This window comes from Chitinophaga ginsengisegetis, assembly GCF_900168065.1.
GTDB lineage: Bacteria > Bacteroidota > Bacteroidia > Chitinophagales > Chitinophagaceae > Chitinophaga > Chitinophaga ginsengisegetis.
In genome coordinates this window covers 1-922,746 of the sequence record NZ_FUZZ01000002.1, presented here as the reverse complement: position 1 = coordinate 922,746, position 922,746 = coordinate 1, and the positions used below count along the sequence as shown (strand labels likewise).

733 protein-coding genes, 12 tRNA genes, 1 other RNA gene and 1 pseudogene (1 of these 747 only partly in view) are annotated in these 922,746 nt (G+C 46.9%); 487 read left to right on the top strand and 260 right to left on the bottom strand.

Annotation, left to right across the window (positions count from 1 at the left end):
• The 4 genes in view from B5Z18_RS17580 to B5Z18_RS17565 are tightly spaced (at most 33 nt apart) and all read right to left on the bottom strand, a layout consistent with a single transcriptional unit that may run on beyond the window.
• Nucleotides 1-2,988, bottom strand: partial view of a collagen-like domain-containing protein gene (locus tag B5Z18_RS17580; RefSeq protein WP_159454339.1) — the 5' portion only. The gene continues 420 nt to the left of window position 1, outside the view; 2,988 of the gene's 3,408 nt are visible here — the first part of the coding sequence; it begins with the start codon at nucleotides 2,986-2,988; its stop codon lies beyond the left edge, outside the window.
• A 32-nt stretch (nucleotides 2,989-3,020) separates the two neighbouring features.
• Nucleotides 3,021-3,443, bottom strand: coding sequence for a hypothetical protein (locus B5Z18_RS17575; protein ID WP_079470782.1), 423 nt, complete (start codon nucleotides 3,441-3,443; stop codon nucleotides 3,021-3,023).
• A 22-nt stretch (nucleotides 3,444-3,465) separates the two neighbouring features.
• Nucleotides 3,466-4,647 carry a type IX secretion system outer membrane channel protein PorV gene (gene porV / locus B5Z18_RS17570; RefSeq protein WP_079470781.1) on the bottom strand — a complete coding sequence of 394 codons (1,182 nt, stop codon included), beginning with the start codon at nucleotides 4,645-4,647 and terminating at the stop codon, nucleotides 3,466-3,468.
• A gap of 33 nt (nucleotides 4,648-4,680) precedes the next feature.
• The gene (locus tag B5Z18_RS17565) at nucleotides 4,681-5,187 is read right to left on the bottom strand and encodes a T9SS type A sorting domain-containing protein (protein WP_079470780.1); all 507 of its coding nucleotides are present in this window, start codon (nucleotides 5,185-5,187) and stop codon (nucleotides 4,681-4,683) included.
• 473 nt (nucleotides 5,188-5,660) lie between these two features.
• Between B5Z18_RS17565 and fusA the strand changes: the two genes are divergently transcribed.
• The 36 genes from fusA to carA all read left to right on the top strand — a co-directional run bounded on the left by fusA (nucleotide 5,661) and on the right by carA (nucleotide 31,846).
• Nucleotides 5,661-7,805 carry an elongation factor G gene (gene fusA / locus B5Z18_RS17560; RefSeq protein ID WP_079470779.1) on the top strand — a complete coding sequence of 715 codons (2,145 nt, stop codon included), beginning with the start codon at nucleotides 5,661-5,663 and terminating at the stop codon, nucleotides 7,803-7,805.
• Nucleotides 7,806-8,162: 357 nt separating this feature from the next.
• A complete protein-coding gene (locus B5Z18_RS17555) occupies nucleotides 8,163-8,888 on the top strand; it encodes a glycosyltransferase (RefSeq protein ID WP_159454338.1) in 726 nt (241 codons plus the stop codon).
• A 6-nt stretch (nucleotides 8,889-8,894) separates the two neighbouring features.
• Entirely contained in the window at nucleotides 8,895-9,671 is a 777-nt protein-coding gene (locus tag B5Z18_RS17550) for a polysaccharide deacetylase family protein (RefSeq protein WP_079470777.1), read from the top strand.
• 386 nt (nucleotides 9,672-10,057) lie between these two features.
• On the top strand, nucleotides 10,058-10,672 hold the full coding sequence (locus tag B5Z18_RS17545) for an outer membrane beta-barrel protein (protein WP_079470776.1): 615 nt from the start codon (nucleotides 10,058-10,060) through the stop codon (nucleotides 10,670-10,672).
• 2,008 nt (nucleotides 10,673-12,680) lie between these two features.
• Complete coding sequence (rpsJ, locus tag B5Z18_RS17540) at nucleotides 12,681-12,986, top strand: 30S ribosomal protein S10 (RefSeq protein WP_012789286.1); 306 nt, start codon at nucleotides 12,681-12,683, stop codon at nucleotides 12,984-12,986.
• Nucleotides 12,987-13,179: 193 nt separating this feature from the next.
• Nucleotides 13,180-13,797, top strand: a complete 618-nt coding sequence (gene rplC, locus B5Z18_RS17535; protein ID WP_079470775.1) for a 50S ribosomal protein L3 — start codon at nucleotides 13,180-13,182, stop codon at nucleotides 13,795-13,797.
• 1 nt (nucleotide 13,798) lies between these two features.
• Nucleotides 13,799-14,443, top strand: a complete 645-nt coding sequence (gene rplD / locus B5Z18_RS17530) for a 50S ribosomal protein L4 (protein ID WP_079470774.1) — start codon at nucleotides 13,799-13,801, stop codon at nucleotides 14,441-14,443.
• 63 nt (nucleotides 14,444-14,506) lie between these two features.
• A complete protein-coding gene (gene rplW / locus B5Z18_RS17525; protein ID WP_079470773.1) occupies nucleotides 14,507-14,806 on the top strand; it encodes a 50S ribosomal protein L23 in 300 nt (99 codons plus the stop codon).
• Between the two features lie 88 nt (nucleotides 14,807-14,894).
• On the top strand, nucleotides 14,895-15,728 hold the full coding sequence (rplB, locus tag B5Z18_RS17520; RefSeq protein WP_079470772.1) for a 50S ribosomal protein L2: 834 nt from the start codon (nucleotides 14,895-14,897) through the stop codon (nucleotides 15,726-15,728).
• A 68-nt stretch (nucleotides 15,729-15,796) separates the two neighbouring features.
• Nucleotides 15,797-16,063: a 30S ribosomal protein S19 gene (gene rpsS / locus B5Z18_RS17515; protein WP_079470771.1), complete on the top strand. Its 267-nt coding sequence runs from the start codon at nucleotides 15,797-15,799 to the stop codon at nucleotides 16,061-16,063.
• A 96-nt stretch (nucleotides 16,064-16,159) separates the two neighbouring features.
• Nucleotides 16,160-16,507, top strand: coding sequence for a 50S ribosomal protein L22 (gene rplV, locus B5Z18_RS17510; protein WP_079470770.1), 348 nt, complete (start codon nucleotides 16,160-16,162; stop codon nucleotides 16,505-16,507).
• Between the two features lie 64 nt (nucleotides 16,508-16,571).
• On the top strand, nucleotides 16,572-17,363 hold the full coding sequence (gene rpsC, locus B5Z18_RS17505) for a 30S ribosomal protein S3 (protein ID WP_079470769.1): 792 nt from the start codon (nucleotides 16,572-16,574) through the stop codon (nucleotides 17,361-17,363).
• Between the two features lie 55 nt (nucleotides 17,364-17,418).
• Nucleotides 17,419-17,838 carry a 50S ribosomal protein L16 gene (rplP, locus tag B5Z18_RS17500; RefSeq protein ID WP_079470768.1) on the top strand — a complete coding sequence of 140 codons (420 nt, stop codon included), beginning with the start codon at nucleotides 17,419-17,421 and terminating at the stop codon, nucleotides 17,836-17,838.
• Between the two features lie 69 nt (nucleotides 17,839-17,907).
• Nucleotides 17,908-18,108, top strand: coding sequence for a 50S ribosomal protein L29 (gene rpmC, locus B5Z18_RS17495; RefSeq protein WP_079470767.1), 201 nt, complete (start codon nucleotides 17,908-17,910; stop codon nucleotides 18,106-18,108).
• Between the two features lie 91 nt (nucleotides 18,109-18,199).
• Entirely contained in the window at nucleotides 18,200-18,460 is a 261-nt protein-coding gene (gene rpsQ / locus B5Z18_RS17490; RefSeq protein WP_079470766.1) for a 30S ribosomal protein S17, read from the top strand.
• Between the two features lie 75 nt (nucleotides 18,461-18,535).
• Complete coding sequence (gene rplN, locus B5Z18_RS17485) at nucleotides 18,536-18,904, top strand: 50S ribosomal protein L14 (protein WP_079470765.1); 369 nt, start codon at nucleotides 18,536-18,538, stop codon at nucleotides 18,902-18,904.
• A gap of 169 nt (nucleotides 18,905-19,073) precedes the next feature.
• A complete protein-coding gene (gene rplX / locus B5Z18_RS17480; RefSeq protein ID WP_079470764.1) occupies nucleotides 19,074-19,412 on the top strand; it encodes a 50S ribosomal protein L24 in 339 nt (112 codons plus the stop codon).
• Nucleotides 19,412-19,987 carry a 50S ribosomal protein L5 gene (gene rplE / locus B5Z18_RS17475; protein ID WP_079470763.1) on the top strand — a complete coding sequence of 192 codons (576 nt, stop codon included), beginning with the start codon at nucleotides 19,412-19,414 and terminating at the stop codon, nucleotides 19,985-19,987. Before rplX ends, rplE begins: the two co-directional genes overlap by 1 nt.
• Nucleotides 19,988-20,007: 20 nt before the next feature.
• Nucleotides 20,008-20,277: a 30S ribosomal protein S14 gene (rpsN, locus tag B5Z18_RS17470; protein ID WP_079470762.1), complete on the top strand. Its 270-nt coding sequence runs from the start codon at nucleotides 20,008-20,010 to the stop codon at nucleotides 20,275-20,277.
• 114 nt (nucleotides 20,278-20,391) lie between these two features.
• The gene (rpsH, locus tag B5Z18_RS17465; RefSeq protein ID WP_079470761.1) at nucleotides 20,392-20,790 is read left to right on the top strand and encodes a 30S ribosomal protein S8; all 399 of its coding nucleotides are present in this window, start codon (nucleotides 20,392-20,394) and stop codon (nucleotides 20,788-20,790) included.
• Nucleotides 20,791-20,915: 125 nt separating this feature from the next.
• A complete protein-coding gene (gene rplF / locus B5Z18_RS17460) occupies nucleotides 20,916-21,470 on the top strand; it encodes a 50S ribosomal protein L6 (protein WP_079470760.1) in 555 nt (184 codons plus the stop codon).
• Between the two features lie 90 nt (nucleotides 21,471-21,560).
• Nucleotides 21,561-21,914, top strand: coding sequence for a 50S ribosomal protein L18 (gene rplR, locus B5Z18_RS17455; protein WP_079470759.1), 354 nt, complete (start codon nucleotides 21,561-21,563; stop codon nucleotides 21,912-21,914).
• A gap of 51 nt (nucleotides 21,915-21,965) precedes the next feature.
• Entirely contained in the window at nucleotides 21,966-22,484 is a 519-nt protein-coding gene (gene rpsE / locus B5Z18_RS17450; RefSeq protein WP_079470758.1) for a 30S ribosomal protein S5, read from the top strand.
• 92 nt (nucleotides 22,485-22,576) lie between these two features.
• Nucleotides 22,577-22,762, top strand: coding sequence for a 50S ribosomal protein L30 (gene rpmD, locus B5Z18_RS17445; RefSeq protein WP_079470757.1), 186 nt, complete (start codon nucleotides 22,577-22,579; stop codon nucleotides 22,760-22,762).
• Between the two features lie 121 nt (nucleotides 22,763-22,883).
• Nucleotides 22,884-23,330, top strand: coding sequence for a 50S ribosomal protein L15 (rplO, locus tag B5Z18_RS17440; protein ID WP_079470756.1), 447 nt, complete (start codon nucleotides 22,884-22,886; stop codon nucleotides 23,328-23,330).
• Nucleotides 23,331-23,408: 78 nt separating this feature from the next.
• A complete protein-coding gene (gene secY, locus B5Z18_RS17435) occupies nucleotides 23,409-24,752 on the top strand; it encodes a preprotein translocase subunit SecY (RefSeq protein ID WP_079470755.1) in 1,344 nt (447 codons plus the stop codon).
• 168 nt (nucleotides 24,753-24,920) lie between these two features.
• On the top strand, nucleotides 24,921-25,721 hold the full coding sequence (gene map, locus B5Z18_RS17430) for a type I methionyl aminopeptidase (RefSeq protein WP_181784994.1): 801 nt from the start codon (nucleotides 24,921-24,923) through the stop codon (nucleotides 25,719-25,721).
• 149 nt (nucleotides 25,722-25,870) lie between these two features.
• Entirely contained in the window at nucleotides 25,871-26,089 is a 219-nt protein-coding gene (gene infA, locus B5Z18_RS17425) for a translation initiation factor IF-1 (protein ID WP_012789309.1), read from the top strand.
• Nucleotides 26,090-26,159: 70 nt separating this feature from the next.
• Nucleotides 26,160-26,276 (top strand): 50S ribosomal protein L36, encoded by a 117-nt coding sequence (rpmJ, locus tag B5Z18_RS17420; protein WP_073083232.1) that lies wholly within the window; start codon nucleotides 26,160-26,162, stop codon nucleotides 26,274-26,276.
• Between the two features lie 59 nt (nucleotides 26,277-26,335).
• Nucleotides 26,336-26,716 carry a 30S ribosomal protein S13 gene (gene rpsM, locus B5Z18_RS17415; RefSeq protein ID WP_079470753.1) on the top strand — a complete coding sequence of 127 codons (381 nt, stop codon included), beginning with the start codon at nucleotides 26,336-26,338 and terminating at the stop codon, nucleotides 26,714-26,716.
• Nucleotides 26,717-26,824: 108 nt separating this feature from the next.
• Nucleotides 26,825-27,226 (top strand): 30S ribosomal protein S11, encoded by a 402-nt coding sequence (gene rpsK, locus B5Z18_RS17410; RefSeq protein ID WP_079470752.1) that lies wholly within the window; start codon nucleotides 26,825-26,827, stop codon nucleotides 27,224-27,226.
• 154 nt (nucleotides 27,227-27,380) lie between these two features.
• Nucleotides 27,381-27,986, top strand: a complete 606-nt coding sequence (gene rpsD, locus B5Z18_RS17405) for a 30S ribosomal protein S4 (RefSeq protein WP_079470751.1) — start codon at nucleotides 27,381-27,383, stop codon at nucleotides 27,984-27,986.
• A gap of 68 nt (nucleotides 27,987-28,054) precedes the next feature.
• The gene (locus B5Z18_RS17400; RefSeq protein ID WP_079470750.1) at nucleotides 28,055-29,050 is read left to right on the top strand and encodes a DNA-directed RNA polymerase subunit alpha; all 996 of its coding nucleotides are present in this window, start codon (nucleotides 28,055-28,057) and stop codon (nucleotides 29,048-29,050) included.
• A 115-nt stretch (nucleotides 29,051-29,165) separates the two neighbouring features.
• Entirely contained in the window at nucleotides 29,166-29,657 is a 492-nt protein-coding gene (gene rplQ, locus B5Z18_RS17395; protein ID WP_079470749.1) for a 50S ribosomal protein L17, read from the top strand.
• Nucleotides 29,658-29,766: 109 nt separating this feature from the next.
• The gene (locus B5Z18_RS17390; RefSeq protein WP_143313624.1) at nucleotides 29,767-30,594 is read left to right on the top strand and encodes a zinc ribbon domain-containing protein; all 828 of its coding nucleotides are present in this window, start codon (nucleotides 29,767-29,769) and stop codon (nucleotides 30,592-30,594) included.
• Nucleotides 30,595-30,733: 139 nt separating this feature from the next.
• A complete protein-coding gene (gene carA, locus B5Z18_RS17385) occupies nucleotides 30,734-31,846 on the top strand; it encodes a glutamine-hydrolyzing carbamoyl-phosphate synthase small subunit (protein WP_079470747.1) in 1,113 nt (370 codons plus the stop codon).
• A gap of 701 nt (nucleotides 31,847-32,547) precedes the next feature.
• Here the strand turns inward: carA and B5Z18_RS17380 are convergent.
• Complete coding sequence (locus tag B5Z18_RS17380) at nucleotides 32,548-33,747, bottom strand: pyridoxal phosphate-dependent aminotransferase (protein WP_079470746.1); 1,200 nt, start codon at nucleotides 33,745-33,747, stop codon at nucleotides 32,548-32,550.
• Nucleotides 33,748-33,852: 105 nt separating this feature from the next.
• Complete coding sequence (locus B5Z18_RS17375; RefSeq protein WP_079471001.1) at nucleotides 33,853-34,257, bottom strand: DUF1573 domain-containing protein; 405 nt, start codon at nucleotides 34,255-34,257, stop codon at nucleotides 33,853-33,855.
• Nucleotides 34,258-34,481: 224 nt separating this feature from the next.
• Between B5Z18_RS17375 and B5Z18_RS17370 the strand changes: the two genes are divergently transcribed.
• The 3 genes from B5Z18_RS17370 (at nucleotide 34,482) to B5Z18_RS17360 (ending at nucleotide 39,031) form a co-directional block, all read left to right on the top strand.
• Entirely contained in the window at nucleotides 34,482-36,860 is a 2,379-nt protein-coding gene (locus B5Z18_RS17370; RefSeq protein ID WP_235015949.1) for an alpha-ketoacid dehydrogenase subunit alpha/beta, read from the top strand.
• Between the two features lie 251 nt (nucleotides 36,861-37,111).
• The gene (locus B5Z18_RS17365; RefSeq protein WP_079470744.1) at nucleotides 37,112-38,068 is read left to right on the top strand and encodes a D-2-hydroxyacid dehydrogenase; all 957 of its coding nucleotides are present in this window, start codon (nucleotides 37,112-37,114) and stop codon (nucleotides 38,066-38,068) included.
• 240 nt (nucleotides 38,069-38,308) lie between these two features.
• Nucleotides 38,309-39,031, top strand: coding sequence for a response regulator transcription factor (locus B5Z18_RS17360; RefSeq protein WP_079470743.1), 723 nt, complete (start codon nucleotides 38,309-38,311; stop codon nucleotides 39,029-39,031).
• Between the two features lie 89 nt (nucleotides 39,032-39,120).
• Here the strand turns inward: B5Z18_RS17360 and B5Z18_RS17355 are convergent, their stop codons facing one another.
• Nucleotides 39,121-39,831 (bottom strand): YebC/PmpR family DNA-binding transcriptional regulator, encoded by a 711-nt coding sequence (locus B5Z18_RS17355; protein WP_079470742.1) that lies wholly within the window; start codon nucleotides 39,829-39,831, stop codon nucleotides 39,121-39,123.
• 174 nt (nucleotides 39,832-40,005) lie between these two features.
• A complete protein-coding gene (locus tag B5Z18_RS17350; RefSeq protein WP_079470741.1) occupies nucleotides 40,006-41,502 on the bottom strand; it encodes an amino acid permease in 1,497 nt (498 codons plus the stop codon).
• 197 nt (nucleotides 41,503-41,699) lie between these two features.
• On the opposite strand from B5Z18_RS17350, the gene B5Z18_RS17345 reads away from it, so the two are divergent.
• The 3 genes from B5Z18_RS17345 to B5Z18_RS17335 all read left to right on the top strand — a co-directional run bounded on the left by B5Z18_RS17345 (nucleotide 41,700) and on the right by B5Z18_RS17335 (nucleotide 45,043).
• Complete coding sequence (locus B5Z18_RS17345; RefSeq protein ID WP_079470740.1) at nucleotides 41,700-42,980, top strand: dicarboxylate/amino acid:cation symporter; 1,281 nt, start codon at nucleotides 41,700-41,702, stop codon at nucleotides 42,978-42,980.
• Nucleotides 42,981-43,046: 66 nt separating this feature from the next.
• Nucleotides 43,047-43,730: a DedA family protein gene (locus tag B5Z18_RS17340; RefSeq protein WP_079470739.1), complete on the top strand. Its 684-nt coding sequence runs from the start codon at nucleotides 43,047-43,049 to the stop codon at nucleotides 43,728-43,730.
• A 77-nt stretch (nucleotides 43,731-43,807) separates the two neighbouring features.
• A complete protein-coding gene (locus B5Z18_RS17335) occupies nucleotides 43,808-45,043 on the top strand; it encodes an MFS transporter (protein WP_079470738.1) in 1,236 nt (411 codons plus the stop codon).
• Here the strand turns inward: B5Z18_RS17335 and B5Z18_RS17330 are convergent, their stop codons facing one another.
• The 3 genes from B5Z18_RS17330 to B5Z18_RS17320 form a co-directional block, all read right to left on the bottom strand.
• Nucleotides 45,044-45,505 (bottom strand): MarR family winged helix-turn-helix transcriptional regulator, encoded by a 462-nt coding sequence (locus B5Z18_RS17330; RefSeq protein WP_079470737.1) that lies wholly within the window; start codon nucleotides 45,503-45,505, stop codon nucleotides 45,044-45,046.
• A 210-nt stretch (nucleotides 45,506-45,715) separates the two neighbouring features.
• Entirely contained in the window at nucleotides 45,716-46,657 is a 942-nt protein-coding gene (mdh, locus tag B5Z18_RS17325) for a malate dehydrogenase (RefSeq protein ID WP_079470736.1), read from the bottom strand.
• Nucleotides 46,658-46,755: 98 nt separating this feature from the next.
• Nucleotides 46,756-47,259, bottom strand: a complete 504-nt coding sequence (locus B5Z18_RS17320) for a peroxiredoxin family protein (RefSeq protein WP_079470735.1) — start codon at nucleotides 47,257-47,259, stop codon at nucleotides 46,756-46,758.
• Between the two features lie 189 nt (nucleotides 47,260-47,448).
• On the opposite strand from B5Z18_RS17320, the gene efp reads away from it, so the two are divergent.
• From efp to accC, 3 genes are all read left to right on the top strand, one after another.
• Entirely contained in the window at nucleotides 47,449-48,015 is a 567-nt protein-coding gene (efp, locus tag B5Z18_RS17315) for an elongation factor P (RefSeq protein ID WP_079470734.1), read from the top strand.
• A 132-nt stretch (nucleotides 48,016-48,147) separates the two neighbouring features.
• A complete protein-coding gene (gene accB / locus B5Z18_RS17310) occupies nucleotides 48,148-48,627 on the top strand; it encodes an acetyl-CoA carboxylase biotin carboxyl carrier protein (protein WP_079470733.1) in 480 nt (159 codons plus the stop codon).
• Between the two features lie 113 nt (nucleotides 48,628-48,740).
• Nucleotides 48,741-50,078, top strand: a complete 1,338-nt coding sequence (accC, locus tag B5Z18_RS17305; RefSeq protein WP_079470732.1) for an acetyl-CoA carboxylase biotin carboxylase subunit — start codon at nucleotides 48,741-48,743, stop codon at nucleotides 50,076-50,078.
• Nucleotides 50,079-50,160: 82 nt separating this feature from the next.
• Here the strand turns inward: accC and B5Z18_RS17300 are convergent, their stop codons facing one another.
• Together B5Z18_RS17300 and B5Z18_RS17295 are read right to left on the bottom strand one after the other, a co-directional pair.
• Nucleotides 50,161-50,979: a hypothetical protein gene (locus B5Z18_RS17300; protein ID WP_079470731.1), complete on the bottom strand. Its 819-nt coding sequence runs from the start codon at nucleotides 50,977-50,979 to the stop codon at nucleotides 50,161-50,163.
• Between the two features lie 207 nt (nucleotides 50,980-51,186).
• Complete coding sequence (locus B5Z18_RS17295) at nucleotides 51,187-53,376, bottom strand: glutamine synthetase III family protein (protein ID WP_079470730.1); 2,190 nt, start codon at nucleotides 53,374-53,376, stop codon at nucleotides 51,187-51,189.
• 290 nt (nucleotides 53,377-53,666) lie between these two features.
• Between B5Z18_RS17295 and purL the strand changes: the two genes are divergently transcribed.
• Nucleotides 53,667-55,892: a phosphoribosylformylglycinamidine synthase subunit PurL gene (gene purL, locus B5Z18_RS17290; RefSeq protein ID WP_079470729.1), complete on the top strand. Its 2,226-nt coding sequence runs from the start codon at nucleotides 53,667-53,669 to the stop codon at nucleotides 55,890-55,892.
• 77 nt (nucleotides 55,893-55,969) lie between these two features.
• Here purL and B5Z18_RS17285 read toward each other — a convergent pair whose 3' ends face one another.
• Together B5Z18_RS17285 and B5Z18_RS17280 are read right to left on the bottom strand one after the other, a co-directional pair.
• Nucleotides 55,970-57,049, bottom strand: coding sequence for a PepSY-associated TM helix domain-containing protein (locus tag B5Z18_RS17285; RefSeq protein WP_079470728.1), 1,080 nt, complete (start codon nucleotides 57,047-57,049; stop codon nucleotides 55,970-55,972).
• A 620-nt stretch (nucleotides 57,050-57,669) separates the two neighbouring features.
• Nucleotides 57,670-58,911: an aminotransferase class I/II-fold pyridoxal phosphate-dependent enzyme gene (locus tag B5Z18_RS17280; protein ID WP_079470727.1), complete on the bottom strand. Its 1,242-nt coding sequence runs from the start codon at nucleotides 58,909-58,911 to the stop codon at nucleotides 57,670-57,672.
• Between the two features lie 174 nt (nucleotides 58,912-59,085).
• Between B5Z18_RS17280 and pafA the strand changes: the two genes are divergently transcribed.
• Genes pafA through B5Z18_RS17265 form a run of 3 tightly spaced genes read left to right on the top strand, consistent with a single transcriptional unit; the run spans nucleotide 59,086 to nucleotide 62,257 of the window.
• A complete protein-coding gene (gene pafA, locus B5Z18_RS17275) occupies nucleotides 59,086-60,741 on the top strand; it encodes an alkaline phosphatase PafA (protein ID WP_079470726.1) in 1,656 nt (551 codons plus the stop codon).
• A 48-nt stretch (nucleotides 60,742-60,789) separates the two neighbouring features.
• Nucleotides 60,790-61,569 (top strand): enoyl-CoA hydratase/isomerase family protein, encoded by a 780-nt coding sequence (locus B5Z18_RS17270; protein ID WP_079470725.1) that lies wholly within the window; start codon nucleotides 60,790-60,792, stop codon nucleotides 61,567-61,569.
• A gap of 40 nt (nucleotides 61,570-61,609) precedes the next feature.
• Nucleotides 61,610-62,257: a hypothetical protein gene (locus B5Z18_RS17265; RefSeq protein ID WP_079470724.1), complete on the top strand. Its 648-nt coding sequence runs from the start codon at nucleotides 61,610-61,612 to the stop codon at nucleotides 62,255-62,257.
• 79 nt (nucleotides 62,258-62,336) lie between these two features.
• On the opposite strand, the gene B5Z18_RS17260 is transcribed toward B5Z18_RS17265, so the two are convergent.
• Entirely contained in the window at nucleotides 62,337-62,621 is a 285-nt protein-coding gene (locus B5Z18_RS17260) for a hypothetical protein (RefSeq protein ID WP_133256166.1), read from the bottom strand.
• Between the two features lie 278 nt (nucleotides 62,622-62,899).
• On the opposite strand from B5Z18_RS17260, the gene B5Z18_RS17250 reads away from it, so the two are divergent.
• The 3 genes from B5Z18_RS17250 (at nucleotide 62,900) to B5Z18_RS17240 (ending at nucleotide 66,101) form a co-directional block, all read left to right on the top strand.
• Nucleotides 62,900-64,321 carry a tetratricopeptide repeat protein gene (locus B5Z18_RS17250; RefSeq protein WP_079471000.1) on the top strand — a complete coding sequence of 474 codons (1,422 nt, stop codon included), beginning with the start codon at nucleotides 62,900-62,902 and terminating at the stop codon, nucleotides 64,319-64,321.
• A 180-nt stretch (nucleotides 64,322-64,501) separates the two neighbouring features.
• Nucleotides 64,502-65,266: a phosphosulfolactate synthase gene (locus tag B5Z18_RS17245; protein WP_079470721.1), complete on the top strand. Its 765-nt coding sequence runs from the start codon at nucleotides 64,502-64,504 to the stop codon at nucleotides 65,264-65,266.
• A gap of 103 nt (nucleotides 65,267-65,369) precedes the next feature.
• On the top strand, nucleotides 65,370-66,101 hold the full coding sequence (locus B5Z18_RS17240; RefSeq protein ID WP_079470720.1) for a shikimate dehydrogenase family protein: 732 nt from the start codon (nucleotides 65,370-65,372) through the stop codon (nucleotides 66,099-66,101).
• Here B5Z18_RS17240 and B5Z18_RS17235 read toward each other — a convergent pair whose 3' ends face one another.
• Nucleotides 66,102-66,899: a class I SAM-dependent methyltransferase gene (locus tag B5Z18_RS17235; RefSeq protein WP_079470719.1), complete on the bottom strand. Its 798-nt coding sequence runs from the start codon at nucleotides 66,897-66,899 to the stop codon at nucleotides 66,102-66,104.
• A 123-nt stretch (nucleotides 66,900-67,022) separates the two neighbouring features.
• On the opposite strand from B5Z18_RS17235, the gene truB reads away from it, so the two are divergent.
• A complete protein-coding gene (truB, locus tag B5Z18_RS17230; protein WP_079470718.1) occupies nucleotides 67,023-67,718 on the top strand; it encodes a tRNA pseudouridine(55) synthase TruB in 696 nt (231 codons plus the stop codon).
• On the opposite strand, the gene tamL is transcribed toward truB, so the two are convergent.
• Nucleotides 67,699-70,128, bottom strand: coding sequence for a translocation and assembly module lipoprotein TamL (gene tamL / locus B5Z18_RS17225; RefSeq protein ID WP_079470717.1), 2,430 nt, complete (start codon nucleotides 70,126-70,128; stop codon nucleotides 67,699-67,701). The two genes, truB and tamL, sit on opposite strands and share 20 nt — an antisense overlap.
• Before the next feature lie 102 nt (nucleotides 70,129-70,230).
• Between tamL and B5Z18_RS17220 the strand changes: the two genes are divergently transcribed.
• From B5Z18_RS17220 to B5Z18_RS17210, 3 genes are read left to right on the top strand one after another with little or no spacing between them, the layout of a single operon-like run.
• Nucleotides 70,231-70,971, top strand: a complete 741-nt coding sequence (locus tag B5Z18_RS17220; protein WP_079470716.1) for a TrmH family RNA methyltransferase — start codon at nucleotides 70,231-70,233, stop codon at nucleotides 70,969-70,971.
• Nucleotides 70,972-70,977: 6 nt separating this feature from the next.
• On the top strand, nucleotides 70,978-72,000 hold the full coding sequence (locus B5Z18_RS17215; RefSeq protein WP_079470715.1) for a hypothetical protein: 1,023 nt from the start codon (nucleotides 70,978-70,980) through the stop codon (nucleotides 71,998-72,000).
• A complete protein-coding gene (locus tag B5Z18_RS17210) occupies nucleotides 71,966-74,296 on the top strand; it encodes a hypothetical protein (RefSeq protein ID WP_079470714.1) in 2,331 nt (776 codons plus the stop codon). Before B5Z18_RS17215 ends, B5Z18_RS17210 begins: the two co-directional genes overlap by 35 nt.
• Here B5Z18_RS17210 and B5Z18_RS17205 read toward each other — a convergent pair whose 3' ends face one another.
• Nucleotides 74,297-75,532 carry an ABC transporter permease gene (locus B5Z18_RS17205; RefSeq protein WP_079470999.1) on the bottom strand — a complete coding sequence of 412 codons (1,236 nt, stop codon included), beginning with the start codon at nucleotides 75,530-75,532 and terminating at the stop codon, nucleotides 74,297-74,299.
• Nucleotides 75,533-75,702: 170 nt separating this feature from the next.
• Between B5Z18_RS17205 and B5Z18_RS17200 the strand changes: the two genes are divergently transcribed.
• Complete coding sequence (locus B5Z18_RS17200; protein WP_079470713.1) at nucleotides 75,703-76,995, top strand: type IX secretion system plug protein; 1,293 nt, start codon at nucleotides 75,703-75,705, stop codon at nucleotides 76,993-76,995.
• A 57-nt stretch (nucleotides 76,996-77,052) separates the two neighbouring features.
• On the opposite strand, the gene B5Z18_RS17195 is transcribed toward B5Z18_RS17200, so the two are convergent.
• From B5Z18_RS17195 to ffs, 5 genes are all read right to left on the bottom strand, one after another.
• Nucleotides 77,053-78,366: an NAD(P)/FAD-dependent oxidoreductase gene (locus B5Z18_RS17195; RefSeq protein WP_079470712.1), complete on the bottom strand. Its 1,314-nt coding sequence runs from the start codon at nucleotides 78,364-78,366 to the stop codon at nucleotides 77,053-77,055.
• 1,132 nt (nucleotides 78,367-79,498) lie between these two features.
• Nucleotides 79,499-80,209 carry an MIP/aquaporin family protein gene (locus B5Z18_RS17190; protein WP_079470711.1) on the bottom strand — a complete coding sequence of 237 codons (711 nt, stop codon included), beginning with the start codon at nucleotides 80,207-80,209 and terminating at the stop codon, nucleotides 79,499-79,501.
• Nucleotides 80,210-80,243: 34 nt separating this feature from the next.
• Nucleotides 80,244-81,737 carry a glycerol kinase GlpK gene (gene glpK, locus B5Z18_RS17185; protein WP_079470710.1) on the bottom strand — a complete coding sequence of 498 codons (1,494 nt, stop codon included), beginning with the start codon at nucleotides 81,735-81,737 and terminating at the stop codon, nucleotides 80,244-80,246.
• A 173-nt stretch (nucleotides 81,738-81,910) separates the two neighbouring features.
• The gene (fsa, locus tag B5Z18_RS17180; protein WP_079470709.1) at nucleotides 81,911-82,561 is read right to left on the bottom strand and encodes a fructose-6-phosphate aldolase; all 651 of its coding nucleotides are present in this window, start codon (nucleotides 82,559-82,561) and stop codon (nucleotides 81,911-81,913) included.
• A gap of 122 nt (nucleotides 82,562-82,683) precedes the next feature.
• An RNA gene (gene ffs, locus B5Z18_RS17175) (signal recognition particle sRNA small type) lies at nucleotides 82,684-82,783 on the bottom strand.
• 202 nt (nucleotides 82,784-82,985) lie between these two features.
• On the opposite strand from ffs, the gene B5Z18_RS17170 reads away from it, so the two are divergent.
• A complete protein-coding gene (locus B5Z18_RS17170) occupies nucleotides 82,986-83,429 on the top strand; it encodes a DUF5684 domain-containing protein (protein WP_079470708.1) in 444 nt (147 codons plus the stop codon).
• A 48-nt stretch (nucleotides 83,430-83,477) separates the two neighbouring features.
• On the opposite strand, the gene B5Z18_RS17165 is transcribed toward B5Z18_RS17170, so the two are convergent.
• Nucleotides 83,478-84,218, bottom strand: coding sequence for an RDD family protein (locus tag B5Z18_RS17165; protein WP_079470707.1), 741 nt, complete (start codon nucleotides 84,216-84,218; stop codon nucleotides 83,478-83,480).
• Nucleotides 84,219-84,338: 120 nt separating this feature from the next.
• On the opposite strand from B5Z18_RS17165, the gene B5Z18_RS17160 reads away from it, so the two are divergent.
• From B5Z18_RS17160 to B5Z18_RS17140, 5 genes are read left to right on the top strand one after another with little or no spacing between them, the layout of a single operon-like run.
• The gene (locus B5Z18_RS17160; RefSeq protein ID WP_079470706.1) at nucleotides 84,339-85,334 is read left to right on the top strand and encodes a stage II sporulation protein M; all 996 of its coding nucleotides are present in this window, start codon (nucleotides 84,339-84,341) and stop codon (nucleotides 85,332-85,334) included.
• A gap of 1 nt (nucleotide 85,335) precedes the next feature.
• Nucleotides 85,336-86,148: a DUF4129 domain-containing protein gene (locus B5Z18_RS17155; protein WP_079470705.1), complete on the top strand. Its 813-nt coding sequence runs from the start codon at nucleotides 85,336-85,338 to the stop codon at nucleotides 86,146-86,148.
• Complete coding sequence (locus tag B5Z18_RS17150) at nucleotides 86,145-87,374, top strand: DUF4350 domain-containing protein (RefSeq protein WP_143313622.1); 1,230 nt, start codon at nucleotides 86,145-86,147, stop codon at nucleotides 87,372-87,374. The genes B5Z18_RS17155 and B5Z18_RS17150 overlap by 4 nt, the downstream gene beginning before the upstream one ends.
• Nucleotides 87,374-88,354: an AAA family ATPase gene (locus B5Z18_RS17145; RefSeq protein ID WP_079470703.1), complete on the top strand. Its 981-nt coding sequence runs from the start codon at nucleotides 87,374-87,376 to the stop codon at nucleotides 88,352-88,354. The genes B5Z18_RS17150 and B5Z18_RS17145 overlap by 1 nt, the downstream gene beginning before the upstream one ends.
• A 23-nt stretch (nucleotides 88,355-88,377) precedes the next feature.
• Nucleotides 88,378-89,730 (top strand): DUF58 domain-containing protein, encoded by a 1,353-nt coding sequence (locus B5Z18_RS17140; RefSeq protein ID WP_079470702.1) that lies wholly within the window; start codon nucleotides 88,378-88,380, stop codon nucleotides 89,728-89,730.
• Here the strand turns inward: B5Z18_RS17140 and B5Z18_RS17135 are convergent, their stop codons facing one another.
• The 5 genes from B5Z18_RS17135 to gatC form a co-directional block, all read right to left on the bottom strand.
• Nucleotides 89,731-90,420, bottom strand: coding sequence for a hypothetical protein (locus tag B5Z18_RS17135; protein ID WP_079470701.1), 690 nt, complete (start codon nucleotides 90,418-90,420; stop codon nucleotides 89,731-89,733).
• A 39-nt stretch (nucleotides 90,421-90,459) separates the two neighbouring features.
• Nucleotides 90,460-91,050, bottom strand: coding sequence for a riboflavin synthase (locus B5Z18_RS17130; protein ID WP_079470700.1), 591 nt, complete (start codon nucleotides 91,048-91,050; stop codon nucleotides 90,460-90,462).
• Between the two features lie 21 nt (nucleotides 91,051-91,071).
• Nucleotides 91,072-91,632, bottom strand: coding sequence for a cob(I)yrinic acid a,c-diamide adenosyltransferase (locus tag B5Z18_RS17125; protein WP_079470699.1), 561 nt, complete (start codon nucleotides 91,630-91,632; stop codon nucleotides 91,072-91,074).
• 87 nt (nucleotides 91,633-91,719) lie between these two features.
• The gene (locus B5Z18_RS17120) at nucleotides 91,720-92,421 is read right to left on the bottom strand and encodes an ABC transporter ATP-binding protein (RefSeq protein ID WP_079470698.1); all 702 of its coding nucleotides are present in this window, start codon (nucleotides 92,419-92,421) and stop codon (nucleotides 91,720-91,722) included.
• 5 nt (nucleotides 92,422-92,426) lie between these two features.
• Entirely contained in the window at nucleotides 92,427-92,717 is a 291-nt protein-coding gene (gatC, locus tag B5Z18_RS17115; RefSeq protein WP_079470697.1) for an Asp-tRNA(Asn)/Glu-tRNA(Gln) amidotransferase subunit GatC, read from the bottom strand.
• A 185-nt stretch (nucleotides 92,718-92,902) separates the two neighbouring features.
• Between gatC and trpS the strand changes: the two genes are divergently transcribed.
• Nucleotides 92,903-93,910, top strand: a complete 1,008-nt coding sequence (gene trpS, locus B5Z18_RS17110; protein WP_079470696.1) for a tryptophan--tRNA ligase — start codon at nucleotides 92,903-92,905, stop codon at nucleotides 93,908-93,910.
• Nucleotides 93,911-93,958: 48 nt separating this feature from the next.
• Nucleotides 93,959-94,594 carry a deoxynucleoside kinase gene (locus B5Z18_RS17105; protein WP_079470695.1) on the top strand — a complete coding sequence of 212 codons (636 nt, stop codon included), beginning with the start codon at nucleotides 93,959-93,961 and terminating at the stop codon, nucleotides 94,592-94,594.
• Here the strand turns inward: B5Z18_RS17105 and B5Z18_RS17100 are convergent.
• Nucleotides 94,591-95,145: a dihydrofolate reductase family protein gene (locus B5Z18_RS17100; protein WP_143313621.1), complete on the bottom strand. Its 555-nt coding sequence runs from the start codon at nucleotides 95,143-95,145 to the stop codon at nucleotides 94,591-94,593. The genes B5Z18_RS17105 and B5Z18_RS17100 overlap by 4 nt on opposite strands.
• Nucleotides 95,146-95,360: 215 nt before the next feature.
• Here B5Z18_RS17100 and B5Z18_RS17095 point away from each other — a divergent pair, with 215 nt between their 5' ends.
• The 8 genes from B5Z18_RS17095 to B5Z18_RS17060 all read left to right on the top strand — a co-directional run bounded on the left by B5Z18_RS17095 (nucleotide 95,361) and on the right by B5Z18_RS17060 (nucleotide 107,119).
• Entirely contained in the window at nucleotides 95,361-96,152 is a 792-nt protein-coding gene (locus tag B5Z18_RS17095) for a hypothetical protein (protein WP_079470694.1), read from the top strand.
• Between the two features lie 76 nt (nucleotides 96,153-96,228).
• On the top strand, nucleotides 96,229-98,304 hold the full coding sequence (locus B5Z18_RS17090; RefSeq protein ID WP_079470693.1) for a ComEA family DNA-binding protein: 2,076 nt from the start codon (nucleotides 96,229-96,231) through the stop codon (nucleotides 98,302-98,304).
• Between the two features lie 692 nt (nucleotides 98,305-98,996).
• Entirely contained in the window at nucleotides 98,997-102,203 is a 3,207-nt protein-coding gene (locus B5Z18_RS17085) for a SusC/RagA family TonB-linked outer membrane protein (RefSeq protein ID WP_079470692.1), read from the top strand.
• Nucleotides 102,204-102,222: 19 nt separating this feature from the next.
• A complete protein-coding gene (locus B5Z18_RS17080) occupies nucleotides 102,223-103,713 on the top strand; it encodes a SusD/RagB family nutrient-binding outer membrane lipoprotein (RefSeq protein ID WP_079470691.1) in 1,491 nt (496 codons plus the stop codon).
• A 24-nt stretch (nucleotides 103,714-103,737) separates the two neighbouring features.
• Nucleotides 103,738-104,235, top strand: coding sequence for a lipid-binding protein (locus B5Z18_RS17075; protein ID WP_079470690.1), 498 nt, complete (start codon nucleotides 103,738-103,740; stop codon nucleotides 104,233-104,235).
• Nucleotides 104,236-104,317: 82 nt separating this feature from the next.
• A complete protein-coding gene (locus B5Z18_RS17070; protein ID WP_079470689.1) occupies nucleotides 104,318-104,632 on the top strand; it encodes a DUF3467 domain-containing protein in 315 nt (104 codons plus the stop codon).
• 11 nt (nucleotides 104,633-104,643) lie between these two features.
• Nucleotides 104,644-105,717 (top strand): Ldh family oxidoreductase, encoded by a 1,074-nt coding sequence (locus tag B5Z18_RS17065; protein ID WP_079470688.1) that lies wholly within the window; start codon nucleotides 104,644-104,646, stop codon nucleotides 105,715-105,717.
• Between the two features lie 79 nt (nucleotides 105,718-105,796).
• On the top strand, nucleotides 105,797-107,119 hold the full coding sequence (locus tag B5Z18_RS17060; RefSeq protein ID WP_079470687.1) for an aspartate kinase: 1,323 nt from the start codon (nucleotides 105,797-105,799) through the stop codon (nucleotides 107,117-107,119).
• Nucleotides 107,120-107,169: 50 nt separating this feature from the next.
• Here the strand turns inward: B5Z18_RS17060 and B5Z18_RS17055 are convergent, their stop codons facing one another.
• Genes B5Z18_RS17055 through dinB form a run of 4 tightly spaced genes read right to left on the bottom strand, consistent with a single transcriptional unit; the run spans nucleotide 107,170 to nucleotide 112,321 of the window.
• Nucleotides 107,170-107,628: an RES family NAD+ phosphorylase gene (locus B5Z18_RS17055; protein ID WP_079470686.1), complete on the bottom strand. Its 459-nt coding sequence runs from the start codon at nucleotides 107,626-107,628 to the stop codon at nucleotides 107,170-107,172.
• 18 nt (nucleotides 107,629-107,646) lie between these two features.
• Complete coding sequence (parS, locus tag B5Z18_RS17050; RefSeq protein WP_079470685.1) at nucleotides 107,647-108,105, bottom strand: type II RES/Xre toxin-antitoxin system antitoxin; 459 nt, start codon at nucleotides 108,103-108,105, stop codon at nucleotides 107,647-107,649.
• A gap of 41 nt (nucleotides 108,106-108,146) precedes the next feature.
• The gene (locus B5Z18_RS17045; protein ID WP_079470684.1) at nucleotides 108,147-111,104 is read right to left on the bottom strand and encodes a DNA polymerase III subunit alpha; all 2,958 of its coding nucleotides are present in this window, start codon (nucleotides 111,102-111,104) and stop codon (nucleotides 108,147-108,149) included.
• Nucleotides 111,105-111,109: 5 nt separating this feature from the next.
• Nucleotides 111,110-112,321, bottom strand: coding sequence for a DNA polymerase IV (gene dinB / locus B5Z18_RS17040; RefSeq protein WP_079470683.1), 1,212 nt, complete (start codon nucleotides 112,319-112,321; stop codon nucleotides 111,110-111,112).
• A gap of 310 nt (nucleotides 112,322-112,631) precedes the next feature.
• On the opposite strand from dinB, the gene B5Z18_RS17035 reads away from it, so the two are divergent.
• Nucleotides 112,632-113,303, top strand: coding sequence for an SdpI family protein (locus B5Z18_RS17035; protein WP_079470682.1), 672 nt, complete (start codon nucleotides 112,632-112,634; stop codon nucleotides 113,301-113,303).
• A gap of 83 nt (nucleotides 113,304-113,386) precedes the next feature.
• Here the strand turns inward: B5Z18_RS17035 and B5Z18_RS17030 are convergent, their stop codons facing one another.
• Nucleotides 113,387-113,836, bottom strand: coding sequence for a hypothetical protein (locus tag B5Z18_RS17030; protein WP_079470681.1), 450 nt, complete (start codon nucleotides 113,834-113,836; stop codon nucleotides 113,387-113,389).
• Between the two features lie 109 nt (nucleotides 113,837-113,945).
• Here B5Z18_RS17030 and B5Z18_RS17025 point away from each other — a divergent pair, with 109 nt between their 5' ends.
• The 28 genes from B5Z18_RS17025 to B5Z18_RS16890 all read left to right on the top strand — a co-directional run bounded on the left by B5Z18_RS17025 (nucleotide 113,946) and on the right by B5Z18_RS16890 (nucleotide 139,006).
• Nucleotides 113,946-114,698, top strand: coding sequence for an XRE family transcriptional regulator (locus B5Z18_RS17025; RefSeq protein ID WP_079470680.1), 753 nt, complete (start codon nucleotides 113,946-113,948; stop codon nucleotides 114,696-114,698).
• A 123-nt stretch (nucleotides 114,699-114,821) separates the two neighbouring features.
• Nucleotides 114,822-115,148, top strand: coding sequence for a cupin domain-containing protein (locus tag B5Z18_RS17020; protein WP_079470679.1), 327 nt, complete (start codon nucleotides 114,822-114,824; stop codon nucleotides 115,146-115,148).
• Between the two features lie 71 nt (nucleotides 115,149-115,219).
• A complete protein-coding gene (gene rpsU, locus B5Z18_RS17015) occupies nucleotides 115,220-115,417 on the top strand; it encodes a 30S ribosomal protein S21 (RefSeq protein ID WP_079470678.1) in 198 nt (65 codons plus the stop codon).
• An 86-nt stretch (nucleotides 115,418-115,503) separates the two neighbouring features.
• Complete coding sequence (locus B5Z18_RS17010) at nucleotides 115,504-116,445, top strand: tyrosine-type recombinase/integrase (RefSeq protein WP_394333864.1); 942 nt, start codon at nucleotides 115,504-115,506, stop codon at nucleotides 116,443-116,445.
• Nucleotides 116,446-116,606: 161 nt separating this feature from the next.
• Nucleotides 116,607-116,906, top strand: coding sequence for an HPF/RaiA family ribosome-associated protein (locus tag B5Z18_RS17005; RefSeq protein ID WP_079470676.1), 300 nt, complete (start codon nucleotides 116,607-116,609; stop codon nucleotides 116,904-116,906).
• Between the two features lie 235 nt (nucleotides 116,907-117,141).
• Nucleotides 117,142-117,215, top strand: a tRNA-Thr gene (locus tag B5Z18_RS17000).
• A 55-nt stretch (nucleotides 117,216-117,270) separates the two neighbouring features.
• Nucleotides 117,271-117,352 (top strand) — tRNA-Tyr (locus B5Z18_RS16995).
• Between the two features lie 200 nt (nucleotides 117,353-117,552).
• Nucleotides 117,553-117,625: transfer RNA gene (locus B5Z18_RS16990), tRNA-Gly, on the top strand.
• 23 nt (nucleotides 117,626-117,648) lie between these two features.
• Nucleotides 117,649-117,720, top strand: a tRNA-Thr gene (locus B5Z18_RS16985).
• Between the two features lie 114 nt (nucleotides 117,721-117,834).
• Nucleotides 117,835-117,908: transfer RNA gene (locus B5Z18_RS16980), tRNA-Lys, on the top strand.
• 72 nt (nucleotides 117,909-117,980) lie between these two features.
• Nucleotides 117,981-119,168: an elongation factor Tu gene (tuf, locus tag B5Z18_RS16975; RefSeq protein WP_079470675.1), complete on the top strand. Its 1,188-nt coding sequence runs from the start codon at nucleotides 117,981-117,983 to the stop codon at nucleotides 119,166-119,168.
• 101 nt (nucleotides 119,169-119,269) lie between these two features.
• Nucleotides 119,270-119,340, top strand: a tRNA-Trp gene (locus B5Z18_RS16970).
• Nucleotides 119,341-119,443: 103 nt separating this feature from the next.
• Nucleotides 119,444-119,644, top strand: a complete 201-nt coding sequence (secE, locus tag B5Z18_RS16965; RefSeq protein ID WP_079470674.1) for a preprotein translocase subunit SecE — start codon at nucleotides 119,444-119,446, stop codon at nucleotides 119,642-119,644.
• Nucleotides 119,645-120,211: a transcription termination/antitermination protein NusG gene (gene nusG, locus B5Z18_RS16960; protein ID WP_079470673.1), complete on the top strand. Its 567-nt coding sequence runs from the start codon at nucleotides 119,645-119,647 to the stop codon at nucleotides 120,209-120,211.
• 90 nt (nucleotides 120,212-120,301) lie between these two features.
• Nucleotides 120,302-121,489 carry a transglutaminase domain-containing protein gene (locus B5Z18_RS16955; RefSeq protein WP_079470672.1) on the top strand — a complete coding sequence of 396 codons (1,188 nt, stop codon included), beginning with the start codon at nucleotides 120,302-120,304 and terminating at the stop codon, nucleotides 121,487-121,489.
• Nucleotides 121,490-121,716: 227 nt separating this feature from the next.
• The gene (gene rplK / locus B5Z18_RS16950) at nucleotides 121,717-122,160 is read left to right on the top strand and encodes a 50S ribosomal protein L11 (RefSeq protein ID WP_079470671.1); all 444 of its coding nucleotides are present in this window, start codon (nucleotides 121,717-121,719) and stop codon (nucleotides 122,158-122,160) included.
• 44 nt (nucleotides 122,161-122,204) lie between these two features.
• On the top strand, nucleotides 122,205-122,894 hold the full coding sequence (gene rplA / locus B5Z18_RS16945; protein ID WP_079470670.1) for a 50S ribosomal protein L1: 690 nt from the start codon (nucleotides 122,205-122,207) through the stop codon (nucleotides 122,892-122,894).
• 58 nt (nucleotides 122,895-122,952) lie between these two features.
• Nucleotides 122,953-123,480, top strand: a complete 528-nt coding sequence (rplJ, locus tag B5Z18_RS16940; protein WP_079470669.1) for a 50S ribosomal protein L10 — start codon at nucleotides 122,953-122,955, stop codon at nucleotides 123,478-123,480.
• A 96-nt stretch (nucleotides 123,481-123,576) separates the two neighbouring features.
• On the top strand, nucleotides 123,577-123,948 hold the full coding sequence (gene rplL, locus B5Z18_RS16935; RefSeq protein ID WP_079470668.1) for a 50S ribosomal protein L7/L12: 372 nt from the start codon (nucleotides 123,577-123,579) through the stop codon (nucleotides 123,946-123,948).
• Nucleotides 123,949-124,166: 218 nt separating this feature from the next.
• Nucleotides 124,167-127,976 carry a DNA-directed RNA polymerase subunit beta gene (gene rpoB / locus B5Z18_RS16930; RefSeq protein WP_079470667.1) on the top strand — a complete coding sequence of 1,270 codons (3,810 nt, stop codon included), beginning with the start codon at nucleotides 124,167-124,169 and terminating at the stop codon, nucleotides 127,974-127,976.
• 121 nt (nucleotides 127,977-128,097) lie between these two features.
• Nucleotides 128,098-132,396 (top strand): DNA-directed RNA polymerase subunit beta', encoded by a 4,299-nt coding sequence (rpoC, locus tag B5Z18_RS16925; RefSeq protein ID WP_079470666.1) that lies wholly within the window; start codon nucleotides 128,098-128,100, stop codon nucleotides 132,394-132,396.
• 98 nt (nucleotides 132,397-132,494) lie between these two features.
• On the top strand, nucleotides 132,495-133,187 hold the full coding sequence (locus tag B5Z18_RS16920) for a DUF4397 domain-containing protein (RefSeq protein ID WP_079470665.1): 693 nt from the start codon (nucleotides 132,495-132,497) through the stop codon (nucleotides 133,185-133,187).
• Between the two features lie 132 nt (nucleotides 133,188-133,319).
• Entirely contained in the window at nucleotides 133,320-134,318 is a 999-nt protein-coding gene (locus tag B5Z18_RS16915) for a glycerophosphodiester phosphodiesterase (RefSeq protein ID WP_159454336.1), read from the top strand.
• Nucleotides 134,319-134,435: 117 nt separating this feature from the next.
• Entirely contained in the window at nucleotides 134,436-135,050 is a 615-nt protein-coding gene (locus B5Z18_RS16910) for an OmpH/Skp family outer membrane protein (protein WP_079470663.1), read from the top strand.
• Nucleotides 135,051-135,128: 78 nt separating this feature from the next.
• Nucleotides 135,129-136,562, top strand: a complete 1,434-nt coding sequence (locus tag B5Z18_RS16905) for an APC family permease (protein WP_079470662.1) — start codon at nucleotides 135,129-135,131, stop codon at nucleotides 136,560-136,562.
• Nucleotides 136,563-137,171: 609 nt separating this feature from the next.
• Nucleotides 137,172-137,777, top strand: coding sequence for a DUF4254 domain-containing protein (locus B5Z18_RS16900; RefSeq protein ID WP_079470661.1), 606 nt, complete (start codon nucleotides 137,172-137,174; stop codon nucleotides 137,775-137,777).
• Nucleotides 137,778-137,787: 10 nt separating this feature from the next.
• Nucleotides 137,788-138,828, top strand: coding sequence for a glycosyltransferase family 9 protein (locus B5Z18_RS16895; RefSeq protein ID WP_200817295.1), 1,041 nt, complete (start codon nucleotides 137,788-137,790; stop codon nucleotides 138,826-138,828).
• A 104-nt stretch (nucleotides 138,829-138,932) separates the two neighbouring features.
• Nucleotides 138,933-139,006 (top strand) — tRNA-Gln (locus B5Z18_RS16890).
• Nucleotides 139,007-139,248: 242 nt separating this feature from the next.
• Here B5Z18_RS16890 and B5Z18_RS16885 read toward each other — a convergent pair.
• The 3 genes from B5Z18_RS16885 to B5Z18_RS16875 all read right to left on the bottom strand — a co-directional run bounded on the left by B5Z18_RS16885 (nucleotide 139,249) and on the right by B5Z18_RS16875 (nucleotide 141,849).
• On the bottom strand, nucleotides 139,249-140,085 hold the full coding sequence (locus B5Z18_RS16885) for a class I SAM-dependent methyltransferase (RefSeq protein ID WP_079470659.1): 837 nt from the start codon (nucleotides 140,083-140,085) through the stop codon (nucleotides 139,249-139,251).
• A 142-nt stretch (nucleotides 140,086-140,227) separates the two neighbouring features.
• Nucleotides 140,228-141,193 (bottom strand): MBL fold metallo-hydrolase, encoded by a 966-nt coding sequence (locus B5Z18_RS16880; protein WP_079470658.1) that lies wholly within the window; start codon nucleotides 141,191-141,193, stop codon nucleotides 140,228-140,230.
• A gap of 86 nt (nucleotides 141,194-141,279) precedes the next feature.
• Nucleotides 141,280-141,849 (bottom strand): Crp/Fnr family transcriptional regulator, encoded by a 570-nt coding sequence (locus B5Z18_RS16875; RefSeq protein ID WP_079470657.1) that lies wholly within the window; start codon nucleotides 141,847-141,849, stop codon nucleotides 141,280-141,282.
• Between the two features lie 469 nt (nucleotides 141,850-142,318).
• Here B5Z18_RS16875 and B5Z18_RS16870 point away from each other — a divergent pair, with 469 nt between their 5' ends.
• The 4 genes from B5Z18_RS16870 (at nucleotide 142,319) to B5Z18_RS16855 (ending at nucleotide 150,656) form a co-directional block, all read left to right on the top strand.
• Entirely contained in the window at nucleotides 142,319-145,540 is a 3,222-nt protein-coding gene (locus B5Z18_RS16870) for a SusC/RagA family TonB-linked outer membrane protein (protein WP_079470656.1), read from the top strand.
• A 20-nt stretch (nucleotides 145,541-145,560) separates the two neighbouring features.
• Complete coding sequence (locus B5Z18_RS16865; protein ID WP_079470655.1) at nucleotides 145,561-147,057, top strand: SusD/RagB family nutrient-binding outer membrane lipoprotein; 1,497 nt, start codon at nucleotides 145,561-145,563, stop codon at nucleotides 147,055-147,057.
• 27 nt (nucleotides 147,058-147,084) lie between these two features.
• On the top strand, nucleotides 147,085-149,406 hold the full coding sequence (locus B5Z18_RS16860) for an arylsulfatase (protein WP_079470654.1): 2,322 nt from the start codon (nucleotides 147,085-147,087) through the stop codon (nucleotides 149,404-149,406).
• Between the two features lie 158 nt (nucleotides 149,407-149,564).
• Nucleotides 149,565-150,656 (top strand): sterol desaturase family protein, encoded by a 1,092-nt coding sequence (locus tag B5Z18_RS16855; protein ID WP_079470653.1) that lies wholly within the window; start codon nucleotides 149,565-149,567, stop codon nucleotides 150,654-150,656.
• A 57-nt stretch (nucleotides 150,657-150,713) separates the two neighbouring features.
• On the opposite strand, the gene B5Z18_RS16850 is transcribed toward B5Z18_RS16855, so the two are convergent.
• From B5Z18_RS16850 to B5Z18_RS16800, 11 genes are all read right to left on the bottom strand, one after another.
• The gene (locus B5Z18_RS16850; RefSeq protein WP_159454335.1) at nucleotides 150,714-151,778 is read right to left on the bottom strand and encodes a TlpA disulfide reductase family protein; all 1,065 of its coding nucleotides are present in this window, start codon (nucleotides 151,776-151,778) and stop codon (nucleotides 150,714-150,716) included.
• A gap of 25 nt (nucleotides 151,779-151,803) precedes the next feature.
• Nucleotides 151,804-153,306 carry a PKD-like family lipoprotein gene (locus B5Z18_RS16845; RefSeq protein ID WP_079470651.1) on the bottom strand — a complete coding sequence of 501 codons (1,503 nt, stop codon included), beginning with the start codon at nucleotides 153,304-153,306 and terminating at the stop codon, nucleotides 151,804-151,806.
• Between the two features lie 28 nt (nucleotides 153,307-153,334).
• A complete protein-coding gene (locus B5Z18_RS16840) occupies nucleotides 153,335-154,087 on the bottom strand; it encodes a DUF4843 domain-containing protein (RefSeq protein ID WP_079470650.1) in 753 nt (250 codons plus the stop codon).
• 36 nt (nucleotides 154,088-154,123) lie between these two features.
• Entirely contained in the window at nucleotides 154,124-155,563 is a 1,440-nt protein-coding gene (locus tag B5Z18_RS16835; protein ID WP_079470649.1) for a RagB/SusD family nutrient uptake outer membrane protein, read from the bottom strand.
• Between the two features lie 11 nt (nucleotides 155,564-155,574).
• The gene (locus B5Z18_RS16830; protein WP_079470648.1) at nucleotides 155,575-158,961 is read right to left on the bottom strand and encodes a SusC/RagA family TonB-linked outer membrane protein; all 3,387 of its coding nucleotides are present in this window, start codon (nucleotides 158,959-158,961) and stop codon (nucleotides 155,575-155,577) included.
• A 133-nt stretch (nucleotides 158,962-159,094) separates the two neighbouring features.
• Nucleotides 159,095-160,267: a FecR family protein gene (locus B5Z18_RS16825; RefSeq protein ID WP_079470647.1), complete on the bottom strand. Its 1,173-nt coding sequence runs from the start codon at nucleotides 160,265-160,267 to the stop codon at nucleotides 159,095-159,097.
• A gap of 91 nt (nucleotides 160,268-160,358) precedes the next feature.
• On the bottom strand, nucleotides 160,359-160,991 hold the full coding sequence (locus B5Z18_RS16820) for an RNA polymerase sigma factor (protein ID WP_159454334.1): 633 nt from the start codon (nucleotides 160,989-160,991) through the stop codon (nucleotides 160,359-160,361).
• A gap of 114 nt (nucleotides 160,992-161,105) precedes the next feature.
• Nucleotides 161,106-163,568 (bottom strand): outer membrane protein assembly factor BamB family protein, encoded by a 2,463-nt coding sequence (locus B5Z18_RS16815; protein ID WP_079470645.1) that lies wholly within the window; start codon nucleotides 163,566-163,568, stop codon nucleotides 161,106-161,108.
• A gap of 127 nt (nucleotides 163,569-163,695) precedes the next feature.
• Nucleotides 163,696-165,489 (bottom strand): RagB/SusD family nutrient uptake outer membrane protein, encoded by a 1,794-nt coding sequence (locus B5Z18_RS16810; RefSeq protein ID WP_079470644.1) that lies wholly within the window; start codon nucleotides 165,487-165,489, stop codon nucleotides 163,696-163,698.
• Between the two features lie 19 nt (nucleotides 165,490-165,508).
• A complete protein-coding gene (locus B5Z18_RS16805) occupies nucleotides 165,509-168,901 on the bottom strand; it encodes a SusC/RagA family TonB-linked outer membrane protein (RefSeq protein WP_200817294.1) in 3,393 nt (1,130 codons plus the stop codon).
• Between the two features lie 244 nt (nucleotides 168,902-169,145).
• Nucleotides 169,146-170,225 (bottom strand): FecR family protein, encoded by a 1,080-nt coding sequence (locus B5Z18_RS16800; protein ID WP_079470643.1) that lies wholly within the window; start codon nucleotides 170,223-170,225, stop codon nucleotides 169,146-169,148.
• Between the two features lie 217 nt (nucleotides 170,226-170,442).
• On the opposite strand from B5Z18_RS16800, the gene B5Z18_RS16795 reads away from it, so the two are divergent.
• The gene (locus B5Z18_RS16795) at nucleotides 170,443-171,003 is read left to right on the top strand and encodes an RNA polymerase sigma-70 factor (protein ID WP_079470642.1); all 561 of its coding nucleotides are present in this window, start codon (nucleotides 170,443-170,445) and stop codon (nucleotides 171,001-171,003) included.
• 1 nt (nucleotide 171,004) lies between these two features.
• Here B5Z18_RS16795 and B5Z18_RS16790 read toward each other — a convergent pair whose 3' ends face one another.
• Nucleotides 171,005-172,069, bottom strand: coding sequence for an SDR family oxidoreductase (locus B5Z18_RS16790; protein ID WP_079470641.1), 1,065 nt, complete (start codon nucleotides 172,067-172,069; stop codon nucleotides 171,005-171,007).
• A gap of 91 nt (nucleotides 172,070-172,160) precedes the next feature.
• On the opposite strand from B5Z18_RS16790, the gene B5Z18_RS16785 reads away from it, so the two are divergent.
• Nucleotides 172,161-172,991, top strand: coding sequence for a helix-turn-helix transcriptional regulator (locus B5Z18_RS16785; protein WP_079470640.1), 831 nt, complete (start codon nucleotides 172,161-172,163; stop codon nucleotides 172,989-172,991).
• A gap of 42 nt (nucleotides 172,992-173,033) precedes the next feature.
• Here B5Z18_RS16785 and B5Z18_RS16780 read toward each other — a convergent pair whose 3' ends face one another.
• Complete coding sequence (locus B5Z18_RS16780) at nucleotides 173,034-174,134, bottom strand: fatty acid desaturase family protein (protein WP_200817293.1); 1,101 nt, start codon at nucleotides 174,132-174,134, stop codon at nucleotides 173,034-173,036.
• A 186-nt stretch (nucleotides 174,135-174,320) separates the two neighbouring features.
• Here B5Z18_RS16780 and B5Z18_RS16775 point away from each other — a divergent pair, with 186 nt between their 5' ends.
• Entirely contained in the window at nucleotides 174,321-175,112 is a 792-nt protein-coding gene (locus B5Z18_RS16775) for a TerC family protein (protein WP_079470639.1), read from the top strand.
• A 45-nt stretch (nucleotides 175,113-175,157) separates the two neighbouring features.
• Here the strand turns inward: B5Z18_RS16775 and B5Z18_RS16770 are convergent, their stop codons facing one another.
• Nucleotides 175,158-176,174 (bottom strand): LacI family DNA-binding transcriptional regulator, encoded by a 1,017-nt coding sequence (locus B5Z18_RS16770; protein ID WP_079470638.1) that lies wholly within the window; start codon nucleotides 176,172-176,174, stop codon nucleotides 175,158-175,160.
• 186 nt (nucleotides 176,175-176,360) lie between these two features.
• On the opposite strand from B5Z18_RS16770, the gene B5Z18_RS16765 reads away from it, so the two are divergent.
• The 7 genes from B5Z18_RS16765 to B5Z18_RS16735 are packed head-to-tail and all read left to right on the top strand — an operon-like array spanning nucleotide 176,361 to nucleotide 186,897.
• Nucleotides 176,361-179,420 carry a SusC/RagA family TonB-linked outer membrane protein gene (locus tag B5Z18_RS16765; RefSeq protein WP_200817292.1) on the top strand — a complete coding sequence of 1,020 codons (3,060 nt, stop codon included), beginning with the start codon at nucleotides 176,361-176,363 and terminating at the stop codon, nucleotides 179,418-179,420.
• A gap of 20 nt (nucleotides 179,421-179,440) precedes the next feature.
• On the top strand, nucleotides 179,441-180,997 hold the full coding sequence (locus B5Z18_RS16760; protein ID WP_079470636.1) for a SusD/RagB family nutrient-binding outer membrane lipoprotein: 1,557 nt from the start codon (nucleotides 179,441-179,443) through the stop codon (nucleotides 180,995-180,997).
• 24 nt (nucleotides 180,998-181,021) lie between these two features.
• Entirely contained in the window at nucleotides 181,022-183,043 is a 2,022-nt protein-coding gene (locus B5Z18_RS16755) for a dienelactone hydrolase family protein (RefSeq protein WP_143313620.1), read from the top strand.
• Between the two features lie 18 nt (nucleotides 183,044-183,061).
• Nucleotides 183,062-184,504, top strand: coding sequence for a Gfo/Idh/MocA family protein (locus B5Z18_RS16750; protein ID WP_079470634.1), 1,443 nt, complete (start codon nucleotides 183,062-183,064; stop codon nucleotides 184,502-184,504).
• Between the two features lie 26 nt (nucleotides 184,505-184,530).
• Nucleotides 184,531-185,280 carry a glucosamine-6-phosphate deaminase gene (locus tag B5Z18_RS16745; RefSeq protein WP_079470633.1) on the top strand — a complete coding sequence of 250 codons (750 nt, stop codon included), beginning with the start codon at nucleotides 184,531-184,533 and terminating at the stop codon, nucleotides 185,278-185,280.
• A 3-nt stretch (nucleotides 185,281-185,283) separates the two neighbouring features.
• Nucleotides 185,284-186,474: an N-acetylglucosamine-6-phosphate deacetylase gene (nagA, locus tag B5Z18_RS16740; protein WP_079470632.1), complete on the top strand. Its 1,191-nt coding sequence runs from the start codon at nucleotides 185,284-185,286 to the stop codon at nucleotides 186,472-186,474.
• 30 nt (nucleotides 186,475-186,504) lie between these two features.
• Nucleotides 186,505-186,897 carry an acyl-CoA thioesterase gene (locus B5Z18_RS16735; RefSeq protein WP_079470631.1) on the top strand — a complete coding sequence of 131 codons (393 nt, stop codon included), beginning with the start codon at nucleotides 186,505-186,507 and terminating at the stop codon, nucleotides 186,895-186,897.
• A 2-nt stretch (nucleotides 186,898-186,899) separates the two neighbouring features.
• On the opposite strand, the gene B5Z18_RS16730 is transcribed toward B5Z18_RS16735, so the two are convergent.
• Genes B5Z18_RS16730 through B5Z18_RS16720 form a run of 3 tightly spaced genes read right to left on the bottom strand, consistent with a single transcriptional unit; the run spans nucleotide 186,900 to nucleotide 188,803 of the window.
• Nucleotides 186,900-187,295 (bottom strand): DUF1634 domain-containing protein, encoded by a 396-nt coding sequence (locus tag B5Z18_RS16730; RefSeq protein ID WP_079470630.1) that lies wholly within the window; start codon nucleotides 187,293-187,295, stop codon nucleotides 186,900-186,902.
• A 10-nt stretch (nucleotides 187,296-187,305) separates the two neighbouring features.
• Entirely contained in the window at nucleotides 187,306-188,139 is an 834-nt protein-coding gene (locus B5Z18_RS16725; protein ID WP_079470629.1) for a sulfite exporter TauE/SafE family protein, read from the bottom strand.
• A 10-nt stretch (nucleotides 188,140-188,149) separates the two neighbouring features.
• A complete protein-coding gene (locus tag B5Z18_RS16720) occupies nucleotides 188,150-188,803 on the bottom strand; it encodes a FadR/GntR family transcriptional regulator (protein ID WP_079470628.1) in 654 nt (217 codons plus the stop codon).
• 269 nt (nucleotides 188,804-189,072) lie between these two features.
• Between B5Z18_RS16720 and B5Z18_RS16715 the strand changes: the two genes are divergently transcribed.
• The 14 genes from B5Z18_RS16715 (at nucleotide 189,073) to B5Z18_RS16650 (ending at nucleotide 209,389) form a co-directional block, all read left to right on the top strand.
• Complete coding sequence (locus B5Z18_RS16715; RefSeq protein WP_079470627.1) at nucleotides 189,073-189,798, top strand: SGNH/GDSL hydrolase family protein; 726 nt, start codon at nucleotides 189,073-189,075, stop codon at nucleotides 189,796-189,798.
• Nucleotides 189,795-191,438: an FAD-dependent oxidoreductase gene (locus tag B5Z18_RS16710; RefSeq protein WP_079470626.1), complete on the top strand. Its 1,644-nt coding sequence runs from the start codon at nucleotides 189,795-189,797 to the stop codon at nucleotides 191,436-191,438. Before B5Z18_RS16715 ends, B5Z18_RS16710 begins: the two co-directional genes overlap by 4 nt.
• Nucleotides 191,439-191,453: 15 nt before the next feature.
• On the top strand, nucleotides 191,454-192,002 hold the full coding sequence (locus B5Z18_RS16705) for a DUF4126 family protein (protein ID WP_079470625.1): 549 nt from the start codon (nucleotides 191,454-191,456) through the stop codon (nucleotides 192,000-192,002).
• A gap of 60 nt (nucleotides 192,003-192,062) precedes the next feature.
• Nucleotides 192,063-192,133, top strand: a tRNA-Gln gene (locus B5Z18_RS16700).
• A 232-nt stretch (nucleotides 192,134-192,365) separates the two neighbouring features.
• Nucleotides 192,366-192,959: an RNA polymerase sigma factor gene (locus B5Z18_RS16695; protein ID WP_159454333.1), complete on the top strand. Its 594-nt coding sequence runs from the start codon at nucleotides 192,366-192,368 to the stop codon at nucleotides 192,957-192,959.
• Between the two features lie 148 nt (nucleotides 192,960-193,107).
• Nucleotides 193,108-194,283 carry a FecR family protein gene (locus tag B5Z18_RS16690; RefSeq protein WP_079470623.1) on the top strand — a complete coding sequence of 392 codons (1,176 nt, stop codon included), beginning with the start codon at nucleotides 193,108-193,110 and terminating at the stop codon, nucleotides 194,281-194,283.
• 240 nt (nucleotides 194,284-194,523) lie between these two features.
• Nucleotides 194,524-197,853 (top strand): TonB-dependent receptor, encoded by a 3,330-nt coding sequence (locus B5Z18_RS16685; RefSeq protein ID WP_159454332.1) that lies wholly within the window; start codon nucleotides 194,524-194,526, stop codon nucleotides 197,851-197,853.
• Nucleotides 197,854-197,893: 40 nt separating this feature from the next.
• Nucleotides 197,894-199,465, top strand: a complete 1,572-nt coding sequence (locus B5Z18_RS16680) for a RagB/SusD family nutrient uptake outer membrane protein (protein ID WP_079470621.1) — start codon at nucleotides 197,894-197,896, stop codon at nucleotides 199,463-199,465.
• A gap of 39 nt (nucleotides 199,466-199,504) precedes the next feature.
• Entirely contained in the window at nucleotides 199,505-201,007 is a 1,503-nt protein-coding gene (locus B5Z18_RS16675; protein WP_079470620.1) for a redoxin domain-containing protein, read from the top strand.
• Between the two features lie 175 nt (nucleotides 201,008-201,182).
• A complete protein-coding gene (locus tag B5Z18_RS16670) occupies nucleotides 201,183-201,755 on the top strand; it encodes an RNA polymerase sigma-70 factor (RefSeq protein ID WP_079470619.1) in 573 nt (190 codons plus the stop codon).
• A gap of 61 nt (nucleotides 201,756-201,816) precedes the next feature.
• Entirely contained in the window at nucleotides 201,817-202,794 is a 978-nt protein-coding gene (locus tag B5Z18_RS16665; protein WP_079470618.1) for a FecR family protein, read from the top strand.
• A 196-nt stretch (nucleotides 202,795-202,990) separates the two neighbouring features.
• Nucleotides 202,991-206,299 (top strand): SusC/RagA family TonB-linked outer membrane protein, encoded by a 3,309-nt coding sequence (locus tag B5Z18_RS16660; RefSeq protein ID WP_159454331.1) that lies wholly within the window; start codon nucleotides 202,991-202,993, stop codon nucleotides 206,297-206,299.
• Nucleotides 206,300-206,328: 29 nt separating this feature from the next.
• Nucleotides 206,329-207,954 carry a RagB/SusD family nutrient uptake outer membrane protein gene (locus tag B5Z18_RS16655; protein WP_159454330.1) on the top strand — a complete coding sequence of 542 codons (1,626 nt, stop codon included), beginning with the start codon at nucleotides 206,329-206,331 and terminating at the stop codon, nucleotides 207,952-207,954.
• A 37-nt stretch (nucleotides 207,955-207,991) separates the two neighbouring features.
• Complete coding sequence (locus B5Z18_RS16650) at nucleotides 207,992-209,389, top strand: alpha-L-fucosidase (protein ID WP_079470615.1); 1,398 nt, start codon at nucleotides 207,992-207,994, stop codon at nucleotides 209,387-209,389.
• Between the two features lie 65 nt (nucleotides 209,390-209,454).
• Here the strand turns inward: B5Z18_RS16650 and B5Z18_RS16645 are convergent, their stop codons facing one another.
• From B5Z18_RS16645 to B5Z18_RS16630, 3 genes are all read right to left on the bottom strand, one after another.
• Entirely contained in the window at nucleotides 209,455-211,056 is a 1,602-nt protein-coding gene (locus B5Z18_RS16645; protein ID WP_079470614.1) for an NAD(P)/FAD-dependent oxidoreductase, read from the bottom strand.
• A gap of 289 nt (nucleotides 211,057-211,345) precedes the next feature.
• A complete protein-coding gene (locus tag B5Z18_RS16635) occupies nucleotides 211,346-212,194 on the bottom strand; it encodes a hypothetical protein (protein ID WP_079470612.1) in 849 nt (282 codons plus the stop codon).
• Between the two features lie 355 nt (nucleotides 212,195-212,549).
• The gene (locus B5Z18_RS16630; RefSeq protein ID WP_079470611.1) at nucleotides 212,550-213,317 is read right to left on the bottom strand and encodes a hypothetical protein; all 768 of its coding nucleotides are present in this window, start codon (nucleotides 213,315-213,317) and stop codon (nucleotides 212,550-212,552) included.
• Nucleotides 213,318-213,442: 125 nt separating this feature from the next.
• Between B5Z18_RS16630 and B5Z18_RS16625 the strand changes: the two genes are divergently transcribed.
• Together B5Z18_RS16625 and B5Z18_RS16620 are read left to right on the top strand one after the other, a co-directional pair.
• Nucleotides 213,443-216,637 carry a SusC/RagA family TonB-linked outer membrane protein gene (locus B5Z18_RS16625; protein ID WP_079470610.1) on the top strand — a complete coding sequence of 1,065 codons (3,195 nt, stop codon included), beginning with the start codon at nucleotides 213,443-213,445 and terminating at the stop codon, nucleotides 216,635-216,637.
• A gap of 11 nt (nucleotides 216,638-216,648) precedes the next feature.
• The gene (locus B5Z18_RS16620; RefSeq protein ID WP_079470609.1) at nucleotides 216,649-218,079 is read left to right on the top strand and encodes a SusD/RagB family nutrient-binding outer membrane lipoprotein; all 1,431 of its coding nucleotides are present in this window, start codon (nucleotides 216,649-216,651) and stop codon (nucleotides 218,077-218,079) included.
• A gap of 278 nt (nucleotides 218,080-218,357) precedes the next feature.
• On the opposite strand, the gene B5Z18_RS16615 is transcribed toward B5Z18_RS16620, so the two are convergent.
• Nucleotides 218,358-219,284, bottom strand: coding sequence for a hypothetical protein (locus B5Z18_RS16615; RefSeq protein ID WP_079470608.1), 927 nt, complete (start codon nucleotides 219,282-219,284; stop codon nucleotides 218,358-218,360).
• Between the two features lie 613 nt (nucleotides 219,285-219,897).
• Here B5Z18_RS16615 and B5Z18_RS16610 point away from each other — a divergent pair.
• Nucleotides 219,898-220,506, top strand: a complete 609-nt coding sequence (locus tag B5Z18_RS16610) for a DUF6088 family protein (RefSeq protein WP_079470607.1) — start codon at nucleotides 219,898-219,900, stop codon at nucleotides 220,504-220,506.
• On the top strand, nucleotides 220,499-221,545 hold the full coding sequence (locus tag B5Z18_RS16605; protein ID WP_079470606.1) for a nucleotidyl transferase AbiEii/AbiGii toxin family protein: 1,047 nt from the start codon (nucleotides 220,499-220,501) through the stop codon (nucleotides 221,543-221,545). The genes B5Z18_RS16610 and B5Z18_RS16605 overlap by 8 nt, the downstream gene beginning before the upstream one ends.
• A 168-nt stretch (nucleotides 221,546-221,713) precedes the next feature.
• Here B5Z18_RS16605 and B5Z18_RS16600 read toward each other — a convergent pair.
• A tRNA-Gln gene (locus tag B5Z18_RS16600) sits at nucleotides 221,714-221,784 on the bottom strand.
• Nucleotides 221,785-221,951: 167 nt separating this feature from the next.
• Between B5Z18_RS16600 and B5Z18_RS16595 the strand changes: the two genes are divergently transcribed.
• From B5Z18_RS16595 to B5Z18_RS16560, 8 genes are all read left to right on the top strand, one after another.
• Complete coding sequence (locus B5Z18_RS16595; RefSeq protein WP_079470605.1) at nucleotides 221,952-223,490, top strand: hypothetical protein; 1,539 nt, start codon at nucleotides 221,952-221,954, stop codon at nucleotides 223,488-223,490.
• A gap of 70 nt (nucleotides 223,491-223,560) precedes the next feature.
• Complete coding sequence (locus tag B5Z18_RS16590; protein WP_079470604.1) at nucleotides 223,561-226,605, top strand: S41 family peptidase; 3,045 nt, start codon at nucleotides 223,561-223,563, stop codon at nucleotides 226,603-226,605.
• Nucleotides 226,606-226,619: 14 nt separating this feature from the next.
• On the top strand, nucleotides 226,620-227,171 hold the full coding sequence (locus B5Z18_RS16585) for an RNA polymerase sigma factor (RefSeq protein WP_079470603.1): 552 nt from the start codon (nucleotides 226,620-226,622) through the stop codon (nucleotides 227,169-227,171).
• A 91-nt stretch (nucleotides 227,172-227,262) separates the two neighbouring features.
• On the top strand, nucleotides 227,263-228,339 hold the full coding sequence (locus B5Z18_RS16580) for a FecR family protein (RefSeq protein WP_079470602.1): 1,077 nt from the start codon (nucleotides 227,263-227,265) through the stop codon (nucleotides 228,337-228,339).
• Nucleotides 228,340-228,450: 111 nt separating this feature from the next.
• On the top strand, nucleotides 228,451-231,804 hold the full coding sequence (locus tag B5Z18_RS16575) for a TonB-dependent receptor (protein ID WP_200817291.1): 3,354 nt from the start codon (nucleotides 228,451-228,453) through the stop codon (nucleotides 231,802-231,804).
• 12 nt (nucleotides 231,805-231,816) lie between these two features.
• Nucleotides 231,817-233,214, top strand: coding sequence for a RagB/SusD family nutrient uptake outer membrane protein (locus B5Z18_RS16570; RefSeq protein ID WP_079470601.1), 1,398 nt, complete (start codon nucleotides 231,817-231,819; stop codon nucleotides 233,212-233,214).
• A complete protein-coding gene (locus tag B5Z18_RS16565; protein WP_079470600.1) occupies nucleotides 233,214-234,248 on the top strand; it encodes a cyanophycinase in 1,035 nt (344 codons plus the stop codon). The genes B5Z18_RS16570 and B5Z18_RS16565 overlap by 1 nt, the downstream gene beginning before the upstream one ends.
• Before the next feature lie 23 nt (nucleotides 234,249-234,271).
• Entirely contained in the window at nucleotides 234,272-235,303 is a 1,032-nt protein-coding gene (locus B5Z18_RS16560) for an isoaspartyl peptidase/L-asparaginase family protein (RefSeq protein WP_079470599.1), read from the top strand.
• 55 nt (nucleotides 235,304-235,358) lie between these two features.
• On the opposite strand, the gene B5Z18_RS16555 is transcribed toward B5Z18_RS16560, so the two are convergent.
• The 5 genes from B5Z18_RS16555 to B5Z18_RS16535 form a co-directional block, all read right to left on the bottom strand.
• Nucleotides 235,359-235,628 (bottom strand): hypothetical protein, encoded by a 270-nt coding sequence (locus B5Z18_RS16555; RefSeq protein WP_079470598.1) that lies wholly within the window; start codon nucleotides 235,626-235,628, stop codon nucleotides 235,359-235,361.
• A gap of 108 nt (nucleotides 235,629-235,736) precedes the next feature.
• Nucleotides 235,737-236,711, bottom strand: coding sequence for a DcrB/PsbP domain-containing protein (locus tag B5Z18_RS16550; RefSeq protein WP_079470597.1), 975 nt, complete (start codon nucleotides 236,709-236,711; stop codon nucleotides 235,737-235,739).
• Nucleotides 236,712-236,831: 120 nt separating this feature from the next.
• Nucleotides 236,832-237,305, bottom strand: coding sequence for a PRC-barrel domain-containing protein (locus B5Z18_RS16545; RefSeq protein ID WP_079470596.1), 474 nt, complete (start codon nucleotides 237,303-237,305; stop codon nucleotides 236,832-236,834).
• 39 nt (nucleotides 237,306-237,344) lie between these two features.
• Entirely contained in the window at nucleotides 237,345-237,554 is a 210-nt protein-coding gene (locus B5Z18_RS16540; RefSeq protein WP_079470595.1) for a hypothetical protein, read from the bottom strand.
• Between the two features lie 177 nt (nucleotides 237,555-237,731).
• On the bottom strand, nucleotides 237,732-238,205 hold the full coding sequence (locus B5Z18_RS16535) for an RNA polymerase sigma-70 factor (RefSeq protein WP_235015957.1): 474 nt from the start codon (nucleotides 238,203-238,205) through the stop codon (nucleotides 237,732-237,734).
• Nucleotides 238,206-238,497: 292 nt separating this feature from the next.
• On the opposite strand from B5Z18_RS16535, the gene B5Z18_RS16530 reads away from it, so the two are divergent.
• The 4 genes from B5Z18_RS16530 to B5Z18_RS16515 are packed head-to-tail and all read left to right on the top strand — an operon-like array spanning nucleotide 238,498 to nucleotide 245,950.
• Nucleotides 238,498-239,472, top strand: coding sequence for a FecR family protein (locus tag B5Z18_RS16530; RefSeq protein ID WP_079470593.1), 975 nt, complete (start codon nucleotides 238,498-238,500; stop codon nucleotides 239,470-239,472).
• Between the two features lie 17 nt (nucleotides 239,473-239,489).
• Nucleotides 239,490-242,816, top strand: a complete 3,327-nt coding sequence (locus B5Z18_RS16525; protein ID WP_079470592.1) for a SusC/RagA family TonB-linked outer membrane protein — start codon at nucleotides 239,490-239,492, stop codon at nucleotides 242,814-242,816.
• Nucleotides 242,817-242,828: 12 nt separating this feature from the next.
• A complete protein-coding gene (locus tag B5Z18_RS16520; RefSeq protein WP_143313619.1) occupies nucleotides 242,829-244,595 on the top strand; it encodes a RagB/SusD family nutrient uptake outer membrane protein in 1,767 nt (588 codons plus the stop codon).
• Between the two features lie 17 nt (nucleotides 244,596-244,612).
• Nucleotides 244,613-245,950, top strand: a complete 1,338-nt coding sequence (locus B5Z18_RS16515; RefSeq protein ID WP_079470591.1) for an alkaline phosphatase family protein — start codon at nucleotides 244,613-244,615, stop codon at nucleotides 245,948-245,950.
• A gap of 67 nt (nucleotides 245,951-246,017) precedes the next feature.
• On the opposite strand, the gene B5Z18_RS16510 is transcribed toward B5Z18_RS16515, so the two are convergent.
• The 3 genes from B5Z18_RS16510 to B5Z18_RS16500 all read right to left on the bottom strand — a co-directional run bounded on the left by B5Z18_RS16510 (nucleotide 246,018) and on the right by B5Z18_RS16500 (nucleotide 248,085).
• Nucleotides 246,018-246,836: a helix-turn-helix domain-containing protein gene (locus tag B5Z18_RS16510; RefSeq protein ID WP_079470590.1), complete on the bottom strand. Its 819-nt coding sequence runs from the start codon at nucleotides 246,834-246,836 to the stop codon at nucleotides 246,018-246,020.
• Nucleotides 246,837-246,849: 13 nt separating this feature from the next.
• Entirely contained in the window at nucleotides 246,850-247,602 is a 753-nt protein-coding gene (locus B5Z18_RS16505; protein ID WP_079470589.1) for an SOS response-associated peptidase, read from the bottom strand.
• Between the two features lie 63 nt (nucleotides 247,603-247,665).
• Nucleotides 247,666-248,085, bottom strand: coding sequence for a LexA family protein (locus tag B5Z18_RS16500; protein WP_079470588.1), 420 nt, complete (start codon nucleotides 248,083-248,085; stop codon nucleotides 247,666-247,668).
• Between the two features lie 380 nt (nucleotides 248,086-248,465).
• Between B5Z18_RS16500 and B5Z18_RS16495 the strand changes: the two genes are divergently transcribed.
• The 22 genes from B5Z18_RS16495 to B5Z18_RS16390 all read left to right on the top strand — a co-directional run bounded on the left by B5Z18_RS16495 (nucleotide 248,466) and on the right by B5Z18_RS16390 (nucleotide 269,418).
• Nucleotides 248,466-249,146, top strand: coding sequence for a hypothetical protein (locus B5Z18_RS16495; protein ID WP_079470587.1), 681 nt, complete (start codon nucleotides 248,466-248,468; stop codon nucleotides 249,144-249,146).
• 284 nt (nucleotides 249,147-249,430) lie between these two features.
• Nucleotides 249,431-250,285, top strand: a complete 855-nt coding sequence (gene hisG / locus B5Z18_RS16490; protein ID WP_079470586.1) for an ATP phosphoribosyltransferase — start codon at nucleotides 249,431-249,433, stop codon at nucleotides 250,283-250,285.
• A 15-nt stretch (nucleotides 250,286-250,300) separates the two neighbouring features.
• On the top strand, nucleotides 250,301-251,593 hold the full coding sequence (gene hisD, locus B5Z18_RS16485) for a histidinol dehydrogenase (RefSeq protein ID WP_079470585.1): 1,293 nt from the start codon (nucleotides 250,301-250,303) through the stop codon (nucleotides 251,591-251,593).
• 10 nt (nucleotides 251,594-251,603) lie between these two features.
• Nucleotides 251,604-252,677 (top strand): histidinol-phosphate transaminase, encoded by a 1,074-nt coding sequence (hisC, locus tag B5Z18_RS16480; protein ID WP_079470583.1) that lies wholly within the window; start codon nucleotides 251,604-251,606, stop codon nucleotides 252,675-252,677.
• A complete protein-coding gene (gene hisB, locus B5Z18_RS16475; protein WP_079470582.1) occupies nucleotides 252,674-253,810 on the top strand; it encodes a bifunctional histidinol-phosphatase/imidazoleglycerol-phosphate dehydratase HisB in 1,137 nt (378 codons plus the stop codon). The genes hisC and hisB overlap by 4 nt, the downstream gene beginning before the upstream one ends.
• Before the next feature lie 246 nt (nucleotides 253,811-254,056).
• Nucleotides 254,057-255,469 carry an anthranilate synthase component I family protein gene (locus B5Z18_RS16470; protein ID WP_079470581.1) on the top strand — a complete coding sequence of 471 codons (1,413 nt, stop codon included), beginning with the start codon at nucleotides 254,057-254,059 and terminating at the stop codon, nucleotides 255,467-255,469.
• A gap of 1 nt (nucleotide 255,470) precedes the next feature.
• A complete protein-coding gene (locus B5Z18_RS16465; RefSeq protein ID WP_079470579.1) occupies nucleotides 255,471-256,040 on the top strand; it encodes an anthranilate synthase component II in 570 nt (189 codons plus the stop codon).
• Nucleotides 256,041-256,100: 60 nt separating this feature from the next.
• Nucleotides 256,101-257,096 (top strand): anthranilate phosphoribosyltransferase, encoded by a 996-nt coding sequence (trpD, locus tag B5Z18_RS16460; protein ID WP_079470578.1) that lies wholly within the window; start codon nucleotides 256,101-256,103, stop codon nucleotides 257,094-257,096.
• A gap of 15 nt (nucleotides 257,097-257,111) precedes the next feature.
• Nucleotides 257,112-257,915 (top strand): indole-3-glycerol phosphate synthase TrpC, encoded by an 804-nt coding sequence (gene trpC, locus B5Z18_RS16455; protein WP_079470577.1) that lies wholly within the window; start codon nucleotides 257,112-257,114, stop codon nucleotides 257,913-257,915.
• A gap of 4 nt (nucleotides 257,916-257,919) precedes the next feature.
• A complete protein-coding gene (locus B5Z18_RS16450) occupies nucleotides 257,920-258,555 on the top strand; it encodes a phosphoribosylanthranilate isomerase (protein ID WP_079470575.1) in 636 nt (211 codons plus the stop codon).
• Nucleotides 258,556-258,561: 6 nt separating this feature from the next.
• Nucleotides 258,562-259,770: a tryptophan synthase subunit beta gene (gene trpB / locus B5Z18_RS16445; protein WP_079470573.1), complete on the top strand. Its 1,209-nt coding sequence runs from the start codon at nucleotides 258,562-258,564 to the stop codon at nucleotides 259,768-259,770.
• An 8-nt stretch (nucleotides 259,771-259,778) separates the two neighbouring features.
• Nucleotides 259,779-260,552: a tryptophan synthase subunit alpha gene (gene trpA / locus B5Z18_RS16440; RefSeq protein WP_079470572.1), complete on the top strand. Its 774-nt coding sequence runs from the start codon at nucleotides 259,779-259,781 to the stop codon at nucleotides 260,550-260,552.
• 4 nt (nucleotides 260,553-260,556) lie between these two features.
• Nucleotides 260,557-261,150: an imidazole glycerol phosphate synthase subunit HisH gene (gene hisH, locus B5Z18_RS16435; RefSeq protein WP_079470571.1), complete on the top strand. Its 594-nt coding sequence runs from the start codon at nucleotides 260,557-260,559 to the stop codon at nucleotides 261,148-261,150.
• 1 nt (nucleotide 261,151) lies between these two features.
• A complete protein-coding gene (gene hisA, locus B5Z18_RS16430; protein ID WP_079470570.1) occupies nucleotides 261,152-262,297 on the top strand; it encodes a 1-(5-phosphoribosyl)-5-[(5-phosphoribosylamino)methylideneamino]imidazole-4-carboxamide isomerase in 1,146 nt (381 codons plus the stop codon).
• Between the two features lie 11 nt (nucleotides 262,298-262,308).
• Nucleotides 262,309-263,064, top strand: a complete 756-nt coding sequence (gene hisF, locus B5Z18_RS16425; protein WP_079470569.1) for an imidazole glycerol phosphate synthase subunit HisF — start codon at nucleotides 262,309-262,311, stop codon at nucleotides 263,062-263,064.
• A 23-nt stretch (nucleotides 263,065-263,087) separates the two neighbouring features.
• Nucleotides 263,088-263,681: a bifunctional phosphoribosyl-AMP cyclohydrolase/phosphoribosyl-ATP diphosphatase HisIE gene (hisIE, locus tag B5Z18_RS16420; protein ID WP_079470568.1), complete on the top strand. Its 594-nt coding sequence runs from the start codon at nucleotides 263,088-263,090 to the stop codon at nucleotides 263,679-263,681.
• A 248-nt stretch (nucleotides 263,682-263,929) separates the two neighbouring features.
• A complete protein-coding gene (locus B5Z18_RS16415; protein WP_079470567.1) occupies nucleotides 263,930-265,012 on the top strand; it encodes an AhpC/TSA family protein in 1,083 nt (360 codons plus the stop codon).
• A 70-nt stretch (nucleotides 265,013-265,082) separates the two neighbouring features.
• Nucleotides 265,083-266,222, top strand: a complete 1,140-nt coding sequence (locus B5Z18_RS16410; protein WP_079470566.1) for an AhpC/TSA family protein — start codon at nucleotides 265,083-265,085, stop codon at nucleotides 266,220-266,222.
• 170 nt (nucleotides 266,223-266,392) lie between these two features.
• Nucleotides 266,393-266,752 carry a BlaI/MecI/CopY family transcriptional regulator gene (locus tag B5Z18_RS16405; protein ID WP_079470564.1) on the top strand — a complete coding sequence of 120 codons (360 nt, stop codon included), beginning with the start codon at nucleotides 266,393-266,395 and terminating at the stop codon, nucleotides 266,750-266,752.
• Nucleotides 266,753-266,765: 13 nt separating this feature from the next.
• Complete coding sequence (locus B5Z18_RS32995; RefSeq protein ID WP_079470562.1) at nucleotides 266,766-268,331, top strand: M56 family metallopeptidase; 1,566 nt, start codon at nucleotides 266,766-266,768, stop codon at nucleotides 268,329-268,331.
• Between the two features lie 114 nt (nucleotides 268,332-268,445).
• Nucleotides 268,446-268,907 carry a redoxin domain-containing protein gene (locus tag B5Z18_RS16395; protein WP_079470561.1) on the top strand — a complete coding sequence of 154 codons (462 nt, stop codon included), beginning with the start codon at nucleotides 268,446-268,448 and terminating at the stop codon, nucleotides 268,905-268,907.
• Nucleotide 268,908: 1 nt separating this feature from the next.
• The gene (locus tag B5Z18_RS16390) at nucleotides 268,909-269,418 is read left to right on the top strand and encodes a DsbA family protein (protein WP_079470560.1); all 510 of its coding nucleotides are present in this window, start codon (nucleotides 268,909-268,911) and stop codon (nucleotides 269,416-269,418) included.
• Here B5Z18_RS16390 and B5Z18_RS16385 read toward each other — a convergent pair.
• Nucleotides 269,401-270,447 (bottom strand): formylglycine-generating enzyme family protein, encoded by a 1,047-nt coding sequence (locus tag B5Z18_RS16385; RefSeq protein WP_079470559.1) that lies wholly within the window; start codon nucleotides 270,445-270,447, stop codon nucleotides 269,401-269,403. The genes B5Z18_RS16390 and B5Z18_RS16385 overlap by 18 nt on opposite strands.
• Nucleotides 270,448-270,636: 189 nt before the next feature.
• Between B5Z18_RS16385 and B5Z18_RS16380 the strand changes: the two genes are divergently transcribed.
• The gene (locus B5Z18_RS16380; RefSeq protein ID WP_079470558.1) at nucleotides 270,637-272,007 is read left to right on the top strand and encodes a GH1 family beta-glucosidase; all 1,371 of its coding nucleotides are present in this window, start codon (nucleotides 270,637-270,639) and stop codon (nucleotides 272,005-272,007) included.
• A 26-nt stretch (nucleotides 272,008-272,033) separates the two neighbouring features.
• Here the strand turns inward: B5Z18_RS16380 and B5Z18_RS16375 are convergent, their stop codons facing one another.
• Both B5Z18_RS16375 and B5Z18_RS16370 read right to left on the bottom strand, forming a co-directional pair.
• On the bottom strand, nucleotides 272,034-273,263 hold the full coding sequence (locus B5Z18_RS16375) for a BamG family beta-barrel-assembly machinery protein (RefSeq protein WP_079470557.1): 1,230 nt from the start codon (nucleotides 273,261-273,263) through the stop codon (nucleotides 272,034-272,036).
• Nucleotides 273,264-273,272: 9 nt separating this feature from the next.
• Nucleotides 273,273-274,607 (bottom strand): DUF4270 family protein, encoded by a 1,335-nt coding sequence (locus B5Z18_RS16370; RefSeq protein WP_079470556.1) that lies wholly within the window; start codon nucleotides 274,605-274,607, stop codon nucleotides 273,273-273,275.
• A 247-nt stretch (nucleotides 274,608-274,854) separates the two neighbouring features.
• Here B5Z18_RS16370 and B5Z18_RS16365 point away from each other — a divergent pair, with 247 nt between their 5' ends.
• The 5 genes from B5Z18_RS16365 to B5Z18_RS16345 all read left to right on the top strand — a co-directional run bounded on the left by B5Z18_RS16365 (nucleotide 274,855) and on the right by B5Z18_RS16345 (nucleotide 279,728).
• A complete protein-coding gene (locus B5Z18_RS16365; RefSeq protein ID WP_200817289.1) occupies nucleotides 274,855-275,853 on the top strand; it encodes a Kelch repeat-containing protein in 999 nt (332 codons plus the stop codon).
• Nucleotides 275,846-276,193, top strand: coding sequence for a DUF4907 domain-containing protein (locus tag B5Z18_RS16360; RefSeq protein ID WP_159454329.1), 348 nt, complete (start codon nucleotides 275,846-275,848; stop codon nucleotides 276,191-276,193). The genes B5Z18_RS16365 and B5Z18_RS16360 overlap by 8 nt, the downstream gene beginning before the upstream one ends.
• Before the next feature lie 192 nt (nucleotides 276,194-276,385).
• The gene (locus B5Z18_RS16355; protein ID WP_079470553.1) at nucleotides 276,386-277,678 is read left to right on the top strand and encodes a sensor histidine kinase; all 1,293 of its coding nucleotides are present in this window, start codon (nucleotides 276,386-276,388) and stop codon (nucleotides 277,676-277,678) included.
• The gene (locus tag B5Z18_RS16350) at nucleotides 277,675-278,406 is read left to right on the top strand and encodes a LytR/AlgR family response regulator transcription factor (RefSeq protein ID WP_079470552.1); all 732 of its coding nucleotides are present in this window, start codon (nucleotides 277,675-277,677) and stop codon (nucleotides 278,404-278,406) included. The genes B5Z18_RS16355 and B5Z18_RS16350 overlap by 4 nt, the downstream gene beginning before the upstream one ends.
• A gap of 194 nt (nucleotides 278,407-278,600) precedes the next feature.
• Nucleotides 278,601-279,728, top strand: coding sequence for a cysteine desulfurase family protein (locus B5Z18_RS16345; RefSeq protein WP_079470551.1), 1,128 nt, complete (start codon nucleotides 278,601-278,603; stop codon nucleotides 279,726-279,728).
• Nucleotides 279,729-279,798: 70 nt separating this feature from the next.
• On the opposite strand, the gene glmM is transcribed toward B5Z18_RS16345, so the two are convergent.
• Nucleotides 279,799-281,181 (bottom strand): phosphoglucosamine mutase, encoded by a 1,383-nt coding sequence (gene glmM / locus B5Z18_RS16340; protein WP_079470550.1) that lies wholly within the window; start codon nucleotides 281,179-281,181, stop codon nucleotides 279,799-279,801.
• 166 nt (nucleotides 281,182-281,347) lie between these two features.
• Here glmM and B5Z18_RS16335 point away from each other — a divergent pair, with 166 nt between their 5' ends.
• From B5Z18_RS16335 to B5Z18_RS16190, 30 genes are all read left to right on the top strand, one after another.
• Nucleotides 281,348-283,366 (top strand): LTA synthase family protein, encoded by a 2,019-nt coding sequence (locus tag B5Z18_RS16335; RefSeq protein ID WP_079470549.1) that lies wholly within the window; start codon nucleotides 281,348-281,350, stop codon nucleotides 283,364-283,366.
• A 31-nt stretch (nucleotides 283,367-283,397) separates the two neighbouring features.
• Nucleotides 283,398-284,141 (top strand): class I SAM-dependent methyltransferase, encoded by a 744-nt coding sequence (locus B5Z18_RS16330; RefSeq protein ID WP_079470548.1) that lies wholly within the window; start codon nucleotides 283,398-283,400, stop codon nucleotides 284,139-284,141.
• 2 nt (nucleotides 284,142-284,143) lie between these two features.
• Nucleotides 284,144-284,722 carry a phosphatase PAP2 family protein gene (locus tag B5Z18_RS16325; protein ID WP_079470547.1) on the top strand — a complete coding sequence of 193 codons (579 nt, stop codon included), beginning with the start codon at nucleotides 284,144-284,146 and terminating at the stop codon, nucleotides 284,720-284,722.
• On the top strand, nucleotides 284,719-285,450 hold the full coding sequence (locus B5Z18_RS16320; RefSeq protein ID WP_079470546.1) for a ZIP family metal transporter: 732 nt from the start codon (nucleotides 284,719-284,721) through the stop codon (nucleotides 285,448-285,450). Before B5Z18_RS16325 ends, B5Z18_RS16320 begins: the two co-directional genes overlap by 4 nt.
• Before the next feature lie 23 nt (nucleotides 285,451-285,473).
• The gene (locus B5Z18_RS16315; RefSeq protein WP_079470545.1) at nucleotides 285,474-286,766 is read left to right on the top strand and encodes a hemolysin family protein; all 1,293 of its coding nucleotides are present in this window, start codon (nucleotides 285,474-285,476) and stop codon (nucleotides 286,764-286,766) included.
• A 144-nt stretch (nucleotides 286,767-286,910) separates the two neighbouring features.
• Nucleotides 286,911-288,446 (top strand): flexirubin biosynthesis tyrosine ammonia-lyase FlxA, encoded by a 1,536-nt coding sequence (locus B5Z18_RS16310; protein ID WP_079470544.1) that lies wholly within the window; start codon nucleotides 286,911-286,913, stop codon nucleotides 288,444-288,446.
• A 48-nt stretch (nucleotides 288,447-288,494) separates the two neighbouring features.
• Nucleotides 288,495-289,223, top strand: coding sequence for a flexirubin biosynthesis SDR family reductase FlxB (gene fabG, locus B5Z18_RS16305; RefSeq protein ID WP_079470543.1), 729 nt, complete (start codon nucleotides 288,495-288,497; stop codon nucleotides 289,221-289,223).
• A gap of 49 nt (nucleotides 289,224-289,272) precedes the next feature.
• Nucleotides 289,273-290,499 carry a beta-ketoacyl-[acyl-carrier-protein] synthase family protein gene (locus B5Z18_RS16300; RefSeq protein ID WP_079470542.1) on the top strand — a complete coding sequence of 409 codons (1,227 nt, stop codon included), beginning with the start codon at nucleotides 289,273-289,275 and terminating at the stop codon, nucleotides 290,497-290,499.
• A gap of 95 nt (nucleotides 290,500-290,594) precedes the next feature.
• Nucleotides 290,595-290,852, top strand: coding sequence for an acyl carrier protein (locus B5Z18_RS16295; protein ID WP_079470541.1), 258 nt, complete (start codon nucleotides 290,595-290,597; stop codon nucleotides 290,850-290,852).
• Nucleotides 290,852-291,727, top strand: coding sequence for an LpxL/LpxP family acyltransferase (locus B5Z18_RS16290; protein WP_079470540.1), 876 nt, complete (start codon nucleotides 290,852-290,854; stop codon nucleotides 291,725-291,727). The genes B5Z18_RS16295 and B5Z18_RS16290 overlap by 1 nt, the downstream gene beginning before the upstream one ends.
• Nucleotides 291,728-291,802: 75 nt before the next feature.
• Nucleotides 291,803-292,228, top strand: coding sequence for a hotdog family protein (locus tag B5Z18_RS16285; protein ID WP_079470539.1), 426 nt, complete (start codon nucleotides 291,803-291,805; stop codon nucleotides 292,226-292,228).
• A gap of 6 nt (nucleotides 292,229-292,234) precedes the next feature.
• Entirely contained in the window at nucleotides 292,235-292,993 is a 759-nt protein-coding gene (locus tag B5Z18_RS16280; RefSeq protein ID WP_079470538.1) for a hypothetical protein, read from the top strand.
• Nucleotides 292,994-292,996: 3 nt separating this feature from the next.
• A complete protein-coding gene (locus B5Z18_RS16275; protein WP_079470537.1) occupies nucleotides 292,997-293,416 on the top strand; it encodes an acyl-CoA thioesterase in 420 nt (139 codons plus the stop codon).
• Between the two features lie 12 nt (nucleotides 293,417-293,428).
• On the top strand, nucleotides 293,429-294,574 hold the full coding sequence (locus B5Z18_RS16270; RefSeq protein ID WP_079470536.1) for a beta-ketoacyl-[acyl-carrier-protein] synthase family protein: 1,146 nt from the start codon (nucleotides 293,429-293,431) through the stop codon (nucleotides 294,572-294,574).
• A gap of 14 nt (nucleotides 294,575-294,588) precedes the next feature.
• On the top strand, nucleotides 294,589-295,650 hold the full coding sequence (locus tag B5Z18_RS16265; protein WP_235015947.1) for an SAM-dependent methyltransferase: 1,062 nt from the start codon (nucleotides 294,589-294,591) through the stop codon (nucleotides 295,648-295,650).
• Nucleotides 295,651-295,693: 43 nt separating this feature from the next.
• Nucleotides 295,694-296,950, top strand: a complete 1,257-nt coding sequence (locus tag B5Z18_RS16260) for an NAD(P)/FAD-dependent oxidoreductase (protein WP_079470534.1) — start codon at nucleotides 295,694-295,696, stop codon at nucleotides 296,948-296,950.
• A gap of 67 nt (nucleotides 296,951-297,017) precedes the next feature.
• The gene (locus B5Z18_RS16255) at nucleotides 297,018-297,572 is read left to right on the top strand and encodes a beta-ketoacyl-[acyl-carrier-protein] synthase family protein (RefSeq protein ID WP_079470533.1); all 555 of its coding nucleotides are present in this window, start codon (nucleotides 297,018-297,020) and stop codon (nucleotides 297,570-297,572) included.
• A gap of 19 nt (nucleotides 297,573-297,591) precedes the next feature.
• On the top strand, nucleotides 297,592-297,858 hold the full coding sequence (locus B5Z18_RS16250) for a phosphopantetheine-binding protein (RefSeq protein ID WP_079470532.1): 267 nt from the start codon (nucleotides 297,592-297,594) through the stop codon (nucleotides 297,856-297,858).
• On the top strand, nucleotides 297,855-299,051 hold the full coding sequence (locus tag B5Z18_RS16245) for a beta-ketoacyl-[acyl-carrier-protein] synthase family protein (RefSeq protein WP_079470531.1): 1,197 nt from the start codon (nucleotides 297,855-297,857) through the stop codon (nucleotides 299,049-299,051). Before B5Z18_RS16250 ends, B5Z18_RS16245 begins: the two co-directional genes overlap by 4 nt.
• 12 nt (nucleotides 299,052-299,063) lie before the next feature.
• Entirely contained in the window at nucleotides 299,064-300,128 is a 1,065-nt protein-coding gene (locus B5Z18_RS16240; RefSeq protein ID WP_235015946.1) for a beta-ketoacyl synthase N-terminal-like domain-containing protein, read from the top strand.
• Nucleotides 300,122-300,901 carry a polysaccharide deacetylase family protein gene (locus B5Z18_RS16235; protein WP_079470530.1) on the top strand — a complete coding sequence of 260 codons (780 nt, stop codon included), beginning with the start codon at nucleotides 300,122-300,124 and terminating at the stop codon, nucleotides 300,899-300,901. Before B5Z18_RS16240 ends, B5Z18_RS16235 begins: the two co-directional genes overlap by 7 nt.
• Nucleotides 300,894-301,526, top strand: a complete 633-nt coding sequence (locus tag B5Z18_RS16230) for a flexirubin biosynthesis/transport protein LolA2 (RefSeq protein WP_079470529.1) — start codon at nucleotides 300,894-300,896, stop codon at nucleotides 301,524-301,526. Before B5Z18_RS16235 ends, B5Z18_RS16230 begins: the two co-directional genes overlap by 8 nt.
• Complete coding sequence (locus B5Z18_RS16225; RefSeq protein WP_143313618.1) at nucleotides 301,504-302,127, top strand: flexirubin biosynthesis protein LolB2; 624 nt, start codon at nucleotides 301,504-301,506, stop codon at nucleotides 302,125-302,127. Before B5Z18_RS16230 ends, B5Z18_RS16225 begins: the two co-directional genes overlap by 23 nt.
• Nucleotides 302,128-302,162: 35 nt before the next feature.
• A complete protein-coding gene (locus B5Z18_RS16220; protein WP_079470527.1) occupies nucleotides 302,163-302,522 on the top strand; it encodes an ApeI family dehydratase in 360 nt (119 codons plus the stop codon).
• On the top strand, nucleotides 302,523-303,716 hold the full coding sequence (locus tag B5Z18_RS16215) for a DUF2062 domain-containing protein (RefSeq protein WP_079470526.1): 1,194 nt from the start codon (nucleotides 302,523-302,525) through the stop codon (nucleotides 303,714-303,716). It abuts the gene before it with no gap.
• On the top strand, nucleotides 303,709-307,584 hold the full coding sequence (locus B5Z18_RS16210; protein WP_079470525.1) for a trifunctional MMPL family transporter/lysophospholipid acyltransferase/class I SAM-dependent methyltransferase: 3,876 nt from the start codon (nucleotides 303,709-303,711) through the stop codon (nucleotides 307,582-307,584). The genes B5Z18_RS16215 and B5Z18_RS16210 overlap by 8 nt, the downstream gene beginning before the upstream one ends.
• Nucleotides 307,571-309,088: a phytoene desaturase family protein gene (locus tag B5Z18_RS16205; protein WP_079470524.1), complete on the top strand. Its 1,518-nt coding sequence runs from the start codon at nucleotides 307,571-307,573 to the stop codon at nucleotides 309,086-309,088. Before B5Z18_RS16210 ends, B5Z18_RS16205 begins: the two co-directional genes overlap by 14 nt.
• 1 nt (nucleotide 309,089) lies before the next feature.
• Nucleotides 309,090-310,775 carry a C45 family autoproteolytic acyltransferase/hydrolase gene (locus tag B5Z18_RS16200; RefSeq protein WP_235015945.1) on the top strand — a complete coding sequence of 562 codons (1,686 nt, stop codon included), beginning with the start codon at nucleotides 309,090-309,092 and terminating at the stop codon, nucleotides 310,773-310,775.
• A 5-nt stretch (nucleotides 310,776-310,780) separates the two neighbouring features.
• A complete protein-coding gene (locus tag B5Z18_RS16195; protein ID WP_079470522.1) occupies nucleotides 310,781-311,158 on the top strand; it encodes a holo-ACP synthase in 378 nt (125 codons plus the stop codon).
• Between the two features lie 11 nt (nucleotides 311,159-311,169).
• Nucleotides 311,170-312,462, top strand: a complete 1,293-nt coding sequence (locus tag B5Z18_RS16190) for a flexirubin biosynthesis putative acyl-CoA ligase FlxY (protein WP_079470521.1) — start codon at nucleotides 311,170-311,172, stop codon at nucleotides 312,460-312,462.
• 198 nt (nucleotides 312,463-312,660) lie between these two features.
• Here the strand turns inward: B5Z18_RS16190 and B5Z18_RS32920 are convergent, their stop codons facing one another.
• The 3 genes from B5Z18_RS32920 to B5Z18_RS16180 form a co-directional block, all read right to left on the bottom strand.
• On the bottom strand, nucleotides 312,661-313,104 hold the full coding sequence (locus B5Z18_RS32920) for a DUF6169 family protein (protein ID WP_227024520.1): 444 nt from the start codon (nucleotides 313,102-313,104) through the stop codon (nucleotides 312,661-312,663).
• A gap of 85 nt (nucleotides 313,105-313,189) precedes the next feature.
• The gene (locus tag B5Z18_RS32535; RefSeq protein ID WP_159454328.1) at nucleotides 313,190-313,342 is read right to left on the bottom strand and encodes a hypothetical protein; all 153 of its coding nucleotides are present in this window, start codon (nucleotides 313,340-313,342) and stop codon (nucleotides 313,190-313,192) included.
• 32 nt (nucleotides 313,343-313,374) lie between these two features.
• Nucleotides 313,375-313,863 (bottom strand): DUF6702 family protein, encoded by a 489-nt coding sequence (locus tag B5Z18_RS16180; RefSeq protein WP_079470519.1) that lies wholly within the window; start codon nucleotides 313,861-313,863, stop codon nucleotides 313,375-313,377.
• Between the two features lie 69 nt (nucleotides 313,864-313,932).
• Between B5Z18_RS16180 and B5Z18_RS16175 the strand changes: the two genes are divergently transcribed.
• The 3 genes from B5Z18_RS16175 to B5Z18_RS16165 all read left to right on the top strand — a co-directional run bounded on the left by B5Z18_RS16175 (nucleotide 313,933) and on the right by B5Z18_RS16165 (nucleotide 317,744).
• Complete coding sequence (locus B5Z18_RS16175) at nucleotides 313,933-314,514, top strand: HupE/UreJ family protein (protein WP_079470518.1); 582 nt, start codon at nucleotides 313,933-313,935, stop codon at nucleotides 314,512-314,514.
• 8 nt (nucleotides 314,515-314,522) lie between these two features.
• Entirely contained in the window at nucleotides 314,523-316,847 is a 2,325-nt protein-coding gene (locus tag B5Z18_RS16170; RefSeq protein WP_079470517.1) for a M1 family metallopeptidase, read from the top strand.
• An 84-nt stretch (nucleotides 316,848-316,931) separates the two neighbouring features.
• On the top strand, nucleotides 316,932-317,744 hold the full coding sequence (locus tag B5Z18_RS16165) for an alpha/beta hydrolase (protein WP_079470516.1): 813 nt from the start codon (nucleotides 316,932-316,934) through the stop codon (nucleotides 317,742-317,744).
• 249 nt (nucleotides 317,745-317,993) lie between these two features.
• On the opposite strand, the gene B5Z18_RS16160 is transcribed toward B5Z18_RS16165, so the two are convergent.
• The 7 genes from B5Z18_RS16160 to B5Z18_RS16130 all read right to left on the bottom strand — a co-directional run bounded on the left by B5Z18_RS16160 (nucleotide 317,994) and on the right by B5Z18_RS16130 (nucleotide 330,944).
• Nucleotides 317,994-319,595 (bottom strand): SusD/RagB family nutrient-binding outer membrane lipoprotein, encoded by a 1,602-nt coding sequence (locus B5Z18_RS16160; protein ID WP_079470515.1) that lies wholly within the window; start codon nucleotides 319,593-319,595, stop codon nucleotides 317,994-317,996.
• Nucleotides 319,596-319,624: 29 nt separating this feature from the next.
• The gene (locus B5Z18_RS16155) at nucleotides 319,625-322,774 is read right to left on the bottom strand and encodes a SusC/RagA family TonB-linked outer membrane protein (protein ID WP_200817288.1); all 3,150 of its coding nucleotides are present in this window, start codon (nucleotides 322,772-322,774) and stop codon (nucleotides 319,625-319,627) included.
• A gap of 376 nt (nucleotides 322,775-323,150) precedes the next feature.
• Entirely contained in the window at nucleotides 323,151-324,728 is a 1,578-nt protein-coding gene (locus tag B5Z18_RS16150; RefSeq protein ID WP_079470514.1) for a SusD/RagB family nutrient-binding outer membrane lipoprotein, read from the bottom strand.
• 11 nt (nucleotides 324,729-324,739) lie between these two features.
• Nucleotides 324,740-328,225 carry a SusC/RagA family TonB-linked outer membrane protein gene (locus B5Z18_RS16145; protein ID WP_079470513.1) on the bottom strand — a complete coding sequence of 1,162 codons (3,486 nt, stop codon included), beginning with the start codon at nucleotides 328,223-328,225 and terminating at the stop codon, nucleotides 324,740-324,742.
• A gap of 5 nt (nucleotides 328,226-328,230) precedes the next feature.
• Nucleotides 328,231-329,253 (bottom strand): FecR family protein, encoded by a 1,023-nt coding sequence (locus tag B5Z18_RS16140; protein WP_079470512.1) that lies wholly within the window; start codon nucleotides 329,251-329,253, stop codon nucleotides 328,231-328,233.
• 92 nt (nucleotides 329,254-329,345) lie between these two features.
• A complete protein-coding gene (locus tag B5Z18_RS16135; protein WP_079470511.1) occupies nucleotides 329,346-329,930 on the bottom strand; it encodes an RNA polymerase sigma factor in 585 nt (194 codons plus the stop codon).
• Between the two features lie 138 nt (nucleotides 329,931-330,068).
• The gene (locus B5Z18_RS16130; RefSeq protein WP_079470510.1) at nucleotides 330,069-330,944 is read right to left on the bottom strand and encodes an AraC family transcriptional regulator; all 876 of its coding nucleotides are present in this window, start codon (nucleotides 330,942-330,944) and stop codon (nucleotides 330,069-330,071) included.
• A gap of 314 nt (nucleotides 330,945-331,258) precedes the next feature.
• Here B5Z18_RS16130 and B5Z18_RS16125 point away from each other — a divergent pair, with 314 nt between their 5' ends.
• The 3 genes from B5Z18_RS16125 to B5Z18_RS16115 all read left to right on the top strand — a co-directional run bounded on the left by B5Z18_RS16125 (nucleotide 331,259) and on the right by B5Z18_RS16115 (nucleotide 338,043).
• Complete coding sequence (locus B5Z18_RS16125) at nucleotides 331,259-332,290, top strand: LacI family DNA-binding transcriptional regulator (RefSeq protein WP_079470509.1); 1,032 nt, start codon at nucleotides 331,259-331,261, stop codon at nucleotides 332,288-332,290.
• Nucleotides 332,291-333,146: 856 nt separating this feature from the next.
• Nucleotides 333,147-336,428: a SusC/RagA family TonB-linked outer membrane protein gene (locus tag B5Z18_RS16120; RefSeq protein WP_079470508.1), complete on the top strand. Its 3,282-nt coding sequence runs from the start codon at nucleotides 333,147-333,149 to the stop codon at nucleotides 336,426-336,428.
• 37 nt (nucleotides 336,429-336,465) lie between these two features.
• A complete protein-coding gene (locus tag B5Z18_RS16115) occupies nucleotides 336,466-338,043 on the top strand; it encodes a SusD/RagB family nutrient-binding outer membrane lipoprotein (RefSeq protein WP_079470507.1) in 1,578 nt (525 codons plus the stop codon).
• 77 nt (nucleotides 338,044-338,120) lie between these two features.
• On the opposite strand, the gene mutS is transcribed toward B5Z18_RS16115, so the two are convergent.
• Nucleotides 338,121-340,730, bottom strand: coding sequence for a DNA mismatch repair protein MutS (gene mutS, locus B5Z18_RS16110; RefSeq protein WP_079470506.1), 2,610 nt, complete (start codon nucleotides 340,728-340,730; stop codon nucleotides 338,121-338,123).
• Between the two features lie 46 nt (nucleotides 340,731-340,776).
• Between mutS and B5Z18_RS16105 the strand changes: the two genes are divergently transcribed.
• From B5Z18_RS16105 to B5Z18_RS16070, 8 genes are all read left to right on the top strand, one after another.
• Nucleotides 340,777-341,310 (top strand): RNA methyltransferase, encoded by a 534-nt coding sequence (locus B5Z18_RS16105; protein WP_235015944.1) that lies wholly within the window; start codon nucleotides 340,777-340,779, stop codon nucleotides 341,308-341,310.
• A 12-nt stretch (nucleotides 341,311-341,322) separates the two neighbouring features.
• Nucleotides 341,323-342,189, top strand: a complete 867-nt coding sequence (locus B5Z18_RS16100) for a UbiA-like polyprenyltransferase (RefSeq protein WP_079470505.1) — start codon at nucleotides 341,323-341,325, stop codon at nucleotides 342,187-342,189.
• A 26-nt stretch (nucleotides 342,190-342,215) separates the two neighbouring features.
• Nucleotides 342,216-342,629: a Holliday junction resolvase RuvX gene (ruvX, locus tag B5Z18_RS16095; protein WP_079470504.1), complete on the top strand. Its 414-nt coding sequence runs from the start codon at nucleotides 342,216-342,218 to the stop codon at nucleotides 342,627-342,629.
• 102 nt (nucleotides 342,630-342,731) lie between these two features.
• Nucleotides 342,732-343,310 (top strand): peptide deformylase, encoded by a 579-nt coding sequence (gene def, locus B5Z18_RS16090; protein ID WP_079470503.1) that lies wholly within the window; start codon nucleotides 342,732-342,734, stop codon nucleotides 343,308-343,310.
• Between the two features lie 119 nt (nucleotides 343,311-343,429).
• Nucleotides 343,430-343,933 carry an RNA polymerase sigma factor gene (locus B5Z18_RS16085; protein ID WP_079470502.1) on the top strand — a complete coding sequence of 168 codons (504 nt, stop codon included), beginning with the start codon at nucleotides 343,430-343,432 and terminating at the stop codon, nucleotides 343,931-343,933.
• Nucleotides 343,934-343,999: 66 nt separating this feature from the next.
• Nucleotides 344,000-344,869, top strand: coding sequence for an anti-sigma factor (locus tag B5Z18_RS16080; RefSeq protein WP_143313617.1), 870 nt, complete (start codon nucleotides 344,000-344,002; stop codon nucleotides 344,867-344,869).
• 270 nt (nucleotides 344,870-345,139) lie between these two features.
• Nucleotides 345,140-345,679, top strand: coding sequence for an anti-sigma factor (locus B5Z18_RS16075; RefSeq protein ID WP_079470500.1), 540 nt, complete (start codon nucleotides 345,140-345,142; stop codon nucleotides 345,677-345,679).
• 132 nt (nucleotides 345,680-345,811) lie between these two features.
• Nucleotides 345,812-346,762, top strand: coding sequence for a hypothetical protein (locus B5Z18_RS16070; protein WP_079470499.1), 951 nt, complete (start codon nucleotides 345,812-345,814; stop codon nucleotides 346,760-346,762).
• Between the two features lie 3 nt (nucleotides 346,763-346,765).
• On the opposite strand, the gene B5Z18_RS16065 is transcribed toward B5Z18_RS16070, so the two are convergent.
• Complete coding sequence (locus B5Z18_RS16065; RefSeq protein WP_159454327.1) at nucleotides 346,766-348,394, bottom strand: T9SS type B sorting domain-containing protein; 1,629 nt, start codon at nucleotides 348,392-348,394, stop codon at nucleotides 346,766-346,768.
• Between the two features lie 165 nt (nucleotides 348,395-348,559).
• The gene (locus B5Z18_RS16060; protein WP_079470497.1) at nucleotides 348,560-349,633 is read right to left on the bottom strand and encodes an RluA family pseudouridine synthase; all 1,074 of its coding nucleotides are present in this window, start codon (nucleotides 349,631-349,633) and stop codon (nucleotides 348,560-348,562) included.
• A 58-nt stretch (nucleotides 349,634-349,691) separates the two neighbouring features.
• Here B5Z18_RS16060 and lipB point away from each other — a divergent pair, with 58 nt between their 5' ends.
• On the top strand, nucleotides 349,692-350,456 hold the full coding sequence (gene lipB / locus B5Z18_RS16055; protein ID WP_235015943.1) for a lipoyl(octanoyl) transferase LipB: 765 nt from the start codon (nucleotides 349,692-349,694) through the stop codon (nucleotides 350,454-350,456).
• Nucleotides 350,457-350,458: 2 nt separating this feature from the next.
• Here lipB and B5Z18_RS16050 read toward each other — a convergent pair whose 3' ends face one another.
• The 3 genes from B5Z18_RS16050 to B5Z18_RS16040 all read right to left on the bottom strand — a co-directional run bounded on the left by B5Z18_RS16050 (nucleotide 350,459) and on the right by B5Z18_RS16040 (nucleotide 353,575).
• Entirely contained in the window at nucleotides 350,459-351,190 is a 732-nt protein-coding gene (locus B5Z18_RS16050) for a hypothetical protein (protein WP_079470496.1), read from the bottom strand.
• A 67-nt stretch (nucleotides 351,191-351,257) separates the two neighbouring features.
• On the bottom strand, nucleotides 351,258-352,205 hold the full coding sequence (locus B5Z18_RS16045; protein WP_200817287.1) for a 1-aminocyclopropane-1-carboxylate deaminase/D-cysteine desulfhydrase: 948 nt from the start codon (nucleotides 352,203-352,205) through the stop codon (nucleotides 351,258-351,260).
• A 29-nt stretch (nucleotides 352,206-352,234) separates the two neighbouring features.
• Nucleotides 352,235-353,575, bottom strand: coding sequence for an alpha-L-fucosidase (locus B5Z18_RS16040; protein ID WP_079470494.1), 1,341 nt, complete (start codon nucleotides 353,573-353,575; stop codon nucleotides 352,235-352,237).
• 131 nt (nucleotides 353,576-353,706) lie between these two features.
• Between B5Z18_RS16040 and B5Z18_RS16035 the strand changes: the two genes are divergently transcribed.
• The 8 genes from B5Z18_RS16035 to ilvA all read left to right on the top strand — a co-directional run bounded on the left by B5Z18_RS16035 (nucleotide 353,707) and on the right by ilvA (nucleotide 363,932).
• Entirely contained in the window at nucleotides 353,707-354,609 is a 903-nt protein-coding gene (locus B5Z18_RS16035) for a sugar phosphate nucleotidyltransferase (protein WP_079470493.1), read from the top strand.
• Nucleotides 354,600-355,697 carry a phosphotransferase enzyme family protein gene (locus tag B5Z18_RS16030; RefSeq protein WP_079470492.1) on the top strand — a complete coding sequence of 366 codons (1,098 nt, stop codon included), beginning with the start codon at nucleotides 354,600-354,602 and terminating at the stop codon, nucleotides 355,695-355,697. The genes B5Z18_RS16035 and B5Z18_RS16030 overlap by 10 nt, the downstream gene beginning before the upstream one ends.
• Nucleotides 355,698-356,210: 513 nt before the next feature.
• The gene (locus tag B5Z18_RS16020) at nucleotides 356,211-357,113 is read left to right on the top strand and encodes a branched-chain amino acid transaminase (RefSeq protein WP_079470490.1); all 903 of its coding nucleotides are present in this window, start codon (nucleotides 356,211-356,213) and stop codon (nucleotides 357,111-357,113) included.
• A gap of 247 nt (nucleotides 357,114-357,360) precedes the next feature.
• On the top strand, nucleotides 357,361-359,040 hold the full coding sequence (gene ilvD / locus B5Z18_RS16015; protein ID WP_079470489.1) for a dihydroxy-acid dehydratase: 1,680 nt from the start codon (nucleotides 357,361-357,363) through the stop codon (nucleotides 359,038-359,040).
• The gene (ilvB, locus tag B5Z18_RS16010; protein WP_235015942.1) at nucleotides 359,006-360,754 is read left to right on the top strand and encodes a biosynthetic-type acetolactate synthase large subunit; all 1,749 of its coding nucleotides are present in this window, start codon (nucleotides 359,006-359,008) and stop codon (nucleotides 360,752-360,754) included. Before ilvD ends, ilvB begins: the two co-directional genes overlap by 35 nt.
• 49 nt (nucleotides 360,755-360,803) lie before the next feature.
• Entirely contained in the window at nucleotides 360,804-361,340 is a 537-nt protein-coding gene (gene ilvN, locus B5Z18_RS16005; protein WP_079470487.1) for an acetolactate synthase small subunit, read from the top strand.
• A gap of 128 nt (nucleotides 361,341-361,468) precedes the next feature.
• Nucleotides 361,469-362,515, top strand: a complete 1,047-nt coding sequence (gene ilvC, locus B5Z18_RS16000) for a ketol-acid reductoisomerase (protein ID WP_079470486.1) — start codon at nucleotides 361,469-361,471, stop codon at nucleotides 362,513-362,515.
• Between the two features lie 160 nt (nucleotides 362,516-362,675).
• Nucleotides 362,676-363,932 (top strand): threonine ammonia-lyase IlvA, encoded by a 1,257-nt coding sequence (gene ilvA, locus B5Z18_RS15995; protein WP_079470485.1) that lies wholly within the window; start codon nucleotides 362,676-362,678, stop codon nucleotides 363,930-363,932.
• 85 nt (nucleotides 363,933-364,017) lie between these two features.
• On the opposite strand, the gene B5Z18_RS15990 is transcribed toward ilvA, so the two are convergent.
• Nucleotides 364,018-365,064, bottom strand: a complete 1,047-nt coding sequence (locus tag B5Z18_RS15990) for an NAD(P)-dependent alcohol dehydrogenase (protein WP_079470484.1) — start codon at nucleotides 365,062-365,064, stop codon at nucleotides 364,018-364,020.
• 149 nt (nucleotides 365,065-365,213) lie between these two features.
• Between B5Z18_RS15990 and B5Z18_RS15985 the strand changes: the two genes are divergently transcribed.
• From B5Z18_RS15985 to B5Z18_RS15950, 8 genes are all read left to right on the top strand, one after another.
• Complete coding sequence (locus B5Z18_RS15985) at nucleotides 365,214-366,014, top strand: SDR family NAD(P)-dependent oxidoreductase (RefSeq protein WP_079470483.1); 801 nt, start codon at nucleotides 365,214-365,216, stop codon at nucleotides 366,012-366,014.
• 9 nt (nucleotides 366,015-366,023) lie between these two features.
• Nucleotides 366,024-367,163 (top strand): NAD(P)/FAD-dependent oxidoreductase, encoded by a 1,140-nt coding sequence (locus B5Z18_RS15980; RefSeq protein WP_079470482.1) that lies wholly within the window; start codon nucleotides 366,024-366,026, stop codon nucleotides 367,161-367,163.
• 397 nt (nucleotides 367,164-367,560) lie between these two features.
• A complete protein-coding gene (locus B5Z18_RS15975; RefSeq protein ID WP_079470481.1) occupies nucleotides 367,561-369,246 on the top strand; it encodes a sodium/sugar symporter in 1,686 nt (561 codons plus the stop codon).
• Between the two features lie 96 nt (nucleotides 369,247-369,342).
• The gene (locus B5Z18_RS15970) at nucleotides 369,343-370,821 is read left to right on the top strand and encodes a xylulokinase (RefSeq protein ID WP_079470480.1); all 1,479 of its coding nucleotides are present in this window, start codon (nucleotides 369,343-369,345) and stop codon (nucleotides 370,819-370,821) included.
• A 46-nt stretch (nucleotides 370,822-370,867) separates the two neighbouring features.
• Nucleotides 370,868-372,196, top strand: coding sequence for a xylose isomerase (xylA, locus tag B5Z18_RS15965; protein ID WP_079470479.1), 1,329 nt, complete (start codon nucleotides 370,868-370,870; stop codon nucleotides 372,194-372,196).
• 114 nt (nucleotides 372,197-372,310) lie between these two features.
• A complete protein-coding gene (locus B5Z18_RS15960; RefSeq protein WP_079470478.1) occupies nucleotides 372,311-373,264 on the top strand; it encodes an aldose 1-epimerase in 954 nt (317 codons plus the stop codon).
• A gap of 81 nt (nucleotides 373,265-373,345) precedes the next feature.
• A complete protein-coding gene (locus B5Z18_RS15955; protein WP_079470477.1) occupies nucleotides 373,346-373,531 on the top strand; it encodes a CsbD family protein in 186 nt (61 codons plus the stop codon).
• A gap of 183 nt (nucleotides 373,532-373,714) precedes the next feature.
• On the top strand, nucleotides 373,715-374,431 hold the full coding sequence (locus B5Z18_RS15950) for a carboxypeptidase-like regulatory domain-containing protein (protein WP_079470476.1): 717 nt from the start codon (nucleotides 373,715-373,717) through the stop codon (nucleotides 374,429-374,431).
• A 65-nt stretch (nucleotides 374,432-374,496) separates the two neighbouring features.
• Here B5Z18_RS15950 and B5Z18_RS15945 read toward each other — a convergent pair whose 3' ends face one another.
• Entirely contained in the window at nucleotides 374,497-375,630 is a 1,134-nt protein-coding gene (locus B5Z18_RS15945; RefSeq protein WP_079470475.1) for a S1C family serine protease, read from the bottom strand.
• Entirely contained in the window at nucleotides 375,605-376,180 is a 576-nt protein-coding gene (locus B5Z18_RS15940; protein WP_079470474.1) for an RNA polymerase sigma factor, read from the bottom strand. Before B5Z18_RS15940 ends, B5Z18_RS15945 begins: the two co-directional genes overlap by 26 nt.
• Before the next feature lie 131 nt (nucleotides 376,181-376,311).
• Between B5Z18_RS15940 and B5Z18_RS15935 the strand changes: the two genes are divergently transcribed.
• The 8 genes from B5Z18_RS15935 (at nucleotide 376,312) to B5Z18_RS15895 (ending at nucleotide 384,526) form a co-directional block, all read left to right on the top strand.
• A complete protein-coding gene (locus B5Z18_RS15935) occupies nucleotides 376,312-376,545 on the top strand; it encodes a hypothetical protein (protein WP_079470473.1) in 234 nt (77 codons plus the stop codon).
• 582 nt (nucleotides 376,546-377,127) lie between these two features.
• The gene (locus B5Z18_RS15925) at nucleotides 377,128-377,952 is read left to right on the top strand and encodes a prephenate dehydratase (RefSeq protein WP_079470471.1); all 825 of its coding nucleotides are present in this window, start codon (nucleotides 377,128-377,130) and stop codon (nucleotides 377,950-377,952) included.
• An 8-nt stretch (nucleotides 377,953-377,960) separates the two neighbouring features.
• Nucleotides 377,961-379,124, top strand: a complete 1,164-nt coding sequence (locus B5Z18_RS15920; protein ID WP_079470470.1) for a pyridoxal phosphate-dependent aminotransferase — start codon at nucleotides 377,961-377,963, stop codon at nucleotides 379,122-379,124.
• Nucleotides 379,121-379,963, top strand: coding sequence for a prephenate dehydrogenase (locus B5Z18_RS15915; RefSeq protein ID WP_079470469.1), 843 nt, complete (start codon nucleotides 379,121-379,123; stop codon nucleotides 379,961-379,963). The genes B5Z18_RS15920 and B5Z18_RS15915 overlap by 4 nt, the downstream gene beginning before the upstream one ends.
• Nucleotides 379,964-379,996: 33 nt before the next feature.
• Complete coding sequence (locus B5Z18_RS15910) at nucleotides 379,997-381,100, top strand: chorismate mutase (protein ID WP_227024498.1); 1,104 nt, start codon at nucleotides 379,997-379,999, stop codon at nucleotides 381,098-381,100.
• Nucleotides 381,101-381,174: 74 nt separating this feature from the next.
• Nucleotides 381,175-382,200, top strand: a complete 1,026-nt coding sequence (gene aroB / locus B5Z18_RS15905) for a 3-dehydroquinate synthase (RefSeq protein ID WP_079470468.1) — start codon at nucleotides 381,175-381,177, stop codon at nucleotides 382,198-382,200.
• Between the two features lie 39 nt (nucleotides 382,201-382,239).
• Nucleotides 382,240-383,502 (top strand): 3-phosphoshikimate 1-carboxyvinyltransferase, encoded by a 1,263-nt coding sequence (gene aroA / locus B5Z18_RS15900; protein ID WP_079470467.1) that lies wholly within the window; start codon nucleotides 382,240-382,242, stop codon nucleotides 383,500-383,502.
• 22 nt (nucleotides 383,503-383,524) lie between these two features.
• Nucleotides 383,525-384,526: a chorismate synthase gene (locus B5Z18_RS15895; protein WP_079470466.1), complete on the top strand. Its 1,002-nt coding sequence runs from the start codon at nucleotides 383,525-383,527 to the stop codon at nucleotides 384,524-384,526.
• Nucleotides 384,527-384,731: 205 nt separating this feature from the next.
• On the opposite strand, the gene B5Z18_RS15890 is transcribed toward B5Z18_RS15895, so the two are convergent.
• The 6 genes from B5Z18_RS15890 to B5Z18_RS15865 all read right to left on the bottom strand — a co-directional run bounded on the left by B5Z18_RS15890 (nucleotide 384,732) and on the right by B5Z18_RS15865 (nucleotide 390,525).
• On the bottom strand, nucleotides 384,732-385,451 hold the full coding sequence (locus B5Z18_RS15890) for a BamJ family beta-barrel-assembly machinery protein (protein ID WP_079470465.1): 720 nt from the start codon (nucleotides 385,449-385,451) through the stop codon (nucleotides 384,732-384,734).
• A 124-nt stretch (nucleotides 385,452-385,575) separates the two neighbouring features.
• Nucleotides 385,576-387,468 (bottom strand): CocE/NonD family hydrolase, encoded by a 1,893-nt coding sequence (locus tag B5Z18_RS15885; protein WP_079470464.1) that lies wholly within the window; start codon nucleotides 387,466-387,468, stop codon nucleotides 385,576-385,578.
• 73 nt (nucleotides 387,469-387,541) lie between these two features.
• The gene (locus B5Z18_RS15880; protein ID WP_079470463.1) at nucleotides 387,542-387,892 is read right to left on the bottom strand and encodes an MmcQ/YjbR family DNA-binding protein; all 351 of its coding nucleotides are present in this window, start codon (nucleotides 387,890-387,892) and stop codon (nucleotides 387,542-387,544) included.
• Between the two features lie 47 nt (nucleotides 387,893-387,939).
• Complete coding sequence (locus B5Z18_RS15875; protein WP_079470462.1) at nucleotides 387,940-388,860, bottom strand: hypothetical protein; 921 nt, start codon at nucleotides 388,858-388,860, stop codon at nucleotides 387,940-387,942.
• 15 nt (nucleotides 388,861-388,875) lie between these two features.
• The gene (locus tag B5Z18_RS15870) at nucleotides 388,876-389,745 is read right to left on the bottom strand and encodes a hypothetical protein (protein WP_143313616.1); all 870 of its coding nucleotides are present in this window, start codon (nucleotides 389,743-389,745) and stop codon (nucleotides 388,876-388,878) included.
• Between the two features lie 267 nt (nucleotides 389,746-390,012).
• Complete coding sequence (locus B5Z18_RS15865; RefSeq protein ID WP_079470460.1) at nucleotides 390,013-390,525, bottom strand: hypothetical protein; 513 nt, start codon at nucleotides 390,523-390,525, stop codon at nucleotides 390,013-390,015.
• Between the two features lie 316 nt (nucleotides 390,526-390,841).
• Here B5Z18_RS15865 and B5Z18_RS15860 point away from each other — a divergent pair, with 316 nt between their 5' ends.
• Nucleotides 390,842-392,092, top strand: a complete 1,251-nt coding sequence (locus B5Z18_RS15860) for an alkaline phosphatase family protein (protein ID WP_079470459.1) — start codon at nucleotides 390,842-390,844, stop codon at nucleotides 392,090-392,092.
• Between the two features lie 80 nt (nucleotides 392,093-392,172).
• Here B5Z18_RS15860 and gcvP read toward each other — a convergent pair whose 3' ends face one another.
• The gene (gene gcvP, locus B5Z18_RS15855; protein ID WP_079470458.1) at nucleotides 392,173-395,034 is read right to left on the bottom strand and encodes an aminomethyl-transferring glycine dehydrogenase; all 2,862 of its coding nucleotides are present in this window, start codon (nucleotides 395,032-395,034) and stop codon (nucleotides 392,173-392,175) included.
• Between the two features lie 164 nt (nucleotides 395,035-395,198).
• Here gcvP and B5Z18_RS15850 point away from each other — a divergent pair, with 164 nt between their 5' ends.
• Nucleotides 395,199-395,693, top strand: coding sequence for a YkgJ family cysteine cluster protein (locus B5Z18_RS15850; RefSeq protein ID WP_079470457.1), 495 nt, complete (start codon nucleotides 395,199-395,201; stop codon nucleotides 395,691-395,693).
• Nucleotides 395,694-395,733: 40 nt separating this feature from the next.
• Here B5Z18_RS15850 and B5Z18_RS15845 read toward each other — a convergent pair whose 3' ends face one another.
• Nucleotides 395,734-396,990, bottom strand: coding sequence for an MFS transporter (locus B5Z18_RS15845; protein WP_079470456.1), 1,257 nt, complete (start codon nucleotides 396,988-396,990; stop codon nucleotides 395,734-395,736).
• Nucleotides 396,991-397,131: 141 nt separating this feature from the next.
• Here B5Z18_RS15845 and B5Z18_RS15840 point away from each other — a divergent pair, with 141 nt between their 5' ends.
• Together B5Z18_RS15840 and B5Z18_RS15835 are read left to right on the top strand one after the other, a co-directional pair.
• Entirely contained in the window at nucleotides 397,132-398,361 is a 1,230-nt protein-coding gene (locus B5Z18_RS15840; RefSeq protein WP_079470455.1) for a PQQ-dependent sugar dehydrogenase, read from the top strand.
• A 275-nt stretch (nucleotides 398,362-398,636) separates the two neighbouring features.
• Nucleotides 398,637-400,757, top strand: a complete 2,121-nt coding sequence (locus B5Z18_RS15835; RefSeq protein WP_079470454.1) for a carboxy terminal-processing peptidase — start codon at nucleotides 398,637-398,639, stop codon at nucleotides 400,755-400,757.
• A 90-nt stretch (nucleotides 400,758-400,847) separates the two neighbouring features.
• Here the strand turns inward: B5Z18_RS15835 and B5Z18_RS15830 are convergent, their stop codons facing one another.
• A complete protein-coding gene (locus B5Z18_RS15830) occupies nucleotides 400,848-402,464 on the bottom strand; it encodes a S41 family peptidase (RefSeq protein ID WP_235015941.1) in 1,617 nt (538 codons plus the stop codon).
• 216 nt (nucleotides 402,465-402,680) lie between these two features.
• Between B5Z18_RS15830 and B5Z18_RS15825 the strand changes: the two genes are divergently transcribed.
• The 8 genes from B5Z18_RS15825 to B5Z18_RS15790 all read left to right on the top strand — a co-directional run bounded on the left by B5Z18_RS15825 (nucleotide 402,681) and on the right by B5Z18_RS15790 (nucleotide 412,568).
• The gene (locus B5Z18_RS15825; protein ID WP_079470452.1) at nucleotides 402,681-403,529 is read left to right on the top strand and encodes a BadF/BadG/BcrA/BcrD ATPase family protein; all 849 of its coding nucleotides are present in this window, start codon (nucleotides 402,681-402,683) and stop codon (nucleotides 403,527-403,529) included.
• Between the two features lie 19 nt (nucleotides 403,530-403,548).
• A complete protein-coding gene (gene murQ, locus B5Z18_RS15820; protein ID WP_079470451.1) occupies nucleotides 403,549-404,367 on the top strand; it encodes an N-acetylmuramic acid 6-phosphate etherase in 819 nt (272 codons plus the stop codon).
• A 30-nt stretch (nucleotides 404,368-404,397) separates the two neighbouring features.
• Entirely contained in the window at nucleotides 404,398-404,961 is a 564-nt protein-coding gene (locus B5Z18_RS15815) for a hypothetical protein (protein WP_079470450.1), read from the top strand.
• A 187-nt stretch (nucleotides 404,962-405,148) separates the two neighbouring features.
• Nucleotides 405,149-405,832, top strand: a complete 684-nt coding sequence (locus tag B5Z18_RS15810) for a succinate dehydrogenase cytochrome b subunit (protein ID WP_079470449.1) — start codon at nucleotides 405,149-405,151, stop codon at nucleotides 405,830-405,832.
• Between the two features lie 19 nt (nucleotides 405,833-405,851).
• On the top strand, nucleotides 405,852-407,825 hold the full coding sequence (locus B5Z18_RS15805) for a fumarate reductase/succinate dehydrogenase flavoprotein subunit (RefSeq protein WP_079470448.1): 1,974 nt from the start codon (nucleotides 405,852-405,854) through the stop codon (nucleotides 407,823-407,825).
• A gap of 63 nt (nucleotides 407,826-407,888) precedes the next feature.
• Complete coding sequence (locus B5Z18_RS15800; protein WP_079470447.1) at nucleotides 407,889-408,653, top strand: succinate dehydrogenase/fumarate reductase iron-sulfur subunit; 765 nt, start codon at nucleotides 407,889-407,891, stop codon at nucleotides 408,651-408,653.
• Nucleotides 408,654-408,995: 342 nt separating this feature from the next.
• A complete protein-coding gene (locus B5Z18_RS15795) occupies nucleotides 408,996-410,381 on the top strand; it encodes a Gfo/Idh/MocA family protein (protein ID WP_079470446.1) in 1,386 nt (461 codons plus the stop codon).
• 138 nt (nucleotides 410,382-410,519) lie between these two features.
• Nucleotides 410,520-412,568, top strand: coding sequence for a S9 family peptidase (locus tag B5Z18_RS15790; protein ID WP_235015940.1), 2,049 nt, complete (start codon nucleotides 410,520-410,522; stop codon nucleotides 412,566-412,568).
• A 54-nt stretch (nucleotides 412,569-412,622) separates the two neighbouring features.
• On the opposite strand, the gene murI is transcribed toward B5Z18_RS15790, so the two are convergent.
• The gene (gene murI, locus B5Z18_RS15785; RefSeq protein ID WP_079470444.1) at nucleotides 412,623-413,441 is read right to left on the bottom strand and encodes a glutamate racemase; all 819 of its coding nucleotides are present in this window, start codon (nucleotides 413,439-413,441) and stop codon (nucleotides 412,623-412,625) included.
• Nucleotides 413,442-413,443: 2 nt separating this feature from the next.
• Nucleotides 413,444-414,106 carry a carbonic anhydrase gene (locus B5Z18_RS15780; protein WP_079470443.1) on the bottom strand — a complete coding sequence of 221 codons (663 nt, stop codon included), beginning with the start codon at nucleotides 414,104-414,106 and terminating at the stop codon, nucleotides 413,444-413,446.
• Nucleotides 414,107-414,362: 256 nt separating this feature from the next.
• On the opposite strand from B5Z18_RS15780, the gene B5Z18_RS15775 reads away from it, so the two are divergent.
• Nucleotides 414,363-416,006: an ABC-F family ATP-binding cassette domain-containing protein gene (locus tag B5Z18_RS15775; RefSeq protein WP_079470442.1), complete on the top strand. Its 1,644-nt coding sequence runs from the start codon at nucleotides 414,363-414,365 to the stop codon at nucleotides 416,004-416,006.
• Between the two features lie 76 nt (nucleotides 416,007-416,082).
• Here B5Z18_RS15775 and B5Z18_RS15770 read toward each other — a convergent pair whose 3' ends face one another.
• Both B5Z18_RS15770 and B5Z18_RS15765 read right to left on the bottom strand, forming a co-directional pair.
• The gene (locus B5Z18_RS15770; protein WP_079470441.1) at nucleotides 416,083-416,478 is read right to left on the bottom strand and encodes a response regulator; all 396 of its coding nucleotides are present in this window, start codon (nucleotides 416,476-416,478) and stop codon (nucleotides 416,083-416,085) included.
• A gap of 437 nt (nucleotides 416,479-416,915) precedes the next feature.
• Nucleotides 416,916-417,878: a hypothetical protein gene (locus B5Z18_RS15765; protein ID WP_079470440.1), complete on the bottom strand. Its 963-nt coding sequence runs from the start codon at nucleotides 417,876-417,878 to the stop codon at nucleotides 416,916-416,918.
• A 138-nt stretch (nucleotides 417,879-418,016) separates the two neighbouring features.
• Here B5Z18_RS15765 and B5Z18_RS15760 point away from each other — a divergent pair, with 138 nt between their 5' ends.
• Genes B5Z18_RS15760 through B5Z18_RS15750 form a run of 3 tightly spaced genes read left to right on the top strand, consistent with a single transcriptional unit; the run spans nucleotide 418,017 to nucleotide 420,011 of the window.
• Nucleotides 418,017-418,709, top strand: coding sequence for a ribonuclease H-like domain-containing protein (locus B5Z18_RS15760; RefSeq protein ID WP_235015939.1), 693 nt, complete (start codon nucleotides 418,017-418,019; stop codon nucleotides 418,707-418,709).
• Nucleotides 418,710-418,737: 28 nt separating this feature from the next.
• Nucleotides 418,738-419,733, top strand: coding sequence for a DNA polymerase III subunit delta (holA, locus tag B5Z18_RS15755; protein ID WP_079470438.1), 996 nt, complete (start codon nucleotides 418,738-418,740; stop codon nucleotides 419,731-419,733).
• 8 nt (nucleotides 419,734-419,741) lie between these two features.
• Nucleotides 419,742-420,011: a hypothetical protein gene (locus B5Z18_RS15750; RefSeq protein ID WP_079470437.1), complete on the top strand. Its 270-nt coding sequence runs from the start codon at nucleotides 419,742-419,744 to the stop codon at nucleotides 420,009-420,011.
• Here the strand turns inward: B5Z18_RS15750 and B5Z18_RS15745 are convergent.
• The gene (locus tag B5Z18_RS15745; RefSeq protein ID WP_079470436.1) at nucleotides 420,008-420,946 is read right to left on the bottom strand and encodes a bifunctional riboflavin kinase/FAD synthetase; all 939 of its coding nucleotides are present in this window, start codon (nucleotides 420,944-420,946) and stop codon (nucleotides 420,008-420,010) included. The two genes, B5Z18_RS15750 and B5Z18_RS15745, sit on opposite strands and share 4 nt — an antisense overlap.
• A 137-nt stretch (nucleotides 420,947-421,083) precedes the next feature.
• Here B5Z18_RS15745 and B5Z18_RS15740 point away from each other — a divergent pair, with 137 nt between their 5' ends.
• Nucleotides 421,084-422,259 carry an AIR synthase related protein gene (locus B5Z18_RS15740; RefSeq protein ID WP_079470435.1) on the top strand — a complete coding sequence of 392 codons (1,176 nt, stop codon included), beginning with the start codon at nucleotides 421,084-421,086 and terminating at the stop codon, nucleotides 422,257-422,259.
• A 303-nt stretch (nucleotides 422,260-422,562) separates the two neighbouring features.
• On the opposite strand, the gene B5Z18_RS15735 is transcribed toward B5Z18_RS15740, so the two are convergent.
• Entirely contained in the window at nucleotides 422,563-424,254 is a 1,692-nt protein-coding gene (locus tag B5Z18_RS15735) for a M56 family metallopeptidase (protein WP_079470434.1), read from the bottom strand.
• Nucleotides 424,255-424,256: 2 nt separating this feature from the next.
• Nucleotides 424,257-424,622 carry a BlaI/MecI/CopY family transcriptional regulator gene (locus tag B5Z18_RS15730; protein WP_079470433.1) on the bottom strand — a complete coding sequence of 122 codons (366 nt, stop codon included), beginning with the start codon at nucleotides 424,620-424,622 and terminating at the stop codon, nucleotides 424,257-424,259.
• A 153-nt stretch (nucleotides 424,623-424,775) separates the two neighbouring features.
• On the opposite strand from B5Z18_RS15730, the gene B5Z18_RS15725 reads away from it, so the two are divergent.
• The 3 genes from B5Z18_RS15725 to B5Z18_RS15715 all read left to right on the top strand — a co-directional run bounded on the left by B5Z18_RS15725 (nucleotide 424,776) and on the right by B5Z18_RS15715 (nucleotide 428,377).
• On the top strand, nucleotides 424,776-425,471 hold the full coding sequence (locus B5Z18_RS15725) for a cell division ATP-binding protein FtsE (RefSeq protein ID WP_079470432.1): 696 nt from the start codon (nucleotides 424,776-424,778) through the stop codon (nucleotides 425,469-425,471).
• 148 nt (nucleotides 425,472-425,619) lie between these two features.
• On the top strand, nucleotides 425,620-425,892 hold the full coding sequence (gene rpsO, locus B5Z18_RS15720; protein WP_079470431.1) for a 30S ribosomal protein S15: 273 nt from the start codon (nucleotides 425,620-425,622) through the stop codon (nucleotides 425,890-425,892).
• Nucleotides 425,893-426,016: 124 nt separating this feature from the next.
• Nucleotides 426,017-428,377, top strand: coding sequence for a polyribonucleotide nucleotidyltransferase (locus B5Z18_RS15715; protein WP_079470430.1), 2,361 nt, complete (start codon nucleotides 426,017-426,019; stop codon nucleotides 428,375-428,377).
• Nucleotides 428,378-428,468: 91 nt separating this feature from the next.
• On the opposite strand, the gene B5Z18_RS15710 is transcribed toward B5Z18_RS15715, so the two are convergent.
• Entirely contained in the window at nucleotides 428,469-429,038 is a 570-nt protein-coding gene (locus B5Z18_RS15710) for a hypothetical protein (RefSeq protein ID WP_079470429.1), read from the bottom strand.
• Nucleotides 429,039-429,159: 121 nt separating this feature from the next.
• Between B5Z18_RS15710 and prmA the strand changes: the two genes are divergently transcribed.
• The 3 genes from prmA to B5Z18_RS15695 all read left to right on the top strand — a co-directional run bounded on the left by prmA (nucleotide 429,160) and on the right by B5Z18_RS15695 (nucleotide 431,654).
• Nucleotides 429,160-429,987, top strand: coding sequence for a 50S ribosomal protein L11 methyltransferase (gene prmA, locus B5Z18_RS15705; RefSeq protein WP_079470428.1), 828 nt, complete (start codon nucleotides 429,160-429,162; stop codon nucleotides 429,985-429,987).
• Between the two features lie 115 nt (nucleotides 429,988-430,102).
• Nucleotides 430,103-430,744 carry a glycerol-3-phosphate 1-O-acyltransferase PlsY gene (gene plsY, locus B5Z18_RS15700; protein WP_079470427.1) on the top strand — a complete coding sequence of 214 codons (642 nt, stop codon included), beginning with the start codon at nucleotides 430,103-430,105 and terminating at the stop codon, nucleotides 430,742-430,744.
• Nucleotides 430,745-430,850: 106 nt separating this feature from the next.
• Nucleotides 430,851-431,654: a M48 family metallopeptidase gene (locus B5Z18_RS15695; RefSeq protein ID WP_079470426.1), complete on the top strand. Its 804-nt coding sequence runs from the start codon at nucleotides 430,851-430,853 to the stop codon at nucleotides 431,652-431,654.
• Nucleotides 431,655-431,718: 64 nt separating this feature from the next.
• On the opposite strand, the gene B5Z18_RS15690 is transcribed toward B5Z18_RS15695, so the two are convergent.
• Both B5Z18_RS15690 and B5Z18_RS15685 read right to left on the bottom strand, forming a co-directional pair.
• Nucleotides 431,719-432,663 carry a hydrogen peroxide-inducible genes activator gene (locus tag B5Z18_RS15690; protein ID WP_079470425.1) on the bottom strand — a complete coding sequence of 315 codons (945 nt, stop codon included), beginning with the start codon at nucleotides 432,661-432,663 and terminating at the stop codon, nucleotides 431,719-431,721.
• Between the two features lie 125 nt (nucleotides 432,664-432,788).
• Nucleotides 432,789-434,117: a hypothetical protein gene (locus B5Z18_RS15685; protein WP_133256155.1), complete on the bottom strand. Its 1,329-nt coding sequence runs from the start codon at nucleotides 434,115-434,117 to the stop codon at nucleotides 432,789-432,791.
• Nucleotides 434,118-434,304: 187 nt separating this feature from the next.
• Here B5Z18_RS15685 and B5Z18_RS15680 point away from each other — a divergent pair, with 187 nt between their 5' ends.
• From B5Z18_RS15680 to B5Z18_RS15670, 3 genes are read left to right on the top strand one after another with little or no spacing between them, the layout of a single operon-like run.
• Entirely contained in the window at nucleotides 434,305-435,042 is a 738-nt protein-coding gene (locus B5Z18_RS15680; RefSeq protein WP_079470423.1) for a glycosyltransferase family 2 protein, read from the top strand.
• 14 nt (nucleotides 435,043-435,056) lie between these two features.
• The gene (locus tag B5Z18_RS15675; RefSeq protein ID WP_079470422.1) at nucleotides 435,057-435,854 is read left to right on the top strand and encodes an O-methyltransferase; all 798 of its coding nucleotides are present in this window, start codon (nucleotides 435,057-435,059) and stop codon (nucleotides 435,852-435,854) included.
• A gap of 37 nt (nucleotides 435,855-435,891) precedes the next feature.
• Nucleotides 435,892-436,689: a carboxylesterase family protein gene (locus tag B5Z18_RS15670; RefSeq protein WP_235015938.1), complete on the top strand. Its 798-nt coding sequence runs from the start codon at nucleotides 435,892-435,894 to the stop codon at nucleotides 436,687-436,689.
• A gap of 48 nt (nucleotides 436,690-436,737) precedes the next feature.
• Here the strand turns inward: B5Z18_RS15670 and B5Z18_RS15665 are convergent, their stop codons facing one another.
• The 11 genes from B5Z18_RS15665 to hemA all read right to left on the bottom strand — a co-directional run bounded on the left by B5Z18_RS15665 (nucleotide 436,738) and on the right by hemA (nucleotide 450,365).
• A complete protein-coding gene (locus B5Z18_RS15665) occupies nucleotides 436,738-438,168 on the bottom strand; it encodes a TolC family protein (RefSeq protein ID WP_079470421.1) in 1,431 nt (476 codons plus the stop codon).
• Entirely contained in the window at nucleotides 438,161-441,301 is a 3,141-nt protein-coding gene (locus B5Z18_RS15660) for an efflux RND transporter permease subunit (protein ID WP_079470420.1), read from the bottom strand. The genes B5Z18_RS15665 and B5Z18_RS15660 overlap by 8 nt, the downstream gene beginning before the upstream one ends.
• A gap of 32 nt (nucleotides 441,302-441,333) precedes the next feature.
• Nucleotides 441,334-442,452, bottom strand: coding sequence for an efflux RND transporter periplasmic adaptor subunit (locus B5Z18_RS15655; protein WP_079470419.1), 1,119 nt, complete (start codon nucleotides 442,450-442,452; stop codon nucleotides 441,334-441,336).
• Nucleotides 442,453-442,590: 138 nt separating this feature from the next.
• Complete coding sequence (locus tag B5Z18_RS15650; protein ID WP_079470418.1) at nucleotides 442,591-443,016, bottom strand: hypothetical protein; 426 nt, start codon at nucleotides 443,014-443,016, stop codon at nucleotides 442,591-442,593.
• A gap of 154 nt (nucleotides 443,017-443,170) precedes the next feature.
• Nucleotides 443,171-444,457 carry a glutamate-1-semialdehyde 2,1-aminomutase gene (gene hemL / locus B5Z18_RS15645; protein ID WP_079470417.1) on the bottom strand — a complete coding sequence of 429 codons (1,287 nt, stop codon included), beginning with the start codon at nucleotides 444,455-444,457 and terminating at the stop codon, nucleotides 443,171-443,173.
• A 36-nt stretch (nucleotides 444,458-444,493) separates the two neighbouring features.
• The gene (gene hemB / locus B5Z18_RS15640) at nucleotides 444,494-445,465 is read right to left on the bottom strand and encodes a porphobilinogen synthase (RefSeq protein ID WP_079470416.1); all 972 of its coding nucleotides are present in this window, start codon (nucleotides 445,463-445,465) and stop codon (nucleotides 444,494-444,496) included.
• A gap of 45 nt (nucleotides 445,466-445,510) precedes the next feature.
• Nucleotides 445,511-446,422, bottom strand: a complete 912-nt coding sequence (hemF, locus tag B5Z18_RS15635; RefSeq protein ID WP_079470415.1) for an oxygen-dependent coproporphyrinogen oxidase — start codon at nucleotides 446,420-446,422, stop codon at nucleotides 445,511-445,513.
• Between the two features lie 6 nt (nucleotides 446,423-446,428).
• The gene (gene hemE, locus B5Z18_RS15630) at nucleotides 446,429-447,457 is read right to left on the bottom strand and encodes a uroporphyrinogen decarboxylase (RefSeq protein WP_079470414.1); all 1,029 of its coding nucleotides are present in this window, start codon (nucleotides 447,455-447,457) and stop codon (nucleotides 446,429-446,431) included.
• Nucleotides 447,454-448,197 (bottom strand): uroporphyrinogen-III synthase, encoded by a 744-nt coding sequence (locus B5Z18_RS15625; RefSeq protein ID WP_079470413.1) that lies wholly within the window; start codon nucleotides 448,195-448,197, stop codon nucleotides 447,454-447,456. Before B5Z18_RS15625 ends, hemE begins: the two co-directional genes overlap by 4 nt.
• Nucleotides 448,187-449,107: a hydroxymethylbilane synthase gene (gene hemC, locus B5Z18_RS15620; RefSeq protein ID WP_079470412.1), complete on the bottom strand. Its 921-nt coding sequence runs from the start codon at nucleotides 449,105-449,107 to the stop codon at nucleotides 448,187-448,189. Before hemC ends, B5Z18_RS15625 begins: the two co-directional genes overlap by 11 nt.
• A 4-nt stretch (nucleotides 449,108-449,111) precedes the next feature.
• The gene (gene hemA, locus B5Z18_RS15615) at nucleotides 449,112-450,365 is read right to left on the bottom strand and encodes a glutamyl-tRNA reductase (RefSeq protein WP_079470411.1); all 1,254 of its coding nucleotides are present in this window, start codon (nucleotides 450,363-450,365) and stop codon (nucleotides 449,112-449,114) included.
• A gap of 228 nt (nucleotides 450,366-450,593) precedes the next feature.
• On the opposite strand from hemA, the gene hemH reads away from it, so the two are divergent.
• The 7 genes from hemH (at nucleotide 450,594) to B5Z18_RS15580 (ending at nucleotide 458,926) form a co-directional block, all read left to right on the top strand.
• Nucleotides 450,594-451,637, top strand: coding sequence for a ferrochelatase (gene hemH / locus B5Z18_RS15610; protein WP_079470410.1), 1,044 nt, complete (start codon nucleotides 450,594-450,596; stop codon nucleotides 451,635-451,637).
• Nucleotides 451,638-451,646: 9 nt separating this feature from the next.
• A complete protein-coding gene (gene hemG / locus B5Z18_RS15605; protein ID WP_079470409.1) occupies nucleotides 451,647-452,993 on the top strand; it encodes a protoporphyrinogen oxidase in 1,347 nt (448 codons plus the stop codon).
• 60 nt (nucleotides 452,994-453,053) lie between these two features.
• Entirely contained in the window at nucleotides 453,054-454,184 is a 1,131-nt protein-coding gene (locus B5Z18_RS15600) for a Re/Si-specific NAD(P)(+) transhydrogenase subunit alpha (RefSeq protein WP_079470408.1), read from the top strand.
• A gap of 29 nt (nucleotides 454,185-454,213) precedes the next feature.
• On the top strand, nucleotides 454,214-454,525 hold the full coding sequence (locus B5Z18_RS15595; protein WP_079470407.1) for an NAD(P) transhydrogenase subunit alpha part 2: 312 nt from the start codon (nucleotides 454,214-454,216) through the stop codon (nucleotides 454,523-454,525).
• Between the two features lie 94 nt (nucleotides 454,526-454,619).
• A complete protein-coding gene (locus tag B5Z18_RS15590; protein WP_079470406.1) occupies nucleotides 454,620-456,086 on the top strand; it encodes an NAD(P)(+) transhydrogenase (Re/Si-specific) subunit beta in 1,467 nt (488 codons plus the stop codon).
• A gap of 255 nt (nucleotides 456,087-456,341) precedes the next feature.
• Nucleotides 456,342-457,745 (top strand): methyltransferase RsmF C-terminal domain-like protein, encoded by a 1,404-nt coding sequence (locus B5Z18_RS15585; RefSeq protein WP_079470405.1) that lies wholly within the window; start codon nucleotides 456,342-456,344, stop codon nucleotides 457,743-457,745.
• A 209-nt stretch (nucleotides 457,746-457,954) separates the two neighbouring features.
• Nucleotides 457,955-458,926, top strand: coding sequence for a LysM peptidoglycan-binding domain-containing protein (locus B5Z18_RS15580; protein ID WP_079470404.1), 972 nt, complete (start codon nucleotides 457,955-457,957; stop codon nucleotides 458,924-458,926).
• A 202-nt stretch (nucleotides 458,927-459,128) separates the two neighbouring features.
• Here B5Z18_RS15580 and fmt read toward each other — a convergent pair whose 3' ends face one another.
• Both fmt and B5Z18_RS15570 read right to left on the bottom strand, forming a co-directional pair.
• Nucleotides 459,129-460,055: a methionyl-tRNA formyltransferase gene (fmt, locus tag B5Z18_RS15575; RefSeq protein ID WP_079470403.1), complete on the bottom strand. Its 927-nt coding sequence runs from the start codon at nucleotides 460,053-460,055 to the stop codon at nucleotides 459,129-459,131.
• A 70-nt stretch (nucleotides 460,056-460,125) separates the two neighbouring features.
• Nucleotides 460,126-461,292, bottom strand: coding sequence for an exo-beta-N-acetylmuramidase NamZ family protein (locus B5Z18_RS15570; RefSeq protein ID WP_079470402.1), 1,167 nt, complete (start codon nucleotides 461,290-461,292; stop codon nucleotides 460,126-460,128).
• A gap of 104 nt (nucleotides 461,293-461,396) precedes the next feature.
• On the opposite strand from B5Z18_RS15570, the gene B5Z18_RS15565 reads away from it, so the two are divergent.
• Nucleotides 461,397-461,825, top strand: coding sequence for an FKBP-type peptidyl-prolyl cis-trans isomerase (locus tag B5Z18_RS15565; RefSeq protein WP_079470987.1), 429 nt, complete (start codon nucleotides 461,397-461,399; stop codon nucleotides 461,823-461,825).
• 71 nt (nucleotides 461,826-461,896) lie between these two features.
• Here the strand turns inward: B5Z18_RS15565 and B5Z18_RS15560 are convergent, their stop codons facing one another.
• Entirely contained in the window at nucleotides 461,897-462,091 is a 195-nt protein-coding gene (locus B5Z18_RS15560) for a cysteine-rich CWC family protein (protein ID WP_079470401.1), read from the bottom strand.
• Nucleotides 462,092-462,171: 80 nt separating this feature from the next.
• Nucleotides 462,172-464,463 (bottom strand): 5-methyltetrahydropteroyltriglutamate--homocysteine S-methyltransferase, encoded by a 2,292-nt coding sequence (gene metE, locus B5Z18_RS15555; protein ID WP_079470400.1) that lies wholly within the window; start codon nucleotides 464,461-464,463, stop codon nucleotides 462,172-462,174.
• 194 nt (nucleotides 464,464-464,657) lie between these two features.
• On the opposite strand from metE, the gene pepT reads away from it, so the two are divergent.
• The 3 genes from pepT (at nucleotide 464,658) to B5Z18_RS15540 (ending at nucleotide 467,113) form a co-directional block, all read left to right on the top strand.
• The gene (gene pepT / locus B5Z18_RS15550; protein ID WP_079470986.1) at nucleotides 464,658-465,905 is read left to right on the top strand and encodes a peptidase T; all 1,248 of its coding nucleotides are present in this window, start codon (nucleotides 464,658-464,660) and stop codon (nucleotides 465,903-465,905) included.
• Nucleotides 465,906-465,990: 85 nt separating this feature from the next.
• Nucleotides 465,991-466,707: a MotA/TolQ/ExbB proton channel family protein gene (locus B5Z18_RS15545; RefSeq protein ID WP_079470399.1), complete on the top strand. Its 717-nt coding sequence runs from the start codon at nucleotides 465,991-465,993 to the stop codon at nucleotides 466,705-466,707.
• A 10-nt stretch (nucleotides 466,708-466,717) separates the two neighbouring features.
• A complete protein-coding gene (locus B5Z18_RS15540; protein ID WP_079470398.1) occupies nucleotides 466,718-467,113 on the top strand; it encodes an ExbD/TolR family protein in 396 nt (131 codons plus the stop codon).
• Nucleotides 467,114-467,168: 55 nt separating this feature from the next.
• Here the strand turns inward: B5Z18_RS15540 and prmC are convergent, their stop codons facing one another.
• Nucleotides 467,169-468,023, bottom strand: coding sequence for a peptide chain release factor N(5)-glutamine methyltransferase (gene prmC, locus B5Z18_RS15535; RefSeq protein ID WP_159454325.1), 855 nt, complete (start codon nucleotides 468,021-468,023; stop codon nucleotides 467,169-467,171).
• Between the two features lie 107 nt (nucleotides 468,024-468,130).
• Between prmC and ribD the strand changes: the two genes are divergently transcribed.
• The 6 genes from ribD (at nucleotide 468,131) to B5Z18_RS32310 (ending at nucleotide 478,274) form a co-directional block, all read left to right on the top strand.
• A complete protein-coding gene (gene ribD, locus B5Z18_RS15530; RefSeq protein WP_079470396.1) occupies nucleotides 468,131-469,174 on the top strand; it encodes a bifunctional diaminohydroxyphosphoribosylaminopyrimidine deaminase/5-amino-6-(5-phosphoribosylamino)uracil reductase RibD in 1,044 nt (347 codons plus the stop codon).
• Between the two features lie 26 nt (nucleotides 469,175-469,200).
• Nucleotides 469,201-469,803, top strand: coding sequence for an IMPACT family protein (locus B5Z18_RS15525; RefSeq protein WP_079470395.1), 603 nt, complete (start codon nucleotides 469,201-469,203; stop codon nucleotides 469,801-469,803).
• Nucleotides 469,804-470,088: 285 nt separating this feature from the next.
• Nucleotides 470,089-471,897 carry a type VI secretion system Vgr family protein gene (locus B5Z18_RS15520; protein WP_159454324.1) on the top strand — a complete coding sequence of 603 codons (1,809 nt, stop codon included), beginning with the start codon at nucleotides 470,089-470,091 and terminating at the stop codon, nucleotides 471,895-471,897.
• Between the two features lie 16 nt (nucleotides 471,898-471,913).
• Nucleotides 471,914-473,284 (top strand): hypothetical protein, encoded by a 1,371-nt coding sequence (locus tag B5Z18_RS15515; protein WP_079470393.1) that lies wholly within the window; start codon nucleotides 471,914-471,916, stop codon nucleotides 473,282-473,284.
• A gap of 35 nt (nucleotides 473,285-473,319) precedes the next feature.
• Nucleotides 473,320-477,648 carry a DUF6531 domain-containing protein gene (locus tag B5Z18_RS15510; RefSeq protein WP_079470392.1) on the top strand — a complete coding sequence of 1,443 codons (4,329 nt, stop codon included), beginning with the start codon at nucleotides 473,320-473,322 and terminating at the stop codon, nucleotides 477,646-477,648.
• A 14-nt stretch (nucleotides 477,649-477,662) separates the two neighbouring features.
• Nucleotides 477,663-478,274, top strand: a complete 612-nt coding sequence (locus B5Z18_RS32310; protein ID WP_143313614.1) for an Imm25 family immunity protein — start codon at nucleotides 477,663-477,665, stop codon at nucleotides 478,272-478,274.
• A gap of 141 nt (nucleotides 478,275-478,415) precedes the next feature.
• Here B5Z18_RS32310 and B5Z18_RS15500 read toward each other — a convergent pair whose 3' ends face one another.
• Together B5Z18_RS15500 and B5Z18_RS15495 are read right to left on the bottom strand one after the other, a co-directional pair.
• Entirely contained in the window at nucleotides 478,416-479,300 is an 885-nt protein-coding gene (locus B5Z18_RS15500; RefSeq protein ID WP_079470391.1) for a 3-hydroxyacyl-CoA dehydrogenase family protein, read from the bottom strand.
• A 58-nt stretch (nucleotides 479,301-479,358) separates the two neighbouring features.
• Nucleotides 479,359-479,964, bottom strand: coding sequence for a carboxypeptidase-like regulatory domain-containing protein (locus B5Z18_RS15495; RefSeq protein ID WP_227024489.1), 606 nt, complete (start codon nucleotides 479,962-479,964; stop codon nucleotides 479,359-479,361).
• Nucleotides 479,965-480,153: 189 nt separating this feature from the next.
• Between B5Z18_RS15495 and B5Z18_RS15490 the strand changes: the two genes are divergently transcribed.
• The 3 genes from B5Z18_RS15490 (at nucleotide 480,154) to pyrF (ending at nucleotide 482,985) form a co-directional block, all read left to right on the top strand.
• Nucleotides 480,154-481,251, top strand: a complete 1,098-nt coding sequence (locus tag B5Z18_RS15490) for an Mrp/NBP35 family ATP-binding protein (RefSeq protein ID WP_079470389.1) — start codon at nucleotides 480,154-480,156, stop codon at nucleotides 481,249-481,251.
• 70 nt (nucleotides 481,252-481,321) lie between these two features.
• On the top strand, nucleotides 481,322-481,948 hold the full coding sequence (locus B5Z18_RS15485; protein ID WP_079470388.1) for an FMN-binding negative transcriptional regulator: 627 nt from the start codon (nucleotides 481,322-481,324) through the stop codon (nucleotides 481,946-481,948).
• A gap of 215 nt (nucleotides 481,949-482,163) precedes the next feature.
• The gene (gene pyrF / locus B5Z18_RS15480; protein WP_079470387.1) at nucleotides 482,164-482,985 is read left to right on the top strand and encodes an orotidine-5'-phosphate decarboxylase; all 822 of its coding nucleotides are present in this window, start codon (nucleotides 482,164-482,166) and stop codon (nucleotides 482,983-482,985) included.
• 72 nt (nucleotides 482,986-483,057) lie between these two features.
• Here the strand turns inward: pyrF and B5Z18_RS32530 are convergent, their stop codons facing one another.
• Nucleotides 483,058-483,342 (bottom strand): YciI family protein, encoded by a 285-nt coding sequence (locus B5Z18_RS32530; RefSeq protein WP_159454323.1) that lies wholly within the window; start codon nucleotides 483,340-483,342, stop codon nucleotides 483,058-483,060.
• Between the two features lie 308 nt (nucleotides 483,343-483,650).
• On the opposite strand from B5Z18_RS32530, the gene B5Z18_RS15470 reads away from it, so the two are divergent.
• Both B5Z18_RS15470 and B5Z18_RS15465 read left to right on the top strand, forming a co-directional pair.
• The gene (locus B5Z18_RS15470; RefSeq protein ID WP_079470385.1) at nucleotides 483,651-484,829 is read left to right on the top strand and encodes an acyl-CoA dehydrogenase family protein; all 1,179 of its coding nucleotides are present in this window, start codon (nucleotides 483,651-483,653) and stop codon (nucleotides 484,827-484,829) included.
• Nucleotides 484,830-484,845: 16 nt separating this feature from the next.
• Nucleotides 484,846-485,862 (top strand): FAD:protein FMN transferase, encoded by a 1,017-nt coding sequence (locus B5Z18_RS15465; protein ID WP_079470384.1) that lies wholly within the window; start codon nucleotides 484,846-484,848, stop codon nucleotides 485,860-485,862.
• Nucleotides 485,863-485,939: 77 nt separating this feature from the next.
• Here B5Z18_RS15465 and B5Z18_RS15460 read toward each other — a convergent pair whose 3' ends face one another.
• The 5 genes and pseudogenes from B5Z18_RS15460 to B5Z18_RS32805 all read right to left on the bottom strand — a co-directional run bounded on the left by B5Z18_RS15460 (nucleotide 485,940) and on the right by B5Z18_RS32805 (nucleotide 490,171).
• A complete protein-coding gene (locus B5Z18_RS15460) occupies nucleotides 485,940-486,560 on the bottom strand; it encodes an outer membrane beta-barrel protein (RefSeq protein ID WP_079470383.1) in 621 nt (206 codons plus the stop codon).
• 31 nt (nucleotides 486,561-486,591) lie between these two features.
• The gene (locus tag B5Z18_RS15455) at nucleotides 486,592-487,236 is read right to left on the bottom strand and encodes a DUF4136 domain-containing protein (protein ID WP_079470382.1); all 645 of its coding nucleotides are present in this window, start codon (nucleotides 487,234-487,236) and stop codon (nucleotides 486,592-486,594) included.
• 203 nt (nucleotides 487,237-487,439) lie between these two features.
• The gene (locus B5Z18_RS15450; protein ID WP_079470985.1) at nucleotides 487,440-488,060 is read right to left on the bottom strand and encodes an HAD family hydrolase; all 621 of its coding nucleotides are present in this window, start codon (nucleotides 488,058-488,060) and stop codon (nucleotides 487,440-487,442) included.
• Between the two features lie 10 nt (nucleotides 488,061-488,070).
• Nucleotides 488,071-489,363, bottom strand: coding sequence for a DUF2130 domain-containing protein (locus B5Z18_RS15445; protein ID WP_079470381.1), 1,293 nt, complete (start codon nucleotides 489,361-489,363; stop codon nucleotides 488,071-488,073).
• Nucleotides 489,364-489,829: 466 nt separating this feature from the next.
• Nucleotides 489,830-490,171 (bottom strand): annotated as a pseudogene (locus B5Z18_RS32805) (DUF5013 domain-containing protein).
• Nucleotides 490,172-490,396: 225 nt separating this feature from the next.
• Between B5Z18_RS32805 and B5Z18_RS15430 the strand changes: the two are divergent.
• On the top strand, nucleotides 490,397-492,316 hold the full coding sequence (locus B5Z18_RS15430; RefSeq protein WP_079470378.1) for an alpha/beta hydrolase-fold protein: 1,920 nt from the start codon (nucleotides 490,397-490,399) through the stop codon (nucleotides 492,314-492,316).
• A gap of 83 nt (nucleotides 492,317-492,399) precedes the next feature.
• Here the strand turns inward: B5Z18_RS15430 and B5Z18_RS15425 are convergent, their stop codons facing one another.
• The 6 genes from B5Z18_RS15425 to B5Z18_RS15400 all read right to left on the bottom strand — a co-directional run bounded on the left by B5Z18_RS15425 (nucleotide 492,400) and on the right by B5Z18_RS15400 (nucleotide 496,869).
• Nucleotides 492,400-492,933, bottom strand: a complete 534-nt coding sequence (locus tag B5Z18_RS15425) for a hypothetical protein (RefSeq protein WP_235015937.1) — start codon at nucleotides 492,931-492,933, stop codon at nucleotides 492,400-492,402.
• Between the two features lie 94 nt (nucleotides 492,934-493,027).
• Entirely contained in the window at nucleotides 493,028-493,606 is a 579-nt protein-coding gene (locus B5Z18_RS15420) for a Crp/Fnr family transcriptional regulator (protein WP_079470376.1), read from the bottom strand.
• 709 nt (nucleotides 493,607-494,315) lie between these two features.
• On the bottom strand, nucleotides 494,316-494,807 hold the full coding sequence (locus B5Z18_RS15415) for a hypothetical protein (RefSeq protein ID WP_079470375.1): 492 nt from the start codon (nucleotides 494,805-494,807) through the stop codon (nucleotides 494,316-494,318).
• Between the two features lie 159 nt (nucleotides 494,808-494,966).
• Complete coding sequence (locus B5Z18_RS15410) at nucleotides 494,967-495,275, bottom strand: nuclear transport factor 2 family protein (protein ID WP_079470374.1); 309 nt, start codon at nucleotides 495,273-495,275, stop codon at nucleotides 494,967-494,969.
• Between the two features lie 236 nt (nucleotides 495,276-495,511).
• Nucleotides 495,512-496,216, bottom strand: coding sequence for a CPBP family intramembrane glutamic endopeptidase (locus B5Z18_RS15405; RefSeq protein WP_079470373.1), 705 nt, complete (start codon nucleotides 496,214-496,216; stop codon nucleotides 495,512-495,514).
• Nucleotides 496,217-496,272: 56 nt separating this feature from the next.
• Nucleotides 496,273-496,869: a Crp/Fnr family transcriptional regulator gene (locus B5Z18_RS15400; protein ID WP_079470372.1), complete on the bottom strand. Its 597-nt coding sequence runs from the start codon at nucleotides 496,867-496,869 to the stop codon at nucleotides 496,273-496,275.
• A 211-nt stretch (nucleotides 496,870-497,080) separates the two neighbouring features.
• Between B5Z18_RS15400 and B5Z18_RS15395 the strand changes: the two genes are divergently transcribed.
• The 5 genes from B5Z18_RS15395 to B5Z18_RS32305 all read left to right on the top strand — a co-directional run bounded on the left by B5Z18_RS15395 (nucleotide 497,081) and on the right by B5Z18_RS32305 (nucleotide 503,600).
• Nucleotides 497,081-497,698, top strand: coding sequence for an RNA polymerase sigma factor (locus B5Z18_RS15395; protein WP_079470371.1), 618 nt, complete (start codon nucleotides 497,081-497,083; stop codon nucleotides 497,696-497,698).
• A 52-nt stretch (nucleotides 497,699-497,750) separates the two neighbouring features.
• A complete protein-coding gene (locus B5Z18_RS15390; RefSeq protein ID WP_079470370.1) occupies nucleotides 497,751-498,707 on the top strand; it encodes a FecR family protein in 957 nt (318 codons plus the stop codon).
• 147 nt (nucleotides 498,708-498,854) lie between these two features.
• On the top strand, nucleotides 498,855-502,073 hold the full coding sequence (locus B5Z18_RS15385) for a TonB-dependent receptor (protein WP_159454321.1): 3,219 nt from the start codon (nucleotides 498,855-498,857) through the stop codon (nucleotides 502,071-502,073).
• A 24-nt stretch (nucleotides 502,074-502,097) separates the two neighbouring features.
• Nucleotides 502,098-502,868, top strand: a complete 771-nt coding sequence (locus B5Z18_RS15380) for a DUF4397 domain-containing protein (RefSeq protein ID WP_079470368.1) — start codon at nucleotides 502,098-502,100, stop codon at nucleotides 502,866-502,868.
• A 528-nt stretch (nucleotides 502,869-503,396) separates the two neighbouring features.
• Nucleotides 503,397-503,600 (top strand): hypothetical protein, encoded by a 204-nt coding sequence (locus B5Z18_RS32305; protein ID WP_143313612.1) that lies wholly within the window; start codon nucleotides 503,397-503,399, stop codon nucleotides 503,598-503,600.
• A 67-nt stretch (nucleotides 503,601-503,667) separates the two neighbouring features.
• On the opposite strand, the gene B5Z18_RS15375 is transcribed toward B5Z18_RS32305, so the two are convergent.
• Both B5Z18_RS15375 and B5Z18_RS15370 read right to left on the bottom strand, forming a co-directional pair.
• Nucleotides 503,668-503,751 (bottom strand) — tRNA-Leu (locus B5Z18_RS15375).
• Nucleotides 503,752-503,832: 81 nt separating this feature from the next.
• A complete protein-coding gene (locus B5Z18_RS15370) occupies nucleotides 503,833-504,981 on the bottom strand; it encodes a sensor histidine kinase (RefSeq protein ID WP_079470367.1) in 1,149 nt (382 codons plus the stop codon).
• Between the two features lie 118 nt (nucleotides 504,982-505,099).
• On the opposite strand from B5Z18_RS15370, the gene B5Z18_RS15365 reads away from it, so the two are divergent.
• From B5Z18_RS15365 to B5Z18_RS15345, 5 genes are all read left to right on the top strand, one after another.
• Nucleotides 505,100-506,119 (top strand): glycosyltransferase family 2 protein, encoded by a 1,020-nt coding sequence (locus B5Z18_RS15365; protein ID WP_079470366.1) that lies wholly within the window; start codon nucleotides 505,100-505,102, stop codon nucleotides 506,117-506,119.
• Between the two features lie 106 nt (nucleotides 506,120-506,225).
• Nucleotides 506,226-506,426: a hypothetical protein gene (locus tag B5Z18_RS15360; protein WP_079470365.1), complete on the top strand. Its 201-nt coding sequence runs from the start codon at nucleotides 506,226-506,228 to the stop codon at nucleotides 506,424-506,426.
• Between the two features lie 165 nt (nucleotides 506,427-506,591).
• The gene (locus tag B5Z18_RS15355) at nucleotides 506,592-507,818 is read left to right on the top strand and encodes a PepSY-associated TM helix domain-containing protein (protein ID WP_079470364.1); all 1,227 of its coding nucleotides are present in this window, start codon (nucleotides 506,592-506,594) and stop codon (nucleotides 507,816-507,818) included.
• A 228-nt stretch (nucleotides 507,819-508,046) separates the two neighbouring features.
• A tRNA-Gly gene (locus B5Z18_RS15350) sits at nucleotides 508,047-508,122 on the top strand.
• A 27-nt stretch (nucleotides 508,123-508,149) separates the two neighbouring features.
• Nucleotides 508,150-508,222 (top strand) — tRNA-Gly (locus B5Z18_RS15345).
• Between the two features lie 70 nt (nucleotides 508,223-508,292).
• Here B5Z18_RS15345 and B5Z18_RS15340 read toward each other — a convergent pair.
• A complete protein-coding gene (locus tag B5Z18_RS15340) occupies nucleotides 508,293-509,462 on the bottom strand; it encodes a hypothetical protein (protein ID WP_143313611.1) in 1,170 nt (389 codons plus the stop codon).
• Nucleotides 509,449-510,429, bottom strand: coding sequence for a DUF2157 domain-containing protein (locus tag B5Z18_RS15335; RefSeq protein ID WP_079470362.1), 981 nt, complete (start codon nucleotides 510,427-510,429; stop codon nucleotides 509,449-509,451). The genes B5Z18_RS15340 and B5Z18_RS15335 overlap by 14 nt, the downstream gene beginning before the upstream one ends.
• Nucleotides 510,430-510,548: 119 nt before the next feature.
• Here B5Z18_RS15335 and B5Z18_RS15330 point away from each other — a divergent pair, with 119 nt between their 5' ends.
• Both B5Z18_RS15330 and B5Z18_RS15325 read left to right on the top strand, forming a co-directional pair.
• Nucleotides 510,549-511,421, top strand: coding sequence for an SMP-30/gluconolactonase/LRE family protein (locus B5Z18_RS15330; protein ID WP_079470361.1), 873 nt, complete (start codon nucleotides 510,549-510,551; stop codon nucleotides 511,419-511,421).
• Between the two features lie 183 nt (nucleotides 511,422-511,604).
• Nucleotides 511,605-511,898, top strand: coding sequence for a GNAT family N-acetyltransferase (locus B5Z18_RS15325; protein ID WP_159454320.1), 294 nt, complete (start codon nucleotides 511,605-511,607; stop codon nucleotides 511,896-511,898).
• 138 nt (nucleotides 511,899-512,036) lie between these two features.
• Here the strand turns inward: B5Z18_RS15325 and B5Z18_RS15320 are convergent, their stop codons facing one another.
• Nucleotides 512,037-512,537 carry an OmpH/Skp family outer membrane protein gene (locus tag B5Z18_RS15320; RefSeq protein ID WP_079470359.1) on the bottom strand — a complete coding sequence of 167 codons (501 nt, stop codon included), beginning with the start codon at nucleotides 512,535-512,537 and terminating at the stop codon, nucleotides 512,037-512,039.
• A 415-nt stretch (nucleotides 512,538-512,952) separates the two neighbouring features.
• Between B5Z18_RS15320 and B5Z18_RS15315 the strand changes: the two genes are divergently transcribed.
• From B5Z18_RS15315 to B5Z18_RS15300, 4 genes are all read left to right on the top strand, one after another.
• On the top strand, nucleotides 512,953-513,528 hold the full coding sequence (locus B5Z18_RS15315) for an RNA polymerase sigma-70 factor (protein ID WP_143313610.1): 576 nt from the start codon (nucleotides 512,953-512,955) through the stop codon (nucleotides 513,526-513,528).
• Nucleotides 513,529-513,538: 10 nt separating this feature from the next.
• On the top strand, nucleotides 513,539-514,516 hold the full coding sequence (locus tag B5Z18_RS15310; protein WP_079470358.1) for a FecR family protein: 978 nt from the start codon (nucleotides 513,539-513,541) through the stop codon (nucleotides 514,514-514,516).
• Nucleotides 514,517-514,531: 15 nt separating this feature from the next.
• The gene (locus B5Z18_RS15305; protein WP_143313609.1) at nucleotides 514,532-516,340 is read left to right on the top strand and encodes a peptidase associated/transthyretin-like domain-containing protein; all 1,809 of its coding nucleotides are present in this window, start codon (nucleotides 514,532-514,534) and stop codon (nucleotides 516,338-516,340) included.
• A gap of 72 nt (nucleotides 516,341-516,412) precedes the next feature.
• Nucleotides 516,413-517,552, top strand: coding sequence for a hypothetical protein (locus B5Z18_RS15300; RefSeq protein ID WP_079470356.1), 1,140 nt, complete (start codon nucleotides 516,413-516,415; stop codon nucleotides 517,550-517,552).
• 46 nt (nucleotides 517,553-517,598) lie between these two features.
• Here B5Z18_RS15300 and B5Z18_RS15295 read toward each other — a convergent pair whose 3' ends face one another.
• The gene (locus B5Z18_RS15295; RefSeq protein WP_079470355.1) at nucleotides 517,599-518,468 is read right to left on the bottom strand and encodes a hypothetical protein; all 870 of its coding nucleotides are present in this window, start codon (nucleotides 518,466-518,468) and stop codon (nucleotides 517,599-517,601) included.
• A gap of 61 nt (nucleotides 518,469-518,529) precedes the next feature.
• Nucleotides 518,530-519,396 (bottom strand): helix-turn-helix transcriptional regulator, encoded by an 867-nt coding sequence (locus B5Z18_RS15290; protein WP_079470354.1) that lies wholly within the window; start codon nucleotides 519,394-519,396, stop codon nucleotides 518,530-518,532.
• Nucleotides 519,397-519,475: 79 nt separating this feature from the next.
• Between B5Z18_RS15290 and B5Z18_RS15285 the strand changes: the two genes are divergently transcribed.
• Together B5Z18_RS15285 and B5Z18_RS15280 are read left to right on the top strand one after the other, a co-directional pair.
• Entirely contained in the window at nucleotides 519,476-519,895 is a 420-nt protein-coding gene (locus tag B5Z18_RS15285; protein WP_079470353.1) for a hypothetical protein, read from the top strand.
• 191 nt (nucleotides 519,896-520,086) lie between these two features.
• Nucleotides 520,087-522,624, top strand: coding sequence for a phosphocholine-specific phospholipase C (locus tag B5Z18_RS15280; protein WP_079470352.1), 2,538 nt, complete (start codon nucleotides 520,087-520,089; stop codon nucleotides 522,622-522,624).
• A 53-nt stretch (nucleotides 522,625-522,677) separates the two neighbouring features.
• Here the strand turns inward: B5Z18_RS15280 and B5Z18_RS15275 are convergent, their stop codons facing one another.
• From B5Z18_RS15275 to B5Z18_RS15250, 6 genes are all read right to left on the bottom strand, one after another.
• Complete coding sequence (locus B5Z18_RS15275) at nucleotides 522,678-523,370, bottom strand: glycosyltransferase family 2 protein (RefSeq protein ID WP_143313608.1); 693 nt, start codon at nucleotides 523,368-523,370, stop codon at nucleotides 522,678-522,680.
• On the bottom strand, nucleotides 523,370-524,368 hold the full coding sequence (locus tag B5Z18_RS15270) for a glycosyltransferase (protein WP_079470350.1): 999 nt from the start codon (nucleotides 524,366-524,368) through the stop codon (nucleotides 523,370-523,372). Before B5Z18_RS15270 ends, B5Z18_RS15275 begins: the two co-directional genes overlap by 1 nt.
• 19 nt (nucleotides 524,369-524,387) lie before the next feature.
• Nucleotides 524,388-525,401: a glycosyltransferase gene (locus B5Z18_RS15265; RefSeq protein ID WP_079470349.1), complete on the bottom strand. Its 1,014-nt coding sequence runs from the start codon at nucleotides 525,399-525,401 to the stop codon at nucleotides 524,388-524,390.
• Nucleotides 525,380-525,979 (bottom strand): class I SAM-dependent methyltransferase, encoded by a 600-nt coding sequence (locus B5Z18_RS15260; protein WP_159454319.1) that lies wholly within the window; start codon nucleotides 525,977-525,979, stop codon nucleotides 525,380-525,382. The genes B5Z18_RS15265 and B5Z18_RS15260 overlap by 22 nt, the downstream gene beginning before the upstream one ends.
• Before the next feature lie 35 nt (nucleotides 525,980-526,014).
• Entirely contained in the window at nucleotides 526,015-526,965 is a 951-nt protein-coding gene (locus B5Z18_RS15255; RefSeq protein WP_079470347.1) for a nucleotide-diphospho-sugar transferase, read from the bottom strand.
• 75 nt (nucleotides 526,966-527,040) lie between these two features.
• Nucleotides 527,041-527,799 carry a DUF5672 family protein gene (locus B5Z18_RS15250; RefSeq protein WP_143313607.1) on the bottom strand — a complete coding sequence of 253 codons (759 nt, stop codon included), beginning with the start codon at nucleotides 527,797-527,799 and terminating at the stop codon, nucleotides 527,041-527,043.
• A 286-nt stretch (nucleotides 527,800-528,085) separates the two neighbouring features.
• On the opposite strand from B5Z18_RS15250, the gene B5Z18_RS32715 reads away from it, so the two are divergent.
• Together B5Z18_RS32715 and B5Z18_RS15240 are read left to right on the top strand one after the other, a co-directional pair.
• Nucleotides 528,086-528,673, top strand: coding sequence for a hypothetical protein (locus tag B5Z18_RS32715; protein ID WP_079470345.1), 588 nt, complete (start codon nucleotides 528,086-528,088; stop codon nucleotides 528,671-528,673).
• Nucleotides 528,674-528,831: 158 nt separating this feature from the next.
• Nucleotides 528,832-530,391 carry a L,D-transpeptidase family protein gene (locus B5Z18_RS15240; RefSeq protein WP_079470344.1) on the top strand — a complete coding sequence of 520 codons (1,560 nt, stop codon included), beginning with the start codon at nucleotides 528,832-528,834 and terminating at the stop codon, nucleotides 530,389-530,391.
• Nucleotide 530,392: 1 nt separating this feature from the next.
• Here the strand turns inward: B5Z18_RS15240 and B5Z18_RS15235 are convergent, their stop codons facing one another.
• Nucleotides 530,393-531,151 carry a murein L,D-transpeptidase catalytic domain family protein gene (locus B5Z18_RS15235; protein ID WP_079470343.1) on the bottom strand — a complete coding sequence of 253 codons (759 nt, stop codon included), beginning with the start codon at nucleotides 531,149-531,151 and terminating at the stop codon, nucleotides 530,393-530,395.
• Between the two features lie 325 nt (nucleotides 531,152-531,476).
• On the opposite strand from B5Z18_RS15235, the gene B5Z18_RS15230 reads away from it, so the two are divergent.
• Nucleotides 531,477-532,256, top strand: coding sequence for an Fpg/Nei family DNA glycosylase (locus B5Z18_RS15230; RefSeq protein WP_079470342.1), 780 nt, complete (start codon nucleotides 531,477-531,479; stop codon nucleotides 532,254-532,256).
• Here B5Z18_RS15230 and B5Z18_RS15225 read toward each other — a convergent pair.
• From B5Z18_RS15225 to B5Z18_RS15190, 8 genes are all read right to left on the bottom strand, one after another.
• On the bottom strand, nucleotides 532,245-532,985 hold the full coding sequence (locus tag B5Z18_RS15225; protein ID WP_079470341.1) for a DUF72 domain-containing protein: 741 nt from the start codon (nucleotides 532,983-532,985) through the stop codon (nucleotides 532,245-532,247). The genes B5Z18_RS15230 and B5Z18_RS15225 overlap by 12 nt on opposite strands.
• A gap of 100 nt (nucleotides 532,986-533,085) precedes the next feature.
• Entirely contained in the window at nucleotides 533,086-533,898 is an 813-nt protein-coding gene (locus B5Z18_RS15220) for an SDR family NAD(P)-dependent oxidoreductase (RefSeq protein WP_079470340.1), read from the bottom strand.
• A 13-nt stretch (nucleotides 533,899-533,911) separates the two neighbouring features.
• Nucleotides 533,912-534,805, bottom strand: coding sequence for a phytanoyl-CoA dioxygenase family protein (locus B5Z18_RS15215; protein WP_079470339.1), 894 nt, complete (start codon nucleotides 534,803-534,805; stop codon nucleotides 533,912-533,914).
• A 379-nt stretch (nucleotides 534,806-535,184) separates the two neighbouring features.
• Entirely contained in the window at nucleotides 535,185-535,778 is a 594-nt protein-coding gene (locus B5Z18_RS15210; protein ID WP_079470338.1) for a nucleotidyltransferase family protein, read from the bottom strand.
• Entirely contained in the window at nucleotides 535,778-536,932 is a 1,155-nt protein-coding gene (locus B5Z18_RS15205) for an XdhC family protein (protein WP_079470337.1), read from the bottom strand. The genes B5Z18_RS15210 and B5Z18_RS15205 overlap by 1 nt, the downstream gene beginning before the upstream one ends.
• The gene (locus tag B5Z18_RS15200) at nucleotides 536,929-539,166 is read right to left on the bottom strand and encodes a xanthine dehydrogenase family protein molybdopterin-binding subunit (RefSeq protein WP_079470336.1); all 2,238 of its coding nucleotides are present in this window, start codon (nucleotides 539,164-539,166) and stop codon (nucleotides 536,929-536,931) included. The genes B5Z18_RS15205 and B5Z18_RS15200 overlap by 4 nt, the downstream gene beginning before the upstream one ends.
• On the bottom strand, nucleotides 539,163-540,143 hold the full coding sequence (locus B5Z18_RS15195) for an FAD binding domain-containing protein (RefSeq protein ID WP_079470335.1): 981 nt from the start codon (nucleotides 540,141-540,143) through the stop codon (nucleotides 539,163-539,165). Before B5Z18_RS15195 ends, B5Z18_RS15200 begins: the two co-directional genes overlap by 4 nt.
• Complete coding sequence (locus B5Z18_RS15190) at nucleotides 540,140-540,775, bottom strand: (2Fe-2S)-binding protein (RefSeq protein WP_079470334.1); 636 nt, start codon at nucleotides 540,773-540,775, stop codon at nucleotides 540,140-540,142. The genes B5Z18_RS15195 and B5Z18_RS15190 overlap by 4 nt, the downstream gene beginning before the upstream one ends.
• Nucleotides 540,776-540,964: 189 nt before the next feature.
• On the opposite strand from B5Z18_RS15190, the gene B5Z18_RS15185 reads away from it, so the two are divergent.
• Nucleotides 540,965-541,633, top strand: a complete 669-nt coding sequence (locus B5Z18_RS15185) for an ankyrin repeat domain-containing protein (protein ID WP_079470333.1) — start codon at nucleotides 540,965-540,967, stop codon at nucleotides 541,631-541,633.
• A gap of 47 nt (nucleotides 541,634-541,680) precedes the next feature.
• On the opposite strand, the gene B5Z18_RS15180 is transcribed toward B5Z18_RS15185, so the two are convergent.
• Together B5Z18_RS15180 and B5Z18_RS15175 are read right to left on the bottom strand one after the other, a co-directional pair.
• Nucleotides 541,681-542,901, bottom strand: a complete 1,221-nt coding sequence (locus tag B5Z18_RS15180; protein WP_079470332.1) for a tetratricopeptide repeat protein — start codon at nucleotides 542,899-542,901, stop codon at nucleotides 541,681-541,683.
• A 224-nt stretch (nucleotides 542,902-543,125) separates the two neighbouring features.
• Nucleotides 543,126-544,103, bottom strand: a complete 978-nt coding sequence (locus B5Z18_RS15175) for a sugar phosphate isomerase/epimerase family protein (protein WP_079470331.1) — start codon at nucleotides 544,101-544,103, stop codon at nucleotides 543,126-543,128.
• A 360-nt stretch (nucleotides 544,104-544,463) separates the two neighbouring features.
• On the opposite strand from B5Z18_RS15175, the gene lepB reads away from it, so the two are divergent.
• Nucleotides 544,464-545,651: a signal peptidase I gene (lepB, locus tag B5Z18_RS15170; RefSeq protein WP_079470330.1), complete on the top strand. Its 1,188-nt coding sequence runs from the start codon at nucleotides 544,464-544,466 to the stop codon at nucleotides 545,649-545,651.
• A gap of 199 nt (nucleotides 545,652-545,850) precedes the next feature.
• On the opposite strand, the gene B5Z18_RS15165 is transcribed toward lepB, so the two are convergent.
• Together B5Z18_RS15165 and B5Z18_RS15160 are read right to left on the bottom strand one after the other, a co-directional pair.
• Nucleotides 545,851-547,275 (bottom strand): amidohydrolase family protein, encoded by a 1,425-nt coding sequence (locus tag B5Z18_RS15165; protein WP_079470329.1) that lies wholly within the window; start codon nucleotides 547,273-547,275, stop codon nucleotides 545,851-545,853.
• A 79-nt stretch (nucleotides 547,276-547,354) separates the two neighbouring features.
• Complete coding sequence (locus B5Z18_RS15160) at nucleotides 547,355-548,176, bottom strand: helix-turn-helix domain-containing protein (RefSeq protein WP_079470328.1); 822 nt, start codon at nucleotides 548,174-548,176, stop codon at nucleotides 547,355-547,357.
• Between the two features lie 46 nt (nucleotides 548,177-548,222).
• Here B5Z18_RS15160 and B5Z18_RS15155 point away from each other — a divergent pair, with 46 nt between their 5' ends.
• From B5Z18_RS15155 to B5Z18_RS15100, 12 genes are all read left to right on the top strand, one after another.
• A complete protein-coding gene (locus B5Z18_RS15155; RefSeq protein ID WP_079470327.1) occupies nucleotides 548,223-549,185 on the top strand; it encodes a YheT family hydrolase in 963 nt (320 codons plus the stop codon).
• 101 nt (nucleotides 549,186-549,286) lie between these two features.
• Entirely contained in the window at nucleotides 549,287-549,877 is a 591-nt protein-coding gene (locus B5Z18_RS15150; protein ID WP_079470326.1) for an RNA polymerase sigma factor, read from the top strand.
• Nucleotides 549,878-549,962: 85 nt separating this feature from the next.
• Nucleotides 549,963-551,135, top strand: a complete 1,173-nt coding sequence (locus B5Z18_RS15145) for a FecR domain-containing protein (protein WP_159454318.1) — start codon at nucleotides 549,963-549,965, stop codon at nucleotides 551,133-551,135.
• Between the two features lie 305 nt (nucleotides 551,136-551,440).
• Entirely contained in the window at nucleotides 551,441-554,794 is a 3,354-nt protein-coding gene (locus B5Z18_RS15140) for a SusC/RagA family TonB-linked outer membrane protein (RefSeq protein WP_079470324.1), read from the top strand.
• Nucleotides 554,795-554,815: 21 nt separating this feature from the next.
• Nucleotides 554,816-556,378 carry a RagB/SusD family nutrient uptake outer membrane protein gene (locus B5Z18_RS15135; RefSeq protein ID WP_079470323.1) on the top strand — a complete coding sequence of 521 codons (1,563 nt, stop codon included), beginning with the start codon at nucleotides 554,816-554,818 and terminating at the stop codon, nucleotides 556,376-556,378.
• Nucleotides 556,379-556,470: 92 nt separating this feature from the next.
• Nucleotides 556,471-557,886, top strand: coding sequence for a glycoside hydrolase family 30 protein (locus tag B5Z18_RS15130; RefSeq protein WP_079470322.1), 1,416 nt, complete (start codon nucleotides 556,471-556,473; stop codon nucleotides 557,884-557,886).
• 247 nt (nucleotides 557,887-558,133) lie between these two features.
• Complete coding sequence (locus tag B5Z18_RS15125; protein ID WP_079470321.1) at nucleotides 558,134-560,782, top strand: GH116 family glycosyl-hydrolase; 2,649 nt, start codon at nucleotides 558,134-558,136, stop codon at nucleotides 560,780-560,782.
• Between the two features lie 61 nt (nucleotides 560,783-560,843).
• Nucleotides 560,844-561,401, top strand: coding sequence for a DUF1543 domain-containing protein (locus tag B5Z18_RS15120; protein ID WP_079470320.1), 558 nt, complete (start codon nucleotides 560,844-560,846; stop codon nucleotides 561,399-561,401).
• A complete protein-coding gene (locus tag B5Z18_RS15115; protein ID WP_079470319.1) occupies nucleotides 561,398-561,937 on the top strand; it encodes a Crp/Fnr family transcriptional regulator in 540 nt (179 codons plus the stop codon). The genes B5Z18_RS15120 and B5Z18_RS15115 overlap by 4 nt, the downstream gene beginning before the upstream one ends.
• Before the next feature lie 69 nt (nucleotides 561,938-562,006).
• Complete coding sequence (locus B5Z18_RS15110; RefSeq protein ID WP_079470318.1) at nucleotides 562,007-562,957, top strand: quinone oxidoreductase family protein; 951 nt, start codon at nucleotides 562,007-562,009, stop codon at nucleotides 562,955-562,957.
• 102 nt (nucleotides 562,958-563,059) lie between these two features.
• On the top strand, nucleotides 563,060-564,205 hold the full coding sequence (locus tag B5Z18_RS15105) for a TlpA disulfide reductase family protein (protein ID WP_079470317.1): 1,146 nt from the start codon (nucleotides 563,060-563,062) through the stop codon (nucleotides 564,203-564,205).
• Between the two features lie 181 nt (nucleotides 564,206-564,386).
• Nucleotides 564,387-567,404 (top strand): PVC-type heme-binding CxxCH protein, encoded by a 3,018-nt coding sequence (locus B5Z18_RS15100; protein WP_079470316.1) that lies wholly within the window; start codon nucleotides 564,387-564,389, stop codon nucleotides 567,402-567,404.
• A 7-nt stretch (nucleotides 567,405-567,411) separates the two neighbouring features.
• On the opposite strand, the gene B5Z18_RS15095 is transcribed toward B5Z18_RS15100, so the two are convergent.
• From B5Z18_RS15095 to B5Z18_RS15085, 3 genes are read right to left on the bottom strand one after another with little or no spacing between them, the layout of a single operon-like run.
• Entirely contained in the window at nucleotides 567,412-568,674 is a 1,263-nt protein-coding gene (locus B5Z18_RS15095; RefSeq protein ID WP_079470315.1) for an acetyl-CoA C-acetyltransferase, read from the bottom strand.
• A gap of 52 nt (nucleotides 568,675-568,726) precedes the next feature.
• Nucleotides 568,727-569,701, bottom strand: coding sequence for a 2-hydroxyacid dehydrogenase (locus tag B5Z18_RS15090; RefSeq protein ID WP_079470314.1), 975 nt, complete (start codon nucleotides 569,699-569,701; stop codon nucleotides 568,727-568,729).
• A 12-nt stretch (nucleotides 569,702-569,713) separates the two neighbouring features.
• The gene (locus tag B5Z18_RS15085; RefSeq protein ID WP_079470313.1) at nucleotides 569,714-572,215 is read right to left on the bottom strand and encodes a cation-translocating P-type ATPase; all 2,502 of its coding nucleotides are present in this window, start codon (nucleotides 572,213-572,215) and stop codon (nucleotides 569,714-569,716) included.
• 430 nt (nucleotides 572,216-572,645) lie between these two features.
• On the opposite strand from B5Z18_RS15085, the gene B5Z18_RS15080 reads away from it, so the two are divergent.
• From B5Z18_RS15080 to B5Z18_RS15070, 3 genes are all read left to right on the top strand, one after another.
• The gene (locus B5Z18_RS15080) at nucleotides 572,646-574,139 is read left to right on the top strand and encodes an ArnT family glycosyltransferase (protein ID WP_159454317.1); all 1,494 of its coding nucleotides are present in this window, start codon (nucleotides 572,646-572,648) and stop codon (nucleotides 574,137-574,139) included.
• 187 nt (nucleotides 574,140-574,326) lie between these two features.
• A complete protein-coding gene (locus B5Z18_RS15075) occupies nucleotides 574,327-575,013 on the top strand; it encodes a hypothetical protein (RefSeq protein WP_133256151.1) in 687 nt (228 codons plus the stop codon).
• Between the two features lie 11 nt (nucleotides 575,014-575,024).
• Complete coding sequence (locus B5Z18_RS15070) at nucleotides 575,025-575,405, top strand: hypothetical protein (protein ID WP_079470310.1); 381 nt, start codon at nucleotides 575,025-575,027, stop codon at nucleotides 575,403-575,405.
• 3 nt (nucleotides 575,406-575,408) lie between these two features.
• On the opposite strand, the gene B5Z18_RS15065 is transcribed toward B5Z18_RS15070, so the two are convergent.
• The 3 genes from B5Z18_RS15065 to B5Z18_RS15055 all read right to left on the bottom strand — a co-directional run bounded on the left by B5Z18_RS15065 (nucleotide 575,409) and on the right by B5Z18_RS15055 (nucleotide 578,840).
• Nucleotides 575,409-576,467 (bottom strand): response regulator, encoded by a 1,059-nt coding sequence (locus tag B5Z18_RS15065; protein ID WP_079470309.1) that lies wholly within the window; start codon nucleotides 576,465-576,467, stop codon nucleotides 575,409-575,411.
• Nucleotides 576,445-577,986: a sensor histidine kinase gene (locus B5Z18_RS15060; protein WP_079470308.1), complete on the bottom strand. Its 1,542-nt coding sequence runs from the start codon at nucleotides 577,984-577,986 to the stop codon at nucleotides 576,445-576,447. The genes B5Z18_RS15065 and B5Z18_RS15060 overlap by 23 nt, the downstream gene beginning before the upstream one ends.
• A 140-nt stretch (nucleotides 577,987-578,126) precedes the next feature.
• The gene (locus tag B5Z18_RS15055) at nucleotides 578,127-578,840 is read right to left on the bottom strand and encodes a pirin family protein (protein ID WP_079470307.1); all 714 of its coding nucleotides are present in this window, start codon (nucleotides 578,838-578,840) and stop codon (nucleotides 578,127-578,129) included.
• A 168-nt stretch (nucleotides 578,841-579,008) separates the two neighbouring features.
• Here B5Z18_RS15055 and B5Z18_RS15050 point away from each other — a divergent pair, with 168 nt between their 5' ends.
• From B5Z18_RS15050 to B5Z18_RS15005, 10 genes are all read left to right on the top strand, one after another.
• Nucleotides 579,009-581,093, top strand: coding sequence for a TonB-dependent receptor plug domain-containing protein (locus tag B5Z18_RS15050; protein ID WP_079470306.1), 2,085 nt, complete (start codon nucleotides 579,009-579,011; stop codon nucleotides 581,091-581,093).
• 11 nt (nucleotides 581,094-581,104) lie between these two features.
• Complete coding sequence (locus tag B5Z18_RS15045; RefSeq protein ID WP_200817286.1) at nucleotides 581,105-581,692, top strand: HmuY family protein; 588 nt, start codon at nucleotides 581,105-581,107, stop codon at nucleotides 581,690-581,692.
• A gap of 18 nt (nucleotides 581,693-581,710) precedes the next feature.
• Nucleotides 581,711-582,658 carry a DUF6607 family protein gene (locus B5Z18_RS15040; protein WP_079470305.1) on the top strand — a complete coding sequence of 316 codons (948 nt, stop codon included), beginning with the start codon at nucleotides 581,711-581,713 and terminating at the stop codon, nucleotides 582,656-582,658.
• A gap of 103 nt (nucleotides 582,659-582,761) precedes the next feature.
• Entirely contained in the window at nucleotides 582,762-583,343 is a 582-nt protein-coding gene (locus B5Z18_RS15035) for an RNA polymerase sigma factor (protein ID WP_079470304.1), read from the top strand.
• Nucleotides 583,344-583,454: 111 nt separating this feature from the next.
• Nucleotides 583,455-584,504 carry a FecR family protein gene (locus B5Z18_RS15030; RefSeq protein ID WP_079470303.1) on the top strand — a complete coding sequence of 350 codons (1,050 nt, stop codon included), beginning with the start codon at nucleotides 583,455-583,457 and terminating at the stop codon, nucleotides 584,502-584,504.
• A gap of 227 nt (nucleotides 584,505-584,731) precedes the next feature.
• Nucleotides 584,732-588,124 carry a SusC/RagA family TonB-linked outer membrane protein gene (locus tag B5Z18_RS15025; protein ID WP_159454316.1) on the top strand — a complete coding sequence of 1,131 codons (3,393 nt, stop codon included), beginning with the start codon at nucleotides 584,732-584,734 and terminating at the stop codon, nucleotides 588,122-588,124.
• Between the two features lie 18 nt (nucleotides 588,125-588,142).
• Nucleotides 588,143-589,573 carry a RagB/SusD family nutrient uptake outer membrane protein gene (locus tag B5Z18_RS15020; RefSeq protein WP_079470301.1) on the top strand — a complete coding sequence of 477 codons (1,431 nt, stop codon included), beginning with the start codon at nucleotides 588,143-588,145 and terminating at the stop codon, nucleotides 589,571-589,573.
• A 30-nt stretch (nucleotides 589,574-589,603) separates the two neighbouring features.
• Nucleotides 589,604-590,302 carry a DUF4843 domain-containing protein gene (locus B5Z18_RS15015; RefSeq protein WP_079470300.1) on the top strand — a complete coding sequence of 233 codons (699 nt, stop codon included), beginning with the start codon at nucleotides 589,604-589,606 and terminating at the stop codon, nucleotides 590,300-590,302.
• A gap of 36 nt (nucleotides 590,303-590,338) precedes the next feature.
• The gene (locus tag B5Z18_RS15010) at nucleotides 590,339-591,793 is read left to right on the top strand and encodes a PKD-like family lipoprotein (RefSeq protein WP_079470299.1); all 1,455 of its coding nucleotides are present in this window, start codon (nucleotides 590,339-590,341) and stop codon (nucleotides 591,791-591,793) included.
• 21 nt (nucleotides 591,794-591,814) lie between these two features.
• On the top strand, nucleotides 591,815-592,915 hold the full coding sequence (locus B5Z18_RS15005; protein WP_079470298.1) for a TlpA disulfide reductase family protein: 1,101 nt from the start codon (nucleotides 591,815-591,817) through the stop codon (nucleotides 592,913-592,915).
• Between the two features lie 55 nt (nucleotides 592,916-592,970).
• Here the strand turns inward: B5Z18_RS15005 and B5Z18_RS15000 are convergent, their stop codons facing one another.
• Nucleotides 592,971-593,921, bottom strand: a complete 951-nt coding sequence (locus tag B5Z18_RS15000) for a DUF6845 domain-containing protein (RefSeq protein WP_079470297.1) — start codon at nucleotides 593,919-593,921, stop codon at nucleotides 592,971-592,973.
• A 172-nt stretch (nucleotides 593,922-594,093) separates the two neighbouring features.
• On the opposite strand from B5Z18_RS15000, the gene B5Z18_RS14995 reads away from it, so the two are divergent.
• On the top strand, nucleotides 594,094-595,194 hold the full coding sequence (locus B5Z18_RS14995) for a T9SS type B sorting domain-containing protein (protein WP_159454315.1): 1,101 nt from the start codon (nucleotides 594,094-594,096) through the stop codon (nucleotides 595,192-595,194).
• On the opposite strand, the gene B5Z18_RS14990 is transcribed toward B5Z18_RS14995, so the two are convergent.
• The gene (locus B5Z18_RS14990) at nucleotides 595,191-595,907 is read right to left on the bottom strand and encodes a sensor histidine kinase (RefSeq protein ID WP_079470295.1); all 717 of its coding nucleotides are present in this window, start codon (nucleotides 595,905-595,907) and stop codon (nucleotides 595,191-595,193) included. The genes B5Z18_RS14995 and B5Z18_RS14990 overlap by 4 nt on opposite strands.
• Before the next feature lie 335 nt (nucleotides 595,908-596,242).
• Between B5Z18_RS14990 and B5Z18_RS14985 the strand changes: the two genes are divergently transcribed.
• Nucleotides 596,243-596,929: a response regulator transcription factor gene (locus B5Z18_RS14985; RefSeq protein ID WP_079470294.1), complete on the top strand. Its 687-nt coding sequence runs from the start codon at nucleotides 596,243-596,245 to the stop codon at nucleotides 596,927-596,929.
• A 65-nt stretch (nucleotides 596,930-596,994) separates the two neighbouring features.
• Here B5Z18_RS14985 and B5Z18_RS32710 read toward each other — a convergent pair whose 3' ends face one another.
• The gene (locus B5Z18_RS32710; protein WP_168771290.1) at nucleotides 596,995-597,174 is read right to left on the bottom strand and encodes a hypothetical protein; all 180 of its coding nucleotides are present in this window, start codon (nucleotides 597,172-597,174) and stop codon (nucleotides 596,995-596,997) included.
• Here B5Z18_RS32710 and B5Z18_RS14980 point away from each other — a divergent pair.
• From B5Z18_RS14980 to B5Z18_RS14865, 24 genes are all read left to right on the top strand, one after another.
• Nucleotides 597,164-597,898, top strand: coding sequence for a polysaccharide biosynthesis/export family protein (locus tag B5Z18_RS14980; RefSeq protein ID WP_227024486.1), 735 nt, complete (start codon nucleotides 597,164-597,166; stop codon nucleotides 597,896-597,898). The two genes, B5Z18_RS32710 and B5Z18_RS14980, sit on opposite strands and share 11 nt — an antisense overlap.
• A 3-nt stretch (nucleotides 597,899-597,901) precedes the next feature.
• Nucleotides 597,902-600,253 carry a GumC family protein gene (locus tag B5Z18_RS14975; protein ID WP_079470292.1) on the top strand — a complete coding sequence of 784 codons (2,352 nt, stop codon included), beginning with the start codon at nucleotides 597,902-597,904 and terminating at the stop codon, nucleotides 600,251-600,253.
• Between the two features lie 108 nt (nucleotides 600,254-600,361).
• On the top strand, nucleotides 600,362-600,871 hold the full coding sequence (locus B5Z18_RS14970) for a transcription termination/antitermination NusG family protein (protein ID WP_079470291.1): 510 nt from the start codon (nucleotides 600,362-600,364) through the stop codon (nucleotides 600,869-600,871).
• Nucleotides 600,872-600,889: 18 nt separating this feature from the next.
• A complete protein-coding gene (locus B5Z18_RS14965) occupies nucleotides 600,890-601,912 on the top strand; it encodes a mannose-1-phosphate guanylyltransferase (RefSeq protein WP_079470290.1) in 1,023 nt (340 codons plus the stop codon).
• 25 nt (nucleotides 601,913-601,937) lie between these two features.
• Nucleotides 601,938-602,882: a GDP-L-fucose synthase gene (gene fcl / locus B5Z18_RS14960; protein WP_079470289.1), complete on the top strand. Its 945-nt coding sequence runs from the start codon at nucleotides 601,938-601,940 to the stop codon at nucleotides 602,880-602,882.
• 11 nt (nucleotides 602,883-602,893) lie between these two features.
• Nucleotides 602,894-604,240, top strand: a complete 1,347-nt coding sequence (locus B5Z18_RS14955) for a UDP-glucose dehydrogenase family protein (RefSeq protein WP_079470288.1) — start codon at nucleotides 602,894-602,896, stop codon at nucleotides 604,238-604,240.
• A gap of 32 nt (nucleotides 604,241-604,272) precedes the next feature.
• Nucleotides 604,273-605,370 carry a GDP-mannose 4,6-dehydratase gene (gmd, locus tag B5Z18_RS14950; protein ID WP_079470287.1) on the top strand — a complete coding sequence of 366 codons (1,098 nt, stop codon included), beginning with the start codon at nucleotides 604,273-604,275 and terminating at the stop codon, nucleotides 605,368-605,370.
• Between the two features lie 10 nt (nucleotides 605,371-605,380).
• Nucleotides 605,381-606,934 carry a lipopolysaccharide biosynthesis protein gene (locus tag B5Z18_RS14945; RefSeq protein WP_143313606.1) on the top strand — a complete coding sequence of 518 codons (1,554 nt, stop codon included), beginning with the start codon at nucleotides 605,381-605,383 and terminating at the stop codon, nucleotides 606,932-606,934.
• A gap of 3 nt (nucleotides 606,935-606,937) precedes the next feature.
• Complete coding sequence (locus tag B5Z18_RS14940) at nucleotides 606,938-608,092, top strand: glycosyltransferase family 4 protein (RefSeq protein ID WP_079470285.1); 1,155 nt, start codon at nucleotides 606,938-606,940, stop codon at nucleotides 608,090-608,092.
• Nucleotides 608,085-609,350, top strand: coding sequence for a hypothetical protein (locus B5Z18_RS14935; protein WP_079470284.1), 1,266 nt, complete (start codon nucleotides 608,085-608,087; stop codon nucleotides 609,348-609,350). Before B5Z18_RS14940 ends, B5Z18_RS14935 begins: the two co-directional genes overlap by 8 nt.
• 19 nt (nucleotides 609,351-609,369) lie before the next feature.
• Nucleotides 609,370-610,515, top strand: a complete 1,146-nt coding sequence (locus B5Z18_RS14930) for a glycosyltransferase family 4 protein (RefSeq protein ID WP_079470283.1) — start codon at nucleotides 609,370-609,372, stop codon at nucleotides 610,513-610,515.
• An 11-nt stretch (nucleotides 610,516-610,526) separates the two neighbouring features.
• On the top strand, nucleotides 610,527-611,453 hold the full coding sequence (locus B5Z18_RS14925) for a polysaccharide pyruvyl transferase family protein (RefSeq protein ID WP_079470282.1): 927 nt from the start codon (nucleotides 610,527-610,529) through the stop codon (nucleotides 611,451-611,453).
• Between the two features lie 3 nt (nucleotides 611,454-611,456).
• Nucleotides 611,457-612,815, top strand: coding sequence for a hypothetical protein (locus B5Z18_RS14920; protein WP_079470281.1), 1,359 nt, complete (start codon nucleotides 611,457-611,459; stop codon nucleotides 612,813-612,815).
• Entirely contained in the window at nucleotides 612,812-613,888 is a 1,077-nt protein-coding gene (locus tag B5Z18_RS14915; RefSeq protein ID WP_079470280.1) for a glycosyltransferase, read from the top strand. The genes B5Z18_RS14920 and B5Z18_RS14915 overlap by 4 nt, the downstream gene beginning before the upstream one ends.
• Nucleotides 613,889-613,897: 9 nt before the next feature.
• Nucleotides 613,898-615,028, top strand: a complete 1,131-nt coding sequence (locus tag B5Z18_RS14910; protein ID WP_079470279.1) for an XrtY-associated glycosyltransferase XYAG1 — start codon at nucleotides 613,898-613,900, stop codon at nucleotides 615,026-615,028.
• On the top strand, nucleotides 615,029-615,934 hold the full coding sequence (locus B5Z18_RS14905; protein ID WP_079470278.1) for a glycosyltransferase family 2 protein: 906 nt from the start codon (nucleotides 615,029-615,031) through the stop codon (nucleotides 615,932-615,934). It abuts the gene before it with no gap.
• A gap of 6 nt (nucleotides 615,935-615,940) precedes the next feature.
• Entirely contained in the window at nucleotides 615,941-616,522 is a 582-nt protein-coding gene (locus B5Z18_RS14900; RefSeq protein ID WP_079470277.1) for a WcaF family extracellular polysaccharide biosynthesis acetyltransferase, read from the top strand.
• Entirely contained in the window at nucleotides 616,519-617,952 is a 1,434-nt protein-coding gene (locus tag B5Z18_RS14895) for a capsule assembly Wzi family protein (protein ID WP_079470276.1), read from the top strand. The genes B5Z18_RS14900 and B5Z18_RS14895 overlap by 4 nt, the downstream gene beginning before the upstream one ends.
• Nucleotides 617,953-617,970: 18 nt before the next feature.
• Nucleotides 617,971-619,206 carry a WcaI family glycosyltransferase gene (locus tag B5Z18_RS14890; protein ID WP_079470275.1) on the top strand — a complete coding sequence of 412 codons (1,236 nt, stop codon included), beginning with the start codon at nucleotides 617,971-617,973 and terminating at the stop codon, nucleotides 619,204-619,206.
• A 34-nt stretch (nucleotides 619,207-619,240) separates the two neighbouring features.
• Nucleotides 619,241-620,626 (top strand): undecaprenyl-phosphate glucose phosphotransferase, encoded by a 1,386-nt coding sequence (locus B5Z18_RS14885; RefSeq protein WP_079470274.1) that lies wholly within the window; start codon nucleotides 619,241-619,243, stop codon nucleotides 620,624-620,626.
• A 64-nt stretch (nucleotides 620,627-620,690) separates the two neighbouring features.
• On the top strand, nucleotides 620,691-621,356 hold the full coding sequence (locus B5Z18_RS14880) for a Rossmann-fold NAD(P)-binding domain-containing protein (protein ID WP_079470273.1): 666 nt from the start codon (nucleotides 620,691-620,693) through the stop codon (nucleotides 621,354-621,356).
• A 244-nt stretch (nucleotides 621,357-621,600) separates the two neighbouring features.
• The gene (locus B5Z18_RS14875) at nucleotides 621,601-622,290 is read left to right on the top strand and encodes an NUDIX hydrolase (RefSeq protein ID WP_079470272.1); all 690 of its coding nucleotides are present in this window, start codon (nucleotides 621,601-621,603) and stop codon (nucleotides 622,288-622,290) included.
• A 4-nt stretch (nucleotides 622,291-622,294) separates the two neighbouring features.
• Nucleotides 622,295-622,846, top strand: a complete 552-nt coding sequence (locus B5Z18_RS14870) for a 2OG-Fe(II) oxygenase (protein WP_079470982.1) — start codon at nucleotides 622,295-622,297, stop codon at nucleotides 622,844-622,846.
• An 8-nt stretch (nucleotides 622,847-622,854) separates the two neighbouring features.
• Complete coding sequence (locus B5Z18_RS14865; protein WP_079470271.1) at nucleotides 622,855-623,586, top strand: metallophosphoesterase family protein; 732 nt, start codon at nucleotides 622,855-622,857, stop codon at nucleotides 623,584-623,586.
• Nucleotides 623,587-623,602: 16 nt separating this feature from the next.
• Here the strand turns inward: B5Z18_RS14865 and B5Z18_RS14860 are convergent, their stop codons facing one another.
• The 6 genes from B5Z18_RS14860 to B5Z18_RS14835 all read right to left on the bottom strand — a co-directional run bounded on the left by B5Z18_RS14860 (nucleotide 623,603) and on the right by B5Z18_RS14835 (nucleotide 631,294).
• Nucleotides 623,603-624,652, bottom strand: a complete 1,050-nt coding sequence (locus B5Z18_RS14860; RefSeq protein ID WP_143313605.1) for a hypothetical protein — start codon at nucleotides 624,650-624,652, stop codon at nucleotides 623,603-623,605.
• A gap of 158 nt (nucleotides 624,653-624,810) precedes the next feature.
• Complete coding sequence (locus B5Z18_RS14855; RefSeq protein WP_235015936.1) at nucleotides 624,811-627,324, bottom strand: TonB-dependent receptor; 2,514 nt, start codon at nucleotides 627,322-627,324, stop codon at nucleotides 624,811-624,813.
• A 138-nt stretch (nucleotides 627,325-627,462) separates the two neighbouring features.
• Nucleotides 627,463-628,173, bottom strand: coding sequence for a LytR/AlgR family response regulator transcription factor (locus B5Z18_RS14850; RefSeq protein ID WP_227024483.1), 711 nt, complete (start codon nucleotides 628,171-628,173; stop codon nucleotides 627,463-627,465).
• Complete coding sequence (locus B5Z18_RS14845) at nucleotides 628,173-629,213, bottom strand: sensor histidine kinase (RefSeq protein ID WP_079470268.1); 1,041 nt, start codon at nucleotides 629,211-629,213, stop codon at nucleotides 628,173-628,175. The genes B5Z18_RS14850 and B5Z18_RS14845 overlap by 1 nt, the downstream gene beginning before the upstream one ends.
• A 117-nt stretch (nucleotides 629,214-629,330) precedes the next feature.
• Entirely contained in the window at nucleotides 629,331-630,662 is a 1,332-nt protein-coding gene (locus B5Z18_RS14840; protein ID WP_079470267.1) for an ABC1 kinase family protein, read from the bottom strand.
• A gap of 5 nt (nucleotides 630,663-630,667) precedes the next feature.
• The gene (locus B5Z18_RS14835; protein WP_079470266.1) at nucleotides 630,668-631,294 is read right to left on the bottom strand and encodes a TetR/AcrR family transcriptional regulator; all 627 of its coding nucleotides are present in this window, start codon (nucleotides 631,292-631,294) and stop codon (nucleotides 630,668-630,670) included.
• A 535-nt stretch (nucleotides 631,295-631,829) separates the two neighbouring features.
• Between B5Z18_RS14835 and B5Z18_RS14825 the strand changes: the two genes are divergently transcribed.
• The 15 genes from B5Z18_RS14825 to B5Z18_RS32525 all read left to right on the top strand — a co-directional run bounded on the left by B5Z18_RS14825 (nucleotide 631,830) and on the right by B5Z18_RS32525 (nucleotide 653,238).
• Nucleotides 631,830-633,230: an RtcB family protein gene (locus B5Z18_RS14825; RefSeq protein ID WP_079470264.1), complete on the top strand. Its 1,401-nt coding sequence runs from the start codon at nucleotides 631,830-631,832 to the stop codon at nucleotides 633,228-633,230.
• A gap of 4 nt (nucleotides 633,231-633,234) precedes the next feature.
• On the top strand, nucleotides 633,235-633,849 hold the full coding sequence (gene prfH, locus B5Z18_RS14820) for a peptide chain release factor H (protein WP_079470263.1): 615 nt from the start codon (nucleotides 633,235-633,237) through the stop codon (nucleotides 633,847-633,849).
• Nucleotides 633,850-633,970: 121 nt separating this feature from the next.
• Nucleotides 633,971-634,531 (top strand): RNA polymerase sigma factor, encoded by a 561-nt coding sequence (locus B5Z18_RS14815; protein WP_159454314.1) that lies wholly within the window; start codon nucleotides 633,971-633,973, stop codon nucleotides 634,529-634,531.
• 54 nt (nucleotides 634,532-634,585) lie between these two features.
• Nucleotides 634,586-635,710 carry a FecR family protein gene (locus B5Z18_RS14810; RefSeq protein ID WP_079470261.1) on the top strand — a complete coding sequence of 375 codons (1,125 nt, stop codon included), beginning with the start codon at nucleotides 634,586-634,588 and terminating at the stop codon, nucleotides 635,708-635,710.
• A gap of 205 nt (nucleotides 635,711-635,915) precedes the next feature.
• Nucleotides 635,916-639,149 (top strand): TonB-dependent receptor, encoded by a 3,234-nt coding sequence (locus B5Z18_RS14805; RefSeq protein ID WP_079470260.1) that lies wholly within the window; start codon nucleotides 635,916-635,918, stop codon nucleotides 639,147-639,149.
• 10 nt (nucleotides 639,150-639,159) lie between these two features.
• Complete coding sequence (locus B5Z18_RS14800) at nucleotides 639,160-640,677, top strand: RagB/SusD family nutrient uptake outer membrane protein (protein ID WP_143313604.1); 1,518 nt, start codon at nucleotides 639,160-639,162, stop codon at nucleotides 640,675-640,677.
• Nucleotides 640,678-640,689: 12 nt separating this feature from the next.
• On the top strand, nucleotides 640,690-641,559 hold the full coding sequence (locus B5Z18_RS14795; protein ID WP_079470258.1) for a PKD domain-containing protein: 870 nt from the start codon (nucleotides 640,690-640,692) through the stop codon (nucleotides 641,557-641,559).
• Nucleotides 641,560-641,588: 29 nt separating this feature from the next.
• Nucleotides 641,589-642,698 carry an acyltransferase family protein gene (locus B5Z18_RS14790; RefSeq protein WP_079470257.1) on the top strand — a complete coding sequence of 370 codons (1,110 nt, stop codon included), beginning with the start codon at nucleotides 641,589-641,591 and terminating at the stop codon, nucleotides 642,696-642,698.
• 290 nt (nucleotides 642,699-642,988) lie between these two features.
• Nucleotides 642,989-643,531, top strand: coding sequence for an RNA polymerase sigma factor (locus B5Z18_RS14785; RefSeq protein ID WP_079470256.1), 543 nt, complete (start codon nucleotides 642,989-642,991; stop codon nucleotides 643,529-643,531).
• 17 nt (nucleotides 643,532-643,548) lie between these two features.
• Nucleotides 643,549-644,676 (top strand): FecR family protein, encoded by a 1,128-nt coding sequence (locus B5Z18_RS14780; RefSeq protein WP_079470255.1) that lies wholly within the window; start codon nucleotides 643,549-643,551, stop codon nucleotides 644,674-644,676.
• 131 nt (nucleotides 644,677-644,807) lie between these two features.
• Nucleotides 644,808-648,239, top strand: a complete 3,432-nt coding sequence (locus tag B5Z18_RS14775) for a TonB-dependent receptor (protein ID WP_079470254.1) — start codon at nucleotides 644,808-644,810, stop codon at nucleotides 648,237-648,239.
• A gap of 23 nt (nucleotides 648,240-648,262) precedes the next feature.
• A complete protein-coding gene (locus B5Z18_RS14770) occupies nucleotides 648,263-650,098 on the top strand; it encodes a RagB/SusD family nutrient uptake outer membrane protein (protein WP_079470253.1) in 1,836 nt (611 codons plus the stop codon).
• 31 nt (nucleotides 650,099-650,129) lie between these two features.
• Nucleotides 650,130-651,431 (top strand): IPT/TIG domain-containing protein, encoded by a 1,302-nt coding sequence (locus tag B5Z18_RS14765; protein ID WP_079470252.1) that lies wholly within the window; start codon nucleotides 650,130-650,132, stop codon nucleotides 651,429-651,431.
• A 69-nt stretch (nucleotides 651,432-651,500) separates the two neighbouring features.
• Nucleotides 651,501-653,021 carry a right-handed parallel beta-helix repeat-containing protein gene (locus B5Z18_RS14760; RefSeq protein ID WP_235015935.1) on the top strand — a complete coding sequence of 507 codons (1,521 nt, stop codon included), beginning with the start codon at nucleotides 651,501-651,503 and terminating at the stop codon, nucleotides 653,019-653,021.
• Nucleotides 653,022-653,094: 73 nt separating this feature from the next.
• On the top strand, nucleotides 653,095-653,238 hold the full coding sequence (locus B5Z18_RS32525; protein ID WP_159454313.1) for a hypothetical protein: 144 nt from the start codon (nucleotides 653,095-653,097) through the stop codon (nucleotides 653,236-653,238).
• A gap of 470 nt (nucleotides 653,239-653,708) precedes the next feature.
• Here B5Z18_RS32525 and B5Z18_RS14755 read toward each other — a convergent pair whose 3' ends face one another.
• Together B5Z18_RS14755 and B5Z18_RS14750 are read right to left on the bottom strand one after the other, a co-directional pair.
• Nucleotides 653,709-654,806, bottom strand: a complete 1,098-nt coding sequence (locus B5Z18_RS14755; protein ID WP_079470250.1) for an alkene reductase — start codon at nucleotides 654,804-654,806, stop codon at nucleotides 653,709-653,711.
• Nucleotides 654,793-655,914, bottom strand: a complete 1,122-nt coding sequence (locus B5Z18_RS14750; protein WP_079470249.1) for an alkene reductase — start codon at nucleotides 655,912-655,914, stop codon at nucleotides 654,793-654,795. Before B5Z18_RS14750 ends, B5Z18_RS14755 begins: the two co-directional genes overlap by 14 nt.
• A gap of 94 nt (nucleotides 655,915-656,008) precedes the next feature.
• Here B5Z18_RS14750 and B5Z18_RS14745 point away from each other — a divergent pair, with 94 nt between their 5' ends.
• The gene (locus B5Z18_RS14745) at nucleotides 656,009-656,947 is read left to right on the top strand and encodes a LysR family transcriptional regulator (RefSeq protein ID WP_079470248.1); all 939 of its coding nucleotides are present in this window, start codon (nucleotides 656,009-656,011) and stop codon (nucleotides 656,945-656,947) included.
• Here the strand turns inward: B5Z18_RS14745 and B5Z18_RS14740 are convergent.
• A complete protein-coding gene (locus tag B5Z18_RS14740) occupies nucleotides 656,912-658,033 on the bottom strand; it encodes a helix-turn-helix domain-containing protein (RefSeq protein WP_079470247.1) in 1,122 nt (373 codons plus the stop codon). The two genes, B5Z18_RS14745 and B5Z18_RS14740, sit on opposite strands and share 36 nt — an antisense overlap.
• 229 nt (nucleotides 658,034-658,262) lie before the next feature.
• Between B5Z18_RS14740 and B5Z18_RS14735 the strand changes: the two genes are divergently transcribed.
• Both B5Z18_RS14735 and B5Z18_RS14730 read left to right on the top strand, forming a co-directional pair.
• Nucleotides 658,263-661,139, top strand: coding sequence for a TonB-dependent receptor (locus B5Z18_RS14735; RefSeq protein WP_079470246.1), 2,877 nt, complete (start codon nucleotides 658,263-658,265; stop codon nucleotides 661,137-661,139).
• 30 nt (nucleotides 661,140-661,169) lie between these two features.
• Nucleotides 661,170-661,979 (top strand): tyrosine-protein phosphatase, encoded by an 810-nt coding sequence (locus B5Z18_RS14730; RefSeq protein WP_079470245.1) that lies wholly within the window; start codon nucleotides 661,170-661,172, stop codon nucleotides 661,977-661,979.
• Nucleotides 661,980-662,014: 35 nt separating this feature from the next.
• Here B5Z18_RS14730 and B5Z18_RS14725 read toward each other — a convergent pair whose 3' ends face one another.
• The gene (locus B5Z18_RS14725; RefSeq protein WP_079470244.1) at nucleotides 662,015-663,169 is read right to left on the bottom strand and encodes an MFS transporter; all 1,155 of its coding nucleotides are present in this window, start codon (nucleotides 663,167-663,169) and stop codon (nucleotides 662,015-662,017) included.
• 255 nt (nucleotides 663,170-663,424) lie between these two features.
• Between B5Z18_RS14725 and B5Z18_RS14720 the strand changes: the two genes are divergently transcribed.
• Together B5Z18_RS14720 and B5Z18_RS14715 are read left to right on the top strand one after the other, a co-directional pair.
• The gene (locus B5Z18_RS14720) at nucleotides 663,425-663,742 is read left to right on the top strand and encodes a hypothetical protein (protein ID WP_079470243.1); all 318 of its coding nucleotides are present in this window, start codon (nucleotides 663,425-663,427) and stop codon (nucleotides 663,740-663,742) included.
• Nucleotides 663,723-664,010, top strand: coding sequence for an ATP-binding cassette domain-containing protein (locus B5Z18_RS14715; protein ID WP_143313603.1), 288 nt, complete (start codon nucleotides 663,723-663,725; stop codon nucleotides 664,008-664,010). Before B5Z18_RS14720 ends, B5Z18_RS14715 begins: the two co-directional genes overlap by 20 nt.
• Nucleotides 664,011-664,018: 8 nt before the next feature.
• Here the strand turns inward: B5Z18_RS14715 and B5Z18_RS14710 are convergent, their stop codons facing one another.
• Complete coding sequence (locus tag B5Z18_RS14710) at nucleotides 664,019-664,723, bottom strand: porin family protein (RefSeq protein ID WP_159454312.1); 705 nt, start codon at nucleotides 664,721-664,723, stop codon at nucleotides 664,019-664,021.
• 345 nt (nucleotides 664,724-665,068) lie between these two features.
• On the opposite strand from B5Z18_RS14710, the gene B5Z18_RS14705 reads away from it, so the two are divergent.
• From B5Z18_RS14705 to B5Z18_RS14695, 3 genes are all read left to right on the top strand, one after another.
• Nucleotides 665,069-666,253, top strand: a complete 1,185-nt coding sequence (locus tag B5Z18_RS14705) for a glycoside hydrolase family 130 protein (protein ID WP_079470240.1) — start codon at nucleotides 665,069-665,071, stop codon at nucleotides 666,251-666,253.
• A 15-nt stretch (nucleotides 666,254-666,268) separates the two neighbouring features.
• Entirely contained in the window at nucleotides 666,269-667,366 is a 1,098-nt protein-coding gene (locus B5Z18_RS14700) for a glycoside hydrolase family 26 protein (protein WP_200817285.1), read from the top strand.
• Between the two features lie 96 nt (nucleotides 667,367-667,462).
• A complete protein-coding gene (locus B5Z18_RS14695; protein ID WP_079470238.1) occupies nucleotides 667,463-669,538 on the top strand; it encodes a CehA/McbA family metallohydrolase domain-containing protein in 2,076 nt (691 codons plus the stop codon).
• Here B5Z18_RS14695 and B5Z18_RS14690 read toward each other — a convergent pair.
• The 6 genes from B5Z18_RS14690 to nirB form a co-directional block, all read right to left on the bottom strand.
• Nucleotides 669,513-670,970 carry a rubredoxin gene (locus B5Z18_RS14690; protein WP_079470237.1) on the bottom strand — a complete coding sequence of 486 codons (1,458 nt, stop codon included), beginning with the start codon at nucleotides 670,968-670,970 and terminating at the stop codon, nucleotides 669,513-669,515. The two genes, B5Z18_RS14695 and B5Z18_RS14690, sit on opposite strands and share 26 nt — an antisense overlap.
• 2 nt (nucleotides 670,971-670,972) lie before the next feature.
• Entirely contained in the window at nucleotides 670,973-674,470 is a 3,498-nt protein-coding gene (locus B5Z18_RS14685; RefSeq protein WP_079470236.1) for a nitrate reductase, read from the bottom strand.
• A gap of 20 nt (nucleotides 674,471-674,490) precedes the next feature.
• Nucleotides 674,491-675,780, bottom strand: a complete 1,290-nt coding sequence (locus B5Z18_RS14680) for an MFS transporter (protein ID WP_079470235.1) — start codon at nucleotides 675,778-675,780, stop codon at nucleotides 674,491-674,493.
• A gap of 18 nt (nucleotides 675,781-675,798) precedes the next feature.
• Nucleotides 675,799-677,121: an alginate export family protein gene (locus tag B5Z18_RS14675; protein ID WP_079470980.1), complete on the bottom strand. Its 1,323-nt coding sequence runs from the start codon at nucleotides 677,119-677,121 to the stop codon at nucleotides 675,799-675,801.
• Nucleotides 677,122-677,206: 85 nt separating this feature from the next.
• Nucleotides 677,207-677,584: a nitrite reductase small subunit NirD gene (nirD, locus tag B5Z18_RS14670; RefSeq protein WP_079470234.1), complete on the bottom strand. Its 378-nt coding sequence runs from the start codon at nucleotides 677,582-677,584 to the stop codon at nucleotides 677,207-677,209.
• A 25-nt stretch (nucleotides 677,585-677,609) separates the two neighbouring features.
• The gene (gene nirB / locus B5Z18_RS14665) at nucleotides 677,610-680,108 is read right to left on the bottom strand and encodes a nitrite reductase large subunit NirB (protein ID WP_079470233.1); all 2,499 of its coding nucleotides are present in this window, start codon (nucleotides 680,106-680,108) and stop codon (nucleotides 677,610-677,612) included.
• 185 nt (nucleotides 680,109-680,293) lie between these two features.
• Here nirB and cobA point away from each other — a divergent pair, with 185 nt between their 5' ends.
• Nucleotides 680,294-681,079, top strand: a complete 786-nt coding sequence (gene cobA, locus B5Z18_RS14660; RefSeq protein ID WP_079470232.1) for a uroporphyrinogen-III C-methyltransferase — start codon at nucleotides 680,294-680,296, stop codon at nucleotides 681,077-681,079.
• On the top strand, nucleotides 681,066-681,758 hold the full coding sequence (locus B5Z18_RS14655) for a Crp/Fnr family transcriptional regulator (protein ID WP_079470231.1): 693 nt from the start codon (nucleotides 681,066-681,068) through the stop codon (nucleotides 681,756-681,758). Before cobA ends, B5Z18_RS14655 begins: the two co-directional genes overlap by 14 nt.
• 66 nt (nucleotides 681,759-681,824) lie before the next feature.
• On the opposite strand, the gene B5Z18_RS14650 is transcribed toward B5Z18_RS14655, so the two are convergent.
• A complete protein-coding gene (locus tag B5Z18_RS14650) occupies nucleotides 681,825-682,499 on the bottom strand; it encodes a Crp/Fnr family transcriptional regulator (RefSeq protein ID WP_079470230.1) in 675 nt (224 codons plus the stop codon).
• 110 nt (nucleotides 682,500-682,609) lie between these two features.
• On the opposite strand from B5Z18_RS14650, the gene B5Z18_RS14645 reads away from it, so the two are divergent.
• Nucleotides 682,610-684,409, top strand: a complete 1,800-nt coding sequence (locus B5Z18_RS14645) for a chloride channel protein (RefSeq protein WP_143313602.1) — start codon at nucleotides 682,610-682,612, stop codon at nucleotides 684,407-684,409.
• 118 nt (nucleotides 684,410-684,527) lie between these two features.
• Nucleotides 684,528-685,538, top strand: coding sequence for an MBL fold metallo-hydrolase (locus B5Z18_RS14640; protein WP_235015934.1), 1,011 nt, complete (start codon nucleotides 684,528-684,530; stop codon nucleotides 685,536-685,538).
• 3 nt (nucleotides 685,539-685,541) lie between these two features.
• Here the strand turns inward: B5Z18_RS14640 and B5Z18_RS14635 are convergent, their stop codons facing one another.
• Nucleotides 685,542-686,378, bottom strand: coding sequence for a class I SAM-dependent methyltransferase (locus B5Z18_RS14635; RefSeq protein ID WP_159454311.1), 837 nt, complete (start codon nucleotides 686,376-686,378; stop codon nucleotides 685,542-685,544).
• A gap of 156 nt (nucleotides 686,379-686,534) precedes the next feature.
• Between B5Z18_RS14635 and acnA the strand changes: the two genes are divergently transcribed.
• Nucleotides 686,535-689,261: an aconitate hydratase AcnA gene (gene acnA, locus B5Z18_RS14630; protein ID WP_079470228.1), complete on the top strand. Its 2,727-nt coding sequence runs from the start codon at nucleotides 686,535-686,537 to the stop codon at nucleotides 689,259-689,261.
• A 25-nt stretch (nucleotides 689,262-689,286) separates the two neighbouring features.
• Here the strand turns inward: acnA and B5Z18_RS14625 are convergent, their stop codons facing one another.
• The 3 genes from B5Z18_RS14625 to B5Z18_RS14615 all read right to left on the bottom strand — a co-directional run bounded on the left by B5Z18_RS14625 (nucleotide 689,287) and on the right by B5Z18_RS14615 (nucleotide 695,757).
• Nucleotides 689,287-691,527 carry a monovalent cation:proton antiporter family protein gene (locus tag B5Z18_RS14625; protein WP_079470227.1) on the bottom strand — a complete coding sequence of 747 codons (2,241 nt, stop codon included), beginning with the start codon at nucleotides 691,525-691,527 and terminating at the stop codon, nucleotides 689,287-689,289.
• 301 nt (nucleotides 691,528-691,828) lie between these two features.
• Nucleotides 691,829-692,608: a response regulator gene (locus tag B5Z18_RS14620; RefSeq protein ID WP_079470226.1), complete on the bottom strand. Its 780-nt coding sequence runs from the start codon at nucleotides 692,606-692,608 to the stop codon at nucleotides 691,829-691,831.
• Nucleotides 692,590-695,757 carry a ligand-binding sensor domain-containing protein gene (locus B5Z18_RS14615; protein WP_079470225.1) on the bottom strand — a complete coding sequence of 1,056 codons (3,168 nt, stop codon included), beginning with the start codon at nucleotides 695,755-695,757 and terminating at the stop codon, nucleotides 692,590-692,592. The genes B5Z18_RS14620 and B5Z18_RS14615 overlap by 19 nt, the downstream gene beginning before the upstream one ends.
• Before the next feature lie 199 nt (nucleotides 695,758-695,956).
• Here B5Z18_RS14615 and B5Z18_RS14610 point away from each other — a divergent pair, with 199 nt between their 5' ends.
• The 6 genes from B5Z18_RS14610 (at nucleotide 695,957) to B5Z18_RS14585 (ending at nucleotide 706,831) form a co-directional block, all read left to right on the top strand.
• Nucleotides 695,957-696,982 (top strand): glycoside hydrolase family 43 protein, encoded by a 1,026-nt coding sequence (locus tag B5Z18_RS14610; protein ID WP_079470224.1) that lies wholly within the window; start codon nucleotides 695,957-695,959, stop codon nucleotides 696,980-696,982.
• 19 nt (nucleotides 696,983-697,001) lie between these two features.
• Nucleotides 697,002-698,849, top strand: a complete 1,848-nt coding sequence (locus B5Z18_RS14605) for a glycoside hydrolase family 2 protein (protein ID WP_079470223.1) — start codon at nucleotides 697,002-697,004, stop codon at nucleotides 698,847-698,849.
• Between the two features lie 2 nt (nucleotides 698,850-698,851).
• Nucleotides 698,852-700,906, top strand: a complete 2,055-nt coding sequence (locus tag B5Z18_RS14600; RefSeq protein ID WP_235015933.1) for a beta-L-arabinofuranosidase domain-containing protein — start codon at nucleotides 698,852-698,854, stop codon at nucleotides 700,904-700,906.
• Between the two features lie 78 nt (nucleotides 700,907-700,984).
• Nucleotides 700,985-704,146 carry a SusC/RagA family TonB-linked outer membrane protein gene (locus B5Z18_RS14595; protein ID WP_079470222.1) on the top strand — a complete coding sequence of 1,054 codons (3,162 nt, stop codon included), beginning with the start codon at nucleotides 700,985-700,987 and terminating at the stop codon, nucleotides 704,144-704,146.
• Between the two features lie 19 nt (nucleotides 704,147-704,165).
• Nucleotides 704,166-706,118, top strand: coding sequence for a RagB/SusD family nutrient uptake outer membrane protein (locus B5Z18_RS14590; RefSeq protein WP_079470221.1), 1,953 nt, complete (start codon nucleotides 704,166-704,168; stop codon nucleotides 706,116-706,118).
• A gap of 11 nt (nucleotides 706,119-706,129) precedes the next feature.
• Nucleotides 706,130-706,831 carry a DUF3823 domain-containing protein gene (locus tag B5Z18_RS14585; protein ID WP_079470220.1) on the top strand — a complete coding sequence of 234 codons (702 nt, stop codon included), beginning with the start codon at nucleotides 706,130-706,132 and terminating at the stop codon, nucleotides 706,829-706,831.
• A 51-nt stretch (nucleotides 706,832-706,882) separates the two neighbouring features.
• Here the strand turns inward: B5Z18_RS14585 and B5Z18_RS14580 are convergent, their stop codons facing one another.
• Nucleotides 706,883-707,776, bottom strand: a complete 894-nt coding sequence (locus tag B5Z18_RS14580; RefSeq protein ID WP_079470219.1) for a LysR substrate-binding domain-containing protein — start codon at nucleotides 707,774-707,776, stop codon at nucleotides 706,883-706,885.
• 74 nt (nucleotides 707,777-707,850) lie between these two features.
• Between B5Z18_RS14580 and B5Z18_RS14575 the strand changes: the two genes are divergently transcribed.
• Nucleotides 707,851-708,237 (top strand): cupin domain-containing protein, encoded by a 387-nt coding sequence (locus B5Z18_RS14575; protein WP_079470218.1) that lies wholly within the window; start codon nucleotides 707,851-707,853, stop codon nucleotides 708,235-708,237.
• Between the two features lie 3 nt (nucleotides 708,238-708,240).
• On the top strand, nucleotides 708,241-708,627 hold the full coding sequence (locus B5Z18_RS14570) for a tautomerase family protein (protein ID WP_079470217.1): 387 nt from the start codon (nucleotides 708,241-708,243) through the stop codon (nucleotides 708,625-708,627).
• 8 nt (nucleotides 708,628-708,635) lie between these two features.
• Here B5Z18_RS14570 and B5Z18_RS14565 read toward each other — a convergent pair whose 3' ends face one another.
• Nucleotides 708,636-708,797 (bottom strand): dihydrofolate reductase family protein, encoded by a 162-nt coding sequence (locus tag B5Z18_RS14565; RefSeq protein WP_079470216.1) that lies wholly within the window; start codon nucleotides 708,795-708,797, stop codon nucleotides 708,636-708,638.
• Between the two features lie 388 nt (nucleotides 708,798-709,185).
• On the opposite strand from B5Z18_RS14565, the gene B5Z18_RS14560 reads away from it, so the two are divergent.
• From B5Z18_RS14560 to rpiA, 5 genes are all read left to right on the top strand, one after another.
• A complete protein-coding gene (locus B5Z18_RS14560; protein WP_079470215.1) occupies nucleotides 709,186-710,112 on the top strand; it encodes a YihY/virulence factor BrkB family protein in 927 nt (308 codons plus the stop codon).
• A 118-nt stretch (nucleotides 710,113-710,230) separates the two neighbouring features.
• Entirely contained in the window at nucleotides 710,231-711,610 is a 1,380-nt protein-coding gene (locus B5Z18_RS14555; protein WP_079470214.1) for an MFS transporter, read from the top strand.
• A complete protein-coding gene (locus B5Z18_RS14550) occupies nucleotides 711,610-712,791 on the top strand; it encodes an AGE family epimerase/isomerase (RefSeq protein WP_079470213.1) in 1,182 nt (393 codons plus the stop codon). Before B5Z18_RS14555 ends, B5Z18_RS14550 begins: the two co-directional genes overlap by 1 nt.
• Before the next feature lie 98 nt (nucleotides 712,792-712,889).
• The gene (locus tag B5Z18_RS14545; RefSeq protein ID WP_079470976.1) at nucleotides 712,890-715,334 is read left to right on the top strand and encodes a glycoside hydrolase family 95 protein; all 2,445 of its coding nucleotides are present in this window, start codon (nucleotides 712,890-712,892) and stop codon (nucleotides 715,332-715,334) included.
• 77 nt (nucleotides 715,335-715,411) lie between these two features.
• Nucleotides 715,412-716,113, top strand: coding sequence for a ribose-5-phosphate isomerase RpiA (gene rpiA, locus B5Z18_RS14540; protein WP_079470212.1), 702 nt, complete (start codon nucleotides 715,412-715,414; stop codon nucleotides 716,111-716,113).
• Here the strand turns inward: rpiA and B5Z18_RS14535 are convergent.
• Complete coding sequence (locus tag B5Z18_RS14535) at nucleotides 716,101-718,866, bottom strand: alpha-L-rhamnosidase (RefSeq protein WP_079470211.1); 2,766 nt, start codon at nucleotides 718,864-718,866, stop codon at nucleotides 716,101-716,103. The two genes, rpiA and B5Z18_RS14535, sit on opposite strands and share 13 nt — an antisense overlap.
• Before the next feature lie 116 nt (nucleotides 718,867-718,982).
• Between B5Z18_RS14535 and B5Z18_RS14530 the strand changes: the two genes are divergently transcribed.
• The 4 genes from B5Z18_RS14530 to B5Z18_RS14515 all read left to right on the top strand — a co-directional run bounded on the left by B5Z18_RS14530 (nucleotide 718,983) and on the right by B5Z18_RS14515 (nucleotide 722,058).
• Nucleotides 718,983-719,525, top strand: a complete 543-nt coding sequence (locus tag B5Z18_RS14530) for a TetR/AcrR family transcriptional regulator (RefSeq protein ID WP_079470210.1) — start codon at nucleotides 718,983-718,985, stop codon at nucleotides 719,523-719,525.
• Between the two features lie 182 nt (nucleotides 719,526-719,707).
• Nucleotides 719,708-720,148: a nuclear transport factor 2 family protein gene (locus tag B5Z18_RS14525; protein WP_079470209.1), complete on the top strand. Its 441-nt coding sequence runs from the start codon at nucleotides 719,708-719,710 to the stop codon at nucleotides 720,146-720,148.
• Between the two features lie 88 nt (nucleotides 720,149-720,236).
• Nucleotides 720,237-721,139 carry an AraC family transcriptional regulator gene (locus B5Z18_RS14520; protein WP_079470208.1) on the top strand — a complete coding sequence of 301 codons (903 nt, stop codon included), beginning with the start codon at nucleotides 720,237-720,239 and terminating at the stop codon, nucleotides 721,137-721,139.
• Nucleotides 721,140-721,221: 82 nt separating this feature from the next.
• A complete protein-coding gene (locus B5Z18_RS14515) occupies nucleotides 721,222-722,058 on the top strand; it encodes an oxidoreductase (protein ID WP_079470207.1) in 837 nt (278 codons plus the stop codon).
• Nucleotides 722,059-722,141: 83 nt separating this feature from the next.
• Here B5Z18_RS14515 and B5Z18_RS14510 read toward each other — a convergent pair whose 3' ends face one another.
• The gene (locus tag B5Z18_RS14510; protein ID WP_079470975.1) at nucleotides 722,142-724,259 is read right to left on the bottom strand and encodes a type IA DNA topoisomerase; all 2,118 of its coding nucleotides are present in this window, start codon (nucleotides 724,257-724,259) and stop codon (nucleotides 722,142-722,144) included.
• A gap of 164 nt (nucleotides 724,260-724,423) precedes the next feature.
• Here B5Z18_RS14510 and B5Z18_RS14505 point away from each other — a divergent pair, with 164 nt between their 5' ends.
• The gene (locus B5Z18_RS14505; RefSeq protein ID WP_079470206.1) at nucleotides 724,424-726,619 is read left to right on the top strand and encodes a S41 family peptidase; all 2,196 of its coding nucleotides are present in this window, start codon (nucleotides 724,424-724,426) and stop codon (nucleotides 726,617-726,619) included.
• 1 nt (nucleotide 726,620) lies between these two features.
• Here the strand turns inward: B5Z18_RS14505 and B5Z18_RS14500 are convergent, their stop codons facing one another.
• Together B5Z18_RS14500 and B5Z18_RS14495 are read right to left on the bottom strand one after the other, a co-directional pair.
• Complete coding sequence (locus B5Z18_RS14500; protein ID WP_079470205.1) at nucleotides 726,621-730,319, bottom strand: hypothetical protein; 3,699 nt, start codon at nucleotides 730,317-730,319, stop codon at nucleotides 726,621-726,623.
• A 59-nt stretch (nucleotides 730,320-730,378) separates the two neighbouring features.
• Complete coding sequence (locus tag B5Z18_RS14495) at nucleotides 730,379-731,062, bottom strand: VIT1/CCC1 transporter family protein (protein ID WP_079470204.1); 684 nt, start codon at nucleotides 731,060-731,062, stop codon at nucleotides 730,379-730,381.
• A gap of 103 nt (nucleotides 731,063-731,165) precedes the next feature.
• On the opposite strand from B5Z18_RS14495, the gene B5Z18_RS14490 reads away from it, so the two are divergent.
• Nucleotides 731,166-732,050 (top strand): carbohydrate kinase family protein, encoded by an 885-nt coding sequence (locus B5Z18_RS14490; protein ID WP_079470203.1) that lies wholly within the window; start codon nucleotides 731,166-731,168, stop codon nucleotides 732,048-732,050.
• Between the two features lie 37 nt (nucleotides 732,051-732,087).
• Here B5Z18_RS14490 and B5Z18_RS14485 read toward each other — a convergent pair whose 3' ends face one another.
• Nucleotides 732,088-732,654, bottom strand: a complete 567-nt coding sequence (locus tag B5Z18_RS14485; protein ID WP_079470974.1) for a DUF1579 domain-containing protein — start codon at nucleotides 732,652-732,654, stop codon at nucleotides 732,088-732,090.
• Nucleotides 732,655-732,808: 154 nt separating this feature from the next.
• Here B5Z18_RS14485 and B5Z18_RS14480 point away from each other — a divergent pair, with 154 nt between their 5' ends.
• The 5 genes from B5Z18_RS14480 (at nucleotide 732,809) to B5Z18_RS14460 (ending at nucleotide 741,335) form a co-directional block, all read left to right on the top strand.
• Nucleotides 732,809-735,145 (top strand): GAF domain-containing protein, encoded by a 2,337-nt coding sequence (locus B5Z18_RS14480; RefSeq protein ID WP_079470202.1) that lies wholly within the window; start codon nucleotides 732,809-732,811, stop codon nucleotides 735,143-735,145.
• Between the two features lie 108 nt (nucleotides 735,146-735,253).
• Nucleotides 735,254-736,672: a phytoene desaturase family protein gene (locus B5Z18_RS14475; RefSeq protein ID WP_079470201.1), complete on the top strand. Its 1,419-nt coding sequence runs from the start codon at nucleotides 735,254-735,256 to the stop codon at nucleotides 736,670-736,672.
• A 28-nt stretch (nucleotides 736,673-736,700) separates the two neighbouring features.
• The gene (locus tag B5Z18_RS14470) at nucleotides 736,701-737,954 is read left to right on the top strand and encodes a YeiH family protein (protein ID WP_079470200.1); all 1,254 of its coding nucleotides are present in this window, start codon (nucleotides 736,701-736,703) and stop codon (nucleotides 737,952-737,954) included.
• Between the two features lie 36 nt (nucleotides 737,955-737,990).
• The gene (locus B5Z18_RS14465) at nucleotides 737,991-739,655 is read left to right on the top strand and encodes a hypothetical protein (RefSeq protein WP_079470199.1); all 1,665 of its coding nucleotides are present in this window, start codon (nucleotides 737,991-737,993) and stop codon (nucleotides 739,653-739,655) included.
• A 27-nt stretch (nucleotides 739,656-739,682) separates the two neighbouring features.
• Nucleotides 739,683-741,335, top strand: coding sequence for a hypothetical protein (locus B5Z18_RS14460; protein ID WP_143313601.1), 1,653 nt, complete (start codon nucleotides 739,683-739,685; stop codon nucleotides 741,333-741,335).
• Here the strand turns inward: B5Z18_RS14460 and B5Z18_RS14455 are convergent.
• Complete coding sequence (locus tag B5Z18_RS14455) at nucleotides 741,332-743,830, bottom strand: Hsp70 family protein (RefSeq protein ID WP_079470197.1); 2,499 nt, start codon at nucleotides 743,828-743,830, stop codon at nucleotides 741,332-741,334. The two genes, B5Z18_RS14460 and B5Z18_RS14455, sit on opposite strands and share 4 nt — an antisense overlap.
• 4 nt (nucleotides 743,831-743,834) lie before the next feature.
• Nucleotides 743,835-744,158, bottom strand: a complete 324-nt coding sequence (locus tag B5Z18_RS14450; RefSeq protein ID WP_079470196.1) for a hypothetical protein — start codon at nucleotides 744,156-744,158, stop codon at nucleotides 743,835-743,837.
• Between the two features lie 143 nt (nucleotides 744,159-744,301).
• Here B5Z18_RS14450 and B5Z18_RS32520 point away from each other — a divergent pair, with 143 nt between their 5' ends.
• The 5 genes from B5Z18_RS32520 to B5Z18_RS14430 all read left to right on the top strand — a co-directional run bounded on the left by B5Z18_RS32520 (nucleotide 744,302) and on the right by B5Z18_RS14430 (nucleotide 749,377).
• A complete protein-coding gene (locus B5Z18_RS32520) occupies nucleotides 744,302-744,469 on the top strand; it encodes a hypothetical protein (RefSeq protein WP_159454310.1) in 168 nt (55 codons plus the stop codon).
• Nucleotides 744,470-744,596: 127 nt separating this feature from the next.
• Nucleotides 744,597-744,941 carry a hypothetical protein gene (locus tag B5Z18_RS14445; protein WP_079470195.1) on the top strand — a complete coding sequence of 115 codons (345 nt, stop codon included), beginning with the start codon at nucleotides 744,597-744,599 and terminating at the stop codon, nucleotides 744,939-744,941.
• Nucleotides 744,942-745,517: 576 nt separating this feature from the next.
• On the top strand, nucleotides 745,518-746,375 hold the full coding sequence (locus B5Z18_RS14440; protein WP_079470194.1) for a sugar phosphate isomerase/epimerase family protein: 858 nt from the start codon (nucleotides 745,518-745,520) through the stop codon (nucleotides 746,373-746,375).
• A 27-nt stretch (nucleotides 746,376-746,402) separates the two neighbouring features.
• On the top strand, nucleotides 746,403-747,767 hold the full coding sequence (locus tag B5Z18_RS14435) for a Gfo/Idh/MocA family protein (RefSeq protein ID WP_079470193.1): 1,365 nt from the start codon (nucleotides 746,403-746,405) through the stop codon (nucleotides 747,765-747,767).
• A 167-nt stretch (nucleotides 747,768-747,934) separates the two neighbouring features.
• Nucleotides 747,935-749,377: an arylsulfatase gene (locus B5Z18_RS14430; RefSeq protein ID WP_235015932.1), complete on the top strand. Its 1,443-nt coding sequence runs from the start codon at nucleotides 747,935-747,937 to the stop codon at nucleotides 749,375-749,377.
• Between the two features lie 8 nt (nucleotides 749,378-749,385).
• Here B5Z18_RS14430 and B5Z18_RS14425 read toward each other — a convergent pair whose 3' ends face one another.
• The gene (locus B5Z18_RS14425; RefSeq protein ID WP_079470192.1) at nucleotides 749,386-750,375 is read right to left on the bottom strand and encodes an aldo/keto reductase; all 990 of its coding nucleotides are present in this window, start codon (nucleotides 750,373-750,375) and stop codon (nucleotides 749,386-749,388) included.
• Between the two features lie 135 nt (nucleotides 750,376-750,510).
• Here B5Z18_RS14425 and B5Z18_RS14420 point away from each other — a divergent pair, with 135 nt between their 5' ends.
• The 5 genes from B5Z18_RS14420 (at nucleotide 750,511) to B5Z18_RS14400 (ending at nucleotide 755,412) form a co-directional block, all read left to right on the top strand.
• A complete protein-coding gene (locus B5Z18_RS14420) occupies nucleotides 750,511-751,416 on the top strand; it encodes a helix-turn-helix domain-containing protein (protein WP_079470191.1) in 906 nt (301 codons plus the stop codon).
• 57 nt (nucleotides 751,417-751,473) lie between these two features.
• Nucleotides 751,474-751,902 (top strand): SRPBCC family protein, encoded by a 429-nt coding sequence (locus B5Z18_RS14415; RefSeq protein ID WP_079470190.1) that lies wholly within the window; start codon nucleotides 751,474-751,476, stop codon nucleotides 751,900-751,902.
• Nucleotides 751,903-752,032: 130 nt separating this feature from the next.
• Nucleotides 752,033-753,079: a type II asparaginase gene (locus B5Z18_RS14410; protein ID WP_079470189.1), complete on the top strand. Its 1,047-nt coding sequence runs from the start codon at nucleotides 752,033-752,035 to the stop codon at nucleotides 753,077-753,079.
• 18 nt (nucleotides 753,080-753,097) lie between these two features.
• Entirely contained in the window at nucleotides 753,098-754,741 is a 1,644-nt protein-coding gene (aspD, locus tag B5Z18_RS14405; protein WP_079470188.1) for an aspartate 4-decarboxylase, read from the top strand.
• A 104-nt stretch (nucleotides 754,742-754,845) separates the two neighbouring features.
• Nucleotides 754,846-755,412 carry a YceI family protein gene (locus B5Z18_RS14400; RefSeq protein WP_159454309.1) on the top strand — a complete coding sequence of 189 codons (567 nt, stop codon included), beginning with the start codon at nucleotides 754,846-754,848 and terminating at the stop codon, nucleotides 755,410-755,412.
• An 83-nt stretch (nucleotides 755,413-755,495) separates the two neighbouring features.
• On the opposite strand, the gene B5Z18_RS14395 is transcribed toward B5Z18_RS14400, so the two are convergent.
• Nucleotides 755,496-755,936 carry a carboxymuconolactone decarboxylase family protein gene (locus B5Z18_RS14395; RefSeq protein ID WP_079470186.1) on the bottom strand — a complete coding sequence of 147 codons (441 nt, stop codon included), beginning with the start codon at nucleotides 755,934-755,936 and terminating at the stop codon, nucleotides 755,496-755,498.
• A gap of 91 nt (nucleotides 755,937-756,027) precedes the next feature.
• On the opposite strand from B5Z18_RS14395, the gene pdxR reads away from it, so the two are divergent.
• Nucleotides 756,028-757,494 carry a MocR-like pyridoxine biosynthesis transcription factor PdxR gene (gene pdxR / locus B5Z18_RS14390; RefSeq protein ID WP_079470185.1) on the top strand — a complete coding sequence of 489 codons (1,467 nt, stop codon included), beginning with the start codon at nucleotides 756,028-756,030 and terminating at the stop codon, nucleotides 757,492-757,494.
• On the opposite strand, the gene B5Z18_RS14385 is transcribed toward pdxR, so the two are convergent.
• Nucleotides 757,488-760,103, bottom strand: coding sequence for a putative LPS assembly protein LptD (locus tag B5Z18_RS14385; RefSeq protein WP_079470184.1), 2,616 nt, complete (start codon nucleotides 760,101-760,103; stop codon nucleotides 757,488-757,490). The two genes, pdxR and B5Z18_RS14385, sit on opposite strands and share 7 nt — an antisense overlap.
• 89 nt (nucleotides 760,104-760,192) lie before the next feature.
• On the opposite strand from B5Z18_RS14385, the gene B5Z18_RS14380 reads away from it, so the two are divergent.
• Nucleotides 760,193-760,564: a winged helix-turn-helix transcriptional regulator gene (locus B5Z18_RS14380; protein WP_079470183.1), complete on the top strand. Its 372-nt coding sequence runs from the start codon at nucleotides 760,193-760,195 to the stop codon at nucleotides 760,562-760,564.
• A gap of 18 nt (nucleotides 760,565-760,582) precedes the next feature.
• Here B5Z18_RS14380 and B5Z18_RS14375 read toward each other — a convergent pair whose 3' ends face one another.
• The 5 genes from B5Z18_RS14375 to B5Z18_RS14355 are packed head-to-tail and all read right to left on the bottom strand — an operon-like array spanning nucleotide 760,583 to nucleotide 768,161.
• Entirely contained in the window at nucleotides 760,583-760,984 is a 402-nt protein-coding gene (locus tag B5Z18_RS14375; protein WP_079470182.1) for a hypothetical protein, read from the bottom strand.
• Nucleotides 760,985-761,008: 24 nt separating this feature from the next.
• Nucleotides 761,009-762,406 carry a DUF4302 domain-containing protein gene (locus tag B5Z18_RS14370; protein ID WP_159454308.1) on the bottom strand — a complete coding sequence of 466 codons (1,398 nt, stop codon included), beginning with the start codon at nucleotides 762,404-762,406 and terminating at the stop codon, nucleotides 761,009-761,011.
• A 26-nt stretch (nucleotides 762,407-762,432) separates the two neighbouring features.
• Nucleotides 762,433-763,320 carry a substrate import-associated zinc metallohydrolase lipoprotein gene (locus B5Z18_RS14365; protein WP_159454307.1) on the bottom strand — a complete coding sequence of 296 codons (888 nt, stop codon included), beginning with the start codon at nucleotides 763,318-763,320 and terminating at the stop codon, nucleotides 762,433-762,435.
• A 33-nt stretch (nucleotides 763,321-763,353) separates the two neighbouring features.
• On the bottom strand, nucleotides 763,354-764,781 hold the full coding sequence (locus tag B5Z18_RS14360) for a RagB/SusD family nutrient uptake outer membrane protein (RefSeq protein ID WP_079470179.1): 1,428 nt from the start codon (nucleotides 764,779-764,781) through the stop codon (nucleotides 763,354-763,356).
• Nucleotides 764,782-764,798: 17 nt separating this feature from the next.
• Entirely contained in the window at nucleotides 764,799-768,161 is a 3,363-nt protein-coding gene (locus B5Z18_RS14355; RefSeq protein WP_227024475.1) for a SusC/RagA family TonB-linked outer membrane protein, read from the bottom strand.
• Nucleotides 768,162-768,539: 378 nt separating this feature from the next.
• Here B5Z18_RS14355 and B5Z18_RS14350 point away from each other — a divergent pair, with 378 nt between their 5' ends.
• Nucleotides 768,540-769,121 (top strand): RNA polymerase sigma factor, encoded by a 582-nt coding sequence (locus B5Z18_RS14350; RefSeq protein ID WP_079470177.1) that lies wholly within the window; start codon nucleotides 768,540-768,542, stop codon nucleotides 769,119-769,121.
• Between the two features lie 57 nt (nucleotides 769,122-769,178).
• On the opposite strand, the gene B5Z18_RS14345 is transcribed toward B5Z18_RS14350, so the two are convergent.
• Nucleotides 769,179-771,017: a hypothetical protein gene (locus tag B5Z18_RS14345; protein WP_079470176.1), complete on the bottom strand. Its 1,839-nt coding sequence runs from the start codon at nucleotides 771,015-771,017 to the stop codon at nucleotides 769,179-769,181.
• Nucleotides 771,018-771,649: 632 nt separating this feature from the next.
• Here B5Z18_RS14345 and B5Z18_RS14335 point away from each other — a divergent pair.
• From B5Z18_RS14335 to B5Z18_RS14290, 10 genes are all read left to right on the top strand, one after another.
• Nucleotides 771,650-774,028 (top strand): ABC transporter permease, encoded by a 2,379-nt coding sequence (locus B5Z18_RS14335; RefSeq protein WP_079470174.1) that lies wholly within the window; start codon nucleotides 771,650-771,652, stop codon nucleotides 774,026-774,028.
• A 210-nt stretch (nucleotides 774,029-774,238) separates the two neighbouring features.
• Complete coding sequence (locus B5Z18_RS14330; RefSeq protein WP_200817283.1) at nucleotides 774,239-774,640, top strand: c-type cytochrome; 402 nt, start codon at nucleotides 774,239-774,241, stop codon at nucleotides 774,638-774,640.
• A gap of 12 nt (nucleotides 774,641-774,652) precedes the next feature.
• The gene (locus tag B5Z18_RS14325; protein WP_079470173.1) at nucleotides 774,653-776,911 is read left to right on the top strand and encodes a DUF7133 domain-containing protein; all 2,259 of its coding nucleotides are present in this window, start codon (nucleotides 774,653-774,655) and stop codon (nucleotides 776,909-776,911) included.
• A gap of 238 nt (nucleotides 776,912-777,149) precedes the next feature.
• Nucleotides 777,150-779,621 carry a glycoside hydrolase family 95 protein gene (locus tag B5Z18_RS14320; RefSeq protein ID WP_079470172.1) on the top strand — a complete coding sequence of 824 codons (2,472 nt, stop codon included), beginning with the start codon at nucleotides 777,150-777,152 and terminating at the stop codon, nucleotides 779,619-779,621.
• 175 nt (nucleotides 779,622-779,796) lie between these two features.
• Nucleotides 779,797-780,387, top strand: coding sequence for an RNA polymerase sigma factor (locus B5Z18_RS14315; protein ID WP_200817282.1), 591 nt, complete (start codon nucleotides 779,797-779,799; stop codon nucleotides 780,385-780,387).
• A gap of 91 nt (nucleotides 780,388-780,478) precedes the next feature.
• The gene (locus B5Z18_RS14310) at nucleotides 780,479-781,477 is read left to right on the top strand and encodes a FecR family protein (RefSeq protein ID WP_133256147.1); all 999 of its coding nucleotides are present in this window, start codon (nucleotides 780,479-780,481) and stop codon (nucleotides 781,475-781,477) included.
• 299 nt (nucleotides 781,478-781,776) lie between these two features.
• Nucleotides 781,777-785,199 (top strand): TonB-dependent receptor, encoded by a 3,423-nt coding sequence (locus B5Z18_RS14305; protein ID WP_159454306.1) that lies wholly within the window; start codon nucleotides 781,777-781,779, stop codon nucleotides 785,197-785,199.
• 20 nt (nucleotides 785,200-785,219) lie between these two features.
• A complete protein-coding gene (locus tag B5Z18_RS14300) occupies nucleotides 785,220-786,986 on the top strand; it encodes a RagB/SusD family nutrient uptake outer membrane protein (protein ID WP_079470169.1) in 1,767 nt (588 codons plus the stop codon).
• 32 nt (nucleotides 786,987-787,018) lie between these two features.
• Complete coding sequence (locus tag B5Z18_RS14295; protein ID WP_143313600.1) at nucleotides 787,019-788,002, top strand: BT_3987 domain-containing protein; 984 nt, start codon at nucleotides 787,019-787,021, stop codon at nucleotides 788,000-788,002.
• Nucleotides 788,003-788,059: 57 nt separating this feature from the next.
• Complete coding sequence (locus B5Z18_RS14290; RefSeq protein WP_200817281.1) at nucleotides 788,060-789,658, top strand: GxGYxYP domain-containing protein; 1,599 nt, start codon at nucleotides 788,060-788,062, stop codon at nucleotides 789,656-789,658.
• 60 nt (nucleotides 789,659-789,718) lie between these two features.
• On the opposite strand, the gene B5Z18_RS14285 is transcribed toward B5Z18_RS14290, so the two are convergent.
• The 4 genes from B5Z18_RS14285 to B5Z18_RS14270 all read right to left on the bottom strand — a co-directional run bounded on the left by B5Z18_RS14285 (nucleotide 789,719) and on the right by B5Z18_RS14270 (nucleotide 793,033).
• Nucleotides 789,719-790,105, bottom strand: a complete 387-nt coding sequence (locus B5Z18_RS14285) for a DUF3037 domain-containing protein (protein ID WP_079470166.1) — start codon at nucleotides 790,103-790,105, stop codon at nucleotides 789,719-789,721.
• Nucleotides 790,083-790,886: a HipA family kinase gene (locus tag B5Z18_RS14280; protein WP_079470165.1), complete on the bottom strand. Its 804-nt coding sequence runs from the start codon at nucleotides 790,884-790,886 to the stop codon at nucleotides 790,083-790,085. Before B5Z18_RS14280 ends, B5Z18_RS14285 begins: the two co-directional genes overlap by 23 nt.
• 84 nt (nucleotides 790,887-790,970) lie before the next feature.
• The gene (locus tag B5Z18_RS14275) at nucleotides 790,971-792,038 is read right to left on the bottom strand and encodes a winged helix DNA-binding domain-containing protein (RefSeq protein WP_079470164.1); all 1,068 of its coding nucleotides are present in this window, start codon (nucleotides 792,036-792,038) and stop codon (nucleotides 790,971-790,973) included.
• A 53-nt stretch (nucleotides 792,039-792,091) separates the two neighbouring features.
• Nucleotides 792,092-793,033, bottom strand: coding sequence for a helix-turn-helix transcriptional regulator (locus tag B5Z18_RS14270; protein WP_079470163.1), 942 nt, complete (start codon nucleotides 793,031-793,033; stop codon nucleotides 792,092-792,094).
• A gap of 108 nt (nucleotides 793,034-793,141) precedes the next feature.
• On the opposite strand from B5Z18_RS14270, the gene B5Z18_RS14265 reads away from it, so the two are divergent.
• On the top strand, nucleotides 793,142-794,089 hold the full coding sequence (locus B5Z18_RS14265; protein WP_143313599.1) for a hypothetical protein: 948 nt from the start codon (nucleotides 793,142-793,144) through the stop codon (nucleotides 794,087-794,089).
• Here the strand turns inward: B5Z18_RS14265 and B5Z18_RS14260 are convergent.
• The 8 genes from B5Z18_RS14260 to B5Z18_RS14225 all read right to left on the bottom strand — a co-directional run bounded on the left by B5Z18_RS14260 (nucleotide 794,078) and on the right by B5Z18_RS14225 (nucleotide 805,965).
• On the bottom strand, nucleotides 794,078-794,476 hold the full coding sequence (locus B5Z18_RS14260) for a winged helix-turn-helix transcriptional regulator (RefSeq protein ID WP_079470161.1): 399 nt from the start codon (nucleotides 794,474-794,476) through the stop codon (nucleotides 794,078-794,080). The two genes, B5Z18_RS14265 and B5Z18_RS14260, sit on opposite strands and share 12 nt — an antisense overlap.
• A 155-nt stretch (nucleotides 794,477-794,631) precedes the next feature.
• Complete coding sequence (locus B5Z18_RS14255) at nucleotides 794,632-795,483, bottom strand: aldo/keto reductase (RefSeq protein ID WP_079470160.1); 852 nt, start codon at nucleotides 795,481-795,483, stop codon at nucleotides 794,632-794,634.
• A gap of 130 nt (nucleotides 795,484-795,613) precedes the next feature.
• A complete protein-coding gene (locus B5Z18_RS14250) occupies nucleotides 795,614-797,428 on the bottom strand; it encodes a cytochrome-c peroxidase (protein ID WP_200817280.1) in 1,815 nt (604 codons plus the stop codon).
• Nucleotides 797,415-798,983, bottom strand: coding sequence for a purple acid phosphatase family protein (locus tag B5Z18_RS14245; RefSeq protein ID WP_079470159.1), 1,569 nt, complete (start codon nucleotides 798,981-798,983; stop codon nucleotides 797,415-797,417). Before B5Z18_RS14245 ends, B5Z18_RS14250 begins: the two co-directional genes overlap by 14 nt.
• 10 nt (nucleotides 798,984-798,993) lie before the next feature.
• A complete protein-coding gene (locus B5Z18_RS14240) occupies nucleotides 798,994-800,079 on the bottom strand; it encodes a phytase (RefSeq protein WP_079470158.1) in 1,086 nt (361 codons plus the stop codon).
• An 18-nt stretch (nucleotides 800,080-800,097) separates the two neighbouring features.
• Complete coding sequence (locus tag B5Z18_RS14235) at nucleotides 800,098-801,363, bottom strand: right-handed parallel beta-helix repeat-containing protein (RefSeq protein ID WP_079470157.1); 1,266 nt, start codon at nucleotides 801,361-801,363, stop codon at nucleotides 800,098-800,100.
• Nucleotides 801,364-801,387: 24 nt separating this feature from the next.
• Nucleotides 801,388-804,150 carry a TonB-dependent receptor gene (locus B5Z18_RS14230; RefSeq protein WP_079470156.1) on the bottom strand — a complete coding sequence of 921 codons (2,763 nt, stop codon included), beginning with the start codon at nucleotides 804,148-804,150 and terminating at the stop codon, nucleotides 801,388-801,390.
• Nucleotides 804,151-804,387: 237 nt separating this feature from the next.
• Nucleotides 804,388-805,965 (bottom strand): tetratricopeptide repeat protein, encoded by a 1,578-nt coding sequence (locus B5Z18_RS14225; RefSeq protein WP_079470155.1) that lies wholly within the window; start codon nucleotides 805,963-805,965, stop codon nucleotides 804,388-804,390.
• Nucleotides 805,966-806,151: 186 nt separating this feature from the next.
• Here B5Z18_RS14225 and B5Z18_RS14220 point away from each other — a divergent pair, with 186 nt between their 5' ends.
• From B5Z18_RS14220 to B5Z18_RS14180, 9 genes are all read left to right on the top strand, one after another.
• On the top strand, nucleotides 806,152-806,925 hold the full coding sequence (locus tag B5Z18_RS14220; protein ID WP_079470154.1) for a 3-keto-disaccharide hydrolase: 774 nt from the start codon (nucleotides 806,152-806,154) through the stop codon (nucleotides 806,923-806,925).
• Nucleotides 806,926-807,057: 132 nt separating this feature from the next.
• Complete coding sequence (locus tag B5Z18_RS14215) at nucleotides 807,058-807,660, top strand: RNA polymerase sigma factor (protein ID WP_079470153.1); 603 nt, start codon at nucleotides 807,058-807,060, stop codon at nucleotides 807,658-807,660.
• 86 nt (nucleotides 807,661-807,746) lie between these two features.
• The gene (locus B5Z18_RS14210) at nucleotides 807,747-808,916 is read left to right on the top strand and encodes a FecR family protein (RefSeq protein WP_079470152.1); all 1,170 of its coding nucleotides are present in this window, start codon (nucleotides 807,747-807,749) and stop codon (nucleotides 808,914-808,916) included.
• A 319-nt stretch (nucleotides 808,917-809,235) separates the two neighbouring features.
• Nucleotides 809,236-812,562 carry a TonB-dependent receptor gene (locus B5Z18_RS14205; protein WP_200817279.1) on the top strand — a complete coding sequence of 1,109 codons (3,327 nt, stop codon included), beginning with the start codon at nucleotides 809,236-809,238 and terminating at the stop codon, nucleotides 812,560-812,562.
• 11 nt (nucleotides 812,563-812,573) lie between these two features.
• On the top strand, nucleotides 812,574-814,262 hold the full coding sequence (locus tag B5Z18_RS14200; RefSeq protein ID WP_079470150.1) for a RagB/SusD family nutrient uptake outer membrane protein: 1,689 nt from the start codon (nucleotides 812,574-812,576) through the stop codon (nucleotides 814,260-814,262).
• A gap of 8 nt (nucleotides 814,263-814,270) precedes the next feature.
• On the top strand, nucleotides 814,271-816,745 hold the full coding sequence (locus B5Z18_RS14195; RefSeq protein ID WP_079470149.1) for a hypothetical protein: 2,475 nt from the start codon (nucleotides 814,271-814,273) through the stop codon (nucleotides 816,743-816,745).
• A 9-nt stretch (nucleotides 816,746-816,754) separates the two neighbouring features.
• Nucleotides 816,755-817,903, top strand: a complete 1,149-nt coding sequence (locus B5Z18_RS14190; protein ID WP_143313598.1) for a hypothetical protein — start codon at nucleotides 816,755-816,757, stop codon at nucleotides 817,901-817,903.
• Nucleotides 817,866-819,674, top strand: coding sequence for an FAD-dependent oxidoreductase (locus tag B5Z18_RS14185; protein WP_200817278.1), 1,809 nt, complete (start codon nucleotides 817,866-817,868; stop codon nucleotides 819,672-819,674). Before B5Z18_RS14190 ends, B5Z18_RS14185 begins: the two co-directional genes overlap by 38 nt.
• Nucleotides 819,675-819,676: 2 nt before the next feature.
• Nucleotides 819,677-820,663, top strand: a complete 987-nt coding sequence (locus B5Z18_RS14180; RefSeq protein WP_079470147.1) for an FAD:protein FMN transferase — start codon at nucleotides 819,677-819,679, stop codon at nucleotides 820,661-820,663.
• Nucleotides 820,664-821,216: 553 nt separating this feature from the next.
• Here the strand turns inward: B5Z18_RS14180 and B5Z18_RS14175 are convergent.
• From B5Z18_RS14175 to B5Z18_RS14155, 5 genes are all read right to left on the bottom strand, one after another.
• The gene (locus B5Z18_RS14175; RefSeq protein ID WP_079470968.1) at nucleotides 821,217-822,389 is read right to left on the bottom strand and encodes an acyltransferase family protein; all 1,173 of its coding nucleotides are present in this window, start codon (nucleotides 822,387-822,389) and stop codon (nucleotides 821,217-821,219) included.
• A gap of 70 nt (nucleotides 822,390-822,459) precedes the next feature.
• The gene (locus B5Z18_RS14170; protein WP_079470967.1) at nucleotides 822,460-824,244 is read right to left on the bottom strand and encodes a RagB/SusD family nutrient uptake outer membrane protein; all 1,785 of its coding nucleotides are present in this window, start codon (nucleotides 824,242-824,244) and stop codon (nucleotides 822,460-822,462) included.
• Nucleotides 824,245-824,269: 25 nt separating this feature from the next.
• Entirely contained in the window at nucleotides 824,270-827,680 is a 3,411-nt protein-coding gene (locus B5Z18_RS14165) for a TonB-dependent receptor (RefSeq protein ID WP_235015931.1), read from the bottom strand.
• Nucleotides 827,681-827,779: 99 nt separating this feature from the next.
• Nucleotides 827,780-828,757: a FecR family protein gene (locus tag B5Z18_RS14160; protein WP_079470145.1), complete on the bottom strand. Its 978-nt coding sequence runs from the start codon at nucleotides 828,755-828,757 to the stop codon at nucleotides 827,780-827,782.
• A 101-nt stretch (nucleotides 828,758-828,858) separates the two neighbouring features.
• Nucleotides 828,859-829,419, bottom strand: coding sequence for an RNA polymerase sigma-70 factor (locus B5Z18_RS14155; RefSeq protein WP_079470966.1), 561 nt, complete (start codon nucleotides 829,417-829,419; stop codon nucleotides 828,859-828,861).
• A gap of 236 nt (nucleotides 829,420-829,655) precedes the next feature.
• Between B5Z18_RS14155 and B5Z18_RS14150 the strand changes: the two genes are divergently transcribed.
• The 3 genes from B5Z18_RS14150 (at nucleotide 829,656) to B5Z18_RS14140 (ending at nucleotide 834,954) form a co-directional block, all read left to right on the top strand.
• The gene (locus tag B5Z18_RS14150) at nucleotides 829,656-830,672 is read left to right on the top strand and encodes a zinc-binding alcohol dehydrogenase family protein (RefSeq protein ID WP_079470965.1); all 1,017 of its coding nucleotides are present in this window, start codon (nucleotides 829,656-829,658) and stop codon (nucleotides 830,670-830,672) included.
• A gap of 21 nt (nucleotides 830,673-830,693) precedes the next feature.
• Nucleotides 830,694-833,483: a family 78 glycoside hydrolase catalytic domain gene (locus tag B5Z18_RS14145; protein WP_079470964.1), complete on the top strand. Its 2,790-nt coding sequence runs from the start codon at nucleotides 830,694-830,696 to the stop codon at nucleotides 833,481-833,483.
• An 85-nt stretch (nucleotides 833,484-833,568) separates the two neighbouring features.
• Nucleotides 833,569-834,954 (top strand): tetratricopeptide repeat protein, encoded by a 1,386-nt coding sequence (locus tag B5Z18_RS14140; RefSeq protein WP_159454305.1) that lies wholly within the window; start codon nucleotides 833,569-833,571, stop codon nucleotides 834,952-834,954.
• A gap of 43 nt (nucleotides 834,955-834,997) precedes the next feature.
• Here B5Z18_RS14140 and B5Z18_RS14135 read toward each other — a convergent pair whose 3' ends face one another.
• From B5Z18_RS14135 to B5Z18_RS14115, 5 genes are all read right to left on the bottom strand, one after another.
• Nucleotides 834,998-835,816 carry an SDR family oxidoreductase gene (locus B5Z18_RS14135; protein ID WP_079470143.1) on the bottom strand — a complete coding sequence of 273 codons (819 nt, stop codon included), beginning with the start codon at nucleotides 835,814-835,816 and terminating at the stop codon, nucleotides 834,998-835,000.
• Nucleotides 835,817-835,975: 159 nt separating this feature from the next.
• Entirely contained in the window at nucleotides 835,976-836,983 is a 1,008-nt protein-coding gene (locus tag B5Z18_RS14130; RefSeq protein ID WP_079470142.1) for a hypothetical protein, read from the bottom strand.
• Between the two features lie 333 nt (nucleotides 836,984-837,316).
• Nucleotides 837,317-840,016 (bottom strand): glycoside hydrolase family 2 protein, encoded by a 2,700-nt coding sequence (locus tag B5Z18_RS14125; RefSeq protein ID WP_079470141.1) that lies wholly within the window; start codon nucleotides 840,014-840,016, stop codon nucleotides 837,317-837,319.
• A 73-nt stretch (nucleotides 840,017-840,089) separates the two neighbouring features.
• Entirely contained in the window at nucleotides 840,090-841,535 is a 1,446-nt protein-coding gene (locus B5Z18_RS14120) for a RagB/SusD family nutrient uptake outer membrane protein (protein ID WP_079470140.1), read from the bottom strand.
• Nucleotides 841,536-841,565: 30 nt separating this feature from the next.
• A complete protein-coding gene (locus tag B5Z18_RS14115) occupies nucleotides 841,566-844,883 on the bottom strand; it encodes a SusC/RagA family TonB-linked outer membrane protein (RefSeq protein ID WP_079470139.1) in 3,318 nt (1,105 codons plus the stop codon).
• Nucleotides 844,884-845,261: 378 nt separating this feature from the next.
• Between B5Z18_RS14115 and B5Z18_RS14110 the strand changes: the two genes are divergently transcribed.
• The gene (locus B5Z18_RS14110; protein ID WP_079470138.1) at nucleotides 845,262-848,009 is read left to right on the top strand and encodes an alpha/beta hydrolase family protein; all 2,748 of its coding nucleotides are present in this window, start codon (nucleotides 845,262-845,264) and stop codon (nucleotides 848,007-848,009) included.
• 181 nt (nucleotides 848,010-848,190) lie between these two features.
• On the opposite strand, the gene B5Z18_RS14105 is transcribed toward B5Z18_RS14110, so the two are convergent.
• Nucleotides 848,191-850,854 carry an outer membrane beta-barrel protein gene (locus tag B5Z18_RS14105; protein ID WP_079470137.1) on the bottom strand — a complete coding sequence of 888 codons (2,664 nt, stop codon included), beginning with the start codon at nucleotides 850,852-850,854 and terminating at the stop codon, nucleotides 848,191-848,193.
• Between the two features lie 779 nt (nucleotides 850,855-851,633).
• On the opposite strand from B5Z18_RS14105, the gene B5Z18_RS14095 reads away from it, so the two are divergent.
• The 3 genes from B5Z18_RS14095 (at nucleotide 851,634) to B5Z18_RS14085 (ending at nucleotide 854,200) form a co-directional block, all read left to right on the top strand.
• The gene (locus B5Z18_RS14095) at nucleotides 851,634-853,211 is read left to right on the top strand and encodes a hypothetical protein (protein WP_079470135.1); all 1,578 of its coding nucleotides are present in this window, start codon (nucleotides 851,634-851,636) and stop codon (nucleotides 853,209-853,211) included.
• A 24-nt stretch (nucleotides 853,212-853,235) separates the two neighbouring features.
• Complete coding sequence (locus tag B5Z18_RS14090) at nucleotides 853,236-853,793, top strand: peroxiredoxin family protein (RefSeq protein ID WP_079470134.1); 558 nt, start codon at nucleotides 853,236-853,238, stop codon at nucleotides 853,791-853,793.
• 140 nt (nucleotides 853,794-853,933) lie between these two features.
• Nucleotides 853,934-854,200 carry a hypothetical protein gene (locus tag B5Z18_RS14085; protein WP_079470133.1) on the top strand — a complete coding sequence of 89 codons (267 nt, stop codon included), beginning with the start codon at nucleotides 853,934-853,936 and terminating at the stop codon, nucleotides 854,198-854,200.
• 629 nt (nucleotides 854,201-854,829) lie between these two features.
• On the opposite strand, the gene B5Z18_RS32295 is transcribed toward B5Z18_RS14085, so the two are convergent.
• The 3 genes from B5Z18_RS32295 to B5Z18_RS14075 all read right to left on the bottom strand — a co-directional run bounded on the left by B5Z18_RS32295 (nucleotide 854,830) and on the right by B5Z18_RS14075 (nucleotide 856,225).
• Nucleotides 854,830-855,096 carry a hypothetical protein gene (locus B5Z18_RS32295; RefSeq protein ID WP_143313597.1) on the bottom strand — a complete coding sequence of 89 codons (267 nt, stop codon included), beginning with the start codon at nucleotides 855,094-855,096 and terminating at the stop codon, nucleotides 854,830-854,832.
• A 319-nt stretch (nucleotides 855,097-855,415) separates the two neighbouring features.
• A complete protein-coding gene (locus B5Z18_RS14080; RefSeq protein WP_079470132.1) occupies nucleotides 855,416-855,700 on the bottom strand; it encodes a hypothetical protein in 285 nt (94 codons plus the stop codon).
• Between the two features lie 264 nt (nucleotides 855,701-855,964).
• Complete coding sequence (locus B5Z18_RS14075) at nucleotides 855,965-856,225, bottom strand: hypothetical protein (RefSeq protein WP_079470131.1); 261 nt, start codon at nucleotides 856,223-856,225, stop codon at nucleotides 855,965-855,967.
• A gap of 579 nt (nucleotides 856,226-856,804) precedes the next feature.
• Here B5Z18_RS14075 and B5Z18_RS14070 point away from each other — a divergent pair.
• From B5Z18_RS14070 to B5Z18_RS14020, 11 genes are all read left to right on the top strand, one after another.
• A protein-coding gene (locus B5Z18_RS14070; RefSeq protein ID WP_394333863.1) for an IS3 family transposase occupies nucleotides 856,805-857,915 on the top strand; the annotation gives its coding sequence in 2 pieces (ribosomal slippage) (nucleotides 856,805-857,061 and nucleotides 857,060-857,915; 1,113 coding nt in all).
• A 1,069-nt stretch (nucleotides 857,916-858,984) separates the two neighbouring features.
• Nucleotides 858,985-859,545, top strand: coding sequence for an RNA polymerase sigma factor (locus B5Z18_RS14065; protein ID WP_079470130.1), 561 nt, complete (start codon nucleotides 858,985-858,987; stop codon nucleotides 859,543-859,545).
• Between the two features lie 71 nt (nucleotides 859,546-859,616).
• Entirely contained in the window at nucleotides 859,617-860,525 is a 909-nt protein-coding gene (locus B5Z18_RS14060; protein WP_159454304.1) for a FecR family protein, read from the top strand.
• Nucleotides 860,526-860,542: 17 nt separating this feature from the next.
• Nucleotides 860,543-864,049 (top strand): TonB-dependent receptor domain-containing protein, encoded by a 3,507-nt coding sequence (locus B5Z18_RS14055; protein WP_200817277.1) that lies wholly within the window; start codon nucleotides 860,543-860,545, stop codon nucleotides 864,047-864,049.
• 11 nt (nucleotides 864,050-864,060) lie between these two features.
• A complete protein-coding gene (locus tag B5Z18_RS14050) occupies nucleotides 864,061-865,773 on the top strand; it encodes a hypothetical protein (protein ID WP_079470128.1) in 1,713 nt (570 codons plus the stop codon).
• Nucleotides 865,774-865,781: 8 nt separating this feature from the next.
• On the top strand, nucleotides 865,782-866,963 hold the full coding sequence (locus B5Z18_RS14045) for a hypothetical protein (RefSeq protein ID WP_079470127.1): 1,182 nt from the start codon (nucleotides 865,782-865,784) through the stop codon (nucleotides 866,961-866,963).
• Nucleotides 866,964-866,981: 18 nt separating this feature from the next.
• Nucleotides 866,982-868,067 (top strand): fasciclin domain-containing protein, encoded by a 1,086-nt coding sequence (locus B5Z18_RS14040; RefSeq protein ID WP_079470126.1) that lies wholly within the window; start codon nucleotides 866,982-866,984, stop codon nucleotides 868,065-868,067.
• Nucleotides 868,068-868,078: 11 nt separating this feature from the next.
• Nucleotides 868,079-869,263, top strand: coding sequence for a fasciclin domain-containing protein (locus B5Z18_RS14035; protein WP_159454303.1), 1,185 nt, complete (start codon nucleotides 868,079-868,081; stop codon nucleotides 869,261-869,263).
• A 17-nt stretch (nucleotides 869,264-869,280) separates the two neighbouring features.
• Nucleotides 869,281-870,264: a fasciclin domain-containing protein gene (locus B5Z18_RS14030; RefSeq protein WP_079470124.1), complete on the top strand. Its 984-nt coding sequence runs from the start codon at nucleotides 869,281-869,283 to the stop codon at nucleotides 870,262-870,264.
• A gap of 2 nt (nucleotides 870,265-870,266) precedes the next feature.
• Nucleotides 870,267-873,503, top strand: a complete 3,237-nt coding sequence (locus B5Z18_RS14025) for a TonB-dependent receptor (RefSeq protein WP_079470123.1) — start codon at nucleotides 870,267-870,269, stop codon at nucleotides 873,501-873,503.
• Nucleotides 873,504-873,523: 20 nt separating this feature from the next.
• A complete protein-coding gene (locus tag B5Z18_RS14020; RefSeq protein WP_079470122.1) occupies nucleotides 873,524-875,677 on the top strand; it encodes an IPT/TIG domain-containing protein in 2,154 nt (717 codons plus the stop codon).
• A gap of 73 nt (nucleotides 875,678-875,750) precedes the next feature.
• Here the strand turns inward: B5Z18_RS14020 and B5Z18_RS14015 are convergent, their stop codons facing one another.
• The 3 genes from B5Z18_RS14015 to B5Z18_RS14005 form a co-directional block, all read right to left on the bottom strand.
• Nucleotides 875,751-877,229, bottom strand: coding sequence for a RagB/SusD family nutrient uptake outer membrane protein (locus tag B5Z18_RS14015; RefSeq protein WP_079470121.1), 1,479 nt, complete (start codon nucleotides 877,227-877,229; stop codon nucleotides 875,751-875,753).
• Nucleotides 877,230-877,254: 25 nt separating this feature from the next.
• Nucleotides 877,255-880,407, bottom strand: a complete 3,153-nt coding sequence (locus B5Z18_RS14010; protein WP_079470120.1) for a SusC/RagA family TonB-linked outer membrane protein — start codon at nucleotides 880,405-880,407, stop codon at nucleotides 877,255-877,257.
• Nucleotides 880,408-880,905: 498 nt separating this feature from the next.
• Nucleotides 880,906-881,295, bottom strand: a complete 390-nt coding sequence (locus B5Z18_RS14005; protein WP_079470119.1) for a VOC family protein — start codon at nucleotides 881,293-881,295, stop codon at nucleotides 880,906-880,908.
• A 159-nt stretch (nucleotides 881,296-881,454) separates the two neighbouring features.
• Between B5Z18_RS14005 and B5Z18_RS14000 the strand changes: the two genes are divergently transcribed.
• Nucleotides 881,455-882,714, top strand: a complete 1,260-nt coding sequence (locus B5Z18_RS14000; RefSeq protein ID WP_079470118.1) for an NRAMP family divalent metal transporter — start codon at nucleotides 881,455-881,457, stop codon at nucleotides 882,712-882,714.
• Nucleotides 882,715-882,716: 2 nt separating this feature from the next.
• Here the strand turns inward: B5Z18_RS14000 and B5Z18_RS13995 are convergent, their stop codons facing one another.
• A complete protein-coding gene (locus tag B5Z18_RS13995; protein ID WP_079470117.1) occupies nucleotides 882,717-884,039 on the bottom strand; it encodes a metal-dependent hydrolase family protein in 1,323 nt (440 codons plus the stop codon).
• A 198-nt stretch (nucleotides 884,040-884,237) separates the two neighbouring features.
• On the opposite strand from B5Z18_RS13995, the gene B5Z18_RS13990 reads away from it, so the two are divergent.
• Nucleotides 884,238-886,064, top strand: coding sequence for a right-handed parallel beta-helix repeat-containing protein (locus B5Z18_RS13990; RefSeq protein WP_079470116.1), 1,827 nt, complete (start codon nucleotides 884,238-884,240; stop codon nucleotides 886,062-886,064).
• On the opposite strand, the gene B5Z18_RS13985 is transcribed toward B5Z18_RS13990, so the two are convergent.
• The 5 genes from B5Z18_RS13985 to B5Z18_RS13965 form a co-directional block, all read right to left on the bottom strand.
• Nucleotides 886,065-886,883: an SUMF1/EgtB/PvdO family nonheme iron enzyme gene (locus B5Z18_RS13985; RefSeq protein WP_079470115.1), complete on the bottom strand. Its 819-nt coding sequence runs from the start codon at nucleotides 886,881-886,883 to the stop codon at nucleotides 886,065-886,067.
• Nucleotides 886,861-887,607, bottom strand: coding sequence for a hypothetical protein (locus B5Z18_RS13980; protein WP_079470114.1), 747 nt, complete (start codon nucleotides 887,605-887,607; stop codon nucleotides 886,861-886,863). The genes B5Z18_RS13985 and B5Z18_RS13980 overlap by 23 nt, the downstream gene beginning before the upstream one ends.
• A 131-nt stretch (nucleotides 887,608-887,738) precedes the next feature.
• On the bottom strand, nucleotides 887,739-889,295 hold the full coding sequence (locus tag B5Z18_RS13975) for a DUF6770 family protein (protein ID WP_159454302.1): 1,557 nt from the start codon (nucleotides 889,293-889,295) through the stop codon (nucleotides 887,739-887,741).
• Between the two features lie 42 nt (nucleotides 889,296-889,337).
• Nucleotides 889,338-890,732: a M48 family metallopeptidase gene (locus B5Z18_RS13970; RefSeq protein WP_159454301.1), complete on the bottom strand. Its 1,395-nt coding sequence runs from the start codon at nucleotides 890,730-890,732 to the stop codon at nucleotides 889,338-889,340.
• A 65-nt stretch (nucleotides 890,733-890,797) separates the two neighbouring features.
• Nucleotides 890,798-891,631, bottom strand: coding sequence for a phosphatase PAP2 family protein (locus B5Z18_RS13965; RefSeq protein WP_079470111.1), 834 nt, complete (start codon nucleotides 891,629-891,631; stop codon nucleotides 890,798-890,800).
• A gap of 95 nt (nucleotides 891,632-891,726) precedes the next feature.
• On the opposite strand from B5Z18_RS13965, the gene B5Z18_RS13960 reads away from it, so the two are divergent.
• The 13 genes from B5Z18_RS13960 to B5Z18_RS13900 all read left to right on the top strand — a co-directional run bounded on the left by B5Z18_RS13960 (nucleotide 891,727) and on the right by B5Z18_RS13900 (nucleotide 911,273).
• The gene (locus B5Z18_RS13960; protein ID WP_079470110.1) at nucleotides 891,727-892,482 is read left to right on the top strand and encodes an MBL fold metallo-hydrolase; all 756 of its coding nucleotides are present in this window, start codon (nucleotides 891,727-891,729) and stop codon (nucleotides 892,480-892,482) included.
• 72 nt (nucleotides 892,483-892,554) lie between these two features.
• Nucleotides 892,555-893,043, top strand: coding sequence for a DUF5946 family protein (locus B5Z18_RS13955; RefSeq protein ID WP_079470109.1), 489 nt, complete (start codon nucleotides 892,555-892,557; stop codon nucleotides 893,041-893,043).
• Nucleotides 893,044-893,084: 41 nt separating this feature from the next.
• Entirely contained in the window at nucleotides 893,085-893,801 is a 717-nt protein-coding gene (locus B5Z18_RS13950) for a DUF92 domain-containing protein (protein ID WP_079470962.1), read from the top strand.
• Nucleotides 893,802-894,299: 498 nt separating this feature from the next.
• Complete coding sequence (locus tag B5Z18_RS13945) at nucleotides 894,300-895,307, top strand: PorP/SprF family type IX secretion system membrane protein (RefSeq protein WP_159454300.1); 1,008 nt, start codon at nucleotides 894,300-894,302, stop codon at nucleotides 895,305-895,307.
• Nucleotides 895,308-895,334: 27 nt separating this feature from the next.
• Nucleotides 895,335-896,927 carry a TolB-like translocation protein gene (locus B5Z18_RS13940; RefSeq protein ID WP_079470107.1) on the top strand — a complete coding sequence of 531 codons (1,593 nt, stop codon included), beginning with the start codon at nucleotides 895,335-895,337 and terminating at the stop codon, nucleotides 896,925-896,927.
• A gap of 83 nt (nucleotides 896,928-897,010) precedes the next feature.
• Nucleotides 897,011-897,616, top strand: coding sequence for an RNA polymerase sigma factor (locus B5Z18_RS13935; protein ID WP_079470106.1), 606 nt, complete (start codon nucleotides 897,011-897,013; stop codon nucleotides 897,614-897,616).
• An 83-nt stretch (nucleotides 897,617-897,699) separates the two neighbouring features.
• Nucleotides 897,700-898,860 (top strand): FecR family protein, encoded by a 1,161-nt coding sequence (locus tag B5Z18_RS13930; RefSeq protein WP_079470105.1) that lies wholly within the window; start codon nucleotides 897,700-897,702, stop codon nucleotides 898,858-898,860.
• A gap of 185 nt (nucleotides 898,861-899,045) precedes the next feature.
• Nucleotides 899,046-902,504, top strand: a complete 3,459-nt coding sequence (locus B5Z18_RS13925) for a SusC/RagA family TonB-linked outer membrane protein (RefSeq protein WP_159454299.1) — start codon at nucleotides 899,046-899,048, stop codon at nucleotides 902,502-902,504.
• Between the two features lie 18 nt (nucleotides 902,505-902,522).
• The gene (locus B5Z18_RS13920) at nucleotides 902,523-904,151 is read left to right on the top strand and encodes a SusD/RagB family nutrient-binding outer membrane lipoprotein (protein WP_079470103.1); all 1,629 of its coding nucleotides are present in this window, start codon (nucleotides 902,523-902,525) and stop codon (nucleotides 904,149-904,151) included.
• 27 nt (nucleotides 904,152-904,178) lie between these two features.
• The gene (locus B5Z18_RS13915) at nucleotides 904,179-906,989 is read left to right on the top strand and encodes a M16 family metallopeptidase (protein ID WP_143313595.1); all 2,811 of its coding nucleotides are present in this window, start codon (nucleotides 904,179-904,181) and stop codon (nucleotides 906,987-906,989) included.
• 6 nt (nucleotides 906,990-906,995) lie between these two features.
• Complete coding sequence (locus B5Z18_RS13910; RefSeq protein WP_079470101.1) at nucleotides 906,996-909,509, top strand: outer membrane beta-barrel protein; 2,514 nt, start codon at nucleotides 906,996-906,998, stop codon at nucleotides 909,507-909,509.
• Nucleotides 909,510-909,552: 43 nt separating this feature from the next.
• Nucleotides 909,553-910,131 carry a Crp/Fnr family transcriptional regulator gene (locus tag B5Z18_RS13905; RefSeq protein ID WP_079470100.1) on the top strand — a complete coding sequence of 193 codons (579 nt, stop codon included), beginning with the start codon at nucleotides 909,553-909,555 and terminating at the stop codon, nucleotides 910,129-910,131.
• 65 nt (nucleotides 910,132-910,196) lie between these two features.
• The gene (locus B5Z18_RS13900) at nucleotides 910,197-911,273 is read left to right on the top strand and encodes an oxidoreductase (RefSeq protein WP_079470099.1); all 1,077 of its coding nucleotides are present in this window, start codon (nucleotides 910,197-910,199) and stop codon (nucleotides 911,271-911,273) included.
• A 23-nt stretch (nucleotides 911,274-911,296) separates the two neighbouring features.
• Here B5Z18_RS13900 and B5Z18_RS13895 read toward each other — a convergent pair whose 3' ends face one another.
• The 4 genes from B5Z18_RS13895 to B5Z18_RS13880 form a co-directional block, all read right to left on the bottom strand.
• Nucleotides 911,297-911,566, bottom strand: a complete 270-nt coding sequence (locus B5Z18_RS13895) for a hypothetical protein (RefSeq protein ID WP_079470098.1) — start codon at nucleotides 911,564-911,566, stop codon at nucleotides 911,297-911,299.
• A 79-nt stretch (nucleotides 911,567-911,645) separates the two neighbouring features.
• Nucleotides 911,646-912,545 carry a LysR family transcriptional regulator gene (locus B5Z18_RS13890; RefSeq protein ID WP_079470097.1) on the bottom strand — a complete coding sequence of 300 codons (900 nt, stop codon included), beginning with the start codon at nucleotides 912,543-912,545 and terminating at the stop codon, nucleotides 911,646-911,648.
• 11 nt (nucleotides 912,546-912,556) lie between these two features.
• Nucleotides 912,557-913,354, bottom strand: coding sequence for a hypothetical protein (locus B5Z18_RS13885; protein ID WP_079470096.1), 798 nt, complete (start codon nucleotides 913,352-913,354; stop codon nucleotides 912,557-912,559).
• 172 nt (nucleotides 913,355-913,526) lie between these two features.
• Nucleotides 913,527-914,654 (bottom strand): hypothetical protein, encoded by a 1,128-nt coding sequence (locus B5Z18_RS13880; RefSeq protein ID WP_079470095.1) that lies wholly within the window; start codon nucleotides 914,652-914,654, stop codon nucleotides 913,527-913,529.
• Between the two features lie 119 nt (nucleotides 914,655-914,773).
• Here B5Z18_RS13880 and B5Z18_RS13875 point away from each other — a divergent pair, with 119 nt between their 5' ends.
• Nucleotides 914,774-916,120: a hypothetical protein gene (locus B5Z18_RS13875; protein ID WP_079470094.1), complete on the top strand. Its 1,347-nt coding sequence runs from the start codon at nucleotides 914,774-914,776 to the stop codon at nucleotides 916,118-916,120.
• Nucleotides 916,121-916,199: 79 nt separating this feature from the next.
• Here B5Z18_RS13875 and B5Z18_RS13870 read toward each other — a convergent pair whose 3' ends face one another.
• The 3 genes from B5Z18_RS13870 to B5Z18_RS32515 all read right to left on the bottom strand — a co-directional run bounded on the left by B5Z18_RS13870 (nucleotide 916,200) and on the right by B5Z18_RS32515 (nucleotide 918,501).
• Entirely contained in the window at nucleotides 916,200-916,613 is a 414-nt protein-coding gene (locus B5Z18_RS13870; RefSeq protein WP_079470093.1) for a VOC family protein, read from the bottom strand.
• 540 nt (nucleotides 916,614-917,153) lie between these two features.
• Complete coding sequence (locus tag B5Z18_RS13860; RefSeq protein WP_079470091.1) at nucleotides 917,154-917,672, bottom strand: RNA polymerase sigma factor; 519 nt, start codon at nucleotides 917,670-917,672, stop codon at nucleotides 917,154-917,156.
• Nucleotides 917,673-917,736: 64 nt separating this feature from the next.
• Nucleotides 917,737-918,501, bottom strand: coding sequence for a hypothetical protein (locus B5Z18_RS32515; protein WP_079470090.1), 765 nt, complete (start codon nucleotides 918,499-918,501; stop codon nucleotides 917,737-917,739).
• A gap of 320 nt (nucleotides 918,502-918,821) precedes the next feature.
• Between B5Z18_RS32515 and B5Z18_RS13850 the strand changes: the two genes are divergently transcribed.
• Together B5Z18_RS13850 and B5Z18_RS13845 are read left to right on the top strand one after the other, a co-directional pair.
• Entirely contained in the window at nucleotides 918,822-919,259 is a 438-nt protein-coding gene (locus B5Z18_RS13850; protein ID WP_079470089.1) for a hypothetical protein, read from the top strand.
• Between the two features lie 14 nt (nucleotides 919,260-919,273).
• Nucleotides 919,274-920,458 carry a hypothetical protein gene (locus B5Z18_RS13845; RefSeq protein WP_143313594.1) on the top strand — a complete coding sequence of 395 codons (1,185 nt, stop codon included), beginning with the start codon at nucleotides 919,274-919,276 and terminating at the stop codon, nucleotides 920,456-920,458.
• 7 nt (nucleotides 920,459-920,465) lie between these two features.
• Here the strand turns inward: B5Z18_RS13845 and B5Z18_RS13840 are convergent, their stop codons facing one another.
• Nucleotides 920,466-921,911 (bottom strand): amino acid permease, encoded by a 1,446-nt coding sequence (locus B5Z18_RS13840; RefSeq protein WP_079470087.1) that lies wholly within the window; start codon nucleotides 921,909-921,911, stop codon nucleotides 920,466-920,468.
• Between the two features lie 336 nt (nucleotides 921,912-922,247).
• Nucleotides 922,248-922,746, bottom strand: a 499-nt coding sequence (locus B5Z18_RS13835) for an integrase core domain-containing protein (RefSeq protein ID WP_143313593.1), incomplete at its 5' end; no start/stop codon positions are given.

Here is a 922,746-nt window from a genome sequence, read left to right as displayed (position 1 = left end):
GGCCTGGGTACCACCGTTAAAGAATCCCCTTCCTGCTTTATTAATACGGGCCACATTGACGCTGGCACTCTGGAATACCGCAATACTGCCGGATGGTCCCTGATGGTTAATAAGCAGGGTGTTGCCGGTACCTGTGGTAGTAACGTGCACCACCGGCTGCCCGTTGGCATTATTAAAGTTGGCAAACCTGCCGGCTTTACCTGTTCCGAAGTTGGGTATAAAGCCGGAAATGGCATTCCCGCCTCCATCGCAGGAAGCTTCAACACCATCGCCGTTGCCACCGGCATTGGCAGTTATGCCATTGCCACTACCTTCTGTAAGCGCTAGTACGGCAGGACCGCTACCTGCCGGATTGGAAGAATAAAATAACCCACCGTATCCTCCTGTACCAGACGACTGACCGAAAATCCCTGCTGTTCCGAAATTGGCAAACATGGAATTCACTTCTCCTTTTACAGCGGGGGAAGTACCTGTTGTCCTGTCTACATTGAAGCTACCGGCAATACCGTTACCCACTGTTTTAACCGTAATAACCTCATTGTCATTATTGTCATTAAAGATTTCAAACCTGCCTGCCCTGCCTGTGGCAAAAGTAGGCACCCAGGCATACAGGGCATTACCTGCTCCGTCTATATTGGTTTCTACCCCGTTGCCATCTTTGCCGGCATTGGCGGTAATGGCATTGCCATTACCATCTGTCAACGCGATCAGCGACGCGCCATTACCAGCCGGGTTAGAAGCGTAGAACAAACCGGCACGTCCGCCGGTGCCGGAGGAAACGCCAAATACTCCGGCTGCGCCGAAGTTGCCAAAAATGGTATTTACCTCAGCCCTTACAGCAGCGCCCACACTATTGGTGTTGTCTAACAGGAAGGAAGAAGCATTACCCTGTGTATTATCCGGTATATTACCATTACCATTGGATGCCACTTCCAAAGTATTCCCGGTGGTATTGGTGGCATTGAAATTCTCAAAACGTCCGGCTCTTCCGGTACTGTTGTTTAAACCTACCTGGCCCAATACGCCTACTGCGGTACCTGTGGTGTTGGTCGCAATAAAACCGCGTACACCATAACCACCGCCATCATTCCGGCCAACTACGGCCCCCGCAATGTCGCTGGTGGTTCTTCCAACAACAGCCTCACCATTTCCGTTATTATCTCCTACAACACCAGCTGAGGTTTGCGCACTGGTAATACCGTGAACCGCAAAACCGGCGCCTGTGCTGCTTTGTACCCCGGCTCCGTTGCCGCTTGTAGTCACATTCACCACCGTACCATTTCCTACCGAGTTGGCATTTAAAGCGCTATTGTTATTGGCATTATTGAAAATGGAGATGCTCGCCGGAATACCGTTATTACTGGTGGCAGTTAACCCGGTGCCTGTATTACTATTGGCATATACGCCGATACCGTTAGCGCTGCTATTGCCATACACGCCAAGTCCATTAGGAGTTACGCCGTACACGCCCCAGCCTGAACCGGCCTGGGAACCCCATACACCTATGCCCAAACCACCGGTTCCATTATTGATACCTCTTACCGCGCTGGAAAACCCACCAGGAGAAGTGGAGTTAACAATACCCCTCACTGCAGCAATACTACTGGTGGTAGTATTGTTGATTCCTTCCAGGGAAGTGCCGTCGCCATCATTGGTAATGCTGAAAAGTGTAGCCGCATTATTTTCCGTCGCTACAAATGGAAGGGTTAAACCACCTCCGGGAGGGGCGCCTGCTACCCATTGTGCACCATCAAATTTGAGAATTTGTCCTGCCACAGGCGCTACATTGCTCACCGCCTTGCCCTGCAGGGCCTGTACAACCGGGTTGGGATAGGTGCCTGAAAGATCTCCTCCGGCAGGGCCGTTGGGAGGGAGGGTGGTAGGAATAACGCCTGCAGCAATTTTTGCCAGTGTTACCTTTCCATTCCCGATAAGTGGGTTAGGATAGGTACCGGTCAGATCACCGCCTGCGGCTATGCCGTTAATATCGCCGGCAGGACCCTGTGGACCCACCGGACCGGCAGGGCCCATCGGGCCAACTGGTCCGGCTACACCGGGTACGCCTTGAATACCTTGTGGACCTGCAACACCCGGATCACCTTGCGGGCCGGCTGGTCCTACCGCCCCTGCCGGACCAATGGGTCCAACCGGGCCAGCCACACCGGGATCACCTTTGGCTCCCTGCGGACCTACCGCTCCAGCGGGTCCAATGGGTCCAACCGGGCCAGCCACACCGGGATCACCTTTGGCTCCCTGCGGACCTACCGCTCCTGCTGGTCCAATTGGACCAACCGGACCAGCTACGCCGGGATCGCCTTTTGCTCCCTGCGGACCTACCGCTCCAGCGGGTCCAACGGGACCAACCGGACCAGCTACACCGGGATCACCTTTGGCTCCCTGTGGACCTGCCGGTCCAACGGGACCAACCGGACCAGCTACACCGGGATCGCCTTTGGCTCCCTGCGGACCTACCGCTCCTGCGGGACCTATCGGTCCAATGGGACCAACAGGTCCTGCTACGCCGGGATCACCCTTCGCGCCTTGCGGACCGGTAGCACCCGCAGGTCCGGCCGGACCGGGAGTGCCATTGGCTGCAAACAGCGCGTACGGCACACTCATTAACTGGGAAGTACCCAGCTCACTGAAGTTGCCGCCGTTTATTGATATTTCAACTTTTAAATACTGATTGGCATTCGCCCAGGGAACACCGCTGTACGTGCCTGTTAAGGGAGTTCCTTTACCGATCTGTAAAGTGAATAATCCCACGGTATTGGTGGAAGTACTATGTGTTTCCTGGTATTGTACAGGTCCTGCTGCAGAACCTCCCAAAATAGAAAAACGCACCGTTAAGGCCTGGTTGCTGAGTACTGTCCCATTTGTATTGCGGGCTACCGCCTGGTAGTTGGTTCCGGTTAATCCGCTTTGAGCCCATACAATATGAAATGATACCGTCAACAGGAGAAAGGTCAGGTAGCATATCTTTTTCATAATAGTCATTTTTGTGATAGTTTACGATGCGCTTAATTTTTTTTAGGTGATGTTCCGCCGTCCTGGCTGGGTATAGGTACAACTGCTTTACTGGCCTGGTTACCCGGTGCTGCAACTGCAGCGCTATCAGAAGGGAGAGGTTTGGTTTTGGAAGCACGGAGTTTGGGTGCAGCATTAGGGCGTTGTGGCTGGTAGTTGGTAAAAAGACGGGATTTAGTGTCTTTTGAAACTACCGCCCGATCTGCCGGCGGCAAAGTGGATCTTTGGTTCAGATCAGCAAGATCTTTCTTAAAAGTAGGGAAAAGCTGGTCCCTTACTTTTCCGGTATTACCGCCGGTGTTTTCCGGCTTTACGGATTCCTGTGCAAAAACACCGGGCATGAATCCGGCAAACAAAAGAAATGCAAGTATGAGCAGTGATTTCATATTATTGGGTGTTATAGATTCGCTTTTCATGTTGGATATTTTAGTAGATGATTTATGGTTGCTGAATTGCTTCGTCCCGCGTGCCGCCTATGTTATAGACCAGCGAGAATTTCAGGGTTCTTTTCTGTATTAAACTTTCCCCGGTAGGAAGCTGATAGGCGATATCCAGCGCAAGATTTGATACGCGTACGCCCAGTCCTGCGGAAAAATGTTGCCGGTAGCCCTTATTCGGATGCTCGTAGAAATACCCGGCGCGTACAAAAAATGCCTGTCTGTAAGCGTATTCAATACCGGATCCGATAGTGAATTCCCGTAACTCTTCGTGGAAGCCGTCAGGCGCGTCGCCAAAGGAAGAGAACATCGCTTCCACTACGCCACGGTCAGGGTCTTTTCCTTTCAGGATCTGGCTTGTTTCCATGCCATTGGAATCCAGGGCATACAGCGGGGGAGTGGGTACCAGTAGTTTGTTGATGTCTACGGAAAGGGTAAATTCATGTTCATGTGTGTGCACAAACGTATAGCCGCCACCGATGCGAAGGTTCATCGGCAGAAAACTCTTCCTGTTGTTGTCATCTGAGTATTGCAGCTTCGTGCCGATGTTGGTAATGCTTACACCAAAGCAGTAGCGGTTGCCGAAATCCAGCTTGTCTACACTGTTCTGGTAGTAATAGGCAATGTCGCCTGCAACTGCCGATGCGGGTTTCTGCTGAATATTATTGTAGGAACCCTGTCCCAGCTGGCTGCGTATATACCGGATGCTGAGTGCCAGTGATGTATGGTTTCCCAGCTTCCTGGCATAAGCGCCATCTATCGCAAATTCTTTGGGGTTGTAGTCCTGCAGCACGGTTCCGTTATCATCCCGGAAAGTAACGGAGCCATAATTGAAGTACTTCATGGAAAGCCCTATGCCTTCTGTTCCGTTCCAAGTTTTGTAGCCGGATACATAAGCCATATTGGACTTATTGTTGTTCAGCTCCCACATCCAGGGGGAGTAGTTGGCGCTCACGCCCCAGTCGCCGGCAAACACTATTTTGGCGGCGTTTGAAAACAGGGAATTGGCATCCGGAGACAGGCCGATGGCGGCGTCCCCGGTACCGCTGCTCCTGGCATCGGGGTTTACCAGCAGAAAGCTGGCGCCGATATTCGGAGGTTTCTGGGTGGTTTTTTGTGCCAACAGCTGCATACTGGTTGTCAGTATACCTGCAAGAAGTATAATTGTATAACCGTATTTCATGATGTCATCTGGTTAAAGGGTGATTGTGTAGTGTTATTGCACAATGAGTTTCTCAAAGAATACATTCCCGCTTACATTCAGCATAACGGTGTAAATACCTGCGGCAAAATGGTTCACAGGTAATACCAGTGTGCTTTTACCCGGACCCATTTCCAGGAACTGATGATGTATTACCTGGCCTGCGGGGTTGATCAGTTCGAGCGTTACACTCACTTTCGACAGCAGGTCAAATACAATTCTGGTATTGGTAATAGCAGGATTGGGGAACAGTATGTAGCTCTTTACCGGGTTTACGCCGGGTGTCAGCTTTGTAAAATCTTCGGGTTGCTGGAATCCCTGTGTGAGCAACACCCTGCCATCTGTGATAGGTAAAATAATGGGTTCTCCCACGGTATACTGGAACTGGATGTTCTGGATTACGGCGGAACCACCTGTACTGGCAACTACCTGTCGTTTAAGCGCTACCTGGCCGGAGGATGAAATGCAGGCACACACCAGCAGCAACAGTGCATGTGTGCATCTGAGTACAATTGTTCTCATATTATGTATGGTTATAAGTAAATAAGTGTTCGGGAACCGCTACAGCGCCGGGACAGGGAGGGGTACAATAGTAAATAAGGTATCAGCCTGTTATACAAGCGCGTTGAGTAATTTTTACTTCATATTGTTTTTCAATTTAGGGGAAAACCGATCTTTCAATTCTTACTTTTGGGCTGTTTTATTTAGCATTCTCCTTCAGGGTATATCCGGTTTTTATAACTTACTGCGAATATGACAGAATTATGGCATCCGGAAAACGTTGATTTCTTTTTTGGTGGGATTTGATAAACAAGTGGTCGCTACCGTCTAAAAACTGGTTTTCGCGGAACTATTTATCGTTATTAAATTTAATGTGAATAACGACTGCGCTTGTTAAAAAGAAATAACAATTTGGAAAAGAAGGTCATTTTATTTATTGTCAAAAATAAGTTACCTTTGCCCCCCAAATTGCATTATTTAGTCACTTTAATATTATGGCAGACTTAAAATTTCAAAGGAACTTTGGTATTGCGGCGCACATCGATGCGGGTAAAACCACTACCACAGAACGTATCCTGTATTATACAGGTAAATCCCACAAAATTGGAGAAGTGCACGAGGGTGCTGCTACAATGGACTGGATGGCACAGGAGCAGGAAAGAGGTATTACCATCACATCTGCGGCAACCACTTGTTTCTGGAATTTTCCAACCTTACAAGGTAAAGCCTTACCTGATACCAAACAATATAAATTCAATATCATCGATACCCCGGGCCACGTGGACTTTACCGTAGAGGTAGAGCGTTCCCTCCGTGTACTGGATGGTCTGGTGGCATTGTTCTGCGCTGTATCCGGTGTTGAACCTCAGTCTGAAACCGTTTGGCGCCAGGCTAACCGCTACCGCGTACCCCGTATCGGTTTCGTTAATAAAATGGACCGTTCCGGCGCAGACTTCCTGAACGTGGTTAAACAGGTTAAAGAAATGCTGGGCGCTAACCCTGTACCTTTAACTTTGCCAATCGGAGCTGAAGACACCTTCAAAGGTGTGGTAGATCTGATTACCATGAAAGGTATTATCTGGGACGAAGAAGGTAAAGGTGCTACCTACCAGGAAATTCCTATTCCGGAAGATATGCAGGCTGAAGCTGAAGAGTGGAGAGCTAAACTCGTAGAAGCAGTTGCTGAATACGATGACACCCTGATGGAGAAATTCTTCGAAGATCCGAATTCAATTTCTGAAGACGAAATCCACGAAGCTATCCGTAAGGCTACTATCGATATCGCTATCATCCCGATGATGTGCGGTTCCTCTTTCAAAAACAAAGGTGTGCAGAAGATGCTGGATGCGGTTTGCCGTTACCTGCCTTCCCCACTGGATGTTGAAGCAGTAAAAGGTACCAATCCTGACACTGGTGAAGAAGTTGAACGTAAACCAGATGCAAAAGCTCCGCTGTCTGCACTGGCATTCAAAATCGCAACCGATCCTTTCGTAGGTCGTCTGGCGTTCTTCCGGGTTTATTCCGGTCACCTGGATGCGGGTTCTTATGTACTCAATACCCGTACCGGCAGAAACGAACGTATCAGCCGTATCATGCAGATGCACGCTAACAAGCAGAACCCGATCGATTTCATCGAAGCTGGTGATATCGGTGCTGCTGTTGGTTTTAAAGATATCAAAACCGGTGATACCCTGTGCGACGAAAAAGCACCGATTATCCTGGAATCAATGACCTTCCCTGAACCGGTTATCCACATCGCCATCGAGCCTAAAACTCAGGCAGACGTTGATAAAATGGGTCTGGCTATCTCTAAACTGGTAGAAGAAGATCCTACCCTGAGAGCTAAAACTGACGAAGAAACCGGTCAGACTATTCTCTCCGGTATGGGTGAGCTTCACCTCGAAATCATCGTTGACCGTATGCGTCGCGAATTCAAGGTAGAAGTTAACCAGGGTGCGCCGCAAGTTGCTTACAAAGAAGCACTGACTACCAAAGTTGAACACCGTGAGGTATTCAAGAAACAAACCGGTGGTCGTGGTAAGTTTGCGGATATCCAGATCGAAATCGGACCTGCAGATGCAGAATGGCTGAAAGAAAATGAAGGTAAAGCCTTCCAGTTCGTAAATGATATCTTTGGTGGTGCTATCCCTAAGGAATTCATCCCTGCAGTACAGAAAGGTTTCGAACAGTCCCTCAACCAGGGTGTGCTCGCAAACTTCCCGCTGGTGAACCTGAGAGTTCGTCTGTTCGACGGTTCTTACCACCAGGTGGATTCTGATGCGATGTCATTTGAATTGTGCGCCAAACAAGCTTTCCGTGAAGCTGCCCGCAAAGCTAAACCAGTATTGCTGGAGCCAATCATGAAAGTGGAAGTACTTACTCCGGACCAATACATGGGTGATGTTACAGGTGACCTGAACCGTCGTCGTGGTATGCTGGAAGGTATGGACTCCAAAAACGGTGTTCAGGTAATCAAAGCAAAAGTTCCGCTGAGCGAAATGTTCGGTTACGTAACCCAGCTGCGTTCCCTGTCTTCCGGCCGCGCAAGCTCTATCATGGAATTCTCCCACTACGCTCCGGCTCCGAACAACGTAGCTGAAGAAGTGGTAGCTAAAGTGAAAGGCAAAGTAAACGCTTAATCATAGCTTCTTAATTATACCGGAAAGGTTGTTCTGCCAAAGCGGAACAACCTTTCCGCTTTTTATGGCACTAACTGACATGAACATGCTATTGCCATGAAAAGAATATTCGATATTTTACAATAGCAATAACCTACAACTGCAATTTACTTTTTGCTAACTGCCAGGGGTCCTGTTTTACAGGACCTTTTTTTATTATTTACCTCCCGTGATAGGGGGAGGATTCCCTTTCCACGTCATAGGTATAAGTAGCACATAAAACCATCTCAACCGGTATTATTTACTGATAGCCTTTGAATTATGTCATTAGAGTTATTACAAGCACCTCCTACAACTGTGGTACATACAACGGGAGAAATGGTTACATTAACTCCCGGTCTGGATTTGATTCTGCCCTGCTGGAACCCATCCGGGCCCTGGGTGGAATCACTTATCAGGCATTACCACGAAATAACAGCCCTTATGGGGACGGCGCCCGTTCAGCTTATCCTGGTCAACGATGGCTCCGTGAAGAACTTTACCCGTCAGCATATCAGCTGGCTGGAGGCAGCTATTCCGGATATCATTATCATCAGCTATTCCCGTAACCGTGGTAAAGGATATGCGGTGAGAGAAGGAGTAAAGCGCTCCCAACATGCTTTCCAGGTGTATACCGACCTGGATTTCCCCTTTGGCGTATCAGCTGTTAAAGAAACATACGACCGTCTCCTGCAGGGCCTGGATGTGGTAGCAGGGGAAAGGGGCGAAGCCTATCTTCGTGAGTTACCCCGCAAACGCCGTGTGATTACCCGCATCAGCCGCCTGTTGAACCGGGTGGTGCTGGACCTTAAAGTAGAAGACGCACAGGCCGGTTTAAAAGGCTTTAATGCCTATGGAAAGAATATCCTGCTCAATACCCGCATCGATGGCTTCCTGTACGACAGCGAGTTTTTATACCATGCAGGCAAACGTCCCCATCTCAAAATTGGTGCAGTCGCAGTATCTTGCCGCCCGGGCATTCAGTTTTCATCTTTCAGGGTAAAACTTTTAATGAAGGAAATGCTGAATTATTGCAGGATCATTTTCAGCTCATCCGCTGCTTAAATTTTTATGGAACAGAGAAACAGGATACTGATCAGTGTAGACGTGGAAGAATTTGATATCCCCGAAGAATTCGGCCAGCAGGTAACCCTGCAGGAAAAACTGGAAGTTTCCAGGAGTGGGTTGCGGGCTACGCTGGCTTTATTTGATAAGTATAACGTACGCGCCACTTTTTTCGTTACCGCTTACTGGGCGCAACACTATCCGGAGTTGATCAGGCAAATGGCGGCAAAGCATGAAATAGCTTCTCATGCTTATTATCATAGCTCCTTTACAGAGGCCGATCTGGAAGGTTCCCGCCTGGCCCTGCAGGAAATCAGCGGCCAGCCGGTACAGGGATTCCGTATGCCGCGTCTCCGTAAAGTAAATATGCAGGCGCTGAAAGCCGCCGGCTACCTGTACGACGCCTCTGTGAACCCCACATGGCTGCCGGGAAGATATAACAACCGGCACCTGCCAAGAACCGTGTTCAAAGAACAGGACACCTGGATCATACCTTCTTCTGTGTCGCCCTTTCTCAGGTATCCCCTGTTCTGGCTGAGCGTAAAAAACATGCCCCTGTGGATAACCCGCCACTTCAGTAAAAGGATCCTGAAGAAGGACTCCTATCTCTCTTTTTACTTCCATCCCTGGGAGTTGAGTGATATCAACGCATATGCATTACCCGGTTATATTAAACGTGTGTCGGGGAAGAGAATGCAGCAGAAAATGGATGGATTCCTTAGTTTCTTACAACAACAGGGAATTTTCTGCACACATGCCGATCTGCTGGAAGGCCGGTCCTGACTGGTTGCAGCTGATGATCTCTCTTTTCTTTTCCGATGATTCCTGTTTTTATGCAACAACATTTAAGTTCTAAATGTTATAGTAATAATAAATAAGGATAAGTATTCATGTTGAAAGAATGTATGAAGGGATCCGATATTGTTTTTTTTAGATTTTTTTAGAAAGATGAATACTTATTAGATTCATTTTCAGTAGTTTTGTGCTATAATAGTATTGTTAACTGTGATGTTGTTTGTTTTGACGATGTAAGACTACTTCCCCATTATCCCCTGCCTTTTTATTTTCTTACGGCTGATATCAACAGCTATAGTTGCAAACGGAAAGCGTTTGCCCGCTAATTTCTTATTCATTCAACAGGTAAAATTGTTAAAACTAAAAATCAGACTATGAAAAGAATTCGTCTCTTGACCCTTGCACTTGCGGCTGTATTGTTTGGTTCTGCTGCTAACGCCCAAATTCAGAAAGGAAATATTATGGTAGGCGCCGATCTGACCAATATTAATGTTACTTTTCAAAAGGAGAGTACCGCTTTTAATTTTAATCTTTCACCAAAGATAGGTTGGTTTATCAAGGACGGTCTGGCTATTGGTGGTTATGTTGATTTTGGCGCAAATACCACAAAAAATAAGACAACTGATACAAGGGCTTCCAATACTAACTATGGTGTTGGCGCTTTTGCCCGTTATTTTGTGGAAGATAAAAATGTCAGGAAACTGGAATTTTCCAAGAGAACGCGGTTCTTCGTGGAGGCAAATGCCGGATTTGCCGGTACAAACCCTGCGAGCGGTGCTTCTACCAATGGTTTTAATGTTGGTATAGGCCCGGGTATTTCCTATTTTATCACTCCCAATATTGGTTTGGAAGGATTGTTTAAGTATGACCTTACTGTAGGTGGAGGTAATTCAACCACTGCTAACCGGCTTAGTCTGGGTATAGGTTTTCAGATTTACCTGCCTTCAGCAAAGGCTAAACAGATTTACAAGGAAGAAACAGGAAAATAATTTATTATATAATACAAACTCATCAGCAACGGCGGCAATAATCATTGCCGCCGTTGCTGTTATAAGGAATCCTATCATTTTATTTATGGGCGCTGAATGAAATGAACAGCGGACACAGAAATGAATTAATTGAACGGAGGATTTTATACCGGAACTATTTACTTTAGTAACTGTCTGTGAAGGTGCAGACAGGGGGATGCTGAAAACCCGGAACAGAGTAGGCATTTACATCCATAAATACTCCAGATATGGTAAACTCTATTCTCCTGGCAGTGCTTAAATTCCTGAGCACCGTTGCTGGCGCACTGTAATTTTTTCACCCTTGTTGTACAAGGATACTAATGGGAATTGCCGAAACCATCAGTAAGTAAGAGTAGACCCCAAATGAAAACAACACCTTATGATCCCTGATGCTTTGAACACATTCCTGACGGGATTTCTGGCGCTGCTGGAGTCTGCAATTAGCGGCATTTAACCTGTATTGTTAGTTTAACACTAACCCCGGCTGAGGTTCGTAAAACATGAAAGTACCTGCATTTTTGAGGTGCTGATAATGAAAGTAGAACACCTGCTGCCGGTAATTCCCTGATCATGCTTCAATATTGAGCTGATTAAACAACTTCTGAATGAAAAAGCCCTGGTATTATTTACCGGGGCTTTTTCATTTAATATAAACGGGCCATGATGGCTTATTGAACAGTATTATATCAGGATGCCGAACTGAATAAAATGAACGAACGGATTTCTGTGAATAGCCGTTAATTTCGGCGGACACTTAAAAAATAAGTGTACCTGGGATTGCCGAAAACCAAATAAAAAGAGTAGGTGTCACCCGTAGTAAAAACTATCTTATGGATTTACTGACTCAACTGCTGGCAACGTTGGTTGCACTGCTGAAATCTCTGCTGGGTGGCCTGTAATCAGGACTCCTTTCGGTAAGGGATTATTCCGTCTTTAATGATACTATTTCCCTTACGCACATCATCCGGGAGGCTGTTCAATATCAGAACAGCCTCTTTTTTTATTGCCGGTATCCGCCTGATTCAGCTATGGTGGCTGAATGAACAGGTTAAACTCATTCGATTGGAATGAATAAAATGAACGACCGGATATTGAATGATAGCTTTTAATTTAGACGTGTTAACTGAATAACAACTGGGCATCGCCGAAAACCAGGTAATAGAGTAGGCAATATCTTATAAAAACCTTTTTCCATGGATTTACTGAATCAACTGCTGGCATTAATCTTAGGATTAGTTAAGTCATTATTAGGTGGTTTACCACTCTAAGGATTGTTGGATCGTTTGACCAACAGATCATCAAACCACTTTAATTATTCGGAAAGGGGTTGTTCCAGGTAAGCGGGAACAACCCTTTCTCTTTGTCCCTTCTTAATACTTCTCCCATACTTCTCAGATACTTCTCCCATACTTACCGGGTACTTAGGACTCGTGTATGTGTTGTACTCCCCATATAGTTCCTATACATTCCCTATACAGTCTGCATACTCTTCCCATACACTCCCTATACTGTTCCCATACACTCCCCATACACTCATGATACACTTCCCATACACTCCCCATACACTCAGGTGCTTTTAACATACTCTGCCATTACGCTTTTTTACCCGCTTTCAGGAGAAAATACAGCAGTCCGGGATCTTCCTGGTTTCCGCTTCTGTTCAGAGGGGGATTCGCTTATTTTTCTATCTCCCGGAAAAAAAATTGTAAAGAAATTCTCCTTTTTTTGGTTTTGAAATATGTTTTCCTATATTTGTCAAAACGAGCATGTGAAGTTACCTTAAGGCTTAACGTACACACAATGAATGATTTCTGAAGCCTTAATCACCGGATAATATCATTTTTACCGCACTTCTTTCGCCGCCGGAGCCAGCCCCTTGCCCGGTTTCTTTTATTTTTTCCTGAGAATTATTTGCCAAATAGAAAAAACGGGTTACCTTTGCCCTCCCAAATTGTATTGGGAAAAAACAAGAAGAAGTTCATTGCATATGTCTCAGAGAATAAGAATCAAGCTGAAGTCCTACGATCATAACCTGGTAGACAAGTCTGCTGAGAAGATCGTTAAAACCGTGCGTAACACGGGTGCCGTGGTAACAGGTCCAATTCCTTTACCTACCGAGAAGAAAATATTTACAGTATTACGTTCTCCGCACGTAAATAAGAAAGCGCGCGAGCAGTTCCAACTGTGTACACACAAACGTTTACTGGATATTTACACGTCTTCTTCCAGAACTGTAGACGCGCTGAGCAAGCTCGATCTGCCTTCCGGAGTAGAAGTTGAAATTAAAGCATAGGACAACAGCAAGGCGGGCGAAAGGCCGGCCTTTTATTGATTTATGGTTATCTTGTTGGTTACCAGCAAGATAACAATTTTAACAAGCAAACATAGGTCGCGCCTTCTGGGCGGCCGCCCAATAAATGTATTTAAACCGCCCATCCTGGGGATAGCACGAAATCCCCCAGGCGCTGGGTAAAATCATATAAAAAATGAAAGGTATTATTGGCAAAAAGATTGGTATGACCAGTATCTTCGAGTCTAATGGTAAGCAAACTGCTGTTACCATTATCGAAGCGGGTCCCAACGTTGTAACTCAGGTAAAAACCCTGGAGTCAGATGGTTACAATGCAATTCAGGTTTCTTTCGGTGAGAAGAAAGAAAAACACACCACTAAAGCAGAAAGCAGTCACTTCGCGAAAGCAAGCACCTCTCCCAAACGTTTTGTAAAAGAACTCCGCAACCCGGACGTACAGAAAGCCCTCGGTGAATCTATCACCTGCGAAATCTTCGCAGAAGGTGAAACAATTGACGTTGTAGGCACTTCCAAAGGTAAAGGTTTCCAGGGTGTTGTAAAACGCCACGGATTCAGTGGTGTGGGTGAAGCTACCCACGGTCAGCACGATAGAAGCAGGGCTCCTGGTTCTGTTGGTGGATCCTCTTATCCTTCCCGCGTATTCAAGGGTATGCGTATGGCCGGCCAAACAGGTAACGAAAGAGTGAAAGTGAAAGGTCTGAAGATCGTGAAAATATTCCCTGAAAAGAATTATATCCTGGTAAGTGGTTCCGTTCCCGGCCACATTGGTTCAATCGTTTTAATCCAGAAGTAACATGCAAATCGATATTTTAAATATAGAAGGTAAGAAAACCGGAAGGACTATTGAACTTCCTGAGGAGATCTTTGGTGTTGAGCCTAACAACCACGTAATCTACCTGGCTGTTAAACAATACCTCGCTGCTCAGCGTCAGGGTACCCACAAGGTAAAAACCAGAGCTGAAGTACAAGGTGCTTCCCGTAAACTGCACAAACAAAAAGGTACCGGTGGCGCCCGTAAAGGTAACATCCGTAACCCATTGTATAAAGGTGGTGGTACCATCTTCGGACCAAAGCCACACGGTTGGGGTTTCAAACTGAACAGAAAAGTAAAAGATCTCGCAAAGATCTCTGCCCTGTCAGTAAAAGCTAAAGAAAACAGCATCATCATTGTTGAAGATCTGCAGCTCGAAACACCAAAAACCAAACAATTCGTTGGTTTCCTGAAGAATCTGAACATCAATGTTGAAGGCAGAAAGACTATGTTCATCACGCCTGAATACAATGACAATGTTTACCTGTCTTTAAGAAACATTCCTACTGTAGACGGTACTGTACTGAGCGACGTAAACACTTACGACATCATGAACAGCAACTATATCGTGTTCACTGAAAGCGCTGCAAAGATCTTCACTGAAGAGCCTGCAGAAGCGGAAGCATAGGATGTCAAAACCAATTAAATAACAGCTCGCGGCCAACGCCAACAGCTTAATGCTATAAAGAAGATGAAACTTTCTGACGTTTTAATCAAACCGGTGGTATCCGAAAAGGTTAACAAAGCAACCGAAAAATTCAACCGCTACTACTTCATTGTTGACAAAAAAGCCAACAAACTGGAGATCAAGAAAGCAGTGGAAGAGTTTTACGGTGTAACCGTAGCAGAAGTAAATACTGCTGTAATGCCAGGTAAAGCTAAATTCCGCTTTACTAAAGCCGGTTTCATCGCAGGTAAAAAACCGTCTTACAAAAAGGCGATCATTACCGTTGCAAGTGGTGAAACTATAGATCTGTATGCTAACATGTAGTGCCGTTCCGGCCTGAACAGCCGGGATGTGGATGTATATACAGATCACTATTTATATTTAATAACAACATTTAACTTTTTAGGAAGTAATGGCACTGAAGAAGTTCAAACCAATGACGGCCGGTACCCGCTGGAAAATAGGCAACGCTTACGCTGAGCTGACATCGGATACCCCTGAGAAAAGCCTGCTGGAGCCCATCAAAAGGACCGGCGGTAGAAATGCGCAAGGTAGAATGTCTATGCGCTACATAGGTGGTGGTCACAAGAAACAATACCGTGTAATTGATTTCAAACGTGATAAAGAGAATGTACCTGCTACAGTTAAAACGATCGAATATGATCCTAACCGTAGCGCATTCATCGCACTGGTAAACTATGCTGACGGTGAAAAACGTTACATCATTGCTCCACAGGGCTTACAGGTTGGTGGTACCGTTATAAGCGGCTCCGACGTAGCTCCTGAAGTAGGTAACGCTTTGCCACTGAAAAACATGCCGCTGGGTACTGTTGTGCACAACATCGAGCTGCAGCCTGGTAAAGGTGGTGCTATCGCAAGAAGCGCCGGCGCTTACGCACAGCTGTCCAACAAGGAAGAAAAATATGCCGTACTGAAAATGCCTTCCGGCGAGCTCCGCAAAGTATTAAATACTTGTAAAGCAACCGTAGGTACTGTTTCTAACTCCGACCACGCACTGCAATCCATCGGTAAAGCAGGTGCTAACCGTTGGAGAGGTATCCGCCCCCGCAACCGTGGTGTGGCTATGAACCCTGTGGATCACCCGATGGGTGGTGGTGAAGGTAAATCTTCCGGAGGCCATCCAAGATCAAGAACTGGTAAATATGCGAAAGGTCTGAAAACCAGAAAACCGCATAAGAGTTCTGATAAGCTGATCATTAGCAGAAAAAACGGTAAAAAATTATAGTATTTCTGAATCAGGGCTCCGGTAGCAATACCGGATCCCGGGTTTGAAAAATCATAAATCAGTAAGACATGGCTCGTTCCATAAAAAAAGGTCCTTACGTAGACCTGAAATTAGAAACAAAAGTTGAAAAGATGAATACCGGTACCAAGCGTTCTGTTATCAAGACCTGGAGCCGTCGTTCTACTATCACGCCTGATTTCGTTGGTCACACTTTCGCTGTTCATAATGGCAACAAATTTATTCCTGTTTATGTAACGGAATTTATGGTTGGTCATAAACTGGGCGAATTTGCACCTACACGTAACTTCAGAGGACACGTAAACAAGAAAATGTAAATTATAGTCTGAGGTTTGAGGTTTGAAGTATTCGTTTCAAACCGGAACATCAAACACCAGACATCAGACATTAAATAATAAAAGAAATTAATAACAATGGAAGCAGTAGCTAAGCTGAATAATAATCCTACATCTCCCCGCAAAATGCGTTTGCTCGCGGACTTAATCCGTGGTCTGGATGTGGAAAAGGCTTTGAATATTTTGAAATTCCATCCGAAACACCCAAGCGTGCCTTTAGAGAAGTTGCTGATATCCGCTATCGCCAACTGGAAAGTGAAGAACGAAGGTGCAAGGGTAGAAGATGCTAACCTGATCGTAAAAACCGTTTTTGTTGATGGCGGCCGTACTCTGAAAAGAATGCGCCCGGCTCCACAGGGAAGGGGTTACCGTATCCGCAAGAGAAGTAACCACGTAACGATTGTAGTGGACGGTAAAGCACAGTAATTCAGTGCAAACCGGAAACAAAATAGAAACAAAACTATTAAACTAATAGACAAATAACCAGAACATGGGTCAGAAAACAAATCCTATTGGTAACAGGTTAGGTATCATCAGAGGATGGGACTCTAATTGGTATGGCAGCAAAAAAGACTTTGCTGTTAAACTGATCGAAGATAACAAGATCAGAACTTATCTGAATGCCCGTATCAACAAAGGTGGCATCTCAAGAGTTGTGATCGAAAGAACTTTAGGTAAGTTAATCATCACTGTTCATACTTCTAAGCCTGGTATCATCATTGGTAAAGGCGGTAACGAAGTTGATCGCATCAAGGAAGAGCTGAAGAAGCTGACAGGCAAGGAAGATGTACAGATCAACATCCTGGAGATCCGTCGTCCGGAAATGGATGCTAACATCGTTGCTGAAACAATCGCAAAACAGATTGAAAGCCGTATCAACTACAAACGTGCTATCAAAATGGCGATTGCTACCGCTCTGAGAATGGGCGCTGAAGGTATCAAGGTTAAAATCAGCGGCCGTTTAGGTGGTGCTGAAATTGCCCGCTCCGAAGAAATGAAACAAGGTCGCGTGCCTTTACATACTTTCCGTATGGACATCGATTACGCTTCCCTGTTCGCATTAACCGTTTATGGTAAAATCGGTATCAAAGTATGGATCTGTAAAGGTGAAGTACTGGGTAAACGCGATCTGAACCCGAACGTTTTAACCGGTAAGGAAGGCGATAACCGTGGCACTGGTCATGGCGGCGAAAGAAGAGAACATCACGGTGAACGCAGAGACAACCGCGGTGGTGGCGAAAGAAGAGGCGGTGGAGAACACCGTGGCGGTGGCCGCAGATAGTATCTGGCGGTTAAGCAGACATTAACAATTACTATTAACATTAACAACATAGACGATGTTACAGCCAAAAAGAACGAAACACAGGAAGATGCACAAAGGCCGCATCAAAGGGAACGCTAAAAGAGGCGCTACCCTCTCCTTTGGTACTTTCGGTCTTAAAGCATTAGAACCTAAGTGGATCACCGACAGGCAGATCGAAGCTGCACGTGTTGCGCTGACAAGGCACATGAAACGTGAAGGTAACGTATGGATCCGCATATTCCCTGACAAACCTATCACTGCTAAGCCTTTGGAAGTGAGGATGGGTAAAGGTAAAGGTGCTCCTGACCATTGGGCAGCAGTTGTAAAGCCAGGTAGAATTTTATTTGAAGCTGATGGCGTTTCCTTACAGGTAGCAAAAGAAGCAATGGAACTCGCAGCCCAGAAACTGCCCATTAAAGTAAAATTTGTAACCAGCCGCGACTACGTAGCTTAATTACAGGTACACAATAACTAAAAATCCGGTAACACTGCCCCGGCAGCTAACCGAATCAAACTCAATACAATGGCAAAAGAAAAGCTGGAACTGAAAGGCCTGAGCGAACAAGATCTGAAAGAGAAAATCTCTGCAGAAGAACTCCGCTTGAAAAAAATGACCTTTGGTCACGCAATTACGCCAATCGAAAATCCAATGAGCATCCGCGCCGTAAGACGCGATATCGCTCGGATGAATACCGAACTGCGTAAAAGACAACTGGGCTTCTAAATCTTCAGTCCCGGTACCCCCGGGGCTGCTGACATAGCAATAGTATAACACAATTTATGACCTCCTCACGGAGGGTTAAATACTTTCAACAATGACGACCGAAAGAAAATTAAGAAAAACCAGGATTGGTGTGGTTGCCAGCAACAAAATGGATAAAACCATTACCGTTAAGGTGGAGCGTAAGGTAAAGCACCCGATCTATGGTAAATTCGTGAAAAAAACTACCAAGTTCATGGCGCATGACGACAAGAACGAGTGCAGCATCGGCGATACCGTGAAAATCGCGGAAACACGCCCTCTGAGCAAGAACAAGTGCTGGAGACTGGTAGAAGTAATCGCTAAAGTAAAATAATTATTTATTTGTTTCAAGCTGCTGCCGGCAACCCCGGTGCCAGCCGCTGACTAAACAATATCAAATCTCATTTCGATGATACAACAAGAATCAAGACTGAGTGTAGCTGATAACAGCGGTGCCAAAGAAGTATTGTGCATCCGCGTATTAGGTAACTCCGGTCAGGACTACGCTGGCGTAGGCGATAAAATTGTAGTAACCGTTAAGGACGCAATGCCAGGTGGCGGTGTGAAGAAAGGTATGGTGACCAAAGCTGTAATCGTAAGAACTAAGAACAAATTACGTCGTAAAGACGGTTCTTATATCCGTTTCGATGATAACGCGGTTGTACTGCTCAATAACTCAGACGAACCTCGCGGTACCCGTATTTTCGGTCCGGTTGCACGTGAGCTGAGAGACAAGGGTTATATGAAAATTATCTCCCTCGCTCCTGAGGTATTATAAAGATATAGCGGTACAGGGATTTTGGAATTTTTATGATTTTTATCAAAAAAAGCCAAAATCCCGAAATCCGAAAATATTTCTTATCTTTGCAGCCCGTTTGCAAAACGAGAAAAAACATTAATCAAGCGAAACTATTGTTTCGCTTGGCGTTTATAAATAAATCAAAGTAATGAAAACTAGATTTAAGCCTAAATTTAACATTAAGAAAGGCGACCTGGTTGCGGTAATTGCCGGTGATGACAAGGACAGAACCAAAGCGCGTAAAGTGCTGGAAGTGAATCCTGATAAAGCCCGCATTCTTGTAGAAGGCGTTAACATTATTACCAAGCACACGAAGCCAACTGCCCAGAATACCAAAGGTGGTATTGTTAAGCAGGAAGCTCCTATCGCCATCTCTAATGTAATGCTGTGGGATGCTAAAACTGGTAAACCAACCAGGGTTAACAGGCAGAGAGAAAACGGTAAATTAATTCGTATCGCTAAAAAATCAGGGGAGGAAATTAAATAATGTCAAACACAAAATATACTCCGAGACTGCAGACCAAATACCACGAGGAAGTTAAATCTGCACTGATGAAGAAATTCAACTACAAAAGTGTAATGCAGGTACCTCGCCTGGTAAAAATTTGCCTGAACCAGGGTATCAATGGTGCAGTAGGTGATAAGAAACTGGTAGACATCGCAGTAGACGAAATGACCCGCATCGCCGGTCAGAAAGCTATCGCTACCATGTCTAAAAAGGATATCTCCAACTTCAAACTCAGAAAGAACATGCCTATCGGTGCACGTGTAACTTTACGCAGCACTAATATGTACGACTTCCTGGATCGTTTGATCGCTGTATCCCTCCCACGTGTACGTGACTTCAAAGGTGTGAACGAAAAAGCTTTTGACGGTCGTGGTAACTACACTATGGGTATCACCGAACAAATCATCTTCCCTGAAATCGATATCGATAAAGTAACGAAAATGTCCGGTATGGATATCACCTTCGTTACCACTGCAAACACCAACGAAGAAGCTTACGAGCTCCTGAAAGAAATGGGTATGCCGTTCAAGGGTATGAAAAAAGATAATCAGTAAATCGAAACGATAATATAATTATGGCAAAAGAATCCGTAAAAGCCAGACAAAGGAAAAGAGAAGCTATGGTAGCTAAGTTCGCAGAAAAACGCGCTGCCCTGAAAGCTGCCGGTGACTACGCTGCACTGGATCAACTTCCAAAAAACGCTTCCCCTGTTCGTCTGCACAACAGATGCCAGCTGACCGGTCGTCCTAAAGGATACATGCGTCACTTCGGCCTCTGCAGGAACATGTTCCGTGACCTGGCTCTCGCAGGTAAAATCCCTGGCGTTAGAAAAGCCAGCTGGTAATTCAAGGTATTTATCTTCCGGTTTACCGGAGGTGTAAATCCGAAAAAGTTATTTGATTCCCATCTTATTACGATTGGATATCGCATTGTAAACATTTATCAAACTATTACAACAATGGTTACTGATCCAATAGCAGACTTCCTGACACGTATCCGGAACGCGCAAATGGCCACCCACAGGATTGTGGAAATTCCGGCTTCCAAGCTGAAAAAACGCATTACAGAAATTCTGTACGATAAAGGTTATATCCTTAAGTACAAATTTGAAGAAGATACTAAACAAGGCGTAATCAAAATCGCTTTGAAGTACGATCCGATCTCTAAAGAACCCGCTATCAAGGAATTACAACGCATCAGCCGCCCAGGTCTGCGTCAGTACGCTAAACCAGATGAGTTTAAGCGCGTGAAGAACGGTTTAGGCGTAGCGATTATCTCTACTTCCAAAGGTGTAATGACCGATAAGGAAGCAAAAGCTCAAAACGTAGGTGGCGAAGTAGTTTGCTTCATCTATTAATATATTGAATGACTGGTTGTTACCCAACCGGTCATTCACTTAAGTTATCTGACAATTAAGCTCTCTATACGGCGCTGAACACGGATAACCGGTACATCAATATCAAACAACTTTAAATTAAAGTTATGTCTCGTATAGGTAAAAGTCCTATCAAATTGGCTAGCGGTGTTACAGTTACTGTTTCCCCTTCCAATGAAGTAACCGTAAAAGGCCCTAAAGGTGAACTGAAAAAGAACATCGACAGGGAAATGAAGATTGAGGTGAAGGACGGCGTTTTAACAGTAATCCGCCCAACTGAACAGATCCGTCATAAAGCACTCCACGGTTTATACCGCGCTTTACTGGCAAACATGGTTCAGGGTGTTACTGAAGGATTCAAAAAACAACTGGAACTGGTGGGTGTTGGTTATAAAGCCGCAAACAACGGTCAGTTACTGGATCTCGCTTTAGGTTACTCTCACAATATCGTTTTCGAAATTCCGAAAGAACTGAAGGTAGCTACCCTGACTGAAAAAGGTCAGAACCCTAAGATCATGCTGGAAGGTATCGACAACCAGTTGCTGGGTCAGGTAGCCGCTAAGATCCGCGGTCTGCGTAAACCAGAACCATACAAAGGTAAAGGTGTTCGCTACAGCGATGAAGTGGTACGTAAGAAAGCTGGTAAATCAGCCGGTAAGTAAAATATTTAATTGGCTAATCAGCTACTATAGCTGGTTAGCTGATTTTAACAGATATCCCGGCAGCATCGGGGTAATAAAATAAAACTCAAAATGAGCACAAAAGTTAACAGGAGACAGAAAATCCGCTACCGCATCCGTAAGAAAATTTCCGGTACTGCACAGCAACCAAGATTATCTGTATTTCGCAGCAACAGCGATATCTATGTGCAGTTGATAGATGATACCAATGGCACTACCCTGGCTTCCGCTTCTTCCCGTGATAAGGATATCAAAGCACAGGCAGGTAACAAAAGCGAAAAATCTGTACTGGTAGGTAAAGCGCTGGCTGCTAAAGCACTGGCACTGGGTCTGACCACCTGCGTTTTCGACAGAAGTGGTTATTTATATCATGGCCGCGTGAAAAGCGTAGCTGACGGAGCAAGAGAAGGCGGTCTTCAGTTTTAATCACGGAGTCCGAATCTTATAATTCTGAACAAGTAATTCTTATAAAATAAAATGGCAAAGAATTCATTCAATAAAGTAAAGGCTGGTGATCTGGAGCTGAAAGAAAAAGTAGTGGCGATCAACCGTGTTACTAAAACCACTAAAGGCGGTCGTACATTCAGTTTCTCCGCACTGGTAGTTGTAGGTAACGAAAACGGTGTTGTTGGTCACGGTCTTGGTAAAGCCAAAGAAGTACAGCAGGCTATCACCAAAGGTATAGACGATGCTAAGAAGAACCTGATCAAGGTTCCTGTTATGCACGGTACCATTCCTCACGATCAGTTTGCTAAAGAAGGCGCCGCCAAAGTGTTGATCAAACCAGCCGCTCACGGTACCGGTGTGATCGCAGGAGGTTCCATGCGTGCAGTACTGGAAAGCGTTGGAGTTACCGACGTACTGGCTAAATCTCTGGGTTCCGCTAATCCACACAACGTGGTGAAAGCTACCTTCAAAGCTTTAGGCATGTTACGCGAACCAATCAGCATCGCCAAAACAAGAGGCGTTTCCCTGAAGAAAGTTTTCAACGGTTGATTTATACCGGCTGAAAAGCTGGGTATCTCCGGAAAATTTTGAAAATAATTCATTAACAATTAAATTACTCCGCTTTTAGCGGATAGGGGTTTATGGCAAAGATTAAGATCACTCAAGTGAAAAGTGGTATAGACCGTCCGGAAAGGCAGAAACTGACCTTGAAGGCACTGGGCCTGACTAAAATGCACGCTACTGTTGAAGTAGAAGCAACTCCTCAGATCCTGGGTATGGTCCGTAAAGTTAATCACCTTGTAACGGTAGAAACAGTTAACGCTTAATTAAGTAACACTGCTGTGGGATTGTCTGTTGATAATCTTACCTTTACATTTGTGACTTTACCATTTTTATTTTAGAATAAAAGCGAGCGGTTAATTTCCGCGCAAGTAAAAACAATTAATTATGAATCTGCATTCATTAAAGCCTGCACAAGGCGCTGTACATAAAGAAAAACGTCTTGGACGTGGTGAGGCTTCCGGTAAAGGTGGTACCTCTACAAAAGGTAACAAAGGTATCCAGCAACGTGCTGGTTACGCGAGCAAAAGAGGCTTCGAAGGTGGCCAGATGCCGATCCAACGCCGTATGCCAAAACGCGGTTTCAAAAATAATAACCGTGAAGAGTATAAAATCTTCAACCTGGGTCAGCTGGATCAATTAGTTGAGAAATATGGCCTCCAGGAGTTTAATCTGGAAACCTTGTTCATGAACGGTCTGATTAACAGAACAGCTAAAGTTAAGATCCTCGCTAACGGCGAACTCAAAACAAAGGTGACTGTTAAAGTTAACGCTATCAGCGAAAAAGCTAAACAGGCCATCGAAACAGCAGGTGGATCAGTAGAACTGGTATAAGACTTTACGACTGAGGAGACGCCTACGGAGTAGTGCGTCTTTTCATATTTAATAGCGCTATTAAACCTTTATCTTCCTGTGAAGAAATTTATCGAAACGATTAAGAATATCTGGAGTATTGAGGATTTGCGTAACCGCATCCTGACCACCCTGCTCCTGGTCCTCATCTACCGCGTAGGATCCTATATCGCTTTGCCCGGCATTGATGCAAATGCGCTCACCGACTTTGAGAAAAATTCTAATCAGGGTATCCTGGGTTTGGTTAACATGTTTGCCGGCGGATCGTTTTCAAGGGCCTCCATATTTGCATTGGGTATCATGCCCTATATTTCTGCGTCCATTGCTATCCAGTTATTAACCATAGCTGTTCCGCAATTCCAGAAAATGCAGAAAGAAGGTGAAAGTGGCCGCAAAAAAATTAACCAGTTCACCCGTTACCTCACAGTTATCGTAACAGGTTTCCAGGCGAGTGCTTACGTTGCATATCTGCGTAATCAGTCAGGTGGCGCTATTATTGCCGAATATGGTACCTTTTTCTTCTGGCTCTCTACCACCGTTTTACTTACTGCAGGTACCCTGTTTGTAATGTGGCTCGGTGAAAAGATCACAGACAAAGGAATTGGTAACGGTACCTCCATCATCATCATGATGGGTATCCTTGCCCGTTTACCACAGGCTTTAGTCGCAGAATTTTCCAGTAAAGTTGCAGGTGAAGCGGGTGGACCGATCCTGTTCCTCATTGAAATTGCCATCTTTATCTTAATCACCGTAGGCCTTATCCTGCTTGTTCAGGGTACCAGGAAAATACCGGTGAATTACGCTAAACGTATCGTAGGTAACAAACAATATGGTGGTGTACGCCAGTTCATTCCCCTGAAAGTGAATGCTGCCGGTGTAATGCCTATCATCTTCGCCCAGGCGATCATGTTCATCCCTGCAACTGCAATAGGCTTTGCCACTTCCTCTGAAAGTGCGTCAGGCTTTATCCGCATCTTCAGCGATCATACGAACGGCTGGTACAACCTCATTTACGCGGTGCTCGTTATTGTATTTACCTACTTCTATACTGCGCTCATTTTCAATCCAACTCAAATGGCGGATGAAATGAAACGTAATAACGGATTCATCCCGGGTATCAAACCTGGTAAAGCTACCGCTGATTACATCGGTGCTGTAATGGACCGTATCACTTTGCCCGGTGCATTCTTCCTGGCAATAGTGGGTATCATGCCCGGCCTGGCTGCCGCCTTCAAAGTGAACAGCAACTTTGCTACGTTCTTCGGAGGTACATCCCTGCTGATCATGGTGGGAGTTATCCTGGATACACTGCAACAGATTGAAAGCCAGCTCCTCATGCGCCACTACGATGGTTTGATGAGCACCGGCCGAATCAAAGGCAGAACTGCCCCGGCTAACGCATAAGTAATTGAACACAAAAGTGTTACAAGAACAATAAAATAGCCACAGAAGCTTTCCCGCTTTAGTGGCTATATTATTTTTGAATAAAGAACAGTTAGTCCTTAGCTTCAGTTATAAGCATACGCAAAAAGCTGACGCTGATCACTAACAGCGACAGAAACAAGGATTGTTATGATTCACTATAAGACGAAGGAAGAAATAGAGTTGATACGCAAAAGTGCCCTGATCCTGAGTGCAGCCCTGGCGGAAGTGGCCAGAACGCTGAAACCAGGTATGAGCACACTGGACGTGGACGCAGTTGCTGATAAGTTTATCGTTGAAAATGGTGGAACTCCTTCCTTCAAAAATTACAAAGGTTTCCCGAATGCCTGCTGCATCTCCGTAAATGAAGAGGTAGTACACGGCATTCCCAACAAATATGTGCTGAAAGACGGTGATATCCTCACCGTGGATGTAGGAGTGTACATGAATGGATACCATTCCGACAGTGCCTACACCTTTGCCATCGGCAATGTACCCGAAAACGTACTCCGCCTGATGACGGCCACCAAAGCTTCCCTGTACAAGGGCATCGAAAAAGCAATTGTTGGCAACAGGATAGGGGATATCTCCTATGCAATACAGGAGTATACCGAAAAAGAGCGCGGTTACGGTGTAGTAAGGGAACTGGTGGGACATGGCCTCGGCCGGAACCTCCACGAGGACCCTCAGGTGCCTAACTACGGTAAAAGAGGCAGCGGCCCCGTAATGAAGGAAGGACTGGTGATAGCCATTGAGCCTATGATCAACCTCCGCTCCAAAGACGTGGAATACCTGGAAGATGGCTGGACAGTAGCTACCCGCGACGGAAGCCCGTCTGTTCACTTTGAACATACCGTAGCTGTTGGAAAAGGGAAGGCAGATGTATTATCTACCTACGTGGATATAGAAAAAGAAGAGAAAAACAACCCTGAACTGAATTCAAATTACTAGTAAAGCAGTTTGGATTTATCTAATACAGGAGGGGTTTTGAGGGTAAAAACGACAGGTTTTAGTAAAAAAACTGGCAATATTAATAATAATCAGGGTAAATTTTTCTATTTCAAAAGATAAATGCTATCTTTGCAGTCCTAAAAATTTTTATGGCAAAACAGGCACTCATTAAACAGGATGGAATTATATTAGAAGCCTTGTCGAACGCTATGTTCCGTGTAAAATTGGAAAACGGGCATGAGATCCTGGCCACCATTTCTGGAAAAATGAGAATGCACTACATACGCATTCTGCCAGGAGATAAGGTTGGCGTGGAGATGAGCCCATACGATTTGTCAAGAGGCCGTATAATTTTCAGATACAAATAAGCGGGAACAGCGTAGTGGGGATTGGAATTATAATTTAACAAATATCATAACCTTTTATAAAGTATTAATCATGAAGGTAAGAGCTGCAATCAAAAAAAGAAGTGCGGATTGTAAAATAGTTCGTAGAAAAGGTGTTTTGTTGGTAATCAACAAAAAGAATCCTCGTTTTAAACAACGCCAGGGTTAATCGATTCCCCTAACGGAATTTGATTTTTTAATCAGAATCATAAAATCTAAAATAGAAATATGGCACGTATAGCCGGTATAGATCTTCCTAAAAATAAAAGAGGAGAAATTGGCCTCACCTATATCTTTGGTATAGGCCGTTCTACCGCCCAATATATCCTGAACAAGGCGGAAATTGATGTAAACAAAAAAGTGCGTGAGTGGAATGATGATGAGCAAGCTGCCATCCGTAACATTATTAACGGTGAGTTTAAGGTAGAAGGTCAACTGCGTTCCGAAGTGCAAATGAATATCAAGCGTTTGCTGGATATCGCTTGCTACCGCGGTTTGCGTCACAGGAAAGGCTTACCGGTAAGAGGTCAGCGTACACGTACCAACAGCCGTACCCGTAAAGGTAAACGTAAGACAGTGGCTGGTAAGAAAAAAGCAACTAAGAAATAATAAATAAAATCCCAGGTTGAAATCCCAAATCCGAATCTGAGGGGTTTCAATGACAGTGAGTCATGTAAATTTGGGATGCGGAATTTCATATTTGGAATTTAAATCATTATGGCAAAAGCAAATAATACAAAAACTGCTGCTAATAAAAAGAGAGTAGTAAAGGTAGATAACTACGGAGATGTTCATATCTCTGCTAGCTTTAACAACATCATCGTGAGCATCACCAACAAGCATGGTCAGGTTATTTCCTGGTCTTCTGCTGGTAAAATGGGCTTCAGAGGTTCTAAGAAGAACACTCCGTATGCTGCTCAGCTGGCTGCACAGGATGCTGCTAAAGTTGCAATGGACTCAGGTCTGAAAAGAGCAGATGTATTTGTAAAAGGCCCTGGAGCTGGTCGTGAAAGTGCTATCCGCGCTATCGCTAACTCCGGTATCGAAGTGAACATGATTAAAGACGTTACGCCTTTACCTCACAACGGTTGCCGCCCTCCTAAGAAGAGAAGAGTATAGTAATATATATTTACAACATCCAGATACCAGATTTCGTTAGAAGTTTGGTATCTGGACGTTGTAATATTATTAAATAAATGGATGCATGATCAGGTTTTCAGATTTTTTGAAGAGCATGCATCATTAACTAAAAAATCTAAAGTATATTTAAAACATGGCAAGGTACACAGGACCAAAGACCAAAATTTCCAGAATTTTTGGTGAGCCCATTCTCGGTAATGGCAAGTATTTAAGTAAGAACAGCAACCCTCCGGGTCAGCACGGTGCTAACCGTAAACGCAAACAATTGGGCGAATACGCACTGCAGCTGAGAGAAAAACAAAAAGCTAAATACACTTATGGTTTGCTGGAACGCCAGTTCCGTAACCTGTTTGATGAAGCTACCCGCAGAAAAGGTGTTGCCGGTGAAGTATTGATCAAACTGCTCGAAGCCCGTCTGGATAACACCGTTTTCCGTCTGGGTATCGCTCCTTCACGTCCTGCTGCACGTCAGCTGGTTTCTCACAAACACGTTACCGTTAATGGTATCGTTGTTAACACTCCTTCTTTCCAACTGAAACCAGGAGACGTTATCAGCCTGAAAAACAAAACCGCAAACAATTCTGCACTGACCAGCGTTATCCGTGGAAAAAATCCTAAGTTCAGCTGGCTGGATTGGAACGAGAAAGAAATGAAAGGTGTATTCATTGCTTATCCTGAGAGAGAGAGCGTTCCTGAAAATATCAAGGAACAACTGATCGTAGAATTGTACTCTAAGTAATAAATAATTAGTCCGTGGCCAAAGGTCACGGACTAACCTCATATTTAACAAATAAATCTATCATATCAATGGCAATTTTAAATTTCCAGAAACCTGATAAGATCGTATTGCAGAAGTCTACCGACTTTGAAGCTCAATTCGAATTCCGTCCATTAGAACCAGGTTATGCTGTGACTGTCGGTAATGCGTTACGTCGCGTACTGTTGTCTTCTTTGGAGGGCTATGCCATTGTGGGTATTAAAATTGAAGGAGCCGATCACGAGTTCGCTACACTGAAAGGTGTTACTGAAGACGTTACTGAAATCATCCTGAACCTGAAACAGGTTCGTTTCAAGAGGATTTCAGAGAGTGATGTAACGAACGAAAAGATCACACTGTCCATTAAGGGTAAAACAGAGTTCCGCGCTGATATGATTGAAAAAGCCACCAGTGCTTTCCAGATCATGAATCCGGAGCTGTTGATCTGCACCCTGGATCCTTCTGCCAAGCTGGATATCGAACTGACTATCGGTAAAGGCCGTGGTTATGTTCCGGCTGAGGAAAATAAACCCAAGGATGCAGTATTCGGCTACATCGCGATCGACTCTATCTTTACGCCTATCAAGAACGTAAAGTACAGTATAGAAAACACCCGTGTGGAGCAGAAAACTGACTATGAGAAGCTCGTTATGGAGGTGATCACCGACGGTACTATCCACCCGGAAGAAGCAGTGAAACAGGCTTCCCGCATTCTCATTCAGCACCTGATGATCATCACCGATGAAAACATCAGCTTTGATACCAAAGACACTGAAAAAGAAGACGTTGTAGACGAACAAACACTGCAACTGCGTAAGATACTGAAAACACCACTCGAAGATCTCGATCTGAGCGTACGTGCTTTCAACTGTCTGAAAGCAGCTAAAATCAATTCCCTCAGCGAACTGGTACAATACGAACAGGAAGAACTGATGAAGTTCAGAAACTTCGGCCAGAAATCCCTCAGCGAAATTGAACAGGTATTAGGCGAAAGAGGTCTGCACTTCGGTATGGATCTGTCTAAACTGAAACTCGAAGAAGAATAGTATTTATCTGTTAAGCCAAAGCCGTTGCATCCGCATCGCTTTGGCTTAACTACTTTATAATTAACAAGTACCTTGCAATTCCTGACACGGTGTAAGGGTTAAAACAAATAATGTCATGCGTCACGGAGTTAAATTAAACAAATTAAGCAGAACTGCTTCCCACCGTAAAGCCCTGATGTCCAATCTGGCTTGCGAACTGATCAGCCACAAACGTATCACCACTACACTGGCAAAGGCGAAAGCCCTCCGCGTGTATGTTGAGCCGCTGCTGACAAGAGGCAAAACCGATTCTACCCACAACCGTAGAATTGTGTTCAGCTACCTGCAGGATAAAGAAGCTATCAAGGAACTGTTCAGCACGATCAGTGAGAAAATAGCTACCCGTCCTGGTGGTTACACCCGTATCATTAAACTGGGCAAACGTGTGGGCGATAACGCAGAAGTTGCACTGATCGAACTGGTAGACTTCAACGAAATCTACGGTAAATCAGAAGAAAAAGCTGCTGCTAAGAAAACCCGTCGCGCCGGTGGTGCTAAGAAGAAAGCAGAAGAAGCAACTGAAACTAAAGCTGCTGATACTGCAACAGAAGAAAAATCTGCTGAGTAATCTTATATCAAACGATACGAAAAAGGACAAAGCCTGGCTTTGTCCTTTTTTTATGCGCTAATAAATGCATATATTTCGTAATATTACAGTAGTTTTAACGAGCGTTCCTATGAAATACCTGCACTGTGATAGTTGTGGTCATCCCAACCCACTTAAATCTGAATACCTTACTTTTTGCGATGCGTGCGGAAAAAAGCTGCCGCAGAATTTTGCCGAATGGCGAAAGCTCCGCCCAATGGCCACATTTCCGGAATATACCCAGGCAGTTGGCATCTCCCTGAAAGAGAAAAAAAACACCGGCCCGCTTTACTGGATTAAAAACCAGCTGCAACCCGCTAACAAGGGAAAAGTAATCGTTTTCTTTTCACTCGTTTTCCTGCTGATAGCCATTACCGGCACCCTGTTCGGTAAAAGAGCCGTGTTTACCTTCCTGTATCCCAAAGTACCATCAGCCAGTTTGTACAGCACCTGGCACACCGCTACCATAGGCCGTCAGGCATTGGAAATCAGCACGCCTGTAAAGTTGTGGGTACACGACCAGCCGTTGGAAGGAGAAGAGGCTAAGGTGATAGAATACGCGAAAACCTACAGTAATGAAGATGGAGGCGGCATCCGCATCGCGGTAAATATGTTCAGCTATATCAGCAGCGTAGCCAATAGCCTGGAAGATGCAGTGGCGGCCTCCCATAACAGCATGCAGCTGAAGGAAACCGCTACGGATATCGACTGCAAGTCAATACCGGTACTCATTTCCGGGATGCAGGGAATGCTGGAGGAAGGAAATTATCTGTATAAAGGCGGTATCCGCCTGGCCTTTTGTAACCTGGTAATGATCAAAGGAAGCAACCGCTGGCAGATCCAGATTAATTACCGTGACGACGACCCGGTTGGCCGCCAGGTGGCGCAGCGCGTGCTTAAATCTGTAAAAATTAAGTAACATCTTCCTTTCCGGTAAAAAAAATCTGTATTTAACTGTTGCATTTCATACCTTTGCACGGTTTTTTATCCGAACCTTCAGGGCAATTTTGTACCCTTGAAGGTTTTTTTTAAAATATAAAACAAGACAGATACCAGAAATGCCTCAGACAAGAACCATCCAACCTGCCATACTGCTGTTAGAAGACGGTACGGTTTTTCAGGGAAAAGCTTTTGGGAAAATTGGCACAGCCGCCGGTGAATTAGCTTTCAATACCGGTATGACGGGTTACCAGGAAGTGTTTACGGACCCTTCTTATAAAGGACAGGTACTTATAATGAACAACTGCTACATCGGGAACTACGGTACCAAAAAGGACGACGTAGAGAGCAGCAGTGTGAAGATCAATGGTTTGATCGCTAAAAATATCGCGTACAACTATTCCAGGAAAATGGCCGACGAGTCACTGGAAACGTTCCTGACCGATAATAACCTGGTAGCCATTTATGACGTAGATACCCGCGCGCTCGTTTCCCACATCCGCAGCAAAGGTGCTATGAACTGCATTATTTCTTCTTCTATCCTGGACCTGGATCAGCTGAAAGCTGAACTGGCAAAGGTTCCGTCTATGGAAGGACTGGCCCTCTGCAAAGAAGTAACCACTCCGGAAATTTACAACGTAGGCGATCCTGCTGCGGAGATCCGTATTGCAGTGCTCGACAACGGCGTGAAAAGAAATATGCTGAAATGCCTGTCCGATAAAGGCGCTTACCTGCAGGTATTCCCAACCGATACCACTTTCGAAGCTTGCGAGGAATTTAAACCGCATGCCTACTTTATTTCCAACGGCCCCGGCGATCCGGCTCCGCTGACTTATGCCGTAGACACTGTGAAAAAGATCCTGGCTGCAGAAAGACCTATGTTTGGAATCTGCCTCGGGCACCAGCTGCTGGCGCTCGCCAATGGTATTCCTACTTACAAGATGCACCACGGTCACCGCGGCTTAAACCACCCGGTAAAGAACCTGAAAACAGGCTTGTGCGAAATCACTACCCAGAACCACGGCTTTGCTGTAGATGCAAAAGCAGTAGCAGCCAGTGAAAATGTGGAAGTGACCCACGTAAACCTGAATGATCATTCTGTAGAAGGTATCCGTATCAAGAATAAACCTGCGTTCAGCGTACAGTATCACCCGGAATCAACACCTGGTCCGTTTGATAGCCGTTACCTGTTTGATGATTTCTTTGAGATGATCAAAGCGAACAAGGCATAACCTGAAAGAATTTACATACTAACAGCTAAGTGCTGGAAGACAATCTGCTTAAATGAAGACGGTCCCGAGGAATCGGGACCGTTGCATTTTAAAATTCCACGTTATGAAAACAAACGGATATTACCATTGCTAAGAGCGCCGGTAGCTCCGCCCGTTTTATTACATAACAATATTATAGAAAAAAGGTAAACGGGAGGGGGAATATTTTCAGAATCTTTGGGAGTTCAGCTGTTTTTTAGCTGTTAATAGTGGAAAAGGGGAGGGTTAGGACAAAAAAATACGGCTCTGTGATCAGAGCCGTTTGCCTTTATAAATTCCACGTTATGAAAAACTGATACAAAAATACGATATTTTGCTAAAACGTTTTAGTTAATCTTTGAGTTTTACAGAAGACTGATAAATCTTCTTCTTTTAATAATTCAAAGGTCGGACCAAATAAACGTTATAAGAAATAATGCAGGTTAAATTTTTCTTAAACAAGTTTAGATTTTGCAGTCCATCGTATCTGTAAATATTTTTATAATTAGATAATTTTTGTCGTTGTTGTTATTTCTACATCAAATATACGAAACAAAAGATGAAAATTCCAAGCATCTAGTGTTAAATAATTGCATTTTTCTTTAAAAATACATATATAGAATTTATTGTAATGTATTTAACGGCTCTCATCTCGGATTTTACACCTTGTTTTGACGCAAAAATTATTTGGAAATTTTTCCCGGATATACTTCCAATGCTTTTTCCAGGCAGACCATTGCGTGACTAATGTCTGTTGTATTCAGTACATAAGCCAGTCGCACTTCATTTTTTCCCAACCCCGGGGTTGAATAAAAGCCTGTTGCCGGCGCCATCATAACTGTTTGCCCCTCGTAAGAGAAGGATTCCAGGATCCACTGGCAGAATTTATCGGAATCATCGATGGGCAGCCTGGCCATTGCATAGAAGGCGCCTCCCGGATTTGGACAAAACACGCCCGGGATGTCGTTTAACATCTTTACCAGGATATCCCGGCGGCTTAAATACTCTGCCTTGATACCATCAAAATAATCAGCAGGCAGATCCACTGCGGCTTCGCCGGCAATCTGCGCAAAGGTGGGAGGGCTCAGGCGGGCCTGGGCAAACTTCATAACAGCATCCAGTACCTGTTGGTTTTTAGTTACAAAGGCGCCAACGCGGCCTCCGCAGGCACTGTATCTTTTAGAAATGGTATCCATCAGGATCACATTGTTTTCCATTCCTTCCAGGTTCATAGCGGAAAAATGTTCGCCGGTATAGCAAAACTCCCGGTAAGCCTCATCAGAGAAGAGGAACAGGTTGTATTTCAGGCAAAGCTGTTTCAACACTTCCATCTCTTCTTTACTGTAAAGATAACCGGTGGGGTTATTGGGATTACAGATCATGATGGCTTTGGTGCGTGGGGTAATTGCTTTTTCAAAATCGGCCATTGCGGGTAAAGCGAAGCCGGTTTCAATACTGGAGGTAATGGTTTTGATCTTTATTTCCGCTTCTACGGCAAAACCATTGTAGTTGGCATAAAAAGGTTCCGGAACAATCACTTCATCTCCCGGATCCAGGCAGGCCATGAAGGCAAATATGATAGCTTCTGAACCACCGGTGGTAACAATGATCTGGTTGTGGTTCACTGCAATGTTGAACCGGTCGTAATAAGTGACCAGTTTACGGCGGTAACTTTCAAAACCTGCGCTGTGGCTGTACTCGAGGATCTTGAATTCTGAATGGCGTACCGCATCCAGTACAGGTTTTGGTGTTTCGATGTCCGGTTGCCCGATGTTCAGGTGGTATACTTTCACCCCTTTTTTCTTGGCTGCTTCGGCGAATGGCACAAGCTTTCTGATGGGAGAAGATGGCATTTGCTCACCTCTCTGGCTAATGGTAGGCATAAAATTGTTTTGACTTTTGCATTGCAAAGATAGGGGATAGGATGGGCAACAAAAAAACCTTACAGCATGTGCTGTAAGGTCTTAGTATGTTTTAAAGTGTGGTAGTTACTTGTTGTTGGAACCAACTGTACCTGTTAAGTGCAGTTCCTTGTCCTGATCCACGCCTCTGAACTTTACCCAGATGGTTTTATTCTGCTGACCTAAACCGTTTGCGCTGTAGCTCGCGGTTACTTTACCTTTTTTACCAGGTAAAATAGGTTCCTGCGTCCATTTAGGGGTAGTGCAGCCGCAACTTGCACGGGCAGCTTCAATCAACACCGGTTCTTTGGAAATGTTAGTAAATTCAAAATCAACAGTAACTGGCTTGTTTAATTCAGTTTTACCAAAATCAACAGTTTCTTTGGCAAATTTTACTTTTGTATCTGCCGGATTCTGTGCTGGAGCGGTCTGGGCCCACAGCGCTGTAGTCAGCAGCATGCTCGCAAACAGGGATAAGATAAATTTTTTCATTTTCATATGATGGTTTTAAAGCGACCGGTTAAAAAATATTGATATCTTTCTTGGTTAGAACAAATTTACAGCCAAAAAGCATTATAAACCTTACAATTTATTAAAATCTTATTAAAAAAAATCAGATTATTTTAAATGAAAGATTCACAGCATTTTTCAACTGTATAATTAACCTTACTTTTGTACTTTAACCATGAGGCATGATAGAAAATAACGAACTAGCTATGAATTTAGAAAGCCGGTTATCATTCGAAGAGTTCCGTAAGGAGGTGCTTAATGATTACAGGTTGGCCTGCGAAAGCAGGGAAGTTAGTCTGCTGGCCCGTAAGGAAGTGCTTACAGGTAAGGCAAAGTTTGGCATTTTTGGAGATGGAAAAGAAGTGGCGCAGATAGCAATGTCAAAATACTTTCAGCCAGGGGACTTCCGTTCCGGTTATTACCGCGACCAAACTGTTGCATTTGCCACTGGTATCGCCACTCCCGAACAATTCTTTTCGCAGTTATATGCAGATCCCGACCTGGAAAATGACCCTTTTTCAGGCGGCCGGCAGATGAACTCCCATTATGCCACCCCGAATCTTGATCAGGATGGCAACTGGCTCAATCTGACGCAGATGAAAAACTCTGCTGCCGACATGGCGCCTACAGCCGGGCAAATGCCCCGCGCACTGGGCCTTGCCTATGCCTCTAAAATGTTTCGTGAGGTAGAAGCCTTGCATTCATATAAAAATCTTTCCAACAACGGTAACGAAATCTGTTTCGCTACTATCGGTGACGCCTCTACGTCGGAAGGCCATTTCTGGGAAACCATGAATGCCGCCGGTGTTTTACAGGTGCCACTCGCCGTATTTGTATGGGACGATGGTTACGGTATTTCCGTACCCCGCAAATATCAAACTACCAAAGGCTCAATCAGCGCCGCACTGGAAGGCTTCCGGAAAACGGAAGAATCCAACGGATTTGATATATATAATGTAAAAGGCTGGGATTATGCCGGCATGTGCGAAGTGTTTGAAGCGGCTATCCGCAAGATCCGCGAAACGCACATCCCTGCACTGTTTCATGTGGAAGAAATCACCCAGCCCCAGGGCCACTCTACCAGTGGTTCACACGAACGGTACAAAAGCAAGGAACGTCTTTCCTGGGAACGGGAATTCGACTGCAATGTGAAGATGCGTTCCTGGATTATCGAAAATGCTTTATGCGAAGAGGAAACCCTGCGCGCTGTTGAAGCAGAAGCAAAAGTAAAAGCACAGAACGCCCGCAAAGCTGCCTGGGAAAAATATATCACACCAATCAAAGAACAGGTGCAGTCGTTTACTGCCCTGGCAGCACCGGTAGCCGCTATTGAAGGCGCCGATGCAAACATGATCAACACGTTCATCCGCGACCTGCAGAATAACCGCGAGCCGCTCCGCCGCGATATCCTGAAGGCCAGCGCCATGATCCTCCTGAAACACCGGCACCTGAAATCAGATGCCGCCATACAGGCATTGCAGCAATATTATGATACTTACCTGGCCGGCGAAAAGGAAGTGTATAATACACTGCTCCACGCCACTGGTGTGAACTCTGCCCTGAATGTACCGGTAGTACCGGCCGCATACGAAGCAGACAGTATCACCGTAAACGGCTACGAAATACTGAATAAATATTTTGATCAGCTGTTTACCAACAACGACCGCGTATTTGCTTTCGGGGAAGATGTAGGGAAGATTGGCGACGTGAACCAGGGCTTTGCCGGACTGCAACAGAAACATGGTAAAGTACGTATAGCCGATACCGGTATCCGTGAACTGACCATCATGGGACAGGGAATAGGACTGGCATTGCGCGGCCTGCGCCCCATTGCTGAAATCCAGTATCTCGACTACCTCCTGTACGGCCTGCAGCCACTCAGCGATGACGTGGCTTCCCTGCAATACCGCACCAAAGGAATTATGCACTGCCCGCTGATAGTACGTACCCGCGGCCATCGCCTGGAAGGCATCTGGCACAGCGGCTCCCCAATGGGCATGATCATCAATTCCCTGCGCGGCATGCACGTGTGTGTGCCACGTAACATGGTTCAGGCAGCAGGAATGTATAACACATTGTTACAGGCCAACGAACCGGCCCTGGTGATAGAATCTTTAAATGGTTACCGTCTGAAAGAAAAATTACCGGCCAACCTGGAAACCTACACCGTACCATTGGGCATACCGGAAATACTGCATGAAGGAACAGATGTAACCATTGTTACCTATGGTTCTATGACGCGTATTGTGGAAGAAGCAATGGTGACACTGGCGGAAACAGGAATCTCCTGTGAGCTGATCGATGTGCAGACTTTACTGCCATTCGACATCCATCATAGTATTGTGGAGTCATTACAGAAAACCAACCGCATCCTCTTTATAGATGAAGATGTGCCTGGTGGCGGAACTGCTTACATGTTCCAGCAGGTAATTGAAAAACAAGGCGGCTACCGCTGGCTGGACGTATCGCCCCGCACAATGAGTGCGCAGGCCCATCGCCCGGCTTATGGCTCCGACGGGGATTATTTCTCCAAGCCCAATACAGAAGATGTAGTAAAAGTAATTATGGAGATGATGCAGGAATAGCTGCACTTTCAAATCATACTAAAGCCGGTTACCTTAACAGGAGCCGGCTTTTCTTTTAATTGGCGAAGCCACCATAACAGCATTTATCTGCTGATATGGTGGCTTCTTAAATTAAGCAGTTTGCAGGCTTAGAGGTATTTTGCTATTATGGCGCAGCAAAGGTGAGATGATTTTTTGGATGCAGAAAGAGATGGAAATGGAGTTAATGATTATTTCATGTATGATGTATCTTGTTTGATAAAACGAAGACCATGAAAAATATTGTAGTACTCGACGGGCATACACTAAACCCCGGCGACCTCGACTGGAGCGGGTTACAGGCATTGGGCAACGTAACGTTATACGATCGTACACCCGAAAAGGAAGTAGCCGCCAGATCAAAGGATGCACATATCATCTTAACCAACAAGGCTATCGTAAGCGGGGAAACTATTCAGCAGTTGCCACAACTGGAATATATAGGCGTAACGGCTACAGGGTTTAATATAGTGGATATACAGGCAGCAAGAAGCCGTCATATTCCGGTAACGAATGTACCGGCATACAGCACTACCTCTGTTGCGCAGCTGACTTTTGCGCTGATCCTTGAATTATGCCATCATACAGGTTTGCATGCTGCAAGTGTGCGGGCAGGGGAGTGGAGCAGCAGTATTGATTTCAGTTATTGGAAAACGCCGCTCACAGAACTGGCGGGCAACACGCTGGGTATAGTTGGACTGGGGCAGATAGGACAGGCGGTGGCCCGTATTGCCCTGGCGTTTGGGATGAAAGTGATAGCCCATCATAAACACCCCGACAGGGACGCCATGCCCGGCGTTACTTTTGTGGACCTGGCTACCTGCTTCCGGGAGGCAGATATTATATCGTTGCATTGCCCGCTGAATCCGGCCAATAAAGAGTTTGTGAACGCCGCCCTGCTGGCCACGATGAAAAAAAATGCCTTCCTGGTAAATACCAGTCGCGGTCCGTTGATCCGGGAGGCTGATCTGGCGGAGGCTCTGGAAAATGGAATTATTGCCGGCGCTGCGCTGGATGTATTATCCACAGAGCCGCCACCGGCAGGAAATCCTTTGATCACCGCACCTAATACCATTATTACACCACATATTGCCTGGGCTACCCAAGCCGCCCGGAAACGGTTGATGCATACATCAGTGGAAAACGTAAAAGCCTTCCTGGAAGGAAATCCTAAAAATATTATCAATTAGGATTACCCGTTAAGCGAATAAACAGGTTATAGTAAGTAGAAGTGCAAAACAGAAAATAGTAGTCTTTGGGGTATACCGCGTAACTGAATGGTTGAAATGAATGATGCCTTCAGAAGTGAATAGGATGGATGACCGGGGTTATGATTATGTTATTTATTTTTGGATAAAGGTACCTACTACACTTATTTAAAGGTACGTCTGCAACTAAAATCTATTTATTTCGCTTAAAACCAACGTTACATGCAATCAAGCATTCTTTTGGTAGAGGACGATGTATTTTTTGCCAAAGTGGTAAAAAGACACCTGGAGCGCGCCGGTTACAACGTAAACTTCTGCGAGAACGGCCAGGAAGGTTGGGAAAAATTCCAGAAACATGTATTTGACCTGTGCATACTGGATGTGGTAATGCCTAAAAAAGACGGGTTTGCCCTTGCAGGAGACATCCGGTCGATGGATGAAAACATCCCCATCATTTTTACTTCGTCCCGTTATATGGAACAGGACAGGCTGCAGGGATTTGAAGCCGGCGCGGATGACTATATCACCAAGCCCTTCAATATGCAGGAAATGATCTGCCGTGTGGAAGTATACCTGAAACGCAGCCGGCTACTGAAAAGTGAGCGCCGCGTAGTATACACCATCAGTAACCTGATCTTCGATTATTCACAATATCATATCCGGCACAAAAATGCCGACTCCCATGTTCGTATGGCCCCAAAAGAAGCGGAGTTGCTTCGCTTTCTATGCGAGAATTCTAATAAAAAACTGAAGAAAGATGATATCCTGTCCGTTATCTGGGGACAGGAAGATTTTTTCGCTTCACGTGTGATGGACGTTTATCTGACCCGTCTTCGTAAACACATTGCGCAAGACCCTGCCGTAAGACTTGAAACCTACCACGGCAAGGGACTCATGTTCATCGCAGATGACCTGGGACGCACACACACCATCGCTAAAGTTTAGCTGTTTTTTGGTTTTAGAAAGTTAACCGTATCCAATGGAAAACGTCCGCCGTAATGGCGGACGTTTCCTTTTTTATATGGAGTAATATCCTATTTCAGATTGTAGAAAACCTGCTGTACATCTTCATCCTGCTCCAAACGATCCACCAGTTCCAGTACTTCTTTTGCCTGCTCATCATTCAGTTCAACAGTGGTGGTTGGGATACGCTTCAGCTCAGAGCTGATCACTTCCAGTCCTTTTTCTTCCAGCGCTTTAGCCATGTTGCCAAATTCGGTAAATGCAGCACGGATAATGATGTTGCCTTCACTATCTTCTCCCACTTCTTCCAAACCAAAATCAATCAGTTCCAGTTCCAGTTCTTCCAGATCCTGGCCGGCATTCTTTATTTTGAATTCACCTACACGGTTAAATAAAAATCCAACAGATCCGCTGTTACCCAAGCTGCCACCACCTTTGGTGAAGTGCATACGCAGATTGGCTACAGTACGGGTAGTATTATCGGTAGCGGTGTCAATGATCACTGCCACACCATGAGGAGCATAGCCTTCATACACAACTTCTTCATAATCAGTTTTGTCTTTACCCATAGCACGCTTGATAGCTGCGTCTACACGGTCTTTAGGCATGTTAACACTCTTGGCATTGAGAATGCAGCGGCGGAGTGCGGGGTTGTTATCCGGATCAGGACCAGACGCCTTCACGGCGATGGCTATTTCCTTACCTATTCTTGAAAATGCTTTCGCCATCTTATCCCAGCGGGCAAACATGGTCGATTTTCTTACTTCAAATATTCTTCCCATTGGAGTGGATATATTTATTATGACTTTTAAAAACAGAACGCAAAAATAAGGATTTTCAGGTACCAGAATAGCGGATTCCCCTGATTTTAACTAAAGCGGAGAACAAAACAAGGGTAAACCCCTTTGTTCTGTTCTCCGCTTCATATGATATCCGGAAGTATTAATCTTCCTAAACTATTTCAATAATTTACGGGCCTTACTGTGTTTTACACTATAGCCGAAGTAAACAACAAAGCCAATCCCCAGCCATACAAACAAACGCGCCCAGTTTTCTATACCGAGGCTAATGATCATGGTAAGGCAGAAAGCCGCTCCCAGCAAAGGAACAAACGGCACCCACGGTGTTTTAAAGGCGCGCGGTATTTCCGGGTTGGTTTTACGCATTACAATAATACCAATACACACCAGCACAAAGGCAAACAGGGTACCTATACTGGTCATATCACCCACCACATTGTCCGGAATGAACGCAGCAAACAGGGATACGAAAACGAAGAACATCCACTGTGAACGGTAAGGAGTACGGTATTTAGGATGCAGTTTGGCAAAAACAGCAGGTACCAGTCCATCGTTACTCATAGAGTAAAATACCCTTGTCTGACCCAGCAACATCACCAGGATAACGGAGGAGAACCCCGCCAGGATAGCCACGGTGATGAAAGTAGACAACCAGGAGTAACCAGGCATATAAGTATCAATAGCGTAAGCTACAGACGCTTCACCACCTGCTTTCAGGAAGTCGGTGAAAGGCGCGATACCCGTAAGCACAAAAGAAAACAGGATATACAATAAGGTACAAACTGCCAGTGACACGAGGATACCAATCGGCATATTCTTTTTAGGATTCTTGGTTTCCTGTGCAGCAGTAGATACCGCATCAAAACCAATGAAAGCAAAGAATACTACCCCGGCCCCCCTGAGCACCCCGGCCCAGCCATGATTCCAGAAGTTGGAATAATCCACGATCTGACCATTGTGCATTTTTACTGTACCGGCATCTGCAGGAATGGTAAAAGGCGTATGGTTAGCAGGGTTGATAAATTTCCATCCCAGGAAGATGAATAACAGTACGATGGCTACTTTGGTGATAACGATGATGTTATTCACGATGGCAGAACCCTGTGTTCCCCTGATCAGCAGCATCGTGAGCGCCAGCAGGATGAACAGGGATGGAACGTTCATGATACCCTGTACACCGGCATCGGACGTTTCAAAAGGACTGTGACACCACTGGTACGGTATCGTGACGTGAAAGACATTGGTAAGCAGCTTGTTGAGATACTGCGACCAGCCAATAGCTACGGTAGCCGCTCCCAGCGCATATTCCAGCACAAGGTCCCAACCAATGATCCAGGCAATAAATTCTCCCAGTGTAGCATAGGAATAAGTATAGGCGCTTCCGGCAATAGGAATCATGGAAGCAAATTCTGCGTAGCATAAACCAGCCAGCGCACAACCTATAGCAGCAATAATGAAGGAAATGGTGACAGCAGGTCCGGCATGTTGACCGGCAGCTGCAGCTGTTCTTACAAAGAGGCCGGCGCCAATAATAGCGCCAATACCTAATGCTATAAGAGAACCTGCACCAAGCGTCCTTTTCAGACCCTTTTCAGATTCTCCAGCTTCGGCCAATAAAACAGACAGTTGTTTTTTAGCAAAGAGTTTGCTCATACGCAGTCGTATTGTGGTTGATGTTTTAAGGTAGTTTAGTTGTTGTTGTATTCTGTTGATCGCCAAATATAATATCTAAAATCAAAAACAGATAGTTTTATTTTACCTGCTAAAGCGCATGTTTAGCTGCTTAACCTTATTTTTGGGAAATTTTCCGGTTACAACTTTTAATTATACAAGATAAATTCTGGCTACGCATGAAGAAATCATCGAATCTGCTTACTTTATATATATTCATTGCTATGGTAATCGGAATAGGCACAGGTTACGGTGTTTTCCTTACCTATGGTAATGCTCCTGTTACAACAGGAGCCAAAGACACACCGCAGATCTTCGCTGATAATATCTCCATTCTTACAGATATCTTCCTCCGTCTTGTTAAAATGATCATTGCCCCGCTGGTATTCTCCACCCTCGTGGTGGGAGTGGCCAAGCTGGGCGACATAAAAGCCGTTGGCCGTATCGGCGGAAAAACGATGCTGTGGTTTATCAGTGCAACCTTTGTATCATTGTTTCTCGGCCTGGTATTGGTTAACCTGCTCAAACCAGGATTATCACTGGCGTTGCCCCTGCCTGATGAACATGCCTCTTCCGGCATTGCCAAGGCGGATATGACCCTGAAAGGATTTTTCCGTCACGTAGTACCGGACAGCGTAGTAGATGCAATGGCGCATAATGAAATACTACAGATCGTGGTATTTGCCATTTTCTTTGGCGTAGCAGCGGCAGCCATAGGTGAAAAAGCCAACCCGGTGGTAAAGCTGCTGGACAGTGTTGCCCACATCATGCTGAAAGTAACCGGTTTTGTAATGAACTTCGCCCCGTTCGCAGTATTTGGCGCTATGGCCGGTATCATCGCCCTGAAAGGCCCTGTTGTACTGGTAACCTATGGTAAGTTTATTTTACAGTTTTATTTCGGACTCCTGTGTTTGTGGGTGGTTATTTCCCTGGTGGGTGGACTGATCCTGGGCAAACAGGTATTCAAACTCCTGGGAATGATCAAAGCCCCGCTGTTACTGGCTTTTGGCACAGCCAGCAGTGAAGCGGCCTATCCACGCACAATGGAAGAGCTGGAAAAATTTGGCTGCGACAGCCGCATTGTCAGCTTTGTATTACCCCTGGGCTACTCCTTTAACCTGGATGGATCTATGATGTACATGACCTTTGCCAGCTTATTTATTGCCCAGGCATATGGTATGCACCTGAGCATCGACCAGCAGATTACTATGTTGCTGGTATTAATGATTACCAGTAAAGGTATTGCGGGCGTACCCCGCGCTTCCCTGGTGGTAATTGCCGGCACACTGTCGATGTTCAAGATCCCTGAAGCCGGCCTGATATTACTGCTGGGGGTGGATCACCTGCTGGACATGGGCCGTTCTGCCACAAATGTTATCGGAAATGCAATGGCTACTGCCGTGGTTTCCAAATGGGAAAACAAGCTTACGCCGCCAACAGAAGATATTGCCAAAGCCTAACTTAACAAATGCGTAACAGTTTATTGATTATTTTACCACTTCAGAAATAGAAATAGCGTATTTAGCATGGACCAGATTATTGAGTTTTTTAAACACCTCATTAATCCCTCGTGGATTATTGAACATGGTGGCCTTTACCTGTTACTGGCAATTATATTTGCAGAAACAGGTCTTTTCATTGGATTCTTCTTGCCGGGGGATTCCCTGCTCTTTGTAGCGGGTATCTACAGCGAAGACCTTTGCCGCAGCTTCTTTGATCTTCCATTTGTGGTGATTATGTTCCTGATTGCCACCGCCGGTGTGCTCGGAAATATGGTTGGCTTCTGGTTTGGTAAAAAATCCGGACCTATTTTATTTAAGAAGAAGGATACTTTCTTTTTCAGAAAGAAACACCTGCACCAGGCCCATGAGTTTTTTGTGAAGTATGGCGGCGGCGCTATCTTCTTTGCCCGCTTCCTGCCTATCATCCGTACTTTTGCGCCTATAGTGGCGGGTATGGTTGGCATGGACGGTAAGAAATTTATGTTCTTTAATATTATCGGCTCCTTTGCATGGGTATTTTCCATGATGCTGGCGGGCCACTACCTGGATAGAGCTTTTCCTAATCTGAAAAATCACCTGGAACTGATCATCCTGGTAATAGTAGTGATCACTACCTTACCGGTACTTATTAAAGTAATATTTGGTAAAGCAAAACCGCAGCATGCACACACACCTGCTGAAACAGAAAAAACTGATTCTCCATTATAATTTTTTATATCTTTAAAAGGGCCTTTAAATGAGGCCCTTTTTTTTATTCCCGTTATTATCGTCAACCAAATTAAAAGATGAAAGCCGACAACCGTCCCGTCTCCATTTTCAATATTGCCGTTATAGTGGCATCGCTGGGCTATTTCGTGGATATTTACGATCTCCTGCTATTTACAATTGTAAGGGTTCCGAGTTTGAAATCACTGGGATTACCCGATAGTGAAATTGATGCCGGCGCCGGTCTGCTGCTGATTAATATCCAGATGGTGGGATTACTCATCGGGGGTATTTTCTGGGGTATTATCGGAGATAAAAAAGGAAGGCTGAGCGTATTGTTCGGTTCTATCCTCATTTATTCTGTTGCCAATATTGCCAATGGTTTTGTGCAGGGCATCAACGGATACGTGTTGTGGCGCTTTGTGGCCGGCTTCGGGCTGGCAGGAGAGCTGGGCGCAGGCATCACGCTGGTGTCGGAAATACTGCCGAAAGAGAAGCGGGGCTATGGTACCATGATTGTAGCTACTGTAGGGGTTTCCGGCGCAGTGGCAGCCAACCTCATTGCCAAACTGGTGGGCGACTGGCGCATCTGTTATTTCATAGGAGGCGGTCTGGGGCTGGCATTGCTGGTGCTGCGGGTAAGCGTTATGGAATCGCATTTGTTTAATGCAGTAAAGTCGTCTGCCGCTTCCAGGGGAAGTTTTATGGCATTGTTCACCAACCGCGAACGGTTTATCAAATACCTGAAATGTATGTTGCTGGGTACTCCTACCTGGTTTGTGGTGGGCATCCTCATTGCTTTCTCCAACAAGTTTGCCACTATGATGAACGTAAAAGGCGCCATCAGTCCTGGCGACGCGATAGCGTTTTGTTACGCCGGGCTGGTAGTGGGCGATTTCGCCTCCGGTTTAATCAGCCAGTTATGGAGAAGCCGCCGGAAGGTGATGCTGTTATTCCTCGCTTTAACCGGGATAATGGTAGCAGTATATTTAAACCTGCATGGTGTGGAAACATGGGTGTTTTATACCGTATGTTGTATACTCGGCTTCAGCGTGGGGTTCTGGGCAATTTTTGTGACGATTGCAGCCGAAAGCTTTGGTACCAATCTGCGGGCTACCGTGGCTACTACTGTTCCTAACTTTGCAAGGGGAATGCTACCGTTGATCTCTATCTTATTTATACAAGTACAGAAATATTTTACTTTCCTTCAAAGCGGGGCTATTGTGGCGGTGGTTTGTATTGGCGTTGCGTTGATTACAGCCTGGAAGGTGGAAGAAACGTTTGGCAAAGATCTTAACTACCTGGAAGAGATTTAATTAATGATAGCTGTCCAGCATTTTATCCAGTAATTTATTCAGCTGGATAACTTCTTTCTCGTTTAACGACTGGAGGGTGTTATCCAGTTGCCTGATTTCGTTATCGATTAACTTCAGCAGCTGCAGGCCCTTGTCGTTGATACGGACATCTACTGCGCGCCTGTCCATTTCACTGTTCTTACGTTCCACCAGGTCTGCTTTGCGGAGCCTTTCTACCAGGCGGGATACGTCGCTCATTTTATCGAGCATTCTTTCCTTTAAGATGTTGATGCTGGCAGCCTGGGGATGTTGCCCCCGAAGAATCCGCAGGATATTAAACTGCTGCATGGTGATACCATAGCGTTTAAAAAATTGCTGATGACGGGACGTTATCCAGTTCCCGATGAAAATCAGGCTTATCAGACCTCGTTGATTTTCGTTTTCAAATGTTTTTTGCGTAATCAGTTTTTCCAGGTTAGACATATATTCAGAGTTAAACCAAATTTTATGAAACTATTTAGAACTGCTTCATTTAGACTGCTTTAGCCGACTTCAGGATCGGGGTAAAATTACGAATAAATGCGGATTTATATTCAGCAGGAGAGATTTTAAAAAGATGTGGGGAGAAGAAAGCGACGTATTGCTTTCTTCTCCCCACATCTTTTTAAAAGAATAAAGTCAGTGGAATTCTGATCAGGCAGTAGCGGATTGCATTTTATCCAATACGTCCATCACTTCTTTTACATGTTGTGCAGAGGTATTCAGTAATTCTTTTTCGGCAGGATTGAGTTGTAGTTCGATGATTTTCTCGATTCCTTTTTTGCCCAATACTACGGGTACGCCCAGGTAAATATCTTTCAGTCCGTACTGGCCGGTAAGCCATGCGCAAACGGGGAAAATGCGTTTTTCATCTTTTACAATGGCTTCCACCATCTGTGCAGCTGCGGCGCCGGGAGCATACCATGCAGAAGTACCGAGGAGGTTTACGATTTCACCGCCACCTACTTTTGTGCGCTGGATAATAGCTTCCAGTTTTTCGTTGGATACCAGTTCTGTTACGGGAATACCGCCAACAGTGGTATAACGTGGCAAAGGAACCATTGTATCGCCATGACCACCCATCAGGATCGCCTGGATGTCTTTTGGTGAGCAGCCTATTTCATCGGCCAGGAAAGCGCGGTAACGGGCAGTATCCAGGATGCCTGCCATGCCAAATACCTTGCTGCTGTCTTTCTTTGCGGTGAGGTAGCTGCAATAGGTCATTACATCCAGCGGGTTGCTTACAATAATAATGATGGCATCCGGAGAATGTTTTGTAATATTTTCGGTAACCGATTTCACAATATTGGCATTGGTAGAAATCAGGTCATCCCTGCTCATACCTGGTTTACGGGGAAGCCCGGAAGTGATTACCACTACATCGCTGTTCGCGGTTTTGGTGTAATCGTTGGTTACCCCTGTAATTTTGGTGCTGTAATAATCAATGGGAGCCTGCTGCCATGTGTCCAGCGCCTTACCTTCAGCCGTTCCTTCTTTAATATCCAATAAAACCACCTCCTGCAGAAAATCTTTGTGGGCCAGTACATTGGCACACGTTGCGCCTACATTCCCGGCTCCTACTACTGTAACTTTCATTTTGTCTTTAGCTTTAAAAGTGAAGAATGAATGTGATTAAACAAATGTAATGATTCGGCCTTACAATAATCCGCTGGCGGCTACATTTTCACAAAGCATTATTTGTTGAGGTAAAGTAGCAACGAATCGAGCTTTACTGTTCCCTCAAAACCTTTTACAAACTGTTGTTTCTTATTATATATATACAAGCCAGGGAAATAATGGAGGTCATAAAAGTACATGATCTGCCGGGAAGGTTCACTGGCCATGATGATGTTGGGATAGTTCTGGATTTTATAATGGTCGTAATATTCCTTCATTTGTTCCACTCTGAAGGGAGTGACCATCACAATCTGTGTTTTTTTGAACTTGTCTATATTTTTCAACATTTCCTCGGTGAGGTGTTTGCAGTGGTCACAATCTACACTGAATACAAAGAGCATGGTTTTCTCATTTTTCTTCAGGTCATTTTTGGTAATAGTGTGGCCATCAACAAGGCTTAGCGGAAAGGCGGGTATAATCGGGTATTGTAAATAAGGTGCTTTGGTGCTGGAATTAGCAGGCGTTTGGGCCATCAAAAACACGGGTAAACAGCTTAAAATAACGAAAAACACGTAGCGCATACTTATAAAAGTTTCTTGATTTGAGTTTAAAATTACCGGATAAATGTCATTATTTGAATAAAAAAGCCGAAAATTGAGCCGAAAAGGGACTAATCTCTCTAATTTTGGGAATTAGTTGCTTGTTCATATGCGAAAATTTTTACTTTTGCAATCCGTATAAATTTTTAACTTAAAATCAGTAACCTATTTATGGCTACCACCGCAGATATCAGAACAGGATTAATTATCAAGCTGGACAACAGCTTGTATTCTGTTGTAGAGTTTGGTCAGAACAAAACCGCCCGTGCAGCCGCAAAGGTTTGGGCTAAATTGAAGGGCGTTGACAATAGCCGTTCCATTGAGCACACCTGGAACTCAGGTGATACTATCTTTCCGATCCGTATTGAGAAGAAACCTTTTCAGTATTTATATAAAGATGATACCGGCTACAACTTCATGGACAATGAAACATTTGAGCAGATCGCTATGCCGGAAACAGCTATCGATGCACCTCAGTTCCTGAAAGAAGGACAGGAAGTAAGTGTACAGATCAATACAGAAACCGATCAGTACATGGCTGTTGAATTACCTGATAAAATTGTAGTACTGGTAACTTATTCTGAACCCGGAGTGAAAGGTGATACGGCTACCCGTACCCTGAAGCCAGCTACTGTTGAAACCGGCGCCACTGTTATGGTTCCACTGTTTGTAGACGAAGGAGAACTGATCCGTGTGAACACCAAAAATGGTGAATACATCGAAAGAGTAAAAGCATAAGCATTTCTGAAATACTGGTTTTCGGAGAAAAGGAATTTTGTTTCTGAGAGATATCTTTCTGAAACAAAGTTCCTGAATGCGTGAAATAGTATTTGTCATATTCTATATATTTCTAAACCAAAAACTGTCTACATGGACTTTAAACAGATTCAGGAACTGGTAAAAATGATCAACAAATCAAATATCAGTGAACTGAGCATTGAACAGGACAAGTTTAAGATTACAATAAAGCAGAAGGATAATGAAGTTCAGCAGGTAATCACTGTTCCTGCAACTATGGCACCCGTACAGGCAGTAGCCGCTGTAACTCCTGCAGCAGCTCCGGCCACCGCAGCACCAGCCGCTGCACCTGCTGCACCTGCCAAAGCAGATAACCTGGTAACCATCAAATCTCCCATGATTGGTACCTTCTACCGCAGCGCCGGTCCGGATAAAGCACCATTCGTAAATGTTGGTGACGAAGTAACTTCCGGTAAAGTGGTATGCATCATCGAAGCAATGAAGTTATTCAACGAAATAGAGAGTGAAGTAAGTGGGAAAATCGTGAAAGTACTGGTAGATGACGCTTCTCCGGTAGAATATGATCAACCTTTATTTTTAGTTGAACCATAATAATAGCCTTTACCCGTTAGCCTTTAGTTTTCAGACTTACCAATGGTAGTGCGCTGATCGCTAAAGGCTAACAGCTAAAAGCTAACAGCTATTATTAACTTATAAGGAAAACAATGTTCAAAAAAATATTGATTGCCAACCGTGGTGAAATTGCCCTTCGGATTATCCGTACCTGTAAGGAAATGGGTATTAAGACGGTGGCAGTTTATTCAACAGCGGATAAAGACAGTCTGCATGTGAAATTTGCCGATGAAGCAGTATGCATAGGCAAGCCACAAAGCTCAGAGTCTTATCTGAACATCCCTCACCTGATGGCAGCTGCAGAAATCACCAATGCAGATGCGATCCACCCCGGATATGGCTTCCTGGCAGAAAATGCCCGCTTCGCTGAAATCTGTGGTGAACACGGTATTAAGTTTATCGGCCCCACTCCGGAAATGATCCGCAGAATGGGAGATAAGATGACTGCCAAAGAAACCATGATTGCTGCCGGTGTACCGGTTATTCCAGGTTCTGAAGGTTTGCTCCAGAGCGTGGAAGAGGCGAAAGCCATCGCTAAAAGCATGGGCCTTCCGGTAATCATCAAAGCTACTGCCGGTGGCGGTGGTAAAGGTATGCGTGTGGTATGGGAAGAAAGTGAGCTGGAAACAGCCTACAACATGGCTAAAAATGAAGCCCGTGCATCCTTCAGCAATGATGGTATCTACATGGAGAAATTCGTGGAAGAACCCCGTCATATTGAAATCCAGGTAGCGGGCGATCAATACGGTAAAGTATGTCACCTCAGCGAAAGGGATTGCTCTATCCAGCGTCGTCACCAGAAGCTGGTAGAAGAATCACCTTCTCCGTTCATGACGCCTGAACTGCGTGAGAAAATGGGAGATGCTGCTATCAGGGCCGCCAGCGCTATTAATTATGAAAGCGTAGGTACCATTGAATTCCTGGTAGACAAGCACCGCAATTTCTACTTCATGGAAATGAACACACGTATCCAGGTAGAACACGGGGTTACAGAAGAAGTGATCAACTTCGACCTGGTAAAAGAGCAGATCAAGATTGCTGCAGGTATTCCTATCTCCGGAAAAAATTACACGCCACAGATGCACGCCATCGAGTGCCGTATCAATGCGGAAGATCCTTACAACGATTTCCGTCCGTCTCCGGGTAAAATTACAACCCTGCATATTCCCGGTGGTCATGGTGTGAGAGTGGATTCACACATCTATGCCGGTTATGTAATTCCGCCGTACTATGATTCTATGGTGGCGAAAATTATCACCATGGCGCAAACCCGTGAGGAAGCGATCAACACAATGGAACGCGCCCTCAGTGAGTTTGTGATTGAAGGGGTAAAAACAACGATTCCTTTCCACCAGCAACTGATGCGCGATGAAAACTTCCGTAAAGGTAACTTTACCACGAAGTTTACAGAAACGTTTAAGCTGGTATAACGGTAACGGATATATTATTTTGAAAAGTCCTCCTGATCAGGAGGACTTTTTTTATGCTTTTTACATCCGCAGAAAGTATGGCTTACTTATATTCATAAGCGATTTCAAGACTACTGAAAGAATTTAACAGGAACATAATTTCACTGAGTTTAGCTCCTGTACTAATATGTACCGGCAGTCCGTAATTATTGTATGAATCAGCTATAAACGCATTGTTTCTGCTGTAATCAATATCTATCAGTTGCCAAACCGGATGCAGCTGATGAGGGTTTACTTTATTGTCGTACACTGGAAATACATCAGAGGAGGAGATGCTGTTGTCAGAATATTTTATGACAGAATTAATCTTATATGCGTTGCCGGACGAATTGTAAAAGAATGTAGTGGTACGCATTTCGGTATAAGAGGTGCCAGGGAGGCGTTCTTCTGTTACCTGGGTAATTCTGTCCTGATTATCATATACATATTTTTTGACCGAGAATAAAAGATGGAAATCAATCAGTGTGAGGGTATTTCTGTCGTAGTGGCCGAATTCAAAGGTGCTGTCCGAAATCACTCTTTTCTTTGAGTCACATACATACTTGTGCGCCAGTTCGTAGGCAGGATTACCGTCGTAATAGGCGCCTATCAGAATCCTGAGCCTGTACTGGTCGTCATATCCAAATAAGTACTGGGGATAACCGGTACTGATGTGTTGACCGGCAATCTGGATGGGATAATGTTTGGAGTTGTAGCTGACCCGGATGGTATCCGGCCCGTGGAATGGGATCTCTCCCATTAATTGGGCAACTTGGTAATGTTTCTGACCGGGAATAATAATCGGGGGCTTTACACAATTGCTGAGCAGCATTGTAAATAGCAAGGCGATGGCACCAAGTGCCGGATGGTAACACTTTTTCATGTTGGGGATCTTTTTGGATTAAGAAAAACTCGCTATTGAGGTGTATCTGGAAGTAGGAAGGATGTAAAAAATTTTGGTACAGCGAAGATAAGGAATTAGTTGTATCCGGCTGCCGGATGTTATTAAGCTGACACGGGGGGATATTTCAAAAACAAAGCCCCGGATGAAAATCCGGGGCTAATCATACACCAAAACAATCTTACGGTTTTATCGCAAGAAAAGCAGCTCTCTGTATTTAGGCAGCGCCCATTTTTTGTCGTCCACCAGGAACTCCAGTTTGTCGGAGTGGTAGCGGATAACATCAAAGTACGGCTTAATCTTTTCACAGTAGTCAATCGCTTTCTGACGGCTGTCGGTAAGCTTGTTAGTTACCTTACGCGCCTCGATCATAGCCTGTACATTTTCACTAATAACATTAATATGTTCAGCTATTTTAGCAGCAATTTGTTTTTGAGCTTTTACTGATTCGTCGCCCAGGCCAATTCCTTTCAGGCCGTTGATATTAGTTACCAGGTCGTTCAGGTAGCTGATAGCAGACGGGAGGATGGTGTTGGTAGCGAGATCGCCGATTACGCGGGCTTCGATCTGCACTTTCTTCACATAATCTTCCAGCAGAATTTCGTGGCGTGCGTGCAGTTCTTTTTCGTTGTAAACGCCGGTTTCAGCATAAAGTTTGGTTGCTTTAGGAGTGATCATTGCATCCAAAGCTTTAGGAGTGGTTTTTACATTTGGTAAACCTCTTCTTTCAGCTTCTTTCTCCCATTCTTCGCTGTATCCGTCGCCTTCGAACAGTATTTTTTCCGAATCTACAATATATTTACGAAGAGTTTGCATGATCGCAATCTCTTTTTTCTCGCCTTTTTCGATCAGTGAATCTACTTCCGCTTTGAAGTCAACCAGGGTTTTAGCCATGATAGTATTCAGAACGGTCATTGCAGAAGCACAGTTAGCAGAGGAACCTACCGCGCGGAATTCAAACTTGTTGCCGGTGAAAGCAAAAGGAGAAGTACGGTTACGATCGGTGTTATCCAGCAACAGTTCAGGAATATGACGGTGCAGATCCAGTTTCAGGATAGCTTCGTCCTGTTCGTCGAACTTGTTGTTTACGCGGTTTTTAACTTCCTGCAGTACATCAAACAGGTATTTACCGGTAAATACGGAAATGATAGCAGGAGGTGCTTCGTTAGCGCCCAGACGGAAGTCGTTGCTTGGAGAAGCAATCGCAGCTCTCATCAGGTCAGCATAGTCATGCACCGCTTTAATGGTGTTCACAAAGAAAGTGAGAAACATCAGGTTGGTCTTCGGTGTTTTACCGGGAGCCAGCAGGTTTACACCGGTATCGGTGGACATGCTCCAGTTGTTGTGTTTACCGGAACCGTTAATGCCTGCAAAAGGTTTCTCGTGCAGTAACACTTTCAGTTTGTGACGTTTTGCCACTTTATTCATTACATCCATCAGCAGGGAGTTGTGATCCACTGCGATGTTTACTTCTTCAAATATAGGAGCGCACTCGAACTGTGAAGGAGCAACTTCATTATGACGGGTTCTTAAAGGAATACCCAGTTTGTAGGATTCTACTTCGAAATCACGCATGTAAGCGTAAGCACGCTCAGGGATAGCACCGAAGTAGTGATCTTCCAGCTGCTGACCTTTGGAAGGAGCGTGACCAACAACGGTACGACCGGTCATGATCAGATCAGGACGGGCGTTAGCCATAGTTTCGTCTACCAGGAAGTATTCCTGTTCCCAACCCAGGGTACCGGTTACTTTAGTAACGTTCTTATCGAAATAGTTACATACGTCTACTGCAGCTTTGTCCATTGCAGCCAGTGCTTTCAGCAGTGGTGCTTTGTAATCCAGGGATTCGCCGGTGTAGGCAACAAAGATAGTAGGTATGCAGAGTGTTTTACCATAACCCTGCTCAAGGATGAATGCAGGAGAGGAAGGATCCCAGGCAGTGTAGCCGCGGGCTTCGAAGGTAGCTCTCAAACCACCGTTAGGGAAACTGGAAGCATCTGGTTCCTGTTGTACCAGTGCATCACCATCAAAGGTTTCCAGTGCAGTGCCATCACCTTTCAAAGTGAAAAATGAATCATGTTTTTCTGCGGTAGTGCCGGTCAATGGCTGAAACCAGTGTGTGTAGTGAGTCACACCTTTTTTCATCGCCCATGCTTTCATGCCTGAAGCGATCTGCTCGGACATCTTACGTTCCAGCTTGGTGCCATTTTTAACAGAGTTCATCAGGCTCTTATAAGCCTCATCGCTCAGATATTCCCGAACAACTTTACCAGAGAAAACATTGCTGCCAAATACATCGGTAATTTTACCGTCATGTTCGGTGAGAGTGGAGTCTACGCCAGCTAATCCTTCCAGCGCTTTGAAACGTAACGATTGCATGCTGTAAATTATTTTATACAAAAGAACGCATCCATAGCTATAAATGCAAATAAATTGTTCATTTTAATTGAAAAATTACATTTAGGGCTTTAAAAGGGGTGTTTTTTTATCATTTCATTAAATATTTGGAGCGGATGGACTTTGAATCTGATGAATTTAAAAATAAATAATATGATAGCGGGCTGCAAAAAAACAGCAGAAAAGCCACCACAGGGTACTCTTGGCATTTGAAGGAAAATCATGTACTTTTGCGACTTCTTTTAAATATCTCGTTTTTTATACTTAAATACATGCAAACCACCGTAGAAATTGCTGAACAGCTAGGACTTACCGCTGACGAGTTTGAACGAATTAAATCTATTTTAGGCCGTACCCCCAATTTTACCGAGTTAAGTATGTACTCAGTAATGTGGAGTGAACACTGCTCTTACAAAAACTCAATCGTCTGGCTGAAGTCTCTGCCCCGCGAAGGCGACAGGCTCCTGGTTAAAGCAGGAGAAGAAAATGCCGGTCTGGTAGATATAGGTGATGGCTACGCGGTGGTATTTAAAATAGAATCGCATAACCACCCTTCCGCTATCGAACCCTTCCAGGGCGCAGCTACCGGCGTTGGTGGTATTCACCGCGATATCTTTACAATGGGCGCCCGTCCCATTGCCGCACTGAACTCTCTTCGCTTCGGTAATATTAATGATCAGAAAACACAACACCTGGTAAAAGGTATTGTACACGGTATAGGCCACTATGGCAACTGCTTCGGCGTTCCTACCGTAGGCGGTGAAACTTATTTTGAAGAATGCTACGGCACCAACCCACTCGTAAATGCGTTCAGCGCAGGTATCGTAAAAGTTGGTCAAACCGTTTCCGCTACTTCATACGGTGAAGGAAATCCTGTTTTCATTGTTGGTTCCGCTACCGGTAAAGATGGTATCGGGGGCGCTTCTTTCGCTTCCGCCAATATCACAGAAGACAGCGTGGAAGATTTACCGGCCGTTCAGGTAGGAGATCCTTTCCAGGAAAAGAAACTGCTGGAAGCCTGCCTGGAAATCATCAAAACCAATGCTATTATTGGTATGCAGGATATGGGCGCTGCCGGTATCACCTGCTCCACTGCAGAAATGAGCGCGAAAGGCGAACATGGTATGAACATCTGGTTAGATAAAGTACCTACCCGCCAGAAAGATATGAAAGCATGGGAAATGCTGCTGAGCGAAAGCCAGGAACGCATGCTGATAGTAGTGAAGAAAGGAGAAGAAAAACCAGTGCTGGATATCTTCGAGAAATGGGACCTGCACTGCGTTCAGATCGGTGAAGTAACCAAAGATAAAAACCTGAAGTTCTATATGAACGGCGAACTGGAAGCAGATGTTCCTGCTGAAAGTATGGTACTGGGCGGCGGCGCTCCCCAATATCACCGCGCTTACACAGAACCAGCCTATTTCGCTAAAGTAAAAGCATTCGATATTCAGAATATCCCTGATACAGAACATCCTCGTTTTGTAGCAGAAAGAATGGTGGCATTACCAAACATCGCTTCCAAACGCTGGATCTATAACCAGTACGATAGCATGGTGGGTACCGCCAACGCCAGCACCAACGCACCAAGCGATGCCGCTATCGTGTTGGTAAAACCAACAAAGAAAGCGCTGGCCATGACTACCGACTGTAACGGCCGTTACGTATTTGCCGATCCTCACAAAGGCGGACAGATTGCGGTAGCAGAAGCTGCACGTAACATCGTTTGCTCCGGTGGCGAACCGGTAGCTATCACCAACTGCCTCAACTTCGGTAATCCTTACGATCCGGAAGTGTACTACCAGTTTGTACACGCAGTACAGGGTATGGGTGAAGCCTGCCGCAAATTCAATACGCCTGTTACCGGTGGTAACGTGAGCTTCTATAACCAGTCTCCCGACGGTCCGGTGTATCCTACCCCAACCATTGGTATGGTGGGTATCCTGGATACTTTGGATCAGCGCATCACCCTTAACTTCAAGGAAGAAGGCGACCTGGTATACCTGGTAGGCCGCAGCCGCAACGATATCAACAGCTCTGAATACCTGCACAAAATCATCGGTATAGAATACAGCCCTGCGCCGCATTTCAACCTCGATGAAGAACTGCACCTGCAACAGGCCATCACCAAACTGAACAAGGCGAAACTGATCCAATCCGCACACGATGTAAGCGACGGCGGTTTATTTGTTACGCTGCTGGAAAGCGCTATGCCATCTGGCCTGGGCTTTGAACTGGCACTCAACAACAAATTCCGTAAAGATGCTTACCTGTTCGGTGAAAGCCAGAGCCGTGTAGTGGTAACCGTTAAGCCTGCAGATAAAGAGAAGTTCGAAGCACTGTTACATGGTTTGGTAGATGCATCAGATAACTCTGTACGCTACGAAAAACTGGGTGTTGTAACCGGTGAATCCATTAAAGTAAATGGAGAAGACTGGGGCAATGTAAGTACCTGGAAAAAAACATATGATACCGCAATTGAAGAGCATCTGAAGAAATAATCTTTCCGCTTTTCAACAATATAAAAAAGGGTTCGCATAGCTGTTATGCGAACCCTTTTTATTTCAGCCAACAGCCATCATTTTCTGTTTCCGTGTATTTTGATAATAAACTTTCTGCGATACCAGATCAGGAATCCTGATACAGATAATACACCAGGGGTTAAGGCAAAGAGAGAATAAATGATTTTCAGGATAATGCCGCCATAGTTGCCGAAGTGAAGGGGAGCGATGGAAGCGTTGAATTTATCGCTGATGGTAGCATTGCTGAAATCCACCTTTTTTTTAACGGCGCCGTTTTCATCGATGAATACCGACGAGGCGTATTCGCCGAAGAAGGCAGATTCATGTGCATGACCAAGTATCCGTACCGGGTCGCCTGCTTTTTTGGGAGGACGGAGGCCTGTGGCCTGGAAACCGGGAATAGTGGCAGTAGCTTTGATGAGCAGGGGTTCATATTCGCCGGAAAAAGGGATGGCAGTATATCCTGCTTTGGTGTTTTTCCGTGCGTCAATTACTTTCAGCTCCATCATAAAGCCGGTAAAAGAGATGAGCAGGTTAAACAGCAGCGCCCATACACCGGTGATGCGGTGCAGGTTGCGCCAGCGCCGGGTGCGGTTATGCCACTCCAATGGCTGCCGGAAGGTGAGTACCTTACCCAGCGCATGCCTGTAAACAAACAGTCCGGTGAGGACCGACAGGAATAGCCCTATTCCTGTGATTAAGACGATTATAGCCCCTGTTTTACCACTCAGCAGGGTGAAATGCAAATACATTACATAGCCCGTAAAATGGCCTGTATTGGAGTATTGCTGTAATATTTTGCCGGTATAAGGGTTCAGGAAGATGTATACTTTGTGATCTGCTGAATATTCGGCTCTCAGCACGGTACTTTCGTCAGGTACCTGGGGAAGTCTTACAAAAAACAGGTAAGGATTTCCCGGAAGTGCCTGGCGGGCATCTTTCATTTGTTCCTGCAGTGTTCTGGGAACAGCCTGCGGTGGCACATGATAGGCATGGGCATATACTGCATGATCTATTTCATCGCTGAATACCAGCACACTGCCGGTAAGGCTTACCAATAGCAGCATAGCGCCTGCTACCAGCCCGGTGATTCTGTGCAGGCGGAAAAACTGCTTGCTCCATTGAATGTTGAACACCTGTTTCTTATCAGTTTGACTTAAAAATATACCCGGGCCTAATTAACGAAAGTGCTATAGGCACTTCTGCCGCCTTGCCTTGTCACCGCCATAATGGTTAAAGGATTGAGTATGTATTGCTTCCGCCGCAAAGTTACCACGATATACCCGGGAATGGCTTACGCAAAAGGGAAAATTATTGACCGGATTTGAAAAAAAGAGGCAGGCCCGGCATCCGGGTGACTTATTGTTGCAGTATAAATCTTTAACAAGCCATTAACAAAATCCCACTTATGTGTTATAGATTTTGGTAAAATCTGACCTATTTTTGGAAAGCATCGATGAATAAAAAGACCGAATTAAAATAAAAGAACTTTTATAAAATATTTGGAATCACTTGGTTATTCCAATTTCTATGAAAACCAGTTGTTCTCTACCATGTCCTGATGAAATCTAATGAAAAATTACACCTAGTGAAAGAACGATTTGAAGTAAAGGGCTGAGTAAAATCAGCCCTTTTTGTTTTTCCCGATTATTTTGCCGTACCTTCTTTTGCCATAACCCCTCTGGCCTTTTCCCATTTTAAATAGAAAAGCCTTCCTGGAAAGCAGGAAGGCTTTTAATATTATAGTGTGTGTCAGTTATACCATCGGGATTTCCGCTACCTGGTAAACTTTCTCATCCAGTTTTGCTTTGGTTTCGCTGAATGCCTTGAGGGTAAGTTCAATATCCTCATCGCTGTGTGCAGCGGTTGGGATCAGGCGATAAATGATCTGTCCTTTTGGAATAACTGGGTATACCACGATAGAACAGAAGATGTTATAGTTTTCGCGCAGATCCAGGCACATCGCAGTAGCTTCAGGAATATCGCCCTGCAGGTAGATAGGCGTTACCGGTGAATTGGTTCTGCCGATATTGAATCCACGTTCTTTCAGACCATTCTGCAGTTTATTCACATTATCCCACAGCTTCACTTTCATTTCAGGATGCTGACGCATCAGCTGCACACGTTTCAGGTGACCGATAACGATTGGTAACGGAATAGATTTAGCGAAGATCTGGGAGCGCATGTTATAGCGCAGGTAGTTGATGATCTGTTTTTCGCCGCTGATGAAAGCGCCGATAGATGCACCGGATTTTGCAAAAGTATTGAACAGCAGGTCGATCTTATCCTGAACGCCCTGTTCTTCGCCGGTACCGGCGCCGGTTTTACCCATTGTTCCAAAGCCGTGGGCATCATCAACCAGCAGGCGGAACTCATATTTATCTTTAAACGCAGCAATTTCCTTCAGTTTACCCTGGTCGCCGGCCATGCCAAACACGCCTTCTGTTACCACAAGTATACCACCACCCTGGGTTTTAGCCAGTTCAGTTGCACGTTTCATCTGCTTGTCGAAATCTTCCATATCGTTATGCTTGAACACATAACGTTTGCCGGGGTGCAGGCGTAAACCATCCAGGATACTGGCGTGGCACTCTGCGTCATACACAATTACATCCCTGCGGCCTACTATCGCATCAATGGCACTCATGATGCCCTGGTAGCCGTAGTTCAGTAAGGTAGTCGCTTCTTTACCCATGTAATCAGACAGCTCATTTTCCAGCTGCTCATGGTAGTTGGTATTTCCGCTCATCATACGCGCTCCCATCGGAGACGCCATTCCAAAGTCTGCAGCAGCTTTGGCGTCGGTAGCGCGCACCTCCGGGTGGTTGGCCAAACCCAGATAGTTGTTCAGGCTCCATACAATCTTTTCATTACCCCGGAAGTTCATGCGGGGGCCTATTTCTCCTTCCAGTTTAGGAAAGGCAAAATAGCCGTGGGCTCTGTCTGAATGTTCCCCGATAGGGCCCAGATGTTTCAGCAGTTTCTCGAAAATATCCATACGATATATTATGTAATGGTTAATTCATTCCATTTAAAATGGACACAAAGGTATTAAAATATTACTTTTTGTAAACTTGGTTTACATTTGGCGCAAGCCATTTTATGCATTTATTGATGCAACATGACAGTCTATCTTGTTGTGTTACAGTGACTTTTAAATTATTACAATCTAATGAAATTTACACATTTCCTGGCAGCTGCATTCCTGTTATCTGCTACGGCCGGCCAAGCGCAGAACGCTGCTCCAAAGCCGCTTTCCCCTGCTAAAAACACCAACACGACAGCCCGTCCCAAACTCATTGTAGGCATGGTAGTAGACCAGATGCGGTGGGACTACCTGTACCGCTATGCCGGCAGGTATGGCGCCGGTGGCTTTAAGCGTTTACTGCAGGACGGTTTTTCCTGCGAAAACACATTGATCAATTACACACCTACTATCACTGCCTGCGGTCACACCTGTGTGTATACGGGCTCTGTGCCTGCTATCCACGGTATTATCGGCAACACCTGGTACAGTCCCGAACTGGGGCGTACTATGTACTGCGCAGAAGATACCACGGTAACAACCGTTGGCAGCTCTTCCGCCGCCGGTAAAATGAGCCCCCGGAATATGCTGGTAACCACCATCGGCGACGAGTTGAAGTTATCCAATAATTTCCAGAGTAAGGTGATAGGTGTAGCGATTAAAGACCGCGGCGCTATTCTTCCTGCGGGACACAGTGCCAATGCGGCTTTCTGGTATGATGCCGGCACCGGTAACTGGGTGAGCAGCACTTACTACATGAATGAACTGCCTGTATGGGCGCAGGAATTTAACCAGCAGAAATTCCCGCAGCAATATCTCAGCAAACCATGGACCACGCTGTATCCTGTTTCTACCTATACCCTTAGTACGGCCGATGAAAAGCCTTACGAAGGAAAATATAAAAATGCCACTAACACCTCCTTCCCGCATAACCTGTCGGAAATCGCCAATACGGCTATTTCGGCTTCTCCCTATGGTAATACCATGACGCTGGAATTTGCCAAAAAAGCAATGGAAGCTTATGGCCTGGGAAAAGGTCCGGTAACGGATTTGCTGGCTATCAGTCTTTCTTCCCCTGATTATGTAGGTCACCAGTTCGGCCCCAATTCAATAGAAGCAGAAGATACTTATCTGCGCCTGGACCAGGACCTGGCCGCATTCTTCACCTACCTCGATGCGAAAGTAGGCAAGGGGCAATACCTGTTCTTTATCACAGCAGATCATGGCGTAGCGCATGTACCCGGATTCATGGCAGAAAACAAGCTACCGGGCGGCGCCTGGGACGATAAAGCTGCCGTGGCCTCCCTGAACGACCAGGTAGCGGCGAAGTTTGGAGTGAAAAATGTGGTGAAAGGCGCCGATAATTACCAGTTTTGGCTGAACCATGATGCTATTGAGCAGGCAGGTAAAAGTGAGGCAGACATCCGGCAGTTTATGATCCGGGAACTGCTGAAATCACCTGCTATTGCCAAAGCCTTTTCCATAGATAACCTCATGGGCACCACCTTGCCGGAACCCATGCGTACCATGCTGTCTAACGGTTTTAATACTAAAAGGAGCGGCGACATACAGGTCGTACTAACACCGGGTTATATCGATGGTGGCAATGTGGGAACTACCCACGGATTATGGTACCCTTATGATGCGCATATCCCGCTGGTATGGATGGGCTGGGGCGTTCGTCCGGGTAAAACCAACCGTACAGTAGGTATGACGGATATTACGCCTACCCTGGCTGCTTTGCTGCATATCCAGATGCCTAGCGGTAATGTAGGTCAGGTAATACAGGAGATTACCCATTAAATTTTTTTTGCTTAGATTGCCATAAACAAGGCTTATAATTCTTTGTTTATGGCATTTTCTTTTATCCAGTATACTGTAGCGGAACGGGTAGCCACCATCGCCCTGAACCGGCCGGAGAAGCGTAATGCGCTCAACGGGCCAATGGTAGCAGAACTCCGTGCCGCATTCCGTGCGGCGGCTGCCGATGAAGCCGTGAAAGTAGTAGTGCTGAAGGGGAACGGGGAGGCTTTCTGTGCAGGCGCCGATCTCGAATACCTGCAGCAGCTGCAGCAAAATACCTATGATGAAAATCTCGCTGATTCCCGGGAACTGATGCAGTTATTCCGGGAGATTTATGATCTTGATAAGATAGTGATTGGCCAGGTGGAAGGGCATGCTGTTGCCGGTGGTTGCGGGTTGGTGACCCTGTGCGACCTCAGTTACGCAGTCCCTGAAGCGCTGATGGGATATACTGAGGTAAAAATCGGGTTTATTCCTGCCCTGGTGGCTGTTTTCCTGGTTCGTAAAATAGGAGAGGGCCGCTCCCGGGAGCTATTGTTGACCGGTAAACTGGTAACGGCTGAAAAAGCGGCTGCCGATGGCCTGATCACAGCGGTGGTACCCGCGTCAGAAATAGCCCAAAAAGTAGCGAAAGTGGCTGCCAGCCTATGTAATGAAGCTTCTGCCAATTCCCTGAAGGTGACCAAAAAATTGATTGGCACAGTGTTGGACTTACCGGTAGCGGAAGGGTTGGCGCACGCAGCCATACTGAATGCTGCCACCCGCGGCCATGATGACTGTAAACGCGGAATAGCCGCGTTTTTAAACAAAGAGAAGCTTAACTGGTAATGGGTCACTGATTGCCATTTTATTATTAATACACCACACTATGTTATATCGGTTGTTATTAACTTTTACCTTCCTGTGTAGCACCGGCTCACTGCTGGCGCAGCGTGTTATTTCAGATGCAAAGATTGTTTACAAAATGGAACTGCCGCCAGAGCAACTGCAGATGGATGCCATGCTGGAAGGCAGCACCTTCACCCAATATATGCGTGGGCCACTGAGCAGGATTGATATGAATTTCAATATTGTTCACTACACTTACCTGATCAACAGCAAAGCAGAAACAATGACCACGCTGATAGATCAGCATGGGAATAAGTACCTGATACGCGCCGGGAAAGAGCAATACCAGAAGGACCTGAAGCAATACGAAAGTATCCGGTTCGAGGACCAGTCTGAAACCAAAAAGGTGGCGGGCTACGATTGCAGGAAAGCGATTGGTACCATGCCCGATGGTAAAACCTTTGAGGTATATTATGCGCTCGACCTGGTGCCGGAGAATAAGCAGTATAACCGTCGCTTTGTGAACCTGAAGGGAATTCCGCTGGAATTTGAGATTATTACCAAAACAGGATCTAAAACCAGGGTAGTAGCGGTGAAGATAGAATTATACCCGATTCCTGCTTCTTATTTTGATGTGCCTAAAACGGGCTATAAGGAAGTGAGTCAGAAGGAATTGCAGAATATGTAACGCCCAAAAAAAGGACCGGTTAAAAAGCTGTTTAACTTTTTAACCGGCCCATATTGTAATTGAAGAAACGTTAAGTTTATTACCCTTTCTTAAGCGGCAGAATAATCTGCAGTTTCTGAAAGTTCATGTTTCCAGGAGGTTGTGATTGCACCTGGACATTGGATGGTACTACATAAGTGACATTACCTTTCGTATAGGTCATCACCGCTTTCAGGTTAATGACGTTATTATAGTTATTGGTAGTAGTAAACTTAAAGTCTGAGTTGAAGGTACCGGAAAAGCGGTAGCCAGCGTCGAGGCTCAGATTGGTTTTGGGCATAGCTGTATTCAGCACAAAATGTTGGCTGTCAGCTGTTTTTTTCACTTTGTCTTTGTTATTATCGGTGGGCAAAAAGCCATTATTTGCCGCCGCATTGAGAGCAAAAAACGCTAATGCGCCCGCTAACAAGCAAGACAATGAAAAGGTGCGTGATATGTATGTTTTCGCTTTCATTGTAACACAAATGTACAAACTTTTTGATATATTATATAACATATTCTTAACGCAAGATACGAAGAAATCACAAAGAATTGTTAAAAATTTTTTAGCACATAGAATCCACCCCATATTTGGGCATAAATAAAAGTACTATATTTACAGTAATGAGTAAAGACTTTTCATTTTTAAACGAGGATTTTGATGATCTGAGAGACTTGTTGCAGCAGTTTGAAAACCTCAGGGCTGGTAAGTCTCATTCTTTTCTGGACGAAGATTCATTTGAGCAGATCATAGACTATTATGACGAGCATGACGAAATGCCGATCGCATTGCAGGCGGCAGAAATAGCCATCGAACAATTCCCTTATTCCTCCACTCTACTTCTCAAAAAGGCCAACTTACTGATAGAAACCAAAAAATACAAGGAAGCATTGGATTTGCTGGAAAAAGCAGAAGTGCTGGACCGTACTGATATCAATCTTTATATACTGCAAACAGACGTTTACCTGGCGCTGAACCAGCACCAGAAGGCAGCTGCTGTGCTGGAAGAACAGATTGAACAGTTTTCGGGAGAAGACAGGACGGAATTATTGCTGGAACTGGCCGATGTATACGACGACTGGGAGGAATTTGAAAAAGTATTCGATTGCCTGAAACTGGCGCTGGAATACGATCCTACCAGTGAAGAAGCATTGCATAAAATCTGTTTCTGGACAGAATTTACCGGTCGCAATGAAGAGAGCATCCGTTTGCACAGCGCCATTATCGACGAGCATCCCTATAACCAGCTGGCCTGGTTTAACCTGGGTACAGCGTTCCAGGGACTGAAGTTATACGAGAAGGCGATCGATGCATATCAATACGCAGTAGCCATTGATGAGAAATTCGATTATGCCTACCGTAATATGGGCGATGCGTATATCCGCCTGCGTAAGTATGCCGAAGCCATAGAAGTGCTCCAGAAACACCTGGAAATAGCCAAGCCGGAGGATGTCATCTATGAAGCCATCGGCCATTGTTACGAAAGACAACGCAAATTTACCCAGGCGCGTTATTATTACCGTAAAGCCTCGCATCTGAGCCCCAGCGATGATAAGCTGTACTACAAGATTGCGGTGGCCTATATGATGGAAGCCAACTGGGAAAATGCCGCCAAATCGTTACTGAGCGCACTGAAAATAAATAAAACCAACGCAGAGTATAATATGAGCCTGGGTGAATGCTACCTGGAGCTTGGAAAGAACAAGGATGCACTGGTTCATTTCATGAATGCCGTACGTACCAGGCCCAAAAGCGCTGTTACCTGGCAGGAACTGTTAAAGGGACTGTATGTATCCGGATTCCTTGAGGAAGCCCTCGTACAATTGGCCATAGCAGAGGAAAAGGCCGGCCGCAAACCCATTTTTATCTATTACCGGGCGGCTATCCTGATAGCTATGGGTAAAACAAAAGAAGGGTTACTGCACCTGGAAACAGCCCTGCAACAGGCCCCAAAGATTGTTAAAAAGCTCGTAGAGCTTGACCCTGCTGTGTTACAGCATGTGAGTGTGGTTGATCTGATCGCCCAATATCGCCGCAAACGTTAACCAGTGTTATTTACTTTAATAAAATAAAGTATACTTCTTATTTTTGCGCCGGCTTTTAATTGTCATGGACAAAAGTCAATAGTATTTCCGGTTACTAAAATTGCATCTACGCTATCCCGAAGTGCCTGGCGAAAATTAGTATGTGTTTTACTGACCAATAAGAAGATAAAAATATTTCAAATGAATTTTAATCTGACACAAATCCCGGAAAGGACAAAGAAGCCCCGTACACATGGACTGACTATGGTAATGGACAAAGGGCTGAGTTTGGAAGAAGCACGAAATTTTTTATCCGCAGCAGGTCCTCACATTGATATCCTGAAACTGGGTTTTGGCACTGCTTACGTTACGCCCAACCTGCGCGCAAAAATTGAACTTTACCAGTCGGCAAACATTCCCGTATACTTTGGCGGAACCCTGTTCGAAGCCTTTGTAATCCGCAACCAGTTTGAAGAATACATCAAAGTGGTAAAAGATTACGGTATCAGCTACATGGAAGTTTCCGACGGCTCTATCACTATCCCGCATGCGGAAAAATGCGGCTATATTGAAAAACTGGCGAAAATAGGGCTGGTATTGAGCGAAGTAGGCTCCAAAGATGCTGAGCACATTATCCCTCCCTATAAGTGGATTGAACTGATGAGCGCTGAGCTCTCCGCCGGCGCCACTTATGTGATTGCAGAAGCCCGTGAAAGCGGCAACGTGGGCATCTACCGCGGTAGCGGTGAAGTACGCGAAGGACTGGTACAGGAAATCCTGACACAGATCCCCGCAGAAAAAATTATCTGGGAAGCGCCACAGAAAGCCCAACAGCTTTACTTCCTGGAACTGGTAGGCTGTAATGCCAACCTGGGCAACCTGGCTCCCAATGAAGTAATTTCCCTGGAAGCCATGCGTATTGGCCTGAGAGGAGATACTTTTAACCTGTTCCTCGACAGAGAATAGTTTTTTAAATAATTACAGATTATGAATTACGAATTACGGATTTGTGGATAACACAGCTCCCCGGTTCGTAATTCATAATTGGTAATGATCAATTACCTGGTGCATGAAAATTTACGGACTTATTGGCTATCCGCTCAGTCATTCCTTCTCCAAGGGCTTCTTCAAAGAAAAATTTGAAAAGGAAAATATATCAGGATGTGTATATGATAACTTTCCGATTCCAGGTATCTCTGAATTCACCTCCCTGCTGGAGCAGCATCCGCAACTACATGGCCTGAACGTTACCATTCCCTATAAAGAAGTAGTGATCCCTTTCCTGGATGAACTCAGCGACGCAGCCGCACAAATTGGCGCTGTAAACTGCATCCACTTTAAGGATGGGAAAAAGACGGGCTACAATACAGATGTAATCGGATTTACCAAATCGCTGCAACCCCTGCTGCAGGCTCATCACCAGCACGCACTGGTACTGGGCACCGGCGGCGCTGCCAAAGCCATTATGTATGCACTGGAACAACTGGGCATTACCTATACAGTAGTGAGCCGGCAACCTGTAAACGGAGCCGTATCTTATGAATCACTGAACCGGCAGGCAATGGAAGAACACACCGTAATTGTAAATACAACACCACTGGGCATGTATCCCAAAACAGATACCTTCCCTGAAATCCCTTACCAATACCTTACTTCCAGGCACCTGCTCTACGACCTGGTGTATAACCCGGCAGAAACATCCTTCCTGCAACGGGGCGCCGCGCAGGGCGCCACCATCAAAAACGGACACGAAATGCTGATCCTCCAGGCGGAGGCATCATGGGAGATCTGGAATAAATAACTATTCCGGTTTAATCATGTAGTACACGCACGTAGTCACGAAATTCCTGAAGAAAGGAATCGCTGCAATGGGCTTCCATTGTACCCGTGCGCTTACGCCAAATTTATATTTATAGATAGGATTGATCAGGTAAAACCTGCGTTGTGTAATCTTATATTGCTGGCGCTTTACAATGCGTTCAAAACGTTCAATGGAAATACCGGTTGATTTCACATCCATAAGATCTATTACTACATCATCTCCTTCGCCAAACATCCGCAATACACCTTTGTAGAGCGGGCGGGGAAGCAAATGGATATAAGGCACCATGCTGAGGAACTTATTCTTGCAAATCTGCTGATGACCTCCATGAGGCATATACCACGGCGGAAAACCAAAATACACCTGTCCGCGTGGACTCAGCAATTGTTTCAAATGACCAATGATCTTTTCCTGGTCAGGAATGTGTTCAATGGCATCTTTCAAAATAATTACATCAAAAGAATTCCGGAATTCTCCGAGGAAATCCAGATCGTAGATATTTTTGGCAATCAGTTTTAATTGCCCGTTGTCGAGATATTTCTGCAAAAAAGTTTTGGCCAGTTCTATCCGGTCCGGTGCAAGATCCACGCCTACACAGTTGCACCCTTTTTCCAGCAAAGGAGTAAGTACACCGCCTTCCCCACATCCTACCTCCATTACGCGCAGCCCTTCCAGTTGCGGAAATTCCTGCTGTATGAATGGCAGCACGTAGTCGCGCGAATTGTCCACCTGTTGCTGGTGCCGTAGTGTTGCGTCTAAATGATGTTCTAATGCCATGTATACTAAAATTGCGTGAATTTAGTAAAAAGCGCTTAGCTTTTAGCTTTTCAGCGTCTTAAATAAATCCTATAATTACCGGTCGCATGCTGACAGCTAACTGCTAATAGCTATCTTTGCGGCATGCAAACGAACGAAAAAACAAATTACCAGGAAGGAGCCGTGATATTGATCAACAAGCCTTTAACATGGACCTCCTTTGATGTAGTGCGTAAGATAAGGAACATCACCAAAGCTAAAATAGGTCACGCCGGCACGCTGGATCCTTTAGCTACCGGACTGCTGATTTGCTGTACCGGGAAAATGACCAAGAAAATCAATGAATACCAGGCGCAGGAGAAAGAATACACCGGCACTTTTACGTTAGGCGCTACCACGCCTACGTTTGATAAGGAGTCTGAGCCGGAGAATTTTAAAGATATCAGCCATCTTGATGAAGCGGCTATAATGGCTGCCACACAGCCTTTCATCGGTGAAATTATGCAGCTGCCTCCTATACATTCTGCCATCAAACAAAACGGGAAACCTATTTACCTGCTCGCCAGGAAAGGAGTAGATGTAAAAGTAGAACCCCGTAAATTAACCATAGCAGCATTTGAGATCACTAAAATAGATTTACCGGAAGTACATTTCAGGGTGGTATGCAGCACGGGTACGTATATACGCTCCCTGGCAAACGACTATGGTGCACAATTAGGTTGCGGCGCTTATCTGAGCAGTCTTTGCAGAACCCGTATCGGTAATTTCAGTTTGTCGGAGGCTACCGACATGGAGGATTTTATTGCCACTAACTCCGTTCCTAAAACGGATAACCAATAGCTATATTCCAGATAATATTTTCACGGCGCCAGCGGCTGTCTTTCAGATCCCATTCACTTACATACCAGCCGTTTTTATTACCGGTGAAGTAAGGAACTTTCAACGGGATACCCCAATCCAGGCGGATGAGGAAGAAGGAGAAATCCAGTCGCAGGCCCGCGCCGGTACCCATCGCCAGATCGTGATACAACTGGTTAAAGCGGAATTCGGAACCGGGCCGGGTGGAGTCCTTCCGGATCATCCAGATATTACCCATATCCAGGAAGGTGGCGCCTTTCAGGTTTACGCTGCCACCAAACATCCTCAACAGGTCGAAGCGGTATTCGATGTTTCCTTCCAGTTTCATGTCGCCGGTTTGATCAGGGAATGCCTGCGCAGTTGCGGAGGAATCTTTATAGGAGCCGGGGCCTAATGTACGTAAGCGCCACGCACGGATACTATTGGGGCCACCGGAAGTAAACTGCCTGATATAGGGCAGTACCTGTGAATAGCTGTACGGAATACCTACGCCGGCATAAGCCCTGGTAGCAAGCCCGCTGTGTAATCCCAGTTTCCAGAAGTGACGGTAATCTGCTTCTATCTTTACAAAATTTGAAATATTTACATTGGTCAGCGTTTCCAGGTTGGTTTTTTTACCGCTGATGCCGTTCATCAGGCTGTTGATACCACTGAGCCAGAGTCCAGATTCTTCTACGTTCACGCGGAAGTAGCTGTAGTGGTTTTGATGCAGCAGGTCCTGGTTGCTGAAAATAAATGAAACGCTTTCCCCGCCAATCAGTGCCGGTTCAAAGCTGCGTTTCAGGTATGGATTGGTATTCACCACGCTGTCGCGGAAAGTAGGGTCCAGGCTCACTCCCACATAGTTGAGGGTGATGGGCCGGATGATCCAGCGTTTGTAAAGGGTTTCGTTCCAGTCGTAGCCATAGGAGGCATTGATACTGGTCACATCAAACTTCTCTACGCGGGAGAGGTAGTTGGCGCCAAGCGTTAATCTTGTTTTTACGTTGGAGCGGTTGCTTTGTTTGATATTAAATGGCAACGCAAACCGTGGCCAGGTAAGACTAACCTCGCCTCCAAACTGTTTGGACTGCAGTTCCCATCCTGACTCCTGGCGTACCAGTTCAATACCGGTGCTGAGCGCCATACCCAGCTGCGTAGCCGTTCTATTCAGGTTAATATGCCGGTAGTTCAGGGTAACACCCGATCCGAGTGTATAGTCCGAACTGTTACTTAATTCAAAAGTTAAACCCAGTTCCTGCCTGCGCCGGGGCGTGAGGAATACATAGGCATCAAGCGTGTTTACGGAGTCTTTCGGTTCTTTGTATTGCAGGGTTACAAACTGCCATACGCCGATATCGTATAATTTATTGACAGTATTATTATACCGTTGTATGGAATAAGCTTCCCCCGGCCGCAGTAATATGGATCTGGAAAGAATCTTTGGTTTCAGTATTTCCTGGTGGGAGCGGATGGTAATAAACTCTCGTTCGTCCTGTTTCAGGGAGCTGTCGTTTGGATTGGCATTCAATGAAAAGTCGGGATAGGCGTATATTTTACCGATATGATACTTTTGCCAGCTATCGGTACTGTCTTCCGGATTTTTAATCCGGATTTCCACATCCATTGTCAGCTTATCCCTGCCTTTATTTTCATTAAAGATATTTACAAACCCTTCAAAAGGGTTGAGGGTATTCCGGAACAGGGCTTTGTTAAGCGTGTCCACACTAAATTCTATGGCATCGCGGTTAAACTTGTAGTAGCCTGCATCTTTGATAAGGCGGGTGAGCCTTTCCCTTTCGCTGCCCAGGGTGGCCGATTTAAAAGCAACGCCTTTCTGTACCAGCGATAATTTCTCATTGGCTTTTACGAGCTGCAGGATGGCGCTATCCGGCACGGTGTAGGTAATCTTATCTATTACAAAGTTTCTTCCTGTATTTACCTGGTAGGTAACACTGGTTTTACGACGGGCAGTTTTTTCCTCATAATTTACCGTTACATAAAAGAAGCCCTGGTTGTGAAGATAGCTGGTCATGCGCCCCACCGATTCTTTAGTTTTGGCAGAATCATATACCACGGGTTCTTCCAGGTTCCTTTTGGCGAGCATGAGGTTCCAGAACCAGTTGGACTTTTTCTCATTGTACTTCTGGTTATAGAGCCATACTTTAATGCGGCTGTTGAGCAGTTTTTTATTGGGCTGCTGTGTCATCAGCGATTTGGAAGAAAGGGAGCTGCGCAGATCCTGTTTTTCAGAATTGAGGATTTCGCCCTTTACATCTACTTTGGCGCTGGTATACAGTGTTTGATCTTTCTGGAGATATTTGGTATTGGAGCAGGCTGCCAACGTGAGTATTACAGCCAGTAGCAGCAATTGTTTCAGCAATAAAATTTTTGAATTGGGAAGCAGCTGCATCACGGGCGAAAACGTTGTTAAAAATTTTAAAAGCCAATACTGACGAATGGGGAACCATGCCTCTTCTTGGCTGATTAAAAGAAATCGTGTAGGTTTGGCCCCATGTTGTCAAAGGCGCAAATTAAATATATTCAATCATTACAGCACAAAAAAAACAGGCAAAAATCCAGCCAGTATGTGGCAGAGGGTGACAAGATTGTGCAGGAGCTGCTACAGGCGGGCATGCCCGTGAAAGGAGTATATGCAACAGCCGGTTGGCTGGAGCAGCATCACTCCCTGGTAAACCGTATGCCGCCAGGTACTGTAACAGAAGTGGATGCTGCTGTGCTCAAACAACTGTCGTCGCTCACTACCCCCAACCAGGCGATGGCCTTGCTGGATATGCCTGCTCCCGTGAATCCCCTGCCTGCTGCCGGAACAGTAGCTTTGGCGCTGGAAGCCATCCAGGACCCCGGTAATATGGGAACGCTTATTCGTATAGCCGACTGGTTTGGGATTCCGCAGATCATTTGTTCGCCGGATTGTGTGGACGTATATAATCCTAAAACCATACAAGCTACTATGGGCAGTATGATACGGGTTCGTATAGCCGAATACGATATCCGCGAATTGCTGCAGCAAACGAAGCTGCCCTCTTTTGCCGCTACCCTGCATGGAAAAAATATCGCGGAGTTTCCCGTTATCAAAGAAGGCATTATCCTGATAGGTAATGAAGGAAGAGGATTAACGGAAGATGTAACCGCAATGGCCACGCACCGGATCACCATTCCCCGGATCGGAGGCGCCGAATCATTGAATGCCGCAGTAGCTGCAGGTATTATCTGTGGCCGCCTGCTTATTTAACTACTCATGAACCCCCGGATACTGCTCATCATATTATTGCTTTCCTGTAACCACGCAGCGAAACGGAACGTAACACCCGCATTTTATTACTGGAAGCAAACCTGGACGGGCAACACCGCCGAACTGAAATACATGCAGGATCTCCCCGCCAGGCGACTGTATGTAAAACTGTTTGATGTAGACATCGACGAGGTAACCAAAGCGGCCACGCCGGTGGCTATATTCAGACAGAAAGCCCCTTTCCCTGCCGGCGTGGAAATAGTGCCGGTAGTATTCCTGATGAACGAAATATGGGCAAACCCAACCCCTCAGCTGGCGGCCAATGTATCCCGGCTGATGGAACAGCTGTGCGATTCCCTGCCCGCCACCAGCATAAAGGAAATCCAGCTGGATTGCGACTGGACCCAAACTTCCCGTGATGCCTACTTCTCCTTTATAAAACAGATCCGGCAAACACCTTTTTTCCGGGAGCGCCGCGTATCCGCTACCATCCGAATGTACCAGGTGAAGTACAAAGTACGCACCGGCATACCGCCGGTAGACAGGGGACTGCTGATGTGCTATAACATGGGCGACCTGCGTAAACCGGGATCGCATAATTCCATTCTCGACATATCCGCTATGGAATCCTACCTGGGCGAACAACGGGTGGCAGCATATCCCTTACCTTTGGATATCGCTTTACCGTTATTCAGCTGGAGCGTTTTATTCCGCAACGGAACGGAGTATACCGGTATTTTAAGAAATATTGGTACGGAGGAATTGCAGGATACCACTATCTTTGCAGCCGGTAGCAAGCAACTGTACACCATCAGAAAGGATACTACGCTGAATGGATATCCTTTAAAAGAGGGAAGCGTGATCCGGCGTGAAACCATTGATCAGCAGGCATTGGAAACAGCCGCGCAGTTAGTGGCAAAACAGTTGCAAACACCCGATCCGGTTATTATATTTTATCATCTTGATTCAACAACCCTGAAAAAATATCCATTGAATGAACTACAAAAAATTTGTCGTTTTTTTAATTAGCTTTTGTGCCGTTTTCTTTGGCAATGTAGTATACACCTTATCCTGCGGGCCAACACCGGACCCTTACGACTACTACGTTTCCTTTTTTAGTCCGTATGCAAAAGGCGGCGGTTACGAGCCTTTCTATTATACCGCCCTCACCAACTTTTTTGGCGATCCAACCCCATCAGAAGAAACGGCCAATGTTGCCGACTGGCAAAACTATGCAGGCAGCAAAGTAACGGCAAAGGATATACGTGAATGTATTTACACCTACCCGAAAGAGCAGCTGGCTGCTATTGCAGAAGGCAGTACCGCATTGCCGGATAGTGTGCAGAAGAACACCTTTGCACAGTTTCTGGGAAAAGAAAAGAACCGGGAAGCGGCACGCTACCTGCTGTTCGCAAAATCGTGCGAGCCTGCCGTGATCAATACCGATCCGTGGTCGGTACCGGAACGCAATACCCCGTTGCTGTCCGCATTGTATACAGAAGGGCAGGGGCTGCGTGATAAAGTAAAAGATAAAGATATCCGTGACCGTTATAGTTTCCAGCTGGTACGGCTGCAGCATTACAGTAAGCAATACCGCGAAGCAGTTGCCTCCTTCGACCAGCTGTTTGACGGAAAAGAAAAGTCTTCCCTGGTATATTATAAGGCCCTGGCGCTGAAATCAGGCGCCTTACTGTATTTGAAGGACTCTGTGCGGAGCGCCTATTTGTTTTCCCGTGTGTTTGAGATGGCCCCATCGCTGCGGCTTTCCTGTTTTATCAGTTTAACATGGACTAACACCAGCAGCGAACAAATATATCCCCTGTGTAAGGATGACCATGAAAAGGCAATGGTAGCGGCTATTTACGGCTTTACCAATCCAGCGCCCGATGTAACCGCCATCCGCCAGGTGTACGCATTAGATCCCGCTTCTCCTGCCCTGAATATATTGTTAGCGAGAGAAATTAATAAACTGGAAGATGCTTACTTCAGCCCGGTGCTGATGGATGGACAGAATAACGGCATTGTGAGCATTCAGGATTATTCGCCTGCGGAAAAGAATAAGCTGCTTGCCAGGCTAAGCGGGTTACAAACCCTGGTGGATAGCCTGGTTCAAAAGGGCAAATTAAAAGATGTGGACTTATGGCGGGTTTCATCTGCCTACCTTTCCTATATCCGTAAAAATTACCCGGCGGCAGTACAACAACTGGCGGCCGTAAAAACAAAAGATCCGGAAGTAAAAGATCAGTGGGAAATTGTGAACCTGCTGGTAAACATCAACCAGCAGAAAACGATCGACAGCGCCTTTGAATCGAAGCTGCTGGCATCTTTTAAATGGCTGGATACAAAAACTGCCGGCGCTGAAAGTTACTGGGATAGCTGGGGAAGAGGGGAAAATAAAAGCTTCTCTTTTAGTAAAACGTACCGTAACCTGTTGTTTGCCATACTCGCGCCGCGCTACCATCAGCAGGGTGATTTTGTGAAAGAATCACTGATCCGGGGCCGTTGCGATTCGCTGAAGATGAACGATTACTTTGTTTCTGGTCAAACCTCCATGGATCAGATCAACAACGATATGAACCCGGCCACGCTGATACGCCTGAAGGATTTCCTGCGCCAGCCGGTTAAAACACCGTACGAATCTTATCTCGCGGGGTTCTTCCCCGAAGGTATTAACATGGATCAGGCGATAGGCGTAAGCTATATGCGCATCCATGATTTCAGCAGTGCGCGCGATTGGTTTAAGAAGGCAGCGCCCGGTGCGCTGGCCGTTTCTTACCAGGTATTCCATGATCAGCTGCAGGACTTTGGGGTAGACAGCGCTGAAGCGCCCTATACAAAAGAGATTACGCAGCTGCAGTTCTGCGAGCGTATGGTACAGTTGCAGGAGAAGATGAAAACAGCGCCGGTACCTGCAAAAGTATACTACGATTATGCGACCGCGTTATTCAGCATTTCCTATTATGGCAGAACCTGGAACTTTGTAAAAGACTACCGCCCGTCTACGCAGTGGTATTCCCCGGAATGCGATAAAGATGCTTTTGAGAAGCAGTATTTTGGATGCTACGCAGCAGAGAGTTACTATCTCAAAGCAGCGCAGGCCAGTACTGATAAGGAGTTCAGGGCAAGATGCGCATTTATGGCTGCCCGTTGTTCGCAGAAACATACGGCTAATAATGGCAACAGTGATCAGTATATCACTGCGTTGGTGCATAACCGTTATTTCCCTTTGCTAACTGGCAATTATGGACAAACGAAGTTCTACCAGCGGGCATATGACCAGTGCAGTTACCTGCGTGACTACGTGAAAAGCACCCGGAAGAAATAACTATTTAAACTGGATAGCCTTCACAGGTGTAATACGCCGGATGATCCTGGCCGGGATTTGCAGTATCACTGTGCATATAAGAAAAGTGCCCACGTTGATCAGTACAATATCTACCCAGTGAAGGGATACTGCTGCTACCGACATGTAATAGGATTCTTCCGGCAGCTTGAAAATGCCGGTGGCCTGCTGAAGGAAAGCAATGCCCAGTCCGAAGAAATCGCCGATCAGTATTCCCAGTATAACAATATAAGCCGCCTGGTATACAAATACTTTCTGGATATCCCAGTTGCGCATACCGAGCGCTTTGGCAATGCCTATCATGTTGGTACGTTCCAGGATGAGAATGAGAATAGCCGTGATCATGTTAATGATGGCAACTATCGTCATAATAACGATGATGATCAGTTCATTCTGGTTTTGCAGTTGCAGCCAGTCGAAAATATTCGGATAAATATCCCGGATGGTGCGGGTGAATAATTGGTCCGGCAATACGTTGTTATCCATGTACCGCGCTGTGGAATCCATGTTGCGGTAGTTATTGATGGATATCTCGAAGCCGCCTACCTGGTCGGGGTCCCAGTCGTTGAGTTTGCGTACCAGGTTAAGATCGCCGATCACATAGGTTTTATCATATTCCTCGATACCGGTTTTGAATATGCCCGTTACCGTTAGTTTGCGGGCCCGGGGTGGTAATCCGCCTCCCTGTATAAAATAGATAATGGCTTTGTCATTTACTTTCAGCTGCAATTCTTTGGCCATGTATTCGGAGATCATAATTTCCGGTGCATAGGAGCTGTCGTTAAACTGTAGCAGTTTGCCTGCCTGGAGGAAGCGTTTCAGCTGCGGCCAGTCGTATCCCTGGTCTATTCCTTTGAAGATGACGCCATCTATTTCCTTCTCGGATTTAATGATGGCAGATTTGGTAGCGTAATTGCTGATGGTTTTAATACCGGGTGATGTTTTGATGCTATCTATCAGGCTTTTGCGGCTGTAGAAGGGGATTTCTTCTGTAAGCGGACCGGCATTGGGCTGGTATTCATTGATATGAATATGTCCCCAGAAGCTGAAGATCTTCTCCTGGATCACCTGCTGAAAGCCGTTTACCAGCGCTGTTGCCAGGATCATTACCGCTACGCTGATCGCAGTAGCGGCTACTGCGATATTGATAATGAATTTTGAGAAAGAAGATCCCTTATTGAAAGCAATCCGTCTGGCAATAAAAAATGATAAACGCATGGAACAAATATAGGGAAAAGCTGAAAGTGCAAAGCATAAAGCAAAAAGGGATGCCAACGGGTAATTGGGCGGGATAAATATTCTATCTTCGCCGGGATCATTTGCTACCTGGCTTTTGGCTTTCAGCTTTCCGCTTTTAATCGTAACTTGAATACTATCAATTACCTCGTATGCGTATAGCAGCATTAATTTTTACAATAGCTCTTGTTTCCTGTTTGTTTAACAACAGCACTTCGGCACAAGTGAATGTTATTACTCCGGACCATGTATACTACAACAACATCAAATCCGTGAAGTTTAACCAGAGCGGCGATCCGTTGAGCTTACCCATGTATACAATTGGTACCGGAGAAAAACTGGAACTGTCGTTCGACGACCTGGATAACGATGTGAAGAACTACTATTATTCTTTTGTGCTTTGCAACGCCGACTGGACGCCTGCCCAGGTAAACCAGTTTGATTATATGCGGGGATTTTCAGAAACCAGGATCCTGAATTACAAGTTATCCAGTGTATCGCTGCAGCGTTATACCCATTACAGTGTGCAGCTGCCGGGCACCAATAGCTACCCCGTAAAATCGGGCAACTACCTGTTGAAGGTTTACCTGGATAGTGATACCTCTCAGCTGGCATTTACCCGCCGGATGTTTGTGGTGGAAAATAAAGCCGGGATAACCGGGTTTATCCAGCAACCTATTGCCCCTAAACTTTTCCGTACACACCAGAAGATCAACTTTGAAGTGAACACCGGCGCCCTGAATATCCAGAACCCGTTTGACCAAATCAAAGTAGTGGTGCTGCAGAACTATCGCTGGGATAATGCACTCACCAAATTGAAGCCGCAGTTTATTAACGGCAACATTTTAAAATACAATGCGGAACAGGACTGTATAATGCCCGCCGGTAAAGAGTATCGCTGGATTGACCTGCGTAGTTTCCGGCTGCAAACCGAAAGAGTACAGCGTTCAGAGTATCATAGCAACAGTACAGATGTATTTGCGGTAATGGACCAGGAGCGGGCAGATAAGCAGTATCAGTTTATCAAAGATATCAACGGAAAATATTACCTGGCTACGCTGGATGATTATGATCCTAATTTTGAAGGGGATTATGCGTCTGTACATTTTTCATTTGGAGCGCCGGAACCTTATGCGGGTTATGAGATGTATATCTTTGGAGAGTTTACCAATTATGAGCTGAACAACTCGAACAAGCTTACGTATAATGGGGCCAGTCGTGCTTATGAAGGCACTATTTTTCTGAAGCAGGGCTACTATAATTATATTTACGGCATGGTAGATAAAACCACACCCAATGCAAAATTCAGTACGGATATGACGGAAGGCGATCATTGGGAAACGGAGAACAACTATACTATTTTGTTGTACTACCGGGCGCTGGGAGGAAGGTCTGATGAGCTGGTGTCTTCAATTACATTGAATTCGATCCTGAACCGTAAGTAAGGAGTATATAAAAAGCAACAGGGAGATGAAATCATTCATCTCCCTGTTGCTTTTTATTTATGCGCCGATGCTTTGGCGTAGTTTAACAATATTGGCGGCGCCGCGTTTGATGATGATGCGGGTGCCTCTTTCGTAGGTGAAGTACCGGTAGAACCAGTTGATGAATACCACCAGTTTATTTCTGAATCCCAGCAGGCTGAGAAGGTGTACGATCATCCACGCTATCCATGCGAGGTAGCCGCTCATGCGCATACCGGCAAATTCAGCTACCGCCCTGTTGCGGCCAATGGTAGCCATGCTGCCGAGATCTTTATAATTAAATCCTTTCATAGGTTTGTTTTCCATTGAAAGCATCAGGTTGTGCGCTACATTTTTGCCTTGTTGAATGGCTACCTGTGCCACCATCGGATAGCCTTTGGGGAAGCGGGGATCATTGGTCATCTGGGCAATATCGCCAATCGCATAAATGTTGGTAAATCCTTTGACCTGGTTTAATTCATTTACGATGATACGGCCGTTTGGCAGGATAATGTCTGCCGGGATACCTTTTACCGGGATGCCTTTTACGCCGGCAGACCAGAGGAGTGATTGTGTTTGGATCAGTTCCCCGGTACTGAGGGTAACGGTTTTGCCGTCGTATTCTTTTACGCCGGTATTGGTTAATACGCGGACGCCGATTTCCTGAAGGGCTTCCAGTGTTTGCTGCGATGTTTTTTCGCTGAAGGAGGGCAATACTTTTGGGCCTGCTTCAATGAGATATACATTCATTAACGACTGGGGCAGGGTGGGATAGTCTTTCGGCATGATGTATTTGCGGAGTTCTGCAAAAGCGCCGGCCAGTTCCACGCCGGTAGGGCCACCGCCTACCATTACGAAATTGAGCTTTGGTTTTATTTCTTCGGGGTTTTGCAGCAGCAGGCTTTCTTCAAATTGTTTCACCACATAGTTCCTGATTTGTACGGCTTCTATGAGGGATTTCATGCCAATGGCATTGTCTTCAATATCTTTATTTCCGAAGAAGTTGGTGTTGCTGCCGGTGGCGAAAACGAGATAGTCGTAATGTATTTCACCGATACCGGTTTCCAGTATATTTTCTGCAGAGCGGATGCCTGTAACTTCCGCCATGCGGAATACAAGGTTACGCTGTTTTCTGAAGATGCCGCGCAGCGGGAAGGCGATGCTGTCTGGTTCCAGGCCGGCGGTAGATACCTGGTATAGCAGCGGTTGAAACAGGTGGTAGTTGTTCCGGTCGAGCAGTACTACCTGTACGGGTGCATGTTTAAGTTGTTTGGCAAGATTTACGCCGCCGAATCCGCCACCTACTATAACGATTCGCGGTTGTGTTGTTTCCGGGATGTTGGGCTGAATCATAATTCGTCATTTTATATGTTGCCGCAATTGCGATGATATGGTAACCTCTGTCAGTAACCACGGAATCCGGGAGTTTTTTTGGCAAACGGTGTACCGTTGTTAAAGATTCTCAAAGTTACGAAACTTTCAGAAAAAAATGAAACTATAGAAGAAGATTAGTGGGAGATTGTCGCGTAGGTTGTCCTGGTACCCTGATTAGGCTGATTTTACGGATTGGCCTTTTGTGATTTTGGGAGATTGGTGGGAGCGAAGAGCGTGAAGATCGTCATGGGCCACTGATTTTGCTGATTAGCTTTTTGCGATTATGAGGGATTTTCGGAAGATTTTGGAAGATTGAAGAGAGCGGAGGCTTTTCTGGTACCCTGATTAGGCTGATTTTACGGATTGGTTTTTGGTGATTATGGGAAGGATTTTTGGAAGATAGGGAGATTTTAAGAGAGCGAAGATGATCCTGCAACGCTTATTTTACCAATTGGCTTTTTGTGATTACAGGAGATTTTATAGAAGATTTGGAAGACGGATGGATAGCGTGTTGCCCTGTGACTATTACCTGGTTGATTTTACTGATTAGCTTTTGGTATTACAGGAGTTTTTTGGAAGATTTGAGGAGATTTATGCCTTGACCAGATTGTAATTCCTGTCTCCGGAGAATTGGTTTATTTTTGATTTTTGAAGGATTTCCGGAAGATTTACTAAAATTAGAAGGCTTTTACCATCATTATTTCTTCAATAATTAAAAAAGATGAGCAGCAATGCCGCTCACTTACTTTCATCAATTAACCAGGACACCGGTTCACTTATATAGCTCCCCCATGAATAACCAGCCTACCTTCTTTCCTCTGTAATGCCCTGTGATAAAGGGTCTTCAGATCAAGTCCACATCCCCTCCACATCACCTCCGTGTTATCTCCATGTATTAAGCATGTGCTAAGTATGTATCAAGCATGTGCAAAGCATCCGCAAAGTATAAGCTAAGTATCTCACCGTCAATCTTTAAATATCCCAGTTATCCCCGTCAATCTCCCCAAATCTTCCAAAAATCCCTCATAATCACAAAAAGTCAATCAGTAAAATCAGCGTAATCAGGGTACCAAGACAACCTCCGCGATAACCTTCGCAACAACCTCCGCACTTAATGCAGCCAGTATTGATACAGGAACGCCGCCGCTGCTGCACCTGCCAGCGGGCCGAGAACAGGGATCCACGCATAGCTCCAGTCGCTGTTGCGTTTGCCGGGAATAGGCAGGAGGAAGTGCATAAGCCGTGGCCCCAGATCACGCGCCGGGTTGATGGCATAACCCGTGGGGCCGCCGAGCGACAAGCCGATAGCCAGCACCACGAAGGCTACAGGCAGGGCATCAAGCGAGCCGATGCCGGCGGTAGGGCCGGTGATATAAGAAATAGCCAGGATGAATACCATAGTGGCAATGAACTCCGTGAGGAAGTTGTACTTCGGATTGCGGATGGCCGGAATGGTGCAGAACACGCCCAGTTTGGTGTCGGCATCGGGCGTTTCATCAAAGTGTTTTTTGTAGGTGAGCCACACCAGGAAGGCGCCCAGCATAGCACCGGCCAATTGGGCGGCTACATAGGCAGGCACTTCTTCCCAGGGGAATTTCCCCTGCAACGCCTGTGAAAAGGTAACGGCAGGGTTGAGGTGGGCACCGCTGTATTTAGCGGTGGCATATACACCAATGAATACGGCCATGCCCCATCCCAGGGTGATAACGATCCAGCCGCCCTGGTTGCCTTTGGATTTGTTGAGGATCACACTGGCCACTACGCCATCGCCCAGTACGATGAGGAATGCGGTGCCGATTAGTTCTGCTAAATAAGGTGACATAAGCTGAAATGAATATTGATAAACGTGGATAAATTTATTCTTCGGTCCATGCCTGCGCTGCCCGGATGGCGCGTTTCCATTCCTTGCGCAGCCGTTCGTTTTCCGCGGGCTCCATTGCCGCGTCGAAAGTGGCATCTATTTTCCATTGCTGCGCAATGGTTTCGATGCTGTCCCAGAAGCCGATGGCGAGTCCGGCGAGATAGGCGGCCCCCAGTGCGGTAGTTTCCGTGATGGTGGGGCGTACTACCCTGACATTGAGCAGGTCGGCCTGGAACTGCATAAGCAGGTTATTTTTTGTGGCGCCGCCATCTACTCTGAGTTCGGTGATGGGCATACCGGCGTCTGCTTCCATTGCTTTCATCACATCCATTGTCTGGAAGGCGATGCTGTCGAGGGCTGCGCGTGCAATATGTGCGGCAGTGGAACCACGGGTCAGGCCCACCATTGTGCCGCGTGCATGCTGGTTCCAGTAAGGCGCACCAAGACCTGCAAATGCCGGTACCAGGTATACGCCATCACTGTGAGGTACAGTAGCGGCGAGTTTTTCCACATCAGCAGAGTGGCGGATGATGCCAAGACCATCACGGAGCCATTGTACTACGGCGCCGCCAATGAAAATACTGCCTTCTAATGCGTAAGTGGTTTTGCCATTTATTTTCCAGGCCACGGTGGTTAACAGGTTGTTTTTGGAAGGAATGGGCTTATCGCCGGTATTCAATACCATAAAACAACCGGTGCCATAGGTGTTTTTTAACATGCCGGGCTGTGTGCATAACTGCCCGAAGAGGGCCGCCTGCTGGTCGCCGGCAATACCGGCAATGGGAATGCGGTAGGGAGTAAGATTGGCCTCTGAGTAGCCATATACTTCGCTGGACTGTTTTACTTCCGGCAGCATGGATGCGGGAATATCGAAGAGGGCAAGCAGTTCGTTGTCCCAATGCATGTCGTGGATATTAAACAGCAAGGTGCGGGAGGCGTTACTCACATCAGTAATGTGGAGTTTGCCGTTGGAGAAATTCCATACCAGCCAGCTGTCGACGGTACCAAAGGCGAGTTCCCCGTTTTCTGCTTTTCTGCGTGCATCGGGAACGTTGTCCAGGATCCACTTTATTTTGGTGCCGGAGAAATAGGCATCTATACGAAGACCTGTTTTATCTTTGACGAGTTGTTCTTTTCCTTCTTTGATGAGGGAATCACAATAGGCGGCGGTGCGCCTGTCTTGCCATACAATCGCATTGTGTATAGGTTTGCCGGTCCGTTTATCCCACACAATGGTGGTTTCGCGTTGGTTGGTGATACCAATGGCGGCGATGCTTTCACCGGTTACTCTTAATTTAAGGATGGCTTCTGCTGCCACGCTGGCTTGTGAAGTCCAGATTTCCATAGCATCGTGTTCTACCCAGCCGGGTTGCGGGAATATCTGTTTGAATTCTTTCTGGGCAACTGCTTTGATGCTGCCATCATGGTCAAAAATAATGGCGCGGGAGCTGGTGGTGCCCTGATCCAGCGAAAGAATGTATTTTCCCATTAGCTTTTCGTTTAGTATGTTACCGGGTTTACGTGGATATAAGCACTGAATTTAGATAAATTCTCCAACAAAACATGATCATCTCCCGGAGGGAAAAATATCAGGGTGTTGGATAAAAAAAATCCCCGGCGCAATTACTGCACCGGGGATACACCATCTAAAAAATATTGAGACTACATTTTCTTTGCGTCTTCCAGGAACTTAGCCAGGCCGATATCAGTTAACGGATGTTTCAGCAGACCGAGAATAGATTCTAACGGGCAGGTACATACGTCGGCGCCTACTTCAGCACATTTTACAATGTGGAGTGCGCTACGGATAGAAGCGGCCAGGATTTCAGTTTTGTAACCCTGTAAGCTGTAGATCTGTGCAATTTGTGCGATCAGTTCCACGCCATCCCAGTTGGTGTCGTCAATACGGCCAATGAATGGGGAAACGTAAGCTGCGCCTGCTTTTGCAGCCAGGATAGCCTGACCGGCAGAGAACACCAGCGTACAGTTGGTTCTGATACCATTGTCGGTAAACCATTTGATGGCTTTTACGCCGTCTTTGATCATAGGTACTTTCACCACGATGTTCGGGTGGATAGCAGCCAGTTTCTTACCTTCTTCAATGATAGATTTAAAATCAGTAGATAATACTTCTGCACTCACATCACCATCTACTATTTCGCAGATATCTTCGTAATGTTTGATAATTGCAGCTTCACCCTTGATGCCTTCTTTAGCCATCAGGGAAGGGTTGGTGGTTACGCCGTCCAGAACGCCAAGATCGTGAGCTTCTTTGATTTGCGCCAGATTAGCCGTATCGATAAAGAATTTCATACTATGATAAATTAGTTGTCAGGAAATGAACATTTGAGGAGAAGCTGTCATTAGTGAAAGAGGTGGAGAAAATAGCAACCAGATACTATTGACAAGCAACTAATGACAATAAAAAAAGAAAAAAAAGGCAAGTTACTTATATCGCACCGCTACAACCACCTACCCTTGCTACATTCCTGTCCTGGGGGAGTTCAGTAGGAGCTGGTCGTATAAGACTTGCCGGTTGCAAAGGTAATATAATGCGCTGAATATCCAAATATTAGCAACAGAAATGTTGAAACTTTTTTTAAAACCGTAGGAATACGCATTCTTTTGGGGCTAATACTGATTACGCTATGTAATGGGAAAAATTATATATATTTGGAATGCAAACGTATCCTAAGTATTGTCATCATTCATTTTTAAAACAATATAAACCTCAATTATGGAAACAACCACTTATGAAGGCGGCAGCGTTTTTAGCGCCATATTCGGTACTGGTTTTATCATCTTCTGTTTAGCGGTTGCTGTCTTCTTTATCATCTGTTTGTGGAAGATATTCGAGAAAGCCGGCCAGGAAGGCTGGAAAGCGATTATCCCTATCTACAACGTTTATGTCCTCACCCAGATTATTGGCAAACCCTGGTATTGGGTAATCCTGATGTGTATTCCTTATGTGGGAATCATCTGGGGTATCTGGGCAACCAACCTGCTCAGCAAAAGCTTTGGTAAAACAGAAGGATTTACGGTAGGGCTGATATTGCTCGGTATCGTATTTTATCCTATCCTGGCATTTGACCGTACCATTGTGTACAAAGGACCGGCAGGCGATCCCACCCGTTTTAATAATGTAAATGAAGATCTGAATTCGATAGGAAAAACGGCCTGATCAAAATAACTGTAAGAAAAAGGCGGCTGATTATCTCAGCCGCCTTTTTTAATGTTCTTTAGTAGTGTAGTAATTATAGTCGTTCAGCACCGTTTCAAGGAAATGTGTATTAGGCATTTCGGTTTCAATATGCAGTACCTCTCTTACCCGCATCGCCACACGGGCTGCGAGGTCTTCATCTTTCGCCTTCAGCGCGCGGTCCAGCAGGTCTTTCACTTTGTTCATATCCCTGTCAGACAGCTTCATGATCTGTGGAAACTGCGGTTTGTAATCGCTGTGGGAAAGATCCCGGAAGATGGTTTCTTCTATACTGCCTTTTCTTTTGGTGCTGATCACGATGGTGCCGGCTACCAGGTCGCCCAACCGCTGGTTATAAGGCGTGCGCACAATAGATACTGCCGGGATAATCACAGGTACCAGCGCGAAAAAATACAGCGGCGTTTCTATGATCCGGAATATCCATCTTATCAGGTGTTGACTCACACTTGGCTGGTTGCCCGTCATACTTACCACCTGCAGGTGCAGCATTTTTTTGCCGGGTGTTTGTCCTTTCATACCAATTTCCGCCACCGGGAAATAAAACAACAGGGGCAGCAGTACCAGGAAGAAGTAGATGCCTACATGCCCTTCCATTTCTATACGAAAAGAGCTCAAGGTCATATACGCCACCAGGTAATAAAAAAAACGGATGGCGAAATCAATGAGCCAGGCAAGGAATCTTTTCATGATGTCTGCTGATTCAAATTCCAGGTCTATATTGAAAGAAGTCGGTATTTTTATATCTGCCATACTCAAATTTACATATTTGTTGATATATTGTTGAACGATTTAGTATGTTTGCCGGTATTCCCCCATTAGTAACCCATTACTGTAGGTGATATCTGTTTTTTAAAAGGGAAAGGACTCACTATGAGAGAATCGCTGTTTATCAAAAAAAATCTGTCCCGCTGGAAAAAATACCAGGAGGAACCAACAGATGACCCTGATGAAATGGCGGAAAGATTTGTATCACTGCTAGATGATCTGTCTTACGCTAAAACTTTTTACAGCTTCAGTAAAGTAACCCGTTATATCAACGGCCTGGCAGCAGGTATCTACCATCGTATTTACCAGAACCGCAAAGAAGATGTAGGACGTTTCCAGTTGTTTTTTAAATACGAACTACCGCTGTTGTTCCGTAAACATCACCGCCTCTTATTATTTACGCTCTGTTTCTTTTTATTGTTCTGTATTATCGGCGCGTTTTCATCAGCACATGATGAAACCTTTGTGCGCGGCGTATTGGGCGATGAGTATGTAAACATGACGGAACGGAACATTGCCAATAAAGATCCTTTCGGTGTGTATAAAGACGGTAACCCGATACTGATGTTTTTCCGCATCGCTTACAACAATATCATGGTATCCTTCTATTGTTATATAGGAGGTATTTTCCTGGGCGTTGGTTCACTGTATCTGCTGGTGCGCAATGGCGTGATGCTGGGCGTTTTCCAGTATATCTTCTTTTCGCACGGGCTCGGCTGGAAATCTATCCTCGTGATCTGGATACATGGCACGCTGGAAATATCCAGTATTGTGATTGCCGCCTGTGCAGGCATTATCATGGGAAAAAGTATTCTTTTTCCCGGTACACGCAAACGGATCGATTCCCTGCGTAAAGGCGCCAAAGACGGTATCAAAATCATGGTAACCCTCATTCCTGTATTCATTGTAGCCGCTTTCCTGGAAAGCTTTGTAACCCGGTATACGGAAATGCCGCTGGCGGTAAGTCTTTTTATCCTCCTGGCATCACTGGCTTTTATACTGGGCTATTTTATTTTCTATCCCATTTACCTGCATAAAAAAGGATATCGATTGAGTGCGGAAGGGAAAGTATTAACACCATTTATCCTTTCAAAGCAGTAACATGAATAATTTTTTCCGGATTAAATACGGCCTGCTGTTACTGCTGCTTTGCTGTTCCATGCAAAGCATGGCGCAATATGAGAACACCGCTCAAACCAAAGAAGAATACGACAGTTTACTGCAGGCAAGGATAACGGAAGACAGCTTCGCTACCATCGCCGTAGACCAGGAGCGTGCAGAAGGCGAACATGAATACGCAACAGAAATCCCGCCATTTGACTTGCGCGAGGTGCCGGATTCGCTCGTGAAATCGCTGAAAGAAAACAAGAAACTGCAATACAGGGATATACCACCGGAACCGCCCAAAGACAATACCTGGATGCAGCGTTTTTTAATGGCGTTATTTTCATCGATCGGCGCTATTCGCATCATTGTGATGCTATTGCTGCTGGCGGGTTTGGGCTTCCTGGTATATTGGTTTATGAAAAGCAATGGCATGAGCTTCTTCCGTAAACCACAATTAATAGAAGGTTTAACAGAAGTACCCGAAGAAGACCTGCAAAGCGCACAGGAATATGAAGAGAAGATCAAAGCGGCGATAGCCGCCGGGGAAACAAGACAGGCCATCCGTTGGTGGTACCTGTACACGCTGTTTCAGCTGGCCGGACGGGAACTGATAGTGCCCGGGAGAGAAAAAACCAATAACGATTACCTGCGCAGCATGCGGAGTTCTCCCTACTATAAAAAATTTGCTACGCTGACGTTGGATTATGAATATATCTGGTATGGCGGATTTGAGGTGAGTGAAGAAAATTTCAGGAATATTAACCAGGAGTTCAGGGATTTTAATAACACAATCGGAAAAGCTTCGTGAAGAACAAACCTCTATATATCGTCCTGTTCGTTTTGCTCCTGCTGGTAGTACTGGTAATGGTGAGTGGAAACCTCGCCAATAAAAAGAATGAGCAATCCACAGATATGACACAGTCTTCTTTTTACAGCAAGGATAAAAAAGCAGGAGGCGCCTACGCTGCCTTTAAAATGCTGCCCCAGCTGTTTATGAGGAATTCTGTACAGGTGGTAACCAAGCCATTTGCCCGCACTTTTGATAAAGACAGTGAGCTGAAATTCAGGAACAACGTATATATCCTGGTAGCAGACAAACTCTTTACTACAGAAAGCGATATAGACGCCATGCTGGATTATGTGTCGCGGGGAAATGAGCTGTTTATTGCCATGAATACACCGGACCCTTTGCTGGAAAAGCACCTGAAGTTTGTAACGGTGGAAAGCAATAACATGCAATCCAAAAAAGAAGGCATCGTGCAGCGGTATGTCGATGAAACCATTCCAATGGATACTTCCTTCAGCTATCCTGGTATGGTGAGCGGGAATTATTTTTCAGCGGTAGATAGTAACACCACCAACATACTTGGCTACAATTATAAAAACAAGCCCAATTTTATCCGTATTGAATACCGCAGCGGTTTCATTTACCTCCTGCTGAATCCATATACATTTACGAATTATTTTCTGCTGCACAAACAAAACGTGAAGGCGCTGGAAACACAGATGTCGTACCTGATCAACGACGCGGGTAATGTATACTGGGATGATTTTTATAACAGTCAGCATAGCGCGCAATCAGGTGATTTCAGTGAGTGGCAGGTGCTGATGCGGTATGCCTCCATGCGCTGGGCATTGTGGTTGGCGGTGGTATTGACGCTGCTTTACGTGGTGTTTGAAAGCAAGCGCCGGCAGCGGATCATTCCCGATAAACCACCGGTGACCAATACTTCGCTGGAGTTTGTGGATGCCATCGGGCAGCTGTATTATCAGCAACATAACAACTATAACCTGGCGCATAAAATGATCATTCATTTTATGGAGTATATACGTTCCCGTTATTACCTCAATACCAATGTACTGAATGATGAATTCATTGCATCGCTGGCGCGTAAGTCGCTGGTGCCGGAAGGGGAAATAAGGGCGTTGTTACAGATGGTGCATCATATCCAGCTGGAAGAAAATATCAGTGATGATGATCTGAAAGATTTTTATAACCGCATTCAACAATTTTATATAAACACGAATAAATAATGGATACCAATACATTTCAACCCAGGACTGATTTTTCTGCCTTGCATGAAGGTGTGGAAGCCATCAGGGAGCAGATCGGTAAAGTAATTGTAGGACAGCATCAGATGGTGGACCTGCTGATAGCAGGTTTGCTTACACAGGGCCATGTGCTGATTGAAGGTGTTCCCGGCGTTGCAAAAACACTCACCGCAAAATTGCTGGCGCAGTGTGTGGATGCGGACTTCAGCCGTATCCAGTTTACACCCGACCTGATGCCGGCGGATGTATTGGGCACTTCCGTTTTTAACCCGCAAACAAGGGAGTTTGAATACAAGAAAGGACCCGTTTTCAGTAACCTCGTACTGATCGATGAAATAAACCGTGCCCCGGCCAAAACGCAGTCGGCATTGTTTGAAGTAATGGAAGAAAGACAGATCACGAACGACGGTACCACCTGGTCGCTGGACCGGCCTTTTATGGTGATCGCCACACAAAACCCGATTGAGCAGGAAGGTACTTACCGGTTGCCGGAAGCGCAGCTGGACAGGTTCCTGTTTAAGATAGAAGTAAGGTATCCTAACCTGGAAGAGGAAGTAGCAGTATTACGCAGCATCCATCATTTCAACGGGGAAACGGATCTTACAAAAATGATCAGCAAGGTAGTCACTACCACGCAGATTATCGAATTCCAGAACCTGGTACGGCAGGTAGTAGTAGATGAAAAACTGTTTCACTACATCGCGTCTATCATCAATGAAACACGCATGAATTCCTCGCTGTACCTCGGCGCATCACCGCGTGCATCCATTGCCGTTATGAACTGTGCAAAGGCATCCGCTGCTATGAAGAACCGCGATTTTGTGATTCCAGACGATGTAGTGGAAATGGTACCGCACGTATTGCGCCATCGTATTATGCTGACGCCGGAAAAAGAAATGGAAGGCATCAAAACAGATGACGTGATTGCACAGATCGTAAAAACGATAGAGGTACCGAGATAATCATCTCCCAAGAAGATATTAGTATGTCAGCCACTGTAAAGAATAATTTATTCCAGATACTCTTTTTTACCAACAGGCTTTACTTCCTGCTGGGAGGGAATATCCTGTTATTTATCATCTCGTTTTTTATTCCGCGTATTTTCAATATTGCTGTTATTGCGTTTATTGTGCTGGTGGGTGTTGTACTGCTGGACATGATCCTGCTGATCCTGCGCCCGGCAACTATTGTATCGATGGAACGTAAAACCAGTAACCGTTTCAGCAACGGGGATGATAACGAGGTGTTGCTGGATTTTCAAAGCCGGTACCCGTTTCCGGTATTTGTATCTGTAATAGATGAATTGCCTCTTCAGTTCCAGAAACGCGACTTTTTATTAAAAGCAAAAGTATCTGCAGGAGGCTCGCATAGTTTCCGCTATGTGTTGCGCCCACTGGAAAGAGGGTTATATAACTTTGGCTATAGTAATGTATTTGTTAAAAGCGCATTGGGTATTGTGAGCCGCCGGTTTATTTTTGATAATGAACAAACCATCAGCGTGTATCCCAGTTATCACCAGCTACGACACTATGCGTTGTATTCCTATATGAACCGGCTGAATGAGCTGGGTGTTCACAAGCGCCGGGTAATTGGCCATAGCATGGAGTTTGATCACATCAAGCCCTATACAAAAGGCGACGATGTGCGTATGCTTAACTGGAAAGCTACTGCGCGCAGCGGTAACCTGATGATCAATAATTATGTGGAAGAAAGATCGCAGCAGGTGTATTCCATCATTGACAAAGGCCGTAATATGAAGATGCCTTTCAATGGATTGTCACTGTTGGATTACGCAATCAATGCATCGCTGGTGTTCAGCAATGTGGCGGTGGATAAAGGCGATAAGGCGGGGCTGGTTACTTTCACCGAAAATAAAGTGGAGGTACTGCCTGCCAGCAATAAAAAAGTGCAGGTAAATAAGATCCTGGAAACATTGTATGCACAGGAAACGCTGTGGCAGGAAAGTGATTACGAGGCGTTGAGTGTGCAGTTGCGCAGCAGTTTATCTACCCGGTCACTGCTGATGATCTATACAAATTTTGAGTCGATGTCCAGTTTGCACCGGCAGCTGCCTTTTCTGCGGCGTTTGGCACGCTACCATTTGGTGCTGGTGGTATTCTTTGAGAATACAGAACTGAAGCGGGTTACAGAGCAAACGGTGCAGGATGTGGAAGGGATTTACAAGCAAACTATTGCGCAGAAGTTTGCATATGATAAGAAACTGATTGTAAAGGAGCTGGCGAAATATGGTATTATGTCGTTGCTGAGTCCTCCGGAGCAGCTGACATTGAACGTGGTGAATAAATACCTGGAGTTGAAATCGCGTATGTTGATCTAGTTAGTGTCTTCTCTTCTTTTTAAACAGGTCGTCTGTATTTTTTATAATGAGCGAATCGGCGTCCGGCGCTTGTTTCACGGGTATAACCGATCGCAGGTAGAGGCGGTCGTTGTGTTTATACCAGGCTTCCACGGTTACCGATTTTAATGTATCATTTTTAGGGAGTAATAAATCCTGTCCTATTATTTTTCCTGCGGAGGTGGCGAACCTGATGGCGTTGGTATCCAACGGAAATACTTTCCCGCTGCTGAATTTCCCTTCTATATTCAGGTAAAAACGGATATCGCGTTTTATGCTGTCGGCGTAATGATTGAACCGGATACCCGTGATGGCCGGGAGTTGCAGGGAGGTTTGATGGGTAGCGTTGTCGGGTGTAGTAACGGTAAGGGTTATACGGTAATTATCTTTTACCAGTTGTTCCCTGTTAAAACGGAGTACACCGTTTTGTACTTGCCCGTTGTTGCTGGTAACGGTTAATTTGTTCCAGCGGAGGTTTCCTTCGAGGAGGCCGGTGGTTTGCTGGGTGGAGCTATCGGTATAAATAATCCGGATGCCCAGGGGTGCGGTGTTGTATAATTCTGTGACGGCATCGGCATCATAAAAGGCTGCTATGCGCGCCACTTTTGGCTGCCGGGCATTTGCCGGCAGGGTGATAGAAAGTATGGTGCAAAGCAGGAGATATTTCAGCATGCGGTTTGGAATGTTTTAGCACCGGTGGGCCACCGGCTGTTAATCTCTTACCGCCATTTGCCTGGCTACATATTTGCCGAGAATATCGAATTCCAGGTTTACCAGGCTGCCGGCTTTTATGTTGGATATGTTGGTAAATTCGTAGGTGTATGGAATAATGGCAACGGAGAACTCATCGTTGGTTACATTGAACACGGTGAGACTGATACCATTAAGACAAATACTTCCTTTTTCCACAATCAGCGCGGCGAATTCGGTAGGGTAGCGGAAGCGGTATAACCAGCTGCCGTCCTGTTCCTCGCAGGAGAGGCATTCTCCCACGCTATCCACATGGCCTTGTACCAGGTGGCCATCGATGCGGCCGTTGAACACCATTGCTCTTTCGAGGTTCACAAATTGTGTGGGGGTGAGCTGGCCGAGGTTTGTTTTCTGCAGGGTTTCGTCTACCGCTACGGTTTCGTAGGTATCGCCCCGGATGCCGGTAACGGTTAAGCAAACGCCGTTATGCGACACGCTCTGGTCTATCTTCAACTCGGCTGCCAGTGGTGTTTGTATCGTGAGCACCAGGTTAGCGCCTTCCTTCCTGGTGGATACTACTTCTGCTAATGTTTCTATGATTCCTGTAAACATGCGGCAAATTTAAGCATTTTTCTATACCCGGGGTTTCCAGGGGATTTCTTCAGCGCCCAGCTTGTGTCCTGTCCAGCGGGCCAGTACAAAGAGATAATCGCTGAGGCGGTTAATATATTTCAGTACCAGTGGTTCGATGAACAGGTCGTGTTCCTGCATGCCTACGCAGAGGCGTTCTGTGCGGCGGCATACGCAGCGGGCGATGTGGCAGGTAGATACCGCTACATGTCCGCCAGGGAGGATGAATGATTTCATCTCAGGGAGTTCTTCATTCATCTGGTCGATACTTTTTTCCAGGAGGGTGATATCTGCTTCGTGGAGGTCAGGTATTTTCAGTTTGGTTTCTTTGTCGGGGTCGCAGGCCAGTGCGGCGCCGATGGTAAAGAGGCGGTCCTGTATTTCGCGGAGGAGGTTTTTGGTGTCCGGATCTGCGATGTAGTCGTTTACCAGGCCGATGTAGGAGTTGAGTTCATCCACGGTGCCATAGGCATCAATGCGGACATCGCTTTTGGGCACTTTGGTGCCGCCGATAAGGGATGTTTTGCCTTTGTCGCCTGTTTTAGTATATATTTTGAAAGACATGGGTGTTGGTGTTGATCAGTTGCAAATTACGCAAAACGGCGTTACGGGAAAGGTTCCTGTAACGCCGTTTCATTGTATTGAAATATTTTATGCGTGTACTTTTTCGTTGACGCGGTCGGATTCAATGACGCCATCGCGCAGGCGTATCACGCGGCGGGCGTGATCGGCGATATCTTCTTCGTGTGTTACCAGCACTACGGTGTTGCCGGAGGCGTGGATGGTACCGAAGATTTCCATGATTTCCACAGACGTTTTTGAGTCGAGGTTACCGGTGGGTTCATCCGCGAGGATAAGCGACGGGTTATTAACGAGTGCGCGGGCGATGGCAACGCGCTGGCATTGTCCGCCGGACAGCTCATTGGGCTTATGTTTATAGCGGTCGCCAAGACCTACTTTTTTCAGCATGGCGATGGCTCTTTCTTCTCTGTCCTTTCTGTTGACGCCGGCGTAGATCAGTGGGATGGCCACATTTTCCAGGGCGGTGAGGCGGGGCATGAGGTTGAATTGCTGGAATACAAAGCCGATTTCCTTGCCACGTACAATGGCGAGGTCGTTGTCTTCCATTTTGCTTACATCATGTCCGCTGAGGACATACCTTCCCGCGGTGGGGGTATCCAGGCATCCGAGGATGTTCATCAGGGTAGACTTCCCGGAGCCGGAGGGGCCCATGAGCGCTACATATTCATTCTTGAAAATGTCCAGCGATACGCCTTTGAGCACCGGTAATTCATTTTTACCGAGAAAATAACTTTTCCTGATTCCTTCCAGGTGTATGACGGACTTTTCCATGTGGGTTATTTCTTTATTATTTTCGGCACTTTAAAGTATTCCTCAGTAGCGGAAGGTGCGTTTTTCAGGGCCTCTTCACGGGTGATCACCGGTATAACCTTATCTTCCCTGAAAACATTATAATCATCTGTCAGGTGAAGTAATGGCTTCACATCGGTGGTATCCAGTTCATTGAGTTTCTCCACAAAGGTGATCATCCTCTGGAGGTCGCCGCGTATTTCAATCTTCTCCTGGTCGTTGAATTCCAACCTGGCCAGATCGGCCAGTTGCTGCACCAGTACGTCGTTCACTTCCATAATCAAATTAAATCAAAAGATAATGAAATATAAATGGTAAATATGATAGTATCTCAAAATTAGGGATAAACGGACAGAATAAAGTGCTTTTGATCATCTGCTTTTGGCTTTTGGCGTTTTTTTTACAAAACAGCCCGGTGTGAATGGCTAAAAGCTAAAAGCTATTCTTTAAATTGCGCCCTGTTATGGCTACTGAAAAAGAAATTGTGGTAAGCGGCATACGCCCTACCGGTTATTTGCATTTAGGCAATTATTTTGGCGCTATCCGTAATTATATCCGGATGCAGGAAGATTTTAACTGCTACTTTTTTGTGGCAGACTGGCATTCACTCACCACCCATCCCGATCCGAAGGATCTTCCGGGGAACGTGATGCGGGTACTGGCGGAAAATATTGCATCAGGACTGGACCCCGAAAAGGTATCGCTGTATGTGCAGAGCGACATTCCCGAAATAGCGGAACTGTACCTGCTGATGAATATGCTGGCTTATGTAGGTGAACTGGAGAAAGTGCCTACTTTTAAAGATAAGGTGCGGTTGCAGCCGCAGAATGTGAACGCAGGGCTGCTTACTTATCCTGTACTCATGAGCGTGGACATCCTGATCCAGCGCGCGGTAAAAGTGCCGGTGGGTAAGGACCAGGGGCAACACCTGGAAATGGCGCGTAACTTCGCCCAGCGCTTCAATCACCGCTATGGTGACCTGTTCCCCGAACCGGAGGCATTCAACTACGGCGATAGCCTGGTACGTATCCCCAGCCTGGATGGTAACGGCAAAATGAGCAAAAGCGAGAATGAACTGGCTACGCTATACCTGGCAGATGAAGATGATAAGATCATCAACAAGATCAAAAAAGCTAAAACCGACAGCGGTTCCGGTGAACCTGGTTCGCCAATCCCTGATTCTGTACAAAACCTGCTGGACCTGATGAAACTGGTGTGTACGCCCGATGTGGTATCTTTCTATGAAGAAGCATGGAAGAATACCGGGACTATCCGTTTCGGGGATCTGAAAAAGCAGTTGGGAGAAGATATGGTGAAGTTTATATCGCCTATCCGCGAAAAGGCGAAAGACCTGCAGCGCGATACGGACTACCTGAAGAAGATTATGAAAGCCGGTGCAGAGAAGGCCAGGGCGAATGCGGCACAAACTTTGCAACAGGCGAAAAAACTTATTGGTATAAATTATTATTGAAAAAGTCGCCAACTGTAGCTATTTTCAGTATTAACCACTTCACATCGCATGGCAAAACAGAATAAGATCAAACATATAGCTATCGCCGGAAACATCGGTGCGGGCAAAACCACGCTGACAGAAATGTTGTGCAGGCATTACAAATGGCATCCACAATATGAAGATGTGGAGCACAATCCTTACCTGAACGATTTTTATGAAGACATGCCCCGCTGGTCATTCAACCTGCAGGTGTATTTTCTGAACGGCCGGTTAAAGCAACTGCTGGAAGTGCAGAACGGAAAAGAAACCGTTATACAGGACCGGACCATTTATGAAGATGCACATATTTTTGCGCCTAACCTCTACGAAATGGGGCTGATGACCAAGCGCGATTTTGATAACTATTTCAATTTCTTTGAAACGCTGAAAAGCATGGTGAAGCCACCGGATCTGCTGATTTACCTGCAGGCATCTGTGCCTACCCTGGTTGCGCAGATACAGAAGAGAGGAAGGGAGTATGAAGAGAATATCCGGCTGGACTACCTGAAACGCCTGAACGAATATTACAACAACTGGATTGAGAAATACAAAGAAGGTCCGTTGCTGATCATTGATATTGATAAGAATAAATTTCCGGAGAGTGATGAAGATCTGGGAGAGATCATTTCCCGGATTGATTCACAGTTGTACGGGTTGTTTTAGCGGCGTTTCAGGTAATGAAGCGCTATACAGCCTGATTTAAGCGTCCTCGAATCTGCCAGTTGCAGGTTTTGCGACTCCAGAAAATTTGCATCGTCAAACAGCCGCCTGCCTTGCCCGACAAGGACAGGATGAACGAGGAAATAATATTCATCCACCAGGCCAAGCGCTATCAGTTCCGAAGGCAGGCTTACACCACCAAGCGAAATATTTTTGCCTGGTTCCTGTTTCAGTTTCAGTACTTCTTCTGCGAGGTTTGCACGGATCAGCCTCGCATTACCTTCAACGTTGTGTAATGAGCGGGAACAAACAACTTTGTCGATAGCGTCAAATGTTCGCGCAAATTCATTCTCTGTTTTCGTACCGGACTGTTTTTTTGCAACCTCAGGCCAATAAGGAACCATCAACTGATAGGTTTTGCGGCCGTAGATAATCAGGTCAACGTCCTGCATGAGGTCCGTAAAATACTGAACGGTTTCTTCGCCGCCACCAAATTTGGTATGGTCGCAGCAACCATCTGCACTCAGATTGATACCATAGATGATATTTCTCATGGGTAGTGATTTTTCTACATTCTTTCCCAAAGATAAAATAATGCATCGCTCTATGTGAGGGCGATCCGGACAAAACAAAGGGGTGTTTAAGCCAAATCCGCGTGTTTATGTTTCATTAACACTTCTGTTATTTCCGCTGCTTATTTTTGTATCCGCCGGCAACAATTTGTTAACCCGTTTGTCTGCGGATTTTTATTGTTAAACCCAATTCCCTGATGAAACAATTATTGTTAACCTTTTTATTCACGTGGTGGATAGCGCTGTTGCATGCGCAACCCTTGCTGACGCCCGTGGGAAAGAATACCGGTAGCGGCAGTTACAGCCGTCATTTCCAGCAGGTGATATCTGCGTGGTACAATCCCGCCGGCTTATCCTGTTTATCTTCTTTTGCAGCGGGTATTTATACCGAGAATAGGTTCATGTTAAAGGACGCCTCGTTGTATGCGGCGATAGTGGCTGTTCCGGTGCATGCAGGCGCTTTCGGGGGAAGTATTACGCGGCTGGGTAATACATCCTGGCATCAGCAGCGGCTGAGTGGCGCGTATGGTATGCGGCTTGGGCGAAGGGCCGGTGTTGGGTTGCAGTTTAATTACGAGGCTACCAGTGTGCAGGGATTCGGGACTACCGGTAACATCAGCTTTGATGGCGGAATGCTCTGGCATATCAGTGAGCAATGGCATGGTGGCGTTCATGTGTATAAACCAGCAGAAACGCCTGTTGTATATAGCGGCGGCGTGGGCTTTGAGGCATCGCGTGATTTCCTGCTAACCGGCGAAGTGATTTGTACAGGCGCATTTACTTCGGTGAAGGCATCGGCTTATTACCGCATTATCCGGCAACTGGCGCTGGAAATAGGTATTGCATCCGGTCAGGCTTATAACAATGCGGCAGTGATATTATTCCTGCGATCCCTGCGGATAGACATCGCCGCCGGGTTTCATCCACAGCTGGGTATTACGCCTTCTACTTCATTGATATGGCAGCTTTCTCCGGCGGCAATGGAGTAATGCGATGAGGAGTTGTTAGCTGAATGAATTTGCCGGAGATGGTGCGGCAGGAAATTAAACTTTCAATGTTATTGATATGGCAACTATCCGCTCGGCGATTTGCGGCGTCACCGGTTGTTTGTTGTTGCTGCTGTGTGGGCGGAAAGCGTGGGCCCGTCAACAGGAAGAGGCATTGCCTCCGGCAATGGAAAATAACCTGGAAAACGAAGCAGCTGGTACTGAAACGGTATCAGAGGATGATGCGCAATGGCAAACTTTAAACGCATTGGCGCGGCATAAGATCCGGTTGAACACAGCAGATGAGGCAACGTTGCAGTCGTTAGGATTGCTTACGGCTTTGCAGATCAGCAGCTTTTTGCGGTACCGCGCTTTATTGGGGGATCTGCTGAGTATTTATGAATTGCAGGCGGTGCCAGGGTTTGAACCGGATGTTATCCGGCGCATACTGCCTTATGTGACGGTAGGCGATGATCTGGCGCCTCATTATACATTGAGGGACTATGTGCATAAAGGCGATCATTCATTCCTGTTGCGCTACGCCCGCGCAGGGGAGAAAGCAAAGGGGTATCTGCACACCGACAGCACCTTACCTGCCTACAGGGGAAGCCCGGAGAAATTGTTTATGCGTTACCGTTATAATTTCCCGCGGTACATGAGCTGGGGAATAGTGATGGAGAAAGATGCCGGGGAAGCTTTTTTTAAAGGGGCGCAAAAGCAGGGATTTGATTTTTACAGTGCGCATGTTTTTATCCGGAACTACCGGGGAATAAAGGCCCTTGCATTGGGGGATTATACGGTGAACATGGGACAGGGATTGCTGAACTGGCAGGGACAGGCATACGGCAAAGGAGCCTCGGTGATGCAAACGAAGCGGGAAGGAGAAGTGTTGCGGCCATACACTTCACCGGGGGAGTTTTATTTTTTCAGGGGAGCGGCTGTTACGCTGCAGCAACAGCGCTGGGAATTGACGGCCTTTGCATCTTTCCGCAAACAGGACGCCAGTACGGATACGCTGATGGATGAAGTAACTGCGGCCAGTATTATTAGCAGTGGATATCACCGTACGGTTACCGAAGCCGCCAAACGTGGGCAGGTACAGCAGCTCAGCGTGGGCGGTAATATCCGTTACCATGCCAACCGGTGGCAGGTGGGAGGAAATGTAACCAGTCATCATGTAGCGCCGGTACTTCAAAAGAAAACAGCACCCTATAATCAATTCGACTTTAACGGTAACCGGCTTACGGCTGCCAGTATCGACTATTCCGGCAGCTGGAAAAATGTGCATTTATTCGGAGAGGCAGCGGTGGGCAGTAACGGGAAACCTGCCGTAGTTCAGGGATTGCTGACCAGCGTGGCGCCTGCGGTAGACATGGCGGTTGTATACCGGTATTATGACAGGGCTTACCAGTCGCTATATGCCAAAGGCTTCGGCGATGGATACCGCACCGTTAATGAGCAGGGATTATACACCGCCGTTACTTTGAAAATAAGCCCGCGGCTAAAGGCCGATGCGTACGCCGATATTTTTCATTTCCCCTGGCTGAAATACCGGAGTAATGCACCTTCTTACGGCAAAGACTTTTTTCTGCAGGGAAGTTATGTACCGGGGAAAACAATGACCCTGTTACTTCGGTATAACTACCGGCAGGCAGCAGAAAATGTATTGTTGCCGGGTAACCCCGTTAAAGTACTGACCGCTGTAACGTCGATGCACATACGTTCCCAGTGGACTATAAAAGTAAACCGGCAGCTGGATCTCAAAACCAGGCTGGAATACAGTAGCTATGAAGCAGCGGGGGATATGCAGCAGGGATGGATGATATACCAGGATGCCAGTTACCGCTTTGTACATCTACCCGTTGTAATAAGCGGAAGATTATCCCGTTTTCAGACCAGTAGTTATGATAGCCGGATATATGCAACAGAAAGCAGTGTGCTATATGAAAATGCGGTATCGCAGCTATATGGTGAAGGATGGCAGTATTACCTGAATGTAAAATGGAAAGTGAACCGCCGGTTATCATGCTGGGCACGCTGCCATCAAAGCAGGTATCCGGGCCAAACCGCTATTGGCAGCGGGAACGATGTGGTAGCAGGGAAGAAGAAAACACTGTTTCAACTTCAGCTGCAGTATTTAATAGCAGGAAAATGAAATTTTTTTATGCGGCTACATGTTGATTATCAATTTGTTGCGGCACTAAATTTATCTGCTGTTAAAATAATGTTAAGTAGATGCATCACGATTTACTTTTTTTTTCTAACTTGTGGATGTCAACCAAAATCTAAATCTGATTTGCTTTATGAGAAAGACCTTACTGCAAGAAAAAAGCTTGTGATAATGGCTGTAAACCCGCAGCAGGATATTTGTCATGATTCAAATCAATAAGACAGAGAGAGAGACTTAGCAAGGCTTTTACCGATTTAAACGCTATAACGGAGCACATAACCATTCCTGTAATTGAAATTACAACTGTTAGCCAACAGTAAGAGGTATACAACAATTTATTGTGAGAGAACACATGTTGATCTATTATAGACTTGTACAACCAAAATCAGAACTGTTTATGAAAAAAAACACTTCTCCCTTTACATAGCCATTTGGCAATATACCCGACCGTATGTTGCGATAATTATTTTCTGTAACTGCAGAACCGATGGGTATTCTGTCTGATTAATTATGTCTCCTGAGGCATGATATGGATTCTTTATGCTGTCATTCTAATGCGTAATATGATACAACAATAGCTAAAACATCTTATCCGGAAGCAGCTACTGGCATTTGTTGCCGGGTAAGCATTTATAAGACCCGATGTATTTCTTCTTCAACCAAAATCTGAAACTTTTATGAAAAAGGGGTTCCTCCTTTTTGCCATGCTTATGGCAATCATTCACCTGGCCTATTCGCAGCAGCGACAGGTTACAGGTACCGTTAAGGGAAATGATGGCAATCCGGTTCCGTTTGCCACCATCCAGGTTAAAGGTACCACCGCCGGTACCACCGCCAATGACAATGGCGTATTCAACCTGAGTGTACCCGGTGCTTCCACTGTGCTTGTTATAAGAAGCGTAGGATACAAAGCCCAGGAAATAACCGTGGGAGAAAGTTCAAATCTCCAGGTAACACTGGTAGCAGATAACAAAAACCTGCAGGAAGTAGTAGTAACAGGTTTGGGACTGGTACGTGAAAAGAAAACCGTGGGGTACGCTACCAGTAACTTTGCTACTGAACAAATTAACAGGGTAGCGCCCGTAAGTATGATGGATGGTTTGTCCGGAAAAATAGCCGGTGCTGAAATATCCACTACCAGCGGCGCTCCGGGCGCATCCAACAAAGTAATCCTCCGTGGTTATTCTTCCCTGCAGGGTAACAACCAGCCACTGTATGTGGTAGACGGGGTGCCACTGAATAACGACCGTCCCGGTTCTACCGTTGATGGAAAAGGAGTCAACAACGGCGGTTACGACTTTGGTAACAATGCCAATGATATTAATCCAAATGATATTGAGGCAATCAGCATCCTGAAAGGCGCCGCGGCCACCGCAATTTACGGTTCCAGGGCCGCCAGTGGTGTGGTATTGATCACCACCAAAAAAGGTAAAAGCGGGGGGCTGAAAGTAGATGTGGCCTCAGCAGCCACTTTTTCCCGTGTAGGTATGTTGCCTACCATGCAGGAAGAATTTGGACAGGGCTGGGGTGGTACATTTATCCTTTCAGAAAATGGTAGCTGGGGACCACGCTTAACCGGCGAAAACCGCGAGTGGGGCGCTCCGGTGGATGGCGTATCATTAACAAAACCATTTTCCTTTGTAAAGGATAACGTGCGCAACTATTTCACTACCGGTAAAGAACTGAACAATACCATTGCTGTTAGCGGAGGAAATGAAACATCCACTTTCTTCCTGTCTTATGGTAACGTATACAGTGATGGTATCCTGCCTACTGATGCAGACTCTTATAAAAGAAATACTTTCTCTGCAAGAGCATCTACAAAATACGGCAGGTTCTCCGCTTCTGCTTCCTTTAACTACGTAAATAAAAATGCAAAGGCAGTATCTACCCGCAGTGAAGCAGGACTTGGATCTTCTTTGTTTGAAGACATCATCCAGATTCCGGTAGATATCAATATCTCCCAGTTCAAGGATTACAAGAACAAGTATTACAATGTAGATAACTACTTTACTCCTTACGCAGAGAACCCTTATTATTCCCTGTACGAAAATGGGAATAACCTGAAAAGTAACAGGATCTTCGGAAACATTGATCTGAAGTATGGCATCACAGATTGGTTGAATGTACAATGGCGTCTTGGCGCTGATGTTACCAACGCCCAGTCTAAAACCTATAAAGCGAAAAACAGACCATCACTGGACAGCTGGAATGATGGTAATAACGTGGAAGGTGCGCAACGACAGGAAGACGTTGGTTATGTGAGGGAAAACAGCGATTACAGAGGTGAGTTCAACTCCGACCTCCTGCTCACTGCCAATAAAAAGCTGAGCTCAGATTTTACCATTGATGGATTGATTGGCTTTAACGTTAACCAGCGGGAAGGAAAAATATTCAGTTCAGCCGTGAAGGGACTGGCTATTCCAGGTTTCTACGTGATCTCCAACTCACCTAATTCACCGGTATCACAAACACAGGAATTCAGACGCAGGATTTATGGTCTTTACGGACAAGCTACTTTAGGTTTCCGCGAATACCTGTTCCTGACTGTGAATGCCCGTAACGACTGGTCATCTACATTACCTGAAAAAAATAACAGCTATTTCTACCCTGCGGTGAATGCCGCCTTCATTTTATCAGAAGCACTGAAGCTGGATGATCGCGGTGTTTCTTTCGCAAAACTGCGTGCCAGCTGGGGTAAAACAGGTAACGATGCGGGTCCCTATCTCACTAAAACAACACTATCTACCGGTCAGATCATAGATCTTCCTTTCGGTACACTGGATTTTCCATTTAATGGCATTCCCGGATATACCGTAGGTGATAACATTGGTAATCCTGAACTGGCGCCTGAGTTAAGTAATGAATATGAACTGGGTGCTGAAGTGAAATTCCTGCGGAACAGGTTGGGATTCGATATTGCCTACTATAATAAACTTACCAAAGGTCAGATCCTGGCAGTGCCTACCACACCAAGTTCCGGTTATGCCAGCATTACGCAAAACTTTGGTAAGGTGAGAAATAAGGGTATAGAATTATCTGTTAACATCATACCGGTAGAAACAAAAGATTTTACCTGGACCATGAACTACACCTACGCCCGTAACAGGAATACAGTTGAAGAACTTCCTGCAGGTTTGAACCAGGTGGTGCTCAATTTCGCTTACGATGCAAAATTTGTGGCCCGCAAGGGAGATCCGCTGGGTGTATTTTATGCCCCGGTACCTGCTACCACACCGGATGGAAAAATAATTGTGGATGCTACCGGCTTACCTAAAGCAGCAGAAACCGACGGATATTATGGTACATCTCAGCGCGACTTTACAATGGGATTGGTAAACACACTCCGCTATAAAGATTTAACACTTGGCTTCTCTTTCGACTGGAGAAAAGGCGGTGTGTTCTACTCCGGTACAGCAGATCTGACCTACTTTGTGGGTAATGCCTTATTATCTACCTATAACGACAGACGCGCTTTCGTGGTTCCCAATTCTGTAATGCAGATTGGTACGGATGCACAGGCCAAACCAATATATGGTGAAAATACCATTCCGCTGACAGATTATAACTATGACGCTTACTGGTATCATACCACCAATAAAGGTGGCGCTTACTCACAGCGTATCATTGATAAAACCTATTTGAAACTGCGTGATATCACGCTCTCTTACAGTCTGCCTTCATCAGCTGCCAGAAAAATTGCTGCCAGCAACCTGATGCTGACCGTTTTTGCGCGCAACATGTTTGTGTGGACACCGGAAGGAAATACATTCATTGATCCTGAAGTATCCAACTATGGTAATGATTTGAACAGTGAGTTTGGTGAATTCAGATCCATGCCTACTACCAAATCTTATGGTGTTTCATTGAAGGTATCCTTCTAATCTTTTAAATTCTGATATCATGAAAACGTACAACAATCAATATATTCTCCTCCTGCTTTCAGCGGTGCTTTTGTTGGGCGCCTCCTGTAAGAAGAACCTGGATATCAACAACGATCCGAATAACCCACCGTTGGAGCGGGCTACGCCTTATGTGTTGTTTCCGCCGGCGGTAATGTCTACTGTATCATGTGCCGGTACTGATGGCGCTGTTATTGGTGGTATCTGGTCGCAATACTGGACACAAAGTAATGCCTCCAACCAGTACAAAACCATTGATGCGTATAATATCCAGCGTACAGACTACAATGCGTTGTATACGCAGATGTTTTCCGGTGCACTGCAGGATTACAGCCTGATGCTCAAATTGTGCGACAGCCTGCACGATTATAGTTTTGGTTTGATGGGAACGGTAATGAAAGCCTATTCTTACCAGATATTGGTAGACCTGTACGACCAGGTACCTTACCAGGAAGCATTTGGCGGATTAAACCAACTGCAGCCGAAGTTTGACCGGGGCGATAGTATCTACTCCTGGTTGCTGAGAGATCTGGATATCGCATTATCCAAAGATCTGACTGTTACCATCCTTGATGAGAATGCAGCACAGGATATTATTTATAAGGGAGATATGGATAAATGGGTAAAGTTTGCCAATACGCTGAAATTAAAAATGTACCTGCGTATGGTGAATGTAAATCCAACTCTGGCAAGAACAAAGATCACGGAGCTGATTAACAGCGGCGCTGAGTTCCTCACAGATGTGGATGCCTCCTACAGCACATTTAAAGATGCACCGGGCCAGGACAACCCGTTATATGAATCAAATATCCGCAGCCTGAATACTACTACCAACATCCGCGCGAGCTATACCATGATGTCGTGGTTACAGAAAAATAAGGATTCACGGATGAACAAAATCTTCCGTGCACCGGGTGCTGCAAGAGGTGTTTATTATGGTATTAACCAGGGAGACTTCACCAGTTTGTCGCCTACTTATAACGTAGCGGCTATCTTCAGGCAAACGCCTCTTGATACGGCTTATCTCATTTCCAGGGCTGAAACCAATCTTATGCTGGCAGAAGCAGACGAACGTTATTTCGGAGGTACCAAAGCGAAAGCCTATTATGATGCAGGCGTGCAGGCTGCATTTCAGCAATACAAATTAAGTGCTGATACCTTCATTCAGGCCGGCCGGGTATATGCATACCCAACAGGGGCTACTTTTGATAAAAAGCTCGAAGCCATCATTACGCAGAAATGGGCTTCTTTCCCGGGTACACATGCACTGGAAGGGTTCCTGGAACAAAACAGAACAGGTTATCCTAAGTACAGCCCGGTATATTCCACTGATCCATCTTACATCCCAGGCCAGCTGGTATATTCCCGTAACGGTGTTACCGGCGCTGGTAAATTCCCTAAACGCCTGGTATTCCCGGATGTGGAAAGGAGCAGAAATAGTAATACACCAGCGGAAGTACCTATTTATCAAAAGGTTTGGTGGGCTTTATAATGTTAACGGTTTAAAATAATTACCATGAGAACAATAATGAATAAACAATATATCACAGGATTGCTGCTGGTGGGTGCTGTTCTTTTTTCTTCCTGTAAAAAGGAATTGCCGGACGTGAAGAATACACAGGTAGTGAAAATGGCCGGTACCTGGTGGGTAACCATGACGCTCAACGGCGCGCCCCAGATTGACGGGGATCATGTACAGATCAATACCTTCAACACCGCTGCCGACGACGGAAAGCAGCTGTGGATACAGGATGCGGGCCTGGGATTCGACTTTCAGTCGAAGGTAGACGTAAATTTAGCTGATCTTACTTTCAGCGCCACCAACGCTAAAGACGAGAACAGCGACGCCACCGTTACCATTACTGCCGGAAAAGTTTTCCCTAACGGTGGAAAATCAAAGGGCGGGCACACAACGGACAGTATTTACATGGAACTGCAAATATCTTCCGATCCCGGCAATAAGTACGTAGTGGCGGGTATCCTGCGAACCAAGTTCGACGAAGACGACTATTAATACCGGTCAATCCGCTGTTTATAAAAAAAGAGGGCTCATTTGAGTCCTCTTTTTCTATTTTTGTACGGCTAAATCATACAACATGGAAAATCAGCATGAAGAACAGAATCAGCTTAATATAGAGTTGAATGAAGAAATCGCCGAGGGACAATACGCCAATCTCGCCATCATCACTCATTCAAATGCCGAATTTGTGGTAGACTTTGTGAACGTGATGCCCGGTCTGCCAAAGGCTAAGGTGAAATCCCGTATTATCCTCACGCCGCAGCATGCGAAGCGTTTTATGAAAGCCATGCTTGATAATATTAAGAAATACGAATCTGTACACGGCCCGATTCAGGATCAGGAGCAGGTATCGGTACCATTGAATTTTGGTGGACCCACCGCTCAGGCCTAACTTGTTGACAGATGGAACATATTTTTTCTTATCATCATTTGAGAGAATTTACCAGGGAAGTATTTATTCACATGGGGTGCAGCCTGGAACATGCAGCCCTGGCCAGTGAAGTGCTGGTATCGGCAGATTTAAGAGGTATCGATTCTCATGGAATAGCCCGCTTATCGGGCTATGTTCGTTTATGGGAGGCTAAGCGGATCAACACTAAGCCTAATATCCGGATAGTACACGAAACCCCAAGCACGGCGGTTATTGACGGAGATGCGGGCCTGGGCCTCGTAGTAGCGCCCTATGCAATGGAAGTAGCCATGCAAAAGGCTGCTGCCGTTGGTACCGGCTGGGTTAGTGTGAAAAACTCCAACCACTTTGGTATTGCAGGTTACCACGCCATGAAAGCGCTGGACCAGGATATGATTGGTATGGCTATGACAAACGCCAGTCCGCTGGTAGCACCTACCTTTTCCACCGAACGGATGCTGGGAACCAATCCGATTGCAGTAGCCATTCCCGCAAAAGAGCAGCCGGCATTTGTGGCGGATTTTGCCACCACCACTGCAGCCAACGGAAAACTGGAGATCCTGCAGCGCAAAAATGAAGAAGCTCCTTACGGTTGGATCCAGGATAAAGAAGGGAACCCAAGTAACAATCCTCATGAACTCAAGAATGGCGGGGCTTTGCTGCCTTTGGGCGGCGATCGCGAGCATGGAAGTCATAAAGGGTATTGTTTGGGAGCAATTGTTGATATATTTTCGGCCGTTCTTTCAGGCGCCAATTATGGCCCGTGGGCGCCGCCTTTTGTGAGCTTTCTCCCGCTGGCGCCGGATCCGGTAGGAGAGGGACTGGGACATTTCTTTGGCGCCATGCGTGTAGATGCGTTCCGTCCGGCAGAAGAGTTCAAGACCAACATGGATACCTGGATCAATCGCTTCCGCGCAGCAGAGCCGGTAGCCGGGAAAAAAGTACTGATCCCCGGAGATCCTGAAAGAGAAATGCATCAGGAGCGGCTGGAAAAGGGTATTCCCGTAATAGCGCCCGTGGTGAAGGATATGCAGGAAGTTGCTGCTAAATTTAATTTGAATTTTTAATTCACAATCGTTCATAAAAAACACCCGGAATGAGGCTGATGCAGCGTTTCAGGTAGCTAAAGCAAAAATAAACATTCAGATGAAAGTGTTAAAATTTGGTGGAACCTCCGTGGGAAAACCAGAGCGTATGCAGTCGGTATCGCAACTGATCACAGCAGATAATGATCAGAAAATTGTGGTCCTCTCTGCACTGTCAGGCACCACAAATTCCCTCGTGGAAATCAGTCAGTCGCTGTCAGAAGGTAAGAAGGAGCAGGCGAAGCAGCAGATAGACAAGCTGGAAAGCCATTACCGGACCTTTTGCAACGACCTGGTGAAGAAGGAAGCCGGCCGCGCAAATGCAAAGGCTATTGTTGATGAACACTTCGAATTTCTGAATATCATCCTGAAGATATCTTTCAATGAAGCACTGAATAAAGATATCCTTGCACAGGGAGAGTTATTGTCTACACGTCTTTTCTGCGTATATCTCGAAGAAGCCGGTATTCCCGCGGTATTATTACCCGCGCTGGATTTCATGAGCATCGACGAATACGAAGAACCGGAAATTCCAAAGATTAAAATTAAACTGGCTAACCTGATCAGTCAGCATAAAGGGCAGCATATCTTTATCACCCAGGGATATATTTGCCGCAACGCCAGGGGCGAAGTGGATAACCTGAAACGTGGTGGTAGCGATTACTCTGCTTCCCTGATCGGCGCTGCTATCCAGGCAGATGAAGTACAGATCTGGACGGATATCGACGGTATGCACAACAACGATCCGCGGGTGGTGAAGAAAACTTTCCCGATTGATCAGCTCTCCTTTGATGAAGCAGCGGAACTGGCTTACTTTGGCGCCAAGATCCTTCACCCTGCTTCTATCTGGCCTGCACAGCATTTCAACATCCCGGTGAAATTGCTGAACACCATGCAACCCGAAGCAAAAGGCACTATCATCACTGAAATGCCTAACGGCAACGGTGTAAAGGCTATTGCTGCAAAAGATGGTATCATTGCTATTAAGATCAAGTCCAGCCGCATGTTGTTGGCATATGGCTTCCTCCGTAAGATTTTTGAAATATTTGAGAAATACCGCACCCCGATCGATATGATCACTACTTCTGAAGTAGCGGTATCTATCACCATCGATAACCAGCAGTACCTCGATCAGATCCTGAAAGAGCTGCAACCTTTTGGTACCGTGGAACTGGACTACCACCAAACAATCGTTTCCATTGTTGGTAACGAAGTGGCGGCAACTCCTTCCATTATCACCAAATTATTTGATGCGATAGAAGAAATTCCTTTGCGCATGATTTCCTATGGTGGCAGCAGGCATAACATCTCTATCCTGATCAATGGTCAGTTTAAAGAGAAAACCTTGCAGGTATTGAATAAAGGATTGTTTGGCCTGGAATAGGAAAAACGACTTTACATAGAAATGCAGCGGAGATTACTTCGCTGCTTTTTTTATTTTTTCAACCGCTGATCAAAAACGAAGGGTTGCGTATTCAGGATGGTAATATTTACTGCATCGGGATGCAGCGGGTTGATCAGGTAGTTATATTCATCTGCAATTACCACGGATGGAATCCGGAGTACGGCGTATTTAGCGGTGTCTATCCATTCATCTCCGATACATTGCAGCTCCGGTGAAGGCGCCAGTGATTGCCAGCCGGAGGGCAGATCATGTTTGGTGAGTACTTTAATGGCAATGTTATCGGGGATCTGCAGGGTAGCGATGCAGAAATCCTGTACTATATTTTTCAGTGGAATGTGCACCAGTACTTCCAGCGCCGATAACGCCCTGCTGCCGGCAGTGTACACAATAGCATGCCCCGGGCTGTTCCAGCGGCCTCCATACAGGCGCGCACCTGTTCCACTCAGATCATTGATGTAAGCGCACTTACTGATCCTGTATACTTCCATGTTGATGGTTTCGTAGATTTATGCAAAGATGCCATGCTCAATGCGCCCCAGCTCATCCTGGATAAGCTGAAACCCAAAGGTGGTATCTAAAAGCGAAATAGGGGTTTGATAGTTGAAGGCAGGTAACGGAGTTCTCATCCATTCCTTGAAGTTTTCCAGCTGGCCAAATACTTCGGTACCGCGCTGGTAAAGCTGGGAAAGTAAAATAGCACGTTCAGACGTGTCGGCAGACAATTTCTCGTCGTCTGCATAGCGTTGCAGCGTTCTTTCTGACACATGTACTACCTGCGCCAGCTCTGATAAAGAAAAAGACAGCTGCCTGCTCAGATTCAATAAAGCTCTTTTAATAATTCCACTGCGGGAAAGCTGTATAAAATCAAAGTAGCCACTACCGGCAATATATGCCGCTCCTCCTCCTGGCTGCTCTACTATCAATAATGCATTTTCCTGCACGCGGTATCCTTTTACGTGTTTCATATACCCGACATTTGTCACAAAAATACAACAAATTGTCGGAATTAAGGCTTTTTATCTTCAAAATAACCAATCTTCCACATCTTATTGATTTCCAGTTGTATTACGCCGTACTCTTCTGCCACCCTGCCCTGCAGCACATAAAAGCCGCCCTTTTGAAAAGGGTACAGCCGCAGGCTATCAGGAAAATGGATGGTATCCATAAATGCGCCGTCGCGGTCGAGGAATGTACCAAAGCACATGGGTTCCCCTTTGCTGCTGCGCAGGAATTTGTTGGTTACCAGGTAGCCAAGCGTGGTAACAGGCTGGCCAATATTTTTGCTGAACTCACTGGAAGGCATATACGCACTTTGATCGTGCTGCAATACTTTAAAGGGTGATTGCAGCGGAAAGCCCAGCAGATCTATCTCATCAAAGGCATCTTCATGCGCGTGATAAGCCAGGGTGGGCAGTTCACAGTTAACAGTGGTGGTATTGCCAAACAAGGAAATGCTGTGTGGATTGACTTCTTTCTTACTTACCAGTAAACTGCTTTTCCACAATAATTCTTTTTTGGTGTAGCCGGTAAAGTTGAAACAGCCAATGCGGATTAGTATTTCCAGCTGTTCCGGACCCGGTGAAATCCGGCTGGTAAAATCTTCGAGATGTAAAAACGGGCCATACTGTTCACGGTCTTTTAATATTCTTTCCGCCAGCAATTGTTCCAGTCCTTCTATGTGGATCAGCCCTGTGTATACTTCCCGGCCGGTGATATTGGTGGCATAATCGCTATGATTGATACAAGGCGGGTGCAGTGTTACGCCGGTTTTCTGCAATTCCCGGAAATAGAGTTCCCGGTTATAAAAGCCGCCGAAATTGTTGATAACAGCCACCATGAACTCTGCAGGGAAATAGGTTTTGAGGTACAGGCTTTGGTAGCTTTCCACCGCAAAACTGGCGGAGTGGGCTTTGGAAAAGGAGAAGTTAGCAAAGCTGGCAATTTGCCGCCACACTTCCGCAGATACTTCCGGTGGCCGTTTCAGGCGTTCGCAGTTATCAAAGAAACGTTTTTGTATATCCCTGAAGTCATTGGATCCGCGGTATTTCCCTGCCATCGCCCTTCGCAGGCTATCGGCATCCGCCAGCTCCATGTCTGCATATTTGTGTGCTACTTTAATGACATCTTCCTGGTATACCATAATCCCGAAGGTATCTTTCAGCAATTCCTCGATAATCGGATGGAGATAAACTACTTCATCGGGGTGCCGGTAGCGATGTATATATTGTTTCATCATGCCCGATTGCGCTACGCCGGGGCGGATAATAGAACTTGCTGCCACCAGGGTGAGATAATCATCGCATCCCAGTTTCAGCAGCAGTTGCCGCATAGCGGGCGATTCTATATAAAAACACCCGATAGTATTTACACCGGACAGATTTTTACGCACCAGCGGATCTACCTGGAAAGCTTTTACATCATGGATATCTATATCAACGTCCTGGTTTTTTTTGATGATATCAATGGCATCCCGGATATGTCCGAGGCCGCGCTGGCTGAGGATATCGAATTTATACAGCCCAATTCTTTCCGCCTGCCACATATCCAGCTGCGCGGTTACAAAGCCTTTGGGCGGCAGGTAAGTAGTGCAGAACTGGTGAATAGGCGCATCACTGATGAGGATACCGCCGGCGTGAATACTGAGGTGATTGGGAAATGCTTTTTCCGTATCCATCAGGTTACTGAAGTACGCTATTTTCTGATGGATGCTATCGGCTTCCAAATTAACGTGGAAGCCATTTTCCAGGATTTTATCGATTTCTTTTTTAGGAAGACCATATACTTTTCCCAGCTCGCGGATAACGGCGTTGGTTTGAAAAGTAGTTACGGTGCCCAGCAGGGCCGTGTGTTGCGGGCCATACTTATTAAAAACGTACCGGATAATTTCGTCCCGGTCGCGCCAGGAAAAATCAATATCAAAATCCGGTGGCGAAGTACGGTAAGGGTTCAGAAATCTTTCAAAATATAAATCCAGTTCTATCGGATCTACATCTGTAATTTTTATACAGTAGGCGATAATGGAGTTAGCGCCGCTTCCGCGGCCCACATAAAAGAATTCGCGTTCCTGCGCATAGCGGATAATATCCCAGGTAATGAGAAAATAAGATTCGAAGTTTAGTTGTGCTACAATGGCCAGTTCTTTTTCAATCCGTTGAAGGGCTTCTTCATGATCATCGCCATAGCGGTATAACATGCCTTCCAGGGCAAGCGCCCGTAGCTTCGCGCGATCTTCTTCCACGCTGCCGAGGAAACATTTTTTATTTCGGGAGATGGAATGATGAATATCCATTTCAACGTGGCAGTCTTCCATCACTTCCACGGTTCGCTGTACGATGTCCGGATAATCGGCGAAGTGTTCCACGAGTGAAGCGGGCGTAACAAATTGTTCCTGCGGATGGCCTGTCATAGCCGGTTCCAGCTGTGTGATCAGGATATTCTGATCAATGGCACGCAGCAGTTGATGTAATTCATAATGGGTATTGTCCTGGAAGGTAACTGGCTGGAGGATCACCAATTTATCGCGGAGTGTGGTGTTAGCTGTTCTGAATAATTTATTGCGTTGCCAGGGTTTTACACCAATGAGTTCATGAGGCGCTAATGATTCAGGAGCGCGGGTTCCCAGCGCATAGATCACCCAGGTATGCGGGATAACGGGCGCCTGATCGGGGAAAGGTTTTTCCTGTTGAAGGTGGGTGGATAAGAAAACATTGATATGATGCCAGCCTTCCTGGTTGCGGGCCAGCAGGAGATATTTAAAATCATTTCCGTTTCTGCATTCCAGTCCGAGTATAGGTTTAATATCATGTTTACGGCAGAGGGCCACGAACTCCCACGCATCGGAAGTGATGTTGATATTGGTAAGTGCCAGTGATCCGATACCGAGTTCATGTGCTTTCTGCACCAGCATTTCCGCGTGCATGGTGCCATAGCGTAGACTAAAAAATGTTTTGCAGTTGAGGAACATGATGTTTATTTAAAGTATGGCATGATATCTTTTTTCGGTGTGTGCTGGTCTTTTTTTCCGGGTGGTATTACGTTGGTACCTTTCATGAGATATTCCCATCCGAAGCGGTTTTTGATTTGATCGATGGCCTGGTAGAGGGCAATCATTTCCTGTTTGTCGTCGAACAGGCTGATCTGGTAGTTGCCATGTACGAGGTGACTGAAACGCACGCCTATGAGGCGAACCAGCAGCCGGCGGTCGTACAGTTTTTTGAAGAGGTCTTTTACTTTTTCCAGCAGCACATGATCTGCACAGGAGTAAGGAATAGACATTTGTTTGGTAACGGTTTCAAAATCCGAGTACCGGATTTTGAGGGTGATGCAACCGGTTAATTTATTTTGCTGTCGCAGTTCGAATGCGATTTTCTCCGTCATGCGTACCAGTTCGGCGTGAAGGAATTGCATGTCGATGGTATCTGCGGGGAATGTACTTTCCGTAGAGATAGATTTCTGTTCATAAAAAGGCACCACCGGCGATTCATCGATTCCATTGGCTTTTCTCCAGAGGGCTATTCCGTTTTTTCCCATCCATGCTTCCAGCAGGGAGATGGGCACTTCGCTCAGTGTTTTTACGGTTTCTACGCCGCGGCGCCTCAGCAGGGCGCCGGTTTCACGGCCTACCATTGGAATCTTTTCTACCGCCAGCGGCGCCAGGAAATTTTTTTCTTGTCCGAACAGGATTTCAAGCTGACCATTAGGTTTGGCTTCATCGGTGGCTACTTTTGAAACGAGTTTATTGGATGCTAGTCCGAATGAAATGGGTAGTCCTGATTCTTTCATGATGGTTTTCCGCAGTTCGGTGGTCCATTTCATGGAGCCAAAGAACTTATCCATGCCGGAGAGGTCGAGATAAAATTCATCGATAGATGATTTCTCGTAGAGAGGCGCCTTTCCGGCGATGAGCTCCGTGATTTCCCTCGACTTGGCACTGTACAGTTCCATGTCCCCGCTGCGGACAATAGCATGGGGACAAAGCCGCAGCGCGGTTTTCATGGGCATGGCGGAATGAATACCATACCGTCTGGCCTCATAACTACAGGCAGCTACTACAGCGCGATCACTGCTGCCGCCCACCAGGATTGGTTTGCCGAGGAGGCGATTGTCCCGCTGGCATTCCACTGATACAAAGAAGCAGTCCAGATCGAAATGCGCTATTGTTCGCTGTTGTAAAGTGATCATACTGGTAATGGTTTATGGATAAACAAAGGACGGAACAGGGGCAGGCAGTTAAAGCGATTACGGATGGCGGACCGGGCAGAGGGAGGATAGTATAGCAGCAGGCCTGCCAGCCGGAATCACTTTTACATGTGGAGTAAAGTTACTAATTTATTTAGTAATGCTAAGAAAATTAGTAAAAAATATTGAAATTTCCGGTCGCCTCAATTTTCGTAACTTTAGTACAACATATCTGGCAATCAATATGTAATAGATAAGAGAATGGAAATGAAGGAAAACAAGGGAGTATGTGAACATTTAAACTGATCTCCACATGAAAAAACCGGATTTTACCAGGGAATTACTTATCCTCGCTTTGCTGCTGGTGCCGATGGTTTACCTGGCGGTAGTCTTCAAAGACTTACCAGCTGTTTTATCTAACAATGTTAATGCGGCGGGATCTCCTGAGATGGGGACAAAAAATGATTTCCTGCTGCTGATGATCTTTCTCTTTTTCACCAACGGGCTGATCTATTTCCTGTTCCGCTATATTCCACGGGCCGATGAAACCCAGTTGCGGCCTTCTGCTATTGAGATGGAGCATAAAGAGTATTACAGGATCCGTTTCCTGATCCATTCTTACCAGGCGGTATTTACCTGTATTATTATTTTCCTGGTGAGCCAGGGGAAGCCATTTATCATGGAGCGCTGGGCTTTTATTGGCGTAGGGTTGCTGATTGTGGGCATAGGTGCTTACCTGCGTAAGGTGAAGCCTAATAATTATGTGGGGGTGAGAACGCCGTGGACCCTGCAAAGTGCAGAGGTTTGGAGGGAAACGCATCAGATGGCGAGCAATCTGTGGATCAGTGCAGGTGCGGTGATCATCATCGCCGGATTTTTCCTGTCGCTTATCACAGGGGTATTTATCATATTTTTTGTGGCGATTGTGCTGGCGGCATTACCCTATATTTATTCCTTCAGGTTATATAATAAGGATAAAGGATAATTCAGTGGTCAATCAATACATCGGAAAAAAGGAATGGCGTCCCTGACAGGGGCGCCATTTAATTTTATAATCCGGCAGGTTGTTTAGAACCAGCCTTTTCCGAGTGCTTCCCGGAAAGGCCACGGGATGAGGGCCAGGATAACGATGAAGGCAAGACCAAAGAAGATCAGGCCCAGTTTATGTTTTTGTGCATCGGTAGCCGCTTTCTTTATTTTTGATTTACCGATATGTACCAGTGCGATGGCGATGATGGCCATTACTTCGTGTTCTACTGTGAAGAACCGTAAAACCGGGTTTTTCATGGCGCCTCCCATATCAGCTACGCCGGCCTGGGAAAGGGGGCTCATAAAAAACAAAATCAATCCTACTACCAGTTGCAGATCGCAGAAGATCATAAAGAAAAGTCCGGCCTTGCTATCTGCTGCAGTGAATGGTGTTTTGCCTGTTACGCCTTTGAGGGAGCGGATAACCGCCCAGAGCCCTGCCAGCAATATAGCCCATCTTAAGAACGAGTGTACATAGTTAATTAACATATCGAGTTGGATTTTACCGGGCAAAAATAAGCGAAGCGCCCCGAATATATTTGGTAATTCATAAAAATATTTGCTAATTTTGTTAGCAAGGTACTAAATTATTTAGGTTATGTCCGTAGTATGTCAGAATTTGAAATACCTGCGTAAGCAAAAAGCCTGGACGCAGCAAGAGTTTGCCGATAAGCTCGGTATCAAGCGTTCGCTGTTGGGTGCATATGAGGAGGAGCGTGCAGAGCCCCGTACGGAGATCCTGGAACAGGTAAGCGATATGTTCCGGGTATCCATCGATGATCTGCTTCGCCGTGATCTTGGCTCCCAGAAAGATAATTTCCTGGAGAAGCGCCGGCAGCTTAAGCTGGGCAGTTCCCGTCAGGCGATCCAGTTTGTGCCGGTAAAAGCGGCCGCCGGTTACCTGGCCGGTTATAATGATGATGAGTTTATCGAAGAGCTGAACACGTTCACCTTACCCATGCTGGGGGCGGGTGATTACAGGGCATTTGAAATAGCGGGAGATTCCATGCTGCCGGTTACTTCTGGTTCTGTGATCGTTTGTCACAAGGTAGAGGGATGGGATGAGATCAAGAACAATGAAACCTATGTGGTGATTACCTCCCGGGAAGGCATTGTTTTTAAAAGGATCCTGAAGAACAACCGTTCCAAATCTAAGATTACGCTGGTGTCTGATAATCCGCAGTTTGAGCCTTACGGCGTGGATATGGAAGAAGTGCTGGAGTTGTGGCAGTCGGATGCGGTGATCAGTAAAGCGGGACAGCAGAGCCGGATGAGTGTAAACCACCTGGCGGATATGGTGAGCCATCTGCAGGACCAGGTAAGCCTGTTGAAGAAGAAGCTGAAAGACTGATTTCCATTATATTATACAAACGGCTGGACCGGGAGCATGTAAGTCTCCCGGTCCAGCCGTCATGCTATATCCCGATTCTTTCTTAAATTCGGTTATCTGAGAACACGTTAAATCAACCATAGGATGAGATTTCATGTTTCTTTTGCCGAGTCTTTACGACAATTGCAGAAAAGCGATGATGATTTCGCAGTATTGTTTGAACACGGTTCCATGCGGGGGATCATTTTTGCCCCGGATGAGATAGATGGGCAGGAGCCGCATATACAGGACGAGATTTACCTGGTGATGCAGGGGAGTGGTGAGTTTGAAATGGAAGGGAAGGTGGTGACGGTGGGAGTGGGTGATTTCCTGTTTGTTCCTGCGGGGGCAGCGCACCGGTTCCGGAATTTTACGGCCGATTTGCTGTTATGGGTCATCTTTTATGGAGAGGAAGGCGGAGAAATTGAATAATTCTTGTGGTCTTTTGTTTTTTTACAAATGTTGTGTTATCTTTGCGTTCCTAAAAATAAGAGGCAAAAATTATGTTGATCATTGATTCTAAAGATTGCGAAAACATAGACAAGGCGCTTAAAAAATATAAAAAGAAGTTTGAGAAAGCTCGCATTTTACTGCAGCTGAGAACGCGCCAGTCTTTTACTAAACCATCTGTTAAACGTCGTAACCAGGTGTTAAAAGCCGTTTACAAACAACAGTTGGCAACAGGTAAATTTGAAGATTAATATTGCTTAGGCGATAAGCCGTTGGCAACTCAAAATATTTGATGATTGTAAGGTTATTTAATAACTTTACAATCATCAATCTTTTTGTGTTGAACGAAGCTTTATATTCCTTAGCAGAGCGATTCATATCCTATATCCAGCTCGAAAAACGGTACTCAGCGCACACCTGCACTGCCTATCGCAACGATCTTTTCCAGTTTTTTGATTATGTGACCCTCAGTTATGGCAGTACGCCGGTTGGGGACCTCAGTCATATTATGATCCGGAGCTGGCTGGCGAAGCTCATGGAAGATGCCATGACAGCCAAAAGTGTTAACCGCAAGATCTCCACACTCAAATCCTTTTTCAAATTCTGTCTGCGTCAGGGCCTGATTAAACAGTCGCCTATGATCAAGGTCATTGCGCCCAAGATCAGCCGTCGTTTGCCCGGCTACATTGAACAGAAGGGGATGCAGGCGCTGGAAGATAATGTGAGTCCTGTTTCGGTAACCTCCCTGCACATCTTTGCCAACGATTTCGAAGGCATGACCCACCGGCTTATTTTTGAGATCTTTTATCAAACGGGTATCCGTTTGTCGGAATTGATTGCTTTGCAGGAATTCCGGGTGGATGAAGGGAACAAATCCGTAAAGGTGATGGGGAAAGGAGGCAAGGAGCGGATTATACCGGTTAGTCCGGAGCTCCTGGTACAGATCCGTGCTTACATGGATGAGAAGCGCCGTTGCCTGGAAGAATTTGAGAACGGGGTATTGCTGGTGCATCCGCATAGCGGTCAGCGTTTGTATCCCAAGTATGTGTACCTGACGGTGCGAAAGTATCTCACGGAACATCAGATTACTACTTTAAAGAAGAAGAGCCCGCATATACTACGACATACCTTTGCTACACACCTTGCGAACAATGGTGCGGATCTGAATGCGATCAAAGAGTTGCTGGGGCACTCGAGCCTGGCCGCCACACAGGTTTACACGCATAATACGATAGAGCAGTTGAAGAAGGTGTATAAGCAGGCGCACCCGAAAGCGTAGCAGTTATTTTAAGCTTTTAACAAAATATTACGCAGCTAAACAGTATTGCATTGCAAAAGTGACTATATTAGTAATCAAGTTCATTATGCTAAAAGAGAATGCCTATGACCTTCCTTTACTAACTAGAACCTAGATTGTTAAATATTTAAAAAATTAGTGCTATGAACGTACAAATTCAAACTGTGCATTTTGATGCTGATTCCAAATTGATAGATCATGTGAACAAGAAAGTTCAGAAACTGAACACCTTTTATGACCGTATCATTAGCGTGGATGTATTTTTAAAAGTGGATAATTTAGCGCATCAAATTAAAGATAAAATAGCCGAGATCAGAGTTCGAATACCCCGTCAGGACCTGTTTGTTAAGCACGAGTCTAAATCCTTCGAAGAGTCCTTCGACCTTGCCTTTGAATCCCTCGTAGAACAGGTGAAAAGAAAGAAGGAAAAGAAATTTCAATAATTTTCTGAAATAATTTTGGAAATATTAATCTCTTTGCTACCTTTGCCATCCCGATTCAAAAAGAGGGTCGGTAAAGGTAGCAAAGTTCTTTATGGTAGGGCGTTTTCGGGGAAGCAGATAAATTTTTAAATATTTGTAACAAACTGAAAAAAAGATTTTGAGAATTGAAAAAATCTCTTAATTTTGCGCTCTCTTTCAACGAGTTACTTTATTGAAAGGATGTTTTTTGAAAGATGCCAGCATAGCTCAGTTGGCCAGAGCTACTGATTTGTAATCAGTGGGTCGGGGGTTCGAATCCCTCTGCTGGCTCATCGATTTTTATTTGGTTGTTTATTAGCCGGATGACAAAATCAAAAGATAGTTAGGGCAGGTTCCAGAGCGGCCAAATGGGGCGGACTGTAAATCCGCTGACTACGTCTTCATAGGTTCGAATCCTATCCTGCCCACAAAAACAGCGTGTTCCGCTTTTGCCCTTCGCAGAGGCGGAACATAGTTGTTGAGAGGAAGGTGAGTAATTCAGAAGTAGTAGACAGAAACACCCTAAACCTGTGGTACAACAGCCTTTAAAGCTCTTATTTTTATTCTTATAATTCTATAAGTGGAAAGTTGCAGTGTTGTTTGCCGGAAGCTTAGTGAATTAAAAAATGCGGGAGTAGCTCAGTTGGTAGAGCGACAGCCTTCCAAGCTGTAGGTCGCGGGTTCGAACCTCGTCTCCCGCTCGTATTTTAAAGCAATTTTTCAAGCTGTTGTAGCTCAGGGGTAGAGCACTTCCTTGGTAAGGAAGAGGTCGAGAGTTCAATTCTCTTCAACAGCTCATTGAATTTTAGAAGAATAGTTGTAGTGAGTTTTTCAATCGCCTCAACAAACTCCATAAAATTCGAATTTCGGAATTCGAATTTGTTAATTCTGCACTCCGAAATTAAAACTTAGCGTTGTAGCTCAATGGAAGAGCAACCCATTTTTATTTAGGGAAGGCCATGAGTTCAATTCTCATCAACGGTACAAGTTTGTAAAACCGTTTTTTTAAAACAACAATCAATACAATCTTTACAAACCATCTAAAAAGAAAATACAATGGCAAAAGAAACCTTCAAGCGGGATAAACCCCACGTAAACATTGGTACCATCGGCCACGTGGATCATGGTAAAACTACTTTGACTGCTGCCATTACCACAATTTTGGCAAATAAAGGTCTGGCAGAGAAGAGAGGATATGATGAGATCGATGCTGCTCCTGAAGAAAAAGAAAGAGGTATTACTATCAATACAGCTCACGTTGAGTATCAGACAACTGCTCGTCACTATGCTCACGTTGACTGTCCTGGTCACGCGGATTATGTGAAGAACATGATTACCGGTGCTGCTCAGATGGACGGTGCTATCCTCGTGGTGGCAGCTACAGATGGTCCTATGCCGCAAACAAGAGAGCACATCCTGCTGGCTCGCCAGGTAGGTGTACCTCGTATCGTAGTATTCATGAACAAAGTTGATCTGGTAGACGATCCTGAACTGCTGGAACTGGTAGAAATCGAAATCCGTGATCTGCTGTCTTCTAACGGTTTTGACGGTGATAACGTTCCTGTTATCCAGGGTTCTGCAACCGGCGCTCTTGCTGGTGACGAAAAATGGGTAGCTGCTATCGACCAACTGATGGACGCTGTTGATACTTACATTCCGCTGCCTCCACGTCCGGTTGATCAACCGTTCCTGATGTCAGTAGAAGACGTATTCTCTATCACCGGTCGTGGTACCGTTGCTACAGGTCGTATCGAACGCGGTCGTATCAAAGTTGGTGAGAACGTTGAAATCGTAGGTCTGCAGGAAGAACCACTGAAATCTACTTGTACTGGTGTTGAGATGTTTAAGAAACTCCTCGATGAAGGTGAAGCAGGTGATAACGCTGGTCTGTTACTCCGCGGTATTGAGAAAACTCAGATCCGTCGTGGTATGGTTATCTGCCAGCCAGGTTCTATCAAACCTCACTCTGAATTCAAATGCGAAGTATACGTACTGAGCAAAGAAGAAGGTGGCCGTCACACTCCGTTCTTCAACAAATACCGTCCTCAGTTCTACTTCCGTACTACTGACGTAACCGGTGAAGTTGAATTACCAGCAGGTGTTGAAATGGTTATGCCTGGTGATAACGTTAGCCTGACAGTTAAACTGATCCAGCCTATCGCTATGGACAAAGGTCTGAAGTTCGCTATCCGTGAAGGTGGTCGTACAGTAGGTGCAGGTCAGGTTACTGAAATCCTGAAATAAGCATCTGAATTATATTAAAAGCCATTAGCTTTGGCTATTAAACGTCAACATTTTTTTATATATTTGCTGACGCCGAAAGCTGAGTGCTAATGGCTTTATACACGGGTATGGTGCAACGGTAGCATACGGGTCTCCAAAACCTTTGATCTGGGTTCGAATCCTAGTACCCGTGCAAGGTTTATAGAAAATAATTAAATGGTTGAGTTGTTACAATAAGACAAGTCAACCATTTTTTAGGCTTTAAACAATTGACCATAAATAGTTAACTTTATATAATGAATAAGATCAGAAACTATTTCCGCGAGTCTTATCATGAATTGGTTTACAAGGTGTCCTGGCCTACCTGGCAAGAGCTCCAGTCTTCTACCATGATTGTGCTGATAGCAACAATATTTGTTACCGGGCTGGTTTGGGGTATGGATGCCGCTTCCAACTTCGTGTTAACTCACTATTACCAAATTTTCAAAGCTAAATAAATGGATGCAGCCAATCTTCCTGCTCAGGAAACAAAGTGGTATGTACTCCGCGTTGTTAGTGGCAAGGAAAAAAAAGTGAAGGAATACCTGGATATTGAAGTACGCCGCTCCGATTGGGGTAACGTAATCAGCCAGATCTTCCTGCCGGTAGAAAAAGTTTATAAAGTGCAGGCCGGTAAAAAGGTAATGCGCGAAAAGAACTTCTATCCCGGATATGTGATGATCGAAGCAGTAGATGGTAAGATGACCGATGAGGTAATACAGGCCATACGTAACGTATCCGGTGTTATCCATTTCCTCGGAAAGGAAAAGCCTATCGCACTCCGTAAATCTGAAGTAAACAAAATGTTAGGTAAGGTGGATGAACTGAGCGATCAGGGACTGACCATGAGCGAGCCTTTCATTGTTGGTGAAACCATTAAGATCATTGATGGTCCGTTCAACGACTTTAATGGTGTGATTGAGGAAGTAATTGAAGACAAGAAAAAACTGAAAGTAACTGTAAAGATCTTTGGCCGTGCTACTCCGGTAGAGCTGAACTTTATGCAGGTAGAGAAACTTTCCTGATAACTTATATAACATCTTTATTGAAAAGCGTTCCGTTTATGCGGAACGCTTTTTCTCGTTTATCCAATATACGTCCTATATCTATTGATTATGAAATCAGTGATTGCTGTGATGCTCGGACTCCTGCTGGCTATTGAGGCAGGTGCTCAGTCCGGGAAATCTGTTAAGCCGGCCGCAACAGCGGCCATTGTTTCCATTCCGGAAGAAGCCACCACTTCTCCCGAAGTGATGGCCAGATGGCTGAAGGCCCATACAGGGAACAGTATGGCTTTGCAGCGCGCCCTGTTTAACTGGATGGCTACGCACATCGCCTATGATGCAGAAAACATAAACCGCGTGAGCAGTTACCGGGATTCTGCTGCAGCCATGCTAAAAACGCTGCGTACGCGGAAGGGGCTTAGTACTGATTATGCTGTATTATATGCCCGGGTATGCCGGGAAGCTGGTATAACTGCTGTGGTGGTAACGGGCTACGGATTGCAGAACGATATTATGCTGCCAACCGGTTCGCACGACTGGGTGGTGGCAAAGAATGGAAGTCAGTGGACGATAACTGATCCTACCTGGGGAGCCGGGGTAGTGGATAACGGCCGTTTTATCCAGCGGACCAACTGGACCTGGTTCCAGGCGGCGCCGCAGGTGGCGGTAAAAACCCATATGCCTTACGACCCGATGTGGCAGATGTTACCGTTTCCGCTGCGTCATGATGAGCTGGGCAGCCAGGCTTTTGCTGCTGCGGCCAAACGCCCCGTTTTTGCTTATAACGATACGTTGAATAACTGGTTCCGGCAATCGCGGCTGCAGCGGTTAGAGTATGCAGCTGCGAGGATCCGCCGGTTTGGGGGAGCGGCCAATCCGTTTATCATGACGGAGCTGGACTGGATGGACCAGTCGATAAAGGTGCTGGCGGCCAACCAGGAAATTGAGGCGCGGAACCGGCGGGTAGACCAGTTTAACGGGGTGAGCCGGGATTACACGGAGATCGTGAAGCTATATAATGAGTATGTTGATTTTAAGAACCGGCAGTTTGTACCGGAGGTAAAGGATGAGGTGCTGAGGAAGATGATTGATGGGATAGCGGGAAAGCTGGCTGCAGCAGAGAAGGCACTATCCGGGCTGGAAGGTAATGATGATGCTATGAAAGACAATATAGCGGCATTGCAGCAGGCGGTTACCGGGATGAAGGGAAAGGTGGGGACTGAGCAGCTGTTTGTAAGTAAGTATATAAAGACTGAGAAAGGGAAGCGGAAAGAATTGTTATATGCAAGTGGGAGATAAGTTGTAGCTTTGCCGGCTTCGGAGAGTAAGGAAATTTTACGGGAAATGCAATAGATTTGTAAAAAAAATCTCATCCAAAGCAAAAAGGATGCCCAATTTCAAATACTTTTTGACAATTTCATAATAATATATACCTTTGCATCCCCTTTAAAAGGTTATTTTTAGTCTTTTACTTTTGGGAGTCTTCTGTTTGGCAGAGGGCGTTTAACCAAATTAAATTAAGAAACATGGCAAAAGAAATCGCAACGTACGTGAAATTGCAGGTGAAAGGCGGCCAGGCCAATCCTGCACCTCCAATTGGTCCCGCGCTGGGTTCCAAAGGTGTGAACATCATGGAGTTCTGCAAACAGTTTAATGCCCGTACCCAGGATAAAATGGGTAAAGTATTGCCTGTGTTGCTGACTGTTTACACTGACAAATCTTTCGACTTCGTAATTAAAACTCCTCCGGCACCTGTACAGCTGCTGGAAGCTGCTAAATTGCAGAGTGGTTCTAAAGAACCTAACCGTAACAAGGTGGGTAAAGTTTCCTGGGCTCAGGTAGAAGCTATCGCACAAGACAAGATGGCTGATCTGAACTGCTTTACGCTGAACAGCGCTATGAAAATGGTAGCTGGTACTGCTCGTAGCATGGGTATTACTGTTGATGGTAAAGCCCCTTGGGAAAACTAATTGTTTCACCCTGTTGAGGCAGGATCTTAAAATCATTTTGACAAATGGCAACTAAAAAGAGAAAAGTAGCTGACGCTAAGCTCGAAAAAAATAAGGTTTACAGCCTGAAAGAGGCTTCCAGCTTAGTTAAAGATATTAACTGTACTAAATTCGACAGCTCTGTCGATTTACATATCCGCTTAGGCGTTGATCCTAAGAAAGCAGACCAGGCTATCCGTGGTTCCGTAACGCTTCCACACGGTACTGGTAAAACTAAAAGGGTGTTAGTGCTTTGCACACCTGATAAAGAAGCTGCTGCAAAAGAAGCAGGTGCTGATTTCGTTGGACTGGATGAATTCATCCAGAAGATCGAAGCTGGCTGGACTGATGTAGATGTAATCGTAGCTACTCCTTCTGTAATGCCGAAGATCGGTAAACTGGGTAAGATTTTAGGTCCCCGTAACCTGATGCCAAACCCTAAGACCGGTACTGTTACAAACGACGTTGCAGCTGCAGTAAACGATGTTAAAGGCGGTAAAATTACTTTCAAGGTAGATAAGGCTGGTATCATCCACGCTTCTATCGGTCGTGTATCTTTCGCATCTGATAAAATTGAGCAGAACTCTTTAGAGCTGATCAACGCTATCATCAAGCTGAAACCAGCTACTGCAAAAGGTACTTACCTGAGAGGTCTGTCTATGGCTAGCACCATGAGTCCTGGTATTGTTATCGATACTAAATCTGTTCAAAACTAATTGATCACGAGTTGTAGCCGTTATCTGCAAAGATGGGGCTTGCTACAAACGTTATAATATGAATAAAGATCAAAAAAATGATGCGATCGAACTGCTGAAAAGTAAGTTCTCTCAATACAGCAACTTTTATGTCACTAATACCGAATCATTAACGGTAGCGCAGGTGAATGACCTGAGGAAAGTGTGCTTCGATAAGCAGGTGGAAATGAAGGTGGCTAAGAACACCCTGATCCGTAAGGCTTTGGAATCCCTGGACAGCGAAAAATATGCAGGTGTATTTGACAGTCTGCATGGTGTAACTGCCCTGATGTTCTCTGACAGCCCGAAAGAGCCGGCTCTGATCATCTCTGCATTCCGTAAAGCAAACGGTAAACTGGAAAAACCAGTACTGAAAGCTGCATTTGTTGCTGACGAAGTATTCGTAGGTGACAACCAGCTGGTTGCTTTAACCAACATCAAGACCAAGAACGAGCTTATCGGCGAAGTTATCGGTCTGTTGCAATCTCCTGCAAAGCGCGTTATTGCTGCTTTACTGGAAAAAGGCAAGAAAGAAGAAGCTGGGGTGGAAGCACCTGCAGCAGAATAGTGTGGATGGCCTTTGGCTACCCGCATTCAAAATTGGCTTCCAAGTCACAATATAATTAACAACAACATTACAAACATTACATTAAAACATTATAAAATGGCAGACGTAAAAGCATTAGCTGAACAATTAGTAGGTTTAACTGTTAAGGAAGTACAGGAACTCGCAGATGTACTGAAATCTGAGTATGGCATCGAACCAGCTGCTGCTGCAGTTGTAGTTGCTGCTGGTGGTGGCGAAGCTGCTGCTGTTGAAGAGAAAACTGCCTTCAACGTTGTACTGAAAGCTGCAGGTGCAAGCAAACTGAACGTTGTTAAGATCGTTAAAGATCTGACCGGCTTAGGTCTGAAAGAAGCGAAAGAACTGGTTGACGGTGCGCCTAAATCCATCAAGGAAGGCGTTAGCAAAGCTGAGGCAGAAGACCTGAAAGCTAAGCTGACCGAAGCTGGTGCTGAAGTTGAAATTCAGTAATTCTTTGCTTAAGTATACATCTTTTAAAGGTCAAAAGTGCTTTTGCACTTTTGGCCTTATTCCCTTTGGGAAAGTGTCTTTTTCAGAGAGTCAAAACGGGGAATCACTTTTAGGTGACTTTGACCACGTGCAGAAGGCATAAATAAATTGGGATGGTATTGGCAAAGAAATCTTAATTTCCCTAATTCTTACAAGTCATATAACTGCTAACTTCGAATATGTCTCTAAAAAAAGCCCAAACAAACGAAAGAGTAAATTTTGGAAAGATCAAACAAGTTACTGAGACACCGGATCTGTTGGCTATCCAAATCCAATCTTTCAAGGATTTCTTCCAATTAGAAACCACACCAGACAAGCGAAACAACGAAGGCCTTTTTAAAGTATTTAAAGAGAACTTCCCGATTACGGATACCAGAAATATCTTTAATCTGGAATTCCTTGATTATTTCGTGGATCCGCCGCGTTATACGATCGAGGAGTGTATTGAGCGTGGGCTTACTTATTCTGTACCGTTGAAAGCGAAACTCCGCCTCAGCTGTAATGATGAGGAGCATGTGGATTTCCAGACGATTGTCCAGGATGTGTTCTTAGGTAACATTCCTTACATGACTCCAAGAGGTACTTTCGTTATTAATGGTGCTGAGCGTGTTGTTGTATCCCAACTGCACCGTTCACCTGGTGTTTTCTTTGGTCAATCTGTACATCCGAACGGAACCAAGATCTACTCTGCAAGGGTGATCCCGTTCAAGGGCGCATGGATGGAGTTTGCAACGGACATCAACAACGTGATGTACGCTTACATCGACCGTAAGAAGAAATTCCCGGTTACCACCCTGTTGCGTGCCATCGGCTATGAAACAGATAAAGATATTCTGCAGCTGTTTGGCATGGCAGATGAAGTAAAAGCAGACAAAAAAAGTCTTGATAAATATGCCGGCAAGAAGCTGGCTGCCCGCGTTTTAAGAAGCTGGGTGGAAGACTTTGTGGATGAAGATACTGGTGAAGTGGTGAGCATCGAGCGTAATGAAATTATGCTGGAGCGCGATAGCATCCTGGATGAAGCGAATATCGAAACCATCGTAGACATGGGATTGAAAAGCGTGTTTGTTCAGAAAGAAGAGGTGAGTGGTGATTTCTCCATCATCTACAATACATTAAACAAGGATACATCTAACTCCGAACTGGAAGCCGTTCAGCATATCTACCGCCAGTTGCGCGGAGCAGATGCGCCGGATGATGAAACAGCAAGGGGTATTATTGATAAATTGTTCTTCTCCGACAAACGTTACGATTTAGGTGACGTTGGCCGTTACAAGATCAACAGAAAATTAGGTCTTCCTACTCCGTTAGACATGAAAGTGCTGACGAAGGACGACATCATCTCCATCATCAAGTACCTGGTACAGCTCACCAATGGTAAGGCGGAAATCGATGATATCGATCACCTGTCTAACCGCCGTGTACGTACTGTAGGCGAGCAGTTATATGCTCAGTTTGGTGTTGGTCTTGCACGTATGGCACGTACCATCCGTGAAAGAATGAACGTACGTGATAACGAAGTATTTACGCCGGTAGACCTGATCAATGCGAGGACCCTGTCTTCCGTGATCAACTCCTTCTTCGGTACTTCCCAGTTGTCACAGTTCCTGGATCAAACAAACCCACTGTCTGAAATCACGCACAAACGCCGTATTTCCGCTCTCGGACCCGGTGGTTTGAGTCGTGAAAGAGCAGGCTTTGAGGTGCGTGACGTTCACTACAGCCACTATGGCCGTTTGTGTACAATTGAAACACCGGAAGGTCCGAACATCGGTCTGATCTCTACCCTTTGCGTTCACGCGAAGGTGAATGAGATGGGCTTTATTGAAACACCTTACCGTAAAGTAAGAGATGGTAAAGTGGACATGCATAAAGTGGAGTTCCTGAGCGCTGAGGAAGAAGATTCTGTGAAGATTGCACAGGCCAACGCCCCACTGGATGACAAAGGACACTTTGTAAATGATAAGGTAAAATCCCGCGAAACCGGTGACTTCCCGATCCTCGACAGAGATGAAGTGGAATTCATGGACGTGGCTCCTAACCAGATCGTAGGTTTGAGTGCATCATTGATTCCGTTCCTGGAACATGATGATGCCAACCGTGCGTTGATGGGATCAAACATGCAACGTCAGGCCGTGCCACTGCTGAATCCGGAAGTTCCTATTGTAGGTACCGGTCTGGAAGGCAAGGCAGCGCGTGACTCCCGTTTGCAGATTACTGCAGATGGTAATGGTGTGATCGAATTTGTGGATGCAAATGAAATCCATGTTCGTTACGAGCGTGATGAAATGCAGAAACTGGTGAGCTTTGAAGACGATCTGATCGTTTACACACTGACCAAATTCGTAAAAACCAACCAGAGCACCTGTATTAACCTCAGACCTTGCGTAAAGAAAGGTCAGCGCGTTAAGGATGGCGACTTCTTAACAGAAGGTTACGCTACCCGTGGTGGTGAACTGGCGCTGGGACGCAACCTGAAGGTAGCGTTCATGCCATGGAAAGGTTACAACTTTGAGGATGCGATCGTAATTTCTGAGCGTGTTGCACGTGAGGATCTGTTTACTTCCATCCACATTGATGAATATGAACTGGAAGTTCGTGATACCAAACTGGGTGAAGAAGAACTGACTCCGGATATTCCTAACGTAAGTGAAGAGGCTACAAAAGACCTCGACCAGAACGGTATCATCCGTGTTGGTGCGCACATCAAGGAAGGCGATATCCTGATCGGTAAAATCACTCCGCGTGGTGAATCTGATCCTTCTCCTGAAGAAAAGCTGTTAAGAGCGATCTTTGGTGACAAGGCTTCTGATGCGAAAGACGCTTCATTGAAAGCGCCTCCGTCAACAGAAGGTGTGGTGATTGATAAGAAACTGTTCAGTCGCGCCAAAAAAGATAAAAATTCCAAAACCCGCGAGAAAGCAGCTATCGAGAAACTGGAGAAAATTCACCAGAAGAATGCGGAAGACCTGCTGGAAGTGCTGATGAGCAAGTTACTGGTATTACTGAAGGATAAAACCTCTCAGGGTATTACCAACACTTACGGTGAAGTATTGATCTCAAAGGGTTCCAAGTTCTCTCCGAAGAACCTGGTAAATATTGATTTCATGAACGTGAATCCGCTGGGCTGGACAACAGACGAAGTGGTGAACGATCAGATCAATACCCTGCTGCATAACTATAACATCAAGTTCAACGAAGAGCTGGGTCGTTACAAACGTGAGAAGTTCAACATCTCTATTGGTGATGAGCTGCCAGCGGGCGTACTGAAACTGGCGAAGGTTTACCTGGCCAGCAAGCGTAAGTTGAAAGTGGGTGATAAGATGGCGGGACGTCACGGTAACAAGGGTATCGTAGCCAAGATTGTGCGTGATGAAGACATGCCGTTCCTGGAAGATGGTACACCACTGGATATCGTACTGAACCCACTCGGGGTACCTTCCCGTATGAACCTCGGACAGATCTACGAAACCGTATTAGGTTGGGCAGGTCTGAAACTGGGCGTACGTTTTGCGACTCCGATCTTTGACGGTGCTACTACAGAGGAAATTGCTGATTATATCAAGGAAGCAGGCTTACCAAGCTTTGGTCACGCTTACCTGCATGATGGTGAAACGGGCGACCGTTTCCACCAGAAAGCAACCGTAGGTGTTATCTACATGCTTAAACTGAGCCACATGGTGGATGATAAGATGCACGCCCGTTCTATCGGACCGTACAGTCTCATTACCCAACAGCCGCTGGGTGGTAAAGCCCAGTTTGGTGGTCAGCGTTTTGGTGAGATGGAGGTATGGGCACTGGAAGCATATGGTGCATCCAACATCCTGCAGGAACTGCTTACTATTAAATCCGATGATATCGTGGGTCGTGCCAAAGCATATGAATCTATCGTGAAGGGAGACAACATACCGAAAGCCGGTGTGCCAGAATCCTTCAATGTATTGATCCATGAATTGCGTGGTCTGGGTCTGGATCTGAAATTTGACTAAGAGCTTTTAGCTACCAGCCATTGGCAGTGATGCCAGTGGCTGATAGCTTGGATATTTCGCAGGAATAAAATTTTTGTCGCTGGCTTACCACCAACGGCTAACAGCTAAAAGCTAATTACAGATGGCTATCAAAAAAGAAAATCGTCCTAAATCAAATTTTAACAGCATTACCATCAGTCTGGCTTCTCCGGATGTTATTCTGGAGCGTTCATACGGTGAAGTGCTGAAACCTGAAACCATCAACTACCGTACTTACAAGCCGGAACGTGATGGTTTATTCTGCGAAAGGATATTCGGGCCTGTAAAGGATTACGAATGTTATTGCGGAAAATACAAACGTATCCGTTATAAGGGTATTGTGTGTGATCGTTGTGGTGTTGAGGTAACGGAGAAGAAAGTACGTCGTGAAAGAATGGGTCACATTCGTTTAGTGGTGCCCGTTGTACATATATGGTATTTCAAATCCCTGCCTAACAAGATCGGTTACCTGCTTGGAATGTCTTCCAAGAAACTGGAAACCATCGTTTACTATGAAAGATACGTAGTAATCCAGGCGGGCATGAAACAGGAGAAAGGCATGAACTACGGTGATTTGCTCACTGAAGAAGAATACCTGGATATCCTGGACACCTTACCAAAAGACAATCAGCTGTTACCAGATGAAGATCCTAACAAGTTTATTGCTAAAATGGGTGCGGAAGCGGTAGAAATGATGCTGGCCCGTATTGATCTGGACAGTCTTTCTTACCAGTTACGTAACCAGGCTGCAACTGAAACTTCCCAGCAACGTAAAGCGGAAGCGCTGAAGCGTTTGAGCGTGGTGGAAGCTTTCCGTGAAGCTAATGGCCGTGTGGAAAACCGTCCTGAATGGATGGTAATGCAATATATTCCTGTGGTACCACCAGAACTGCGTCCGTTAGTTCCATTGGATGGTGGCCGTTTTGCGTCTTCCGACCTGAACGATCTTTACCGCAGGGTGATTATCCGTAACAACCGTCTGAAACGTTTGATCGAAATTAAGGCGCCTGAGGTGATCCTTCGTAACGAAAAACGTATGCTGCAGGAAGCGGTGGATTCCCTGTTCGACAACTCCCGTAAATCCAACGCGGTGAAAGCGGAAGGTGGTCGTGCACTGAAATCACTGTCAGACGTACTGAAAGGTAAACAAGGCCGTTTCCGTCAGAACTTACTCGGTAAACGTGTGGATTATTCCGGACGTTCTGTTATCGTGGTAGGACCTGAACTGAAACTGCACGAGTGTGGTTTACCAAAAGATATGGCGGCTGAATTATTCAAACCGTTTATTATCCGTAAGCTGATTGAAAGAGGCATCGTTAAAACCGTGAAATCAGCTAAGAAGCTGGTAGATCGTAAAGAAGCCGTGGTTTGGGATATCCTGGAAAACGTGCTGAAAGGTCACCCGGTTATGTTAAACCGTGCTCCAACCCTGCACCGTTTGTCCATTCAGGCTTTCCAGCCTAAGCTGGTGGAAGGTAAAGCGATCCAGTTGCACCCGCTCGTATGTTCTGCGTTTAACGCGGATTTCGATGGTGACCAGATGGCGGTACACGTGCCTTTGAGCAACGCTGCAATCCTGGAAGCCCAACTGCTGATGCTGTCTTCCCATAACATTCTTAACCCGCAGAATGGTACGCCAATTACCCTGCCTTCACAGGACATGGTACTCGGCTTGTATTATATCACAAAGGGTAAGAAAACAATCGGTGATGTAGTAGTAAGAGGAGAAGGTAAAGCTTTCTACTCTGCTGAAGAAGTAATCATCGCATTGAACGAAGACCGTATCGATCTGCATGCTCACATCCGTGTTAAAGCTGATGTAAGAAATGCAAATGGTGAGCTGGAAAGAAAACTGATCGACACTACTGTAGGCCGCGTACTGTTTAACCAGCACGTACCTAAAGCTGCCGGTTATGTAAATGCCCTGCTGACCAAGAAATCACTGCGTGAAATCATCGGTGATATCATTAAAGCAACTGACATTCCAAAAACTGCGAAGTTCCTGGATGACATCAAACAATTAGGTTTCCGCATGGCGTTCCGCGGTGGTCTGTCATTTAACATTAATGACCTGATCATTCCGGATGTTAAGCAGGATATGATTGATGGTGCAGCCGGTGAAGTAGAAGAAGTTTGGGATAACTATAACATGGGTCTGATCACCAACAACGAACGTTACAACCAGATCATTGATATCTGGTCACGTGTGGATACGAAGGTGACAGAAACTCTGATCCGTGAGCTGGCAACAGACAAGCAAGGGTTCAACTCAGTATACATGATGTTGGATTCCGGTGCGCGTGGTTCCAAGCAGCAGATCAAACAGCTGGCTGGTATCAGAGGTCTGATGGCCAAGCCGCGTAAGAGTGGTTCTACCGGTTCTGAGATCATCGAAAACCCGGTATTGTCCAACTTTAAAGATGGTTTGAACGTATTGGAATACTTCATCTCTACGCACGGTGCCCGTAAGGGTCTTGCGGATACGGCGTTGAAAACGGCGGATGCGGGTTACCTGACCCGTCGTCTGGTAGACGTTGCGCAGGATGTGGTAATCAATGAAGAAGATTGCGGTACACTCCGTGGTATTGCTACTTCCGCATTGAAAGATAATGAAGAAGTGATTGAAACACTGTACGACCGTATCCTCGGACGTACTTCCCTGCACGACGTATTTGATCCTCATAATGATGATGAGCTGATCGTTGCTGCCGGTGCTGAAATCACTGAAGAAATTGCACACAGAATTGAAGAAAGCGCCATTGAAACCGTAGAAATCCGCTCCGTACTGACTTGCGAAAGCCGTCGTGGTGTGTGCGTGAAATGTTACGGTAAAAACCTGGCCAGCGGTTATACTGCACAGAAAGGTGATGCCGTGGGTATCATCGCTGCACAGTCGATCGGTGAGCCTGGTACACAGTTGACACTGCGTACCTTCCACGTGGGTGGTGTTGCCGGTTCTACTTCCGTTGAATCCGGTTTGCCAGCTAAGTTTGATGGTACCGTTCAATTCGATGGTTTACGTACTACCACTTACGAAAACAACCAGGGTGAAAAAGTACAGATCGTTATCGGTCGTACCGGTGAGTTACGTATCATGGACGTGAAAAATGATCGTCTGCTGGTAACCAACAACATCCCTTATGGTTCTACCCTGTTAGTGAAAGACGGACAGAAAGTAGTGAAAGGTGATATGCTCTGCACATGGGATCCGTTCAACGCCGTTATCGTGTCTGAAATCCCGGGTAGCATTCGTTTCGACAGCATCATTGAAGGTATTACCTTCCGTGAAGAAGCGGACGAACAGACTGGTCACCGTGAGAAAGTGGTAATTGAAACCAAAGACAAGAATAAGATCCCGTCTATCATGGTAGATGGTAATAAAGAGGTGAAATCATACAACTTACCGGTAGGTTCCCACATCGTTATCTCTGAAGGAGATAAGGTGAGAGCTGGTCAGGTAATCGTGAAGATCCCCCGTATTATCGGTAAACTGCGAGATATCACGGGTGGTCTGCCACGTGTAACTGAGCTGTTTGAAGCACGTAACCCAAGCAACCCTGCCATCGTTTCTGAAATTGACGGTGTGGTAGCTTTCGGTAATATCAAACGTGGTAACCGCGAAATCATCATTGAAAGCCGTGAAGGCCAGGTGAAGAAATACCTGGTGCCGTTAACACGTCACATCCTGGTTCAGGACGGTGACTTTGTGAAGGCCGGTACTTCACTCTCCGATGGTTCTACTACTCCTGCAGACATCCTGTCTATCAAAGGACCGTTTGCTGTACAGGAATACCTGGTAAATGAAATCCAGGAAGTATACCGTTTACAGGGTGTGAAGATCAATGATAAACACATCGAGGTGATTGTTCGCCAGATGATGCGTAAAGTAAACATCGAAGATCCGGGTGATACCCGCTTCCTCGAAGGTGATACTGAAGACAGGTTTGATTTCTTCGAAGAAAACGATATGATCTTCGATAAGAAGGTGGTAACTGAAGCCGGTGAATCTGCTAACCTGAAAGCAGGTCAGATAGTAACACTGCGCCAGGTTCGTGAAGAAAACTCCCTGTTACGTCGTGCAGATAAGAAACTGGTAGAATACCGCGATGCACAGCCGGCTACTTCCAGTCCGCTCCTGCAGGGTATTACCAAGGCGTCCCTTGGTACCCGTAGCTGGATCTCTGCTGCTTCGTTCCAGGAAACCACGAAGGTATTGTCACAGGCCGCTATCAACGGTAAAACCGATGATATGATGGGTCTGAAGGAGAATGTGATCACAGGTCACCTGATCCCTGCCGGTACTGGTTTACGTGAGTTTGAAAACATGATCGTAGGTTCTAAAGAAGAATACGACATCCTGGCCTCTTCCAAGGAAGTGTTCCAGTTTGACGAAGAAGAATAGTATTATACAGATATTAAAACAAGAAGCGCTTGCCCCAAAGGCAGGCGCTTTTTGTTTTAATATTACTACATTTGAGTCCGTAAAAAGAAGCGGATTTCATGAAACACCTGATCATTCCTGTTTTAGTATTGTTAGTGATACTGGGCGCCTGTAAAAAGAACAGTGACAGTGCGGTACCTGATACTCACGGTAACTTTATGTTTGTAAATGCAGTGCCTGGCAATGATCAGTTTAATGTGATGCTGGATAGCCTTCCTGTTGCCAGCAACATAGGCTATGGCGCTAATACAGGGTATAAATCTTTCCGGGCGCAGAAGTACAACCTGATCATTTCCAACACCAGGCAGCCTGGTGTTGCATTATACCGTGGGCAGATCTTTCTGCGTAATAATCATTATTATTCTGCTTACGTGGGCGCCGACAGCGCCGGCAACCAGATACTGATTGCTACAGAAGATGACCTGAGCGCTCCCGCGGCAGGCATGTCTAAATTCAGGGTGATTAATTTTGCACAGGCATTCAGGCCCAACCGTACACCGCTTGGTATGGATGTTTATTCCGATACGCTTCCACGCTTTTTCAGGGGGCTCACGTTTCCTGCACAAACCGGGTTTGCGCCGCTTTACGGCGACAGCGCCCATTACAAGATCAATTTCCGCTGGTCTGATTCTCTCAGAGTCCTGAAAACATTTGATATGGCTACCCAGGCGGGTAAGATATATACGCTTGTCAGCAACGGATATCCGCTGGATCCTGCCAGGTTCAATGTGTTGCTGATACAGCATAATTAAAGCGATCGCTTCTTAAAGCTTTATAGTAATTTAACGTAGTGTTTTTCCACCCGGGGAGTGGAAATGAATAAATTGCGCGCTATTTTAGCCACAAACGCGGATCACATGAACAATTGCAAAAAAATATTTCTGATGGCAGGAATAACCTTGATGGGTACCGCAGCAGCGGCGCAACACGCCAACGCTCCTTACCTGGATGCCTATACGATTCCCGTTCTGCAAAAGAACGCGGTTATTGGTAAGATCTATGACAGGAATGGGCAGCTGTCGGCCGCCACGTTGCTGGAGGATAAGTCGGGGTTATTTACGATCAGCGGTCATGAATTGAAACTGAAAAAGAAAGCTACGGTAAGCAAGGAAGGTGATTTTATGTATCCGGTCCGTATTAAAGCAGGAACGGACACCGCTGAATTCCTGCTGGTAGCAGACGATTTTATCCGTAATAAAGTAGTGGCCCATCGTGGTGCATGGAAGCACCAGGCGGGTAGCCAGAACAGCATTACTTCCCTGAAAGACGCGATGAAGCTGGGTTGTGAGGGATCGGAATTTGATGTTTGGTTATCGTCAGATAATGAGCTGGTAATTTCACATGATCCGGAGATAGGAGGAAAGAAGGTAGAAGAAAGTACCCTGGCGGATTTGCAGACCGTTCAGCTGAAGAACGGGGACCGGGTGCCAACGCTGGAGGAGTTTATTGATATAATCCAGCAACAGCACCGCACGCGGCTGGTACTGGAGTTAAAGCCTTCCCGCACCGGCAGGGGCGATTTGCTGGCCACCAAAGCGGTAGCGATGGTGCAGGCTAAGAAGGCCCAGGCGTGGATGTTTTACATCAGCTTCGATTACAATATCTGCAAAAAAATAAAGGAGCTTGATCCCGCGGCAAAAATAGCTTATCTCAACGGGGATAAAACACCGGCGCAGCTGCAGGCGGATGGTATATGGGGACTGGATTACAACCAGCAGGTGTTTAAAAATGATCCGCAGCTGATTGCCACCGCGAAGCAACATAAAGTAACTACCAATGCGTGGACAATAGATAATCCGGAAATAATGGACGATTTATTGAAAAACGGGGTGGATTATATTACCACCAATGAGCCGGAGATCCTGTTGGAGAAAGTGAAGTAATAATATTCGTTAAAACCTAGCTAAAAAAATGGATGGGAATATGAAAATCCATTAAAAACCTTATTTTAGCCGTTCCATTTTTCAAATGTACTAAAAGAAGCAAATCCACCTATTAACATGCGCACTTGTAAACAATTAGTGACTAAAGGATTATTAGCGGCATTTTCAGCCGGTTTATTGATGTCTTGCCAGGGAAATAAAGCTGGTAACAGTGCACCAGCTGCATCAAGTGCGGCAAACAGCGGTACTCCGGCTGCGGGTAGTTTTAAAATTGCTTATGTAGATCTGGATTCTCTGGAAGCGCATTTTGAGTATTTCAAGGAAAAAAGAGGCTTACTGGAGCAGAAGCAGCAGCAGATGGATAACCAGCTGAAAGGCAAGGCCCGTGCATTGCAGAGTGAGTATGAGGACCTGCAGCGCAGAGCGTCTACACTTACCCAGGAGCAGGGGGAAGCAGCGCAGCGTAGCCTGATGTCTAAACAACAGCAGTTAGAGCAGGAAGCGCAGAATCTGCGTGCTACTTATACAGAGCAGGAGACTAAGTTTAATGAAGAATTGCAGAAAAGACTGGATGATTTCCTGAAATCATTTAACGCCGACAAACGTTTTGCATATATATTCTCTTATCGCAGTACTGCCAGCAACATCCTGTATAAAGATCCGGCTTACGATGTAACCCCGGACGTTATCAAAGGAATGAATGATAACAGCGCGGCAACTCCTGCTAAATAAGCGGATAAACCATCAGAAATTTTTTCTACCTTATAGTCCCGGTTCCCTTATGAGCCGGGATTTTTTATAAATATCAATATGGAAATCAACCAAACTAAATCATTCAAGCCATCCCTGGGCTTATTGGACGCTACCATGATCGTTGCCGGATCCATGATAGGTTCCGGGATCTTTATTGTAACTGCGGAAATTGCCCGTAGCGTGGGCGGCGCAGGCTGGATCACTGCCATGTGGGTACTGGCGGGTATTGTTACGCTGATTGCCGCAATGAGTTACGGTGAATTATCCGGGATGTTTCCCAAAGCCGGCGGCCAGTATGTGTATCTTCGCGAAGCCTACAATCCATTTATCGCATTTTTATTTGGCTGGACGCAGTTTGGTGTTATTCAGACTGGTACCATTGCCGCTGTGGCGGTAGCTTTTGCCAAGTTTACCGCTTACCTGATCCCGGGTTTCAGTGAGAAGAATATTTTGCTGGACGCGGGTATCGTGCAGATTTCTGCGGCGCAGATAGTGGCCATCGTGTCTATCATCTTACTAACATTTATTAACACCCGTGGTGTGCAACACGGCAAGCTGATACAAACGGTATTTACATTGGCAAAGCTGTTGTCTTTATTCGGGCTTATTATTTTCGGATTACTGTTTGGCGCAAAGTCGGAAATCTGGCAGGCCAACTGGCAGCATGCCTGGGACGCTGCAGCAGTTTCTTCGCAGAATGGTACGGTGGTAACGGCTGCGTTATCAGGACTGGCGCTGTTTGGTGCCATTGCGGTTTCCATGAAAGGCTCCCTGTTTTCCAGTGATGCCTGGAACAATGTGACCTTCATTGCCGGAGAGATTAAAAATCCATCCAAGAATATTGGCCGTTCCCTTTTCCTGGGAACACTGATTGTGACCATCATTTATGTGAGCTGTAACCTGATGTACTTAGCTGTGCTGCCGCTGAATGAAATTGCGTTTGCCGCCAACGACCGTGTAGCCGTAGCTGTAACCGCCAAGATCTTTGGTTCCAGCGGCGCTATTATTATTGCGGTGATGATTATGATCTCCACTTTTGGTTGTAACAACGGGTTGATCTTATCAGGTGCGCGGATTTATTACACGATGGCAGAAGATAAGTTGTTCTTTAAAAAAGCGGGCGAGCTGAATAAGCACAGCGTGCCTGGTTATGGCTTATGGATCCAGTGTGCATGGGCTTCCATGCTTTGTTTAACCGGCAGGTACAATGATTTACTGGCGTTGGTAATTTTCGGGGTATTGATATTTTATGTGTTAACCATCCTCGGAATTTTTATTTTAAGAAAGAAGCGTCCGGAGATAGAAAGACCATACAAAGCATTTGGTTACCCCGTGCTGCCCATGATCTACATCGTAGTGGCATTATCGCTGGCAGCCCTGCTGCTGGTGTTTGAAACCAATTATACTTTACCCGGGCTGGGTATTATCTTGTTGGGCATTCCGTTGTATTATCTTACCAAGATTAAGCGGCCTGCTATAACAGAAAGCTAATTTGGACAAGAAAACGTTGTAATTAGCACAAACGTTGTATAAAAAATGGTGGCCACTGCATTTTATACTGCAGTGGCCATTCTTAATTTGCACTAAGACACACGGGCATAAAGATGTCCCCTTTTAAACCCTGATTATTTAGAAAACCCGGTACTATTTGAGAATAATTAAACAAAAGAAGTTGTCAACATTAACAGAGGAATCCCATAAGAAGTAGTGGTGAGAGGCCACTCCAGGTTTATGAAAAATAACGTCTGTGATCCTGGCCCTGTAATTAGTGATCTGGTATTTTGTTAACAGCTATAGCATTTTAGAACACCCTCAATAAAACGTTTAGCCATTAGAGTGATTGATTTTTACTGCATTCAAAAAATATTCAAAAACAAACAATCATAAAAATATTATTGCCAACATATGGTGTGATTACATCATTTCAGGGTAAAAAGGAAAATAAGGTGGTATAACCTTGACGGCATCTCAACCCCAAGATAACCATTGAAAGCCTTCACGATTTGCATTCTCGAACATTCACATGACAATCTTTTACAATAAGCGTATGGTCTCTACCATGCGCTTCTTTTTTGTCGCCAGCCTTTGTACATTTGCGCCATGTTTACACAATTGTGCAATAAGATATTTAACCAGAGTATCGTGGCCTACCATGAGCATAACGATGTGCATCAGGCCATTTCCAATCCCTATGAAAAGAGCAGCATTGAACACCTGCTTTTCCTGAAAAACTGGATAGACACAGTGCAGTGGCACCTGGAGGATATTATCCGCGATCCGAAGATAGACCCGGTGGAAGCATTGGGTATTAAGCGTTGGATAGACCGTTCCAACCAGGAGCGTACCGACGTGGTGGAGTACATCGATAGTTATTTCCTGGAAAAGTACGGCAAAACGACGCCTGCTGCGGATGCGGGGATTAATACGGAGAGTCCTGCCTGGGCAATAGACCGTTTGTCTATTTTAGCCCTGAAAATTTACCATATGCAGGAAGAGGCTACCCGTGCGGATGCCACACCTGAGCACCGTGCAGCGTGCCAGCGTAAGCTGGATATCCTGCTGGAGCAGCAACAGGACCTGAGCACCGCTATTGAAGCGCTGCTGGCAGATATTGCCGCCGGTAAAAAGTTTATGAAGGTATACAAGCAAATGAAGATGTATAATGATCCTTCCCTGAACCCGGTGTTATACAAAAACGAAAAATAAATCTTCTTACTTGGGCACAGTTAAAACGATATTGGTTACCCGGTTGTCTGCTATGGGCGATGTAGCCATGACCATTCCTGTGATGAAACAGGTGCTGGATGAAAATCCGGAAGTGGAGATTGTTTTTGTGACCAACCGGAACTGGGGCGCTTTGTGCGCGGGGATTCCCCGGCTCACCTTTTTTCCGGCGGATGTAAAAGGTATCCATAAAGGGGTAAAAGGATTGTATCGCCTGTTCCGTGAAGTAAAAAAGGCGTACCGGATTACGGCGGTGGCAGACCTGCACAATGTGCTGAGGTCGCAGATTATCCGCACTTTTTTCCGTTTGAGCGGCACGCCTGTTGCGGCCATTGATAAAGGCCGCGCCGAAAAGAAAGCACTGACCCGGAAGGAAAATAAGGTATTGCAGCCGCTTACCAGCACCATAGAACGGTATGCGAAAGTATTCCGGCAACTGGGTCTTCGCTGTGAAATGGGCCGCAAACCCGTTTTTCAGCCCCGTGTGTTGCCCGGAACGGTTACAGCGGTAACTGGTTCGAAGCAAGGAAAAAAATGGGTAGGATTGGCTCCTTTTGCCACTTACCGGGAAAAAATGTACCCTTTGGAGCAAATGGCGGCTGTTTTAGGCGTGCTGGCGCAGGAACAGGGACTACAGCTATTTCTTTTGGGCGGTGGAAAGCAGGAGGTAGCATTGCTTACACAGCTGGCAGCCCAATATCCGCAGGTAATTGTGGTGGCGGGGCGTTTTTCCCTGGAGGAAGAAATGGCCATCATCAGCCAGCTGGATGTGATGATCAGCATGGATTCGGCCAATATGCACCTGGCTTCCCTGTTTGGGGTGCCTGTGGTATCTGTTTGGGGCGCTACCCATCCTTTTGCGGGATTTATGGGGTATGCACAGTCGCCTGAAAACGCCATCCAGATCCTTGATCTGTCTTGCCGGCCTTGTTCCGTATTTGGCAACAAACCCTGCTTCAGAGGGGATTACGCCTGTATGGAGTGGATAAAACCGGCACAGATAGCGGAAAAAGTGAATGAGATAATTTTATAAGTCTTTACTGTAGAGGATTCCGAAGGATATTTTAAAAATATTGCAAGTTTTTTTTGCAGAAATAAAAAAAGTTATACTTTTGCCATCCCAAACAATAAGGGTATTGCCCAATAGTATAATGGTAGTACGACAGATTTTGGTTCTGTTTGTCTAGGTTCGAATCCTGGTTGGGCAACCAAAAAGCCGGAACTTTTAAGTTCCGGCTTTTTTATTTCTTCTGAGTCCTAAGTTGACATTTAAAACGTAACGCTGCCCCAGTTACACCCTTTATTCTGCCAGATAATAAGTCAAACCGGGGAATTACCGGTTGGGAATAACCGCGCTGCAGCAAAAGAACTAGTTTCAGTCATCCTTTTAATTCCTAAATTCCGGATGCATATCTTTCTCCCAAAAAAAGCAGTACAAAACGCTATTTATTTACTATCCTTCTTTTTTACATTTTATAATTATAAACCTGAAGGCCGGTTTATCCGGCATCACCTTATTAGGTTCATCAATTTCAAAGAAATCTACTAATCCATACTTTCCGAATTCCGCTTTTACGGATTCCTCGTCATAGAAAAATATTTGGGCTCCTTTCGTAGCTTCAAAGCGATCTTTGCCTATTTGTTTACCCATGCCATAATTAGGTGATTGCTTAGAGATAACAGAGAAGAACAGGTATCCGTTGGGTTGCAACTGAGCATAACAGTCACGGATAAACTTTTTCCGTTCTTCGGTATCCAACAGGTAAATTAATCCATAGCTAAAGATGCCATCATACAAATGATGATCAAATGGCATGGCGGTTACTGAGCCATGATAGATTTTCATTTCATCTCCATAATGGCTTTTTGCCAGATCAATGGCTGTTTTTGAGATTTCAATGCCTGTTACTTTTATGCCATTGTCCACAAATAACTTTGCATTTCTGCCATACCCGATACCGGGGATCAATACATCTTTAATTCCTTCTTCTATAAAAAAATCCTTTGCTAAAATGGTAGATTCAGCGGGTTCAAATCCCCACATTGTTTGTTTTTCAATAAAGCTGGATTCCCAGAAAGCCCCGGTTTCGTCTTCCTGTATGGCGCATTCAAATCCCAGTTCCTTGATAGTTGAGATGATTTTGTCTGAATGGATTACGGGCGCCTCCACACGGATTAGTTGACCGCCATTACCGGGGTCGGAGGTAATGTCTGCATCCGGAAAAATATTTGTAAGCGCCTTTAATACCTGCTCTGCCTCGCGGATATTTGTTTTGAATATTTCGATCATGATAAAACATTTTATGCCAGCCTTCAGGAATAAAGATACGCATTAATTTATAAATGCAACATTGTTGCACTATTGAGTAGAAGCATTAAACCATCAAAACGGATGGCTTAATGCTTCCTTTTTCTCACCTGTTAAAAACAATTTAATTAATGGAATAATTGACGGGTAACCATTGATACTGCTGTGCATCACCACGTAAATGGCCAATTCCCGGAAAGGAAAGATGAGGCGCTGCAATCCAGTAACCATTTTTAACTGCATTCTCAAAAGCTTTGTTACGCTCATCAGCGGCAGCGGATAAATCGACATCAAAATCGATTGTCACCGAAGGATCGGCGAACTGGACCGCACCGGCATGAATCATATCTCCCCAAAAAACGAGTTTCTGTCCTTTACTCTCCAGTGCGTAGCAGCTATGACCGGGAGTATGACCGGGCGAATTCACCGATGAAATACCTGGAAAAAGTTGTGTACCCGGATCATACACCTTTACCTTACCTGCCTTTTGATAAGGTATCATAGCGGCTTGCGCGGGATCGAAGAATGGTTGCGCCCTTTTATTGGCGGTTTTCTTATTGGCGGCAGTTAACCAAAACTCAGCTTCCGGCTTGCTGATATATACGGTGGCGTTAGGAAATGCAATTTTATCCCCGTTTACCAGGCCACCTACGTGGTCTGCGTGAAGATGTGTCAGCAATATTGCACTAATGTCTTCCGGATGAAAACCCGCGGCAACAAGGTTTTTCTTTAATTTCCCCAGGGTTGGCCCCAGGAAGCTGCCGCATCCTGCATCGATGAGTATCAGTTGATTGTTCGTCCTCACCAGGTAAGCTGTGATGGAGGTTTCAACCGTGGTGTCGAGGTAGTTTTGATGAAGCAGATCCATCACTTCACCTTTTTGGTTTTCATGCAGCAATGCGGTGAGGTTCAGCGGAATCGTTCCGTCGGACAATGCGATTACCTGGAAATCGCCCAGCTGCATGGAATAGAACCCTGGCTGGGCCGGTAATTTATGGGCTGAAGGTTGTGATCTTACAGAAAGTAATCCGTTCAACAGCAGCAATAATACGAATGTCCCTCTCAGGGAAAATAAATGTAGAGATTTCATTTTTATTAAATTATCCTACAAAATTCCCATACTTATTTTCCATGAGGGAAGACATTTATCACTTTAAAAATGTGATAAATCTGCCATTATTTTCGGTATAAACGGCTTATGGTTTCCCTTGAAACGCCCAGGAAAGAAGCTATAAAGGCTTTTGGTACACGACTATACAAGTCCGGATACTGGTTAACAAAATTCTCAAACCTCTCTTTTGTACTACCCATAATCATTAACTGCAGCCTTTTTTGCAACGCAACATATCCAAGACTTGTTTTTACTGCTACATAATGTTCATACTTCCACATCTCCCGGCCTAATTTCTCCCGGTTTTCAAAACTCAGTCCCAGAAGTTCACAATCTTCTACACATTCAATAGCAGTAGTGGCGGCAGTTTGCTTTAAAAAAGCCTCCCGTTCCGATATCCACCAATTCTCTGCGGCAAACTGATAGGTGAATTCCTTGCCGGTGTCAGCATCCGTAATATAGGACCGCAAACATCCCTTTAGTACAAAATACTCGTGTTTCACCCAATCGCCCTCTCTTACCAGCAACCGGTGTTTTTTGAGCTTTAAAGGAGTAAAGTGGGATAAAACATATTCAAACTCTTCATCTGTCAGCTTACAGACCGTTTCTATATGCGTTCTTAATGGATGTACCATAAATCAAAAGTAAAGAATAGCCAAGTTCCCCACCCGGATTTTTTCTATAGCCCCAAACCGCCCTGTCAGCGCGGAAGTTCCCCCATCCGAAAACTTTTTTTGCCCGGTGCTTGCGTTTTCCAAAAGCCGGTTGTATATTTGTCTACAATAATAGTAGACTAATAGAATTTACCACCACCAAAGTCTTTGTCCCCACCATACAAAGCAAATCTGATTAGTGTTCTTTATTGAAGTTGTCTCACACAGAGGCGACCTGATCAACCAGTTTAATAAACATTTCAACAATGAATCAGCTATTGTACAACAATAGAAGCAACAGGAATTTTAACGCGGATCCAGTGATATCCGTGTGTTGCTGTTGTTGTTAGGCGGCCTTTCCGATTGGCACATCCGATTATTTAAATGACACATAGCGTGGTCATCATGGGCATCTATTGCCCTATTCTTCCAACATCTAATTTCCCTTTGTATGTTTAAATATTTACGAAAGACACTATTGTGTGCTGCTTTGTTGTCCTTTACCAGCAGCGTTTATTCACAGGCACCAGTGCTGTTAAAAGGAAAAGTGATTGATAATAAAACACAGGAAGCATTACCGGGTGCATCCGTGCGCATCAAAGGCGGCGCCACCGGCACGCTGGCAGATGCTACCGGAACATACCAGTTAAGCCTGCTGACATTACCACAAACCATCGTCGTTACATTTATTGGATATCAGTCGCAGGAAGTATTGATTACCAAAAATGATCTGAACAAAGTAGTAAAGCTGGAACAACAGCAGGCGCTATCCGAAGTAGTAGTAACGGCAGTGGGTATACGAAGTGCTACGCGGTCACTTGGTTATAGTGTGGGAGAAGTAAAAGCCGCTGCATTGAAAGATAGCCGGGAACCTAACATAGTAGCGGCACTTAGCGGAAAGGTAGCTGGTGTGCAGATCAATAACTCCGGTGGCTCCCCCGGTGGATCATCTACCATAAAAATCAGGGGCAACAGTTCCCTGCTGGGCAACAATGCGCCGTTATTTATTTTAGATGGCGTACCGGTAGATAATTCTATCCAGGATATTCTTCCTGTGTCAAACAGTGTTTCGCTGGCTACACCATCTAACAGGGCCATTGATATCAACAGCGCAGACATTGCCAGCGTAACCGTGCTGAAAGGCCCGGCAGCAGCTGCATTGTATGGCATCAGGGCATCAAATGGCGCGGTGGTGATCAATACAAAAAGAGGCAGTTCACTAACAGATAAATCTTTTGGCGTAAGCTATAGCGGATCATTTACGATTGATAAAATAAACCGCCGCATGCAACCACGCCAAACCAGTTTTTCAAATGGCATCGGCGGGCAGTATGTGAAACCAGGCACAACGGGCTCTGATGAAAACTGGGGCGCCTTGCTGGATACCCTTACCTACAGCTCACAGCCCAGTAACTTTGATAAGAACGGTACTATAGTAGGGAGAAGCTCTCCGCTCTCCAATGGTATACCGGTGAACAGGTACGACAATATCGGGCAGTTTTTCGTTAACGGCTATACGAATGATCATAACATCAGTTTTTATGGCAACACAGGTAATGCCGGTTATTATTTTTCTTATGGAAATCTGAAACAGACAGGCATTATTCCGACAACAGATTTCTTCCGGCATACCTTCCGCTTTAACGGCGACTATACCGTGAACGACCGGCTGAAAGTGTCCGGCGGCCTCAATTACATCAAGGATGGCGCCGGTAACAGGGCGTTGATGGGAGGATTTAATACCAACGTGGTTCGTGCGCTGATCAATTCTCCTGCAAACTTTGACATCACAAATGGTTATTCCAATCCCTGGGAACATCCTGAATCCTATAAGCTGCCGGCTACTACCAACAAGCCGTGGGGCGACAGCCGTTCCTATGCCAATGGTATTGGCTGGGATAATCCATACTGGTCGCTTAACATGAATCCACAAACCGATGAGCTGAACCGCTTCATCACCTTTGCGGAAGCCAGCCTGGATATTACGAGCTGGTTAAAAGCCACTGCCCGTTATGGCATCGATAACTATACTGATGTAAGGAAAGGCGCTTTTAGTCGTGGTACCTCCGGCGTAGCTACCGGCACCATCAATGACGTAAATTATTCCAGGAGGGATAACAACCTGGATGTTTTACTGGTGGCCGACAGGAAGCTGAACAAAGACCTGGATCTTACCGTAGTGGCAGGATACAACTATTATAATTCCTGGAAGAACCAGGTGAATACCCGTGGCGACGGATTAACGATCCCTGGTAATTTTAATATCTCCAATGCATCATCTACCCAAACATTTAATCAAACTATCCGCAGGAAACTGGTAGCCGGATATGCAGATGTAAAGCTGGATTACAGGAAGTGGTTATACCTGGAGCTTACCGGAAGAAACGAATGGACTTCCACGCTGGCCAAAGGAAAGAACGCATTCTTTTATCCTTCTGCCAGTACAAGTTTTATTTTTACAGATGCGCTTCACCTGAATAATACAATCCTGAATTTTGGTAAGATACGCGCCACTTATGCGCAGGTGGGTAATGACGCCGATCCGTATTCCCTTGAAACCTATTATGTGCCTACTACCAGCAGTGGTTGGATACAGAGCGGAATCAGTTTTCCATTCAATGGCAAACAGGGACTCAGCTACAGCGCTACTATCGGCAACCCCGATCTTAAACCGGAAAGGATCAGCACCTGGGAAGCCGGATTGGACCTGCATTTCTTCCATGATAAAACACAATTGGAAGGAGTTTATTATTACAACAGCAGTAAAGACCAGATCATACCGGTTACGCTGCCTTACTCTACCGGTGCCGCCTATACGCTTACCAATGCCGGTAATATCGTTAACAAAGGAATTGAAGCCAGCCTGTTGCAGCGCATTGTCAGCGGCAGAAAATTTTCATGGACCGCCACCGCCTTGTTTAACAAAAACATCAGCCGTGTAAACTATATCGCTGATAATATTTCCAGTGTTAGTCTTGGTGGCATATGGATGGAAGCCAGGGGGCAGGCGGGGCAGCCCTATGGCGTGTTTTACGGCACCGATGTAAAACGTAACGCAGCAGGAAAGCCCATCATCGACGATAATCCCAACAGTGCCAGCTATGGCTATCCATTGGTGAATACCACGTTCACCAAAATTGGAGATCCAAATCCTGATTTCAATGTGGGGTTGCGTAATGAACTGAGATACGGTTCTTTCAGCTTTTCGTTTTTGCTGGATGGCCGCTTTGGTTTTGACCTGTTCAATGCGCCGCGTTTGCAGATGGTGTTTAACGGCGTAGATGCTTCTACAGCTGCAAGAGGCACTACCACTGTTTTTGACGGTGTTACCGCTTCAAAGGGAGAGCCTAATACCATTAGTGCAGTGTTGTCGCAGGCGTGGTACCGTAATACTTTCAATATACAGGGATTGTATGTGGAGCATGATCTCTACTGGATAAAGCTCAAGGATGTGAATCTTACGTATGCTTTACCTGCGCAGTTGCTGAAGCCTGCTCACATATCAGCAGCGAGTGTTACGCTGACGGCCAGGAACTTTTTGCTTTCCACCAATTACACCGGCAGTGATCCGGACCTGGGAAGCCGCAATGGCTTGTCGAACGCCGCGGGTATTGACTTCTGGACAACACCCAACACAAAAAGCTATGGCGTGGCATTGAACGTTTCTTTTTAATCTATTAAGTAATCAGCAAGATGAAAATATATCCATCTAATATCGGACGTTTATTTATTGCAGTGAGTATGTTAGCCGGGCTGGCGTCCTGCTCACTTGAAGGTACCAACGTTAACCCTAACGCCTCTACGGAGGTATCCGTTAGCGCGGTGTTAACCGGTGCAGAAGTAGCGCTCGGCTTTAACCTGGGTGTTAATGCAGGACTGATCGCCAATATCTATATCCAGCAGGCTTCCGGCGCTAACGGTGATGCCGCCTCCTTTGATAACTACGCTTCATCCACCCAGTATTTTAACCAAACCTGGCGAGGGTTTTATGTAGAAGTGCTGGATGAACTGAAGATTGTGAGAACTACTGCCACGCAGCAGCAGTTGCCCTATTACAGCGGTATTGCACGGGTGTTGAGCGTGTATACTTATGGTACTTTAACAGATCTTTTCGGCGATATCCCCTACAAGGAATCATTGTATGGTAACAACATTACCAATCCCGCGTATGATAAGCAGGAGGATATTTATAAGTCGTTGCAGGAACAGCTGGACTCTGCTATCACGGAGCTTTCCTTGCCGGCAGCCAGTAACCAGGGCGCATTGCCGGCTACAGATGATGTGATATACGGCGGTAACATTGACCGGTGGAAATCGCTTGCGTATACCCTGAAAGCACGATATGCTATACATCTTACTAAGATAAACAGCACCACTGCTGCACAAGCCGTGTTGAATGCGTTATATGATGGCGCCCGCTACAGGGGAATAGCCGATAATTCAGGAGATGCACTGGTGATGTTCGGCGCATCCACTACCAATGCGAACCCTTTCTATCAGCAGAACACCAACAGGCCGGGATGGATAGGACTGGGCGCTTCTTTTGTAAATCTGTTGAATGGAAATGCCGTAACGGATGATCCTACCAAGCCGGAAGGACTGCTGGTAGACCCAAGACGTGCTTATTTTGCCACTCCTTACCCCGTAGGCAGCAATACTTACAGGGGCAGCGCTCCGGGCGTGCCTGGTGCGTTTTCAGTGATTGGCAGTTATTATGGAACAGCCACTTCACCGGTGGTGATCAGCAGTTTCACCGAAGCAAAATTCCTGGAAGCAGAAGCGCGGTGGAGAATAAATCCTGCGGATCCTCTGGCCAAAACAGCCCTGGAAGCAGCAATACGTTCCTCTTTTCAACGGGTAGTAAGCAACAGCACCGATCCTTATGCCACACCGGAGAAGCAACAGGCATATATAACGGCAAAGGCTATATTAAACGGTGACTCCGGCAGTGATCTGAACACGATCATTACCCAAAAATATATTGCCTTGTTCCTGCAACCGGAAGCGTGGTCGGACTACCGCCGGACAGGCTATCCTGCATTGCCGCTGGCTAAGAACGCGACCAGCGTTGCCAATCCAAACGGACAAATACCCAGGAGGATTCCTTATCCGCAGAATGAGCAGACACTGAATAATAATACTCCCGCAGGATCGGGATATCAAACACCTGCCTTGTGGTGGGACAAATAAAACTATCAGCCAACTAAACAATAAGTAATGAAATTTTCAACCTCATCCGGACCCTTTATTTCGTTGATGCTGCTGGGCGTTGCATCAGGCGCCTATGCGCAATACAGCCCGCAGAAAAGTTATGCCGGAAAGCCAGGTACTACGCTTGCACAAACGGTTATTACGCCAACGCCTTTTAATCCTGTTGCACCGGCCGGCGCGCCCAATATTATTTATGTGATGCTGGATGATGTGGGATGGGGCGCCAGCAGCGCGTTTGGCGGGTTAGTGGAAACGCCTGTTTTTGATAGCCTGGCTAATAACGGTTTGCGCTATACGAATTTTCATACCACTGCTATTTGCTCGCCCACCCGTGCCTCTTTACTAACGGGCCGCAACCATCATTCTGTGAATGTACCTACAGTGATTGATGCGGCGGTGAACCTGCCAGGTCATAACGGTTACATGCCGTTTGAAAAAGGTACGGTAGCGGAGATATTAAGAGAAGATGGATACAACACATATGCTGTTGGTAAATGGCATGTAACGCCGAGCCCGGATCTTACGCCGGCAGGACCTTTTAACCGCTGGCCCACAGGCCGTGGGTTTGATGCCTTCTTCGGATTTATGGCCGGAGAAACAGACCAGTATACGCCTGCACTCTGGGAAAATACGGTGAAGGTAGAACCGGATCTGCAGGGAAAGCATCTTACTACCGTACTGGTGGATAAAGCAATTTCCTATATCGCCGGACAACACTCTGCAGCGCCTGATAAGCCTTTCTTCCTGTACTTTACACCGGGGGCCACACACGGGCCTCACCAGGTAGACAAGTCATGGGTGGATAAATACAAAGGTAAATTTGATGCCGGCTGGGATGTATACCGGGAGCAGGTACTGGCGCGGCAAAAGGCACTGGGACTGGTACCAAAGGATGCAACGCTGCCACCGCGTAATCCCGGCGTGAAGCCGTGGGAATCGCTTTCCGCCACGGAGAAGAAAGTATTTTCCCGCTTCTTTGAAGTATATGCAGGATTTCTTTCCCACACGGATTATGAAGTAGGCCGCCTGGTGAATTACCTGCGCGATACCAGGCAGCTGGATAATACGTTGATCGTGCTTATCATTGGCGACAACGGCGCCAGCAAAGAAGGCGGTTTGAGCGGTCATGTACATGGCATTAATGAGTACATCGACGGTAGCTTGTTTACCGAGAATTACGACCGCAGGATAAAGGATATTGATAGTTTGTATGAGAAGATAGGAAGTCCGGAGTCCGGCCCCAACTATCCCGTGGGCTGGGCGCAGGCCGCGAACACGCCTTTCCGTTATCTCAAGCAGGATGCCAACAGCGAAGGTGGTACCCGTAACCCGCTGGTGATCTTCTATCCAAAGCTGATCAAAAAAGGAGGCATCCGTACGCAGTATTCACATGTAAACAGTGTAACGCCTACGGTGCTGGAAATTGCTGGGTTGAAAATACCTAAAGTGATCAATGGTTATCCGCAGGATACGCTGGAGGGAATCAGTTTAGCTTATACTATCAACAATGAAAATGCGCCGGGCCGGCATCATGTGCAATACTACGAAATAGCCGGTGGACGCGCTATCTACAAAGATGGCTGGAAAGCTGCCGTAAGCCATAAACGCGGTACGCCGTTCTCCACAGACAAGTGGGAACTATACAACCTGGATACGGATTTTAATGAACAACATGATCTGGCTGCGGATAACCCTGCAAAGCTGAAAGAGCTGCAAAGTCTTTTTGATAAAGAGGCATGGAAGTATAAAGTGTATCCCTTGCTGGGAGATACTACCCGTCTTACCCCTGCTATCCTTACCCGTGGTCCGCTGGATAGCCGCGCCAGCGCTATATTGTATCCGGGGATTACACAAGTGCCTTCGCGTTCCGCGCCGTTTCTTTCAGAGCAGTCGTTTATCATCAAAGCAGATGTGGAGCTGAGTGATGCAAAGAATGAAGGTGTGTTATTAAGTACAGGCGGGCGTTTTTCAGGGTTTACTTTTTTTGTACAACAAGGGAAACTGAAAGCTGTGCATAACAATAACGGTCGGTTAACGGATCTTACTTCGGGTAAAGATCTCCCATTGGGAAAAGCCATACTCCGCTATGAATTGAAATACACACCGGCTTCACAACTCACAGACCCGGCAGGTACAGAGTCATTATATATCAATGATGAAAAGGTAGCGGAGCGCACCATCAGTAAAGCCGATGCTACTATTTCCCCTTATGACGAAGGGCTGGATGTGGGAAGGGATCAGGGTTCTGCGGTATCGCCATTGTATAAATCGCCTTACAATTTTACCGGTAAACTTAACCATATCGAAATTATACATCCTTCACTTTAAATGCATTATTATGACGTTAGCAGATCTTGTTTTATTAACAAAAAAAATTGCCATCGGCATATTGATATTCCTGATACCGCTGGTGATTATCGCCGGCAGTATCTGGCTGATACACTTTTTATTTAATCAACATCACTGATCACATAAAAAAGATAAGTATGACAACAACAGCAAAAACGCAGACGCAGGTGATCCTGAAGGACTCCCTGATTAGTTTACTGCTATATGTATTGCCGATAGGGCTCATGTTTCTGTCGTTTTATATCAGTGGCAGCAAACCGTGGCTGAATGCCACTTCTGAGCATCTTTACTTCCGCGCGCCGGCATTCCTGGACGCCGTATTTAATAACCTCAAAACGTGGGGATTACCGGCTATTATGCTGGTAGTGGGGATTGTGGAATTTTCTGTAGGATTGTATGAAAATAAGTGGACGAAGAATGAACGCACACTGGATATTGTATGTTTTATACTTCCGAAAATTGTGCTGCGTCCGATGATTGCTTATTTCGGGTTGAAGTTATTGCCTTTTGTTTTACCTGATGCGAAGAATGCATTTGCCTGGGTGCCGTTCTGGTGGGGCATTGCCATCATGGCTGTTGCTGATGATCTAACGCAGTACTGGTATCACCGGCTGCATCATCAATTGCCCCTGTTATGGCGTTTTCACCGTACGCATCATTCTGCGCCTTATATGGGCATGGCGATGACGAGCAGGCAGAATATTATTTACACCGCCTTCTTTTCTCAGATCTACCTGACAGTAACGCTTACTTATCTGGGTCTTGGTTATCCGGCGCTTTTTGTAGGCGGCATAAAATCACTGATCACTACTGCAGCGCATTCCAGCATTAAATGGGATAAGCCATTTTACACCATCCGGTGGCTGAACCCGGTAGCATGGGTGATGGAGCGTTTAATTTCAACGCCTGCCACGCATCATGCACACCATGCAGATACTACAGATGATGGTGTGGGATACTACAAAGGTAACTTTGGGAATATGTTTTTTATCTGGGATATTATTTTTGGTACAGGCATCATCACCCGTCAGTATCCAAGCGCTTATGGATTGAAACATTATAAGGAAGAAGAATGGTATGCACAGTTGTTATGGCCTATTTTTAAATCGAAGAAAGAGGGCAGTGAGCTGGCGCATAACGGGCCCGTGGTTGGAGATGAAGTAACAGAAGAACCGGTGCCGGTGGTGGCGCCGCCAGTGGCGGCGATTGTACATGCTGAGGCAGTATAATGTATTGTATATAAAAAGAAACCGCTGTAAACATTTGTTTGCAGCGGTTTCTTTTTGCTACTTCAATAATTCATCGAGTTTATCCAACCCTTCGCCTCTTAAATTGCTGGCGATAATTTTTCCTTCCGGATCAATCAGGTAATTCTGCGGAATAAACCTGACGGCGTATTTTTTAGCGCCTTCTGCATTTTGCGGATCGAGTGAAGAGATCTGTTTCCAGGGAAGATTATCTTCTTTGATGGCCTTTATCCAGTCGGCCCTGGACTTGTCCAGTGAAACGCCGAGTATAGTAAAGTTCCTGTCTTTATACTTATTATAGGCATTGAGTACATGCGGGTTCTCCGCCCTGCATGGCATGCACCAGCTGGCCCAGAAATCGATCAGTACATATTTGCCACGGAAATCTTTCAGGGAAACGGCGATGCCGGCGGTGTCCTTTTCTGTGAAGTCGGGTGCGGGTTTTCCCGGCAGCAACAGTTTGGCCTGTTCCACTCTTTGGGTAAATGCCACTCCGGCTGTGCTGTTTTTCAGTGCGGGCGATAAATTATTGAACAGGGCTTCTTTCTGCATCATGTCTGCCGCTCCGCCGATATCGTTCAATACAAGATCCAGACTGATCTGTGAAGCCGGGTGCTTTGCCACGAATTCGCGGTAAACATCCTGCCGGCGTTGGGCGATGGCTGCATAGCTGTTTAATGCAGTATCTGCCTGACGCGCAGAAGCCTTGCTGAGTGCCTGTTCCAGCCGGCTATATTCTTCATTGAGCGGAGTGCCGCCTATACGCAGTTGCCTGCTGGTATCTGCATTCGTAACGGTGATATTTCCTGCTTCAAGGTAGAAATAGGCGCCTGTAAAAGTGGGTCTTGTTCCTGACGAAGGAGTAGTAATGGAAATAACTGATTTTACCGGTTCAGCTATATTGCCTGTTAAGGTGAAGCGGCCATCGGTGATTTTTGCGGAATCATGGATGCGTTTACCATCCAGCTGGTAGTAAACATGCGCCCATGTTTGGTTGTCTGCCTTGCGCAGGCTGCCGTTAATGGTAAACGGCTGCCCGGCATAGGCTGCACCGGCCGTGAGGACCAGGAGCAGGAAGAGGAGGTTGGTTTTGATTTTTCTCATTTTTATAAATTTTTTAGATAGATGTTTATCGTTCGCGGTAGGCGATACAGGAAATTTTACCCGTTCCTGCATATGATTTATACAGTTGTAACGGTGCATTAATGTCAGGAACGTTATAGATATCCAGTATGCCGGAATTCTCCGGTTGGCCCTGGATATAAGTACCCACCAGTAGCTTTTTACTCAGCCCGATGTAGTAAGCGGCGTTGGAAGCGCTGGCGTATGTGGAGGCAAATGGCTGGAATTTCAGGAGTGAAATTTTCCTGTTGCCATAATCATGCATCAGTATGCTGCGTTTGGTGGCGTGATCATATTCATACACCTTGCCACCTACATTGTAAAACAGGTAGCCCAGATCGGGACTCACGGCAAAGTTTTCGGCATCGGCAATACCGTCGCCGGTGATTTCTGCAAAATAGTTCTGTTTACCGGGCACTGTAAACCTTGCCAGGTAACGTTTACCGGTCGTACTGTTTTTCAGCACAGCAAATACTTCGCCGCTGTTGAATGGAGCAAAGGCGCTGTAGAGCAGGTCCATGCCGGTGCTGAAATTAAAAAGGTCTCCTGCGGGAAGTGTGAGACAGGTAGTACCTGATCCGGGATAGCGCAGAAACGTTTTGGTATCTTCATTGAAGATGATCGACTGGCCTGACGTGTTTTGAGCGGTCCAGCGCGATGGTTTGAAAAGCGCAGAACCTCCGTCCTGTGTATTCACCGGGTTGGTAATGGAGCTGTAACCGATTCCATAGATATTGTTGTTGACATAAAGCAAACCACCATACATCCGGAGGGAAATGTCGGCGCCTGTCCAGTCGGTAACAGGCTCCGCCGCCTGCATAAAATTCTTCAGGTCGTAAGCGGGTACATAATCCAGTGAGTCCAGTCCGAGAAGCACGGCATTTTTGCTGGTGGCTACAAATATGCCGAGAGATCCGTTGGTAGGGCCTCCGAGCTGTGAAAACTGGGTGGCTATAAAAGCAGGCGTGCCTGTTGTTTTGTAAGCAGAGCGTACTTCTTTGAGGATATCGCGGTATAATGTATCGGTGTTACCACTGTGTGAAATCATATCCAGGCGGCTGTTGCCATTTTCCATATCACACAGCATCATCCATCCTTCATAGGAGGGGGCGCCTACATTCAGTGTAAAATAGCTGTCGGTGAACACCCCCGTCTTTTTGTCGGTAACGCGATAGTACATTGCGTAGAGGCCGTAGTCAAGCGTGATCACGGTATCAAGGTTCCTCGAGGTGGAAATGATGGTGGGCGCCATGGTGTATCCTACCAGGTGATCCGCCACCCAGTTATAGGTATAGTTGGCGGTATCCTCGTGATCATCTTTTGAAAATTTAAGCACCGGTTTGATCTGCAAACGTGTGCCGTAATCCAACAGGTAAGCGGAGTCCACACCCTGTATAGTGATACTGTTGATGGGTGTATAGGTATAGTTGCCCTTATCCTTCATACATGCCGACAGCAGCAGTGCAAAGATGAAAGAGATCAATATTGGTTTGTAATGATGAGTGTTCATATTTGTTGATGAATAAGATGAAAGAATATTATTGAACAGCGGACCCCATTTTCATTTCGGTTCCATCTTCTTCTGTAATTGTTTTACCTGCGTTCTTCTGGTTGTTTAAATAGGTTTGGAACTGCCTGGAGTAGTTGGTGAGTTGTGTGGTGGAGTACAGTGTACCCGCGTAAAATTTCGCCAGCAAGAGCGACTGGTTGGCAACGAGCAGTTCCAGTTTTTTGCGTGAATAAGCGCCCAGCGCGCTGGTGTTGTTATCCCAGAGATCAGGTTTGGGAAGGATATCCTGTATGATAATTTCCAGGTTGGTGGCAGATATAACATCTGTCGCTGCAGCATTGAACACGCTCATGTTTGTTTGAAAGTTGTTGTTGGGACTGAGCTTCAGAAATAACGACACTGTTTTTTCGCGCAGGTCTGCCGGCCGCAGGATCTTAACAGGCACCAGTTTCTGGTTGGCATTGGCAGGAATAAATAGACTATCGTTAACGGGTAAACGATAATGTTTATCCGCTACAGCGGTGCTGGATTGATCTGCTGTCATATTGAACAACCGGTTATCCGGGGTGACTTTCCCCAGCAGGTTTACATAAAACCCGGCGCTGTCTTCTGTTCTGTTTCCCTGGAAGGCGAAATTGATCATGATGGTATCATAATTGGTACTGAAGCGGGTATAGGAAAAAAAGACATTGCTTTCTTCTGTGTAATGCAGCAGTTCACTTTTGGCGCATCCGGTTACGAGAGCGGTGAGCAGGAGGAAGTATATTGGAAAAATCTTCATGTTATTTGCATTGATACATTTAAGAATAAAGGCTTCCTATCTGAAAGTGGTTTCGGATAACGGAAGCGGCACTACGTATTTTGCCGGCGTCATGGCAATGGTAGCATTGGCGGAAGAGCCGCTGCTGATAACCGGAAGGTTGATGCGTTTGTAATAGAAGAACAGCTGTCCTTCGCCCCAGAATTCTTTTTGGTATTCTTTGGTGAGCTGGTTCCTCTTATCACCGCTGATAGTAACCGGAGGCAGGCCCCTGTTGTAGCGTACGGTATTCAGCAGTGTGGAAGCCCTGCTGTCGTCGGTTTCTCCTTCTATAGCGATGTAGTACAGTTCTGTGAGCCTCACTAAAGGTTGCAGTTTCCGGTAGAGCAGGTTTTTGTTTTGTATATCTGCATATTTGAAGAAGGTTTTGTCTGTCCGTACGGAAGTTCTGTCTACATCAAAGTTGATCCGGTACCGGTAATCGTTGTTATAATCTTCATAAATGGCGGTAAGCCGCTGCGGCAGCGGCGCCAGCAGGCTGGTGTTAAGACTCGCAGCGAACCAGCTGGTTTGGGTGGCATACATATCTGCATTTTCCAGTCCGAAAATAACTTCGGAAGAAAAGATCCGGTCCGGGTTCACAATGCCGGGAGCGGAGAGGGAAGAAGGACTCCAGGGAAACCAGGGAGTGGCTTCATTGATCACAGCCGTTGCTGTGGCGGCAGCGCCTGTGTTATCGCGCCTGTAGAGCAGCGCTCTTGCCTGCAGGGTTTTCACGGCATAATAATTCATGCGGCGGTTGCGCAGACTGAAGAATTTATCTGCCATAGTATCCGGCGCCTTTATACCAGCCGTGCGTACCGGGTCTTTTTCCAGCAGGGTGGCTGCTGTCGATAGATCAGCCAGCACATTTGTGATAACGGTATTAGCGGGCAATAGCGCCTCTATTTTTGATTCCGGTGTAACGGGATAGGGAATAGACGTTTTAGTGGAGTCGGTGGCATATACCGGTCCGAATAGCCGCAACAAATCGAAGGCCACAAACGCCCTTAGCCCGTAGGCTTCTCCCAGGAGCAGATTTTTTTCTTCCGCGCTCAATACATTGTTGGTGCTATCTACATTGTGAATAAAGAGATTGATATTCAGGATAGCGGTATAGGCGTTGTTCCAGATAGCGGTGGTATGCGACATCGCAGTGGCATCTGTGTATTTGTACCCAAACGTTGTATAAAAAGGGTGGGAGGTGGCCGCGCAGTTATAATACTGGGCCAGCACATCGAGGGTGGTAGCGGTAAGCTCGCGGCCATACACCGCGGGTTTGGCCAGGTTCAGATAGATGCCGTTAATCACATTACGGATAGATGTCTGGCTGCCGTATACCTGGTTTTCCAGGAACTTGTCTTCCGGCTGTACATCCAGGTATTTACTGCAGGATACCATTGAAAGAAAGAGAATGGTAAGCAGCAGGAGCGGAAAGATGCGTTTTATCGGTTGCATAAAAAATATATTTAGAAGAAGATGTTTAAACTGAAAGAAACCGCATTACTGAAAGGATAATCGATTCCTCTTTCAGATTTTATATTCGACAGGCGGAAGATATCGTTCATGTAGGCGTTTACCCGGATGGTTTGCAGTTTCAGACGCCGTACCCACGGATATTGTACGGAGCGGAACTCGTAGCCCGCATTGATAGATTCGCCCGTGAGATAATTTTCTTTCTGGATAAAGCGGGACGACATCGGCGTTACATCGGTAAGACTGATCCCTTTAAACAGCGCATCGTCGCCGGGTTGTTTCCAGCGTAACTCCAGCGCTCTTTTATCCTGGTTGTACTGCAGTTGGTCGAAGCTGATGTTTTCCACTTTGTTGTACAGGGCGGAGTTGAAAATATAAGCGCCGATACTGTAACGGAGATTGATACCAAACAGGAATCCTTTGATATTAAGATTGGAGCTGATCACGCCTTCCACCTGTGGCCTGCCGTTGCCGATAGGAACGATGTCGGCAGGATCGTATACCAGTGTTTTTTCCCCGTTTGTTTTTCTGAATACTTCTTTACCGGAAGCGGGATCAATACCGAGTGATTTTACCGCCCAGAGTTCATCGGGACTGTAACCATCGAGATAGCGCTGCAGGGAGTTGGATTTCTGCGCTTCATCATTCAGGTTTTTGAGAATGTTGGAGAAGCCTTCATACCTGCTTTTGTACAGGCTCCCGGTGTAGCCGAGTGTCCACAGTATATTTTTCCGTGGCAGATAGATGGGTGCATACCGTACAATAGCTTCCACCCCGCGGGTACGGAGGTTTCCTACGTTCAGCACATAGGTAGATACGCCGGAAGATGCAGGCAACGAGCCGTTGGTGATCAGTGGTTTTGACAACTTCTCATAGGCGTTGAAAGTAGCGGTGAAGCGGTTATCAAAGAGGGAAGCATCTATACCAACGCTGGTGCTTTGTGTTTTCTGCCACTCCAGCAACGGGTTGCCGAGTTGGGTGAGATAAAGCCCCTGTCCGTAGATGTTCAGGTTATTTTCATATCCGTAAACCGAGGTGGAGGCGTAGCTGCCTAGCGCCTGGTTACCCGTGGTACCTATATTCCCCCTGATCCGGAGCATGGTTAGCCATTGTATGTCTGACATAAAATGTTCGCTGCTGATGTTCCAGCCCACACCGACCGACCAGAAAGGAGAGTATTTATTTTCGGCGCCGAAAGAAGTGGAGCCGTCTATCCTGAAATTTGCATCTATAAAATAGCGGTTGTCGTATGCGTAGTTAACGCTGCCAAGTGCGTTAACCCTTCTTACAGTTGTTTTCTGGTATATGGGTTTGGTATCCGGCAGGAAGCCATAGGCAAAGGCGGGATTGGGATTTACACCTTCCGGAAAACCAGTGGCGGTGTAAGCGGAATAGGTTTGACTTTGTTCCTGCATTTCTGTCCGGGCGTTCCCGGTGAGACTATGCACATCGTTGAATACTTTCCTGTACGTAAGCATCAGGTTGGCCTGGTAGCTCATGTTATCTGTACGGGAATCGGTGTAGCGGCCTTTCCGGTATGTATCCACCGTGTCGAACATGGTATTGGCGGCAGGAATAAAAAGGGTGCCTTTGGTACTTCCTTTTTGTACCTGTAAGCCACCGGACAGCCGGAAGCTCCGCGTGAAATCGTATATGAAGTTCAGGTTGTTCTGGAGTATGAGGGTGTTGGTATTGTTTTTTGAATTGAGCGTGGCATTGTACAGCGGGTTGCCTACTTTAACGGTATCAGGAATAAAGGAGTTGGTGTTAACCAGGTATGTTTCCAGGTACCGGTCTGTATTCAGGCTGCCGTCGTCTCTTTTTTTCCGGTAGTAGGGATTGATGTTTACAAAATCATTGAATGAGCCGTAGGGCGATTCGTTGGAGTTGGTACCGTTTACATACAGCTGGTTGGTGATGTTCAGTTTTTTCTTACGATAGGCAAGATCCACGGTAGCGCCCCAGGTGGTTCTGTCGGAGCCGATCATAACGCCGTTCAGTCCGCGGTAGTTCAGTCCTATGCCATATTGAAATTCCTGGCTGCCACCGCTCACGCGCAGCGAGTGCCCGTTGGTGAAGCTGTTTCTCAGCGGAACATTGAGCCAGTAGCTGTTAACTCCGCTGCGTACGGCTGCCAGGCGTTGATTATAGAGGTTGTCGTTGGTGATGCCGGAAAAGCCAAACTCTTTTTTATACAATCCTGCCAGTCGTTGAAATTCGAGGTTTTCTTCTGCATTCATCATATTGTAATCGCGGAGGTCCGGTATTTCCCAGCGGAGGTCGGCGGTATAGGAAACATTGAGTTCTCCCGGTTTGGGTTGTATGGTTTCCACGATCACCACGCCATTAGCGGCCCTGGAGCCATATAGCGCGGTAGACGCGGCATCTTTGAGCAGGGTAATGGAGGCCACCCGGTTGATGTCGAGATCCACGATCTGGCTCAGGGTTGTTTCCATTCCATTCAGGATAAACAGCGGCTGGTTAGGATCATTGGAAAACTGGTCCCTTACTGTGCTGGAGGAAAGACTTGTTTTGCCGCGCACTTCTATATTGGGCAGCTGGTTGGGATTAGAACCCTGGATATTATTGGTGGTAACGATAAAGGAGGGGTCCAGTGTTTTTAAGCTCTGGACAACGTTGAGGTTCCCTACCCGGCGCAGGTCCTTGCCGCTGAAAGAGGCCACCGCCCCGGAGAAGGTGAGTTTATTCCTGTCGAACATCCCGGTGCGCACCACTACGTCCTGTATTTCCACGGCGGACCTTTCCAGTTGTATGGTACGGATTCCTTCCTTCCAGGGTTTCAGTTCCAGTGATTTGAAGCCGACAAAGGTGATGAGGATAGCAGTCTTTTCGTCCGGCACGCGGATCTGGAAAGTACCATCAGCCAGGGTGGATGTACCCAGGCGGGTTCCTTTCACAATTACGCTGGCGCCGGGCAATGGCTGACCGTTTGCATCGAAAACCCGGCCCCGCAGCACGATGGATTGCGCCTGTTCGTCCGTACTGCCGGATGGTTTGTAGGGACTGATTACAATGGTATTGCCGTCGCGGATGGAATAGGTGAGTGGTAAGCCTTTCAGGCATTGCGTGAGTACTTCTTTCACCGGCGCATTTTTTACATGCAGGTCAAACCGCTTCTCGTCCGGCAACATATCATTGTTGTAGATGAATACATAACCTGTTTGTTTCCGGACTTCTTTAAATACTTCTGCCAGCGTGGTGCTGTTTTTTGAGATCGTAATTTGTGAGAAGCCCGTTGCTGCTACCTGCAGGCAGGTCATCAACAGAAAAATAGCTTTAAACTTCATGGTTGATAATGGTTTGGTCTTTGTCCTGCTGCCATAGTGCAGGAAATGATGATAAAGCCACAAATGTTTCATTTGTGTAGATTCTGGTTTAATCGCGTTATTGAATGATGGGCATCATTTGCTTTGTCTGCAGTGCATAGCAAACTTCGCCCGGATGCGTGGTGGTGCGCATGGTGACTCTAAAAACGACAGTCGGTATAAAAAATCAGTATACTTTAATTTTATTTCCTTCTTCCCTGAATTTCACGGCGCCGGTGGCCGACAATAATGACAATACATCGCTTATCTGTGACGAGCGGGATATTACCGCGCTGAATTTCAGATTGAGCATGGCGGGATCCGCCTCAAAATCCACATTATACCATCTCGACAGGAGGCGTAAAACCACGGCCAGGCGTTCTTCTTCAAAATCGAAATAGCCATTTTTCCAGGCTATTACCTTTGAAGTTTCTACCTGCCGTACGGGGATAGTGGTGATGGCGCCGTTATGGGTAGTTACCGCCTGTTGGTCGGGCGCCAGTATCACGCCGGCGTTGCCGCTTTGTGCGGACACCCTTACTTTTCCTGTAATTAATGTGGTGCTGGTGGCTCCTTCTTCTTCGTATGCGTTGATATTAAAATGCGTGCCGAGTACCGTTACCTGCTGATGTGCGGATACTACCACAAAAGGCATGTTTTCCGCGGCGCCTGCATTAAAGGGGCTTACTTCCAGGTATACTTCTCCCGTAATTTCTATCCTTCTTTCCTTACCGGTAAATGCAGTAGGATACCTGACCGATGAAGCGGCGTTGAGCCATGCCTTTGTACCATCCGGTAATGTTACCTGGAACTGTCCGCCGCGCGGGGTGCGTAATACATTGTAGCTTACGCCGGGGGTACTGCTTTGCACATCGTATTTCAGCTGGCTGCCCTGCTGGTGGATGGAAGTACCGCCCTGTTGCAGCTGCTGTTTGCCGGAGCTGTCGAGCGCAATACTGGAGCCATCGGCCAGTATGAGAATGGCTTTGTTGGCGCCGGGTTTAGCGGTGCTGATATAGCCTGCTGCCGGCGCTGGTACTTTGGATGGTGGTTGCAGCCAATAGTAAGCACCTGTTGCGATGAGCAATAAAATGGCTGCTGCCGCGGCATAGCGTGGCCACGGGCTTATTTTTTTTACCGGCTGGTTCTGTGCTTTTATATAAGCAAAGATTTCTTCCCTGAGGGCTATGTCTTCGGTTACTTCAATGGGTGTTCCGAGTGCATCGTCCACTACTTTTTCCAGGACGGGCAGGTGTTGCCTGCTCCTGATCATGGCGAACAGTAGTTCCTTCTCCGTTGCTGTGATGGAGTTGGTGAGGTATTTATCCATTAATGACTGGAATTCCCCGGATGCGTGCATACACGATTACATTTTAAGACATCAGAAAATAGCGCCTTTACTATAAAGACCAAAAAAAAGGGCGATAGGTGCAGTTGAGGGAAAACTTTTTTTATTTTCCTAATTTTTCAAGCAGCCAGATGAGGAGCAATGCGTTGCCACCCTGTTTCCGGACATATTCCCGGATGGTGTTCAGCGCCCGCACCATATGGCTTTTCACGGTAGCTGGCGCGATATTCAGCTCGCGTGCAATTTGCGGATGCGTTAAACCCTGTTCCCGGCTTAAACGGAAAATAAGCGACTGTTGTGGTGGCAACTGTGCAATGGCATCCTGGATGAGGGAGGCGGTTTGTTTGTATTCCAGTAAAGAGTCGGGGGTGAGATAGTTTTCCGGAACGGTGTCTTCCACCTGGTGAACATCTACAAAGGACGCCTGCTGATGAAGGATGTTGACAATAGTATTACGGGCCACAATAAACAACCAGGCGTCGAAATTGTCGACTTCCGGCAGTTTGTGTCTTTTTTCCCATAGTTTGATGAACACTGTTTGCACTGCATCCTTCGCTTCTCCGGGTGTTTTGAGGAAGCTGAGGGCCACCTGGTAGATCTGGTTCCAGTGACTGTTAAATACCTGCCTGTAGGCAGTTTCATCTCCCGCTGCTATCTGTAAAAGAAGCGCCTTCTCGTTATATGTTTGGTTGATTGGCAATTGCTTTCCGTATTCAATATTCCACTTCTGCTGCAAACTATAATAAAATATTTAAAAAAGGGAAGCAATATTCGTAAGATAATAATTTGTTATATAAAAAGAGGATATCTCTTTTAACGGAGATATCCTCTTTTTATAAGACGGGTGTTCTTATAAACGGAACGCATTTACGTTTCCTGAAAAATCTGCTACATACAGCATGCCGTTATACACAGCCATATCCGCCAACACGGGCGCGCCGGTATTGAAGCGGCTGATCAGTGTCCCGGTGGCCAGGTCTATCACATATACATACCCGTCAGACGCGCCTGCAATGAGGCGGTTGCCGGCCAGTAAGGGCGTGGATTCGATAGTGGCGGAGCTTGGGGAGGAATAAGGCGCAGAGTAAAACAGGGCTTCACCCGGTACAAAACGCCACTGCTCTTTTTTTGTTTTTTTATCGAAGGCCAGCATACCACCGGAAGCCGTACAGGTGATGATATACCCGTTAGTGACTAGCGGCGCCGTCATGGTTTTCAGTTCTTCCGTAACGGGGATGCTGTCTGTTGTTTTCCCGGTAGCGGGGTCCAGGATGTGAAGTTTATTGATACCGTGTACATACAATAAGTTATCAAAGAAAGCGGGTGTGCCGCTGCGAAAGCGGATCCCTTCATCGCTGCGTTTCCATTGCAATTTCCCGGTGGCGGCATTGTGGGCAAACAGGTGGTTCCAGTTAGAAGAAGTGATGAGCTGCCCGTTGTGGATAGCCATTGCCGCGGGAGTGCCTTCCCCGCCGGTCCAGTCGTGGTTCGTCCATTTCACCTGCCCGGTGCGGATATCCAGAGCCTGTAAATAATTGCCTGCGCCGGTAAAGTAAACGCCATCGTGGATAGCGCCGGCCGAATTATAGGCAGGCAGGTTTTTCAGATCGCCCGTATGTTTCCATTTCAGTTTACCGGTAGCGGCATCGAGGGCGTAGGTAACGCCTTCTGCATCGGTAGCCAGCAACAGGCCGTTGTGGTAGCTGATGCTGTGTTTAATGGAGTTACCGGTGGGGAATTGCCACAATTGTTTGCCGGTTTGTGCATCCAGCGCGGTGATGCTGCTATGGTGATTACCTTCATCATCAATAGTGCCTGTGAATATTTTGCCTGCGGCGCATATGGGAGATGATTTCCAGATATTACCTCCCACGTTTGCGGTCCAGTTTAAATGCAGTGATCCGGCGGTGGATATACCGGTAACGCCTGTACGTTGTATGTTCTGTAATACTTCCGGCCAATCGGCGGCGTTCGCACTGGTTTTTACAGGCATATTTTTTACCAGCGTAAATGTATCCCTGCGGAACAGTACCCTACCGGTACCTAATGTAGCTTCTAACGTTGAGGTATATACGCCATTTAACCATGCAGCGGGAATGGAAGTAGTAGCAAACCAGTTCCAGTCGGTGCGGGGTTGCAGCGATACCTGCTTCACGAGGTTTCCTTTTTTATCGAATAAGCTGAACAGTACTTTATTTACCGGGGAAGCAGTGTGATAGGCGTTTGCGCTGATCACCATTTTATCCTGGTCAAATGCAATGCCTGCTGCCGACGGCGACACGGATACCAGTTGATCGTGTACATAGGTATAACGCCGTTGCACAAACGAAAGTCCGTTTTTATCCACGCCGATTATATCGAAGTTGGAAGCGGAGTTGTCGATACCGCCGTCGGGAGGCGGCGCAGCGCAGAGGGAGCGGATGCCGGTGTTGCCGTGGGTACGCGCAAAGTTGATATGCCAGTGGCCATAGATCCAGGCTTTGAGGTGATGTTCATTGAGGTTGATGCTATCGTTTTTTGAACGGATGGTAAACAATGTATCATAAGTGAGCAGGTCGTGATTGAACACGATCACGGGCTTTTCAGGCGCCGTGTTGGCAAGATCATTTTTCAGCCATTGCACTACATCATCTACGGTATAGGAAGGTTGATAATCGCCGTTGCGCATGGGCGTTACAATGAAGTGCGCGGGGCCGGCATCAAAGGAGTAGAACACCGGGCCAAACAGGGACTCGTACAATGCTTCTCCGTACGGACCCTTTACCAGGTCGTGGTTGCCGATGCAGTAATATACGGGTACTCCCATTGTGCGGGTATTGATGTATTGCGCGTGGAATGCCATACCTTTTTCGTAGCAGATATCGCCGGTATGGATCATGAAATCAGCGTTTTCATTGTGCGCATATTCTTTTGCATCGGTGATCCAGCTGTTGAACTGGTAGGTTTCTGTATCGGTGAGCCGAACAAACTTTGCGGCGGCTGCTGTGGCTTTAATCACCGGCTGCACGCCAAAGTCGTAGGTGGACAGGGTACTATCGGTATGTATATAGAATGCTTTGGTGAACCGGTATCCGGCGGGTGTGGTGATAAATATAAATCTTGTTTTCGTGTGGCCGGGGAGGTGATAGTTACCGTTGGCATCGGTGATGGCTACATGGAGTCCGTCGGATACACGCACGCCTGCGAGTCCTTTTTCCGCGTTGTTTGGTTTGCCGTCGGCATTATTGTCTGTAAACACCTGCCCTGAGAATCCCTGTGCCATCAGTGTTTGCAGGCTGCAGGCGATGAGGAGGGTTAAGAGTAATTTTTTCATGAATGGGTTTATTTTATAAGCATGATTGCGGTATTAAAAAGGATTACCACGATCCATGTTTTTGCAGTGAGTCATTCCCTGCAAAAACATGGATCGTGGTAATCCTGCTCATCACTGTTCATCCGGTTTACCAGCCGAATATCTGTTTCAGTTTATCATTCAGTATCGTCTGTTGTTTTGGTATAGGACGATAGTAAAACTGGGGCTCTTTAAAAGTACGGCCGGCGCGGTCGGCAGTAAATTTGATATGACCATTGGTGCCGTTGTCGAGGTAGAAATTATTTTCCCCGTTTTTATCCGTGAGATAGAAACGTGACAATTTTGCCCTCACATCAGCGGGTAACCCGGCGATAGAAGAAGTATCTGTAGTGTTTGGCAGTATAGCGATGTCGGCTACGTTGTCGCCACTCATATCAATGCCGCCGAGTGCGGGAACATACATGCCCTGTGGTGCTTCCTGTAAACGCGCGCCTGCTCTCCAACGATTGATATCTTTGAGACGCAGCCCTTCGCAGGCCAGTTCCACTCTTCTTTCACGACGTATTTCCAGCAGCACGCCTTTATTGGCACCGCTTACCTGGTAGGCTGCATTCAGCACCGGGTCCACGTTTCCGTTGGCAGTAACAAGGTTGAGGTCGGGCATTTGCACCCTGCGGCGCAGCAGGTTCACGGATATGTCAAGATCGGCCTGTGTGAGGCTACCCAGTTCTGCTTTTGCTTCAGCGAAGTTGAGCAGTACTTCGGCGTAACGGTATACGGGTAATGCGGTATAGTTAGTTTCCCAGCCCTGGCGTTGTTTCGGATCGCGTGGATAAAACTTCAGCTGATCGTAAGCGCCGAGGTTAGGCTTTGCGATGTAGAGGTTATTATCCTGCGTGGTGGAAAAGCCGGGATAGGCCACTGTTTCGGCCAGGCGCGGATCGCGGTTTTTGAAGGTAGCGGTGAAGCCTGTTTTATCATAGCCTGGCTGTGAAGTGAACGGCGTGCCGTCTTTCATCAGGTAGCTGTATACAAGGCTCTGGCTGAGCGACCAGGTCCATCCGAGTACGGTATGCGTGTTGTTGCCTTTACCAAGACTCTGTGGATAATCTCTCCATTGGATAATTTCTTTGTTGCCGTTTAAGGAAAGACTGGAAAACAAAGTGCGGTAATCTTCCCCGCCTTTGCCGTTATTGTAGATCACATATCGGTTACTGCTTATTACCTGTTGCGCTGCTGATACGGCCTTCTGGAGGAAAGATTCAGCGGTGCCGGCAAGCTTTACTTCGTCGTGATATTTTCTGAATGTTCCTTCGAAAAGGCAGAAGCGGGACATGAGCGCCAGGGCAGCGTATTTATTTACGCGGGTGCCGTTGTCTTTATCATCTACCTTAATATTATCCACAGCAAATTGCAGGTCGGCCAGCACAGAGTCGGCCACTGCGGACCGTGGATCACGACCTTTGTACAGATCGGGGTCTACATCTGTTAATGCGTGGCCGTACCAGGGCACATCAGAATAGGTGGCTATCTTTTCAAAATAAAATCTCGCACGGAAGTAGCGGGCAATGCCTATGTAGTGATTAATGTCGGCAGCATCACCTTTTGCTTTGCCGGCGTTATCCAGCAGGAAGTTGATATCGCGCAGTACATCCCAGTCGTTCCATCCGCCAACGGTGTTTTCGTCGAGGGTGTTGTGCACCAGTTTGTCCATTTCGCTGCCGGTGTTGCCGGAAACGTTATCGGAGTTATTGTCGTCATACGGCGCCGAAAGGTTATCGTCGAATAAACCGTTGATGTAAGTGTTCAGATCCTGTGGTGAGTTGAAGTATGCTTCCGGTGAGATCTCCGTTTGCGGGTTGCGTTGCAGGAAGTCCTTGTTACAGGAAGCTGCTGCACAGCCCAGTATGATGAGTGATAAATAAAGCCTTTTATTTTTCATGTTCCGATGTTTGAATTAATTAAAAGTTCAGGTTTAATCCGAACGAGTATGTTTTCTGGTAAGGATATACAGAACCGTCCAGTCCTTCAGGATCGATATTCGCTTTCAGGTGGGAGATGGTAAAGATATTTTCCGCACTGAAATAAACACGGAAGCGGAGGATCTTGTACTTCTCTGTGATGGACTTTGGAATGGTATAGCCGATAGAAACATTTTTGAGACGGGTATACGCTGCATTTTGCAGGTACCTGGTTTGCGGTGCGCCCAGCTCGGTGGCATCTTCCGCGATATATGATTTCAGGCGCGGGAAGTAACCATTGGGTGTTTCGGGAGTCCAGCGATCGAGGTTGTGTACCTGTACGTTTGTCCACGGTTGTGAATATACACCCCAGAAGTAGTGGTTACCTGCATTGGGGTACCAGTCTCTTTTTCCGATACCCTGGATGAGTGCGCGGAAATCGAAACCTTTGTAGGAGGCGGTGAGGTCGATGCTGTATGGAAAGCGCGGCATATTGTTACCGATTATTTTCCTGTCGCCGGGGTTGCTGATGGTATTGTCGCCATAGTCTACCGAGCCATCGCCATTGAGATCTTTAAATTTCAGATCGCCTACATAGAACTGGTACTGCTGATCGTCTGAACCTACTTTGGATTGTTTGGCATGTGACTTCAGTTCATCTTCGTTCTGGAAAAATCCTTCTGTAACAAGGCCCCAGATATCACCTATTTCCTGTCCCTGGTAGTAGTTGCGGTTTTCCAGTGAGCCGGCGTCGTAGTTGGCGAGCGTACCGGTAGGATTGGTGAAGCGGGTAATAAAGGAACGGCTGTCGGCCACCAGTAATTTTACGCCGTATCCGAAGTCGTTGTTGCCGATTTTAAACTGATCGCGCCAGTAGAGGGTCATTTCCCATCCGCGTGTTTTCAGGTCGGCAGAATTGGTTCTTGGAGCCGGTGCGCCGTATACGTTGGGCAGTTCCTGGCTTTTGGCGAACATGCCGTTGGTATAGCGGGTGTAGCGGTCGTAGCTGAAGAATAATCTTTCTTTCAGCATGCTGAAGTCGATACCGCCGTTAACGGTTTTCACCGACTGCCAGGTGTAGGTGGCGGTAACCGGTGTTGGTGCATATACGCCAATAGGCAGCTGGCCATTTAATACGGAGTTGATGTTACCGGCCGACATGAGCGGCATGTAACCGTAGGCTTTCCATTGCTGATCGCCCAGGGAACCATAGGAGCCGCGGAGTTTCAGGAGATCGATGCCTTTAATATCGCTGAAGAATTTCTCTTTGGAAATCACCCATGCAGCAGAAGCGGATGGGAAGAAGCCCCAGCGGTTATCGGCGCGGAAGCGTGATGACCCGTCGTTACGGCCATTTACTTCTACAATATATTTATCATCGTAGGTATAATTCAGGCGATAGAAGATACCTCTTACAGCCCAATCTTCAATTGTTTGTTTTTCCGTGATATTGCCGGTAGCCAGTTGCGGGGTGGGGTATTGTGTGCTGATGAGTCCCTGCCTGTTTACATTGAATATATTGGTGTAATGGTATTCCTGGTTGAACCCTGCGAGTGCGCCAACGGCATGTTTTTTATTGAATGTTTTGTGGAAGTCGGTGTAAACATTATACACGTTATACTTCAGCTCACTAGTACTGTTGTTGGCGGACGACTGGTTACCGTTGGTATATTGGGTAGGCTGATCCGGCCCGTTGCTGTAGGGAACCGGCAGTGTATAGGATTTACCTACGTTATTTCCGCGGCGGTAGGTAGCATCTCCTTTCAGGGTCCATACATCTTTCACCAGGTTTATTTCTGCGTTGAGCGTGGTCATAAATTCGCTCCAGGTATCTGCGGAGCGGCCGCCACTCTGGAGGTTACCCAGTAATGCCGCGCCGTCTGAAGTCCAGGTACCATCCGGGTTGCGGGGCACGGACAAAGAAGGGGTGCGGTTTGCATTATGAAAAAATAAGTAATCAACGGTATTGGCGGGTTGCGAATAGGTGGTGTTGGTGTACATGGTGTTGCTACCAATTTTCACGCGGTCGTTGATGGTATAGGTAGCTTTTGCACGCATGTTATAGCGTGTGTATTGATCGGGATTATAGCGGAGCATACCATCCTGTTTGTAATAATCTCCGGAGAAGTAGTAGTTCAGTTTTTCATCTCCGCGGGAAATGTTGAAGTTGGCATTATACGCGGGCGCTGTTTTCTGGTATACTTCATGGAGCCAGTCGGTAGATCCGTAATAGGCATATTTTGTTTTATCGGTGGGGCTTACGATTACTCTTGGCAAAGAAGGGTCGTTGGCAAGTTTTTCTGCATAGGCCCTGTCGGCGGCGGGGTACAGATCATACAGTGGTGTGGCGGCATCATGCTTGTATTGCATGGTGGTGAGCGGGTCTGTAATGATTTTTGGTACCAGTCCTAATGTGCGCACGGCGTAGTTGGCGTTGGCATTCATCAGGAGGCGGCCGTCTTTTCCCGATTTGGTAGTAATGAGCACTACCCCGAAGGCGGCGCGGGCGCCATAGATGGCGGCGGAGGCGGCGTCTTTCAGGGTGGTTACGCTTTCCACATCGGCGGGGTTGAGGCGCGACACTTCTTCATTGGTAAAAGGGATGTTATCTACCAGGATGAAGGGATCGCCGCCGTTGATGGAGGTCATACCACGCAGGTTAAATTTTGGTGCGGAAGATACGCGGCCGTTGTTATTGGTGATATTCAGGTTGGGTAATAATCCCTGCAGGCCGTTACCGATATTGGCGATAGGGCGGCTTTCCAGTTCTTTACCGGAAATAGCATCTACCGCGCCGCTGAGATTAGCCCTTTTCTGTTTGCCGTAACCTACTACCACTACTTCATTGAGGCCGCTGGAATTGGCTTTCATGGCAATGTTAAGAGAGGCGCCGTCACGTGCTTTCATCTGCTGGGCTTCGTAGCCAACGTAGGTGAATTCCACGGTGGCGTTTTCGGGTACTTCCAGGGTAAAGCGGCCATCATTATCTGTTTTAGCGCCCTGTGTGGTACCTTTTACCAGCACGGTAACGCCAATCAGCGGGTTGCCGGCTTCGTCGGTTACCCGTCCTCTTATATGAACATTCTGTACGGTTTCACCTGCTTCCAGGATTACCACCAGGTTATCTTTCATGATCTTATATCCCAGCGAGGTGCCTGCGAGCGCCTTATCCAGGATCTCCGCCACCGGAGCATCTTTCATGGAGATAGAGATTTTCCGGTCGGGGATGCTGGCATTTTTGTACAGGAAAGTATAGTCGCTCTTCTGTCCTATGACAGTCAGCAGCTTACCAATGTTAATATTGTTATAATTAACACTGATCCGTTCCTGTGAAAACCCATGTGCGCTTAGTTGTAAGAACCCGGCGCAAAGCAATACGGAGGTTAGTTTCATACGCAATAATAGTTTCCTCATATTCCGCTGGGGAATATGGGAAGGCCACCAATAGCTTTTTTTCATAAATTTGTTTCGTTAGGTTAAATAATGAGCCGTTACCAGATCGTAAGGAAATCGGTTTACATTGTTTAGCCAGCATTTTAAAAGGGGGAATGTTGCTGCATTTCCCTTTTTTTATTTGCTGTCTGCAATAAAAAATCAGTGGATTATCAAGCCATAGATGACGTTTGGATGTTGTGTTTTACCATATGTAAATAACATTTTCTTTCGTGTTCATCTCATAATGAAAGCCCGACATCAGTTGTAATGCCTGCAATACATCTTCAATACTTTGTTTCCGGAATGCGCCTGTAAATACTTCGTGTTTGTATTTATCATTTTTAAAACGCAGGGTTACGTTGAACCAGCGTTCCAGGTCGTGCGATAGTTGTTCAAACGTTACATTGTCAAAGTCGAAGCGGTCGTTAACCCAGGCGGTGGCTGGTTTTTCCGCTGTGGTATGGTTGCCGGCAGCAGCCATTGTTTTTACCGGTGTGATGCTGAAGTTGGTTTTTCTGTTTACAGGTATTTGTTTATTTTCTTTTATGCCGATGATTAATTTTTGTTCCGGTTGCAGCTGTACGGTTTTCCTCGCTCCGCCATGATCATTATCCGGGAAATCCACTTCCACTTTTCCGCTGAGCAGGGTTGTTTCCACGGTGGCATCTTCTGTATAGGCTTTTACATTGAATACAGTTCCCAGCACCCGGATATTTATGTTGCCGGATTGGATGATGAGCGGATGCGCGGGGTCATGCTTTACATCAAAGTACGCTTCACCGGTAAGACTCACCTCACGCTCGCCGTTCAGGAAACGGGTGGCGTCGTATTGGAGGCGGCTGCAGGCGTTGAGTATTACGCTGGTGCCATCTGGCAGTACCACGCTGGTTTTGGAGCCGGTTTTGGTAACCACTTCATTGCGGAAAGCCTGTTTGCGCGGCACGACCGGCCACAGGGTATATGCCGTGATGAGTATAGCGATGCCGGCGGCAATGCCGCTGATCATACGCCAGGGAATCAACCGTTTGGCGGGAGGCAGCTCCTGTTCCTGCTGGAGGAACAGGTTGATGCGGTCCATTCCCTCGCTGGCCAGTTGCTCTTCTTCTGCCGGGGAAAATCCGTTGGCGCTGTTCACGGAACTGATATCCCCGATAATGGTAAAAGCATACTGCAGCTCCGGAAATTGCATCAGTAGCATTTCCAGTTCTTTCAGTTCTTCTGTGGTGGCCTCTCCGGATACTTTCCTGGCCATCAATATATTTACCCGGTTGCGCTCGATCATTTATTTTTATCCGTGTTATATCAGAAGGACGAAAAGAAAATGAAAAACCCCCAAAGCCGCCGGTAAATTTTTTCTTTTCCCGGAAATAGCGCGAATACCACCATTTTGCGCCAAAAAAACACTACTCTAAAAATAAATTCCGGGATAATTTATTTTGTTAACTTTAGCGTAATCTGCGTTATATATTATTGCAACCAATATCAGTGGCTTAAAAGGGATGGATCAGTGTACAATCAATGAATTATTTAAAAACATCACGGTGAACAATGATCAGGCGGCCTTCAAAGCTTTCTATCATCATTTTTTCATCAGGCTGTTGCGTTTTTCCTTCTCGCTTACCCGTAGTAAAGAGGTAGCCGAAGAAATAACGAATGATGTTTTTATGCATTGCTGGCAAAAAAGGCAATCACTGACGGACATAAAAAATCCGCAGGTATACCTGTTTGTGGTAGCGAAGAATAAAGCGATTGATTATATGCGTAAACAGGCCAGTTCCCGGCAGGTAGTTTTTGCAGAAGAAGATAAACTGGAAATTGCCTTTGAAAGCGATCCGGAGCAACTAATGATTTCTGCGGAGATGATCCGTAAAATGGAATATACCATTGAACAACTTCCTCCCAAATGCAAAATGGTATACATCCTTGTAAAACAATACGACCTTCGTTATAAAGAGGTAGCCACCATTTTAAACCTCTCGGTTAAAACGGTGGAAAACCAGCTGGCTATTGCTATGAAGCGCCTCACGGCAGCGGTGAATTTCACATTGGAAAAAGCATAGATCAGGGAATCACTTTCATCTTCTTAAAATTTTCAAATATTTCCAGGAACATCGCTTCGGTATCCACAAACTCGCGGAAGCCTGCACGGCGTGCTTTGCTGCCATCGGCAAAAAAGTCGTAGTCCCACGAAAAAACAAAGTCGCCGAACTTCCAGGACGATACTTCCGCATAGCTGTATTGCAACCCGTATTTTTCCATCATGGTATTCCACAGTGTTTCCTTGTCGACCATTACCACGTCCAGCTGCATAGGAAGGGGCGCTTCCGTTTCCATATCGAAATACCGGGCTATGCGTGGCCACAGATCCGACCAGCGGAAGAGGTCACCGTTGTTAATATTAAACGCTTCATTTGTGCCGGCGTCACTTTCTGCTGCCCATACCGTGGCTTTTGCGAGCAGGCCGGCGTCGGTCATTTCCATGAGTTTATCGTAGGCGCCTGGTTTTCCGGGGAAGCGGAGCGGCAGTCCCAGTTCCTTTGAAATAGCGGCATACACGGCTATCACCATTGCGAGGTTCATAGGATTACCCAATGCAAAGCCACCTACTACAGAAGGCCGTATTGCGGACCACGACCAGGATTTGCCCTGTTGATACGCTTCCAGGAAACGTTGCTGTTCCATATTAAATTCCGGCGGCATAAAGCGACCGGCATCTGTTTCGCGCGCCGGCGTTTTAAACGGACCGAGGTGTGCGCCATAAACTTTGTATCCCTGCATCAGGCTGATGTGTTGCAGGTTAGGGGCAATAGGCGCTACCACTTCAATCACGTTGCGGAGCATGGTCATATTGGGAGGCACGAGCTCCGCCCAGCTGCCACGGTCCTGGTAGGCGGCGTAAAATATATGCGTCACCGTAGTGAGTTGTTTTAGTTGTTGCTCACTGTTTTCCCGGCTTAATAAGTCTACTGCAATGTGCTTTACATTTGCGTTACCGGCGCCGCCTCTTCTGGATAAACCGATAATCTCCCAGTTGGGTTGTGTAAGCAGGTAATCGATAAGATTACGTCCTATTACTCCCTGCGCGCCCGCTATCAGGGCTACTTTCTTATTATTATGCTGTTCCATATCTGTGTTGTATTTTTAACAGTACAAAGATCAGCTCTCCGGGTTGCCTGTTACTTGTACATCCGCGGGGTTCATTGGTATATTTTAAAGAATGAAGAGATACATACAACACGAGTACCTGAAAGTGTCGCACTTTACTGCCCGGGAATGGGAGCATCCGGTGCATAACCATAATCATTTTGAACTCATCTTTATACACAAGGGCAGCGGTACGCATTGCGTTTCGGGGATGAATATTCCGTATGATGGTCCGTGTTTGTTTTTACTGGCGCCCTGTGATGCGCATCATTTTGAAATTACGGCGCCCACTACGTTTACCTTTATCAAGTTTACCAATGTGTACCTGCATGGCACGGGTAACATACGGTTGCAGCAAAGCTGGAACCAGGAGCTGGATCAGCTGTTGTTACAGGCGCGGCAAAAGAGAATGATTACGGCTGTTCATCGTATGGAACCTTTGATACAGCTGGTGGTGGCAGAGTGGAAAGCTGCCGGGCAGGAAAACAGTGATACTGTTTTCTTTTTGTTACAGGCATTGTTTTCCATGATTAAACAGGTAGCTGATCAGGAATTATTGGAAGCAAGCCCTAAAAGCGGCGCGAGGGTAACGCATATTCTTAACTATATTCACGAACATATTCACCAGGCGGATGATATCCAGGTAGAGCAGCTGGCGGAGTTGTTTGGTTTTTCCAAACATTACCTGGGCGCTTTTTTTAAAGAACAAACCGGCAGCACGCTGCGGGATTATGTGAACCAGTATAAATTGCAGCTGTTGGAAAACAGGTTGCACTACAGTGTTTTTTCTTTGAAAGAAATCAGTCATGAGCTGGGGTTTAACGACCAGAGTCACCTGAACAAATTTTTCAGGAGATATCATGCCATGAGTCCTTCTGCTTACCGGGAGCAGGTGCAGGGATAAGATAAACAGGGGAGTACCGGTTGTGGTGCTCCCCTGTTTGTTTTATTTACGGCCAAGTTTTTTGAGCATGCGGGCATGTTCCCACAGGGCGCGTATAAAGGTTGGTTGAACCTGGTAAGGTATGTTAAAGGCAGCCGCCTGTTGTTTCACAATAGGCGCCAGTTTCCGGTAATGCACGTGGCAGATGCCGGAAAACAGGTGATGTTCTATCTGGTAGTTTAACCCGCCGATGCACCAGGATAATACGCGGCTGCGTGGTGCGTAGTTGGTGGTATTTTCCATTTCGTGTACGGCCCAGCTGTCTTTCATTTTCCTGTCGGCGTCCGGGGTGGCGTATCCGGAGGAACTCATAACATGTGCCGGCTGAAAGATACAGGCCAGCAGCAATCCTGCAGTGAAATGCATGAGGAAGAATCCTGCCAGCACCCAATACCAGGGCATCCCGGAGAATATCAACGGCAATACCAGGATATATCCATAGTAAATCACTTTGAACAGGGAGATCCTGAACATGGCCTGTTTTAACGTTACTTTTTGTTTTGAAAGCAGGCCATGACTTTTATAGCGTAATACCTGCAGGTAATCTTTTGCTGTCATCCAGAAAAGCGTCATAAGCATGTAAAAGCCCCATGCATACATGTGCTGGTAGCGGTGATACCAGTGGCGGGGCTGATTGGGAGAGAAACGCAGGAATTTAATACTGTCAATGTCTTCATCCAAACCGGTTACATTGGTATAAGTGTGGTGGAGTACGTTGTGCTGTATTTTCCAGGTAGGTGCATATCCGCCTATGATTTCCAGGATATGGCCTATCATATCATTAATACCTTTTTTGGGAGAAAACGAGCCGTGGTTGGCATCATGCATAATGGAAGCACCAATACCGGTAACCCCCAGACCGGTAAGCAGCCACAGGCCGAGGTACAACCACACGTTTCCGGCGCCGAGGCCCACCACCATCAAAGTATAGGGTACGAAATATAACGAAAGCATTACGATTGTTTTAATCCACATTTCCCTGTTGGCATACACAGAGATGTTGTTAGGGGAAAAGTAATCCTGTACTGCAGCCTTGGCAGATTCTATAAAGCTGTTGTTACCGCGCGAAGCAAAGCGCACTATATGCCATTCATCTTTTTTCATATTACTATTTTAATCAGAAAACGGTGTTGTGATACAGAAAACAAGCAGGAGGGGAGAAGTGCTGATCATTGTATATTCCTGTAATTTACGACAAATGTTTTTAGCAGGCGTTTAGCAGATTTCATCACTATCAAAAAAGGAAGTATATTCGGGTTTGCACATACATAACCTATATAACTGTCAATTATGGAACACCTGCTTACCGTTGACTCGCTGATAAGCCTGTTAACGCTAACCGCACTGGAGATCGTGTTGGGGATCGACAATATTGTGTTTATTTCTATCCTGGCGGGGAAACTGCCGGAGAATAAACAAAAGAAGGCCCGTCGCCTGGGGCTTGGACTTGCCATGTTTGTGCGTATTTTATTGCTGCTGTCTATCAGCTGGATTATGTCGCTGACAAAGCCGCTTTTTAATATGGGCGAATGGATTGGTATACAGAACGCTGAGTGGTTGGGAAAGCTGGCCATTTCTGGTCGTGACCTTATTTTACTGGTAGGAGGTTTATTTCTTATTTATAAAAGTACTGCGGAGATCCACGAAAAACTGGAAGGAGAAGAGCATGCGAATGCCAATGCCAAACCCATGAAGTTCGGGCAGGTGATTGTGCAGATCCTGTTACTGGATATTGTGTTTTCACTGGATTCCGTGATCACGGCCGTGGGAATGGCTGATCATGTGGAGATCATGATTGCGGCGGTTGTGGTATCTGTAGGCGTTATGCTGCTGGCATCCGAAGGTATCAGCCGTTTTGTGAACAGTCATCCTACGGTGAAAATGCTGGCATTATCGTTCCTGCTGCTGATTGGCGTTTCGCTGATAGCGGAAAGCTTCGACCAGCATATTCCAAAAGGCTATATTTATTTTGCGATGGCATTCTCTGTATTTATCGAGGTGCTGAACCTGAAGGTAAAAGCGCGTTCAGAGAAACCGGTAAAGCTGCATAATGAGGCTGAATTGCCTCCAAAGGAAAATTAAGGTAATCATCTTCCAAAAAATATAATAATGGGAAAGCGTATACGATTATGAACGTATACTGCTTTCCCGGATAATTAATTTTCCGGGCAGGATAATTTCTTCAGGAATAAAATTCTTCTTCTTAATATGATTCAGCAGCAGCTGGCAGCTTTTCTTTCCTATTTCAAAGGCTGGTTCAGCAATAGTGGAAAGGGATGGGGAGATGATAGCAGACATCGGGTCGTTGGTAAAACCGATCACGCCCACTTCTTTCCCTACCGCAATATTCTTCTTCTTCAGCGTAACGATGGCGCCCACCGCCTTACGGTCGTTTACCGCAAAAACCGCATCCGGTTTATCATTCAGCTTCCATAATTTTTCAAGGTCATTTTCGCCGCATTCCTGCGTAAACCCGGAATGGATGATCCATTTTTTGCGGATAGGCATTCCATGCTTCCGCAACGCATCCAGGTAGCCATTGAGGCGGCTGGTGGTAAACGTGAGTCCTTCCGGCCCTGCAATGTGCGCTATTTTTTTGTAGCCGTTGGCAATAAGATGCGTGGTAGCTTCAAAGGCGCCGTTGTAGTCGTCCTGCATTACTTTGGAGGTACGGATACCGGCTGCCACGCGGTCGAAGAACACCACGGGTATACCGTCGTCGATGATTTCCTGGAAATGATCACAGGAATCCGCCTGTGAGGAAACCGATACCAGCAGGCCATCCAGGCTGCTGAAAGAAAGATTTCTGATGATGTTTAATTCACGGGCGGCATCATCGTTTGTTACATACAATATGATATTATAATTATGACTGTAGGCGATTTCCTGGATGCCGGTAAATACAGTAGAGAAATAATAATTGGTAATACCCGGCAGTATCACCGCCAGGTTATGCGTACTGTTTTTTACGAGGCCGGTGGCATTGAAGTTGGGCTTGTAGTTCAATTTGGCGGCCATTTCCAGCACCAGTTTACGGGTATCTGCACTTACGTCATACGTATCTCTCAAAGCCCTTGAAACGGTGGATACAGAGATATTCAATGCATGAGCAATGTCTTTTATGGTAGCATAGTGTCGGCGCATTCTTCTTACAGGTGTGGTTGGAATACTTAAATATAATAAATCAATCGGTAACGTTCTCGGTGAATTTTCCAAAGAAAGGAATCATCGGGTGTATTTTAGGTTCACAATTACCAACCAGGATCACCATAAAATTCATAGTGTATGAGAAGCTGTATTAGCCAAAAGCTACACCTGTATTTCCTAATCATGCTAATTGCCTTGCCCTGGCAGCTATCCGCACAAGATCAATTATCCCTGAAGGGCGTAGTACGCGACGCTGCTTCCAGATCGCCGCTTCCCGGCGTAAGCGTAAGCGTAAAAGGTACCACACGCGGTGTGAGTACCGATGCCGAAGGAAAGTATGCCATTTCCGCGGCTGCCGGCGCTATGCTGGTATTTACCTATGTAGGATATGATAAGAAAGAAATCCCTGTATCAACACAAACAATTATCGATGTAGCACTGCAGCAAAGCGCCACGGGCTTAAATGAAGTAGTGGTCACCGCATTGGGTATTGAGCGTAAAACCCGCTCCCTGGGCTATGCCACCCAACAACTGGATAACGCCGCCATCAACACGGTGAAGGATCCCGGCGCTAATATTATGAATACCCTGAGCGGTAAAGTGGCGGGCGCAGTGATTACGCCGGCAGCCTCCGGCCCCGGTGGTGCAGTAAGAGTTGTATTGCGCGGCAACCGGTCGATCAGCGGTAATAACAATGCGCTGATCGTAGTAGATGGTGTGCCGATAGATAATACTATGTCGACCGAAAAAAACGGCGGCGGTTCTGCCAACACTATTTCCACGCAGCCTAAAAGTATCAGCAGCGGTTACTCCGGCAGCGATGGCGCGGCCAGCGTGAACCCGCAGGATGTGGAATCCATCAACGTGCTGAAAGGCCCGGCGGCAGCGGCTTTGTATGGTAGCCGCGCTGCCAACGGCGCTATCATCATCACCACCAAAAGCGGTAAAAGTGGCAAGCTGGCTGTAAATTATAACGGCGGCGTATCGCTGGACCAGCCTAATATGCTGATGAAATTCCAGAACACCTATGGCAGCGGCAGCAAAGGACAAGCCGGAACCCGCGCCCCTGCCAGCTGGGGAGCCCCGGCACAAACCTATTCCGATAATGTGAGAAGCTTTTTTAACACAGGAACAGCCGTGAACAATTCTATCGATATTTCCGGCGGCAACGACAAACTGCGTGGCTATGCATCTTACACCAACAATGCCATCAGTGGTATTATTCCTAAAAACAGGCTGGAAAGAAATACACTGAACCTCCGGGTTGCCGCCGAAATATTGCCCCGCTTAACAACGGATGTAAAATTAACTTACATCAGCCAGGATATTAAAAACAAGCCACGCCTGGGCGATCAGGGCGTTGCCAACGAAGCCTACCTGATGCCGCGTGATCTCAGCAAGGACTCGCTGAACCATTTTGAAGGTACCGATGCTACCGGTCAGCCTTACCCCATTTACTGGACCAATTCCACCACCTTCCAGAATCCTTACTGGGACGTGTACCGTAACATGGTGGATGAATCGCGCAACCGTATTATGCTGATGGGATCAGCCAAATACAAGCTTACCGACTGGCTCAGTTTACAGGGCCGGTATAGCCTTGACCGTTATGACGATAAAATCACTGCATCCTATTATAACGGTACGGTCGCTTTCCCCGTGCAGCCCGGCGGCCGTTACCTGGAGGCATATGTAAATCACTGGGAACGTAACATGGACCTGTTGTTATCCGGCAGCAATAAATTATCCGGCGATTTCCATGTGAATTATAATGTAGGCGGAAGCATCCTTACCAGCAAGGGATATAATTCACAGGCGCTGGCCAACGGGCTAAGCATTCCTAACCATTTTAATCTCATGTTTGCTACTGCGCCGGCTACTACCAACACTACGGTGCAGAAAGAGATACAATCCGTGTATGGTAATGCCCAGCTGGATTTCAGGCAGTATTTATATTTAGATGTAAGTGCGCGTAACGACTGGTCTTCCACGTTGCCAAGTCCGTACAGCTATTTTTATCCTTCCGTGGGATTATCGGCCGTAATATCAGATATGCTGCAGATGCCTTCCTGGGTTACGTTTGGTAAGGTGCGTGCTGCTTATACACAGGTAGGTAATGATGCAGATCCTTACATGCTGTTACAGGCTTATTATTACAGTGTAGGCGCTGGCGGTGGTTTTGTATCGAGAGATAACACAAAATCCATTTATAATCTGAAGCCCGAACAAACAAAATCGTGGGAGGTGGGACTGGAATGGAAATTCCTCAATGGCCGGCTGGGACTGGATGCTACAGTGTATAAGAATAATACCATTAACCAGTTGCTGAATGTTGGGTTGCCACAGGCCAGCGGTTTTGACGACCAGTACATCAACGCTGGTAATATACAGAATAAGGGGCTTGAAATTATGCTCACAGGTACGCCCATACAACGCAAGGATTTTAGCTGGAACACCAGCGTGAACTTTGCCACCAACAGCAACAAGGTGCTGTACCTGAAAGATGGTGTGGACCAGATCGGCCTTTCTTCCGCTACTAATTTCGCTACTGTGCAGGCAAGAGTAGGAGGTAAGTATGGAGATATGTACGGATACGCATGGCAGAAAGATCCGAAAACAGGACAATACCTCATAGGTACTGATGGCCTCCCCGTGGTTGCGCAGAATCAATACCTCGGCAATTTTAATCCCGACTTCACCCTGGGCTGGAACAACCAGTTCCAGTATAAAAAATTCAGTATGTCGTTTCTCATTGACGGGCGTGTAGGCGGTATCGTTATATCCGGTACTGATGCACTGCTGGCTTCCTATGGCGTTGCCGATTATACCACTCAATACAGGAACGGCGGACTGGTATTGCCCGGTGTGCTGGCAGACGGAAGCGTCAATACCAAATCTATCGACGCAGAAGATTTCTGGACAAAAGTATCGCAGGGTGGCCGCGATGCATGGGGACAATTCTTTGCTTTCAGCGCCACCAATTTCCGGTTGAGGGAATTATCCTTCGGGTATGATTTCGATTTCGATCAGAAGCTGGTAAAGCGTGCCAGGCTTTCTTTAACGGCACGTAACCTGTTTTTCCTGTACCGTGGTAAGTCTGTGCTGGATATACCGGGCATGGGTAAACGTACTTTGCCGGTAGATCCGGAATCCGCACTGGGTACCAGTAACTACCAGGGCATAGAAGCCGGTTTACCGCCGGCAGTACGCAGCTTTGGCCTGAACCTGAATGTATCCTTTTAGTCAACAAAAAACACACAGCCATGAACAAGCAATTAAAATATATACTTCCGCTGGCGCTGACGGTGATGCTGGGCAGCTGTACAAAAAACTTCGATTCCATGAATGTGGACCCAAGCGGGTTAACAGGAGTAGGTAAGGGAGAATTACCATTTATGTTTTCAAAGGCAGAATCATCTGCCGCGATCAACCAGGGATATTACCAGACCGTACAAAACCTGTATGCCGATTTATATGCACAATATTTTGCACTGAACACCAACAGCTTTCAAACCGATCGTTATGTGATCAATGACGGCTGGTTGCCGCGTCCCGGCATCATTGCCTATGTGCAAACTGTACCACAGCTGCGCACCATTTTTGAGAATACGGAAGAAACTTCCGGCGAATATGCACTCGCGGAAATCATGTGGGTATATGCTTTTCATCACCTGACGGATTATTTCGGTCCGGTAGCTTATTTTGATGCCGGAAAAGCCCAGGATGTTATACCTTATGATGCCCAGGATAAAATTTACGACGACTTCTTCAAAAGACTGGACCATGCCGTAAAGAACCTGAAAGCAACCAGCGCTACCAATATTTTTGGCGCCAACGACCTGATATACGCCGGGGATGTGCAACAGTGGATCCGTTTCGCCAATACGCTGCGTTTGCGGCTGGCGCTGCGTATTTCAAAAGTACAGCCCGACCGCGCCAAACAGGAAGCTGAAGCCGCTGTGACAAGTGGTGTAATGACAGCAGTAGCACATACCGCCATGATGAAAAAATCGCTGAATGGTGGCGATGGCAACGGCCTGGCAAGAGTGGCCTCCTATAATGAATTCAGTATGAGTGCTACCATGGCTTCTTATATGAAAGGCTACAATGATCCGAGGATCGGGGCTTTTTACCAGCCTGCGGTAAATGGCGGTACTTTCCGTGGCGTGCGCAACGGATCACCGGCAGTGTCGCTGAATAACCCATTGAACCAGGCATCGCAAACTTCCAATGCGGGTACTTACTGGGCTACCTACAATCCGCTGAACCTCTCCTGGCTGCCTGCGCTGGAGGCGCCCAAGCACGTGATGATGGCGGCAGAAGCCTATTTCCTGCGGGCAGAAGGCGCATTGAATGGCTGGAACATGGATGGATCGGCTAAAGATCTGTATGATAAAGGCATTGCGGTGAGCATGGAAAACTGGGGCGTGAAGGACGCGGCTGTTATCAACGCCTATACGAATTCCACCGCAGTACCGGTAGCTCCCGGCGATGTGGAAAATTCTGCAGCGGTAGCCAATATACCAGTTAAATTTGGTACTGCGGTAAACATACAACGTCAGCAGATAGGCACGCAGAAGTGGCTGGCTATTTACCCCGACGGGCTGGAAGCCTGGGCAGAATACCGCCGCAGCGGTTTCCCGGTGATGTACCCGGTGGTGAAATCGGATAACCCCGATTTACCGGCCGGTACTTTTATCAAGCGGCTGCCTTATCCTTCTTCTGAAGCGGTGAACAACGGCGAAGAGCTGAAGAAAGGTATCCGGTTGCTGGGAGGACCGGATAATGCAGCCACCCGTCTTTGGTGGGACGTAGATTGATCTGATCATTAAACACAATTATACTTGAAAGCATTAGTTTCCTTTTTCATGGTGTTGTCCTCACTATTCTACGCTCCGCAGGGGCCGTTGCCAAAAGTTTTCTCCGGAGAGCGGACGGATATTATCCAGCAACAGCTGAAGCAGCAGGCGGCCACCGCGTTTCAGGCGCAGGTGCTGCCTGCCACGGAGCAGGAATGGACACAACGGCGCCGGCAACTGAAGACCGCCATTCTGCAGTCGACCGGCGCCGTGGAGGACCACAAACTACCATTGCAGGTAAAAGAAACCGGGCGTACGCAACTAACGGGGTACCATATACGTAATATCCTGTTCCAGACAAGGCCCGGTGTATTTGCTACTGCTAATTTATACATCCCCGATGGCAAAGGGCCTTTCCCGGCAGTGATCAACATGCATGGCCACTGGAAGGATGCCCGCATAGGGGAAATGGTACAGGCCACGGCGCATAGCCTCGCATTAAATGGCTACGTGTGTTTAAATATTGATGCATGGGGTGCCGGTGAAAGAACCACCACCGAAGGCGTGGCGGAATACCACGGCGCCAACCTCGGCGCTTCGCTGATGAATACAGGCAATACCTTGCTGGGCATGCAACTCACCGATAACATACGGGGAGTAGATTTGCTTTGCAGTTTACCGGAAGTGGACAAAGCGCGTATAGGCGCCACCGGCGCCAGCGGCGGCGGGAATCAAACCATGTGGCTGGCAGCAATGGACGAGCGCATTAAAGCGGCCGTACCGGTGGTGAGTGTAGGTACTTTTGAATCTTACATCATGAACAGCAATTGTGTATGTGAGCTGGTACCGGATGGACTTACCTACATGGAAGAATCCGGGGTACTGGCAATGGTGGCGCCCCGCGCATTGAAAATCTGTAATGCGCTGAATGATGCGAGTAAGTCGTTTTACCCTTCGGAAATGTTGCGCAGTTATAAACAGGCTGCACCCATATATGAGTTACTGCATGCCGGTGATAAACTCAGTTACCAGTTGTTTAACACCGTGCATGGCTACTGGCCTGAAATAAGGGAAACCATGATTGGCTGGATGGATTTGCAGCTGAAACACATTGGTACCGGGGCGCCCAAAAAGGAACCGGCTTTTAATTTGCTGCCCGCTGCACAGCTGCTCACTTTTCCCAACGGACACCGCGACACCAGCGTGATCACTACCGCAGCATGGTGCAGCCGGCAAGGACAACTGCTTCATCAAACATTGCTGGAAGAAAATATTAATGTTGATGAGAAGAGAAAAGCATTGCAACAACTGTTACGGATAAACGAAAACAGCACACTGAAACAGGCACACCGGTATTCGCCACAGGAAGGGTGGGAGCGTGTAGCGCTGGAAACAACAGATGGTTCACTGATCCCTTTGCTGTTGCGTGCTCCGCGCAGCAAAGAGAATGGTTATGTAGTGGTAACCCATCCGGGTGGAAAAGACAGTATTCCCGCGGCGTTGATCACGGAATTAACGGAGGCCGGTAATGGCATTGTGCTGGCAGACCTGTGGGGTTGCGGCGAGCAAAGCTCCGTATCTGCCACTGCTACAGATGGCAGCCAGCCGCCTTATCATACCCTGGCGCGTTCTGCCTTATGGTTGGGTAGCACCGTGCAGGGGAGATGGGTAAGTGATCTGCGGATTATTACAGATTATTTGAAAATGGTAAATGGTGATGTTCGTATAGTGCTTAACGGTAGCAGGGAGGCTGGCGTGGCCTCCCTGTTTTTTGCAGCGCTGAATGGAACAGCAGCACAGGTAACGCTGAACGGCGGCCCGTTGAGTTACCGTTTTGATGAACGCATGGGGATCGATTATTTCAGTATGGCTGTACATGTACCGGGTTTGTTGCAGTGGGGGGATCTTTCGCTGGCGGCGGCGTTGAGCGGAAGGGATGTTGTGTTTAAGATGCCGGTTACCATGTCTGGCCGGCCGGTGACTGGAGCCGCGTTGCAGGCGCAGCAGGAGGAATTCTTCCAATTGAGAAAACGCTGTAAACAGCCGGGGCAAAGCATTTTTCAGTAATGTAGAAAATATATCTTTATGATAAATGAACGCAGAGATTTTTTAAAATTAATAGGAATAGCAGGCATTGGAATTGGCAGCAGTACGCTGGTACCCGGTTATGCCAGTGCGCAGGAAAAACCAGGAAAAGCATTGGATCAGATCAGGAAACAGGCAGGCAGAAAATACCGGCAGCAGTTTAATATGAGCGGTTATGCAGCGCCGAAAATTGATACGGTGCGCATAGGTTATATCGGTCTTGGTAACCGGGGCTCCGCTGCCGTGGAGCGTATCACCTATTTGCAGGGTGTGGAGGTAAAGGCATTGTGTGATATCAGGCCGGAAATGATTGCCGCTACCAAAGAGAGAATTAAAGATGCCGGTTATGACCCGCATGAATACACGGGATCGGCAGATGCGTGGAAGCAATTATGTGAACGTGATGATATTGACCTGGTATACATTGCCACGCCGTGGGATTTGCACACGCCTATTGCCGTATACGCTATGTTGCATGGTAAGCATGTGGCCACGGAAATTCCGGCTGCTGTTACGATTGATGAATGCTGGCAGCTGGTAGAAACTTCCGAGAAAACAAAGAAGCATTGCGTGCTGCTGGAAAACTGCTGCTACGATTTCTTTGAACTGCTCACGCTGAATATGGCCCGGCAGGGGTTTTTCGGGGAGCTGGTGCATTGCGAGGGCGCATACATCCATGATATTTTTGAGAGCCTTTTTGATAAGAACAAACGTTATGATGTGTGGCGGCTCAAACAAAATGCACATCGCAATGGAAACCTGTATCCCACGCATGGCCTGGGTCCGGTGTGCCAGGTGCTGGATGTGAACCGTGGCGATAGTATGGAATACCTGGTATCCATGCAAAGCAATGATTTTATGTTGCATCAGAAAGCGGTGGCGCTCGCGGCCACTGATGATTTTTATAAGCCTTATGTGAATGCACATTTCCGCGGGAACATGAATACCACTACTATCCGTACCCGCAAGGGCCGCACTATTATGTTGCAGCACGATGTGAGTTCCCCACGGGTATATTCCCGCCTGCACCTGGTAAGCGGCACAAAAGCTACCGCGCAAAAATATCCGCTGGAGCCAAGAATTTCGCTGAGTCATGAAGGATGGGTGAGTGCAGAAGAATTTAAGCAACTGGAAGAAAAGTATACGCCTGCCATTATTAAAAAGTTGGGTGAGATGGCCAAACAGGTAGGAGGCCACGGTGGTATGGACTTTTTAATGGATTGGCGCCTGATTGATTGTTTACGCAATGGCTTACCCGTAGACATCGACGTATACGATGCGGCCGCATGGAGCGCTATAGGCCCGCTGAGTGAATGGTCGGTGGCCAACCGCTCCAATTCCATCGACATCCCCGATTTTACCAACGGCGCCTGGCAGCATAACAAGCCGGTAGACATCTCCCTGCAGCAGGGTGGTACCACCGGGGTAAAAAGCAAAAAGTAATCATCTCCTGAAAAAATATAAGTGCAATGAAAATCATCCGATCCAAAGACCCGCAAACATTGGGTACTGCAGCCGGCAATACTGCAGTGGCATTGATTAAGGCCGCTATAGCAGAAAAAGGCAGCGCCAATATTATACTGGCCACCGGTACAAGCCAGTTTGAAACAATCCGGCAACTGATAGCCAGCGATATTGACTGGGGAAAAGTGAATATGTTCCACCTCGATGAATATATTGGCCTGCCGGTAACACATCCGGCCAGTTTCCGGAAGTACCTGAGAGAACGTTTTCTCGACAAGGTAGCACCGTTGCGATCGGTGTGCCTGATCAACGGGGAAGGCGATCCCGAAGCAGAATGCAGCCGCATTTCCGCACTCATACAGGCGCATCCCATTGATGTGGCTTTGGTGGGCATAGGAGAAAATGGCCATCTCGCTTTTAATGATCCTCCGGCAGATTTTAACACTACGAAACCGTATCTTGTAGTGAACCTCGACGCCGCCTGCCGGCAACAACAAATGAATGAAGGCTGGTTCAGCGCCGTTACAGAAGTGCCTTTGCAGGCCATCAGTATGTCGGTGCACCAGATCCTGCTATCGAAACATATTATCTGTTCGGTACCCGGCGAGCGAAAGGCGCAGGCAGTAAAAGACAGCCTGGAGCAGCCCGTGAGCAATTTGTTTCCTGCCAGTATTCTACAAACACATGCAGATTGTGTGTTTTACCTGGATGAAGCATCTGCCGCAAAACTGCAACCAGCGCAGAAAACAGTTTAATACATGCAGGAAACTATTAAAATTATCAATGGCCGCCTGATTACGCCGTTCCGGGTAATCACCTCCGGAAGTGTGCTGATTAAAGAAGGCCGGATTGCAGCAGTGGGAGAAGGAACCATTCCTGATCATGCTGATAAGATAATAGATGCCGGGGGCAATTACGTGGCCCCCGGCTTCATCGACCTGCATATACATGGAGGCGGTGGCCATGATTTTATGGATGGCACGGTAAACGCTTTTCACCGTATAACGGAAACGCATGCACGATATGGCACTACCGCAATGGTGCCTACCACTTTAACCGCAGAGAAAGCAGGGCTTTTACATACGCTGGATATTTATCGCCAGGCAGTGGCATTGCCGCATAACGGGGCCTCTTTCCTGGGCATGCATCTGGAAGGACCCTATTTCGCCATGAACCAGCGCGGCGCGCAGGACCCGCGCTATATCCGTAACCCTGATCCGGCTGAATACAAAGAAATACTGGATTACAGTCCGCACATTTCCCGCTGGAGTGTAGCGCCTGAATTACCCGGTGCACTGGAAATGGGCAATTACCTGCGGAGTAAAGGTGTTTTACCGGCTATTGCTCACACGGATGCTGTTTATGAAGAAGTAGTGCAGGCAGTGGAGTGCGGCTATACGCTGGCCACGCATTTTTATTCCGCCATGTCAGGCGTAACGCGCCGTAACCTGTATCGCTATGCCGGCGTAGTGGAAAGCGTTTACCTCATCGATGAAATAGATGCTGAAGTGATTGCCGACGGTGCACACCTGCCGGCGTCGCTGCTGAAACTGATCTATAAAATAAAAGGGGCCAACAGGATCGCGCTGATCACCGATGCCATGCGGGCGGCGGGCATGCCTCCCGGCAAAAGCATACTGGGGCCGCTGAATGGAGGGTTGGAGGTAATTGTGGAAGATGGTGTTGCCAAACTACCTGATGGAAGCGCATTTGCAGGCAGCGTAGCTACGGCAGACCGCCTCGTGAGAAACATGGTGGAGCTGGCCGGTGTGCCGGTAACAGAAGCCGTGCGGATGATGAGTTATACGCCCGCGCGCATCATGGGCGTGTCTGACCGGAAAGGTACGCTGGCAGCAGGAAAAGATGCCGATATTGTTATTTTCGACGGGAACATTGCCGTACAACTGACGATGGTATCAGGAAAAGTTGTGCATCGTATCGGAGAATGAAATAGCTTTGCCTTCAAAATTGTACGGGTCATGAATTTTTATACACGGAAATGGGTAAAGCCGGAGGATCTGAATGCGCACGGCACTTTATTTGGCGGCAGTTTGTTGCGTTGGATCGATGAAGAAGCAGCTATTTATTCCATCATTCAGTTAGGTACCAATCGTTGTGTAACCAAGTACATGTCTGAAATCAATTTTATCAATTCTGCCCGCCAGGGCGATATTGTAGAACTGGGTATTAAAGCCACCCACTTCGGCAGAACTTCTCTCACACTCACCTGCCAGGTGCGGAACAAGATCACGCAAAAAACTATTCTTACTGTTGATAAAATGGTGTTTGTAAGTGTGGATGAACAAGGGAAGCCTGTTCCCCACGGCAGAACCGCCATTACCTATACCGACGAACGGCTGCGGGAAGAGTAGTATTATATTTTCAGTCCGCCGAACATACTGAATAAAATAATTCCCAGCACCAGCGTAGTGATCAACACGTACAGCCTGTCTTTTTCCAGTGCGAAAGCCAGCAGGGAAAAGAAGATGCGGAGAATAGGTGTGGCCAGTAATACCAGTACGCCCAATTGTATAAATTCCGTGGCGCTGCCCGTGGCTACGCCGTGAAAGATACCGCGGAAAGAAGTGTATTCCGCTCCCTCTCCTTTAAACTGTGAATAATCCGGCACACTGGCCGCGCCTTGTTGCACGAGGTAAAAGATGCCTCCCAGCAACGCAATGCAGCTGGCAGTGACCACCCCGGTCCTTAGTTGTTTGCCGATGAGTAATTCGATGTCGCGGTCGCCGAGTATCTTCTTAAATATATTCATGACACAGTAGTTAGAACTGGTGATTTAATCCGTTATAGATCATTTCCAGCGCCACAAAAGTGATAGCTGCGCAGAAGATGATCCGTAATGTGCGGGCATTGATGAAGGTGAGCAAACGGGCGCCGGTAAAGGCTCCGCCCAATACGCCCAATACTACCGGGAAGGCCATGCCCGGATCGATGTAGCCTCTTTGAAGGTACACCACCGCACTGGCCGCGGCGGTAACGCCAATCATAAAATTGCTGGTAGTAGTACTTACTTTGAAAGGGATACGCATGGTGCTATCCATTGCCAGTACTTTTAACGCGCCCGACCCGATGCCCAGCAAACCTGATAACACGCCTGCTATCAGCATGATGCCGAATCCGCCGGCCACGTTTTTGAGTTTGTAACTCACTTCCCCGGTGGGTGTTGGATAGCTGCTGTTTAGTTTTAAGAGATAAGATAGTTTACTGCCCGTTTGTTCCGCATGTTCGTGCTTTTTCCGGATGGTCATGGCGGCGGAAAATATCAGCACTACGCCGAGCAGGATGGCAATGGTGTTTACCGGTGTAAATATTGCCAGCAATGCACCTCCTACGGCGCCTGCTGTGGTGGCTATTTCCAGGAACATCCCCAGCCGGATATTGGTAATGCCTTCTTTTATATACGCCGTGGCAGCGCCGGAAGAATTGGCTATAGAGGCCAGCAGGGCCACGCCTATGGCGTAGCGGATATCTACATGAAATACAAGTGTGAGCAATGGAATCAGTATCACGCCGCCACCTAAACCGGTGAGGGAGCCCAGTAGCCCGGCTACATAAGCGCCTGCCAGCAGTATTAAGCTAAAGATCAGGATATTCATCTGTCGATATTTAATAGTTATTGTCCAGTATGTCTTCCATTACCTGCCGGGATAATTTGGCGTTGCCGCTTTTGATGGCTTTGTACAATTGTTCGTGCAGGTGGTGACTGATCGCAAAGTGGCTGATACTCTGTGTATCGCGTTTGGCGAAGAAGTCGCGGATTACGGCGGTGAAGCTGCGGAAGAGATCGGCCAGTACATTGTTGCCGGAGGCTTTTGCAATAGCAGTGTGGAAGGCGATATCGGCATCCACGCATTGCTGGTACTGTTGTTCCAGGATGGCTTTTTTGCGTTGTTCCAGTAAGGCTTTCAGTTGGTGGAGGTCTTCTTTGGTATGGTTTTCTGCGGCCAGTTTTACGATTTCATAATCCAGCATGCGCCTTACCTGGTTTATTTCCTCGAAGTCGGCGCGCCTGAGACGCTGGTCCAGCGATTCCGCCTGAACGGTTTCATTAACGAAGGTGCCGGCGCCCTGTTGCACGCGCAGGATGCCCATCATAGCAAGCGTTTTAATGGCTTCGCGGACGGTAGAGCGGCCTACGGCGTATTGCACCATCAGCTCAGGTTCTGCGGGTATTTTCTGACCTGGTTTATATTTTCCCTGGGAGATGTCTTTCTGGATGGCGTTGATAACACGGTCCGATAGTTTGGATGTTTGCTCCATAAATCTTCATTTACAATACAAAGGTATGATGTTTAGTTAAACATCTGATGTTTTATTTTTTATTCCTTGATAATTTTGATAGATTGGATATCTAGCCCTGGGGTTGTATATTCGGCAGGCAGTATGATCATTTGCCAGCTGAACGAAACATTCCACGTGAAAAACTTGTATGTCATGGCAGCTGTTTATTGAGGGTTCATCCAGCCGGTTTCTTAGTAACCACGCCAGCCGGATGGCATTGATTATTATCTCTTCCAAAATAAAAACAAATGCATCGCAGGAACTTTTTACAGGCGGGATTACTCACCGCCACATTTTCATTTCCGGAGAAGTATTTCCCCGGAAGGATCTGTCAGCCCGGTAACACAGCTGTTTTCAACGCGGGAATCGGCGGAAATAATACGGTTGACCTGCTGAAGCGTATCGATAAGGATTGCCTGGTACATCAACCGGACCTGACAGTGCTGATGATAGGCACCAACGATATGAATTCGATGAAGCACATTGCTTTACCGGAGTATGAAGCCAACCTGCGGAAAATAGTGGTACAGCTGATAGCGGCCAAAAGCCGGGTATTGATGATGACGATCCTGCCGGTGCATGAACCCTATTTATATACCCGCCACCCGCGCGCATTTTATGAGCCGGAAGGACATGCCAAAAGGAAGCAGCAGGTGAATGATGTGATCCGGAAAATTGCAGCGGATAATAAGCAGGACTTATTAGACATGGGCTACATTTTTCAACAGGTGGGCGATGTGGGAGAAGAGACGGACAGCCTGATCCAGAATGTAGCCAACAGCCAGAAACAGGATGGCGTACATCCTACCCCGGCTGGTTACCGCACCATAGCAGTAGCCGTGTATGAATATATTACGCAACGCCAGCTACCTCATAACAGGGTGGTTTGTTTCGGCGACAGTATCACCTTTGGCGATGGAGGAACAAACGGAAAAAGTTATCCCGCATATCTAAAAAAATTATTGACAGCATGAGAAAAATAGTCCTGTTAGCAACGATCCTGGTGATCCCTTATTTATTTTCCCGCGCCGGCGCGCCGGTAAATAAGGCAGATGTAATTATTTATGGTGGCACCTCTGCAGCAATTGTGGCCGCGGTACAGGCGCATAAAATGGGTAAAACAGTCATTGTGGTATCGCCGGATAAACATGTTGGCGGCCTTTCTTCAGGCGGATTAGGGTTTACCGATACCGGCAATAAATCTGTAATAGGTGGCCTGGCCCGTGATTTTTACCACCGCATCTGGTTGCACTACCAGCAACCCGTCGCCTGGAAGTGGCAACAGCAGGCGGAGTATGGCAATAAAGGCCAGGGTACGCCGGCAATGGATGGCGCGGAGCGCACCATGTGGATCTTTGAACCGCATGTAGCAGAGCAGGTATTTGAAGATTATATCCGGGAGAATAACCTGAAAATTTACCGCAACGAATGGCTCGACCGCAAGCAGGGCGTAAAAAAGGAAGGCGGAAAGATAGTGGCTATTACTACCCTCAGCGGACAAACCTATAGCGGCAAAGTATTCATTGACGCCACCTATGAAGGCGATCTGATGGCAGCTGCAGGCGTAAGCTATACCGTAGGCCGCGAAGCTGTGGCCACCTATGGCGAAAGCTGGAACGGCGTACAAACCGGCGTTTTACACCACGGCCATTATTTCAAACAAAATATCAGTCCGTACCGCATTGCCGGTGATGCAACAAGTGGATTGCTGCCGCGTGTTTCCGGGGAAGATCCCGGGGAAAAAGGAGCGGCGGATAAAAAGATCCAGGCGTATTGTTTTCGTATGTGCCTGACCGATAAACCTGCCAACCGCATTCCTTTTCCGAAGCCGGAAGGATATGACCCCACGCAGTATGAATTACTTACCCGTGTGCTGGACAGCGGCTGGAATGAAGTGTTCAGTAAGTTTGATCCTATCCCCAATCATAAAACGGATGTGAACAATCATGGTCCTTTTAGTTTTGACAACATCGGTATGAACTACGATTATCCGGAAGCCACGTATGAGCGCAGGAAGGAGATCATTCATGAGCACGAGGTGTATCAGCAGGGACTTTTATATTTCCTTGCGAACGACGCCCGTGTGCCGGCTGCCATTCAGCGCCGCATGCAAACGTGGGGCTTATCGGCCGATGAGTTCCGTGACAACCATAACTGGCCGCACCAGTTGTATGTACGCGAAGCAAGGCGTATGAAAGGCGTGCATGTTATGACGCAGCAATCGGTGCTTGGAGAAAGCGCGGTACCACAATCTATAGGCATGGGTTCTTATACCCTGGATGCGCATAATGCGCAACGTTATGTGAAAAAAGACGGGTATGTGCAGAATGAAGGCGACATCGGTGTGGATATCAAAGAGCCCTACCAGGTGTCTTACGGGTCCATACTTCCGCAACGGGCAGAGTGCAGCAACCTGCTGGTACCGGTATGCATGTCGGCTTCACATATCGCCTATGGTTCTATCAGGATGGAGCCGGTGTTCATGATCCTGGGGCAGAGTGCCGCCACGGCAGCGGCGCTGGCCATTGATGGGAACAAGGCGGTGCAGGAGGTAGACTACGGGCAGTTGAAAGCGCAGCTGGAGAAAGATCATCAGCGGTTATCGGCACGATAGCATAAACAGTCATCCATGCTACAGCGAACAGAAGCAAAGTGGCATGGATGGCACAATGATTGCGGCGGCTGCTATATGAAAAAAGCTATGATACCTACTATCTGCCGGGCTATTGGCCTGGGCATTGTTACCGGGATGCGCAGCGCAATGGGCCCTGCTTTCGCCAGTTATTTTGTTAGTCAGCAACCTTCAGACAAACTACGTAAATCGCCTTTGGGCTTTATGCAAAAGCAAGGTACTTCCCGCTATTTACAAACAATGGCCGCAGGCGAGCTGGTAGTAGACAAAGCACCCAACATCGGAAATCGTATAGCCGCTGCCGGTATTACCGGCCGGGCACTTTCCGGCGCATTGGCTGGAGCCACTTTATACCAGGCAAAAGGTGAGAAAGCCTGGAAAGGAGCGGTAATTGGCGGCGTGGCAGCAGTGGCCGCAGCATACGCATTCTTCTATTTGCGCAAGGCTGCCGGCAGGAAATTACATGTAAGAGATGCAGCAGTAGGTGGACTGGAAGACGCTGTAGCACTGGGTATCGCAGCATTGTCTATCAGGAAGAAAAGATAAATTCTTTTATGTAGTTGTTTTCTTTGAGAAAAAAACTACATTTGCATCCCCATAGAATGATGCCTAATAGTATAATGGTAGTACGACAGATTTTGGTTCTGTTTGTCTAGGTTCGAATCCTGGTTGGGCAACAAGAAGTTAAAGCCGCTACAATTTGTAGCGGCTTTTTTATTTCTGGGATCACAGATCACATTGGGGAAAACTAACGGTGGAATCCAGGCCGTGTATATGCGTTTGTTATTGTAACACAAGGATGCAGCATTTTTTGATTTTCCACATGGACCATTAAAATCTTCTTCCCGCCTATTATTCAAAAAAGAAAAAGAGAATGATTAAATTGCCGCTTGTCTAACTAAGGAGATATTGCGCGGCGCCAAGTTTCATATAGCAAAAGAATTACTGATCAGTATATCGGAAGGAGATGAAGTGGCTTTTCGTGAACTTTTTTATGGGGCGCTTCCCTGGCTGACATCTTTTATACAAAGGATGGTCAAATCGCCGGAGGGGACCCAGGAAATTGTACAGGAAACGTTTATCCGCATCTGGCTGAGCCGCGATAAGCTGCCAGGGCTGCTGGAGCCACAGGCATGGATCATACGGGTGGCCAGCAATGAGTGCTTTACCTGGTTCCACAAGCAGGCGGCGCTTCGTAAGATAACGGATATCCGGGACGACGCGGGAAGCGCTGCTGCCAATCTCGCGGAAGACCGCCTGCAGGTACAGGAAACCCTGTTGCTGATCCGGGAGGCAGTGGAGCAATTGCCCCCGCAACGTAAAAAGATCTATCAGCTTAGCAGGGAAGAAGGGCTGAAAACACAGGAAATTGCCGATCGCCTGCAATGCTCTCCCAGCTACGTAAAAAATACGCTCAGCGCTGCGCTGAGTTATATCCGCGGATATCTTACCGATGCCGGGAAAATAATTCCCCTTTTATTTTTGTTCTCCTTAACACGCTGAAAATAAGGCGGTTAATTTCTTCTCTCTCTTTATTCTAAAAAAAATGTGCTGCCCGATGAGTACCGCCGGTCTTTTTTACATTCTATATAGTATTACGCTGCTTGCCGGCGTGCACCTGTAATTATTTTACTACGTTTTGAAAACCACTATGGAACAGAGAATTACTTTTTTATTGAGAAAAAGTGGGGAAGAAGGACTGACGAAAGATGAAGAAGGAGAGCTGACCGCTTTTTTTCAGGATGAAGCCAACCGGGAACTGTTTAACAGCGCAGCGGTTGCATTGCCGGAGGAGCTTTCCGGCGATGTGGAGGTGAATCGTGCCGACTGGGAGCCAATGCTGCAACATATACTGAATGCCGATAAACCAGGCCATACCAGTACCCCGGTGAAGGTATTGTACCGGAAATGGTGGCAATACGCAGCGGCTGCGGTGTTTATACTGGTGGCATCAGGAGTATGGTTCTTTATGCAGCAGAAGAAGCAAGGCATCATGCATCACATTCCGGAGGTAGCGGCAGATATAGCGCCGGGCACCAATAAGGCGACGCTGCAGCTGGCTAACGGGACAACGATTGTACTTTCTGACGCACAGAATGGCGTGGTTGGTCAGCAGGGAAATGCGCAGGTGGTAAAAATGGATAACGGCGTGCTGGCGTATCAGCCTGGATTACAGTCCGGCGGCAATACGGTGGAATACAATACCATGATCACGCCACGTGGAGGACAGTACCGCATTATACTGCAGGATGGCTCAAAGGTGTGGCTGAATGCGGCCAGTTCTTTAAAATACCCGGCGGTATTCAATGGTCCGGAGCGGGTGGTGGAGCTTACCGGGGAGGCTTACTTTGAGATAGCGGCGAAAGCAGACCAGCCCTTCCGGGTAAAGTCGAAAGGACAGGAAGTATTGGTACTGGGCACCCATTTTAATATCAATGCTTATCCCGATGAAACGGTAACTGCCACTACGCTGATCACGGGTAAGGTGAAAGTATCCGGTGCGGGTTATGCGGGTGTGATGCAACCGGGCGAGCAGGTGCAGCAACAGGAAAACCACAGGTGGCAGCTGTTAAAGAACGTAGATACCGAAACGGTGATGGCCTGGAAGAATGGATATTTTTCTTTTAACAAAGCCAATATCGTTACCGTGATGCGGCAACTGGCCAGGTGGTATGATGTGAATGTAATATTTGAAACCAAAAATACAGAGCAGGCTTTTGTGGGCGAAATACCCCGGAGTGTAAGCCTGGAGCAAGCTTTAGAGATACTTAAATTCAGTGATATTCACTATGTAATAACAGGAAGAACAATTAAGATTATTGATTGATCTGTCAACCAAACAGGATTTATTATCAACCAAAAACCAACCAACCATCAATGAAAAAAAATACGTCTTAAAAAACAAAACAGAAGTGCTTGCAACACTTCTGTTTAATCCGGGTTTACCGACAACCATCCGACTAAAGAAAGTTTAATCAATTCACCCAAACACTACAAATGTATGCAATTAAGTAATTGCTATGGGCATTTCTTTGCCCGTTCCCTCCTTAAAAAAACGATGCTCATTATGAGATTGAATTTTTTCCTGATTGTTGTGCTATGTCTGCATGTAAGTGCAAAAGGGGTGTCTCAGGAGATTACATTATCATTGAAAGAGGCTTCACTTGAAAAAGTATTGACAGGTATTAAAAAACAGAGTACTTATCATTTCTTTTATGATGCACAACTGCTGCGGCAATCCGCACCCGTAAGTATACAATTAAAAAATGCCTCGCTCCGGCAGGCACTGGAGCAGGCTATGCGGGGACTGCCGTTTACCTGGCGTATTGATGAAGAAAATAAGCTGGTGACCATTGGCAGAAAAATGGTAATGGCCCGGCCATTGATGGAGTTACCATCGGCGTCCGGCATTGTAACCGGTGTGGTGGTAGATCACCAGGGGAAACCCATACCGGGAGCCACGGTAAGCCTGCGGCCTTTTAACAGGGGCACGGTTACCAAAGAAGATGGCTCTTTTACTTTCAGAAATCTTGCTGTTGGTAATTACACCGTCATCGTGACTTTTGTCGGTTTCGGATCTTTCGAAAGAAACATTAAAGTAGGCGAAATCCCGGTACAGCTCACCATTTCGCTGAAGCCTGTGCTTACAGAGCTGAATGCTTCTGTAATTATCGGATACGGCACCACTACCGAACGAAACAAAACAGAATCGATGTCTTCTGTAAGATCAAAGGAACTTACAGAAAATCATTCCAGTATAGCGGTATCGGATATGCTGGCGGGCCGGTTGCCAGGACTGTACGCGGTAAAATCCGGTGGTGCGCCGGGAGCGGGTTCTACGCTTTTTGTGCGTGGGCTGAGCACCTTTAATAACTCTGCCCCGCTGGTAGTAATAGATGGTATTCCCGACAGGCGGCTGGATGATCTGAATGCCAACGATATTGATGTAATATCCGTGCTGAAAGATGCGTCGGCGATTTCTGTATATGGCGCGCGTGCGGCCAACGGGGTAATACTGGTGACTACCAAAAAAGGAAACATCGGCAAACCCAGTATCACTTTTGCGGCCAACGTGGTGAACCAGCGTCCTACGCAATATTATAAGCAGATGAATGCTTTTGACTATGCCACTACTTACAATGAAGCGCTGAAGAATGAAGGATTATACCAGCCGGGTGTGGGTATGGGTTTCAGTGATGAAGCCCTGCAGAAATATAAGGATGGTTCCGATCCAAATTATTATCCAAATGTGAATTGGATCGACGAAGTGCTGGCTACTTCTTTGTGGCAAAGCAATTATAATTTATCTGCCGCAGGCGGAAGTGAAAACATCCGTTACTTTATTTCCGGAGGTTATTCAAAAAACAGCGGACTGGTACCGGTAGAAGGTTACAGCCGTTATAACCTGCGCAGCAACCTGGAAGCAAAGGTAACGCGCGATCTGAAGGTGACGATGAACCTCAGCGGGTCATTCAGCAAACAAAATTCAGAAGCGGTGTATGGTTCGGAGTACGTTATCAGTAATATGTATTCAACCCCGCCTATCCGTGCAAACCGCTTCACCAATGGATTGTATGCTGTTGTGCCGGAGCAGCGCGGCAATGCTTACCAGCAATCGATAGGCGCATCTGGTTACAATCTTACCAATACCAATATCTTTAATTCGGTAGTCAACATACAGTACGATATTCCTTTTGTAAAAGGGTTGTCGCTGAAAGCCAATGGCTCCTTTGATAAGCTTTACACTTTTGGTAAACGCTTTGCCACACCGTATGATATGTATAGTATTAATGCGGCAGGCAATTTTAAGAAAGCAACGCCTTATCCTACTGAGCCTTACCTCCGGGAAACCTTTGCGCAAACGCAGAGCCTCACGCTGGAAGCCGGCGCGCAATACGACCGGTCGTTTGGTAAACATGATTTATCCGGTTTGCTGCTTTATACACAAACCAATAATACCGGTGATAATTTTAATACACAGCGTTCGGGCTTTGTGTCTTCCAGTTTGTCACAGCTGGACTTAGGCGATCCTACGCGCGTTACCAATGGCGGTTCAGGCACGCAGAATGCCAGGCGGGGTTTGGTAGGCCGTTTGTCTTACAACTATGCATCGCGCTACCTGTTCCAGTTTAACTTCCGGTATGACGGGTCTGATATTTTCCCTCCTGACCAGCGTTATGGATTTTTCCCGTCGCTGTCTGCCGGGTGGGTTTTATCTGAAGAACCTTTCATGGATAATGTATCCAACGATCTTGATTTCCTGAAGGTAAGAGCGTCGTGGGGGCAGCTGGGTAACGACCGTGTAGATCCGTACCAGTTCCTGACCACGTATGCTTTGGGCGCTACGCCGGGATATTCACTGGGAGGCGCTACGCCGCAGTATTATCAAACGTTATCGCCTAATGTGTTACCTAACCCGGTATTTACCTGGGAACGTGCGGTAATTGCCAACATAGGCGTGGAAGCGCATTACAAGCAGGATCTCTTAACGCTGGAAGCAGATTATTTTCAGAAAAGAACAAAAGATATCCTGGCGCCGCCGGCACAGCAGGTGCCTGCTGTAATTGGTATCGGGCTGCCTGATATCAACAGCGGTATTGTGGATACCAGGGGGCTGGAAGTTGTTTTAAGTCATGCGCAACACTTCGGGAAGTTCTCTTATTTTATTTCTCCGAATTTTAGTTTTAGTAAGAATAAGGTTGTCTACTATCCTGAATCACAAAGCATCCCGGAATGGCAGAAGGCAACCGGGAAGTCTATCGGTTATTTTTATAACAGGGTAGGCACGCAGGCGGTTGGATACATATCTGAGGGCCTCTATCAGAGTGAAGAAGAAATTACCAAAGGGCCTAAGCCGCTCTACCCTGGCACTGCGCCCGGTGATATCCGGTATAAGGATGTAGATGGCGATGGCGCCATTACAGCCAGGGACCAGGTTTTCTTTGGCGCTTCATTTTTCCCTAAAATCCAGTACGGTATCCGCTGGGGAGTGAAGTACAGCAGTCTTGAGCTGAATGTGCTGATGCAGGGTGCGGGGGATGTACAAGGGTACGCCTATACGAATCTGCCTGCCACCACAGATAAACTGGACCGCTGGACACCCACTCACACCAATGCTTCTTATCCGCGTTTGTGGTACAACAATCAGAATAATGAGGAAAGCTCTGATTACTGGGCGCGCAATACGGCTTACCTGCGGGTGAAGAACATAGAGCTGGCTTATGGCCTGCCTGGCAGCGTACTTCAGCGTATTGGCGCAAAGAGTTTGCGTATTAGTGTGAGCGCGAACAATCTCTTCACTTTCACTCATTTTAAATCGTTTGACCCGGAAAGTGCGGGGCAGGTACGTGATCCGCTGATGAAATCATTCGCAGCCGGTTTAACGCTGCAGTTCTGATCAGTGGAAACGAATTTATTGAACCAACTAATGCTCTCAAATGAAAAGATTAATCAGCTATATAGCCCTTGCTGCAACGGTGGGAACAGTTGCCTGTAATAAAGAGGCGTTGAATAAAGGCCCCCTGAACCTTTACAGCGACAGCAACGTATGGAAAGACAGTGCCCTCATCAGCAGGGTGGTGCTGGAATCGTACAGCAAAATACACGCAATCTATGATGATGCGGGAAACTGGATGATCTGCGATATTACCGATGAAGCCAAAGCCGCCAAGTCGTTCCTGGAGTCCAACCAGATTAATTCGGGGCAGTATTCTCCTTCTTCCAATATCAACACCGACCTCTGGACAAACACCTATACGGCGGTGCGGAACTGCAATTCCGTGTTATCGCACCTGGATGAAACGCCCCTCAGTGCCGGTGGAAAGCAACAGATCAAAGGCGAGATGCTGTTTCTCCGGGCACTGCATTATATGGATCTCTACTTTACTTTCGGGCGTTTCCCGATTATAGATAAAGTACTGACACTGAATGATGAGCTGACAATGGGTCGCGCTACTGATGAAGCCTGTATAAATTTTATGGTGAAAGACCTGGACGATGCCGCGGCCATCCTGCCGGGAAGCTACCCTGCTTCCTCCACAGGACGGGCTACCCGTTTTGCAGCATTAGCCATGAAAGCACGGCTGCTGCTGAATCATAAGGACTACAGCGGCGCGGCAGCTGCCGCCAAAGAGGTAATTGACAAAGGCGGCTTCTCTCTTTTCCCGGATTATGGCGCGATGTTTTTCCCGGAGAATGATGATAACAGCGAAGTTATTTTTAATAAAGAATATGCGGGAGATTTAAGCGGACAGGTACATTCGCTGGACGACTACAACAACTCTACTTACTTCACCGGCTTTGGCAGTGTGCGGGATTGTCCTACGCAGAACATGGTAGACCAGTACCTGATGACAGATGGTAAACCCTGGAACCAATCTGCCTTATATGATCCGGCGCATCCTTATGCTAACCGCGATCCGCGCCTGCATGCCAGCGTTATCTACGATGGCACTACCTGGATGAATACCGAAATGGACTTAAAGCTGGGATCAGCCATGAACCCCGGTACGTCCAGCACCGCCATCACAGGTTACCTGCTGCGCAAGTTCATGAACCCAAATTATATTTTCGGCGGTAATAACACCAACTACCAGAACTGTATCATGATGCGGTTGGGCGAAGTATATCTCAACTATGCAGAGTGCCAGCTGAAACTGAATAATCCCGGTGAAGCGCGCACGTATGTGAACCTGCTGCGTAAGCGGGTAAATATGCCGGAAATAACCGGCACACTCACATGGGATGATTATGTGCGTGAACGCACCGTGGAACTGGCATTTGAAGGCCAGCGGTTCAACGATATCCGCAGGTGGGGTACCGGCGCTACGATGATCGGCGCAGCCATCCGGGCGATGCAGGTTGGCATCGTAAACGGCGCCCGGACTTATACTTCGGTGCCACTGGAACAGCGGTTTTTCGAAGACAAAATGTATTATTTCCCGATACCACAGGACCAGCTGCAAAAGTATCCTGCGGGTAAAGTACCGGAGCAGAATCCCGGTTGGTAATTATCTACATAAAATTATATACCGTCAAACACCAGCATTATGAAAATCACTTTCAATCATTTAATCACAGCGGCTTTGCTGTCGTTGCCTTCAATGGCCAATGCGCAGTTGAAGCAAAAAGGCGATAGCCTGATAGGCGTTATTAATAAACATCCGGAGAATATTGCCGCGCATGACGCATACATACAAGCCATGTGGAAAGACAGTGCCGCTGTTGTAAAGCAATACCAGCTGTGGACCAAAAAGTTCCCCAAAGAAGCGGGTATCGCTTATGGCTACGGTAAATTTTATACAAACATGGAAAGCCCTGCAGCCCGTCCTTTCCTGCTGAAGGCGGTGGCGCTGAATCCGAAACTGGCGGATGCCTGGCAGGAGCTGTCGATAGATGCAGAGCGCTGGGGCGAATTTGACAAGGCGCGGGACTTTATGGGTAAAGCGGCTGCCGCAGAACCGGATAATGCAGATTATCTTTTTTACTATGCCAATTCCCTTGAAAAAGATGATCCGGAGAAATACCGGGAGATGTGTAATGAGTTGATCAAGAAATTCCCGGAAAGTCAGCGCGGAGCACAGGCATTGTATTGGATGGCTTTCCGTGCACCGGATATGCAGAAAAAGAAGGCACTGTATGAGCAGATGCGCCGTGATTTCCCGGTATCAAAGTTCAGCTGGTCCAATTCCGGTATGGAAGAATACTTTGATCTGCTGTTATCTGACAATCCTTCGGAAGCGCTGAAGCTGGCCACTGACCTGGCAGCAACGCCTGGTCTGGAATCAGAAAGCAAAGAAGGGTTTGAGAAAAATGCAAAGCTGGCCGGCCAGTTTATAGCCGCCGAAAAACTACTGGCAGATAATAAAACCAGTGAAGCCGCCGCGGTACTGAATAACATAAAGCCAAAGAGATGGGGCAGCATGCCGCAAACGCTGGCATTGCTCAAAGCAAAAGTAGCTAACCAGGGCGGACATCCGCAGCAGGCGTATGATACCCTGATGAAGTACTACGTGGCCACACCGGCCAGGTCGTTGAAAGCGCCGCTACTGGCCTATGGTAAGGAAGCCGGTAAAACAGAAAGCGCAATTTATGAGGAGCTGAAGCAACAGTTGAATACAGGGGCTAAGGAAGCGTCTTTTTCGCTGGAGTCCTATTTAGCCGATGGTAAAGTATCCATGAAAGACTACAAAGGCAAAGTGGTATTGCTTACCTTCTGGTTTCCCGGCTGTGGCCCCTGCAGGGGAGAGTTTCCTCACTTTGAAAAGGTGCTGAAGAATTTTAATGGTCAGCCGGTATCCTACCTGGGCATTAACATTGTGCGCGACCAGGATGCATATGTGGTACCGTTTGTGAAATCCAGTAAATATAGCTTTACGCCATTGAAAGATGTGGAAACCAACCGGCAGAACCTCCCGGTAAGAGGCGCGCCCACGAATTACCTGATTGACCAGGATGGTAAGATCATTTTCAAGAATTTCATGATTCAGAATCATGATGCGGAGTTGATGCTGGAAGATATGATCCGGTTGTTGCTGGAGAAACAGGCATAATACAATATTGAAACCCCATTTATGCAGCAGGGCTGGCCAATTGGCCGGTCCTGTTATTTTATGGTATACACCCGGGGCCGGAACGCCACTCATCTTTTTTGCCCAAAGGATAATAATATAAACTCTATATTTACCCCCGGTATTCCACCTTCATATAAAAAAATTAATATCAGCCATGCCGGCCATTGAGGGGCAAACAGATGAAGAATTGTTGTTGTTGCTGCAGTCGGGTAATGAACAGGCGCTAACCCTGTTGTATAAGCGGCATTGGGAACCGCTGTTCTTGTCGGCCTACCAGGTGCTGAAAGACAAAGAAGCCTGTAAAGACCTGGTACAGGAGCTGTTTACAGAGCTGTGGCAAAAGTCCCATCGCATTCAATTAACCGTTTCCCTGAAGGCTTATCTTTCTGCCAGCATCCGTTACAAGGTATTCCGGTATATCCGGCAAAACCCGGTGCGGGAGGAGTTGTTTGATCATATGATGGAGCGGATGGAAGCCGCTTCGCCGGAAAGTAAGCTGGCCGTAAAAGAGCTGCAATCCCTGCTGAATACCCTGATAGACACCTTGCCGGAGAAATGCCGGATCATATTCCGGATGAGCCGGGAGCAACATCTTTCCTATAAAGAGATTGCCACACAGTTGAATGTTTCGGTGAAAACCGTTGAAAACCAGATCAATATTGCCATCCGTAAGCTGCGGTCCGCCCTGGGCTATGCTTTGTTGCTGCTCCTGCTTATTAATAAATAATTTTTTTTTCCTGCTTTGGGGGTAGCCCTTCTTTTTTGTCACTAATGATAAAATACCCCGTATGAACAGACAGGAGTTTTTTTCATTGATAGATAAATGGATGAACGGCTCGGCGAGTAAGGAGGAGATACAATCATTGATGAATTACTATCACAGTTTCAAATCTACCACGGAGTGGGACGAAGCGCAGCTTGGCGCTAAATCCTTACTGGAGGCGGAAATGGAGCAACAGTTGTTGCTGCGCATCCGGACTGCGGAGCCGGGAACAGCGCCGGTGAAACGCGTGTGGTGGACAAAAATCGCTGCGGCAGCAGCAGTGCTGCTGGTACTCGCAGCAGCCGGCTGGTGGTATTTCCAGCGCCCTCCGGAGCCAATGGCTGTTCATTCGCAGCAGCAACTGGTGGCCACTAAAGCAGGGGAACACAAGAAGATACAGCTGCCCGATAGTACCATCGTTTGGCTTAGCCCGGCCTCCCGGCTGGAATATACAGCTGCTTTCGGGAAAGGAAGCCGTGAACTTACATTGAATGGCGAAGCCTTTTTTGAGGTAGCTACCGATGCGGCGCAGCCTTTTATTATTCACAGCGGACGGGTAGATACGCGGGTGTTGGGCACTTCCTTTAACATCCGGGCATTTGATGCGCAGCCGGATGTGGCGGTAACGGTGTTAACGGGTAAGGTGGCGGTAGGCAACGCGGATAGCGCGGTGCATGTATCTCCCAGCCAGCGGGCGGTGTTTAGCAAGGCTACGGGGAAGATCACGAAGGAAGACGGGGTAGCCACCGGCAATTTATTGAGCCGGCGCGAAGGCATCCTGAAATACGACCGGGCGGGCCTGCGGGAAGTGGCAGCCGAGCTGGGATATTATTATAACGTAAAAATTGAGATCACCGGAGATATTTCCAACTGTTTTTATTTCGGGGAGTTTAATACCAACGGCACACTGGAGAAAGCGTTGCGGCAGCTGTGCCTGTCGCTCAACGCTACCCTGGAGCACAATGGTACTACCTACATCATCAGGAAGGATAAGGAATGCTGAACGTTATGAAATAAACCACCAACCTATGCATAAAGAAGCGCCACCTACATAAAAAGAACCTCCCTTGCGGGAGGCTGAAAGTTAAGTCTTAACGCTAGTATGCCACACTGGCCTGGTAACCGATGGCAGCTAGTTTTTACTCAACCTTAATCTACGTAAAAGTATGAAAAAATGTGTACCTGTAATAGGCATGCTAATGAAAATGTCATTGTGTATTGTAGTCGTTGTATGTAGTACCACACTAACATTGCTGGCCAAGCACACCGAAGCCCAGCTGCTCGAAAAAAGGATTACGCTGAAAGTGGAAGGAGGAGCATTGCATGATGCCCTGGATGAGATAGGCGCCAGCGCCAATCTCTCTTTCAGCTATGCGGTTAATAAAGAGATCTTTAACAGCGTGGTAACTATCCGGGCAAAACACCAGAAAGTAGGCAATGTGCTGAAAGAGTTGCTGGCGCCGTTTTCCCTGGAATATTTTATAGCAGATGATAAAGTGATCATCCGCCGCAGCAATGAAATGCTGGCGAATATGCTGCTGGACGCCGATGCCGGCCTGATGTACAAAGACATCCGCGGGAAGGTGGTGAATGAAAAAGATGAACCCCTGCCCGGTGTATCTGTTCGTGTAAAAGATGCTTCCATGGCAGCGGTTACCGATGAAAAAGGAGAATACGTGCTGAAGGGCATCCCTGAAAACGCGGTGCTCATCGTATCTTTTATGGGATATAATACCCAGGAGATAGCTAGCGGTAAGGACACCCAGCTCCGTATTGTACTCACGGAAGACACCAAAAAGCTCGGTGAAATTGTAGTAGTAGGTTATGGCTCCCAGAAAAAGGCCAGTCTTACCAGCGCGGTAGCCTCTGTAAAAGGCGCCGCAGTAGCGGAAAGGCCGGTGCCAAACGTAGTAAACGCCTTACAGGGACAAGTACCCGGCCTGTTCATCCAGCAAACCGATGGTATGCCCGGCACCAACAACAACAAACTGAATATCCGCGGTATCAGCACTTTATCCAGCAACCCCGTCCTGGTACTGATAGATGGCGTGGCCGGTCAGCTGGAAACAGTAAACCCGCAGGACATTGATAACATCAGTATCCTGAAAGATGCGTCTGCCACTGCTATTTATGGGGCACGCGCTTCCGGCGGGGTAATACTGGTTACTACCCGCAAAGGTAAACTGAACAGCAAGCCTTCGCTCGCTTACGATGCTTACGCAGGTATACAGCAGCCTACCTATCTCCCAAAACTGGTAGACGCAGTATCCTTTATGCGCAAATGGAATGAATCACAGCTGAACGATAATCCCGATGCCACCGTGCGTTTTTCTGACGCCGATATCCAGAAATACGCCAGCGGTGAATTGCCCAGTACCGACTGGATCAGCGCCATCTTCAAAGAGAACGCACTCCAGATGCAACATAACGTTGGCGTCTCCGGAGGAACAAAAAATACCGATTACTTTGTATCACTCGGATACCTGAAACAGGAAGGACTGGTACAGGGCGTGATGAACGAGCGCTTTACCTCACGCGTAAATATCAATACACAGATATTGGATAACCTGAAGTTCGGGATCAATACCGTGTATATGAATGCGCCTAAAAGCTTTGCGGGCGCCGGTATTTATACTACCGCCATGCACTGGGCATATATCCTCAACCCTACGGAATGGGCCTATACACCACAGGGGCGCGACAGAAGCTACCGTGGCGGCTCCCAGCCGGTGGCTATTATCAATCACGGCGGGTTTGAAAATTACAAAGACAATTACTTTAATACCAACCTGACGCTGGATTACGGCATTACGAAAAACCTGTCGGTAAAAGGACAGTATTCCTACAACAGCCGCGATATCAAGCATAAAATTTTCAGGGCTACCTATAAGCTGTATGATGATGAGGAAAACCTCGTTACTACGCAGCAGTCGCCCAACTCGTTGAACGACGATTATAATACGGCTATTAACCAAACGTTTATTGGTACGCTGAATTACGGCTTACAGGTGAAGCAGCACGACTTTAAAGCCCTGCTGGGATATAGCCAGGAGAGCATGAAGTACGACTCTTACTCCCTGGGTCGCCAGGATTTTCTGAATAATGATATTCATGTGATCAACGGCGGCAGTGTAAAAAAAGACTATTGGTCTACCGGCGGAGGCGCCTATGAATGGGCGATCCAGTCGATGTTCGGACGGTTGTCTTACAGCTTTAAAGACCGCTACCTGCTGGAAGTAAACGGGCGGTACGACGGATCTTCCCGTTTCAAAAATAACCGCTGGGGATTCTTCCCTTCTGTTTCTGCCGGATGGAGAATTTCGGAAGAAGACTTCCTGAAAGGATCTGACATTGTGAGCAACCTGAAGCTGCGTGGCTCATACGGTAAGGTAGGTAATCAGAATGCAACGGGAACGGATACACGTGGTATTTATTCCTGGGCCAGTTTAATTGGTACCGGCGCTTCTTATTTCAACGATAAAGCGCAAACTACTACTTACTATAACAACACCGCTAACCCGGATCTTACCTGGGAAGAAAAAGTAACCGGCAACATTGGTGTGGACGCAGGATTTTTTGATGAGAAATTTACCCTCACCGCTGATGTTTTTAAAGAGAAGACCACCGGGATTTTATTAACGCCCAGTGTGCCATCCACCTTTGGCCGCGATGCGCCCGTAATGAACCTGGGCCGCATGAGCAACTGGGGATGGGAAGTATCTGCCGGCTACCAGAACCGCGATAATAAGCTGAAGTATGGCGTGATGGTGAATATCTATGATTCCCGTAACAAGATCCTCGACCTGGGCGGCACGCCGGATGTATTACAGGAAAACCCCGTAATGGTAGGCCAATCACGGTGGACGTGGTATGGTTATAAAGCGCTTGGCTTGTATCAGTCGGATGAAGAAGTGAAGGCATCGCCTGCCTATAAGCCGCAAAATAAAGCCGGCGACATCAAGTACCAGGATACCAACGGCGACGGGCAAATTACCCCGGAAGACCGTGTAATACTGGGCGATGCAGACCCGCACCTGATGTTTGGCGTGAATGCTAATTTTTCCTGGAAGCAGTTTGACCTGAGCATGTTATTCCAGGGCGTGTTGAAAAATAAAACGTATCTCACCGGTTATGCCGTAAGTCCGTTTAACTACGGCGGTTCCTTTACCACCGATCTGATGGACTCCTGGACGCCGCAAAATAAAGGCGCCCGCTATCCCCTGATGCGGCAGGATCTGAGCGTGAACTACGACTTTTCCGACTGGTGGCTGTATGATTCAAAATATGTGCGTTTGAAGAACCTGCAACTGGGATATAATGTGCCCAACAATATTTTGCAGCGCGCGAAGATTGGTCAGCTCCGTTTTTATTTCATGATGGAAAATGTGCTGACGCTGAAGTCGAAACGTTTCCCGAAAAACTTTGACCCGGAAATCGACAACTGGCAGTCGGGTGTGAACTTCCCGCAAATGAAGACTTACACCTTTGGTTTGAACCTGAAATTCTGATGACGCTCTCACTGCAAAACAACAACAACATGAAACGACTACACATCATCACTATATTATGCGCCTGCAGCCTTCTGGCGGCCTGCTCTAAAAACTTCCTGGACCGTGCGCCGCTGGATCAATACTCTGATGACACCTACTGGACCACCGAATCGGATGCAGTAAAATTTGCCTCCAGGGTATATGAATTCCTCCCTTCCGCCGACTTTTTTGTTTGCTATGAAGGAATGAGCGACAACGCTTTTTCCAAAACAGCTTCCTGGGGTAATACCCTTCGCAATGCGCAGCTGATTGGCAACAGCACGTTTGTAGCCACTACCGGTAATCTGGGCGACGAATGGAAATACGACCAGGTAAGACATTGCCTCGAATTCCTTGATCATGTGGATAAAGTGCCTGATATGAATGAAGGATTAAAGAAAAGATTAAAGGCAGAAGTAAAGGTATCGCTGGCATACCGTTATTTTATAATGGCTACGCTTTTCAGGGATGTGCCCCTGGTGACGAAAGTATTTGCTACTCCTGCTGAGTCGGATGTGCCGCAGGACAAGAAAGCCCTGGTGATTGCGCAGGCGATCAAATGGCTGGATGAAGCTGCACCGGATTTACCGCCATCTTATACCGGCGACGATAAGGGACGCTTTACACAAGGCGCCGCCTGGGGACTGAAAGCCCGTGTGCTTTTATATACCGGCGACTATGCAGGTGCTGCCACTGAAGCAAAGAAAGTGATCGACAGCAAAGTGTATTCCCTGTACCCGGATTATTATAACCTGTTTCAGCAGGAAGGAGATTATTCCTCCGAAAGCATGATCAGCTATATCCATGTAAAGGAGTTACGCCCGAATGGCTTGCGTGATATTGCCGGTGTGAACTCTGTTTCAGGAGGTACGCTTTACCTGAATCCTTTGCCTTCGCTGGTAGATGATTATGAAAGCGCTGCCGGTTATTATCCTTATACCAAAGATCCTGCGTATGATGCACATGCACCGTGGAAGAACCGCGACCCGCGTTTAAACGCCACTATTTATTATCCCGGCAGCACGCTGGCAAATGATAAAATGTACGATCCTATTAACAGTGCGCTGGATAAAATAGGCGGCGATAAAGCCACCTATACGGGTTATGCGTTTAAGAAGATCTTCGATAAAACAGAGCTGGAGTCCCGCGATAATGGCGGCAACGACTGGAAGATCCTCCGGTATGCAGAAGTGCTGCTTACGTATGCAGAAGCTGCGAATGAAACCTCCGGACCATCTGCAGATATTATTAATGCGCTGAATGAAATCAGGCGTCGTGCCGGTATGCCCGATGTAGCCGCCACTTTCGCGCTCAACGGGTGGAGTATGAGCAAGGAAACGCTGCGTACTTTTATCCGTCATGAGCGCCGGATAGAGCTGGCTGGTGAAGGACACCGCTACTTCGATATTTTGCGCTGGAGAATTGGGCAGCAGGTATTGAACGGACCTATTTATACGATAGATGCGTCTGCCGGGCTAACAGATATTCCTGCTACCGGTGGTAAAACCAATAAGTATCCTAAAACAAAGCTGGAAGACAGGCATTTCACTACGGATAAATTTTATGTATGGCCTATACCACAGGGCATACTGGATCAGGGCCGCAAATTGGTGCAACAACCTGAATGGAAGTAAGTACGTTTTATTCTTTTATATTTTAACTCATTAGCTTGTGAAAAAGAATCAGGTTATCAGCCTTCTGGCGGCGGTACTGTTACTCGTGACGGGGCGGGCCGGCGCCCAGCAAACACCGTCGCTGCCTGCGTTGCAGCAGCAGTTTGTGGATCTGCGTTTCGGTATGTTCATCCATTTCAATATTCCTACTTTTATGGATGATGACTGGGCCGATCCGGAAGCATCCCCGGCGATTTTTAATCCGAAGAAACTGGATTGTAATCAATGGGCGGCGGCGGCCAAATCAGCAAACATGTCTTATGGTTGTTTAACCACTAAGCATCACAGCGGTTTTGCCATCTGGGATACCAAAACCACTCCTTATAATGTGATGAACAGTCCGTTGAAAAGAGATGTGGTAAAGGAATACACCACTGCTTTCCGTGCGAAAGGACTGAAAGTGATGTTGTACTATTCTATCCTGGATACGCATCATAAAATCAGGCCGGGGCAAATTACAAAAGAACATATTAAGATGATCAAGGCGCAGCTCACCGAGTTGCTCACCAACTACGGCGAAATTACCGCGTTGATCATTGATGGCTGGGACGCGCCGTGGTCGAGGATTTCCTACGATGATGTTCCATTTGAGGAAATTTATGGCCTCATCAAAAGACTGCAGCCTAAGTGCCTGGTGATGGATCTGAACGCTGCGAAGTATCCTGCGGAGGCGTTGTTTTATACAGATATCAAATCGTATGAGCAGGGTGCTGGTCAGCATATCTCTACTGATAACAACCGCTTGCCGGCGTTATCCTGTTTGCCTATTAACACGGCGTGGTTCTGGAAAGCTGATTTCCCTGCTACACCGGTGAAGAGCGTGGACCAGTTGGTAAATGAAAACATCGTTCCTTTTGGTAAAGCGTGGTGTAATTTTATTTTAAATGTAGCGCCTAACCGGGATGGCTTAATCGACAACAATGCGCTGGAAGCATTAAAGCAGGTAGGAAAACAGTGGAAGAACGACGGACCGGTAGCGGCATTACCTGCGTATGCATCTCCCATTATTTCTCCCAACATTGCCAAACACCAGGCGGCCAATTCCAGCTGGAGCAGCGATATGAACATCATGGATTTTGCGAACGATGATAGTTTCAGAAGTACGTGGCAGTCGAACCGCGCGGTAAAGCAGCCCTGGTTTGAAGTGGAATTTGACAAACAGCAGGGTTTTAACATGATTGTGATTACAGAAGACAAAGCGCGTATTAAACAATACAGGCTGGAGTATAATGAGAACGGGGAGTGGAAGCCACTGCCATCAGCAGGGGAGAATGCGGGGCGTGTGAGGATTCACCGTTTTCCGCGTGTATGGGGTAATAAAGTGAGGATACTGATAGACGATTACACTGAAACGCCCGCGATTGCAGAGTTTGGCGTGTATAACGAGAAACGGTAACCATTGATTTTATCCGCAGACTTTGTTCCCGGAGATAGTTTCCAGGAACAAAGTCTGCGGATTTTTTATTTTTTCTCTTCATGATATTCCTGTTCTGTGTTGATAGACCAGATATTTGATTTGGTAACGATGCCGTTGGCGATATTATCTACCGCTACCATTGCGGTGAGCATAGAGTGATCGGAGTTATTGTATTTGTGCATACCGTTACGGCCAACCAGGAACAGGTTTTCGAAGGTATCTATATAGCTTTTCAGTTCTTCAAAGCGGGCATAGGTGCCCCAATAGGCGGGGTATGTTTTTTCCATTCTGAGCACGGTGGCGTCCAGCACATCTGCTTGTTGCGCCAGTCCTATTTTACAGAGTTCCGTGATGGCGGTTTGCCGGATTTGTTCATCTGTCAGTTCCCAGAAATCATCTCCTTTATTGCAGAAGTATTCCATGCCCACCCAGGTAGTGCCGGGGTCTTTCACCATGTAGGGGCTCCAGTTATTGAATAGTTGCAGTCGTCCTACTTTCACATCTTTTTCCTGGATGTAGATCCAGGTGTCTTTCAGTTCCAGTGGTTTGTGTTCACCGGTTTTTTTATCTTCGAAGCTGAGGCTTTTTAGTAAGATGCCGATGGTGATAAAGTCGCGGTAATGCAGTCCGGCGGCGATTTCCCGGACATTGCCCGGTACATTTGCTTCCAGGTCGGCTACCAGTTCTTTGATGGGCATGGTAGAGAAGAAGTAGTCGCCTTCCAGCAGCACTACTTCGCCGGTGGTGCGGTCCAGCGCTTCGATGGCGGTGATTTGATTACCGGAGGTATGGATCTTTTTTACATCGTGTTGCATTAATATGGTGCCGCCTTTGTTGATTACCTGGTGGGCTACTTCTTCCCATAGCTGGCCGGGGCCGTGTTTAGGGTACAGGAATTGTTCGATCAGGCTGGTTTCCACATTTTTTTGTTTGAGGTCTTTTGGCTTCCCTGCTTCGATGGCGGATTTTACCGCGTGTGAAATAGCTTTACCGATAGAGATGCCTTTGATCCTTTGTGCGCCCCATTCTGCAGAAATGGCTTTACAGGAAACGCCCCATACTTTTTCTGTATAGTCTTTGAAGAAGAGGTGGTAAAGGGTAAGTCCAAAACGGTTTACCATGAAGTCTTCCAGCGACTTTTCATTTTTCCTGGGGAAGATCTGCGCCCACAGGTACGACACCATAATACTAATGGTAGTGGAGAAGCCCAGTTTGCGGAGGGTATCTACCGATAGCTGAATGGGGTAGGTAAAGAATTTGTGCAGGAAGTAGATGCGCGACAGGCGTTTTCTCACCAGCATGATGAGGTCGGGATCGGGCGCTACGAGGGTATCCGTGTTATTGTTGTTGCGGGTAGCTTTTATTTCTTTTGTTTTTTGCTGGTAGCTGATAGAGAATATTTCTGCGGCTTCTTTATCCAGCGGCATCATGTTCATCCACCAGTCCATTACGCGGTCTGATTTGGAGAAGAAGCGGTGGCCTCCGATATCGATACGGTTGCCTTTATAGTTTACAGTTTTGGAGATCCCGCCGATATCTGTGCTTTTCTCCAGTACAATAGGGGTGATACTGGTGCGCTGTAGTAGTTCATAGGCGGCAGTGAGCCCTGCAGGGCCGGCGCCAATGATGATAGCTTTCTTTTGCATGAGCGAATGAGGTTATTGAATAAATGGTTCTGAGGTGAGCTGTTGTGCAATTAACTGTTGGAAACGGCCTGCCGGAGAGGCATTCCCCGGGCAAAAAAATGGTGGAAGCTGTTAGTCAGTGGCATAGTAGAAAAATGGTTTTACTCCAGGTATTTCCGGGCAAGGGAATTACCTGTTTTTTTGAGGGTGTATATAAATATGGGTTAGCAGCAGATAATGAAGGCTGCCCGCACTATACAAGTATAGACGATGTTACTGAAATGCGACGGCAGCAATAAAGGTTAGCGGTTCAGAATTTCCATTTATAAAAATTGAGGGGAGCGTGTTTTCCTTCGCTGATGGTAACATAGCCGCTATTGTCTGGCAGGATGGTGATGCCTTCACCTTGTTTTTCGATTACGTAGGGGAGTTCTTTTGCAGGTTTTGACATGGCCTGTTCCACGCTTTCGTTGGTATTGCGGTGCCAGTAGTAAACGGTGGTGAGGGTTTTAATCACGATGTGGTGTCCGTCTTTGGAAATATCGCCGGAGGTGACCCAGGTGTAGGGGAGTTTTATTAATTTCTCCAGGGTGGCTTTATCGCCGTCTTTGAAGAACAGCTGGTCGGTTTTATACAGGCTTATTTCTTTTTCTCTTTTGCTGAGGATATAGATTTGTTTGCTGATGGGATCAATCATGAGCGACTCTGCATCGCGGGGGCTGTTGGGGTAGTGGAGTTTGAGCACATCAGGGGTTATTTCCAGGTGTGCAGCGGGGAGTTTATCCGGCTCCTGGAAGCGGTAAATGCGGATATGATCCCGTTCGCCGGAGTTATCGCCGATATCACCCACGTATACATACTGCTTGCCTTTTTCCGGTCCGATACCTTCCGCAATATCTTCCCAGTCGCGGTTCCCTGCGCCGGTGAGTTTCACAGTGCTGATCAGCGCTGCTTTACTGTTGAGCAGGTATACTTCGGGTTTATTGCCGCTGTCGTTGTGTGTCCAGTAGCAGCCTTTCAGGGTGGTGCTGGAGGCGATGCCGGAGGCTTCTCTGATTTTGTCGGTAGACAGGGCGCCGAGTGCCACCGGGGCAACGGTTTGTGCCAGCGTGGTGACGGAGGACAGGAGCATGAGTATATAGATGGTGATATAACGCATGCGTTAAATTACGGAAAAGTGTGGAATTAATAAGTGTATACGTATGAGTTACTCAGGAATGGCTTAGGAATCGCTGTACAGTGGCTTAGGACATACAGTATCCATGCAGGGGAGGTGGACTTGAAGCGGAGGTTGTCTTCACCAGGATCAGGATGATTTTACGGATTGCTTTTTTTGATTTTTTTTGATTGTGAGGGATTTTTTGGAAGATGATTGATCGTTGAACGGGTGACTTTTGGTTTTTTATGGCTTTTTATTGTTGATGTGATACCGTGGCGCATGGCGACTCACGGGAGCGATGGCTCCGGGGTTTTAGAGATGATATTTTGTTGATTGTTTTACGCAGAGGGAGAACTCATTCCCGTTGCCACTTATTGGCGGTGCGCACTACCGGTGATCCTGGTGTTTTCGCGGGTCTGTAAGGTAATACTTTCCTGACATCCGGTATATGTTGTTTCCTTTTTGCGGCTTCCTTTTTGGTTGCCGGTGTAGCGACGAACATGATATCGGCGGCCATGAAGCGGCGGTCTCCAACAGGATCGGTTCCTTTCCAGGCGGTTACCTGCAATACTACCAGCAGCGTTCCTTTTCCGGGCACGGATGCGTTCAGTTCTGCTCCATTGAAGGGGGCGTTCAGATCCACCTTTATGGTAGTGGAATGCTGTTTAATGATCCGCCGTTCCACGAAGCTGATGCGTGTAGTCATCACCGTTATTTCCAGGTGCGTAATGGCGCCCTGCGGCGATAATGTTTGAGCCGGTATTTTTAATGTACCGTTTTGCATCACCGGTTGCAGCCAGAAGAATTTATCGATCCCGGTGTGTTTATTGAACCGGAAGCCTTCGAGGTGTTTCCACTGGTCTTTCCCCGCGGTGATCAATACTTTGTTGAGGCGGTTCACGAGGGAGCCGTCGCAGTTAATTTCCAGCTGAGGCGTAATAGCCTGCCGGATGAGTTTTGCCTTCCTGCTGGCGATCCCGAAATTGCGGGATGCCTGCCGGGTAGCGGCAGTTTGTTTTACAGTGACCGGCATGGTGCGTACAAAATAGCTCCCATTTCTCCGGTAACCGATCACATTATCCAACTTACCGGTGAATTGGAATAACCCAGTTTGTTTTGCCATAGCGATTTGTTTTTACTGAAAATACGAAGAAATGGCGAGATGTGAGCTTTCCCGTGCTATTGACATTAAGAGATTAATGCGCTATTTTGTATAATATATCTTAACCAAAATCTAACCTCTATTCAATGAAAAAACTCCTCGCTATCCTATTGGTGTACTGTGCCATATCCTTACCCTCCATCGCGCAAACGGGTATTATTACCGGTAAGGTAACAGGTGAAAAAGGTGAAAGCCTGCCTGGTGTGAGCGTACAGATCAAAAACACTAATAAAGGTACTTCAACAGACACCGATGGAAACTTCCGGCTGGATGCCGGCAATACCGATGTAATACTGATTTTCCGCCTGGTAGGGTACCTCACAACAGAAGTAAATACCAGTGGGAAAAGCAGCATCACCGTTACACTAAAACAGGACACCCGGAACCTGGATCAGGTGGTGGTTACTGCGTTGGGCATCTCCCGGAAAGAAAGAGCAGTAGGTTACTCGGTGCAGGAAGTAAAAGGGAGTAACCTTACGCTTACGAAAGAACAGAATGTGCTGGGCTCCCTGGCGGGTAAAATAGCGGGTGTGCAGGTGGTAGGTTCATCCGGGGCGAGTATGGGCGGTACGCAGAAAATAAAGCTTCGCGGCATCAACTCTATCAACGGGCAGGAAGAGCCGCTGATAGTAGTGGATGGAACGCCTATTTCGAATAATAACTTTGCCGGCAGAAACGGTCCGGATCTGGGAAACCTGGCGCAGGACGTTAACCCGGAGGATATTGAATCCGTGAATGTGCTGAAAGGCCCGGCTGCTTCCGCGTTATATGGATTGAGAGGACAGTATGGTGTGATCCTGATCACCACGCGGCAAGGCGGTCGTAAAGGAAACAGGAAAGTGGCGGTGGATGTTAACTCCGCTTTTTCCGTTGAGAAAGCAGGCAATTTTATGCCGTTGCAAAATATTTATGGGGCCGGTAGCAGTCAGCAGTTCAGTACTATTACCGTGAACGGGCAATCGCAGTTACTGGCGTCCGGTACCGATGAAAGCTGGGGCCCGAAAATGGATGGCACACCCGTACGGCAAATGTATAGTTTCTATCCTGCTGATCCTGACTATGGCAAGCTGACGCCTTTTAGTCCGCATCCCGATAATATCAAGGATTATTTTGTAACGGGTACTACTTTTAATAACAACATCAGTATGTCTGGCGGTGGTGAGAATACCACCTTCCGGCTGTCGTTCAATCATACTGATATCAAGGGTATTGAGCCCAATACCTATCTCAAAAGAAATAATCTCGGCTTTAACGGCTCGCTGAATCTGACGCCGAAATTAACGGTATCTACCAGCTTCAATTATGCCAACAATAAAGGCCAGCGCCCGGCCCAGGGCTACTACCAGGGTTCGCGTAACTTTTATCAGTGGTTTGAACGGTCGCTGGATATGAACCGGCTAAAGCAATATAAATATCCTGATGGTACTTTTTATCACTGGAATCATGAAGATATTGATGATCCTGATTTTCTGAAGAAGCCGGGCAGCGACTGGAACAACCCTTACTTTGAAGCATATGAAAATCTTAATCACGATACACGCGACCGCTTCTTTGGTAATGTGGGTCTGAGCTATGATGTACTGCCGGGACTGAAAGTAAGCGGCGCCGTGAGAGGGGATATGTATACGCAGAGCATTGATCAGCGTAAAGCTTATGGTGGCAGGGATATCAACGAATATTATGAAGCGAAATTTGAGAATAAGGAGATGAACTACGAGATACTGGCCCAGTATAATAAAGCGTTTGATAAACTGAGTTTGAATGCCAATGTGGGCGGTAACCTGCTTACGCAGCGGTATAACGGCATCCAGGGCAGAACGCAGGGCGGTTTATCTGTTGTTAATTTCTATAATCTTTCTGCTTCCATCGACCGGCCAAATGTATCCAACTATCTCCGGAGAAAGGAAGTGCGCAGTGCGTTTGCAGCTGTTTCACTGGGTTATGATAATATTTATTACCTCGATGCTACCGTGCGTAATGATATCTCCTCCGCACTGCCGGCGGGTAATAATTCTTACTGGTATCCATCTGTATCTTTTAGTATGGTGTTTAGTGAGCTGCTGAAGTGGGAGCCGCTTTCCTATGGAAAAGTGCGCCTCAGTTTTGCGAAGGCGGGATCAGATCTTGATCCTTACCAGATCTACGAATCGTATATACTGGAAACGCCGTATAAAGGACGTGATGATAATACTTATTTGCCCATGCATCTGCCCACCACGCTCAATAACCCGGGGATCAGGCCATCGTTGGGTAATTCCTTTGAAACAGGTTTGGATCTGAAGGTGCTGAATAACCGTTTAGGGCTTGCCTTTACCTATTACAACCAGCAGAATATTGACCAGGTGCTGAGTATCCCTGTATCAGGCGCTATTGGCTATGAGAATACGATTATTAATGCCGGGAAGATCCAGAACAAAGGTGTGGAGCTTAGTTTGAATGGCACACCGGTACAAACAAAATTCTTTAACTGGAACTCTACGCTGAATGTGAGCAGGAACAGGAGCCTGGTGAAGGAATTGTATCCGGGCATTAACACCCTGCAGCTGGATGTGAATACGTATTCAAGAGTGAGCGTTTACCTGAATGCCGATGTAAACGCTGCTTTCGGCACGCTGGTAGGGAATGCTTACCGTCGTGATACTAAAACGGGCAAGATACTACTGGATGCAGCCAATTTGCCGATGTTTGAAGAGAACCACAACTTTGGCAGCGTGGTGCCTGATTTCACCGGGGGCTGGCTGAATACGTTCCGTATTGGCCGGTTCGATGTATCAGCGATGATCGATTTTCAATCCGGCGGGCAATTTTTCAGCTGGACAAAAATGCTGAGTGTTAAGTCGGGGCAGGCTGAAGAAACAGCGGCCATTAATGATAAAGGGAAGAATGTACGCGATCCGCTGGCAGATGGCGGCGGCGTGAAAGTAAATGGTATATCCAGCGTAACAGGAGCCGAAGTAACTGCTTATGTAGATGCAAAATCTTATTACCGTACGGTGCTTGGCACATCGGTATATGAAGAATGGTTGTATGATGCCAGTTATATTAAGATGCGGGAACTTCGTGTAGGCTATACCTTTACCCGTGAGGTGCATAAGAAGATGCCTTTCAACAGTATCAATGTAGCGCTTATTGCGCGTAATCCTTTTATGATATACCAGCAGGCGCCCAAAGGGCTTGATCCTTCCGAACTGTCTACGGGACGGTCGGCTATCAGCTGGCTGGAAACAGGACAATTAGCCACCACCCGTTCGTTTGGTATCAATCTTAACATTTCTCTGTAAACCAGTCTACCATGAAAAAGCTATTATATATCATTATCGTACTTGCGTTTACGTTAGTATCCTGCACCAAGTTTTCTGACAGCATTAACCGCGATCCGAATCAGCCGGATACTTTTTCCAATCTCAAGCTGCTTACCTATGCCATCCTGAGAATGGATACCACCACGGCTACTCCTTATGGATTGTTGTATGTGCAGCATCTTTCCGAAAAAGTATATACAGATGCCTCCCGTTATATCAACATCTCCTTTGAATTTTCCAGTTTTTATGCCGATGCGCTGATGAACCTGAACAAGATCATCAACACTGTTCATTTTAATGAAGATGAAGGATCAGCCAATAACCAGAAAGCAGTAGCCAGGATACTCCGGGCTTACTTCTTCTGGTACATCACCGACCGCTGGGGAGATGTGCCTTACAAAGAGGCATTGCAGGGACGGGATAAAATAAATCCCGCTTACGACCGCCAGAAAGATATTTATACAGACCTGTTTAAAGAACTAACCGAAGCCGCCGCCCAGCTGGAAGACAGCAAAACAGCCGCCGCAGGCGATGTGCTGTATTATGGCGATATCAGTAAATGGAAACGGCTGGCAGGCACCCTGCATGCACTCATGGCATTACGACTGTCGAAAGTAGACCCCGCCTGGGGCAAGCGTGAATTTGCCGCCGCATTAACCGATGGCATCTTTACCAGTAACGACGACAATGCCATTTCGCAGCACCTCGGAGAAGCAGCCTACCAGAACTACTGGTACTACGTGTATTCCGTGCAGGGCCGCAGATGGTACTGCATCAGCAAGCCACTCGTAGATTATATGAAGCCACTGGGCGATCCCCGTCTGAAAGTATATGCAGGCACCACCGGCAGCGGCGATTATGTAGGCATGCCTTACGGTTTGCAGGGAAACCAGGCGCAGAATATCCCCGCAAGCAGTGTATCCTTCCAGGGAACGGCTATACGTAAACAGGATGCCACCGTTTACCTGGTGACATACGCACAGGCACTGTTTGCCCGCGCAGAAGCCGCGAAGCTGGGATGGATCAGCGGCGGCGATGCGGCAGCATTGCTCGATTACAATGCCGCTGTTACCGCATCTATTAATCAGTGGACGGGCTCCTCCAATGGTGTTACCGCTTACCTTGCCCGCCCGGAAGTAGCTTATAGTGCCGCTACCGCCATTAAACAGATTGCTTACCAACGTTGGGTACATCTGTATATGAACGGTTATGAAGCATGGGCAGAATGGAGAAGAACAGGCTATCCTGAGTTAACGCCTGCGCCGGATAATAATAATACACCTATTCCCCGGAGGCAGGGATACCCGCTTTCAGAGCATAATGTGAATACGAAGAGTGTGGATGATGCGGTTGCTGCGCAGCCGGGGTTGCATGGCAAGGATGATTTGACGGGGAGAGTGTGGTGGGATGTGGAGAGGTAGGGGGAAGGTTTTGGAATATGCCTGCGGATAATAATTCCCTTATTCGCCGCAAAATGTGCGGCGAATAAATTGTAAAAATATGCGTTGGTTCATTTATGGTTTGGTTATAGGATGGGGGGTGTTAATGACAGCCTTATTTTCCGGTATAAAAGAACAGGGTTTCTCAATATTATTGAGAAACCCTGTTCTTTTGGAATTTGGTGATGAGTGCATGTTATGCACCTGTATCAATGTCATTTTGGTTAGTACTCATGATTGAATGTTTTTGTTATTTAAAGTTAAGAATTTTTCTCTATAATCAAAACATATCCTTGTTTGGGATAGATAAGGCCTTTATAATGGAACTCATAGCAAGCGCTATTACTGTAAGTGTTTTTAACGAATGGCTGTAAAGTTCCTGCACTAATAAAAGATAGTTTCAAGTTTCCTTTTAAAAATACCTTCAATTCGAAATTTCGGATCAAAAAATCTTTCATTAGCCCAATTATGTTGTCAAATTTCAAAGAATATTTTTTCTCTATTTTGGTTTCAAATTTATATACATCTTCGTGTTTAAGATCGACGGAATAGGTTGTTAACAGATCATTCGATGATATGTATTCAGTGACATATGGCGAATATTTTTTACTGTTAATATTAAACTCAACGATTTTAAAGTCAATTTCTGCCCTATCCTTATTGAACTTAATCCTGTTGGAGGCGATATGAGTGAATTTTTCTTTTCTGTCGGTAGGATAAACAGTATATCGTGAGTATTGAGTTACTTTGATAATATCGTTTTCTTCGTCGATCAGTTCAATTTCCAGCGTTTGTTGATAATTATCGTAATAAAGCACATGTTGAGTGGGGAAATAGATATTTCTTACGTCCTCCGTAATTTCCTTACTTATTTTAGGGAACTTGTTTTTGAATACTACTTTGGAGACATTTTCCCATATTTCTGCCAGATCCGTTCTATGATTAAGATAGTCGGCCTTGTAAATAATATTAACAAGTTCATCTTTGAATACTCCCATGAACTGCATAGATTTCAATAATACAGCAAAGATGCCACTGGACAGGAGTGTAGAGCCAATTCCGGCAATATAAATTTTAATTTTAGAAGGCTCCTCGAAATGGCCAAATGTTCCATACGTAAAAAATAGTATTCCTATAACCAATGTAATAACTGGCACTGACGATTTAATACTTTGTTTTGTAAACATATCTACGAAATGGTTAAAGATTTATAACGTGTTTTTATTTTGAGTGAGGCAAAATTAGACATTGGGATTACGGGATTATTCAATAATTTGTCAATGGGAAATGATTAACAAACGAGCATATAATATCAATGAGAAACAGGAAACAGTTATTTAACATTTAGATTTGTAAAACGTTATTTTTTTTCGTGGTAGCAGATTTACAATAGGAGCAATTTTCTTAGAATGCACATACCGGAATACCAGATCTTGTTTTATAATGGGCTGATCAGAAATACATTCTATTAAAGCTTTACAGGTTTCCTGCCTGCGTATAAGATACTTGCAACTGCCTGAACCTGATCTTTGTAGTATCAGGATTAGGATACCTATATTCCTCGAATGTTGCAGTCCAGATATAGCGCGGTTGGTGACTGGCATTTATCTCTTTATTTGACTTGCCTTTTACTTTATTTTGTAATTCCGTATTAATTATGCAACTAATTGATTTTCATGGTTTTTATAGAAAATTGATATTATAATTTGTTACCTTTTTGTGGTTTTTGGCAACTTGATTTGTTACCTTTTTACAAAAAAAAGTAACAGATTTGGAGGCTTTTCGGTATATTTGTAGTATATGGGAAGTATTCAGACCAATATTGAGCATAAAATCTCTCATCTTAAAAAGGGGAGTCTTATTTTTCCTGCTGATTTCAGGGGGGAGGGTTCAAGTGCTGCCATTAAAATGGCATTATCCCGGCTTACAGCAAAGGGTAAGTTAAAGCGACTTTCTCATGGGATTTATTATGTTCCCAAACAAGATCGTGTATTTGGGGAATTATATCCAGATCCCGAAAAGGTAGCAGAAGCTGTGGCGAAGAGAGAAAAGGTACGTATCAGGCCAACAGGTTCTCAGGCGTTGCACAAATTAGGACTTACTACCCAGGTGCCAACTAAAATGACATATTTAACAGATGGGGAGCGTAGGCAAATAAAAATGGGCAATTTGTATATTGAATTTAAACCTACTACTCCCAAAAAGATGGCATTTGAGGGTGAATTAAGTAGCCTTGTTATACTAGGTCTCATAGAAATTGGAACTAAAAATCTCTCAGCAGAATTTGAAAAAAGAGTAAAGGAAATTCTTCAAAGCGAAAAAAGCGAGGCGCTGACAAAAGATTTGGCTTTAGCTCCTGCCCAGGTTTATGACTTTATTATACATCTATTAAGCGATTCACATGATTGAATGGCTACATCTTACAGATACCCAAAGACGAACTTCACTTAACCAGGCTGCTGTTAAATCGGGGGTGATTCCTGTAGCAATTGAAAAGGACTGGTGGGTAACCCTGGTACTTAAAGCACTTTTTACAACTCCTAATGAAGGACATTTTATTTTTAAAGGTGGTACATCCTTAAGTAAAGGGTTTGGATTAATTGAGCGTTTTTCAGAGGACATAGATATAGCCCTGTCTCCGGAGGCTTTTGGTAAAAAGTATAAAGATGAACCTACCCACAGGTATGTAAAGGGTCTGAAAAAAGAAGGGTGTGCATTTACTACCGGTACTATAATTAAAGAATTGGCGGTCAGTCTGCAACAGACAGGATTGGATCTTGCCACCATTGAAATGTTTGCCGAAGCAATAGATCCTCTGATGCGGGACAAAGACCCGCAAACAATTTATGTACGGTATCGCTCTTTATTTGAGCCCCACCCTTATTTGAAAAATGAAGTAAGGATTGAGTTTGGTGTAAGATCCCTGACTGAGCCATTTGAAACAGTAGACATTCAATCTCTTCTTTGGCAACATTTTCCTAATCCCATATATGCGGAGCAGTTATCTAAAATAAGAGCTACCCATCCAATGAAAACGTTATTGGAGAAGATGTTTCTACTTCATGAAAAATTTCAAGTTATCAATCAAAGGCAGATTTCACCTGAAGATATTAAACTGGAACGGGGCTCCAGGCATTTATTCGATCTAATCAGAATGGATGATAAGGGAATTGCAGACCAGCTTTTGACTGATCCACAATTTTATGAAAAGTTATTATTACACCGGAGATACTGGATACGTCAAAAGGGAGTGGACTATGATAAACTTCAGCCGGCAACTTTAAACTTTAGACCTCCGGCAGAAATTTTAGAAGTTTATCGAGCAGATTATACGACTATGCGTGCTGAAATGATATATGGCAAGTCGGAGGATTTTGATTCCCTCATTCAAAAACTGAACAATTTAAACGACAAAATTAACAGGATGGTGTTATCATCTACAGTTTAGCTTTAAACTGATTATTTATTATAACCATGCTTATTATTTTAGCATTATAGTTTGCAGAGAACAAGGGCCAATCATCAATGATATCTTCTGACGCTCCGGATATAAAGAACAACAGGGCCTTCCTCTTTTCCCAATAAAAAAAGTCCGCTATCAAAGCGGACTTTCTTGTTGCCTGACCTGGATTCGAACCAAGACAAACAGAGTCAGAGTCTGTCGTACTACCGTTATACTATCAGGCAATAGCAATTCAGGACCGCGAAATTATGACATTTCTGATAATTACCAAATTTTTAATCCCCTTTTCTCAAAAAAAGATCTTTAAAACACTGAAAATCATGCACTGATGCCTCAATTCAGTGGCTTCTTTTATACTTGTAGCCATATGTAAAATCCCTCAAAACTGGCTATGTTATTACTATCTCCCCGGTCCTTTGTTACTCCCGCTCCTGGTTTCGGCGCCTTTATATTTGCCAGCCGGCGCAATGGGCTGCTCCTGGCGGCAGCCGTTATTGTTGCGGTGATCAAGATGGTGGTATTCAAACATTTTTTTCCGTATATAGATTTTACGTCAGATACCGGATCCTATATGGAAACGGCCCTGCAGAACAGGAATTACAACCTCTGGCCCATAGGATATTCTAAATTCCTGTGGCTGTTTCACCAGTTTTCCCGTTCTGAAACAATGCTTACCGTGGTGCAGTTTGTATTGCTGGAAGCCAGCGCCTTTTTCTTTTATTTCAGTGTATGCTACATTTTTAATCCGCAGAGCTATTTCAGGTATGGCTTTTATGCATTTCTGCTTATTAATCCATTGTTCCCGTTTCTGAGTAATTATTTTATTTCGGATGCTTTGTTTCTCTCGCTCGGACTTACCTGGATTACCTTGTTGCTCTGGATCCTGCACAAGCCCACCACGCTGTTACTGGTATTTCACGGGCTGTTGCTGGGGTATGCTTTTACGGTGCGGTATAATGCCATGTTTTACCCGCTGGTGGCGCTGATACCGATTTTATTATCGGCTTACCGGCCGTGGCAGAAAGTGGTGGCTGTTTTATTACCGGTGGTGCTGATCGTTTCGTTTGTGATGTTTACCCGTCAGAAAACCGCGGAGCATTCCGGGGTGAAAATATTTTCTGCTTTCAGTGGCTGGCAGATTATGAATAACGCCATGTATATGATGCAGTATATACCGCTGGATTCTGTGGGCGTACCAGAGCAGTTTGCCAAAACGCATAAGGCGGTATATCATTACATGACAGCGCTGAAGAAGTTGCCAAGAAGAATAGTGGTGTCGGACGGATCGTATTTTATGTGGGATATGAATGGGCCGCAGAAGGGATTGCTGAGAGATTATGGACTGGCGCATAAGGACAAAGATGTATATGCCGGCTGGTGTGGCGTAGCGCCTTTATGCAGCGACTATGGGAATTATATGATCCGGAAATATCCCTGGGATTTTACCCGCTATTATTTGCTGGGCAATGCGAAGCTTTACCTGTTACCGGAGCTGGAAGTATTAGGTGGGTATAACCGGCCCATCATCAACCTGGTGAATAAAGAAGTAACTACTTTTTTTAAAGATGGGGATAAGCCAAAGCCGGAAGGCAAATACAATAACTGGCAAAGTACGCTGATGTCGCTGTTTCCTTCCCTGATTGTGATTTGCCATTTGTTGTTTATAGAAGAAACGATCCGCTATCTTATTAAAAAAGGGGGCCGGAAAACCAGTCGTAAATTTAATATCGCGCTGCTGTTGTGCTGGGCTTTCATCGGACTGAATTTTGCATTCAGCGTTTTTGCGGCGCCTATTGTGTTACGATACCAGGTATTATTAATTGTATTGTTGCTGGGGTATACCCTGTTGCTTACAGAAGTAACCGATGCGCCACTGGTGACCCAGGAAGAAGCTGAAGCCGAGGAGGAGCGGGTGATGCTGGGCATTTAGCAGGATGCAGCAACCCCGGAAAATATGAATGATATATTTGTATCTTTATCCGGGTTGTTACAAACTGCGAATGAAAAGACTGATCATTATTTTACTCATCTTGTTTTTTGGGGAATATATTTTTGCCCAAAGTTCGTTCAGCTGGCTGCGCTATCCTTCCCTTTCTCCTGATGGAAAAACAATAGCATTTACTTATAAAAGCGATCTGTACACCGTAGCTGCTACGGGCGGTACTGCTGTACAGTTAACGAATAGCAGCGCAGAAGAATGGATGCCTGTATGGAGCCACAATGGCCGCAGCATTGCCTTTGCATCGGACCGCTATGGTAATGCGGATATCTTCCTGGTACCTGCCGGCGGGGGAATTGAAAAACAGCTCACCTTTCATTCGGCAGATGAATATCCATATGATTTTAGTGAAGATGATCAGCAGGTGATTTTTGGCGGCGTAAGAATGGATGCGGTGAACAACCGGCAATTCCCTTCAGATGCGCAGCCTGAACTATATCGTGTATCCGTGAACGGTGGACGGGTAACGCAGCTGCTAACTGTTCCCGCAGAAGATGCAAAACTCAATGGTCAATACATTATTTATCACGATAAGAAGAACCGGGAGAATCCGTGGCGAAAGCACCAGGTGTCTGCTGCAGCAAGGGATATATGGCTGTATGATACGCAGAAAGATACCTGCCGGCAACTGACAAACTTTGGCGGGGAAGACAGATCACCGGTGTTTACCAATAATGGAAAGGCCATCTGTTATCTGAGTGAAGAGAGTGGTAGTTTTAATGTACACCGTTTGTGGCTGGATCGTCCCGGAACATCGGAACAACTCACAACATTTAAGCATTACCCCGTCCGGTTTCTCAGCGCCACCGGCAATGGTGTGCTGTGCTTTGGTTTCAACGGGGATATTTATTTGCAGGCGCCGGGTGCAGCACCTGAAAAGATAAACATACGCCTCACCAGTCGTATCATAGAAAACACAAAGGTGGTGCCGGTGGCGGATCATATTAAATACGGTGTGGTTTCACCTTCCGGTAAGGAGTGCGCATTTATTTTCCGGGGAGATGTATTTGCCGCCGGCATGGAACAGGGTACCATCCGGCAGTTGACGCATACCCCGGGAGAAGAGGCAGACCTCAGCTTTTCACCGGATGGCACAAAATTGTTGTATGCCAGCGAAAGCAGCCGTGGCTGGCAGCTTTGCGAAATGGATCTGTTGCGTGGAAAAGCAACCGTGTTGCTGGCTAACGACCAGGAAAACTACCAGCCCTTGTATTCTCCCGATGGAAAAGAAGTAGCTTATATCGAAAACAGGGTAACGTTAAAAATATATAACATCGCTTCGGGAAAGAGTCGTCGCATTGCGTCGTTGTTCAGCCGTAAGGATCACGACCAGTATTTCCGCTGGAGCCCTGATAGCAAGTATCTCCTGCTTCAATACAACCAGCCGGGCGCCGGCAACCAGGAAGTAGGTCTCGTAGCAGCTGATGGCAGTGGTAGTGTACAAAACATCACGCAAAGCGGCTTTGCTGATGAGGCGCCGCAATGGGCAATGGACGGAAAGATGATGATCTGGAAAAGCGACCGGAACGGACTGCGGGGTTTTTCCACCAGCAGCAGCCGGCAGCAGGACGTATATGCGTTACCGTTTTCCGGCAACAGTTTTAAAGATGCAGAACGGATTACAAAACTAACCCCCTCGGCCGCTATGCTGGCGGATGTATTACTGAGTAAAAACGGGAATAAATTATATTATCTGGTAAAAGCCGGTGCGGCTTACCAGTTGTGGATAACGGATGTATTCACCAAAACATCCACGATGCCTTTGTCTGTTAAGGCGGAAGATTGTTCCCTGCAATGGGATACCGCACAACAACAGCTTTTTCTGCTGGCAGACGCCCGTATCCTGCAATTGGATACCACCGGAAAAACGCAGCATAGCATCACCATTAACGGCACTATGAAAATAGATTTGCCCGCAGAAAGGAAGGCGATGTTTTCGCATATCTGGCGACGAACAAAGGAAGCATTTTATACCGCCGGTTATCACGGCGCCGACTGGGAAGCGTATGGCCGGAATTATGAAAAGTTCCTGCCGCATATTGCCAACAACTTTGAACTGGCAGAGATGGTAAGTGAAATGCTGGGTGAGCTGAATGTAAGTCACAGTGGTGCTACGGGCAGCAATATTGCGGAAGAAAAAGAAGAAACGGCTTCCCTGGGTATTTGTTACGATGTATCTTACAGGGGCGCCGGTGTAAAAATAAGTGAGATACTTCCCAATGGTCCGCTGGACCAGGAAGCATTTGGCCTGAAGCCGGGTATGTTTATTACGGCCATAGATGGAGAGGAGATTACAGCAGATAAAGATCTTTCCCAATATCTTAATCACCGGGCAGGCAAAAATACCCGGTTGCGTATTAGTGATGGCGGTCAGCAGCGGGATATAGTGGTGACGCCGGTTACGCCGGAAGCAGAAAGCGACCTGCTGTACAAAAGATGGGTGAAACGCAACAGGGACGAAGTAACACGCCTCAGCAACGGCCAACTGGGATATGTACATTTATACCGGATGAATGATGCTGCCTATCGCAACGCTTACAGCGAAATAATGGGCAGGTACGCCGGCTGCAAAGGTATTGTGGTGGATACCCGTTTTAACCGGGGAGGCGACCTGGCCTCAGACCTGGGTATGATGCTGAGTGGCACGGAGGTCAGGAAAAATACAACGGACTCCCAGGTAGAAAGCATCGAACCCGGCTTCCGCTGGACTAAGCCATCGGTGGTGATTGCCAACGAAGCCAACTACAGCGATGGCAGCTGTTTTGCGTTCGACTATCAGTATCTCCATATGGGCAAGCTGATAGGCATGCCGGTGCCGGGAAGCTGTACTTTCATGACCGGGGAAACATTATCTGATGGGAATCTCCACTGGAGCGTGCCTTCGCTGGGTGTGAAAAGCAGGGAGGGCTATTACCTGGAAAATCATCAGACGGAGCCGGATATACGTGTGAATAACGCGCCTGAAGAGATAACGAAAGGAAGAGATCAGCAACTGGAAGCAGCCATCAGGGAACTGATGAAGGAAACTGCGATATCAACATTATAACGACCTGCATTTTTATGTCTTATGAAGAAGACAATAATATTCATTGGGAGCGCCTGAGAAACGGCGATAAACAGGCGTTGTTTGCACTGTATAATAATACCTATTCACATTTGCTGCGGTTTGGATTAAAAATTTGCGGCAGCGATGAACTGGTAAAGGACTGTATCACACAATTGTTTTTGCAGCTCTGGACCCGGCACCAAACGCTGCGCCCGGTAACCAATGTACCGGCCTATTTATTTACCGCCCTGAAACGACAGCTGCTGGATCAATTGGCGTACCAGTCGAAGATCCATACCGCCATTCACCGGATGACGGATAAAGAAGCAGAGAGTGAATTATCCTATGAAGAAATAATTATCCAGGTACAACAGGATGAAGAATTAAAACAACGGCTGCAACAGGCCCTGAAAGCCCTTACCCCACGACAGATAGAGCTGATACGGCTTAAATTTTTTGAAGGTCTGTCCTATGAACAGATAGCCGCACAAACTTCGCAAACCGTGAAAACGGCTTACAATACCATTTATGATGCCATTAAAGCATTAAGGAAAATGCTGAAATAAGCAGCATTTTTCCATCTCCCGAAAAAAAATTTATAAAACCCTTAGGAAAAATGGCCGGTTTTGCCGTCTGTATAATCAAAGGCATACCTACATGAATTTCCAGGACTTCGAAGCCGCCGACTTTGCATGTGATGAATCTTTCCAGCGCTATTGCCTGGAAGAGAACGACACTGATGTATTATTTTGGGAGAGCTGGGTGACCCGCCATCCCGAAAAGAAAGCCGCTGTACAGGAAGCCCGGTATATGATTGAAGTACTGTCCGCCCGGCAGGGCAACCGCCTGGAGCAATTGAAACACCTGCAGGATGGTATTTCACAGTATGAGCTTCTTCATTCAGCCCTGGAAGAGCAACCCGTCACTCCTTCCGGCAGAAAAATCAATCCGTTATTTAAATATGCCGCTGCACTGGGAGGCGTCCTGCTGCTGGCCGGAGCCATTTACCTGTTCAACCGTACCAATACTGTTACCGATATCACCTCGCCCGAAACAGGCATGGTGGTTATCAATGCCGGCAATGATCCCCGTAAAACGATCGTGCTGCCGGATGGTTCCTCCATTATTTTACGGCAAAACAGTACCGTGGAACTGGCCGCAGGCTTTAATGAGGCCAACAGGCAGTTAACCCTTACCGGAGAGGCTTTTTTTGATGTAACACAACATGCGCAGTACCCTTTCATTGTACATACTGCCGCTTTTGATATTAAGGTACTGGGTACCGTTTTTAATGTAAGCGCCTATGCCGGTAGCCATCAATCGGAAACCGCTTTGTTTAAAGGCAAGGTAGAGGTTACGCTGGCCAGCAAACCGGAAGAGAAGATCATACTACAACCAAATCAGAAATTCACAACAAATGCAGCCGGGCTGTCAACACCGGCCAATCCTTTTAAAATAGTGCCGCTGGATGCTGATCCGGTAAATCACAAAGCGAGGGAAATAGCCTGGGTAAGAAACCGGCTGGAAATTGAAAACGAGCCACTGGAAGCGATTGCAGGCAAGCTGGAAAAATGGTATGGTATCCGGGTCACCTTTGCAGATGAAGAAGTAAAGCATTACCGGTATTCCGGCACTTTTGAAAGTGAAACGATCCTGAAAGCACTGGATGCCCTGCAGTTATCTTATCCATTCAGCTTTAAAATGGTAAACGGAGAAATTATTATCAGTAAATAAATAATTATACATCAACCAAATATAAGAAAGGGGGAAGTGGTGGAACACTTCCCCCCGGAATTAGGCTAGAAAATGTCCTGAATGATCATTTACTAAACCAACATCAAAGGTATGTTAAAACTTGTATTCCTGGAATGGAAGGGGAAACCTGTTCCCACCGGCAAATTGCTGCTTACTATGAAATTAACGGTTCTTCTTTTTTTGACCTGCCTTCAGGTGCAGGCTATTTGTTTCGCGCAGGAGACGATCACCCTGCAGGTAAAAGAAACAAGTATCAAACAATTGCTGAAAACATTGGAACATCAAACGGCTTACCGCTTTGTGTTTCATGATAAAACACTGCCTGAAAACAAAAAGGTGACGGTAGCAGCAAAGGAAGCCACATTGGACGCGGTGCTCTCACAGGCATTTGCAGGCACCAACCTGGCCTATTCCCTGAAAGAAGACGGGCTGGTAGTAGTATACGCCGGTACAGAAAGTAAATCTGCCGTAGATATTACTATCAGGGGAACCGTCCGGGGATTGGATAACCTGCCTTTACCCGGTGTTACGGTACGTGCCTCCGGCACCACTGCCGGCACGCTTACCAATGAAGATGGTGCCTATACGCTCATTGCTCCTGATAATGCTACCACACTCCAGTTTTCACTGGTAGGCTATGTTAGTCAGCAGGTAACTATCGGCAACAGGCGTGAAATCAACGTGGTACTAACCGAAGATATCAAAACGCTGAATGCCGTAACGGTTACCGGGTATACGAATTATGCCAGGGATAAATCTACCGCCGCCGCCGGCGTAGTGGGCGCTGATAAAATTACACAGGTGCCTATGGCCACCTTCGACCAGATCCTGCAGGGACGGGTTCCGGGAATGGTGGTATCTGCGGGTTCCGGTCAGCCGGGTACCAGTGCCACTATTACTGTACGCGGCGTGGGTACCATCAATGGCAGCTCCTCCGTTTTATATGTAATGGATGGTATTCCCATTGAAGCAGGTCAGTTTCAGGGTATCAACCCTTCAGACATCGCTTCTGTTACCGTATTGAAAGACGCTTCCGCCAAAGCATTATACGGATCGCGCGGTTCCAATGGCGTAATTGTGATCACCACCAAAAAAGGACAGGCCGGAAGATTAGCAGTGTCCTATAAATCGCAATATGGTTTTTCCAATATGACCACGCCAAAATTCCAGATGATGAATTCAGCGCAGCACCTGCAGTTTGAAGAAGAAATCGGTCTGGAAACTGGCGCTAATCTTGGACCCGGCTGGGAATTCTCCAGTAAAAATCCTGACTACGCCAATAAAACACCACAGGAAAAACAGGAAGCAGACCATATCATCGATAGTTTAAGAAATGTAAATACCGACTGGAGAAAGATTTTCCTGCAAACAGGTAAATTCCAGGAACAACAGCTAAGCGTGAGCGGTGGTAATGAAAACATACGGTTTTATAGTTCCGTGAATTATTATGATCAGCAGGGTATTGCCAAACGTTCTGAACTGAAACGTTACAGCTTTAAAAATAACCTGGATTTCAACGCCGGTAAGTTAACCGCCAACATCAACGTGGGCCTTGCCTATTCTGAATCATCCTTTATAGAAAGAGAAGCTTCCAGCAGCGGCAGCAACCCGCTGGCAGCTGTATACTACGCCCTGCCTTATGAATATCCTTATGCACCGGATGGTACCCTCGTCACCAATTATAACGATGATGTGTATCCGGTATATGATCTGCGGGAAGGCAGCAATGCACTGGAAGCATTATTAAATACCAGCAGCAAAGACAACCAGCTGAAAAGTATTATCGGTACTTCACTGAATTATATCCTGGCAAAAGGACTGGTAGCGAAAACCAGGCTGGGTATCGACTTCAGGGAAACTACCACCGAGCGTTATGTGAACCCGGATTCCTATTCCGGCTATAAAGTAGATAACGGCGGAAGAGGTAGTTTTGGAGAAGGCGTTACCAGGAACGTTACACTGGTGAGCACTTCCGGGTTAACGTATTCAAAAGTTACCGGTAAACATGATTTTGAAGTATCCGGTTATTTTGAGTTTACCCGGAATAATTACCGCGCATTTGACTATACCGGTTATGACCTGGACGACAGGTTGCCCGCTACTCCTGCTGCCATTACGCCCGGCTCGCCCTACAACGCTTTGCTGGGAGGCGGCCGCACCAAAAGTGCGTTGGCTTCCTGGATTGGCGTAGGCCGGTATACTTTCAATGAAAAATATACACTGAATGCCAGTTACCGGTACGATGGCGCTTCTACCGTACCTCCGGACAACCGCTGGCATGGCTTCTATTCCCTGGGTGTTGGATGGGAAGTGAAGAAAGAAAATTTCCTGAAAGATGTAAGCTTTGTAGATAACCTGCGCTTCCGTGCGAGCTATGGTACTTCTGCCAATCCATTTTCCAATCTTGGCCCCTTTGCTTATTTCCGTACCTACGGAACCGAGCAATATGGCGGTAATCCGGCCATTGTGCCTAACCAGCCGGGTAATCCTAACTACGACTGGGAATATGCCAAAGAATTTAACGTTGGCTTTGACCTGGGGGTAATGAATAACCGTATCCGCCTGGTAACGGATGTATATAATAAAGTAACCAATAACCTCTTCATAGAACAGCCTTTATCTATCACTTCCGGTTTTTCCACCATGTTCCTCAACTCCGGCGCTATGCGCAACAGGGGCATAGAAATGGATCTCCAGGGAGATATTGTGAAGAGAGGAGATTTCACCTGGTCGGTAGGAGTGAACTTTGCGTATAATAAAAATGTGATCACCGATCTGGGGGCTTCCGGTGAATTTACGCAGGGTACCACGCAGATTGTAAGAGTAGGCTTGCCCTACGGATCACACTATGCGCCTAAATGGGCCGGGGTGGATCCGCAAACAGGCGATCCTTTGTACTACGACAGATCGGGTAATAAAACGAGCGATTACAATGAAACGGCTTTGAGCGTAGCGGAGTTTGGCACTTATATTCCTCCTTTCACCGGTGGGTTTAATACCGGCGTTACCTGGAAAGGATTTTATCTGAACGCACTGTTTACGTTTGCAGATAAAACCATGCGCTATCTCAACGAAGATTATTACAACGAAAATCCAAGTTTTGCCAGCAGTAATCAGTCGGTGCGCATGTTGTATGACCGCTGGAAGAAACCAGGCGATAACGCCATCCTGCCTAAGTTTGACGCCAGCAGGGGATTCTCTTCCAAAGATATCCAGGATGCATCTTACCTGCGTTTAAGGAATGTAAATATCGGCTATAATTTCCCGAAAGAAATTATGACCCACCTAAAATTTGTGCAGGGCATCCAGATTTTTGCGCAGGCGCAGAACCTGTATACCTGGACCAAATGGAAAAGTTTTGATCCGGAAAATAACTATGGTGAGGGCAGGTTTGATTACCCCAGCGTACGAACCTACACTTTTGGCCTGAACGTTAATTTTTAAATCATTGAGCTCATGACAATCCGTTATATCAAATATACTTTTACACTCCTGTTGTTGTTGTGTATACTTGCCTGTAATAAGCAACTGGACCTTTCGCCTACCGACAGTATCATAGATCCGGGAAGAACTTTCCGGACGGTGAATGATCTGAATGGCGGCCTGCTCGGCGCCTATTCTGGTCTTACCTACAACACCATCTACAGCGTATCCCTGATGACCGATGAGTGTACCCTTCCCAGTGAAAATGGTACGGGTGGCGGCGTTGCCACTTACCGTTGGCGGGTGGATCCCAGCAATACCACCGTTACCGCTTCTTTCGGGGAATATTATATTGCCATTGACCGCGCCAACCGGGTATTGGGCGCTATGAGTAATGTTCCTGCCAAAGGTGATGAGATAGGTTTGAAAGATCAGTACCGCGGAGAGGCATTAGCTCTTCGTGCTTATTGTCATTTCCAGTTATTGCAGAGTTATGCAGAAGCATATGAGCCGGCCGCTATGGGGGTGCCTTATATGGATACTTCCGTTAACAGTTTTCCTGCACGGAATACTTTTGGAGAAGTAATAGCCGGTATAGAAAGAGATTTGCAGCTGTCTAAAACACTGATCCCTGCTGAGGCAGATGATAACACGAGGATCACGCTTCCGGCCATTTCTGCTATCCAGGCGAGAGTGGCTTTATACGCCAAAAAATGGAGCGATGCGGTAACTTATGCCACAGAAGCCATTGATGCGTTGCCGCTGGCATCAGCCAGCGATTTTCCCGGCATCTGGAAAGACACGAAGGAGGCTGAAGTGATCTGGAAACTGAAACAGGTGGCAGGCAGTAATGATGACCTGATTGGCAGCGCTTATTTTGACAGGGATGTAGCGTTATATGTACCTTCTTTTGAACTGATTAACCTGTTTGATAAAACCAACGATGTGCGTTATCCTGCTTACATACAGTTTGACGATACCCGCGGCGCCGGTAACTCCGAGTACCTGGTGAATAAATACTTTGGTTCTTCCGGCAGCCTGGGCCTGGCGGATATTAAGCTTTTAAGAACAGGAGAAATGTACCTGATCCGTGCGGAGGCACTGGCAGAAAGTAACCGGGTGGGAGACGGCGCTGCTGATCTGAACAGCCTGCGTGCAGCGCGCATCAACGGTTACACGCCGCAGTCATTCAACAATAAAGATGCGTTGATCACCGCTTTGTATACCGAACGTTTCAAGGAACTGGCCTTTGAAGGGCATCGTCTCTTCGATCTGAGAAGAAGGGGCCTTAATGTAACCCGCAACCCGGAAGATGCTATCAACGCATTGGGCGCTGTATTGCTGAAACCCGGTCAGAAAGGATATGTATTCCCTATTCCTGATGCGGAAACCAAAGCCAACAAAAACATGAAACAAAATCCCGGCTACTGATGAAAAAGATAATGATTGTGCTAACGGTAACGGCTATGTGTTTAAATGCCTGTTACATGCGTGTTCCAAAACAACCAGCTGTTGCCGGTCGCCCGGCCTCGATAGGCATTATTGGTGATACTGCAGACGTGACCACACCGGTAAAAGGCGGCGTGGCATTGATTGGTGGCGGAGGCAACGTAGACGGCGCTTTTCAGTGGATGATTGAACGCAGCGGCGGCGGCGATGTGGTAGTACTTACAGCCTCCGGCAACGGAGGTTATAACAGTGACATAGATTCCCTCGGAAAAGTAAATTCCGTGGAAACGCTGAATATCACCAGCCGCGAACTGGCTAACAACGATACGGTAGCCAATATTATCCGCAACGCGGAGATGTTGTTTATTGCCGGCGGGGATCAGTCGCGCTACATGAACCAGTGGCGAGGCACCAAAGTAAACGACGCGATTAATTATTTACTGCAGGAAAAGAAAGTGCCGGTAGGTGGTACCAGTGCGGGCTGTGCTATCCTGAGCGGATTTTATTACAGCGGAGAAGGCGGCAGTGCAGTGTCTGATTCTGTGTTGGCCAATCCGTATGATTCGCTGGTGAAAGTGTACAACAACGATTTCCTGCATGCGCCTTATCTTCGTGACGTGATCAGCGATCAGCATTACCTGAAGCGTGGCCGGGAAGGCAGGCATGTTACCTTTATGAGCCGCATCATCAAAGACCAGGGCATCTTCCCCCGCGGTATTGCACCCGACGAAAAAACGGCGGTGTGTATTGACGAAGCAGGGATGGCAAAAGTTTTTGGCGTGAGTAAGGCATATTTTATCCTGACTGACAGTCTTAAAAAGCCGGAACTTTGCGACCCGGGACAACCACTGCAATGGAACCACAACGGGCAGGCATTGAAAGTATATGAGATTCCCGCCAGTGCCTCCGGCAACGGCAGTTTCCGGGTAACTGATTTTGATGCGGCAACAGCCAGTGGCGGCGCCTGGTACTGGTGGTGGGTGGAAAACGGCCAGTTAAAGAAGAAGGCAATCTGATTATTCTCTTAATAAAATTTGATATGAAAGGCAGGTTTGGCATTTTATTTTTTCTGACAGCACTTTTTGTTTTACCTGTAATGGCGCAGCAAAAGGCATCGTCCTACGTACTGGTGATTCATGGCGGTGCGGGTACCATTCTTAAAAAGAATATGACCCCGGAGAAAGAAGCGGCTTACAAAACATCTTTACAGAAAGCACTGGAAACAGGTTACAAGATCCTGCAATCCGGCGGAAGCAGTTTGGATGCGGTGGAAGCCACTGTGAGGGTACTGGAAGACGATTCCCTTTTTAATGCAGGCAAAGGCGCGGTGTTTACCCATGAAGGACGCAACGAACTGGATGCCGCTATCATGAATGGTAAAACCAGGGCAGCAGGCGCCGTAGCCGGTATAACCACCGTGCGTAACCCGGTGAGCGCTGCAAGGGCTGTGATGGAAAAGTCGGAGCATGTGATGATGGTAGGTCCTGGTGCGGAAAAGTTTGCAAAGGAAGCCGGACTGGAAATAGTCGACCCTTCTTATTTCAGAACAGAATCACGCTGGAGGGACCTGCAAAGGGCTATCAGGGAGGATTCTGTTGCAGCGGCTAAATCCAACGCCTATACGAACCCGGAAAAACTGGGCATCAAAAACAGGGATTATAAATTTGGTACCGTGGGTGCCGTGGCGTTGGATCAGCAGGGCAACCTGGCGGCGGCTACTTCTACCGGCGGTATGACCAACAAAAAATATGGCCGCATTGGCGATTCCCCGATCATTGGTGCAGGTACTTATGCGAACAATGAAACAGCGGCTATTTCCTGTACCGGCTGGGGTGAGTTTTATATCCGTAATGTGGTGGCTTATGATTTGTCGGCCCTCATGGCGTATAAAGGACTTTCTGTGCAGCAGGCGGGAAATACCGTGATCAAAAAAGTAGGTGATATGGGCGGCGATGGCGGTTTGATTGCCCTGGACAAAAAAGGAAATATGACCATGTCGTTCAATACAGAAGGCATGTACCGGGGCGCCGTTACCAAAGACGGGAAAATTGAAATTGCGATCTATAAGTAAGTGTTAAAATAACGAACGGATGCGGGGCGTAGTACCCGGATCCGTTCGTATTTTTTTATTCCAACGGCCTTTTTGGTGAATCATCTTCCTCCAGGCTGTTTTCAGCTACATCCTCATCCGTAATATCTTCTTCTTCCAGCAGCTCATCTATTTCCACGTCATCATCTTCTTCATCCAATAGTTCATCGGAAGTATCGTCTCCCCGCCGTGATTGTTCATCCTGGTTGCCTTTTTGCGGCACCGGTTGTTGTTTCTGATTAACAATATCGTCTGGTTGAAGATCATCGTCGAGGAGTGGTCCGGGTGTTTTAGGTTGTGTGGTCATAAGCATGTTTTTCAGGAAATGACCCAAACATTGCACCACTAAAAACGACTTGATTTACAAGGGGCTAACGGGGAAGGCTGCGTAAATAAATACACAGTTGTGGGATAATTATTCATTCACCACTTTACTTTTTTTGAAAACAGTACTCCATTTACTTACAAAATCAGCCGGCAAAGTTTCTGTTTTTTTAGCGATAAAAACGGCGTGAAAGGATTTGGGTCCCTGTATCACGTAATACAGCTGTGATTCCGGGTTCCCGGCGCCGGGTGTTTCTACTTTAAACAGCGCCCACCGCCGTTGGGGAATGTTTTCTTTTCCAAGCACTGTGATCTTTGCCTGGGATGCTTTACTTACTGCGGCGTCTGAAAAACTTTTCACGGCAAGATCAATGTTATTGACCCGTGCATTTTCCATTGTCATATCATTGATGAGCAGGGTCCATTGCTGCGGGGGTTCGTCGGCGGGCAGGAACTGGCGCGTGGCGAGGTTGTCCACCTCTGTATCGGTGATCATGGTCCATTTAATACCGGCCGGCAATGCTATTTTAAGGCGTTCTTTCCTCGCTGCTTTGCCTGTTTTGAAGGAATGTCCTATTTCGTGAAATAAGGGCTTAAAACCGGCGGAAAATGGCGAAAGGGTAGTGGCTGTCAGCAGGTAGGTTTTATTGTCTGCATACGCAATAAAAATGCTGGCAAAAATGGTGTCGGCCCTGTTTCCCTCCAGGTGTATTTCATCCAGCCAGATCATCCGTTTGCCGGCGCTCACGATGCTGCCGGAATCCAGCAGTTTGAAATAGGGATTGCGGCCGATATAGTACAGGAGTTTTTTTGCGATGGCATCCACATTGGAACGGGGTTCCTCCACTACGTTGACTGTAAAATTTTCCGGCGCAGGAAGGGCGCTGTCGGCGGCGCTCCGCTGCGCCATAAATTTCAGGGAAGGGATCTGTTTGTTTTTTATTACCTGCCATCCGTTGGGAATTCCTACGGAGAAATGATTCGCCGTATCACGGTAGTTCACCAGGTTCTGGCCTTTTACAACAAAAGAAAGTAACACGAGGCCACACAGCAGAGCATATTTCATCTGGAGTAATTTGTGTACAAATAAAGGATATTTAGTGTAGCCTGCAAAAGAGAAAGCCTCCGACGGGAGGCTTTCTCTTTTGCAGGCTAACGTTCAACGGACGATTATTTAAGGCAAGTACTATACGCGGTTGTCCCGTGGCGCCCGGGTTCCATAAAATTTTTCCTGGTTAAACTGGTCGTGGCCGTAAAAGTCGCTATCGGCTATATGCGAATCCGGTGAAACAAATACATTCCGGATATCCTGTTCTGTTTCGGGTGTAACAATCACTCCTTTCTCATAGAAAGGCAGAATACTGATCTGTACAGGCGTTACTTCCGGCAACAGTACCGTATCATCTTTTTCATGCAGGATGGCCACGCCGATGGGGAATAGTACTTTCCGGTCGGTGAGTCCTACCCGGTTGCCTTTCAGGTTGATGACGAGATAGCGTACCCTGCGTGAGGCAGGATTGAACAGCAGGTCATCTACTTTTCCCAGTTTATTTCCCTGCAGGTCTTCTACCTCCCAATGCCTGACATCGGGCTGTCCGTCTACGATTTCAAATTTGCTGCCGCTTAATTCTTCAAGCCGGTTAGTTGCAGTTATAGACATGGTAATGATTTTTTAAGATGAGGAATCGGTGAGGGGCCGTTAGGGCTGTGTGCCGGCAGTATCCGCTGCTGGCGCCATATTACCGGTATCGGCGGTGGTAACAGTATCAGTAGTTGTTATGATGTCGCGGCGGTTGTTGTTACTGCTGCGCATGAGTAAGAACATAATAGCAACAATGATAACAAGGCCTAGTATCAGCCATATCCACGCCGGATTTTTTTTCCTGGGTTGAACTTCTAAGTGTGCCATAATTATAGGATTAAGAATGGTTCATACAATGTCCGGCAATCATTATACCAATGCACACAAAAAAACAGTAAATCATTGTTTTCCTGATCTATGGCTGGTTAGGGAGGATTTATCCGGTAATTCCGGGGAGTTCAGCCATTTTTTTTAGGGTGTTTTTCCTACGTATTGCGGAAATTATCATCCGGTGCAGATACTCACTGCTACCAGCAGGATACCGAGATAATGTTCTTCTTTCAGTTCCCGGCGTAGTACCTGTAGCGCTTTGCTCATGTGCTTTTCCACTGTTTTTACAGAGATGCCCATTTCCTGTGCAATCGTTTTATAGCTCATATTACCATAGTAATTGAGCATAAACACCTCTTTGCATTTTTGTGGCAGTGTATTAATACTGCGGGCGATCCGGTTTTTCAATTCATGCTGTTCCAGCTGCACGGGCTGTACCACTTCCTGCTGGTGCGCCTGCCTGATCAGTACCTGGTGATGGTTTTCTTTGAGCAGTTTATTACGCAGCTGGTTGGATACCTTATATTTAACGGCATTGTTAAGATAACCGCTGATGTTAACATCTCCGGGCAGTTCGTCTCTCCTGAGATATAAACTCGTAAAAATATCCTGTATAATATCTTTTACCTGTTCCCGGTCTTTCAGAATACGGAATGCCTGGTTGCTGAGAGAAATAACGGTGGCCCGGTATAATAGCTCAAAGGCTTTGGTATCGCCACTCCTGGCTTGTTGCCATAAATTATCACATGTATGTTGACCAGCGGAGCAGATAAGCGTTCAGTTTTGCCTGCAAAGATATCTACTGGGGTAAAGTTTCCATGTTAACTTATGGTAAACAACTTCTTCCAATGTTAACTAAATATGAATTCGTTCTTTTTTGGGAAAAAGGAGTGGGGGTAAATGTCCGTTCAGGTGATAAGTATTACAAACACCCATACTGATGACGCCATCGCGCCTGCAATATTTACTGGACAGATACCTGAACGGAACCGCTACGGAAGCGGAGCAGGCAGAGTACGATCATTGGTATGAGCAACAGCAAGTGCCGGAGATAAATGCCTTTACTTCTGCAGAAAGAAGTGAGATGTATGCCGTAATAGCCACCCGTATCAGGGAAAAGCGCCGGGTGGTGTACCTGCGCCGTGCCGCCGCTGTTGCCGCTGCCGTAGTAATAGCCGCCGGTGCGTTGTGGATGTTTAATACTACGCTGCCGCCTGCACGAAAAGTAGCAGTCAAACAGGAAGTGCTGCAGCCCGACACGACCGCCATCGCCAATACTTCCGGCAAACAGCAGATCCTTCATTTGCCGGACGGCTCACAGGTAATATTATATAAGGATGCGGAAATCCGCTTTGTGGCTCCGTTTGGTACAAAAAACAGGGTAGTGTTGCTGCGTGGTAAAGGGTATTTTAACGTAGCAGCGAACGCGCCCAAACCCTTTACAGTATGGAGCGAGGGCGTGTCCACCACCGCGTTGGGGACCAGCTTTACTATCTCCAGTAAACAAAAGGAAGTAAACGTAATTCTCCATACAGGTAAAGTAATGGTGAAGACCAATACACAGGTGCGCTATCTCACACCGGGCCAGTCGCTGGTTTGTAATGCTGCTACGGGAATTGCACGCTTGCAGCCAACTCCGGAGAAAACACTTGTTACGCCGAAGATCGACTTTGGCTCCTTACGTGGATTTACCGCTACATTCGACCAGGCGCCGTTATCCAATGTATTCGACACTATTGCCAGGGGATATCATGTGAACATTCAGCTCAAGGCGGCTGCCTTTAATAATATCGCCTTCTCCGGGGTAATCCGGGATACCGATTCACTGTTACAGGTGCTGCATCGTATTGCGATGCTGCACGATTTGAAAATTACATCAACAAATACAGGTTACCGTATAGAAAAGAATCACTAACTAAACATTTGCGCATTATGACACATCGCTACCTGCTAGTGAAGGGCGGAGCTTTGCCCCTGAACCACTCCAACAGGTTCCTGCATGGCTGTAAATTTATCAGCCTGCTGCTCCTGATGGCTTTTATCAACCTGCTGCCGGCACAGGCACAAAAGAAAACATGGATCAAAGGCTTAATTGAAGACGAAAAAGGACAGGCCGTACCGGGCGCTTCTGTACAGCTGAAAAGCGGCCCCGATAGCCTGAAAAGCTTTGCCATCACAGATGCAAAGGGCGTATTTACTTTTGATAACTCGCATCTGCAAGGTCCGTTTGTATTTACGATCGCTTATGTGGGATATGTTACACAGGTGATTACCAAAAACAATCTCGATCCGCAGAAAGAGCAATCTATTTACGTGGTGATGAAAGAATCTTCGGCTGCGCTCAGCGAAATAGTAGTAGTTGGTTATGGTACCCAAAAGAAGATTAATCTCACCGGAGCGGTAGACCAGGTAGGAAAAGAGGTATTTGAGAACAGGCCCATGACCAGCGCCACCAAAGGGTTGCAGGGCGTGTTACCAAATCTTAATATCCGCATCACAGATGGTAAGCCCATCCGCGGCGCTACCTATAATGTAAGAGGTACCACCTCCATTGGTGCAGGTGGTAGCGCACTGGTACTTATAGATGGCGTTCCCGGCGATCCCAATTTATTAAACCCCAACGATATTGAAAGTGTAACCGTATTGAAGGATGCGGCTTCTGCCGCTATTTACGGCGCACGCGGTAGTTTCGGCGTGGTACTCATCACCACAAAAAATCCTGCTAAAAATAGTACGCAGCTTACTTACTCCAGTAACTACTCACTGAACGACCGCACTGTTAAACCACAGTTTGTTACTAATGGGTACGAATGGGCCAAAAATTTTGATGAAGCCTATTATGCTTGGAACGATTATAAGTCGCACCCCGCCAAAGCCAACAGCGTATTCCCTTTTTCACTGGATTACCTCGACGAGCTGAAACGCAGGAACGATGATCCTTCCCTGCCAAAAACAGACATCGATCCCACTACGGGCAACTATGTTTATTACGGTAATACCGATTGGTTCAAAGAACTGTATGCAGACCGGAACCCCGGTACAGAACAAACATTGTCCGCTTCCGGTGGCAATGCCAAATCGGAATATTATCTCTCCGGCAGGTATATGTCGCAGAACGGTATCTTCCGGTACAACCCCGATAAATTCAAGATGTATAATGTGCGGGCAAAAGGAGCGGTAAGGCCGTTCGACTGGCTCAAGCTGGAAAATAATTTCGACTTCTCCCAACGCACTTATTTCTTCCCCATCCTCAACCACCCCAGCAATACGCCGGTATGGAGAAGGATTTCGGATGAAGCATTTCCTGTTGCCATGCTGAAAAACCCGGATGGCTCCCTCACTGAAAACGCCGCTATTGTATTTGGTAGTTTCTTAACGGGGAATAACTATTCCGATCAAACACAGCTGATGCTGAGAAATACGTCGCGCTTTACCACGTCTTTCCTGCATGATAAACTGCATGTGAACGGCGACTTCACCTATGCTTATACTTCCAGTGTGGAAACACGTTTGTATACACCGGTGCCTTACAGCAAAACACCCGGTCAGACACTGACCCGGGGTGAAAGCAAGATGAATGAAGAAAACGACCGGACTACCTATACCGGTATGAACCTCTATGCGGATTATGAACAACGCGTGGCGAAAAATACCTTTAAGTTACTGGTTGGATACAACTATGAGAACACCCTGTTTAAATCGCGGTATTATCAGCACGACGGATTGATTAATCCCAATATGCCCGATTTCTCGCTGATGAATGGGTTGAACTATGTGCTCACAGGTGGTGGCTATGAATGGCGTACGCTCGGCGGCTTCTTCCGCCTTAACTATAACTACGATGAGCGTTACCTGCTCGAAGTAAATGGCCGTTACGATGGTTCTTCCAAGTTCCCGGAATCACAGCAGTTTGGCTTCTTTCCTTCTGCTTCTGCCGGGTGGCGTGTATCGAAAGAGAAGTTCTGGAATGTATCCCCGAAGGCAGTGAGCGATTTAAAATTGAGAGCTTCATATGGCGCATTGGGTAATGGTAATGTGAATCCTTACCAGTTCCTGCAAACCATGTCGGTGACCAAACTACAGATGGCTATCAACGGTGTGATACCGGATTATACGCAGCAGCCCAATGTGATACCTAATGGTCTTACCTGGGAAAAATCCACTACGCTGAATGGTGGTATAGATGTATCGTTGCTGAGCAGCCGTTTGAAAGTTTCCTTTGATAAGTACACCCGCAATACTACCAATATGTTTACCGTGGGATTGCCGGTTCCTGCTGTGTTTGGCGCCAGTGTGCCAAAAGGGAACTATGCCGATCTGCAAACAAAGGGCTGGGAATTATCGGTGAACTGGTCGGATCAGTTTAAAGCCGGCAGCAAGCCTTTCAGTTATTCATTTGGTATGGTGTTATCTGATTATAAATCATACATCACCCGTTTCAACAATCCCAGTAAGCTGATCAACACTTATTATGAAGGCATGCGCGTAGGTGATATGTGGGGTTTTGTAAATGATGGTTATTTCCAGAGCCAGGATGAAATTAATAAGTATGACGTTGACCAGTCGTTTATCCGCGTGTCTAATGCCAATAAGTTGTTGCCCGGAGATATCCGTTTTAAAGATCTTGATGGAAACAAGAAGATAGACCAGGGCGAGGGCACGGTATACAAGCCGGGCGATCAGCAGGTGATTGGCAATACCGAACCCCGTTATGCTTTTGGGATTACGGGTAACGCCAACTGGAATAATTTCTTTGTAAACTTTTTCTTCCAGGGTATTGGTAAGCGCGACTGGTGGCCGGGTACAGATGCCTCTCTTTTCTGGGGACAATACAACCGCCCTTATAGCTGGATGCCACAGGAGATCATGGATAACCGCTGGTCGGAAACCAATCCGGATGCGTATTTCCCGCGCTTCCGCGGGTACACTGCGCTCAACTCCAATGCAGAGCTGGTTGTGCAGCAATCAAAGTATGTGCAGAACGTGGCTTACATCCGTTTAAAGAACCTGACAGTTGGCTACAACCTGCCGCAGGAATGGATTTCAAGGATTAAGATGAAGAATGCCAGGGTGTTCTTCACGGGTCAGAACCTGTGGACATGGTCGCCGTTGTACCGCATAATGAAAACGCTGGATCCGGAAGTTATTGAAGGTTCCGATCCTGAGTTGAATAACAATGCCGCGGGCATTGGTGCGGGTAATGGTATGTCGTATCCGATGTTGAAAACATATACCGTTGGTTTAAGTGTAACTTTTTAACGACTAATGTTTATGAAGATGAAAAATAGTATTTACCTGTTATTGATCCTGGCGATGATGTCCTGTAAGAAGGATCTCGACCTGAAGCCATTTGATAAACTGGATCCTGACAATGCGTTTAATACAGAGCAGGATCTGCAGCTGTATACTACTTCTTTCTATAAAATATTACCTGATGGAAATGCAATTATCAGGGGAGATGTGATGAGCGATTATATGGCGGGGAAAGATGTGAATACGTTCATTCAGCGCGATGCTTACTCGGCTACGCAGAGTAGTGGCTGGAGCTGGAGCGACCTGCGTAATATCAATTATTTCCTGGAGCATTACAGCCAGGCGAAAATTCCTGACGAAGCTAAAAATCACTATGCCGGTATTGCCCGTTTTTTCCGTGCCATGTTTTACTTTGAAAAGGTGAAGCGTTTTGGTGATGTGCCCTGGTATAGTAAAACCATGACCATCGAAGATCCGGAGTTGTATAAAGGCCGCGATCCGCGCACGATGGTAATGGACAGCGTACTGGCTGATCTTGATTTTGCGTGTGCCAATATCCGTAACAAAAAAGATAACACCTGTTCGCAGATCACGCGTTGGGTGGCGCTGGCGTATAAGTCGCGCGTATGTTTATTTGAAGGCACGTACCGTAAGCATCGTCCGGGAACGCAGACACCGGGTTACGACAACTGGCTGAACGCCGCGGTGAGTGCCGCCGACGAAGTAATAAAGAGCGGACTGTATACGCTGAACACCGGCAGCGACGCTACTATGAGCTACCGCAACCTGTTCATTAATGAAACGCCGAATGTGAATGAAGTGATCCTGGCGTATGTGTGTAATAAAAGCTTGCGCGTATTCAATGATGCCAACTGGTTTTTTACCAGCGCCACTTACGGCAACAGGATCAGTCTTGTTAAAACATTTACTGATACCTACCTGAACATTGATGGCAGCCGCTTTACAGACAAAGCTGGTTATGATAACCTGCCTTTCAATGAAGAAGTAAAGAACCGGGATCTGCGTTTGCAACAAACTATCCGTATGGGGAAATACAGCCGCGAAGGACAAATTGCGCCGCCTGATTTTACGTATACCTATACCGGTTATCAGCCGCTGAAGTTTACGATGGATTCAAAAGCTACCGATGGTGTGGCAGAGAATAATAACTCTGTTCCTATTATCCGTTATGCAGAAGTATTGCTGAATAAAGCGGAAGCAAAGGCCGAGTTGAACAGTTTCACCGCAGACGATTGGAATAGCACCATCAAATTACTGAGAACCCGCGCAGGTTTGAAGAATACCGAGATGCCGGTAACAGCCGATCCTTATCTCATTGATTATTTCAAGGATAAAACAGCACTCCCGAATGTTAACGCAAACGTAACAGACGCCGTGTTGCTGGAAGTACGCCGTGAAAGAGGGATTGAGCTGATCCTGGAAGGGTTCCGTTTTTATGACCTGGTGCGCTGGGGACTTGGTCCTTTACTTTTGAAGCCATATATTGGCTTATATGTGCCTGCTATGGATGCCCTGATGGATTTAAATGAAGATGGAAAGCCCGATGTATCCTTTGTAAAGAAAACGCCGGCCACTAAAGTGCCGGGTGTATACTACTTCCTGATTGATGACGACCAGACCAAATTATCTGCCGGTAACAGCGGTAACCTGATCTGGCTGAGCAATATTGAACGTCAGTGGGCAAATTATAAGTACGTTTACCCGATACCGTATAATGAGCTGGTGTTGAACCCTAAGCTGGTGCAGAATCCTGAATGGAAATAAAGTAAAATAAAAATAGTATGAAGAAGATTACCGGTATAGCACTGTTGCTGATGATAGGATTCACATCTTATGCACAGCGCGCTTCACACGTGGTGCTGATTACCATTGATGGCTTCCGGCCTGAGTTTTACACCGATGCCTCCTGGGGTATGGTGAACCTGCGGGCAATGAAAGACAGCGGCGCCTATGCAGATGGGGTAAACAGTGTATTTCCTACTGTTACCTATCCTAATCATACGTCGCTGATCACTGGTGTTACGCCGGCCAGGCATGGTATTTACTATAACACGCCTTTTGAACCCAATGGCGCCAGCGGGATCTGGTATTTTTATTACGATAGTATCAAAACGCCCACGCTGTTCGACGCTGTGCATAAAGCCGGTAAGAAATCGGCCAATGTAATCTGGCCGGTATCCGTAGGCGCACCGATCGATTACAACATACCGGATGTATGGTCCGTTGGTAAGAAGGACAGACGGGAGCTGATGGCCACCGTAACCAATCCGGTTTCGTTGTGGCAGGAAGTACAGGAGCATGCCACCGGTAAACTGGGTGAAAAGGATTTCACGATGGAAGATGAAGAACTGATCCTGGATGAAAATGTGGCGCGCATGTCGGCCTACCTGATTGCTACCTATAAGCCTGCTTTTACTACGTTGCACCTGGCCTGCACGGATCACTACGAACATGAACAGGGCCGCGACGGACTGTTGGTGAGAAAGGCGGTAGCCGGCGCCGACAGGGCATTGGGTACCATTATAGAATCGCTCAAACGTGCAGGGATATACGAAAATACCGCCATCATTGTTACCGGTGATCATGGTTTTGTAAATATCAGCAAAAACTTTTCCCCGAATGTATTGCTGGCGCAAAACGGATTGCTGAATAATATCAAAACGGGCGACTGGAAAGCACAGTTCCATTCTTCCGGCGGAGCGGCTTTCCTGCATCTGAAAGATCCGAAGGATGTGGCTACACAGCAGAAAGTACTGGCATTGCTGAAAGGGCTGCCGGCTGCGCAGCAGCAGCTATTCCGGGTTATTACCCGCAAACAGCTCGATGCAGTGGGTGCTGATCCACACGCTACCCTAGCTATTTCCGCATCTGATGGCGTAACCATTGGCGGCGCATCTACCGGGGAGCTGGTACGGGCTGCCAAAGGAGGAACGCATGGTTATTTCCCGGATTTTAAGCAGATACAAACCGGCTTTGTGGCCTCCGGAGCCGGGATAGTGACAGGTGCTCATGTGAAAGAAATGAACGTAACAGATGTGGCGCCGCTGGTAGCGCAACTGCTTGGGCTATCGCTGGATAATACCGATGGCAAAGTGCCGGCGGGTGTGATCACTAAATAAAGCATTGAAAACGTAGCAATAATAAGCGGGTGCCTTGTGAGAGGGGCGCCCGCTTTTTTTGTGGCGTTTAAGATGGTCTGAATTTATTTCTGAACAGGAGCGGGGTAGTGCCGGTATGTTTCATAAAGAAGCGGGAAAAATGGGTATGGTCTTCAAATCCCAGTTCATAGGCAATTTCCCGTATATGGAGGTCTGTATAATAGAGTATTCTTTTGGCTTCGGTTAAAACGCTATCCGCAATCCAGTGAGATAAGGGAACCCCGGTGGCGGTATGAACGCAGTAGCTGAGGTAGTCGGCACTTATGTTTAGTTCGCGTGCCATGCTTTCCGGTGCGGGCATGGAGCGGCCTTTGTCGGCCAGCACTTCTTTAAAGCGATTGGTGATCTTTTCCGGTTCGGTTTGCGCAACGGCTGGCGTATTACACGCAGGATAACATGCTGCTGCTGTATGGAACAATGTTTCGAGTAAACTATGGAGAATGTTGTTATAAAAAAGAGAGGGTTGACGGAACTGCTGCAACAGCAGCTGGCAGAGCTGTTCCGGCATATGCAGTGAAGCTGCATCCAGCGGCTGGCATTGCCGGCTTACGGGTAAACTTTTAAACAGGTTGATGCACGCGGATGGGATAAGGAAGGCTTCGGCCGAAATAAGCCATCCCTGCAGGTCTTCGACTTCTTTTAATACATGCACCTGGCCAGGATGAACAAAGGCGAAGGAAGGCGTAGTGATATGAAGCGGCTGCCCGTTTATTTCCAGGCTGCAATGGCCTCTGCGTAGGAGGAATAACAGGTATGCATCTTCGTGATGGTTGATTACGCCAATTTCCTGTATATAAATGCCACCGGTGGTAGCCGGTTTGAAGAAAGGGATAACAGTGTCTTTCATCGGTGAAAATTATTTACACCTGCAGGGCAGGTAAATTTTCATAGGCTGCCGGGGTTATTACTGTTGCGTCGTCGGGCTTTACTTTTCTGACAGAATTCACCGGCCAGCATTCCAGTTGTGTTGCGGGCAGTTCATACTGTATGATAGATCGTATATCCGTATCTGTTAGATCTGGTTGCAGCCATTGTTCTGCGAGTTCAGTCGTAAGCATCATGGGCATTCTGCCGGCGTTTTCGCCGCCGTTATGGATTTGTGCCATCAGTGGGTTGGCAGCGCGGGTTAGCAGTGAGAAGGCGGGTATGCGTGCGGGTTTATCCACATCCCAGGAGTTAGACATTGCCCATAGTCCCGCTATGAAAAAGAGTTCCTGTTCTTTTGGTTTAATATAGTAGGCCACTTTGTTTTTCCATCCGGGAATATGCCGGTATTCAAAGAAGCCGCTGGCAGGAACCAGGCAACGCTGATGCCGGATAGCATTCCACATCGTACCATTTTCAAGAACTTTTTCGCTGCGGGCATTCAGGAAAAGTTGTCGCTGGCGTTTTACTTTTTCCAGGGTATCCAGCATTTTAGGCACGGGGCCCCAGGTATATTTTTCCAGTTTGAATCCGTTGTTGTTGGTTACCACCGGCCATTGCGGGTAAGACATCCCGATCTTGTGCCAGGTGGGATCGAAGTGGATATCCAGTTTGCCGCCGGGTTTCAGTCGCGGCAGGTATTTGAAAATGCTCTCTATGCTGGAGGTAAAAGCGATATCGTAACACATATTGATCTGTCGGGATGTTATAGCTGATAAAGGTACTTTTATTTCTGTATCTGTTCCGGTGCGCTATTTACGCATATCTACAATCACCGCGGTTACCACGCCCCACACCTGGAAGTCGGCATCTTCAGTGATAACAATGGGTTTATAAAAAGCATTTTCGGGGTGCAGTACCCAGCTGCGGCCTGCCTTTACGAGGCGTTTTACGGTATATTCCCCATTGAGCGCCGCCACCACAATATCTCCTGTAGACGGGCGGATGGAGCGGTCTACAACGGCCATGCAACCGTCGGGGATGCTGGCATCTGTCATGCTATCGCCTTTTACCCTGATAATGAAGGAGGTAGTGGGATTTGGCTGCAGGATACGGGAGAGATCAATCTGTTCTTCCTCGTAATCCAGGGCAGGTGTTGGAAACCCCGCGGGGACACTGGTATTAAAGAATGGCAGGGTGATGTGCGGGTCACTCGGTTTCAATACTTGCATATGACTATCGTTTTTGTGAATACTAATATTATTAGCAAAATAAAGCTAAAATTATTAGTTTATAAAATCCATTAACACATCGTTTGCAAAAGTGGAAAACTGCAACTGCAGCGGGTGAAAAGTAAGTGACAGGAGATCAGTGTGCTGTGAATTCCGGCTGCTAAAACAGGCGCAGTAAGATTTTTTTAAGGAGGGGAGAAGGGAACATATCTAGTTCAATAATTAGCAATTATTGGCGGTTTATGTATTTGTTAATCACTTGTTATTCATCGCATCCGGATTTTTTTTCTACACTCTCCCTATATCCCATCAATAAATTCATGCGCCGTTAAATTTTACGCGGCGATAATATTGTAAACCTCAGATAATCCTTATTTCTTATGGGCATTCAAATCAAAGCACTCCTGTTCTGCTGCCTGGCAGCTTTCACCTTCTTTGTACCTAATGAGCTGTCTGCAAAAGTTAAATCCAAAAAGATTGTCATCAATACCGAAAATGATGCACGGATCTATGTAGATGGAAAACTGGTCAATAACACCTCTACAGAAATTAAAGTAGCCGCGTATGCACAGGTGAATATCCGCGTGGAAAAAGTAGGTTTCATTACACAGGAAAGGAACTACATTAACGACGGAAAGCACACATTACCTTCCACGGATTATATTAAACTGGAGAAAGATGATGCTTACGAAAATTCAATGGTAACCAATCTCGCTAACCAGGATATCGACGTGCGGACCAGTCATGATGAAGAAAATTCCTGGAAGCTGATCAACCGGATCATTACCGGTTATTTTGATGTGATTGCGGTTACTGATAAAGCTACGGGATACATGTGTACTGCCTGGGTGGTAAAATCTTTTAAAGCAGCTACTATCCGTACCCGTCTTATTATCAAAACAGGAAACACAGATCCGCTTACCTACAAGGCGAAGCTGGTCAGCGAAATAGCCCCTCCAGGTGTTTCTGCCAGTTCTGATGAGTCATTCCGCAACTGGGACCGGCTGTTGCGTACCTTCGAAAATGTAGTACCTGAACTGCAAAGCAGGCTGGCGAAATAAAGGTGGAATTACTTACGAAAGGAGTATGGGAAACAACCATTTATACCAGTGGTTATATATAAGCGCTTATATTTAAATTTCCGGTTAATTCCAAAAAAAACCTTTGTTATTTCATTTTACTTCCTATTTTTGCACCTGAAATTATGATTACAAACAAACATACACATCACCACCATCATATCTTACCACAAGGGTAGGCAGGGGATGATTTGTGTATATCACCATATTACATCATCAACAGGGGCTTACCGCAGAGGTAAGCCCCTTTTTTTATTTTATCAGGGATGAAACTGAAAATTGCAATCCAGAAATCTGGCCGCCTGCACGACGATTCCATCAAGCTTTTGAAGGAGTGCGGCATCGACATCAACAATGGTGTTAATAAGCTGAAGACAGAAGCCACCAACTTCCCGCTGGAAGTGTTTTTCCTGCGCGATGATGATATTCCGCAATACATTGAAGATGGTGTGGCAGATATAGGAATTGTAGGAGAAAATGTAGTGCTGGAAAAACAAAAGCAGGTAAATATTGTTCAGAAACTGGGCTTTGGCAAATGCCGCTTATCAATGGCAGTGGAGAAATCAGTGGATTATACTTCTGTGAAAGACCTGCAGAATAAACGTATTGCTACCAGTTACCCGGTGATAGTGGAAGATTTTCTGCAACAAAACGGTATCACCGCAGAGATCCATGAAATCAGCGGCTCCGTGGAAATAGCGCCCGGTATAGGTTTGGCGGATGCCATCTGCGACCTGGTGAGCAGCGGATCTACCCTGTTTATGAATGGTTTGAAAGAAGTGGAAACGGTGCTGAAGTCGGAAGCCGTGCTGGCAGCCTGCCACAGCCTGAAGCCGGAACAACAGCTGTTACTGGACAAACTTTTATTCCGCATCCAGGCAGTAAGGAAAGCAAAAAATAACAAGTACATCCTGCTCAATGCGCCCAATGATAAACTGAATGAAATTATTGGTCTGCTGCCGGGCATGAAAAGCCCTACAGTACTGCCTTTGGCAGAAGCTGGCTGGAGCTCTGTTCATTCAGTGCTGAATGAAAATGATTTCTGGGATATCATCGAAAGCCTGAAAGAGGCCGGTGCACAAGGTATCCTGGTAGTGCCCATCGAAAAAATGGTGATCTGATAAACTGAGTAAACGATGCAAATAACCAGATTTCCCGATAAAAATTCCTGGAATACGCTGCTGCAAAGACCTGTAATGGATACTTCCACGCTCGAAAAGAAAGTGAACGATATCCTCCAGGAAGTACGTACCGGCGGAGACGCTGCTGTCAGAAAATTTGCAGCTGAATTTGATAAAGTAACGCTGGACAATTTACAGGTACCATCCGCCGCTTTTGCAGCTGCAGAAGCTACCCTGGAACCCGCACTGAAAGCGGCTATCCAGCAGGCCGCAAAAAATATTACAACCTTTCACCGCGCACAGCAGGAAAAGGTACAGGTAATTGAAACCATGCCCGGCGTACAATGCTGGCGTAAATCAGTAGCCATACAAAAGGTAGGCTTATATATCCCCGGGGGCTCCGCACCGCTGTTTTCCACTATCCTGATGCTGGGAATACCAGCCATGATAGCTGGTTGTAAGGAGATAGTGCTTTGCACGCCTTCCCTGCATCCGGCGATATTGTACACCGCGCAACTGACAGGGATTGAGAAAGTATTTACTATCGGTGGTGTACAGGCCATTGGCGCTATGGCTTACGGTACGGAAAGCGTGCCGCAGGTATATAAAATCTTTGGTCCGGGCAACCAGTATGTTACCTGTGCAAAACAACTGGTAAATAAAAGCGGCGTAGCCATCGATATGCCGGCTGGTCCTTCTGAAGTGGCTGTGCTGGCGGATGATAGCTGTGTGCCGGCTTTTGTGGCGGCCGACTTACTGTCGCAGGCAGAGCATGGCCCCGACAGCCAGGTAGTATTGGTAACCACGAGTGAGAAAGTACTCACTAACGTGACCAATGCCCTGAACACCCAGCTGGATGCACTTCCCCGCAAAGGCATTGCCACCGCAGCACTGGAAAACAGCAAGATGATCCTGGTAAAGGATATGGATACTGCCATTGATCTGCTGAACATCTATGCACCGGAACACCTGATCCTGGCCTGTGAAGGTGCAGAGAACCTGGCAGATAAAGTAACAGATGCCGGGTCCGTTTTCATGGGCAACTACACCCCGGAAAGCGCCGGCGACTATGCTTCCGGCACCAATCACACGCTGCCTACGAATGGCTATGCCAGGGCTTATAGCGGTGTTTCGCTGGATAGCTTCGTAAAAAAGATTACTTTTCAGCAGATATCTCCCGAAGGGCTGCAGAATATTGGTTCTACCATAGAAGCAATGGCAGCGGCAGAGGGACTGGAGGCGCATAAAAACGCCGTTACCGTAAGATTAAAACAGCTGGAATACACCGGCTCACTAATAACAGATTAATTAATGCGATATGTTTAATCTCGATACCCTGGTAAGGGAAAACATAAAAAAACTGGTGCCTTATTCTACTGCCAGAGATGAGTTCAAAGGAGAAGCATCCATTTTCCTGGATGCGAATGAGAATAATTTCGGATCTCCGTTGCCGGTGAATTATAACCGCTATCCTGATCCGATGCAATGGCAGCTCAAATACAAAATTGCCGATATCAAAGGCGTGCCCCCGCAGAATATTTTTATTGGTCACGGCAGCGACGAAGCCATAGACGTGCTTTACCGCTCATTCGTAAATCCGGGTGTGGATAATGTAATTCTTTGTCCGCCTACCTATGGCATGTATGAAGTAAGCGCGCACATCAACGATGCTGTTATCCGCAAGGTAACGCTGACAGAAGATTTCCAGCTGGACATTCCCGCGCTGCAACAGGCCATAGATGCCAATACAAAGCTCATCTTCATCTGTTCTCCCAATAACCCTACCGGTAATTCTATTAACCGTTCGGATATTGAACTGCTGTTGAATAATTTTGATGGTATTGTAGTGATAGATGAAGCTTATATCAATTTCTCCCGTCAGAAAACCTTTATACAGGAACTCACCGAATATCCCAACCTCGTGGTGATGCAAACGCTGTCGAAGGCATGGGGACTGGCCGGACTCCGTATCGGGATGGCTTTTGCCAGTGAAGATATTGTGAACACCTTTAACAAGGTGAAACCTCCGTATAATATCAGCCAGGCCACCAATGAGCTGGCGCTCCAGGCATTGGAAAACGTAAGCCAGGTAAATGAATGGATCCGTGAAATAGTGATAGAACGCGACCTGCTCTCCGGCGCGCTGCTTCAGCTGCCGGAAGTACTGCACATTTATCCCAGCGACGCCAGCTTTATCCTGGTGAAAACCACCGATGCGAAAGGCATCTACAACTACCTTATTGAACAGGGAATTGTAGTACGTGACCGTTCCAAAGTAGAGCTGTGTATGGGTTGCCTGCGGATCACCATAGGCACGCCGGCTGAGAACCTGCGCCTGCTGGAAGTATTGAAATCTTTTAACCTGAAAACAGCCACAACAGCATCTGCATGAAACGAGTGCTCTTTATAGACCGCGATGGTACCCTGATTAAGGAAGTGCCGCCAACTTACCAGATCGATAGCCTGGACAAAATAGAGTTTTATCCCAAAGTATTTGTGAATATGGCGCGGATCGCCGCTGAGCTGGACTATGAGCTGGCAATGGTTACCAACCAGGATGGTTTGGGCACTGCCTCTTTCCCGGAAGATACCTTCTGGCCTGCGCAGAACATGATCATGAAAGCGCTTGAGAACGAAGGGATCAAGTTTGATGAGGTGTTTATTGACCGCTCTTTTCCGGCTGATAATGCGCCTACCCGCAAGCCCCGCACCGGTATGCTCACTAAATACCTGGATGGCAGCTATGATCTGGCCAACTCTTTCGTGATCGGCGATCGTATCACCGATGTGGAACTGGCAAAGAACCTGGGCGCAAAAGCTATCTGGATCAATGAAGGCTCCGGTTTGGGCAGCGCAGAAATCAGCGATAACACGGCCGCCCTGCAATCCGTGATTGCCCTTGAAACCACCGACTGGAACCGGATCTATGAGTTCCTGAAGCTGGGATTAAGAACGGTAACGCATGTACGTAAAACCAATGAAACAGATATCAATATAGAACTGAACCTGGATGGTACCGGTAAAGCGGATATTCATACCGGGTTGGGTTTCTTTGATCATATGCTCGACCAGATTGCCCGTCATGGCGCTATAGACCTGAAGATTACGGCTAAAGGCGACCTGCATATCGATGAGCACCACACCATAGAAGATACCGGTATTGCACTGGGAGAAGCCATTGCCAAAGGTTTGGGTGATAAACGTGGTATCGAAAGATACGGTTTCTGCCTGCCGATGGATGATTGCCTGGCCCAGGTGGGTATTGACTTTGGCGGTCGTAACTGGCTGGTATGGGATGCGGAGTTTAAAAGGGAAAAGATAGGGGAGATGCCAACCGAGATGTTCTATCATTTCTTCAAATCCTTCTCAGATGGCGCCAAAGCAAACCTGAACATTAAGGCAGAAGGTGAAAATGAGCATCATAAGATAGAAGCTATCTTTAAAACCTTTGCCAAGTCCATCAAAATGGCGGTAAAGCGGAATCCGGCCAATATGCAGCTGCCTTCTACCAAAGGGGTATTGTAGGACAGCGAAGATGCCACCACAAAAAAAATTTGCATTTTCTAAAAAAATGTTTCATTTTTGTTCTCGCTATGCAAAATATCATTACAAACAAACATTGGTGGTGGCACGGAATCAATTCCTGATCTGTGTTACAGTGCCATGTTTCGTTTAGAAATATATTTGGAAGGCCCGCTGTTACACAGCGGGCCTTCCGCTTTTTCAGCCCTTCCCTTTTTCAAATAAAACAAATACTTCACCCAATACATCATGCGTACCATCCAAGTAAAAACGAGATCCAAACAGATGCTGGCAGACATTTTCACGCCAGTGGGAATATATCTGCGGCTGCGCGATAAATTCCCGGGTTCTATCCTCCTTGAAAGCACTGACTACAGGGCCAGCGACAACAGTTATTCCTTTATTTGTGTGAAGCCTATTGCAGGTATCGAAGTAACTTCCACGTCGCACTTCGAGTTTAAATATCCGAACCTGCCTGTGGAAAAGAAAGAGCTGAAGAATAAGCAGCAGGTACTGGATGAAATGGAGAAGTTTCTGGGCAACTATTCTTTCACCGGCAAACACCCGGTACCAATGGCGCAGAGCCTTTTCGGCTATACTACTTTTGATGCCGTACAGTTCTTTGAAACCATTGAATTTAATAAGAAGAAACAACAGGCTGGTAACACCATCCCGCTGATGCGTTACCGCTACTATCAATATGTAATAGCGATCAATCACTTTAAAGATGAACTTTATCTTTGTGAAAACCAGGTAGAGGGCATCGACAGTGAGTTTGAACTACTGGAGTCGCTTATCCGGCACAAAGATTCCCCCGGGTATCCGTTTGCCACTACCGGAGAAGAGGAAAGCAATATGACGGACGCGGAATATATGCAGATGGTAGAACAAGGCAAACAACACTGCTTCCGCGGAGACGTTTTCCAGGTAGTACTTTCCAGAGCTTTCCAGCAATCCTTCAAAGGCGACGAATTCAACGTTTACCGCGCCCTCCGCTCCATCAACCCCTCTCCTTATCTCTTCTTCTTCGATTACGGCGATTACAAATTAATGGGTTCCTCACCGGAAGCACAGATCGTGATTACAGATGGCAAAGCCACTATTCACCCCATTGCTGGTACTTTCCGCCGTACCGGGGATGATGAACAGGATAAACTGCTGGCGAATAAACTGCTGGAAGATCCGAAGGAAAACGCGGAACACGTGATGCTGGTGGACCTGGCAAGAAATGACCTCAGCAGAAATGCCACAGAAGTGGAAGTAGCTTCTTACAGACAGGTACATTTCTATTCCCACGTAATTCACCTGGTAAGCGAAGTAACCGGAAAGGTAGATCCAAAGCTGAATCCCTTCACCCTCCTGGCTTCCTCCTTCCCGGCAGGTACGCTGTCCGGCGCACCAAAATACCGCGCTATGGAAATCATTGATCAGTATGAACCCACTGCGCGTGGCTTCTACGGCGGTTGCATCGGCGCTGTTGGTTTCAACGGCAACTTCAACCACGCCATCATGATCCGCTCCATACTCAGTAAAATGAATACCCTGTACTATCAGGCCGGCGCCGGTGTGGTAGCCAAATCGGTAGCTTCTTCGGAACTGGAGGAAGTGAACAACAAACTCAATGCGTTAAAACAAGCCATTCTGCTGGCACAAAAAATTTAGTATGAACATCCTCGTTTTCGATAACTACGATTCATTTACATATAACCTCGTTCATCTCGTGGAAAAAATCATCAACGGTAAAGTAACCGTGGTACGCAATGATGAAATTCCACTGGAAAAAGTAAACGACTACGATAAAATCATTTTATCGCCCGGCCCCGGTATTCCGGAAGAAGCTGGATTGTTACTGCCGCTGATCAAAGAATATGCACCCACCAAATCCATTTTTGGGGTATGTTTAGGTCAGCAGGCCATAGGACAGGCTTTTGGCGCTTCTCTTACCAACCTGAAAGAAGTATACCACGGCGTAGCTACCAATGTGAATATTATTAAAGAAGATGGACGGCTGTTTAACGGTTTACCACGACAAATACTCGCTGGCCGTTACCACTCCTGGGTAATCGACGAATCTACCCTGCCTGCGGAACTGGTGATCACCGCCAAAGATGAAGATGGTTTTATCATGGCGGTACAACATAACAAGTATGATGTGAGTGGCGTACAGTTTCACCCGGAAAGTGTGCTTACCCCGCAGGGAGAAAAGATTGTAAGAAACTGGTTAAGCCTGTAAGAACAACAGGACGCCCGTTTTAACATTATCGAACACCCAATCAGCAAAATTCTTCCAAAAATGAAAAAGATTCTTAACTACCTTTTTGAACATAAAACTTTCAGCCGCGAAGCTGCCAAAGACATCCTGATCAGCATTTCCAAAGGCATGTTCAATGAAAGCGAACTGGCTGCTTTCATGACCGTATATCTGATGCGCAGCATCACCATCGATGAGTTACTGGGCTTCCGTGATGCCTTGCTGGAACTCTGTGTACCGGTTAATCTCAACGGTTACGATGTACTGGATATCGTTGGTACTGGCGGGGATGCAAAAAATACTTTTAATATTTCTACCTTGTCGTGCTTTGTGGTAGCCGGCGCAGGCGCCAAAGTAGCCAAGCATGGCAACTATGGCGTATCTTCTGTAAGCGGCGCCTCCAATGTAATGGAGCTGGTGGGGTATAAATTCAAGAACGACGATGGCAAACTGAGAACAGAGCTGGAAGATTCGGGTATCTGTTTCCTCCACGCACCCCTGTTCCACCCGGCGTTGAAACATGTAGCAGGTATCCGTCGCCAGCTGGGTATCCGTACGTTCTTTAACATGCTCGGCCCCCTGGTGAATCCGGCGCTGGCCAAACATCAGCTGATCGGTGTGTACAGCCTGGAAATGGCGCGGGTATACAACTACCTGTTCCAGCAAACAGATAAGCAGTTTGTGATTGTTCACAGCCTCGACGGATATGATGAAATATCCCTCACAGCAGATACTAAAGTGATCACCAACAAAGGTGAACAGGACTGGACCCCGGAACAGCTGGGCAAACGTAAAGTTCACCAGGAAGATATTTACGGCGGTAACTCTACTGAAGAAGCCGCAAAGATCTTTATGAAGATTTTGAAAGGAGAAGGTACCTGGGCACAGAACTCCGTTGTTTTTGCCAACGCAGCAATGGGTTTGTACAGCCTCGGAAAATATAATTCGTATGAAGATTGCTTCGCCGCCGCGGTAGAATCCCTGGAGTCGGGCAGTGCACATAATGCGTTCAAAAAACTGATTGCTTTGCAGTCGTAGTACAGATAGTTTATCATGAAGAATATTTTAGCAGAAATTGTTGCTCATAAACACATCGAAGTAGCTGCCCGCAAGCTGCAGCGCAGCGCACAGGACCTGGAGCAGTCGCCGGCATTCCCGAGGGAAACCTTGTCGCTCCGCCATTTCCTGCAGCAACCGGAAAAAACGGGTATCATTGCGGAATTCAAGCGCCGCTCTCCTTCAAAGGGAGTGATCAATGGTGATGTTACCGTGCAACAGGTAACCACAGCGTATACCCGTTATGGCGCTTCCGGGCTGTCGGTACTCACCGATGAAAAATATTTCGGTGGTTCATCCGACGACCTGCAACAGGCGCGCAGCTTCAACCAGATCCCGATTCTGCGGAAAGATTTTGTGATAGATGAATACCAGATACTGGAAGCTAAGGCGATCGGTGCGGATGTAATACTCCTCATCGCCGAATGCCTGGATGCCGCGCAGGTAGCACACCTGGCAGCTTTTGCACATAACCTCGGACTGGAAGTGTTGCTGGAAGTACACAGTGAAGCGCAACTGGAAAAAGTAACTGAACATACTCACCTGGTAGGGGTGAATAACCGCGACCTGATCACTTTCCAGGTAGACTTTAACCGCTCCTGTGAACTGGCCCCGAAAATTCCGGCCGATAAAGTTAAAGTGGCAGAAAGCGGTATCAACGATCCTGCGGCTATTGTAACGCTGAAAGCCGCCGGATTCCAGGGATTCCTGATAGGCGAGCATTTCATGAAACAGGAAGATCCGGCACGTGCCTTTGAAAATTTTGTGCAAACACTCAACGACCTGCAGCATAAATCATAACACTATGCGTATTAAAGTTTGCGGTATTACCAGGATAAATGACTTGCAGGCGCTGGTAGATAACAGCGTTGACTACGCAGGGTTTATTTTTTACGAAAAATCCCCGCGTTTTGCCGGTAACAAAATAGATGCAAGATCGGTACGGGAAACCACCCGCATCAAGAAAGCAGGGGTGTTTGTAAATGCGCCGCTGGAGCAGATCCAGCGTACCGTGAGCGATTACGCACTGGACCTGGTGCAACTGCATGGCGATGAAACGCCGGAGTTTTGCGCTGCTGTCCGCACATTTATTCCGGTGGTAAAGGCTTTTCGTATAGGTGACAACGTTAACTGGCAAACCGAAGTAGCGCCTTTTATACCGGTAACGGATTATTTCCTCTTCGATACCGCGTCCGTAAAAGGCTATGGCGGTACCGGCGAAAGATTTAACTGGGAGCTGCTGGCTGCTTATCCTTTTGATCATCCCTTCTTTTTAAGCGGGGGCATTAGTGCAGATCAGGCAGCGGAAATATTGGAGATGCAGTTGCCGGCGTTGTTTGCTGCGGATGTGAACAGTAAGTTTGAAGACAGTCCGGGTGTGAAAAACATCCCGCTGGTAAAACAATTTGTGAAACAAATTCATTCATCAATAATAAAATAGACGGTCATGGATATTGCGATTAATACCGGCAACTCCAGGTATCAGGTGGATAAGAATGGCTATTATGGCAGATTTGGTGGGGCATACATCCCTGAGATGCTGTATCCCAACGTACAGGAATTACAGTCCCAATACCTCAGCATCCTCAGCGATCCTACTTTTCAGCAGGACTTTGAAGCCCTGCTGCGGGATTATGTAGGACGGCCTTCCCCTTTATATTTTGCCAAGCGGTTGTCTGAAAAATATAAAGCGAAAATTTATCTTAAGAGAGAAGACCTGAATCATACCGGCGCACATAAAGTAAACAATACTATCGGGCAGATCCTGCTGGCGCAACGACTGGGCAAACGCCGCATCATCGCTGAAACCGGCGCTGGTCAGCATGGTGTGGCTACAGCTACCGTGTGTGCACTCATGGGCATGGAGTGCGTGGTGTATATGGGCAGCATCGACATAGAAAGACAGGCGCCCAACGTAGCCCGTATGAAAATGCTGGGAGCCACCGTAGTACCGGCCACCAGCGGCAGCAAAACGTTGAAAGATGCTACCAACGAAGCAATCCGCGACTGGATCAATAACCCGGTAAATACCCACTATATTTTAGGTACCGCTGCGGGGCCGCATCCATATCCTGATATGGTGGCCCGTTTCCAGTCGGTGATCAGTGAAGAAATAAAAAAACAGCTCCTGGAGAAAACCGGCAGCGAAAATCCTGACTATGTACTGGCCTGTATCGGTGGCGGCAGCAATGCAGCCGGCGCCTACTTCCACTACCTTGACAGGGAAGAAGTGAAACTTGTAGCCGTAGAAGCTGGCGGAAAGGGCGTACACAGCGGGTTTTCCGCCGCTACCACGCAGCTGGGTACCATTGGTATTATCCATGCGAGTAAAACATTACTGATGCAAACCAACGACGGACAAATCGTGGAACCGCATTCCATTTCCGCAGGACTCGATTACCCCGGCATCGGACCGATGCATGCTCATTTATATGAATCGGGTCGCGCACAATTTCTGTCGGCTACCGATGATGAGGCACTCGCAGCGGCTTATGAACTGAGCCTGCTGGAAGGAATTATTCCTGCTATGGAATCGGCTCATGCCCTGGCTAAACTGAAAGACCTGCCCCTGAATACAGATGATGTAGTAGTGGTATGCCTTTCCGGCCGCGGTGATAAAGATCTGGATACCTATATCCGTCACATGAATAAATAAAATGGATTATGCAAAATCGTATTGATCAACTGTTTGCCGTTAAGCGGCACAACGTTTTAAATATATATTGTACGGCTGGTTTTCCAGAGTTAAATGACACCCTGCCGGTAATGACCGCGTTACAGCAGTATGGGGCGGATCTTATTGAACTGGGCATGCCCTTCTCCGATCCGCTGGCAGATGGCCCTGTGATCCAGGACAGCAGCACCAAAGCGTTGCAGAATGGAATGAGTCTTCACAAATTGTTTGAACAACTCACCAGCTTCAGGGATCGTATACAGGTGCCCGTTATCCTCATGGGGTATTTCAACCCGGTATTAACTTACGGTGTGGAAGCCTTTTGTGCAAAGTGTGCGGAAGTAGGGATAGATGGCATCATTGTGCCGGACCTGCCAATGGCTGAATATGAAAATGAATACAGACCTGTTTTTGAAAAGTATAACCTGCACCTGATTTTCCTGGTAACACCGGAAACCAGTGAAGAACGGATCCGTAAAATAGATAGTCTGAGTAAAGGTTTTATTTATGCGGTGTCTTCTTCCTCCACTACAGGAAAGGACAAGGATATGAAAGACCAGCAGGCTTATTTTGAGCGGCTGAAGCAGCTGCAGCTTAAAAACCCGGTTTTAATTGGTTTTGGTATAAAAGATAAAGCTACTTTTGAGGCAGCATCTGCATATGCCAATGGTGCTATTATTGGTACTGCTTTTATCAGGGCCATTGAGCACAGCAAAAATATTGACGAAACGGTGAAAACGTTTATTTCGGGAATAACTCAGTAATAACATGAAAACGGTTATCATAAAATATAACGCGGGTAATATCCGCTCTGTGCAATTCGCATTGGAGCGTTTAGGCGTAAACGGTACTGTTACGGATGATCACGAAGAGATCATGTCGGCGGACAAGGTGATTTTTCCCGGAGTGGGAGAAGCCAGCACGGCGATGCAGTACCTGAAAGAAAGGAAACTGGATGCTGTGATTGCCGGCCTGAAACAGCCGGTGCTGGGCATTTGCCTGGGGATGCAGCTGTTGTGTAAATATTCGGAAGAAAACGATACCAAATGCCTCGGTGTATTTGATGTGGATGTGAAACGTTTTCAGTCGCCGGTGGAAAACCTGCTGAAAATACCACAGATCGGCTGGAACAACATCACCGGTTTACATAGTGTAGTGTTCGAACACGTGCCGGAGAATTCCTACATGTATTTTGTGCATAGCTACTATGCCGCCCTCGGCGCAGATACGGTAGCCATCACTAATTACGTGATCAACTACAGCGCTGCTTTGCAGAAGGATAATTTTTATGCGGTACAGTTTCACCCGGAGAAATCCGCAGTAGCAGGCGCCCGTATTATTGAAAACTTTTTGAACCTGTAAGATGAATATCCGGAAAATCAGCGCAGATGATACGCTGCAGCTCCGCAGGGATGTGTTGTATCCCAATGAGTCGCTGGACGCTGTAAAAGTGGACCACGATGTAGATGGATTACACTTCGGCGTTTTTGACCAGGGACAGCTGGTAACAGTGGTATCCCTTTTCCTGGGCCGCGACAGTGCGCAGTTCCGCAAACTGGCTACAGCGCAGGCTGCACAGGGAAAAGGCTTTGGCGAAGCGATACTGGCGCATCTGGCGGATATCTGTAAAAAAGAAAAAATAAAACTGCTCTGGTGTAATGCCCGCGATACCGCAGTAACATTTTATGACAGGCTGGGCTACACAACGAAAGGGGATTACTTTATTAAAGGAGGAATTACTTTTGTTAGAATGGAACTGCCTTTGGATCAGCAAAACATGACTACTAAGAAATTTGAAATTATACCTGCTATCGATATCATCGGTGGTAAATGCGTAAGACTTACCCAGGGCGATTACAACCAGCAGAAAGTATACAACGAACATCCGCTGGAAGTGGCGAAGGAGTTTGAAGCTATCGGTGTTCGCCGCCTTCACCTGGTAGACCTCGACGGCGCCAAAAAAGGAGCGGTAGTAAACTGGAAAGTGCTGGAGAGCATTGCCGGGAAAACCAGTCTGGTAACGGATTTTGGAGGTGGTATTAAAACAGATAAAGACCTGGAGATTGTATTCCAAAGTGGCGCAGCGCTGGCTACCATTGGTAGTGTGGCCGTGAAGCAACCGGAACTCTTTTTCAGCTGGGTGAAGCAATACGGGGCAGATAAAATATTCCTGGGCGCTGATGTGAAGGAAGAAAAGATTGCGGTAGGCGGCTGGCTGGAAACAACCGAGTTATCTGTATTCGATTTCCTCGAAAGCAATATCGCGCGGGGCGTTACCAATATTTTTTGCACCGATATCGCTAAGGATGGCCTTTTACAGGGACCGTCAATTGATCTGTATAAAAAAATTATAGAACGCTTTCCGGGTATTAACTTTGTGGCCAGCGGCGGTGTAAGCAATATTGAGGATGTGGCAGCGCTGCAGGAAATTGGCTGTAGTGGCGCTATCATCGGTAAAGCGATCTATGAAGGTAACATCTCTATGGATGCATTAAAAACATTCCTGTAAACTATTAGCACATGTTGACCAAACGCATCATACCATGCCTGGATATCAAAGACGGCCGTACCGTGAAGGGCATCAATTTTGAAAATATCCGCGATGCCGGCGATCCCGTGGAACTGGGTGCTTTATATGCTTCACAGGGAGCAGATGAACTGGTGTTCCTGGATATAACGGCAACGAATGAACGGAGAAAAACGCTGGCGGAACTGGTAACAAACATAGCCCGTCATGTGAATATTCCGTTTACTGTTGGTGGCGGTATTTCTTCTGTAGAAGATGTTTACGTACTGCTGCAATCCGGTGCAGATAAGATTTCGGTGAATACCTCTGCTTTTAAGGATCCGGCGCTGGTAGACAGGCTGGCCCGCGAATTTGGCAGTCAGTGTATTGTACTGGCTATTGATACCCGCTTTGAGGACGGCGACTGGTACGTATACCTGAATGGCGGCCGCGTGAAAACGGATGTAAAAGCATTCGACTGGGCAAAAGAAGCAGTGGGTCGTGGGGCGGGTGAAATATTGCTCACCTCCATGAATAACGACGGTACGAAGAAAGGCTTTGCACTGGATATTACCGGGCAGCTGGCTCAGCACCTGAATGTACCTGTTATCGCTTCCGGCGGCGCTGGTACGATGGAGCATTTTACCGACGTTTTTGAAAACGCACAGGCAGATGCCGCACTCGCTGCGAGCATCTTCCACTATAAAGAAATAGAAATTCCTGCGCTCAAAACTTTTCTTTATAACAAAGGAGTGAACGTAAGATTTTAAGTGATACCTGAAACAAGTAAACAATGCAGATAGATTTTCAAAAGTCGCCCGATGGCCTGGTACCGGCCATTATACAGGACGCCATCACCAATAAGGTGCTGATGCTCGGTTATATGAACCGGGAGTCGCTGGAGAAAACCGTTTTGGATGGCAAGGTGACTTTTTTCAGCCGCTCAAAAAACCGTTTGTGGACAAAGGGAGAGGAGAGTGGTAATTTCCTGATGGTAAAAGACCTGATGGTAGATTGCGACCAGGATACGATTCTCATTAAAGCCAGTCCTGTAGGCCCGGTATGCCATACCGGCGCTGATACCTGTTGGGATGAAAAGAATGTAGACAACAACTTTCTTTCCACCCTGGAAAACATCATTACCGACCGGAAAAACAATCCTTCCGATAAATCTTATACTGCCAGTCTTTTTGCCAAAGGCATCAACAAAATTGCGCAGAAAGTAGGAGAGGAAGCTGTAGAAGTAGTGATTGAAGCCAAAGACAATAACGATGAGTTGTTCCTCAACGAATCTGCTGACCTGCTGTTCCATTACCTGATCCTTCTTCAGGCAAAGGGTTTCCAGCTGTCAGATGTTATATCGGTGTTAAAACAGCGGCATAAATAACCATCTGTTTTTAAATTGTCTTGCCCGGGATTAAACTGATTAAACTGATTTCGCTGATTTTATTTTTATTTATTAGGGGTTGATAACTAACTTATAAGCCCACTCATGAACAAAATCAAATCAGCGAAATCAGTTTAATCAGTTTAATCCTGGGCAAGACAATTTAAAAGCCGGCGAAGCCGGCAGCCATCTCCATAAAAAAATCTCTTCGTATATTACACCCCACTAACTAATTAAAATAATTCTTAATGAAACAGATTTTCCTGTTAGCCGCTGCGGTGTTGGTTTTCGCAGGTGCGAATGCCCAGCAGGTGTCGGGCATTGTGAGGGGAGGCAACGGCAAAACCATTTATCTTTTTAACGACCAGGATAATAACCCGGATGATTCGGCAGTGATAAAGAATGAGCAGTTCAGCTTCCGTGTGAAAGGTGGTAAGGAGCCTGCGGTGTATGCTTTGATATTGCAGGACGTAAATTACCCGTTGTTGTTTGTAACAGGGAACGAGCCGGTTCAGGTTACTACTTCTGTGGCTACTTATCCCATTGCTACTTCCGTAAAGGGAAATGAGAATACGCTGGCGATGCAGGAGTACCAGAAAGCATTTGAGCCATTGATCAAACAGGCGCAGGAGCTGAATGAGGAAGCAAAACAGATCAATCCTGAAGACGAGCCGGGAAAGAATGCCTTCCGTAAGAAAGCGGAAACTTTCAGCCGGGAAGTGGTGAATACCGGTAAACAGTTTATTACCTCGCATCCGAAGAGTATTGCCAGTATCTGGCTGATGATGAACGAACTGCGCAGCAGGCTGGAGCCCGAAGAGTTCAGGCAATTGTTTGAATCACTGGATAAGTCGGTGCAGGAAAGCCAGTACGGGCAGAGTGTAACCGCCTATGTAAAAAGTCTGAAAGCGAATGTGTTGAATGTGGCTGCAGACGATTTTTCGCAGGAGGATACCAAAGGGAAGCCGGTAAAATTATCATCTTTCCGTGGCAAGTATGTACTGGTTGATTTCTGGGCGAGCTGGTGTGGTCCGTGCCGCCAGGAGAATCCTAATGTAGTAAAGGCTTATAACAGGTTCAAGGATAAAAACTTCACCATTCTGGGCGTTTCGCTGGATGATAACCGGGACCGCTGGTTGCGGGCTATTGACCAGGACGGATTGGCCTGGACCCAGGTATCTGATTTGCGTGGCTGGGGCAATGAAGTAGCCGTGCAGTATGGCGTTCAGTCTATTCCTACCAACTTCCTCGTAGATCCCGCCGGGAAAATTATTGCCCGCAATCTGCGTGGGGAAGAGCTGGAGGCAAAGCTGGAGCAGTTGCTAAAATAGCCGCTTATCAAAATCAGGTTGTTAATGACCGGCGGATTTTACAAATTTGTTATTCGTAAAACAAAAACCAATGAAAAAAGCGATTATAGGTGTTGCCCTTTTAGTGCCGGCGCTGATGTTTGCCCAGGATAAGAAAGGCGCGGCTGCAGGCAAACCATATACTATACAGGGAACTGTTTCCCAACAGCAGAATCCTGCTACTGTTTACCTCCGGATGCGTAAGGGCGGTGAGAACTTCATGGATAGTGCGCAGATCAAAGACGGTAAATTTACCTTTAACGGCACCCTGGAAGAAGCTGGTTTGGCCAGCCTGATGCTGGTGCAGAAAGGCACAGAAAAACCAATGTCGATGGGACGTGATATGCTGGCGGTTTTCCTGGACAAAGGCGTTATCACTATCAGCACTACTGATTCTATCAGCAAAGCTACTGTTACCGGTTCTAAAGCAAATGACGATTATAAAAATCTGAATGAGCTGCTGAAAGATGTAAATGAGAAAAGCGCTGCTTTGCAGAAACAATACCGCGAACTGGCAAAGAATAAAGACGAAGAAGGGATTAAGAAACTGGAAGCAGAATATGACGCGTTAGACGTAGAAGAGAAAAAGATCGAGAACGATTTTCTTTCTAAAAACACCAACTCTCCGATTGCGATGTTCCTGTTAAACCAGGTAGCCGGTTATGATATAAAACCAGCTGAAGTTACACCGCTGTTCAAGAAATTAAGCAAGGAAGCAAAGAATTCACCTTCCGGTAAGGAATTCTCCAAACGTCTCGAATCTGCCCGTAAAACGGCTGTTGGTCAGCCTGCCATTGAATTTGCCCAGGCAGATGCCAGTGGTAAAGATATCAGCCTGTCGTCTTTCCGCGGTAAATATGTACTGGTTGATTTCTGGGCCAGCTGGTGCGGCCCCTGCCGTGCAGAAAACCCTAACGTGGTAAAAGCATATGATAAATTCAAATCCAAAGGCTTTGAAATCCTCGGCGTTTCCCTGGATGACAAAAAAGACAAGTGGCTGGCGGCTGTTGATGCAGACAAGCTCACCTGGACGCATGTATCTGATCTGAAAGGCTGGAAGAATGCAGCAGCAGACCTTTACGGCGTTCGCGCCATCCCGCAGAATGTATTGATCGATCCTAAAGGAAAGATCGTAGCCAAAAACCTGCGTGGTGATGAACTGGCCTCCAAGCTGGAAGAGATATTGAAATAATAATTTCCTCCGGGAGAAATATATTAAGAGGTGCAAAGGTTCCATCCTTTGCACCTCTTTCTTTTTTAACAATCCTGCCCGCTGAAATCATCTTTCTGAAAAAATATTTGTTTATCTACGAAACTTTCGTAGATTTACGAAAGAATCGTAATTCAAAAATATTCATTGCTATGGAAAAACTGACCCAGCAAGAAGAAACGGCCATGCTGGCTATCTGGAAAGTAGGGAAAGGTTTTGTGAAAGACTTCCTGGAAGCGCACAGCGCTCCGGCGCCCCCATATACTACATTAGCTTCCACCATCAAGAACCTGGAGAAAAAAGGATTTGTGGAAAGCAGGAAGGTGGGTAACGTATATGAATACACGCCTGTTATGGAAGAAGCAGCTTATAAACAGAAGTTTATGAATGGCTTTGTGAAAGACTATTTCGAGAACTCGTATAAAGAGCTGGTGTCTTTTTTCGCCAAAGAGAAAAAGATCAGTCCAGCTGAGTTAAAGGAAATTATCAACATGATAGAAAAAGGTAAATAATAAAATTACGGCTATGGTACCTGCTATTTTAATATACCTCTTAAAGGCAAATATCGCGCTTACGTTATTTTTTCTCGCTTACCGCTTTGGTTTGCGCAGGCTTACCTTTTATACCGGGAACCGGTTGTTCCTGCTTACCGGTATTGCTTTTTCATCCTTGTTTCCCTTAATTCCCATTGATGCGTTTGTAAACAGGCATGAGGTGCTGGCGGATAACGTGATGACCTATGTGCCGGATCTTGCCGGCTGGCAGGCGCCTGCACCGGTGTTTACCATCTGGACATTGCTGGTGTATATCTTCTGGACAGGTGTATCTGTAATGGCTATACGTTTTTGTTTCCAGTTATTGTCGTTATGGAAGATACACCGGAGCTCGCAGCGCAGGGAAATAGCCGATATCCCTGTACAGGTGCTGCAGCAACCCGTGAATCCTTTTTCTTTCTTCCGGAATATTTATATCAATCCTGTGCTGCATCAGCCGGAGGAGCTGCCGGCTATACTGCGTCATGAAAAAGTGCATGTACAGCAATGGCACAGTGTGGATGTGGTATTGGGAGAACTCAACAACATTTTTTACTGGTTCAATCCCGGCGCATGGCTCATGAAAACAGCCATCCGTGAAAACCTGGAGTTTATAACAGACAGGTACCTGCTAAAGCATGGCGTGGATAAAACCGCCTATCAATACAATTTAATTAAAGTAAGTGGGATCCCATATGCGACGGCCATCGCAAACAATTTCAATTTCTCACATCTAAAAAACAGGATCATCATGATGAACAGCAAAAAGTCATCACGTTATCAAATGGCGCGTTACCTGGTATTAGGACTACTGGTAGGGGGAACCGTTTTGTCGCTCAACTACACAAAGGCGCCTTCCGTTAATCCTTTTATCAGCAGTATCATTAAAGATACCGTACCACCGCCACCACCTCCGCCCGCGCCGCCCAAAGCACCGCGGCCACCTGCGCCACCCAAAGTGAAACAGTCACCACCTGCGCCGCCGAGGGTAATAAAAGATACCCTGGCACCTGTGCAAAAGGAAGGGAATGTAATCAGGCTTCGGGATGTGGATCCGGATAAAGCCCCGCTCTACATAGTAGATGGTAATCCAGTGGAATCAATGGAAGGCATTTCCCCGGATAATATCGAATCTATCAGCGTGTTGAAAGACAAATCAGCTACTGCAATTTATGGTCCCCGGGCAAAGAACGGTGTGATCCTGATTACCATGAAGAAGGATGTAAGGGTTGTACCGGCAACGGATACTGACCACAGCGCTGTTAAAGTGGTTGGATTCAAGACTGGTATTAATACCAACGGTAATGGTGTTCAAACGCTTCCGGCTAATGTATTACTGGTGGTAGACGGCAAAAAAATTACCCAGGAAGAAGCTAACAACATACCTGCTTCTTCTATCAAAGAAGTAAATGTTTACAAAGGAGGCAAAGCTACTATTTACAAAGGGGAAGCGCATCCGGAAGGTGTAGTAGTGATCACCACCAAAGCCAATCCGGGCGGAACAGTGAATCCAGGGGGTGTGATAAGGGTAGAATCTGATACCGTTATCGTAAAGTAATAAAGGCAACAGCCTATCTCACAAAAAGCCACGGTCCGCCACCGTGGCATTTTTGTTTCTGCACAACATTATTCCGCGGCAGCTGTTTATATAGGACTAACAATTCAACCGCTTATGTTACAGAAAGGCGAAACTGCTCCTGATTTCACATTGGAAGCCACTCCGGAAAGGAAGGTACATTTAAAGGACCTGCGTGGAAAAAATGTTATCCTGGCCTTTTACCCGGCCGACTGGAGTCCCGTATGCAGCGATCAGATGACGCTGTACAATGAAATGCTTCACTACTTTGAAAAGTACAATGCTGTGCTATTGGGTATTTCCGTAGATGGCGCCTGGTGCCATCACGCGTTTGCCAGCGCCCGCCAGATCCACTTCGACCTGCTCTCCGATTTTGAGCCGAAAGGCGCGGTTTCCATTGCTTACGGCGTATATGAGGAGAAGTTTGGCGTAAGCAAACGTGCGTTATTTGTAATAGATGCCAACGGCATCATTCAATGGAGCTATTTATCGCCGGTGAACGAAAACCCGGGCGCAGATGGTATCCTGGAAGCCCTGGAAAATCTCAAAAATAACTGATATGCCTACACTGATCCCACCGGTAAACGCATTGGACCATGTCCTCGGTGCGCCCGATGCCACTATCGAACTGGTTGAATATGGCGACTTTCAATGCCCTTTCTGCCGGGAGGCTTTTTTCGTGGTAAAAGAACTGCAGGAACGTTTTGCCCGCCAGCTCCGGTTTGTATTCCGCAATTTTCCATTGTCTGAAGCCCATGAATATGCGATGGATGCCGCATTGGCAGCAGAAGCCGCCGCTAAACAGAACCGTTTCTGGGAAATGCATGATGCCATTTACAACCGTCAGCCCGAATTAAATGAAGCCCTGTTGTTAACACTGGCAAAAGAAGTGGGGCTGGATCTGCAGCGATTCACAGAAGACATGGAGGCGCCCAAACTGCTGAGCAGGGTGGAGGCCGACTTTGAAAGCGGTGTTCGCAGCGGCGTAAACGGCACGCCTACTTTTTATGTAAACGGCAAACGCTATAACGGCGACTACCGTGAACTATCTTCAGTTTTGGTCAAGTGAACGCACGCAGCGGAAACCCAGGTTCGCCAAACCGGATTCAGGTGTGCTTTTCATGCGTGCCGACACCCGGTATCCCCGGCAATATTCGTCACTGCACATAAAGGAACCTCCCCGGATTACGCGCTTGGCCTGGCCCGGATCGTCCGGATCAAACCCTGCTGCCGGTCCCGCCGGATTCTTCACTCCTTTTTCTCCCTGGATATAATAATTGGCATCGTACCAGTCTTCACACCATTCCCACACATTGCCGGACATGTCGTATAACTGGTAACCGTTAGGGCTATACGATTTCACCGGGGCGAGACCGTAGTAGCCATCTGTTTTGGTATTATTGTAAGGGAAATTACCATTCCAGGTATTGGCTTTGGGCTTGCCGCTGGTTAAGGCTTCGGTTCCCCAGGGATATATTTTGCCCGACAGGCCGCCACGTGCTGCATATTCCCATTCTGCCTCCGTAGGAAGGCGTTTCCCGGCCCATTTGGCGTAAGCCTGTGCATCCAGCCACGACACCTGTGTAACGGGCTCATTTTCCCGCTTATCGATGTTGCTGGCTGGTCCTTCAGGATGCTGCCAGGTAGCACCTGCCACAAAAGACCACCACTGGGAAATATCATTGAAAGGAACCGCATGATCAGGAGGCGTGAATACCAGCGCTCCCGGCATCATCATGCTTGCCAATGCAGCGCTGTCGGGTTCCGGTGTTCCGGGCGGCAGGCTGGCCAGCAATTCTTCTTTACTGATAGGCTTTTCCGCAGTAGTTACATATCCTGTTGCGGCTACAAATCGTGCAAATTCGGCATTGGTTACTTCATGTTCATCCATCCAGAAACCGGCAATATCCACGGTGTGTTTAGGATATTCATCTGCCATACCGGTGGAGTCGTCGGCGCCCATTGTAAAAGTACCTGCCGGTACCAGTACCATTTTATTCAGCGAATCCTTTCCGGCAGCAGCTGGTTCCTGCTTCCCCGGATTCCCCGCGCAGGCGCTCAGAAATGCAAAGCCAAGCAATAGGTTTATCTTAAACATATAATATTTGTCTATCAATTTAGTAGGCTTTCAAAAATAATATATTAAAACAGCTTTTGCGAAATTTTCACCATCGCCTGTCCGGCCGCAAATGTCCCGTTAACAATTATATAATTAAATTTCCACGAAAACTGTTGTAAACTGCATGCTGTTTCGGGAGGCATTTGCCCCCGGTTACAGGTATTGCATATGCAAACAACTGCCATACCCTTTACCCGAAAGGATTTCGGGGATGATTTTCTCTGGGGGGTTACTATTTCCGCATTTCAGAATGAAGGTGCCTTCAATACCGATGGCAAAGGACCCTCTATTTGGGATACTTTCTCCGGCCGTAAAGGAAAGATCAAAGATAAAAGTCACGCACAGGTAGCCACCGATTTTTACAACCGCTATACACAGGATATACTGCTGGCAAAGCTATTGGGCTTTTCCGTGTTCCGTTTTTCACTGTCGTGGTCGCGCATCATGCCTAAAGGCACGGGTGCGGTGAATCCGGCGGGGATCGACTTTTATCACCGGGTAATAGATGCGTGCCTGGAGCTGGGGCTGGAGCCTTATGTAACGCTTTATCACTGGGATTTGCCCCAGGCGCTGGAGCATAAAGGCGGCTGGAGCCACCGGGGTGTTGTTTTTGCTTTTGAAGAATTTGTACGGGTATGCGCCCGCGAATTCGGGAATAAAGTGAAGAACTGGATTGTGATGAATGAGCCTTTCGGCTTTACGGCCCTGGGTTACATGCTTGGTGTACATGCACCGGGCAAGTTTGGGCTCTCCTGGTTTTTGCCGGCCGTGCATCATGCAGTGATGGCACAGGCGGAAGGTGGACGCGTGCTACGGGAAGAAGTTGCCGGCGCCAATATCGGCACGGCGCTGTCCTGCTCACAGATTATCCCTAATAGCAACAGCGACGCCGACCTGATGGCGGCGCGTCGTGCAGATGCACTGTTTAACCGCCTGTTCCTGGAACCTTCGCTGGGAATGGGATACCCGGTAACGGATTTTCCGTTGCTCAAACGTATTGAACGCCGGTACGCCCTGTGGCGCGACTGGGACCGGCTGGCCTTTGATTTTGATTTTATTGGTGTGCAGAATTATTTCCCGCTGGTAGTAAAGTACAACACTTTTATGCCGGTGGTGAGAATCTCCGAAGTGAAGGCCCGGTACAGGAATGTGCCGTTAACAGGACTGGGTTGGGAAATTAACGGCAACGGGTTATACGAAATTCTCCGCCAGTTTGCCGGTTACAAAGGTGTAAAAAAACTGATCGTTACCGAAGGGGGAGCCGCCTTCCAGGATATACCCGGCGCCGATGGCCGGATAGCAGATACTGCACGCATCAGCTATTTCCAGGAATATCTTGCAGCGGTGCTGAAAGCAAAAAAGGAAGGGATTCCGGTAGATGGTTATTTCGCCTGGACCCTTACCGATAATTTTGAGTGGGCAGAAGGCTACCGCGCCCGCTTTGGCCTTGTGTACGTAAATTTTGATACGCAGCAGCGAATGATCAAAGACTCCGGCTACTGGTTCCGGGAGTTGTTGTCGGCGGAGAAAGAATTGTAGGAATCGCCGAAGGCGATTCCTACCCACTATTGCGCTAATCGTTTAAAGAACCAGATATCCCTTAAGCTGAAGTTAAATACAGCATTTACGTATGTTTCCTTCACCAGCGCAGTGCCTTCTTTGCCGCGTTGTCCGGCTTCCAGACCAACATAATACCTTAGCTGACCATTTTTATTGGGGAGTGATACGCCCAATGTACCGGAGATATCAGTGATTTGTGTGCTGCCCACTACCAGCGGGGTTTTATTATAAGCAAATCCCGCCTGTAACACGGCTCCTTCAAAGCTCTGGTTATAGTACTGCCGTTTAATCGTATATTCTACACCGGTAGAATACCGTTCTCCATCCTGGTAGCGGTAGGTAGCGCCTTTTTCATTCAATGAGTTCCACAGCGAGTGCCGGTAATCTGCTACCCAGGTAATGGTACCGTTGGTAAGACTCAAACCTGCACCATATTCTGCGGGCAGGGTAAAGAAAGAAGGGTCTTCATCTTTCTGGTATAGCGAAGTGCCGTCCTGGTTAACAATATTCAGTTTTTCCTGGAGCTTCATCGTTGTTTCGAAGCGGTAAGTGGCGCCCAGTCCGAGTTGCCAGTCCTTGCCTATTTTTCCTGCATATTGTGCGCCTGCTGTAAAGTTAGGTTTGAATCCGTATTTGTTATGTTGTGTTTGTAAGGAGTCAGAACCAATATATTGGGTAGTATTCAGCGGTCCGAATAAGAAGGCGGTAGATACGCCGGCGGAGAAATTTTTGCTGATCTGGAAACCGTTGGAGATATAGGCCCGGTTAAATCCACCGGTGCCGGTAGTGGTGGCGGTTACAGGGGTGCCTGTGCCGGTTACAAACTGTTGGTTTTCCAGTTTGTAATCGATGCTGCTGAAGGGTGTAATACCTGCGCCGATGCCCCACCATTTGGCTGCTTTGAATCCGAGTGCGAGCCGTTTAAAATTAATATCCCCGGCGCTTTGTGAAATATTGTTGCCGCTGTAATTTATCTGCTGTGCTTTCAGCGACACGTCAAACATAAAGTTTTGCGGAGGCAGTGCGCTGTAGGAGGCGGGATTCAGTTCGTTGAGGTAACCGGAATGCCTGCGGCCGATGCCGGTGCTTCCCAGCCCGAAATTGCGGCTGTAATCCCTCGATTCCAGGTCGCCTATGCCATAGGCAGAGTAAATGGAATTGAGGCCGCGTTGTGCTTTTACAGTGGCTGTGCACAACAGGAGTATGATTAATCCGCTATATATTTTTATTCGCATGAGTATCCTTTATTTATACAACAGATAGTATAACTGTATTTTAAGCTGGTTTTGAGTATTCTTCTGATCACCTGTAACCAGCCGGTCCAGCGTTGTTCTGCTGTCTGTAGCACTTGGTGTAAGCAGGAGGCCGCGGGAGTTGACGTCGCTGACGGTTTGTTCTTTTGTTACATAGCTGGTAATGTCGAAAGTGTAGTTGGTGTTTTTATCATACAGTTTATCTACAGTCAGTTGACCATAAGTAAGGGTATCTGTTACATCGTTCAGTTTATTTACTTCGCACAGCGCCATTCTTGGTGGCAGGCGGCTATCTGTATAAGTGCCCAGCACAGGTTTGAGCGTCATATATACTTTCATTATTTTAAAGAACTGCCCCATGTACACAAGGTTTTTGATATAGGGGATATCTATTCGTGTAGCCGATCCGGTGATAGGTTGTGTGAATACCCTGTTGCCGGTGCTGGCAGAGGAAAGTTCTTTAACGTTGCCGGTAAGCGGCGCCAGTGGCGTGCCGGTATGATCCGCTACTACCTGGTTGAATTGCAGGTTAGACGCCTGCATTTTAAAATCAACGTATTTAACAGTGGTGATGATTTCGTTAACATGATAGTATAACCGCATCACGAGGGAGCTGTCGGTTGCGCTAAATCCGCTAACGGCTTTACTGTTGGGGCCACCTCTCACATTCAGTCCTTTAAAGAATTCCAGGAAGGTATTATTGGCAGTGATGTCCGGGCTTTTATCGCGCAGCATGCCAAACAGTTGGGCGCCCAGCTGATCGGACATATGCAGGGTAACGGTTTTGTCGGTACCCGGCCTGATAATGCCGCTGAAACTGCCTATCGGCGTGCTTTCTGTGGAGAAGCTGCTGTTGTTATACAGGTAGTAGAAATTTTTTGCGGTTTGTATGGTAGATGTTACCCGGTATACCTGGAGATCCTGTGGTATGGTGGAGTCGCCGGCGATATAGCCGTTAGGACGCATTATCAATACCATAGAATCGTATGCGGAGCCATTCACCGGGATCTCTACTGCAGCGGGTTGCGCAATCTGGAAATAGGATTGTATGGTGGCGGTGCCAAACAGCGGGTCCACTCTTTTCCCGGCCAGTAATACTTCAGCCCCGGAAGTGGGTACAGAATCCTGCTGCACGGTTTTCACATTTACAGTGAGCGTGTCGGTCAGGATGTAATCCGTATTCTGATTATTATCTACAACATTATTATAGGTAAACCCGGTTTTTTGGCAGGAAGAAACAGCCGCCACCAGTAAAAGTGCGGGGAGGTATCTGCGTATACCTCCTGCTGAACGCCTGAAAAATAAGTGATACATGGTATTGTTCATGGTGCGCAATTTTAGACAGGATCAATACTTTCAGTTCCTTTAATATGCCAACGGCCAAAATTCATCGATGAATAACGAAATATATCCTTTATGCCGCCAATAGCGCAGCAACAGGCATTTCAGCCGAAAGAAACCAACTGGTAGATGAAATAACGGTATCCGTCCGTTAAAAACAGGGGAACAGCTATTTCCTGTTTGCGGGAATGCTCCTGCGGATAATTTTGGCGCTAGTAAAAAGAACATGCTAATGCGATATTTAAAAGGTTATAGTTTATTATTGATGGCTTCCCTGGCGGCCTGTTCGAAAAGTTCAGATACCACTACGCTGGTGGGGAACTGGATGAAGCGCTCTCAATACGAAGGCGTGGCCAGGAGCTCGGCAGCTTCCTTCGTAATTGATAATAAAGCCTACGTAGGTACCGGCTATGATGGAACGGAAAGATTACAGGACTTCTGGGTATACGATGTGGATCTGAACCAGTGGACGCAGATAACCTCATTCCCCGGTGTAGCGAGGAATGGAGCCGTTGGCATGGCAATGGCCGGTAAAGGTTATGTGGGTACCGGTTACGACGGATTAAATAAGCTGAACGACTTTTACGAATACGATCCGGTTGCCAAAACCTGGACCAAAAAAGCCAACTTTAAAGGAACGGCCCGTTACGGCGCAGTGGCTTTTGCACTGAACGACAAAGGTTTTATTACCACCGGTTATGATGGCAACTGGTTAAAGGATAACTGGAAATTTGATCCTACTGCTCCGGATGCTACAGCGTGGACGCAGGTAGAAAGTATGAACAGCGGAAAGAGAACAGATGCTTCTGCTTTTGTGATCGGTAACAAAGCCTACGTTTGCATGGGTACTGCCAACGCAGCTAATGTAACCGACTTCTATTCATTCGACGGAACTACCTGGACTACCCTCAACCCGATCGCCAACGTAAACGACGATAGTTTTGATGATGACTATAACTTTGCAGGCAGCTCTGCTGCCGCTTTCTCCATGAAAGGCAAAGGCTATATCGTTTCAGGTATTAAAGGCGGCTATTCCGCCGCTGTATGGGAATACACGCCGGGTACTGACCGCTGGGTACAGAAAACCGATTTTGAAGGAGCTGCCCGCTCTGGAGCGGTTGGCTTTAGCCTGAAAGACCGTGGCTTCGTTGGACTGGGCGCCAGTTCCAGCCTGTCGCTCGATGATTTATGGGAATTTGATCCAAATGCAGAGTACAACAAAAATGACTAAACGTAATATCATTATCGTAGCTGGTATTGCCGTGATCGTACTGGCTTTTGTAGTGGGGAAATCTTACCGGCAAACCACACCCGGCCCCGGGTCGGATATGGTTCCGGTAGTAGTGGTGCCCTTTGAGATAAACAACGGATGGGGATACAGGGTAAATGTAGATGGACATACCTATATCTACCAGGATGTGATACCCGCTATTCCCGGTAATCATGTGTTCAGATCAAGAGAGGAGGCAATGCGTGTAGGGCAGGTGGTAGCAACGAAGTTGACACAACATAAAATACCATCGGTATCACGGCAGGAATTAATAGCCATGCAGATACCGGAAGCGCAATAGATTGTGAATGTGTTTTGTATGCAGGCTTTGTCTTTCACAGTTTTTTTACTGAGAAAGACAAAGCCTGTATATGCCTGTTTTTAAGCTGTTTTTAATTTCTTTATTAAATTTAACAAACCCTTATATCGGATTAACAAATTTTAACACAAGCCTAACCCTATCTGGTGTAAGTTTATCGCATCAAACAAAGTGATGCTAAATTTTAAACGGATTATCAAAAGTCGTCCCTTCCTCATTTCACTGCACATCCTTGGCTGGGCGTGCTTTCTGTTTTTCCCATTTTTTATTTATCGCATCCAGATTCTGCATACAGGTTTCTTTATAAAAGAACTCATTGATAACCTGTTTCTCATCGGTATTTTTTATCTCAATATATATGTACTGATCCCCCGTTTTTTTAACGGGAAAAAGATTGCCATCTATCTCAGCAGCATCGTTTTACTGATCGTTTTTATCACGGCGCAACAGGCGGTTTTAAATTATTATTTCTTCCGGAATTATGCGCGCGGGCCACATCCGATGATGACGATACGCATGGATAGAAAATTTAACAAATCAGAAGTAACATCCGACGACTTTCCACCGTTTCACCGTCGTCGTATGATGATAAGGGAGAGATTGATGGGGGCAGACGCGCAGGCTATCCCCGCCAGGCAGGTAACAGAGGGAAAATCGGTCACCAACGATACCGCCGGTGTTGCCGTTGCAGGTATTGCCGCTGCTCCTCCGCTGCCCGGAGTGCCAATGTTGGAGCCGGATGCACCAACTATCCTGGAGTACCTGTTTTTTCCGGAAGTGCTGCGGAGGTCCGGATTTTTTGCACTGCTCATGTTGTTTATGAGCGGATTTATCAAGATTGCCCTGGAATGGTTTAAAAGCGAGAAACAACGGGAAGAGCTGAAAGTGGAAAAATTAAATGCGGAATTAAAATTTTTAAAGTCGCAGATTAATCCTCACTTCCTTTTTAACTGTCTAAATACTATTTACTCGCTGGCTCATAAACAATCGGCGCAAACAGAACATGCCATTCTGAAGTTGTCAACCATAATGCGTTATATGATCTATGAGTCCAATGAAGCCCGGGTATTGCTGTCGCACGAACTGAAATACCTTCATGATTACATTGAAATACAACGTTTGCGGTTACCAAAGGATATAGAGATCAATTACCAGTTAAGCGGCAACGCGGATGGGGTAGAAATAGAACCGATGCTGCTGGTGCCTTTTGTGGAAAACGCCTTTAAACACGGGATCAGTTATACCGAAGATTCCTTTATAGATATAGATATTGCTACAACTGAAAATATGATCAGATTAACAGTTAAGAACAGTCACTTTAAAGAACGGGTAGCCGAAAGGGGAGGAATTGGCCTGGACAACGTATTAAAACGATTGGCATTGCTCTACGAGCATGAACATGAGATTGATATCACGGAAACCGAGAACCAATTTATTGTTGATCTTAAAATTGCGTTGAAAAAATGATAAAGTGTATTGCAGTGGATGACGAGCCGCTGGCGCTGGAAATCATGGAAGACTACATCCGTAAGGTTCCTTTTCTGACCCTGGCAGGTAAATTCGAAAACGCGGCCACCGCGTTACGCTTCATCCAGGATGAACCGGTAGACCTGGTATTCCTCGATATCAAAATGCCTGATATTACAGGAATCCAGTTCCTGAAGTCCCTTAAATACCCACCAATGGTAGTGTTTACCACTGCCTACGGAGAGTATGCCCTGGATGGCTTTAACCTGGATGTGGTAGACTACCTCCTGAAACCCGTGCCTTTTGAACGCTTTCTGAAGGCCGCGGCCAAAGCCAGCGAAACATGGTCTGCTACCCAGCAGAAAAATGTAAGCGCCGGCAACAACGCCATCCCTATGGATGCCGCATGGGTAAATGACTACATCTTCATAAAAACAGAATACAAGATCATCAAGATCAATCTGGAAGACATTCTTTTCATCGAAGCACTGAAAGACTATACGAAGATCTATACACAAAACCTGCCGGTACTCACACTACGCAGCCTGAAATCATTTGAAACCCGTTTACCGGCCGATAAATTTATCCGGGTACACCGGTCGTACCTGGTTTCCCTTAACAAAATCAACTGCGTGGAAAAGAATACCGTGATGATCGCCAACCAGTCGATCCCTATTTCAGATGGGTACCGCGACCGGTTCTATGACGTGATTAACAGAAATTCATAATATATTTTCCCTACGGGAGATGTACATTAAAAGGTGGACAACGCGCTTCAACTGGTTTGGCGTGTTGTCTACCTTTTAAATTTCCGCTTATAAAAAACCAAAATCAAAAATCCCAAAATTTTCGGAACTTCGCTACCTTTTAAGACCACCAACCACCATTAATTATTTATTCTTTTATCAAAAACCACCAAACATTGGAAAGAATATACTTCGACAATGCAGCTACCACATCGCTGGATCCAGCGGTATTAGAAGCGATGCTGCCATTTATGACGGAAAAGTTCGGTAATCCTTCCTCTATCTATTCTTACGGACGGGAATCAAGACTGGGTATCGAAAATGCGCGTAAATCAGTCGCCAAAACATTAAATGCACATCCGGGAGAAATTTTCTTTACCTCTGGCGGTACAGAAAGTAGCAACACGGCCATCAATGCCGCGGTAAAAGATCTGGGCTGCAAGCACATTATCTCTTCGCCCATTGAGCACCATGCTACCCTGCACACCGTAGAATACCTGCATCACCACGATGGCGTAGCCCTTTCTTTTGTGAATGTGCTGCCTACCGGCCATATTGATATGGACCACCTGCGTGAACTGCTGCAAAATTCCGGGGAGCGCTGCCTGGTATCCCTCATGCACGCCAACAATGAAATCGGTAACCTGCTGGATATTCATGCCGTAGGGAACCTCTGCAAGGAGTTTGACGCCATCTTTCATTCAGACACGGTACAAACCGTAGGTCACTACCCGTTTGATCTGCGCAATACCCCGGTACACTTCATCACCGGCGCCGGGCATAAGTTCCACGGCCCCAAAGGAGTAGGGATCCTGTACATCAACGAAAATGTTAAAATAACGCCTTTCATCCAGGGAGGCAGCCAGGAACGCAACATGCGCGCCGGCACCGAAAACCTGTATGGTATCATCGGTTTTGCAAAAGCCCTGGAACTGGCCACTATACACCATGAAGAGCATAGCGCGCATATCAATGGCCTGCGTATGTACATGGCAGAACAGCTGCAAAAACACATTCCTGAAGTAGCCTTCAATGGCGATTTGTATGGCCGTAGCCTTTACACCGTACTGAATGTGGCTTTCCCCAAGTCTGAGAAAACGGAGATGATCCTGTTTAATATGGATATCAACGGCATCTGCGCTTCCGGCGGCAGTGCGTGTACTTCCGGCGCCAATGCGGGATCTCACGTTATTCGCGCCATCAACAGCAATCCTAACCAAATTGCGGTTCGCTTCTCCTTCTGTAAAAATAACACCAAAGAAGAAGTGGATAAGGTAGTAGAAAGACTGAAAGAACTGATGTAATTGATCCGAACATAAAAAAAGGCAGCTAAGTATTTCTTAGCTGCCTTTTTTATTATATACCGTTTACACACTAGTGCATAAACTCCTTAATATCCTGCATGATTCTTTTGGCGATATTGTCTGCCGTAGTTTCATTCTGGCTTTCCGCGTAGATACGGATAATAGGTTCTGTATTGGATGTACGGAGATGTACCCAGTCTTTATCGAACTCTATTTTCAGTCCGTCTTCGGTATTTAAAGGCTGGTTTTTATACTTTACCTTGATTTTTTCGAAGATAGTTTTTACATCTACGCCTTTATCCAGCTCTATTTTATTTTTGGAGATGAAATAGTCGGGATAGCTGTTGCGTAAAGCTTTGATGCTTTTTTTGCTGTGTGCCAGGTGGCTCAGGAACAGCCCGATACCGATCAGGGCATCACGGCCGTAGTGCAGGTCGGGAACAATGATACCACCATTGCCTTCTCCGCCGATCACCGCGTTCGTATCTTTCATTTTCTTTACCACATTCACTTCACCTACCGCTGATGGGGTATATTCACCGCCATGCTTCAGGGTTACGTCTTTCAGCGCCTGTGTGGAAGACATATTGGAAACGGTATTACCTTTTCTTTTGCTTAAAACGTAATCCGCTACTGCCACCAGGGTATATTCTTCCCCGAACATGCTTCCATCTTCACAAACAAAGCACAAACGGTCTACATCCGGATCAACAGCAATACCGAGGTCGGCATTGGATTTATTTACTTCATTGGAAAGAGCGGTCAGGTTTTCAGCCAGCGGTTCGGGATTGTGGCTGAATTTGCCGTTTACTTCCGCAAACAGCACTTCTACTTCTTCCACGCCCAGTGCTTTCAGCAGGGGAGGAACAAATAAAGCGCCGGTAGAATTTACCGCATCCACCACAATTTTAAAGTTGCGTGCTTTAATGGCAGGCACATCCACCAGCGGGTAGTTCACGATCAGGTCAATATGCTTCTGCAGATAAGAATCGTCGGCAGTGTAGGCGCCGAGCTTGTTTACATCTGCAAAGTTAAAGTCTTCCTGTTCGGCTATTTCCAGCAGCTGTGCGCCGTCTTCACCGGAAATGAATTCCCCTTTGCTGTTCAGCAGCTTCAGGGCGTTCCATTCTCTCGGGTTATGGCTGGCAGTGAGAATAATACCGCCTGCGGCATTTTCCATCGTTACCGCCAGTTCCACGGTGGGGGTGGTGGATAAACCGAGGTCTATCACATCAATCCCAAGCCCGTTGAGGGTGGATACTACCAGGTTTTTTACCATTTCGCCGGAAATACGGCCATCACGGCCTATTACCACCTTACGGTTGTCTGTTTGCCGGCTCAGCCAGGTGCCATAAGCGGCTGTGAATTTTACCACATCTAATGGAGAAAGTCCCTCGCCGGGCCTACCGCCTATGGTTCCGCGTATGCCGGATATCGATTTGATCAGTGCCACAAGATTCAATTTTAAAGGAAGGCAAATATAAAAAAATCCATTCCAGAAAACCTAATTATGAAAAGATGACCACGAATACACCGCTATCATTCCTGTTTTTCAATTTTCCGCCATCACTTTTCACTATATTTGCAGCTACGCTTTTCAAAAAACAGCTATACGTTACATGCAATACTCGTGGAAGAATATACCCCGGTATATTCGTTATGTGTTTGTTCAAACGCTTTACCTCTTCCTGCTAATGGTGATGTTCAGGGCTATATTTTACCTGTTCTTCTTTAAAACAACCATTACGGAGCATGCAGCGATACTCAAAGCCTGGAACCTGGGACTAAGATTTGATCTCCGGCTGGCACTTTATCTCATGATTCCCATATTGTTATTAACGCTGATTACCCGGAATAAATTTTTTACGTCCAGGGCTATACGTAATACCAATTTTGTCTATTTCTTCCTTATTTACCTGTTACTTACCCTTCTTTATATACTGGACCTCGGTCATTACGACTACCTGGGGCAGCGTCTCGACCCTTCTGTATTGAGATTCCTGGCAAAGGGGGAGCGGGCAGACAATGCCCGGATGGTATGGCAAAGCTATCCTGTAGTACGAGGCGCGTTGGGGATTTTTGTTTTCATGTTCCTTGTATACCGTTTGCAGAAGGGCACCTGGAAGAAATTTGCTGCCCAGCCGGTGATCTACCTGCGTAAATGGCCTTTCACCGGGTTCGTAACAGGGATAGTGCTGTTGTTTGCCGCGGGCATCTATGGAAACATCGCTTATTTCCCGCTGCGCTGGAGCCAGGCCATGTTTACCCGCGACAACGGTGTAACCAGCCTGGGACTCAATCCCATCCTGTATTTTGCGTCCAATTTCTCCGTAAAAGGAGATACCTATAATCTTGAAGCCACCAAAAAGTATTACCCGTCCCTGGCTGCCTACCTTAAAGTGGATTCCGCCGATGTGAATAACCTCAACTATGTGCGTACCGTTGCCGGCGACAGCAGCAGGCCCCGGCTCAATGTAGTATTGGTAATGCTGGAATCTACCGGTGCGGCAGTAACCAGTATGTATGGAAATCCCATGCAGGCCACGCCCAATATGCAACGCCTGGCAGACAGCGGCATCCTGTTTAAAAATTTTTATGTACCGGCCATCAGTACGGCCAAAACGGTATTTGGCGTGCACACCGGTTTGCCGGACATTACTGCGGTGAAAACAGCCAGCCGTCACCCTAAAATGCTGGATCAGCGCATTGTGATGGACCAGTTCAAAGGCTACGATAAACTGTACCTGCTGGGAGGAAATACCAACTGGGCCAATATCCGCGCGGTATTTACCAACAACGTGGAAGGTGTGCGTATTTATGAAGAGGGCATGTACAAATCCGGGAAGGCCGATGTATGGGGCATCTCCGATTATGACCTGATCACCGAAGCCAGTGGTATTTTTAAAGAAGATAATGATAAGAAGAAACCTTTTGTGGCCTTCCTCCAGCTGGCAGATAATCACCCGCCGTACACCACTACCAGCGGCGCGGGCGATTTTAAAAAGCTGACGGAGAAAGACCTGGACATGAAAAAGTTCAAACAATCGGGCTTTGTGTCGGTAGACCAGTTCAATGCGCTGAGGTATGAAGATTATAACGTGGGACACCTTATTAATATGGCCCGTAAAGATGGCTATCTTGATAACACCATTTTTGTATTTTTCGGAGATCATAACTGCGTGCTTAATCCATACAGTTTTATGCCGTTGCCGGAATATGAATTGTCCACCGGCGGCGTGCATGTAACGGCCTTTATGTACAGTCCGAAGCACCTGGCGCCACAACAGGTGAGTACCCCGGGAAGCTTGCTGGATGTATATCCTACAGTAGCGAAACTGGTGGGAATGCCGTATAAAAATTATACATTGGGCGTAGACCTGTTTGATAGTACCAGGGTGAACGATAAATATGTGTTCATGACTTACCTGCGTAACCAGATGCCTTTTTATGCTACATTGGGCGATCGTTACCTGTATGAAATCAACCTGGTCACAGATGCTACCGCACTGTATGATCTGAAAGGCGACCCGTTGAAGAATATCCGTGCCCAGCAGCCGGATACAGCGAAAAGCCTCGATAATTTAACACGTGGCTTTTACGAAAGCACCCGATATTTGATGTTTAATAATAAAAAATAGCTGTTAGCTTCTGCCTATAGCTGCACAAAATATGGAAGTAGATAAACTATGGTTTAAAGATTGGTTTAATTCTCCTTATTATCATCTGTTGTACAACAACCGGGATGACAGGGAAGCCGCGGCATTTATTGATAAGCTACTCACTTATCTGCAACCGGCGCCGGATGCGGAAATGCTGGATGTAGCCTGTGGAAGGGGACGGCATGCCAAATACCTGGCGGATAAAGGTTACTATGTAACCGGGATCGATCTTTCTATCGAAAGTATTAATATCGCAAAAAAGCTGGAAAATGATCACCTCAGCTTTTTTCAGCACGACATGCGTTTACCTTTTTGGGTAAACTACTTCGATGTGGTGTTTAACTTCTTTACCAGCTTTGGTTATTTTGAATCGCAGCGCGACAATGACAACGCATTGCGTACGCTCAAAAACGCCCTGAAGCCGGGAGGCAAACTGGTACTGGATTATCTGAACAGCAATTATGTTGCTGCTCACCTGGTGAACGATGAAGTAAAGGAAAAAGATAACGTAGTATTTGATATCCGCCGGGAACTGAAAGCGCATAAATTTATGAAGCAGATCAGTATCCTGGATAAGGAAAAGATGCGTCGCGCTACGTACACCGAAAGCGTGAATGCCTTTACCAGGCAGGAGTTTGAAGCCATGTTCGCCAAACAGGGGCTCAAAATAACAGAAATATTCGGCGACTATCACTTTAACAGCTATGATGAACAGCGTTCGCCACGACTGATCATCATAGCCACAAAATCATAGCCATGCTTGAATCGATACTCCGCGAAGATCTCCGGCTCTTTTTTCATATTAACGGTCAATGGTATAATGGATTCCTGGATGTAGTGCTGCCTTTTTTAAGGGAGCCTTTTGTTTGGGCGCCGTTGTACCTGTTCCTGGGGCTGTTTGTAACTATTAACTATGGCTGGAAGGGCCTTTTCTGGATATTATTTTTCCTGTTGTGCTTTGGCGTGGCAGACCAGAGCAGCCTGTATCTGAAAAGCGCGATCGGAAGGGTGAGGCCCTGCCGCGATCCGCTGGTGTCGCACTACGCACGGGTATTGGTAGTGTATTGTCCTATGAGCGGGAGTTTTACTTCCAATCATGCCGCCAATCATTTTGCCCTGGCTACATTTTGTTTCATAACTTTAAAACAGGCATTTCACCGGTACGCCTGGTTATTTTTTGTATGGGCGGCTGCTATTGCCTATGCACAGGTATACGTAGGCGTGCACTATCCGCTCGATGTAGCGGGAGGTGCAGTACTGGGTATTTTAATCGGACTGCTGAGCGGCAGTTTTTTTCAACGCCGCATAAGACTGGAGTCTGAACTCGCATCATGAACTGGAACTATCTGATACTAATACTGGCTGCAACCATTGCTGGTGGGATTATTCCCATGACAGTAAAACGCGTCAATGCCAACTTTTCTATTTACCTGCTCGCATTTACCGGGGCTTTTCTTTTTGGGGTGATCATTATGCACCTCCTGCCGGAAGTGTATGAGGCGCTGGGCCACCAGGCAGGCGTTTATATTGTGCTGGGATTTTTCCTGCAGGTATTCCTGCAGCAGCTCTCACATGGTATGGAACACGGCCATACCCATATACCGCAAACGCATCACCATCATATTGCGGTGACCCCGCTTTTGCTGGGGCTTTCCATCCACGCGTTCATGGAAGGGTTGCCGCTGGGCTTTAAGTACAATGATCATTCGGCATTACCCTCGCTGATGGCGGGTGTGGCCGCCCATAAAATCCCGGAGGCATTAACACTCATTACCGTGATGATGCATGCCAACAAGAAAAGGGCGGATCTCTGGAGGATACTGATCATTTTCGCGTTGGTAACGCCGCTGGCCGCTGTACTGGCGGGTTGGCTGGGCAGCCGTTTTGAAGTGATACAACATTACCTCTTATACGTGGTAGCGCTGGTGGTGGGTGCATTTCTGCACATTTCCACTACTATCTTTTACGAAAGTGGCACCAAACATCATGAACTCAGCAGGAAAAAAGTGCTGGCAATAGCCCTGGGCTTGCTTCTGGCATTTCTAACCCTGATATTTGAATAATTTTTTATTTTTAGGCTTTATATATGGAAGTCGTCATTATCCTCATCCTTATTTTATTGAACGGCCTTTTCTCGATGTCGGAGATAGCGTTGGTCTCGGCCCGGAAGATCCGATTGGAGAACCAGGCCAATAAAGGGGATGAAAAAGCAAAGGCAGCTTTAAAGCTTGCCAACAATCCGGACACCTTTCTTTCTACCGTGCAAATCGGTATTACCCTGATCGGCATCTTAACGGGTATTTATTCAGGCGAGAACATCAAAACAGATGTGATGGCCTGGCTTAACACCTTTCCGGTTATACAGCCTTACAGCAGTGTGGTGGCTACTGTTATTATTGTAGTGGTGATCACTTATTTTTCTATGGTATTGGGAGAACTGGTGCCGAAACGTATCGGGCTGGCCAAACCGGAAGCAATCGCCAAGTTTATGGCCAAGCCTATGCAGGTGCTTTCCTGGCTTACCTTTCCCTTTATCTGGTTATTAACCGCGTCTTCTGCGGCGCTGATAAAATTATTGAATCTTAAATCCGGTGAACCCCATGTTACGGAAGAAGAGATCAAAGCTATTATTAATGAAGGCACCAGCTCTGGCGCCATTGAAGAAACTGAACAGGAGATCATAGAAAGGGTATTCCACCTGGGCGACCGTAATATTACCTCGCTCATGACTTACCGTAACGATATTACCTGGCTGGATATCAATGATGAACCCGCCACCTACCGGCAAACCATCCTGGATAGCCTGCATTCGGTATATCCGGTGTGCGACGGGCAGATAGACAGTATTAAAGGACTTATTACCATCAAGGACCTGTATTCCGTAGCGGGACAGTCGACCCCGATCACTGACATTATCCGTAAGCCGTTATTTGTGCCGGAAAACAATACCGCTTACCAGGTGCTGGAAAAGTTTAAGGAAACGCACCTGCACGCCGCTTTTATTGTGGATGAATATGGCACTTTCCTGGGAATGATCACGCTGAATGATATCCTGGAAGCGATTGTGGGCGATATGCCGGAAACTGCTGAAAGTGATGATTACGAAATGGTGCTCCGGGATGATGGTACCTGGCTGGTAGATGCCCAGATCCCGTTTTATGATTTCCTGGAAGAATTTGATAAAGAAGACTGGATGACCGAGTTTGAGCAGGATTTTGATACGCTGGCAGGGTTTATCCTGCATCACCTGGAACATATTCCGCAAACAGGAGAGAAGTTCTCCTGGAGAGATTTTACTTTTGAAATAGTGGACATGGATGCGCATCGTATCGACAAAGTACTGGTTACACCGCCAACAACAACAACAGAAGAAGATTAGGCTTGATCCCCCCCGATAAGTAATAACCGCATGCGTAATTACCCGTAATTCGTTGAGTGGGGTTGTTATTTATTTGGATAAATCTAGCTTTATGCTAATTTTGAGCACTTTTTTACATATACAAATAATTTAATTTAAGATAAAATGGTTGCAATAGGAAGTAAGGCACTGTCCCTGGAAGAAGTGTACAGGGTCCTTTTGGGCGGAGAAGAGCTGACATTGGAAGCAGCGGCTTTGCAGCAGGTGGAAGCTAGTTTTCTATTCCTCGAAAAATTTTCGGCAAAGAAACTGATTTACGGTATCAACACCGGTTTTGGTCCGATGGCCCAATACCGCATCAGCGATGAAGATACTTTCCAGTTGCAGTATAACCTGATCCGCAGCCATAGCTCCGGCGCCGGCAACTGTATGTCGCCGTTGCATACGAAAGCCCTGATGATAGCGCGTTTGAGCAGCTTTATGCAGGCGCATTCCGGTATTCACCCGGAAGTGGTACATCTTTTAAAAGACCTGATCAATAAAAACGTATATCCGTGTGTGTTTGAGCATGGTGGCGTAGGCGCCAGCGGCGACCTGGTACAGCTGGCCCATCTGGCGCTGGTACTGATCGGCGAAGGAGAGGTATGGTATGAAGATAAATATCAGCCTACGGCAGATGTTTTTGCTAAACTGAACCTGAAACCTATAGGCATTCACGTGAGAGAAGGACTGGCCATTATCAACGGTACTTCCGCCATGACGGGCATCGGGCTGGTAAACCTCATTGAAGCAAAGAAACTGCTGGGCTGGTCGGTGGTATTATCTGCCATGATCAATGAAATAGTAGAAGCGTTTGACGACCACCTGTCGGCCGAACTGAATGCCGTGAAAAAGCATGAAGGCCAGCAGCAGATTGCCGCCAAAATGCGGGAGATCCTCAAGGGCAGCAAAATGGTCCGCCATCGCCCTGATCATCTTTATAAAGAACTGGAAGAAGAAATTTTTAAAGATAAAGTACAGGAGTATTATTCCCTGCGCTGCGTACCGCAGATCCTGGGTCCTGTATACGATACCCTTGCACAGGCAGAAAAGCTGGTGGTACAGGAACTGAATTCCGTGAGTGATAATCCCGTGGTGGATCATCACCTGGAAAACGTTTTCCACGGCGGAAATTTCCATGGCGATTATGTCTCCCTGGAAATGGATAAAATCAAGATAGCCATCACCAAATTATCGATGCTGGCAGAAAGACAACTCAACTACCTGCTGAACGAAAAGCTGAATCACAAGTTCCCGCCGTTTATGAACCTGGGCAAACTTGGCTTCAATTTTGGAATGCAGGGAGTGCAATTTACGGCAACCTCCACCGTGGCGGAAAACCAGACTTTGTCGTTCCCGATGTATGTGCACAGTATTCCGAACAACAACGATAACCAGGATATTGTGAGCATGGGAACCAACGCAGCTATCATGACCAGCAAAGTAATAGAGAATACTTTCCAGGTATTGGCTATACAGGTGATGACAGTATTACAGGCGGTGGATTATCTGAATTGCCAGGATCGTTTGGCGGGATTCTCTCACAAAGTATACCAGGAAGTGAGAGCAATTTTCCCTAAATTTATTGAGGACAGCCCGCGCTATAAAGATCTTCAGCAAATTAAAGCGTACCTGATAAAGAACATGCCGATTCAGTTCTGATCAAATAATTGTGGTTAGCCGTCATTCGTAATTCGTAATTTGTAATTCATGAAATGTGCATTAGTAACAGGAGGGTCCAGGGGCATAGGCAGGGCAGTATGTATTAAAATGGCCGAAGCAGGCTATCATGTGCTGATCAACTACAAAGGAAATGAGGCTGCAGCGCTGGAAACGCTGGAGGCAGTAAAAGCAAAAGGCAGTACCGGTGAACTGATGCCGTTTAACGTAGGCGATGCCGCCGAAGTGCAACAGGTATTGGGGAGCTGGGTAGAAAATAATAAAGAACAACAGATAGAAGTACTGGTGAATAATGCGGGCATCCGGGAAGATTCCCTGATGTTCTGGATGAATGAGGCGCAATGGAGCAATGTACTCAATATCAGTTTGAACGGATTTTTCAACGTAACCAAGCAGGTGCTGAACGGCATGTTGCTGAAACGTTACGGGCGTATCATTAACATGGTATCGCTGTCCGGTATCAAGGGGTTACCCGGTCAAACCAACTACTCTGCCGCCAAAGCAGGGGTAATTGGCGCTACAAAGGCACTGGCACAGGAAGTTGCCAAAAGAGGGGTAACGGTGAACGCCGTTGCGCCCGGTTTCATCAGAACAGATATGACCGCCGAGCTTAATGAAAAAGAGCTGGCAGCACAGGTTCCCATGAACCGCTTTGGCACCGCCGAAGAGGTGGCGGATGCAGTGGCCTTCCTGGCTTCCAGGTCCGCAGGTTATATTACCGGGGAAATTTTAAACATCAATGGGGGGCTGCACACTTAATAACGTCAATATAACTGGGCTATAGGCTAACCGCTAAAAGCTAAGAGCTATGAACAGAGTAGTGATCACTGGGATGGGAATTTATTCCTGCATCGGAAAGGATATGCAGGAAGTAAAAGATTCATTGTATCAGGGCAAATCCGGTATTGTACTGGATCCCGAAAGAAAAACATTTGGCTACCGTTCCGGGCTGACCGGGTATATAGAAAGACCTGAACTCAAAGGGTTGCTGGATCGCCGGGCAAGGCTCATGATGCCGGAACAGGCGGAATTTGCCTACATGGCTACCCGTGAAGCCCTCGCACAGGCAGGCATGACACCTGAATATATTGACTCCACACCGATAGGACTTTTATATGGCAACGACAGCTCCGCAAAACCGGTGGTAGAAGCCAATGATGTGATGCGGGCTAAAAAAGATACGATGCTGGTGGGTTCCGGATCTGTTTTCCAGACCATGAACTCCACGGTGAATATGAACCTGGCTACTATTTTTAAGCTCAGGGGCGTAAACTTCACCGTAAGCGCGGCCTGCGCCAGCGGCTCACATGCTATCGGGCTCGGATATATGTTTATCCGGAACGGTATGCAGGATGCTGTAATCTGCGGTGGCGCACAGGAAGTAAATGTGTATGCGATGGGAAATTTTGATGCCATTGCCGCATTTTCTGTGAGGGAAGGAGATCCTACCCGCGCTTCCAGGCCATTTGACCGCGACCGGGATGGACTGGTACCCAGCGGCGGCGCTGCCACTGTGATCCTGGAAAGCCTGGAATCTGCACAGCGCAGGGGCGCCACAATTTTAGGCGAAGTGCTGGGATACGGCTTTTCCTCCAATGGCGCGCATATTTCCAATCCAACTGTAGACGGACCTGTAAGATCCCTGCAGATAGCTCTGCAGGATGCCGGTTTGCAGCCGGGCGATATAGAGTATATCAACGCACACGCCACCTCCACCGCCGCCGGTGATGCCAGCGAGGCCAAAGCGATTCATGAAGTGTTTGGCGCTTCACGGCCCTACGTAAGCTCCACCAAGTCCATGACCGGCCACGAATGCTGGATGGCGGGCGCCAGTGAAATTGTATATTCCATGCTTATGATGCAGCATGGCTTTATTGCCCCCAATATCAACCTGGATAACCCTGATGAGGATGCCGCCAGGTTAAATATTGTAACCAGTACAATTAATAAAAATTTTAATATATTTTTGTCAAATTCTTTTGGCTTTGGAGGAACAAATTCATCCCTGATAGTAAGGGGGTGGAATGGAAAATAAATATCCTTAACTTTGGCGCTCGGAATAGGATTAGCTGACCAATAGACTGAATAAACACAAATTATTAACCGACCTATATCTGATTTCACACTTTTATGGACATTAGAGAGATAATAACTGTTACGAATAAGTTTCTGGTAGAGGAGTTTGAAGCAAACCCTGAAGCCATCACGCCGGAAGCAAACATGAAATCCACACTGGATCTGGATAGTTTGGATTATATCGACATGGTGGTAGTAATAGAAGATAACTTCGGATTTAAAGTAAATCCTGAAGAGTTCCAGGCTATTGTCACCTTCCAGGATTTCTACAACTATGTAGCCACTCGTGTACAACAAAAAGAACTGGTATAATGCCTTCCTGGCAAGGAAAATCTAAGGGGAGTAAGTTCGGATATAGTTGTTTTGTTTTCCTGTTGAAGCATGGAGGGGTGGTGCCTGCGTATATGTTGCTGAGATTTGTAGCCTTCTATTTTTTTGCATTTTCCTGGAGTTCCTCAAAACCTGTCTATCATTATCTCCGTACAAAAATTGGTTATAGCAGGGGCCGCGCGTTGCTCAGTTTATACCGGAATTATCATGTATTTGGCCAAACACTGATCGATAAGGTAGTGGTGATGGCAGACATGTCCAATAAATTCACCTTTGAGTTTGAGGGAGAACATCATTTACGTGAAATGATTGCCGGCGGTAAAGGCGGCATCCTTTTGAGCGCACATGTGGGTAACTGGGAAGTAGCCGGTCATTTGTTCAAGCGCCTCCAAACCCGTATCAATATTGTGATGTTCGACGGCGAACACCAGCGGATCAAAGATTACCTGTCCGGTATTACGGGCGACCGGAACATGAATGTTATCGTGATCAAGGATGACCTGTCGCATATTTATGCTATCAATGAAGCATTGAGTAATAAGGAGCTGGTGTGTATGCATGCCGACCGGTTCCTGCCGGGCAATAAAACCGTAACGGTTCCTTTTTTGGGCCAGGATGCCCGTTTTCCACTGGGTCCTTTCCTGCTGGCCGCCACCTTCCGGGTGCCGGTTTCCGTAGTATTTGCCTTTAAGGAATCGTCTACCCATTATCATTTTTTTGCCACAGAACCCCGCTCGTACCACGGCCGGCGTAACCAGGGAGTAGAAACCGCCCTGCAGGATTTTGTGCATCATGTGGAAGAAAAAGTATACCGTTACCCGGTACAATGGTTCAATTATTACGATTTTTGGGAATAATGCGTGTTTTTACTGTTAATAATTTCGTATAATTCTATTTATTTCGTGTTTCATATTTAATAATAACTTGTGCAGATGTTTATTCATTCAGACGATATCACCGCCTATATTCCCCAGCGTACTCCCATTGTGATGATCAGTGGAATCCTGGCTGTAGATGGCCCCGTAACCCGTACCGGTCTTCACATAGCACCAGATAATATTTTTGTGGAAAATGGAGTGCTCACCGCACCCGGCCTGATGGAAAATATTGCACAAACCGCCGCTGCCCGCATCGGCTATATCGCCAAACAACAGAATACCCCCGTTCCCCTGGGGTTTATTGGCGCTGTAAAAGACCTGGAAATACTGGAGCTGCCGCCGGCAGGACAAATGATAGAAACAACCACCGAAATCGGCGGTGAAGTATTTAATGCCACTATGGTAACCGGCAAAGTGATGTTTGACGGCCGCCTGATGGCACAATGCGAAATGAAAATATTCATCAATCCCCAAATTTAATCACACATGAACTGCAGAAAATTAATTGCACTTCCGTTGCTGATGTTGAGCATGATGGCTATGACAGCAAATGCTCAAACACTGAAGAACTTCCTGGACAACAAAGATTCTTCCTTTACCTGGCTGGGTGTGGATTTTACACAAGCCAAACTGTTGGGTGATGCCGCCGCTAAAACAGACGCCATCGTAGACCATGAGTTTACTGCCCTTAACCAGGTAATTGTGAACGAACAAAAGAAGTACGATGTACCAGGCGCACTTCACCGCGATAAATACAACACCAGTATTGGTTTGGTGAACAAACGCAATGAAGCCATCAATAAAGATGCGCTGAAATCTGATGAATCTTCCGACTTTGAACGTCTTAAACCGGAAGACATTGTCAAAGTGGTGAAATCGTACGATTTTACCGGAAAACATGGAATCGGCGTAATGCTGGTAATGGAAGGCATGAGCAAAACCAGCAAAAGTGCCTCTATGTGGCTGGCCATTTTTGACATGGACAAGAAAAATGTACTGCTCACAGAACGTTATGTAGGTAAAGGCCAGAAATGGAGCTTCGCATGGCGCAACTACTGGCTGGCTACTATTAAGAGTGTGCTGGATGATATCGACGACGACTACAGCAAACTGAAAACAAAATACGCTGAAGCCAAAGATCCGGAAGAACCAAAACCGGTAGTAGCGGCACCCGCAGCAAAGAAAGAAACAAAAGCCGCCGGTACAACAACGCCTGCAACAAAGAAACCAAAGAAGAAAGGATAAATTATGATACTGACTGAATGCACCAACATACTGATAAGATTTAATGAAGCAGATCCGCTGGGAATAGTATGGCACGGGCATTATGTGCGGTATTTTGAAGACGGCAGGGAAGCTTTCGGAGAAAAATACGGGCTCAGATACCTGGATATTTTTGAAGAAGGATTCACTGTACCGGTAGTAAATGTACAATGTGATTACAAACGCTCTTTGCGCTACGGCGACAGGGTAATAGTAGAAACAAGGTATGTGGACGACCTGGCAGCAAAAATAAAATTTGAATACATCCTTACCAATCCTGCCACAGGAGAAATAGTAGCAAAGGGTTCTTCCGTACAGGTATTCCTGGACAAGGAAACTTCATCTCTGCAATTGATTGCTCCTCCTTTTTTTAGTGAATGGAAAAAAAAGCACGGACTGGTATAACCAAAGGGTATTATGCAACAGGTGTATGTAGTAGCAGATAATATTGTGGGGCCTCTTGGCAGTACTACCCGGGAAAATTTTGACCAGGTTTTATCTGGCAACAGTGGCATAGCGCAGCATAACAATGCCGCCTATGCCGCTGCTCCGTTTTATGGCGCTATCACAACGCCTGCACAACTGGACGCCTTTACGGCAAACGCTAACGTAAAAGGATACACGCGGTTTGAGCAGCTGCTGGTTGCTTCTATACAATCGGCTTTGCAACAAACTGCTGTTACGCTCACAGATGCACGCACCGGCTTCATTATTTCCACTACAAAAGGAAATATTGAACTGCTGGAGCAGCAACCTGAAGGCGCCGTACCACCACTGGCCAACATGCAGCTGTACACCACTGCAAAGAAAGTGGCCGCTCATTTTAATGCGGCCAATGAACCGCTGGTGATCAGCAGTGCCTGCATTTCAGGGCTGGTAGCCATTTTAACCGGCAAACGGCTCATTCAATCAGGACGTTATGATCATGTAGTGGTGACCGGCGCAGATGTATTGACCCGCTTTGTATTATCCGGGTTTCAGTCGTTCCAGGCAGTAAGCGCAGTGCCCTGTAAGCCGTTCGATGCCAACAGAACAGGCGTTACGCTGGGAGAAGGCGCTGCCACCGTGATCCTCAGCCGGGAAAAAGGGGATGCGCTTTTTTCATTGGGCGCAGGCGCCATCAGCAATGATGCCAATCATATTTCCGGCCCTTCCCGTACCGGCGAAGAACTGGCCGCAGTGATGCAGCTGGCGCTAAACGGCAGCGGACTAACTGCTGCGGACATTGGATTTGTATCGGCCCATGGCACGGCTACCCTGTACAACGATGAAATGGAGGCGAAAGCACTGCATCACGCCGGACTGGCAGCCCTGCCGGTAAACAGCCTGAAAGGCTATTACGGCCATACGCTGGGCGCCGCCGGACTCATAGAAGCAATTATCAGCATGCAGGCCATGAAAGCCGGTGTGGTATTGCCAACAAAAGGATTTGAAATACCCGGTGTGAGTATGCCGGTGAATGTTCATAATACCCTGCTGCAAAAAACATCCCGCCACTTCCTGAAAACAGTATCAGGTTTCGGTGGATGCAATGCAGCGATGGTTTTTAATCTTAACAGCTAAACAAAGTTATTGTCGTGTTTAATAAAGAAACAAAAACAGCACTCGAAGCAAAAGAAGCTGCATTGCGTCTGGCATTTGCCCCCGTTGCGTTTCAGGCTACCCGGGCATTACGTGATATGGGTATTTTAACGGCGGTGAGCAACAGCCGCTCTGCCGGTATTACCATTGAAGAAATAATGGAGCAAACCAAAATGTCGCGTTATGCTGTAAGAGTGTTGCTGGAAGCAGGTTTAGGTATGGAGCTGGTGATTGTGAACGATAAACGGTATACCCTCACCAAAACCGGTTACTTTATTTTACATGATCAGCTTACCCGCATCAATATGGACTTTTCACAGGATATCTGCTACAAAGGCATGAATCATCTGCAGGAAAGCCTGATAGAAGGAAAGCCTGCCGGTTTGCGCGAACTCGGTCCCTGGGATACTATTTACCCGGGCTTGTCGCTGCTGCCACCTGAAGTAGGTAAAAGCTGGTTCGACTTCGACCATTACTATTCAGACCTCGCTACTCCGCAGGCGCTGGATATTGTTTTTGAAAAGAAACCAAAACATTTGCTCGATATTGGTGGTAACACCGGTAAGTGGGCCCTGGCCTGCACCGCCAAAGATCCGGAAGTGGAAGTAACCATCTTTGATTTACCGGGTCAGGCCGGACTGGCACAACAGAAAATGAAAGATGCCGGCGTGGAAAACCGGGTGCATTTTCATATTGCCAACATCCTCCACGAGGAAGTGCCCTTCCCGCAAGGCTTTGATGCCATCTGGATGAGCCAGTTCCTCGACTGTTTTTCTGAAGCTGAAATTGTTTCCATCCTGAAACGTTGCCGCGAAGCGCTCAACGAAGGAGGGACTGTATATATCCTGGAGCCTTTCTGGAACCGCCAGCAGTTTAAATCCGCCGCTTTTTGCCTGCAGCAGACTTCCCTGTACTTTACCGCTATGGCTAATGGTAACAGCCAGATGTATCATACAGATGATTTCTTCCAGTGTATTGACGATGCCGGTTTAACCATTATTGAGGAAAATGACCAGATGGGAATGAACTATACATTGTTGAAATGTCAAAAAAAATAACAAACCCAATCGCATAAATCTATAACTCCCAAAATCGTCACTTATGAAAACTGAGCAAGTTGATGTACTGGTAATAGGAGCGGGTCCGGCAGGAACAGTAGCGGCGTCTATCATTCATCAGGCAGGGTACAATGTAAAAGTGGTGGAGAAGCAGAAATTCCCCCGTTTTGTGATCGGTGAAAGCCTGTTGCCCCGCAGCATGGAAGCCCTGGAAGAAGCAGGGTTTATTGACGCCATTAAAGCAAAGGGATTTCAGCAGAAGTATGGGGCAAAGTTTGTAAAAGGAGACGCGCTCTGCGATTTTACTTTCCAGGAGCAATTCACACCAGGCTGGACCTGGACCTGGCAGGTAACGCGCGCTGATTTTGATAAAACGCTGGCCGACACCGTAGAGAGCATGGGTGTACCGGTAGCTTATGAAACAACTGTAACGGATATACGTTTTAACGGGTCTGATTCCATTACAACGGTAGAAGATAAAGATGGGCAGCAGTCGCAGATTGCAGCCCGCTTCATAGTAGACGGCAGCGGCTACGGCCGGGTGATTCCCAAATTATTCAACCTGGAGAAAAATTCCAACCTGCAACCCCGCAAGGCGTTGTTTGCCCACACCGTGGATGTACGCCGTTCCATGGCCGACGAACCTAACCGCATTACCGCAGTGGTACATAAAAAGGGCGTATGGATCTGGATCATTCCTTTCGCTACCGGGGTTACTTCCCTGGGTTTTGTGGGAGATCCGGAATTTTTTGAGGAATATCCGGGTACCGATGAAGAGAAATACCGCGCCCTGCTGGAGGCAGAACCCTATACCAGGGAGCGTTTCCGGGATGTGGAACTGGTATTTGAACCACGTATTTTACAGTCGTGGTCTGCTACCACGGATAAATTTTATGGAGATGGATTTGTGCTGACCGGTAACGTGACAGAATTTCTGGACCCGATTTTCTCTTCTGGCGTAACTTTGGCCTGTGTTTCCTCGCAAACAGCGGCAAAACTGGTGATCCGGAAATTGAAAGGCGAGGCGGTAGATTGGGAGAAAGAGTATATGGAGCCTACCATGCAGGGCGTGAATACATTCCGTTCCTATGTGATGGCCTGGTACGAAGGCACCCTCGATACCATTTTCTTTAAGAAAGATGCTGATCCGCTGATAAAAGGACAAATTTGTTCTGTACTGGCTGGTTATGTGTGGGATATGAATAATCCTTTTGTGAAAAATCATGATACGGCCTTGAAACGTTTGGTCAGGACTATTGAATTAACAGAAAAATTAAAAAGCAACCCGGAGATTGAATAGCGGATCGACATATATTACGGGGAGTTGCATCATACGGCAAAACAGGGTTTATTTAAATGGCTCTTTGTTGTGGGAGGCGGATTCCGCACTGGAATTACCGGAGTTTTTGCGGGCGGGATACGACCGTTTTTCCGGTCAGTATCCTAAATTCCATAAAATGGACGCCCTCAGCAAGCTGGGCTGGCTGGCAGCGGAAGTATTGCTGAAGGACACCGACATACATTTATTGTCACCGGAACAAACAGGCATGGTATTATCCAACCGGAGCAGTAGCCTGGATACAGATTTGCGGTACTACGCTACTGTAAAGGATTTTGCCAGTCCGGCGTTGTTTGTGTATACCCTGCCCAATATCGTGATGGGAGAGATCTCCATCCGGCATGGTTTTAAAGGAGAGAATACTTTTTTTGTATCAGATGTTTTTGATACAACTTTAATGAGCACCTATCCGGCGCAGCTGCTGGCAGAAACGCCTTTGCAGGCTTGTATTTGCGGGTGGGTAGAAGTAATGGAACAACAATACGAGGCCGTATTATTCCTCGTGGAAAATAAACAGCGGAACAATGCCATCCCTTTAACAGAGGCGGCTTTGTCATCGTTGTATCAACAAAAAAACAGTTAATAACTTTAATCAAACTACAGTGGAAAAGTTGATGGCGGATCTGAAAGCGCAGATCATAGAACAATTGAACTTGCAGGAAGTAGCACCGGACAGCATTGGCAACGATCAGCCGTTGTTTACAAAGGAAGGGCTTGGGCTCGATTCTATCGATGCGCTGGAATTGATTGTATTGCTGCAACAGCACTACAATATCCGCATTGCCAATCCTGAAGAAGGACCGAAGATCTTCCACTCGGTACGCACGATGGCGGTGTATATTACCGAAAATCAAACCGTAAAGGCATGAGTGAAAAGGTGTGGATAGCAGGCGGTGGAGTGATCAGCGGTATCGGGCTGGATGTACCTGCCTGTATACAATCGTTCCGGGACATGAAACCCGGTATGGAAGCCATGCAGCACCTGTCTTCTGTTCATCGCACTACCTTTCCGGTAGCAGAAGTAAAGGCAGATAACGCCACCCTCGCCGATATAGCGCGGATGCCGGAAAATATCAGCCGTACGGCCCTGCTCAGCATGATTGCCGCCCGCGAGGCGTGGCAGTCCAGCGGGTTGGGGGATATCTCCCAATACCGGGTAGGATTTGTTTCCGGCAATACCGTAGGCGGGATGGATAAAACCGAGGATTTTTTCGCGGAGTACCTGTCTGATCCCCGTGGTGGCCGGTTACAGAACCTGGTTCATCACGAATGCGGCAGCATCACCGAACTGGTAGCCGACAGTCTCGGCGTGCGTCATCACATTTCTACTATCAGCACGGCCTGTTCTTCCGGCGCCAACGCATTGATGTATGGCTCCCGGCTGATCCGCAATAACATTGTGGATGTGGTGATTGCCGGCGGTACAGATGCGCTGACCCGCTTTACGCTCAACGGGTTCAATACCCTCATGATCCTTGATCAGCAGCCCTGCCGGCCTTTTGACGATACCCGTACCGGGCTTAACCTCGGCGAAGGCGCGGGTTACGTGGTGCTGGTATCTGATAGCCTGGCCGCCCGCCTGCAGCCCTGGTGCCGCCTCAGCGGCTTTGCCAATGCTAATGATGCCTTTCATCAAACGGCGTCTTCGCCGGATGGCACTGGTAATTACCTGGCCATGAAAGGCGCGCTGGATATGGGCGGACTGCAACCACAACAAATTGGTTATATTAATTTACACGGCACCGGTACACAGAATAATGATGTATCGGAAGGAATCGCTATAAACCGGCTCTTTGCACCGCATTTCCCGGCGATGAGTTCTACCAAATCCTTTACCGGTCATACACTGGGCGCCAGCGGTGGCATAGAAGCCGTATTTTCGGCGCTGGCAGTAAAGGAAGGAATTATTTACCCGAATGCACGTTTCGAGCACCAGATGAAGGAATTACCATTTGCACCCGTTACCGCCTTTTCTGCAGGTCATGATCTGCAACATGTAATGTCCAACTCATTCGGTTTTGGCGGCAATTGTTCCAGCCTGTTATTTTCAAGGGCCAGTTAACAGCTATAAATTATGCAGATCTATATAAATGGCACCGGTTGTATTTCTCCGCAGGAAACTGCGCAGGGAGGCCCTTTGCTGGCTACTCCCAGGGAATACGAACAGGTGCGCCTGGCTACCGTGGACCCCGATTACAAACAATGGATTGATGTGAAACAGATCCGCAGGATGAGCCGGGTGGTGAAAATGGGAGTAGGGGCGGCGAATTTAAGCCTGGAAGCAGCCGGCATTACCGCTCCGGATGCGATCATTACGGGAACTGCTTATGGCTGCCTGGACGACACGGGCGTGTTCCTCACCAAAATGGTGAACCAGCAGGAGGAAATGCTTACACCTACTGCCTTTATACAAAGTACACACAATACCGTAGCCGGTCAGATTGCCCTGCTATTGGGTTGCAACGGATATAACAACACCTTCGTTCACCGCGGCTTTTCTTTTGAAAACGCCCTGCTGGACGCTATTATGATATTGAAAGAAGGCTCCGCACAACACATTCTCGCCGGCGGAGTGGATGAAATTACGAATCACAGTCACCAGTTACTGTCGCGTTTCGGCCTCTATAAAAAGACGCCGGTAAAAACGATGGAACTGCTGAACAGCCCTTCCCGCGGCACTATTGCCGGTGAAGGCGCTGCTTTTTTTACATTGGGGATTACCAAGCAACCAGGCGCCGTAGCCGAACTATCCGGTGTAAGTACCTTGTACAAACCGCTCTGGGAAGGAGAAGTGATCGGGCACATCATGAAATTCCTGGAAGATAATAATTGCACGCCTGCAGATATCGATCTGATTGTTACCGGCAGGAATGGTGATATTGACCAGGATGAGATTTATGAAGAAGTAGCCGACGCCTTATTTCCTGAACATGCGGAAGCCAGCTTTAAACACCTCTGCGGGGAATATCCTACAGCGGCGTCTTTCGGCGTATGGATGGCCAATGCCATCATAGCGCAACAGGAAGTGCCGGAAGCAGCAGCGTTTTTTGGTAAGGCGCCGGAGAAGATAAAAAAAGTATTAATCTATAATCACCACCAGGGAACACATCATTCGCTGGTATTACTCACTGCATGCTAAACAACAGGGTTGTAAATATCATTGCCACTATTAGTCTCCTGGTACTTTTGTTCCTGGATAAAGTAATGGCGTATGGTATTTCCTTCTGGTGGTACGGTGTGCCTTTGCTTATTTTTCTCCCGGTAACTGTTTACGGGGCGATGAATATTGAATCGGGCTTTTTTTTAAAGGCGTTCTGTGAGGCCAATACTACAGAAAAGGTAGTGGCGCTTTCTTTTGATGACGGGCCACAGGAGGCTTTTACGCCGCAGATACTGGACATCCTGCACAGGGAACAGGTGCCTGCTGCTTTTTTTTGTATCGGGAAGAATATCAGGGGGAATGAGCGCTTACTGAAACGGATATACGAAGAAGGGCATATCATAGGTAATCATACTTATTCACACCACTTCTGGTTTGATATGAAGTTATCCGGTAACATGCTGAAGGATATGCAGGAAATGGATGCGCTCACGGTAGACGCTACGGGCCTGCATCCGCGCCTGTTCCGCCCACCTTACGGCGTCACCAATCCGAACCTGGCAAGGGCAGTAAAAGCAGGTAATTATCTGCCGGTAGGCTGGAACATACGCTCACTGGATACGGTAGCAAAAGATGAAACAGCATTACTGCACCGGATTATGCAGCAGCTGAAACCAGGGGCCGTTATTTTACTGCATGATACCTGTAAGATAACCGCAGATATACTGCCACAGCTGATCCATGCGATCCGTGAAAAGGGATACCGCCTGGAAAGAATTGATAAAATGTTAAACGTTAGAGCATATGTGTAAATGGCTGTTAATATTGATTGGTTGTGTAGTGAGCCTGCAAATACAGGCCCAGTCCGGATTTAAGCCGGTAGGAGATATGGCGCCGCTGAAGCAGCAGTTTGCAAAGGCCGCTCAGAGTACGCAAAGCATTCAGTGCGATTTTGTACAGGAAAAGAACCTGAGCATGTTGTCTGATAAAATTGTGTCTAAAGGGAAATTCTGGTTTAAGAAAGATAATAAAGTAAGAATGGAATACCTCCAGCCTTCTTATTACCTGCTGGTGATTAACGGGAAAGATATCCGTATCAAGGACGCGCAGAAAGAGAATAAAGTGTCGGGGAAGAATAATAAACTGTTTGAACAGATCAATAAAATTACGGTGGATTGTGTACGAGGAACCGTGCTGGATAACGCTGATTTTTCTACCAAAGCCGCTGAAAATGCCCAGTATTACCGCCTGGAGCTTACGCCGGTAAACAAGGTAATGAAAGAATATTTTCAAACTATTGTGCTGCTGGTTGATAAACAGGACTATTCTGTATCAAAAATTACGATGGCGGAATTATCAGGCGATGATACCACCATCAGTTTTTTACATAAACAATTGAACACAAATATCCCGGATGCGGTATTTTCTGCTAAGTAGTTTGTTGGGAATAGTGATGCTGATGGCAGGTTGCCGGTCGGTGTACAAAGGATTACAGCCTGTGAGCGGCAATGTAAATTGTATCAGGCAGTTCAGCCCGCAGTTCACGTCTACGCTATATAGCACGCAGGTAGACATCCTGAAGCATCACCTGAGCGGACTCCTGTTTTTCAAGCAGATGCCGGATAGCAGTATCCGCGTGGTATTTGCCAACGAGATGGGATTTAAGTTCTTTGATTTTGAATTTGATAAGCAGGGGAATTTCACCAAACACTACCTGATGGCCAAAATGGACAAGAAGGCAGTGGTGAAAACGTTACAGCAGGATTTTGCATTGGTGCTGCTGCGGCCCGGTCTGCAGGCAGCGCATATGGCTGCGGATAGCCATTACCGTTATATAGTAGTGCCTACGGAAAAAGGTAACAACTATTATGTCACGGATACCGCCTGTACGAAACTGGTGCGGATAGAAAAGTCGTCGCGCCGCAAACCGGCTGTCACCGTATGGATGCAGCATTATAACAACGGCGTGCCGGATACAATCAACATCCGTCATGAGCATTTCAAATTCAATATTTCATTGCAGAAAGTAGAAAAGTAAAAACGTCACCTTTAATTATATAATCACACAGTCCAATGTTAGCAGGAAATTTTTATACCGTTACAGCGCAATCCCAGGAACCCGGACAGGTGGCTACCACCATCGAACTGAATGCGGCACATCCCATATTTCAGGGTCATTTCCCGGAACAGCCTGTAGTACCGGGTGTATGCATGATGCAAACCATTACGGAAGTGCTGGAAAGTGCGCTGGACAGAAAGGTGATGCTGAAAAAAGCAAACCAGATGAAATTCCTGAACATGATAGACCCGGTAAAACAGCCACTGGTGGATGTTACGCTGACCTACAAAGAAGAGGAAGGAGGATGGAAAGTGAATGCTACACTGAAGCGCGACGATAAAACATTTATGAAGTTCCAGGGTATATTCAACTAAGTGACCAGCCAACCTACACATAACGAACACTTTGAACGCCACCGCGCAGCGGTGCTCATTCCTACGTACAACAACGCCGGTACGCTGAGCGCTGTATTGACTGACGCGCTTACTTATACCAGTCATGTGATTGTGGTAAACGACGGTGCTACAGACGAAACAGCAGCAGTACTGGAACAGTTCCCTTCCCTGCAACTGGTTTCGTATAGCCCTAACCGTGGAAAAGGCGTGGCGCTTCGCCGTGGATTTTCCTATGCGCTGGAGCAGGGCTACGACTATGTAATCACAATGGATGCCGACGGCCAGCATTTTGCCACCGATCTGCCCACTATGTTACAGCAGATTGAAGAACATCCGGGCGCACTGATCATAGGCGCCCGTAACCTGCACCAGGAGAATATGCCGGGCAAAAGTACTTCTGCCAACAAAGTATCTAACTTCTGGTTCCAGGTAACCACCGGATTGAAAGGACCTGATACACAATCCGGCTACCGCCTGTATCCCCTGCAACGCATGGGGAGAATGCACTACTTCTGCACCAAATATGAATTTGAAATAGAGGTATTGGTGCGCAGTGCGTGGAAAGGTATTAAGGTCGACTGGACGCCGGTGCGTGTATACTACCCGCCACCGGAAGAACGGGTGTCTCATTTCAGACCGGTAAGAGATGTTTCGCGCATTACGGTATTGAACACCATACTGGTACTCGTTACTTTTTTGTATATCAAACCCCGCGACCTGGTCCGTTTTCTTTTAAAAAAAGAGAACTGGAAAAAAATGTGGAAAGAAGAAGTGCTGAAGTCTGACGAATCCAATATCAGGAAAGCAGCTTCCATTGGCTTTGGTATTTTTATGGGGATCATACCTATCTGGGGATTCCAGCTATTGGTATCTATCCTGTTGTCTATAAAATTCAGGCTGAATAAGGCGTTGGTGCTGCTTTTTGCACATATCAGTACCCCGCCGCTTACACCATTTGTGATCTTTGCCAGCTTCCTGGCAGGGCGTGTATGGATGGGGCAAACCGCAAAAGACCTGGTATTTTCCAATGGCATCAACTTCGATACCATCAGGGATAACCTGTTGCAATATGTATTTGGCAGCATTACACTGGCAGTATTGGGTGGATTGCTGGCCTGGATAGTGAGTTGGGCAATACTGACAATTTTTAGAAAAGAAAGAAGAAATGGGTAATCTTTTTGTAGCGATCTATAATTTTTTTGAGCAGCGTAAAGCATGGCTGTGGTGTTGCACCATTGCCAGTTTTTTGCTGGTTGGATATTTTGCTGCACAAATAAAACTGGAAGAAGATATTACCAAAATATTGCCGCAGGATAAGAAACTGGATAAGCTGCAACAGGTGTTCCAGGATTCCAGGTTTGCGGATAAGCTGATTGTTACCATCTCCCAAAAAGATACTACGCAGGAAACCCAGCCTGATAGTTTAACGGCCTATGCCGCAGAACTGTCCACCAGGGCGGGCGCACAGCTATCGCCCTATATCAGGCAGATTCAGTCGCAAACAGACGACGCCATGATCATGGGATTGATGCAGGTGATACAACAACACCTGCCCATCTTCCTGGAAAAAAATGATTACGCGAAAATCGATAGCTTACTGGCACCTCAGCAACTACAGCAATCATTACAATACGATTATAATACGCTGATATCACCCGCAGGACTGGTACTGAAAAAAATGATCCAGGCCGATCCGGTAGGCATCTCCTGGATAGGCGTAAAGAAACTGCAACACCTGCAGTATGATGATCAGTTTGAACTGTATGATAACTACATCATCACTAAAGATCATAAGCACCTGATGATCTTTATCACGCCGGCAAACCCGCCGGGTGCCACAAAAATTAATGCGCAGTTCCTGAAAGGACTTGATAAAATAAAGGATAGTCTTGATCAGCAATACCCCGGCATCGCCGCTTCTTACTTCGGTGGTACTGCTGTTTCCGTGGGTAATGCCACCCAGTTAAGACAGGATACTTTTTTAACGCAAGGCATCACCGTAGTACTATTGGTAGTACTGATTGCCCTGTTCTTTAAAAAGAAAAGAGCCCCGGTGCTGGTGATGCTGCCGGTTATTTTCGGCGGACTGTTTTCACTGGCATGGATATACGTTATTAAAGGACACATCTCCGTAATGGCCATGGGCGCGGGCGCTGTAGTGCTTGGTATTGCGGTGAATTATTCGCTGCATGTATTTAATCATTACCGTCACTCGCAGAATATCCGCGAAGTGATCAACGACCTGGCCACACCCATGACGCTCGGTAGTTTTACTACTATCGGCGGGTTTCTGTGTTTGCAGTTTGTGCATTCTCCTATGCTGAAAGACGTGGGATTGTTTGCTGCACTCAGCCTGGTGGGCGCTGCCTTATTTTCGCTGATCTTCCTGCCACACTGGATTGTGATGGGCCGGCAACCAGTGAAAGCAGCCACCCATCATGATAACTGGCTCGACAAATTATCCGCTTACCGGCCGGAGAAAAACAAGTACCTGGTAGGCGCTATTTTCCTGCTTACCATCGTGTTTTTCTATACTGCACGCAACGTATCCTTTGAAAGTGACATGATGCGCATGAACTACATGACACCGCAATTAAAAGCCGCGGAAGCACAGTTGAACAGCGTAAATTCCTATGTGGCGCAATCGGTGTATGTAGTGTCTGACGGCCACAACCTGGAAGGAGCGCTGGAAAGCGGCGAAAAGCTGCTGCCGGTTATTCAGCAGTTGCAGGAAAAAGGTATCGTGAAAAAGTATGCCGGCGTACAGGCGTTACTGTTATCCAATAAGGAACAGGAGGCACGTATTAACCGCTGGAATCATTACTGGACCGCAGACAGGAAGCAGCAATTGCTGCAATATCTGCGTAGTGAAGGAAGCACGCTGGGCTTTAGTAAAGCTGCCTTTGATCCCTTTGATCAGCTGATCAATAAAAATTTTCAGCCGCTCGATCCCAGTGCTTTGCAGGTACTGCGTAGCGGTAACCTCGGAGATTTTATTATAGAAAAGAACGGTACTACCTCCGTGGTAACCTTACTGAAAGTAGATCCGGCCCACAAACAGGCAGTGTACGATGCGTTGGAGAACATACCGAATACAACGGTGCTGGATAAACAATATGCAGCTAACCGCCTGGTAGAAGTGGTGAAAGATGAGTTTAACAGCATTGCATGGATGACTTCTCTGCTGGTGTTTTTTGCATTGTTATTATCGTATGGCCGTATTGAACTGGCGCTCATCACCTTTATCCCGATGGCTGTCAGCTGGGTGTGGATATTAGGTATCATGGGGCTTTTCGGGATTAAGTTCAATATTGTAAATATCATCCTCTCTACTTTTATTTTTGGTTTGGGAGATGATTACAGCATCTTTATGATGGATGGACTGTTACAGGAATACAGGACCGGGAAGAAAACCCTTTCTTCTTTCAAGTCATCCATCTTCCTGTCGGCCATCACTACTATTCTTGGGCTGGGTGTGCTCATCTTTGCACAGCATCCTTCACTGAAATCTATTGCGCTGATTTCTATTATCGGTATTGGCACCGTGGTGTTGATTTCGCAGGTAATGATCCCTTTCCTGTTTAACTGGCTGATCACCGGCCGTGTGCGGAAAGGCTTTGCACCGTGGACTTTCAAAGGATGGACGCTTTCTGTATTTTCCTTTACTTATTTTGCGATGGGCAGCTTTCTTTTAACTGCTATCGGTACGGTGCTGATCCGCTGGAACCCATTCAATAAAGAAAAAGGAAAGGTGTTGTATCACCGCATACTTTCTGCGTATACACACAGCGTATTGTATATTATGCGCAATGTGAAGAAGCGCATTATTAATCCTTCCAATGAGCAACTGGAAAAGCCGGCGGTGATTATCAGTAATCATCAGTCGTTCCTCGATATATTAGTGTCCACCATGCTTCACCCGAAGGTGATATTGCTTACCAATCAATGGGTATGGCGTTCACCGGTGTTTGGCTCCGTAGTTCGCCTGGCGGATTACTATCCTGTTGCGGACGGTGCAGAGGGCGCTATTGAAAAGCTGAGAGACAGGGTAGCGGCAGGGTATTCTATTGTAGTGTACCCGGAAGGCACCCGCTCGCCCGACCCGGCTATCAAGCGTTTTCATAAAGGCGCTTTTTATATTGCAGAACAATTGGGTCTGGATATTTTGCCGATGGTGATTCACGGTACCGCCTATACGATGAGTAAAGGCGATTTCCTGTTGAAGGATGGTACAGTAACCGTAAAGTACCTGCCCCGTATTACACCTGAGGATAAGTCGTGGGGAGATAACTACAGCGCACGTACGAAATCTATCAGCCGGTATTTTAAACAACAATATGAAATACTACGTGCGGAAACGGAAGTGCCAAAATATTTCCGGGAGCAGTTGAAATATAATTATATCTACAAAGGACCGGTGCTGGAATGGTATATGCGTGTGAAAACAAAGATGGAAAACAATTACCAGCTGTTTCATGAGTTATTACCTAAAGAAGGACGCATACTGGATATTGGCTGTGGCTATGGGTTCATGGACTACATGCTTACCTGGACGGCGCCGGGAAGAACCATTACTGGTATTGATTATGATGAAGATAAGATAGCCACTGCGGCTTATTGTTATAATAAGCCGGAACAGCTGCAGTTTATTCATGGTGATATTTCCGCTACTCCTTTTAATGAGTATGACGCCTTTATATTAAGTGATGTGTTGCACTATCTGCCTGCAGATGAGCAGGAGATGCTGCTGCAGCAATGTATAGCACGGCTCGCGCCGGATGGTGTGATTGTGATCCGCGATGGCGACAGCGACATGGCCAAAAGGCACGAGGGGACGAAGTTCACAGAGTTTATGTCTACAAAAGTAATTGGGTTTAATAAAACGAAGGATCAGCCATTGTCGTTTTTCTCAGCTGCACATGTACGTAGTCTTGTTCACAAATATGGTGCAGTAGCGGAGGAAATCGACAATACCCGGTACACCTCTAATGTAATATTTGTGATCAAAAAACTTCCCCAGGAAAATTATGCACCACTATGATGTCATCATTATAGGCAGTGGCCTAGGCGGTTTGGTATGTGGAGCTATTCTCAGCCGGCATGGGTATCGTGTGTGCATATACGAAAAGAACCGGCAAACAGGCGGTTGCCTGCAAACATGGTCGCGCGATAAAGTTATTTTTGATTCTGGTGTGCATTATATTGGCGGACTGGCGCCTGGTGAAAACCTTTACAAAGTATTTAAGTACCTCGGCATTTATGATAAGCTCCGGCTGAAACGTATGGATATGGATGGTTTCGATCATATCAGTTTTGCCGGGGATGATAAAGTGTACCGGATAGCGCAGGGAGAAGAGAACTTCATCCGTACGCTGCTGGAAGATTTTCCTGAAGAAGAGGCGGCGTTACGCGCCTATTGCAATAAGATCACGGAAGTATGCAGCAAGTTCCCGCTGTATAATCTTCGTACCGGTGATTATGAAGAAAAACGGTCGGTGTTGCAGCTGAATACTGCCGACTATTTGCGCAGCATTACCAGCAATGAAAAACTGCAACAGGTACTGGCCGGCAACAATCTTTTGTATGCGGGCGTAGCGGAGAAAACGCCTTTTTACGTACATGCATTGGTGTTAAACAGCTATATGAAAAGCTCCTGGAAGTGTGTGGATGGCGGCTCCCAGATAGGAAAGCTGCTATGCCGCCAGATCCGGGAGAACGGTGGAGAAGTGATCCGTAACATGGCTGTTACCGCTATCAATGGCGACGGCGATAAGGTAGATCATATTGTATTGCAGGATGGCAGCAAAGTACAGGCTACGTATTATATCTCTAACCTGCATCCTGCGCAAACGATGGCGATTACCCACAGCGATGTATTGCGCAGCGCTTACCGCAGCCGTATGCAGGGATTGGAAAATTCAATAGGCGCCTTTGTACTGAACGTAGCTTTGAAACCGGGCACCTTTAAATATCTTAACTACAATCATTACTACCATGCAACAGGCAATGCCTGGGCAGGTATTGACTATAAAGAAGAAGAGTGGCCGCAAACCTATGCCATGTACGTATCGGCCAGCTCCCGGCATGAAACCTGGGCTGATAGTTTATCGATCATGACCTATATGCGGTATGATGAGGTAAAGCAATGGCAGCATACTTTTAATACGGTGTTACAAACCGGCAGCAGGGGAGCGGAGTATGAAGCATTTAAGGAGAAAAAAGCCAACCTGCTTATTGATTGTGTGGAAAAGCAGTTTCCCGGTTTCCGGGATTGTATCCATACTTCCTATGTGGCTACGCCGTTATCGTACCGGGATTATATCGGTACCGGCGACGGCAGCATGTACGGCATTGCAAAAGATAGCGCAGATCCTTTACGGACAATGGTTTCGGCCCGTACCAAACTATCTAATTTGTATCTTACCGGTCAAAACCTGAACTTGCATGGAATTTTAGGGGTAACCATCAGCAGTGTAATCACCTCGGCGGAGTTGCTGGGAATGGATTTCCTGGTAGATGAAATTAATCAGTCAATATATACTTGAAGTGAAAAATAAGAAACGCAGCGGCTGGAGAAGATTTGGACGCATACTACTATACATCATCGGCTTTTTCGTATTGCTTTTTATCGGGCTGGCCATTTACCTGGTATCGGTAAGTAAAATGCCGCCGCCGGTAATAGCCGACCAGCGCGCATTACAGTTGCAGCGCACCCAGCTGGACAGCACCGCGTATACATTGGGCAACAATTGGTTCCGTAAAAGCAACAGTGGATTGTATGAAATGTATGTGGAGGGCGCTCCGTTTGAAAGAGGAGTGATCAATGGCAAACTTTCCGGGGAGCTGATCCGGCGCCAGGAAGATGTATTTGTGGCGCAGTTCAGCAAAATGGTGCCTTCTACTTTCTACCTGCATTTCCTGAAATATTTTATCGGCTGGTTTAACCGCGATCTGGCGGATCATGTGCCGGAAGAATTTAAGGAAGAAATTTATGGAGAGTCTTTTTCTGCTTCTCCCAACTACGACTATATTGGTACCAACTATGCCCGGTTGATGAACTATCATGCTGCACACGACATTGGACATGCCCTGCAAGGCATGATGCTGGTGGGTTGTACGTCTTTCGGTACGTGGAATGATCAGTCGGCCGACAGTAACCTGATCATTGGCCGCAACTTCGATTTTTACATGGGCGATGCCTTTGCAGAAGAGAAGATGGTGGTATTCTACCGTCCTGAGAAAGGCCACAACTTTATGTTTGTAACCTGGGGCGGCTTTACCGGCGTGGTTTCCGGCATGAACGACAAAGGACTTACCGTAACCATCAATGCTGCCAAAACCAGCGTACCTACCGCTGCCGCTACCCCGGTATCACTGGTGGCGCGGGAAATACTGCAGTATGCAAAAAACATCAATGAAGCATGGGAAATTGCGCGGAAGCGTAAGATGTTTGTTTCAGAGTCTTTCCTGGTAGGTTCTGCAGAAGATAATAAAGCGGTGCTCATCGAAAAAACACCGGAAGGCATGGATATGTACAGTTCCGGTAAAAACTTTATCACCTGCACCAATCACTTCCAGGGCGATTCGCTGGGTAGCCTGGCGTCTAATAAATTACAGATAAAAGAAAGCGCCTCCGAATATCGCTATGAAAGGCTTACAGAACTGATGAAAGAGAAGGGACCCAATACCGTTCAGAAAACAGTGGATATCCTGCGCGACCGCGGAGGTTTACACAATGCGGATATCGGGATGGGTAATGAGAAAGCCATTAACCAGCTGATTGCGCACCACTCCATTGTGTTTGAGCCTAAGAAAGGGATGGTGTGGGTATCTACCGCACCTTATCAGCTGGGGCAGTTTGTGGCTTACGATCTGAATAAGATTTTCAGCATGCATGGTCTTACTACTGATCATGAAGTATACGACAGCGCACAGAATATAGCGGCAGATAGTTTCCTGCTGTCAAAAGATTATCTTGCCTTTGAAACCTACCGCAAGCTGAGAGATCAGCTGAAAGAAGGGCAGGCAGTGGATATCCGTGCATTGATTGCCTCCAATCCGGCTTATTATCACACTTACGTGCTGGCAGGTGATTATGAATATAAGCAGAAAGCATATGCAAAGGCGAAGTCTTATTACGAAACGGCGTTAACAAAAGTGATTGCCACCAAAGGTGAAGAGGATCATATCCGCAAGCAGCTGGCACTGTGTAATGCTAAACTAAAAAGCTAACCACTATGATCATTGGCATCGGAACAGATATCGTAGAAGTGCCACGCATCGCGGCAAAGCTGGCGAAGGGAGATGGATTCCGGAACCTGGTGTTTACTCCTTTTGAAATCAGCTATTGTGAAAACCAGGCGATGCCGGCGGAAAGTTATGCTGCCCGCTTTGCTGCAAAGGAAGCCTTACTGAAGGCATTGGGTACCGGCTGGGGCAATGGCGGTGTGAACTTCGACGAAATAGAGATCCGCAATGATGAAGCCGGGAAACCGCAATTATTTTTAATAGGAAACGGTGCAGACAGATACGCATCAGCAGGCATCCGGAAAATATGGGTATCATTGTCCCATGAAAAAAGTGCCGCTGTTGCAATGGTGATTTTAGAAGGATAAATTTATAGAAGATGTATATACCGGATATAGAACTACAGTCTAAAGCAGCTATCAGGGCTTACCAGGAGAAAGAAGTAATGCGCCTGCTGGGTTACCTGCGTGAATTTTCGCCATTCTATAAAGCATGGTTTAAAAAACACGGCATTGCTGCAGACCAGGTTCAATCGCTGGAAGCATTTTCGCAGATCCCGCCGGTTACAAAGGAAGATCTCCAGGAACATAACTGGGAGTTTCTTTGTGTGGATAAAAGCAAAATAGCCGAATACACTACTACCTCCGGAACTTTAGGACGCCCGGTGATCATCGCCTTAACGGAAAAAGACCTGCAGCGTTTAAGCTATAACGAATATATTTCTTTCTGTTGTGCAGATGGTACCGACAGCGATATTTACCAGCTTATGCTTACACTGGACCGTCAGTTTATGGCGGGTATGGCGTATTACAATGGCATCCGTAAACTGGGAGCTGGCGTACTGCGTGTAGGCCCGGGCGTGCCCAGCATGCAATGGGAAAATATCCAACGGATACAACCTACCACTATTGTAGGTGTTCCTTCTTTTATTGTAAAGCTGATTGCTTACGCCAAAGAACATCATATAGATATTAATCAGACTTCCGTTAAGAAGGCGGTATGCATTGGAGAGAATATCCGCAACACAGACTTTTCACTGAACGTACTGGGTAAGAAGATCACAGAGCAATGGAATATCCAGCTCTATTCCACCTATGCATCCACTGAAATGCAAACTGCTTTTACGGAATGCAAAGCCGGTCAGGGGGGGCATCATCACCCGGAGCTGCTCTATGTAGAGTTGCTCGATGAAAACAACCAGCCCGTTGCACCAGGAGAAGAAGGGGAAGTAACTATTACCACACTGGGCGTGGAGGGGATGCCCCTGCTGCGCTATAAAACCGGTGACATCTGCCAGTATCATTATGGAGCCTGCTCCTGCGGCAGACATACGCTCCGGTTATCTCCAGTAATAGGTCGTAAAAAACAGATGATCAAATATAAGGGCACTACCCTGTATCCGCCTGCCCTGTTTGATTTGCTCAATGATATGGAAGATGTGAAAGAGTTTGTGGTGGAAGTGTATTCCAATGAACTCGGTACTGATGAGATATTGCTGCACCTGTGGCCGCGGGAAGAATCAGAAGAAATGGACCGTAAGATAAAGTCGTATTTGCAGGCGAAGCTGCGGGTGATTCCGCAGGTACGGTATACCAGTCAGCAGGATATTATGCGGATGCAGTTTCCGGAGAACAGCCGGAAGCCGGTGAAGTTTTTGGATAACAGGAGTTAAAGGGATAGTTTTTGTCTTCAAAACTTTCTACTGCAATGGCCATTAACTTCAGTTCATTTAGTTCTATGGGACTGAGATTGGCTTCACCTTTTAGCATTAGGTGATGTATGCGCTGTATTGTTTTATTATACTCCTCTTCTGTAGTGATAAGAAAATCGGGAATCTCTTTCATAAACGTTTTATAAGAATAGTTATAACTTATCTGAGCTTATCAGCACCTATCGTAGCACGGAGATGAGAAAGTTCCTGCAGTATGATAGTTTTTCGTGGATGATCAGTTGCATAAAGAATGGAAATAAAGGTGGCTGTATAGCCGCTCCCGGTTTCGTCGGGCTCTAATATCTCCTCATCTATCTTTTCAAAATTAAGATCACGTGCATGATCCCGGAACCACCTGTCAAACTTATGGTGCCTGTTAATCTGACGGCCATCGGATATATCACAATTGAATACCAGTATGGAAAAACGATCTATTTCCAAAAGATAATCTTTTATAATATCGATCACAGTTGATCCGATTCTGATGTCTAAATTCAAATTCCCCTGAATATAAATGGGATCAACGATAACATAAATCGCATTTGAAACTACTGGCAGGTTATCCAGTATATCTATAATTCTTGTGGCTTCTACAAAAGTCACTTTGTACACATGTCCGTTACATGTTTCAAATTGATAATCAACGTTAATTTCTACAGGGGAAGGATTAGAGCTAAATTCGTAAGGCTTAATCAAGCTTCTTTTTCTTAGGATTATAGTCTTTAATTGAGCCACCTTTAGCAATATAATCACGTAGCGAGGACTTAGCCGCATGAAGCTTTTTCAGAGCCTCCAGCGCCTTTTTATTTTCCCGTGATATGACTGTTATTGTTGGTTTCATTACTGCAATTTACTAAATTCTGAATAAACATCCTAAAACCCCATCACCGCCACCTCTTTCGGGTTATCCAGCTTCGTACTTTTCCTTTCTCCACCCACCAGCACGTGTACCATATTCGTTTGCGTGGCATGGCGTTCATACAACAGGTTATTCTTTACCTGCACTTTCTTTGGTGTGGGTACATTTTCCGCTTCGAGGAAACTCCACACAGCATCTTCTTCTATTTTATAACCAATAAAATGAAGGGGAACATTTTTACCGTCGAGGGTAATCACCAGGTGTTGGGAGAGATAGGCAGAGATATAGCCTTCTACCTGTTTCCGGTTGGCAGGGTGGGTAATATCAAGCGGGATCTTATACTGTGCTTTAAGGGTATTTTCCAGGTCGTCTGTAAAAATGCGGCAGCTTACCTGCAGTTCTTTTTTACCGGCATCATGTGAAATCTCTGTCACGCTTGCATAGAAGGGGTGCAGGGCTGTGAGCCACAACGTCATCCACCATTTACATAATAATAAACCCACTGGACTAATATTTTTAAAAAAAATTAACTTTTACTTTTTATAATTACCAAAATTATAGAAAAGGGGACAATGGATGAGTTGTATTTTCAGCTGGGGTGGCAACATATTATAAACTGGGACGCGTACGACCATATTCTTTTTGTAATAGCGTTGAGTGCCATTTACCTGCTGCGCGACTGGAGAAAAGTACTGGTATTGGTGACTGCATTTACGATCGGTCATTCTATTACGCTGGCTTTGAGTGTGTTACACATTGTCCGTATACCTGCGGCGCTTATCGAATTCCTGATACCGGTGACCATCTGCGTAACAGCTGTTTCCAATATTATCCGGAAAAACGATGAGCCGCAGAAGTTGCAGCTGAATTATTTTTATGCACTATTTTTCGGTCTAATTCACGGATTGGGGTTTTCTAATTACTTAAAAAGTTTGCTGGGGAGCCAGGCAAACATTGTTAAGCCACTCCTGGGATTCAATTTAGGGCTGGAATTCGGGCAGATCATCATTGTGATGTGCATACTGCTCATTTCTACCGCGATCGTGAAATTTGGAGGCGTAAAACGCCGGGACTGGAACATGTTCCTTTCTTCTGCCACCTTTGGCGTGGCATTTTTAATGATCATTCAAAGCGTAAGAGCACTGTTTATATAATACTGTTTATGAGAAAACAACTTTACCTGGCCGGGGTATTGTGCTGCAGCGTATTGTCGCTGCAGGCGCAAAACAACCCGGGATCCAATCATGGCAACCGCTTCGAGCAGCTGGGTACCATGCTGCAAACACCCAACATGTACCGCTCTGCCTCCGGCGCTCCGGGCCCTAAGTACTGGCAGCAAAGGGCCGATTACGACATCGAAGCGCAACTGGATGATGAGCAGCAGAAACTCACCGGTGCAGAAACCATCACCTACTTTAATAATTCTCCCGACCCGCTTACCTACCTGTGGCTACAGCTGGATGAGAATGAACACGACAGCAAAAGCGATAACCAGCAGTTCAATGAAAGCCGCATGTCAGATAAAATGACGCTGGCCACTCTGAACAGTATCCTGCCTTCGGGAAAAGACCTGGGCGTAAAGATTGTAAAGCTCACCGATGCTGATGGCAAAGCATTGCCTTATACTATTAACCAGACGATGCTCCGCATCGATCTGCCTAAGCCGTTGATGCCCGGCGAAAAGTACCGGTTTAAAGTATCCTGGTGGTATAACATTTCCGACCGTATGACCATTGGCGGCCGCGGTGGCTATGAATATTTTCCGGAAGATAAAAATTACCTGTACACCATTTCCCAGTGGTATCCGCGACTGGCCGTATATTCCGATTTCCAGGGCTGGCAGAACAAACAGTTTACCGGCAGAGGAGAATTTGCCCTTACGTTTGGTAATTTTCGTGTGCGCATGACCGTTCCTGCGGACCATATAGTGGGCGCCACCGGCGAATGCCAGAACTATAAAGAAGTACTCACACCGGCGCAATATCAGCGCTGGCAGCAGGCGCAGAACAGCAAAGAGCCTGTAGAAGTAGTGAATCTCGATGAAGCAAAGAAAGCCATGCAGGGCCACGCCGGCAAAACAAACACCTGGGTGTATGAAGCGCAGAATGTACGCGACTTCGCCTGGGTATCTTCCCGCCGCATTGTATGGGACGCCCTCGCTACCAACGTGGAAGGCAACAAAGTAATGGCTATGTCGTACTACGGACCGGAAGCATATCCGCTCTATCGCCGCTATTCTTCCAAAGTAGTGGCCCACACCCTTCAATCCTACTCCAAACATACTATTCCATATCCTTACCCGGTGGCCATTTCCGTGGAAGCCGCCAATGGAATGGAATATCCCATGATCTGCTTTAACTATGGCCGCGCCGATAAAGACGGCACCTATAGCGAAGCCACCAAGAACGGCATGATCGGGGTGATCACGCACGAAGTAGGGCACAACTTCTTCCCCATGATCGTGAACTCCGATGAAAGGCAATGGACCTGGATGGATGAAGGACTCAATACCTTCTGCCAGTTTATGGCAGAACAGGAGTGGGACAGCAACTTCCCTTCTGGCCGCGGCCCTGCTCATAAGATTGTGGATTATATGAAGATGCCGAAAGATCAGCTGGAACCTATCATGACAAACTCCGAGAACATCGTGCAGTTTGGGCCCAATGCTTATGCGAAACCGGCCACAGGATTGAATATTCTCCGTGAAACCATCATGGGCCGCGACTTGTTTGATTTTGCATTCCGTGAATACGCCCGCCGCTGGGCCTTCAAACACCCCACACCGGCCGATTTCTTCCGTACAATGGAAGATGCCTCTGCAGTAGACCTGGACTGGTTCTGGCGCGGATGGTTCTTTGGAACGGAGCCGGTAGACATCTCTATCGACAGCCTCAAATGGTATCGCATGGATGGCAAAAATCCGGAAGAAACAGCCAAATCCGCACAGGCAGCCTATGATAAAAATATGGATCATATAGCCAGGCAGAGAAATAAAGCCGCCGGCGTAAAATATACAGTTGACCAGGATACGAGCCTGCAGGACTTCTACAGTAAATGGAACCGCTTCGAGGTAAGCCAGGAAGATAAAGCAGCCTATAACCAGTTTTATAATGGCCTGAGCAAAGAAGAAAAAGCGCTGTACGACAGTAAGAAGAACTTCTACCAGCTGACATTCTCCAATAAAGGCGGACTGGTAATGCCGCTCATCATTGAGTGGACTTATGCCGATGGTACCAAAGAAACCGACCGGATCTCCGCCTACATCTGGCGCAAAGACGAAAATGCCGTTACAAAGGTATTTGCAAAAGATAAACAGGTAGTAGCCGTGAAGCTCGATCCACTGCGGGAAACAGCCGATATCGACGAAAGCAACAACAGCTGGCCACGCGAAGCTGCACCATCCAAATTCGAGTTGTTTAAGGCATCCGGGGGAATCCGCGGCGCCTCCAGCGGCGACAACCCGATGAAGAAAGCAAGTACAAAATAAACAAGCTATTTTATATTTTGTGGCGGCTATCATCAACGTATGGTAGCCGCCTTACTTTTTAAGATTCTTTTAAAAGCCCGAGTTATGAAAGTAATAGCCCGTTTATTATTATGGATATGCCTGGTGCAAACAGCCAGGGCCGCGGATGTAGATACCGTTTCTATTGTAAGTCAGAAAATGCAGCGCGCCTACAAATGTGTGGTCATTACCCCCACCAGCTACAAAAACGGCACGCAGCGCTACCCGGTAGTATACCTGCTGCACGGCGCCGGCGGCAATTTCGCCAACTGGGTAACCAATGTCCCCGTTATCAAAGAGCTGGCAGATACTTATCAGTGCATGATCGTATGCCCCGATGGCGCGGTAACCAGCTGGTATTTCGACAGCCCTGTAGACAGCTCCATGCGTTTTGAAACCTATGTGTCAAAGGAGATTCCGCAATACATAGATCAGCATTATCAAACGTTACCCGAACCCGCTCACCGTGCCATCGCCGGTTTAAGCATGGGAGGCCACGGCGCCATGTTCCTTGCCATCCGCCACCAGGACGTATTTGGAGCCGCCGGCAGCATGAGTGGTGGTGTGGATTTTCGCCCCTTCCCCAAAAACTGGGACCTGAAAAAACGCCTGGGCGAACCCGGACCAGATGGTGCTAACTGGTACGACTATACGGTACTGAAACAGGTAGATAGTCTCAAATCAGGCGCGTTGTCCATCATCATCGATTGCGGGGTGAAAGACTTCTTTATTGATGTAAACCGGGATCTTCATAAAAAATTATTGCTGGCAGGTATCGCTCACGACTATACGGAGCGTCCGGGAGAGCACAACTGGCAGTACTGGGCCAACGCTGTGAAGTACCAGCTGTTGTTCTTTCATCAGTTTTTTCAACAATAGATAGAGCGTATGTTGTCTTTCTCAGGATTAAACTGATTATACTGATTTAGGGATTTGATCACTTTTGATTTTAAAAGATTCTGGGAGATATAAGCGTATATCTCCCAGAATCTTTTAAAATCAAAAAAATAAAATCAAGGTAATCAGTATAATCAGTTTAATCCTGAGAAAGACAACATACGCGTATGCCGGTCCTCAACAGGACCGGCCTTTTTTATGCACGCGATTCAAAATAAGAATGTCCGGTAATTATTTTTTCGGATCCCACCACAAATGAGTACCACCTACGTCTTTGGGTTCGCTCAGCGTGCTCACTGCTTTCGCAACGGCAGCTCCGTTGGTAGAGTATTCGTTACTTGGGAACGGCGCCCTGCGAACGAAATCGGTAGTACTTACTTTTCCACCGCTGTTGTTCACAACAACAGGGAACAGCTTAGGATAACCGGTGCGGCGGAATTCACTCCATGCTTCCTGCCCTTCAGGGAAATTAGCGATCCATTTCTGGGTAATGATACGTTCCAGCTTCCGGTCAAGCGTAACGCCTTCTTCCCATTTGATGGTGATGGTGCTCAGGTATTGTGAACCCTTCTTGATATCATTTTGTCCGGCAGTCATGGCTTTGGGATCAATGTATTCAGCAGGCAGGGAAGTAGCATTGTTGTAGTAAGTGCTGGCGCTGCCTAATGAATATTGATTAAAGGATGTTTGAATACCGGTTTCATAATTGGTTTGCGCATTACCTGCACCTGCCCATCCGCGGATAGCCGCTTCTGCTTTCAGGAACCAGGCTTCAGCAGCGGTTACCAGCTGTAATTTGCCAGGCAGGTCCATCAGTTTGGAATAGTCGGCGTAACGCGCTTTACCATCGATATTAATACCATTACGGATACCGATATAGCGGTCTTTTACAGCAGGGTCTACGGCTTTCTTGAAGTACAAAGGCAGGCGTGGATCGTTGTAACCACCGAGATAAGTGCCAATGGGCGCACCCATTAAAATATCGCCCCATGAGCCGCAGATGGTATTCAGCGGATGCGTGGTGCTTCCGATATCCACGGTGAAATTATCCTTGTAAGTTTGCAGTAGTCCGCCGGCATTGGCCAGGGCCGCTTCGCCTTCCAGTTTCGCTTTCGCGGCATCTACGTTTACGATACGCAGTGCCAGCCTTAAACGGAGGGTGTTGGCAAACTGTAACCACTGTTTGTAGTTACCGCCGTACACGAGATCAGATTTCTTAAACAACTCTGAAGATGGTTTATCAGCCAGTGGCGTCAGAATATCGATCGCTGTTTTCAGTTCTTCAAAGAAGGTATAGTAAACATCCTTCTGGCTGTCGTAGTCAACAGAACCATCTCCATTGGGCGTATTGTATTTGCTGTAGATGATGGGGCCGAAGATATCGGAGGTACGGTGCATGGCTTCCACCTTCACGATCAGCGACATGGCATAGCTATCAGGTACTTTACCTTTTGTAAAACCGGCCACTTTATAGCAGGGGTTCATTACATTGGTATAGCCGGTGCTGAAAGTAGTGTTGATCCAGCCATCCACAAAGCTGTAAGTGATGTTGTTGATGTTACCGCCGAAAGGAGTTGGAGACATCATGTATCCGCTGTAAATATCACTCAGCAGGTTTTGTTGCAGCTGGAAGGTAGGCGCCGGCTGATACAGGTAAATGCTGCGTTGCGCCTGTTGCAATAAGGCGGGTACCAGGGCGAAATCAGCCGCTAATTCCTCATCAGTGGAACCGTATGGATTTTTGTTGATGTCCTCAAAGTTTTTGGTACAGCTGCTGAAGCATAGTGTGGCTGCCATCACCAGACCAGCTATTTTGAATGTTTTATAATTCATAGCTCTTGTTTTTGTTGTTCTTAATCAGGTTAAAATGCACATTTCAGGTTCAATCCAAAGCTGCGGGTAGATGGTAAACCAAATACATCCACACCTTGTACACCGTTGCCGGTACTCATGCTCAATTCAGGATCGTAAGGCGCTTTTTTAGTGATGAAGAACAGGTTACGTCCTACCAGTCCAAGCTTCATGTCTTTGAAGAATCCTGGTTTCAATGCGAAAGTATAGCCGATGGATAATTCTCTTAAACGGATATTGGTAGCATCATACATGTAGAACTCCGTGATACCGGCGCGACCGCCAATACCCTGATAGTACAGGTCTGCAGGCACCTTCCCGGTATATGCTTTACCGCTGCCGTAAACAGCAGGTACATCCACGCCACCGTTGTTACGGGCATCTGCGGATGCTTTTGACACACCGTACTGGTCCATCATTGCCTGGGTGATACTCATTACTTTACCACCAAAGCGGCCATCTACAAGGATGTTTACGTTGAACTTTTTCCAGTTAATGGTATTGCTCCATCCCAGGAGGAAGTCTGGTGTTGGGTTACCGAGGTATTCCAGTTTACCGTCTTTTGCTTTGGGCTTACCGGTTTCATCGTCTATTACCAGCTGACCGCTTTCGCTGCGCACTGCTTTCCTGCCGTAGATATCGCCGTAGGAGCTTCCTTCATGCAGTACTAACGCATACGTATTAACGTTGTCGCCTCTTGGTGTGAGGGTATAGTCACCGTTTAACTGCGGCGCCAGTTTGATCAGCTTATTCCTGTTACGGGTGAAGTTGAAGGCAGTGTTCCAGCCTACATTCTTCTGTTTAACTACCTGGAAACCCAGTGTGGCTTCTATACCGGTATTCTGTACGTCACCTGCATTCAGGTAAGCATTAGGATACAGGTAGCCAACGGATACGGGGAAGTCGAAGTATTGATCTTTTGTGTGGGAATTGTACCAGGTAACATCCAGGTTCAGGCGGTTGTCAAGGAATCTCCACTCTGTACCTATTTCAACGGAAGTGGTGATTTCTGGTTTCAGCGCCACGCCACCAAAAGGACCGGCAATGTTGGAGATCAGTGTGCCGGAAATGATCTGGTTGGTAGGACGTGTTACAAACTGATCTACGTCGTTACCCACTTTAGCATAAGATGCACGGATCTTTGAATAAGTGATGGCGGAAGGCATCTTGAATACATCACTCAGAATGGTATTTAAACCAGCTGAGTAATACAGGTAACCTTTCTTCATAGAAGGGGTGTAAGCCAGGGTGGATGACCAGTCGTTACGGGCGGTCAGATCCAGGAATACTTTTTCGCTGAGGTTCACACCGGCTGTTGCAAACACAGATTGGATCTGCCTTCTGGCGCCGGTGGGTGTTAATTTCGCAGCAGGACTCAGGTTCAGGTTACCAATGTGGAATACATTGGCAAAAGCCAGGTCGCCGTCTTTGGAATCTATAAAGGTACGGTCCTGTTTCAGGTCGTTGATACTGGTACCGGCAGTGAAATTGAATCCGAGTTTATCGGATAATTTCCTGTTACCTGATACTAACAGATCACCATAGTATTGTGTGCTGGTGAGGTAATCGTAGGTATAACGGCCGTTGGCATCTGCAATAGTGGTTTGTGTACCGGCATTTGCTTTCAGTTCATATTTATCCCATGCTTTGTTGGCGTTACCACGTACCTGTACGTTTAACCAGTCGTTGATAGCATAGCGTAAGCTCAGTGATGCAATCAGGTTATCTTTCCTGTTTTCGGTAACGTTCCTGTTCAGGATCCAGTATGGATTCTGCTGGAAGTCTTCCCCTGCCTGGCCTTTATCATAATTGATGTTCCACCAGTTCTGCATGTTTACGTTACGCTGTGCAGAGAAGTATTCATAATTGTTTTTGTAACTCTCGAAATCCAGTCCTCTTGGGAAGATATATAAACCGGTAAGCGGGTTATAGTATAAACCGGAAGTAGGACGGTTGTGTGCATTTTGTGTAGTCATCTGCACATTCGCATCAATATTCAGTTTGTCGTTCAGGAAGGTGCCTGTTTCCCTGAAGTTGAGTGTATGCTGACCATACTTTGCGGTAGGCATTATTCCCGTATTCGTGGTATTGGAATAGGAGAAATAAGTTTGTGCCTTTTCAGTACCGCCGGCTACGTTTACGGAGTTGATCCAGGTAGTACCGGTTTTGAAGAAATCTTTTACAATTTCAGGACTGCTGCCTGCTTTGCCCCAGCTATCAATAGTACCGTTACCGGTTTGAAGATAGGAGTTTTGTGATTCTGGCAGGTATGCGGGTCTGTCGATAGTGAAGTTAGAAGAGAAGTTCACTTTTGCCTGACCGGCTTTACCTTTTTTAGTAGTAATGATGATTACACCATTACCGGCCTGGCTGCCATACAATGCAGATGCAGAGGCGCCTTTTAGTACGTTGATGCTTTCAATATCATCCGGGTTGATGGTACTTAAGATATCACCGCCATCGCGGCCACCGGAAGATGCGCCGGATGCCTGTCCCCAGAGATCACCAGGTTGCGCGCTGGTGAAGTTAGCGATAGGTACGCCATCGATCACGTACAGTGGCTGGTTTTCACGGATAGATTTTTGTCCGCGTAAAATCACCCTGGCAGAGCCGCCCACACCGGAAGCGCTGCGGTTGATCTGCAATCCGGAAACTTTACCGGATAAGCTATTGATAACGTTTGTTTCTTTTACGTTCGTCAGATCTTCTCCTTTTACCTGTTGGGTAGAGTAGGTGAGATCTTTTGCTTTACGCTGAATGCCCAGCGCAGTAACTACCAGCTCATTCAGTCCTCTTACATTGTCTTCAAGGGTAGCATTGAGGGTAGCGCTGCTGCCAACGGTACTTTCTTTAATGGCAAAACCAACATAGCTGAAAACCAATACATCACCGGTTTTAGCATTGATATGATATTTACCTTCTGCACTTGTTTGTGTGCCTTTGGAGGCGCCTTTAATTTGTACAGTAACACCAGGAAGAGGATTGCCTTTGCTATCCTTTACGGTGCCGCTGATTTCTTTTTCCTGGAAAGTGCTACGGAATGAAGATGCGGGCGACCATGTATAGCTGGCGGCCTTCACATATGCACTGTCTGCTAATATGGAAGTGAGGGCCAGACCGGTCATAGCGCACACTTTCATAAGGCGTAGGTTTTTTTTCATACTTGCCTTTTTTTTGGTTAATAAATGGGATTTGTATAGTTGAATTAAACTGACCATTTTTTATAGCGTGCATTGTTTGGAAATAAGATAGCCGTTAGCATGGCGCGTACCATCCTTTACTGGCTGTTTTTCTTCGTGTTGTATGCAGTTACCGGCCTATAGGGGCGTGCAAAGCCTCATTGCTTATCGCAATGTGTTGACCGGGTTGAGCAAAGCAAATGTGTTTTCCTTACATGAAATGTTGTTTTTAATAACGTCTGTTTGTTACAGGCTGCATAGCATAAAGCGTTCAATTGTGGCGCTTCCGGAAAGGAGTCGTGCGGAGTTATATTTAGTACTATCCCGTTTTAAATTATTTTTAAATTTTTTTGAGATGTTACCGGAGATCCCACCAGAGCGGTGTTCCGCCGGTATCCGGTCCTTTTAACGTGGCTACAGCACGGGCTACTGCTTTAGGATTGGTAACAAGTTCTATCTGCGGCATGGGCAGGCGGCGGATAAATTTTTCAGTAGAAATAGTGCCGCCACTATTGTTGATTACCACGGGAAATAATTTAGGGTAACCCGTGCGGCGGAATTCACTCCATGCTTCCTGTCCTTCCGGGAACATGGCAATCCATTTCTGGGTGATGATCCGTTCCAGTTTCTGTTGAAGCGCAGCGCTTTCTTCCCACTTAATGGTGATGGTACTTAAATGAGGATCGCCTTCCGGTACGTTATTATCGCCATTCTGCGGATCGGTATATGGATGGGGTTTATCCACATTGTTATTCATATATGCATTAGCGTTAGTAATGCTGTATTGATTAAAAGAAGTGCTGATGCCGGTGGCATAATTAGTGGCTGCGTTACCGGCGCCCAGCCAGCCATACAACGCTGCTTCGGCTTTCAGGAACCAGGCTTCCGCGGCGGTCATAAACAATATTTTATTGTCAAACTTCACCAGCTGGGAAAAGCCACTGTATTCCTCTTTGGCGGCAATCTTAATACCGTTGCGGATGCCGTGGTAAACGTTCACGCCATCATCGGTCGGTACAAAATAATGCGCCAGCCGCGGATCCTTATACCCGGTGAGGATCGATTCCATAGGCGCGCTCATTCTTAAGTCGGCCCAGGTGTAACACATAATATTCAGCGGATGTGTAACCGGTGAAATATTCACTGCAAAATTATCCGCAGGCGTTGTGAGCAGCCCGATCGGATGACGCAGTGCTGCCTCCCCCTCCTCACGCGCTTTTTTCGGATCAATGCCTGAAATACGGATAGCCAGCCGCAAACGAAGGGTGTTGGCAAATTTCACCCATTGGGTGTAGTCGCCTTTGTATACCAGGTCGAAGGCAGCAAAGCGTTGAGGGAAGCCGCTGTTAATAAAACCAGTTAATGTGTCCACCGCTTCATCCAGGTCTTTAAAAAAAGCATAGTACGCTTCCTGCTGTGAATCATAATCAATCCCCATTTCCTCATTCAGTATACCATACTTTGTGTAAATCACCGGGCCATAAATATCGCTGATACGATGCATGGCTTCTACTTTGATGATCTGCGCCCACGCATAAAAATCGGCGTAGTGACCTTTGGCTTTCGATTGTGCAAAATCGCAGGTCTTCATTACATTGCTGTAAGTTACCTGCCACGGTTTATTGTTCCAGTAGTATAACAGGCCATAGTTGGTATTATTGATATTGCCTTCAAAAGGAGTGGGCGCCATCATATAGCCGGAGAAAATATCCGCATTCAGATTTTGTTGCAGCTGGGCAGTAGGCGGGTCGTTATAAATGAGCAGGTTCAACTGGGCCTGCGACAATGGTTCCCCCATCAGCCGGTAATCGGCTTTCAGTTCCTCTTCTGTAAAGTCGAAAGGATTCCTGTTAATCTCATCAAATCTCTTCGTACATGCACTTGCCAGCACAACTGCCATAACGGCGAATAATGTGTTGATTTTCCAGCTTTTCATTGGTGAGTATTTTAAATTCCTAATCTCAGGTTGATGCCCATACTTCGTGTGGGTGGCAACCCAAAAACATCTACACCCTGCAGTCCGTTGCCGGTACCCATAGATACTTCCGGATCAAACGGCGCGTGCAGTTCAAAAAAGAACAGGTTCCTGCCTACTATGCCCATGCGCATATTGCGGATCCATTTCCACTTCAGCGGTATGCGGTAGCTCAGGCTTAGTTCCCTTAAGCGGATGTTGGTGGCATCGTACATATACATTTCGCCAATGCCGGCCCTGCCGCCAATGGTGGTATAGTAGCTTTGTGCATCCAGTTTTCCGCTGTAAGGTGTACCGTTGCTGTTCACCGCGTTTATTTCCACGCCGCCTTTGTCGCGGGCTTTGGCGCTTTCTTCACTTACGCCGTACCAGTCCAGTACTGCCTGTGTTACGCTCATTACCTTGCCACCGAAGCGACCGTCTATGAGGAAGCTGAGGTTAAAGTTTTTATAGTCGATGCTGTTATTCCATCCTAATGTGAAATCGGGATTGGGATTACCCACTTTTTTAAATGCGTTGCGTGTTTGCAGTTTGCCGGCAGCATCAATCACGTAGGCGCCCTTATCGTTCTGCAACAATTCTTTATTGGAATAAATGTCGCCCCAGGAGCCGCCTTCCATGATGAACGAGCCAAACATATTTACCCCGAAATCTGTGAGTACAAACATGCTGCTGGTATCTGCACCGATGATCCTGGAATTGGAAAGGGAAACGATTTTATTTTTATTCGCGGCAAAGTTGATAGTGCTGGTCCAGGACACTGCTTTATTACGTATAGGCATTAAAGTGAGTGTGGCTTCCCATCCCTGGTTTTGTATATTCCCCATGTTGAGATAGTAGGTATTATACCTGTTGCCCAGTGGCGCCGGCACTTCCATGTACTGTTTGTAGTTATTATTTTTGTAGAAGGTGACATCGGCGGTGATCCTGTTTTTCAGAAGATGCGCTTCCAGACCTATTTCAAAAGACCGGTTGTCTTCCGGCTCCAGGCTGAGACCCGGGTAAAGCGTACGTTGATTCAGTACTACCCGTGTAACGCCGGCAATGGTTTGCAGCGTAAACGCCGCCGGCCGGGAAGAGTAGGCGGCGATATCGTTACCTACTTTGGCGTAGGAAATGCGGGAACGCAGGAAATCAACAGCCGCGGGCATTTTAAACATCTCACTCCATACGGCAGATATCCCGGCTGAATAATAAAAATATCCTTTGTGCAGGGTAGAAGTATAGGCGAATGTACTGGACCAGTCGTTGCGGCCGGTGAGATCCAGGAAAAGATAATTGTTGATGCCCGCCTGTACGTTACCGAAAAGGGCCTGCAGTTGCTTCTGGTCTATGCTGTGTTGTGCATCGAGCGAGGTGCTGAGGATATTGGATACCGAAAATTTATTCGGGTAAGTGAGGCCCGGATCGGCATTGGGATTGGAGCCGTTAAAATTGCGTTCGTGTGCTTTGGTGTCTGTAATGCTTGCGCCGATATTGCCGGCCAGGTGGAGCCACTTGTTCATTTTCCGGCTGGCGTTGAGCATCATATCCCCGTACAGTTGGGTATTAAATTCCCGTTCGAGGGTATACCGTCCGTTGGAGCCGGCGAGTACAATTTGTGTCCCGGCGTATGCTTCCAGTTCGTATTGATCAAGCGATTTATCAAAGTTGCCGCGTCCTTTCAATGATAGCCAGTCGTTCAGCTGCCAGGTAAGCGACAGGGTAGCGAGGCCACGGTAGCGGGAATCCAGCCGCAGGTCGCGGTACAGCGCCCACATAGGGTTTTGCTGATCGTCCTGCCCGATCCACTTTTTATCATTGCGGATGTTCCACCAGTTCTGCATGTACAGGTCGCGGCCCTGGTCGTAGTATTCAAAATTATTTTTGTAGTAGTCGAAGTCCTGTCCGCGGGGAAAGGTATAGAGCCCGGAGATGGGGCTGTAGTACAATCCCGATGAAAGCCGGTTGGTAGTGCTTTGTGCGGTGAAAGATACATTGGCGTCCATTACCAGTTTGTCGTTCAGCAGCTTTAATGTTTCGCGCAGGTTCACCGTATGACGGTCGAATTTGTTGGTGGGCAGAATTCCTTTATTGGTTGTATTGGCGTATGAAAAATAACTCTGCGCGGTTTCTGTGCCGCCGCTGAAGGCGATGGTGTTGGTAAAGGTGGAGCCGGTGTTATAAAAGTTTTTTACATGATCGGGTGCATTGATGGATCGGCCCCAGCTCCCGAGTGATCCGGGTTGTGGCGTGCCTACTTTATCCACGCCGGGCGTATCGGTTTGTGCGTAACGATATTGCAGCGGGGGCAGGATCGCGGGCGTTTCGCGGGTATAATCGGAAGAAACGTCAATTTTGCTTCGGCCGGGTTTTCCTTTTTTGGTGGTGATGAGGATCACGCCGTTGGCGGCCTGGCTGCCATAGAGCGCCGCTGCGGAAGCACCTTTCAGGATACTGATGCTTTCAATATCATCAGGGTTGATGTTGGAGATACCGTCGCCGCCGTCGCGGCCACCGGCCCCGATGATGTTATGCGACTGCCCCCATACATCAGCGGGTTGTGCCGGTGTGTAATTGGCATAAGGTACGCCATCCACGATATAGAGGGGTTGATTTTCGCGGGTGGATTTGTTGCCGCGCAATACCACTCTCACGGAGCCGCCGATGCCGGATGCGCTGCGGGTGATGGTGGCGCCGGCCGTTTTTCCGTTCAGGCAGTTGATAACGTTGGCATCTTTTACCAGTTGCAGGTCATCGCCGTCCAGCTGTTGGGTGGAGTAGGGCAGTTCCCGGCTTTTTTTCTGGATGCCCAGTGCGGTAACCACCAGCTCACTGAGTGCTTTTACATTTTCCTGCAGGCGCACATCGATGCGGGGATCGGCGCCCACCGTCACTTCGCGGGTAATGAATCCTACGGAACTGAATACAAGCACATCGCCGGTACTGGCTTTCAGTGAAAAACCAGCATCGGCGTTGGATTGGGTTCCTTTATTGGAATGTTTGATCTGAATGGTGACTCCCGGGAGCTGCGTGCCTTTGTTATCGCGTACGGTTCCACTGATCTCTCTCTCCAGGGACACATGATTCAGCAGGTCTACAGTGGGCGAGGGTTTGGCTTCACTTTCTGCGCCTACAATGATTTTGTTATTGATCAGGGTAAACTTTAATCCGGCCTGAACTGATAGTAACGTAAGCACTTCATCGATGGGTGTTTTCGTACAGTTCAACGTAATCTTTTTCTTCAGGTTAAGATCCGTTTTGTCGTAATGAAAGTTGAGTCCTGTTTTTACCGAAATTTCGGTCATTACTTCTTCCAGGTTTTTATTTTTTACCTGGATGGTGACAACGATACCTGTGGGCGGGTCGGGTGTTTGCGTGATGGCACTAGTCGTTGTGTTCAAGCTCCCCGCCAACAGTAGTGTCAGCATCAACCCCGTGGATACAAACCACATCATGGGGCATGGCTTTACCCTCATATGGACTAGTTTTTGTTTTGCAGGTGAACGGTGTCGTTTTTAATGGTATAAGAAAGGGATTTAGCCAGGCAGATGATATCCATGACGTCTTTCAGGCTTTCGTTTTTGAAAGAGCCGTTGTAGTTCCATTCTTTTTTGTCGCTTTCGTTAATAACGGTAACGTTATAACGATTTTCTATACCTGTTACTATTTCATTATAGGGTGCGTCTTTGAATACGAGGTATCCCTGTTTCCAGGCGGTCACCTCTTCAGGTTTGCTGAAAACAGATTTTACGAGGCTGAGTGAAATGCGGTCGTAGCTGATCTGTTCACTTGGCAGCAGGATGAGTGAGGAGGCGGATTGGCTGTTTTTATTCAGCTGGTCTACTTTTACTTTACCGCTTACAAGTGCCACGGTTACTTTGTGTTCGCTGGCATATGCCCGGATGTTGAAGGCGGTACCGAGTGCAGTGGTGGCCAGTTCCCCGGTATTCACCACAAATTTCCTGGTTGGGTCGGCGGCTACATTGAAAAAGGCTTCTCCTTCTTCCAGGAAAATGGTGCGGCCGTTGCTATCGAAATGTTCGGGGTAGCGTACTTTACTGCCGGCGTTCAGTTCCAGGGAGCTGCCGTCTTCGAGGGTGACACTTTCCTTGTTGCCTTTTGGTGTGGTGATTTCCACAAAACCATCTTTTACCACCCGGTTGGCTCCATTTGCGGCAATGGGGGCGGGTTGGTTGCCGGTGGCAGGATGTGTGCCGGGTGTTGGCTGGTTGAACCAGAAAATACCTGCTGCCAGTAATACTACTGCTGCTGCGGCGTACCAGTAACGGGCACGCATATGCCGCACCTTTGGTGCGGGGGTGATATGTTCGTTGAGTTGTAAACGGATGCTGTCGAGTTCGCGGTCGAGTTCTTTGTCTTCTACATAGGTGGACTTGTGCCGGTTGATATTTTCAAACCATTGATCCACAATAGCCTCCTCCTCCGGTGAGCAATTCCCCTGGTTATACCGTTCCAGCAATATTTTAATCTGTTCTGTGTCCACCTGTTGCCGTTTTATGTGTTGATAAGTCGTAATAACGTGGAAAAGGTACCATGTACATTTAATTATTTTTTATCCGGTGCCGGGTGTGCGGGTTAGATAAACAAATAAACATATATCAGGAGTACGATCAGGTCGGTCCTGGCATAGCTGGTCCTTAGTATCTTTAATGCTTTGGTAATCTGGTTTTTTACGGTCTGCTGTGAAAGGCCAAGATGGGTGGAGATCTGTTCTACGGTAAGGTTTTCGAACCTGCTGAGCATGAAAATTTCTTTCATACGGTCGGGCAGGTGGTTGATGGCTTCAAACAGTTCCTGTGTCCGTGCTTTATTATCTACTGTTTCCGTGATGGAGTGCGGCTGTGCATCGAAATGTTCGATGAGCTGCTGCAGGTATTTGCGGTAAGTGGCGTTTTTCCGGTAAATATCGATGATTTTGTGGCGGGCTACCTGGTACAGGTAAGCTTTCAATGATTCCTTGAGGATCAGTGAATGTCTTTTCTCCCAAAGGGAAATAAAGAGTTCCTGCAGCACATCTTTGCTGATCTCGGAGGCATCCAGTTTGCTGTGTATAAACAAATACAACATTTTACTGTAGCGGTCGTAGATGGCATTGAAGGCAGCGGTGTCGTCGCTTTTCAGCAGCGAAATTAACTGGTTATCGGAATAACTGCTGTACATCGAATTACAGTAGTAATTAAGCGTTTTGGTTGATAATTACTGAAATGAATGTAAGAAGAAAAATTTGATATTTTGACATTTGGCCCTTACTTTTTAAAATAACTAAATAACCAAATGATAAAATAATTACATTTTTTATCATGCTTCCTTCAGGCGCAGTTCATTTTTGTATTCCTTGGGTGTTTTGCCTACTATTTCCTTGAAGAACCGGTTGAAATTGGACAGGTTCTTAAAGCCGCAGGAGTAGGCGATTTCCGCGATGGACCAGTCTTCCTCGGTTAACCGTTTACAGGCGTGCCCGATGCGTACTTCATTGAGGAACTGTACAAAGGATTTTTTTGTACGGTTTTTAAAGAAGCGGCAGAAGGATTGGGGCGACAGGTTGGTGATGCTGGCTACGTCCTGCAGGGATATTTCTTTGGAGAAGTTATTCATGACGTACTTGAATACTTCATCGATCTTATGGTTATCCTTTACATTATAGGCGTGGGAGTAACCGGTGCTGGCCAGGTAATAGCAATCGCGGGTTTCAGAGAGTGTTTTTAAGATGTGGAGCAGGGAGATGATGCGGTCCAGTCCTTCCTTCCGGGGAAGGGCCAGGATCTCGGGTTTCAGCAGCTCGTGGGTGGCGCCGGTGATTTTCATCCCCCTTTGCGCCCGGTGAAATAATTCACTGAGTGCTTTGGTTTCCGGTAATCCGTAAAATTTCTCCCCGAATATGTCTTTAGGGAAATAGATGACCACAGAGCGGGCTTTCAGATTTTCATCTCCCTTATAATATTCTTCCTCATTATACCATACATGCGGTATATGCGGTCCGAGAAACACCATATCGCCTTCTTCAAAGCTCTCGATGCTATCCCCTACAATTCTCTTCCCGTGGCTTTCCGTAACATATACCAGCTCGCACTCCGGATGGAAGTGGAATGGTGTATTGAAATAAGGATCACTTCTTTCTATAATCGTGATCTGATTATCGGCAAAAGCCCCAACTTTAATAAGGATGGGTTTCATTCATGTATTAATTTAAGCTACTATGTTAGTGTGACCGTCCTGTACTTTATTACCATTGCCATTATTCCCGTCTGGGGGAACCCTATGCAGGTAGGCGAGCAGTATTGAGATCATCCTATGAATGATGCCAAATTATTAAAAATTGGTTAAAAAAATATCATTTTGCCGAAAATAACCTTTTTATGTGATAGAAAACAAACCGGGGTAAAGAGCAATAGTTTTGACCGGGTTACTTGGAATAATTAGCACAAGAGCGTAATTTCCAACTTCATTTTGTAAATTACGTCCGGCTAAATCGATGTAGCATTTTTTCTATGAAAGGGATCTCTATTAAAGATATTGCAAAACAAGCCGGAGTATCTCCTACAACGGTATCTTTTGTACTCAACGGTAAAGCAAAGGAGAAAAGAATCAGTGAACAGGTAAGTAAGAAAATCCAGAAAATTGCCACCCGTCTGAAATATAAACCGAACCAGCTCGCCCGCGGACTGCGTACCGGTAAAACCAAAACTATTGGTCTTATTGTAGAGGATATTGCCAACAACTTCTTTGCCACACTGGCCAAAGTAGTGGAAGACGAGGCCGACAAGCATGGTTATAAGGTGCTTTACGGCAGCACAGAAGACAATACGGAAAAGGCAAAAGGACTCCTCGAAGTATTGAAATACCGGCAGGTGGATGGCTATATTATCACGCCTACCAAAAACCTTGATAAAGAAATAGAACTGCTTCAATCGGCCGCCAAACCACTGGTGCTGGTGGATCGTTATTTCCCGCATGTGAACAGCCATTATGTGGTGCTTAATAACTATAAGGGCGCCTATGACGCCACTACTCACCTGGTGAAACAAGGCTATAAAAAAATCGCCATCGTTACTATCGCATCTGATCAAACGCAGATGAAAGAAAGGCTCGACGGGTTCACTGCTGCGCTCAAAGACCATAAAATTCCTTTTAATAAGTCGTTTGTCAAACGCCTGCCGTTCGACCTGGACCGGGAAAGTTTCAACAATGAGATAAAGAAATTCCTCACTGCTGTAAAAGGCGTGGACGCTGTATTTTTTGCCACCAACTACCTGGGTATCGCCGGTATTGAAACGATCCGCTCAATGGGATGGGAGATAGGAAAAGAAATCGGGCTGGTGGGTTTTGATGACCATGACCTGTTCCGTTTGCACAGTCCTTCTATTACCTGTGTATCACAACCTATTGCCGCTATCGGAAAAAGTATTGTGGATTTATTGATGAAAGAACTGAATCATGTGGCGGGCACTCCTGCTTCTCCGCCGCAACAGGTAATACTGGAGCCGGAGTTGATTATCCGCGGTTCTTCTTCGCGGAAGTAATGTCTTTTTGATTTGATTTTATAATGATCAGGGGAGATAAGCATAGATATACCTATGCTTATCTCCCCTGAAGCATTGTATAACCGGCTGTAACCAGGGGGTGATACTTCCTGTATTTATATTATACCCGGAGATAAAACAGGGATAAGCCATATCTCTATAGGTACAACTTATCTACGGCTTAAATACGGGTTATATACGGCTTATCTACGGCTTATCCTATAATGAGGGTGGCATATGGCAGAGATTGCCAATAGATGGATTTAGCGCTTTAAATACAGTTTTTATGCTTTTTTATTTTCAGCCCGGACAGCAATAATTTTTAATGATAGCAGTGAGACATCTTTTTTTATCTCTCTTTATCGTTAAAAAAATCTGAACAAAATCAGATCAATTTAATCACGCTCAATCTGTATAATCCTGAAAAAGACAATCGCCGGCGACGATTACCTAATGCTATTTTAATCACATGGAATATTATTTTCTCTTTCTTAACGAGCTGTTAACGATAAATAAAAAAATTGTTAAATCTTCTTTGCACTTCTCATAATTATCCCTAAGTTTGAAACCATTATTCAGACTGATCAGCCAAACTTGTAGCGAAAATGAAATGTGAGAGTGGTATACAGGTTTTTTTTATGTGGTATTGCTAAAACGTTTTAGTATTACTATAGTGTCAGAATAACAATTAATGCCAATGGAGTAATTCCATTTAATTATTTAAGAACGGAAACCACGTGATTACCATCAGAACCCCTGTGCAATGCAGGCAGGTTAATGGTAGCGGGACCTTTCGTGTCTTTTTTGCTTATGTGTCTGATTCACTTGTTATAATTCACTAAACCAAAAGGAAGCTATGCGAAGATCACTTCTTCTCACCACGTTGCTTTTCTTATGCTGCTGTATCACTGCTTGGGCGCAGGATAAGAAAGCTGTTGCGGGAACCGTTAAGGACGCAAAAGGAACGCCTTTACCGGGTGTTACCGTAAAAGAGAAAAACGCCTCCAACGGAGCTACAACCGGCCCCGATGGAAATTTCAAAATCCAGGTAGCAGATGGTGCTACACTCGTTTTTTCCTACATAGGATTTATCAACCAGGAAGTAGCTGTTAATGGACAGTCTGCCGTAAACATTGTATTAAAAGAAGACAACAAGAATCTGAATGAAGTAGTGGTTACCGCTATGGGTATTAAGAGAGAAGCCAAGGCATTGGGTTACTCTGTGAGTACTGTAAGTTCAAAAGAAATTACCGAAAGCGGAAGCACCAACTTTGCTTCTGCCTTGTATGGTAAAGCAGCCGGTGTGAAAATTGTGGCTGCTCCGGGTGGCGCTGCCAGTGGGGTTTCCGTACAGGTAAGAGGAGTTTCTTCTGTGAGCCTGAGTACACAACCACTGTATGTAGTAGATGGTGTGCCGCTGAGAAACTTTAACGATCCTACTACCAACACTTTTGGTACCAGCAACTCAAGGATTGAGGGAAATGGTGCACTGGACATCAATCCGGAAGACATTGAAACACTGACGATCCTTAAAGGCGCCAGTGCATCTGCATTGTATGGTTCCGAAGCTACTAACGGCGTGGTAGTAATTACCACCAAGAAAGGAGCGAAAGGCCGCGGCCTGAATGTAGACGTTAACTACGTTTACAACCAGGAGAAACTGGCAGCTACACCGGATTACCAGAATGAATATGGCCCCGGTTATGACCCTGCAACCAATCTCCAGGTGGGGGCTACACCGGATGGCTGGATTACAGACGCTGATGGCGCCATGCATCCTTATTACAGAGCGTACGATCAGTTCGGACCAAAATTCGACGGCCGCGACGTAAAATACTGGGATGGCACTACCCGTAAATATGTAGCGCAAAAAGATAACTACAAGGATTTCTTCCAGAATGGTTATAACTCTGCTGCAAACGTGGCTATTTCCAATGCAAGCGATAAAGGCAGTTTCCGGTTTTCTTACAATCGTGTAGATTATAAGAGCATTATGCCGGGAAGTAATCTCTATAAAAACAACTTTAACTTCAACGGTACATTAAAACTAAGTGACAGGGTTAGCGTAGATCTGATATCTACCTATAACAACACCTTTGTTCACAACCGTGCGAATGTGATGAGCAACATATTCGGTTCATTTGATGGCTTCTTCAGCCGCTTCGATGACATGAGTACGTTCTTCAATAAATATCAGACCAGCAACGGTTACAAATATGTTGCTGCAGATAATAACCAATACGATCAGGACGAGAAAATGGCTTACCGTTTCCGGGCTACCAACCTGATGGACTACCTGTGGAACAACCTGCGTAACAGGTATGATGAAACACAGAACCGTTTCATCAACAGCGCTACGCTGAATGTAAGCATCCTGAACAGCCTGCGTTTCAGAGGTCGTGTGGGTGGTGATTTCACCAACGTTACTACTTCTGATCAGCAATACAATACCAAGCCGGCTGTTTATGGTTATACCGGTCAGTATGCACTGAATACCCGTAATAACAATTCCTTTTATGGAGATGCGATGCTGATCTATAATCCTAAAGTAGCGAAGGATTTTGATATGTCCTTCACTGGTGGTGTTACCGGCCGCAAACAGAAATATAAGAATCAGTATACCCAGACGAAAGGTGGTTTGATGGATGAAAACTGGTTTAGTCTGGCCAACTCGGCTGACCCTCTGTATGCAACAGGAGTTCGTGCAGAACAGATCGATGTAGCTGGTTTTGGTATGGTGAACCTGGCTTATAAAGGATTCCTGTTCCTGGAAGGAACCGGTCGTTATGAGTCTACTTCTACTTTGCCGGTAAAAAATAACAAATACTTCTATCCATCTGTGAATGCTGGTTTCCTCCTGTCAGAAGTAGTGAAGCTGCCTTCTTTTGTGGATTACGCCAAGTTCAGAGCCTCTTATGGCCTGGTGGGTAACCATCCCAACATGTACCAGGCTAACGTTGCCTACAATCCTTACACCGTTACCCTCAGTAAGAATAATATTCCCTATCAGCAAACCAATCCCAGCGCCTTTGGTAATGAAGAGCTGAGATCTGAGAAGAAAAGGGAAACTGAGTTTGGTTTCGAGGCAAGATTCCTGAAAAATAAGCTCGGTGTAGACTTCAGTTACTATAATAACAAAGTCATGGATCAGATCCTGACTATGAGTACACCAGCATCTGGCGGTGCTACCTCTCAGATAATGAACGCAGGTGACCTCAGCAACTCTGGTTTTGAAGCGGCTATCAATGCTTCTCCAATCACTACCAAAAATTTCAGCTGGACTACCCGCTTTAATTTTGCCATCAACAAGAACAAGCTCACTGCCTTGAGAGATGGTATGACAACCTTAACCATGCAGAGTTATGACGGTGGTTACCTGCTGCTGCAATCCAACGTAGGTGATCCACTGGGTAACATTTATGTACACCCACGTGATAAAGACGCGAACGGTAACTACCTGGTAAATGCAGATGGTATTTATACGGCTAATACCAACGCATGGGAATTAGCAGGTAACATTATGCCTAAAGTAGTGGGTGGTTTCTCCAACTCGCTCCGCTATAAAAACTTTACACTCGACTTCACACTGGACTACCGCTTAGGTGGAGACCTGGTATCTATTCCTTACTACTACCAGATTGGTGCAGGTATGTTTAACAGTACCCTGCAATACAGGGATGCTGCTCACGGTGGTATTGCTTACGATGCTATTGATTATGCCAGCGGTAACCTGGTGGCTAATCCAAATGGTGCACATCACGATGGTGTGATTTTACCAGGCGTAACTGCTGATGGTAAAAAGAATGAAAAAGTTATTACTGCTGCTCAATACTACATGAATCAGTACGACTGGCAAACCAATGGTCTGTATGAAAATGCAGTAATGAAAAACAGCTATATCAAGCTTCGTGAAGTAACCCTTACTTATAACATGCCAAAAAGCATTGTTGAAAAATTACACTTCCAGGGTTTGCAGTTCTCACTGGTGGGCAGAAACCTGTTCTATGTGTGGAAAACTTTGCCAAAAGGCTTAGATCCGGAAGTAGCAGTAGGTTCTCAATGGTTTAGCCAGGGAATTGATGGTGGTACCGTTGGACCAACAAGAAGTTTGGGAGCCAGCCTGCGTGCCCGTTTCTAGCAGAATACTGATTTGTAAACGAACTTAACAGATTAAAATGAAACGCCTTTTAATAAATACTTCACTGCTTATCTTACTGGTAGCTACTTTCAGCTCTTGTAAGAAACAAATTGCAGACGCCTACCCGAATCCGGAGTTAACTACTACCGGGTCTATGAGCAAACTGCTCAGCGGTATGTACATGAACAAACGTATGCGACCGTCTTATTGGGATTATGCAACTTTCATATTACCGACCACTGCTGCATTTTCACAAGCAACGGCACTTTCGCCATCCATAAAAATGTATATCCCTACCCCGGCCTATACGGAGAACCGTTGGATAGATTTTTACGCAGGTAGTAAGAGTGATGATAATGACCTGAACTATGTTGGCCCTGGTATTATGGCTAACTATCGTGAAATGGAAACCACCTACGGCAAATTAACGCCGGCCCAACAGGCAGATCAGTTGATTTTCCTGAACTGTGCCAAAGTAGTGATGTATGATCAGGCCGCACAAATGGTAGATCTCTGGGGAGACATTCCTTTCAGCAAGGCTGGTTCTCTCAACACTGACCGCGTGGTAATACCTGCAGCTTTTGATGATGCTGCGGCTATCTATGATACACTGATTGCCGGACTGGACAATCTGAACAGCTATTTTGAAACGGCTACGATTTCAGTTGAAACAAAGGCCGCTTTTCAGAGAGCTGATTTCTTGCTGAACGGCGACCTTACAGCCTGGAGGCGTTATGCTAACTCCCTGCGCCTGCGCCTGTTGATGCATACTTCTTATGTAAAAGAAGCGAATGCCAAAACAGCAGTAACGGCTATGCTGACCAACCCGTCCAAGTATCCGCTGGTGAGTGACAACTCCCAAAACGTAGTGATCAAAATGAGTTCACCTACTTTGAAAAGCGACCTGCAAAGCGCCTTAACAGGTAGCCCGTTTGCGCCTGCATTTCTGCTGGATACGGTAATGGCAAACAACAGTGATCCACGTACGGATGTTTATTGGGATGCGGGTAAGACCCACGGCATGAAGGGCTTCCCGACTAACGGCACTACCAACGATTATGATAAATTAGGGTATGCTACTTACGATACTGCTACATTCTTTAATAACTACAATGTGCCTGGCGTAATATTTACTGCCTCTGAAGTAAGCTTCCTGAAAGCAGAAGCAGGCGAAAGATGGAGCATTGGTACTCCGCAAACAGATTACGAAAACGGTATTACGCAATCAGTAGGTTTTTACTACAGTATTAACCAATCTGCTGTATTCAGCTCCGGTGTATGGCCTATACTGCCTACGCCGTCCGGCACTGTTATTAGTAATTTCATTGCTAAGCCAGCTATTGCCTATACTGGTACTTCCCAGCAGAAACTGGCGAAGATCTGGACACAAAAATGGGTGAACTTCTTTATTCTGCAGGCAGGTGAATCATGGACAGAAGTCAGACGTACAGGCTATCCTGTATTGCCTTTTGCTACAGGTACTTCATCCGGTTCTACCACACCACCTCAGCGTTTGTTGTACCCGTCAACTGAACAGATATACAATGCGGAGAACTACGCAAAAGTTGCTGCAAAAGACAAAGCCAACATCAAAATTTTCTGGGACGTTCGTTAAGGACCAGTGAACAATTATAATAAAAAACGTCCCGGACTTTCCGGGACGTTTTTTATGTTATAACGATGATCAGCAACCTACCCGATCATATTCTTAATCTCACTCAGCTTCAGCAATGCTTCTACCGGTGTTAACCGGTTAATATCCACGGTATCCAATTTCTCCCGGATCTGCTGGAACACATCACTATGTGCATCAAATATATTCAGCTGTAGCTTCTGAGACGGTGTGCTGATCTGTTTTATATTTTTCTGCAGTGGTGCATCGATATGTTTTTCTTCGAGATTGGCCAGCACTTCATTGGCTCTGTTGATCAGCTCTGGCGGCATGCCGGCCATGCGGGCCACGTGAATACCAAAGCTGTGGCGACTTCCGCCGGGCGCCAGTTTACGCAGGAAGATAATTTTATTCCCCGATTCCATGTTGGTGATATGGAAGTTCTTTACCCGCGCGTGTTTGTTTTCCAGTTCATTCAGTTCATGATAGTGGGTGGCAAACAGCGTTTTAGGGCGGTGTGTGGTCATGTCGTGGAGATATTCCACGATGCTCCAGGCGATGGAGATACCATCGTAAGTGCTGGTACCGCGGCCTATTTCATCCAGTATTACGAGGCTGCGCGCTGTAATGCTGTTGATGATGCTGGCGGTTTCGTTCATTTCCACCATAAAGGTAGATTCTCCGCCGCTCAGGTTATCGGAGGCGCCTACACGGGTAAATATTTTATCAGTAAGACCAATATCTGCGCTGGCGGCAGGTACAAAGCTACCCATGTGCGACATCAGGGTGATGAGCGCCGTTTGCCGCAGCAGGGCCGATTTACCGGACATGTTGGGTCCCGTAAGAATAATGATCTGTTGGGATTCCTTATCGAGTTGCAGGTCGTTGGAAACGTAGGTATCACCGGCAGGCAGGCCCCTTTCAATCACCGGATGACGGCCTTCTTTGATCAGAAGGTCGAAGCCCTCCGTGATATTCGGGCGGCGGTATTTGTACTGCAGGGCGTTGTGTGCAAAACACAGGAGGCAGTCGATCCGCGCAAACACCTGTGCATCTTCCTGTACCGGTTTAATAAATGCCTGGAGACTTTGTACCAGGTCGTCGAACAGTTTGCTTTCCAGCACCTGGATCTTATCTTCTGCTCCTACAATCTTTTCCTCGTACTCTTTCAGTTCGGGAGTGATATATCTCTCTGCGTTGGCCAGTGTTTGCTTGCGCATCCAGCGGTCAGGCACTTTGTTTTTGTGGGTGTTGGTTACTTCCAGGTAATAGCCGAATACGTTGTTGAAAGCTATTTTCAGGGAAGGAATACCGGTGGCTTCTGATTCTTTCTGCTGGATTTGCAGGAGATAGTCTTTCCCTTTGTTGGCGATGTTCCGGAGGTCATCCAGTTCAGCGTTTACCCCTTCTTTGATGCAGCCGCCTTTGTTTACCAGTACCGGCGGGTTTTCCATGATTTCGTTAAGAATACGGTCCAGCAAGGGAACGCAGGGGTCCAGTTTTTCGTTTAGCCGCCGGAGGTAGTCGCTGCTGCTGTTTTCCAGGAGTGCCTGTACCGCCTGTACCTGTTGCAGGGAGCGGGCTAGTTGTAATACTTCGCGTGGATTTATTTTCTTCAGCGGTATTTTGGATACCAGTCTTTCCAGGTCGCCGGTTTGTTTCAGGTGATGTACCAGTGACTTGGAGAGATCGGTTTCTTTGATAAAGTATTCCACGGTATCCAGCCTTTCGTTGATGGCTTTGATATCGCGGAGGGGGAATACCATCCAGCGTTTGAGCAGGCGTGCGCCCATCGGGGTTACCGTATTGTCCAGTACTTTCAGGAGGGTATGCCCGTTTTCCACGCTGCTGTTGAGCAATTCCAGGTTGCGCACGGTGAAGCGGTCCATCCAGAGAAAGTCGTCCTGGCTGATGCGCTGCATGCGGGTGATATGCTGGAGGTTGGGATGCTCGGTATCTTTCAGGTAGTGAAGGGTGGCGCCGGCAGCGATAATAGCGGACGGCAGGCCTTCCACACCGTATCCTTTCAGGGAATGGGTCTGGAAATGTTTCAGCAGTATTTCTTCCGCATAGGTGGTGGTAAATATCCACTCATCCATGGTATAGGTGTAGAAACGGGTGCCGAAAGTGGCTTTGAAATTTTTCTGTTGTTGTTTGGCGAACAGTACTTCTGCCGGGCGGAAGCTCTGGAGGAGTTTATCCACATATTCCGTACTGCCTTCTGCAATAAAAAATTCGCCGGTGGAAATGTCGAGAAAAGATACGCCGGTGGTGTCTGTACCAAAATGAACAGCCGCCAGGAAGTTGTTGCTGGAGTTTTCCAGCAGCTTATCGTTGATGGCTACGCCAGGTGTCACCATTTCTGTGACGCCGCGTTTAACAATGCCTTTTACTGTTTTAGGATCTTCCAGCTGGTCGCACACGGCCACCCGGTGACCTGCTTTTACCAGTTTATGAAGATAAGTATCTAACGAGTGGTGGGGAAATCCTGCCAGGTCAACATAAGAGGCGGACCCGTTGGCCCTTTTGGTTAAAACAATGCCCAGTACCCGGGCGGCTATAACTGCATCCTCATTAAACGTTTCATAAAAATCGCCAACACGGAACAACAGTACGGCATCAGGGTATCTGTCCTTGATGGCCTTATGTTGCTGCATGAGCGGTGTTTCTTCCGTTTTACTTTTTGCCATGCCGCAAATATATAAAACTCATCCCATCCTATTATCTTTGCAGGTGATGAGAAAATTAAGCATGGATGAACTGGGCCGTAAAACGGTGGAAGAGTTCAAGGCTGCCGATAAAACGCCTATTGTACTGGTACTGGATAATATACGCAGCATGCACAATGTGGGGTCGGTGTTCCGTACGGCGGATGCATTCCTTGTACAGGGAATCATTCTTTGTGGCTATACGCCGGTGCCGCCGCACCGCGATATCAATAAAACGGCGTTGGGCGCTACCGAAACGGTGGAGTGGCAGTATTTTGATACCACGGTGAGTGCTGTACAGGAGCTGAAAACAGCCGGATACCGGGTGATGGCCATCGAGCAGGCGGTGAACAGTTATATGCTAAACAGTTTTGTACCACCTGCGGATCAGCCGCTGGCGCTGGTTTTTGGGAATGAAGTGAGCGGGGTAGACGGGGAAGTAATGAAGCTGGTGGATGGTTGTATTGAAATTCCCCAGCTGGGCATGAAGCATTCCTTAAATATTTCTGTGAGTACCGGTATTGTGGTTTGGGATATCTTTGTAAAATTGAAGAAGGCTTAAAGGACTAATTATATGATTTCTACGGTCAACAAGTATTTATCGCTGGTAAAGTTCAGTCACACGATCTTTGCCATGCCTTTTGCCCTCACCGGCTTTTTTATGGCTATCACCAAAGGCGGCGGCGGCCTTAACTGGGTTACATTTGCGCTGGTAGTGCTGTGTATGGTGTTTGCACGCAGTGCGGCGATGGCGTTTAACCGGTGGCTGGATGTGGATATCGACAAGCTCAATCCACGTACGGCGAAAAGGGAAATACCAGCCGGTATCATATCTCCCAAAAATGCCTTGTTTTTTATTATAGCCAATGTGGTATTATTTATTCTCACCACCTGGTTTATCAACCCCGTGTGCTTTTACCTGTCGCCGGTAGCTTTGCTGGTGGTGCTGGGATATAGCTACACCAAGCGCTTTACCGCTCTTTGCCACCTGGTGCTGGGTGTAGGATTAGCGCTGGCGCCGATTGGCGCTTACCTGGCAGTAACCGCCAGTTTTGCGCTGTTACCGGTGCTGGTATCTTTGCTGGTGCTGTGCTGGGTATCCGGTTTTGACATTATTTACTCCCTGCAGGATGAAGACTTTGATAAATCGCAGCAGCTGAATTCCATCCCCGCGTGGCTGGGACTTTCCGGCGCCCTGCGTTTTTCTGAATTACTCCATGTGATAGCCGCGGCGCTGGTAGTAACTATCGGCTTAACCGGCAATTTTCACTGGATCTACTGGATAGGAGCCGCTGTTTTTGTGGTGATGCTGGTTTCGCAGCATTTGCTGGTAAAACCCGATGATCTCAGTAAGATCAATATTATGTTTATGACTACCAACGGGATTGCGAGCGTGGTGTTCGCTGTTTTTGCGATCACGGATATGCTCGTTTTTCATTAACCCAACACCCTGCTAAAAGATACGATATGGCCCGCCTGATGGCAATAGATTACGGAAAAAAGAGAACGGGACTGGCCGTAACAGACCCTTTACAGATGATTGCCACCGGGCTTACCACCGTTGCCACGCATGACCTGATCCCTTTCCTGAAAAAATACTTCGCCGCCGAACAGGTGGAAACGATTGTAATAGGGGAGCCCAAAGGGCTGGATGGCAACGCAACAGATGCTACTGCACTGGTTACGGAGTGTATCCGTATCATTAAAAAGAACTTCCCGGATATCCCTGTTGTAACGGTGGACGAGCGTTTTACCTCCAAAATGGCTTTCCAGACGATGATCGACAGCGGTCTGAAGAAAATGGACCGCCGGAATAAGGCCCTCGTTGATGAGATCAGTGCCACTATCATACTGCAGGAATATCTCCGTAATAAAATATAATAACATATAAAAAATCAGCTTAATCAGGCTAATCGGGGGCAAGACAACATCCGCTTAACTCCGAAATTGTCTATCTTTGCGGATTAAACCAAGTATTTGAACATGATTTTGCCAATTGTAGCTTACGGTCACCCGGTATTGAGAAAAGTAGCAGAAGACATCACTCCTGAATATCCTAACCTGAAGGAATTGATTGCCAATATGTGGGAAACCATGTATGGTTCCAACGGCGTGGGCATTGCCGCCCCGCAGGTAAATAAGGCGATCCGGCTGTTTGTGGTAGACAGTGAGCAGATTATTCACAACCTGGAAGAAGACGAAAAGAACGATTATCCCGGAGATGAAGGCGTGAAAGGAGTGTTTATTAACGCGCATATCGTGGAAACCGGCGGGAAAGACTGGGCATATAATGAAGGATGTTTGAGTATTCCGAAGGTACGGGAAGATGTAAACAGGGCGGAAACGGTTACCCTGAGCTATGTGGACGAGAACTTTACCCCGCATGAAAGAACATTCACTGGTGTGACTGCCCGGGTAATCCTCCATGAGTATGATCACATCGACGGTGTTTTATTCATCGATCACCTGAAGCCATTAAAGCGCAGAATGTTGAAAAGTAAGCTCGAAGACATTACCAAAGGCAAAATAAGAGTAGATTACAAGATGACTTTCCCTAAATAGGAAATAATTTTGTAATGTAAAGAAAACCTGTTATTTTGGTATCATAAAGTATAACATCCATATCCTCAAACTTGGGAGCTACCTTAACATACACTGAAGTTGAATTGATTCAGGGCCTTATGGCCAGGGATGAAAAGATATTCACTTATTTGTATGATCATTATTCACCTGCTTTATATGGCGTAGCCCTGAAAGTAGTAGGAGAAGAAGCCGCAGCGGGAGATGTACTACAGGAAGTATTTGTAAAGATCTGGCGGAATATTGACCGCTATGATGCCTCCAAAGGCAGGTTATTTACCTGGATGCTGAATATTACCCGCAACACAGCAATCGACAGTCTTCGCTCAAAAAATCATAAACTGGAACAGCGCGTACAGGATGTAAACAGTGTGGCACTGATGTATGAACCACAGCTGGCGGTACACTTATCCGTGGACCATCTTGGTTTAACCAAAGTGATTGAAAAGCTTCAAAAAGATCAACGAATTATTATAGACATGGCTTACTTCAAGGGACATACCCAGGAAGAAATAGCCAGGTCCCTTGAAATACCATTGGGCACCGTGAAAACCCGCATGCGCAATGCTATCATACAATTGAGAACACTGTTAAAACAATTGTAATTATAAGAAATAGTGGATGTACAACGATACATATCATCCGGAATCCTTGAAAGCTATGTATTCGGTATGTTACCGGAAGCAGAACAAGGTGAGGTAGAAACGGCCGTATCTCAATACCCCGACGTTAAAGCTGCAGTGGATTCATTGCAGCACGACAAGGAGCGTTTTGTACAGCTGTATGCAATAGCACCTCCTCACGGCATCAAGGAACGGCTGGTGGAAATTATCCGTCAGGAAAACACGCAGGAAGGAAACGACCTGCTGCCGGATGAACTGCGTGCACCAATCCCCACACCCCTGAACGGAAAACAGAAAAAACAAACGCAGCAACCAGCCAGGGAAACCCCGGTAAAACAGCTGCCAGTGGCCAAGAAATCAAATGACCGGATCTGGAAGTACCTGACCGCCGCCATCGTAGTCTTGTTGCTGGGCAGTGTGTTCATGAATTTCTTTTTCTTCCGGAAATCCACTGATTATAAAAGCCGTTACCAGTCGCTGATAGCCACCAAAGAAAAACTGGAAGCAGATAAGGAACAGCAGGCGCTGACCAGTTTAAAGGAAACGCCCGGCAATGTGGTGGCAGATGTGGACCCCCTGAATAATCCCGATTTTAAATGGACAAAAATCCCCGGTGGCGGCAAATATGCAGGCAACCTGGTAGCTGTAGGATGGAATGCAAAAACACAGGCCGTATACCTCCAGGCGCAACTGATGCCTGTACCTCCGGCCGGTAAACAATTCCAGCTATGGGCCATTGTGAATAAGAAGCTGGTGGATGCAGGTATTTTTCTCACCGGCGCCGATGCCTCACAACTGTTACAACAAATGAAAGCAGTAGCGGTTGCACAGGGCTTCGCCATTACGCTTGAAAAGAAAGGCGGCAGCCCCGACCCAAGTATGGACCAGGTATGCATGTCGGCAAAACTGGCAAACTAACGCCGGATTTGTTTATTATAAATGAGTATATCGCCTTTACCGGCGCCCCGATTAACCATTTTCAAAGAGAAATAACTATTATAGAAAAATATCCGTGAAAGCAGAAGGCGTGATCATGTTCCGTTTTGTCGTGTTGTGAAATCCGTTAGTATTTAAGTACCTAAACTATATCCAAAAACACGTTTATTCACACAATTCAATAATGAAACCAATTTGCAGGAGGGTTAACCTGTACCCGATCAAGACCTGCAACAACCAAAAGTAGTATCCATGCAAGAAACTAAAAACCTATCCTGGAAATGGCTTGCCACCATCGCCGCCGTGCTGCTGGTGGGAAGTCTTATTCTGAATTATGTGTACTTTAACCGGTACAAGGAATTCAAGGAGTACAAAGACAAATACCAGTCTTTACTCGTATCACAGAACTCCATTTTGTCCAAGACCAAACAAATGCAGGAATCTCTGGATATTCTCCAGGATCCTAAAGTTCTGAAAGTGCCGATGCCAGGTACCAAAGCGTTCCCTGAAGCATTAGCTACTGTATTCTGGAACCCGCAAAGTCAGGAAGTGTATCTGAAAGTTAACAAACTGCCAGAACCAACTGCCGACAAACAGTATCAGCTCTGGGCTATCGTAGATGGCAAACCGGTTGATATGGGCGTGTTCGAAATGGGTGATACAGCCAGCCTCCTCCAGAAAATGAAAGTAACTGGCAAAGCACAAATGTTTGCTGTTACACTGGAGAAAAAAGGTGGTGCGCTGCAGCCTACTATGGAACAAATGTATGTGGCCGGAAAAATCCCCGGTTGATAAAAAGAGATAGGTCTTCTCTATCTCCTTTTAAAGAAAAACAGAAAGCTGTTGCAAGTGATACTTGCAACGGCTTTCTGTTTTTAGTATTTGCCTGGCATCCACTTTGCTCTTTTTTACTAAATTGCAGCTATGTCACATTTTTGGAAAAGTATAGCCGGAACCATTGCCCTCAGCCTGTTACAATGTTTACAACTCAACGCTCAGGACACAGCCCGCTATAAAGGAATGACGATTAACCTGGATGAAGTTATTGTAGCCGCAAAGCGTATAGGCTTCGACGTTAACAGCTTTATTAAAAGGGTGGAAGATGACACCACCTTTTACCGCGCATTCAAAAACCTGCATATCGTAGGCTTTGATGCCATCAACGATATCCAGGTACTTGGCAAAAAGGCCCAGGTACAGGCTTCCCTGTATAATCAAACCCACCAGGAAATGAAAGGGAAATGCCGCACCATGCAGGTTTCTAACGAAAAAGTAACCGGCGACTTCTATACCCGCAAAGGAAATTATAATTATTATACAGCCGAATTATACGCTAACCTTTTCTTTACCAAAGGCACTGTGTGCACCGATGAATCAGGCGAAGATCCCGACCGCTCCAGCGGCAGCCTCGCCCGGCATAAGGCGCAGCTGAAACAACTGATCTTTAACCCCGGGAAACCTATCCGTGGTGTGCCCATCGTAGGGCCCAAAGTAGCCATCTTCAACAGCGAGGTAATGCGGTACTACGATTTTTCCATCACTGCCGAAAACTATGTGGACGGCACCTCCTGCTATGTGTTTACTGCCAGAACAAAGCCCGGCCTGAGCCGCATCGACAGGGCAGACGTGGTAATCGACGAGCTGATCACCTGGTTTAATAAAGAGAACTTTGAGATCGTTGGCCGTAAATATGCCCTGTCTTACAAAACGATGTTGTTTGATTTTAATGTGAAGATGAATGTGCAGATGACCAAATACAACGGTCTCCTGATCCCCGCGCTGGTTACCTATAACGGCACCTGGAATGTGCCCTTCAAAAAAAGGGAGACAGCCGTGTTTGCCGCTAAGTTCCTGAATTTTACGGGCGCGCAGTAACTGTTAGTTCACCAAAGTAATAGTGCCGGTTTTATGCACGGCAAACCGGGTGATCACTTCTTTATAATCCACTATCCACACATAAGTGGCAATATCCGCCAAAGTGCCGTTCACACGCCCGTTCCAGCCCACCTGCGGATCGGTAGTATAGAAAATCCGTTCTCCCCAGCGGTTGTAGATGCTGAGCGTATAATCGTATATGGGACACCGGTATACCGGCCGGAAATAATCATTTCGTCCATCTCCGTTAGGTGAAAAGGCAGTGGGGAAGTACAGCTGGCATTCGCAATCATGATATTTTACTTCTACCGAGTCAACAGATGTTCCGCAGCTATTGGTAGCCACCATGGCATAAAACCCGGGCCTGGTAACAGTGTACATGGGTGTGCTGGTACTGTCCTGCCACTTGTAAGTGCCGCCACCAGCGCCGGTGGCGCGCAGCTGGTATACTTCGTTTCTGCAGAGCAGCGTATCCGGGCCGAGGTTTACCCGCAGGGTATCTTCAAATTTTACGGAGATGCTGTCCATCGATTCGCAGCGGCCTATTTGTGCATGCACATAATAGAAGCCGGGCTTGGTTACATAGTAGGTGGCCTGGTCGGAGCCATCCTGCCAGAGATATTGTCCGTTGCCGAAATCGGCGGTAAGCACCAGGAAGTTGCCTTTACAGATGCTGGTATCGTTGCCGAGATCCAGTTTTTTTAACCGGTTATAATTGATGAAGATGGTATCTACCACGCTGCAAGTGTTGTTGATTTCCACCAGCGCCCACAGGTTAGTGGTGTTGCGGATGGTTACCGATGGCGTAGTAGCGCCGGTACTCCATTCCCATTTGGTGGCCTCCGGGATGGCCGGTGCCACGCGGATCGTTTCCCCGGGACACAGCAGGGTATCCGGTCCCAGTGAAAAAGGATATGGGGCACCGGTGAAAGTAATGGTAATATCGTCCGACACAGTGGGACATCCTTTCGGATATACGTCTACGTGATAAGTACCGGAGGTATAAACATCCTGCGTAGGTTCTGTATTACCGGTACTCCAGAGATATGTACAGTTTTGCGCGGTAGCATCCAGCGCAATATGTTCGCCGGTGCATAATATGAGGTCTTTGCCGAGATCAATTTCCGGGATGGGTGTATAAAAAACATTCACCGAGTCGGGGTTCGGGCAGCCGTTTATTTTTACTTTATAGGTAGCGGAAGTATCCACGAGGATGCTGCTGCCTGTGGAGCTGTCCTGCCACAGGTACGTAGCGCCGGGAATGATGGGCGCCTGCAAAGTCATGGTGCCGCCTTCACACAGGGTGATGTCCTGGTCGCCGAGGTCGAAGATCACGGGCGTAACGATGGTAACGGGTTGTATGGTGGTATCCGGAACACCATTGCGCCAGGCGATAAGGGTATCGGTGTAAGTGCCGGTACTGGTATAAATATGATACGCCCGCATGCTCCTGGAAGAATCTTTATCTCCCGAAGGGGGATCATTAAAAAACCATTTTACAGAGTCAATACCGGCGGGATTGATGATCAGGAAAAAAGAAGTATCGTTTACACAGGTAGAGGATACCGCAAAAGGGGTATTCTGGGCGCCGGCTTTGTTGCTAAGCAGGCAGCACACCAGTAAAACCGGCATAAGGAATACGAATCGACAGAAAACAGATATTTGGTCTCTCATGCAATGACATGGGTAATTGCCGCTAAGATAACCTAAACATGTAGAATATTTATAATAATAAATATGATTTTTGTGAGAAGATGATTTTAGCGGAGACAATTCCCCGCTAAAACCGGGTGTAAGTTATTCTTCATCCTCTTTCAGTGGCCTGGCCGCGATGTATCTTTTCCACTTTTCCAGTACGGCCGTAAAGTCGGAAGGTAAGTTGCTTTCAAAGTACATCTGCTCGCGGGTGCGGGGATGTATGAAGCCCAGCTGTTGTGCATGCAGGGCATGACGGGGCATGATATTAAAGCAGTTTTCCACAAACTGTTTGTACTTCGTATATACGGTTCCTTTAACGATGCGGTTACCACCATAGGTTTCATCATTAAACAGGGAGTGGCCGATATGCTGCATGTGTACGCGGATCTGGTGGGTGCGGCCGGTTTCGAGGCGGCATTCAATCATGGTTACATAATTAAACCTTTCCAGTACGCGGTAGTGGGTGATAGCTTCTTTGCCGTATTCACCATCGGGATATGCGTCCATGATCTTACGTAAGCGTTGATGGCGGCCTACGTGGGCTACCACCGTGCCTTCATCTTCCTCAAAATCGCCCCACACCAGCGCAATGTAGCGGCGATGTACGGTGTGATCAAAGAATTGTTTGGCCAGGTCGTTCATCGCTTTCTCGGATTTGGCGATGACCAGCAACCCGCTGGTATTTTTATCGATGCGGTGTACCAGTCCGAAACGGGGAATTTCCGGCTCTGTAGCCTGGGTTTTATCGCCCAGGTACCACGAGAGGCCGTTTACCAGTGTACCATCGCGGTTGCCGCAGCCGGGATGTACTACCAGGCCGGCGGGTTTGTCGATGATCATAATATCGTCGTCTTCAAATACAATATTCAGCGGTAGTTCTTGTGGAATGATATCGGTATTTTCCGGGTTCCGGTTGGAAAACACAACGATCCTGTCCAGCGGCCGGATCTTGTAATTGGCCTTCACGGGTTTATCGTTCACCAATACCAGTTCGCCATCCAGGGCCTGTTGGATCTTATTGCGGGTGGCGCCTTCTATGCGGTTAGTAAGGAATTTATCAATACGGATAGGGTCCTGACCTTTGTCGACCACCATATTAATCTTTTCATATAATTCCTCGCTGCCATCCCCGTTTTCCAGCTCATCTTCCAGTTCCAGCAATTCTTCAGCCATCAATATAATTTTTTGCAAAGGTAAAGCTTAGTTGGCAGTTTAGCAGCCCTGTGGGCAAATGTTCCGTATCACAGCGATTTGGCGTACCTTTGCGCAGCTGAAAAAGACCAATATGATCATGGACAAAGTAAAGCAGAAGATTGTAGTAAGAGACCTCGGCGTAATAGACTACCAGGCTGCCTGGGATTACCAGGAGCAGTTGCTGAAGGAAAATGTGCAGTTGAAAACCAGGGTGGCCGATCAGTTGCCAAAGGCTACTACCAACTACCTCTTGTTTTGCGAACATCCTCCCGTGTATACCATTGGTAAAAGCGGTCATATGGAAAACCTGCTGATCTCCCAACAGGAGCTGCAGGAGCAGGGGATAGGCTTTGTGCCTACCAACCGTGGCGGAGATATTACGTTTCACGGTCCCGGCCAGGTGGTGGGTTATCCTATCCTGGATCTCGAAAATTTCTTTACAGATATCGGCAAATACCTGCGCTGCCTGGAAGAGGTGATCATCCGCACGTTGGCGGAGTATGGCGTAACCGGCGACCGTTCTTCCGGGGAAACCGGCGTATGGCTGGATCCGCACGATAAAACGAAGGCCCGTAAAATATGCGCCATGGGCGTACGTTGCAGCCGCTGGGTAACCATGCATGGCTTTGCGCTGAATGTGAATACCCTTATGGATTACTTCAATAACATCATCGCCTGTGGCATTGCCGACAAGCAGGTAGCCTCACTCGATAAAGAAGTGGGAAAGCCGGTAAGCCTGGAAGAAGTAAAAGCTAAGCTGAGCAAACATTTCGGCGAAGTGTTCAACGCTGAAATGGTGTAGTGTTACATTTTATAGTTCAGTGGAATAAACAGGTTCCATTTCTCCTTTAATTTCCCATCCTCGAATATTTCGAAGTTGAACCACCCGGCATGCATGAAAATGGCTTTCTCTAAAATGAGGGAAGGGCCTTTTACCTGGTCTATATCAAAAAGGAAGGTGCCGTTGGCTTCATAAAACTTAACGGAGTATTTCTTTTGTGGAGCATCCGGCAGTTTTATGTTGATATTACCATCGGCGGTAGTGTAGATGTAGTTGGAGGGATGCCAGGAGGCTCTTTCCGGCTCCCTGTTTTCCTGTTCTTTGCCTCTCAGTCCTCTTGAAGCATCCATGATATCGGCATACTGTAATTTCTGATCCGCGCGGATAGTGCTGTCGGACAAGGCCAGTATGGTTTTGCTGTACATGAAGCGTCCGTTGGTGAATAAGATAAAGAGGCGGTAGTAGTTGCTGCCCGGTAACGGTTTATTATCGAGATAGGCGTTCCTTGTTTGAGTAGGATAGCTGGCGTAACCAATGGTATTAAAGTTCAGCACGCTGTCGAGCGAGCGCTGTACACCAATTTCTTTTACCTGTGTGAAGCCGGAGATCCAGTCCAGTTGTATTCTACCGGTTTTAATAGAAGCGGTAAAATTAGGCAGCACAGGTGGCACAAACTCCTGTGTCTGAGCCTTTCCTGCAAATCCGGTCAATAAAAAAATTCCAATAACAAATGTTATACGCACAATCTGCTTCATACTGATTATTCCGTGAGCTCTTAAAGTTGGCAAAAATACACTACCGTTCAAATATAATGAACAGTTTTTAAAAGGATAGAACGCCGGGAGGGAGGGAAAGATTGCCCTGGAGGCCACCGCTGTGTATCAGCAATATGTTGCTGTTGGCCGGAAAGTAGCCCTGCTGGACCAGATCACGAAAGGCCATTACCAATTTGCCGGTGTAAATAATATCTGTCGGGATGCCTGTTTCTTTGTAAATAGTATTGATAAAATCTATAAGTGCCGGTGATTTCTTTGCATAGCCTCCACCGTGGTGTTCGTATAATAACTGCCAGCGGGTGGTATTATTGGGATGCAATAGATCAGTAACTTCTTTTTCAAGGTACTGTGCGCCTTTCAGCACAGGAATGCCAATTATCTGCTGATGTGGTGCGGCACTGTTGATGAGGCCAGCAAGCGTAGTGCCTGTGCCTACTGCACAGAGGATATGTGTATAGTTTGTTGTGGGGAAGATGGAAAGGATCTCTTCACAGCCTTTGGCGCCCAGGGCGTTGTGACCGCCTTCAGGAACAACATGATAACCGGGATATACAGTTTCGCCGTCTTTATCATTGCGATAATCCTCCCGGCTAACGAAAACGAGCTTCATGCCATTGTTTTCCGCGGTTTGAAGCGTATGATTCAACTGGCCGTTATGTTCTTCCCCCCGGATAATACCTGTGCAGGGCAAAGCCGCTTCCTTACAGGCCAGCGCGGTGGCTGCAATATGATTGGAGTAAGCGCCGCCATAGGTAAGGATGCCGGTGTTGTTATTGGCCTTAGCCGCCGCAATGTTGTATTTAAGCTTAAACCACTTATTGCCTGATACCTCCGGGTGAATTTTATCCAAACGCAGCATGGCAGCGTGAATATGCTCCGGCAGCCAGGTGGTTTGAAAAGATTCGAGGGTAATGTTGTTGTAAGAAATCATGCAGCGGTTAAGTGATAAGGCGATAAAAAGATCAGGGAGATGAAAGCATACGGCAGCTCTCATCTCCCCAAAGATAAAATCAAAATCGCTTATTAATCGTTGGTGAGGAAACCGCCCTGGCCTCTGTACAGCTTCACAGCCTTATCCAGCTTCACTTTCAGCACCGTGATGTATTTATCGTGTACATTTTCCGGTACGTCTATAAATACCAGTCCGGGTACAGGGCTCCAGGAAATTTTGCCAACTACCTTGTGGGTCAGCTGGCTGTTGTTGCCCAGTACGGTGATGCTTTCAATTTTATTGGAGAGGCCCTTCACCATTACCTGGCCGCTGGTTTTAGCAGGCAGGAACAGGTAGAGGGTGCTGGAATCTTTGGAGAGGGTGGTGGGGCCATAGAAGTGTCCCTGCGGAATACCACCGATGGTATTGAACACCGCTTCGCCGTTGCGTTTGTTCCAGGCGCCCAGTTCTTTCAGCATATGTACTTCTTCTTCAGGAATGCTGCCATCGGCTTTGGGACCTATATCGAGCAGGAGGTTACCGCCATTGCTCACGGCGTCCACGAAGATGGTGATAATTTCGAAGGGCGTTTTCCAGTTGTTGTCTTGTGGCTGCCATCCCCAGTTGTTGTTGATGGTCATGCAAAGCTCCCACCAGTGGTACTTCGGGCGCGACACGGGGAAGTTCTGTTCCGGGGTTTCATAGTCGCCGTAACCCTGGAGGCGTCCGTTGATAATGGTGTTGGGATTATGGGAGGTGAGCATTTGTCGCATTTTGGGTGCTTCCCATTCTTCGGCGGAGTGTTCCCAGTCGCCGTCAAACCACCACAGGTCCGGGTTGAACTTCGTCATTACTTCGGCCATTTGTCCTTCATAATATTTGAGGAAGCGTTGCCATCTTTCGGGCTGGGCTTTGATTTCGTAGCGGTTGCTGTCTTTCAGAAACTGCGGATAATCGTTGTGGCTCCAGTCGATCAGGGAGAAATAGGCACCACATTTGATACTATCGCGCCGCAAAGCCGCGTAGAACGGGGTGAGCACGTCTCTTTTCGCCGGCGTACTGTTAGCAACATCCAGTTTACTGTATTTGCTGTCCCACAGCGCCACGCCATCGTGGTGTTTGGTGGTCATTACCGCATAGCGGGCGCCGGATTCTTTGATGAGGTCGGCCCATGCCTGCGGGTTGTAATTATTTGCAGTAAAGCCTTTCAGCTGTTGCATGTAATCGGGGTAGGATATTTTTTTGTTGTGGAACGACCAGGATTCATCGATTCCTTTGACGGAATAGATGCCCCAGTGAATAAAAATGCCCAGTTTGGCATCGGAGAACCACTGCATTTTTTCTTTGATGTCATCCGGATTTGTTTTCTGTTGCGCATGGGCAGCCGTAAGAAGCTGCATGGCAAAGGCTACCAGCACTAATAATCTCTTCATTGTTCAGTTTAATTAATCTTTAAAAAAGGGTGTTACTACAAAAAGAAAGTGTGAAAATAGTTTTAATGATTAAATTTAGCGCCGATATTTTTAGGTAAATAGTTGACACTTATAAAACTAATATCAGAAAAATGCAACCGACTTTATTGATTTTGGCGGCCGGTATGGCCAGCCGCTACGGAAGTTTAAAGCAAATCCAGCAATTTGGCCCCAGCGGTGAAACTATCGTTGACTACTCTATTTACGACGCTATCAGCGCCGGTTTTGGAAAAATAGTGTTCATCATCCGCGAGAATTTTGCGGCTGAGTTCAAGGAAATCTTTGAACCAAAGCTCAAAGGCCGCGTGGCTGTTGATTTTGTATACCAGGAAATGGATGCTTTTTTAGGAGATCATGCGGTGCCGGCCGAAAGGACTAAGCCGTGGGGTACTGCCCACGCCGTTCTTTGCGCCAAAAACGCTATCAATGAGCCATTTGCAGTGATCAATGCAGATGATTTCTATGGTACCGATGCTTTCGTTAAAATGGCGGCTTTCCTGAACAACGACTGCAAACCTGATGTATACAGCGTGGTAGGTTATGAACTGGGCAAAACTATCAGTGAGCACGGTTCTGTATCCCGCGGTGTATGCGAAGTAAGCGCAGACGGTAACCTGGCGGCTATCAACGAAAGGACCAAGATATACGCTGAAAACAACCAGATCGTTTATGAAGAAGCAGATGGCAGCAAACATCCGTTACCAGCCAACACGCCGGTATCCATGAACTTCTGGGGATTTCATCCGAGCGTATTTGAACTGAGCCAGGGCCTTTTCAGTGAATTCCTGGAAAAAAACAGCAGCAATCCTAAATCGGAGTTCTTTATTACGATTGTAGCCGATGAATTTACCCGCCGTGGTATTGGCCAGGTAAAAGTAATCCCAACCAGTGCAAAATGGTTTGGCGTTACTTACAAAGAAGATGCACCGGGCGTGCAGGCCAGCTTGTCGGCGCTGGTTGAGAATGGAGAATATCCAGACAATTTATGGAAATAAAACCCAACAAAAAGATCCTTCAGGCTTTTGGACTTGAGCCTGAAGGATTAAATGTCCGAAAATTTGGATCAGGACACATCAACAACACTTTTTTGTTAGAAAAAAAGCAGGACGGCAGTAGATACGTTTTACAAAAGATCAATGTAAACGTGTTTAAGGAACCAGGAATTATCGCCGCCAACCAGAGAATGGCAGCGGATTATCTGGCAGTTCATCATCCCGGCTATCTGTTTATTACGCCGATCCCCACGGTTAACGGGGAAGAGCTCTTTGTAATTGACAACGAATACTGGAGATTGATCCCTTTTATTGCGGATTCCGTAACGGTAGACCAGGCCGACAACCCAAAGCAGGCGTATGAAGCAGCCAAACAATTTGGCCGCCTCGCCAGTTACCTTTCGGGAATTGACCTGAAGCCGTTTAAAGCTTCGATTCCAAACTTTCACAACCTGACCCTTCGGTACAGCGCCTTCCAGGAGGCTATCCGAACGGCAAAGGAAGACCGGAAAGTTGCAGCAGAAGAGATGATTGAAGATTTCCTCCGCTATTCTGACATCGCAGTAACGTATGAACAGCTGAAAACAAATCCTGAATTCAGGGACCATCTGATGCACCACGATACCAAAATCAATAACGTATTGCTCAACAAGGATACTTATGAAGGTATTTGTGTATGTGACCTGGATACCCTGATGCCCGGAAAAATCATCTCAGACCTCGGTGACATGGTACGCACTTATGTTTGCCCCGTGTCTGAAGAAGAAAGGGATTTCAGCCAGATCGTTATCCGCGAAGAATACTACGAAGCCCTTATGCAGGGGTATCTCGCAGAGATTGGCGGTACTTTGACAAAAGTAGAAAAAGAACAACTGTTCTTTGCCGGGAAGTTTATGATCTACATGCAGGGGATACGCTTCCTCACCGATTATCTGAACGGTGATGTATATTATCCCATCAAGTATCCGGCACACAATTACGACCGCGCAAAAAATCAGCTGGTTTTACTGCAGCGGCTCATGGAAAAAGAAACAGTACTGCAGGATATCATCGACAAATGCCTGCATGTCAACGTAACAAGTGAACAGTAAATGAAATCATTTTTTAGAACGTGAACAGTAAATGAAATGAAATCATTTTATCCCGGTGCTTCCTGCACCGGGATTTTTTTGCCAAATACCCCTAATCCGCGTCTTTTGTACACAAAACTGGTAGATTAATTTATAAGGATCATACGATTTGTTTAGAAAATGCGTAACTATTGCCTTCTTTTTTTAAATATTTTCAAAAACCCTTAATGTGATTAATTTTTTACTAAATATTGGGTGTGTTGTTGTTTTTTATTTTTTTCACGAATACTTTTGTAGAAACGCTAAAGAAAATAAGCACCTCCATGTGGGTAAATAAAGACAATATAAAACTTAATCACATCGTACCTCAGCTCAACTGGGCTATCACGAAGGTCGTGATTATCGTCGTTGTCATTATTAGCCACCAGTATGGAGGATAGGTAAACGTGCATATAATCACAAAATATAACGCCTTCCTCCGCAAAGAGGGAGGCTTTTTTTTGGACTGTATATTCCTGGTATAATTTCAATTTTATGTATAGCTATTACAACGACAACACTTTTCTTTACATCAACGGTGAGTACACCAAAGCAAATGCTGCTACAACTGACCTGTATGGCCAGTCGCTCCACTACGGTTATGCTGTTTTTGAAGGCATCCGCGCCTACAAAACCGCAAACGGCGAAGTGAAGATCTTTAAAGCAAAAGAACACTTCGATCGCCTGAAGCGCTCCTGTGAACTGATCCACATCCCTTACAAATTTGATAACGAAGAGCTGATCGCCGCTTGTTATAAAGTACTGGAGATGAACAACATGGAAGAAGCGTATATCCGGCCGCTGGTTTTCTGTCCGCCAAATATGACGCTGAAAGCCGCCGCAGAGTCGCACATCCTGATCTGCGCGTGGGAATGGGGAGCTTACCTGGGAGAAAAGCTGTTGCGCGTAATGACTTCCTCCTACGAACGACCAAATCCGAAAGCATTTAAAATAGAATCCAAATCGGCCGGTCTTTATGTAAACTCCATACTGGCCTCGCAGGAAGCAAAAGAAAAAGGTTACGATGAAGCGCTGCTGCTGGATATGAATGGTTACGTTGCAGAAGGCCCCGGTGCTAACATCTTCTTTGAAAAAGACGGCAAAATATACACTCCTCCCGCCGGTAACATCCTCCCAGGCATCACCCGCGCCACTGTTATCGAACTTTGCCAGGAACTGAATATCCCACTGGAACAGAAATTATTCACCATCCCGGAATTAAAAGAAGCCGAAGCAGCGTTTTTCTGCGGCACCGCAGCAGAAATCATCGGTATCGACTCCCTGGACGGTCAGTCTTTCAGCAAACCCTGGGCACAGTCACTCGGAAAATTACTCCAACAGGCTTACAAAGCTAAAGTGCTGGAAAAATCATTTCAGCGCGAAGCTCAATTAGCATAACCGTTGGCTGTTAGCTGTTAGCATTCGCTAAATGCTAACAGCTGACAGTTAAAACCCTTTGAAGGTTGTAAATCGAAAAACTTACAATCCTTTGCAGTAAAGGGTTTTGAAGTTAAAAAGGCAGATTTGAAGACCGGTAAATTGGAATAAGTTGGTTTGAATTTGACGACGACACCGGGTAATTTGTGGAGAGTTTTTAAAATAGGGTACCTATAAACACCTGTAATCGGGGTAATAACAAAAAGCAATGGAATTAAATAAATACAGCAAGACGATCACGCAAGACCCTACGCAACCAGCTGCGCAGGCACAATTGTATGGAATTGGTTTAACAGAAGAAGATCTGAAAAAAGCACAGGTGGGTATCGTCAGCATGGGCTACGATGGCAACACCTGCAATATGCACCTGAATGATCTGGCGAAAGACGTGAAAAAAGGCGTCTGGGCAAATGATCTGGTCGGACTCATTTTCCATACTATTGGCGTCAGCGACGGTATGAGCAATGGTACGCCGGGGATGCGCTACTCCCTCGTTAGCCGTGATCTGATTGCAGATTCCATTGAAACCGTTGCAGGAGCGCAGTATTACGACGCCCTGATCACCGTACCCGGCTGCGATAAGAACATGCCCGGTTCCCTGATGGCTATGGGTCGCCTCAACCGCCCCTCTATCATGGTTTACGGCGGTACCATCGCACCCGGAAAATATAAAGGCCAGGATCTTAACATCATCTCAGCATTTGAAGCATTAGGTCAGAAAATGGCCGGCAAACTGGATGAAGGCGATTTCAAAGGCATTGTACAGAATTCCTGCCCCGGCGCCGGCGCCTGTGGCGGTATGTACACTGCTAATACCATGTCTTCCGCTATTGAAGCACTCGGTATGAGTCTCCCGTACAGCTCATCCAACCCCGCATTGAGCCAGGACAAAAAAGATGAATGTATCGCTGCCGGTAAATACATCCGCCTGCTCCTTGAAAAAGATATTAAACCTAAGGACATCATGACCAAAGAGGCGTTTGAAAACGCCCTCACCATCATCATGGCCCTGGGTGGCAGCACCAACGCCGTACTGCACTTTATCGCCATTGCGAAGTCAGTAGGCATCTCTATCAGGCTGGAAGATTTTCAGCGCATCAGCGACAAAACACCGCTGATCGCCGACCTGAAACCAAGTGGTAAATACCTCATGGAAGACCTCCACAACATTGGCGGCGTTCCACTGGTAATGAAATATCTCCTGAAAAAAGGATATCTCCACGGCCATTGTATGACCGTTACCGGTAAAACAATCGCTGAAAACCTGGAAGACGTGGCAGACATAGATTTCAGCACACAGGATATCATTGTGCCGCTGGAAAAACCACTGAAACAAACCGCCCACATCCAGATCCTCTACGGTAACCTCGCTACAGAAGGCTCCGTAGCCAAGATCACCGGTAAGGAAGGCGAACGCTTCAGAGGCCCCGCCCGTGTATTCGACGGCGAATTTGAACTGATCGCAGGTATCACCTCCGGTAAAGTGAAAGAAGGGGATGTGGTCGTCATCCGCCAGGTAGGCCCGAAAGGCGCTCCCGGTATGCCGGAAATGCTGAAACCCACCAGCGCCATCATGGGCGTGGGACTGGGTAAAAGCGTAGCCCTCATCACCGATGGCCGTTTCTCCGGTGGTACCCACGGATTTGTGGTAGGCCATATTACCCCGGAAGCTTTTGAAGGGGGAAATATCGCACTCGTACAAGACAACGATATCATCGAAATAGACGCAACGAAGAATTTTATCAATGTGGAAATCAGTGATGAAGAACTGGCCGCACGCCGGGCAGCGTGGAAACAACCCGCATTGAGAGTGACCAATGGAATCTTATTTAAGTACGCAAAACTTGTAAAAAATGCAACAGAAGGATGTGTTACCGATGAAGCCTGAGATAGCAGATAAACAGTTAGCTGCAAAGCCTGTGATTACAGGTTCCGAGGCTGTGATCCGTTCCCTGATCGAAGAAGGGGTGGACACTATTTTCGGATATCCCGGCGGGGCGATCATGCCTATTTATGATGCCCTTTACGATTTCCAGGATCAGGTCCATCACATACTCGTCCGGCACGAACAGGGTGCCACTCATGCTGCACAAGGTTATGCACGCAGCTCCGGTAAGGTAGGTGTAGCTTTTGCTACGTCCGGTCCGGGCGCTACCAACCTGGTTACAGGTTTGGCGGATGCTTATATGGACAGTACCCCAATGGTATGCGTAACCGGCCAGGTAGCCGCCGCCCTGTTAGGAACCGATGCATTTCAGGAAACAGACGTGATTGGCATTACCATGCCTATCACCAAGTGGAATATACAGGTGACCCGTCCGGAAGATATCCCCGGCGCAATGGCCAAAGCATTTTACATTGCCCGCAGCGGCCGTCCCGGCCCTGTACTGGTGGATATCACCAAAAACGCACAGTTCGGGGAATTTGAATACGAGTACAAGAAATGTGAATATATCCGCAGTTACCGTCCTATTCCTGAATTGAACCAGGATGCGGTAACCGCAGCAGCAGCGCTGATCAACGGTGCAAAGAAGCCATTTATCCTCTGTGGTCATGGCGTACTGTTATCAGGTGCGGAAAAAGAACTGATCGCACTGGCCGAAAAAGCCGCTATCCCGATCGGATCTACTTTACTGGGCCTGTCTGCCGTACCGGTAGATCACCCGCTGTATGTAGGTATGCTGGGAATGCATGGTAACTATGGTCCCAATATGCTCACCGGCGAAGCCGATGTAGTAATCGCAGTGGGCATGCGTTTCGATGACCGTGTAACCGGCGACGTAGGCACTTATGTTCCCAACGCGAAAGTTATACACATCGAAATCGATGCAGCAGAGATCAACAAGATCATCAAAGCTGATGTAGCCGTTCACGCAGATGCAAAGCCAGCCCTGGCAGCATTGATCAAACAGGTAAACCCTGCAGAGCATGCAGCCTGGCTGGAAGAATTCCGCGCCGCTGATAAAAAAGAATATGATAAAGTACAGCATGCTGAACTTTATCCGCAGGAAGGTGAACTGAAAATGGCAGAAGTAATCCGCCTGATCTCAGAAAAAACCAAAGGCGAAGCAGTACTGGTAACAGATGTTGGTCAGCACCAGATGGTAGCTTCCCGCTACTACCGCTTCAAAAATCCCAATACCAATGTCACCTCCGGTGGAATGGGTACGATGGGCTTTTCGCTGCCGGCAGCAATGGGCGCCAAAACCGGTACGCCTGAAAAAGAAGTAGTCGCTATTATCGGCGATGGTTGCTTCCAGATGACATTACAGGAACTGGGCACTATTCACCAGTCGCAGATTGGTGTGAAAATAGTGATCCTGAACAATAACTTCCTGGGAATGGTAAGACAATGGCAGCAACTGTTTTTCGACAGGCGCTATTCCTCCACTGAAATGGTCAATCCCGACTTTGTACAGGTTGCCAAAGGATTTTATATCCCCGGCAAAAAAGTAACAGCAAGGGAAGATATATCCGCCGCTATTGATGAAATGCTGGCGCACAAGGGTGCTTATCTGCTGGAAGTAGTAGTGGAAAAAGAAGATAACGTATTCCCAATGGTGCCCGCAGGCGCTCCTGTTTCCAGCATCAGGCTGGAGTAGCAGCATCCCGGAGGATTCACATTGATCATTTGTAATTCACAACAGGTATATGCAAAAAGAATATACAGTAACGGTATATACGGAAGATCGTATAGGTATAACCAACCGTATCACCATCATATTTACCCGCAGGGGCATCAATATCACCAGCTTAACCACCGCTGAAACAGAAATTCCGGGTGTGTATAAGTTTGTAATAACGGTGATGTCTACACGTGAGAAGCTGGATAAGGTAGTTGGACAGATAGAAAGACTGATTGAAATTCACCGCGCTTTTGTGCATGAAGAAGATGAAGTGGTATACCAGGAGCTGGCGTTGTACAAAATTTCTACCCGGTCGTTACATACAGGTGATATCGAAAGACTGATACGTGAAAACAATGCGCGTATCCTGACGATCACCGCAGATTATTTTGTGATCGAGAAAACAGGTCATCAGCAGGAGCTGACGGATTTTATCAAGAAACTGGAGCCATACGGCCTGATAGAGTACACCAAGAGCGGAAGGGTTGCCATTGTAAAATGGAGCCGCCGTTTCCACGAGCACCTGAAAGAATTACATACACAGGAAGCGCCTGGCCTTTAGCCGCGTGCTTTCAGCAAATAACTGGCTGCCGGCCAGCCGCCGGCAGCTGACATCTTAATCATTATTCATTCAAATCACACCTCAGCTAATAGCTAACAGCTAGTAGCTAAAAGCTAAAAAAACAACACATGGCAACCATCAATTTTGGAGGGGTACTCGAACAAGTAGTAACCAGAGAAGAATTCCCTATGGAAAAAGCAAGGGAAGTGCTGAAGAACGAAGTGATTGCAGTTATTGGTTATGGCGTACAAGGTCCTGGCCAGGCACTGAACCTGAAAGACAATGGCTTTAATGTTATTGTAGGTCAACGTAAAAATTCCAAAACCTGGGATAAAGCAGTTGCTGATGGCTGGGTTCCTGGTGAAACTTTATTCGATATCGAAGAAGCAGCTCAGAAAGGTACTATTCTTCAGTTCCTGCTGTCTGATGCCGGACAGATCACCCTGTGGCCTACTTTAAAGCAACACCTGACTCCAGGTAAAGCACTGTACTTCTCCCACGGTTTCGGTATTACCTATAAAGAGCAAACCGGTATTATTCCTCCTGCTGATGTAGACGTAATCCTGGTAGCTCCAAAAGGTTCCGGTACTTCACTGCGCCGCCTGTTCCTGGCTGGTCAGGGTCTGAACTCCAGCTACGCTATTTTCCAGGACGCTACCGGCCGCGCTAAAGAACGCGTTGTAGCACTGGGTATCGGCGTTGGTTCCGGTTACCTGTTTGAAACAGATTTCAAAAAAGAAGTTTACTCCGATCTTACCGGCGAACGCGGCTCTCTGATGGGTTGTATCCAGGGTATCTTCGCTGCTCAATACGAAACACTGCGTAAGAATGGTCACTCACCTTCTGAAGCTTTCAACGAAACAGTAGAAGAACTCACTCAGTCACTGATGCCACTGGTAGCAGAAAACGGTATGGACTGGATGTATGCAAACTGCTCTACTACTGCTCAGCGCGGTGCGCTCGACTGGTGGAAGAAGTTCAAAACTGCTACCCAGCCTGTATTTGATGAACTGTATGCCAGCGTTGCTGCAGGTAAAGAAGCTGCCCGTTCTATCGCTTCCAACAGCACTCCGGACTACCGCGAGAAACTGAACGAAGAACTGAAAGAACTCCGCGAAAGCGAAATGTGGCAGGCAGGTGCGGCTGTACGTAAGCTGCGTCCTAACAACGCTTAATAGCTAATATTATACATTACAATGGCAAAGCATTTTCGAATTATTGAAATTATTGGCGCTCGTATTTAGTACGGAAGAATACATCTTTCCAATACTGAATACAGGTTCCATGATTTCGATAATCCCGAAAATGCTTTGCCATTTGTATTAATTACATTTTATGTCTGAAGTAATGAGTAGTGTCAATTCCCTGAATATCCTGGACGCGGCAGTGAAACTGAAACCAATCGTCACCCGCACTCCGCTGATGTATAGCGCCAACCTTTCCCGGCGTTATAACTGCGACGTATATCTGAAAAGAGAGGATATGCAGATTGTACGCTCTTATAAATTGCGCGGCGCCTATAACCTGATCAGCAGCCTGCCCGCCGAACTGCTGGCCAAAGGCGTTACCTGCGCCAGCGCCGGTAATCATGCCCAGGGCTTCGCCTACGCGTGTAAAGCCATGAATATAAAAGGCGTGGTGTTTATGCCCGTGATCACACCAAAACAAAAAGTTAACCAGGTAAATATGTTTGGCGGCGATCACATAGAAATCCGCCTCGTAGGAGATACCTTCGACGATTGCTCTGTGGAAGCCCAGGCTTTCACAAAAGCAAACAGCATGACCTTTATCCCTCCTTTCGATAACCCGAAAATAATTGAAGGACAAGGTACAGTGGCAGTGGAAATACTGGAAGACCAGTCCGCTATCGATTTTCTTTTTGTACCCGTTGGTGGCGGCGGACTTGCCGCCGGCCTCGGCACCTATTTCAAAACTTACAGCCCCAATACCCGCATCATCGGCGTGGAACCGGAAGGCGCGCCCTCCATGCTCCGCGCACTGGAAAACGGCGGCCCCGTTACCCTCGACGAAATAGAACGATTTGTAGATGGCGCCGCTGTTAAAAGAGTAGGTACCCTCAACTACGAAATCTGTAAAGATGTGCTGGACAAAATGCACCTGGTACCCGAAGGAAAAGTGTGTTCTACCATCCTCCGGTTATATAATGAAGATGCTATTGTGGTAGAACCCGCGGGCGCCTTGTCCATCGCGGCACTGGACGACCATGCAGCAGAAATCAAAGGGAAAAAAGTAGTATGCGTTATCAGCGGCAGTAACAACGACATCGACCGCATGCAGGAAATAAAGGAACGCTCACTCCTGTATGAAGGATTGAAACACTATTTTATTGTACGCTTTGCTCAACGTCCCGGAGCCCTGAAACAATTTGTGAATGATATACTTGGCCCGGACGATGATATCACCCGGTTTGAATATATCCAGAAACATAATAAGGAAATAGGCCCGGCACTGGTAGGGGTGGAATTGAGGCACCGCGAAGACTACGATAAACTGATTGCCAATTGTCAGAAATATAATTTCCAGATCACCGAACTGAATAAAGATGACAGCCTGTTCGGGTATCTCGTATAAAAATCAGGCGCGTCCATAAAATGGGCGCGCAAAAAAACGCCCGCCCCGGTTCACCGGGACGGGCGTAAAATAAAATCCGGTTCACTTATTTTAAACTCGCAATGTCAATTACAAACCGGTACTTCACATCGCCTTTCAGCATCCGCTCATAAGCAGTATTGATATCTTTGATATTAATTACTTCCACATCGCTGGTAATATTATGTTCTGCACAGTAATCCAGCATTTCCTGCGTTTCACGGATACCGCCGATCAATGACCCGGCAATGCTCCTGCGTCCCATGATCAGGTTGAAAGCTGGTACCACGGAAGGTTCCGGAGGCACTCCCAGGCAAATCATCACACCATCGAGGTTCAAAAGGTTTAAGTAAGTGGTGTAATCATGCGGGGCAGAAATAGTGTTGATGATAAAATCGAACTTATTGCGGAGCTGCTTTACCTGCTCTTTATCTGTCATCAGCGCAAAATGATGGGCTCCCAGCCGGCGGGCATCCGCTTCTTTGGAAGGAGAGGTGCTCAGCATAGTTACCTCGGCGCCCATAGAGGAGGCGAGCTTTACTGCCATATGACCAAGACCACCCAAACCCACTACTGCTACTTTATGTCCTTTACCTACTTTCCAGTGGCGAAGGGGGGAGTAAGTGGTAATGCCGGCGCATAACAGCGGTGCTACGCCATCGAGCGGTAACTTATCAGAAACTTTCAGCGTATAGTTTTCATCTGTTACAATATGGGTGGAGTATCCGCCATAAGTATGCGTTTTTCTATCCATTTCGTAACCGTTGTACGTACTGGCGCCACCGGTTACACAATATTGCTCCTCGCCGGATTTGCATGGATCGCACTGCCGGCACGAATCTACAAAGCAACCTATCCCGGCCAGATCGCCCACCTTGAATTTCGTGACATGATCGCCGACTTTGGTGATACGCCCCACTATTTCATGACCGGGAACCATCGGGTAAATGGAATTGCCCCACTCATTCCGCACCTGGTGTATATCCGAATGGCATACCCCGCAGTAAAGGATTTCGATCTGCACATCATGCGGACCGGGCTCCCTGCGCTCAAAATTCCAGGGACCCAATGGCGATGCAGCATCCTGCACAGCATAAGCTTTTGTTGCAATCATGGTGTAAAATTTTAGTCCCCCGAAGCTACATAATTTGTACTATCCGGATACCTGCCCGTTTAAAACGGCTCTTTTTACTGTTTTTTCAATAACTTATACAGTAATAAACGGATCGCCTGTTTTTATTTTTGGTGTAAAATAATAAGATCATGGAGCTTAACTTAAAAGGAAAGGTAGCCATCGTTACCGGTGGCAGTAAAGGCATAGGCAAAGGCATCGCAGCGTCTTTGCTGCAGGAAGGCGCTACAGTAGTGATCACCGCCCGTAATGCGGATGAACTGGAAGATACAGCCGCCATGTTCCGGCTGCAGGGAAAGGATGTGCTGGCGGTAGTAGCAGATATGACGAAAGAAGCGGACCTGCAGCGGCTGGTTAACACCACGGTGCAGCAGCTGGGTCATATCGATATCCTCGTAAACAACGCCGGCGGCATTGATGCCTTCGGACCATTGGATACCATCAGTATGAGTCAGTGGCGCCAGGTGTTTGAAGTCAATTTCTTCGGTCTGGTTGCACTCACCCAGCTGGTAATACCGCATATGAAAAAGCAGGGCGGTGGCAGGATCATCAACATCTCCTCCGAAAATGCAGAACAGCCGGATCCCAACATGGGCCATTACAATGCTACAAAAGCCGCGTTGAATAACTATTCCAAAACATTGTCGCAGAACTACGGAAAAGACAATATCCTGGTAAACACCGTTTCACCCGCATTTATCAAAACACCTTTGGTAGATGAAATGCTGGAAGGCATCTCAAAAGAAAAAAATATTTCCATCGCAGAAGCCGCCAAAGAATTCCTGAAACAAAACCGTCCTTACCAGGTATTGGGCCGCCCCGGTACTCCGGAAGAAACCGGCAGCATAGTGGCCTTCCTGGCTTCTGATCACGCCTCTTTCATCACTGGCGCGGTATTCCGGGTAGATGGCGGATCTGTAGGCACTGTATAAATAATAAGTATGTTAAGTTTCTGGGAGAAGGAAAGCCTGCTGCAATACGACTATATCGTTATCGGCAGCGGTATCGTTGGCTTGTCGGCCGCCATCAGCCTGAAAGAAAGAGCGCCCGGCAGCCGGGTACTGGTGCTGGAAAGAGACATTCTACCCACTGGCGCCAGTACCAAAAACGCCGGCTTTGCCTGTATCGGGAGCCTCACCGAAATATTGACTGATCTGCAAACGATGTCCGTGGAAGCGGTGAAGAACCTGGTTAATCTGCGCCTGCAGGGCTTACGCCTGCTGCGCAGCCGCCTCGGCGACGCCACTATCGGCTACGGGGAAAACGGCAGCCATGAACTGATTGGCCCCTCTGAAGAATGGGCGCTGCACCAGCTCCCGGAAGTAAACCACATCCTGGCAGAACTCTTCAACGGGGAACCCGCATTTACCCTGGCAAACGACCGCCTCCCTGTTTTCGGTTTTGCCCCCGGCTATGTAAAAGCACTCATCCGCAATAATTTTGAGGGGGAATTACATACCGGTAAAATGATGCGGGCGCTCATTGACACCGCCCTGTTAAAAGGAGTGGAAATTAAAACCGGCTGCACCGTAAAAACAATAGACGATTTTCATACAGGTGTAAACGTTATAGTGCCGCATCATACCCTGGAAGAAGACATTACTTTCTCCGCCCGCAAAGTGCTCATCTGCACCAATGCCTTTACCCGCCGGCTGCTCCCGGAGGAAGATGTAGTGCCCGGCAGGGGACAGGTACTCATCACCACGCCGGTAAAAGACCTGCCCTTTAAAGGCGTTTTCCACATGGAAGAAGGATATTATTATTTCAGGGAACTGGAAGGAAGAGTACTGCTGGGCGGCGGCCGTCAGCTCGATTTTGCCGGCGAAACTTCCACCAACTTCCGGTTTAACGACCGGATCCAGCACGAGCTGGAAGTATTGCTGCATAACGTAATACTCCCGGGCCGTGAAGTGGCGGTGGCCGACAGGTGGACCGGCATTATGGCTTTTGGTAAAACAAAGCAACCTATCGTAAAGGCACATACGAAAAATGTGATCATGGGCGTGCGCATGGGAGGCATGGGCGTGGCCATCGGTTCTGTAATCGGCGACAATATTGCCGTGATGGCATTGGAGTCCTGATAACAACCCGCTACGGGCAGGCATCGGCCAAAATGTTTTTTCCCGCTAAAGCCGAAAAACTTGCTTCCCGGTTTTCTGTGTTCTATATTTATTTTTTATTTCCACGCTATCAGGCATTCAGTTGACAATTCCTATCTCCATAAAGGAAAGGAAATCAATCAGGAATGTATTTTTATTGCGTTCACGGGTACCTTTTGTGAAAGTAAAGGGTATCAATTGTTTCTTTTTATACAAAAGCACTATGACAAGTAATTTAAATGTATAGTTTTAGCACCCGGTAAACCGCGGCAGCCCTCGCGTTTTTTATTTTCACGTAAAAAAAACATTTGTAAGCGTATTTTTTACATTTATTATGTATATTGATCCGCTAAATTTTTTATAACCACGTTTGAACGTTATGCAAACAAAATCCTTACACATCTTTGATTACCTGGTATTCCTGGTATATTTTTTAATAGTGGCTGGCTATGGTTACTATATCTATCAGAAAAAGAAGAAGACCACAACGGATTCCAAAGACTTTTTCCTGGCAGAAGGTTCCCTTACCTGGTGGGCTATCGGCGCATCGCTCATTGCTTCCAATATTTCTGCAGAGCAGTTTATAGGGATGTCCGGAAACGGATTCAGCATGGGACTGGCCATTTCAACCTACGAATGGATGGCGGCGGCTACGCTCATCGTGGTAGCAGTGTTTTTCCTGCCTATTTACCTGAAAAATAAGATCTATACCATGCCCCAGTTTCTGGAACGCAGGTATAATCAAACGGTAAGTACCATCATGGCCGTTTTCTGGCTGTTGTTGTATGTGGTAGTGAATCTCACCTCTATTCTTTATCTCGGCGCCCTTGCTGTTTCCACCATCTCCGGTATAAACTTCTATGTGTGTATGGTGGCACTGGCCTTCTTCGCCATCCTCATTACACTGGGAGGGATGAAGGTGATCGGTTACACCGATGTGATACAGGTGTTTTTCCTTATCCTGGGCGGATTAGCCACTACTTACCTGGCATTACAGCTGGTGTCTGAGCATTTTGGTGAGAAAGGCGTATTAAAAGGCTTCTCCCTGATGACACAACATGCCAGCGATCATTTCCATATGATCCTTCATAAAGAGAATCCCAAATACCTCGATTTGCCCGGCCTGAGCGTGCTGATTGGTGGTATGTGGATCGTAAACCTGAACTACTGGGGATGTAACCAATATATTACACAGCGTGCATTGGGTGCGGATCTGAAAACCGCCCGCCAGGGATTACTGTTTGCAGGCTTCCTGAAACTCCTGATGCCGGTGATCGTAGTATTACCGGGTATTGCGGCTTACGTACTGTATGCCCAGAACCACGGCGATTTCGCACAATCCATGATGAAAGGCGGTTCCCTGAACCCGGATAATGCTTACCCTGTACTGCTCAACCTCCTGCCTTCGGGGCTGAAAGGACTGGCATTTGCTGCTTTAACAGCTGCGGTAGTGGCTTCCCTGGCAGGTAAGGCCAACAGTATTTCCACCATTTATTCCCTGGATATTTATAAGAAGATATATAACAAGAATGCCGACGAAAAGAAGATCGTAGGCGTAGGCCGTGCCGTGGTAATTATTACCATGATCATTGCCATCGTGATTTCCAACTTCCTCGGTATCGATAAAAAAGGTGGTTTCCAGTTTATCCAGGAATATACCGGCTTTGTTTCTCCCGGTGTATTTGCCATGTTTGCCCTCGGATTTTTCTGGAAACGGACAACCTCCAGCGCAGCCATGTTTGCGATGATAGGTGGTTTGCTTCTTTCCTTCTTCCTGAAATTTATGCCGGCATGGGTAAACCTGGAGCCTTTGCACCAGTTTGGCTTTGCCGCATTAAACCCGGACAGCGGCTTATATGAAATGGCCTTTATTGATCGTATGGGACTGGTGTTTGTAGTGTGCGTGGTGGGTATGATCATTATTACGTTGTCGGATAAACGCAGTGTGAACAATCCGAAAGGACTGGCTATCGACGCCAGCATGTTTAAACCCAACCTGGGCTTTACCGTGGGCGCCTTACTGATTGTAGGTATTCTTATTGCCCTGTATACTGTATTCTGGTAATAGGAACATTTTATTATTTTGGTATCCGGATATTTTAGGACATTTTCCTGTCGTAAAATATCCGGTCCTTTTTCAGATTGTTAATTTTTTCGCGTTATGTACTTTATAGGATACGATATTGGGTCATCGTCTATCAAAGCGGCGTTGCTGAATGCTGATACCGGCGCTTGCGTGGCCACTGCCACCTGCCCCGAAAAAGAGATGGCTATTGATGTACCCCAGGCCGACTGGGCAGAGCAGGACCCTGAGAGCTGGTGGAAGGAAATTATTCACGCTACGGAAATCCTGCTGAACAGGTATACTGTTGATCCTGCACAGATCAAAGGAATAGGTATTGCCTACCAGATGCACGGATTAGTGTGTGTGGACAAGCAACAACAGGTGCTGCGCCCGGCTATTATCTGGTGCGACAGCCGTGCCGTAAATACTGGTAATGCCGCCTTTAAAGCACTCGGGGAACAGTATTGCCTTGAGCACCTGCTTAATTCTCCCGGTAACTTCACCGCTTCAAAGCTCCGCTGGATCCAGGAAAATGAACCGCATATTTATGAACGTATTCATAAGGTAATGCTGCCGGGTGATTTTATTGCGATGAAATTAACCGGTGAAGCCTGCACCACCATCTCCGGCTTATCAGAAGGTACCTTCTGGGACTTTGAGGAAAATGCCGTTTCCAAAGCATTACTGAAATATTATAATATAGATGAACAACTGCTGTCTGCCATCGTACCTACGTTCGGCATCCAGGGCCAGCTCACAGCGGCAGCAGCTGCTACCTTGAAACTGGCGCCCGGTACACCGGTTACCTACCGCGCCGGCGATCAGCCCAACAACGCTTTCTCACTCAACGTGCTGCAACCCGGAGAAGCCGCCACCACAGCGGGTACATCGGGCGTAGTATATGCCGTACACGATAAAAACAGTTTCGACCAGCAGAGCCGTGTCAATACATTTGTGCATGTGAATAACGATCACGCCCATACGAGAAATGGCGTGCTCATGTGTCTTAATGGTACCGGCATTGCCAACAGCTGGCTCAAAAACCTGGTAGGGGATATCACCTATCCTGAAATGAATACCCTGGCGCAACAGGCGCCGGTAGGCGCTAAGGGTCTGCAGGTGTTTCCTTTTGGCAACGGTGCGGAACGCATCCTGGAAAACAGGAGCCTCGGCGCTACCCTCCGCAACCTGGAGTTCAACCGCCACAGCCGTGCGCACATCATGCGCGCTGTACAGGAAGGAATTGTATTTGGCCTTAACTATGGCATGGACATCATGGCGGAAATGGACCTCAGCATCCACCGCGTAAGAGCCGGACATGCCAACATGTTCCTCAGCCCCCTGTTCCGGGAAGCCTTCGCCAATACCGCCAATGTAGTGATAGAATTATATAATACAGATGGTGCTCAGGGCGCCGCCCGCGGCGCCGCAATAGGAGCCGGCTATGTTAGTACTGCAGACGCTTTCCGCGGTATGGAATGCCTCGCAGTGATAGAGCCGGATGCCGCACTGCAGTCACAATACCGTGATGTTTACGGCAACTGGCTGAACGGTCTTCGTACCCTGATGCACTAACGGAAACATATAGGTTGATCCAGCATTTTAAAAAACCACATTAGTTATGAGTATTACATTAGGAAACAACGAGTATTTCAAAGGGATTGGTAAAATACAGTTCGAAGGACCACAGTCAGACAACCCGCTGGCTTATAAATGGTATGATGAGAACCGTCTCATCGGCGGTAAATCCATGAAAGAACTGTTCCGTTTTGCAGTGTCTTACTGGCATACCTTCTGCGGAACCGGCGGTGATCCCTTTGGTCCGGGTACCAAACAATTCCCGTGGCTCACTTCCCCGGACGCCAATCAGAGCGCTAAAGACAAGATGGACGCAGCTTTTGAGTTTATCACCAAAATGGGGCTTCCGTACTACTGCTTCCATGATATAGACCTGGTAGACGAAGGCGCTAACATCGCAGAATACGAAAGCCGTATGCAGCAGATCGTTGCCTACGCCAAACAAAAGCAACAAGCCAGCGGAGTGAAATTGTTATGGGGCACAGCCAACGTATTCAGCAACCCACGCTACATGAACGGTGCTGCTACCAATCCTGATTTTGCAGTATTGGCTTACGCAGGTACCCAGGTGAAAAACTCACTGGATGCTACCATCGCACTGGGCGGCGAAAACTACGTATTCTGGGGAGGCCGCGAAGGTTACATGACCCTGCTCAATACCAACATGAAACGCGAACAGGAACACCTGGGCCGTTTCCTGGGCATGGCCCGCGATTACGCACGGGCACAGGGTTTCAAAGGTACCTTCTTCATAGAGCCTAAACCCTGCGAACCCACCAAACACCAATACGATTACGATGCCGCCACGGTGATCGGCTTCCTGCGCCAGTTTGGCCTCGACAAAGATTTCAAACTGAACCTCGAAGTAAATCACGCTACGCTGGCAGGCCATACCTTCCAGCACGAACTGCAGGTAGCTGTAGATGCAGGGATGCTGGGCAGCATTGACGCTAACCGCGGGGATGCGCAAAACGGTTGGGATACTGATCAGTTTCCCACCAACCTCAACGACCTCATTGAAAGTATGCTCGTGATCCTTGAAGCTGGCGGATTTGCCGGCGGTGGTGTAAACTTCGACGCAAAAACCCGTCGTAACTCCACCGACCTGGAAGATATCTTCCACGCACACATCGGTGGTATCGATACTTTCGCAAGAGCAGCGATCGTTGCGGAAAAAGTACTGACCGCTACACCGTATAAAAAGTTCCGCCAGGACCGCTATGCTTCTTTCGACAGTGGTAAAGGACAGGAATTTGAAGCAGGTAAACTAACGTTGGAGGACCTCCGTAATTTTGCCCTGGCAAACGGAGAGCCCAAACAAACCAGTGGCAAACAGGAATGGCTGGAAAACCTGATCAACGCAAGCATTTAAGATACTTTTTGGGATTTTGCCTTGGTATTATCCGGTAACAACAAACAGCTGTTATCAAATAATACCAAAGTAAAATCCCAAAATGTTTTATTTTTTCTTCCAAAATAATGAACAATGAAATTTGGCATCCATTCTTTTCAAGAGGCAGGATTTGATATCGTTGCGCTCCAGGATCTCGAAACAGGAACGCAGGTAGAAATAATTCCTTCTTACGGCGCACTGCTGCATGCTTTCAAGGTAAAGCACACAACAGGGAATCTGAACCTGATAGATAGTTATACAGATATCGCCGACCTGGAAGCAAATCTGCGCACCAGCTTTAAAAGCGTAAAACTGAGTCCCTACGCATGCCGCATGAAGGATGCGCAATATACCTGGGAAGGTAAGCCCTACACCATTCAAAAAACATTGGCGCCCGGAAATGCCATCCACGGCTTGTTATACGATGCGCCCTTTACTGTAACCGCGCAACAGGCGGATGATCAGCAGGCATCGGTAACCCTTACCCATCATTTTAAACAAACGGATGATGCAGGGTATCCTTTTGCGTACGACTGTATCGCTACCTTTACCCTGCGCGCGGGTAATGAGCTGCAACTGAACACCACCCTCGTAAACCAGAGTGGCGTTACCATCCCCGTGATGGATGGCTGGCATCCATACTTCAGCACCGGTACCCCGGTAGATGAACTGGTGCTCACCTTTGCTTCAAAAGAAATAGTGGAGTTTAACGAAAAATTGCTGCCTACCGGAAAAGTATTGCCATATACCGAATTTGTTGAAGGGAAGCTGCTGAAAGGCGTGGAGCTTGATAATTCTTTTGTACTGGATCTTACAAAGCCACAACCGCTTGCCACGATCCACGATCCGAAGAAAAATATCAACATTGCCTTCTACCCGGAAAATAGCTACCCCATCCTGCAGATATACATTCCGCCGCATCGCACCAGCATTGCTGTGGAAAACCTCAGCGGCGCCCCGGATGCCTTTAACAACGGGCTCGGACTGGTTCAGCTGGCTGCCGGCGAAAGCAGGGTTTTCAGTACCCGCATCCAGGTGTCTTTATAGCATAACCAGGTGATGGCATATTCTTTGGCTCTTCCACTTTCATAAGTAACCCGATTATATCACCATATAAATTGAAAGATTATGGACAAGTTACAAATCAAAGGAAAGTGGAACGAATTAAAAGGTACCCTGAAACAAAAATATGCGGACCTGACCGACGATGACCTGTTATATGAAGAAGGACAGGAAGATAAGTTGATTGGAAAGCTGCAACAGAAATTGGGTAAAAGCCGGGACGAAGTGATCGATTTACTGAAGTCCGCCTGATTGGTACAACCTGAAATTTTAAATACACAGATCCTTCCGCCCCCGGGGTGGAAGGATTTTGTTTTTAAAACACCGTGGCATTTTCTTTAATTTGTACTTCGTTAGGGTAGATGAACAATGTCTATACTGATCTGTTTGTAAAGAATTGGAAGGGATTTAGCTGTAAAAATTATTATATTCTATATGAAGGTTTTCATACGCATCATAGCACTAGGCTGTATACTCAGTATGGCATTTGCTCCGAAGGTACAGGCACAGGTAACCGTTACCGGGATGATTTCAGACAGCAACAAGCTGGTGCTGCCCTATGCCACAGTCAGCAATCTCAATTCCGGGAAACGGTCGCTTTCCGATCAGGGAGGGTATTACAAAATATCTGCCTCCCGCAACGACCGGCTCGTGGTTACTTTCGTAGGCTACAAGCCGGATACAGTCATCGTTACCCAAAGTTCCGGCACTCAAACCATCAATGTGGTGATGGAATCGGCCGGGAAGTTCCTGAAAGGAGTGGAGATCACCTCCCAGTATACGCCTTACCAGGTGGATTCAATGGAAAGACGTAACCAGTACGGATATATTCTTGATAATCCGAACAAACCACTGGCAGGTGGCAGTACTCCTGAAGGCGCTGGTATCGTATTTAGTCCCATTACCCGTTTCTCCAAAAAAGAAAAACAAAAACGGCAGTTTAAAGAGAATTACGAGAAGATGGAAAAAGAAAAGTACATCGACTCCCGCTTTACACCGGTACTGGTAAGCCGGGTAACAGGGCTTAAAGGCGACTCCCTCCAGTTATTTATGCGGGACAATTATCCTGATTATAATACCATGCGGACGATCAATAACAACGATTTGTTGTACTGGATCACTGATAAATACAAAGCCTGGCTGAAGAAATAAGCAGGCAGAGGGCATAAAAAAAGCGCGGGATAACATATCCCGCGCTTTTTTTAATGGGTGTCGGTTCAATTATACACCTTCACCATATATACAAAGTCTTCCAGTTTCTTAATCTGATCTACCCGGTTCATTCCTTCCAGGCGGCTCTTATGGTTCCAATCCTTCCGGGTTTGTTTATCTTTTGGCATTTCGTCCAGCAGATGTTTGAGGTGGGCAGATTTTACCGCAAAGGCAATACCATCGGAGGTAGTTTGTTTGCCGGTTACTATTCCCACTACATCTCCTTTGCTGTCGAGCAGCGGAGCGCCGCTGTTACCCGGGTTTACCGGGATAGATACCTGGTAGGCCGTAGTATCTCCGTTAAAACCTGTTTTGGCGCTGATATAACCTTTGCCATAAACAATTTCATCGCGGGGAAAGCCCATTGTGAATACTTCTTCGCCCAGTTTTACGCTTTGTGGTTTCAAAGCATAGGGCAAGGGTTGACTTTTAAAAGAAGAATCTGCAATCTTCAATACCGCCAGATCGCTGGAAATATCTTCAAATATGCTGATGGCTTTAAAAGCTTCTCCTTTATTGTTCTGAACATATACAGAGTCGGCGCCGGCTACTACATGATAGTTGGTAACGATGTAGCCATTACCGGATACCGCGAAACCGGTACCACCATAGGTGCCCGGGTTTAACGGGGCCCTGCTCTTACTGTTCATATCGCTGATGATGGCATTCTGGGAACGTTGAATATTATTCAGTACCCTTCTTACATCTTCGTATTGTGCGGTGGATTTATTTTTGGAAACATTCTGTATTACCGCGATGGTAGACAGGGAGGTAACCAGTGCTATACAGGCGGCGGCAGCCAGGTTGGTGATGGTTCTGCGACGGATGGTCAATCTTCTTGCAGTCTGGTTTTCTTCCTGTGCCTGTTTGCGGAGACTCGGCATATCCAGTTGCTGATGTATCTGGTTAAGCTTTGTCTGTAATTGTTGGCGTTTTCCGTAATTGCCCAGGTGTTGCAGAAACAGCTGGTGTTCTTCTACCTGTTTATTAACTAACGGGTTGGTATGACGTAAAGTTTCGAAAGCAGTTTTTTCCTGTTCGCTCATTTCCCCTTCCAGGTAACGCTCAATTTCACGTAATAAGATCATGTCTTCTTTCATGGCTGCTTTCTGCTTATAGTGGTGTTTTGTATTGATCAAAAAATAACTTCTTCAAACGCATCAGGCACTTGTACTTCTGGTTCTTGGCATTTTCGGCATTGGTGTATCCGAACTTTTCCGCTATTTCCTGCATAGATTTTTTATGCAGATAATAATCTTCCAGGATGGTTTGGCAGGGTTGACCAATACTGCTCATTGCCCCTTCCATGATCCTGAATTCCTGATCCCTTGCCTCATGTTCTTCCAGTTCTTCCGCGGCCGGAATTACTTCTTCCAGCTCAGGCGTTAAAGCATATAATCCGTAGGTACGATGAACTTTTTTAAGCCACAGATGGCGGCAAACCGAATAAAGAAAGGTTTTTAGCCTGCTGCTTAAAGTAAAATCACTGGTTTGTACCTTTTCATATAATACTATAATAGCCTCCTGGAACACATCTTTTGCGTCGTCTTCCGAGCCATTATGCTGAAGGATCATTCGTAATACCACCGGAAAGTTCTCAGAATAGATGATTTCCAATGACTTATCCTCGCCTTTTGCCAGTCCCAGCAATAATTCCCGGTCTCTTGTTATGTCTTGATTTTGCTTCACTCTTAATACAGTTATTAGGCATTTGGTAACCCAAAGTAGCGAAAAAAAATATTTTTAAAAGTTTGGGTTACCTTTTAGGTGATCCCGGTATAAAGGTTAAATCATTCAAAAACAACTTAAATAATTGTAACATGAAGAACGTAATCAAAATTGGTTTCTTAGCTCTGTCTTTCGGTCTGTTCGCAGTTGCTTGCGGTGGTGCAAAAACTGAAACTGGTACCGACTCTACTGCTAGCGCTGCTGGTGCTACTATCGATTCAGCTGCTCAGGTAGCTACTTCTACTGTTGATTCTGTAGCTAACGCTGCAAAAGCAACTGTTGATTCTGCTGCTAAAACTGTTGATTCAGCTGCTGCTCATCACTAATCTGACTTTAGAATTTATAATTAACCGTTCCGGCTTAGCCTGAACGGTTTTTTTATGCCCCGTTTTTGATTATGGAAATATGTTTCTTTGAAAGTTATTCAATAAACGACCTTTATTATTAAAAAAAGCATATTTTTTGATATTACCCCTTGGATAATTAAAATCGTGCCGTATTTTTGTCCTACACTCAAAACGAGTAACAAATAATAATATGATACAGCAAACCTCTTTCGGCTTTTTTAGCTTTTATTATTTCTGGTACCAGAAATAGGGAGGTCGTTTGTAAAAGATAAAAGAACTACAAAAAGGCCTTCCGGAACCGGAAGGCCTTTTTTAATACCAAAAACAGGCATACAGCCAGCTGATGCCAACAACAGATAAACATATGTTACAGCCAGTTTCAGGCAATTACTTTTTTTATTACTTCTCTTACTTCTTTTATGCGAAGAAGCAGGGGACTCGTTTGCAATAAAATACTTACATATAAAAGTACAGCGCAAAGGGTCCCGGATCGGGACCCTTTCTGTTTTTAATAGCTAGTTGCTGTAGCAACTATAACTGAATAAAATCAATCACATACACATGAAAATTGCCATACAGGGGTTTGAAGGATGTTTTCACCAGGTTGCTGCCCAGGGGTATTTCGGTAAACAAACCGAAATAGAATGCTGTGCCTCCTTTGCAGAGCTGGTTAAAAAAGCAAAACAGCAAACCGATGTGGATGCAGGTATAATGGCCATCGAAAACTCAATTGCCGGTAGCATCTTACCAAACTACAGTCTTATTAAAAACTCCGGTCTGCATATCACCGGTGAAATTTATCTCCAGATCAACCAGCACCTCATGGTACTGCCCGGGCAAACAATGGAAGATATCAGGGAAGTACATTCCCATCCGATGGCCCTTTTGCAGTGTATGGATTTCCTGGAAAAGTACCCGCATATCAAACTGGTAGAAACAGAAGATACCGCCCTCAGTGCCAAGCATGTAAGACAGAAGAAACTGAAAAGTACAGCGGCTATTGCAGGTAAACTGGCTGCGGAAATCTTTGAACTGGATATCATAGCGCCTAATATCCACACCAATAAAAATAACTATACCCGCTTCCTGGCCGTATCCCGCACGCCGATGGCTACGCCGGAAGATGCCAATAAAGCATCCGTATACTTTCAAACGAGCCACGACAGGGGCAGCCTGGCTAAAGTGCTTACCCAGATTGCAGTGGCCGGCATCAACCTGTCGAAGCTGCAATCCTTTCCTATCCCGGCGAAAGAGTGGAATTATTACTTCCACGCCGATATGGAATTTGATAACGCCGCTCACTTTGAAAAAGCATTATCGAAAATAGAGCCACTCACAGAACACCTGAAAGTGCTGGGTATTTATAAAAAAGGAAAAACACATTAATCAGTTTTATGCAGATACAGGTCGCTAAAAGATTACAAGGCACAGAAGAATATTACTTCTCCAAAAAGCTCAGGGAAATTGAGGAAATGAACCAAACCGGTACAAAGGTGATCAACCTCGGTATCGGAAGCCCGGATCTGCCTCCTCATCCTTCAGTGGTGGCTGCATTGAACGAGAACGCCGCTTTGCCGAATACGCACAACTACCAGGGCTATAAAGGTATTCCCGCCCTGCGTAAAGCAATGGCAGACTGGTATCAACGCTATTACAATGTAACCCTGAACCCGGATACGGAAGTATTGCCGCTGATTGGTTCCAAAGAAGGGATTATGCATATCTGCATGACTTACCTGCAGGAAGGTGATGAAGCCCTGATCCCTAACCCGGGTTACCCTACCTACCGCTCTGCAGTGAACCTGAGTGGCGCTACTGTTGTTGATTATGACCTGACGGAAGAGAACAGCTGGCTGCCGGACCTGGATGCGCTGGCGCAAAAAGACCTGAGCCGCGTGAAACTGATGTGGGTAAACTACCCGCATATGCCTACCGGCGCAAAAGTAAACAGGGAGTTTGCCGCAAAGCTCATCGCTTTCGCCAAACAACATAATATCCTTATCTGCCACGATAATCCGTACAGCTTCATCCTGAATGAGCAACCCGAAAGTTTGCTGCAGTTTGAAGGTGCAAAAGATGTGGTGCTGGAACTGAACTCCCTCAGCAAATCGTCCAATATGGCCGGATGGCGCATTGGTATGCTGGTGGGCAAGGCAGAGTGGATTACACAGGTACTGCGCTTCAAAAGCAATATGGATTCCGGTATGTTCCAGCCTATGCAGATGGCCGCTGTAAAAGCACTGCAGCTGGGTAAAGACTGGTACGACGACTTAAATAAAATTTACCGTGCACGCAGGGAAAAAGTGTTTCAGTTACTGGATCTGTTGCATTGCACCTATGATAAAAACCAGGTAGGTATGTTCGTTTGGGCGAAAATACCCGCTACTAACGAAAACGGCTATACGCTCACTGATGAAATACTGCAAAAGGCGCGTGTATTCATTACTCCGGGAGGAATATTCGGAAGTAACGGTAACGGCTATATCAGGGTGAGTTTGTGCCAGGATGAAAAAGTTTTCCAGGAAGCGATAGAACGTATCAAAACCAACGTAAAATGATTGCAACAATAATAGGAACGGGTTTAATCGGCGGCTCGCTCGCCATCACGCTGAAGGAAAAAGGCGTGGCGGAGCGGATCATCGGGGTGGATCAGAACCAGGAGCACCTGCAACGGGCGCTGGAGCTGAACATCATCGATGAAGGCGCCAGCCTGGAAGATGCCATGAAGCGCTCGAGCCTGGTGATACTGGCGATCCCGGTGGATGCAGTGCTGCAGGCCCTGCCTGCCATCATGGATAGAGCGCGCCCCGGCCAGGTGATTATGGATGTAGGTTCTACCAAAGAAAAAATACTGCAACTCGTTGCCGGTCATCCCAACAGAGGACGCTTCGTGGCGGCCCATCCGATGGCCGGCACCGAGTACTCCGGCCCCGATGCAGCTGTACGCAACCTCTTCGTAAATAAAACGATGGTGCTCTGCGATGTGAAAAACAGCGATGAAGACGCCCTGGAAGTAGTGGAAAATATGGTAGACCAGCTGCAGATGCGCACTGTGTATATGAATGCAGAAGAGCACGACCTGCACACTGCCTATGTATCTCACATTTCTCACATCACTTCTTTCGCACTGGCATTAACCGTGTTGAAAAAAGAGAAAGAGTCCGGACGCATCTTTGAACTGGCAAGCGGTGGTTTTGAATCCACTGTACGGTTGGCGAAAAGCTCTCCTGATATGTGGGTACCTATCTTCAAACACAACCGGAACAATGTACTCGATGTACTGGACGAACATATCAGCCAGTTACAGCAGATGAAATCATTGCTGGAAAATGAAGACTACGACACCTTTTACAAATTGATTCAAAAATCCAATAAAATCAGGAAGATCCTGAAATAACTAAATTCTGATAATCTACTTAACTTCAATACTATGGTACAGACAATGGAACAGATATTATCTAAAACAAAATTCTCCGATCCGTCTTCCGATAAAAAGCCGTTGATCATTTCCGGACCCTGCAGTGCAGAAACCGAAGAGCAGGTATTAGCCACCGCACTGGCCCTGCAAAAAACAGGTAAAGTGGACGTTTTACGCGCCGGTATCTGGAAACCCCGTACCCGCCCCGGTTCTTTCGAAGGCATCGGTACAAAGGGTCTTGCATGGTTGCAGAAAGCCCGTGAAATCACTGGTCTGCCGCTGGCGGTGGAAGTAGCTACTGCGAAGCAGGTGGAAGACGCGCTGCATTTCGGTGTGGATATTCTGTGGGTAGGCGCACGTACTACCGTAAACCCTTTCTCTGTACAGGAAGTAGCCGACGCACTGAGAGGCGTGGACACTACCGTTTTAATTAAGAATCCTATCAATCCTGACCTGGAACTGTGGATTGGCGCCGTGGAAAGAATCCAGAAAGCAGGTATCAATAAAGTAGGTTTAATTCACCGTGGCTTCTCCAGCTATGGCAACACCCAATACCGTAATGCACCGATGTGGCACCTGGCTATTGAGCTGAAACGCCGTATGCCTGAACTGCCTATGATCTGCGACCCTTCACATATCTCCGGTCGCCGCGATATTCTGCAGGAAGTTTCCCAGGAAGCCATTGACCTCGATTACGATGGACTGATGCTGGAAACACACGTAGATCCGGACAATGCCTGGAGCGATGCCAAACAACAGATCACGCCTGAAAAATTAGCAGACCTGCTGGATGGTATCACCTGGAGAAGAGAACATTCCGATAAGAAAGATTTCAACTCTGCACTGGAAAAACTGCGTGCGCAGATTAACCAGGTAGATGATGAAATTATGCTGTTGCTCGGCAACCGTATGAAAATTGCAGAAAAGATTGGTGTGTACAAGAAAGAAAATAACATCACCATCCTGCAAACAAACCGTTGGAATGAAATCCTGGACCGTGCGGTATCTAAAGGTGAGAAACTGGGCCTGACGAAAGATTTCATCGTGAAATATTTTGATGCAGTTCACCTGGAATCCATCAACCGCCAGAACAAAGTAATGAACGAAGATAAGTAGATCCATCAGCCGCCGGCTGTTGACACTAACAACAGCCGGCAGTAGTTTTTCTGACAGCTAAAGCTAATCGCTCCATGCTCATACAAACCCACCAGTTTCAGCAACAGGAAACCACCTATTTTTTAGGGGAAAGCCTGATGGAGTTGGGCAATCATGTAAACCGTCACAGGGCCGTACTGGTAATAGATGAAAATGTAGAATACTATCACGGTCATCATCTGCACAACTGGAACAAAATTGTGGTGCCCTCAGGGGAAGAATTAAAGAACATGGCTACGGTGGATAAGATCATCGATGGTCTTATTTCTTACGAAGCCGACCGCAAAACCACGCTGGTTGGTATTGGTGGAGGAATGCTTACTGATGTGGCAGGATTTGCTGCCAGCATATACATGCGTGGAATTCCTTTTGGCTTTGTACCTACTACATTATTGGCGCAGGTAGATGCTTCCATTGGCGGAAAAAACGGGGTGAGTCATGGTAAACAGAAAAACCTGCTGGGCATTATCCGCCAGCCGGAGTTTATCCTTTTCGATTATACCCTGCCGCTCACTATGCCGGCAGAAGAATGGCATAACGGCTTTGCTGAAATCATCAAATACGCGTGTATCATGGATGCAACGTTGTTTGATTATCTCGAAAATAACAAAGAAAAAGCACTGGCCCGCGATGTGGAAGTACTGCAATACCTGGTGGAAAAATCGGTAGCAGCAAAAACAAAAGTAGTACTGGAAGATGAGCTGGAAAACGGTCCGCGCAGATGGCTCAACTTTGGTCATACCCTCGGTCATGCTGTGGAAAAGCTTGAACATATAGCGCATGGAAAAGCAGTGGCCATAGGGATGGTAGCAGCTACCCGTTTTTCGGAAAAGCTGATGAACCTGCCGGCAGATCAAACGATCCGCCTGATAAAACTGATCAGCGATTACCAGCTGCCCGTAGCTTTTAACTCTGATAAAGACGCGGTGTTCGACATCTTTAAACTGGATAAAAAACGGGAGAAAGATGTAATACATTTTGTATTGCTGGAGGAGATCGGGAAAGCAACCACCATGCCCATTCCCATTGCAGAACTGAAGTTGTTACTGCAGGAATTGTAAATTTTTTTCTAATTAATTAAAGGCAGACGAAATATACATATGCAAGTTACTGTATCACCAGCCATCATTAAAGGCACGGTTACGGCCAATCCTTCCAAAAGCGCCATGCAACGCGCTGTGGCAGCGGCTTTGCTGGCAAAAGGAAAGAGCATTATCCGTAATCCCGGCCTGAGCAATGATTGCCTGGCAGCACTGGAAGTAGCCGAAAACCTGGGTGCTAAAATCAAACGGGAATACGACTATTTCGAAATCACCAGCAACGGTGTAGCACCGTTTTATGATGAAATCAACTGCGGCGAATCCGGTTTGGGGATCCGTATGTTTACGCCCATCGCGGCGTTGTCGTCCCTGCCCATTACCATTGAAGGCCACGGTAGCTTAACCACCCGCCCGATGGATTTCTTCGAAGCCGTATTACCACAGCTCGATGTAAAATGCTCCACACAGGGCGGTAAATTGCCTCTGCATATCCAGGGACCGTTACATCCGAAAGATATTACGATCGATGGTTCCCTCAGCTCACAGTTCCTTACCGGCCTGCTCATGGCCTACGGTGCTGCAGCAGAAAACGTGACCATCACAGTAACAGATCTGAAAAGCAAACCATACATTGCGTTAACCCTTCAACTGATGGCGCACTTTGGCGTTCAGGTGGAAGAAAAGAATTTTGAAACCTTCCATTTCGGAAAGAAACAGGCGTATAACCCCTGCGACTATACGGTGGAAGGCGACTGGAGCGGCGCCGCATTCCTGTTGGTAGCTGCGGCAGTAGCCGGTAAAGCAGAAGTACAGCATCTCAACACGTCCTCTGCCCAATCAGATAAAGCTATCCTGGAAGCATTGGAAAAAGCCGGTGCACATTTAATGTCCGGCGTGTTTACGGTAAATATTGAAAAAGGAGGGTTAAACGCATTTGAAATAGATGCCACCGACTGTCCCGATCTGTTCCCTCCGCTGGTAGCGCTGGCTGCTAACTGTAACGGCACTACGAAAATTAAAGGCGTGAGCCGTTTGGCTCATAAAGAAAGTGATCGCGGTTTAACACTGCAGGAGGAATTTGGCAAGATGGGTATTAAGATTGACCTTGAAGGCGACATCATGCTGGTACATGGCGGCACCGGTATTAAAGGCGCCCAGGTACATTCACATAACGACCACCGTATTGCGATGGCCTGTGCTGTAGCTGCTTTAACGGCAGACGGTCCGGTGATCATCGACAATGCAGAAGCAATCAATAAATCCTACCCGGAATTTTATGATCACCTGGAATTGTTGGGTGGTAAGGTGGCAGTAACCGTATAATTTCACTTTAAATCATCAGCGTGTGAACAGTTTTGGCAGATTATTCAGGGTAAATGTTTTTGGAGAATCACATGGCGCCAGCGTTGGCGTAAATATAGATGGTATACCGGCAGGTATCCCGTTAAAGCAGGAAGATTTCCTGGCAGACCTGGAACGTCGTAAAGGCGGTTCCAGGGGCACTACGCCCCGCAAGGAGGAAGACCTGCCCTTTATCAAATCAGGCGTTTTTAACGATTTCACTACCGGTGCACCTGTTACTATTCTTTTTGAAAATAACAATACCCGCAGCACCGATTACGAAAAATTGCGGGAGTTTCCGCGTCCGGGACATGCCGATTTTGTAGCGACTGAAAAGTTCGGCGGCTTTGAAGACTATCGCGGCGGCGGACATTTCAGCGGCAGGCTCACCCTCAACCTGGTGGCAGCCGGTGTAATTGCCAAAAAGATCCTGGGCGAAGAGATCCAGGTAAATGCCACCATCACGGAAGTAGGAGGCAACCCTGATCCGGAAGCCGGACTGGAAGCCGCGATTGCAGCAAAAGATTCAGTAGGTGGTATCGTGGAGTGCGTGGTGAATGGCTTGCCCATTGGCCTGGGCGAACCTTTCTTTGATTCGCTGGAATCCGCGCTGGCGCACGCCGTTTTTGCAATTCCCGCTATCAAAGGTATTGAGTTTGGCGCCGGCTTTGCTGCTGCTAAAATGAAAGGACTCGAACATAACGATCCCATCATCGATAAAACCGGTAAAACAGCCTCCAATCATGCGGGTGGCGTAGTAGGCGGTATCACCAATGGCAATCCGCTGGTTTTCCGCATCGCGGTGAAACCTACCTCCAGTACACCTAAAGAACAACAAACTCTCAATATTAAAAGCGGAGAAGTGGAAACTTTCAGCGTGAAAGGCCGTCACGACCTTTGCATCGCGCTGCGCGTACCGGTGGTACTGGAAGCAGTTACCGCTATGGTGCTGGCTGATTTCCTGTTGCTGGAACAACGCCGGCCGCGGGTGTTTGCTGCGAAGTAGGGATCGCCTTCGGCGATTGTCTTTTTCAGGATTAAACTGATTAGACTGATAACGCTGATTTGATTATATTTTGATTTTAAAAGATTAGGGAAGATAAAAGCGGATTTGCTTCTATCTTCCCTAATCTTTTTATAAAAAATCCTGAAAAACTAAATCAGTTCAATCAGTTTAATCCTGAAAAAGACAATCGCCGAAGGCGATCCTTTTACTGCTCAATCGCCAGCAGCTCCACATCAAATATCAGCGCTGCACCCGGACCGATTTTCGGACCTGCACCACGATCGCCGTATGCCAGCTCAGAAGGAATGAAAAGACGCCATTTAGAGCCTACAGGCATTAACTGAAGGGCTTCTGTCCAGCCTTTGATCACGCCGCCTACCGGGAAGGAGATGGGCTGACCTCTGTCTACAGAGCTATCGAACACCGTACCATCGATTAATGTACCGTGATAATGCGTTTTTACTTTATCGGCGGCGGTAGGTTTAGGACCATCGCCTTCTTTCAGGATCTGGTACTGTAAACCATCAGGCAGCGTTACAACTCCTGGTTTGGATTTATTCTCCGCCAGGAATTTAAGTCCTGCTTCGCGGTTTTTGGCAGCTTTGTCTGCTTTCAGCTGCTGCAGATAATTACTTATGCTCATATCACATTGTTCTTTTGACAGTGTTAACGGTTTGTTCTTCAACGCATCCTGTACTGCTTTGGCCAGAAGGGCAGGATTCACATTTTCCAGTCCCTGGGCCTTCAGGTTCTCCGCAATACTAACTCCTATTCCGTAGCTCACGGAGTCCAGTTTGTTTTTCAATACCGGTGACTTAACGGCTGTTTTGGCCACGGGCTTCTTAGGTGCAGGTTTAGCCTGACTGAAACCCTGTACGGATAAGCATCCCAGGGCTCCTATGAACAGGTATTTTTTGTACTTCATAAATAATAGACAGAAATGTTAGTTAAAATAAGGCTTTTTAAAGATGATGCAAGTTAATCAATATAATATTTCGCCCGCAAGCCTTTTACCGGGATGATGCCAACGGCGTCATCCCGGTACATCATTATTTCACTACCGGCAGCACTACCTTGGAAGGATGCTGTGCATCGTGGTAGATGCGGATAGTGGCCTTTTTAAAATCTTTGTCTGTAGCCTTGTAAATATCCATGAACTGCTGCGGGTTCCGGTCTGACAGCGGGAACCAGCTGCTTTGTACCTGGATCATGATGCGGTGTCCTTTCTGGAAGGTATGCGCTACATCCGGCATAGTGAATTTCACTTCAGCAGGTTGATCAGGCACAAATGCTTCCGGCTTTTCAAAGCTGTTGCGGAATTTGCCGCGCATGATCTCTCCACGTACCAGCATCTGGTAGCCGCCCATCGGGTAGGTCGCGGAAGGCACCCGGCGATGTTCGGCAGGCGCGTCTTCTTCATATTTGAAATCGTCGGGGAATACGTCAATCACTTTCACGATGAAATCGGCATCTGTAGTGCTGGTGCTGGCAATCAGGTCTGCTACTACGGGGCCGGCCAGGGTAATGTCTTTGTCCAGTACTTCACTTTCAAATACGGCTACATCAGGTCTGCGGGCGGCAAAGCGCTGATCATCGGTCATATAGTTGATGGTACGGCCAAAATGTACGTCTTCTGTATACGGAACGGGTTTGGCCGGGTCGCTTACGTATTCGCTGAAGCTATTGGCAGCAGCGGGTTTGGTAAAGGAAAGCTTACCATCTTCCTGCAAATAAACAGGAGCGTCTTCCATGTTAGCCGGAGGCCATTTAGGGAGTTGTTTCCATTTGTTTTCGCCGGTGAAGAAAATAGTGGCTTCTGCGATATCAGGTGCAGCGCCTTTGCCTTTAAGGTAATAGTTGAAGAAAGGAATTTCAACGTTTTGTGCGTAGTATTCGGCGGTGTTGCTGCCAAAGCGCACATTACCCAGGTGGGTACCATCGTTGGATGCCCATTGACCGTGGTACCACGGTCCCATTACAATACGGTTGTTGGTAGCCGGACTTTTGGTTTCAATGGCCTGATAGGTATTCCACGCGCCGAAGCAATCTTCCGCATCAAACACGCCTCCTACAATCAACATAGCGGGTTTTACATTCTGCAGGAAGTTGCGCACGTTGCGGGCTTTCCACCAGCTGTCGTAAGTAGGATGGGCGTACATTTCATGCCAGAAGGTTACGCTGTCGCCGATGATCTTAGCGAAGTTGGGCAATGCGCCGGTTTCCAGGTAGTATTTGTAGTTGTCGTGCGTGTAGTAATCAATGCCCTTTGGCCCTTCCGTAGTGGGTTTGGGATGCGGCTGGTCAAATACCGTATAAAAAGAAAAAGCGTCTGCGATAAAGAAAGCACCGTTGTGATGAAAATCATCTCCCAAAAACCAATCCGTAACAGGCGCCTGCGGACTCACCGCTTTCAGGGCCGGGTGGCCGCTCAGCGCAGCCATAGTAGAGTAAAAGCCGGGATAGGAAATACCAAATATTCCTACGTTACCGTTGTTGCCGCTGAGGTTTTTCACGAGCCAGTCGATGGTATCATAGGTATCACTGGCTTCATCAATATCTTTCTTTCCTTTTTTAGCAGGATTGAAAGGTCTTACATTCACAAATTTACCTTCACTCATCCAGGTGCCTCTTACATCCTGTATAACCATGATGTAGCCTTCTTTCAGGTATTCTTTATAATGATTTTTATACAACGGACGAAAGGCATTTTCTCCATAAGGAGCGCAGGAATAAGGCGTGCGCGTCATCAGGATAGGATGTTTTTCCGATTGATCTTTCGGCAGGTAAATGGAAGTAAACAACTTAATGCCATCGCGCATGGTGATGTACACTTCCTTTTTAGTGTAGTGTTCATGCATCCAGAGTGAATCCTGGTTAACGGCCTTACACGCCGCAGGAATTACAAACAGCGCGGCACAGGCCAGCAGCAGCCATTTTCTCATAAACAGTTTATTTTAGATTTCGGGCTAATGTAATAAAAAAACGGGGGATGGCTGGCAGCTATGTGGGGAACGGTTACCGGCCCAGTTTCTCTTTTTCTTTCTTTGGCAAACTCGCCACTACCAACTCGTACGAATTTCTGATCCATTCCAGCAGCAGCTTATTGGGAATACCGGAGTGTACATCAACAGTATTCCAGTGTTTTTTATTCATGTGATAGCCAGGGATCACGCCTTCATACCGCTCCCGCAGCTCAACGGCTTCTTCCGGATCACATTTGAGGTTAATAGATGCAAAATTTGAAAGGCCGCTGAGGGCAAATACTTTTCCGCAAACTTTATATACCAGGGTTTCATCTCCAAAAGGAAACTCTTCTGTAACGCCCGGTAGTGAAAGACAATATTCCTGAAATTGTGCAAGGTTCATGAGTAACAATTATATCTTGTTACAAAAGTCTGTAAAATTTCCGGGAATTATGGAAGAGGTCTGTAATGATACCGCCATTGGGTAGTACTGGTAACACCGTTTTGTATGGACATCTCTGTAGTGTAAACGATCTGGCTATCGTGATCATCGCGGATATCCCGGAAGATATGGGTGATCTCAGTCTGACTGCCGCCAGGAGGGAGATGCTTTTCAGTGATCTTTTTTACATTGGTGCGACCGGCAAATAAGCGATGGTCCGGCCTCATTATAAATCGCAGATAAGGATATTGTTTGCCGAGTGCATAGAAAAAGTTAGGCGTGTCGTCATATTCAAACTGAGATATGCTGCTGGTATGCAATGTGGTTTCTTCTCCGCCTGGCAGGGTGGGGGAGGCATAATAGCCATAACCATTGCGTGTTAAGTTATTGAGCTGATCGCCGGAATAATTACAGGTGGTGATGGCTATCAATTGGCGCATATAATCGGCGCCCTTCTCTGTTATCAATGTATCTGTGAGTTCAATCAATTTGCCGCTGTCATCAAATGTAAATCGCATTGCGTCCGGTACCGTGTCATTTCTCCCTCCAGAGTATGGTGGGTACAGGAATCCTGTTATCTTAAATTCTCTTTCAGATGATTGTACCACATTTTTTTCCGACAATTTGAAATTGGCTCCGTCCTTTCGATAGAGAACTGTTCCTGTCAGCTTCCCATTGGCATCGGTTTTAAATTCCATATGCATAGTAGCCTGATCACTGCCGGGTTCATAATGGTCGAAGGTGGTTAGTTGCTGGTTATTGTTATAACCCAGCTGCTCATAGAGAATATTATCTCTATAAATCTGTGTTATCAGGCGAGTAACCTGTATGGGTGCTGGTCCCGTTGGTTCTTTAGGCTGATCTTTTTTCCGGCATCCAGTATTAGTCAATATTACAAGCGCAATGACGGGTAGCGTGATATATTTCATGGTATGATTTCGTTCTTAATCTGCTTTGATCACTTTATAGGTATAAGCAATTGTTTTATTGATGCCTGGAATACTTTGTGTTTGTGGATACTGTGTGGTATCATACATTTTATAGGTGATGGGGCAGATCTTCGGTGGTACATTGTCTGTTTTATACGTAAATGCTGCTGTGAGATGTTCACTCAAAAGGTAAGGATAATAGTTATCGGACGGATAGGGAAAATTATCACCGCCAATGGTGCGGAACAGCAGGGGATTTTTTGATACCTGTGGAAACAATGGGTTCTCGAGCGGAAGGTATGCCAGGTCAAATGTGTTCGAGAGTAATTCGGGTTCCCCGTTATATACATGATACCAGTTTATATCCTGAAACTGCGTGATATCTTTCCCGTTATACTGGTATTGTTTGTACAACACTGCCACTCCAACAACAATAGAAATGGTGTCTTTAGTGCCCACGAGGGTGAGCATTCTTTGATTGTTAGTCTGTAAATAATTAAGCGTATCGTATCCGGAAATTTCATTACCCAGTTCCCTGTAAAAGGTGGTGTAAATGATAAACCTGTCTGCATTCCACGCCACTGAATCTTTCTGGCTAAGACTCCTTATAGTATTATCATTTTCGTTATAATACCTGGCCATTGATACATAACCTTCCTGGTTATAGGTGTAGGCTATATAATTTTGCCAGATACGGTAAGTAGGGTTGTAGTCCCATCTCTCCGTAACCTGGTGTTTGTCATTATAAACAAGACTGTCTTTGGGTATGTTATTCACGCGGATCGCGGTAACGAGGTAAATATCTTTTGGTGGCTCCGGGCGGGGTGGGGGAGTAACGCTGTTGTCTTTTTTACACTGACAGGCTGGAGCTATTATGAGTAGCAAAAGCGCAGTATAGTACAGCAGGATTTTTACCGGATATAGTAAGGATAAACGCATAAATTGGATAACAACCTGTTAAAAATACCGATTTATTGATGGCTTCCGCGGGAAAAGTAATATCAAATTATCAAGCAGACGCTCCCGGAATGCAGGTTTAGGATAAAACGCTGATATGGGGTAAATGTTACAAGCCGGCCCTGCAATAATATAGCCCTGTGCGTTAGCAGGTAAGCTACACGCACAGGGCCGGCACTTAAAAACTTTGGCGGATTATTTCTTGTTGATACTGATGATCACACGGGAATAACGGGCATAGGTGATCTCCACTTGCTGCCCTGCCCTGTATCCTTCCAACGCACCACGCATCCAGTAAAACAGGCGTTTTTTCTTATTCTCCAGCAGGATCATAATATTGGTTTGTGTATCATTGTTTTCCAGGTATACCGCTTCCATCGGCGCCTCCAGGGTGGCTTTCTGTAGGGCAGTCAGATCTTTTTTAATAGCCCAGTAGCGTATATCTGTTACTTTTATCAACGCAAATATCAACGCTATCACAAAGCATAACAGCCATACCCAGAACCAAAGGTTTTTGAAAGACAGGAGCGAATCATCCGCATCACCCAGGTTGTTGTGAGTGTATAAATAAATTTGCGGTATCACAGCAGCAATCAATAATAGCCCAAAACCGATAAGGGTGAATTTTGTTAACTGTTGCTTGTTTCTCTTCAGCGCGTCCTGTAATAAAAAATGTTCCTCAGTCGTAATAAAGGTGTAATCAGACATAGTTGTTAGATGGTTTTTCAGTAGGCTAATATATAGATAAACAATTAATTAATTAAAATTATATATATAATTTTTTATTTAGTGATTATCATTTTGCCTGTTTATAGCCATTTTGTAATAATATGTGGTAAAATATTATTACATGTTTAAGAGAGATTTAATAGCTGTGGTAACTCATATCTGCATTTTTATTAACGGATATATAACTACTTTATGTCGTTTTGAATGGAAATAGTTTTCTAATTTGCCCCGCATTATAACCCATCATCTGTTATTCTTCCCCAATTGTTACCATGCAATCATAAATACCATAATAGTGAAAAGGATTTTTTTATTAGCCGCTGTCCTGCTATCGATCAGCTTTGCCGGCTACGCCCAGGATACTGCCCAGCTGGTAGTGGAAGGAAGAAAGAACAGCGCCACGCAGCAGTCGAGACCATATGTGATCATGATCTCCATTGATGGTTTCCGGTACGACTACGCCGAAAAATACAATGCACAAAACCTGCTGCGCCTGTCGGGAGCAGGCGTTCGCGCTACTGCTATGCAGCCGGCATTTCCATCCCTTACGTTTCCCAATCACTATTCCCTGGCTACTGGTCTTTACCCCGCCCATCACGGCCTGGTGGATAATTTTTTTTACGACCGTAAAAGAGATGCTGTTTACAAAGTGGGCAACCGCGATGCCGTGGAAGACGGCACCTGGTACAATGGCGTGCCATTATGGGTATTGGCGGAGAAACAGGAAATGATCAGCGCCAGCTATTTCTGGGTAGGATCAGAAAGCGCCATACAAAACGTACGTCCTACTTACTACTTTAAGTACCAGGAAAAAACAAGAATCGATCAACGCATCCAAACAGTCATAAACTGGCTCCGCCTGCCGGAAGAACAACGCCCGCACCTCATTACCTTCTACTTCCCTGAAGTGGATCACATGGGCCATTCCTGGGGACCAGACGCCGACAGTGTACGCAGCGCCGTACAATTTGTGGATGCCGCCATCGGCAAAATGGTGGCCGAAGCAGAGCAGCTGCATCTCCCGGTAAATTTTATCGTGGTATCCGATCACGGTATGATGCTGGCAGATACCACTCATACCATCACCCTGCCGGATGCACCCGTGCTGCAACCCCTGAAAAGTATACCTGGAAACGAAAAGGTAATGCTATACGGTAAAACCGATGAGGAAATCAAAGCCGCATATGATTATCTCAAACAACACGAAAATCATTATACGGCTTACCTGAAAAAGGAAACACCGGAAAGATGGCATTATGGTCAGGAAGATGTTTATAACCGTATCGGTGATATTATCCTGCTGGCAGAAGCCAACTATATATTTACACCGTCAAAGAAAGCAAGTCCGGGTCATCATGGGTATGACAATAACCTCACCAACATGAACGCCATCTTCATGGCCTGGGGACCGGCTTTTAAACCACATACCCGCATCGCCACTTTCGAAAACGTACATGTGTACCCGTTAGTAGCAAGAATACTCGGCCTGGATATCACGCAGCCTATCGATGGGCGCCTGGAAGTACTGGAGCCTGTCTTACAATAACCGTTATTTATCTTTAAAAAAAAGAGAAGGGGATAGACGTAACATCTATCCCCTTCTCTTTTAATATTTAAACCAACAGCTTATACCGCTGCTTCCTCATATGCACTTGCAGGTTCGCAGGTACAGATCAGGTTCCTGTCGCCGAATGTATTGTTGATACGGCTTACAGAAGGCCAGAATTTATTTGCCTTCACATATTCCAGCGGGAATGCTGCCTGCTGACGGCTGTATGGACGGGTCCATTCATCGGCAGTGATCACCTGTTGGGTATGCGGTGCATTTTTCAGTACGTTGTTTTGTTTATCGCTTTGACCCAGTTCTACCGCACGGATCTCTTCACGGATAGCCAGCAGCGCATCGCAGAAGCGATCCAGCTCACCTTTATCCTCACTTTCAGTAGGCTCAATCATGATAGTGCCCGGAACCGGGAAGCTCATGGTAGGAGCGTGGAAGCCATAATCCATCAGGCGTTTGGCCACATCTTCCGCTTCAATACCGGCAGCTGCTTTAAACGGACGGAGGTCCACAATGAATTCATGCGCACAGGTACCGTTAACACCGGTATACAGGATGTCATATGCTTTTTCCAGTCTTGCCTTCATATAGTTGGCATTCAGGATAGCAAATTCAGACGCCTGTTTAACGCCATTGAATCCAAGCATGCGGATGTAAGCGTAAGAGATCAGCAGGATGCTGGCAGAACCAAATGGCGCTGCAGATACGGCGTTGGATGGCTTGCCATCATTCAGTGTAACGTGTCCTGGCAGGAATGGCGCCAGGTGTTTTGCTACGCAGATAGGGCCCATGCCGGGACCGCCGCCACCGTGAGGAATAGCGAAAGTTTTGTGCAGGTTCAGGTGACAAACGTCTGCGCCAATCAGTCCGGGTGCGGTTAAACCTACCTGGGCGTTCATGTTGGCGCCGTCCATATATACCTGTCCGCCGTGTTCGTGTATTGTAGCGCAGATATCTTTTACACTTTCTTCATATACACCATAGGTAGATGGATAAGTGATCATGATACCGGCGAGGTCTTTACTGTAGGTGGCTGCTTTTGCTTTCAGATCGTCTACATCGATGTAGCCGTTTTCCAGCGCTTTTACAATCACTACCTTGAAGCCCGCCATTACTGCAGATGCGGGGTTGGTACCGTGGGCACTGATCGGGATCAGCATTACATTACGGTGGCCTTCACCTCTGCTCTTCTGGTATTCGCGGATCACCAGCAGGCCGGCGTATTCACCCTGTGCACCACTGTTAGGCTGCAGGCTGCATGCGTCGAAGCCGGTAATTTTGCTGAGGTATTCTCCCAGTTCTTCAGCCATCTGTAAATAGCCGCCTACCTGGTTTTTCGGTGCAAATGGATGCATTTTGCTCCAGTGTGCCCAGCTCAAAGGAATCATCTCGGTAGCTGCATTCAGCTTCATGGTGCAGGAACCCAGGGAGATCATGGAAGTATTCAGGGAAAGATCCTTGTTTTCCAGCATCTTCAGGTAACGCATCATCAGCGATTCGCTGTGATAGCTGTTAAATACAGGATATTGCAGGTAAGGAGAAGTACGTTGCAGATCGGCAGGGATACCGGTGGTACCACCGGAAACGGCTGCTGCATCTGTAGTACCTGCGCCAAATACGTGCAGGATGTCGTTTACATCAGCAATGGTAGTGGTTTCATCGAGAGAGATACCCACATTGCCATTGGCGAAGTAACGGAAGTTGATACCCAGTGCTTCTGCAGCATCTTTTACATCAGCGCCTTCAACTACGATAGTATCGAAGAAGCTGTCTGACGCCAGCTTCAGACCTTTAGCCTTCAGCTTACCCGCCAGTGTATTGGTGAGCAGGGAAATACGGGTAGCAATATTTTTCAGCCCTTCCGGACCATGATATACAGCATACATGGCGGCCATATTGGCCAGCAATGCCTGTGCAGTACAGATATTGGAAGTTGCTTTTTCACGTTTGATGTGCTGTTCACGGGTTTGCAGTGCCATACGCAGTGCACGGCCGCCATTGGCATCAATGCTCACACCGATGATACGGCCGGGGATAGAACGTTTAAAATCGTCTTTTACTGCAAAGAAAGCAGCGTGCGGACCACCAAAGCCCAATGGAACACCAAAGCGTTGTGCAGAACCAAAGGCTGCATCAGCGCCCATGTCGCCAGGGGAAGTAAGCAGGGTCAGTGCCAGCAGGTCTGTTGCCACACCTACAAATGCGCCCACTGCGTGTACCTGGTCAATGAAAGCACGGTAATCGGCTGCAGCACCCACGTTGTCGGGATACTGGATCAGCGCACCGAAGTATAGTTCGTCGAAGGAAGCAGTTTTGTAATCGCCTGTCACTACTTCAATGTGAAGCGGGGTAGCGCGGGTATAAATTACATCCAGCGTTTGCGGATATACGTTGTTATCTACAAAAAATTTAGGTCTGGTTACATGGTCATGATCCTTATTCAGCGCATTGAAGAACATGGTCATGGCTTCTGCTGCGGCAGTGGCTTCATCCAGCAGGGAAGCATTGGCAATTGGCAGTCCTGTCAGATCACATACCATTGTCTGGTAGTTCAGCAGGCTTTCCAGGCGGCCCTGGGAAATTTCTGCCTGGTACGGCGTATACTGGGTATACCATCCTGGATTCTCAAATACATTACGCAGAATAACACTTGGTGTAATCGTATCAAAATAACCCTGGCCAATATAGTTGCGGTATACTTTGTTTTTCAGTGATATGTCCTTCAGATGACGGAGATAATCACTTTCACTCATCGCTGCAGGAATAGCCAGTGGCTGTTGCATACGGATGGCGCCCGGAACGGTTTTGCTGATCAGCTGGTCCAGGTTGGAGGCCCCGATGGTTTCCAGCATCTGGTTGGTCTCTCTTTCATTCGGCCCTATGTGACGGTGCACGAATTCATTTTGTTGAATATCAAAAAGATTCATGATGTAAGCAGGTAATTTGAAATAGAATGCGCAAAGCTATGCAGATTTTAAGCAACGGCCAAACAATCAATACTGGCGGGGGAAAACAGTGATAAATGATACTTCAGGGATGGGTGTATATGTCATAATTTTGTCCACAGACTATTTACCTATCTTTGCACCAAATGAGCAAAATATTAGAAGACTGGGAACAGAAGGCCCAGGATAAGCAAAAAGCGAATAAACAGTTCCTCGCAAAACTGCAAACCCGCCGTGGAAAAGGAGTGGAGAAGCTGTTGCCGGATCTGCATGAGGAAGCATTCAGTAAAATCGACTGCCTCCAGTGCGGTAACTGCTGCAAAACCATCAGCCCCCGTTTTAAAGGGCCCGATATCAGGCGCATCTCAAAGCACCTGGGCATGAAGGAAGGTGATTTCATTGAAACTTATCTCCGGCTTGATAAGGATGAAGACTATGTGGTGAAGTTCACGCCGTGCCCCTTCCTGGGCGCCGACAACTACTGCGGCATCTATGATGTACGCCCCGGCGATTGCGCCAACTATCCCTACACAGACAGTTACGACTTTTTTAAACGCCCGAAGATCACCTACGAAAACAGCACCGTTTGCCCGGCTGTTTATTATGTGCTGGAAAAGTTAAAAGAAAAGATGGATTTATAGGTAAAGGCGGTTGGCGCTGTTAAAGGCTAACCGCCGCCTGCTAAGGCTTCAGATCCAGCTTGCGCATAGCCGGTGAAATAATATAAGTGGTGATCACCACGCCCAGCGTAACACATCCTCCAAATACCACCGACGGCACCAAACCCATTGCCCTGGCCATAAAACCGCTTTCAAAGGCCCCCAGTTCATTGGAAGAACCCACAAACATGGAACTTACTGATGCTACCCGCCCGCGCATATCGTCCGGCGTTTTTAACTGCAGGATCGTTTGCCGTATGATTACACTGATACCATCCAGCGCGCCACTGATCAGCAGCGCAAACATCGACAGGTAAAAGCTCGTGGAAAGACCAAACAATATAATGGTTAAACCAAAGCCGAATACCGCCGCCAGCAGCTTGATACCCGGTTTGTTCACCAATGGCTTATGGGCCAGTATAAACATGGTGACCAACGCACCCACCGCAGGGGCGGAACGCAGCAATCCATAACCCAGGGAACCCACATGCAGTACATCTGTGGCAAATGCCGGTAACATCGCTACCGCACCGCCAAACAATACTGCAAACATATCAAGCGCCATCGCATTCAATACCACTTTGGTTTTCCATACAAACCGCATTCCTTCAGTAAGACCCGTCACAAAACTCTCGCCCTTCGGTTTATAATAAACCGGCTTGGGCTTTATCTTCAGCAAACTGTATAAGGGCGCCAGGAAAATAAATACTACCATCAACATCGACCAGTGTACCCCGAACCAGTGAATGAAAAGCCCGCCCAGTGCAGGTCCCAGCACACCGCCTATCTGCCACGCAGAACTGCTCCACGTAGAGGCGTTGGCGTATAATTCACGCGGCACCAGCAGCGACATCAGGGTAAAGTTAGAAGGACTTGTATAGGCCCGCACAATGCCGCCCAGGAAAACCAGCAGGTAAATGAGGTTAAGCACCCAGTGCTTTGAAACGCCCGCCACTGCACGGTCCCAGGTTAACAGGAATAACCCCGAGCTGATAAAAAGATAAGCAATCACACAATAGAGGAGCATGCCCCGCTTCTCACGTTTGTCTACCATATGCCCGGCAAACGGCGCCAGCAACACGGCAGGAATTACTTCTGCCAAACCTATCAATCCCAGTGAGAAGGGATCTTTTGAAATTTCATATACTTTCCATTCTATAATGGCAAATTGCATGGCCAGCGCAAATACAAGCGCAAAGCGGATTACCAGGTAATAATTGAATTCCGGAAAGCGTAGCGAAGCGTATGGGTCGTTCTTTTTCGGTGCCGTAGTGTCCAACCTGATGAGTTTTTTGCGAAGGTACAAAAATCAGAAACGGCGACGGCAGAATATCAGGCAATCCGCTTCACCGCTCACCACAATCACTTCTTCCTTTCGGCTTTCTGGGTTATATTTATTCTGCATTAATACCGCAGTTCTATGGAAATACATACCCTTATTTTCCGGGCTTTATTACCGGCCATATTCATACAGTTTGCCTGCGCGGGCAATAATTCCAATGATGATGGTCCTGAGCCTCCGGCTAATGCGCCCCGGAAAGCGAAGCTGCAGCTGGTAACAGACCAGTTCATATCTCCGGTAAATATGGCCGTGCCCGGGGATGGTACCGGCAGGTTATTTTTCTGTCAGAAAGAAGGGAAAGTATGGATCGTGCAGCAAAACAAGCTGCTTCCCACCCCTTTCCTGGATGTAAGCAGCGATATGATTTCCGTAAATCCGGGATATGATGAACGCGGGCTGTTGGGGATGGCCTTTCACCCCGATTTTAAATCGAATCACAAGTTTTATGTGTACTATAGCTCGCCTGCTAAAAGATCCGGCTTCGATCACACCAGCCGCCTGGTAGAGTTTACCACCACAGCAGGGAATCCAAATGTGGCTAATACCGCCTCCAAAAGGATTGTACTGGAAGTGGATGAACCGGAATCCAATCATAACGGCGGGCAGCTGCAGTTTGGGCCCGATGGCTACCTCTATGTGGGGCTTGGTGATGGCGGCGGTGGCGGTGATAAGCATGGCACTATTGGCAACGGCCAGAACCTCAATACTTTACTGGGTAAAATATTAAGAATAAATGTCAATGGAACACCCTATTCTATCCCTCCGGATAATCCTTTCGTTAACCGGCCCGACACCCGGCCTGAAATATGGGCCTATGGCCTTCGTAACCCCTGGCGCTTTTCCTTTGATAAAACCACTAGGATGCTCTTTGCCGGTGACGTAGGACAGAATAAGTATGAAGAAGTAGACATCATTACCAAAGGAGGTAACTACGGCTGGCGGATCCTGGAAGGCACTCATGACTATAACGTGCCTGCGGGTGCAGACAAGTCGGCATTGATTGCACCTATCCACGAATACAGCCACGATGTGGGGATAAGTATCACCGGTGGTTATGTATATCGCGGCAGCGCCATCCCGGCGCTGAAAGGATTATATGTTTTCGGCGATTATAACGGGAAAGCCTTTGTACTCACGCCCAACGGGCAAAAATGGACCAGCGCTCCGCTGGAACTCACCGGTCGCCCGGCAGATAACCTCCAGATCCTCAGCTGGGGAGAGGATGAACAGGGCGAATTATATATGCTTGCCAGCACTTCCGGCAGCAGCGGATTTAAAGGAGCGGTGTATAAGCTGGTGAAAGAATAAAACATTCCAGCCACCTTAATCGTTTACTTCAGGTCCACCTTTCAGGCGGGGTTCCTTCGTGGATGCTTCGTAGATACTTCGTGGATACGTCGACAGCCGGTAACCACACCCTCACAGGTACTGTAGCGGGCGGGAAAAACAACGCTTTTCAGCCATGTATCTCGCCTGGTGCCCGTTTGGCCCAATTTTTTGTTAAAAGGAAATAAATTGCACGACCGACGGGTGATTTTATTTTATATTTGATTTGACAACGTTTAAGTTCAATTGAGATACATATGAGACTGAAAGTGATTATACCGGTTGTGCTGCTTAGCATCTCCGCAGGCGTGTTGGCTTTTAATAAGCTCGGACATAATGACGATCCTCCGGGTCGTTATGAGGTGATCATGAACCTGGTGGGGCAGATGCTGAAAGAAGGGCATTACCAACCCAAAGCAATAGATGACAAATTCTCCACCGAAGTTTTTAATAAATACCTGCGTAGCCTGGATACGGAAAAGAAATTTTTCCTGAAAACAGATGTGGATAAACTTATGCCCCTCGCCGTTCATATTGATGATGAACTGAAAGGGGCACCGATCGACTGTTTCCGCAGCATCAACACCCTGATCAAACAACGGGTGGCTGAAGCAGCAGCGATCTACCCTGAAATCCTGTCCAAACCTTTTGATTTCACCGTAGATGAAAAGGTAACACTGGACCCGGATAAAGTGGATTTTCCTGCAGATGAAAATGCCCGTAAAGAAGCCTGGCGCAAAGTATTGAAATATCGTACGCTGGAAAAACTGACCGATCTCCAGGAAATGAGAGAAAAAGATAAAGGGAAAGACAGTATTAAAACCAAAACCGATGTGGAACTGGAAGCAGAAGCACGCGTAAAGGTGAAACAACTGTACGACCGTTATTTTGAACGTCTGAAAAACAGGCAGAACGATAATGACCGCTTTAACCTCTACGTAAATGCGATCACCACTACCATGGATCCGCATACCGACTACTTCCCGCCGGATGAAAAACGCGCGTTCGAAGAACAGATGGCCGGTAAATTCTTTGGTATCGGCGCACAGCTGAAAGAAGAAGGCGACAAAATCCGCGTGGTAAGCATCGTTACCGGAAGTCCAAGCTGGAAACAGGGACAACTGAAAGCCAACGACGTGATCCAGAAAGTAGCACAGGGAAATACTGAACCAGTGGATATTACCGGTTACCCCGTAGAAGATGCGGTGAAACTGATCCGTGGTAAAAAAGGTACTCCTGTTAAACTGACTGTAAGAAGCGTGGACGGTACCACTAAAGATATCACCATCATCCGTGATGAAATTGTAACCGAAGAAACATTCGCCAAATCAGCGATCATCAACGGACAACATAAAATAGGCTACATCTACCTGCCGGAATTCTATGCCGACTTCAACGACCGTAACGGCGCCCGCAGCGCGGAAGACGTTGCCAAAGAAGTAGCTAAGCTGAAAGCAGAAAATGTGGAAGGCATTATCCTTGATCTCCGCTTCAACGGCGGCGGCTCCCTCCAGGATGTAGTGCAGATGGCCGGCCTGTTCATTCCGGAAGGCCCCGTGGTACAGGTACGCTCCCGTGGTGGCGATGCTGTAGTACTGCGCGACCGCGATAAGAATGTACAATACGAAGGACCACTGGCTATCATGGTAAATGAATACAGCGCTTCCGCTTCTGAAATTATGGCCGCAGCCATGCAGGACTACAAACGCGCAGTAATCATCGGCAGCACCCAAACATTTGGTAAAGGCACTGTACAGCGTCTCTTCAACCTGGATGATTTCTACCCGGTAAAAGACGGTGGCAGCCTCGGCGCACTGAAACTTACCCAGCAGAAATTTTACCGCGCCAATGGCGGTTCTACCCAGCTGAAAGGCGTGGCTTCAGATATTGTATTGCCTGATCCATACTACGAAGTAGCTGAACGTAAAGATTCCGATGCACTGGCATGGGATGAAATCCCCCGCGCAAGCTTCACCGCATGGTATAACCCGGTAAATGCAGAATCTCTGAAAAAGAACAGCGAAAAAAGAATGGCTTCCAGCGCAGCTTTCAAATTGCTCAACGAAAACCTGAACACTTTAAAGAAACTGGAAAAACAGGAAACTTATTCCCTGAACCTGCAGACGTATAAAACAGAACAGAAAACAAATACCGCTGCACTCAAAAAATATGATGCAGTAAATGATAAAGTAAAAGAACTCAATATCATAAACATCAAATCTGATATGGAGAAATTTGGCAACGATTCTTCCAAGATAGCCCGTAACAAGGACTGGATCAGGATCAGAACCAAAGACATCTATCTCGATGAAGCAGTGAACGTAATGAATGACCTGATCGTTCAGTCATTGCCTAAGATGCAGCGTAAGAATCAGTAAGAGAAGAGATCATCTTCTTACTAACATAAAATAAGAAAGCCGTTCAGGAATATCTGAACGGCTTTCTTATTTTATCGTATGATGATTTCGTTATTGTGATGCTCCCTTTTCCTTGCTCACTATTTCCAGCGCTTTCTTTACCATAGGATCTTCTGCATTGATGGCTTCATAGAAACCTTCTGTTCTGTACAGCTGGCGTGCCAGCATGGCTTTGAGCCTTGTGCGGATTTCTGTTTCGTCACGGGCTGTGAGATGATCCAGGCCAGGTATGCTGTCTTTTTTAGCGTATACTTTGAAGTCGCTGATCAGTTCAGGCGTAGTCTGGAAGTTTTTGGTGAAAGCCTCTGCGTTCGTATAAGATTTGAAAATTTCCCTGTGCGTGGTATAATACTGATAAGCAAAGTTGCTGAACGTATTGCGGGTATAAATGGCGGTTAAAGTAGGTGTAAAGCGGGAAGTATCAAACGGAATGAAAATATCCGGTGTAATACCGCCACCGCCGTAAACCGGGCGGCCTGCTGCTGTTTTATAAAGCACGGTATCGGTTATTTTGATACTGTCTTTGTTCACCATTTCTCCGTGGTGGTAACGTTCAATGATGTCGTCATCATAATCATCATGTCCTTTTCCGTAAGGTTTCTGGATACTTCTGCCGGAAGGAATATAGTAGCGGGCTACGGTAAGACGCAGCGCGCCTCCGTTGTCCAGGTCGTACTGCTCCTGTACCAGGCCCTTGCCAAAGGTGCGGCGGCCAATAACGGTGCCGCGGTCCCAGTCCTGTATGGCGCCTGCAAGGATTTCACTGGCGGAAGCAGAGCCTTCGTCCGTAAGTACGGCGAGGGCGCCTCTTTCAAAAAGACCCGGCCGTTTCGTTTTATAATCGGTACGGGGGAAGTCTTTCCCCTTCGTGTATACAATCAGTTTCTGGTCGTCGATGAGTTCATCGGCAATGCGGGTGGCTGCATCCAGGTAACCGCCGGGGTTCTGCCGGAGGTCAATTACCAGTTTCTGCATGCCTTGTTTTTCCAGCTGACGGATGGCTTTCATAAACTCATCGTAGGTGGTGGCGGAGAATTTGCTGATCTTGATATAACCCACACCAGGAGCCGCCATGTAGCTGGCGTCTATACTATACAAAGGAATAACGCCTCTCTTGATGGGGATGGTGATCTTTTTATCCTGTCTTAATACAATGGTGTTCACGGTAGAACCGGCAGGGCCTCTCAGCAGTTTGCGGATCTTTTCCGGTGTAATGCTGTTGCCGGCTACCAGGCTGTCGTTCACTTTCAGGATCTTATCACCGGTTTGTACGCCTGCGGTTTCAGACGGGCCGCCGCTCAGCACACTCACTACGTTCACCGTATCGGCAGTGATATTGAATTCTACCCCGATCCCTTCAAAGTTACCTTCCATATCTTCATTTACCCGTTGCAGTTCAGAAGGTGGTATATATATGGAGTGAGGATCCAGGTGGGTCAGTAACCCTTCTATGGCTTCCTGCTGTAAATCATCTGTATTAAGTGAATCTACATATTTCGCTTTGATCAGGTCCATCACTTCCTGTAACGGGCCCCTGTTGGGTTTGGTAAAAAATACAGTGGCCCCTCCGTTGTTCGATCCAGGCATTTTATGTCCGAGGAACATTCCCAGGGCTAATACAACTGCAAAGAGAAGAGGTAAAAAAACATTCAACTTCCTGTTAGACATAATCAGATTATTATCCCGCTAATTTATATGACCAATCTTTGTATCCATGTAGCAAAAGCACCTGGCGGAAAGCAATCTGCTGCATACATGTATCATCATCACTTAAACTTAAAGGGGCCATTTGTTTTTATGAACCCCTTTTGTTTAAATTGTGACAAAAATAGCATAAATCGGGTGCAAACTTTTAGGATTCTTAAATTTCATAAATAACCGGATATGGGTGCTGGAATAAAGTTAATTGCTGACAGCGGATCTACGAAGACGGAATGGGGCTTGCTGGGCGCGGCGGAACCGCTGATATTGAAAACGCAGGGCGTGAGTCCGTATTTTCAATCTGCGGAGCAGATCAAGGCCATTTTCGAAAAGGAACTGGTACCACAGTTACCTGCCGGCCAACCGGTAACAGCTATATATTTTTATGGAACGGGCCTGTCGCAGCCAAAGAACCTGCAGCTGGTATCCGATGCTATAAAGGCGGTATGGCCTGCTGCCACATTTGATGTACAGCACGACCTTATGGGGGCTGCCCGTGCACTTTGCGGCGCACAGGAAGGCGTGGTAAGCATTTTAGGTACCGGCTCTAATTCCTGTTACTATGATGGGAAAGAAGTGGTGAAAAATAATCCGGGCCTGGGTTATATCCTCGGCGATGAAGGCAGTGGCGCCTACCTGGGGCGTAAAGTGCTCCAGTATTACCTTTACCATAGTTTTGATGCCGACCTGCACGCCCGCTTTGAATATAAGTACCATACCAATAAAGATGAGATCCTGGAAAACGTATACCGCAAGCCGTTAGCCAACCGCTACCTGGCCGGGTTTACAGAGTTTCTGTCGGAAAACCGCGAGCACTACATGATCCAGAACATCCTGGAAGACGGGCTGAACGACTTCTTCTTTAATCATATTTATAAATACAGGGAAAGCTGGACCACCGCACTACACTTTACCGGTGGGGTTGCCTGGCACTTCCGCGACATCATCAGCGAATTGTGCGAACTCTATGAATTGCCAATGGGCAAAGTGCTGCGCACGCCAATGGAAGGTTTGCTGGAATATCATCGTTAATCATTTTTAACCATTCAATATGTCATTTGTAAAAGTAACGGAACAGGCTTCACACTATCGTCACCTCGAAAAGATGAGCGTGCAGGAGCTGCTGACGAACATGAACAAAGAAGATCAGACCGTTCCGTTAGCCGTGGAAAAAGCGATCCCGCAAATAGAAAAACTGGTGACCGCCGTAGCAGATAAAATGCTGGCAGGTGGCCGCCTGTTTTATATGGGAGCCGGTACCAGCGGACGTTTAGGTGTGGTAGACGCCTCTGAATGCCCGCCTACTTTTGGCGTGCCGCAGGGACTGGTGGTAGGATTGATTGCCGGCGGCGATACGGCTATACGTAAAGCCGTGGAGTTTGCGGAAGACAGCCGCACACAGGGCTGGGAAGATCTGCAGGCGTATAATATAACCGATAAAGATGTGGTGGTGGGAATCGCGGCCAGCGGCACCACGCCTTATGTAATAGGCGCCCTCAATGAATGCCGTAAGCATGGCATCGTAACGGGCAGCATCAGCTGTAACCCGGATACGCCGGTATCTGCGGCGGCCGACTTCCCCGTGGAGGTAGTGGTAGGACCGGAGTTTGTAACGGGCAGCACACGTCTGAAAAGCGGCACTGCGCAGAAGCTGGTGCTGAATATGCTGTCTACCGCCGTGATGATCCAGCTCGGCAGGGTAGAAGATAACAAAATGGTGAACATGCAGCTCAGTAACGAAAAGCTGGTAGACCGCGGCGTGAAAATGCTCATGGAACAATTGTCACTCACCGATTACGAACAGGCGCAACAACTGCTGTTAAAGGCCGGCAGCGTGAAAAAGGCAGTGGACGATTTTACCGGAAAATGATTTTAAAACTTTTGTACCCAGCAACCAGGTATGCATAACATAGAGCCATATTACAACTGGCGGCATTTGTACACCGCCGAAGAAGATGAGTACTCTCCGTTTTATGGAAGGGAATACAGTGAGTTTGAATATTCCAATTCGGTGTATAACTATTATATACATCCACAGTGGGATGAATTTGGCTCACGCAACCTGTACATGAAAATCCTCTTCATAGATTACCAGTTTAACTTCGCCATCATAGAATTACTGGGAGAATGGAATGATGCGATTGATAACGACATCATGACTATGAAGCGCAACATCATTGATACCCTCATCGCACAAGGCATCACAAAATATATTCTCATCACGGAAAATGTAATGAACTTCCATTCTTCCGATGATTGTTATTATGAAGAATGGTGGGAAGATATCCGCGATGAAGGTGGCTGGATCGTAAGCCTCAATATGCCAATACAAACCCGCGAAGAGTTTGAGAGAGCACGTTTGCACTACTATGTTCACCTGCTCGATGATGATAAATGGCGCACCTATCAACCATTACACCTGTTTAACATGGTAGATAATATCATGTTAAAACGGCTGGAATAATATTAATTTTCATTACAAAATGAAAGATATTATGCGTGTTTAGATGATTATAAATGCGTAATGAATGTGAATAATAATATATGCGTATGAAAACCTGATAAATATCATTTGGTTTTTATTTTTCCTGCGTTAAATTTGCCCGACATTTCAAACATCTTTTTATACTAGGAAGCTTAGAATTTTACTTATGAAGTGGTCACAGTTCTTTAATACCTCTATCGGTAAGAAGTTATTGGTAGGTGCTACCGGCTTGTTTCTTTGCAGTTTTGTTATTGTACACCTGGCAGGTAATTTCCAGCTGTTGTACAACGACGAAGGCAAGGCCTTTAACGCATACGCTGCGTTTATGGGACACAACAGCCTGATTCAGTTTATTGCCTGGGGGCTGAAAATTGTGATCCTGCTGCACGCGTTTATTGCGCTCCAGCTCACATTCAGCAACAGAGCAGCCCGTCCGGTGAAATACGCCGTGAACCCGGGTAATCAGACATCTTCCTGGTTCAGTCGTCAGATGGCCATTATGGGAAGTATCCTCTTAATCTTCATCGTTATCCACCTGGTTAACTTCTGGGGGAAATTCCACTACACGGAAATGCCCACCCGCACTTATGAAGGCAGCATTGAACCGCTGAAAGACCTGTATGCTTTATCTTATGAAACCTTCAAGAATGGCTGGCTGGTAGCATTGTACGTGATCGGTATGATCGGTCTGTCTTTCCACCTGATCCACGGCTTTAAAAGCGCCTGTCAGACCTTTGGTTTAAATCATAAAAAATACAACGGCTTACTCAGCTTCATTGGCATATGGTTGTTTGGTATCGCAATTCCTATCGGTTTTGCTATCATCCCCGTTGTAATCTATTTCAAATAATTCTGTAAAGTAAGGATATATGTTTGACGCAAAAATTCCTGCCGGACCATTAAATTCCAAATGGGAAGACTATAAAGGACACTGTAAACTGGTGAACCCTGCCAATAAGCGCAACCTGGAAGTAATTATCATTGGTACTGGTTTGGCCGGCGCTTCAGCAGCGGCTTCATTAGGAGAGTTGGGATATAAAGTAAAAGCATTCTGCTTTCAGGATAGTCCGCGCCGCGCACACAGTATTGCTGCCCAGGGTGGTATCAATGCGGCAAAAAATTATCAGAATGACGGTGACTCTGTTTTCCGCTTATTCTACGACACAGTAAAAGGTGGTGACTACCGCGCCCGTGAAGCCAACGTACACCGTTTGGCAGAAGTGAGCGGTAACATTATAGATCAGTGCGTGGCACAGGGTGTTCCCTTTGCACGTGAATACGGTGGCCTGTTAAGTAACCGCTCTTTTGGTGGTACACAGGTACAGCGTACTTTTTATGCTGCCGGCCAAACCGGTCAGCAGTTGCTCCTCGGCGCTTACTCCGCACTGGAACGCCAGGTAGCACTGGGTAACGTGAAAATGTATAACCGCCACGAAATGCTCGACATCGTGAAAATTGATGGTAAAGCACGCGGTATCATTGCACGTAACCTGATCACCGGCGAACTGGAACGCCACTTCGGTCATGCCGTGCTGATCTGCAGCGGTGGTTATGGCAACGTGTTCTACCTGTCTACCAACGCAATGGGTTCTAACGTAACTGCCGCCTGGAAAGCTACCAAGAACGGTGCTTACTTCGCTAACCCCTGCTTCACACAGATCCATCCTACCTGTATCCCGGTTTCCGGCGATCACCAGTCGAAACTGACCCTCATGTCAGAATCACTGCGTAACGATGGCCGTATCTGGGTACCCAAAAAACAAAACGATACCCGCAAAGCCAGTGATATTCCTGAAGAAGAAAGGGATTACTACCTGGAAAGAAGATATCCTGCATTCGGTAACCTCGTTCCCCGCGATGTGGCTTCCCGTGCAGCAAAAGAAAGATGCGATGCCGGTTATGGCGTAGGTACTTCCAAACAGGCAGTATACCTCGACTTTGCCGCAGCCATCGAACGTTATGGTAATATTGAAGTGGGTAAACGCCAGCTCTCCAATGTTTCCAAAGAAGAAATTATTAAACTGGGTAAAGAAGTAGTAGCCGAGAAATATGGTAACCTGTTCGACATGTACGCCAAAATCACCGGTGAAAATCCTTACGAACTGCCCATGCGTATCTATCCTGCGGTACACTACACAATGGGTGGCCTCTGGGTGGATTACGAACTGGGTACTACCGTTCCCGGCTTATATTCCCTGGGAGAAGCAAACTTCTCTGATCACGGCGCTAACCGCCTCGGTGCATCTGCACTGATGCAGGGCCTGGCAGATGGTTACTTCGTGATTCCTTACACCGTTGGTAACTACCTGGCAGATGAAATCCGCACAAAGGCAATCCCTACCGACCACCCTGCTTTCGTGGAAGCAGAAAATAAAGTAAGGGAAACCATCAATAAGTTCATCAACATCAAAGGCACCAAATCTGTTGATTTCTTCCACAAGAAACTGGGTAAGATCATGTGGGACAAATGCGGTATGGCGCGTAATGAAAAGGGTCTGAAAGAAGCGATCGAAGAAATTAAAGCGCTGCGTGCTGAGTTCTGGAAAGATGTTCGCGTTCCCGGTGAAGCCAATGAATTCAACCCCGAACTGGAAAAAGCCGGTCGCGTGGCCGACTTCCTGGAACTGGGCGAATTAATGTGCATCGATGCGCTGAACCGCCGCGAATCCTGTGGTGGCCACTTCCGCGAAGAATCACAAACAGATGAAGGGGAAGCAAAACGTGACGACGAAAACTTCAGCTACGTATCTGCATGGGAATACAAAGGCGATGGCCAGTATGAACTGCACAAAGAACCGCTGGAATTCGTTGAATGTAAACCAACACAGCGTAGCTACAAATAATGGTTATTGGTAAACTGTTTAACGGTTAGCCAGGATTATAAATCAAATAATTGTCCAAGGTATATGGAACATTATAACATGAACCTCACATTAAAAGTGTGGAGGCAGAAAAACAAAAACGATCAGGGTAGATTTGAAACATTACAGGCAAAAAACATTTCTTCTGAAATGTCTTTCCTGGAAATGTTTGATGTAGTGAATGAAGAGCTGATCAATGAAGGCAAAGAACCAATAGCATTTGACCACGACTGCCGCGAAGGTATCTGCGGTATGTGCTCCATGCATATCAACGGCCGCGCACACGGTCCGTGGGATGGTACTACTACCTGCCAGCTGCACATGCGCGCTTTCAAAGATGGCGATACCATTACGGTAGAACCCTGGAGAGCAGGCGCATTCCCGGTGATTAAAGATCTGACAGTAGACAGATCCGCTTTCGACCGCATCATTGAAGCAGGTGGTTATATTTCCGTAAATACAGGTAACGCACAGGATGCGAACTGTTTACCGGTAGATAAAAACAAAGCTGACCTGGCTTTTGCGGCTGCTGCCTGTATCGGTTGCGGCGCCTGCGTAGCAGCTTGTAAGAACTCTTCTGCCATGCTGTTCGTATCTGCAAAAGTTTCCCAGCTGGCATTGCTGCCACAGGGCCAGCCAGAAAAACAATCCCGCGCCCTCAACATGGTTGCGCAAATGGATAAGGAAGGCTTTGGTAGCTGTACCAATACCGGCGCCTGCGAAGCTGAATGCCCGAAAGAAATTTCCCTCACCAATATCGCCCGCCTCAACCGGGAGTTTATTGGAGCAGGATTTTCTTCCGAGAAATAAGCTGCGGAGTTTGTCTTACTCAGGATTAAACTGATTAAGCGGATTACATTGATTTTTTCTTTTATGATATTAGGGAGATGAGAATGGAATATCCATTCTTATCTCCTTTCTTTTTTCATTCGTTCTCCCAAAAACTGGAAATCTTCCAAAAAAATCCCAAAACCAATATCATCTCCCCCAATCATTTACAAAATCCCCCAAAATAAAATCAATCTAATCAGCTTAATCAGTTTAATCCTGAGTAAGACAACCTCCGCCCCCTCCGCTCATCCATCGAACTTTATCTTTCTAAATTTTTTTACTATCATGTGTTTTTTCCACGCAATGTAAAACAGAGAACATATGTCAGAACAATCACGCAGAAAGTTTATCAAACACATCGGCAGCACCGCCGCACTGCTCGGAATAGGCCAGCTGGCGGCCCTCGCAAAAGAAAAGGAACACGTAGAAATATTACAGCCTGAAAAAAGGATCGCTCCAAACGACAAAATCCGGATCGCCTGTGTAGGAATGGGCATCATGGGATTCGGGGATGTGGAAACCGCCATCAAAGTGCCGGGAGTGGAATTTGTGGGCGCTGCTGATCTGTACACCGGTCACCTTACAAAAGTGAAAGACGTATTCGGTCCGCAGGTATACACCACCCGCGACTACCGCGAACTACTGAAACGAAAAGATATAGACGCCATCATAGTAGCTACACCCGACCACTGGCACGATACCATTGCCATTGCCGCAATGGAAGCCGGTAAAGCCGTGTACTGTGAAAAGCCGATGGTACAGCAGATAGAAGAAGGGCATAAAGTAATTGCCGCACAGCAACGCACCAAAGCCGTTTTCCAGGTGGGCAGCCAGCGCGTTAGCAGCGTGGCCCTCGCAGAAGCGCGTAAACGTTACCAGGCAGGCGAAATAGGACAACTGAACGTGGTAGAGGCCCGGATGGACCGCCACAGCGCGCTCGGCGCCTGGCAATACTCCATCCCGCCGGATGCTTCACCCGCTACCGTAGACTTTGACACCTTCCTGAAAGATACAGCCAAAATGCCTTTCGACCTGGTACGCTTCTTCCGCTGGCGTAATTACCGCGCCTATGGCACCGGTATCCCCGGAGATCTGTTTGTACACCTGATCTCCGGACTGCATTTCATTACCGGATCGCTCGGTCCCACTTCTATTTATGCCAGCGGCAACCTGGTGCAATGGAAAGATGGCCGCGATGTGCCGGATGTGGTAGTAGCCATTTTCGACTACCCCGAAACAAAAGAACATCCCGCCTTCCAGATGACACTCCGCGTGAACTTTGCTGATGGCAGCGGTGGCGGCGAATACACCCGTTTTATTGGTACCGATGGCGTGCTGGAACTGGGCTGGAATGATTTCAAAATCAAAAAACACAAACTGCCGGAAGCGCCGGGCTATGGTGGCTGGGATACCTATAACACATTTACCAAACAACAACAGGCGCAATACGTGCAGGAGTATAACGCCAAATACCCCACAGATAAACGGAATACAGTGGAAACCTCCAGCGCTTTTGCTTCTCCCAAAGGATACGACGACCGCCTGGACCACTTCACCAACTTCTTTGAATCCATGCGCTCCGGTAAACCGGTGGTGGAAGATGCCGTATTTGGTCTCCGCGCCGCAGGACCAGCCCTGGTAACAAATGAAAGCTACTTCAGCAAAAAACTGATCAACTGGGACCCGGTGAATATGAAAATAGTGTAAGGAGAATTCGTAATTTGTAATGCTTTTGAGTTAAAACCTTACTATTTAAATCTATCTCCTATGTTTAAAAACTTCCAGGGTAATTGTTGGTTGCTTTTGGGAACGGTGCTCTTGTCTTGTAATCAAAAGAAAAATACTATGAATGACCAGGCTGATATAAAACCTCCTGTAGCGGAAAAGATAGCTAAAGAACTCAGCATCCACGGCGACAAACGGATCGATAATTATTATTGGATGAACAACCGGGAAGATCCGAAAGTACTGTCCTGGCTGAACGCAGAAAACGCTTACCTCGACACGATCCTGTCGCCCGAAAAAAAGCTCCGCGAAAAACTCTTCACCGAGATGAAATCCCGGATCAAGGAAACAGATATGAGTGTGCCCTATCTTAAAAACGGTTATTATTACTATACCCGTTATGAAGAAGGGAAAGAGTACCCCGTGCATTGCCGTAAGAAAGGCAGCCTGGAAGCGCCGGAAGAGGTGATCCTGAACGTAAACGAACTGGCTGCAGGCCACGCCTATTGCCAGGTAGCCGGATTGAGTGTAAGTCCCGATGCGAAATTACTCGCCTACGGAATCGATACGGTAAGCCGCAGACGTTATATCATCCGGATCAAAAACCTGGAAACAAACGAACTGCTGAAAGACGAAATCCATGAAACCACCGCCGGCAGCACCTGGGCCAGTGATAATAAAACCCTGTTCTATTCCCGCAAAGATACCGTTACCCTCCGGGCCGATCGTATCATGCGGCACTCACTGGGTGTTGCAACCGATAAGGAAGTGTATCATGAAGCCGATGAAACGTTTAATGTAGAGGTATCCAAAACAAAATCCGGTAAGTATATTATTATCAACAGCGAAAGCACGTTGTCGTCTGAAAGCAGGATCCTGGATGCGGCCAAACCCAATGAAGAATTCCGCATTTTCCACCCGCGTGAAAAAGAGATGCTGTACTACGTGGATCATCGTGATGATAAATTCTACATTACCACCAACTGGAATGCACTCAACTTCCGCCTGATGGAAACCGCACTGGATAAAACTTCCCGGCAAAACTGGAAAGAGCTGATCCCCAACCGCAGCGATGTATTGCTGGAAGGAGTGGAGCTGTTTAAAGAGTATACGGTACTGGAAGAAAGAAAAGGCGGTTTAACGCATATCCGGATCATCAACGACAAAACCCATACAGAAAAATACCTGCCCTTTTCAGAAACCGCATACACTGCTTCCGTTAGCAGTAACCCGGAAATGGACAGCAAAGAACTGCGGTATAACTATACTTCCATGATCACACCCAACTCTGTGTATGATTACAACATGGAAACAGGCGCCAGTGAACTGAAACGTCAGCAGGAAGTACTGGGCGGTTATGATCCGAAAGATTACACCACAGAGAGATTATTTGCCACTGCCACAGATGGTACCAAAATTCCGGTGTCGATTGTGTATAAGAAAACGTTTGAGAAAAATGGCAAGGGCCCGTTATTGCTGTATGGATACGGTTCTTACGGCAGCAGCATGGATGCCACTTTCAGCTCTACGCGGTTAAGTTTACTGGATCGTGGTTTTGCTTTTGCTATTGCACATATCCGTGGCGGCCAGGAAATGGGGCGGCAGTGGTATGAAGACGGCAAGATGTTTAAAAAGAAAAACACCTTCACCGATTTCATCGCCTGCGCCAAATTCCTGGTACAGCAGCATTACACCGACTCCGCACATCTTTATGCGATGGGCGGCAGTGCAGGCGGTCTGCTGATGGGTGCTGTAGCCAATATGGAGCCTACGTTGTTCAATGGCATTGTGGCACAGGTGCCTTTTGTAGATGTGGTTACCACCATGCTCGATGAAAGTATTCCGCTCACCACCGGTGAGTTTGATGAGTGGGGCAATCCAAAAAATAAAGATTCTTACGATTACATGAAGTCCTATTCTCCTTACGATAATGTGGAGCAGAAGGCATATCCGAATATGCTGGTCACCACCGGGTTGCACGATTCACAGGTACAGTACTGGGAACCGGCCAAGTGGGTGGCGAAGCTAAGGGAAATGAAAACAGATCATCATTTACTGCTGTTGCATACCAATATGGAAGCCGGCCACGGTGGCGCTTCCGGAAGATTTAAAGCACTGGAGGAAGTGGCGCTGGAGTATTCGTTCCTGTTAAAGCTTGAAGGAAAATAAAGAAGAGAAATAAAAATGTAAAGCCTGCCGGTATCATTTGCCGGCAGGCTTTATTTATTTGGTGAGCATCTTTGCAGATGTTACTGTTTTACCGTAAAAGATCTCCGCCATTTTATCAAAAATGGCCGGGTCATCGGTTGTATAAAAAGTACGTTGCTGTTGCTTACTCAACCTGCTTTCCATTTCAGGATGGCGTTTCAGATAATCTTTCAGGCTGTGTGCCACAATTTTTCCCTGCGACAAAACAGTGATACCGCCTGGTAAAAACTGTTTAATCTTTTTCATCAGCAGGGGATAATGGGTGCAGCCAAGCACCAGGGTATCGATGCCAGGTGAGGGCAGCAATATTTTATCCAGGTACTCTTTTACAAAGTAGTCTGCTCCTTCGTTTTCGTGTTCATTATTTTCAATCAGCGGTACCCACATAGGGCAGGCCAGCTGATGTGTTTTTACGTGCGGGAAAAACTTTTGGATTTCCAGCGGGTAAGATTCGGACGATACGGTACCGTTGGTGGCCAGTATGCCTACTTCACCGGTTTGCGTGATGGTGCCCACCATTTCAGAAGTAGGACGGATCACGCCCAGCACCCGGTTATCGGGAGCAATATTGGGCAGGTCTTTTTGCTGGATGGTACGCAGCGCTTTGGCCGAAGCGGTGTTACAGGCAAGTATTACCAGCGGGCAACCCATTGCAAACAGTTTCTGCACACATTCCAGCGTATACGCATGAATGGTATCAAAGCCACGGTTGCCATAAGGTGCGCGGGCGTTATCGCCCAGGTAGATGTAATCGTATTGCGGGAGTTCCGCTACTATTTCTTTGAGTACGGTTAAGCCGCCGTAGCCGGAGTCGAATATGCCTATCGGACCCATGATTAGTCGTTGTCTTTTTGCATCAGGCCGGAACCTGTTAAGTCATAAATCTTCTGAATTTCATGCAATACACCCTCAAAGTCTATTTCCAGGTCTTTCAGCATGCCGTTTTTCAGATCATACACCCAGCCGTGTACGGTAGGGAACCCTTTTTCCACGTATGATTTCTGCACCGCTGCGGTTTTGATCACGTTGATGCATTGTTCCTGTGTATTCAGTTCAACGAGGCGGTTGTAGCGTGTATGCTCATCCGTTATAGCGTTGAGTTCGTCCATATGGAGGCGGTAAACATCGCGGATGTTGCGCAGCCAGGGGTTGAGGATGCCGAGGTCTTTCGCCTGCATGGCCGCCTTTACGCCGCCGCAGTTGTAGTGACCGCATACAATGATATGTTTTACTTCGAGATGTACCACCGCGTAGTTGATCACACCCATCACGTTAAGGTCGGTGTTGGGAACAAGGTTGGCAATATTGCGATGTACAAAAACTTCACCTGCTTCGAGTCCCATGATTTCATTGGTGGGAACGCGGCTGTCGCTGCAGCCAATATACAGATAGGCTGGTTTCTGGGAATCGGCCATCTTCTCGAAAAACTCCTCGTCCGTGGCCATTTTGGAAGCTACCCAACGTTTGTTATTCTCAAATATCTCTTTATATGCTGTCATGCGGTTCCATTTTTATGCGCTAAAGATACGTATAGAAAGCATATATGAGACAACTCTTTCATGATGAATGGGTTAACAGCAGAAGAGGAATCACCGCTTTTGCTTACTGCTGATAAGGTTAGGCATAGTGAATGTATAAAATGCTGTTACAAAGATGATTATCATTGTTTTTTTATCGATATGTCTGGTAGGATGTCTTCTTGGAAACCCCGCATAAAATCAGTACCTTTGCAGCTTCAAAATTTACATAGCCAGCATGATCAGTGTTAAAAACGTAACGCTCTCTTTTGGTAAGAGAGTATTGTTTGACGAAGTAAACCTCAATTTCACAAAAGGGAACTGTTATGGTGTGATTGGGGCCAATGGAGCAGGTAAGTCTACTTTTCTGAAGATATTGTCCGGTGAAATAGAACCGAATAAAGGTACTGTGGAAATCACCCCCGGTGAGCGCATGAGCGTGCTCACACAGAACCACTTTGGGTTTGACGAGGTTACCGTACTGAATGCCGTATTGATGGGTAATAAGAAACTTTGGGAAATAGCGCACGAAAGGGACACTATTTACGCCAAAGAAGACTTTACCGAAGAAGACGGTATGCGCGCAGGCGAACTGGAAGCTGAGTATGGCGAAATGGGCGGTTATACCGCAGAAAGCGATGCAGGTGTACTGCTGAGCGATCTGGGTGTGAAAGAAGAAATGCACGGCACGCTCATGAAAGACATTGCCGGTAGCCTTAAAGTGCGGGTACTGCTTGCACAGGCGCTGTTCGGTAATCCTGATATCCTGCTGCTGGATGAGCCTACGAACGACCTTGATGTGGAAACCATTGGCTGGCTGGAAAACTTCCTGGCCGACTACGAAAATATCGTGATCGTTGTATCCCACGACCGTCACTTCCTCGATGCCGTATGTACGCATGTGGCAGATGTGGACCGCGCGAAGATCCAGATCTTCAGCGGTAACTACACCTTCTGGTACGAATCATCCCAGTTGATGGCCCGCCAGATTGCAGATAAGAACAAGAAAATGGAAGATAAGCGTAAAGACCTCATGGACTTTATCGCCCGCTTTAGTGCCAACGCCTCCAAAAGTAAACAGGCTACTTCCCGTAAGAAAGCCCTCGAAAAACTGGTGGTGGAAGATATCCAGCCTTCTAACCGTAAGTATCCTGGTATCATCTTCAAGCAACAGCGCGAAGTAGGTAACCAGATCCTGAACGTAGAGAAACTGGAAAAACTGGTGGATGGCCGCAAACTCTTTACAGATGTTACTTTCTCCGTTAACAAGGGAGATAAGATCGCGTTCCTGTCTAAAGATCACCTGGCACTCACTACCTTCTTTGAAGTAATCAACAATGAAGCAAAGGCCGACAGCGGCAAGTTTGAATGGGGTACCACTGTTACCAGTGCCTACCTGCCAAACGACAACGCTGCCTTCTTTACCAATAAAGACCTGAACCTGATGGATTGGCTGCGTCAATACGTACCACCACATGTAACTGATGTGGATGAGCCGTTCCTGCGTGGCTTCCTCGGTAAAATGTTATTTGGCGGAGATGAGATCATGAAGAAAACTTCCGTGCTGAGTGGTGGTGAAAAAGTACGTTGCATGACCAGCCGCATGATGCTGCAGGATCCGAATGTGCTGATACTTGATGAGCCTACCAACCACCTGGATCTGGAATCTATCCAGTCTTTCAACGAAAGTATGATCAACTACAAAGGCGTGGTGTTGTTCACTACCCATGACCATACCTTCATGCAATCAGTAGCAAACCGTATTATTGAACTGACGCCTAAAGGCATCATCGACAGGCTGATGACCTTTGATGAGTACCTGGCCGATGAACGTGTGAAAGCACTGCGTGAAGAAATGTACGGCAGCGCGGTTTTAGCGTAAAAGATAAATAGCTGAAAATAAAAGAAGCGAATGATCAACCGATCATTCGCTTCTTTTTTAATGGTGTTTTTATATCTTACAGATACTCCTCTATTACTTTCAGTTTATTCTTATCGAGCGGTTTTGTAATGTACGCCATCAGCTCCGGCGTATGCTGCACTTTTTGCATATCTCGTACATCCACAGAGGAGGAGCACATAATAATCGGGATGGTACTTTTAAGAGAAGTTTTCAATCCTCTGTATGCCTCAATAAAATCCCAGCCATTCATTCGCTGCATATTCATATCAAGAATGATAAGAGAGGGTAAGGTAGGCTGAGGGGTACTGGAAAGCTGCTCCAGGGCCTCTTCTGCACAGAGAAAAGAGGTAACTACCAGGTGATCGCTTTGGTGCCCCAACATTTTTTTGATGATGAAATGAAATATTTCATCGTCATCTACAACGTACACTATTTTATTCATGTCTTCCATGCTTCAGTTTTAATTGGGCTTCTTATCTTATCCGATAATAACAAAAGGTGCACAAGAGACGATGTCAAGAAGCGAATTATCTGGGACCGTTTTCTGTCAAATAAAGGGCGTTGACTTCAGGGATAACAAGCTGCTGAAATCAATCTCCTTAATTGTAAACACGGGCTAAACCGGCATTATATGCCTGTCACATTCTCTTCTTAAGCATTGGTCAAGGGAGTGCAGTGGCCTCCGGCTATCTTTAATTGTGAAGCAAAGAACGTTAATTTAATTTTATTTTTATATATATCTTTTTGGCAATAACTAATCATTAACAAATCAGATAAGCGAAAAAAACACCATGAACCCGCTATAAAACCGCTATAAATGCGAATGGCCGGAGCGAAAGAACATACTTTCACTCCGGCCATTGCCTTTATCAGTAAAGCTGATTGCTACTAAAACAAGCCGCCTTTTTTCAATGTTACTTTACCTTGTCCGATTTTGAAACCATTGTGATAGATTTCAACAGCATAATCGCCTACTTTGAAATCGGAGTTCTGTTTCCAGTCCATACTTACTGTTTGTTTCTGACCAGTAGTGTAAGCAACTGTTTTCTTAGCAGTATATAATTTCTCGGTACCATCTTCCAGTGTGAAACGGCCGGAACCCAGCGCTTCTACAGCCAGAGGAGCTCCATCGGGAGCAGTGATGGCTACAAAAATTTCTTTGTCACCGGTTGGTGCAATGCGGTTGTCGTCCAGGTCAAAGATAACCCGCATCATATCTGCGCGTTTTGCTTTGCTGGTTTCCACTTCTTTACCGTTGTTCTTTACACGGATCGGTAACAGTTTAATGTTGGATGCGTGCAGTACGGAACCCAGGTCTACTTTCTTGTTAAGACTATCCTTCACAGTAGACACAGAGTCGCGCTCTTTACGTGCATAATCTCTTTCACCTGCCAGCACTATTTTTTCACCTTCAAGGCGTTCAATAGTTTCTGAGTAACCTTCAATATTGGATTTCAGCTGCTCAATCAGGCGACGGGCTTCCGCCAGCTGTGCCTGCGTAGCATTTTTATTGGTCAGGATGCTGGAGATCCTGGCTTTCATATCCTGTATTTCTTTATCTTTTGTTTTAACCAGGCTGTCCATCCGGGTGTTCTGCGAAACCAGATCATCCAGGCGGGCATTGGCTGCATTGTATTCCTGTTGCAGTGCATCACGGGAAGAAGAAATCGAATCTATCTGGGTACTTTTTTGAACGATTTGCTCATTGGATTTATTTTTATCGTACAACATATATATCCAGGTACCCGCTAATGCTGCAATTAAAATACCGTAAATTAGACCGTTCCGGCTACGTGGTTTTTCTGGTCCGGGTGATCCCGGTGCAGGTGAATTAAAAGTGTTCTCCGTCATAGTTGTGAGTTTTATGTTTATTGTTATATGGTTAAAAATTGTTATTCAAAAGTACTTATAATATTCATATTTTATAAATAGCTATAAAACTGTTTTTCAATCGTGCTTCCAAATATTGCATTAGATCAATTATTACTGTTGGACATAGAAACAACACCGGCGGCTCCATCTATAGAGCACTTATCTGAAGACATGCAACAGCTCTGGCGGGAGAAAATTGCAAAAACTGCGCCAGTTTCGGGAAATGAAGATTCAGCATACGCTGACAGGGCTGGCATCTACGCTGAATTTGGGAAAATTGTGTGTATTTCGGTAGGCTTCTTCAGTCTCGAAAATAACAGGTACCAGCTAAGGCTGAAATCGTTTTATGATGATGATGAAGCAGTTGTGCTGTCAGGATTTTTAGAATTAATCAATAAATTCTATGCGAAATACCCCCGGTTCCAGTTTGCCGGGCATAACATCAAAGAATTTGATATTCCTTTTATTTGCAGGAGGTCTGTTATCCATCAGTTATCTTTGCCACAGCCTTTACAGCTGCACGGATTTAAACCCTGGGAAATTCCCATGCTCGATACCCTGCAACTGTGGCGCTTCGGGGACTTTAAACATTATATTTCCCTGAAACTCCTGACCGCCGTAATGGGTATTGATACGCCCAAAGACGATATAGACGGCAGCATGGTAGGCAAGGTATACTGGGAGGAAAGAGACCTGGAACGTATTGCCGCCTACTGCCAGAAGGATGTACTGGCGGTAGCACAGCTGCTGCTGAAATTCAAACGTTTACCGGCATTGACACAGGAAGATATTATCATCGTAAAAAAATAGTCTTAAAAAGACGAAAAGCATTCTAGTAATGGAGTACCAGGATATCATCAGGGATTGGAAGCAACAGAAATTCAAATCATTATACTGGCTGGAAGGAGATGAAGACTTTTTTATTGACCAGGTTACCAGCTATGCAGAGCATGAACTGCTGCCTGAATCAGAAAGAGGCTTCAACCTCACCGTCCTTTATGGAAAAGATACCGACTGGAGCCAGGTGATCAACGCCTGCCGCAGGTACCCGATGTTTGCGGAAAGACAGGTGGTACTCCTCAAAGAAGCCCAGGCCATGCGCGACCTCCTGAAACTGGAAACCTATATCGATAACCCGCTTACCTCCACCGTGTTTGTAGTGGCGCATAAACAGGGCAAAATAGATGGCAGGAGTAAAATGGCGAAGCTCATAAAGGAAAAAGGCGTACTCCTGTCTACCAAAAAATTATATGATAACCAGCTCCCCACCTGGGTGGAAAGCTATGTGAGCAGCCGCGGACTGGCCATCTCACAAAAAGCGGCTATCCTCCTGGTAGACCATATCGGTAATGACCTGTCGCGTATCTCCAATGAAATAGATAAGCTGCTGGTAAACCTCCCGGCCCAGAAAAAGATTGATGAAGGGGATATTGAAAAGTATGTGGGCATCAGCAAAGAATACAACGTATTTGAATTGCAAAACGCCCTGGGACAGAAAAATACGGCCAAAGTATTCCGCATCATCTCTTACTTTGCCGCCAATCCCAAAGCAGCGCCTATCCAGATGACACTGCCGGCATTGTATAATTTCTTCGCAAAAGTAAACCTCATTTTCAGCATAAAAGGAGGAGAGAAGGAAGTAGCCACTGCGCTGGGTGTACATCCTTTTTTTGTAAAGGACTATATGAACGCTGCCCGTCAGTACGGACCCGAAGGAACCGAAAAAGCTATCTTGCTGTTACATCAATATAACCTGCGGAGTATAGGCATTAACGATAGTGGTGTGGAAGACGGGGAACTGATGAAAGAACTGATGTATAAGGTGATGAATTAATTATTTCTATGGCTATTGGGGTAAAAAAGATATTCAGGTTGCTGTTTGGCTTGCTGTGTTTCTGCTTAAGTAGTTTCTGTGCGCTGATTGTGCTGATGAATATTATTACTATTCATAAGGGAAGCATCGGTGTGGATTTTAGAATGAGCACCAACACCGCATTGGTGATGTGCTTTTATGTGATCGCTTCTGCTTTTTTCCTCTGGCGTGGGGTCCGTTTAATGAAACCTCCTAAAAAGAAAGAAGAAAAGACGGAGCTGCTGGGAGAAGAATTCTAAATCTTCGCCAGGATCTCCTTCGCTTGGGCAGAATCTTTATCCATCTGCACTATCAGGGCATCTATATTGTCAAATTTCAGGTTGGAGCGGATGTATTCTACAAAGTGAACGGTCAATTCCTGTCCGTAAATATCTTCCTTAAAATCAAAGATGTGTACTTCCAGGCGCAGATCAGTGCCATTGAAAGTAGGGCGGAAGCCGATGCTCATAACGGCGGGTAATAATTCACTGCGACCGCTGAGTTGCGCATTTACGGCATAAATCCCTTCAGCAGGAATCAGCTTTCTTTCATCTGTCAGGTGCAGATTGGCGGTTGGATAACCCAGCTGCCGGCCCATTTTATCGCCATGCACCACAGTGCCGGTTAAGAAATAAGTGTAGTCCAGTAATTCATTGGCGAGCCGGATACCGCCTTCCTGCAGGCTTTTGCGGATTTTGGTAGAACTCACTGTAAGATCATGCACTACCTGTTGCGGAATTTCTATCAGGGTAAAACCATACTGCTGCTGTTCTGCTTCCAGCAGTTCCAATCCGCCTTCCCGGTTATGACCAAACCGGTGGTCGTAACCTATGATAATGGTATGCGGCTTGAAGCGCGCTACCAGGAAGTCTTCCAGGTAACTGCGGGCGGGCATCTCAGAAAATTCTTTGGTAAAAGGTACTACTACCAGGTGATCGATACCGGCACGTTCCAGCAAGGCAATTTTTTCAGGCAGGGTAGTCAGCAGCCGGATGTTATTAGGTTTGGGTTGTAATACTTCCCGCGGATGCGGATCAAAGGTAATGATCACGGTTTCTCCACCGCAGGTATCGGCAGCCTGCTCCAATTGTTCAATAATGAAGCGGTGGCCTGCATGTACTCCGTCGAAAGTGCCTATCGTGATAATAGCATTACGGAATTCCGGTAAATGGTCTAAGTCCCTGTGAACCTGCATATAAATCAATAACTATCAAAATCGCCGTGCAAATCTAACACATTCGGCGGGCATTCTGCATGGAATCTGTTACTTTTGCAGCCTGAAGAGCATCTTTATTTAGTTTATTTTTTATTTACATATTTATTTATTTCCCGGTGGATAATAATATTTACGCCAAACGTGGTGTTTCAGCAGGTAAGGAAGATGTGCATAATGCCATTAAAAACATTGATAAGGGTCTTTTCCCCAAGGCATTCTGCAAAATTGTACCCGATATTTTAGGGGGCGATGAAGCCTATTGCAATATCATGCACGCAGATGGCGCCGGCACCAAATCTTCCCTGGCTTATATTTATTGGAAAGAAACCGGTGATCTGGGCGTTTGGAAAGGCATAGCCCAGGATGCAATTATCATGAACATGGACGACCTGCTTTGTGTGGGCGCTACAGATAATATCCTCCTTTCTTCCACCATTGGCCGCAACAAACAATTGCTGCCGGGTGAAGTAATTGCCGCCATCATCAATGGCACGGAAGAAATCCTGGCAGAACTGCGGAACCACGGTATCAGTATTTATTCCACCGGTGGGGAAACCGCCGATGTGGGCGACCTGGTACGTACTATCATCGTGGATTCCACTGTTACCTGCCGCATGAAACGCGAAGATGTGATCTCCAATGATCGTATCCAGGCGGGAGATGTGGTAGTGGGACTGGCATCGTACGGTCAGGCCACTTACGAAACAGAATATAACGGCGGTATGGGTAGCAATGGTCTTACCAGTGCCCGTCACGATGTATTCAGCAAAGCTATTGCGGAGAAATACCCCGAAAGCTTTGATCCCAATATTCCTTATGAACTGGTATTCAGTGGTAAAAAATCGCTGACAGATAAAATAGATATTCCGGGCTTTGGCGCCGTGGATGCAGGCAAGCTGGTATTGTCGCCCACCCGCACCTATGCACCGGTGATCAAAAAAGTGCTGGAGCAATTCCGTCCGCAGATTCATGGGATGGTGCATTGCAGTGGCGGCGCTCAAACCAAAGTGCTGCATTTTATCGAGAAACTGCACGTGATCAAGGATAACCTGTTCCCGGTACCTCCGTTGTTCAGTCTTATCCAGGAGCAGTCCGGTACCCCCTGGAAGGAAATGTACCAGGTATTTAACATGGGCCACAGGATGGAACTGTATGTGCCGGAAGCAATAGCCGCCGACATTATCAGCATTTCCAAAAGCTTTAATATCGATGCACAGATTATAGGCAGGGTAGAGGCCGCTGAAGAAAAGAAAGTGACGGTGAAAGCGCCGGCCGGTACTTTTGTGTATTAGGAAGATAGTGTTAAAAAAGTATCCTGTTCACCGGCAAAGTGGGCAGGATTTTTTATTCATAGTGTATGGGGAGTGTATGGGGAGTGTATTGTGAGTGTATGGTGAGTGTATGGGAACAGTATAGGAACAGTATAGGGAGTGTATAGGGACTGTATAGGAACTGTATAGGGAATACGACACATACACGAGTCCTAAGTATCCAAGAAGTATCCAAGACGTATCGGAGAAGTAATAACCGTATTTTAATAAGAAAGGCCACCGTTTTAACCGGTGGCCTTTCTTCATTGATTGTTTATAGTTGTGTTAGTTTTGTAAACTAAACCTGATAGGAAGATTAAACTGCACAGCTACCTGGTGTTCGTTTTGCACGCCTGGCTCCCATTTCGGCATGGCTTTGACTACTCTTATCGCTTCATCTTCAAGGCCGTAGCCTTTCTTTGCACCTATTGTTTTCACATCACGGATGCTGCCATCTGCATCCACAACAAACTGCACAAAAGTGGTACCGCCTATTTTGGCTTTCTGTGCCTCTTCCGGGTAACGGATGTTTTTATTGAGATATAGTCCGAGCGCGTTCTCACCGCCTGGAAATTTCGGTGGATGTTCAACGAAGGTGAATACTTCGTTATTATTATTGTTCGGTGGCGGGAAGTTCACGGTTTGACCACCGGGTTTGGGCGCCTGTTTCCCGGTATCCAGCATGAAGCGGATGGGCAGGTTAAACTGTACAGATACCGTTTTTCCCTGGTGTTTTCCAGGTACCCACTGCGGCATTTCCTTTACTACGCGGATGGCTTCTTCAGCAAGACCAAAGCCCGGATTTTTTCCCAGGAGGCGAACATCCGTGATATTACCTTCTTCGTTTACCACATAACTTACGAACACGGTACCGGATATATTTTTTTCCTGTGCAGTTTTTGGATACCGGATGTTCCTGGAAAGATATTTTGCCAGCGCTTCCTCACCACCCGGGAAAGAAGGGGGCTGCTCTACAAAAGTGTAAACGTTGTCTTTCGTTTTGTTCACCTTCTTCACAGGTGTGGTATCCATTGCAAGGTTGGCCGCGGGTACCGCTGAGGGGGTGGATACAACGGTGTTAGTGGCGGTAAGCGCCGGAATGGCGGACGGACGCTTATCGGCCACAAATGCAAGGGAGCAGAAAATGAATGCAGCCAGTGGCAGCACCATGATGCGTCGCAGGTAACTGAACCTGGGGGTGTGGAATTGTGTCAGCATAAGAATTCTTCTTTTTATTGGCGGATGGAAAAAGTCGTTCGTAATACTGAATTGTTTGCTTTGAAAGGCCATCTGGAGGATGGTTTGGGCGTAGCCGGCTATTTCTTCCCCGGCTGCTTTTTTATCGGCCAGGAATTCATGCACCAGCGCCAGTTCCCTTTTTATCAGGTGAAAGAAGGGATTGATCCAGCACACGGCCGTTACCAGTTCCATGAACAGTTTATCTGTGCTGTGTTTCTCCTGCAGGTGTACCAGTTCATGTTTGAAGATCTGTTGCCCTTCGGGCGAATTCAGTGAAGTTTGATGATCCCAGAAAATATAGCTGAAGAAAGAGAAGGGTGCTTTGATATCCTTGTTTTTTACAAACCGGTAAGGAGGAATTTCCTGTACCTGGCTGCGGCGGATCAGGTTTTTGATCCGGAAAAGACTGATCACCGTTCTTGTCAGCAGCAACCCTATCACCGCGATGTATAATGTGTTAAGCACAGTGCCGGAGCTAATCCCCGGGCTGGCTGATATCACGGTTTCGCGGATATTAACAATACGCGCGGTATAAGATAATACTGCGGAGGATTCGGTTGCCTGACCCGGCAGTGGAATCTTCAGGAGTGGTGTGAGCAGGGAAATCAGGGTGATGAGTACCAGGTAGTACCGGTTCCATTGATGGAAGCGGTTATTACGCAGGGCAATATAATAGTAGCCGTATAAAACGGCAGAACAGATGATCACTTTAGAGAGATAGGTGAGCAGAACTGTCATGGTTAAGGTTTTTGGGCTGCTTTAATTTTTTGTACCAGTTTCTCCAGTTCCGCGATACTTAGTTCTTTCTCTTTCACAAAAAAAGAAACCATGTTGCTGAAGGAGCCGTCGAAATAGCCTTTTACAATATTGTTGACCGTTTTGTGGCTGTAAGCGTCTTTGGTAACAAGGGCAAAATACTGGTGTGATTTACCGTAGGCTTTGAAGTCAACAAATCCTTTTTCAATCAGGATTTTCACGAGGGTAGATACGGTATTGTAATGTGGTTTTGGTTCCGGCATTACTTCTATTATATCTTTCACGAAGGCGGGTCCTGTTTCCCAGAGTGCCTGCATGATCTGTTCTTCTGCTTTGGTGAGTTGTTTCATATAGCTCGTTTATAAAACCAAGTTAAAACTAATTGTTTAGTTCGACAACTATTTTTTTAGTTTTAAAGAGATGGATATTTGACATATTATCACAACGAGTTATTTTTTAATTAGTTATTTTTGTCCGCACAGACCGTAAAAAACAGAAAGGACATGACGCCTGAACAACCTATCATACAATTAACAAACGCCAGTATATACCAGGGCCATTCATTGATATTATCTGATGTGAACATCACGGTGAATAAGGGTGAATTTGTATATCTCATTGGTAAAACCGGTACCGGGAAATCCAGTTTGTTAAAGACATTGTATGGCGATTTACCTTTAAATGATGGCACAGGACAGGTAGTGGGTTTTGATCTCAAGAAGATGGATTGGAAAAAAGTGCCGTATCTTCGCCGGAATCTGGGTGTGGTATTCCAGGATTTTCAGTTATTAACCGACCGCAACGTGCATGATAACCTGAAATTTGCGCTCCGGGCAACCGGTTGGCAGGATCCAAAGGAAATGGAGAATAAGATCACGGATGTACTGGAAAAAGTGGGGTTGGGTACCAAAGGCTTTAAGATGCCGTATGAGTTATCGGGAGGAGAGCAGCAGCGTGTGGATATTGCCCGTGCTATGCTGAATTCGCCAAAACTGATCCTGGCGGATGAGCCTACGGGTAACCTGGATCCGGAAACTTCCGATGGTATTATGCAGCTGTTATTCCGTATCTGCCGCGAAGGAACCGCCATAGTGATGGCCACACACGATTACATTGTATTACAGAAATTCCCGTCGAGAGTACTGCGTACAGAAAACGGGCATGTAACGGATAATGCAGCTGTGAATTTCTCTTCTTAGGAGTTGTTGAGAAAGAAAATCTTACAGATGTACATTATCCCTCATTTATTATTAATTTCCGGTTAATTGGTAATTCCTATTTTTTAAATTACCTTTGCACCGGAAAAATAGCGACAAAAAACATTATTATTACTTATTATTTTTAAAGATGTCTTACTTAACTGTTGAAAAGAAAGCCAATATTTTTAAGGAATTTGGTGGAAGCGAAAAAAATACAGGCTCTGTGGAAGCACAAATCGCACTGCTGACTGAGCGTATCAACAGCATTTCCGGTCACCTGAAACAAAACAAAAAAGATTTTTCTACCCACCGTGGTTTGATGAAGATGGTTGGCCAGAGAAAGCGTTTGCTTTCCTATTTATCTAAAACCAACCTCACAGGCTACCGTGCCCTCATCGAGAAGTTAGGTATCAGGAAATAACCATGACTTAATTATAGCGCTATTCCCAACTTATATGGTTGGGAATAGTTTTTTTGTATGTATACCTTTTGTTGTTCTTTAGCGATCAAAAAAGAATAACTTTATTTTTAATCCTCACTTTATTATGAATCTGACACCTATTTCAGTGAAATTCGATATAGGAGACGGTCGTATGGTGACCATCGAAACCGGCAAGTTGGCCCGTCAGGCTGACGGTGCCGTTACGGTGCGTTTAGGGAATTCAATATTGCTGGCCACCGTGGTAGCAAATAAAGAACCCAAACCAGGCCAGTCTTTCTTCCCCCTTACAGTTGATTACCAGGAAAAGTTTGCATCCGCAGGCCGTATCCCGGGTTCCTTTTTCAAGCGTGAAGGCCGGTTGTCTGATTCCGAGGTACTTATTTCCCGTTTGATTGACCGCGCTCTGCGTCCCCTGTTCCCCGACAATTATTTATGTGAAGTTCAGGTACTGGTGTCCCTGATTTCATCTGATCCCGAAGTAATGCCCGATGCACTGGCCTGTCTGGCTGCATCTGCTGCACTGGCTGTATCCGACGTTCCCATCCAGGAAATTATTTCTGAGTGCCGCGTAGCGCGCATTGATGGCAAACTCGTGATCAACCCTAACCGTACTGAACTGGCTAAAGCCGACATGGATTTCATCATCGGTGCTACCGACAAGAACATCATGATGGTGGAAGGTGAAAGTAAAGAGTGCCAGGAAGAAGATCTGATCCTCGCTATTGAAGCAGCACACGCTGCGATCAAGGTGCAGGTAAAAGCACAGGAAGAACTGCGTGACCTGAAAGGTGTAACCGGCAAACGTGAATACGCACAACCTCATCAGAACGAAGAACTGAAAGCAAAAGTAGAAGCTTTTGCAAAAGATAAAATTTACCAGGTAGCCAAGTCAGCTTCAGCCAAGCACGATCGCAGCGATGCGTTTGCTGCCATCGGCACCGAACTGAAAGAACACCTGGGCGAATTACCGGAAGAAGACCAGCCACTGGTAAAAGAATACCTGCATGACCTGGAAAAAGAAGTGATCCGCAACATGATCCTGGATGAATCCGTTCGTCTGGATGGCCGTGCGCTGGATCAGGTTCGTCCGCTGGCTATGGAAACAGATATCCTGCCTTCTCCTCACGGTTCCGCCCTGTTTACCCGTGGTGAAACACAGTCGCTGACTACCGTTACACTGGGTACTCCGGAAGATGAACTGCTGATCGAAAGCGCAGCCGTTTCCAACTATTCCAAATTTATCCTGCACTACAATTTCCCTCCATTCTCTACAGGTGAAGTGAAAATGATGCGCGGTCCCGGCCGTCGTGAAGTAGGACATGGTAACCTGGCGATGCGCTCACTGAAGCAAATGATGCCAGGCAGCGACTACGCTTACACAGTAAGGGTGGTTTCTGATATCCTCGAATCAAACGGTTCTTCCTCTATGGCTACCGTATGTGCCGGTTCACTGGCACTGATGGACGCTGGTGTGCCCCTGCCTAAACACGTTTCCGGTGTGGCAATGGGTCTTATCTCCCGCGCATCCGATGGCAAATGGGCAGTATTAACCGACATCCTCGGTGATGAAGATCACCTGGGTGATATGGACTTTAAAGTAACCGGTACCCGCGATGGTATTGTGGGTATCCAGATGGATATTAAAGTGGATGGTTTAAGCATGGATGTAATGCGCTCCGCACTGGCTCAGGCTAAGAAAGGCCGTCTGCATATTGTGGAAGCCATGTACGAAGCAATGCCTGCTGCACGTCCTGAACCAAAACCACATGCACCACGCATGGAGAAGATCATCATCGACCGTGAATTTATCGGCGCTGTAATCGGACCCGGTGGTAAAATTATACAGGAGATCCAACGGGAAACCGGTACTACCATCAACATCGAAGAAGTTGGTGAAACCGGTGAAGTTAGTATCTTCTCTTCTCAGAAAGAAAGTCTTGATAAAGCAGTTGCATGGGTGAAAGGAATCATTGCGATACCTGAAGTAGGTGAAGTATATGAATCCGTTGTAAAATCCATCATGCCTTATGGTGCTTTCGTTGAGTTCATGCCTGGTAAACAAGGCTTGCTCCACATCTCTGAAGTTTCCTGGAAACGCCTGGAAACAATGGAAGGTGTGCTGACAGAAGGCGAAAAAGTAAAAGTAAAACTGACTGGTACCGATCCTAAAACCGGTAAGTTTAAGCTGAGCCGCAAAGTGCTCATGCCTAAACCGGAAGGTTATGTGGAAAGGCCAGAACGTGAAGAGCGTGGCGACAGAGGCGACTTCCGTGATCGTGGCGATCGTGGAGACCGCGGCGGTGATCGTGGCGACAGACGTGGTCCCCGTGACGACAGACGTGGCGGTGATGACAGACGCGGTGGCGGCGACAGACGTGATTTCAACCGCGACGGTAACCGTGGTGGCGGAAATTACAACGCCGGTCCTGAAAAACCTCAGGAGCCTACCTTTGATGCCGAATAGGCGCTGTTATAGCTAGCAGATAACTGGAATTAAATACAAAAGAAAGCAGTCACCCAGGTGGCTGCTTTCTCTTTTTATGATGGATCCGTTTTTATCTCCTCGTAAGCTGCTCTACACGGAAAGTACTTTCCCTGAATATTTCCCGGCCGCTGTTCAGGCGGACCACCCGGTAATTATTACCATCTACCGGTTCGGCAATCATCTTGTAAGCCGGTTGTATCGCTTTGGTACTTCTGTCTATCACCCTTACTTCCCCGCCGGCCAGCAGATCCGGCATTATTTCTTCCACATAGGGAAGCATAATACCGCCATCTTCTGCCCATAACATATTCATTTTACCGGTGCTGTAACTAAAATCCTTGTTGGCAGTATCTTCCAGGTAGCAATAAGCCTTTCGGAAATGGTTGCCCATATCAATGGCATTCAGGTGTGCAAACTGTACGCTGTTAAATACCTTGTTACTGTATTTACTGTTGCGGAGGGTAGAATCCATGCCCGTCATGTATTCCGTGAGATGCTTCCGGTCGAAGATCAGCGTTACATTTTCAGTCTGGTAAATGATGGAATCCATAATAGGTTCTGGTGGCCGTACTTTAATTACCTGGGCCATGCCCGACAGGGACAACGCCACGCCGGTCAGCAGGAGGAACAGTGCTTTCATAGGATAGTTGATATGATTTATAAATCAAATATAATGATTTTTAATATCTGGAGATGATTTTAGCGGCAGATACAGGGGCAAAAGACTGAAAGCTAGACACTAATGGCTATATTTGCGGCCTATGTCTTACATTGCTATTACCATGCGGGCCGGCGCCGAACAAACAGACCTGCTGATTGCCCAGTTATCTGAGCTGAAATACGAAGGGTTTGAAGAACAGCCGGACACACTTATTGCCTATATCCCCGCCGCTGATTTCGACGAGGCGGCGCTACAGCAGCAACTGGAAGCCCACGGGGTTACCTATACGAAAGAAACGATTTTACCGGTTAACTGGAACGCCCTGTGGGAGAGCAATTTCCAGCCGGTGCAGGTAGATAGCTTTTGCGGTATCCGGGCGGAGTTTCACCCGCCGTTTGATCCGCAACCCGCATATGAAATTATTATTACCCCTAAAATGGCTTTTGGTACCGGGCATCATGCTACTACTGCTTCCATGATAAAGCTCATGGAGCCACTGGACTTTAAGGGGAAGAAGGTATTTGATTTTGGTACAGGAACCGGTATTCTCGCCATCCTGGCGGAAATGATGGGAGCTGATACGGTGGATGCCATTGACTACGACGAATGGTCCGTGAATAATACGCTGGAAAACCTTACTGCCAACGGCATGAACAAGGTAAAAGTATGGCAGGCAGACAACCTTGATGCAATTACCGGAAAATATGATATATTGCTGGCAAATATCAACTATAACATTTTACTGAAATTTATGGGAGATATGCGGCATTTATTAGTGCCGGGGGGCAAATTACTATTGAGCGGGATCTTACCAACCGACGAAGAAAACATTGCAGCGGCCGCGGTTTCAACAGGTTTTATCATGGAGGGAAGGATAGAAAAAGATAACTGGCTGGCGCTTCAGTTTTATGTACCCTCAACAAAATAGATTAAAAGTTACATATAAATAGTGTTGATAATCCAACTTTTGTGTTACAATCTTTTCTAATATTCTCTCTATTTTAACACAGAATTTGTTATCTTAGCATTCCTAACTTGTAGTGATGATAGAAATTTTATTGCTTATTTGTGCTTATCTGATAGGATCTGTTCCTACAGCTGTTTGGGTGAGTAAAGGCGTTTTTGGTATGGATATCCGGGAGTATGGCAGCGGCAATGCCGGTGCTACCAATACTTTCAGGGTGCTGGGGCCTAAAGCGGGTACTTTTGTAATGGTAGTAGACATGCTGAAAGGCGTGTTGGCTGTACGTTTAGCTTATCTGGCTCCCTATTATCTTGATCCTGAGCATCTTACACAACTCGTGAATCTCCAGATCGGTCTGGGGCTCGCTGCAGTGGTAGGTCATATATTCCCTATCTGGGCAAACTTCAAGGGCGGTAAAGGAATTGCTACCCTGTTCGGACTGGTGCTTGCCATCCAGCCGCTGGTAGCGCTGTGCTGCGTAGGCGTATTTTTAATGATCCTTTTTTTAACCAGATACGTTTCTCTCAGTTCTATCATTGCCAGTATCGCTTTCCCGATACTTATCCTCTATATCTTCAATGAACCGGAAATTTTCTATCGCATATTTGCTATTGCTGTAGCTTTAATGGTGGTATTAACCCACCAGAAGAATATTACGCGGCTGCTGAAAGGTGTGGAAAGTAAAGTTCCGCTGTTTAAGAACAGAAAAGACAAGAACTAGTTATAGTTATATACTAAAGCAGGAAGCAAAAAGCGACAGCCATAAAAATGTGCATGCTTTTTGCTTTTTGCATTGTGCGTTTCCGCATATTTAAATTGATGCTCCCATGAAAAAGTATGTTTTATTCTTTACTGCAAGCCTCGCATTGGCGGCCTGTTCGCGTGTACCCATCACCGGCCGTAGTCAGCTGAACCTCGTTCCTGAAAGCACTATGCAATCAATGGCTGTGCAACAATACCAGTCGTTTTTGTCTGAAAACAAAGTAGTGGCGCAAACTACCAGTAAAGACGCCGAAATGGTAAGAAGAGTGGGCCAGCGCATTGCGTCTGCCGTTACCAGGTACATGAACCAGAATAATATGGGGAATGAAATATCCAGCTATAAATGGGAATTTAACCTCGTAGATAGTAAAGAAGTAAATGCCTGGTGTATGCCTGGCGGTAAAGTAGTGGTGTATACCGGTTTGTTACCGGTAACCCAGAATGAAACTGCACTTGCCTGTGTAATGGGCCATGAAATAGCACATGCGATTGCCCGTCATGGTAACGAACGTATGAGCCAGGGACTGGTAATGCAGGGGATCCAGGTAGCAGGCGCTGTGGCGCTGAATAAGAATCCTACTGCCGTAAACCTCTTCAACCAGGCATTTGGTATAGGCGGTAACTTAGGTACGCTTGCCTTTTCCCGCGGTAATGAGCTGGAAGCCGATCACCTGGGTGTAATATTCATGGCAATGGCCGGTTACAATCCACAGGAATCAATTCCTTTCTGGCAACGTATGGCTAACATGAGCAAAGGTCAGAAGCCACCTGAACTCCTGAGTACACACCCCAGCGACGCTACCCGCGTACAAAAATTACAACAGCTGATGCCGGAAGCAATGAAGTATTATACACCGGCGAAAGCATAAATCTCTTTAAAAAGCAACGGGCTGGTAATGTATTATTACCAGCCCGTTTTCTTTATATCTTCCGTTATGCCGTTATAATTTCAATTACCTTCTTATTTTTCTGCACCTTCATCTTCTCCGGCACATGTGCCAGGATCTCTTTTTTGAAGGCTTCTATCAACGCCTGTTTAATAAAGTGACGATGTGTTACCAGGCTGATCTCCCTCACCGGTTCGGGCGCCTTGAAATAGCGCACCATATTCAGCTGCCGGGAGGAAAGGTCCTGCAGCGACAGCTCCGGTAAAATCGTATAGCCTTCATTGAGGTCTACCATTCTTTTCAGTGTTTCCACACTACCGGTATTATATTCGAGGTTCTTATTATCGCCCATTGTGAATTTATCTTTACAGATATTCAGCACCTGGTTGCGCATGCAATGTCCTTCGTTGAGCAGCCACACATCTTTGATATCCAGCTCGTCTGCTTTCACAATTTTTTTCTCGTATAAAGCATTGCTTTTAGCGGTATACACCACAAAGGACTCATAAAACAAAGGATGTTCTTCCAGGTGAGGGTTATGCAGGGGAGTAGCCAGCAAACCACAATCCAGCAGTTCCTGTTTTAGTTGCTGCATAATTTGTTCGGTAGGATATTCCCATATCTCCAGCCGTACCTTCGGATATTTTTTCATGAACCCGGTCAGGATACGCGGAAGCAGGTAAGGCGCCAGGGTAGGAATGATGCCTACTTTCAGGTTGCCCTGTACTTCCTTTTTCTGGTCTGCTATAATCTCGCGGATGCGGGCATTTTCCTTAATAATGATCCTGGCCTGGGCAACCACGGATACGCCTATTTCTGTAGGGACTACCGGTAATTTGCTGCGATCAAACAGTTTAATGCCTAATTCATCTTCCAGCTTCTGAATCTGCATGCTCAGTGTTGGCTGGGTTACAAAGCATTTCTCTGCTGCTACTACAAAACTTCTGTAGGTATCTACCGCAACAATGTACTCCAATTGAACTGTCGTCATTTCCTCTAAGATTGTGGCGTAAAGGTATAAATAAAATCTATAGGAAGACGTTAAATCCTATAAAAGCAACAGGCGGTAGTGAAATCCTTCACTACCGCCTGTTGCTTTTATATTAATATGTTTAACTAGAATATCCTGTAACGGTATTTGATTTTTTCTGTATTGCTGTACAGTTCCCGTATATTGATAGACGCCTGGATTTCGCCCACTGCTTCTGTTTTCAGGTTCCTGAACTCCGCCTGTTTGGCATCGATGATGCTTTTGTCGGCAAGACCATTATCCTGAGCAATTTTCAGCGAGTTGTTTACTTTGGTATAGTAAGAGTCCAGTAAAGTGAAATATTCGTTGTAAAGATTTTCAAATCGTTTGGTTTGTAATACCAGGTCTTCCAGCTGGTTATTTACTTCTTTCAGGGAAGAGTTTTCGCGCAGCAGGGATTCATAGTCGATCCGTTTGCCTTTGGTATATTTCTCTTCCAGTTTAGCGAAGTAATCCACTACTTTTTCTTTCTTAAAATCAAAAAAGTATTCATTCATCGTTTGGCTCAAACCCTGATTCCCTTTCTGCGGAGCAGGAAATTTGAGAGAAGTGGCGGTAAATGAAAGATGATCAAACAGGTTATCCTGTAACAGGCTTAGTTGATCTTTATTGAAGTTCAGGCCATATTCAAATTTCTGGTTGGCATCATTTAATGCGGTGTAATACACCACATATTTATTCAGCTCTTTTTCAAAATCCTGTAATGACTTCTGATTGATCTGTTTGTTATTCACACTCACGCTGTGCAGGAAGTTCATCACTGAGTTGGCAATTGCCAGCGGGGGAGTGAGGGAGGTAAAGCTCTGGAAGATAGGACTGTTGATGATCGACTTGGTAGACTCAACAATTTTGGAATTCTTTTCTCCTTTATCTCCTTTGTTTTTCAGGATGATCTTTTCTACCAGTTCTACAATGCGGTCGCTCAGAGAAAAGCCCAGCGCTTTACTTTCCGGGTTATTCAGCGAGGTGATGAAAACATCGAGGTTATTGGTAGTGGTACGTGACTTCAGATCGATAATTTTCTTATTCAGCAGATAATAGGTTTCACTGGCATTGATGATATTATTTTTTATCAGCTCATACTTCGTGATATTATCTATTTCCTTTCCCTGTAACAGGGCCTGTATAGCGGTAGAGTTTTGTTTGTCATTGTCGGTGATCCGTTGTACGTCTTCCAGCAGTTTGCGGATGGTGGTATCCTGGGTTCTGATAACAGGAGACGTGGTGCTTTTCAGTTCCGGGTCCTGTGCATAGGCTGTCTGGAAAGTAAAAAGTAAAACAAGTGGGGCTGGTAGCACTTTAATCCATCTGGTGGTCAGAAACTTTTGAGCCAGGTGTACTAACGGTAATGACTCATCGGGCTTGCAGGTCAAGCGTTTATCATGCCTCATTTCCGTTGGTAGGTGTTTTAACATGTTGTTTTTGCTTTTTGTTAACAAAAATTTAAGAAAATATGATGCCAAAAACATCATCAGGCAAAGATAAATAATTAATAACAGTTAAAATTAAATCATGATAGGTGGTGTCCGGAATGCATTTCCGGGAGATATTTTGAATTATCAGCAGGTGAGTTACCTTTGCTGCCAAATTTGATCCACTTTCATGCTTAATAACAAAAAGATCGTGGTTGTATTACCGGCCTACAACGCAGCACTTACGCTGGAAAAAACATTCCGGGAAATCCCTTTTGACATAGTTGATGATGTAGTACTGGTAGATGATGCCAGCAGAGACGATACCCTTGAAGTCGGCAGGCGGCTGGGGATTCAGCACCTGATACGTCACGATAACAACAAAGGTTATGGAGGTAACCAGAAATCCTGCTACAACAAAGCGCTGGACCTCGGAGCTGATATTGTGGTGATGCTGCATCCCGATTATCAGTATACACCAAAGCTCATTACCGCCATGTGCAGTATTATTGCCAACGATGTGTACCCGGTGGTATTCGGGTCCAGGATCCTGGGAAAAGGCGCCCTGAAAGGGGGAATGCCAATGTATAAGTACATATTTAATCGTTTCTTAACATTGACACAAAACATCCTGATTGGTCAGAAGCTGAGTGAATACCACACCGGCTACCGCACTTTTTCATCGGAAGTATTGCGTGATATCAACTATATGGCTGATAATGACGATTTTGTGTTCGATAATGAAATGGTTTCGCAGATATTTATGAAAGGATACGATATTGCAGAGATTACCTGTCCTACCAAATACTTCGACGAGGCCTCCAGTATCAATTTCAAACGCAGCGCCATTTATGGTTTAGGTGTGTTGAGAGTATCCCTGCAGCATCGTTTGCATATGTGGGGCATGATAAAAGGAAAGATCTATTAAAAATAATTTAGCCAGTGGGTTTAGCGCAACAGTATAATTTAGCCGGAAAGTACCTGAAGTATTATTTTACTTCAGGCAATCGTCATGATGTACATTCTCCCTTTGTATTTTCACTGATAGAGGATGTATTGCTGGATAAAAAACAGCATCCGGCTTTCCGGGAAATAGAACAGTTGCGCAAACAGTTGCTGCAAAGTAATGAAACGCTCCAGGTAACCGACCTGGGCGCAGGGTCGCTGATATCGGCCGGTAATGAACGCCGGGTACGGGATATTACCCGCTATGCGGCAAAACAGCCCAAATTCGGGCAGTTATTTTACCGGCTGATACAATACCTCCAACCGGGCCGTATCCTTGAATTGGGTACTTCTATGGGGCTTTCTACAGCATATATGGCAAAGGCCGCCCCGCAGGCCCGTATTTATACCATTGAAGGATGCCCTAATATAGCAGCGCGGGCTGCCAAAAACTTTGAGGCGCTTCACATCAAAAACATCACGCAGGTAACGGGGAATTTTGATACCGTGTTACCGGACGTGTTAAAACAAATGCAGCTGCCCGACTGGGTGTATATAGATGGGAACCATCGCAAAGAACCCACCCTGGCCTATTTTGAGCAGTGCCTGCAGTTTGCTGATGAATACTCCGTTTTTATTTTTGACGATATCCACTGGACCCCGGATATGGAAGCCGCCTGGCATACCATACAGGAACATCCGCAGGTGACCATGACCATCGACCTGTTTTTTATCGGGCTGGTATTTTTCCGGAAAGATTTTAAAGTTAAACAGCATTTTACACTGAAATACTGATTTTGCCGTAGTATATTGGGTGTAAAATTCCCCAGTTATGCGTTACCTGAAATTATTCTTCCTGGCCTGCATGCTCACCGGTAGCCTGGTAGCCGCTGCACAGGACGATCTTTCCCAGTACAGCCGTGAATCGTTTATCCGTAAGGGTGATACCCTCCGCTACCGTCTCCTGCTGCCGGCCAACTACGATAGTCACAAAAAATATCCCCTGATCGTTTTCCTGCATGGAGCAGGAGAAAGGGGCACCGATAATAACGCGCAGCTGCTGCATGGCGGCGCCATGTTCGTGCGTGATACCATCCGCGCCAATTACCCGGCATTTGTGGTTTTCCCGCAGTGCCCTCCCGATCAAACATGGGCGCCTATGAAATTTGTGCGCGACAGCACCGGTAAAGTAATCCAGGCAGATTTTCCGCTGGATGGCGATCCCACACCTCCCACCGCTTTACTCAACCAATTGCTGGATAGTTTACTGGCCGGCGGAAAAGTGGATACCAAACGTGTATACATCGGCGGTTTATCGCTCGGCGGAATGGGCACCTTTTATGAAATCACCAAACGTCCCAATATTTTTGCTGCCGCATTTCCTATCTGTGGCGCAGGCAACGTAGCAGCAGCTGATAGGTTTGCTAAAAAAGTACCGGTGTGGATTTTTCACGGCGGTGATGACAACGTAGTGCCGGTAGAAGCCTCCAGGGCTTATGATGCGAAACTGAAAGCACTGGGTGCAGAAGAAAAATATACGGAGTATCCCGGCGTAGGACACAACAGCTGGGACAATATGTTTGTGGAACCCGGTGTGATGCCGTGGTTGTTTCAGCACCGTAAAAAATAAAATACAGCAGGGATCGCCGCACAGGCGATCCCTGCTGTTAAAAAAACTTTAGTTACCTCCCAACGCGCGATACAGCGATACCATTCCCTGGTACACATTCCGGCGCGTAGTTACCAGCGCCAGCTCTGCTTCCAGCACACTCTTCTGTGCAGTGATCACTTCCAGGTAATTTGCATAACCGGTAGTGAAAAGAATGTTAGCGGTAGATACCGCCTCCTGCAACACCAATACCTCCTTGCTTTTCAGCGCATAGGCTTCCTGTTGGTTTTCTACTTTGTTTAAGGCAGAAGCTACTTCCTGGTAGCCATTTACAATGGTCTGCTGGTATTCGTAGAATGCCGTCCAGGCATTGGCGGTACTGATATTGTATTGCGCCTGTATTTGTTTTTTATTGAAGATGGGAGCGGTTAAATTCCCTACAGCGCCCCATGCTATGGACGCGGGCGACTGGAACAGCAACCCTGCCTTGAAAGCATTAAAGCCCGCATAGGGCGTAATGGTGAGTCCGGGTAAAAAGGCCGCCCGCGCAGCTTTCACATCGGCTTTTGTGGCAGCCAGTTCAAGCTCCGCCCGCTGTACATCCGGGCGTTGCAGCAGCAGGCTGGCAGGGATACCTTTTTTTATCGCCGCCGGCAACGCCTGCGCATCTTTTACCGTGCTGCGTACAATGGGCTGTGGCAGTCTTCCCAGGAGGGCATTGAGCTGGTTTTCCAAAGAAGCGATTTCCTGTTTTACGCCATACTCCAGTGCCTGTGTGCTCAGTAACTGGGCGGTAAACTGTTGCACTGCCAGCTCGGTAGCGCGTCCGCCGGCCTTTTGAATATGCACGGTGGCGACTGCGGTTTCCTGTAATTTAATATTGCGTTGTATAATAGCCAGCTCATTGTCCATCGCGGTAAGCTCGTAATACAGCCCGGTAACGCCTGCCACTATTTGCGTGGTAAGCAGGCGGCGGCCCTGTTCACTGCCGAGAAAGCGTGCGTAGGTGGCCTGGCGCTGGCTTTTCAGTTTACCCCAGAGATCTATTTCCCAGCTGCTTCTCAGGCCAGCAAAGTATTCAGGTGTTGGACCGGGAATGCGTTGATCTTTACTGATATTGGGCGACAGGTTGGTATCGAAGTTACCCACGCCGTTGAGCGTATAGTCTGCATACTTATCCACACCGGCTGATAAGGAAAGATTCAGTGATGGCAGCCATGCGTTTTTTGCCATCATCAGGTTAGCCTGCGCTGTAGCAACGCGTTGTGCAGCAGAGAGCAGGTCATAGTTATTACGCAAGGCGGTATCAATGAGGCTCCGCAAATTTGGATCATTAAACACCTGCGCGAAATTGTGCAGTGAAATGGTATCACTGCTATTACCTGATACCACGGGAACGCTTATACGTTCCGGCAGCGCCAGTTCTTTTTGTGTGCTGCAGGCCACTGTTGCAGTGGCCATCGCAGCATATAATGCGTATTGATATATTCGTTTATTCATTGGTGTAAGCTTTTAGTTCAACGGATTTTTTCCTGATCATGGAAGCAAACAGCACGTATAATCCGGGTATGATCAGTACACCGAAAATGGTTCCGATGAGCATGCCGCCGGCTGCGGCTGTACCAATGGAACGGTTGCCCATAGCGCCGGCGCCGGAGGCAATACACAACGGTATTAATCCGGCAATGAATGCGAACGACGTCATGAGAATGGGGCGTAGCCTGGATACGGCGCCTTCTTTCGCAGCGGCGAGGATGGTAGCGCCGTGCTTATTTCTCAGGATGGCAAATTCCACAATGAGGATGGCGTTCTTTCCAAGTAAACCTATCAGCATTACCAATGCCACCTGTGCATAGATGTTATTTTCCAGGCCCAGTACCTTCAGGGAAAGGAAGGCGCCGAAAATACCGGCTGGCAGCGATAACAATACCGGCAGTGGCAACAGGAAGCTTTCGTATTGAGCGGCCAGCAACAGGTATACAAACACCAGTACGATGATGAAAATATAGAAGGCCTGATTACCGGAAAGGATTTGTTCTCTCGTCATACCACTCCATTCGTAGCTATATCCCCTGGGCAATTCTTTGGCGGCTACTTCCTGTACAGCGGCAATGGCCTGGCTGCTGCTGAATCCTGGTTTGGCGTCGCCATTGATCATGGCGGCGGTGTACATGTTATAGCGGGTCAGTTGTTCCGGTCCGTATACACGTTCCAGTTTTACGAAGTCGGAATACGACACCATTTCGCCGCGGTCGTTTTTTACGTAGAGGCGCAGCAGGTCGTCGGGTTTGGTGCGGTAGGAGGGATCCGCCTGCACCATTACCTTATACATTTGCCCGAAGCGGATGAAGTTGGAAGCATAGAAGCTACCCATCAGCGTTTGAAGATTGCTCATGGCATTTTCTATACTCACACCTTTTTTTGCAGCCATGGCCTGGTCTACATGGATCAGGTATTGCGGGAATTCCGCATCAAAGCTGGTGAAGGCGCTGCCTATTTCCGGTCTTTTTTTCAGTGCGTCGATGAACTGGTTGGTGATCTGCGCGGTTTGCCGGAGATCGCCGCTGCCGCTGCGATCGAGCAGCCGTAGTTCAAATCCGCTGGAGTTACCGAATCCGGGAACGGTAGGCGGCGGGAAAAATTCTATGCTGGCATCTGCAATACCAGCTGTTTTCTTTTGTAATATTTCAATGATATCCTGTACAGATGCTTTGCGGTCGTCCCAGGGCTTCAGGTTTACCATGCCCATCCCGTAAGAGGCGCCGGCCACTTCGTTTACCAGGCTGTAACCTGCAAGGGTGGATACGGATTCCACTTCTCCCAGTTCAGCAGCAATAGTTTGCACCTGGTCCAGTATGGCTTCGGTACGTTCTACTGTTGCTCCCGGAGGAGTGGTTACGTTTACATAGATCATCCCCTGGTCTTCGGTAGGAATGAACCCGGAAGGCAGGATGGCGCTAACGCCCCAGGTAGCGGCGAAGAAGAATACGAGGCAGGCCAGTGTAATCAGTCTCCTGCCGGCGATAAAGCTGATCAGCTTTGCATATTTATTTTCGGTAGCATTATAGCCTTTGTTGAAACCGTTGAAGAAGCGCTGCAGCAGGCTCTTTTTACGGGGTTTGCCATGTGTGTCTTTTAACATGATGGCGCAGAGTGCAGGCGTTAACGTTACTGCGTTAATACCTGAAATCACGATGGAAATGGCCAGTGTGAGCGAGAACTGCCGGTAGAATACACCTACCGGACCTGATAAAAACGCCACCGGTATAAATACAGCAGACATTACGAGCGTGATGGCCACCAACGCCCCGCTGATTTCTTTCATGGCTGCCAACGTGGCTTCCATCGGAGGGAGATGTTCTTCACTCATTTTCACGTGTACGGCCTCCACTACCACAATGGCATTATCTACCACAATACCAATAGCCAGTACCAGTGCAAAGAGCGTGAGCAGGTTAATGGAGAAGCCCATCATCTGCATAAAGGCTAACGTACCAATTAATGCTACCGGTACCGCAAGCGCAGGAATGAGGGTGGAGCGGAAGTCCTGCAGGAAAATGAACACCACGATAAATACCAGCAGGAACGCTTCAAACAGGGTTCTTACCACTTCGTGGATAGAGGCGTCGAGAAAGCGGGATACGTCGTAGTTGAAGTTAAAGGTCATGCCCGGAGGAAACGAGGAATTCTTCATTTCTTCCATTTTTGCCTTCACATTGTTGATTACTTCGCGTGCATTGGAGCCGGGTCGTTGTTTAAGCATGATGGAGGCGGAAGGCTTGCCGTCTGTTTTGGATACCATGCTGTAGGTGAGCGAGCCAAATTCCACGTCGGCTACATCTTTAAGATGCAGCACGGATCCGTCCTGTCCTGCCCGCAGTACGATTTGCCGGTATTGCTCCGGTTCAAAAAATTTACCGGTGTAGCGTAACACATATTGCAGCATCATCGCATCTTTATCGGAGCTTTCGCCGGTTTTACCAGGAGCTGCTTCAATATTCTGTTTGCGGATAGCCTGTATCACTTCATCGGCAGATACGTTGTAAGCCAGCATGCGATCGGGTTTCAGCCACACACGCATGGCGTATTCTTTTGCGCCCATGATTTCCGCACGGCCTACTCCATCGATGCGTTTTAATTCCTGGAGTACGTTGATGTCGGCAAAGTTGTAAATAAACTGTTCATCCAGGGTGGTGTCCTCGCTCATCACGTTGAGGTATAACAGCATACTGTTTACCTCTTTTTCCGTGGTTACGCCGGCCTTGATCACTTCTTCGGGCAGCTCATCAATAATGGTGGCTACGCGGTTTTGTACGTTCACTGCGGCCTGGTCGGGGTCTGTACCCACCTGGAAGAATACCTGGATCACGGTGATCCCGTCGTTACTGGATACGGACGACATATACGTCATGCCCGGTACCCCGTTGATGGCTCTTTCCAGTGGTGTAGACACTGCTTTGGCAGATACTTCCGCATTGGCGCCGGTATATTTAGCCGTTACCGTTACTGAAGGCGGCACAATATCGGGGAACTGGGTAACCGGTAAGGTAAATAGCGCGAGCAGGCCTACCAGTGTGATAATAAGCGATATGACCAGTGACAGCACTGGCCTTTTTATAAAAGTTTCAAACATTGTTCCGTGATTTCAGCTCAAAAGCTGTGTGATTATAAACTGAGTAAACTATCCATTGCAACGCCGCGTGGTGAAATCCGGATACCATCGCGGATGTTGCGTACGCCTTCACACACAATACGTTCTCCGGGCTGAAGTCCGGACTGAACGATGTAGAAATGGGCAAAGCGGGCTTGTGGAATAAAGTTTCTCATCTTCACTTTGTTGCTGCCGTCCACCACGAACACATAGTTTTTGTCCTGCATTTCGAATACGGCTTTTTGTGGGATAATCACCGCACTGTCTATTTCAGTGGTAAGACGCACCTTCCCGCTGGCGCCATGTTTCAGCAGCTTGGAAGGGTTGGGGAAGCGGGCACGGAATGCAATGGAGCCGGTGTTTTCTTCAAACTCACCTTCTATGGTTTCTATTTTACCAGTGTGATTATAATCTGTACCATCTGCCAGTACAAGTGCTACCTGCCGGTAGCTGTTGTCGCCTTTGGCCAGCGCTTTATTATACTGGAGATACTCTGTTTCTGATACGTTGAAATAAGCATAAATTTCGCGTGTATCCGATACCGTAGTCAGCAGGGTGCCTTCACTGATCAGGCTTCCTTTCTTTAAGGGAATACGGTCGATGATACCATCAAAAGGGGCGCGGATACTGGTATACGACAGGCGCATTTCCGCGTTGGAGGCGGCAGAGCGGGCTTCTTCTATTTTTGCCTGCGCCGCAGCGAGTTTTGCATTGGCTACTTCCAGTTCGGAAGGCGCTACTACTTTTTTCTCTACCAGCAACTTTACCCGGTCCAGTTCCAGTGCGGCGGCTTTGCTTTCCGCTACCATGCTGCTGAGAACGGCTTTCGCTTTGGCCAGTTCTGCCCGGTATTCCGCATCATTGATACCAAACAGCAGTTGTCCTTTTTTTACTTCCTGACCTTCGTCGATAAATATTTTATCAAGAAAGCCATTTACACGGGCGCGTATTTCCACATTCTGCACCGCCTGGATATCTGTTACATAAGAACGGTGCAGCAGTGTATCTTTTGTTACCAGTGTGGTAACCGGTAAAACTTTAAGATCCTCGTTGTTGGTACTTTCTCCCTTGGTGGCGCAGCCAGCCATGAAAAGAGCGATCAGCGATGTTAAGATCCCTGTATATTGACGCATAGCAATAAGATATTGATCCCGGCATAACCGGAATAGGTGAATACAACACAATAGGAGGCCATCCGCTGTGATAGCAGAAAAGGCAGGCATCTCCTTAAAAAAAATTAAAAGTGATTACAATAAAAGGTGTGCTGGTATTCAAAAAGGAGTAAACCGGAAGAGAAAGGAATAGTAGGCGGGCCGGAAGGATTTCTGGCGGCCATACTCACCGGTTTTATTTTCAGGAATATAAATGCTGCGTGCAGTGTTATCTGCATCGAGATATACAATGCGGGTGGCGGTACTTACCTGCGGGGCAGCTGCAGAAAGATACCAGCGTGTTTTGCGCCGGTGCTTTGTGATATGCCATACTTCGGTACCTTCATCATCTGCTTCGAGATGTACAGGAATTTTATTAACAAGACTTAATAACCTGTCCTGCTCTACCTGTTGCTTGTGCAGATCGGGTAACAGAAAATAATGACGATGTGCTGCAAACGAAGGCAGGACGCCGGTTGCCAGCTGTAAACACAGCAGGAAGCAGACGAGTGTCCAACGTTTTAATATGTGCGCACGATCATTCATTAAACCGCAAAATTAATAGTTTTTGATTTATTTAAAGATTAGTTTATTGTAAAGGATCTATTTTTTGATAACCGGTAAGATGGGTATAAAAATAAAGAGCCGTCTCATTTTATAGAGACAGCTCTTTCCACTCTGCACAGGATTGAATTGTTAACTATTTTATCGCCTGCATGGCAGATTTAGCAGCAGCAATGGTTTCATCCAGGTCTTCGGTAGTGAGTGCATTACTCATAAACCAGCTTTCGAAAGCGGAAGGCGGCAAATAAATACCACGGTCCAGCATCGCATGGAAGAAACGTTTGAATAATTCATTATTAGCGGCAGAGGCAGCAGAGAAATCCACAATCGGATATTCAGTGAAATGTGCGCTCAGCATAGATCCCATCTGGTTGATGCTATGCACGATACCTGCAGCGCCAAATGCTTCTTTTAATCCATTCACCAGGTAGCTGGCTTTTTCTTCCAGTTGCTGGTAGATAACAGGATTTTCATTCAGCGTTTGCAATAAAGTATAACCGGCAATCATTGCAATAGGGTTACCGCTTAAAGTGCCTGCCTGGTATACCTTTCCGGCCGGAGCAAGATGTTCCATGATTTCTTTCGGACCTGCTACTGCGCCCACCGGCATACCTGCCCCGATGATTTTACCAAAAGTAACAAGATCGGCCCGGATGCCCAGCAATTCCTGTGCACCACCGCGGGCCAAACGGAACCCCGTCATTACTTCATCGAAGATGAGCAGGATATTGTTTGCATCACAAAGCTGGCGGAGCCCTTCCAGGAAGCCCGGCTGTGGAAGGATACAGCCCATGTTACCCGCTACCGGTTCAATGATAATAGCAGCAATCTGGTTAGTGTTATCGGCAATCAATTGCTCTACTGCGGGTAAATTATTGTATGGAGCAGTAAGCGTATCTTCTGCTACTGCAGTGGTAACGCCCGGCACAGATTGAATGCCCAGCGTAGCTACGCCACTGCCGGCGCTTACCAGGAACGCATCAGCGTGACCGTGGTAGCAACCTTCAAATTTGATAAACTTATTACGGCCGGTATAGCCTCTCGCCAGCCGGATGGCTGTCATACAGGCTTCCGTACCGGAGTTTACCATGCGTATCATATCGATATTAGGCACCATGCCTGTGATCAGTTCTGCGATCTTTGTTTCCAGTTCTGTAGGAGCCCCGAAAGATGTGGAGTAGGTGGCGTATTCCTGTATGGCCTTTACCACCGGCTCATATGCATGGCCGAGGATCATGGGGCCCCAGGAATTGATATAGTCGATATAACGGTTGCCATCTACATCGTACATATAGGCGCCTTTGGCACGTTCCATAAATACGGGAGTGCCGCCTACACTTTTAAATGCACGTACGGGAGAGTTAACACCGCCGGGAATTACCTGCTTTGCTTTCCCGAATAACATTTCACTTTTACTGTACATCTGTTGGTGGTTTATTATTTTACGCAAGATAGGGAATTATGCATTCAGCAGTTTTACAGCGTCTTTTGCAAAGTAGGTAGCGATCAGATCCGCGCCGGCGCGTTTCATACTGGTCATACATTCCATGATGGCCTTGTTTTCATCGAGCCAGCCTCTTTCTGCCGCTGCTTTGATCATAGCGTATTCACCGCTTACATGATAAGCACTCACTGGTACGGTTACACGATCTTTAATAATGCGCATAATATCGAGGTAAGCCATAGCAGGTTTTACCATCACAATGTCGGCGCCTTCTTCAATATCCATCAGCGTTTCCCGGATCGCTTCGCGGGAATTGGCATAATCCATCTGGTAGGTTTTCTTATCGCCGAAGCCGGGAGCAGAGTCCAGTGCATCACGGAAAGGACCGTAAAAACAGGACGCGTATTTGGCGCTGTAAGCCATAATGCCTGTTTTGTCGAAACCATTCTCTTCGAGGATATTGCGGATTGCCAGGATGCGGCCGTCCATCATATCGCTGGGCGCTACAAAATCGGCGCCTGCCTGTGCATGGCTCAGGCTCATGCGTGCCAGTACTTCTACCGTAGGGTCGTTTACAATTTCTGTTCCGTCTACAATACCATCGTGACCGTAGGAAGAGTAGGGGTCCAGTGCAACATCTGTCATCACCACCATTTCGGGAATGGCATTTTTAATGCCGCGGATGGCACGCTGCATCAACCCGTTGGGGTTTACTGCTTCGGTACCTTTATTATCTTTTACACTGTCCGGCGCTTTCACAAACAGCAGTACGCTTTTAATACCCAGGCTCCAGAGTTCCCTGGCTTCTTTAATGGTAAGGTCCAGGGAGTACCTGAAATAACCCGGCATAGAGCTGATCTCTTCTTTCACATTTTCTCCTTCGGTAACAAATAACGGCGCTATAAAATCGCTGGGTGTTAAAATTGTTTCCGCTACCATTGCACGAATAGCAGGAGATACTCTTAAAATTCTGTTTCTTCTGATCATCTTTATAAAAATTTTATTGTTTTTATATCGTCGTCTGCCGGCTTATTATTTTACCCATTCCCTGGGCTTCAGATATTCTTCCAGCTGTGCTTCCGGGCTGCCGGGTGCGGGATGAAAGTCGTACTCCCAGCGGGCTACAGGTGGTAAGCTCATCAGGATGGATTCTGTACGGCCGTTTGTTTTCAGGCCAAACAGCGTGCCCCTGTCGTGAACGAGATTGAACTCCACGTAACGTCCACGTCTATACGCCTGCCAGTTTTTATGTGCGTCGGTATAAGGCAGATTTTTTGTTTTCTCTACCAGCGGAAGATATGCTTCAAGGAAAGCGTTTCCATTTGCTTTGGAGAAATTCAGGAGTTCTTCTGCGGTCCTTTCTGCGTTAGGCCGGAGGTAATCGTAAAAGATACCGCCTATTCCGCGCGCTTCGTTATTACGGTGTTTATTGATAAAGTATTCGTCGCAGTGTTTTTTATATGCAGGATACAATTCTTTTCCAAAAGGATCACAGGCATCTTTAAAGGTACGGTGAAAATGTATTCCGTCTTCTTCCTGCAGGTAATAGGGCGTAAGATCCGCACCACCGCCAAACCAGCTGTCTTTCAGCGTTCCATCCTGGTCATACAATTCAAAATAGCGGAAGTTGGCATGTACGGTAGGCACAAAAGGATTCACCGGATGCAGCACCAGCGAAATACCACATGCCATGAACTGGCTGTTGGTAACGCCAAACTGTTGTGCCATTGCCTCCGGCAACTCACCATGAACAACCGAAGTATTTACACCGCCTTTTTCAAACACATTCCCGTTGGCGATCACGCGTGTTTTACCACCGCCGCCACCAGGGCGTTCCCAGCGGTCTTCCAGGAAAGTAGCTTTGCCGTCTGTTTTCTCCAGTGCAGCGCAGATCTCATCCTGTAAGCCGTGTATGAATGATATGAAATTATCTTTGATGCTCATGGTTAATTATCCGTGTGCTTTAACTGTTTCTACGAACGCTTTGGCGTGATCAACCGGAACATTTGGTAAGATACCATGTCCGAGGTTGGCAATGTAACGCTGTCTGCCAAAGCCTTTCAGCATTTCCTTTACGGCCTTTTCAATTTCAGGAATAGGCGCCAGCAATTTAGCGGGATCAAAGTTTCCCTGCAGGGTGATGTTGCTGCCGGCAAACTGGCGGGCCAGTTCCGGTTTAATACACCAATCGATACCCAGTCCGTGCGCGCCGGTAGCGGCCATGTCTTCCAGGGCAAACCAGGCGCCTTTGGCAAATACGATAGTAGGACAAACATCCTTCATCGCGGCAACTATCTGGCGGATATATTGTAAAGAGAATACTTCAAAATCCTGCGGACTGAGCAGCCCGCCCCAGGAGTCAAATACCTGTACGGTATCAGCGCCTGCGGCTACCTGTGCTTTCAGGTAAGCGATGGTGGTATCGGTGATCATCTGCAACAACTGATGTGCTACGGCAGGCTGCTGATAGCAGAATGCTTTTGCTTCATCAAAAGTTTTGGAACCCTTGCCTTGTACCATGTAGCAGAGCAAGGTCCAGGGCGCGCCACCAAAGCCTATCAGCGGTACCCTGCCATCCAGTGTTTTTTTGGTGAGCTTCAGTGCATCAAATACATAGTGCAGTCTTTCCTGTACATCGGGAACGCATAAACGTTGCAGATCCTGCGCGGTTTTAATGGGAGCGGGCAGCAGTGGTCCTACTTTTTCCACCAGCTGTACTTCCATGCCCATTGCCTGTGGAACCACGAGGATATCGGAGAAGATAATAGCAGCATCAACGCCCACCTGGTCTACCGGCATCACCGTTATTTCTGTTGCCAGCTCCGGGTTTTCGCAGCGTTCAAAGAACGTATATTTATCACGCAGTTTGATATAATCCGGTAAATAGCGACCAGCCTGACGCATCATCCATACCGGTGTGCGGGAAACAGTTTCGCCTTTAAGGGCCTTCAGCAATAAGTCGTTCTTCAATGCGCTCATTCGTAGCAGTTAATGTTGTTAAAATAAAATATAGCAGTTTGCACCATGCTTTCTTCGCTGATATCGGTGCTCATTATAATTTTGTTATCGGTGTGTTCTCTCAGTTCGGTGGCGGTTGTTCTGCCAATGGCGAAGCAAACGGTTTTACTATTCAGCCTGTTGGCAGACAGGTAGCTTTTTACGGCGCTGGGACTGAAAAATAATACGCCGTCGTAATCATCGGCTGTTACAGCGGGTGCAGGAATATTTTCGTAGATCACGAACTCCTTTACTTCAATACCAGCCTTTTGCAATGCATCCGGTAATTCGTTTCTCCGGATATTTCCGCAGAAAAAATTAACGGAAGTAATATTGCCGATTTGTATAATGGCCTTAGCAAGTTCGCTGCCATAAGGGGATTCCGCTAAGATCTTACAATCAGTGAACACGTTTTCCACTGCTTTCCTGGTGCTCCCGGAAATACAGCAGATATTTGGCTCGCTGATTACATAAAACGTATCATCCTGGTGCAAATAATATTTGGCCAGTATTCTCGCTGCATTGGCACTGGTGAACACATGTACAGCTTCCGGACGGAAAATCTGTGCCATATGCTCTTCGCCTAACAGTGCTTCATTGAGAAGCGGCTTTATCTGTATAAAATCCTGTACATCTATGTGTATACCACTTTCACCAGCAACAGCCACAGAGCTGTCTGTTAAATGCCTGGTGCTTAATATGCGGTATTTATCATTTAGCATTTCTGATCTGTGCTACTATTTCAGCGCCACCCTGCGCCATAATATCTTCTGCAGCTTCCTGTCCGAGGTGTTGGGCCTGTTCCGATGGTACTTCGCGTGAAACAGTGAAGAACCGGGCGCCATCCAGGCTGCACAGTTCGCCGCTGAAATGTATGTGATTGTTTTGTATATAAGCGTAAGCGCTGATGGGGGTGGTGCATCCGCCCATCAGGGTACGTAAAAATTCGCGTTCAATGTGTGTGGCGAGGGCGGTATCTGCATGATTAAAAGCAGCGCATGCATCCAGGCAAAATTGATCATCTTCCCTGCACACTGCCACCACTGCGCCCTGTGCGGGAGCTGGCAGCATCCAGTCGAGATCAATGGAATTAGCAGGACGTACGTTGATCCTTTCCAGTCCGGCTACCGCGAAAATGGCGCCGTCCCAGTTTTCTTCCGCCAGTTTTCTCAAGCGGGTATTAACATTGCCACGCAGGTTATGCAGGTGGTGCTGTGGATATTTCCGCAGCCACTGTGCTTTACGGCGTACGCTGCTGGTAGCGATGTTAGCTATATAATCCGGTTGTGAAAGGAAGTTAGTATCGTTTTTATATACCAGCAAATCTTTTACCGGCCCGCGTTGCAGGATAGCGGCATGTACAATTTGCTTAGGAAGCTGTGTAGGAACGTCTTTGAAGGAGTGAACGGCAATGTCTATACGGTTATTGAGCAATGCCAGGTCGAGGCTTTTTGTGAAGATGCCCTGTACGCCTATTTCATACAGGGGTGTTACCAGGTCTATATCTCCTTCGCTTTTGATGGGTACCAGTTCTGTACGGTAACCTTGTGCGGTGAGCAGATCATTTACCTGGTTTGCCTGCCACAAGGCCAGCTGACTTTCTCTTGTGCCTATCCTGATAACTTTATCCATTTGTTTATTCCTGGTTAACTCCGGTCTCAAAAATATCGTTGATCATGGCGATGTACTGGTCGCTTTTGTCTGTTTCCTTGCGTACTTTACCAGCCATGAGATTAATCATTTTTTGTATGATGCGGGAAGATACGAGTTCGATGTCTTCCATGTTGTAGTGACCGCCGTTTTTCTGTTGCTGTATTTCGCGGGTATGTATTTCCTGCAGTTTATCTTTTACGGCTTTCAGTACTACTGCGTGTTTGCGCATTTTGTACCAGTAAAGGAATTCCTCCATATGTTCGTCGATGATGGAGATTGCCTTTGGTACTTCTCCCAGCCTGTTTTGCAGGGTTTCATCCTGTACTTTGGAGAGTTCATCCACATTCACGAGGGTGATATGCGGGAGTTCACCTACAGCCGCTTCCACATTGAAAGGAATGGATAAGTCGACGATGAGTTTTGGAGAAGTATTGCGGAGATGTTCTGCCAGCACTGTTGGGTGTGGGGCATTGGAAGCAACGAGTATCACATCTGCCTGCTGCATTTCGCTTACCATATCTTCGATGGGAGCGTATTTCAGTCCGTGCTGGCCGGCGAATTCGGCGGCCACCTGCAGGGTGCGGTTAATGAGGGTTACTTCTTTTACGCCGAGGTATTCGATCATGTTCTTGCAGGTGTTGCGGCCTATTTTACCTACACCCAGCAATACAATTTTTTTATCTTTTATATCAGGACAGATGCGTTCCAGCATTCTCACGGTGGCAAAAGCCACTGATACCGTGCCTTTGCTGAGTCCTGTTTCAGTTTTGATGAGTTTGGAAACCTGTAAAACGCTGTTAACAAGCCTTTCCAGGAAGCTGCCCAGGCTGTGATGCGCTTTGGCAAACTTAGTGGCATTACGGATCTGACCTATGATTTCGTAGTCGCCGAGAATCTGGGAGTCAAGACCGGTACCTACCTGGTACAAATGCCTGATCGCTTCTTCTCCTGACTTGGTATAGGCTAATTCTTCCAACTGGCTTCTGTCGCCGTTTGATTCCCTGCAAAGCAAATCTATCAACTGCCCCGGGTTCGCTGCAAATCCGTATACTTCCGTTCTGTTACATGTAGAGAGCACAAAGAGATCGTCTAATTGCACTACCCTGGCATGCTCCAGGAGTTGTTGATACTGAGCCGGATTGATGGCGTATAATCCCCTGATAGCAGCGTCTGTTTTCTTATAGTTGATGCCAACGATATGAAAATTTGCTATTTCTTTTGAATGACTGACCTGCATGTTTTTGTATAAGCTTCCGGTTGCAAAAGTACTTTCATACGTCCCAAACAAAAGGGGTTAGCTGTCATTAGTGTGTCATTTCTACTACTGGTAATCATTACGACGAAAAAATGATTTTTATCAGGTTTTGCCTTTACAAAAGAATGACACTAATCAGCCTGGCTATACGTGGACTATAATGCTTTTCGCTTTCGGCTTTTTGCTTACTTTTGCACCAATTTAAAAGAAATGGTATCTAAATCTGATGTTGGAATAGTATTAATGAACCTCGGATCGCCTGATTCTACCGCCGTGCCGGATGTTAAGCGTTATCTGAATGAGTTCCTGATGGACAAGCGTGTAATTGATTATCCGTGGTTGTTCCGCAAGATCTTAATTGAAGGTATCATTGTGCCAAAACGTGCGGAGCAATCTGCCAGGGCTTATGAATCTATCTGGTGGGAAGAAGGATCGCCATTGGTAGCCTTAACAAAGCAGCTGCAGATGGCAGTGCAGAACGACATGGAAATCCCGGTGGAAATAGCCATGCGTTATGGTAACCCGCATCCGCAGGTGGCTTACGACAACCTGCTCAAACAAAATCCTGGTCTGAAAGAAGTGGTGCTGTTGCCCCTGTATCCGCATTATGCCATGTCTTCTTATGAAACAGCCGTGGAATACGCGCAGGAAGTCTATAAAAAGAAAAAATATAAATTCAAGCTGTCGGTAGTGCCTCCGTTTTATGATGAACCGGATTATATCAATGCACTTACTGAAAGCATGCGTCCATATCTTCAGCAGGACTATGATTACGTATTATTCAGTTATCATGGATTACCGGAAAGGCATATGCGTAAAGCCGATCCTACCGGTGCGCATTGCATGAAGGTGAATGATTGCTGTCATGTAAAGTCACCCGCACATGATTATTGCTACCGTCACCAGATCACGGTTACTACTGAGCTGGTAGCGGAAAAGCTGGGACTGCCGCGGGAAAAATGGGGTATCTCTTTTCAATCAAGACTTGGCCGTGAAGAATGGCTGAAGCCCTACACCGCCGGTTTGCTGGAAACACTGCCGGCTGAAGGCAAAAAACGACTGCTCATCGTGTGTCCTGCTTTTGTTTCAGATTGCCTTGAAACACTGGAGGAGATAGCTGTGGAAGGAAAACATTCTTTCCTGAACAGTGGCGGCGAATCTTTTACTATGATTCCGTGTTTGAATATTCACCCGTTATGGGTAAAAGCAGTGGTTAAATATTGCACGCAGATAATCGCAACTGAAGCCGTTTAAATTTATCATATGTCTGATCAACCCGTATTGATTGTCGGCGCCGGTCTGTCCGGGCTGAGTATTGCATATGAATTGCAGAAACTGCAGGTGCCATACCAGGTACTGGAGGTTTCTGATCATACCGGTGGTGTAATGAAATCTATACGGGAAAATGGTTTTGAGCTGGATGCAGGCGCCAACACCATCGCAGCGTCGCCGGAACTGCTGCAGTATTTTACAGAACTGGGTCTTGATAAAGAAATTCTGCAGGCCAGCGCCGCCAGCAAAAACCGCTTCCTGGTAAGAAGACACCAACTACATGCGGTTTCCCCACATCCTTTCAAAATCATGGCTTCTCCATACCTGAGCCGCGGCAGCAAGTGGCGGCTGTTTACAGAGCGCTTCCGTAAACCGGCCACGGTAGCAGGAGAAGAAACAGTGAGTGATTTTGTAACAAGAAGATTTAATAAAGAGATTGCCGAATATGTTTTTGACCCGGTATTATCAGGCATCTATGCCGGTAATCCCGACCTGATGAGCGTAGCGGAAGTATTGCCCGCACTCCCGCGGTGGGAGCGGGAATACGGCAGCGTTACCAAAGGGCTGATGAAAGATAAGGGCGCTATGGGCGGCCGGAAAATCATCAGCTTCAAAGGCGGCAACCAGTTGCTCACAAACCGTTTACATCAATTGCTGACCACCCCGGTACGCTTTAACTGCAACGTAACCGGCATCACTGCCGCCAATGGCGGATATATTGTGAGTGCGGTGGAAAACGGGGTATCAGAAAGCTATACCGCTTCAAAAGTTGTACTGACCACCCCGGCATACAGCACGGCAGAAACCATTACCCACCTCGATGCGGCTACTGCTGCCTTGTTAAACAATATTCATTACCCCCGCATGGGTGTGCTGCACCTGGGCTTTGACGCCGCCGCGCTGCCACAGCCGCTGGAAGGCTTTGGCTTCCTGGTGCCCAATGCGGAAAATATGCATTTCCTCGGCGCTATCTGCAACTCTGCTATCTTCCCGGATAAAGCCCCCGCGGGCAAAATCCTGTTTACCGTATTCCTGGGAGGTGCGAGGCAGGAAAGCCTGTTTGACCAGATGCCCCCGGAAACCCTGCAGCAGCAGGTAGTTTCGGAAGTACGCTCTTTACTGCACCTGTCGGCCCCACCGGTGATGCAGCGGTTCAGTACCTGGAACAAGGCCATCCCGCAGCTGAATATAGGTCATGTTAAGTTGCGGAATGCTGTAAAAGACTTTGAAAAAAAATATCCGGGCATTCATATCTCCGGAAATTACCTGCAAGGCGTAGCCATCCCGGCTTTACTGCAACATGCCGCTGCTTTGGCCGCTTCTCTGAAGAAAAATTAAACAGAAAAATAGTTCGTTGTTGCCGTTTTTTCTTTAAATTCCATTATAAATTTCCACCAGATGATTGCAGGAATTTTAAAAGAAAAAAACGGCGAAACCAGGGTGTCTCTTGTCCCTGAAGTAGTAAAGCAACTGCAGCAAATGTCGGTGACCGTGTGGGTGGAGCAGGGAGCCGGCGACCATGCTTTTTATAACGATGACGCCTATATGCAGGCGGGCGCGGAAATAAAAACAGCTGCCAGCATCCTCACCGGAGCAGATATCATCTTTACCCTGCAGCCTCCATCAAAAGAGATAACAGACCAGATCCCTCCGGGAAAAATTATCGCCGGTATTTTGCAACCACTGTACCGCGTAAACGAAGTGGAGTACTGGGCGTCCCGTAATATCACCGCTTTCAGTTTAGATACTATCCCCCGCACAACCCGTGCGCAGGTAATGGATGTGCTTAGTTCGCAGGCCAATATCGCCGGTTATAAGGCAGTATTGCTGGCAGCGTATAGCTATTCCCGTTATTTCCCCATGTTTATGACTGCAGCCGGCAGTATTGCTCCCGCCAAAGTATTGATACTGGGCGCCGGTGTAGCGGGTTTGCAGGCCATTGCCACCGCCCGCCGTTTGGGCGCTGTAGTGGAAGTATTTGATACCAGGCCCGCTGTGAAAGAAGAAGTAATGAGCCTGGGTGCCAAATTTGTGGAAGTGGAAGGAGCCGCAGATGCTTCCTCCGCCGGCGGTTATGCGGTAGAACAAAGCGAAACATATAAGCAGCAGCAACAGCAGCGTATTGGGGAAAGCATTGCCAAAGCAGATATTGTGATCACCACTGCGCAAATTCCGGGTAAAGCAGCGCCGGTACTGGTAAGTAATGAAATGCTGGACCGTATGCGCCCCGGTTCCGTGATTGTGGATCTTGCCGCCGCCACGGGCGGTAACACCAGTGCTACAAAGAACAATGAAACCGTGCAGTACAAAGGAGTGACCATCATCGGAAATTCCAACCTGCCTGCTACTATGCCGGCCGACGCCAGTAAGTTGTATGCAAAAAATCTATTCAATTTCCTGAAACTGATACTGACAAAAGAAGGAGCACTGCACCTGAATTTTGAAGATGATATTGTGAAAGGCGCCTGTATTACACACAACGGTGAAATTGTGAACGACCGTGTGAAAAACCTGATGCAGCCAGCTTAGTAGTCGAGATCGTAAAATACCTGTCTGACATGGAATATATTTTAACTTTTCTTCACCAGCATATCGATCTTATCTACATCGTTATCCTGTCTGTTTTTTTAGGAATAGAAGTGATTTCGAGAGTGCCGTCTGTATTGCATACACCGCTGATGAGCGGCGCCAACGCTATTCACGGCGTTGTAATTATCGGGGCTATCATTGTGATGGGGAAGGCGGAAGCGGATAATTATCCCGCGCTGATCATCGGCTTCCTGGCGGTGATCCTGGGTACGATCAATGTCGTAGGAGGTTTTGTGGTAACCGACCGTATGCTGGAAATGTTCAAAGGAAAAAAGAAATAGCTGGTAAATGGTTACCGTTATCTGTTGTTTTTTTACGGCAGACAGATGCTAACTGTTTAACAGCTTAAAGCTAACGGCTAAAAGCATAATACTTATGGGATCCAGCATTTTATCAATTATCTACCTGATCGGCTCTGTTACTTTTATCCTCGGACTGAAAATGTTAAGTAAACCGGATACTGCCCGCAAAGGCAACCTGGTAGCCGCTGCGGGAATGTCGCTGGCCATTCTCGGCACTATCTTTCTCTACCGGGTAAACGATGCCCCCCTGCATAATTATGGTTGGATCTTCACCGGGTTGGTTATCGGTGGTGTTATCGGCGTGTTGTCTGCAAAGAAGGTGAAGATGACGGCCATGCCGGAAATGGTAAGTATGTTCAACGGAATGGGTGGGGCATGTGCTGCGCTTATTTCTATCGTGGAATTTGACCACCTGATCAAACTGATAAAGAATTTATACGCACCTGTTTCCGACGATCACCTGGCGCTTCAGTTACTGGAGTCGTCTGCCTCAAAAGGAATGGTGATCATCATTTTGCTGAGCCTCATCATTGGCGCGGTATCCTGCGCGGGCAGCATTGTTGCGTGGGGAAAGCTCACGGGAAAGGTGAAGGATTTTTCCTTCAACGGCCAGCATTTCCTCAATATGGGTGTACTGGCACTGATAGTAGGTTTATCCGTTTGGCTGGTGTGTATCTTTGGTATTTCGCCAGGAACGGGTCTTATTGTGTTCTACGTTGTTTTCCTGCTGGCGCTGTTTTATGGCGTGTTATTCGTGCTGCCGATTGGTGGAGCGGATATGCCCGTGGTGATTTCCCTGTTGAATTCATTTACAGGAGTAGCCGCGGCCTGTGGCGGGTTCCTGTACAGTAACCCGGTGATGCTCACGGGTGGTATCCTGGTAGGTTCGGCCGGAACTATCCTCACCATCCTCATGTGCAAGGCCATGAATCGTTCCCTGAAAAACGTGCTGATAGGCTCTTTTGGCGGTGGTGCAGCAGGTGCTGCGGCCTCCGGGAAGGAGCAGGGTAACTATAAAGAAATCAGTTTGAATGATGCCGCTGTAGTGCTGGCATATGCCAATAAAGTGATCATTGTACCAGGGTACGGATTGGCGGTGGCGCAGGCCCAGCATGCCTGTCACGAGCTGGAGAAGCAGCTGGAAGAAAAAGGCGTGGAAGTAAAATACGCTATTCACCCGGTAGCAGGCCGTATGCCAGGGCATATGAATGTATTGCTGGCAGAAGCAGATGTTCCCTATGAGAAGTTATTGGAAATGGAAGATGCCAACGCTGAATTTCCCACTACCGATGCGGTATTGATCTTAGGGGCCAATGATGTGGTAAACCCTGCAGCGAAGAGCGATCCCGCCAGCCCCATTTACGGGATGCCTATCCTGGAAGTTGAAAACGCAAAAGTGGTGATCGTCAATAAACGTAGTATGAAACCGGGATATGCCGGTATCGAAAACGATCTCTTTTTCCAACCCAAAACATCCATGCTGTTTGGAGATGCAAAGAAGGTGTTGCAGGAGCTGCTTTCCGCCATCAAGGAGGTGTGAGCGGATTTTGTCTTGGTGCAGGATTACGCTGATTATACTGATTTTTCCTTTTGGATTTTATAAATGATTAAGGGAGATATTAGCGAGTTTATTCGCCCATCTCTCCTTTAATCTTTTTAAAAAATCTAAGTAAAAATCCAAAAGGAAAAATCAGTATAATCAGCGTAATCCTGCACCAAGACAAAATCCGCAATCGCCGGAGGCGATATTCCCGCATAAAACATTTTTTGCTAAATTTGCGGAAAAAAAATTCCTTTGTCCAGTCAATTACCAGCAGCGCTACTAGATTCGTTAGCGGGACTTCCGGGTTATAACCGGGAAACTTTTGAGCAGGTGCATGCCGCCGCCGAAAAAATTACTTCACTGCGATTGAATCCCAATAAAATAAAAACGCCGGAACGAACGGCCGCTGTGCTGCAATCCCTGTCGGCCACCGGCGCCACCCCGGTTCCCTGGAGCAGGGATGGGTATTATTTACCGGAGCGGCCCTCCTTTACATTTGATCCTTATTTTCATGCGGGCGCCTACTATGTGCAGGAGGCTTCCTCTATGTTCCTGGAACAGATGGTACGTGCAACGGTGGATCTTACACAACCATTGAAGGTATTGGACCTTTGTGCTTCTCCGGGAGGCAAATCCACTTTGCTGCAATCCCTGATCAGCCGGGATAGCCTGCTGGTAGCCAACGAGGTGATCAAGCCACGGGCCGCGCTGCTGACAGACAACCTCACAAAATGGGGCGCTGCAAACGTAGTGGTGAGCAATAATGATCCGCGTGATTTTTCAAGGCTGCCTGGTTACTTTGATCTGGCGGTTGTGGATGCACCTTGTTCCGGCTCCGGTTTATTCCGCCGCGATCCGGAGCTGGTGGAGGAATGGTCGCCGGAGAATGTAACGCTCTGCAGCCAGCGGCAGCAAAGGATTATGGCAGATGTGCTGCCATCGGTAAAAGAAGGCGGTGTTGTTATTTATTCCACCTGCTCTTTTTCTGCAGAAGAAGATGAAGCAATCCTGGATTGGCTGGCCGATCATTTTGAACTGGAGAATATCCCGGTTACACTGAACCCCGAATGGAATATTGTTGCAACGGTAACGCACAAACGAAATTGTACCGGTTACCGGTTTTACCCCGACAGGCTGAAGGGAGAAGGATTTTTTATAGCAGCTTTCCGTAAGCGCAGCAGCGAAACCCCGCGTAAGCCGAAGCAACATAAATCAACTGCACTCACTGCCCGTCAGCAGGAGGTAATTACCCCCTGGATAAACATGCCTGACGATTACCAGTATTTCATGCACCAGGAAGAAGTATTGATTTTGCCACCTTCCGTGGCGGCAGAAATACCATTGTTGCGGCAACAATTGTATATTCGCAAGGCGGGTGTAAAAGCAGGACATCCCAGCGCGAAAGAACTGATCCCCGATCATCAGCTGGCAGCCAGCACATTAGTATCCGATGAGCTGCCGGTGGTTTCCTTGGATTTGCGGCAGGCATTGCAATACCTGCGCAAGGAAGATCCGGGAATGAGCACACGGGTGCGGGGCTGGGCGCTGGTAAGATATGAGGACATGAACCTCGGCTGGGCAAAAATATTACCCAACCGCATGAACAACTACTATCCGAAAGAGCTGCGCATCCTGAAAGAGATTACAGGATTGTAAAGAATAAACGACTGCTATTTATCCGGGAATGATACTAACTTTGAAATACAGTGCCAACGGGGGCGCCGTTTTATAACGGCAGCCACAACAAAAAGGGATTTTCTCCGTTTGGTTTATTAAATAATTTTGTCAATTTTAACGCATATATTCGTTGCCCGAAATAGCAGATAAAATTTAAGATATTCTGCTGCATCATAAACAGAGTTAGTATGATAAAATCGATTCTTTCAATCGTCTTGTTTGGTTTTAGTGCAGTAGCGGCGCAAGCGCAGGACACGCTGGAGGTACAAGGTACTTCCCCCGCTCTCTACATATCCCATGTTGTTAAAAAAGGAGAAAATTTTTATAGTCTCAGCCGTGCTTATGGCTTACCGCCAAAAGAAATTGCGGCCGCCAATAAAGTGAATATGGAACAGGGATTACAACTGGGTCATAAGCTGCATATTCCTCTCACTGCTGCCAACTTTTCACAGAAAGCAGATGCCTCCGGCAAACCGGTATATCATAAAGTATCCGATAAGGAAACTTTATACCGTGTGAGTGTGAACTATAACAAAGTACCGCTGGATAATATCCGTCAGTGGAATAGTTTTTCCGGAGATGGACTGAAAAAAGACAGCTACCTGATTGTGGGCTTTATGAAAGCTGGTGGCGCCGCTGCTGAAGCTGCCCCCCGTCCTGAAAAAGTAAAGGAAAAAGCTACCCCGGCAGCAGAACCAGTGGTTACTTTATCTCCGCCACCACCGCCTCCGGCAGTAAAGGAAACGCCTAAGAAAGAAAAAGAACCGGAAGCCCGCCCTGCAGCAGAAACAACAGAAACGGTTACTCCTGCCCCCACGCCGGTTAAATCCGCTCCTGTTAGCAGCAGCACCGATTTTGAACAGTTGTATGAGCAGCAAACCAACGGCGGCAAAAAAACGACTTCTGAAAAAGGCCCCGGCACCTGGTTCAAGAGCAATGCTGTAGGTAAATATTACGCGCTGCACAACACCGCACCACGTGGCACCATCATCAAGGTAACCAATCCCCTGAATGGCAAAGCCGTATACGCAAAAGTACTGGACGTAATCCCGCAGATGAAAGCCAATGCTGGCCTCATCATCAAACTGAGCGACAGTGCGATGCAGGCACTCGGCAGCAATGAAACCAAGTTTTACTGCGAGCTGAGTTACGAGGATTAACGCGGATGTTGTCTTAGAGCAGGATTACGCTGATTATACTGATTTATTGGATTTTTATAAATGATTAAGGGAGATAGAAGTGGATACACACTTTTATCTCCCTTAATCTTTAAAATCAAATATGATCAAATCCAATAAATCAGTATAATCAGCGTAATCCTGCTCCAGGACAATTTCCATCGCCGAAGGCGATCTCCCCGGCCTAAAAGCGATACCCCCGCAGAAACGCTTCCACATCCATTTTCTTCTTGCCTTCCAGCTGGATTTCATCCAGGTAAAGATAACCGTCCGGTGCTGCTATTTTGATATAGCTTTTTTGATCGGTATCAAAATCGCCCGGTGCTTTTGCCGGTGTGGTATGTTCCTTACGGGCTTTGTATATTTTCAGTGTTTTTCCCTGGAAAGTAGTCCACGCAGCAGGGTAGGGGCTAAGCCCGCGTACCAGGTTGTAAATGCTGTCCAACGGTTGGTTCCAGTTGATCTGGCAGGTTTCCTTGAAAATTTTTGGCGCATGTTTTATTTCCGCTGCAGGGATATTGGCCTGTGGCGTTTCCTGTACGTTGCCTGTGGCAATAGCCTGTACAGTTTTAAGCAGTAAGCGGGCGCCTGTTTGCATCAGGGCATCGTGCAGTTCACCGGCGGTTTCATCGTCGCGGATAGCTACTTTATCGCTGAACAGGATGTCGCCGGTATCTATTTCATGCTGTAGTTTGAAGGTGGTAACGCCGGACTCTTTTTCGCCGTTGATAATAGCCCAGTTAATGGGTGCTGCGCCACGGTAATTGGGCAGCAGCGAAGCATGTACATTGATGGTGCCTTCGGGAGGCATATTCCATACTATTTCAGGTAACATGCGGAAAGCCACTACTACCTGAAGGTCGGCTTTCAGCTCTTTTAGGGCAGCAATGAAATCAGGATTTTTCAGTTTTTCCGGTTGCAAAACAGTGAGTCCTTTACTCACTGCATATTGTTTTACTGCACTCTCCTGCAGCTGTAAACCACGACCGGCGGGCTTATCCGGTGCTGTGATCACACCCACTACATTAAATCCGTTCTGTACTAATATATCAAGGGATGCCACTGCAAAATCAGGAGTACCCATAAAAACAATGCGAAGCTCTTTACTCATAGGATGCAAAAATAACGACCTTTCGCGGATTTTAGCGATGGGGAAGACGGAAAGCCATCCCCTTTGCTTTTTAGTATAACAGGTATTTGGCCCGTATTATCTTAAACTTCGCCAGTCCGGGTTCCCAGCTTTTGCGGATCTCTGCTTCAGACATACCTTTCACGATCTGCTGTTGCAGTATGGTGTTACCGGCCAGTTTGCTGAAGAAGGGAATGAAGAATTTAGATTTATCCGGGAACATGCGATATGCATTCAGCAGCCATTTCAGTTCAATTTTACGGCCTGCGTGGGGAGTAGCTTCCGGGGCATCGCTCAGGTCAAAGCCGTAGCAGAGCTGGTCTTTCAGCACCGGTGTTGGATTAGTGGCGCTGGCGCGGGGCGTAAATGAATAACCCTTTTTAGGAAAAGCCGGTGAGCCATATACCTGGAAAGGCTTGTCAGTACCACGTCCCAGGCTAAGTGCGGTGCCTTCAAAAAAGCAGAGGGAGGCATAGAGGTTGATAGCCGCCATATTGGGCAGGTTGGGCGACGGCTTGATGGGTACGCGGTAAAATGTTTTGTGGTCATAATTTTCGCAGGGAATCACTTTAATATCGCAGTGTACGCCTTTGCGGAGCATGTGTTCTCCATTCAGCATCCGGGCATATTCGCCAACGGTCATGCCATGTACCACGGGGATGGGTTGCATGCCTATAAAGGAACGGTAAGTGGTATCGAGAATGGGACCGTCTACATAGTCGCCATTAGGATTAGGACGGTCCAGTATTACGAGCGTTTTTTTATTTTCTGCTGCGGACTCCATCAGCTCCTGCAGGGAAGAGATGTAAGTAAAAAAGCGGGTGCCTACATCCTGGATGTCGAACAGCAGGATGTCCACATCTTCCAGATCGGCTGCAGTAGCTTTACGGTGTTGCCCGTAGAGCGATACAATGGGAATACCGGTAGCAGAATCAACGCTGTTGGCTACTTTTTCACCATGACCAGCATTGCCGCGGAAGCCGTGCTCAGGGCTGAAGATCTTCTGTATTTTTATATTCAGTTTTAACAGGGAGTCTACCAGGTGCGTATTATCGATGGTGGCGGTTTGATTCACCATCATGGCTACCCGCTTGTTTTTCAGCAGTGGAAGGTAACGCGCCGTTTGTGTGGCGCCTGGCAATACATGTTCCGCATATTGTGCGGAGGTTTCATAAATGCACCCTGCCAGGAGGACGCAAAGAAGGAGAATACGGTTCATACCGTTAAGATAATGCAAAGCTTTATTGACTGTATCAAAAAGTGCGGATTATGGCTGCTTTTTGTATCTTGCGCGTAATTATTAACACTAAACAATTAATTTTTATGCAAACTGTTAAAAACGGGGATACAGTGAAGGTGCATTACCACGGCCGTTTAACGAACGGAACTACTTTTGATTCTTCCGAAGGTAGAGCTCCGCTCGAATTCAAGGTAGGTGCCGGTATGGTTATCAAAGGTTTTGAGAATGGTGTGCTGGACATGAAAGTTGGCGACAAGAAAACCATTCATATCCCTGTTGATCAGGCATATGGTCCCAAAAGTGATGAAATGATCATGGATTTTCCAAAAGAAAATATCCCGGCTGATCTGAATCCTGAAGTAGGTATGGAATTGCAGATGAGCAACCCTCAGGGACAGGTTTTCCAGGTAAAAGTAGCAGCTATCGGCGACGAGTTTATTACCCTGGATGCTAACCACGCGCTGGCTGGCGAAGACCTGGTATTTGACCTCGAACTGGTTGAAATCGTATAATATTCAGGTATTTTTTTGATTTACGGATGCAGGAACTGGTTGATAAAACTACCCTTGCATCCGTAAATTTTTTATGTCTGCTGATACATCGCTTTCATATCGCGCAAACAATCTGCGCAAAGACAACCACTATAATTTTGCTGGATAAAATAACGCTCTTCTTCGGTTAACACCACATCCTGGCACTGACAGCGTAGAATGGTGCCTACGCGGCATTCAAAGGTGCGTTCGCACCGCGGACAGGTTACGGTTTCATGACATGCCATGTCCTAAAATTACGGATTTTAGGCTGCATTCAGTAAATGCAGCGCGGATGATTTTCGCTGCATTTACTAAAAGCCCGGCACTAGTTGCTCATCGCCAATCGCACATTTTTTGCGGCGGTAACCATATTACGCAAGGCCATTTCTGTTTCCGGCCATTTCCGCGTTTTAAGCCCACAGTCGGGGTTTACCCAAATATTGCGCAGCGGCAGTAAGGCAGCCGCCTTATGCAGTAATGCCTCCATTTCCGCTATTGCCGGTACTCTTGGGGAGTGGATATCGTATACACCCGGACCGGTTTCATTCGGATATTTGAATCCTGCAAATGCTTCCAGTAACTCCATCTGTGAGCGCGATGTTTCTATGGTAATCACATCGGCATCCATCGCGGCGATGTGCACTATAATATCATTGAATTCCGCATAGCACATATGCGTGTGGATCTGGGTGGAATCATCCACCGTACTTACCGCGAGGCGGAAGGCTTTCACCGCCTCACTGAGATAGGCAGCGCGTTGTGCTTTACGCAGTGGCAGCCCTTCGCGGAGCGCCGGCTCATCTACCTGTATGATGGTAATACCGGCATCTTCCAGGTCTTTTACTTCATCACGGATGGCGAGTGCAATTTGCATAGCGGTTTGCATACGCGGCTGGTCATTTCTTACAAAAGACCATTGCAGAATGGTGATGGGGCCGGTCAACATGCCTTTAACAGGCTTGCTGGTCAGCGACTGTGCAAAACGGCTCCAGGCAACGGTCATGGGTTCCGGCCGTTGTACATCTCCAAAAATAACCGGCGGTTTTACACACCGGGTGCCGTAACTCTGTACCCAGCCATTTTGGGTAAATACAAATCCATCCAGTTGTTCACCAAAGTATTCCACCATGTCGTTCCGCTCAAACTCGCCATGCACCAGCACATCCAGCCCGAGGCTTTCCTGCCGGTAAATGGTTTCCGTGATAGCGTTACGGATATCCGCGTTATAAGTTTCCGGCGTAATGATCCCTTTTTTAAGATCGGCGCGGAGCTGTCTTATTTCCGTGGTTTGCGGGAAAGAGCCGATGGTGGTGGTAGGAAACAGCGGAAGTTGTAATACCGATTGCTGTAATTTCTGACGGTGCGGGAAGATGCTGTGCCGCTGTGTATCCGCTGTGGTAACACTTTCCAGCCGGGCTTTCACTTCCGGCTGATGTATCCGGGAAGATATTTTGCGGCTGTTCATCACTGTTTCATTATCAATGAGCAGGGAGGTATCGCCGGCTATGATGTGCTTCAGCGCTATCACTTCGGCTACTTTCTGCTTGGCAAAAGCCATCCATTGTTTTACTTCCGGGTCCAGCGCGGTTTCATCTTCCAGGTTGTAGGGAACATGCAGGAGGGAGCAGGAAGTGCCCAGCAGTACACGTTCTTCACCGATTTGCTGTATCGCTTTCTCAATCAGCGCCACGGAAGCTGCGTAATCATTTTTCCAGATATTGCGACCGTCCACTACGCCGAGCGATAACCATTTATCTGCCGGGAGAGCCGCCAGTACGGCATCCAGTTGCTCCGGAGCCCTTACCAGGTCGATATGCACCGCCTGCACCGGCAGCTGCAAAGCCAGGGTGGTATTGTCTTCCAGCGCACCGAAATAAGTGGTCAGTAATATGCTGAGCGCAGGCAATGCCTGGCTTATGGCGGTGTATGCGGCGTGGTAAAGGTCTCTGGTGGCGGGGTCCAGGTCGGTCACCAGGAAAGGTTCATCCAGCTGGATCCATGTGGCGCCCGCCTGTTGAAGGGATCTTAACAATTCGATATAAACGGGCAGCAGTTTTTCCAGCAGCTGGGTGTGCGTAAGGTCATCTCCCTTAATTTTTCCACATAAAATAAAGGTAACAGGCCCGATGAGTACGGGTTTGGTGGTGATACCATGACTAAGTGCTTCTTTGAATTCTTCCACACACTTAGGCTGGTGCAGGGTATATTGCTGAACGGATTCAAATTCAGGTACCAGGTAATGGTAATTGGTATCAAACCATTTGGTCATTTCCAGGGCAGTGATATCGAAGTTATTTTTCTGGTAACCCCTTGCCATAGCGAAATACAGCTCCGGGCAACCCGGGTTGGCGAATGTTTGCTGCAATGCTTTGAAACGCGAAGGAATTACGCCCAGGGTCATGCACATATCCAGTACCTGGTCGTACCAGGAAAAATCGTTGGAGGGAATCAGGTCAATACCGGTTTCCTGTAACCCGTTCCAGTTCTCTTTTCGTAGCTGCCTTGACGTTAGCTCAAGACGCTCCAGGGAAATTTTTCCGGCCCAGTAATTTTCGCAGGCTTTTTTCAGCTCCCGCTGGCTACCTATTCTCGGATAGCCTGGAATGTTGGTAAGCATATATAGGATGTATTTTATTCTACACAAACCTATCATTATTAGATCTTTGTTCGATCATACCCTATAATTTTGGTTTTTTGTCTTAAAAAAATAGACTTTTGAAGAATAAATTACTATTTGGGATATTGTGAGAGATGGTAAAACAGAATAATCTACGGCAGAAGTGTGAAGATGATTTTCCTTACGTTTGCAATATGTTTACAAATTACTCATATACAGTAGATAAACGCTTCATGCGTTACGCACAGATAGATACACAGTCGGACCCGATGAGCAACACTTTTCCTACCACGGAAAAACAAAAGGATCTTTCCCGGTTGCTGGTAAAGGAATTACAGGAAATGGGTATTACCGATGCAGAACTGGACGAACATGGCTATGTGTATGCCACCATCCCGGCCAACACGGATAAGAAAGTACCCGTGATCTGCTTTTGTTCACATGTGGATACTTCTTCAGACAGCAGTGGTACCGGCGTAAAGCCGATTGTACATTCCCGGTACGATGGCGGCGATATTGTTTTGCCCGATGACGAAACAGTAGTGATCAGCGCAAAAGAACATCCTTACCTGGCCAGTAAAAAAGGCGACGATATTATTACTGCCAGCGGTACCACACTGCTGGGAGCAGACGATAAAGCCGGCGTGGCCGAAATCATGGATGCCGCCAATTTCCTGATGACGCATCCGGAAGTAAAGCATGGCGCCATCCGCATCCTGTTTACCCCGGATGAAGAAGTGGGCCGCGGTGTGGAAAAAGTGGATATGAAGAAGCTGGCCGCCGATTTTGGTTATACCATGGATGGTGGAGAACTGGGTTCCCTGGAAGATGAAAATTTCTCGGCAGATGGCGCCAGGATCACGGTTTATGGCATCAGCGCCCATCCCGGTTCCGCAAAGGATAAACTGGTAAGCGCTATCAAAATAGCCGGCGAAATCGTAGATGCGTTACCGAAAGACAGTCTTTCCCCTGAAACTACCGACGACCGTGAAGGCTTTATCCACCCGGTTCGCATACAGGGCACCGTAGAAAAAACAGAGATCGATTTTATTATACGTGATTTTGAAACTGCCCACCTCGAAGCGCATGAAACTTTCCTGCGCAGGATCATGGATAAGGTATTGGCAAAACATCATGGCGCAAAGGCTACGCTGAAAGTAACAGAGCAGTACCGCAATATGAAAGAGGTGCTGGTAAATCATCCCGAAGTAACGGCCAATGCAGCAGAAGCCATCCGCCGCGCCGGCGTACAACCCCTGAGAATGAGTATCCGGGGCGGTACCGACGGCTCCCGCCTGTCTTTTATGGGGCTTCCCTGTCCCAATATTTTTACCGGTGAAATGGCGCTTCACAGCAAACATGAATACGTAAGCATACAGGATATGCAGAAAGCGGTGCAAACAATTGTGTATCTGGCACAGGTTTGGGAAGAGAAGGCATAAATATTGCCGCGCACATTCGCAAATATTTTATTACTTTAACCGTTTATAGTAGTGTTCTACTTATGCACCCGTTAAAATATAGTTCATGTTGTTAGGTTTTATTACGTTATTACAGGATTCTTTATCGTCTCTTCCGGCTGATTCAGCAGCCCTGGCAGCCGGTGCTGCCGGAGCCCCGGCGCCGGAAATTCATCTGATAGATATGCTGATGAAGGGCGGTGTGCTGATGATCCCACTGGGGATACTTTCCCTGATAGCTGTATATGTATTTGTGGAAAGAGCCATCACCATCAGTAAAGCCGGCCGGTTGCCTGATAACTTTATGCCCATGATCCGTGATCAGATCACCACGGGGAACATGCAATCTGCCAGATCACTGGCAAAAAACACCTACGGACCCATTGCCCGTATGATTGAGAAAGGAATTCAGCGCATAGGCAAGCCTATTGAAAATATTGAAAAATCGATGGAGAATGTGGGTAAACTGGAAATTTACCGGATGGAGAAGAACCTGGTAATCCTGTCTATTATTGCAGGTATTGCCCCTATGTTCGGCTTCCTCGGTACCATTGCAGGGATGATCCAGACTTTCTTCAATATCTCCATTACTTCTGATATCACACTGGGAACCATTGCCGGCGGTATCTATGTAAAAATGATTACTTCTGCTTCCGGGTTAATTATCGGTATCGTGGCTTTCATCGGCTACAGTTACCTGAATGCCCAGATAGACAAGGTAGTAAACAAGATGGAAGGCGCTTCTGCTGAATTCATCGATATTTTGCAGGAACCAACCCGCTAAAACCACCCTCATGAATTTACGCAGACGAAATAAGAGACAGGTGGAAATGCACAACTCAGCACTGAATGACATTCTGTTCATTCTGTTGTTGTTCTTTCTTATTGTTTCCACCCTGGCTAATCCGAATGTGATTAAACTGCTGCTGCCGAAAGCGAAGAGCAATACCAAGTCGAAACAAACAGTAGTAGTCAGTATCAACGATAAACGCGAGTTTTTTGTAGGCACCAATAAAGTGACCTTTGACCACCTGAAACAGGCGCTGGCGCCTTCTATCGGTAATGAAAAGATTGATCCCACCATTGTTATCAATGCGGAAAAATCTGTACCGGTGGAAGATGTGGTGAGTGTGATGGAAGTGGCCAGGGAGATGGGGGCCAAAGTAGTGCTGGCCACCGCACATAAGTAATAATGCCTTTAACTTATACAGAACCTGGTGGTATCATGCCACCAGGTTTTTTTATTTATATCTTCTTTCCTTTTACCATCCTGTCTTTCCCAAACATATCCTGCTTCAGTGTTACTTGTGTAAACCCAATATGCTCCATTAACGCTACCACTTCTTTTCCCAGCGCTTCATTGATTTCAAAATAGAGGGCGCCGCCGGAAACCAGCCTGGAGTGCGCCATTTCGGAGATATGCCGGTAAAACAGCAGCGCATCATTATCCGGAACAAACAGGGCCAGCGACGGCTCGAAGTCCCAAACCCGCTGCTGCATGGAGGTTTGCTCACTCTGCGTGATATAGGGGGGATTACTCACAATCATATCAAACTCCGGTAAGCCTGCCATCTGTTGCGGGTTCAGCGCATCCAGGTGAAGGAACCCAACATCCAGCCGTTGGCGTGCAGCATTGCTGCGCGCCACTTCCAGCGCGCCTTCGCTCACATCTATGGCAGATACCTGTGCATCCGGCAATGATTTTTTTAATGCCAGCGGAATGCATCCGCTGCCGGTGCCTACGTCCAGCAGGTGAAGCCGGTGGCGGTGTGCGGCGTCCTGCACCATCCATTCTACCAGTTCTTCCGTTTCCGGACGGGGAATCAATACATTTTTATTTACGAGAAGTTCCATGCCGTAAAACCAGCTGGTACCGGTGATGTATTGTACCGGTTCATGGCGCTGCAGGGCTTCTATGGCTGCCTGGAGGCGTTGCTTCTGATCGGGGGAAAGGATTTTTGTTTTGTGAACAATCCGGTCCAGTTTACTCATACCCGTTAGGTATTCCATTATGATATGTGCAATGTTGGCGGCTTCCCGCTCATCATATAGTTCACTGATGGCGCCCGTAATATAGGTAAAGGCCGTTTGTATAGTCAATATAATCAGTTTAAGGCATGTGACAGGAAAGTGCAAACCTGGGGGAGCGGCATTTTCCATTCGTTAAAAACGATACTTTTGCAAAAATATTACTTCGCCCGGTGATTATGAATAGCACGTTCAATGAATTTTATATGCAGCGTTGCCTCGAACTGGCCGCTATGGGAGCTGGTCAGGTGGCGCCCAATCCAATGGTGGGAGCCGTACTGGTACACCAGGGGCGTATCATCGGGGAAGGCTATCACCGGCAGTACGGGCAGGCCCACGCGGAAGTGAACTGTGTGAACAGCGTGGCGCCGGAAGAACGTTCGCTCATTCCGCTGGCTACCATGTATGTAAGCCTGGAACCCTGTGCGCATCATGGTAAAACGCCACCCTGCGCGGATCTCATAGTATCGCAAGGCATCCGGCAGGTGGTGATTGGCTGCGTGGATACCTTTTCAGCTGTAGCCGGAAAGGGCATCGAAAAACTGGAGAAAGCCGGTGTACAGGTGCAAACAGGCGTGCTGGAAGCGGCCTGCAGGCAAATCAACCGCCGTTTTTTTACTTTTCATGAACAACAACGCCCTTATATTGTACTGAAGTGGGCGCAGAGCAGCAATGGCCTGATCGCCGGCGCCGGCGGGGCGCCCGTGCGGATATCCAATAAATACAGCGACCGCCTGGTACACAAATGGCGCAGCGAGGAAATGGGTATCCTGACAGGGACCCGCACCGCGATAAATGATAACCCCCGGCTCAATAACCGGCTGTGGACGGGGAAAGACCCGGTGCGCCTGATCATTGACCGGGAGCTGAAAGTGCCGAGGTCCCATCACGTATGGGACGGCAGCATTCCTACTATCTTCATCACGGCCACAGCGGCGGAAACGCATGGTCTTACCGAAACCCTGCAGCTCGATTTCAATACCGCCCTGCTGCCGCAACTGATGCAGCAGTTACACCGGCGGCAGATCCAGAGCATCCTGGTGGAAGGAGGCAGCAATGTGCTGCAGCAATTTATTGCAGCCGGTTTGTGGGATGAGGCGCGTGTTATCACGGGTACGGATACACTGCCGGAAGGACTGGCAGCGCCGGTACTCACCAACGCATCGTTCACGCATACCTTACAGGTAGCCGGCGATCGTATCGATTTTTATCATCCCGCGTAGTTTTAAGCGCGTATTAAATTATTTTGATGGAGGTTTATTTTACAATTGATAAAACAGCAGTAGCAGAATTTAAAGACAGAGGCAGCAAATTTCTCGCGTACGCATTTCCCGTTAAATCGCCTGAGGAAGTAAAAGAATGCCTCGGAGAGGTGAAAAAGGAACATCCAAAGGCCACCCATCACTGTTATGCTTACCGCCTCGGCACCGCCGGGCTCCAGTTCCGCGCCAGCGACGACGGAGAGCCTTCCGGCTCAGCAGGCAAACCTATCCTGGGGCAAATAGACAGTAAACAAATTACGGATGTGCTCATTGTAGTGGTGCGTTATTTTGGCGGTAGCCTGCTCGGCGTACCCGGACTCATCAATGCGTACAAAATGAGCGCAGCCATGGTGCTGCAACTCATCCCCGTGATCCAGAAAAACATTGAAGCCAAATATCATCTCAGCTTTGACTACACCATTATGAACGACGTAATGATGGTGGTGAAGCAAAATAACTGCACCGTTATTTCACAGGAATTGCAGCTGTTCTGCGAAATGGTGATCGGCGTTCCAAAATCGGGCGAAGAGCTTTGCCTGCTGCGCTTAAAAGATATTTACGGATTACAGATACAACCACAAAAGCCCTGATCAGAAGAATGGATGATCCTGGTAAGCAGGCGGATGTTACAACATGTAGATAGGAATCCGTACTTCAGGATCATCTCCCCAAAATACCCCCGAAAATATTTTCCCCATTTGCATAAAATGAGAGAGTCGTAATATAAATTTCCTTAAATTTAATTTTGTTAACTAGGATTTCCTTAACCCGTTTTTCAGGTGTTTTTTGAGATGAGATCTGCCCGTACAGCAGCGCCCATCCAGCTTTTTCAGATCAGATATAGGACCATATTAATATTAAAAGCCCCCCTGTATATGTTACATACCATAACAACCGTATCTATTGCTGACAAACAGTTTAAACAATTTCATTCCCTGCGCCTGGAACAACAGTTACAGGGACATCATCATTTTGAGCTGAAAATAGGCTACGACTGGCTGCAGGAACTGGGCCCCGGTATGGTGTCGGCTACCAAAGCTTTTCTGGGAAAAGAAGTGAGCATCACCATACAGGCTTTTGAACAATTACAAACATATGAACCGCTTATTTTCAATGGCATTGTAATGTCTGTCAGCTCCGGAAAAGAAAGCGATGGTACACATGGTTTTTGCGTGATCCGCGGATACAGTCCCACCGTTTTGCTGAGTAACGACCTGCATGTACAGACGTTTGAAAACCAGGACCTCAGCGCTATTGTGAACACTACGCTGAAAGCGGGTGGTCCCTACGTATCACGTCCGCTGGTAGATCCCAATACCACATCGCCACTGAAATATATTGTGCAGTACAAAGAAACATCGTTCGATTTCCTGCACCGGCTCTCAGAACGTTTCGGGGAATGGTTTTTTTATAACGGGCAACAGGTGGTTTTTGGAAAATACCAACCCCGTGAAGTATCACTGGTACACCTGGTTGACCTCATGAGCTTCGACCTCGAAATGAAAGTGCAGCCAAATAATCAGCAGTTGAACGGATTTGACTACCGGAACAACAAAGTGGTGGAAAATACCACGGTGGCGCAGCCCGCCGGGAAAGTCAACGATTATACCTCACATGTACAGGGACTAAGCGAAAAATTATACAGTACCCCCTCCACCTATAAAATGAACCACGCCTTTACCAGCAACGCCAAAGCAGAACTGGATACGCTGGTAACCCGGCAAAAAAAAGGACGTATGGCCGCTATGGTGCAACTGAAGGGCAGCAGCAGGCATACCTCGCTCCGGGTTGGGGATCATATTTCCATCCAGGAGAGCGTATACGCAAAAGATGATCACGGGAAATTCATGATCTGGGGGCTTACCCATCATGTAACCGGCAACGGCGACTATTACAACGAGTTTGAAGGTATCCCGGCAGATGCGGCCGTTCCGCCGGTGAACCTGGAAAATATCCCCTTCTGTGAAGCACAGAGTGCCACAGTAGTAGACAATCATGATCCTAAAGACCTCGGGCGTGTGAGAGCGCGTTTCAAATGGCAGCAACAGGGTATGACGCCCTGGATGAGAGTGGTGGCCCCCCACGGTGGTGGCAGCAAAGGCATGTATATGGTACCGGAAAAAGGAGAAGAAGTAGTGGTGGACTTTGAAGGCGGCAACCCCGAACTCCCCTTCGTACTGGGAACCACTTACAACGGGGAAGGCAAATCGGGATTTGGCACCGCCAACAACGACATGAAAGCCATCCGCACCCGCACCGGTATTTCCATTTTACTGAATGATGCCGACGGCAGCGTTACCGTTTCAGATAAAGCCGGTAATACCATCTTCATCGATGGCACAGATAAAATGTCGCTCTTCTCCAAAACAAAAATGTCAATATCTTCCAAAGAAGTTGAAATAACCTCCGAGAAATTTAGCATCGCAGCCTCTGAACAGGGCTCTATTGTTGCCAAGAAAGGCATCTACCTGGAAGGCACTGAAACGGTCACCGTAAACAGTAAGGATGCCGTAGTGAAAGGAGGCGATTCACTTACACTGATATCGAAAGACCTGTTGGCCTCTGGCAGTAAAAATGCCAACGTTACCGGCGCCTCCGTTATGGTAAATGGTACAAAGGATGTTACCGTAAGCGGGCATGGCGATGTAATAGTATCCGGTGGGCTGGTGAAAATAAATTCCTGATCCTTAAAGCTCACTTATGACAACCTCACCAACTATCGGGCAGGAGTTTTATAAAGTAAGGGAAACATGGGCCACCGCCGACAGTGATCACCAATGGAAACTGGCCATCTGGCAGATACAATATGCCGACGTGGAAATTATTGATAAATTCCTGGAAACCGAACGCACTGCCATTGGTGTTTTTAAAGAGATATTTTTCAGATTTGATTCCCCTTACCAGGAAGATCACCAGGCATATGAACAAGCGCTGTGGAATGAATTCCTGGAATGGTTTGAACCCCTGCCACGCGAAGAATATGATGTGTACGCCGCCATGAAAAAAGATGGCCTGCTGAAAACAGATTATCATCCCGACCGCAGTCTGCCGCCAACAGTACAAAGTATCTGGAAGGAACTGCGGCGATTTATGGGCTGCATCCGCGGCCTGGAAGATACCGGCTGCTGCATTTATTTTCCCGCTTTAAGACCCGACCAGCCCGATGCCGGCGCATGGTACGCGGATGTACTGAAAAAAGGATTGCCGGAAGGTATCCGGCTTGTTACCATAGATATAGTGGCCAATTCCCGTATCACTATTCCCAAAATATTTTCCAACCAGGTAAAAGTATTGCAGCCATCCCTGCAAATGGTGGCGGCCATTAATCACGAAATGGATAAAGGTGGTGGCAATTCCGACACCATCAGTGTAGATGCACGTTTCCGTAAACAGATTCGCAAAGTGATGGATTGCACTACTCAACCCGATTCGCCTGCGCTGGATCAGGAAGTATCGGTACTACTTTCACTCAGTAAAAAAATGGGTGGTGAACCCCACGAAGTAGCCGGTATGATGATAGCTGCCCAGGCGTATTTCATGGCGCGTGAATCTGATAAGAGCGCGGGCTATGCGGATAAAGCCATCCGTTTATCAAGACAGCTGATGGACAGGAATGATCCGGCAGGCTATCCTACCTGGAAATCCTGCGTGATGATCCGCGCCGCTATACTGGCCGGCAGGAAGAAAAGAAAACAGGCCATTGCACTGTATGAAGCACTGGCGCTGGAAGCCGTAAATAAAGGCGATGCCTTTATGATCATGGAAGGATACCGGCTTTGCGGGCACCTGCATTATGAACTGGGACAATTGAATACGGCCTTTGAAAACCTGTTGCTGTCCATGACCGGCGGCAGCTACCTGGAACGGGAAGTAAGAAGACAATCAACTTTCCTGCATGCGGCCGCAATGGCAGTGCACCTGTGTGAAAAGATCCGGGGACCGGAAGATCTCGCCATATTGGAAAGTAACCTGCAGGAATTATTAGGCGACGACTGGCATACATTACTACAGGCGGAAGGCATGGACAAAGCAACAGTGAGACGTAAATCCACCTTGTTTGAGTTTAACTAAGATCCTATCCCACGGGGGAATAAAGTAATCATATCATGGCTGTAGAAAACAAAGGCTTTGGGGCATTATTTGCGGAAAAGAAAAACTCACTGGACCATATCCAGAAAGGAATGGCCAGTATCTTACCCGCTTTCCCGGGAATGCCCGCCGCAAAATATTTTGACCTCGGCATAGGTATCGACTTTCACGATTCCGTATTTCCTCCATCACCGTTATTGCCGGTCCCTCACATCGGTATGGTGTTCGATATTATAGGTGCTATTATGGCTGCTATTGCCAGCGTGGTGCCACCGCCACCACCACCGCCGCCTGCAGAGGAAGGAAAAGAACCGGCGCCGGAACCGTTTTCACTGGCAGCTACCGCACAAATGCTGGTACATGCACTCAGCCCTTCCGTAAAAGTACATAACCAATGGGTGGCCAATGCCGGTACACCCATCCTGCATTTACCCGCCATCATTGCACATTTGCCCTTTCCCATTGTGAAGCCCAAAGCGGCATCCGAAATGTGGATGGGTAGTTCTACTGTGCTGGCAGACGGCGGCCCTTTTTCTACGCAGTTTCATCCCGCGCTGTCGTGTAACCTGGTGGGACTTCCTTCACCGCCACGGCTGAATAAAAAGAGTACGGCTATGGCGTTAATGGCGCCTACTTCCATGTTGCTGATCATGACTTCTTCCGGGAAACCGGTGCTGGTGGGTGGTCCGCCGACTATCGACCTGTTTCAGCTCATGTTTAAACTGGGGTTGAAAGGACTGTCCAAAGCAGCAGGCGCCGCTTTACAAAAAGTAGTTAATAAGATAGAAAGCCGGTTTCCAAAGCTGGCAGGCGTACTGCAGGATTTTAAGTGTAAAAGGTTTGGAGAACCTGTGGACGCGGTAACCGGAAGAGTGGTGTCTTCCAATATAGATTTTGAATTACCCGGCCCTATACCGCTGGTATGGGAACGCACTTATTACAGCGATGCAGAAGTGCAGGGGCCGTTGGGTTACAACTGGCACCACAGCTATAATCTCAGCCTGTACAATCTGCATAACGGCTACTTCAGTATCCGCCTGGCAGATGGCCGCGAAACAGTGATGCCGGCACTGCCTGCAAACAGCAGCTATTTTAACAGGGCGGAACAGTTGTGGTGGCGCCGCGACAACAGCGGTTATTACCTGGAAGATAAAGAGCAGCTCCAGTATCGCTTCAATGCCCGGCCTGCCCCCGATGGCAGTTGCATGCTATCTGAAATATATAGGGCAGGATTCCGGATTCAGTTCCGGTATAACGGGCACGGCTATCTGCAACAGATCATCGACAGCGGCAACCGGCTGCTGCAGGTAACTACCGATGAACAAGGCCGTATTGAAGGGATTCACACCCGCAAAGGAGCGGAAGTTATTCACCTCGTACGTTATTCCTTTGATGAAGATGGTAACCTCGCAAGCACCACCAATGCGCGGGATGTCAGCAAATACTTTTTTTACAAAGGGCATTTAATGGTGCGGTTAACCAACCAGAGCGGATTAAATTTTTACTGGGAGTATGAAGGCAGGGGAGATGAGGCGCGTTGTGTTCATACCTGGGGAGATGAAGGCGTATTGGAATACCATGCACAGTATGAAAAAGGGAAAACTGTTGTTACTAACGGTCTTGGTCATACGACAACCTACTATTACGACGAACGTAATCTTATTTATAAATTCATTGATGGCAACGGAGGGGCTACCCTGCAGCATTACAACCGGTATGATGAACTGGAAGTAGTGGTAGATCCTGCGGGCAATACCGTGAAATACGAATATGATGCCTATGGAAATAAAGTGAAAGAAACCAATGGCAACGGAGAATCTACCTTGTTTTATTATGACGAAGAGCAACGGTTAATAGGCGTTAAAACACCCGGTGGCAGACGAATGGAATGGATCTACAATGAAGAAGGGTTGTTGGTGAAGAAAAAGAACATGGAAGGAGTGGTAACACGGTACAGGTACAGAGGTCCATATCTTACACAGGTAACCTATAAAAATGGCCGCACCTTTGAGCTGGAGTATGATGAACAGCATAATCTCAGCGTGATTACCTCCCCGGAAAATACACAACGTCACTGGAAGTATGATGAATTAGGACAGTTGATAAAAGAAACTACTGAAACAGGCTATTGGTACGCGTATGAATACGATGCAGCCGGTAATGTTATCCATGTGGAAGAAGCAGATGGCAGTATTCATCAGTTCAGTTACGACGCTGCTGATAACCTGGTGAAAGCGGGGGACGGTCAGCGGGAAGTAAGCTTTACCTATGGGCCACTGGGCGTGTTAACGGGCAGGAGTCAGCATGGTGTGAATGTGCGGTTTAATTATGACCGGGAATTGCAGTTGCGCAGTATTGCCAACGAAGGCGGAGAGCTGTACCGGCAGGAGCCGGATGCAAATGGGAATATCATCAATGAATGGGGCTTCGATGGTGTGCATTACCACTACGAACGGGATGCCGCAGGCCGTGTGAAAAAAATATTCCGGCCGGATAATCGCTGGACCACCTGCGAATATGATGGTACCGGTTTACTGGTACGGGAAGAATACAACGATGGCAGCGTTACTGCATATGGCTATAACAAAGATGGGCAGCTGACCGGCGCCTTCAATGAAGACGGGGCAGTTACTATTCAACGGGATGCCTATGGTCACACCATCAGCGAGGTGCAGGGCGCTTACGCAGTGAACCGTGAATACAATGAATGGGGAGAACCGGTTTTTGTAGGAAGCACCCTGGGCGCTGCTATTCAACTGGAACACCATGCCGCAGGATATGTACAGGAAATGCAGGCGGCCAATGGACCAGGAGATTCCTGGCAGGCGCAGTGGAAACACAATGAAAGCGGACTGGAAGTATTGCGGATGTTGTCCGGCGGAGTAACCGTGCAAACGCAGCGCGACAAACAAGGAAAGGTAGTGAGGCAATCTATCGGCGTACATAAGGCAGAACAAAGCCGCATCCGTTATGAATGGGGAAGGAATACAAAGTTGCGCCGGATGGTGAATGAACTGAGTGAGGCGCAGACGCAGTTTTCCTATGATGAATTTGATAACCTGGTAAGTGCCACCTATGGCCAGGCAAACGGCGCTGCAGTAGACACTGTTTATCGCATACCCGATAAGCTGGGGCATCTTTTCAGGACACCCGCACGAACAGATCGCGTGTATGGTAAAGGCGGGCGCCTGCTGGAATGTCCGGATTACTTCTATTATTACGATGGAGAAGGAAATCTTATCTGTAAGGAATTCCGGCACAATCACCAGGTGGCGGAAGATAAGCAGGCATGGGCGAAGGCAAATAAAGTAGTATTGAAAGGAAGCCATACAGGTTGGGTGTATGAGTGGAAGGCAAACGGATGGCTGTGGAAAGTGATCACACCTTCAGGCGGAGAAATTGTATTCAGTTATGATCCGCTGGGCAGGCGTATCGCGAAGGTGAACAAACGGAAGCAGGAGGTAACCCGCTGGCTATGGGATGGCAATGTGCCATTGCATGAATGGCAGTATACCGGCGATTATCCACCACATCTTGAAGCGGTGGCAGATGGTGTGTTGCAGATAGAACAGGAGCCGGTAAATAACCTGGTGACCTGGGTATTTGAAGAAAGTTCACTGGTGCCCTGTGCGAAGCTCACCGCAGCAGGGTCTTACAGTATTATTGCAGATCACCTCGGCACGCCGGTGCATGCATTTGATATGGCGGGAAATAAAGTGTGGGAGCGGGAACTCGATTGCTATGGAAAAGTAAGACGTTTGCATGGTGATAAAACATTTTGTAATTATCTTTATCAGGGGCAGTATGAAGATGCAGAAACAGGATTAAGTTATAACAGGTTCCGTTATTACGACTCAGGAAGCGGCATGTATATTTCCCAGGACCCTATTGGATTGCTGGGGGGGATGAAAATGTACGGCTATGTGCATGATCCGAATAGCTGGGTGGACGTGTATGGATTGACGGGCGGTGCAGGAGCAGGATCAGGCCGGGGCTGGCTGAACTGGGCCAAACAATGGCATGATAAACGTGCCGATGAGATATTCGGAACAGGCAATAAGGGACGTTCTATCGCCGGGCGTAATTATGATAAATATTATGACGGCAAAGATATTGAGTTCAAATCTGATAACTTCTCCAAAGGCCCGAGATCAAAAGAATCTTTAGCCAGGATGGATAAACAGGTGGATAAGGATATTGCCAACAAGGTTGCCGGAAGAGCAGATCCGCACTGGCATTTTGACCACGATCCAAGTAAAGCGGCAGATATGCAGGATTTACTGAAGAAAATGGATGAAAACGGAATTACCCATACACATGGCAAAACATATCCTGGTCACCACTAAATAAGAGATATAGTATGTCTGAGTTTTTTAGCGTAGTTAATGAATTTGAAGATCTGATTAAGCAATTTGATTTTAAACAGCCGAAGAAATTATGGTATTCCCATCTCGTGGCATTGAGCAAACATATCGAAGATATTTTCTATTGTTATGTCATCGCCAGGGTATATAAGGATGATGGTTCGTTACAAACCACTATGTGGGTTGGACCTATTGACAGGCCTGATGATGGGCTTAGTAGTCTTTCGGCTCATATTAAGGTAGATATTGGTTATACACAAATCCTCGATGAAAATTTTTTCCGGAATTGTGAAAAGAAAATCATCCACCTGATCGAAGAAGGAACTTTAACTTCATTATTAGCTACCTCAAAAAAAGAACTGGCTGATCCGTCTGTTAATAACAGGAGGTATGAGGTATATACAGCTTATCTGTTACCTTTTTTTAAGAAGGTTTTAGCCGTGACAGACAATGATGTAAAAGTGCTGAAGAGTAAAGTGAAATGCGAAGCAGTTATTGAAAAAGAGTTTTCAAATCTGGAAGGTGAGATGAAAGCATTCTTTGATAAATTTGGACTAAAGGCTACTAAAGACAGCATTTGGGAGTTATGTTATATTTATTCCCTGTAATATGCAAGTGTTATAGCTAATGAAACACATCGGTTCTTGCGTCCATGAAAAAGAACAGGAACCGGCAGCTGCTTTAAAAAGTGTAACCGCCGATACTGCCTATATCTCTTTCCTGGTGTTGAATAAATTCCTGCCCTTTATTTAAAACCGTTCGCTCACAACCAGGTCTTTACTGCCTGGGGTGTATTTATAAAATCCTTCACCGCTTTTAACACCGAGATAACCTGCTGTTACCATGTTTACAAGCAGCGGGCAGGGTGCATATTTAGGATTGCCAAAGCCGTCGTGCAGTACCTGCAGAATGGAGAGGCAAACATCCAGCCCGATGAAGTCCGCCAGCTGCAAGGGGCCCATCGGGTGTGCCATACCCAGTTTCATCACTGTATCAATTTCAGCTACGCCCGCCACGCCTTCAAAAAGGGAGCAGATAGCTTCGTTGATCATGGGCATCAGGATGCGGTTGGCGATAAAGCCGGGATAATCATTTACTACGCAGGGAACTTTCTCCAGTTTTTCGGAAAGCGCTACGATAGTAGCAGTTACTTCTTTATCGGTGGCGTAGCCATTGATGATCTCTACCAGTTTCATCACCGGTACAGGATTCATGAAGTGCATGCCTATTACTTTTGCCGGGCGTTTGGTAACGGCAGCAATTTTTGTAATAGAGATAGAAGAGGTGTTGGTGGCGAGAATAGCATCAGCCGGGGCGTGGAGGTCGAGGTCCTGGAATATTTTCAGCTTCAGCGCAATATTTTCTGTGGCGGCTTCCACTACCAGGGATACTTCTTTTACGCCGGTAGCCAGGTCGGTTTGCAGGGAAATGTTACCCAGGGTATCCACCTTTATGGCTTCGGTAATGGTGCCTTTTGCCACCTGGCGGTCCAGGTTTTTGATAATGGTTTGCAGCGCCTTATCCAGTGCCGGGGCCGAAACATCTATCAGGTTTACGGCGTAGCCGTGTTGAGCAAATACATGCGCAATACCATTTCCCATAGTACCAGCGCCGATAACCGCAATTTTTTGCATGGTGTAGTGATTTGTCGGAATTGAATAAGGCGCTAATTTAAGGTATTACACGTTACGGTCAGTAACTGCCATAACTGTCGTCTTTCCTTTTAAAGTCGCCTTGTTTCCATGCCTGGATAAACTGGGCCCATGCCAGCGGATTGAAGATATTTTGCGGAGGAGGCTGACCGGCATAGTAAAGGCTCTGAGCCTGTTTCTTGAGGTATTGGCTGGTGCCTTCCCTGCCGTCGACCGGTGTATAACGGGCCATAGCGCGAAGCCTGGCATTACTTGTATTTTTTCGTGCCACCTCATATGCATCGTCTGGGATGTCCATATTGGCAAAGGCCCGTTCAAATTCTTCCCTGGAAAGATAAGGTTTGATGATAGTTACCGGAAGATAGGTGGTATCTTCCACCATCAGCTGTATCAGGGAAAAGCTGTTGCCTTTGATGTCCGGAGGTATGCGGTAATTTTTATGTTTGAAGCCCACTGCACTGAACGACAGGGTATCGCCTTTAAATACAACGATAGAGAAGATGCCGGATCTGTTGGAGATAGTTCCCCTGTTTTGTCCTTTTACCAGGATGCTTACCGCGGGGATGGCCCGCAGGCTGTCTGCCGTCATGGTAATACCCGAAATTTGTATAACGCTGTCTCTGAATTCCGCGATCTGAGCTTTCAAAAGGAAAGGAGATAAAACGAAAACTATTATGAGTGACAGTATGTAGGATCTTTTCTGATGCATGCCGGCCCTAAGATATAAAAATTTAATTACGTGTTTCCATGCAGTTGGTCACCTGCCCAGAGAAATTGTAAATTAAATCCCAATTGGGTTAACTTTGCTGTCTGGATTCAAAATTAACAACAATTTATGATCACGAAAGAGCAGGTTTTAAAGGCCCTGAGCAACGTAGAAGAGCCGGATCTGGGCAAGGATCTCGTTACGCTGAACATGGTAAAAGATATAGAGATTGATGGCAATAAAGTAAAATTTACGGTCATTCTTACTACGCCGGCGTGTCCGTTAAAGGACCTGATCCGCAATGCCTGTGTGAATGCTATTCACATGCTGGTAAGCAAGGATGCAGAAGTAGAAGTTGTCATGACGGCCAACGTAAATACCAAAAGAGCAAACGGGCAGGGTGTCCTGTCTAATGTAAAAAATATCATTGTGGTGGCCTCTGGTAAAGGGGGAGTGGGTAAATCCACTGTGGCAGCCAACCTGGCGCTGGCTTTGGGCCGTGATGGCGCCAAAGTAGGGCTGATGGATGCGGATATTTACGGTCCGTCCGTTCCCATTATGTTCGGATTACGTGGCGAAAGGCCGCTGATGGTGAATGTAGACGGCAAAGGCATGATCCAGCCGATAGAAAAATTCGGTATCAAGGTCATGTCTATTGGTTTGCTGATAGATGAAAGACAGGCCGTTGTTTGGCGCGGACCTATGGCCAGCAGTGCTTTGAAGCAGTTTATTACCGATGTATACTGGGATGAACTGGATTACCTGATCATCGATATGCCTCCCGGCACCGGCGATATTCACCTCACCCTGGTACAAACGGTGCCTGTTACCGGCGCTGTAATTGTAACCACACCGCAGGATGTAGCCCTGGCGGATGCTAAAAAAGGGATTTCCATGTTCATGGGACAGCAGATCAATGTGCCAATTCTCGGATTAGTGGAAAATATGGCCTATTTCACACCTGCAGAACTGCCTGAAAATAAATATTACATTTTTGGTAAAGAAGGCGGAAAACAACTGGCAGAAGAAATGGATATTCCGTTCCTCGGCCAGATCCCGCTGGTACAAAGTATCCGCGAAGGCGGTGATGCCGGTGTGCCCGCTATGGCCGGCGACGAAAAGCTAACCCGCAAGGCCTTCCTGGATGTTGCCGGTGCAGCTGCCCGCAGCATCGCTATGCGCAACGCCAATATTGCTCCTACCAGGATTGTGGAAATTATTGTATAAAAGAATCAGCGGTTACGGATTACAGATAAGAATATCTGTGATCCGTAATCATCTTCTCTAATAGCTTCATATGTATACTCCAAAACATACCAGGGAAACCAACTGGGATACTATTGCCAATTTTATCAGGGAAAATGGTTTTGGTTTGCTGATTAATACCGATAACGCCGGAACTCCCCATGCCACGCATATTCCCATGACGCTGGTGGAAAAAACACCCGGAGAATTTGTGTTACACGGACATATCGCACGGATTAACCCACAATGGGAACTTTTTGAGAAAAACGAAACACTGGCCGTATTTTCAGGACATCACGCGTATATTTCCTCCTCGTGGTACGAAAAGGAAAAGATACCTACCTGGAATTATATGGCAGTACATATTCATGGTACCATCCGTATCCAGGAAGAAGCAGAAGTGGTGCAGGCGTTGGGCACGTTAATGGATCACTACGAGGCGGCATCTGCCTGCCCGGTGCATATCAGCGATATTGATGATAAAACGCTCCGTAACAATGTAAAAGCCATTGTGGGATTTGAAATGAGCATCCGGGAGGTGAACGCCAATTATAAGCTCAGCCAGAATAAAAAAGATATGGATTATTTCAGCGTGATTGCACATTTGCGGGCATTGGGCGATGAAAATTCACTGCGCGTGGCGGCAGAAATGGAGGCCCGCCGGTCAACTGAAAAATAGACAGAAACATTTTATTTTTGTTGATGGTCGTAATCCCAAAAAGGAATATCTTTATTTTAATCTTCCGCGTTAACGAAAATCCACATTGCTGGTAAGCCACAACTACCACAGTGAATAAAAAAAGAGTTGTTTTTCAATTACAGGTAATCATAATATGTTTAAAGAAGCGTCAATGCTTAAGTTTTTCTTAACTTTGCGCCCCAAATTAACCGACTATGAATCGACAGGAATTGGTGAATCTGATTAAGGAAAAGCAGTCTTACCTGTGTGTAGGACTGGATACGGACATTCAAAAGATTCCAAAACACCTGCTTTCTCATGCAGATCCGGTGTTTGCCTTTAACAAGGCGATTATTGACGCTACCAAGGATCTTTGCGTGGCGTATAAAATTAATACGGCCTTTTACGAAAGTATGGGCATGCGCGGCTGGGAAAGTTTACAACGCACCATTGAATATATCCCTGAGGGTATATTCACTATTGCTGATGCCAAACGCGGTGATATCGGCAATACTTCCACCCAGTACGCCAAAACATTTTTCGAAACCTATAAGTTCGATTCTGTGACCGTTGCGCCATACATGGGTAAAGACAGCGTAACGCCTTTCCTCCAGTTCTCTGAAAAATGGGCGATCCTGCTGGGATTAACTTCCAATGAAGGCAGCCAGGACTTCCAGATGCAACAGATCGGAGACGAGTTCCTGTTTGAAAAAGTGCTGAAAGCCGGTATGGAATGGGGCACTCCGGAAAACCTGATGTTCGTGGTAGGAGCTACCCAGTCATCACAACTGGGCTACATCCGCAAACTGGTACCGGATCATTTCTTCCTTGTACCAGGGGTAGGCGCACAGGGCGGAAGCCTCGAGGAAATTTCCACACAGGCCATGAATAAGGATTGCGGACTGCTGGTAAATGCCAGCCGTGCTATCATTTATGCAGGCAATGGAGACGATTTTGCTACAGACGCCCGTCGTGTAGCCAAACAATACCAGGTGGAAATGGCCGGTTACCTGAACAAGATGGTTGCAGCCGTGTAAATAATTTTTTAATACCGGTACCGGGCAGCTGCGGTTTGCAGCAGACACCAGGTACCGGTATCTCCCTGATTTCTATTTAAAAATACAGTTCTTTACGGTCCACCACGGCTTTACCTCGAAAACCAGCCGGCCTGCTATCACAGCAGCATCCTTATTCACCAACGACACCACCTCCAGGCTGTCTTTACAATCCATAATTAAAATACCACGCAGCTCTTCATCATTTTCAAAAGGCCCTGCTACCAGCAGTTTACCGGCGGTCGCCATTTTGTTGATGTTATCCATATGGGCCTGTTGGATTTTCGCTGCAAGGGCAGTATCCTGGTTCCGGATGGGGCCTTTCTTGAGCAGAACCATCCAATACCGTTTTAGTTCAGGAGCTGCGCCTGATTTGACTTTTGGGGGTAGCACTTTGTTCAGTGCAACAGATTGTAATGGTGTGGGGTGAAATGATAACATCACAATGACTAAAAATCCCAATAGCAAAAGCGCAGGTATAACTTTGCTTGCCATAGTTATTGAATTTGAAGGAAAGGTACAAACTTGTCATGAAATAACATGCTTGTCTTCCCGGTATTTTAATGCTGGCATACATGGCTGAAATCTCCCCGTGGACGTGGTTCCTAACAGGTAATTTCTTATATTGGGTATTAAACCCGTAGTTAATGCAACAAGATCTGTTTCAGTCACCTGATTACTTTGCTATAGATGATTTGCTGAAAGAAGAACACCTTTTGATCCGCGACGCAGTACGCCAGTGGGTGAAGAAAGAAGTATCCCCCATTATCGAAGACTACTGCCAGCGCGCTGCTTTTCCATCACATATTTTAGAAGGACTCGGAGAACTGGGTTGCTTCGGCCCCACCATCCCGGTGGAATACGGCGGAGGTGGAATGGATCATATTGCTTACGGACTGATGATGCAGGAACTGGAACGGGGCGACAGTGGCATCCGGTCCACCGCCTCGGTGCAGGGATCGCTGGTGATGTTCCCGATCTTTACTTTTGGCAGCGAAGCCCAGAAAAAGAAGTACCTGCCCAAACTGGCTACAGGAGAATGGATGGGCTGCTTTGGCCTTACAGAACCTGACCACGGTTCCAATCCTGCCGGCATGCTTACCAACTTCCGGGAAGAAGGAGATCATGTGATCCTGAACGGCGCTAAAATGTGGATCTCCAATGCGCCATTTGCAGATATCGCTGTAGTGTGGGCAAAAGATGAAAGTGGTGTGATCCGCGGTATTATTGTGGAAAGAGGCATGGAAGGTTTTACCACGCCTGAAACAAAAGGGAAGTGGAGTTTACGCGCCAGCGCTACCGGTGAGCTGGTATTTGACAATGTAAAAGTACCTAAAGAAAATATTCTGCCCGAAGCCCGCGGATTAAAAGGGCCGTTAACCTGCCTTTCTTCGGCGCGTTATGGTATTGCCTGGGGAGTGATAGGCGCCGCGATGGATTGTTACGATACGGCCCTCAGATATGCCAAAGAGCGTATTCAGTTTGACCGTCCCATTGGCGGATTTCAGCTTACGCAGAAGAAACTGGCAGAGATGATCACAGAAATCACCAAAGCGCAGCTGCTCAACTGGCGCCTCGGCGTGTTAAAAAATGAAGGAAAGGCAACGGCTGCACAAATATCCATGGCCAAGCGCAATTCCTGCGAAGTGGCCGCCAATATAGCCCGCAACGCCCGCAGCATTTTAGGCGGAATGGGTATCACCGGCGAATTCCCGGTAATGCGTCATATGATGAACCTGGAAAGCGTAATGACTTACGAAGGAACACACGAAATACATTTACTTATCACCGGTATGGATATTACCGGGTTAGACGCATTTAAATAGCAGCATCAGCGGTTACATGAAACGATTTTTTTTCCTGGCCATTCTTCTGTGGTCTGCCAACACCCGGGCGCAGCAGGCGCCTGCCCTGAAGCTGATCACCTGCGAAGGAAAAGCACAGGGTACCTATTATCTCGTGAAATATTTATCGGCCGATACAACGTCAATGGATAAACGAATTGATTCTTTATTTGGCGTGATTGATCAATCATTGTCGCTGTATAAACCCGGATCAGCCATTAACCGGTTTAATGAAACCGGCCATATCACGATGGATGAACACATGAAAGCAGTGATTCAAAAAGCCTTATTCACCAGTAAAGCCACCAGTGGCCTGTTTGATATTACGGTAAAGCCGCTGGTTTACCTGTGGGGCTTTGGCGTTACCAAACCTTCTTTTAAAGGCGTGCCACCACCGGACAGCATCAAAGCTGCCATGTCGTATATTGGTTACCGTTATCTCCGTGTAAAAGGGGATCAGCTGTATGCAGCAAAGAAAGGCGTACAGATTGATTGCAACGGTATCGCGCAGGGATATACAGTAGATGTTATCGGACATTTTTTATCGCAACAGGGAATAGATAATTACCTGGTAGATGTAGGGGGTGAATTATGTGCAAAAGGACATAATCATCAGCATAAAGTATGGAGTGTGGGGATCGAAAGACCATCGCCCGGCGATACTGCCTATGAGCCGGTACAGGGACTGGTACGGCTTCCCGGCAAAGGCATTGCCACCAGCGGAAACTACCGCCGCTTTTTTGACCAGGGACGTACACGTTTTGCGCATACCATTCACCCCGGAACCGGAGTGGCATTGCATAATAATATTATCAGCGTAACGGTGATTGCAAAGGATTGTTTTACTGCAGATGCTTTTGATAACCCGCTTATCCTGATGGGTGTGGAGAAGGGACTCACCTTTATTGCACAGCATCCGGAATATGGGCTGGAAGCAATTTATATTTATAAAGATAAAGATGGCGCTATTAAAGAAGCCTTTAGTAAAGGCTTTAAGGCGTATATGGAATTCTAAAAAAAATGTCCCGTTCGCTGGTTCACGAACGGGACTCACTCTCACGCTTTCTTCTTAGAATATGGACATAAAAGGATTTAGTTCAGTGAGAACTTCAATCCAATATTTCCCTGAACGGTATTGTAATTGGTGATATCGCCATACTTATAAGGCGCATAGTTATACCGTACATTGGCATTGAACATCAACGGTGAAGCCTTTCCAAAAGGCACATTGATGCCTATTTCCGGGCTCACGAGGAATTGCCAGCTGTTATCTTTCTCTACAAATTCACCCCAGTATTTTTCATAATTCATATTAGCAGTACCTACACCAACGGTAGCATACGGAATAACCGCTGCAGATGGTTGGGTGAATGCATAACTCACTGTTGCCTGGATCGGAATTACCTGCAATGTGCGCGACTGAACAGCAGATACATCACCTTGTTTATCGGGATATACTGCACGTGGAAGCCGTTGGTAAAAGTCCTGGAACCCGGAACGTAATCCTACGGACCACTGATTATTCAATTGATATTGTAACCCTGCACTCCAGCCACGGAAGCTGGTTTTGTCGGAATAGTCCTTTAATGAACCCAGGGGTTGTGCAATGGAGTAATTAACATCTACGGATAAAGGCGGACGAACCTGTGCGGATACTGCCTGGGCAGCAAAACATCCTGCAAAAATCAATATCCAGTTTCTTATCTTTTTCATTTCCTGTCAGTTTAAAAGTTCTCAATCAACATTAATTAGCGGTTTTACTCAGGTAGGGCGATTGGGCAAAAGATGCCTGTACCATTGAATCGATATTACCGATACTCCATACGCCCGAGCCGCGCCACAATGAATTCCATACAGCTGTCAGCTTATTGTTTTTGGGGTTTTTGAGGTCAAAAACATCGATGGCTACCTGTCTTTCATTCACCTGGTAAACGGTGTAGTAAGAAGGCCAGTACCAGCCGCCACCCGGATATCCCCAGTAGCCTGGATCCCAGTAGCCGCCGCCACCCCACCATCCCGGATTCCAGGAGATGTTGGTGTAGGAGTTGTCGATACGTGTGAGGTTCACTGCCAGATCAGGTTTGGCGGCTTTGTTCACAAGTGTGTAACCCCGTTGCTGCATAGCGGTGGTTACGGAAGCAATTAATTTTTTGTCGTAGTCGGTCAGCTCTTTTTTAGCTGAATCGCTGGTGCGCGTCAGCACTGCTACTGAATCTACTATGCTAAAAGTTGAATATGAGGTGAAGTTAGCAGTGCTGTCGTGGTTAGTGATATAGATCCTCGACTCTTCATTAGTCATATCTTTTAAGGGATCTTTACGACAGCTGCTGAATGAAACCATCGCTACCACTGCGGCAGCGGCGCTGAATAAAAACAAAGTTCTTTTCATGTCCTAGCGTATTAATTTAAAAAAATAAAATCTACAGGTTAACGATCATGGACCAAACAGATTGGTATCCTGACATTCCGATTTCCGTGTATCTTTCTTGAACGGATTAGATGGTTGATTGTTACAGAAAGTTTATCTGTGGAGTGTTAATGAAATCCTAAAGTGGAAGAAGGGTTAACAAATACAGTAAGTAATGTAGTGGATTAAATTATTATAGATCGATTTTCTAATGCTGTTTTTAACTGTTCCGGGCTTTCAAATAAAATAGTATCAATGCCAAACTCACGCGCCGCTAATACATTGCGTAAATTATCATCGATGAACAACGACGTATGTGCGTCTGCGTTATATCTGTCAAGTAAGAGCTGGAAAAATGCATGGGCTGGTTTGCGCATTTTTTCTTTGCCGGAAACTACGATACCATCGAACCAGTGGAGGGAAGGATACATGGCCCAGGCAATGGGAAAAGTTTCATCAGACCAGTTGGTGAGCGCGTATAATTTATATTGGCCGCTTTCTTTTAGTCGATGCAATATATTTTTTGTGCCTTCAATTTCTCCGCCAAGCATTTCATCCCACCTGCCGTAGTAGGCGCGGATATTTTCTTCATGGTGCGGAAAGCTGTTAACCAGCAGTTCGGTGCCTTCTGCTAATGTTCTGCCCTCATCCTGTGTTTCGTTCCAATCTGAAGTACATACATCGCGGAGGAAGTTTTCCATTTCTTCTTCCGAAGAAAAAATTTTACGGTATAAATGACGGGGATTCCAGTCGATCAATACTGCGCCCAGGTCGAATATAATTGTGTTGATCTTTTTGTTTTGCATAGGTTTATATTTATTCAGGAAGTTCATCGGCTGCATCTTCCAGCAGTTGCAGGTCTACTGAATCGCTGCCGGCAATACCTTCAATAGAGCCTTTGATATGTGCTGCATTGAGCAATACTTTTTCCAGTTGTTTTTCGCGTGCTTTCCAGAGTTTTTCCATCGCATCGCGTTCGCGCTGTATGGATAATTTCATAGACATAAACCCTTCGCGGATAGCTTTCCATTGCTCTGCAAACTCTCCCCCGGTAAGGTATTCGTAGAGCATGTGCATTTTGTCGCCTTTGTTTTCCTGTGAGCGGAGCTTACCTGAAATTTTGATGATTCCATCTCTCAGCACATAGGCCAGTGCTTTCACCTCTGCGAAGGTGCAGATCCAGATGCCTTCTTTTTCACCAAACCGCTCCATGTCTTTGGGCATGGTTTGGGTAACCAGGATGGCTACATCCACACCCTGGCTGCGCATGTCTGCTTTCAGCTTCTCTACCCAGTCTTTGATAAACTCTTTGGTACGTTTGCTTTCATAGATGATGCGTCCGCATTCCTGTCCGTACTGGTTGCGGATCAGTTGTATGCAATCTGCGCCACGAACGCCTTTGCCTACCGGCGTTACTTCATCAAAGGGGAAATGGAGACGCAGCATTTCCTCCAGTATCAGTTCCTGTGCTTCACCCTGCAGCTGCATGGAGCCTTGTTCTGCCCGGCGTCTCATTTCTTCTGCCAGTTTGCGCTGGTCTTCCAATTGCTTTTCCAGTTCACGGAGGCGTAGCTGGTGTTCTGTATCTCTGAGGGAGTTACGTTCGGATTCTTCCCTTCGTATCTGATCGGCCAGTTCTGACCGGGCTTCCAGTAGTCTTTTCTGGAGATCAATTTCCAGTTCCTGTTCTTTGGTTTTAAGGTCCTGCTCTTTGCGGAGGAACTCCAGCTCCTGTTTGCGGGCTTCGCGGAGCTTTTCTTCCTGTTCCTGGTTGGCTTCCTTCAAAGCCGACAGCTGGCTGCCGAAATCGGCTGTAATGGTTTTGCGTAGTTCCTGCTCCATAGTGTCCTGGAGCTGTTTTTTTTCTGCGAGTACACGGCGGTTCACTTCTTCTTCCTGTTGCTGTTTCAGTGTTTCTATCTGCCGGCGTTCGAGTGCCATCTTATTTTTTTCAGAAAGAAGTGTATCTTTTTCCTCCTGGAGAGATTTCAGGCGTCTGCGCCATTCATCTTCCATTTTTCCCCGCATTTCTTTTTCTATATCCGCTGCAAAAGCATCCTCGATAACAAACTGGTGCCTGCAACTGGGACAGGTAATTGATGTTCCCATAGTATCTCAGTAAAAAATTACGTAAAGATAGGGGTTTGGCGGCCGGAATAAAAAAAGGAAGGAGCTTGCTCTTCCTTCCTCCTGCATCCATAATGGCTGAAACAAACAATAGTAATAGGTTTTTCAATTGGATAGCATTTCCTGCCGGGGTAACAACGGCAAGATGGGAAATGATTGTTAGCCTGAAGTTAAGTATGGGTTAGGGAATTGTTAAGGATGTGTTCCTGATATATTCGCAATTACCGATATATAAGCCATTCCGGGTTTATTTATGGTTGATACGGAGTAAAAACGGTGATAAGCCGTATCTCTATAGGTACAGCTTATCTACGGCTTATATACGGCTCATATACGGCTTATCTACGGGTTATCCTATGCTTGGGGTGGGATATGGCAGAGGTTGCCATTAACGAAAAAAGCCTGTTCCGGTAAGGAACAGGCTTTTAGGCATAGGATATGGAAAGGATCAGTTTTTTATCAGCTTAACAGAAGGCACGCGCCAGTACTGGTTGCCGGACATCATGGTGGCTACAAAGCCTAGCGAAACGGTTTGCGGCTGAGCGATGCTAAACTGGCACTGCACCGTTGCATTCACAAACCTGGCGATGGTGAACGCGGCATATCCCGCTGCAGTAGACAGGTCGCTTATATCCGGCAGCGTATTGCCGGCAGCAGCTACCACGTATACAGGGTCGAGCGCTTATGTGTAGCAGTTCACCAGGAAAATATAATTCCCTGCAGGTAGCGTCACCGTTTGATAAATTTTACCATTGATAATATTGGCTGTTCCGCCCCATCCGGATTCCATGATGCGATGCTTGAAATCCTCTGACATTTTACCGGTTTTAAGATACATTCCACTCACCGCTTATGTGTTTTATTGTCTATAAGACAATTATACCATCAATTTCAACAAATAAGCTATTAGTTAAAAGCGGCTTCCTGTATTTTTGTTTTATCACCGGCTCTGATGATATTACGTTAATCACCCGGAAGTAACTAAGCTGCATTTGTAATAAAACAATTATTCCACATGAAAAAGATAGTATTTAATGTTACCATCCTTCTATTGTTTGCTATAACCGCTTTTACACAAGGCATTATTGAGCACGCCCTGCCCGGTTTTGACACCCCGCGTACAGATATACCGCATGGCAGTATTGATACCATCACGTATAATTCAGCAACGGTGGGTAATCCGCGCAAAGCACTGATATATTTGCCGCCAGGGTTTTCAAAGAAAAATAAATACCCGGTGTTATACCTGTTGCACGGCATTGGCGGCGATGAACAGGAATGGCTGAGAGGCGGCACGCCCCAGGTAATCCTGGACAACCTGTACGCAGAAGGAAAAATTGAGCCGATGATTGTTGTTATGCCTAACGGAAGGGCCATGAAAGACGACCGGGCCACGGGAAATATCATGGCCCCCGACAAAGTGGAGGCATTTGCCACTTTTGAAAAAGATTTGTTGAGCGATCTTATTCCCTATATACAAAAGAAGTATCCTGTTTATACAGACAGAGAGCACCGGGCCATTGCCGGACTATCGATGGGAGGAGGGCAGTCACTGAATTTTGGACTGGGTAACCTGGATAGGTTTGCATGGATCGGCGGTTTTTCCTCGGCCCCAAACACCAAAGTACCGGAGCAGTTGATACCGGATCCTGTTAAGGCCAGGGAGCAAATAAAACTACTCTGGATCTCCTGCGGCGCCAGCGACGGATTAATTGCTTTCAGCAAACGCACGCATGATTATCTCCAAAAAAACAACGTACCGCATATCTATTACATTGAACCGGGTGTGCATGACTTTAAGGTATGGAAGAACGGATTGTTTATGTTTTCCCAGCTGATCTTTAAGCCCGTGGATACTACTACCTTCTCAAAATACCCGGTGGTGGGCGCTCCTGCCGAAACCAATGTGCGCAATGCAAAGTATCCGCAGGTACTGGCCGACCATCGCGTTGTTTTCCGCACCAAAGCGCCGGAAGCGCGGAAGGTACAGGTGGACCTGGGCCGCAGGTATGATATGGTGAAAGACACCGGCGGTTTATGGACCGTAACAACAGATTCCATAGGCGAAGGTTTTCATTACTATTCCCTGCTGATAGATGGGATGGCCGTTGCGGACCCGGCCAGTGAAACCTTTTACGGTATGGGAAGAATGGCAAGCGGTATTGAAATACCGTTTGCCGGCGGTAACTATTATGCGTTAAGAGATGTGCCGCATGGCGATATCCGGATCAGGAAGTATTTCTCAAAGGTTACCGGTTCATGGCGGCAGTTGTATATCTATACTCCGCCCGGTTATGATGCCAATACAACCGAAAAATATCCCGTGCTCTATATTTTGCATGGAGGCGGTGAAGACGAAACCGGGTGGGCTATGCAAGGTAAAACGGATCTGATCATGGATAACCTCATCGCTGCAAAGAAAGCCGGGCCTATGCTGATTGTAATGCCCGATGCTAATGTTGGTGGCACAGCTTTCGACGAATCTGCATTAAAGACATTTGAAACAGAACTGAAGGATATTATTATTCCCCTGGTAGAAAAAAACTATCGTGCGGAAACAGCTGCCAGTAAAAGGGCATTGGCGGGTTTATCGATGGGCGGCATCCATACGCTTTATACAGGTATCAAAAACACGGATCTGTTTTCTTCCCTGGGAGTATTCAGTTCCGGCTGGATGCAGTCGCGGCAGGCCGGCGTTGCGACAGCCCAGTACGATTTCATGAAAGCCCATGCCGCCATGATTAACAACAACCTGAAGACGTTCTGGATTGCTATGGGTGGGAAAGAAGATATTGCCTACGGGAACTGCCAGCTGATGCTGGCAAAATTGGATGAGTTGAATATTAAACATACTTATAGCGAATACCAGGGAGGCCACACCTGGCCGGTATGGCGGAATAACCTGTTCAATTTTGCGCAGGTGATTTTTAAATAAATTTGCGCAGGGACAGATTTTTGACATTGGGAAAATTGCTGGTCCACCTTACCCCGATAAGGCGGACCGGCAGATGGAAAATGCTATATACCCCTGGGGACTTCCCCTGATGAGTTTTTATTACTTCTTTTTTGCCTGATGAATTGGTAAACCGAACCTGCAAGAAACAGTATGAAAAATATAAGCAGTGTTTTCCCTATCAAAGGGTCGCCGCTATTTTTGGCCAAAGGGTTCCCGATTGGGATCCGGGTTAGTGTTTCGTTAACGGTAGGAACCATAGACAGAAAAAAACTGAGCGACAGCAGAAAGTTTTCGAAGTAACGGGCTTTGTTATGCTGTCCCATCTTGTAATAAAGGAAAAAAGCAATTATTACCAGGATTAAAATCAATAACGAAAAAAGATGCCCGGCGTTAAAGCCACCTTGCTTTGAAAGCCCTAATGCTGTTAAGGAAGTGATGATCGTTCCGTAAAAATATATTTTCCCGGATGTGTTGGCAAGATTGATTTTAGCATACTTTACAAACGATATTAATGCTGCTACAATGGCAATGATACCAATGATGGTATGAAAAATGCCCAAATTTGATAGTCCCATATTGTTATTTTCTTTCTGCAAAAATTCAGAGAAAAAAAATGGGAAACATTCACTTAAGTTAATCCGGAATAACTTTTTTCACTTTGTTCAGCAAAAAATGGATGTTAATGCGGAATCAACGATTAATTCTCTTACGGATACGGCTTAACGAAGGAGTGGTGATACCCAGATAGGAGGATATATGGTAGGCTGGGATACGGTTCACGATATTAGGGTGTTCTTTCAACAATTTAACATAACGCTCTTCATGTGAATAGAACAGGAACTCTTCTGTCCGGGCCTGAGAGTAATTAAAAAATAACTCGGCCAACAGCCGTCCGAATTTGCTCCAGTTAGGATGCGTATCGTACAAATTGTTTAAATCACGGTAAGTGATATATATAATTTCGGAGTCCTCTAACGCCTCTATGAAGTATACACAGGGATAACGGGTGATGAAGCTCCTGAATGATACAATAAACTGATTTTCAGAAAAGAAGAAAATATTCTTTTCTTCGTCGGTCACAGGGTCATTGTAATAAATCCTGAAAATTCCTTTCACTACCAATCCCAGGTCGTTGCAGACCACATTCTGCATATTAAAAAAATCACCTTTTTTTATTTTACGGGTTTTCCAATAAGGGCTGCTGTCTGTGATATCCTTGGGCGTAAGCGCCGCAAAGTTCATCAGATGCTGTTTTAATATCTCACTCATACGCTGGTATTTAGAACTTTGACGCACTGGGTGCTAAAGTGGTTAAAATTAACAATCAGGAGCCAGTATTTATAGCCTGTCAGAGTTGCAGGTTTCACAGCAAATTACAACACTTTGCCTGTGATGCCCTACTGTAAGTAATGTAAGGCTATTAAAATGCAAAAAGGAATGTAAAAGAAAGACGTGATGGGGGTGGGGGGAAATGAAAAAACCGCTGTCAGAAGAATCTGAACAGTGGTTCGGGAATTTTAGGATTCGTGTAGTGCTGCTTTGACCTGTTCAATTGATTTCTGGTTACCTTTTTTCAATTGACGCTCCCCAAAGCTGCCACAGTAATAACTAATCCTTTTAGTTGTGCCTCTGAGTTAATTTTTCTCGAACAATTTTTAGGAGATTTGAAGTCCTTAGCGAAGGTATTTGTTTGAAATTCAATAGTTTAAAAATGCTGGCTTAAATATAACCAGTTCGTATAACATAAATTATTAATGAAAAAGATTTATTAAAGCGCCGCTTGATGAATAATGCGCAAGCAGGTAGCCCTGATGGCTTCGTCATCAATTCTACTTTGAGGCAGCGGATTGTGTCTTATTTCTTCTTTCTTCATGGCTTTAAAATCATGCTGCACTTCCGCATAAAACATCTTCTGGGGGATGCACCCCTTACGGGGTACAAGTGCCCTTTACCTGTAATTATAGTCTCGGAATTCTGGTCAGATTTTGAGGAACTTCTTCAGCCGCGCGATCAACGCTAACTGATCCTGGTAGCCAGCCAGCACGTGCGTATCCAATTGGTGAATAGCATCCAACATCCCGATAATATACAAAGGGTCTTCCGTTTTCAGGTAATAGATCACCTGGAGCAGCAGGGCTGTGCAGTCTGCAAGCTGCTTTTTACCTTCATCGACCACTTTACTTTTCCTGGAAAATTTACTATGTGCTGCCGTTAGCTCTTTTTGGCATTGATCGATAACGGGCGGTCTCGGCGCACGGAGATCATTCCCGGCTATACTAAGTGTATCTACGGTTAACTCCAGAAGTTCCCGGTACGGCGAATATTTGGCAGAAGCAAGCGGAGCTTTAACCGAAGCCAATGCGTTCCTGGCAACCATTGCGCCAAGGCGAAGGAGCCGCTGGGGATCGAGGTCTGCGTATTCGCTGGCGAGCATCGCCTGGTATTCAAAAAAATGCTGTGTTCTGCCCATTGGAATATGATTCAATTTACGTGGCCTAACGCTCTTATACTGATCAGAATCATTGACAATCCCACTTTTTGCAATCTTTCATGGCTGATGACAATGAACGGTATCTATTTGCTATCAGTCTGCGTAGGTTCTGTCGGGGTAATATATCTCAATCTTTGCTTAGGCAGCACTTCCTGCAATATCGATAGAAACGATTTTGCCGGTGCAGTTAATTTTTTTTCCTGGCGTGAATTTACCTACATAATCGGAGATGCTCCAAATAACAAGGTTTCCATTTTCTTCATTACGGAACCGGAGATCGGCGCTCTTATGAAATGCGCTCGCCAGACGAGCCGTATCCCCGTTATTTCTTCCTTCAATATAGTTATTAAGGGTTATACGGATCAATCCCTCGTCTGCCTGTTTACCTTGAGCGAGAAGAGTGCTTGCAAATGTAATCAGGCAGATAATAGAAAAAATATTTTTCATAATATTTAGGGTTTAAATTATTAAATCAACCCTGACCACCTTCAGTCCGGGCGACCCTTTGGCAATAAACAGATCATTTAGATAGGCGTATTGCATGGAGCTGTCTGTTGTTGAAATGATACGGTCATACGCCTCTCAGAAATGAGTAATGTCGTCGGTCACGATGTTTGGTGCATTTGCAGCAAAGGTGCCGGAAAAGAACAGGGACAGGTATAAATAAATAGATTTTATGATGTTCATTTCAACTCGTTAAGGTTTGCGGCAGCGGTAATTTCGTTTTTTTTGTCATACCCAATAATAAACACTATCCAGATCGCCAGTAATACCGCTATCAATATAAGTTCTGTTTCATGTAGTCCGTTCCGGAAAAAATTGTTCAGCGAATGAACGCCTGCAACAGCCAGCAGGGAAGCCGTTTTATCATATACTTTTCCAATGCCCCAGGTACCAAAGAAAATGATTCCGAAGAAAATAAAATTACTTGTACTTAAATCAAAATTCAGATGCCAGCTAAACCAGAGAATCGTGATTATGATTATAGCATAAATCTTCGGAAGCGGTTTTAGCTGCTGCTGCAAAAAACCGCGCCAGCCGATCTCTTCCAATAATCCATATACTAAAACGGTAAACATTAATACGATAGGAAACTGGCCACGCTGCAAATAATAAACGGAGGCGATCAATGCGGCCGGCAAGATCCAATATACCACAAAAGGCAGCAGGAGATTTTTGTAAATTCCTTTTAAAGAAAGGCCCGATGGAATTTGAAACAAGGTAAAAGCTGCAACAGCGCCAATCGTTGGCCCGATACCGCGCAAGAGGATTTTCAGGTACTCGTTGTCTACATGATCCAATAATGTGGTCTTAACGGCCAAAAACCTCAAAGCTACCGCTATGATATAGAATAAAATAATTGCCGGGATATTGATCTTGCCTTTCATAAAATAGTCCGAAGCTATAAGAAAGAAAGGAGAATAAAATTGACTTTGGGTAAGTTTTATCGTTCTGTAACTCTTTTCCTGATGCGGCTTAAACTTTCTGCTGTTAAACCCAGGTAAGAGGCGATGACCTTAAGTGGGGTACGCTGAAATATTTCGGGTCGTTCTGTGATGAGCTGAAGATAGCGTTCTTCGGGATTTTGTGTCAAAAGATTGATCTGCTCCCGCTGCTTTCTTACATATAGAATTTCAGCAATGGCCTTACCGATCCGCAGTCCGGTTTTGTTTGCAGCGTAGAGCGCATTTAAATCGGCATAACAAATCGACCATAGGACAGTATTCTCCAATGCTTCGGTTTTAATAACAGTAGGTTGCTGGTTCAAAAAGGAAAGATAGTCGCTCATAAAGTTGTATTCGTATAACAGGTTGATGCAGATATCCCTGTTACCATTCCACACAAACAGACCTACTGACCCCTTCACAATGATGTTCAGGTATTTTTCTATTGCATTGTAATCTTTAATGACCTCCGATTTGGAAAATTTCCGAACCTGGATCTTTCTCGAAAACCCTTTCCATATCTTCATGTCGGCTTTATAATATGGTGCAAATACTTTTTCAACGTCTTCGGCAGATGGATGATGGTCGATATGCATTTTTCGAAAATAAGCGATAGATTAATAATAGAATCCTTGAAGCTTGACAACTATAGCCGGGCTACCCAATTTGTTAAGTTTATAGATAATATGGCGAATTTCAAAATTTGGGTTCAATTTGCCTAATCTTTAAACTAATGGTAGTTCCTTATCCCATAACATTAACTTAACAATAAGTAAATAATTTTGAAGATTTTGAAAAAGAGCCATTATGCCTTCTATTCACCGTTCGGAAAATGATCTGCTGGATAGCATCCGCCTGGGCGATAGGGCTGCTTTTGAGCAATTGTTTGAGCAATACTGGGAGCTGTTGTACCAACTGGCTGCACAAAAAACCGGTGATGACAGTGAAGCGGAAGACATAGTACAGGAGTTATTTGTTGAGTTATGGCGCCGGGAAACGCCGGTGGTATTGACCACTTCACTGCGAACTTACCTGGTATCCTGCCTGTATTATAAAGTACTCTATCATTTCCGTCAAAAAGGATTCCGGGAAAGGCATTATGCGGCTTTTGCCCGTTTTTCCGCGGAACATACCGCCATCGTGGATATGGACAGTACCGAATTTGAAACAGCGTACGCCCAGCTCCGGGAGGTGGTGGATGGCGTTGTTGCCCTGATGCCCAAGCAAATGCGGACGGTCTTTTTGCTAAAGCATTACCAGGGACAGCCGGTTAACCGTATCGCCGAACAGCTGGAAATCTCTCCCGAAACGGTGAAATCACATCTTAAAACCGCTATGAGCAGGCTGCGCAAAGCCAGCGCACATTCCCCGAAAGCTGTACTGCTCTTACCTGCATTCCTGGGTATGCTGGAGAGTTCATATTAAGTTAACACAAGATCACTCCCCCATCATAGATAGTTGTGCAATCACTTAATGTATGGCACAACAAAAAAAACGTTTGAACCGGCTTTTGGGGCGCATTATGCAGCAAAAAGCGGGTCCCGGTGAGCAATCGCTTTTCTGGCAGTGGTTATGGCGGCTGGATGTACGTAAGCAGGCTACCGAATGGACACCCGAAGAAAAAGAAAAGGTCAGGGAAAGGTTACGGAGTGCTGTTTTGCGCAAAACACATCCTACGCCGGATGCCATCGGCATCCGACCCTGGAAGCGGCTTATAACTGCTGCCGCTATGATCGCTGGAGTTGCCTGGGCATGCTGGCTTTGGAGGGATTACAGCACATCACAGGATAAAAACAGGGGGTTTGTATTTTCAAGTGATGCCCACAGCATACAGCAACTGCTTTTGCCGGACAGCACGGAGGTTATCCTGAATTATAATTCTTCTATTCAGTATGGTAAGGTGTATAATGAAAAGGACAGGCGTGTAAGCGTGAGCGGGGAAGTATGGTTTAAAGTGCATAAAGACAACCTTCGCCCTTTTATTGTTCTGGCAGACAATATTGAAGTCCGTGCGCTTGGTACTGCCTTCAATGTGGAAGCCCGTGCAAAAGAAAGCCAGATACGGGTGGCGCTTTTGGAAGGGAAAGTAGCTGTTTACCCAACCGATAGCGTGACGCAAAAAACCTTGCTATCTCCCGGGCATTTGTTACGATATGAACGGGCCACAAAATCATTTGTTACCACTGCTATTACAACCAATGTAACCGCCTGGACAACCGGCGGATTATCTTTCAACGGCATTCCCCTTACAGAAGCACTTGACAGGCTGGCCGCACACTACCGGTTGCATATCGTATATCCTTCCGGGAAGCTGGCCGGTAAAACGGTTACTTCTTCTTTTGAAAAAACGAGCTGGCAAAATGCGTTGTGCAATATTCTGTTTGTTCATGATTTGAATTATACGATAAAGGACAGTCTTATTACGATACAATAAATCATTTCATCACCATAAAACAAAAGAGGTGCAACGAACACCTCCTTGTTTTTTAAACCCTGCGTTTTTTAAACACAAGTATTTATTATGAACTACAATTTTAATCAAAAAAAACAAAACCGTCAAAATGGGGAGAATCGAAAGCGCTTGTTTTCCCTGCTCTTGGCTATTTTCTTTTTAGGGTCGTTATCACCTGCTTCTGCACAGTTGTCGGCCCTTACAGAAAAGGTGAGTGTCCTTCAAAACCAGACGAGTGCTTTAAAAATTATTGAATTACTGGATCAGCAAAGCGCTTACCAATTCACGTATGCACAGGAGCAATTAGCTGCCGTAAAGATCCCGGCTTTCAAGGCAGAAGGGATAAAGTTAGGTGAAGTACTGACACTACTTCAAAAGCAATACGGATTGCAGTTTGCAATCAGGGAGAGCAATATTTCGGTGAAGTCCGGCCCTAAGCCGGAGCATAAAAGGGATACTATCCCAACTGGGTTTCCAGAAAAATCCCCCGGACGTATTACGGGTAAAATCATCGATGAAGAAACCGGTGAGCCGCTTCCGGGTGTAACCGTCCGCATCGGCAGCAAGGGCACCACCAGTGGTATCGATGGTGCTTTCAGTATTATACTATCCAAAGGAAAATACGAAGCAGAGATATCTTCTGTAGGCTATGGGAAAAAACTGGTGACTGATATTGCGGTACAGGATAGCCAGGTTTTTGAATTGAATGTAACGCTAAAGAAGAAGAAAAACACGCTGGCCGCCATCGTGGTAAGATCCTCAGCCAAAAAGGAAAGCGTGGCATCGCTGTATGTACGTCAGAAAAACAATGCAGGTATTACCGATGGGATCAGCGCAGAGCAGATAGACCGCACACCGGATAAGAATATTGCGGAAACGCTGAAACGCATCAGTGGGCTGACGAGCCTGGATAATAAATATGTGGTAGTCCGCGGATTGGGCGAACGCTACAACCAGGCAATGATGAACGGGCAGATAATGCCCAGCACTGAGCTAAACCGAAAGAACTTCAGCTATGATATTATCCCTTCCAACCTGGTGGACAATGTGGTGGTGACCAAAACACTTACCCCCGACCTGAGTGCGGAGTTCGGAGGCGGACTGGTGCAGATCAATACCAAAGATATTCCTACGGATGATTTTTTTTCAATAACGGTCGGCACTGCAGTCAATGATAAAACGACGGGTAAAACCTTCCGGTCGCCGGTTATCGGGAAAGGTGAATATACCGGCAGCATACCTGACGACAGGAAATTATTGGGGACCACCGACTGGAAAAGCTATGCCGCCATTGTGAGCAGCGGCCATTTTGATGCAGGCTCCCAGGATGACAGGATACTGAAGGATCCCTCCCTGTTTTCTAACAACTGGGGATTAAAAAATTACAAGCCCGGGCCGGCCTATAATGGACAAATTGCAGCAGGGAAAGTAGTGCATTTGCCTAAAGAACAATCTTTGGGTTTTATGGCGTCCGCCAGTTATCGCAGTACCTGGCAAACGCAGGATATCCGCATGAGCCGGGACGGCTATCTGCCCTCCGGTAATGAGGAGGCTGGATTTTCCGGTAAGCGTTATGGATTTGTGAGCAACCTGGGCGCAACGGCAGGTATCGGCTATCACAACAGGCATCACAAGCTAAGTTTGCAAAGCATTTACCTGCGTACACTTGACCAGCAGTTTGTGTTGGGCACGGGCAACCAGCAGGATCATGGGCAGAACGTGGGGTATTATGATATGCTTACTGCCACCAGGCTATGGCAGAACCAGTTAAAAACAGAACACCAGATCGGCCGCAATGGCGTAAAGCTGAACCTTGCCGCAAATTATACGGTGCTGGACAGGCTGAAACCTGATAATAAACAGGCGAATTTTGGCTATGTGGGAAGCAAAACAGACGGGCCCGATGTGGCCACGGCCGACTTCAGCGTTACCAACGCACTTAGCGGAGGTGTAAGCGCAGGCGCTTTACGCTGGTGGAGCCGTGCCTATGAAAAGGACTGGGGCTGGAATGCTGACCTTTCTGTTCCCTTCCGTTTTTCGTTAGGCCGCCTTCCGGTTACCAATATGTTGAAAGCCGGTTATACCGGATGGAACAAAGACCGGTTATTCTGGGTGCTGATTACAGGCTCCAAAGGGTTTACGGATGGTAATCCTGAGCCGTTGAGTGAGGCCTTTAATCCGGCAGGCGGAGGAGAGATCTACGCTTCAAAATTTGGTGATGATTTTCATAAAAAACCTACCCTTCATGCAGGTTACCTGATGATGGACAATAAAATAGCCAACAAATTGCGGTTGGTATACGGTGTAAGAGCAGAATACTTCAATCTGAATGGCGCAAATGCCATCCTGGAAAGCTTTGTAACCAACCAGAAAAAAAATAACGGCGATCTTACCGATTATAGTGATCTGTATAACCGCGAGCCTGACTGGAATTTCTTTCCTTCCGCTAACCTTACCTATAGCCTTACCTCTAAAATGAACCTGAGGCTGGCATATTCAAAAAGCATCATCCGACCGGACTTGCGGGAGATAGCCTTTTTCAGGGAATATGATTTTGAACTGGGTGGCAGCTATTGGAGCCAGTCGCCTATCACCTCTACCAAGATCCATCATCTTGATTTTCGTTATGAATGGTACCCCGCTGCAGGCGAAGTTCTTTCGTTTTCGCTGTTCTACAAAAAACTGTTGTATCCCATGGAAATATTTGCCATGCAAAACAAGCTGTTTGAGTTGCGCAACGACAAAGATGCCATTAATAAAGGCATAGAAGCGGAAGCCCGCAAATCGCTGGCATTTACGGGTGTACCGGTGCTGAAAAACATTACTCTGTATGGTAATTTTACCCGGTTGTTTGCAACCGTAAGGCCTATGACGGTCGGCTATACGGGGCAGGATGCCAATAACCCCAACAAATTATATGTAACGGAAAACATCGGCGCGGAAGAAAAAAGGCCGCAATCCGGCGCCAGCAATTTTATGTACAATGCTGGCCTGTACTATGACCAAAAATCATTTTCGCTGAGCCTGAGCTATAATAAGATCAGTAATCGCTTTTACCGGGTAGGCACTGATGAAGTGGGCTCTCTGTACGAGCAGCCCATGCAATCGCTGGATGCCCAACTGGCAGTAAGGCTGTTAAAAGATAAGGCATCAATAAAGCTGAATGTGGGTAATCTGCTGAACAGTAAGTACCTGATCTATGTAAACCGTTATAATGGTTCTTATACACCGCAGGACGGGCATACACCTACTACCAAAGAGCTGCTGTACCAGAAAGGAACGGATATGCTGGATTATGAAGGTGCGCCGGGGCGTACTTATTCACTCAGCTTCAGTTATAATTTTTAGATAACGCGTAAACCATTAAATAAAATGAAAAAGATATTTATACTATTTGCATTGGCGCTTTCCATATTCATTTTTTCCTGCACAAAGGATGAGGAAGGATATGGCGTTAAAAATTACTATGGCTCTTTCTCGGCGGAACTGCTGGCATTGCCCGGAGCAACTACTTTAGATATTTATGTAGGAGGGGAAAAGATAGATACTTTAGCTGCCGGAAGGATTATTGGTAATGATATTCCCAAAAGGTTAACGGCTGGGGAAGCCACCACCATTTCATTCAAAAAAGCCGGGACTGATTCTTTAGTACTCGATACTACGATTACTGTTGGTGCTGCAGAAAAAGTGGCATTGAAAATTGCATATAGCCCGACATTAGGGATAAACACCTTTTCGAAAGTAAGTGATGCGAATGTGGCAGATGATTCCACCTCTTTCTTTCTTTTTAATGGTGTACCAGATGATGCAATCGCAGGTGCTATCAAAACAGATGCATACCTTCTTAAATGGAATAGTGAATCTTCCTTATTTGAAGAAACAGGTATTATATGGACTGATCTGGAAAAAAGAAAGCTTCATCCCAATTTAGTAACAGTTAGGGCCACAAAAGATGATGGCTCATCTATCATATATGTTATCAAACTAAAGAATAAAGCTACAGGAGAATTTATTACAGACGGCATTGGCTCTGAATATTTCAGCATTTATATAGAAGCGGGAAAGCGCGAAATCATTACTTTAAATGCACTGGACCTGGGAGGTGGATTGTGGTTTTTTTTACCGGATTATGCAATCTATTGAAGGAAATTGAATATGAGATCTGGTTTGATCTATTGGGTATTATATGTTATTGTACTTTGCAGGTAGCAACAAATGCAATAATGTATTAAGCTGTTCAATTTTCATTTCCAGGCAAATCTCTGCCCTGCTTATTTTATATGCAGGGCTTTTCTTTTCTGGTTTCCCCGGGTACTCAATGATTTCGGGATGAAAATTCGTATGCCACCTTTGACTGGCTGGTATTTTTGCACTGATTTTGTAGAATGAATGATATATCAGCCTTCGGAATAATACGCGGTTTCGGGATATCTATATTTAATAATGTGAGATCACGATAATCTGAAAGAGTATTCATAAATTTCTTTGGCCCATCCGGCATGATTTTCTGGAAGACATCCTCTTTGAAATCCCCATCCAGCGATTACTACCATGAAACTCTTGTTGTAATTCACCTATTACGTCAATTTATTTGAATGATCACAAGGAAGAGGAAAGCCGGCATGACCCTGGTTTGCATGAGCCGATTATTTCAGAGGCGCTTTTTACAACGTGCAAGACTATCTGGAAGGCAGAAAGACCTCTTATTCCACCCAGCTGGGAAACAAAGAGATCTTTCAGCTTCGCGGCACGCTGCTATGCCCGCGATGCGGAAAGCTGCTGACCAGCAGCGCCTCCCGCGGTTGCTCCGGTAAAAAATATGTGTATTATCATTGCCACTCTTCCTGCGGTTTCCGGGTCGGCGCTGATATATAAGCTGGACAAGGCTTTGCGCCAAAATAAAAAGAGACAAACAAGGATAACCCTGTTTGTCTCTTGTGTGTGCGAAGGAGGAGATTCGAACTCCCAAGCCCTTTCAGGCACTACCACCTCAAAGTAGCGCGTCTACCAATTTCGCCACCTTCGCATCTGGTAGAATGGGGTGCAAAAATAATGGCTTTTTTAAAATAAGCAAATTTTTTTATTCATATTTTACTGAAAAGGGTCGTTATTTCCGTAATAGGATCCGGAAAGTGGTGCCTTTATTTATTTCGGACGACTTCACATACAGCCGGCCGCGGTGGTATTCTTCAATGATCCGTTTGGCCAGCGACAGGCCCAGGCCCCATCCCCGCTTTTTGGTGCTGAATCCGGGTTTGAACACTTTTTCGAAGCTCAGTTTAGGGATGCCTTTACCGGTGTCGGCTACATCGATGGTGATAAAAGTAGGGTGGTTTTCTATGGTAATATCGATCTTTCCTTTTCCTTCCATCGCATCAAGGGCATTTTTTAATAAGTTTTCCACAACCCAGTCGAAAAGCGGGGGAGAAAACATAGCAGGCAGCTCTTCTTCCGCGCTGTGAACGGTGAGTATCACCTTCTGGGGCGCCCGTTTGCGGATGTAATTGGTCATGTTTTCTATTTGTGCCACGATGTCTTTCTCTTCCAGTTTTGGAACGCTTCCTATTTTAGAGAAGCGGTCGGTGATCAGTTTCAGGCGGTCTACATCTTTGGAGAGTTCTGTTACGATGGTGGCATTGGCTTCGTTGTCGCGGAGGATTTCCAGCCAGGCTTCCATAGAGGAGAGGGGCGTGCCCAGCTGATGGGCCGTTTCTTTGGCCAGTCCTACCCACACCTGGTTTTGGGTGGCGCGGTTGGTGCTGGACAGGGCAAAGAGTACAATGGCAATGAAAAGGGTCACCACTATCAGCTGAATGTACGGGTAGTAGCGGATCTGCCGGAGAATCAGCGAATCGCCGTAGTAGATGTAGTTATATAGTTTCTGTTTGGAATCCACTTCCATGATAAACGGCGGATGTTGCTTTTTAAATGCCTGCAGTTCGTTGTTCAGGAAGTGGGGGTCCTGCATAATGCGCATGGAGTCGAGGTTGCGGCTATCGAGGATCTTGCCGGTTTCGTCGGTTAATATCAGTGGGATGGTGGTATTGTTGGTAACGATGTCTACTGCCAGGTTAAGGTTGGCTTCGGAACTTGCCCGCAGGAGTTCGCGGTTGGCTTCCACCCAGGTAGCAACTTTTTTTCTTTCTTCCTCCTGAATGTTCCGGGATAAATTACTTACAAACCAGATAGTAGTGCCTATGATGAGCACTGCTATGGAGGCCAGTACAAACTTCCAACCGATATACTGTTTAAACATACTTCTAATTTAAGCCTTATTCGACTTACCTGAATCTGTAATGATTCGCAAATATTAGAATCCTTTGTTGCATATTTGCATCTCAAAAATAATTGTTCACGCATAAACGTAATTGCCGTTGTCCGTATTGCCATCAGTAGCAGTTGTTATTTTAAATTGGAATGGGAGATCTTTTCTGGAAAAGTTCCTGCCGTCTGTTTGCCGTTCTACCTACGGCAACCTGCAGCTGGTGCTGGCCGATAACGCCTCTACGGACGACAGTGTGGCTTTTGTGGCGGAGCATTACCCGCAGATCCGGATTATCCGGAATCCCCGGAATGATGGGTTTGCCGGTGGGTACAATGATGCCCTGCAACATGTGCAGGCCGACATTTACGTGCTGCTTAACCAGGACGTAGAGGTGGAACCGGGCTGGATAGAGCCGGTAGTGGCGCTCATGCAGCAGGATACAAAGATAGCTGCCTGTCAGCCTAAAATGAGGGCTTACAAAGACCCTGACGAATTTGAATATGCCGGGGCAGCCGGCGGCTGGATGGATATCCTGGGCTATACTTTTTGCCGGGGACGGATCCTGTATACCACGGAGAAAGACAACGGGCAATATGACGATGTAAAGGACATTTTCTGGGCAACCGGGGCGGCATTGTTTATCCGTTCGGCCTGTTATCACCAGGTGGGGGGCTTCGACCGCGATTTTTTTGCGCATATGGAAGAAGTGGACCTCTGCTGGCGGCTGCAAAGAGCGGGTTACCGCATTTGTTACTGTCCTGATTCCAGGGTGTTTCACGTAGGCGGGGGGAGCTTACCGCAGGGGAATCCCCGTAAGCTGTACCTGAACTTCAGGAATAACCTGATGATGCTGTGGAAAAACCTGCATAGCGAAGACCGCTGGATTGTGCTGGTACAACGCTTTTTCCTGGATATACTCGCGGGCGTAAAAAGCCTGGTAGCAGGAAAACCAAAGGATATGGCGGCTATTTACCGTGCCTATAAGGATTATTATCGCTGGCGGAGGACTTATGTGAAGAAAGATGATCTGCCGGAAATGAAGCTGATGAAAATGAGTGGTGTGTTTCACGGTATTATGATCTGGCGCTACTATTTTCTCGGACACAAACATTTTTCTGAATTGATTTAAGCAGCGGTAATCTCCTGGGAAAGTTTCTTATCTCACAAAATTACCAGCTATGAAAATTCGAAAATTTCAAAATATTATGTAGGTTTGCACCGGAAATAAACTGATTATGGAACAGAATACAGTAGAAAATAAATACGACATCACCTTAGACAAGGTTTCCCGTTCCCGCTGGCTTTTTTACGTACAATTGTTTTGTATGGTAGCCTTCATCCTGGGAGTTAGCTACGGGCTTTACGCACATAGATACAAGGGCAAGCCGGAAGTAAAGGTGCAGGAAAGCTCGCTGTACAATCCAAAATATAAGTAAGCCACGGCTTAAACATAATTATCCAGCCTCCACCGGTTTTCCGGTGGAGGTTTTTTTATGCCTTTCCGTTTTGCGTAAATAAAATTCCCGATCCGATCAGCTTTTCTGGCCATTTGAATCGACTTTTGTATCTCCGGCATGAGATCTACCGGTGGGTGTTAGTATATGTTTAAACGGACGGATAAGTTAAAGAAGAAACAGCATAAATCGCTGTTCAGGATAGTTGTGGATAAGCTGCATCTCTGGCTGGGGCTGGGGGCTGGCATTATTGTGCTTATTATCAGCATTACCGGCTGTTTGTTTGTTTTTCAGAAAGAAGTGAACGATTATTATTATCGTAAAATATTATATGTTACCCCGGAAAATACGCCCTTACGCCCGGTAAGCGAGCTGAAAAAGATCGCGCAGGCCGCCCTGGGACCCGATAAACCGGCGATGAGCATCACTACTTACGCCAGGCCGGACATGGCCTGGGAGTTTATGGCTTATAAAGGCAACGATACTGCACTAACCTATTTTGGCACATTGGAATATTATGAATCTGTGCTGGTGAACCCTTACACCGGAAAGGTGACCGGAAGGATCGACTATAAGTACAATTTCTTTTCCATTGTAAAAGGCATCCACTGGAGTCTTTTGCTGAATGATAAGTACGGGCAAACCATTGTAGGCTGGAGCACGCTCATTTTTGTGGTCCTGATGATCACCGGGTTGATCATGTGGTGGCCAAAGAAGTGGAACAAAGCCAACCGCGATAAGAGCTTTAAAATAAAATGGAAAGCAGGCTTCAAAAGAGTGAACTACGACCTGCACAATGTACTGGGCTTTTATGCTATGATCATTGCATTGGTAATTGCCTTTACCGGTATGGTGTGGGCATTTACATGGTTTCAGACCACGGTATATGTAGTGGCTTCCCGCAGCATTACTCCTCCTGATGTAAAACAATATGAATCTGCCAAAACAGCTGCAAAGCTGAGCCAGGATCCGCTGGATATCGCTTACAGCAAGGCGCTGCCCATACTGAAAGATGCAAAGCGCATATTCATTGCCCCGGCGTTTGGTGAAACCGGGGTGAATACTATCAGCGGAAATAAAGGAGAGGAAACCTATTATGGTTCCGATTTCCTTACGTTTGACCAGTACAGCGGCGAGTTGCTCGGAAGAAGGAACGACTCGCATAAAAATGCGGGAGAGCGGTTAATAGACATGAACTATGATATCCATGTGGGCGCTATCGCCGGACTGCCCGGAAAGATCCTGGCCTTCATCATCAGCCTGATCTGCGCATCGTTACCGGTAACGGGTTTTTATGTGTGGTGGGGTAAAAGAAAGAAGTCGAAAAAGAAACCGGTAGTGATCCGTGCATCTGCTGTACCGAGCACAATGTAAATAAAAAGTGTTACTTATTTTTCTGCTGAAATGCTTTTCCCTGCTGTGTTCCAGCAAGTTGCCGTATACAGCAGCGTAAAAAATATTCGAAAAAGTTTCAAAAAAAATTTTGTGTTTTCAGTCCGTTTCCTATCTTTGCAATCCCAACGAAAACGCCACGGGGCAAAGCAAACGAAAGAATGCGGTTCGAAAGGAAGAGTTCTTAAAATAAGAAAGTTTTTAATACCTGCGAAAGTAGCTCATTTGGTAGAGCACGACCTTGCCAAGGTCGGGGTGGCCGGTTCGAGCCCGGTCTTTCGCTCCAGTTTTTTATAAAGTTCTTAATACATCTGCGAAAGTAGCTCATTTGGTAGAGCACGACCTTGCCAAGGTCGGGGTGGCCGGTTCGAGCCCGGTCTTTCGCTCTAAAGCCTGACTGATCATTTCAGTCAGGCTTTTTTTATGCGCGGAAGCGAAAGCCCTCCGCGCCTTTGGTTAATATCCTCCGCTTGCTCCGCCACCGCCACCGGTACCGCCGCCAAACTGCACATCATTACCGGCAGGCTGTGCACCCGGTACATATGTTTGCGCAATGATCAGCGACTCCAGCCTTAATTTGTCTGCCAGGGAAGGATCTTCCGGCTCTGCATAAGTGAAGCCATGCTTCGGTTCTTTCAGGTAACGGATCAGTGCCCAGGCGCCTACGGTGAGTACCAGGCCGCCAATTACCATCGCCGTTTCCAACGGAAGCACGCTGTGATAGTAACGGATGGTAAATACAATGGCCGCCAGTAATATCATACCCGTACGCAGCAGCACGGTATCTTTTTTCCGGATACCCAGGTAGAGATATACCACCGGAATAACGGCTGTATAGATCCAGAAGAATATCGCACCCGGAATACTTTGTCCATCCTGCAGCTGCAGATCAAACATCTCATTACTCACCTCTCTCACTACGAAATAATTACCCGCCAGGTAAAGCGTGAGTAACGACAGTACCGATACAATCGTCAGGCAATGTTTATAATGCCTGCTGCTATGATAGGCTGATATTTTTTTTGCCGCAATGTACACGGTAATAGAGATAAACATGATAAGAAACGGCACAATGGTTTTGGCAACAGGCCCCAGTTTGATAGCTACTGTGAATATAAAACCCAGGAAAGCCAGGTAAGCTACACCCGCTATCATCATATCTGCAAAGCGCAAAGTTGCCAGCACGGTAACTATACAAACCACCAAACAGACAGTAGAAGCAGAGATATGACCTACAATTACCATGCTGCTGCAAATGAGCAGTATAGCGCCCCATAACAGGGCATCATCAACCCCTGCGCGGAATAACTTCTTCTCGCGGATAAATATTTCCAGGATACCATAACATACCAGTCCGGCGAAAATACAAAGACCCGCAAATCCATCTTCATTACGCAGCATATCCATCGCCATGAGCGACAATAAGCCAAGCGAAAACGAGATAATAACAACCGTAAGAATAAACAACCCGATTTTAATCACGGGATTGGGTGTATAGAAATTTACCGGGTGTGCCGCTTCAATTGCTTTGTAGGTGGGTACGGTGATACAGTTTTTCCGCAGTGCTTTTTCTGCTTCCTCCTGTATTTCAAGATTATCGAGTGTTTGGGAATTATACGCTAGCATGTTTGATTTTTTTGTTGAGGCTGATCAATAATACAATTACGCCAATGGCAGAACCGATGAAGTATAGCAATCCGAGATATACGCCGCCGATATCGTTTGTTGTAATAAGTAAACGCACTACGGCAATACTCAAAGCGATATATCCATATAAAACAGTGATCAGTACAAAGTAGAAAGACCGTTCCCTGAATGCTTCTTTGAAAATAAAGAAACCAATAACCGCCATAAATGCGAACCAGGCTAACCAACCTGCATCATATACACACATGCCGGCTACACAGGCAATGAAAATGATATGCGCACCAAAGTTCTGGTAGGTAAAGGCAAAGTGTTTTTTCAGATTTTTTCTGGCAGATATAAATGCCAGCAGCAACAGGAGTCCTCCCAGTATCACGCCGGTATAAATAAGTTGTACGCTGCCGAAATCATTGGCGGATAATAACTGGAAAGGCGTTACTGCAATACCCATCCAGGCAGCGAGGTTGGTGATAGCCATCGACAGTACACCCAGGTGATCGAAGTAATACGCGCTCACGGTGAGTACAGCCAGCGGGATAAAAGTGGCCAGTCCGTACGCAGTGCCAAATGCCGTGTACTGAAACTGGAGATAACCCACAAACGTAACGAACGTGAGACAACCTAACAGTAACGCATAATCGAAAAAGGCATTGGGCGAGTTCACTTTTGCCCATGAAAACGGCGCTTTTTTCCGGATACAATAACTAAAGCAACCGGCGCAGATCACACCAATGATCAAAAGGATTACCTGGTGACCAATAGTGTCGATATTTTTATAGATCAGGATACCTAAACCACCACTCAGCAGTAGTACGCCGAGGTAGAGTAGTGTTTTTATTTCCCAGTGGAGGGAGAATAGCTGCTGATCTTCCGCAGTTTTTACTGCTGTAAGCTCCGCATCATTTATCAGTGCTGCTGCGCGGAGTTTTTCAAATACTTTGATGTTCATAGATGGAGTTAAAGTAGTTGGAATTAACAATCGTTACCCGCTGCAATATACAATATCAGCGCACAAAACTATATATTGTGGTATACGGAAATGATTCGCAGTAAATCCACCGCACGAACATGAAAACATACCAGGCTTCCATATTATCATCATTAACTTGTGAATTAGGCGAAGGCGCTTGCTGGTGGCCTGAAAGAAACAGCTGGTGCTGGGTGGATATCCTGGGCTTTACGATTTATATACGTGATCTGAATGGGCATCAGCAACAGTTTGACACCGGTAACTATGTAACCACGCTGGTGCCGGTGGCGGGCAGGAATGAACTGTTGGTGGGGTTGAAAGACGGTATTGCCTTTTTTTCGCCGGAGCATGGACTGGGCAAACGTATCGCTGTGCTGGAAGAACCCAGCAACGTGCGTTGCAACGATGGTAAATGTGATCCTGCGGGGCGGCTGTGGATCGGTACCATGCAGATGCCGGCGGATGAAGGAACGGGCAACCTGTATTGTATCAGCGGATCCGCGGCGCCTGTATTGAAACTGGCTGGCGTAACCATCTCAAACGGGTTGGTGTGGAGAGGGGATAAAATGTATTACAATGATACGCATACCCGTACGGTGCAGGAGTTCAGTTATGATGAATCCAGTGGTGCTATTGCCTTTACAAGGGTAGCCGTACGTATTCCGCCGGAACTGGGCTGGCCGGATGGCATGGCGATAGACAGCCGGGGGATGTTGTGGGTTGCCCACTGGGGCGGTTATGGCGTATATTGCTGGAACCCTGAAACGGGTGAATTGCGGGGAAAAGTAGCCGTGCCGGCGCCGCATGTATCTTCATGTGCTTTTGGCGGGCCGGATATGGATGAACTGCTGATTACAACCGCCCGGGAGCACATGACAGCTGAACAGGTAGCTGAATATCCCCTTAGTGGCAGTGTGTTTCACGTAAGGCTTCCAATTAAAGGCTTACCTGCCAACTACTTTAAGTATTAATTATTTTTACATATTATTGTTTCACGGTTTTCTGCTATATTATTAGTATATTTGCAGACGGAATCAGCTTTTTCAGGGTATTTTAATACCATTCGTACTATCTTATTTCAACTTCCCTTTGCATAAGATACTTCCCTTTAGTATGCTACCGCTAGAAACATCATGTAAAAAATAATTATGATCATGAAGGATTTTAAAATTATTGACAACAAAGAGGCCAGGCAGTTTGAGGCGCATATCGCCGGACAAATGGCTAAAGTTATTTACGAAAGAAACGGAAGCCGTATTTTCCTGACTGGCGCAGAAGTGCCGCCGGTATTGGAAAAACAGGGTGTATTACCAATGATGCTGGGAAAAGTAATGGAGGAAATTTCTGCACAGAATATCCGTATGGTGCCTTCCAGCAAAAAAGTGGCAGAATTTGTACGCAGTAATCCTCAGTGGAAAACGCTGCTGGCGCATGGTTTACACATATAGCTCTTTATTTTACATTTGACATTTAGTTATTTAATTATTTGCCGGCCATCCACATTATCAGAAAATAAGAATGGCGGAAGATTCATCGAACATTGAGACCAGTCAGATAACTAAATAACTAAATATTCAAATGCCCTCTTACCTGATTCCCATCTTCACCTTTACTGCTGACATCAGGTCATCGGCTTCTGCGGATACCAACACCGCGTCTCTGGAGTTATCAATCACCAGCGTATAGCCCTTTTCGTTAGCTACCGCCTTTAATATCTTTTTTGCTTTATCAAGAATAGGAGTCAGTAATTGCTGTTCCCTGGCATTCATGGCCTGCTCAGACATCTCTTTATATTTCTGGATATTGGCTTGCAGCGCTTTGATTTCAGATACTTTCACTTCTTTCAAAGTCTCACTCAACTTACCCTGGGTACTGTCAAATTCAGTTACCTTCTTCGTGTACTCGGCTACCAGCTGCTGCCCGTCGGCGTTTAACTTCTCCTGTAAAATATTTAATGAATCTCCTGCCAGTTTACTTTCCGGCATCATGCCGATCATTTGTTGAAAATTGATGTAGCCCGTTTTGGATTGGGCAAAAAGAACAGTACTTCCTAACAGTAACAGGCAAAGTGTACAGATATATTTCATCGGGATAATTTTCACAATAATAATCGTCCAGTTGTGAAATATTCTTTAACACGAATATAAAGTAATGTTAAAGTGACGGGGATTTTGTCTTTTTCAGGATTAAACTTATTTAGCTGATTACCCTGATTTCATTTTCATGAACTGTATTTTTTATTGTTTTATTATTTAATTATTTATATGTAATTAGATGTTAATAATCACTTTGTATTAAGTGAAAACATGAGAATAAATGTGATAAGAATAAAATCAGGGTAATCAGCTAAATAAGTTTAATCCTGAAAAAGACAACCTCCGTGTTTAATCCTGAAAAAAAACAATCTCCGCGTAGGGGTAAGTACTTAGAAAGGTGTCGTATAATAAATCAGTTCAATTGGCAGAAGGAATTATATTTGACGTTAGATATCAAACCCTAGGCATGGAATTTATGAATCCGGGTAATACTGCAGCACCGGTAATAGAAAACTCATTAACATTTGAACAGGTTTTTAAAACTCATTTTAAAGGCTTGCATGCATATGCATGTACCTTATTAAAAGACGAAGTGATGGCGGAAGAGATGGTACAGAATGTCTTTTGTAAACTATGGGAAAAATCAGGTGATATAAAAATAAAGCAATCTGTTTCGGGATACCTATACCGGGCGGTGTATCACGAGTGCATTAATTATCTGCGGCACCAGAAAGTGAAAGCTACCCACCAGGCACATACCAAATACCAGATGAGCAATGACCATGATACCGGCAACGCATCCGGAAAAGTAATGCTGCGGGAGCTGGAAGAGAAGCTGGAAGCAGCTTTGATGGCACTACCTGAAAAGTGCCGCACCGTTTTTCAGCTGAGCCGCTTCGAAGAACTGAAATACCAGGAAATAGCAGATCGCCTGGATATCTCTATAAAAACTGTGGAAAATCAGATGGGCAAAGCGTTGCGCTTATTACGACTCAACCTGGTAGATTTTCTGCCCTTGTTATTAATTTTGCTCCACCTGTAAAAGTGCATCCGTGAAAAAAACATCTACACATATAAACGACGACCTGCTGGTAAAGCATCTGCTGGATATCACCACACCATCCGAAAAAGCAGCTGTAACCGCATGGCTGGCAGAAAAGGAGGAGCATCAACGCTACTTTGAACACTTCCGCCTGATATGGGAGGAAAGCCGCAAACTGGCTGCGGTAAGCACCGTGAATGAAAATGACGCATGGTCGCGCTTCCAGCAACGGGTAGGCACCAACGAAAATACAACCCGCATCGTAAAACTGGATACCGGTATTGCCTGGCGACCTATTCTCCGCATTGCCGCCATACTCATCGTCATGATGGGCGCTGCCGGCGCCTGGTTTATCTCGCAAAACCGCAACACCCCGCTGATCGTAAGCTCAGGGGAACAAATCAAACAGGACGTTTTGCCGGATGGCTCCCAGGTAACGCTAAATAAACAATCCACTATCACCTATGCAGGCAACAGAAAACAACGCTCTGTAAAACTGGAAGGAGAAGCATTTTTTAATGTGGCACAGGACCCGGGAAAACCATTCGTGATAAAAGTGAACGATGTAACCGTAACTGTATTGGGTACTTCTTTCAATGTTAAAAGCGTACACGGTAAAACAGAAGTAATTGTGGAAACCGGCGCTGTGGAAGTAACAAAAAACAATAACAGCGTACAACTGAAACAACACGAAAAAGCAGTGGTAACCGAACAACAGACTGCCCCCAGCAAACAAAGTAATACAGATGAATTGTACAGCTACTACCGCACCCAAACGTTTGTATGTAATAACACGCCTTTATGGAAACTGGTGGAGATCCTGAATGAAGCATATGGCGTAAACATCGTTATTGCCAACAATGCTAAACGCGATCTGCAGATTAATTCTACCTTTACCAACAGTTCGCTGGATAGTACTTTAAAAGTAATCGGGCTTACTTATGAGATCGCCGTGGAGAAACAGGGATCACAAATTATACTGAAATAATAGCCTTCGTACTGTATGTTACTACCTAAGCAATTGCTGACATTAATATTTGTTTGTTGTTTTTCATTACCACTGGCTGCCCAGCAGCTACTGAATAAAACCGTTAGCATTGACGTGAAGCAGCGGCCGCTTTCGGAAGTGCTCACCACCATCAGCAAACAAGGCAATTTTTATTTCTCGTATCTCAGTACCATCCTTCCACAAGACAGCCTGGTAAGCATCTCTGCAAAAAATAAAAGTGTAAAACAGGTACTTGATATTTTATTCAACGGTGATTTTTTATATAAAGAATCGGGGAACTATATTATCCTTTTAAAAAAATCGTCGGGACAAGTATACTATCTGATCAGCGGGGTGGTCACGGACCGGAAAACAGGTCAACGGCTACCCAATGCCAGTGTGTATGAACGACAGCAACTCATTTCTACCCTAACAAACAACGACGGTTACTTCAGGCTGCGGTTAAAGGATAAATATCCTACCGCAGCCATCAGTGTTAATAAGGACCTCTATGCAGATACCTCCCTGTTACTCACTGCCGGCTACGACCAGGAAATCGCGGTAAGCATTGCCCCTGCTACTTATCAGCTGAAAGTGGTGGATATCACCGGGCACCCACACGTGGAAAAAACCTGGCTCGGTAGCATGTTTTTATCTTCCAGGCAGAAGCTGACCAGTTTGAACATCGGCGCTTTCCTGGCTGACAAGCCTTACCAGGTGTCGCTCACGCCGGGCCTGGGTACTCACGGCAGGATGAGCGGACAGGTAGTGAATAAATTTTCGGTGAACATGCTCGGCGGCTACGCCGCAGGTGTAGATGGCTTGGAAATAGGCACCGTTTTCAACATCGTGAAAAATGATATGCAGCATGTACAGATCGCGGGCATGGTGAATATAGTGGGTGGAAAAACCAAAGGGGTGCAGCTGGCGGGGTTTCACAATAACGTACTGGACTCTATGAAAGGCGTACAGGTAGCTGGTATCAGCAATATTACAGAAGGTAATATGGAAGGAGTGCAACTCACCGGCGCCATCGGCCAGGTGTACGGCAATATTAAAGGCGTATCCATACAGGGCATCGCCGGCGTTACACGTGGCAATACGCAGGGCTGGCAGGTAGCGGGCGCGCTCAACTACAATGGTAAAAACCTCGACGGGCTGCAACTGAGCGGCATTGCCAATTACAACGGAAAAGATGCGCAGGGTATGCAGCTCGCGGGCGGTGGAAATATCAACCGCGGTGTGATGAAAGGCTTGCAGCTCGCCGCTATTTTTAACTACGCGCGGCAAATGGATGGTGTACAGATTGGCCTGGTAAATATTGCAGATACGGTGAACGGATATAGTATCGGCATCATCAATATTGTGCGGAGAGGTTACAAGAAAGTTGCCATATTCAGTACCGATGTGCTGCCTTTTAATATTGCCTGGAAAGCCGGTCGCAGTGAGCTGTACAGCATCCTGCTGGGTGGCGCCGGCTTTGGCGAAAACAACAAAGCGTGGTCGCTGGGATATGGTGTAGGTAAAATTATTCCATTTAATAAAACGTTGTCGTTATCCACAGAAATTACCGCGCAGAATATTTTCCTGGGCAGCTGGGAGCGCAATACACAGATCTTCCGTTTACAACCTTCTCTCAATGTTAAATTATCCAAACGCATCACCTTATTTGCGGGGCCGGCGATGGCGATTTACATCGATGATAAAATAGTGCCTATGCCGGGTTATAAGTCGGTGGACTTTAGCAGGCACTATCCTTCTTTTAACATTGGAAACTCCGTTACTTCCTGGTTGGGATGGCAGGCGGGTATCAGTCTTTTTTAAATTTCATTTCTTCCGCATAGGGGTATAAGTTCTTCAACGTGTCGTTATACAGTACGAAATAACTAACACACTATGAGAATATTTTACTTCAGCAGCCGGATCATTTGTTTCTTTGTTTCCGTTTTTTCCTTTGTCACAGCGGCTTACGCGCAAACGCCGCTTACCAGTCCTGCGCATATTGGTTTTGTATACCCCTTGAGCAGCAATGGAAAAAATGCAGCTGCCTATACCAATCATTTTTCATTGCATATCATTGCCGGCGTGTCCAAAGCTGAAACAGGCGCGGCTATCGCGGGCATTTCCAATATCATTAAAGACAACGCTACCGGCGCAGAAGTAGCGGCTTTTTCCAATCATATTGGCAAAACGTTTCACGCTGCCACGGTAGCAGGTTTTATGAACCAGGTGAAAACCAGCGCCGATGGCGCTATGGTGGCTGGTTTTCTGAATTTGTCCGGAAGCATGCATGGTGTCCAGATGGCAGGATTCGCCAATCTTGTGCAGCATGATGTGAAAGGCACGCAGGTAGCAGGTTTTATGAATATGGGCGCAAATAATTCACAGGCGCAGGTAGCGGGATTTACGAATATTGTAAAGAAAGATGCCGGCATACAGATAGCCGGTTTTATGAATAAATCGGAGAACGTGCACACACAGGTGGCTGGTTTCCTGAATATGGCAAAGAAAGTGAAAGGCGTGCAGGTTGGTTTTATTAACATTGCGGACAGCAGCGAATATCCGATTGGAGTGATCAACATCGTGAAAGGCGGTGAAAAGCAGGTAAGTGTGAGCATCGATGAAACTGCTACTACCATTGCGTCTTTCAAATCGGGTGGAAGAATATTATACGGTATCCTCGGGGTGGGATATAACTTTAAGGATAACCCTAATCCGCTGTATGCCCTGCAGGCGGGTATGGGTGCGCATTTTCCGCTGTTATCACATTTCAGGATCAATGCAGAAGCCACGTCGCTGATACTTACCGATTTCAAAAAAGGTTATTATCACCGTCAGTCGCTGGGCATATTTCCTGCCTACCGCTTTGGCAGCAGGGTAGAAGTATTTGCCGGTCCTACGTTTAATGTTGTGCAAACGGAACATGGTGTGGGAGAGGAGCTGAGCAACCATTATATCTGGTCGAAGTATAGGAGCAACAACAAATTTCGCGGCGAATATATTGGTGGTACCGCTGGTGTACAGGTAAGATTGTAATCATTATTTTCAGCGGAGGAAGTATACTTCCTCCGCTGAAATATTTTTATTTTGAAATATTGTATCTCAATATATTCCCTTCCAGCATAGCGGGTACAATTGCCGCACCAGCGGCATCCAGTGTAAAATCAGCAGGCCCGGCAACCGGTTCCTCATTCAGGGTGGTAACCTTGCCACTGGCCAGATCCAGTTTTAGCAGTATCCCTTTCTTTTCAAAAGCTACCCAGTCGGAAATGATCAGTTGTGTATTATGCGCGGTGAGCGCAATACCATCGTAATAACCCGGCCGGCTGGTGAGTGGTTTGAATACTTTTTCCGTTGCTGCCATATCAATATAACCAATTTGTCCATCTGGTTTATTATCACCGCCAAAGCCGCATACATACAGCTTTTTAGTGTGGGCGTCGTAAACCACGCCATTGGTACCTTTTATGGGATTGGTGTACACCAGTTCTTTCACGCGTGGATGTTTACTGAGATGTACCAGGAAGAGTTTATTTACATCGGTAGCAGAAACCACCAGGGTAGTGTCGTTGATGGCGGCAATATCATTCAGGAAAGCGGTGGCAGGTGCAAAATCTATATTGTATAGTTGTGCGCCGGTAGCGATGTCGTATCCTTTTACTTTATCGATGTCCGCTACAAAGAGCATGTGATGCAGGATGAACGCGCCTTTGGGCGCATCCAGTCCTTTTGCCAGGATGCTGCCGTTGCCTTTTTTGTCCATGCGGAAAATGCTGCCGTTACCATCTTTTTTTGTGGGGTTGCCGCCTTCGCCTATGTCTGCGATGTAATAGTTGTTGTTGTCCGTGGCCACGCTTTCCGGGGCGTGCATGAATGCGGAGTTATTGAGCTTTTGCTGGGCAAAGGTTTGGCAGGCCATCAGGATGAAAGCCATTACAGATATACGTTTCATAGTTGATGTTATTTTTCATCAAAGGTATATCCGCCGGAGATGGAGCTGTAGCACGAATCGTTCAAAAAATAGCATTTTTGGTTCGTTGCGCATTTTTGGGCGTGGTGCCGTAAAGCTGCCGGTATTGTTTTATGAAATAAGATACATTTTCAAAACCGCACTCATAGGCGATTTCATTGACATTGTTGCGGGAATGCAGCAGGAGTTCCCGTGCATGTTTCAGCCGTTCTTCATTGATCCATTTTTTGGGAGGCGCATCATAGAGGCGGGCAAATTCCCTTTTGAAGCTGCTCAAACTTAGCCCGCACATTTTCGCATATTCTTCGAGGGTAAAAGGCTGGAAGAGATTATTGCGGATGATCAGGGAAATATTTTCCGCACTGTTGTCGAAAAGATGGGACAGGAATGTCCGGACGGTTTCCCGGCATTCGCCGCAAAGCAATAGCAGCAGTACCTCGTGTATTTTTAATTCCAGCAACCGGGTGGTGTGGGTGTTGGGATGCTCCAGGTAATTCAGGATGCTGTTGCGCACCTGTAACAGGTCATTTTTACAGGAGATGATTAATGGCAGCGTCGCGTTTGTGGCCGGGGCGGGAGCGCCATCTTCACTGATAAAAGAACGTAGCAGGGTATCATCTATGCACAGTAAAAGCGATTGATAATCGGCGCCATCCGTAATAAAATCGGTCATGAGGTAAACGCCTCTTTTCAGCAATACGAGGTCGCCGGCGTGGGCAATCATGTCTCCTTCCGGGAAATGCATATGTTTGGTGCCCCGGAGAATGAATACCAGGGAGTTTTCTGTAAGAAAACCCTGTTCTTTGCCGGGTTCGTCAGATTGCCTGAACCACGCCACTATTGACTTTCCGGCGTGCTGCAACCGTACATCGGGAATATGTTCAAAGGCTTTTGGATATCGCAGTAACATGCCATAAAATTACGGATTAGCATGGAATTATATGTTTATGGCATTGTATTTGGTAAAATGATGTTAAAAGCAACTCAATATGAAAACATGGTTTTACCTGCCGCTGCTGTTACTGGGTTTTATATTGCCCGGTTGCACCAAAACAACTAACGAAGTAGTAATCCCTAACCAGACGATTTTGTTTGAAATAAATCCGGCCGACTGGGGATTCGATAACAATACCGGCGTTTACTTTTATTCCATTCCTGTATCGGAGCTGAATAATGTGAACCAGTTGGATGGTGTGATTGTTTCTATGGCCAGATATGATGCCAACGCTCCAACAGTGGTGCCACAGGCATTTGAATTATTGCCACAGGTGTATAACAACCAATCTTATTTCGTTATCCACGATGATCAGGCAGTAGAGGTGGATATCAAAGGTGTGAACGGCGCTGCATCACAAAAGCCGGCTACCAAAGTGAGAGTGAAAATTGTATTGATACCTTCTGCACAGTAAACCGGCTTTACCATTTCTCAACATACATAAGGCTTCCGTGGAAACGGGCGCCTTTTTTATTTCCGTTAAGTCAGAACCATAATAATAAAATAACCACCATTCTTCATAGTAAGTGGCGTATAGCAAGGGATTTTTACTATTTTCCATCTTTCGTAATCCCTTTACAGTGTACAAGAAAAATTCAACGAATAATGGATAACAGAAGAGATTTTATTAAGAAGGCAGCGTTGCTATCCGGGGCTGCCGGTGTTTTTAGCGCCCTGCCGGCGTCTATCCAGCGGGCAATGGCTATTGACCCTAAGCCGGGTACTACTTTCCTGGATGCAGAGCACATCGTGGTGCTGATGCAGGAGAACCGTTCCTTTGACCACTGTTATGGAACGCTCCGCGGAGTGCGGGGCTACAATGATCCACGTGCCATTCAGCTGCCCAACAAAAACCTGGTATGGCTGCAGAGCAATGCAAAGAATGAAACGTATGCCCCTTTCCGGCTCAACCTGAAGGAAACAAAAGCCACCTGGATGAGCAGCCTGCCGCATTCATGGGGTAACCAGGTAGATGCCCGCAACAACGGTAAATATGATCAGTGGCTGCTGGTAAAGAAATCAGGTAACAAAGACTGGGCGCCTATGCCACTCACACTGGGTTATTATAACCGGGAGGATATTCCGTTTTATTATTCCCTGGCAGATGCGTTTACCGTATGCGATCAGAATTTCTGTTCTTCGTTAACCGGTACAACACCCAACAGGCTTTATCTCTGGACAGGTACCCTGCGGGATGAACAGAAAGCCGATTCCAAAGCCAATGTATGGAATGAAGATGTGGACTATGGCCGGGAGGCGCATTGGACCAGTTTCCCCGAACGCCTCGAAGACAACGGCGTTTCCTGGAAAATTTACCAGAATGAAATCAGTGCTGCGGGCCTGGAAGGAGAAAAAGATGGTATGCTGGCCAACTTTACCGATAACCCCATAGAGTGGTTTGCTGCCTATAACGTTCGCTTTGCTGCCGGGCATATCCAATACCTGCAACGCAGAATTAAAGACCTGCCTGCCGAAATAAAAACACTGGAATCAAAACTGGGCGGTACTTCCGGGGAAGAAGCCACCAAGCTGCAAAAGCAACTGGAACAACGTAAAACGGAACTGGAACGGGCAAAGTCCGATGCAGAAAAATTTACGGCAGCTAATTTTGCGAAATTGCCGCAACGCGCACAAAATCTCCATAATAAAGCATTTACCACCAATATCGCCGACCCTGATTACCACGAACTGGAAACCCTCACCTACAAAGATGGTGGTACGGAAAGAACGGTACAGGTGCCGAAGGGCGACATCCTTCATCAGTTCAGAACAGATGTAAATGAAGGCAAGCTGCCAACTATTTCCTGGCTGGTGGCGCCGGGCGAGTTTTCTGATCACCCCGGATCGCCGTGGTATGGCGCCTGGTATGTGTCTGAAGTGCTGGATATCCTGACCCGCCAGGAAGAGGTGTGGAAAAAGACCATCTTCATTTTATGTTATGATGAGAATGATGGCTACTTCGACCACGTACCTCCGTTTACCGCACCACATAAACCCGGCACCGGCAAGGTATCTGCAGGAATTGATACCGGTATTGAATATGTAACACGCGAAGAAGAAGAAGCAAAGAAATATCTCAGCGCAGATGAAATCCGGGAAAGCCCCATCGGGCTGGGTTACCGTGTGCCATTGGTGATTGCATCACCCTGGAGCCGCGGGGGCTATGTAAATTCACAGGTATGCGACCATACTTCCATCCTGCAGTTGATGGAACATTTCCTGCAACACAAAACGGGAAAGCCTATCAAAGAAACGAACATATCTGCCTGGCGCCGTACGGTGTGCAGTGATCTTACTTCCGTATTCCGTCCTTTTAACGGGGAAAAAATCTCCGTGCCCTTCCCGGAAAGGAACGAGTTTATTGAAACGATCTACAATGCGAAGTTCAAGAAGCTGCCGGATGAATTCAAGCTGCTCACAGCGGAGGAAATTGCAAAGATCAATGCCAACCCCGCCGCCGCAGAGTGGATGCCACAGCAGGAGAAAGGCACCCGTGTTTCCAATGCATTGCCTTATGAATTATATGTTGGAGGGAAACTGGGAGCGGATAAGCAATCATTTGAAATCAGCTTTGAGGCCGCCAGCAAGGTGTTTGGCGACCGGGCTGCCGGTGCTCCATTCAATGTATATGCACCCGGCAAATACCTGCAGGAAACCACCCAAACAATGGAGCCGGTAAGAACCTGGTCGTATGCCGTGAAGGCCGGCGACCAGTTGAAAGATGCCTGGCCACTGACGGCTTTTGAAAACGCGCACTATCACCTGAGGGTATACGGCCCTAATGGCTTTTACCGTGAATTCACCGGCGCAGCCAATGATCCGCAGGTGGAAATACAATGCAGCTATCAGCGGAGTCTTTCCAGCAGTAAGAAACTGACTGGCAACGTGGAACTTAAACTGGTGAACCACGGTACACAACCGGCCACTTTTACCATCACCGACCTGGGATATAACAAGGGCGTACTGAAGAAAACAGTAGCCGCGCGCACCACCGCCACCTTGGTAATAGACCTGGCTAAAAGCCACGGCTGGTACGATTTTTCCGTGAAAGCCACCGGCAGCGATGTATTTGCGCAGCGTTATGCCGGCAGGGTGGAAACCGGGAAGGAAAGCATCAGCGACCCGGTGATGGGAAGAGTATAATATTTATTTACAACGATAGGAAAGAAGGCGTCTCATTAGTAGGAGGCGCCTTTTTATTGTCCCACAGGAGGCGATTGTTTTTTGTCCGTTAGCTTCAAACGAAGTTTGGTAAGTAAAGGCAATATTGATTTGCACTTCTTTATGAAGCGCTGCGACAAATCGTGCCGCGACAGGAACGCGTGGTAAATACGGTCGTTGTAGGTAGTGCCGTACCCGAATTTATTGTGTTCCGGATGATGCAGGTACCATTGCTCATCTTCGATGTGAGTGGGCCACCAGTATTTTACATTGCCACCACGTCGTATAATCTCTTCCGTTAGATTTTGTCCCGCATCCATATCTTCCGTCATATTCATATCCGGATATCCCAGCTCTTTCAGGTAAGCGGTGGAAATACCAAAGAAGAAGGGGGAAACATACAGGTTTTTTGCATCGCGCAGGTGATTGGCTGTTTGCGCCGCGCCGGCGATGGTGCAGGGTTCACGAAGATCTTCCAATAGCTCAGATAACCACTCCTTACGTGTGGGCACGCAATCAATATCAAAGAAAATAAGGTAGTCGGTATCTGTAACGGTTCTGCATATATGATTCAGAAAGTCGCCATGGCTGAACTGTTCATCAACAATGTGATGTACCGGCACGCCGAATTTACCAAACACTGCTTTTTGATACCGGGGCACCCTGGGATTTACTTTATGATTATAAAACGAGAATATCTTAAACTGCTTTCTTCTTTCTCTTGCCATCATTTATTATTTAAGAATTTTTTAATTGAGTAGGTCACCTCGTCCTGTTTGCGGGCGAATGGCGACAGGTAAAAGAGTACTTGTCTTTCTGTTGTCAGGTCCCGTTTAGACAAACCTATTCTTGCAAACAATATCCGGATCGGGGTCATAATAAGTATACGCCACCTGTTTTTATGTTTGTTTTTGTTGTGGAGAAAGAGCGCCCTGTCGTACACGCTCAGCACTTTTGTGGCCTCGCGGATGCCGTCCATCAGGCGATCCCTGTAATCTATTGTTAATCTTTCTGCCGGTATAAAATGTTTCAGCTTCAGATCTTTATCATAATATAAGGTAAACCCCCACAGGAGCAGGCGTTTGCAGTATTCGAAATCATCGCCGGTGGTAAGTTTTTCGCCATTCCTGCCGTTCAGGAGGGAAGGATACCTGTCGTCAAATACCTGGAGGAACAGGGCTCTGCGGGTAATCAGTCCGGCGCCGAGTACAAATCCACGATGGGTTACATCTCCCGATTCTTCTGCGGGGATACCGATGGCATATTTATCTTTATATTCTTCAAACCAGTCGGGATACGCTGCCGAATCTGTTACCGGTACATTTTGTCCGCCAGCCGCACCGATCATTTTATCTTTCAGCATCACCTGCCAGGAAAGATAAACGTAGTTTTTATCCAGCAGGTTATCATCGTCACAAAATATGAGGCATTCATAATTAGCTTCCCTGGCGCCTCTTTTCCGGGCGTACATTTGTCCGCGCGTAAACTCATCCACTATCCTGCAGGTAGCATTCACCGGTTTATTTTCCTGCCAGATGGCCCGGGTGCATTCAACCGTGTTATCTGTTGAGGCATTGTTGACCAGTATTATCTCCCAGAAAAAATCTTCCGGCACTACCTGTTCATTCAGATGAGCTAATGTTTGCGGCAGCCGGGAAGCACTGTTATAACAGCAGATAATAACTGAAACGCCTTTGATATTACTTTCCGGAATCTTCCACTTCATGTTTATATTTAATTTTAAGCTATTCTACTTTCAGGATCCTGACTATCTGGTTCACCGGTAATGGTACCGGTTTATTCAGTGCCGCATAGGTTCCTGCGTTGGTGGCAATGAATTCCACGAGATCAAACATTTTGTGTGGATCTTTGCTCCACCGGGCCCTGATGAATTTCTTCAGGGATTTCCGGGAGAATTTCCACCGCGGCATTATTTTTTGTTCGAGTGTTTTTTTTTGTTCGGGAAATACCTGCAGCAGACAGGTTTCATAACAGATAAACGTGCCATACAGCAAACGTTGCAGGTATTGGCTGTTGGCCCGGTTCTGCGGTATGATGTGCGTGAGTTTCAGCGCTGGAGATACGCCTGCAGCATATCCTTTGCTGATGCAATGCAATACCATTTGTGTGTCTTCCCCGCTGCTGAGTTTATTCCCTTTTCTGCCGGAAGCGGTAAAGCGTCCCTGGCGGGCCAGTTGCACGAATTCTTTCAACAGGGAGGCGGTGGTGCAAAGACCGGTACCAAAAGGATAACAGGATTGCCACGAATTTTCCCGGGCGGTTCGTACTGTTTGTTCTTCCCGCTGCTGAAAGGCCATGCTGGCAAAATGCCTGATGGCGTTATCTACTCCGTCAATGAAATCCACTGTCACTTTACCGGGGCCCCAGGCTGCCACCGCAGGAAATTGTTCGTTTAGTTTTTTCAATTCCTGGAGGTAGTCGCTTTCGGGTTCATTGTCGTAGTCAAAATATACGATATAGTTGCCGGCAGCTTTTTCTATGGCCGCCATGCGCGCATAATTTACGCCCTGCTCCGGTACCAGGAGGATGTGCATGCCGGGGATCTTTTCTTCGAATATCTTTATATATGATTGTTGGTGAAGTGGGAGATCGCTGTTGTTATCCACTAAAATCACTTCGGTGGAAATACCGGTGGTATCCAGCTGCCACACGGCTTCCAGGCAACGTTGCAGTATACGTTTATCCGGATTGAACGTGCATATAACCAGTGAATAATCTATCTTTTTTTCCCAATCCATAACGAGTCATATTGCCTGAAAAAATTGAAATGGTTGCCCACCAGGTTTTCGATCACATAAGTAGGGCCCAGTTCATCCCGGTCGGGGTAGTAGTCGTGGAAAGCGATGTAGCCGCCTCTTACAACTTTGGAGGCGTACAATTCAAAATCCGATCTGCATCCTGCGATGGAGTGGTCGCCATCGATAAAGAGGAAGTCGATTTTTTGAAAGTCGTTATGCATTTCATACGAATAGCCTTTTTTTACGATAATCTTATCATGAACAGAGAGGCGTTCCATATTTTCCGTAAAGCGTATCAGGAGATCGGTGCTGGCGCCTTTCTCTGCATATTCTTTGCGGCTTTCCTGGTCAAACCCGGCGTCTGCATTGAATGGATCGATGGCATATATTTTTCCTGACCGGAGTCCTTTTGAAATACAGTAGGTGCTTTTTCCCTGCCAGCTGCCAATTTCCACCACTACCGCGTCGCGGCGTAGTTTACGTGCGGTGAGGAACAGTCCCAGTGCCTCCCGTTCGGTGAGCCATCCATCTATTTCGTAATAGGGATGGATCTTTTTCAGGGCAGATCTTTCTATCATTTTTTGAAACATACTGTTGGACGTTTGAAGATGATTTATTTAAAAAGACTTCTTACCCATCGTTTAAACCGTCTTCTCAACAGTTGTTCTTTTTTTACTTTCCGCCATTTCTCTTCGAGCATAAAGTCTTTACTTAAAAAATAATAATCGGCCTGTTTCTCCGGTGTAAAATGCAAAGGATGCACCAGGGGTTTTTCCAGTTGTTCCGCCGGCAGGTTGGCGTGATCTTCCGGAACGTTATATGTATGGGTGGCATCCGGCCTGAACCCTAAGTTGCTGATAAGATTTACGTTGGGTGTAATACATAGTCCGTTCCGGAAAAAGTTAATCAGGTTAAACTGGTAGTCCCAGGAGTCTATTTCTTTTCTTTTTAGTCTTTGAAAGATGTCTATCCAACCGTCGATCAGGAATTGATCCGTAAAGATATTTTTCAGTACAGCAACGGTTTCCTTTTCGTTGTAGTGCTCGAGGTCGATGTCGTATGCTTCCCATGCCCGCCGCCAGCTTGCCCATCCCCAGATGTGGCTGTATTGTGAGAAATAGTAGCTGCCGTTTCCCCACTTTTTTCCCATCTGCAGATTGGTGCCGGTGATATTCACCATACGTGTATCGTGCCGGTAGCGCGGGAGCAGCTGATCGCAAAAATAGAAGAAGTCGTTGGTCGGTAAACAATCGTCTTCCAGGATAATGCCTTCTTCTTCCTGTTGGAAAAACCAGGTCACAGCTTCTGCTACGGCTACTTTACAGCCTTTATTTTCTTCACTGAATAATTTGTATACGCTACAGTCCCAATCTACCTGGTCATATATCATCCTTGTTTCCCTGCATAGCTGTGTATCTTTTTCTACGCCGGCCCGTGGTCCGTCTGCTGCGATATATAACTTAGCGGGCCGGGCTTCTCTTACCCGTTCAAATATCTTTAAGGCAGTATCAGGTCGGTTGAAGGATAATAATAAGACAGGAGATTGCACATGATAATTGGCCATACCTGATAAATAGATGTATAGTAAATTTAATAAAATGATGAATGGAAAACAAGCATATACCTGATAAGCGGCTGCTTATACTTTGATATATTCTTTCCAGAAAGGAAATCTGAACCAGGCATGACATCCGAGTGGCAACCGGCCATTATTTAGTTCATACAGCCGTTCCGGATTTACTTCAAAACTGAATACAGCAGCGGTTTCCGGAGGTGCAGTTCTGAAGGACGGTTCCAGGAGGGGAACTACCTGCGTCCAGATCATATCTTCATTAAAATTTTTTCCTGTATAATATTTTTTAAGATGAATGTTAAAAAAGATAGCGTCCTGATCCTGTTTTATCCTTTTCCGTAAAGCGGCACAATTGGCGTAAATGAAATGATAGAATTTCCATCTTAACTTATATCTTCTGAGTAATTTCAGAACCGTCAGACATGACTGTATATTGCGGATAGAAAAACCGGAATTAAGCGCACCGTGGAATGGTGCATCCGGTGTTGCATTCAGGTATCCTTCAAAAACAGGTGCCCCTATAAAATCGAAGTCGAACCCATGATGTTCATGAACTTTAGAGCTGAAGATATAAGCATCCAGTTCGTAGGTCATCATAAATTCGTAGTCAGCAAATTGCTGGTAAAACGGAACCGATAGTTTCATCCTGTTATAATTCCCCAGGGAAGAAAGCCACGACGGCGTAACCGGTTTAAGTTTGAGCCCGGGATGTATTGCCAGGTAGCGATCAATGGGCAGTCCTTCCGGGTAAACAAGGAAACAGTCAAATGCTTTCAGATGCCTGTGGCATGCATGCAGGGACAAAACTTCTTCCTCAGATAGCACAGATTTATGTACAGGTATTATTACACAAAGTTTACGGCGCACTGTCATATTCTAATTATAGGTTATTAAAGAAATGGTTCAGATGACAAAAAGGGATCACATTGTATTTAAACCAACAAGTGACGATTTTGTTTAAGAAAAGGGAGAGAGTTATGGATGGGTGTTTGAACTAAATTATACCATTTTTGTTATTTGTTTTTTTGTATATTGACTAACGTGTAAAGATCCCGTTGCCTCGAATCTCCACATATCATTAATTATATTAAATCATCCAAAATCTTCCTTTATGAAATTATCTTCCCGTCACCTGCCCCTCATGTTTCTGTTTGCTGTAATTCTGGCTTTTGCTGCCTGCTCCAAAGATGGAGATCAGGGCCCTGCCGGAAATCCCGGTCCAGCCGGCCCAGCGGGTCCTGGCGGTCCTGCCGGCCCTGCGGGTCCCAAAGGCGATACCGGTGTGGCGAACGTGATCTACTCGGAGTGGCTCAATGTAGCCTTTGATAGTATCCGGGATGAAAATGGCGTGCCAACCGGCGATGGCTTTATTGGTTCCATCGAAATTCCAAAACTGACCAAAGAAATACTGACCAAGGGCGTTATAAATGTTTACTTTAACCTTGATTCCGCCGATGCGCCTTATATAGTACCTTTGCCTTATGTGGATCCTTACCTGTTTGTAAGTTTCCGCGCTGCTGAAGGAGGAATCATCATCCTGGCCAGTCATGATCTCAGCTCCGGCAATTACCCCGGCGAGAAAGTGATCCAGCAGTTCCGCTACGTGCTGGTTCCCGGCGGCGTTGCTGCCCGCAGTGCCAGCGGAGTGGACTGGAAAAATTATAAGTCTGTACAACAATACCTGGGACTAAAGAATTAGCGCAAATATTTTTTGTGAGAAAGTCCTCCTGCACCCCGCAGGGGGACTTTTTGTTGCGCTATATGCACAGTTTGTTCCGCGGCGGCTACGTCCGCTCTTTTTTTGCCCCGGTAAAAGGGCATCCTGCAACCGGCTTCCTATTTGATAGATGATCAGGTATGAAAAGGCTACTACTGATTGCATTGTTTGCATACATGCTTAATGGCTGCAACTCCCCATCTGCCCCTGCCACGTCTGATGAACACATTAGTCCCCGGAATGCAGGGATTACCCCGGAAAATGCCTACAACGACCTGTTCCTGGACAGCTCGGCTATTGCCGCATTCATCACCGCAGAAAAGCTGAACGATACCATCGCTAACCGGCTACGCAGCTTTTACAATGCGCGTAACTTCGAATTTGCCTGGTTCGACAGTAAGGGGCCGGTAGAACAGGCTGCCGCCTTCCGGAGCCTGTATAATTACAGTAAAGACAGCATCAGCAACCGGGCGCTTGATAGGCGGCTGAATGCCCTTATCGATGAAGACAGCCTGGTAGTGAGCGCTACAGACAAAGAGATTATTAAAACGGAACTGCAGCTTACCTGGCGGCTCATTAACTATTTCAGGGAAACCGGCGGCAGCATCGGTCAGCTGGAGCACATGGTGCCGGGGCAGCGTTACGCTGTAATGGAGCTGGCAGATTCCATGCTTAAAACCAATGATAAGATGTTCCCGGCGGTTGCTCCTATGAAAGAGCCGCTCAAAGCCTACCGGGAATATGTTAAAAATGGTGGCTGGCAGCCATTGCCCGCAATAAAGAAGGGATTGAAAAGGGGGCAATCATCTCCCGAAATTATAGCTGTAAAGAAACGGTTGCTGATAACCGGGGAGCTGAAGAATAATGACAGCACCGATGTATTTAATGATGAACTGGAAACGGCCGTCAATACATTCCGTAACAGCAACGGATATACGCAAAACGGCGTATTGAATGATACGGTGATCAATGCGTTAAACATCCCTGCGGAAGAACGGCTGCGGGAGTTGCTGGTAAATATGGAACGCATGAAGTGGATGCCTGTAAAACCGCAGGGGAAGCTGATCCTGGTAAATATACCTGCTTTTATACTGCATGTAACGGACGGGGATAAACGTTTATTTGATATGGATATTGTGGTGGGAAAGGAAGGGCATAGCACTACTATGTTTTCAGGAATGCTGAACCAGGTGGTGTTTAGTCCTTACTGGAATATTCCCCGCAGCATTGTACGGAAGGAGATCCTGCCGGCCATCCAGCGCAACAGGGGGTACCTGGCGTCGAAAGGTATGGAGGTTACCGGGCAGGCGAACGGGTTGCCGGTTATCCGTCAGCGGCCGGGGCAGCGTAACGCACTGGGACGGGTGAAGTTCCTGTTCCCGAACAGTTATAATATCTATTTTCATGATACGCCTGAGAAAAGTCTTTTTGAAAGGGATAACCGGGCCTACAGTCATGGTTGTATCCGGCTGAAGGATCCGGTAAAAATGGCGCAGTTTGTCCTGGAGGGCTCACCTCAATGGACCAACGAAAAAATTGATAGTGCTATGAACAGTGGAAAGGAAAAGTTTGTGGCGGTGAAGGATCCGGTGCCGGTGATTATTACCTATTTCACCGCATGGATGGAAGGAGGCAAGTTATACTTTGCCTCCGATGTATATGGGCATGACGCCGTTTTTAAGCAAAAGCTGTTTAAATAGTTTAAGACGCAGTGCTGTCTTTTACGAGGATTTTGGTATGCGCGGAATAATATTTATCCGGGCTGTAAAGAAACAGGCAGGTACCATTCCTGATGCTGCTGATCACTTTACGGTGCACATTTTCGGGGATGGCGGGGCATCCCAGGCTGCGGCCAATATAACCCTGTAACTTGCCAAGGTTATCATTCACATAGTTTGCACTGTGCATTACAATACCCCTGCTGAGGGCGTTATCGTTGATGCCGGCTTCTTCGCCTTCAAGACGGAGGGAGTAGCCATGTTCGCCGTTATAGGTATCGCCGGTAACATAAAAACCAAGACTGCTTTTAAAGCTGTTCATCTTGTTGGAAAACGCGTTGGCGATATCTTTTCCGGAATTCCGGCCATGAGATACGAGGGTGTTGAAAAGTAATAGTTTGTTTTTCAGATCTATTACAAACAAACGCTTTTTGGTACTGGGCAGGGAGAAGTCGATAATAGACAATACATCCGGATTTTTTATCCGTCCGTTTTCCTGCAGGTGCTCGTATCCTACCATCGCATTGTCAAACGCCTCCCTGGAAAGACCGGTAGTATCCAGCCGCATCATGTCGTACAAACTTTCCCGTTGAACCGAGTCCGTTTTTACAGCAGTAGCCGGTTGGGTAGCTGCAGTGGATGTTCCAGCTGTGGTAAGGTTGGTGAAATTTGTAAATAGAAATACGAAAAGACAAATTGTAATAATAAAAATCAACGGTTTAATCACTTGCTTCAATTTCATGTTCACACTCCGTGTTTTATTGGTTTAGAGAAAAGGCATAGGGCACAAATATAGCGATTTTTGTGTTTAAAAAGCCCGCAAAGTCGCGTCTGAGGCCGCTGGGCGATTATTTTAACAGGTTATTCACATACATGAAAAATATGTATAAGTGGCTAATATTGGTTAAATGATGGACAATATCAGCATAAGCTGATCTGTTATGATAATTATCTTTGGTTTATTGTTTCGTAGAAGGAAAAAACTGCCATAAAAAATGGGTCGGTTATTGCTGCCGGCCCTTTATTATTTCCCGCACATTCGTTAACTTATCTTAAAAATATTTATCATGCCTGAATTACCTGATCTGCAAGCCTTCCGGCATAACCTGGAAAAAGCGCTGCTTCATAAAAAACTGAAGTCTGTTACGGTAAAGAATGCGAAGAAATTACATACCAAAGAAGCCGACCTGCAGGCCGCATTGGAAGGGCAGGCATTGGAACACATACAGCGGGTGGGAAAGGAGCTGCATTTTGTATTTAAAAACGGGCATGTGCTGGGTATGCACTTAATGTTGCATGGGAAATTATATTTGTTTGAGAAGAAGAATGAGCAAAAGTATACCATTGTAGAATTGTTGTTTGGAGATGGTACCGGGCTGGCCTTAACGGATTTCCAGGCCGCTGCCAATATCACTCTCGATCCGGAAGAGAAAACTGCGCCGGATGCGATGTCGAAAGACTTCAACGAAAGCTACCTGGCAGCACAGCTGGCAAAGAAGAAAATAACCATTAAAAAATACCTGCTGGATCAGCACAATGTATTGGGGATCGGAAACGCGTATGCAGATGATATTTTATGGGACGCAAAAATTTCACCTTTTTCTATCGCTAATAAAATACCGGCGCCAAAGATCAAAGCATTATTGAAATCAGTAAAAAAGATCCTGGAAGGAGCGGAAAAGAAAATCCTGAAAAGTAATCCTGATATCATTAATGGCGAGGTCCGCGATTTTATGCTGGTGCATAACTCCAAATTAACCGAAAGCCCCGGTGGCGCTCCTATTAAGAAGGACACCGGTGGTGGCCGGAAAACTTATTATACAGACGAACAGGAGCTATTTGAGTAGCGCCATCATTTGCTGTGCATTTTGTAAAGCATAACCGTGCCCGTCGTTGTTAAAAAATGCCCAGATAGTATGTTTGTCCTGTTGCCACTCTTTGAATTTCCCCGCATAGGTATCCATTGTTTTTTCGGGATATAATTGATCGTACCTGCCGTCTGGTCCGTGGAAGCGGACATAGATATGTTTTGCGGTAATGGTTTCTGCAAACGGCCACCGGCGCCCTGATAGTGCAATCACCCAGGCAATTTTGTATTGCTGTAGTAAAGCAGTGGCTTCATCAGAAAGCCAGCTTTGGTGCCGCGCTTCCAATGCGAAGTGATAACCGGGATAGTTTTTTGTAAGTACTTTGAAGAAGTGATCTGCTCTTTCTGCCTCAAAAGCGGCTGTTGGCGGCAACTGGATGAGTACGGGGCCCAGGTGTTTTATGAAGGGATCGAAGAGGTCAAAGAATTTGGGTAGAGATTCTTCGGGGTCCAGTAATCTTTTTACATGGGTGATATACCTGCTGATTTTCGGGCAAAAATAAAAACGTGTAGGTACCTTTTCTACCCAGGCTTTTACTGTAGCCGGTTTGGGCAGGTGATAAAAGCTGGTGTTTATTTCTGTTACCTTAAATTTTTTTGCATACCAGGGGAGATAGTCAACGGGTTTTAATCCTGTTGGATAGAATATTTCGCGCCAATGCCTGTAGCTCCAGCCGGATGTGCCGATATGAATGCCTGCAGTTGCCATTCGTTTTTTTGAATAGAAGTGCTGCAAATGTTGTTCCCATATACATAAGAAAGCGGCACCAGGTACGATGCAGCTTTCTCATATAAGCAGGGGTTGTATTTCAGGCAGTGAGTGCTACGGTGCTGGTTTCTTTCTCTTTTGGTTCATAGATACCCGCGGCAATTTTCTCCACAAATAATTTGGGGAAGAATTTTGGCAGCCAGGCATTCAGTTTATTGGTGAAGCCGGGAACGATTTCTGCTTTGCCTTTGAAGAGGCCGTCTACCGCAATTCTGGCGACTTTTTCCGGCGTCATATTGAAGCGGTTGGCAACATTACGGGTGTAGTCGCCCATGCGCGCCCGGTTTACGAAATCCGTGTCGGTGCTGCCGGGACTCAGGGCACTGACCGATATGGGGGAGTGCCTGAGTTCATACCGGAGTCCGCGTGTAAAGGAAAGCGCAAAGGCTTTTGTAGACGCGTAAATATTGAGATATGGAACGGTTTGATAGGCTGTTGTGCTGGCGAGGTTGAGCAGGTACGCTTTTGGAAACTGCCGCAGCACTGGTATATAGGCATAGGATAACCCTACCTGTGCCCTGATATTTACATCAATGATGTTGAACTGTTCCTGTAGGGTGAGTTGCTCAAATGGTCCGTTGATACCATAACCGGCGTTATTCACCACTACGGAAAGCGAATGATGCCAGGTGCTGCTCCAACCGGTAACATTTGATAAAGCATCGGGGGCCGACAGATCCTGGTGCAACGTATGTACGTTCACGTGATACTGCGCCGCAAGTGTTTCTGCTGTAGCTGCGAGGCTTTTTTCATCTATATCTACCAGCAGCAAATGATAATTCCTTTCCGCCAGTTGTGCAGCGATGGCTTTTCCTATTCCTTTTGCTGCGCCGGTTATTAATGCGTATGACATCGGATTATATTTTTTAGAGAGATGGAGTGTTTACTTCCGCAAGGCTTTCTGACCGGGCTTTTACATTCACCCACTGTGGTCTGCCACCGTACAGATGTTGTTTCAGATGTGCCAGTTTGTGATAAAAAGGAGTAGGGCTGGCAGCCGTTTTAGGCTGGTAAGCGCCGGTGATGATAGGAATATACATCACTCTTCTGCGGCTTTTTTCGCCGGTGTAGGGCGACTGCTGCACGCGGTGCCAGAGGCGCCCGTCGTGAACAGTGAGATCGCCGGCTTCAATATCAAAGCCTACTTCTTTTTCATCAGGGTTATTGTCTATGAAGTATTTCTTTCTGAATAGCAGTTTTAATATTCCCTGCTCATGCGTACCGGGCAATACTCTGAGGCCGCCGTTGTCCAGCGGGCAATCATCGAGGTGAATGCCTACATTGAGCATCGGCAGGATGCGTGAGCCCAGGAACAGATCGCGGGGGCTGTCGGTGTGCCAGCCAAGTTGTTTAAACTGGCTGTCCGTAGTGTTTACGTAGTGGTTTACTACCAGTCCGTCTTTTTCGTTTTCACCGATCCTGCCAGAGTAGGGGCCCAGCAAAGCAGTGAGTGTTTGCAGTCTTTTGTCTTTTAACAGTTCCCGCAATGCGTTACTATAGTGTGATGCGAAGGCGATGCGCTGGATCAGCGGGCTGCCGTCCACGTCTGTACCGAATTTGAGCGGAATACCATTTACTTTCTGAATGTTATTCCGGATCAGAAGTTCCTGTACACGTTGTACTTCTTCATGCACAGTAGCGAGTGCATTTTTATCGAGGAAGTTTTTAAACTGTATGATGCCATAGGTGCGAAACCAGGCAAGGTGCGCTGCAGTTACTCCCCCGGCGAGAGAGAATACGGGTTGGTTGGTCGTTTTCATGACGAAAATTTTTGTTGACAGTGTTAAATCAGTTGTTGAAATAGAAAATACTATCGCGGCAATTGGTGGGGTGGCCGCAGAGGGGAGTGGGTGTTAACAACAACAATATGATGCCGCTATTGTGAGGCGGTTGGTTGAGGCGCTTATCGGGCGCGGGTTTCGATGACGTTGATCTGTGTTCATGGTGAGTATGATTTTTATTAGTCTACCAATCTTGTAGACAAATATAAGCATGTCATTTTATTTACCAAAAAAATTTTTCAGGAAAAAGCAAAGAATATCTCATCAGGATCCTGTAATACAGGACCATGAAGGTTTTCAGGGGAGGCGACAGGAAGGGAATATGCCGTTGCGGGGAGAAGCCCCTGTAAAAGGTGGTTTATTTTGTGCTGGTGAGCAGTTGTTCATAGTCGCCATTGGTATCTATATCCACTGCTCCCTGTGGAAAATCGACAGTAGCCACCTGCTCCGGATGTTGTAACAATATTTTCTTTGCGCCTTCCTGCCCATTGAGTGCCAGCAATTGTGGAAAAAAAGATTTACCAAAAAGCGCCGGCGTACCGGTGGAATTGCCATAGGTGCAGGCTACAATCGCTTTGCCGGAGGAGTTTTTCAGCGCAAACATTTCTTCCAGCAGCGCGGTGGTAATAAAAGGCTGATCGCATAGCAGCAGCAGTGCATTGCTCACGTGAGGGGCTATACGCAGCAGGTGCTGTAACCCGGTGTGGATGGAGCCGCCCATACCGGCAGGCCAGTTTGGATTTACAACAGTATGTACTTTTTCAGACACCAGTTGTTCCCTGATTTGAGTGGCAAAGGCGCCCAGCACTACTACGGTGGGCATATCGCACTGACGGGCCGTGTGTACTACGTTTTGCAGCAGGCTTTTGTTTTGGAAGGGGAGTTGTTGTTTGGGTGTTCCCAGTCGTTTAGAGGCGCCGGCGGCCAGGATGATGATACCAGTTGTTTCCATTATAGTTGTTGTTGATGTATGATTTGTTGTTCGCGGGAATGGATAGCCGTTGTTTTTTCCCGCAGTGATGTAGCGGCAGCGGCAGACAGTACGGATTTTATTTCACTGATAACGGACAAGGCAATTTCCTCTGATGTTTCAGCGCCCAGGTCCAATCCGGCTGGTCCGTGTATACGTTCCCGTTGTATCGGGGAAATGCAGATGCCGTTTTCCGCCAGCTCGTCGAGCATACGCTGTAGTTTTTTTGCAGGCCCCAGCACGCCTATGTAGGGCAACGGCAGCGGGAGCAGTTGCGCCAGCAGGGCAAGATCGTAATTGTAATTGTGAGTCATCAGTACTGCCACGGTATATTGATCTGTTTGCACCTGTGGAAGTACCTGTACGGGTTTGGCGGTGATCACCTGCGTGGCTTCCGGAAAACGCATGGTGGTGGCGTAACCGGGGCGGCCATCAATAACGGTAGTGTGCCATCCGAGCAATGCTGCCATTTTCACCAGCGGGATTACATCGTTGCCTGCACCTGCAATTAATAGCTGTGGCGCCGGCGGAATGTAGGCCGTATGTGTCGTGTAGTCGTTGCCGGTAGAGACGTATGTTTTTGTAAAAGAAGTGCGGGTTTGCAGAGCCTGATGTGCATCGGCAGTGATGGCGTTTTGCAGCTGAGCATCGGTGATGCAGTGATGCAACTGACCATTGGCGGTGAGCACCAGGCAGGTACCGGGTTGCGGCGCTTTGCGCTGGCGCAGCGTAAACAGGGTAACCAGTACAGCAGGCGTACGATGGGAAGTTATTTCCTGCAGCATAGCCACGGGGTTGCCCGGATCTTCTGCATTCACGGGTTCCAGCAGTATATGAATGATACCGTTGCATCCAAGTCCTACGCCGAGTTTGGCATCGTCTTCATCGTTGGTATCGTAAGTCACCAGCATGGGCCGTTGCTGCATCATTACCAGCTGCGCTTTACGCAGGGCATCCCCTTCGAGGCAACCGCCGCTGATGGCGCCGGTGAGCATACCGGTTTCTGTAACCAGCATCCTTGCGCCTGGCTGGCGGTAAGCAGAGCCTTCCACATGTACTACCGTAGCCAGCGCCGTTTTTATTCCCTGGCGGCAGGCAGCGTGGTATGACTTTACAATGTCTTCCAGTTCTTTCATGTACTCATTTTATTTTCCAGCTTCCATTGCTGATATCCTTTCTCATCCAGTACTTTATCCGGGGTGATGGGCAGGTCGCGTACCCGCTTACCGGTGGCGTGGTATACGGCATTGGAAACTGCGGCGGCAAAGCCGATCAGCGCTATTTCTCCCATGCCTTTTGAGCCCATCGGGTTAATGTAAGGATCTTTCTTGTTAATAAAATATACATCGGTGGGTGGCGTATCTGCATTTACCGGAACGTGATAGTCTGCATAGTTATTGTTTACAAAACGTCCGAAACGGTGATCCATAACCGCTTCTTCAGTGAGCGCCATACCGATGCCGCCCACTACGCCGCCGATCATCTGGCTGCGGGCTGTTTTGGCGTTTACAATGGTGCCTGCATCTGCCACACTTACAATATGTTTTATACGAACCACGCCGGTAGCCGGGTGTACATGCACTTTGGTAAAATGCACAGAGAAAGAATACATGGAATATTTTTTTCTTTCTTCCCCGCTTTGTGAAGTGGCTACTACATTTACTTCCGGTAACTGTTGTTGTTGTAAGATAGTTTCGTAAGATATTTTTTCAGATTGCCCGGCTCTCAGCAGTTGTCCATCTTCAAAAATAATTGTTTCCGGAGCAGCATTTTTAAAAGCCGGTACATGGCTGATTGCAAGACCCGCCAGCTTCTGCTGCAATGCCTTACAGGCGTCTGTTACCGCGCTGCCTAAAGTAGACACGGTAGAAGACCCGCCCTGCTGGGGTGCAAACGGGTAGGCAGATTCGCCGAGCATGAATTTTATTTTTGCCGGCGCTATGCCGGTTACATCTGCAGCTATCTGTACCATTGCGGTAGCGGTACCCGGGCCAATATCGGCGGCAGCACTCTGCAGGATGAGTGAACCATCTGCTTTTAGTGTAGCCGATACCGTAGCTTTGCCGCGGAATGCGCCAAAGGTGCCGCTGCTCATGCCATAGCCTACCAGCATACCATCTTCCTGCATACTGCGGGGAGCGGCTTTCCGGTTCGACCATCCAATTTTCTCCGCTCCCAGCTGGTAAGCTTCCTTGAGGTATTTACTGGAGAAAGGGAGATCTTTTTCAGGGTCGGTGTCCGCATGGTTCAGCACCCGGAGTTCCAGCGGATCGATGTTGAGTTTATAAGACAGTTCATCAATGGCCGACTCCAGTGCAAATGCGCCGGTAGCTTCGCCGGGGCCCCGCATCCAGATGGGCGTGCTGATATTAAGCGGTACCAGTTTGTACCGGGTAGTTACATTGGGGCAGGCATACATGAATTTGCTCATAGATACAATGCCTTCTGTAAAATCCTCGTAGGGAGACGTAACGGCTACTGCTTCATGGGTGATGCCGGTGAGCTTACCATCGGCAGTGGCGCCCAGGCTTAATCGTTGTACGGCGTTAGGCCGGTAGCCTACCAATGTAAACATCTGGTCGCGTGTGATCACCAGTTTTACCGGTTTGCGTACTTTCTTTGCAGCCACTATGGTGGCTATTTCCAGCGGCCATACACGTAACGCCATACCAAACCCGCCGCCCACAAACTGCGAATGCACAGTGATATTCTGTTCCGGTATCTGGAATAGTCTTTTGATGGTATCCTGCACATTTTTTACTCCCTGCGTTTTGGCGTAGAGCACCAGTGTGTCCGGCGTATCCCAGTGGGCAATGATGCCGGCCAGTTCCATCGGGTTATGTACTTCCAGCGGAAGGCTATAGGTGGCGTCAATGGTAACAGGCGCTTTTTTCCAGGCATCTGCTTCCCCGCGTGTATAGTCTTTCATCCGGTTATTCTGAAAGGCTTTACCCATATTGGCATTCATATCGGTGTAATGCGTTTCCTGGTTGTATTGTACTTCCACGAGAGATGCGGCGTGTACAGCGCGTTCCATCGTGTTGGCCAATACGATGGCTACCGGCTGCCCGTTGGAGTAGATGCGGTTGTCTTTGAATATTTTGAGTCCGTCTTTCGCATTGGGATCGGAATTTTTATATCCCGGTACCGGCGGGGCGTTGAGATGTGATATTACATCCTGCACGCCGGGGGCTCTGAGCGCTTTGGTAGTATTGATGCTTTTAATGGTACCGTTGCTGATGGAGCTGCATACCAGTGCGGCATACAGCAGTTCCGGCAGTTGGTGGTCTGCGAAATATTTTGCGCCGCCGGTTACTTTCAGGCGGCCATCCACACGGTCCATCGACTGTCCTGTTTGTTGCTTTTTCATACGCTGGCAGCTTTAAGTAAGGCGGTTTGAATACTGTTGACTGATAAACCAGTTTTAAATTGGTTATGCGTGTATGCTTTGGCAGATTGCAATGCAATGTCTGCCGCATGGCGGAAATTTTCTTCCGTAGGAGCTTTGCCGGCCAATGCTTTCTCGGCATCGTACAGTCGCCAGGGTTTATGCGCTACGCCGCCCATTGCCAGCCGGGCGCTCCGGATTACATTATTGCTGATGTCCAGCGCTGCGGCTACAGATACCAGTGCAAATGCGTATGAGGCACGGTCGCGTACCTTCAGGTAGTATACATTTTTCGTGTAGGCGTTAGCGGGAATTTCCACTGCTGTAATCAGTTCTCCTTTTGCGAGGTTGTTATCCAGCTGCGGGGTATTGCCCGGGAGGCGGTGAAAATCTGTAAAAGGAATGCGGCGGTTACCTTTCGGGCCGGTTACCAGTACGGTAGCATCCAATGCAGCAAGTGCCACGCACATATCGCTGGGGTGTACGGCAATACAACTTTCGCTGGCGCCAAAGATGGCATGCATACGGTTGATGCCGCCAATAGCGCCACAGCCGCTGTTGGGGCTGCGTTTATTGCAGGGCATGGTAGTATCATAAAAATAAGTGCAGCGGGTACGTTGCATCATATTGCCGCCTACGGTAGCCATATTGCGGAGTTGCTGTGAAGCGCCTGCCAGTAAAGCCTGCGACAGCAGCGGATGATGCGTGGTAACCAGTTCATGTGCGGCCAGTTCACTGTTAAGTGCCAGGGCGCCTATATGCAGCGTGTTACCATTTAACTGGATATCTTTTAACGGCAAACGGTTAATGTCTACCAGTTTTTCCGGGATCACCACGCCGCTTTTCATCAGGTCCAGCAGGTTGGTGCCGCCGGCGATGAAACGGGCAGTGTTATCTTTTGCCACCGCGTCGATAGCTGCCTTCAGGCTGGCGGGGCGTACGTAGGAGAATTGGTTCATACTGTTTTCCCTCCCTGTTTTACTTCCGTAATGGCGTGAACGATATTGTCGTATGCACCGCAGCGGCAGATATTTCCACTCATAAATTCTCTTATTTCTTCGGGGGAACCGGCATGGCCTTCACGGATGCAGGCTACGGCCGACATGATTTGCCCGGGCGTACAATAACCACACTGGAAGCCATCGTGCTTAATAAAGGCTTCCTGTACCGGATGCAGTTGTTCGCCGTTGGCGAGGCCCTCAATGGTCGTGATTTTTTTGCCTTCCTGCATAACGGCGAGCGTGAGACAGGAATTAATGCGGTGACCGTTTACATGTACCGTACAGGCGCCGCACTGGCCATGATCACAGCCTTTTTTGGTGCCGGTAAGATTCAGTTGTTCCCGGAGAAGGTCCAGCAATGTAACACGGGGTTCTACAGAAACCTCTATTTTCTTCCCGTTTATTTCCATGCTCACCGGCATCTTTTCAAAGATGCCGGCAATGGCTTCATCGTGCTGAGCCGCTTTTATTACCAGCGGGGGAGTGAGCGCCAGTGCCATCATAGCGGAAGATTGTTTCAGGAAGTCGCGGCGGGCTTCATGTTTTTCCTTCCTGTGCGGATAGTGTTGTTGGTCGTTTTCCTGTGGCATTTTCTACCAGATTTAATCACTAATAAGTTAGGAAATAAATCCGGTATTTTGCTTTTAAAATAGATGAACGGATATATCTTTTTTACCGGGCGGAAGAAGACAGGTAGTTTTAATTAGTCCTGTTTTATGCATGAATAACACCATTGATCACCGCTACGGTGCTTTATTTTCGTGTAACAAACCTCCATAATGCGATTAACTTTATTACTGGGCCTGCTCTGGATCATACATCCGGCCTGCGCACAAAAAGAAAAGGAGACGATGATACGTGATAATACAATTTTCAAAGCGGCAGCCGGAAACGACACCAGCGCCATTAAAGCAGCTATAGCCAGGGGCGAACAGCTGGAGGCAAAAGATGCACAGGGACGCACGCCATTAATGGTGGCTACCTATCATCATCACACTGCTGCCGCGAAATTATTGACGGCTGCCGGCGCCAATGTAAATGCGCAGGATCAGCTGTTAAACTCGCCCTTCCTGTATGCCGGTGCTGAAGGTTATGCGGATATGGTAAAGTTATACATGCCCGGAGCAGATTATAAAGTATATAACCGCTACGGCGGCTCTGCGCTGATTCCTGCCTGTGAGCGTGCGCATCTTGAAGTAATAGCGGTATTGCTGGCGGATAAAAATTTCCCGGTGGATCACATCAACCGCCTGGGCTGGACCGCTCTCCTGGAGGCCGTGATATTAGGCCAGGGTGGCGCCGCGCATCAGCAGGTGGTAAAAATGCTGATTGCTGCGGGCGCCAATGTGAATATAGCGGACAAAGACGGCGTAACGCCTTTGCAACATGCACAGAAAAGAAATTATAAAGAGATCGTACAAATGCTGCAACAGGCAGGCGCCAGGTAGTTTTATGCTTCAGATCTTTTAATATCCGCCGGCAGGCGCGATGATAATCACCCTCCGTTTTTTAGATGTGAAAGCCACTGTTGCGCAAATTCATTTCCCGGTTCCAGTTGCAGCAGGTGTTCAAAAGAGGCAATGGCTTCCGGGATCCGTTCCATATGATAAAAGAGTACTGCCCGGTTCAGATGTACATATGGATTTTCGGGTGCAATGGCCAGCGCTTCGTTATAAACGGCCAGCGCCTGATCGTATTGTTCCAGCAGCATTAGTATGGAGCCTTTGTTCATGAGCAGCGGCGGCTGGCCGGGCGACAACTCCAGTCCTTTATCAGCGTACACTAATCCTTGTTGCAGGCGTTCATAAACGTTTCGTTGTGTGGCTTCATTGGGGCCACTGTCTTCCATATGCGTGATGGCCGCATTGGCATCCTGGAGGATCTGCACCACCTGTTGCTCGTACCAGGCGGCGCTTTTATCCACCTGTTCTGTAAATGGTACAGTTTCGAGGTCTATTTCTTCTTCTACTTCTTCCGGCGCTGTTGCAGGCATCTTATCTGCTGCAGGGGCGTACCACCACTTACAGAATTTCCCCAGCTCACCACCTACGGGCAGTTCATCTGCCGGAGGCAATCCTTCATCCGGGATGGCATCATTGGCTACTACCAGTTCCAGTATGGCTTCCAGCGCTTTATAATGAATGGGTTCACCTTCCTGTTCCGCTTCCATTACCAGGTAAGGAAGGAACTGATACCACAGGCCCAGCACGTCTTTATCTTTTTGTTCCCCGGCGGCTTCTGCCACTTCGTGCGCCAGCGGGAAAGTGTCCATCTTTTCCGGCGCTATGGCGTCATCGCCGGTGAGGGTGCCATTGGCTACCATAGCCGCCCAGAGAGCGGAGCCGGCATCGCAGTATAAAATATAGGATTGAGTGGCGAAATCGAAGTTAGCGTAACCCGCTACAGGATTGGTTTCCTGGTTCCATTCAGCAGTGGGTTCTTCATAAATGAAGCTAAACTTTTTACTGGCAGCCAATGCATCAAACCAGGCAGCATGCGCGGCATAAGCCGGATGCGCAGTAACGGGAAAGGTATATACGAAATGATGTTTGATTAATACATCCATTACCCGGAAATGGGTAAACCCGGTATCGTATTGCTGTTGTAATTTGTACAGATTAAAAAAGAGGCTCCTGCGATCCAGTTCTTCTTCCTGGCTTTTATCCAGGCAAAGAACAGATAGTTCCACCAATGTTTCAATTTCATGCATCGCCATATGTTAGTTGCTTTGGTGCAAAACTACGCGAATTTTGTCTTTTTCAGGATTAGGCTGATTATACTGATTGAGGGATTTGATCACTTTTGATTTTAAAAGATAAAGGGAGATATAAGCGAATACCCGCTTGTATCTCCCTTTATCTTTTAAAATCATTTATAAAATCCAAAAGTAAAATCCCTCAATCAGTATAATCAGTCTAATCCTGAAAAAGACAAACTCCGTTATTTCAGCAAAACGTTCTTCACGTATTTATAACTCTGCGTTACGCTGTCGAACGGATCGATAGTGATTTTATCCTGCTCTACGAAGAGATGTTTTACACCGGCAAGTTTTGCCTGGGCAAATATTTTGGAGAAGTTGATGCTGCCGGTTCCTACTTCTGCAAAAGTAACACCGGAGAGCAGCTCCATAGAGGTTTTGTTTTCTGTGCCGCTGGCGGTAAGACTGGCCGTATTAGCTTTGTCCATGTCTTTCACATGCCAGGCTACAAATCTGCCCGGTGCTTCTTTAAACAGGGTGATTGGATCACGACCGGATTTTACCGCCCAGAAAAGATCCAGTTCAAAGGCAACGAGTGCGGGATCTGTTTCTTTCAGCATGATTTCATAACCAGTGCTGTTGCTGTCTGCCAGCGGTTTGAATTCCCAGTAGTGGTTATGATAACCGATCTTCAGGTTTGCTTTTTTACATTGTTCACCGGCTTTATTCAGTTGTTCGGCCATGAACTTATAATCGTCAGCGCCCAGTTTCTTATCCCAGAGGGAGAGCGGGAGTACCGGAACGATAAAATATTGTTGTCCGAGTGCAGCAGCCAGGTCGATCTGTGGCTGCAGGGCATCCGCATTACCATTGCCTTTGGTCAGGTAATCGTTGAGCTGATAGTGGCCGCTGGGTGTACTAAGCTGGTGTTGTTTCAATACGGCATTCAGTTCGGCGGGCTTCAGTCCCCAGAATTCTCCTTTATCGTCTGCACCCTGGAAGCCGTAAAAAGTTTCTACTTCTTTGTAGCCGATACCTGCTACTTTGGCCAGCGTACCTTTAGGATCCTTGGCCAGCTGGTCGCGGAGGGTATACAGCTGCAAACCTATTTTCTTTGGGAGCGCTTTGTTGCCGGTCATGGCGGCCAAAGCACCGGGCAACATCATACCTGCGGCTATCAGCCCGGTTTGTTGTATGAATGAACGTCTCGACGTATGCATGGTAATTATGTTTGGAACGTGTATGTTTGGAACGTGGGTAAATGTGTAACTACTGAAGTGGTTACGCAGAGCAATTTAATAAAACGATTTTATCTTGTTGAAATTTTTTAAAAAGAATTACGGAAGATAATACTTTTTTGCAGAAACGGGTATAATAGTACAATAAAATGCGTGCTTTTAATAACGCAGATGTCTCATCGCAGTAAAGGCTGATTTTGGCTGTATGATAATGCTGTAAAGGTTTTTACCCGTTGCTTACTGCGTCATTACAGCAGCCCTTTTTGTCCATATAAATTTTGAAAAGATGTGGGTATAATTAATTAAATTGTTAGTAGTTACTTATCCAAAACCACGTGTAAAATGAATTTTTCTTTCAGCGATGTAAAGCAGCCAGAGGAAGGTACCCGGAAGAAATCGAAGGTGAGAGAATGGATAGAAGCTGCTCTTTTTGCTGTGGTTGCCGCTACCCTTATCCGTACCTTTATCTTTGAAGCTTTTGTTATCCCCAGCGCTTCTATGGAAAAAACATTGCTGATCAACGATTTTATTTTTGTCAGCAAAATCAGCTACGGTCCGCGTATCCCCATCACACCACTGGCATGGCCTTTTACCCATCACACCCTTCCGTTTACCAGAAACACCAAACCCTTTTCCACCGCTGTTCAATGGCCCTATACACGTTTGCCGGGCTTCAGCAGTATTCAACACAATGATGTGGTGGTATTTAATTATCCCTGCGGGGATACCGTATTGAAAACCATTACTGGCGATGATGAGGACTACTACACGAATATGCGGTCGCTTGGTGCGGAATACGTTCATAAAAATTATCCTCCTCCCGTAATCCGGCCGGTCGACAAAAGAGAAAACTGGATCAAGCGATGCATCGCTGTTCCGGGTGACACGCTGCAGATCATCGACGGCATCGTGTATATCAATCATGCGCCCACGGCCTCACCGGAACACTTTGAAGCGCGGTATTATGTTACCATGCCGGATAAAAAAGAACTCAGCGACTCTATGCGGGATGTACTGGGAACAGATCATATCCAGCGGGCTACCCGCGATTCGGGCATGTTTATTTACAACCTCACCACCGCCAATATAGATACCCTGAAAGCTATGGGCGCTACCGTGCAACGCTATGTGTATGATGCCTTCGCTGATTCGCGGGTGTTCCCCTTTGATACGAAACACTACGACTGGAACGAGGATTGCTTCGGACCTTTATACATTCCCCGGAAAGGGACCACTGTAACGCTGGATACGCTTACATTGCCTTTCTACAGCCGTATCATAGATACGTATGAACACAACACGCTGCGGGTGGTGAATGGAAAAATCTATATCAACAACCAGGAAACCAATACCTATACCTTCAAAATGGATTATTACTGGATGATGGGGGATAACCGCCGTGAATCGATGGATTCCCGCTTCTGGGGCTATGTTCCCGAAGATCATATTGTGGGAAAAGCGTGGATCATCTGGATGAGTATTCATCATAACCGCATCCGTTGGGGACGGCTGTTCTCAGCGATAAAATAGCGGAATTTGTCTTTTTCAGGATTAGACTGATTTTACTGATTACTTTGATTTTACTTTAGGATTTTATAAAGGATTAAAAAAAAATTTGGGAGATTTAAGCGAATATATCCGCTTAAATCTCCCAAAATCCTTTAAAATCAAAAGTGATCAAATCCCTAAATCAGTAAAATCAGTCTAATCCTGAAAAAGACAAAATCCGCTACTTTGTTCGCGCAGTTTTATCTTTTACATCCTGTAACAGCCTGTCCAGTGCGGCCCTGTTAAGCAGCTTGCCTTTTACTACGAGCGCATAAATTTTCTGCGTATTGTGGATATCCGCTACCGGGTTGGCATCCAGTAACAGGATGTCTGCTTTTTTACCGGGAGCGATGGCGCCATAATTTGTTTTATGCAGGTAGGCGGGTGAGTTGATCACAGACGCCTGTAATGCTTCCAGCGGCGTAAGCCCGAATTTTACCATCAGCGCCAGTTCCTGGTGAAGACCTATACCCGGATAATCAAATGAGTTCAGGTAACCCGCATCGGTGCCGGCCATAATGGTAACACCGGCTTTCTGCAGCAGCGGCAGTATGGAAGATGATTTTTCATAGATCATTTTACGCCAGGCAATGGCGGCGCTGTCGTCTGTTATTACGCGCTTTACACGCATTTCATAAGTACGCTGGAGTCCTTTGCCAATGTATTGCAGGTAGGGATCGTGTGCGTGGTTATCCTGGTCAAAATACGCCATTACATTTCCCAGTGTAAGCGTTGGCGTTATGAAGGTACCTTTCTCTGCCATGTGGCGGTAGGTGTTCATAGCAGCGGCGGTATCAAAGTTGTTGAGGATATATTTATTGATATCTTTTCCTTTTATTTCGCCGTTGGCGATGGCGCGTGCAAAAGCGGCATCATCTTTCACACCGGCTTTCCACGCATAGGTTAAGTGTTCTACAGAGCTGAGGCCCGCGTCTGTTACCTGTTGCATGGTAAGTACATAAGGTACGTGCCCGGAAATAAACATCCCTCTTTTCCTGGCTTCTTTCAGTGCTTCCAGGTATATATCCGGCTTAATGGTATTCTCTGTAATTTTTACAAAATCTACTTTCAGTTTCTGGAGAGAATCCAGTGCCTGTTGCAGTTCCGCGGAGGTGCCTATTTCCAGGTCGCCCAGCCACACGGATTTATAGCCTTCCAGTTTTGGACCGGAGGTGAAAATGGTGGGGCCTTGTAACTGCCCGTTGTTGATGGCATCGCGCCATTTTAAAACGTCCATGCTGATGTCTGCTGCACAATCGCGGATGGTAGTAATACCGTGGGCGAGATACAGCGGCAGGAAGTTTTTATTTTCTTCGGCCAGCGTATCGCCGCCACCAAAGTGCATATGCATATCCCATAAACCGGGCATGGCGTATTTGCCCTGGCCGTCTACCGTTTGCGTGGCCTGGTATTGCGTGGCCTGTTTGTTATTCATCACGGCAATGATACTGTCGTTGCGCACCGCAATGGCCTGGTTGGCAGTGATCTTACCGGTTTTTACATCAATGATGCGTACAGACCTGATCAGCAGATCGGCCTTTTTTTGCTGGCTGAATGCTGATACCCCGCAAAGCAGTACCAGCGAAGAGAACAGTATTTTTTTCATACTCATGTTATGCTATCCTGCAAAGGTATCCTGGTATACAGGTGGAAAATGGTACTGGTTATAATATCACGGGTACATTTTATAACTGACGGCGGAAATCCATCGGAGTTAGGGAAGTATATTTTCTGAAGAACCGGGAGAAGTAAGAAGTATCGTTAAAGCCCAGCGTAAAGGCAATTTCCTTTATATCCATGTCGGTGAGCGTGAGCATACGTTTGGCCTCCAGCAGCAACCGTTCCCGGATGTAAGTACCTGCGGTTTTACCGGTTTCTTTCTTGCATACCTGGTTCAGGTAACTCGCCGTAACATGCAGCTTTGCAGCATAGTAAGCTACTTCATGATATTGTGCATAATGTTTTTCCAGCAGCAACAGGAAACGGTTGATGAGGTGATTCCCCGCGGCGGCTACTTCCTCCGGGTGGATGGCAGCATACCAGCGTTGCAGCAACAGCAATATAATCTGCAGCCGGTGTTGCGTAATTGCAGCGGTGGTTTCTTTCTCCATCAGCTGCAGTTCCTGGAATAGCTGGTCATATTGCGCCTGGTCCAGCTTCAGCAGCGGTTTGGATGCCGGTGTGAAAAAAGGCCACAGTGGCCCTTTCTGTAGCATGAACTCTGCAGAAAACATCACCTGGTAGCCGGAGGTGTTCTTCGACAGCTGCCAGTGGTGCGCCTGGCCGGGGGCCAGGAAAAATACAGTGCGGGGGCTTACTTTATAATCGTTAAAGTCGATGGTATGAACACCGCTCCCTTGTCCAATTACCAGCAGCATGAAAAAATCATGTTTATGCGCTTCCGGTATCACCGTCATATTGATCGGCGCATGATATACTATTTTGAAATCCTCTTTTTTGTAAGGAAGATTAAATATTTTCTCTATACCAAAAACGGGTAGCGACATGTAGCGAAAATACGGATTAAGGAGTTTGAATTCGTAATTTTGCGGGATGCCCGTATTACATAACTCAGATTACCAGGCGCCTTTTTTATTACAGAATCGCCATATGCTCACCATCTATCCCTCTTTATTCCGCAGCATCCGGCCGGCGGTGTACAGGAGGGAGCGGATTGCTACGCCCGATGCTGATTTCCTGGATCTGGATTTCAGTGAGAAGGGGCATGAGCGTATTGTAGTGATCCTGCATGGACTGGAAGGCAATGCCAGTCGCAAGTATGTGCTGGGGATGGTGCATATCTTCAATAGCGCCGGTTTTGATACGGTGTCCATGAATTTCAGGGGCTGCAGTGGTGAGCCGAACAAAAATCTCCGTTTTTACCACAGTGGCGAAACGGAAGATCTGCATACCGTGATTCAATACCTGGGGTCGCTGAAAAAGTACAAGGCCATTCACCTGGTGGGCTTTTCACTGGGAGGGAATGTAACATTAAAATATTTGGGAGAAAGGGGCGCGTCGCTGGATAGTGCGATAAAATCGGCTGTAGCCATTTCTGTGCCGTGTGACCTGAAAAGCGGCTCTGCGGAGCTGGAGAAAAGACACAATATTATATATATGCAGCGCTTCATCCGCGACCTGGGAGAGAAGCTGCGGTTGAAGGAGTTGCAGTTTCCGGGGAGCATCAGCCTCGACCGGTATGCGGATATCCGGTCGTTCCGGCAATTCGATGATCGCTATACAGCGCCCATGCATGGATTTAAAGATGCCCTTACCTATTGGGAACAATGCAGTTCCCGGCCGTTGCTGCCTTACATCCGGATACCGGTATTGGTAATCAATGCGAAAGATGATCCGTTCCTGGGGAAGGAGTGTTATCCTTATGAGATAGCGGCCGACAGTCCATACCTTTTCCTGGAAACCCCGCACCAGGGCGGCCATGTGGGATTTGTAAAATTCGGGGACGATTTTTACTGGTCGGAAAAAAGGGCGCTGGCATTTATACAGGAAGCGTAAACTATACACCAGTGTTGTGAAATTCGTGTTATTTGTATTTCCCGTGGTTTTTTATAATTTACACCGGAACGGTGTGCATCATTAAAACCTGTTAAACTCATATGGAGCGAATGCCATCTGAAGAAGAAGTGTTGTTGAGGATGATAGGGGGCGACGAATTGGCTTTTTCCAGTATCTACCGGCACTACCATTCTTCTCTCTATATCTACCTGTTACGCTTTTGCAAAGTGCCTTCCCTGGCGGAGGACCTTGTTCATGATGTATTCCTGAAGATATGGGAAATCAGGGAACGGATTAACCCAAAGCTTTCTTTCAGCGGTTATCTTTACAGGATTGCCCGTAACCACGTTTTTAAAACCATCGCCAAACTGGCTACCGATGAGCAAATGCGCGAGCAATTGTTTTTGCAGCTCTCTCACCACGATACCGGGTTAACTGATCTGACGGTAAGGTCGCGGGAGTACGACCGCCTTTTCCAGGAAGCATTAAGCCGGATGACCAGCCAGCGGCAAAGCGTATTCCGCCTGTGCCGGCAGGAAGGCAAAACATATGATGAAGCCGCCGCCATATTAGGTATTTCCCGCGATACCGTAAAGAAGCATATGGTTCTCAGTATGCGGTTTATACAGGATTATATCTTCCGTCATGGCGATATCCTGGTGGCTACCTATCTTCTTACCACCATTATTTAAAAAATATTTTCCCGGAGGGGTACCCTCTTTCTTCATTTCCGGATATTATATGCAGGGCCTGTATTCAAAAGGTTCTGGCATAATAATGAATTTACCGGAAGACTACCAGGAAGCACTATTGCAAAAATACCTCGATGGGCAATGCAGCCCGGAGGAAATAGCCACCTTATATAGCTGGCTGCTGACCTCTGATGCGCATAAGCCTTTGTTGTCAGTGATGCAACAGGATTTTGAGCGTATCATGCAGGAGCGGCCGGCTGTTCCGGAAGAACTGAGCAACCGGATAGAAACCCGGTTGTTGCAATCTATCAGTACCAGTAAGGAAGAAGCGGTACCGATGCGGGTATCCTTCCGCCGTAACTGGACGATAGCAGCTACAGTAGCCTTGTTGGTAACATCCGGCATTACTTTGTTTTACACCCTGCGTAAGCCTGCAGTACCTTTACCGGCTGCTCCGCTCATCACAGACGTAATGCCGGGTACCAACAAAGCCATACTTACACTGGCCGATGGCTCGGTGGTTACGCTCGACAGTGCAGGCAAACAGGAGATCCGGCAGGGTGCAACGGTAGTGAAGCAACAAAACGGAAAACTCGAGTACGCTGTGTCCGGCGATCATGCATCAGTTGGATATAATACACTGAAAGTACCACGCGGCGGGCAGTTCACCGTGGAATTGCCGGATGGCACACAGGCATGGCTCAATTCAGCCTCCAGCCTGCGTTATCCAACTGCTTTTACCGGTAATAACCGCACCGTGGAAATGGAAGGGCAGGGCTATTTTGAAGTAAAGCAGGATGCGAAACATCCGTTTATTGTAAAAGTAAATGCCATAGAAGTACAGGTACTGGGCACTGCGTTCGATATTATGGCCTATGCCGATGAAGACGCCGTGAAAACCACTTTGCTCAGTGGTGCAGTAAAAGTGAAGCTTGGTAAGGCAGAAAAGTACCTGCGTCCCGGCGATCAGGCAGCTATCAGTAACAGCACCGGCATGATGTCGGTATACGCTGCAGATGTAGCGGGGGTAACCGCCTGGAAGACCGGATTCTTTGAATTTGACAATGCTAATATAAATGTAATTATGAGACAGTTAGCCCGCTGGTATGATATTGAGACAGATACAAGAAATGCAGACAACAGGCTATTCGGTGGGAGGATCAACAGGAACCTGCCGCTATCGGAAATGTTGAAACTGCTGGAAGCGAGTGGTGCGAAATTTAACCTGGAAGGAAGAAAATTAACCGTAATAAAATAACAAGACAACACTTTTAATATTTGCTAATTATTGCAGCTTCCACGTTGCGGCAATCCACGTAAAAACTGATAAATTTCAAACAGATGACAACAACCGAAACAAGTTAACCGGGGAAGGTATGTCCGAAAAAAACCGGAAGTGCTCGCAACACTCCCGGTATGGCCTGGGCATTCCCTTGAGTTTCAGTCCCTTAATCAAAGAACTTCATTACAAGAATTCCCAAACACTACAAAAGTATGCAATTAAACTTTAGTGGTATAATTTCCTGTACCCGGAAATTACTATCAACCAAAATGTTCTGCGTTATGAAAATGACCGCCTTTTTGCTTCTTACAGCTTGCCTGCATATCAGCGCAAAAGGATTGTCGCAGCAGATCACACTCTCGGAAAAAAATGCACCCCTGAAAAAAGTGCTGAAAGAAGTGGCCCGACAAGCGGGTATATCTGTGGTGTATGACGAAGCCTTATTGTCTTCATTTGCGCGTGTTAGCGTAAATGTCAGCAATGTATCGGTAAAGGAAGCCCTGGACATCTGCCTGAAAAATCAACCCCTGGCCTATGTCATGGAAGGAAAGCGCATCACCCTGGTAAATATACTTCCGGGAAAAAGCGCCGATTCCAGTATAACCGTTACCGGTAGTGTGTTATCTGAAACAGGCGAACCCATTCCGGGAGCTACTATCCGTGTACAGAATGCCGGTACCGGAACTGCGGCAGATGCTGAAGGTAAATTCAGTATCAGAGTACCCAACAATAAAAGCCTATTGCTGGTATCTTTTATCGGATACGACAGTAAAGTAGTAGCGGTATCCAACAGTCCTTTGAGTATTCGCCTGAAACCCTCCAATACTGCGCTCACAGAAACGGTAGTAGTGGGTTATGGTATTCAGAAGAAAAGTGTGGTGACCGGCGCTATTTCCAGCGTGCGTGCTGCTGATATTGAATCCCAGCCCGTAACCCGCGTGGAGCAGGTACTCCAGGGCCGCACGTCCGGCTTAACAGTGGCAGCCAGTTCCGGTCAGCCGGGTTCGGCGTCGTCTGTCCGCGTGAGAGGCATCACTTCTTTCAACAACAATAACCCGCTGTGGGTAATAGATGGCGTAGTGGTAGATAATGGCGGCATCGGCTACCTGAACCAATATGATATTGAATCCGTGGAGGTGCTGAAAGATGCGGCTTCCCAGGCTATTTACGGTGCACGCGCCGCTGCGGGGGTTATCCTCGTAACTACCAAAAAAGGCAAGAGCGGTAAAATATCCGTGAGCTATAATGGTTACTTAGGCACTTCCGCACCGGCACATAAACTGAAACTGCTGGATGCCACGCAATACGCCACTTTAAGAAATGAAGCGGTTACAAATGATGGCGGTACCGCCCCTTTTGCCAATCCTTCTTCCTATGGCAAGGGTACCGACTGGCAGGCTGAAATATTTAACAACAGCGCTATCCGCCAGAATCATGAACTGAGCATCAGCGGCGGCAGCGAAAAATCTACGTTCTATTCCTCCTTTGGTTACCTGAAGCAGGAAGGTATCGTGGCTTCCGATATCTCCAAATACGAACGGGTTAACTTCCGTCTGAATTCCACGCATAAAATTACTCCCTGGCTTACCTGGGGCGAAAACGTTGGTTATTCTTATGAGAAATCAACCGGCATAGGTAATACCAATAATGAATTTGGTGGACCGCTGAGTTCCGCCATCAACCTGGATCCGATTACCAAAGCCGTGATCACCGATCCGGCAGAATCTGCCGGAGGCGCATACACACAAACAGGCGCCCGGAAAAATGCAGCCGGACAGTTTTATGGCATCTCCGACCAGGTGGCGCAGGAAATTACCAATCCACTGGCTTATATCAGTACCCGTCTTGGAAATTACAACTGGTCGCACAACGTGGTAGGTAATACTTTCCTGGAAATGGAGCCGGTTAAAGGATTGAAATTCCGCTCTACTGTAGGTGCAAAAATTTCCTTCTGGGGAGATGAAACATTTACGCCTATTTATTACCTGAACAGTTCTTCCAAAAATACCCGTACCTCTTTTAACCGCGGCCAGCATCAGAGCTATGCATGGAACATTGAAAATATCGTTTCCTATACCCGCAGTTTCAATAAGCACAACATCACGTTGCTCGCAGGGCAGGGCGCTTATATGGATAACCGGTTGAAGGAACTCAATGTAATGTTCTACGACATCCCGGCCACAAATTTTGAAGAGGCATCGCTTAACTTTAAATCGTCAGCGGCCAACCGTATCTCCGATGGTAAGGAAAATATTGATCACCGCGTATCTTCCCTCTTCGGACGTATCAACTACAACTATGCAGAAAAATACCTGGTAGAAGGTATCCTGCGCCGCGACGGTTCCTCCCGCTTCGGCCCCAACCACCAGTATGGTATCTTCCCTTCTTATTCATTGGGATGGGTGGCCTCCAAAGAAAGTTTCTGGCCGGAAAATAAAGTGGTGGACTTCCTCAAATTCCGCGGCGGTTACGGTACAGTAGGTAGCGATGAAATAGACGACCAGGCATTTGCTTCTACTATCGGCAGCGGCAGGAATTATAATTTTGGTCCGCTCGGTTATACCGTTGGTTACAGCCCCAATGCACCGGCCAATCCAAATCTGAAATGGGAATCCACCAGTCAAACCAATATCGGTTTTGAAGCTACGCTGTTACGCAATATTACACTGAGCTTCGACTGGTACAACAAAAAAACAAAAGACATCCTGATGAAGCCCCGCCTGCCCTTATTTGTAGGCGCTATCGACAACTCCGCGGCCAACGTGGGCAGCATGGAAAACAGTGGCGTGGAGCTGGAACTGGGCTACCACGGGAAGATCGGTGAAGTGGAATTTTCTGCCAATGGGAATGCTTCCTACATGAGAAACAAAGTAACCTATCTCGGTGATGGTGTAACCCGCTTAAACGATAAGGAAGAAAGGTTCCAGAACATGCCCGAAATTGTAAGAACAGAAATAGGCCATGCTTTCAACTCTTTTTATGGTTATGAATTAATGGGCATTTTCCAGAATCAGCAACAGATAGATGCCTACACCAATAAAACAGGCGGCAAGATCCAGCCATCTGCAAAACCAGGCGATTTCCAGTTTGCAGACCTCGATGGTGATGGCAGCATTTCAGATAAAGACCGGACTTTCATCGGTAATCCCACTCCGAGCTGGACTTATGGTTTAACCATCAGCGCCGCATACAAAGGATTTGATATCATCGCATTTGGCCAGGGCGTTAACGGCAACAAAATTTTCCAGGGATTACGCCGCCTGGATATTCCAAAAGCAAACTGGCAAACCAAAGCCCTGGAACGCTGGACACCGGAAAATCCTTCTACTACTTATCCACGGCTTACCGCTGCTGATCCAAATAAAAACTACAGCAGACCTTCTTCTTTTTACCTGGAAGATGGCAGCTACTTCAGGATTAAAACATTACAGATAGGTTATTCACTGCCGTCAACGCTGGTGAAGAGAACCGGGTTGCAGAAAATACGTGTATACGTGATGAGCGAAAACCTGCTCACCATTACCAAATATACCGGGTACGATCCTGAAATAGGCGGTACCAACGCGTTGAGCATCGACCGTGGCGTATATCCGCAGGCACGCTCCTTTATGGGTGGTTTGAATGTTACTTTCTGATAATTTTAAAGCTGATCAAAAATGAAAAAACGAAACTTAAAATATATAGTAGCCATAGCGGCAGGCATGCAGTTAATGAGCAGCTGCAGTGATAAATTCATCACCGTTCCTCCCAAAGGAAGTTTCCTGGAAAGTACTTACTACTCCAATCAACAGGAAGCATTTAACGGGTTGGTAGCGGTATATGACATGGTGGGCTACCAGGCCGGCAACTATACCACGAAGATAGGCGCTATGGATGCTGCATCAGACGACCACTGGACCGGTGGCGCCAGTCCCAGTGATATTAATGTGTTCCAGGTAATGACCCGGTTAGACCTGCTTACGCCGCTTACCGGTCCGCAGGATGAACTCTGGAAGAGAGGCTTTTCAGGCATCAGCCGCGCCAATATCCTGTTATCCAAGCTGCCGGGAGTACCAATGGATGAAAATCTGAAAAAGAGATATGCTGCAGAAGCAAAATTACTGCGTGCGTATTTTTATTTCGACCTGGTGCGCTTATTCAGGAATGTACCGCTGATGACAGCGCCACTTCCTATTGACGATGTAAAGAAAGTAACCCAGGCCACACCGGAAGAAGTATACAAACAGATTGAACAAGACCTGAAAGATGCCATCGCTGAAGCCAGTCTGCCGGACGTGCCGCCACGCCTTACCGAAGGAGGCCGCGTAGGTAAAGGCGTTGCACATGCTTTGCTGGGGAAAGTATACCTGTATGAAAAAAAATGGACCGAAGCCGCTGCAGAACTTAAAGAAGTAAATGGCGAAACTCCCGGTCAGCCGAGCGCTAAATACAACTATACACTGGTACCGAATTTTGCCGATTTATGGAGATCAGAAGATGCCTACAAATTCCCCAGCGAATCTATCTTTGAGATATCCTATACTTCTACTTCCGGTGGTAACTGGACTTCGGGCGTAGCCAATACCGATGGAAATATCCTGAATATCCTTTGCGGTCCCCGCAGCCTGGTGGCAACACCCGCTACCAGTGAGGCTTCCCAGTATGTGGCCGGATGGGGTTTCCTGCTTGTATCCAAAGAACTGGAAAGCGTTATGCGGGGTGATCCGCGCTATAACGCCACCATCCTGGATATGAAAAGCCTCGTGACCGCAGGTAAAGCAACCTACTCGGAAAGTTTTGATAACACGGGCTTCTTCCTGAATAAATTTGTGGGCCGTACTGCCAACATCTCCCAGGGTGGTGGCAACATGGAACTGAACTTTCCGCAAAACCTGTATGAAATACGCCTGGCAGATACTTACCTGATGGAAGCAGAAGCCCGCGTGAAAGCAGGAGAAGGCAGTGGCAGCGGCAGTCGCGCTTATCAGTTGCTCAATGCCGTACGCGCCCGCGTTGGACTAACACCCGTAGATGCCACTTTCGACAATATCTTTAAAGAAAGACGTCTTGAACTGGCCGGAGAAGGACACCGTTTCCTCGACCTGGTAAGAACCGGGCAGGCATCCGCCGTACTGAACGCTATCGATAAAAGAAGCTTTAAACCTAAGAATGAAATATTGCCGATTCCTGCGCTGGAACTGCAAAACACAAGTCTGAAGCAGAGCAAAGAGTGGGAGTAATGATCCCTTCATTCAGGAGTTCCTGTATTTCTTCAAAAAAGAAGAAAATACGGGAATTCCTGAATACTTTTACCGATTAATAATCCTTTGCTATGATGAAGAGAACCGGACAACTGCTATGTTGCCTCGCCTTGCTGACAGGAAGTGTCCAGCCCGCAATAAGTCAGCAGAAAAAAAATAAAGAGATCCGTTACTGGTTAACATCTCCCGACAAATCCATTGCCCTGCAACAGCAGGCAACTACACTGCCGTTTACCACACAGGATAAAAATATGGCTACCATTGAAGTGGATGCCACAACAAAGTTTCAGCCGATAGATGGCTTTGGCTTTACCCTCACTGGCGGCAGTGCCACGCTGATCAACCAGCTGCCCGCCGCACAACAGGATGCCTTGCTGAAGGAATTGTTTCTCACAAAAGGTAATGGCATCGGCATTAGCTACCTGCGTCTCAGCATCGGCGCTTCCGATTTGAGCGCATCTGTATTTACCTATGATGATATGCCCGACGGACAAACAGATCCGGAGCTGAAGCATTTCAATATCAACGAAGAAAAAAAAGACCTGATCCCCGTACTGAAAAAAATTGTAGCACTAAACCCGGCTATTAAAATATTAGGATCTCCCTGGACACCACCTGCCTGGATGAAAACAAATAACTCGTTTATTGGTGGCAGCCTGAAACCGGAATATTACGGCGCTTATGCACAGTATTTTGTAAAGTATATAAAGACGATGAAAGCCGCTGGTATCACGATCGATGCCATCACCATCCAGAATGAACCGCTGCATCCTAAAAATAATCCCAGCATGCTAATGCTGGCGGAAGACCAGGCCATTTTTATCAAAGATCACCTGGGCCCTGCTTTTAAAAAAGCCGGTGTGAAAACAAAGATCATCCTGTATGATCACAACTGCGATAAGCCGGAATACCCGCTCACTATTTTAAGAGACAAAGCCGCTTATCCTTACATAGATGGTTCTGCGTTTCACCTGTATGGAGGCACTATTGATGCGCTGAGTAAAGTACACGACGAGTTCCCGGCTAAGCATCTCTACTTTACAGAGCAGTGGTCCGATGGTAAAGGCAGTTTCTCTCATGAGCTGAAAAACAATGTCAGCAAACTGATAGTGGGCGCCACCCGCAACTGGAGCCGCAACGTATTGCAATGGAACCTCGCTGCTGATGCGCATTGGAATCCTCATACGGATCAGGGCGGCTGCTCCCAGTGCCTGGGTGGTATTACCATTGATGGCCAGTCCATTTCCCGCAACTCCTCCTACTATGTAATAGGCCATGCTGCTAAGTTTGTGCCGGCTGGTTCTGTAAGGATTGCTTCAAATATTGCAGGGCCGCTTGATAACGTCGCCTTTTTAACGCCAGGAGGTAAAACCGTTCTGATTGTAGTAAACACAGATGCGGCTGCCCAGGATTTCCAGATTAAAGTAAAAAACAAAGCAGCTGCCGCTTCCTTACGCAGCGGAGAAGTAGCTACTTTTGTTTGGTAGCACGTGAAGGTTGTTTTACGCAGTTTAATCCGGAGTAAGACAAAATCCCCGCTGATGATTTATTCACATTTACTGACGCTCCCTTAACATACGGTGTAATCCTTACGGAAGGTTGTATATATTGCTTTACCACTGGTTATGATTAACATCCGGCAGGAGAATATGACATTGAACAATGAGAATAATGCCTGTAAGGCGTTATACCCCCGCGTTATACCCGTACTGCCTGGAAATAAAACACTTCTTTATGGGTATTGAACGTAGAAAATTTTTAAGAAATATAGGTTTAACAATGGCCGGCGCACTAACCGTGCGCCTGCCGGTGTTAGGCAGCGCTATGGCCGCCTGTGGCCACTTGTTGTTTACCCGGCAGCCGGATGCGGCCTGGATCGCTTCCCTCTACGAACGGGGCAATGCTACCACTTATCTCAAAAGCAGGAATGAGCTGCAATATATCGGTATGCCGGTAGGAGGGATCATGTGCGGTACCGTGTATCTCGGTGGTGATGGCCGCCTGTGGCTCTGGGATATTTTTAATAAAAACCAGGAAGGAATAGAACCCAAAGTAGTTAACTATAGTGCCAATGTGCTGGATGGTGGCAAAAAAGTGCGCTCCCGCGATGGGGCGTGTTATATTGAGCCATCAAAAAATATCCGGCCGCTGGACCAGGGATTTGCGTTGCAGCTTAGCTGGGGCGGACAAACCATTATCCGGAAGTTCGATGAGGAAAGCTGGCCTGAAATCAGTTTTGAAGCAACGTATCCGATAGCCACTATCCGTTATACCGATCCCGCGCTGCCGGTAGCGGTTACGCTGGAAGCATTTTCTCCTTTTATTCCTTTGAATGAAGATGATTCCGGATTGCCCGTTACCATTCTATCTTATAAAATAGAAAACAAGGATAGGGTGCCTGTTACCGCCACCATTCTCGGATGGCTGGAAAACAAAACGGCTATTTATTCTGCCGGCGATGCTCACGAACGTGTGAATACTTCTGTGAAAGGAAAGAACTGGCAGGGCATTTATGAAACGGTACGTACCAAAAGCGGCAATGATAAAGATTTTCAGCAACAGTACGACTACGGAAATTTTTGTATCGCGGCAGCGGGCAATAAAGTAATGGTAAGCCCGGCCATGCCCACCGGTGAATTAACGGACGCACATTTTTCCCTGATGTCTGCAAAGCAGGCAGTAAAAGGAACGGGAGAGAAGTTAACCGGTACCGTTGCCACCAGGCATGCCATACTACCGGGAAGGGCTATACGTACTGATTTTGCCATCAGCTGGTACGCGGCCAACCTGCATTTCAAAGACATCCAGGGAGAAGGACGCTACTACGCCAATAAGTTTACAGATGCTGCTGCAGTAATGAAATATGTACTGGAAAATTATGCCCGCCTGGCCGGAGAAAGCCGCCAGTGGAAGAATACCTGGTACGACGCATCGTTGCCGTGGTGGTTTATGGAGCGCACTTTTCTCAACATATCCACACTCGCTACTACCACGGCGCACCGCTTCAGGTCGGGCCGCTTTTATGCATGGGAAGGCGTGGGCGCCTGTGAAGGTACCTGCACCCACGTATGGCAGTATGCACAGGCTGTTGGCCGCATATTCCCGGCGCTGGAGCGCGATACCCGGCAACGGGTAGACCTCGGCATTGGCCAGATGCCCGACGGCGGCATCCTGTTCCGCGGCGAAGCAGAGAAGCGCCCCGCTATCGACGGACAGGCAGGCACCATACTACGCATTTACCGCGAACACCAGATGAGCAGCGATCATGCTTTCCTGCAACAAAACTGGCCCAATATAAAGAAGGCTACGCTCTTCCTGATCCGCCAGGACCGCAACAACGACGGCATGGAAGATACGCCGATGGAAAATACGCTGGATGCTGTTTGGGACGGGGAAATCGCCTGGATTGTGGGATTGTGCATCGCTGCCGTTAAAGCGGCTGCACTCATGGCCGCAGAAGTAAATGATACTGCATTCGCTACTATCTGTAACGACTATACGGAGAAAGGAAAACGGAACATGGAAACGCAGTTGTTCAATGGCGAATATTTTATTCATCAGCCGGATAAGGTGAAAGGAAGATCGGTGATCGGTTCTTACAATACTTGTCATATCGACCAGGTATATGGCCAGAGCTGGGCTTTCCAGGTGGGTATGGACCGGGTAATTGACCGCGAAAAAACATTGTCGGCTTTAAAAGCATTGTATAAATATAATTTTAAGGCAGACGTAGGGCATTATATAGCCGCTCATCCCGGAGGCCGGCCCTATGCCCTCGCAGGTGAAGGAGGCATGATCCTGAACACCAATCCCCGCAATGAGGAGTTTCCTTTTGGTGTGAAAGATGCGTGGCAGCTCGGGTACTTTAATGAATGCATGAGTGGCTTTGAACACCAGGTGGCAGCGCATATGATGGCGGAAGGCATGACCGATGAAGCGCTTACGCTTACCCGCGCTATACACGACCGTTACCACGCCGTGAAGCGCAACCCATTTAATGAAATAGAATGCAGCGACCACTACGCGCGCGCCATGGCCAGCTATGGCACTTTTGTTACCGCCAGCGGATTCCGTTATCATGGTCCTAAAGGTTTTATTGCTTTTGCACCTGCCATCAACCGGGAAAATTTTAAAGCGCCTTTTGTTACTGCCGAAGGGTGGGGCACTTATACACAACAGGGTAGTAATCATACGCTGCAGCTAAAGTATGGCCGGCTGCAAATAAATACCTTGTGCTTTCAGCGTACCGGTGTGAAACAGGTATTGTTGGGAGATAAGAAAACACCGGCCACTTTTAAAGAAGAAAATGGTTACGTTACTATTCAACTGGCCACATCACTGCAATTGAAGGCAGGTCAGCATTTTCATCTTACTATCGTATAATTTATGAAGGCATATGCAAGAACTAAAAATGCTGTATCTTTCTTACTGCAAACAGTAAAAAATGGCGGAGTTAAAATTGTTTATGCTGGTGTTGGGATGTTCGCTGGAAGGGCGTCATACAGAACAACACGATGTGTTTTTTGGGATCGGGCATCACCTGCGCGATCTTATCCCTGATATGAGGGCCTTCTGGCCGGAGGCCAAAGACAAACTGCACATCGATGGTTACAGGGAAGTGAACTTTGTGGATAACCATAGGATCAGGGTAGTGGAGAAAAAAGAAACCCTGCACCAGGAAATGCAATTGTTTTTCCTGAACCTGGGCGGTTATAAGCCCGATGAGATGGAAGAGTTTCATTACAAAATTCTCAGCGTACAAAAAGATATCGGCGCGTCGATCCGGGCATCCAAACAAACGACCTTTTACAAGCATACCTCTTTCGGAGAGGCTACCTCGCACGTTGATGATAAGTATGGCGTAGACGTGGATGATGTGCATAACGTAAAGGATATTTTACCGGCGCATCTGAAAGAAAAGTACACATTGGAAATTACACCAGCAACCGATGCGATCGCCGATCCTGTTCATCTCGGATATTTTCAGCTGCAACATTTATGAGAGGATCAGAATACATTGATTGGTCGCAGTACCGGCATCTCTATGAAGAAATCAGCGTACCCGCCAGATCCGTTTTGCTGGAGGAAGGCAAAGTATCCCGGTATGCCTATTTCATCATAGAAGGCGCCGTGCGCGTGTGGTTTAACAATAAGGGGAAAGATACCACTTTCCAGTTTTTCTTTGAAGGAGAGGGGGTGTCTTCCATTGAGAGTTTCCGTACCGGTCAGCCGAGTATGTGTACTATAGAAACCATTACTGCCGCCAGGCTCTATAAGATTTCCAAAGAAAACCTGGAGCTGGTAATTGACAGCACGCCGGGGTTAAGGCCAAAGATGGAAGAAATTATGTTTCAACGTTTGCTGCGTTACGCCAGCATGTTCATATCCCAGATCCGCGATACGCCGCAGGAGCGCTATGAGGCGCTGATCCGTGATCAACCGCACATCCTGCAAAGAGTTCCCTTGCAATACATCGCTTCTTATCTGGGTATTACCCCTGTGTCCCTGAGCAGGATCAGGAATAAACTCCACCGGTAATTTCTTAACAAATGTAAAGTGATCCTGTTTTTTCGTCGTGCACCTTTGTGATACAAAAATGCAAATAAGATGAATGCAGCAATTGTAACTCCCGGTCAGGTTCCTCAGTATGGATATTTCGCTGATCCTGTAGCTGGAGAAAAAGAACAGATCGTACAGGTAAAGGCCGCCGCTATACACCATGTGGTGAAATCCATTGCGGCCGGAAAGCACTATTCTGCGGGCGGCGATCAATCCCTTGTTCCCGGTGTGGACGGCGTGGGCCTGCTGGCAGATGGCTCACGTGTGTATTTCGGCGCCGTACGTAAGCCTTATGGCACTTTCGCGGAATTAAGCATCACCACGCAGGGTTGGAGCATGCCGCTTCTGGATGGCCTCCCGGATGCCACTGCCGCGGCTATTTTTAATCCTGCTATGTCGTCCTGGCTGGCACTAATCTACAGGGCGCAGCTGCAACCCGGAGAAACTGTGTTGATTCTCGGCGCCACCGGCACATCGGGGCAACTGGCAGTACAGGTTGCAAAATTGCTGGGTGCGGGCAAAGTGATTGCCGCCGGTCGTAATAAAGCCGTGCTGGAACAACTGCGCGCGCTTGGAGCAGATGAATGTATACCGCTGGATCAATCTCCCGAAAACCTTGTAAAAGCTTTTGCCGCTCAACCTTATGATGTGGTAATAGATTACCTGTGGGGAGAACCGGTAATGACGCTTATTACAGCACTAACGGGTAATAGCTTGAGGAAGGAAGCACCGCGCACACGCCTGGTACAGGTAGGCAGTATGGCCGGAGATCCTATTTCACTTCCTTCCGGGGCATTGCGCAGTTCGCGGCTGGAAATCATGGGAAGTGGCGGTGGCAGCGTATCTATAGAAGCCATCTTTAAAGTATTACCGGAAATTATGAAAAAGGCCGCTGAAGGAAAACTGCAGATTAACACTATAGAGATGCCGCTGAGTGAAGTAGCTACTGCCTGGGCACGCGAAGTTCCCGGTGGTAGCAGGCTGGTGCTTGTTCCCTGAGCCCCGCCGGTAATCACGGTTCATTAACCGCCTGTCATTAAGCATTTGAAGGGGCTGTTGCATTTTTATACTTTCGGGCAAAACCAACCAATCATTCATCGTATGAAAAAAATGATTCTCGGCTGCCTGGCAACAGTGGCCGTTTCAGGTGCATTTGCACAAAAGAAATCTGTCATTACCGGTAAAATACCCGTGGCCTTTGACAATGAATACATCTACCTCTTCAATGTATCCGGTAACGGCTACAAAAAACTGGATTCTGCACTGATAGAAAAAGGCGCTTTCAAACTGCAGTATGAAGTAACAGATACATTAGCCGCGATGTTAAGCGTAGGCACCAAAGCAGTGGATAAGCCTTTGCGTGGTAACCAGGCGTTGTACATTACGCCAAACGACAAAATAACCTTCACACTCAAAACTGCCGGTGAGCCCAACGCCTTATCCGGTGCGGTGATCAAAGGTTCGGTTATTACCAGACAACAGCTGGAAATGGATGCTGTGCTGGCGCCGGTTACAAAAAGTATGGATTCCCTCCGCGCTATCGGACAGAAAATGATGATGCAGGCAGAAAGGGATACCACCGGCTACTATGCCATGAGCATGACTTTCAGAAAACTGGCAGAAGAGAGAGAAGCGCTGCAGGAAAAGTTTATGCTGGCGCACACTGATTATTATGTAAGCCTCGCTACGCTTTATGAAGGCATGGGGGGCCGTGTAGAAGACGTAGAAGGTACGCAGAAACTGTTTGATAAATTTCCATTGGCGTTACGCCAGTCCAGCCTCGGACAAAAAGCAGCAGACTTGCTGAAAGCCTCTGCATTACTGGGAAAGAACCAGGTAGCTCCTGATTTTTCTGCAGCTACTCCGGATGGTAAAACCATGAAGCTGTCTGACCTGAGAGGTAAATATGTTTTGCTCGATTTCTGGGCCAGCTGGTGTGGTCCCTGCCGCGCTGAAAATCCTAACGTGGTAAAGGCATACAATAAATTCAAGGATAAGAATTTTGATATCCTGGGTGTTTCCCTCGACAGAACCGGCGATGAAGCAAAATGGACCGCCGCTATTGAAAAGGATGGCCTTGTGTGGCATCATGTAAGCGATCTGAAATGGTGGAAAAGTGATATCGCTAAATTGTATATGATCCACTCTATTCCACAGAATTTTCTGCTCGACCCGCAAGGACGAATTATTGCTACTAATCTGAGGGGGGAGGCATTAGAGAAAGAACTGGAAAAAATACTGCACTAAGTTATTCATTCATTTCCGGCATGGTATCTGCTTTATGCCTGCAACGAATTATTTATTCGGTGAAATGGATGACAATGGACCACCCGTCCCGGTTTCCCGGGACGGGTTTTTTTATGAAAAAATGTGAATTTATTTATTACTTTTAATACGTGTTATATTGACAATTAATTATTCCGCGTATATGAAATACATTCACCGGGCGATATTTATGGTAACTGTTGTTATCAGCGCATGCCAATCCAACAAGCCGGCAACGCCGCCACCTGTACTAACGGAAGCGCAGCAACGACTGCCTGAAAATGCCGTACATGGACTAAAAACGCTTTCCGGTTTGGAAACAACCCTGTTTGCCAGTGAACCCAGCATCATGAATCCTACCAATATGGATATCGATGAGAAGGGCCGGGTATGGATCACGGAAGCCTATAACTACCGCAATGAGTTAAATCCGGGGCATCCTTATAAGGCTGCCGGTGATCGTATTATGATCCTGGAAGATTTGAACGGAGATGGAAAGGCAGACACGGCTAAAGTATTTTACCAGGATACCTGCATAAATGCGGCACTGGGTATTTGTGTGCTGGGAAATAAAGTGATTGTGTCCTGCAGTCCGAACGTTTTTATTTTTACAGATACCAACGGAGATGATAAAGCAGATAAAAAAGAATTGCTGTTCCGCGGTATCGGTGGCGTACAGCACGATCATGCCATTCATTCATTCACCTTTGGTCCCGACGGAAAACTGTATTTCAATTTCGGCAACGCCGGCGACAGCATACTTGACAAGAATGGAAATGTGATCCAGGATGCAGAAGGTAACCTCATCGCCAACAAAGGGAAGCCTTATCGCCAGGGAATGATTTTCCGCTGTAATGAAGATGGCAGCAACCTGGAAGTAATGGCGCATAACTTCCGTAACAACTACGAAGTAGCGGTGGATGCTTTTGGTAACATGTGGCAGAGCGATAACGACGACGATGGCAACAGGGGCGTTCGCATCAACTATATTCTTGAACATGGCAACTATGGTTATACGGATGAGATGACCGGCGCAGGCTGGTCATCCCGCCGTATGAATATGGAAGACTCCATTCCATACCGGCACTGGCACCTCAATGACCCCGGTGTAGTGCCCAACCTGTTGCAAACGGGTTCGGGTTCGCCTACAGGTATGGTGATCTATGAAGGAGAGCTGTTGCCCGCCCCTTTCCGTAACCAGATGATCCACGGAGAGCCTGGCCATAATGTGGTAAGGTCTTATCCCGTAAAAAAATACGGCGCCGGCTATACGGCAACTATTGAAAATATCCTGGAAAGCAGTTCCGATCAGTGGTTCAGGCCATCTGATGTGTGCGTGGCGCCTGACGGATCCCTGTTTGTAGCCGACTGGTACGATCCCGGCGTTGGCGGTCACCAGGTAGCCGACCTGAACCGGGGCCGTGTATTTCGTATAGCCCCGCCCGGTAGCGCCTATAAGGTGAAGCCACCGGTGCTCAATACTGCCGCCGATGCCATTGCCGCATTGAAAAATCCTAATCTCAGTACCCGCTACCTCGCATGGACAAAACTCTCCGGCATGGGCGCGGCTGCAGAAAAGGAACTACAGGAGCTGTATAACAGCGCCAACCCCCGCTACCGGGCCCGCGCCCTGTGGCTGCTCAGCAGGCTGCCTAACGGTAACGGCTATGTGCAGGCGGCCCTGAAAGATAAAGATGAAGATATCCGCATCACGGCCATCCGCGCCGCCAGGGAAACCGGCGTATCCTACGGCAATATGCTGGTAACAGATGCTTCCGTTGCAGTGCGCCGCCAGTTGCTATTGGCCATGCATCACAGCCATGAAAAAGACATGCCTGCCAACTGGGCATTGCTCGCTGCACAATACAACGGAAATGACCGGTGGTACCTGGAAGCACTGGGCATTGCAGCAGATGGCAACTGGGATGCCTGCTTTAATGAATGGCGGAAATTACCACCTAATACAAAACACCCCGAAGCAGACCATGATATTATCTGGCGTGCCAGAACACCGGCGGCGCTGCCGTTGCTGGCCGCTTTGATCCTGGAACCGGATGCAGATCCCCTGCAAAACAAACGCTACTTCCGCGCATTTGATTTCTATCCCACCGCAGCAAGCACGCCCGTGCTGCTGGGATTACTGAAAGGACAGCATCCGCAGCAAGCCTATATCAATGCACTGGCATTTATACAACTGGATGAGAAAGCAGTACCTAAAACGCCGGACATCGCAGCCCTGCTCCGTAACAGCCTGGCCGCATTCAAAGGGCATATGGAATTTGTTGACCTCGTGTTAAAGTACCATGTCCGCGATCAGAATGAAACGCTTTTACAGATGGTGCTGGATTCAAAGCGCGAAGATCTCCAGGGATACGCGATGAAAGCGCTGCTGCAAAGCGGCGGACAACTGCTGGTGATAAAAACCATTTCAAAAAAGGATTCGGCATCTGCCATCTCACTGATAAACGCCGTCGGCAAAACACAGGACCGCACCAGCCGGACGTTGCTTTCTACACTGATGCGCAACAACGTATACTCTTTACCGTTACGACAACAGGCCACGCGTAATCTTGGTCACGGATGGGACGGATTTGAAGATCTGTGGAATATGGTGGAAGGCAAATCGCTCCCCGCCGATTTAGATACGGTAGCCAGGGCGGTGCTTACACACGCATGGCGGCAGGACATCAAAGCCAAAGCCGTAGCCCATTATGAGCCTGCAGCAGTACACCACGACCTGCTGCCCGTAGATAAGCTGGTGACCCTGCCGGGCAACATCTCCGGAGGAAAAAAAGTATTTAATACTTATTGCGCTACCTGCCACCTGGATGGAAATTCCGGCGTGAACTTCGGACCTGCATTAACAGAAATTGGCAGTAAGCTTACTAAAAGCGCTATCTACGATGCCATTATCGAACCGGATGCAGGCATCAGCTTTGGCTTTGAAGGCTATTTCTTTAAGCTAAAAGATGGCTCACAGGTATTGGGTTATATTGCCGGAGAAACAAAAGAGGAAGTAGATGTGCGTACCGCCGGCGGTCAGGGTGTAAAACTGCAAAAAAGCACCATTGTATCCCGGAAAGCATATGAACATTCACTGATGCCCACCGGCCTCGCTACAGCTATGTCGCAGCAGGAACTGGTTGACCTGGTTACCTACCTGGCATCATTAAAAAAGTAGGGAGTGCTTAGCTTTCTAAGATAGCTGTTACGCCCATGCCGCCGGCGGTGCAAATAGAAATTAACGCCCGGCCGCTGCCGCGCTGTTGCAGCATTTTAGCGGTTTGCGCTACTATACGTGCGCCGGTGGCCGCAAAGGGATGGCCAATAGCCACGCTGCCGCCTTTTGTATTTAGTTTGTCCCGGTCGATACTTCCCAGCGGCGTATCCCAGCCGAGTTTTTTGCAATAGGCCGCATCTTCCCATGCCTTCAGTGTGCAGAGTACCTGCCCGCTGAAGGCTTCATGGATTTCATAGATATCAAAGTCTTGTAGCTTCAGGTGATTGCGTTTCAGCATACGCGCCACGGCGTAGGTAGGCGCCATTAGCAATCCTTCGCCGTTTACATAATCCACGGCGGCGGTTTCCGCATCTACAAGATGGGCCAGCACGGGCCAGTTCTGTTGCTGCGCAAACTCTTCGGAGGCCATCAGCAAAGCGGCTGCGCCGTCGGTATACAAAGTGCTGTTACCTGCTGTCAGGGAGCCCTTGCCGCTGAAATCGAAAGCCGGCTTCAATGCAGCCAGTTTCTCCGGTGTGGTATCGGCCCGCACAATAGTATCTCTTTTCACACCTTTATAAGGAATAATGAGGTCATTGAAAAAGCCTTCTTCATAAGCCTTTGCGGCATTCATATGGCTCCGGTATGCCAGCGCATCCTGCTCTTCGCGCGTAATGCCCCATTCCTTTACCATTTTTTCGGTGTGTTGCCCCATCGACAAGCCCGTTCTGGGTTCCACGATGGAAGGATATAATGGCTTCAGGTCTTTGAGGCGGATAGAGGCCAGTATTTTTAGCCGTTGGGAAAAGGTTTTTGCGGCCCGCAGATCGGCCAGCTTCCACGCCAGCTGTTGCTGGAACAGCAACGGAATATCGCTGTTGGTATCGCTGCCGCCGCTGATGGCGGTATCTATTTGTCCGCAGCCAATGCGGAGGCCGAGTTGTATAGTGGTATCCAGGCTGGTACCGCAGGCTCTCAGCACACCATAGGCGGGCGTATGGGGATCCAGCGAGGTGCCCAGCACGCACTCCCTGGCAAAGTTCCAATCGGTGGAGCGGTTCAGCAATGCGCCCAGCGCCACTTCTCCCAGCCGTTTTCCGGAAAGCTGGTATTTGTCCACCAATGCGCTCAATACAGTGGTTAACATTTCCTGGTTGCTGATATGATTGTACTCTTTAAAGGATCTTACGAAAGGGATACGTAATCCGCCGATGATAGCGACCTTTTTCATGCTGCTGTGCTTTAACTAAAGTTAAGGAATATATCAGCCCGATGGTACTTGTTTACAGGTCATAAATATGATTCACCGGGTTGGGCACAGGTTGGCCGGTTAAGGCAGCAATTACATTCTGAGCAGCAATCCTGGACATGGCGTTGCGGGTTTCCAGTGTGGCCGAGCCAATATGCGGCAGTACTGCTACGGTAGGCATTTCCAGCAGCGGATTGTCCGGGTGCATGGGTTCCGGATTGGTAACATCCAGCCCGGCGCCCCATATTTGCCCTTCCTGTAAAGCGGCAATGAGATCTGTTTCATTGTGGATGCCTCCGCGTGCTGCATTGATGAAAATGGCGGTGGGCTTCATTTTACGGAAGGCTTCTTTATTAAACTTTTCTTTTGTTTCAGGTGTAAGAGAGGTGTGTATGCTGATAACATCGCTTTGTTGCAGCAACTCATCAAAGGTAACAAAGGTGGCGTCCAGCTCTTTTTCAGCGGCTTCGTTGCGATGGCGGTTGCAGTAAATGATTTTCATACCAAAAGCAGCCTTGCAGCGTTTAGCCATTACCGTACCTATGTTGCCGAGTCCCCATATGCCCAGTGTTTTTCCTTCTATATCGGTGCCGAGATTGGCGGTAGGAGTAGAGAATCCCCATTCGCCTTTTAAAATCCTTTTATGTTGATAGAATGCCTTTCGTGCTACGGATAACATCAGTAAAAAGGCGGTATCGGCGGTGGCGTTACTTAATACGCCAGGCGTGTTAGTGATCTGTAATCCCAGTTCTGTAGCCGCTTTCAGATCTACGTTATCGTATCCTACGGATAAAAGACTGATCACTTTCAGGTGGCGGCATTGTTCCAAAAATGCCCGGTCCAGTTTTTCGCCACCGGCAAAAAGCAGGGCATCACTGTCTTTGCAATATTGTACTCTTTGTGCGGGCGTCATTTCTTTTTCTTCCGACCACTGTGTAACGGTAAAGCCTGCACGTTGCAGGAGTGATAACCCTTCTTCCGGAATAACCCTTGTTGTGAATACCTTCATAATATCATCAGTTTAATTGCGCTGAAATTTTCTCTTCCCCAGTTTCCATATTTCAAACCATAATACCGATGCTGCGCTGATGGCGGTGCACAGCAGCAGTTCATATACAGAAAGACCGGTAATACTGAAGAACCGCGCCACCGGCGGAATATATAACATGGCTGCCAGCAACAACAGGGTGATACCAATTACGCCCACCATCAGTTTGTTCCGGTTGCGCATGCTGTGTATAAAGGAGTAATAGAATGAACGGTTCACCAAGGTAAGAAAAATATTTGCGAGAACCAGCGTAGTGAACACCATGCTGCGGGTGAGCACTTCCCCCGAATCCCTTGCTACGCTCCACTGGTAGGCCGTTAGTACACCTGCCGTGATGATCAGTCCCTGCAGGATGCTGATATTCATTTCCCGGAAAGAGAGAAAGGTTTGTGTAATAGGCCGGGGTGGTTGTAACATGGCATTTTCTTCCATCGGTTCATTTTCATATACGATAGAACAGGTAGGGCCCATAATTACTTCCAGGAAGATCACATGCACGGGCGTAAATATATTGGGATAGATCCAGCCGAGAAACAGTGGCAAAGATACGGTAAGGATAATCGGGATGTGAATAGAGATGATATACTGTACCGCCTTTTTTATATTGGTATAAATTCTCCGTCCCATTGCAATGGCATCCACCATGTTGCTGAGATCATCATTCACCAGGATCAGCGCTGCGGCCTGTTTGGCGATCTCCGTTCCTTTTTTGCCCATTGCAATGCCAATATGAGCGGCCTTCAGCGCAGGACCATCATTCACGCCGTCGCCGGTCATGGCCACCACTTCATTGTCGGCTTTCAAGGCATTGATGGCGGCCAGTTTTGCTTCGGGGAACATGCGTGTAAAAATGTTGACGGACTGTAAGGTTTGCTGCATCTTGTTTTCGTTCATCTGCATCAGGGTATCACCGTTTACTGCTTCATCTGCCTGCTGTAACCCGGCCTGTTGTGCAATGGCGCGGGTGGTAACGGCGTTGTCGCCGGTAATGATCTTTACCTTAATACCCGCCTGGTAAAATTGTTGGAATACCTTTCTGATATTGCTTTTGGGAGGATCGTAGAAGGCCAGCAAACCCACAAAAACAAACGGCAGCTCCTGTTGCGTGGCGGGGTAGTTGGTACCGATAAAATCCGAAGTGGCTACTCCCAGTACCCGGTAGCCTTTTGCTGCCAGTATATTTACCTGGTCGAGGATCGTTTGTTTTTCTTTTTCCGGGAGATGGGAAACCTGTAGTATCGCTTCCGGCGCTCCTTTCGCTGCCACGATGCGTTTGCCCGCTGCGTTCTCAAAAATATGCGTCATCATGGGAGGCTTGCCTTCCAGTGGATATTCATGCACCATTGTGTAATTGGTGCGTTCATCCACCGGCGTCATTTCTTCGTATAGCCGGTGCAGTGTTTTCTCCATCGGATCAAACGGTACCGGCTCACTGGCCCACATGGCGCTGGTGATCAGCGCTGGCGGAAAGTGACCGGCTTCATATATCGTGTAGTCGGCGCCGTTATACACCGCCTGCAGGCTCATTTTATTTTCAGTAATGGTACCTGTTTTATCGGTGCAGATAACGGTGGCGCTGCCTAATGCTTCCACGGTACGGATCCTTTTTACAATAATCCCCATCTGCATCAGTCGCCTGGAACCCAGTGCCATAAAGGTGGTGAAGGCCACCGGTATTTCTTCGGGTAAAATAGACATGGCCAGCGTTAGCCCTTTCAGCAGGCTGTCGGTAAGGCTCCCGCTGCGGATGTAATTAAACAGCCATACTCCCAGGAAAACGATCACACCGGCTACGGCCATCCATTTTACAAACTGCCGGATCTGTTGTTGCAGTGGCGTTATTTCTTCTTTGATATTGAGGATGGCTTCTCCCAGCTGGCCGATTTTTGTTTGCGCGCCTATGTCCTGTACTTCACAGATAGCGAGTCCGGACACTACTACGGTGCCGCTGTACACTTTATTGTCTTCACTGTCGCTTTGTTTGAATACGGCGTAGGCTTCGCCGGTGAGGGCCGATTCGTTGACAGAAAAGTCATTGCTATGTACAATGATGCCATCGGCATTGATCGTATTACCTTCGGACACCAGCATCATATCTCCCTTCACAATTTCGCTGGTAGGGATACTTTTCAGTTCCCCGCTGCGGATAACCGTGCTGAGTGGCTCATTCATTTTCTCCAGCGCTTCCAGCGCTTTACGGCTGCGGCTATCCTGGTAAAACGAAATACCCGATACCAATGCAATGGCAGCCAGCATGAAATACGCCTCGCCCAGTTCTCCCATCACAAAATAAATGGCGGTTACTGCTATGAGTAATACCAGCATGGGCTCTTCCGTGATTTCTTTCAATACGGCCTTCAGTGGACTGGTAACAGGTTCCGGAGGGGTATTGCTGCCATGTTGTTCTCTTGAAGCAGTAACAGCTGCTTCATCCAAACCTTTGATATGCTCCGGTAAATTGATCTGTCCAGCCATGCAGGGTTGTTTTGGTGAAAGGAGGTCTGTTAAATTTACGAATTATGAATTAAGGATTTGTAATTCATAATTTTTTATCATCTTTAAAGATTGATTTGCCCGACGGGTGATAGGACGGTCTGATGCGGAATTTCTACTCTTCCCGCCTGAAAATGTACATCACTTACCTCACCGCCCGGCTGGAAGGAAGTTGGCCACCACGCGCGATTTCTTCCGGTAGTTGAAACAACAGACGGCATTACCCTTACGCCTGAACGCGGATTAGCCGCTGTTTGAGGCTGAACATAACCAGTGCAGTAGTGTTAATTATAGTTAAGCAACTGGTATAAAATTACCAAGCGGCACAGAGATTGTGGAAGGAACGACTCTGATCACACTATCACAACTGTCAGCCTAACATATGCGGGATCTATCGGGGAGTAATCGTTTCATGGCCTATATCACAGCAAATAAGTGGGTGGCTGTTGCCATCGGGATTATTGTGTTGATGAGATTTTCATTTACAGGGATCATGGGAGCTATGCCCCAGGATGCCTATTATTATTTCTACGGACAACACTTCGCCCTGTCATATTTCGACCACCCTCCGGCAATAGCATGGATCCTGCGTGCTTTTACCGATTTATTGGGCCGGCATGTATTTGTGATCAAGCTGGCAGATACCCTCGTAACCATCGGTACCCTGCTGGCTTTTTATCGCTTGTCGGCATGCTTCCTTCCCCGGGAACGAGCCTGGAATAGCCTGCTGTTGCTGGGCGCTACGCTGATGATCACCATCTTATCACTGGTATCCACGCCCGACGTGCCTTTGCTGCTGTTCTGGACATTATCGCTGATTGCTATGTACAGGGCGGTATTTGAGCAGCGTAAAGCATATTGGATATGGGCGGGTATTGCAATGGGACTGGCATTCGACAGCAAGTATACGGCTATTTTCCTGCCGGCGGGCGCCGTGCTTTACCTGTTGCTGTCCAGGGAGCACCGCCGGTATTTGTGGTCGCCCTGGTTCTTTGCCAGTATCGTGGTTTTCTGTATCACCATTTTGCCGGTAGTGATCTGGAATGTGGATAACGACTTTGCCTCTTTCCGGTTCCAGTCATCCGACCGGGTAGGGGGCGTGGAATTCCGGCCGCTGGATTTTTTCGGTGTTATTGGTCACCAGGCGGCCATCCTGTTGCCGGTATTATTCTTTGCATTGCTGTATTATGTGTATAAGCTGGTCCGCAAATACGGATGGCATATTGGCCGGATCTCTGCCCGGCAGCTTTTCCTGTTATGCTTTTTTATCCCCGTTTTTGGCATTTTCTTCCTGATTTCTCCTATCTACTGGGTAAAGATCAACTGGATGATGCCTGCCTATATTACGGGCATTATATGGATCAGCACCTGGATCACGTTTAAATATGTACGCTGGCAGTGGATTTGCTCATTGGTAATACACCTGGCGCTGGCTGTAGAGATCATTTTCTATCCGGTACCTATTCATTCAGATGATACGATGATTGGCTGGAAAGGGCTGGGCGACGGTGTAAAAACATTGTCTGAAGAATACCCTGATGATTTTATTTTCTCTGCAGATGATTATAAAACCAGTGCCATGCTCAATCTTTACCTGGGGCGCATGGTATACTCCCGTAATATTATTGGTGAAAATGCCCTGCAGTTTGATTTTATAGGCACCGATATCAATGCATTAAAAGGAAAAAATGCCCTGTTTATCAATTCATTGACCGACGTAAACGATGATGTGGATGAACAGGAGTTTGTGGAAGAAGAGCTGTCGCCGTTCTTTAGTTCGGTGCGGTCGCTGCCCCCTATTGTTGTTACCCGCCAGGGCCGCGTAGTAAGGAAATTCCTCGTTTTCCGCTGTATGAACTATCAGCCTCCGCAGCGGGGTAATGACGCCGGTCATCCGAAAGAATGATGACAGTCAACGGAAGGAGTAATGCCCGTCATTGTTCAGCAATGCATTCCGGCTTAGTTTTACATCAGCATTTGGACATCCACCTGGATTCCTTGGCGTAAATAAAAGTGAAGATGTGCTGTTCGAGAAGGTATCACCGTTCTATCAGCGGTGGTACTTTTACCTACTGTTAAAAAAAATGCAAATCATGTTCAGCGGATTAACTCCTACATCCCGTCAGCGGAAATTTTGTGAAGGTTTCCTCTTTTTTCCCATCAGGCATTTACGTAAGTATGGGAATCATATTTTCAGGCAATACGGACGTCATGCCGGTGTGAAAGCATTATTGGATATGCAGCTGGGCATGCCGGGGAACAACGACCGGTATGCTGAAGAAATACAGCGCTGTATCGCCGAAAAGGCAGCACCGGAAACGGCGCAGGTGCTGGTAAAGCTGGAAGAATTTTATACGCAGGTACAGGCGGCTGCCGGTAATTTGCCGGGCTTATACCTGGATTTCAGTGATCTCATCATTCATTTTTACAGGGAGGCATCCATCTATCACAATGTGATCCTGCGCAATATGAAGCAGGAATTGCAGCCGGCCGGAAAATCAAAAAAACGGGAGCCGGTGGTGGAACCCGGACAGGAACACATCTCTAAACTATACAGGGTAGTAAAGGAATTTGTTTTGCAAAGCAAAAGCATGTTGTCTGTACTGGAAGATGTGGCAAGAAAGGAAAACTATTTACCAGGCGAACAATATCTCCGCCAGATGATGGAATTAATGTCAAACATCCGGCAGATGAATCATCACCAGCAACATCTATGTCAGCTATTGAAGAAATGGGGAGCGGATAAGAATCTGCATATGCAGCAAACCTATTATAATTAGCAACTATCAATATGTCTTATGAACCTCTGACTGAAACAGCTATTGCTGCCTACCGGGAAGCATGCAGCAACTGGATCAGGACCCTGAAAGCCTTAAGGGAAGATAATGCCTCGCTGATCAACCGGCTGGCGGCAGCGTTGAAAGAAACAACGCGGCGGTCGTTCATTGAGGAGGCAGAGGAGTTTCAGCTCACTATGCTGGACCGGGAAGAGTCGTTGGTCCTGTTGCGGCATGAGATAGGGGAGCAGCTCGACTGGCTGAATAAGCAGCCGGCGGGCGTGCCTGCGCCTCATCCGTATGCGGTGCTGAAAAATGATATGGAAGGAATGATGCAGGAGTACGAGCGGTTAAAGGTGGCATTCCTCGTTTTTATAGCGGCTGAAAAGGTATAGACATCAGTTTACCAGCGCCGCCAGTTTTTTGATAGATAGAAAAGCAATCTGACCCTCTTTCAATGCAATCAGCTGCTCATCCCTGAAATCGCCCAATGTACGTATCAGTGATTCTTTTGCCACCCCCGCTACTGCAGCAAGGTTTTCCCGGCTGATATCAATCGTAAAATGTTTACTGCCTTTTGTATTGTATTTTTTATCGAGCATCAGTAACGCTTCCGCTACTTTTTTACGAAGCGAGTTATATGCCAGTCCGATCAGCTGTTGTTCTTTTTCCGCCATTTCTTTTGATAACATCTGGATGAATTTCCCCAGCACTTCGGGGTTGCTGCTGATCAGCTGTTCAAAATCTTTTTGTGGGATCACCGCTACCAGCGTGTCTTCCATCGCCTCTGCATACTCCTGGTAGTTACCGCCTTCAAGCAGGGCATTATACCCGAGGAAATCTCCTTCGTTATATAAACCAATGATCAGTTCTTTTCCTTCATCATTGCGTTTATACGTTTTTACCTTTCCCTGGAGCAGGTAGTACAAATGATCCGGGCGATTGCCTGCGGCGTAAATGCTTTGTTTCTTTTTATAATGATTGGTATTACGGTCTTCTTTGAGCAGGGTCAGCTGATCCTTGCCGGTACTGGCAGAGAGTAATACCTGGAGTCCGTGTAAACCGGTAACGGTGTCCTGTTTGATTTCTGCACATCTTTTCAGGCGGCTTTCTATAGCGCTGAGTAATTCCGTGCCTTCGAAGGGCTTGGTGATATAATCATCTGCGCCCAGTTCCATTCCTTTTCGTATATCTGTTCTTTCTGCTTTGGCTGTCAGGAAGATAAAAGGCGTTTTTTGCAGGGCTTTATTTTTATGCAGCATGTGTAATACGCCGTAGCCATCCAGCACGGGCATCATGATATCGCATACAATAAGATCGGGGAGGTGTTCCAGCGCCATTGCCACGCCTTCTTTGCCGTTGGTGGCGGTGAGCACCTGGTAGTTGGCCAGTTCAAGGATTTCTGCTACGTTGTCACGGATAGCAGCATTATCTTCAATCAGCAATATTTTTTCCATGAGCGTCAGTTTTGGGGAAGGGAACCGTAACAATGAACTCTGTACCTTTTTCCGGAGCGCTGTTACAGGAAACTGTGCCATTCATTAATTCTGCATATTTGGCTACAATGTGCAGCCCAAGTCCGGTGCCCTGGATATTGGATACATGCTGACTACGGAAAAAACGCTCAAAAAGATGCTGGCGGTCTTCTTCTGAAATACCTATTCCCTTGTCTTTTACGGATAACTGGAAAGTGCTGTCGCTACATTGTGAACGGATAGAAATGATGGCTCCCTCCGGAGAAAACTTGATGGCATTGGATACAAGATTCATAACAATGTGTTTTAATAGTGTAGGGTCCATGCAGGCATGAGCAGCGCCGTGGTGGGCATAGTAAATATTCTGTCTGGCTTTTTTGAGTCCGTCCATTTCACCGAGAATGTTGCTGATATGTTTGCCGGCATCAAAAGTACCGGGGCGCACCTGTATCTTTCCTTCTTCTATTTTTCCTACCGACAGGAAATCGTTTAATATATCCGTCAGCATATTTACCGCGGAAATAATACGTTGAATATGTTTACTCCGTTTGGCTAAATCATCATCAGCTTCATATTTGGACACCAGGTAGATGGAAGAGAGAATAGCGCTGAGTGGCGTTCTGAATTCGTGGGAGGCCAGGGATACAAACCTGGATTTAAGTTCATTCAGCTCCCGCTCTTTCTCCAGGGAAGTTCTCAGCTCTGATTCGGCCTGTTTAATGCGGGAAAGGTCGATGGCAATGCCGATGTACCCGGTAATATCGGAGGCATCGCGGATAGCGGATACCGTCAGGGAAACCGGTAGCCTGCTTCCATCTTTCCGGATGTACTGCCATTCATATTCATTGTACAGGTTCAGCCTGGCTTTAATCGTAAGTGTTTCCATACCGGGAGCAACCGGCTGATTCAGCTGTTGTGAAAATTCTTCCGCCCGCAGGGCTACTTCTTCCGGATCATGCAGCAGCAGCGGGGTATACACATCCACCACTTCGCTGGCTTTGTAGCCCAGTATCCTTTCTGCTGCCGGGTTGAACCACCTGATGAAACCATCGGTATTGATTACGATGATCATGGCGCCGGTGCTGGTCCATAAACTGTTGAGGAAGCTGTTCATCCGCTGGAGCGAACCGTCTTTAACGACCGCTTCTTTCCGTTGCTGTGAAAGCTCGCGGAGCGTCATCTCAGCATTGCGGCGATCGGTGGTATCAGTAATATAGATGATCGTTAGTATTCCTTCAGGGGTACTATGGTTAACCTGGTTGATCTCTACCGGGAACTGGCTGGTGTTTTTCCGTACCGCATATTGTTCTTTGCCATTGTGAATAAGCAACAAGCTCACTAACTGACCCGTAACTTCTTCTTTTGTGTAGCCAAACTGGTGAAGCAGGAAGGGGTTGGCCATTACGATCCGGTGCTGGTTGTCGGCAACCAGTATGCTGATGGTAGCATGGTTAAAGAGTACCTCGAAACCTATGTAATTATTTTGAGAGGTATTAATCATACAGGTAATTGACCCTTTGGAGCGGTGCTGTATAAATTTAATGATTCCCGGTGGAATAAATTACCTGTATGAATAAATTGGATGTTATTATTTTATAAAACTAATAATATGTTTGTATTTAATATGTATTAAGAAGATGCTTACTTCTGATTGACAGGTGTTTCAATAATCAGGAACTCTGTTTTCTCTCCGCACTGCAGGATCACCTCACCGGTTTCCCATATCCCGATAGCATCACGCGGCTGCAGTACCTGGTCCTGTACTCTCAGGCTGCCGGAAATGGAAAAGATAAACAGGCATTTATTCAGCTGGTTAAAGGTATAGGTAACGCTGGCCGGTTGCTCATAATAACCGAGCGACAACTTCGCGTTCTGGTTGATCCAGCAATGCTGCATTCCTTCTTCACCGGATACGATGGTTACCAGTTTGTTCTTTCGTTTTTCCAGGGGGAAACTCCGCTGCTGATACCGCGGTGAAATGTTTTGTTGTTTGGGAAGAATCCAGATCTGTAAGAAGTTAACTTCTTCTGTACCTATATTGTACTCTTCATGTCTTAGCCCGCTGCCGGCACTCATGATCTGTACAGCGGGTGCTTCTATCTCGGTACTGTATCCCATTGTATCTTTATGGTTCATCTTTCCTTTCAGCAAAACGGAAATAATTTCCATATTCACATGTGGATGAATACCAAAGCCTTTGCCGGCTTCTACATAGTCGTCGTTGAAGGCGAACAGCGTACCAAAAGCGCTGCGCATCGGGTGGTAAAAATCACTGAAGCTGAAGAAGAAATTGCTTTTCAGCCAGCCTATGTCTTTCACGCCTCTGTCGCCCGCCGGGAAGTATTGTGTTTTCATATATTAATGAACAGGTAATGATTTAAAATTGTTTGGACACCGGTTAGTTTTCCGGACCAACTAAGTTAAATGCAAATTTCCGTATCTCGTAAATAACTTTCCCAAACTCGTAAAGGTACTGATGTTTATGCCCGTACTTTTGCTTCACAATTTCAGATAAACCTTAAGATGTATAAACATTTATTCCTGCTCACCTGCATCATGCGGGTAGGGACCCTTTTGGCCCAAACCGACACTACTTCCGGCAGTAAAGTGTTACAGGAAGTAGTGGTTACCGCCACCAGGAATGAACAACTGTTAAGCAAAGTACCCGTACCAGTTACGGTGATCCATAAACAACAGATACAGGCTATGGGAGCGGTATTGCTGCAGCAGGTGCTGGCAGAGCAAACCGGCCTGTTCATCACCTCCAACCACGGAACAGGTGTGCAGATGCAGGGACTGGAAGCAGAATATACACTTATATTACTGGATGGCGAACCGCTCATCGGCAGAACTGCCGGCACCTTCGACCTGTCGAGGATTGTAGTGGGCAATATTGAAAGGATTGAAATTATAAAAGGCCCCGTTTCGTCGCTCTATGGCAGTGATGCACTGGCCGGCGTTATTAACATCATTACCAGCAACAACAGTAAGGAAGGAATAAGCAGTATCAGCGGGCGGTATGGCTCTAATAATACCTATACCCTCGATGGCAGTACGCGTATTCCTTATAAAAAAGGATCTTTCTCTGCCAGCCTAAATGCCTATAACAGTGACGGATACACGCTCGGAACAGGTGGCAGTACACCTACCGTGTCGCCATTTAAAGCATATACGGCACAATCGCGCTGGCAGCACAACTGGTCGGAAAAATGGAGCACTGTTCTCTCTGGTCGCTACTATGAACAAAAGTACAACAGCTATTTCTCCGACGTAAAAGGAATGGTGGATGATATCGGAAGGGAGAAAGACATGAACGGATCATTACAGCTCATTCATACGCCGACAAAGAATTTCAGGCAAACGTTGCGACTGTATTATTCCCGGTACTCCACCAATGAGGATATGCATTACCAGGCCGACAAAAGTTTGTATGATGCCTCATTTTTTACCCAGCAATACCTGAAGCCGGAGTACCAGGCCGACTGGCAGTTGCACCCGAAACATCAACTCACCGCAGGTATGGGGTATGTGCATGAATCGCTGGAGGCTACCCGCTACGAGGAACGCATGGCCTTTAATACCGGGTATGTGTTTATACAGGAAAACTGGAAACCGGCAGATGCTTGGAATGTATTGCTCGGTGGCCGCTTTGATACACATAATCAATACCCTTCCCAGTTCAGTCCCAAGCTGTCGGTATCCTACCAGCTAACGCCCAACTGGCGCTTGCTGGGCACCGTAGGCCGCGGCTACCGCGCACCTGATTTCCGACAGCTGTACCTGCATTTCAATAATGCAGCAGTAGGTTATACCGTGGTAGGTACCAAACTGGCGGCAGACATCCTGAAAGAAATGGAGAAACAGGGGCAGATCAAACAGGTAAACATCGACCCGGAACAACTAAAAAACCTGGATGCAGAAAGCTCCTGGTCATACAACCTGGGAGTGGAAGGGAAACCATTTTCCCGCACCACCGTCAAAGCAAATGTCTTTTACAACAGTGTGAAAAACCTGATAGACACCCGTGCTATTGCCGTAAAAACAAACGACCTCGCTGTATACAGCTATGTAAATATCAACAGCATTACCACTGCCGGCGCAGAAGCGGAGCTGGGACAAGCCATTGGTAGCCATTTGCAGCTGTCTGCCGGTTATCAATACCTTCGTTCAAAGGACAATGATCTTTTTAAAAAGGTAAAGAACGGGGAAGTATATACGAAAGATGAGACTACCGGGGAAACACGCGCACTTACCCGTAAGGAATACTTCGGATTGTTTAACCGCTCACATCATTCCGCCAACCTGAAAGTTGCGTATAGCCTTTCCCGTTTGGGCATAGACGCGAATACACGGGTGCTGTACCGCAGCAAATACGGCTTCACCGACGAAAACGGGAATAACACGCCTGATAAGGCCAGCGAGTTTGTGCCCGGTTATGCTACGGTAAACCTGGCAGCCGCGAAATACCTGTTCAAACGCCAGCTGCGTATGCAGGCCACTGTGGAAAACGTATTTAACTACACGGATGCGCAGCATATCAGCACCATGCCCGGAAGGATCTATTCTGTCGGGGCCACCTGGAATTTTTATCATCACGTAAACCATTAACCAAATACTATATGAAACAAATACTCACAGCGGGTATGCTGTCACTGTCGCTTTTTACACTGGTGTCCTGCAGCAAAGATGATGATAATACCGTTACACCGCCGGTTGTTGCAGTGGAAACTAAAACAGTAGCAAACGTCGACGCCGACGCAGCGAATAAAGGCAGCTTTACTTTATACAGTCTTGCAGACAATAAAGTAATCCCCAACAGCGATTCTGCCACCACCAAATGGGACATTGGTTTCAAAGCCACTACCATCATCATCAACGGTGGTACCAGCGGACCGGGTAAAGCAGAAGCCCAGGTGATTACCGGCGTATTCAGCCAGTTGGTAACAGCACCGGAAACAGGCTATACTACCGATGCTGCCGCAAAGAAAGCCATCACCGGCTGGTATTCCTACAATATGACCACCCACGTGATTTCACCGGTAACGGGCGCCGTGATTGTACTGAAAACAGCGAACGGCAATTATGCCAAACTGGAGGTTACCAGCTATTATAAGGATGCGCCGGCCACTCCGGATCAGAATTCAATAAGCCGTTACTATAACTTCCGGTTTGCTTATCAGCCGGATGGCACACGTAAGTTCAACTAACCACTCATTTTTATTTTTATGAAACGTATTACCATTTTAACCATCGGCGCATTCATGACGCTGGCAGCAACAGCCCAGCAAAAGGGCGGCGATAAACTATCGCAGGATAAAGCAGCTATCAAAAGTATGTGTGGCTGCCAGGAAGTGACCTTTGAATACACGGAAACATTCCCGGCAGATACCAGCTATAAACCCAAAGGATATCATAAAATTATTGACGCCATAGAATATGTAACCGTTGCATCCGAAGATCCCCGCCGCATTGTATTGCAGCATCTGCTTATTGCAGACAGCAGTGTGATCAAGCACTGGACGGAAGACTGGCAGTACGAAAATCAGCAACTGCTTGCTTATGCACAGGATAACCAGTGGAAGAAGATCACCCTGCCCGCTGCCCAGGTGAAGGGCCAGTGGTCGCAGAAAGTATATGGTGTGGATGATGAGCCGCGCTATGAAGGCTCTGCTACCTGGGTACATGCCGATGGCCGCCACTACTGGGAAGCTGCGTCTGATGCGCCGTTGCCCCGCCGCGAATACACCACCCGCAAGGACTATAATGTATTACACCGGGTAAATCATCATGAAATCACTGCTACCGGATCTGTACATGAGCAGGATAACAAGAAAGTGATCCGCGCAAATGGTACGGATAAGGTGATTGTAGGAGAGAAAGGATTGAACACCTATAACCGCATCAGCGAAAGCAAATGCCAGCTGGCTAAAGAATGGTGGGAACAACATAAAGCTTTCTGGACAGTAGTACGTAAGAGTTGGGATAAAATTTATGGTGAAAGCAGTGAAATTAACCTGCAGAAGAAAGTAAATAATGAACCGCTATATAAGGTGATGTCTGCGCTGGAGGAGAAAGCTTTCCGCAAAGAGCTTTCCGGCGCCGAACTGGAAAAGACCATAACAACTACATTACAACAGTTTTCGCATAATACAGAGTTGAGTTTACAACGATAAACGAGTGGATAAGAAAAGTACCGCAGTCATTCCTGGCTGCGGTTTTTTTGTTTTGCTAAAATATTTTGAACTATTTTGTCGGGTAATCATATATTACGTGGATATGCCTTCCCGGAGTAATTACGATGAGAACACAATGCTGGAGCTGTTATCACAGGGCAGTGAGTATGCTTTTACGGAGCTGTTTAGCCGCTACCGTACAAAGGTGTATTCTGTGGCATTCCGGTTTCTCCGGTCGCAGGCTGCCGCTGAAGAAGTGGTACAGGATGTGTTCCTGAAGTGCTGGCTGAAACGTGAAACCCTGCCGGAGGTGAAAAACCTGGACGCCTACCTGAAAGTTGTGACCAGGAACCTGGTCCTGAACCGTTTCCGCAAACTGGCCAACGAAGCCGCCGCCCAGGAAGAGCTGGGCCGCCGGGAAGTAATGGTAAACGATACTGATCACCGGATACAGGAATACCAATACCAGGAAATTATCCAGGCTGCCCTCGGACAGTTGTCGCCCCAGCAACGGGAGGTATACCGCCTCGCCAAAGAAGAAGGACTAAGCCATGAAGCCATCGCCAGCCGCATGCATATCTCCGCCGTTACCGTGAAATCCCATATGGCCAGGGCATTACAGTCGATCCGCCGCTACCTGAACGGCAGCATCAGTATCTTCCTGTTGATATCTCTTATTAAATAACAATAAAAAATATATTTTTTCACCCTCCACCATTGGAATTTGCCGGGTGTCTGTTATTATATAAGTTTTGAAAAGCTACCTGTAAGTTCCTGTAAAGTTATTGTAATCGTTATGACGAACGATCCTGGATTCAATGAATTAATGGATAAATACCTTGCCGGGAAAGCCAGCGAGGCAGAGTGGAATGAATTGAGGGGATTGATCAGCAAAGGCAACTTTGATGAAGAAATAAAGAACCGGATAGATGCGGAATGGGATAGCGGCATTATAGAACCAGGCGTTTCATTTGAGCGCTATCATGAGATGATCGGCAATATTATGTCGGCCGAATCACATATTGCCAGCATCATCCCGCTTAAACGGAGCCGTCGCCGCAGCGTGCGGAGGCTGGCCCTGGCAGCTGTTGTAACCGGCTTGCTGGTGCTGCCTTTCGCTGGCTGGTGGTGGTGGCATGCCGGCGTAAAGCAGCCCCCGGTAGCCATCACCGGACCCGCAGCAGCACCTGCCGCGGAAGAAGTGGTGGAAGTACAAACGAAGTTTGTACGCCTGCCTGATGGAAGTACGGTGTTACTTGCGGACAACAGCCGCCTGGAATATAACCGCGATTTCAAAGGAAATAAAAGGGAAGTACGGTTATGGGGAGAAGGATATTTTGATATTAAAGAAGTGCCGGATAAACCCTTTATCGTGAAAACCGGTAAGCTCAGCACGCAGGTACTTGGCACCGCTTTTAATGTAAAGGCATCGGCGGATCAGCAACGTGTGGTGGTTACCGTTACCAGGGGTAAGGTAAAGGTAAATGATGAAAAAAACAGCTATGGTATACTGGTAGCGGATCAGCAGTTATCGGTAAATATGCTTACCAGCACAGTAATAAGGGCAGAAGTGAAAAGCATAGAAGTGGTAAAATGGAAAGATGAATTCCTCGTACTGGACGATGTAAGCATGGAGGAAGCAGCTGTTATGATAGGAGATAAGTATCATGTGAAAATATTATTTGCCAATGAGTCATTAAAGAATTGCCGTATTGCAGGAACATTTTTTCATAACCAGCCTTTGGAAAAAGTGCTGACCATTATTTGCAGTGTGGCAAATGCCGGGTATACCATTTATCCCAACGATAAAGTAGTACTGAACGGAGAAGGATGTGCCAACCAATAAATAAACACTTATCAAAACGGTAGTCAATCAAATAAACGGAATATAACATCGGTGAAGATCTTCATCTGGTAAGGCGCGTTGTGCACCGCGCGTAGCTGCTATTTTTTTAATTGTAATTATCTAAATCAACCATCAGAATTATGGATCTAATCTCCGTGAGGGATCGCTATGTCCCTATGCGAATCAACCAACCATACATTAAGAAAAAGGGCAAAACAGGTTTTATTATGAAGATAATTTTCTTGTATTTTTTTCTGCTGGCATTGTCCGTTCAGCTACTGATAGCCTCACCGGTGTCGGGTCAGGAACTGGGAAAGAAAACAATTACACTGGGCCTCAAAGATGAATCCCTTCACAGCGCTATTAAGAAAATTGAGCAGGCCAGCGGATTTCTTTTTGCCTACCCGCCTACCGCAGTAGCGAAGTACAAGCATATTACGCTCCCTGCCGCCAGCCGCTCCGTAAGCGCTACACTCAATGCAGTATTGGAAAATACCAACCTCGCTTACCGGGAGGTGGACAGCAGCGTGGTATTGTATGTAAAACCTAATGCCAATCCCGGCATTTCAGGCAATGAAGCCGCTGAATTATTCCAGCAACAGGCAGTTATTACCGGTCGTATCCTTGATGAAAAAAGTGGTGACCACATTGTGGGTGCCACCATTATTGAGAAAGGAAATAAGGTACTGAACGGCACCACTTCCAACGAAGTAGGCGCCTTTAAAATACCGGTGAATGTATCAGGAGGGAAAGCCACGTTGCTCATCAGCTATGTAGGCTATGAAACAAAGGAAGTGGAAGTGCGCAGATCCGCTAATCTCACTGTTAAACTCAGTACCAGCTCGAAGTCATTGAACGCAGTAGTGGTAACCGGGCTGTTTTCCAGGCCGGCGGAAAACTTCACCGGTGCAGCATCTTCCTATACAAAAGAAGAACTGAACAAGGTATCGGGCAATAGTGTGTTAAGCGCACTGCGTGCACTGGATCCCTCTTTCCAGATGCCGGAAAATATCGGTGCCGGTTCCAACCCCAATGCATTACCCAATGTAGTGGTAAGAGGGGGTAACAGCCTCGGCAACCTGAACGGGACTAATCAAAGTAACGTATACGACTTTACTACCAGCCCCAACACACCGCTCTTTATCATGGACGGCTTTGAGGTGTCACTGCAACGGGTAAACGATTTCGACATGAACCGCATCGCAAAGGTTACTATCTTAAAAGATGCGGCAGCTACCTCTATTTACGGTTCCCGTGCAGCCAACGGCGTAATTGTGATTGAGACTATAAGGCCCCGCGAAGGCAGTTTACGTGTAACCTATACCGGTAGTGTGGTAGCAGAACTGCCTGACCTGAAAGGCTACGACCTGGTAAACTCCAAAGAAAAACTCCAGCTGGAAAAAGAAGCCGGTCTTTATAACGGATATCCCAACCCCGTTTGGCAGGAAAGAAAAGATTTCCTGTATAACTACCGCCTGGCGGAAGTAGCCAAAGGTATCAATACCGACTGGCTCAATGTACCCCTGCGTAATGGCATCGGCAGTACGCATAACCTATACCTGGAAGGTGGATCAGAATCGGTGATGTACGGCCTCAATGGTACTTATAATACCACGGAGGGCGTTATGAAGGGCTCCAGCCGGCAGAATATTTCCGGCAACACGTATTTGTCCTACCGGTATAAAAACTTTTTATTCAGAAATGATCTCACACTCAATTTCAACAAGGCAGTTAACTCACCCTATGGTTCATTTTATACTTATACTAAATTAAATCCTTACTGGTCGCCTTACGATGCGAACGGTAATCCCAAATACTACCTGGAAGATATCCGCTTCTTTGATGACGCACGGCTGGCTTCACAACTGAACCCGGTTTATAATGTGTCGCTGCATACAGTAGACGAGTCCAGGCAGCAAAATATCACCAACAACTTCTTTGCACAGTGGCAGGCAAAAGAATGGCTGCGCTTTACCGGCCGCTTTGCCTATCAGCGCACCACCACCGGGGGCGACAGGTTCCTCCCGGCCCAGCATACGGCCTTCGATAGTATTCCCGTGGAACGCTATTATGAAAAAGGATCTTACACCAAAGGTTATGGCTTCAGGAACACGATTGATGGAGCTTTCACCATCGACCTGAACAAATCCTTCGGATCACATATGTTTTTCGGGTCAGTGGGTACTACCCTGCGCCAGGATAAACTTACTTCAGAATCCTATACTATCAACGGATTCCCGAATGATAAACTGGACCAGGTGACATTGGGAAACGGCTATAAAGCGGGTTCGCGGCCATTCGGCGGAGAAGGACTTACCCGCCTGCTGGGATATTTCGCCAACGTGAGTTACGCATACGATAACCGCTACCTGCTGGATGTTTCCTACCGTCTGGATGGTTCTTCCCAGTTTGGCGCCAACAAACGCTTTGCCTCTTTCTGGAGCGTAGGAGGCGGATGGAATCTTCATAAAGAAAAATTCCTGGAAAACAGTACTGCTATCAACCGGCTGAAACTCCGCTACTCGTATGGTTATACCGGCTCCTCCAATTTTGCCAGCTACCTCGGTCTTACTACCAGTAAGTATTATACCGACCAGGACTATTTATATCACCTCGGTACCTCCCTGCTGGGTTTTGGCAACCCTAATCTTGCCTGGCAGCAAACTGCCAAAAGCAACTTTGGTATTGACGGTACTTTTTTCAGACGACTGGATATTAGCGCCAACTATTTTGAAGAGAAAACAAAAGGCTCCGTGGTATCTATCACCACCGCCCCATCTACCGGGTTTTCCATGTATATGGATAACATGGGCGACGTAGTAAGCAAAGGGTATGAAGTAAATTTGCGCTATACCATTTTCTCTAATTCGCGTAACCGCGACAGCTGGTCCGTTTTTGCCAACGGATTCCATGTGCAGAATAAAATTGAAAAAATCTCCAATACCCTCGAACAGTTAAACAAGAGAAATACAGACTCACTCAGCACCACACCGCTGGCCCGGTTTGCCGAAGGCCGCAGCACCACGGCCATCTGGGCAGTACCATCGCTGGGCATCGATCCTTCTACCGGCAGGGAAATTTTCCGTACCCGCAACGGGACCACTACTACCGTGTATGATCCGCTGGACCAGGTAATAGTAGGAGATGCCCGCTCCACACTGGAAGGAACCTTCGGAACCAATTTTGAAAAAAGAGGCATTGGGGTAAATCTCTATTTCCGGTACCGGTTTGGCGGCTATACCTACAATCAAACACTGGTTGACAGGGTAGAAAGCGCTGACATGAGATTTAATGTGGACCGCCGCGTATTTGAAGAGCGCTGGAAAAAACCAGGTGACGTAACTTTTTATAAAGGTATTGTGGATAATAACGGGTATACTATTAACACTATCACCTATGCCACTTCCCGCTTTGTACAGAAAGACGACTGGCTGAGCCTCGAAAGCGCCTCGCTGTATTACCGCTTAAGTGATGCGCAGAACGCACGGTTACGCCTGCACGATACCAAAATCACCCTCTTCACCAACCAGCTGTTCTGGTGGTCCAGCATTAAGCGGGAAAGAGGACTGGATTATCCTTTCAGCCGCAGCTTCACTTTACAGTTACAAACCACTTTTTAATTTTAAGAGGATCTGAACATGAAACATCTACGCAATATATTTTTCCTGGTGGCTTCCGTCGCCTCACTCACACTTACTTCCTGCAAGAAATGGCTGGATGTAAGACCCAAAACCGAAATCAAGGAATCAGAACAGTTTTCTACCGAACAGGGTTTCAAAGATGCGCTGTATGGCAGCTATCAGAAAGCAGCAGACGGGCAACTCTACGGTGGTAACCTGACTTTCAGTTTCCTGGAAGTGCTGTCGCAGGGATACGACAATACCACGAAAATAGACCACGACTTTTTCTATGCCGCTACCTACCAGTATAGCAATGCCGGTATAACAGACATCATCAACAACATCTGGAGTAATATGTATGCTACCATCGCGCAAACAAATTATATCCTGAAAAACATCGACAGTAAAAAATCAGTCTTTACAGCAGATAACTATAATATTATCAAGGGTGAAGCGCTGGCGTTGCGGGCGTTTATACACTTTGATCTGCTGCGCTTATACGCGCCTTCTCCTAAATCAGATGCTACTGCCACTGCCATTCCTTATATGACAGCCTTTACGGTAACACCACAGGCGCGCCTGACAGTAAGCGAGGTGATTGCATTATGTGAAAAAGACCTGAAAGAAGCAGAAACGCTGCTGAAAGTATATCCGCAAATGAGCAACCCCGGCGGTAACGACGACTTTCTCGCCTTCCGCAGCAACCGCATGAACTATTGGGCGGTAAAAGCATTACTGGCAAGATTATATCTCTACAATAACAACAAAGTACAGGCACTGGCTTATGCAAAAGAAGTAATTGCCAGCAATAATTTCCGCTTTATTACTTCCGGTGAATTAACAACCAATGCTGCTGATCTCAACAGGACCTTTACACCGGAACACATTTTCTCTATCTATGTATCTAAGCTGAGAGACCCCGTGAGCAGCTATTTCATGATGGCCACCGGTGATAAAATGTATAAGAAATTTACGATCACGGAAGAACGCAGAAAGGCCGTGTTTGAAACCGCAGCAGGTGGTAGCACCGACATCCGCTTTGTAAGTAATAGCCTGTGGAGCGTAAGCAATGGTATTATCTTCCCCAGTAAGCTCTGGCAGGTAGATGAAAACAGGGAGTCACTAAAGAAAAGAATACCGGTGCTTTCCCTGTCAGAAATGTATTACATCGCCGCAGAAAGCGAGCCGTCTCCTGCTGAAGGACTCAAATGGCTGAACAGGATCCGTGCCGCCAGGAACATTATAGAACTACAGGCAGGACTGGATGCTGCTGCTTTGCAGAATGAAATATTTAAAGAATACCGCAGGGACTTTATCTGCGTAGGCCAACTCTTCTATTATTACAAACGGTTAAATCTGGCTAAAATTGAAGGTGCCCTCAATGGTACCATCAATAATACGCAGTACGTACTGCCATTGCCTAACCAGGAAATCGAGTTTGGAAAGTAATCATCTCTGCATCTCTTTAAATCATTAAACATGAAAAATATTAACCGGCTGATAGCAACAGCCATATTATACCTGCTGATAAGTGCATGTGGAAAAGAAGAGCGGCTGATGTACAAAGAACCGCCTGCTATCTACTTCTCCCGGGATTTCGTATTGCCCGATAGTATCAATTACACATTTGTGGTAAAACCAGATACCGTATTGAGAGATACCGTGTACCTCAATATCCGGATCACCGGGCTGGCCACTGATGCCGACAGGAAATTTAACCTGGTAATAGCAGACAGCTCTACCGCCGTGAAAGGAAAACATTTTGATATAGGCCCTGCCGTTATAAAAGCAGGTGAATATGCTATAAAGTTCCCGGTATACCTTTTCCGTACCCCGGATATGAAAGATAAAGTGTTCTCTGTTTATTTTCGTATAGCCTCTTCCGATGACTTTGCCGCAGGATTCGCCAACAGCCTTAAATACCAGATAAGGATAACGGATATGCTGCTGAAGCCCGCCGATTGGAGCGATTTCTTCTACGGTGCCTATTCACTCACCAAGCATCAGTTCATGGTATCGCGGTTAGGTACCACCGCTATCACAATGGGAACAGGCGCGCAATTCTCGGAGATCATGTCTATCCTGCAAAAGATGCGTGTAGAACTGATCAGGTACGAAAATACAAACGGACCGCTGATAGATGAAAATGGCAACCGGGTTACTTTTCCTGCTATTTAATCTGCATTCTTATTTCTTTATCCTAAAAGTTGCAATATGAAATTGTCAGTATATAATTGGTTATGTGTTTTAATGCTGGTAATGCTTACGCTGTCCGGTTGCCTGAAAGACAGGAGCAATAAAGATATTATTCCTATTAATGTGCTGAGTATCTCTGATACCACCGCAGTAGATGCCGTACTGCAGTTTGATACATTAACTGTGAGGCCCGATATTAAAGAGGCTTTACCGTCAGACAAAGATGGACTGGTATATGAATGGAGCATCCACCAGAATGATTCGGAAGATGCTTACCCGGTATATATCCTGGACAGCACCCGTTACCTTCACCAGGCTATCCGTGTGAAACCTGGCATTTACAGGCTCATTTATAAAGTAACCGTGAAAGCCTCCGGTGTTTCTTACTTTAAGTTCTTCAACCTGAAAGTCATTAACCGCTTCAGCGAAGGATGGCTGGTAATGGAAGATGTAGCCGGTAAAACAGATATGAGCATCATCCTGAACACAGATACCTCCTTCCATCATATTTTCACAGAACTGAATAAAGACTATGTACTGAATGCACCGGTGCAGGTAGCTACCACTAACTTTTATGGCGCTAAATCGGTGTGGATGTTTGGCGCTGATAACGCCATAGAACTGGAGTATACAGAAATGACAAAACTCACAGACTACACCAGTTGGTTCTGGGAAACACCGCCAGTGTTCCATCCGCAAAAGTTCAGACAAATCGATGACGGGACGAATATCATGATTAACGATGGTCTTCTGAATGTACGTGTTGCCGGAGGTTTTCCGGGAGATGTAAAATATATGAATACACTTCCTTTCCCGGGAGGCAAAGGCGATAACTATTATTTTTCTTCTTATGTAGGGGTCGGTCCGCAACCCTACACCGGTGAAAAAACACCTTATTCCGCTATCTTTTTTGATACAAAAAGCAAAGGCTTTGTATACCTGTCGGGTGCTTCCCTGATCCCTTCCCTGGTGGCTTTCAGCGCACCGGAGCCGGGTAGTTACTTTGATATGCGTAACATCGGGATGGATCTCCTTGCAATGGACCAGGGAAATGCGCCTTTCCTGAATAATGCTATCTTTAAGGATAACAGTAATTATTATTTATATCAGATAGATGGCAACCGCTCGGACCCCACCGTCGGAAAAAAACTGATCACGGGCGATGCTCCTGAACTGGCAGCCTTCACTAAAATGACCAGCTCCAAAAAATTACAGCAGATCTATTTTCTCGTTAATGGCAACATTTACCTGTATGATATTCCCTCTGGCAAAGCAAGGGCCATTAAGGCCATTGCAGCAGGAGAGCAGGTGACTTACTTCCAATGTACCGGCGACGATGTAATGGTAGGCACCTGGAACGGTACGGAGGGAAAATTGTACCGCTACAGGATCAGTCCCCTGGGCGATTTTCAGAATGTAAAGGTATTCACAGGTTTTGGCAAAATTGTAAGCATGACCTATAAAGCAGCATAACCATCAAAACCCACTATTAATATGAAGAAATCAATCGCCTTGTTGGCAGCCACTATTGGTATACTGTCGGTACAGGCACAGAACGGTAAAGGCTATACGATTAATGGCGTTATCCACGGAGAGGACACCGGTAAAGTATACCTGAATACTTTTATGCTGCCCGGTCATGAGCCGGATTCCACTGTGCTGAAGAACGGGAAATTTACGTTTAAAGGAAAGGTGGGCTCACCGCAATTGTATTCGATATGGACGGCCGCTTCAAAATATAATGGGATATCGTTTTTCCTGGAAAACAACACTATCACCATTACCGCCTATAAGGATTCTATGGGCGCCGCAAAAATAACCGGTTCGGCAAATCAGCCTTTATACACCGGATGGGCAGAAACATGGGAAGCAATACGGCAGAAGGCAGGCAAATTATATCAGCGTTCGGATGCGGCAGAGAAAAGCAAAGACAGTGTGGAGAAAAAGGCCGTAACAGCCGGATTGGCTGCTCTGGATAAAGAACTGGATAGCGCTGTTACCGCTTTTGTAAAGCGTTATCCCGGTTCGCCAATGGCCGCATTTGTGATCGTGGACAGGTATATCAATTATTCTTATCCGGAAAAAGCGGCGGCTGCCTATAAACTGCTGACCGACGCGGCAAAGAAAACAGACTACGGCCTGGCCATCAAAGCCTCGATGGATAAACACGCTAAGATGAGCGTGGGCGCCCGTCCGGCAATGTCGCTGCCTGATAGCACCGGTAAGCTGGTGAAGTTGACCGACTTTAAAGGGAAGATAGTACTGGTGGATTTCTGGGCCAGCTGGTGTGGGCCCTGCCGTGCAGAAAATCCCAACGTAGTAAAAGCATATCAGCGCTTCCATGATCAGGGTTTTGATATTCTCGGTGTATCACTGGATACTGATAAAAAAGCCTGGCTGAAAGCGGTAGGTAAAGACGGACTAACGTGGACACACGTATCAGATTTGAAAGGCTGGAAAAGTGCTCCTGTATTGGAGTTTGGTATTTCAGGTATTCCTGCCAACTTTATTGTTGACGGCAGTGGGAAAATAATCGCACAGAATTTACGCGGAGAAGAATTAGAGAAGAAGTTGGAAGAAGTATTTAAGAAATAGTCACCGCTAAGATAAATGGGTAGATATCCACGCTGGATATCTACCCATTGTTATTTTATTTTGTGAAGCTGTTGTACCTGCCAATCATGGTATCGAGCGCGCTGTCGAGGCTTTCGAGCTGACTGTCGGTCATTTCGCCTTTTTCCCTGGCGTCACGCATGATCCTTTTTGCTGTCAGCAGGAACTGATGAAAGCTATCGTAGAAGTTCTTGTAGTATCCGTCTTTGCTTTCTTTTGCTGCGTTGGCCATATCTATACCGGCATGCGCTGCCTGGCTTTTTTCCAATGCATCATAGGCCGCCTGTGCTTTGTCGCTGATCTTTGCGAAGTCTGCACCGCCTTCTCCCAGCAGGTTAATGTAATCGCGTACCGACTGCATATCTGCTTTCATAGCCAGTACATATTCTTTTATGGGGCTGTCTTTCAGAATGATCGCCTCACTGGCATCTGCTACTTCACTTACTCTTTTCATCAGGACGGCTTTCTGTTCAAAAAATACCTGGGCGTTGTTGCGGATAGAATCTGCCAGTGCCAGGCCCTTTGCGCCTTTATCGTCTTTATAGTCCTGTGCTTTCAGGTAATCATCCAGTTGGGCGTACGTAGTTTTTAACTTGTCGAACGAGCCTTTGAAGCTGGCTACCTTTTCTTTAAAAAACTGTTGATCTGCCTTATTTAAGGCATCTACCGGTTCTTCCACTTTCACCTTTCCATGACTGATCATACTGATCATAATGGGTTTGATGATACTGCTGAGGAAGGCAGGATTGCCGTTGCGAGACAGCAATTCGGTTACACGGTCGGCGTTATTAACCAGCCGCTCTACGTAGTCGGAATTTTTGTTAGACAGGTCTACAATCAGGTTGGTGTACTCAATTACGTCATTTGCCGAAGATGCAGATTTATCTTCGTACGCTGCGTTGCTGTCTTTTTTACCAGTTTCATTACATGACACAAACGTGGTGAGAAGGGCGGTTCCCAGGGCTAAGTACAGTACGGATCTTTTCATGATAAGTGTTTTTCGGATTAAACGATGGCACAATCGTGTGCCGGGGCTTTTTCGTGGGCAAAGATATTTTTTCAGGCAAATAAAACAAAAGAAAAGTAGGAAGACAAACTACTCGTATAAGTATATGTCATCATCTATATAACCGGTAATTTTAATGCGGTAAATGAGCGGCATGTTTTCAGATCTCACAGTTATATACGGAATACTATGCTGCTGGCTGTTTTTGGCTGTGTGCGCGCCGGCGGAGGCACAGCAGATACCCTTAAGTAACCCTTCACTGGAAGGCCGTACCGGGAAAGGTTTGGTTCCTGCAAGCTGGATGGTAGCTAATGGTACGCCGGATACACAGCCGGGCGTTTTTGAGATCCTGCTGGCTCCTTCGGCAGGTAATAGTTATATAGGTGTGCATAGTGGAAAAGGATTCCTGGAAGGTATTGCCCAGAAGTTGTCTGCCCCGTTAAAACAGGACAGCACTTATATATTAAGCTTCGACCTGGCCTTTACACTTTACTATTTATACCCGGCCTGTTATGGCAACCTGGCAATCTTTGGAGGTAATGCACCGGGAGATACTGCTGAGTTGTTATGGTCGTCCGGTAATTTTATCCATGAAAACTGGAAACGTTATCATGCCATATTCAGACCGCACCGCAGTCATGCTTATATTTCGTTCTGGGCTTACCCAACAACGCCCTGCAACAAAAGTATGTATGGAATAGCGTTGCTGATGGACAATCTTTCTGCCATTGATCCGCTGATACCGCCCGCAGTGCAGGCCAGTGTAAAGCCCTGCAGCTGCGGGGAAGTAGCTGATGGCCGCATTATGCTGCACGTAACCGGTGGCGCGGTGCCTTACCGGTACCGGCTGGATAACGGGCAATGGCAAACAGACAGCGTGTTCCCCGGGCTTGCGGCGGGTACGCATATAGCGGAAATAATGGATGCACATGATTACAGCGCCGGTGTAACTGCTAAGGTGGAATCTCCCTGGAAAAACTGTACGGTGGTAATGCCGGGTGCTTTCAGTCCGAACAACGACGGGTTGAATGATTTGTTTCGTCCGAAAGTATACGACGTTATTCACGACTACCGGTTGCGGGTATACGACAGGTGGGGAGCTTTGGTGTTTATGAGCAATGCGCCCGAAGTGGGCTGGGACGGGAATTTTAAAGGCATGCCGGCGGGAGTGCAGGCGTATGTATACATATGTACGTATACGGATAGCCGTAGTGAACAGCATGTATTGAAAGGAACGGTGATGCTGCTCCGTTAATAATTAAAGGTAACCGAGAAGACAGAACCATTTTTACCGCTGGTTACGCTGATGTGTCCGTTGTTGGCGGCAACATACGATTTTACAATGGCCAGGCCCAGGCCGGTGCCCTCTTTGCTGCGGGCGTTTGTTGCCCGGAAAAAAGGAGTGAATAAAAAGCGTATATCCGCCTCCGGTATACCGATGCCATTGTCCGTTACTTTGATGCAGAGGTGGTTTTTCCGGAAATGCAGGCCCAGCAGTGGATCCCCGGAAGAGTATTTAAACGCATTGCTGATGAGATTGGTGAGTATCCCCGCCAGGTGGCTTCTGTCGATATAGATATTACGCGGGCGCCCGGATACTTTGATGCGGAGTTCCCGCTGGTCGGCACGGTTGCTGAAATATTGCTGCCGGATCATACTGGCAAAAATGGGTAGGGCTGTTTCTTCCGGTTGTGTTACAGGGTTGCCGGCTACCATGCTGCCGGTAGCGAGGATGTCATCTACCATGCTGCTTAAAATGTCTATTTCTTCCTTAATGCGGGACAAATTGCGTTCGTAAAACGGTAACATCAATTCATCTCTCTGCATTTTGGTTTCCAGTAACTCTATGGAGGACGAGATGGCACTGATCGGTGTTTTAAATTCATGTGTAGCCATTGCAATAAAATCCGATCGCATTTCCAGTAATGATTTTTGGCCACCTGCATGCCTTTTGATATGGTTCAGCATACTCTTTTTTTGGTTGATTCTTAAATAAGGTTTCTATTTCGAAGGATATCGGGTTAGGAGCGCAAATGGTTATGTACACAATATACGAAACTTATCTATATTTTTAAAAAAGTCCGTTTTGGTTACTTTTATTTAACATAGACTGTGAATTTATTTATATAGAATATATTATAATTTGTTTTATGAAGATGCCTTATTTTGTTTTTATCTGTATATAAGCTGATAACATATGTGTAAAAAATCATACTAACCAGCTATCATTTTTCAGACTATATTTACTATCAGATTATTTTATTAAACCATATCATTTCGAGTACCATACCCCCCGTTTAGCCATGATCAACATTGGAATCATTGAAGACAACCATTTTCTGCTAAGTAATTACCGTGAATTCCTGGAAGACTTCCAGGAGTGTAAGGTTATGTTTGCCTGTAAATCGATAGAGGAATTCATGGCCTTACCCGTTACTTATCCTGATGTAAAAGTAATCCTGCTGGATATCACTTTACCTGGTATATCCGGTATTGAAGGGCTCCGCGAAGTAAGGCGGCTGTATCCCGACACAAAGGTGATTGTACTGTCTGGTCATGAAGAGCAGCAGTATATTATTGAAGCCATTAAAAACGGCGCGAGCGGTTATGTTATTAAATCCAGCCGTCTCAGCGATATCTATCAGTCGGTGATGGATACCGTGCAAAGCGGCGCTTCTTTATCTCCGCGCGCAGCACACCTGCTCATTACTCATATCAATAAGGATCCGCTGGAAAGCATCAAAGACAAGCTTACCCGCAGGGAGTATGAACTGGTGGCTTTGCTGAAGGAGGGTTACTCATATAAGGAAATGGCAGCCAAACTGTTTGTGACAGTATTCACTGTGAACCAACATCTGAAAAAAGTATATTTTAAATTGAACGTTTCAACCAAATCTGAGTTAATCTCAAAAATTTTATCAAATAATTTATTCAGCACTCTATTTTTTATCCTTATCCAAGTAAATTATTTAAATTTTAAATTTATTTGATATGTCGATGGCTGTGAGCGGTAAACTACTTTAATAAGTAAGGACACCATACCAATCATCCCAATTTATACTGTAGTGAGTAATTGAATACCACCCCGTTCTGAAGTAATATTGTATTGAGAGGAACGGTCAGTGTAAGTGATGATGTTAAATGCCATATCGATGATATTGAAAGCCTGCTTAACCTGGATAGGATTGGGATTGCTATGCTTAAGTTGTTTGTTTACTTCGTGCGTGTCAACCAAAAATGCTGTTTATTTCAATGATGTGAGAGATACGGTGCTATTACCATCAGATAGCAGTTTTGACCCTCGTATCCAAAAGAACGACATACTGCAGATTAATGTAAGCAGTCTTAATCCGGAGGATGTGATCATTTATAATGTATCCAACATGACCTCCGCTTCCGGCGCCGGTGGCGCCAACGCAGGAGCCGGCGCTATGCTGGGAGGATTCCTGGTAGATGAACAGGGATTTATACAGTACCCCGTACTGGGTCCCGTAAAAGTAACAGGCCTCACCAAAAAAGCACTTACCGTATACCTGCATGATCAGCTCATTGAACGAAAGCTCCTGGTAGATCCGGTGGTGAGCATACGGTTTCTCAACTACCGCGTAACCATACTGGGAGAGGTGAATAAACCAACTGTAGTAAACGTAACCAACGAAAAAATATCGGTCCTTGAAGCATTGGGAATGGCAGGGGATATAACGGTGTTCGGTAAACGAAATAATATCCTGTTGATCCGGGAGATAGACGGGCAGCGGATTATACGACGCATCGATCTGAACGACAAAAGTATCCTGAATTCTCCTTATTATTTTCTGCAACCCAATGATATCCTATATGTAGAACCCAATAAGTCAAAAGTAGCGACGGCTGATCGTTCGCGGCAGGTACTGCCAATTATTCTCAGCAGTCTCTCATTACTCGTTATTATCCTGGACCGGTTAGTTATTAATAATTAGGTTATGCAAAAAGTTAACGGACATAAAACCCAGCACACGGAAGCGCCTCAGAGTTTGCTTACTATCATCCGCTCCCGCTATCTGCCATACTGGCCTTTCTTTGCAGGAGCCGTAGTAATCGCACTGTTAGCAGCTTTCCTTTATCTCCGTTATGCCACTCCCCTGTATAAAATTTCCGGCGTGCTCCTGGTACAGGAAGCCACCAACGGACTCGGCGCCAGCGATATGCTGCAGTCGCTCGACCTGATGGGCGGCAGCAAAACGGTGATGGAAAACGAAATAGAAATCCTGAAATCACGCACCCTCACAAAAGAAGTGGTAAGGAACCTGAATCTTTATGGAGAAGTAATAGAAAAAGGAAAAATAAGAGACGTTGTACTTTATAAAGATAGCCCGGTGAAATTTACCTTCCTGGAACCGGAATCTATCCAGCTGGCTTCTACCGGCAACTGGCCTTTTACATACGATCCTGTACAAAAGCGTGTAGCCATCGACGGTAAAAAATATCCGCTGAACGATACCGTGCAAACACGCTGGGGAAAAATGCTCATCCAGGCAAAAGCCAGGCATACAGATACTACCGCCGGTTATGTACTGCATATCATGAATGAAAAAACCTGGATGCAGATCATCCTTGGCACCATGAAAATTATGCCCGCCGCAAAAGCCGGCAGCGTAGTGGATCTTGAATACACCGATGCAGCGCCGGAACGCGGGGAAGATATTGTGAATGAACTGATCCGGGTATATAGCCAGGCCGCTGTGGAAGATAAGAACAGAACTTCTGCCAACACCATGCGCTTCGTGGAAGAACGCCTGCGTATTGTAAGTGCGGAACTGGGCCAGGCGGAAACGGAAGTGGAACACTTCAAAACTTCCCAGGGGATTGTAGACATCAGTGAACAAAGCAAAATATTCCTGGCAGGTGTGCAGGAGAACGACCGTAAGATCAGTGAAGCCAACATGCAGATCTCCGTATTGGATGCCATTGAAAGATATGTTACGAGCCAGAACCCGGGAGGCAATATTGTACCCGGTACATTAGGGCTTTCAGATCCGGTATTGCTGGAACTGGTGAGCAAGTTATCTGAAACAGAATTACAACTGGAAAGACTACGCAAAACCACCGGCGAAAACAGCCCGCTGCTGGCAAGTTTGAACCGGCAGGTAGAAAGGCTGAAACCCGCTATCATGGAAAATATCGGGAGCCTGCGCGCTAACCTGCAGGCCGGCTTAACACGCCTGCAGGCAGAAAACAGCCGCAACATGGGCATCATCCGCAGCGTACCCGGAAAAGAAAAAGCATTGCTGGAAGTAAGCAGGCAACAGGTGATCAAGAATAATATTTACACCTTCCTGCTGGAGAAAAGAGAAGAAACCGCACTGGCATACGCGGCTGCCGTGTCCGACAGCCGCGTGGTAGATGCGGGAGAAGCTGCAGCATATGCTTTCAGTCCGCAGAAACCAATGGTATTCGGTATTTCAATACTCACAGCCCTTGCACTGGTAGCAGGATTTGTGTCACTGAAAGATATGATGAACCGCGAAGTGATGTTCCGCGCAGATATTGAGAAAGTAACAACGGCGCCTATTGCAGCAGAAATAATGTACCACGACAGCAAAGATGCCATCGTGATGTCCAATAACAGCAGAACCGCCGTGGCAGAACAGTTCAGGGCATTAAGAACATCCCTGTCTTACATCGGTTTAAACGGCGATCGCAAAACATTACTGATCACTTCTTCCATATCCGGTGAAGGAAAAAGCTTTATATCCGTTAACCTGGCAATGAGCTTATCACTCGCAAAAAAGAAAGTAGTGTTGCTGGAATTTGACCTGAGGAAACCAATGGTCAGCAAAATGCTGAACATGCGCGCCGATCCGGGTATCAGCAACTATCTCGTTGGAAAAGCATCATTGCAGCAGATATTGCAACCCGTAGGAGACAATGAATACCTCTATCTGTTGTCGGCCGGTATTATGCCGCCAAACCCAAGTGAACTTATTCTGAATGGTGAACTGGAGCGATTACTGAATGAACTGAAAGAACGGTTCGATTATATTATCATCGACTCCGCCCCCGTTGGATTGGTAACCGATGCCCGCCTGATAGCGCCCTATTGCGATGCTACCCTGTATGTGGTACGTCATCAGCGGACCCCGAAACATTATCTTAAATTAATTGAAGAGTTGTATCAGAATAAAGAATTAGGAAAACTAAACATCGTGTTTAACGGTATCAAACGACAAGGTGTAGCAGGATACGGTTACGGATCCGGATATGGTGACATTAACGGATACGGATACACGGAAGTAACAAAGAAACCCGGATTATTCAGGCGCAGTGTAAAGTAACTGCAGCCAGCTATAGTCGAAAATATAAATAAACAAAGGGCGAATAATGCCCGCTCCTGCCTTTATAAATTCTGCAAAAACTATCCGATCACCTTAAAACCGGCTTCTATGTTTAATGAACAGCCTCCGGTCTGGTATGCGGTATATACCCGGCCAAAATGCGAAAAAAAAGTGGCAGACCTTTTCACCCGTAAGAAGGTGGAACACTACGTTCCCGCTAAACCGTTGGTGCGTGCCCGTAAGATCATCCAGGAACCTCTTTTTCCATCCTACGTATTCGTACACATTCCTGAAAGCAGGAGCTGGGTGGTAAAAGAAACAGACAACGTGGTCAACTTCGTGTACTGGCTGGGGCAACCGGCGGTGATACCGGATCACGAAATAGCACTCATCCGCCATTTTCTCCGTGATTATGAAGATGTATCTGTAGAAAAGTTTCCTATAAAAGCACAGGAAGAGGAGGATCGTCCTGCTTCGTCCGCCAGGATCTTACAGATCAGTCGTAACCGCGTGAAAGTGGAACTCAATAGCCTGGGCTGTATGCTTGTAGCAACCGTGCCATCCAGGGAAATGACGGTGATCACCGGCCATAAAACGGTGAACGGACATCATTACTGACCATAAACCAATCATCCTATGATGCAGCACATTCTTCTTTGCGGTGGCTCCGGCACCCGGTTATGGCCTTTGTCCAACCAACAAACGCCCAAGCAGTTACTCACCCTGTTCGACGGCTATAGTCTTTTACAACTTGCTTTCCGGCGCAACCGTTTTGCCTGTAACAAAGTAATGGCAATCGTCAATGAACAACAATCGGAAATTGTTCAGGAACAACTAATGCAGGCAGGTGCAGCGGCGCCGGTATGCCTGGCAGAACCGGTAGGCCGTAATACGGCTGCCGCTATTGCCCTGGCAGCCTTCACCGCAGAGCCGGAAACAATATTACTCATCACACCCGCCGATCACCTCATAGGTACGCCCGACCGGTACGCCATGGCTATTGAAACAGCCGGTCTGCTGGCTGCGGGTAACCATATCGTTACCATCGGCCTGGTGCCTACACGCCCGGATACGGGTTTCGGCTACATCAGCTATTCAGGTCATGATGTGCTCCGCTTTGTGGAAAAACCCGACCGCCCCGTGGCAGAAGCCATGCTGGCCGCCGGAGGATTTCTCTGGAACAGCGGCATCTTCTGTTGCAAAGCACGCATCATGCTGCAGGAACTGCAGAAACATGCACCTGCTATCTACGAAGCTGCTGCCATCGCCGCGGAAGAATGGAAACAAACCGGCGTGCTGTCGAAAGAAAGCATGGAAGCGATACCATCAGACAGCATCGACTACGCGGTGCTGGAAAAGAGCAGCATCGTAAAAGTAGTGCCAAGCAAAATGGACTGGAGCGATGTAGGCAGCTATGAAGCACTGGCAGACGCACTTTCACAACATTACCAGTACAGGAATCACCAGGCGGTATTTATTCAAAGCGATCCCCATAAAAGTATGGTGATCGGGAAAGATAAACTGGTGGCACTGGTGGGCGTGGAAAATATGGTAGTGGTGAACACGGAAAGCGCACTGCTGATCATGCAAAAAGGAAGCGGACAGGATATTAAACAACTGCATCAATGGGTGAGGGAAAACCGCCCGGAACTGCTCTAAACATAAACACAATCAATCAACACGTATGGAGGCAAACGATCTTATATATGTAGCCGGCCACCGCGGAATGGTAGGAAGTGCTATTAAAAGGAGACTGGAAACATTAGGTTACCAGAACATTATTACCCGCACATCCGGCAGCCTGGATTTACGGAACGCTGCAGCAGTGGACGAATTTTTTGCGAAAGAAAAGCCGGCCTATGTATTCCTGGCAGCTGCCAAAGTAGGCGGCATACACGCTAATAATACTTACCGCGCGGAGTTCCTGTACGATAATCTCATGATTGCCGCCAATGTAATCCACTCGGCATGGAAACACAACGTTACCAAGTTGCAGTTCCTGGGGAGTTCCTGCATTTACCCGCGCATGGCGCCGCAGCCTATCAAAGAAAGCTTCTTACTGACAGGTTTACTGGAACAAACCAACGAACCTTACGCGATTGCAAAAATAGCCGGCATCAAATTATGCGAAGCTTACCGCGATCAGTATGGCTGCAACTTTACCAGCGTAATGCCCACTAACCTGTTTGGCATCGGCGATAATTATCACCCGGAAAATGCACACGTATTACCGGCGCTGATCCGCCGTTTTCATGAAGCGAAAGTGAATCAGAAGCCATCGGTAACCGTATGGGGCACGGGAATGCCTAAACGGGAATTTTTATTTGCAGATGACCTGGCAGATGCCTGTGTATTCCTCATGCAGCATTACAGCGAAAAGGAACCGGTGAACATCGGGATAGGAGAAGACCTCACCATTAAACAACTGGCAGAATATATCCGGGAAGTGGTTTGCTATGAAGGAGAAATCATTTTTGACGCTACCAAACCTGACGGCACACCACGCAAGCTGATGGATGTGTCAAAACTACACCGGTTGGGATGGAAACATAGCATCAGCCTGAAAGAAGGGCTGGTAATGGCTTACAGGGATTTCCTGCAACAGGATCAGTTCAAATTACAACCTTAAAAACCAGTGGTATGAAAGTAGTCATTGTAGGAACAGGATACGTTGGACTGGTTACCGGCGCCTGCCTGGCTGAAGTGGGAACCAGTGTTACCTGCGTTGATGTGGACGCAGCAAAGATAGCGCGGCTTCAGAAAGGGGTATTACCCATTTATGAACCCGGTTTGCCTGAAATGGTGATGCGTAATCAGGCGAGCGGCCGTCTTTCCTTCACTACCTCTCTGGCCAGCGCATTGCCCGGTGCAGAAGTAGTATTCATTGCCGTAGGCACACCACCGGGAGAAGATGGCAGCGCCGACCTGAAGTATGTATTACAGGTAGCGCATGAAGTAGGGCAGCACATGGAGCATTACCTCCTGCTGGTGACTAAAAGCACTGTGCCGGTTGGTACCGCCGCCCGTGTGAACCGTGCTGTAAAAGAAAGCCTGTCGGCCCGCCAGCTGATTATTGATTACGATGTTGCTTCCAACCCGGAGTTCCTGAAAGAAGGCGCTGCGGTAAATGATTTCCTGAAACCGGATCGTATAGTCGCCGGCGTGAGTACCACCCATGCCCGCGAAGTATTGGAACAATTATACCGCCCATTTGTGTTAAACGGACACCCGCTGCTTTTTATGGATATCGCCTCCGCGGAGATGACCAAGTACGCAGCCAATGCCATGCTGGCCACCAGGATCTCCTACATGAACGATATCGCCAACGTATGCACGCTGGTGGGTGCGGATATTAACCAGGTGCGAAAAGGCATCGGCAGCGATCCCCGCATCGGGAAACACTTCCTGTATCCGGGTATTGGCTATGGTGGTTCCTGTTTTCCGAAAGATGTAAAAGCCCTGATCCAAACCGGCCGCGAATACGGGTATCAGCTCCGCATCCTTGAAGCAGTGGAAGCAGTGAATGAGGACCAGAAGAAAATATTATCCGATAAAGTGCTCCGTCATTTCGATGGCGATATCAAAGGCCGCACGTTCGCCGTATGGGGATTGTCTTTCAAACCCAACACCGACGACATGCGGGAAGCACCTTCGCTGGTGCTGATCAACAGCCTGCTGGAAGCCGGCGCACAGGTTCGTGTATACGATCCCGTTGCAATGGAGGAAGCGCTTCACGTACTGGGCGACAGCGTTGTTTTTGCGGATGATATGTACGCCGCCGCCACCGGTGCAGATGCGGTGCTGCTGGTAACGGAATGGAATGCCTTCCGGATGCCCGACTGGCCACGCCTGCGCAGCCTGCTGCAAATTCCGCTGCTTTTTGATGGCAGGAATATTTATGATGACGTACAACTGGTAAAACACGGGTTCATTTATTACGGCATCGGCAATACCGCCGCTACCGCAGTAAATGCCCTTATGCAATAACTTATTTCTTTATCACTAAAAATAACGATCGTATGAAAGTAGCCCTGATAACAGGTATTACCGGCCAGGATGGCGCTTATCTGGCAGAACTGCTGCTGGGAAAGGGATATATGGTGCATGGTGTAAAACGCCGCGCTTCGCTGATCAACACAGAAAGAATTGATCACCTCTACCAGGATATGCACAGCGAAAATGTGCGCTTCCGTTTGCATTACGGCGACATGACCGACAGTACCAACCTCATACGCATTATACAGGAAACCCAACCGGATGAAATCTATAACCTGGCGGCCATGAGCCATGTACGGGTAAGTTTCGATACGCCCGAATACACGGCCAACGCGGATGGAATAGGCACACTGCGTCTCCTGGAAGCGCTGCGCATCCTGAAAATGGAAAAGAAAACACGCATCTACCAGGCCAGCACCTCCGAACTATATGGACTGGTACAGGAAGTGCCGCAACGTGAAACCACACCTTTCTACCCACGCAGTCCATACGCCGTGGCGAAATTATACGCTTACTGGATTACGGTGAACTACCGCGAGGCTTATGGCATGTACGCCTGCAACGGTATCCTCTTTAACCACGAAAGCCCGCTGCGCGGAGAAACCTTCGTAACCCGCAAAATCACCAGGGGCGCTGCTGCCATCGCACTCGGATTACAGGATAAACTGTACCTCGGTAACCTGGATGCACAACGCGACTGGGGCCATGCAAAAGATTATGTGGAAGCCATGTGGCGCATCCTGCAACAGGAAACACCGGACGACTATGTAATTGCCACCGGCATCACCACTACAGTAAGGGAGTTTGTACGCATGTCCTTTGCAGAACTGGGCATTGAAATCGCCTTCACCGGCACCGGTGCAGAAGAAATCGGAACAGTTGCCGCCTGCACAAATGAAGTATATGCGTTGCCGTTAGGTAAGCAGGTAGTAGCCATCGATCCGCGCTATTTCCGCCCTACGGAAGTGGAACTGCTGATAGGCGATCCTACCAAGTCCAAAACTGTACTGGGATGGGAACCTGCCTACGACCTGGCTGCACTGGTAAAGGAAATGATGGCCAGCGATGTGGCATTGTTTGCAAAGAAAGAAGTTACACAACTGGAACACTTAATCGGATAATTTAACCAACATGCAGGTAGCGAACAGGGTGATATTGAATACAGGAGCGCTTTACGGGCGAATGCTGATCACCGTTTTTATTTCCTTGTACGCCACCCGGCTGGTGCTCAACCTGCTGGGTGCGGCGGACTATGGATTGTTTAACCTGATCAGCGGGGTCATTGCCATGTTGTCTTTTCTGAACATGGCCATGACCATCAGCACGCAGCGGTATATGTCTTTTCACCTGGGCACCAAAGACGCACACAAATTAAAAGTAGTGTTTAACTCCAGCGTGCTGCTACACTTTGTATTGGGCCTGGCATTGGTGCTGCTGTTTGAAGTAATAGGCAGCTATCTTTTTGATCATGTGCTTAACTATCCTGCATCCCGCACCATGGCCGCCAAACTCATCTTTCAGTTCATGGTGGTCAGCGCATTCTTTACCATCATCTCCGTGCCTTATGATGCTACATTGATTGCACAGGAGAACATGGTAATGGTAGCTATACTGGGTATTGTGGAATCAGTAGGAAAGCTGCTGATCGCACTCAGCCTGCAATACACTTCGTACGACCGCCTCATTGTATACGGCGGACTCATGGCCTTGCTCACGGTATTACTGCTGGTATTCAAGCAGGTGTATTGCGCCGTGAAGTATGAGGAAAGCCGTATCCGCATCCGGCAGTATTTCGACAAGAATCTTTTGAAAGAGATGTTTGCCTATGCAGGTTGGAATATGTTTGGTGCCGGCAGCTTTGTGGCACGCAACCAGGGCATTGCGCTCCTGCTGAATGTTTTCTTCGGCACCATCGTAAACGCGGCTTATGGCATCGCCAACCAGGTAAATGCACAGCTCAGCTACTTTTCGGTTACCATGTTGCGGGCATTAAATCCACAAATCATTAAAAGTGAAGGCAGCGGCGACCGTCCGAGGATGTTGCGGCTGGCCATGATTGCCAGCAAGTTTTCCTTTTTCCTGCTGAGTTTTTTTGCCATCCCCATGATGATAGAAATGCCTTTTGTATTGCAATGCTGGCTGAAGCAGGTGCCTGATTTTACGGTGATGATGTGCCGCCTGATCATCATCGCTACGTTGATTAACCAGCTGTCGTCCGGTATACAGGTGGCGGTGCAGTCGGTAGGGAAAATAAGAAAGTACCAGGTAGTGGTGAGCACAATGGTGCTGTTCAATTTGCCCATTGCATGGTTGCTGCTGAAAGCCGGATACCCCGCAGCTACGGTATTGATCAGTGCGATAGCCATTGAAGTGGTAAGCGGCATCTATCGTATGATGGCAGCGAAAACTATCACGGGCTTGTCACCGGCAGTATTCACCCGGCAGGTGATCATCAAATCAATAGTGCCGGTACTGCTGGCAGCCGGACTGGCCTGTATCCCGCAGTTATTCATGGGCGAAGGGTTTGTGCGGTTGGGCGTTACCACCATAGTAAGTATCATCAGTATTGTGTTCCTCATCCGGCTCATTGGGTTAACCACCGATGAAACTGCGAAAGTGGAACAGTTACTCAACAGGATTTTCACAAGACTACAGGCACGGCTAGTGGTATTAAAAGCGAATTAAGATATGAACATTCTTTTCTTCACAGACATTTCTCCTTTCCCGCAAAACGGGGGAGAACGGATCAGGAGCTACTACCTGATCAAAGCTTTGTCGCAGCTCGGCTATGAGGTGATTGCCGTGGTACGGAATGTGGAGAAGGTAGACCTGCAAAAATACCATCTCCCTAACGTTACTTTTTATACTTATGAAGCAAAACCTTTTGACCTGCTGACCCGTATTACGGGTAAACAATACTTCCAGCGATCCGCCACCGTGATGAATATCTTTGAAGAGGTGTGCCGGGAATATCCTTTGGCAGCGGCTATCCTGGACTATGGCTATGTAGGTCATTATATTTCTTATTTCCAACAGAAACAGATCCCTGTTATCCTGGGTACTCACAACGCACAGCCCATGATCACGTGGCAGCTGCCTTCAAAAAGCATTGTGGATAAGCTGCGCAAGTGGCAGCTGTTCAGCATGGAGAAGCTGCATGAACGCATGTACTTTAATAAGGCTGCTGCTGTGCTGGTAGTGAGTGAAGATGATAATGCCTATCATACACGGTTCCTGCCTAAACAGAAAGTATTTACCGTTCCCAATTTCCTGGATGCAAAAGACTATCACTTCACCGGCAAGAAGCAACAGCGTGTGTTGGTGATGACGGCTAACTTTGGCGTATATATGAATTTCGCCGGCCTTAAATGGTTTATAGAAAATGTGTGGGATGATGACCTGGCCGGAAAGTATGATCTATGGCTGGTTGGTAGAGGTTCTAAGGAAGCGCTGAAACAAATTACCGGTAAAGAAGAGTACCGCAATATTGTGGCATTTGGAAAAGTAGATGATGTGAAATGGTATATCTCCGTAGCCAGCGCCGTAATTATTCCGTTGGTGCATGGCAGTGGTACCCGCCTGAAATGCCTGGAAGCAATGGCGCTCAGCACACCAATTATCAGCACCCGTAAGGGTGTGGAAGGTGTGAAGAGCCATCACTTTATTGTGTCTGATGAACCGGCCGCCTTTAAACAATCCTTACTGGCGTTTGATCCGGAAACAGATAAAGGCGCCAGGTTACGCGAAGATTTTTTACAGGAATACAGCCTGGATGTAAACCGGGAACGACTGCAGCAAATTGTTCACTACGCGGTACGCGGTAAAATGCCTGCCTATGTTTAACCGGGTCAAAATAGCCATGTACACTTTGCTGAGTGGCGTAAATGTAGCACTGGTAGGCCAGTTGAAGCTCAATGAGATCATGGTGCTGCTGTCTACTCCCTTTGTATTTGACCTGCGGGATTTTAAAGTATATCCCATGTTCCGCAAGATCATTTTTGCATTGGTAGCGCTTTTTGTATTCCAGGCTATTACAGATCTGTTTGTTGTACATAGTTCATCAGAAAATTTTATGCGGGGTTGGGCGGCTATTATTATGTCTATCCTCTCTTTTATTTTTCTGTTTAAAACTTTGGAAGATGACCAGGCAATTTTCTTCTTCCTTTGCATGACCCTTATAAAAAATATTGTCTGGACAGATGATAATGCAGACACGGATATGTCGTACTTCAAATTTAAAATGGTACCTATCCTGTCGTATGCTGTTTATATCTGTTCTTTCCTATTATATCGCAGGGGACAATGGAAAGCAGTGCTGGCGCTGCTATTAGGCTATAGCCTGTTGTGTTTTGCCCGCGACTCGCGCTCAACAGGCATGGTCTTTTTCCTCGGTGCTATCATCATCTACTGCTTTAACAGTGGCATGTACCTCACCCGCGACCGGTTGCTGGTATTTGGTATTGCAGGCGCTATCCTGTTCCAGTTTGCCTATGTATGTTATGTAAATGCCGTCATGAATCATGAAATAGGCGGGGATCATGCTTCCGAACAAATAGACCGGCTTGATAATCCTTACAATCCGTTATCACTGCTCATGACAGGCAGGGGCGAAACCTTTGCTGCTATGGCCGCTATTGCCGATGCGCCGTTGTTTGGTCATGGTTCCTGGGCAAAAGATGATAACCTGCAATATTACCGGATCCTGTTGTTGTACCAGAATGAAGAGATGAATGAACAACTGGCTACTTCAACAGATCACCTGATCCCCAGTCACTCGATCCTGCTGGGCGCCTGGGTAAACTGCGGACTGGGTGGATTTATTGCAGTATTGCTCATATTCATCTTCCTGCTGAGAATGGGTTTCTATCTCATCCGGAATGCAGCAGATACGGCCTTGTACCCGGTATTGGTACTCATGACGATTGGGGTGATATGGACCTTTCTTTTCTCTCCCATCCAGCAACTGAGATTTAATATACCCGCTATTGGCGCAGTGTTGTTACGCGCGTATTATGATTTTATGGAAGAAGCCAGCACCGGGGAAGTAGCGGTACAAACAAATGAAACGATTGATATGCTATCTCCCGAAGGGAAAATATAAACGGTAAAAAACATCAGCTATGAAAATATGCTTCATTACACTAGGGGATATTAAATTCATTGCCACCATGAAACGGGCCATAGGCATGGCCGGACCGTTGCTGTCGCTCGGCTGGGAGGTATCCATCATTGCACAGGACAGTGAAGAAAACCGCAAACGCATAGCGATGGAGTGCAGCGAAGCAGTGAAGGTATACTATTATCAGCCTGGCTCCGCAGGAGAAGAAGTAAAGGTTAAAACGGATCTGGTAAACCAGATTGCGCCCGACTATGTGCTGTTCTGTTCCTTTAGTTTCCGTAACCGTATTTCCAAAAGTAAACTGAACGTAAAACCGAAAATACTCATCGAACATTCGGAGCTACCCTCCGGAATCCCAGATAATAAAGGCATCCGCAAGTTAGCTATGCTGGCGTTGGAATATTGGTCGGTGTTGTATGCAGATGGATTGCTGTGTGCCAGTAAGTATCTCTGTAACGTATATACGAAAAGAGCGGCTCAGTTGTTCCGCAAGCAGTTGCCCGTGTTATACTCGCCTTACGCATTCAACAACGATGTAATAGCGTCGCCCCGTATCCGTCTGAAAGAATTGCAGGATGCTTATGCAGGTAAAACCATGTTGATCTATATGGGTACGCTTACCCGCAACTATGGCCTCTTTACCATGTTACAGGCGATGGAAATGGTGAGTAAGGAAAGAAGTGATGTGGTGTTAATGCTGTTGGGTCAGGGAAGACATATGGCAGAAGCAAAAGCTTTTGTGAAAGAAAAACAGCTCGACGCACAGGTAGAATTCCTGGGCTATGCACCGGAAGAAGATCTCAGCTCCTGGTTTACTGCTGCTGATGCGTTTATTTCCCCGCTGAATGATACCGTGCAGGACTGGGCACGTTGCCCCAGCAAAATTTATATGTACCTGCCATTTGAAAAGCCGGTGTTTACCTGCGCTATTGGCGAGCCACTGGAAATATTCGGACAACAGGGATATTATTTCAATAACAATGCGCCGGCATCGCTGGCAGTATTGATCAGTAAACTGGCCAACGGCAGACTGGCGCCGGCAACGGTGAACAGCGAAGCCCACAGCTGGGAACGACGGGCAGTTGATTTTACAGCATGGATCAACAGTAACGATGCAGTAAAAGTATTACGTATTGCTAACCTGTAAATGACTACAACGTGAACTATGTGTATTATAAAGATCCCAAAGGCAATTTTGGTGATGACCTGAACGGTTGGCTCTGGCCCAAGTTATTTGGCGAAGGCAACATCAATGACCCGGAAGCGTTCCTGGGCATTGGCTCCATCCTGTTCGATGGCTCCCCGTTATTCAGGGATATACCGGACAAATGCAAGATCGTATTCGGCACGGGTGTAAGGCCCTCTCATCAAACCTTCAGTCTCAACAGCAGCTGGGATATCCGCTTCCTGCGTGGGCCATTATCTGCCTATGCGTTTAATAACCAGTTCCCGTATATCGCAGATGCTGCTTATGCCATCCGCCAGCTGCCGGAGTTCGATAAATTCCTGAAGGTGAAAAAAAAGTATAAGGTGAGCGTGATCCCTTATTTTAAGTCGGTGCCGTTTTTCGATTGGGAAGCGCTCTGTAGTAAACTGGGCTATAATTATATCTCACCGCGGTCTGAAAAAGGTGTGGAGCATACCTTACAGGAAATCGCTGCATCGGAATATGTGATTGCAGAAGCCATGCACGGCGCTATCCTCGCCGATGCGCTACGCGTGCCCTGGCATCGCTTTATATTGTCTACCCCGCATACAGAAGGCAGCGGCGTGGCAGAATTTAAATGGATGGACTGGCAGGCGGCCATTCATCTGTATAATATCAATGCTACACCCGTGAAGCTTTACCGCAAGTCATTTCTTCATCAGAAAATTAAAACACTCTCCGGCAACCGTATCAGCGCGGAGTTTATGGCCAGGGATATCGTAAAAACAGACCTGCTGAAAACGCTGCAGGCGGTGAATGGTTTTTATTTATCTGAAGAAGATGTGATCAGGCGTATCGATAATAAAATTCATGATCAGACTTTTTTGTTGAGAAAAGAAAAGTGCATGGATAAATCATCTTTCATCACAACACATTAACATATGCAGCAGGAATTTATTTTATCAGCAGGAACAGGACATTTCTTTTTTGGTTTTCATGATCTGGTAGCTTGGAATGCTGCAGGTGATAAATTGCTCGCATTACAAACACCGGATATCACCGTTCCACCGGACCCGCGTATTCCCTGCGGCATCGGCTATTTCGATGCAGCGCAGCAATTCCGCCGGATGGGAGATACCTATGCTTACAACTACCCGCAGGGCGCCCGCCAGCAATGGATCGGCGATACAGATACTTTTATTGTAAATGATCGTGTTGATGATGTTTGGGGTTCTCGGATATATGATACAAACGCCGGTAAATGTGTGAGCGTATTGCATCAGCCCGCCCATGTGATTACAGACGAAGGCGTCGCCTTTGGCATCGACTATGCACGGCTGTTCCGTGTAGGAGGATATGGATACACAGGGCTTACGGATAAGTATGCACACGTTCACGTGCCCGATACATCCGGCATTGTGAAACATAATGTATACACCGGTGAGCAGACAATGCTGCTGTCTATCGCCGCTGCTGCCAATTATAAAATGAATCCTGCCCTGGGGCAGCATCATTATATCACGCATCTGCTGCTGAACCCTTCGCAGCAACGATTGGCATTCCTGCATCGCTATAAGTTGAAAGACGGTGGCGAAACTACACGGCTTATGACCATTGGTGTGGACGGCAGCGACCTGAAATGCCTGGCAACTGGTTTCCTCAGTCATTTCGACTGGAAAGATGATTCCCACATTGCTATCTGGGGCAGAACAGGCAGTAATATCGAAAAACTGCGTGGCTCGTTGTTGTATAAGATGATGCCTTCCGGGTTGATTTCCGGAGGAAAGAAAGTACTGAAGAAATTATTATATACAAAAGAGAAAGGAGCCAAAGCAGTAGCACCCTTCAACTGGTTGTTACTGGAAGATGTGGATAACGGGGCGCCGGCGATGCTGGCGAAGGATATTATTACAGAAGACGGGCATCCGATGTTTTGCCCTGCAGACCGCGACTGGATGATTTGTGATACCTATCCCAACCAGCAGGGGATCCGTACACTGTTTCTTTTCCAGTACAGCACGCAACAGAAAGTTACGTTGGGTACTTACCGTATGATTGATGATAAACCTGACCTGCAACTGGCACACCCTTTACTGGCTGGCGTGGAAGAAGGCGTGTTAAAAGCCTTTTCGCTGGAGCAGATGGCTTTTACACGCAGCGGCCTGCATTGTGATTTGCACCCACGCTGGAAGCGCGATGGTAATGTGGTGGCTTTTGATTCCATCCATGAAGGCCGCCGCATGATTTATGGTTATGATGTGAGCAGTATTATTCATGCACATAAAAATGTATTGGTATGATTGCCATTCTGCAGCCACTGGTACCGCATTACCGCGAGCATTTTTTTAACCGGCTTAATGAGCAGGCGCCTTTCGATCTGTATTGTTATGATCAGGCGGATGCTATTAAGCAGCAGAACCTGTCGGCCGGCAATACTACGGTGAAGCAATTACCTGCCTGGAGCGTAGGCCCGTTTGTGTTATATAATCCGTTGCGCTTTTTTAGTAAAGATTATAAGGTGCTGGTGCTGATGCTCAATTTCGCGCATTTGTCTACCTGGATGATCCTGCTGCTGAAGCCTTTGCTGAAACAAAAGGTTATTCTCTGGGGACACGGTATTTCAGTGAAAAGATATGTACAGGAAGAGCAACGGCCCAGCCGCTTATTGAAATGGATGATCCAACTGGCCGATGCTACCTGGTTTTACACGCCAAAGGAAATGGCGCTCTGGCAACAGGAAATGCCGGGTTTAAAAGCAGTGGCTTTAAACAATACTATTTCTGAAGTGGAGAAGATCATGCAACGGGAGGTGCCCGATAAAGCAGCGTTGCGGGAGAAGTATAATATCCGTTCAAAACGCATATTGATCTACTGCGCCCGCTTTAATGAAACCGGCCGTCGTATTGATCTGCTGGAGAAGCTGATGCAGGAAACCGATCCGGAACAGTACGGATTTATTATTATCGGCGCAGGTAAATATAAGCCGGACTTCAGCAGTTATCCACATGTGCACGACTTCGGGGCAGTATATGATCCTACCATCAAGCATGAGTTGTTTGGCATCGCGGATCTGTACTTTCAACCAGGATGGGTGGGCCTTTCAGCGGTAGAAGCAATGGCCTATGGTAAACCGGTATGTACTTTTAAACGCAGCGAGGAAGTATTGCAATGCGTAGAATACAGCTATATCAGGGATGGCTACAACGGTTTGATCTTCGATAGCATGGAGGAATGTCTGTATGTGCTGGATCAATTGTCGGATGAAGAGATTAACAGGCTGGGCCAACATGCCAAACAGTTTGTGGGAGAAAACCTTACCATGACGGCGATGGTGGATAATGCTTTTCACTCACTGGATTCAATGAATAAATAACCCTTGTTTATGAAGATACTTTTTATTGTTCCTTCCTACAAACCGGCCTACGTGTACGGAGGCCCTATTGTAGTAATAGCGCGGCTGGCGGAGCAGTTGGTGTTAATGGGGCACCAGGTGGAAGTGTATACTACCACTGCCAACGGTGCGAAGGAACTGGATATAGCGGCTAATACCACGGTGATCATGGACGGGGTGAAAGTAACCTATTTCAAAAGGATCACCGGTGATCATACGCATGTGTCGCCGGCGTTGTGGAAAGCAGTTTGGTCTAATGCAAAACAATTTGATAAAGTACATATCCACTCCTGGTGGAATTTCCTGGTGATGGGCGCTTCCTTTATCTGTAAATGGAAAAAGCTGAAGCCATTGCTATCGCCGCATGGCATGTTCTGCGACTACGTACTGACGGCGCGGAACAACCGGAAGAAAAAGCTGCTGCACACGGTGATGGGTAAACGTTTATTAAAGAACACTTACCTGCATGTATCGTCAGAGCTGGAGTGGAAAGAATGCCGGCAGGTGAATACCCACTGGGAAGGCGGACAGGTATTTAACCTGGTGGATTTACCGGAAGGAAGTTTTGTGCGGACAGAGAACGAAGTATTTACCATCAGTTTTCTTTCACGGGTAGATCCCAAGAAGGGACTGGACCTGCTGATCCGTGCATTGGCAAAGGTTACGTTCCCTTACCGGTTACAGATCGCGGGGAGCGGTGATGCACAGTATGTAGCTGAATTAAAAGATTTAATTGCGTCGCTCGATATGGATAATAGCGTCGAATGGGTAGGTTGGAAAGGCAGTGAGGATAAATTTCATTTCCTCGCTGCCACCGACCTTTTTGCGCTTACCTCCCGTAACGAAAACTTTGCCATTGTAGTGATTGAATCGCTGTATGCGGGCACGCCGGTGCTGATCAGCGACCAGGTAGGACTGGCAACGTATGTGCAGCAGCATGACCTGGGCTGGATTACGGGGATTGATAGTGTGGAGACGATCACCGCGCAGCTCACTGCTGCTTACCAGGAAAAGGGACAACGGCAAAGGATTACACGGTCTGCCCCTTTGCAGATCCGTAATGATTTCAATGATGCCACGCTGGCGTCGTCTTATGTAGAACTGTATGAAAAATGTAGCTAGATGAAGATCGCGGTAGTAATACTCACATTTAATGAATCGTTGCACCTGGCACGCTGCCTGGAGAATCTCCGGCAAATAACGGATGAGCTGTACGTAATAGATGCTTTTTCAACAGATGATACCGTAGCGATAGCGGAGAGATTCGGCGCAAAGGTTTTTCAGCGCAAATGGGTCAATTATGCCAATCAGTTTCAATGGGCATTGGATCATTGCGGAATTGAAACACCCTGGGTGATGCGCATGGATGCAGATGAATACCTGGAACCCGGATTGGTAAAGGAAATCCGCCAGCGGATAGACAAAGTGCCAGCCGGTATAACGGGCATATATATACGCCGGAAGGTGTTATTCAAAGGTAAATGGATCCGCTTCGGCGGTTTCTACCCGCATACCCTCTTGCGGATATGGCGCAATGGGGTAGGCAGCATCGAACAGCGCTGGATGGATGAACATATTGTATTGTCCGACGGCGCTACGATGCTGTTTAAAGAACATATTGTAGACGATAACCTGAATTCCATTCACTGGTGGGTAAACAAACATAATAACTACGCCATCCGTGAAATGGTGGACCTGCTGAATATCCGCTATGGCTTCTGGCAAACTGACGAAAGGTTGCTGCGCGAAAGCGGAACACAGGCCAAACGGAAACGGTTCCTGAAGGAGAAGGTATACGCCTCCATGTCGCCGGGAATGCGCGCTTCGCTGTATTTCCTGTTCCGCTATGTAGTGCGTTACGGCTTTCTGGATGGTTATAAGGGGTTCCTCTTCCATTTCATGCAAGGGTACTGGTATCGTTTACTCGTAGACGTTAATGTGCAGGAATTTCAGCAAAAGCTCGATGGAAACGAAAGCAGGGAAGATATTATGGCGTTACTGAAACAGGATTATAACATTCATATCTGATATCACATGACCACTAATCTTGCTGCATTTAATACAGGCAGTTATTATGCCGGCCCTAAGTGGAAAGTGCTGTTATGGTACTTCTGTAATTATTACATTTTCAACAGCGCTTTCCCCTGGCCATATGGCCTCAAAAGCAAGCTGCTGAAGCTGTTTGGCGCCCGTGTGGGCAAGGGCCTCGTCATAAAAACAAAGGTGCGGATCAAATATCCGTGGCTGCTGACTATCGGCGATCATTGCTGGATAGGAGAGTCGGTATGGATTGATAACCTGGCGGCGGTAACGCTGGGAGATCATGTTTGCCTTTCACAGGGCGCCCTGCTGTTGACCGGCAACCACGACTATAAACAACCTGATTTTCCTTACCGGCTTGGTCCTATCCACATTGAGAATGGCGCCTGGATAGGCGCTATGGCAGTAGTGTGTGCAGGTGTTACCTGCGGTAGCCATGCCGTGCTTACAGTAAACAGCGTGGTTTCAAAAGAGATGGAGCCCTGGCTGATCTACTCCGGCAACCCGGCGGTGGCAGTACGTAAAAGGGAAATGAAAGGGCATACGGTTACCATACTAAATACGGCGGCTATATGAAGAAATGGGGCTTATATATCGCGTTAATGATAGGGCCAGCCACTGCGTGGGCGCAGGTTCACTTTGCAGATTCGCTGGAAGTGCATGCGGGCGCAGTAGGAACCATTGCTTCAAAAGACTACCAGCCGCTCTGGCTCATGGCCAATCACTTTGGTACCATCAGCGATCGTAAAGGCGATGTATCTACACATGTGGGTTTTAGCAACGGGCACGTATGGAAAGAGGATTTTTATGTGAGGTACGGGCTGGATGTGTACAACAATGATCAGTTCCATCAAACATTTATAGAACAGGGATATGTAAAAGCCGGTTATAAACAGTGGGAAATCAGGGCCGGGCGGTATGAAGAAATCATCGGGGAAACAGACAAAGACCTGAGCAGCGGCTCTATGGGGATCAGCGGTAATGCGCTCCCCATACCGAAAGTAGGCATCGCGGTAACGCAGTACACCGATATTCCCTACACCAATGGCTGGGTGCAGTTTAAAGGACTCATCAGTCACGGCTGGATGGGAAAGGACCAATACATCAAGGATGCCTGGTTGCATGAGAAAAATTTCTATCTCCGCATAGGCAAAAGAAAACTAAAGGTATTTGGTGGTATACAGCACTATGCGGTATGGGGTGGTAACCGGAAAGACCTGCCAAAGATTACTGCCGACTGGCAGGGGTTTATGGATGTGCTGCTGGTAAAAACAAAAGATGATGGTACCGTTGGTACTTCAGAGATACAGCCTAATCGCCCCGGCGACCACCGCGGCATTATAGAAGGAGGTATTGAATGGGAAAATGATCAGTTGTCGATTCGCCTGTATAACCAAACCCCTTTTGAATCGGGGCAGGGTATCGATATCCGGAACATCGACCGGCTCCTGGGCATTGTGTATACCAACAAACAAGCTGGCAGCTGGCTGGAGAAGATCACAGCAGAGGTGCTGTATACCAAACAAATGAACGATTTCTTCCCGTTGCATCAACGCGAAAGTTACTATAACAACGGCGTATATCTTACCGGCTGGGATTATCACGAACGTGTGATCGGCACTCCGTTGTTTATTGACCGGGATCGCGGACAGCATTACTTCCCCAGCATGAAGCCGTTCAACTGGAATGATCATAAAGATTCACTGAGGGCAAAGGGAGGGAATATTATTAATAACCGTGTAATGGGAGTGCATATCGGTGCGCTTTATCATCTCCCGAAAAAAATTACCGGCAGAACATTAATCACCTACACACAAAATTATGGCACTTACACCAATACCGCCCTATTTAAGCCAATGAAGCGGCAATGGTATACGTTGCAGGAGTTTCAGTACCAGCTGTCGTCGAAAGGACTTGCCCTGAAAGCATCCATAGCAGTGGATCAGGGGCAGCTCTCCGATAACGTGGGGTTTATGATGGGGGTGTTATGGAGTTGGCGGCAATAATATTTAAATACAACGTATATGGGTAAACGAATATTACTGATAGGCGGCAATTTTTCACCCGAGCCAACGGGAATAGGAAAGTATAATGGAGAAATGATCAGTTGGCTGGCAGATAACGGGTACGACTGCACGGTAATAACTACCTATCCTTATTACCCGCAATGGCAGGTGCAATCGCCCTATGAACGGTCAAAGAACTGGTTTAAAAAAGAAGTACTTCCGCAGGGAAAAGGAAAACTAACGGTATACCGCTGCCCGCAGTATGTACCTGCAGAACCTTCCGGCAAGAAGAGAATGTTACAGGACTTTTCTTTTGCAGCGGCCGCATTTGTCAAAGTGATGCAACTGGTGTGGAAAAAGAAATATGATATTGTGATTACGGTAGCGCCGCCCTTTCATCTCGGGTTGCTGGCCGTTCTCTATAAAAAGTTGCGGGGTGCCAGCTTCGTGTATCATGTACAGGATTTGCAGATAGAAGCCGCGCGCGACCTGCAGATGATCCGCTCGCCACGGCTTATCAATGCGCTGCTGAAACTGGAGAAGATGATTCTCCGGCAGGCAGATCACGTAAGCAGTATAGCCGACGGGATGATCCGTAAAATAAGTGACAAGGCTGGCAGGGAAGTGTTTTATTTTCCTAACTGGGTGGATGTAACACAATTTCATCCCCTAACGGATAAGGCTATATTAAAACAGTCTTTTGGATTTCTGCCTACCGATAAAATTATATTGTATTCCGGCGCCATCGGTGAAAAGCAGGGACTGGAAGCCTTGTTGCATGCCGCTGCATCCTGGCAGCACCGCGAAGAAATGAAGTTCCTGATCTGTGGTTCCGGACCTTATAAAGCAAAGCTGGAACAGGTTGCATCGCAACTGCAGTTAAAGAACACGATCTTCTTTCCATTGCAACCCCTCGCGCAGTTTAATAACTTTTTAAACATGGCAGACGTACACCTGGTTATACAAAAATCACATGCCAGCGATCTGGTGATGCCATCTAAGTTAACCACTATACTCGCGGTGGGCGGTATAGCGCTGATTACCGCCAATGAAGGCACGGGCCTGCATGAGCTGGTAAGCCGGCATCAGATGGGAATCCTCGTGGATGCGGAAAACCAGGAGGCGCTGCAAACGGGTATAGGCAGGGCGGTATGGGAAAATACCGCCGACATTGCAAGGAATGCCCGTGAATTTGCAGCCAGTCACCTTTCTATTTCAGGAGTGATGACGCGCTTTAAAGAACAGGTGGCGTAGCGCTTTCTTTTATTGATCAACCATATTCTATTTTATGCTGAACCGGTATCTCAAAATTTGCAGTATCCAGTTGATTGTGCTGGATTTTATCTGGCTGAACGTATTGTTTTTTTTAACCAGCTCCTGGTTGCAGCGGTACGACCGTATGCAGGATATTAACGTGGATATTTTTCTCGTAGTATCAAATCTCTCCTGGCTGGTGGCTTTGTACACTACCGGTATTTACTTCCTCAGTCAGCAATTATCGTTTGACCGTATTGCCCGCAAAACAATACAGAGCATATTGCTGTACCTGTTGTTATTGTTGTTATCATTGTTTCTCACCAAGCAATTATATTCCCGGTTGTTTATTTTGAGTTATTGTTCCAGCTTCCTCTGCATGGTATTGCTGGGCCGCTGGGTTTTCTACAAGGTTACCCGGCATATCCTGCATCGCAACGGAGTGGAAAAGAAAGTGGTGATCCTCGGGTATAATGATCTTTCCAAACAACTGGCGGATCAGTTGATAGGAGATAACAGCAACCTCAAGTTTGAAGGTTATTTTGAAGAATCCAGTAACGTGCATGAGTTATCTTATTACCCGGTGATCGGTAACCTGGAAGCCTGTGTGCCCTATGCACAGTCTAATAATATCCGTGAAATATATTCTACGTTATCTCCCGAAAAATTTCCTTACCTGTACACTTTGGCGAGGGAAGCAGAGCTGAACCTGATTCACTTCCGCTTTGTGCCCGATTTCAAGTTGTTTGTGAACAGGCAGATCTTTGTGGATTACTTCAATAATATTCCTATCATCTCATTGCGTTCTGAACCATTGGATGATATTGCCAACCGCATCCGTAAGCGGGTGTTTGATATTATCTTCAGCAGTCTTGTGATTGTTTTTATACTCACCTGGCTGATTCCTTTGCTGGCGCTGCTGATCAAGCTGGAGTCCAGGGGGCCGGTGTTTTTTATTCAATACCGTACAGGCCGTAATAACCTGAATTTCCCCTGTTTGAAACTGCGGAGTATGTATGTAAATAATGAGGCGAATGCGAAGCAGGCTACGCGGCATGATAGCCGGTTCACGAGAATCGGGCGTATCCTGCGTAAAACCAACCTAGATGAAATGCCGCAGTTCCTGAATGTATTTATGGGCGATATGTCTATTGTGGGGCCCCGTCCACATATGCTTCGTCATACCGAGGAATTTTCGCGGGTGATCCAGCAGTACATGATCCGCCATTTTCTGAAACCCGGTATTACAGGCTGGGCGCAGGTATGCGGGTTGCGTGGGGAAATTACGGAAGAATCACATCTGCGCAGAAGGATCGAACATGATATCTGGTACATGGAAAACTGGTCGGTATATCTCGATCTGCGTATTATATTTTTAACGATCAGGAATACGATTAAGGGAGATGAGAATGCGTTTTGAATATTTTATTTAAAGTCATAGGAAAGATCTAAATTTCGGGATATCTGAAATTTAAATTGTTCCTATGGAGATAAGAGCCATTATTACAGGAAGTACCGGTATGGTAGGAGAAGGGGTGCTGCATGAATGTTTACAACATCCGGATGTAAAAGAGGTGCTGGTTATTAACCGCAGACCCTGTGGCGTAAAGCATCCCAAGCTGAAGGAAATCATTCATGAAAATTTCTATGATATGCTGCCCGTGGCAACAAAGCTGCATGGATATAATGCCTGTTACTTCTGCCTGGGCGTTTCTTCCGTAGGAATGAAGGAAGACAGGTATAAGCGGGTCACTTATGATCTTACTATGGAAGTGGCTAAAACGCTGGCGGCCCTCAATTCAGATATGACCTTCTGTTATGTTTCCGGTGCAGGCACCGACAGCTCGGAGAAAGGCCGCAGTATGTGGGCGCGGGTGAAGGGCAAAACCGAAAATGACCTGCTGAAGCAGCCGTTCAAGGCGGCGTATATGTTCCGGCCGGGCTTTATGTTACCTACCGATGGACTGAGATATAGCCAGAAGTACTATAAGTATATGACCTGGGCCTATCCGTTCTTCCGGCGCGTTTTCCCACAGTGGGTATCCACGCTGGCGGAGGTGGGGCAGGCCATGATCAATGTTACCCTTTATGGCTATTCGAAGCCGGTGCTGGAAGTAAAGGATATCGTGACTTTGGCTCATCACCCATAAAATACTGGTAACCTGCGGGATAGCGGTCTACTTTATATAGATCGCGGGATGTATATTTGCATCTTGTTACTTTAACAGTGTAACAGTTGTAGGTTATGAGATGACTGGAATATTCCTATCCCGGGTCCAAATAAAAAAGGCGGTGCTTCGGCGCCGCCTTTTTGTTTACAGATAAAATCCAATCACTTTTTAGGTTATCTCCCTAAAAAATCTTTACTTCACGTTAAAATGACGCAAACAGAGTATGAAGTCTTTCCACGAGTATAAGAACCCCTCCCTGGCGGTAGACCTGGTGGTATTTGGATACCACAACAATACCTTATCGGTATTGCTGCTGAACCGTAAGGAGGAGCCGTTTAAAGACTGCTGGACCTTGCCGGGCGGCTTCCTGCAAATGGAAGAAACCTTCCTGGACACCTGTTCCCGCATCCTGCAAACAAAGCTGGGCATGAAGGAAGTATTCCTTGAACAGCTCTATTCCTTTGACGCACCTGACAGGGATCCGCGTGGCCGGGTAATAGCTGTGGGATATTATGCTCTCATTAACCCCGCTAAATTCGACGTGGTGGCCGGTAGTATGGCCAATGATGTAAAATGGTTCAATGTCAGGAAAATGCCTGCTCTGGGCTTCGACCATAAACATATTTTTAAACAGGCGCTGCAAAGGCTCCGGTCGAAGATCCAGTATTACCCGGTAGGATTTGAATTACTGGATGAACTGTTTACCATCACAGAGCTGCATGAACTGTATGAATGTATCCTGCAAACAACCATTGACCGGCGCAACTTCCGCCGCAAAATACTGGACGCCGCCTATGTGGTTAATACAGGCCTGAAACGCGAAGGATTGAAGAACCGGCATCCCGAACTGTACAAGTTCAACAAACAACTGAAGAAAAATAGTTTCCAGATCAATGTTCCCACTGAAACCTGATGTTATGGAGAAAATCACTTACACCCCGGAAATTTTTACCATTAAAAACGTTCTCAGTACAGCCGAATGTGCCCGACTTATAGAAAAAAGTGAAGCAATGGGCTACGAAGAAGCCACTGTAGACGTAGGCGGAGGCGGAGGCGTACAACGGATGATAAAAGGTGTACGAAATAATGAACGGGTCTTGTATAAAGATGTAGCTTATGCTACCTTTATCTGGGAACGGCTGAAAAACTTTGCTCCGGAAGGAAAAGATAACAGAACCGCCTGCGGTGTAAATGAATTGTTCCGGTTCTATAAATACAGTCCCGGACAACGCTTCAAAATGCACAAGGACGGCAGTTTTGAGCGGAACAGGTTTGAAGCCAGCCAGTATACTTTTATGATCTATCTGAACGAAGCATATACCGGCGAGGAAACCATTTTTGCTTCCGGCGAAATTATCCGCCCGGAATCCGGTACCGCCCTGATATTTCATCACCCGTTGCGGCATGAAGGTTCATTGCTTACCGCAGGTGTGAAATATGTGCTGCGAACGGACATTATGTACAAATAAAACAAAACATGCCCGCAACCTACGTAATAGGTGATATACACGGTGCGCTGAAAGCCCTTAAACAGCTGGTAGAGCGTATCGCGCCGAAAACAACCGATACACTGATTTTTTTAGGTGATTATGTAGATGGATGGTCTGAATCTGCCGAAACAATCACCTGGCTCATGGAACTGGAATCACAATACACCTGCATTTTTATAAAAGGAAACCACGACGCCTGGTGCGAATCCTGGCTGAATGGCGTAATGCCCGAAGCCTCCTGGCAACGCAATGGCGGCAAAGCCACGGTGGAGAGCTTCAATAAATTGTCGCCCGCAGCACTGGAAGGTCACCAACAATTCCTGAACCGCATGCGCATGTATTACATCGACGATCAAAACAGGTTGTACATACACGCGGGGTTCACTTCCACCCACGGTCCCGCCCATGAAAGGTTTGAACCCATGCTCTACTGGGACAGAAGCCTCTGGGAACTCGCCCTGGCGATGGATCGCAGCATTCCAAAGAATTCCATGTTCTATCCAAAAAGACTGCTGCAGTTCAAGGAGATTTATATTGGTCATACCCCCAGCCTTAATTATGGCGAAGATCTCCCCATGATCGCCTGCAACGTGCACAACATCGACACCGGCGCGGCTTTCAAGGGCAAAATTTCCGCGATGAATGTGGATACGAAAGAAGTGTGGCAGAGTGATGCGGTGTATTTGCTGTATCCGGGGGAGAATGGCCGGAATCCATGACTCCGGCCTTCGACTATTATTTGTTTACAGCTGCCTGTATTGTTTTTAACTCCATCATCAATGCTTTATTGGTGGCTTTTACTTCCGTTATTTCTTTCTGCATAGAGATCAGGTGTAGTGTCAGCTCCTCCACTTTTTTCAGCAGGATAGCGTTCATATCTCCGAGATCCTGGCCATTTTCAGCAACTTCTTTTGCGGAAGGTACCTCTGGTAAATGTTTGTTTTCCCTGATGAATGCTTCGGTTTTTTGTAAAGATGGCAACTGGTAATCCTGTTCAAAAACATAATCAGGCCAGGTAGCGGCCTGTGTTACTTTAACCCTTCTGGCAGCAATGGTACCTTCCACGGCAAGTTTATTGGTGCCGGGGGCGGTGGTGCCTATTCCCACGTTACCGTTGGCTTTGACCATAAATAACGATGTGCCATAGGAATTAACGGTGAATACGTTGGCGTTGGTAAGTCTTGCGTTGGTTTTACTTCTTCCATCTAACATGACAGCAGCGGAATATGGTTCAAGTGGAGGAGGGGCCACATCTTCAGCTTCTCCGTTCAAAGCAATACCATATGGTCTTCCCGGGCTATAGGCCCGGCCGATGATGCTCGGAATATAGGCCCCTGTCTGATAAGTGCCGTTAGTAATGCGCAGTACAGCTTCGGCTTCAGAGACGTTTGTATAGGTGAATTTAGCCAGGGCTACTGGCTCAGCTTCAGTACTGGGCAAACCGGAAACGTGCAATTGTGCAGTAGGGGACACTGTATTAACCCCCATATATCCATTACTTCTCATAACAGTTAAATACCTGGCAATAAAGCTGCCATCATTGTTATAAGCAAATAATGCAAAATCGCTGCCCTGGGGGTTAGTGCCGCTTTCTGCATTGGCGGTTCCCAACCCCCAGCGATAAGCACTGTTTTGCATAAGCATATAGTGGCCCGAACCGGCTCCGGCTGTCGTGGTAGAAGTCCTGAACTGGCTTGCGCGTCCAATCCCATCAATATTAAAATTAGCACCGCTCTGTAATGTAGTCTGGTTGAGGATCTGTGCATTACTTATCATTGCTGTCAAACAGTAAAAGGAAGTTAACAAAAAGAATCTTTTCATGGTAAAGGAGAATAAGGTTACAAAATCAATCAAAGATGTAAAAAATCCCTCACAAAAAAAAGCCCGGAACGCTCAGGTGTACCCCCTTCGCATTCCGGTGCTTTAAACTATAAGACAACCTCTTACTGAATCACTTCCTGCATTCCCTGCATACCTGCGCCCATATTCTTTCTCTTAAACAGGCTGGCGTCAATTTTACCAAACCGGTAAGCAAATGTCAGGCGCATCATCTGAGGGTCGCGTAAGCGACTGTAATATTGTGTGAAATAATCACTTTGTGAATATTGGTCGGACCAGCGGGTTCTGAAGATATCATTCACGCTGAAGGTCACCGAAGCGGCATTGTTTTTCAGGAAGCTCTTTTTGATGGCGGCGTCTACACCATAGAAAGAAGCAATGTATCCCTGTGAAGCATTCTGCGACTGCTGCATAGGCGGACCGCTCTGCACATTCTTATTTTCATTCACCGGCAAATTGGTTTTCGACTGGTAAGTACCTGTGAGCTGCAATTCAAAATTAGCAGGCAGTTTAAAGGTGTTGTTAAGCTTACCAAACCAGCTCCAGAGCGCATCCTGCGATTGCGTTACATTGTCTGTATTGATCTTTGAATTATAAATATTCACGTTGGCCGTTGCGCTCCACCATTTGGCTAAATTATACATGGCGGTTACTTCCGCACCGGCAGAATAGCTGGAATTGGCGTTGATGTAAGTGTTCACCAGCATTTCCTGGCCGTTTACCGGATCGGTTTCCTTCGTGAGGTAGCGGGTGATCAGGTTATTGGTATGTCGGTAATAGATAGATGCCAATATGGTATTGTTTCCTTTCAGCGTTTTCAGGTACGACATTTCCAGTGAAGTGGTGAATTCCGGTACCAGTCCCGGATTACCTTTCGTGATATTCAGCTTATCGGTGGAATCGGTGAAAGGAATCAGCTGGAAGAAGTTGGGCCGGTTAATACGACGGGTATAGCTCACTTGCAGCTCCTGGTCGTGTTTCAGCTTCTGGCTTAAAAACAGCGATGGGAACAGGCTTACCGGGTAGTTGTTGGAGAAATGCTGTCCGTTGTTGAGCAGATCGCCGGTGTAATTGGAACTTTCTGCACGCACGCCAACTTTATAACCAAAATTACCGATGGTGTTGGATACGCTTACATAAGCTGCGTATACGTTATCACTGTTCTTATAATTATTGGAGGCGGCCGGGATCAGTACATATTCCTGTGTTTCCGGGTCCAGCATATAGTTGTTAAAGTTGCTCTTCGTTTTACGGACAGAGGCTCTCAACCCGGTTTCCAGCTTTAATTTACCGGTGAAAGGTTTTACATAATCCGTTTGGATGGTCATAAAGCTCATGGAGCCATTACCCAGGATCTGTTGTATATCGCTGCCGCTGATGTTGCTGCCGGTATAACGGTCGGTCCTGTAGTCGGAGTTATTATCGCTCTTTCCGCCAAAATAGTTGAAGTCGGCGGTCAGTTCTTCTCCTTCTTTAGGGAAAAGGTGTTTCATGCCCAATACCAGGCCGTTTGCGTTGAACTTGTTGTGAGAACTGGAGTTACGCTGACTGAAAGCCCTGATATCGGCGGCTTTATTCAGGGTATCGGTATTGATATCAATCCGTTCAGAAGGGTTCATGGAACCATGTACCTTGATACCGGCCACAGATAAGGTGGTGCGGTTGGTAACAAACCAATCCAGCCCAAGTTTACCAAAAATGAAACCACCATCGGTTTTGTTGGTGTTGTACTGGTTGATGTTGGTAGGTGGTTCATCCGCAAAGTTGTTACGCTCGGTGGTACCATTGGTACGGCCTTTCATCTGGTTACCCATTACGCTGGCGGAAATATTTACTTTATCCTGGCGCAGGTTAAAGTCCGCACCGCCATTTAAAGCGCCGCGTTTATCCACACCGGCGCGCAGGTTACCGTTGTAACCCGTTTTCCGGTTCTTTTTCAGTACAATGTTCAGGATACCGGCACTGCCACCGGACGCGTCGTATTTGGCAGAAGGATTGGTGATCACTTCCACGTTTTCAATCGCATCCGCCGGAATCTGTTCCAGGGTAAGGGTGGTTGGGCGCCCGTCGATATACAGCTGCGGAGCACTGTTACGCAGGGTTACATTACCATCGATATCCACGTTTACAGAAGGCACGTTTTTCATCACGTCCAGTGCGGTACCGCCGGCGCTTACGATGTTTTTTTCCACATTGAATACCTTTTTATCGATATCCATCTGCATCATCGGCTTGGTGCCGGCTACCGTAACGCCCTGCAACTGCGTGGTGCTTACTGCGAGTTTAATATTGCCGAGATCCTTTTCAAATGGCGGAAAGGTAACCGGTTGTTCCACAGTTTTGTACCCGGTAGCAGTGATCCGCAGTTTGAGCGGGCCTCTGCCGGGCAGATCTTCCAGGCTGAACTCACCGTTGCCTTTGGTCAGTACGCCTTTCAGCAATTTTTCCTTCATTTTTTTTGTGACACTATCCATGCGGTTCTGCAGGATAATTACGGAAGCATAAGGAACGGCTTTTCCATCGGGGTCAATAATTTTGCCATATACATGGCCGCTCATTCCCATACCCATGCCCACCGGCATTTTGGCGCCTGCGGGGGGCTGAGCTACAGCACTCATTGAAAGCAAAAACAGGGTGATAAACAAATAAATCTTATACATTTTATATAAATTCAGATCACGCAAAAGTATACCCACCAGGTGGATAAAATAAATTAAATGAGATGAGTGGGGAAAAAACAGCTACGAACTGTCGGATCACTGACCGGCCTTACCGGCAATGGCATATACCGCATCACGGTAAGTATCGCCCACAGGGAGTTCCAGCGTATCGAGGAATATGGCGTTTTTCCGGATTGTAGTGATGGCGGCAATGGAAACGATATACGACTTATGCACCCGTACAAACCTGGAGCCGGGCAACTGCTCCTCCAATCCCTTGATGCTCATACGGGTAATAACCGGTTTGGAGCTGCTGTTCAGGTGGATTTTTACATAATCTTTCAATCCTTCTATCCACCGGATATCGGCATATACTACTTTCAGCAGGCTGTAGTCCACGTTCACAAAAAAGAAATCCGCCTCTTCCCGCGCCGTTTTCCCCCCTGTTTTGAGCAGGAAAAGCTCCTGCGCTTTATTACAGGCTTTGATAAATCGCTCCAGGGATACCGGTTTTACGAGATAGTCCGTTACGGCGAGGTTAAAGCCCTGCAACGCATATTTTTCATAAGCAGTGATGAGGATCACCAGCGGTTTATTGGGCAGCGATTCCAGGAACTGTAGCCCCGTAAGTCCGGGCATCTGGATGTCCAGGAATATGAGGTCTACGGACTGATGCCGCAAAATCTCCATCGCCTCAAATGCGTTGTTGCATTTGCCGGTGAGCTGCAGGTAAGGAACCATGCTGATATTGTCTTCCAGCAGGTCCAGCGCTAACGGTTCATCGTCTATGGCAATACATTTCATCATCAGTGGAGATTTAATTGCAAGGATACTATAAACCAGTCATCTTTCTTATCAATATGCAAAACATAATTATCTCCATACAACAAATTCAAACGCCTTTTTACATTTGTAAGACCAATACCGCTGGTTTTATCTTTTATTTCGGAAGAATCTTTATTGAAACGGTTACGTACGGAAAAAAACAATTTGTCATCCCGCGTATATAGCCGGATATCTATCATAGCATCAGTGATCATGCCGGTACCGTGCTTAAAAGCGTTTTCCACAAAAGGGATCAGCAGCATCGGCTCTATTTCATAACAGGTATCGCCTGTTTCCAGTGATACCTGGATGGTTACATTCTTCCCGAAACGTTGCTGCTGCAGGTCAATATAACTTTGCAGGTATTCGGTTTCTTTTTGCAGGGGAACTTTGTCTTCATCTGCTTCATACAACATATAACGCATCAGCGACGACAGCTTGATGAGAGAAGGTTCCAGCACATCCGACTTTTTACGCGCCAGCGATACCATGTTGTTAAGCACATTGAACATAAAATGCGGACTTACCTGTGAGCGGAGCAGCGATAATTCCGTTTTCAGCAACTCATTTTCCCGCGCACTGCTTCGTCTTTCCAGCTTCATTTTATCCACAATCATCTGGAAAGCTGTACTGGCCGAGAGTACAAAGGAAAAAGTAAAAAAGGTGAACAGGATGGCTGGTTTTATATCCATCTGATGCGGTTTCAGGAATATCTTTTCAAAAGTATACCGCATGGTGCACATAAAAATAAATATCCCCACGATGTAAAGGATATAATCGACAATCTTCTTTTTATAAACCAGCTTCGGAATAAATACCCAGGCGTTCAGGTAAAAAAACACGACCATTACCAGGTACGTAAAATACACATACATGGCCCAGGCCTGTTTTTCATCCATGCGGTCCCGGTCGTACTTTTCGTTGGTAGGATGTAACAAATAGGGGAGAGAGAAGAATATCAGCCATGCGAGCATATGCCTGGCTATTATTGCCCATTTTTGTTGGTACCATTCCTGTTTCATGGCGGCAAATTAGGGCATTTGTATAATTATGAAGGTGGAGTTGCGACCAATTGTAATAATTCTACGACTAACATGGAAAAGAACAAAGCTTTCCGGGGTATGGCCCCGGAAAGCCTGTTAAGCAGTTTTCCTGGCATCCATCAGCTCCTGTATCCTGGCGGGGCCGGTGATCACATTCGCTTTCAGGTCGCTCAGAATGGAGTATAACCCAAAATAGGTACGGTTAATATAAAGACTATGCCTGGAGCCACGTGCTACCTTTGAATCACGGATCTCTTTCATATTGTAGAGTTCATCCATGTAGGCATATATTTCATTAAAATAAACTTCGTTGCCGAAATCAAAATTGTCCAGCGTAAAAGGAAGGGTCAGCAAATCGATCATGTGTTGGAAAAGACCGGAGAAGAATTCCACCTCTTTGGGGGTGTCTGACGGATGGATCATCTCCAGGTTGGTATAGATCTGGTGCCGGCGTTTCTCGTCTTTCAATACCTCTTTATCTACCAGCAAGAAATAATTCTCATAAAAATCTTCCGGAATTTCCTTTACACAGCCAAAATCAAAGATGCCCACAGTGCCGTCCGGGCGCATCAGGAAGTTGCCGGGATGCGGGTCTGCATGCACTTGTTTCAGGCTATGCACCTGGAACTGGTAAAAGTCCCAGAGGGCCTGGCCAATCTTATCCCGCACTTCCTGCGAAGGGTTGGTCAGCAAAAACTCCTTCAGATGCTGACCGTCCAGCCAATCCATTGTAATGATCCGGTCCGACGACAGTTCCGGGTAGTAACCGGGAAACTTCAGGTTGGGAATATGCGCGCATTCCCTGGAAAGATCCATAGAACGGCGGAGTTCCAGCGCATAGTCGGTTTCCTCGAGCAGCTTACTTTCTATCTCGTCAAAATATTTGTCCATGTCCACTTCGTTCATGCCCACAATACGGATGGCAAAGGGTTTCACCATGCGTAGGTCGGACTTTACACTATTGGCCACACCGGGATACTGGATTTTCACGGCCAGTTTCTTACCATTTTTGGTGGCTTTATGCACCTGCCCTATGGAGGCGGCATTGGACGCCTGCAGGTCAAACTGGTCGTACAGCTGTGAAGGCGATTTGCCCAACGTCTTTACAAAAGTATTTACTACCAGTGGGCCGCTCAGCGGGGGAGCGCTGTATTGCGACATGGCAAACTTTTCGGTATAGGCTTTCGGAAGCATGCCTTTATCCATACTCAGCATCTGCGCCACTTTCAGTGCGCTGCCTTTCAGGTTACTCAGCGTATCATAAATATCCGCGGCATTATCCTGGTGAAGCTCTTCTTTGGTGGTAGAAGGGTCCATCAGTTTGCGGGTGTAGTGTTTGATATAATTGGTACCTACCTTAAGTCCTGTCGTAACGAATTTGCCTGCCCGTTCCACTTTTGAAGTGGGAATATTGGATTGTTCTTTCATGATACTTATTTCCGCGTAAAAATAAATTTCCCGAAGTCCAGCAAACTATCCAGTGTATTGGATTTAATCAGCTGGAAGCTCAGGTTCACCGCTTTTTCAATGGCGGCATCCGTCATTTCAAACTGGTTGCTGGTGTCGTCCAGCCAGTATTTCAGCACAAACAGGGCCTGTAACCAGAAACCATGTACATACTGATCGGAGATATACTTTCTTTCCTTGATTTCGCTGGACTGATAACCTTCTTTCACAAGGTCGCTTACATACTTGTTAAACGCATGACGGAAAGTTTCCAGTTTGTTGCGGTACAGGTCCGGTAACCGGAAGTGTTTGCGCTGTAATAACAGGTAGCTCCGGTCTTCCTTCAGCTTCTGTACCCAGAGGAAATAAAAGGCCAGCAGTTTTTCCTGTGCATTATATTGCTGATAAATTTCATCTGCATGCAGCTGATCCAATGTTTGTTGGAAGATAGCTAACCAGATGTCTTTTTCTACCGCTTCCAGTGAACTGTATTGTTCATAGAATTCGGTTTCAGAAACGTCTACAAGTTTGCAGAGCGCATAAACAGAAACGGGCGCTTTGCCGTTTTCCAGCCAGTACACTTTATAGGCGTTGCGGATGAGCTGTTTGTCCATAAGAAAAAGTTTTATAATGTTGATGTAACCCGTCCGGAGCGGGTTCCGGAGGTTAAAAATGCGGGTACATACAAATTTACGTCATGCACAGTTATAAACCCTTTTTTATAGGCTGGAGAAATGTTAAAATCTGCCACAATCTGCATTGAAATTATTATGTGAAAAAAATGCCGTTGTATTTGTAAAATAAATATACCTTTGCATCCGAATTCCTTATTTATCATCTTTTAAAATACAAGGAATCATGACAGAACATACCCACATATCGCACCTTTCGCTTCTTGCCTGATCAGGCAAACGTTGCTGCTTACCTTTTACATAAGCCGGAATAATACTTACATGCATCTTATACTTTTTGTATAAACGCATTTCGTATATACGGTTACGTTAGTGCCTCCGTTTGCTTTATCTCCTCCTTTCAGCGGAAGGTGTATTCCCACACAGAACAAAATTTATATTTAATACCCGCACCGGATAACCGGTGCAGCAGTGGTGTGCCCGCAAAGGCCGCATCCCTGCAAATACATCACCTTTTATGGGCAGTATAAAAACAAAGGAACTTAGTAAAATAGGTTATACAAACGACCAGGCCAGAAGCCTCGTCATCAATATTATATCAAAGCATTTCAAACATGAGGCAAAGGCAGATCTCCTGGCGTTATTAACCGCCATCAAAGCGGATCCGGCCAGCTATCGCTCCCACGAAATACTGGGAAAAATAGCAGACACCTTTATGGATGAACCGGTGGAATGCAATTTTCAGTCGTACGACCTGCTGGAAAAAACAGGCCAGCTGAAAGTATACGGCGCTAAAGAAATAGAACGCTCCGCCAAACAACAAATGGAAACGGCGATGTCCTTACCGGTTACCGTACAGGGCGCCCTTATGCCGGACGCACATACCGGCTATGGCCTGCCTATCGGCGGCGTGCTGGCTACCGATAACGCCGTACTGCCGTTTGCGGTAGGCGTGGATATTGGCTGCCGCATGGCGCTCACTATCTTCGACGAAGGAGAAAGCTTTTTAAAACGCTTCTCCCACCAGGTAAAAGTGGCGTTGAAAGAATACACGCACTTCGGCATGGAAGGTGGACTTGAATTTCCGCAGGAACATGAAGTGCTCGACAGCGCGGCGTTCCAGTCAACAGAACTGTTGCGGAAACTACAGGCCAAAGCCGCGCGGCAGTTAGGTTCTTCCGGCAGCGGCAACCACTTTGTGGAATTCGGTTTAATAGAACTGAAGGAAGACAATGCGTTGCAATTGCCACCAAAAAAGTACCTGGCCCTGCTGTCGCATTCCGGCAGCCGCGGACTGGGCGCTAATATCGCGCAGCATTACACGCGCATTGCAATGGACACCTGCAAGCTGCCAAAGTCAGCGCAGCAGCTGGCCTGGCTGGATCTCAACAGTGAAGCCGGACAGGAATACTGGCTGGCCATGAACCTGGCAGGTGATTATGCCAAAGCATGCCACGACCGCATTCACCTCAACCTCATGAAGGTGCTGGGTTTGCAGTCGCTCGCAAAAGTGGAAAATCACCACAACTTTGCCTGGAAAGATACCCTTGCAAACGGTCAATCCGTGATCATCCACCGCAAAGGTGCTACCCCGGCTCATGCCGGCGAAATGGGCATCATCCCCGGCAGCATGTGCACCGCCGCCTACCTCGTAATGGGAAAGGGCGTGGACAACGCTTTATACTCTGCCTCCCACGGCGCAGGCAGGGCCATGAGCCGCAAAAGAGCCAAAGAAAGCATGACCGTATCCGGTTTGAAAAAAATGCTGGCCGCCGCAGGCGTAACCCTCATCGGTGGCAGCGTGGAAGAAAACCCGCTGGCGTATAAAGACATTGAAAATGTTATCAGCGCACAGCAGGAATTAGTAGACATACAAGGCCGGTTTATGCCTGCCATAGTAAGAATGAATAAAGACTAACAACATGGAACAAATGATTATACAGATCACCTCCGGCCGCGGCCCTGCAGAATGTTGCAGGGTAGTGGCCAGGGTGCAGGAAATAATGATAAAGGAAGGCCGTGCAGCAGGCATCAGCATACAGGTATTGGAAAATATCAAAGGAGATATTAACGGCACACTGCTTTCTGCTACGCTGCTGCTCAAAGGAAAAAATGTAACAGCTTTCTGCGGAGCGTGGGAAGGCACTGTGCAGTGGATTGCACAAAGCCCCTACCGCAAATTCCACAAACGTAAAAACTGGTTCGTAGGTGTATCTGTATTCGATATCAAAAAACAGGTGCAGTGGAATCCCAAAGACGTAACACTGGAAACCTGCCGTGCCGCGGGTCCGGGCGGTCAGCATGTAAATAAAGTGGAAACCGCTGTTCGTGGTATTCACCGCCCAAGCGGATTACAGGTGCTGGCAATGGACAGCCGCTCTCAGTTACAGAATAAACAGTTATGCCTGGAACGGCTGGAAGCAAAGTTCCTCGCCTGGCAAACCGGTGAGCTGGTGAAGCAGCAGCAGGATCGCTGGCAGGAACACAACGAACTGGAAAGAGGCGATGCGGTGAAAGTGATCCGCGAACGGTTGTAAGAAGAAGGTGTATCGGCTGGTACACCTTTTTTAATATTGCTCTATCGCCTTTGCGAAAGACAAATTCCGCTTCTTTTTACTTATTTTTATAGCGCACACCGATATCAACCAATTACCACACGTGGAGGAACAAAGTGACATAGCGCTATTACAAAGACTACGGCAATCCGATGAATCGGCGTACACCGAAATATTTCATCGTTATTGGGAGAAACTGTATGCTATTGCGTACAACCGCTTACGTACCCGCGCCGCTGCAGAGGATGTAGTGCAGGAAGTACTGGCCAGCCTGTGGGTTAGAAAAGCAGAACTGGATATCCGCCACCTTTCCGGGTACCTGGCCACCGCCACCCGCTACGCCGTATTCCGCCAGATCAGCCGTTTACTGCCGGATCATCCGCTCGATACGCCCGATGTGGCGCAGCAACTGGTGCAAACCCCGGACATGGATCACCTGGATTATTGCCGCCTCCAGGAACGGCTCGGACAGGAAATAGCCCAGCTCCCCGAAAAATGCCGCCTCGTATTTTTATACAGCCGCCGCGATCAATACAGCAATAAAGAAATCGCCGCCGCCCTGCAATTGTCCGAAAAAACCGTGGAAGCCCATCTCACAAAGGCTTTGAAACACCTGCGTGTTCGCCTGAAAGATGTATACCCCTATCTTTCTTTCTTCTTCTGAAAAAAAATATAAAAACAACTAAGGGTAACAGCAGTATTTCTGTACTCTGTTATTATGCAGCACCTAAAAGACCTGATCCAACGTTACCTGAAAGGCAATGCTTCACCCGAAGAAGTGGAAGCGCTTCATGAGTGGTATGATAGCTTCGACGACAGCGAAGTGCCGCTGCCCGTGGAGCCGGGGGAAGACCGCCGGATGCTGGAACAACGGCTGCTCAACAGGTTGAAGCCGGTGATGCAGCCACCAAAAGTAAAAAGAATTCCCTTCTGGCGTTATGCGGCTGCTGCGGCCCTGCTGGCCCTGGTAGCAGTAGCCGGCAAAATAGGGTGGCAGCACCGGTATCCATCTCCCCAAAAAAATATCATGGCGGATAACACTGCCGCAACAGATAAACCACCCGCCAACAAAAAAGCCATGCTTACACTGGCCGATGGCAGCACCATCACCCTCGATGATGCCGCCAACGGCGCCCTCGGTAAACAAGGCGGCGCAAACATCATCAAAAAAGAAAAAGGACAACTGGCCTACCAGGCCGCAGACGCCAACGGCGCAGTGGTGTACAATACCCTCACTGTGCCTCGTGGCGGCCAATACCAGCTGGTATTGCCGGACGGCACCAACGTATGGCTCAACTCCGCTACCTCCCTGCGCTATCCCACCAGTTTCCGGGGAGCAGAACGGAAAGTGATCCTGCAGGGACAAGCTTACTTTGAAATTGCCGCCAATGCCACGCAACCCTTTAAAGTACAGGCAAATGAAATGGAAGTGGTGGTACTGGGCACCCGCTTCGATATGATGGCCTACGCCGACGAACCAACTATCAACGCCACCCTGGTGGATGGAAAAATAAAAGTACAGAATAAGATCCTGCGCCCCGGTCAGCAGGCCGTGCTGGCACTGTCCGGCCACGAGCTCACCGTACGTGATGCCGACGTGAATAAAATTATGGCCTGGAAAAACGGCCTCTTTGTATTTAATAATATGGACCTGCCAACCATACTGCGGGAAATTGCCCGCTGGTATGATGTGGAAATAGTTTATCAGTCCGCACCCGGTAAAGAACTGTATGGTGGCGGAATCAGCCGGAATCTTAATTTATCAGCCGTATTGCACGTATTAGAAGAAAACGGAACTAATCACTTTAAAACAGATGGAAATAAAGTAGTGGTATTACCGTAAAACCTGTAAAAAAAACATATGAAGTAACACATTGAACAATGAAAAAAGCCGGAGGTGGTGACACACCCCCGGCAGCAGCTCAGCATCCTGTAAGATCAGCGACGATCATTTAAGAATTCTAAACCTTATTAAAAGTATGCATTTAAAATTTAAGGAGATACCATTTCTCCCAAAGGGACTTCTATTAACCAAAATTTTGCGGGTTATGAAAATGACCACCTGGCTTATCCTGATCGCCTGCTTACATGTAAGCGCCAGGAGTTTTTCACAACAGGTTACCCTCTCTGTGAAAAATATGCCGTTACAGAAAGTGTTTGCAGAAATAATCCTGCAATCCGGGGCCACCATCGTATACAATGAATCCGCCCTCAAAAACACTACCCCGGTTACCTTACAGGTAAGCAGCGCCTCCGTGCAATCCGTACTGGAGCAATGCCTGCAACACCAGCCGGTTACCTTTTCTATCAACAACGGCGTATTCGTGATCCGCCCAAAGTCCGAGCCCCCGCCGCCGCCAGTGGATACTACTGGCCGTATTACCGGTACCGTGCGTGGCCCTGATGGCACCCTGCTTCCCGGCGCTACAGTAATCGTAAAAGGCACCAGCAGGGGCAACGCCACTAATGCCGGCGGGCAATTCACCGTAGCCGCCAACGCCGGCGAAATACTGGTAGTCACTTTCACCGGCTACGACAAACAGGAACTGCCCGCCCGTAACGGTATGCAGGTAACCCTGCGCACCGCTAACAGTCAGCTGGACCAGGTAGTGGTAGTGGGCTACTCCGATAAAAAGAAAAGCGAATTAACCAGCGCCGTTACCGTAGTAGACGCCGCAAAACTGAAAGACGTTACCACCAACGATGTAGGTACCATGCTGCAAGGTAAAGTGGCCGGTCTCCAGGTGGTAAGCAGCTCCGGTGTTCCCGGCGCCGCAGCAGAAATACGCATGCGCGGCATTTCCTCTGTAAACGCTTCACAAAGTCCGCTCGTAGTAGTAGATGGTATCATTGGTGGCAACTACGACCCCAACGATATCGAAAGCGTAACCGTGCTCAAAGATGCCGGCGCCACCGCCATGTACGGCTCCCAGGCTAATGCCGGCGTGATCATCATCACCACTAAAAGAGCTACTACTGGTAAAATACAGTTCCAGGCAAAAGTAACCACCGGCTTCCGCACACCGGACTTCGGCACCATGGACATGATGAACGGCAGCGAATTGTATGAACGTCAGAAAGAATATTACCGCGATTATATTCCCGGTGCTACCAACAACTCCTATAAAATAGACCTGCTGAAATTCTATAATGAACGCCCGCTTGCCCTGCGCAACCAGAACTACAACTGGTTAACAGACATGTTCCAGCGCGCACCCATGCAGAATGTATATCTCTCCGCCAGCGGCAGATCAGAAAAATCAGATTACTACCTGGGCCTCTCTTATTATAACGAGAAAGGTACGTTCATGAATACCAACTACCAGCGTGTAAACCTGAGAGCCAATTCTACCTATCACTTTACCAAACGTATCAGCTTAACCAATAACATCAACCTCAGCGGCTCCTTTGGTAAAACATACGACTATAACGATATGTATTATGCATTCCTCAATATGCCCTGGGATAACCCATACGACAGCTCCGGTAAAGCATTGTATGTAGATGGTAACTCGCCTTTCAAATGGTGGTCGCGTGATAAGGTGAATCCTATTCACACCATCAATAATTCAGAGCATCCCTATAAAAATTTTGATGTGAATTATGATATGGGACTTAACATCGGCATCACCGACTGGCTTACCTTTACCAGTACCAACCGGTTGTCGCTGGGATACAATAAAAATAAAACCTGGTATTCGCCGGATGTGGCCGGGCAATATCATGGCACCGGTTACCTCAGCGAATTCAGTACGCTTAACTATGGCTACGTATCCAATAACCTGCTGAAAGTAGATTTCCGCATGGGGGATCACCGCATCAGCGGCCTTGCGGGCGTGGCGTTTGAAGGCAGCAATACCGAAGTGCTGGGCGCCTCCGGAAAAGGATTGCCCGCCGGGTTAAAAGTGCTGAATGTAGTAGCTAACAGCCAGATTGTGAATGGTAGTATCAATGAAGCCATTATACAGTCGCTCATCTCACAGGTAAACTACAGTTACCTGGATAAATATTTCCTCACCGGATCATTTCGCGTGGATGGCTCTTCCAATTTTCCGTCCGCCAATCGCTGGGCATCTTTCCCTTCTGTTTCTGCAGCATGGTTGATGAGTAATGAGGATTTTCTGAAAGATAATAATGTGTTCACCAATCTGAAACTCCGCGCCAGTTATGGTGTTACCGGTACACAGGACATCGGGTCATCGCGCTACCTTGCGTTGTTTTCACTGGCCAGTCAGTATAACGGACAAATAGCGGCAACCCCTTCACAGTTGCCCAGCCCGGACCTCACCTGGGAAAGCAAATACCAATGGAACGGCGGTATCGATATCGGGTTGTTTAAACGTATCGACCTGAGTGTGGATGTGTATAACAACATCACCAAAAACCTGTTGCTGCAGGTATCGCAACCCCTGTCGGTGGGCTTTGAAACACGCTGGCAGAACGTAGGTGAACTGGTGAATAATGGCGTGGAACTGGGCATTAGCTCAGTGAATATCCGCAGCCGGAAATTCCAGTGGAGCACCGATTTTAATATCAACTTCAACACCAACAAGCTGCAGAAATTCCCGGCCAGCATCATCAATACACAATCTACCTGGAGCATCTCGCAGATCTACCGCAATGGTGGTAACCTGTATGAATTTTATATGCCCAAATGGTTAGGCGTGGACGTGCAAACCGGCGCACCTTTGTGGGAAGTAGTGGATAAAGACGGCAACAAATCATCAACATCAGATTATGCCAGCGCCACCTACCAGGAAGTAGGCTCCGCACTGCCGAAGTTCCAGGGCGGCATGACCAACACCTTTACATACAGCGGTATTTCCCTGAGTGCAAATATCTATTTCCTTTCCGGTAACAAAGTATACAGCAATAACCTCCGCTTTGTGGAAAATGACGGCAACGAACCTTACTACAACCAGGTAAACCTGCCCAAAGGCAGCAGCACCTGGGCGAAGCCTGGTGATAACGCTACAGAGCCCAGTCCGCAGAACTCCGCCAACAGCACGCAAACGTCTACACGTTTCCTGAAAGATGGTAGCTTCTGGGCGTTGCGTAACATCAGCCTGAGTTACGAACTGCCAAAAGCCCTTGTAAACAGGTGGCGCCTCGATGGAGTAACTGTTGGCTTCACTGCCGATAACGTGCATACATTCACCAATTTCTTAGGGCAGGACCCGCAAACTACCATCACACCTGGATCACAGGTGATGCCAGGCGTATCGGATTTTAAATATCCCAACAACCGCCAGTACCTGTTCAACATTAATTTCAGATTTTAAAATGCCTGTCATGAGATCAGCGATTATAATATTACTACTACTGCCTGTGTTGTTATGGCAAACAGGTTGTATGAAAGATGTGAATCCAAGCGATGCCCTCACCACAGAAACCATTACCGGTTCTCCCGAAGGGCTGAAAAACGCCGTGAACGGGGCATATTCCCTGCTAAAGGATCATGTACCGTTTAATGGTACTACCGATGATAATAACATGTACCTGCGCCAGTATTTCCAGCTGTCGGATTTTGCCAGCGATGATATTGTATGCGGGCAAACAACAGAAGATCCCCTGTTCTATAGTTTCTCGTTAGGCCACTCGCCAACGCAAACGAATACACGCTATTTCTGGTATATCTCCTACAAAATTATCAACGACGCCAATACTGTAATTGAAGCGGTGGAGAAGCAGGCTAACCCCGACGTCACTACGCAGCAAATGCTGGGTGAGTGCTATTTCCTGCGCGCCTTCAGTCACTTTAACCTGGTGAAATTATTTGCCATGCCATACGCGCAAAACCCCGGCGCTCCCGGTGTGATCCTGCGCACTGCCACCAGCGATCCTGCGCAAAAAGCACGGGCCAGCGTAGGCGAAGTATATGCACAGATCATCGCAGACGCCAGGAGGGGAGCAGAACTGATGTCGCAAAGCAGGGGCCCGCAGTACGCTTCCCGCGAAGCCGCCTGGGCGCTGCTTTCCAGGGCATACCTGTATGAAGGGAACAACGACAGCACCACTTACTTCGCGTCGCAGGTTATTTCGTCCGGCCGCTATTCACTGGCCACCCCGGCTACTTACCCCGATTTGTTTGCCAACGCTGCCGCCGGTACCGAAACCATTTTCTGTGTGGCCTTTACGCAGCTGGACGACTACGGTAAGTTTGGTTCTATCGCCTCCATGATCTATTCCAATGGTAACTCCGGATGGGGCGAAGAATTTGCGTCCGCATCGCTGAGGGATACCATGTCCGCCAACCCGGAAGATGTACGCTGGAAATATATTATCCCGCTGAAAGATGACAACGGCGTATTACAGAAAAAGAACGGCATCGATATTTACTATATCTCCAAATTCTCCGGGCAGGGGGGAAGTCCTACGCTCAGCTCGCCCATCCTTTTCCGCCTCGCGGAAATGTACCTGAACAGGGCAGAGGCGGCAGCTAAGGCGGGTAAAACAGCCGCCGCACTGGACGACCTGGATATCATCCGCACCAACCGCGGTTTGTCGGGCGCATTGTATCATCAACAGCTGCCTGCCGGGAAAACCGCACTGGACGTAGTGTTAAAGGAAAGACGACTGGAACTTGCTTTTGAAGGCCACCGCACCTTTGATGTGTACCGCAATAAAAAAGCCATGAACAGAACTTACTGGGGTTATCATTTACCGGGTTTGAAAGAATCCGATATCAACCCGGCTGTAAATCCTTCCGGTTATGCCGGCATGGTGGTGCAGCCCGATAATCCCAAGATCATCTATTACATCCCGATCGATGAAATAGAAACCAATAAACTGTGCGTACAGAATCCTTAAAACTACCCGATCATGCAAAAGCAACTGCTCTATATATTCATGCTGCTGTGTGCAGCTTCCGCCTGCAAAAAAGATGATACCAATCCCGCGCCGCTGGTAGTATATACCATCGAAGTAGAAGGCAACCAGGTATCTTTTAATAACACCACTACCGGCGCCACTTCGTGGAAATGGGACTTTGGTGATGGTACCGGTTCCACCGAGCAAAGCCCCGTACATACCTACCAGGGCAAGGGCAAATACGTGCCTACGTTGTATGCCACGTCTGCCGCAGGGGTTACGGCAGAAGGATCTACCGTGATCCGCATCTCTAAGACTTCGCCGGTGAAACTCACCGATAACAGCCTGGCCGACTGGGATACCATCAGTCAGAATGTGATCACTGCCGGCCCGGCTGGCGGCGTTTTCAAAAAAGTGAAATTCGATTACGACGGACAGTTTGTTTATTTCTATGGAGAGATGAGTGGTAAACTGGCCGATGGCGCTATTTTCGACGTGTATATCGACAGCGACAACAGTGCCGCTACGGGCCTGATCACTTCCCTGTTTACCGGCGCGGCGTACGATGTATTGCTGGAGGGCCAGCTATTGCTCAATCAGAATACAGCGCCCATCCCGATGGCGATGTATTATCATAACGGACCGCAAACCAGCTTCAGTTTCGACCAGCAGTCAGGTACGGATTTCTTTACGATGGGCACCATTGCGGAAGCCGGTGGTGTGATCCGCTTTGAAGGAAAACTGGACCGCTCAAAAATAAAGGGCTTTACGGGAGCGGCTATACGACTTGGCATGGTGGCCACTTCCAACGATTGGTCCACCCAGCTGGGCACCATCCCCGATGAAGGCGCCGCTGCTTTTTTATTAAATATGCCGGAATAAATTATTAATTTAAGCCTACAAACAGGACAATGAACCAGACAACCAATGTCAGCCAACGATTGATTTCCCTGGACGTAATGCGTGGCCTTATCATGATTCTCCTGGCTGGAGAAAGTGCCCGTGTCTATGAGTCGATAGCACATTTACACCCTACGGGAATAGCCGGCAGTTTAATAACGCAGTTTTTTCACCACCCCTGGAATGGGCTACGCGCCTGGGACCTGGTGCAACCTGCTTTTATGACAATGGCAGGTGCTGCGATGTTCATCTCTTATTATTATAAAACACAAAAGGGTGTTACCTGGTCACAAAATTTCAGGCATATTGCCCTGCGTTGTTTAAAGTTGTTTATATTTGGCACTGCCCTCCATTGCGTATATGCAGGAAGGTTAGTATGGGAGTTATGGAATGTGCTCACGCAGTTATCTGTAACCACCCTGATCGCTTACCTCATCATACGCCGTTCCTTTGGTTTCCAGTTGGGCGTAAGCCTGTTATTGCTGCTGGTAACTGATTTATTGTACCGGTTTGTTTTATTGCCCGGCTTCGAAGAACCCTTCACACAAGGTCATAACTTCGGAGCTTTTATGGATACTGTGCTGATGGGTAAGATCAACCCGGGCGGATGGGTAACCATTAACTTTATACCCACCGCCGCGCATACCATCTGGGGGGCGCTGGCCGGGAAGTTACTGATCAGCGACCGGCCACAGGCTCAGAAAATAAAGATCCTGGTGACGGCCGGGCTGATAGGGCTCATCACCGGCTTCGGACTGGACCTGGCAGGCATTACACCCATTATCAAACGGATTGCCACCGCATCTTTTACGCTGGCTTCCGGGGGATGGGTAATGCTGGTAATGGCCCTGCTGTACTGGTTGATAGATGTGAAACAGCATGTGCGTTACGCCTGGATAGCCACCGTGGTAGGCATGAACGCCATTTTTATTTACCTCTTCTTTGAAACAGTTGGTGGGCAGTGGGTAAATCCCACGACTGATATCTTCGTAAAAGGATTTGCCGCGCTGGCAGGAATTCCCGAAAGCATCCGGGAAATATTATCCGCCTTTGCGGTACTGGCGCTGGAATGGGGACTGTGTTACTGGCTATTTAAAAAGAAGATCTTCTTTAAATTATAAGCTATCTACTGAAACCCCCATGGAAAAAAAAGCTCCGGTATCCTTTACCGGGGCTTTTAATTTTTTTACCGGGTCCGTATATTTTTCCGATTTTATTATTTACCTTGATTCCAGTTTAATAGTCATTAGCCAAAATCTTTAGTATCAAAGCGTGAACAATGGAAGAAGTAAATTTCTTCCGGATCATTTAATCAAAATCACTGTAATAAGGCTGCCGCTAAGCAGCGTTACAGACATGTTATGTGTTTAAGCTACCTGTAATGAATAATTACCAATAAGGTTCCGGTTACATGAGTCATTCTTCAGACATAGTATTGGTACAGCGGTTAAAGGAAGGCGATGCTTCAGCATATGATGCTTTATTTATGAAGTATCACAAGCTGCTTTGCCTGAATGCCTATTGGTTTCTGCGAAACGAAGCAGAAGCAAATGATCTTGTACAGACCTTCTTCCTGGACATTTGGGACAAAAAGTTATACCTTCATTTTTCAGGCGATATCAAAGGATACCTGCATCAGGCCGTAAAAAACCGTTGCCTGACGCATCTTAAAAAGCAAAAGACGGAACTGGAAAATAAAGTAGCGTTCACCCAGTTACAGGAAGATACCTGTATGGTAAACACCGAAGTTTCACCGGATTATTATAAACAGGTATTAACCGCCATCAATGATATGGCGGTACAAAAAAGATCGGCTATACAAATGGTGTATATCCAGGGAAAACGTTACCAGGAAGCAGCGGATGAAATGGGCATTAGTATCAATTCTTTCAAAACCCATCTGAAAAGAGGGCTGAAAGTATTACGTCATGCAATTACTAATAAGGGGTATTAGCCCCCGTTTTGTTAACAATGGAGCAGGCACAGGAAAAAATATTTGAATTATATCTACAACGTTTGTCGGGAACACTCTCTGCAGAAGAGGAGCGGTATGTGCAGGAAATGCTGCAGCACGATGCCGGTTTCAAAGCACAGTGGGATCAGCTGGAGCAGGAGAACATGACCCTTCATACCGACAGGTATCTTCAGCAGATTGATTCCGAAGCTGCCCTTCACCGGATTAAAGAAGAAAGAACAACACGCCGCCCGGTCGTCCACCTTAAAAAGTGGTTGTCCGCCGCCGCCATATTGCTGTTGACAGGTAGTGGCGTCTATTACTTCTTTGTCCGCACAACACCCGCCACCTCGCCAACAGTGGCTATGCAGCAGCAGAAGCAACCGGTTCGCCTGTTGCTGAGCAATGGCGAAAAAGTAGTGCTGAGTAAAGACAGCAGCACCAAAACCATTGCTCTCAACAACGCCACGCTGAATACCAGCAATGGCGCCCTGCAATATTCTTCTGCCGACACCGTATTAAATACCCTCGATGTACCTGCCGGCGAAAGCTATAAACTCACCTTGTCAGACGGTACGGAAGTATGGCTGAACGCCGCTACCAGGCTGCGTTTCCCTTTTCATTTCGGACGTCCTGCAAGAGAAGTATATGTAGAAGGGGAAGCCTATTTTAAGGTGGCCGCCAATGCGGAGAAACCCTTTATTGTACACACTGCACTTACCAGCGTGCAAGTGCTGGGAACAGCTTTTAATATAAATACCTATCAGCCGGGCATCGTGAAAACGGCGCTCGTACAGGGCAGTGTTGTTACCAAAGGAAAAACCGGCGAACGCCAAACCCTGCAACCAGGCATCCAGGCCGATTATGATGCCGGTATAGGATTTGTTACCAGTCATTTTGATGAAGAAGAAGTATTATCCTGGCGCACCGGTGTTTACTACTATCACCGCATGCCGCTTACAACCCTTATCACCGCTGCTTCCCGCTTCTATGGGATGCGTTTTGTATTGGATAAGAACAAGGAAGCCGGACAGGTAGTAACGGGCCTGATGGATCGTAACCGGCTGGAAGATTTCTTATCAGATCTTAAAACAACTGCACATATCGAATACCATTTATCAGGAAATGAAATTACCCTGAGATAAATTTTTCTTCCCTCAAAAAATATTTTTACTACTCCTTGTCACCCGTTTTCTGAAAAACGATGTAGTTGTGATGAAAGCATTTGTTACGGTCATTTGCTGTACCATCATTTTAACTTGTAAACAATTCCCGAATGAGAAAAAGTATACGCCACTGCCAGCTGGCTATGCGAAACGTTGTGCGCATGTTGGTGCTGTGTGCCCTTATATGCACGTCATTTTCCAGCGTGAAGGCACAAACACCGCCGCCTTCGCTGCAATCAATCGTCACGGTTACCGGTAACGAGGTAACCCTCCTGCAGATCTTCCGGGCCATCAAAAAGCAAACAGGGCTTACCCTGGTGTACAGCAACCAGCTGTTGAACGACGGGGAAAAGATGTCGCTCAACTTCCAGCAGGCGAAACTGGAAGAAGTACTGGCTTTTATCTTTAAAAATAAAAATATCAGCTACGTACTGCAACGCAATCGTATTGTTCTCGACAAAAAAGCAGCTGCTCCGGAAACTACGGCAGCTCCCGCAGAAGAGAAACCGGCAGAGTGGCTGGTGCGCGGGCAGGTAATGGATGTAGATGGAAACCCCTTACCTGGCGCTACTATTACGGTGAAAGACAGTAAGAAAGGAACGGTTACCGATGTAATGGGCGTATTTTCTATTGCTGCCAACAGGGATGACATCATCAAAGTAGCGATGATGGGAATGAACCCCGAAGAAGTAAAAGTAGTAAACCAGAAAACACTCAAAGTAAGTTTAACCGCAAAGGTGGATAAGCTGAACGAAGTAGTGGTAGTAGGTTTTGGCAGCCAGAAAAAAGTAACCGTAACAGGCGCTGTATCTACCGTAAATATGGCTGATATGCAAACACCGGTGCGCTCACTTACCAACGCACTGGTAGGCAAGGTAGCCGGCGTAATATCCATGCAGAGCGGCGGTGGTGAACCCGGTTATGATAACCCTAACTTTACTATCCGCGGTATTGGTACTTTCCAGGGAAGCGTTTCTCCACTCATCATTGTGGATGGTGTGCAAAGGGAAGATGTAAACAGCACCTATGGCGGCGCTTTCAATAACATTGATCCGGAAGATATCCAGAGCATTTCGTTGTTGAAAGATGCTTCCGCTACCGCAGTATATGGCGCCAAAGGCGCCAATGGCGTACTGATCATCACTACGCGCAGAGGGGTTGCCGGTAAACCAAAAGTATCTGCCAAAGCAGAAACGGGTTTCAGCGGATTAACCCAGATGCCAAAAATGCTGGATGGCGTGAATTATATGAAGCTGTATAATGAAGCCCGTACCAACGCCGGGGAAGAACCGGTATATTCCGATGAACTGATCCGTAAAACAGCCAGCGGCCTTGATCCATATATCTATCCAAATGTAAACTGGATCAAGACTATTTATAAGGACTGGGCATCTATGGCCAATGCCAACGTAAACGTAAGTGGCGGTGGTGAAGCCATGCGCTACTATGTGTCGATGTCGTTTTATAACCAGGACGGACAATATAAAGTGAATAACATCGGGTACAACCCCAACCTCAATTTCAAAAGATATGATTTCAGGAGTAATGTAGACCTGAACGTGACCAAAACAACATTGCTTTCCCTTAACCTGGCTTCCATGCTGGTAAATACCCGCTACCCGGGCAATTCCGCCGGATCTATCTGGTATTCTACCTACGCCACCAACCCCATTTCTTTCCCGGTATCTTACCCGGATGGCAAGTGGGCAGGCCCGGTTAATAACGGTGGCTCCAATCCGTTTAACCTCGTACAAAACGCAGGCTACGCTACAGAATTCAGACCTTCCATCCAATCCGTGTTATCCCTCAATCAGAAACTGGATGTAATTACCGAAGGACTGAGTGCCAACGCGCGTTTTTCTTTTGATACCTACAGCGAATTTGATAACAGAAGAACCGGTGTAAATGATTTGTTTTATGCGCCTGGCAGAAATGAAGATGGTAGTTTAATCTTTAACCAAACCAGAACAGGAAACACCTACCTGGGCTATGGCGCTTCTTCTACCGGTGAGCGCATGATGTACCTGGAAGGTAACCTCACTTACGATCATAGCTTCGGTAAACATAATTTCGGTGCATTGTTGGTAGGTAGTATCCGTAACCGTCTGGTGGGTTCTGCCGGTGATGTGAAAGGAGCCATTCCTTACCGCAACCAAAGCGCGGCAGCCAGGGTCACCTATTCCTATATGGACAAATACCTGGCAGAAATAAATATGGGCGCTACCGGATCTGAAAACTTTGAACAGGGAAAAAGATGGGGTTACTTCCCCGCAGGTTCTGTTGGCTGGGTAATTTCTAAAGAAAACTTTTTCCTGCCTTATACAAATGTGGTCAACCTGTTAAAGATCCGCGGATCTTATGGGATGACAGGAAATGACCAGATCGACGGGAACCGCTTTGGTTATCTCACTTATTATAACGGCGCAGCTGGTGTGTCTTTCGGTAGCTCCGGTACGCCTTCCTATTATGGAGGTATTAATGCAGATGTAATTGGTACCGAAAACCTAACCTGGGAAAAATCTGCTAAAACAGATATCGGCCTGGAAATAGGTTTGTGGAATAAGTTGAATATTATAGTAGATGGATTCCAGGATAAAAGAAGTGCCATCCTCGTTGCGCGGAGATCTATTTCACCCGTAGCGGGATATGGCTCCAGCAGCATTTACGGTAACATTGGTGAAATGGTGAATAAAGGAATAGATGGCAGCATGGAATATACCGGTCGTATCGGAAAAGATATCTCTATTCGTGTATTCGGTAACGTTACCTACGCACGTAACAAGATCCTTTTTGCAGATAATCCCATTGCCCTGTACGCCTATGCACAACAGGAAGGACATAAGGTTGGCGAATTCAAAGGTTACCAGAGCCTCGGCCTGTTCACCAGCCAGGATGATGTGGAAAAAAGCCCGCAGCAGTTCAGGGTAGTGCATCCCGGTGATGTAAAGTATGCGGACCTGAATAACGACGGAAGGATTGATGGTAACGACCAAACTTATTTGGGCAAATCCAGTTTTCCTACCTGGTCCTATGGTTACGGCTTTAATTTCGGCTACAAGAAATTTGAGCTTTCTGCCGTTTTCGCCGGCGTAGCTGATGTAGGGATCATGGCCAATGGCTCTGAAGTGCGCGGCAATGGGGCCGGCGCTGATGGTGTAGGCGTTATTCCTTTCGCCGGTATGGGACAATATCCGGCCAGTGTACTGGAAGATATGATGAACAGATGGACACCGGAGAATCCCAGTCAGGATGTACACTATCCACGTTTAACGGTAGCCAATACCAACGACAATAACTATTTAAACAGCAGCTGGTGGATCAGGGATGGCAGCTTCATGCGCCTGAAACAGGCTACTTTCAGCTATTCCTTTATCACGCCGGATATGAAACGCAAGGGTATCAGCAGCTTACAGGTATATACTACTGCCACCAACATGCTCACGTTCTCGAAGTTTAAATTATGGGATCCGGAACTGGGTAATAACGCGGCAAAGTATCCTTATCCGAAAACCTTTACCCTGGGTGTAAGAGCGCAGTTTTAATCAAGATCAAAAAGATTATTGTTATGACCAGATATAAATACCTGTTACTTTTTTTCATCGGTATCAACGCCATTACACTGGTATCCTGCAGCAAGTACCTGGATAAAAAGCCGGATAATCTTCTTACCGAAGATCAGATCTGGCAAACCAGGGCTAACGCGGAAGCCTATCTGAGTAATATTTACAGCGCCCGCCAGGCTGGCGGCGACTATGCCGGCATAGGCGCCGCGGATGAACTCTCTGTTTCTATTCCCGGTACTACGGTAAGGTACATGGTGGGCGGCAACTGGAGTGCATCCGATTGGTACTTCTACAACTGGGGCGGCTACTATACTGCCATCCGGAAATCTTTCATCTTCGAACAAAACATCGATAAGGTACCGGCTGATCAGCTGAGCAACGAACTGAAAGCACAATACAAAGCAGAAAACCTTTTCCTGCGCGGTTACTTTTACTGGATGCTGCTAAGACAATACGGACCGTTTGTAAAACTCACCACTACTGTTAGTCAGGATGAAGACATGAACAAGTATCCGAGAGCGCCTTTCGATACCTGCGTAAAATTCATCAATGAAATGCTGGATGGCGCAGCAGCCGGACTTCCTTTCGTATGGAGCTCCTCCGGTAACAATGGCCGTGCAACCCGCGGCGCCTGTCTCGCTGTAAAAGCAAAGGTAGCACAGTGGGCTGCCAGTCCTTTATGGAATGGTAATCCCGCTCTTGCCGGATTTAAAAACCAGGATGGTACCGCACTCGCACCCGCCGGCTATGATGTGAATAAATGGCGCATCGCTGCACAGGCAGCAAAAGCGATCATCGATTCCAACAAGTACAAACTGTTTACCAACCTCGATAATGGCGGTACTACTTTTGATCCGTTCCTTTCTGTAAGAGATGTATTCCTTACTTCCTGGAATGATGAAATCATTCTTGCTTCCATGAACTGGCAACGCTGGGGATATACCATCTGTTCCTCTCCCGGCCCCGCAGGATACAACCTGTACAACGCCACACAAAATGTAGTGGACGCCTTTTATATGAACAATGGTAAAACCATCAGTGATCCTACTTCTAACTACGTGGAAACAGGCTTTGCTACACAGGACGGTGAGCACTACTGGGAAAATAAGGAGGGCGACTGGAACATGTACGCAAAGCGCGAACCACGGTTCTATGCTTACATCGCCTACAACCGCCGTCCGGTGATTGCAGCGGTATCAGTAGATGATAAAAACTACTTCTCTTCTGAAAAAAATAAAGATGGTACCGGCCGCCAGGAATTTTATTACAGCGGTAAATCAGGGATGCAGGGAATGGGCAGCAACGTTATCACCGGCTACCTCCCGGCTAAACTACTGAGTCCGAACGATAACCTCCGCAGCATGTCTACCGACGCATACCGTTCTCCGTATATCCTTATCCGTTACTCGGAAATTTTACTGGACTATGCAGAAGCACTGAACGAGTATGATCCTGCCAATCCTGATATTGTGAAGTACCTCAACCAGGTAAGAACACGCGCCGGCCTGCCCGGCATTGAAACCGTGTACCCAGGCGCAGTTGGCAACCAGGAAGAAATGAGAAAATATATTCTGCGGGAAAGGCAGGTAGAATTTTGTTTTGAAGGCGATCGTTATTACACGCTCATCCGCCGGTTGCTGATGAGCAAACCGGAAAACCAGGCTATTTACGGCATGAATATAAATGCGAAAGATAATGACCAGGGATTTTCTTTCACCGGTTTTTATACCCGCACACTTTTCCAGAAAAGATACTGGGATAACAAAATGTATATGTTCCCTATCCAGCAACAGGACCTGGAAAGAGATCGCGCATTGGTGCAAAACCCGGGCTGGTAATTCTTCTTTATTTAATTCTTAACTAACTACTATGATCAGGCCACTGAATTCATATATACTGAAAGGTTGTTTACTGATGTCTGCCTTGTTGGCGGGATGTTCAAAGGACGACGATCTGAAACACGCGGAAGGGCAACCCGTATTGCTCACCGACTTCATTCCCGCCACCGGCGGCAGTACCACGGAAGTACTGATTACAGGCGATAACTTTTCCGCTGATACCTCCGATATAACGGTTACCATCAATGGTAAACGTTGTGCTATCGTGAACGCCAATACGAAACAGATCATGGTGATAGTGCCAAAGAAATGCGGCACCGGAAACCTGGTGGTGAAAGTAGGAAAGGATAGTGTGGTGAGCAGCACGCCGTTTACCTATGTGTTTTCCAGAACCGTTACAACGCTGGCCGGCAACGGCACTGCAGGATTTGCAAACGGCAAGGGCGCCGATGCGTTGTTTAATTTTAACGGGCAAAGCTGGTACCGCATGATGGGGATTGGTGCAGATGATAACGGGAACGTATATGTGGCAGATCCGGGTAACGCCTGTATCCGTAAAATTGATAACGCAGGAAATGCCACCGTGTTAGCCGGTAGTCCGGGCAACGGCGGAAGCGACGATGGCAAAGGTCCGGCAGCGCGTTTCCAGATTCCATATGGTTTAGCACTGGATGCGCAGGGCAATGTGTATACGGCAGATCCGGGCACCTGGAGCATCCGCAAAATTACACCGGATGGCACTACCACCACCCTGGGAGGCACGGTGCAGGAACCCTGGAATGTAGCGGTAGACAAAGTATCCGGTAAAGTATATTATTGCAGCAACGGCGGCGGAAGCGTTTTCGAGATGAAGGCAGATGGCAGCAGTACCGCTATTATCAATGGCATCACTTCTCCCGGTGGTATGGACTTCGACAAGGCCGGTAACTTATACGTGTCAAGTAATACCGGTCATACTATTATCCAGTTTAAAGCAGGCACATGGCAACCTACTGTGATTGCCGGTGCTACAGGAGTGGCAGGCTATGTAAACGGAACAGGCGCTGCTGCACGGTTTGCAAATCCCTGGGGACTGGCAGTAGACATCACTGGTAATATATACGTGGCAGGTAATGGTAGCTACGGCGCCAATGCTGACGAAAGTATCCGCGCTATTTCCGCTAACACCTGGGATGTGATTACGTATGCCGGCAGCAACAGCGCCGGGTTTACAGACGGTATCGGAGCCGCTGCTTCCTTCAACGCACCGATGGGAGTAGCAGTAGATAAGGATGGAATAGTGTATGTGTTGGATAAGAATAATAACAGGGTCAGGAAAATAATTTCAGAATAACTTATATGCAAACCCACGGCGGCAGTAACTACTGCCGCCATTTATTTTTTAAAGATGTTAAACAGGAACATGTATTTATTGCTATTCGCTATGCTGGCCGGCGCCTGTAGTAAAGGATCTACCGCTGTTACTACCGTTGATGCCGCACAAACCCACATTTATTACGTAGCAGCCAACGGCGATAATTCGGCCGCAGGTACTATCAACAAACCACTACGCAGCATCAACATCGCTTTGGCAAAAGCCCTTCCCGGCGATACCGTGATGGTGAGGGCCGGAACATACGCAGAGAAGGTAGTGTTTCCTCGCTCCGGCCGATTGGAGAAACTCATTACTCTCAAAGCATATCCCGGTGAAAAAGCCGTGATTGATGGCACTGGTATGACCGTTACCGGAAAGGAAGCACTGGTTACCATCAGCAACACCAGTTATGTAGTGCTGGAAGGATTTGATATCTGCAATTTAAAGAGTAGCGCGGCATGGGCCAATGTGAATGGGATTACAGCAGATGCCGGCGCCGGCAATATCATCATCCGGAAAAATAAAATTTATAATATAGAACATAATGTAGAACCCTCGCAGGGCCGTAGCGGTCATGGTATCGAAATCATTGGCAATACCGCCGATGTGATGAAAAACATTCTTGTGGAAGAGAATATCATTCACGACACCAAAACCGGATATAGCGAAAACCTTACGATCAATGGTTATGTAGATGGATTTACTATCAGGAGAAACACGATCTACAATACTGAGAACATTGGTATCGACGCGGCAGGTGGTTATGCTGCCAATACCAACCCTGCATTTAATTATGCCAGGAACGGCGTTATCACCGAAAATGAATTGTATAACATTGATATGACCCGCGGGCCTGTTGGCGGAACGCATGGCCACGGCGCTATCGCTATTTATGTAGACGGCGCGCGGAATATCACCGTGGAAAGAAACCGTATTCATGAAGCAGACCGCGGCATTGGTATCGTCAGTGAAAACGATGCTTACCCCACCAGCAACTGCATTGTGCGGAATAATTTTGTGTATAACTGCTGGCGCACCGGCATCTATCTTGGTGGCTACCTGGGTTATACATCCGGTGGCACACGCAACTGTTACGTGGTAAACAATACGTTATTATTCAACGACCGTGAGCCGGGCGCCTTCGGCGAAATAGAAGGGGAGATCCGCCTCACAGAGCAATGCTTTGATAATGTGATCCGTAATAATATCGTATATGCGCGACCGGTAGATATCTTTGTGCATAAATATACCAGCACTGGTTCCGGTAATATCATAGACAACAATCTTTACTTCACCACCGGTACACCGCAATGGATCTGGAACGGTACTAATACTAACATCATTACTGATTTCAACACCTGGAAAACTACCTCCGGTACGGATGCGAACTCCGTGTATGGTACAGATCCTTTACTCATCAGCACAACAACACCAGATCTGCACATCGCACCCAATTCACCGGCCCGCAATACCGGCGCAGTGATCTCTGAAGCAGTGAATGGCAGTCTGGATATCGACGGCAACGCACGTATTGTCAATAATAAGATCAGCAAAGGAGCGCAGCAGTGATAAATCCCCTTTTTACGTGATTGATGGTAACAGATTCTTATCGTAGATTGAAGTAACCTAAATCTGTATCAATATGAAAAAGAAAATCACTTCAAAGCTGAAGCTCACAAAAATTACTGTTGCCAGCCTTAGTAAAGCGCCACAGGAGAAAGACAAAGGCCGCACTTTGCCAACTACGCAGTTTATTTCCTGCGGAGAAACTTTTTGGGTATGCTAATAGCCGGATGCCCAATGGCTAAAGTTTGTTTTAGTTGAATTGAACCCGCTGTAACAGGCGGGTTCAGTGTTTTATAGGGGATAATGTAATAGATCGGGTCGCGGAAAAAATGCTGTGAAAACAGACGGGAATAACATAAAGTTTAATATTATTAATAATGTGATAAATCAATATGCCCTTTAGATTATCTGAACGCTTTCTTAGCAAAATAAAACCATATAGAGAATTATTAAAATAGGTGTTCCCAAGGGGAGATAGTGCATTGATAGTGCATTAACAGTGCATGAGGAGTGCATGAGGAGTGCATGCGAACCGTATAGATAGTGCATGGATAGTCCATGACATACCCATGTCCGAAGTATTGGAGAGGCATCCGGGAGGCAATGGCGGCATTACTCCCCATGTGTGGGTTAATCTTCAGATGAGTACTCATAAAAAAGCATTACGGTATAAATCGTAATGCTTTCTTCTTATTGTATTGCTTCATACGCCACATAGTCTGTATATCCATGTGCGGCCCCTCCATAGTGTAAATTCCGGTCAGGTGTATTTAATGGCCAGTTGTTTTTTAATCGTTCTGCAAGGTCAGGGTTGGCAATGTAAGGCTCGCCCCATGCGGCCAGGTCAATGGTGCCGGCTATTAAATACTGCTCCGCTTTTTCCTTGTTCATACCGCCTGCCAGTATGATCACACCGCTGTATTGTTTTCTGAAACGTTCCAGGAAGCCGTTGGGTAAGGCAAAGCTGCCTCTCGACTGCTGGTCCATGATATGAATGTAGGCGATGTTTCGTTTGCCGAGTTCCGCGGCGAGGTAACTATAGGTAGCTTCCAGCTCATCGTAGTGGGGCATTTCATGTAAGCCGCCGTAAGGAGTAAGACGGATAGCTACTTTCGCCGCGCCAATGTTAGCGATGCAAGCATCAATGGCTTCCAGTAAAAAGCGGCTGCGGTTAACGATGTTGCCGCCATATTCATCTGTGCGGTTATTCACAAAAGGATTCAGGAACTGTTCAATCAGGTAGCCGTTGGCGCCGTGGAGTTCTACTCCGTCGAAGCCCGCTTTTACCGCATTGGCAGCGGCGTTGGCAAAATCCTGGATCACGCCTTTCACGCCTCCGGTGGTTAATGCTACCGGAACAGAGCAGGTAACAAATGCTTCCTGGCCATTTTCGTTGTAGCCCCAGGCATGTGAGTTGGCGGCCTGGATGTTGGAAGCGCTTACTGGTGCAATGCCGCCGGGTTGATTGGTGGTATGCGATACGCGGCCCACGTGCCACAACTGTGTAAATATTTTAGTGCCTGCGGCGTGAACGGCTGCAGTAACCAGTTTCCAGCCTTCCACCTGCTCCGGTGTATACAAGCCGGGAATATGCAATACGCCCGATGAGGTAGGAGAGATGGAAGTGCCTTCCGTGATGATGAGTCCTGCGTTAGTGCGTTGGCGGTAGTACAACGCATTCATTTCGTTGGGAATTCCGTTTGGATTCCGTGCGCGTGTCATGGGCGCCATCACGATCCTGTTCTTTAATGCCAGGCCTTTGCCGGTATATGGTTCAAATAATAGCATCTGTTGTTTTTTTGATGATGGGATAATCAGTGTAACCTGCCGCGCTGCCGCCGAAGAATGTCGATCTGTCGGGTTCATTGAGCGGCAACTGGTGTTGCAGGCGGTAAGGCAGATCGGGGTTGGCAATAAACGGACGACCAAAGCCGATGAGGTCTGCCCAGCCTTTCTGCAATGCTTCTTCAGCCCTGGCAACGGTATACTTACCGGCATAAATAAGGGTACCGGAGAAGGCTTCTCTGTATGCTTCCTTAAATGCCACCGGCATCACGGGGGCGTTGTCCCAATCGGCCTCCGCGATGTGGATATAGGCAATGCCTATGTCGTTCAGCACTTTGGCTGCTGCGATATAAGTTTCTTCGGGATGGTCGTCCATAGCGCCCATTAAAGTAGTCAGCGGCGCCTGGCGAACGCCTACACGGTGTTTTCCGATGGCATCTGCTACTGCGGTTACCACTTCTCTCAGGAAGCGTAACCGGTTTTCCAGGGAGCCGCCGTATTCGTCTGTTCTGTGATTGGTTTGTGAGTCGATGAACTGCTCAATGAGGTAGCCATTGGCTCCGTGCAATTCCACGCCATCAAAACCGGCGGCTACCGCGTTTTTGGCGGCCTGCGCAAATTCGTTGATAATAGCCTGTATTTCGGGCCTGGTAAGCTCGCGGGGCATAGAGTGCTGGACCATTTCCCCGGCGCCGTTTTCGGGCCCTTTCCCTGCGGGATCGGCAAATACTTTCACGCCTTCTGCAAGGATGGCGGAAGGTGCCACCGGAGCAGCTCCGTTTTCCTGTATGGAGATATGTGAAACACGGCCTACATGCCACAACTGGGCGAAGATGACGCCATTATTGGCATGTACGGCGTCTGTAACTTGTTTCCAGCCGGCTATTTGCTCCGCATTGTATATACCCGGGGTCCAGGCATAGCCCTGGCCCTGCCGGCTCACCTGTGTGCCTTCTGATATTATCAGCCCGGCACCGGTACGCTGACTGTAATATTCCGCCATCAGTGAAGTGGCTACATCGCCACGGGCCGCTCTGGACCTGGTCATTGGCGGCATTACTATCCTGTTTTTCAGGTGAAGCCCGCCTAGTGTATATTCTGTAAAAAGCATCGTATTAATATTTTGACAACACAAAATTCTCCCAAAATATATTATTATCATAATTATTTAACTTATACCTTTGTATCAGAAAAATGATAATTATATGGGACTAAACCTGGAATGGCTCCGTACCTTCAAATCCATCTATGAGCAGGGCACCCTTACCGGTGCGGCACAGGAGCTTTTTATTTCACAGCCTGGCGTAAGCCTGCACCTCAACTCCCTGGAAGCATATACCGGCTACAAACTGTTCGACCGCTCGGCCAAAAAACTCGTGCCCACCGAAAAGGGAAAAGTGATCTATAACTTTATAGAGGAACCACTGCTCAAACTGGAAAACGCAGAACAGCTTTTTCATAAAAGCACAAAAACCGACAGGGCCACTATCAGCATCGGTATGTGTTTCGAAACATTTCAATATACACTGGAGAAATACATCGCCACGCTGCCCTTTAACATCATCATCAAATTCGGCGACTACCCGCAAATGATCAACGACCTCGATAAAGGACTGCTGGACCTCATCATCACCCCACAGAAAGGTGATCAGAAAAACCTGGAGTTTAAACCTTTCTCGAAAGAAAAGATTGTACTGGTAGCCGGCGGTAAAACAGATATCCAGCCACTGAACGCATTATTGAAAAAGAAAGATATGAAAGCAGCGGAGAACTGGCTGAAAGAACAGCTATGGTACAGCACTGCGGCAGATATGGAGCACCTGAAACGATTCTGGCAATTTAACTTCCGCCATCAGATGGATTTTAAACCCAACTACATCGTTCCGAATATCTGTTCTATTGTTCGCTGTCTTAGTGGCGAAACCGGTTTTTCAGTAGTACCCGACTTTTTGTGTGCCCATGAAATTGAAAATGGCAGCATGAAGCTGGTGTGGGAAGGGGAACAGGTCATAGAAAATACCCTGTATTTCGGTACCCGGAAAAAAACAATGTACGCGGCAGAAATAGACAAAGTACAGCGGATCTTTTCCACTGAATTTGTTAGCCCGTCACTCGTGAATAGTTACGCTGGCAGCCACCAGTGATTTGATATATTCAGTAGGTGTAAGACCGGTAATCTTTTTAAAATACTGGTTAAAAGATGATTTGGCTTTAAAGCCACAATCATAAGCCAGTGTTAACACATTCACCGGCAGTGCTTTTTCGTTCATGAAGCGGATCTGCTCCATCGCCCGCCGGATACGCCATTCATTGATATACTGGTAAAACGACTTCCCTGCATAACTGTTCAGCGTTTCTGAAATATGATACTTACTGATCCCGGCGCCCTGCGCGAGCTTGTCGAGGTTTAACTCAGCATCCGTGAATATTTTTGTTTTATGGAGATAAGCTTCCAGCGATTGCAATAGTAACCGCTGCTCTTCGGTACTGAGCTGCATCCTGCGGGAAGGCAATACCTCCGCCGCTGCTACTGTTTGCGCCGCTGCCTTCACCGGCTGCGCACCTATAATTCCCACATACTTGTACCGGATAATCACGAGGCACACCACTAACAGTAAGGAATATACGATATCTCTGCAGATAATATTATAGTTATACGAGCTATCCAGCAGGTGCACCGACTGCGCCGTTTTAAACCCCAGCGAAATAATGCTGATAACACCCAACAGGTAGCTGATACTGTTAATCAGCTTCTTCTCCTGCGGCATATCAGGTAATTGCTTCGCAATACGGAGCGATAATCCGGGAAAGAGGAAACCCAACACCATCATCATCCAGGTGGTGGTTTCATTGTAGTAATACAATACCGCGTGACCGGCATCCGCCGACCACATCAGCACGCACACCACCGTAAGATAACCCACTGCACCTAGTATGAAAGGAAGAAAAACATACCACCGCGAAGCAGGAATAAATGCAGCATCCCGCCGCTGGCACGCATATAAATACAGTAACGGTCCGTAACAAAAACCGATAAATGTATTCATCTGTGTACGAACCTCGTTGTCGTTCACAAAAGAATATATACAGAATTTAATAGCAAGATGCGCAGCAATACAGCATAGCAACAGGATCAGCAGAAAATCTGCTTTACTGCGCAATTTACTGCTTCCTAATAAAGCAACTGCGGTAAGCGCCTGAAATGCTCCGATGGCAATAACATATATCATAGTGCGGATATGCACCGAAAGTATAAAACCAATATTACCGGAATGTTAAACCTGCGGTTTCAGACAGCTGCCGCCCTATTTGGTAATGATTTCGTAACACATGGTAATGCATTGGTTTTCAATAAAAGTGAGTACGTTTAAAACGGAAAATACGTATACACGTAGCAGTAGTTGGATGCGGTCGAACTCATCATCAGCAACCCCCACTTTTGTTGAAAAATACCTTCATATGGATCGCATTTTTAAACCATTAAAAAGCTCCCGTTACCTTACATTACTGCTCCTGCTGGTAATGGCCGGCACGGCAAAGGCACAAACCATCAAAGGAGTTATCAACGGCAGGGAAGGACACCTGCCCGGCGCTTCTGTACAAACCACAGGAAGCAAACAAGGCACCGCTACCGATCTGAATGGCGCCTTCACTATCAATGTACACACTACCGGCAAAGTAATCCTGCTGGTATCCTATATAGGACATGAAACACAACAACTGGAACTAACCGTAAAACCCGGCATCAACGACGCCGGTAATATCACATTAACGCCTACCGGTGGCAAACTGGGAGAAGTACTGGTGAAAGGAACAATGGCGCCTTCCACCGTGAAAGCCCTCAGTATCAAAAAGAATTCCCTCGCTATCATGGATGTAATCGCGGCGGATGCCATCGGTAAATTACCGGACCGTAACGCTGCCGAAGCGGTACAACGCGTACAGGGCGTAGCAGTAGCCCGCTACCACGGTGAAGCCGATGCCGCCACTGTAAGAGGTACGCCCTTCGCCTGGACCTCTACTCTTTTTAACGGTAGCCGCCTGCCAAGCGCCAATGTACTCGGTAACCGCAACTCTGTACTGGACGCAGTACCTTCAGAAATTATCCAGTACGTACAGGTAGCCAAAGCCATTACACCAGACATGGAAGGCGACGCGATTGGCGGTTCCATTAACTTCATTACCCGCACCGCTCCCGCTAAAAGAACACTCAATGTAAGTGCGGCAGGCGGTTATAACACCTTCTCAAAAGATGCTACCTACAACGCATCCCTTGTATATGGTGATCGCTTTTTTAAAGATAAACTTGGCGTGATGATCGCCGGCGCCATCTGGGACCGCCAGTGGGGAACGGATGCCTTTGAAGTAGCCTACAATACCGGCCTTCCCGATCCGGCACAGCAGAAGTCTGTCAGCACCGTTATGCTGAAACGATACATGGGTAAACGGCAGACTTATGGCGCCAACGTTGGACTCGAATATAAATTCAATTCTTCCCATAAAATATTCTTCCGCGGACTGATGGATAAATTCAACGATATCCGCCCGGTATATGAATCTTATGTGGATTACAACAACAGCCGCTACCAGTACAACTATCGCTACTCTTACTATCAGACTGTTTTGAACGGCGGTGAACTGGGCGGTGAACACCAGCTGTCTTCCAAAGTAAAAATGGACTGGACGGTGAGCGATTACTACACAAAGTATTTCCTGGAAACACCACCTACCAATGGTAATAAAGGATTACCCATCGCTACTTTCCGTCAGAAAATAACCGGTGGTTTTAATAATCTTTCTGCAGATGGAAAACGGTATTGGGGTTTCGATTCACCACAAGGTATTGGCGGAGATCCGTTACACTTTGATGCCGGCATAAAAAACAGCGGGGAAGTAATGGATCCGTCGAAGCTCACCCTGCAGCAGTTAGTGATTGCGCAACTGGATACAAAAGAAGAAGATAAAACTGCACAGGTGAACTTCAAAGTAAGCGCCTCTTCCAGGGTGAACCTGAAGTTCGGCGCCAAATACCGCCATAAAGACCGCGCCGGTATGTATGGCTCCAACATCGTGTACCTCCCCGGCGCAGCACTGGGCATTCCAAATTCCCCGGGCCTGCTGCCGCTGAATACACTGCAAACCACTGATTTCCCGGTACGCGGCGGTTTCTTCCAGGGACTGAAAGGCAACTATGATCAGTTTATGATTGATCCCATCACCAAACAACAGCTGTTTGATTTGTACGATACCGCCACCCTGCGTAAAAACGGCTTTGCCGATTACACGTCTAAATCCAATGCTACCAATATTTATACAGGTACAGAGAATGTAGCAGCAGCTTATGCAATGGCAGAAATCGATCTTACAGAAAAATTGAAAATGATTGCCGGTGTAAGAAATGAATACACCGCATTTACATTACATGGATCAAAAGCTACTGCAGAAGGCACACCAAAAGTAACCACCATTACACCGGCTACAGTAAAAAATAATTACAATGCGCTGTTGCCAATGCTGCACCTTAAATACAGCATTAACGACCAGGCCAATTTGCGTGCTGCCTACACCCGCACGTTTATCCGCCCCAATTTTACAGACCTCACGCCAGGCGAATCTGTGGATAATACCGGCTCTACTATTACCATCACCAAAGGTAATCCCGACTTGCAGCCAACCTTCTCCAACAACTTCGATCTGATGGGCGAATACTATTTTAAAAATATTGGTCTCATCTCCGGCGGTGTCTTTTATAAGAAAATCAGTAACGTAATTTTTGCAGATAAAACTTACTACACGGACAATAACACGAACTACGTGGTGGCACAGGCAAAGAACCTGAACGATGCCTCCCTCATAGGACTGGAAGCAGGTATCAACAAACGGTTCGATTTTCTGCCAGGTATCCTCAGTGGATTGGGCGCAGAATTGAATTATACTTTTATCAGTTCTTCGGTAGAAGTGCCAAGAACCGCCAGCGGTAATAAGATCATGGATAAAACCAGCCTGCCAAATCAATCGCGTCACCTGTTTAACAGCATTCTCTTCTATGAACGTAACGGTCTGATGATCCGTATTGCAGGCAACTACCGCGGTGCATCGGTAGAAACCATTAATCAGCAGCTGGGCAAGGATTTTTATATCTGGACAGATAAGAACTTTACAGTAGATGCTTCTGCTACCGTAAACATCACATCCAAAATACGGGTGTTTGCAGAGCTGAATAACATTACCAATGAACCGCTGAAAACCTATATGGGTGATAAACGCCGCATTGCCGCTGAAGAATGGTATGGCAGTCGCGGTCAGGCCGGTATCCGTTGGGACATCATCAAATAACATCATCTCTCAAAAAATAACAAATACTATATGAAAAGAATAATGCTGGTACTGGCTATTGCCTTACCCGGTGCAACTTTTGCCCAATTAGCCGATAGCGCGCAAAGAGTGGTGCGCATGCAGGGAGCGGTTAACTTCCGCGATGTAGGCGGATACAAAACAAATGATGGCAAAAAAGTAGTGTGGGGAAAAGTGTTCCGCTCTGCCGATGTAAGCCACCTGACAGACCAGGACCTCACCGTGCTGGAACAAAAACATATCCACACTGTAATAGATTTCCGTGGCGTGAAAGAAGCTGCTGCTGCGCCGGACCATTTATTACCAAAAACAGATTACCTGCTATGCCCCGCCGGCAGCGACAGTCTGCCTGGTGCTGCGCAAATGGGAGAAATTATTAAGAATGGTAATTTCCTGGAGAAGTTTTACGGCAACACCCAATACCTGGGCGATCGTTATAAACCACTGTTTCAGAAACTCCTGGTGTTACCTGCCAATGAATCTATCATGTACCACTGCACCGGTGGCCGCGACAGAACCGGTATGGCTACTGCGTTATTCCTCTACGCATTAGGCGTGCCGCAGCAAACCATCGAAGCAGATTTTACTGCCAGCAATGTATACCTGCTGCCTATGAATAAACGGATGTTCCAGGGGCTGCAACAAAGTACTGGTATGGATGAAGAAACCATCCGTAAAGCATTGGAACTGAAACCGGAATTACTGCACAGTCTTTTTAATGCCATTAAAGGCAAATATGGCACGGTAGAAAATTTCTTTGAGAAAGAATTAGGGATCGGGGAAAAGGAGAGGGCGATCCTGAAAGAGAAGTATACTATTTAGCAGTTTAAGCGGAGGGGAATACCCTCCGCTTAAACTTATTCCTTCATTCCTTTCACCAGGGCTACAATCGCTAATCCGCATATCGCCATAATGGCAAATGACCAGCGTAAACTGGTAGCCTGTGCCACCAATCCCACCAGTGGCGGTACTACCATGAATCCAAGATAGCCGATTGTAGAAATAGAGGCCAGCGTTTGCCCGCTGTTAGTACTCTTTGAGCGTCCTGCCAGGCTGAATACCAGCGGCACTACACACGCTACTCCCAAACCAGCAAAAATAAACCCGATACCGGCCGTCACCGGATAAGGCAGCACTATAGCGAGTAATAACCCGGTGAGTATAAACCAGCCGCTATACAGCAGCATCGATTTGATGCCCAGGCGGTTTACGAGCCTGTCGCCGATAAAACGTCCGGTAGTCATGGCTACCATGTATATACCAAAAGCTGCTACAGCAGTGGATTTGCTGGTGCCAACAATTTTTTCAAAGTATAGCCCGCTCCAGTCGTACATCGTATTCTCCGTAGCCATACAGGCAAAGCAGATCAGCGAATATTTCAGCAGCGATTTATCGGGCAGCGCAAAAGCCGCCCTTTTTACCGTTTCCTTCACCGGCTGATCCGGTAATGTTTTGGGATAGTAATAGATGGTAAATACCAGTAATAATGTACTGATCATAAGCAGGTGATAGGAAGGCGCCACGTTCATAGTCACCATCAGGTAGCCAATAGCCGCGCCGGCAAAGCCCGCCACGCTCCAGATGCCATGAAAAGTGGTCATAATAGACTGTGGGAACAGGTGCTGCACCTGCACCGCCTGCGAGTTCATGGAGAGGTTCAGCAGGTTACGGGCAGAGCCAAAACAAAATAGCACCAGTGCCAGCTGCCAGATACTGGTGGTGAAACCCGGTAAGCTCAGTATCAGGTTAAACACCATTGCGCCAAATACCATGATCTTCCGGCTGCTGAATAACCCCAGCAGTCTGCCGGTAATGGGCATCGTCAGCATCAGCCCGATAGGCAGTGCCAGTAGTACCAGCCCGAACTGTGCCTCATTTAAATGCAATTGCTGCTTAATGGAGGGAATCCTGGAGGCCCAGGAAGAATAACCTAATCCGGAGATGAAAAAGAAGACGGAAATAGCGATGCGGTATTGCCTCGCATCGGTTTCATTTTGAATATCTGCTAACATGATCTGCGCTCCACACCTGTTTGTGGTATTTGACGGTGCAAAATTAGGCAAATCCGGGGAGAATTGGCGTGGGGAATGCGGGCTTGCGCAGAAATGAAGCAGGAGAAGGGTTTGGGTGTTAGATGGACACTTTATTGTGAGGGGGATTTGGATTGTACTATGAGAGACAATAGGCATATGGATTGGGGCACTGATGAAAAAATTGTATCTTTATTAATATTAATGAATTAACTCATAGCGTTTAAATGTAATGTTATGTCCAGGAGAAAAACCAGAAGTGGATTCTATCAAACCCTTAAACAGGGGTGGAAGGTTGGGGAGTTGAGTGCGTACGAAGAGCATCTGCCTGCTGACTTTTTTGAGACGGTTGGACGTCGTGCGGCAATCAATGCCATTAATGAAAATAGAGCTATGAATTTGCCGGTTACGCTGATGAGAAATGGTAAGGTGATGCGTGAAATGCCGGATGGAAAACAGGAGGTAATTTCAGAAATTCACCTGATATCCAGTGAGCAGTATCAGGTACGTAATCTTGTAAAAGGTGCTGTTATCCATGTCGGTAAGAAACGCTAAAAGAATGCGTGTTTTTGCCGGTCCCAATGGGTCTGGTAAAAGCACAATCATCAAGGAAATCCAGAAGGCATACAAAACTGGTACTTATATAAATGCGGACGATATCGAAAAGTCCGCCAGGGAAAAGGGATTTGTTAACCTCGGAGATTACAACCTTGAAGCTGATACAACAGACTTTAACACCTACCTGAAGCATTCTTCATTACTGGAAAAGGCTGTGAAAGACGGATTTCAACAGGTACTTCAATATGATTTTTATCTTCATTGATAATGGGCTCACAACCTATACCCAACCGTAACAGATAAATTCCTGTTTTTATAATCCCGTTTGGAATAAGTATCAGCCTCTTTAATCTCCCCGATATTTATCAGGCCCGGCTCATAATTAACTCCCAGTGCAAATCTTTTATACTCAACCCCAACGCCGGAACTTAATCCGAAATCCGTTTTTGCTAAACCAGTTCGTGTTTCACCGAATGTATCTGTTGAAGTTTTTTCATAATTGGTTTCTCCGGATGAATGAACTGTTTTGTTCCTGGTTACTTCTTTTCCGCCGATACCATAAGCAATATAAGCACCTGCCTGTACAAAAAGCCTGGTGCTGGAAGTGAGAGAAAACTTGTATCCGATAAGGAGAGGCAGTTGAAGATAAGTTTGGTTGGTTATTATTTTCCTGTAAGTAATCGGGGCATTGCTACCTCCAATCCACCTTTCGGCATCCTCATGTATGGTTCCTTTGGTGGTAAGCGAAACACCGGATCGTATATAAACAGCATCCGATAGGTTATAGTCGGCATTAAATCCTACCTGGAATCCCGGTTTACTCTTCTTCTCTCCAATAATATAGTTTACCGTTTCATGGGCGTTGGACAAATTAAATCCGCCGTTTAGTCCAAAGGTAAAGGGCTTGTGCTGCGCAACCAGCTGAAGAGCCGGTAACAGTATTACACAGGTTGAAATGAGTAATTTTCTGACGTTCATGCTACAGTATAAATTTATCTTCATCAGGAAATAGGGTTTAAGTCTGATGCCCTAAATGTAGTAAATATTAAAAGTTCTTTTTGAGAGAAAGAAGATCATCTTATCAAGGATATCTCTTTCTCAAAGTATACTTATCATCATCATTTGATTGAAATAGTATAACATTTGGAAAAGAAAGTGTCATTAAAGTATTTGATACGTCCGTACTTTTAATGTCACGATCACACTTGTACGAACGTTATGAATAAAAATACATTTACAGGCAATATCAGCGCTGCATCATTTTAACTTATATCAGCAGGATTTAATGCAGGCATAAAATGCCGATTAAAAAGTACCGGTTTTATGGCATATACAATGAAAAACACAAGCATGCAGGTGGAACAGTTGCAGGAACAATACGAACAACTGGTACAACGCGGCAATGAACCTGCAGGTACCTACAACGGCATCTATAGCCGGTATAAGTATCCCGTACTAACGGCAGCGCATATACCTTATTTCTGGAAATTTGATCTGAACCCGGCCACTAATCCACACCTGCAGGAACGTATAGGCGTGAACGCGGTATTCAATGCAGGCACCATCCGCCTGAATGGTAAGTTTTACCTCGTGGCCAGGGTGGAAGGCAACGACCGTAAATCTTTTTTTGCCGTAGCCGAAAGTCCGAACGGTACCGATCACTTCCGCTTCTGGGATTACCCCATCGCTCTGCCACAGGTGGCCGACAAGGAAACCAATGTGTATGATATGCGTTTAACACAGCATGAAGATGGATGGATCTATGGCCTGTTTTGCGTGGAACGCCGGGATCCCGCGGCAGCGCCGGGCGATCAGTTGGCGGCAGTAGCGCAATGCGGCATTGTCCGCACCAAAGATCTCCGCTCATGGGAACGTCTGCCGGATCTCAAAACGTCTTCGCCCCAGCAACGCAACGTAGTGCTGCATCCTGAGTTGGTAAACGGCAAATATGCTTTCTATACCCGTCCGCAGGATGGCTTTATTGAAGCCGGAAACGGCGGTGGCATCGGCTTCGGACTGGCAGATGATATCACCCGCGCCGTTATCCACGAAGAACAGTTGCTGGATAAAAAAGTTTATCACACGGTATACGAAGCAAAAAACGGCCTGGGACCGGCGCCCATAAAAACAAAAAAAGGCTGGCTGCATTTAGCGCATGGTGTGCGTAACACCGCTGCGGGACTGCGCTACACGCTCTATGTATTTATCACGTCACTGGAAGATCCAACCCTGGTAATACATAAGCCTGCCGGCTATTTCATGGCGCCGGAAGGAGAGGAGCGTGTGGGAGATGTATCCAACGTATTATTTTCCAACGGCTGGGTAACAGACGAAGAAGGAAATATCTTTGTATATTATGCCTCGTCAGATACCCGTATGCACGTTGCCGTTACCACAGTGGATAAAATGCTGGACTATGCCATCAACACGCCGGCAGACGGATTTACTTCCGATAGCACCGTACAACGTATATGCGAGCAGGTGAGTAAGAACCAGACATTCCTGTAACGCTAAATGAACCACATGAAATTATTAACCATTATCACCGCTGTATTGCTGGGCGCCATACCCACGCTCGCACAACAACAGCCCATTGATAAAAAGGCTACGCCGGAAACCAGGCAGCTGCTGCATAACATGGCGGCGCTGCTGGACAAAGGCGTCATTCTCGGTCACCAGGACGACCTGGCCTATGGCATGCAATGGGCCTATAAACCAGGAGAGTCTGACGTGAAACGGCTAACCGGACAATACCCCGGCGTTTTTGGATGGGAGCTGGGCCGCCTGGAAAAAGACAGCACCCATAACCTGGATGGTGTTCCGTTCGACTCTATCGTAGTATATATGAAATGGGTATACGAAAACGGCGGCATCAATACTTTCAGCTGGCATTTCAACGATCCCGTAACAAAGGCCACGGCCTGGAGCACTAATCCGAACACAGTAAAAAGTATTATCCCCGGCGGTGCGCATCATGGCGCTTACAAAGCTTACCTGGATAAACTGGCTGTTTATCTTCATAAAATAAAAAATGATAAGGGAGAAGGAATCCCTTTATTGTTCCGTCCGTTCCATGAGCATACCGGTAACTGGTTCTGGTGGGGCAAATCCTCGTGTACACCGGAAGAATTTAAAGCCATCTGGCAGTTCACCGTTACCTACCTGCGTGATGTAAAACAATTGCATAACCTGCTGTATGCATACTCTGCCGCAGATTTTGCAACAGAAAAAGAATACCTGGAACGCTATCCCGGTGATGCATACGTGGATGTGCTGGGCTTTGATGCTTACTGCAATAAAGACGTAGCCCATTTTGTAAAAGATCTTAACAACCGGTTAAGTATCCTTCAGCAAGTAGCTGCCACGCACCACAAAGTACCCGCCCTCACCGAAGTAGGCAACATCAATACACCACAGTCGGAGTGGTGGACAAAAACATTTGGACCCGTACTGGAAAAATATAAGATGTCTTATGCACTCTTCTGGCGCAATGGGCCAAAGGAAGGCGCTTTCATACCTTACGAAGGCCGGGTAAGCGCAGCAGATTTTATTAAGTTCGCTACACAACCACCGGTTATTTTACTGAACCAGTTACAAACAACTGCTGTTTATAAAAAATAGTAAGTTGTTATCAGGACAATTATATATTTTGTAGGGGAGAGATGATTACCGGGGAGGTAATAATTTCTCCCCTTTCTGTATTTAAATATCCACGTTATGCCCTTCTTTAAATATATTGTCAGCTGTTGTTTTCTTTACCTGCCTGTAGCGGCGCAGGTGCCGGTAAACCTGCATGGATACAAGCCCTCCGGCGATGTAAAGGTAAGCGTGGCCAATCGGCAACTCACTGCTGTGTGGAATGCTGGTACTAATCAACAGGCACGGATTGTACTGGATATGGAGCAGCGAAGCCCGCTCATCCATAGTCTCAGCTGGAACAAAGATAAAAAGGAATGGCAGCAGGTGGCGTCCGGTCTGCAACCCGTATTTTTTCTTACCACCGGAAAACGCGACCTGGTATCACAAAACGGCTGGAATATCTTCTTTGATAAAACGGCAAAATTACCGCGCACCACTTACCCGGTACAATTGCAGAAAGACAGTATCGCCGTTATTACAGATGGCTCCCGTACTGTTATTCGTGTGGCCGGCGCCACCGGAGGCCCTTTTAGCGGTGCGGTGGAAATAACCCTGTACAATGGCAGCGGACTGATGAACATAGCCGCCGTGATGACTACCCAAAAGGATTCTACCGCTATACTATATGACGCCGGACTAACGGCTACGGATATACCCTGGCAACAGATTCACTGGGCCGATCCCAAAGGTGTGATGAAGTCTGTGCCGGCAGTAGCAGATACCCAAAGCACCAATGTCGCCGTGAAATACCGCACCATCATCGGTGAAAGTAAAACCGGTAGCCTGGCATTATTTCCTGCGCCGCACCAGTTCTTTTATCCGTTGGATAATTGTTTCAACCAGTCATTTACCTGGTACGGGAATAGTTATAATAAAGCTGCACCCGGCTATGGTATTGGTATCCGGCAGGAACCGGAAGGGGATAAAAGATGGGTACCCTGGTTTAATGCTCCTCCCGGAACTGCACAGCGCCTTCATTTCTTTTGTTTACTCAGCCATACCACTGCCGGCCAAACGTTGCAGTATGTGCGCCGCTATACCCACAGTGATGCATATACGCCGCTCCCCGGATACTATACCATGACCAGCCACTTTCACCAGGAGCATACCGCTGATGTATTGAATAAACTGCCGATGCCGGAACTTCCTGCATTCATAAAAGCCTTTCGTGAAACGGGCGTGAACATTGTTCACCTGGGCGAGTTCCACGGCCCCGGCCATCCACGCGGTCCGGAAAGTGAACGCTTCCTTGAACAGCAAACACTGTTTAAAGAGTGTGAAAGACTATCCACTAAGCAGTTTTTACTGCTCCCCGGTGAAGAACCCAATAACTTCTTCGGTGGGCACTGGATGAACATCTTTCCTAAACCCGTTTATTGGGTAATGGATCGTAAGCCCTCACAGCCTTTTGTAACCAATGATCCTACCTATGGAAAAGTATACCGCGTAAGCAATAAAGAAGAAATGCTGCAGCTATTGCAAACAGAAAAAGGCATGGCCTGGACAGCTCATGCACGTACCAAAGGATCTACCGGGTTCCCGGATAAATATAAAGAGGAGGCATTTTTCACGGCTCCACAATTTATGGGAGCGGCCTGGAAAGCGTTACCCGCCGATCTTTCACAGCCTTATCTCGGTAAGCGGGCACTGGACCTGCTGGATGATATGGCCAACTGGGGCTTACACAAAACAATGATTGCAGAAGCAGACCTGTTTCGCATTACGCCGGAAGATGAATTGTACGGACATCTCAACGTAAACTATCTTCAGCTGGATCACCTGCCCGCTTTTAAAGATGGCTGGCAACCTGTGCTGGATGCCATGCAGCAGGGAAAGTTTTTTGTAACCACAGGAGAAATACTATTGCCCGCTTTTACCGTGAATGGAAAATCTTCCGGTAATACGATCGCCGCCGCACGGAAGGGAATTGTGAAAGTATCTGCCAGCTGGACTTTCCCGCTTAACTATGCGGTAATCATCTCCGGCGATGGAAAGGAGGTTTACCGGGAAAAAATTCCCCTGCACCAAACGCAGTCATTCGGATCAACCACGTTTACATTTAATACGAACCTGGAAAACCGTAAATGGGTACGGTTTGAATTGTGGGATGTGGCCGCCAATGGCGCGTTTACACAGTGTGTATGGATAAAGTAGCTTCATTAATCACTTTAAATTCATCTAACGGCGACGAACATACGGAGCAGCAATAATCGTCCGGTAAATCACTGAATAAAGTGCCTGCAGGTACCTGCTGTTCCGGATCTCCGGCGGCATCGTCGTATACCGTTAAACACACCTGGCATTGATGAACTGTCCGTTCGACAGCCGCAACAGGCGCCAGCGATTGCTGCTCCGTTACATAGTGCTGTAATACATCCGCCTCGCTTTCCCGTTCATAGAAAGTTCTGCACAACGCTACAATGTAAGGCCCCAGGTGCTCTTTGGAAACACCTTCCCGGTATAACAGCAGCTGTGCGGAATTGGCGTTATAACCCGCCGTATATAGAATGTCGTAACGCTGCATATACTTCAGCTTGCTGCCATGTTTGTTTTCCTGCTTGCGGATTACCACCGTTCCAAAAAGGCTTGCCGGCCGGTTAATCCTCACACTGAAACACAAACCATAAGTACGTACATCAGCCGTATCAAAATAGCGGATAATGTGCCGCTTTAAAACAAGCCCGTCTTCACAGTTATCTTCCACCTGCCAGTTTAATTCATTCGCGGCATGACGCACATTGATGCCGTATTTCCCTAACACATAATCCCAGAGCTTACGGTGAGCCGGCTCAATATTTTTAATGATCAGCGACTTCCACGGCGTGGCATATAATTGCCCGATGCGGGTTTCCAGGCAAATGGTACATACTTCTTTCAAAAAAGCAATCGGAAAATCTTCATCTCTCCGGTAAATACCTAACCAATAGCTATTGTCGTGCTTATTAAAACCTTCGTAGTAGGGCAAATGAAAAGCAGGAAGATCCGGCTCTTTCTCTTTTGCGCGACCGATGTAACTTGCTACCTGTTTTACCTGCTGGTACACTTCCTCCGGCGTATCGCCTTCATTGATGCTTTGCTCCAGTTGCTTGCTCATAGCAGCAATATTATTGGTATAGATCAGCTCCGGCCACGCATACAGCTGCTGGCTTCCCGGCATGCGGATATACAGGTACCAGTAATGTAAACTGGAAGAAGAGATCCAGTTGATATGCCCGGTGAACAACGGAACAAATGTTTGCTGACTATCACAGATATTGATCTTCAGCGTTGGCGTATAGTCGAACCCGTTAAATACATCTTTATAAATTCCCTCACTCAGCCAGCTGTCGTGGATAAAGATACCAGCCGCAGGGTAGGAGCTCATAATATTGGGCTGCTCCGCTATAGGCAGTTGTTTATCCGCGCAGTTCTTTTTAAAGGCGGCTAAATTTTTATCCGGTATATCTACCAGCAATTGTTGCCGTAAGCCAAAACGTACATGCGTAGCCTGCGCTGCTGCCGCTGTTTCCAGCAGCTCCAGCAGGTATCCCGGTGAAATAATACCACCGGTGAAATTAACGGGTAATGTATGCGTATGTTTAGCCATAATTATACAAGTGCTGCCACGGTTTTTTGAATTGATTTTTCCAGCAAAGCCTTTACCTCAGATTTACAGCTGCCACAGCCCAAACCAGCGCCGGAAGCCTGGCAAAGCTGTTGCAGGTTCTCACAACCTCCTGCTATCTTCTCCATAATATTACCTTCACCTACATTGCCACAGGAGCATACCAGCCTGCCAATTACCGGCGTTCCCTTTTTGCCGGAACGTAACAGTTCCAGCCGCTTATCCGACAACTCAATTTTTTGCTGAATAAGATCCCTGAATTCGATGAACTCCGATTTGTCGCCGATCAGGATGGCGCCCACCAGCCGGTCCTGGTGAATGATACATTTCTTATAATAACGTTTTGCTTTGTCAATAAACACTACTTCTTCATAAGCCGGATCTTTCGGTGTTTCCACCATGCCAAGCGAACAAAGATCCGTGCCATGCATCTTCAGGATGTTCATAAACAGGGAGCCCTGATAGTAATTGCTGATGTCGCCATTGAGATAACGGGCCACTACTTCTGCCTGTTGTTCCGCAGCGGCAGTGATGCCGTATAACGTACCATTGAAAGCCGCAATTTCGCCAATAGCGTAGATGTCCGGGTCACTGGTCTGAAGATATTCATTCACCACCACGCCCCGGTTGCACTCCAGTTGCGCCGCCTGGGCCAGCTCTATATTGGGAACCGTGCCAATAGACATGACCACTGCCTGGCAGGGAATGTACAGGCCGCTTTTCAGCTGGATGCCTTCCAGTTGATCCTGCCCGGAGAAACGGTTGATTTCATCATTATAATAGATGTCAATACCGCGGTCGGTAAGCTCTTCGTAAAGCAGCTGCCCGCCCAGCGTATCCAGTTGCCGGTCCATTAACCGGGAAGTACGTTGTATAACGCCAACGTCTATATTAATTTCTTTGAGAGATGCTGCCAGCTCTATTCCCAATAATCCACCACCTGCTATCATTACTTTCCCTTTGGATGGATCTATATGCTGTTTGAAGGCATCTGCATCCATCCGGGTACGCATCGTGAAAATGCCCGGTATGGGTGGAATATCCCGCAACGTGGCCGCCCGGCTGCCGGTAGCCATCAGCAGGATATCATACGTATGTACGTTCCCGTTACTATCGGTGAGTAACTTGTTGTTACGGTCGATATGCGTAATGCTTACGCCGCGGTGTAAGGTAATATTGTAGGACTTTTCTTCTGCACGGGTCATCTTCACCAGCTGCTTCCATTGCTGGGTGCCGCTGATGTAATCCGGTAGCATCACGCGGTTGTAAAATGGCAGGTCTTCTTTGCTGAACACCACTATTTCATCGGAAGTGTTTAGTTCGCGGTACGACTTTACAAATCCGCAGGCCCCGGCCCCGGCGCCTATTATCACAATCTTCTGTACCGGTTTCCGGTAGCGCGCTACCTGTACCGCTGCATATTTAAAGTCCGGCTGTTTGGAAAGAGGATCAAGCAACGGGCTGGTCAGGTTATTGGCGCGGTGAAGATCGTTGTGCAATATTTTCCCCCAATGCATGGGCAGGAAAACAACGCCTTTTTTGATAGTAGTGCTAAGCTGCGCTTTTACCCGTACTGTTCCGCGTCCGTTGGTAACGGTAACAATATCGTCTGCCGAAATGCCGCGCTGCCGTGCATCTTCGGGATGTATTTCAAGAAAGGAGGAAGAAATATGCTGTTTTAGCTTACTCACCTTACCTGTTTTGCTCATGGTATGCCACTGGTCGCGTATGCGGCCGGTGGTGAGTATCAGCGGCAACTCATTGCTGAGTGGCTCGGATCTGTTGTCATCGCCGAAACTATGGATTACCGCCCTTTCATCAGGGGTATAAAACCGGTGGTCGCGGAACAGGCGCGGCGTGCCGTTGCCCGATTGATAGGGCCACTGCACGCTGCGCTGTGCCTTGATAATATCATAGTTCAGTTCACTCACATCAATGTTGGTACCGGCAGTAAGACGGCAATGTTCATCGTATATCTCAGATACATTCGTATAGTCGAAGCCGTGATAGCCCATTTTTTGCGCAAAGCGGCAAATGATTTCGGCATCGGGTAACGCCTCGCCAGGCGCATCAGTCACTTTGGTGAGATAGCTGATGCGTCGTTCTGCGTTGGTCATGGTGCCCTCTTTTTCCGTCCATGCAGCGGCGGGTAATACCACATCTGCATAACGCAACGTTTCGGGCTTACTGGAAATTTCCTGCACTACTACATACTTTGCCTTTTGCAGGGCAGCTTCGGCAAAGCGGGCGTCGGGCAGGCTCACCAACGGATTGGTACACATGATCCAGATAGCTTTCAGCCGTCCATCGTTTAATGCGGTGAACATCTCTGTGGCAGTAAGCCCCGGCTTGTCGGAAAGCTCGGTGCCTCCCCAGAAAGCCTGTACCTCTTTGCGGTGCGCAGGATTGTTCAGCACGCGGTGCGCCGGGAGGAGATTGGATAAACCGCCAACTTCGCGGCCACCCATTGCATTGGGCTGGCCTGTTAAAGAGAAGGGGCCGCTGCCGGGTTTGCCGATATGGCCGGTGATCAGGTGAAGGTTAATGAGACTAAGATTTTTATGCACGCCCACGGAGCTTTGGTTCAAACCCATTGTCCAGAGCGTCATGAACCCGGTGGCGTTGCCAATGTAATCGGCAGCCTTGTGGATATTTTCCGCAGCAATACCGCAAATGGCCGCCGCTTCTTCTATGGTGCGTTCCATCACGGTATCCTTGTACTTATCAAAACCATTGGTATGCGCTTCCACAAAGGAACTATCGGTATGCCCGGCGGTGATCAGCGCGCGGCCTATGGCGTGGTGTAATACAATATCAGTACCGGGGTTTACCTGCAAGTGCAGATCCGCCAGCGCGCAACTTTGTGTTACCCGCGGGTCACTCACAATAATCTTCATAGCCGGGTTGGCTGCTTTCGCTGCTTCTATCCTGCGCCATAAAATAGGATGGCACCACGCCGGATTGGCGCCTGCCACAAAGATGCAGTCGGCCTGCTCTATATCATCGTAGGTGCCGGGCACTGCATCTTCTCCCAAAGCCATTTTATAAGCCACTACCGCACTGCTCATACACAGCCGGGAGTTGGTATCTATATTATTGCTGCCAATAAATCCCTTGATCAGCTTATTCACTACATAGTATTCCTCCGTCAGGCATTGCCCGGATGCGTAGAAGGCTACAGCATCCGGACCATGTTTTTTTATGATGGCTGCAAATACAGCGGCCGTTCTTTCCAATGCCTGATCCCATGTAACCCTTTGCCGTGGAAGGTTACGGTGGTACCGCATTTCAGGATACAGCAACCTGTCTGATGTATCCATCACTGTATAGTGCAGGTTCATACCTTTGGAACAAAGCATACCCTTATTAACCGGGTGTGTTTTGTCACCTTCTACATGCAGCTTGCCCTGCCGGTCTTTATGTACCACTATTCCACAGCCTACGCCGCAGTAACAACAGGTGGTTTTGAATGATGCTTGCATGCTAAAGGTTTTACAATGATTTATGATACCGCTACCGGTGTTCTTACCGGTGCTTCCTCAGCAGCAGGCTGCCGGGTAAAGCGTGTCAGCATTACAATACAGGAGATGGCAATAACTACATAGCCAATATACGTGAACGCCTGTACGTAACTGATACTGTCTGATTTAAACAGGAAGCCGAACATCATTCCGCCGAGGTTGCCCCCTGCGCCAACAATACCGCTTACCAGCCCCGCATTTTTTTCGTTGATAAAAGGTACGATGCCATAAGTGGCGCCATTGGCCATTTTCAGGAACAGCGCAAAGCTCAGCATGGCGATGATAGCCACTACCAGCGATCCTGCCTGTGCAAATAATAACAACCCGATTCCTTCCGCCAGCAGCATCAGGGCCAATAACCATCCTTTACCTCTAATGCCAAACCTGGCGCCTGCCTTATCTGAAATAATGCCTCCCAGTGCCCGCGCAAACAGGTTCATAAAACCAAAGATGCCGGCCCAGAACCCTGCACTGCCTTGCGAAAGTTGAAATGTATCTACAAAATGTAAAGACGCTACATTGTCAAAAGTGATCTCCATACCAAAACACATACCGTATGCCAGTGTAAGCGCCCAGATGCGCCAGTCGCCCAGCACAGACCAATCCGTTTTATTATCTTTCTTATTATAACCAATCTCATCAAAATTTCCGTTAGGCGTATCTTTTGTATAACGGTAATACAGGTACGCTACACCGAGCATCATCAGTCCCGGCAGTATCATGGCGTACCGCCACGCTTCCGGTTTGGTGTAACCAAAACCAACAATCGCGGCAAATATCACCGGCATCACCATGTTGGTAACGCCTCCGCCCAGGTTGCCCCAGCCGCCGGTAATTGCATTGGCGGTGCCTTTGATGGCAGGGGCGAACATAAGGGAGGTGTGAAACTGCGTAATAACAAAGGAACCGCCTATAACGCTGATGGCTAAACGGAACAGCATAAAGGAAGTATAGTCTTTTGATAACCCTACCAGGAATACCGGCAACGAACCCACCAGCAACAGCCGGATCGCGGTTTTACGCGGTCCCCAGGTATCACAGAGCCGGCCAATGATAAGCCGCGCTATGATGGTGCCGGATACGGAAGCAATAATGATATTACCTACCTGCGATTTGGTTAACCCGAGATCCGCACGGATAGTAGGCATCAGCGGCGCCAGCCCAAACCAGCCAAAGAAACAAACGAAGAACATCAGCCACGTAATATGGAACGTGCGCATCTGTATGGTATCAAGACTGAATATTTTTAATTTTTCTAAAGGAGCAGCCATGTGTTGTGTTTTTACAGGTTATTTAATCAGAAATTCGGGCCGGATATTAACCGATATATATGCCCAGTTACTGTTTGCAGCAGCGTTCTTTACATTTTTAACAGTAGGGGAAGACAGGGTGGCAGTACTCCAGAAATGGCTGTAACCTGCTTCCAGTCCTATCATTTTGGTAAGGGTGTAATTCGCTGTTACATCTGCTTCTGTTCCAAACTGTTTCTTCATGCCCGTTACATCGGCTGCACTGAAAAACTCGTGTACATCGCCGGTCAATGCCCAACGTTGCCCCGGCTTTAGTTTCGTTTTTACGTAATAGTCCTGTAATCCTTTATTCCCAAATCCGCTGGCCACATAGAAATAATCCATATTGCCCCAGAATTTATGCGGGGTGCCATACAGCGGATCAAAATCCGGACTGGTATAATCCGCGCCTGCGCCTGCGCTGAATGCTTTATTCACACTATAAAAGAAAGAACCTGAAAGTAAACTGCCGCTCACCGTTTGTCCGTTCCCGTTGGTACCAAACTGATGATACGCGGCAGCTGTATAAGTAAATCTGTTAAATGCCTGCGTGTAAAATAAACCCGTGGTCATACGGGTATTCACCGCTCCTTCGTATACTTTTACAGCCACATGTTCTACACTGTCGATGTGGTATTTTGAAAACTGATCTGTCAGGAAAAGAAAGGATAAATTGCCTTTGTTCAGCTTCCTGGATACATAGGCAAATTCCAGGCTTTTATACATATTGCCGCCATTGGTGTTCGCGGTATAATTACCGGGAGGCGTGGCATTGTATACACTGCCGCTGGCATTTTCTTTATTCTGGTTAAAGGCGGCGCCCACATGCAGGGTCCACGCATTACTTTCGTATTTCAACACTGCTGCGTCGTGCCGGCGGCCCTGTTGCAGCCAGTCGAGATTGCCCAGTAAACGGCTGTCGTCATACACCAGTTCCTGGCGGCCGATCTTCAGAGAAAGACTTTTATTCTTCACCACGGTATCTGTCAGCAATACTTCCGCCCACGCTTCATGCAGCATAAACCCGTTATTATCCGGGGTAGTGGTGCGGTTAATAGTAGAGCCGTCCTGTCCCCAAACACGTACATCCTGTACCGTTAGTCCCAGCTTGATCCGGTAGGCGCTGAAGCCGGCCATTAACCGGGTGCGCTGAGAGGTGAAGAAAGCTGGTGCGGCGCCTTCGGGCTGCGGAGCGCCTTGTCCGTTACGTAGTTCGGTGCGGGTTCTGAGTTGCGCACCGAGTGAGAGTTGGGCATAGCCGTACTGCGATAACAGCAGTCCGGGAAGTATCAACGATACCTTGCCTGGAAACCATTTTTTCATGTAACTTTGGTTGATTTTGAATGAGCCAATCATTTCCGGATCAGAAGCCCGGTTAGCCTGCCAGCTACCGGGTTTCGTTTTTTTATTATACACCTGCCATCTCCATCTCAGCAGCTACACCTATGTATACCATGTCGTCCACGATTTTTACAGGGTAGGTAGTGAGGGAACATTCGTGTTCGTCAGACAGGCAACGGCCATCTTTCAGGGAGAATGTTTTTTTATGAAAAGGACAGGCTACTTTAGGCTCATCTTGTACAGTGCCCGTCATACCGCGACTGAGCGCCATCTGCTGGCGGTGCGGGCAAAGGTTTTGGGTGGCATACCATTCATTTCTGCGGGCAAAATAGAACAGGGCTATCTGCTCTTCTTTGTACTTTACGCAAACGCCGCCATTGGTAGGTACATCTGATGTTTTGCAGGCCAGGAACCAGCTGGTAGTAGTTGTGTGAGTAGTAGACATAGCAGTGTATTTTTGTGTAAAGAGATTATTTCCATTCAGCGGCTTTCTTCTGAGCCCGCATCGTTTCAAATTTTACAGTCGGATCTTTATCGGTTGGTGCATTTACAAAGTGGGAGAAACGCTTGCGCAGTTCTGGGTTTTCCACCACTTCGCGCCACTCGCATTTGTAGTTATCTACCAGGAGTTGCATTTCTGATTCGAGCTGGGTGGCAATACCAAGACTGTCATTCACCACCACATTGCGTAAATAGTCCATACCGCCATCCAGCTTATTGAGCCAGGTAGCTGTACGTGTCAGCGGATCGGCCGTTTTGATGTAAAACATCAGGAAGCGGTCGATGTATTGGATACAGGTTTCGCTGTCGATGTCTGATGCCAGCAGTTGTGCATGTTGTGGTTTGGATCCGCCGTTACCGCATACATACAGGTTCCAGCCTCTTTCGGTGGCGATGATGCCAAAGTCTTTCGACTGCGCCTCTGCACATTCCCGGATACAACCGGATACGGCCGATTTAATTTTATGCGGCGCCCGCAATCCGCGGTAGCGTTCTTCTATCCGGATGGCGAAGCTCACACTGTCGTGCAGCCCGAAGCGGCACCAGGTAGAGCCTACGCAGCTTTTTACTGTACGGAGTGCTTTACCATAAGCATGGCCACTTTCAAAACCTGCTGCAATCAATTCTTCCCAGATGTTAGGCAGATCACTGAGGTGTGCGCCAAACAAGTCGATACGTTGTCCGCCGGTGATTTTCGTATAGAGGTTATATTTAGTACCTATCTGCCCGATCACTACCAGTTTTTCCGGTGTAATTTCTCCACCGGGAATCCGGGGCACTACAGAGTAGGTACCACCTTTCTGGATATTGGCGAGGTAGCGGTCGTTGGAATCCTGCGCTGTATCGTTGCCTTTATCGAGGATCATATCATTCCACAAACTGGCCAGGATAGATGCTACCACTGGTTTACATACTTCGCAGCCTTCCCCGCTGCCGTAATGGTCCAGTACTTCATCAAAGGAACGGAGTGATTTTACTTTGATGAGGTCCAGCATTTCCTGGCGGGAGTATTGGAAGTGTTCGCATACCACGTTGCGGATATATTTGCCCTGTGCCTTCATGGTGGCGGTGATCAGGTCTTTCACCATTGGTGTACAGCCACCACAGCAGGTACCGGCTTTGGTACATTTCTTTACTTCGTCCAGTGTTTCACGTCCATCGGTCACCGCCTGGCAGATAGCGCCTTTGCTTACGCTTTCACAGCTGCAGATAATGGCTTCATCCGGAAGCGCGGTAACGCCCGCGCCGGTATCGGCACTGCCGCTTCTGTTACCCAGCAGTAAATCTTCCGGGTTGGCCGGCAGGACCAGTTTGTTTTTGGTGGTTTGCAGCAGCATGTTGTAGGCGGCTGCGTCACCTATTAATATACCCCCCAGCAGGAACTGGCCATCGTGTGTGATGTTGATCCTTTTGTAAGTGCCTTTGAATTTATCTTCAAATACAATGCTGTGGCAGCTTTCCGGGGCAGGGAACGGGTCGCCGAAGCTGGCCACATCCACGCCGATGAGTTTTAATTTGGTGCTCATATCAAACCCGGTGAAGGCTTTGGCTTCACCGGCGATATGGGAGGCGGCCACTTCCGCCATTTCATAACCCGGGGCCACCAGGCCGTAGATCATGTTGTTGTAAAGTGCGCACTCACCGATGGAATATATAAAGGAGTCACTTGTCTGCATTTGTTCATTTACCACAATGCCACCGCGTGGACCAACGGCGATACCGGCAGCACGTGCCAGCTCGTCGCGTGGTTTAATACCGGCAGACACAACCAGGATGTCTGTCTCCAGGATAGTATCGTCCGAAAACTGGAGCCCTGTTATTGCTTCATCTCCCAGTATCTCCCGGGTGTTTTTACCGGTAAGCACTTTCAGCCCCAGGCTGGCCAGCTTGTTTTGCAGGATGCCGGAGCCCTGTTCATCTATCTGGCGTGGCATGAGGCGGGAGGAAAACTCCACCACATGCGTATTATTAATACCGAGGTCCAGGAGGGCTTTGGCAGCTTCCAGTCCCAGCAACCCGCCGCCTATTACAGCGCCGCTGCGGGCTGCGGGGGCATAGGCCTTCATCATTTCCAGGTCTTCTATAGTGCGGTAAATGAATACGCCTTTTTTATCCATGCCGGGTACCGGTGGTACAAATGCGGCAGAGCCGGTGGCCATCACGAGGTAATCGTAGGTTTCCACGATACCTTTATATGACTGTACGGTTTTATTGGTGCGGTCAATTTGTAATACCGGGTCGCCGAGGTGCAGGCGGATACCCTGCTCTACGTACCAGTCGGCCGTAGCCAGCAGCAGGTCGTCGGCTGTTTTGCCGTCAAACCAGGAGGTGAGATGTACGCGATCATAAGCGGGACGGGGTTCTTCTCCAAATACAACCAGTTCAATCGGGGTGTCGGCAGATTTGGAAATGATCTTCTCACAAAATTTGTATCCCACCATACCGTTTCCTATAACTACTATTTTCATTCGATTATATTTAAGGATCAGAAATCTCTAGTTATATTATGAATTAATTAATATAATAGTATTTTTTGTTTTGGAGACGATTTTTAAGGTAGGTGTATGATGTTAATTATAAAATTAAGCGTTTTTGTTTTAATTTTAGGCATGCATAGCTGTTAAGTCTTCATATAATTTTAAATGTCATATGTATGCAGGTATCAAATCCATCTCTATCTTTAGTCGGAGCAGGACCCGGAGATCCTGAAATGATCACGCTGAAAGCGATTAACACCATCCGCCGGGCCAACGTCATATTATATGATGCATTGGTAAATGAATCCCTGCTCACTTATGCCTTGCCGGGTGCGATCATTAAGTTTGTAGGTAAAAGATATGGTTGCCATGCCCTGTCCCAGCAGGAAATAAACCACCTGATCGTGGAAATGGCGCTGGCCCACGGCCATGTAGTACGGCTCAAAGGCGGCGATCCCTTTGTATTTGGCAGGGCTGTGGAAGAAATTGAAGCCGCCAGGAAGCATGGAATCAAAGTGGCCATTGTGCCAGGAATCTCCAGTGCAGTAGCGGTACCGGCATCCCAGATGATACCGCTTACCTGCAGGGGCACCGCGGAAAGCTTCTGGGTAACCACCGGCACCACCAAAAGCGGCGATATTTCGAAAGACATCGCGCTGGCGGCGCAATCCACTGCAACGGTAGTGATATTAATGGCCATGAGTAAACTGGAAGGTATCATGGATATCTTTCACGCACACGGCAAAGCAGCTACACCGGTAGCCATTATCCAGGACGGCACCACACCACAGCAAAAAATGGTGATCGGTACCGTAAAGGATATTGCCTTACGTGCGCAGGCCGCCGGATTGGGAAATCCTGCTATTATAGTGGTAGGAGAGGTTGTAAAGCTGCAATCCCTGCTGGCAGATGAAACATTACAACAATTACAAAACAGCAATACGATACATGAAGAAAGATAAACAGGGTTGTGATGGTAAAACTTGCCTCCTTTGCCGGTTATCCCTGAAAGAATGGGCCCCGGCAACAGCATTGTACCGCAAAAATTTTACCCTGAACAAAGGAGAAACCCTGTTTAAAGAAGGTGATAAAGTAGAAGGCATCTACTTTATTTATGAAGGCCGCATGAAAGTGCATAAACACTGGGGCTCCGAAAAAGAACTCATTGTCCGCTTTGCACAGAAAGGGGATATCGTTGGCCACCGCGGCATAGGCGGTACGGAACATTATTATCCCATATCAGCCACTGCATTGGAGCCGGTAAAAGTTTGTTTTATAGAGATGGACTTTTTCCAGGCGTCTCTTAAAATCAATCACGACCTGCTGTACGAACTCATGTTGTTTTATGCACAGGAACTGCAAACGTCCGAAAAGCAGATGCGTAACCTTGCGCATATGTCTGTTAAAGGCCGCATGGCCAATGCACTGATACAGCTCCAACAAAAGTTTGGTTTCAACAAAGACGGGTTTATTGACCTCGCGCTTAGTAAACAAGACCTCGCCTCCTACATCGGCGCTACTTACGAAACCACTTTCCGGGTGTTGAATGAATTGATAGAAGAACGGCTGGTAGCCGTTTCAGGGAAGAGTATCACTATTTTGAATGAAGATAAGTTAGCCCGGCTTACGGCAACCAGTTAGCCTGCCAGCGGGCGTTTCCGGATCAAGTCCACCTCAAAGGCGTGTATGCGCCGTGGTTACTTCCCTTCAACCTCCAACAATATACCTGCGCAGCTTTTTCTCGTTTAATATCGTTATCGCCCTGCCTTCCGCAGTAATCAGCTTCTCCGCGATAAACTCCTGCAAATTGCGGTAAATAGTTTCATAGGTGGTGCCTGCAAAAGCCGCAAGATCCTGGCGGCTGATGGTAAAATGAAGCGCCTTATGCAAGCGGCTGAGTTCCAGCAAAGCGTCTGCCAGTCTGCCTTTTACGTCCATATGCACCAGGTTGCGCATCTTCCGTTCTGCTTCCTGTAATTCGTCGGCGTAAAACTGCATCAGCTTCAATGCCAGGCTGGGATTTACTTTCAGCGATGCCTCAAAAAACGACAGCTCTGTATAACACACCGTGGTGTCTTCCAGCGCGGTGGCGGAAACAGTATACAATCGATCTCCGCTGCCCAACCCGCGATGCCCGAGGATATCCCCTTTCTGTGCAAAGCGGACGATGAGTTCTTTTTCGGCCCCCCATTGCTTATGCACTTTCACTTTGCCATCATACAAAAAAAAGATCCCCTTTACCGGGCTGCCCTCCTGGAAAATTGTTTCATTCTTCTTATAAAAAAGATGCTGCCTGTGATCTGATACCGCCGCAATCCATTCAGGGATGCTGTACTGGCATAAAAAACAGGTGTTTAGATCGCAGGTTCCGGCTTTCTTCATGACTGCAATACTAATGTTTTTTCGCGTTTTTGGAAGAAAAAATAGGTTTTAATATGATTTGAATCATATTTTTGCATTGTTTTAAAGATGTAATTGTTACTTTATATAGTATGAATCACAAAAAAGAGCAGAAATTTGCCGGAAACATGTCACGGAGGGTGTTTTACCTCAGTTTGCAGGCATGTATCAACGCCCTGGTTATTGGCGTAGTGGCAAAAGCACTGGTGTTGCTGATCAGTCTCATTACCAACCTGTCGTTTTACGGGAAATTTTCATTTGAAGAAGCAGGGCCGGCAGGAAACCATCTGGGCATGCTGGTAATCATAGTACCCATCATAGGTAGCCTGATAGTGGGGGTGATGGCGCGTTTTGGCAGTAAAGCCATCCGCGGTCATGGTATCCCGGAGGCGATGGAAAACATCATCGGCAATGAAAGTAAGATCCCGCCGGTGATTACATTGCTGAAACCCTTGTCTGCTGCCATCTCTATCGGTACCGGTGGTCCCTTTGGTGCGGAGGGCCCCATCATCGCTACTGGTGGCGCCATTGGCTCCTTTATGGGGCAGGTGATCCATATTTCTTCGGCGGAAAGAAAAGTATTGCTGGCAGCAGGCGCCTGCGCCGGTATGGCCGCTATCTTCGGAAGCCCGCTGGCAGCTATTTTGCTGGCTATTGAACTGCTGCTGTTTGAATTCTCTCCCCGTTCGGTGATCCCCGTGGCCATAGGCTGTATCGCCGGCGCCGGTATGCACATCCTGTTGTTCGACAGCACCCCGGTTTTTGCCATGCCTCCAATCCCTGCGGTAACGGATATCGCCCTGGTTACTTATGTGCTGATGGGCGCTATCATAGGCGTAGTGGCGGCTTACGTGTCGAAGTCCGTTTATTTTGTGGAAGACCTGTTTGAGAAATTACCCATTCACTGGATGTGGTGGCCGGCACTCGGCGCCATCGCAGTAGGTGTGACCGGCTACTTCGCCCCGCACACAATGGGTGTGGGCTATGATAACATTAAAACACTGTTAACCGGCAACGCGCCGCTGGCACTGCTGGTATCGCTTTGTGTGCTCAAATATCTTTCATGGGTGATTTCCCTGGGCAGCGGTACCTCCGGCGGAACGCTGGCGCCCCTGTTTACCATCGGTGGCGCCTTTGGAGCATTGCTGGGTGTGGCAGTGATGCATCTATTCCCCGGCAGCGGCATCAACATCGCTACAGCGGCGTTGATTGGTATGGCTGCCATGTTTGCCGGCGCCTCCCGCGCATTGCTCACGGCTATTGTATTCTCACTGGAAACAACCGGGCAAACACATGGGCTGCTGCCGCTGATAGCCGCCTGCACGGCCGCTTATTTTGTGTCGTTCTTCCTGATGAAAGGCAGTATCATGACAGAAAAGATCCGCCGCAGAGGCGTGGCCACCCCGGAAGAATATACCCCTGATATGATGCAGCTGATCAATGTGGCGGCCGTGGCCACCAGCCCTTCTGTAGCGCTGGAGGAAGAGACCACCCAGGCGCAGGCACATCAGTTGCTGCAAACAGTTTTTTATCACTACCGCTACCTGCCGGTAACAGATCAGACCGGGCATTTCAAAGGATATGTAAACCGGCAGCACCTGTCCGCCGGAAACAATACGCCTCTCCGGGGCCTCCTGGAATCATCTGCGCCCTACCTGTACCCCGCCGATGATATCAATCTCGTTACAGAACTCTTCGATAGCTATCCGCCGGATATCCTGGCGGTACTCGATGCGGGAAAGAAATTAACAGGCATTGTCACTGCCGATGCGGTGCTGAGAACCTATGGCGAACGCCGCAAGGCTACCGCAAAGTATCATTCTGCTTTCTATGGCAATACCCGCCTGCTGCGGTTAATGGCGCGGGGCAAACGCCTGCTGGCACGGCCTTAACATCCTGACATAACGGTTGAAATGCAGGTCCGCTCTTTTGGGCGGGCCTTTTTTTACGCCCCGTAAAATATTCTCCTGCGCTGCCCGTCTTCCTATAAAAGCGTCTTAACTTTAATACATGCAGCGGAAATTACCTTCCATAAAAGAAAGAATACAACAGTCTCAGAACTTCCGGAACGGATCCTTTCAGAACCTCTCCGTTACGCCGATGAAGCCGGAGGATGTTACTTATTTCACCATGCTCCGCAAAGTGCTGAAACGCCCGGCAGATGTACGGCCTCCCGGACCTATGCCAACAGTGCGCACGGATCTGAAAGCATTGTACTCGGAAAAGCCCGTAGTCACCTGGTTTGGCCACTCTTCTTATCTCATCCATGTAAAAGGATTTAATATACTGGTAGACCCCGTGTTTAGCGGCAGCGCATCGCCCATGTCATTTATGGTAAAGGCATTCCCCGGAGCTGATGCCTATACGCCCGCCGATATGCCTGAAATAGATCTGATGATCATCACCCACAATCACTATGATCATCTTGATAAAAAAACATTAGCACAGCTAAAGCCCCATACCAAAAGAATATATACCAGCTTAGGCGTTGGCTATGATCTGCAGCGCTGCGTGGCAACCGGCAACAATGTCACGGAAATGGACTGGTGGGAAACCCGTGAAATCGCAAAGGATATCACCCTAACGGCTACGCCTGCACGACATTTCTCCGGCCGTGGAATTAAAAGAGGCGGTAGCCTCTGGTCTTCTTTTGTACTGGAAATATTCGGGTATAAAATTTTTATCGGCGGAGACTCCGGGTACGACACGCATTTCAAAGCCATTGGTGATAAATTCGGTCCGTTCGACCTGGTGATACTGGAATGCGGGCAATACAACGATTACTGGCCTTTCATCCATATGAACCCGGAAGAAACCGTGCAGGCGGCCATCGACCTGCAGGCACGCGCCCTGCTGCCGGTACATTGGGGCAAATTTGTACTGGCTATGCATGCATGGAATGACTCCCCGAAACGGGTGACTACCGCCGGCGCGCAAAGGGGGCTGCTGGTTACCACGCCCCGCATAGGAGAGCCGGTAACCGTAGGCGCACATTATCCGCAGGAGCATTGGTGGGAATAGTTCCTAGATCCGGAAGCTCACCATTTCCACAATGCCTTCACCGGGCGCATGAAACAGATGATTGTCCCCGGTGAGCTTTTTCTCCGTTTCACACAAGGGCTCCACTGTATCCAGTATTCCATCCAGCTGGTATAATAAGCCTGCAATATCCGCCCGGTTATTCACATTTACCGGCCGGCCAATATAGTTTTCCAATACTTCCTTCACTGCTTTGTGATAAGACAGGAACCTGGCAGGTACTTCTTCTTCAGATAGAGAATAATCCAGCAACACCAGGTGATGTTGCTGTGGCGTTTTAAATAACTGCATCACCTGCACAAACGCATCGTTAGAGATATAATGAAGCACGCCCTCAAAAACAATGATCGCAGGAATCTCTTCCCGGTAGCCGTTTTCCAATAACTTACTCCATAACAACGCAGTATCCGTTATATCACATTTGATAAAACGGATCAGCGGATTGCCCGGCATGATCTCTTCATAGAGTTGCTGCTTTTCTTCAATATATCCATTATCCACTTCTATAATCCTGCTGATCTGTTGCGGGTAATTTTCCAGGAGATATAAAGATAAAGGGTCCAGTCCGGCGCCCAGCATAACCACCTGTTGACCCGGAAATGCCGGCATGCGCTCCCGCAACATCCGGCGGATGCTTTGTTTTCGCAGGCATATCATATCTGCAATAAACGGATATTGCTGTTTCAGTTCATCATAGAAACCGCTGGTTTCGCTAAAATCGATCGCTTCTATATACTGTTGCTGCAGTGGTGTGGTATACAATTGCATGGCTGCTTCCAGCACCAGGCGGGAAGTGGAGGGTACTTTTAATTTTTCGGTCATTTTGAGGTGCATTTATAATAAAGCTAATATAGGCCAATGCATGGCTACAGCAGGGTTATTTTAATATTAATGGTTCATAAACGCTTCACAATAAGGTATATTTAATAAACAAAATGGTAGCATCATTGTTTCACTAAAATGTCAACAACTCAGATTATGCAGCCACGTATCGCATCACTCAGCAAACTGGAACAGGACGGTAGAAAAATCTCCCGGTTGCCTTTCTCGATCAGGATCTTACTGGAAAATGTTCTGCGGAACCATGACAACTTCGCCATCACCGACGAACACCTGGAAACATTGGTAAACTGGGACCCCGCAGGGACGGACAAAGAAATACCTTTTAAGCCCGCGCGCGTACTGATGCAGGACTTTACCGGTGTAGCCGCCGTAGTGGATATTGCTTCCATCCGTGCAGAGGTGATCCGTAAAGGAAAAGACGGTGCAAAAATTAACCCGGCCATCCCGGTGGATCTTGTGGTAGATCACTCTGTGCAGGTCGATTTCTTTGGAACAGATTACTCTTATACAAAAAATGTGGCCTATGAATATGAACGTAATAAAGAACGTTACCAGCTGCTCAAATGGGCGCAACAGGCTTTCGATAATTTTACGGTAGTACCGCCAGGCATGGGTATCTGTCACCAGGTAAACCTGGAATACCTCGCCAAAGGCGTTATAAGCCGCGATGGCTGGCTGTTTCCCGATACATTGGTTGGCACCGACTCCCATACCCCCATGGTTAACGGTATCGGTGTACTGGGCTGGGGCGTAGGTGGTATTGAAGCAGAAGCTGCTATCCTGGGCCAGCCCATCTATTTCTCCTGTCCCCAGGTGATCGGGCTGCGTCTCACCGGCCGGCTCACAGAAGGCGTTACCGCCACCGATATGGTACTCGCCATCACGCAGCTGTTGCGTAAATACGGGGTGGTCGACAAATTTGTGGAAGTATTCGGCGACGGACTGGACTTCCTCTCTGTACCCGACCGCGCCACGATCTCCAATATGTCACCGGAATTTGGCTGCACCGTTACTTATTTCCCGATAGATACGCAAACATTGCAATACATGCACCGCACCAACCGCTCCAAAGAGGATATTGCGCAGGTGGAAAACTATTGCAAAGAAAATATGCTCTGGCGTCATGGCAGCGAGCAAATCACCTATACGGATATTATTGAACTGGACCTCGGACAAATACAATCCGCTGTAGCCGGGCCTAAGCGGCCACAGGACCGTATCCTGGTCCGCGACCTGCACAACGAGTTTGAAACCCTGCTCAGCAAGGAATTTAAACGCATGTATACGCCCGAAGGAAAACGCCGCGACACCGCCTGGTTATCGGAAGGAGGCTCAGGTACCGCTTTTACCTACGAAATACAAAAGCACGTAGAAGAAGTAGCGGTAGAACTGGATTATCTTAAATCCGTACGTATTAAACTGAAAAATGAAGAATATGTACTGAGCGATGGCGCCATTACCATTGCCGCTATCACCAGCTGTACCAATACTTCCAATCCAAGCGTGATGATAGGCGCAGGGCTGGTAGCGAAAAAAGCTATCAGTCGCGGGTTGTATGTAAAGCCCTGGGTGAAAACCAGCCTGGCGCCAGGTTCAAGGGTAGTAACGGAATACCTGAAACGCTCGGGCTTACTCTCCGAACTGGAAGCGCTGCGTTTTCATATTGTTGGCTACGGCTGTACTTCGTGTATTGGTAACAGTGGTCCGCTGCCGCCGGCCATCGCGGAAGCGGTGGAGAAAGGAAACCTGGTGGTGGCATCTGTACTTTCCGGCAACCGTAACTTCGAGGCAAGGGTACATCCGCAGGTGAAGATGAACTTCCTCGCCTCGCCATTGCTGGTGGTAGCCTACGCCATTGCAGGCCGCATCGATGTGGATATGCTCACCGCCCCGCTGGGCTACGACCCCAATGGCGAACCCGTATACCTCCGTGATATCTGGCCCACCCAGCAGGAAATCAACGACGCTGTAGCCGCCGCAGTAAAGCAGGAAGATTTTGAAAATATCTACAAAGTAATATTCGACGGTGACGAACAATGGCGCGGTTTACTGGCGCCCTCCGGGAAGGATTATCACTGGAGCAACGACTCTACCTATATCCGGGAAGCGCCGTTCTTTAACGGTTTGTCTGAATTCCCGCTTCCCGTGGAAGATGTAAAAGATGCACGCGTGCTGCTGAAACTGGGAGACTCCGTCACCACGGATCATATCTCTCCGGCGGGTTCATTCAAACCGGATACGCCGGCTGGTAAATACCTGCTGGACCGTGGCATTGATCCACGCCTGTTTAACTCCTATGGCTCCCGCAGGGGAAACCATGAAGTAATGATCCGCGGCACCTTTGCCAATGTGCGTATTAAAAATGAGCTGTCGCCCAAAGAAGGTGGTTTTACCACCATCATTCCATCCGGAACAGTATTGCCCATTTATGATGCGGCGCAGCAATATGCTGCTAAAAAAGTGCCGTTGATTATACTGGCCGGAAAGGAATATGGCAGCGGTTCGTCGCGCGACTGGGCTGCAAAGGGCACCAATCTTCTCGGTGTAAAAGCAGTGATTGCAGAAAGCTACGAACGTATTCACCGCAGCAACCTGGTAGGTATGGGCGTACTTCCACTCGAATACCTGGAAGGAGAAAATGCAAACACCTTAAAACTTACCGGAACTGAATTGTACACCATCAGCGACATATCTGCTGGTCTCGTTCCAAATAAAATACTAACGGTAACGGCTATCCCGGCAGAAGGGGCGCCCATTGTTTTCAAAGTAAAATCCAAGCTGAACTCCCTGATAGAAATAGAGTATCATCGTCATGGTGGTATTTTGCAGTATGTGCTGCGGGCGTTTCTTGAAAAAGCATAGGATCGCCGAAGGCGATCCTATGCTTTTATCTGCCCCGTGAAAATTCCAGGATCTTCCGGCGGTTACCCACCAGCCAGACTACATCTTCCCATTCAAACTCCGTTTCGGAAGCGGGGTTAAGGATCTTTTCACCGCCGCGGGCAATACCCACCACCAGCGCCTGTGTTTTTTCGCGGATGCCGGAACCGCGGATGGTCTGGCCTTTGAGGCCATTGTGCTCATCCACCACGATGCTGGTGAGGCCAATGTTTTCATCTGCCACATCATCACTTCTTTCTACATTCAGCGTGTTCACTACCCGGTTAAATTCTTCCAGCTGCGCTTCCGTGCCAATAGCAGTAAGGATATCGTGCGGGAACAATTTTTCATCACGGGTAGGGGCGTAGATGGTCACATTGCCTCTCTTAATGGCTCCTACGTTGATGCCATATTTCTCCCGCAGCTGCAGATCTATCAGCGGCTTATCCACCAGGGTTGACCATGGATCAATTTCCACCTCAGAAACCTGCGCATCCCAGGGCAGAAGATCTGCTGCTGTGGCTTTATTATTAGCTGCATCGGCCGTTTCACGGGCATTCAGATTGGTAAGAAAGCGGCTTTCAATACGGTTATAATATTTCTGTAATTGTGAACGCAGTACCAGCAACACGCAGGCCAATATAATGGCGGTGCCCATCAACGCCTGCCAGAAAGGGAAGTACTGGTTTACCAGGAAACCCACCAGCAGCACCGCCACCACGTTACGTACCACTTCCACCACTACCAGCGGTCCGTGATTGTATTTGGAGTCCAGCCACAACGCCTTGTAAGAGTTGCTCGAAATTTTCTGTACCATCAGCGCCCAGATAAACGGCGACATCATGGCAATTCCAATGATCACACTCACCAGCTCCGCCAGGAACAGGTTCTTTACATATTTTATCACAAACGGACCAATATAGTAGGTGTTCAGCAGGATCACCGCGAGGATGATCACCGCATTGAGTACAATCACTTTTACATAACTGCGCAATACAATACGCCAGTCGCTTTCCGCCTGTAAGGTTTGTGAACTGGCGCTATACCGGTTCAGGGTGGCCATCCAGCGCGCGGGGATAATTTTCTCCAGCCAGTTGTAAAACGGTATGGAAAACTTGATCATGTAAGGCGTTGTAAAAGTAGTAATGGCCGAAACGCCCACGGCTACCGGGAACAGGAACTCGCTGGTCACACCCAGTGAAAGCCCCAGCGTGGCAATAATAAAGGCAAACTCACCTACCTGCGCCATACTCATACCCACCTGAACGGCCTGTTTCAGCGGCTGACCGGATAATAATGCTCCCATAGTGGTGCTGAAAAATTTACCGGTAATAGTTAACAAGGTTATCCACAACACCGGCCACCTGTATTCTATAATCATTTCCGGGTTAATGAGCATACCTACCGATACGAAAAAGATAGCGCCAAAAAGATCTTTTACCGGTTGTATCAGGTGCTCCACTTTTTCAGAAGAGGTGGTTTCCGCTATGATAGAACCCATGATGAAGGCGCCCAGTTCTGCGGAGAAGCCCACTTTGGTAGCCAGGATCACCATGCCCAGACAGAGTGCTATACTCAGTATCAGCAGGGTTTCACCATTCAGGTAACGTTCTATTTTTTTGAGTGCAGTAGGTAACAGGAAGATACCCGCCAGGAACCATACGGCCAGGAAGAACATCAGCTTGGCAATGGTAAACAACATCTCTGTTCCTTCAAATTTACGGCTCACTGCCATTGTAGATAACAATACCATCATGAGGATCACCACAATGTCCTCTATCACCAATACACCGAATACGATTTTGGTAAAGGACTTTTTCTTGATGCCTAATTCTTCAAAGGCGCGGATAATAATAGTAGTGGAAGAACTGGCCAGTAAACCCCCGAGGAACAGGCTGTCCATAAAACCCCAGCCCATCAGTTTACCGGTGAAATAACCGGCTACCGTGATAAGCGCTATTTCTACAAATGCGGTAATGGTGGCAGTACCTCCCACCCGCATCAGCTTTTTGAAACTAAACTCCAGACCCAGTGAAAATAAGAGGAAAATAACGCCGATCTCAGACCAGGTTTTTATGCCTTCCGCATCCCCGATAGTGGGAAATAGTTTGAAATTGGGTCCCACTATAAACCCCGCGATGATATACCCCAGCACCATCGGCTGTTTCAGCCGTTTAAACAGTAATGTAATAACTCCCGCCGCTCCTAATATTAATGCCAGGTCAATGATCAATGATGGTAGATGCATACAGTAATAATCGATTTAATGATTCGTGTGATGTACTTTTATGACGCTGAGAAATCAGCGCACATATGTGTCAGATGCCAGTTTCCGGATCTTTGAATATTGCTAATATATTATTTTTCCTGCGGGGAAGCAAGATTAAGTTTGGGAGAAGGGATAGGAAAAGACGCTATCGCAGGGGAAAGCAGGGAAGAAAATAACAGCTGTACAGGAGGATGGGTCAGGATTTATCCTTTTTTGATCCTTGTTGTTTTTTCCATTTTGCAGCGGGGGGAAGTGGATATTTCAAGAAAAATAAATTTTCCTACCGCTCTTTCTCCGCCTGTATCTGCGCCACATATCTCGATGGTAGTATCCCGAATTGCTTCTGGAAATTCTTTCCAAAATTAGTCAGGGAAGCAAAGCCGCAAAGCTCCGCTACTTCATTTACTTTGTATGATCCGGTAGACAGCAAAGACGCTGCCTTTTTCAGTCGCGCAATATTGATCAGTTCATGCGGGGTAAGATCTGATATCGCTTTTATTTTACGGTAGAAGGTGGGCCGGCTCATATTCATGAAGTCTGCCAGCTGTTCCACATCCAGATCAATATTGTTGAGATGCTGATTGATCAGGTCATTCAGTTTCTCTAAAAACTGTTCGTCGGCGCTGGTATAGGCCATGCTGCGCAGATGTACCAGCGGAGTGCTGGCATAGTAGGATTTTATTTTATGACGGTTGCTGAGCAGGCTCGCAATTTGCGCCTGCAGGAATTCAGGTGAAAATGGTTTTTCAATATAAGCATCGGCGCCAAGTTCAAGCCCCTCTATTTTCGATTGCATCGTATTGCGTGCTGTAAGCAGGATCACCGGAATATGACTCGATACAAAATCAGACTTAATAATACGGCAAAGCTCAAAGCCATCCATTACAGGCATCATCACATCACTGATCACCAGTTGAACGGGTTGCTCCTGCAATAAAAGCATAGCGGCCTGCCCGTCACGTGCAGTGATCACTTTATATTTATCTTCCAGGTCGTCTGCAATGAAAGAAAGTATTTCTTCATTATCATCTACCAGCAGTATCAGTGGTTTGTTTTCCATTTGCTCAGGTTAAATTCTATTTCCTGGTGAACAGGCAAAGTAAGTGAAAAAACATTTAATGTTCCATCTGTGGATAGCAGCTCGAGGCTGCCTTTGTGCAGCAGCGTTAATGACCTTGATAGCGACAACCCAATACCGGTACCGGATTTGTCGGCGGTGGCCTTTGCCCGGAAGAATGGCTCAAATATTTTTTCTTTCATCTCCACAGGAATAATATATCCGTCGTTCTTCACCAGTATGGTAAAAGTGGTATCATTTTCATCAACAGGCAACAGGTGTATAGATGCTTTGGTTGCCGCATACCGGATAGCATTGTTAATAAGATTGCCTAATATTTTATGTAATGCTTCCCCATCTACATAAGCAAAAAAATGCAGGCTGGATAACTCTATTTTAAACCGGATATCCTGCTGCTCTGCCGCCGGTGTAAACCGCAGATGATTTTCTTTCAGCAACTCAGAAATATCAGTACGCACAAAATTGAGACTGAAACCATTGATCTCTGTTTTGCGGAAATCGAGCAACTGGTTGGTCAGCTCCAGCAGCCGGTCGGTATTGCGTTCCATGATGCGCAGGTTCTTCTGGATCAGCGGCACTTCATCGGATTTACGGATCACCTTTTCCATTGGTCCCTTGATCAGTGTCAGCGGCGTACGGATCTCATGCGCGAGATGTGTAAAGAATTCAATTTTCGCCTGGTATAACTCTTTTTCTTTTTCGTGCTCCAACAGCTCCAGCTGCCGTTTTTGCTTTTGCTGCGCACGCTGATGATACCACCGGATAATAAAATACGCCAGGCTGCACAACAGGATGACATAGGCCGCATACGCCCAATAGCTGGCCCAGAAGGGCGGCAGGATAGTAATAGTAAGCACACGCGGCGTAATACTCCAGTTACCGCCGCTGCTGGCCGACTTCACCATAAACTTATAGGTACCGGGAGATAATTTGGTAAAGAAGGCTTTCCGGTTGGTTTCCAGGTAAGTCCAGTCCCGGTCCAGCCCTTCCATTTTATACGCATAGGCCGTCATCTCAGGCGACGTGTAACTCAGCGCCGCAAAGTTGATGCTAAACGACGACTGATCGTGCGATAATACAATCGTATCCGTCAGGAAAATAGATTTCTCCAGGATATCGCCTACGGCTGCTTCTTTATTATACACCTGGAAGCCGGTAATATATACCGGTGGAAGATAACTGTTACGCACAAACGATTCCGGGTTGAAACGGATCAATCCCTTTACACTGCCGAAATACATACTACCGCAACTATCTTTATAAGCAGAATTATAATTAAACTGATCATTTAATAATCCACTGGCTTTGGTATACACTACCGCATTCTCTGTAGCCGGTGTAAAGCACGCCAGCCCTTTGGAGGTAGTTACCCACAGGCGGTCGCTCTGGTCTTCCAGGATGCAGAACATCATATTGCTCTGGAAACCATGACGGGTTCTGTAGGTGGTGAAATTATTCCGTTGCCGGTTATACAAACAAAGACCATCATCTGTAGCCAGCCATAAACGATGATGACTGTCTTCAAAAATTCTGTTCACCCGGTTGTTGCTCACACTGGTGCTGTCGCGGGCATCATGCAGGTAGAGCCCTTTCCTGCCCGTGCGGCGGTTATAGAAATACAGCCCGTCTCTCACGGTGCCTAACCATATGGTGCCTTCACTATCTTCAAAAACAGCTGTATAAAAAATATAGTGGGGTACTTCTTTTACAGTATTAAATTCATCACGGGAACGGATATACTCATATAACCCCCAGGTGGTGCAGATTAATATATTATTTTCGCTCGTACGCAGTAAACTATAAATAAAACCGCTGTGCAGCTGATGTGGACCATCACCCGGTGCATAGTGCCGGATAAATTTCCCGGTGGGAATATCCATGATATCCAGCCCATGCTCGAAGGTACCTATCCAGAGAGAATCTCCGGTGATCAGTAAGCCATGAAGATTGGTATGCGATAAACCCGGTGTATGTTTATCCAATGGCCTGATGGCGGAAAAACTGCCATCCGATGGCGTAAACTTATTCAACCCGCCGTCTTCAGTACCTATCCATAGATGACCATATTTGTCGGGATGTATTTCCCTTACAGCATTACCGCTGAGAGAAGAAGAACCTGTTTTGGGAAATAGCTTTTCAAAGTAAGTATAAGGCTGCGGGAAATAATTGGTGCCGCCAAAGTAAGTACCAACCCATATACCGCCTTCTTTATCTTTACAAAAATTATAAATGGCATTATCAGAAACAGAGTAAGGATCGTCATAATTTTTTTTCAGGTTGATGACCTTACCGCTTTTAATGTTATAGATATAGATACCGGATTCTGACGCAATCCAGTATTCATCATCATTCCGGCGGATAAAGTCTCTCACATACAATTCGATACCGGCTGTATCCCTGGAAAGGAAATCTTCGTAGGTACGTGTCTGTGTGTTGAATAGCTTTAAGCCCTGTCCCGCTGTACACGCCCAGATGGTATCCCTGCCCATCGGTACAATTTTCTGGATAGCGTAGGAATTCGGTTTGGTGGAATGTGTAAAAAGAGAGTAGGTAGTGAAATTATTTTTGTCGTAGTGATAAACAGCCATATATCCCCTGGAGGATGCCAGCCAGAGTTGCCCTTCACCATCCAGGCAAATGGAGGACGCGTCCTGAAAGCCGGGAATTTCTGTCAGACGGTCGGCAGCGGCCTGGTAACGGAACAGGTGTCCTGCGGAAATAATCCAGATATTTCCTTGCCTGTCCTTGGTAATGGCCCGTACTTCTCCTTCTGTCTTTTTACTCAGCTCTCGGAACTGCTCATTGCGCGGGTTATATATAAATACTCCTTTGTCCGATCCTACATACAGCAAACCGTCATCGTCCTGGAACAGGCAAAGGACATAGTTGCCGCCGATACTTCCGGGCTGCTCTGTTCGCCGGAATACCCGGAAGGTGTAGCCGTCGAACCGGTTTAAACCATATATCGTTCCAAACCACATAAATCCCTGTTTGTCCTGCAGCGTGCAGATAACGGCGTTGTGCGATAAACCGTTCTCTACCTGGTAATGTACAAAACCGGGCAACTGGCTATATAGCGCCTCGCTTAGCAGCAGCAACATGAACAGGATGTAATAGCGGATTTTTGGCATGTGTTCATTTAGTGGAAAGCTTAAAACTAATGGTTTTTCCGCTAAAACCTACTACCGTCCGGCCAAAAGCTAAAATGATACAAAAGCGAGAAAAATTGAGATAAATGGGCAAGCAAGTATTCAAAGGATAGTCTTTCTTTGGAGAAGTGTGTTAAGCGTGAAATATACACTTAAATAAGCCATCTTCTAAATCCATGTTATGAAAAGTAGCCAACTACTTTCACTGGTAATTTTACTGTTCATCAGTGGGATATGCCGCGCTGCTTCTGCGGATACTACCGGTATGTTCAAAAATCCCTTACTGGCCTCCGGCCCCGATCCCTGGGTGGTGAGGCACAACGGCATGTATTACTATATGCATACCACCGGTCATAACCTGGTGATGCGGAAAACAAAAAACATGTCGGCACTGGCCCAATCAACCGAAACAGTTATCTGGAGGCCACCGGCCAAAGGCCCCAACGCAAGGGATATCTGGGCGCCGGAGCTGCATCGCCTGAATGGGAAATGGTATGTGTATTATACCGCCGGATCATCAGATAGTATTCATCCGCAACACACCTTCGTACTGGAAAATACCGCGGAAGACCCTACCACCGGTAGCTGGACCGACAAAGGACAGATCACTGATCCTGCCCATCCGGAGCATTTCGCCATTGATGGTACCCTCTTTCAACATAAAGGCAATAACTATTTTATCTGGAGCGGACATAATGGAAAAGATGCCGTACAACGCCTGTATATCGCCCGCATGAAAGATCCGTGGACACTGGCCTCATCAAAAGTAGAGATTGCTGCACCGCAGTATCCATGGGAACAGAACGGGATAAATGAAGGTCCCGAAATCCTGCGGAATGCCAAAGGAGAAGTATTCCTTGTTTTTTCCGCGTGTGGTTGCTGGACAGAAAATTATATACTCGGTATCATGAAACTAAAGACCGGCGCCGATCCGCTGTTGCCGGCAAGCTGGACCAAATCGCCGGAGCCGGTACTGCAAAGTAAACCGGAGAATGGCGCTTATGCACCGGGACATAACGGCTTCTTTAAATCGCCCGATGGAAAAGAAGACTGGATCATTTATCACGCCAACTCAAAAGCCGGACAGGGATGCGGCAACCTTCGTAATCCACGCATACAAAAAATCACCTGGAATGCAGACGGGACACCGTTTTTTGGAGAACCGGTAAAAATAAATACATGGATCACTAATCCCGCTGGAGAATAAAATCACTTTAAGTAAATATATGAAAAAGAAGTACCTATTTTTTGCACTGGCACTTGGATTGGGCAGCAGTACGGCAATAGCACAACAACAGGATTGGAAAATGGTGAACGGAAAGATTGCTTCCACCTGGAGCGAACAGGTATCGCCGGCTGCTACATTGCCGGAATATCCGCGTCCGCAGCTGGTTCGCGGCAACTGGAAGAACCTGAACGGACTGTGGAATTATGCCATCAAGGCAAAAGAGGAGCATCAACCTGCCACGTGGGACGGCAAAATACTGGTGCCTTTTGCTGTTGAATCAGCACTCTCCGGAGTAGGCCGCAATGTGGGGAAAGACAGCACCCTGTGGTACAACACCACACTCACACTGCCTTCTGGTATGCAGGGTAAAAAAATACTGCTGCACTTCGGTGCATCCGACTGGCGTACTACCGTATACGTTAATGGTAAAGAAGCCGGCAGCCACGAAGGTGGCTTTGATCCATTTACCTTCGATATCACCTCGTTAGTAAAAAAAGGTAAACAAGAGATCGTAGTAAAAGTATGGGACCCTACCGATGACGGCGATCAGCCAAGAGGTAAGCAGGTAAAGCATCCCGAAGGGATCTGGTATACACCGGTAACGGGTATCTGGCAAACAGTTTGGGTGGAAGCGGTAGCGGATACCTATATCGCCTCTACCAAACAAACACCCGACATCGACCAGGAAACACTTACCGTAGCGGCTAATGTGGAAAACGTAAAAGCTGGCGACGTGGTAAAAGTAACTGCGTATGACGGTGGCACTAAAGTAGCAGAAAGTACGATTAACGGTGAAAATGCCGTACTGAAAATAGCGTCGCCAAAATTATGGTCGCCCGAAAACCCTTTCCTCTATAACCTTACCCTTACGGTTACACGAAAAGGTAAAGTAATCGACGAGGTAAAAAGCTATTTCGCCATGCGCAAATCTTCCATTGGCAAAGATGCCAACGGTGTGGAACGCATGTTGCTGAACAATAAATTCGTATTCCAGTACGGCCCGCTGGATCAGGGGTGGTGGCCCGACGGATTATATACCGCACCCACAGATGAAGCCCTGAAGTTTGATATCGTACAAACTAAAGCAATGGGCTTTAACATGATCCGGAAACATATTAAAGTAGAACCCGCACGCTGGTATTATTACTGCGATCAGCTGGGTATGCTGGTATGGCAGGACATGCCAAGCGGCGATCTCGGAAACGGCTGGGAGCCACGCCCCGGTATTATCGACCGTGCCACCGATCAGAATCGTTCAGCCGAATCAGAAGGCTACTACCGGAAGGAATGGAACGCCATCATAGACCACTTATACAACTATCCTTCTATTGTAGTATGGACGCCATTCAACGAAGCATGGGGACAATTCAAAACTGTAGAAATCGCAGAATGGACTATGAAGAAAGATCCCTCCCGCCTCGTGAACACTGCGAGCGGTGGTAATTTCTACCCGGTAGGACATATCATCGACCTGCACAATTACCCTGAACCGGCAATGCCCGATCCGGCTATATATGGCGATAAACGCGCCATTGTACTGGGTGAATTCGGTGGTCTCGGCCTCCCGGTGAACGGTCACGTGTGGCAGCAAAAAGATAACTGGGGATACCAGAGCTTTAAAAATGAAGAAGATCTTTTTAAACGCTACAGCGGTTTTACGGACAGGTTGGAAACACTGATTAAACAAGGGTTATCAGCCGCCGTATACACACAAACAACTGATGTGGAAGTGGAAATAAATGGCCTGATGACCTACGACCGGAAAGTGCAGAAAATGCCGCTGGAAAAACTAAAACTGATCCATCAGAAATTATATAACCCGGCTTTGGTAACTATAAAACCATAATGATGAAAAAGCGAAAGTTGTTTGGCTTAATGATGCTTTCTGCTTTTTTTGCTGGTCTTATCCCGGCGGATGCAGCGCATCTGCCGGGTGCCAGAGCCGACACCAATACTTTTGTGGCACCCGTTTACCAGGCATTGCCGCTGGGCGCAGTAAAGCCACAGGGCTGGCTGCTGCACCAGCTGCAGATCATGCGCAACGGCACCAGTGGTCACCTCGATGAAGTATACGATAAAGTGAAGAACGACAACGGCTGGCTCGGTGGAAAAGGCGACGGCTGGGAGGAAACACCCTACTGGCTGGATGGCGCTGTGCCACTGGCCTACCTGCTCAACGACCAGGAGCTGAAGAATAAAGTACTCCGTTATATCAACTGGACCATTGATCATCAGCGCCCTTCCGGTTATTTTGGTCCGCTTACAAAAGCCGAAAGAGAAAAAAATATAACCATTGGCGTTAGCAATGCTGCAGACGGCGACGACTGGTGGCCAAAGATGGTGATGCTGAAAGTACTGCAACAATATTATACAGCCACAAATGATCCCCGTGTTTTACCTTTTATGACGCGGTACTTTCATTACCAACTGCAGGTACTGAAAACCTGCCCGCTCGGTAAATGGACGGAATGGGCCACCTCCCGCGGCGCAGAGAATGTAATGGTAGCACAATGGCTGTATAGCATCAATAAAGACAAACAACTGCTGGAACTGGCTACCTTGCTGCAATCACAGGCATTCACCTGGAGCAGCTGGCTCGGTAACCGCAGCTGGGTAATAGATGCCGCCGCACAGCAAAATGACCAGCACTGGATGCGCCGCCACGGCGTGAATGTAGGCATGGGACTGAAGGACCCCGTGATGAACTATCAACGCACCGGCAACAAAAAATACCTGCAGGACCTGCACACCGGCTTTGCCGACCTGATGAACCTGCATGGTTTGCCAATGGGCATCTTCTCTGCGGATGAAGATCTTCACGGTAACGCACCTACGCAGGGAACAGAGTTGTGTGCTGTTGTGGAAGCCATGTTTTCCCTGGAGGAAATTATCGGCATCACCGGTGATCCGCTGTATATGGAAGCATTGGAGCGTATGACCTTTAATGCACTGCCCACTCAAACAACAGATGACTATAACAACAAACAATACTTCCAGGTAGCCAACCAGGTGAATATCAAAAGAGGCGTATTCAATTTTTCCCTGCCGTTCGACCGGGAAATGAATAACGTACTGGGCATGCGCAGCGGTTATACCTGCTGCCTGGCCAATATGCACCAGGGCTGGACGAAGTTCGCTTCCCACCTGTGGTATGGCACCGCAGGAAACGGTCTGGCTGCGCTTACATACAGCCCGAATGAAGTAACGGCCAAAGTGGGAAAAAGCAATACATCCGTTACCATCCGTGAAGAAACCGGCTATCCTTTTGAAGAGCAGATCCGCTTCCGGATGCGTATGCAGCAGACGGTTGCTTTTCCTCTCCAATTGCGTATCCCCGCCTGGTGCGATGAAGCAACCCTATTGCTCAACGGCGAAAAATTGCGCACCGCAAAAGGTGGTCAGATCATTACGGTAAACCGTAACTGGAAGAACGATGATCAGCTGGTATTGCAACTGCCCATGCAGATACGCACCTCCAACTGGGGCCGTAACTCACGCGCAGTGGAAAGAGGACCAATCGTATACGCGTTAAAGTTAGAAGAACAATGGGAGAAAGGACATGATGAGGAGGAAGGTGACTACTTCAGCGTTTACCCGAAGGGTGAATGGAACTATGGTCTGCCTGAAAAAATTATTCGCGAGCCGGCAAAGTATCTGCAGGTAAGTGCCCTGAAACCCGTAACAGACACTTTTGTATGGAACCTGGCACATGCGCCGGTAACCCTCACCACCACAGCTAAACAACTCCCCGAGTGGAAACTGGTGGATGACGTAGCGCCGCAACCCGTAACAGACAGGAACGGTATTTATAAAGGAAAAGTAAACGACAAAGAAACCAATATAAGCCTGGTGCCCTATGGCTGCACGAAGGTGAGAATAGTAGCATTCCCGGTAGTGAAGTAAACAACAGCAAAAGCAGACATCAACCAAAAGACAGTTATGTAAGCCTGATAATTTATTAAGACCACACAAAAACTTGTTATGAAAAAACGATTACGTTTCCGCAATTCAATCCGGAAAGTGATACCGGGCGGCTATTGCCGGCTGTTTACGGTATTGTTGCTTTCCCTCGGCCTGATGGCCCATGCTGCACCTGCAGACATGGTAATTACCGGTAAGGTAACAGACGATAAAGGAATACCACTGGTAGGAGTAACAGTGAATGTAAAAGGTACCAATAAAGGAACCGCTACAGATGGCGCCGGAAATTACTCCCTGTCTGTTCCGGAAAATGGCGCCGTACTGGTGTTTTCCTATGTAGGATTTTTAAAACAGGAAGTTCCGCTGTCGGGCAAGAAAGTAGTGAACGTACAATTGGAAACTGATAGTAAAGGATTGGGAGAAGTAGTAGTGGTAGGGTATGGTACACAGAAGAAGGAGTCTATTACAGGCGCTATCTCCGGCGTTACCAGTAAGGACCTGGAAAGGGTGCATGCCTCTACCGTGAGCGCTACGCTGGCAGGTAAAATACCAGGGGTATCTTTCCGTATGCCCGACGGCAGGCCCGGCGCCGGCGCCAATATCCAGATCCGTAACTTTGGAAATGCCCTGTATGTAATTGACGGTATACAGAAAGATGCCAGCCAGTTCAACAACATTTCCCCCAACGACATTGAAAGCATCACCGTACTCAAAGACGCCTCCGCCGCCATTTATGGTGTAAGGGCCGCCAACGGGGTAGTGGTGGTAACCACCAAACGTGGTAAAATGGGCGCCGGAAATACCATTAACGTAGACGCCTATACGGGATGGCAGAACTGGTCGAGGTTTCCAAAAACTGTAAACGCCTATGAATGGATGCTGGGTAAAGCAGATGCAGAAATGAACGACGAAAACCCACATACAGATATCACCAGGGAAGAACTGGAGAAATGGAAAGCAGGAACAGAAAAAGGATATAAGAGCTTCGACTGGTACGATTTTATTATCAAGAAAAACGCCCCGCAGAACTCTATTAACGTAAATGCTACAGGCGGTTCGGAGAACATCAACTACTATCTTTCCCTCACACGCCTGGATCAGAAATCAGTGTTAGGAAGAGAGTTTGATTTTAACCGTACCAACATCCAGAGTAACGTGGATGCCAAAGTGGCCAAACGTGTAAAAGTAGGCGTACAGATCAACGGTCGTATTGAACAACGCGATAACCCCGGCGTACCAGGCGGCGACGATTATTGGGCGCCCCGTTTCGCCCTGTTCCGCAACAGGCCCACAGAAAGACCTTACGCCAACGACAACCCGCTGTATCCAAATGATATCGGCCATAACACAGAGAACTGGGCGGTGCAAACCAAAGACATCTCCGGCTACTGGACGGAAGACTGGCGCGTACTGCAAACCAACTTCAATGCTACTTACGAAACACCAATAAAAGGACTTACACTGAAAGGAATGTATTCCTACTATTTCGCCGACAAGCTGATGAACGGTCACGAATATACGTATGATACCTACACCTACCAGGAAGCCACCGATACCTATCTGCGCACCGGCGGAAGCTCCAATCCCTGGAGGGAAAGAGGCAACCATAAAGTACTGGAAAATGTACTGCAGGGCCAGATCAATTATAACAACACTTTCGGCAAACACACCATCGGCGCTACATTGGTATCTGAACGTATCAAACGCCGGGAGCTGGACGTATGGGTGCATGCCGTACCCAAAAGTAATGTGCTGCCACTGATCCAGTTTTCCGATATGGATACCTATAATGATAACGACTGGACGGAAGCCCGCGTGGGCTACATCGGCCGCCTGAACTATAGTTTCAGCGATAAATATTTCCTCGAAGTAGCGGGCCGTTACGATGGCTCCTGGAAATTTGCACCAGATAAAAGATGGGGCTTTTTCCCATCTATCTCCGGAGGATGGAGAATAACAGAAGAACCTTTTGTTAAGAACTGGTTGGGCGGAAATTCTATTCTTTCAGAATTAAAACTCCGGGCTTCTTATGGCGAACTGGGTGACGATGATATTGGTATCGGTGCCTACGATTATCTGCCCGGGTACACCTATGGCACTTCTACCGTAATCCTGGATGGCACCGTTATCAGGGGCTCGCGCGATAAAGGCGTTCCCAACGACCGCCTCTCCTGGTTTACCAGTAAGATCGCCGACGTAGGACTGGATTACCAGTTGTGGAACGGGAAAATATCTGGCTCCCTCGATTTCTTCAACCGTAAACGCTCCGGCTTACGCGGCCGTAAATACGATGTACTGGTGCCAAGTGAAATAGGTTACAACCTGCCGGATGAAAACGTGAACAGCGATTCTCAGAGAGGTGGCGAATTCTCTGCTGCCTATAACGGGCAGGCAGGTAAAGTGAATTTCGTGATAGGTGGTAATGTGTCTTACTCCCGCAGCAGGTTCCTCGAAAGTTATAAACCGGTATGGGGCAACTCATGGGATCACTACAGGAATTCCATTGAAGACCGCTGGAATAATATCTACTGGGGATATGAGGCAATCGGTCAGTTCCAATCGCAGGAAGAAATCAACAAATACCCGGTTAACGTTGACGGACAAGGCAATAAAACTTTGTTACCGGGAGATATTATCTACAAAGATATGAACGGTGATAATGTAATTAATGACTACGATCAGCGCCCCATTGGCTACCAGACAACCGGTAATCCTACCGTTAACTTTGGTTTGAACTTCGGTGTAAGATGGAATGGTATTGATTTTACAGCCGACTTCTCCGGTGGCTCCATGTACTCCTACAATCAGAACTGGGAAATGAGATGGCCCTATCAGAACGGCGGTAACCTGTTGAAACAATTCTACGATGACCGCTGGCACCGCGAAGATCCTTTTGATCTGAACAGCAAATGGATTCCCGGTAAGAACCCTCCGCTGCGTTTCAACAAAGGTGGTCATAGTAATTACAACAAGCCTTCCACTTTCTGGTTGCATAATGTGCATTACCTGCGGTTGAGAACAATGGAAATTGGCTATTCCATTCCCCAGCAAATACTGGACAGGATCAGGTTTAAGAAGGTGAGGGTATATGTAAATACTTACAACCTCTTCTCGCTGGATAATGTAAAAGATCTTGGAATAGAACCGGAAATAGCTGATGAAAATGGGTTGCAGTATCCGCAGAATAAGCTGGTTAATATTGGGTTGAACTTTACTTTCTAAGTAATTAATAAGATTCGTTATGAAAAAAAGTTTGTTATATATAGGTCTTTGTGCACTCGCTTTAAGTACGGCCTGCAACAGGGACAAAGATTTCCTGGATGTGTCACCGTCCAACATCCTGCAGAACGATCAGTTATGGAATGATGAAGGGCTGATCCTGTCAGTGTTGGCAGATCTGTATGATCGTTATCCCGACAGGCAAACAGATGTGAACAATTCCACCATTCCGTCGATGGTAGTACAAACCATTGATAACTGGGGAGAATTTGCCCGTTTCGATGAAGCCTTTGCTTCTGAAAATGGCCAGTACTGGCGGCATAGCGCCGGTGATTATCCATACGTGTTTCCGGGTATGATTGTTCGCGGAGGTGCGGAAGTAACCTATTGGGACTACGCCTACATCAGGGAGCTGAATATCTTTATTGAAAAATGCGGTACTTCTACAAAGCTTAAACAAGAGGTGAAAGACCGGTTTATAGCAGAAGCGCGATACCTGAGAGCAGTGGTGTATTTTGAAGAAGTAAAAAGGGTGGGCGGTGTGCCGCTGATCCTGCAGGCAATGGAATATGATTATAAAAATGATCCTGCTTACCTGCAGCATCCACGCGCAAAAGAATCAGAGATCTATGATTTTGTGATCAGTGAAATGGATTCTGTAAAGAAATATGTGCCTGCAAGCCCGGTAAGTAAAACCCGTGTAACGGTAGGACTGGCGCTGGCCACCAAAACAAGGGCAGCACTATATGCTGGTTCCATTGCGAAACATGGGGCAGAAACACCGCAGGTATCTTTGCCTGGTGGAGAAGTGGGCATTCCTGTTTCAAAAGCAAACGCTTATTACACCACTGCCTTACAGGCAGCGCAGGAGCTGATTGCAACAGGAAGTTATTCTTTGTATAAAAAGAATTCAGATAATGTTACACAGAATTTTGTCAGCCTGTTTATAGACAAAGGCTCTAATCCGGAAGTAATATTTGCAAAGGATTACAAACTACAGAGCGGAAGGGTACAACCCTGGACCTTATGGAGCCAGCCCCGTTCCAATGCCGAGGAACAACAGGGTGGCCGCCTCAATCCGTCGCTGAATCTCGTACAGTCGTTCGAGTTATTGGATAACACCTTTGCCCCGCTACCCATAAATGCCAGCGGCGGAGACTATATCTATTACAACGATCCGATGGACCTGTTTGCCAACCGGGATCCACGTTTAGCCGCCACAGTTATGTTGCCGGGATCTGAATTTAAAGATAAGAAAGTGGATATCTGGGCTGGTTATATTAAAAAAGATGGCAGCATTGTTACCGGTGATAATTTCGGAGCAAAGGCAAAGCTGGAACCGAATGGCCCGGATGTGCAGGTGGTTGGGTTCGACGGCCCGGTAAATAACCTGGAGTTCAGCGCGCAATCCGGCTTCATCATCCGTAAGTATATGGACCCAACTGTTGGCTCCGGCCGTATTGGTACGCAGAGTGAAGTGTGGTGGATCCGTTACCGTTACGCAGAAGTACTGCTGAACGCTGCAGAAGCAGCGTTTGAACTGGGCCAGGCAGGAGTGGCCGCCGGCTATATCAATGAGGTGCGTGAAAGGGCCGGCTTTAAAATTCCGCTGACGGCGGCGCAAATCACTTTCGACCGGATTGTACATGAAAGAAAAGTGGAGCTGGCCTTTGAAGGTCATGAGTTCTGGGATATGAAGCGCTGGCGTTTGGCACACAAGGTATGGAATGGCGCTAAAACGCCGCTTACCACTATGCCGGGAAGTGCAACAGCAGTAAGCACCCGCGTATTTGCCCTGTGGCCTTATAAAGTATATGATCCGGGAAGTGCTAATAACGGTAAGTATGTATTTAAACAGGTGTTGCCCGGAGCGGTTACCTCTGCGCATTTGTTCCGTTTAGGAAATTATTACGGATTTATCGGAGACGATATCCGGAATAATAATCCTAAAATAGTAAAGAATCCTAACCAATAAAGTAATTTATTATGAGAACTAAAATTCAGTATGCGATATTCATTGCGTTAGGTGTCTTTTCTGCTTCCTGCAAGAAAGACAACTATAAGGCGCCGTCCAGTACTTTCAACGGGCGACTGGTATACCAGGGAGAACCAATAAATGTTAGTTATAACGATGTATATTTTGAATTGTGGGAACCCGGATGGGGAACCCGTACGCCCATCAACGTTAATGTTAGCCAGGACGGCTCGTTTTCAGCGATGTTGTTCAACGCTGCCTATAAACTGGTGATTCCTGCTGCCCAGGGGCCTTTCAGGTCTATTCCTGATAAAACAACCAATACAGATACCATTCCGCTGACTATCTCCGGTAACCTGCACCAGGATATCGAGGTAATGCCTTATTACATGATCCGGTCTCCGAAATTTACAGCGGTAGCCAAAAAACTCACGGCAACCTTTAGCGCCGAGAAGATCATTAAAGATGCCAATGCGAGGGATATTGAACGGGTATTCCTGTACGTGTGTAAAACACAGTTTGTGGATGGCCGTAATAGTATTGAAACTGCCGACATGGCCGGCGGTGATATCGTTGATCCTGCTAATATCAGTTTGCAGCTGACCATACCAGATGTAGTGCCGGCGCAACCTTCCGTATTTGTGAGGGTTGGCTTAAAAATAGCCGGTGTGGAAGATCTGCTTTTCTCCCCGGTACAGGAAATTACACTGTAGAGAATGATGAACAGACAAATTCACATGCCCGCCGGTTTTCCGGTGGGCTTTTTATTTTTTCTTCGTTCGTTTCCTGATATCATTTACCTGTGTAGTGATGGTGTCGAAGAGGATATCCGTAAGTCGCTTTACAGCAGGAGAAGGCGTTTTTTTGCGGGTAAGCATAAACACGGCCACATCAGGTAACGCCGGTAGCCCGCTAGTTGTAGTAAGCGCCACGCAGCCCGCAGGCAATCCCATTTCTGTGCGGATGGTGATACCCAGTCCGGCCTGTGCGGCGGCCCACATCCCGGCCACGCTGCTACTGGTGAGCGCTGGTCGCCACGTACGCTTTGCCTTTTCCAGTGCGGCCAGGCCCACACTGCGAAACAGGCATGGCGCTTCAAACAGCAGCAATGGCAATGGTTGTAGTTGCGCTACATTCTTTTGACTGTTACCGATCCATCGTATAGGTACATGTCCTATGAGGATGGCATCTTCCGGTACATCCTTTCCAAAGGAGAGTACCACATCCAGTTTACCGCGTTGTAACTGTTGCTGAAGCACTGCCTGCCGGTCGATCGTAACTTCCACTTCCATTTGAGGATGTATAGCGGCAAACCGCGCCAGTATTACCGGCAAGCCACTTTCTGCAAAGTCTGCCGGCAGCCCCAGCTTTACCTTTCCTGCTATATGCGTGGCCGTTAGTGCATTGATGGCTTGCTGGTTAACATCCAGCAGCTGCCGGGCGTAGCCCAGCAATATTTCCCCGGCAGGAGTGAGTTGCCAGCCGCGTCCCTGCCTGATGAATAGCTGCTGACCGGTGATTTCTTCCAGCCGCTGCATCTGAAGGCTTACAGCCGACTGTGACCTTGACACCTGGTCGGCTGCCCGCGCAAAACTATCGAGATCCACCGCCAGCACAAAGGTGCGGAGCAGGTCCATCTCCAGCAGGTCTGTTATCATAGTTTAGTTTTATTAAAGTGTAATGTTAAATGTTTCAATATTACAAATGTATGAAACCGTAGTAAATTTGAACCATGAAAAAAATATTGCTGATCATGAGCGTGCTAACTACCGGAACATTGGCTGCACAAACGCCGCCAGCCCGCAAAGTATTACTGCAGCAGGCGCTGCCTGGCATATCTGTGGAAACAGTAAAAATGGACGAGATCACTTTTGCGCCGGGGCAGGGAGCGCCGGTACATCATCATCCGTGTGAAGTATATGGATATGTAGTATCGGGGCAGATCCTGTACCAGCCAGCCGGAGAGCCTGCACAGTTGCTGCACGCCGGCGACAGCTTCCGGGAAGCAGCAGGCAGGGAAATCAGTGTATTCAAAAATGCACAGAACGATCAACCTGCAACCTTTATAGCTGTTTACCTGTTGAGAAAAGATCAGCCTTCTATCATCATAAATAAATAAGTCATGCCTTTCGTACAGATCTATCTGGGAAAACATCTTTCCCAACAAAATAAAAAAGACATCTCTCTCGCTGTTCACCAGAGCCTCGTGGATATTTTTAGTATTCCACAGGCGGATTATTTCCAGGTGATTCATGCAATGGAACCCGGCGATATCCTTTATCCGGAAAGTTATTTTGACGTGCCGCATACAGGTAACCTGCTCTACATCCGCATCACGGCCAGGGCCGGCAGAACACCGGATATGAAACAGGCGCTGTATGAAAAAATAGCCAGCCGTATTGCCGCTGCCACACCGGTGAGTGCAGATGATGTAATTATCATCTTCGTGGAAAACGATCTGGAGGACTGGTCTTTCGGCCGCGGGATTGCGCAGATGGTAAAGAAATAACGTATCGGTTATACCGTGTAGTGCAGTTTCAGCACACCATTGGGATGAGATGCGGTATCCGTTAAACGGAATACTTTTTCCATTGGTATGCCGCCAAATAATGGGCGTCCTTCTCCCAATACTACCGGCATCACATGTATGATCATTTCATCGATGAGGTCTGCCTCCATTCAATTTTTCCATTGCGGTCGGCGATGTAAACATCCAGGCTGGTGGCAATGTATACTTTCAGCTTTTTCATTTTCTATGCGAAGTTGAGGGTGTTTGATAGTCGCGGAATCAGAATAATAGAATGAAAAAAAATATCTGTAGAGATATTTTTTTGCTCTTTTCTAAGGTACTACATTTGGTAAATAATGAAAAATGGAGCAGGAATCGCCACATGAGTAAGTCCCCGCTACACCGCGTTTTTATATTTTAAATGGCCACCTGATAAAATATGCCCGCTACCAATCCTTCAGTTTCCTGATATAAACCGTCAGCTTTTCCGCCATTAACCCCATCGGCCATTGAGCCGTTAAAACAAACACGGAAATTAATCAGTAAATTGGGTGAGGTATGAACACCATTACAACAGAAAAACAATTGCCACGCTGGCAGCTTTTCCTGCTTTCCTTCAAAGAGGCATATAAGGCATTGCAGGCCAGCGACCCGCTGCGGATGGCCGGAGCTACAGCCTTCTTCACCACTTTTGCGTTGCCCGCTATCCTGATTATTATTATCCAGCTGCTGCGTATTATTTTCCGCATACAGCATCCCGGCCAGCGCCTCATGGTACAGCTGGAAGGTATGTTTGGAAAGGAAGCAACCGAAGCCATCCTCGAAACCCTGAAAGCCTTCCGGAGTATTGCACAGAACTGGATCATTGCTATTGCCGGATTTATCTTCCTGCTGTTTGTAGCTACCACGCTCTTTAAAATTATTAAGGGCTCCCTGAATGAGTTGTGGAAAATAAGACCAGCTCACAAAAGTAGCTTTTGGGAAATTATGGTGTCGCGGCTGAAGGCCGTGCTGGTGATTGTTTTTGCAGGTGTCCTGTTTATCATCGACCTGGTGGCGGAAACCGCGCGTATCTTTCTTGGAAAGTATATAGACCTATACCTGCCTGCGCTGGCCAGTTATTATAACAGTACGCTCAACTATGTTATTTCTGTGATCATTGTCACCATCTGGTTTTTCCTTGTGTTCCATTTCCTGCCGGACGGGCGTCCGCGCTGGAGGATAGGGATTACCGGAGCGCTGGTGACCAGTATCCTGTTTAACATCGGGAAAATGGTATTAAAGGTAATGCTCACTTATAGTAGTATTAACAGCATTTACGGCGCTTCTGCGTCTACTGTGCTGGTGTTGTTGTTTATGTTTTATTCTTCCCTGATTTTTTATTTCGGGGCCTGTTTTACCTATGCCTGGGGCGCCCTTACGGGTAGGCCTGTGGAGCCATTGCATTACGCCGCCAGGTTTGAAATCACCCCTGCGGAAGACTGATATCCTCAATTGATAACAAAGCACCCTGAATAGATAAATAAGTATTATAAAAATTGTCCTTTATAGAGATAGATTTGCTAATCGCAGTATAAAATATTTTTTAAGCAGAATTCCACCTATGGGCAACAAAATTTCGTTAAAGGAAAAAGTAGGGTATGGCTTTGGGGATATGGCTTCTTCCATGTTCTGGAAGTTGTTTGGTATGTACCTGTTGTTTTTTTATACAGATGTGATGGGCATTGCTGCCGCAGCAGTAGGAACTATGTTCCTGGTTACCCGTATATGGGATACCTTCTTTGATCCGGTAGTAGGTACTTTGTCCGACAGAACCCATTCCAGGTGGGGAAAGTTCAGACCATACATTCTATATATGGCGGTGCCTTTTGGTATTATCGGTGTACTCACCTTTACCACGCCGGACTATAGCGCCACAGGCAAGCTGGTATACGCTTACATCACCTATTCCGCCATGATGATGATCTATTCCCTGATTAATGTGCCTTACGCATCGTTGCTGGGGGTAATTTCTGCCGATGGAAAAGAAAGGAATACGCTGGCCTCTTTCAGGATGGCCTTTGCCTTTGGCGGCAGTCTTATTGCGCTGGCATTAATAGAACCGCTGGTAAATTTTTTTAGTAAAGCCGGCGGCCGGGAAAACCTGCAGCTTGGCTGGCAGCTGGGCGTAGCAGCGATAGCGGTAATCTGTGTGATTTTATTCCTGCTGTGTTTTGCCTGGGTGAAAGAAAGGGTACAGCCTATCAAAGATGAACAATCGTCACTGAAAGAGGATGTAAAGGATCTCTGGAAAAACAAACCCTGGTGGATCTTGCTGGGGGCGGGTATTGCTGCACTTATCTTCAATTCTATCCGCGATGGCGCTACCCTGTATTATTTCAAATATTATATACAGAATGCACAGGCATTTAAGTTGGGCAGTATCAGCATCACTTATTCCACGCTGTACCTGGTACTGGGCCAGGCGGCCAATATAGCGGGCGTAATCCTTGCTTCTCCCATAGGTAATAAAATTGGTAAGAAGAATACCTACCTGGGCGCTATGGTGATAGCTTCTGTACTCAGTACCGGGTTTTACTGGCTGGGCCGCGGACAGCTCACACTGATCTTTATCTTCCAGTTCCTCATCAGTATTTGCGCAGGTATTATTTTCCCGTTATTATGGTCGATGTATGCAGATATTGCGGATTATTCAGAATGGAGAAACGGTCGCCGTGCCACTGGTTTGATTTTCTCTTCCTCCTCTATGTCGCAGAAATTTGGCTGGACGATCGGCGGTGCGCTTACCGGCTGGCTGCTGGGCGCTTTTGGTTTTAAAGCCAACGAAGTACAGGCCGATGCCGCACAAAACGGCATCCTGTTAATGCTTAGCTTTTTACCGGCTATCGGGTCGGTATTGTCTATTATATTTATTGCAATGTACCCGCTTTCTGAAGAGCGCATTGCTACTATCTCTGCTGAACTGGAACAAAGAAGGAAATAATGCAACAGGAATTAAAAGCATCACTGGAAAAAGAACTCACGGCCATCCTGGATTACTGGATGAAATATACGCCGGATGAAACATACGGCGGCTTTTATGGTAAGCTTGGAAATGATAATATCCCCGTGCCGGAAGCAGCAAAAGGAGCTGTGTTAAATGCCCGCATCCTGTGGACGTTTGCAGCTGCTTACACCAGTACCCGCAACCCGGCCTACCTTGCAATGGCGGATCGTGCATATCAGTATTTTAATACGCACTTTATTGATCATACCTACGGAGGTGTATACTGGACGGTGGATTATACCGGTCAGCCGGCAGAAACAAAGAAACAGGTATACGCTATTGCATTTGCGCTTTATGCCTACAGTGAATACTACAAAGCGGCAGCGCATCCGGAAGTACTGGCCACGGCCATCTCCCTGTACAATAGTATGGAAGAACACAGCTACGATCCGGTTTATAGCGGCTACTTTGAAGCATTCACACGGGAGTGGCAGGAAATAGCGGACCTGCGCCTCAGTGCAAAAGATGCCAATGAAAAGAAAACCATGAACACTCATCTGCATGTAGTAGAAGCCTATGCCAACCTGTACACGGTTTGGCCGGATGAAAAACTACGCGCACAAATACAAGGGCTGTTGCAGGTATTCTATGATAAGATCATCGATAAAAAAAGCGGGCATCTGCATTTATTTTTTGATGAACAATGGCAGGTAAAAGGGAACAATGTATCCTATGGTCATGATATTGAAGCCAGCTGGCTCCTGCAGGAAGCCGCGGAAATTATCGGTGATCCGGTTCTCACGGAACAATACCGGAAACTGGCGCTGGTGATCACCAATGCCACCCTGCATGGCGGCATAGATAAAGATGGAGGTCTCTGGTATGAATACGAAACTTCCCGCCGGCATATGAATACCGAAAAACACTGGTGGCCGCAGGCCGAAGCGCTGGTGGGTTTTATCAACGCCTGGCAGCTACAGCCGCATGGCCGCTATCTGCAACATGCACAAAACACCTGGAACTTCATCACGCAGCACATCATCGATAAAACCAATGGCGAATGGTTCTGGGGCGTGTACAAAGATTACAGCATCATCCCGGAAGACAAAGCCGGACTCTGGAAATGTCCTTATCATAACGCCCGGGCGTGTATGGAAGGCGTGAAGCGGCTGCAATGAGCCGGTCACCGATACTGAATTCGCATTTCTTAATTTGTAATTAGCAATTCCCTCTTGCGGGCTTCCGCTGCATAACTATTTTATATATCTTGATGCACATGAACTGCAAGATATATTCCACGCTGCAAGCTGCATTTTTATTGGGCGCCCTCACGTTATCGGCGCAATCTGATGTAACGGTACGGTTCAGTGAACCGGCCCGGCATTTTACCGCGTCTGCCCCGTTGGGAAACGGGCGTATGGGCGCTATGGTGTTTGGTAACACCAACAGGGAACGCATTGTGTTAAACGAAATATCGATGTGGGCCGGCGGCGTACAGGATGCCGACAGCAAAGAAGCTGGCAACTACCTGCCACAGATCAGAACATTATTACTGGAAGGAAAGAATATTGAAGCGCAGAAAATGCTGCAGCAATATTTTGTGTGCAAGGGTCCGGGAAGCAGTGGTGGCGCCAACGTAAAGTTTGGTTGCTATCAAACCCTGGGCGATCTTTTTATCCAGTGGAAAGATACCACATCGGCGGTAAGTAACTACCAGCGCCAGCTGCGGCTGGATAGCGCCATCAGTGCCGTAAGCTGGGAGAAGAACGGAGTTATTTTTAAGGAAGAAGTACTGGTATCGGCCCCCGGGCAGGTGGCTGTGGTACGACTCACCGCCAGCAAGCCCGGTAGTCTCTCTTTCAGCACAGGGTTATACCGGAAAGAACGCGCTGCACTGAAACTGGTAAATGGCAACCTGGAAATGAGCGGTACACTGAATGGCGGCAATAACGACCCCGGTGTTCAGTATGCAGCGGTACTGAAAGTAATACCCAAAGGCGGTACCCGCACACAAAGCAATGACCAGATCACCATTACCGGCGCCACCGAATGCTTATTACTGGTGGCCGCACGTACCAATATGAACTGGCCGGCGGTGGAAACGCCCGGTCCGGCCCCGATGCCGAAAACACTGGCAGACATCAGCAAAGTCACGGCGTCGTCGTGGCAATCATTACTGCAGGCACACGTGAAAGACTATACGTCGTTCTTCAACCGTTGCCGCATATCGTTTACAGATAACAGCAATGAGGAGGTGAAGTCACTCGCTACCATCGACCGGCTGCAACGACTGCACGACGGTAAGAAAGACGCTTCCCTGGCCTCCCTGTATTTTAATTTCGGACGGTACCTGCTCATCAGCTCCTCCCGTAATGGCGGCATGCCGGCCAATTTACAGGGGCTGTGGGCGGAAGAGTACCAAACGCCGTGGAACGCCGACTATCACCTCAACATCAACGTACAGATGAACTACTGGCCGGCGGAAGTAACCAACCTGTCGGACTGCCACCAGCCACTGTTTACACTGGCGAGGCAAATGGCGAAATATGGTCAGCGCACCGCCCGTACTTACTATAACGCAGATGGCTGGGTAGCGCATGTGATCAACAATCCGTGGGGCTTTACTTCTCCGGGTGAGGGGGCCGACTGGGGTTCTACCTTAACCGGTGGCGCCTGGGTAGCCACTCATCTCTGGAAACATTACCAGTATACCAACGATAAAAAGTTCCTGAAAGAAATATACCCGGTACTGAAAGGCGCCGCTGTATTTTATAAAGATATCCTGATCACCGAACCATCGCATCAGTGGCTGGTTACGGCGCCTTCCAATTCACCGGAAAATGCGTACATCCTGCCCAACGGGCAGCAGGGACAAACCTGTATGGGCCCAACAATGGACATGCAGATCGGAAGGGATCTGCTCAAAGCCAACCAGGAAGCGGCCCGCATCCTGCAAACAGATAAAGCCTGGGCAGACACACTCCAGGTGGTACTGAACAAACTGGCGCCTAACCAGGTAAGCCCGGGCACAGGCGGGGTGCAGGAATGGCTGCAGGATTATAAAGAATCCGATCCGCATCACCGCCACGTATCACCATTGTATGGCTTATACCCTTACGATGAAATTACGCCGTGGGATACGCCGGAGCTGGCCGCTGCTGCGGAAAAAACGCTGCTCAGAAGAGGCGATGGCGGCACCGGATGGTCACGCGCATGGAAAATTGCTTTCTGGGCCCGCTTAGGCAACGGCAACCACGCCTATACGATGTTGCGCGAATTATTGGCGCCTGCTGCGGCTACCAGCGAAATAAGTATGAGATCAGGAGCAGGTACTTATGCTAACCTTTTCTGCGCACATCCGCCGTTCCAGATTGATGGTAACTTAGGTGCTGTTGCCGGTATCGCGGAAATGTTGCTGCAAAGTCATGGCGGCGACAACGTGATCCGCCTGCTGCCGGCCCTGCCGGACAATGAGGAATTTGCTGCCGGCCAGGTAAAAGGACTTTGTGCCATCAATGGTTTTGTAGTGGATTTCAGCTGGAAGAATAAAGCGGTGCAGGAACTCAACCTGCTCTCCAATACCGGTGCAGAGTGTCGCGTGTTGCTGCCGGAAAGCGCTGTGGTAAAGGATCGTAACGGAGCAGTAATACCGCATCAGTATAAGGATGGCGTATTGCGCTTTGCTACAAAGAAAGGAATGAAGTATCGCATAGCAGTATAAAGTGCGGAGTTTTGTCTTACTCAGACCAACCTGAGTAAGACAAAAAAATCGCATCTTTACCTTTCATAACAACCCATATGGAAGATCTGAAACAAGTGGCTGCAAAGGCAGCATTGGATTATATAAAACCCGGCCATACCATAGGACTGGGTGCAGGCAGCACCATTGCGCACCTGGTGAATTACCTGAAAGCAGCCGAAACGTTGTTTAAAAGCATTACCACGGTCACCTCTTCCTTTAACACACAGCAGTTGCTGCAGGAACACGGATTTAACACGAAGCAACCCGGGGAACTATCCCAACTGGATATTTATTTTGATGGATGCGATCAGTTTGATCATCAGCTGAATGCTTTGAAAAGTGGCGGCGGTATTCATACGCGCGAGAAATTGCTGGCCGCGATGGCAGATAAGTTTATCCTTATCGGCGATGGCTCCAAGTACGTAACGCAGTTGTACACTACTTTTCCCGTGGTGATAGAGGTGATTCCGGAAGCGGTTCCCTTTGTGATGAAGCAGCTGAAGAAAATATTTTCACTGGCTAACCCGGTGATCCGGCTCAGTAATAAAAAAGATGGCGCAGTGATTACGGAGAATGGCAACCTGCTCATTGATATCTGGTTCCGTTCCTTCCCGCCATTAGACAGCCTCAATCATCGTTTAAAGGAAATTCCGGGTATTCTCGAAACTTCACTTTTTTACAATATGGCGCATGCTGCCATTATAGCGGGAAAGAATGGAGTGGAAATTATTCCGAAAGATCCGGCTTACCTGATCTGAAACTCTTTCGTACCAGCGGTTACATGATAACGTAACCCTTTACCGGTGTTTTGTGTAGTTACCGGTTTATCATTTTCATATATTTTTTGTGTGGGTGAGATGTGAAAAAAGATGTCTGCACCGGCATTTGCGGGTACTGTCACACGGTAGGTGATGGCAGTACCGTTTCTTTTCCAGGAAGAAACCACGGTGCCATAAGGGCTGTCATGGCTTCCTTCAAAATGATCCAGTCCTTCCACGAAATTGGGCGACAGCAGGATGTTTTTAAACCCGGGTGCATTTTCATCGGGCTTAATACCGGCAAGGCCCTTGTACATCCAGGCGCCTATTTCGCCAAACATGATGTGGTTGCGCGACAGATCTGAAGAAGCGTTGATGTCCCAGTTTTCAAAGAGGGTAGTGGCGCCGTTCATGATCCACCAGCCCCAGGATGGGAAGGTGCGTTGCGCGGCCAGTTTCCAGGCCACATCTGCATACCCGTTTTCACTCAGCGCATTCAGGATACTTTTGGTTCCGAGCAAACCTACGTCGAGGTGAAAGTTATCTGCGGCTACTCTATTAGCGAGATTGGCAGCTACTTTGCTTTTCATGGAATCCGGTACCAAGCCCCAGTACAGGGCAACACTTTGCTCTGTTTGCACTCCTTCTCCATAAATACCGGTTTCCTTGTTCAGGTATTTGGCATTAAAGGCGGTTTTGATCTTTTCTGCTAATGCGCTGTAATAGGTATAGTCGTCCGTTTTACCAAACAGTTTCGCAGCTTTGGCCAGAATCAGTGCATCGGCGTAATAGTAAGCCGTTGAGGTGAATTCTACCGGCGATTTTGATTTTACCGGTACCCAGTCGCCGAGGCCCCAGGTGGTTAATCCATAAGGACTGATTTCCGTGATCCGGTTTACATACCGGCGCATATTATCATAGGAGGCCGATAGCAGCGTGGCATCTCCGTAAAAAAGATAAATGTTCCACGGGATGATGGCAATGGTGCTGGTCCAGTCCGGGCCGTTGCCCCATTCATATCCCCAGCCGCCGGTTGGAATGATAGAGGGCAGCACACCGTTGGGTTGCTGTTCATCGCGGTGGTCTGCCAGCCACTTTTCGTAGATGGTGATGCCGTCGTAGCTATACAGTCCTGTTTCAATGGCGATCTGTGCATCTCCCGTCCAGCCGTTCTTTTCGCGCTGCGGGCAATCCGTTGGATAGCCGAACAGGTTGGAGAGATACGCGTTATTGGTAGCTGCGAATAATTTATTGATCATAGTATCGGAGCCATGAACGTGGCCTGCGGGAGGTACGTTGCTGTGCATGAAATAGCCGGTAAGACTTTCCTTGTTGAGCTGCACCGGTTTACTGCTGGTAACTTCCACATACTGAAAACCTTTATAATTAAAGTGGGGCATAAAGGTTTCTTCGCCTTTGCCGCTGAGAGTAAAAATATCTGTCTGGAAAGGATCCGTGTCATCTGTAGGGCGGTAATGCACCACGATATTAGACAGATCCACGAAACCTTTTTTATCCAGTTGTTCGCCGTGCTTCAGTTTAATAACAGTGCCGGCTGCACCGCTTACGCGGATCTTGCTAACACCGGCAATATTTCTGCCCAGGTCATATATCCAGGTGCTGTCGTTGGGATGGGTAACGCCGGCAGCAGGAATTTCCTCCACATTTTCGATGGGATATAATTGTTGGGACACAATATTTTGAGAAGGCGCGGCGCGGTAAATAACATCCTTCCATTTGCTGTCGTCGAAATTAACCGTGTTCCATCCTGGTTGTTCCTTGCGGGCATCATAATGTTCCGCGGTGTAGATGCTGTTAAATACAATAGGTCCCAGTGCTGTTTTCCAGTCTTTCCCCGAGGAAATGGTTTCCACGGTACCATCGGTATAGGTTACCCGCAGATCGAGGCAGAATGCGGGTCTTCCGCGCCACGGTGCTTCATGGAAGTTCCATACGGCGGTGGACTGGTGATTGTACCATCCATTACCAAGCATCACGCCGATGGCGTTTTTACCGGATTGCATCAGGGAGGTAACATCGTAAGTAACGTATAGCGTGCGGCGGTCGAAGCGCGTGTACATAGGATCGAGGCGGTGGTTGCCTGCTTTTTTCCCGTTGATATACAGTTCATACAAGCCTGCTACCGCGATGTAGGCACGGGCGGATTTAATTGTATTATCCGCCGTGAAAACTTTCCTGAAGTTAGCGGCGGGTTTCAGGCGAACGTCGTCATTGTCGCTGATCCAGGCGCCTTTCCAGTTGTTTTGTTGCCGCATGCCGGTTTCAAACCAGGAGCGGCGGGCAATGGATTTTACGCCGTCTTTATCCCACACTTCCACGCTCCAGTAATAGCGGGTAAATGGATCGAGTGCTTTCCCGGAGTAGGTGGTCAGGATATCTGCGCGGTTGATTTTCCCGGAGGTCCAGAGCGGATGGGTGTTCAGCGTCAGGGAGTCATCGGATACGCGGATCTGGTAAGCTGTTTGACGCGCGCCGGGGCGTGTATCTTCCAGTTGCCACGACAACCGTGGATGAGCGGCATCTACGCCGAGTGGCGTTACCAGGTGCTCACATTTCAGGCCGGTGGCCACGCAGGGAGTAACTCCTGTTGCTGCTTTGCTGGCAGTAGCAGGTTGGGCCGTCTTGTAACGGCTATTGGCTTTTGTGAAGGCCGTAAGGCTGTCTGCCTTTGCACTGGCTGATACAACAAAAAATAACAGGTACAGAAACAATTTCCGGAATATTGAATGCATGCTAAGCGCTTGATTATTTGACAACAAGATAAAGTAAGCCGCACTTTTTTTTTATTGTTTTATGTAGATGGAAAAAAGATAGATCGATCTGTCTATTTATTTCTTATCTTTGTTCCATGAAGAAGAAAACAGGTGATCCGAAGCAGCGTTTGCTGGATACAGCTACTACGCTTTTCTATAACCAGGGGTATCATGCTACGGGCATTAACCAGGTAATTGAAGAAGCCGGTGTGGCAAGAGCCAGTTTGTATCTGCATTACGAGTCAAAGGAATCCCTGCTGCTGGCGTTCTTAAACCAGCGGCATATCGACTGGATGGCCGGGTTGAAAAGCTTTACGGATGAGGCCAGCAAGCCGAAGGATAAAATTGCAGCGGCGTTTGACTTCCTGTCCGATAATAATGAAAGGGAGCATTTCAGGGGTTGTGCCTTTTTGAATATCCTCTCTGAAACTACGGAAAAAGATACTGCGGTGCTGACAGTGATACAGGATCATAAAAAAGACCTGCGCGCCTTTCTGGGGGAGATCCTCACCAACGAAAAGCAGTTGATAAAGGACCACGTTTACCTGTTGTTTGAATCAGCAATCGTGGAAAGTCAGCTTTACCGGAATCAGTGGCCGGTGCAGGAAGCGAGGAAAATGGCGCTGGGGCTGTTGTAGTGCGGCCGCTTTACCGGAACCGGAGAAATTGTTGCAGTGCGGCAGTAGATCATTTCTGCAAACTAACAACCGACCACATTATATAAATCAAAAGATGCCGGGCATCTTTTTTTTAACCTTTTTAAATAGACAGATCGATCTATCTATATAAATCATATTCATCATTTTTAAACATCTCAAACATGGAACAAAAATTCCCCCTTCCCCCGTTTACGCGTGAAACCGCCCTGCAGAAAGTACAGATGGCAGAAGATGCCTGGAACAGCCGTGATCCGCAAAAGGTATCCTTGGTATATACTCCCGACACGGTATGGCGCAACCGCGACCAGTTTATCAACGGCCGGGAAGAAGTAGTGGCCTTTCTTACAAAGAAATGGCAGCGGGAGCTGGATTACCGCCTGAAAAAAGAACTCTGGAGCTTTACAGATAACCACATTGCCGTATGTTTTGAGTATGAATGGCATGATCATGCCGGTAACTGGTTCAGGTCCTACGGCAATGAGCTGTGGGAGTTTAATGCCGATGGATTCATGCAGCGCAGGCTGGCGGCCATCAACGACGTGCCTATTAAAAGCAGCGAACGGAAATTCCGGGAACCGGAAGACCTGGTACTGGCCTGTTAGAACGCCGGACGATAATGTGATGATGGTGATTATCCGGAAAATTACCATCATCACATCAACCATAGTGTGAATTTTGTAATTTTGTAAGATGAACAAAACAGAAACACTCCGGGAGTTTTACGAACATAAGTTCCAGGCAGTACCTGATAAGTTACAGCAGGATATCGGACATTTTAATGTGTTCCGGCTGGAAGACTGTATTGTAGACGGCGCTTCAACAGTGAAGTACAGCCGCCGCGATTTTTACAAAGTAAGCCTGCTAAGAGGAACCAACCTCTATCACTACGCCGATAAAACCATTGAGGTAAAAGGCAGTACCCTGATCTTCTTTAATCCGCTGGTACCTTATGGCTGGGAGCCACGCTCCACCGATAACAGCGGCTATTTCTGCATATTCAGGGAGTCCTTTTTTACCGGCGCTACCCGTGGCAATATCCACGATCTGCCCATGATGATGCCGGGCGGCATTCCCTCCTATATACTCACGAAGGCCCAGGACAAAGAAGTATCAGAGATCTTTAAAAAGATGCTCACGGAAATTAATACGGACTATGTCTATAAATACGATCTGCTGCGCAGTTATCTCACAGAAATCATCCATTACGCATTAAAGATGCAACCCTCCGAAACCCTGTACCAGCACGCCGATGCGAAGTCGCGTATCACCGCGGTATTTACCGACCTGCTGGAACGGCAATTCCCCATTGAATCGCCGGCACAGCGGTTTGCATTGCGCTCGGCCAACGACTTTGCAAAGCAGTTGTCCGTACACGTAAACCACCTGAACCGGGCCATCCGCGAAACCACCGGTAAAACCACCACGGCACACATTGCAGAGCGCTTAACCGCCGAGGCAAAGGCTTTATTAAAGCACACCAGCTGGAACGTGGCAGAAATCAGTTATGCCCTCGGATTTGAAGAGCCCGCCCACTTCAGTAACTTTTTCAAAAAACAAACCAGCATCACGCCCGGCGCTTTCCGCGTTGTTTGAATTTTGCAATCATTGGTTTGAATCACGTAACAGGTGGCAACGCTCCTTGATCTACTTTTGTGTTAATAAAAAACACAAGATCATGGACAACAAAAAAGTATGGTTTGTAACCGGCGCCTCCAAAGGATTAGGCCGCTCCCTTGTAAAACAATTATTAGGTAAAGGATATAAAGTAGCCGCCACCTCACGTAGCATCGAAGACCTGCGCAAAATTGCAACGGACGAGGATTTCCTGCCGCTGGCCGTTGACCTTAAAAATGAAAACAGCATACAGGCAGCAGTAAAAGAAACGATCAGCCGCTTTGGCCGTATCGATGTGTTGGTAAACAACGCCGGATACGGACAGGTAGGCAGCATTGAAGAACTGTCGGATGCGGAATCAAGAAGCAATTTTGATGTGAATGTATTTGGCCTTCTGAATGTAACCCGCAATATCCTGCCGCAGATGAGAGCGCAGCAATCGGGACAAATCTTCAATATTTCCTCTATTGCCGGCTTTACTGGTGGCTTCCCCGGCTTCGGGATCTATTGCGCTACCAAGTTTGCAGTAGATGGTTTATCAGAGTCGCTCGCCGCAGAGGTAAAACCTTTTGGTATCTCCGTTACCATTGTTTCTCCCGGTTATTTCAGAACCGATTTCCTTACTTCCGGCTCTCTGGGCGTGCCAGCCAACCCATTGGCTGCTTATGAGGCTGTTCGCGCCACCCAACATGCGCATCAGGAGGAAATCAATGGCAATCAGCCTGGAGATCCTGAAAAAGCAGTAGCCGCCATCATCGATATAGCCGATATGGAAAATGCACCGCTGCACCTCTTCCTCGGTGAAGACGCCTACAATCTCGCTTATCAGAAAATAGCGGCGTTGGAAGCCGAGCTGGAACAGTGGAAAGAAGTAACCGTTGGAACCGCGATTGCGTAGTGATGGATCGCCTTCGGGGGATGATAAATTGTCTAATCCTGCTCCGGGACAATTTACCATCGCCGAAGGCGATGCCCTCCGCACTAAGTCATGCTGATATTAAAATCCGCTCCCAGCTCCAGTTTCCCTTCGCGCTCTTCTTCACTGCCGGGAACTTTGAGCCCTTTTATTTTAGCGGTTTTGCCTTTGGTCAGCAGATCGGTGATGTGTTTATCAGTTAACTTCTTACCCAGTATTTCAAAAGGAAGTTTAAAACCGCATTCCTTAAAATTGGCGCAGCCATAGGCAGTGTTACCTTTTTTAAGCGGATGCGTTTTGCATTTCGGGCATTGCATTTCCTCTATCACCACTACCTTTTTGGGCTTGGGTTCTTTCTTAGGTTTCTCTTTTTCTTCCGGTACGGGTGGCGGATCGGGGGCAATGGTGATGAACTTGTAGCTGGCGGTTTTTACTTCTTTGGTAAGATCAACCACCATCTGGATCAGTTCATCTTTGAAGGTATCCATAGCGTATTCGCCTTTTTCTATGAGGCGTAGTTTACGTTCCCACTGACCGGTTAGTTCGGCGCTTTTCAGCAATTCTGTTTGTATAGTGTCGATGAGATCCATGCCGGTTTGGGTGGCATAGATATTCTTCTTTTTCTTCTCGATATATTTTCTGCGGAACAGTGTTTCGATAATGTTGGCACGGGTAGAAGGCCGGCCGATGCCATTGTCTTTCAGCAGTTCCCTCATTTCTTCATCATCTACCTGCTTGCCGGCGGTTTCCATTGCTCTCAGCAAAGTAGCTTCTGTAAAGGCTTTGGGCGGAGAGGTTTTACCCTGGTGGATGCGCGGGGTATGTGGTCCGCTTTCACCCACTTCAAAGTGAGGGAGTATTTTTTCTTCTTCTTCCCCTTCCTTTTTCTCTTTTACATCGTTGGCATATACTTCTTTCCAGCCGGGTTCTATGATCTGTTTACCGGTTACTTTGAAAGGTACCTGTCCTACTTTACCGAGTACGGTGGTATTGGAGATCTTACATTCCGGGTAGAAAGCGGCGATAAAGCGGCGGGCTACCAGGTCGTAGATCCGTTTTTCTTCCAGGGGAAGACCACCGGGATGCTGACCGGTAGGGATGATGGCATGGTGATCGGTTACTTTTTTATCGTCGAAAACGGTTTTCAGCTTTGGGATCGGTGCGGCCAGCAGCGGAGCGGTGAGCGCGCTGTAGGGCGTCATATCCTGGAGAATACCCGCAATTTTCGGGTGCAGGTCTTCCGAGAGGTAAGTGGTATCTACCCTGGGGTAGGTGGTCAGCTTTTTCTCGTAGAGGTTCTGGATATATTTGAGCGTATCGTCTGCGGAGAAGCCGAATTTTTTATTGGCTTCCACCTGCAGGGCGGTGAGGTCAAACAGACGCGGGTTGCCTTCTTTACCATCTTTCTTTTCAAAAGAAGTTACTTCAAACGGATGTTCCTGCAGGTAGGCAAGCCCTTTGGCAGCTTTATCCGGTGTTTTCAGCCGGTCGATGGCCGCAGTGAATTCTGTTTCCCGGTAAATGGTTTTCAGTTCCCAGTAATCTTCTGATACAAAGGCATTGATTTCCTTTTGCCGTTGTACAATCATCGCCAGGGTAGGTGTTTGCACCCTTCCGATAGACAATACCACTTTGCCCTGCGCAAATTTTTTGGTGAACAGCCGGGTGGCGTTCATACCCAGGAGCCAGTCGCCGATAGCGCGTGCGCTGCCTGCGGCATACAGGTTATTATATTGTTCGGAAGCTTTCAGGTTTTGAAAACCATCGCGGATAGCCTCTACCGTTAGTGAGGAAATCCAGAGCCTTTTAATAGGGGCAGCGCACTTGGCTTTCAGCAGCACCCAGCGCTGGATCAGTTCCCCCTCCTGGCCGGCATCTCCACAGTTTATCACTTCTTCACACGCTTGTACCAGGGTTTCTATAATTTTAAACTGTTTTTGTACGCCTGAATTTTCAATCAGTTTGATACCGAAGCTGGGAGGAATCATCGGCAGATCTTCGAGCCGCCAGAACTTCCATTGCTCGTAATAATCGTGCGGCTCCTTGAGGGTACAGAAATGTCCGAAAGTCCAGGTTACCTGGTAGCCATTGCCCTCATAGTAGCCATCTTTGCGTTGTTTCGCACCGATCACTTCTGCAATATCCCTTGCCACGCTTGGTTTTTCAGCAATGCAAACTTTCATATTCATTCAAAATTGGGTAACAAATGTCGGATAAAAAGTTGTAAATGAATGAAGGTAAAGTACATCAAAAAATCTTAAAATAATCAAGTGCACACTTTAACTTTTAGGGTACAAAAATACCCGTTATTTTAAGGTAAGATTTAAAACAGAAAATCCTTTTCCTTATGCGCTTTCCGGCTCTTTTATTATCGTGTGCCTTATCTCTTCCTGTTGCAGCCCAATTCCCTGCGTCCTTCGACGGAAGTTTTGAAAGTAAAAAACCGGATGGCGGATTACCGTCCGGCTGGATCGACTGGGGCTCTAATTACCTCCTGGCCGTTGACAGCACCAGTTATGAAGGACATGGAGCGTTGCGTATTACGCCATTTGAAAAAAGAGGCAGTAACGATTTTGGTTGCACCGTAATGCGCATACCGGTTACTTTCGCCGGGAAAACCATTTTGCTCAATGGCTACCTGAAACTGGATTCAGTGACCGATGGCTATGCCGGCCTGTTTATGCGGGTAGACAATACATCTGGCGCCGTATACAAAATGGATAATATGCAGAAGCAGCGGCTGCAGGGAACTACCGGTTGGAAAAAATACAGCATTACCCTTTCCCTGCCGCCCGGTGGCGGTACGGTATATGCCGGCGCCATTAACCATAGCAATGGCAACGTATGGGCCGATAACCTGGAAATACTGATTGATGGAAAGCCGTTGAAAGAAGCGCCACCACTGCGTGTGTTTAAGGCCGACAGCGATCACGCGTTCGATAAAGGCTCCGGTATAACTATCTCCGGTCTTACACCTTTACAAACAACACACCTGGAAGTTCTCGGAAAAGTATGGGGCTTCCTGAAATATTATCATCCTGCGGTAATGGCCGGGGAGTATAACTGGGACTATGAACTGTTCCGGATCCTGCCGGCGATACTGAACAGTACCAGCGAAACGGCCAGGAATGAGGCGTTGCTCCGCTGGATCAACCAGCTCACCACACCGAAAGAGGTCCGGCATACGCGCACCGCTAAAACGGCTATTAAATTCACTCCTGATCTCGACTGGCTTTCAGATGAGAAAACACTCGGCGCTGCGTTATCTGCATCCCTGAAAAATGTGGCGGCCATGAACCGCGGGGATTTCAATTATTATCTCGAACTGGCGCCCGCAGGGAACCCATCATTTAAAAATGAACAGGGCTATAACACCATGCCCTTTCCTGATGCCGGTTTCCGGCTACTGGCATTATACCGCTACTGGAACATCATACAATACTACTTCCCTTATAAGCACCTGATCACCGAAGGCTGGAATAATAAACTGGCAGAATATATCCCGGCAATGGTAAACGCAGCAGATACCGCGTCCTATCAAACTGCGCTGCTACGGCTCATAGCAGGCATCCATGATTCGCACGCCGGTATGTATGGACCCAATGTAGTGATCCGCGGTGCAGATAGATTCAGAACGTTGCCACTGAGGGCGCGGTTTGTAGAAAATAAAGCCGTGCTGGCAAAGGTGGGCGATGAAAAATGTGGACTACGCACCGGCGATGTGATTACCGCCATTAATAAAGAGCCGGTGGCGGCTATAGTACAAAGATTACTACCCGTTACCTCTGCTTCCAATTACGCCACACAATTAAACAGGATTGAGCAGGTCCTGTTTCAAACGAAGGATAGTATCCTGCAACTGGAGTATGAAAGAGAGGGTAACATCAGCAGCGTAACGTTAGCCACCACCACTTATAAACAGGCCATCATACCGGGCGAACGGCCATCTGTTTCCTGGAAGATGATAGGAGAAGATGTGGGATATGTATACCCGGGTAATTTTAAGAACACACAAATGGACTCGGTGAGCGAAGCTTTTAAAAACACCAAAGGAATGGTAATAGATCTGCGTTCTTATCCTGCGGACAACCTGTTGAATTCTCTCGTGAAGTACGTATTGCCTTCGCCCATGCCCTTTGCGAAGTTTACTGTTGGCAGTGTACAGCAACCGGGGTTGTTTGGCATGACGGGCGAAATGAAGGCAGGTACCAGGAACAAGGATTATTATAAAGGCAAGGTGGTGATCCTGGTAGATGCCACCACGCAAAGCAACGCCGAGTTTGTTACGATGGCGCTCCGGCTGGCGCCGCGCGCCGTGGTGCTGGGTAGCACTACCGCCGGGGCAGACGGAAATGTTTCTTATTTTACACTTCCCGGCGGCGTACAAACGCTGATCACCGGCATTGGCGTGTACTATCCTGATGGTCGGGAAACGCAGCGGGTGGGTATTGTTCCCGACATCGTGATGGAACCAACGGTGAAGGGTATACGTGAAAACAGGGATGAGCTGCTGGACAGAGCCCTGGCCATTATCAGGGAATAAGTTACTTTTTTGGTAAAGAATATTTCTTTGCTACTTTATTATATTTCTTCAGGTACTTCCGGTCTTTTTTAACGCCTACAGCTGTTACCATACCGGAAGTTTCTGCTTTTACCCAATAGTTGAAGATGAACTTCTCCCGGTCGCGCTCAAAGAACATAAGGGTGGGCCGTTGATTGCGGTTTCTCAGGAAAGCGTTTGCCAGGAAGGTTTCCAGGTTAGCCTTGAAACCCTGCCGCGTGGAATCCTTTTTATTGAGCACCTGTACGTTCAGGTTGTGATAATAAAAATTCATGGTACCCAGCGTAGCGTATTTATTTCCTGACCATTGCGAGAAGACCGTATCTGCATAACCGCGTCTTACTTTTACGGCAGCCATGGGGATGGCTACGGCGTTAAAATCTTTCAGGTCCATTGGTGCAAGATAGCTTTGTGCTGCGAAGCCGGAAAGGGAATCCCCATAAGATTCGTGATAGGAAAAGTAACGGATGGGATTTCCCAGCAGCCGGCCGGTGGCCTGCACCAGGAGGCTGTCGGCGTTGCCGTACGTATTGCCGAAATGCGTGATCAGGGCGTTGATATCTGTAATGGGTACGGCCGACCACTTGTGCGTGGACTTCGACGATTCGTTGACCGTTACAGCGGATTGTTTTACTACGATAGAATCCACCTGTAAGGCAAATGGAATAGTGTGAATTAATTTTGTAGGCATCCATTTTTCGATGCCGTGTTCAAACGGAATTCGTTTATCCCTGGCCGTAGTTAGCAGCGTATTCTCCACCGTAATTTTCCGGATGGCAATGGTGGTGTCGCCGGGTTGGTGATGCATATTGATACCGCTGATCTGTAAGGCATCTCCTTTCACCGTAATGTAATCGCGCTGCCAGCGGGCGGTGCGGAAAGTTTCTGCTGCCGTAAGATTGGGCGCCACTTCAAAGTTGCTCACATGAAATGTTTGGGTGGCGGGGTCCAGTTTGAAGTTTTCCGCGTGGGCATGGATCTGTTTATTGCGGTAGTGTAATCCGCCGTCGCTCAGAGTGGTATTGTTAATAAATGACTGCCATTTTATTTTATGTCCCTGGTGCCAGGAGAAGGACGCATCTTTAAACAACCCGGACAACCTTTGCAATACCAGTTCCAGCGTATCGACATGATGCAGGGAGAATTGCGCCTCCTGCCATGCGAGGGCTATACCGGAATGGAGCGATAAATGGCCGGACTTATCCTTATGCAGCGACCCCTTATTAAGTTGCAGCGATAGTTGCGGAACCGCGGCAGTGGTACCGGTATGGCTATAAGAAAGTGCTGATAGCTGTACGTGCATATCGCTGTATTGCAACCGGCTGCCGTTATTTAATTCCAGTTCATTCCCCGTCAGCCTGGCCTGTGTTTCCAACCGGGTAGTATCGGGTCCTTTGATGCTGGTATGCGTAACCGCGGCATTGCCTGTAGCCAGTTTACTGATAGCCACCTTGCTGAAGTCGGTGCTATGAATATTGGTTTGAATATCGAGAGAAGGGACCGTTATTTTAGTATGGCCGTTACCGTTATACAGCGTGGCGTCGGCATCAGTAATGTACGTATAGCCGTTGCTGTTAAGCCGTACACCTCCAATGGTAACATCCATCTTTTTATTATGATGGCTGATGCGGTTAAGCTGCCCCGTGACAGATGCCCAGGTAAAGAAGCGTTGGCGCGTGCGTACATCTCTCAAAGCTATTTTAGCTGCATTAAAACTGCTGTGTTCACCGGCGCCTTCATTGTTAAACTGCATGGTGCCGATGTCCATGCGGGCGATGCGGATCACCGGCAGATCCTTCTTTGCAGGTGCCTCTTTCTTTGCGCCATTGTGCGGCGCCTGTATATTGAGGGCGCCTATTCTTAACACATCTACCTGTATATCCTTTGTTTGCTGGTATACGTCCCAGTCGAACACTTCCCAGTAAAGATCCCGCGCGGCAATGCGGGTACCGTTGGAGAGTGCCACGGCTAGTTTTGTGGCTTTATTATGCCGGTGGGTACCGTCGAAACTATAGTTGTCCAGCGTAATATTGGCCTTGTCGGATATCACATTCATTTGCAGGATCCGCAGGTTGGGCATGGCGTGCTTAATATCTACCAGTGAATCGCTGAGCAGGAAGTTGTGCAGCAGGATATCGGTGTTCAGATTTTTTACCAGTAGCGTAACCTTTGATTTACCGTTGGAAGTAAAGTTAACATTGCCATCTACTATCCGGAAAGTATTCACCTGTATCAGTTCACTGAGGCCGTGCAGGGTTTGATAGAAGGCAGGCATTTTAAGAGCGGTACTGTCTGTTGGTGGTTTTCCTTTAACGGGTTGCTTTGCTTTGGTAAGAAAGGTGATGCCTGGCTCATAGAGTACCGCACTGGTGGCTTTCAAACGCTTTCTCAGCAAGTGTTCCAGGCTTACGTTGTTGAGCCGCAGGGATGGTGCGCGGAAGGTTAACCCTTTGCCGGAATGGTTTTGTGGCGTGGGACTGTATTCCACGTTGTTAAAGATCACATCATTCTGTTGCAGGATAAATTCATCTACGCTGAGCTGGAACATACTATCGAGCGAATAGAACTTTATTTTATCGAGGTTCAGTGCGATGCTGTCGGTGGTGATACCGGGTGTAGTATCATGTGCAATAGTAAGGTTATAGATATTCAGGTTGGTACGTTTGGTAGTGCCGGTAGATACATTGCCGCGGAGCAATAGTTCGCCATCCTTTACTTCGATGTATTTAAAGTTCATTCTTTTGAACAGGGTATTGGGCAGGCTGTCCAGTGCCACTTTTTTATCTTTGGCGCTCACCTTTCTGCCGGGGAGCTTCAGCACCGGGCGGATACACACGAGGGTATCTATCAGTAATTCTTCCCGCATATAAATAGCGGGAAGATGCCGGGCGCTGAAGTAGAATTTATCTGCCTGCAGCGACATTTCTCCTTTTGTGGCAGTAGCGGCACTGAAGATAGTAGCAGAGTCGAGTTCAAAGATTTGTTTTTTACCGGAGAAGTGCAGCCGTTTGAAGCTGATGGTGTTCCTGCCGTCCGGAAGGATCCAGTGTTGGTGATCGAATGAGAAGTCCACATCATCTGATCCCAGGATGTGGTTATCCGAATGCGTAACTTTAGAAAAATTGAGGATAGAGAAATTGAAATGATCAACACGCAGTGGCGGCGGGCCGTTTACCTTGCTGTATAACAGCGAACCGTTTTGCAGGTGAACGATGCGGGCGTTTACGTATTGCAGGGTTTGTTCCAGGTGCTGTACAACAGACGAGAGCTGGAACCCTTCCTGGCGTGGGCCGCGCGACACATGTTCATGAATACTGAGTGCCGGGCTGATTACGGAAAGACTATCCACCAGCAATTTTTTATGCAGTATCAGTGCCCGCCAGGATTGTATGGAGAGATAAACCCTGGGAATGGACACATCGAAATGCGAAGCCACGTTAACGGTATCCTTCCCTGTAAGCCGCGCACCGCTGATTACAATATTTCTTTTGAAGAGAGAGAAGTCGATATCATCCGCATCAAACGTATAGGCGTTACCGGATTCCTTGTTCACAATGTACCGTATGATGTTTACGAACTTGTGTTCCACAAGATAGTATAACAGCACGCCTATGGCTATCCTGATGATGAGCAGGATAGCCAGTACTTTCAGCCATATTCTTGCTTTGGGCGATATCTTCATATTCCTCGTATGCGAATGACCTGATTACAAACAGCCGGGTATCATATATGTTCACTTTTTCAGGAAACCAGTTTTGCGATGGCAAAAGCGGCAGCAGCAGCGAGCACACCTATCATGGTTACTTTCAGGGCGCCCTGTACGGGTGGTTGCCCGGTTACTTTACTTTTAAAATAGCCGAATACAAACAGGCAGATGATAGTGAGCGCGGTGGAGCCTACCAAACCACGTTGAGGCGTGTCCGTGAAAAGATAGGCCGATAAAGGCAGGAGTCCGCCCACAAAATAAGAGACGCCGATGGTGAGTGCGCTTTGCCGCGCCCTGTTTGGATTGGGCGCTTCCAGCCCCAGTTCAAATTTCATCATAAAGTTCACCCATTTGGTTTTGTCTTTCGACAGCTCGGTGGCAATGAGGTGTTGTACTTCCGGGCTGAGGCCATATTCTGCAAACACTTCTTTCACTTCTTCCATTTCTTTGTCGGGCACGGTTTCCACTTCTGTATATTCTCTTCTTAATTCGCTTTCATAGTGTTCCAGTTCTGTTTTCCCGGCGAGGTAGCCGCCGAGGCCCATGGCAATACAGCCGGCTACAATTTCAGCGATACCGGCGGTGAGGATGATGTTGTTGCTGCTCACGGCGCCGCTGAGTCCTGCGGCCAGGGCAAAGGGCACGGTGAGTCCGTCGCTCATGCCAATGACCATATCTGTAATAAAATCTGAGCTTTTTAAATGTTCTTCCTGGTGCATCTTTTCCTGGTTTAGGGGGCTTTGCGTTATAAATATAAGTGCTTTATCGTATTTTGTCTGAACAATGTAAGGGATCATCACCTTTAATCAAAATTGAAAAATTATGGCAAACGGGATTGTATGTTTTGGTGAAATGCTCTGGGATATTTTACCGGAGAAGGAATTACCCGGTGGAGCGGTGATGAATGTAGCTTACCACCTGCAGAAGCTGGGAGAGCAGGTATCGCTGGTATCCCGTGTGGGGCGTGATGTGCGGGGGCAGGGGCTGCTGGATATGCTGCACCGGTTTGGACTGGATACCAGCCTGGTGCAGATCGATGAGCAGCAGGAAACCGGGAAAGTATACGCTGATATGGCGGATCCGCATAATGTGCATTATGACATCGTATACCCGGCGGCGTGGGATTTTATTGAATGGGAGCCTGCATTGGCAACGCGGCTAAAGGATACGGCTACACGCTATATTGTATTCGGGAGTCTTTGTTCCCGCGATAAAGTATCGCTGCATACGTTGCAGCAGGCATTGAAGGAAGATGTGGTGAAAGTGCTGGATATTAATTTAAGGGAGCCGCATTACACCCGTGCGCATGTGGAATGGCTGCTCACGGAGTGCGATATCCTGAAGCTGAATGCCGCTGAACTGGAGCTGATCAGCGGATGGTATCATCCTTATGTGGATAAGGAGCAGGCCGTGCGTATGTTGTCGGAGCGTTTTGGGATTGACACTATTGTGGTAACAATGGGTGGTGAGGGTGCGTTGTTGTTTATGAATGATATTTTTTATGTGGAACCTGGTATTGCGGTGAAGGTGGTGGATACTATCGGTAGCGGGGATGCCTTCCTGGCGGGGTTCCTGCATAGCATCATCCGTGGGCGTGCAGCGCGGGAGTGCCTGGTGTTTGCCAATGCGTTGGGGGCGCTGGTGGCGTCTTATGCTGGCGGCGCGCCGGATTACAATGTAAATGATATTTTAAAGCAGGGGAATTAGCGTTCGCCGGATGCTGATTCCCCTGCAAAACCTGGTGTTATTTGCGGGTGTATTTAATCTCCATGTCTTTTGTTTCTTTTCCATCTACAGTTTTGTACATTTCCATCGTGTGATGGTCTTTATCCTGCCATTTCATTACCTGGCGGATATTGTGTTCTTTGCCGGTTGTGGGGTCCAGCCCTTTGCCGGTAAATTCCAGTCCGTCGCCGTTAGGTTTCCCTTCCATCATGGTGATGCCGGTACCCATGTTGTCTACCCAGGTGGTGATGTAGATTTTCTTTGCATTGTCGTACGCCATAGTACTGATGCCTTCGAAGTCCATACCCATCATGTTGGCGGTGTAACGGCCCTCACAATAGCGGCCGCCCAGGATCATTTTGTAAGCGGCGGTACCCATTGATTTGGTAGGTGGGGCATCTGGCTTTTCCCAGAAGGTCATGTCGGCTGTCCATTCGCCATCCATTTGTGCCATTTTCTGGTGTGCGGGGCCTGGTGTCATGTAGTCTGTCCATGCTTTCATCATAGCGGCAGAGTCTTGCTGAGCAAAGGTTGCGGAGTTAATTAACAGGCATAACGCAGCTGTTAACAGGTAAATTGTTTTCATGATTTGCAGCTGTTTAAGAGATGTTTGGATCGGGGTGAAATTACAGGACAACAAGATAAGATATTTATTGCTTTCCGCCATCGCATGCGTGTTGCACCTCGTAAATAGCCGGGATTTCCCCTACCTTTGATCCTGAAAAAGAATATTCCCCTTTATGCAAACAACCATATTGGATGTGTCAGGAAAAAAGGCGCAGCCACTGGCCATAGATGCAGCCATTTCCTTTGAATCATTTATATCCTATCTGAAGCAGCGGATCGGGGAAGAACCAACGGTGAAAGCCCGGTTGTATAAAGAAGCGCTGACCGCATTTGAAGCGTCGGATATTGGCCGGCGGGATATCCCCCTGGAAGAAACGTCACAGTATTCCGACCTGCTGGAGTATGTATATGCCTGTCTTTCTCCCGCCATGAGCCCGGAGCATCAGCTGGCCTGGGGACTCAGCTTCCCGTTCCTGCCCACTACTTTTTATGGCACCGACCTGATCTATCAACTGCTTGCAAATAATTCGCCGGAGTATAATTACGAAGTAACCCGTACACCGGCTGATTATCACCGGGAGCGGCTGCAGCTGGTGTATTCACTGATCCTGCAACGATTGTATAATTTCCAGGCGCCGGTAAAAACGGAGCAACACCATGCAGGGGTGAATACCGCTACGGGTTTGCTGCAATATTATGCGGTGGCCATCAGCACCGACTTTGTTGAGGTGACGGCAAAAGGGGAGCTGCCGGACATTGATTTTGTGCAGTTGTACACGCATTTCAGTGAAGGAGGCGGGGTGGAAATACTGGAGGAAATGATGCCGCTGGACCTGTTCCGTTTCCGTGGATTTTGTGTGATCACCGTAACAGACGTAACGGCGGAAAAAGCGGTGGAAAATATTTCGGGTATGCGGCTGTCGCGTACAACACTGATAGATGAAAAGAATTACGAGCGGGTGATCTTATCGCTTAAATCGCTGGTGCGCGACACCCGGATTGAATTCGACCTGTTTCCTTTCCTGAGGGTGAATGATAACCCGGTGTATAGTTTTGAAAAGGGTGGTACCGGTGTATTGTTTGCTGTTTGGGGAGAAAGCCGCTTGTCGCCGGAAGAGTTCAGCCGGAATGCGAAAGCATTTATGTCAAAACCACTCTTCTTTTTTTCCGGAGATATCGGGAAAGAAACGCGGAAGGAATATGCGTTCCTGGAATATTTCCGCGAGCAGGGGGTAAAATCACTGGCCATTATGCCCATTTTCTTTATGGGCGAACCGGTGGGGGCATTTGCAGTACATACCTGGAGCGATCATTCGTTCGACGAAAAAACGTTATCACTGCTGGAACCTGCCATAGGAGCAATAGGCCAGCTGTTGCAGATTTATATAGAAGAATTTAACGGGGAGATAGAAAAGGTGATCAAGGAGAAATTTACTTCCATACAACCCGCGGTGCAATGGAAATTTAACGAAGCCGCCTGGTATTACCTGTACCGGCTGAAAAAGAACCAGCCGGCTGTCATCAGTAATATCCTGTTCAAAGAAGTATACCCGTTGTATGGCGCCATTGATATCCGGAATTCTACTGTAGAAAGAAATAAAGCCATTATTGCCGACCTGGATAGTCATTTAAGCATCCTTGCCAATACATTGGACGTGCTGCGCAAGTACCAGCAGAATGACCTGCTGCAGGAAATGATTTATCATTGCCAGCGGTGGCAGCAGGCCCTGTTGCATCAGCAGCTGAGTCCTTCCGATGAAAATGCGCTGAACAGGTTCCTGGAAGAGGAATCGGTGAGTTACCTGCAGCATATAGCGGCGCAATACCCCAACACCCGTGAAACCATTAATACCTGCCTGGAAAGCATGGCCGGTAATGTGAACAAAGATGCGCTGGAAATATCTATGCAGCTCATCACCCAGGCCGCGAATGGCTACCTGGAATCGGAGAAAGCCAGGTTACAGGAATCCTATCCCTGTTATTTTGAAAAGTTCAGAACGGATGGCGTGGAGTATGATATTTATATTGGTCAGTCTATTGCACCGGACCGGCCCTTTAATCACTTCCATCTCAAAAACCTCCGGTTATGGCAGTTGTCTTCTATGGTGGCCATTACAAAGCTTACCCACTCGCTGATAGCGCAGATGGAAAAAGAGTTGTTTACCACCCAGCTTATTTTTGTGCATAACCATCCTATTGATATCAGCTTCCGGGCTGATGAACGGAAGTTTGATGTAGAGGGCGCGTATAATATCCGTTACCAGATGATTAAGAAGCGGATCGATAAAGTACATATCCGGAACACCGAAGAACGGTTAACCCAGCCCGATAAAATTGCGTTGATCTATTCCGACAGGGACGATGTGGACGATTACCTGCCGTTTATCCGTTATTTACAGGATACCGGTGTGCTGCACCCGGAATTGGAAGAGCTGGAACTGGAAGACCTGCAGGGCCTCAGCGGTTTGAAAGCGCTGCGACTGGCCGTAGTAGTGGAGGAGGCGAAATAAAATATTATCTTTCTCAAAAATAATTTGCATTCCCGTTAATAGTATACTAAGTTTGTAGACTAATAAATCAGCGCGGGGGTATGATCTCTCAACCGCGGCAAGCAGCTCATGGAGAAAAAAGATTACGATGTAATAGTGGTAGGGTCCGGACCCAATGGCCTGTCTGCCGCCATCAGGCTGCAACAGCAGGGGGTATCGGTGTTGCTGCTGGAAGCAAAGGATATCATTGGCGGGGGAATGCGTACTGCAGAACTTACGTTGCCGGGGTTTTACCACGACGTATGTTCGGCGGTGCATCCCATGGCGATGGGATCTCCTTTTTTTTCCAAACTGCCGTTGGCGGATTACGGATTGGAGTTTGCCTATTCCCCGCTGGAAGCAGCCCATCCGTTTGATGATGGCACAGCAGCCTTCCTGGCGCGTTCGCTGGACGATACCGCCCGCGCGCTGGGGGCAGATGGAAAAGTGTACCGGGAGCTGATAAAACCGGTGGCAGACAATTGGGAAGCAGTGGCGGAAGATAGCCTGGGGCCTTTTTCCTTTCCACGGCATCCTTTGATCATGGCACGTTTTGGACTGAATGCACTGCGCTCCGCATCGGCGGTTGCCAACAGGTTTTCCACTACCGCAGCGCGGGGTTTATGGGCCGGCATGACGGCACACTCCATACAACCCTTAACCAACGTGGCTTCTGCGGCCATCGGCATTGTATTGTCTGCGGTAGGCCACCGCTACGGATGGCCGGTTCCAAAAGGCGGTTCACAGGCTATAGGCCATGCGCTGGCGCAATACTTCATTTCACTCGGCGGACAAATTCAGACAGGCGTGCACGTTAGCTCGCTCTCGCAACTGCCATCGCATCATGCAGTGGTTTTTGATCTCACGCCAAAACAATTACTCACCATTGCAGGTGATCAGTTTTCACCGTATTATAAACGGCAGCTATCCCGCTACCGCTACGGTCCGGGCGTATTTAAAATGGACTGGGCACTAAGCGGCCCCATTCCTTTCACCGCGCCGGAATGCAGGCAGGCCATCACGGTACACCTGGGTGGCACCTTTGAAGAAATTGCCTTATCGGAGCAACAGGCATACGATGGAAAGATCTGTAAGGCGCCGTATGTATTGCTGTCGCAGCAAAGCCTGTTTGATCACAGGGCGCCTGCCGGAAAACATACCGCCTGGGCCTATTGCCACGTTCCTAACGGCAGCGACGCGGACATGACCCAGATCATAGAGCAGCAGATAGAACGCTTTGCACCGGGGTTCCGCGACCTGATCCTGGCAAAACACACCATGAATGCACAACAGATGGAAATATATAATCCAAACTATGTAGGGGGCGATATCAATGGTGGCATCATTGACATCAGGCAGTTGTACACCCGCCCTGCCTGTCGCATTTCTCCCTACCGTACCTCTGCCAAAGGAATCTATATCTGTTCTTCCGCCACACCGCCGGGAGGCGGCGTTCATGGCATGTGCGGATACCATGCTGCCAACACCGTGCTGAAAGATATTTTTTAAACCGTCACTATCTTAATGAAAAAAAAATATGCCTGGAGTTAAGTCTTATTTACAGGAAGATTGGGCCATTGTTGTACTGGGGTTCCTGATCATCCTGCTATCGCTGGCCGGAATACACGTTGCTTTACCGGATTACAAATGGAGCACCACCGGTGACCTCACCACAAAAGTATTGACCGGCGCCAACTTTTTAAAAATAGGTGCACAGTTTATTTACGTGTTGCTGGTGGCCCTGCTGGGATCCTTTCTTACCGGCAGATCATTAAAAAACACCCTGCTGGTATTCCCGGCAGTGTTTATATTAACCACACTGGCGCTGATTGTAGCTGGTAACGCCGCGTTAAATGAACTGGGGCTGGAAGCGGTTATCTTCAGCCTGATCATTGGCTTGCTGATCGGTAACCTGTTTAAATTACCCACCTGGTTCCGGGAGGCGCTTACCTCGGAGTTTTTTGTGAAGATAGGTTTGGTATTGCTCGGTACTACCGTTATTTTTTCAGATGTGCTGAAAGCCGGTTCCCTGGGGCTGATACAGGCATTGGTGGTAGTTATTTCTGTATGGTATTTCTCTTATTGGGTATGTAAGCGACTGAAAATAGATAAAGAGCTGACCATGATGTTATCCAGCGCGGTATCTATTTGCGGGGTATCTGCAGCCATCGCTACTTCCGGCGCTATTAAGGGAGATTCAAAGAAATTGTCGCTGGTGATTTCGCTGGTATTGATTACCGCTATCCCGATGATGATTTTTATGCCGATGATTGCCCATCATTTCCAGTTCCCGGAAGAAGTAACCGGGGCGTGGCTGGGAGGCAGTATAGACACTACCGGTGCGGTGGTGGCCTCCGGATCGCTGGTAGGTGAAACCGCACTGAAGATCAGCACCATCGTGAAATTTTCGCAGAATGTGTTGCTGGGTATTGCGGCCTTTGCTATATCGGTATACTGGACTTACACCAAACATCCGAATGCGGCTGATAAAGAGCAGAAGCCCACGCTGAAAGTGATCTGGGATAGATTTCCAAAATTCGTGATCGGCTTTATCATTGCTTCGCTGGTATTTTCATTTTTATTGTCGCCCGCAGCTATTGCGCCGGTGAAGGGATCGCTGAAAAGTTTACAGGGGTTGTGGTTTGCGCTGGCATTTACCAGCATCGGGCTGGAAACAAATTTCAAGGACCTGATTGGCACAGAAAGCAGGAAACCCGTGTATGCGTTCCTGATAGCCCAAACGTTTAACGTAATTGTTACACTGATATTGGCTTACCTGCTGTTTTCCTGACCCGGCTGATTACTTTTTTTAGTATTTTGCCGGTATATGAAATACCTGAATCCCTTTGCTTTCCTGGAGAAGATGAATGGCGGGCCCGTATCAGCGGAGGATGCTGCCGCAGTATCCCTTCTCCGGAAAAAAATGATGGCAGAGCTGGAATTATCGGAAGAAGAGGTATTACGGGTAGGTGCGCAATGGTTCAGTAAAAACGACCTGCTGCTTTTTTTTGACGAACTGCAGTCGCCCGGCAAATTACACTTACATCAACAGATCAATGAAGATAACGTCCTGTCGGCTTTCCTGGAAACGGGCAAGCTGACAGGACTTTTTAATAATAACCCGCTTTACAGCACGCCTGTTTTCCTCACTTTTATAGCACCCTTTTACGAACCGGTGTTTACCACGGCGGTGCTCAATAGCCTGAAACAGCAGCAGGCGGCGGCACTACAGCAATTGTATGCCAATCCGCTGTTGATGGATGGCGAACACCTGAACCGGAGTTATGATAAAATATTCCGCGCATTGCAGGAATGCTATAAAATACTGGAAGCCGCAGAAAAGGGCAGGAGAGCAGATCCTGGCTCCAGGTGGCGGGAAGCCGCTCCATATGTGAGTTTGCAGCAGGTACAGGCGCTGGATGCGTTGCCGGATATTTTCCAGGAGTTCCGTAACGACTATGGTATCCTGATGATCAACTTTGCACTGGCGCTGGATGGTACCCGCGAAAATAAAAAGGCGCTGGAAATACTGCATGCCGTAAACACATTGAAATGCGGTGCGTATGTGAGAGAAGAAACACACCGGTATCTTCAGCAACTGGAAGAAAAGGCCGCCAGCCGCAAATCGTTGCTGGGCAGGTTTTTCGGGAACGGCTATAAAACCCGGCAACAGCGTCGGAAACTGGTGCGTGATGTATTGCTGAAAGGAGGAATTGCGCTTGGCATTATCGTAGCCATTTTCATCGGTGCCCGCTTTGAACAGGAATATACGCCCCGCATAAAAGTCCGCGAAAGTGAGCACAGTATTTTTATGGGCGCCCGTACTTCGCTGACTATGCAATACCTCTTGTCGCAGCTACTGATGGATACAGAAAAACGGGCGAAGAAGCTGTTAAAGAGCCCTAAGCTGCCATCTCCGGCCACCGGGGCAGATGTGTATGGCGCTGATTTTATGAAGGCCGTACGTATGCAGGGAGATTATGGCGCCGGCTTTGTGCGTCCGCCTTTTGGCCGGTCGCGGGAGTGGGGGCCGGAAGACAGCTCCTGGCACGATGCCGCGCACCGGCAAAGTATACATGTTGTTAACCGTCAGGATGGCGCGCTGATTACAATGGTACAAACGCCCGATTCCTTTTACTCGTGTTACATAGCGCCGTTCGACAGCGCCTTTGTGCCCCTGCCGCTTTCAATAAGCAGGGTATATTTTTATGCCGGTGTGGGCTGGGACCCTGATTGGAAGGCGGAATATGCAATGGAATATGTACCATCTTATCGTGCCAAAGGTTTTTTCCTCATGCCGGTGTATGATGCACTGTCGTTTCTGAAAACGTCGTGTCTGCAACTCAACCTGGACAGTAGCTACTGGCAACATTCCAACCGTTATATCCCGGTAGAAGTTTTCTTATCCCAAAAGAACCAGCTGCAGCAGGAGCTCCAACTCCGGCAGCTAACCAATAATTTCAACGGCGTAGACCTGATTCCGGTGGAGTAGCCACTTTTTTATTTATTTTGCTCTCTTATGAAGTATGTGAATCCCGTTAGTTTCCTGGAGACAGTTCATGGTGGACCCGTAGATACGGAGAATACTGCTGCGTTATCCCTTCTCCGGAAAAAAATGCTGGCAGAACTGGAACTGTCGGATGACAAGCAACTTAAAATAAATCAATGGACATTCGATAAGCACCAGCTGTTACAGTTTTTCGACAAGCTGACAGCAGGCAACGAGCTGCGCTATCATGCACAGATAGCTGCAGACCCGGTGCTGCTGCATTTCCTGGAAACCGGTGAAATCACCGGAAGGTTTGCGGATAGTCCTCTTTATAATGAGAATGGGTTTCTGAAATTTATATCTCCTTACTACGAGCCATTATTTGCAAATGCGGTATTGGATAGTTTGAAACATCAACGGTTGCAGAATACGATCGATCTGTTTGCTAATCCGTTGCTGTTGGATGGGGAACACACCACCACCTGTTATGGACGGATATTCCGTTATGTGAGAGTGCTGGAAGAAAGGTTAAAAATTATAATAGCAAAGCTCAGGGCAGGCGAGGTGATTCCCCTGCGGGAGCTGTGGCCCTTCGCCAATATTACGTTGGTGAAACAACTGAATCAGTTGCCATATGCGTTTTATGAGTGGAGAAGTGACTACGGTATTTCTTTGATCAACCTGGGGCTGGCTATATACCGGAATGATTTTACAAATGGGATGGCTATAGTTGGACTGACAGGAAAATTACAGACCTCGGAATATGTGCAGGAGGAAATGGCGCGGTGGAAAACGAAGATGAAGGAATACTGGAAGGAGCAGGAAAAAAAGATGTCCCTGGCGCAGCGGATTGGGCGTTGGGTGGCGCCTATCCGGCCTAAATGGTTAAGTGAGCAGGGAGCCGGTTCGTTGATTATAGGTGTGGCGGTCGCACTTATTTTTGTGATCAACGTAAGGCCCATGTTTACAAGACCTAATCCTACTTTATCTGCACCTGTGAATTATTTTATCACCAGCCGCACTAAGGAAGCAATGAAATATCTCCTGTTCAACCTACAAACGGACTCGATATATACTCCATACAGGGATGTGAGTAAAACCCCCATAACAGGAGACGACGTATACGGCCCCGACTTTATGGCTGCATTGCAAAAACCGCTGTTCTCTAATACCACCGATCCCGCTGTGCTAAAAACAGTAAATGATCGTCTTAAAGATCGCAAACCAGGAGCAACCATCTCTGCACCAAAGTCAAATACCGCTCACCGGCAAAGCCTGCATCTCTACAACCGTTTGATCGTTCCTGCCATCGCCATGATCCAAACGCCCGATACTTTTTATTCCTGCTATATTGCGCCGGCGGATAGCGCTTATGTACCGCTGCAGCTCACCGTTAACCAGCTGTATGTATATGCAGGGCAGCTTTGGAATGGAAGTAAGGAAGCCAGGGCTCCGATGGACGATGCGCGTGCCTACCGGGTCAAAGGTTTTTTCCTGATGCCGTATAAAAATTCCAGGCAGTTCCTGAAGGAAAGCAGCCTGATTTTTAAGCTCGACCCCAATTACTGGGCTACCTCCGACCGGAATATCCCTATTGAAATCGGGCTTACTGATAGTACCAGTTTGTATTTCAACCTGCTGGAAAATAATGCAGCAGGAATAGAACTGGAAATAGGCAATTAACCGATCCCGGTTCCTTTCAGCTGGTCGGTTTCTTTTTTGGTATCCGGCATGAGGTTGTACAGTTGATTCACGGCTACTTTCAGTTCTTCATAATTTTTCCGTTCCAGCGCCTTTTCCCCGATTTCCTTGAAGCGGGCGGCTGTTTGCGGATCGGTATAATCATCTGTACTTACGTTGGCGTAGTAGTAATACGCATTGATCCAGGTTTCGGGTTTGTTGCGTCTTATTTCCCAGCAAAGATCATTCAGCTCATCAATTTTTGCCTTGATGGCGTAGTAGCTTTGTGAAGAAAGACAGGCGCTTTCATCGGCAATGATCTTTTCAAAACGGATCATGCGGGCGCTGTCTTCTTCTTCCCGGATATTATACAAACAATATTCTTTCCTTTTAAAATAGAGTTCTGTAATTTCTACAATCAGCTGGTCTTTCCCGGTGCTGTCGAGATGTTGCGCGAGTTTACGTTTCTTTTCTTCCAGCTGATATTTTTCGTCAGTCACATCATCTGTACTGAGCAATTCCAGGCGGTTGCTGATATGATCCAGATCCACCATGATGTCCTGCACGGTTGCTGCCAGTTCATACTGCTGGCTTCTCCTGAATGATTTTATTTTTTCAGATGCGTTGAGGCGCAGCTGGCGGATATCGTCCAGTAGTTTACCGGTGTTGATTTTCCTGACCATAGGATTGAATACTTCGGAGAATTCCTGTTCGTTCATGAGCAGTACTGCCCTCACGGAAAGGTCCCTGCTTTCGCTGATCTGCAAGGTAATTTCCACATCGGAGCCTTTCACGAGATCGGTGATGAGGTCGGTGCTTTTTATTTCGATCATGCCGAGGGGAACGCAGCTGCCGGGGATGGCATAGCGACTGCCTTCCAGCACGTTGATCAGGAGGCTGTCCTGGCTGGTGCGCAGGATTGTTTTCATCACTTCTTTGATAATCGTTTTCCTCAGCGGGAGGATGGCGTTTTTTTCAAAGATGAGTTCCAGTTTGGTGGTATTGTTTTCCAGGTCATCTATTTCAATACAGATATCGTTTGGCAGCGGCTGACCATGAATATTAAATTTGCCCTGCGAAATAGCGATAACGGGGGCTTGTACCGCCAGTTCGTTATGTGCGGCATCGAATACCAGGATATTAAATACATTGCTGGTATTTTCGGCCAGCAGCAGCATTTCAGAGATACGTTCCTGCAATGGTTTGATGCCACTGTCGTAGCCGCCGTCGGCACGCACAATGCGGTAGCTTAATCCGGCTACGGGACCGGTTACGATGGCGGTAAAATATTCTTCCTTATCGGCGGTATTTTTCTGATAGGCTGTTTTAAACCGGATATCCGGCATGCCTGCTGCCAAAGGTTTGCTGGCGGCGGGGTTGGACTGGGTAATTGTTTTGGTGCCGGCATACCATGCGGCGCCTGCGGCTACGGCAGTGGTGGGATCTACGCTGCAGTTAACGGGGATGCCCAGTTGTGCCGCGACCAGGGTTTTTACCATCGGGATATACGTGCTGCCGCCAATCATCACTACTTCTTTGATATCGGCAGCGGTGAGGTGGTTACGGTCGATGATCTTTTTTACGAGATCAACGGAATACTGTATGCGGTCGTATATAACGGTTTCAAATTGTTCGCGGGTAATGGTGAGATAGATGTCGTGCGGTTGGCCGGTGGCGTCGGTGATTTCAAATTCCATTTCTGCCGAAGGACTGGCAGTGAGCTGTACTTTTACTTCTTCTGCTTTTTTGAGCAGGATATGATACAGGGTATTATATTTTCCGCGTGCGCTGCGCATTTCGGTGAGCAGGTCGGGGAGGGTGTGTTGTTGTTGCAGGGCGGGAGTCACCAGCTGTTCTATGATGGCAATGTCGAAGTCCACACCTCCGAGATAGTTATCTCCTTCATGATCGGTAACGCGCATTTCGCCATCTACAATTTTCACGAGGGCCACATCAAAGGTGCCGCCGCCGAGGTCATATACCAGCCATTGTCCCTGGAGAGAGGTAGCGTTGGCCTGTTTGTTGGCAAAAGCGAGGCTGGCGGCAATGGGTTCCTGCAGCAGCAGTACTTCGCTGAAGCCTGCATCGTTGCCTGCTTTTTTGGTAGCGTTCGACTGGATCGTATCAAAAGAAGCGGGGATAGTGATGATCACTGCTTCCGGTTTTTCGCCGGTATAGATAAAGTTTTTGAGTTCGCGGAGTACGAGGGCAGAAAGTTCTACCGGCGTTTTAAAGTCGCTCGTATTAGGTACAAAGAATGATTCCGATGTTCCCATTTTTCTTTTGAAAGAAGAGAACACATTTTCCGGATCTTTCTCTATCAGCTCCCTGGCTTTATCGCCAACAATGATCCTGTCTTTCCGGAAGGCCACCACCGAAGGCAGCGTTTCTTTCTGACCGAACGGGTTTTTGAAGATTTCCACGGCGCCGTTCTGGAACCTGGCGATCAGGGAATTGGTAGTGCCCAGGTCGATACCGAAATTAATTTGGTTGCTCATAGGTTTATTTTGCGGCGGCGATGACCACACCTTTTTGTAAAATAGATTTTTGTCCTCCGTTTGTATAATATACCACCGGCTTGATCACATTTACTATTTCCATGTCCGGCGACATTTCGCCGGTGATGCTGGCTTCGTAATCCACCCGTGTTTCCCGGTAAGGTTCGCCCAGTGGGTTGAGGATGGTATAACCTGCTTCTTCAAAATGTTGTTTAATCCGGTCTATATTACGTTGCAGGGATAGCAGCTCCGGTTTGGCACTTGTTTTCTTGTCCAGTTCAAAAACCTGGTTGATGATCCGGATATGCAGGGTAGATAATGGGTCCATTATTCAAATGCTGGTCTAAGCAAATATATGGATAATTTAATCTGTTTTCCGGAAGTTACCGGGGCGTTTTATTTAACTTTATATCCCTCGGGGTATCATGCAAACTCAGGATTGCCTTTGCCTGGAAGTAAAAAAATAAGAAGATGCGTATAGGAATTATCATCATCGTTGCGCTGGCAGCTATTGCGCTGATCGGGTTCTTAATTGTAAGGAACCGTAAAGACAGGAAAGAGCTGTTACCTCCGGGAGCGACGGATGATCCTGTGGAAGAAAGGAGAATGGATGATCAAAGGGGAAGGGATAAAGTATAAGAAGCTGTACTGGAGCAAGGACTGCAGGCTATGCAGTGAATGAAATGAAGAAGGATAATTTGTAACAGCCATTTTTTTATTTACTGTTTGTCGGAATTTATGGGTATATTAATATAAAAAAAGAAAGATGAAGATTACCACCTCAAAAATACTTCCTTCCATTAACGAACTATCAGAAACCCTGAAGCAAAAGTTCTCCGGCAGGTATTCTTATGAGCTATTTGATTTTGGTAACAAGCAAAGTATTTTTGTGGAGAAATCTGCTTTTGTATCCATCCAGGTAACAAAAGAAGAAAACGAAATTGTGATAGAGAGAATGACTAAGCCATCTGTTCTCACAACCATGTTCTTTTTACTGGACCTTATCACTACGGGTAGTGGCAATCTGCTGCACCGGCTTTTACCTTTTTATTCAGAACAGAGAAAGCTTGAACAGGAATTAGGTACTTTTTTAAAACAGGAGTATAATTAGTCAGCGCTTCTTTCTGCTTTCCTTCCCATATAAATTCAACATGCCTTTATTTCGTCAGGCTATTCCGATGAACCTAACATACAGGCTATGATTTGTTAATCGCTGCGTTCCTGCAGGTGTTTTACCAATCATAGCCTGTGTTGGTTTTTAGACGGATAAAATTATTATTTTAGGCAGTCAATATAAGAAATGGCGTTAAAATACTATTAGCCTCAGGGGCCTAAGTGTATGGGGAGTGTATGGGGAGTGTATTGTGAGTGTATTGTGAGTGTATGGGAACTGTATAGGGAGAGTATGGGGAGTGTATAGTGACTGTATGGGGACTGTATAGGAACCATATAGGGAGTACGACACATACACGACTCCTAAGTATCTGAGAAGTATCCGGGAAGTATCGGAGAAGTATGCAGGAAGTAATCCGCATAAAGCTTAAATCTCCCCTTTAAGGCTGAGCCTGGGGAAAATATGGAACGGTAACCCCCTGTTTTTCCGCCTGTCGTCTTTTTGTTTTGTTTTTCCGGAATTAGATATTATCTTAATGCTGTTCCGTTTTTCCACATAAACATACCAGACGTTATGAAAACTTGGTTGCTACTGCTTTTTTCTGTTATCTTCTCTCCATTTTTGCAATCGAATGCACAGTCGTTACCGGCTATTGGCATCTGCACTTCTTTTTCCAACGACAGTCTCGCTGCGGCCACCGGGTTTACTTTCCTGGAAGAAACGGTCCGCAAGATCCTGTCGCCCGCACTGAGCGAGGCGCAGTTCAGGGAACAGCTGCACGCCATCCGCAACAGCAAGTGCAAGATCCAGACTTGCAATGTATTTATCCCGGGAACCATGAAGCTAACCGGCAACGAAGTAAACGAAGCCAATGTGCTGGGATACGTGGACTCGGTGATGCAACGGGCAAAAATTGCAGGAGTAAAGCTCATTGTGCTGGGCAGCGGGGAAGCCCGGAAAATACCGGAAGGCGCCGACCGGGGAAAATGCAAACAACAGTTTATTCAACTATGTCGTAAAATGGCGGTGGTAGCTGCAAAGTACAATATCATCATCGCTATGGAAAACCTCAATGCCACGGAAACCAATTTTGTGAATACGCTGGCAGAAGGAAATGAGATCGTTACAGCCATACAGCATCCTAACTTCCGGCTTACTGCAGATATCTATCATATGCTGAAAGAGCATGAATCGCCTGCCAGCATAGAAAATGCAAAGGCGGTACTGGTACATTGCCACATCGCGGAACGGGATAAACGCACACCGCCCGGTGTTGCCGGAGACGATTTCCGGCCCTATTTTGCCGCCCTGCATAAAATTGGATATACCGGTCGTATTATGATGGAATGTCGCTGGGACGACCCTGCCAGGCAGTATAAACCAGCCTTTGATTACCTGGAAGGTCAACTGAAAGAAGCTTACGCCAAATAAACCACACACTATAAAAAACGCCTTTATATGTCTGAATCAAAAAAAACAAGACGGGAATTCCTGCAACAGTCGTTACTGGCAGGAGCCGGTATCACGATCAGTGCTATGGGAATGCCCGCCAGCAGCTATGCCCGCATCATGGGCGCCAACGACCGGGTAAATGTGGGACTGGTAGGATTTTCCGATCGTGCACGCCAGGCCCTGCTGCCATCTTTCTTTAACAACAATAAGGAACTGAACTTTGATCTGATCGCTGTATCTGATATATGGAACCGCCGCAGGGATGAAGGAAAAGCTTTCCTGCAGCAGAAAACGGGTCATAACGTACAGGCATGTATGAATAATGATGAGCTGTATAATATCAAAGGACTGGATGCGGTATTTATCGCCTCCGCCGATTTTCAGCATGCTTATCATACCATTGAAGCGGTAAAGAATAAGTGCGATGTATACAGCGAAAAACCTTTCGCGGAAACAATGGAAGACGCCCGCAGCGCCCTCAAAGCCGTGAAAGACTCCGGCCGTATTATGCAGGTGGGTACGCAGCGCCGCAGCGGTCCGAGCTACCACTCCGCTGCCAACTTCATCCAACAGGGAAAATTTGGTCCTATTACGATGGTGGAAATGACCTGGAACGTAAATCAGCCAGGCCGCTGGCGCCGCCCGGACCTGGTAAAGTCCATCAAGGAATCGGATACCGACTGGAAACGCTTCCTGGCCGGCCGCCCGCAGGATAGCTGGGACCCGCGCAAGTACCTCGAATACCGCCTCTTCTGGCCTTATTCCTCCGGTATCTTCGGGCAGTGGATGACACACCAGATAGATACGGTGCATTGGTTCAGCGGATTGAAACATCCACGCAGCGCAGTAGCTAATGGCGGCATTTATATGTGGAAAGATGGCCGCAAAAACCCGGATACTCTCACCGCCGTTTTCGACTACGGTCCGGAAAATGATCCTTCCAATGGCTTCCAGGTAATGTACAGCAGCCGTTTCCACAACTCTGCCGGCGGCACCAAAGAAATTTATTATTCCAACGGAGGCACTATTGATATGTCTACCAACAAAATAAGCGCTACCGGTGGCCTCACCGAAAAAGAAGCGCAGGAAATGGGCATGCACGCTAACCTGCTGACGCCTCAAACACTCAGCAACGAAGAAGCTGCTGCTACCAGCGCCAACACCGGTGGCGATCCGCTCACCAATGCGCACGTACGCAACTGGATGACGTGTGTGCGTGAACGTAAGCAACCCAATGCACCGATAGAAGCAGCCTACTCACACTCTATTGCACTCATCATGGGTAACGCGGCCTACCGCACCGGCATGAAAGCCACCTTCGATGAAGCAACACAGGAAGTGATGGTAGGAGGTAAAGTATTTAAAATGTAAAAACATATTGTGAAGCGGAGGGAGACAATCCCTCCGCCTAAACAATTTCAGTGCAGGCCCCACCCGCTGTTGCCGGATATCCTGCTTTGCTACCAGCGCCATTGTTGTAAAAAGACCGGAATACTTTTGTATTTTGGACCAGCGAAGTAATTGCAAGGTATAGCACAATGAACATGAAAATTTTTAACACACTACTGCCTGTTGCAGCAGGGCTCATCCTGTTAACCGCACCAGTGGCGGCACAGCAAAAAAAGGCGACTCCTCCCAATATTGTTTTTATTCTTGCGGACGACCTGGGTTATGGCGACCTGAGTGCATATGGTCAGCGTAAATTCAGCACGCCTCACATCGATCAGCTGGCAAAGCAGGGTATGCGGTTTACACAATTCTACGCCGGAACATCGGTATGCGCACCTTCCCGCGCATCGCTGGTAACAGGGCTGCATACAGGACATACCTTTATCAGGGGCAACAAGGAGATCCAGCCGGAAGGACAACAACCTATAGCCGACACCGTTACAACGGTGATGGAAGTACTGAAAAAAGCCGGGTATACTTCCGGTATCTTCGGTAAGTGGGGACTGGGCCCGGTTGGCTCGGAAGGCGATCCGCTGAAGCAGGGAGCCGACCGTTTTTATGGTTATAACTGCCAGCGCGAATCGCACCGCTTTTTTCCAACACACCTGTGGGACAACGATACCAAAGTGGTGCTGGAACAAAACGGCCAGCTGGAACATATGAACACCTATGCACCGGACCTTATCCAGCAACAGGCGCTCCGCTTCCTGGACGACAACAAAAACAAACCTTTCTTTTTATATCTCACCTACACCCTGCCACATGCGGAGCTACAGGTACCGGATGACAGCCTCTTTCAGCATTTTAAAGGCAAATTTGAAGAGAAGCCCTATAAAGGCAACGACTACGGCCCAAACGCCACTGTGCCCGGCTATGCCTCCCAGCAATATCCGCATGCTACTTTTGCCACAATGGTTACCCGGCTGGATAACTACGTAGGGCAGGTGATGGCGCGTTTAAAAGAACTGGGCTTAGATAAAAATACCCTGGTGATTTTCACCAGCGATAACGGCCCGCATAAAGAAGGCGGCGCCGATCCGGCTTTCTTCAACAGCAGCGGAGGTTTCCGCGGGGTTAAACGCGACCTGTATGAAGGCGGTATCCGCGAACCGTTTATTGCACGCTGGCCCGGTAAAATCAAAGCCGGCAGCTCCAACAGTTTCCAGGGTGCATTCTGGGACATTATGCCTACACTGGCACAGCTCACCAACGCACCGGCCGTACCTTATACAGATGGCGTATCGCTATTACCTGCGCTTACAAGCGGGAAAGGACAGCAGCAACATAACTATCTGTATTGGGAATTCCATGAAGACGGTGGCCGTCAGGCTGTGCGGGAGGGAAACTGGAAAGCGGTGCGCTTGCAGGCAGCGCAACACCCTGATGGGCCTGTGGAACTCTATGATCTTTCCACAGACCCGGGAGAAACAAAGAATATGGCAGCAGCCCGTCCGGATATTGCGCGCAGACTGGCTGCCCATATGAAGGAGGCGCATGTGGAAACCGCGTTGTTCCCCTTCCAGGAAAAGTAGCGGAACGCTTAACTCTTATCTACCAGTTTGTTCATTGCTTCAGTATACCGTTCCCCGGTGTTGGGATATTTCTGCAGCAATTCTTCCAGGTTTTGCAGATCAGCAGCTGTTAAATCTACATCCACTGCACCGGCGTTATCCAGCAGGTATTTTCTCCTTTTGGTGCCGGGAATAGGAATGATATTTTCGCCCTGTGCCAGCACCCATGCCAATGCCAGTTGTGCAGTGGTACAGTTTTTACCGGCAGCCAGTTCCGCAAACCCGGCGGCCAGCAGGCGGTTGTTTTCCGCATGTTCGCCCTGGTAACGGGGGAGTGATTTGCGGAAATCGTTGTCGGCAAGATTGGCAATATCAAGGTCGTTGGTCACCAGGCCACGTGCAAGCGGACTGAATGGCACAAAGCTGATGCCCAGTTCCTTGCACGCTGGCAGGATCTCTTTCTCCACGTCTCTTGTCAACAACGAGTATTCGCTTTGCAATGCGCTGATAGGATGTACGGCATGCGCTTTACGCAAAGTGGTAGCCGACGCCTCGGAGAGGCCGAGGTAGCGTACCTTTCCTTCCTTCACCAGTTCGGCCATAGCGCCTACCATTTCTTCCACCGGCACATTCGGGTCGATGCGGTGTGCATAATATAAATCAATCACATCCGTTTGTAATCTCTTTAAGCTGGCTTCCACAGCCTTTCTCATGTAGGCGGGTGAACCATCGAATTGTATGGCACCGGGCGAAGCAGGAGAAGAAGTAAAGCCAAATTTGGTGGCAATAAATATCTTGCTGCGGTTAGGCTTTAATACTTTGGCGATCAGTTCTTCATTTTTGCCGGCAGCATACACATCCGCTGTATCCCAGAAATTGATCCCGATTTCCAGGGCCTTTTCCAGGGTGGCAATGGATTCCACGTCGTCCGGCGTGCCGTAGGCATAGCTCATACCCATGCAGCCCAGTCCGATGGCTGACAATTGCACGTCTGTTGTTCCTAGTGTTCTGTACTTCATATGATGTAATTTCGGGTTGGTGGTAATTCAAAGGGGCAAAGATAAGCGGCGTAATACCTGCATACTTGTAGTTATTACAGTATTAATTGTGCAAATCAAAGATACCCCGTAATATTCGTATTTTTAGGACCCATTATGAACCACGATAAACAACATCAGTTAGTTACCGCATTCAGCGTTACCGATATCACAGACTGGTTTTGTGATGATATCCGCTTAACGCATACTGTTTCCCGTTACACAAAACCCGATAAGATACGCGCCAGCAACGATACCGATGTGGTACGCCTGCATTTCGGCATGAAAGGCGACTATGCGTTTTCGTATAAACAACTGGACCGTTCTTTTGACCTGATCGGCGGGCATCACAACATCATGTACTCAAATGGCTTTGAGATTGAAATAACGCCCAAAGCCACAGAAATAGAAACATTCGGGATCCAGTTCTCCAAAAAACAATTCCTGGAATTTACTGAAAAGGGGAATGAACATCTGCAACGGTTTTGTGAAGCGGTGCTGAGTGGAAAAAGCGTATTGCTGTCTGAAAACTGGGGTCCCATTGATGCCGGTATCCAACAGGTGATTGTGCAAATACTGAACTGCCGTTTTTCGGGACAGCTGAAGAAATTATTCCTCCTGTCGAAGAGTATTGAATTGCTGGTGCTATCGGCCGAAGCATATAATTATACCGCGAAGAAAGACATCTTTATAAAAAATAAAACAGACAAAGAAAAGATCATTGCAGTAAGAGACCTGATCAACGACCGGCTCACTAACCCGCCCGGCCTCAGTGAAATAGCGCAACTGGTAGGACTGAATGAATATAAACTCAAACGTGGTTTTAAAGAAACATTTAATTCCACGGTGTTTGATTATCTCACCGGGCAACGCTTGCAGCTGGCCAACCAATACCTGCAGGACACCCAGAAAACTTCTGCTGAAATAGCCTATGAGCTGGGCTATTCCACACCACAACATTTTAATAATGCCTTTAAAAAGAAATTCGGGGTTACTCCCAATTCCGTTAGAATTAATCCGTAAAATGCAATCCGCCGGAACAGCGGTTGCTTAATATTGTACTATCAAAAACAATGTATTATGGACAAGCAGTTAAAACTTTCGGAAACCATCAGTATCAACGCCCCTGTTGCAAAAGTATGGGCCGCCATCACTGATAAGGCACTGATCAAAGAATATTTTTTTGGAACAGATGTTATCAGCGACTGGAAAGTGGGCAGCCCGGTGATCTGGTCCGGTGAATGGGAAGGAAAACACTACGAAGAAAAAGGTGAAGTACTGGCAGCGGAGCAGGATAAGAAATTGTCTTTCACTTACCTGAGTTCCGGTAAAGAAGATAAACCGGAGAATTATTCCGTTATCGTTTATACGTTGAACAGTAACGGCAATGGCGCTACCGGCTTTGCCGTGAGCCAGGAAAATTTTGAAAACCAGGAAGCCTGCGATCATTCGCGCGATAACTGGCAGCAGGTGCTGGCCGGCCTGAAGAAGGTAGCGGAGAAAGCGTAACTATTTTTTACATGGTATGTAATAAGAAAGGGGAAGGCCGGTGGTCTTCCCCTTTCTTATTGAACAATCCGCAAACTTCCGGTGTTCTATTATCCTGACCATTCCACCAAACAATCTAAAGGTGTTACATATGAAAACCGTCTGTACTTTAATCATTGTATTATTTGTCTGTATCTCATCCATTGCCCAGAAACCCCGTGTGATCATCCTGGCCACCGGCGGCACTATTGCCGGCGAAGGCGCCTCCGCCGACAGGGCCGCTTACACAGCAGGCAAGGTGCCCATTGCATCTTTACTGAAAGCGGTACCGGGTATTGAGAAAATTGCAGCTATTACCGGCGAACAGATCGCCAACGTAGGCAGCCAGGATATGACCATTGATATCTGGATGAAGCTGAATAAGCGGATCAATGAAATATACGCCAATAATGAAGCCGATGGTATTGTGATCACGCATGGTACCGACACACAGGAAGAAACCGCGTATTTTCTGAACCTCACTGAACGTACCGATAAGCCGGTGGTGCTCACCGGCTCTATGCGCCCCTCTACTGCTATCAGTGCAGATGGTCCCAAAAATTTATTTGATGCTGTAACCGTGGCTGCTAGCCCTAAATCTGCCGGACGTGGCGTACTGCTGGTGTTTAATGAAAGTATTTTTGATGGCCGTGATGTATCGAAAGGGAATACTACCAAAGTAGATGCCTTCTATGCGCCCAACCTGGGGCCGCTGGGCCAGGTGTACGATGGCCGGGTGGCCTACTACCAGAGCGCCATGCGGAAAGCAAATAAAGAAACACCTTTTGATATTGCGGGTGTTACGTCATTGCCGAAAGTAGGCATCGCTTATATGTATGCCGATGCGGACCCGGTAGCCATTAACAACTTTGTAAAAGACGGGTACAAAGGAATTATCATTGCCGGTGTAGGCAACGGTAATTTCAACAAAGCATTTTACGACGCTATTGCGGAGGCGATAAAGAAAGGCGTGGTGGTAGTGCGTTCCAGTCATGTTGGCTCCGGTCGCGTTACCCAATATGATGAAGTAGACGACAAAACACTGGGCACCATTGTGAGCGATGACCTCAATCCGCAGAAAGCCAGGATCCTCCTGATGCTTGGACTTACCCAAACTTCAAACAGGGATATGTTGCAGAGTTACTTTTTCACCTATTGACCCGACAAACATTATTTTATGGGACTGTCTTATATCAAAACTACCGTTGCAGAACAACGTGCATTACAGAAATTAAGCCCTTTTGAACTGAAGGATACGCTGATTTCACTGGCACAACAAACCGCACAGAAAAGTATTGAGGTAATGCTGAATGCAGGGCGTGGTAATCCTAACTGGACGGCCTCCACACCACGGGAAGCCTTCTTCCTGCTGGGGCAATTCGGTATAGCGGAATGCCGCCGTAATATGCGGGAGGAGCATGGCTTTACCGGCGTGCCTGAAAAGAGTGGCATCGCCGACCGGTTCAAAAGTTTCCTGGCCCTGCATAAAGATGCTCCCGGCGCGGCGCTGCTGCAACAGGCATATTTATACGGACAAAATGTACACCAGTTTAACGATGATGCCTTTGTATTTGAACTGGCAGAAAGTGTGATCGGTAATGAATACCCGGTGCCTGGCCGCATGCTGGCACATATGGAGCCGATTGTGCATGATTATATTGTACAGGAGATGTGTGGCGGGGAAAAGTCGAAAGGTAAATTCGACCTGTTTGCCGTGGAAGGCGGCACGGCGGCGATGTGTTATATCTTCGATTCACTGATGCAGAACAAATTGCTGAAACAAGGATCAAAGATCGCTTTGATGGTGCCTGTTTTTACGCCCTACCTGGAAATACCGGAACTGGACCGCTACCAGTTTGAAGTGGTATATATCAACGCGAAGGGCGAAACCAAAGAAGGCCGGCATACCTGGCAGTACCCGGATGAGGAACTGGAAAAATTAAAGGACCCCGGCATCCGGGTGTTGTTTTGTGTAAACCCCAGTAACCCGCCATCGCGGGCCCTGGCGCCTGCAGCGTTGGATAAGCTGGCAAAGATTGTAAAGAAGGATAACCCTCATCTGATGATTGTAACGGATGATGTATACGGCACTTTTGTGAATGGCTTCCGGTCGTTGTTGTCAAAGATCCCTTACAACACAATCTGTGTATACTCTTTCTCCAAATATTTTGGTTGTACCGGCTGGCGTTTAGGCGTGATCGCTATTCATGAAGACAACATCTTTGATGAGCAGATTGCCGCCCTGCCTGCCGCTGCTAAAAAAGATCTGGCAAAGCGCTACAGTACTACTACATTGCACCCGGAAAAAATGAAGTTCATCGACCGCATGGTGGCGGATAGCCGACAGGTGGCGCTGAACCATACAGCCGGATTGTCGTTGCCGCAGCAAACACAAATGACTTTATTCAGCCTGTTTGCGTTGCTCGACAAAGAAAACAATTACAAACAGGTAGCGCAGGCGTTGGTGCATAAACGGCTGAAGTTATTGTGGGATAAGCTGGAACAGCCGCAGCTGGATGATCCGCTGAATACCGGGTATTATGCTGAAATAGATATTGCATCGTGGGCGTCGAAAATTTATGGAGATGATTTCCTGAAATGGTTGCAGAAAAAAATGCAGCCCACGGATATCCTTTTCCGGCTGGCGGAAAAAACGGCGATTGTATTGTTGAATGGTGGGGGCTTTGCCGGTCCGGAATGGTCGGTAAGGGTATCGCTGGCCAATTTACCTACCGATGCGTATACATTGATAGGGGAAAGTCTTACTGAAATTATGCACGAATACGTGAGCGCCTACAAAGAAGAAACCGGTAAAAAATAGCTTTTTTTTCATAATGATAGATGTACGGCAGGTGGCATTGCAAGGGCTGCCTGCTGTTTTTTTATGATTTGGTAATAAGCGGGGAATTAGCCAACTTAGCAGGTATGAAAGCACCCGCAAACGCACGGCGTATATGGTTGTTATGCCTCCTGGCATTTTGCAGTATTTCTGCACAGGCGCAGCACTATGTTCCTACAGACGCCGGTTCCAAAGTACAGTTTACCATTATCAATCACCTGATCTTTACTTCTACGGTGAATGGCTATTTCAAAGGATTGAAAGGGAGTATCCGTTTTGATCCCCATGACCTGAAATCGTCGTCGATAGATGCGACCGTGGCTGTAAATACGATCAGCACCGGTATTGGTAAACGCGACAGGGACCTGCTGGAGGAGAAGTATTTTAATGCGGCGAAATATCCGGTGATGCGGATTGTTTCCACCGGCATTGCAGCTACGGATAAGCCCTCCACTTACCAGCTCACTGCGGCGCTTACCATCAAGGGAATTACGCGGACCATCACTTTTCCGTTTACGGCAGTGGTATCTGCTGAGGCGGTGCAACTGACCGGTAAGTTTACCATTAACCGGAAAGACTTCCAGGTGGGGCCAGACAATGCCATTGATGATAAGCTCACAGTAACGCTGAATGTACAGGCAAAAAAACAGTAACGGTGATACGCCGTGTGCCCGTACACGGGTATCATCCTCAGCTTCGCTGCGGGCAGTTTTTACAGATACCATATTGTTGGGTTTTATTGACCAGGAATACGCCGGGTAGTGATCCCGATGCGATCCCACGCATTAATAATATTGACTGCCATAATCAGTTGCGCAGTGCCATTCAAACCAAATGTGGCCAATGCTTTTTCATAGGTTTCATCGGTAAGTCCTTTCTCGCTGATAAGCGTAATTTCTTCCGTCATAGCCAGGATGATCCGCTCTTCTTCCGTGAACTGTGGCGATTCCCGCCATACCGGGAGCAGTAGCAGGCGTTGCGTGGTTTCGCCTGAGTTAAGTGCGTCTATACTATGTTTATTTACACAAAAAGCGCAGCCGTTGATCTGCGAGGCGCGTATTCTTATCAGCTCATGATGGAGCGGAGCAATGCCGGTGGTAGCAAGATATTTTTCCAGCCCCAGCATCGCGGCGTATGCGCCGGGTTCCGTTTCGTTCATCAAAAATCTGGTTGTCATCGTCAATTGTTTTGTATTAAAAATGATCCTGCAAATTTACCGGCAACTGGAGTATCTTAGTAGTCCACTTTACAATTGTTAAGTAGTCCAGATGCTGCCATTTAAAACGCTCATACAAACAGATAAAACGCTGAAGCTGCCGGTGTACCAGCAAATCGCCAACCGGCTCATAGGGCTTATCCAGGAAGGGATCTTAAAGCCGGGGCTATACCTGCCCGGCAGCCGGGTGCTGGCGTTACAACTGGCGCTGCACCGGAAAACGGTGATTGCAGCGTATGATGAGCTGGTAAGCCAGGACTGGCTGGTGGCGGTACCGCGCAAAGGGGTGATGGTAGCAGGCAATTTACCGGTAATACGACCCCGGACTTATCGCGGCGCGGTATCTCCTTATGAAGATGCGGCGGCGTTTTCGTTTCATCAGGTTCCTTCCATAACGCTGGCCAGTGTGAAGCCGGTTACCGGTGCACTGGTCGTCAATGATGGCTTCCCGGATGCACGGCTGGCGCCTCTTACCGACTGGGTAAAGGAATGCCGTTCGGTGATTGAAAGCCCGCGGTATCACAAGCTGCTGATGTATGGAGGCGCTACTGGCCTGGAATCGCTGCGTAAGCAAATGATGGAGTATCTTTCTGATACCCGCGGATTAAATATCAGTTTGCCGCATATCATGATTACCCGCGGCGCACAAATGGCTATTTACCTGGCTGCTGCATTACTCATCAAAAAAGATGACCTGGTGATTGTTGGTAGTCCGAACTATTTTTTCGCGGACCTCTGTTTTGAACAACGGGGCGCACAGCTGTTACGGGTGCCGGTAGATGAAGAGGGGATTGATGTAGATATGATTGAACAATTATGCAGCAAACGGAAAATAAAGATGCTGTACCTGATTACGCATCATCACCATCCTACCACGGTTACGCTGAGTGCAGCGCGGCGAATGAAGCTGCTGGCGGTTATCCGGAAGTATAAACTGCCGGTGATAGAAGATGATTACGATTATGATTTTCACTATAGCTCGGCGCCAATTTTACCATTGGCCAGTGCGGATCATGGCGGTAATGTGATTTATATCGGGTCGTTTACAAAGTCGCTGGGGCTGTCTATCCGTATCGGGTTTATGATTGCGCCTGCGGATTTTATTAAGGCCGCCGCCGACTTGCGCCGGCTGATGGACCTGCGCGGGGATAACCTTTCCGAGCAGGCATTGGCCAATCTGTTTGAGGATGGTACCATCGACCGGCATCTTAAAAAATCAAATAAAATTTATAAAGAAAGACGGGATCTGCTTTGTCACTTATTGCGCACCAAACTTGGCGACGCGGTGAAGTTTACGGTTCCTTCCGGCGGAATGGCTATCTGGTTGCGCTTCTCCAAAAAATATCCGCTGAAGAAAATTGCAGCAAAGGCAGCAGCACTTGGTTTGCAGATGACAAGCGGCGAGCAATACCACTACGGCGCTTCGTCGCAGAATGCGCTGCGTTTGGGTTTTGCGTCGCTCAACAATAAAGAAATTGCGGCGGTAGTAGGAACACTGGAAAAGGTGTTGTTCTACTGATCATAGAACTGCCTGGATCGGTTAAGCCGCAAATCCTTCAGGATGCTGGCTTTGGCGCTGATGGTGAAACTGAACTGCCGGTAAGTACCAAACGGAATCAGGTTGATGGAGAGATTGAAATCGTGCAGGTCGCGCGAGATATACATGTTGGTGTACGCGATTTGCATGTTGGTAAAATCGAAGCCACTGTTCAAACCGATCTTCCATTTGGGTGTGAGACTAAAGTCGCCATTAAAACTCACATATTGGGTGATCCGCTTTACCACGCCGCCAGAGTCGGGGATGATGGTGTTGGTATAAGATAAACTATAAGAAAGATCTATGCGCCAGGGGATATCGAAATCCACGTATTCGCCCGGATTGTTACGCACCATCTGCAACTGCCGCTGTTGTGCCGCAAAAGCGGCGTCTGCGCCCTGTACATTCTCCAAAGAGTCGATCTTCTGTTCCTTTTCCTTGCTCTTTGCATCCTTCGACTGGAACGAAGTGCTCAGGGAAACGCTGGCATTGGTTAAACGACCCAGGCTGATTTTGCCCTGCTGCCATACGTATTTATCGAGGCGGCGGCCGCGGGCGTCTACCTGGTAGGGATCGAGGTTACCGCTGGCGGAGATATTCAGTTTATCGAACAGGTTGGTGCGGGCATATAAACTGAACGTAGATAATTTAAAGGAGTCGGCTACCAGGTTATAGCTGCCGTTGATCCCAAAACCATCCAGCAGTTTTATTTTCTTTTCATGACGTCCGGTTGTATCTTTTTTCGAGAATACTTTCATCTCCAGGTTATTATCCAGTCCGAAGTTAATACCTCCGAAAGCGCCTGGGGAAGGCACTCCTATGATGGCGCCATCGAAATCGGACACCATTTGTTTGTCGCCCTCCTTGTTGTACTGCAGCTCATGATAATACTGGCTGGAAAGATCCGGGCGGTAGCTTACACTCATCGTGGGCCGCATCACATGACGGATGGCTTTTATCTTCGAGTTTTTGTTAAACGTATACATGCCGTACATGGCGGTGGACAGCGACATGCTGGCGCTGATATCGCGGGCACTGTAAAAGCCCGGAATATAAGTGGTGTCAATAGCGCCACCCGCGGTGTCCGATCCGAGGTTCTTTTTATTGGGGTCCCACTTGCGGATAAGTTTCTTGGTGTACCAGTATTCTGTGTAGTTGATGCCAGGTGATAACGTAAATGTTTTAAACACCGGGATAGAAAACGAGATCGGGATATTGTGCTGCATACCTGTTTGCATGGCGTCAAACATCGCTTGCTTTCCAAACAGGGAATCCTTGAAATTAGCCTGGTTACGCAGGATAGTATTATAAGAGATGCCAATTTTTTCGTACCACTTTGGTGCGCCCACCATTTCCTTTGGCTGGAAAGGGTAGATGGTGTTCACGGTGAAAGTCGCATCCGGGAAAGAGATGGACACATCGCGGGTGCTGAGGTTTTGCGAATGGTTCAATCCCATTGTAAGGTTATAGGGTTTGCCCTGCCAGGTTTTGGAGAACGTGATAGATGACCCGATGTTATTGTTTACGCGGGTATTGTAATCAAATACATTGTATTTGTTATAGGAAGATGTACCAAAGTTTACTGCCGCACCAAAGTTCACGCCAGGGCGGGCCTTGCTGTCCATACTGTGGTTCCAGGTTACGCGGAAATCTTTCGAGGTACTGAACTCTGATTTTACTTCCGGGTCGCCGAAGCGGGTGTTGGCAAAGTCGAAGTTAAAGCCCCCGTTGTATTTATATCTTTTCCGGTAGGTAGGACTGGCCTTGATCCCCCAGCTGCCGTACGAGTAGAGGTCTATCCGGGTAGTGAGGTCGAAGTTGTCGCCCAGGCCGAGATAGTACCCGCCGTTTTCCAGGCCGATTCCCTTTTGCTGGTTCACCACGTATTGTGGCGGCAGTATCCCTGAGCGTTGTCCCTGGGTGATGGGGAAAATGGCGAACGGGATAAACAAAGGTGTGGGAATGCCTTCAATTTCCAGGTTAGCCGGACCGGAGATCACCAGTTTATCGGGGATCACTTTTATTTTACGGGCGCGGAACTGGAAGTGCGGGGTATCGAGATCGCAGGTGGTAAATGTATTTTTAAAGCCGAAGATGGTGTTGTCCGGCATCCGTTTGGACTGCTGGCTGGTGATAAATCCTTCTCCGTATACCGACCGGGTATTATAAATTTTTGCTTTACGGGTGGTAATATTAAACTGCATGGTATCTGACTCAAAGCTTTGCCCGTTGTCGGTCATAACAGGGCGGCCAATGGCTTTGCCGGCGGTGTCGTTTACTTTAGTGGCTTCCACCATGCCGTTTTCCTGGTCGAAGCTGATACGTTCCGCGGTGATGTTGGTTTCTTTGTATTTGGTATCGCCGCTACCGTACAGGAGTATACGTTTTTTGGGTATCTGCATTACGATAGAGTCTTTCGCTTTGTAATGGATGGGGGCATCCATGCTATCGGGTGAGGCGATGGGCAAAGTATCAGCGGGGAGGCTGTCCAAAGCATCCGGTGAAATAATGAGGGCTGTATGAGGCACGCCTGCGGCAATAAGAATGAGGGCAATCAGTAAAACCGAAAGTAGCTGGCAAAGTATTTTCATGTATGCAATTGGATGGCATCCGTTGAGCGAAAATAGTACCGGAATGGTTATGTTTGCCTCGTGTAACCGGTTACAAAAAGGATACTGACATGGAACATTTAAGTGAAAAGGAATGCAAATCAGCCGGGATGGCTGTAAGAGATACTTTAGAAACCATCAGCGGAAAGTGGAAGCTGTTGCTACTTTTAACATTTTATAAAGGAGGCAGGCGTCGGTTCCGTGAGTTGGTGAAAGAATTAAACATTTCACCGAGGGTACTTTCAAAGGAATTGCAGGAGCTGGAAATGCATAAACTGGTAAGTCGTACGGTGTGCGATACGCGGCCGGTGACAGTGGAATATGACATTACGCCTTACTGCAAAACACTGGCGCCGGTGATTAGTGCAATGAAAGAGTGGGGAGAGCAGCACCGCGCGGAAATTCTCGGCAAGAAAAATACAAGTGAAAACGGAGGGGAATGATCCCCTCCGTTTTTTATTTTAGTAGAATAATCCTCTTAACAGGTTTTTCTTATCGTCGAGTGGCGGCTTTGACGCCATGAATGCGGACATCTGTTCGCTGTTCAGCACTGCGGCGAGTTTTGTTTTAAAGTCGTTGAACAGGGCAGGTTGCTGCTGCCTGTAAACGCTGAGGTCTTGTTTGTTAGCCAGCGCCAATGTTCTTTTGGCGTCGAGATAATTCAGTATTATTTTATTTACCTGTGGTTTCTGCGCATCGGTCACCGCAATGTTTCTCAGGTAGATCATGCTATAATCGGTATTGGCCCTTGTTTGCTTATAGCCTTCCTTTACCTGGTTAACCGGCGACGGGGTACTTTGTTGGGCCTGTGCCAATTTGCCGCCCAGCAGGGTTATAACAGCTATGAAGAATATCTTTTTCATCTGATAAAAATTTTAATAATAAAATTACTGGTGGTTCCATGATATCCAGCCCAGTGCGTCGCCGGCAGTCACCATATCCATTGTAGTTCCATCTGCTTTACGTACAATATAAAAGCCTGCGGAGTTGGCAAAATAAGGCGGCGCTGTTTTACCGGTATTAAAAACGTTATTGGTAGAAATAATGGCCGGAGGATTCACGATTGGATCGCCACCATCGAGCATTTCGAAGGTAAGACGGCCACCACTCTGTAAATATGGATACGCCACTCCGCCCGCAAACAGGTAGGGGTAGCCGTTAGTAGCTCCTACGAAGAACGGCGACAACACATCGTAAAAGTCGCCACCGCCTGCATCTACCAGGCCCGGGTAATATACATACCTGTAGTAGGTTCGGCCCGGAAAGGTAAGTCCCCTGATATTGTAAGCGTCATCCACTCCGCTGATGTGGAAGCCCGGAATAGTAAGCCAGGGGTTGTCGAGCCCTTCATTGTAGAAGGCGATCGCGATACCTGGTTCCGGCGATAGCGGCGCCAGAGCGGGCGCAATGGTAGCAGCAGTACCATTGACAGTGGCGCTGATGGTGCGGCTGCCTGCATTCCAAACGAGATTGTCGAGGGAGCGAACCGTGAGTCCACCAACAGTAACGGGTTCCTGTAGTATGATGCTGGTGGGCGCGAACTGGCAGCCGACATTGGTAATAGTTTGACTGCCTGTTGTTTTAATATCGAACGATCTGCCGCCTACGCCGGGAGTTATTTCGAAGATGACGCCGCCAACGTTCACCCGTTTGAAATATTCGAGGATCTTATTGAAGGTGCTGTAAGAACCGAACCCGCTGGTAGTGAACAGCGTTTGTTCTGCCTGCGTGGCCTTTACCATCACCGCTTCCGCCTGATTCAGGTTGCCTTTCAAACGGATGGTGTCTCCCAGTTCCGATGCGGCTACGTTGTCTGCAAAAGAAAATTCAAAATCGGTTCCCCATCCGAAGCCTGATCCGAAAGGACTGTTGGATATGCTACCATCCGGATCGCAGGGAAGGTGAACATAGCTATAGGTATCAAAGATCAGCGTTGGGCGTTGGTTAGCTTTGATGCGGTAGCCGGTATTGTTAAAAACAGTGGCAGCTCCAATGTTAAAATCCGACAGCATAGACACCTGGCTGTTTTTATCGAATTTCATATAATAGGAGAATACCGCTTTAGGCCCGTTGCGGGTAACGCCGCCATTGGTGGAGGTACCGTTGGTGTACTGGGTAACCACCCATCCGTAGGGGGCGTCGGTAAGCTTTTGCTGATAGGTGGCCAGGGCCTGTGCTATTCTCACATCCGTTGGTATCCCATCTATATTAAGGTCTGATTTCCTGTCGCACGCAGAGAGCATCACTGCTATGCCGAGGAAATAATATATCCATATCTTTTTCATAAATAATAATTCAGGGTGATCAACAATTATTGATAATAGGCGGCCAGGGCTCTGCGGCATTTGCGTTGCAGGGCATAAAAGTCGATAGACCACGACCGGGCAAAATAGTCCACCACCGCTGCTTCTTTTGCTTTGATGGCTTCATATCCATATGTTCCCGGACCGTCTGTCTGATCGGCCAGAATTTTCTCATAGTTGTCGTATCCATCGTTGCCATTGTCGGCGCCTATCAGGAGGGACGCGACCATTTCCACGAAATCTTCATTCGGGTCCGACTCTGCGTAGGCGGTAATGAACCCGTCCATCCGCGCTTCCTGGTCGGCGATGTTATACCAGTTACCGGTGTACCGTGGTGTGATCTGTTTAAATGAAGGAGGCACCACAATATTCTGATTCAGGATGTGGCCGAACTCGTGGTGCATGGTATGCCCCATCCGTTTCAGCGTATTGGAATCTTTTGCCTGGGTGGTGAAATTGTTAAATTCAAACAGCACCATGGAAGTACCGCCTTCCGCCTGGCCGAGAATAATGGAACCATTACTCAGGTATTGTGCGGAACCTGCTACTTTAAATGTTTTCGGCAGGTATTTTCTCAGGAAAACGGTGCTGCCGGTTTGATCATTATAAGGTCTGAAAGTAACCGCCAGCAAGGCTTTTAGCGCCGGGATCATTTTCTCTGCCTTTGGCGGAACAATTTCGTAAGGAAAGTCCAGCTGACCGGGCAGCCATTTATAATAAACGGCAATGTTATAAGGTACAGTCAGACTATCATGTATAAAGATATCTTCCAGCGTGTTGGCGGTAGAGTCGCCGCCGAGTCCAACGGGAGGTGTGGTAAGGTTCACCTTTTCTTTTTTGCACGCGCTCCCCATTAGTAGCAGGAAGAAGATGCCGGTGATGATATGTAGTTTCATTGGTTTCATTTTAAAAGGTTTACAACAGATGAATTATCGCGGATTCAATGCCATACCGTCGTTCACCGCTTCCGGCGGTAGCTGCAGCAATCGCCTTTTATCGCCGGGTACCAGGGTCGTGTTAAAATTGGGTGAGCCTGTGTGTACTACCGGGATATCGAGACGAAGGATATCGAACCAGCGCAGACCTTCCTGCATGTAAGTGATCCTTTTCATAAAGAGCGTAGTTTCGATCATGGATTGATCCTGTGGCAAGCCATAGAAAGACATCATTTTTGCGATGGTTACGTTGTGGCTGGCTGGATTATAGCCTGAGATATTTTTGCTTACCCAGGTATTCATGTCGGTAACAGCCGCGCTGTAATTCTTTAAACGGATATTAGCTTCAACCCGGTTCAGTAATACTTCATCCATGCTCAGGAGCGACATCACCGTAACGTCCGACTTGAATTTCGGGAAGTTAAAATACTGCGGACCTGCACCATAGATGCTGACTGCCAGGTTACCGCCGGTAACGTTGTTCGACAGGAAATATTCCTGGTTAATTTCAGAGCCTATCCCATAGCGGTAGCTGTAATAGTTGTCCGGATATTTTGTGCCGGGTGCTTCCTGCAGTAAAATATTGGCAGGATTAGATGCGTGGTTGTAGTATACCACCATATCATCGTAAGACATGCCGTAGAATGCATCCTGGTCCCGGATCAGGTTAGCCGGGTTGGCGCTGCCGAAAACAGCGGTGGCATGTGTTACTACTTTTGCATAATCCCGCTTGAATAAATAGAACCGTGCAGCAAAGGCGTTTGCAGCCTGGCGGGTGAAGTGATATTTGGGCGCGTTGGCATACAGTTCATCTTTCAGCAGGGGTAGGCCGGTGGTGAGGTCACTTTCAATTTTCTGGTATACGGCCGCCACGTTGCTCCGGTCATATTTATTGAAAACGGAAGTACTGATGGTGGTCATGTAGGGCACACCCGGATCGTTGGCCGCGGTAGCCGGGTTATATGCTTTGGCAAACAGGGTAACCAGCATAAAGTGGGCATAGGCCCTGCATACGAGCGCTTCTCCTTTTTGTGCGGAATAATTTGCCGAGTCCGGACCGCTGCAGTAGGACAATGCCTGGTTGGCCACTGCAATAGCAGCATAACAGGAGTCCCAGTAGGCAATAGGGCCATCGGCGGAAATATCATCTGCATCCTGGTACTTAAAAGTTTGGGTATTGATCAGGAAAGTTTGCGGATCAATACCTACCCCGGTGTTGCCTTTGTCTTCCACATTATCGCTCATTGCTTCGCAAAACAGCATATAACTGGCATGCGGATACGCAGTAGTGAGCAGCTGGGTAACCTGCTCCGGTGAGGTGATCACCGTCCTGTTATCGGGCAGTGTTTCGAGGTACTTCTTACAGCCAGGTATGGTTAGTACGGCGGTAAACAAGCCTATATAGATCAGTAGTTTTTTCATAATGAATACTTTTTGGATTAAAGGCTTACCCTCAGTGAAACGGTTACCTGTTTGTTGACAGGCATTGCTACCCCGCCGGTATTATAAAATTCCGGGTCCTGCCCGTGCAGGCGTTCATCGGCGTAGATAAGCCATAAGTTGTTTCCTGTAGCCGTGAGTGATCCGCCTTTTAAACCGATGCGACCCAGCAATGGTGCGGGGATCTGGTAACTGAGGGTCACTGATTTTAATCTTACAAATCCACCATCTGCTACGCGGTCGCTGGAAAAGTTATAGTTGTTATACGGATAAGCGGTATTATCCAGCAGATGTGTTTGTGTGTAGATGTCGGCCACGGAGGGGATATTTGTTTTCTTATCATCTCCGGGTAAACTCCATCTTCCTTTAAACTCATTTGGCAGCGAGTTAAAATCGGTGTAGTTGGTAGTGTATACCGGTGTAAGCCTGATCTTATTTCCTGCCTGGTAAGTAATGAGTGCGCTGAGGGAGAAATCCTTATACCGGAAAGTGTTGCTCCATCCGCCGGTGATGGTTGGATCGGCGGGGCCTTCATATTTCAGGTATTTCACATTATGGCTTTGCAGGTATACGCCGGACGAAACGGTGCCGGTGTCATTGATAAAGCGTGCTACGCCGGTGTATGGGTCCAGTCCTGCGTTTTGCAGGGAGAAGAGGCCGCGTACAGGGTAACCTTCCAAAGCACCGCCGCCTTCACCTACCAGGTCGAAGATCACGGGGTTGTTCCTGGCGTTGGTGATGAGGGTATTGTTATAGCTGAAGATGAGGGTACTGGTAAGACCCACATTCTTTTGTGCAATAATTTTGCCGGTGAGCGCTACGTCCACACCATGTGATTTCATATCGGCATAGTTGGCGAATTGGTTTACCTGTCCGCCTACGCCGGAAGTTTTAATCAAACCGATCAGGTCGAAACTTTTTCTCCGGTAGTAGTCGAAGGTGAGTCCGAGTCTTTCTTCAAAAAATCCCATATCAGCGCCGAGGTCCAGTTCATACTTTTTCTCCCAGGTAAGATCCGAGTTTTCCAGTGCCTGTATGAGAATGGCGGTTTGCTGATCGGCAAGATATGGCCGGGCGGTAACAAACGACCGCAGGATGGCGGTGGTATTGGTGGCCGCACCGGTGCTGGCGTTCAGGCCATAGCTGGCTTTGAGCATCAGGTGACTCACCGCTGAGGAATTTTTCAGGAAGTTTTCCTGGTCAATGTTCCAGTTACCGGCAACGGTCCAGGTAGGCAGCCAGCGTGCGTTGGGTGAGCTGCCAAGCCTGTTGGAACCATCTTCGCGGACGGTGGCCTGGAGGGTGTATTTATTTTTATAGGTATAACTGGCGTTGGCATAAAATGCGGTGAACCGGTCGTAGTCGTTGCTCACCCCGTAGTAGGTTTTATTTTTCTCTGTCATTTTTTTGATGAAGAGATAATCTACAAAGGGTGTTCCGCCGCTGTTATACTGATAACCTACGCCTATGTTGTTGGACGTTTGGCGATCGGCGTATTTTACTTCCTGTCCTATCAGCGCGGCTACCTGGTGTTCATCATCGTTGAACGACTGGTTATAGTTAAACTGGTTACGGAAAGTATAATTTTTCAGTTCCACATCATTTCTCCGGTAAAATCCTCCGTAGGGCAGTACTACTACTGCAGGGTCGTTGGGGAAGTCCGGATTTTTGTAGAGGAATGGATTCCGCTGGTTGATAATGCTGTTGCCGTTGGCGCGGTAGGCATTGGCCTCATTGGATTTTTCGTTTGACTTATGTTCCGCACTTGTCCGGGCGTAGCGGATGGCGCCGGTAAAGTCGTAGTTGAAGTGGGAATTGAATTTATAATTCAGGTTGCCCTGTAACCTGAAATCGATGACGTTGAGGTCTGTAAAATTATTTCTCGTTTCGTCAATGATATTAAAGGGGGCAAAGTTCCGCGTGAAGTATTCAAGCTGGCCGTTTTCATCATATGCTCTGAGCGCCCTGCTGGTGCTGAGTGCATAGGAGAAGGGGTTAATGTCGAAGTCCCTGGTATAGGTACCCTGTACCTTGTCCGATACGCGGTCTTCCGTACCTGGTGCGCGTTGCTGGCGTACGTTACCGTTGATCTGGAGGCCGTAGCTCAGTTTATTATTAGGTGTATAGTTGGCGCGCATGTTTACCGTATATCGTTTCACGTTATCTGCGATGGTCCAGCCGGCGTCGTTGTAGAAGCTGGTGGAGAGATAGAGCTGTGACTTTTCGCTACCGGTAGACAGGCTCAGTGAGTGTTCCTGTGTGAGGGAATTCCGGAACAGGATATCGAACCAGTCGGTGTTGGCGTTGGCGTATTGCATGAGCCATTGCTGCCGTGCCTGCGGGGTATTCAGTACAGAAAATTTGTCGCTGCCATCGGGATATTGAAGGAGGCGGCCCAGTTTTCCGTAGATGCCTGAAGTAGGTTCGTTGATCTGTTCGGAATACTGGAGCAGTTGTTTACGTTCCAGTTCCGCGTATACCGACATCTGGTCGGCAGAGTTCATGATATCGTAGTTTTCGTAGGAGGGTTTCAGTTGTACGCCGAAGTTGCCGGTGTAAGAAACTGCGGCCCTGCCTGCCTTACCTTTTTTGGTGGTGATAACGATTACACCGTTCATGGCGCGGGCGCCATAGAGAGCGGTAGCGGCGGCATCTTTCAGGATATCGAAGGTTTCAATATCGTTGGCATTCAGTCCGGCTACGGCAGAACCCAGGAGGGTATTGATATTACCACTGGAGAGCTGTTCGTTGGAAACGTTTACGATATCTTCCAGCACTACGCCGTCTACTACCCACAGTGGTTTGTTTTCACCGGAGATAGAGGTAGCGCCGCGGATACGTACTTTAGGGGCGGAACCGAAGGTGCCGGAAACATTTTGTACGCTCACACCGGCAGCGCGGCCTTCCAGCATACGGCTCACATCCTGTACGCCGTCTATTTTCACATTATCGCCTTTGAGGGTAACGGCGGCGCCGGCAAATTTCTTACGGTCGATATTCTGGAAACCGGTTACCACCACACCTCCCAGCTCTGTTACATCTTCTTCAAGGGAAATAACCAGGTTAGCGGTGGCCCTTACTTCCCGGGTTTTATAGCCTACGGCAGATATTACCAGCGTGGCGCCATCCGGTACATCCAGGTCAAATGCACCTGCCGTATTGGTAATAGCGCCTCTTGTAGTACCCTTTACTTTTACCGAGGCGCCGGGTAATGGTTCCCCTTTATTGTTTCGGATAATGCCATGCACAGGGGTTGCCGCTTTCACGGTTTGCCGCAATGGGCCGGGCGGGAGTTTTTCCAGGGAATCCCTGGCGCTTGCCTGCAAAGAAAGCGCGAGCAGAAAAAGGGACAGTAGCTTCATAGTTAACAGCGATTTAATTGAATATAATCCGGGCAATGTAGGGTAGGGAAACGCACCCAGCTTTCTACATCTCTTGGTTGAATGCATATGAGGCAATAAGGGTTTAATCTTATATTCTGGTTGATATCACTATACCTTCCCGGCAGTATTATTGATGGCTCCGACTTGATAAAAAAGCAAAAACTTACCGGGGATCTTATCTACATCAGTACATTATCATAGTGTATAAGGCTAATTTAACTAAAATTATTATACCATTGAGAGCAAAAAAAGAAGAACGGTCAATTTCGTCCCGGCAGCGGTTACGCATTTTGCCGTAAACGATTTTTACTGTATTTTGCCCCCTCGTTATGGAACTAATCCCATTATTCCAACATCATGCATGATAATGAATTATGGTACTCCTATAAAGAAGGAGATGTAAAAGCCCTGGAAGGATTATATGAACTGTATTATTCCCCGCTCACGAACTACGGATTTAAATTTACGCCCGATAATGTATGCATAGAAGAAAGCATGCAGGATCTTTTCCTGAAGCTATGGCAAAACAGGGAGCGTATTGAAAGTCCGGCGGTGGTAAAGCAGTACCTGTATCTTTCTTTCCGGCGTATCCTGCTTCGTAAGCTGGAGTACAACCCTTCGCGGCATGAAGAGGAGTTGAGTGGGGAACATATTCCTTTTCAACTGGAACTGATTGGCGGGCATCCGATGGTGAGGAAAGAACGCATGGAGGAACTTACTGCCAAAGTAGATATGTTGCTCAACATTTTAACTAACCGGCAACGGGAAGCGGTATTCCTGAAATACTATGAGGATCTTTCCTATGAAGAGATCGCTGACATTATGCACATGAATATTGTTGGCGCGTACAAGCTGATATACCGTGCGCTTGAAAGTTTACGTGAGCAGTTTGGCGACTTCACTTTACTCCTGGTCCTTTATGTGTTAAAACGGGCGTGACAATTGAAATTAGAAGATAAAAAAAGCAGCGAAGATTTTCTTCGCTGCTTTTTTATGTTACGCTGTTTTGCAGAAAGCAATATGATCATGTACCAGTGGTATTTTCTGATAGCCGTTGGTAAGACCTAATTGCAGATCCAGCCAGAGAATATACGCGCAGGGTTCCATACCGGCGGTAGAGAATACCAGGCTGTTGTTGTGGTATTCCGCTGCTGCCGGTGGCGGGCCGCCGTGGAAGGATGCCGGGAGTACGGGGTTGCCTTCAAAGCGGAGGGTGAATGCTTCGATATGCGGGTGGGCAATGGTGTATTGTGCGGTAACGGTGGTGGTGATACCTCCGCAGCCGTGGCCGCTGCCGGTAGTTTCCCCGATTTCGAGCATGGCTGCTGCGAGGATATTTTCATCGCCGGTGTAGCCCCATCCCGGGTGTCTTCTTTGTTTATAATTTACATTGGATACTACAATTTTCTCCAGTGTATTGATGGCGGTGAGTGTGGTGGTACCTACTTTCCGGGCTTCAAAGATAATTTTGAAAGTATGGATGCCTGCTCTTTGTGCGGGTGGCACGGCGTTGCCGGCCACGAGCACAGTGGGTGCGGTGAGATCAAAATTATCCCTTGCGAAGGCCGTGCCGGCGGCATTGAGTGCCAGCTGCGCAGTATTGAGAATAGCCAGTACGCCATTGGTAGGGGTGAAGATACCGGTGGTTAAGTTATTGCCGCGCGGTACGGGAATCCATACTTCACCTGCGCTGTTGAGGGCGGGGGTAACAATTACCGCTTCGTGCGTCCAGGTGGTGGGGCCGGTTTGTTTCAGCAGTTCGCCGATCTTAAATGGCAGCAGGGCGCTGAGCACCTGTGTGGCGCTGAGTTCGTAGCTGGTGTCGGCATTGATAATGCGGAAGCGGTATTCCATTTCATTGGAGTTGGTGCCGCTTGGCAGGGTGCCGTTGAGATCGAGCGGGCCGTAGAAGGAGAGACGGGGTACATCGGTGGTGTAACCCTGTGCATCAAACTGGGCGCCGGTAGGGCCTATGTCGTACGCGCCTACTCTTTCAAAGAGGGCGGGTACTTCATTGTTGGGAGTGATATCGTCTGGTACGCAGAGTTCTATACAGAAGCAGGGACCGCGGTTGGTGCGGTCGGCGCGGTGGCCTACGCTGCGGTCTTCCTTTAGCAGTACGGCGCCTGATACGGGTTCCGTGATGCTGAAATAAAGATCGGGGCCAGCGGGCCATTCTACATTAAGCCAGGGCGACAGGAGCGTTTGGCTGAAGTCGGCCATTGTATAGTCTATCCTGAAATGGCCGGTGGCATCGGTGAGCTGGCTGCCGAGAGGATCGTCCTGGAGCCAGTCTACATCAAAAGCGGCTACCCGTAAGCCTTGCAGGGGCTTCTGGGTTTTACAGTTGATCACGCGGCCGCAGATCACCCATGCATCATATTTAGCGCGGATGAGGCACCACCAGCGGTTTGGGATTACATATTCCCAGGAAGCGAAGAAATCATTTTCCTGTCCGCGCCACCGTGGCTGGAGCGTGGTGATGTGGAACTGGAGGGTAGGCAATGTGCCGGGGTAAGGTTTGGGGCGTGGTACATTGCCGCATTCGAAGTCGATTTCAAAGGCTTCGCCTTCATACTTACTTTCTCTTCCGAGAGAAAAGGCGAAGTTGCCTTCTGCATCCGTGAGGGTTTCTGCCAGCAGGTTGCCGGCTTTCTTTTTGGCTTCTTCTGCAGATACTTCGTGAAAAGTTTCTTTCTCCGCAGCAGTGGCCTGCAGGATTACTTCCCGGGAAACGGCTGCCCGGTAAAGCCTGATCTTAACGTTGGCAATGGCTTCTATGCAGTATTTGTCGCACAGAAGGCCCTTTAAATTGCCTTTAAACTGGTAACTCATGACATTTTATTTTGGGGTTATTTTAAATCTAAAGCAGGTGCTTTTGGGGTGTTCTTCATTAGAATTTTTGGGGGCTGTTTGTGCTGTTATAATGGCGCCTGCTTCTTTAACAAATCTCCACCTAAATTCCTTCGTTATCAAGAGGATAAGTGCGGGAATTGCCAAATGCGTATATATCGCGCGGTGGCGGGAAAGCGCTGATAAGTGGAAAGGTATTTCGGGCATCCGGGATAAAAGCGCTTTTTTGCCGGTCAGGTAGTAATTTTTACAGATTTATAGAAAGATGATCAGCGTTTGCTGGTCATCTTTTTTATGTTAATCATTTTCTTTTAACCTGTTTCTTACGGGTGATTTGCATTGTTCAGAAAAGAGGAAGAAGAAGCAGCAGGAATAGCCATTGCGAAATGGGGCTTCCCAAAGAATTATACGTTAAGTAACGTATATTTTCTTCATTCAGAAGAATTCTTTCCTATGTCCATTTCCGGACACCCCTGTCTTAAATCCGGACAAATTATAATTTTCACGTATTCAATTCCGCCTGATCCTAACACCTCTACCCACTGGCATTTTCTTCGCAGCAGCCCTACGATCCCGTGAGATTGATATCTTTTCAAAATCCAACTTTCCTGCTGATGCTTAAAAACTATCTCAAAATTGCCTGGCGCAATCTCTGGAGAAATAAAGTTTTTTCTTTTATCAATGTAATGGGCCTCACTATTGGTCTTACTGCCTGCTTCTTCATTTTCCTCTATGTACGTTTTGAACTGAGCTATGATAAATTTCACAGCAAAGGAGATCGTATCTACCGCGTTATCTGCGATATAAAAACGCCCAGTGAAATGATCAAGAGCGGAAGTACGCCCTGGCCGTTTGGTCCGGATATGCAGCACGATTTCCCGGAAGTGGAAGCGTTTACACGGTTTAGCGGCGCCAATTTGCTGGTGAAGAAAGGCAACCTGAGTTTCCAGGAAGAGCATTCGTTGTTTGCCGATTCATCTCTCTTCCGGGTATTTGATTTCAAACTCATTTATGGTAACCCTGCCACAGCGCTGAAGGAAGTGAATAGTGTGGTGCTGAGTAAAACAGCGGTGAAGAAATATTTCGGGGATACAGATCCCGTAGGACAAACCGTGCAACTGACCGGCGCTTTGGTACCGGCTACCATTACAGGTGTGATGGAAGACATGCCACAAAATTCCCAGATCAAAGCAGATATGCTGGTGTCGATGTCTACTTTGGTAAGTATGAACCCACGTATCGATAAGGCATGGGGCAATTTTGGCGCAAACACTTTCCTGCTGCTAAAGCCTAATGCAGATCCTGCCGCGCTGACAGCCAAGTTCCCGGACTTTGTAGAGCGGCACAATGGTGATGAGAGAAGAAAAGCCAAAATGTTTTATACCGTTTTGCTGCAGCCGCTGGAACAGATCTACCTGCATTCCGACCGGGACTCTTTTGAAAACGGTAGTATAACGAATGTGTACATTTTTTCCATTATTGCCATTTTTATATTGTTTATCGCCTGTATTAACTTCATCAATCTCACCACTGCAAGGTCGGTAGAGCGTGCAAAGGAGATCGGCATACGTAAAGTGGTGGGCGCTACGCGGGTGGAGCTGATCCGGCAGTTTATCGGGGAATGTGTGCTGTTGTGTTTGATGGCGTTTGTATTCACGGTGGTATTATTCGTAGCATTGCTGCCATCTTTTAACCTGCTGGCAGGAAAAACGGTCAGTACCGGTTTATTTGCCAATGCCTGGTATATCGGGGCATTGCTGGCAGCCGCCGTTGGCATTGGCTTACTGGCAGGTGTGTATCCGGCGCTGGTGCTGTCGTCCTTTAAGCCGGTAACGGTATTGAAAGGCCGGTTTTCTACCGGCACCAAAGGTATTTTTCTTCGCAAAGGATTGGTGGTAACACAATTTGCTATTTCCATTGCACTGATCACGGGTACTATTGTGGTGTATTTGCAAATGCATTATGTGCATAGTAAAGACCTGGGCTTTAATAAGGACCAGGTGCTGGTGATAGATACACATGGCGACCCGGCAAAACATACATTCAGAACATCTATTGAAGATATTCCGAAAGTAAATTCCGTGACCATTTCATCAGGTATTCCCGGCGGAGAAACCAATGGCGCTTATTCAGAAATACAGAATAAACAAGGGGATATGCAGGTAGCTAACCTGGACCTGTATTCCGTAGATTACAATTTTTTGCAGCAATATAAAATGAAGATAGTAGCCGGGCGCGGATTCTCCCGCGACTATGGCAGCGATTCTTCCCATGCCCTGGTGATCAATGAGGCGGCCGCAAAGCTGTTTGGTTACGCTACTCCCGATGAGGCTATCGGCAGGGGCTACCGGCAATGGGGCCACGAAGGCACCATCATAGGCGTGGTAAAGGATTTTCATTTCCGCTCGTTGCAGCAGGATATCAAGCCGCTTACCATCCGGATGGAACCGCAGGATTGTGAAGTGGTGTCAGTGAACGTAGCTCCCGGAGAGCTGTCGGGTACCATCGCGGCTATTGAGCGTAAGTGGAGAACCCTGATGCCTAACCGGCCATTCAGTTATTATTTCCTGGACGAGTTCTTCGACAGGCAATACCGCACGGAAGAACGGTTTGGTAAACTCTTTTTCAATTTTGCCTTACTGGCTATTATTATTTCTTGTCTTGGTTTACTCGGACTGGCCTCCTACAGCGCTATGCAACGCACGCGGGAAATCGGCATCCGTAAGGTAATGGGCGCATCTGTAACAGATATCGTGAACCTGTTATCAAAAGAATTTCTTAAACTGGTATTAATCTCTTTTGTGATAGCCACACCGGTAGCCTGGTATTTTATGCACAAATGGCTGCAGGTATTTGCCTACCGGATCAGTATCGGCTGGTGGGTATTTGCCGTATCCGGCATTATTGCGGGTATCATCGCTATTGGCACCATCAGCTACCAGGCGTTGAAAGCCGCGCTGGCAGACCCGGTGAAAAGTATGCGGGCAGAATAGCGTTAGCAGTTCCGGAAAAACTATTCTTATCTTATCATGAGCACCCTGCTCCGGGGAAATTAACGCGTTTATTAATGCGTTAACGGCTTTTTTTTGTCTTTTTTTTCCGGAAACCACCCGGATTAATCTTTTATTAATCATTTATTATGCCCTCCCGCTTTACTTGCACCAACATTCTATTCCACATTATTTATAATTCTTTATTGAGATATGAAACGTTTAGCTATTCCTCTTTTTTTAGTGATGTGTGTCATGGGTACCGTTAATGCCCAAACGAAACCGGCTGCCAAAAAGGCGACTGTCAAAGCTTCTCCCAAACCAACTACTGCACCGGCTATAAAACCACAGGATATTGAAGAAGGCAAAATGTTGCTGACTAAATCTGATTGTCTTGCCTGTCATAAAGTGGACACCAAAGTAGTAGGGCCGGCTTATGCTGATGTGGCAAAGAAGTATCCGTATTCTGCTGCAAACGTCGACCTGTTGTCGTCCAAGATTATCAACGGCGGTTCCGGTACCTGGGGAGCAGTGCCAATGGCGGCGCACCCCGCGCTGACGGCTGCAGATGCGAAGAAAATGGTCACTTATATTCTCTCTTTAAATGCTAAATAAAGTTCCGCGTTCATGAAAAGAAATTCATTACTGGCAATGATGCTGGCGGGCTTCAGCCTGTTTATTTATCAATGCAGGGTATCCAGTAAAACCAGCGGCATCAAAAAGGATGCAGCCGGCAATATTATAGTGAACCCGCATCCTTCCCCGGTGTATCAAACCGTAAAGGAAAGTATGAAATCCATCCAGGTGCCGGCCGGTTATCACCTGCAGCTGGTCGCCAGCGAGCCAATGATCAAAGAACCCGTAGCGATTGTATGGGACGGCAACGCCCGGATGTATGTGGCAGAAATGCGCACTTATATGCAGGACATCAACGGTACCGGGCAGCGGCAGCCCATCTGCCGTATATCCTTACTGGAAGACACCAACGGCGATGGTACGATGGATAAAAGTTCCACGTTCATCGACAGCCTGGTACTGCCCCGCATGATGTTGTGTGTAGGACATAAGCTGCTGGTAAATGAAACCTTTACCTATAATATCAGGAGTTATGAAGATACCAACGGCGATGGCGTAGCAGATGCCAGTGAGTTGGTGTATAAAAACGACAAGCCCGATACCCGCAACCTGGAACACCAGAAGAGCGGCCTCGTATGGAATATGGACAACTGGATTTATGTAAGCTGCGACCCGGTACGTTATCGTTATGTGAGCGGGAAACTGGTACCGGATAGTTTAACCAATTCACCCGGCGGACAGTGGGGATTAGGAAATGATGATTACGGGAGATTGTATTTCTCCAGTGCAGGCGCCGAAATTCCGGCACTGGGTTTCCAGATCAATCCTGCCTACGGTTTCCTGAATCCCAACGATCAGTACGACCGCGATTTCCTGGCGGTATGGCCCATCATTGCCACCCCGGATGTACAGGGCGGTATGAACAGGTTACGCCCCGATACGACACTTAATCACTTTACCGCCAGCTGCGGGCAGTCGGTGTTCAGGGGAGATGCGTTGCCCGCTGATCTGAAAGGCGACCTGCTGATCTGTGAGCCGGTAGGCCGCCTGATCCGCCGTGCGAAAGTATCTGAAGTGGATGGTAAGATCACGCTGAAGAATGCATACGACGGCCAGCAGGAATTTATCACTTCCTATGATATGAACTTCCGCCCGGTGAATACCGCCACCGGCCCGGATGGCTGTTTGTATATCGTGGATATGTATCGCGGCATTATCCAGGAAGCCACCTGGACAGCTGAAGGCAGCTTCCTGCGCCCGCGCATTCTGCAAAAGGGACTGGACAAAAATATTGGCCGCGGCAGAATTTACCGGCTGGTACACGACGGTTATAAGCCAGATGTGAAACCTAAATTGCTGGATGCGCCTGGCAGTACGCTGATCACCTGGCTTGATCACCCCAACGGCTGGTGGAGAGAAAACGCACAGAAGGAAATTATTGCCAATGGCGACCTGTCTGTAGTACCTGCACTAAAACTTATTGCCACGGGTAAACATACTACCATCGGAAAAACCACCGGTGCACTGGCACGTATTCACGCCCTGTGGACACTGGAAGGTTTGCATGCCATTGATAAAGAAACATTGTTTACCGCCTTTGGCGATACAGACGCGCAGGTGAGAAAAGCTGCCGTATGGATCAGCGAAACCTATCTGAAAGAGAATGATGAAGCCGTAATCAGCAAACTGGCTTCGCTGCAACATGATCCTGCAGCCGCTGTGCAGATACAGCTGGTGTTATCGTTATCTGTAAGTAAATCCGAAAAAGCAAAAGCTTTGCAAACCGCGATGGTGAGTAATTCCGCTTACGCAAAAATGCTGAGCAGCGTTGCTAACAGCGTGGAAGTAAATAACAACACCAAACTGTTTGGCGGCCGCCTGGCCAACATGCCGGCAGCGCATCGTAATCTTATTCTGAACGGGGCTAGTATTTACAAACAGCTTTGTTCTACCTGTCATGGTCCGGATGGCAAAGGCATTGTAGTTGGCGGCGGTACTGCTGCCGCACCGCCTTTCGTAGGTTCCAAACGGGTAAGCGGCGATAAGGAACTGATGATGAAAATTCTGCTCAACGGTTTATCCGGTCCTATCGACGGCAAAACCTACACTGATGTAATGGCGCCCTTTGGCGCTACCAACACCGACGAATGGGTGGCTTCTATCCTAAGCTATGTGCGGTATAACTTCGGGAAAAATGAAAAGGGAAAGTCGCCGGTAGTGGACGTGGAAAGCGTAAAGAAGATGAGAGCGGCTACCGCCGGTCGTGATAAATTCTGGACGCTGGAAGAACTGGAGCAATCTGCCAGGTAGATCAACGGAGAATATCATCATAATCCCCTGCTATCCGGCAGGGGATTAGTTATTAATATGAAAGGATGCTGTATGTAAAGAATTGCAATTATAAATTGTATTTTGATCCGGCAAGCGGATTTTTCCGGAGAAGAAATGCCGCAGGCCTAATGACCGGGCGGCAATAAGCCCGGTAACCAGTTCGGCGTTTTGAAAGAAAACCGCCGGAGTAATTTATTCCACTTAACTGTAAAAACTCATGCGAAGGAACAAACACACTATAGCCGTTTGCGTTATAGCATTGCTAACATCGCTGCCCGCGTTGGCGCAGCGCACGGAGCTGAAACTCAGGTACGACCGCCCCTCAGGCAAAGTATGGGAAGCGGCACTGCCGGTAGGCAACGGCCGCCTGGCTGCAATGGTATATGGTAATCCCGGAAGTGAACTGATACGGCTAAACGAAAATACGGTATGGAGCGGCAGCCCCAACCGCAATGAAAATCCACATGCGCTGGCAGCGTTGCCGGAAATCCGCCAGCTGATTTTCGAGGGCAAAATGAAAGAGGCCAGCGATATAGCAGCAAAAAATATCCAGTCAGAAAAGATCAACGGTATGTGCTATCAGCCGGTGGGCGACCTGGAACTGGCATTTCCCGGTCATGAGCAATACACCGGTTATGAACGGGAGCTGGATTTGCAAACAGCAGTAGCCGCTACCAGCTATACCGTAAACGGGGTAAAATATACCCGGCAGGTATTTGCCTCTATACCGGACCAGGCGATTATTATACAGCTTACCGCCAGTAAGCCCGGCAGCATTACTTTTAACGCCGGCATGAAGAGCCCGCAAAAATCGAATATAGTCACCAGCGGAAATAATGAACTGGTGTTATCCGGTATCAGCGGGGATAAAGACGGTGTGCCGGGTAAGGTGAAGTTCCAGTCGCAGGTAAGATTTAAAACCAGTGGTGGTAAAACTGCCACCGATGGTAACACTATCAATGTTACCGGCGCTGATGCGGTGACTATCTACGTGTCAATTGCCACCAACTTTGTAAACTATGCTGATCTGAGCGGCGATGAAGTAAAGCGTACCACGGCGTATATGTCGAAGGTATGGCCAAAGCATTTCGCAAGTCTTTTGAAAGATCACATAGCGACTTACCAGCACTTCTTTAACCGGGTACAGCTGGACTTAGGTACCACCGATTCTATCAAAAATCCAACAGACATCCGCCTCAGGGATTTCAGGAATGGCAATGATCCGCAGCTGGTAACGCTGTATTTCCAGTTTGGCCGCTACCTGCTGATAGCCGCTTCACAACCGGGCGGACAGCCGGCAAACCTGCAGGGAGTCTGGAACCCGCTGATGAATCCACCGTGGGGAAGTAAGTATACTATCAACATTAATACAGAAATGAATTACTGGCCTGCGGAAGAAACAAACCTTTCTGAAATGCATGAGCCATTGATACAAATGGTGAAGGACTTATCTGTTACCGGCCGGGAAACAGCAAAGGTAATGTATGGCGCCGGTGGCTGGGTAGTGCATCATAACACAGATCTGTGGCGTATTACAGGCCCGGTAGATCCTATTTATTACGGGTTGTGGCCAATGGGCGGCGCATGGTTAAGCCGGCATACGTGGGAGAAATATTTGTTTAATGGCGATAAGAAATACCTGCAAACCGTGTATCCTGCCTTAAAAGGCGCCGCGCAGTTTTACCTGGATTTTCTGGTAGAAGAGCCGGTACATAAATGGCTGGTGGTATCGCCTTCCATGTCGCCGGAAAATAATCCGAAAGCCTATCCCGGCGTATCTATATCGGCAGGCACCACGATGGACAATCAACTGGTATTTGATCTGTTTACCAATACCATCCATGCCGCAGAAATCTTACAAACTGATAAAGCGCTGGTGGAAAAAATGAAGGCGGCACGTAAGCGTTTACCACCTATGCAGGTGGGGCAATATAACCAGTTGCAGGAATGGTTGCAGGATCTGGATGATCCAAACGACAAACACCGTCACGTGTCACATTTATTCGGATTGTATCCTGCCAACCAGATCTCGGCCTACCGCACGCCTGCTTTGTTCAGCGCTGCGCGCACCTCGTTGCTGCAACGCGGCGATGTGTCTACGGGTTGGTCGATGGGCTGGAAAGTGAACCTCTGGGCGCGTTTGCTGGATGGCAATCATGCATGGAAACTGATTAAAGACCAGCTCACCCCATCGGGCGTAAATAAAGGAGAGAACAGCGGCGGTGGTACTTATCCCAATCTTTTTGATGCGCATCCTCCTTTCCAGATTGATGGGAACTATGGCTGCACCGCAGGAATCTGTGAAATGCTGCTGCAAAGCCAGGATGGCGCTATCCACGTGTTGCCGGCCCTTCCGGACGACTGGAAGAATGGCCGTGTGAGCGGCTTACGTGCGCGTGGTGGTTTTGAGATCAAGGAAATGGTGTGGGAAAATGGTCAGTTAAGTAAAATCACAATCCGTTCCACGCTTGGTGGCAACTGTCGCCTGCGCGTACCTAATGCGTTGCAGGAAAACGGACAACTGAAAGCAGCTGGTGGCGCTCAAACTAATCCTTTCTTCGAAGTAGCGCCAACTGCTCCTGCATTGGTGAGCAACAAAGCAAAGGTAGAGGAGTTGCCTTTGCCCAATACGATATTGTATGATTTGGATACGCAGGTGGGGAAGACGTATACTTTTGTAAGGCAATAAATAATTAATATCTTTTGTGTAAGCAAAGACCGGTGGGGGCTTCCTTCGTCGGTCTTTCCTGTTTGTTGATGTACGATTTTGAAAAAAAAGTTTACTTTCGGGTTATAGCGTCGAAGGATCATTTAAGGAGTCAACAAATCAGATCAACCACCATTATTATTTTATACTACCGGATTTGGAAAATACTAGGGAATCACTGGATGTGCAATTGATTCTTCGGCTACAGGCGGGAGATGAGACGGCGTTCCGTGAAGTGTTTGACCGGTTTAGTCAGAAGATATACGGGTTGGCTTGTCATTTCCTGAAGAACAAAGACCAGGGCAAGGAAGTGGTGCAGGAAACGATGTTGCGACTTTGGGAACACCGGTTAAAGCTGAGTGTGGACTATGCCCTTGCCCCTTATATATATACTATTGCACGACGGGTTGCCTTAAACCTGTTACGGCAGGCCGCCAGCAGCCGTGCAGCTTCCCTGAAACTCTGGGAATCTATTCCTGCCTACCATAATGATACGGAAGAAACCGTGCTGGGCGCAGATCTCGAAAGGATCACGGGACAGATATTGAATATATTGCCTCCCCAGCAACAGGAAATTTTCCGTTTAAGCAGGTTTGAAGGGCTCACCTATGAAGAAATAGCCGTTCGTATGAATATCTCTCCCCATACTGTTAAATACCACATGATGGCTGCGCTGAAGGTATTGCGTACCCATTTTAACGAAGCCGAAATTGTTTTTGGCTTCCTGGCATTCTCCCTGTTATTTTAAAAAAAATATTTTTTTTGACTACCCGACAGGTATCCCCTGCGTGTATTGCATTATACCGGCTTTTTTCTGCCCGGGATAAATTGTATTTCACGTGGATGAACATCGTATACATCTTTTGTTGACAAAACTGGCAGGCAACACCATCAATGAACAGGAATTTGAAGAATTGATGTTGCTGTTGCGGCAGGCTGAATCTGATGATGCCGTTCAGTCGCCATTCGACAAAACCTGGTCGGGGCTCACACCGGCCACGCAGCTGTCGCCCGGAGAAGCCCGGTCACTCTATGATCAGATTAAAGAGAACCCCCGTTTTTCCCAAACGGAGGATGTTCCTGTTTTAAAACCCCATCGCTGGCTCGCCTATGCCGCGGGGATACTGGTACTGATCGGTGCTGGCCTGGCCGCCTGGCTGCTCATGAAACCATCCCGGAAACCTGCTTTGGTATATGAGGAAGTATGGGCGCCCGCAGGCAAGCGGGTACGGCTGGTACTGGAAGACAGCACCGAGGTGTGGCTGAATAACGGCAGTAAACTGCGATATCCTGTTGCCTTTACCGGTAATACCCGGGAATTGTATGTTGAGGGAGAAGCCTGTTTTGATGTTACCCGCAGGGATCAGCAGCCGTTTATTGTGCATAGTGGTAATGTGGCGGTGAAGGTGCTGGGAACAGTGTTTAATATACAGGCCTACCAGCAGGCGCCGCTGGCGGTAACGGTGGTTAGCGGAAAAGTGAGTGTGGCAGCAGGAACTACGGCATTAGGCGTATTACATCCCAACGAAAAACTGGAATATGAAGCAGTAAGCCGGCGTGCAAAAATTGATACGGTGAATGCGGAAAACCTGCTGGCCTGGAAAAAAGGAGAACTTATTATGGACGATGTGACAATGGAGCAGGCCGCCGCCATCATTGGCCGGTGGTATAATGTGCAGGTGGAATTGGGGAATGACGCCATCCGCAACTGCCGTTTTTCCCTTTCTTTTTTGCATGGGGAAAGTATCGGGGAAGTGATGAAAATGATCTGCGAATTGAACGGATGCTCGTGGAAGATGAGAGGCAGCGCTATTATTATCAGTGGAAAGGGATGTTAACACGGTTTACTTGTATTCATCATCATAATCACGTACCATGAAAAAGTTCCACTTCGATTAGCCTTTACAGCGGCAAAAAAATACGTTATGAAATCAGTTTAAAAAAGTATCGCCGTGGAGGCAACCACGACGATACCTGAAAATTGGTTACAGGTGCAGGCAAGCACCCGTAACCGGATGGTTTTTAAACTCAGTATGTCAACCGATTAAAACCAAACAAATCTATGATTTTTTCAGTAAGTAAGGGACGGATGCGCCCTTATGAGCGTCTTATCCTGAACAAAACAATCCTTTGGATTATGAGATGTTCCACGATAACACTGGCCATATTGCTTTTTGGTTGCCAGTTACTGATGGCAGGCAGAACAAACGGCCAGGATATCCACCAGACAAAAATTGCACTGGGTGTTTCCGGCAAAAGCCTCGAAGCCACGTTAAAAGAAATTGAGCAACGAACAGATTTCCGTTTTGGTTACAGGGTTGCGGAACTAAGCCGCATCGGGCAGGTAAACCTGCCTGCGGGCACACGGACCGTTGCTGCCACACTTGATCTCTTGCTGGCAAAAACAAACCTCACCTACCGGCAAAACGACCGGTATATTTTTATTGTACCAAAGCCGGCTCCTCCCAAAACGGTGGTGCAGGAAAAGCGTATAGCCGGTACGGTTACCTCTACCAAAGGTGAATTGCTTCCGGGGGTAAATGTGCGACTGAAAGGCACCTCTACAGGCGCTAATACCGATGCGGAAGGGCACTTCAATATCCCTGCCGGCAACAATGAAAATGCTATCCTGGTATTTTCCTTTATCGGGTATGTTACGAAAGAAGTACCTGTTGGCGGACAATCCCGTATCGATGTGCAGTTGAAAGAAGGCTCCACTGCGCTTGGAGAAGTCATTGTAGTGGGTTATGGCACGCAACAGAAAGCAACTACTACCGCAGCGGTATCTACTGTGAAGGGAAAGGATTTTGCACAAAAGCCGGTGGTCAATCTTACCAATAACCTCGTAGGACGTGCGCCCGGCATTATTGCAGACCAGGGCAGCGGCGAACCTGGCCAGGACGGCTCCCGGCTTCGTATCAGAGGCACCTCCACGTTAGGCAACGCCAACCCCCTGCTGGTAGTGGATGGCATTTACCGTGATTTTTCGCGGCTGGACCCGGCCTCTATTGAGTCTGTCACCGTCCTGAAAGACGCGGCAGCAGTAGCGCCTTATGGCCTGGCTGGCGCCAACGGCGTGATACTGGTAACCACTAAGAAAGGTAAAACCGGTGTGCCTACGTTGTCCTATAATGGTTATGCAGGCATCCAGAATCCAACACGCATGCCCAAAATGGTTAATTCCTGGGAGTACGCATTATTAACCAATGAAGCCAACCGGAACAGCGGATTAAATCCGGCTTTTACACCGGAAGAAGTAGAGCAATATAGAAAAACTGTTACAGGCGCAGCAGATGCTGATCCCGACAAATACCCCAACAGCAGCGGGCTCCGGGATGTTATACAAAGAAATGCACTGCTCACCAATCACAATCTGCAGCTTTCCGGCGGAACAGAAAAAGTCAGGTATTTCACCGCCTTCAGTTATACTAACCAGGACGGACAGTTTTCTACCACCAACCTGAAAAAATATAACGTATTGGCCAACCTGGATGTACAGGCTACCAGCACTACCCGCGTAGGGCTATCGCTGAGTGGCTGGGTGGAAAACCAGCAGTATTCCGGTTATGCCGATCCTTACAACGGAGATGCCAACAACCGCTATGCTGCCGCCGGCGGAGGAATTATGTACCAGGCATTCAGAACGCCGCCTACATCTGCTATTTACTATAGTAATGGATTGTGGGGAAGTTATATTACCAATTCACTTGTGGGTACCATTAACCATAGTGGCTATGTGAAAAACGAGAATACGCAGATTATGACCACCTTTTCAATAGAGCAGCAATTGCCTTTCCTGAAGGGCCTTAGCGTTAAAGGAGTGGCCAGCTACGATCCCTATACCACGTACACCAAAGTATGGCAAACACCTATACCAACCTACAGCGTAAACTTCAGCACTAACCCATACGAATATACGCAACGGCTGATTGGCCCTGCGAAACCGTCGCTCCAGCTGAGCAACAGCCAGAATAAAGCGTTTACCTATCAGGGGTATATCAACTACCACAACACCTTCGGGGCGCACGATATTACATTCCTCGGCGTAGCTGAATCTCGCATTCAGAAAGGCTGGAACGTAGATGCCAGCAGAAGGAATTACCCGATAGATATTGATGAACTGGACAGGGGAGGGGTGGCCAACGGTGATATCAGTAATGGCGGATCCTCTTCTGAACAGCGGCAGGTGGGTTATGTATACCGGTTGAGTTACGGTTACGCCGGTAAGTACCTGGCGGAAGTATCCGGCAGGTATGACGGTCATTATTATTTTGCTCCCGGTCGTAAGTACGGTTTCTTTCCGGCGTTTTCACTGGGCTGGAATATAGGCCAGGAGAACTTTATAAAGGATCATTACAGCTGGATCAATTTGCTGAAGGTCCGGGCCTCCTATGGAGAATCCGGGAATCTTGCCGGCGGTCCGTTCCAGTATATGAGTGGTTATGCCGTTTATAATAACGCAGCAGTATTAGGTAATGCGCTTACTACAGGGATCTATGAAACGATCCAGGGAAATACCTTTATCACCTGGGAGCGGGCAAAGAAAACAGATATAGGTGTAGATGGAATTTTGTGGGATGGCGCCCTCTCGTTCGGCGTGGATTATTTTTATGAAAAGCGTTCAAACATGCTGGTGCCGCCCACGGTAACAGTGCCGGCAGAATACGGTACAGGGCTCTCTGAATTAAATGCCGCCATCATGAGTAACCAGGGGATTGAGCTGAGCGTGGGTACTGCGCATACTTTTTCCAACGGGTTAAAGCTGGAAGTAAACGGCAACTTTACCTATGCACAGAATAAGCTGTTACAGGTATTTGAATCGGATGCCACTTTTAATAATCCCAACCGCCGTCGTACCGGCCGGGCCAATGGCACCCAGTTTGGATTGAAGGCGCTGGGCTATTATAAACCCGATGATTTTAATGCAGATGGAACGCTGAAAGCAGGTATTGCTTCGCTGGCCAATGCACCGGTGAAGCCGGGAGATCTCAAATATGCAGACCTGAGTGGCCCGGATGGTAAAGCCGACGGCGTGATAGATGATAATGATGAAACCGTGATCGGTCGCCCCAATGGCGTACCGCAAATGATCTTCGGCTTATCTCCTGCTATCTCCTGGAAAGGTTTCGACCTGAACCTCCTGTTACAGGGCGCCGCGCAGATCAGTTTGCCGGTAGGTGGCAACCTGGTGTATCCTTTCGACCAGCAAGGATCTGCCAGCAAATTATACTATGATAATCACTGGACGCCAGCCAACCCGGATGCATTGTATCCACGTACTACCAATCAGCCAGTGGCCTATAATACCCGGTTCTCTTCCTGGTGGGTGCGGGATGCATCTTATCTGAAACTGAGAAGCGCGGAATTTGGTTACACCCTGCCGTCTTCCCTCACCAAACGCTGGTATATGCAACAACTCCGCATGTATGTATCCGGACAGAACTTATGGACATGGACGCCGAATATGAAGGAGATGATTGATCCTGAAGCCCGTTCTTCTAACGGACAATATTATTTCCAGCAGCAGGTATTTTCATTCGGACTGAACGTAACCTTTTAATATCCAAACCGTCAACAGCCATGTTCAAGATAAAACAATACCTTTTAATACTGACTGCCACCCTCCTGTTCATTTCCTGTAAAAAAGATTTCCTGGATGTACAGGCGCGTGACAGGGTGGGAGATGATGCAGTATGGGCATCTACCAATAATGCCGATCTCTTTCTCAATGATATTTATAACCAGTTGCCGGATATGAATAATGAAACGGAACACCTGGAACAGTATACGGATAATTCGGATGTAGGCGTTACCTGGATGGCCGGTTACAGCAGTATCCGGGTAGCCAATATCACGCCTTCCAACCTGCCCCGCGGACCGTGGGATATGTGGTACTGGGGAAAAGAAAGTAACAACGACAGTCGCACCGGGAATTACGAGAAGATCCGGAAATGTAATCTCTTTATCACGAAAGTGGGCGCATCTGCGTTGCCGGAGGATTATAAAAAGGAAAGGATCGCCGAAGCGCGCTTTTTAAGAGCTATGTACTATCACTGGTTATGGATGGCTTATGGTGGCGTGCCTGTTATTACCAATGTGCTGGATAATCTTACCCAGGGGGATGATATTTATGTACCAAGAAGTACCTCAAAACAAACATTTGAATTCATCGATAAAGAACTGGGGGAAATTGCAGACATCTTACCTGAAAAACAGTCAGAACCCGGCAGGGCTACCAAAGGCGCTGCACTTACCCTGAAAGGATGGTGTGAACTGTTTTATGCCAGCCCGTTGCGCAATTCCGGTGATGTGGCCAATCCCGGCGGCGACCTTGAAAGATGGAAACTGGCCGCGAAAACCAATAAGCAGGTAATAGATCTTGGAGTATATGACCTTTATCCCGACTTCCGCAACCTGTTCCTCCGGGTAGGCAACAACAGTACAGAATCCATTTTTGCCAGGCAGTATATGGAAGGAAAAGGCGGACAGCTGGAAGGTAAGGAAGGACCTACCATTGTAAACGGTGTACAGCAGGCATGGGGTAATTTTCAACCTACACAGGAACTGGTGGATGAATTTTCGATGGCCAACGGTAAAGCGATTTATGAACCGGGTTCGGGCTATAATCCGCAGCAACCATACGTAGGAAGAGAAAAAAGATTTTATCAGACTATTCTCTTTAATGGTTCGCCCTGGCAGGGTGATACCCTTCGCATGGTAGTAGGGCTCGGACGAAAAACTGCCAATGAAATTGATCTGGGATATACCAGTGATGTTACCCATACTGGTTACTATGCCTGCAAGCGGCTGGACGAAAAGATCCTGGGGAGTGATAACCGCGCCAACAGTACCTCTTATCAGAACTATATGTTTTTCCGCTTTGGAGAAGTGTTACTCAGTTTCGCAGAAGCAGAAAATGAAGTGAACGGACCTACTGCGGAAGTGCTGGCGGCGGTGAACAAGGTGCGCACACGCGCCGGTAACCTGCCCACAGTGGAAGCCACCTACGGAACAGTGAATAAACAGCAGATGAGAGATATCATCCGCCGTGAGCGCAGGGTGGAACTGGCTTTTGAAGACAGGCGCTGGTGGGATGTGCTGCGCTGGAAAATAGCGGACCGTATGATGGATGGTTCAACAGGTGTGTTAAACCGGCCGGAAAAAGGCATGGTTATAACGGGAACGGCTACCCTCACTTATACGCCGGTGAATGTGAGCAACCGCCTGTTCCTGCCAAAGATGTACATCATGCCTATTCCGCAGCATGTACTGGACCGTAATCCGGCGATCCGTGCCCAGAGCGGTGGGGAAGACAACTGGCAGAACGGGCAGAATCCCGGGTATTGATTTTTGCAGCAACCTTCTTTAATTCCGATTTTATGAACAGATTATCCAGCTATATTTTTTTCCTGCTCATCACAGGTCTTATTGTTTTCACCGCTTGTAAGAAAGATCGTGTCGCCACGTCAACTGTGTACATGCCCAACGCATTGGGTGTAGTAAAGGTAACGTTTGAGATGGCAGATACGCCTTACACCATACCGGTGAGCGCGGTTATAACCGGCGCTGAATATGCTACTGTGACCAATGCGGTAGCGGGAAGTGATATTGTGGTACACTTCAGGGCAGACCCGGAAAAGGTGGCTTTCTTCAATGAACAGAATGGCACTGATTACCGCGTATTACCTGAAGGCAGTTACGAAATGCCTGCTACTGCTACTATTGTTAAAGGCGCTTCTATTACTGCTGCAACAGGACTGGCAATCCACGCCAAAGGAAAAATAAATCCCTTCCAGGATTATATGATCCCCGTTAGTATTGAAAGCATTGAAGGAGCCAACGCCAGTGCCTACCAACAAACTACTTATTATGTGGTAAATGCTACAGCGGATCTGAACAGCATGATACCTTATGATCAGGCTAAGTGGACCATTGCTGGTTTTTCCACGGAAGAACCAGCGGAAGGCGGTGGAAACGGGCTGGCCGCAAGAGCGATAGACAATGATCCATCCACCTTCTGGAATTCCAAATGGTCGGGTGGTGAGCCCGGTCCTCCCCATTATTTTATAGTAGATATGGGAGAAGAGAAAGCGGTACATGGTATCGGTATCATGGACCGTTATTTTGAGGGCAGCTGGCAAACCGATGGTCATGGTCAACCCCAGGATATAACCGTTTCCGTTAGTACGGATAATGCCACCTGGACAGAAGTGGCTGTATTAAAAGATGTACCACATGATCCCGGTCAGCCCTGGTACAAATATTTTGTATCTACGCTAAAACAGGCGCGGTACGTGAAGTTCACCGTAACAAAAGTATACGGCACTTCCAGCACCAACATCGCAGAAGTACAGGTGTTTTAACGCAAATGCCACACTGTTTCTATTTATTTTTTATCACCAACTGATCACATTTCTTATATGAGAAATAGCCATACTTTTATCTTTTTTATAGCCACCATGCTGGCCGTTGTTACGGCCTGTGGCAAAAAGAATACTACCGAAGTAGCCGTAGTACCACCACCGGGAGCAGATACCGTTGTATTGAAGAAAGGGGTACTCCATCAGAAGGGCGCTGCCCTCACAGCGCTGTGTGTGATCCCGGCCAGCTCGCTCACCGCCGAACAAAAAGTGCTGATCGCCACACTCCAGGGAGTAGTAGCGAAAACTTCCGGTGAACAGATCTATATTGATGAGGGAGGCGCTTCTTCCGTATGGAAAAATTATCTTTCCGAAAAATATAAAATAAGGATTACTAACTATACGTCATGGGCGGAACTACTCCGGCACTTCGCCCCTAAAGTGAGTGGCTATGTGCTGTACAACCGCACTAAAAATATCCGCTCTCTCACTGCCGCAAATTCCCTGTGCGGACCTATGAATGCCATTGCAGTGGATGCCAGCCTGGAAACGGCTGTTATCACTGCCGGTATAAAGATAAAAAAAGCGGATATGCGTGCACGTGATGAGAAGTGGATATGGGAACATTATCCTGCAACATTCAGCCGCTCGTTGGCAGCAGAACAGAACCCTGCTATTGATCACCACCTCCGGGATTACATTACGCTCACCAATGCGTTTACTTTTTACGACGGCGAAACGCCCTGGCGCGTCGATGTGCTAAAAGCCCTGCAACCGGAAGCCTTTTGCTTCGGATACGGGAAGGAAGAATTTTCGATGGTGGCAAATGCAGCTGCTGCCGGCGTTGTAATGTTGCCAACAGACCTGGCCGCTAATCTTGCGCCGTTGAGCAGTGTGTATGACGAAGCGCCGTTGAAACAGCAGGGCCGCACCACACCGGCGGCAGAACAAAATGTACACTACGTTACTTTCCTGTTGAGTGATGGCGATAATGTAGGCTACGATCTGTGGAGCATGCAGCAATACTTCAGCCATCCGCTGAGAGGCACATTCAATATGGGCTATACTATCAGCCCTTCCCTGGTGGACCTGGCGCCTGCCGCCATGCGGTGGTACTATGAAAAGGCAGCTAATACAGATAAAGGCAGGGACTTTTTTGTAGCCGGACCAAGTGGAAGTGGATATACTTTTCCCAGCAAAATGCCGGCCGCCGCACTCGATCAGTACGTGCAACGCCTGAATACTTTTATGGCAAAATCCGATCTGAATATCGTGAATATCCTGGATCAGGGCGCCCTGGAAAGAATGGATCTGTGGGATAAATATCTCGCACAACCTAATATAGATGCCCTGCTGTATACCGGTTACGGAGAAGCGCCCGGTGGCAGTATCCGCTTTTCTGCCAACGGGAAACCTGTTATAGAAGCCGGCGATAACCTATGGGCCGGGTTGGAAGAAGAAGCTACTGTGATCAGTAACATCAACGCCAGACCTGCAGACCCGTATAGCCGTTCAGGTTATACACTGGTGTTTGTACATACCTGGACAAAAGATATGTCGGCCATAAGTACAGTAATAGCCGGCCTGAACAAAAATGTAAGGGTAGTTACACCAGATGCCTTTGTGCAGCTGGTCCGTAAAAATCTCGGAACAAAATAACGATTGCCTTAAAATGCAGATGCCGGGTTATTTACCCGGCATCTGCATTTTTTGCGTTATTTAAAGTACCAGCTGCCGGTGCAACCGCATCAGCGTATCTTCCGCATCAGCGCTGCAAAACCCGGGATGCACCCTCGATGTTTGTACCACACTGCTGCGCGTGGCAGTTAACCAGCGGAAGCGGCTGGCGAGATCCAGCGCCCCGATCGGGCCACCTGCTTTGCTGCCTTTGGAAATTTCCACGAAGGCATCCAGGTAGGGGCGGATGGTGTTAACATCTGTTTCCGGAGAAAGTGCGTGTAGTTTTTCTTCGTTCAATGTATATACTGCCCGTAAAAATTTTTGTTGCCTGCAATAGAGAATAACACCAACATTCAGAAATTCTTCCCGCTCTACGCTTGGCACCACCCGTATTACAGCGTACTCATATAAGTGATTGTCTTGCATGTTGTGCTTCTTTTACAAAAATTCCGGAGTGGCTGATCCGGTTTGTTAAAAATTCAAAATATACCTGGCGTCTTTCTTCCGGTGTAACATCGTTGCTATCTTCACTACGCAACCATTCTTCGGGGATGATGTTTACAACGGCGCGTATCCGCTCCGGCGTGAGGATCAGGTTGAAAGCGGCATCTACCTGTTCCAGCTCACTGGCCTGTGGCAGCAGCACATGATCTTTTACCTGTACAAAAGGACGAAGGGATTGTTCCTGCCAGTTTTGCCAGGAGTGATGGAAATAGAGGGAGGCGCCATGATCAATAAGCCACAGTTCATTGCGCCACATCAGCATATTGGTGTTGCGGGCGGTGCGGTCTACATTGGTCAGGAGGCAGTCGAGCCACACGATCTTCGACGCTGTTAACGCATCAATGGTATTTACCGTAGGATCATAGGTGGTAGCGCCGGATAAATAGTGCAGCGCAAGATTGAGGCCCACACTTTTTTTCAGCAGGTCCTGTATTTCTTCATCGGGTTCTGTACGGCCAAAAGCAGCATCGAGATTGGCAAATACGAGTTCCGGTATTTTCAGTTTGAGTATCCTGGCCAGTTCGCCGCCGATTAATTCTGCGATGAGTGCTTTTACGCCCTGGCCTGCGCCCCTGAACTTCAGGGCATACAGGAATCCGTCGTCTGCTTCGGCGATAGCCGGCAGCGAACCACCTTCACGTAACGGTGTTACGTAGCGGGTTACATTCACCGTTCTTAGCTGAAGTTGAATATCGTCTATCATCTGATAATCTGGTTATCGTTTTCTTAATATGAGTCTATAGTCAAACAAAGTAACCAAATATCAGGCACTTTTTGTCACCGGGCTTTATATGGAGGTGATGCTTTGCAGCTTCTTCCCCATAAAAGCCGCATAGGCGGCAGCTGCGGTGTCTACTGCTGCTTTTTTACCGGGACAGATCAGTTGTGTGGTCACAGTAATATGCTGACTGCTTTCTTTCCGGTTCCAGATGCCGCTCACCTGCCCGTTCACCACCACTACAGGTTTAAAGATGCCATAACCGGCGGTGGACTGGTGCTCAGCAGGGAGGATATCGCAGCGGTCTTTATACGCCACAGCGTATTCGTCGTAACTGGGCAGAAGGAATGTGGAGGAAACCGTGCGTTTATTTGCCGGTGCGCCGGCAGCAAACCAATAGGCTTGCCCGTTAGCAACGGTATGGGAAAGTTGTTCTTTGTTGAGGTGCAGTCCTGTTTTGATATCGGCGATATTTAACCCGCTCCACCACTGGAAATCCTGGATGGTGGCGGGGCCTCTGCTGCTGAAGTAGCAGAGGGTGAGGCGGGCGATAGCTTCTTCGCGGCCAGGTGCAGGCGCATCGGGTACGCGGTCGGAGAGCAACGCATAGGTAAATTGTTTTCCCTGGCGGGGGCCGCTGCAGATGAGGCCTTCCAGCTCCGCATCCATCAGGAGGAATCCCAGCCGGATATCATCGGTGTTGATCTTCGCTTTGGCGAGCAATGGAAGAAGGGCTGTGCGGGTGAGAAATTTATGGTCGCTGAGCGCTTTGGTGATAATGTTGTTGCTCCGTTTCAGGTCTTTGTCGGAAATGCCCAGTTTTACGTGCAGTCTTTTATTAAAGGCTTTTATTTTGGGAGCGGTCAGTTGCAGCATCCAGCGGATATCTTCCGGCGCCACAAAGTGCCAGGTAGGGCGCAGGATATGGGTGCGCAGGATCTTTCCATCGTTAAAATCCTTTTCAATAGAGGCGTCGGTAGTGCCTTTAATACGGTTGCCGATAGCCCATTTGGCGCCTGCATAATCCTGGGCCTGTATGCAGCCCATCCAGCGTACCAGGTCGGCGGGCCGGGTAAAACGGGAATGGAGGAGCTGCTGCTGATGCAGCCGGTGTTGTATGATCTGCTGACTGTTCATATTCCAAAATTACCGGTGGGGTGTGACAACGGTATGTCAGTTGGGAAAACGGGTCAGGAAACTTTTTTCAGCATTTCCTTCAGCCGGTCTTTTACCAGGGTTTTAAGGGAAGCAGGGCTAATAATGTCGGCCTGATCAGCGAAGGTGATATACCACCGGGAAAATGCCTGTATACAGGGCGCCTCAAATTCCATACGGGTGTGCGTTTTACCTGCTTTCTCACTGTTAAAGCCGTAGTTATATTTCTGTTCTGTAAGATACCGGGCCATATCGTTATGCACGTTGATCACTACCGGGAACGACTGTCCGTTATCTTTAGGTTTGTTTGCCAGGTATTCGGTCAGGGAGATGTGTTGCCGGTGGAATGGCCGGCCGGTATCTTTTACAGAAAGCATCCGTTCTGTTCTGAAAGGATGATACTTTTTGGAGGTGGCACAGAAGGCGATGGCATTCCAGCTGCCGTTTTCCCGGAAAATACCGATAGGTTCTATATCCCTTTCATTAATGCCGGTTTCGGTAGCATATTGGATATGCAGCACTGTCTTTTCACCTACTGCCCTGATGAGCAGGGGAAGGGTATCATTGAGCAGGTGATTATGTTCGGATACTTTATGCCTAACGGCAATATTTTCTTCCAGGTCTTCCAGCACTTTTTTCTGTGCATTGCGCAGCACGGCTTTTACTTTGAACATCGCGCCTTTAAAGCGCTCGCTGTTTTGCAGGTCGGCATGATGCTCCAGCATTTTTTCTGCCATCAGGAAAGCAATTACTTCTTCTTCGGTAAACATTACCGGTGGCAGGCGATAACCTTCCATAATGGAGTAACCCAGTCCTTTTTCGCCGATAACAGGCACTCCGGCCTGTTCCAGCGAACGTACGTCGCGGTAAACAGTACGCAGGCTCACATCAAAGCGGTCGGCAATTTCCTGGGCCAGCACCAGTTTTTTGGATTGCAGATGTATGAGGATGGCGGTTAAGCGGTCGAAGCGGTTCATCGTGGTAATCAGTTAACAGGATTAAGGAAACTAAATTACTGTTTTCCCCGGATATCGTTTTTGCGCCGGGAGTATTACCTTTGCCGGCACAGATATTTGCTTAAAGTTATGATGAAACGTTTGTTTGTTATGGTATGCCTCCTGGCGGGATGGATAACTGCCAGTTTTGCGCAGTCGGATGAATACCTGAAAAAGAAGAATGTGCCCGATACTATTTTACAAAACCGCACCCTGTTACTGGCAGGTACTTTTAATGCACAGAAAGCACTGCTGCAATTGTTCCCAGGAAAATATTATAATCTTACTAAAGATAATTACCGGAATGAACTGATCAACTGGGAATGTAAAACCTGTAAGCCGAAGCCTTACCCGGATGTAAATGAAGATGGTAATCCCGCCTTCCCTTATCCTGAAGGCGTGGCCACCCGTTTGATCAACGAAATGGACTTTAAAGACTCCACGGGGTTGCAGTATAAAGTGATCAGCTTTAACCATTCTGTATTTGATGAAGAAGGTTTCCAGACCTCGCGCTTCACCGGCGGCTTACTGGGCCTCGCCAAGTTTGTGCTCACCGATGAAGGCTGGAAGCTGCGGATGTTTCAACCAGCCATCAGAGCGTATGGCGCTTTTTCAAAATGCCCTACGCCAAAGCCATTACTGATAGGCAATGATCAGTATGCGTTTATGATTAAACATAGTAATGGACCCGGTGGCGGTCCGTTCGATGGGGACTATTTCCTGATTGCAGGTATCAACGGCGGTTACCAGCAGGTGATGGCCGCTTATGGTGTGGAAAGAACAGAAGCAGAAGAAGGGTTATCCAGCTGGAGCAGCGGGTACACGGTGTCTGCGGGCGATAAAAAGTACTTCCGTGATATTGTGATCACGTTAAAAGGAACCGCCACCGCTACGGACACCGACCGGCTTCCGGATGAAGTGAAAAGCCTGCTGAAAGGCAAAAAGAAAATACGGTTTACAGCCGTGAAAAGATATGTATACATGGGCAGCAAAGGCTATCAGCTGCAATTGCCCGTGAAAGCCACGCTAATCAACTGATGCCACTTCCAGGGCGGGTATTTCCATGCTGCGCCCTGTGATCTTTTTCCGGTGCATTGTTCCCCATACGGTTAATGAATGGAGCACATCTCCCAGGGTATCGCTGTAGTCAGTAAGCTCGTACTCCATAAGGGTACTGCCTTCCGCTACCGGTATTCTTCTCACAAAACCGTTCATCTCCATATCTTTCAGCTCATTCGACAACACCTTTGCCGAAATCCCTTCCACTAAACGCTGCAGTTCATTAAACCGCCGCCTGTGGTCAATAAGGGCCACAATAATCTTCAGTTTCCACTTGCCACCGATGGCGTACATCGCGTCTCCCACTGCTGCGAGAGAGGCGGCACATGCTTCCGGTGAAGGATGACGTTTTTTATCCACTTGCATATATTTTAACTTATCTGGAGGTTAGTAGCGGCCTCCAGGTAAGGTTGAACAGATAGTTACCAAAGGTAAGCAGTTTTCCTGAAGCCGGCTTACGGACTTTAAATAAGAAAGGGGAAAGCGACCACGCCTTCCCCTTTCTTAAAATCACCTGATTGTTATTTGCTGAGTAATTGAAAATCTTCTTCAGATAATTCAATTGCTCCTGCTTTAAGATTTTCTTCCAGGTGGGCAATGCTTTTAGTTCCCGGGATCAGCAGGATATTGCTGGCGCGTTTCAACAGCCATGCCAGCGCAATCTGCGCGGTGGTAGCGTTGTGGCGGCCGGCAATTTTACTGATCTTTTCTTCCAGCGTATGCGGACCGGAAGCCAGCGGGTACCACGGAATAAAGGCAATGCCTTTTTCAGCAGTATAATCCAGTACGGATTCCCACTGGCGGTTACCGAGGTTGTACAGGTTTTGTACCGATACAATGGGGAGTATTTTTTCTGCCTGCTGGATCTGCTCAATATTTACTTCAGACAGCCCTACATGCTTAATCTTACCCGCTTTCACGGCGGCCACTACCGGCGCCAGGGTTTCTTCCACCGGGATGTTGGGGTCTATGCGGTGCAACTGCCAGAGATCTATCACATCTGTTTTCAGGTTCTTGAGACTGGCATCGATGTCTTTGGCAATCCATTCCGGGCGGCCATCAGGTATCCACTGGTTGGGTCCGGGGCGCTGGAAGCCGCCTTTGGTAGCGATAATGAGCCCTTTTTGATATGGATGCAGGGCATCTGCAATGAGGCGTTCATTGGTACCAGGGCCATAAGCCGCTGCGGTATCAATAAAGTTTACACCGGAAGCCACTGCCTGTTGCAGTACCTTAATGGCGTTGGGACGGTCGGCTGCATCACCAAACACACCGTTGCCGGTTAGTTGCATGGCGCCGTAACCCACGCGGTTAATATTGAATTCACCTCCTAAAAGAAAGGTGGTGGCGGGAGATATTTGTGTTGTTTCCATTTTTTTATGATTTGATGGATCAAAGGTAGGGGGAACGACTGATCCGGAAATTGTGAAAATAGCAGAAAGAGTTGTATAAATCAAAGAATGAGGGGGAGGGGGATGTTTGTCATTAAAACGTAATACCAGGCTACTTTGCGATGGGCTTATCCGTCAACGCATGCATAAACGCAATCAGGTCCCTGATCTCTGTTTCGTTGAGATGCAACGGCGTGGAAGAAAGCGTTTGATACAGATCAGTCATACCCACTCCATTGCCGCCGCCGGCATTATAAAACTCCATCACTTTTTCAAGGTCACGGAACGCGCCGTTGTGCATGTAAGGGGCGGTCATAGCGCTATTACGCACCGTGGGTGTTTTGAAGGCACGCTGATAATATGCGATCGGGAAAAATTCAAACCTGCCGGCATCAGTATCGTGTTGCGGATGTTGGAGATCGTCGTTAGCAGGCATGCCCAGGTTTTCAAATTCGGTGAACTGGTACAAGGGTGGTGTGAGCCCGTTGAACAGTGGTGCAAAGTGACAGGTAGCGCATTGCGCTTTCCCGGTAAATAAGTTGAAGCCCCGGATCTGTGCCGGTGTCAATGCGTTTTTGTTGCCGGCAAAATATTCATCCATTGCGCTGTTCATGGGTGCAAGGGTACTTAGATACGCCGCGATAGCGGTGGCCAGGTGCGGCATGGTTACAGCGGCGGTGTCTTCAGGATAGGCGGCAGCAAAGGCGTTGCGGTAATGCGCACTGTCTTTTAGCCGGCTGATGATCACAGTGGGATGGCCATCCATCTCTTCGGGGTTGCTGATTACGGTCAGTATTTGTTTTGATAACGTACCGGCTCTGCCGTCCCAGAACTGTGCGTATTGGAACGCAGAATAGGTGAGGCCCGGCGCATTTCTTCTTACCGTCGTTTTATTATCCAGCGCCATGCTGGTGCGCAGGCCATCGCTGAAGTATAGTTCCGGGCGGTGACAGGTACCACAGTTGCGGGTGTTGTTACCGGAGAGCGCTTTTTCAAAGAATAATTGCTTCCCTAACAGCTTTTCTTTTTCCGTATATACGGCGCCGTTAGTAAATGCTTTGAGGTCTATAGCATCTTTGCTGAAGAGGTTGGGTGCGTTGTAGTTGAGCGCGCTGCGGGTATGCAGGTCTAACTGTAACGCACGTATGAGTGCGCCGGTACTTTCCTGCAAGGGCAGGCCGCAGGTGGTAAGGAACTCCAGCCGGTTGAAGTCGTCGAAGCCGGGATGTGCGTCAAGGTATTGTATACAAAGGGCCAGGTAATGTGCTACGGATTTTGTTTCGGGAGAAGAGGTGCTGAGCCAGGGTTCCATCACTGCCTGGATGGTTCGCATGGATTGTGTGGTTTCTGCGATCCCTGTTTTTAATTCCGGTGCATCGTAGCCGGTGATGCCTCCTGCGTACAGGCGTACCAGTTCGAGGCGGATACTTTCCATAATGGCTTTATCGCTGGTGGTGAACTGGTAGAGCAACGACGTAAGATCAGCAGCGGCGGTACGGATTACCAGTGCTTCTGTTACCAGTTCTTTTTTCCGGGAGAAAGGATCTTTCTCAAACAACAGTACCGCTATCTGCTGTAACCCTGATGGCGCCTGGTATTCCATGTAAGGTTCATCTATTTCCGTTTTGGCCGGGCGGTTATACACCATAGCGGAAGAGAAGAAAAAGTAATCGAGGAAAAACTCAATCCTTTTATATTGTAACCGGCACTTTTTCAGTGCTTCCCTGGCAGCGGTAATGCTGGCCGTATCATCTTTATCAATCGCCTGTATGGCTTGTTCCAGTTCCAGGGAAGCCGCCGAAAATCCGTTGGCACCTTCCCTGAAAATGGCAATAGTATGGGTAACACCGCGATCGTCCGTGGAGGGTGTAAAGCTATAAGCTACCAGCAGGCTGAATAACAGCCAGATGATCTTATTTCGATACATATACGGTGAAGGTATCTTTTACATTATTGTACGCATCTGCTACGGTATATTTTGTGGTAGAGGCGGTAGGTGTTACGGTAATACTCCGGGTGGTTTCCTTACGGTTATTCCATTTGTAGGTACCGATGAAAGAAGCCGTTAATGTGGCCACTTCTCCTTTTTTGATCCGGATATCCGTGTTCCGGTTTACGTTTTTCATCATGGTAAACTGGTCGCGGATGGTGCCATCTGCGCAGATCCATTTCAGATCCAGGCGGTTGTCCTGTATTTCGAGTATGCTGGAGCCGCCGTGTTCTGCATCTGCAAAATACATGGCGTTATGCGGGTAAACGGTTTGTTTGCCGCCCAGTTTCCCGGCGGAGCCGCTCACTACGTATACAGTACCGGTGGTACGGATGCTGTCTTTGATATACGGTGCGGAATTGTTGCCGCCGTCGTAGCGGCCGGAAGAGTTGCTTACGTTATGTTTGGCCGGATCAAAGCTGTTGGCGGGGCCATAATGTCCTTTGATCATCCTGGACCTTTCGTAATCATGACTATGTCCATTCAGTACCAGGTCTACGCCGTTGCGTTCCAGTATCCGGATAAAGTTTTCCCGGATGTGTACCAGTTCATCTTCTTCGTCAGAATTATGGGAACCCATTGTATACGGCGGATGGTGCCAGTAGGCAATTACCCAACCCTTGTTTTTATTGGCAGCGAGATCTTTCTTTATCCAGGTTACCTGCGGACCGGTGGTATCGTACAGGCGGTAAGCGTTGTCTTCTTTACCGTAGCTGTCGAGCGACAGGAAGTGGATGTTCCCGATATCAAAAGAATAGAAAGAAGCCGAGTGGGAAGGCAACCCGCCGGATTCTCCTTCCGATGGCATGGAGAAGTTCTGGTAGTAGTTTGTTTGGTGCGATTGCTGTGCAAAGGCAGCAGAGATATCGGTATCATGATAGTCATGATTTCCGGGCGCCGGGAACAGGGGAAATTTCTTCAGCAGGTCATCTTTATAAACATTAAAAAACTTGCTCTGATACTCCGCGTCCGTACCGTTGGGATAGGCGTTGTCGCCTAACAATATCCATGCATTCAGGTAGTTGTTGCCGAGGTACTTTACCAGTTGTTCCTTTACGAGTTGCTGGTTGGGAGAGCCGTCGCCGCAATCGCCCAGCGCGGCAATGCGGTACAGGTCTGTTTTACCGGCTTCGGGCAGGGTCATAAAGTAGTTGTCTGCGTTGCCCTGCAATACATCCTTATAGCCGCCAATGGAATAATAGTAGCGGGTGTTGGGTTGCAGGTTTGTAAGCAGTACTTTATGCTCTGTTACCAGGTTGGCATCATCTGCCTGCTGGTCCAGCTTATCCGGCGCGGTGCCGTATTTCACACGGCTGCGGGCAGATGCATCGGTGCGCCAGCGGATCAGCATCTGCTGTGTACCGGCTGCCTGCAGGTAAGGGCCACGGATCAGCTTTGCAGCGATGGGCGCTTTCGTAACAGCAGCATCCTGTGCCTGCACCAGGTGTAAACCGGCAAACAGGCACAGGGAAGCGAGAAAGATAGATTTCATATATGGGACACTATTTTTTTATTGGCGCTGATTCCAGCTCTTTACCGGCAATATCTTCCCAGCGATAATAATGGAAGGTCCGGTCGTCGCTCATCACTACAAATAATCCATGTTTGAAAGTATTGTTCAGTGGCACATTTACTATATCGGAGCCGTCGCTGTGGCCGGCGCTTACTTTCACCACTTTCAGCAACGTATGCGTTGTTCCTGACCGGCTGAAGATATGAAATTTGTTGGCACCCTGGTCAGATACCAGGATATATCCTTTGGTGGGAGAGGTTTTATAAATAGAAATACCCTCATGATCTTCTGTAAAACCGGTGGTGCCGAAAACTGTTAATTCTTCATTACCTTTTTCCGGGTCGGCATAATATTGTCGTACGCCGTACTGTTCATCAGAGTAATAAACATAGCCGGCTTCATTATCTACGGCAATAGATTCTATTTCCTTTTTACCGCTGTAGTGGCCAAACTTACGTACCAGCGTGGCTTTTATTTTTCCAGCACCGTTATCGGTAAGGCGGTATTGCCATAAATAGGTACCATCCTGCGGACCGGTTTTACGGCCTGCAATTACATAGTGTTCGTTCTTTTTGTTAGTGTAAACCGCCACTCCCATGAGATCACGGTATTGTGTGCCGGTTTCGCCTTCAAATGCCGGGATGCCACCATCATCGATGGGTTGCATATCGGGCAATGAATAGAAGCGGAGCTTATGCGTGATGCGCTCGGTGGTAACGGCATAGTCTATACGTTTTCCGTTGAGGAGTAATCCGTATGCAATGTCCACATTGTTGGGACGTTGCAGGTTGGGCACCACCTGTTTAATCTTTCCTTCAAGGTCAAACACATACAGGGCGCCTTCGGCCGATTTATCAGTGCCTATCACCAGGCTCCGGGCGGGATTTTGCGGGTTTACCCAAATGGCAGGATCGTCTGAATCAAACTTTACCTGTTCGGTGATTACTGCGGGCTGAATAGTAGTGGTATCCGTGTATGCCTGTCCGTTAGCCCGGCTTGCCGGTCTTGCGCAGGCAAGAAAACACAGCAGTCCGGGAAGAACTGCTGTGGAGTATAATATATTGCGTGTAGTCATTACTGTGAGATCGCTGTTTTAGTTTTTAGTACCAAAGGCGCCAATAAAAGAGGAAGGAGCAGGAGAGGCGTAGTTAATGCCGTTCAGCACCAGTCCGTTCGGGAAGTTACGGGTAAAGGCAGTGGTACCGGCGCCCAGCGCAGGTGAGCCGGCCAGTAAATGAAAGTCCCAGCTGGTGTTAAAATCCGGGCTATCGGTCGGTGTGTTCAACGGATAATTTACAAATTTCGGATCATTCTCACCGGCTTTTGTACCGATAACATCATTGGCGCCGCTAATGATATCTTTTGCGGGCTGGAACTGGTCGACGGTAGTTTGGTTAAAGCCATAATAAAGATTGTTGCTGATAACCGAGCGACTGTCCTCTACTTTTTTGGTATCTCTCTTAATACCAAACCGTGTGTTGGCAAACAGGTTATTGTGTAGTTCCACAAACACGGTAGCTTCCACCCACACGGAGCCGCCTTTTACTGTAGGCCTTCTCCAGCCGGTGTTGAGCATGGTATTGTTATAGGCAATTACGTGCGCCTGTGGCGTGCGTTCGCCGGAGTTGGATAATTTAAGCGCGTTGGTATTGGTAGAGTAAAAGAGATTGTAACTCACATCCGCGATACAACCGGATTTGATGTTAATACCTTCTCCGCCGGTGATACCGGTGGTGTAAAATTTATTATTGGAGAAGATAAGTTTGCCGCCTTCAATGTAGGTGCAGTCTTCATTAAAATTGCGGAAGATACAGTTGGTCACTACCAGCTTACCATTCACATTGCTGTACCATAATGCAGGTAATGCTTCGCCGCTCACAGCTTTATACAATCCCTGTTTCACAGAAGCAGACGACTCGGTGGTAACAGCACCGCCGTATTCGAGGATGGTATTGTCCAACAGCAGCTCTGCACAGGATTTAGCCGCGAGGATACCGCCCCATTGTTTACCAAACTTGCGGCTGTCGGTGCGGTAGTTTTCTTCAATAGTAAATCTCACCGGTTGTTCAGCGGTTCCCATTGAATACAGGTTTCCTTTTACAATTACTTCCGGTTTTACGAGAGTATCCATGATTACTAATACGCCTTCTTCAATCACCAGCGTTTTACCTTCCGGGATAGTGATATCGCCGGAAACGCGCTGGATGCTGCCTTTGGGCCAGATGCCCCACACATCGCCGTGAACGGTGCCGGAGCCAATGATGCTTTCGCTGAGGTCTACATCGCTGTTTGCTTTTTTACAGCCGCTGACAATGGTCAGTATCAACGCAGCGTAAAAGAGAATATTTTTATATTTCATGATGATGAATATTTTGGAATGAGTTTATAATTTGTAACGTACACCCAGCAGGTAGGTTTGTTTGTAATATTCTTTCCTGATCAGGGTTTCATTGGCTTTTCCCTGTCCCGGCATATTGGTGTTGGCAGGGTCAGTTCCTTTGATAAATATTTCTGCCGGCGTGTTCAGCAGGTTGCCTGCTTTGGCGAAGATGCTGAAGTTATTCCTGAACCTTTTTTCTACAGAAACATCCATCTGTATAAATCCTTTCTGCCAGAGGTCATTGTCGATGTACTGGGAAACGGTAACGATGCGTGGACCGGTATAAGCGCCGGCCAGCTGTGCATCCCATCCATGCTGAATGTCTTTGTACAATACAGAGAGGTTACCGATATGCTCGGACTGTCCGTACAGCGGACGTGTTTGATCTACCGCGATGGTTTTAACGTCGCCTTTTTCATCCCTTATCCGCAAACTTTTGGAAGTAGTGATGGAAGAGTGGGTGTAAGTGTAGTTGGCTTTGAAACCTATTTTGCTGAAGAATTTGATATAGTCTATTTCCAGGCCGTAGTTGCGGGCGGTACCGAAGTTACCGGCAGAATAGTACTGGTCCTGCGGACGGGTGGCGTCTGCACGGATGGTATTTTCGATAGGGTCCTGGATTCTTTTGTAGAATACGCCTACCAGTAATTGATCGGAACGTTTCGGAAACAGTTCATAGCGCAGATCAAAGTTATCGGCGATAGCGCGTTTCAGATCAGGGTTACCGCGTTCCTGGTAGTCTTCCAGCACAATTTTAGAAGGAACAATTTCAAAGAAGCCGGGACGGTTCAGTGAGCGGAAGTAAGAACCACGCAAGTTCTGGTGTTCGGATAATTCGTATTTCAGGTTCAGGCTGGGCAACACATCGGTGTACGCCTGGCTGCCGGTAGGACGGTCTTCTCCCTGTGGAAAAAACATATGATAGCCCTGGTTGGTATGTTCCACACGTACGCCACCGGTTATTTCCAGTTCGGATACTTCGAATTTAAACATACCGTATCCGGAGGTTGTTTTTTCGGAAGCATCGTAAGTAAGCGGGTTGCCTACTGCGCCGCCGGGATTCTGGATCTCCCATACAATATCTGTATAGCTGGTAAAATCCTTACCATATAATGCGTTGATATTGGAAGGTCTGAATGTATAGTTATTAAAGAAGCTGCTGCGTTGTTTGTCGCGGTACAGGCCACCTGCGGAGAAATCTACTTTTGTTCCGGCTATCCTGGCAGTGTAAGTAAGATCAAGGTAACCCGCGATATCATCGTCTGTATTACGTTCCCAACGGCGGTTGGTGCCATTGTTCTCAACAGTGGTACGTGTTTCCTTGAAGTTGTTACGCACCCCGTTTAATGCAATGGTGGTATTATCGGGTACCTCATTTTTGGCGGAGGAGAATACGGCAGACCACTGCAATTTTAATTTACCGGGAATGATATGATGATCACCATGCAGGGTGGAATTGTAAATCTGCTGCGTGGTTTTCCTGGAGCGGCTTTCAAACGTCAGTTGCGCATTGCCGGCCACAGGATCAAATATGCCATCGGAAAAGTTGGTGGTGATGCCTTCACGGGTCTGGTAACTTTGCAGGTTCATGTAGGCATTGTAAAGCGACAGCTTATTGTTTTCATTAAACACGTAGTCGATCTTTCCATGCAGGCCGCTGCGTTGCTGCTGTTCGCTGTACTGCCGGTTTTGCATACTGGTAAGCACGGAGTAATGCCCGGTGTCCATATCATTCTTATAGAACGTGCTGGTAGTGGCGCGATAGGTATTCTGGAAGCTACCGGCGAGGATCACGCCCAGTTTATTGTGCAGGAAACGCTGGCCGATGGATAAACCTGCTACCAGGTTGGGCGCGAAGTTTTTGTTTTTATAGTCCAGTGTGCCGGTGGCAAAATCTGCCGGGGTGGCGTTATAGCTTTTACCGTGGGCTTCGTAAGGTGATTTGGATTGTATGTGGCTGGCATCAAAAGAAGTAAAGCCTTTGTCCAGTACCATCTGGCTGTAGCCGGTAGCTACGTTGGCGTTGAGCGATAATTTGCCAGGGGCGTCTTTCATCACCATGTTCACTACGCCGCCCACCGCATCGCCTTCCATGTTTGGCGTTAAGGACTTGTATACTTCGAGGCGGTCCAGCAACTCGGACGGGAAGATATCGAGCGGCACGTACCGGTATTTATTATCCGGGCTGGGTATTTTCACCCCGTTGATAAGCGTGTAGTTATATCTTTTGTCCATGCCGCGGAGAATGGCGTATTGTCCGTCGCCGTTGCTGCTGCGTTCTATGGAGATACCGGAAACGCGCTGGATTACGTTCGCCACGGTGAGGTCGGGCGATACTTCTATAGCCTGACCGGATACTACGTTCATCACCTGGATGGATTTCTGTTCCAGTTTGCGGGCCGTGTTTTCTGAAGAGGCTTTGGTGCCGCCGGCAATCACTACTTCACTCAGGTTTTTGCTGCTGCGTTCACTGAGGTAGATGTTGAGCGCCGGGTTATCACTTTCCAGTACGGTCACTTCTTTTGTTAATGTTTTGTAGGTAAGATGGGAAATGTGCAGGGTGAATTTTCCTGCCGTAATCTTTTTGAATTCAAAGGAACCGTCGAGACCAGTGAGGGCAACCAGTTTGGTTTGGTCCATTACAACAGTGACGCCTACCAGCGGTTCGCCCGTTTTCTGATCGTACACGTGTCCTTTCAGACTGCCGGCGCTGGCAAATGTGACGCACAGCAGCAGACATAAAAGCGTTGTTAAAAGTGTCTTCATCTTTGGTGAATTTGATGCCGTTCGTGTTAGTGGCGAACTGCATCGCAAATGTGGGCTGCTGCAAAAAAAAATGCAAAAAAGCAGCGTAAGCAAAACGTAAACAGCGTTAACAACGCCGTAAACAAAGCGTGATCAGCGTATACAAACAGGATGTAAATGATTGGTAATTAAGTATTTATTTGTAACAGGAATCGCCATTACCATTATGTTACCGCAACGTTACCGCAACGTTATGCATTACAGGCTTTGTACAAAAGTGTTGAGCGTATCGCCTTCCGGAATGTTTAATTTTTTCCGGAGACGATATCTTGCTACCCGTAAACTGTCGGGTGAAATACCAAGAATGGTCGCCATATCTTTTGAGTCCATATTCATTTTATGGAGCGCCAGTAATTTGATATCGTTGTTGGTAAGATCGCTGTACAACGCATTGAGTTTATCAAAAAACACCTGGTGTACCTGTTCAAAGATGCCGGTGAATTCTTTCCATTGTTTCTCGTGATTCACGGTCTGGTTAATTTTCAGTACCAGTTGCTGCAGTTGTCTTTTCTGGTCCCGTTTATCTTCCTGCACCATTTCGGAGAGGGTGTTACGCAGCTCATCGAGGAACTGGTTCCGTTGGATCACATCCAGCGTGTGGGTGGCCAGTTGTTTACTTTTCAGTTCCAGCTGGTCTTTCTGCACCCGGTTTATTTCAGCATTCCGTTCAGATACGGTCTGCGCCTGGCTGATCTTCAGCTTCTGGCGGGAGATGGTGAGGAGGCAAAGGATGATGAGTAGTACTACCACAATCACTACAGCGGTGTAAATGATGCGGTTTATTTTATGGCTGTTTTCCAGCTGGAGGATTTCGTCGTTCTTTTTATTGGTGTCGTACAGGATCTGGAGGAAGTTCATCTGCTGGTTGTTTTGAGCTGAGTAGATGTCGAGCAGGCATTTGCGGCTGTACTCCATATAATAAAAGGCGCTGTCGTTCCGTCCGAGGAGATTGAATGCTTTGGCAATGTCTTTACAGGCTGCCGCTTCCTGGTATTTATTATTGGTTTGCAGTGCAAGGGCCAGTGCTTCCCTGGAGTAGGGCAGGCTGTTTTTAACATCGCCGGTTTTGCGGAGTACGTCTCCTATATTATTCAGTACTTCTATGCCTGCTATGCGTTCGTGGCCCGCTTCAAAAAGTTGCAGGGCCATGCGGAAAGACGATAGTGCGGTATCGTATTTTTCAAGGTCTTCATAAATGGTGCCCAGGTTTTCGTAGATGCCGGCCATACCAAAGGTATCGCGTGCGCCCTGGTATTGGGTCAGCGCCAGTTGCTGGAAGTACCGGGCGCTGTCGTATTGTTGTTGCTTTTCATAATAATGGCCGATGTTACCATAGGTGGCAGCCATGCCGGCGGGATCGTTTACCTGGCGGTACAGCTGGAGGGCTTTATCGTACTGCATTTTAGCGCCCGGCTTATTAATATTGCGGTAATACAGCTGGCCCATATCATTGAGCACGGCTGCTTCGGCCGCTTTGTGGCCGGTGGCGGTAAAAAGGGTGGCCGCCTGCTGGTAATATTCCAGCGATTTGGCGTAGTGGCCCAGGGTGAAGCAGATCTTTCCCATCTGGCGGAGGCATTTGCCGGCAGTGGCTTCATCTTTGTTACTGATAGCTGCATCATGCATTTTGCGCAGGGCAAGAAAGGCGGCATCCGGTGATTCCTGGCTGAGCTTTCCGGCGGCGGCGAGCTGCATTTGCAGCGTGTCCTGCGCAGCGGTGGCGATTACCGGGAAGGCAGATAAGCATAGTACGATAAACTGAAAAACCCGTTTCATTTGTAATGACAGCACGTATTAATTAAGTGTAATCAATCCGCAAAGAATGTTTTTTAGTGTTAACTGTATGTTACCAAACCGGCTGCCGCTGACATAAAAATGCTTGCTTACCGATACTATTTTATATATTATTGTGACGCCGGTTACATTTTTGACCCATAAATTAGTTCCAGTTAAATATTGATTATGAAAAAGAGAATCTTAGTTACCATGCTGCTGGCCGGAGGAATTGGCGCCGCCAATGCCCAGGAAAAAGCAAAGCCTGAAGATACAGAAGTGTATACCCCGGTGCCACCGGAAGTAAAGCCCGGGAAAAAATGTGGTGAAGCGCCTTCGGATGCCATCATCCTGTTCGATGGCAGCAACCTGGATCAGTGGGTAATGACCGACGACCGCGAGAAACCCGCAGAATGGCTGGTGAGCAAAGGCGTTCTGACGGTGAACAAGAAGGTAGGGAATATTGAAACAAAGAAAGCGTTTACCAACTACCAGTTACACATCGAGTGGCGCGTTCCCGCCAATATCACCGGTACCGGTCAGGGCAGGGGCAACAGCGGTGTTTTCCTGGCTTCCATCGGTAAAGGAGATGCCGGTTATGAATTACAGGTACTGGACTCCTACAATAATAAAACATATACCAATGGCCAGGCTGGCAGTATTTACAAGCAGTCCGTGCCACTGGCTAACCCTACCCTGAAGCCAGGGGAGTGGAATACGTATGATGTGATCTGGACAGCGCCCGTATTTGGTGCAGATGGGGCGTTGACATCTCCCGCAAAAGTAACCGTAACCTTTAACGGGGTAGTAGTACAAAATGGCTACGAGCTGAAAGGCCCTACCCAATACATCGGTCAGGCAGCCTACCGCCAGGCGCATGGTCCCAGCCCTATCAAGCTGCAGGCACATGGCGATAAGAGCGAGCCGCTGAGTTTCCGCAATATCTGGGTAAGAGAATTATAGTAACAAAAACGAATTTACAGGAAAGGGCGGTCGGCAACGACCGCCCTTTTTTTATTTTTTTCTCCCTGTTCCATCATTTTCTTTACTTTTAATACCACGACGTTATGTAAAACTATTCCACTTTCCTGTTTCATGGAGCATGTAAACATTGAGAAGAACTTGTTGCTAAGGGCTGCTGCGGGCCATGAAGAGTCGTTTACTCAACTCTTTTTCCTGTACCGGCATAAGTTGTACAGCTTCCTGCTGCGGCTGACGGAATCTCCGGAGATGACGGAAGATGTGATACAGGATGTATTCCTGAAGTTGTGGAAAGACCGCGAAAACCTGGTGAACATCGAACAGTTTGGCGGATATATTTACCGGATGGCGCAACACCAGGCGCTGAATGCGTTCCGGCGCATGGCGAAAGAAACCCTGATCCTGGCCGAACTCACCAGGGTGACTAACGGGGCCGCGCCCGCCGATGCCGCGGATAACCTGAGTGTCCGGGAAGTAAGGGAAAAGTTACAATACGCGCTGGATCATCTTCCTCCAAAACAAAAACTGGTGTATACCCTGAGCCGGGAACAGGGGCTGAAACACGATGAAATTGCCCGGCAGCTCAATATCTCCCCGTCTACCGTTAATAACCATATGATTGCCGCCCTGCGTACCATCCGTCAGCAACTGGGGCCGCACCTGCATTCCATTACGGGCGCTTCCTGCCTGCTCATGATCATCGATGGCTTCCGCTGAAAAAAATATTTTTAATTACACTAGTCATATTTTCCCGCTCAGGTGTCTATTGTAAGACAGATTCCGCATTAATGTAAAAACACCGCATGATTTCAGCAAGGATCAGCTACCTGGCAGCACGCTATTTTGATAATACTTGTACACCGGCAGAAAAGCTGGAGCTGGCGGCATGGATCGGCCGGCAAACGGATGATGCCGTGCTGGAAGAAGTATTGGGCGAAGCCTGGGAATCGCATGTGCCGCTGATCATGATGCCCGATGAAATGTCGGACCGCATTGTGGCAGCCATGTTTGGCCGCGCACCGGAAGTGCCTGTAGTGCCGGTACGTACCCGCTACCATAAAATATGGTGGGCGGCTGCCAGTATCCTCGTGCTTGGTGGCATCGGCGTATGGGCATGGCAGCATCAGCCGGCGCCAGCGCCGGTAGCGGAAAGCAAACAGCAGCGGTATAAAAATGAAGTGATGCCCGGCAGCAACCGCGCTATGCTCACCCTGGCCGATGGCAGCGTTATTGCGCTGGACAGTGCGGGCAACGGCGTGCTCGGCCAACAGGGTGCCGTAAAAATCATCAAACAGGCCAACGGCGAACTGGCTTATGTGGGCAACGGTAACGGCGAAGCCATGTATAATACTATGACCACCCCCCGTGGCGGCCAGTACCACCTTACCCTGCCCGATGGCACCCAGGTATGGCTGAACGCTGCTTCTGCCATTACTTACCCTGCGGCCTTTACCGGTAAGGAAAGAAAAGTAACGGTGAAGGGAGAAGCTTATTTCGAGGTAGCTGCCAATGCCAGTATGCCTTTCCGGGTGGCGGCCGGCAACACAGAAATAACGGTACTGGGTACACGGTTTAACATAAATGCCTATACGGAGGAACCGGCTATCCGCACCACACTGGTAGATGGTGCTGTGAGCGTGGCTGCCGGGAAAAACACCACCATACTCCGTCCGCGTATGCAGGCGAGGGTAGGGAAAGATGAAGTATTACACGTTACTGAAAATATAGATACCGATGAAACCATTGCCTGGAAAAACGGGTTCTTCCAGTTTACCGATGCAGATATGCCTACGGTGATGCGGCAAATAGAAAAGTGGTACGACGTTAAAGTGTCTTATGAAGGAGCGATTCCTGAAAGAAGCTTTGGCGGCGGCATGCAACGCTCTTTGCCCTTAACGGAGGTGCTGGGAATACTGGAGGAAAATGGGGTAAAATTTAAGATAGAAGGAAAAAATATTATTGTTCTGAAATAAAAAACCACGTTACTGATTTACTACTAAACTAAGAAACACAAATTCCACTGCATAGGCTCCTGAAGTTTATGTATTCTACCTGTTATGCACAATAAAGCCGGAAACGCTGATAACATTTCCGGCGGCGTCTGGATAACACAAACAAAAAAGTCGGCGAAGACTCCTTATTCATTCAACCAAACAATGCAAATGTATGCAAATTAATTGTATCGCTCTTTGCAGCCGGCCAGCTGTTGCTATTACCCGGAGCGTTATTTCCCGGACAGGCAGCAGGGTTTCCCGGCATCGCACGCTATGCTCAACCAAAATGCTGTTAGCTATGAAGTTAACGATTCTGTTCACGTTATTGCTCCTGAACGTAAGCGCCACCGGCCTTTCGCAAACGGTAAGCTTTTCAGGTAAGTCGGTATCACTCAAATCAGTGTTTGCCGCCATCAAAAAACAAACGGGATACGTAGTGTTCTACGACAACCTGTTGCTGAAAAACAGCAAGCCCGTGACCATCTCCGTGGAAAACGCGCCGCTGGCGGTTTTGCTCAATGCTGCCCTGAAAGACCAGGGGATGACTTTTACCATCCTGGATAAAACCATCTCCGTGAGGAAGCAACAGCTGCTCACGCTTCCTCCTATCCTGAAGTTAATGATCCCGCAGATGACCATCACCGGCCGGGTTACAGACGACTCCAATACACCGCTGCCAGGTGTGACCGTATTGCAGAAAGGAACCAGCAACGCTGTTATTACCAACGAAACCGGCGAATACCGGCTCACCAACATCAGCGATGGCGCCGTGATCGTTTTTTCCTATATCGGGTTTAATAAAGAAGAAGTTACTGTGAACGGCCAGTATAAGCTGGACATCCGTCTTACCAAAGCCGCCAACACCGCCCTCGATGAACTGGTGGTAATTGGTTATGGCACCATGAAAAAAAGTGACCTCACCGGCGCCGTGTCTACCGTGAAAGGCGATGCCATCGCCTCCCGCAAAACCACACAGGTGTCGCAGGCGCTCCAGGGCGCTGTTCCGGGTGTAATGGTTACCCGCACCAACAACGCGCCTGGCGCCGTGGCACAAATCCGCGTAAGAGGGATCACTACTATTTCTGATGCCGGCGCTTCACCGCTCATCATCCTCGATGGCGTACCCATTGATGATATCAACTCTGTCAACCCAAATGATATTGACAATATTTCTGTACTGAAAGATGCCGCTTCTGCTTCTATTTATGGCTCCAGGGCCGCCGCCGGCGTGATCCTCGTTACTACCAAACGTGCGAAGAACGGGCAGCTGGATCTGAACTACAGTTATGAATACGGCGTGGAAAAGCCCACCAAACTGCGTGATTATGCCAATGCGGTAGACTATATGCGCCTCACCAATGAGCTGCGGTGGAACGACAACGGTAATAACGCCAACGAATACCCTATTTACACCAAAGATATTGTGGATAACTATGCCGCACTGCATGCGCAAAATCCGGATCAGTACCCCGATACCGACTTCAGAGGTATAATCCTCAGCAACAGCGCACCCCGTGAAAGCCATGCACTGAGCATCGCCGGCGCCGGGAAATCCCTGCGCTCCAGGGTATCGCTGGTATATGATAAAATCGGCGCGCTGTACGAGGGCCGCTCGTACGACCGGCTTACCGCACGCATCAACAACGATATCATCATCAATAAATACCTCACTGCCAGCGTAGATGTGAATTACAAACGCACCATCGTAAAACAACCGACCATTGATCCGATGTACAAGATGGGCATCATGCCGCCCATTTATGCGGCCATGTGGTCTGATGGCCGCATCGGCGCGGGAAAAGACGGCGCTAACGTGTACGTGCAAACAAAATATGGCGGCTTTAACAACAACTGGTTTAACCAGCTTGGCGGAAAAGTAGGTATCGATTTTACGCCCATAGAAGGATTGAAAATTTCCGGTATCGTATCTCCCTTTATCAACTTTGATAAAGGAAAGAAATTTACCCGCAAAGTGCCCTATACTGCTTTCAATAATCCAAACGCTATTTCAGGATATATTGAAGGTCTTACCGAAACCAAACTGGAAGAAGCGCGTAACGATAGCTACCGCTACACCACCCAGTTTGTCGCTAATTATAATAAACAGATCAAAGACCACAGCTTTAGCCTGATGGGCGGATATGAATTTTATAAGGCATTCAATGAAGACCTGGGTGCATCGCGCGGACAATATATCCTCAGCAACTATCCCTACCTGAACCTGGGCCCGCTGGAGTTCCGCGACAACAGTGGCGGCGCATATGAAAATGCATACCGCTCCTGGTTTGGAAGAGTTACCTATAGCTATAAAGATAAATACCTGTTCCAGGGAAATATCCGTTATGATGCGTCTTCCCGTTTTGCCGCAGGCTACCGCTGGGGTTCTTTCCCGTCTTTCTCTGCCGGCTGGGTGATATCAGAAGAGAAATTTATGAAGTCTACCGCGCCGTGGTTATCCTTTGCAAAGCTCCGTGCTTCCTGGGGTTCACTGGGTAATGAACGCATCGGTAACTATCCTTACCAGGCATTGCTGCGCTTTGAAAATAATTCCCTGTTTTATAAAGGCAACAACATCGTATCTGCACAATCTGCTGCACAGTGGCAATATGCCATCCGTGATATTTCCTGGGAAACCACCCACTCATGGGATTTGGGTGCAGATGTAAATTTCTTTGATAACAGGTTGCGTTTTACCGGTGATTATTTTAAGAAGACAACCGAAGATATCCTGCTGGAGCTGGAAATCCCTGATTATATCGGCTTCGACAATCCTTACCAGAACACGGGTAAAATGTTTACTACCGGCTGGGAAGCACAACTGGGCTGGAACGATCGCATCGGTGATTTCACTTATAGTGTGTCCGTGAACGTATCCGACTTTGTATCCAAAATGGGCAATCTTGGAGGAACACAATTCGTCGGCGATTCTATAAAAAGACAAGGCAGTGAATTCAATGAATGGTATGGCTATATATCTGATGGTATTTATCAAACACAGGATGAAGTGGATAAGTCGGCAACGCTCAATGCCAACGTGAAACCCGGGGATATCCGCTATCGTGATGTGAGTGGCCCCAACGGTGTGCCCGATGGCAAAATATCCCCTGAATACGACCGCGTACTGCTGGGTGGTTCGTTGCCGCGTTATCAGTATGGCATCAGTTTGCAGGGCGGATTCCGCAACTGGGATCTGGGTATTGTATTCCAGGGTATAGGCAAACAAAACTCCCGCCTCACTACCGATATGGTACGGCCACTCTATGAAAATTTTGGCAATTTCCCGGCTATCATCGATGGCAATTCCTGGAGCAAATACAATACGCCGGAACAGAATAAAGCCGCCAGGTATCCGCGCTATACCAATACCTCTGCAGGTAATAACTACGCCATGTCCGACTTCTGGCTGATCAACGGCGCCTATTTACGCCTGAAAAATATCAACGTAGGATATTCCATGCCCAATGACTGGGTAAAGAAGATCCGCATTCAGAGCGTTCGTATATACGGTAGCGTTAGCGACCTGTTCTCTGTGCATAATTTCCCGAAAGGTTGGGACCCTGAACAACCATCACTGGGTTATCCTATTACCACCAGTTATGTTATTGGCGCATCTGTTAAATTCTAAATTCCACGAACATGAAGCAACTTATTCTCATAGCCGGCATCACTTGTATTTTCTTCAGCGCCTGCGGCAGCCTGGATCTGAACCCGCTGTCCGACGGCTCCAGCGAAACCTGGAATTCCAATGCGGAAGAAATAGAAATGTCGCTCAACGGATTGTATAAAATCAATTTCTGGATGAAGGACGACGACGATTGGACCGACGACTGGATATACCGCGACGTTACCACCGCTGTTACCGGCGCTACCATCAATGGTGAAACAGATTTTGTAAAGAAGTGGTGGACGGATACCTACAAAGCCGTAGCCCGCGCCAACAACATCCTGCAAAGCATTTCCCGCGCAAATAAGGTACTGTCGGCCGACCAGATAAACAACTACACCGCGGAAGCCCGCTTTGTAAGAGCGTGTATGTATTCCCGTTTGTTATCGCATTACGGCAACATCATTTATACCGACTCCACACTCGATATCGACCAGGCGCTGCAGCTGAAGCAAATGGATAAAGCAACGGTGTTAAAAAAGATCTATGAAGATTTTGATTTCGCCGCAGCTACCTTAAAAACTACTTATGGCGCATCAGAACTGAAGCGTGCCACCAAAGGCGCTGCCCTGGCCATGAAAGCACGTATTGCACTGTATATGGGCGACTGGGCCGTTGCACGCGATGCTGCCAAAGCATGTATCGATCTGGATGTATATAAACTGCACGATAATTTTGGAAACCTGTTCCTGTCGAAAACAAAGAATTCTACCGAAACTGTTTTTGGACTGCCAAGATCAGTGACGTTAAAAGTTACTTTCGACGACTGCCAGAATTATGTGTCGCGCATCGCCGGTGGCTGGGCTGCCAAAGATCCGTCCTGGGATCTCTTTTGTAGTTTTTTATGTAAAGATGGATTACCGGTAGATAAATCCCCTTTATTTAATCCCCGCCGCCCGTTTGATAACCGCGATCCGCGCTGCGCCGCCACCATCGTGGAGTTCCAGACCCCGCACCTGGGATACGTTTTCCAGCCGCATCCGGATTCCCTGAAAGTGAGGTCAGTATCAGATAATAAATACGTGGAAAATAAAGACACCCGTGCTATTGCACAATACGCCTCTTTCAACGGGTTGTTGTGGAAAAAAGGTATCGATGGCGACTGGCTCCTCAACTCCTGGAAAATGGAAGCCGATAATATTGTGATCCGTTTTGCAGATGTATTGCTCATATATGCAGAAGCCAAAACAGAGTTGGGAGAAACGGACCAGCTGGTGCGCGATGCCATTAACAAAGTAAGGGCGCGCGCCTATGGTACCGTTTACACCAATACCAGTGCGTATCCTGCGGTTACCGCCGCGGATCAGTCCAGCCTGCGTAAAATTATCCGTACCGAAAGAAGAATGGAGTTTGCACTGGAAGGTATCCGTTACATGGATATCATCCGCTGGAAGCTGGCGGAAAAAGTGCTGAACAAAGCAAACTATGGTTTGCTGGAACCCGCAGAGCTGCGTACAAAAATAGTGCAGCCGGGATTATGGTTCTTCCCGCAAACGCCTGCTATTGATGAAGATGGTATAGCCGATTTTACCGCGATGTATAACGCCGGCCTGATAAAACAGATCACCGTGCGTAAGTTTGATGCCACGCGCCAGTACCTGTGGCCTATTCCATCTACAGAAGTATTGACCAGTCACCTAACCCAGAATCCAAACTATTAAGTGATCGTATGAAACAAAAGAATAGACTGGCCGCAGTAATAGTTGCCATCGGTATATCGGGAGCTGCGTGTAAAAGTGAAAAAGCCGCAGCCCCGCGATCGTTCAGCGGTATTTATCCGCAGCTGGCCATGTATAACAAGGAAGGAGAATGTGGCACCGGTGCAGTAGTGCCGTGGGCGGGGAAGTTGTGGGTAATTACTTATGGTCCGCACCTGCCTTATGGCTCGTCCGATAAACTGTATGAAATAACGCCGGAACTGAAACAGGTGGTGCGCAGCGAAAGCATTGGCGGCACACCGGCCAACCGGATGATTCATCCGGAAAGTCACCAGTTGTTTATAGGGCCGTATGCCATCGGCGAAAATGGCCAGGTGCGCACCATACCCTACACGGCCATGCCAGGGCGGCATACCGGTAACGCACGGCATCTTACAGATCCTGCCGGTAAAATTTATTATGGTACCATGGAAGAAGGTTTTTACGAAGTAGATGTAAAAACCCTTCAACCTGTTTTATTATATGAAGATGGAAATGTAAAAAGCAAAAAAGGCGCAGACACTACTGCCAATACACCTTCCGCCTTATTGCCGGGAGCGCATGGTAAAGGCTTGTATTCCGGGCAGGGCGTAATGATTTATTCCAACAATGGTGAACCCGGACCCAAAGCGCTGACCCAGTTTGATATTGAAGCGGGGTCGTTATCGGAATGGAACGGGAAAGACTGGAAAGTTGTACGCCGGAACCAGTTCACGGAAATTACCGGTCCGGGTGGCATCTCCGGAAATAAAAATCCGGCCACCGATCCCATATGGGCTACGGGCTGGGATCATAAATCTGTATTACTCGGATTGCGCGACCAGGGCAGATGGTCCTTCTTCCGTTTGCCAAAGGCCAGTCATAGCTACGATGGCGCGCATGGCTGGAACACCGAGTGGCCGCGTATCCGCGACATCGGCGCAGAAAATAAGCCGGATTACCTCATGACGATGCACGGCCTGTTCTGGCATTTCCCCGGACAGTTTTCTACCGGGCATACTGCGGGTATCCGTCCCCGTAGTGCATACCTGAAAGTGATCGGCGACTTCGCCCGCTGGCAGGATCAACTGGTGTTTGGTTGTGACGATGCCGCACAAAAAGAGTTTCTTAACAAGCGGGCCGCCAAAGGAAACATCGAAGGACCAGGGCAATCCAATTCCAATCTATGGTTTACTTCCCTGCAACAACCCGATGAGCTGGGACCCAACACCGCCGAAGGCGCTGTGTGGCTGAACGAAGCAGTAACGCCATCGCAGCCTTCCGAACCTTTTCTCTTTGCCGGATGGCCTCACCGCAGCGTGCGGATCACCCATAACGGCAAACGTCCCGTGGAGTTCACGCTGGAAACAGATAAGGGCGACGGCATCTGGAGCATTGCACAAAAAGTAACCGTGGCACCCGGTAAAACCGGCGACATTATTTTCCCGGAAAACATGCCGGGAGAATGGATCCGTATTACCGCCGCGCAACCGGTAGTGGCAACGGCGCATTTCTTTTATGCTGCCAATGATGCCCGCAAAACAGCACCGGCAGCGATTTTTAACGGATTAAGCAAAGTAACGGACGCCGTTTCCAATGGCGGGTTATTATATGGCCTCGGCGACGACCGCCGCGCACTTGGCATACTCGCACAGTCGTATAAAAACGGGGATGCTACCGTGGAAGGCTATTACGAGCTGGATGCCAACATGGACCTCGTGAAAAAAGATGATCCTAAAACAGCGGACTTTATCCGGCAGAAATTCGCTATCCCACAACAGGCAGTGACCATTGAAGCTGGCTCTGTATTGATAGTAGACGATAAAGGCCGCAGATGGCGTTTGCCACTGGGCAACGAAGCCTTTGCAGGTCTTACCGGCAAAGCGGCTTTGCGCATTTGCCGCGAGGTATCAACAGAAAGGGACCTGTTTAATTGTATGGGCACCTTCTATGAATTACCTGCGGAAAACGCCGACGGCTATGCGAAAATAAGACCGGTAGCGTCGCATCCTTTCCGGATCAACGACTACGCCGCCTATCGCGGTCTGCTGGTAATGACGGGTATTGCCCCCGATACCAAAGCCGGTGAACACATCATTGTATCGGCCGATAAAAAAGCAATGGTGTGGGCAGGCGCGATTGATGATCTATGGCAACTGGGCCGGCCGGTAGGTCGTGGCGGTCCGTGGAAAGATGCTGCAGTGGAAGCAGGCAAACCATCAGATCCTTACCTGGTAGGTTTTTATTCACAGCGTCAGCTGCAGTTGTCACATGATGCTACCGCGCCCGTTGAATTTACCGTAGACATTGATCCCGTAGGCAATGGTGCCTGGATGAATTATAAAACCGTTACCGTTGCCCCGGGAGAAACGCTGAACTGGCAATTCCCCGGTGGTTTCGAGGCACGGTGGATCCGTTTCACTACCAATAAAAACTGCCACGCTACTGCATGGCTGGAATATAAATAAGCGACGAACATGAAATATACAGTGGTCTGTTTACTGATTTGGTGTTGCCAGGTAACAAACGGGATGAATCCCGCTGATACCCTGAAAGACGTGCTGGGTAACCGGTCGTTGTTGCCGGTTGCTGCCACGCATAAAAAATACCGGATCAGCGACACGGCCACTTACGAGCTGCAACTGGCGCTGGATGCTGATAACAGACCACTGTATTATTACCGGAATATTTTTACGCCTGTTTGTTATACGGGAGAATGTAAACCGGTATACATCAACCTTTACTGGGATCTGCTGGGCAATTATATCCGTTATGACCTGCCCGCAAAGGAAGTATTAACGAAACTGGATCACCGGGAATTTAAACGTGATGACTATGAAAAACTGCACGACATACTGGCGCGTCCTAATTCATTGCTCGCGGACCTGGCTATCACCGACCTTATTGTACCGGGAACGGAAAATCTCAGCGATTCGGTAGATGCCCGTACCGGCGCTACGCTTAAAACCATTAAAAATGAAGTGATCTCCGGCGCGGTATATACCTGCTATACGTTGTGGCATATTGCACACGGACCGGTAACAGATGAAATTACCCGCATCACCGATACGTATCTCAATCCCTCACTGCTGCACCGTTTTCTATCTTCCCAAAATCATACTTACCAGTATAAGGCACTTGAAAAAATCATGGATAAAAATGGAAGGATAGCGCCGGGTTTTGAGAAAGATATCCGTACATTGATCAATGGCAAAAACATTTTTATTGCACGCTATACCTTACAACAGGTGTATCCCGGTTTTGTTACCGGCGCTAAAGCACAATCGTGGTTGTGGGATACCTATACTAAAAGCGGCTATCCCCTGCAATTAACAATACTGCGCAAGCTGGCCACTGTGCCGCTGAGTGCTGCAATGGCGAAGCAACTCGCCGTCGCCGGCAGCAGCGCCAACGAAGAACAGTTCCATTTAATACTGGCTGCATTGCAGGCCACTCCTGGTTTGCCGGAGCCGGTAATACAGCAGCTGGCAGATCAGTTAAAAAATACCGATGCCACACGGGCAGCCGCTATCCATGCGTTGCTGTTACAACGGCAGCCGGTGAATCATTCCGTAAAAATTAAGATGCATGAATATGAACAAACGCTTCATCCAACTGAAAAATAGCTGGTTGATCATCCTGTTGTTGTGTGTATGCACACAATGGCTGCAGGCGCAGCAGCGGATATTTGTGGAAACAGAATCCTTCGCAGAAAAAGGTGGCTGGGTAATTGACCAGCAGTCGTTTCCCGTAATGGGCTCCTCTTACCTGATGGCGCACGGCATGGGCCGCCCGGTAAAAGATGCCGTGACTACTGTCAATTTTCCGGAGAAAGGTACTTACCATGTATGGGTGCGTACCAAAGACTGGGCCCCCTTCCCGAAAGGACCGGGAAAATTCCAGGTGGTGATAAATGATGCGCCGGTGAAAACGGTGTTTGGCGAAAGTGGCAACGACAAATGGAAATGGTACGATGGCGGTGAGATCACTGTTCCTGCCGGCGCCGCAAAAATCGCCCTGCGCGACCTCACCGGTTTTAATGGCCGCTGTGATGCGCTGTTATTCACCACCGGCAAGTTCACGCCACCGGATGATGCCGCTGCATTAAGCGCATTACGCCGTAACCTGTTGCATTTAACGGCCACGCCAAAAGCAGCCGGGCCTTTTGACCTCGTAGTAGTGGGCGGTGGCATTGCCGGCACCTGTGCCGCTATCTCCGCTGCCCGCATGGGTTTGAAGGTAGCATTAATCCAGGACAGGCCTGTACTCGGTGGTAACAACAGCTCAGAAATACGGGTACACCTGAGGGGGGATATCGACAAAAATTACTATCCCAAACTGGGCCGTATTGTAAGGGAAATGGATAACGGCGATCCGGGTAATGGCAACCCAGATGCAAATGAATATGGCGATGCCCGTAAAATTGATATCGTTAAAGCAGAAAAAAATCTCACCCTGTTCCTCAATACCTACGTGTTCAAAGTAGAAAAAGAGAACGACCGCATTGTTGCGGTTACCGGTCGTGATATCGCCAACAGCCAGGAAACACGTTTTACCGGCACTTACTTCTCCGATTGTACCGGCGATGGTACGGTAGGATATCTTGCCGGCGCCGCCTTCAGAATGGGCCGTGAAAGCAAGGCAGAAACAGGCGAATCGCTCGCTGCGGAAAAGCCGGATAGCTTTACATTGGGTACCTCCAATTTATGGGCTTCCCTGCCAACAGACAGCGTTACTTCCTTCCCCGCCACGCCATGGGCGCTGCAGTTTTCAGACGAATATCATATCGATGCGTCTAAAGCCGACTGGGAGTGGGAAACCGGCTTTGGTAATTTCAATACCATCACCGAAGCAGAACAGCTCCGCGATCATAACCTGCGCGCCATTTATGGTAACTGGTCGTATCTCAAAAACAGCAAGCCGGAAAAATACGGCAAACAACAACTCGCGTGGGTAGCCTATATCGGTGGTAAACGCGAATCCCGGAGGATCATCGGTGATCATGTGCTTACACAGATGGATATCCAGGAAGGCAAAATGTATCCCGATGGCACCGTCACCGCCACCTGGACCATCGACCTGCATTTCCCGGATCCTGTCAACAAAAAATATTTTGAAGGACAGGAGTTTTTTGCCGGCACCAAACATATCAGGGTAGCGCCGTATACCATTCCGTACCGTTGCCTGTATTCTAAAAATATCAGCAACCTGTTTATGGCAGGACGGAATATCAGTACCACGCACGTAGCCTTTGGCAGCACCCGTGTAATGCGCACCTGTGGCATGATGGGAGAAGTAGTAGGCCTTGCCGCCTATGTAGCCAACAAATACCACAGCAGCCCGAGAAGTGTATACACCGATCACCTCACCGAATTTATGGACCTGATTAAAAATTAAAGATGTACGCCGTTTATATCCTGCTGCTGCTTCATACCGCCGTTGCTCCTTCGCTGATACACCTGGAAGGCAGCGCGCAGGGCACCACCTGGCATATTCAATATGCCGATGCGCAGCAGCGGGATTTTACGCCGCAAATCACCAAAACCCTGCAGGATATCGACCAGTGCTTATCCATTTACCGGAAAGACTCCGAGATCTCTTTATTCAACCGCGCCTCCTCCCTTGAATTCCAGCTGCCCTATTTTTACCCGGTATTAAAAAAAGCTGCCGAGATATACGCCGCCACCGGTGGCGCTTTCGACCCCACCGTAATGCCCCTCACCGCCGCTTACCGGCAGGGGAAAAGAACACATACCCCGTGGTGGGAAAAGGCCGATTCCCTGTTGCAATACGTAGGCTTTTCGTATATCCGTTTTGATGAAACAGGCGTGCGCAAATTAAAGGAAGGTGTGAGCCTGGACTTCGATGGTATTGCGCAGGGCTATAGTGTGGATGTTTTAGCCGCTTTACTGGACCGTAACGGCATCAGCAACTACATGGTAGAGATAGGAGGAGAAGTGCGCTGTAAAGGGCTTAAAAACGGCGTGTCATGGACTGTTGGCATCGATAACCCATTGCATCCTGATCAGCAGCTGGCTACTGTACGGATGCACAACCGGTCCGCTACCACAGCAGGCAATTACCGCGATCATTATGAGCAGAACGGCACCATATCCGGGCATATCATTCATCCTAAAACGGGGTACTCCACACCGGATTCGCTGTTAAGCGTTACTGTGTTTTCCGAAGATGCCATCACCGCAGATGGATATGACACGGCTTTTATGGTGATGGGCGTGGAGGGCACGAAACACTTCCTGGAGCAGCGGAAAGGTATGGATGTGTACCTGGTGTACCTGGATGCGAAGGGCGGGGTAAGGGTGTGGATGACGGAGGGGTTGAGGGGGATGGTAGAGCGAGGTGAGCCGGTTGCAGAGGGGAGATAGTGCATTGATAGTGCATTGATAGTGCATCAGGAGTGCATTGGGAGTCCATGCTAACAGTATTGATTGTGCATGGTATACGCAAGTCCGGGGCACCGGCGAAGCATCCGCGAGGTAAGAGGGTATAAGTCCCCATGTGTCCGTTAATCTTTATCTCCCGGTATATCCATAGATAACTTCAGATGCTCTACAAATGCGTTCCTCTTACAACAAGTTAAATGTTGATTATTAACAAAATCACAGACATCATTAACGTGATGAATTTACTATTTGATAGTACTGATTTTATAATAATCGTGTATAGATTTCTTTATAGAATATCTGGAAAACGATTAATCATGAAAAGAAAAAAAAATTACGAAGAAGAACTTTCACAATAAGGAATTCCCGAATGATGAACTGTTTATCAGGCTGGAACTGCATTCAAACAATACCATATCCGCACTCAGCTGGTTTTTGCTGGCGGAAAAAGGGAAAGCCTATAATATCAGCACAAATAAGGAATTACGAAGGAAAGAGAAGAAAAATGTGCATAAAACCATTGCAAAAATATAGGTTACAAATACTTTTTAACCACCCCATTTTTCCGCACCAAATACACCACGCTCCAACTCAGCGCTGCCGTTACCACAAACGTGATCAGGAACTTCACGAACGCGTGTAATGGCGCATTCAACAAACTGTACTGGCACCAGACAATGAAAATATAATGCACCAGGTAAATACCATAGGCATTAGCGGAAAGTGATTCCCACCACGGGTTTGTTTTATTGAGGATACTTTTAAACAGGGTTAAAAAAGCAATACAGCTCATTGTACAGGATAATATCCATACCAACCTGTAGATAAGGGTGGCCTGTAATTCGCTCAGCTGGTGGTTGCCGATCATCCGGATGATGGGGGCTTCACTGAGTTTCAGCCCGGCGTATATTACCAGACAACTGATTACCCACAGCGGCCATTTTTTTACAAAGGCAGATCCATCTGTAAATATGCCGTTGGCCAGCCCTGGCACGCCGATCACTGCTCCCAGCAGGAAATAGCCGGCATACAGGAACACCCTGCTGATCTGGAAATCGAAAGGACCGATGCCCGTCCATGCATACGGGGATACAAATTGGATAACAGGAATATAGAGTAATAAAGTATAGATGTACCAGGAAAGAAATAATTTTCCCGGACGTTGCTTTTGCATCGCCAGCCAGTTACCTGCTTTGTTCACCCCGTTTTTTACCAACGGGTAGCACAAGGCAAAAACTAGGTTAAACACAAACAATACCCAGATGAACCAGGGCGGTCCTACCGGCCACGCTTCTACCGTAAAAAAATCTATTACATAAGCCTTTATATTGTGTTGCCCTGTAGCCAAAAGAAAGGAAGGGTAGTAGGCGATAAGCATCAGCAGGGTAACGCCGATCATAAAAGGAATAAACAACCGGTAAAACCTGTCCCGGATAAATTTCCCCATGCTTTTGCTACGCAAACTGTTCACCACAAAAATGCCGCTGATCAGGAACATCAGCGACATAAAAAAGATGTCATTAAAATCTTCAAAGATATCCAGCCCCTTCCACCTCGCAGTATCTACCACGGGGTTGGTAGAAAGGATATAGGCGCTTTTATTAAAAGATGCAAACGTGGTGTATGCCAGCGATGAATGATGGGCTACAACTAAAAGAGTAATAAACGAACGCAGATTATCCACCCAACTATTCCTGACTGGTACCATATGTTTACCGGGTTTAGCAGGAACAAGATAAAACAAAAAGTTGCAGGACATGCCTGCAACTTTTTACTACTTAGTATCCCGGGTTCTGTACAATCTTCGGGTTACGGTCTATCACGTCCTGTGGTACCGGGTTCAGGTACATTTTGGCGGTAAACACATGCGGATGATTCAGTGGTACAATTTCGTATTTCCATACTCCCGCATTATCGTTTGGAGAAGTGTTGGTAATCTTCATGGCGTGTTTATCCACATTCATCACGGTACTCACTGTTTTCCAGCGGATGATATCATAAAAGCGTTTGTTCTCAAAGCAGAGTTCCACGCGTCTTTCGTGATAAATAGCGGCCCGCATATCCGCCTGGGATAATCCTGGTGCGAGGTTGGGTAAACCGGCCCTTTTGCGGATCTGGTTAATGGCGTTATATACAGTACCATCCGGTCCTGCGGCTTCATTTTGCGCTTCTGCATATCCCAGCAGTACTTCTGCGTAGCGGTAATAAATAAAGTTGGCGCCGCTTACTGCGCCACCGCCGGGGCGTACCAGTGGGTTGAGCCGCTTCTTAAAATAATAACCGGTGTTGCTTACGTCATCGGTACCAAAGTCAATCTGGTTTTTGGACGGATGTACTTTATCGATGCGGGTGTATATGACATCGGCTTTGTCCATCCAGGTCATTTTATAGGGGGCGCCGTCATATACAATCCAGTCGTAGAAGCGTCGCTCGCGGCCTACATAAGGATGCTGCGGATCATAGCCGGAAGTGGGATCGGTGATAGGCTTGCCATTGGCCATATTGAACTGGTCTACCAGTTCCTGCGTGGGGTTGTAGTTGCCCCAGGTATAATAAGCGCCGTTAATCCACACGGGACCACCGTATTGCTCAAAGGAAGATCCCATGGTGTTGGCTACTACCTGCCGGTCCCACACTACTTCTGAATGGTATTCATTGGCTTCGTACCAGATGGCGGAAGGATCGGGAAACAGTTCATACGCTTTGCCGTTGCCATAAAGATCAATGAATTGTTTGAAGGTGGCAGCGGCCTTTGCCCAGCGTTGTGCGTCGTAGTTATTGTAACCGGCTATCTTGTGCGGATCATTGCCTGCGGCTGGTTGTGGAGCGTTGAATGCAGGACTCGCGGCATATAGTTCCACCCATCCTTTTAAGGCCAGCGCGGCGCCGAGGGTAGCACGACCTGCATCTGCATCGCCTTTGTTGTATTTAGCAGGCAGGTAACCGTCTTTTGCGATGGAATCGAGTTGCGTGGTGATGAAGTCCACTGTCTCTGCAAAGGTGTTCCTGGGCGTATAGATGGCAGCGCTGTCCATTGTGCGCCTGTCTGCGGGAACGGTGATAATGGGCAATCCACCGATGTGCATCCACAATTCGCTGTAGAAAAAGGCGCGGATAAACCGGGCTTCATCGAGCCGTTTGTTCAGCCACTCCGGCGAAAAGTTAGCCGCGTTTTTACGCACTTCTGTAATGAAGGTGTTGCATTTGCGGATATTGGTAAAGATAGTGGTCCAGTTGGTCAGATCGCCGGAACCGGTGATGCCTCCCCAAATGGTGTAGTCATTGGAAGACGGTTCCACAATGCCTTGTTTCCAGTTGTAGGAGGTGTAATAAAAACCAGCGTCGTTGTCGTCGGTGAAGTTATCCAGGTTTTCCGGCTGGTTCCAGTAGTTGGGCAATGCGCTGTAGATATCGTTGAGGAAAAGATCAGCATTCCCTTCTGTACCCCACTGGGTTTCATCGGTGAGTTTCGACTTGTCGGTATTTTCCAGGAATTCCTTTTTGCACGACAGGATACTGAGTAGCAGTATGACGGCGGACAACAAATGTATGAAGCGGATCATAATATTTTGATTTAACAGGATGAATCTAAAAAGTGACATTGAGCCCAAACACAAATACCTTCTGGTTAGGATAAGCTGTTTCCAGGTCGGTGTAGCCTACTTCCGGGTCCATGAATTTCATTTTGCTGAAGGTGAGCAGGTTTTGCCCGGAGAAATAAGCACGAACGCTCTGCATCTTCATAGCTTTGGAAATATTGGCTGGAAGCGTGTATCCCAGCACGGCAGTTTTTAAACGGAGATAACCTGTTTTCATCATCCAGAAATCAGAGTTCTGTGTGTTATTGGCGTAAGGCGACTGGTTCGCACGCGGGTACTTTGCATTGGGGGTGTTGGGTGTCCAGTGGTTGTCATAGTATTCATAGGCAGAATTACTATTGTTGTTGTTAAAGGGCACTGTCTGAAAACCGCGGATGTTCAGGCTGGCCAATGCAGAACCCTGGAAAAACAGGCTGAGGTCAAATCCTTTCCAGGAGGCGCTGGGGGTGAAGCCGTAAGTGATGAAAGGATATACCGGGTTGCCGATCACCGTTTCATCGTAGGAGTCTATTCTACCATCGGGTTTACCATCAGGGCCGCCTATATCAGCATAGCGGATGTCGCCGGGATGCAGCACGCCAAACTGGGTAACGTTATATCCATCTTCGGTGTTGATGATGCCATCTTTGTTTTTATCATCTTCCAGGGAAAACAATCCCAGCGCGTGATAGCCGAACTGTGTGCCGGTGGGCCGGCCTGTTCTGCTCCGGTTGGGATTATTGCGTGTGGCGGAAGTTTCAAACACCTGGATCATTTTATTTTTAGCATAGCTGAAATTGCCGTTCAGGTTAACCTGCAGGCCATTGGAGAAACGGTGGCTGGTACCGGCGGAAATATCGATACCACGGTTTTCCATAATGCCCTGGTTTTCATCGGAGAGGTTCAGGCCATATTCTACGGGCACCGTTACAGCCGGGGGCAGTAACATACCTGTTCTTCTTTCATGAAAATAATCTACTTCCAGGGTGAGCAAACCTTTCCATAAAGTAGCGTCTATACCGATATCTGTTTTAGTAGATATTTCCCAGGTGATGTTGGGATTGGCTTCCCGGGTGATGTTGGAACCCTGTACCATATTACCGTTGCCATAAGCATAGGCGTTGCCATATAAATTATAGCCATTCAGATACTGGAATGCCGCACCGGCCAGGTTACCCGATTTTCCCCAGGAACCCCTTAGTTTAAGATAGGTCAGCGGGGAGGGATGGTCTTTCATAAAGTTTTCTTCAGAGATGATCCATCCTGCGGAGAAGGCGGGGAAATAACCCCAGCGTTTGCCGGGAGCAAAGTAATAATGACCATCGTACCGGCCGGCGGCTTCAAAAAGATATTTATGATCGTAGATGTACCCTAAGCGGTATACAAATCCAAGCTGGCTACCGGTAATCGTGGAGCCGTTATTATCAAAATCATTTTTGTTGGAGCTGCCCATACCCAGCTCGTCGATGTTTACCGCAAAATTATTGCGCCGCGCAGAAAAGCCGGTGGAGTCGTTCTTACGGGCTTCCGCTACCAGCAGCCCGGTGAAGTCGTGTTTACCAAAGGTGTTATGATAGTTCAGGAATCCCTGGTAGGTGAAGTATTGGTTTTTTGAGTACTCCTGGTTCAGCCAGGTGTATGGAGCAGCACTTCCTTCCGATGTGGAGATCTGTTTCGTATAGCTGTAAGGGTTAGTGGACGTGTTTTGTGAATAAAAATAAAACGGTGTATGCCATCCTTTAACGGTGAAGTCGTTAGGATCATAACTAAAGGTTCCTTTAATACTCAACCCTTTAATGAAAGGCAGTTGTTGCTCCACGGCAAGGGTAGTGAGCAGGGAAGTAGCTTTGCGGTGGGAATAACCTGCTTTCAGGATCCCTACCGGCGTGTTGCCTGCAAACTCGCCCCAGAGGCCATTACTGTAGTACATGTTGGTAATGGGGATCAGTTTGTATGCGCTGCGGAACAGCTGTCCCGGTGTGGTGGCGGCATCCACGCTGTTGGTGTTTTCGATGGCGCCAATGAGCGACAGCGATACCGTAGTAGTAGAGGTGGCGCTCACTTCCATGTTCACGTTATAGTCGTAACGCTTGTAATTTATTGGGTCAAACATCCCGTCCTGTTTGAGGAAACCTAGACCGGCATAATACCTGATTACTTTGGTGCCGCCGCTGAGCTGCAGGTTATAATTTTGAATAGGTGCGCGCATGCGTACCAGGTCTTTGGTATTGCTGATGGGATATTTGTCGGGATCTTTAGCGTTCAGGTCTGCATAGGTATTAATAAGCTCTTCGGAGAAAGGCTGCTGTGCGCCACCTGGATTTTCATTCATATAGGCTTCATTGCGCAGGCGCATATAGTCCTGGGCGTTCAGCATCTTTGGGTAATAGGTGGGCGTTTGCCAGCCATAGTAGGCGTTGAGCGACAGCGAAGGCATACCTGTTTGTCCGCGTTTGGTGGTAATGAGTATTACGCCGTTGGCGCCGCCCAATCCATAGGGGGCTACTGCGGCGGCATCTTTCAACACGGTAACGGAGGCGATGGAGCTGGGTGCAATTTCATTGATGTTATTACGGATGATTCCATCCACTACTATCAGTGGTGAGTTGTTGCCGGTGGTGGCAATACCCCTGATGTGGATATCGGGATTATCCCTGCCAGGCTGACCGCCATTGGGACGCATGCTGATACCGGAAACATTTCCTGCCAGCGAATTGGAGATGTTGGTCACCGGCGATTTCGCCAGTTCCTTTCCCTGCACTGCTGCTACAGCTGCGGTAGAGGAAGTTTTCTTCTGTGTGCCGTAACCAACCACCACTACTTCATTTAAGCCGCTGGCGCTTTCTTTGAGGATAATGTTGATGGGATCGGCGGTGCTTACCACTTCAGTTTGTTCATAACCTACATAACTGAATACCAGCGTAACGCCGGCAGCGGCCTGCAGTTCAAAACGACCGTGTTCATTGGTCATGGTGCCAATATTGGTGCCTTTTACTTTTACGGATACGCCAATGAGCGGATCGCCATGTTCATTTTTTACGATGCCGCTTATTTTGGCGGCGCTTATATTGCCGGAGGCAATTACAATAGCGTTGTCGTTTAGTACAGTGTAACGCAGTGTGGTGCCGGTAAAGGTTTTCGTGAGCAGTTGTTCTACCGTGGCATTTTCTGCATGAATGGATACCGGCGGTTCTTCCGGTAAAATATCGTCGTTGTAGATGAGCCGGCAGCGGCTTTTTTGTTGAATAGCTTTCAGCACTGTTTTAATGCTGACTTTCTCCAGGGAGATGCTGATCTTTTCCTGGGTGACGGAGGTGGCGTATAAGGGTGTAATACCGGTTAACAGCAAAGCCAGGATGAGTATGCCCGGCAGCCCGCCATGCAGACTTTTATTAAAAGTCCATAGGAACATTATTTTCATAACATGGAATGTAAGAGGGTGAAGGAAAGTAAAGTACAGTGAGTGCTTTGTAATGTTTTTATGTCATAGCATTTATTTTTGAAGATGATGAATGTGATATCAGTTACTGATGTGGACCTCTTTCCCGTTGACCCGGAAATTAAAATGGCGCGATAGCTGCAGCATTTTCAACGCCTCTTCTATTGATTCTGTATCGATGATGCCGGAAAACCGGAGTTGTTGCAGGTTGGCAGATTCAAAATAAAAAGTAACGCCGTACCACTGGTGCATTTTCACCGCCAGCCCGGCAAAGGTTTCGTTGTCAAATGCCAGCTTGTTATTGAGCCAGGATATTTCCCGGAGTTGTCCGCTGCTGTCTTTTTCCAGGTGTTTTTGCTGGAAGACAGGCGCCAGGCGGGTTGCCTGAACCATTAGTTTTTCTTCGGGTTGCAGCACCACGGTTTTTTCGCCGAACGATACCGCAATTTTTCCACGCACCAGCGTAGTAGAAATGGCGCTGTCGCCCGTATAGGCTTTCACATTAAACGCGGTGCCGAGTACGCGGATGTTTACTTTTCCCGCATGAATAATAAAAGGAGTGCCTTCACTTTTTGTAATATCAAAAAATGCTTCACCGGTGAGCGTAATTTCGCGGTGTTGTTTGCCAAAGCCGTTTTTTTCGTAACTGAGTTGTGTGTTGCTGTTAAGCCATACCGTGGAGCCATCGGGGAGTACTACCCTTGATTTTCCACCGGGAGCGGAGCTGAGTTGTTGCACTGCCGGAATTGTAGAACGCCACAGCACCCATGCTGCCGTTAATACCGCTGCTGCTGCCGCTACTGCTGCCAGTCTGCGTACAACACTGCGGCGCGGGGATGGCTGCAGTTGCGGACTCACGGCTTCCCATATACGTTCTTTACTGTCATGAGCAGGAGGTACTTCCTGCATAGGCGCCTGCCAGATAGCCGCGGCAAGTTCCCGCGAAGCGGCTGCCTCCGGATCATCTTTCAGCAATGTTTCCAGTTCAGACAGTTCTTCGGGTGAAATATCACCGCTGAACTGTTTACCGAGTAATATCCATATACGGTCGTTGCTCATAGTACGATTGAAAATGGTTGAATGAACGCGCGCTTCGGGGTATAAGACAACCGGAAGGAGAGAATACCCCCAAAGAGGGAAGAATTTTTTTTGAGAAGGGGTTACTGATCGCCAGGCAGCGGCGTAGTGAGGAATGCTCTCATTTTAGTGAGTTTTTTCAGCGCGATGCCCACCTGGTTTTCTACTGTTTTTATGGAGATGTTAAGCAGTACGGCTACCTCCCTGTATTTAAGCTCATCTTCTTTCACCAGTTTAAAGATCAGCCGGCACTGCGGTGGCAGCTCGCTGATAGCCATATTAATATGCCGCATCATTTCATTGCTGATGAGTTGTGCTTCAGGGTTTATTTCATATTCCGGTAAACTGGCTTCATCGAGATGTAACGTTTTTTTAGAAGTATATTTACGGAGATAGTTCAGCGCAATGTTGCGGGTGGCTGCATAGAGATACCATTTCAGGTTGCTTACCTGGTGCAGGCTTTCCTTTTTTCTCCAAACGGCAATAAACACATCTGCTACTATTTCTTCCGCCATTTCCCTGGAATGAACAATGGCCAGGGCTAACTGGAGTAATGGCGCGCAGAAGCAATCGTATAATTCTTTAAATGCCTGTGTATCACCGCTGTATATTCTGCTTTGCAATTCGGGGATATCGTCGCGCATAAAAGTAAAAATACCCAAATTATACAAATTTGCAAACGCACAAATATTAAGTGTCTGAATGACAGATTACTTGTTATTTAAGGGTTTTTCACCGAAAAAAGGCAATATATCTTACAGAGATGATAATATACTATGATAAATATTTACCTTAAACCTGTTTCTTTGAATATCGTTCGTCCTGCCCGTATGTGAAAATAAAACATCCGGGTACGGATTTTTTTTCTAAATTAATTATAGTGAAAACACTCATTTGTACTACTCCCGGCAATTTTGAATATGGTCTGCAGGCAATGCCCGCGCTGCAGGCGGGTCATGCTATTATCCGTATCCGGAAAATAGGTGTTTGTGGCACCGATCTGCACGCTTTTGAAGGTACCCAGCCTTATTTTAACTACCCCCGCATCCTGGGACATGAGCTGGCCGGTGAAATTGTAGCGCTGGACGCCGTGGAAACCACTGATTTCCATGTCGGGGAGCTGGTAACCATTATCCCCTACGAAAACTGCGGCGTTTGTATTGCCTGCCGCAACGGCAAACCCAACTGCTGCGAAAACATCGCAGTGCTGGGTGTGCATAAAGACGGCGGCATGGCCGAATTCATCTCGGTGCCGGAGCGGCTGCTGGTGCATGGCAACGGCCTCACGGCCGAACAGCTGGCACTGGTGGAACCCCTGTCGGTAAGTGCGCATGGCATCCGTCGCGCAGCCGTTCAACCTGGTGAGTTTGTACTGGTAATAGGAGCAGGGCCCATCGGGCTGGCGGCAATGGAATTTGCCCGCATTGCCGGCGCACAGGTAATCGCCACCGATATCCAGGATAAACGGCTGGAATTTGCACGGGAAACACTGGGTATTCCTTATACCATTAATGCCGCCACCGACGTAGCCGGGCAGCTGCGCACCATCACCGGCGGTGATATGCCGGTAGTGGTAATCGACGCCACCGGTAACCAGAAAGCCATTAACAACGGCATCTATTACCTGGCACACGGCGGCCGGTATGTGCTTATAGGATTACAGAAAGAATTGCTGCAGTTTCCCCATCCGGAATTCCATAAAAGGGAAACCACGCTGATGAGCAGCCGCAACGCCACCCGCGAGGATTTTGAACAGGTGATCCGCTGCATCAAAGAAGGAACGGCGCGTCCGGATAAATATATTACACACCGGGTGAAATTCGGGGAAGTGAAAACCACCTTTGCTTCCTGGCTGGATCCCCGCAATGAAGTGATAAAGGCGATCATAGATATTTGATCCTCAAAACAGCTGATGATGATGAAATCATGGTTCTTGTTGCTACTGTTGGGTATTACCAATACCGTTGTTGCACAATCTGTTTCATTGCAACAGCTGCTATGTGAATACCAGCACAATCCCATTGGTATCGATGCCACACGCCCCGCTCTCAGCTGGCAACTGGACAGCAAAGGAACCAACATCCGGCAAACTGCTTACCGCATACTGGTGGCCGACAATCCCGCTGCGCTGGAGAAAAACCGCGGGCGTAGCTGGGATTCAAAAAAAGTATCATCGGACCAGTCGGTGCAGGTGCTTTACAACGGCAAGCCACTCTTGCCCGCCACTACCTACTACTGGAAAGTAATGGTATGGGATCAGCAGGGAAAGCCCTCCGCGTGGAGTGAAACGGCACAGTGGCATACGGGGCTGTTTTCTCCGCGCGACTGGCAACAAGCGCAATGGATTGGCTATGAGAAAATGCCGGATACGGCACGCATCGTTCCCGCCATCACCAACGACAGCGACAAAAAATACCGTAACCGGAAAGATATACTGCCCCTGCTGCGAAAAGAATTTAATATCGCCAAACCGCTGCAAAGGGCCACTGTTTATATCAGCGGACTGGGTCAGTTTGATCTTCATCTCAACGGGAAAAAAACAGGCGATCATTTCCTCGATCCCGGCTGGACAAAATATGATCAGCATGCCCTCTATGTTACCTTTGATGTAACGTCGCAATTACACACCGGTACCAATGCACTTGGTGTGATGCTGGGCAACGGCTTCTTTTATGTGCCCGGAGAAAGGTACCGTAAACTCACCGGCGCCTTTGGTTATCCACAGCTCATTTGCCGGCTGCATCTGCAATACAGCGATGGCACCACCGAAAATATTATCAGCGATACCAGCTGGAAAGCGGCCCCCGGCCCCGTTACTTTTTCCAGCATCTACGGCGGGGAGGATTACAATGCTATCCTGGAACAACCAGGATGGGACACGCCTTCCTTTGATGATGCCTCCTGGCAACCCGCAGTAGCCGTGCCCGGCCCGCCGCAACTGGATGCGCAAACCGCAGCGCCACTGAAAATATTCGACCGCTTTACGCCGCTTAAAGTAACACAAACCGGTACTAACACCTGGGTATACGATATGGGGCAAAATGCGTCTGCTATTCCTGCCATCTCCCTGAAAGGGAAAAAAGGAATGGTGGTACGTATTACGCCGGCGGAACTGATCACCGATAAAGGCCTGGCAGATCAATCTGCTGTAGGCAGCCCGGTGTTTTTTAATTATACTTTAAAGGGACAGAATACGGAATCCTGGCAGCCGCAGTTTATGTACTATGGCTTCCGCTATATACAAATTGATGGCGCGGTGCCCGCCGGCAGCAGCAATCCTTCAGGGTTGCCGGAAATACAAACGCTGTATAGCCTGCATACCCGCAATGCAGCCGCCACCATCGGGCAGTTTACCTGCTCCAATGAATTGTTCAATCAAACTTTTAAGCTGATCGATTGGGCCATCCGCAGTAACACGGCGAGCGTGTTTACCGATTGCCCGCACCGCGAAAAACTGGGATGGCTGGAAGAAGCGCACCTGGTGGGCAGCTCTATCCGTTACAATTACGACATTGCCGCGCTTTGCAGGAAAGTAGTGCGCGACATGATCCATGCACAAACCGCGGATGGCCTGATCCCTGACATTGCGCCGGAGTATGTGCATTTCGATGACGGCTTCCGCGACTCGCCGGAATGGGGCAGCAACGGCATTATCCTGCCCTGGTATATGTACCAGTGGTACGGCGATAAATCTGTACTGGAAGAAAGTTACCCGATGATGACCCGTTATGTGAACTATCTCTCGCAAAAATCAGATCATCATATTCTCTCACACGGCCTGGGCGACTGGTACGACATTGGCCCGAAATTCCCCGGCGAATCGCAGCTTACCCCGAAGGGTATAACGGCTACGGCTATATATTATTATGACCTCAGCATCCTGTCGAAAGTAGCCACGGTATTGGGGAAAAAAGAGGATGCACAAAAATATTTATCGCAAAGTGAAGCAGTGAAGCAAGCCTATAACCGCGCCTTCTTCAACGACAGCACCAAACAATATGCTACGGGTAGTCAAACCGCCAACGCCATGTCGGTATACATGCAGCTGGCAGATCCGCGTTACAAAACCGATATCGTGGAAAATATTGTGGCCGATATCCGTCAGCATAACAACAGTCTCACTGCCGGCGATATCGGTTACCGCTACCTGCTTCGCGTACTGGACGATGAAGGCCGTTCGGATGTAATCTTTGATATGAACAGTCGCAGCGATGTTCCCGGCTACGGCCTGCAACTGGCCAAAGGCGCTACTGCGCTCACCGAATCCTGGCAAGGCTATCGCGATGCGTCCAACAATCATTTTATGCTGGGCCACCTGATGGAATGGTTTTACAGCGGTCTTGCTGGTATACGACCAGCGCCCGGCAGTATTGCCTTCCGCGATATCGTGATCCGGCCGGAACCTGTTGGCGATGTTACCACCGCCAAAGCCAGCTATCTTTCTCCCTATGGTGAAATTGTGAGCGACTGGAAGAAAGAAGACAACACGTTTACACTGCGGGTACGTATACCTGCCAACACTCATGCTACTATTTATCTTCCTGCGGAATCCACTTCAGATGTTACCGTAAATGGAGTAGCGGTGGCCATAGAAAAGGGATATAAAGAGGGCCGGTATATTATGGAAACCGGTTCCGGTGAATATCTGCTGCATGTGGTGAACCGGCGGCCGGTAACGTCATCGGCGGGGAGTTATGCCGGCAGGTAAGCTATGGTACCTTCCGCCTGATTGGGGTGTATTATTATTTGCACGTATGGCGCGCGGCAAGGATACTAACCCCCAACCAATCGTTATGAATGAAGCACTACTCCATGTAATTCAAAAGGATTTACCGGCATTTCTGCAGCAGCTGAACGAAACGCATCAGGCACACCGGCCGGTGGGCATGCTGGAAAAAACGGATATCGCTTACCTTGAAACATTGCAAGGCAACAGGCGGCAACAGCAGGAACAAATTTCTTTATACCTGATACTGGCATACAGTAATTATGCGATAGATGAGCTACGGATGGCCATCCATTATTTTGAACAGGCATTTACCTTGTCCGACGACTATTTTCCGCAGGGCGCCCTGCTGGCGAAAGCTTACCTGGATGCTTTACACACCGTGGCCGCACAAGCGGGTGATCTTTCTTTGCTGAGTAACGGCTTGGAGTGGGCCGAGAAATTTGAGTTCATCAAATTTAATACACACAAGGAGCTGGCAGCTATCTACTACCAGGTAAAAGATTATCATACCGCCGCCGCTCTCTGGAAGCAGCATCTGCAAAATGTTCCCGATTGTGTAACCACCAGCCAGTTACTGATTAAAACTCTGTCGGACCTGCATCGTTATGAAGCGGCTATTGCCGTGTTTAAACATGCGCCGGCGTCCGTGCAGCAGGTATCTTTCTTACAACTGCTGGTAGGTCATTGTTACAAAGAAACCGGGGAATATGCAGAGGCAGAAAAGCTGTATAAAGCCGCTATGTCTGCTCCCTACAATGATCAGTGCCTGCCTATGTGTGCCCTGGCGGAGCTGTATGCGGAAAGTCTTACGGATTACCGGCTGGCCCATACCTGGTACCAGCAAGCCGTAGATCAGAAGGGGAGTAGCTACGATTTGCTGTATGCAAAAATTTCCTACCTGCGTTTCCTGGTAGATCAGGGCGAAACATCCACCGCACTGTCCCTGTTGTTGTTTATGGAACAGCAACTCAATTCCAACTATCTCCGCCTGTCGCCCCGCGATTTGAACCGGGTGGCCCGGTGCCTGTATAAACTGAATACGCGGTTAGATCAGGCTACGAAGTTCTCCCGTCGTGCGGTAGAACTGGAGCCGCATGTAACAGATTACGTACACACCTTGGTGGCTATATTGATCCGCATCAGGGAATGGGATGAAGTAACGCCGCATGTACGTCACTGGCTGAAGTTCTCCGACGATGAAATGGTGAAAGCTTCCTGGAGCGATTACAGCCTGCTGTTCCAGGATACTATTATGCAGGGCCAGCAGGCTACTATGGAAGCGTTGTTATATGATAAAACGTCTGATTGCTGGCGCGCCATCCGGTGCGCGTTGTACAAAACATCGGAGGATGGAGAAACGGCGATTATCCCCAATGATATTTATCCTGTTGCGGATCAACTATACAAACAATTTATTTTCAGGGATATGCCGCGCATATTCCCAGAGTAGGGAGGGGGAAAGGCCCGGTAAATTTTTTTTACCGGGCAATTTTTTATGACAGGAACAAATCCCGCTGCAGTTTGCCGCCCGGCACCACTGCATATTTATCAAAGTTGGTGATACCCGCTGCTTTCAACACCTCTTCATCAATCAGTGTATTTCCCGAGTACGACGCGGGTTGTTGGAGGATATATTCCACTGCGTCGGCAATAATTTCCGGGGTGCGGCTTTTGTTGATCAGCGAATCGCCTCCCAGCAGGTTTTTTACCGCGGCGGTAGCGATAGTCGTCGCCGGCCACAGTGCGTTGGAGGCAATGTTGTATTTCTCCAGCTCATTTGCCCAGCCCATTGCCAGCATGCTCATATTGTATTTGCTGATGGTGTACGCTACGTGTGGTCCAAACCATCTTGGATCGAGGTTTATTGGTGGCGATAGTGTAAGAATATGTGGATTATTTCCTTTTTTCAGATAAGGAAGGCAATGTTGTGTTACGAGAAAGGTGCCGCGTACGTTGATATTGTACATCAGGTCGAACCGTTTGGCGGGGGTTTCTTCTGTATTGGTGAGCTGAATAGCGGATGCGTTGTTGATCACCACATCAATCCCGCCAAATTTCTCCACACCCTGTTGCACGGCGGCGGCTATCTGTGCTTCTTCCCGGATATCTACCTGTACAGCGAGGGCTTTACCACCGGCGGCTTCTACTTCTGCGGCGGCGGAGTAAATGGTTCCTCCCAGTCTTGGATCTTCTTCCACGCTTTTGGCGGCAATGATAATATTGGCTCCCCGGCTGGCGAGGCGCAGCGCAATGGCTTTGCCTATGCCACGGCTTGCGCCGGTAATAAAGATGGTACGTTGCTGAAATGACATAACCCTTGCTTTTAGCGGTGAGAAAGAAAGAGGAATTTAAGGAATCTTTCTCTGACGGCAAAAAGCAAGGGCTATTTTGAGGGACAAGTGAATGGCCGGATCAGGATTGATCCGGCATATTAACAACCTAAAAAATCAAAATGGGGATATTCAATCTCTTCATTGACTATTTCGAATGATAGGGATGGAACAGTTGAAATAGGATTCAAACAGGGTAGTGAATTCGTTTACATTGTTCATTGCTATGGAAGTACAAACTTTTTCAAGGGATTCTGCAGATGTCGTTACGGTGCCATATGCCTGGATCATCTGGCGTTGGAAGTGGAAGTGCTCCGGCGTCATAAAAAAGCTATCTATAAAGGCTTCTCTTAACTCCTGGGTGCCGAGGTCCAGCAGCACTGCCATTTTTGCCATTGAAAACTTTTCGTTGGTAACGTTAATAAGGTATTTGATGGAGGCTTCTAGTTTTTCGGATACATATAACGGGAACACCCGCATGGGCTCGTCCTCCAGTTTATCCTGCGCAGCAAAATTGAAGTACAGCTCCAGGCAACACCTGTGCATAAATACTTCTGCCTGTTTACCTACAAACTTGCAGTTGCAGATGGCATCAATAAGATCTGTACACGCCAGATTGATGTGATACGGCTCTGCGTTGACAGGTGCACTTCCTTTCTGGCCTGTTTTCTTCACTATTGCTGCCAGTTCAGGATATTCCATTGCCAGCTCCGCCAGGTCTTCCGGTGTGATATTGATATGGAAGCTGAACATATTATCCCACGGTTTCATGGGTGCTTTATGTGCGCTGGGTTCCAGTTTGAACAGGGTCATTTCCCTTTTGGCCATCATATACGGTCCGTTATCCGTAATCTCCGCTACCACTTCGCCACCAGCCATAAAATGCAGGGCTAATAGCTCAATCTTTGTATAAGGGATCAGCATAATGGCGTGCTCCTTATTATATACTTCATGTGTACGGAGCGTAAACCTGCCAAATTTGATGGTCTGGCTGATGATATCTACATAGTCGTCGCTTCTGAAAGAGATTTTTGCTGCCGGCATAGCCAGGTGCTGGTATTCCGGGGGTAAACTGTCAATAGAGATGAAATCCTGGTCATCTTCATCGATTCTTAAAGGTATACGGGGTAAGTTGCTGGGCGCTTTCATAACATTATTTTTTTGAAAGTGGTGGTAAAAATGTCTGTTATTGTTTTGCCTGCTGACCGGGCTGACTGAAGTGTTTTTATAGGATAGCAACAAACTATTTCAATCTGGCCTATTCAGTTTTGTATCTTAAAATTTTGCTTTTGTCTTTTTTTAAGGTTAATCATATATAGTACACATGCAAATTTGCCTACGTACTATTGATATGAAAGAATAATTTATTTGACATTTTGAGTGTGATTTTGAGAAAAAATGGGTCACCAATAGGAATATTAGCGACCGACACATGAGTGCGTAAGGGGTGTAAACCATCCACCCACTTACACCGCGTAGAGTTTAGTTATTTTGTGGCCAGGTAGGGAGGCCGGCTTTCATTTTTTGAAGGGTTTCGGCGAAGAGTTTTTCATAAGGCGTTCCTTTTCCAAGCTTTAATGCTTTCTCTTCCCAAATAATTGCTTCATTTGATTTATTTACTTTATGAAGTAAATGTGCGTATGTGTCATATGCTTCGGGAGACTGATCCCATCGATCTATAGCGTATTTCATGACACTTATAGCGAATTCTAGTACCTTAACATCATCTATATTTTCGTAAATAAGCCAAGAACAATTATTAATGTCATATTCAGGACGTTTTAGAGCTCTTTCGAAGTATAATTGATAATATTTAGCATAATTTCCCCATTCCTTAGCATTTGTTTCGAAACCATAGTAAATCATCCGTTTTCCAATTACAAGTTCTTCTCCAATGCTGCCAAATTTATTTTTTACATTTTGTTGTATGGAATCCCAATTTTGATTTAATTTTCTTTGTGGCGCAATTTCTTCAGCTTCAATTATTGTTTTAATCTTGGTTATTGCTGAGTTTTCCCAAAGTGCTGAATCTACCTTTTGGGGTTCTGCTAAGAACAGTTCAAATCCTTTATCTTTACTACTTTTGGTTACTCGCCATATGAATGATAAGTTGCTTTTTGAATAAGGAGAAATTAGTTTAGATATATAATCGTTACTAATCATTGTAGTTTTAGCTTTATCCTTTTTCCTCATAGACATTAATATAAGTCGTCTCAAGAAAGCGGAATCTATTTTCCCCTTATAGTATTCATTGGTTAATTCCTCATACCTGTTGTCTCCGTCATTCTTATCAATGTCAGCTGCTATGTAAAAATGAGGGTCAAGCGTAAACCCATTGGCTTGCTTAACTAATTCTTGATTGATTGTCCTTAGCTCTGTTACTGGGATTTTTATTATTTCGCGATCATATGTAAGAAAGCCATTTTCTTCCCCCTCTACATCAAAAGGTTGTGTATAAATGGATGCACTTAATCCTGCGGACTCCAAATCTTTGAGGATCTTCATCATATGAGTATATTTTCCTTTTAATTCCGCTGCAGTGACTTGCAGGTAACCCCATCCCTGCAAGTCATCCCATTCATGACCAACAACTGGTACGCCTACTCCACCAAATTCACCAACAACTCTTGCTTTATTAGGCTGAGGGGGGGCGTTTCTTGGATCAGGGTATGAATGAACATCTGTTATATCACTTCCAATCCAGGGTGAGTCGGAAGGAGTTCGTAACTGATCATTTACATATAGAAGCTCTCCAGAATGCCCATTGACAATTCTGCTCGGATCTAGTTTTTTTACCCAGTTGGTAAGCCTTTTTTGATCATAGGCCCCCCACCGTTCATTGAAAAGTACCCAGGTAATGATACTTGGATGATTATACAATTGACTCATAGTTTCTTCAACCTCTTTCTCGAAATTTTCTCGTGATCCTTCTGGCAGTCCATGTGGAGGATTTACAAAATCCTGCCAAACTAAAACACCAATCTTATCTGCGTGGTAGTACCATCTTTCGGGTTCAATTTTAATATGTTTTCGAATAGTATTGAAACCTAACGATTTAATGGTTTTGATGTCAAATGCAAGTGCTTCATCTGTAGGAGCAGTATATAATCCATCTGGCCAGAAGCCTTGGTCCAGGATGCCAAGATTGTAAGTATATTTATTATTCAAGAAAATTCGATCAGTTCCTTTTTCGTCTTTCTGTATATTTATTTTTCGCATTCCAAAATAACTCTTGACTTCATCCAGTGTCTTATTACCTTTGATAAGTTTGATAGAGAGGTCATATAGAAAAGGATCTTCAGGGGACCATAACCTCGCTTTTTTCATTGGTATGGAAAAATTAATCTCGTCCTCGTTCTTTTTTTTATCTAAAGATGCCGTATAGGCACTCACTATTTTACCATCTTTTAATGCTGCCACCTCAAGTTTTAGCCCTTCCGTTTTTCCGATTGTGTTGATCTTCAAACCCAAGACCTCATTATCTATGTTTGGTGTCAATTTTAGATTGGATATATGAATTGCCGATATTGTCTCTAGCCATACGGTTTGCCAAATTCCACTTGATGCAGTATAGTAGATGTTTCCTGGATTAAGCACTTGCTTTCCATGAGGATTGGGACCTTTGTCACTAGGGTCATAGACCTTGATTAAGATTTCGTTATCGCCTGATTTGAGATATTCAGTTATATCAAAGCTGAATCCTTGATATCCACCAGTGTGTCGGCCTACTTCTTTTTTATTTATGAATACAGTAGTTTGCCAATCAACACCTCCGAAATTTAATATAACGTGTTCATCTTTTTTTTTATTATTAGCCGACCACTGTATTATTCTTCTGTACCACAGACGTTGATCAGGTAATAAAACTCGTTGAACTCCAGAAAGTGCTGATTCTAATGGATATGGAACCAGAATATTCCCATCAAAAGAACTTGGAATTGCGCTTATGGAATCGGTTATTGAGTATTCCCACATTCCGTTTAAATTTTGCCAATTCTTTCGTTGCAATTGTGGTCTGGGGTATTCAGGCAATGCATTTTCGGGACCAACGTTTTTAGCCCATCTAGATTGCATGTGAATAGGAGCCATCTGGTAATGCGTGGGAGCCGGTATTTTATTTTGGGCATAGCAATTCAGGCTCACTATAGTAGCAATTCCGAGACTAATAATTTTATTTGTCATCAGTTTTATTGTTTATCGAAAGAAGTTAGTTTAAATTAGACTGTATACGAGGTGTTTTTAAGGATACACTTAATTAATATCCAACATTTTGAGTAAGGTTTCCATTTGAAATAATATCGTAAGAAGGAATGGGGAATAGCTGCCAATTTACACTCCATATTCCTCCTTTTTGTGGGGTTACATGACTCATTACTTCGTTTACTGTCTGTGTTCTTTTTAGGTCTAGCCATCTGTGTCCCCATTCCGTGAATAACTCAACTTGTCGTTCATGATAAATGGCTGTTAGTAAAAGCGCTTTTACATTCAAATTGATTCCGCTTAGACCTGCTCGAGTTCTTATGACGTTTAAATCAGAACATGAACCTTCAAAATTGTTTTGTTGAGCTCTTGCCTCTGCTCTAATTAAGAACTGTTCACCTAAACGTAAAACTGTGTTGTATTCCATTAATGGTTGGTCAATAGTTCCAATTTTGTATTTGGAAGCATAGTAGTAAGAAATATTTGAAATAGAGACAGAATCAATCCATAACAATTTGCGCCGATCATTTTTTTCAAAACTATTAAGTAGCTCTGGACTAAGGTATACAGGTGTGAATACCGATAGACCCGTAGGCGGAATTATATATGTTTTTGCATCTTCCGTATTAGAGCCTATATTGACTGGTTGTAATTGCCAGATAGCCTCCATATTATTCATTAGAAATGTTTTATTCAAAGAGTCTATTTTGTATAATGCAGTATTTTCTATGATTGCAGATGCTTGTATTTCTGCATTTCTCCAATCTTGAGTATATAGATAGCTTCTTGCAAGAAGTGCTATTGCAGCCCATTTGATGGGCCTAATTCGCTCTGATGTTTCCTTTAAAAGGCTGCCGTCTAGATAGCGTGGGGAAAGCAATTCAATTGATTCGTTTAGATCAGCAATTATCTGACTCCATATTTTTTCTTTTGGAGAGCGTCCTAATATATTATTAGTTGTAAAGTCAGTTGTTGTCGATAATGCTACATCACCATATAAATTGACCAAATAGAAATAACTGAAGGCTCTTAAGAATTTAGCCTCTCCGAGTAATTGTTTTTTCACACCGGGCGTTAAAGAAGATGAATTAGTAAGTCCTTCTATGGATAAGTTGGTAATATATATGACTTTGTAAATCGCAGTCCAAAATTCTATTCTGGAAGTAATATTTTTTAAATTGTTTTGATAGTATGATTTTAGTCTAACATCTCTCGAACCATTATATAAAACTAGCTCGTCACCGGAAAGCCCGGTTATAAAACCTATCGCTGAGAAGTCGTTTCCTGTTATTCCACTTGCACTTAAGCCTGTATATATGCCAGTGAGGACTGCCGACGCAGTGAGGTTATTACTGTATACATTTTTTGCATCTATACTTGTCGTTGGAGTATTTACCTCAACAAGTTTACTACATCCAGTTGTGAGAAGAATAAAGGCCAACTGTAATGTTATAAAGCTAGCAGGATTTATTATTTTCTCTCTTTTTCTTATGATTATCATAGTTGAAAGTTTGCTTAAAGTAGATGTATATCACAATGTAATCTGTGCACCTATTAAAACTGTTCTTAAAGGAGGAAGAGATAGTCCTGTTTCAGGATCCAATGATCTGAATTTTGTTATAGTTATAATATTCTGAGCATTTAGAAATATTCTGGCGTTTTGAATATGCAAATTCTTCTTCCAGGATTCCGGTAGTTCCCATGAGAGAGATATATTTTTAAGCCTAATATATGAGGCGTCTACAAAGACTGCATTGCTGTTAGTTATGAAGCTTAAATCAGTATTATTGTATACACTGTATGGTTCCAGGAGCTTTTTGTCTCCATTTTTTTGCCATCGGTCTTGAACAATTGTCGATTGATTGCCCATGCCTGAATTAAACTGGCCGGGGAAAGCAAGATTTTTTAGACCATAGGTAACATCGTCAATTGCCATTCTTTTAGTGAATGAAATGAAGATGTCCAAAGATAGATTTTTGTAAGTGAAGCTATTTTGTAGCCCGCCATAAAACTTAGGATCATTATTGAGCGTTACCGTTTTATCTGTTGGGTCCGATGGTGTGTATGTAGTACTCCCTTTAGCGTTAAGAAATTCGTATCTGCCAGTTGTGTCATTAACACCTATATAATTGTAAAGTGTTATTGTTGATAGAGGTTTGCCAATAAAGACTGAGTTATTCTTATCTTTACCAAAATAAGAAAGTAGCTGGTTCTTGGGAATTGTAATGTTGAAATTGGTTGACCAGTTGAAATTTCTCGTTTTGATATTAGTGGTATTAAAAGTAAATTCCCATCCCGTGTTTTGGACGACAGCAGGGAAATTTCGGGTTATACCTGAAAAGCCAGTTGTTGTTGATAACCGAGATTGAGTTAATTGGTTATTGGACCTATTTTGGTTATAGTTAGCGGTAAATAGAATTCTATCTTTCAGGAAACCTAATTCGATACCAATCTGTAGTTTTTTCGTTTCTTCCCATTGTAAATATGGATTAGTTAATCTACTCGGCGCTAAGCCAATTATGCCCTGATATGCATTGCCCGTAATAAAAATGGGTTGATATATGTCCATGAAACGATAATCTCCTATCTGATCATTTCCAGTTGTGCCATAGCTACCCCTTAGTTTTCCAAAACTAATCACTGGTAAATGGGACTGAATGAATTGTTCTTGTGAGAAAATCCAAGCAGCACCTATCGCTCCAAAATTATGGAATTGATTTTCAGACCCGAATCTAGAGCTTCCGTCTCTTCTTGCAGTTAGATTCAGAATATACTTGTCGAGCCAGTTGTAGGTAATTCTACTATACAGAGCATTGTACTTATATACAGAATTAATATTGGTGCCCATTATACTTGTTGCAGATGCTAAATCCTCCATTACGAGTTCATTACTGAATCCGGTCGCTGAGATATTTTGCTGGTCACTATTTTGTTGAGTAAGCGTGCTACCCAATAGAGCTGTTAATTTCCCTTTACTTACTTTCTTGTTATATTCAACTTGCGGCTCTATAATCCACGATGTCATGCGGTTTGTGACAAAGACGGTTCCATTTGGGAAATATGAGGCATACTCCGGTATGAAAACAGAGGCTGGTGACCTAGTTGTTTCATTAGTATTTAATGAATTGTAACCAAAGCTACTTTTTATAATCAATCCAGGAAATAGTTCATAGCCTAACGTAGTATTTCCAACTAAATTGAATGTTTTATTCGTGCTTTTTTGTTCATTAGGGGCAATCGGATTAGCAAAGTAAGTGCTAGCTCCATTAGAATCAGGCATCCAGTTCAAAGTTCCATCAGGATTATACGGATCTGGAGCGACGGGAACTAATGTCAAAGCACTTGAAGTGAGGTCATTTAATGGTAATTTGTTATCATCGAAAAGAAAGGATCCTGTGACTTGAATTCTGAATTTTTGATTGGATGAGCTTCCGTTTAAGTTTAAGTGTATGGATCCTTTTGTATCTGAGAATGAACCTGGAAACACCGTTGTTTCCTTGTGATATCCCGCTCCTAGCATGAATTGAGTATAAGTACTACCTCCTGATATGCTCAGTTGAGCGTCAGTATAACGTGCAGATCTACCTATTAGTTCTTCTTGCCAATCTATATTACGAGTCGTATCCCAGGTTCCGTTTAAATCCCAGTCAAATTCTGAAGGGACGGCACCATCATTTGATAAAGCTTCATGCCGCATCTGAAGATACTCCTTTGTATTTAAGAGGTCCATTTTTCGGGGCACCTTCGCCCATCCACTTTGAAATAATAAGCTTGTCCTGATTGGGCCTGTTTTACCTTTTTTGGTAGTAATTAATACTGCTCCATTTGCCGCTCTTGAACCGTAAATTGCAGTGGCGTCAGCGTCTTTAAGTATTTCTATACTCTCTATATCTGCTGAATTTAGATAACTTAAGGGATTGCCATATGTGCCACGAGTTCCAGACCAACCGCCTATTGTATTTTTGGTAGGTAATAATTGCGAGACGTATGGAACGCCGTCGATTACATAGAATGGATCGTTGCCACTCGATAGACTATTCACCCCTTGTATTCGAACTGTGACACCTGAACCGGCTAGACCATTGGATTGTTCAATGAATATTCCAGGTACGCGCCCTTGTAAAGCCATCAGGGGATTTGTAACTGGTTGTTTTTGAATGTCTATTGCTTTTATATTACCTATATTTCCCGTATTCAAACGCTTTGTTGTATTCCCGTATGCTATTACAACTTTTTCGTCAAGTAGGTTAGTATGCGAATTTAGTTGTATTAGTATATCATTTTTATGAGCGATAACTTCTTTGGATTCAAATCCAATGGAGGTTATTACTATAAGAGTACCTTTATCTATATCGGATAGTCTAAAACTACCGTCTGTATTTGATATTGTACCGCGACTATTATTTTTTATTTTTATACTTGCTCCTGGAATTGGATTACCCTCTTTGTCAATAATTTTACCAGTTAATTGAAGTATGGCAGATATGGTATCTTTTCTACTTAAATCCGTTTTGAAGATTGCGATTGAATTCTTTCCTAATACAAATGATAAATTCTTCCTGTCATTCAATAAGAAAATCATCACATCATCTATCTTTGTTTGAAGAAAGTTGACTGTAACTCTTTTTTTTTCATTAAGGTCTGTTTCCTGATAGTTATTATGGATGGTGAGTCCAGTCTGTTGTTGAATCTTTTTAAAGACCTTTTCAAGAGGAATATTGTTCGCGGATATGGTCACTTTGGGCATTTGCCGAGTTGCGTTTCCTAATGCCGGAAATAAGTAGTATGTACTAATAAAGAGTATAATTATTAAAGGACGTATGGATGCTCCTAGTAATTTTTTAACCATATAAGTACATTTAAGTCCAGTTTGTAAAATTTATTTAAGGATATAGTTATAATACACTAAGAATATGATTTAGGTACTAACTGTTACTTAATTTATGGTACTTTATTAGTGAATTGAAGTCTCTAGTACTTATTACAATTAAAATGTGTATTCAACCAGTAAACCATACTTGATCAATATTTAATGGTTAATTATATGATTTTTAAATATTTATACATTTTACTTGATTAGTATTATTTAATTACAAATTATCAATGATCATATTATCTACTGTGGTATGGTTACATTGATAATGGTTAATTTAACCTGCAAAATTTTAGGTGTAAAGTATTTTGAAGATAAGAAGTGTAGTTATTTCTAATTTGATAATTCGTCATAATGAAGGCATTTTTTGTTTATGTTGTTTTTTCTTTTTTTGCTTTAAGTCTCAAAGGACAAGACTGGAAAGAGGACAATTTTTATTTGCGAAAGACCAAACCTCTGATCGATTCTTCAGTATATAATAGATGGTATTTTGTCGATGGTGCAAAAATAACTAACGACGGACGGTATATGTTTTATTGGATAAGAAATCAATCAAATGGAAATGATACAACAGTGCTAAAGGAATGTAATGGGAAATGGGAAAGGCGAATTCCGGGCATTATGCACGTGCAGTTCACATCTGATAGTAGGAGGGCCATTTTTAACTCAAAGGACACATTAAGCATACTTGAATTGGGAGGGGTTATATTTAGCAGAATACCAAATGTTAGGGGTTTTAGGGTGCCGACATCTAAAGGAGGCAGAAATTGGTTGGCGTTTGGAAATAATTCGTCAAATAATTTGGTGTTAAAGAATATTACTAATGGTGATGAAAGAGTTTACAATTCGGTTAAAAAGTATGTTTTTAGCGAAGATGGTAGATTAATGATATTGGAAAGAGAAGAGCATCGTAAAAATGATACTGTGCAATCTATAAGTTTGATTGAATTGTCAAATTTAAAGGAATCATCAATTTGGAGGGGAAAAGGTTTAAAGCAGTTGTTGTGTGACAAATCGGCAACTAACATTGCTTTTTTGATTTCGAATAGTGGTGAAAGTAGTACTATATGGTCTTATAGAAAGGGAGCATTGAGAACTATTTTATTGGCGGATAGAGGATCTATTGGGTTAGATACTAATTTGATAGTTGGAAATATGTCTGGAATTAATAATGATGGAAGTTTTCTGTTTTTTACTGCCAAAAAAAATGCGAATAAATTAAGTGATAGTATTTTATTATCAACAGTGAATATCTGGAGCTATCTCGATGAGAAGTTACTAACGGCAGAAATGGTAGATGGGGAACATGCCCCCGTTTATTCATTTGTGATTAGTTTGAAAGACTATCGTATTAAAAGATTGGATAACGATAATGAATGGATTTTAGCTCAGAATACTAGCGATAGTTTATATCTGATTCAACATATTTCAGGCAGTGCAGATGAAGCAGATAACAAATGGAATTCGGCTTCTCAGTTTACATATTATTTAAGATCAGTAAAACAGAAGGATGATTTGGCGTTAAAATTTAGAAAGTCAAATATCATAGGGCTTTCTCCGAAGGGAAGGTTTGTGATATACTACAACAAGGAACAAGAGAGCTATTTTAGCTATGAAGTTGAAACAGGTCGTTATCGTAATTTGACCTCCAATATAAAAGTGTCATGGATTAATTATTTTAGAGAAGATCTTATGCATGTTCCAAGAGGGATTGCAGGTTGGTTGGAGAATGATGCTTCCGTTTTAATATATGACAAGTTTGATATTTGGAAAATTGACCCATTGAATATAAAACCACCGGTAAACCTTACCAATGGTTATGGATTTAAACACAGCATCATATTTTATCTTGGCCTCTCATATTCGTCGCCACCCTCATTTCGGAATGGTGATATCCTTGTTTTGAATGCAGTAAGTGTGATGACAAAAAAGAATGGTTTTTTTCGCAAGAAACTGGGAGAACCTGGTGACCCGAACGAACTTACTATGGGAGATTATATCTATCAACTTGTGGATAATCCATATACGGAGAATAATGGTTCCTATCCTATCAAAGCAAGAGACCGAGATGTGTATATTGTTTCTAGGATGAAAGCTAATGAATCCCCCAATTATTTTTCTACTTCTGATTTTAAGACGTTTATTCAATTAAGTAGTGTTTATCCAGAAAAGCATTATAATTGGTATACAACCGAACTGCATACTTGGAAGAAGGAAGATGGGGCCAATGCGCAGGGGATTCTTTATAAACCCGAAGATTTTGATTCGAGTAAGAGGTATCCAATTATTTTCTATTATTATGAAAAGAAGTCATTTTCGTTGAATGCCTATCTATTGCCAGAAAACATATCTGGTTTTTGTAATATAAATATACCGACATTTGTCAGTAATGGATATTTGGTTTTTTCGCCAGATATCGATTATGTCATTGGTGATCCGATGCAAGGAACTTTTGATGCAGTAGTTTCAGCAGCGAACTATATGGGCAATATGGCATATGTGGATAAACATAAGATGGGGATTGGGGGGTGTAGTTTTGGAGGATTACAAACCAACTATCTTGTAACGCATACCAATTTGTTTGCGGCTGCTTATTCATCGTGTTCAATGTCGGATCTTATAAGCGCGTACGGAGATGTGCCGGCGAGATATAAGAGCTTGCAAAGCTATTTTGAATTGGGACAAGGACGAATGGGAGGTACATTGTGGCAGATCCCAGAAGCTTATATAAAAAGCTCGGCAGTTTTTAGTGCGGACAAAGTTACTACGCCATTATTATTAATGCAGAATACTAATGATGGCATCTGTTCTTTTTCGCAAGCAGTTGAATTTTTTACGGCTTTACGCAGGTTAGGCAAGAGAGCATGGTTGTTAGAGTATACTGATGGGAATCATGGTGTTTTTGGGAAGTCAGCTGAAGATTATGGTATTCGTCTTAAACAGTTCTTCGATCATTACCTGAAGAATAAGCCTGCCCCAAACTGGATGACACGAGGTATACCAACCAAGATGAATGGACGAAATAATGATTATCATTTGGATTATAATATTAAAACGCCTGGTAAGGGATTGTTGAAGGAGGTTAGTGATGTAGAGTTCTAAGGGAAGTTTCTATATGCGTATTGCAAATAATAATACACTCAAAGTGAGTTTTTGGGTCGTGTTAGGTTAAGTATTGCATTTCTTTTATTTGTCTTATCATATTGCTTATACAATTCGCTCTAAAACTGTAAATTTAAGCATAATATTTTTAAATAGTTGAATTCGTTATAGATATCTGATATCAGTTTCTTTTGCCAAGAAAATAGGAGAAACTAATGAGAAAACATTGTTCCAATACCTTTGTTCGGATGTCTTCAATGTAGGTGTCCTGAACATTACGTTTGATACCTACATTTTGTTTTAGTAAATCAAATGCTTGTAATTTTAGTTGTCCTTGCTTATGTGAGAATAAGTTTTTAGATATAGATGCATTTAGAATAAATGGATTAACATTATATCCTTCGGTCCTCCCCGTTGCCCACCCGTAATAGAAGTTTGTATTAATTATTATATTATATGGAATATTAATATTTCCAGTGTAGGTAAATCCACCATTCAAATATTTTTGGATATTCATTCCTTGATCCGAGTACTGTACCATATTGAAGCTAATGTTTCCGGCGACTATGCAATCGAATATTTTTTTGTAGGAATAGTTGAGTCTGATTGATTGAGCGAGCGTAATATCATTGCGAAAACCGCTCTTCCCATTTAGAAAAGTTGGTGTCTGTCCAATAATTGCAGATGTGTTAAAGGTTAAGAAATCCTGCCTCACTTTCAGCGGGAGACTAGTTCCTATATCCAAATTCGCCATGTATCCTCCATTAATGTTGAAGGGCCGGATAATTTCTCTGCCAAGAGAATCAAATTCAGAGGCATTGATAATTTGATTCTTCATGAACCTACTGCCAATGGATATAGTGAAATTGCATAACGACCTGGTGTTGAATTTATTGTATAGAAAGCTAAACATATGAACTGTCATAGGCTTTAGAGTGGGATTGCCTATTTTTATATGTAGAGGATCACTCATGTCTGGTACGGGCTGAAGTTGTGATATTTCGGGAAATTCGGCAGTTTTTATATAAGAGAATCGCAGCCTTTTGTTGGATCGGAAGGAATAGTTGAAATTTGCATCAGGTAAGAAGACATGAATCATAGTAGAACTATAACTATTGGTACTAAGGTTGTTATTAGTCATTTTTGTTAAGAGCGATGCAACAGAGATAGAGTAATCGAGTTTTTCCTTTTGAAATAACCAGTTGGCTTTTGCATAATGTTGAATTGGGGAATTGTTAAAGTTACTACTAAGGCTATCGCTTTCAATGTCATATAATTTGGTTAAGTTATTGAAGTTATAAGCAACTTTGTTTGAACTGTTTTTTGTATGATCCTCGGCTAATGAGAGTGTGAGGAAACCATTTTTCGTTATGGGCTCGGTTAAACTTAGAAGAATAAACAATTTATTATTATGGATGTCTCTTACGGTCTTTTGATTAATAGAATCCTTTATTAGCTCTAAGCTAGTTGGAAAATACTTGTTGTCTGACTTATTAACTGCCGTTTCCATTCCATTTCCTTTTCCATAACTTAGAATTATGCTCAATTGTCGACCTTTTTTGAGAAACCTTTTATCATACCTTAGTCCTCCAGAAACGGAGTTAAAGGAGCTGTTATTAATGCTATTTGTATTGCCACTATTCAATTGTAATTGATCTTTAGTAGATTCATAGTTGCTCTTAAAGAAATTTGTACTCCGAGATATTGAGAATTGATTATTAAAACTAATACTTTGAAAGGAATCCAACTTGTACTCTAGCTGAATAGAATAATCATTGTTTGAGTCAGTTCGTCTGTTGTCCGATTCTTGAGTAGAATGAAAGTCTAAATCAGTAGTAAAATTTTCCCTTACACTGTTTCGCTGATCAAGTCCAACTCCATTATTCATTATGTAATTGGCACTAATTGTCATTTTCTTATTTATTTCCTCATTATAACTTATCCCTCCATTCCAGTTTCTTTGCATACCAGTATTCGCTATCGACTTTGAATCCATAGCACCATTAATATTATCTCCATTTCCTAGTAGCATCAATTGTTGTCTGCTTCTGAAGCGACTCAGACTTGATTTTACGGCAAAGCGATTGGAAGTGCCATATCCAGTCGTTAGTTCACCACTGAAAATATTCAATTTGCTCTCTTTAATTGTAAGATTGATTATCGTTTCTGATTGGCTGGTGTTTAGATTATGTGATTCTTTTTGCTCTTTTCTTTGATTAATGAATTGAACTTTATCAATTAAATCGGCTTGTATATTTTTACTTATTATTTTAAGATTATCTCCACCAAAAAGAGGTTTCCCATCTACTAGAATTTTGTTTACTAATTGTCCATTGATGCTTATTTTTCCATTCTTATCTATTTCGAGACCAGGAATTTTGGTGAATAGATCCTCTACTAACGCATTTTCTTTAGTTTTGAAATAAATAGAATTGTATTCAATAGTGTCTTTCGTTATTCTAATTGGATCTTTTGTTTCTGATATTTCAACTTGAGCTAAATTGAAGCCAGTTCTTTTCATCGAGATTATTCCTATGTCCCGTATTTTTTCACCTTTTATTAGTGATAAGGGATATATCAAAGATTTATAACCTAGATAAGAGATATACAGAGTATAATCATCAAATGGTAAACTATCGATATGGAAGAACCCATTTTTATCAGTGAATGTTAATGTCACCCTGCTTGAATCTTTAGAACGTAAGCAGTTTACAGTCGCCGCCGATAAACTAAGTTGAGTGTCTGAATCATTAATCTGCCCTTTAATTTGCCCTCGATGAGAAGTTTGAGCAAAAATGGGAAGGGGAAACAAAGCTATGAATAAGGTAATTATTAATTGCTTCATAAAGAGGTATTGCCGATGATCTCTAAATTCTGGTATTTAGATGCAATCAAATAGCAGTTAATAATTACAAGTATGATGGTTAAGGCTAAAAAAAAAGTGAGGTGCTGTATGGTGATTGCAGTGGCTGGGTTTAATTTTGATGCAATGAATCAGTCAAGGAATATTAGGAAGATGGTTAGTAGTAATATATCGAATGCATCTTAATTCCATTGGTTGAGACAAAGATATCCCAAGACCCTCAAATCAATAACCATGTCGATTTCGATTCCAACTTAGACACTGAAATTCTGGTAATACTTGGTTGACAGGAGCCTAATGGCTTCAGTTGTGAAAGTATTTAAAGTTCTGATAGGCGGTGAAGCCGATAAGGGGCTTGTCAGAGAACCGCACTGTGATTCTCATCGCAACTATAAGGCACTAATTACATTATGCGAGTTATTATTTCGTATTTTAATTTTATTTGTCGTATTGGATATCACTGGTAGTAAGTGTGAGGAGTCAATTGAACTTGTTGTAGAGTAATATAGAAGGAGAACAGAAATAATCTTTGTATCGGAAGGTATGGATTGTAGAGTTAATTATACTTTATACTATTTATTTAAAAATGTATCGTAATTGGCACTCGATGTCTTATCGGGTATACAAGTCTTCGAATATCTATTCTGATTGTTGTATATAAATTATATATAACGCATGTAATAAAGAAAGTGTAACGGACTTTATGCAGTATTGCAAACCACTAGGCAAAAGTAATTTGTGAGAAATCATTAACTAATTATATGGAGATAACTAAGCAAGTAATGGAGGGGGATACTTTCCCTTTGGAAGACAGTTTTAAGGATTACGTGTTCAAGAGTCCGCTAAATAAGTTATTATTAAGAATAGGTGTTCCAACTATCATTTTACTATTCATTGTATTTAAGATATTGTATCCTTTTGCAGGATTTATAAATGGAGATTCATATATATACTTAGAATCAGCGTATCATAATTTTACAGTAAATACCTATCCGATTGGTTATTCCAAGTTTCTACGTCTTATTAGTGTGTTTACCCACTCAGATACAGTTGTCGTAGGAGTCCAATACTTTTTATTGGAGATCAACACCTTGTTGTTAGTATTTACGATATTTTACTTTTATAATCCTGCTAAGCTAACTAGGGTTTGCCTTTTCATATTCATGACGATGAATCCAGTTTACTTGTATCTCGCAAACTATATTTCAAGTGATTCTTTCTTTCTTTCGCTCAGCTTGACTTGGTTTGTTCTATTGATATGGATTATGAATAGACCAACGAGTTGGTTGATAGTTATTAATGCACTACTTCTTTTTATGGCTTTTACCGTGAGGTATAATGCACTATTCTATCCCGTAATAAGTGTTGTTGCGCTATTATTATCCAGACGCAAAGTGTTTATGAGTTTGATCGGGTTCGGTTTGAGTCTTTTGTTAATAGGTATATTTATTCAGGTAACAAGTGAGAAATTTAAGAGCATAAGTGGATACAAGCAGTTTACCCCTTTTACGGGATGGCAGATGGCAAATAATGCCCTATATGCTTATAGATACGTCGATAGTATCGATAGGAAGAATGTTCCTCTGAGGTTGCAGCTATTAGACGGATTAGTTCGCAATTATTTTGATTCTAGTAGAGATATCAGAACGCATCCTGCTGAAGCGCTGGTTGCAAGTACAGTTTATATGTGGGATCCTAGATCACCACTCTCAATTTACATGGAGAGTCAATTTAAGAAGGACTCAATGGCATCTCCTTTAAAGAAATGGTCTACAGTGGCACCTATTATGAAAGAGTATGGGACCTTTTTAATAAAATCATACCCTGAAGAATTTGCTAAACATTACTTAATTCCGAATGCAATTAAGTACTATGCCCCACCAGTAGAGTTTCTAGATAGATATAGCACAGGAGTGGATAGCGTGAACGAAACGGCAAAAGTCTGGTTTGATTATAAGAGTAACAAAATCAAATGCTACTTTAAGGACTTTAACGTAAGTATATTGAATTTTTATCCTGTACTAACAGGAACAATGAACGTGATATTTGTGCTAGGAACTATTAGTTTTATATTTTTACGAGGCTATAGACAGAATCTACAATTGAAGAAAGGATTAATACTTGTTGCAACAATATGGGCAGTTAATTTTGGGTTTAGCGTTTTTGCATCTCCTATTGCGCTTAGATTTCAACTGTTTCCAATTCTGATTTCGTTGTCGTTTGCATTTTTATTGATTGACTATCTTGTTAAAGCTGCTAAAGGTTCAATAGAGAATGATTTAGTAAGCATGCCAGACCAAGATATGGAGAAGACGACTGACCAACATGTTACGGTCTAATTCAATAACGATAAAGTTTATTTTATGAAACGGAAGCGTTCTTTGTTAATAACGGCTTTGCTATTTTTGGGCTTACTCGTTTACATAGGCGTAGGTAAGTTGAAGGGATATCAAATGCTTTTAAATGATGGCAATGTTGGCTATATTAGGCCAGTTGTAACCGGTCATGAGGGAGAGCTATTGCCTAGTATAGAGTTGCTACTTTCTGATAGTGCAAGCTATTTAAATCTTCAATCTATTCGATCAGGAATCCCACTTGTGTTATTCTATTTTGGTCCCGATTGTCCTTTTTGTCAATCAGAAATTGAGGAGATAATTGTGAACATGGCTCATCTGAGAAAGATTAGGTTTTATCTAATTACTCCCTACGGATACTCTGATATGAAAAGATTTGTTGATAAGTATCAATTGCATAAGTATGATAATATCATTATAGGCGTTGATTATAAGTTTAAATTTGGAAGTTATTTTAGAACCCAGGTTATACCGTATTTGGCTATTTATAGTGGTGATAGAAAGTTGTTAGCGGCATTCGCTGGCAATATGAAATATAGACAGATTAAAGCTATTAGTGGTAATTAACTTTTTGCGCAATAAATACTGACTTGATTCTTGCAAGTAGAGTCAGATCTAGAAATGGGGTAGCCGAAAACCATTATAATCGAGTAGGCGATTTTCTATAACTTAAGTTTAGCTTTTTGATTTAAAAAGCATCTATCATTATGAAACAAGCAAAATTAGCATTAACAGCAGTAGCTCTCCTGGCAGTAGTAGGTGGTGCATTAGCATTCAAGGCTAATAGAATCGCTAAAACTTTCTATTCTTATGGTACTACTACCGTTGCTGGTGAAGAAAAGATTGGCTGCGTTTTGCCTATTACTTTGACTCTTACTCCAGTAGCTGCTGGTGGTTTCGTTACGACTTTGTATTCTTCTACATTCAATGACGCAACTACTACTTGTACTGCTCGCGTAACTACAAATGCTTAAGTCAAGCGTTATAGAGATCGATTGATATACTTTCTTAGTATATTAGTTTGATCGATAGTAATTGATAATCAATAACTGAGAGAAAAGAGCCGTCCTCTATGTTTTTTATAACAGGGACGGTTCTTTATTTTAGAATTGGATACAATCGAAGAAGATCACATAGACCTTTGAGTAATCTCACATTATATAAGTAGATAGTACAACTGTAGGACATAAAAAGTTAAATATTCACTGACACCTAAATAAGTCGGATACTTACAAATTGGATTCACAGAGGAAGTGTTGCTTGAGTAAACGACTATTACAAGCACTGGAGAAAATACTGTATTGGGCAAGAGAAAAACAGCTGGATTGCTTCCAGCTGCCTAAGAAATTATCCGGCTATCGGATTGAATCGGAGTTTTTGCATTTTATAGGATCTTCCTCACACATCAATAAATAGCATGACAGAGAAAGGCACTTTGATGTACTTACGATATGTTTCGTTCGCTAGTAAGAACTTTGACCCTGTCCAGGAGGGCAACTACATCATCTCTGAAGTTCTATCTGTCAGGTCCAGTGGACTAGTGTGAGATTACGGATTATAGTCGTTTAACTACTATGTATTTTTGTTAATGTGTGTTTGGGCATTACGAAGAGGCTGTTACTCTGCTTGTGCAGGTGGTACTCTGATCATTAAATGATGAAGAATAAAGAGTAGTTACAAATCCCCCCGCTGGCACAGGAGTTAGAAGAACTCCAGTGCTTATTACGCAACCTTGAATTTCTTCTCCAAATCTTATTGTTGTGCCAAATGAATAGAAAACATTTATTGACCTGTTTGCTTTAAATGCTAGTGAACCGCCAATTGTGGCAAAAATTGATACTGCGGTTAAGGCAAGTTTTGCTTTTTTCATAATTGAACTTCTTTTAAAGTTTAAATTTAGTTCTGATTAGAGTTACTTAGTCCTTGTCGATCTTAGTCTTTCATTGTGATAATTTACAGCCTAATACTGTCCTGCTTATTGGAAATTTGCTATTTTATTATTCTTTATGGCTTTGAAATATACTGGATGAGTTTCACAATGCCTTCTGTTATATTTCTTTGAAGAGATACACCTGAAATTAAGTAGTTATAGGTTAAACATAGTTTGTTCGATGAAAATTATTTTTTCGAGTTTTCCTTTATATTATAAGATTGTCTGTGATTAGAATGTGTCGTGTGTATAAAAGCAGTTATGTGATTTTTTCTAGTTGGTCAGTATACCTAGTTAGATGGAATGTCATCAGAGTCGAAGTTATTTTTTTCGATTCGGCATATAGTGATGACACTTTTTTGTCTATATTAGGTGGATAAGTTTTGAATCTTGTTGGCTTGGTTGGGAACTCTTTATCATAAATGTTGTTTGGAATGGTGGTGGGTATTTCTGGATATCTGGATAATTTATTAGGCCAACTTAACAAAAAGGCTAGTATTCCCGCGATCAGGATAAGACCAAGCGCAATTCTTGTTTTTTTCATAGTGGTAAATTATGATATGCATTGGTAATGTGAGTCTATATATCCACCTTTAAGGCTGTCCTTCCTGTATAGTATACGTATTGCCTAGCTTTCAAGATTGTTGTTTTTAGATCACGTAGATTGGGATCTTCACCCTTATAGAATTTCAAGCAGATGCTAAGGTTTTGTGACTATAATCGTTATGAGCCAACAATAGGTGGATATATTCTAATGTGTTGAAGTTGTTCTTAGTGGATGTCTCTTGTGAAAAATCTCACATTGAATTCATGCGTTCTGTATTACTCTGCAAGTGCATGATGTTGTTGGAATATGTATTGCCGAAGAAGCAAATATCAGAATTCCGAAATCATATGGAGTATAGAATAGAGTAGTTGGAATAACACATCCATATACCACTTGGCCACTTACAATCGTTGTTCCATAATCATAGAAAATTCTCGATTGTCTATTAGCTTTAAATGCTAAGGCTCCGCCGGCAACTCCAAGAAAAGCGGTTAATACAAGTGCTTTTTTTGCTTTTTTCATAATTGATGTTTTTAAGCTTATAATTTGTAATGACATGATGAACTTATGACTTTAGTACAATTGTTAATTGACCTTCCAAGTATTGAGTCTATAATTATCGAAAAATGATAACTGAGTATGTTTACTTTATCATAAATAGTTGATGGTAGGTATGCAATATTCCATAATATCTTGATGCTTCTATAGGCCAACTTTGTGCATGCAAAAGTATGAGACAATTCTAGCATTTGCACAATGATATTTGCGTTTTAACAATAGCATATGCCTTACAACTCGCAGGATTCTTCGCCAGCAACTTTTTACTCCTCTATGGTCATATCTGCTGTCAACCTTTTATATATTATCGTCTACATAGTACATGCACTATTATTATATGTGTGGGTATAATAATGTACAGATTGTCCTGCTGCAATACAGCATGGAGACAATCACTAATAAATCCTGGTTCTTTTCATATGCTGAATTTACAATGTATCGCTGCAACGTACATGCAGAAAGTAAAGTGCCTTTGTAAGTACCCCTATTGTGGTGACAGTTTAAACTTAGAAAAAATTGCTAAATTTAAACTGAACTACTATCATGAAAAAGACCAGATTCACAGAAACACAGATTGTATCTATTTTAAAGCAGCATGAAAATGGCCTGGCAATAAAAGATACCTGTCGTGAACATAGCATTTCAGAGGCCACGTTTTACAATTGGAAGAACAAGTATGGAGGAATGGAAGCCTCAGATGTGAAGCGGCTCAAGGACCTGGAAGAGGAAAATTCCAGGCTGAAAAGAATGTATGCCGATCTGTCGTTGGACAATCAGATTTTAAAAGATCTGTTCACAAAAAAGGATGGGCCCTTCCACAAAAAGACAAGTAGCAGGAGAACTGGTCGCTGATCAGGGTATTTCTGTGAGTAGGGCCTGCAGATTGGTATCCTTCCCTCGCACAAAATTCTATTATCAAACCCGTAAAAATGATAAGGCTCTCATCGATGCTTTAGAGGATCTGGCTTTTAAGCACACCTCATATGGCTTCCGTAAGTTGTTTGCTTATTTAAGGCGGGCCGGGCACAGTTGGAATCATAAAAAGGTTTACCGGGTCTATAGGCTGCTTAAGCTCAATAAGAGGAAGAAATTGAAGCGAAGAGTACCAGCCCGCATCAAACAGCCGTTGCAGCAACAAACCAATATCAATGTCATCAGGAGTATGGATTTTATGAGCGATAGCATGACAGGTAGCAGAAGATTCAGAACTTTTAATGTGATAGATGACTGCTCCCGGGAAGCTTTAGCTATTGAAGTAGATACTTCCCTATCTTCCTTTCGCATAGTAAGGGTACTGGATAGGATTATTGAGGTCAGAGGCAAGCCAGCAGCTATAAGAACGGATAATGGACCGGAATTTACCTCCGGCTATTTTGAACAATGGTGTAATAATAACGGCATCAGGCTACAATATATTCAGCCTGGCAGACCAATGCAAAACGGATATATTGAGCGATTTAACCGCCTTTACAGAGAAGCTGTACTGGATGCGTATATATTCGAAGATCTTCATCATGTAAGAGAATTGACAGCCAATTGGATAGATGAGTACAATCAACGAAGGCCACATGAATCTTTGAATAATCTCACGCCATATGAGTGGGCTATGAAGCTTGAGGATATGGAAAAAATCCAAATAACCACTGTCACCTAAATGGAGTACTTACACCTTGAGCTCTAAATAATAAAAGTCGAGTGCAAACTAAACCTCACCAATGTTTTGACAGTCGTAGTTGCACATTGCAATTTGCTCTGTTTGTAGGTATATATTTTCATTTTGAGATTTTAGGCAGAATACTAATTGTAAAGTACCTAATGTCGCCACTTCTGATGATATGGTAGTTTGAAAAGGATGTTAAGCGAAATGTTCAGAAGGTTTTGATCTCATGAAAATACGATTTTTTCTGAGATTGATGGGGTTGGTAATTATATTTCTTATTAGTAGTTCAATATAATTGGAAGGTAAATTCTTAACATCGTTGCAGGATTTTAATCTTTCCAAATATACATCATCGGGATTATAAAATAATACCGCAATTTCTTGAGGGAATCTCGTTAAAATACAGCAAGTGCTCTAGATGTATAGGTAGTCGTTGGCCAGTTCCATTTGGAAGAGAGGTGTGTAACAAAACCCCCGGCAGTGGCAGGTGTAAGTGCAGCATACGTTGGTACAACGCAACCCTCAGCTTCGAAACCAATTGACATGGTAGTTTCAAATGAGTAAAATATATTTGGTTCCTTGTTGACTTTAAATGACAAAAGGGCCGCCTATGGTTGTTAGAATTATTACTACTAGTAAGGTGTATTTAGCCTCTTTTATTTTTTTACTTTTCCAGATTGATAAGAGTATGTGATGCTAAATCTTTTTCTCAAGTTTACGAATGCCCCTTGAAATCTCCATGTATAAACAAAACACCCTTAGCAAACGCTGAGGGTCAAAACAACTCATCCGCGTACGGCAATGCTGAAATGCTAAACCTCACCGGCGTCCCTGAGGTCACCAGCTGCGCATTGTAAATGGTCGTCGGTAGGGTACACTGTGCAGTTTCGTCGGCATTAGTCCAGCTAACCCAGCTTTTCGATAGGAATGTAGGCCGTAAGAAATGGCTCTTTAACCCCCTCCAGCACCATCGCTCCGCACCCATCTCAGAAAACATAACAATACCTTAAACCTCCCCCCCAACAAAATCCCCTAATTTCGCTCCATTGCTCAAACCAATGCCATGCTGCATGCTCATGATGATATAGCGCTTATCCGTACCGGTGACACAAAAGCATTCGAAAGGTGTTTCAATCAACACTGGCCGGCGCTCTACGCCTTCGCCCTAAAAATCCTCGGCAATAAAGACGATGCAAAAGACGTAGTACAGGGGGTGTACATCTCCCTGTGGTCGCGGAAAGAAAAGCTGAATCTGAGCGGTCCGCTGGAAAACTATCTCCACCAGGCCGTCCGCTTCCAGTCTATCAAAAAGCTAAAGGAAATCATGAACCGGCCGGAGGAGCTGGACCGTGTGCAGGAGTATATCATGCCGGTGTTAAACGATATCTGGGAAAAGATGGAAACGGCCGATGTATTTAAAGAAATCGATAACCAGTTAATCACCTTACCGGAAAAAACACGGGAAATCTTCCTGTTGAGTCGCCGGCATCATTTATCTATTGCGGAAATCGCCGGGAAATTAAATCTCTCCGAAAAAACAGTAAGAAACCAGCTGCACATAGCATTGAAGGCTTTAAGACATCATATCGCAGCTGCCCTGATCCTCGCGGAAATAATGAGTTAATAATTCCTTAACGTACTTCTTCGGGACAAACACCTCCGCTAAAGGAACATATCTATAGAAGAATGTTCCGGATGAATATCACACAGTTTAAAAGATTGGTCAGTAATTACCTGTCGGGCAATGCCACCCACAGGGAAGCTACGTTGCTGAACACCTACCTCGATAAAGCCTGGGAGGAAAAACAGGTGCCCGCTGATGTGGAAGAGCAGCGCCTTGAGGTGTGGAATAACCTGAAAAGGGAAATCGCGCCGCCACGCATTAGGGTATGGCGGTATGCGGCTACAGCCTTAATTCTCATAACCACCGGGGCTACCTATACCTACCGGCTGGCGCTGCAGAACTGGCTGGATCCTGTTCCCATGCAAAGCATTACGGCATTGAAGTACCAGGTAAAAAAGGTAATCCTGCCGGATAGCTCGGTAGCTATTCTCAATGGAGGTACCACGCTTATTTATCCCCAATACTTCCGTGGCAAACAAAGAAACATCACAGTAAATGGGGAAGCATTCTTCGAAGTCACCCCGCAAACGGCGCCTTTCATCATCACCGGTCCGCATTTAAGCGTAAAGGTATTGGGCACCAGTTTCGTAGTGGCCGATAGTAGTGGTATCGAAAAGCCAAAGGTAAGCGTGAAAACGGGTAGGGTAGCGGTTACCGCCGGGGCGGCGGTACAGCAGCTCACGGAAAATGAGGAGCTCGTATACGACAAGGAAACCATCTATATCTATAAACAAGCGGAAGTAAACACCGGGTGGACCAGCAAAAAGCTGTTGTTCAATGAATCGGCGCTGAACGATGTTTTCAGGGAAATAGAACTGCTGTACGGCGTAAAAATAAAAACCACGCCGGCTATCAGCGACCTGAAATTCACCGGCGCATTCGAGGAAACCGACACCATGAACGATATCCTGAAAGTGATATCCCTGTCGTACCGGCTAACTATTCACAAAAACAAAAACGGCATCATCGTAATTAAGTAGCATCAAACATAATGGGAATGCTAACAACCATCAGCGTACAGCTGCTGGTAACGGATCTTCTTTTTTTAAATCTCAAACGAATGAAGGAAAAAATTTTACACGGATGTATGTGGGTCCTGCTATGCTTTACTTTGCCGGCAATGGCACAGGAAAGCTTCCTGCAGAAAAAGATCAGCATCAGTTTCAGGAATGAGCCCATCGCAAAATGTTTCATGACAGTGCAGCAGAAGGGCGGCATTACCTTCTTCTACAATCCTGCCGATATGAAGGCGGTGGAAAAAAAATATACGGCCGATCTCAATAATAAAACCGTAGCAGAAGTGATCACCTGGTTATTACAAAATACCGGGTTGGAATTTGAAGCGGTAGATGGCAGAAAGGTAGTAGTACGAAAAATCATTATCAAACAATCAACAGCACCCCGGAAACGCACCATCAGTGGGATGGTGACAGACGCAACAAAAAACAGCCCCATCGCCCGCGCGGAAATCATGGCGCAAAGTACCGGCAGTGTAGTGATGGCCGATGAATCCGGCCGCTTTTCGGTGGAAGTAAAAGACACCACCGATGTACTGGTGATCTACTATGTAGGCTACGCCACCAAAATGATCAAAGCCGGCAGCGCGCCGGTGTTATCGGTACAACTGAAACCAGACAGCAAAACACTGAGCGGCGTAACGGTAGATGCCCGCCGCCGCTCCAACACGGAAGTAATGCTGCTGAACGACCGTAAAAACTCCGCCATGATCTCCGACGGGATCTCTGCCCAGAACATCGAAAAAACAGCCAGCATCACCACTACCCAGGCCCTGCAACGTGTATCGGGGGTAACGGTTACCGACGATAAGTATGTAGCCATCCGCGGCCTCGGCGACCGCTCCGTGATCGGGCAGCTCAACGGCATCCGCCTGGCCTCTTCCGATCCCGACAGGAGCGCTATTCCGCTCGATCTGGTGCCCGCCGGCCTGCTGGACAATATCACCATCTACAAAACCACTACCTCCGATAAACCTGCCGATGCCGCTGCCGGTATCGTGGAGCTCAAAACAAAGTCGGTGCCCGACAGGGAAATGCTCACCATCACGGCGCAAACCGGCATGAACTCGCAAACCGGCAGCAAAGTGAACAGCTTCTATAACAGCGACATGGGCTTTCTGGGGCAAAAGGTAAAATCAAAAGGATTATCACCGGAATTCCGGGAGCTGTCCAACCAGTACCCCAACGGCCTGGGCGATATCCAGCGCAAAATCGCCAACAGCCGCAACGATCCGGCCCTGCTGGCGGAAGCCAACCGCATCAGCGGTATCATGCACGGCTTCGATCCCGTGCTCACTACAAAATATAAATCGGCGCCGCTGAACCAGATCTATGCGGTTACTTACGGTAACAGCTATACGGTATTTAAGAAACACCAGGTAGGATTAATAGCCGGCGCCAATTATTATAACCGCACCAACGATATATACGACGGCCAGCTCACCCAGTACAGCGTATACCAGGGCGTGTTAACAGGCAACAGCGCATTGTACAGTCCCCGTGTAATCCCTAACTACATTACCCCCAACAACATCAATCTTGGGAAGTATTTAAATTATAAGGAAAACACCGGCACACAAACACTCAACTATGGATTTTTGGGTGGACTCACCTACCGCTTCAGCCCCCAGCACGAAATAAGTATGCAGTACCTGGGCAGCCGTGGTGCGGAAACACGCGCCAGCAACCTGCACGGCGCCTACGAATATACGGGTCTGCCCGGCAAGGTGTATAACCTCGTGTATTCCTTACGCCAAAGCTATCGCACACTCAACACCTTCAACCTCCAGGGGGAGCATAAGTTCACAAAGAAAGAATATGCGCCAAAGCTGAGCTACAACCTCGCTACCTCTTCTTCGGCGCAGGATGATCCGGACTATCGCTTTGTAAACCTGGCGGACTATCGCGTAAATGGCGGCACCAGCCATCCCGGCGCAATAGATATACCGGGCACTACACCGCCCATTGTGGCTTCACCTGGCTTGTATTCCCTGGTATCAGGTTATGTAAACGGATATGGCCCCTACGGTATCATCCAGGCTGATCCCAACGGACGCCGTTTCCGCCAGTTAAAGGAAAATAATTACAACTATAAAGCGGATATCACACTGCCTTTTAAAGCCCTCGGTAAAAAACAGGAGTTTAAAACAGGTGTGAACTACCTGCACCGGAGAAGGCGTTTTTCAGAGAATGTACTCTATCTCCCGGGTTCCAATTATTCTGCCGGCGGCGCACTGCCGCTGTATGAAGTAAATGGTCAGCTGGATCAGCTGGTAGGTTACGATCGTATTGGTATCCGTCCGCCTGCTTCCTATAATGAAGAAGGCGCCCCCCGCAGTGGCGGATTCCTGTACAACATCCAGAAGTCGCCTAATAACTATAAAGGCTACTATGAAACCCGCGCGTTTTATGGTATGCTGGACCTGCACCTGACAGAACAGCTGCGCCTCACCGGTGGGGTACGGTTTGAAATGACGGATATACAAGCCGCAGTAGATACATCCAATGTATTCCTGGATCCCTCTATTACTGCTACAGATGCCGGCGGTAACAAAATAAACCTGGTATATACCGAACCAAATTCTATCTACAAAACAGATTACGAACCTTACTACTCTGCTAACCTTACCTATACACTGAATAAGAATATGAACTTCCGGTTGGGCTACAACACTACGCTGGCCCGGCCGGAGCTGAGGGAACTCACCAACGTATTTGATTTTGACCCTTTCCAGTTTGCATTGGTGGTAGGTAATCCCAACCTGAAAAACCAGCAAACCACTAACTACGATTTCCGCTGGGAATGGTTCCCCGCACCGGGTGAGGTATTGTCTGCTTCGGTTTTTTATAAGGAGATAGATAACCAGTTAACAAAGGTGTTTAAACAAAATTCGTCCGGACTGGAAGCACGGTTCCCCGAATTCCCTGCGATAGAGTTTCAGAACGATCCCAACAAAGGACGCGTGTATGGAATAGAGCTGGAAGTGGTAAAAAACCTCGGTCTGCTGTGGGCGCCCATGAAAAACCTTTTTCTGGGATCTAACCTGCTGCTGGCGCAAAGTGAAATCAAAAAAACAAAAGAGCGCCTGGAATCTTCCCGTGCTATTGATCGCCGCGCACCGGCCAACAGCCCGCTGTTTGAACAGGCGCCGTATTCCGTGAATGTATTCCTGAACTACAACAACACGAAATCAGGCACCGATTTCACGGCCACTTTTAACATGGTAGGAGAGCGCCTCATCCAGGTAAACCTCGATGGTACGCCGGATCTCTACTCCCGGCCTAATCCCGTACTGGATTTCGTGGGCTCGCAAAAATTGCTGAAACGCCTCACCTTAAAAGGATATGCAAAAAATATACTCGACAGGCCAGTGGAAGAAGTATACGCCAACCCAGGTACAGGAGGGAATTTTTACGGAAAGAAATATGTACGCAGAAGTTTTTACCGCGGAACAGAATTTATGCTGGGATTGACTTTTAACCTGTAAAAATTTGAATGATGAAGATGAAAATTACTTATATACTCATAGCGGTGGCGGTAATGATGAGCGCCTGCAGCAAAAAGCTCGACTACAGCTATGATAACCGCATGGTGCAATATCCGATGAGTGCCTCCGGCATCCGCGTGGTTAACCTGGTAGGCGCCACGGAATTGTCGGTGAACGGACAACGCCTCACCAGCTACCTGCAGCCCGATAAAGAAGGATATTATGGCCCCAATGAAACACGCGGTACCGCATATTTCCCGGAAACAGGCCGTTTAGGGTTAACATATAGTATTCCCCGGGAGCAGGTGAAAGCCAGCGGCTGGGTAGATAGTATCCTGTTCAGCAGTCTGTCTGTTAAAAATGCGGTGCCGGCCCCCCGGCCCTTCCGCGCAAAAGAGGATGATGCGCATCCGAACGATTATTACTTTGTACGTTTCAGACCCAATCCGGACGGTTTTCAGGACTCTTTATTCGTGATCCCACGGGGTATATCACCGGCGGCAGATCCGGCTGTATTTAAGGTCCGTTTGCTGAATCTCAGTTCCACCATTACCGGAAGTATTCCTCCGGGTATTTTCCGCACCGGGCCTATGTCGCTTACGCTGGCCGACGGCACCGGAGTGCCGGGTCTCAGCAACATTGCTCCCGGCAAATATTCTGATTATGTGGAAATACCCTATGGTACCTACCAGTTCAAAGTATTGAATAACGAAGGAAAAGAAGTACCGGCCGGCGGAACCATTTATAATCTTTTCAACCCGGCTACCGGCACCCTGATGGATATAAACGGTACACCCGGCATCGGCGGTAATAAAGATACCTGGCTTACCTACGCACCACTGAAAACATTTCAGCCCGGCGGTATTTATACCATCGTAGTATCAAGTACCTACGAGGCCAACATCCCAACCGGTAACCCTAATGGGGAAACTTACAAATCAGAAAATAACACCTTCCGTATTATTGCAGATATTCCTGAACCGTTGAATATCACTTACGCCCGTTTACAGGGTGTGAATGTAGCCGCAGGGAAAAAGATTACCTGGCAGGTAGACGGGCAGCCGATGGGCAGTACATTAGCCTTTACCCAACAAACCACCTACAGTCGGTATATAACGGGTACGCATATGGTAAAAGCACTGGATGAAAACGGCCAGGTATTGGCCGAAAGTAATCTGGCCATGCAACCCGCTGATAATTTTACAGCCTGGCTGTATACCCGTAAAGATGGCAGCGCCGCAATTACTTTTTCCGCCAATAACCTCAGTGGAAAATACTATGACGGTACTGCTACGGATGATGGTACCTACAGTATACTGAAAGCTGTGTATCCTTTCTGGATCCGCTTCATGAATTTCTGCCCGGACCTGGAAGAGGTCACTTTTACACAGGGTAACGGACAACCATTTAGTGCGGTTTCCGCATTGGCATATCAACATATTTATTTCGCAAAAGCAGTAACCGATCTTCCCTATGTGATGCAGATGGTCAATTTTTCGCAACCGGTAATGGCCTACGCCTCCAGGCCCGGTATTGCCCCCGGCGATTGGCTGCGCAATATCACGCCGCTGAAAAGCCGTGATTTTATTGCCCGCCCGGAATTATATAAAACACCGGAATTACCACAGAGCGAACCAGGCATATATACCGTAGTGCTGCTGGGTAGCACCGCCGCCAATGCTACAGAAAAAGCCCGGATGATTATTGTGAAACATAACAATTGAGTAGTCTTATGAATAATAAATACTTTTTACTGCCACTACTACTGGCCGCACTGTTCTTCAGCAGCTGCCGCAAAACGGACTATGTGGTATTGGATAATCCCGCCTACCTGCGGGTATTCAACTGCCTTGAATTTACTACCAATCTTGATAACAAAGATGCGCCGCAACCATTTCTCACCTTCCTGATAGATCCCGTAATGGATGATGCCGGGGTACCTGTCAGCGCTGCTATCACAGGCGACTTCCTGGAGCGGCGCAGCGACTGGGCAAGACCTTATCCCGATGCCGCCAGTAATGTATTGTGGCAAAAAGAATATCCGGGTACTAAAAGAGTGCTGGCAGCTCCCATTGTGAATGGATATGACCTTTCGAGCTGGGCGCAGGTGCCCTCAGGTAAGCATCATATTGTTTTCCGTACCCGGCCGCTGAACAACACACCCTACTTTGAACTGGATAAAATGGAACGGGGTGTTACGTTGATTGATACCACGATAGACCTGAGTGCGGGGGAAGTATATACGATGCATGCATTGATAAAAGAATATACCAGCCAGCAACCGTTTATGTACCTGCGTAAGGAAACATTTCCGAAACAACCCTTCGCTGATTCTATGGTATATGTAAACTTCTATAACCTCAGCGCAGCCAATTTTTATACGAAAGCGCCCGATGCAGTGCCAAATGAGGACCTGTCCAACACCAAGCTAAGCGACACCATGAACGTTTACTACTCGCTCAATAAACTGGCGGCAAATGGCGCTCCCGTGGCGCTGCCGGGTTACAAAGGCATACCGGTAGGACAGATCATTTATTCCCTGGAACCTAAAGTAACGCCTTATTACAGCTTCCCTTTATTTGCCGATACCAGCAGCAATAAAATCTTCACAGGCAACATGAGCCAGCAGTTTGGATTTTACGCCCCCGGTTTTACCCCGGAAAACCTGGGCTACCCGGCTTTTATACCGGTAGGTGTTTATGCTGCCGTGATCATGGGCGATTATGGTGAATCCGGCAGAAATGCCTATCTGCCTTTCAGGATAAAATGTGATCTGCGTACAGGGCTGGTAGTGAGTATCCATTCCGGTACCAATAATCCCCGGTCATTTGCTACGGTCAATACGGTGGAGTATATCAACCGCAGGATGTATGTAACTACCATCCAGCGCAAGTTTGCACCGCCGGTTTATTAACGTCTTTATTATTTCGATATGCTGAATATTTCTATCATAAAACAGTTCATGGCAGTATCGCTGCTGCTGGCGCTCATAACGGGCTGCCGGAAAGATAATCTCATTCCGCCCATTGACAGAACAACCACGCCGCGCGCAATGGGCGCATTTATTGAAAATAATTATGACCTGAGCATCTTAACTGCCGCCCTGAAAAGAACAGGCCTGCTGGATACGCTGAATCAGGGTGGCCCCTTTACCTTTTTTGCGCCGGATAATGCGGCATTCAATAAAATGGGTATTACAGGTCCGGGAGATGTCGCTAAAATGGAGGTGGATAGTCTGCGGTCTATGCTCCGTTATCATATGATCCGTAACCGCTACTTTACCACCACCTTCCCACAGCAAATAGATAACAGGTATCTTACCCTTTCCGGAGACGAAATATATGTATCTACCCTGAAAGCAGCCACTATCTCGCCAGACCTGGACATGTTTGTAAATGGTGCGCTGATCCTCAAGGAAAGTAAAAGAAATATCGCTTTGGCCAATGGGGTGCTGCATATCCTTGCCAAGCCGCTGAAGCTCACCCGGGGCACCGTACAGGACTATATCGCCGCAGATACCAGCTTAACTTTATTTGCTGCTGCCATGAAACAATTCAATTTATGGGACGGTCTTAAAACAAATAAACCATTAACGGTTTTCGCACCGGCCAATAGCGCCTTCCTGAAATACGGACTCACAGCTGAAAAGATTGCCAGCATGAATCCTGCTGATTATAAGGCCATCACCTTTGCTATTTACCCGGTAGAAATGAGACCTATGCACGTCTTTTCTACAGATGGTTATCTGCTTGCAGGTAGTGCTACACTGGGCGAGGGAGCCATCAAAGCAGGAGGGTATGGCATTGCACTCGGGTATTCGTATAATAGTTATTACGGTCAGGAAATTTCTTTTATAAGTGTTTTAAAAAAGAAAGCGGCCGACTGGTACCCGAACGAGGACGGCCCCTCCAATGTAAACTACCTGAACGGTCTCGCAAATGCAGATCATAAATGTAGCAACGGCATCGTACATGTAATAGATGACCTTTTCCTGAACCCGGATTTAATGAAGCAATAAAAATGAAACAGATGACATCAAAAATATCTTTGCTCTTATTACTGCTCCTGGCTTTCGCGGCCTGCAGCAAACAGGACATAGAACCGGAGCCGGTAGGTGAACCTGTGCCGCATGAATCAGGTCCGGATAAAACATGGCAACAACAACTGGCTGTTTCTTCGTTTGCCCGTTTCCGTGAAGCATGGCAGCGATCGGGTATGGATCAGAAAGTAAACCAGGATGGCGCAGGTTTTTATACCCTCATTGTACCCACCGATAAAGCTTTTGACGAAGCCGGCTGGACATTGGAAAAAATAAAGGCGGCAGATGCGACCGTATTGGATGAATTATTATCCTACTACATAATGCCCGCCCGCCTGTTGCCGGAAAATATTACCGCCGTAAAAGGCAGTACGCCGGCAGCAACACTGTCATCCCGTTCTTTCGCCGACAGGGAAAACTGGTACAATGATTACGTGGATTTCCAGTTCCTGGCAAAATCCGGCGATAGCCTGATAGTCAATGGTGTGGCCCTCAGCAAATGGGGACAACAACTGGAAGGTACCAACGGCGTAATATATCCCATTGATCACCTGATCAGCAAACCACAACAATCCATGTGGGAATACCTGCAAAGCCAGCCGCGTTTCAGCCTGTATGTAGCTGCATTACTTGTGAACGATAGCCTGTACCAGTCCATCTGGATGAATAGTTCACTGCCACTGCTGAAATCATCGTCATCGCTGGCACAGTTCACCCTGTTCGCACCCAACAACGATGCGTTTATAAAAAATGGTTTTCATAATGCAGATGATATCCTGCAATACTGCCTCCGTTCCTGGCCGTTGCCTTCTCCCGGCTATGATGAAAATATGTATTGGCAACAGCCGGTAACTGCTATGGATTCCATTCTGATGGCATGCGGACCGGAAATAGCCAACGCCTCCCAGCTGAGTGGTATAGAGGCCCGCGTAGGACCGGTTTTCTTTAGCAACGACCTTACGCTGAATGCTGCCCAACTCAGTGGACTAATGCTTTTTAAAGGACAGCCTTATAACACCCCGCCAACACAAATCAGTTTATCGTTTATTAACAACAACGGCCAGCCCGGCGTCAGAAGAATAGGCACCAACTATCCTTACATCAGTTTAAAGAGCAGGGATATAAGAGTGATCAATGGTGTTGTTCACGAAGTAGGAGATCTCTTTAAACAATAATTTTTAAAAGCAGCCAAATGAAAAAATTCACTTATACAGGTTTGCTGATACTGTTATTGTCAGCCTGTACAAAGGATAAAGATAACACAGCGGGTCCGGATGAAATCAATCGCCTCACCTACATCATCGACGATAATAAATTTAACTTCTCTTCCTTTAATACCGCATTGGGCAGAACCGGTTACCGTAACATGCTGGCGCAAGCAGGGCCTTATACGGTGATGGTGCCGGATAACAACGCATTTGCAAAAGCCGGGTATGCAACTAACCAACAGGTACTAACCCAAAGTGCAGTCATTCTCAATAACCTGGTGTCCTATCACATTATAAACGGTACCTGGGAGTTGAATAAACTGCCTTATCAGTTTAATCAGGAAATATCGGCGATTACCGGCGCAAAAATGTTTGTTACACACTGGATCAAAGGCGAAGATACCGTACTGACGATTAATGGCAGCCCCGTCCTCGCGTACAACCTGCCCGCCAGTAACGGTATGATACAGGTACTTGATAATGTGTTGCAACCATTGGTATATCAAACGCTGTCAGATGCGATTGCTACAGATACCAGTCTTACTTTTCTAAACGTAGCATTGCAACAGGCAGGTATGAAAACAGGGATCTCCGGTAGTGCCACCTATACTTTTTTTGCGCCTTCCAATTCGGCATTCCGCAACGCAGGCTTTCCTTCTGTAGACAGTATCAATAAAACAGATGCAAAAACATTACGCGATCTGTTGGAATACCACCTGTTTGCAGGCCGGAAATTTATCTACGATTATATCCTTACCACCGGCAGTTCCGATCAAACGGAACAAGCGATGCAAAACGGTAATAACGTAGGCATTTCACTCGTAAAAGATGATACAGGTGTGAAATACATAGGCATCACCATAAAGGGAGCCGGCAACAAAGTACCGGCAGAGGTGAAAAGAGAAAATCTCATGGCCGGCAACGGGGTACTCCACATCATAGACCAGGTATTAAAAGAAAATCAGTAGTGATGAAGAAAATTTTATACATAGCTTATTTGCTCACCGTGCTGCTGGCAACCAGCCGCCTGTTATACGCGCAGGAAACAAACGGTACGCTGAGCGGAAAGATCACCAACGATAAAAATGAACCGCTTATCGGTGTTACCGTACTGGCCATACATGAGCCCTCCGGTACAAAGTATGGCGTAATCACCACCGCCGATGGCCGCTACTATTTGCCGGGCTTGCGTATCGGCGGCCCTTACTCCGTAAGCATTACCATGATGGGCATGCAGCCGCAGAAAAGGGAACAGCTGAACATTCGCCTCGGTGAACCCCTGCAACTCAACGTGGTAATGGCTGTTGCCGGTAAAGATCTTGCTGCGGTAACCATCAAAGGCACAAAGAAAGCCGCTTCGGTCAATACCACCGGCGCAGGACAAAACATCAGCCGCACACAACTGGCAAACATGCCCACCATCTCGCGCAGCCTGCAGGACATGACCAAAATGGTTCCGCAGAGCAGCCGCGATAATTCCTTTGCCGGTACCAACTTCCGCTATAACAACGTAACCATCGATGGCGCCATTAATAACGATGCCATTGGCTTCAGTCCCTCCGCGGGAGGCATCACCGGCAGCTCCGGTATGCCCGGCTCCAGTACCCGCACCAACGCGGTATCGCTGGATGCTATTGAAGACATGCAGGTATACCTGGCCCCCTTCGATGTGAAGATCGGGAACTTCACCGGCGGCAGTATCAATGCTGTTACACGCAGTGGCACCAATACGGTAACCGGCTCGGTGTATGGCTTTGGCCGTAATGCTGCCCTCACCGGCAAAGGCTCCAACGGCAAAATGAACAGCGACTTCTATGATTACCAGGCAGGCGTCCGGATCGGATTCCCTATCATAAAAAATAAATTGTTCTTTTTTACCAATGAAGAAATAACCTCCCGCCAGGACCCTGCGCAGCTGCTGGTTGGTCAACCGGAAACGGCGCAGATCCTCACCGTGAAAGATGCAGACGATATCCGCAACGCTACGCTGAGCCGTTATGGCAACGCCTTCGATCCGGGTACCGCCGGTAATTATACGGCTTACTCCCGCTCGCAGAAATTCTTTAACCGCATCGACTGGAACATCAACGATAAACACCAGCTCTCCTTCCGCAATAATACCATTCTGTCGAAAGCTATGAACATGGACCGGGATCAACAGGATTTCCGGTTCAGCAGCATGGCCTATCAACAGGTAAATAACCAGAGTTCTACCGTGATGGAAATAAAGTCGAGGTTCAACAACCGCTGGTCCAACAGCTTCATTGCCGGTTTCAGCGTGGTACACGACAAGCGTAACCCCGGTTCAGATCCATCACTGCCACAGGTGCAGATCGCCGGCCGCACACCCGGTACCACCATCTACCTCGGTACCGATCGTGAGGCGAGCATCTTTGATATGAAACAACGTACCATCGAAATCTCTGATAACCTTACCTTCAGAAAAGGAAAACATACCGTGTTACTTGGTACGCACAATGAATTGTATCATATCGACTATGGCTTTGTTAACAGCTGGAACGGGAGAGTGGATTACCTCAGCATTGAAGATTATCTGAACAACAATCCTTACCGCGTTCGTGGTAGTTACAACTATACCAACAACAGCCGCGAATATATACTCGCACATCCGGAAGCACAGTTTAATGTATACATGCACAGCGTATACGCACAGGATGAAATACAGGTAACAGACAAACTGAAAGTGATCCCCGGTATACGCGCCGATTATACCTGGCTGCCGGGGAAACCTGCACTGAGCGATAAAACACAGAACGCATACACCGATGGATCTTTTGGTAACACCTACGCCTATACGCCGCTCAACCGTATCAACAACGGCTACCTGGGTAAAGTGCAACTGTCGCCACGACTCGGCTTCCGCTACGACTGGAAAAACGATCAAAGCCTTATCCTCCGCGGTGGTACCGGCCTGTTCACCGGCCGCATTCCTTTCGCCTGGATCGCCTACGCATACTATAATAATGGCATCAACTACGGCTCCTTTGATCAGAAGGCAGATACAAAAGTATTTGTACCCGGCAGCGATCCGCTGCAACCAAATCCCAACGGTATTGCACAGTTCATTGAGCAGAACGGCGCACAGATGAATAACCGGAACGCAGGTAAAACACAGGTAGATGTGATTGACAATAACTTCGTGATGCCGCAGGTATGGCGCAGCAGCGTAGGATTGGATTATGTGAGCCCGGCAGGATTTAAATACACGGTGGAAGCGATGTACACCAAAACACTGAAGGATGTGCTGTTTCAGCAGGTGAACATCAAGGATGATCCGAAATATTACCCTTATGATAAAGACCGGCAGCAACCCATTTACAGCGGCACCACAGATCCGCATTTTTCCAACGCCTACCTGTTAAGCAATACAAAGAAAGGCTACCGCTACAGCTTTACCGGTAGCGTGAACCGCAGCTTCCCTTCGGGTATCCAGGCGTCACTGGCTTATACTTATGGAGGTTCCAAAGATATCTCCAACGGTATCCGCAACTCTATGGAAAGCAACTGGCAGCTGAACCAGGCGCTGAGTCCCAACAACCCGGGATTGGCATGGTCCAACTTTGATGTACGTCACCGTATAGTCGGCAACGTTACTTATCATAAAGCGTGGAGCAACAGCTGGGTTAGTACCATTACAATATTTGCTACTGCGCAATCCGGCAGTCCGTTTACCTATGGTGTGGTGAACAACAGCATCCAGGGATTACCACAGCAGGTGAGCTTATTGTACATTCCTTATGTGGATGAAGCGATCAACTATTTCCGCGATAAAGGTATTTCTGCGGAACAGCAGGCTGCTGCTTTTAATGCTTATATAGATGGGGATAAATACCTGCGCAGCCGCCGCGGGCAGTTCACAGAGCGTAATGCCGGCCGCACGCCGTGGAATGTGCAGGCCGATCTGCACTTTGCACAGGAGTATCATTTCGGCGGAAAGCAGTTCATCACTTTTACTGCAGACGTAGTGAATTTAACGCACCTGGTCAACAGCAACTGGGGCAAGGTATATTTCTCTCCCAATACATTTAACTCCACTGCCAGCACCGGCTTAACACCGGTATTCCCGGCAGGGCAAAACCCGGGCGGATACCCGGTGTATACCTTCGAAAACCCGGGCAAGCCATACTCAGTTGATTTCCTCAACTCCAGGGCACAGGTGCAGCTGGGATTACGGTACTCTTTTTAATCAATGTTAATCATCTGACAATGAAATATGCTTTATACCTGCTGTCGGTAATGTTGTTACTGGCAGCAGGCTGCAAGAAAGATAGAGATAATAACACGGTGGCCATGAATGTAAAAACGTTCTGGCCCAATAGTGGAAATGCAGGTACCATTGTTACCCTGCAGGGGCAAGGACTTAATAAAGAAGTACTGGTAAGCTTTAACGGCACGGAGGCCAGGGTACTGGATGCACGCGATTCTGTGCTGATAGTACAGGCGCCGGACAAGGGCAGTACGGGTCCGCTTTCCGTAAAATCCGGCGACCGTAAAATGGAACTGGGTACCTACACTTACCAGGCTTTGAGTTTGCATGGTATCAGTCCGGCTAACGGTCCCGCAGGTACGAATATCTCTATCCGTGGCGCCGGTTTCAGCAGCATGGAAGCGCCGGCAAAGGTAACCATCAACGGAAAGGAAGCACTGATCACCGGTGCGTCTGATACATTGCTGGTAGCAGCTGTGCCGGAAGGCGCAGGTACCGGTAAGGTAGTGGTAATGGTAGATGGAAAAGAAGTGAGTGGCCCCGATTTTACGTTCCAGTTTATCAGCAGCATCAAGCCGCTGAAGGGTGGTAGCGGTACGGCGGTAACCATTAACGGGGAAGGCTTTAATACGCTGGCTACCGGCAATAACGTAACCTTTAACGGTAAAGCAGCTAGGGTAATAAGCGCCACCGCCGGTAAGCTGGTGGTAACAGCGCCGGAAGGTGTAGCTACAGGACCGGTAGCAGTAAGCATCAACGGGCAGAAAACAATTGGCCAGGTATTTACCGTGCTGCCCAAACCAGTGATCAGAACGGTAACGCCATTGAGCGCGCCGGCTGGCGCTACAGTGGACATCGCAGGCGATTACTTCAGCACCTTCACCGATGAGGTAACGGTGTCCTTCAACGGGCACACCGCCGTTGTTACTGCAGCTGCCGATAAAAGTATAAGCGTAAAAGTACCCGCCGGAGCAGGCGCCGGGAAAATGCAGCTCGTTGTAAACGGACAGCAAACAGAAGGTCCGTTGTTTAAAGAGCAGTCGCTGGGCATTTTACAGCTGATACCGGATAACGGTCTCGCGGGTACGGAGGTGATCGTGAAAGGACTCGGCTTCAGCGCCAATGCGGCGGAGAACATTGTTAGCTTTAATGGAGTAGTGGTACCGGTAACTACGGCCACCGACAGCACGCTTCGTGTAGTGGTGCCCATTGGGGTAAGCACCGGCGCGCTGAAAGTAAAAGTGGGCGCACTGGATGCCACAGGTCCGGTATTCCGCAGGGCAGGCGTGATCACCATTGTGGGTGGTCCGTCGCAAACTGTTTTTACCGAACCGAAAGGTGTAGCAGTAGATTCCCGCGGCAATATATTCGTACTTGATCTGAACGTGATAAAGAAGGTAACCACCACCGGAACCGTGAGCATTTTCGCAGGGAAAACAGATGGCTCCACCGGGAATGCAGATGGCAACGGAACGGCCGCGGCATTCAATTACCCGGTAGCCTGCGTAATGGACGCGCAGGATAACCTCTACGTATGTGATCAGAACAATAAAAGCATCCGCAAAATTACACCGGCCGGTGCTGTAACAACAATCGCCCGTGTATCATTTACGCCCATTGGTTTGGGTATTGATAAAAATGGTACGGTTTACATAGGCGCGCAATACTCCGGTGTATACCGCCTCGATGGTGCCGGCAATGCCAGTGCGCTGGCGCCAAGTGTATACCAGAGTGCACCGGGTACAATGGTAGTGGATAACAGTGGAGCTTTGTTCTTCGGTGGCGACTGGGACAACCCGTTTGTTTCTAAAATTGCAGACGGCGTTAAAACGCTGTATGCCGGCAACCAGTTCGGCTATAACGATGGATCGCTTACCGGGGCACAGTTCAGTGGCATTACCGGCCTGGCCCGAAATGCGGTAACCGGCGAAATATATGTGGCAGATAACAATGCCATCCGGTTAATCGCCAACGACCAGGTAACGCGGATCACCGGTTGGAAAGGTGGCAGCAATCCTATAGCAGGGAACGATGACGGAACATTAAACCAGGCTACTTACAACAACATCAATGGCATTTGTACAGATAAAGAAGGAAATATTTATGTAGTGGAACGGTTTGGGAAAGCAGTAAGGAAAATTATCCTGCAATAATTTTTTTTAGAAAGAAGAAAAGGGGCTGGCCAGATTACTGGCCAGCCCCTTTGTTATGAATAAGCGTTACGGCTTAGTAACCAGGATTCTGTTTCATGTTTGGATTGCGTTCCACTTCTGCATTGGGCAGCGGGAAAACAACCGCATCGTCATTCCACTCCTGTGCGTCAATACCGCCGTGGGCAGGGATTGCACGGTGTGTTCTCAGGAAGTCGAATTCGCCATGCCCTTCGAAAGCCAGTTCTATTCGGCGTTCGGTAAGGATATCATTGATCAGTTCTGCCTGTGTTAACGGCGCCAGTACTTTTGCCTTCGCTCTTGTTCTGATGGCATTCAGCAGGGTGATGGCTTCCGGGTTGGCAACACCTGGTGTTAACCTGGCTAATGCTTCTGCCTTGGTGAGCATAATTTCTGCCAGGCGTACAACAGGTACCCAGGCATCTACGGTGCTGGCGCCAAAGAACTTCTTGGTATAAAATGCGGTGGTATCGCCGCCACTGATGGCATAAGTAAACAGTGGTTTCGCCCGCAGATCGGTGAAACGATCGAAATTGGGGAGCGTCAGGTAGGTCTGGCTGATGGTGATATCTCCCCTGCCTGAACTGCCGTAATGCTGGCCGATGGCGTTATTGGTATTGGGGTTATCGCCGGAGCTCATGGCTACAGAAAAAATGCGTTCCAGGGAAGCCTGGTAGTTTCCGGAAGACCATACATCAGCGGGAGTGGCATCCAGGTCATATCCATAGGACGACAGGAGCACGCTATCTGCATAGTCACGGGCTTTGGCCCAGTTGCCTTCATACAGGTAGATCCGGGACAGCAGTGCATGGGCGGCGCCTTTGGTGGCACGGCTGCGGTCATTGTAATCATCCCCGGTGCTTACAGGCAATACGGCTGCGGCTTCAGTGAGGTCTTTTATCATCTGGTCATACACTTCCTTCACGGTGTTGCGGGGAACTTTATTCTTCGGATCAATGGCTTCGCCACCATCCTTTGCAGCAGTAAGTATCAAGGGGACGCCCATATGCCCGGCATCTGGCTGGAAAGTATAGGTTTGTGCGTAGGTATTTACCAGGAAGAAATACGTGAGCGCACGGATAAATTTGGCCTCTGCGTAATAGCCTGCTGCCACTTCTGCGCCAACTACGCTTTCATGATCCTTGAGGTTCTGTGAAAAATAATTGCTTTCAAAAATAGTCCTGTATCCACCTGACCAGCAGTTGAACGCATACACGTTGTTGGAAAGCATATTGAAGGTAGGTACGTTGCCAAAGTAGGAGGAGATATTTACATCCACCGATCTTACGTCCGAATAGATCAGTACGCGGCCACCCAGGAACTCTCCATTCTGCAGGGCATCATACATGCCAATGGCCGACTTTTCAATCCTTTCCGGTGTGCTGAATGCCTCATCCGGCGTTAGTTTGGAAAAGGGGATCTGGTCATTTACTTTGGAGCAGGAAAACAGCATCGTAGATGCGATCGCTACTGCGCCGATGGCCAAACCAATGCTTGTTTTTTTCCGGGAGTTCGGTTTATATTTTAATTCCATAATTCAGTTTTTTAATCGCTAACAATTAGAATCCAACATTTAAGCCCAGCATGAATATTCTTGGTAAAGGCATACCCCTGTTATCTGTTCCGTAGTTGATATTGCTGTCACGGTTGGTATTGATTTCAGGATCGGCGCCTTTATATTTGGTAATGATAAAGGCATTCTGCACGAGGGCATATAAACGCAGGCTGTTCAAACCGATTTTTTCTTTGATACCAGGGAAAGTATAACCGAGGCTGATTTCACGCGCTCTCAGGAAATCGCCTTTTTCCATCCAGCGGGTAGATGCCTGGTTGGTTGGAGCATCGGAGAGTACCAGTTTGGGAACATCCGTGTTTTTATTTTCAGGAGTCCATCTGTTTTTGATATCTTCCAGGTTGTTCTGGAAATAGTTGCTCATCAGGGCAGCCCTGGTAGAATTGTATACATAGTTGCCACCGCTGTACTGCAGCAGGATGCTCAGGTCAATGCCTTTGTAGCTGAAGGTGTTATTGAAACCGCCATACCAGGTAGGGTAGCCGGATTTTTCCTGGTATTGCGCATCAGAGGCAGTAACAGCGCTCATTGGTTTGGTGCCGTCAGGAGAGGTCCATTTTCTGGCAGTAGGTACATTGGGATCTAAGTTGTACATCACCAGTTCGCCTTTGGCGTTGTAGTACATTGGATTACCATTATCCGGGTTTACGCCACCCCATTCGATGAGTTTGAACACGCCGAGGGTTTTGCCAACGCTAACCCGGTTGTTTCCTTTGATGATATCAGATCCGTCGGCAGTAGCAGTCACCCTGTTTTTAATAATGGTGAAGTTGATGCTGGAATTCCAGGTAAAGTCCCTGGTGGAAATGTTCTGGGTATTTAAGGTCAGTTCCAGTCCTTTGTTCCACATGGTACCAATGTTGGTAGTGAGGATAGAACCCACCGCACCGGTAACAGGATCCCAGGGAGTACCAACGGTAGCCAGTATGGGCGCATCCAGGATCAGGTGGTCGATATTACTGTGGAAGTAATCTGCCACAAAAGTGATCCTGTTTTTCAGCAGGGTAACGTCCACGCCTATATCCAGTTTCTTTGATTTTTCCCATTGGAGGTTAGGGTCACCGATCTGTGCAACGCCAAATCCGTTGACATCACCATACTGTCCGCCGCCATACAGGGAACGGAATGCGTATGCCCGGATGTTGGAGTTACCCACCATACCATAGCTGGCCCTGAACTTCAGATCGTTGATCACAGAAATATTATCTTTAAAGAAGCCTTCTTCAGAAATTCTCCATCCTACAGATACACCAGGGAAATAACCACGACGGTTATTGGAACCAAAGTCGGAATAAGCATCCGCTCTCAGGGTCGCATCAAAATAGTATTTCGATCCGTAGTTATAACCTACTTTACCGAAGTAAGACTCAAACGAGTTGGCAACCCTGCCGCCACCGGTATAGCTGTTATCAGAACCGGCAAATAAACCGTCATAGATTTCTTTAAAATAAGAATCTGCCAGGTTACCCTGTCCGGTGTATAATTGTTTCTGTTCTGTATGTTGGGATTCCTGACCTATGGTAGCGCTGATGAAATGCAGGTTGTTAATTGATTTTGTGTAGGTGGCAAAGTTAGACCAGTTCCACAGGTTTTGTCTGAAGAGATTTTCCTGTACCAGGCCATTGTTGCCCAATCCCAAACCAGCCTGTAACGGGCCGCTGTATTGGTCTTCAAAGTTCTGCACCAGGTCAACGCCAAACCGGGAAGTTATTTTCAAACCGGCGATCGGCTCAATTTCCACGTAAGCGCTGGATAATACGCGGGTGGCAGTATTATCATTTCTTCCGAATTGTAAGTTGGACAGCGGGTGGAAGAAGCGGTTCAGTTTATTGGTAGTGATGTTATTACCATCCGCCAGATCCCCGTTGCTGGACTTGATATAGAGGTTGCCATTTTTGTCATACACCGGTACATTTGGCATGGCGTTGTAAGCGGAGAAGGTGGAGCCTGCGAGGTATCCGTCAGACAATACGCCGTTGTTCAGTGATTTGGAACTGTATAAAGAGATACCTGATTTCAGCCATTTTTTAGGCGTAACATCCAGGTTCATACGGATGCTACCCCTGCGTAAACGGTTCACAAGTACCATACCCTGCTGATCAGCATATTCACCGGACGCATAAAATTTTGCTTTCTCCGTACCACCGGTAAGTGATAACTGGTGATTCTGGATAACGCCGGTGCGGAACACTTCATCCAGCCAGTCAGTTCTGTCTGGTTTACCATCACCGTTTAAATCAATATCTTTTGCGAGGATAGGAGCAACACCACCTGTTTTAGTAGCGTTCTTTGCTTTTTCGTTCTGGATAATAATGAAGTCGTCGCCATTCAGCAGTTTAGGTAATCTCACCGCATTGCTCACGCCCACATATCCGTTATAGTTTACATTGATAGTACCGTTTTTACCTCTTTTGGTAGTAATGATAATTACGCCGGCAGCAGCGCGGGAACCGTACAATGCACTGGCAGCGGCATCTTTCAGCACATCCACCGATTCAATGTCATTAGGGTTGATGTCTGCAAGCGGGTTATAACGGGTACCGTTACCACTGTTAAAAATGTTCAGGTTAGTGAGAGAGTTCACCGGGATACCGTCTACTATTACCAATGGCTGCGAGCTGTTGGTAATGGAGTTAACACCCCTGATGCGGATGTTTACGTTATCACCCAGCACACCGGAGTTGGTACTGATGTTTACACCGGCAGCCCGGCCTGTTAACGCCTGGTCAAAGCTGGTGGCAGGACGGTTATTAACAAGTCCGGCTGACACATGACTCACGGAGGAAGTCACATCTTTTCTTTTCAGTTCTCCATAACCGGTTACAAGTATTTCACTTAGTACTCTGTTGCTGCCGGATAAAGCAACAGTGATATTCTGGCGGTTACCGGGTTTCTCTTCTTTCGTTTCATAGCCAACAAAAGAGAATAATAAGATGGTATTGGCATCCGCCTGGATGGAAAACTTACCATCGGCACCTGATACAACACCTGTTTTGGTGCCTTTGATAATTACAGATACACCGGGCAGCTCCTGTCCGTCCTGTGCATCTGTTACCTTACCAGTAATCGTTCGGGTCTGGGCATAGGAATGCACCACACCAATGGCCAGCAAAAGCCATAGTAGTAAACCTTTTTTCATACGGTTTCAATTTGGTTTAGATATATAAGAAAATGTTGCGGCAGGCGACTACGCGTCAGATTTTGGTCTAATAAGTAATCGGGTCTTGAAAGGTGCAGACGCCTGCTTTATTCATAGTTATACAGATTTTGGTTTAAAGTATATATACAGAATAGATAAGCCCATAAAGGCTTGTAACATTATTAAAGATTTTGTTGTTGATAGAAATACCACCTCTGGACGGACCGGGGTCCATCGCAACATCTGCTGTGTAAAAGGTTAATAAAAACCAGTATGTAGTTGGCTATGCTACAGTCGTTGGGCCTACAGTACAGATTTAGATAAAATAATTAAGTGTCGTGATTAGCAAAAACAAGTCAGTTATAGCATGTTCAAATTTTGGTTATAGGGTCCATGTCCGGTTACAGCGGGTCAAAGCTGAAAACAAAACAGGATGATTCTCATTAGCGGCATAAAAATATACCGTTTTTTGCATAAAAACAATATTACCCGGAATGTTTATTTTGAAATATAATTACTTACCTCCAGCAGGTTGCCGCCGGGATCCCTGAAGTAGATGGAGCGGATCTTGCCGGTAGCACCGGTTCTTTCTACAATCCCGCCTTCCAGGATATTTATTTTCAGCGCGGTTAATTCAACTAAAATTTCCTCCACTGCAGTATCCGCAATAAAACACAGATCCGCCGATCCCATAGTGGGAGTAAGCGCTTTAGGATCTATTTCCCGGCCTTTTTCATGCAGGTTTATTTTCTGGTGTCCGAAACGCAGTGCCTTACGGTCATCACCAAAGGTGATCACTTCCATGCCCAGTACTGTTTCATAAAAACGACAGGTGGCTGATATATCTTTTACTGTCAGCACCAAATGATCTAAGCGGTTAATGACCATATGAAAATGTTTTATAACTGGGCAAAGGTCGGATGAAGTCATCAATTAAATAAATAGTATTATCAGATCATCATGATTGGTAAAAACAATGGATGACGCCGGAAGCTATATATCCCGGATTTCCATTAACTTACCATATACCCATTAATGACAAGGTTCATGGATAAACAGGACGCCCCCAATAAACCCATCTCGTTTTTTAAAAAGCTGGGTCCCGGCTTAATTACCGGCGCCAGCGATGACGATCCGTCCGGTATTGCTACCTATTCGCAGGCAGGCGCACAGTTCGGGTTGGCCACTTTATGGACGTCGTTGCTCACTTTCCCGCTGATGGCGGCTATCCAGGGCATGTGCGCCCGCATCGGGCTCGTTACCTGCGAGGGCTTAACGGTTACCTTAAAAAAGAATTATCCCAGGCCGGTACTTTACATCATGCTGTTATTCAGTTTTCCGGCTATTACGCTGAACATAGGCGCGGATATCCAGGGTATGGGAGCGGTGTGCCATATGGTCTTCCCGGCAATACCGGTATCCGTTTTTTGTGTGGGAATCACCGCCGTGATGATGTATGTGATCATCCGATTTTCTTACAAAAAAATTGCCATGATCCTGAAATGGCTTTGTATGTCGCTGCTGTTATACATAGTGGTGCCCTTTATGATAAAACAAAACTGGGGCGATATAGCAAAACATACTTTCATCCCCACCATTCAATATAACAAAGATTTCTTCTCTATCATTGTTGCAATACTGGGTACTACTATTTCACCGTATCTCTTTTTCTGGCAAACGACTATGGAAGCGGAAGACCAGGCGCATAACGGCAAAGGGATTGTGGTGGATAAAAGGGTGCTGAGTGAAATGAAGACAGATGTAAACACGGGGATGTTGTTTTCCAATATCGTGATGTTCTTCATCATCCTCACTGCGGGTAGCGTATTATTTCCGGCTGGTATGAGAGAGATAGATACGGTAGATCAGGCCGCCAAAGCGCTGGAACCGCTGGCAGGAAAACTTACTTACCTGATTTTTGCAACGGGTGTATTAGGAACGGGGTTGCTGGCCATCCCGGTGCTGGCAGGTTCACAGTCGTATATGCTCGCGGAAACGCTCGGGTGGAAGGCGGGGCTGGATAAGAAGTTCTCCCAGGCCAAACCGTTTTATGTATCTATTATCTTTTCCCTGCTCGTAGGTTTATCGCTCGACTTTCTCGGGGTGAGTCCCATTAAAGCGCTGTTGTATACCGCCATTGCCTATGGCCTTACGGCGCCGGTATTGATTGCGATGATCATGCATATCGGCAACAATAAAAAGATCATGAAAGAGTATACCAATTCAAAGTTGTCGAATATCCTCGGCGGACTCACACTATTGCTGATGACTGCCGCGGCAGTGGCCATGATCTGGTTCCTGTTCTGATATCATGGACGGGGAATGGTGTTCTTAAATATTTTCCCGTCTTTAATGATAAGCAGGAGGTTTTTCTCCGGATCGCCCAATAGCTCCAGGTTTTTCAATACGTCGCCGTCTACCAGCAACATATCTGCCAGCGCACCTTCTTCCAGTACGCCAAGCGTACCGGGGTAAGGATTCCGCGGACCGGACAATGCCAGCAGTTGTGCATTATCACTGGTGATCATTTTAAGGATTTCGAAATTGCTGAACCAGTTTTTCATGCGGATTACCTGCTGGTTCTGGTTTTTTGTTGCCGCAGGGTTAAAAAGCATGTCTGTTCCCCAGGCCAGCTTTACTTTATATTTTTTTGCCCACTGGTAGATGTGATCCGTACCTTCTCCTACCATTTTGCTGTCTGCCGCCTGTTTGGGATCGCTGTAGGTATTGCTGTTGGGACCACCAAACGGCTGCATGCTGAGCCAGATGCCTTTATCGGCCAGGAGTTTCACACATTCTTCATCCATCAGGTGCCCGTGGTCAATACACTTCACACCGGCAGCAACGGCCCGCTTAATGGCTGCTGTCGTATAGGCGTGCACGGTAACATAGGTGCCCCAGTCGGCCGCCGCCTGCACCGCCGCTTTCATTTCCTCCACGGAATACTGGGTCGCTTCCAGCGGATCATAAAGAGAGGCAACTCCGCCGCCTGCTGCGAGTTTTATTTGCGCTGCGCCATGCCGCAGCTGTTCACGGGTGGCTACCAGCACTTCATCACTGCCGTCGGCAATAATGCCTACGCCCAGCGCTTCCGGCCTGGATATTTCCCGGGCCGACATACGGGGAGGATCTGTAGGTAAACGGAAATCGCCATGTCCCGCAGTCTGGGAAATCATGGCGCCGCTGGCATAAATCCGGGGACCAGGCTGCAGACCCTGGTCAATAGCGCGCTTAATGCCAAATACCGGCCCGGCCAGATCCCTTACAGCGGTAAAGCCTCTCAGCAGGGTTTGTTCCGATTCTCTGGCCGCCCGGATAAACAGGAAGCTCTGTTCGCCCATCATCATATCCGTCATGGTATTGGCGCACATGAAGCTGTGCCAGTGGGCATCTATCATGCCCGGCATCAGGAACCGCTGTTGCCCGTCGATGATGGTCACCATCATGCTTTTATTGGTAGCAACCGGGTCTTTAGAAATGCGGGTGATCACATTGCCGGTGATCAGTACATTAACGGTTTCGGTTTTATTGTCCTTCCCGTTGAACAGCTGCACATTGTTAATTAACACCTGTTGCTGTGCATTTATCAGCAAAGGAAGCAGGCAGTAAAGAAACAGCAATACTTTTTTCATAATTATGCCTTTCCCTTATGAACACCTTTCCGCTACTTTTGTTTGGCGCAGCAGAAAATTATTTACCTCATAACCGGCATATTTAGTAGCTTTCCTCTTGCTTGCAGCAGCGCAGAAAATGGCTTTAAAATAGTATGCGTTTGCGGCAAAACAGTATCATCATCATTCCACGTAAAGAATTTTTATCATCATCAGCAAATGAATATTTTCAGAAAGATATTTACCTGCACAGGAATCGTTTTTACTTTCACCGCTGCCGCACAGGAACGGATACACGTAAATAGTTTTGGTCTTGCACCCAATACCTTCACAGATGCCACTACGCGGGTACAGCAGGCAATTGCAGCGTGTAAGAACAAACCCGGCGCCATATTGGAGTTTGCGCCCGGCCGTTATGATTTTTACCCCGACAGCGCCGTGAAGAAAGTGTATTTTATTTCCAACACTTCCAGCGAAACAGAAGTGCCGGAGAAAACAAAAACCATCGGGTTGTTTTTTGAAAACTTCAAAGACCTTACCATTGAAGGGAATGGAGCGGAGTTTGTTTTTCATGGAAAGATGACCACCTGGGTTTTTGACCAGTGTGAGAACATCACCATGCGCCATGTGACCGTGGATATGGAACGCCCTTCCATGTCGGAAATGACGCTGAAAACGGTTACGCCGCAAATGGTTGTTGCGGCTGTATACCCCGCATCAAAGTATGCTATTATTGATCAGCGCCTCGAATGGTATGGTCCCAAATGGGGCATGAAAATATTCCATGCAGTGCTGGCAGATACCGCCAAAGGTGTATACACTTATTCCTCCTGGGCGCCATTTCAAAAAAGTACGGCCACCACTATTGCTCCCAATACCGTACAGTTTACCGGCGATTTCTCCGGCTTCAAAGGCGGGCCGGGCAACGTGCTTACGGTAAGGGATGGCATCCGCGACCAGGTAGGCGCCTTTATTCAGCATTGCCGCAATGTACAGCTGGAGCATATCAACATGCGTTACATGCATGGCCTCGGCATTGTATCCCAGTTCTCCGAAGATCTTCACTACAGCCATATACAGATCATGCCCGGTGAAAAGAGTGGTCGCGTAATGGCCGCTTTTGCAGATGGTATGCACTTCTCCGGCTGCAAAGGAAACATCACCATTACAGATTCGCATTTCAAGGGCCTGCACGACGACCCGGTGAATGTACACGGCACTCACCTGGTAATTACGGAGAAAGTGGCGCCACGGGTATTGAAACTGCGGTTTATGCATCATCAGACATATGGGTTCCAGGCTTTCTTTGCGGGCGACAGTATCAGTTTCGTACATGCTGCCACGTTACAGGGATATGCAAACGGACGGATCGCCGCCGCGCGCATGCTCAGCGAAAGGGAAATGGAAGTGACGCTCAGCACGGATCTGCCGGAAGGGATTGTTGCCGGCGACTGCCTCGAAAACATCACCTGGACACCGTTGCTGACGATACGGAATTGCCTGTTTGAAGCCGTGAATACAAGAGGACTGCTGGTAACCACCCGTAAAAAAGTAGTGATAGAACATAACCGGTTTTACAGAACAGGTATGCACGCCATCCTCATTGCCGATGATGCCGCCAGCTGGTTTGAATCCGGCCCGGTACAGGATGTGCTGATCACCGGTAATACCTTCGAAGGCTGCGGGTATAACCTGGCGCCCGATAATAATTATGTGATTGCCATAGCACCGGAAAACCACCAGCTGTTGAAAGGCTATATGGTGCATCATAACATCCGCATAGAAGATAATGAATTCAGGATCTACGATTACCCGGTGTTAACAGCCCGCAGCACAGGCAACTTATCGTTTACCCGTAACCGTATTTCCTGGATGAAAGACTATTTGCCACAGGGCGCACCACGGCCTGCGTTCCGGCTCACCGGCTGCGAAGACGTAAAGCTGAATAGAAATGAGTGGAGGGTGCCTTTTAAACCGGCAGTGTTGCTGCAAAGCATGACGGCCAAAGCTATCAAAACAGACCTGCCGGTAGAAGTGAGGCCATAATTATTTTACCGTCCGGAAACCCTGGTTGCTGAAAGAAGCCCGCTGGTGAACACGCCCAATATCCACGGAGTTGAAGAAGGAGCAGGAGCGCTGGCTGCACCACCATGAGCCGCCGCGGGCATGAGCCAAGGTTGGGCTTTCACCGGGCTTTATATGACCGGAACAGAATTCAAAAACGTTGCCATACATATCATACAACCCCCAGGCATTGGGTTGAAAGCTGCCAACAGGCGCTGTATACATATATCCGTCTGAACTATCCGCCTGCAGGTGGTCTTTCCCATGCCAGATATTGGCATAGCGGCCGATGAGCGCTTTTTTATCTCCAAAAAAATAAGTGGTGCGGGCGCCGGCACGCGAAGCAATTTCCCATTCTTCCAGCGTTGGAAGTCTTACGCCTGCCCAGTGGCAATAAGCCTGCGCGTCTTTATAGCTGATACAGGTAACCGGGTGCTCCATTTTGTTTTCAATGCCACCGGCACTCACCCCATTGGGGAAACGCCAGCAGGCGGTAGAATCATTGTTCCATTCAAACTCCCGCAATCCCGGTACAAATACCAGCGCATCGTGTCGTTGCTCTGCATCGGTTACATAACCGGTGGCCGCCACAAACGCGGCAAACTGCCGGTTAGTGGTTTCATATACGGCTATATTAAAACTATCTACCCTCGCTTGTCTTTCCGGGTTAAGCGTATGTTGTGGCCCACCTATGCGGTAGGTGCCGGCGGGTACCAATACGTATCCGCCCGGCGTTTGCGCGGAGCTGGCATAGCCACTCAGCACCAGCAACCCAATACTAACCTTTTTTAGGAAGCCCATTGTAAAATGCAGTAGCCCGTTCAATGATCAACGCTTCATTGGCGGTATTGAAATTTAAGAATGCCTGGTAACTGGTTCCTTCATCGGCGTACAGCTTTTTGTAGGAAGCAGAGGAGAGGAAGGGCGCATACTCATTATTCTTCATTAATATCATCAGCAGGGTGAGGATATCATGATCCTTATGATCCCTGTTATAGGTGCTGATCAGCAAAGGAATCATTTCCCGGCCATTGATGTCGATGATCGCCTTTTTATAGTTAACGCCAACCCGGTTACTACGCTGGATGGAAGCGCTCATTAACGCAATGACGGAGTCGCGGTTAGCCTTCATGAAATTCTGCTGACGCTGGCTCCAGCTGTATTCCCCGAAGGCGTCCGGCAATTGTGCGAAAATCTTTTTATGCTCATCCGGAACCGGTGGCATGGCATCACAGTTCTGGCTATACGATTCTCCATGGAGCAGGTGATAAGTAAGCTTTTCCCGCATAGATAAAGCCATGTATTCTTTTTTGGGAGGCAAAGAGGTGTTCTCGTCTTCATCATCACCGGTTTTGGCAATCAGGGCCAGTACTTTTCCCAATCCATCCGGAGGTCTGCTTATTTTCAGGCGGTATTCGTGATAAGCCTGGCTTTCTTTGCTGGGCTCAACCCATGTTCCATCTTCCTGGGAAAAACAAACGCTGTAAGCAAATACTGATAGGAGAGCTGCTACAATCTTTTTCATGCAAATTAAAAATTTAAGGGAAGATAAAACAGGTGCGGGTATTTGCCAAACAATTCAGCAGAGCTGGTCTTGCTATAATGAAAAAGCAGCGAAGAAACCTTCGCTGCTTTTTCATTAAGATGAATGTATTGTTAACTGATCTTTTCCAGGTGCACATCAATACGTTTTTCTTTCTTAAAATATTCCAGGATCATTACAGAGCCGGGCTTTGCGGGGAATATTTTCAGCTTGCTGGCGTTGGATTTTAACTTGATCTTATCCTTTGTGAATTTACTGCCGTTATAGTGGATGGTATTGAAAGTTTGGCCCTTGTAATCACCGGTTCTTTCATAATCACTGTAACAGATGGAGAACGTTTCGTTATCTTCATCACTGGTAGTAAAATCATAATCAAAAGCGCCAGTGCTTTTGAGCGCCAGTGCAATCATATGCTGACTTACATAATCTATACCTGGTGGGGTAGCGGCGGCGTTATTCGTTTTATTAAATATCTGGGCGCCGGTTACATTAAAATGTTCATCAAATGTCATGACCACCATATCGGTGATGGTGATTTTTGTAGCATTAAATGCATCAACTCCTCCCGCTGCAATGCTTAATGCCTTCAGGGCTGTACCGCCGGCGCTAACCTGCCTTTTATAGCCTTCGCCTACTACCGTTAGTTTGCCATCTGCTGTGAGAATGAGGTTATGAATACAGAGATAACCTATTTCATCTATTTTTCCTTTGCCGGAAGTGTGAAGGTATTTGGCAAAATCAGTTTCCCAGCTGTTGTATTTTCTGGAGAGAATTTTCCCAGCTGTATTCATTTCATAAACAGCAAGCCCTTTGCTGGCGGACTTTACCGGGTTCGCATCCTTATCGCAATAAGGACCCATTACCAGGAAGGTGCCATCGCTTTTACGTTTGATGCTGGTAGGGAGTATGCGGTATTCGTCTTCATCTTCATCTCCCTCAAGATCAAATGCCACTTTTTTAGTAATAAAGTTGATACCTACCAGGTGTGGTTTCATGGCATTGCTGAGCAGGCGTCTTCTGCTCAGTACCTGCAGGATAATAAGACTATCGGTATTACCCAGGTATTCTGCCACGGCAAACCGGTTTTTGTCATCCGGGATGTACTTCCAGTAAGCTTTTTTCTGGGATCCGTAAAAATCCATTTCATAGGTATAATCTTTTCCGTCTTTCACCGGCATTACAGATACAAACCCTTTTTCTCCCACATCAAATACGTGCTGGTTGGTAGCTTCATTGTCTGCACGGTCTTTGTTGTACATCTTCATGAACTCCTCTGTTTTACGGCTGTATTCATTGATATAGGTACGGAGCAGCTTACCTTCCATAGAATATATCTTCATTGTGAGTTTTCTTTCCTTTTCATCCTGGAAAAGAAAAGAGAGACTGTTACCATTGTATGCGGCTTCCAGGAGATTCACGTTTTTGTTATCCTCGAACTTAATATCTTTTACTTTATTGAGATTCTCGTCCAGGATCTGTAAAGTATACTCATTGGTTTTTCTATCTACTTTATCACTCAGATAAAAAAAGAAGTATCCTTTGATCTGTTGCTTCTCCATAATGGTACCGCTGTTACGCAAATAAGCGGAATACACATTGTCGATAGATAACTTACCCTGCGCCTTCAATGCAGACCAGCCAGAGAGAAAGAGCAGTACTACTGCGAACATTTTTTTGTACATGATGTTTAGGTATTAGGGCGTTAATTTTTATTATTGGATTAACTGACGCGATTTATTAAACTCCCGCATAAAAGCGGTATAGGTATTCAGTTTCGGCTGATATGCTTCCAGGTAATAAAAGCTGATGGCCGGGAATTCATCCAGGTGCAGGTTTTGGATCATCTGCAGCAGCACATTGTAATTATCGGTGTAAACCGGTGATGGCAGGTCGGTGAGCTTCCCCAGCGTATGCGCCTTCTGTGCATCATAACAACTGTTCAATACTTTCCCGATATGTGTTACCAGGAAAGGATCATCGGGATATTCCTGTAACAGGGAAATCGCATAATATAAGCTCCTCGAATACTGGTCGTTTTCAAATGCATAACTGATCACTTCATATTTAAAAGCATGCCGCAGGGAATCAAAGGTGGCTTTGTCAATAATATTCAGCGCGGTATTGTTCCTTTGACCGGCGCCTGCCATTGCTTCCAGTAGCTTTATGCGTTGTTTGCAATCAGGATGTGTTTTGAGAGAATCTTCCATCTCCTGGTCTTTTTCCAGCTGTGCATGTCCGCCGAGTAGCCCTTCGCGTTTGGCTGTCCACCTTTTGCGGAAGGGATATGCTTTGGCGTTGAATAGTTGTTGTAACCTGGCGGCGGTATTCATGGTATCTATGTCTACCGTATCCAGCAGGGCCATTACAGTTAACGCGCCATTCACGCTGAAGCGGGTGTGTTGCAGGAATACCAGCCCCATAGAATCAGCCTGCGATTCATGGTCCCGGCTGTGCCGGCGGCTGTTAAATGTAACGCCCCTGATCAGTTTTTCCAGTTGCTCCCGCTTGCCGTATTCCGTGGCTTTGATCTTGCGCAGCTCCTGCTGCATATCTTTCCCGTTCATGGTATTTACATAACGGGCAATGCCGTTTTCACTATGCTGCAGGTAGTAATGCGCCAGTTCATGACACAATACAAAAGCTGCCTGGCTCTCATTTTCCAGTTGCTTAAACAGGCCCATGTTAAACAGGATAATGCCTTCGCCGATATAGCTGGCATTGGGAACGGCCGATCTTGAAAAGTAGCAGTATATTTTTTGATGTTGTAGTAACGGGTTTGCCTGCACAATTTCCTGTAATAACTTATCAAGATATTGTTTGGCACCGGTGGCCGTATAGATTTCTTTTTCGTCGAATTTGGACTTGATATTTTCCCAGCGCTGATCGTAAATAGCCTGGAATTCTTTTTTGTATTTGGATGGGAAAGCAGCCAGCCTGGCTTTGTAACCGGCTTCAAACTGTTGTTCCAGGCTGGTTAGCAGGTGTTCGTCCGGGCTCGCGGGACTGAATACGTTTAACTGTGCGCTCACAGTAGGGGTGAAATAAATAAAACAGGCAATGCAAACAATACAAATCCGCGCAGAGAGCCGGAAGCAGGGAATACTCATATATGACATAGCGTTATAGGCGCTGCTAAATTAGCTATTTATTTCTAATTCCTGCAGGTTTCAGATCAGGGCGCCATCATGAGTTGCATGGCTTTTTTATGCTCCAGTTCCCGGTGATGCCGGAAAACGCTTTTGGTTACAAAGTGTCCCAGGGCCAGACCTACCCACACATCGCTGCTCCAGTGCCGGTTTTCATACAGGCGGGTGGCGCCGGTGAGGCCGGCAATGCCATAGGATACCCACGGCACCCACGGATGATCTTTTCCATACAGCTCCGCGAAAGCGGTGGCTACTGTCATCACGGTGAGACTATGTCCCGATGGGAAAGAAGTATGCTGTTTATCTTTGCTGAAGGGAGCATTAAAGCTAAACGGGGAGTCGTAATAGGTAGGGCGTCCGCGTCTCACAATACTCTTAATGGTAGCGTAAATGGCGGTGGAAATGATGAGCGATTTGGCAGCCATGAGTCCGCCGTGTTCCAGGTTGCGGTCTTTTGCAATCACGCCCACCACATACATGCCGGCTACAAGATACGGGGAATAGGCATTGCCAAAGGGTTCTATCTGGTCTGTTACGCTGGTAACAAAATTTGACTGGTGACGCACAAAAAACTGTTTCACGCCATAATCCCCTCCCAGCAGGATACCGGTTACCCCGGTTATCACACCCAGCCGGATGTAATCTCTTTTCTCCCAGTGGGCGGGCCGGGCCACCGTATATTTCAGGTCCCGCCAGATACTGCCCAGGTAAACGCCGTTTATGCGGTACCGTATTAAGGTGTCGCTGGCTTTAATAGCCGGACGGCTGCTGTCTGTTACAACGGGCAGGCTGCTGTCCGATTGTGCCTGTAAGCGGGGCGAGAAAATAACCAGTAAAAGAAATATAAGCCGGAATCCCATCTGTTTAAGTGCTTTGCAAAGAGCACGAAAGTAGTATTTTTAAGAAGAAGCAGCGCCGGAATTGTTTAACTTTACGATCACATTAATCAGCAATTATGAGAAACTGTTTCCTTGCCCTCCTGGTACTTTTGGCCACAGGCAATGCCATTGCGCAGAGAGTTACACCGGATGTGATCTCCACCTCCAAAGGCAATCTTACTATCCAGCCCATTAACCACGCCGACCTCCTGTTGTCGGTGGCAGGCAAAACCATTTATGTGGACCCTGCCGGCGGAGCGGAGCCACATAAAGGACTGGCAGCGCCGGATATCATCCTGGTAACCGATATTCATGGCGATCACTTTGATCCGGCTACCATCAATGCTGTTAAAACAGCCCATACAATTATTGTTGCCCCGGCTGTGGTAACAGCGAAACTGGAAGGCATACCTGCCAGCCAGGTCATCACCCTGAAAAACGGCGAATCCAAAACTGTGGAAGGAATTTCCATCAACGCCATTCCCATGTACAACCTGCCGGAAAGCGCCACCGCTATGCATACCAAAGGCAGGGGTAATGGATATGTGCTGAAGGTAGGGGGTAAGTCCGTCTATATCTCCGGCGATACCCAGGGCATTCCGGAAATGAGGGCGCTGAAAAATATTGATGTAGCCTTTGTTTGCATGAACCTGCCATATACAATGGATGTAACGGAAGCAGCAGATGCCGTACTGGCCTTTGCTCCAAAAATAGTATACCCTTATCATTACCGCGGTAAAGGCGGACTCGCCGATGTAAATAAGTTCAAAAGCCTGGTAGACGCAGGTAATAAAGGAATTGAAGTAAGACTGCGCGATTGGTATGCGAAATAACAACCGCTGAAAGAATGCTGGTGTAAAATCCTTATTTTTAGTATTTACACCAGCATTTAATTTCAGCAGCACATGACAGAAAACAACATCATTTGCCCGGGCTGTAAACTACATCTTGCATACCAGCAATTAGCCCCCTCCGAAAGATATAATGCATCCGGTGAATGCCTGGACCTCTTCAATCAGCTCGCCGACCGTACCTTTGCTTTTAAACATCCGGATTTCCATCATCAGCTGTCGGTAGATGCCTACGGCGCCCAGCATGCCGGTGGCGTGAGCCGGAACATCATCACCGCCTACGCGCTGATAGGGTTGTATCTTGCACTGGAAAAGAATTATACCGGGCGGCAGGTACAGCATGTGCACAGCATTATCCCCAAACAATCCTGGGAGAAGCTGGAACCGCCCGCCACCACCGGCGCCCTCACCGTACAGGATGTACTCAAAGCCACCACGGAAGAGGAACTATACGCCGCTATGAAAAAATGGGCACAGGCAGTATGGGATAGCTGGAGCGCACATCATGCCTTTATAAAAGAAAAGACCGCCCTTTACATTTAAAAAATCAGGAACGGGATATTTGTATAGTTTTGCGGCTTGTTATGCAACTATCTTCTTTCTTCGAACTGATTATTATACTGGTGGCAATTATTGCCATTGCGGTACTGTGTGTAAAAAAACGTAAGCTCACTCCGGGCGGTGGCGTGATGGCAGCGGCAGTAGCCCTGCTGGTAGCCGCCGGAACCGGCTACGGCGGACTGTTTTTGCTCGGCGCATTTTTTATCATGGGCATAACCGCCACTTCGCATAAGAAGCACCTGAAAATTTTTCCGGGAGAAAACCATCCCGAACAGCGCACGGCTGGTCAGGTATTTGCCAATGGCGGAGCAGCCGCTATCATGGCGTTGCTGGCGCTCATAAGCCCTGACATCGACGATATGTACCAGATGATGCTGGCCGCCAGCCTGGCTGCGGCTACTGCCGATACGCTGTCGTCCGAACTGGGCATGGTATACGGCCGCAACTTTTATAATATCCTCACCTTTAAAAAAGAGGCCAGGGGCCTGGATGGGGTAGTCAGCCTGGAAGGCACCCTGCTGGGTGCTGCGGGCGCCGGCATCCTCGCTTTACTTTACGGTATCTGTTTTGGTATGGACGAAACCGTATGGTTTGTGGCCATTGCCGGTATTGCCGGTAACCTGGCAGACTCCCTGCTGGGCGCCACACTGGAACGCAAACACATCATCGGTAATGATACGGTGAATTTCGGCAATACCTTGTTTGGCGCTATTACAGCGATGCTGTTGTACCTGCTGTAACCCCATGTAGATAGGATTCCTATGTTGTCACATATGTTATTCTGCTGCAAATGATAAAATTTAGTAAACCTTTTACCATTTTTATTGTTGATAAAGGCTGGGAGATACCCTTCTGGTTGCTATTGATGTATGTAGATAAGGAAAGGTATCCTTCACGACCGTCTTCAAAAACTGATTTGTAGCTCATATTCTATGGGAAAAAACGTGCCCGTCGCACGTGCAACCCCTTTTTGTCTGTCCGGTTATAACATTGACATATCCTTTATGCGGCACTGTATCCTGCTACCACCACGCAATGTGAATAAGATCATGGAGTTTATTGTACCCCGGACGGAAATGGTAAAACGATTGTTTCGTGATAACACCTCAATAAAAGTATTTACTTCTACATACTGAAATGATGTACAGCACAAACTGACAGGGATTTAACGGGGAAGTCAAATTACTTCGGTAATCATTACTTATTGACATCTTAAAGGATCTCGTATGAGCATAAACATGAAATCAAAGTTAATGCTGTTGTTAGCGTTTTCCGGGCTGCTGTATAAGCCGGTAGCAATACAGGCACAGCAAAACTTACAGTTCAGCCAATATGTTTTTAACATGTTGAGCGTGAACCCGGCCTACGCAGGTTACAAAGAAGAGCTGTTTGCCAATGCCATTTACAGAAAACAATGGGTTAATTTCCCCGGTGGTCCTCAAACCGGCGGCGTATCTGTAGATGGCGCCCTGAACGCCTCCCGCGATAACCGCGTGGGATTGGGGCTGCAGGTAATGTATGATAAACTGGGCCCCCAGGACGCTACCTCCATTTATGGAATGTACTCCTACCGTATCCCGCTGAATGAGGACGGCGATAAGCGTTTATGCCTGGGAGTAGGAGCCGGGGTTACGCAATATGCCATCGACGGCAACGCGCTTGTGTACAACGATGATAATGATCCTACAATTCCTATGGGCAGGGCATCTACCTGGGTACCCGATGCACGGTTCGGGATCTATTACTTTACCTCGAAATTTTACGTAGGCGCCTCTGTAATGGATCTCTTTTCCCTTTATACAGATGCCTCCCGGTATTACTGGAAAGGATACCAGTATAAAACCATCCGTAAAACACAACACCTGTATGTAAACGCCGGCATGATGTTCGACTTGTCTGAAAGCATAAAGTTCAAGCCATCTATCCTGGTAAAAGAAGACTTTAAAGGACCCACCAATGTAGACCTCACCGCTTTATTCTTTATAGCCGACCGCCTTTGGGTTGGCGGCTCTTACCGCACCGGGGTGAAGATCTGGAGTAAACCCGCGCTGGATAAAAACCTGGAACAACTGGATGCCGCCAGCGCACTGGTACAGTTTAATATCACCAATCAGTTCAGGTTGGGATATGCGTACGATCTTACCGTTAGCAAAATGTCTTCTTTCCAGAGCGGATCACATGAAATATCCATCGGGTTTTTATTCCCCGGCAAAAAAGCCAGGGTGATCAGTCCGAGATATTTCTAATGCAGGGTATTCATTTAAATACACACTATGAAAAAATATGCTGGTATAATTCTACTCATCTTATCGGTACAGTTTTTACAGGCACAGGAACAATTGTCGCTGGACCAACAGGCTGCTGTTTACTACAACAAATACGACTACGCAAAAGCGGCGTCCCTGTATGAAAGGATTGCTGCAAAGAGAAAGGACAAAACAAAAACCCTTGTGCTGGAACGCCTGGCAGAATCCTACCGGCATATCAATGAATATGCAGCGGCCGCCGCTTGGTACGCTAAATTGCTGGCCCGCCCCGATGCCCCTGCTGATGCCCGTTTATACTACGGCGATATGCTCAAAAGTTTAGGTAAATACGCCGACGCAAAAGCTGCTTACACACAATATGCACAAACCGGTAACCAGGAACGGGTAAAGAACAGGATCGCCGGCTGCGACGCTGCACAGGAATGGATACAAACACCCACGCCTGTTGCCATCCGCAATGTGGAACGGCTTAACACCATTGGCTCCGACTGGGGCGCTACTTACTATCCCGGCGGTATCGTATTCGTGTCCGACTCACTATACCGTAACCAGCTGGAAAACGGCAGCCATTTTAACAGGAATGTATATGGCCGCACCCGCACTGATTTTCAGGGGCTCTACATAGGAGATACCGCCAACTACGGCAATGTATACATCAAAGATTTTTCCCCGGCATTTAACTGGTCGAAATACCATGTAGGCCCCGCCGTTTTTGACAAAGATTACCGCACGGCCTATGTAACCATGACAAACGCCGATCGTCGCATCCCGGCTGTAAAAGAAGATAAAGTGAAGTACGGCTATCGCCGCCTGGAGTTATTCTCCGCCCAAAAAGATGCAAATGGCAAATGGGGAGAACTAACGGCATTCCCGTATAATAAACCCGATGAATATTCCCTGGGACACGCCGCCCTCAGCAATGATGGCAACACCCTTTATTTTGCGGCCAACATGCCCGGCGGACAGGGAGCCACAGATATCTGGTACAGCGAAAAACAAGGTGATGGCAAATGGAGCGCACCGGTAAACTGCGGCCCGGGTATTAATACTTTGGAAGAAGAGGAGTTTCCAACCATAGCCCCCGATGGCAGTCTGTACTTTTCCAGTAAAGGATGGACCGGCATGGGAGGCTTTGATATTTTCCATACCTCCGGTAGTAAAGCCCAATGGAGTACACCGGAAAACCTTCGATATCCCACCAATTCCGCGGGCGACGATTTTTATTTTGTAGCCGCCGCCAACGGAGATACCTACTTCGCCTCCAACCGCACCGGCGGTAAAGGAAGCGATGATATTTATTCCATTACCACACCCTCCGCCTATACGCTTACCCAATTACCACCGGGACTCGTAATCCCATTCACCGGTACCGTGTGCCCGTCATTAGCAGCCGCATGTATTTACATCTATAACAAACAACGGCAAATCGGCTGGTGCTTTATCGGGGAAGCCGGCAGGGAAATTACCCTGACACTGGAAAAAGATACCGACTATGAAATCCGCCTCCATTATCCTGGTGGCACACGCGTGGAAATTATTGAGTTCAATACACGCGGCATGAAAGACGGGGAAGTGCTGAGAAAAGATATCTGTAAATAAAAAGAAGAACGAATGACGGCTTTTTTTCTATTTTTACGATATCAATCAAAACACCGATCTCTCCGCGCCTAGATTTTTATGGAATGCACCAGTTAGAAGATGAGAAGGAATTGCTCCAGCGGGTAGCCAACGCCGATCAGGAGGCATTCAGTATACTTTATGAACATTATGCCAGGCATGTGTACGGCCTTGCCCTGCGCCTGATGAAATCGCCGGAGATAGCACAGGACCTTACCCAGGAAGTTTTTGTAAGAGTATGGATGAAAAGAGACCACCTGCTTACTGTACAGCAATTCAGACCCTGGCTCAACACCATTACCCGCAATATGGCGATGGATTACCTGCGGAAAAAAGTAGCGGCTCCGGAAAATGAAGAATACCTGACCAGCTTTTTTACCGATACAGCGCCTTCCGTAGAAGAACAACTGGCGCTGAAACAACTGGAAGGAGCCATTTTACAGGCGGTAGACCAACTTTCCCCTCAATTAAAAACCGCTTTTATGCTGAGTCGTTTCCAGGGATTAACCCATACGGAAATTGCACAACGCATGAATATTTCACCCATTACCTCCAAAAGTCATTTAGTACGGGCATTGGCTATTATCCGTAAATACCTGGAAGAAAACTTCCCGGAAATTGCACTGGTGGCTCTTTTGTACCTGACGCCATTATTTTCTGCTTTTTTTTAAGAAAGTATGCATTACCCCCCGGATGTATTTACGTCTATAGTAGCGAAGGGTAGTAACAACATCAACCATTATTATTTAAATGCATGCAACCTGCCGACAAGGAATTTGATGAACTGTTCCGCAAGTATACGGACGATACCATAACACCGGAAGAGTTCCGGCAATGGCGGGTGATGCTCCTGGATGAGCGCAACACTGCCAGGCTGGAAAGCTTGCTGGCGGCGCTTGCCGATACCGACCACTCGGCATTCGGACAGGAGGCGCCCCTGCCGGAAATGTACGCGCATATTATACAAGCCATCCCATCAAAAGCAACAGATAAACCACCACGCCGCCTGATTTGGTGGGCGGCAGCGGCATCCCTGCTGCTACTCATTGGCACCGGTATTTTCCGATGGCAGCAGCAAGCCGGCAAACAGCAGCTGGCAGCAAAATACGACGTGGCGCCAGGCAGCAGCAAAGCCGTATTGAAACTGGCCGACGGCTCCGTAATCACACTCGACAGCGTTGCCAAACGGCAGATACAGCTGGGCAATGCCACCGCCCAGCAGGTAAACGGCCAGTTGAATTATGCACCTTCCTCCAATGGGGAAGCCGCCGGTATCAATGTACTCACAACGCCCCGCGGTGGCCAGTTCCAGGTAGTATTACCCGACGGCACCAAAGTATGGCTGAACGCCGCCTCTTCACTTAGCTATCCTACCGCTTTTACCGGCCGGGAACGACTGGTGGAAGTGAGCGGGGAAGCCTATTTTGAAGTAGCGAAGGACGCACACAAACCCTTCCGGGTAAAGATCAGCAAACAGGAAAGCTATATTGATGTACTGGGTACTCACTTTAACATAAACGCTTACCCCGATGAAGCAGCCATCCGCTCCACTTTGCTGGAAGGGCGTATCCGCTTCAGCGCAGCGCAGGCGGTGGTATTGCAGCCAGGGCAGCAGGCTGTTTTAGCGGCAGGTACGCACACGCCGGAGGTGGTGAACGGGGTGGATACCAGCGCGGTAATGGCGTGGCGCAGCGGGCTGTTTAATTTTGAAGGACAACACCTGCGCGAGGTAATGCGGCAACTGGCCAGGTGGTATAACATAGAGGTAGTGTACGACCAGGAAGTACCGGATGTGGTGTTTGGCGGAAAAATAGTGCGGAATGTAAGCCTGACGCAATTGCTCAAAATATTGACCGATGCCGGCATTCACTTCAGGCTGGAGCCGGGAGGAAAGCTCATCATACAACCTAAATAAACCAATCATAAAAAACGAAAACCGGAAGTGCTTGGACCCACTTCCGGTTAGTAGTTCAGTCGTTTTAAATTTTCCGTAAGAGAATCTATTATCAACCAAACCAAATGCAATTTATGCAAAAAAATGCTTATTGTGGCCACCTGTCATGGTGGAGGCATCGTTACATTACCAAAATCTTGTTCGTAATGAGGCTGACCTTTTTACTGATGACCATTACTTTTCTAAGTGTGCATGCATCAACTTTTTCGCAAAGTGTCACACTTTCAGGAAAGGATCTTTCCCTGAAGAAAATTTTTACTGCTATCGAGCAGCAAACAGGCTATGTAGTTTTTTACAACAGCGAATTGCTGAAAACAGCGAAACCGGTAACGGTAGCGGCGGAAGAGATGCCATTGGCGGCTTTCCTGGAAACGGCTTTTAAAGACCAGCCGCTGAATTATACCATCACCGATAAAGTGATTACACTTGCGGTAAAGCCACCGCCACTGGAAGGCAAACTACCTTTTGTGGTAAGTGCTTTTATAGAAGTGAGAGGAACCGTGCTGAATGCGGTGAATAAAGAGCCCATTGCGTCGGCATCTGTAAAAATAAAAGGAAAGAACAGGGGCGCTATTACCGATGCACAGGGCAACTTCGCGTTGAATGCAGAACCCGGCAATGTGTTGGTCATTACTTCTTTGCAATATGAAACACAGGAAATAAAGATCATCCCTAATCAGCCTGCCCTCACGGTGCTGATGAATCCCGCGGTATCCAAACTGGATGAAACCGTAGTAACGGCTTTTGGTATAGAAAAGAGTTCTAAAGAAGTGGGTTACAGCGTAGCCAAAGTGAGCGGGGCAGATATCAACCGCGCCAATTCCGGTAACCTGCTCCAGGGGCTGGCCGGTAAAGTATCCGGGTTAAATATTGCTGTACAGAGTGCCGACATGAACCCACAGATGCGGGTACTGATCCGCGGCATCCGCTCCTTTAGCACCACCAGTAATAATCAGCCGCTGTTTATCCTGAATGGTACGCCATTGTCTTTTGGATCGGATAATGGCTCCGCCGCCATGATCATGGACTTTATCAATAACATCAACCCTGCGGATATTGAAAACGTAACCGTGCTGAAAGGCGCCAACGGTACGGCTTTGTACGGACCGGAAGGGGTGAATGGCGTGATCGTTATCACCACCAAAAAAGGACAAAAAGGCAAACCCGCTATCAACTTTCGTAACAACGTAAGCTTTTCCCGTCTCGATTTCCGGAACGATAAAAGCAAACAGCGACGCTTCGGTAACGGCAGCGGACTGGTAGACGACAAAGGAAACGGTATTTACAGCAGCCTGGATAAAAACGGCTGGGGCCCCGCTTACGATGGCCGGCTGGTACCAATAGGAAGAGCCGATGAAAACGGCGACTACCAGATGGTGACCTACTCGGATAAGAAAGACGCAAGACGTTTTTTCAATGTAAGCCACACTATACAAAACAACCTGTCTATCTCACAATCAGATGCCATCTCCGATTTCTACCTGGGGCTAAGCGCCGTGAACGCAACAGGCATGGTACCGGGCGACAAACAGGATGCTGTTAACCTCTTCTTCAGCGCAGGCCGTAAACTGGGAAAACTGAATGTACAGTTGAACCTGAACTACTCCCGCACCAATACCGATAAAGGCCCCGAGTTCACTGATATGCTGAGCACACCCACTTTTATCCCTATCCTTAGTTATAAGGATTATGAAAATGATAAGTGGTCAGACCTCAACCACTACTGGAACGATAACGATGTGATGAGCCCTTACCAGGCAGCAACAGCCCGCAGGAAAAAAGGTACGGATAATGCGGTGATAGCCGGTTTGATCCTGACAGGCAAAGTATTGCCCTGGTTAACGGTAACGGATAAACCGAGTATTGTATATGATGGCTTCTACGAAAAATCGACATCACAGCCACAGAATTTTTCTGATTTTGCAAAGCAGTTCGGCGGCTATAACCGTTTCCGCGACAGGCTCTCACAGCTGTCGGAAGAAACCCGCTCTAACACTACGCTTAACAACGACCTGCTGATTACAGCATTGAATCATGCCGGCGATTTTAATTTCCGGACTACTTTGGGTAGCTCCGTAAAGGAAAATTATTATAAGAAACTAGGTGGCAGCGGTAATCCGATTATACCGGTATTCAACCTGGCTTTTTCCCGCGATCCGACAGGCGCCGGTGAAGAATCACTGCTGACCCGTAATTATTCCTTCTTCGGTACTTCCGGTATTGGTTACAAAGACAAAGTATTTGTGGAATTGATGGCGCGGAACGACTGGGATTCCAAGCGTGCAAAAGCAGGCAGGGGCAAAGACCTGTACATAGGAGGTAATACTTCTGTGATCCTGAATGAAGTAATTTCTTCCCTGAAAAATTATACCTGGCTGTCACGCCTACAGGTACGCGCAGCAGTAAATACCACGGCCAATATGAATATTGAGCCATATCAGTCGGAGCGGACATTGCAGATGGCGTATTCTAATAGTTTTCCTTATCCCGGCACCTCAGACGAAGGGGTCATTGCCTATGAATACCTGGGAGGTAATCCTAACCCGTTATTAAAGCCGGAGAAAATCCTCAGCCAGGAGTATGGCGCCAGTGTGAGCTTGTGGAAAAACCGGGTATCAGCCGATTTTACCTGGTATACCCAGCGCAATAACGGGGTGATCATGAAAGTGAAAATTCCGTGGTTAAGCGGTGGCAGCACCGTGGATAACCTCGGGATAATGCGCAATTATGGCTGGGAACTGGATCTGAAATTTGATCCGGTTATTAAAACAAGAAGCGGCTTTTCTATCAGTGCCGATGTACGTATAGCCATGAACGATAATAAGGTTATCTCCATCAGTGACGTCTATGACGGACTGTTTCCTTTAAAAACACCTTATTACGGCAGCATGTATGGTATAGTGGCACGTACCGGCGAGCGCGCATTTGAATACCAGGTATATGATTTAAAAAGAGATGCCGCAGGCAGGGTGATTGTGAATAAAGAAACCGGTATGCCGGATGTGGATATGAACAACCCCATTTATGGCGGCCGCACGTTACCCAAATATTCCGGTGGAATGAACCTGAACTTTGCGTTTAAAGGATTCACGCTGGCAGTGCTGGGAGAATTCAATACCGGCGCTATGCACTATTCTGAACTGATGCAGTATGACGTACAATATGGCTTCAGCGCACTCACTTTGTACAACGACCGCAAGCCATTTATCTATCCCAATTCATCATATGATGATGGCAGCGGTAAATATGTGCCTAACACAAGCGTATATACGAAAAGCGCCAACCAGGAATTATATAGCCACTTTACCAATGCTTCTGCGAATTACCTGACGAAAGCAGATTTCTTCAAAATAAGGGAAGTAGTGATTGGCTACGAGCGCTTCTTTAAAACAAAAACCATCAAGAAACTCAATTTAAGTGTATACGGCAGAAATGTGTTCAACTTCTATGCAAAAGCAAATAAATCAGGTGATCCGCAACTGATCAAAGGCCCGGGCGACAGAGGCTATCGTACTATCCCCGACAATCTTTCGGGATCAGCTTCCGGGGTGTCTACCGTTCCGGGTGTAGCACAATATGGAGTGATCACTACTGTGAGTTTCTAACAACAAAAAATTAAACTGATGCGCAAAAGATATCATATTTTAACGGGAGCCCTCTTAACTGCTGCCATCTTCATCGCCGGGTGTAAAAAAGGCTGGATTGATATTAACTACAATCCGATGCAGCTTACAGAAAACAATGCCACACCGGATCTGATGTTGCCGGATATGTTGTTCAACAGCATGTCGGGTGTGAATAACGAAACGGAAGCACAATGGATGGGCTACTGGACATTTGCAGAATATTCTTCCGGAGCCAACGTACTTACTTATTATCAACTGGATGATATGTTTTTCGGCACCAGTTCTCCCGATCCGGCTATCCTGCTCTGGGAGGCAAATGCAAGGGTACACGACCAGCCTTATTACATTGGTATTGCCAAAGTGATCAGGGCATTGCAATGGAGCCGCGCGGTAGATAACAGCAATAACATGCCATATAGCGAGGCCAATAATACCAGCATCCGGAAACCTAAATACGACACCGGGGAATTCATTTATGAAGACCTGGTGAAACAGCTGGATTCGGCTGTTACACTCATCCGTGAAGCACCACAGGATAAAGCGATCCGTATTTCCATTGCGGATATTATGTTTCATGGCGATAAACAAAAGTGGTTTAAGTTTATCAATACCCTCAAACTACGGTTGCTGGTACACCAGGCCAACAAACCCGGCCGGGAGGATTATATCAAAGGAGAAATTGCGAAGATCGTAGCACAGGGTTCCGGTTTTTTAAACAGTGGGGAAAATGCGGATATAAACCCCGGTTTTACAGACCAGCGGCCTTCCAAGTATTACGCGAAATACTCACAGTATGATATATATCCCCGCTATTATACTGTGGCTGGGGATAAACAAATACCTAACTGGCAGATGGCTTCCGCAAACGTAACCGCCATGAATATGCTGAAAGAAAACCATGATCCCCGTCTCGGTTTCTTTTACTCACCCGCCCGCGTGCCGTTACCTGCCAATGCAGTGGAACCATTTACACAACCTGGTCCGCAGGAATACAGGGGCAATAAATTCGGTTTGCCGGTAGATGAACAACAGTACCCTTACAACCGTACGGAATATGTGTCACAGGTAGGCGGCGTACGCACTTTCCGTACACCTGTATCGCCTTTATCGACCGGTATCATAAAAGGCTATGATATGCCCTGCTGGATCATTACCAGCATCGAAAGCATGTTCCTTCAGGCGGAAGCCATTCAGCGCGGATGGTTGCCCGGTGATCCCGAAACGGCCTATAAGAACGCCGTGAAGGAATCGTTCCGCTGGCTCAATGTAGGCGGCAACACCACGGTGCCTTCCCTGTCGGATGATGCTTTCAATACCTGGTATAATGCAGAAACAGCTGCTGCCAATCCAAAGGTGAGCTGGGCCGCCGCACCGGATAAGTACAAACTGCTGATGTTCCAGAAATACATGGCCTTTAACGGTATTGAACCTTTTGAAGCATGGGTGGACTACCGCCGCAACGGCAGGTTCCCGGAAATCCCATTGTCTTACGACCCGGCCAGGGTGGGCAATATCATGCCTATCCGGTGTCCTTACCCGGTATCAGAAATGGTACAGAATAAGGAAAACCTGCTGGCACAAGGTCCTATCGACATCTTCACCAGCAAAATCTGGTGGATGCCATAATCATCTTCTAAAAAAATAACGGTTATCATGATAAAATTTTGTTGCAGCATTGCAGCATGGGGGATACTATTGTCTGCCTTTACCGGCAGCATAGCCCATGCACAACAAACCGGTGAAACAGTGCCGATGGATCCGGAAGTAACGATAGGTAAACTCCCCAACGGGTTTACCTATTATATCCGGAAAAATACCACGCCGGAAAAAAGAGCGGTAATGTACCTGGTGAACAAAGCCGGGTCTATCCTGGAAACAGACGAACAGCGCGGCCTGGCGCACTTCCTGGAGCATATGGCCTTTAATGGCACTACTCATTATCCCAAAAATGAACTGGTAAATTATCTCCAGAAATCAGGCGTGCGTTTTGGCGCAGACCTTAACGCCTACACGGGGTTTGATGAAACCGTATACCAGCTGCCGGTATCCGTGGAAGATAAAACCGTTTTCCGTAATGCCATGCAGATCATGCGCGACTGGGCACAGGAACTCACCCTCAGTGATGAGGAAATAGATAATGAAAGAGGAGTGATCCTCGAAGAAAAAAGACAACGCCTGGGCTCCGCACAACGCATACAGGACAAAGTAATGCCGTTGTCGGTGAACCAGTCGCTGTACGCCTCCCGTTTGCCGATAGGCACGGAAGAAGTACTGAAGAACTTTAAGCATGAACAGATCCGCGCTTTTTATAAAGACTGGTACCGGCCCGACCTGCAGGCGTTGATCGTAGTGGGCGATGTAAATGTGGCGCAGATAGAAAAATCCATCCGCGCTATGTTCGCCGATCTGCGCTCACCCGCGCAGCCGAAAGAACGTAAATACACCACTATCCCGCTCACCGGTAAAAACCAGTTCCTGGCGGTAACAGATGCGGAAGTGGCCACCACCCGCCTGGAACTCACCATCAAACAGCCGGGAGCCACCATTAAAACAAAAACGGATTTCAGCAATATCCTCATCCAATCCCTGTTTAACAGCATGGTCAGCGATCGTATGAATGAAGTGGCACGGCAAAAAAATGCCCCCTTCCTCAGTGGTGGTGCAGGGTTTGGTAAAATGATGGCCAATCTCAGCGGCCTTAGCGGCAGAGTAGTACTCAAGCCCGGTGAAACAGAAAAAGGCATCAAAGCCTGGTGGACGGAAATACAACGGATAAAGAAATACGGCTTCACCGAAGGAGAATTGCAACGGGCAAAAACCTCCTTCCTCAGCAACGTTTCCCTGAGCTACAAGGAGCGGGATAAAACCCCTTCGGAATCGTATGTAAGGGAATATGTAAAACACTTCCTGGAAGGTGAAGCAAGTCCGGGCAGCGCATATGAAACCGCCTTGTACAAAGCCATTACCGACACGCTCACGTTGAAGGGTTTTAATGCTGTTATACAATCCTACTTTAAGGACACCGACCGTGATCTTATCCTGGTGGCCAACGACAAACAGAAAGACTCCCTTCCTTCGGAAGCCACCGTGCTGCAATGGATGAACGAAGCTGCCACCGCGTCCATCGCTGCCTATGAAGATAAAAAAGTACTGCGTACCACGCTGCTCGACAGTGCCCCGCAACCGGGTACTATCATCAGTGAGAAAGTGATCAAAGACCTGGGCATCACTTCCCTGGAACTCAGCAACGGACTGAAAGTGCTGCTGAAACCAACCAGCTTTAAAAAAGATGAAATCTTATTTAATGGTTTCAGCCGCGGAGGTTTATCACAGGTAAGTGACGCTGATTTTTATAACGCCAGCATCGCTGCCTCACTCGTTAGTGCCAGCGGCGTATCAGATATGACCCAGGCGGAATTACGCAAACTACTCACCGGGAAAAATGTGTCGGTATCGCCATTCATCAGCGAAACATCAGAAGGCATCTCCGGCGGTGCTGCTGATGAAGACCTGGAAACCGCGCTGCAACTGGTATACCTGTATTTTACCAGTCCGCGTAAAGACCCGGTGATGTTCAGCAATATGATTGAGCAGGCGCGGCTGTCGTACGCCAATGCCAACAAAGCGCCGCGGCAACTATACAGCGATACCCTCAACGCTGTAATGGCTAATTATCACTTCCGTAAGATGCAGCTGCCGGAGCAACAACTGAACCTGCTCGATGCAGATCAGGCACTGGCCATTTATAAAAACAGGTTTGCAGATGCCGCCGGCTTCACCTTCACTTTTGTTGGCAACTTTAACACCGATAGCATCAAACCATTGCTGGTCAGGTACCTTGGATCATTGCCGGCTTTACATAAACAGGAAAATGTAAAGGATCTTCAGCTGAATTATCCGCAGGGCAGGGTAGTGAAAAAAGTGGTAGCCGGTAAAGAGCCGCAGGCAATTGTTACCCTCGCTTTCAGCGGTTCCTTTCCGTACGATATCACCACCAGCGACCAGATGAAAGCACTGGCAGGGGTGCTTAATATCCGTCTTACAGAACGGCTCCGCGAACAGGAAGCAGGCGTATACAGCGTTAATGTAAATGCCAATACCCGCAAAGTACCTTCCGGTGAATATATGTTTGGCATTAATTTTATCTGCGACCCGCGCAACGTGGAAACCCTGATCCTTAGCGTTAACAGTGAAATTATGAAGTTGAAAACAACAGGCGTGGCAGAAGATGATGTGGTAAAATATAAGGCCGGCTATAAAAGCAGCGTGGAACGGGCGTTTAAAGAAAACGGATTCTGGCTGAATTATATCGCTTCCACGCTCCTGAACCAGGAACCTTTGCAACAGCCGGATATAAAGGACCGGCTACAACAAATCACACCGGAAACTTTACAGCAAACCGCTGTGAAATATTTTAACAATGCTAACTATATCCGCGCCGTACTGGTACCGGAAAGTAACTAAACAAACGTGAAAACACTATACGCCGCCGGGATTGCATTTTTCCTTGCCGGATGTTTCGTAACCGCCCCTTGCGCAATTGCACAGGGGCGGGCTGCGGACAGCCTGCCGGTAACAGCTTCGGATACCACGCACCCCAAAATTATTGGACTCAAAGCCGTAGAGGTAACCGTTGCCAAACCACCTTTTACACTTCGTAACGACACCCTGGAATTTGATGCTTCGTCCATAAAACTGGCTGCAAATGCCAGCGTATTGCAGCTGCTGAAAAAACTCCCCGGCGTAGTGATAGGCAATGATGGCAGCATTACCGTGAACGGGAAATCAGTAACAAGAATAAAAGTAGATGGCAGGGAATTTTTTGGAGATAATAAAGAAGCGGCCACCAAATACCTGCCCGCGGAAATTATTGATAAGGTAGAAGTAACCGCCACCAAAGACCTCGCCTCCCAGCGCTCCCTTGCAGTGAAGCCCCCGGCGGAAGATGTAACCGTTAACCTCGTACTTAAAAAAGATAAAAACACCGGCATCGTAGGAAACATAACCGCCGGTGCGGGTAGTCGTGACCGTTACCTTGCAGATGGCATGATCAGCTCTATGCGTAATCCTACACGCATCAGCGTGATGGCGGCTGCAAAGAATGCTGCTGATCAGCCGGGCGGCATAACAGCGATATCCACCACTGGCATGGGCGGCGGCGGAGAAGGAGGCTTGCCGGAATACAAAAACGGCAGCATCAACATCAACACAAAAGCCGGTAAAAAGCTCACATTGGACGGTAACTACAGCTATAATAACACTAAAAACACAAAAACAGCTGCCACCGACCGGCTCAATTTATTGCCGGATAACAGTTTCCGTAATCAAAGTACCAATAATGAAGTAACCAGGAACGGCCAGCATCAGCTGTATACCAGTCTTGTTTATGAAAAGGATTCACTAACCACCTGGACATTCAGGACCAACGCGGCTATCGGGAAAAACAGCAATACATTGCAGTCGCATTCCTTATCGGAAACCCCCACCGGCGACCTGCTGAATACACTCTCTTCGCGGAATAACGGGGAAGCACATACGCGCAACGGCGGCAGTGAAATCAATTTCAACAAAACCAGCCGTAACCGCAAGCTGAACCTCAACACCACCTGGCGGTTTGATGCCGGCAGTAAAAAACAAACTGAATATAACAATACGGTCAATAATTTTTATACCAACAATAGCATCAGTCAGCAGGATTCTTTAAATCAATATATCAGCTCCAGGGAAAACAGCTTTAATAATAATTTTACATTTAACCTGTCGGCGGCCATTGGGCATGGCTTTGTGCTGGCATTAGACTACACGCTGGGTACCACTTACAACAAACAACTCCGGGAAGTATTTGAAGAAGATCCCGCGTCCGGTAAATATGGTATGCGGGATAGTGCGTTATCCAGCAGTAATAAAAATTCAAGTTTTACCCATACGCCTTCTGTGCAGCTGGCCTGGAAAGGCGACCGCCTCAGCATTGCGCTGAATACCGGTATGCGGATTTTGCAACAGGAAAACCGGCTGCTGTGGCTGGACTCCGTGATTAAGATCCATCAGCAACAATTTGCGCCCAACCTGCAATTAAATTATTCCGTCAGTAAATACGGACGGTTGTTTACCAACTATTCCATTTCTTCTTCCGCCCCTTCGGCAGAGCAGTTGTCGCCCGTAGTGGATAATACCAACCCCTTGTTCATGAAGGTCGGCAACCCTTTGCTGAAAGGCACTTTCACCCAAAACCTGTCGCTGATGTTTTTCGTTTATCAGCCGGTAACAGGGTTTACTTTCAATCTTAGTGGCAATGGCTCCCTTGCCCGCAATGAAATTGTGGCGGATCAGCGTTATGATTCCCTGGGACGACAAATCAGTACCTTTCAGAATGTGAATGGTACGTGGAGAATGATGGTATATGGAAATATCAATCTCCAAAAGAAAAGGAACAACTGGACGTTCAACAATGGTATTAATGTTAACATAAACAGGAACCGGGGTGTTGGCCTGGTGGCCGGTGAAAAAAATATTTCCAATGGGTGGGCTGCCGGCGCTGGTGTTTATTTTTCCGTTGCTTATAAAGAATGGCTGACCATATCGCCTGCTGTAAATATAGATGTGAATAGCACCGTTTATTCCCTGCCTGGTATTGATAACGTTAATTATAACACGCAACGCCTTAACATGCAGTGGGAGCTGATCCCCGTTAAACGGCTGGAGCTGTCGGGCGATATGGCGTATCACTATAATTCGCAGGTAACGGCGCCGGACCAACGCCGTTACTTTGTTTGTAACAGTGCGGTGGCCTATAGTTTTGGCAGGAAAGAACAGATGAAGTTGAAATGCAGGGTGAATGATCTTTTTAATAATAACACCAATATCTCCAATATCACTACGCCTACCTATACAGAAACAAAACAGGTAAATGCTTTACAGCGTTATGTAATGATCAGTTTCCAGTATTTTTTCGGGAAGATGGGATCGCAAAAGATTATTCTTTGAGACGTTCCTGCACAGGGCTATCTTTGAAGAATAACCAAGGAGCATGAAATTGCTGACAGATAGTATTCTCCAACATGTACCGCTGCGCGACGCTGATATTAAACGTATTCCCGGCTATTTTGAATCTGTGCGCACACGCCGCCGCCAGTTCCTGTTGCGGGAGGGCGATGTTTGCCGCTACGAATTTTTTGTGCTGAAAGGTTGTTGCCGTCAGTATGAAAAAGATGCCACGGGGAAAGAAAATGTGCTGCAGTTCAGCGTGGAAGGCTGGTGGATCACGGATCTGGACAGTATGCTGTCCGGTCAGCCATCCCTCTTTAATATTGACGTGCTGGAAGGAGGGGAGGTGTTGCGTATCACCCGGCAGCAACTGGAGCAGCTGTTTAACGATATCCCGGCAGTGGAACGGTATTACCGCATTATTTCCCAGCGGGGTTACATCGCGTTGCAACGTCGTATCCTGTCGCTGCAGAAGCCTGCCATAGAACGGTACCGCGGGTTTGTAAGCCGGTATCCTTTTCTTGAAACACGCCTGCCCCAGCACCAGGTAGCGGCGTACCTGGGTATTACCCCTGAGTCATTGAGCCGTTTACGTCGTAAAATAGCAAAGGAGCCGTTATAGATTTCTTACCATTTGTTATTGTTTTGGAGGAGCTGCGTGCACAACTTTGCACTAAAGTTTTAGATATGACAACACACCCGGTATTGGCGCCTGTTATGCTGGCGCAGCAATCTGTAAAGAACAGGGTGGTGCTGGCGCCTATGAGTCGTACCAGCGCTACATTGCAGGGCATTCCTACTGCAGCTATGAACGCTTACTACGAACGTTTTGCCCTCGGTGGTTTTGGGATCATCATCACCGAAGGATTATATACCGATGCGGTGGCCAGCCAGGCGTATCCGCATCAGCCAGGGCTGGTAACGCCACAACAGGTGGCCGGCTGGCAGGAGCTGGCAGTGAAAGTGAAAACACACGGCAGCTTATTCATTGCGCAGCTGATGCATGCCGGCGCGTTATCGCAGCATTTATCGCATACGCTGGCGCCTTCCGTGGTAACGCCGCTGGGGCGTAAGCTGCGCTCCTACGGTGGCGGCGATGGTCCTTTCCCGATTCCGGCCGCCATGACACCCGAAGACATCGCCACCGCAGTGGCAGGATATGCCGCGGCGGCTGTCAACGCCGTGGCCGCCGGATTTGATGGCATAGAAGTGCATGCCGCCAATGGCTATCTGCCGGACCAGTTTTTAACGGAATACACCAATCTGCGGGAGGATGAATACGGCGGATCTGTGGTGAATCGTTTCCGTATTATCGCGGAAATCATCACTGCGATCAGGCAGGCAGTGCCTCCGCATTTTATTATCGGGCTGCGCCTCTCGGAAGGCAAAGTGAATAACTTCACGTATCGCTGGCCGGATGGCGCTGTTACGGCAGCAGTACTACTTGAAGAAGTAAGAAAGGTATCACCGGATTATATTCATATTTCAGGAGAAGGCAGCACCTGGGAAAAACTGGGCGCCTATGCACATGGGGAAACACTTACGGGCATGGCTAAACGTATTGTTCAACGGCCGGTGATTGCCAACGGCGGCATGGAAGAACTGGCCGTGGCCGGAAGGGCATTAACGGAAGGACATGCGGATCTTATTTCGCTCGGAAAGGCTGCACTCGCCAATCCAAACTGGCCGGCCCGTGTGGCCGCAGGGGAACCGTTCACACCTTTTGAGCGGGGAATGGCGGAGCCTTTTCCGCCGGTACAGTAATATTCCGTTCGGGACGCAGGAGGTTATTCACCATTATTCAGCATCTCCATTTCGAGGAGCTTGCTGCCTCCTGCAAAATCTGCTGCAGCATCCGGACATAATACCATTCCCAGGGAATTCATCATTCTTTGGGCAACCAGGTCTATATCTTCGGTAGTGGTGGCGAGAAATGGAGCCTGGCTTTTCAGCCGCTGGATTAACGCATTCTTCTGGGTAACAGAGATATCTACCAGCTTGTTAATTCTTTCTACAGCCGCTTTGTACAGTTCGTCGTAATAAAAAAGCATGTTCATGTCAACAGGTTATTTTGTATGGTTCAAATGTAGCCCATAGCTTATAATCCTGGCTATATGAAAATATTATGACCTATAATTAATAATTATAAATGGATCTGGCCATTTTGATGAAGCGTTTGTTGAGGTCGCTGGTTTCGCCTTTGCGTTGAATGAAATAAAAACTACGTTCTATCCGCAGCCCTTCGAAGGAGAGGATGGTTAATTCGCCGTGTTGCAGCTCTTTAGCGATGGAGCGGGTAGACAGGAATCCTACACAGCCGGATTCCAGCAGGAAGTTTTTCAGGGCTTCGGTGCCTCCCAGCCTGACTTTTATTTTCAGGTCGTTGAGCCGGATCTTACTTTTCTGCAGCCCTTTTTTGAGCGCTTCCAGGGTGCCGCTGCCGCGCTCCCGGATGGCTACGGGCATCTGCAGGATTTCTTTCAGCGGGTAGTTCTTTTTACGGGCCAGGGGGTTGTCGTGGCTGCATACGGCCACTATCTGGTCTTTCAGGAAAGGCTGGTAGGTAATATTGCTCAGTTGTCCTTTTTCTTCGGTAACGCCTATATTAATTTCTTTGTCGAGCAGTGCCTGCAATACAATTTCACTGTTCCGGTTGAGCAGGGAAATATCTACCAGCGGGTATTCGCGGTGAAAAGCCGACATTACTTTGGGTAATATATACAGCGCTGCGGTGGTGCTGGCACCCAGGTTGAGCATGCCGGTAGCCTGCTGCTGGTCGTGGATCACGGAAATATCGAACTCGGTTTCCTGTTGTATATGGCGTACGGTAAGCAGGCGGTTGTACAGCAGCTGACCGGCGTCTGTCAGTTCTATCTGCAAACCTTTTCTTTCAAATAATTTGGTTTTATATTGTTCTTCCAACCCTTTGATATGTGTGCTTACCGCCGGTTGTGAAATAAACAACGCCTGGCTGGCCTTTGAAAAGCTTTTCTGATGGGCCACTTCCATAAAGATCTGGTGACGGTTAGATAGCATGTGCGCAAATTTTATGGAGCGTATAAAATCTCTCTCCGGCGGATAAAACGGACTTTGTCTTTATAATCCGTTATCCTGTTGTTCATGATTTCCACTTTTTCTATCCAGTTATGATGAAGGTCGTAGGTAAACTCATACCGGTGCACCGTTCTTTCCACGGTACCGGTGGCGGTAACCTTGTCGGATATTTTCGCGGTCAGATGTCCGTGTTCATTGTACTGGCAAATGATGGTTTCTACTGCCTGGTTACCGGCCAAACTGTCGGCGTCCTGGAATTTGTATTCTTCCAGTAATTGTTGCCGGCTGTTATACTTACTTTTAGTGATTTCCATCAGCGCATCAAAAGAATAGTAGCGGGTAATTTCTATCCGGCAGCCATCGTCATCCGTGCTGGTATTGGTTTCCCATTGTTCGTTGTAGGGGTCTTCCTCTACGGGCAGGGGATTGTTGTTTTCCAGTTGCTCCAGCACATTGCCTGCTTCATCATACCGGGTGTAGAAGGTATCTTCCCCATAGTATTCGGTGCATTCTTTCAGGGTGCCGTTTTCAAAATAGCTGTTTTTGTAGATAGGCCCCTTCGCTGCGGAGGTCAGCGCTTTTTCCAGCAGGTTTCCCTGGTCATCAAAAGTATAAACGAGGGTTTTATCCAATTCATGGCCGGCGGTATAATCTTCCCATTTGAGCAATAATCCTTTCTCATCAAAAAAGGAGAGTTCGTACCCGTAATATTTGCCATCGGGGTCTGTGGTAGCATATTTCATTTGCTGTACCGGCCCGGTCAGCTCAGTATCTGCCAATGTCTGTTTCATGGTACCTAAAGTTATTGGAAACAAAATAAACTTCCACTATTTAAGTACTTATTTCTGCATGATATTTTTGGAGCGGTGTTTTCCGGGTATTTTTTTCCTGGAGAGACGGGGAATGCGGTAATCCCCGTAAAGCCAGGCAACCCTCACGGGGGCTGCCTGGCGGAAGGAGTGGTTATTTGTCGAAGGTCATATCTTCAAACTTGTCCAGTTTGGCCATTATTCCCCAGCCATAAAAATCGTTGGCCAGGGCAATCAGTACTTCATTGTCGCCGGCTACCAATGGGAGGGGAAAGGACGCGTTATCCACGGTGCAACGGCCATCCGGCTGCTTCAGCAGCGGGGAACCGTACCGGTTTTTATCTACATACAGGTACTTTCCGTTTATGAAAACCCATACCTCGTCGCTGAAGCCCAGGTGTAGCTGCCGGGTTTGCGCTATGGCGGAGCGGATATTTGTTTTCAGCCACACAATGCGCCGGGCGCGGTTTTCAGCGCTGCCAAATTTGCGGGTTACGTTGACCAGTCCTCTTCTTTCGGCCCGGATGGTTTCCCAGGGTGCATTCGTGCCGGGCTTCCATGCCATACTGAAATCAATCTTTTCGGGGGTATTCATTGGCTGGGAAATTTGCCAGGTGCGGAGATAGGAAGCGTCATTGTTGGTGATATCAATGCCTTCACCGGGGGGCAATCCCTCCGTTTGATCCGGTTTTACCACCAGGTTGGCAATGATTGCCTGTCCGTCGAATGCGAGGCCGCCATGCCAGGCGTTGCCTTCCAGTCGCGGTACCTCCAGCACGGGGCGGGAGGTATCGTTTACATACACGCGCATTTGTTTGCCGGAAATAACCAGCTTCACGTGGTTCCAGTCGTCGTTGGAAAACCAGGCTACCGACTGGTACTGATCCAGCATATCCCACAGGTTAATACCATCGATATGCGGTGCATACTGTACGGCATCGCCTTTACCGGAAGAGGGCATACGGAAATAGAAACACTCATTCTCTTTCCGGCTCATACGCCTGAAATAGAACGACGTGAAAGGAGAGGTGGCTTGTACGTCGTATTCAATGGTACCGTTGGTAAAGTCGAGATCTTTCAGCACTACAGTGTCGTTGGAGTGCAACAGCTTCATGGCCGGCACCGATTTATAGGTGATAAATTCCACGGTGCCGGGCTGGAATGCCCAGTGCCCGGCTTCCAGCGGTACCTTGATAACCTCCTGTTGGCCAGGTTTCTTTTTTTGTGCTGCTACGCATAATGGAAGCAATAGGAATAAGCACGCGATGCGGATTTTTGTCATGACCAGTATTTTTAATTTTAAATGCTGCAGCAAATCTGAATAATAACTAATTTCAGGACGAATCATTGGCGCATCAAGTGTGTGCAAATCCGTGCAAGCTTGTAACAGACTACCAGGGAATGAATAATAGTTTTGAGATTAATTATATACGAAAGTGTCTGGAGCTGGCAGAAGCCCGGTTAAACCGGGGCGACGCCAGTGAATGGACCAGCTATGATTTTGAAAAACTAAGTGCAGCTATAGAAGAAGCCACCGGGGTAATATTGAGTGTTACCACCCTGAAACGGCTGTGGGGAAAACTGAAGTACACCAATATGCCCGCCACCACCACGCTGAACACCCTGGCGCAGTTTGCCGGGTATGCGGACTGGCGGGAGTTTAAACGCCTCGTTACCTTGTTGCCGGGGCCCGGTACAATTGCGGCAACCGGCGATGAAACCACCGGGCTTTTACCAGGTGATGATATCACGTCTGTAAATACGGCGCCTGGCGATGCCTCCACTGCAACGCCGCGGAAACGTAGTAAATGGACTTATTGGTTGCTGGGCCTGATACCGCTGGGAATCCTCGTATATGCCTTACTGTTATCCAATACCAAACCGGGGAAACCACTTGATACAACCGCTTTTTCCTTTAGCTCCAATAAAGTGGTAGCGGATGGCGTACCCAATTCTGTTATTTTCAATTATAACGCCGCCGCAGCAGGGAATGATTCTGTTTTCATTGTGCAAACCTGGGATATCAGGAGGAAAATACCTGTATCTGCAAAAGAAAAAACATACACGGCTATTTACTATGAGCCGGGTTATTTCAAGGCGAAATTAATGGTGAATAAGCAGATCATAAAGGAACACGACCTGATGATCGGCTCCGGTGGCTGGCTCGCCATGATAGAACAGGAGCCGGGTACGCCGCTGTATTTCCGGAAAAGCGAAGTAGCAAAAGGAAACGGAATAGAAGTGGACGAAGCATTGTTGTCGGCGTATCACGTTCCGCTGCAACCCGTTCCTCCTGCGTTGCGCTTCTATAATGTACAACCCCTCGGCGACATAAAAACGGATCACTTTACTTTTGAAACAACCCTGAAAAGCGATTTTCAGCAGGGCACCGCTGCCTGTCAGCGCGTAGAGGTGCTGATCCTGTGCAAAAATGACCTGATCTCCATCCCGCTGTGCGCACCCGGATGCGTGGGGGATCTCTCCCTGTTTGCCGCCGGCACTGTCATCAACAGCAGGAATACCGACCTCTCAAAATTTGGCGCCGACCTGACAAAATGGGTAAAACTCCGTGTGGTGGCAAAAGACAGGCATATGCAGTTTTTTGTGAACGACAGCGCCGCCGCGGCACTCACGATTGCCAATCCGCCTTCCGGCATTGTTGGTGTGCAATACCGGTTCAATGGCACCGGCGCCGTAAAGGACACCCGCTTTACGAAAGATAGCGCTGTGATTGCATTACAGCAATAGCTGCTGCCGGTCTATCTCCCGGAAAATAATTATAAATAAAAAAAGCCGGTTGGGAAAGAAGCCCTGACCGGCGGTGGTGTTATTTTTCGTTGGCTTTCAATACCTCCACATAATGAGGATTGTACATAATGCCCAGTATATTGCCAAAAGGATCCACCACGGAGGCTGTAACAAATCCATGTCCCCGCTCTGTAACAGGTTCAAAGGTGGTAGCTCCCAGTTGCAGTAATTTTTCCAACCCCGCCTGGATATCATCTACATGCCAGTAAATAACAGCCCCACCGGGTCCGTTGCCGGCTGATTTTGGCGCATATTTGCTGTCGATAATACCCAGTTCGTTCTGATAGTCGCCCAGGCGAAACTCTGCATAGCCGGGCTTTTCAAAGTAAGGAGGAATACCGGTTAACTCAGTGTACCATTTTTTTGCGGCTTCGTGGTCTGCTGCGTAAAAGGTCAGTGTGGCAAATCCTCTTAAAATGTTTGTGTTGCTCATATGGATTGTTTTAGGATGAAATTTTTATTGTCTGATGTAAAAGTAGCAGGCGGGTATGACAACCTTATGTCAGCAGCAGAAAAAGAAATCCGGACTTTTTTATAAAAAGGTAATCATTTTGGAGGGAAACGGGGCGGACAGGGCATTTTAAACATAAAACAAAAGAACTGTATTAAAGGCGTACTGTTGCCTTTAATACAGTTCTTACTTTTAGCAGGGCTGGTTCCACAAAAAGAACGCACAAAGATTTTGAGTGATCAGGACATATGGAAGCCCCATTTTTTACTCTTCTTTGTTTTATAACTGCGTTTTCTTTTCCCGGGCGGGTAAGGGCGTGGGTTTCCCATTGTGTCAAGTAATAGTTGCATTTTCTTTTCAGCTAGTTCCGGATTAGTGATTTCGTTATACTTCTGTTGATTAAAAGCAGATTCGCTCTTCCAGTTATCAAGGAGTTGCCTTTCGTAATCTGTTAGTTTTTTCTGGTGAAACTTTAACAGCAAGCTTGCGAGATCTGAAATTTTCAGCATAAATGGAGGTATATTATTGAGTGAAGAAATCGGCTTCTTTCGATTTGAAAACGGAGCAAAGTATTTTCTTTGCATTGTCCATATGTTTTTTAACAGTGTGTTCGCTCACCTTTAATTCTATGGAAATTTCTTTCATAGTCTTATTTTCCAACGTAAGGAGGATCACTTCCTGCTGCCGGTTTGTTAGCCTGTGAATGTTTTCCCGTATGAATTCTGTATAGTATGCGCGGTCCCAGGGATCTATTTCTACTTTTGGGTTTGCCGAATCATACATAGCATGGGTAACTGACCGCTCTTTTGCCTTAGTCCCTTTTTTACGTTTAACTTCATTGATTAATCTGAATTTTGTCGCATTCATAAGATAATTTTCTATATTGTAAATAGCCTCATCATTTTTTCTCAGGAAAATAGCCAGTATGGCGGTTCCTATCGCATCTTTTACATCTTCACGGTCGAACGTGGAAAAACGTTTTTCAATCCGCCGCTTTATTTCTCCATAACTTTCGTTGAAGTTGTTGTTGTGGTCAGACATATGATTCCCTGTTTAATTAAAGTGAATAATTAATCAATTGTTTTTTAGCATTATTTAATGCTGACTAAACGGTGAGAAATCTATGTGTGATCAGATTGAATGATTTGTTGTCCCTTGTTTTATATTGTTTGAGTATCTTTTTGCAAGATGATTCTTTATATAGCCAACTATTATTTTTACATAATCCAATATTAGCCTTATATAACCCGATTTTGTTTTTGCACAACTCACTATTGTATTTCCATAGCTCACTATTATATTTATATAGCCCACTATTATCTCTACATAACTCACTATTATCTTTGCATAGCCCACTATTATCTCTAAATAACTCACTATTATCTTTGCATAACCCACTATTATCCCTACATAACTCGCAATTATCTTTGTATAGCCCACTATTGTCTCTATATAACTCACTATTATCTTTTATTACCTGTAAACGCATCTGTTTATTGACGACTCGCTTAAACTTTATCAGGTATACCCGCTTTGAATTCCAACTGTTCCCCTTGATACACTCAATTTCTATTTCATTGTTTATATTGAATGATGTAGTTGTACTAAATTCCGTTGCTGCTGCAGGACTGAATGTAATAGTGGAATTTATACCGGACACATTGTTTAAATAAAAAGCAATTGCTTCATAATCATCATTAACGATAGTAAAATCAGATGGGTTTTTAACTGATAAATGCGATGCATGGTTGGAGACTAAAAAGACATAAAATAGAAAAGTCAGAACTCTCAAAATCATTTTGTTAGATTTAAGATAAATTTTAAGATGTTGTTCAATAAAAGAAACTTGCTGACGCACTCTGATTTCCATTATTTGTTGTTTTAAGTTTTTAGATTCGAAACTTCTTTTCCGGAAAAGTGAATCGTTATAATTAAGACAAGCCAATTCTCATTTTGGGTAATATATTTTGGAAGTATTTTTTTTTGTTGGCAAAAAAGTAGCCGGTGTTGTGATTACAGGCAGGGATTTTTGTAAGCGTTTTTTATTGAGATGCCTGTGTTTAAAGGTGTTACAGCCGGGTGAGTAGTGTAATTGGTTAATCCTTTGTTAAGCACTTTTTTTTAAGAAGTAGTAAGATTTATACCATTGTCTCGCCAGAATATCTATTTTTAGGTCCTAATCTGTATATCATGAAAAAGGTAGCCTATGACCCTGATGGCGGAAAAATCTGGATAAGGATAGAAATGACCGGCATCTACTTTATTACTTACATCTACCAGATGTGGGCGGCCACCGCCGATGAACTGCCCATATTAACAAAGCCCCTCCGGCAAAACAGCAACGAACTGCCGCAACCGGATTATTACCTCGTTCAAAACGACTACAAACCCGGTGAACCACTAATAAATTTTGATAAAAGAGTACTGGATATTTCCTTCAGGGTAAGGAAGTATGAGGACGACAACGGTTATAAATTAAGGGTAAGCGTGTTGCAGGGCGACGATTTCAATACCGCCAAAGTAATAGGCAGCGATCAGGTTGGCTATGGCGCCACCGCTACATTAGGTGCAGACGTTACCGGCAAACAGGAAGATATTTTACTGCAGTTAATCGCTAAACAGGATTGATTTAAAACACATGTATGTCAGCACTGAGAAAAATATGTATGCTGTTATCCCTGATTTCTTTTCAGGCATCTGCGCAATTTAAAACAGACAGCACCGAGCATTACCTGCTAAACTTTTCCGTGCCGGACATGCCGGCATTTAAAGCATTGGGAGCGGATCCTTCCAATCTGTTACGCCCTTCGGATATTCAAAAATTTGCGCTCAGTTTATCCCCGTTTTATTCAAACAGCCCGGGCGTGATCCCGCGAAATTTCGCGGTGGAATTTTCTCCCGGTAAACTGGCCAGCAAAAACTGGACACTGGAAGATTATGGCAAAAGGAAGTTCTGGTACAACTCTTCCTTTAGTATCGGTGCGATCGTTGACTCCGGGAATGTATCCTCTAAACTGGCCGTAGGCTACCGGTTTTCTATTGTCAGGAAGAAAGACGACCTGTTACTGAATGCTGCAAAAAGAAGAGCTGTTTTTGTTGCACAACAACAGGCACAGTTAGCGCTCCGGGAATTTAAAAATAACTGGATCATTATTGTACATAAGGAAGTGCCACCCGCAGAGCGCGCGCAGTATGGAGTAGAGCACGATAAAGAGTTCTGGGATTTCGCAGAAAATAAAGCAGAAGCATATCTCAAAGAAAATCCGGATACCGCTTTACAGGCCAGCTACGATGCCTTTAAAAAAGGATACGACACCGATAAAAAGAAATATTATGCAGCAGTAGATGACCTGATAGAAAAGTTTAAAAGCGAACATTGGAACGCTACCCGCCTGGATGGAGCCATTGCATGGGTAGGACAATCCCGCGATTCATTGATTAAAAACACCGGCTTCGCCTCCTTCAACACCTGGCTCACCTGGGCATTGGGCATCGGGAAAAACAGTCAGCTGTTGCTGGGTGGTAGTTTTAGCCTGCCCCGGTCTGAATTTAAAGACAGTACTTTCATCAATGCAACGGTGAATGTACGCTACTACCTGGGCACCTCCGGCTTCAGGGGATTTGCGGAAACGCAGTTTAAGTATCAAAACTATGATAACCTGGAAAAGTCCCTGCTGTTCAATTTCGGTACCGAATTCAGGGTTGCGAAAAGCATCTGGATTGTGGCGGAAGCAGGCATTGATAATTACCTGAAAGAGAAAGACCCTTTCAGCGCTTTTATAGCGAGTATCAATTTGCGGTACGGATTTAACCAGGTGATGAAGTAGTGATGGGTCAGGATGGTATCACCCTCCTGACTTTATTCCTCTTCACCAGCAAAAAACAAACATACAAAAATACCACCCATGCCGGGATCAGTTCTACCGGCAGCTTCATCCCCGTTATCCACATCAGGATCAGGATACCCACCAGGAACACCAGGCAAATGTAATTGGACACCGGGTAAATAAAGGAAGGGAATTTTGTTTGGATCTGCGCGTCCCGTTTACTCTTTTTGAATTTCAGGTGTACCACGGTAATCATCAGCCAGTTGATGATCAGTGAAGACACCACCAGCGACATCAGCACCTCCAACGCTTTTTCAGGGATCACTTTATTTACCACAATACAGATAGCAGCAAACAATCCCGATACGAGAATCGCTTTTACAGGAACATGATTTTTATTTAGTTGAGATAGAAATGCGGGTGCATTGCCTTGCTTCGACAAACCGTACAACATCCTGCTGTTACTGTATACGCAGCTGTTGTAAACGGAAAGGGCCGCGGTTAAAACGATGAGGTTTAACACATTTGCAATCAGGCTGGTGAAATAGATGGTTTTGCCCAAAAGAGAAAACTGGAATCCCTTCAGGCTCTCAAATACCATTACAAAGGGACTACTGTCGGTAGTAATACTTTTCCACGGCGATAAAGAAAACAGGATAACAAGCGCACCCACGTAAAAGATCAGGATACGGTAAATCACCTGGTTGGTGGCCTTTGGAATTGTTTTTTCCGGCTGGTCCGCTTCTGCGGCAGTGATACCAATCAGTTCCAGCCCGCCAAATGAAAACATGATCAGGGCAATGGCTGCAAACAATCCCTGGAAACCGCCTTTACCATCGGCATGCAATAGTCCCCGCGGGAAAAATCCGCCATCGTTCCAGAGATTCTGAATACTGGCCTGCGCACCGCCGCTTCCGCTTATCAGTAAATAAATACCAAAAACGATCATGGCGATGATCGCCACTACCTTTATGATGGAAAACCAAAACTCTGCCTCTCCATATACTTTAACAGAACTCAGGTTTAACGCATTAATAGCAATAAAGAAAAAAAGACTGGAAGACCATAGCGGGATCTCCGGCCACCAGAAATGCACATATACGCCGATGGCAGTCAGTTCCGACATGCTCACCAGGATATAAAGAATCCAGTAATTCCATCCCGAAGAAAAACCTGCAAACGAGCCCCAGTATTTATAGGCAAAATGACTAAAACTGCCGGATACCGGTTCTTCCACCACCATTTCGCCCAACTGGCGCATAATAAAGAAAGCAATAATACCGGCCAGTGCATAGCCCAAAATAACAGACGGGCCTGCCAGTACGGCTGCCGGGCCTATGCCCAGGAATAAGCCGGTGCCTATGGCGCCGCCCAGGGCAATCAGCTGGATATGCCTGTTCTGTAATCCTCTTTTAAGGCTTTTTTCTTCAGTTTTTTCGTTTGTTGCGTTCAATGTTTATGATTGCTGGATTAGGCTGCAATTTGGGGTAATTTCGGCAGAAATGGAGACCGGGATTAAATTTTCCGGTTTGTTAAGGAAGAGCAGGCGGATGTGTGGGTTACTTCTTGGATACTTCTCGGTTACTTCTTGGATACTTAGGAGTCGTATATGTGTCGTATTCCCTATACAGTTCCTATACAGTCCCTATACTCTCCCCATACACTCATGATACACTTCCCATACACTCCCTATACACTATGCCCGGTAAAATGTCTCGTCCTGATATACATATACGGTGAAGAAATAGTCCTGATATTCCGTCCTGGTAATCCTGATAATGTTTTACAATCATATATGCTGGAGCTTGGTATTTGATAATTTCTTGTAATTCTTCCATCTTTTTTTTAACGTTCCGGTTTGCTCATGTGCCTGCAATGGCGTTAAAAAATCACAACTTCCATGCGGCCGGGCTGAATTATATGCTGTAATGGTCTTATTGATAATTTCCTTCATTTGCTCAAAACCATTCATGCGGCAATACAGGTTAAATTCCGCTTTTATGATACCGTTGACTCTTTCAGCGAGTGCATTTTCATATGGGCTTCCGTTTTCAGTCATACTGATAGTGATCTTGTTATCAGTTAATAAATCCACATACTCTTTACAGCAATACTGACTTCCTCTGTCGGAATGATGCATCAGCTGCCGCCAGGGAGTGTTACGCTGTGATAAAGCCATCGTTAATGCATTCAAACATCCCTGGGCAGATAGATCCAGCCTGAAATCGAAGCCCACTATCTTGCGGGAATAGGCATCGGTAATCAGGCTTAAATAGCCAAATTCATTA

Excerpts from the sequence above, each read along its gene's own strand:
- B5Z18_RS15500 (WP_079470391.1), bottom strand. The coding sequence starts at position 479,300 with ATGCAAAAAATTGCGGTTATCGGCGCTGGTACTATGGGAAATGGTATT.
- B5Z18_RS14380 (WP_079470183.1), top strand. The coding sequence starts at position 760,193 with ATGGAACATTTAAGTGAAAAGGAATGCAAATCAGCCGGGATGGCTGTA.
- B5Z18_RS15455 (WP_079470382.1), bottom strand. The coding sequence starts at position 487,236 with ATGAAAAGAACTTTGTTTTTATTCAGCGCCGCTGCCGCAGTGGTAGCG.
- B5Z18_RS14565 (WP_079470216.1), bottom strand. The coding sequence starts at position 708,797 with ATGGAGGCAGACCTCATCGATGAAATGATCATACATGTGATGCCGGTA.
- B5Z18_RS16365 (WP_200817289.1), top strand. The coding sequence starts at position 274,855 with ATGCGATATTTAAAAGGTTATAGTTTATTATTGATGGCTTCCCTGGCG.
- B5Z18_RS16310 (WP_079470544.1), top strand. The coding sequence starts at position 286,911 with ATGGTTGCAATAGGAAGTAAGGCACTGTCCCTGGAAGAAGTGTACAGG.
- B5Z18_RS14505 (WP_079470206.1), top strand. The coding sequence starts at position 724,424 with ATGCGCTTTCCGGCTCTTTTATTATCGTGTGCCTTATCTCTTCCTGTT.
- B5Z18_RS16550 (WP_079470597.1), bottom strand. The coding sequence starts at position 236,711 with ATGAAATATGCTCTGCTGTGTGGCCTCGTGTTACTTTCTTTTGTTGTA.
- B5Z18_RS14550 (WP_079470213.1), top strand. The coding sequence starts at position 711,610 with ATGCAACAGGAATTAAAAGCATCACTGGAAAAAGAACTCACGGCCATC.
- porV (WP_079470781.1), bottom strand. The coding sequence starts at position 4,647 with ATGAAATACGGTTATACAATTATACTTCTTGCAGGTATACTGACAACC.
- B5Z18_RS14930 (WP_079470283.1), top strand. The coding sequence starts at position 609,370 with ATGAAAATATGCTTCATTACACTAGGGGATATTAAATTCATTGCCACC.
- B5Z18_RS14435 (WP_079470193.1), top strand. The coding sequence starts at position 746,403 with ATGTCTGAATCAAAAAAAACAAGACGGGAATTCCTGCAACAGTCGTTA.
- B5Z18_RS16630 (WP_079470611.1), bottom strand. The coding sequence starts at position 213,317 with ATGGCAAAACAAACTGGGTTATTCCAATTCACCGGTAAGTTGGATAAT.
- B5Z18_RS17120 (WP_079470698.1), bottom strand. The coding sequence starts at position 92,421 with ATGGAAAAGTCCGTCATACACCTGGAAGGAATCAGGAAAAGTTATTTT.
- B5Z18_RS14140 (WP_159454305.1), top strand. The coding sequence starts at position 833,569 with ATGAATGAAGCACTACTCCATGTAATTCAAAAGGATTTACCGGCATTT.
- B5Z18_RS16590 (WP_079470604.1), top strand. The coding sequence starts at position 223,561 with ATGAAAAGACTGATCATTATTTTACTCATCTTGTTTTTTGGGGAATAT.
- B5Z18_RS16135 (WP_079470511.1), bottom strand. The coding sequence starts at position 329,930 with ATGTACAGCAGTTATTCCGATAACCAGTTAATTTCGCTGCTGAAAAGC.
- glpK (WP_079470710.1), bottom strand. The coding sequence starts at position 81,737 with ATGGGAAAATACATTCTTTCGCTGGATCAGGGCACCACCAGCTCCCGC.
- B5Z18_RS14065 (WP_079470130.1), top strand. The coding sequence starts at position 858,985 with ATGCTGCATGCTCATGATGATATAGCGCTTATCCGTACCGGTGACACA.
- B5Z18_RS14270 (WP_079470163.1), bottom strand. The coding sequence starts at position 793,033 with ATGAACCGCTTCGACCGCTTAACCGCCATCCTCATACATCTGCAATCC.
- hisC (WP_079470583.1), top strand. The coding sequence starts at position 251,604 with ATGTTTAATCTCGATACCCTGGTAAGGGAAAACATAAAAAAACTGGTG.
- rplF (WP_079470760.1), top strand. The coding sequence starts at position 20,916 with ATGTCTCGTATAGGTAAAAGTCCTATCAAATTGGCTAGCGGTGTTACA.
- hisA (WP_079470570.1), top strand. The coding sequence starts at position 261,152 with ATGAATATCCGGAAAATCAGCGCAGATGATACGCTGCAGCTCCGCAGG.
- B5Z18_RS15100 (WP_079470316.1), top strand. The coding sequence starts at position 564,387 with ATGAAATACATTCACCGGGCGATATTTATGGTAACTGTTGTTATCAGC.
- B5Z18_RS14525 (WP_079470209.1), top strand. The coding sequence starts at position 719,708 with ATGGAACAAAAATTCCCCCTTCCCCCGTTTACGCGTGAAACCGCCCTG.
- B5Z18_RS15525 (WP_079470395.1), top strand. The coding sequence starts at position 469,201 with ATGGAGGTTTATTTTACAATTGATAAAACAGCAGTAGCAGAATTTAAA.
- B5Z18_RS15390 (WP_079470370.1), top strand. The coding sequence starts at position 497,751 with ATGGCACAACAAAAAAAACGTTTGAACCGGCTTTTGGGGCGCATTATG.
- B5Z18_RS16240 (WP_235015946.1), top strand. The coding sequence starts at position 299,064 with ATGCAGATCTATATAAATGGCACCGGTTGTATTTCTCCGCAGGAAACT.
- aspD (WP_079470188.1), top strand. The coding sequence starts at position 753,098 with ATGGGACTGTCTTATATCAAAACTACCGTTGCAGAACAACGTGCATTA.
- B5Z18_RS17140 (WP_079470702.1), top strand. The coding sequence starts at position 88,378 with ATGTCAGCCACTGTAAAGAATAATTTATTCCAGATACTCTTTTTTACC.
- B5Z18_RS15150 (WP_079470326.1), top strand. The coding sequence starts at position 549,287 with ATGGAGCGAATGCCATCTGAAGAAGAAGTGTTGTTGAGGATGATAGGG.
- B5Z18_RS17300 (WP_079470731.1), bottom strand. The coding sequence starts at position 50,979 with ATGAAAAAGTGTTACCATCCGGCACTTGGTGCCATCGCCTTGCTATTT.
- B5Z18_RS16750 (WP_079470634.1), top strand. The coding sequence starts at position 183,062 with ATGATAAATGAACGCAGAGATTTTTTAAAATTAATAGGAATAGCAGGC.
- B5Z18_RS14365 (WP_159454307.1), bottom strand. The coding sequence starts at position 763,320 with ATGAAACTACATATCATCACCGGCATCTTCTTCCTGCTACTAATGGGG.
- B5Z18_RS14705 (WP_079470240.1), top strand. The coding sequence starts at position 665,069 with ATGGCATATACAATGAAAAACACAAGCATGCAGGTGGAACAGTTGCAG.
- B5Z18_RS16720 (WP_079470628.1), bottom strand. The coding sequence starts at position 188,803 with ATGGAGCAAACATCCAAACTATCGGACCGTGTTATCAACGCCATCCAG.
- hemB (WP_079470416.1), bottom strand. The coding sequence starts at position 445,465 with ATGATCAGAAGAAACAGAATTTTAAGAGTATCTCCTGCTATTCGTGCA.
- B5Z18_RS14055 (WP_200817277.1), top strand. The coding sequence starts at position 860,543 with ATGCTAACAACCATCAGCGTACAGCTGCTGGTAACGGATCTTCTTTTT.
- B5Z18_RS14030 (WP_079470124.1), top strand. The coding sequence starts at position 869,281 with ATGAAAAAATTCACTTATACAGGTTTGCTGATACTGTTATTGTCAGCC.
- B5Z18_RS14685 (WP_079470236.1), bottom strand. The coding sequence starts at position 674,470 with ATGCAAGCATCATTCAAAACCACCTGTTGTTACTGCGGCGTAGGCTGT.
- B5Z18_RS13995 (WP_079470117.1), bottom strand. The coding sequence starts at position 884,039 with ATGAAAAAAGTATTGCTGTTTCTTTACTGCCTGCTTCCTTTGCTGATA.
- B5Z18_RS15960 (WP_079470478.1), top strand. The coding sequence starts at position 372,311 with ATGAAATTTGGCATCCATTCTTTTCAAGAGGCAGGATTTGATATCGTT.
- B5Z18_RS15300 (WP_079470356.1), top strand. The coding sequence starts at position 516,413 with ATGAGAATATTTTACTTCAGCAGCCGGATCATTTGTTTCTTTGTTTCC.
- B5Z18_RS15595 (WP_079470407.1), top strand. The coding sequence starts at position 454,214 with ATGGAATATATTTTAACTTTTCTTCACCAGCATATCGATCTTATCTAC.
- B5Z18_RS15710 (WP_079470429.1), bottom strand. The coding sequence starts at position 429,038 with ATGAAAGCACTGTTCCTCCTGCTGACCGGCGTGGCGTTGTCCCTGTCG.
- pyrF (WP_079470387.1), top strand. The coding sequence starts at position 482,164 with ATGAATCGACAGGAATTGGTGAATCTGATTAAGGAAAAGCAGTCTTAC.
- rpmJ (WP_073083232.1), top strand. The coding sequence starts at position 26,160 with ATGAAGGTAAGAGCTGCAATCAAAAAAAGAAGTGCGGATTGTAAAATA.
- B5Z18_RS14535 (WP_079470211.1), bottom strand. The coding sequence starts at position 718,866 with ATGCATTCAATATTCCGGAAATTGTTTCTGTACCTGTTATTTTTTGTT.
- B5Z18_RS16545 (WP_079470596.1), bottom strand. The coding sequence starts at position 237,305 with ATGTCTATAACTGCAACTAACCGGCTTGAAGAATTAAGCGGCAGCAAA.
- rpsU (WP_079470678.1), top strand. The coding sequence starts at position 115,220 with ATGTTGATCATTGATTCTAAAGATTGCGAAAACATAGACAAGGCGCTT.
- B5Z18_RS14335 (WP_079470174.1), top strand. The coding sequence starts at position 771,650 with ATGCTTAAAAACTATCTCAAAATTGCCTGGCGCAATCTCTGGAGAAAT.
- B5Z18_RS16145 (WP_079470513.1), bottom strand. The coding sequence starts at position 328,225 with ATGAGGGTAAAGCCATGCCCCATGATGTGGTTTGTATCCACGGGGTTG.
- B5Z18_RS15690 (WP_079470425.1), bottom strand. The coding sequence starts at position 432,663 with ATGACGACAGTTCAATTGGAGTACATTGTTGCGGTAGATACCTACAGA.
- B5Z18_RS14555 (WP_079470214.1), top strand. The coding sequence starts at position 710,231 with ATGGGCAACAAAATTTCGTTAAAGGAAAAAGTAGGGTATGGCTTTGGG.
- B5Z18_RS17280 (WP_079470727.1), bottom strand. The coding sequence starts at position 58,911 with ATGGATATTTTCGAGAAACTGCTGAAACATCTGGGCCCTATCGGGGAA.
- B5Z18_RS16645 (WP_079470614.1), bottom strand. The coding sequence starts at position 211,056 with ATGCAAAAGAAAGCTATCATCATTGGCGCCGGCCCTGCAGGGCTCACT.
- B5Z18_RS14370 (WP_159454308.1), bottom strand. The coding sequence starts at position 762,406 with ATGAAAAAGATATGGATATATTATTTCCTCGGCATAGCAGTGATGCTC.
- B5Z18_RS14465 (WP_079470199.1), top strand. The coding sequence starts at position 737,991 with ATGAAATACCTGAATCCCTTTGCTTTCCTGGAGAAGATGAATGGCGGG.
- hemA (WP_079470411.1), bottom strand. The coding sequence starts at position 450,365 with ATGCAGGTCAGTCATTCAAAAGAAATAGCAAATTTTCATATCGTTGGC.
- B5Z18_RS15560 (WP_079470401.1), bottom strand. The coding sequence starts at position 462,091 with ATGGCATGTCATGAAACCGTAACCTGTCCGCGGTGCGAACGCACCTTT.
- lepB (WP_079470330.1), top strand. The coding sequence starts at position 544,464 with ATGAATTTTTCTTTCAGCGATGTAAAGCAGCCAGAGGAAGGTACCCGG.
- B5Z18_RS15180 (WP_079470332.1), bottom strand. The coding sequence starts at position 542,901 with ATGGCGATGCATGAAATTGAAACATTGGTGGAACTATCTGTTCTTTGC.
- B5Z18_RS17085 (WP_079470692.1), top strand. The coding sequence starts at position 98,997 with ATGAAAAAGGGGTTCCTCCTTTTTGCCATGCTTATGGCAATCATTCAC.
- accC (WP_079470732.1), top strand. The coding sequence starts at position 48,741 with ATGTTCAAAAAAATATTGATTGCCAACCGTGGTGAAATTGCCCTTCGG.
- B5Z18_RS14165 (WP_235015931.1), bottom strand. The coding sequence starts at position 827,680 with ATGAAAATAATGTTCCTATGGACTTTTAATAAAAGTCTGCATGGCGGG.
- B5Z18_RS16915 (WP_159454336.1), top strand. The coding sequence starts at position 133,320 with ATGGCAGGAATAACCTTGATGGGTACCGCAGCAGCGGCGCAACACGCC.
- B5Z18_RS16515 (WP_079470591.1), top strand. The coding sequence starts at position 244,613 with ATGAAGAAGATTACCGGTATAGCACTGTTGCTGATGATAGGATTCACA.
- B5Z18_RS15985 (WP_079470483.1), top strand. The coding sequence starts at position 365,214 with ATGGAGCTTAACTTAAAAGGAAAGGTAGCCATCGTTACCGGTGGCAGT.
- B5Z18_RS15415 (WP_079470375.1), bottom strand. The coding sequence starts at position 494,807 with ATGGGCAGAACACAGCATTTTTTTGAATACCAGGCGATGCTCGCCAGC.
- ilvA (WP_079470485.1), top strand. The coding sequence starts at position 362,676 with ATGTCTGAAGTAATGAGTAGTGTCAATTCCCTGAATATCCTGGACGCG.
- B5Z18_RS15260 (WP_159454319.1), bottom strand. The coding sequence starts at position 525,979 with ATGATAGAAAGATCTGCCCTGAAAAAGATCCATCCCTATTACGAAATA.
- B5Z18_RS14115 (WP_079470139.1), bottom strand. The coding sequence starts at position 844,883 with ATGGTTAAAAAATTACTAGGAGCATCCATACGTCCTTTAATAATTATA.
- B5Z18_RS17130 (WP_079470700.1), bottom strand. The coding sequence starts at position 91,050 with ATGTTTACAGGAATCATAGAAACATTAGCAGAAGTAGTATCCACCAGG.
- B5Z18_RS14500 (WP_079470205.1), bottom strand. The coding sequence starts at position 730,319 with ATGAAGATATCGCCCAAAGCAAGAATATGGCTGAAAGTACTGGCTATC.
- B5Z18_RS14105 (WP_079470137.1), bottom strand. The coding sequence starts at position 850,854 with ATGAAGCAATTAATAATTACCTTATTCATAGCTTTGTTTCCCCTTCCC.
- B5Z18_RS16040 (WP_079470494.1), bottom strand. The coding sequence starts at position 353,575 with ATGAAGAGATTATTAGTGCTGGTAGCCTTTGCCATGCAGCTTCTTACG.
- trpD (WP_079470578.1), top strand. The coding sequence starts at position 256,101 with ATGAAAAAGATTCTTAACTACCTTTTTGAACATAAAACTTTCAGCCGC.
- B5Z18_RS15190 (WP_079470334.1), bottom strand. The coding sequence starts at position 540,775 with ATGCCACAGGAAAACGACCAACAACACTATCCGCACAGGAAGGAAAAA.
- hisG (WP_079470586.1), top strand. The coding sequence starts at position 249,431 with ATGAAACTGAAAATTGCAATCCAGAAATCTGGCCGCCTGCACGACGAT.
- B5Z18_RS16765 (WP_200817292.1), top strand. The coding sequence starts at position 176,361 with ATGCTAATTGCCTTGCCCTGGCAGCTATCCGCACAAGATCAATTATCC.
- B5Z18_RS16690 (WP_079470623.1), top strand. The coding sequence starts at position 193,108 with ATGGAACAGAGAATTACTTTTTTATTGAGAAAAAGTGGGGAAGAAGGA.
- B5Z18_RS16610 (WP_079470607.1), top strand. The coding sequence starts at position 219,898 with ATGGGAAGTATTCAGACCAATATTGAGCATAAAATCTCTCATCTTAAA.
- B5Z18_RS15085 (WP_079470313.1), bottom strand. The coding sequence starts at position 572,215 with ATGGCTGGACAGATCAATTTACCGGAGCATATCAAAGGTTTGGATGAA.
- B5Z18_RS16560 (WP_079470599.1), top strand. The coding sequence starts at position 234,272 with ATGAAAGGCAGGTTTGGCATTTTATTTTTTCTGACAGCACTTTTTGTT.
- B5Z18_RS15680 (WP_079470423.1), top strand. The coding sequence starts at position 434,305 with ATGCTTAATAACAAAAAGATCGTGGTTGTATTACCGGCCTACAACGCA.
- fmt (WP_079470403.1), bottom strand. The coding sequence starts at position 460,055 with ATGAGTAAAGAGCTTCGCATTGTTTTTATGGGTACTCCTGATTTTGCA.
- B5Z18_RS14145 (WP_079470964.1), top strand. The coding sequence starts at position 830,694 with ATGAAATCATGGTTCTTGTTGCTACTGTTGGGTATTACCAATACCGTT.
- B5Z18_RS14345 (WP_079470176.1), bottom strand. The coding sequence starts at position 771,017 with ATGAGTTACCAGTTTAAAGGCAATTTAAAGGGCCTTCTGTGCGACAAA.
- B5Z18_RS17205 (WP_079470999.1), bottom strand. The coding sequence starts at position 75,532 with ATGCGTTTATCATTTTTTATTGCCAGACGGATTGCTTTCAATAAGGGA.
- B5Z18_RS15795 (WP_079470446.1), top strand. The coding sequence starts at position 408,996 with ATGTCAGAACAATCACGCAGAAAGTTTATCAAACACATCGGCAGCACC.
- B5Z18_RS16735 (WP_079470631.1), top strand. The coding sequence starts at position 186,505 with ATGAATTTTTATACACGGAAATGGGTAAAGCCGGAGGATCTGAATGCG.
- B5Z18_RS14135 (WP_079470143.1), bottom strand. The coding sequence starts at position 835,816 with ATGTCATTTCAGCAACGTACCATCTTTATTACCGGCGCAAGCCGTGGC.
- B5Z18_RS14490 (WP_079470203.1), top strand. The coding sequence starts at position 731,166 with ATGGCAAACGGGATTGTATGTTTTGGTGAAATGCTCTGGGATATTTTA.
- B5Z18_RS16530 (WP_079470593.1), top strand. The coding sequence starts at position 238,498 with ATGACGCCATCGCGCCTGCAATATTTACTGGACAGATACCTGAACGGA.
- B5Z18_RS17145 (WP_079470703.1), top strand. The coding sequence starts at position 87,374 with ATGGATACCAATACATTTCAACCCAGGACTGATTTTTCTGCCTTGCAT.
- B5Z18_RS14770 (WP_079470253.1), top strand. The coding sequence starts at position 648,263 with ATGACCAGATATAAATACCTGTTACTTTTTTTCATCGGTATCAACGCC.
- B5Z18_RS14035 (WP_159454303.1), top strand. The coding sequence starts at position 868,079 with ATGACATCAAAAATATCTTTGCTCTTATTACTGCTCCTGGCTTTCGCG.
- B5Z18_RS14470 (WP_079470200.1), top strand. The coding sequence starts at position 736,701 with ATGCCTGGAGTTAAGTCTTATTTACAGGAAGATTGGGCCATTGTTGTA.
- B5Z18_RS14835 (WP_079470266.1), bottom strand. The coding sequence starts at position 631,294 with ATGGACAAACAGCTCATCCGCAACGCCTATAAAGTGTACTGGCTGGAA.
- B5Z18_RS14725 (WP_079470244.1), bottom strand. The coding sequence starts at position 663,169 with ATGTTAGCAGATATTCAAAATGAAACCGATGCGAGGCAATACCGCATC.
- B5Z18_RS17360 (WP_079470743.1), top strand. The coding sequence starts at position 38,309 with ATGCAATCAAGCATTCTTTTGGTAGAGGACGATGTATTTTTTGCCAAA.
- B5Z18_RS16920 (WP_079470665.1), top strand. The coding sequence starts at position 132,495 with ATGAAACACCTGATCATTCCTGTTTTAGTATTGTTAGTGATACTGGGC.
- B5Z18_RS14230 (WP_079470156.1), bottom strand. The coding sequence starts at position 804,150 with ATGAAGACACTTTTAACAACGCTTTTATGTCTGCTGCTGTGCGTCACA.
- ilvN (WP_079470487.1), top strand. The coding sequence starts at position 360,804 with ATGCAAAAAGAATATACAGTAACGGTATATACGGAAGATCGTATAGGT.
- B5Z18_RS15450 (WP_079470985.1), bottom strand. The coding sequence starts at position 488,060 with ATGCAAAACAAAAAGATCAACACAATTATATTCGACCTGGGCGCAGTA.
- parS (WP_079470685.1), bottom strand. The coding sequence starts at position 108,105 with ATGAAACACGTAAAAGGATACCGCGTGCAGGAAAATGCATTATTGATA.
- rplJ (WP_079470669.1), top strand. The coding sequence starts at position 122,953 with ATGAATAAAGATCAAAAAAATGATGCGATCGAACTGCTGAAAAGTAAG.
- B5Z18_RS14125 (WP_079470141.1), bottom strand. The coding sequence starts at position 840,016 with ATGACAAATAAAATTATTAGTCTCGGAATTGCTACTATAGTGAGCCTG.
- B5Z18_RS15770 (WP_079470441.1), bottom strand. The coding sequence starts at position 416,478 with ATGGAAGACATGAATAAAATAGTGTACGTTGTAGATGACGATGAAATA.
- B5Z18_RS16290 (WP_079470540.1), top strand. The coding sequence starts at position 290,852 with ATGCCTTCCTGGCAAGGAAAATCTAAGGGGAGTAAGTTCGGATATAGT.
- B5Z18_RS15275 (WP_143313608.1), bottom strand. The coding sequence starts at position 523,370 with ATGGCAAGAGAAAGAAGAAAGCAGTTTAAGATATTCTCGTTTTATAAT.
- B5Z18_RS15045 (WP_200817286.1), top strand. The coding sequence starts at position 581,105 with ATGAAACAAATACTCACAGCGGGTATGCTGTCACTGTCGCTTTTTACA.
- B5Z18_RS14775 (WP_079470254.1), top strand. The coding sequence starts at position 644,808 with ATGAGAAAAAGTATACGCCACTGCCAGCTGGCTATGCGAAACGTTGTG.
- murQ (WP_079470451.1), top strand. The coding sequence starts at position 403,549 with ATGTCATTTGTAAAAGTAACGGAACAGGCTTCACACTATCGTCACCTC.
- B5Z18_RS14445 (WP_079470195.1), top strand. The coding sequence starts at position 744,597 with ATGAAGATTACCACCTCAAAAATACTTCCTTCCATTAACGAACTATCA.
- dinB (WP_079470683.1), bottom strand. The coding sequence starts at position 112,321 with ATGATCACTTTACAACAGCGAACAATAGCGCATTTCGATCTGGACTGC.
- B5Z18_RS14325 (WP_079470173.1), top strand. The coding sequence starts at position 774,653 with ATGAAAAGAAATTCATTACTGGCAATGATGCTGGCGGGCTTCAGCCTG.
- B5Z18_RS14350 (WP_079470177.1), top strand. The coding sequence starts at position 768,540 with ATGCATGATAATGAATTATGGTACTCCTATAAAGAAGGAGATGTAAAA.
- aroA (WP_079470467.1), top strand. The coding sequence starts at position 382,240 with ATGCAAGTTACTGTATCACCAGCCATCATTAAAGGCACGGTTACGGCC.
- B5Z18_RS16080 (WP_143313617.1), top strand. The coding sequence starts at position 344,000 with ATGTTACCGGAAGCAGAACAAGGTGAGGTAGAAACGGCCGTATCTCAA.
- B5Z18_RS16845 (WP_079470651.1), bottom strand. The coding sequence starts at position 153,306 with ATGAACACTCATCATTACAAACCAATATTGATCTCTTTCATCTTTGCA.
- B5Z18_RS17370 (WP_235015949.1), top strand. The coding sequence starts at position 34,482 with ATGAATTTAGAAAGCCGGTTATCATTCGAAGAGTTCCGTAAGGAGGTG.
- B5Z18_RS15410 (WP_079470374.1), bottom strand. The coding sequence starts at position 495,275 with ATGAAAAATATTTTTTCTATTATCTGCCTGATTACATTTGCAAGCACT.
- B5Z18_RS16355 (WP_079470553.1), top strand. The coding sequence starts at position 276,386 with ATGCTAAATTTTAAACGGATTATCAAAAGTCGTCCCTTCCTCATTTCA.
- B5Z18_RS14420 (WP_079470191.1), top strand. The coding sequence starts at position 750,511 with ATGAACCACGATAAACAACATCAGTTAGTTACCGCATTCAGCGTTACC.
- B5Z18_RS13895 (WP_079470098.1), bottom strand. The coding sequence starts at position 911,566 with ATGAACATGCTTTTTTATTACGACGAACTGTACAAAGCGGCTGTAGAA.
- B5Z18_RS15485 (WP_079470388.1), top strand. The coding sequence starts at position 481,322 with ATGTATACTCCAAAACATACCAGGGAAACCAACTGGGATACTATTGCC.
- B5Z18_RS15075 (WP_133256151.1), top strand. The coding sequence starts at position 574,327 with ATGTTCAGCGGATTAACTCCTACATCCCGTCAGCGGAAATTTTGTGAA.
- rpsK (WP_079470752.1), top strand. The coding sequence starts at position 26,825 with ATGGCAAAAGCAAATAATACAAAAACTGCTGCTAATAAAAAGAGAGTA.
- aroB (WP_079470468.1), top strand. The coding sequence starts at position 381,175 with ATGCTCATACAAACCCACCAGTTTCAGCAACAGGAAACCACCTATTTT.
- B5Z18_RS16060 (WP_079470497.1), bottom strand. The coding sequence starts at position 349,633 with ATGGCTGAAGAATTGCTGGAACTGGAAGATGAGCTGGAAAACGGGGAT.
- B5Z18_RS14575 (WP_079470218.1), top strand. The coding sequence starts at position 707,851 with ATGAAAAAAATATTGCTGATCATGAGCGTGCTAACTACCGGAACATTG.
- B5Z18_RS16775 (WP_079470639.1), top strand. The coding sequence starts at position 174,321 with ATGGAACACCTGCTTACCGTTGACTCGCTGATAAGCCTGTTAACGCTA.
- B5Z18_RS15540 (WP_079470398.1), top strand. The coding sequence starts at position 466,718 with ATGAATTTACGCAGACGAAATAAGAGACAGGTGGAAATGCACAACTCA.
- B5Z18_RS14735 (WP_079470246.1), top strand. The coding sequence starts at position 658,263 with ATGGATCGCATTTTTAAACCATTAAAAAGCTCCCGTTACCTTACATTA.
- B5Z18_RS17055 (WP_079470686.1), bottom strand. The coding sequence starts at position 107,628 with ATGGAAGTATACAGGATCAGTAAGTGCGCTTACATCAATGATCTGAGT.
- rpoB (WP_079470667.1), top strand. The coding sequence starts at position 124,167 with ATGTCTCTAAAAAAAGCCCAAACAAACGAAAGAGTAAATTTTGGAAAG.
- B5Z18_RS32525 (WP_159454313.1), top strand. The coding sequence starts at position 653,095 with ATGAAAAAGAAAATCACTTCAAAGCTGAAGCTCACAAAAATTACTGTT.
- B5Z18_RS17030 (WP_079470681.1), bottom strand. The coding sequence starts at position 113,836 with ATGTTAATTAACTATGTACACTCGTTCTTAAGATGGGCTATATTGCTG.
- rplB (WP_079470772.1), top strand. The coding sequence starts at position 14,895 with ATGGCACTGAAGAAGTTCAAACCAATGACGGCCGGTACCCGCTGGAAA.
- B5Z18_RS15240 (WP_079470344.1), top strand. The coding sequence starts at position 528,832 with ATGAAAAGGCTACTACTGATTGCATTGTTTGCATACATGCTTAATGGC.
- B5Z18_RS13860 (WP_079470091.1), bottom strand. The coding sequence starts at position 917,672 with ATGTCTGACCACAACAACAACTTCAACGAAAGTTATGGAGAAATAAAG.
- B5Z18_RS15135 (WP_079470323.1), top strand. The coding sequence starts at position 554,816 with ATGAAAAAACGAAACTTAAAATATATAGTAGCCATAGCGGCAGGCATG.
- B5Z18_RS14530 (WP_079470210.1), top strand. The coding sequence starts at position 718,983 with ATGAAGAAGAAAACAGGTGATCCGAAGCAGCGTTTGCTGGATACAGCT.
- B5Z18_RS15115 (WP_079470319.1), top strand. The coding sequence starts at position 561,398 with ATGAGAGGATCAGAATACATTGATTGGTCGCAGTACCGGCATCTCTAT.
- B5Z18_RS16130 (WP_079470510.1), bottom strand. The coding sequence starts at position 330,944 with ATGAAACCCATCCTTATTAAAGTTGGGGCTTTTGCCGATAATCAGATC.
- rplK (WP_079470671.1), top strand. The coding sequence starts at position 121,717 with ATGGCAAAAGAAATCGCAACGTACGTGAAATTGCAGGTGAAAGGCGGC.
- B5Z18_RS16800 (WP_079470643.1), bottom strand. The coding sequence starts at position 170,225 with ATGATCGAGCGCAACCGGGTAAATATATTGATGGCCAGGAAAGTATCC.
- B5Z18_RS15230 (WP_079470342.1), top strand. The coding sequence starts at position 531,477 with ATGCCTGAATTACCTGATCTGCAAGCCTTCCGGCATAACCTGGAAAAA.
- B5Z18_RS15490 (WP_079470389.1), top strand. The coding sequence starts at position 480,154 with ATGATCACGAAAGAGCAGGTTTTAAAGGCCCTGAGCAACGTAGAAGAG.
- B5Z18_RS15950 (WP_079470476.1), top strand. The coding sequence starts at position 373,715 with ATGAAGGTTTTCATACGCATCATAGCACTAGGCTGTATACTCAGTATG.
- B5Z18_RS16635 (WP_079470612.1), bottom strand. The coding sequence starts at position 212,194 with ATGCGTTATATCACCATCTATATACTCATGCTCCTGTCCTCCGTCACC.
- rpsS (WP_079470771.1), top strand. The coding sequence starts at position 15,797 with ATGGCTCGTTCCATAAAAAAAGGTCCTTACGTAGACCTGAAATTAGAA.
- B5Z18_RS14290 (WP_200817281.1), top strand. The coding sequence starts at position 788,060 with ATGAGAAATAGCCATACTTTTATCTTTTTTATAGCCACCATGCTGGCC.
- B5Z18_RS16335 (WP_079470549.1), top strand. The coding sequence starts at position 281,348 with ATGCAATACTCGTGGAAGAATATACCCCGGTATATTCGTTATGTGTTT.
- B5Z18_RS16190 (WP_079470521.1), top strand. The coding sequence starts at position 311,170 with ATGTATATACCGGATATAGAACTACAGTCTAAAGCAGCTATCAGGGCT.
- B5Z18_RS32530 (WP_159454323.1), bottom strand. The coding sequence starts at position 483,342 with ATGGTTCTGCTCAAGAAAGGCCCCATCCGGAACCAGGATACTGCCCTT.
- B5Z18_RS16870 (WP_079470656.1), top strand. The coding sequence starts at position 142,319 with ATGTTTAAATATTTACGAAAGACACTATTGTGTGCTGCTTTGTTGTCC.
- B5Z18_RS15875 (WP_079470462.1), bottom strand. The coding sequence starts at position 388,860 with ATGAAATATATCACGCTACCCGTCATTGCGCTTGTAATATTGACTAAT.
- B5Z18_RS15000 (WP_079470297.1), bottom strand. The coding sequence starts at position 593,921 with ATGAAAAGATCCGTACTGTACTTAGCCCTGGGAACCGCCCTTCTCACC.
- rpsE (WP_079470758.1), top strand. The coding sequence starts at position 21,966 with ATGGCAAAGAATTCATTCAATAAAGTAAAGGCTGGTGATCTGGAGCTG.
- B5Z18_RS14225 (WP_079470155.1), bottom strand. The coding sequence starts at position 805,965 with ATGAAACGGGTTTTTCAGTTTATCGTACTATGCTTATCTGCCTTCCCG.
- rpsD (WP_079470751.1), top strand. The coding sequence starts at position 27,381 with ATGGCAAGGTACACAGGACCAAAGACCAAAATTTCCAGAATTTTTGGT.
- B5Z18_RS17565 (WP_079470780.1), bottom strand. The coding sequence starts at position 5,187 with ATGAGAACAATTGTACTCAGATGCACACATGCACTGTTGCTGCTGGTG.
- B5Z18_RS14680 (WP_079470235.1), bottom strand. The coding sequence starts at position 675,780 with ATGGCTGCTCCTTTAGAAAAATTAAAAATATTCAGTCTTGATACCATA.
- B5Z18_RS14695 (WP_079470238.1), top strand. The coding sequence starts at position 667,463 with ATGCCCTTCTTTAAATATATTGTCAGCTGTTGTTTTCTTTACCTGCCT.
- B5Z18_RS14085 (WP_079470133.1), top strand. The coding sequence starts at position 853,934 with ATGAAACAAGCAAAATTAGCATTAACAGCAGTAGCTCTCCTGGCAGTA.
- B5Z18_RS15745 (WP_079470436.1), bottom strand. The coding sequence starts at position 420,946 with ATGCAGGTTCACAGGGACTTAGACCATTTACCGGAATTCCGTAATGCT.
- B5Z18_RS15095 (WP_079470315.1), bottom strand. The coding sequence starts at position 568,674 with ATGAAAAAGGTCGCTATCATCGGCGGATTACGTATCCCTTTCGTAAGA.
- B5Z18_RS15020 (WP_079470301.1), top strand. The coding sequence starts at position 588,143 with ATGAAACATCTACGCAATATATTTTTCCTGGTGGCTTCCGTCGCCTCA.
- B5Z18_RS15735 (WP_079470434.1), bottom strand. The coding sequence starts at position 424,254 with ATGACAGTTCTGCTCACCTATCTCTCTAAAGTGATCATCTGTTCTGCC.
- B5Z18_RS16625 (WP_079470610.1), top strand. The coding sequence starts at position 213,443 with ATGAAAAAACTCCTCGCTATCCTATTGGTGTACTGTGCCATATCCTTA.
- B5Z18_RS14400 (WP_159454309.1), top strand. The coding sequence starts at position 754,846 with ATGAAAGCACCCGCAAACGCACGGCGTATATGGTTGTTATGCCTCCTG.
- B5Z18_RS16395 (WP_079470561.1), top strand. The coding sequence starts at position 268,446 with ATGTTACAGAAAGGCGAAACTGCTCCTGATTTCACATTGGAAGCCACT.
- B5Z18_RS15835 (WP_079470454.1), top strand. The coding sequence starts at position 398,637 with ATGAGACTGAAAGTGATTATACCGGTTGTGCTGCTTAGCATCTCCGCA.
- rpsQ (WP_079470766.1), top strand. The coding sequence starts at position 18,200 with ATGACGACCGAAAGAAAATTAAGAAAAACCAGGATTGGTGTGGTTGCC.
- rplC (WP_079470775.1), top strand. The coding sequence starts at position 13,180 with ATGAAAGGTATTATTGGCAAAAAGATTGGTATGACCAGTATCTTCGAG.
- B5Z18_RS14170 (WP_079470967.1), bottom strand. The coding sequence starts at position 824,244 with ATGATCCGCTTCATACATTTGTTGTCCGCCGTCATACTGCTACTCAGT.
- cobA (WP_079470232.1), top strand. The coding sequence starts at position 680,294 with ATGCAGGTATCAAATCCATCTCTATCTTTAGTCGGAGCAGGACCCGGA.
- hisD (WP_079470585.1), top strand. The coding sequence starts at position 250,301 with ATGCAAATAACCAGATTTCCCGATAAAAATTCCTGGAATACGCTGCTG.
- B5Z18_RS16595 (WP_079470605.1), top strand. The coding sequence starts at position 221,952 with ATGTTATTACTATCTCCCCGGTCCTTTGTTACTCCCGCTCCTGGTTTC.
- fcl (WP_079470289.1), top strand. The coding sequence starts at position 601,938 with ATGGAGGCAAACGATCTTATATATGTAGCCGGCCACCGCGGAATGGTA.
- B5Z18_RS14805 (WP_079470260.1), top strand. The coding sequence starts at position 635,916 with ATGAAAATGACCACCTGGCTTATCCTGATCGCCTGCTTACATGTAAGC.
- B5Z18_RS15195 (WP_079470335.1), bottom strand. The coding sequence starts at position 540,143 with ATGAACCAATTCTCCTACGTACGCCCCGCCAGCCTGAAGGCAGCTATC.
- fusA (WP_079470779.1), top strand. The coding sequence starts at position 5,661 with ATGGCAGACTTAAAATTTCAAAGGAACTTTGGTATTGCGGCGCACATC.
- B5Z18_RS14710 (WP_159454312.1), bottom strand. The coding sequence starts at position 664,723 with ATGAACGTCAGAAAATTACTCATTTCAACCTGTGTAATACTGTTACCG.
- rplO (WP_079470756.1), top strand. The coding sequence starts at position 22,884 with ATGAATCTGCATTCATTAAAGCCTGCACAAGGCGCTGTACATAAAGAA.
- B5Z18_RS14560 (WP_079470215.1), top strand. The coding sequence starts at position 709,186 with ATGAACACCATTACAACAGAAAAACAATTGCCACGCTGGCAGCTTTTC.
- carA (WP_079470747.1), top strand. The coding sequence starts at position 30,734 with ATGCCTCAGACAAGAACCATCCAACCTGCCATACTGCTGTTAGAAGAC.
- B5Z18_RS16170 (WP_079470517.1), top strand. The coding sequence starts at position 314,523 with ATGAGAAAACAACTTTACCTGGCCGGGGTATTGTGCTGCAGCGTATTG.
- B5Z18_RS15830 (WP_235015941.1), bottom strand. The coding sequence starts at position 402,464 with ATGTCTAACAGGAAGTTGAATGTTTTTTTACCTCTTCTCTTTGCAGTT.
- B5Z18_RS14200 (WP_079470150.1), top strand. The coding sequence starts at position 812,574 with ATGAAGCAACTTATTCTCATAGCCGGCATCACTTGTATTTTCTTCAGC.
- B5Z18_RS17555 (WP_159454338.1), top strand. The coding sequence starts at position 8,163 with ATGGTTACATTAACTCCCGGTCTGGATTTGATTCTGCCCTGCTGGAAC.
- B5Z18_RS16225 (WP_143313618.1), top strand. The coding sequence starts at position 301,504 with ATGCGGTATTTTCTGCTAAGTAGTTTGTTGGGAATAGTGATGCTGATG.
- B5Z18_RS15885 (WP_079470464.1), bottom strand. The coding sequence starts at position 387,468 with ATGAGAAAATGGCTGCTGCTGGCCTGTGCCGCGCTGTTTGTAATTCCT.
- B5Z18_RS16050 (WP_079470496.1), bottom strand. The coding sequence starts at position 351,190 with ATGAAGCAGATTGTGCGTATAACATTTGTTATTGGAATTTTTTTATTG.
- B5Z18_RS13955 (WP_079470109.1), top strand. The coding sequence starts at position 892,555 with ATGACAGAAAACAACATCATTTGCCCGGGCTGTAAACTACATCTTGCA.
- B5Z18_RS14130 (WP_079470142.1), bottom strand. The coding sequence starts at position 836,983 with ATGAAAGCGCCCAGCAACTTACCCCGTATACCTTTAAGAATCGATGAA.
- B5Z18_RS16230 (WP_079470529.1), top strand. The coding sequence starts at position 300,894 with ATGTGTAAATGGCTGTTAATATTGATTGGTTGTGTAGTGAGCCTGCAA.
- B5Z18_RS14675 (WP_079470980.1), bottom strand. The coding sequence starts at position 677,121 with ATGAAAAAATGGTTTCCAGGCAAGGTATCGTTGATACTTCCCGGACTG.
- B5Z18_RS14780 (WP_079470255.1), top strand. The coding sequence starts at position 643,549 with ATGGAGCAGGCACAGGAAAAAATATTTGAATTATATCTACAACGTTTG.
- B5Z18_RS15210 (WP_079470338.1), bottom strand. The coding sequence starts at position 535,778 with ATGGAAACAACTGGTATCATCATCCTGGCCGCCGGCGCCTCTAAACGA.
- B5Z18_RS15990 (WP_079470484.1), bottom strand. The coding sequence starts at position 365,064 with ATGATTGCAACAAAAGCTTATGCTGTGCAGGATGCTGCATCGCCATTG.
- B5Z18_RS16540 (WP_079470595.1), bottom strand. The coding sequence starts at position 237,554 with ATGGCACACTTAGAAGTTCAACCCAGGAAAAAAAATCCGGCGTGGATA.
- B5Z18_RS15880 (WP_079470463.1), bottom strand. The coding sequence starts at position 387,892 with ATGAACCTTGCACAATTTCAGGAATATTGTCTTTCACTACCGGGCGTT.
- B5Z18_RS16020 (WP_079470490.1), top strand. The coding sequence starts at position 356,211 with ATGTATAGCTATTACAACGACAACACTTTTCTTTACATCAACGGTGAG.
- B5Z18_RS15685 (WP_133256155.1), bottom strand. The coding sequence starts at position 434,117 with ATGTTAAAACACCTACCAACGGAAATGAGGCATGATAAACGCTTGACC.
- B5Z18_RS14440 (WP_079470194.1), top strand. The coding sequence starts at position 745,518 with ATGAAAACTTGGTTGCTACTGCTTTTTTCTGTTATCTTCTCTCCATTT.
- B5Z18_RS16220 (WP_079470527.1), top strand. The coding sequence starts at position 302,163 with ATGTTAGCAGGAAATTTTTATACCGTTACAGCGCAATCCCAGGAACCC.
- B5Z18_RS14075 (WP_079470131.1), bottom strand. The coding sequence starts at position 856,225 with ATGAAAAAAGCAAAAAAAGCACTTGTATTAACCGCTTTTCTTGGAGTT.
- B5Z18_RS14610 (WP_079470224.1), top strand. The coding sequence starts at position 695,957 with ATGAAAAGTAGCCAACTACTTTCACTGGTAATTTTACTGTTCATCAGT.
- B5Z18_RS14295 (WP_143313600.1), top strand. The coding sequence starts at position 787,019 with ATGAACAGATTATCCAGCTATATTTTTTTCCTGCTCATCACAGGTCTT.
- B5Z18_RS17070 (WP_079470689.1), top strand. The coding sequence starts at position 104,318 with ATGGAAAATCAGCATGAAGAACAGAATCAGCTTAATATAGAGTTGAAT.
- B5Z18_RS15775 (WP_079470442.1), top strand. The coding sequence starts at position 414,363 with ATGATCAGTGTTAAAAACGTAACGCTCTCTTTTGGTAAGAGAGTATTG.
- B5Z18_RS15215 (WP_079470339.1), bottom strand. The coding sequence starts at position 534,805 with ATGAAAACGACCAACCAACCCGTATTCTCTCTCGCCGGGGGAGTAACT.
- B5Z18_RS14865 (WP_079470271.1), top strand. The coding sequence starts at position 622,855 with ATGCCCGCAACCTACGTAATAGGTGATATACACGGTGCGCTGAAAGCC.
- B5Z18_RS16285 (WP_079470539.1), top strand. The coding sequence starts at position 291,803 with ATGTTTATTCATTCAGACGATATCACCGCCTATATTCCCCAGCGTACT.
- B5Z18_RS15520 (WP_159454324.1), top strand. The coding sequence starts at position 470,089 with ATGTTACATACCATAACAACCGTATCTATTGCTGACAAACAGTTTAAA.
- pafA (WP_079470726.1), top strand. The coding sequence starts at position 59,086 with ATGAAATTTACACATTTCCTGGCAGCTGCATTCCTGTTATCTGCTACG.
- B5Z18_RS16715 (WP_079470627.1), top strand. The coding sequence starts at position 189,073 with ATGCATCGCAGGAACTTTTTACAGGCGGGATTACTCACCGCCACATTT.
- B5Z18_RS16620 (WP_079470609.1), top strand. The coding sequence starts at position 216,649 with ATGAAAAAGCTATTATATATCATTATCGTACTTGCGTTTACGTTAGTA.
- B5Z18_RS14080 (WP_079470132.1), bottom strand. The coding sequence starts at position 855,700 with ATGAAAAAAACAAGAATTGCGCTTGGTCTTATCCTGATCGCGGGAATA.
- B5Z18_RS16780 (WP_200817293.1), bottom strand. The coding sequence starts at position 174,134 with ATGAAAAAAGATGAATGGCATATAGTGCGCTTTGCTTCGCGCGGTAAC.
- B5Z18_RS15395 (WP_079470371.1), top strand. The coding sequence starts at position 497,081 with ATGCCTTCTATTCACCGTTCGGAAAATGATCTGCTGGATAGCATCCGC.
- B5Z18_RS15145 (WP_159454318.1), top strand. The coding sequence starts at position 549,963 with ATGAATTTACCGGAAGACTACCAGGAAGCACTATTGCAAAAATACCTC.
- B5Z18_RS15805 (WP_079470448.1), top strand. The coding sequence starts at position 405,852 with ATGTTTGACGCAAAAATTCCTGCCGGACCATTAAATTCCAAATGGGAA.
- B5Z18_RS15035 (WP_079470304.1), top strand. The coding sequence starts at position 582,762 with ATGCCTTCCCGGAGTAATTACGATGAGAACACAATGCTGGAGCTGTTA.
- B5Z18_RS15160 (WP_079470328.1), bottom strand. The coding sequence starts at position 548,176 with ATGTCGCTACCCGTTTTTGGTATAGAGAAAATATTTAATCTTCCTTAC.
- B5Z18_RS15465 (WP_079470384.1), top strand. The coding sequence starts at position 484,846 with ATGAAACGATTTTTTTTCCTGGCCATTCTTCTGTGGTCTGCCAACACC.
- B5Z18_RS14745 (WP_079470248.1), top strand. The coding sequence starts at position 656,009 with ATGGGACTAAACCTGGAATGGCTCCGTACCTTCAAATCCATCTATGAG.
- B5Z18_RS15125 (WP_079470321.1), top strand. The coding sequence starts at position 558,134 with ATGGGTATTGAACGTAGAAAATTTTTAAGAAATATAGGTTTAACAATG.
- B5Z18_RS14655 (WP_079470231.1), top strand. The coding sequence starts at position 681,066 with ATGAAGAAAGATAAACAGGGTTGTGATGGTAAAACTTGCCTCCTTTGC.
- B5Z18_RS16260 (WP_079470534.1), top strand. The coding sequence starts at position 295,694 with ATGAAAACTGAGCAAGTTGATGTACTGGTAATAGGAGCGGGTCCGGCA.
- B5Z18_RS15580 (WP_079470404.1), top strand. The coding sequence starts at position 457,955 with ATGATAAAATCGATTCTTTCAATCGTCTTGTTTGGTTTTAGTGCAGTA.
- rplD (WP_079470774.1), top strand. The coding sequence starts at position 13,799 with ATGCAAATCGATATTTTAAATATAGAAGGTAAGAAAACCGGAAGGACT.
- B5Z18_RS15315 (WP_143313610.1), top strand. The coding sequence starts at position 512,953 with ATGGAATTTATGAATCCGGGTAATACTGCAGCACCGGTAATAGAAAAC.
- B5Z18_RS17215 (WP_079470715.1), top strand. The coding sequence starts at position 70,978 with ATGAACCCCCGGATACTGCTCATCATATTATTGCTTTCCTGTAACCAC.
- B5Z18_RS17350 (WP_079470741.1), bottom strand. The coding sequence starts at position 41,502 with ATGAGCAAACTCTTTGCTAAAAAACAACTGTCTGTTTTATTGGCCGAA.
- B5Z18_RS15380 (WP_079470368.1), top strand. The coding sequence starts at position 502,098 with ATGAAAAAGATATTTATACTATTTGCATTGGCGCTTTCCATATTCATT.
- B5Z18_RS15765 (WP_079470440.1), bottom strand. The coding sequence starts at position 417,878 with ATGACGGAGAACACTTTTAATTCACCTGCACCGGGATCACCCGGACCA.
- B5Z18_RS14765 (WP_079470252.1), top strand. The coding sequence starts at position 650,130 with ATGATCAGGCCACTGAATTCATATATACTGAAAGGTTGTTTACTGATG.
- B5Z18_RS15165 (WP_079470329.1), bottom strand. The coding sequence starts at position 547,275 with ATGAAAAAAATACTGTTCTCTTCGCTGGTACTGCTTTGCGGGGTATCA.
- B5Z18_RS13990 (WP_079470116.1), top strand. The coding sequence starts at position 884,238 with ATGAATATTTTCAGAAAGATATTTACCTGCACAGGAATCGTTTTTACT.
- B5Z18_RS15220 (WP_079470340.1), bottom strand. The coding sequence starts at position 533,898 with ATGTCATACGCATTAATAACCGGCGCAGCAAAAGGAATAGGAAAAGCC.
- B5Z18_RS14320 (WP_079470172.1), top strand. The coding sequence starts at position 777,150 with ATGCGAAGGAACAAACACACTATAGCCGTTTGCGTTATAGCATTGCTA.
- gcvP (WP_079470458.1), bottom strand. The coding sequence starts at position 395,034 with ATGAATCTTTTTGATATTCAACAAAATGAATTCGTGCACCGTCACATA.
- trpB (WP_079470573.1), top strand. The coding sequence starts at position 258,562 with ATGGATATTGCGATTAATACCGGCAACTCCAGGTATCAGGTGGATAAG.
- B5Z18_RS16790 (WP_079470641.1), bottom strand. The coding sequence starts at position 172,069 with ATGGAACAGCATAATAATAAGAAAGTAGCCCTGATAGCGGGCGCGCAG.
- B5Z18_RS16385 (WP_079470559.1), bottom strand. The coding sequence starts at position 270,447 with ATGTTTAAGATAAACCTATTGCTTGGCTTTGCATTTCTGAGCGCCTGC.
- B5Z18_RS16495 (WP_079470587.1), top strand. The coding sequence starts at position 248,466 with ATGGGCATTCAAATCAAAGCACTCCTGTTCTGCTGCCTGGCAGCTTTC.
- rpmC (WP_079470767.1), top strand. The coding sequence starts at position 17,908 with ATGGCAAAAGAAAAGCTGGAACTGAAAGGCCTGAGCGAACAAGATCTG.
- B5Z18_RS13975 (WP_159454302.1), bottom strand. The coding sequence starts at position 889,295 with ATGTTCGCAGTAGTACTGCTCTTTCTCTCTGGCTGGTCTGCATTGAAG.
- B5Z18_RS15975 (WP_079470481.1), top strand. The coding sequence starts at position 367,561 with ATGCAAACAAAATCCTTACACATCTTTGATTACCTGGTATTCCTGGTA.
- B5Z18_RS15055 (WP_079470307.1), bottom strand. The coding sequence starts at position 578,840 with ATGAAAACACAATACTTCCCGGCGGGCGACAGAGGCGTGAAAGACATA.
- acnA (WP_079470228.1), top strand. The coding sequence starts at position 686,535 with ATGCAGCCACGTATCGCATCACTCAGCAAACTGGAACAGGACGGTAGA.
- B5Z18_RS15915 (WP_079470469.1), top strand. The coding sequence starts at position 379,121 with ATGATTGCAACAATAATAGGAACGGGTTTAATCGGCGGCTCGCTCGCC.
- B5Z18_RS16380 (WP_079470558.1), top strand. The coding sequence starts at position 270,637 with ATGCAAACAACTGCCATACCCTTTACCCGAAAGGATTTCGGGGATGAT.
- B5Z18_RS16905 (WP_079470662.1), top strand. The coding sequence starts at position 135,129 with ATGGAAATCAACCAAACTAAATCATTCAAGCCATCCCTGGGCTTATTG.
- mutS (WP_079470506.1), bottom strand. The coding sequence starts at position 340,730 with ATGGCAAAAAGTAAAACGGAAGAAACACCGCTCATGCAGCAACATAAG.
- B5Z18_RS15470 (WP_079470385.1), top strand. The coding sequence starts at position 483,651 with ATGCAACAAGATCTGTTTCAGTCACCTGATTACTTTGCTATAGATGAT.
- B5Z18_RS14640 (WP_235015934.1), top strand. The coding sequence starts at position 684,528 with ATGCAGCGGAAATTACCTTCCATAAAAGAAAGAATACAACAGTCTCAG.
- hemF (WP_079470415.1), bottom strand. The coding sequence starts at position 446,422 with ATGAGCATCAAAGATAATTTCATATCATTCATACACGGCTTACAGGAT.
- B5Z18_RS15810 (WP_079470449.1), top strand. The coding sequence starts at position 405,149 with ATGAAGTGGTCACAGTTCTTTAATACCTCTATCGGTAAGAAGTTATTG.
- B5Z18_RS14790 (WP_079470257.1), top strand. The coding sequence starts at position 641,589 with ATGAACCAGACAACCAATGTCAGCCAACGATTGATTTCCCTGGACGTA.
- B5Z18_RS16730 (WP_079470630.1), bottom strand. The coding sequence starts at position 187,295 with ATGAATATATTTAAGAAGATACTCGGCGACCGCGACATCGAATTACTC.
- trpA (WP_079470572.1), top strand. The coding sequence starts at position 259,779 with ATGCAAAATCGTATTGATCAACTGTTTGCCGTTAAGCGGCACAACGTT.
- efp (WP_079470734.1), top strand. The coding sequence starts at position 47,449 with ATGGCTACCACCGCAGATATCAGAACAGGATTAATTATCAAGCTGGAC.
- B5Z18_RS13985 (WP_079470115.1), bottom strand. The coding sequence starts at position 886,883 with ATGGGCTTCCTAAAAAAGGTTAGTATTGGGTTGCTGGTGCTGAGTGGC.
- B5Z18_RS16585 (WP_079470603.1), top strand. The coding sequence starts at position 226,620 with ATGTCTTATGAAGAAGACAATAATATTCATTGGGAGCGCCTGAGAAAC.
- B5Z18_RS17135 (WP_079470701.1), bottom strand. The coding sequence starts at position 90,420 with ATGCTGAAATATCTCCTGCTTTGCACCATACTTTCTATCACCCTGCCG.
- B5Z18_RS16120 (WP_079470508.1), top strand. The coding sequence starts at position 333,147 with ATGCGAAGATCACTTCTTCTCACCACGTTGCTTTTCTTATGCTGCTGT.
- B5Z18_RS16830 (WP_079470648.1), bottom strand. The coding sequence starts at position 158,961 with ATGAAACATTTGTGGCTTTATCATCATTTCCTGCACTATGGCAGCAGG.
- rpiA (WP_079470212.1), top strand. The coding sequence starts at position 715,412 with ATGGAAGATCTGAAACAAGTGGCTGCAAAGGCAGCATTGGATTATATA.
- B5Z18_RS15925 (WP_079470471.1), top strand. The coding sequence starts at position 377,128 with ATGAAAATTGCCATACAGGGGTTTGAAGGATGTTTTCACCAGGTTGCT.
- B5Z18_RS14750 (WP_079470249.1), bottom strand. The coding sequence starts at position 655,914 with ATGCTTTTTACAGAATATACACTAGGCGGGCTTCACCTGAAAAACAGG.
- B5Z18_RS14255 (WP_079470160.1), bottom strand. The coding sequence starts at position 795,483 with ATGGAAACAACACAAATATCTCCCGCCACCACCTTTCTTTTAGGAGGT.
- B5Z18_RS14810 (WP_079470261.1), top strand. The coding sequence starts at position 634,586 with ATGCAGCACCTAAAAGACCTGATCCAACGTTACCTGAAAGGCAATGCT.
- ilvB (WP_235015942.1), top strand. The coding sequence starts at position 359,006 with ATGCAACAGAAGGATGTGTTACCGATGAAGCCTGAGATAGCAGATAAA.
- B5Z18_RS15750 (WP_079470437.1), top strand. The coding sequence starts at position 419,742 with ATGGCTATTGGGGTAAAAAAGATATTCAGGTTGCTGTTTGGCTTGCTG.
- B5Z18_RS32295 (WP_143313597.1), bottom strand. The coding sequence starts at position 855,096 with ATGAAAAAAGCAAAACTTGCCTTAACCGCAGTATCAATTTTTGCCACA.
- B5Z18_RS16910 (WP_079470663.1), top strand. The coding sequence starts at position 134,436 with ATGCGCACTTGTAAACAATTAGTGACTAAAGGATTATTAGCGGCATTT.
- B5Z18_RS17365 (WP_079470744.1), top strand. The coding sequence starts at position 37,112 with ATGAAAAATATTGTAGTACTCGACGGGCATACACTAAACCCCGGCGAC.
- B5Z18_RS14480 (WP_079470202.1), top strand. The coding sequence starts at position 732,809 with ATGCAAACAACCATATTGGATGTGTCAGGAAAAAAGGCGCAGCCACTG.
- B5Z18_RS15730 (WP_079470433.1), bottom strand. The coding sequence starts at position 424,622 with ATGAAACAACTCACCAAAGCAGAAGAACAGATCATGCAGGCACTCTGG.
- secE (WP_079470674.1), top strand. The coding sequence starts at position 119,444 with ATGAATAAGATCAGAAACTATTTCCGCGAGTCTTATCATGAATTGGTT.
- B5Z18_RS15280 (WP_079470352.1), top strand. The coding sequence starts at position 520,087 with ATGGATAACAGAAGAGATTTTATTAAGAAGGCAGCGTTGCTATCCGGG.
- B5Z18_RS13960 (WP_079470110.1), top strand. The coding sequence starts at position 891,727 with ATGAGAAACTGTTTCCTTGCCCTCCTGGTACTTTTGGCCACAGGCAAT.
- B5Z18_RS14245 (WP_079470159.1), bottom strand. The coding sequence starts at position 798,983 with ATGAAATCTATCTTTCTCGCTTCCCTGTGCCTGTTTGCCGGTTTACAC.
- B5Z18_RS13970 (WP_159454301.1), bottom strand. The coding sequence starts at position 890,732 with ATGAGTATTCCCTGCTTCCGGCTCTCTGCGCGGATTTGTATTGTTTGC.
- B5Z18_RS17160 (WP_079470706.1), top strand. The coding sequence starts at position 84,339 with ATGAGAGAATCGCTGTTTATCAAAAAAAATCTGTCCCGCTGGAAAAAA.
- B5Z18_RS16710 (WP_079470626.1), top strand. The coding sequence starts at position 189,795 with ATGAGAAAAATAGTCCTGTTAGCAACGATCCTGGTGATCCCTTATTTA.
- B5Z18_RS16410 (WP_079470566.1), top strand. The coding sequence starts at position 265,083 with ATGAAAAAAGCGATTATAGGTGTTGCCCTTTTAGTGCCGGCGCTGATG.
- B5Z18_RS13845 (WP_143313594.1), top strand. The coding sequence starts at position 919,274 with ATGTCAGCACTGAGAAAAATATGTATGCTGTTATCCCTGATTTCTTTT.
- B5Z18_RS17245 (WP_079470721.1), top strand. The coding sequence starts at position 64,502 with ATGAATTTTAATCTGACACAAATCCCGGAAAGGACAAAGAAGCCCCGT.
- trpC (WP_079470577.1), top strand. The coding sequence starts at position 257,112 with ATGAAGAATATTTTAGCAGAAATTGTTGCTCATAAACACATCGAAGTA.
- B5Z18_RS13925 (WP_159454299.1), top strand. The coding sequence starts at position 899,046 with ATGAGGCTGACCTTTTTACTGATGACCATTACTTTTCTAAGTGTGCAT.
- nirD (WP_079470234.1), bottom strand. The coding sequence starts at position 677,584 with ATGTCTACTACTCACACAACTACTACCAGCTGGTTCCTGGCCTGCAAA.
- rpsJ (WP_012789286.1), top strand. The coding sequence starts at position 12,681 with ATGTCTCAGAGAATAAGAATCAAGCTGAAGTCCTACGATCATAACCTG.
- nirB (WP_079470233.1), bottom strand. The coding sequence starts at position 680,108 with ATGAAAATAGTAGTTATAGGAAACGGTATGGTGGGATACAAATTTTGT.
- B5Z18_RS14235 (WP_079470157.1), bottom strand. The coding sequence starts at position 801,363 with ATGAAATATAAAAATATTCTCTTTTACGCTGCGTTGATACTGACCATT.
- B5Z18_RS17005 (WP_079470676.1), top strand. The coding sequence starts at position 116,607 with ATGAACGTACAAATTCAAACTGTGCATTTTGATGCTGATTCCAAATTG.
- B5Z18_RS14910 (WP_079470279.1), top strand. The coding sequence starts at position 613,898 with ATGAAGATACTTTTTATTGTTCCTTCCTACAAACCGGCCTACGTGTAC.
- B5Z18_RS16685 (WP_159454332.1), top strand. The coding sequence starts at position 194,524 with ATGAGATTGAATTTTTTCCTGATTGTTGTGCTATGTCTGCATGTAAGT.
- B5Z18_RS16860 (WP_079470654.1), top strand. The coding sequence starts at position 147,085 with ATGAAATTTTCAACCTCATCCGGACCCTTTATTTCGTTGATGCTGCTG.
- hemE (WP_079470414.1), bottom strand. The coding sequence starts at position 447,457 with ATGAGCGCATTGAAGAACGACTTATTGCTGAAGGCCCTTAAAGGCGAA.
- fabG (WP_079470543.1), top strand. The coding sequence starts at position 288,495 with ATGAAATGTGCATTAGTAACAGGAGGGTCCAGGGGCATAGGCAGGGCA.
- B5Z18_RS15850 (WP_079470457.1), top strand. The coding sequence starts at position 395,199 with ATGAGCAAAATATTAGAAGACTGGGAACAGAAGGCCCAGGATAAGCAA.
- B5Z18_RS14360 (WP_079470179.1), bottom strand. The coding sequence starts at position 764,781 with ATGAAAAAACTACTGATCTATATAGGCTTGTTTACCGCCGTACTAACC.
- B5Z18_RS14285 (WP_079470166.1), bottom strand. The coding sequence starts at position 790,105 with ATGCAAGACAATCACTTATATGAGTACGCTGTAATACGGGTGGTGCCA.
- B5Z18_RS14945 (WP_143313606.1), top strand. The coding sequence starts at position 605,381 with ATGCAGGTAGCGAACAGGGTGATATTGAATACAGGAGCGCTTTACGGG.
- B5Z18_RS16100 (WP_079470505.1), top strand. The coding sequence starts at position 341,323 with ATGATTTCTACGGTCAACAAGTATTTATCGCTGGTAAAGTTCAGTCAC.
- B5Z18_RS14040 (WP_079470126.1), top strand. The coding sequence starts at position 866,982 with ATGCTGAATATTTCTATCATAAAACAGTTCATGGCAGTATCGCTGCTG.
- B5Z18_RS13950 (WP_079470962.1), top strand. The coding sequence starts at position 893,085 with ATGCAACTATCTTCTTTCTTCGAACTGATTATTATACTGGTGGCAATT.
- B5Z18_RS15460 (WP_079470383.1), bottom strand. The coding sequence starts at position 486,560 with ATGAAAAAGATAAGAAACTGGATATTGATTTTTGCAGGATGTTTTGCT.
- B5Z18_RS13965 (WP_079470111.1), bottom strand. The coding sequence starts at position 891,631 with ATGGGATTCCGGCTTATATTTCTTTTACTGGTTATTTTCTCGCCCCGC.
- B5Z18_RS17200 (WP_079470713.1), top strand. The coding sequence starts at position 75,703 with ATGCGTATAGCAGCATTAATTTTTACAATAGCTCTTGTTTCCTGTTTG.
- B5Z18_RS16320 (WP_079470546.1), top strand. The coding sequence starts at position 284,719 with ATGAACTGGAACTATCTGATACTAATACTGGCTGCAACCATTGCTGGT.
- B5Z18_RS14760 (WP_235015935.1), top strand. The coding sequence starts at position 651,501 with ATGTATTTATTGCTATTCGCTATGCTGGCCGGCGCCTGTAGTAAAGGA.
- B5Z18_RS15175 (WP_079470331.1), bottom strand. The coding sequence starts at position 544,103 with ATGCATACGTCGAGACGTTCATTCATACAACAAACCGGGCTGATAGCC.
- B5Z18_RS15545 (WP_079470399.1), top strand. The coding sequence starts at position 465,991 with ATGTTGTTAGGTTTTATTACGTTATTACAGGATTCTTTATCGTCTCTT.
- hisF (WP_079470569.1), top strand. The coding sequence starts at position 262,309 with ATGTTGACCAAACGCATCATACCATGCCTGGATATCAAAGACGGCCGT.
- def (WP_079470503.1), top strand. The coding sequence starts at position 342,732 with ATGATTTTGCCAATTGTAGCTTACGGTCACCCGGTATTGAGAAAAGTA.
- B5Z18_RS14590 (WP_079470221.1), top strand. The coding sequence starts at position 704,166 with ATGAAAAAAAGTTTGTTATATATAGGTCTTTGTGCACTCGCTTTAAGT.
- hemC (WP_079470412.1), bottom strand. The coding sequence starts at position 449,107 with ATGGATAAAGTTATCAGGATAGGCACAAGAGAAAGTCAGCTGGCCTTG.
- B5Z18_RS14205 (WP_200817279.1), top strand. The coding sequence starts at position 809,236 with ATGAAGTTAACGATTCTGTTCACGTTATTGCTCCTGAACGTAAGCGCC.
- B5Z18_RS14305 (WP_159454306.1), top strand. The coding sequence starts at position 781,777 with ATGAGATGTTCCACGATAACACTGGCCATATTGCTTTTTGGTTGCCAG.
- ilvD (WP_079470489.1), top strand. The coding sequence starts at position 357,361 with ATGGAATTAAATAAATACAGCAAGACGATCACGCAAGACCCTACGCAA.
- B5Z18_RS15010 (WP_079470299.1), top strand. The coding sequence starts at position 590,339 with ATGAAATTGTCAGTATATAATTGGTTATGTGTTTTAATGCTGGTAATG.
- B5Z18_RS16295 (WP_079470541.1), top strand. The coding sequence starts at position 290,595 with ATGGACATTAGAGAGATAATAACTGTTACGAATAAGTTTCTGGTAGAG.
- B5Z18_RS14850 (WP_227024483.1), bottom strand. The coding sequence starts at position 628,173 with ATGATGAAATGTATTGCCATAGACGATGAACCGTTAGCGCTGGACCTG.
- B5Z18_RS13980 (WP_079470114.1), bottom strand. The coding sequence starts at position 887,607 with ATGAAAAAGATTGTAGCAGCTCTCCTATCAGTATTTGCTTACAGCGTT.
- B5Z18_RS16955 (WP_079470672.1), top strand. The coding sequence starts at position 120,302 with ATGAAATCAGTGATTGCTGTGATGCTCGGACTCCTGCTGGCTATTGAG.
- rpsM (WP_079470753.1), top strand. The coding sequence starts at position 26,336 with ATGGCACGTATAGCCGGTATAGATCTTCCTAAAAATAAAAGAGGAGAA.
- B5Z18_RS13890 (WP_079470097.1), bottom strand. The coding sequence starts at position 912,545 with ATGCTATCTAACCGTCACCAGATCTTTATGGAAGTGGCCCATCAGAAA.
- B5Z18_RS17020 (WP_079470679.1), top strand. The coding sequence starts at position 114,822 with ATGAGATTTCATGTTTCTTTTGCCGAGTCTTTACGACAATTGCAGAAA.
- B5Z18_RS16205 (WP_079470524.1), top strand. The coding sequence starts at position 307,571 with ATGCACCACTATGATGTCATCATTATAGGCAGTGGCCTAGGCGGTTTG.
- nusG (WP_079470673.1), top strand. The coding sequence starts at position 119,645 with ATGGATGCAGCCAATCTTCCTGCTCAGGAAACAAAGTGGTATGTACTC.
- B5Z18_RS16280 (WP_079470538.1), top strand. The coding sequence starts at position 292,235 with ATGAACTGCAGAAAATTAATTGCACTTCCGTTGCTGATGTTGAGCATG.
- B5Z18_RS16900 (WP_079470661.1), top strand. The coding sequence starts at position 137,172 with ATGTTTACACAATTGTGCAATAAGATATTTAACCAGAGTATCGTGGCC.
- lipB (WP_235015943.1), top strand. The coding sequence starts at position 349,692 with ATGTTCCGTATCACAGCGATTTGGCGTACCTTTGCGCAGCTGAAAAAG.
- B5Z18_RS14120 (WP_079470140.1), bottom strand. The coding sequence starts at position 841,535 with ATGATAATCATAAGAAAAAGAGAGAAAATAATAAATCCTGCTAGCTTT.
- B5Z18_RS17155 (WP_079470705.1), top strand. The coding sequence starts at position 85,336 with ATGAATAATTTTTTCCGGATTAAATACGGCCTGCTGTTACTGCTGCTT.
- B5Z18_RS16670 (WP_079470619.1), top strand. The coding sequence starts at position 201,183 with ATGCCGGCCATTGAGGGGCAAACAGATGAAGAATTGTTGTTGTTGCTG.
- B5Z18_RS15360 (WP_079470365.1), top strand. The coding sequence starts at position 506,226 with ATGGAACAGAATACAGTAGAAAATAAATACGACATCACCTTAGACAAG.
- B5Z18_RS15005 (WP_079470298.1), top strand. The coding sequence starts at position 591,815 with ATGAAGAAATCAATCGCCTTGTTGGCAGCCACTATTGGTATACTGTCG.
- B5Z18_RS16510 (WP_079470590.1), bottom strand. The coding sequence starts at position 246,836 with ATGAAAGACACTGTTATCCCTTTCTTCAAACCGGCTACCACCGGTGGC.
- B5Z18_RS14715 (WP_143313603.1), top strand. The coding sequence starts at position 663,723 with ATGTCGGTAAGAAACGCTAAAAGAATGCGTGTTTTTGCCGGTCCCAAT.
- B5Z18_RS14045 (WP_079470127.1), top strand. The coding sequence starts at position 865,782 with ATGAATAATAAATACTTTTTACTGCCACTACTACTGGCCGCACTGTTC.
- accB (WP_079470733.1), top strand. The coding sequence starts at position 48,148 with ATGGACTTTAAACAGATTCAGGAACTGGTAAAAATGATCAACAAATCA.
- B5Z18_RS16375 (WP_079470557.1), bottom strand. The coding sequence starts at position 273,263 with ATGCGAATAAAAATATATAGCGGATTAATCATACTCCTGTTGTGCACA.
- B5Z18_RS14000 (WP_079470118.1), top strand. The coding sequence starts at position 881,455 with ATGGATAAACAGGACGCCCCCAATAAACCCATCTCGTTTTTTAAAAAG.
- B5Z18_RS17095 (WP_079470694.1), top strand. The coding sequence starts at position 95,361 with ATGAAACAATTATTGTTAACCTTTTTATTCACGTGGTGGATAGCGCTG.
- B5Z18_RS16415 (WP_079470567.1), top strand. The coding sequence starts at position 263,930 with ATGAAACAGATTTTCCTGTTAGCCGCTGCGGTGTTGGTTTTCGCAGGT.
- B5Z18_RS14355 (WP_227024475.1), bottom strand. The coding sequence starts at position 768,161 with ATGAAGCTACTGTCCCTTTTTCTGCTCGCGCTTTCTTTGCAGGCAAGC.
- rpsC (WP_079470769.1), top strand. The coding sequence starts at position 16,572 with ATGGGTCAGAAAACAAATCCTATTGGTAACAGGTTAGGTATCATCAGA.
- B5Z18_RS15025 (WP_159454316.1), top strand. The coding sequence starts at position 584,732 with ATGAAGATAATTTTCTTGTATTTTTTTCTGCTGGCATTGTCCGTTCAG.
- B5Z18_RS15840 (WP_079470455.1), top strand. The coding sequence starts at position 397,132 with ATGGAAATACATACCCTTATTTTCCGGGCTTTATTACCGGCCATATTC.
- B5Z18_RS15295 (WP_079470355.1), bottom strand. The coding sequence starts at position 518,468 with ATGAAACGTATATCTGTAATGGCTTTCATCCTGATGGCCTGCCAAACC.
- trpS (WP_079470696.1), top strand. The coding sequence starts at position 92,903 with ATGGCTACTGAAAAAGAAATTGTGGTAAGCGGCATACGCCCTACCGGT.
- B5Z18_RS14455 (WP_079470197.1), bottom strand. The coding sequence starts at position 743,830 with ATGAGCAACCAAATTAATTTCGGTATCGACCTGGGCACTACCAATTCC.
- B5Z18_RS14195 (WP_079470149.1), top strand. The coding sequence starts at position 814,271 with ATGAAACAAAAGAATAGACTGGCCGCAGTAATAGTTGCCATCGGTATA.
- B5Z18_RS16155 (WP_200817288.1), bottom strand. The coding sequence starts at position 322,774 with ATGAAAAAAAACCTACGCCTTATGAAAGTGTGCGCTATGACCGGTCTG.
- B5Z18_RS16390 (WP_079470560.1), top strand. The coding sequence starts at position 268,909 with ATGCCTACACTGATCCCACCGGTAAACGCATTGGACCATGTCCTCGGT.
- B5Z18_RS14110 (WP_079470138.1), top strand. The coding sequence starts at position 845,262 with ATGAAGGCATTTTTTGTTTATGTTGTTTTTTCTTTTTTTGCTTTAAGT.
- B5Z18_RS17025 (WP_079470680.1), top strand. The coding sequence starts at position 113,946 with ATGTCCGTAGTATGTCAGAATTTGAAATACCTGCGTAAGCAAAAAGCC.
- rplW (WP_079470773.1), top strand. The coding sequence starts at position 14,507 with ATGAAACTTTCTGACGTTTTAATCAAACCGGTGGTATCCGAAAAGGTT.
- B5Z18_RS16150 (WP_079470514.1), bottom strand. The coding sequence starts at position 324,728 with ATGAAAAGCTGGAAAATCAACACATTATTCGCCGTTATGGCAGTTGTG.
- tuf (WP_079470675.1), top strand. The coding sequence starts at position 117,981 with ATGGCAAAAGAAACCTTCAAGCGGGATAAACCCCACGTAAACATTGGT.
- rpsH (WP_079470761.1), top strand. The coding sequence starts at position 20,392 with ATGGTTACTGATCCAATAGCAGACTTCCTGACACGTATCCGGAACGCG.
- B5Z18_RS16325 (WP_079470547.1), top strand. The coding sequence starts at position 284,144 with ATGCTTGAATCGATACTCCGCGAAGATCTCCGGCTCTTTTTTCATATT.
- B5Z18_RS13885 (WP_079470096.1), bottom strand. The coding sequence starts at position 913,354 with ATGAAACAGACATTGGCAGATACTGAGCTGACCGGGCCGGTACAGCAA.
- rplL (WP_079470668.1), top strand. The coding sequence starts at position 123,577 with ATGGCAGACGTAAAAGCATTAGCTGAACAATTAGTAGGTTTAACTGTT.
- holA (WP_079470438.1), top strand. The coding sequence starts at position 418,738 with ATGGAGTACCAGGATATCATCAGGGATTGGAAGCAACAGAAATTCAAA.
- B5Z18_RS15155 (WP_079470327.1), top strand. The coding sequence starts at position 548,223 with ATGCCCGTATTACATAACTCAGATTACCAGGCGCCTTTTTTATTACAG.
- B5Z18_RS15015 (WP_079470300.1), top strand. The coding sequence starts at position 589,604 with ATGAAAAATATTAACCGGCTGATAGCAACAGCCATATTATACCTGCTG.
- B5Z18_RS17575 (WP_079470782.1), bottom strand. The coding sequence starts at position 3,443 with ATGAAAAGCGAATCTATAACACCCAATAATATGAAATCACTGCTCATA.
- B5Z18_RS14880 (WP_079470273.1), top strand. The coding sequence starts at position 620,691 with ATGGAGATAAGAGCCATTATTACAGGAAGTACCGGTATGGTAGGAGAA.
- B5Z18_RS16075 (WP_079470500.1), top strand. The coding sequence starts at position 345,140 with ATGCAAGAAACTAAAAACCTATCCTGGAAATGGCTTGCCACCATCGCC.
- B5Z18_RS17195 (WP_079470712.1), bottom strand. The coding sequence starts at position 78,366 with ATGATTCAGCCCAACATCCCGGAAACAACACAACCGCGAATCGTTATA.
- B5Z18_RS14940 (WP_079470285.1), top strand. The coding sequence starts at position 606,938 with ATGAACATTCTTTTCTTCACAGACATTTCTCCTTTCCCGCAAAACGGG.
- B5Z18_RS15445 (WP_079470381.1), bottom strand. The coding sequence starts at position 489,363 with ATGGGAACATCAATTACCTGTCCCAGTTGCAGGCACCAGTTTGTTATC.
- B5Z18_RS16665 (WP_079470618.1), top strand. The coding sequence starts at position 201,817 with ATGAACAGACAGGAGTTTTTTTCATTGATAGATAAATGGATGAACGGC.
- B5Z18_RS14635 (WP_159454311.1), bottom strand. The coding sequence starts at position 686,378 with ATGACCGAAAAATTAAAAGTACCCTCCACTTCCCGCCTGGTGCTGGAA.
- B5Z18_RS16450 (WP_079470575.1), top strand. The coding sequence starts at position 257,920 with ATGCGTATTAAAGTTTGCGGTATTACCAGGATAAATGACTTGCAGGCG.
- B5Z18_RS14395 (WP_079470186.1), bottom strand. The coding sequence starts at position 755,936 with ATGACAACCAGATTTTTGATGAACGAAACGGAACCCGGCGCATACGCC.
- B5Z18_RS16815 (WP_079470645.1), bottom strand. The coding sequence starts at position 163,568 with ATGAAAAAATTACTCTTAACCCTCCTCATCGCCTGCAGCCTGCAAACA.
- B5Z18_RS15420 (WP_079470376.1), bottom strand. The coding sequence starts at position 493,606 with ATGAGTGAGATATTAAAACAGCATCTGATGAACTTTGCGGCGCTTACG.
- B5Z18_RS14450 (WP_079470196.1), bottom strand. The coding sequence starts at position 744,158 with ATGGACCCATTATCTACCCTGCATATCCGGATCATCAACCAGGTTTTT.
- rplR (WP_079470759.1), top strand. The coding sequence starts at position 21,561 with ATGAGCACAAAAGTTAACAGGAGACAGAAAATCCGCTACCGCATCCGT.
- B5Z18_RS14485 (WP_079470974.1), bottom strand. The coding sequence starts at position 732,654 with ATGAAAACAATTTACCTGTTAACAGCTGCGTTATGCCTGTTAATTAAC.
- B5Z18_RS15320 (WP_079470359.1), bottom strand. The coding sequence starts at position 512,537 with ATGAAATATATCTGTACACTTTGCCTGTTACTGTTAGGAAGTACTGTT.
- B5Z18_RS14495 (WP_079470204.1), bottom strand. The coding sequence starts at position 731,062 with ATGCACCAGGAAGAACATTTAAAAAGCTCAGATTTTATTACAGATATG.
- B5Z18_RS14855 (WP_235015936.1), bottom strand. The coding sequence starts at position 627,324 with ATGAGTGCTGTAGCTCAGCCCCCCGCAGGCGCCAAAATGCCGGTGGGC.
- B5Z18_RS15400 (WP_079470372.1), bottom strand. The coding sequence starts at position 496,869 with ATGCATATCGACCATCATCCATCTGCCGAAGACGTTGAAAAAGTATTT.
- B5Z18_RS16175 (WP_079470518.1), top strand. The coding sequence starts at position 313,933 with ATGGATGAGTTGTATTTTCAGCTGGGGTGGCAACATATTATAAACTGG.
- B5Z18_RS16565 (WP_079470600.1), top strand. The coding sequence starts at position 233,214 with ATGAAAAAGATAATGATTGTGCTAACGGTAACGGCTATGTGTTTAAAT.
- B5Z18_RS16330 (WP_079470548.1), top strand. The coding sequence starts at position 283,398 with ATGGAAGTAGATAAACTATGGTTTAAAGATTGGTTTAATTCTCCTTAT.
- B5Z18_RS17065 (WP_079470688.1), top strand. The coding sequence starts at position 104,644 with ATGGAACATATTTTTTCTTATCATCATTTGAGAGAATTTACCAGGGAA.
- B5Z18_RS14090 (WP_079470134.1), top strand. The coding sequence starts at position 853,236 with ATGAAACGGAAGCGTTCTTTGTTAATAACGGCTTTGCTATTTTTGGGC.
- B5Z18_RS15200 (WP_079470336.1), bottom strand. The coding sequence starts at position 539,166 with ATGAAAAAGCAACAAACAGGACAGTCGATGGACCGTGTGGATGGCCGC.
- B5Z18_RS32310 (WP_143313614.1), top strand. The coding sequence starts at position 477,663 with ATGTCTGAGTTTTTTAGCGTAGTTAATGAATTTGAAGATCTGATTAAG.
- B5Z18_RS14515 (WP_079470207.1), top strand. The coding sequence starts at position 721,222 with ATGGACAACAAAAAAGTATGGTTTGTAACCGGCGCCTCCAAAGGATTA.
- B5Z18_RS14885 (WP_079470274.1), top strand. The coding sequence starts at position 619,241 with ATGCTGAACCGGTATCTCAAAATTTGCAGTATCCAGTTGATTGTGCTG.
- B5Z18_RS15660 (WP_079470420.1), bottom strand. The coding sequence starts at position 441,301 with ATGTTTGAAACTTTTATAAAAAGGCCAGTGCTGTCACTGGTCATATCG.
- hisB (WP_079470582.1), top strand. The coding sequence starts at position 252,674 with ATGAAACGAGTGCTCTTTATAGACCGCGATGGTACCCTGATTAAGGAA.
- B5Z18_RS16315 (WP_079470545.1), top strand. The coding sequence starts at position 285,474 with ATGGAAGTCGTCATTATCCTCATCCTTATTTTATTGAACGGCCTTTTC.
- B5Z18_RS14970 (WP_079470291.1), top strand. The coding sequence starts at position 600,362 with ATGTTTAATGAACAGCCTCCGGTCTGGTATGCGGTATATACCCGGCCA.
- B5Z18_RS14545 (WP_079470976.1), top strand. The coding sequence starts at position 712,890 with ATGAACTGCAAGATATATTCCACGCTGCAAGCTGCATTTTTATTGGGC.
- B5Z18_RS14955 (WP_079470288.1), top strand. The coding sequence starts at position 602,894 with ATGAAAGTAGTCATTGTAGGAACAGGATACGTTGGACTGGTTACCGGC.
- B5Z18_RS14015 (WP_079470121.1), bottom strand. The coding sequence starts at position 877,229 with ATGGAATTAAAATATAAACCGAACTCCCGGAAAAAAACAAGCATTGGT.
- B5Z18_RS15910 (WP_227024498.1), top strand. The coding sequence starts at position 379,997 with ATGGTACAGACAATGGAACAGATATTATCTAAAACAAAATTCTCCGAT.
- B5Z18_RS16030 (WP_079470492.1), top strand. The coding sequence starts at position 354,600 with ATGGAAATAAAACCCAACAAAAAGATCCTTCAGGCTTTTGGACTTGAG.
- B5Z18_RS15890 (WP_079470465.1), bottom strand. The coding sequence starts at position 385,451 with ATGAAGTACAAAAAATACCTGTTCATAGGAGCCCTGGGATGCTTATCC.
- B5Z18_RS15825 (WP_079470452.1), top strand. The coding sequence starts at position 402,681 with ATGGGTGCTGGAATAAAGTTAATTGCTGACAGCGGATCTACGAAGACG.
- B5Z18_RS16125 (WP_079470509.1), top strand. The coding sequence starts at position 331,259 with ATGAAAGGGATCTCTATTAAAGATATTGCAAAACAAGCCGGAGTATCT.
- B5Z18_RS16785 (WP_079470640.1), top strand. The coding sequence starts at position 172,161 with ATGAAGAGATACATACAACACGAGTACCTGAAAGTGTCGCACTTTACT.
- B5Z18_RS16675 (WP_079470620.1), top strand. The coding sequence starts at position 199,505 with ATGAAAATCACTTTCAATCATTTAATCACAGCGGCTTTGCTGTCGTTG.
- B5Z18_RS16875 (WP_079470657.1), bottom strand. The coding sequence starts at position 141,849 with ATGGTACATCCATTAAGAACGCATATAGAAACGGTCTGTAAGCTGACA.
- B5Z18_RS14010 (WP_079470120.1), bottom strand. The coding sequence starts at position 880,407 with ATGAAAAAAGGTTTACTACTATGGCTTTTGCTGGCCATTGGTGTGGTG.
- purL (WP_079470729.1), top strand. The coding sequence starts at position 53,667 with ATGCAAACCACCGTAGAAATTGCTGAACAGCTAGGACTTACCGCTGAC.
- B5Z18_RS16160 (WP_079470515.1), bottom strand. The coding sequence starts at position 319,595 with ATGAATTATAAAACATTCAAAATAGCTGGTCTGGTGATGGCAGCCACA.
- rplN (WP_079470765.1), top strand. The coding sequence starts at position 18,536 with ATGATACAACAAGAATCAAGACTGAGTGTAGCTGATAACAGCGGTGCC.
- B5Z18_RS14520 (WP_079470208.1), top strand. The coding sequence starts at position 720,237 with ATGAACAAAACAGAAACACTCCGGGAGTTTTACGAACATAAGTTCCAG.
- B5Z18_RS15335 (WP_079470362.1), bottom strand. The coding sequence starts at position 510,429 with ATGAACATCAAAGTATTTGAAAAACTCCGCGCAGCAGCACTGATAAAT.
- B5Z18_RS14825 (WP_079470264.1), top strand. The coding sequence starts at position 631,830 with ATGGGCAGTATAAAAACAAAGGAACTTAGTAAAATAGGTTATACAAAC.
- rplX (WP_079470764.1), top strand. The coding sequence starts at position 19,074 with ATGAAAACTAGATTTAAGCCTAAATTTAACATTAAGAAAGGCGACCTG.
- B5Z18_RS17380 (WP_079470746.1), bottom strand. The coding sequence starts at position 33,747 with ATGCCTACCATTAGCCAGAGAGGTGAGCAAATGCCATCTTCTCCCATC.
- B5Z18_RS15725 (WP_079470432.1), top strand. The coding sequence starts at position 424,776 with ATGACGCCTGAACAACCTATCATACAATTAACAAACGCCAGTATATAC.
- B5Z18_RS13915 (WP_143313595.1), top strand. The coding sequence starts at position 904,179 with ATGATAAAATTTTGTTGCAGCATTGCAGCATGGGGGATACTATTGTCT.
- B5Z18_RS14975 (WP_079470292.1), top strand. The coding sequence starts at position 597,902 with ATGCAAAAAGTTAACGGACATAAAACCCAGCACACGGAAGCGCCTCAG.
- B5Z18_RS15110 (WP_079470318.1), top strand. The coding sequence starts at position 562,007 with ATGAATGCAGCAATTGTAACTCCCGGTCAGGTTCCTCAGTATGGATAT.
- infA (WP_012789309.1), top strand. The coding sequence starts at position 25,871 with ATGGCAAAACAGGCACTCATTAAACAGGATGGAATTATATTAGAAGCC.
- B5Z18_RS14050 (WP_079470128.1), top strand. The coding sequence starts at position 864,061 with ATGAAGATGAAAATTACTTATATACTCATAGCGGTGGCGGTAATGATG.
- B5Z18_RS16760 (WP_079470636.1), top strand. The coding sequence starts at position 179,441 with ATGAACAAGCAATTAAAATATATACTTCCGCTGGCGCTGACGGTGATG.
- B5Z18_RS16680 (WP_079470621.1), top strand. The coding sequence starts at position 197,894 with ATGAAAAGATTAATCAGCTATATAGCCCTTGCTGCAACGGTGGGAACA.
- B5Z18_RS13900 (WP_079470099.1), top strand. The coding sequence starts at position 910,197 with ATGACAACACACCCGGTATTGGCGCCTGTTATGCTGGCGCAGCAATCT.
- rplP (WP_079470768.1), top strand. The coding sequence starts at position 17,419 with ATGTTACAGCCAAAAAGAACGAAACACAGGAAGATGCACAAAGGCCGC.
- B5Z18_RS15695 (WP_079470426.1), top strand. The coding sequence starts at position 430,851 with ATGAAAAAGTATGTTTTATTCTTTACTGCAAGCCTCGCATTGGCGGCC.
- B5Z18_RS16085 (WP_079470502.1), top strand. The coding sequence starts at position 343,430 with ATGGCCAGGGATGAAAAGATATTCACTTATTTGTATGATCATTATTCA.
- B5Z18_RS14275 (WP_079470164.1), bottom strand. The coding sequence starts at position 792,038 with ATGAACAGTCAGCAGATCATACAACACCGGCTGCATCAGCAGCAGCTC.
- ilvC (WP_079470486.1), top strand. The coding sequence starts at position 361,469 with ATGGCAACCATCAATTTTGGAGGGGTACTCGAACAAGTAGTAACCAGA.
- B5Z18_RS16660 (WP_159454331.1), top strand. The coding sequence starts at position 202,991 with ATGAAAATGTCATTGTGTATTGTAGTCGTTGTATGTAGTACCACACTA.
- B5Z18_RS14430 (WP_235015932.1), top strand. The coding sequence starts at position 747,935 with ATGAACATGAAAATTTTTAACACACTACTGCCTGTTGCAGCAGGGCTC.
- B5Z18_RS16865 (WP_079470655.1), top strand. The coding sequence starts at position 145,561 with ATGAAAATATATCCATCTAATATCGGACGTTTATTTATTGCAGTGAGT.
- B5Z18_RS16745 (WP_079470633.1), top strand. The coding sequence starts at position 184,531 with ATGAAAATCATCCGATCCAAAGACCCGCAAACATTGGGTACTGCAGCC.
- B5Z18_RS17035 (WP_079470682.1), top strand. The coding sequence starts at position 112,632 with ATGAAAAAACCGGATTTTACCAGGGAATTACTTATCCTCGCTTTGCTG.
- B5Z18_RS14915 (WP_079470280.1), top strand. The coding sequence starts at position 612,812 with ATGATTGCCATTCTGCAGCCACTGGTACCGCATTACCGCGAGCATTTT.
- B5Z18_RS15080 (WP_159454317.1), top strand. The coding sequence starts at position 572,646 with ATGGCCTATATCACAGCAAATAAGTGGGTGGCTGTTGCCATCGGGATT.
- B5Z18_RS17060 (WP_079470687.1), top strand. The coding sequence starts at position 105,797 with ATGAAAGTGTTAAAATTTGGTGGAACCTCCGTGGGAAAACCAGAGCGT.
- B5Z18_RS15340 (WP_143313611.1), bottom strand. The coding sequence starts at position 509,462 with ATGCTAGCGTATAATTCCCAAACACTCGATAATCTTGAAATACAGGAG.
- B5Z18_RS15650 (WP_079470418.1), bottom strand. The coding sequence starts at position 443,016 with ATGAATGATCGTGCGCACATATTAAAACGTTGGACACTCGTCTGCTTC.
- B5Z18_RS16725 (WP_079470629.1), bottom strand. The coding sequence starts at position 188,139 with ATGAATATCCTGATCTTTAGCTTAATACTGCTGGCAGGCGCTTATGTA.
- B5Z18_RS16525 (WP_079470592.1), top strand. The coding sequence starts at position 239,490 with ATGACACATCGCTACCTGCTAGTGAAGGGCGGAGCTTTGCCCCTGAAC.
- B5Z18_RS14895 (WP_079470276.1), top strand. The coding sequence starts at position 616,519 with ATGAAGAAATGGGGCTTATATATCGCGTTAATGATAGGGCCAGCCACT.
- B5Z18_RS13920 (WP_079470103.1), top strand. The coding sequence starts at position 902,523 with ATGCGCAAAAGATATCATATTTTAACGGGAGCCCTCTTAACTGCTGCC.
- B5Z18_RS15070 (WP_079470310.1), top strand. The coding sequence starts at position 575,025 with ATGTCTTATGAACCTCTGACTGAAACAGCTATTGCTGCCTACCGGGAA.
- B5Z18_RS15715 (WP_079470430.1), top strand. The coding sequence starts at position 426,017 with ATGAATCTGACACCTATTTCAGTGAAATTCGATATAGGAGACGGTCGT.
- B5Z18_RS16520 (WP_143313619.1), top strand. The coding sequence starts at position 242,829 with ATGAAGATGAAAAATAGTATTTACCTGTTATTGATCCTGGCGATGATG.
- B5Z18_RS15130 (WP_079470322.1), top strand. The coding sequence starts at position 556,471 with ATGATGAAGAGAACCGGACAACTGCTATGTTGCCTCGCCTTGCTGACA.
- B5Z18_RS14730 (WP_079470245.1), top strand. The coding sequence starts at position 661,170 with ATGAAAAGAATAATGCTGGTACTGGCTATTGCCTTACCCGGTGCAACT.
- B5Z18_RS17125 (WP_079470699.1), bottom strand. The coding sequence starts at position 91,632 with ATGTCTTTCAAAATATATACTAAAACAGGCGACAAAGGCAAAACATCC.
- B5Z18_RS13880 (WP_079470095.1), bottom strand. The coding sequence starts at position 914,654 with ATGACAAAAATCCGCATCGCGTGCTTATTCCTATTGCTTCCATTATGC.
- B5Z18_RS17075 (WP_079470690.1), top strand. The coding sequence starts at position 103,738 with ATGAGAACAATAATGAATAAACAATATATCACAGGATTGCTGCTGGTG.
- B5Z18_RS14265 (WP_143313599.1), top strand. The coding sequence starts at position 793,142 with ATGATGAAACGTTTGTTTGTTATGGTATGCCTCCTGGCGGGATGGATA.
- B5Z18_RS14160 (WP_079470145.1), bottom strand. The coding sequence starts at position 828,757 with ATGAGCAACGACCGTATATGGATATTACTCGGTAAACAGTTCAGCGGT.
- metE (WP_079470400.1), bottom strand. The coding sequence starts at position 464,463 with ATGCTTACCAACATTCCAGGCTATCCGAGAATAGGTAGCCAGCGGGAG.
- B5Z18_RS14250 (WP_200817280.1), bottom strand. The coding sequence starts at position 797,428 with ATGTATCGAAATAAGATCATCTGGCTGTTATTCAGCCTGCTGGTAGCT.
- B5Z18_RS15955 (WP_079470477.1), top strand. The coding sequence starts at position 373,346 with ATGGACAAGTTACAAATCAAAGGAAAGTGGAACGAATTAAAAGGTACC.
- B5Z18_RS16605 (WP_079470606.1), top strand. The coding sequence starts at position 220,499 with ATGATTGAATGGCTACATCTTACAGATACCCAAAGACGAACTTCACTT.
- B5Z18_RS13850 (WP_079470089.1), top strand. The coding sequence starts at position 918,822 with ATGAAAAAGGTAGCCTATGACCCTGATGGCGGAAAAATCTGGATAAGG.
- B5Z18_RS16885 (WP_079470659.1), bottom strand. The coding sequence starts at position 140,085 with ATGATCGAAATATTCAAAACAAATATCCGCGAGGCAGAGCAGGTATTA.
- B5Z18_RS15665 (WP_079470421.1), bottom strand. The coding sequence starts at position 438,168 with ATGAATAAACGAATATATCAATACGCATTATATGCTGCGATGGCCACT.
- B5Z18_RS14605 (WP_079470223.1), top strand. The coding sequence starts at position 697,002 with ATGAAAAAGAAGTACCTATTTTTTGCACTGGCACTTGGATTGGGCAGC.
- B5Z18_RS16580 (WP_079470602.1), top strand. The coding sequence starts at position 227,263 with ATGAATTTCCAGGACTTCGAAGCCGCCGACTTTGCATGTGATGAATCT.
- B5Z18_RS14625 (WP_079470227.1), bottom strand. The coding sequence starts at position 691,527 with ATGCATCTACCATCATTGATCATTGACCTGGCATTAATATTAGGAGCG.
- tamL (WP_079470717.1), bottom strand. The coding sequence starts at position 70,128 with ATGCAGCTGCTTCCCAATTCAAAAATTTTATTGCTGAAACAATTGCTG.
- B5Z18_RS16570 (WP_079470601.1), top strand. The coding sequence starts at position 231,817 with ATGACAATCCGTTATATCAAATATACTTTTACACTCCTGTTGTTGTTG.
- B5Z18_RS15305 (WP_143313609.1), top strand. The coding sequence starts at position 514,532 with ATGTTACTACCTAAGCAATTGCTGACATTAATATTTGTTTGTTGTTTT.
- B5Z18_RS14375 (WP_079470182.1), bottom strand. The coding sequence starts at position 760,984 with ATGAAAAAGATATTCTTCATAGCTGTTATAACCCTGCTGGGCGGCAAA.
- B5Z18_RS15655 (WP_079470419.1), bottom strand. The coding sequence starts at position 442,452 with ATGCGTCAATATACAGGGATCTTAACATCGCTGATCGCTCTTTTCATG.
- B5Z18_RS16470 (WP_079470581.1), top strand. The coding sequence starts at position 254,057 with ATGCGTACCATCCAAGTAAAAACGAGATCCAAACAGATGCTGGCAGAC.
- gatC (WP_079470697.1), bottom strand. The coding sequence starts at position 92,717 with ATGGAAGTGAACGACGTACTGGTGCAGCAACTGGCCGATCTGGCCAGG.
- B5Z18_RS14300 (WP_079470169.1), top strand. The coding sequence starts at position 785,220 with ATGTTCAAGATAAAACAATACCTTTTAATACTGACTGCCACCCTCCTG.
- B5Z18_RS17295 (WP_079470730.1), bottom strand. The coding sequence starts at position 53,376 with ATGCAATCGTTACGTTTCAAAGCGCTGGAAGGATTAGCTGGCGTAGAC.
- B5Z18_RS15065 (WP_079470309.1), bottom strand. The coding sequence starts at position 576,467 with ATGGAAAAAATATTGCTGATTGAAGATAATGCTGCTATCCGTGACAAC.
- B5Z18_RS17090 (WP_079470693.1), top strand. The coding sequence starts at position 96,229 with ATGGCAACTATCCGCTCGGCGATTTGCGGCGTCACCGGTTGTTTGTTG.
- B5Z18_RS15040 (WP_079470305.1), top strand. The coding sequence starts at position 581,711 with ATGAAACGTATTACCATTTTAACCATCGGCGCATTCATGACGCTGGCA.
- B5Z18_RS14210 (WP_079470152.1), top strand. The coding sequence starts at position 807,747 with ATGATTTCAGCAAGGATCAGCTACCTGGCAGCACGCTATTTTGATAAT.
- B5Z18_RS13935 (WP_079470106.1), top strand. The coding sequence starts at position 897,011 with ATGCACCAGTTAGAAGATGAGAAGGAATTGCTCCAGCGGGTAGCCAAC.
- B5Z18_RS14840 (WP_079470267.1), bottom strand. The coding sequence starts at position 630,662 with ATGAAAGAACAATCCAATATTCCCACTTCAAAAGTGGAACGGGCAGGC.
- B5Z18_RS14995 (WP_159454315.1), top strand. The coding sequence starts at position 594,094 with ATGTTTTCAGATCTCACAGTTATATACGGAATACTATGCTGCTGGCTG.
- B5Z18_RS15510 (WP_079470392.1), top strand. The coding sequence starts at position 473,320 with ATGGCTGTAGAAAACAAAGGCTTTGGGGCATTATTTGCGGAAAAGAAA.
- B5Z18_RS15050 (WP_079470306.1), top strand. The coding sequence starts at position 579,009 with ATGTATAAACATTTATTCCTGCTCACCTGCATCATGCGGGTAGGGACC.
- ribD (WP_079470396.1), top strand. The coding sequence starts at position 468,131 with ATGAATAGCACGTTCAATGAATTTTATATGCAGCGTTGCCTCGAACTG.
- B5Z18_RS14155 (WP_079470966.1), bottom strand. The coding sequence starts at position 829,419 with ATGCGCGACGATATCCCCGAATTGCAAAGCAGAATATACAGCGGTGAT.
- B5Z18_RS15590 (WP_079470406.1), top strand. The coding sequence starts at position 454,620 with ATGGGATCCAGCATTTTATCAATTATCTACCTGATCGGCTCTGTTACT.
- B5Z18_RS16270 (WP_079470536.1), top strand. The coding sequence starts at position 293,429 with ATGCAACAGGTGTATGTAGTAGCAGATAATATTGTGGGGCCTCTTGGC.
- pdxR (WP_079470185.1), top strand. The coding sequence starts at position 756,028 with ATGCTGCCATTTAAAACGCTCATACAAACAGATAAAACGCTGAAGCTG.
- B5Z18_RS14615 (WP_079470225.1), bottom strand. The coding sequence starts at position 695,757 with ATGCCAAAAATCCGCTATTACATCCTGTTCATGTTGCTGCTGCTAAGC.
- B5Z18_RS16500 (WP_079470588.1), bottom strand. The coding sequence starts at position 248,085 with ATGCAAGTATTGAAACCGAGTGACCCGCACATCACCCTGCCATTCTTT.
- B5Z18_RS16505 (WP_079470589.1), bottom strand. The coding sequence starts at position 247,602 with ATGTGTTACGATATCGCTTTTACCTCCAGCATAGAGAGCATTTTCAAA.
- B5Z18_RS15270 (WP_079470350.1), bottom strand. The coding sequence starts at position 524,368 with ATGAAGTGGAAGATTCCGGAAAGTAATATCAAAGGCGTTTCAGTTATT.
- B5Z18_RS15515 (WP_079470393.1), top strand. The coding sequence starts at position 471,914 with ATGACAACCTCACCAACTATCGGGCAGGAGTTTTATAAAGTAAGGGAA.
- B5Z18_RS17400 (WP_079470750.1), top strand. The coding sequence starts at position 28,055 with ATGGCAATTTTAAATTTCCAGAAACCTGATAAGATCGTATTGCAGAAG.
- B5Z18_RS14965 (WP_079470290.1), top strand. The coding sequence starts at position 600,890 with ATGATGCAGCACATTCTTCTTTGCGGTGGCTCCGGCACCCGGTTATGG.
- B5Z18_RS14095 (WP_079470135.1), top strand. The coding sequence starts at position 851,634 with ATGGAGATAACTAAGCAAGTAATGGAGGGGGATACTTTCCCTTTGGAA.
- B5Z18_RS15140 (WP_079470324.1), top strand. The coding sequence starts at position 551,441 with ATGAAAATGACCGCCTTTTTGCTTCTTACAGCTTGCCTGCATATCAGC.
- B5Z18_RS14215 (WP_079470153.1), top strand. The coding sequence starts at position 807,058 with ATGGAGCATGTAAACATTGAGAAGAACTTGTTGCTAAGGGCTGCTGCG.
- hemG (WP_079470409.1), top strand. The coding sequence starts at position 451,647 with ATGTCTGATCAACCCGTATTGATTGTCGGCGCCGGTCTGTCCGGGCTG.
- B5Z18_RS14690 (WP_079470237.1), bottom strand. The coding sequence starts at position 670,970 with ATGGCTAAACATACGCATACATTACCCGTTAATTTCACCGGTGGTATT.
- B5Z18_RS16825 (WP_079470647.1), bottom strand. The coding sequence starts at position 160,267 with ATGCACGCATCCGGGGAATTCCAGTCATTAATGGATAAATACCTCACC.
- mdh (WP_079470736.1), bottom strand. The coding sequence starts at position 46,657 with ATGAAAGTTACAGTAGTAGGAGCCGGGAATGTAGGCGCAACGTGTGCC.
- B5Z18_RS14905 (WP_079470278.1), top strand. The coding sequence starts at position 615,029 with ATGAAGATCGCGGTAGTAATACTCACATTTAATGAATCGTTGCACCTG.
- B5Z18_RS14025 (WP_079470123.1), top strand. The coding sequence starts at position 870,267 with ATGAAGAAAATTTTATACATAGCTTATTTGCTCACCGTGCTGCTGGCA.
- B5Z18_RS17355 (WP_079470742.1), bottom strand. The coding sequence starts at position 39,831 with ATGGGAAGAATATTTGAAGTAAGAAAATCGACCATGTTTGCCCGCTGG.
- B5Z18_RS16235 (WP_079470530.1), top strand. The coding sequence starts at position 300,122 with ATGCTAAACAACAGGGTTGTAAATATCATTGCCACTATTAGTCTCCTG.
- B5Z18_RS16805 (WP_200817294.1), bottom strand. The coding sequence starts at position 168,901 with ATGAAACTAACCTCCGTATTGCTTTGCGCCGGGTTCTTACAACTAAGC.
- B5Z18_RS16070 (WP_079470499.1), top strand. The coding sequence starts at position 345,812 with ATGTCACATTTTTGGAAAAGTATAGCCGGAACCATTGCCCTCAGCCTG.
- B5Z18_RS17545 (WP_079470776.1), top strand. The coding sequence starts at position 10,058 with ATGAAAAGAATTCGTCTCTTGACCCTTGCACTTGCGGCTGTATTGTTT.
- B5Z18_RS17165 (WP_079470707.1), bottom strand. The coding sequence starts at position 84,218 with ATGGCAGATATAAAAATACCGACTTCTTTCAATATAGACCTGGAATTT.
- B5Z18_RS14415 (WP_079470190.1), top strand. The coding sequence starts at position 751,474 with ATGGACAAGCAGTTAAAACTTTCGGAAACCATCAGTATCAACGCCCCT.
- B5Z18_RS16370 (WP_079470556.1), bottom strand. The coding sequence starts at position 274,607 with ATGAACAATACCATGTATCACTTATTTTTCAGGCGTTCAGCAGGAGGT.
- B5Z18_RS14870 (WP_079470982.1), top strand. The coding sequence starts at position 622,295 with ATGGAGAAAATCACTTACACCCCGGAAATTTTTACCATTAAAAACGTT.
- B5Z18_RS13930 (WP_079470105.1), top strand. The coding sequence starts at position 897,700 with ATGCAACCTGCCGACAAGGAATTTGATGAACTGTTCCGCAAGTATACG.
- B5Z18_RS16880 (WP_079470658.1), bottom strand. The coding sequence starts at position 141,193 with ATGAAATCTCTACATTTATTTTCCCTGAGAGGGACATTCGTATTATTG.
- nagA (WP_079470632.1), top strand. The coding sequence starts at position 185,284 with ATGCAGGAAACTATTAAAATTATCAATGGCCGCCTGATTACGCCGTTC.
- B5Z18_RS17390 (WP_143313624.1), top strand. The coding sequence starts at position 29,767 with ATGAAATACCTGCACTGTGATAGTTGTGGTCATCCCAACCCACTTAAA.
- B5Z18_RS16770 (WP_079470638.1), bottom strand. The coding sequence starts at position 176,174 with ATGCGCCGACACTATGCTACCATAAAAGACATTGCTCATGCATTGAAT.
- B5Z18_RS14330 (WP_200817283.1), top strand. The coding sequence starts at position 774,239 with ATGAAACGTTTAGCTATTCCTCTTTTTTTAGTGATGTGTGTCATGGGT.
- B5Z18_RS17335 (WP_079470738.1), top strand. The coding sequence starts at position 43,808 with ATGAAAGCCGACAACCGTCCCGTCTCCATTTTCAATATTGCCGTTATA.
- B5Z18_RS15980 (WP_079470482.1), top strand. The coding sequence starts at position 366,024 with ATGTTAAGTTTCTGGGAGAAGGAAAGCCTGCTGCAATACGACTATATC.
- B5Z18_RS14385 (WP_079470184.1), bottom strand. The coding sequence starts at position 760,103 with ATGAAAATACTTTGCCAGCTACTTTCGGTTTTACTGATTGCCCTCATT.
- B5Z18_RS15290 (WP_079470354.1), bottom strand. The coding sequence starts at position 519,396 with ATGTTACTGCGATATCCAAAAGCCTTTGAACATATTCCCGATGTACGG.
- B5Z18_RS14845 (WP_079470268.1), bottom strand. The coding sequence starts at position 629,213 with ATGAAACAGGAATGGTACCAACAAAAATGGGCAATAATAGCCAGGCAT.
- B5Z18_RS14600 (WP_235015933.1), top strand. The coding sequence starts at position 698,852 with ATGAAAAAGCGAAAGTTGTTTGGCTTAATGATGCTTTCTGCTTTTTTT.
- B5Z18_RS16840 (WP_079470650.1), bottom strand. The coding sequence starts at position 154,087 with ATGAAGATTTTTCCAATATACTTCCTCCTGCTCACCGCTCTCGTAACC.
- B5Z18_RS17080 (WP_079470691.1), top strand. The coding sequence starts at position 102,223 with ATGAAAACGTACAACAATCAATATATTCTCCTCCTGCTTTCAGCGGTG.
- hisIE (WP_079470568.1), top strand. The coding sequence starts at position 263,088 with ATGCAGATAGATTTTCAAAAGTCGCCCGATGGCCTGGTACCGGCCATT.
- B5Z18_RS14005 (WP_079470119.1), bottom strand. The coding sequence starts at position 881,295 with ATGGTCATTAACCGCTTAGATCATTTGGTGCTGACAGTAAAAGATATA.
- B5Z18_RS16360 (WP_159454329.1), top strand. The coding sequence starts at position 275,846 with ATGACTAAACGTAATATCATTATCGTAGCTGGTATTGCCGTGATCGTA.
- B5Z18_RS14920 (WP_079470281.1), top strand. The coding sequence starts at position 611,457 with ATGCAGCAGGAATTTATTTTATCAGCAGGAACAGGACATTTCTTTTTT.
- B5Z18_RS16195 (WP_079470522.1), top strand. The coding sequence starts at position 310,781 with ATGATCATTGGCATCGGAACAGATATCGTAGAAGTGCCACGCATCGCG.
- B5Z18_RS17105 (WP_079470695.1), top strand. The coding sequence starts at position 93,959 with ATGGCAAAACAGAATAAGATCAAACATATAGCTATCGCCGGAAACATC.
- B5Z18_RS14720 (WP_079470243.1), top strand. The coding sequence starts at position 663,425 with ATGTCCAGGAGAAAAACCAGAAGTGGATTCTATCAAACCCTTAAACAG.
- B5Z18_RS17375 (WP_079471001.1), bottom strand. The coding sequence starts at position 34,257 with ATGAAAAAATTTATCTTATCCCTGTTTGCGAGCATGCTGCTGACTACA.
- B5Z18_RS14190 (WP_143313598.1), top strand. The coding sequence starts at position 816,755 with ATGAAATATACAGTGGTCTGTTTACTGATTTGGTGTTGCCAGGTAACA.
- B5Z18_RS17240 (WP_079470720.1), top strand. The coding sequence starts at position 65,370 with ATGAAAATTTACGGACTTATTGGCTATCCGCTCAGTCATTCCTTCTCC.
- B5Z18_RS17330 (WP_079470737.1), bottom strand. The coding sequence starts at position 45,505 with ATGTCTAACCTGGAAAAACTGATTACGCAAAAAACATTTGAAAACGAA.
- B5Z18_RS14510 (WP_079470975.1), bottom strand. The coding sequence starts at position 724,259 with ATGAAAGTTTGCATTGCTGAAAAACCAAGCGTGGCAAGGGATATTGCA.
- B5Z18_RS16350 (WP_079470552.1), top strand. The coding sequence starts at position 277,675 with ATGATAAAGTGTATTGCAGTGGATGACGAGCCGCTGGCGCTGGAAATC.
- rplE (WP_079470763.1), top strand. The coding sequence starts at position 19,412 with ATGTCAAACACAAAATATACTCCGAGACTGCAGACCAAATACCACGAG.
- B5Z18_RS16705 (WP_079470625.1), top strand. The coding sequence starts at position 191,454 with ATGCTACAGCGAACAGAAGCAAAGTGGCATGGATGGCACAATGATTGC.
- B5Z18_RS17190 (WP_079470711.1), bottom strand. The coding sequence starts at position 80,209 with ATGTCACCTTATTTAGCAGAACTAATCGGCACCGCATTCCTCATCGTA.
- B5Z18_RS17045 (WP_079470684.1), bottom strand. The coding sequence starts at position 111,104 with ATGTTCCTCAACTGCAAAACATTTTTTAGTCTACGCTATGGCACCATG.
- B5Z18_RS17340 (WP_079470739.1), top strand. The coding sequence starts at position 43,047 with ATGGACCAGATTATTGAGTTTTTTAAACACCTCATTAATCCCTCGTGG.
- gmd (WP_079470287.1), top strand. The coding sequence starts at position 604,273 with ATGAAAGTAGCCCTGATAACAGGTATTACCGGCCAGGATGGCGCTTAT.
- B5Z18_RS14620 (WP_079470226.1), bottom strand. The coding sequence starts at position 692,608 with ATGGAAAACAAACCACTGATACTGCTGGTAGATGATAATGAAGAAATA.
- B5Z18_RS14410 (WP_079470189.1), top strand. The coding sequence starts at position 752,033 with ATGAAAACCGTCTGTACTTTAATCATTGTATTATTTGTCTGTATCTCA.
- B5Z18_RS14220 (WP_079470154.1), top strand. The coding sequence starts at position 806,152 with ATGAAAAAGAGAATCTTAGTTACCATGCTGCTGGCCGGAGGAATTGGC.
- B5Z18_RS15670 (WP_235015938.1), top strand. The coding sequence starts at position 435,892 with ATGCGTTACCTGAAATTATTCTTCCTGGCCTGCATGCTCACCGGTAGC.
- B5Z18_RS15370 (WP_079470367.1), bottom strand. The coding sequence starts at position 504,981 with ATGTTTAAACAGTATATCGGTTGGAAGTTTGTACTGGCCTCCATAGCA.
- B5Z18_RS16575 (WP_200817291.1), top strand. The coding sequence starts at position 228,451 with ATGTTAAAACTTGTATTCCTGGAATGGAAGGGGAAACCTGTTCCCACC.
- B5Z18_RS16035 (WP_079470493.1), top strand. The coding sequence starts at position 353,707 with ATGCAACCGACTTTATTGATTTTGGCGGCCGGTATGGCCAGCCGCTAC.
- B5Z18_RS14460 (WP_143313601.1), top strand. The coding sequence starts at position 739,683 with ATGAAGTATGTGAATCCCGTTAGTTTCCTGGAGACAGTTCATGGTGGA.
- B5Z18_RS15970 (WP_079470480.1), top strand. The coding sequence starts at position 369,343 with ATGTACTTTATAGGATACGATATTGGGTCATCGTCTATCAAAGCGGCG.
- B5Z18_RS13940 (WP_079470107.1), top strand. The coding sequence starts at position 895,335 with ATGAAAAAATATGCTGGTATAATTCTACTCATCTTATCGGTACAGTTT.
- B5Z18_RS14580 (WP_079470219.1), bottom strand. The coding sequence starts at position 707,776 with ATGATAACAGACCTGCTGGAGATGGACCTGCTCCGCACCTTTGTGCTG.
- B5Z18_RS17210 (WP_079470714.1), top strand. The coding sequence starts at position 71,966 with ATGAACTACAAAAAATTTGTCGTTTTTTTAATTAGCTTTTGTGCCGTT.
- B5Z18_RS16655 (WP_159454330.1), top strand. The coding sequence starts at position 206,329 with ATGAAACGACTACACATCATCACTATATTATGCGCCTGCAGCCTTCTG.
- B5Z18_RS15325 (WP_159454320.1), top strand. The coding sequence starts at position 511,605 with ATGAAGGATTTTAAAATTATTGACAACAAAGAGGCCAGGCAGTTTGAG.
- B5Z18_RS14425 (WP_079470192.1), bottom strand. The coding sequence starts at position 750,375 with ATGAAGTACAGAACACTAGGAACAACAGACGTGCAATTGTCAGCCATC.
- xylA (WP_079470479.1), top strand. The coding sequence starts at position 370,868 with ATGAGTATTACATTAGGAAACAACGAGTATTTCAAAGGGATTGGTAAA.
- B5Z18_RS14935 (WP_079470284.1), top strand. The coding sequence starts at position 608,085 with ATGTTTAACCGGGTCAAAATAGCCATGTACACTTTGCTGAGTGGCGTA.
- B5Z18_RS16065 (WP_159454327.1), bottom strand. The coding sequence starts at position 348,394 with ATGCCGGTTTTACTGGTGTGCTGCCTGCTTAGCAACAAAGCCGGCGCC.
- B5Z18_RS17220 (WP_079470716.1), top strand. The coding sequence starts at position 70,231 with ATGTTGTCAAAGGCGCAAATTAAATATATTCAATCATTACAGCACAAA.
- B5Z18_RS15815 (WP_079470450.1), top strand. The coding sequence starts at position 404,398 with ATGCATAACATAGAGCCATATTACAACTGGCGGCATTTGTACACCGCC.
- B5Z18_RS14985 (WP_079470294.1), top strand. The coding sequence starts at position 596,243 with ATGATCAACATTGGAATCATTGAAGACAACCATTTTCTGCTAAGTAAT.
- rpoC (WP_079470666.1), top strand. The coding sequence starts at position 128,098 with ATGGCTATCAAAAAAGAAAATCGTCCTAAATCAAATTTTAACAGCATT.
- B5Z18_RS16850 (WP_159454335.1), bottom strand. The coding sequence starts at position 151,778 with ATGAGAAAAATCAAAACCAACCTCCTCTTCCTGCTCCTGGTCCTCACG.
- B5Z18_RS17100 (WP_143313621.1), bottom strand. The coding sequence starts at position 95,145 with ATGAGAAATATCATCTATGGTATCAATCTGAGTGCAGATGGTTGCTGC.
- rplQ (WP_079470749.1), top strand. The coding sequence starts at position 29,166 with ATGCGTCACGGAGTTAAATTAAACAAATTAAGCAGAACTGCTTCCCAC.
- B5Z18_RS16275 (WP_079470537.1), top strand. The coding sequence starts at position 292,997 with ATGATACTGACTGAATGCACCAACATACTGATAAGATTTAATGAAGCA.
- B5Z18_RS15255 (WP_079470347.1), bottom strand. The coding sequence starts at position 526,965 with ATGGCCAATTATCATGTGCAATCTCCTGTCTTATTATTATCCTTCAAC.
- B5Z18_RS14740 (WP_079470247.1), bottom strand. The coding sequence starts at position 658,033 with ATGATATATGTTATTGCCATCGGAGCATTTCAGGCGCTTACCGCAGTT.
- B5Z18_RS15570 (WP_079470402.1), bottom strand. The coding sequence starts at position 461,292 with ATGAACCGTATTCTCCTTCTTTGCGTCCTCCTGGCAGGGTGCATTTAT.
- B5Z18_RS15030 (WP_079470303.1), top strand. The coding sequence starts at position 583,455 with ATGACGAACGATCCTGGATTCAATGAATTAATGGATAAATACCTTGCC.
- B5Z18_RS15235 (WP_079470343.1), bottom strand. The coding sequence starts at position 531,151 with ATGAAATTGAAGCAAGTGATTAAACCGTTGATTTTTATTATTACAATT.
- B5Z18_RS15090 (WP_079470314.1), bottom strand. The coding sequence starts at position 569,701 with ATGAAGGTATTCACAACAAGGGTTATTCCGGAAGAAGGGTTATCACTC.
- B5Z18_RS16245 (WP_079470531.1), top strand. The coding sequence starts at position 297,855 with ATGAGTGAAAAGGTGTGGATAGCAGGCGGTGGAGTGATCAGCGGTATC.
- B5Z18_RS32515 (WP_079470090.1), bottom strand. The coding sequence starts at position 918,501 with ATGGAAATCAGAGTGCGTCAGCAAGTTTCTTTTATTGAACAACATCTT.
- B5Z18_RS13870 (WP_079470093.1), bottom strand. The coding sequence starts at position 916,613 with ATGAGCAACACAAACATTTTAAGAGGATTTGCCACACTGACCTTTTAC.
- B5Z18_RS15600 (WP_079470408.1), top strand. The coding sequence starts at position 453,054 with ATGATTGCAGGAATTTTAAAAGAAAAAAACGGCGAAACCAGGGTGTCT.
- B5Z18_RS14020 (WP_079470122.1), top strand. The coding sequence starts at position 873,524 with ATGAAATATGCTTTATACCTGCTGTCGGTAATGTTGTTACTGGCAGCA.
- prfH (WP_079470263.1), top strand. The coding sequence starts at position 633,235 with ATGGAACAAATGATTATACAGATCACCTCCGGCCGCGGCCCTGCAGAA.
- B5Z18_RS17345 (WP_079470740.1), top strand. The coding sequence starts at position 41,700 with ATGAAGAAATCATCGAATCTGCTTACTTTATATATATTCATTGCTATG.
- B5Z18_RS15565 (WP_079470987.1), top strand. The coding sequence starts at position 461,397 with ATGCAAACTGTTAAAAACGGGGATACAGTGAAGGTGCATTACCACGGC.
- B5Z18_RS15780 (WP_079470443.1), bottom strand. The coding sequence starts at position 414,106 with ATGACAGCATATAAAGAGATATTTGAGAATAACAAACGTTGGGTAGCT.
- B5Z18_RS16615 (WP_079470608.1), bottom strand. The coding sequence starts at position 219,284 with ATGTTTACAAAACAAAGTATTAAATCGTCAGTGCCAGTTATTACATTG.
- B5Z18_RS14795 (WP_079470258.1), top strand. The coding sequence starts at position 640,690 with ATGCAAAAGCAACTGCTCTATATATTCATGCTGCTGTGTGCAGCTTCC.
- B5Z18_RS14900 (WP_079470277.1), top strand. The coding sequence starts at position 615,941 with ATGACCACTAATCTTGCTGCATTTAATACAGGCAGTTATTATGCCGGC.
- B5Z18_RS14475 (WP_079470201.1), top strand. The coding sequence starts at position 735,254 with ATGGAGAAAAAAGATTACGATGTAATAGTGGTAGGGTCCGGACCCAAT.
- B5Z18_RS14990 (WP_079470295.1), bottom strand. The coding sequence starts at position 595,907 with ATGCTGAACCATATCAAAAGGCATGCAGGTGGCCAAAAATCATTACTG.
- rplV (WP_079470770.1), top strand. The coding sequence starts at position 16,160 with ATGGAAGCAGTAGCTAAGCTGAATAATAATCCTACATCTCCCCGCAAA.
- B5Z18_RS17170 (WP_079470708.1), top strand. The coding sequence starts at position 82,986 with ATGGAAACAACCACTTATGAAGGCGGCAGCGTTTTTAGCGCCATATTC.
- plsY (WP_079470427.1), top strand. The coding sequence starts at position 430,103 with ATGATAGAAATTTTATTGCTTATTTGTGCTTATCTGATAGGATCTGTT.
- B5Z18_RS14260 (WP_079470161.1), bottom strand. The coding sequence starts at position 794,476 with ATGCAAGTGGATAAAAAACGTCATCCTTCACCGGAAGCATGTGCCGCC.
- B5Z18_RS13905 (WP_079470100.1), top strand. The coding sequence starts at position 909,553 with ATGAAATTGCTGACAGATAGTATTCTCCAACATGTACCGCTGCGCGAC.
- B5Z18_RS14595 (WP_079470222.1), top strand. The coding sequence starts at position 700,985 with ATGAAAAAACGATTACGTTTCCGCAATTCAATCCGGAAAGTGATACCG.
- rplA (WP_079470670.1), top strand. The coding sequence starts at position 122,205 with ATGGCAACTAAAAAGAGAAAAGTAGCTGACGCTAAGCTCGAAAAAAAT.
- B5Z18_RS15185 (WP_079470333.1), top strand. The coding sequence starts at position 540,965 with ATGCGATTAACTTTATTACTGGGCCTGCTCTGGATCATACATCCGGCC.
- B5Z18_RS16300 (WP_079470542.1), top strand. The coding sequence starts at position 289,273 with ATGAACAGAGTAGTGATCACTGGGATGGGAATTTATTCCTGCATCGGA.
- B5Z18_RS14180 (WP_079470147.1), top strand. The coding sequence starts at position 819,677 with ATGTACGCCGTTTATATCCTGCTGCTGCTTCATACCGCCGTTGCTCCT.
- B5Z18_RS14645 (WP_143313602.1), top strand. The coding sequence starts at position 682,610 with ATGAATCACAAAAAAGAGCAGAAATTTGCCGGAAACATGTCACGGAGG.
- B5Z18_RS14890 (WP_079470275.1), top strand. The coding sequence starts at position 617,971 with ATGGGTAAACGAATATTACTGATAGGCGGCAATTTTTCACCCGAGCCA.
- B5Z18_RS32715 (WP_079470345.1), top strand. The coding sequence starts at position 528,086 with ATGAAATTATCTTCCCGTCACCTGCCCCTCATGTTTCTGTTTGCTGTA.
- B5Z18_RS15920 (WP_079470470.1), top strand. The coding sequence starts at position 377,961 with ATGCAGATACAGGTCGCTAAAAGATTACAAGGCACAGAAGAATATTAC.
- B5Z18_RS16465 (WP_079470579.1), top strand. The coding sequence starts at position 255,471 with ATGAACATCCTCGTTTTCGATAACTACGATTCATTTACATATAACCTC.
- ruvX (WP_079470504.1), top strand. The coding sequence starts at position 342,216 with ATGGCCCGCCTGATGGCAATAGATTACGGAAAAAAGAGAACGGGACTG.
- prmA (WP_079470428.1), top strand. The coding sequence starts at position 429,160 with ATGTCTTACATTGCTATTACCATGCGGGCCGGCGCCGAACAAACAGAC.
- B5Z18_RS15405 (WP_079470373.1), bottom strand. The coding sequence starts at position 496,216 with ATGAAAGGCAAGATCAATATCCCGGCAATTATTTTATTCTATATCATA.
- B5Z18_RS14785 (WP_079470256.1), top strand. The coding sequence starts at position 642,989 with ATGAGTCATTCTTCAGACATAGTATTGGTACAGCGGTTAAAGGAAGGC.
- B5Z18_RS14875 (WP_079470272.1), top strand. The coding sequence starts at position 621,601 with ATGAAGTCTTTCCACGAGTATAAGAACCCCTCCCTGGCGGTAGACCTG.
- B5Z18_RS16115 (WP_079470507.1), top strand. The coding sequence starts at position 336,466 with ATGAAACGCCTTTTAATAAATACTTCACTGCTTATCTTACTGGTAGCT.
- B5Z18_RS14175 (WP_079470968.1), bottom strand. The coding sequence starts at position 822,389 with ATGGTACCAGTCAGGAATAGTTGGGTGGATAATCTGCGTTCGTTTATT.
- B5Z18_RS15355 (WP_079470364.1), top strand. The coding sequence starts at position 506,592 with ATGTTTAAACGGACGGATAAGTTAAAGAAGAAACAGCATAAATCGCTG.
- B5Z18_RS15265 (WP_079470349.1), bottom strand. The coding sequence starts at position 525,401 with ATGGATTGGGAAAAAAAGATAGATTATTCACTGGTTATATGCACGTTC.
- B5Z18_RS15225 (WP_079470341.1), bottom strand. The coding sequence starts at position 532,985 with ATGGCAACTGCAGGCATTCATATCGGCACATCCGGCTGGAGCTACAGG.
- B5Z18_RS14755 (WP_079470250.1), bottom strand. The coding sequence starts at position 654,806 with ATGCTATTATTTGAACCATATACCGGCAAAGGCCTGGCATTAAAGAAC.
- B5Z18_RS13945 (WP_159454300.1), top strand. The coding sequence starts at position 894,300 with ATGAAATCAAAGTTAATGCTGTTGTTAGCGTTTTCCGGGCTGCTGTAT.
- pepT (WP_079470986.1), top strand. The coding sequence starts at position 464,658 with ATGTTTACAAATTACTCATATACAGTAGATAAACGCTTCATGCGTTAC.
- B5Z18_RS17550 (WP_079470777.1), top strand. The coding sequence starts at position 8,895 with ATGGAACAGAGAAACAGGATACTGATCAGTGTAGACGTGGAAGAATTT.
- B5Z18_RS14280 (WP_079470165.1), bottom strand. The coding sequence starts at position 790,886 with ATGATAGACGATATTCAACTTCAGCTAAGAACGGTGAATGTAACCCGC.
- truB (WP_079470718.1), top strand. The coding sequence starts at position 67,023 with ATGCAAACGAACGAAAAAACAAATTACCAGGAAGGAGCCGTGATATTG.
- B5Z18_RS32520 (WP_159454310.1), top strand. The coding sequence starts at position 744,302 with ATGCGTATAGGAATTATCATCATCGTTGCGCTGGCAGCTATTGCGCTG.
- map (WP_181784994.1), top strand. The coding sequence starts at position 24,921 with ATGATTCACTATAAGACGAAGGAAGAAATAGAGTTGATACGCAAAAGT.
- B5Z18_RS14585 (WP_079470220.1), top strand. The coding sequence starts at position 706,130 with ATGAGAACTAAAATTCAGTATGCGATATTCATTGCGTTAGGTGTCTTT.
- B5Z18_RS15800 (WP_079470447.1), top strand. The coding sequence starts at position 407,889 with ATGGAACATTATAACATGAACCTCACATTAAAAGTGTGGAGGCAGAAA.
- B5Z18_RS17265 (WP_079470724.1), top strand. The coding sequence starts at position 61,610 with ATGTTATATCGGTTGTTATTAACTTTTACCTTCCTGTGTAGCACCGGC.
- B5Z18_RS15105 (WP_079470317.1), top strand. The coding sequence starts at position 563,060 with ATGAAAAAAATGATTCTCGGCTGCCTGGCAACAGTGGCCGTTTCAGGT.
- B5Z18_RS32995 (WP_079470562.1), top strand. The coding sequence starts at position 266,766 with ATGGTACCTGCTATTTTAATATACCTCTTAAAGGCAAATATCGCGCTT.
- B5Z18_RS16555 (WP_079470598.1), bottom strand. The coding sequence starts at position 235,628 with ATGACCACACAACCTAAAACACCCGGACCACTCCTCGACGATGATCTT.
- B5Z18_RS13875 (WP_079470094.1), top strand. The coding sequence starts at position 914,774 with ATGAATAATAGTTTTGAGATTAATTATATACGAAAGTGTCTGGAGCTG.
- B5Z18_RS15330 (WP_079470361.1), top strand. The coding sequence starts at position 510,549 with ATGAAAACATACCAGGCTTCCATATTATCATCATTAACTTGTGAATTA.
- B5Z18_RS15120 (WP_079470320.1), top strand. The coding sequence starts at position 560,844 with ATGGCGGAGTTAAAATTGTTTATGCTGGTGTTGGGATGTTCGCTGGAA.
- B5Z18_RS16105 (WP_235015944.1), top strand. The coding sequence starts at position 340,777 with ATGAGAAAATTAAGCATGGATGAACTGGGCCGTAAAACGGTGGAAGAG.
- B5Z18_RS17270 (WP_079470725.1), top strand. The coding sequence starts at position 60,790 with ATGGCATTTTCTTTTATCCAGTATACTGTAGCGGAACGGGTAGCCACC.
- B5Z18_RS17250 (WP_079471000.1), top strand. The coding sequence starts at position 62,900 with ATGAGTAAAGACTTTTCATTTTTAAACGAGGATTTTGATGATCTGAGA.
- B5Z18_RS16795 (WP_079470642.1), top strand. The coding sequence starts at position 170,443 with ATGGATCAGTGTACAATCAATGAATTATTTAAAAACATCACGGTGAAC.
- hisH (WP_079470571.1), top strand. The coding sequence starts at position 260,557 with ATGAAAACGGTTATCATAAAATATAACGCGGGTAATATCCGCTCTGTG.
- rpmD (WP_079470757.1), top strand. The coding sequence starts at position 22,577 with ATGGCAAAGATTAAGATCACTCAAGTGAAAAGTGGTATAGACCGTCCG.
- B5Z18_RS17320 (WP_079470735.1), bottom strand. The coding sequence starts at position 47,259 with ATGCGCTACGTGTTTTTCGTTATTTTAAGCTGTTTACCCGTGTTTTTG.
- murI (WP_079470444.1), bottom strand. The coding sequence starts at position 413,441 with ATGGGTCCGATAGGCATATTCGACTCCGGCTACGGCGGCTTAACCGTA.
- B5Z18_RS14800 (WP_143313604.1), top strand. The coding sequence starts at position 639,160 with ATGAGATCAGCGATTATAATATTACTACTACTGCCTGTGTTGTTATGG.
- B5Z18_RS15060 (WP_079470308.1), bottom strand. The coding sequence starts at position 577,986 with ATGATTAATACCTCTCAAAATAATTACATAGGTTTCGAGGTACTCTTT.
- B5Z18_RS14650 (WP_079470230.1), bottom strand. The coding sequence starts at position 682,499 with ATGAAGAAAGCCGGAACCTGCGATCTAAACACCTGTTTTTTATGCCAG.
- B5Z18_RS16810 (WP_079470644.1), bottom strand. The coding sequence starts at position 165,489 with ATGAAAAATAAAAGGCTTTATTTATCACTCATCATACTGGGCTGTGCA.
- B5Z18_RS15865 (WP_079470460.1), bottom strand. The coding sequence starts at position 390,525 with ATGTCTGATTACACCTTTATTACGACTGAGGAACATTTTTTATTACAG.
- B5Z18_RS14185 (WP_200817278.1), top strand. The coding sequence starts at position 817,866 with ATGAATATGAACAAACGCTTCATCCAACTGAAAAATAGCTGGTTGATC.
- B5Z18_RS15935 (WP_079470473.1), top strand. The coding sequence starts at position 376,312 with ATGAAGAACGTAATCAAAATTGGTTTCTTAGCTCTGTCTTTCGGTCTG.
- B5Z18_RS15430 (WP_079470378.1), top strand. The coding sequence starts at position 490,397 with ATGAAAAAGATAGTATTTAATGTTACCATCCTTCTATTGTTTGCTATA.
- fsa (WP_079470709.1), bottom strand. The coding sequence starts at position 82,561 with ATGAAATTCTTTATCGATACGGCTAATCTGGCGCAAATCAAAGAAGCT.
- rpsN (WP_079470762.1), top strand. The coding sequence starts at position 20,008 with ATGGCAAAAGAATCCGTAAAAGCCAGACAAAGGAAAAGAGAAGCTATG.
- rpsO (WP_079470431.1), top strand. The coding sequence starts at position 425,620 with ATGTCTTACTTAACTGTTGAAAAGAAAGCCAATATTTTTAAGGAATTT.
- B5Z18_RS14570 (WP_079470217.1), top strand. The coding sequence starts at position 708,241 with ATGCCTTTCGTACAGATCTATCTGGGAAAACATCTTTCCCAACAAAAT.
- B5Z18_RS16210 (WP_079470525.1), top strand. The coding sequence starts at position 303,709 with ATGGGTAATCTTTTTGTAGCGATCTATAATTTTTTTGAGCAGCGTAAA.
- B5Z18_RS16045 (WP_200817287.1), bottom strand. The coding sequence starts at position 352,205 with ATGAGAGCTGCCGTATGCTTTCATCTCCCTGATCTTTTTATCGCCTTA.
- B5Z18_RS16835 (WP_079470649.1), bottom strand. The coding sequence starts at position 155,563 with ATGCAACCGATAAAACGCATCTTTCCGCTCCTGCTGCTTACCATTCTC.
- hemL (WP_079470417.1), bottom strand. The coding sequence starts at position 444,457 with ATGTACAGTAAAAGTGAAATGTTATTCGGGAAAGCAAAGCAGGTAATT.
- B5Z18_RS15790 (WP_235015940.1), top strand. The coding sequence starts at position 410,520 with ATGAATGACCAGGCTGATATAAAACCTCCTGTAGCGGAAAAGATAGCT.
- B5Z18_RS15625 (WP_079470413.1), bottom strand. The coding sequence starts at position 448,197 with ATGCTAAATGATAAATACCGCATATTAAGCACCAGGCATTTAACAGAC.
- B5Z18_RS15285 (WP_079470353.1), top strand. The coding sequence starts at position 519,476 with ATGAAAACATGGTTTTACCTGCCGCTGCTGTTACTGGGTTTTATATTG.
- B5Z18_RS16855 (WP_079470653.1), top strand. The coding sequence starts at position 149,565 with ATGACAACAACAGCAAAAACGCAGACGCAGGTGATCCTGAAGGACTCC.
- B5Z18_RS16405 (WP_079470564.1), top strand. The coding sequence starts at position 266,393 with ATGGAAAAACTGACCCAGCAAGAAGAAACGGCCATGCTGGCTATCTGG.
- B5Z18_RS14060 (WP_159454304.1), top strand. The coding sequence starts at position 859,617 with ATGAATATCACACAGTTTAAAAGATTGGTCAGTAATTACCTGTCGGGC.
- B5Z18_RS16165 (WP_079470516.1), top strand. The coding sequence starts at position 316,932 with ATGAAAGTAATAGCCCGTTTATTATTATGGATATGCCTGGTGCAAACA.
- B5Z18_RS17235 (WP_079470719.1), bottom strand. The coding sequence starts at position 66,899 with ATGGCATTAGAACATCATTTAGACGCAACACTACGGCACCAGCAACAG.
- hemH (WP_079470410.1), top strand. The coding sequence starts at position 450,594 with ATGGTATCTAAATCTGATGTTGGAATAGTATTAATGAACCTCGGATCG.
- B5Z18_RS14240 (WP_079470158.1), bottom strand. The coding sequence starts at position 800,079 with ATGACTACACGCAATATATTATACTCCACAGCAGTTCTTCCCGGACTG.
- B5Z18_RS14700 (WP_200817285.1), top strand. The coding sequence starts at position 666,269 with ATGAAATTATTAACCATTATCACCGCTGTATTGCTGGGCGCCATACCC.
- B5Z18_RS32535 (WP_159454328.1), bottom strand. The coding sequence starts at position 313,342 with ATGAAACCAACAATAACAGTCATATCACGGGAAAATAAAAAGGCGCTG.
- B5Z18_RS15205 (WP_079470337.1), bottom strand. The coding sequence starts at position 536,932 with ATGAAAGAACTGGAAGACATTGTAAAGTCATACCACGCTGCCTGCCGC.